The 922,746-nt window shown below is 32.6% G+C and carries 768 protein-coding genes, 13 tRNA genes, 2 rRNA genes, 2 other RNA genes and 66 pseudogenes (2 of these 851 running past the window's edge); 413 read left to right on the top strand and 438 right to left on the bottom strand.

Going from position 1 to position 922,746, the window contains the following annotated elements:
* The 5 genes from AACL19_RS05850 to dnaN all read right to left on the bottom strand — a co-directional run.
* A protein-coding gene (locus AACL19_RS05850) for an RluA family pseudouridine synthase (protein ID WP_410519853.1) crosses the window boundary here: on the bottom strand, positions 1-730 show its 5' portion. 173 nt of this gene lie to the left of the window's left edge; the window shows 730 of its 903 coding nt (coding positions 1-730); its start codon is at positions 728-730; its stop codon lies beyond the left edge, outside the window.
* 20 nt (positions 731-750) lie between these two features.
* A complete protein-coding gene (locus AACL19_RS05845; RefSeq protein ID WP_339045553.1) occupies positions 751-1,494 on the bottom strand; it encodes an inositol monophosphatase family protein in 744 nt (247 codons plus the stop codon).
* The gene (gene efp, locus AACL19_RS05840) at positions 1,494-2,057 is read right to left on the bottom strand and encodes an elongation factor P (protein ID WP_339046700.1); all 564 of its coding nucleotides are present in this window, start codon (positions 2,055-2,057) and stop codon (positions 1,494-1,496) included. The genes AACL19_RS05845 and efp overlap by 1 nt, the downstream gene beginning before the upstream one ends.
* A gap of 74 nt (positions 2,058-2,131) precedes the next feature.
* Positions 2,132-3,784 (bottom strand): ankyrin repeat domain-containing protein, encoded by a 1,653-nt coding sequence (locus AACL19_RS05835; protein WP_339045552.1) that lies wholly within the window; start codon positions 3,782-3,784, stop codon positions 2,132-2,134.
* A 215-nt stretch (positions 3,785-3,999) separates the two neighbouring features.
* Positions 4,000-5,106: a DNA polymerase III subunit beta gene (gene dnaN, locus AACL19_RS05830; RefSeq protein ID WP_339045551.1), complete on the bottom strand. Its 1,107-nt coding sequence runs from the start codon at positions 5,104-5,106 to the stop codon at positions 4,000-4,002.
* 93 nt (positions 5,107-5,199) lie between these two features.
* Between dnaN and AACL19_RS05825 the strand changes: the two are divergent.
* The 6 genes and pseudogenes from AACL19_RS05825 to AACL19_RS05795 all read left to right on the top strand — a co-directional run.
* A pseudogene (locus AACL19_RS05825) lies at positions 5,200-5,697 on the top strand (HAD family hydrolase); the annotation flags it as partial.
* Between the two features lie 141 nt (positions 5,698-5,838).
* Positions 5,839-6,402: an RDD family protein gene (locus tag AACL19_RS05815; RefSeq protein ID WP_339045548.1), complete on the top strand. Its 564-nt coding sequence runs from the start codon at positions 5,839-5,841 to the stop codon at positions 6,400-6,402.
* Between the two features lie 61 nt (positions 6,403-6,463).
* Positions 6,464-6,958 (top strand): RDD family protein, encoded by a 495-nt coding sequence (locus AACL19_RS05810; RefSeq protein ID WP_339045547.1) that lies wholly within the window; start codon positions 6,464-6,466, stop codon positions 6,956-6,958.
* A 133-nt stretch (positions 6,959-7,091) separates the two neighbouring features.
* Positions 7,092-9,134, top strand: coding sequence for a hypothetical protein (locus AACL19_RS05805; protein WP_339045546.1), 2,043 nt, complete (start codon positions 7,092-7,094; stop codon positions 9,132-9,134).
* 1 nt (position 9,135) lies between these two features.
* Positions 9,136-11,292 carry a hypothetical protein gene (locus AACL19_RS05800; protein WP_339045545.1) on the top strand — a complete coding sequence of 719 codons (2,157 nt, stop codon included), beginning with the start codon at positions 9,136-9,138 and terminating at the stop codon, positions 11,290-11,292.
* 84 nt (positions 11,293-11,376) lie between these two features.
* A complete protein-coding gene (locus AACL19_RS05795) occupies positions 11,377-11,982 on the top strand; it encodes a ribonuclease HII (protein ID WP_339045544.1) in 606 nt (201 codons plus the stop codon).
* Positions 11,983-12,279: 297 nt separating this feature from the next.
* On the opposite strand, the gene AACL19_RS05790 is transcribed toward AACL19_RS05795, so the two are convergent.
* From AACL19_RS05790 to ffs, 5 genes are all read right to left on the bottom strand, one after another.
* A complete protein-coding gene (locus AACL19_RS05790; protein WP_339045543.1) occupies positions 12,280-13,272 on the bottom strand; it encodes a P44/Msp2 family outer membrane protein in 993 nt (330 codons plus the stop codon).
* A gap of 141 nt (positions 13,273-13,413) precedes the next feature.
* Positions 13,414-13,848 (bottom strand): helix-turn-helix transcriptional regulator, encoded by a 435-nt coding sequence (locus AACL19_RS05785; RefSeq protein WP_339045542.1) that lies wholly within the window; start codon positions 13,846-13,848, stop codon positions 13,414-13,416.
* Positions 13,849-13,966: 118 nt separating this feature from the next.
* The gene (locus AACL19_RS05780) at positions 13,967-14,299 is read right to left on the bottom strand and encodes a YbaB/EbfC family nucleoid-associated protein (RefSeq protein ID WP_339045541.1); all 333 of its coding nucleotides are present in this window, start codon (positions 14,297-14,299) and stop codon (positions 13,967-13,969) included.
* Positions 14,289-15,773 carry a DNA polymerase III subunit gamma/tau gene (dnaX, locus tag AACL19_RS05775; protein WP_339045540.1) on the bottom strand — a complete coding sequence of 495 codons (1,485 nt, stop codon included), beginning with the start codon at positions 15,771-15,773 and terminating at the stop codon, positions 14,289-14,291. The genes AACL19_RS05780 and dnaX overlap by 11 nt, the downstream gene beginning before the upstream one ends.
* A 9-nt stretch (positions 15,774-15,782) precedes the next feature.
* Positions 15,783-15,874: signal recognition particle sRNA small type (gene ffs, locus AACL19_RS05770), an RNA gene on the bottom strand.
* 115 nt (positions 15,875-15,989) lie between these two features.
* On the opposite strand from ffs, the pseudogene AACL19_RS07160 reads away from it, so the two are divergent.
* The 6 genes and pseudogenes from AACL19_RS07160 to AACL19_RS05745 form a co-directional block, all read left to right on the top strand.
* Positions 15,990-16,103, top strand: a pseudogene (locus AACL19_RS07160) (IS200/IS605 family transposase); the annotation flags it as partial.
* A 21-nt stretch (positions 16,104-16,124) separates the two neighbouring features.
* Positions 16,125-16,316: pseudogene (locus AACL19_RS07155) on the top strand (transposase); the annotation flags it as partial.
* Between the two features lie 740 nt (positions 16,317-17,056).
* Positions 17,057-17,239 (top strand): zinc-finger domain-containing protein, encoded by a 183-nt coding sequence (locus AACL19_RS05760; RefSeq protein WP_339045539.1) that lies wholly within the window; start codon positions 17,057-17,059, stop codon positions 17,237-17,239.
* A 189-nt stretch (positions 17,240-17,428) separates the two neighbouring features.
* Positions 17,429-17,746 (top strand): divalent-cation tolerance protein CutA, encoded by a 318-nt coding sequence (gene cutA / locus AACL19_RS05755; protein ID WP_339045538.1) that lies wholly within the window; start codon positions 17,429-17,431, stop codon positions 17,744-17,746.
* 40 nt (positions 17,747-17,786) lie between these two features.
* Positions 17,787-17,861 (top strand) — tRNA-Gln (locus AACL19_RS05750).
* 16 nt (positions 17,862-17,877) lie between these two features.
* Positions 17,878-18,435 (top strand): hypothetical protein, encoded by a 558-nt coding sequence (locus AACL19_RS05745; RefSeq protein ID WP_339045537.1) that lies wholly within the window; start codon positions 17,878-17,880, stop codon positions 18,433-18,435.
* A 6-nt stretch (positions 18,436-18,441) separates the two neighbouring features.
* On the opposite strand, the gene uvrC is transcribed toward AACL19_RS05745, so the two are convergent.
* Complete coding sequence (gene uvrC, locus AACL19_RS05740) at positions 18,442-20,247, bottom strand: excinuclease ABC subunit UvrC (RefSeq protein WP_339045536.1); 1,806 nt, start codon at positions 20,245-20,247, stop codon at positions 18,442-18,444.
* Between the two features lie 1,073 nt (positions 20,248-21,320).
* Here uvrC and fumC point away from each other — a divergent pair.
* The 5 genes and pseudogenes from fumC to AACL19_RS05715 all read left to right on the top strand — a co-directional run.
* On the top strand, positions 21,321-22,712 hold the full coding sequence (gene fumC, locus AACL19_RS05735; RefSeq protein ID WP_339045535.1) for a class II fumarate hydratase: 1,392 nt from the start codon (positions 21,321-21,323) through the stop codon (positions 22,710-22,712).
* A 205-nt stretch (positions 22,713-22,917) separates the two neighbouring features.
* Positions 22,918-24,474 (top strand): ankyrin repeat domain-containing protein, encoded by a 1,557-nt coding sequence (locus tag AACL19_RS05730; RefSeq protein WP_339045534.1) that lies wholly within the window; start codon positions 22,918-22,920, stop codon positions 24,472-24,474.
* Between the two features lie 113 nt (positions 24,475-24,587).
* Positions 24,588-24,712, top strand: a pseudogene (locus AACL19_RS05725) (IS481 family transposase); the annotation flags it as partial.
* Positions 24,713-24,885: 173 nt separating this feature from the next.
* On the top strand, positions 24,886-25,158 hold the full coding sequence (locus tag AACL19_RS05720; protein ID WP_339045533.1) for a hypothetical protein: 273 nt from the start codon (positions 24,886-24,888) through the stop codon (positions 25,156-25,158).
* A 500-nt stretch (positions 25,159-25,658) separates the two neighbouring features.
* Positions 25,659-26,018: pseudogene (locus AACL19_RS05715) on the top strand (IS4 family transposase); the annotation flags it as partial.
* A 273-nt stretch (positions 26,019-26,291) separates the two neighbouring features.
* Here AACL19_RS05715 and AACL19_RS05710 read toward each other — a convergent pair.
* Positions 26,292-27,095 (bottom strand): folate-binding protein, encoded by an 804-nt coding sequence (locus AACL19_RS05710; protein WP_339045532.1) that lies wholly within the window; start codon positions 27,093-27,095, stop codon positions 26,292-26,294.
* A gap of 66 nt (positions 27,096-27,161) precedes the next feature.
* Here AACL19_RS05710 and aspS point away from each other — a divergent pair, with 66 nt between their 5' ends.
* On the top strand, positions 27,162-28,922 hold the full coding sequence (gene aspS / locus AACL19_RS05705; protein WP_339045531.1) for an aspartate--tRNA ligase: 1,761 nt from the start codon (positions 27,162-27,164) through the stop codon (positions 28,920-28,922).
* 69 nt (positions 28,923-28,991) lie between these two features.
* Complete coding sequence (locus AACL19_RS05700) at positions 28,992-29,597, top strand: hypothetical protein (RefSeq protein WP_339045530.1); 606 nt, start codon at positions 28,992-28,994, stop codon at positions 29,595-29,597.
* Between the two features lie 523 nt (positions 29,598-30,120).
* On the opposite strand, the pseudogene AACL19_RS07150 reads toward AACL19_RS05700, so the two are convergent.
* The 3 genes and pseudogenes from AACL19_RS07150 to ppdK all read right to left on the bottom strand — a co-directional run.
* A pseudogene (locus AACL19_RS07150) lies at positions 30,121-30,464 on the bottom strand (IS4 family transposase); the annotation flags it as partial.
* Positions 30,465-30,942: 478 nt separating this feature from the next.
* Positions 30,943-31,319, bottom strand: a pseudogene (locus AACL19_RS05690) (IS630 family transposase); the annotation flags it as partial.
* 276 nt (positions 31,320-31,595) lie between these two features.
* Positions 31,596-34,211 (bottom strand): pyruvate, phosphate dikinase, encoded by a 2,616-nt coding sequence (gene ppdK, locus AACL19_RS05685; RefSeq protein WP_339045529.1) that lies wholly within the window; start codon positions 34,209-34,211, stop codon positions 31,596-31,598.
* Positions 34,212-34,503: 292 nt separating this feature from the next.
* Here ppdK and AACL19_RS05680 point away from each other — a divergent pair.
* Positions 34,504-37,294: ribosomal RNA gene (locus AACL19_RS05680) — 23S ribosomal RNA — on the top strand.
* A 51-nt stretch (positions 37,295-37,345) separates the two neighbouring features.
* A 5S ribosomal RNA gene (rrf, locus tag AACL19_RS05675) occupies positions 37,346-37,455 on the top strand.
* Positions 37,456-37,467: 12 nt separating this feature from the next.
* Here rrf and AACL19_RS05670 read toward each other — a convergent pair.
* From AACL19_RS05670 to rpmH, 3 genes are all read right to left on the bottom strand, one after another.
* A complete protein-coding gene (locus AACL19_RS05670) occupies positions 37,468-37,749 on the bottom strand; it encodes a hypothetical protein (RefSeq protein WP_339045528.1) in 282 nt (93 codons plus the stop codon).
* A gap of 75 nt (positions 37,750-37,824) precedes the next feature.
* On the bottom strand, positions 37,825-38,175 hold the full coding sequence (rnpA, locus tag AACL19_RS05665) for a ribonuclease P protein component (RefSeq protein WP_339045527.1): 351 nt from the start codon (positions 38,173-38,175) through the stop codon (positions 37,825-37,827).
* Complete coding sequence (gene rpmH, locus AACL19_RS05660) at positions 38,168-38,302, bottom strand: 50S ribosomal protein L34 (protein WP_339045526.1); 135 nt, start codon at positions 38,300-38,302, stop codon at positions 38,168-38,170. The genes rnpA and rpmH overlap by 8 nt, the downstream gene beginning before the upstream one ends.
* A 165-nt stretch (positions 38,303-38,467) precedes the next feature.
* Between rpmH and pstC the strand changes: the two genes are divergently transcribed.
* From pstC to AACL19_RS07145, 5 genes and pseudogenes are all read left to right on the top strand, one after another.
* On the top strand, positions 38,468-39,553 hold the full coding sequence (gene pstC, locus AACL19_RS05655) for a phosphate ABC transporter permease subunit PstC (protein WP_410519852.1): 1,086 nt from the start codon (positions 38,468-38,470) through the stop codon (positions 39,551-39,553).
* Positions 39,554-39,621: 68 nt separating this feature from the next.
* Positions 39,622-41,079 carry a F0F1 ATP synthase subunit beta gene (gene atpD, locus AACL19_RS05650; RefSeq protein WP_339045524.1) on the top strand — a complete coding sequence of 486 codons (1,458 nt, stop codon included), beginning with the start codon at positions 39,622-39,624 and terminating at the stop codon, positions 41,077-41,079.
* Entirely contained in the window at positions 41,072-41,422 is a 351-nt protein-coding gene (locus AACL19_RS05645) for a F0F1 ATP synthase subunit epsilon (RefSeq protein ID WP_339045523.1), read from the top strand. The genes atpD and AACL19_RS05645 overlap by 8 nt, the downstream gene beginning before the upstream one ends.
* Before the next feature lie 2 nt (positions 41,423-41,424).
* Positions 41,425-42,072 (top strand): fructose-6-phosphate aldolase, encoded by a 648-nt coding sequence (gene fsa, locus AACL19_RS05640; protein WP_339045522.1) that lies wholly within the window; start codon positions 41,425-41,427, stop codon positions 42,070-42,072.
* A 750-nt stretch (positions 42,073-42,822) separates the two neighbouring features.
* Positions 42,823-42,937 (top strand): annotated as a pseudogene (locus AACL19_RS07145) (IS5 family transposase); the annotation flags it as partial.
* A gap of 744 nt (positions 42,938-43,681) precedes the next feature.
* On the opposite strand, the gene AACL19_RS05630 reads toward AACL19_RS07145, so the two are convergent.
* Positions 43,682-44,632, bottom strand: coding sequence for an Rpn family recombination-promoting nuclease/putative transposase (locus AACL19_RS05630; RefSeq protein WP_339045521.1), 951 nt, complete (start codon positions 44,630-44,632; stop codon positions 43,682-43,684).
* Positions 44,633-44,946: 314 nt separating this feature from the next.
* Between AACL19_RS05630 and AACL19_RS05625 the strand changes: the two genes are divergently transcribed.
* From AACL19_RS05625 to AACL19_RS05595, 7 genes and pseudogenes are all read left to right on the top strand, one after another.
* Positions 44,947-45,906, top strand: coding sequence for a hypothetical protein (locus AACL19_RS05625; RefSeq protein WP_339045520.1), 960 nt, complete (start codon positions 44,947-44,949; stop codon positions 45,904-45,906).
* Positions 45,906-46,040, top strand: coding sequence for a hypothetical protein (locus AACL19_RS05620; RefSeq protein WP_339045519.1), 135 nt, complete (start codon positions 45,906-45,908; stop codon positions 46,038-46,040). The genes AACL19_RS05625 and AACL19_RS05620 overlap by 1 nt, the downstream gene beginning before the upstream one ends.
* 210 nt (positions 46,041-46,250) lie before the next feature.
* Positions 46,251-46,667: a hypothetical protein gene (locus tag AACL19_RS05615; RefSeq protein WP_339045518.1), complete on the top strand. Its 417-nt coding sequence runs from the start codon at positions 46,251-46,253 to the stop codon at positions 46,665-46,667.
* Between the two features lie 117 nt (positions 46,668-46,784).
* Entirely contained in the window at positions 46,785-48,956 is a 2,172-nt protein-coding gene (locus tag AACL19_RS05610) for a hypothetical protein (RefSeq protein ID WP_339045517.1), read from the top strand.
* Between the two features lie 31 nt (positions 48,957-48,987).
* On the top strand, positions 48,988-49,779 hold the full coding sequence (locus AACL19_RS05605; protein ID WP_339045516.1) for a hypothetical protein: 792 nt from the start codon (positions 48,988-48,990) through the stop codon (positions 49,777-49,779).
* 231 nt (positions 49,780-50,010) lie between these two features.
* The gene (locus tag AACL19_RS05600; RefSeq protein WP_339045515.1) at positions 50,011-50,160 is read left to right on the top strand and encodes a hypothetical protein; all 150 of its coding nucleotides are present in this window, start codon (positions 50,011-50,013) and stop codon (positions 50,158-50,160) included.
* 193 nt (positions 50,161-50,353) lie between these two features.
* Positions 50,354-51,572 (top strand): annotated as a pseudogene (locus AACL19_RS05595) (IS256 family transposase).
* Positions 51,573-51,859: 287 nt separating this feature from the next.
* Here AACL19_RS05595 and AACL19_RS05590 read toward each other — a convergent pair.
* From AACL19_RS05590 to ubiA, 4 genes are all read right to left on the bottom strand, one after another.
* The gene (locus tag AACL19_RS05590; protein WP_339045514.1) at positions 51,860-52,780 is read right to left on the bottom strand and encodes a hypothetical protein; all 921 of its coding nucleotides are present in this window, start codon (positions 52,778-52,780) and stop codon (positions 51,860-51,862) included.
* Positions 52,781-52,920: 140 nt separating this feature from the next.
* A complete protein-coding gene (gene pstB / locus AACL19_RS05585) occupies positions 52,921-53,676 on the bottom strand; it encodes a phosphate ABC transporter ATP-binding protein PstB (protein ID WP_339045513.1) in 756 nt (251 codons plus the stop codon).
* 1 nt (position 53,677) lies between these two features.
* Entirely contained in the window at positions 53,678-54,469 is a 792-nt protein-coding gene (gene dapB, locus AACL19_RS05580) for a 4-hydroxy-tetrahydrodipicolinate reductase (protein WP_339045512.1), read from the bottom strand.
* An 83-nt stretch (positions 54,470-54,552) separates the two neighbouring features.
* On the bottom strand, positions 54,553-55,434 hold the full coding sequence (ubiA, locus tag AACL19_RS05575) for a 4-hydroxybenzoate octaprenyltransferase (RefSeq protein ID WP_339045511.1): 882 nt from the start codon (positions 55,432-55,434) through the stop codon (positions 54,553-54,555).
* 151 nt (positions 55,435-55,585) lie between these two features.
* Here ubiA and AACL19_RS05570 point away from each other — a divergent pair, with 151 nt between their 5' ends.
* Entirely contained in the window at positions 55,586-57,088 is a 1,503-nt protein-coding gene (locus AACL19_RS05570; protein ID WP_339045510.1) for an ankyrin repeat domain-containing protein, read from the top strand.
* Between the two features lie 31 nt (positions 57,089-57,119).
* Here the strand turns inward: AACL19_RS05570 and AACL19_RS07140 are convergent.
* The 4 genes and pseudogenes from AACL19_RS07140 to AACL19_RS05555 form a co-directional block, all read right to left on the bottom strand.
* Positions 57,120-57,757 (bottom strand): annotated as a pseudogene (locus AACL19_RS07140) (IS256 family transposase); the annotation flags it as partial.
* A gap of 291 nt (positions 57,758-58,048) precedes the next feature.
* On the bottom strand, positions 58,049-58,960 hold the full coding sequence (locus tag AACL19_RS05565) for a hypothetical protein (protein WP_339045509.1): 912 nt from the start codon (positions 58,958-58,960) through the stop codon (positions 58,049-58,051).
* A gap of 75 nt (positions 58,961-59,035) precedes the next feature.
* A complete protein-coding gene (locus tag AACL19_RS05560; protein ID WP_339045508.1) occupies positions 59,036-59,839 on the bottom strand; it encodes a hypothetical protein in 804 nt (267 codons plus the stop codon).
* A 43-nt stretch (positions 59,840-59,882) separates the two neighbouring features.
* Positions 59,883-62,993: a UvrD-helicase domain-containing protein gene (locus AACL19_RS05555; protein ID WP_339045507.1), complete on the bottom strand. Its 3,111-nt coding sequence runs from the start codon at positions 62,991-62,993 to the stop codon at positions 59,883-59,885.
* A gap of 87 nt (positions 62,994-63,080) precedes the next feature.
* Here AACL19_RS05555 and AACL19_RS05550 point away from each other — a divergent pair, with 87 nt between their 5' ends.
* Positions 63,081-63,923 (top strand): 4-(cytidine 5'-diphospho)-2-C-methyl-D-erythritol kinase, encoded by an 843-nt coding sequence (locus AACL19_RS05550; protein WP_339045506.1) that lies wholly within the window; start codon positions 63,081-63,083, stop codon positions 63,921-63,923.
* An 815-nt stretch (positions 63,924-64,738) separates the two neighbouring features.
* On the opposite strand, the gene trpS is transcribed toward AACL19_RS05550, so the two are convergent.
* From trpS to miaA, 5 genes are all read right to left on the bottom strand, one after another.
* Positions 64,739-65,734: a tryptophan--tRNA ligase gene (gene trpS, locus AACL19_RS05545; protein ID WP_339046698.1), complete on the bottom strand. Its 996-nt coding sequence runs from the start codon at positions 65,732-65,734 to the stop codon at positions 64,739-64,741.
* Positions 65,734-66,333 (bottom strand): nucleotide exchange factor GrpE, encoded by a 600-nt coding sequence (locus tag AACL19_RS05540; protein WP_339045505.1) that lies wholly within the window; start codon positions 66,331-66,333, stop codon positions 65,734-65,736. The genes trpS and AACL19_RS05540 overlap by 1 nt, the downstream gene beginning before the upstream one ends.
* 88 nt (positions 66,334-66,421) lie before the next feature.
* Complete coding sequence (locus AACL19_RS05535; RefSeq protein ID WP_339045504.1) at positions 66,422-66,661, bottom strand: hypothetical protein; 240 nt, start codon at positions 66,659-66,661, stop codon at positions 66,422-66,424.
* Between the two features lie 284 nt (positions 66,662-66,945).
* The gene (locus AACL19_RS05530) at positions 66,946-70,176 is read right to left on the bottom strand and encodes an ankyrin repeat domain-containing protein (protein WP_339045503.1); all 3,231 of its coding nucleotides are present in this window, start codon (positions 70,174-70,176) and stop codon (positions 66,946-66,948) included.
* 217 nt (positions 70,177-70,393) lie between these two features.
* Positions 70,394-71,281 carry a tRNA (adenosine(37)-N6)-dimethylallyltransferase MiaA gene (gene miaA, locus AACL19_RS05525; protein ID WP_339045502.1) on the bottom strand — a complete coding sequence of 296 codons (888 nt, stop codon included), beginning with the start codon at positions 71,279-71,281 and terminating at the stop codon, positions 70,394-70,396.
* Positions 71,282-71,342: 61 nt separating this feature from the next.
* On the opposite strand from miaA, the gene AACL19_RS05520 reads away from it, so the two are divergent.
* The 5 genes from AACL19_RS05520 (at position 71,343) to AACL19_RS05500 (ending at position 75,886) form a co-directional block, all read left to right on the top strand.
* Positions 71,343-71,807 (top strand): hypothetical protein, encoded by a 465-nt coding sequence (locus AACL19_RS05520; RefSeq protein WP_339045501.1) that lies wholly within the window; start codon positions 71,343-71,345, stop codon positions 71,805-71,807.
* 129 nt (positions 71,808-71,936) lie between these two features.
* On the top strand, positions 71,937-72,548 hold the full coding sequence (locus tag AACL19_RS05515; RefSeq protein ID WP_339045500.1) for an AAA family ATPase: 612 nt from the start codon (positions 71,937-71,939) through the stop codon (positions 72,546-72,548).
* Positions 72,549-72,572: 24 nt separating this feature from the next.
* Positions 72,573-74,180, top strand: coding sequence for a proton-conducting transporter membrane subunit (locus tag AACL19_RS05510; protein ID WP_339045499.1), 1,608 nt, complete (start codon positions 72,573-72,575; stop codon positions 74,178-74,180).
* On the top strand, positions 74,153-75,496 hold the full coding sequence (gene ffh / locus AACL19_RS05505) for a signal recognition particle protein (RefSeq protein WP_339045498.1): 1,344 nt from the start codon (positions 74,153-74,155) through the stop codon (positions 75,494-75,496). Before AACL19_RS05510 ends, ffh begins: the two co-directional genes overlap by 28 nt.
* Positions 75,497-75,559: 63 nt before the next feature.
* Positions 75,560-75,886, top strand: coding sequence for a hypothetical protein (locus tag AACL19_RS05500; protein WP_339045497.1), 327 nt, complete (start codon positions 75,560-75,562; stop codon positions 75,884-75,886).
* A gap of 101 nt (positions 75,887-75,987) precedes the next feature.
* Here the strand turns inward: AACL19_RS05500 and AACL19_RS05495 are convergent, their stop codons facing one another.
* The gene (locus AACL19_RS05495) at positions 75,988-76,665 is read right to left on the bottom strand and encodes a hypothetical protein (protein WP_339045495.1); all 678 of its coding nucleotides are present in this window, start codon (positions 76,663-76,665) and stop codon (positions 75,988-75,990) included.
* A 177-nt stretch (positions 76,666-76,842) separates the two neighbouring features.
* Here AACL19_RS05495 and AACL19_RS05490 point away from each other — a divergent pair, with 177 nt between their 5' ends.
* Entirely contained in the window at positions 76,843-77,340 is a 498-nt protein-coding gene (locus AACL19_RS05490) for a hypothetical protein (RefSeq protein ID WP_339045494.1), read from the top strand.
* A gap of 21 nt (positions 77,341-77,361) precedes the next feature.
* Here the strand turns inward: AACL19_RS05490 and AACL19_RS05485 are convergent, their stop codons facing one another.
* Positions 77,362-77,508, bottom strand: coding sequence for a hypothetical protein (locus AACL19_RS05485; RefSeq protein ID WP_339045493.1), 147 nt, complete (start codon positions 77,506-77,508; stop codon positions 77,362-77,364).
* Between the two features lie 188 nt (positions 77,509-77,696).
* Between AACL19_RS05485 and AACL19_RS05480 the strand changes: the two genes are divergently transcribed.
* The gene (locus AACL19_RS05480; protein ID WP_339045492.1) at positions 77,697-78,203 is read left to right on the top strand and encodes a hypothetical protein; all 507 of its coding nucleotides are present in this window, start codon (positions 77,697-77,699) and stop codon (positions 78,201-78,203) included.
* Positions 78,204-78,228: 25 nt separating this feature from the next.
* Here AACL19_RS05480 and AACL19_RS05475 read toward each other — a convergent pair whose 3' ends face one another.
* The 7 genes from AACL19_RS05475 to recO all read right to left on the bottom strand — a co-directional run bounded on the left by AACL19_RS05475 (position 78,229) and on the right by recO (position 82,877).
* Positions 78,229-78,618, bottom strand: a complete 390-nt coding sequence (locus AACL19_RS05475) for a phage tail tube protein (RefSeq protein ID WP_339045491.1) — start codon at positions 78,616-78,618, stop codon at positions 78,229-78,231.
* Entirely contained in the window at positions 78,605-79,009 is a 405-nt protein-coding gene (locus tag AACL19_RS05470; protein WP_339045490.1) for a hypothetical protein, read from the bottom strand. Before AACL19_RS05470 ends, AACL19_RS05475 begins: the two co-directional genes overlap by 14 nt.
* 1 nt (position 79,010) lies before the next feature.
* Complete coding sequence (locus AACL19_RS05465; RefSeq protein ID WP_339045489.1) at positions 79,011-79,565, bottom strand: head-tail connector protein; 555 nt, start codon at positions 79,563-79,565, stop codon at positions 79,011-79,013.
* 278 nt (positions 79,566-79,843) lie between these two features.
* Complete coding sequence (locus AACL19_RS05460; RefSeq protein WP_339045488.1) at positions 79,844-80,185, bottom strand: hypothetical protein; 342 nt, start codon at positions 80,183-80,185, stop codon at positions 79,844-79,846.
* Positions 80,186-80,266: 81 nt separating this feature from the next.
* Positions 80,267-80,338 (bottom strand) — tRNA-Glu (locus tag AACL19_RS05455).
* Positions 80,339-80,425: 87 nt separating this feature from the next.
* Complete coding sequence (locus tag AACL19_RS05450; protein ID WP_339045487.1) at positions 80,426-82,081, bottom strand: hypothetical protein; 1,656 nt, start codon at positions 82,079-82,081, stop codon at positions 80,426-80,428.
* Positions 82,082-82,154: 73 nt separating this feature from the next.
* Positions 82,155-82,877 carry a DNA repair protein RecO gene (gene recO / locus AACL19_RS05445; protein WP_339045486.1) on the bottom strand — a complete coding sequence of 241 codons (723 nt, stop codon included), beginning with the start codon at positions 82,875-82,877 and terminating at the stop codon, positions 82,155-82,157.
* 175 nt (positions 82,878-83,052) lie between these two features.
* On the opposite strand from recO, the gene AACL19_RS05440 reads away from it, so the two are divergent.
* Positions 83,053-83,841: an enoyl-ACP reductase gene (locus AACL19_RS05440; protein ID WP_339045485.1), complete on the top strand. Its 789-nt coding sequence runs from the start codon at positions 83,053-83,055 to the stop codon at positions 83,839-83,841.
* Here AACL19_RS05440 and AACL19_RS05435 read toward each other — a convergent pair.
* The 4 genes and pseudogenes from AACL19_RS05435 to AACL19_RS07135 all read right to left on the bottom strand — a co-directional run.
* Positions 83,838-84,707: a hypothetical protein gene (locus tag AACL19_RS05435; RefSeq protein WP_339045484.1), complete on the bottom strand. Its 870-nt coding sequence runs from the start codon at positions 84,705-84,707 to the stop codon at positions 83,838-83,840. The two genes, AACL19_RS05440 and AACL19_RS05435, sit on opposite strands and share 4 nt — an antisense overlap.
* Positions 84,708-84,790: 83 nt before the next feature.
* Positions 84,791-85,708, bottom strand: coding sequence for a hypothetical protein (locus AACL19_RS05430; RefSeq protein ID WP_339045483.1), 918 nt, complete (start codon positions 85,706-85,708; stop codon positions 84,791-84,793).
* A gap of 83 nt (positions 85,709-85,791) precedes the next feature.
* Positions 85,792-87,132 carry a phage terminase large subunit gene (terL, locus tag AACL19_RS05425; protein WP_339045482.1) on the bottom strand — a complete coding sequence of 447 codons (1,341 nt, stop codon included), beginning with the start codon at positions 87,130-87,132 and terminating at the stop codon, positions 85,792-85,794.
* Between the two features lie 489 nt (positions 87,133-87,621).
* Positions 87,622-87,702: pseudogene (locus tag AACL19_RS07135) on the bottom strand (hypothetical protein); the annotation flags it as partial.
* Positions 87,703-87,917: 215 nt separating this feature from the next.
* On the opposite strand from AACL19_RS07135, the gene AACL19_RS05420 reads away from it, so the two are divergent.
* The 3 genes and pseudogenes from AACL19_RS05420 to AACL19_RS05410 form a co-directional block, all read left to right on the top strand.
* Positions 87,918-88,451, top strand: a complete 534-nt coding sequence (locus AACL19_RS05420) for a hypothetical protein (RefSeq protein WP_339045481.1) — start codon at positions 87,918-87,920, stop codon at positions 88,449-88,451.
* 174 nt (positions 88,452-88,625) lie between these two features.
* The gene (locus AACL19_RS05415; RefSeq protein ID WP_339045480.1) at positions 88,626-88,751 is read left to right on the top strand and encodes a hypothetical protein; all 126 of its coding nucleotides are present in this window, start codon (positions 88,626-88,628) and stop codon (positions 88,749-88,751) included.
* Positions 88,752-89,267: 516 nt separating this feature from the next.
* Positions 89,268-89,642, top strand: a pseudogene (locus tag AACL19_RS05410) (IS4 family transposase); the annotation flags it as partial.
* A 10-nt stretch (positions 89,643-89,652) separates the two neighbouring features.
* Here AACL19_RS05410 and AACL19_RS05405 read toward each other — a convergent pair.
* Positions 89,653-90,906: a hypothetical protein gene (locus AACL19_RS05405; RefSeq protein WP_339045479.1), complete on the bottom strand. Its 1,254-nt coding sequence runs from the start codon at positions 90,904-90,906 to the stop codon at positions 89,653-89,655.
* A gap of 77 nt (positions 90,907-90,983) precedes the next feature.
* Positions 90,984-92,666, bottom strand: a complete 1,683-nt coding sequence (locus AACL19_RS05400) for a GspE/PulE family protein (protein ID WP_339045478.1) — start codon at positions 92,664-92,666, stop codon at positions 90,984-90,986.
* A gap of 65 nt (positions 92,667-92,731) precedes the next feature.
* Here AACL19_RS05400 and AACL19_RS05395 point away from each other — a divergent pair, with 65 nt between their 5' ends.
* A complete protein-coding gene (locus AACL19_RS05395) occupies positions 92,732-93,709 on the top strand; it encodes an aspartate carbamoyltransferase catalytic subunit (RefSeq protein ID WP_339045477.1) in 978 nt (325 codons plus the stop codon).
* Here the strand turns inward: AACL19_RS05395 and AACL19_RS07130 are convergent.
* Both AACL19_RS07130 and AACL19_RS05390 read right to left on the bottom strand, forming a co-directional pair.
* Positions 93,659-93,979: pseudogene (locus AACL19_RS07130) on the bottom strand (IS256 family transposase); the annotation flags it as partial. The gene AACL19_RS05395 and the pseudogene AACL19_RS07130 sit on opposite strands and share 51 nt — an antisense overlap.
* A 987-nt stretch (positions 93,980-94,966) precedes the next feature.
* Positions 94,967-95,107, bottom strand: coding sequence for an ankyrin repeat domain-containing protein (locus tag AACL19_RS05390; RefSeq protein ID WP_339045476.1), 141 nt, complete (start codon positions 95,105-95,107; stop codon positions 94,967-94,969).
* A gap of 384 nt (positions 95,108-95,491) precedes the next feature.
* Here AACL19_RS05390 and AACL19_RS05385 point away from each other — a divergent pair.
* A tRNA-Val gene (locus tag AACL19_RS05385) sits at positions 95,492-95,567 on the top strand.
* A 282-nt stretch (positions 95,568-95,849) separates the two neighbouring features.
* Here the strand turns inward: AACL19_RS05385 and AACL19_RS05380 are convergent.
* Positions 95,850-97,007 carry an ankyrin repeat domain-containing protein gene (locus AACL19_RS05380; RefSeq protein ID WP_339045475.1) on the bottom strand — a complete coding sequence of 386 codons (1,158 nt, stop codon included), beginning with the start codon at positions 97,005-97,007 and terminating at the stop codon, positions 95,850-95,852.
* Positions 97,008-97,017: 10 nt separating this feature from the next.
* Positions 97,018-98,145, bottom strand: coding sequence for a hypothetical protein (locus tag AACL19_RS05375; RefSeq protein WP_339045474.1), 1,128 nt, complete (start codon positions 98,143-98,145; stop codon positions 97,018-97,020).
* 217 nt (positions 98,146-98,362) lie between these two features.
* Between AACL19_RS05375 and AACL19_RS05370 the strand changes: the two genes are divergently transcribed.
* Together AACL19_RS05370 and AACL19_RS05365 are read left to right on the top strand one after the other, a co-directional pair.
* Complete coding sequence (locus AACL19_RS05370) at positions 98,363-98,638, top strand: hypothetical protein (RefSeq protein WP_339045473.1); 276 nt, start codon at positions 98,363-98,365, stop codon at positions 98,636-98,638.
* Between the two features lie 135 nt (positions 98,639-98,773).
* Entirely contained in the window at positions 98,774-101,194 is a 2,421-nt protein-coding gene (locus tag AACL19_RS05365; protein WP_339045472.1) for a hypothetical protein, read from the top strand.
* Positions 101,195-102,324: 1,130 nt separating this feature from the next.
* Here AACL19_RS05365 and mutL (AACL19_RS05360) read toward each other — a convergent pair.
* Positions 102,325-102,978, bottom strand: a pseudogene (gene mutL, locus AACL19_RS05360) (DNA mismatch repair endonuclease MutL); the annotation flags it as partial.
* A gap of 100 nt (positions 102,979-103,078) precedes the next feature.
* On the opposite strand from mutL (AACL19_RS05360), the gene AACL19_RS05355 reads away from it, so the two are divergent.
* Complete coding sequence (locus AACL19_RS05355) at positions 103,079-103,933, top strand: Rpn family recombination-promoting nuclease/putative transposase (RefSeq protein WP_339045471.1); 855 nt, start codon at positions 103,079-103,081, stop codon at positions 103,931-103,933.
* A 744-nt stretch (positions 103,934-104,677) separates the two neighbouring features.
* Here AACL19_RS05355 and AACL19_RS05350 read toward each other — a convergent pair.
* Positions 104,678-105,334: pseudogene (locus AACL19_RS05350) on the bottom strand (IS5 family transposase).
* Positions 105,335-105,531: 197 nt separating this feature from the next.
* Between AACL19_RS05350 and AACL19_RS05345 the strand changes: the two are divergent.
* The 3 genes and pseudogenes from AACL19_RS05345 (at position 105,532) to AACL19_RS05335 (ending at position 108,544) form a co-directional block, all read left to right on the top strand.
* Complete coding sequence (locus AACL19_RS05345; RefSeq protein WP_339045470.1) at positions 105,532-105,681, top strand: hypothetical protein; 150 nt, start codon at positions 105,532-105,534, stop codon at positions 105,679-105,681.
* A 593-nt stretch (positions 105,682-106,274) separates the two neighbouring features.
* A pseudogene (locus tag AACL19_RS07125) lies at positions 106,275-106,618 on the top strand (IS4 family transposase); the annotation flags it as partial.
* 1,041 nt (positions 106,619-107,659) lie between these two features.
* On the top strand, positions 107,660-108,544 hold the full coding sequence (locus tag AACL19_RS05335; protein ID WP_339045469.1) for a hypothetical protein: 885 nt from the start codon (positions 107,660-107,662) through the stop codon (positions 108,542-108,544).
* A 280-nt stretch (positions 108,545-108,824) separates the two neighbouring features.
* On the opposite strand, the gene AACL19_RS05330 is transcribed toward AACL19_RS05335, so the two are convergent.
* Both AACL19_RS05330 and AACL19_RS05325 read right to left on the bottom strand, forming a co-directional pair.
* The gene (locus tag AACL19_RS05330) at positions 108,825-109,541 is read right to left on the bottom strand and encodes an IspD/TarI family cytidylyltransferase (protein WP_339045468.1); all 717 of its coding nucleotides are present in this window, start codon (positions 109,539-109,541) and stop codon (positions 108,825-108,827) included.
* A gap of 54 nt (positions 109,542-109,595) precedes the next feature.
* Positions 109,596-110,324: a hypothetical protein gene (locus AACL19_RS05325; protein ID WP_339045467.1), complete on the bottom strand. Its 729-nt coding sequence runs from the start codon at positions 110,322-110,324 to the stop codon at positions 109,596-109,598.
* A 197-nt stretch (positions 110,325-110,521) separates the two neighbouring features.
* Here AACL19_RS05325 and AACL19_RS05320 point away from each other — a divergent pair, with 197 nt between their 5' ends.
* The 3 genes from AACL19_RS05320 (at position 110,522) to glyA (ending at position 114,481) form a co-directional block, all read left to right on the top strand.
* Complete coding sequence (locus AACL19_RS05320; protein WP_339045466.1) at positions 110,522-112,441, top strand: ATP-dependent helicase; 1,920 nt, start codon at positions 110,522-110,524, stop codon at positions 112,439-112,441.
* A 137-nt stretch (positions 112,442-112,578) separates the two neighbouring features.
* On the top strand, positions 112,579-113,184 hold the full coding sequence (locus tag AACL19_RS05315; protein ID WP_339045465.1) for a hypothetical protein: 606 nt from the start codon (positions 112,579-112,581) through the stop codon (positions 113,182-113,184).
* A gap of 52 nt (positions 113,185-113,236) precedes the next feature.
* The gene (gene glyA, locus AACL19_RS05310) at positions 113,237-114,481 is read left to right on the top strand and encodes a serine hydroxymethyltransferase (protein ID WP_339045464.1); all 1,245 of its coding nucleotides are present in this window, start codon (positions 113,237-113,239) and stop codon (positions 114,479-114,481) included.
* Between the two features lie 108 nt (positions 114,482-114,589).
* Here the strand turns inward: glyA and AACL19_RS05305 are convergent.
* From AACL19_RS05305 to AACL19_RS05275, 7 genes and pseudogenes are all read right to left on the bottom strand, one after another.
* Positions 114,590-115,808, bottom strand: a pseudogene (locus AACL19_RS05305) (IS256 family transposase).
* Between the two features lie 920 nt (positions 115,809-116,728).
* Positions 116,729-116,923, bottom strand: a complete 195-nt coding sequence (locus AACL19_RS05300; RefSeq protein WP_339045463.1) for a hypothetical protein — start codon at positions 116,921-116,923, stop codon at positions 116,729-116,731.
* Positions 116,924-117,132: 209 nt separating this feature from the next.
* Positions 117,133-117,873 carry a uracil-DNA glycosylase gene (locus AACL19_RS05295; protein ID WP_339045462.1) on the bottom strand — a complete coding sequence of 247 codons (741 nt, stop codon included), beginning with the start codon at positions 117,871-117,873 and terminating at the stop codon, positions 117,133-117,135.
* 4 nt (positions 117,874-117,877) lie between these two features.
* On the bottom strand, positions 117,878-118,426 hold the full coding sequence (gene def / locus AACL19_RS05290; RefSeq protein ID WP_339045461.1) for a peptide deformylase: 549 nt from the start codon (positions 118,424-118,426) through the stop codon (positions 117,878-117,880).
* 62 nt (positions 118,427-118,488) lie between these two features.
* On the bottom strand, positions 118,489-119,172 hold the full coding sequence (gene radC, locus AACL19_RS05285; protein ID WP_339045460.1) for a RadC family protein: 684 nt from the start codon (positions 119,170-119,172) through the stop codon (positions 118,489-118,491).
* 156 nt (positions 119,173-119,328) lie between these two features.
* Positions 119,329-120,834 (bottom strand): NAD+ synthase, encoded by a 1,506-nt coding sequence (locus AACL19_RS05280; protein ID WP_410519851.1) that lies wholly within the window; start codon positions 120,832-120,834, stop codon positions 119,329-119,331.
* Between the two features lie 7 nt (positions 120,835-120,841).
* Entirely contained in the window at positions 120,842-121,996 is a 1,155-nt protein-coding gene (locus tag AACL19_RS05275; protein WP_339045458.1) for a ribonuclease D, read from the bottom strand.
* 192 nt (positions 121,997-122,188) lie between these two features.
* Here AACL19_RS05275 and AACL19_RS05270 point away from each other — a divergent pair, with 192 nt between their 5' ends.
* Both AACL19_RS05270 and rho read left to right on the top strand, forming a co-directional pair.
* Positions 122,189-122,791, top strand: coding sequence for a cell cycle transcriptional regulator TrcR (locus AACL19_RS05270; protein ID WP_339045457.1), 603 nt, complete (start codon positions 122,189-122,191; stop codon positions 122,789-122,791).
* A 217-nt stretch (positions 122,792-123,008) separates the two neighbouring features.
* Positions 123,009-124,442: a transcription termination factor Rho gene (rho, locus tag AACL19_RS05265; protein ID WP_339045455.1), complete on the top strand. Its 1,434-nt coding sequence runs from the start codon at positions 123,009-123,011 to the stop codon at positions 124,440-124,442.
* Between the two features lie 707 nt (positions 124,443-125,149).
* Here rho and AACL19_RS05260 read toward each other — a convergent pair.
* The 6 genes from AACL19_RS05260 to AACL19_RS05240 all read right to left on the bottom strand — a co-directional run bounded on the left by AACL19_RS05260 (position 125,150) and on the right by AACL19_RS05240 (position 129,345).
* The gene (locus tag AACL19_RS05260; RefSeq protein ID WP_339045454.1) at positions 125,150-125,284 is read right to left on the bottom strand and encodes a hypothetical protein; all 135 of its coding nucleotides are present in this window, start codon (positions 125,282-125,284) and stop codon (positions 125,150-125,152) included.
* Between the two features lie 36 nt (positions 125,285-125,320).
* Positions 125,321-125,431: a hypothetical protein gene (locus AACL19_RS07120; protein ID WP_410519850.1), complete on the bottom strand. Its 111-nt coding sequence runs from the start codon at positions 125,429-125,431 to the stop codon at positions 125,321-125,323.
* Positions 125,421-125,573: a hypothetical protein gene (locus AACL19_RS05255; RefSeq protein WP_339045453.1), complete on the bottom strand. Its 153-nt coding sequence runs from the start codon at positions 125,571-125,573 to the stop codon at positions 125,421-125,423. Before AACL19_RS05255 ends, AACL19_RS07120 begins: the two co-directional genes overlap by 11 nt.
* Positions 125,574-125,758: 185 nt before the next feature.
* Positions 125,759-126,916, bottom strand: a complete 1,158-nt coding sequence (gene dnaJ, locus AACL19_RS05250; RefSeq protein ID WP_339045452.1) for a molecular chaperone DnaJ — start codon at positions 126,914-126,916, stop codon at positions 125,759-125,761.
* A 96-nt stretch (positions 126,917-127,012) separates the two neighbouring features.
* Positions 127,013-127,639 (bottom strand): ribonuclease D, encoded by a 627-nt coding sequence (locus tag AACL19_RS05245; RefSeq protein WP_339045451.1) that lies wholly within the window; start codon positions 127,637-127,639, stop codon positions 127,013-127,015.
* 98 nt (positions 127,640-127,737) lie between these two features.
* Positions 127,738-129,345, bottom strand: a complete 1,608-nt coding sequence (locus tag AACL19_RS05240) for a hypothetical protein (protein WP_339045450.1) — start codon at positions 129,343-129,345, stop codon at positions 127,738-127,740.
* Positions 129,346-129,570: 225 nt separating this feature from the next.
* Here AACL19_RS05240 and rmuC point away from each other — a divergent pair, with 225 nt between their 5' ends.
* On the top strand, positions 129,571-130,860 hold the full coding sequence (gene rmuC / locus AACL19_RS05235) for a DNA recombination protein RmuC (RefSeq protein ID WP_410519849.1): 1,290 nt from the start codon (positions 129,571-129,573) through the stop codon (positions 130,858-130,860).
* A 50-nt stretch (positions 130,861-130,910) separates the two neighbouring features.
* A complete protein-coding gene (locus tag AACL19_RS05230; RefSeq protein ID WP_339045448.1) occupies positions 130,911-131,465 on the top strand; it encodes a hypothetical protein in 555 nt (184 codons plus the stop codon).
* Between the two features lie 183 nt (positions 131,466-131,648).
* On the opposite strand, the gene AACL19_RS05225 is transcribed toward AACL19_RS05230, so the two are convergent.
* Entirely contained in the window at positions 131,649-132,773 is a 1,125-nt protein-coding gene (locus AACL19_RS05225) for a metallophosphoesterase (protein ID WP_339045447.1), read from the bottom strand.
* A 348-nt stretch (positions 132,774-133,121) separates the two neighbouring features.
* On the opposite strand from AACL19_RS05225, the gene AACL19_RS05220 reads away from it, so the two are divergent.
* Positions 133,122-133,274: a hypothetical protein gene (locus AACL19_RS05220; protein ID WP_339045446.1), complete on the top strand. Its 153-nt coding sequence runs from the start codon at positions 133,122-133,124 to the stop codon at positions 133,272-133,274.
* A gap of 450 nt (positions 133,275-133,724) precedes the next feature.
* Here the strand turns inward: AACL19_RS05220 and map are convergent, their stop codons facing one another.
* From map to AACL19_RS05185, 7 genes are all read right to left on the bottom strand, one after another.
* Positions 133,725-134,513: a type I methionyl aminopeptidase gene (gene map / locus AACL19_RS05215; protein WP_339045445.1), complete on the bottom strand. Its 789-nt coding sequence runs from the start codon at positions 134,511-134,513 to the stop codon at positions 133,725-133,727.
* 93 nt (positions 134,514-134,606) lie between these two features.
* Positions 134,607-135,827 (bottom strand): multidrug effflux MFS transporter, encoded by a 1,221-nt coding sequence (locus AACL19_RS05210; RefSeq protein ID WP_339045444.1) that lies wholly within the window; start codon positions 135,825-135,827, stop codon positions 134,607-134,609.
* Entirely contained in the window at positions 135,820-136,842 is a 1,023-nt protein-coding gene (locus AACL19_RS05205; RefSeq protein ID WP_339045443.1) for an aspartate-semialdehyde dehydrogenase, read from the bottom strand. The genes AACL19_RS05210 and AACL19_RS05205 overlap by 8 nt, the downstream gene beginning before the upstream one ends.
* 53 nt (positions 136,843-136,895) lie before the next feature.
* Positions 136,896-137,417 (bottom strand): NADH-quinone oxidoreductase subunit NuoE, encoded by a 522-nt coding sequence (gene nuoE, locus AACL19_RS05200; RefSeq protein ID WP_410519848.1) that lies wholly within the window; start codon positions 137,415-137,417, stop codon positions 136,896-136,898.
* Positions 137,414-138,586: an NADH-quinone oxidoreductase subunit D gene (locus AACL19_RS05195; RefSeq protein WP_339045442.1), complete on the bottom strand. Its 1,173-nt coding sequence runs from the start codon at positions 138,584-138,586 to the stop codon at positions 137,414-137,416. The genes nuoE and AACL19_RS05195 overlap by 4 nt, the downstream gene beginning before the upstream one ends.
* Before the next feature lie 137 nt (positions 138,587-138,723).
* Positions 138,724-138,972, bottom strand: coding sequence for a hypothetical protein (locus tag AACL19_RS05190; RefSeq protein WP_339045441.1), 249 nt, complete (start codon positions 138,970-138,972; stop codon positions 138,724-138,726).
* 254 nt (positions 138,973-139,226) lie between these two features.
* On the bottom strand, positions 139,227-142,244 hold the full coding sequence (locus tag AACL19_RS05185; protein WP_339045440.1) for a hypothetical protein: 3,018 nt from the start codon (positions 142,242-142,244) through the stop codon (positions 139,227-139,229).
* Between the two features lie 243 nt (positions 142,245-142,487).
* Here AACL19_RS05185 and AACL19_RS05180 point away from each other — a divergent pair, with 243 nt between their 5' ends.
* Genes AACL19_RS05180 through fmt form a run of 3 tightly spaced genes read left to right on the top strand, consistent with a single transcriptional unit; the run spans position 142,488 to position 148,055 of the window.
* Positions 142,488-144,860: a type VI secretion protein gene (locus AACL19_RS05180; RefSeq protein WP_339045439.1), complete on the top strand. Its 2,373-nt coding sequence runs from the start codon at positions 142,488-142,490 to the stop codon at positions 144,858-144,860.
* The gene (locus AACL19_RS05175) at positions 144,841-147,126 is read left to right on the top strand and encodes a glycine-rich domain-containing protein (protein WP_339045438.1); all 2,286 of its coding nucleotides are present in this window, start codon (positions 144,841-144,843) and stop codon (positions 147,124-147,126) included. The genes AACL19_RS05180 and AACL19_RS05175 overlap by 20 nt, the downstream gene beginning before the upstream one ends.
* Positions 147,127-147,146: 20 nt before the next feature.
* Positions 147,147-148,055, top strand: coding sequence for a methionyl-tRNA formyltransferase (fmt, locus tag AACL19_RS05170; RefSeq protein WP_339046694.1), 909 nt, complete (start codon positions 147,147-147,149; stop codon positions 148,053-148,055).
* Between the two features lie 35 nt (positions 148,056-148,090).
* Here fmt and AACL19_RS05165 read toward each other — a convergent pair.
* Together AACL19_RS05165 and AACL19_RS05160 are read right to left on the bottom strand one after the other, a co-directional pair.
* A pseudogene (locus tag AACL19_RS05165) lies at positions 148,091-148,450 on the bottom strand (IS4 family transposase); the annotation flags it as partial.
* Between the two features lie 714 nt (positions 148,451-149,164).
* Positions 149,165-150,670, bottom strand: coding sequence for a YifB family Mg chelatase-like AAA ATPase (locus AACL19_RS05160; protein ID WP_339045437.1), 1,506 nt, complete (start codon positions 150,668-150,670; stop codon positions 149,165-149,167).
* 198 nt (positions 150,671-150,868) lie between these two features.
* Between AACL19_RS05160 and AACL19_RS05155 the strand changes: the two genes are divergently transcribed.
* Both AACL19_RS05155 and AACL19_RS05150 read left to right on the top strand, forming a co-directional pair.
* Positions 150,869-152,923 (top strand): hypothetical protein, encoded by a 2,055-nt coding sequence (locus tag AACL19_RS05155; protein WP_339045436.1) that lies wholly within the window; start codon positions 150,869-150,871, stop codon positions 152,921-152,923.
* On the top strand, positions 152,920-154,839 hold the full coding sequence (locus AACL19_RS05150; protein ID WP_339045435.1) for a hypothetical protein: 1,920 nt from the start codon (positions 152,920-152,922) through the stop codon (positions 154,837-154,839). The genes AACL19_RS05155 and AACL19_RS05150 overlap by 4 nt, the downstream gene beginning before the upstream one ends.
* Positions 154,840-155,121: 282 nt before the next feature.
* On the opposite strand, the gene AACL19_RS05145 is transcribed toward AACL19_RS05150, so the two are convergent.
* Together AACL19_RS05145 and AACL19_RS05135 are read right to left on the bottom strand one after the other, a co-directional pair.
* A complete protein-coding gene (locus AACL19_RS05145; protein ID WP_339045434.1) occupies positions 155,122-156,045 on the bottom strand; it encodes an Rpn family recombination-promoting nuclease/putative transposase in 924 nt (307 codons plus the stop codon).
* 1,171 nt (positions 156,046-157,216) lie between these two features.
* Positions 157,217-158,398 carry a dicarboxylate/amino acid:cation symporter gene (locus tag AACL19_RS05135; RefSeq protein ID WP_339045433.1) on the bottom strand — a complete coding sequence of 394 codons (1,182 nt, stop codon included), beginning with the start codon at positions 158,396-158,398 and terminating at the stop codon, positions 157,217-157,219.
* 94 nt (positions 158,399-158,492) lie between these two features.
* Between AACL19_RS05135 and AACL19_RS05130 the strand changes: the two genes are divergently transcribed.
* The 4 genes from AACL19_RS05130 (at position 158,493) to AACL19_RS05115 (ending at position 161,945) form a co-directional block, all read left to right on the top strand.
* The gene (locus AACL19_RS05130) at positions 158,493-159,848 is read left to right on the top strand and encodes a type II secretion system F family protein (protein WP_339045432.1); all 1,356 of its coding nucleotides are present in this window, start codon (positions 158,493-158,495) and stop codon (positions 159,846-159,848) included.
* A 63-nt stretch (positions 159,849-159,911) separates the two neighbouring features.
* The gene (locus AACL19_RS05125) at positions 159,912-160,622 is read left to right on the top strand and encodes a hypothetical protein (RefSeq protein ID WP_339045431.1); all 711 of its coding nucleotides are present in this window, start codon (positions 159,912-159,914) and stop codon (positions 160,620-160,622) included.
* A 155-nt stretch (positions 160,623-160,777) separates the two neighbouring features.
* Positions 160,778-161,140 carry an Mth938-like domain-containing protein gene (locus tag AACL19_RS05120; protein ID WP_339045430.1) on the top strand — a complete coding sequence of 121 codons (363 nt, stop codon included), beginning with the start codon at positions 160,778-160,780 and terminating at the stop codon, positions 161,138-161,140.
* 4 nt (positions 161,141-161,144) lie between these two features.
* A complete protein-coding gene (locus AACL19_RS05115) occupies positions 161,145-161,945 on the top strand; it encodes a metal ABC transporter permease (RefSeq protein WP_339046692.1) in 801 nt (266 codons plus the stop codon).
* 550 nt (positions 161,946-162,495) lie between these two features.
* On the opposite strand, the gene AACL19_RS05110 is transcribed toward AACL19_RS05115, so the two are convergent.
* A complete protein-coding gene (locus AACL19_RS05110; protein ID WP_339045429.1) occupies positions 162,496-163,704 on the bottom strand; it encodes an MFS transporter in 1,209 nt (402 codons plus the stop codon).
* A gap of 63 nt (positions 163,705-163,767) precedes the next feature.
* Positions 163,768-165,033 (bottom strand): histidine--tRNA ligase, encoded by a 1,266-nt coding sequence (hisS, locus tag AACL19_RS05105; protein WP_339045428.1) that lies wholly within the window; start codon positions 165,031-165,033, stop codon positions 163,768-163,770.
* 144 nt (positions 165,034-165,177) lie between these two features.
* On the opposite strand from hisS, the gene secF reads away from it, so the two are divergent.
* From secF to AACL19_RS05085, 4 genes are all read left to right on the top strand, one after another.
* On the top strand, positions 165,178-166,053 hold the full coding sequence (gene secF, locus AACL19_RS05100; protein WP_339045427.1) for a protein translocase subunit SecF: 876 nt from the start codon (positions 165,178-165,180) through the stop codon (positions 166,051-166,053).
* A gap of 110 nt (positions 166,054-166,163) precedes the next feature.
* Positions 166,164-168,548, top strand: a complete 2,385-nt coding sequence (locus AACL19_RS05095) for an ankyrin repeat domain-containing protein (RefSeq protein ID WP_339045426.1) — start codon at positions 166,164-166,166, stop codon at positions 168,546-168,548.
* A 66-nt stretch (positions 168,549-168,614) separates the two neighbouring features.
* The gene (gene secG / locus AACL19_RS05090) at positions 168,615-168,905 is read left to right on the top strand and encodes a preprotein translocase subunit SecG (protein WP_339045425.1); all 291 of its coding nucleotides are present in this window, start codon (positions 168,615-168,617) and stop codon (positions 168,903-168,905) included.
* The gene (locus tag AACL19_RS05085) at positions 168,902-170,512 is read left to right on the top strand and encodes a CTP synthase (RefSeq protein WP_339045424.1); all 1,611 of its coding nucleotides are present in this window, start codon (positions 168,902-168,904) and stop codon (positions 170,510-170,512) included. The genes secG and AACL19_RS05085 overlap by 4 nt, the downstream gene beginning before the upstream one ends.
* A 239-nt stretch (positions 170,513-170,751) precedes the next feature.
* Here AACL19_RS05085 and AACL19_RS05080 read toward each other — a convergent pair whose 3' ends face one another.
* Genes AACL19_RS05080 through AACL19_RS07110 form a run of 3 tightly spaced genes read right to left on the bottom strand, consistent with a single transcriptional unit; the run spans position 170,752 to position 171,355 of the window.
* Positions 170,752-170,913 (bottom strand): hypothetical protein, encoded by a 162-nt coding sequence (locus AACL19_RS05080; RefSeq protein WP_339045423.1) that lies wholly within the window; start codon positions 170,911-170,913, stop codon positions 170,752-170,754.
* 56 nt (positions 170,914-170,969) lie between these two features.
* Positions 170,970-171,203 carry a transposase gene (locus AACL19_RS07115; RefSeq protein WP_410519875.1) on the bottom strand — a complete coding sequence of 78 codons (234 nt, stop codon included), beginning with the start codon at positions 171,201-171,203 and terminating at the stop codon, positions 170,970-170,972.
* Positions 171,158-171,355, bottom strand: a complete 198-nt coding sequence (locus AACL19_RS07110) for a transposase (protein ID WP_410519846.1) — start codon at positions 171,353-171,355, stop codon at positions 171,158-171,160. The genes AACL19_RS07115 and AACL19_RS07110 overlap by 46 nt, the downstream gene beginning before the upstream one ends.
* Before the next feature lie 152 nt (positions 171,356-171,507).
* On the opposite strand from AACL19_RS07110, the pseudogene AACL19_RS05075 reads away from it, so the two are divergent.
* Positions 171,508-171,961, top strand: a pseudogene (locus AACL19_RS05075) (IS5 family transposase); the annotation flags it as partial.
* Between the two features lie 24 nt (positions 171,962-171,985).
* Here AACL19_RS05075 and lpdA read toward each other — a convergent pair.
* From lpdA to AACL19_RS05055, 4 genes are all read right to left on the bottom strand, one after another.
* The gene (gene lpdA / locus AACL19_RS05070) at positions 171,986-173,383 is read right to left on the bottom strand and encodes a dihydrolipoyl dehydrogenase (protein ID WP_339045422.1); all 1,398 of its coding nucleotides are present in this window, start codon (positions 173,381-173,383) and stop codon (positions 171,986-171,988) included.
* Complete coding sequence (locus AACL19_RS05065; RefSeq protein ID WP_339045421.1) at positions 173,376-174,512, bottom strand: PQQ-binding-like beta-propeller repeat protein; 1,137 nt, start codon at positions 174,510-174,512, stop codon at positions 173,376-173,378. Before AACL19_RS05065 ends, lpdA begins: the two co-directional genes overlap by 8 nt.
* A 99-nt stretch (positions 174,513-174,611) precedes the next feature.
* Positions 174,612-176,252 (bottom strand): aminopeptidase P family protein, encoded by a 1,641-nt coding sequence (locus AACL19_RS05060; RefSeq protein WP_339045420.1) that lies wholly within the window; start codon positions 176,250-176,252, stop codon positions 174,612-174,614.
* Entirely contained in the window at positions 176,245-176,775 is a 531-nt protein-coding gene (locus AACL19_RS05055; RefSeq protein ID WP_339045419.1) for a TIGR02281 family clan AA aspartic protease, read from the bottom strand. Before AACL19_RS05055 ends, AACL19_RS05060 begins: the two co-directional genes overlap by 8 nt.
* Positions 176,776-176,972: 197 nt before the next feature.
* Here AACL19_RS05055 and AACL19_RS05050 point away from each other — a divergent pair, with 197 nt between their 5' ends.
* Positions 176,973-178,058, top strand: coding sequence for a hypothetical protein (locus tag AACL19_RS05050; RefSeq protein WP_339045418.1), 1,086 nt, complete (start codon positions 176,973-176,975; stop codon positions 178,056-178,058).
* Between the two features lie 51 nt (positions 178,059-178,109).
* On the opposite strand, the gene AACL19_RS05045 is transcribed toward AACL19_RS05050, so the two are convergent.
* The 7 genes and pseudogenes from AACL19_RS05045 to AACL19_RS05010 form a co-directional block, all read right to left on the bottom strand.
* A tRNA-Met gene (locus tag AACL19_RS05045) sits at positions 178,110-178,186 on the bottom strand.
* A 707-nt stretch (positions 178,187-178,893) separates the two neighbouring features.
* Positions 178,894-179,082 carry a hypothetical protein gene (locus AACL19_RS05040; protein ID WP_339045417.1) on the bottom strand — a complete coding sequence of 63 codons (189 nt, stop codon included), beginning with the start codon at positions 179,080-179,082 and terminating at the stop codon, positions 178,894-178,896.
* A pseudogene (locus AACL19_RS05035) lies at positions 179,036-179,618 on the bottom strand (IS481 family transposase); the annotation flags it as partial. The pseudogene AACL19_RS05035 and the gene AACL19_RS05040, both read right to left, overlap by 47 nt.
* A 277-nt stretch (positions 179,619-179,895) precedes the next feature.
* Complete coding sequence (locus tag AACL19_RS05025; RefSeq protein ID WP_339045415.1) at positions 179,896-180,918, bottom strand: ankyrin repeat domain-containing protein; 1,023 nt, start codon at positions 180,916-180,918, stop codon at positions 179,896-179,898.
* Positions 180,919-181,006: 88 nt separating this feature from the next.
* Positions 181,007-181,471, bottom strand: a complete 465-nt coding sequence (gene ruvX, locus AACL19_RS05020; RefSeq protein WP_339045414.1) for a Holliday junction resolvase RuvX — start codon at positions 181,469-181,471, stop codon at positions 181,007-181,009.
* Complete coding sequence (locus AACL19_RS05015; RefSeq protein ID WP_339045413.1) at positions 181,472-183,271, bottom strand: ribonucleoside-diphosphate reductase subunit alpha; 1,800 nt, start codon at positions 183,269-183,271, stop codon at positions 181,472-181,474. It abuts the gene before it with no gap.
* 90 nt (positions 183,272-183,361) lie between these two features.
* Positions 183,362-184,411: a class I SAM-dependent DNA methyltransferase gene (locus tag AACL19_RS05010; protein ID WP_339046690.1), complete on the bottom strand. Its 1,050-nt coding sequence runs from the start codon at positions 184,409-184,411 to the stop codon at positions 183,362-183,364.
* A gap of 299 nt (positions 184,412-184,710) precedes the next feature.
* Between AACL19_RS05010 and AACL19_RS05005 the strand changes: the two genes are divergently transcribed.
* Positions 184,711-185,718 carry an ATPase, T2SS/T4P/T4SS family gene (locus AACL19_RS05005; protein ID WP_339045412.1) on the top strand — a complete coding sequence of 336 codons (1,008 nt, stop codon included), beginning with the start codon at positions 184,711-184,713 and terminating at the stop codon, positions 185,716-185,718.
* A 92-nt stretch (positions 185,719-185,810) separates the two neighbouring features.
* Here the strand turns inward: AACL19_RS05005 and AACL19_RS05000 are convergent, their stop codons facing one another.
* The 4 genes from AACL19_RS05000 to AACL19_RS04985 all read right to left on the bottom strand — a co-directional run bounded on the left by AACL19_RS05000 (position 185,811) and on the right by AACL19_RS04985 (position 190,464).
* Entirely contained in the window at positions 185,811-186,413 is a 603-nt protein-coding gene (locus AACL19_RS05000; RefSeq protein ID WP_339045411.1) for a hypothetical protein, read from the bottom strand.
* Positions 186,414-186,421: 8 nt separating this feature from the next.
* A complete protein-coding gene (locus AACL19_RS04995; RefSeq protein WP_339045410.1) occupies positions 186,422-187,888 on the bottom strand; it encodes a hypothetical protein in 1,467 nt (488 codons plus the stop codon).
* A gap of 96 nt (positions 187,889-187,984) precedes the next feature.
* The gene (locus AACL19_RS04990; RefSeq protein WP_339045409.1) at positions 187,985-189,523 is read right to left on the bottom strand and encodes a hypothetical protein; all 1,539 of its coding nucleotides are present in this window, start codon (positions 189,521-189,523) and stop codon (positions 187,985-187,987) included.
* 50 nt (positions 189,524-189,573) lie between these two features.
* The gene (locus AACL19_RS04985; protein WP_339045408.1) at positions 189,574-190,464 is read right to left on the bottom strand and encodes a hypothetical protein; all 891 of its coding nucleotides are present in this window, start codon (positions 190,462-190,464) and stop codon (positions 189,574-189,576) included.
* 242 nt (positions 190,465-190,706) lie between these two features.
* Here AACL19_RS04985 and atpG point away from each other — a divergent pair, with 242 nt between their 5' ends.
* From atpG to AACL19_RS04970, 3 genes are read left to right on the top strand one after another with little or no spacing between them, the layout of a single operon-like run.
* The gene (atpG, locus tag AACL19_RS04980; RefSeq protein ID WP_339045407.1) at positions 190,707-191,555 is read left to right on the top strand and encodes an ATP synthase F1 subunit gamma; all 849 of its coding nucleotides are present in this window, start codon (positions 190,707-190,709) and stop codon (positions 191,553-191,555) included.
* Positions 191,555-192,124 carry a GTP cyclohydrolase I gene (gene folE, locus AACL19_RS04975; protein WP_339045406.1) on the top strand — a complete coding sequence of 190 codons (570 nt, stop codon included), beginning with the start codon at positions 191,555-191,557 and terminating at the stop codon, positions 192,122-192,124. Before atpG ends, folE begins: the two co-directional genes overlap by 1 nt.
* A 1-nt stretch (position 192,125) precedes the next feature.
* On the top strand, positions 192,126-193,466 hold the full coding sequence (locus AACL19_RS04970) for a TldD/PmbA family protein (protein WP_339045405.1): 1,341 nt from the start codon (positions 192,126-192,128) through the stop codon (positions 193,464-193,466).
* 844 nt (positions 193,467-194,310) lie between these two features.
* Here AACL19_RS04970 and AACL19_RS04965 read toward each other — a convergent pair.
* Positions 194,311-194,475, bottom strand: coding sequence for a Trm112 family protein (locus AACL19_RS04965; protein WP_339045404.1), 165 nt, complete (start codon positions 194,473-194,475; stop codon positions 194,311-194,313).
* Positions 194,476-194,644: 169 nt separating this feature from the next.
* Between AACL19_RS04965 and ftsA the strand changes: the two genes are divergently transcribed.
* From ftsA to prmC, 3 genes are all read left to right on the top strand, one after another.
* A complete protein-coding gene (gene ftsA / locus AACL19_RS04960; RefSeq protein ID WP_339045403.1) occupies positions 194,645-195,814 on the top strand; it encodes a cell division protein FtsA in 1,170 nt (389 codons plus the stop codon).
* A 128-nt stretch (positions 195,815-195,942) separates the two neighbouring features.
* A complete protein-coding gene (locus AACL19_RS04955; RefSeq protein ID WP_339045402.1) occupies positions 195,943-196,896 on the top strand; it encodes a complex I NDUFA9 subunit family protein in 954 nt (317 codons plus the stop codon).
* 9 nt (positions 196,897-196,905) lie between these two features.
* A complete protein-coding gene (gene prmC, locus AACL19_RS04950; protein WP_339045401.1) occupies positions 196,906-197,745 on the top strand; it encodes a peptide chain release factor N(5)-glutamine methyltransferase in 840 nt (279 codons plus the stop codon).
* Positions 197,746-197,869: 124 nt separating this feature from the next.
* Here the strand turns inward: prmC and AACL19_RS04945 are convergent, their stop codons facing one another.
* Positions 197,870-198,688, bottom strand: coding sequence for a hypothetical protein (locus AACL19_RS04945; RefSeq protein ID WP_339045400.1), 819 nt, complete (start codon positions 198,686-198,688; stop codon positions 197,870-197,872).
* A 191-nt stretch (positions 198,689-198,879) separates the two neighbouring features.
* Here AACL19_RS04945 and AACL19_RS04940 point away from each other — a divergent pair, with 191 nt between their 5' ends.
* From AACL19_RS04940 to lysA, 3 genes are read left to right on the top strand one after another with little or no spacing between them, the layout of a single operon-like run.
* Positions 198,880-199,032, top strand: a complete 153-nt coding sequence (locus tag AACL19_RS04940; protein ID WP_339045399.1) for a hypothetical protein — start codon at positions 198,880-198,882, stop codon at positions 199,030-199,032.
* Complete coding sequence (locus AACL19_RS04935) at positions 199,026-199,331, top strand: hypothetical protein (protein ID WP_339045398.1); 306 nt, start codon at positions 199,026-199,028, stop codon at positions 199,329-199,331. Before AACL19_RS04940 ends, AACL19_RS04935 begins: the two co-directional genes overlap by 7 nt.
* A gap of 30 nt (positions 199,332-199,361) precedes the next feature.
* Positions 199,362-200,615, top strand: a complete 1,254-nt coding sequence (lysA, locus tag AACL19_RS04930; protein ID WP_339045397.1) for a diaminopimelate decarboxylase — start codon at positions 199,362-199,364, stop codon at positions 200,613-200,615.
* Between the two features lie 28 nt (positions 200,616-200,643).
* Here lysA and AACL19_RS04925 read toward each other — a convergent pair whose 3' ends face one another.
* Positions 200,644-201,483, bottom strand: coding sequence for a DUF2163 domain-containing protein (locus tag AACL19_RS04925; protein ID WP_339045396.1), 840 nt, complete (start codon positions 201,481-201,483; stop codon positions 200,644-200,646).
* 143 nt (positions 201,484-201,626) lie between these two features.
* Here AACL19_RS04925 and AACL19_RS04920 point away from each other — a divergent pair, with 143 nt between their 5' ends.
* Positions 201,627-203,723, top strand: a complete 2,097-nt coding sequence (locus AACL19_RS04920) for an ankyrin repeat domain-containing protein (protein ID WP_339045395.1) — start codon at positions 201,627-201,629, stop codon at positions 203,721-203,723.
* A gap of 807 nt (positions 203,724-204,530) precedes the next feature.
* Here AACL19_RS04920 and htpG read toward each other — a convergent pair.
* The 3 genes from htpG to lipB all read right to left on the bottom strand — a co-directional run bounded on the left by htpG (position 204,531) and on the right by lipB (position 208,945).
* Positions 204,531-206,474 carry a molecular chaperone HtpG gene (gene htpG / locus AACL19_RS04915; protein WP_339045394.1) on the bottom strand — a complete coding sequence of 648 codons (1,944 nt, stop codon included), beginning with the start codon at positions 206,472-206,474 and terminating at the stop codon, positions 204,531-204,533.
* A gap of 552 nt (positions 206,475-207,026) precedes the next feature.
* A complete protein-coding gene (locus AACL19_RS04910; protein WP_339045393.1) occupies positions 207,027-208,274 on the bottom strand; it encodes an MFS transporter in 1,248 nt (415 codons plus the stop codon).
* Positions 208,275-208,309: 35 nt separating this feature from the next.
* Positions 208,310-208,945, bottom strand: coding sequence for a lipoyl(octanoyl) transferase LipB (gene lipB / locus AACL19_RS04905; RefSeq protein ID WP_339045392.1), 636 nt, complete (start codon positions 208,943-208,945; stop codon positions 208,310-208,312).
* Positions 208,946-209,079: 134 nt separating this feature from the next.
* Between lipB and AACL19_RS04900 the strand changes: the two genes are divergently transcribed.
* Positions 209,080-210,102, top strand: a complete 1,023-nt coding sequence (locus AACL19_RS04900; protein ID WP_339045391.1) for a hypothetical protein — start codon at positions 209,080-209,082, stop codon at positions 210,100-210,102.
* 4 nt (positions 210,103-210,106) lie between these two features.
* Here AACL19_RS04900 and rsmA read toward each other — a convergent pair whose 3' ends face one another.
* The 3 genes from rsmA to AACL19_RS04885 are packed head-to-tail and all read right to left on the bottom strand — an operon-like array spanning position 210,107 to position 213,086.
* Positions 210,107-210,886: a 16S rRNA (adenine(1518)-N(6)/adenine(1519)-N(6))-dimethyltransferase RsmA gene (rsmA, locus tag AACL19_RS04895; protein WP_410519847.1), complete on the bottom strand. Its 780-nt coding sequence runs from the start codon at positions 210,884-210,886 to the stop codon at positions 210,107-210,109.
* A 50-nt stretch (positions 210,887-210,936) separates the two neighbouring features.
* Positions 210,937-212,373 (bottom strand): 2-polyprenylphenol 6-hydroxylase, encoded by a 1,437-nt coding sequence (gene ubiB / locus AACL19_RS04890; protein ID WP_339045390.1) that lies wholly within the window; start codon positions 212,371-212,373, stop codon positions 210,937-210,939.
* Positions 212,370-213,086 carry a metal ABC transporter ATP-binding protein gene (locus AACL19_RS04885; protein WP_339045389.1) on the bottom strand — a complete coding sequence of 239 codons (717 nt, stop codon included), beginning with the start codon at positions 213,084-213,086 and terminating at the stop codon, positions 212,370-212,372. Before AACL19_RS04885 ends, ubiB begins: the two co-directional genes overlap by 4 nt.
* On the opposite strand from AACL19_RS04885, the gene AACL19_RS04880 reads away from it, so the two are divergent.
* The 4 genes from AACL19_RS04880 (at position 213,078) to AACL19_RS04865 (ending at position 216,583) form a co-directional block, all read left to right on the top strand.
* Entirely contained in the window at positions 213,078-213,929 is an 852-nt protein-coding gene (locus AACL19_RS04880) for a zinc ABC transporter substrate-binding protein (protein WP_339045388.1), read from the top strand. The two genes, AACL19_RS04885 and AACL19_RS04880, sit on opposite strands and share 9 nt — an antisense overlap.
* A gap of 204 nt (positions 213,930-214,133) precedes the next feature.
* Positions 214,134-214,688, top strand: coding sequence for a CDP-diacylglycerol--glycerol-3-phosphate 3-phosphatidyltransferase (gene pgsA, locus AACL19_RS04875; RefSeq protein ID WP_339046686.1), 555 nt, complete (start codon positions 214,134-214,136; stop codon positions 214,686-214,688).
* 92 nt (positions 214,689-214,780) lie between these two features.
* Positions 214,781-215,794, top strand: a complete 1,014-nt coding sequence (locus AACL19_RS04870; RefSeq protein WP_339045387.1) for a hypothetical protein — start codon at positions 214,781-214,783, stop codon at positions 215,792-215,794.
* A 75-nt stretch (positions 215,795-215,869) separates the two neighbouring features.
* Entirely contained in the window at positions 215,870-216,583 is a 714-nt protein-coding gene (locus AACL19_RS04865) for a Bax inhibitor-1/YccA family protein (RefSeq protein ID WP_339045386.1), read from the top strand.
* Positions 216,584-216,586: 3 nt separating this feature from the next.
* Here the strand turns inward: AACL19_RS04865 and AACL19_RS04860 are convergent, their stop codons facing one another.
* From AACL19_RS04860 to AACL19_RS04850, 3 genes are all read right to left on the bottom strand, one after another.
* Entirely contained in the window at positions 216,587-217,105 is a 519-nt protein-coding gene (locus AACL19_RS04860) for a Smr/MutS family protein (RefSeq protein WP_339045385.1), read from the bottom strand.
* An 8-nt stretch (positions 217,106-217,113) separates the two neighbouring features.
* A complete protein-coding gene (gene rpoZ, locus AACL19_RS04855) occupies positions 217,114-217,509 on the bottom strand; it encodes a DNA-directed RNA polymerase subunit omega (RefSeq protein WP_339045384.1) in 396 nt (131 codons plus the stop codon).
* 105 nt (positions 217,510-217,614) lie between these two features.
* Complete coding sequence (locus tag AACL19_RS04850) at positions 217,615-217,875, bottom strand: helix-turn-helix domain-containing protein (protein ID WP_339045383.1); 261 nt, start codon at positions 217,873-217,875, stop codon at positions 217,615-217,617.
* Between the two features lie 386 nt (positions 217,876-218,261).
* On the opposite strand from AACL19_RS04850, the gene AACL19_RS04845 reads away from it, so the two are divergent.
* The 4 genes from AACL19_RS04845 (at position 218,262) to AACL19_RS04830 (ending at position 232,810) form a co-directional block, all read left to right on the top strand.
* A complete protein-coding gene (locus AACL19_RS04845; protein ID WP_410519882.1) occupies positions 218,262-219,074 on the top strand; it encodes a TrbG/VirB9 family P-type conjugative transfer protein in 813 nt (270 codons plus the stop codon).
* 25 nt (positions 219,075-219,099) lie between these two features.
* Entirely contained in the window at positions 219,100-221,778 is a 2,679-nt protein-coding gene (locus AACL19_RS04840) for a 2-oxoglutarate dehydrogenase E1 component (protein ID WP_339045381.1), read from the top strand.
* A 77-nt stretch (positions 221,779-221,855) separates the two neighbouring features.
* Complete coding sequence (gene pyrE / locus AACL19_RS04835) at positions 221,856-222,467, top strand: orotate phosphoribosyltransferase (protein WP_339045380.1); 612 nt, start codon at positions 221,856-221,858, stop codon at positions 222,465-222,467.
* A 1,034-nt stretch (positions 222,468-223,501) separates the two neighbouring features.
* Entirely contained in the window at positions 223,502-232,810 is a 9,309-nt protein-coding gene (locus AACL19_RS04830) for an ankyrin repeat domain-containing protein (RefSeq protein WP_339045379.1), read from the top strand.
* A gap of 68 nt (positions 232,811-232,878) precedes the next feature.
* Here AACL19_RS04830 and mtaB read toward each other — a convergent pair whose 3' ends face one another.
* On the bottom strand, positions 232,879-234,120 hold the full coding sequence (mtaB, locus tag AACL19_RS04825) for a tRNA (N(6)-L-threonylcarbamoyladenosine(37)-C(2))-methylthiotransferase MtaB (RefSeq protein WP_339046684.1): 1,242 nt from the start codon (positions 234,118-234,120) through the stop codon (positions 232,879-232,881).
* Between the two features lie 93 nt (positions 234,121-234,213).
* On the opposite strand from mtaB, the gene AACL19_RS04820 reads away from it, so the two are divergent.
* From AACL19_RS04820 to AACL19_RS07105, 7 genes and pseudogenes are all read left to right on the top strand, one after another.
* Positions 234,214-235,437: an aspartate kinase gene (locus AACL19_RS04820; protein ID WP_339045378.1), complete on the top strand. Its 1,224-nt coding sequence runs from the start codon at positions 234,214-234,216 to the stop codon at positions 235,435-235,437.
* A gap of 112 nt (positions 235,438-235,549) precedes the next feature.
* Positions 235,550-236,317, top strand: coding sequence for a hypothetical protein (locus tag AACL19_RS04815; RefSeq protein WP_339045377.1), 768 nt, complete (start codon positions 235,550-235,552; stop codon positions 236,315-236,317).
* 112 nt (positions 236,318-236,429) lie between these two features.
* A complete protein-coding gene (locus tag AACL19_RS04810) occupies positions 236,430-239,516 on the top strand; it encodes an efflux RND transporter permease subunit (RefSeq protein ID WP_339045376.1) in 3,087 nt (1,028 codons plus the stop codon).
* 95 nt (positions 239,517-239,611) lie between these two features.
* Complete coding sequence (locus AACL19_RS04805) at positions 239,612-239,734, top strand: hypothetical protein (RefSeq protein WP_339045375.1); 123 nt, start codon at positions 239,612-239,614, stop codon at positions 239,732-239,734.
* A gap of 23 nt (positions 239,735-239,757) precedes the next feature.
* Positions 239,758-239,889, top strand: a complete 132-nt coding sequence (locus AACL19_RS04800) for a hypothetical protein (RefSeq protein ID WP_339045374.1) — start codon at positions 239,758-239,760, stop codon at positions 239,887-239,889.
* 798 nt (positions 239,890-240,687) lie between these two features.
* Positions 240,688-241,493: pseudogene (locus tag AACL19_RS04795) on the top strand (transposase family protein).
* Positions 241,494-241,634: 141 nt separating this feature from the next.
* Positions 241,635-241,778, top strand: coding sequence for an ankyrin repeat domain-containing protein (locus tag AACL19_RS07105; protein WP_410519881.1), 144 nt, complete (start codon positions 241,635-241,637; stop codon positions 241,776-241,778).
* A 262-nt stretch (positions 241,779-242,040) separates the two neighbouring features.
* On the opposite strand, the gene AACL19_RS04790 is transcribed toward AACL19_RS07105, so the two are convergent.
* Positions 242,041-251,994 carry an ankyrin repeat domain-containing protein gene (locus AACL19_RS04790; RefSeq protein ID WP_339045373.1) on the bottom strand — a complete coding sequence of 3,318 codons (9,954 nt, stop codon included), beginning with the start codon at positions 251,992-251,994 and terminating at the stop codon, positions 242,041-242,043.
* 784 nt (positions 251,995-252,778) lie between these two features.
* Here AACL19_RS04790 and AACL19_RS04785 point away from each other — a divergent pair.
* Positions 252,779-253,471 (top strand): hypothetical protein, encoded by a 693-nt coding sequence (locus AACL19_RS04785; protein ID WP_339045372.1) that lies wholly within the window; start codon positions 252,779-252,781, stop codon positions 253,469-253,471.
* A gap of 38 nt (positions 253,472-253,509) precedes the next feature.
* Complete coding sequence (locus tag AACL19_RS04780; protein ID WP_339045371.1) at positions 253,510-254,424, top strand: hypothetical protein; 915 nt, start codon at positions 253,510-253,512, stop codon at positions 254,422-254,424.
* Between the two features lie 115 nt (positions 254,425-254,539).
* Here AACL19_RS04780 and AACL19_RS04775 read toward each other — a convergent pair whose 3' ends face one another.
* From AACL19_RS04775 to AACL19_RS07100, 5 genes and pseudogenes are all read right to left on the bottom strand, one after another.
* Positions 254,540-254,668 carry a hypothetical protein gene (locus tag AACL19_RS04775; RefSeq protein ID WP_339045370.1) on the bottom strand — a complete coding sequence of 43 codons (129 nt, stop codon included), beginning with the start codon at positions 254,666-254,668 and terminating at the stop codon, positions 254,540-254,542.
* A 102-nt stretch (positions 254,669-254,770) separates the two neighbouring features.
* On the bottom strand, positions 254,771-255,550 hold the full coding sequence (locus AACL19_RS04770; protein ID WP_339045369.1) for a DUF4304 domain-containing protein: 780 nt from the start codon (positions 255,548-255,550) through the stop codon (positions 254,771-254,773).
* Between the two features lie 12 nt (positions 255,551-255,562).
* Positions 255,563-259,063 carry a hypothetical protein gene (locus tag AACL19_RS04765; RefSeq protein ID WP_339045368.1) on the bottom strand — a complete coding sequence of 1,167 codons (3,501 nt, stop codon included), beginning with the start codon at positions 259,061-259,063 and terminating at the stop codon, positions 255,563-255,565.
* Entirely contained in the window at positions 258,967-260,121 is a 1,155-nt protein-coding gene (locus tag AACL19_RS04760; RefSeq protein ID WP_339045367.1) for a J domain-containing protein, read from the bottom strand. The genes AACL19_RS04765 and AACL19_RS04760 overlap by 97 nt, the downstream gene beginning before the upstream one ends.
* A 168-nt stretch (positions 260,122-260,289) precedes the next feature.
* Positions 260,290-260,447 (bottom strand): annotated as a pseudogene (locus AACL19_RS07100) (exodeoxyribonuclease III); the annotation flags it as partial.
* A 219-nt stretch (positions 260,448-260,666) separates the two neighbouring features.
* Between AACL19_RS07100 and AACL19_RS04755 the strand changes: the two are divergent.
* On the top strand, positions 260,667-261,473 hold the full coding sequence (locus AACL19_RS04755; RefSeq protein ID WP_339045366.1) for a hypothetical protein: 807 nt from the start codon (positions 260,667-260,669) through the stop codon (positions 261,471-261,473).
* Here the strand turns inward: AACL19_RS04755 and AACL19_RS04750 are convergent.
* From AACL19_RS04750 to AACL19_RS07085, 9 genes and pseudogenes are all read right to left on the bottom strand, one after another.
* Positions 261,465-261,782: a hypothetical protein gene (locus AACL19_RS04750; protein WP_339045365.1), complete on the bottom strand. Its 318-nt coding sequence runs from the start codon at positions 261,780-261,782 to the stop codon at positions 261,465-261,467. The genes AACL19_RS04755 and AACL19_RS04750 overlap by 9 nt on opposite strands.
* A gap of 333 nt (positions 261,783-262,115) precedes the next feature.
* Positions 262,116-265,286 (bottom strand): ankyrin repeat domain-containing protein, encoded by a 3,171-nt coding sequence (locus tag AACL19_RS04745; RefSeq protein ID WP_339045364.1) that lies wholly within the window; start codon positions 265,284-265,286, stop codon positions 262,116-262,118.
* Positions 265,287-265,552: 266 nt separating this feature from the next.
* Positions 265,553-265,681 (bottom strand): annotated as a pseudogene (locus tag AACL19_RS04740) (JAB domain-containing protein); the annotation flags it as partial.
* A gap of 329 nt (positions 265,682-266,010) precedes the next feature.
* Positions 266,011-266,145 carry a hypothetical protein gene (locus tag AACL19_RS04735; RefSeq protein ID WP_339045362.1) on the bottom strand — a complete coding sequence of 45 codons (135 nt, stop codon included), beginning with the start codon at positions 266,143-266,145 and terminating at the stop codon, positions 266,011-266,013.
* A gap of 393 nt (positions 266,146-266,538) precedes the next feature.
* Complete coding sequence (locus tag AACL19_RS04730) at positions 266,539-266,736, bottom strand: hypothetical protein (protein ID WP_339045361.1); 198 nt, start codon at positions 266,734-266,736, stop codon at positions 266,539-266,541.
* Positions 266,737-267,000: 264 nt separating this feature from the next.
* Complete coding sequence (locus AACL19_RS04725) at positions 267,001-267,162, bottom strand: hypothetical protein (RefSeq protein ID WP_339045360.1); 162 nt, start codon at positions 267,160-267,162, stop codon at positions 267,001-267,003.
* Complete coding sequence (locus AACL19_RS07095) at positions 267,125-267,283, bottom strand: recombinase family protein (RefSeq protein ID WP_410519880.1); 159 nt, start codon at positions 267,281-267,283, stop codon at positions 267,125-267,127. Before AACL19_RS07095 ends, AACL19_RS04725 begins: the two co-directional genes overlap by 38 nt.
* Before the next feature lie 580 nt (positions 267,284-267,863).
* Entirely contained in the window at positions 267,864-268,097 is a 234-nt protein-coding gene (locus tag AACL19_RS07090; protein WP_410519875.1) for a transposase, read from the bottom strand.
* On the bottom strand, positions 268,052-268,249 hold the full coding sequence (locus AACL19_RS07085; protein WP_410519846.1) for a transposase: 198 nt from the start codon (positions 268,247-268,249) through the stop codon (positions 268,052-268,054). Before AACL19_RS07085 ends, AACL19_RS07090 begins: the two co-directional genes overlap by 46 nt.
* Before the next feature lie 213 nt (positions 268,250-268,462).
* Here AACL19_RS07085 and AACL19_RS04710 point away from each other — a divergent pair, with 213 nt between their 5' ends.
* The gene (locus AACL19_RS04710; protein ID WP_339045357.1) at positions 268,463-269,284 is read left to right on the top strand and encodes an ankyrin repeat domain-containing protein; all 822 of its coding nucleotides are present in this window, start codon (positions 268,463-268,465) and stop codon (positions 269,282-269,284) included.
* Between the two features lie 32 nt (positions 269,285-269,316).
* Here the strand turns inward: AACL19_RS04710 and recR are convergent, their stop codons facing one another.
* Positions 269,317-269,916: a recombination mediator RecR gene (gene recR / locus AACL19_RS04705; protein ID WP_339046682.1), complete on the bottom strand. Its 600-nt coding sequence runs from the start codon at positions 269,914-269,916 to the stop codon at positions 269,317-269,319.
* Between the two features lie 59 nt (positions 269,917-269,975).
* On the opposite strand from recR, the gene era reads away from it, so the two are divergent.
* The 8 genes from era (at position 269,976) to AACL19_RS04665 (ending at position 279,511) form a co-directional block, all read left to right on the top strand.
* Positions 269,976-270,869, top strand: coding sequence for a GTPase Era (gene era / locus AACL19_RS04700; RefSeq protein ID WP_339045356.1), 894 nt, complete (start codon positions 269,976-269,978; stop codon positions 270,867-270,869).
* On the top strand, positions 270,862-271,689 hold the full coding sequence (locus AACL19_RS04695; RefSeq protein WP_339045355.1) for a 3'-5' exonuclease: 828 nt from the start codon (positions 270,862-270,864) through the stop codon (positions 271,687-271,689). The genes era and AACL19_RS04695 overlap by 8 nt, the downstream gene beginning before the upstream one ends.
* 61 nt (positions 271,690-271,750) lie before the next feature.
* Positions 271,751-272,740, top strand: coding sequence for an ankyrin repeat domain-containing protein (locus AACL19_RS04690; RefSeq protein WP_339045354.1), 990 nt, complete (start codon positions 271,751-271,753; stop codon positions 272,738-272,740).
* A gap of 113 nt (positions 272,741-272,853) precedes the next feature.
* A complete protein-coding gene (locus AACL19_RS04685; RefSeq protein ID WP_339045353.1) occupies positions 272,854-273,660 on the top strand; it encodes an ankyrin repeat domain-containing protein in 807 nt (268 codons plus the stop codon).
* 173 nt (positions 273,661-273,833) lie between these two features.
* Positions 273,834-274,661 carry an ankyrin repeat domain-containing protein gene (locus tag AACL19_RS04680; RefSeq protein ID WP_339045352.1) on the top strand — a complete coding sequence of 276 codons (828 nt, stop codon included), beginning with the start codon at positions 273,834-273,836 and terminating at the stop codon, positions 274,659-274,661.
* Positions 274,662-274,682: 21 nt separating this feature from the next.
* Positions 274,683-275,306: an ankyrin repeat domain-containing protein gene (locus AACL19_RS04675; RefSeq protein WP_339045351.1), complete on the top strand. Its 624-nt coding sequence runs from the start codon at positions 274,683-274,685 to the stop codon at positions 275,304-275,306.
* Between the two features lie 200 nt (positions 275,307-275,506).
* Positions 275,507-276,841, top strand: coding sequence for a dihydroorotase (locus AACL19_RS04670; protein WP_339045350.1), 1,335 nt, complete (start codon positions 275,507-275,509; stop codon positions 276,839-276,841).
* A gap of 111 nt (positions 276,842-276,952) precedes the next feature.
* Complete coding sequence (locus AACL19_RS04665) at positions 276,953-279,511, top strand: AsmA-like C-terminal region-containing protein (protein ID WP_339045349.1); 2,559 nt, start codon at positions 276,953-276,955, stop codon at positions 279,509-279,511.
* A gap of 90 nt (positions 279,512-279,601) precedes the next feature.
* Here AACL19_RS04665 and AACL19_RS04660 read toward each other — a convergent pair whose 3' ends face one another.
* Positions 279,602-280,171 (bottom strand): hypothetical protein, encoded by a 570-nt coding sequence (locus tag AACL19_RS04660; protein WP_339045348.1) that lies wholly within the window; start codon positions 280,169-280,171, stop codon positions 279,602-279,604.
* 116 nt (positions 280,172-280,287) lie between these two features.
* Here AACL19_RS04660 and AACL19_RS04655 point away from each other — a divergent pair, with 116 nt between their 5' ends.
* Positions 280,288-280,836 carry a nicotinate-nicotinamide nucleotide adenylyltransferase gene (locus AACL19_RS04655; RefSeq protein ID WP_339045347.1) on the top strand — a complete coding sequence of 183 codons (549 nt, stop codon included), beginning with the start codon at positions 280,288-280,290 and terminating at the stop codon, positions 280,834-280,836.
* 52 nt (positions 280,837-280,888) lie between these two features.
* Positions 280,889-281,776, top strand: coding sequence for a 16S rRNA (cytosine(1402)-N(4))-methyltransferase RsmH (rsmH, locus tag AACL19_RS04650; protein ID WP_339045346.1), 888 nt, complete (start codon positions 280,889-280,891; stop codon positions 281,774-281,776).
* A 383-nt stretch (positions 281,777-282,159) separates the two neighbouring features.
* Here rsmH and AACL19_RS04645 read toward each other — a convergent pair whose 3' ends face one another.
* Positions 282,160-282,528, bottom strand: a complete 369-nt coding sequence (locus AACL19_RS04645; RefSeq protein ID WP_339045345.1) for an ankyrin repeat domain-containing protein — start codon at positions 282,526-282,528, stop codon at positions 282,160-282,162.
* Between the two features lie 208 nt (positions 282,529-282,736).
* Between AACL19_RS04645 and AACL19_RS04640 the strand changes: the two genes are divergently transcribed.
* Positions 282,737-283,426, top strand: a complete 690-nt coding sequence (locus tag AACL19_RS04640; RefSeq protein ID WP_339045344.1) for a hypothetical protein — start codon at positions 282,737-282,739, stop codon at positions 283,424-283,426.
* A 437-nt stretch (positions 283,427-283,863) separates the two neighbouring features.
* On the opposite strand, the gene AACL19_RS04635 is transcribed toward AACL19_RS04640, so the two are convergent.
* The gene (locus AACL19_RS04635; RefSeq protein ID WP_339045343.1) at positions 283,864-284,457 is read right to left on the bottom strand and encodes an RDD family protein; all 594 of its coding nucleotides are present in this window, start codon (positions 284,455-284,457) and stop codon (positions 283,864-283,866) included.
* Between the two features lie 41 nt (positions 284,458-284,498).
* Between AACL19_RS04635 and AACL19_RS04630 the strand changes: the two genes are divergently transcribed.
* On the top strand, positions 284,499-284,834 hold the full coding sequence (locus AACL19_RS04630) for a dihydroneopterin aldolase (RefSeq protein ID WP_339045342.1): 336 nt from the start codon (positions 284,499-284,501) through the stop codon (positions 284,832-284,834).
* A 32-nt stretch (positions 284,835-284,866) separates the two neighbouring features.
* Here the strand turns inward: AACL19_RS04630 and apaG are convergent, their stop codons facing one another.
* The gene (gene apaG / locus AACL19_RS04625) at positions 284,867-285,277 is read right to left on the bottom strand and encodes a Co2+/Mg2+ efflux protein ApaG (RefSeq protein ID WP_339045341.1); all 411 of its coding nucleotides are present in this window, start codon (positions 285,275-285,277) and stop codon (positions 284,867-284,869) included.
* A gap of 78 nt (positions 285,278-285,355) precedes the next feature.
* Between apaG and AACL19_RS04620 the strand changes: the two genes are divergently transcribed.
* The 3 genes from AACL19_RS04620 (at position 285,356) to AACL19_RS04610 (ending at position 289,650) form a co-directional block, all read left to right on the top strand.
* Positions 285,356-286,429: a 5-(carboxyamino)imidazole ribonucleotide synthase gene (locus tag AACL19_RS04620; protein WP_339045340.1), complete on the top strand. Its 1,074-nt coding sequence runs from the start codon at positions 285,356-285,358 to the stop codon at positions 286,427-286,429.
* 252 nt (positions 286,430-286,681) lie between these two features.
* On the top strand, positions 286,682-288,439 hold the full coding sequence (locus tag AACL19_RS04615; RefSeq protein ID WP_339045339.1) for a hypothetical protein: 1,758 nt from the start codon (positions 286,682-286,684) through the stop codon (positions 288,437-288,439).
* On the top strand, positions 288,412-289,650 hold the full coding sequence (locus AACL19_RS04610; protein ID WP_339045338.1) for a hypothetical protein: 1,239 nt from the start codon (positions 288,412-288,414) through the stop codon (positions 289,648-289,650). Before AACL19_RS04615 ends, AACL19_RS04610 begins: the two co-directional genes overlap by 28 nt.
* A gap of 895 nt (positions 289,651-290,545) precedes the next feature.
* Here the strand turns inward: AACL19_RS04610 and AACL19_RS04605 are convergent.
* The 9 genes and pseudogenes from AACL19_RS04605 to AACL19_RS04565 form a co-directional block, all read right to left on the bottom strand.
* Positions 290,546-291,187: pseudogene (locus tag AACL19_RS04605) on the bottom strand (transposase); the annotation flags it as partial.
* A gap of 491 nt (positions 291,188-291,678) precedes the next feature.
* Complete coding sequence (locus tag AACL19_RS04600; RefSeq protein ID WP_339045337.1) at positions 291,679-292,329, bottom strand: CvpA family protein; 651 nt, start codon at positions 292,327-292,329, stop codon at positions 291,679-291,681.
* Positions 292,314-292,643: a DUF3394 domain-containing protein gene (locus AACL19_RS04595; RefSeq protein WP_339045336.1), complete on the bottom strand. Its 330-nt coding sequence runs from the start codon at positions 292,641-292,643 to the stop codon at positions 292,314-292,316. Before AACL19_RS04595 ends, AACL19_RS04600 begins: the two co-directional genes overlap by 16 nt.
* A gap of 46 nt (positions 292,644-292,689) precedes the next feature.
* Positions 292,690-293,085: a TRAP transporter large permease subunit gene (locus tag AACL19_RS04590; protein WP_339045335.1), complete on the bottom strand. Its 396-nt coding sequence runs from the start codon at positions 293,083-293,085 to the stop codon at positions 292,690-292,692.
* Positions 293,076-293,408, bottom strand: a complete 333-nt coding sequence (locus AACL19_RS04585; protein WP_339045334.1) for a hypothetical protein — start codon at positions 293,406-293,408, stop codon at positions 293,076-293,078. Before AACL19_RS04585 ends, AACL19_RS04590 begins: the two co-directional genes overlap by 10 nt.
* Before the next feature lie 43 nt (positions 293,409-293,451).
* On the bottom strand, positions 293,452-293,967 hold the full coding sequence (gene ppa / locus AACL19_RS04580) for an inorganic diphosphatase (RefSeq protein ID WP_410519879.1): 516 nt from the start codon (positions 293,965-293,967) through the stop codon (positions 293,452-293,454).
* A gap of 81 nt (positions 293,968-294,048) precedes the next feature.
* Complete coding sequence (locus tag AACL19_RS04575) at positions 294,049-296,634, bottom strand: ankyrin repeat domain-containing protein (protein WP_339045332.1); 2,586 nt, start codon at positions 296,632-296,634, stop codon at positions 294,049-294,051.
* Positions 296,635-296,846: 212 nt separating this feature from the next.
* Positions 296,847-297,455: an F-box protein gene (locus AACL19_RS04570; RefSeq protein ID WP_339045331.1), complete on the bottom strand. Its 609-nt coding sequence runs from the start codon at positions 297,453-297,455 to the stop codon at positions 296,847-296,849.
* 44 nt (positions 297,456-297,499) lie between these two features.
* Entirely contained in the window at positions 297,500-298,360 is an 861-nt protein-coding gene (locus AACL19_RS04565) for a hypothetical protein (protein ID WP_339045330.1), read from the bottom strand.
* A 193-nt stretch (positions 298,361-298,553) separates the two neighbouring features.
* Here AACL19_RS04565 and clpB point away from each other — a divergent pair, with 193 nt between their 5' ends.
* The 4 genes and pseudogenes from clpB to AACL19_RS04545 all read left to right on the top strand — a co-directional run bounded on the left by clpB (position 298,554) and on the right by AACL19_RS04545 (position 307,568).
* Entirely contained in the window at positions 298,554-301,124 is a 2,571-nt protein-coding gene (clpB, locus tag AACL19_RS04560) for an ATP-dependent chaperone ClpB (RefSeq protein WP_339045329.1), read from the top strand.
* 59 nt (positions 301,125-301,183) lie between these two features.
* A complete protein-coding gene (locus AACL19_RS04555; protein ID WP_339045328.1) occupies positions 301,184-305,920 on the top strand; it encodes an NAD-glutamate dehydrogenase in 4,737 nt (1,578 codons plus the stop codon).
* Complete coding sequence (locus AACL19_RS04550) at positions 305,921-306,205, top strand: hypothetical protein (protein ID WP_339045327.1); 285 nt, start codon at positions 305,921-305,923, stop codon at positions 306,203-306,205.
* A pseudogene (locus AACL19_RS04545) lies at positions 306,202-307,568 on the top strand (PleD family two-component system response regulator). Before AACL19_RS04550 ends, AACL19_RS04545 begins: the two are co-directional and overlap by 4 nt.
* Here AACL19_RS04545 and mgtE read toward each other — a convergent pair.
* Positions 307,569-308,927: a magnesium transporter gene (gene mgtE, locus AACL19_RS04540; RefSeq protein WP_339045326.1), complete on the bottom strand. Its 1,359-nt coding sequence runs from the start codon at positions 308,925-308,927 to the stop codon at positions 307,569-307,571. It lies immediately after the preceding pseudogene.
* 190 nt (positions 308,928-309,117) lie between these two features.
* Between mgtE and prfB the strand changes: the two genes are divergently transcribed.
* Together prfB and AACL19_RS04530 are read left to right on the top strand one after the other, a co-directional pair.
* Positions 309,118-310,222, top strand: a protein-coding gene (prfB, locus tag AACL19_RS04535) for a peptide chain release factor 2 (RefSeq protein WP_339045325.1) whose coding sequence is annotated in 2 segments (ribosomal slippage) — positions 309,118-309,192 and positions 309,194-310,222 — 1,104 coding nt in all. Because the reading frame shifts where the segments join, the coding sequence is not laid out codon by codon here.
* Positions 310,223-310,372: 150 nt separating this feature from the next.
* Complete coding sequence (locus tag AACL19_RS04530; protein ID WP_339045324.1) at positions 310,373-311,581, top strand: pyridoxal phosphate-dependent aminotransferase; 1,209 nt, start codon at positions 310,373-310,375, stop codon at positions 311,579-311,581.
* Positions 311,582-311,840: 259 nt separating this feature from the next.
* Here the strand turns inward: AACL19_RS04530 and AACL19_RS04525 are convergent, their stop codons facing one another.
* The 6 genes and pseudogenes from AACL19_RS04525 to AACL19_RS07080 all read right to left on the bottom strand — a co-directional run.
* On the bottom strand, positions 311,841-312,899 hold the full coding sequence (locus AACL19_RS04525; RefSeq protein ID WP_339045323.1) for a hypothetical protein: 1,059 nt from the start codon (positions 312,897-312,899) through the stop codon (positions 311,841-311,843).
* Between the two features lie 124 nt (positions 312,900-313,023).
* Complete coding sequence (locus AACL19_RS04520) at positions 313,024-314,916, bottom strand: ankyrin repeat domain-containing protein (RefSeq protein ID WP_339045322.1); 1,893 nt, start codon at positions 314,914-314,916, stop codon at positions 313,024-313,026.
* A 27-nt stretch (positions 314,917-314,943) separates the two neighbouring features.
* Positions 314,944-318,642: an ankyrin repeat domain-containing protein gene (locus tag AACL19_RS04515; RefSeq protein WP_339046680.1), complete on the bottom strand. Its 3,699-nt coding sequence runs from the start codon at positions 318,640-318,642 to the stop codon at positions 314,944-314,946.
* On the bottom strand, positions 318,570-318,953 hold the full coding sequence (locus AACL19_RS04510) for a hypothetical protein (RefSeq protein WP_339045321.1): 384 nt from the start codon (positions 318,951-318,953) through the stop codon (positions 318,570-318,572). The genes AACL19_RS04515 and AACL19_RS04510 overlap by 73 nt, the downstream gene beginning before the upstream one ends.
* Before the next feature lie 350 nt (positions 318,954-319,303).
* Positions 319,304-319,681, bottom strand: a complete 378-nt coding sequence (locus AACL19_RS04505) for a hypothetical protein (RefSeq protein ID WP_339045320.1) — start codon at positions 319,679-319,681, stop codon at positions 319,304-319,306.
* Between the two features lie 356 nt (positions 319,682-320,037).
* Positions 320,038-320,160: pseudogene (locus tag AACL19_RS07080) on the bottom strand (transposase); the annotation flags it as partial.
* Positions 320,161-320,760: 600 nt separating this feature from the next.
* Between AACL19_RS07080 and AACL19_RS04500 the strand changes: the two are divergent.
* Positions 320,761-320,856, top strand: a pseudogene (locus AACL19_RS04500) (IS5/IS1182 family transposase); the annotation flags it as partial.
* A gap of 484 nt (positions 320,857-321,340) precedes the next feature.
* On the opposite strand, the pseudogene AACL19_RS07075 reads toward AACL19_RS04500, so the two are convergent.
* A pseudogene (locus AACL19_RS07075) lies at positions 321,341-321,551 on the bottom strand (IS630 family transposase); the annotation flags it as partial.
* Positions 321,552-321,916: 365 nt separating this feature from the next.
* Between AACL19_RS07075 and AACL19_RS04490 the strand changes: the two are divergent.
* Positions 321,917-323,434, top strand: a complete 1,518-nt coding sequence (locus tag AACL19_RS04490) for an acyl-CoA carboxylase subunit beta (protein ID WP_339045319.1) — start codon at positions 321,917-321,919, stop codon at positions 323,432-323,434.
* Positions 323,435-323,524: 90 nt separating this feature from the next.
* Positions 323,525-324,213 (top strand): annotated as a pseudogene (locus tag AACL19_RS04485) (IS256 family transposase); the annotation flags it as partial.
* A 280-nt stretch (positions 324,214-324,493) separates the two neighbouring features.
* On the opposite strand, the gene AACL19_RS04480 reads toward AACL19_RS04485, so the two are convergent.
* Complete coding sequence (locus tag AACL19_RS04480) at positions 324,494-326,551, bottom strand: hypothetical protein (protein ID WP_339045318.1); 2,058 nt, start codon at positions 326,549-326,551, stop codon at positions 324,494-324,496.
* A gap of 182 nt (positions 326,552-326,733) precedes the next feature.
* Positions 326,734-327,582 (bottom strand): lipase family protein, encoded by an 849-nt coding sequence (locus AACL19_RS04475; protein WP_339045317.1) that lies wholly within the window; start codon positions 327,580-327,582, stop codon positions 326,734-326,736.
* Between the two features lie 781 nt (positions 327,583-328,363).
* Between AACL19_RS04475 and AACL19_RS04470 the strand changes: the two genes are divergently transcribed.
* The gene (locus AACL19_RS04470; protein ID WP_339045316.1) at positions 328,364-329,659 is read left to right on the top strand and encodes a hypothetical protein; all 1,296 of its coding nucleotides are present in this window, start codon (positions 328,364-328,366) and stop codon (positions 329,657-329,659) included.
* Positions 329,660-329,687: 28 nt separating this feature from the next.
* The gene (locus AACL19_RS04465) at positions 329,688-337,001 is read left to right on the top strand and encodes an ankyrin repeat domain-containing protein (protein WP_339045315.1); all 7,314 of its coding nucleotides are present in this window, start codon (positions 329,688-329,690) and stop codon (positions 336,999-337,001) included.
* Positions 337,002-337,099: 98 nt separating this feature from the next.
* On the opposite strand, the gene AACL19_RS04460 is transcribed toward AACL19_RS04465, so the two are convergent.
* On the bottom strand, positions 337,100-338,062 hold the full coding sequence (locus AACL19_RS04460) for an Rpn family recombination-promoting nuclease/putative transposase (RefSeq protein ID WP_339045314.1): 963 nt from the start codon (positions 338,060-338,062) through the stop codon (positions 337,100-337,102).
* 100 nt (positions 338,063-338,162) lie between these two features.
* Here AACL19_RS04460 and mutL (AACL19_RS04455) point away from each other — a divergent pair, with 100 nt between their 5' ends.
* Complete coding sequence (gene mutL / locus AACL19_RS04455) at positions 338,163-340,019, top strand: DNA mismatch repair endonuclease MutL (RefSeq protein WP_339045313.1); 1,857 nt, start codon at positions 338,163-338,165, stop codon at positions 340,017-340,019.
* A gap of 3 nt (positions 340,020-340,022) precedes the next feature.
* Here mutL (AACL19_RS04455) and AACL19_RS04450 read toward each other — a convergent pair whose 3' ends face one another.
* Both AACL19_RS04450 and AACL19_RS04445 read right to left on the bottom strand, forming a co-directional pair.
* A complete protein-coding gene (locus AACL19_RS04450) occupies positions 340,023-340,820 on the bottom strand; it encodes an ankyrin repeat domain-containing protein (RefSeq protein WP_339045312.1) in 798 nt (265 codons plus the stop codon).
* Between the two features lie 175 nt (positions 340,821-340,995).
* On the bottom strand, positions 340,996-341,922 hold the full coding sequence (locus AACL19_RS04445) for a patatin-like phospholipase family protein (RefSeq protein ID WP_339045311.1): 927 nt from the start codon (positions 341,920-341,922) through the stop codon (positions 340,996-340,998).
* Here AACL19_RS04445 and AACL19_RS04440 point away from each other — a divergent pair, their 5' ends adjacent.
* On the top strand, positions 341,923-342,462 hold the full coding sequence (locus tag AACL19_RS04440; protein WP_339045310.1) for a phospholipase D family protein: 540 nt from the start codon (positions 341,923-341,925) through the stop codon (positions 342,460-342,462).
* 3 nt (positions 342,463-342,465) lie between these two features.
* Here the strand turns inward: AACL19_RS04440 and AACL19_RS04435 are convergent, their stop codons facing one another.
* The 18 genes and pseudogenes from AACL19_RS04435 to AACL19_RS04355 all read right to left on the bottom strand — a co-directional run bounded on the left by AACL19_RS04435 (position 342,466) and on the right by AACL19_RS04355 (position 355,606).
* The gene (locus tag AACL19_RS04435) at positions 342,466-342,693 is read right to left on the bottom strand and encodes a hypothetical protein (protein ID WP_339045309.1); all 228 of its coding nucleotides are present in this window, start codon (positions 342,691-342,693) and stop codon (positions 342,466-342,468) included.
* Between the two features lie 114 nt (positions 342,694-342,807).
* The gene (locus AACL19_RS04430; RefSeq protein WP_339045308.1) at positions 342,808-343,338 is read right to left on the bottom strand and encodes an ankyrin repeat domain-containing protein; all 531 of its coding nucleotides are present in this window, start codon (positions 343,336-343,338) and stop codon (positions 342,808-342,810) included.
* 55 nt (positions 343,339-343,393) lie between these two features.
* Positions 343,394-344,350, bottom strand: coding sequence for a phage late control D family protein (locus tag AACL19_RS04425; RefSeq protein WP_339045307.1), 957 nt, complete (start codon positions 344,348-344,350; stop codon positions 343,394-343,396).
* Between the two features lies 1 nt (position 344,351).
* On the bottom strand, positions 344,352-344,555 hold the full coding sequence (locus AACL19_RS04420; RefSeq protein WP_339045306.1) for a tail protein X: 204 nt from the start codon (positions 344,553-344,555) through the stop codon (positions 344,352-344,354).
* Positions 344,530-344,895, bottom strand: coding sequence for a phage tail protein (locus tag AACL19_RS04415; RefSeq protein WP_339045305.1), 366 nt, complete (start codon positions 344,893-344,895; stop codon positions 344,530-344,532). Before AACL19_RS04415 ends, AACL19_RS04420 begins: the two co-directional genes overlap by 26 nt.
* Positions 344,895-347,204 carry a phage tail tape measure protein gene (locus AACL19_RS04410; protein WP_339045304.1) on the bottom strand — a complete coding sequence of 770 codons (2,310 nt, stop codon included), beginning with the start codon at positions 347,202-347,204 and terminating at the stop codon, positions 344,895-344,897. The genes AACL19_RS04415 and AACL19_RS04410 overlap by 1 nt, the downstream gene beginning before the upstream one ends.
* Positions 347,180-347,302: a hypothetical protein gene (locus tag AACL19_RS04405; RefSeq protein WP_339045303.1), complete on the bottom strand. Its 123-nt coding sequence runs from the start codon at positions 347,300-347,302 to the stop codon at positions 347,180-347,182. Before AACL19_RS04405 ends, AACL19_RS04410 begins: the two co-directional genes overlap by 25 nt.
* 11 nt (positions 347,303-347,313) lie before the next feature.
* Positions 347,314-347,565, bottom strand: a complete 252-nt coding sequence (locus AACL19_RS04400) for a phage tail assembly protein (RefSeq protein WP_339046678.1) — start codon at positions 347,563-347,565, stop codon at positions 347,314-347,316.
* A gap of 94 nt (positions 347,566-347,659) precedes the next feature.
* Complete coding sequence (locus tag AACL19_RS04395) at positions 347,660-348,007, bottom strand: type II toxin-antitoxin system RelE/ParE family toxin (protein ID WP_339045302.1); 348 nt, start codon at positions 348,005-348,007, stop codon at positions 347,660-347,662.
* A gap of 179 nt (positions 348,008-348,186) precedes the next feature.
* Positions 348,187-348,686, bottom strand: a pseudogene (locus AACL19_RS04390) (phage major tail tube protein).
* Between the two features lie 24 nt (positions 348,687-348,710).
* Positions 348,711-349,838, bottom strand: a pseudogene (locus tag AACL19_RS04385) (phage tail sheath C-terminal domain-containing protein); the annotation flags it as partial.
* A 67-nt stretch (positions 349,839-349,905) separates the two neighbouring features.
* Positions 349,906-350,472 (bottom strand): hypothetical protein, encoded by a 567-nt coding sequence (locus AACL19_RS04380; RefSeq protein ID WP_339045301.1) that lies wholly within the window; start codon positions 350,470-350,472, stop codon positions 349,906-349,908.
* A gap of 89 nt (positions 350,473-350,561) precedes the next feature.
* Complete coding sequence (locus AACL19_RS04375; protein ID WP_339045300.1) at positions 350,562-351,605, bottom strand: hypothetical protein; 1,044 nt, start codon at positions 351,603-351,605, stop codon at positions 350,562-350,564.
* Between the two features lies 1 nt (position 351,606).
* A complete protein-coding gene (locus tag AACL19_RS04370; protein ID WP_339045299.1) occupies positions 351,607-351,801 on the bottom strand; it encodes a hypothetical protein in 195 nt (64 codons plus the stop codon).
* 1 nt (position 351,802) lies between these two features.
* Positions 351,803-351,964 carry a hypothetical protein gene (locus tag AACL19_RS07070; protein ID WP_410519845.1) on the bottom strand — a complete coding sequence of 54 codons (162 nt, stop codon included), beginning with the start codon at positions 351,962-351,964 and terminating at the stop codon, positions 351,803-351,805.
* 200 nt (positions 351,965-352,164) lie between these two features.
* Positions 352,165-352,983, bottom strand: coding sequence for a hypothetical protein (locus AACL19_RS04365; protein ID WP_410519844.1), 819 nt, complete (start codon positions 352,981-352,983; stop codon positions 352,165-352,167).
* 4 nt (positions 352,984-352,987) lie between these two features.
* Positions 352,988-354,902, bottom strand: a pseudogene (locus AACL19_RS04360) (DUF4815 domain-containing protein).
* Between the two features lie 14 nt (positions 354,903-354,916).
* On the bottom strand, positions 354,917-355,606 hold the full coding sequence (locus tag AACL19_RS04355) for a hypothetical protein (RefSeq protein WP_339045298.1): 690 nt from the start codon (positions 355,604-355,606) through the stop codon (positions 354,917-354,919).
* Between the two features lie 155 nt (positions 355,607-355,761).
* On the opposite strand from AACL19_RS04355, the gene AACL19_RS04350 reads away from it, so the two are divergent.
* Both AACL19_RS04350 and AACL19_RS04345 read left to right on the top strand, forming a co-directional pair.
* Positions 355,762-356,997 (top strand): hypothetical protein, encoded by a 1,236-nt coding sequence (locus AACL19_RS04350; RefSeq protein ID WP_339045297.1) that lies wholly within the window; start codon positions 355,762-355,764, stop codon positions 356,995-356,997.
* On the top strand, positions 356,954-358,078 hold the full coding sequence (locus AACL19_RS04345; protein ID WP_339045296.1) for a hypothetical protein: 1,125 nt from the start codon (positions 356,954-356,956) through the stop codon (positions 358,076-358,078). The genes AACL19_RS04350 and AACL19_RS04345 overlap by 44 nt, the downstream gene beginning before the upstream one ends.
* Here AACL19_RS04345 and AACL19_RS04340 read toward each other — a convergent pair.
* The 5 genes from AACL19_RS04340 to AACL19_RS04320 are packed head-to-tail and all read right to left on the bottom strand — an operon-like array spanning position 358,013 to position 361,111.
* Positions 358,013-358,336 (bottom strand): hypothetical protein, encoded by a 324-nt coding sequence (locus AACL19_RS04340; RefSeq protein WP_339045295.1) that lies wholly within the window; start codon positions 358,334-358,336, stop codon positions 358,013-358,015. The two genes, AACL19_RS04345 and AACL19_RS04340, sit on opposite strands and share 66 nt — an antisense overlap.
* Complete coding sequence (locus tag AACL19_RS04335) at positions 358,336-358,845, bottom strand: hypothetical protein (protein WP_339045294.1); 510 nt, start codon at positions 358,843-358,845, stop codon at positions 358,336-358,338. The genes AACL19_RS04340 and AACL19_RS04335 overlap by 1 nt, the downstream gene beginning before the upstream one ends.
* A 41-nt stretch (positions 358,846-358,886) precedes the next feature.
* Positions 358,887-359,693: an AAA family ATPase gene (locus AACL19_RS04330; protein ID WP_339045293.1), complete on the bottom strand. Its 807-nt coding sequence runs from the start codon at positions 359,691-359,693 to the stop codon at positions 358,887-358,889.
* A gap of 5 nt (positions 359,694-359,698) precedes the next feature.
* Positions 359,699-360,526 carry an ATP-binding protein gene (locus AACL19_RS04325; protein ID WP_339045292.1) on the bottom strand — a complete coding sequence of 276 codons (828 nt, stop codon included), beginning with the start codon at positions 360,524-360,526 and terminating at the stop codon, positions 359,699-359,701.
* Positions 360,527-360,586: 60 nt separating this feature from the next.
* Positions 360,587-361,111: a sigma-70 family RNA polymerase sigma factor gene (locus AACL19_RS04320; protein WP_339045291.1), complete on the bottom strand. Its 525-nt coding sequence runs from the start codon at positions 361,109-361,111 to the stop codon at positions 360,587-360,589.
* A gap of 297 nt (positions 361,112-361,408) precedes the next feature.
* On the opposite strand from AACL19_RS04320, the gene AACL19_RS04315 reads away from it, so the two are divergent.
* Positions 361,409-362,224 (top strand): hypothetical protein, encoded by an 816-nt coding sequence (locus AACL19_RS04315; RefSeq protein WP_339045290.1) that lies wholly within the window; start codon positions 361,409-361,411, stop codon positions 362,222-362,224.
* Positions 362,225-363,008: 784 nt separating this feature from the next.
* On the opposite strand, the gene AACL19_RS04310 is transcribed toward AACL19_RS04315, so the two are convergent.
* Complete coding sequence (locus tag AACL19_RS04310; RefSeq protein ID WP_339045289.1) at positions 363,009-365,144, bottom strand: AAA family ATPase; 2,136 nt, start codon at positions 365,142-365,144, stop codon at positions 363,009-363,011.
* A gap of 223 nt (positions 365,145-365,367) precedes the next feature.
* Here AACL19_RS04310 and AACL19_RS04305 point away from each other — a divergent pair, with 223 nt between their 5' ends.
* From AACL19_RS04305 to AACL19_RS04215, 19 genes and pseudogenes are all read left to right on the top strand, one after another.
* Positions 365,368-366,396: a virulence RhuM family protein gene (locus AACL19_RS04305; RefSeq protein WP_339045288.1), complete on the top strand. Its 1,029-nt coding sequence runs from the start codon at positions 365,368-365,370 to the stop codon at positions 366,394-366,396.
* A 24-nt stretch (positions 366,397-366,420) separates the two neighbouring features.
* The gene (locus tag AACL19_RS04300; protein ID WP_339045287.1) at positions 366,421-366,885 is read left to right on the top strand and encodes a Holliday junction resolvase; all 465 of its coding nucleotides are present in this window, start codon (positions 366,421-366,423) and stop codon (positions 366,883-366,885) included.
* A 114-nt stretch (positions 366,886-366,999) separates the two neighbouring features.
* The gene (locus AACL19_RS04295) at positions 367,000-368,229 is read left to right on the top strand and encodes a DNA modification methylase (RefSeq protein WP_339045286.1); all 1,230 of its coding nucleotides are present in this window, start codon (positions 367,000-367,002) and stop codon (positions 368,227-368,229) included.
* Positions 368,230-368,257: 28 nt separating this feature from the next.
* The gene (locus AACL19_RS04290) at positions 368,258-368,746 is read left to right on the top strand and encodes a hypothetical protein (protein WP_339045285.1); all 489 of its coding nucleotides are present in this window, start codon (positions 368,258-368,260) and stop codon (positions 368,744-368,746) included.
* A gap of 56 nt (positions 368,747-368,802) precedes the next feature.
* On the top strand, positions 368,803-370,344 hold the full coding sequence (locus AACL19_RS04285; protein ID WP_410519878.1) for an ankyrin repeat domain-containing protein: 1,542 nt from the start codon (positions 368,803-368,805) through the stop codon (positions 370,342-370,344).
* Positions 370,341-371,267: a phage terminase large subunit family protein gene (locus AACL19_RS04280; RefSeq protein WP_339045283.1), complete on the top strand. Its 927-nt coding sequence runs from the start codon at positions 370,341-370,343 to the stop codon at positions 371,265-371,267. The genes AACL19_RS04285 and AACL19_RS04280 overlap by 4 nt, the downstream gene beginning before the upstream one ends.
* The gene (locus tag AACL19_RS04275; protein ID WP_339045282.1) at positions 371,174-372,175 is read left to right on the top strand and encodes a terminase gpA endonuclease subunit; all 1,002 of its coding nucleotides are present in this window, start codon (positions 371,174-371,176) and stop codon (positions 372,173-372,175) included. The genes AACL19_RS04280 and AACL19_RS04275 overlap by 94 nt, the downstream gene beginning before the upstream one ends.
* Complete coding sequence (gene gpW, locus AACL19_RS04270; protein WP_339045281.1) at positions 372,165-372,389, top strand: gpW family head-tail joining protein; 225 nt, start codon at positions 372,165-372,167, stop codon at positions 372,387-372,389. Before AACL19_RS04275 ends, gpW (AACL19_RS04270) begins: the two co-directional genes overlap by 11 nt.
* Positions 372,390-373,807: pseudogene (locus tag AACL19_RS04265) on the top strand (phage portal protein). It begins immediately after the preceding gene.
* Between the two features lie 4 nt (positions 373,808-373,811).
* Positions 373,812-374,909: a S49 family peptidase gene (locus tag AACL19_RS04260; RefSeq protein WP_339045280.1), complete on the top strand. Its 1,098-nt coding sequence runs from the start codon at positions 373,812-373,814 to the stop codon at positions 374,907-374,909.
* 25 nt (positions 374,910-374,934) lie between these two features.
* Positions 374,935-375,309: pseudogene (locus AACL19_RS04255) on the top strand (head decoration protein).
* A gap of 4 nt (positions 375,310-375,313) precedes the next feature.
* On the top strand, positions 375,314-376,315 hold the full coding sequence (locus AACL19_RS04250) for a major capsid protein (RefSeq protein ID WP_339045279.1): 1,002 nt from the start codon (positions 375,314-375,316) through the stop codon (positions 376,313-376,315).
* 1 nt (position 376,316) lies between these two features.
* Entirely contained in the window at positions 376,317-376,637 is a 321-nt protein-coding gene (locus AACL19_RS04245; protein WP_339045278.1) for a hypothetical protein, read from the top strand.
* A pseudogene (locus AACL19_RS04240) lies at positions 376,630-377,144 on the top strand (phage tail protein). The gene AACL19_RS04245 and the pseudogene AACL19_RS04240 overlap by 8 nt, the downstream one beginning before the upstream one ends.
* 4 nt (positions 377,145-377,148) lie before the next feature.
* Entirely contained in the window at positions 377,149-377,607 is a 459-nt protein-coding gene (locus tag AACL19_RS04235) for a hypothetical protein (protein ID WP_410519876.1), read from the top strand.
* Positions 377,594-378,058 (top strand): phage baseplate assembly protein V, encoded by a 465-nt coding sequence (locus tag AACL19_RS04230; protein ID WP_339045275.1) that lies wholly within the window; start codon positions 377,594-377,596, stop codon positions 378,056-378,058. The genes AACL19_RS04235 and AACL19_RS04230 overlap by 14 nt, the downstream gene beginning before the upstream one ends.
* A 7-nt stretch (positions 378,059-378,065) precedes the next feature.
* A complete protein-coding gene (locus tag AACL19_RS04225) occupies positions 378,066-378,326 on the top strand; it encodes a PAAR domain-containing protein (protein ID WP_339045274.1) in 261 nt (86 codons plus the stop codon).
* The gene (locus tag AACL19_RS04220; protein ID WP_339045273.1) at positions 378,323-378,652 is read left to right on the top strand and encodes a GPW/gp25 family protein; all 330 of its coding nucleotides are present in this window, start codon (positions 378,323-378,325) and stop codon (positions 378,650-378,652) included. The genes AACL19_RS04225 and AACL19_RS04220 overlap by 4 nt, the downstream gene beginning before the upstream one ends.
* 8 nt (positions 378,653-378,660) lie before the next feature.
* Positions 378,661-379,458, top strand: a complete 798-nt coding sequence (locus AACL19_RS04215; RefSeq protein ID WP_339045272.1) for a baseplate J/gp47 family protein — start codon at positions 378,661-378,663, stop codon at positions 379,456-379,458.
* On the opposite strand, the gene AACL19_RS04210 is transcribed toward AACL19_RS04215, so the two are convergent.
* The gene (locus tag AACL19_RS04210) at positions 379,430-379,714 is read right to left on the bottom strand and encodes an HU family DNA-binding protein (RefSeq protein ID WP_339045271.1); all 285 of its coding nucleotides are present in this window, start codon (positions 379,712-379,714) and stop codon (positions 379,430-379,432) included. The two genes, AACL19_RS04215 and AACL19_RS04210, sit on opposite strands and share 29 nt — an antisense overlap.
* Before the next feature lie 56 nt (positions 379,715-379,770).
* On the opposite strand from AACL19_RS04210, the gene AACL19_RS04205 reads away from it, so the two are divergent.
* From AACL19_RS04205 to radC (AACL19_RS04185), 5 genes are all read left to right on the top strand, one after another.
* Positions 379,771-380,940: a phage tail protein gene (locus AACL19_RS04205; protein WP_339045270.1), complete on the top strand. Its 1,170-nt coding sequence runs from the start codon at positions 379,771-379,773 to the stop codon at positions 380,938-380,940.
* Positions 380,941-381,087: 147 nt separating this feature from the next.
* Entirely contained in the window at positions 381,088-381,537 is a 450-nt protein-coding gene (locus AACL19_RS04200) for a DUF2924 domain-containing protein (RefSeq protein ID WP_339045269.1), read from the top strand.
* Positions 381,530-382,291 (top strand): recombinase family protein, encoded by a 762-nt coding sequence (locus tag AACL19_RS04195; RefSeq protein WP_339045268.1) that lies wholly within the window; start codon positions 381,530-381,532, stop codon positions 382,289-382,291. Before AACL19_RS04200 ends, AACL19_RS04195 begins: the two co-directional genes overlap by 8 nt.
* Positions 382,242-383,159 (top strand): zinc ribbon domain-containing protein, encoded by a 918-nt coding sequence (locus tag AACL19_RS04190; protein WP_339045267.1) that lies wholly within the window; start codon positions 382,242-382,244, stop codon positions 383,157-383,159. The genes AACL19_RS04195 and AACL19_RS04190 overlap by 50 nt, the downstream gene beginning before the upstream one ends.
* 180 nt (positions 383,160-383,339) lie before the next feature.
* Positions 383,340-384,032, top strand: coding sequence for a RadC family protein (gene radC / locus AACL19_RS04185; protein WP_339045266.1), 693 nt, complete (start codon positions 383,340-383,342; stop codon positions 384,030-384,032).
* Positions 384,033-384,117: 85 nt separating this feature from the next.
* On the opposite strand, the gene AACL19_RS04180 is transcribed toward radC (AACL19_RS04185), so the two are convergent.
* Positions 384,118-384,486, bottom strand: coding sequence for a hypothetical protein (locus tag AACL19_RS04180; RefSeq protein WP_339045265.1), 369 nt, complete (start codon positions 384,484-384,486; stop codon positions 384,118-384,120).
* A gap of 490 nt (positions 384,487-384,976) precedes the next feature.
* Between AACL19_RS04180 and AACL19_RS04175 the strand changes: the two genes are divergently transcribed.
* The 10 genes from AACL19_RS04175 to AACL19_RS04130 all read left to right on the top strand — a co-directional run bounded on the left by AACL19_RS04175 (position 384,977) and on the right by AACL19_RS04130 (position 397,291).
* Positions 384,977-385,576 carry a RadC family protein gene (locus tag AACL19_RS04175; protein WP_339045264.1) on the top strand — a complete coding sequence of 200 codons (600 nt, stop codon included), beginning with the start codon at positions 384,977-384,979 and terminating at the stop codon, positions 385,574-385,576.
* A 25-nt stretch (positions 385,577-385,601) separates the two neighbouring features.
* Positions 385,602-386,378 carry an exodeoxyribonuclease III gene (gene xth / locus AACL19_RS04170; RefSeq protein WP_339045263.1) on the top strand — a complete coding sequence of 259 codons (777 nt, stop codon included), beginning with the start codon at positions 385,602-385,604 and terminating at the stop codon, positions 386,376-386,378.
* A 92-nt stretch (positions 386,379-386,470) separates the two neighbouring features.
* Positions 386,471-386,893 carry a hypothetical protein gene (locus AACL19_RS04165; RefSeq protein WP_339045262.1) on the top strand — a complete coding sequence of 141 codons (423 nt, stop codon included), beginning with the start codon at positions 386,471-386,473 and terminating at the stop codon, positions 386,891-386,893.
* A gap of 48 nt (positions 386,894-386,941) precedes the next feature.
* Positions 386,942-388,954: a J domain-containing protein gene (locus tag AACL19_RS04160; RefSeq protein WP_339045261.1), complete on the top strand. Its 2,013-nt coding sequence runs from the start codon at positions 386,942-386,944 to the stop codon at positions 388,952-388,954.
* A gap of 79 nt (positions 388,955-389,033) precedes the next feature.
* Positions 389,034-390,317 carry a hypothetical protein gene (locus AACL19_RS04155; protein WP_339045260.1) on the top strand — a complete coding sequence of 428 codons (1,284 nt, stop codon included), beginning with the start codon at positions 389,034-389,036 and terminating at the stop codon, positions 390,315-390,317.
* Between the two features lie 220 nt (positions 390,318-390,537).
* Positions 390,538-391,320, top strand: a complete 783-nt coding sequence (locus AACL19_RS04150; RefSeq protein ID WP_339045259.1) for a hypothetical protein — start codon at positions 390,538-390,540, stop codon at positions 391,318-391,320.
* Positions 391,295-392,995: a hypothetical protein gene (locus tag AACL19_RS04145; RefSeq protein WP_339045258.1), complete on the top strand. Its 1,701-nt coding sequence runs from the start codon at positions 391,295-391,297 to the stop codon at positions 392,993-392,995. Before AACL19_RS04150 ends, AACL19_RS04145 begins: the two co-directional genes overlap by 26 nt.
* Positions 392,995-395,271 (top strand): hypothetical protein, encoded by a 2,277-nt coding sequence (locus AACL19_RS04140; protein ID WP_339045257.1) that lies wholly within the window; start codon positions 392,995-392,997, stop codon positions 395,269-395,271. The genes AACL19_RS04145 and AACL19_RS04140 overlap by 1 nt, the downstream gene beginning before the upstream one ends.
* An 18-nt stretch (positions 395,272-395,289) precedes the next feature.
* Positions 395,290-396,000: a J domain-containing protein gene (locus tag AACL19_RS04135; RefSeq protein WP_339045256.1), complete on the top strand. Its 711-nt coding sequence runs from the start codon at positions 395,290-395,292 to the stop codon at positions 395,998-396,000.
* Positions 395,966-397,291: a hypothetical protein gene (locus tag AACL19_RS04130; RefSeq protein ID WP_339045255.1), complete on the top strand. Its 1,326-nt coding sequence runs from the start codon at positions 395,966-395,968 to the stop codon at positions 397,289-397,291. The genes AACL19_RS04135 and AACL19_RS04130 overlap by 35 nt, the downstream gene beginning before the upstream one ends.
* Before the next feature lie 656 nt (positions 397,292-397,947).
* On the opposite strand, the gene AACL19_RS04125 is transcribed toward AACL19_RS04130, so the two are convergent.
* The gene (locus AACL19_RS04125) at positions 397,948-400,506 is read right to left on the bottom strand and encodes a hypothetical protein (protein ID WP_339045254.1); all 2,559 of its coding nucleotides are present in this window, start codon (positions 400,504-400,506) and stop codon (positions 397,948-397,950) included.
* An 895-nt stretch (positions 400,507-401,401) separates the two neighbouring features.
* Here AACL19_RS04125 and AACL19_RS04120 point away from each other — a divergent pair.
* Positions 401,402-402,133, top strand: a pseudogene (locus tag AACL19_RS04120) (transposase family protein); the annotation flags it as partial.
* A gap of 161 nt (positions 402,134-402,294) precedes the next feature.
* Here AACL19_RS04120 and AACL19_RS07065 read toward each other — a convergent pair.
* The 4 genes and pseudogenes from AACL19_RS07065 to AACL19_RS04105 all read right to left on the bottom strand — a co-directional run.
* Positions 402,295-402,725 (bottom strand): annotated as a pseudogene (locus AACL19_RS07065) (hypothetical protein); the annotation flags it as partial.
* A gap of 953 nt (positions 402,726-403,678) precedes the next feature.
* Positions 403,679-404,992, bottom strand: a complete 1,314-nt coding sequence (locus AACL19_RS04115; protein ID WP_339045253.1) for an ankyrin repeat domain-containing protein — start codon at positions 404,990-404,992, stop codon at positions 403,679-403,681.
* Positions 404,993-405,078: 86 nt separating this feature from the next.
* Complete coding sequence (locus AACL19_RS04110; protein ID WP_339045252.1) at positions 405,079-406,542, bottom strand: proton-conducting transporter membrane subunit; 1,464 nt, start codon at positions 406,540-406,542, stop codon at positions 405,079-405,081.
* A gap of 82 nt (positions 406,543-406,624) precedes the next feature.
* Positions 406,625-408,832 (bottom strand): ankyrin repeat domain-containing protein, encoded by a 2,208-nt coding sequence (locus AACL19_RS04105; RefSeq protein WP_339045251.1) that lies wholly within the window; start codon positions 408,830-408,832, stop codon positions 406,625-406,627.
* A gap of 147 nt (positions 408,833-408,979) precedes the next feature.
* Here AACL19_RS04105 and AACL19_RS04100 point away from each other — a divergent pair, with 147 nt between their 5' ends.
* The gene (locus tag AACL19_RS04100) at positions 408,980-411,406 is read left to right on the top strand and encodes a valine--tRNA ligase (RefSeq protein WP_339045250.1); all 2,427 of its coding nucleotides are present in this window, start codon (positions 408,980-408,982) and stop codon (positions 411,404-411,406) included.
* A gap of 101 nt (positions 411,407-411,507) precedes the next feature.
* Here the strand turns inward: AACL19_RS04100 and AACL19_RS04095 are convergent, their stop codons facing one another.
* The 3 genes from AACL19_RS04095 to AACL19_RS04085 are packed head-to-tail and all read right to left on the bottom strand — an operon-like array spanning position 411,508 to position 413,839.
* Positions 411,508-411,843 (bottom strand): hypothetical protein, encoded by a 336-nt coding sequence (locus AACL19_RS04095; RefSeq protein WP_339045249.1) that lies wholly within the window; start codon positions 411,841-411,843, stop codon positions 411,508-411,510.
* 53 nt (positions 411,844-411,896) lie between these two features.
* Positions 411,897-412,724, bottom strand: a complete 828-nt coding sequence (hemF, locus tag AACL19_RS04090) for an oxygen-dependent coproporphyrinogen oxidase (protein ID WP_339046676.1) — start codon at positions 412,722-412,724, stop codon at positions 411,897-411,899.
* 29 nt (positions 412,725-412,753) lie between these two features.
* The gene (locus AACL19_RS04085; RefSeq protein WP_339045248.1) at positions 412,754-413,839 is read right to left on the bottom strand and encodes a porin; all 1,086 of its coding nucleotides are present in this window, start codon (positions 413,837-413,839) and stop codon (positions 412,754-412,756) included.
* 147 nt (positions 413,840-413,986) lie between these two features.
* On the opposite strand from AACL19_RS04085, the gene uvrA reads away from it, so the two are divergent.
* The gene (uvrA, locus tag AACL19_RS04080; protein WP_339045247.1) at positions 413,987-416,815 is read left to right on the top strand and encodes an excinuclease ABC subunit UvrA; all 2,829 of its coding nucleotides are present in this window, start codon (positions 413,987-413,989) and stop codon (positions 416,813-416,815) included.
* A 78-nt stretch (positions 416,816-416,893) separates the two neighbouring features.
* Here uvrA and AACL19_RS04075 read toward each other — a convergent pair whose 3' ends face one another.
* Entirely contained in the window at positions 416,894-417,745 is an 852-nt protein-coding gene (locus AACL19_RS04075) for a hypothetical protein (RefSeq protein WP_339045246.1), read from the bottom strand.
* A gap of 66 nt (positions 417,746-417,811) precedes the next feature.
* Positions 417,812-419,341, bottom strand: coding sequence for a protein translocase subunit SecD (gene secD, locus AACL19_RS04070; protein WP_339045245.1), 1,530 nt, complete (start codon positions 419,339-419,341; stop codon positions 417,812-417,814).
* A 182-nt stretch (positions 419,342-419,523) separates the two neighbouring features.
* On the opposite strand from secD, the gene miaB reads away from it, so the two are divergent.
* Positions 419,524-420,852: a tRNA (N6-isopentenyl adenosine(37)-C2)-methylthiotransferase MiaB gene (gene miaB / locus AACL19_RS04065; protein ID WP_339045244.1), complete on the top strand. Its 1,329-nt coding sequence runs from the start codon at positions 419,524-419,526 to the stop codon at positions 420,850-420,852.
* An 87-nt stretch (positions 420,853-420,939) separates the two neighbouring features.
* Positions 420,940-422,178: a hypothetical protein gene (locus AACL19_RS04060; protein WP_339045243.1), complete on the top strand. Its 1,239-nt coding sequence runs from the start codon at positions 420,940-420,942 to the stop codon at positions 422,176-422,178.
* A gap of 273 nt (positions 422,179-422,451) precedes the next feature.
* Here AACL19_RS04060 and AACL19_RS04055 read toward each other — a convergent pair whose 3' ends face one another.
* Positions 422,452-423,603 (bottom strand): hypothetical protein, encoded by a 1,152-nt coding sequence (locus tag AACL19_RS04055; protein ID WP_339045242.1) that lies wholly within the window; start codon positions 423,601-423,603, stop codon positions 422,452-422,454.
* Positions 423,604-423,763: 160 nt separating this feature from the next.
* The gene (locus AACL19_RS04050) at positions 423,764-423,961 is read right to left on the bottom strand and encodes a hypothetical protein (RefSeq protein ID WP_339045241.1); all 198 of its coding nucleotides are present in this window, start codon (positions 423,959-423,961) and stop codon (positions 423,764-423,766) included.
* 162 nt (positions 423,962-424,123) lie between these two features.
* On the opposite strand from AACL19_RS04050, the gene AACL19_RS04045 reads away from it, so the two are divergent.
* Positions 424,124-424,363: a hypothetical protein gene (locus AACL19_RS04045; protein WP_339046726.1), complete on the top strand. Its 240-nt coding sequence runs from the start codon at positions 424,124-424,126 to the stop codon at positions 424,361-424,363.
* A 563-nt stretch (positions 424,364-424,926) separates the two neighbouring features.
* A complete protein-coding gene (locus AACL19_RS04035) occupies positions 424,927-425,100 on the top strand; it encodes a hypothetical protein (protein ID WP_339045240.1) in 174 nt (57 codons plus the stop codon).
* A gap of 195 nt (positions 425,101-425,295) precedes the next feature.
* Here AACL19_RS04035 and AACL19_RS04030 read toward each other — a convergent pair whose 3' ends face one another.
* Both AACL19_RS04030 and AACL19_RS04025 read right to left on the bottom strand, forming a co-directional pair.
* The gene (locus AACL19_RS04030) at positions 425,296-425,745 is read right to left on the bottom strand and encodes an outer membrane lipid asymmetry maintenance protein MlaD (RefSeq protein ID WP_339045239.1); all 450 of its coding nucleotides are present in this window, start codon (positions 425,743-425,745) and stop codon (positions 425,296-425,298) included.
* Positions 425,738-426,055 (bottom strand): NADH-ubiquinone oxidoreductase subunit NDUFA12 family protein, encoded by a 318-nt coding sequence (locus AACL19_RS04025; protein WP_339045238.1) that lies wholly within the window; start codon positions 426,053-426,055, stop codon positions 425,738-425,740. Before AACL19_RS04025 ends, AACL19_RS04030 begins: the two co-directional genes overlap by 8 nt.
* Before the next feature lie 133 nt (positions 426,056-426,188).
* Between AACL19_RS04025 and AACL19_RS04020 the strand changes: the two genes are divergently transcribed.
* Together AACL19_RS04020 and AACL19_RS04015 are read left to right on the top strand one after the other, a co-directional pair.
* Positions 426,189-427,622: a proton-conducting transporter membrane subunit gene (locus AACL19_RS04020; RefSeq protein ID WP_339045237.1), complete on the top strand. Its 1,434-nt coding sequence runs from the start codon at positions 426,189-426,191 to the stop codon at positions 427,620-427,622.
* 73 nt (positions 427,623-427,695) lie between these two features.
* Complete coding sequence (locus tag AACL19_RS04015; protein ID WP_339045236.1) at positions 427,696-428,109, top strand: ferredoxin family protein; 414 nt, start codon at positions 427,696-427,698, stop codon at positions 428,107-428,109.
* 158 nt (positions 428,110-428,267) lie between these two features.
* Here AACL19_RS04015 and AACL19_RS04010 read toward each other — a convergent pair whose 3' ends face one another.
* The gene (locus AACL19_RS04010; protein ID WP_339045235.1) at positions 428,268-429,266 is read right to left on the bottom strand and encodes a hypothetical protein; all 999 of its coding nucleotides are present in this window, start codon (positions 429,264-429,266) and stop codon (positions 428,268-428,270) included.
* 134 nt (positions 429,267-429,400) lie between these two features.
* Here AACL19_RS04010 and dusB point away from each other — a divergent pair, with 134 nt between their 5' ends.
* From dusB to AACL19_RS03980, 6 genes are all read left to right on the top strand, one after another.
* Positions 429,401-430,366 (top strand): tRNA dihydrouridine synthase DusB, encoded by a 966-nt coding sequence (gene dusB / locus AACL19_RS04005; RefSeq protein WP_339045234.1) that lies wholly within the window; start codon positions 429,401-429,403, stop codon positions 430,364-430,366.
* 102 nt (positions 430,367-430,468) lie between these two features.
* The gene (locus AACL19_RS04000; RefSeq protein ID WP_339045233.1) at positions 430,469-431,098 is read left to right on the top strand and encodes an exopolysaccharide biosynthesis protein; all 630 of its coding nucleotides are present in this window, start codon (positions 430,469-430,471) and stop codon (positions 431,096-431,098) included.
* Entirely contained in the window at positions 431,098-432,453 is a 1,356-nt protein-coding gene (cysS, locus tag AACL19_RS03995; RefSeq protein WP_339046674.1) for a cysteine--tRNA ligase, read from the top strand. Before AACL19_RS04000 ends, cysS begins: the two co-directional genes overlap by 1 nt.
* Before the next feature lie 81 nt (positions 432,454-432,534).
* Positions 432,535-433,758 (top strand): hypothetical protein, encoded by a 1,224-nt coding sequence (locus AACL19_RS03990; protein ID WP_339045232.1) that lies wholly within the window; start codon positions 432,535-432,537, stop codon positions 433,756-433,758.
* 262 nt (positions 433,759-434,020) lie between these two features.
* A complete protein-coding gene (locus AACL19_RS03985) occupies positions 434,021-436,621 on the top strand; it encodes a PD-(D/E)XK nuclease family protein (RefSeq protein ID WP_339045231.1) in 2,601 nt (866 codons plus the stop codon).
* A 170-nt stretch (positions 436,622-436,791) separates the two neighbouring features.
* Positions 436,792-438,264: an ankyrin repeat domain-containing protein gene (locus AACL19_RS03980; protein ID WP_339045230.1), complete on the top strand. Its 1,473-nt coding sequence runs from the start codon at positions 436,792-436,794 to the stop codon at positions 438,262-438,264.
* Between the two features lie 543 nt (positions 438,265-438,807).
* On the opposite strand, the gene bioD is transcribed toward AACL19_RS03980, so the two are convergent.
* The 6 genes from bioD to AACL19_RS03950 all read right to left on the bottom strand — a co-directional run bounded on the left by bioD (position 438,808) and on the right by AACL19_RS03950 (position 443,845).
* Positions 438,808-439,407, bottom strand: a complete 600-nt coding sequence (gene bioD, locus AACL19_RS03975) for a dethiobiotin synthase (RefSeq protein ID WP_339045229.1) — start codon at positions 439,405-439,407, stop codon at positions 438,808-438,810.
* On the bottom strand, positions 439,392-440,135 hold the full coding sequence (locus tag AACL19_RS03970) for a methyltransferase domain-containing protein (protein ID WP_339045228.1): 744 nt from the start codon (positions 440,133-440,135) through the stop codon (positions 439,392-439,394). The genes bioD and AACL19_RS03970 overlap by 16 nt, the downstream gene beginning before the upstream one ends.
* 115 nt (positions 440,136-440,250) lie before the next feature.
* On the bottom strand, positions 440,251-441,315 hold the full coding sequence (locus AACL19_RS03965) for an 8-amino-7-oxononanoate synthase (RefSeq protein ID WP_339045227.1): 1,065 nt from the start codon (positions 441,313-441,315) through the stop codon (positions 440,251-440,253).
* Between the two features lie 18 nt (positions 441,316-441,333).
* Positions 441,334-442,323 (bottom strand): biotin synthase BioB, encoded by a 990-nt coding sequence (gene bioB / locus AACL19_RS03960; protein ID WP_339045226.1) that lies wholly within the window; start codon positions 442,321-442,323, stop codon positions 441,334-441,336.
* Complete coding sequence (trxB, locus tag AACL19_RS03955) at positions 442,289-443,239, bottom strand: thioredoxin-disulfide reductase (RefSeq protein WP_339045225.1); 951 nt, start codon at positions 443,237-443,239, stop codon at positions 442,289-442,291. Before trxB ends, bioB begins: the two co-directional genes overlap by 35 nt.
* Positions 443,240-443,245: 6 nt before the next feature.
* Positions 443,246-443,845, bottom strand: coding sequence for a peroxiredoxin (locus tag AACL19_RS03950; protein WP_339045224.1), 600 nt, complete (start codon positions 443,843-443,845; stop codon positions 443,246-443,248).
* A 761-nt stretch (positions 443,846-444,606) separates the two neighbouring features.
* On the opposite strand from AACL19_RS03950, the gene AACL19_RS03945 reads away from it, so the two are divergent.
* Complete coding sequence (locus AACL19_RS03945; protein WP_339045223.1) at positions 444,607-445,071, top strand: hypothetical protein; 465 nt, start codon at positions 444,607-444,609, stop codon at positions 445,069-445,071.
* A gap of 9 nt (positions 445,072-445,080) precedes the next feature.
* Here AACL19_RS03945 and nuoF read toward each other — a convergent pair whose 3' ends face one another.
* The 4 genes from nuoF to AACL19_RS03925 all read right to left on the bottom strand — a co-directional run bounded on the left by nuoF (position 445,081) and on the right by AACL19_RS03925 (position 448,311).
* The gene (gene nuoF, locus AACL19_RS03940; protein WP_339045222.1) at positions 445,081-446,349 is read right to left on the bottom strand and encodes an NADH-quinone oxidoreductase subunit NuoF; all 1,269 of its coding nucleotides are present in this window, start codon (positions 446,347-446,349) and stop codon (positions 445,081-445,083) included.
* A gap of 48 nt (positions 446,350-446,397) precedes the next feature.
* Positions 446,398-446,622, bottom strand: a complete 225-nt coding sequence (locus AACL19_RS03935) for a hypothetical protein (protein ID WP_339045221.1) — start codon at positions 446,620-446,622, stop codon at positions 446,398-446,400.
* Positions 446,623-446,671: 49 nt separating this feature from the next.
* Positions 446,672-447,661, bottom strand: coding sequence for a hypothetical protein (locus tag AACL19_RS03930; RefSeq protein WP_339045220.1), 990 nt, complete (start codon positions 447,659-447,661; stop codon positions 446,672-446,674).
* Positions 447,662-447,723: 62 nt separating this feature from the next.
* Entirely contained in the window at positions 447,724-448,311 is a 588-nt protein-coding gene (locus AACL19_RS03925) for a protocatechuate 3,4-dioxygenase (protein ID WP_339045219.1), read from the bottom strand.
* A 171-nt stretch (positions 448,312-448,482) separates the two neighbouring features.
* On the opposite strand from AACL19_RS03925, the gene AACL19_RS03920 reads away from it, so the two are divergent.
* Positions 448,483-449,745 (top strand): hypothetical protein, encoded by a 1,263-nt coding sequence (locus tag AACL19_RS03920; protein WP_339045218.1) that lies wholly within the window; start codon positions 448,483-448,485, stop codon positions 449,743-449,745.
* Positions 449,746-449,923: 178 nt separating this feature from the next.
* A complete protein-coding gene (gene truA, locus AACL19_RS03915) occupies positions 449,924-450,661 on the top strand; it encodes a tRNA pseudouridine(38-40) synthase TruA (RefSeq protein WP_339045217.1) in 738 nt (245 codons plus the stop codon).
* 29 nt (positions 450,662-450,690) lie between these two features.
* Here the strand turns inward: truA and AACL19_RS03910 are convergent, their stop codons facing one another.
* Positions 450,691-451,623, bottom strand: a complete 933-nt coding sequence (locus AACL19_RS03910) for a hypothetical protein (protein ID WP_339045216.1) — start codon at positions 451,621-451,623, stop codon at positions 450,691-450,693.
* 88 nt (positions 451,624-451,711) lie between these two features.
* Entirely contained in the window at positions 451,712-452,440 is a 729-nt protein-coding gene (locus tag AACL19_RS03905; protein ID WP_339045215.1) for an alpha/beta hydrolase, read from the bottom strand.
* 111 nt (positions 452,441-452,551) lie between these two features.
* Here AACL19_RS03905 and AACL19_RS03900 point away from each other — a divergent pair, with 111 nt between their 5' ends.
* From AACL19_RS03900 to AACL19_RS03860, 9 genes are read left to right on the top strand one after another with little or no spacing between them, the layout of a single operon-like run.
* On the top strand, positions 452,552-454,099 hold the full coding sequence (locus AACL19_RS03900; RefSeq protein WP_339045214.1) for an aminotransferase class V-fold PLP-dependent enzyme: 1,548 nt from the start codon (positions 452,552-452,554) through the stop codon (positions 454,097-454,099).
* A 47-nt stretch (positions 454,100-454,146) separates the two neighbouring features.
* A complete protein-coding gene (locus AACL19_RS03895) occupies positions 454,147-455,397 on the top strand; it encodes an IscS subfamily cysteine desulfurase (RefSeq protein WP_339046672.1) in 1,251 nt (416 codons plus the stop codon).
* A gap of 25 nt (positions 455,398-455,422) precedes the next feature.
* A complete protein-coding gene (gene iscU, locus AACL19_RS03890) occupies positions 455,423-455,824 on the top strand; it encodes a Fe-S cluster assembly scaffold IscU (protein ID WP_339045213.1) in 402 nt (133 codons plus the stop codon).
* A gap of 8 nt (positions 455,825-455,832) precedes the next feature.
* A complete protein-coding gene (locus AACL19_RS03885; protein ID WP_339045212.1) occupies positions 455,833-456,201 on the top strand; it encodes a HesB/IscA family protein in 369 nt (122 codons plus the stop codon).
* On the top strand, positions 456,158-456,655 hold the full coding sequence (gene hscB / locus AACL19_RS03880; protein ID WP_339045211.1) for a Fe-S protein assembly co-chaperone HscB: 498 nt from the start codon (positions 456,158-456,160) through the stop codon (positions 456,653-456,655). Before AACL19_RS03885 ends, hscB begins: the two co-directional genes overlap by 44 nt.
* A complete protein-coding gene (hscA, locus tag AACL19_RS03875) occupies positions 456,646-458,484 on the top strand; it encodes a Fe-S protein assembly chaperone HscA (protein WP_339045210.1) in 1,839 nt (612 codons plus the stop codon). Before hscB ends, hscA begins: the two co-directional genes overlap by 10 nt.
* Positions 458,485-458,492: 8 nt before the next feature.
* A complete protein-coding gene (locus AACL19_RS03870) occupies positions 458,493-458,843 on the top strand; it encodes a ferredoxin family 2Fe-2S iron-sulfur cluster binding protein (protein WP_339045209.1) in 351 nt (116 codons plus the stop codon).
* 2 nt (positions 458,844-458,845) lie between these two features.
* Positions 458,846-459,937, top strand: coding sequence for a hypothetical protein (locus AACL19_RS03865; protein ID WP_339045208.1), 1,092 nt, complete (start codon positions 458,846-458,848; stop codon positions 459,935-459,937).
* Positions 459,918-460,310 carry a cytochrome c-type biogenesis protein CcmH gene (locus AACL19_RS03860; RefSeq protein WP_339045207.1) on the top strand — a complete coding sequence of 131 codons (393 nt, stop codon included), beginning with the start codon at positions 459,918-459,920 and terminating at the stop codon, positions 460,308-460,310. Before AACL19_RS03865 ends, AACL19_RS03860 begins: the two co-directional genes overlap by 20 nt.
* A 433-nt stretch (positions 460,311-460,743) precedes the next feature.
* On the opposite strand, the gene AACL19_RS03855 is transcribed toward AACL19_RS03860, so the two are convergent.
* The 6 genes from AACL19_RS03855 to AACL19_RS03830 all read right to left on the bottom strand — a co-directional run bounded on the left by AACL19_RS03855 (position 460,744) and on the right by AACL19_RS03830 (position 467,673).
* Positions 460,744-461,991, bottom strand: a complete 1,248-nt coding sequence (locus AACL19_RS03855) for a hypothetical protein (protein WP_339045206.1) — start codon at positions 461,989-461,991, stop codon at positions 460,744-460,746.
* A 94-nt stretch (positions 461,992-462,085) separates the two neighbouring features.
* Positions 462,086-463,360, bottom strand: a complete 1,275-nt coding sequence (gene serS, locus AACL19_RS03850) for a serine--tRNA ligase (RefSeq protein ID WP_339045205.1) — start codon at positions 463,358-463,360, stop codon at positions 462,086-462,088.
* Positions 463,361-463,409: 49 nt separating this feature from the next.
* Entirely contained in the window at positions 463,410-465,149 is a 1,740-nt protein-coding gene (locus AACL19_RS03845; RefSeq protein WP_339045204.1) for a type I secretion system permease/ATPase, read from the bottom strand.
* An 89-nt stretch (positions 465,150-465,238) separates the two neighbouring features.
* A complete protein-coding gene (locus AACL19_RS03840) occupies positions 465,239-466,021 on the bottom strand; it encodes a TatD family hydrolase (RefSeq protein ID WP_339045203.1) in 783 nt (260 codons plus the stop codon).
* Between the two features lie 367 nt (positions 466,022-466,388).
* On the bottom strand, positions 466,389-466,748 hold the full coding sequence (gene gatC, locus AACL19_RS03835) for an Asp-tRNA(Asn)/Glu-tRNA(Gln) amidotransferase subunit GatC (RefSeq protein ID WP_339045202.1): 360 nt from the start codon (positions 466,746-466,748) through the stop codon (positions 466,389-466,391).
* On the bottom strand, positions 466,738-467,673 hold the full coding sequence (locus AACL19_RS03830; RefSeq protein WP_339045201.1) for a ribose-phosphate diphosphokinase: 936 nt from the start codon (positions 467,671-467,673) through the stop codon (positions 466,738-466,740). The genes gatC and AACL19_RS03830 overlap by 11 nt, the downstream gene beginning before the upstream one ends.
* A 117-nt stretch (positions 467,674-467,790) precedes the next feature.
* Here AACL19_RS03830 and AACL19_RS03825 point away from each other — a divergent pair, with 117 nt between their 5' ends.
* Positions 467,791-468,831, top strand: a complete 1,041-nt coding sequence (locus tag AACL19_RS03825; RefSeq protein ID WP_339045200.1) for an Mrp/NBP35 family ATP-binding protein — start codon at positions 467,791-467,793, stop codon at positions 468,829-468,831.
* Between the two features lie 59 nt (positions 468,832-468,890).
* Positions 468,891-469,928: a hypothetical protein gene (locus AACL19_RS03820; protein WP_339045199.1), complete on the top strand. Its 1,038-nt coding sequence runs from the start codon at positions 468,891-468,893 to the stop codon at positions 469,926-469,928.
* Between the two features lie 90 nt (positions 469,929-470,018).
* Here the strand turns inward: AACL19_RS03820 and AACL19_RS03815 are convergent, their stop codons facing one another.
* Together AACL19_RS03815 and AACL19_RS03810 are read right to left on the bottom strand one after the other, a co-directional pair.
* Complete coding sequence (locus tag AACL19_RS03815) at positions 470,019-470,312, bottom strand: hypothetical protein (RefSeq protein ID WP_339045198.1); 294 nt, start codon at positions 470,310-470,312, stop codon at positions 470,019-470,021.
* A 216-nt stretch (positions 470,313-470,528) separates the two neighbouring features.
* Complete coding sequence (locus tag AACL19_RS03810; RefSeq protein WP_339045197.1) at positions 470,529-470,924, bottom strand: hypothetical protein; 396 nt, start codon at positions 470,922-470,924, stop codon at positions 470,529-470,531.
* Positions 470,925-471,173: 249 nt separating this feature from the next.
* Here AACL19_RS03810 and ccmC point away from each other — a divergent pair, with 249 nt between their 5' ends.
* Together ccmC and ruvA are read left to right on the top strand one after the other, a co-directional pair.
* Positions 471,174-471,881 carry a heme ABC transporter permease CcmC gene (gene ccmC, locus AACL19_RS03805; RefSeq protein WP_339046670.1) on the top strand — a complete coding sequence of 236 codons (708 nt, stop codon included), beginning with the start codon at positions 471,174-471,176 and terminating at the stop codon, positions 471,879-471,881.
* Positions 471,882-472,457: a Holliday junction branch migration protein RuvA gene (gene ruvA / locus AACL19_RS03800; protein WP_339045196.1), complete on the top strand. Its 576-nt coding sequence runs from the start codon at positions 471,882-471,884 to the stop codon at positions 472,455-472,457. It abuts the gene before it with no gap.
* Positions 472,458-472,513: 56 nt separating this feature from the next.
* Here the strand turns inward: ruvA and AACL19_RS03795 are convergent, their stop codons facing one another.
* From AACL19_RS03795 to ccmA, 6 genes are all read right to left on the bottom strand, one after another.
* Positions 472,514-473,464 carry a beta-ketoacyl-ACP synthase III gene (locus AACL19_RS03795; RefSeq protein ID WP_339046668.1) on the bottom strand — a complete coding sequence of 317 codons (951 nt, stop codon included), beginning with the start codon at positions 473,462-473,464 and terminating at the stop codon, positions 472,514-472,516.
* Positions 473,457-474,485, bottom strand: coding sequence for a phosphate acyltransferase PlsX (gene plsX, locus AACL19_RS03790; RefSeq protein WP_339045195.1), 1,029 nt, complete (start codon positions 474,483-474,485; stop codon positions 473,457-473,459). The genes AACL19_RS03795 and plsX overlap by 8 nt, the downstream gene beginning before the upstream one ends.
* A complete protein-coding gene (gene rpmF, locus AACL19_RS03785; protein WP_339045194.1) occupies positions 474,482-474,664 on the bottom strand; it encodes a 50S ribosomal protein L32 in 183 nt (60 codons plus the stop codon). The genes plsX and rpmF overlap by 4 nt, the downstream gene beginning before the upstream one ends.
* Before the next feature lie 114 nt (positions 474,665-474,778).
* Complete coding sequence (locus AACL19_RS03780) at positions 474,779-475,090, bottom strand: hypothetical protein (protein ID WP_339045193.1); 312 nt, start codon at positions 475,088-475,090, stop codon at positions 474,779-474,781.
* A 160-nt stretch (positions 475,091-475,250) separates the two neighbouring features.
* Positions 475,251-476,081 carry a hypothetical protein gene (locus AACL19_RS03775; protein WP_339045192.1) on the bottom strand — a complete coding sequence of 277 codons (831 nt, stop codon included), beginning with the start codon at positions 476,079-476,081 and terminating at the stop codon, positions 475,251-475,253.
* Between the two features lie 62 nt (positions 476,082-476,143).
* Positions 476,144-476,773, bottom strand: coding sequence for a heme ABC exporter ATP-binding protein CcmA (gene ccmA, locus AACL19_RS03770; protein ID WP_339045191.1), 630 nt, complete (start codon positions 476,771-476,773; stop codon positions 476,144-476,146).
* Between the two features lie 106 nt (positions 476,774-476,879).
* Here ccmA and pyrF point away from each other — a divergent pair, with 106 nt between their 5' ends.
* From pyrF to AACL19_RS03755, 3 genes are all read left to right on the top strand, one after another.
* Positions 476,880-477,566 carry an orotidine-5'-phosphate decarboxylase gene (gene pyrF / locus AACL19_RS03765; RefSeq protein ID WP_339045190.1) on the top strand — a complete coding sequence of 229 codons (687 nt, stop codon included), beginning with the start codon at positions 476,880-476,882 and terminating at the stop codon, positions 477,564-477,566.
* A gap of 111 nt (positions 477,567-477,677) precedes the next feature.
* Positions 477,678-478,940 carry a TolC family protein gene (locus AACL19_RS03760; protein WP_339045189.1) on the top strand — a complete coding sequence of 421 codons (1,263 nt, stop codon included), beginning with the start codon at positions 477,678-477,680 and terminating at the stop codon, positions 478,938-478,940.
* 51 nt (positions 478,941-478,991) lie between these two features.
* Positions 478,992-479,477, top strand: coding sequence for a DUF2497 domain-containing protein (locus AACL19_RS03755; RefSeq protein ID WP_339045188.1), 486 nt, complete (start codon positions 478,992-478,994; stop codon positions 479,475-479,477).
* 178 nt (positions 479,478-479,655) lie between these two features.
* Here the strand turns inward: AACL19_RS03755 and rpsP are convergent, their stop codons facing one another.
* Positions 479,656-479,913, bottom strand: a complete 258-nt coding sequence (gene rpsP, locus AACL19_RS03750) for a 30S ribosomal protein S16 (RefSeq protein ID WP_339045187.1) — start codon at positions 479,911-479,913, stop codon at positions 479,656-479,658.
* A 131-nt stretch (positions 479,914-480,044) separates the two neighbouring features.
* Here rpsP and AACL19_RS03745 point away from each other — a divergent pair, with 131 nt between their 5' ends.
* The 6 genes from AACL19_RS03745 to AACL19_RS03720 all read left to right on the top strand — a co-directional run bounded on the left by AACL19_RS03745 (position 480,045) and on the right by AACL19_RS03720 (position 487,068).
* Positions 480,045-480,842 (top strand): MBL fold metallo-hydrolase, encoded by a 798-nt coding sequence (locus AACL19_RS03745; protein ID WP_339045186.1) that lies wholly within the window; start codon positions 480,045-480,047, stop codon positions 480,840-480,842.
* A 63-nt stretch (positions 480,843-480,905) separates the two neighbouring features.
* Positions 480,906-483,383, top strand: coding sequence for an ATP-binding protein (locus AACL19_RS03740; protein WP_339045185.1), 2,478 nt, complete (start codon positions 480,906-480,908; stop codon positions 483,381-483,383).
* A 54-nt stretch (positions 483,384-483,437) separates the two neighbouring features.
* Complete coding sequence (gene icd / locus AACL19_RS03735; protein ID WP_339045184.1) at positions 483,438-484,853, top strand: isocitrate dehydrogenase; 1,416 nt, start codon at positions 483,438-483,440, stop codon at positions 484,851-484,853.
* A 724-nt stretch (positions 484,854-485,577) separates the two neighbouring features.
* Positions 485,578-485,775, top strand: a complete 198-nt coding sequence (locus AACL19_RS03730) for a hypothetical protein (RefSeq protein ID WP_339045183.1) — start codon at positions 485,578-485,580, stop codon at positions 485,773-485,775.
* A gap of 181 nt (positions 485,776-485,956) precedes the next feature.
* Positions 485,957-486,199, top strand: coding sequence for a hypothetical protein (locus AACL19_RS03725; protein WP_339045182.1), 243 nt, complete (start codon positions 485,957-485,959; stop codon positions 486,197-486,199).
* 41 nt (positions 486,200-486,240) lie between these two features.
* The gene (locus tag AACL19_RS03720; protein ID WP_339046666.1) at positions 486,241-487,068 is read left to right on the top strand and encodes a pyruvate, water dikinase regulatory protein; all 828 of its coding nucleotides are present in this window, start codon (positions 486,241-486,243) and stop codon (positions 487,066-487,068) included.
* Positions 487,069-487,410: 342 nt separating this feature from the next.
* Here the strand turns inward: AACL19_RS03720 and AACL19_RS07060 are convergent, their stop codons facing one another.
* Both AACL19_RS07060 and AACL19_RS03715 read right to left on the bottom strand, forming a co-directional pair.
* Positions 487,411-487,551 (bottom strand): transposase, encoded by a 141-nt coding sequence (locus AACL19_RS07060; RefSeq protein WP_410519843.1) that lies wholly within the window; start codon positions 487,549-487,551, stop codon positions 487,411-487,413.
* Positions 487,511-487,699 carry a hypothetical protein gene (locus AACL19_RS03715; RefSeq protein ID WP_339045181.1) on the bottom strand — a complete coding sequence of 63 codons (189 nt, stop codon included), beginning with the start codon at positions 487,697-487,699 and terminating at the stop codon, positions 487,511-487,513. Before AACL19_RS03715 ends, AACL19_RS07060 begins: the two co-directional genes overlap by 41 nt.
* 291 nt (positions 487,700-487,990) lie before the next feature.
* Here AACL19_RS03715 and AACL19_RS03710 point away from each other — a divergent pair, with 291 nt between their 5' ends.
* Complete coding sequence (locus tag AACL19_RS03710) at positions 487,991-488,425, top strand: hypothetical protein (protein ID WP_339045180.1); 435 nt, start codon at positions 487,991-487,993, stop codon at positions 488,423-488,425.
* On the opposite strand, the gene AACL19_RS03705 is transcribed toward AACL19_RS03710, so the two are convergent.
* Both AACL19_RS03705 and AACL19_RS03700 read right to left on the bottom strand, forming a co-directional pair.
* On the bottom strand, positions 488,411-488,893 hold the full coding sequence (locus AACL19_RS03705) for a Na+/H+ antiporter subunit E (RefSeq protein WP_339045179.1): 483 nt from the start codon (positions 488,891-488,893) through the stop codon (positions 488,411-488,413). The genes AACL19_RS03710 and AACL19_RS03705 overlap by 15 nt on opposite strands.
* 131 nt (positions 488,894-489,024) lie before the next feature.
* On the bottom strand, positions 489,025-489,993 hold the full coding sequence (locus tag AACL19_RS03700) for a polyprenyl synthetase family protein (RefSeq protein ID WP_339045178.1): 969 nt from the start codon (positions 489,991-489,993) through the stop codon (positions 489,025-489,027).
* Positions 489,994-490,045: 52 nt separating this feature from the next.
* Between AACL19_RS03700 and AACL19_RS03695 the strand changes: the two genes are divergently transcribed.
* On the top strand, positions 490,046-490,882 hold the full coding sequence (locus AACL19_RS03695) for an SDR family oxidoreductase (RefSeq protein ID WP_339045177.1): 837 nt from the start codon (positions 490,046-490,048) through the stop codon (positions 490,880-490,882).
* Here the strand turns inward: AACL19_RS03695 and carA are convergent.
* Positions 490,830-491,945 carry a glutamine-hydrolyzing carbamoyl-phosphate synthase small subunit gene (gene carA, locus AACL19_RS03690; RefSeq protein WP_339045176.1) on the bottom strand — a complete coding sequence of 372 codons (1,116 nt, stop codon included), beginning with the start codon at positions 491,943-491,945 and terminating at the stop codon, positions 490,830-490,832. The two genes, AACL19_RS03695 and carA, sit on opposite strands and share 53 nt — an antisense overlap.
* Positions 491,946-492,091: 146 nt before the next feature.
* Between carA and AACL19_RS03685 the strand changes: the two genes are divergently transcribed.
* Positions 492,092-493,051: an ankyrin repeat domain-containing protein gene (locus tag AACL19_RS03685; protein WP_339045175.1), complete on the top strand. Its 960-nt coding sequence runs from the start codon at positions 492,092-492,094 to the stop codon at positions 493,049-493,051.
* A gap of 74 nt (positions 493,052-493,125) precedes the next feature.
* Here AACL19_RS03685 and mnmE read toward each other — a convergent pair whose 3' ends face one another.
* The 8 genes from mnmE to secA all read right to left on the bottom strand — a co-directional run bounded on the left by mnmE (position 493,126) and on the right by secA (position 501,181).
* On the bottom strand, positions 493,126-494,436 hold the full coding sequence (gene mnmE, locus AACL19_RS03680; RefSeq protein WP_339045174.1) for a tRNA uridine-5-carboxymethylaminomethyl(34) synthesis GTPase MnmE: 1,311 nt from the start codon (positions 494,434-494,436) through the stop codon (positions 493,126-493,128).
* Complete coding sequence (thyX, locus tag AACL19_RS03675; RefSeq protein ID WP_339045173.1) at positions 494,429-495,313, bottom strand: FAD-dependent thymidylate synthase; 885 nt, start codon at positions 495,311-495,313, stop codon at positions 494,429-494,431. The genes mnmE and thyX overlap by 8 nt, the downstream gene beginning before the upstream one ends.
* 252 nt (positions 495,314-495,565) lie before the next feature.
* Positions 495,566-496,243: an SDR family NAD(P)-dependent oxidoreductase gene (locus tag AACL19_RS03670; protein WP_339045172.1), complete on the bottom strand. Its 678-nt coding sequence runs from the start codon at positions 496,241-496,243 to the stop codon at positions 495,566-495,568.
* The gene (gene pheS / locus AACL19_RS03665) at positions 496,243-497,277 is read right to left on the bottom strand and encodes a phenylalanine--tRNA ligase subunit alpha (protein ID WP_339045171.1); all 1,035 of its coding nucleotides are present in this window, start codon (positions 497,275-497,277) and stop codon (positions 496,243-496,245) included. The genes AACL19_RS03670 and pheS overlap by 1 nt, the downstream gene beginning before the upstream one ends.
* Positions 497,267-497,635, bottom strand: coding sequence for a 50S ribosomal protein L20 (rplT, locus tag AACL19_RS03660; RefSeq protein ID WP_339045170.1), 369 nt, complete (start codon positions 497,633-497,635; stop codon positions 497,267-497,269). The genes pheS and rplT overlap by 11 nt, the downstream gene beginning before the upstream one ends.
* A gap of 17 nt (positions 497,636-497,652) precedes the next feature.
* Positions 497,653-497,853, bottom strand: a complete 201-nt coding sequence (rpmI, locus tag AACL19_RS03655) for a 50S ribosomal protein L35 (RefSeq protein WP_410519842.1) — start codon at positions 497,851-497,853, stop codon at positions 497,653-497,655.
* Positions 497,854-497,906: 53 nt separating this feature from the next.
* Complete coding sequence (locus AACL19_RS03650) at positions 497,907-498,371, bottom strand: PAS domain-containing protein (RefSeq protein ID WP_339045168.1); 465 nt, start codon at positions 498,369-498,371, stop codon at positions 497,907-497,909.
* 254 nt (positions 498,372-498,625) lie between these two features.
* Positions 498,626-501,181: a preprotein translocase subunit SecA gene (gene secA / locus AACL19_RS03645; protein WP_339045167.1), complete on the bottom strand. Its 2,556-nt coding sequence runs from the start codon at positions 501,179-501,181 to the stop codon at positions 498,626-498,628.
* Positions 501,182-501,333: 152 nt separating this feature from the next.
* Here secA and AACL19_RS03640 point away from each other — a divergent pair, with 152 nt between their 5' ends.
* Both AACL19_RS03640 and AACL19_RS03635 read left to right on the top strand, forming a co-directional pair.
* Positions 501,334-502,002 carry a hypothetical protein gene (locus tag AACL19_RS03640; RefSeq protein WP_339045166.1) on the top strand — a complete coding sequence of 223 codons (669 nt, stop codon included), beginning with the start codon at positions 501,334-501,336 and terminating at the stop codon, positions 502,000-502,002.
* A gap of 338 nt (positions 502,003-502,340) precedes the next feature.
* The gene (locus AACL19_RS03635) at positions 502,341-503,021 is read left to right on the top strand and encodes a hypothetical protein (RefSeq protein ID WP_339045165.1); all 681 of its coding nucleotides are present in this window, start codon (positions 502,341-502,343) and stop codon (positions 503,019-503,021) included.
* A gap of 467 nt (positions 503,022-503,488) precedes the next feature.
* Here the strand turns inward: AACL19_RS03635 and AACL19_RS07055 are convergent.
* From AACL19_RS07055 to AACL19_RS03600, 6 genes and pseudogenes are all read right to left on the bottom strand, one after another.
* A pseudogene (locus AACL19_RS07055) lies at positions 503,489-503,978 on the bottom strand (IS4 family transposase); the annotation flags it as partial.
* Between the two features lie 114 nt (positions 503,979-504,092).
* A complete protein-coding gene (locus AACL19_RS03620) occupies positions 504,093-504,503 on the bottom strand; it encodes a hypothetical protein (protein WP_339045164.1) in 411 nt (136 codons plus the stop codon).
* Positions 504,469-504,771, bottom strand: a complete 303-nt coding sequence (locus tag AACL19_RS03615; RefSeq protein WP_339045163.1) for a hypothetical protein — start codon at positions 504,769-504,771, stop codon at positions 504,469-504,471. Before AACL19_RS03615 ends, AACL19_RS03620 begins: the two co-directional genes overlap by 35 nt.
* A 102-nt stretch (positions 504,772-504,873) precedes the next feature.
* Positions 504,874-505,269: a hypothetical protein gene (locus tag AACL19_RS03610; protein ID WP_339045162.1), complete on the bottom strand. Its 396-nt coding sequence runs from the start codon at positions 505,267-505,269 to the stop codon at positions 504,874-504,876.
* 121 nt (positions 505,270-505,390) lie between these two features.
* Positions 505,391-508,573, bottom strand: a complete 3,183-nt coding sequence (gene ileS, locus AACL19_RS03605; RefSeq protein ID WP_339045161.1) for an isoleucine--tRNA ligase — start codon at positions 508,571-508,573, stop codon at positions 505,391-505,393.
* Positions 508,574-508,652: 79 nt separating this feature from the next.
* Positions 508,653-508,904 carry a hypothetical protein gene (locus tag AACL19_RS03600; protein ID WP_339045160.1) on the bottom strand — a complete coding sequence of 84 codons (252 nt, stop codon included), beginning with the start codon at positions 508,902-508,904 and terminating at the stop codon, positions 508,653-508,655.
* Positions 508,905-509,015: 111 nt separating this feature from the next.
* On the opposite strand from AACL19_RS03600, the gene AACL19_RS03595 reads away from it, so the two are divergent.
* Positions 509,016-509,291, top strand: coding sequence for a hypothetical protein (locus AACL19_RS03595; protein WP_339045159.1), 276 nt, complete (start codon positions 509,016-509,018; stop codon positions 509,289-509,291).
* Between the two features lie 17 nt (positions 509,292-509,308).
* Here the strand turns inward: AACL19_RS03595 and AACL19_RS03590 are convergent, their stop codons facing one another.
* The 7 genes from AACL19_RS03590 to AACL19_RS03560 form a co-directional block, all read right to left on the bottom strand.
* Positions 509,309-509,848 carry an NADH-quinone oxidoreductase subunit B family protein gene (locus AACL19_RS03590; RefSeq protein WP_339045158.1) on the bottom strand — a complete coding sequence of 180 codons (540 nt, stop codon included), beginning with the start codon at positions 509,846-509,848 and terminating at the stop codon, positions 509,309-509,311.
* The gene (gene ndhC / locus AACL19_RS03585; protein ID WP_339045157.1) at positions 509,814-510,170 is read right to left on the bottom strand and encodes an NADH-quinone oxidoreductase subunit A; all 357 of its coding nucleotides are present in this window, start codon (positions 510,168-510,170) and stop codon (positions 509,814-509,816) included. Before ndhC ends, AACL19_RS03590 begins: the two co-directional genes overlap by 35 nt.
* Positions 510,171-510,320: 150 nt before the next feature.
* Positions 510,321-511,322, bottom strand: a complete 1,002-nt coding sequence (hemB, locus tag AACL19_RS03580) for a porphobilinogen synthase (RefSeq protein WP_339045156.1) — start codon at positions 511,320-511,322, stop codon at positions 510,321-510,323.
* Positions 511,323-511,396: 74 nt separating this feature from the next.
* Complete coding sequence (locus AACL19_RS03575; protein WP_339045155.1) at positions 511,397-512,785, bottom strand: hypothetical protein; 1,389 nt, start codon at positions 512,783-512,785, stop codon at positions 511,397-511,399.
* Positions 512,786-512,888: 103 nt separating this feature from the next.
* Positions 512,889-513,215 carry a hypothetical protein gene (locus AACL19_RS03570; RefSeq protein ID WP_339045154.1) on the bottom strand — a complete coding sequence of 109 codons (327 nt, stop codon included), beginning with the start codon at positions 513,213-513,215 and terminating at the stop codon, positions 512,889-512,891.
* Positions 513,216-513,300: 85 nt separating this feature from the next.
* Entirely contained in the window at positions 513,301-514,491 is a 1,191-nt protein-coding gene (odhB, locus tag AACL19_RS03565) for a 2-oxoglutarate dehydrogenase complex dihydrolipoyllysine-residue succinyltransferase (RefSeq protein WP_339046664.1), read from the bottom strand.
* A gap of 90 nt (positions 514,492-514,581) precedes the next feature.
* Positions 514,582-515,445, bottom strand: a complete 864-nt coding sequence (locus AACL19_RS03560; protein WP_339045153.1) for a hypothetical protein — start codon at positions 515,443-515,445, stop codon at positions 514,582-514,584.
* A 146-nt stretch (positions 515,446-515,591) separates the two neighbouring features.
* Here AACL19_RS03560 and AACL19_RS03555 point away from each other — a divergent pair, with 146 nt between their 5' ends.
* Entirely contained in the window at positions 515,592-516,347 is a 756-nt protein-coding gene (locus AACL19_RS03555) for a tetratricopeptide repeat protein (protein ID WP_339045152.1), read from the top strand.
* Positions 516,348-516,359: 12 nt separating this feature from the next.
* On the opposite strand, the gene AACL19_RS03550 is transcribed toward AACL19_RS03555, so the two are convergent.
* Together AACL19_RS03550 and AACL19_RS03545 are read right to left on the bottom strand one after the other, a co-directional pair.
* Positions 516,360-516,587 (bottom strand): hypothetical protein, encoded by a 228-nt coding sequence (locus tag AACL19_RS03550; protein ID WP_339045151.1) that lies wholly within the window; start codon positions 516,585-516,587, stop codon positions 516,360-516,362.
* Positions 516,588-516,653: 66 nt separating this feature from the next.
* Positions 516,654-516,857 carry a hypothetical protein gene (locus tag AACL19_RS03545; RefSeq protein WP_339045150.1) on the bottom strand — a complete coding sequence of 68 codons (204 nt, stop codon included), beginning with the start codon at positions 516,855-516,857 and terminating at the stop codon, positions 516,654-516,656.
* A gap of 207 nt (positions 516,858-517,064) precedes the next feature.
* Between AACL19_RS03545 and ftsZ the strand changes: the two genes are divergently transcribed.
* From ftsZ to AACL19_RS03520, 5 genes are all read left to right on the top strand, one after another.
* Entirely contained in the window at positions 517,065-518,261 is a 1,197-nt protein-coding gene (ftsZ, locus tag AACL19_RS03540) for a cell division protein FtsZ (RefSeq protein ID WP_339045149.1), read from the top strand.
* Positions 518,262-518,660, top strand: a complete 399-nt coding sequence (locus AACL19_RS03535) for an EVE domain-containing protein (protein ID WP_339045148.1) — start codon at positions 518,262-518,264, stop codon at positions 518,658-518,660.
* Positions 518,657-519,109: an rRNA maturation RNase YbeY gene (gene ybeY, locus AACL19_RS03530; protein WP_339045147.1), complete on the top strand. Its 453-nt coding sequence runs from the start codon at positions 518,657-518,659 to the stop codon at positions 519,107-519,109. Before AACL19_RS03535 ends, ybeY begins: the two co-directional genes overlap by 4 nt.
* A 100-nt stretch (positions 519,110-519,209) precedes the next feature.
* Positions 519,210-519,575, top strand: a complete 366-nt coding sequence (locus tag AACL19_RS03525; protein ID WP_339045146.1) for a hypothetical protein — start codon at positions 519,210-519,212, stop codon at positions 519,573-519,575.
* Between the two features lie 220 nt (positions 519,576-519,795).
* Positions 519,796-520,515, top strand: a complete 720-nt coding sequence (locus AACL19_RS03520; RefSeq protein ID WP_339045145.1) for an outer membrane protein assembly factor BamD — start codon at positions 519,796-519,798, stop codon at positions 520,513-520,515.
* Positions 520,516-520,592: 77 nt separating this feature from the next.
* Here the strand turns inward: AACL19_RS03520 and AACL19_RS03515 are convergent, their stop codons facing one another.
* Complete coding sequence (locus AACL19_RS03515; RefSeq protein WP_339045144.1) at positions 520,593-520,760, bottom strand: DnaJ domain-containing protein; 168 nt, start codon at positions 520,758-520,760, stop codon at positions 520,593-520,595.
* A gap of 251 nt (positions 520,761-521,011) precedes the next feature.
* On the opposite strand from AACL19_RS03515, the gene AACL19_RS03510 reads away from it, so the two are divergent.
* Positions 521,012-521,572: a NifU family protein gene (locus tag AACL19_RS03510; protein ID WP_339045143.1), complete on the top strand. Its 561-nt coding sequence runs from the start codon at positions 521,012-521,014 to the stop codon at positions 521,570-521,572.
* Positions 521,573-521,576: 4 nt separating this feature from the next.
* Positions 521,577-522,914 (top strand): M48 family metalloprotease, encoded by a 1,338-nt coding sequence (locus AACL19_RS03505; RefSeq protein WP_339045142.1) that lies wholly within the window; start codon positions 521,577-521,579, stop codon positions 522,912-522,914.
* Positions 522,915-522,960: 46 nt separating this feature from the next.
* Here AACL19_RS03505 and AACL19_RS03500 read toward each other — a convergent pair.
* Positions 522,961-523,765: pseudogene (locus AACL19_RS03500) on the bottom strand (transposase family protein).
* Between the two features lie 204 nt (positions 523,766-523,969).
* Between AACL19_RS03500 and AACL19_RS03495 the strand changes: the two are divergent.
* The 6 genes and pseudogenes from AACL19_RS03495 (at position 523,970) to AACL19_RS03470 (ending at position 536,494) form a co-directional block, all read left to right on the top strand.
* A complete protein-coding gene (locus AACL19_RS03495) occupies positions 523,970-524,107 on the top strand; it encodes a hypothetical protein (RefSeq protein WP_339045141.1) in 138 nt (45 codons plus the stop codon).
* A gap of 245 nt (positions 524,108-524,352) precedes the next feature.
* Positions 524,353-524,775 (top strand): hypothetical protein, encoded by a 423-nt coding sequence (locus tag AACL19_RS03490; protein WP_339045140.1) that lies wholly within the window; start codon positions 524,353-524,355, stop codon positions 524,773-524,775.
* Between the two features lie 6 nt (positions 524,776-524,781).
* Positions 524,782-526,689, top strand: coding sequence for an ankyrin repeat domain-containing protein (locus AACL19_RS03485; RefSeq protein WP_339045139.1), 1,908 nt, complete (start codon positions 524,782-524,784; stop codon positions 526,687-526,689).
* Between the two features lie 12 nt (positions 526,690-526,701).
* A pseudogene (locus tag AACL19_RS03480) lies at positions 526,702-527,184 on the top strand (ankyrin repeat domain-containing protein); the annotation flags it as partial.
* Positions 527,185-527,874: 690 nt separating this feature from the next.
* A complete protein-coding gene (locus AACL19_RS03475; protein ID WP_339045138.1) occupies positions 527,875-529,167 on the top strand; it encodes a hypothetical protein in 1,293 nt (430 codons plus the stop codon).
* Positions 529,168-529,195: 28 nt separating this feature from the next.
* Positions 529,196-536,494, top strand: a complete 7,299-nt coding sequence (locus AACL19_RS03470) for an ankyrin repeat domain-containing protein (protein ID WP_339046613.1) — start codon at positions 529,196-529,198, stop codon at positions 536,492-536,494.
* Positions 536,495-536,634: 140 nt separating this feature from the next.
* Here the strand turns inward: AACL19_RS03470 and AACL19_RS03465 are convergent, their stop codons facing one another.
* The 3 genes and pseudogenes from AACL19_RS03465 to AACL19_RS03455 all read right to left on the bottom strand — a co-directional run bounded on the left by AACL19_RS03465 (position 536,635) and on the right by AACL19_RS03455 (position 539,090).
* Entirely contained in the window at positions 536,635-537,180 is a 546-nt protein-coding gene (locus AACL19_RS03465) for a pyrimidine dimer DNA glycosylase/endonuclease V (RefSeq protein WP_339046611.1), read from the bottom strand.
* A 20-nt stretch (positions 537,181-537,200) separates the two neighbouring features.
* A pseudogene (locus tag AACL19_RS03460) lies at positions 537,201-538,065 on the bottom strand (Rpn family recombination-promoting nuclease/putative transposase).
* An 83-nt stretch (positions 538,066-538,148) separates the two neighbouring features.
* Positions 538,149-539,090: an Rpn family recombination-promoting nuclease/putative transposase gene (locus AACL19_RS03455; protein WP_339046609.1), complete on the bottom strand. Its 942-nt coding sequence runs from the start codon at positions 539,088-539,090 to the stop codon at positions 538,149-538,151.
* Between the two features lie 98 nt (positions 539,091-539,188).
* On the opposite strand from AACL19_RS03455, the gene mutL (AACL19_RS03450) reads away from it, so the two are divergent.
* The gene (mutL, locus tag AACL19_RS03450; protein ID WP_339046607.1) at positions 539,189-541,036 is read left to right on the top strand and encodes a DNA mismatch repair endonuclease MutL; all 1,848 of its coding nucleotides are present in this window, start codon (positions 539,189-539,191) and stop codon (positions 541,034-541,036) included.
* Between the two features lie 141 nt (positions 541,037-541,177).
* Here the strand turns inward: mutL (AACL19_RS03450) and AACL19_RS03445 are convergent, their stop codons facing one another.
* The 3 genes and pseudogenes from AACL19_RS03445 to AACL19_RS03435 all read right to left on the bottom strand — a co-directional run bounded on the left by AACL19_RS03445 (position 541,178) and on the right by AACL19_RS03435 (position 542,725).
* Positions 541,178-541,390 (bottom strand): ankyrin repeat domain-containing protein, encoded by a 213-nt coding sequence (locus AACL19_RS03445; RefSeq protein ID WP_339046653.1) that lies wholly within the window; start codon positions 541,388-541,390, stop codon positions 541,178-541,180.
* On the bottom strand, positions 541,371-541,688 hold the full coding sequence (locus AACL19_RS03440; RefSeq protein WP_339046429.1) for an ankyrin repeat domain-containing protein: 318 nt from the start codon (positions 541,686-541,688) through the stop codon (positions 541,371-541,373). Before AACL19_RS03440 ends, AACL19_RS03445 begins: the two co-directional genes overlap by 20 nt.
* Before the next feature lie 175 nt (positions 541,689-541,863).
* Positions 541,864-542,725, bottom strand: a pseudogene (locus AACL19_RS03435) (patatin-like phospholipase family protein).
* A gap of 17 nt (positions 542,726-542,742) precedes the next feature.
* Here AACL19_RS03435 and AACL19_RS03430 point away from each other — a divergent pair.
* Positions 542,743-543,267: a phospholipase D family protein gene (locus AACL19_RS03430; RefSeq protein ID WP_410519869.1), complete on the top strand. Its 525-nt coding sequence runs from the start codon at positions 542,743-542,745 to the stop codon at positions 543,265-543,267.
* 3 nt (positions 543,268-543,270) lie between these two features.
* On the opposite strand, the gene AACL19_RS03425 is transcribed toward AACL19_RS03430, so the two are convergent.
* The 16 genes and pseudogenes from AACL19_RS03425 to AACL19_RS03355 all read right to left on the bottom strand — a co-directional run bounded on the left by AACL19_RS03425 (position 543,271) and on the right by AACL19_RS03355 (position 555,825).
* Entirely contained in the window at positions 543,271-543,498 is a 228-nt protein-coding gene (locus tag AACL19_RS03425; RefSeq protein ID WP_339045309.1) for a hypothetical protein, read from the bottom strand.
* A 114-nt stretch (positions 543,499-543,612) separates the two neighbouring features.
* Positions 543,613-544,143 carry an ankyrin repeat domain-containing protein gene (locus AACL19_RS03420; RefSeq protein ID WP_339046605.1) on the bottom strand — a complete coding sequence of 177 codons (531 nt, stop codon included), beginning with the start codon at positions 544,141-544,143 and terminating at the stop codon, positions 543,613-543,615.
* A gap of 55 nt (positions 544,144-544,198) precedes the next feature.
* Positions 544,199-545,155: a phage late control D family protein gene (locus AACL19_RS03415; protein WP_339045307.1), complete on the bottom strand. Its 957-nt coding sequence runs from the start codon at positions 545,153-545,155 to the stop codon at positions 544,199-544,201.
* Position 545,156: 1 nt separating this feature from the next.
* Entirely contained in the window at positions 545,157-545,360 is a 204-nt protein-coding gene (locus tag AACL19_RS03410; RefSeq protein ID WP_339045306.1) for a tail protein X, read from the bottom strand.
* Positions 545,335-545,700 carry a phage tail protein gene (locus tag AACL19_RS03405; RefSeq protein ID WP_339045305.1) on the bottom strand — a complete coding sequence of 122 codons (366 nt, stop codon included), beginning with the start codon at positions 545,698-545,700 and terminating at the stop codon, positions 545,335-545,337. The genes AACL19_RS03410 and AACL19_RS03405 overlap by 26 nt, the downstream gene beginning before the upstream one ends.
* Positions 545,700-548,009 (bottom strand): phage tail tape measure protein, encoded by a 2,310-nt coding sequence (locus AACL19_RS03400; protein WP_339046431.1) that lies wholly within the window; start codon positions 548,007-548,009, stop codon positions 545,700-545,702. The genes AACL19_RS03405 and AACL19_RS03400 overlap by 1 nt, the downstream gene beginning before the upstream one ends.
* Positions 548,010-548,118: 109 nt before the next feature.
* Positions 548,119-548,370, bottom strand: coding sequence for a phage tail assembly protein (locus tag AACL19_RS03395; protein WP_339046433.1), 252 nt, complete (start codon positions 548,368-548,370; stop codon positions 548,119-548,121).
* Between the two features lie 36 nt (positions 548,371-548,406).
* Positions 548,407-548,906: pseudogene (locus tag AACL19_RS03390) on the bottom strand (phage major tail tube protein).
* A gap of 24 nt (positions 548,907-548,930) precedes the next feature.
* Positions 548,931-550,058: pseudogene (locus AACL19_RS03385) on the bottom strand (phage tail sheath C-terminal domain-containing protein); the annotation flags it as partial.
* Positions 550,059-550,115: 57 nt separating this feature from the next.
* Entirely contained in the window at positions 550,116-550,691 is a 576-nt protein-coding gene (locus tag AACL19_RS03380) for a hypothetical protein (protein WP_339046603.1), read from the bottom strand.
* Between the two features lie 89 nt (positions 550,692-550,780).
* Positions 550,781-551,824: a hypothetical protein gene (locus tag AACL19_RS03375; protein ID WP_339045300.1), complete on the bottom strand. Its 1,044-nt coding sequence runs from the start codon at positions 551,822-551,824 to the stop codon at positions 550,781-550,783.
* Position 551,825: 1 nt separating this feature from the next.
* Complete coding sequence (locus AACL19_RS03370) at positions 551,826-552,020, bottom strand: hypothetical protein (protein ID WP_339045299.1); 195 nt, start codon at positions 552,018-552,020, stop codon at positions 551,826-551,828.
* Position 552,021: 1 nt separating this feature from the next.
* Positions 552,022-552,183: a hypothetical protein gene (locus tag AACL19_RS07050; protein ID WP_410519845.1), complete on the bottom strand. Its 162-nt coding sequence runs from the start codon at positions 552,181-552,183 to the stop codon at positions 552,022-552,024.
* A 200-nt stretch (positions 552,184-552,383) separates the two neighbouring features.
* Entirely contained in the window at positions 552,384-553,202 is an 819-nt protein-coding gene (locus AACL19_RS03365; RefSeq protein WP_410519844.1) for a hypothetical protein, read from the bottom strand.
* Positions 553,203-553,206: 4 nt separating this feature from the next.
* A pseudogene (locus AACL19_RS03360) lies at positions 553,207-555,121 on the bottom strand (DUF4815 domain-containing protein).
* Positions 555,122-555,135: 14 nt separating this feature from the next.
* Positions 555,136-555,825, bottom strand: a complete 690-nt coding sequence (locus AACL19_RS03355) for a hypothetical protein (protein ID WP_339045298.1) — start codon at positions 555,823-555,825, stop codon at positions 555,136-555,138.
* A 155-nt stretch (positions 555,826-555,980) separates the two neighbouring features.
* On the opposite strand from AACL19_RS03355, the gene AACL19_RS03350 reads away from it, so the two are divergent.
* Positions 555,981-557,216 (top strand): hypothetical protein, encoded by a 1,236-nt coding sequence (locus AACL19_RS03350; protein ID WP_339045297.1) that lies wholly within the window; start codon positions 555,981-555,983, stop codon positions 557,214-557,216.
* Positions 557,173-558,297, top strand: a complete 1,125-nt coding sequence (locus AACL19_RS03345; protein WP_339045296.1) for a hypothetical protein — start codon at positions 557,173-557,175, stop codon at positions 558,295-558,297. The genes AACL19_RS03350 and AACL19_RS03345 overlap by 44 nt, the downstream gene beginning before the upstream one ends.
* Here the strand turns inward: AACL19_RS03345 and AACL19_RS03340 are convergent.
* The 5 genes from AACL19_RS03340 to AACL19_RS03320 are packed head-to-tail and all read right to left on the bottom strand — an operon-like array spanning position 558,232 to position 561,330.
* Entirely contained in the window at positions 558,232-558,555 is a 324-nt protein-coding gene (locus tag AACL19_RS03340; RefSeq protein WP_339045295.1) for a hypothetical protein, read from the bottom strand. The two genes, AACL19_RS03345 and AACL19_RS03340, sit on opposite strands and share 66 nt — an antisense overlap.
* Positions 558,555-559,064, bottom strand: coding sequence for a hypothetical protein (locus AACL19_RS03335; RefSeq protein ID WP_339046601.1), 510 nt, complete (start codon positions 559,062-559,064; stop codon positions 558,555-558,557). The genes AACL19_RS03340 and AACL19_RS03335 overlap by 1 nt, the downstream gene beginning before the upstream one ends.
* 41 nt (positions 559,065-559,105) lie before the next feature.
* On the bottom strand, positions 559,106-559,912 hold the full coding sequence (locus tag AACL19_RS03330; protein ID WP_339045293.1) for an AAA family ATPase: 807 nt from the start codon (positions 559,910-559,912) through the stop codon (positions 559,106-559,108).
* A 5-nt stretch (positions 559,913-559,917) separates the two neighbouring features.
* A complete protein-coding gene (locus AACL19_RS03325; RefSeq protein ID WP_339045292.1) occupies positions 559,918-560,745 on the bottom strand; it encodes an ATP-binding protein in 828 nt (275 codons plus the stop codon).
* Positions 560,746-560,805: 60 nt separating this feature from the next.
* A complete protein-coding gene (locus tag AACL19_RS03320; RefSeq protein WP_339045291.1) occupies positions 560,806-561,330 on the bottom strand; it encodes a sigma-70 family RNA polymerase sigma factor in 525 nt (174 codons plus the stop codon).
* A 297-nt stretch (positions 561,331-561,627) separates the two neighbouring features.
* Here AACL19_RS03320 and AACL19_RS03315 point away from each other — a divergent pair, with 297 nt between their 5' ends.
* On the top strand, positions 561,628-562,443 hold the full coding sequence (locus tag AACL19_RS03315) for a hypothetical protein (protein WP_339045290.1): 816 nt from the start codon (positions 561,628-561,630) through the stop codon (positions 562,441-562,443).
* 784 nt (positions 562,444-563,227) lie between these two features.
* Here the strand turns inward: AACL19_RS03315 and AACL19_RS03310 are convergent.
* Positions 563,228-565,312 carry an AAA family ATPase gene (locus AACL19_RS03310; RefSeq protein WP_339046599.1) on the bottom strand — a complete coding sequence of 695 codons (2,085 nt, stop codon included), beginning with the start codon at positions 565,310-565,312 and terminating at the stop codon, positions 563,228-563,230.
* 223 nt (positions 565,313-565,535) lie between these two features.
* On the opposite strand from AACL19_RS03310, the gene AACL19_RS03305 reads away from it, so the two are divergent.
* The 19 genes and pseudogenes from AACL19_RS03305 (at position 565,536) to AACL19_RS03215 (ending at position 579,626) form a co-directional block, all read left to right on the top strand.
* Complete coding sequence (locus AACL19_RS03305) at positions 565,536-566,564, top strand: virulence RhuM family protein (RefSeq protein ID WP_339045288.1); 1,029 nt, start codon at positions 565,536-565,538, stop codon at positions 566,562-566,564.
* A gap of 24 nt (positions 566,565-566,588) precedes the next feature.
* Positions 566,589-567,053: a Holliday junction resolvase gene (locus AACL19_RS03300; RefSeq protein WP_339045287.1), complete on the top strand. Its 465-nt coding sequence runs from the start codon at positions 566,589-566,591 to the stop codon at positions 567,051-567,053.
* A 114-nt stretch (positions 567,054-567,167) separates the two neighbouring features.
* Positions 567,168-568,397, top strand: a complete 1,230-nt coding sequence (locus AACL19_RS03295; protein WP_339045286.1) for a DNA modification methylase — start codon at positions 567,168-567,170, stop codon at positions 568,395-568,397.
* A 28-nt stretch (positions 568,398-568,425) separates the two neighbouring features.
* Positions 568,426-568,914 carry a hypothetical protein gene (locus AACL19_RS03290; RefSeq protein ID WP_339045285.1) on the top strand — a complete coding sequence of 163 codons (489 nt, stop codon included), beginning with the start codon at positions 568,426-568,428 and terminating at the stop codon, positions 568,912-568,914.
* A 56-nt stretch (positions 568,915-568,970) separates the two neighbouring features.
* On the top strand, positions 568,971-570,512 hold the full coding sequence (locus tag AACL19_RS03285; RefSeq protein WP_410519878.1) for an ankyrin repeat domain-containing protein: 1,542 nt from the start codon (positions 568,971-568,973) through the stop codon (positions 570,510-570,512).
* Entirely contained in the window at positions 570,509-571,435 is a 927-nt protein-coding gene (locus AACL19_RS03280; RefSeq protein ID WP_339045283.1) for a phage terminase large subunit family protein, read from the top strand. The genes AACL19_RS03285 and AACL19_RS03280 overlap by 4 nt, the downstream gene beginning before the upstream one ends.
* Complete coding sequence (locus AACL19_RS03275; protein ID WP_339045282.1) at positions 571,342-572,343, top strand: terminase gpA endonuclease subunit; 1,002 nt, start codon at positions 571,342-571,344, stop codon at positions 572,341-572,343. The genes AACL19_RS03280 and AACL19_RS03275 overlap by 94 nt, the downstream gene beginning before the upstream one ends.
* Positions 572,333-572,557 carry a gpW family head-tail joining protein gene (gpW, locus tag AACL19_RS03270; RefSeq protein ID WP_339045281.1) on the top strand — a complete coding sequence of 75 codons (225 nt, stop codon included), beginning with the start codon at positions 572,333-572,335 and terminating at the stop codon, positions 572,555-572,557. The genes AACL19_RS03275 and gpW (AACL19_RS03270) overlap by 11 nt, the downstream gene beginning before the upstream one ends.
* A pseudogene (locus AACL19_RS03265) lies at positions 572,558-573,975 on the top strand (phage portal protein).
* 4 nt (positions 573,976-573,979) lie between these two features.
* Positions 573,980-575,077, top strand: coding sequence for a S49 family peptidase (locus tag AACL19_RS03260; protein ID WP_339045280.1), 1,098 nt, complete (start codon positions 573,980-573,982; stop codon positions 575,075-575,077).
* A gap of 25 nt (positions 575,078-575,102) precedes the next feature.
* Positions 575,103-575,477: a head decoration protein gene (locus AACL19_RS03255; protein WP_339046597.1), complete on the top strand. Its 375-nt coding sequence runs from the start codon at positions 575,103-575,105 to the stop codon at positions 575,475-575,477.
* A 4-nt stretch (positions 575,478-575,481) separates the two neighbouring features.
* Positions 575,482-576,483, top strand: coding sequence for a major capsid protein (locus AACL19_RS03250; RefSeq protein ID WP_339046595.1), 1,002 nt, complete (start codon positions 575,482-575,484; stop codon positions 576,481-576,483).
* 1 nt (position 576,484) lies between these two features.
* On the top strand, positions 576,485-576,805 hold the full coding sequence (locus AACL19_RS03245; protein ID WP_339045278.1) for a hypothetical protein: 321 nt from the start codon (positions 576,485-576,487) through the stop codon (positions 576,803-576,805).
* A pseudogene (locus tag AACL19_RS03240) lies at positions 576,798-577,312 on the top strand (phage tail protein). Before AACL19_RS03245 ends, AACL19_RS03240 begins: the two are co-directional and overlap by 8 nt.
* Positions 577,313-577,316: 4 nt before the next feature.
* On the top strand, positions 577,317-577,775 hold the full coding sequence (locus AACL19_RS03235) for a hypothetical protein (RefSeq protein WP_410519876.1): 459 nt from the start codon (positions 577,317-577,319) through the stop codon (positions 577,773-577,775).
* Positions 577,762-578,226, top strand: a complete 465-nt coding sequence (locus tag AACL19_RS03230; RefSeq protein ID WP_339045275.1) for a phage baseplate assembly protein V — start codon at positions 577,762-577,764, stop codon at positions 578,224-578,226. Before AACL19_RS03235 ends, AACL19_RS03230 begins: the two co-directional genes overlap by 14 nt.
* A gap of 7 nt (positions 578,227-578,233) precedes the next feature.
* The gene (locus tag AACL19_RS03225; RefSeq protein ID WP_339045274.1) at positions 578,234-578,494 is read left to right on the top strand and encodes a PAAR domain-containing protein; all 261 of its coding nucleotides are present in this window, start codon (positions 578,234-578,236) and stop codon (positions 578,492-578,494) included.
* Positions 578,491-578,820 (top strand): GPW/gp25 family protein, encoded by a 330-nt coding sequence (locus AACL19_RS03220; RefSeq protein ID WP_339045273.1) that lies wholly within the window; start codon positions 578,491-578,493, stop codon positions 578,818-578,820. The genes AACL19_RS03225 and AACL19_RS03220 overlap by 4 nt, the downstream gene beginning before the upstream one ends.
* Before the next feature lie 8 nt (positions 578,821-578,828).
* Entirely contained in the window at positions 578,829-579,626 is a 798-nt protein-coding gene (locus tag AACL19_RS03215) for a baseplate J/gp47 family protein (protein ID WP_339045272.1), read from the top strand.
* On the opposite strand, the gene AACL19_RS03210 is transcribed toward AACL19_RS03215, so the two are convergent.
* Complete coding sequence (locus AACL19_RS03210; protein ID WP_339045271.1) at positions 579,598-579,882, bottom strand: HU family DNA-binding protein; 285 nt, start codon at positions 579,880-579,882, stop codon at positions 579,598-579,600. The genes AACL19_RS03215 and AACL19_RS03210 overlap by 29 nt on opposite strands.
* Before the next feature lie 56 nt (positions 579,883-579,938).
* Between AACL19_RS03210 and AACL19_RS03205 the strand changes: the two genes are divergently transcribed.
* From AACL19_RS03205 to radC (AACL19_RS03185), 5 genes are all read left to right on the top strand, one after another.
* On the top strand, positions 579,939-581,108 hold the full coding sequence (locus AACL19_RS03205; RefSeq protein ID WP_339045270.1) for a phage tail protein: 1,170 nt from the start codon (positions 579,939-579,941) through the stop codon (positions 581,106-581,108).
* 147 nt (positions 581,109-581,255) lie between these two features.
* Positions 581,256-581,705 carry a DUF2924 domain-containing protein gene (locus tag AACL19_RS03200; protein WP_339045269.1) on the top strand — a complete coding sequence of 150 codons (450 nt, stop codon included), beginning with the start codon at positions 581,256-581,258 and terminating at the stop codon, positions 581,703-581,705.
* Positions 581,698-582,459, top strand: a complete 762-nt coding sequence (locus tag AACL19_RS03195; protein WP_339045268.1) for a recombinase family protein — start codon at positions 581,698-581,700, stop codon at positions 582,457-582,459. Before AACL19_RS03200 ends, AACL19_RS03195 begins: the two co-directional genes overlap by 8 nt.
* The gene (locus tag AACL19_RS03190; RefSeq protein ID WP_339045267.1) at positions 582,410-583,327 is read left to right on the top strand and encodes a zinc ribbon domain-containing protein; all 918 of its coding nucleotides are present in this window, start codon (positions 582,410-582,412) and stop codon (positions 583,325-583,327) included. The genes AACL19_RS03195 and AACL19_RS03190 overlap by 50 nt, the downstream gene beginning before the upstream one ends.
* Positions 583,328-583,507: 180 nt before the next feature.
* The gene (gene radC, locus AACL19_RS03185) at positions 583,508-584,200 is read left to right on the top strand and encodes a RadC family protein (protein WP_339046444.1); all 693 of its coding nucleotides are present in this window, start codon (positions 583,508-583,510) and stop codon (positions 584,198-584,200) included.
* Between the two features lie 85 nt (positions 584,201-584,285).
* Here radC (AACL19_RS03185) and AACL19_RS03180 read toward each other — a convergent pair whose 3' ends face one another.
* Positions 584,286-584,654, bottom strand: a complete 369-nt coding sequence (locus AACL19_RS03180; RefSeq protein WP_339045265.1) for a hypothetical protein — start codon at positions 584,652-584,654, stop codon at positions 584,286-584,288.
* A 490-nt stretch (positions 584,655-585,144) separates the two neighbouring features.
* Between AACL19_RS03180 and AACL19_RS03175 the strand changes: the two are divergent.
* The 5 genes and pseudogenes from AACL19_RS03175 (at position 585,145) to AACL19_RS03155 (ending at position 592,011) form a co-directional block, all read left to right on the top strand.
* Positions 585,145-585,744, top strand: a pseudogene (locus AACL19_RS03175) (JAB domain-containing protein).
* A 25-nt stretch (positions 585,745-585,769) separates the two neighbouring features.
* Positions 585,770-586,546 carry an exodeoxyribonuclease III gene (xth, locus tag AACL19_RS03170; protein ID WP_339045263.1) on the top strand — a complete coding sequence of 259 codons (777 nt, stop codon included), beginning with the start codon at positions 585,770-585,772 and terminating at the stop codon, positions 586,544-586,546.
* Between the two features lie 92 nt (positions 586,547-586,638).
* The gene (locus tag AACL19_RS03165; RefSeq protein WP_339045262.1) at positions 586,639-587,061 is read left to right on the top strand and encodes a hypothetical protein; all 423 of its coding nucleotides are present in this window, start codon (positions 586,639-586,641) and stop codon (positions 587,059-587,061) included.
* A 48-nt stretch (positions 587,062-587,109) separates the two neighbouring features.
* A complete protein-coding gene (locus tag AACL19_RS03160) occupies positions 587,110-589,122 on the top strand; it encodes a J domain-containing protein (RefSeq protein WP_339046593.1) in 2,013 nt (670 codons plus the stop codon).
* 102 nt (positions 589,123-589,224) lie between these two features.
* Entirely contained in the window at positions 589,225-592,011 is a 2,787-nt protein-coding gene (locus AACL19_RS03155) for a hypothetical protein (RefSeq protein WP_339046591.1), read from the top strand.
* Between the two features lie 312 nt (positions 592,012-592,323).
* Here AACL19_RS03155 and AACL19_RS03150 read toward each other — a convergent pair whose 3' ends face one another.
* Complete coding sequence (locus AACL19_RS03150; protein WP_339046590.1) at positions 592,324-594,762, bottom strand: hypothetical protein; 2,439 nt, start codon at positions 594,760-594,762, stop codon at positions 592,324-592,326.
* A 759-nt stretch (positions 594,763-595,521) separates the two neighbouring features.
* Between AACL19_RS03150 and AACL19_RS03145 the strand changes: the two genes are divergently transcribed.
* Both AACL19_RS03145 and AACL19_RS03140 read left to right on the top strand, forming a co-directional pair.
* Complete coding sequence (locus AACL19_RS03145) at positions 595,522-596,811, top strand: hypothetical protein (RefSeq protein WP_339046588.1); 1,290 nt, start codon at positions 595,522-595,524, stop codon at positions 596,809-596,811.
* 28 nt (positions 596,812-596,839) lie between these two features.
* Entirely contained in the window at positions 596,840-602,626 is a 5,787-nt protein-coding gene (locus tag AACL19_RS03140) for an ankyrin repeat domain-containing protein (RefSeq protein ID WP_339046586.1), read from the top strand.
* A 299-nt stretch (positions 602,627-602,925) separates the two neighbouring features.
* Here AACL19_RS03140 and AACL19_RS03135 read toward each other — a convergent pair whose 3' ends face one another.
* Positions 602,926-603,861 (bottom strand): Rpn family recombination-promoting nuclease/putative transposase, encoded by a 936-nt coding sequence (locus AACL19_RS03135; protein WP_339046584.1) that lies wholly within the window; start codon positions 603,859-603,861, stop codon positions 602,926-602,928.
* A gap of 100 nt (positions 603,862-603,961) precedes the next feature.
* On the opposite strand from AACL19_RS03135, the gene mutL (AACL19_RS03130) reads away from it, so the two are divergent.
* Positions 603,962-605,776 carry a DNA mismatch repair endonuclease MutL gene (mutL, locus tag AACL19_RS03130; protein WP_339046582.1) on the top strand — a complete coding sequence of 605 codons (1,815 nt, stop codon included), beginning with the start codon at positions 603,962-603,964 and terminating at the stop codon, positions 605,774-605,776.
* 1,693 nt (positions 605,777-607,469) lie between these two features.
* Here mutL (AACL19_RS03130) and leuS read toward each other — a convergent pair.
* From leuS to AACL19_RS03115, 3 genes are all read right to left on the bottom strand, one after another.
* A complete protein-coding gene (gene leuS / locus AACL19_RS03125) occupies positions 607,470-609,920 on the bottom strand; it encodes a leucine--tRNA ligase (RefSeq protein WP_339046580.1) in 2,451 nt (816 codons plus the stop codon).
* Between the two features lie 129 nt (positions 609,921-610,049).
* Positions 610,050-610,616 (bottom strand): hypothetical protein, encoded by a 567-nt coding sequence (locus AACL19_RS03120; RefSeq protein ID WP_339046578.1) that lies wholly within the window; start codon positions 610,614-610,616, stop codon positions 610,050-610,052.
* A gap of 48 nt (positions 610,617-610,664) precedes the next feature.
* Entirely contained in the window at positions 610,665-611,210 is a 546-nt protein-coding gene (locus tag AACL19_RS03115) for a hypothetical protein (RefSeq protein WP_339046576.1), read from the bottom strand.
* A gap of 505 nt (positions 611,211-611,715) precedes the next feature.
* Between AACL19_RS03115 and AACL19_RS03110 the strand changes: the two genes are divergently transcribed.
* Positions 611,716-611,868 carry a hypothetical protein gene (locus AACL19_RS03110; protein ID WP_339046574.1) on the top strand — a complete coding sequence of 51 codons (153 nt, stop codon included), beginning with the start codon at positions 611,716-611,718 and terminating at the stop codon, positions 611,866-611,868.
* A gap of 249 nt (positions 611,869-612,117) precedes the next feature.
* On the opposite strand, the gene AACL19_RS03105 is transcribed toward AACL19_RS03110, so the two are convergent.
* Positions 612,118-612,534 carry a hypothetical protein gene (locus AACL19_RS03105; protein WP_339046572.1) on the bottom strand — a complete coding sequence of 139 codons (417 nt, stop codon included), beginning with the start codon at positions 612,532-612,534 and terminating at the stop codon, positions 612,118-612,120.
* Between the two features lie 427 nt (positions 612,535-612,961).
* On the opposite strand from AACL19_RS03105, the gene AACL19_RS03100 reads away from it, so the two are divergent.
* Positions 612,962-613,102: a hypothetical protein gene (locus tag AACL19_RS03100; RefSeq protein WP_339045751.1), complete on the top strand. Its 141-nt coding sequence runs from the start codon at positions 612,962-612,964 to the stop codon at positions 613,100-613,102.
* 307 nt (positions 613,103-613,409) lie between these two features.
* Positions 613,410-614,387 carry a glycosyltransferase gene (locus tag AACL19_RS03095; RefSeq protein ID WP_339046570.1) on the top strand — a complete coding sequence of 326 codons (978 nt, stop codon included), beginning with the start codon at positions 613,410-613,412 and terminating at the stop codon, positions 614,385-614,387.
* A 46-nt stretch (positions 614,388-614,433) separates the two neighbouring features.
* Here the strand turns inward: AACL19_RS03095 and AACL19_RS03090 are convergent, their stop codons facing one another.
* Positions 614,434-617,394 (bottom strand): phosphoribosylformylglycinamidine synthase subunit PurL, encoded by a 2,961-nt coding sequence (locus AACL19_RS03090; protein ID WP_410519877.1) that lies wholly within the window; start codon positions 617,392-617,394, stop codon positions 614,434-614,436.
* 251 nt (positions 617,395-617,645) lie between these two features.
* Here AACL19_RS03090 and AACL19_RS03085 point away from each other — a divergent pair, with 251 nt between their 5' ends.
* On the top strand, positions 617,646-618,494 hold the full coding sequence (locus tag AACL19_RS03085; RefSeq protein ID WP_339046566.1) for a hypothetical protein: 849 nt from the start codon (positions 617,646-617,648) through the stop codon (positions 618,492-618,494).
* Between the two features lie 46 nt (positions 618,495-618,540).
* On the opposite strand, the gene AACL19_RS03080 is transcribed toward AACL19_RS03085, so the two are convergent.
* Positions 618,541-619,716, bottom strand: a complete 1,176-nt coding sequence (locus tag AACL19_RS03080; RefSeq protein WP_339046564.1) for a phosphoglycerate kinase — start codon at positions 619,714-619,716, stop codon at positions 618,541-618,543.
* Positions 619,717-619,830: 114 nt separating this feature from the next.
* Entirely contained in the window at positions 619,831-620,352 is a 522-nt protein-coding gene (locus tag AACL19_RS03075) for a gamma carbonic anhydrase family protein (protein ID WP_339046562.1), read from the bottom strand.
* A 446-nt stretch (positions 620,353-620,798) separates the two neighbouring features.
* On the opposite strand from AACL19_RS03075, the gene AACL19_RS03070 reads away from it, so the two are divergent.
* The gene (locus tag AACL19_RS03070) at positions 620,799-621,071 is read left to right on the top strand and encodes an ankyrin repeat domain-containing protein (RefSeq protein WP_339046560.1); all 273 of its coding nucleotides are present in this window, start codon (positions 620,799-620,801) and stop codon (positions 621,069-621,071) included.
* Between the two features lie 186 nt (positions 621,072-621,257).
* On the opposite strand, the gene gshA is transcribed toward AACL19_RS03070, so the two are convergent.
* Complete coding sequence (gshA, locus tag AACL19_RS03065; RefSeq protein ID WP_339046662.1) at positions 621,258-622,412, bottom strand: glutamate--cysteine ligase; 1,155 nt, start codon at positions 622,410-622,412, stop codon at positions 621,258-621,260.
* A 131-nt stretch (positions 622,413-622,543) separates the two neighbouring features.
* Here gshA and hslV point away from each other — a divergent pair, with 131 nt between their 5' ends.
* Both hslV and hslU read left to right on the top strand, forming a co-directional pair.
* Positions 622,544-623,098, top strand: coding sequence for an ATP-dependent protease subunit HslV (gene hslV, locus AACL19_RS03060; protein ID WP_339046558.1), 555 nt, complete (start codon positions 622,544-622,546; stop codon positions 623,096-623,098).
* Positions 623,099-623,105: 7 nt separating this feature from the next.
* Positions 623,106-624,638: an ATP-dependent protease ATPase subunit HslU gene (hslU, locus tag AACL19_RS03055; protein WP_339046556.1), complete on the top strand. Its 1,533-nt coding sequence runs from the start codon at positions 623,106-623,108 to the stop codon at positions 624,636-624,638.
* A 20-nt stretch (positions 624,639-624,658) separates the two neighbouring features.
* Here the strand turns inward: hslU and AACL19_RS03050 are convergent, their stop codons facing one another.
* Positions 624,659-625,891 carry a sugar phosphate nucleotidyltransferase gene (locus AACL19_RS03050; protein ID WP_339046554.1) on the bottom strand — a complete coding sequence of 411 codons (1,233 nt, stop codon included), beginning with the start codon at positions 625,889-625,891 and terminating at the stop codon, positions 624,659-624,661.
* Between the two features lie 111 nt (positions 625,892-626,002).
* On the opposite strand from AACL19_RS03050, the gene rnpB reads away from it, so the two are divergent.
* From rnpB to AACL19_RS03035, 3 genes and pseudogenes are all read left to right on the top strand, one after another.
* An RNA gene (rnpB, locus tag AACL19_RS03045) (RNase P RNA component class A) lies at positions 626,003-626,356 on the top strand.
* Between the two features lie 909 nt (positions 626,357-627,265).
* Positions 627,266-627,460, top strand: coding sequence for a hypothetical protein (locus AACL19_RS03040; protein ID WP_339046552.1), 195 nt, complete (start codon positions 627,266-627,268; stop codon positions 627,458-627,460).
* A gap of 205 nt (positions 627,461-627,665) precedes the next feature.
* Positions 627,666-627,955: pseudogene (locus AACL19_RS03035) on the top strand (IS256 family transposase); the annotation flags it as partial.
* A gap of 478 nt (positions 627,956-628,433) precedes the next feature.
* Here the strand turns inward: AACL19_RS03035 and AACL19_RS03030 are convergent.
* From AACL19_RS03030 to metK, 3 genes are read right to left on the bottom strand one after another with little or no spacing between them, the layout of a single operon-like run.
* Positions 628,434-629,144, bottom strand: a complete 711-nt coding sequence (locus AACL19_RS03030) for a uroporphyrinogen-III synthase (protein WP_339046550.1) — start codon at positions 629,142-629,144, stop codon at positions 628,434-628,436.
* On the bottom strand, positions 629,144-629,836 hold the full coding sequence (locus tag AACL19_RS03025; protein WP_339046548.1) for a YgjP-like metallopeptidase domain-containing protein: 693 nt from the start codon (positions 629,834-629,836) through the stop codon (positions 629,144-629,146). The genes AACL19_RS03030 and AACL19_RS03025 overlap by 1 nt, the downstream gene beginning before the upstream one ends.
* Before the next feature lie 18 nt (positions 629,837-629,854).
* Positions 629,855-631,048 (bottom strand): methionine adenosyltransferase, encoded by a 1,194-nt coding sequence (metK, locus tag AACL19_RS03020; protein WP_339046546.1) that lies wholly within the window; start codon positions 631,046-631,048, stop codon positions 629,855-629,857.
* Positions 631,049-631,145: 97 nt separating this feature from the next.
* Here metK and AACL19_RS03015 point away from each other — a divergent pair, with 97 nt between their 5' ends.
* On the top strand, positions 631,146-631,898 hold the full coding sequence (locus tag AACL19_RS03015) for a hypothetical protein (protein WP_339046544.1): 753 nt from the start codon (positions 631,146-631,148) through the stop codon (positions 631,896-631,898).
* On the opposite strand, the gene AACL19_RS03010 is transcribed toward AACL19_RS03015, so the two are convergent.
* From AACL19_RS03010 to AACL19_RS02990, 5 genes are all read right to left on the bottom strand, one after another.
* The gene (locus tag AACL19_RS03010) at positions 631,879-632,658 is read right to left on the bottom strand and encodes a phosphoribosylformylglycinamidine synthase subunit PurQ (protein WP_339046542.1); all 780 of its coding nucleotides are present in this window, start codon (positions 632,656-632,658) and stop codon (positions 631,879-631,881) included. The two genes, AACL19_RS03015 and AACL19_RS03010, sit on opposite strands and share 20 nt — an antisense overlap.
* Positions 632,659-632,663: 5 nt before the next feature.
* Positions 632,664-633,905 carry a PstA family ABC transporter permease gene (locus tag AACL19_RS03005; RefSeq protein WP_339046540.1) on the bottom strand — a complete coding sequence of 414 codons (1,242 nt, stop codon included), beginning with the start codon at positions 633,903-633,905 and terminating at the stop codon, positions 632,664-632,666.
* 147 nt (positions 633,906-634,052) lie between these two features.
* Entirely contained in the window at positions 634,053-635,003 is a 951-nt protein-coding gene (gene ispH / locus AACL19_RS03000; protein WP_339046538.1) for a 4-hydroxy-3-methylbut-2-enyl diphosphate reductase, read from the bottom strand.
* Positions 635,004-635,141: 138 nt separating this feature from the next.
* Positions 635,142-635,750 (bottom strand): SCO family protein, encoded by a 609-nt coding sequence (locus tag AACL19_RS02995; protein WP_339046535.1) that lies wholly within the window; start codon positions 635,748-635,750, stop codon positions 635,142-635,144.
* A 205-nt stretch (positions 635,751-635,955) separates the two neighbouring features.
* Entirely contained in the window at positions 635,956-637,371 is a 1,416-nt protein-coding gene (locus AACL19_RS02990; protein ID WP_410519871.1) for a type II secretion system protein GspD, read from the bottom strand.
* A gap of 259 nt (positions 637,372-637,630) precedes the next feature.
* Between AACL19_RS02990 and AACL19_RS02985 the strand changes: the two genes are divergently transcribed.
* Both AACL19_RS02985 and AACL19_RS02980 read left to right on the top strand, forming a co-directional pair.
* Positions 637,631-638,149, top strand: a complete 519-nt coding sequence (locus tag AACL19_RS02985; protein ID WP_339046531.1) for a hypothetical protein — start codon at positions 637,631-637,633, stop codon at positions 638,147-638,149.
* Between the two features lie 65 nt (positions 638,150-638,214).
* Positions 638,215-638,565, top strand: a complete 351-nt coding sequence (locus tag AACL19_RS02980; RefSeq protein WP_339046529.1) for a hypothetical protein — start codon at positions 638,215-638,217, stop codon at positions 638,563-638,565.
* 96 nt (positions 638,566-638,661) lie between these two features.
* Here AACL19_RS02980 and recJ read toward each other — a convergent pair whose 3' ends face one another.
* The 3 genes from recJ to AACL19_RS02965 form a co-directional block, all read right to left on the bottom strand.
* Positions 638,662-640,407 carry a single-stranded-DNA-specific exonuclease RecJ gene (recJ, locus tag AACL19_RS02975; protein ID WP_339046527.1) on the bottom strand — a complete coding sequence of 582 codons (1,746 nt, stop codon included), beginning with the start codon at positions 640,405-640,407 and terminating at the stop codon, positions 638,662-638,664.
* 178 nt (positions 640,408-640,585) lie between these two features.
* The gene (locus AACL19_RS02970) at positions 640,586-641,410 is read right to left on the bottom strand and encodes a hypothetical protein (RefSeq protein ID WP_339046525.1); all 825 of its coding nucleotides are present in this window, start codon (positions 641,408-641,410) and stop codon (positions 640,586-640,588) included.
* Positions 641,388-641,513, bottom strand: a complete 126-nt coding sequence (locus AACL19_RS02965; protein WP_339046523.1) for a hypothetical protein — start codon at positions 641,511-641,513, stop codon at positions 641,388-641,390. The genes AACL19_RS02970 and AACL19_RS02965 overlap by 23 nt, the downstream gene beginning before the upstream one ends.
* A gap of 362 nt (positions 641,514-641,875) precedes the next feature.
* On the opposite strand from AACL19_RS02965, the gene gatB reads away from it, so the two are divergent.
* Positions 641,876-643,312, top strand: a complete 1,437-nt coding sequence (gatB, locus tag AACL19_RS02960; RefSeq protein ID WP_339046521.1) for an Asp-tRNA(Asn)/Glu-tRNA(Gln) amidotransferase subunit GatB — start codon at positions 641,876-641,878, stop codon at positions 643,310-643,312.
* 171 nt (positions 643,313-643,483) lie between these two features.
* On the opposite strand, the gene dnaG is transcribed toward gatB, so the two are convergent.
* Positions 643,484-645,280, bottom strand: coding sequence for a DNA primase (dnaG, locus tag AACL19_RS02955; protein ID WP_339046519.1), 1,797 nt, complete (start codon positions 645,278-645,280; stop codon positions 643,484-643,486).
* A gap of 114 nt (positions 645,281-645,394) precedes the next feature.
* On the opposite strand from dnaG, the gene AACL19_RS07045 reads away from it, so the two are divergent.
* Positions 645,395-646,120, top strand: coding sequence for a prepilin peptidase (locus AACL19_RS07045; RefSeq protein WP_410519870.1), 726 nt, complete (start codon positions 645,395-645,397; stop codon positions 646,118-646,120).
* 221 nt (positions 646,121-646,341) lie between these two features.
* On the opposite strand, the gene glyS is transcribed toward AACL19_RS07045, so the two are convergent.
* The 6 genes from glyS to AACL19_RS02920 all read right to left on the bottom strand — a co-directional run bounded on the left by glyS (position 646,342) and on the right by AACL19_RS02920 (position 654,729).
* Complete coding sequence (gene glyS / locus AACL19_RS02945) at positions 646,342-648,417, bottom strand: glycine--tRNA ligase subunit beta (protein WP_339046515.1); 2,076 nt, start codon at positions 648,415-648,417, stop codon at positions 646,342-646,344.
* Positions 648,407-649,258, bottom strand: a complete 852-nt coding sequence (locus AACL19_RS02940) for a glycine--tRNA ligase subunit alpha (RefSeq protein WP_339046514.1) — start codon at positions 649,256-649,258, stop codon at positions 648,407-648,409. Before AACL19_RS02940 ends, glyS begins: the two co-directional genes overlap by 11 nt.
* A 46-nt stretch (positions 649,259-649,304) precedes the next feature.
* Positions 649,305-650,042: a phosphatidylglycerophosphatase gene (locus AACL19_RS02935; protein WP_339046512.1), complete on the bottom strand. Its 738-nt coding sequence runs from the start codon at positions 650,040-650,042 to the stop codon at positions 649,305-649,307.
* 109 nt (positions 650,043-650,151) lie between these two features.
* Positions 650,152-651,894 carry an ABC transporter ATP-binding protein gene (locus AACL19_RS02930; protein ID WP_339046510.1) on the bottom strand — a complete coding sequence of 581 codons (1,743 nt, stop codon included), beginning with the start codon at positions 651,892-651,894 and terminating at the stop codon, positions 650,152-650,154.
* A gap of 16 nt (positions 651,895-651,910) precedes the next feature.
* Positions 651,911-653,374, bottom strand: coding sequence for an amino acid carrier protein (locus tag AACL19_RS02925; RefSeq protein ID WP_339046508.1), 1,464 nt, complete (start codon positions 653,372-653,374; stop codon positions 651,911-651,913).
* Entirely contained in the window at positions 653,371-654,729 is a 1,359-nt protein-coding gene (locus AACL19_RS02920; RefSeq protein WP_339046660.1) for an amino acid carrier protein, read from the bottom strand. The genes AACL19_RS02925 and AACL19_RS02920 overlap by 4 nt, the downstream gene beginning before the upstream one ends.
* Positions 654,730-654,935: 206 nt before the next feature.
* Here AACL19_RS02920 and AACL19_RS02915 point away from each other — a divergent pair.
* From AACL19_RS02915 to AACL19_RS02900, 4 genes are all read left to right on the top strand, one after another.
* Positions 654,936-655,009: transfer RNA gene (locus tag AACL19_RS02915), tRNA-Asp, on the top strand.
* Between the two features lie 222 nt (positions 655,010-655,231).
* Complete coding sequence (locus AACL19_RS02910) at positions 655,232-657,016, top strand: hypothetical protein (protein ID WP_339046506.1); 1,785 nt, start codon at positions 655,232-655,234, stop codon at positions 657,014-657,016.
* 124 nt (positions 657,017-657,140) lie between these two features.
* Positions 657,141-658,415 (top strand): proline--tRNA ligase, encoded by a 1,275-nt coding sequence (gene proS / locus AACL19_RS02905; protein ID WP_339046504.1) that lies wholly within the window; start codon positions 657,141-657,143, stop codon positions 658,413-658,415.
* A complete protein-coding gene (locus tag AACL19_RS02900) occupies positions 658,415-658,810 on the top strand; it encodes a holo-[acyl-carrier-protein] synthase (protein WP_339046502.1) in 396 nt (131 codons plus the stop codon). The genes proS and AACL19_RS02900 overlap by 1 nt, the downstream gene beginning before the upstream one ends.
* Positions 658,811-658,861: 51 nt before the next feature.
* Here AACL19_RS02900 and AACL19_RS07040 read toward each other — a convergent pair.
* The 3 genes and pseudogenes from AACL19_RS07040 to AACL19_RS02885 form a co-directional block, all read right to left on the bottom strand.
* Positions 658,862-659,339 (bottom strand): annotated as a pseudogene (locus AACL19_RS07040) (IS256 family transposase); the annotation flags it as partial.
* Between the two features lie 69 nt (positions 659,340-659,408).
* Entirely contained in the window at positions 659,409-660,173 is a 765-nt protein-coding gene (locus AACL19_RS02890) for an alpha/beta hydrolase (RefSeq protein WP_339046500.1), read from the bottom strand.
* Positions 660,174-660,225: 52 nt separating this feature from the next.
* Positions 660,226-661,509 carry a hypothetical protein gene (locus AACL19_RS02885; RefSeq protein ID WP_339046498.1) on the bottom strand — a complete coding sequence of 428 codons (1,284 nt, stop codon included), beginning with the start codon at positions 661,507-661,509 and terminating at the stop codon, positions 660,226-660,228.
* A 166-nt stretch (positions 661,510-661,675) separates the two neighbouring features.
* Here AACL19_RS02885 and AACL19_RS02880 point away from each other — a divergent pair, with 166 nt between their 5' ends.
* From AACL19_RS02880 to AACL19_RS02855, 6 genes are all read left to right on the top strand, one after another.
* Positions 661,676-662,215 carry a cytochrome c family protein gene (locus AACL19_RS02880; protein ID WP_339046496.1) on the top strand — a complete coding sequence of 180 codons (540 nt, stop codon included), beginning with the start codon at positions 661,676-661,678 and terminating at the stop codon, positions 662,213-662,215.
* Positions 662,216-662,320: 105 nt separating this feature from the next.
* The gene (locus AACL19_RS02875; protein ID WP_339046494.1) at positions 662,321-662,845 is read left to right on the top strand and encodes a hypothetical protein; all 525 of its coding nucleotides are present in this window, start codon (positions 662,321-662,323) and stop codon (positions 662,843-662,845) included.
* A gap of 714 nt (positions 662,846-663,559) precedes the next feature.
* Positions 663,560-665,533, top strand: coding sequence for a biotin carboxylase N-terminal domain-containing protein (locus AACL19_RS02870; protein WP_339046492.1), 1,974 nt, complete (start codon positions 663,560-663,562; stop codon positions 665,531-665,533).
* Between the two features lie 162 nt (positions 665,534-665,695).
* Positions 665,696-667,201 (top strand): transcription termination factor NusA, encoded by a 1,506-nt coding sequence (gene nusA / locus AACL19_RS02865; RefSeq protein WP_339046490.1) that lies wholly within the window; start codon positions 665,696-665,698, stop codon positions 667,199-667,201.
* 12 nt (positions 667,202-667,213) lie between these two features.
* Complete coding sequence (infB, locus tag AACL19_RS02860; protein ID WP_339046488.1) at positions 667,214-669,547, top strand: translation initiation factor IF-2; 2,334 nt, start codon at positions 667,214-667,216, stop codon at positions 669,545-669,547.
* Between the two features lie 2 nt (positions 669,548-669,549).
* A complete protein-coding gene (locus AACL19_RS02855; RefSeq protein WP_339046486.1) occupies positions 669,550-669,846 on the top strand; it encodes a ribosome-binding factor A in 297 nt (98 codons plus the stop codon).
* Between the two features lie 45 nt (positions 669,847-669,891).
* Here the strand turns inward: AACL19_RS02855 and mnmA are convergent, their stop codons facing one another.
* The 4 genes from mnmA to AACL19_RS02835 all read right to left on the bottom strand — a co-directional run bounded on the left by mnmA (position 669,892) and on the right by AACL19_RS02835 (position 675,264).
* Complete coding sequence (gene mnmA / locus AACL19_RS02850) at positions 669,892-670,998, bottom strand: tRNA 2-thiouridine(34) synthase MnmA (protein WP_339046484.1); 1,107 nt, start codon at positions 670,996-670,998, stop codon at positions 669,892-669,894.
* A 98-nt stretch (positions 670,999-671,096) separates the two neighbouring features.
* Positions 671,097-671,951, bottom strand: coding sequence for a squalene/phytoene synthase family protein (locus tag AACL19_RS02845; protein WP_339046482.1), 855 nt, complete (start codon positions 671,949-671,951; stop codon positions 671,097-671,099).
* Positions 671,933-673,114, bottom strand: coding sequence for a 1-deoxy-D-xylulose-5-phosphate reductoisomerase (dxr, locus tag AACL19_RS02840; RefSeq protein WP_339046480.1), 1,182 nt, complete (start codon positions 673,112-673,114; stop codon positions 671,933-671,935). The genes AACL19_RS02845 and dxr overlap by 19 nt, the downstream gene beginning before the upstream one ends.
* Positions 673,115-673,707: 593 nt before the next feature.
* Positions 673,708-675,264 (bottom strand): ankyrin repeat domain-containing protein, encoded by a 1,557-nt coding sequence (locus AACL19_RS02835; protein ID WP_339046478.1) that lies wholly within the window; start codon positions 675,262-675,264, stop codon positions 673,708-673,710.
* A gap of 104 nt (positions 675,265-675,368) precedes the next feature.
* Between AACL19_RS02835 and AACL19_RS02830 the strand changes: the two genes are divergently transcribed.
* The 3 genes from AACL19_RS02830 to bioA are packed head-to-tail and all read left to right on the top strand — an operon-like array spanning position 675,369 to position 678,536.
* Positions 675,369-676,583: an iron-containing alcohol dehydrogenase gene (locus AACL19_RS02830; RefSeq protein WP_339046476.1), complete on the top strand. Its 1,215-nt coding sequence runs from the start codon at positions 675,369-675,371 to the stop codon at positions 676,581-676,583.
* A gap of 28 nt (positions 676,584-676,611) precedes the next feature.
* Positions 676,612-677,400 (top strand): prolipoprotein diacylglyceryl transferase, encoded by a 789-nt coding sequence (gene lgt / locus AACL19_RS02825; protein ID WP_339046474.1) that lies wholly within the window; start codon positions 676,612-676,614, stop codon positions 677,398-677,400.
* Complete coding sequence (gene bioA, locus AACL19_RS02820; RefSeq protein WP_339046472.1) at positions 677,397-678,536, top strand: adenosylmethionine--8-amino-7-oxononanoate transaminase; 1,140 nt, start codon at positions 677,397-677,399, stop codon at positions 678,534-678,536. Before lgt ends, bioA begins: the two co-directional genes overlap by 4 nt.
* Before the next feature lie 392 nt (positions 678,537-678,928).
* Here bioA and AACL19_RS02815 read toward each other — a convergent pair.
* Positions 678,929-679,005 (bottom strand) — tRNA-Met (locus AACL19_RS02815).
* Between the two features lie 104 nt (positions 679,006-679,109).
* On the opposite strand from AACL19_RS02815, the gene AACL19_RS02810 reads away from it, so the two are divergent.
* Positions 679,110-681,173, top strand: coding sequence for a ComEC/Rec2 family competence protein (locus tag AACL19_RS02810; RefSeq protein ID WP_339046470.1), 2,064 nt, complete (start codon positions 679,110-679,112; stop codon positions 681,171-681,173).
* Between the two features lie 76 nt (positions 681,174-681,249).
* Positions 681,250-681,534: a hypothetical protein gene (locus AACL19_RS02805; protein ID WP_339046468.1), complete on the top strand. Its 285-nt coding sequence runs from the start codon at positions 681,250-681,252 to the stop codon at positions 681,532-681,534.
* Positions 681,535-681,870: 336 nt separating this feature from the next.
* On the opposite strand, the gene AACL19_RS02800 is transcribed toward AACL19_RS02805, so the two are convergent.
* Genes AACL19_RS02800 through AACL19_RS02775 form a run of 6 tightly spaced genes read right to left on the bottom strand, consistent with a single transcriptional unit; the run spans position 681,871 to position 696,522 of the window.
* On the bottom strand, positions 681,871-685,824 hold the full coding sequence (locus tag AACL19_RS02800; protein WP_339046466.1) for a type IV secretion system protein: 3,954 nt from the start codon (positions 685,822-685,824) through the stop codon (positions 681,871-681,873).
* Positions 685,817-688,825: a type IV secretion system protein gene (locus AACL19_RS02795; protein ID WP_339046464.1), complete on the bottom strand. Its 3,009-nt coding sequence runs from the start codon at positions 688,823-688,825 to the stop codon at positions 685,817-685,819. Before AACL19_RS02795 ends, AACL19_RS02800 begins: the two co-directional genes overlap by 8 nt.
* A gap of 3 nt (positions 688,826-688,828) precedes the next feature.
* Positions 688,829-691,495: a type IV secretion system protein gene (locus AACL19_RS02790; RefSeq protein WP_339046462.1), complete on the bottom strand. Its 2,667-nt coding sequence runs from the start codon at positions 691,493-691,495 to the stop codon at positions 688,829-688,831.
* A gap of 8 nt (positions 691,496-691,503) precedes the next feature.
* Positions 691,504-693,822 carry a type IV secretion system protein gene (locus tag AACL19_RS02785; RefSeq protein ID WP_339046460.1) on the bottom strand — a complete coding sequence of 773 codons (2,319 nt, stop codon included), beginning with the start codon at positions 693,820-693,822 and terminating at the stop codon, positions 691,504-691,506.
* On the bottom strand, positions 693,815-696,220 hold the full coding sequence (locus AACL19_RS02780) for a VirB4 family type IV secretion/conjugal transfer ATPase (RefSeq protein WP_339046458.1): 2,406 nt from the start codon (positions 696,218-696,220) through the stop codon (positions 693,815-693,817). Before AACL19_RS02780 ends, AACL19_RS02785 begins: the two co-directional genes overlap by 8 nt.
* Before the next feature lie 2 nt (positions 696,221-696,222).
* Positions 696,223-696,522 carry a VirB3 family type IV secretion system protein gene (locus tag AACL19_RS02775; RefSeq protein WP_339046456.1) on the bottom strand — a complete coding sequence of 100 codons (300 nt, stop codon included), beginning with the start codon at positions 696,520-696,522 and terminating at the stop codon, positions 696,223-696,225.
* Between the two features lie 415 nt (positions 696,523-696,937).
* On the opposite strand from AACL19_RS02775, the gene AACL19_RS02770 reads away from it, so the two are divergent.
* On the top strand, positions 696,938-697,321 hold the full coding sequence (locus AACL19_RS02770; RefSeq protein WP_339046454.1) for an OmpA family protein: 384 nt from the start codon (positions 696,938-696,940) through the stop codon (positions 697,319-697,321).
* Positions 697,322-697,441: 120 nt separating this feature from the next.
* Positions 697,442-697,517 (top strand) — tRNA-Ala (locus tag AACL19_RS02765).
* Positions 697,518-698,344: 827 nt separating this feature from the next.
* Here the strand turns inward: AACL19_RS02765 and AACL19_RS02760 are convergent.
* The 9 genes from AACL19_RS02760 to AACL19_RS02720 all read right to left on the bottom strand — a co-directional run bounded on the left by AACL19_RS02760 (position 698,345) and on the right by AACL19_RS02720 (position 706,765).
* Complete coding sequence (locus AACL19_RS02760; RefSeq protein WP_339046452.1) at positions 698,345-698,878, bottom strand: ankyrin repeat domain-containing protein; 534 nt, start codon at positions 698,876-698,878, stop codon at positions 698,345-698,347.
* A gap of 134 nt (positions 698,879-699,012) precedes the next feature.
* Positions 699,013-699,348: a hypothetical protein gene (locus AACL19_RS02755; protein ID WP_339046450.1), complete on the bottom strand. Its 336-nt coding sequence runs from the start codon at positions 699,346-699,348 to the stop codon at positions 699,013-699,015.
* Positions 699,349-699,449: 101 nt separating this feature from the next.
* Positions 699,450-700,229 carry a DUF4304 domain-containing protein gene (locus tag AACL19_RS02750; protein ID WP_339045369.1) on the bottom strand — a complete coding sequence of 260 codons (780 nt, stop codon included), beginning with the start codon at positions 700,227-700,229 and terminating at the stop codon, positions 699,450-699,452.
* Between the two features lie 12 nt (positions 700,230-700,241).
* Positions 700,242-701,120 (bottom strand): hypothetical protein, encoded by an 879-nt coding sequence (locus AACL19_RS02745; protein ID WP_339046448.1) that lies wholly within the window; start codon positions 701,118-701,120, stop codon positions 700,242-700,244.
* 24 nt (positions 701,121-701,144) lie between these two features.
* Positions 701,145-703,742: a hypothetical protein gene (locus AACL19_RS02740; protein WP_339046446.1), complete on the bottom strand. Its 2,598-nt coding sequence runs from the start codon at positions 703,740-703,742 to the stop codon at positions 701,145-701,147.
* Positions 703,646-704,800 (bottom strand): J domain-containing protein, encoded by a 1,155-nt coding sequence (locus tag AACL19_RS02735; RefSeq protein WP_339045367.1) that lies wholly within the window; start codon positions 704,798-704,800, stop codon positions 703,646-703,648. The genes AACL19_RS02740 and AACL19_RS02735 overlap by 97 nt, the downstream gene beginning before the upstream one ends.
* A gap of 48 nt (positions 704,801-704,848) precedes the next feature.
* The gene (locus AACL19_RS02730; RefSeq protein WP_339045262.1) at positions 704,849-705,271 is read right to left on the bottom strand and encodes a hypothetical protein; all 423 of its coding nucleotides are present in this window, start codon (positions 705,269-705,271) and stop codon (positions 704,849-704,851) included.
* Positions 705,272-705,363: 92 nt separating this feature from the next.
* Positions 705,364-706,140, bottom strand: a complete 777-nt coding sequence (xth, locus tag AACL19_RS02725) for an exodeoxyribonuclease III (protein WP_339045263.1) — start codon at positions 706,138-706,140, stop codon at positions 705,364-705,366.
* 25 nt (positions 706,141-706,165) lie between these two features.
* Complete coding sequence (locus AACL19_RS02720; protein ID WP_339045264.1) at positions 706,166-706,765, bottom strand: RadC family protein; 600 nt, start codon at positions 706,763-706,765, stop codon at positions 706,166-706,168.
* A 490-nt stretch (positions 706,766-707,255) separates the two neighbouring features.
* Between AACL19_RS02720 and AACL19_RS02715 the strand changes: the two genes are divergently transcribed.
* The gene (locus AACL19_RS02715; protein WP_339045265.1) at positions 707,256-707,624 is read left to right on the top strand and encodes a hypothetical protein; all 369 of its coding nucleotides are present in this window, start codon (positions 707,256-707,258) and stop codon (positions 707,622-707,624) included.
* Between the two features lie 85 nt (positions 707,625-707,709).
* Here AACL19_RS02715 and radC (AACL19_RS02710) read toward each other — a convergent pair whose 3' ends face one another.
* From radC (AACL19_RS02710) to AACL19_RS02685, 6 genes and pseudogenes are all read right to left on the bottom strand, one after another.
* Complete coding sequence (radC, locus tag AACL19_RS02710; protein WP_339046444.1) at positions 707,710-708,402, bottom strand: RadC family protein; 693 nt, start codon at positions 708,400-708,402, stop codon at positions 707,710-707,712.
* Between the two features lie 180 nt (positions 708,403-708,582).
* Positions 708,583-709,500: a zinc ribbon domain-containing protein gene (locus AACL19_RS02705; RefSeq protein WP_339045267.1), complete on the bottom strand. Its 918-nt coding sequence runs from the start codon at positions 709,498-709,500 to the stop codon at positions 708,583-708,585.
* Positions 709,451-709,720, bottom strand: coding sequence for a recombinase family protein (locus AACL19_RS02700; RefSeq protein WP_339046658.1), 270 nt, complete (start codon positions 709,718-709,720; stop codon positions 709,451-709,453). The genes AACL19_RS02705 and AACL19_RS02700 overlap by 50 nt, the downstream gene beginning before the upstream one ends.
* A gap of 15 nt (positions 709,721-709,735) precedes the next feature.
* Positions 709,736-710,116: pseudogene (locus AACL19_RS02695) on the bottom strand (recombinase family protein); the annotation flags it as partial.
* 88 nt (positions 710,117-710,204) lie between these two features.
* Complete coding sequence (locus AACL19_RS02690) at positions 710,205-710,654, bottom strand: DUF2924 domain-containing protein (RefSeq protein ID WP_339045269.1); 450 nt, start codon at positions 710,652-710,654, stop codon at positions 710,205-710,207.
* 147 nt (positions 710,655-710,801) lie between these two features.
* Entirely contained in the window at positions 710,802-711,971 is a 1,170-nt protein-coding gene (locus tag AACL19_RS02685) for a phage tail protein (protein ID WP_339045270.1), read from the bottom strand.
* A 56-nt stretch (positions 711,972-712,027) separates the two neighbouring features.
* Between AACL19_RS02685 and AACL19_RS02680 the strand changes: the two genes are divergently transcribed.
* Positions 712,028-712,312 carry an HU family DNA-binding protein gene (locus AACL19_RS02680; RefSeq protein WP_339045271.1) on the top strand — a complete coding sequence of 95 codons (285 nt, stop codon included), beginning with the start codon at positions 712,028-712,030 and terminating at the stop codon, positions 712,310-712,312.
* Here the strand turns inward: AACL19_RS02680 and AACL19_RS02675 are convergent.
* The 19 genes and pseudogenes from AACL19_RS02675 to AACL19_RS02585 form a co-directional block, all read right to left on the bottom strand.
* Positions 712,284-713,081, bottom strand: a complete 798-nt coding sequence (locus AACL19_RS02675; RefSeq protein ID WP_339045272.1) for a baseplate J/gp47 family protein — start codon at positions 713,079-713,081, stop codon at positions 712,284-712,286. The two genes, AACL19_RS02680 and AACL19_RS02675, sit on opposite strands and share 29 nt — an antisense overlap.
* Positions 713,082-713,089: 8 nt before the next feature.
* The gene (locus AACL19_RS02670; protein ID WP_339045273.1) at positions 713,090-713,419 is read right to left on the bottom strand and encodes a GPW/gp25 family protein; all 330 of its coding nucleotides are present in this window, start codon (positions 713,417-713,419) and stop codon (positions 713,090-713,092) included.
* Positions 713,416-713,676, bottom strand: coding sequence for a PAAR domain-containing protein (locus tag AACL19_RS02665; protein ID WP_339045274.1), 261 nt, complete (start codon positions 713,674-713,676; stop codon positions 713,416-713,418). Before AACL19_RS02665 ends, AACL19_RS02670 begins: the two co-directional genes overlap by 4 nt.
* A gap of 7 nt (positions 713,677-713,683) precedes the next feature.
* Positions 713,684-714,148, bottom strand: coding sequence for a phage baseplate assembly protein V (locus tag AACL19_RS02660; RefSeq protein ID WP_339045275.1), 465 nt, complete (start codon positions 714,146-714,148; stop codon positions 713,684-713,686).
* Positions 714,135-714,593 carry a hypothetical protein gene (locus AACL19_RS02655; protein WP_410519876.1) on the bottom strand — a complete coding sequence of 153 codons (459 nt, stop codon included), beginning with the start codon at positions 714,591-714,593 and terminating at the stop codon, positions 714,135-714,137. The genes AACL19_RS02660 and AACL19_RS02655 overlap by 14 nt, the downstream gene beginning before the upstream one ends.
* 4 nt (positions 714,594-714,597) lie before the next feature.
* Positions 714,598-715,112, bottom strand: a pseudogene (locus tag AACL19_RS02650) (phage tail protein).
* Positions 715,105-715,425: a hypothetical protein gene (locus AACL19_RS02645; protein ID WP_339045278.1), complete on the bottom strand. Its 321-nt coding sequence runs from the start codon at positions 715,423-715,425 to the stop codon at positions 715,105-715,107. The pseudogene AACL19_RS02650 and the gene AACL19_RS02645 overlap by 8 nt, the downstream one beginning before the upstream one ends.
* 1 nt (position 715,426) lies before the next feature.
* Positions 715,427-716,428 carry a major capsid protein gene (locus AACL19_RS02640; RefSeq protein WP_339046442.1) on the bottom strand — a complete coding sequence of 334 codons (1,002 nt, stop codon included), beginning with the start codon at positions 716,426-716,428 and terminating at the stop codon, positions 715,427-715,429.
* A gap of 4 nt (positions 716,429-716,432) precedes the next feature.
* Positions 716,433-716,807 carry a head decoration protein gene (locus AACL19_RS02635; protein WP_339046441.1) on the bottom strand — a complete coding sequence of 125 codons (375 nt, stop codon included), beginning with the start codon at positions 716,805-716,807 and terminating at the stop codon, positions 716,433-716,435.
* Between the two features lie 25 nt (positions 716,808-716,832).
* Positions 716,833-717,930: a S49 family peptidase gene (locus tag AACL19_RS02630; protein ID WP_339045280.1), complete on the bottom strand. Its 1,098-nt coding sequence runs from the start codon at positions 717,928-717,930 to the stop codon at positions 716,833-716,835.
* A gap of 4 nt (positions 717,931-717,934) precedes the next feature.
* A pseudogene (locus AACL19_RS02625) lies at positions 717,935-719,352 on the bottom strand (phage portal protein).
* Entirely contained in the window at positions 719,353-719,577 is a 225-nt protein-coding gene (gene gpW / locus AACL19_RS02620; RefSeq protein ID WP_339045281.1) for a gpW family head-tail joining protein, read from the bottom strand. It lies immediately after the preceding pseudogene.
* Positions 719,567-720,568, bottom strand: coding sequence for a terminase gpA endonuclease subunit (locus tag AACL19_RS02615; RefSeq protein ID WP_339045282.1), 1,002 nt, complete (start codon positions 720,566-720,568; stop codon positions 719,567-719,569). The genes gpW (AACL19_RS02620) and AACL19_RS02615 overlap by 11 nt, the downstream gene beginning before the upstream one ends.
* Positions 720,475-721,401: a phage terminase large subunit family protein gene (locus AACL19_RS02610; RefSeq protein ID WP_339045283.1), complete on the bottom strand. Its 927-nt coding sequence runs from the start codon at positions 721,399-721,401 to the stop codon at positions 720,475-720,477. The genes AACL19_RS02615 and AACL19_RS02610 overlap by 94 nt, the downstream gene beginning before the upstream one ends.
* Positions 721,398-722,999: an ankyrin repeat domain-containing protein gene (locus tag AACL19_RS02605; protein WP_339045284.1), complete on the bottom strand. Its 1,602-nt coding sequence runs from the start codon at positions 722,997-722,999 to the stop codon at positions 721,398-721,400. Before AACL19_RS02605 ends, AACL19_RS02610 begins: the two co-directional genes overlap by 4 nt.
* Positions 722,996-723,484 carry a hypothetical protein gene (locus AACL19_RS02600; RefSeq protein WP_339045285.1) on the bottom strand — a complete coding sequence of 163 codons (489 nt, stop codon included), beginning with the start codon at positions 723,482-723,484 and terminating at the stop codon, positions 722,996-722,998. The genes AACL19_RS02605 and AACL19_RS02600 overlap by 4 nt, the downstream gene beginning before the upstream one ends.
* A 28-nt stretch (positions 723,485-723,512) precedes the next feature.
* On the bottom strand, positions 723,513-724,742 hold the full coding sequence (locus AACL19_RS02595) for a DNA modification methylase (protein ID WP_339045286.1): 1,230 nt from the start codon (positions 724,740-724,742) through the stop codon (positions 723,513-723,515).
* Positions 724,743-724,856: 114 nt separating this feature from the next.
* Positions 724,857-725,321, bottom strand: coding sequence for a Holliday junction resolvase (locus tag AACL19_RS02590; RefSeq protein WP_339045287.1), 465 nt, complete (start codon positions 725,319-725,321; stop codon positions 724,857-724,859).
* A gap of 24 nt (positions 725,322-725,345) precedes the next feature.
* Positions 725,346-726,374: a virulence RhuM family protein gene (locus AACL19_RS02585; protein ID WP_339045288.1), complete on the bottom strand. Its 1,029-nt coding sequence runs from the start codon at positions 726,372-726,374 to the stop codon at positions 725,346-725,348.
* 223 nt (positions 726,375-726,597) lie between these two features.
* On the opposite strand from AACL19_RS02585, the gene AACL19_RS02580 reads away from it, so the two are divergent.
* Complete coding sequence (locus tag AACL19_RS02580) at positions 726,598-728,733, top strand: AAA family ATPase (RefSeq protein WP_339046439.1); 2,136 nt, start codon at positions 726,598-726,600, stop codon at positions 728,731-728,733.
* A gap of 784 nt (positions 728,734-729,517) precedes the next feature.
* Here AACL19_RS02580 and AACL19_RS02575 read toward each other — a convergent pair.
* Positions 729,518-730,333, bottom strand: coding sequence for a hypothetical protein (locus AACL19_RS02575; protein ID WP_339045290.1), 816 nt, complete (start codon positions 730,331-730,333; stop codon positions 729,518-729,520).
* A gap of 297 nt (positions 730,334-730,630) precedes the next feature.
* Here AACL19_RS02575 and AACL19_RS02570 point away from each other — a divergent pair, with 297 nt between their 5' ends.
* From AACL19_RS02570 to AACL19_RS02550, 5 genes are read left to right on the top strand one after another with little or no spacing between them, the layout of a single operon-like run.
* The gene (locus AACL19_RS02570) at positions 730,631-731,155 is read left to right on the top strand and encodes a sigma-70 family RNA polymerase sigma factor (protein WP_339045291.1); all 525 of its coding nucleotides are present in this window, start codon (positions 730,631-730,633) and stop codon (positions 731,153-731,155) included.
* A 60-nt stretch (positions 731,156-731,215) separates the two neighbouring features.
* Positions 731,216-732,043: an ATP-binding protein gene (locus AACL19_RS02565; RefSeq protein WP_339046437.1), complete on the top strand. Its 828-nt coding sequence runs from the start codon at positions 731,216-731,218 to the stop codon at positions 732,041-732,043.
* A gap of 5 nt (positions 732,044-732,048) precedes the next feature.
* Positions 732,049-732,855 carry an AAA family ATPase gene (locus AACL19_RS02560; RefSeq protein ID WP_339045293.1) on the top strand — a complete coding sequence of 269 codons (807 nt, stop codon included), beginning with the start codon at positions 732,049-732,051 and terminating at the stop codon, positions 732,853-732,855.
* A 41-nt stretch (positions 732,856-732,896) separates the two neighbouring features.
* Positions 732,897-733,406, top strand: coding sequence for a hypothetical protein (locus AACL19_RS02555; protein WP_339045294.1), 510 nt, complete (start codon positions 732,897-732,899; stop codon positions 733,404-733,406).
* Positions 733,406-733,729 carry a hypothetical protein gene (locus tag AACL19_RS02550; protein WP_339046435.1) on the top strand — a complete coding sequence of 108 codons (324 nt, stop codon included), beginning with the start codon at positions 733,406-733,408 and terminating at the stop codon, positions 733,727-733,729. Before AACL19_RS02555 ends, AACL19_RS02550 begins: the two co-directional genes overlap by 1 nt.
* Here the strand turns inward: AACL19_RS02550 and AACL19_RS02545 are convergent.
* Both AACL19_RS02545 and AACL19_RS02540 read right to left on the bottom strand, forming a co-directional pair.
* Entirely contained in the window at positions 733,664-734,788 is a 1,125-nt protein-coding gene (locus AACL19_RS02545; protein ID WP_339045296.1) for a hypothetical protein, read from the bottom strand. The two genes, AACL19_RS02550 and AACL19_RS02545, sit on opposite strands and share 66 nt — an antisense overlap.
* Complete coding sequence (locus AACL19_RS02540; RefSeq protein WP_339045297.1) at positions 734,745-735,980, bottom strand: hypothetical protein; 1,236 nt, start codon at positions 735,978-735,980, stop codon at positions 734,745-734,747. The genes AACL19_RS02545 and AACL19_RS02540 overlap by 44 nt, the downstream gene beginning before the upstream one ends.
* Positions 735,981-736,135: 155 nt before the next feature.
* Here AACL19_RS02540 and AACL19_RS02535 point away from each other — a divergent pair, with 155 nt between their 5' ends.
* The 16 genes and pseudogenes from AACL19_RS02535 to AACL19_RS02465 all read left to right on the top strand — a co-directional run bounded on the left by AACL19_RS02535 (position 736,136) and on the right by AACL19_RS02465 (position 748,691).
* Positions 736,136-736,825, top strand: coding sequence for a hypothetical protein (locus AACL19_RS02535; protein WP_339045298.1), 690 nt, complete (start codon positions 736,136-736,138; stop codon positions 736,823-736,825).
* Positions 736,826-736,839: 14 nt separating this feature from the next.
* Positions 736,840-738,754 (top strand): annotated as a pseudogene (locus AACL19_RS02530) (DUF4815 domain-containing protein).
* Between the two features lie 4 nt (positions 738,755-738,758).
* Positions 738,759-739,577, top strand: a complete 819-nt coding sequence (locus tag AACL19_RS02525; protein WP_410519844.1) for a hypothetical protein — start codon at positions 738,759-738,761, stop codon at positions 739,575-739,577.
* Positions 739,578-739,777: 200 nt separating this feature from the next.
* Positions 739,778-739,939 (top strand): hypothetical protein, encoded by a 162-nt coding sequence (locus AACL19_RS07035; protein ID WP_410519845.1) that lies wholly within the window; start codon positions 739,778-739,780, stop codon positions 739,937-739,939.
* 1 nt (position 739,940) lies between these two features.
* A complete protein-coding gene (locus AACL19_RS02520; RefSeq protein WP_339045299.1) occupies positions 739,941-740,135 on the top strand; it encodes a hypothetical protein in 195 nt (64 codons plus the stop codon).
* Position 740,136: 1 nt separating this feature from the next.
* Positions 740,137-741,180 (top strand): hypothetical protein, encoded by a 1,044-nt coding sequence (locus tag AACL19_RS02515; protein ID WP_339045300.1) that lies wholly within the window; start codon positions 740,137-740,139, stop codon positions 741,178-741,180.
* 89 nt (positions 741,181-741,269) lie between these two features.
* Positions 741,270-741,836, top strand: a complete 567-nt coding sequence (locus tag AACL19_RS02510) for a hypothetical protein (RefSeq protein ID WP_339045301.1) — start codon at positions 741,270-741,272, stop codon at positions 741,834-741,836.
* A 67-nt stretch (positions 741,837-741,903) separates the two neighbouring features.
* Positions 741,904-743,031 (top strand): annotated as a pseudogene (locus AACL19_RS02505) (phage tail sheath C-terminal domain-containing protein); the annotation flags it as partial.
* A 24-nt stretch (positions 743,032-743,055) separates the two neighbouring features.
* Positions 743,056-743,555: pseudogene (locus AACL19_RS02500) on the top strand (phage major tail tube protein).
* A 36-nt stretch (positions 743,556-743,591) separates the two neighbouring features.
* A complete protein-coding gene (locus AACL19_RS02495) occupies positions 743,592-743,843 on the top strand; it encodes a phage tail assembly protein (protein ID WP_339046433.1) in 252 nt (83 codons plus the stop codon).
* 109 nt (positions 743,844-743,952) lie between these two features.
* A complete protein-coding gene (locus AACL19_RS02490) occupies positions 743,953-746,262 on the top strand; it encodes a phage tail tape measure protein (protein WP_339046431.1) in 2,310 nt (769 codons plus the stop codon).
* A complete protein-coding gene (locus AACL19_RS02485; RefSeq protein ID WP_339045305.1) occupies positions 746,262-746,627 on the top strand; it encodes a phage tail protein in 366 nt (121 codons plus the stop codon). The genes AACL19_RS02490 and AACL19_RS02485 overlap by 1 nt, the downstream gene beginning before the upstream one ends.
* Positions 746,602-746,805, top strand: a complete 204-nt coding sequence (locus AACL19_RS02480; protein ID WP_339045306.1) for a tail protein X — start codon at positions 746,602-746,604, stop codon at positions 746,803-746,805. Before AACL19_RS02485 ends, AACL19_RS02480 begins: the two co-directional genes overlap by 26 nt.
* Before the next feature lies 1 nt (position 746,806).
* Positions 746,807-747,763, top strand: a complete 957-nt coding sequence (locus AACL19_RS02475; protein ID WP_339045307.1) for a phage late control D family protein — start codon at positions 746,807-746,809, stop codon at positions 747,761-747,763.
* Positions 747,764-747,818: 55 nt separating this feature from the next.
* On the top strand, positions 747,819-748,349 hold the full coding sequence (locus AACL19_RS02470) for an ankyrin repeat domain-containing protein (protein ID WP_339045308.1): 531 nt from the start codon (positions 747,819-747,821) through the stop codon (positions 748,347-748,349).
* A gap of 114 nt (positions 748,350-748,463) precedes the next feature.
* Complete coding sequence (locus AACL19_RS02465; RefSeq protein ID WP_339045309.1) at positions 748,464-748,691, top strand: hypothetical protein; 228 nt, start codon at positions 748,464-748,466, stop codon at positions 748,689-748,691.
* A gap of 3 nt (positions 748,692-748,694) precedes the next feature.
* Here the strand turns inward: AACL19_RS02465 and AACL19_RS02460 are convergent, their stop codons facing one another.
* Positions 748,695-749,219 carry a phospholipase D family protein gene (locus AACL19_RS02460; protein ID WP_410519869.1) on the bottom strand — a complete coding sequence of 175 codons (525 nt, stop codon included), beginning with the start codon at positions 749,217-749,219 and terminating at the stop codon, positions 748,695-748,697.
* Between the two features lie 17 nt (positions 749,220-749,236).
* Here AACL19_RS02460 and AACL19_RS02455 point away from each other — a divergent pair.
* The 3 genes and pseudogenes from AACL19_RS02455 (at position 749,237) to AACL19_RS02445 (ending at position 750,784) form a co-directional block, all read left to right on the top strand.
* A pseudogene (locus AACL19_RS02455) lies at positions 749,237-750,098 on the top strand (patatin-like phospholipase family protein).
* A 175-nt stretch (positions 750,099-750,273) separates the two neighbouring features.
* Entirely contained in the window at positions 750,274-750,591 is a 318-nt protein-coding gene (locus AACL19_RS02450; protein WP_339046429.1) for an ankyrin repeat domain-containing protein, read from the top strand.
* On the top strand, positions 750,572-750,784 hold the full coding sequence (locus AACL19_RS02445) for an ankyrin repeat domain-containing protein (protein ID WP_339046653.1): 213 nt from the start codon (positions 750,572-750,574) through the stop codon (positions 750,782-750,784). The genes AACL19_RS02450 and AACL19_RS02445 overlap by 20 nt, the downstream gene beginning before the upstream one ends.
* Before the next feature lie 141 nt (positions 750,785-750,925).
* Here the strand turns inward: AACL19_RS02445 and mutL (AACL19_RS02440) are convergent, their stop codons facing one another.
* Both mutL (AACL19_RS02440) and AACL19_RS02435 read right to left on the bottom strand, forming a co-directional pair.
* Positions 750,926-752,773, bottom strand: a complete 1,848-nt coding sequence (mutL, locus tag AACL19_RS02440; protein WP_339046427.1) for a DNA mismatch repair endonuclease MutL — start codon at positions 752,771-752,773, stop codon at positions 750,926-750,928.
* Positions 752,774-752,856: 83 nt separating this feature from the next.
* Entirely contained in the window at positions 752,857-753,165 is a 309-nt protein-coding gene (locus AACL19_RS02435; RefSeq protein ID WP_339046425.1) for a phospholipase D-like domain-containing protein, read from the bottom strand.
* Positions 753,166-753,394: 229 nt separating this feature from the next.
* On the opposite strand from AACL19_RS02435, the gene AACL19_RS02430 reads away from it, so the two are divergent.
* The 4 genes from AACL19_RS02430 to AACL19_RS02415 all read left to right on the top strand — a co-directional run bounded on the left by AACL19_RS02430 (position 753,395) and on the right by AACL19_RS02415 (position 764,348).
* Entirely contained in the window at positions 753,395-754,369 is a 975-nt protein-coding gene (locus AACL19_RS02430) for an Rpn family recombination-promoting nuclease/putative transposase (protein WP_339046423.1), read from the top strand.
* A 203-nt stretch (positions 754,370-754,572) separates the two neighbouring features.
* Positions 754,573-756,783, top strand: a complete 2,211-nt coding sequence (locus tag AACL19_RS02425) for an ankyrin repeat domain-containing protein (RefSeq protein ID WP_339046421.1) — start codon at positions 754,573-754,575, stop codon at positions 756,781-756,783.
* 98 nt (positions 756,784-756,881) lie between these two features.
* The gene (locus AACL19_RS02420; RefSeq protein ID WP_339046419.1) at positions 756,882-757,934 is read left to right on the top strand and encodes an ankyrin repeat domain-containing protein; all 1,053 of its coding nucleotides are present in this window, start codon (positions 756,882-756,884) and stop codon (positions 757,932-757,934) included.
* Between the two features lie 81 nt (positions 757,935-758,015).
* Positions 758,016-764,348: an ankyrin repeat domain-containing protein gene (locus tag AACL19_RS02415; protein ID WP_339046417.1), complete on the top strand. Its 6,333-nt coding sequence runs from the start codon at positions 758,016-758,018 to the stop codon at positions 764,346-764,348.
* A 1,136-nt stretch (positions 764,349-765,484) separates the two neighbouring features.
* On the opposite strand, the gene AACL19_RS02410 is transcribed toward AACL19_RS02415, so the two are convergent.
* From AACL19_RS02410 to rpsD, 5 genes are all read right to left on the bottom strand, one after another.
* The gene (locus tag AACL19_RS02410) at positions 765,485-765,706 is read right to left on the bottom strand and encodes a hypothetical protein (RefSeq protein ID WP_339046415.1); all 222 of its coding nucleotides are present in this window, start codon (positions 765,704-765,706) and stop codon (positions 765,485-765,487) included.
* A gap of 535 nt (positions 765,707-766,241) precedes the next feature.
* Positions 766,242-767,804, bottom strand: a complete 1,563-nt coding sequence (locus AACL19_RS02405) for a hypothetical protein (protein WP_339046413.1) — start codon at positions 767,802-767,804, stop codon at positions 766,242-766,244.
* A 29-nt stretch (positions 767,805-767,833) separates the two neighbouring features.
* On the bottom strand, positions 767,834-768,031 hold the full coding sequence (gene iscX, locus AACL19_RS02400) for a Fe-S cluster assembly protein IscX (protein WP_339046411.1): 198 nt from the start codon (positions 768,029-768,031) through the stop codon (positions 767,834-767,836).
* A gap of 15 nt (positions 768,032-768,046) precedes the next feature.
* Positions 768,047-768,134 (bottom strand) — tRNA-Leu (locus AACL19_RS02395).
* A 4-nt stretch (positions 768,135-768,138) separates the two neighbouring features.
* Positions 768,139-768,786 carry a 30S ribosomal protein S4 gene (gene rpsD, locus AACL19_RS02390; RefSeq protein WP_339046409.1) on the bottom strand — a complete coding sequence of 216 codons (648 nt, stop codon included), beginning with the start codon at positions 768,784-768,786 and terminating at the stop codon, positions 768,139-768,141.
* Positions 768,787-769,023: 237 nt separating this feature from the next.
* Here rpsD and AACL19_RS02385 point away from each other — a divergent pair, with 237 nt between their 5' ends.
* The 5 genes and pseudogenes from AACL19_RS02385 to AACL19_RS02365 all read left to right on the top strand — a co-directional run bounded on the left by AACL19_RS02385 (position 769,024) and on the right by AACL19_RS02365 (position 773,892).
* Positions 769,024-769,500, top strand: a complete 477-nt coding sequence (locus AACL19_RS02385) for an ankyrin repeat domain-containing protein (protein ID WP_339046407.1) — start codon at positions 769,024-769,026, stop codon at positions 769,498-769,500.
* On the top strand, positions 769,460-770,458 hold the full coding sequence (locus AACL19_RS02380) for an ankyrin repeat domain-containing protein (protein WP_339046405.1): 999 nt from the start codon (positions 769,460-769,462) through the stop codon (positions 770,456-770,458). The genes AACL19_RS02385 and AACL19_RS02380 overlap by 41 nt, the downstream gene beginning before the upstream one ends.
* A gap of 169 nt (positions 770,459-770,627) precedes the next feature.
* Positions 770,628-772,043: an ankyrin repeat domain-containing protein gene (locus tag AACL19_RS02375; protein WP_339046403.1), complete on the top strand. Its 1,416-nt coding sequence runs from the start codon at positions 770,628-770,630 to the stop codon at positions 772,041-772,043.
* 109 nt (positions 772,044-772,152) lie between these two features.
* Positions 772,153-773,125: pseudogene (gene ruvB, locus AACL19_RS02370) on the top strand (Holliday junction branch migration DNA helicase RuvB).
* A gap of 116 nt (positions 773,126-773,241) precedes the next feature.
* Entirely contained in the window at positions 773,242-773,892 is a 651-nt protein-coding gene (locus AACL19_RS02365) for an ankyrin repeat domain-containing protein (protein WP_339046401.1), read from the top strand.
* A 547-nt stretch (positions 773,893-774,439) separates the two neighbouring features.
* Here AACL19_RS02365 and AACL19_RS02360 read toward each other — a convergent pair.
* The gene (locus AACL19_RS02360; RefSeq protein WP_339046399.1) at positions 774,440-775,597 is read right to left on the bottom strand and encodes an ankyrin repeat domain-containing protein; all 1,158 of its coding nucleotides are present in this window, start codon (positions 775,595-775,597) and stop codon (positions 774,440-774,442) included.
* A 380-nt stretch (positions 775,598-775,977) separates the two neighbouring features.
* Here AACL19_RS02360 and gyrB point away from each other — a divergent pair, with 380 nt between their 5' ends.
* Positions 775,978-778,368 carry a DNA topoisomerase (ATP-hydrolyzing) subunit B gene (gene gyrB / locus AACL19_RS02355; protein WP_339046397.1) on the top strand — a complete coding sequence of 797 codons (2,391 nt, stop codon included), beginning with the start codon at positions 775,978-775,980 and terminating at the stop codon, positions 778,366-778,368.
* Between the two features lie 85 nt (positions 778,369-778,453).
* Here gyrB and AACL19_RS02350 read toward each other — a convergent pair whose 3' ends face one another.
* Positions 778,454-779,506: a hypothetical protein gene (locus AACL19_RS02350; RefSeq protein ID WP_339046395.1), complete on the bottom strand. Its 1,053-nt coding sequence runs from the start codon at positions 779,504-779,506 to the stop codon at positions 778,454-778,456.
* Positions 779,507-779,684: 178 nt separating this feature from the next.
* On the opposite strand from AACL19_RS02350, the gene AACL19_RS02345 reads away from it, so the two are divergent.
* Together AACL19_RS02345 and AACL19_RS02340 are read left to right on the top strand one after the other, a co-directional pair.
* Positions 779,685-780,956, top strand: coding sequence for a pitrilysin family protein (locus AACL19_RS02345; protein WP_339046393.1), 1,272 nt, complete (start codon positions 779,685-779,687; stop codon positions 780,954-780,956).
* A gap of 102 nt (positions 780,957-781,058) precedes the next feature.
* Positions 781,059-781,448 carry a hypothetical protein gene (locus AACL19_RS02340; RefSeq protein ID WP_339046391.1) on the top strand — a complete coding sequence of 130 codons (390 nt, stop codon included), beginning with the start codon at positions 781,059-781,061 and terminating at the stop codon, positions 781,446-781,448.
* Between the two features lie 45 nt (positions 781,449-781,493).
* Here the strand turns inward: AACL19_RS02340 and AACL19_RS02335 are convergent, their stop codons facing one another.
* Genes AACL19_RS02335 through AACL19_RS02315 form a run of 5 tightly spaced genes read right to left on the bottom strand, consistent with a single transcriptional unit; the run spans position 781,494 to position 783,293 of the window.
* On the bottom strand, positions 781,494-781,802 hold the full coding sequence (locus AACL19_RS02335) for a cation:proton antiporter subunit C (RefSeq protein WP_410519868.1): 309 nt from the start codon (positions 781,800-781,802) through the stop codon (positions 781,494-781,496).
* Complete coding sequence (locus AACL19_RS02330) at positions 781,799-782,218, bottom strand: Na(+)/H(+) antiporter subunit B (RefSeq protein WP_339046649.1); 420 nt, start codon at positions 782,216-782,218, stop codon at positions 781,799-781,801. Before AACL19_RS02330 ends, AACL19_RS02335 begins: the two co-directional genes overlap by 4 nt.
* Positions 782,211-782,759, bottom strand: a complete 549-nt coding sequence (locus tag AACL19_RS02325; protein WP_339046389.1) for a DUF4040 domain-containing protein — start codon at positions 782,757-782,759, stop codon at positions 782,211-782,213. The genes AACL19_RS02330 and AACL19_RS02325 overlap by 8 nt, the downstream gene beginning before the upstream one ends.
* Positions 782,734-783,030, bottom strand: coding sequence for a monovalent cation/H(+) antiporter subunit G (gene mnhG, locus AACL19_RS02320; protein WP_339046387.1), 297 nt, complete (start codon positions 783,028-783,030; stop codon positions 782,734-782,736). Before mnhG ends, AACL19_RS02325 begins: the two co-directional genes overlap by 26 nt.
* Entirely contained in the window at positions 783,027-783,293 is a 267-nt protein-coding gene (locus AACL19_RS02315; RefSeq protein ID WP_339046385.1) for a monovalent cation/H+ antiporter complex subunit F, read from the bottom strand. Before AACL19_RS02315 ends, mnhG begins: the two co-directional genes overlap by 4 nt.
* A gap of 149 nt (positions 783,294-783,442) precedes the next feature.
* Between AACL19_RS02315 and AACL19_RS02310 the strand changes: the two genes are divergently transcribed.
* Positions 783,443-784,861, top strand: a complete 1,419-nt coding sequence (locus tag AACL19_RS02310) for an ankyrin repeat domain-containing protein (RefSeq protein ID WP_339046383.1) — start codon at positions 783,443-783,445, stop codon at positions 784,859-784,861.
* A 1,042-nt stretch (positions 784,862-785,903) separates the two neighbouring features.
* Here the strand turns inward: AACL19_RS02310 and AACL19_RS02305 are convergent.
* From AACL19_RS02305 to rseP, 7 genes and pseudogenes are all read right to left on the bottom strand, one after another.
* Positions 785,904-786,026 carry a hypothetical protein gene (locus tag AACL19_RS02305; RefSeq protein ID WP_339046381.1) on the bottom strand — a complete coding sequence of 41 codons (123 nt, stop codon included), beginning with the start codon at positions 786,024-786,026 and terminating at the stop codon, positions 785,904-785,906.
* A gap of 218 nt (positions 786,027-786,244) precedes the next feature.
* A pseudogene (locus AACL19_RS02300) lies at positions 786,245-786,901 on the bottom strand (IS5 family transposase).
* A gap of 167 nt (positions 786,902-787,068) precedes the next feature.
* The gene (gene purH, locus AACL19_RS02295; RefSeq protein WP_339046379.1) at positions 787,069-788,580 is read right to left on the bottom strand and encodes a bifunctional phosphoribosylaminoimidazolecarboxamide formyltransferase/IMP cyclohydrolase; all 1,512 of its coding nucleotides are present in this window, start codon (positions 788,578-788,580) and stop codon (positions 787,069-787,071) included.
* Positions 788,546-788,998 carry a 3-hydroxyacyl-ACP dehydratase FabZ gene (fabZ, locus tag AACL19_RS02290; protein ID WP_339046647.1) on the bottom strand — a complete coding sequence of 151 codons (453 nt, stop codon included), beginning with the start codon at positions 788,996-788,998 and terminating at the stop codon, positions 788,546-788,548. Before fabZ ends, purH begins: the two co-directional genes overlap by 35 nt.
* 5 nt (positions 788,999-789,003) lie before the next feature.
* The gene (locus tag AACL19_RS02285; protein WP_339046378.1) at positions 789,004-789,558 is read right to left on the bottom strand and encodes an OmpH family outer membrane protein; all 555 of its coding nucleotides are present in this window, start codon (positions 789,556-789,558) and stop codon (positions 789,004-789,006) included.
* Between the two features lies 1 nt (position 789,559).
* Positions 789,560-791,836, bottom strand: coding sequence for an outer membrane protein assembly factor BamA (gene bamA, locus AACL19_RS02280; RefSeq protein ID WP_339046376.1), 2,277 nt, complete (start codon positions 791,834-791,836; stop codon positions 789,560-789,562).
* Complete coding sequence (rseP, locus tag AACL19_RS02275; protein ID WP_339046374.1) at positions 791,833-792,948, bottom strand: RIP metalloprotease RseP; 1,116 nt, start codon at positions 792,946-792,948, stop codon at positions 791,833-791,835. Before rseP ends, bamA begins: the two co-directional genes overlap by 4 nt.
* 90 nt (positions 792,949-793,038) lie before the next feature.
* On the opposite strand from rseP, the gene AACL19_RS02270 reads away from it, so the two are divergent.
* The gene (locus AACL19_RS02270; protein ID WP_339046372.1) at positions 793,039-793,305 is read left to right on the top strand and encodes a succinate dehydrogenase assembly factor 2; all 267 of its coding nucleotides are present in this window, start codon (positions 793,039-793,041) and stop codon (positions 793,303-793,305) included.
* Positions 793,306-793,369: 64 nt separating this feature from the next.
* On the opposite strand, the gene AACL19_RS02265 is transcribed toward AACL19_RS02270, so the two are convergent.
* Complete coding sequence (locus tag AACL19_RS02265) at positions 793,370-793,786, bottom strand: TraR/DksA family transcriptional regulator (RefSeq protein ID WP_339046370.1); 417 nt, start codon at positions 793,784-793,786, stop codon at positions 793,370-793,372.
* Positions 793,787-793,909: 123 nt separating this feature from the next.
* Between AACL19_RS02265 and AACL19_RS02260 the strand changes: the two genes are divergently transcribed.
* Complete coding sequence (locus AACL19_RS02260; RefSeq protein ID WP_339046368.1) at positions 793,910-794,533, top strand: heme exporter protein CcmB; 624 nt, start codon at positions 793,910-793,912, stop codon at positions 794,531-794,533.
* Positions 794,534-794,557: 24 nt separating this feature from the next.
* Here the strand turns inward: AACL19_RS02260 and AACL19_RS02255 are convergent, their stop codons facing one another.
* Complete coding sequence (locus AACL19_RS02255; RefSeq protein WP_339046366.1) at positions 794,558-795,580, bottom strand: hypothetical protein; 1,023 nt, start codon at positions 795,578-795,580, stop codon at positions 794,558-794,560.
* Between the two features lie 196 nt (positions 795,581-795,776).
* Between AACL19_RS02255 and typA the strand changes: the two genes are divergently transcribed.
* Both typA and AACL19_RS02245 read left to right on the top strand, forming a co-directional pair.
* Positions 795,777-797,591 carry a translational GTPase TypA gene (typA, locus tag AACL19_RS02250; RefSeq protein WP_339046364.1) on the top strand — a complete coding sequence of 605 codons (1,815 nt, stop codon included), beginning with the start codon at positions 795,777-795,779 and terminating at the stop codon, positions 797,589-797,591.
* Between the two features lie 205 nt (positions 797,592-797,796).
* Entirely contained in the window at positions 797,797-798,819 is a 1,023-nt protein-coding gene (locus AACL19_RS02245) for a P44/Msp2 family outer membrane protein (protein WP_339046362.1), read from the top strand.
* Here AACL19_RS02245 and tmk read toward each other — a convergent pair.
* Positions 798,790-799,404 (bottom strand): dTMP kinase, encoded by a 615-nt coding sequence (gene tmk / locus AACL19_RS02240; protein ID WP_339046360.1) that lies wholly within the window; start codon positions 799,402-799,404, stop codon positions 798,790-798,792. The genes AACL19_RS02245 and tmk overlap by 30 nt on opposite strands.
* Positions 799,405-799,519: 115 nt before the next feature.
* Between tmk and AACL19_RS02235 the strand changes: the two genes are divergently transcribed.
* Both AACL19_RS02235 and AACL19_RS02230 read left to right on the top strand, forming a co-directional pair.
* On the top strand, positions 799,520-800,080 hold the full coding sequence (locus AACL19_RS02235; protein ID WP_339046358.1) for a thioredoxin family protein: 561 nt from the start codon (positions 799,520-799,522) through the stop codon (positions 800,078-800,080).
* A 10-nt stretch (positions 800,081-800,090) separates the two neighbouring features.
* Positions 800,091-801,812 carry a monovalent cation:proton antiporter-2 (CPA2) family protein gene (locus AACL19_RS02230; RefSeq protein ID WP_339046355.1) on the top strand — a complete coding sequence of 574 codons (1,722 nt, stop codon included), beginning with the start codon at positions 800,091-800,093 and terminating at the stop codon, positions 801,810-801,812.
* Positions 801,813-801,827: 15 nt separating this feature from the next.
* Here the strand turns inward: AACL19_RS02230 and rpmG are convergent, their stop codons facing one another.
* Together rpmG and purD are read right to left on the bottom strand one after the other, a co-directional pair.
* Positions 801,828-802,043 carry a 50S ribosomal protein L33 gene (rpmG, locus tag AACL19_RS02225; RefSeq protein ID WP_339046353.1) on the bottom strand — a complete coding sequence of 72 codons (216 nt, stop codon included), beginning with the start codon at positions 802,041-802,043 and terminating at the stop codon, positions 801,828-801,830.
* Between the two features lie 290 nt (positions 802,044-802,333).
* Positions 802,334-803,599, bottom strand: a complete 1,266-nt coding sequence (gene purD, locus AACL19_RS02220) for a phosphoribosylamine--glycine ligase (RefSeq protein ID WP_339046645.1) — start codon at positions 803,597-803,599, stop codon at positions 802,334-802,336.
* Positions 803,600-803,760: 161 nt separating this feature from the next.
* Between purD and AACL19_RS02215 the strand changes: the two genes are divergently transcribed.
* Together AACL19_RS02215 and AACL19_RS02210 are read left to right on the top strand one after the other, a co-directional pair.
* A complete protein-coding gene (locus AACL19_RS02215) occupies positions 803,761-805,266 on the top strand; it encodes a UbiD family decarboxylase (protein WP_339046351.1) in 1,506 nt (501 codons plus the stop codon).
* A gap of 230 nt (positions 805,267-805,496) precedes the next feature.
* A complete protein-coding gene (locus AACL19_RS02210) occupies positions 805,497-805,835 on the top strand; it encodes an ankyrin repeat domain-containing protein (RefSeq protein ID WP_339046643.1) in 339 nt (112 codons plus the stop codon).
* Between the two features lie 264 nt (positions 805,836-806,099).
* Here AACL19_RS02210 and AACL19_RS02205 read toward each other — a convergent pair whose 3' ends face one another.
* The 8 genes from AACL19_RS02205 to AACL19_RS02170 form a co-directional block, all read right to left on the bottom strand.
* A complete protein-coding gene (locus AACL19_RS02205) occupies positions 806,100-807,353 on the bottom strand; it encodes a hypothetical protein (RefSeq protein WP_339046349.1) in 1,254 nt (417 codons plus the stop codon).
* 155 nt (positions 807,354-807,508) lie between these two features.
* A complete protein-coding gene (locus tag AACL19_RS02200; RefSeq protein WP_339046347.1) occupies positions 807,509-808,264 on the bottom strand; it encodes a cytochrome c1 in 756 nt (251 codons plus the stop codon).
* Complete coding sequence (locus tag AACL19_RS02195; protein ID WP_339046345.1) at positions 808,264-809,487, bottom strand: cytochrome b/b6; 1,224 nt, start codon at positions 809,485-809,487, stop codon at positions 808,264-808,266. Before AACL19_RS02195 ends, AACL19_RS02200 begins: the two co-directional genes overlap by 1 nt.
* Positions 809,480-810,049 (bottom strand): ubiquinol-cytochrome c reductase iron-sulfur subunit, encoded by a 570-nt coding sequence (gene petA, locus AACL19_RS02190; RefSeq protein WP_339046343.1) that lies wholly within the window; start codon positions 810,047-810,049, stop codon positions 809,480-809,482. The genes AACL19_RS02195 and petA overlap by 8 nt, the downstream gene beginning before the upstream one ends.
* A gap of 148 nt (positions 810,050-810,197) precedes the next feature.
* A complete protein-coding gene (locus tag AACL19_RS02185) occupies positions 810,198-811,175 on the bottom strand; it encodes a quinone oxidoreductase (RefSeq protein WP_339046641.1) in 978 nt (325 codons plus the stop codon).
* A 45-nt stretch (positions 811,176-811,220) separates the two neighbouring features.
* A complete protein-coding gene (locus AACL19_RS02180; RefSeq protein ID WP_339046341.1) occupies positions 811,221-812,843 on the bottom strand; it encodes a ribonuclease J in 1,623 nt (540 codons plus the stop codon).
* 203 nt (positions 812,844-813,046) lie between these two features.
* The gene (locus AACL19_RS02175; RefSeq protein ID WP_339046339.1) at positions 813,047-813,460 is read right to left on the bottom strand and encodes a nucleoside deaminase; all 414 of its coding nucleotides are present in this window, start codon (positions 813,458-813,460) and stop codon (positions 813,047-813,049) included.
* A 33-nt stretch (positions 813,461-813,493) separates the two neighbouring features.
* Entirely contained in the window at positions 813,494-815,032 is a 1,539-nt protein-coding gene (locus AACL19_RS02170) for a lysine--tRNA ligase (RefSeq protein ID WP_339046337.1), read from the bottom strand.
* Between the two features lie 267 nt (positions 815,033-815,299).
* Here AACL19_RS02170 and AACL19_RS02165 point away from each other — a divergent pair, with 267 nt between their 5' ends.
* On the top strand, positions 815,300-816,355 hold the full coding sequence (locus tag AACL19_RS02165) for a hypothetical protein (RefSeq protein ID WP_339046335.1): 1,056 nt from the start codon (positions 815,300-815,302) through the stop codon (positions 816,353-816,355).
* A gap of 8 nt (positions 816,356-816,363) precedes the next feature.
* On the opposite strand, the gene AACL19_RS02160 is transcribed toward AACL19_RS02165, so the two are convergent.
* Positions 816,364-816,437 (bottom strand) — tRNA-Arg (locus tag AACL19_RS02160).
* 1,484 nt (positions 816,438-817,921) lie between these two features.
* On the opposite strand from AACL19_RS02160, the gene AACL19_RS07030 reads away from it, so the two are divergent.
* The 11 genes and pseudogenes from AACL19_RS07030 to AACL19_RS02115 all read left to right on the top strand — a co-directional run bounded on the left by AACL19_RS07030 (position 817,922) and on the right by AACL19_RS02115 (position 826,536).
* Entirely contained in the window at positions 817,922-818,071 is a 150-nt protein-coding gene (locus AACL19_RS07030) for a reverse transcriptase N-terminal domain-containing protein (RefSeq protein WP_410519867.1), read from the top strand.
* Positions 818,072-818,140: 69 nt separating this feature from the next.
* Complete coding sequence (locus tag AACL19_RS02155; protein WP_339046333.1) at positions 818,141-818,329, top strand: hypothetical protein; 189 nt, start codon at positions 818,141-818,143, stop codon at positions 818,327-818,329.
* A complete protein-coding gene (locus tag AACL19_RS02150) occupies positions 818,313-818,609 on the top strand; it encodes a reverse transcriptase domain-containing protein (protein ID WP_339046331.1) in 297 nt (98 codons plus the stop codon). The genes AACL19_RS02155 and AACL19_RS02150 overlap by 17 nt, the downstream gene beginning before the upstream one ends.
* Complete coding sequence (locus AACL19_RS02145) at positions 818,555-818,983, top strand: reverse transcriptase domain-containing protein (RefSeq protein WP_339046639.1); 429 nt, start codon at positions 818,555-818,557, stop codon at positions 818,981-818,983. Before AACL19_RS02150 ends, AACL19_RS02145 begins: the two co-directional genes overlap by 55 nt.
* A gap of 16 nt (positions 818,984-818,999) precedes the next feature.
* Complete coding sequence (locus AACL19_RS07025; protein ID WP_410519866.1) at positions 819,000-819,176, top strand: group II intron maturase-specific domain-containing protein; 177 nt, start codon at positions 819,000-819,002, stop codon at positions 819,174-819,176.
* A gap of 686 nt (positions 819,177-819,862) precedes the next feature.
* Positions 819,863-821,065, top strand: a complete 1,203-nt coding sequence (locus AACL19_RS02140) for a hypothetical protein (RefSeq protein ID WP_339046329.1) — start codon at positions 819,863-819,865, stop codon at positions 821,063-821,065.
* A gap of 74 nt (positions 821,066-821,139) precedes the next feature.
* Positions 821,140-822,221: pseudogene (recA, locus tag AACL19_RS02135) on the top strand (recombinase RecA).
* 32 nt (positions 822,222-822,253) lie between these two features.
* Entirely contained in the window at positions 822,254-824,263 is a 2,010-nt protein-coding gene (locus AACL19_RS02130; RefSeq protein ID WP_339046327.1) for an ankyrin repeat domain-containing protein, read from the top strand.
* A 190-nt stretch (positions 824,264-824,453) separates the two neighbouring features.
* A tRNA-Arg gene (locus AACL19_RS02125) sits at positions 824,454-824,527 on the top strand.
* Positions 824,528-824,600: 73 nt separating this feature from the next.
* Positions 824,601-825,245 carry an ABC transporter substrate-binding protein gene (locus tag AACL19_RS02120; RefSeq protein ID WP_339046325.1) on the top strand — a complete coding sequence of 215 codons (645 nt, stop codon included), beginning with the start codon at positions 824,601-824,603 and terminating at the stop codon, positions 825,243-825,245.
* A 1-nt stretch (position 825,246) separates the two neighbouring features.
* Positions 825,247-826,536, top strand: a complete 1,290-nt coding sequence (locus AACL19_RS02115) for a folylpolyglutamate synthase/dihydrofolate synthase family protein (RefSeq protein ID WP_339046323.1) — start codon at positions 825,247-825,249, stop codon at positions 826,534-826,536.
* A 9-nt stretch (positions 826,537-826,545) separates the two neighbouring features.
* On the opposite strand, the gene AACL19_RS02110 is transcribed toward AACL19_RS02115, so the two are convergent.
* The 6 genes from AACL19_RS02110 to AACL19_RS02085 form a co-directional block, all read right to left on the bottom strand.
* Positions 826,546-827,154 carry an RlmE family RNA methyltransferase gene (locus AACL19_RS02110; RefSeq protein ID WP_339046637.1) on the bottom strand — a complete coding sequence of 203 codons (609 nt, stop codon included), beginning with the start codon at positions 827,152-827,154 and terminating at the stop codon, positions 826,546-826,548.
* Between the two features lie 55 nt (positions 827,155-827,209).
* On the bottom strand, positions 827,210-828,013 hold the full coding sequence (locus tag AACL19_RS02105; RefSeq protein WP_339046321.1) for a class I SAM-dependent methyltransferase: 804 nt from the start codon (positions 828,011-828,013) through the stop codon (positions 827,210-827,212).
* A gap of 57 nt (positions 828,014-828,070) precedes the next feature.
* Positions 828,071-830,416 (bottom strand): polyribonucleotide nucleotidyltransferase, encoded by a 2,346-nt coding sequence (gene pnp, locus AACL19_RS02100; RefSeq protein WP_339046319.1) that lies wholly within the window; start codon positions 830,414-830,416, stop codon positions 828,071-828,073.
* 21 nt (positions 830,417-830,437) lie between these two features.
* Complete coding sequence (gene rpsO / locus AACL19_RS02095) at positions 830,438-830,710, bottom strand: 30S ribosomal protein S15 (RefSeq protein WP_339046317.1); 273 nt, start codon at positions 830,708-830,710, stop codon at positions 830,438-830,440.
* Between the two features lie 89 nt (positions 830,711-830,799).
* Complete coding sequence (gene hemH, locus AACL19_RS02090; RefSeq protein WP_339046315.1) at positions 830,800-831,825, bottom strand: ferrochelatase; 1,026 nt, start codon at positions 831,823-831,825, stop codon at positions 830,800-830,802.
* Positions 831,818-832,798, bottom strand: coding sequence for a hypothetical protein (locus AACL19_RS02085; RefSeq protein ID WP_339046313.1), 981 nt, complete (start codon positions 832,796-832,798; stop codon positions 831,818-831,820). The genes hemH and AACL19_RS02085 overlap by 8 nt, the downstream gene beginning before the upstream one ends.
* Before the next feature lie 121 nt (positions 832,799-832,919).
* Between AACL19_RS02085 and ndk the strand changes: the two genes are divergently transcribed.
* Positions 832,920-833,345, top strand: coding sequence for a nucleoside-diphosphate kinase (ndk, locus tag AACL19_RS02080; protein WP_339046311.1), 426 nt, complete (start codon positions 832,920-832,922; stop codon positions 833,343-833,345).
* Between the two features lie 22 nt (positions 833,346-833,367).
* On the opposite strand, the gene AACL19_RS02075 is transcribed toward ndk, so the two are convergent.
* The gene (locus AACL19_RS02075; protein ID WP_339046309.1) at positions 833,368-835,011 is read right to left on the bottom strand and encodes a hypothetical protein; all 1,644 of its coding nucleotides are present in this window, start codon (positions 835,009-835,011) and stop codon (positions 833,368-833,370) included.
* 108 nt (positions 835,012-835,119) lie between these two features.
* On the opposite strand from AACL19_RS02075, the gene pdxH reads away from it, so the two are divergent.
* Complete coding sequence (gene pdxH / locus AACL19_RS02070) at positions 835,120-835,707, top strand: pyridoxamine 5'-phosphate oxidase (RefSeq protein ID WP_410519865.1); 588 nt, start codon at positions 835,120-835,122, stop codon at positions 835,705-835,707.
* A gap of 2 nt (positions 835,708-835,709) precedes the next feature.
* On the opposite strand, the gene AACL19_RS02065 is transcribed toward pdxH, so the two are convergent.
* Both AACL19_RS02065 and AACL19_RS02060 read right to left on the bottom strand, forming a co-directional pair.
* A complete protein-coding gene (locus AACL19_RS02065) occupies positions 835,710-836,657 on the bottom strand; it encodes a hypothetical protein (RefSeq protein ID WP_339046307.1) in 948 nt (315 codons plus the stop codon).
* A 43-nt stretch (positions 836,658-836,700) separates the two neighbouring features.
* The gene (locus AACL19_RS02060; protein WP_339046305.1) at positions 836,701-837,126 is read right to left on the bottom strand and encodes a heme biosynthesis protein HemY; all 426 of its coding nucleotides are present in this window, start codon (positions 837,124-837,126) and stop codon (positions 836,701-836,703) included.
* A gap of 46 nt (positions 837,127-837,172) precedes the next feature.
* Between AACL19_RS02060 and AACL19_RS02055 the strand changes: the two genes are divergently transcribed.
* The 4 genes from AACL19_RS02055 (at position 837,173) to AACL19_RS02040 (ending at position 841,343) form a co-directional block, all read left to right on the top strand.
* Positions 837,173-838,378, top strand: coding sequence for a deoxyguanosinetriphosphate triphosphohydrolase (locus AACL19_RS02055; protein ID WP_339046303.1), 1,206 nt, complete (start codon positions 837,173-837,175; stop codon positions 838,376-838,378).
* A gap of 7 nt (positions 838,379-838,385) precedes the next feature.
* Positions 838,386-839,474, top strand: coding sequence for a bifunctional diaminohydroxyphosphoribosylaminopyrimidine deaminase/5-amino-6-(5-phosphoribosylamino)uracil reductase RibD (gene ribD / locus AACL19_RS02050; protein ID WP_339046301.1), 1,089 nt, complete (start codon positions 838,386-838,388; stop codon positions 839,472-839,474).
* Positions 839,475-839,582: 108 nt separating this feature from the next.
* Positions 839,583-840,818, top strand: a complete 1,236-nt coding sequence (locus AACL19_RS02045; RefSeq protein WP_339046299.1) for an ankyrin repeat domain-containing protein — start codon at positions 839,583-839,585, stop codon at positions 840,816-840,818.
* A 366-nt stretch (positions 840,819-841,184) separates the two neighbouring features.
* On the top strand, positions 841,185-841,343 hold the full coding sequence (locus AACL19_RS02040) for a hypothetical protein (protein WP_339046097.1): 159 nt from the start codon (positions 841,185-841,187) through the stop codon (positions 841,341-841,343).
* Between the two features lie 65 nt (positions 841,344-841,408).
* On the opposite strand, the gene dapD is transcribed toward AACL19_RS02040, so the two are convergent.
* Positions 841,409-842,239, bottom strand: a complete 831-nt coding sequence (dapD, locus tag AACL19_RS02035; RefSeq protein WP_339046297.1) for a 2,3,4,5-tetrahydropyridine-2,6-dicarboxylate N-succinyltransferase — start codon at positions 842,237-842,239, stop codon at positions 841,409-841,411.
* Positions 842,240-842,287: 48 nt separating this feature from the next.
* Positions 842,288-843,142: an SPFH domain-containing protein gene (locus AACL19_RS02030; protein WP_339046295.1), complete on the bottom strand. Its 855-nt coding sequence runs from the start codon at positions 843,140-843,142 to the stop codon at positions 842,288-842,290.
* Positions 843,143-843,211: 69 nt separating this feature from the next.
* Here AACL19_RS02030 and eno point away from each other — a divergent pair, with 69 nt between their 5' ends.
* The 4 genes from eno (at position 843,212) to AACL19_RS02010 (ending at position 846,945) form a co-directional block, all read left to right on the top strand.
* The gene (gene eno, locus AACL19_RS02025; protein ID WP_339046293.1) at positions 843,212-844,465 is read left to right on the top strand and encodes a phosphopyruvate hydratase; all 1,254 of its coding nucleotides are present in this window, start codon (positions 843,212-843,214) and stop codon (positions 844,463-844,465) included.
* The gene (gene cgtA / locus AACL19_RS02020; protein ID WP_339046291.1) at positions 844,462-845,478 is read left to right on the top strand and encodes an Obg family GTPase CgtA; all 1,017 of its coding nucleotides are present in this window, start codon (positions 844,462-844,464) and stop codon (positions 845,476-845,478) included. Before eno ends, cgtA begins: the two co-directional genes overlap by 4 nt.
* Positions 845,479-845,573: 95 nt before the next feature.
* The gene (locus AACL19_RS02015) at positions 845,574-846,809 is read left to right on the top strand and encodes a hypothetical protein (protein ID WP_339046289.1); all 1,236 of its coding nucleotides are present in this window, start codon (positions 845,574-845,576) and stop codon (positions 846,807-846,809) included.
* A gap of 49 nt (positions 846,810-846,858) precedes the next feature.
* Positions 846,859-846,945, top strand: a tRNA-Ser gene (locus tag AACL19_RS02010).
* Between the two features lie 130 nt (positions 846,946-847,075).
* Here the strand turns inward: AACL19_RS02010 and hemJ are convergent.
* On the bottom strand, positions 847,076-847,504 hold the full coding sequence (gene hemJ, locus AACL19_RS02005; RefSeq protein WP_339046287.1) for a protoporphyrinogen oxidase HemJ: 429 nt from the start codon (positions 847,502-847,504) through the stop codon (positions 847,076-847,078).
* A gap of 115 nt (positions 847,505-847,619) precedes the next feature.
* Between hemJ and pdhA the strand changes: the two genes are divergently transcribed.
* Entirely contained in the window at positions 847,620-848,615 is a 996-nt protein-coding gene (pdhA, locus tag AACL19_RS02000; RefSeq protein WP_339046285.1) for a pyruvate dehydrogenase (acetyl-transferring) E1 component subunit alpha, read from the top strand.
* Positions 848,616-848,651: 36 nt separating this feature from the next.
* Here the strand turns inward: pdhA and AACL19_RS01995 are convergent, their stop codons facing one another.
* The 3 genes from AACL19_RS01995 to AACL19_RS01985 all read right to left on the bottom strand — a co-directional run bounded on the left by AACL19_RS01995 (position 848,652) and on the right by AACL19_RS01985 (position 852,364).
* Positions 848,652-849,602, bottom strand: a complete 951-nt coding sequence (locus AACL19_RS01995; protein WP_339046283.1) for a hypothetical protein — start codon at positions 849,600-849,602, stop codon at positions 848,652-848,654.
* Positions 849,603-849,671: 69 nt separating this feature from the next.
* Complete coding sequence (gene argS, locus AACL19_RS01990; protein WP_339046281.1) at positions 849,672-851,375, bottom strand: arginine--tRNA ligase; 1,704 nt, start codon at positions 851,373-851,375, stop codon at positions 849,672-849,674.
* 164 nt (positions 851,376-851,539) lie between these two features.
* Positions 851,540-852,364: a hypothetical protein gene (locus tag AACL19_RS01985; protein ID WP_339046279.1), complete on the bottom strand. Its 825-nt coding sequence runs from the start codon at positions 852,362-852,364 to the stop codon at positions 851,540-851,542.
* A gap of 248 nt (positions 852,365-852,612) precedes the next feature.
* Between AACL19_RS01985 and AACL19_RS01980 the strand changes: the two genes are divergently transcribed.
* From AACL19_RS01980 to AACL19_RS01965, 4 genes are read left to right on the top strand one after another with little or no spacing between them, the layout of a single operon-like run.
* Complete coding sequence (locus AACL19_RS01980) at positions 852,613-853,257, top strand: phosphatidate cytidylyltransferase (RefSeq protein ID WP_339046277.1); 645 nt, start codon at positions 852,613-852,615, stop codon at positions 853,255-853,257.
* Positions 853,254-853,700, top strand: a complete 447-nt coding sequence (gene rnhA / locus AACL19_RS01975; RefSeq protein ID WP_339046275.1) for a ribonuclease HI — start codon at positions 853,254-853,256, stop codon at positions 853,698-853,700. Before AACL19_RS01980 ends, rnhA begins: the two co-directional genes overlap by 4 nt.
* A 16-nt stretch (positions 853,701-853,716) precedes the next feature.
* Entirely contained in the window at positions 853,717-856,566 is a 2,850-nt protein-coding gene (locus AACL19_RS01970) for an AsmA-like C-terminal domain-containing protein (RefSeq protein ID WP_339046273.1), read from the top strand.
* A 3-nt stretch (positions 856,567-856,569) separates the two neighbouring features.
* Positions 856,570-858,621: an ATP-dependent DNA helicase RecG gene (locus AACL19_RS01965; RefSeq protein ID WP_339046271.1), complete on the top strand. Its 2,052-nt coding sequence runs from the start codon at positions 856,570-856,572 to the stop codon at positions 858,619-858,621.
* A gap of 56 nt (positions 858,622-858,677) precedes the next feature.
* On the opposite strand, the gene AACL19_RS01960 is transcribed toward AACL19_RS01965, so the two are convergent.
* Positions 858,678-859,256 carry a hypothetical protein gene (locus AACL19_RS01960; protein WP_339046270.1) on the bottom strand — a complete coding sequence of 193 codons (579 nt, stop codon included), beginning with the start codon at positions 859,254-859,256 and terminating at the stop codon, positions 858,678-858,680.
* 117 nt (positions 859,257-859,373) lie between these two features.
* Between AACL19_RS01960 and priA the strand changes: the two genes are divergently transcribed.
* A complete protein-coding gene (gene priA, locus AACL19_RS01955; protein ID WP_339046268.1) occupies positions 859,374-861,323 on the top strand; it encodes a primosomal protein N' in 1,950 nt (649 codons plus the stop codon).
* A gap of 140 nt (positions 861,324-861,463) precedes the next feature.
* Here priA and AACL19_RS01950 read toward each other — a convergent pair.
* Positions 861,464-862,628 (bottom strand): annotated as a pseudogene (locus tag AACL19_RS01950) (IS4 family transposase).
* A 225-nt stretch (positions 862,629-862,853) separates the two neighbouring features.
* Positions 862,854-863,153 carry a hypothetical protein gene (locus AACL19_RS01945; protein ID WP_339046266.1) on the bottom strand — a complete coding sequence of 100 codons (300 nt, stop codon included), beginning with the start codon at positions 863,151-863,153 and terminating at the stop codon, positions 862,854-862,856.
* Between the two features lie 267 nt (positions 863,154-863,420).
* Between AACL19_RS01945 and AACL19_RS01940 the strand changes: the two genes are divergently transcribed.
* Positions 863,421-864,527 carry an efflux RND transporter periplasmic adaptor subunit gene (locus tag AACL19_RS01940; protein ID WP_339046264.1) on the top strand — a complete coding sequence of 369 codons (1,107 nt, stop codon included), beginning with the start codon at positions 863,421-863,423 and terminating at the stop codon, positions 864,525-864,527.
* A gap of 85 nt (positions 864,528-864,612) precedes the next feature.
* Positions 864,613-865,041 carry a hypothetical protein gene (locus AACL19_RS01935; protein ID WP_339046262.1) on the top strand — a complete coding sequence of 143 codons (429 nt, stop codon included), beginning with the start codon at positions 864,613-864,615 and terminating at the stop codon, positions 865,039-865,041.
* 60 nt (positions 865,042-865,101) lie between these two features.
* Here AACL19_RS01935 and coaD read toward each other — a convergent pair whose 3' ends face one another.
* The gene (gene coaD, locus AACL19_RS01930; protein WP_339046260.1) at positions 865,102-865,590 is read right to left on the bottom strand and encodes a pantetheine-phosphate adenylyltransferase; all 489 of its coding nucleotides are present in this window, start codon (positions 865,588-865,590) and stop codon (positions 865,102-865,104) included.
* 69 nt (positions 865,591-865,659) lie between these two features.
* Here coaD and AACL19_RS01925 point away from each other — a divergent pair.
* The 4 genes from AACL19_RS01925 to purE all read left to right on the top strand — a co-directional run bounded on the left by AACL19_RS01925 (position 865,660) and on the right by purE (position 868,345).
* Positions 865,660-865,732: transfer RNA gene (locus tag AACL19_RS01925), tRNA-Phe, on the top strand.
* A gap of 83 nt (positions 865,733-865,815) precedes the next feature.
* The gene (locus AACL19_RS01920; RefSeq protein WP_339046258.1) at positions 865,816-866,826 is read left to right on the top strand and encodes a hypothetical protein; all 1,011 of its coding nucleotides are present in this window, start codon (positions 865,816-865,818) and stop codon (positions 866,824-866,826) included.
* Positions 866,827-866,858: 32 nt separating this feature from the next.
* Positions 866,859-867,776 (top strand): glutamine amidotransferase-related protein, encoded by a 918-nt coding sequence (locus AACL19_RS01915; RefSeq protein WP_339046256.1) that lies wholly within the window; start codon positions 866,859-866,861, stop codon positions 867,774-867,776.
* A gap of 77 nt (positions 867,777-867,853) precedes the next feature.
* On the top strand, positions 867,854-868,345 hold the full coding sequence (purE, locus tag AACL19_RS01910; RefSeq protein ID WP_339046254.1) for a 5-(carboxyamino)imidazole ribonucleotide mutase: 492 nt from the start codon (positions 867,854-867,856) through the stop codon (positions 868,343-868,345).
* A gap of 86 nt (positions 868,346-868,431) precedes the next feature.
* On the opposite strand, the gene AACL19_RS01905 is transcribed toward purE, so the two are convergent.
* On the bottom strand, positions 868,432-870,138 hold the full coding sequence (locus AACL19_RS01905) for a hypothetical protein (RefSeq protein WP_339046252.1): 1,707 nt from the start codon (positions 870,136-870,138) through the stop codon (positions 868,432-868,434).
* A 374-nt stretch (positions 870,139-870,512) separates the two neighbouring features.
* Between AACL19_RS01905 and dnaA the strand changes: the two genes are divergently transcribed.
* The 3 genes from dnaA (at position 870,513) to AACL19_RS01890 (ending at position 873,390) form a co-directional block, all read left to right on the top strand.
* Positions 870,513-871,898 carry a chromosomal replication initiator protein DnaA gene (dnaA, locus tag AACL19_RS01900; RefSeq protein WP_339046250.1) on the top strand — a complete coding sequence of 462 codons (1,386 nt, stop codon included), beginning with the start codon at positions 870,513-870,515 and terminating at the stop codon, positions 871,896-871,898.
* Between the two features lie 5 nt (positions 871,899-871,903).
* The gene (locus tag AACL19_RS01895) at positions 871,904-873,073 is read left to right on the top strand and encodes a SurA N-terminal domain-containing protein (protein ID WP_339046249.1); all 1,170 of its coding nucleotides are present in this window, start codon (positions 871,904-871,906) and stop codon (positions 873,071-873,073) included.
* A gap of 191 nt (positions 873,074-873,264) precedes the next feature.
* Positions 873,265-873,390 carry a hypothetical protein gene (locus tag AACL19_RS01890; protein WP_339046247.1) on the top strand — a complete coding sequence of 42 codons (126 nt, stop codon included), beginning with the start codon at positions 873,265-873,267 and terminating at the stop codon, positions 873,388-873,390.
* Positions 873,391-874,288: 898 nt separating this feature from the next.
* Here the strand turns inward: AACL19_RS01890 and AACL19_RS01885 are convergent.
* The 5 genes and pseudogenes from AACL19_RS01885 to AACL19_RS01860 form a co-directional block, all read right to left on the bottom strand.
* Positions 874,289-874,949 (bottom strand): annotated as a pseudogene (locus AACL19_RS01885) (transposase family protein).
* Positions 874,950-875,361: 412 nt separating this feature from the next.
* Positions 875,362-875,493, bottom strand: a pseudogene (locus AACL19_RS01875) (transposase); the annotation flags it as partial.
* 146 nt (positions 875,494-875,639) lie between these two features.
* A complete protein-coding gene (gene dprA / locus AACL19_RS01870) occupies positions 875,640-876,779 on the bottom strand; it encodes a DNA-processing protein DprA (RefSeq protein WP_339046245.1) in 1,140 nt (379 codons plus the stop codon).
* Positions 876,780-876,908: 129 nt separating this feature from the next.
* Positions 876,909-877,157 carry a hypothetical protein gene (locus AACL19_RS01865; RefSeq protein ID WP_339046243.1) on the bottom strand — a complete coding sequence of 83 codons (249 nt, stop codon included), beginning with the start codon at positions 877,155-877,157 and terminating at the stop codon, positions 876,909-876,911.
* A 114-nt stretch (positions 877,158-877,271) separates the two neighbouring features.
* Positions 877,272-877,901, bottom strand: a complete 630-nt coding sequence (locus AACL19_RS01860) for a histidine phosphotransferase family protein (RefSeq protein ID WP_339046241.1) — start codon at positions 877,899-877,901, stop codon at positions 877,272-877,274.
* A gap of 102 nt (positions 877,902-878,003) precedes the next feature.
* On the opposite strand from AACL19_RS01860, the gene purM reads away from it, so the two are divergent.
* Positions 878,004-879,029 carry a phosphoribosylformylglycinamidine cyclo-ligase gene (gene purM / locus AACL19_RS01855; RefSeq protein WP_339046239.1) on the top strand — a complete coding sequence of 342 codons (1,026 nt, stop codon included), beginning with the start codon at positions 878,004-878,006 and terminating at the stop codon, positions 879,027-879,029.
* Here purM and AACL19_RS01850 read toward each other — a convergent pair whose 3' ends face one another.
* The 5 genes from AACL19_RS01850 to tgt form a co-directional block, all read right to left on the bottom strand.
* Positions 879,030-879,398, bottom strand: a complete 369-nt coding sequence (locus AACL19_RS01850) for a hypothetical protein (RefSeq protein ID WP_339046237.1) — start codon at positions 879,396-879,398, stop codon at positions 879,030-879,032.
* 121 nt (positions 879,399-879,519) lie between these two features.
* Positions 879,520-880,746: a 5-aminolevulinate synthase gene (hemA, locus tag AACL19_RS01845; RefSeq protein WP_339046235.1), complete on the bottom strand. Its 1,227-nt coding sequence runs from the start codon at positions 880,744-880,746 to the stop codon at positions 879,520-879,522.
* 78 nt (positions 880,747-880,824) lie between these two features.
* On the bottom strand, positions 880,825-881,331 hold the full coding sequence (locus tag AACL19_RS01840; protein ID WP_339046233.1) for a hypothetical protein: 507 nt from the start codon (positions 881,329-881,331) through the stop codon (positions 880,825-880,827).
* Between the two features lie 31 nt (positions 881,332-881,362).
* Complete coding sequence (locus AACL19_RS01835) at positions 881,363-882,244, bottom strand: hypothetical protein (protein WP_339046231.1); 882 nt, start codon at positions 882,242-882,244, stop codon at positions 881,363-881,365.
* A 95-nt stretch (positions 882,245-882,339) separates the two neighbouring features.
* Positions 882,340-883,515, bottom strand: coding sequence for a tRNA guanosine(34) transglycosylase Tgt (tgt, locus tag AACL19_RS01830; RefSeq protein ID WP_339046229.1), 1,176 nt, complete (start codon positions 883,513-883,515; stop codon positions 882,340-882,342).
* Between the two features lie 56 nt (positions 883,516-883,571).
* Between tgt and carB the strand changes: the two genes are divergently transcribed.
* Positions 883,572-886,811 carry a carbamoyl-phosphate synthase large subunit gene (gene carB, locus AACL19_RS01825; RefSeq protein WP_339046227.1) on the top strand — a complete coding sequence of 1,080 codons (3,240 nt, stop codon included), beginning with the start codon at positions 883,572-883,574 and terminating at the stop codon, positions 886,809-886,811.
* 76 nt (positions 886,812-886,887) lie between these two features.
* On the opposite strand, the gene AACL19_RS01820 is transcribed toward carB, so the two are convergent.
* Positions 886,888-889,251, bottom strand: a complete 2,364-nt coding sequence (locus AACL19_RS01820; protein ID WP_339046225.1) for a porin — start codon at positions 889,249-889,251, stop codon at positions 886,888-886,890.
* A gap of 195 nt (positions 889,252-889,446) precedes the next feature.
* Between AACL19_RS01820 and mnmG the strand changes: the two genes are divergently transcribed.
* Complete coding sequence (mnmG, locus tag AACL19_RS01815) at positions 889,447-891,297, top strand: tRNA uridine-5-carboxymethylaminomethyl(34) synthesis enzyme MnmG (RefSeq protein ID WP_339046223.1); 1,851 nt, start codon at positions 889,447-889,449, stop codon at positions 891,295-891,297.
* A 121-nt stretch (positions 891,298-891,418) separates the two neighbouring features.
* Here mnmG and nuoH read toward each other — a convergent pair whose 3' ends face one another.
* Positions 891,419-892,444, bottom strand: coding sequence for an NADH-quinone oxidoreductase subunit NuoH (gene nuoH / locus AACL19_RS01810; RefSeq protein WP_339046222.1), 1,026 nt, complete (start codon positions 892,442-892,444; stop codon positions 891,419-891,421).
* 147 nt (positions 892,445-892,591) lie between these two features.
* Between nuoH and AACL19_RS01805 the strand changes: the two genes are divergently transcribed.
* From AACL19_RS01805 to AACL19_RS01785, 5 genes are all read left to right on the top strand, one after another.
* The gene (locus AACL19_RS01805; protein WP_339046221.1) at positions 892,592-893,599 is read left to right on the top strand and encodes a hypothetical protein; all 1,008 of its coding nucleotides are present in this window, start codon (positions 892,592-892,594) and stop codon (positions 893,597-893,599) included.
* A 51-nt stretch (positions 893,600-893,650) separates the two neighbouring features.
* A complete protein-coding gene (locus AACL19_RS01800) occupies positions 893,651-893,986 on the top strand; it encodes a hypothetical protein (RefSeq protein WP_339046219.1) in 336 nt (111 codons plus the stop codon).
* Positions 893,987-894,045: 59 nt separating this feature from the next.
* Entirely contained in the window at positions 894,046-894,495 is a 450-nt protein-coding gene (locus tag AACL19_RS01795; protein ID WP_339046217.1) for a hypothetical protein, read from the top strand.
* A 62-nt stretch (positions 894,496-894,557) separates the two neighbouring features.
* Entirely contained in the window at positions 894,558-894,800 is a 243-nt protein-coding gene (locus AACL19_RS01790; protein WP_339046215.1) for a hypothetical protein, read from the top strand.
* 49 nt (positions 894,801-894,849) lie between these two features.
* Positions 894,850-895,659 carry a hypothetical protein gene (locus tag AACL19_RS01785; protein WP_339046213.1) on the top strand — a complete coding sequence of 270 codons (810 nt, stop codon included), beginning with the start codon at positions 894,850-894,852 and terminating at the stop codon, positions 895,657-895,659.
* On the opposite strand, the gene mutS is transcribed toward AACL19_RS01785, so the two are convergent.
* Positions 895,656-898,076 (bottom strand): DNA mismatch repair protein MutS, encoded by a 2,421-nt coding sequence (gene mutS, locus AACL19_RS01780; RefSeq protein ID WP_339046211.1) that lies wholly within the window; start codon positions 898,074-898,076, stop codon positions 895,656-895,658. The two genes, AACL19_RS01785 and mutS, sit on opposite strands and share 4 nt — an antisense overlap.
* A 160-nt stretch (positions 898,077-898,236) precedes the next feature.
* Here mutS and AACL19_RS01775 point away from each other — a divergent pair, with 160 nt between their 5' ends.
* The gene (locus AACL19_RS01775; protein WP_339046209.1) at positions 898,237-899,598 is read left to right on the top strand and encodes a hypothetical protein; all 1,362 of its coding nucleotides are present in this window, start codon (positions 898,237-898,239) and stop codon (positions 899,596-899,598) included.
* Positions 899,599-899,616: 18 nt separating this feature from the next.
* Positions 899,617-899,976 carry an HIT domain-containing protein gene (locus AACL19_RS01770; RefSeq protein ID WP_339046207.1) on the top strand — a complete coding sequence of 120 codons (360 nt, stop codon included), beginning with the start codon at positions 899,617-899,619 and terminating at the stop codon, positions 899,974-899,976.
* Between the two features lie 107 nt (positions 899,977-900,083).
* On the opposite strand, the gene AACL19_RS01765 is transcribed toward AACL19_RS01770, so the two are convergent.
* A tRNA-Leu gene (locus AACL19_RS01765) sits at positions 900,084-900,165 on the bottom strand.
* 113 nt (positions 900,166-900,278) lie between these two features.
* Here AACL19_RS01765 and AACL19_RS01760 point away from each other — a divergent pair.
* The 5 genes from AACL19_RS01760 to AACL19_RS01740 all read left to right on the top strand — a co-directional run bounded on the left by AACL19_RS01760 (position 900,279) and on the right by AACL19_RS01740 (position 906,861).
* Complete coding sequence (locus AACL19_RS01760; RefSeq protein WP_339046205.1) at positions 900,279-900,866, top strand: BON domain-containing protein; 588 nt, start codon at positions 900,279-900,281, stop codon at positions 900,864-900,866.
* Between the two features lie 7 nt (positions 900,867-900,873).
* On the top strand, positions 900,874-901,794 hold the full coding sequence (gene gshB, locus AACL19_RS01755; protein WP_339046633.1) for a glutathione synthase: 921 nt from the start codon (positions 900,874-900,876) through the stop codon (positions 901,792-901,794).
* Positions 901,795-901,930: 136 nt separating this feature from the next.
* Positions 901,931-902,803, top strand: a complete 873-nt coding sequence (locus AACL19_RS01750) for a hypothetical protein (protein WP_339046203.1) — start codon at positions 901,931-901,933, stop codon at positions 902,801-902,803.
* Positions 902,804-902,978: 175 nt separating this feature from the next.
* Positions 902,979-906,323 (top strand): FAD-dependent oxidoreductase, encoded by a 3,345-nt coding sequence (locus AACL19_RS01745; protein WP_339046201.1) that lies wholly within the window; start codon positions 902,979-902,981, stop codon positions 906,321-906,323.
* A gap of 4 nt (positions 906,324-906,327) precedes the next feature.
* The gene (locus AACL19_RS01740) at positions 906,328-906,861 is read left to right on the top strand and encodes a 5-formyltetrahydrofolate cyclo-ligase (RefSeq protein ID WP_339046199.1); all 534 of its coding nucleotides are present in this window, start codon (positions 906,328-906,330) and stop codon (positions 906,859-906,861) included.
* Positions 906,862-906,906: 45 nt separating this feature from the next.
* Here the strand turns inward: AACL19_RS01740 and AACL19_RS01735 are convergent, their stop codons facing one another.
* On the bottom strand, positions 906,907-908,172 hold the full coding sequence (locus AACL19_RS01735; protein WP_339046197.1) for a P-loop NTPase fold protein: 1,266 nt from the start codon (positions 908,170-908,172) through the stop codon (positions 906,907-906,909).
* Positions 908,173-908,233: 61 nt separating this feature from the next.
* Between AACL19_RS01735 and ubiH the strand changes: the two genes are divergently transcribed.
* The 6 genes and pseudogenes from ubiH to AACL19_RS01715 form a co-directional block, all read left to right on the top strand.
* Positions 908,234-909,406, top strand: coding sequence for a 2-octaprenyl-6-methoxyphenyl hydroxylase (ubiH, locus tag AACL19_RS01730; protein ID WP_339046195.1), 1,173 nt, complete (start codon positions 908,234-908,236; stop codon positions 909,404-909,406).
* Positions 909,407-909,471: 65 nt separating this feature from the next.
* On the top strand, positions 909,472-910,701 hold the full coding sequence (locus AACL19_RS01725) for an ankyrin repeat domain-containing protein (protein WP_339046193.1): 1,230 nt from the start codon (positions 909,472-909,474) through the stop codon (positions 910,699-910,701).
* Positions 910,702-911,711: 1,010 nt separating this feature from the next.
* A pseudogene (locus AACL19_RS01720) lies at positions 911,712-912,516 on the top strand (transposase family protein).
* Positions 912,517-912,693, top strand: coding sequence for a transposase (locus AACL19_RS07020; protein WP_410519864.1), 177 nt, complete (start codon positions 912,517-912,519; stop codon positions 912,691-912,693).
* The gene (locus AACL19_RS07015; RefSeq protein ID WP_410519875.1) at positions 912,648-912,881 is read left to right on the top strand and encodes a transposase; all 234 of its coding nucleotides are present in this window, start codon (positions 912,648-912,650) and stop codon (positions 912,879-912,881) included. The genes AACL19_RS07020 and AACL19_RS07015 overlap by 46 nt, the downstream gene beginning before the upstream one ends.
* Before the next feature lie 175 nt (positions 912,882-913,056).
* Positions 913,057-913,599, top strand: a pseudogene (locus AACL19_RS01715) (IS630 family transposase); the annotation flags it as partial.
* A gap of 20 nt (positions 913,600-913,619) precedes the next feature.
* Here the strand turns inward: AACL19_RS01715 and AACL19_RS01710 are convergent.
* From AACL19_RS01710 to AACL19_RS01695, 4 genes and pseudogenes are all read right to left on the bottom strand, one after another.
* A pseudogene (locus AACL19_RS01710) lies at positions 913,620-914,838 on the bottom strand (IS256 family transposase).
* A 707-nt stretch (positions 914,839-915,545) separates the two neighbouring features.
* Positions 915,546-915,743, bottom strand: a complete 198-nt coding sequence (locus AACL19_RS01705) for a hypothetical protein (protein WP_339046191.1) — start codon at positions 915,741-915,743, stop codon at positions 915,546-915,548.
* Entirely contained in the window at positions 915,733-918,039 is a 2,307-nt protein-coding gene (locus AACL19_RS01700) for a hypothetical protein (RefSeq protein ID WP_339046189.1), read from the bottom strand. The genes AACL19_RS01705 and AACL19_RS01700 overlap by 11 nt, the downstream gene beginning before the upstream one ends.
* A gap of 51 nt (positions 918,040-918,090) precedes the next feature.
* Positions 918,091-918,795, bottom strand: a complete 705-nt coding sequence (locus AACL19_RS01695) for a hypothetical protein (protein WP_339046187.1) — start codon at positions 918,793-918,795, stop codon at positions 918,091-918,093.
* 184 nt (positions 918,796-918,979) lie between these two features.
* On the opposite strand from AACL19_RS01695, the gene purF reads away from it, so the two are divergent.
* The 5 genes from purF to metG form a co-directional block, all read left to right on the top strand.
* The gene (gene purF, locus AACL19_RS01690; protein WP_339046185.1) at positions 918,980-920,353 is read left to right on the top strand and encodes an amidophosphoribosyltransferase; all 1,374 of its coding nucleotides are present in this window, start codon (positions 918,980-918,982) and stop codon (positions 920,351-920,353) included.
* Positions 920,354-920,807: 454 nt separating this feature from the next.
* Entirely contained in the window at positions 920,808-921,845 is a 1,038-nt protein-coding gene (locus tag AACL19_RS01685) for a hypothetical protein (protein ID WP_339046183.1), read from the top strand.
* A 312-nt stretch (positions 921,846-922,157) separates the two neighbouring features.
* Positions 922,158-922,349: an esterase/lipase family protein gene (locus AACL19_RS07010; RefSeq protein WP_410519874.1), complete on the top strand. Its 192-nt coding sequence runs from the start codon at positions 922,158-922,160 to the stop codon at positions 922,347-922,349.
* Between the two features lie 27 nt (positions 922,350-922,376).
* Positions 922,377-922,571: a hypothetical protein gene (locus tag AACL19_RS01680; protein WP_339046180.1), complete on the top strand. Its 195-nt coding sequence runs from the start codon at positions 922,377-922,379 to the stop codon at positions 922,569-922,571.
* Between the two features lie 163 nt (positions 922,572-922,734).
* Positions 922,735-922,746 carry the 5' portion of a methionine--tRNA ligase gene (gene metG, locus AACL19_RS01675; protein ID WP_339046178.1) on the top strand. 1,512 nt of this gene lie beyond the right edge of the window, so 12 of the gene's 1,524 nt are visible here — the first part of the coding sequence; the start codon lies at positions 922,735-922,737; the stop codon falls past the right edge of the window.

Below are 922,746 nucleotides of genomic sequence, written 5' to 3'. Positions count from 1 at the left end.
GACACTTTATATAAGACATATGAGCACGTAATTGATGAGTTCTACCTGTGAGTGGCTTGAGCTTTAAATATGCAACTTTAGATTGCCATTTTTTTATTACCGAAAATTGTGTAATAGCACTTTGTCCTAGATTTTCATCAACAACTACTTTCTCTTGCCCAAAAACATACTTTTTGACTAAGGGAAGGTTTATAAAACCACTATTTTGAGTCGGTATTCCAGAAGTTAGTGCTAGATATACCTTTTTTATTTTGCGGCTTTTAAACTTTTGCATTAAATAACTTGCCGCTTCTGCATTACGTGCAAGTAATAAAACACCGCTAGTATCTCTATCTAATCTGTGCACAAGCTTGAGTTTTTCTCCTACTTTTATTTGATCTAACAAATCATTGATACTAATTTGAACTTTAGTTCCACCCTGTACAACTATTCCTTGAGGCTTGTTAATGGATATGATGTGCTGATCTTCATATAAAACACTGTTTTGTAATATATTAGCTAATTTTTCGTTACATTTTTTATTAGAGTTTAGATAAGAAACGTAGTCTAAATTTTCTATAGTTAAAGACTGACCAACTTTAGTTCTGTAGCTCGATCTAACTTTACAGCCATCAACCTTAATTAACCCTTTTCTTAATGACTTTTCTATAACGGATTGTTTAAGGTTAGGAATAATTCTACGAAGATACCTATCTATCCTTACATCATTACTATCTATTAATACATCCATTTTTGACATTATGTAGAAGTTTACCTAAGCTCATTCTCTAGTAAATTACATAAATCAGGACTGCTTGCAATAAGCAACTTATCATTTATGCTGACTTTACCTCTGCTTTCTTGCAAGAAAAGTTTACCAATTGCAGTTTTATGTTCATTGATATTACCACAAATTAATGCATCAAAACGTTCTGCTGCTACATAAACAAAACTTAAAAGTACTGATCCCATAAAGCGCACATTGACTCCATTTAATAATAATTTATTTAGTAAGCTTCCCTTAACATTATAACAATCAGCAAATGCTCCCTTTAAACCTTGTTTGTTTTTAATTCGCATTGGAATAATGTGAGACTGTGGATCTTCCATAAATGCACCATTTTCTTTCTCAACCCAGAAGGTTTCTTGAAGTACAGGAGCATCAATCACAGCAGCTACAGCTCTTTTTTTATCTAAAAAAAGGATAGATAATGAAAAATAATTGATAGCATTAATAAAATTGGCTTGGCCATCCATGACAGTAATAAACCCTGTATAATCGTCTTTTATTGTAACATCTTGATTACCTACAAATAAGAAATCACAATTCTTCCTATAATTCATTAAACCGTCATATATTATCTCTTTTGAACGCGACTGTGCTCTTTGTAAAAAACTATTTATGCCATGTGGGGACCTTAACTTGTTAATCTCATGAAAGTCACGAGTCAATGGTTTTGATGCTTTACGTATTGACTCAATCATTATTTTTATAAGTGGTGATGTAAGAGTCATTATTTTGCTCTTTCATAATAGCTATTGTCAGGTGTGTGTATCACTATTTTATCTTTAGCCTTAATAAAGGGTGGCACTGAAACTCGCAGACCATTCTCTAAAATGGCAGATTTATAAGAAGCACTAACAGTTTGTCCTTTTATTGTCTCTTCAGTTTCTTTAACTTCTAATGTGACATAATTTGGTACATGAGCAGAAATTATATTTCCTTCATACATCACTACTTTGATATTCATATCACTTTGCAAATAAATCTTCTTATCACCGAGGAGATCTTCGTTAATAATTATCTGTTCATAGTTTTTAGGATTCATCAAAGTTAGCATATTACTACTAGAAAAGAGATAAGTATACTCTTCTTCATCCAATATTGCCCTTTTTATATTGGCACCAGAACGGAAACGCTCATAATGCTTTGCACCTGTCTTAATATCCTTCATTTCAACTTGCATGTAAGCCCCACCTTTTCCTGGTTGAGTATGCATTATATTAGTTACCAAGTATAATTTGTTGTTATGCTCTAAAACTTGACCAGGTCTAATATCATTTGCTTTTTCTGCCATAGAAATTACTATCCAAAATATCATTCTAAACCTAAACAGTTTTAATTGCAAATTAGGATTAATTAAAACTAGCTTTATACTCTCTTACTGAGAATGCTAGAGCCTATCTGTTGTACATTTAGGCTGTCAAGCTTGCTGCTTCTTACATATTGTGCCGCTGCTAATGTTCTCAGTGAATATGGATATGCTAATGTGCTGTCATTGTGATCAATAACATCAATAGAGTGATCTGATATTAAACCACTTTCTCTTAACTTTTTCATTAAATCATCTTTGTTGTCTATTAAAAACATTGCCAGATCACTAGAAGATATATTTTGCAAGCCATACCAACCATAATGCTGTGACAATGCACCAATCAATGGTTTATTGTTTCTCGTAAAAATTTCTTTTTCTATCTGATTAATTTTATAAATCATAATACCACTGTATTCTGGATATAATGATTTCATTTCTTCTTTAAACTTTTTCATATTGAGCTTTACTTTTTGCCTTTTGCCATTTTGTTGCACCTTTTCACCCTTATGTCTGATCCATATATTGATCTGTTTATTGTTATCATCTTCCTTTAAAAAATCATACAGAAGTATATCTGCTTCTTTCAACCTCTTAACTTCCTCTTTGCATTTTTCGAAGTGTTTTTTGTATTGATTTTCCCTTTCTATAAATAGGATTGAATTTTTAAATTCATTTTGCAATTGTAGGTTGCTTTTACTAATTTCCAGTTTTGCGGCTTCTAGCTTTGCTATATGCAGTGCTATAAGCTCAAAAATATCCAAATATCGTGAATCACTTGCAAAATCTATTTTATCTATAAGAGCGTTATACAATTCCTTTTCTATTTCAAATTCTCCCTCACAAGCCTCTTTATATCTTGCTAATCTTTTATTGTTAACATCAGCTCCATGGCTTAAAAGATATTCAACTGCTTCTGTTTTACAATGTAAGATAGATAAAAGAAGTGCTGTATCTTGATCATTATCAAGAGCATTAAGATCTACACCACGCCCACAAAACATTTTTATGATTTTATCATAGTGTAGTGAACCATAATGAACATAGTGAAGTGGAAGGCTGCAATTACGTTCAATGTTTAGATCAATGCCATTGAGAAATTTTTTCACAATTTCTATGTTTCCCCCAAGCGCAGCAGAGTGGAGCAATGTTAATCCATTCTTCTCATTTCCTATTTTGGTATTACTGCCATATTCAATAAGCTTGTTTACAATCTCTATGCTGCCATTTTCAGCTGCACAGTGAAGTGGTGTCTCTCCAACATTATTTCCAACATTTACACAAGCCTTATATTCTTCTATAAGTTCACTTATAATTTCCAAATTACCTATTAAGACGGCGTAATGAAGTACTGTATTTTTATCAAAATCGCTGATATTAACATCAACACCATGATCTAGAAATACTTTTACAACTTTCCAAAAAGCTTTCTGAGGAGAAAAATTATATTTTATAGTATGATGAATTGGTAGATTACCTATACTATCTCTTGCCATAGGGTCAGCACCACGTTCTAAAAGATACCGGATAATCTTTGAACTATTTATATAAACAGCATAATGCAGTATTGTCATATTGTGATTAGAACATTCCTTCTCTTGAACGATATTTGGATCTTTGTCTAAAATTAGTTCTGTTATTAGTATTTTCTGTTCTTCTGTAAATTCTTTCTTTTTAAGAGTCTTTACTAATATATCAAAGTATTTTGTCATAATTAAATGCTAGAATTAAAATAAATGCTAATAATAGCATTTATCAATTATTTGGAGTAACACATTTTACTTAATTTTTGAATTAAGCAAGTTTCTATAACTTTTATATATTTTATTTCTCTATCAGATAAACTTTATTTCCTAATTGCTATTAGGTAGCTTTACAGGAGCTAATAAGCAAATTTAAAAATTTCTCATTGTTGTTACAAAAGAAATCAAATCCTCATGGGCATTACTAGATGTAAAAAGCTTTTTGAATCTCTATCCTTTATCAGCATAGCGCTGTTTTCATCATAGAAAATAAGCTCACATTTGCCTTTTATACAAGATAAAACTTCAAGTAAATAACGTGAATTAAACCCTATTTCTAACTCTTTACCATTGTATTCAACCTCCAAACTTTCAGTAGCATAATTAGAGTCAGATGATACAGAGTGCAAAATTAACTCATTATTTTTTAAGAAAAATTTTATAGGCTTAACTTTATCTAAAATAACAACAGATACCCTATCTATGGCATCGGCAAATTTACTACTATCAATCACCAAGGACATGCCTTCGTCAGCTGGGATTATTTTTTCATAGTCTGGAAAAGTTCCATCTACTAATTTAGATGTTAGTATATATTGCGAACATTCGAATTGTATTTTTGTTTGTGATAATTTGATAATTAAATTATGTTTTTCATCTAAGACTTTCAAAACTTCTGTAACGGCTTTGCGTGGGACTATCACGCCAAAATCATCCTCAATTTTTTGTTTAATTTTCGCACTCGATAGGCGATGACCATCAGTTGCAACACAGCATAAGGTCTGCTTATAACTATGAATATAAACACCGTTTAGATTATAACGAGCATCATCTGCAGACATTGCAAATTTTATCTTAGTTAAGAAGTTAAAAAAATCTGCAGCTGGCAACTCAAAATTGAAGATAAAATGATCCTCTTCAATCGGAAAGATCTTTCCTGCTGTAACAACTGGTACTGAAAAGCTTGAGTTACCACATGTTATAGATAGTTTAGTGTTGCTTAATCTAAATTCAACATCCAAACCAATTGGTAATTTTCTGATAATATCATAAGCCATATGCGCTGAAACTTTAACTTCTCCTGTGGTGAAGATTTGAGCTTCAAGCGAAGCAATAATAGAAATATCAAGATCAGATGCTGTGAGTGTTACAGTATTCTGAGACGCTTTGATTTGAACACAGGATAAGGCATCTATGACATTACGCCGCTCAACTATTCCACTTATACAAGATAATGCACTTAAGATGTTTTCTCTCTTTATAGTAAAATTTAAGCCTGAAATTTCTTCCACTAACTTTATAAAATACCTTTGAAGTTAAATGATATTAATATTTTATTAAAAGTAAAATAGTATTATGGCTTGCCTAAGATAAATTGTGCGTAAATGTTAGAAAAAGTACCAAAAGCAATATTATTTGATTGGGATAATACACTAGTTGACAGCCAGCAAAGTATAAATGCAGCAATAAATCATACGTTAAAGCAAATGAGAAGTGATAATCTGCAGTCAAGTAGACATAGTTATGTTTCACGAAAAGAATTTTTAACTGACTTATTTGGCGATAGATGGAAAAAAGCAGATGCAATATATCAACAATATCTAGACCAGCAATCACCTATAAAGGATCTTAATCTTAATCCAGGAGTGGTAGGAATGCTGCAAAATCTAATGCAGTACAATTTATACTTGGCAATAGTTAGCAATAAAGAGAGTAATAATTTACGTGAAGAAGTTGCCTACTTAGGGTTAAGTCATTACTTCAAAAAAATTGTAGGTTCTGGTGATACTTCAGAAGAAAACCATCTCCGCTTCCTATTTTATTTGCTTTGGAAGATAGCAATATCAAACCAAGTAATGAAGTGCTATTTGTTGGTGATAGCATAACTGATGTGCATTGTGCTCAAAATGCAAACTGTTTGCCAATTATATATGGTAAACCCATGCTTGGTTATGAAGATTTATTATGTTTTGAAAATTTTAATCAATTTATGTTACTCGTAACATCTATATTGAAGGGAAATAATGAGTAACATATATTTGGAACCTGCGGGTTTGATAAGGCGTTTTATTGCATTTTGTGTTGATTATGTAATCACTATGGGCTTAAGTCTTATAATATTTCCTTTTATAGGTACGGGTCTTGTTTATTATATGTCACACAACAGTGCTGCTATAGAACAGATTTTTGAATTTGCAGAATATATTGGCACGTTAGGTACAGATATGTTAAGCTTCTTGATATCCTTGTTACCGCTATTTCTATACTATGCCTGTTTTAGACAGACAACACTGGGGCAAAGATTGATGGGTATATATGTTGTACGCTTAGATCAGACAAAAATCAGAATAAGTTTTGTGTTAAAGAGGGCTTTAATATTAATATTCTTACTACCTATAGTTGGAGCAATGTTTGGGCTAATGTGTACTTATTTTTTTGATGAACTAACAACTATAGAAATTCTATCACTTGTATTTTTTATAGTGTTGTATATAATGCCGCCAGTCATTTCTAATAAGAATCAGATGATACATGATATGCTACTTAAAACAGTAGTTGTGAAGGGAAGGTTGAAGAGAGCTAATTAATCTATTTATTATTTTTCTAAAATTTGCTAAACTTAATGGCTTATTGCGCTAGAAATATGTAATGAATGATTTAAATGTAGAGGTTGCAACAATACAAAGGCGTTTTGCTGCATATTTGATCGATACAGCTATTCTTTTGTTTCCTAGTTGTATTCTCCTTATAGTGTTTGAAAAATTTCCCGTTATTTTTAACGTAATACATATGTCACTGAATTGTCTGTATTATACTTATTTTATCTCATCTGCGAACCAGGCAACTGTTGGACAGCAGATAATGAATATTTACGTTGCAAATCTTGATAAGACTAAGATTAAGGTAGAGCTTGCATTAGATAGAAGTTTATCTCAATGTTTTCTGCCACTTATAGTGATGATATTATATAAACTAAGTAACATTGTAGAAAGTCATACAATTTTGCATTTTTTATCGATACTAGAAGTTATGATTTTAATGCTAAATACGGCTTGGTATCTGGCAGCTGTCTTTTCTAGTAACAAACAAACTGTACATGATATTTTGTTTAAAACTATAGTGGTAGTTAAAACAAAGATATAAAGCATATTATACTAAAAGTTTGTATCTCATTCTTAATATAATAATAAAAATATTTCTAAATTAATAACTTTTTAGTAAAATCGATTTATTATTGTATTATAAGTACAATTATCAACTAAAAGGGGAAATTAATATGAGTACAAAACAGTATAATGGTGCAATTGAAAAATATTTCAACAATAATAATAAAGGATTTGGCTTGCCACACGTGGTGAATTTTCCTGATTTAAACATTAAAGTAGAGATTTATTATCACAACTTAAAGCCAAACAAAATTGCTCAGATCGAATCTGATGTAAAAGAAACAGTTACAGGTTTTCAAAGTTTATCTAATTTAGAGCAAAGTGGTTCAGAGAAAGTTCTTAAAATTTATATCTTTGATGATAAAGATGATTATAGCCATCTTGGTAGTAGATTTGGTTTAGGTCTTGGAGATGAAGGTGGTAAAACTTATTATAGGGGAGAACAAGGTACCTTTGCTGAAATGTATGTTTATCAAGCTGGTGGTATCCATAACTTAAAACATGAATTTGCTCATGGATTAACTTATGTTGCTACGGAAGGTAAATCACTTCCTACTGTACTAATGGAAGGTGTTGCTGATTACATTGAGCATAGCTCAGATCAAAACTTCAATACTCAAGAAGGGTTTAGCATTGATGAGGCAGAAAGAGCGATAGGTAAAAGAGGTCTTGATATAGATAGCATCTTAGAATTAGGATATTCAGAAAACGCTACAGATAACAGCTTGGTATATAAAATGGGTCATGCTTTTACAATGTATATGAAAGATCGAGGTATATTGAAAGAGTACTTAGAAGCAATAAAAAAAGGTGATAGTAATGGTGCAGAACAATTAATACGTTCACATTATAACCAGGAAGATTTCACAGATTGGCTATCTCAGCATAATACTGAAACTGCAATGAAAGAAATGAATGCTCTGCAAGTAACAAAAGGAGAATTCATTGCAACTAAAAAAGAAATAGTGGATGGAGAAATAAAAGACGTATCTTACTACAAAGCTAATATAGAAAAAATGAATGGTGAAAACGTTGGGGAGTTTTCTACTACATCGCATTATCGTACGGGTTCTTATTTACGTGTTGAAAATGAAGCTACAGGAGATCATATTGATATATCAGAACAACAATATCGCTTTATGAAACTAGTAGATTATCATGGTAAAATGAAATTAATTTACTGTGATGAACATGGTAATGAATATAAAAATAGTCAAGAGTATCAATATCGAGTAGGAATAATAATAAATAAACGAGGTGAAGAAGCTGGAAAGGATATAATAAAAGAACTAACATATTTTGATCCAAACCAGGTAAGAAGTACTAATGGATCATCTATAGACTTTGAATATGGCAAAATATATTCTGTGAGGTCAGATGGTGCAAGTTCAGCAAAGCTAGGAAATGGAATATCAATATATGATGGTGATAATAAAATAGGGGAATTACTTACTGATTGTGGTTATTTCCAAAGCGTAGAAGGAAGCGATAAGGAGACATTTATTTTTGCAGATGATTTAATGGGTCTACACACAAAATATGAAGGTGGGGCTTACATTGCTGTAACAAAAGAGAGTGGTGAATTTACAGCTTCTCTTATAGATGGAAGAAGCGTTAGTAAAGATGAATATTATGACAAACCACATTTACATAGAGATGAGCTTCTTGAACCAAGCATTAATCATATCAGCAAGGTAGATGATTCATTATTGCTTAAAGGCACTGGATTTTTAGATCACTCAGAATCAGAAACTGCTAAAGTACATACTGTGGTAAAAAGAGGAGAATTACTAGATAACAAAGGGACTGAAAGAATGGAAGATGATGTATATGAAGCAAAAATAGAGCAAGATAATTTTATGTATACATTTCAAAATAAGGGTTTTTATATTAACACAGAAGGTGATTTCTTTATTCATGATCATGGCAAGGATATGCGTTATCAACTACCGAAAGAAATTACTCACTTAAAACTAATAGAGAAAGATGGTGTGAAGAAGTTAGTGCCTGTAACTAAAGATGGTAATGAATGGCCTAATGGTATGCCAAGTGACATTACGGATGAACACAGATATATTGATCCAGTATTTGCACATAAGTATGCAAAAGAGGATTATTCACACAAGCATGTAAATATAGGGCTGAATATTTGAAATGAAATATGATCCAAATGATTTGCCACGGTATACTAGTGATGAAGCACGGCAGTTAAACATTAATATATCATACTCTACAAAAGTAAAATTATTCGATGAACATGGTCAGGAAATTGGTATGTTATCTAATAACTTCCACAATTACAAAGATAAGATATTCTTCTCTGTTGACTATAACTACAGTTACACTGATTTCTTAGCGTCTGTTGCACCTCAAGTTAATACAGAAGATAAATTTGATAAAGAGTTAGGAAAATGGACTAAAGTAATAACTTTTGATCAAGGAAAAGGAGACATAGGTGGTACTGATAGAGGGTATACAGACTATCAGAAAATATATACTCCAGAAAATCAAAAATCACAGTCTAATGATGAACAAATGCAAGGTGATCAGCCAGCAGCTTATGCGAAAAGCAGTGGAGCAAGAGAGAAAAGAACAGCTGATAGAGACGATTACTCTTCTAAACAAAACCCTGTTGATAACAATGCGATCCAACCTGAAGCACAAAAACCTATTGTTCTGAATTTTATAATAGAAAGAGGTGAACCTATAGATGAGTATTATTTTTCTGTACGCATAAAGCTTACAGAAGAAAGTAAAAACTTTTTACGTGAAGCATTGGGGCAAGATGTTGAATTTAATAATGTTGATGGTTACCTTGATTTAGACCCTAAAACTTTTTATATTGGTAATGGACATAATAATAGAAACGAACTATATGTTAGGGATAGTGGCGGTAGTGTACTCGTTGGTAATCTTCCAGTTGACAATCGTGTCCTTTCAGTGGAGGTATCACCTGATGGTTCTGAAATTGTAGATCATGGTTTTCATTATTCAGCTGTAATTCGTAATCCTGATTCTTATAGTAAAGATTATAAAGAGCAAAATAAATATCCTAGTGGCCTTGATAGCGATAAGTTTTTAGAGGATGTCAAAAATACTTTGCTAAGTCATAATGGTAACGATATTGAACAAAAAAACATATTTACACAAGTGTCTAATAACATTGCTGAAAAGGAAGATAGAGCAGTAGAAGAACAAAAGCAGGTAGAAAAAGAATTCAGCAAAAAAAATGTAGAATTTAAAAATACCATAGATAAAGGTGATATTGTTATATATAGGGTAAGAGAAAAAGCTAATCCTGATGATGATGAACGTTCATTTGCAATTTTAAAAATGACTAAGAAGAGTCAAAAGGCCTTAGGTATTAGAGATGAGGATGATAAAGGTGTAAAGCTGGATACAAATAAATTGCATATAACTGAACTTCAAGACAGTTCCCACAAAGGCAAATATATGGTTAAAGATGGTATAGATCACGTACCATACAATAACTTATTTTATGTACTAGATAAAAATGACCCTTCTAAAAGTGGCTTTTATCACCTAGATCAAGATAAGTTTAAGTCTCCTGCTAAATATTTAGATGCTAAACTTCAGTATATCTCTGATGATGGATTGCATAATAAATTGATCTCAAATTTGGATAAAGTTGGTCAAAAATATGCTTATTACAACGAACAAATGCAAGGTGATCAGCCACAAGCATCACATAAGGTAGATAAGCATCATGCAAAACATGAAGATATTGTTTTAAAAGATACTATCCTCAGTGTTGGTAAAGGTGAAGAAGTAACTCTTCCTAATGGGCAAAAAATATATAAAGCAGAGATAAAAATTAAATATGAAGATATTAAATCTTTATATGATCAGGCATCATCAGAGGAAAAGCAATATGTACTGAAATTTTGGCATGCATTGGACAAAAATAACTATAAAATTGGTGACTTATCACAAGAACAATATTATTTCAAAGGCAATAAGTTCATTATCAAAAATAAAAATGGTATTGAACTATCTAGAGATGAAGGCAAGATATCGTTGCAGCTGATGCATCTTAAAGATCATCAAGGAAAAGATCATCTTGAACTAGTTGTTTTGAATAAAGCTAATGGTAAAGTGATCGGCAATATTCATGAAATAGATGACTTAAGTTATGGGTTATTAAGATCAGATTCAGATATTTTAAGCCATCTGGAAATACAAGGTCATGATATTACTGTACACAGTAGCGATTATAATACTTATTTAACCCATGGGCTTGATAACCACGTCCTTGGAAATCACCACCATGGTGACCATACGTTTATTTAATAAACCTTAGGTTTTAAAGCCAGCTAAGTAGCGTGCAACTATGCATGCATCAAGTATACTTAGCTGGCTTAGTTTATTTTTGATATGCCTGATTTCTCATTAGAAAATGAATTAGATGGAATTGTTGCCGGTGTAGATGAGGTTGGTAGAGGAGCACTTGCCGGTCCTGTAATCTCAGCAGCAGTAGTTTTTTTTAGTAGAACGAATATTACAACTGAAATTAATGATTCCAAAAAGCTCACTCCACAAAAAAGAGAAGAATTATACAAAGAAATAACATCAGATATAAATATAAAATATGGCATAGGAACAGCAGATATTAATGAAATTAATCAATATAATATTTTAGGAGCAACAAAACTATCCATGAAAAGAGCATTAATCAATTTAAATATGGCACTAGATTATGTATTGGTAGATGGCAACCAGCCACCTGATGTACCATGGAATGTAAAGTGTGTAGTGAATGGTGATAATTTAAGTGTATCAATCGCTGCAGCCTCTATTATTGCTAAAGTAATTCGTGATAGATTTATGATGCAGCTGCATAATGATGCACCTGAATATAACTGGTATAAAAATAAAGGATATGGCACTAAAGAACATATCCAAGCTTTAAATAGGTACGGAATAAGTGACCATCATCGTAAAAATTTTGCTCCTGTAAGTTTATTAGTGGTAAAATTTTGATCTATTGTTTTTAAAATATATAATATGTACTCAATATTTAAATTGGGGAATAGATGATTGCCACACTAATAAAATTTACTATTTTCTTTGCTTTAGTTAAATGGCTTATCCTATAATTAAGAATTTTTAAATGATGAGAATTAAGTAACTAATAGTATTATTATACTAACTTCTCCAGATCTAAAACCATTGCTAGAATATAATCAGAAAACCTAAAATATAAACTGGTACAATTGTTGATAATTCCTATTAGTGATGAAAAACTCACACGGGGGAAAACCCCGTGTAAACTTTAAATTAGAAATTATACATTATGCCTGCTTCGATACCATGCACAGCAAAACTGCTTTCAATGGTTGCAGTAGTTGACTTAATACGTATAGGTTCATTCCGACCACCACCAGCAGCATTAGGACCACCATCTTCACCAGCAACAGCAGCAGTTATTTCGCCACCTGTTGTTGACTTAACTTCTTTGAATTTATCACCAAAAACGCCAAAATAACGATAGCCAACAAAAACTTTCGCTGGTGAATTTGGTAGAGCACAGCTAATGCCTCCTTTAATTTGATAAGCAGGAGCAAACCTACTTGTATCTAGGAATTTAATCTTAGTTAAACCAGCACCAACGCCAGCATATAAGTCAGCTTCAAACTCTTCACTGATTCTAAAATCACCGTAAGCATTAATCATTCCCGCAATGTTATTAAAGCCCTCATTCTTCATTTTAAACGCGGCAAAGCGTGGATTTGCTATTATAACGTCGTTCTGCCCTAATCCGGTATTTACTGAAGTTCTTACTGTTACATCTATACTTGCCCAGTTTGAATTTTGTGCAGTATTTCCAGAAGCAGTTCCTGCACGTTGCAACTCAACATATTGTGCTTTTTCTTCTGACTCAAAATCTTTATCATCAACATTTATTTGTGAATACAAACCTTCGAATTCAATTCTAATTCCTTCCATAAGAGCCACACCTATAGAAGCACCACCAGCAAAGACTGGGTTTTTATATTTAGGTTTGTATTTTCCTGCTGCTTTGCTTTCAGCATCCCACCCAAGAATTGCTCCTGTTGCAACCCCTTGTGCATCTTCCTTTCCTTTTAGGCCACCTATTTTGTTGAAGAATTCACCATGATAATGACCAGCAATGTAAATATTGCCGATATCCCCATCAACTGGACCAGTTGGGGAGTCACCTGCAACTCTAGCAAAAGAGTAACTAGGAGAGAAAGTTAACAGCGTTACCAACGCAGTCCCTAAAATTATTTTTTTACGATAGATATCCATAATATTAACCCTTATAAAATTTTAACTCTAAATAAAAGTATAGAATAATTAAAAATCAACTAAAGTCTAGTAAAAGTTACGCATGTATATTTGTTAGTTAATAAAAAATTATACTTTTTTTAACACTACCTAGTAAATAACTCACTTACTTTCATTTGCTAATGCAGATAGAGATTTAACCAGAGAATATATAGCATTGCGAACTTTTTTGCTTCTAACATTAGCATATTCTCTAACTAGCACCAAAATTTCTTTACTTTCAGGATATTTGTTGTACTCAAAATTGCCTTGTTCATGGAGGGTACTTGATTGGTCAGCTTGTTCCTTCTGAAAAGCATCTCCAGGAAAAAAGTCATTTATCTCTACTTCTAGCACTTTTGCTAAGTAATATAGCCTGCTAGCTGAAATACAATTTATTCCTTTCTCATATTTTTGTACTTGTTGAAAGGTAAGACTTATTTCCTGTCCTAGATCACTTTGAGTCATTTTTTTTATCAGTCTAGATTCTTTAATTTTCCTACCAATATAATTATCAACTTCTTTATTTCTTATTTTCCTATCCTTGGAATTAGACATGGAATTAACAACCCCTCTACTTGAAACCTAATTAAATTTAAGTTCCACAAACAACTAAAACAACTTCTTGCTAATTATAGTATAAAATAATAAAAGAAGAAGTAGATTTTTTACTTTGCTAAAATGGTAGTTTAAACCCAGGTGGTAGACCCATCATACTAGCAAGGTTTGAAAATAAATTTTTTTTATCTTCTTCTGCTACCTTAAGCGCATCGTTAAATGCCGCTACTATTAAATCTCCTATAATATCTTTATCTTCACACTTCAGTAATTCGGCATCTAGATTAACCTCCTTAGCCTTTAAATTACCAATCCCTTCTGTAATAACAACTACAGAAACTTTACCACCAGCAGAGACACCTTTAAATTCTTTAGCTGTATGATCTGCCTGTGCTTCCATAACTTTCTTTTGTATAGATTCAGCCTGTTTTTTTATTTTGTTAATATCCACAATCACTCCTTTTTTTTATATCTTTTATCTTTGCGCTTTTAAAAATGTCTAAAACTTTTTTAACAGCTGGTATGTTTTCAAAAACTTCTACACAACCATCAATTGTTATACACCATTCTATTTGAGTCAGAGAATTTAAACATTGCTTTAATGTAGTAGCAAAATTTTTATATAATAAAACTTTGGCTTTTAACTTAAGATAACCTGTACTACAACTAATTAATTCTATACTATTACATAATTGATTGTAAAGAAAAACTTCTTTATTTTGATCTAATAATGTTAAAATTTTATTAAAGTCATAATCTTCTTCTCTCTCTCTATTATATAATATCTGTGAATCCTGATAGCCGCTTTTATTTGTAAATATACTATTTATGACCTGTGTTGGTGATGGTAAATCTGCCAAATAACATAAGTTAATTAAAATCATTTCAGCAAACAAATCACTACAAGAAAACATCTTTATATTCTGGATGCCCTTAAAAAGAGCTTGCCAAAGCCTAAGAATGAAACTTAATGATTTTTTTTTATCTAATTTTGTTATTCTGACCATTTCATACTCTGTTACAGTTTCGTCTTTTAGTCCAGTTATCCAAAAACAACATAGCAAGTGAATGATTTGTAATAATTCTTCTAAAATAGAAATGGTATTAGCATTTTTACACGCCCTTTTAAAAGTAATTAATGTTTCAGCAGTATTACCATCCAGCAGCGATTCTACAAGGTCAAACAATGTTTTTCTATCTGTTAAACACAGCATACCTTCAACCGCTGGAATAGAAATATTTTCTTTACCACTGTACAGTGTAACTTGGTTAAGCAAAAATAAAGCATTACGCACAGAACCTTCAGAGTTACGTGTTATCAGTTTCAGAGCATCTATCTCAAAAGAGAGAGTTTCTTCCTTAGCTATATTACTTAGATGTGCCATCATGTCATTTGCTTGAACTTTTTCTAAATTAAAACATTGACAACGAGAAATAACAGTACTTGGGATTTTTCTTGCCTCTGTTGTTGCAAGAATAAACTTAACATTAGGCAAGGGCTCCTCTAATGTTTTAAGCAAAGCATTAAATGCACTGTTTGAAAGCATGTGGACTTCATCTATGATATACACTTTAAACTTAGCACTGACTGGGAGGTAGTGTGTGCTCTCAAGTATGGCTTTAATATCTTCAACACTTGTACGGCTTGCCGCATCTATTTCTAAAACGTCAGGATGTCTTGAATTTTTTATAGCTGTACAATTGTTGCAAACTTTACAAGGGTAAGGTGTTGGCCCTGATGAACAATTCAAACACAAAGCTATAATTCTTGCAGTTGTTGTTTTACCAATACCGCTACCTCCGGCAAGGAGTATAGATTGAGGAATTTTGTTCAAGATAAATGAATTACGTAAAACATGCACTAATACATCTTGTCCTACTAATTCCTCAAATGTATTTGGTCTATATTTAGCTGCTATGTTCATAACAAAAGTATAATGTGGGCATGTAACCCAAAACAGTTCTAATATGGCTGCTTCATTTCTAACCTGACCAATTTATAGTAGTCTTGCCTACATGCCTAATCATTATAATGTAATGTTTCTTTTACTTTTCAATTATTTATTCTCCCAAATTTGGGAGAATAAGGATGGATTTGAACTTTCAAGAATATAATTTTTAAGTAAAAAATTTAGGGAGATGTGGAATATTATAGAAAAAGTAGTCACTCGGTATATGATAGTACATGTCACATAGTGTGGATAACAAAATATCACTATCCAGTGCTAGCTGGAGATATAGGGCAGAAAACTAAAGAAAAGGAGTATGCAGAAATTATCAGAGGAAAAAGTTTCAGAAAGATACAGCAAAATTTTCCCGAGTTGAAAAAGAGATATTGGACTTGTGGGCAGTTGGCTATTTTGTAAGGACAACTGGGAACGTAAGTGATAAAGAACTATATTAAGCACCATTCTAAGAGAGAATTGGTAAGTCAAAAGTTAACATTCATGCTTTTTCTCAATTTATGAACTTGTAGTTCATAGTGGTTGAATTGTTATTTTATTTAATAATTATTATAGTATTTTAGATATACAATTTTTAATATATCTATCTTCTATAAACAATTAAATTTATACTTTGTATTTCATATATTTTGACTGAAACTAGTGCTGAACAAAAATATTATATTTACAGTACTTCACCTGTGTATTTTCTTCTCAAGAAGCTTTTATTATTTTATACCATTACTATGCTCTGTAAACAGCTATATAAGATAAAATATAAAACGTGAATTAATATGGACCTAATACATACAAGAGACAAAATAGGAACAAATTTTTGCATTCTTAAAAAGCAGGACAATAGTCCGATCTCACGCTTGGATGTAACTGAAGATCAAGCCTCTAAAATTTACCCTAACGTCAGGACAAAGGAACGAAATCTGATTAAAAATGGTTTCCACTGTATGTGATATTTTGTTGCCAGTCTTAAAAACAAGAAATGCAAATTCCTCCAACAGGAAAGTGCAATGATTGTATAAGTAATTCAGAAAAATAAAAAATTTCAGCAGGATTTTTTGCAGATTCGATAAATGGTTTTTACGGGATTTTTGAATTTCATGGCTGTTCACAGAGCCTAGATAAATAATCTTAAATGCTTGCATTTTTTTGGACCATATAAAATAAGACTTTGTAAAGCTATAGAAAACTCCTATAAGTTATGTCTTAATATGCTATAGTAGTAAAAGTGCATTTATACTTAGAACAATATGTATCAACTAAAGGTAAAACATAAGAAAATCTGTTGTAATGGTACTAATGAAATAGGAATAGATGAAGGCTTAGGCCATCCTCTTATTTATTTAGATATGGGAAATGAAGACAGCATAGCTTGCCCTTATTGTAGCAAAGTTTTTATTTATAGCTATGCAGAAGATGGTGTTTTAAATTAAAAAACCTATCTTTAACGGATTATAATCTCAGGAAGATGTATGTGAAAACACCGTAGATGTAACACTTAAATATTATTCAATAGTTCACATTAAAAAAACTAATTCCATAAATCTTACAAATGTGATGCGATTTTACTTGATGAGAGTAATTAAATTTAATAAAATTAAACTATATTTTATCATAATTTAATGGATACCCTAACATTAATTTATATAACTATCGACAATTATGAAGGTGCAAAGAAAATTATTGAAGAGTTACTTAAAGAAAAATTAATTGCATGTGCAAATATTTTTTGCAACGTTACATCAATGTACCTATGGCAAGGGGAGGTCCGTAGTGAAAGTGAGGTTATAGTAATAGTGAAGAGTTTAAGTACTTTAGCTCATGATGTGATTGCAAAAATTAAAAGCATTCATCCTTATGAAATTCCTGGGATCATTGCAATACCTACAGATAAAGTTGATAATGATTTCTATACATGGATTTGCGGGTGCATAAATTAACATTTGCATTATTAGTATATTAACTCTTTTTTCCTATAATTGGGGTGTAGCCAAGTGGTAAGGCAACGGTTTTTGATACCGTCATGCGGAGGTTCGAATCCTCCCACCCCAGCCATTAAGTAGGGAATTTAATGTTATTTTTTTATCGACTTAGAATTTTAAGTTATGTATTAGCCAATGTAAAAAATCTAATTGTAAGGGTATTTTTATTGAGCATTTATGCTTATGCTTGTGGAGTTATATTATTATTTCTTAGCGGTGACCCCAATATACCGTTAGGTTCAGCTAAATATATACTTTATTACTTATATAAGTATATGAAATTGTGTTACTATAATTGGGACAATCTCAGTTATGGTTTAGTAATAAGGCTAATAGTGTCTTTGATACTTCCTTATTTTATTTATAAAACACTTACTAGCGTAAAGTGGAAGTATTTTTTTAGAAGATTAATCATTAGGATAATAGCCGTCATCAGAAAGAAAAGAGAAAGTACTTTAAAGGAGAATCAATCTGAAAAAGGAACTCAAACTGAAAAAGGAACTCAAAATAACTATCAAGACAAAGTGAATGCAATAAAAAATATACTAATGCATGATATTGAAAAGACTATAGATAAAAGGCTATATGATATATTTATTGCTAAACGCAAACCAGAGCATACAGATCTTAGAAAAAATACAGAATAATTTTAGCTAATTATTTGATAGATAATCAAAGATTATTTGAGCTAATTTTTCATTAATTCCAGGAACGTTTTTAATGTCAAGCAGCGAGGCATTTTTTATTGCTTGCATAGAACCAAAGTAAGAAAGCAATGCTTTTTTTCTACTTCTACCAATACCTGGAACTTCATTTAGTTGTGATAACATAAAAAGCTTGTCACGCTTTTTTCGATGTGCTGTTATAGCGAAACGATGGGCTTCATTACGTAAAAGTTGCAAATAAAGCATAATCTTATCATCTTTCTTTAAAGTAAAAGTTCCTTTATTTAACATATAAAAGTTTTCACATCCCGCATTGCGGTTAGGTCCCTTAGCCATACAAAAAAAAGGAATGTTTAGCTGTAATTTTTTTAATATATTACTTACGATCGAAAGATGGCCTGGTCCACCATCAATAAGCAAAAGGTCTGGTACAACATCTTTTATTTTGCCAGAGAACCTTCTTTTAAGCACTTCCTCAATCATTGCATAATCGTCACTTTTTTTACTTGTATTAATAGAAAACTTTCTATACTCATTCCTCAAAAAACCATCCCTTCCTGCAACAATCATTACTCCTACTTGCTGATTACCAGATATATGACTATTGTCATAGACCTCAATACGCTCTGGAATATAAGATAAAGAGAACACCCTAGCTACACCTTTTAATTTTTCCAAAATTTCTGTAGATGTTAAAGACTTACTTACAAGGGTTTGCTTAGCATTGTTATTTGCAAACTCAAGTAGCTCAAGTTCTGCATCACTTTTTGCACACAATACTTCCACTTGGTGCCCAGCAATTTTGCTGAGCGCCTGGCTAACCACATTAAGCTCGCTCACGTCTAAATGAGTAAAAATTTTATTTGGAATATTAGCTTTGTAAAACTGCATGATAAAAGTAGTTAAAATTTCATTGCTAGTTACATTATTATATTTATGAAGGAAATAAGGAGTGCTACTATAATGATATCCATTTCTAAATGACAAAACTTGAACACAAAAACTATCTGGTTTTTCAGCAATACCGATAAAATCCGCATCTTCAGGAAAACAAAAATCAATTGTTTTCATCTGAATTGCCTGCAGTGATCTTAACCTGTCCCTTAGCATCGCAGCTAACTCATAATTCATATTTTTACTGTGCTGCTTCATCGCAGTAAGTAGCTGCATTTGCACTTCCTTGCTTCTACCTGATAACGTTTTCTGTGCCTGTTTAACTGAATTTATATAGTTCGTCTGCGATATCTTCTGCACACAAGGGGCAGAGCAACGTTTTATTTGATATTCAATACATGGCCTAGCTCTTGAAGAAAAATTTCTATCTGAACATGTACGTAATAAGAAAGTCTTACAAATAGAAATAATTGCATTATTTACAGCAGATACAGAAGGAAAAGGACCGTAATAGTAATATCCATCTTTTAAATGTCCTCTATACTTACTAATTCTTGGGTATTCATGCTGAGAGATGGCAATATATGGATAAGATTTATCATCTTTTAGCATTATATTATAATGCGGTTTTAACGCTTTTATCAACTGTGCTTCAAGTAATAAAGCTTCAGCTTCATTTTGAGTGACTATAACTTCAATCTTTGCAACTTGAGTAATCATGGCTTTAATGCGCTGAGCTAATGTATTAGTTCTTAAATAATCAGAAAGCCTCGCATTTAGATTCTTTGCTTTGCCAATATAAAGAAAATTGCCATTAACATCCAGCATCTTATATATCCCACATTTTTGAGGAGATATTTTTGCCTGTTGCCTTACTATTTCAATTCCTATGCTTAACATGACATTGTTTTAATACAGTATCTCTCAAAGTAGATGATAGCAGCAGCCTTGCCAACAAGAAGTTGTAGTTCGTATTGTTGTGTTTTAGATCTGAATCAGCTTTTAATTGTGTACAGCTGTGTTTAGTGGGATTTAGGCAGCGAGGACATACAAAGTGATAATGCATTTTTTTGCAAGTTGAGGGTCTATATGATATGAAAGGTGAAGAAAGAAAAAAAGACAGTTTGCCTAGCAAAGAAGGAGATGAGTGCGAAAGATAACAGGAAATTGCAGTAATATGGATAGGCAGAACGGGGGCATCATGGACCAGCTGAATATGGAAAATAAACGTTTCATGAGATGGGCAAGTGGGGTAAATAATTTTTAACACGTTGATGAAGATACAAATGATAGATTCAACAATCATCAGAACATGATGCCGGTGCAAGAAAAAATATATAAACTAGTAGACAAAGTTCAAACGGTGCAAAGGGGGATTTAAGTAAGCTGCTTGTTGCATTGAGATTTAAAGGTCTGATTATGCTTTAGATTTGATAGATATGCTGATGATACATGGTTGAGGCAGCAAAACCTGTAGATACTACATCTCACCATGCTCTAATAGTATAGGGAAGATGGCAAAAGGATTAGAAGCTACTGTGACCAATTGTAGGAACGACACTTTAGATGATCATAATAATGAATTAAAGAATACGCAAGATGTATTAGATGAAACCCTAAACAAAAATAAGTAATTGGAGGAGAGAGATGAAGATCTAGTGAAGCAAATACAATCACTAAAGGAAAAAGATAAGAAAATGCAAAAACTAGAAACAGAAAATGCTGATATAAAGAACCAAGTGCAGCTATTAGTGCAACAAATGGGTGGTGTATAGAAAATGCTTGCAGTAATTACGGGGTCAGAAGTCAAATATACCTTCACCATAATCATCTTTAAGTGATATTGAGATGATAGATGTGCCAGGTAAGAGAATATAGTTAAAGTAAGCATTTTTATAATTTAAATATTTTAAAATATTAGACTTAAACTCTAAAGTTTAGTAGGTTATAAATTGAAATATTAAAATAGTAGTATGAGTGATACTAGGATAGAATCTGATAGTTTGGGAGAAATAGCTGTTTCAAGTAATCATTACTGGGGAGCGCAAACCCAGCGTTCTTTGGAAAATTTCAAGATTGGCTCAGAAAAAATACCGATTTCTTTGATTAAAGCTTTAGCAATAGTGAAGTTAGCTGTAGCGCGTGTTAATATAAGATATGGAGATATTGCAAGTGGTATCGGCAGAGCAATTTGTCAAGCAGTGCAAGAAATAATAGATGGTAAATTCGATGAAGAGTTTCCTCTTGTTATTTGGCAGACTGGTTCTGGTACTCAGACTAATATGAATATCAATGAAGTCATAGCTAATCGTGCAATAGAGATAATGGGTGGAATAATTGGAAGTAAGTCTCCAGTGCACCCAAATGATCATGTTAACTATGGGCAATCTTCAAACGATACCTTTCCAACAGCAATGCATATAGCTGCAGCTAAGCAGGTAAATGATATGCTTATTCCCAATATGCAAAAGTTATATGAAACATTAGATTTAAAGTCACAGGAGTTTGCACAAATTATTAAAGTTGGACGAACTCATTTGCAAGATGCAACGCCACTCACTTTGGGGCAAGAATTTTCTGGCTATGCAGCCCAAATTCAAAAGGGTATCGAGAGAGTAAAAACTGCTTTAACAAATATATATGAGCTTGCACAAGGAGGCACTGCAGTTGGTACGGGTCTTAATACTAAGAAAAACTTTGCTTTAGATTTTGCAAAGGAAGTAGCAGAAATAACGGATCTACCTTTTGTAACAGCAAAAAATAAATTTGAAGCATTAGCAGCAAATGATGCACTAGTTGAACTGAGTGGAGCGTTAAATACAGCTGCAGTAAGTATTATGAAAATTGCAAATGACATAAGACTTTTAGCATCAGGACCAAGGTGCGGTATTAGAGAAATAATACTACCGACCAACGAACCAGGATCCTCAATTATGCCAGGAAAAGTAAATCCAACTCAATGTGAAGCAATTACTATGGTATGTGCTCAAGTAATGGGAAATCATACAACCGTTACAATTGCTGGTAGCAATGGTCACTTTGAGCTAAACGTTTTTAAACCAGTAATTATCTATAACGTACTACAGTCAATTCAGCTCTTAGCTGATGCTAGTATTAATTTTAGTAATAAATGCATAGTTGGGATTCAGGCCAACAGGAAAAGAATATCAGATTTATTAAATCAATCTTTAATGTTAGTTACTGCTTTAAATACTCACATAGGTTACGATAATGCAGCGAAAATAGCAAAATATGCCTATGATAAGAATATTACTCTCAAAGAAGCAGCTATAGAGCTTAGACTGCTTGACGAGCAAAGATTTGATGAAATAATAAAGCCAGAAAATATGATTAGCCCTAAGTAGATTGAGCTTTAGTTGTGTTAAGAAGTGTGGAAAAAATCTCATAATCTCCAGGTTTAAGCTATTATAATATTGTTTCATCAAGCATTAGTTTTTTTCCATCATCCAACTGATACAGCCAAATTAAACTAAAATTCATCAAAAATAACTATACTCATATAAGAATAAAAAAATAAATATATGTAATGTGCTATTAGTTAGGGGGAACATGCCAGTACAGGAAACAGAAGAAAGTAATATCGTTGACCAACTGCAAGTTGTTTGTAGATTGGATGATGAACTAGAAACTAGTAGTGAATCGTCAGATTCTGGTATTGATTTTCCCAAATTTGATGATGATCAGCAACCAGATGAACGTGAGTGTGTTTTACTTAATAATGTTCAAAGTCCACATAGCAGAGTAGAAAAGATTCTCCAGATATTTAATATAGAATTTAAAGATTATAACAATATAGATAATTTACTTTGTACACTTAATTTACTTCCTTTACTTATTAGTCAAGTTCCTGATATAAACTTTGATGGTCTAATTTATAGAGAGGCTTTTGATTTCTTTATAAAACAGGGTATTAATGTTAATTCACAAAACAAATGTAGAATTACACTACTTCATCTAGCAATAGAAATTGGTGACATTGAGGCAGTAAGATATTTACTTACTATAAAAAACATAAATCCGTTTATCCAAAATAATAATGGCAGAACACCATTTAACTATGCTGAAGGAAAAAAGGAAATATTGCGAATGCTGATTGAAGCTGAATATAAGCATGGTAGCACTAAAAACAAGTTTTTTCACTTCGCTGTAAAACATAATCAAATTAATGCAGTTAAATATTTAGTAGAAGATCAAGGATACGAGGTTGATCTAAGAGATTGTCAATGCTCAACGCCACTGCACGTTGCAGCCATGGAAGGTCATGTTGATATTATAAAGTATCTAATTGCAAAAGGTGCTAATGTAAATCATGTTTCTCGACTTGGAAATACAGCTTTAATTCTTGCTGTAAGTTGCATTAATAGTAATGAAAAAAATAAATTAGAAATAATAAAATTATTGATAAAAAATGGAGCAGGTATTAATTTTGTTCCTGAAAAGGATAAAGCTTTTTGTCAGATGTCAGTACTACATTTCGCTGTAGAACACTTTATCCAAAATAGCAACCAAGATTCGTTAAATATAGTTTCGTATCTGCTGTCCTCACCTAAGCTAAACGTTAACATTTGTGATGATCATAACGAAACAGTACTACATTATGTGGTAAAGAGTAAACTAGATGTAAACAGTCAATTGAAAATTTTAGGTATTTTGTTAACAAGAAAAGATGTTAATCTTTCAATTGCAGATAATAAGGACAAAACTCCTCTTGATTATGCCAAAAAGCCAATTTTGGATGTTTTATGTAAATATATAAAAATTAAAAATAATTATGAAATTGCTAACTCAGCTTCGTATTGTTTAGCTACACTAATGATGACAACTAGTTTTATATTAATTATAGAAAGTAGCATCTTGTTAAACGATGTAGTAGCAATACAGGATGATTATGCACGTTATATGTGTGTTGGTTTTATTGTAATGGCAGCAGTTGGTATGTTGAGCGGTATTGATATCTTAATCTGTAATTATATCGAAGAAAAAAGAATAAAGGAAGATTTTGAATACCAGATAGAAAAATTGATCAAAAATAGTGATAACTTTAATACTGTATTAACTCAACCAAAAACAGGGAGTATACTAAATGCAAACTCTAACTATAGATGAGGAGAAATTTGTACTGTTTGGCTTAAAATAACAAAAAATAAGAGAAATGAGTATAATACAAACAAAAATTAGGATTTAGCAAAACAACTAGATCACAAGCATATGGAAGAGATATATTTTACCGATTCAAGGAGAGATATGAAAATGGTGGGATGAGATAAGTAAGAAAAGTTGGCAAATAGAGTTTCTCAGGATATAGAAAGAGATGTAGTTAATAGAATTTCCAGCGTATAAAAAATGAGTTGAGAAAAGGGGCATAATAATATCTGAAGGTGGATTAACCTTTAAAAAAGGCTTTGAAGCAATCAGATGGTTAACAAGCCTTAGAAAAAGTAAAAGAAGGAGAAATTGACACTCAGGATATTTAAGATACTTATTCTTAGGTAGCCTTTATAATTGCAGACCTTCTTAATGATAGAATTTTTTGATGAGGCTACGCATTCTGTGGTACAGTGGCAAGCCAGAACTTTATTTGAGAATAGAAAACATTCTAAAACCAAACACCTCAAACTCATGCATATGGGGAGTATTCTCCAAACCATAGGGGTGAAGATAAGGGAAGTTGGTGGAGAGAAGAAAAAAACAGGCCTCTTAAATTTATTACAAAAAATTATAATGAGAAAAATAACTAATTTATCCTCAACGAATTTTGTAATGAGAAAGCAGATGAAATATCAACTATAACAGAAAAGAAATTGAATGATTTTGGGTAACATAGGAGTTGTAGCATAGATAGAATTATTAAATGAAGATTCTGTAAGGTTTAAATTTTAGGTTTACTGAATATAAAAAGAATGTACAACAACTTTATTTAGACACATCTCACAATTTAAAACAATTTAAAAGCATAGGCTATATTAGCCTACCTAATGATATGGAAAATTTGTATAAAGGATATGTATAGTGGTTATGAATGGGATAAAATTACATTCTAAATCATGAGCTAACAGATCAGGGTTATAGAGGCAACTGATGATTTGCTAATATCTGACTTATTGTACCAATAAACAAATGGATGAAGCTTAGCTGTTATAAATCCGATACCAATATGTATGACATAAAAACAAATCAAAAAATAGAGTTTGTTTAGAATTTCTAGAAAGGGAAAAATTAAAGTGAGATCAAAAATTAACTGAATACAATCAAAAGAAGAAGGGCTAATAAAAAGTAATATGATCTTCTAAAAAAAAATCAAAAATTGGTCGATATTCATAACTAATGTCACAGAGAATAAAATTAGCGCTATTAACAATTTACAGAGTAAATTATTTAAATTATATAAGTGATGAACTTAAAGATACAATATATGCTAAATTGTGCGCAATTCTTATATTTCATGGAATTGTACAAAACTGAAAGAGCTGAAAGGCGTTCATTGAACTAAAAATAGAGAGTTGTTTTTAGCATTAAATAATAAAATTAAAGGCTTAAAGATCTTTCTTGAAAAGCTTGCCATAACTTGGTCACAATTTTCATTAAAAGACAAGTACAGAAAAACTAGGGTATCTACCTTAATTTCTCTAAATTTGCTCACAATCTCTTAACTTGACGCGTATGGTTTGGGGAATACTCCCTAAGCTCTATCAGTGATATCTCTACCTCTGATATTTTATGGTCGTTTCAATATGTGACATTATATTTTGATAGCCCATATCACTTGCTTAAGTTGATTATTTGAGATTCAATCCTTTGGAGCTTAAATGACCCACGATTTTGTGCTTTTCTTCCTCATTGTTTGATAGATTTTTAGGCCTATTTCTCAGTTTGATACAGCATGTTCTCTGTCTTACAGATTGGAACACACTAAAAATTTGCCATTAATTTTTGATTTTTACTTCTACATCATTAATAAATAATGCATTTGTATTGTTTACTTCTTCTACATTAAGTAGTGCTATCCCTATATTATTTATACTAGAGAGTAGCTCACCTATCTCTTGCTGCTTATCATTTGTTACTTTTGCACCAGCAGCTAGTAGCTTATGCTTGCTAGTTACTGAATATATTTTTTTCTTAAAAGGTATCCTATGCATCCTTGCTACAACTTCTTGCCCTATATAGCAGCCTTTGTTAAAGTCAATACCACCAATTTTATCTATCATAAACTGCAGAGGAAATGACTTATTTTGTATCATATCTTGCGTACCACTCGGAACTAAATTTTGTATACGAACTTGTTCATATTCTTCAAAATTTCCCACTTCTATATCTTCTATTTCACTTTCAACAGGTGATATGGTTCTAACTCCAAGCAGTTTATGACGCGGATCAGCAAAAGTAATAACGTTTTCAATTTCTTCATTACCACCTAATATTACACCTACTTTGTATCTTTCGCTTATATCCCGAACTTTCACTTTTAAGTAAGTTCTAAGCAAACTCAGCTTTTCAATTATTTCTGACAAATATGCCTTTTCACATTCTAGTAAAATATTTTTACCTTTTTGAACAAGAAAAAAATCATAAAGATACCTACCTTGTGGGCTAAGCAGTAGAGAATAAATAGCCTTTTTGTCTTGTAGTTTTGTTATGTCATTGGTGATAACACCTTGAAGGAAGCTTCTAGTATCTGGACCTTGTAATAGAATAACACCACGGTTCGGTAAAGGTATGTAAGACATATTTAGAGAATTTTTATTTTATGTACGCCCATTTTATATGTATATATTATAGTTTTAGGGTTATTTGTGCAATATAGAACTCACACTTGCGGGGAACTAAGAGAAAGTCATGTGGAAAATGTTGTTACTTTATCAGGGTGGGTGTACCGCAAGCGTGATCACGGTGGAATTATTTTTGTTGATCTGCGTGATTTTTATGGCATCACACAACTGTTTTTTAATGAACTTGAAAATATTGAAAACCTAAAACTAGAGAGTGTTATTACTGTCAAAGGCAAAGTAAAACTAAGAACAGAAGATACTATCAATACTTCGTTAGATACAGGTAGTATTGAAGTTGTAGTTGAAAGCGTAACTATACTTTCAGAAGCAGATTCATTGCCTATGAACATTTCTGGAGAACAAGACTATCCTGAAGATATTCGTTTTAAATATAGATTCTTAGATTTAAGACGAGAGAAAGTTCGCAGAAATATAATCCTGCGATCGCAAGTTATTGCAGAGCTTAGGAAGCTTATGACTGCAAGTGGATTTATTGAAATTCAAACTCCGATACTTACAGCTTCATCGCCTGAAGGTGCACGTGACTACTTAGTACCAAGTAGGCTGCATCCTGGTAAGTTTTATGCATTACCACAAGCACCTCAACAATTCAAACAAATCCTAATGGTTTCTGGTTTTGATAAATATTTTCAGATTGCACCGTGCTTTCGCGATGAAGATGCTCGTAGCGATCGTTCTCCTGGAGAATTTTATCAACTTGATCTTGAGATGTCTTTTGTTTCTCAAGAAGATGTATTTAATATTATTGAACCTGTTTTATATAGTGTATTCTCTAAATTTTCTAATAAGAAAGTCGATGAAGAGTTCAAGCGCATAACATATAAAGAGGCAATGTTAAGATACGGTTCCGACAAACCAGACTTGCGTAACCCACTTTTAATCACCGATTTCACTGAGGTTTTTCGCGATTCAAGTTTTAATATTTTTAAGAAAAATATTGACTCAGGCATGGTAGTAAGAGCAATTCCAGCTCCAGGTACTGCAAGTTATCCACGCAGTTTTTTTGATGGTAAAATAGAATATGCTACCAAAGAACTTGGTGCACAAGGTTTAGGGTATATTGTTTTTGACAAAGAAGATTTTTCCGCAAAGGGGCCTATAGCAAAATTCCTTGATGAAGATAGGCTTGAGCAAATTAGGAATTTAGTAAAGCCAGGAGATAGCGTTTTCTTCGCTTCAGATAAAGAAGAAAAAGCTGCAAAAATTGCTGGGGGCATGCGTGAGCTTCTTGGTGAGGAGCTTAATCTAGTTAAGCAAGATGTGTTTAAATTTTGCTGGGTTATAGATTTCCCATATTTTACCTATGATGAAAAAGAGAAGAAAATAGACTTTTTCCACAATCCTTTTTCTATGCTTCAAGGAGGTTTATCAGATTTAGAAGAAAAAGATCTTTTAGATATAATTGCTTATCAGTATGATATTGTCTGTAATGGTGTTGAGCTTTCAAGTGGTGCAATTCGCAATAGTAGCTTAGAGATAATGTATAAAGCTTTTGCTATTGCAGGCTATAGCAAAGAAGATGTAGATAGTAGATTTAGTGCACTTGTGCGTGCGTTTAAATTTGGCGTTCCACCACATGGTGGTATAGCTCCTGGAATTGATAGGATAGTTATGTTGCTTGCTGATGAACCCAATATTCGAGAGGTCATTTGTTTCCCTATGAATCAAAAAGGAGAGGATTTGCTTATGGGTGCACCATCTAAGGTAGAAGAGAGGAATTTACGTGAATTGTCTATCGCTGTAAAGGAAATGAGAAAAAATTAATAAAAATTTAAGATTATTATTGACACTAATATTTAATTAATAATTAGATTCTTATTTTAAGAATGGTATATGTTACACAATGGAACTACATCTATCGAAGGAATATTAAAAGATTGTGAAGAATTTTTCGACTGTGTAAAAGAACAACCTCAAGAGGTAAAAAGTTTTACATATAATGTAATTAATAAAGGAGCGCTTAGTTTAAAATATAGTATGAGTGGCATGTCATATCTTGCATTTGCTGCTTCATATGCAACTTACTTTGCTTCATATGTACCATATGGAACATCATATGCTGCTGATTTTGCCGCAGGTGTATCATCTTGCGCATCTTCTTGCTTAGATAGGGGTGAGAAAGGTTACGAGCAAAATATAATTGATCAAGGTATTCTTGGTTTAAAATATGGCATGGATAGTGTAACTTATACTATACGTAGTGCTTCATATGTTTTACGTGATGTTTCACATACTATGTGTAGCGCTTCTTATATTTTAGATAGTACATCAAAGGCTTTGTACAATAAATCACCCGCTTTAAATAAAGATAATATAGATTATGTCTGTACTACTGCTGATAAATATGTAGATAGTTTTAGCAATAATGTTGGTACTATGTTAAACTTAGCAAATAACAGTATACAAAATATCCTACCATCTATACCAATGGTTATTTAACATTTTACCCTTCTACCACAGTCTACTATATTGAAAAGAATATCAATGAAATAAAAAACACATCAATTTTAAATTGTATATTCTATAAAAGTACAGATAAAGTTTTGATAAGTAGAAATAGCTACTGTAATTTTGAATTAAATCTACACTCTCACATTATTTTTATAAATCCCTTTTTATATCCATAAATGGTTTGCAAAACAAGTATTAACTCGTATTAGAGCCTGCTTTAAATCCTCTGCATAGTTGATCTAAATTAACAGTAATAAAATTTAACACAGGCTCTCAAATTTCAATTTCTCATAAGAAGAAAATTATATTTGTTTGGGAGTATTCCCCAAACCATACGAGTCAAGTTAAAGTGTTAGAAGATTCAATGAACTTAACTTTCACAGAAAATTGTGACCAAGTTATGGCAAGCTTTTCAAGAAAGATCTTTAAGCCTTTAATTTTATTATTTAACGCTAAAAACAACTCTCTATTTTTAGTTCAATGAACGCCTTTCAGCTCTTTCAGTTTTGTACAACCCATGAAATATAAGAATTGCGCACAATTTAGCATATATTGTATCTTTAAGTTCATCACTTATATAATTTAAATAATTTACTCTGTAAATTGTTAATGGCGCTAATTTTACTGTCTGGAACATTAGTTATGAATATCGACCAATTTTTGATTCTTTTGAGAAGACTTTTTATTAGCCCTTCTTCTTTTGATCTCACTTTAATTTTTCCCTTTCTAGAAATTCTAAACAAACTCTATTTTTTGATTTGTTTCTATGTCATACATATTGGTATCGGATTTATAACGGCTAACAAAATAAGCTCCAGCTTCATCCATTTGTTTATTGGTACAATAAGTCAGATATTAGCAAATCATCAGTTGCCTCTATAACCCTGATCTGTTAGCTCATGATTTAGAATGTAATTTTATCCCATTCATAACCACTATACATATCCTTTATACAAATTTTCCATATCATTAGGTAGGCTAATATATCCTATGCTTTTAAATTGTTTTAAATTGTGAGATGTTTCTAAATAAAGTTGTTGTACATTCTTTTCATATTCAGTAAACCTAAAATTTAAACCTTACAGAATCTTCATTTAATAATTCTATCTATGCTACAACTCCTATGTTACCCAAAATCATTCAATTTCTTTTCTGTTATAGTTGATATTTCATCTGCTTTCTCATTACAAAATTCGTTGAGGATAAATTAGTTATTTTTCTCATTATAATTTTTTGTAATAAATTTAAGAGGCCTGTTTTTTTCTTCTCTCCACCAACTTCCCTTATCTGCACTCGTATGGTTTGGAGAATACTCCCATTTTCCCATTATTCAGAGTATACTAATACGCTGACTCTTTTTTCCAGATTTTGAAGCATTTCTGGTAATATCCATAAGTTCTGTATTATTGATTCGTACCAGACTTTTAGGTTGCTTCAAGAATTCTGCTCTTTATTTCTTTCCCTATATCCATAGGTCTTTTTTTAATCCAATTTTCTTCAGTTGAAAATTAATATTACCCCAAAGTTCAGCTATTTTCGATAGCTCCATGCTTTTTAGCAAATTCGATAAACTCATTCCAATTTTATGATTATAGCCAACGCTTCCAGGTTTTTTTGGTAAAAAGTCTCCTGCTTCTTTGCGTCTTACCTGCCACTCATATAATGTTCTATTTTATATCTTATAGCTACAGATTTTCTCCTTCGTCCAATTGCTTTTTTCCTTAAATCATAACTCTGGCATCAACCATCCTAAATCTTTATCTTATCTCATTCGGATCTTTAAAGGAAGGGCTATATTAATGGATAGAACTATAGAAGCACAAAAACCAAAGAGAAGCAAAACTAGCTGACCCACAAACCACCCCAGCCATACCTAATGAGCAAGGTGTTGCTGCTCAGCAGTTTTAACCTTAAATCTAGTGATGCAGAGGTATTTTATTAAACATTTCTGCATTATATTACATTGCTAGCTAAAGAAGAGAAAGCTTACTGCTGTTTAATAGCACACTGAGCAGCGGTGAGCTTGGCAATAGGAACTCTAAAGGGGGAACATGATACATAATCTATACCTAATTGTGCAAAAAAGTGTATTGACCTTGGGTTTCCTCCATGCTCACCACAAACACCAAGTTTTATTTTAGGTGATGCTTTTCTTGCTTTATCTACTGCAATTTTAATTAATTCTCCAACTCCATTAATGTCTAATACTTCAAAAGGATCATCTTTTAGTATTTTTTGCGTGTGATAATGACCTAAAAATTTCGTAGCATCATCTCGTGATAGTCCCATCGTTGTTTGCGTTAGATCATTAGTACCAAAACTAAAAAAATCAGCATGCTTTGCAATTTTATCTGCAGTGAGTGCTGCTCTTGGTAACTCTATCATAGTGCCAATTAGATAATCTTTTCTGTTATAATTAAAGCTTTTAGATATCTTCTCTATCATCGAGCATATAATGCTAAATTCAATTTCATCCATGATAAATGGAATCATTATCTCTGGGACAACTTTTATATTTTCTTCTTTTTGCAACTCCTCCACTGCAAAAAATATTGCTCTTGTTTGCATTTCATATATTTGAGGATGAGAAATTGCAAGCCTGCAGCCACGATGACCAAGCATTGGGTTTTTTTCTGACAATTCAAGTATTTTATTCTTTATATTAGATATAGACCTACCTGATGATTTGGCTACCTCTTCTATCACAGCATCGCTTTGCGGTAAAAACTCATGCAATGGCGGATCAAGTAATCTTATTGTGATTGGGTTACCTTGCATAATAGCAAATATTTCTTTGAAATCGTTTTTTTGTATTATCTCTAGCTTACTTAGAGCATGCTCCCGCTCTTTATCAGTATCTGCTGTAATTAATTCTTGAATAATTTTGATTCTATCAGTGGAAAAAAACATGTGTTCAGTACGACACAAGCCTATACCATCACTATTAAAACTCTGTGCAATTTTTACATCTTCAGGAGTATCAGCATTTGCTCTTACTCCCAATACTCTAATCTCATCTGTCCAACTCATTATAGTTTGGAAGACTTCAGAAGATTGAGATTGAACTATAGGTACTGCACCTTGAATTATTTCTCCATTACTACCATTTATAGTAATATAATCGCCCTTAAATATCTTTTCTTCTCCTACAGTAAAGAATTCTCCACTCTCATCAATACATATTCCATTTGTACCACATATGCATGGTCTACCCATCCCTCTTGCAACCACTGCTGCATGTGATGTCATTCCTCCTCTTACAGTGATAATACCGCATGAGGCATTTATCCCTTCGATATCCTCAGGATTGGTTTCAAGACGCACTAAAATTGCTTTTTGTTTTGGTACTTGTTTTGCAGCTTCAGAAGTAAAAACAACCTGACCACATACAACCCCTGGAGAGGCAGGTAAACCCCTAGCTATAACTTTATATCCACTTTTGGTCTCAATAATGGGATGTAATAGTTTATCTAATATATAGGGATCAATTTTAAGTATTGCTTTTTCTTTGGTGATTAGATTTTCATTTACCATATCTTGTACTATTCGTATCGTAGCTTCAGCAGTACGTTTGCCTGATCTAGTTTGCAGAATCCATAACTTGCTATTTTCTACAGTAAATTCAATATCTTGCATATCGCAATAATGAGCTTCAAGTTTATTACAAATAATACATAATTCTTGATAGACTTCTGGCATTAAATTTTCCATAGTTTTTTCACCTGAGCCATTTATTGGCCAAGGAGTAGTTGTTCCAGCCACTATGTCTTCACCTTGTGCATTAACTAAAAACTCACCAAAATATTCTTTTTGTCCAGTTGAAGGGTTGCGAGTAAATACTACACCAGTAGCTGAATTACTACCCATATTTCCAAAGACCATTGACTGTATATTAACAGCAGTACCAACTTCACCTGATATATTATGAATTCGTCTGTAAGAGGCTGCTCTGCTATTTTTCCATGAGTCAAATACAGCGATTATGGATGTATATAGTTGCTTATGTACGTCTTGTGGAAAATATAAACCGGTGTTTTTATATACAATGTCTTTAAAGTTAGTAACGATTTTTTGTAAAGATTTATAACTTAAGTCTGAGTAGTTTTGAGCATTATTTTTACGCTTTTCAATCTCGATAACATCATTAAACAATGAATGATCTATTTTTAGCACGATGCTGCCGTACACCTGAATAAAACGGCAGTAGCTATCATATGCAAAGCGTTCACCATTATACTTAATTAAACCCATTAGTGTTTCATCATTCAAGCCGATATTTAAAATAGTATCTAACATTCCAGGCATGGAACTGATACTTCCCGAGCGCACTGAAACAAGTAAAGGATTATTTATACCACCAAATTTACGTTCTGTTTCATTTTCAAGTAGTGTGATGTATTCTTTGCATAACTCATAAGAGAATTCACCATTTTTATGGTATAAGTTACAAGCAGCAGTAGTAATAGTAAATCCTGGAGGAACTGGTATATCAAGCTGACACATTTCTGCTAGGTTAGCTCCTTTTGTACCGAGTAAGTTGTACATACTGGCATCACCATCACATTTGTTTTTACTAAAATAGTATATTAACGTCTCCACCATGTATACATAAATAGAATACTTGCAAGTAATAAACTGCTAAATTCTTTAATCGTCAATAAATCTTCGTGTTAGAGAATATTATTCTGCGATTAAAAATAGTTATAAATTTTTAAATAAAGTATTGACATTATTTTTCTAATATTTAATACTAAAGCTATAGCTTAAGTTTTGCTTAAGTATAGATGTTTGAAAAGTATAAGAAATTAATGGTAGAGATTAATAATTAATCTCGATTCAATTAGAATTATAATGCAAATATTTAATTCTACATATATGTTACATATGTCTAAATAAATAAACATACAAGAGCGTTTGATGGATGCCTTGGCGTTAAGAGGCGATGAAGGACGTGGTAGACTGCGATAAGCTACGGGGAGCTGTCAGCAAGCTTTAATCCGTAGATTTCCGAATGGGAAAACCTAATTAGTTTTACTAATTATTATATACTGAATACATAGGTATATAAAGCAAACTTGGTGAACTGAAATATCTAAGTAGCCAAAGGAAAAGAAATCAAAAGAGATTCCGTTAGTAGTGACGAGCGAATACGGAATAGGCCAGTAATTTATGGATAAAAACTAGAATATTTTGGAAAGAATAGCTATAGTAGGTGATAGCCCTGTATAGGTAAAAAGTCTATAAATTCTTGAGTAGATCGGAACACGTGAAATTCCGTTTGAAGATGGGGGGACCATCCTCCAAGCCTAAATACTCCTTAACGACCGATAGTGAACTAGTACCGTGAGGGAAAGGTGAAAAGAACCCCTGTTAGGGGAGTGAAATAGATCCTGAAATCAAATGCTTACAAACAGCTGGAGCTTGATTATATTAGTGAGAGTAATCTTATTAGTATAATGTAAGTGACAGTGTACCTTTTGCATAATGGGTCAGCGAGTTAATCTGTTGAGTAAGCTTAAGCCGTTAGGTGTAGGCGTAGCGAAAGCAAGTCTTAATAGGGCGTTTAATTTAATGGATTAGACCCGAAACCAAGTGATCTAGCCATGACCAGATTGAAGGTGTAGTAAGATACATTGGAGGATCGAACCAGTTACTGTTGCAATAGTATTGGATGAGTTGTGGTTAGGGGTGAAAGGCCAATCAAACTTGGAAATAGCTGGTTCTCCGCGAAATCTATTTAGGTAGAGCGTTATATTAGATATTACTGGGGGTAGAGCACTGAATAGACTAGGGGGACTCATCATCTTACCAAATCTAATCAAACTCCGAATACCAGTTAATAGTTTTATAGCAGACACACTATGGGTGCTAAGTCCGTAGTGAAGAGGGAAACAGCCCAGACCGCCATCTAAGGTCCCAAAATTACAGCTAAGTGTGGAAGGAAGTGGGAAGGCCATTACAGCCAGGAGGTTGGTTTAGAAGCAGCCATCCTTTAAAGAAAGCGTAACAGCTCACTTGTCTAAATAATAAGCTTTTCTGCGCCGAAAATGTAACGGGGCTAAAGTTGTATACCGAAGATGCGGGTATTTATATTATATAAATACGGTAGCGGAGTGTTCCGTAAGTCTGTGAAGGTAGTTTGAAAGAACTGCTGGAGATATCGGAAGTAAGAATACTGACATAAGTAGCGTAAAAGAGTGTGAAAATCACTCTCGCCGAAAACCTAAGGTTTCCTACGTTAAGTTGATCTGCGTAGGGTTAGTCGGTCCCTAAGGCAAGGCCGTAAAGGAGTAGTCGATGGGAATTAGGTTAATATTCCTAAACCTTGTAAATGTGACGAATTTTGTAGTTAGTGTAGATCTTAATGGATTGATTTATGCTGGTGAAAAGTTCCAGGAAATAGCATTTACTTTAAATAGACCGTACCGCAAACCGACACTGGTAGGTAGGTAGAGTATACTAAGGCGATTGAGAGAACGATGTTGAAGGAACTCGGCAAATTGTATCTGTAACTTCGGAAGAAAGATAACCTGCTTTTGGGCAACCATAAGTAGGTGGCACAGAAGAGGGGGTGGCAACTGTTTATTAAAAACACAGGACTCTGCAAACACGTAAGTGGAAGTATAGGGTCTGACGCCTGCCCGGTGCTGGAAGGTTAAGAGGATGAGTGCAAGCTTTGAATTGAAGCCCCAGTGAACGGCGGCCGTAACACTGACGGTCCTAAGGTAGCGAAATTCCTTGTCGGGTAAGTTCCGACCCGCACGAATGGCGTAATGATTGCCCTACTGTCTCCAACATCGACTCAGCGAAATTGAATTCCCCGTGCAGATGCGGGGTACCCGCGGTTAGACGAAGAGACCCCGTGCACCTTTACTATAACTTTACATTGATGCTAAGGATCTAATGTGCAGGATAGGTGGGAGACAATGAAGTTGTGATGCTAATTGCAATGGAGTCTTCCTTGAGATACCACCCTTTACGTTTTTGGCATCTAACTATACTTCATTAATCTGGAGTTAGGACATTGTATGGTGGGTAGTTTGACTGGGGCGGTCACCTCCTAAAAAGTAACGGAGGTGTGCGAAGGTAGGCTAAAGCTGGTCGGAAATCAGCTGTATAGTATAATGGCATAAGCCTGCCTGACTGTGAGGCTGACAAGCCAAACAGAGACGAAAGTCGGTCATAGTGATCCGGTGATTCTGTATGGAAGGGTCATCGCTCAACGGATAAAAGGTACGCCGGGGATAACAGGCTGATGGTGTTTAAGAGTTCATATCGACGACACCGTTTGGCACCTCGATGTCGACTCATCACATCCTGGGGCTGAAGAAGGTCCCAAGGGTTCGGCTGTTCGCCGATTAAAGTGGTACGTGAGTTGGGTTTAGAACGTCGTGAGACAGTTCGGTTTCTATCTGCCGTGGGTGTAGGAAATTTGAGAAGGCCTGGTTCTAGTACGAGAGGACCGAGCTGGACATACCTCTGGTGTACCAGTTGTTGTGCCAACAGCATAGCTGGGTAGCCACGTATGGATAGGATAATTACTGAAAGCATATAAGTAAGAAACCTTCTTCAAAAATAGATTTCCCTATTAGAGCCGTAATAGACTATTACGTTGATAGGCTGGGTGTGGAAGTATGGTAACATATGAAGCTAACCAGTACTAATAGCTCAATTGGTTTATTTGTCTTGCATATGTGAGTATATGTAGAATTAAGTTTTTGTAATATTTTAATTGGCCTGGTGGTTATAGCGAAAATGAAACACCTAATTACATTTCGAACTTAGAAGTGAAACTTTTCAGCGCCTATGGTACTCTATATAAGGGGAGAGCAGGTCGTTGCCAGGCTTATTAAAGTATTTATTTTCTTTTTTTAACTGTATTGATTTCTTCAACTGTATTGATTTCTTCTAATGTTAAGTTAGGTTTATCCTTTGTTAATATTTTATTTATTTTAAAGATTTTGCTAATACATTTGTTTATTATCACATTACTTTTAATTGGAAATAAAAGTAATGTGAGTAATTCTTGTTGATACGCTGAATTAATATCTTTTTTAATTCCCTTAATAAATTGCTTTCCTTCATTAGATTCTATAATTCTGATGCAAAATTTTATGATATTAAATATTTCTTTAAGCATACAATAACTATTGTGATGAAGTTAACCAAATTTTAGCATAATTTATTTAGCTGTAAATGTTAAACTTTTATTAATTTAAACGTGCATTTTCAGTTTATTTAAGCAAAAAGTTAAATCTTTTTTTAAGATTTGAAGATTAGCTTTTATACTACTTTTGTTAGCTATTAGAATGTAATAATGACCACACTTTGCATTTTGCGTGATGATATTTTTTGAAATTATACGAAAATACCTTTTTATTTTATTTCTTTGAACAGCATTTCCTGATTTTCGACTAACAATAAACCCAACTCTAGTAGCGTTAAAATAACTCGCTTTGCTTTCTTTTACAACTCGTAATGATAAATAATTTGAATTTGTAAATGAACAATTCTTTAACGCAAATAAAAAATCTTTTTTTTTATGACAAGTAACTTTTTCATGCACATAAAACTTTGCGTTTTTGAGCACGCCTTCTGTTTAAGATTTTTCTTCCCCACTTAGATGACATTCTTGCACGGAAACCATGCCTACGCTTTTTTACTATATTGCTTGGTTGATATGTCCTCTTCATTTTATAAAAAATATTATATTAATTAAATTAAGTTATATGACATTGATATTGTCAACTAATTTGTTAGTAGTGGAAATATTAACAAATGTAAATCTGATTTTTATCTCTTTAATTTAACTTTTCTAGTAAATCTGATAAACTTATTTAAGTTAAAGTATTTAATTCATGATAATGTTTTTTCTTATCTTTTTACTTTCTTATAGCCTATTTTTTTGTAAAAAGGTAAACTGTACTAATAAAGCTAGGCTTCATTGCTTATTTATTTTGTTGCTTACATGTTTTTCTTTAATGCTTTTTTTGTATAGCAGTCACTATAATCTGGTTTGCTTTATTTTTATATTGTTTCTCTCTCTAATTGTAATAGATAAAAAACACAAAATATTAAAATATTTATTATTTTTTGCAATAGCAGTATCTTTTTCTGTAACACTGTGCATATTATCTTCTGTTTTTTTTCAATCTCTTGTATTTTTCAATGAAGTACCAATATCAAAGTTCTTGTTCAGTTCTAACTGGAATCATAATGCAACTATATTTGATGATAATATAGCTAATGATTTTGGAATTGTTCCTTTATTAGTCGGTACTTTATTAGTTACAGTAATTGCAATTTTAGTTGCAGTACCTGCTGGCTTATTTTCTGCTGTATATATTGGTGAATATGCAAATAAGAGAGTGCGTTATGTGATTAATATGACATTGGAAATTTTATCTGCAATACCAACTATTGTATATGGGTACTTTGCTGTGATTTTTTTATCACCATTTATAAAAAAATTAGCTGAGCTTATTGGACTCAGTGTACAGTCAGAAAATGCCTTAGTAGCAGGTGTTGCTATTGGAATAATGATTTTCCCTTTTGTTACTTCTTTAATGGAAGATGCAATAAGATCTGTACCAAAATCTTTGCGGTATGGATTTATGGCGCTTGGTGCAACTTCAGCAGAAACTGTTTGGCATATAACGTTGCCTTATGCTTTCCCTACAATAATTAGCTCAATATTGTTAGCTATTTCAAGAGCAGTTGGTGAGACAATGATTGTTTTAATGACAGTTGGAATAAATGCTCAACTAACCTTTAATCCTTTACGTTCTGTTACCACTGTTACTGTGCAAATTGCTACATTGCTTACAGGTGATCAAGATTTTAACAGCATACAAACTTTAGCTGCTTATGCTCTCAGTTTAACACTTTTTGTTATCACTTGGTCACTTAATGCCATTGCTTTATTTATAATAAAAAGAAAGTAATCTTTATTAAGTTTATTATTGCAAAATAGCCTCATACTCCTTATCCTTTAAAGAAAGTAAAGATTACAATGAGTAAAAGCAAAACAGATAATAAAAGAGGTAATATAGGTAAGGTGATTAAGGTCACTCAAGCAGTTGTTGATGTTAAATTTGATGATGCCTTACCTAAAATATTAAATGCTTTAAAGAGCAAGATGGATTACAACGATAAGAAGTTGATATTAGAAGTTTCTCAACATATAGGGGACAACATAGTACGTTGTATTGCAATGGGTAGTACAGATGGTATAGCAAGGGATGATGAGTTTATTGATACAGGGACTCCAATGTCAGTTCCTGTCGGTCGCGGGACGCTTGGACGCATATTTGATGTAACTGGTCAAATAATAGATGGTTGTGAATTACCTGCTAAGAATAAGTTTTGTATGCGTCCTATATATTCAGATCCACCAAGTCTGGTTGATCAAAAAGTTACAGATGATATTTTAGTTACAGGTATTAAAGTAATTGATTTATTGGCTCCATATTTGAAGGGTGGTAAAATTGGTCTTTTTGGTGGTGCTGGAGTTGGTAAAACAGTTCTTATAATGGAACTTATTAACAGTATTGCTAAGGCTCATAAAGGATTTTCTGTTTTTGCTGGTGTTGGTGAGCGTACTCGTGAGGGAAACGATTTATATCATGAAATGATTACTTCAGGGGTGATAAACCTGCAGGATCATGAAAAATCTCAAGCTGTCTTAGTTTATGGCCAGATGAATGAGCCACCTGGGGTAAGAGCAAGGGTTGCTTTAACTGCCCTTACTATGGCTGAATATTTTCGTGATGATGAGAGACAAGATGTGTTATTTTTTATAGATAATATCTTTAGGTTTATTCAAGCTGGCTCTGAGGTTTCGACTCTTCTTGGTCGTATTCCTTCTGCAGTTGGTTACCAACCAACACTTGCAGTCGAAATGGGAGCTATGCAAGAAAGAATAGCATCAACAGATAAAGGCTCTATTACTTCTGTCCAAGCAATATATGTTCCCGCTGATGATTTAACTGATCCTGCACCAGCGACTACTTTTGCTCACCTTGATGCAACAACTGTACTATCAAGACAAATTGCTGAACTTGGCATATATCCTGCTGTTGATCCTTTAGATTCGACCTCTCAATCTTTATCTGAAAGTGTTATTGGCAAGGAGCATTATGAAGTTGCATGCGAAGTAAAACGAGTGTTGCAAACTTATAAATCATTACAAGATATTATTGCCATACTGGGAATGGATGAACTATCAGAAGAGGATAAATTAACTGTAGCTAGAGCGAGAAAAATTCAAAAGTTTTTATCACAACCTTTTCATGTCGCTGAAGTATTTACTGGGATGCCTGGTAAATTTGTCCCCCTTGATGAAACTATTTCTAGTTTTAAAGATATTACTTCTGGTAGGTACGATGATTTACCGGAAGCTGCTTTTTATATGGTAGGGAATATAGATGAAGCAGTAAAAAAAGCTGAAGGATTGAAAAAGAATGGATGAGTATTTTAGAGTCGAATTTTCTTCTCCTGATGACATAATCATTTTTGATAATGTTTACCTGCTTTCCCTTTGTTCGATAGAAGGAGAGCTTACTATCTTACCAAATCACAGTTCTTTTATAATTTACCTTCTCCCTGGTCCGGTAACTCTTAAAACTTTGGAAGGAAAAGAAGAAAAAGTTATAATTGATGATGCAGTACTTAAAGTTGCCAATAATGATTGTAGCATCATAACAAGCAAGCTACAAAAAGGTGATATTAATGGGCATAAAAAGAAAACTAGTATGCAGCATTATTTTGACTATATTGCTGCAGAAAAAGAAAATCAAGACATGAGAAATTAAGTATGGAATTTTTTCTTGATAGTACAAACTTGGATGAAATAAAGGATTTAAGTGAATTTATTGATGGTATTACCACAAACCCATCACTGATTGCAAAGTCTGAAAAAAAGAGTGACGTATTAATTGCTGAGATCTGTCTAGCAATAAAAGGGCCAGTAAGTGCTCAAGTTACTGCAACTGATTGCAATAAAATGATAGAAGAAGGATTGAAGCTAGCAAAAATAGCTAAGAATGTTGTTGTTAAACTGCCACTTACTTATGATGGCTTGCGTGCATGCAAAGTTTTATCAGAAAAGCATAAAATTAAAGTGAATATTACATTGTGTTTTTCTACCGCACAAGCTATTTTGGCCGCTAAAGCGGGTGCCTATTTTGTTTCCCCATTTGTTGGGCGTTTAGATGATTTAGGTTTTGATGGTCTTTCCTTGATAGAAGATATCGCTACTGTGTATAATAATTATGCTAGATTGAACACTAAAATACTTGTTGCATCAGTACGCAGCCCAGTTCATGTAGTTGAAGCAGCAAAGGTTGGTGCTGATGTTGTAACAATGCCAGTTAAAGTATTAAAGCAACTATTTAACCATCCTCTGACTGAGAATGGTTTATCAAGTTTTCTGCAAGATTGGAATAAAAGTAGCCAGAAATAATTCTTAAACTTAAATTTTAGAAAATATAAGCAAAATTTAAAACTTATTCTCATCTCATTAGATATAAATTAGTATTTTATACTAAATATAGATATAGAGTTCTAACGGGTGCAGTAGCAATAGGAAAATTATTAGAGAGTGTAAATTACGTGGATGTTATAAGTACCCTGATTCAAATACATATGCTGATTTCTGTGCCTCCAACTATCCAAATTGGTTCATCAAGCATATCAAAGGAAGGAGTAGTTGTAAGCCTACTTCAAACCCCAATTCTGGGTTAGGAGGAAGTAAAAAGAAAGAAAACAGAGCATAAATATTTAGAGATAAAGGACATGAAGAAAGATATTTTACGTTTCATCGATGACTTTTGCAAAGTAGTTGATCAAAACTTCCAAAACAAGTTACTACAGTATTTCCTAAACTGAACGACAAACTTCTGTTGATCAACAGGAAGGAGAAAGTTGATGCGTTTGAGCCAACTTTTGATTATATGCCAACAATGCTCAATCGAATTGAGATCCGGAGAATATGATAGAGCATTTTCTATTTTTTTAGCGATTTCATGAAATGCTGCATTATCCATAACTATCCGCGTTGTAGAGCTTATCCACAAACCAAGGAATGTGTATTGTAATACTGCATTCAACATGGAATAGATATTGAGATTGTCAAAAGTGCAGATTTTTGGTGCATAAACACCAGAATTGTTTTCACAACGAGATCCAGGATTTACACAAAAAGATGGGCAGTAGTTTTGCTTGGATTAATAGAAATAGGAGGTTATCAAAAGAGTATGATCTGCTAACTACATCATTTTATATATTTAGCTATGAGTAAGGCTATGTTAAGTTGGGAATATTCTTGAATTTACTGCTTTGTAAATAAGTTCTAAATCATAATCTATCCTTGGGATATATGGCAAAAAGAGTCTTATCCTTATTATTTAAACACTGATATTTTAGATACTTTTTTACCCAAGAAATTGTAGATTGTTATTGAAATTATATGATAAATTAATTTATTTATTCTTAATAGATATTAATATCTTAATATGGAGAAAAAATGAACAATGATGCAAATACTACCCAAAATAGAGCCCTGAATGAAAGACAACAATTCAAAGTTTTTAGTAGCAAGTAGTAGAAAATAGTGAAGTCATGGAGCTTATATTGTATAGGGAAATGTTAGATATACAGATTAATGGATAATAAAATCTTTAATTTATGATTTAAAGAGTGTAGAAATGATGCATTTCTATATAATAACCCATAAAAGATATTTTAGTTTTAAAGAAAAAGATAGATAGTGATATAATTGTATTAAGTTTATGTTAAAAATTGCCACCTGAATTCTATACGCAAACGGATTATGCAGCTTTATTACCAAAGATGAAATTGATATTATAATGCTGCAAGAGATAAAAATGAGCAGTTTCCTTATGAACAAATCAGGTTATAAATGATGGATAAAAAGCTAGGTTGCGATATTATCAAATAGTTGAGAAGAACAAGTATTATTGATAATGAAGTTATTTAGAATGTTTGATTGAATGTAGTTTCTTTTTTTGACTTATACCAATACATTATGCTACTGAAATGTATAAAACAGTTTAATCTTTTTGTAATTTTTTGATCTCATCTAAAGGTAAGCCGGTAAACTTGACAATGGTGTTTACATCAACATTATTGGCGAGCATTGTTTTTGCCACTTCAATTTTGCCTTTTTCAGTACCGATTTGGATGCCTTTTTCAGTACCGATTTGGATACCTTTTTCAGTACCGATTTGGATACCTTTTTCAGTACCGATTTGGATGCCTTCAATTTTCCCTTCATCGAATTTTTGAGCTAAAGCAGCGATTTCATCTCTAAGACGTTTTTTTCCTTGCTCATAGGCTGATAATTCTTGTTCTGACCAGTTAAATTTATTCATTTCCTCATAGGCACGTTTAATAATTAAATCACTACCAACTATTTTATCTAAGTCCTCTTCCCTTGTTTCTGCGGCATATTTAAAGAAATAACACCATTTTTCAACAATATTTTCTAATTGATCTTCTTTAGTCTTAGAAAACTTGGGTAGTTCAATAAATGTAAAGTAGATGTCTTTTAAATCATGCTCAAAGCTATCTCTATCTAAAATAACATGATCTGACTTATAGCCTATTTTGTCAGGAAAAATAATGCAATCAGCAACAGCAACAAAGATTATTTCCTTAAGATTATGATATTTATCCCCTTGATCTGCTTGACCTGAATAGGCTTTAGCGGCATAGTATTGAGCACGTTTTTCAAAGCCTTTGGTTTTAGTGAATTGCATCTCGACAATATATTTGATGTTTTGAGAGTCCTTACATAAAATATCAACTATGCTCTGTTTTTTAGAGGCAATCTCAGGATCTAAAACAGTGGTTAAAAACTCAACTTCCAAAATTGCACCTAAACCAGTAAAACCAAGAATATCATTAAGAAAGTGAATGAGGATATCTTTATTCTTTTCAGAACCGAATATTCTCTTGAAGGCAACATCATTGCGAGCATCGAGAAATTTAGAAATAGTCATATATAGAAAGGGAATAAAACCTTAATAATTATACCCTATTTAAAGTAACTTTACTAAATAAAATTAAGGATGCATTTAGAATACAAGGAATTTAGCCTGTGGGATTACCGAATGGCAACAAAATAAGGGTATGAGAATAGATCACATTCTACTATCACCAGAAGCGACAGACAGATTAGAACAACAAAATGCATCAGATCATGCTCCGGTTGTGTGTGTTTTAGAAGAAAGTGTCAGCTATTCCTTTTAAAAAATCTTAATTTTATCAGAGTTATGCTATTATTTGTAAATGCGTTTAAATAAAAAATATAATCATGCCAGATGTACTAGAAGAGAGATTAAAAAAAGAATTGTTTGATATAGGAACATTATCAATTAAATCAAATGGTGAAGACGTAGATATTTCAGAAGCAGAAAAGCAGCCTGTTGAAACGATAGATAAGAATTCTATACAAGTTCAATATAAGGATGAGAGGGTAGATAATTACTTTTTAGAGCAGATTCGCAAATGTAGCTTAGAATGTAATATAAAAAATGATGAAGCAGATAACCAAAAACATAACCAACTAACTCCTGAAAGTGGTATAGATGGCTTGCCATGCTTTCCTAGTAAAGTAAAAGAGTATAAAGAAGAAGATGAGAAATCAATCGATTCTAGCATTACTGGCAGTGAATATAGTTCAAGAGCTCTTGATCACCTTCGGTTTTTAAAAGAAATACAAAACTTCCCTTTGGGTCAAAAGGATGATCAATGTACCCTAAAAAATAAGGAAGATGAATACAATACAGAATCAGAAAAAACTGCTATTTCATGTGCTGAATCTGTACTGCAAACTGATGAAACTTATTCCGACTCTGCCAACTGGAGTTCTGAGGAAGATTCAAGTTGTAGTTCCGATTACCTACTTCCAGAAGATTCCTTTTTAATGAAGCTGGAAATACCATTAACTGAAAGTGAAAAGAGTCTGATAGATGAATTTTATCAAAAAATGGCAGAGGTAGAAGCACAAAATGACCAAGAGCGTAAAGAGAATATACATAACCCTAATATAAATTGTACTGAGAATGCTTTAAAACGCATCAAGTGTCTAGTCGATGAATATTTGAAGAGAGGGATAAGGTTGAATTCATCTTATAATGATAGCACTGTAACGAATTTAATATTTGAAAAAATGAAAGGTGTTCTTGACGATGTTGTAGCTGTGCGTCCCTCAACACATAGAGTTGGTGAGGGATGTGATCTGACTGAAATTATGAAGAGGAGGAAATATTAATGGGCGGTAATTTAAAAATTATAAGAAATATCATAGAAGATTTGCTTATAAAAGGTGGTAAAGTAAAACACAGTTTTTTCTATTATGATAGATTAACACATGTAACTTATGATATTGATTATGATCTTTTTTAAAAGTGTAGGAAGATTGACAGCAAGCTTAAAAACGTAGCATACAACAGTGTTATAAATAAAAATAAGGATGATTTTGAAGTAGCAATAGATAATGGTTATTTTTACATAAAATGTGAAAAGGGTAACGTTGTTGAACTGACAAAGGTTACAAACAATAAAATTATAGATGATTTAAACTCAGAATATAAGTTAAACTTAAAAGTTGGTATATTGCAGATTGGAGAAAGTATAGTCAGAGTTGAAAAACTAGGAGAGCAAAGAAATTACACAGATGTGCCGCAAGGCAAGATTAAGATGTCTTTTACCATAAAAGGGGAAGGTAAAGAAGAGAAAATCAGCATTCTTTTGTATCCTGATAAAGAAGATAGCAGTAAGATTAAAGTAGAACTCGACGCAGAGAATCAAAAGAAATTTGACAAGTTAAAGGACAAATCAAGCTTCGGCAAAAACTGTTTTTTAGGGGAAAAAAGTGTTATACAAGCTATTTTAGATAAAGAGTTCACTAAACATGAATCTTATAAACCATCTACCTTACCTACTCTTTTGGAACAAGCTTCTATCAGTAATGTTTTTAGTAATTTGAACGATAAATACACCCAATTTCAGACATATCTTTTTGGTGGTTGAGTTTTTTTAGAACTATTTAAAAACATCTACAGAACTTTATTTAATTTACAAGGTGAATTTATACTGATTAATGTATAATTAAAGTGTGTAAATATATAGATTGAAATGGTGGGGGGAATGATAAATTTTCTGCAAGAGCAAAAAAGGTATAGGATACTTTGGTGGGGGATTGGCGGCAGCTTATTTGATCATCTGTGCAATACTTTAGACTTTGATGCTAAATATTTACTTCAAAATAAAGAAAGTGAGGAAGCAAAAAGTCAGTGTCAAGCACTGCTTAGGGCCTATGGTGAAATGCCAGTCTACTGGTGGTGGCCATGGAGCAGAAAAATTAAAGATATAAGTTTAAATGAAAGCCACATTAAAAAAGCTAAAAATTACATGCTTTATCGCCCGTGGTATAGATTTATACTGAGCATTTTTACTTCGGTATCACTAAATTTCTATTTAATAAAATGGCACAAATTATCTTATCAGGGGGATGAGGTGGTAAAAAAACACAAAATTGGTAGAACTAAGAACATTAATGATCTATCGCACATTCATTTTTTAAATCAAGAAACTCAGGTCAGTGACGATACAGATGTTGTGCTTGAAGAGGGAATTACTTTCTCTTTTGGAAAAACAGAAGGCTCAATTATGCAGCTGAGTTTAAAAGAAGCGTTAGAACTTTTCGGCTTACCTAAACTGCTGGAACGTTTAGATAGTGGTTTATATTCAATGAGATCGCACCAAATGCGAAAACAAGATTGTGAAAAATATTTCAGTGAAGAAGTGAATAAAAAGTTTAAGAAGTTATCTTTAGCTTATCATCCAGATAAAGTAGCTGACAGCTGCGCAGAAGACAAAAGAAGAGCAACAGAGATGCAACAAGGGGTAAATAATACATGGCAAATAATGAAAAATCTTTATGAGCATGCAACCTCTAACCACGCTTCGGTTTTTAATAGGGATTTTCAATATAGTTTTTATGCTGATGTGGAAATTGGCTTATTATTTAACGAGCAAAAATTGGATCAGCTCAATGATAAAATATTAAAAAAATTATGGTGGATATCAAAGGTAAGTCATACGTATTTGACGGATTTATTAAATAAGTTTTTACTAGCAAGTAAATCTACTATGGAGAAGCACCTGTTAGATGAAAAGAAAGATTTTCAATCTTTAGAATGGAATATAGAGAGTAAAGTTTTAAAAGCAGTGGATGAATATATAGAAAGATATAAAGAGTTTGCTGAGGAATTAGCTAAACTGTACAAAGATTGCCAAGATGACGAAGATCTTAAATACATAAAACCTTCAGTAGGTAAGTTGTTACAAAGGTGTCAGCTGCAAAGTGAGATATTATCTTCAGCGCGAGAGTTTTTTGAGAAGAAAAATGGTTATATATTTTCTTACTCAATAAATCCAAAACCATATTCCCTAGCTGAGAGAGAGAATTATGAGAAGGTGGATGAATATTTTACCCTACCAGTGGTAGAATATTTAAACATTTTATTTATATCTAAGGAGCTAGCAAAAAAAGCAGAAAAGGAAAGTAAAAGATGGTTTAAATCATCTAAAAAGCAGAGCAGTCAAACAGAAGTAGCCAGTGAAGCAAAAGAAGAGGCACAATTATCAGATGAGAAAACAAGTAAAGAGATCGTACTGGAAAAAATGCAAGAGCTTCCGAGGCAAGAGTTGCATGAGCTTTGTTACTACCTTATGAGTTATCATTGTTATAATATGAATGAGAAAAATTTATTTGATTTATTAAAGGGAAGGTTTGCAGTTACAAGCATAAATAAGAAGGAAACAGAAGAGTTAGCTAGTGAGCTAGTTCATCAGTATAATTTTCGTTTAATCAGTGAATTTACACCACAAAGAACCCAAAATGATGCACTTGCTGATTACGAGAGATTGGCAAAAAGGGCAAAAGAAGTTTTAAAAGAAATTCAAGAGATACAGGAGAGAACACATGAAGATTTCAAAAAAATGAGAGAACAATTAGATAAACAACAAGAGCATTTAGATAAACAATCTGAACAATTAGATAAACAACAAGAGCATTTAGATAAACAATCTGAACAATTAGAGCAATTAGATAAAAATGATAAAGAGCGTAAAAAACAAGCGCAGGGGTTAAAACAAGAGCTGGATAATGTGGAGCAAGTGTTAAAGCAATTTATAGAAGAAAAAGGGTTGCACATCACAGTGGAAGGCGATCAAACTCATGAGCCAAATCCTGCTTTAGAGGAGGCATCTATTAATGGTGAAAAACGCATTGATACAACACTAATCAATAAATAACATGTTAATTTTAATATAAAGGGGGAAAGAAATGACCGGTATACAAGCAACTGATAAAAAGAAGAAGGCTGATGATGAATTGCAGGTAGTCGTGGATGAGTTAAAAGCAATAGATGAAAATTTAAATGTGCGTTTTGATAATATCAAGAAAGTATTTGTAATTAAAAGGTTGATTATGCGGCTGTTTACTAGTTACTCACTTAAGAAGTTTGAAGAGCAAATAAAATCTTACAAAATAGTTTTTGAGGAAATATCTGACATTATTACTAAAAATAAAAAGGAAAGTAGTAGTGAGATTGTCTCTAAGCTGATAGAAGTAAACTTGAGTGTGGAATTCAAGGATGAAAAGATTAAAGCTCGAATTGAACGTAGTAACACTTTAAAAGAATTGCATTCATCTACAGGAAAATCAGCAGCAGAATTAAAACTTATTATAAATGACTGTAGGAAGAACACTGTAGAGGAGCATAATAGAGAATTAAGTAGTCAGCTAACTGCAAGCCTTGATAAAAATAAAGAGCTAGAAAAAGAAAAAGCAGAACTGATAACGCAGATACAGGCAAAAGACAAGCAAATACACACACAAGATCAGCAAATACAAGCAAAAGATAGGCAAATACAAGAGCTACTAAATAGAGATAAAAAGCGAGAGGCAGAACATCAGATACTAGCACAGCAAATGAGTGATATTCAAAGGATGCTTGCAACAATGATGAGTCAAAATTCTGGGTTTAAACAGTTCAATAATCCAAATTCACCATCATCATCTTTAAGTGATAGTGATATTGAGATAATAGATATGCCAAGTAAGAAGCATAGCTAAAAGTTGTAGAAATTAAAGTTTTTATTGTACAGTTTAAGTTGGGATAAACTAATCTAATGCCATGTAATGAGCTACTCTACGCTGTTTACCGCGGACAAACTAAGGTAGTAGAATATCTAATTAAAATTAGATGCGATATCAACGTTTGAAAATGAAAAGATTGAAAAGTTTAAAAGTGATGCACTGGAAAAAGTAACTCAGGCAAAAGAGGAAGCTGAGAGATTTAAACAAATGCTGCAACAAGAACTAGAAAGGTTACAAAGGGTAGAAGAAGAAAAATTGCAAATGCAAACTGAAGAAATGCCAGATTCTAATATGAGCGGAGCAGAAGCGCAATCTCACAGTAGTAGTATAAAATTCAATATTAATTTTTTTACTTAAATTTGAGAACATTAGCAAACAATAGACGTCAATTTTTAAATTAAATAATAAAGATTGTAGATTTTTCTAAAAAAACACACCTAATCCTGGTCAAAAAAATAAATATAGATAAATCAGGATACCCGAGAACGTTCAACAAACTGTGTCAAACAAAAAAAAATAGTAATATTAATATAAAACATGGAGTTGACATATGAACGAAAAAACATCGAATAAAAACACAGGGTTAGTAGACTATAAAGAGTTGGAGAACAATATATTATCATCTATACGAGAAGGTAGGTCTTTAACTGGGAAAGGAGGAGCTTTAACGCCTCTGATCAATAGAAGCAAGTTTAGAAGGTGAAATAGAAAATCACCTATCAAATGAGAATGAAGAAAATAATCGCAGAAATGGCAAAAGTTCAAAATACAGATTCAGACTCATTTGAGCTTATAACGCCTCGGGATAGAGATGGAAGTTTTGAGCCCCAGGTAGTTAGAAAAAGACAGACTAATTTACATCCTGAGCTTGAAGCAAAAATTCTTAGTATGTTTGCCAGTGGTATGAGTTATAAAGATATAACATCGCATATCGAAGAAATTTACGACCATAAGATATCAGCAGCAGCAATATCTAACATTACAGATAAATTATTACCAATAATAAATGAGTGGCGCAGTCGGTCATTACAGGCTATTTACCCAATAATTTTTATGGATGGAATATTTTTCAAAGTTAAAGAGGATGGTAGGTGCGTAAGCAAGTGCATATATAATATACTTGGCATAGATCAAGAGGGTAAAAAAGAGGTATTAGGCTTTTATCTAGCTGAAAGCGAAGGTGCTAATTTTTGGTTAGGAGTATTGAATGATCTCAAAGAAAGGGGTGTGGAAGATATCATGATTGCATGTGTTGATGGGCTTAAAAGCTTTCCTGCAGCCATAAACAGTGTATTTCCCAACGCAGAAGTGCAATTGTGTATAGTGCATCAAATACGCAACTCATTGAAGTATGTGGCTAGCAAAGATGTAAAAGTTTTCATGAGTGATTTGAAGAAAATATATCAAGCTTCAAATAGAGAAATAGCTGAAAATTATTTACTTGAGTTGGAAGAAAAGTGGGGAGCAAAATATCCTATGGTAGTGAAATCCTGGCAAAATAATTGGGAAATGGCTATTTTAAGTATTCTGATCCGGTGAGAAAGCTAGTTTATACTACCAATCCCATAGAGGGACTGCACAGACAAATCAGGAAATTCACTAAAACCAAGGGCTCTTTTACCAGCACAAATGCCTTGTATAAGCAATTATATTGTGCTATAAAAAAGATAGAACAGAAATGGACTATGCCTATATCAAATTGGGCTTTAACCATCTCTCAACTTGATATCTTCTTTCCTAACAGATTGAAAATTCAGTTGAGTTTTTGACACAGTTTGTTGAACACTCCCGGGAAAATCAAAAATTTCAGACGTATTTTCTCTAGATTCGACAAGACAGCTGAGGTTTATATGGGATTTTTAAACTTCGTTGGGGCTCTCTTCTCTAAATTTTATTCACAGAACTTAGCTGTTTTGCTAAATCCTAACTTTGGTTTTTGTATTTTTGTTTGTATTGTGCTCATTTCTAACACTCCTTTTTTATATTGTTTTTTAACTTACTTATTTACTACTTTTTCCAACCTTGTTCTATAGTCCTATTCATTTTTGTACCTCCTCTAGGTTTTTCCATTAATGGGCCTCTTTAGAAGGGCATTTAACTTGCCATGAAAGTTCTTATTCAATTTGTATATACTTTTCATGATAATTTTAGGTACAGCAGAAAACTCACCTTCTTGCTTTAAAGCGCTTTTTAACTTATCTATAGAATCTGTATTAAAATTGTTATCAACTAAATCAAGAAATATACTTTCTATTCTTTTAGTGGTATTTTTATGTTTGTTCAATGAATGATCATTAGGGTATGATGCAATACCCCTAATAACTTTTAACTCGCTCATGGTAAAATCTTCAAATGCAATTTGTATGAGCTGCTCTACTATTTCTTCTTTATTTTTTCTTTCAATTAGGTGACACTTAAGTAATATTTGAGCTATAGAATCTATTGCGTTTTGAACTTCTGTGTAACTTAATATGTAAATAATATTATCTTTTACAGTACAACCATGTAAGCTGTTTTCTTTTTGTAGCAGTTCTATAAGTTTTTTACATGCTGTAGAATTTAGATTTAAATGTTCTTTAGCCATAGGCCTAATTGACATCATTCCTTTATTGATTCTAATATTCAATTGTGGATGCTTTTGGTAAAAACAAAATATAATATTTTGATGCTCTAGCTTATCTGCAGCTTCTGTAAATGCATATTCTATTATTTCATTGTTTATAACCATACCATGTTTACATAGGTGATCTATTGCAGTTTCAATTTCAATGTAATTAAAATTTTTATCTTTAGTTAGCTGGATAACATCTAAAATACCTTCTTTTGTATATTCTATACTAGTTTCATCTGCAAATAACGTTTTTGCTGCTTTATTTTTATCTAAAGTAGTAAAAAATCTTGTAAAATTTTCCACCTCTTTTTCATCATCAGTTTTTATCACTATAAGGTTACTGCTGACCGAGATATTCTTTATCATCACTGCCCCCTTTTTTATTTTTTATAATTATTGAGTGTAATTTTATTCGCAATATATTAAAAAATAAGTAACAATAGTATATTATTTGCTTAAATTGATTCCCTCAATAAAGCTTTCTATAAGTATCATTAATCTTTAGATTAATGATCTAGTATATATTCTTTTACTTGAAGAGATTTGGGATTTTCAAAGATTTCTTCTGTTTTACCAGTCTCAATAATTTTTCCCATATGAAAAAACACAACATTGTTAGAGAGTTTTTTTGCTTGTTTCATTGAATGAGTAACCATCACAATAGTAAATTTAGATTTGAGCTCAAGTATTAAATTCTCAATGGTATATGTTGCCATCGGATCCAACGCTGAACACGGTTCATCCATTAAAAGCATGGTTGGTCTTACAGAAATAGCACGTGCTATACATAAACGTTGTTGCTGACCACCAGATAGATCTAGAGCGCTGTCTTTTAGCCTTTCTTTTAGATCTGCCCATAAGCCAACCCTAGTTAAACTTTCTTCTACTATCTCGTCTAGCTTTTTTTTTGTTCTTGCCATGTTATGAAGCCTTGGTCCATAAGCAACATTATCATATATTGATTTAGGAAAAGGGTTAGGCTTTTGAAATACCATGCCTACCTTGGATCTAAGCAGAACTACATCCATATCAGAGCTGTAAATATTTACTCCATCAATTACAATTTCTCCTATAATCTTGCATCCGGAAATATAGTCATTCATGCGATTAAAGCAGCGCAAAAACGTAGATTTACCACAACCAGATGCTCCTATAAAAGTTGTAATTTCTTTTTTGTAAATATTTAAATTTAAGTTGGATAAGATTTGTTTTGAGCCATACCATAAGATTAAGTTTTTAACTGATGAGAAAATTTGCGTCATCTTATATTTCTAAGACGTTTTTCATAGAATAAAGACCTGCAGGTTTTTGAGCTAACCATAGTGCTGCTTTAATTGCGCCCTTAGCATATATGTTTCTGTTTATTCCTCTATGGCTAAGCTCTATTTGTTCACCTTCATTAGTAAACATAACTTTATGATCTCCAATAATTCCCCCTCCACGAGATACAGCAAAACCTATACTGCCTTTTTTCCTAAAATTTGAATCGCTATTGAAATAGTGATTTATTTTAAAATCGACATTTAAACCTTCAGCTGCAGCTTCTCCCAAAGCTATAGCTGTACCAGAAGGTGAATCCTTCTTGAGACTGTGATGCATTTCCCAAATTTCAACGTCATAATCCTGACCTAAACTTTTAGATGCATCTTGCACTAACTTGCACAATAAATTAACTCCTATACTCATATTTGCTGACCATAAGATAGGAGCCTTTTTCGAATATTCTTTAAGATCAATGCCATCAATACCAGTTGTTCCACTAACTAAAGGTTTTTCTAAGTCATAGGCAACCTCAAGACATTGAAGCAAGCACTCTTTATTTGTAAAGTCTATTACGACATCAGAACTTTTAAATAAATTAAAGATAGAATCTGTAACCTTAACCCCTATTTCAAGCCCTATGTTTAAAGCTAAACCAATATCTAAGCCAATCTTTTCATTCCCTGACTTGGCAACACCACCACTCATCTCTACATTTCCGCAGTTTCTAAGTTCACTAACAATGAACCTGCCCATTCTCCCTAAACAACCAACTATACCTATTTTTGTTTTCATATCAATTTTCCTACAGAATGGTAACAATTCTTAATAATAAAGGCTTCTTCATGTTTTTTAGAACGATATAAATAAATATTATTTTATATTCTACTTAAAATATTTCCTAAAAAAATACCTATATACAACAGTAAACCAACATAAGAGTTAACTTTAAACATATGTAAACAATTAATTGGATTATCAAAATTTGATTTTTTACATTGATAATAAAAAACTATACTAATAGCTACTAATATAACATAAAAAAACATGTTTAGCTGCGATATCAATGCCATACTAGCCCACATCGTTAAAGACATTAAATAAAATCTTTTAAGCCATAGTCTAGTTTTATTACCAAAATATATAGCAGTTGATTCTACTCCGATTCTTACGTCGTCTTCCTTATCCTGATGAGCATATATGGTATCATAGCCTAAAGTCCAAAATACACAACCTATATATAAAAGTACAGATTGTAAACTCAGGTTATTTTTAATTGCAGACCAGCCCATTAGTGCTCCAAAATTTATTGTAAGCCCTAAGAAAAACTGTGGCCACCAAAAGTAGCGTTTGAGCAAGGGATAAATAACCACCATAGGCATACATATTATACCTAAAATTATCGTTGTTTTATTGATAAGAAGTAAGACAACAAAAGCAAGTGGTGTAAGTAACATAAGCAAAATTAAAGCTTGCTTTACGCTTAAAACCCCTTTTGCTAAAGGACGATTCTTTGTCCTTTCAACCTTAGCATCTATTTTTCTATCAAATATGTCACTTATTGTGCAACCAACAGGCCTCATTAAAAATGCACCAACTAGAAATAAAATAGTATAATAAATTATCTGTTGAATGTTATTTGTTGCTAAAGCTATTCCACTAAGACCAGGAAACAAATAACACCATAGCACTGATAAACAACTATCCAAGCGCATCAGTTTAAAATAAGACTGAAGAATGCTTTTGTCTAAAAATGTCATATGCAGTTTGTAAACACTGTATTTTAAGTAATTTAACTAAAATAATACAAAAACTCTTTTGCACAAGCTAATTAAAGAAACAACAATTAAATTGTTGTACTTTTTGTTATTATCATGATAATACTATTTTTAGTTGATATGGGGAATATTTATGCAATTAAATGATCAAAAAATTCAAGAGTATCAACCATGCAAAAATGATGATCAAAAATGTCTAGATTATAATCGTTTATGTGCTCTTGCAGAAGAAGAGAAGATAAAGCAAAAATGCTTAAACTTTCATTTATTCTGTTCAATTGTAAGAAATAATATTGAAAGTGTCAGATATATAATAGACACTGATTATAATATGGATCTTTATGCTTTTGGTTTTAAAGACCTACCTGATGATAAATCCTGTCCGACTAATAATGAGTATCATTCGGTCTCAACTGAGAAAAGAGGTAGTAATGAGGTTAGCATTAATCCATTAATGTTGGCTGCATATGTTGGTAACAAAAACATAGTTTATTTGCTAATAAAAAAGGGGGCACACAAATATGCTCAAGACTATTGTGGGAATACGCTGTTTCATTACGCAGGAAGTAAGGAAGTTGTCAAACTATTGAGAGACGTAGATATTGGTATCAAGACTAAGAATAGATATGGTAGAGCTCCTTTGCATGAGGTAATTCGTAGCTTAAATAAAAAAAGAAATGATCACAATGCCATTAAAAAGATAGAAAATACCGTCATAAAGTTAATTGAGGTAGGGGCAGATATATCTAGTATAGATGACTATCGTTATACACCATTGCATTATGCAACTCACTTTGATAACATACGTATTTCTAAGTTTATACTAGAAAAGATAGTACAACAATATCTTAATCCTAGAGATGAGAGTGGTGGGACTCCATTGCATAAAGCAGCTTATAATGGTAACCTTGAAATAGTAGATATATTAATAAACAGTAAAGTGAATATTAATACTCAAGATAAGCATGGTGATACACCATTACATACAGTTATTGCTAGTGGTCGAGAAAGAGCTGAAGATATAGTTGGGCTACTGTTGAAAAAAGGCGCAACTGTTACTATTAGAGACAGCTTTGGTAGGACTCCACTAGATCTTGCTCGTGATTATGAAAAAGATAATATTATGAAAAGAGGGGCTAATTATACGAATATCGTAAATTTATTGGAAGAACAAATGATAACAAAAAAACCTATCATTAGCAGCACTATAGAGGTAATGGCTGAAAGTACTACACATTTGTCAACAGCAGACAGCCCTTTAGATATAAAGAGTACTATGGATACAATTAGAGAAAGTAATAGAAGAAATGGATATACTGAAGAAGTAATTTCTTCAACTACCACATACTTATTAGAAAAAGAGGGGAGAAGAGTTTCAAGAAATATTAGGCAAAGAGTATTATTAAATACTGAAAATGTTGCCAACAAAGTAAAAAATATTGAAGGAAAGAGGTATCAAAATAATGATGATGCGGTGACAGTGGGAGCGTTGTTATTTTTTAGCATTGCTGCTCTTTTTTTAATAGTAAAAACATTATTTACTACTAAGAGAAACTATAAAGCAATAAACAGCAATAATAAATTATCTGAAGTAACTATTGCTAAAACAATTGCCAAAGATGTTACTAAACAATAGGAGTGTTCTCCAAACTGGGTCAAAAACTCAACTAAATTTTCAATCTATTAGGAAAGAAAATATCAAGTTGAGAGATGATTAAAGCCCAATTTGGTATAGTCCAATTTTGTTCTATTTTTTTATAGCACCAAGGTATTTGTAATTGGTTTTTTCCTGATTTCTATGGGATTGGTAGTATAAACCTAACCGGATCAGAATACTTAAAATAGCCAGTTTCCCAATTATTTTGCCATAGGATTCCCCATTTTTCTTCTAATTCAAGCATTCAGCTATTTCTCTATTTGAAGCCTTTCTTCAAATCATTCATTTTGCTGGATACATATTTTAATGAGTTCCTTATCTCATATACAATTGCACTTCTGCACTGGGAAATACACTGTTTATGGCTGTAGGAAAGCTTTTAATACACAAATTCCACACTTTGAGATCATTCCCTAACTAAAACCTTCGCTTTCAGCTAGATAAAAACCTCTTTTTTTGATCTATGCCAAGTATATTATTTGCTTACTTTAACTTTAAAAAATCATTGGGCAAGTAATTGCGCCACTCATTGGTAATATGTAATATTGCTGCTGCTGATATCTTATCGACTTGATAACTTTGCAAACATACTAAGAATTTTTGCTTCGGATGTAAATTAGTCTGTCTTTTTTTGACTACCTGTGGCTCTATCTCGAGGCATTACAAGCTCAAATGAATCTGTGTTTTGAACTTTTCTACTTCTTCATTCTCATTTATTTTCTATTTCACCTTCTAAACTTGCTTCTATTGATCAGAGGCTCCTCCTTTGCCAGTTAGCGACCTCGAATGGACGATAATATATTAACTCTTTATAATCTACTTTGCTGTTTTTTCGTTCATTCCATGTCTTATGTTAATATTTTTCTTGTTTGATCCAGTTTGGGGAACACTTCCAGGATAATTTTAATCTCCATAAAAACCATCTTGACTGAAGACTAACTAGGGCTTTATTCTTTTGTTTGATAAACTAGACGAAGATTCTACTTCTACTTTTTCCATCTTCGCTTGTGGTTTATCAACCTCTGCATTATCAAAACTATGTTTAATCACTGATCCTTTCACTTCTATGCCAAATAGCTCTTTAAACCACTCAATAATCCTAGAAAGTAGATCCTTATCTTGTGCTAACTCCTTAGGAAGAGTGAGAGATAGCTTGCCATTCGTATATTTTACTTTATCCCCTTGAGACTGAAGTTTAAATTCTAATGAACTATTTAACAATATTTGTTTACTTTCTGTACCATCTAGGCTACCTAATGGTGTCACCATATTAGACCTAATTTTTACACAGTCATGATTTATATAATCAATATATGTTGTTTTTTTAGGGCTGAGTGCCATAAAATTATGCTGTGCAGTTTTGATAAATACATCAGTATGTAATAGAGCGTCATATCCAGCCTGATTGCAGTTAATAATTAACTCTTTTATGATAGATTCATTTGGCACTTCTACTTTAACATGTTCAAACATTGCTTTATAAGCTTCCTGAAGAAATAAAATATAATTTTTCTCTTGATCATCTGAGATTAATTTCTTGTTATTAAAACCTATACAAAAAAACTTTATTTCATCTACGCTGCTACTTGCTATCTTTTCATAATCAAGACGATTAGTTTTAGCTCCTTCGCATAATATAGAAAGCAGATTCTGATTTATCGATTTGCCGTTGATAACAAAACCCATTCTTGATAAGTCCACATACATTGTTTCACCAGATTGTGCACTTTGATTGTCTTCACCAGCTTTAAGCTTACTGTAATCGAGCTTTTTCACCTCAAGTTCTAGTGTAGATGCTAGATTACTTCTAATATTGTTAGGTGTAATATCTCTTGTGTTACTTTCTACCATAACTCCTATCCCCTTTTAAATAAGGTACTAAGTTAGTATACAATAGTTTTATTATAAATGCAAATTAATTAACTATTAGTGAATATTAGGGTTTATGCTCTCTATATTTTCTACCTGAGGGCCATTAATTATACTCTTTGGTTCATAAAATTCAAATTCATGCTTCACTTCTTTTACATTTTCCTTGCCAAAAGCCTTGTGCAGCAAAGCCCTAACGGCTTCTATAAGTCTAAAGAACAAGCTTCTATCTTGCTCAACTTCCATGGACTTAGAAGTTAAAGTAAGAAATAACTTGCCATCTGTATACTCTATCTCGTTATCATTAGATTTAAGTTTGAATTCTAGTGAGCTGGAGAGAGGTATACTACTACCTTTCCAGCTGTTTTCTTTATCTTTAGATATGATATCCTGCTCTCTATTTATCTTAAGTTCTACGCAATTAGAGCTATTGCAGTTAATATGTACTGCATTTCTTTGTTGCTCTACTGGGATTAAATTACTACTAAGTAGTACTTTAGTGTTTATGAAAGATTGATACTGACAACAATTGGCAATTAGCTCTTTTAAAATAGATTCGTTTGGAATCTTTGCTTTAGCATCTTTAAACGTTTTTCTAAAAGCTTCTGTAAGAAATAAAAGATAATCATTTTCGTTGCTATTTGAACGCTGTACCTTAGACAAAATATCACGAGCACTGACCTCCTTGCCATCAATAACGAAATTTGGTGCTACACTGCTTACTAAATTTAAGCTGTCATACATTTTTCGACCGGACTGCGCTTCTTGATATTCCTTGGGAGCTTTAAGGTCAATGTAATTAAGCTTTGCTATTTCAAATCTTACTTTGTTGAGTTGATTATTATTGCCATTTTTTACCATAATACTCACTAAAATGTATTATTCAATAATAGGCATAAATTAGTTAATTATTTAATAATATTATAGATAAATCCTCAAGCCAAATAATAATACATTCTATTTTTTTATTTGGAAAAATATCTTGTACTAAGGTTTTATAGCGCAACATTTGCTGTTTTATTTCTTCTGATAAAAAAGGACTGCGGTGTGATTTGTAATCAATAATTGTGACCTTATCCTTAGCAATACAAAGCATATCCAGCCTTACTGATATAACTTCATCGTCTATAACACCATTTATTGCAACTTCGGTTTTGCATTCTAAATTTAAAAGATCACTAAATTTTTCGTTAAAAGAGATTATTTTATCTATTACCTCATTTTGAATATCAACACTGAGGTTCATGCTGCTTAAATAACTTCTTACCCAATTTTCACATCTTTCGTTTGGCACACTTGGTAAGTGTTGCAAAACTTTGTGCATTATTTTTCCGCGGTCTATTCCTTCTTGAACACGCTCTTCTCTTACATGTTCAAAATCAGATTTATGTTTTGGTACTTCAGTAGGTTCAATATTAAGATAGTCATGTTTTCTATAGATTTGTGGGTACTTTGCATTAACACAAAATACCTCCACCTCTTCTTTGAACATTGGATATAAATTAACATATTTTTTTTCGTATATTCCTTCTTGCATCTTAATTAAGTTGTACCAAGACTTATTATGCACAGGTTCCTTCCCCAAGATATATAGTTCATCTTCAGCTCTTGTCATAGCAACGTATAGCAGACGTAAATATTCATTATAGTCTTCCCTGCTTTTTTCCTTTTTTATTTGATTACAATATGAGTTGCTATTTGTACTGCACCAAAATGGTGTCCCCTCTTCATCAAAGATTATAGCATCATCACTTTTTGGTACAGAAGTTGTATCAACAAGGAAAACTATGGGAGCTTGCAGTCCCTTCGCTTTATGTATGGTCATTATTCGTACAGCTTCATGCTCACTATTTATATCATTTTTTATTTCTGGATTATTTTCCTTTATCCACTCAGTAAAAGATTGTAGGCTCTTATATTCAAACTGAGTGAGAAGGTTTATAAACTCATCAATGACTTCTAAACACTCTGTACCAAGCCTTGCGGCAAACTTTTTCTTATTTTCAAAAGTAAGAATATAGGTATAAAGGAAAAGGGGTGAGTAATTATGCGATTTTTTAATTAAATCTTCCAAATAAACAGATATTTGTTGATTGTATGCTTTAAGCTGAGCCCATAATGATTTATCTTTGCGATTATAAGCAATATTGAGCAAATCTTCTTCTGTAAAATTAAGCAGTGGAGATTTTAAAACGCAAGCAAGCGCCATGTCATTTTCAGGCAACAATAAAAACTCAGCTAAAGCAACCAGATCTTGCACAACTATATAGTCCATGATCCTAAAGCTGTCGCGTCCTAGCACTGGTATATTAAATTTCTTAAATTCACTGATGAGATAATCTATCAAAATGTTACGCTGCCGTACTAAAATCATTATATCTTTTGCTTCTACATGACGATTTTTTGCTGGCAGCATTCTTCCCTCCTTAAGCCACCTATTTATTCTGTAAACTAAAGTAGCAGCAAGTATGCGATTTGGATTTCGCTGGTTCTGCATATTAGTTTGCAGGGCAATCTGTTTTTCATTATTTACTTTAGGTAAAAGTGGCCATATCTCTACATATCCTTGATCTTTTTCTCTAAAAGGAATATGCTCTATCCTCTCATCTAAAAAAGATACCTCCTGTCTAAAATTATTGAATAGGGTATCCACTAGTGACAGTATTGGCCCAGTTGAACGGAAGGATTGGCTAAGTTTTAGGTATAGCCAATCTTCTTCATAACTTTGCTCTTTCAAGTACTCATGCATTGCGTTGAATAACATAGGGTTCGCACCCTGAAACCTATAGATAGACTGCTTGACATCACCCACAACAAAGATGGTTCTTTTTTCATCTGTTGTGCCTATGCCAGTAAAAAATTCAGCACATAAGTTAATTATCACTTGCCACTGAACGCTGCTATTATCTTGCGCTTCATCAACCAATATATGGTCTATTTTACTGTCTAAGTTAAACAATATCCAATCTCTGCTTTTGTGATCTGTAATAAGATAAAGTGCTAAAGTTATTACATCATCATAGTCTAAAAGAGCATTTTTTTTCTTCTCAAGTGAGTATAAAATGGTAAATCTTTTAAAGAGATTTAGTAAATTAATAGTTCTGGTAGCTATTTTATAATTACTCAACTCTTCAAAAATTTTCAGTATTACATCTTGTTCTTTTAATATTATTTCTTCTGCTTCAGGAAAAGCTTCTAGTATGCTTTTTGTAATAATTGATGAAACATTCTTTTTTATAAGTAACTTAGGGTCAATCAATATTTTAATTAAGCTATTTAATTTATCTAGCCTATCACTAGGTGGTAGGTCGCACCAATCTATAAGTACTGCACTGTATTTTTTATCTCTTTTGCTACCTTGGTTTAAAATCTCACCTAGTTTCTTTATACTCTCTACAGTAGCTTGAGGTACGTCATTGCATCTTTTTGGTGACCCAAGCTTCAAAAATACCTTTTCGACGTCGTAACCGCAAATTTTGTTTTGCAGTAAAGATAAAAATAAATCTTTTAATTTTTCCTCATCAATTTCAGCAGCAATAAAGCTCAGATGCTCCTGAGCACTATTATCGCTAAGCAATTCACTTATAACTTTTGCATGCAATCCACTGCAATCATCAAGTGCATAACCTAAAGCAATACCTGTCTCAGCAGGAAAATTAGAGATTAATTTATAGCAAAAGGCATGTATGGTTTGTATTGTTAAAGATAAAGTAGGTAACTGACCAAAAAGCTGTCTTGCTCTTAATAGATAAGAATTAAGTGGCTTGTTATCAAGCAAGCTAAGTAAAAATTTTACAAGTTCATCATTTGAGCACGTAGACCACATTCCAAGAACAGCATTAATACGATCTACCATCTCGTTTGCTGCGGCACTTGTAAACGTTAAGCAAAGAATGTTCTTTTTTCCTGCAAGTAAGAGCTTTAATACTCTATCTATAAGAATCTTTGTCTTGCCTGTACCTGCAGAAGCACTAATCCAAATGGAAAGATCAGGATCAGTAGTAATTTTATCCATACATTAGCGCTAAATAAGCTAAATTTCTATTTTAACAACAAACTAATTCAGCTAATATAAGTTTGTTTATGTTATAATTAGGATTATATGGCTGCTTTTCAAGCTATAGCTCCAGCAAAAATCAATTTGTTTCTGCATATAGTAGGAAAAAGACAAGACAACTATCATTTGCTTGAGACGTTTTTTATTTTTGCTAGGCTTTACGATATCCTTGAAATTAGAATAGGTTATGCAAAATCTGTGGTCATTTTTGTAAATTGTAAAATTAATAGTCGTTATAATACAATTACCAAAGCAATCGATTTACTTCTTAAACACACTGCTAGGCACATAGAAATTTCAGTTAGAGTGATTAAAAATATACCTGTTGCCGCAGGTTTAGGTGGCGGTTCATCAGATGCGGGTGCAGTTATACGTATTTTAGGTAAGTATTGGAACATTGAAGATCAGGTGCTAAATGAAGTTGCTGCAAACGTTGGTGCTGATGTTCCAGTAAGTGTAAATTGCGCTACTGCTTTTGCGAAAGGTACAGGTGATGACTTACACTATTGTAAAAATTTTACTATACCAAAAAGTATAGTACTGGTCAATCCAGGCAAGCCTTTAAGCACTGCTAGAGTATTTCAAGAGTATAAGGGCAATTTTTCCGCACCACTTGATTTTCCTAAAGCAGATACAGTAGACTTAATAGAGCTGATGCGCTGCACAAAAAATGACTTACAAGAGGTAGCAATTACCATTGTTCCTGAAATTGAAGACGTTTTATCATTTCTGCAAAAGCAAACAGGTTGCATAATCACACGTATGTCTGGCAGTGGAGCAACTTGTTTTGGCATATTTGACAACGAAGAGAAAGCAAAATCTGCAGCAAATAACGTGCAGCACTGTCACCCTGGCTGGTGGGTGCATTCTACAAGTTTGATAGTTTGAAAAAGTTTAAAAAAAGTCACAGTTTATCTACCCCTTTCTATATTATTCTTTTTATTCATTTCATTAAGCCTTTTCATAAACGAGACTGATTATCACTTAGTTTTCCAATCTTACGGCTAGGCTCTGTGAACAGCTATGAAAGGATAAGATAAAATATAAAACAGCTTAACCGTGATAGACCTCTTTCGGAACTCATATAGAAAGTTCCAAATTATAAATACTAGCTATCAAGTTGAATCTCAGAGCAAAACGTTTTCGTCTGTTTCGATAGCTATAATTTTGAATCTTTTCAATCATATTCTCTATTACCACTCTTTCACTCATAAGCTCTTGATTTTCTTTTTTTTAGTCAATTTTTTGTTTTTCTCTGTGGCACTCTCATGAATTTTTCTCATCCCTCTGTATCTGCTAAAACTTTTACGTCTGGTAATATATGTACTTTTGATTCCTTGAATATTTGAAAATCGTGCTTTCTGCCGTTTGCAAATGATGTTGCTCTGTTTTTCTACAATTAACTGAGTTTTGAGTGTATTTCTTGCCGGAGTTCGTTGCTTTTTTTGAGTCTTTCTATCGGTGTTTCTGTACTACTAAAACTTCATATTCCATATCACTTTTCAATAATTCTTTTCGATTCGGTAACGCAAAATCCGGGTGCTCTATTAGTCCACCCACTTTAAAACTCTATCCTTTTTTGATTTTAGGCTAGTTTCGAAATATTATATTACTTGAATTTTTTAATTTAAGATATTAGATTGAAATGTAGAGTTAAATTTTAAAATATTTTTACAAAAAATACAGCCAGCCTATAGCATGCTTCAAATTTGAGGAAAACCTATTATTTCCTTAACATCCTTTATATTTTTGCTTGAAATTTCTTGTGCTCTTTCAGCTCCAGATTTCATTATGCTATAAAGATAGGATTTATCTTGTAATAAATCATTTATCTTATTACGTATTGGGTTTAATCTAGTGATTATTAGATCAGCTAGTTCTTTTTTAAAATTTTTCGTGTCATACTTATCTATTTTTTGACATGTTTTCTCCACACTTATATTACTTAGAGCGGAGTAAATATTAATTAAGTTATACACCTCAGGACGACCTTGCAGCAGCGAAAATTCAAAGCCTATAGTGGAATCTGTTTTTGCCTTTTTTATTTTTTCTGCAATTGCATCACTATCATCATCAAGGTTGATACGTGAATAATCAGAGTCATCTGATTTACTCATTTTTTTTAGTCCATCTTTTAAACTCATAATTCTTGCGGAATCTTGTAAAATTAAAGCTTCAGGTGGAATAAAATAACTTATTTGATAATGGCTGTTAAAAACATTTGCTATGTCTCTTGTTAGTTCTATATGTTGCCTTTGATCATCCCCAACTGGAATGTATTTAGCCTTATATAACAAAATATCAGCAGCCATAAGTACTGGATAACTATATAAGCCTAAAGAAGCTTTTGATTTATCATTACCCGCTTTACTTTTAAATTGCGTCATGCGGCTTAGCCATCCTAGTGGAGTATAACAACTCAGTAACCAACACAGTTCAGCATGGTGGGGTACAGTAGATTGATTAAATATAGCAGATTTTTTAGGATCTATACCACATGCAAGATAAGTAGCTACTGTTTTTAGTACATTATCTTTAATTGATGAATATTTATTAGCAGTAATTGCATGTAAATCAACCACACAAAAGAGACAATTGTATTTATCCTGAAGCTCAGCCCAATTACAAAGAGCGCCAAGATAGTTACCTAAATGTAAAGTACCACTTGGCTGAATACCAGAGAATACTATATCTCTTATCATTGAGATGTTGGCTGAGTATCAGATGATTTTTCAGAAATGACAACTATTGCAGGACGTAGCAATCTTTTCTTAATTGTGTAACCACACTGCAAAACTGTAGTAACAGTTCCAGGTTCTTTTGTATCATCTACAACTTTAGATACAGTTTGATGTAAGTTAGGGTCGAAAGCTGAGTTTAAGGGATCAAATCTTTCTATACCATGTTTTTGTAATGTATTTGCAATTTCTTTCCATGTCATGTTAACACCATTATGAGCGGAATCGTTTTCATCTAAATTTACTAAAGCTCTTTCTAAGTTGTCGCAAGAGCTAATGAGGTCACGGGCGAAACTTGTTATTGCATAACTACTTTTCTCATCAATATCCCTTTCCATGATACGCTTTAAATTTTCCTTATCAGCAATAGCTAAACGTAATTGATTTTCAAGATGACTTACACGTTCCTTTAATGCTGATAGATTCTGACTCAGATTCTCTTCCTTCCTTTGAGCTTGATTACTATGAAAATCCTTCTTACTTGAGCCTCTGATTTCTGGTTGCTTAACGTCTTTTTCGCTCATTTGATTATTGTTATTTTTTAAGTCGTCTTCTATCATTATTAACCCTTAAACCTTAGCAAAAAATATAATAATATTATTTTTCAATATCAAGTGTTAAAACATATAATTAGTTTATTGGGTATTTTTATACTGAACTTACATTCTTGGTACTATTATTATCGATAAACTTTTTAAATGATTCCACTCTTATGAGACCATTAAGAACTCGAGAAAGAGCAGGGTTCTTATTTGCTTTTGCTTCGTAGCTAGGGTACCATCCTATCTGGTATAGAACATTTTCTATCTCATCATCACTGAAATCTTTGAAATCTTTGGCAACTGGTCTCTCTTTTTTGGTATAACATTTAGTACAGCAGTTAAACATATACCCCCCTTTTTATTTAATTTATATATTTTATAATTTTAAAACATAAATTAAAAATATTCAATGATAATTTGAACATATAAATAAAAACCAGCTAAAGGTTTGAATTATAAAGCAAGTTTTAAAACTCTAAAATATTGCAATTATTATATGTTCCTTAGTATACCTTTGTACATCTGTAGAATTGATATTGTTCTACATAATTTGTATTCTCTGATAATGTCTCTCTGATCTGTAAATATCTGTATTTAGTACAATTAGATCCATACTAAAGCTTAAGCTAACTACATAAATAATTCATCTTTAGTACTTTGATCTGCACTGTATTCTATTAAGGTTTTAACTATATTGAGGTAGTGATAAGTAGTAGCTAAATGTAATGCTGTTCTACCAAAGGTATCCTTGATATTAACATCTACGATTCTGTTGTCCAATAACTTAACTATTTTATCGTTGTTGTTATTTAAAACAGCAATATGTAAAAGAGAGTCCTTAGCTGCAATATGATCAAAAAATATTCTTATTCCTACTTTGTTATTACTAAAATACTGTTTTTTAAAAAATTTTTTTAATCTCTTTTGCTTTGATTCTAAATATTTAACTTTCAGCCCAGTACGAGCTTTCGATTTTAAGGTTGGTAACTGATCACGTTGTTTCAGAAATATATCAAAGAACTTCTTAGTAGTAAGATATTCAGCAAAAGTGAAATGAATAAAATTAGGTTTTCCATCAATAATACGATCAACAATTCCAACACAACCATTCCCCTTTTCCATCTCCGCTATTAAGGATTTTATTTTACCAATTTTTTCAGGAAACAAGCACTCTGTCTCTTTTTCTCCAAATAACGCATAAAAAGCTAAGAATTGACGTTGCTTAAGAAACTCATCAAATGATAATTTATCACTTGGCATTATGTATCCTTCTTGTTGGCTGGAATACTCATCAAATTTACATTTGATAAATCCATCATAAAATTTAGTCAAATTAAAGCCATCAAATAATGAGCTGCCTTGATTACTATTATAAAATTCTTCAAATTTGTCTTGCAAAAGTTCAGCTACAATCTGAAGCTGTAGTGGTACAGATAAAAAATCTTCACTTATGTTTGTTCTGCTAGTAAAGGTTCTAAAAAATTCTTGAATGCAATTTTCTAGACGTGTTTTATCTATAATATAGTTTTTATGACCTAAGTAATTTTGAAAAAACTTTTTTAAGAACTCCTTTTGCTCATTTTTAGATAAAGGATTCAACTCATACAAAGAGTCTATATCTAATCCACTTGCTAATTCATCACACGTATAGTTACGAGTTATTATCCATAACCTCTTTAATTGAGTTTCTTTTAAAGCGACAAACAACTTAATAGCATTACTTTTACTTGAGGAACTAATCTCATTAAACCCATCAAAAAATAAAGCAACTTTATCCGTATGATTAAAACTATTCATAAACAAGGACTTCTCTAAAGCAGTACTCAGCCCTATTATTCTTGATAAAAAATTAATAGCTTTGCTTTTATTATAATTATCAAAATTTTCTTCACTTAATGCTTGTATATGCTCAACCAGATTGACTTTTATGACCCATAAAGAAGGGTTATTTATTTTTTCTTGCTCTGCTAAATGAGTTAATACGACTGATTTCCCCATACCAGATTTAGCAACTATTATTGCTACCTTATCTGTAATAACTTCTATATTTTCTCCTTCTTTTCTATTAAATTTGCGTTCTATATAACACTCTTTATCTATCCCAGTTAACTTAGGGGTCATACTACCTACTCTAACCTCGTTGTTATCAATCAATTGAGCTAATACTTCTTCATTGATTAGATGTTTTTGATTATTATTTATCAAATTACTCAAAGATGTTTCATTACCTTGAAAATTTATTGTTTTATTTAGAATTTTCTTTCGTGACTCACTCTTCAAGTCATTTAAGCTATTTACACTAACTGATTTTTCCTGATATTTACCTTTTATTGTGCTATTATTTTTAAACTTATCTGCAAAGGAACTGTTATTTTTAGTTATTAAGATAATCTTTTTATTAGTATTGCTTTTTATAATATTTACTAGACTCGAATATAAGTTAAGTACATTGTTTACCTCTTTTTTACACTCAACTATTAACAAATTTTTATGATCCTGCGCGCCAAAAGCATCTAATGTTTTGTTTTTTAGTAATAACAAGTGGTTAAGAGGTAAAAAGATGTAACTATCTTCAGCTTTATATAGATTGTTATTTACCAAAAATTGATTTATCCTAATGGCATTTAATCTCGTATTATGCTGAGATTCAAGATTTAAAATTTGCTTTCGCTTTTGATTTAAAAATTTTCTTATCCCTACTAATTGAGTACTTTTAAAATTGATATTATACTGCTTCAATTTCTTACTATATCTAGACGTTAGCCCAATTATTTTTAAACTATTTACCTTTCGTTCCGCAAACTCAAAAAATTGACGGCAATCTTCAATTGTAAGGAACTTACCTTCTTTTTGTTGTATCCAATCTAACATTTCTTTTAGAAAGTTATCTGTAACAAGATCAGCATCAAAGAGTTTAAATTCTTCACCTACCTCATGACTAATAATATTACTTAATTTGAGCTCATTAGGTTGATTAACTGCAAATGTTAGCTTCTCAAGAAAATTATTTACCTCTGTATCTATATTATTTTGTACGTTTTTTGCTTCTATTGCCTTTTGCGCTTCACTACCTTGCTTTAAGTGCATTATTAAATTATTGTTAGCTTGTAATTTATACCTAATACCTCCATCCGATTTTTTAAAAAAGTCATCATTATCAGTAATTTCTTCAACTGAGATTTTCTTCCCTTTGTTCTTTCCAGATTTTATTTCATTAAATCGAGTTGGTAATGAGCGATCTAGGTCAAAGCCAATATTAGTACAGATAATTAAATCTTGTATATCTCCATCTTGAAAGCTTTGATTATCCTTAATTTTTAAGTAGGAAATAAAATACTTTTCCAGATTAAATTCACCGTTCTTATTAGCTGTTAGCAAATCTCCTATTGTTATTCTCCTATCTTCATCTTGCTTATGTTTAGCTTGCAGGAAACGATATTTCGTTTGTCCTTGATTATCAGTATATCTAAACACTAAATCATCAAATTTTTCAGCCATATCCCATTCTGTTGCTAAATGAAAATTGTAGCCTTTATTCATTCCTCGCTTAAGAAAAAGCATCAGTAGTTTTAACTGATAAATATTACCATGCAAGCTGCTCTTAAGCCCTGATGCTTGATAAAGCTTATGTGCTCTAGTTGGTTGCTGTGCACTCTGTAGCTCTGCATCTAACGATTCCTGATGAATTTTGGGATCCAACTGATTAATTACACTTGCCAAATTAGAATCTTCTTCGTGCTTTTTATTAACCAAATTATATGTTGTTTTAGCATTATTATTTAAATCAATCTTATTAATATCCTGTATTTGAGGAAGTAGTCTTTTGACTTTATTCACTTTATCCTTTGGAAAATTTTCCATTTAAAATCTCCCTATTATAATGGAGAGTTTGATAATATAATTTATTTTCGTTAAATCTAGATTAATTAGTAAACTTCTCCCTACCTAAAATTTCTTATATTAAAATATTTCTTTCTTCAAGTAGGCTTTTTTGTTTAATTGGTCTTTAACTATTTTCCAACTTCTTCCAAGAAAATTGAACTGAACTAAAAACTCACCTTGACACAGGGTGTTCTCTTTAAAAGTCTAACTCAATTAATCTTGCTGGATCATCAACAAATTTTGCATTAGAGAACTGATTTTTAAACCAAGTATACTGACGTTTAGCATAATGCCTAGTGTTAGTTTGAGCGATATTAATTGCTTCATTGAGTGTTATTTCATTCCTTAAGTACTTTATAATCTCTGGAACACCATGTGCTTTCATTGCAGGAAGCCATGGATTAAGGTTCATATCAAACAGTTGTTTTACTTCATCAACTACTCCAAGCTCAACCATGCTAATAAAGCGCTTGTTTATTTCATCATATATGTAATTTCTTGGTGGGCAGATGACATACATTATAAAATCATCTAGTATTAACGTAGTAGTTTCTTTATGCCACACAAAAATTGACTTTCCAGTTTGGGTTATCACTTCAAAAGCTCTAAGAAGATGATGAGAGTTGTTTTCATGTATCTTTCCCTGAATCATTTGATCTTTACTTAGCACTAATTCATAAAACCCTTGCTTCCCTAATTCTTCACATAAATTACGGGACATTACTCTTATCTCATCATCTATCTTGGGGATTGACGACAAACCATTAATTAGGCTTTTTATATATAAACCACTGCCACCAATTATAATGGGTAGTTGTAAATTCTTCCAAGCACTTTTTACTTCTTTTTCTACGTCTTTTAGCCAAAGTCCCACTGAGTAATTTACTTGTGCAGAAACATAACCATACAGTTTATGAGGTATAGATTCAAGTTCTATCGGCTGAGCAGTAATTATAGGAATTTCTTTATATATCTGTTTTGAATCACAATTGATTATTATTCCATTGTACTTTTTTGCTAGTTCAACACACACTTTTGACTTACCAGAAGCTGTTATACCAGTAATAATTAATGCTCTATTCACTTTACTATGTTATGTACTTATAATAAGTATAATTAAATCTAAGTTTATTTGAAGGTGTTAAATGACAGAGCAAAATTCTTTTACTGAGCGTTTTGCTAAACGCTTCAAAAAAGACGAACCTGCAGGAGATAATGATAGTATTGCAGGTTTTGCCGCAAAGTTTGCAAAGAAGCATCCTACATTAGATACAAACATTACCGAGGAAACAAAAGAACAGTACAAGGATAATAAATCATTTGCTCAAGACAAAATTGATAAAAGTAGAGTTATGAATAATCGTAGTTTTACTGATGCAATAAAGCATAGTAGGGCTGATTGCGTATTTTTAGTGCGGGGTAAGGATGGAGGAAAGTCTGCATGGCATTATGTTCTTGTAGATAAGGATAAAAAAGAGATGTTTTTAGCACAAAGCAGAACCGGTTCCATAAACGTTGCTCTTTATGGGCAAATTTTACACTCAGGTTGGGGTGAAGATCCAACACAAGATATTGTTGATAAAATAAATAAAGAATTTGGTGGTGGTTAAAGGTTATCAAATGGTCTTAAAACTTTTTTTGGGAGTAGAGCTTTTATCTTATTTTTATATTATTATTAAAACGCTATATTTCAAAAATAAAATATTCATATTATAATACTATTTTCAATATAAAAGTGTATGTGCAGAGCTAATAGGTTATTCATATATATAATAGGTTTTCCTGGAAGTGGAAAATTATCAACATCAATGGAATTAAGTAAGGCCCTAGATGCTTTAATTATGGACAATAGCATGTTTAACAACATTGCATTTAATCTTATAGATAATGAGTTGTTTACAAGACGTGAAGTACCGCAAGAACTATGGGATAAGATCTTTGAAATTAGAGCAGTAACACTGAAGATTATAGAGCAATATCCGACTCCATCAGGAAATTACATTTTTACAAATGAACTGCTGGAGGGAGATGAATATGATATGCGTGTATATAATTCAATAATGAGTTTAAGTGAAAAGCTAAAAGCAAAAATGTTACCTATAATACTTAATTGTAGCGAAGATGCACTTAAGAAACGTATATCATCTAAAGAAAGACATAAAAATAAAAAGATTACTGATGTTGATTTTGCTATAAGTAGAATAAGGGGAAAGAAATTATTTGTTCCTAAAGATGCATTAGAAATTGATAATTCAAATTTAAAACCAAAGGAAGCTGCAAAAATAATAATGGCTCACATTGAAAAACAGTATGCTAATCATTCCACCGAAAAGCAGCTTGATTTTGTTTAATTATAATTTTTACTTTTAAAGTTAATGCTAAAAAATTTAAAATTCTTAACTACAAAGCATGTTTTCCTTTTAGCATTAGCTATAATACTTGTTTTTATAATTCCTCCTCAGCTATTAATTACAGAATATAATAAATTTAGTTTATTTTACATAAACAATCAATCTAAGTCACTTTTAACTTCTTTTTCAATAGTTGCGTTTTTAGTAATATTGCACGCTAAAGATATCTATAAATTTGAAATGTTTTCCCTTCTCTTTTATACCCTTAGTAGTTTTGCAGCTATTTTATCATGCAATTTAATTTTATTGGTAATATTCCTTGAGTTTATGGTATTTGGTGCTTTTTGCATCATTGCCTCAAATTCCCAAAAAAACAATATAGGTCCAACAGTACGTTATGCCATAATCCACTTTTTTGCTGGAACCTTAATTTTATCAGGGGTTGCTATGCAGCTCAATGAAGCTGATTCTACTATAATTTTTCATAGCATCTTAAATTTTCAGAGTGTTCAGTTGCAAGGTAGCATTTCTCACATTATGATACTCATTGGCTTGCTTGTGAATTGTGCATCTTTTCCCTTGTCATATTGGGTAACTGATTCTTACCCAGCTGCAACACTTCACAACACGCCCTACCTATCTATATTTACCACTAAAGTCTCATCTTATATTTTACTCCTTATGTTTCAAGGTAGCGAGGTACTGTTTTACTTTGGACTTATAACTGCCTTCTATGCAGCAGGATTTGCCATATTTGAAAATAACATGCGTCGTCTTTTATGTTATAACCTGATCGGACAGATGGGTCTTATCATTACCGGTATGGGTTTTAACAGTAAAGCTGCAGCAGCTGGAGTTACATTACAAATTATATTTTGCACAATTTATCAAAGTTTACTTTTTATTATCGTAAACTCTATCATAACACGTACGAAAAAACATAACTTAAATGAAGTTGGAAGCTTACTTAGAAAAATGCCAATAGAAGCACTCTGTTCTTTCATAGCGATATTTACAATGATTGGAGCTGTTGGCACACCTACTTTTATCAGCAAATCTTTAATAACTTCAAATGCTCCTACATGGATCGCAGCATTATTTTTATCGGCAAATTTTATACTGTTTATCAGTATAGGTCTAAAATTTTTCTATTTTACATTCATCTGTAAGCACAAGCAGCCAGCGGTAACAAAAGGAAGTACCGAGAGCCTTATTGCTATGTTTACATTATCGCTAATATGTATATTAACTGGTATATTTTATAGTCAATACCTACTCTATTTTTTAAGCAATATACCAGTTTTTTATCAAAGCAAGAAGGTTTTTACTAATATTAGCATGATAGCATGCTGCGTTACGTTATTCATATTTTTACGTAATCTATTTTGCTTAAGATTTGCTATAAACTTAAATTTTAAGTCTTTTTTACCCTATGTAACCTCATTATATGAGAAGTTTATATTGTTTATAGTAAATAGTAGTGCTAACATAGCAGGGAGTATAATAAGCTCTGCTATAAAATTATACAATAATGCTGTAGCTGGCTCTTCAAGTATTACCATAGTCCTTGCTACTGTTATAATTAGCATATTATTGATGTTTTTATGTTTAAATCACTTACTGATAGCTTAAATTCTGTATTTCAAAAATTAAGAGGGAAGTCTATCCTCTCTGAAGATGATTTCAATGCATCAGTCCGCCAAATTCGTGTAGCTCTGCTTGAAGCTGATGTTTCTCTTGAGATAGTAAAAAACTTCACAGAAGATATAAAAAATGAAGTGATAGGTAAGAAAATAATCAAAGGTATATCTCCAGCGCAGATGATAATCAAGATTGTGCAAGATCACCTTGTAAAAATCCTTGGTTTAGAAAAAAGTGAACTAAATATTGCAGGAAAATCACCAGTAGTAATTATGCTAGTTGGACTTCAAGGTGCTGGAAAAACCACTACTGCAGGAAAATTAGCTCTTAAACTTAAGAAAAATAAAAAAGTAATACTTGCATCTTTGGACATTTATAGACCAGCTGCACAAAAGCAATTAGAGATATTAGGTAAGCAGATAAACGTAAGTACACTTTCTATAATACAAGAAGAAAAACCAAAAGATATTACAACAAGAGCATTAAAAACTGCAAAAAACGAGGATTATGAAATATTGATATTAGATACTGCTGGCAGAACGCATCTTGATTTAGATATGATGGATGAACTTAAAATTATTAAAGAGCTATCATCCCCACAAGAAATTCTTTTAGTTGCAGATTCTATGACTGGTCAAGATGCTATAAATATTGCCAAAAGTTTTAACGAATCTATTTCTTTGACTGGAATAATTTTTACACGTGTTGATGGTGATGCACGCGGTGGAGCCATTCTATCTATGAAAATGGTCACAAATTGTCCAATTAAATTTTTGGGATATGGTGAAAAATTAAATGATTTAGAAGACTTTTATCCTGAAAGGATTGCAAAAAGAATATTGGATATGGGAGATGTTGTTTCATTAGTCGAAAGAGCTACTGAAATTGCAGGACAGGAGGAAATTGATAAATTACAAAAGAAAGTACAGAAGGGTAAGTTTGACTTGAATGATTTAGCATCGCAGCTGAAGACTCTAAGTAAGATGGGCGGCATGGCTAGTATTATGAAATTTATTCCCAGTATTGGATCTCTCAAGCAACAAATGAACAATAGTCTCTTTAACGACAATGATGTTAAGAAATATATAGCTATAATTAACTCTATGACTAAAAAAGAGAGGACAAATCCTGAAATTCTAAACGGTTCAAGAAGACTTAGAATTGCCAAAGGTGCAGGCCTTAAAGTGAGTGATGTTAATTTTTTAATTAAGCAATATAATAAAATGAGTGCTTTAGTGAGCGGTTTTAGTAAACACAATAAGATTAAAGATTATGATATAGCTAAACTTTTAAATAAAAAGTATTAATTATTTAATGCTAAATTAACCATTTTATTATATCATTATTAATAATTTATTGGAGAGATGTTTATGACAAATAAACAAGTTCAAATAAAACTACAAAATCTAAAAGATTTTAACATTAGAGATGAAGGAAATGGTAAAACTGTAAAGTTTAGCGGTTCTGATTTTAATGGCATGCAACAAGATATAGAAGACATTTTTTCTTATTCAGGAAAATGTGGAGGAGGTTTTAATATATATAATACTCATTATAAAGAGCACTTTTATGATCCTGATCAACATAAAGCAGTGCTAACTTTAGAGAAAATTGATGGCAGCGAAAAAAATGTAGGTGTAAGCTATGCTGATGGGCATTACACTAGCTATAATATTGAGATTGATACTTTAATCTAATCGCTTATTAAGTGCGGCTACATAACTCACTAGAGTTTATGTAGCCACTCATACTTAATCCAATTTTTTCTTTCATACTTTTTGTTTATAGATGTTTTAATTTAAATCGACATCCCTTTCTTATTTTGATTTTCTGTTTTTATCTTTGCTGTAAAAGACCTACTAGGAGATATATCCACATTTATACCAAATAACACATTAAGTAATATTTTCAACAATGAGCTAAAGATATTAGACTGCCGTTTATGATCTTCATCTTCTCTACCATGCTGTTTTGCATCCTTTACATTACTGGATTCTGTCTCCCCTGCCCTTTTTTCTGGATCCATTCTATTTGCAAGCACTGCAAACAATACTTCTTTCACTTGTAACTTAAGTTTATCCTTTATTTTACCTATATCTGTATTCTCTTTTTCTGTGTGATTTACGTTACTGGCATTACCATCTGCTTCTTGCTGTTGCATAGCAACATATGTAATTATGCTCTCAATAATTTTTCTTTTTTTATCTTGTATTCTTTTTTGTGACTCAAGTTTAGCCTGCGTATGTTTTGTTATCTCAAGTTCCGTTTCGATATCACAAAAAGAAGCGTTACTATAAAGTATTTCAACAAGGCTATCAATGCTTCTTTTTAGTTGCATTAGCTTTTCATAGCTATCTATTTTACTGATTTCCTCATCGATAATTTGATCAAATTTGTTATATAATTCATCATCGTCTACCAAAATATATTTTCGTTCTGATGGCAAATATTGAATGTGGTTTGAAATATTATTCATAATCAATAAAATCAATTTAAAATTATATATATTAATAATTTAAAAAATATTAAGTCTTCTTAAAAGAGAGTTGTAATTCTTGCTATAGTAATATATTTATTAATTCTTTAAGAGAAGTAATTGTAAAAATTAAAAAATCATCGTATAATATAGATTATACTTACTTATGAGGTAAAAATGAATGATCAAAACCTAGGATTGGTATTAAAGAAAAATCGGAAAGACCTAATTTATGCTGGAATTCTTATCACTGGTATTGTATTAAGTGGAATAGGATTATTTGGATCAGGTGAGACAAATTTTACTATTGGCTTTATAGGCCTGGCTTTATTTATATCTTTGTTCTTCCCTGTTATAGTGAATACAGCTTTCCATATCGATAGAATGAAAAATGAGGCTGATATAAGAAAAAGGGATATTGTTGGCAATATATTTCCTAGTGTTGCTATATTAGGTGGTGCTATACTAACTGGAGTAAGTTTACTAAGTAAACTGGATGGTAATGCAAAATTTATCACAGGTGTGGTAGGTTTTACTTTACTTCTATCTTCACTGTTATGTTTTGTTGCTCATAGGGCAGAGTTCATTAGAGATGAATACAAATCTCAAAAGCTGATTAATGGCAGTCTCGAAAGTGTAAACTCTGAAAGTAGCTGTAAAAATGGAATAAAATAGTGGGGGTGAAACACATTCTTGTTAAGTGGAATTTTGGATGGTCTTTAAATTCACTACTCCTGCACTCACTAAAGTTAAGGTAAAACTATCAAAGTTACTGGGGTCGTAATACCTTTCATAATCGATAATCTGATCAAATGTATCATGTAATTTGCTATCATCTATCAAAGTATATTTTTTTTCAATGGTGAATATTGAATGTGGTTTAAAATATTACTCATAATCAATAACATCAATTTAAAATTATACATTTTAATAATTTAAAAAGTATTAAGTCTCTTAATTTGAGAAGCAAAACAATTTGTAATATTATTAAATTAGCATATAATCAAATTATGTTTATCTTATGGTATAAAATGGATGGTTTTATTTTAAGATCAGTTTTAAAGGAAAGAAAAGCAAACCTGATGCTTTTTGGGTTTTTTGCCATTGGTATTGCACTAGTTGGGGCAAAATTGTTTGATAGAGCTAGTACACTAGCAAAAGAAGGTCCTATTCTTAGTGTTGTAGGCATGATCTTACTTATTCCTTTTTCTCTACGTGTGCTATTAGATATAGTCAGCGTTATTTGCGTATTAAATAATAAAGATATGAGAATACAAGATTGTATTGCACGCACATTTGTTGACTGTACTGCAATAGGTGGCACCATATTAGTTGGGATAAGCTTATTTAGTAAACTAGCTGATAATACCAAATTCATTATAGGTACAACAGGTTTTGCTTTACTGGTATCTTCACTATTATGTCACGCTGCCTACTCTATAAAATACATGAAAGATGAATATCAAACTAAAAAAGATTATTATATATCAGATGACACAGACCTTGAAAACATGTCTAAACCAATATTAGGGAGATAGTAGATGATAAATGAAGTTTTTAACTTTAAATAGTTTTTAAATTCACTACTCCTGCACTCACCAAAGTTAAGGTAAAACTATCAAAGTTACTGGGGTCGTAGTACCTTTCATATAGTTCAATAAGGCATTGCAGTGATATCTTCTCACCACTGCTACTGAAAGATATTTCATAGTCACTTACAGCATTTGCAAACGCATACTTACATAGTAATTTATCAGCAACTTTGCAGTCTAAAATACCATTAACTTTAATTGTAATGTACTTAGTGCCGGAGTAGCTTAAAGTCTGCTTCCAACCTAAAGAAAATACGTTATTTTCTTCTTCTGCTTTCGTACGCAAGGTTAGGCGAAGATTCTTTATGCTTTTTAGCGTAATAAACTCACCATTTTGATCTTTTATTTTAAATTTTATCACATTTTTCCTTTAATAAGATATTAAAATTCATCAGTGCATATAGGACATCGTCATGTTGGCCAGCAGTACCATTGTTTAACAGCACTGCTTTGTAATCTAGATGCTTAAAATTTAAAGAACTTACTACCTTACCTGCGCTTTCCATTATCTCAAATAAGCTCTGCATATGAAAACTATAAATACCTAAAACTAATTTTGCTTTGAGCATAAATTTAGGGATTAAAGATATTTCTTGATAGTCAGCTATACGCATACTGATATATGGCAGCGAAGGATTTTTAGGTAGGTAGTCGTAAGTGCCTGCAATACAATTTTTTATATTACTATCCCCTTTCAGCGACTTCAGCACTATGTTATGCAGTTCACTTAGAATTTTAGGTGCAGAACTCATATCATAAAACAACTTTAACTTCACGAAATGGGGAATATATTTCCCTTACAATTGATAAGCTATTACTATTTTCTGTCTCACGGTTTTTATAAGCTATTGCAACATGGTGAGCAATGCCATGCTTTATTTGAGCTGGAATTAAATCGGCGTTGAGATGTCCTGCTTCATAGGTTATATCTAGTCTTCGAATGTTAAAATAGCTATAAAATTCAATATATGAACCAACCACATCAACACAGTATAAATCTTTATTAACTACAATTTCACCGTCATTTCTCAATACAGCTTTTACTGATTCGACTTCAATTAACGGACCAAAAATTAATTGAATTTTTCTAGGTACATAGCCAATACATGAAATCTGCCATTTTTGTTTCATAAGTGACCTCTCCATGTACCACTCTGCATATTCTGTTGCGATTGATATTAGGTTTAAAATCAAATCGTCATCTTGATCATTTTCTACACGTAAAAATGATTTTATCATTGATAAATTCATAGGATGAGCGATAGGTGCAGACTTGCGCGTTAAATGAATAGTTGAATTTTGTAACATAAATAAACCTTTAAATTAAATAATTAATCTGAATTTATCAGAAGTGCCTAATTTGGATAAACGTTACTTCTCTATGGTATTTTTTGAAATATAGAAGTTAATACACAGCACTTTAATTGCAGTAAGTGTCCGTAATTCCAGTGTTTTTTTTCATTGAACAGTTCCTAAATTTATCAAATATTTAACTAATATTCACCATTACATGTAGTACTAATATTTTTCTTTATTTAATAAAAATCTTGTGAAGATATATGAAAGTTTTATGTTTCTTATAATAATTATAAATTGATGTGATTTTTTGATATATTTTGTAGAATGTTGAAAAGTAATTGCGTTAAGCTCATTTTTCCTTTTTTGTTTAAGGAACTTAGAACCTCAAAATCTAGAAATTGTTTAGTAAAAGACGACTTCAGCAGCTCAATATTTTGAAAGTAAGTGTTCTTAATAGCTAAGTTTAATTCTTTACGTAAAAGATCATTAAACTTGTTTAAATTGCTATCAGCAATGTCATCAATATTGTCTGAGAATTTAACTTGCGCTCTATAGACTACATCTTCTACTTGCTCGCTAAATTTCTCTATTTCGTTATTTTTAAAATATGTTGTAAATTTTTTAGGCATATGCAAAGCATCTAATAATTACCCATAGTAATTACTAGCTAGCAACTGCGGAAGCACAATTTTTCATGTAAATTAAGGAAGTGACTCCTACGGGATTTGAACCCGTGTTACCACCGTGAAAGGGTGATGTCCTAACCACTAGACGAAGGAGTCAGAAGTATCAGTATATTTAGTAGTAAAAATACAGTCAATAATATTTAAACTATTTAAATATAGCGGTTTACAAAAACCGCTAATAATTTATTTCATAATACCCTTTTTATCTAGTTGTTGTTCCCTAGCTTCAGTCATGTTTGATGATGGTTTATCACTTAGCTCTTTCTTCTTTTCCCTATCATCAATATGATTTGGCCCAATAATTTTATTACTTATGTAATTAAAAACTGGATTAATAACTGGGCTTAGTATATAAGCAAGCCATGTGAAAAAAACTGCTTGGTGCATAACTGGTGGTAACATTGTAGACACCGCGCTACTAGAACTACCAGGTAAGGATATAAAGTTGTTTAAATAATCTTCTTTGCATTGTTGATTAAAAGGCAATTTTTCTAAACGCTGAAGTAGATCTTTATTGTTTCCAGAAAGGTATTCCTCTCTAGTTGGTACAAACTGGATCCATTTAGATTCTGTCCCATTGTGGCTTAAACACTCTCGTATAAACTTAAAATTAGGATTGTCATTGGGGATTCCATATACTTCTTGCCCACCTTTCTTTCGATAAGAATTTAGTCTACTGTGAGGAGTCAAAACAACATCTGCACCGTCATGTTCTGGCGTATTGTCAACTTTAGATCCCATCACTGTAAGTGTTCCATAATGCTGAGCAAAAAATATTGAGTCATCATCTGCAGATACCATCCACATATTTTTTATTTTTGGTTTAATTTCTTTTTCAACAAAATCGATATATTTCTCTTTTAATGACTCATCCACACCAGGGTTTACTTCAACTGGTACAAATGTAATATCATATTCATTTTTATATTTATCATCACTGATAAACCCATCAAGGTATGCAGAAAGTTCTCTTTGTGTAAATTCCTTATACTTCACTGGTTGACGATATTGTAAAACCGGTTCAAGAGCCTTTTTATCCTTATTTAGACATCTTAATATAAACATAAAATTAGGGTCGTTATTTTCTATTTTAAATGCATTAACTTCTTCCTTATCGAGAACACGTCCATACTTTGGTTCTGATGTAATCGACTTATGATACTTAGAATTCGATGTATAAACATATGGTTTTGTGTCCCCCTCTACACGAAAACGAACAAATTGTTGCTTAAGATTTATATCTGTTATAGCAATCGTATTTGCAACAGGGATACCACCAATGGATTCGATTTCGCATAGTTTTTTCTTGAATCTACTATCAACAAAATCATAGTATTCCGACTGTCTCCACACGCTCATTTCAGGAAATTTACTTGGCTCAAACGCAGCCCTGCGCTGATTTATATATCGCTTATCATCAATAAGCCCTCTTAAATGATTAAATAACTCTTCTTTTGTTGCAAAAATTTTATGATCATACACATCTCCGTTAATGCATACTGCAATAAAATCAAAGAAAGAGTTTTGATTGCCAACCTTAATTCTATTCATGCTATCATCGACCAGGTTACCAAACGCTCTATAGTACCTTTCATCCGATGTATACTCTATTGTTTTACTAATGTATGTAGTCCCTCCCCCTTCATTACGATGACCGTAATGTTGTTTAAAGCTAACCAATACTGAATTTATTCCAATAACACTGCCGGCATTGTTATAAGCTGATAACTCAATCTGTTTATCATCAAGAAGTGTTTTGTTGGCAATAGGTACGATTTCCTTGCTGACAAAGTCATGATACTTATTCCTATATTCATCTCTTATTTTTTTGTCGTTCATACATCCCCCAAACTTAAATTTGCAATAGTATAACTAAGAAAAAATAATTACCTATACTAATCTTAATATTAAGTTAAGATGGATTAGAAGAAATCAATAATTTCCTATAAAATGGTAGCTCAGTAGCAAATTGGGAAAACAAATGTTTACTGAGAAAATATCCAAGAATTTTTAAACTAAGCTGAAACTCCTCTAGCTTATAATTAATTTGGTAATTATGATATACGTCATATAACATCTTCGGTAAGGGAAGCAGATTGTGTGCATAATTTTTTCCTATCTTTTCGGACACAGCTTTACCAGTTTTGGGGGAAATAAATTTTAGATCCTCATTTGTTTTACTTACAGCGCATTTAGTTAAATCTAAAGCAAAACCAAGTTGTGATAAAAGCTCCAGTTCAAATTTAAGGTAATATTTTTGCCAATCGTCATGTTGCATGGCATCAATAAGCAAAATTAAATCCTCATACAAAGCTGCCTGTTTTTCCCCTTCTGGTAATACTTTTTCTAAAATAGAAGAAGCAGAAGAAATAGCAATGGCCTTAATTTTATCTGTAATGAGGTAATACATATTCGATCTCATTAGTTCACACTTAAAGTAGCCTAAATTATCTAAAGACCTTGCTCTCCATTGAACCGCAAATAAACTACCTACCTCGAATTTGTAACTGCTGCTTTTTGATGTCTTAATGAATCCCCGACGTTTACCGTTATTTTTTGTAAACAAAGAAAGAATCAAACCATTATCACCGTACTTCTTAACTGCAATTAAAACGCCTTCATCTTCCCATTGCATTTTGGATTACTCTTCATAAACTCTCCCTCAGGTTTAGCAAACTAATTTAATATTGTCAAAATTTCAAATATCTTAATATTTTTATTAAATACTTGCTTGCATATTGAAGTTGTCTATTTTTATTATTTAGATAAAATATAAATAATTTATCTCTAAAGTTGCTGTGAACAGGATTATGCAAGGAAAGAAGGGAATTATAACTGGAATTATAAACGAAAGATCGCTAGCGTTTGGTATTACAAAGGAACTTGCAAAGCAAGGTGCAGAGTTGATAGTGACTTATCCATCAGATAATGTAAAAGAGAAAATATCTGAATTAGTAGAAAAGAATAACCTAAATTGCCAGTTAATTTTGCATTGTGATGTTAAAAATGAAAAATCGATAGATAGTACATTTGCAGAAGTGAAAAAGAAATGGGAAAGTATCGATTTTCTCGTGCATGCAATTGCCTTTTCCGATAAAAATGAGTTAAATGGACCGTATATTAATACCTCCTTGGAAAATTTTCTTTCAGCAATGCATATTTCATGTTACTCATTTACAGCTCTAGCAAGAGAAGCAGCAAAAATTATGAGTCAAGAAGGAAGTTTGCTAACCCTATCATACTACGGAGCTGAAAAAGTAATGCCAAATTACAATGTTATGGGCTTATGTAAAGCTGCACTTGAAGCAAGCGTACGCTACTTAGCATGTGATTTAGGTCCTAAAAATATTAGAGTTAACGCCATCTCAGCTGGCCCTATAAGAACACTTGCTTCTTCTGGAATAAAAGACTTTCACTATATTCAAAACTATAGCAGCAAAAGCTCACCTCTAAGGAGGAATGTTACAATAGAAGAGATAGGCAAAGCAGCTTTATTTTTACTATCAAATCTCAGCAGTGGCATTACCGGAGAGATCTTACATGTAGATTCAGGCTATAACGTTGTAGGAATGAAACCTATGGATATTGACGTTAATTAAGCCTGCTTCAAGATTGAAAATTGAAACTCTTTATTAGTACCTGAAGATATGCTAGTATTTTCTAGATATATAGGGAAGGTAATATCTGCTTGTGCATCAGAAATAGCATGTCCAATATCTTGATTAAATCCAGCTTTTTTTACTAAGCAGCATAATGCTTGAGCAACACTACTAATATCCACTTTATACTCAGAAACACTAGTTTTTATTTTTTCTAAACTACTTTTTACTTTATCAAGATCATCGGAATTTATTGCACTATAAATATCCTTAAAATATTGCTTAAATTCTTTAAAATTAGGAGCATCTTTTATTGATAAGAGATAGTGTGGGTCAACATCATAACTCGAATTATAGTCATCTATTAATCTTGTACAGTACTTATCAATAGCTTCTAGAGCTTTTTCTAAGTGTATACGATTAGGCCCATTCTCCTCATCTAATGCCACTTTTAGATATATAACATTTATAAAATCAATGGAAATATCATACCTCTCTGAGTTTGATATAGCTTTTAATAAGCATGGTAATACACCCTGTAAACTCAACGACACAAATCTTCTATACACACATTCCTGAAGGTAATAGCCAAAGTAATTATGATACAAAAAATTACGCGAAACGTACTTCATAAAAAAATCTATTATATCATGCAAATAATCTTTTCGACATAGATCCCGAAGTATAGATTTATCAAATATCAATTCGCACATTTTATCATCGATTGGTTTTAACTTCTGATTAGAAATTAGCTCTTTTACTATATCATAACGATGAGTAGCAACAGCGTTTCTTAATTGATCATTCAGTTGCTTATTTTTGAATTCAAGGTAATCTTGATATTCTTCTTCATTAATATAAGGCATTTTTTTCTTACATAAGTAAAACTTACTAATATAGTATAGTAAAATGGCATAAAATTCAACTCTATACTTTTTAGCTAAAAAAATTAAAACCTCCCTTCTTTATTAGTACCTGAAGATATGCTAGTATTTTCTAGATATATAGGGAAGGTAATATCTGCTTGTGCATCAGAAATAGCATGTCCAATATCTTGATCAGATTTAGCTTCTTTTGCTAAGCAGCATAATGCTTGAGCAACACTACTAATATCTACTTTATACTCAGAAACACTAGTTTTTATTTTTTCTAAACTACTTTTTACTTTATCAAGATCATCGGAATTTATTGCACTATAAATATCCTTAAAATATTGCTTAAATTCTTTAAAATGAAGACTATCTTTTATAGGTAGAAGGTAGTATGGTTCAATATCATAATCTCCATTAATATTTATCGTACAATAATTTTTAATATCCTCTTCCACGCTGTCTTTAAAATCTTCTTCTACATCAAAAATATAATTTTTTGGTATGAAAATATTATTTTTTGATGAATACGAAATTACCTCAAGAAAATTTGATATGAGCTCTGGCGCGTATGTAAATATATTACCAATAATTCCTTCTTTGTATATAGCAGAACTCACCTCCGTTTCTTCGGTTTGATAAGTTGAAAGGTTATATGGAGTATTTCTTACAGCAGCAATACATACATCTTTTAATTCACTATCTTCTAATATCTCAGAAAATAGACAATGTTCGCTTAACATAAGATCATAAATGTCACTATCAATAATTCCATGCTTGATACCATCAAGTATTAAGTTTTTTACTATTTTAAAATATTCTTCTGAGTTTTGAGCACAATGACTATTAAAAGCACGTTCCCTCTCATAATCACAATCTCTGATTACTTTTAGCTCATGCTTTAATTTATATTTTTGTAATTCTAGATATTCATTTGTAGATATGGTTACGTAATTCTTTTTTAATTTTTGTGATTTTAAATACTTATTTCTTATCAAGCGTGCATAATTTTTATTTCTAAGTATGACAAAACCATTATTGATACTATATTAACATTAATATAATATCTCTTTTTAAGAAATCAAAAACATACAATTTTTGGAATGTTATGCGTAGAGCTGTAAGCCCAATTTAGATATTGAGTCATACTATCCACTTGGTCATCATATCGAACTTTTGGAAACATAAAGAGCTCATATTCAAAATCACCGAGCCAAACAGCGCTATGGGGAAGAAAAATACGACCAGCTTCTATAAGTGGAACAGTTTGATGGAAACGAGTAATTTTATTTGCAGATGGTGTTATCTTAATAATAGGTAAAATACTATTGGCTTTAAGCTCTTGTATTAACTGCTGACCGCTAGCCTTGGCTTCAATTAAAATTGCATGAGGCTGCCATCGCTTAGCTAAAGATAGTACTTGCTGTTTTAAGCTTGGATATTCTAACTTTGCTCTGTATGAATCAAGCAGATAGAACATATTATCTACTTTAGCCCAGGTAGTGCATGCACTAAAATCTTTATCTTGCGAATTTGCAGTATCCCAACTTTGGGTAACATAAGATAAGTCATTTGGGCAATCTCGGTAACGTTTTATCCATTCTTGTTTAATTTGACACTCAGATAGTGGATTTTGTTGATACTGTGCCGCAAAGGCATATGTGCCAAGCTCTGTTTTTATTTGCTCAATATCTTTTTTTCCTACGGGAAGAAGCAACTCTCCTTTTTCCCTAACATATAAAATATCTCTCATTCGTGAGTAAATAGTTTGTTTTTCCTCAGAGATCATAGGCAAGCATAAATGATGCCAAATGCCACCTGCTTTGCTCAATAAATGTCCTGTTAAATCATCCGGATGGAGTCTGTGCATCACTACAACTATAACTCCCGTTTTTCTATCATTTAGCCGAGTGGCAAACGTCTGATCAAACCATGTATTAGCACGGCTTCTCATCCTCTCACTTGCAGCCTGCATTGGAGTTAGGGGATCATCAACTATTAAAAAATCACCCCCTTCTCCAGTTAAGGTACCTCCAACTGAAGTGGCGAATCTAAATCCCATCTTGGTTGTTTGAAACTTACATTGAGTATCTTGTGCGAGTTTGGTTTCTGGAAATAACTCCCTATACCAATCAGATTGCAATATGCATCTAGTATCAAGCGAGTGTTTTAAGCTGAGAATTTGTGAGTAACTGGCAACAATTATCCGTGCTTCTGGTCTTATTCCTAAAATCCATGCGGGCCAAGCAACGCTAATACAAATTGACTTCATTGATCTTGGCGGCATGTTAACAATAATGCGCGTTACTTCACCACTAAAGGCAGCTTGCAATATATCAGCAATAACTTTAATATGCCAGGTATTATAATATTTATACCCTGGCGATACCGTATCAAAGCACAGCTCAGTGAAATTAATCAATAATTTGGTATTTTGCAACTACTTAGGTTTTTCATAAAATATGAGAAAAAGAATAAAAAGATAAAAGGGAATTGAAAAAAGATGTTAAAAAGAATTTGATTTAGGAATTGTGTGTTGATTTTTTAATCGACCTATTGTTGATTTAGTGCCAATCTGGAGAGGTGTACAACATCAGAGAGAGGAGCGTTTTTAGCCCTTTTCACGGATTCCCACCATGAGAGAATTGATAATTGGAAGCGCTATGGTTATATGTTTTAAGGCATATAACTATAAGGATATCAACCCTTACTCTAGGCAAAAGAGCCTAAAATAGCTAAAACTATTCAGTAGGTCGCCAAAGATCCTATTCAATATATTCAGATCTTTTTTTCCTATACATCTGCCACTTTAAAGGCCGCCTCTACAGCCTCAATCTCTCCAGATTGGCTCTCTCTTTATATCATATATGTTTTAAACCATGGAAGCAGAATTTTTGCAGTATTTTTTACATTATCTGTTAACTCCTTTAACGTTAAGATCTGCACCATTTTTTAAAAGGAACCCTGCCACATCTACATGTTCTCTCAAAACAGCAGTATATAAAAATTAGATATCACTTTTAAAACCCACAGCACTTTTAAAATAACTTATAGATATATTAATCTAATAGAGTATTAGAAAGAACGTTTATGTTGATCATTAACTAGTAGTAGGTTAAACTACACAATATTTTTAAAAGCCTTTTATAAAAATAAAAAGAAAGGATATAGAGCTAATAACTTTGTATATGTTGTAGGGGGGATAATATGAAAGTAAAAGAAAAGCTATTAGTAGTTGAAACAGAGGGTAAAGCTGAAGATTATAATTTGAACCTAAAGCCAATTACCATTAAAAAACAACTAAATACCTCAGTAAATGTTAACTTAATACTTTCAATTTTATGTGCTGATTTAGATAGTGAAACAAGGATAGATAACGATCCTATTTTAAAGAATTTCACAGAAGAACTTAAAAAATTCAAGAGGAATTACCCTCACTGTGCACAATTAATACAAGCAAATAAAGATTCAACAGCATTGTTACAATACAATGAAGATATTCAACTACTAGATAAGGAGCTTGATAATATTAAAAAAGTTGGTGATAATTATACATTTAATGCATTGCAATATCTTAAGCAACACGTACTGGAAAAATCTATAGTACAACATATATTATTTCCATCTAATAGAGATATTGTACTTGATACATTACAAGAAGTTTATGCAGTACCCGTTAGAGAGATTTACAATAAAATTGAACTCACTAGTGCAACTACTTTCGCTGCAGAAACAAGTTAAAAAGAAAAACTACATCTGATGATCAAATTAATAGCAAACTTTCTCATAAAAAAGTAGACTTCAAGAAGATATTAAGGTACGCACAAAACTATCTAGCGAATTAACGACACCTAACTATACCAGACAAGTTAATTACAACCCATCCACTAGATGGTGATAGGATAAGGATTTAAAATGCCAGCAGTTAAGGAAAAAAGCAATGCAAACATTGGATGTACAAAAGATTTAAGGTTACGAATGGCAGAAAAAAATTCGGAGCACAAAATTAAATTTGCGCAAAACTCTATCGAAAATAGCTGAACTTTGGGGTAATATTAATTTTCAACTGAAGAAAATTGGATTAAAAAAAGACCTATGGGTATAGGGAAAGAAATAAAGAGCAGAATTCTTGAAGCAACCTAAAAGTCTGGTATGAATCAATAATACAGAACTTATGGATATTACCAGAAATGCTTCAAAATCTGGAAAAAAGAGTCAGCGTATTAGTATACTCTGAATAATGGGAAAATGGGAGTATTCCTCAAACCATACGAGTGCAGATAAGGGAAGTTGGTGGAGAGAAGAAAAAAACAGGGCTCTTAAATTTATTACAAAAAATTATAATGAGAAAAATAACTAATTTATCCTCAACGAATTTTGTAATGAGAAAGCAGATGAAATATCAACTATAACAGAAAAGAAGTTGAATGATTTTGGGTAACATAGGAGTTGTAGCATAGATGGAATTATTAAATGAAGATTCTGTAAGGTTTAAATTTTAGGTTTACTGAATATGAAAAGAATGTACAACAACTTTATTTAGAAACATCTCACAATTTAAAACAATTTAAAAGCATAGGATATATTAGCCTACCTAATGATATGGAAAATTTGTATAAAGGATATGTATAGTGGTTATGAATGGGATAAAATTACATTCTAAATCATGAGCTAACAGATCAGGGTTATAGAGGCAACTGATGATTTGCTAATATCTGACTTATTGTACCAATAAACAAATGGATGAAGCTTAGCAGTTATAAATCCGATACCAATATGTATGACATAGAAACAAATCAAAAAATAGAGTTATTAAAGTGTTTAGAGGATAAGTTCTTTTTAGAAAACGAGTTAGAAAAAGAAGCGAAAATTAGAGTAAGAATTATATGTCAGAAGCTAACTGAAGGACAGTCTATGGCCAGAAGAAGGAAAGATTAGCAAATCATACGATGTTTATATTATTTAAAGGAATTAATTTCATTTCCACTGCATTAATACCTGTTCTAACTTCATTACCACTTCTTTTTTTGTAGCGATAATATGCTAAAGCAAGTAGCAAAAGAATTATTAAACCAGGTATAACTGTTACTAATACTAACGACGATGTTGAAAATTGTTGCTCGTTACTGTTTGGCTTGCAAGGTATAAGATCACTATGTTCAGTGCTTAGACGAGCAGGAGTTTGTGTATGGCTAAGTGGCATATAATGTCCTGTACTCTCACTCTGCACATTAGTAGTTTTACTTATCTCTTGATTTTTTGTATTGTTTGCTACAAGACCTTTATGTTTAATACTTGGATTAATAAGAGTTTGCGTATAGCTAGGCGATGTACTAGTTTCTTGTACATTTGTGAATTCATCTGTTTTTTGACCTTCTGTAGTATTTACAGTTGACTTCTTAGACATAAGGCAGTCAAATCTCCGATTATAGAGTAAAAGCTTTGCATAGAATTGATCTGCAGTAAAAGTGTGTCTTGTAATAGCTACATTTGATTTTATTTCTTCACCTAAACACTTCAAAATAGAGCCATAATAATCAATATTATAGCGATTTTCATTTATAGCAGATATATCACTTTGTGACATTATAATTTCTTTGCTGACAAATCCAAAAGAAATAGTTTTGTTTTCCTTATCAATACTAAGGCGATTAAAATAACGCATTTGATTTTGCTCAAGAAAATTTTTAATTTGATCTATAGTTTTACCAAGTGGACCAACCACATTATCAGTAATTTCACTTATGCTATATATTTTTGGAGCATAGACAGGATCAATAATGAATTTTTCTAAATAAAGAACAATTTGTTCAACGCTAAGAGCCTTCTTTAACTCTTTATTCTTTTTAGGGCTTCCATAGTCTTGAGCTAGGCAATTTACTACAAAAGAAAAAAAGTTTATCTCCTTTTGGTTATAAACAAGAGATACCTTACTAACACTTTCATCATTACCCTTACCTATTGGTTGAATTTTAACTCCATCATACATAAAAAGCTCACGATTTTTATAATCATTAGAGCAATATTGAACGACGTCATGTGCTGTAGATATTTCAATATTATTACCTTTTTCATTCTGAAAACAGATAATTCCTTCGTCTATTTTTATTATCTTTACCTCTTTTGAATTTATAATGCGAAATATCTCTTGTAATGTACTAAGAAATTCATAGTATTGTTTAGATATAATATTCATTTTATTTATTTTATTATTAATGTATTACGTTATTAATAATAGTAAAGCTTTGTCAATATAAAAATGAAAATTTTAAACTAAAGCAGTTTAGTTACATCAACCACATTTACTAATTCATCTATATCTGATATTCCAGCTAGAACTTTTTGTTGTGCATCACGTAAGATAGAAATAAAACCCTTTTGTTCTATGTATTGAACTACAGATCTATAACTAGCACCGGATGTAATTAATTCATCAAGACTCAAATCGAAGGATAAAACCTCGCATATAGCTACGCGACCCTTATAACCGGTGCTAAAGCACTTTTTACATCCAGTATGGTGATAGATATTTTCTTGTTTGCTAATATTTAAAATAGAGCAATCTTTATCTGTTGCAGGATACTGCTTCTTACAATCTACGCATAACCTACGCATTAAACGTTGAGAAATTATGCATGTAATTGACCCGGATAGCATATACACTGGCACACCGATATCTCTTAAACGAAGTATTGCACTTACCGAATCACTTGCATGTAAAGTGGTAAATACTCTGTGACCTGTAATTGATGCACGAAGTGCAGAACTTGCACTTTGCTGATCTCTTACCTCACCAATAAGGATAACGTCTGGATCCTGCCTCATTATTGAGCGAATACTTTCAATAAAAGACATATTATCAATCTTACTCATGCTTGATTGCCTAATCATAGGCAAGCTGTATTCAACTGGATCCTCTATCGTCATGATATTTATTTGTGCAGAGTTTATTTGGTTAAGCAGTGAGTAAAGAGTTGTAGTTTTACCGCTACCTGTAGGCCCAGTTACAATAATTATACCTTCAGGTTTTTTCAGTAACTTTGTTATTAAACCTTGATTATATTCACTAAATCCTAGCTCACTTACTGGTAGAAGGGCATGTTCCCTATCTAGTATACGCAAAACAACGTTTTCTCCATGTATAGTAGGCTGAGTTGAAATACGCAAATCTATATTACGTCCAAACATATTATAACTTATTTTACCATCCTGTGGGGTTCTACTTTTTACTATGTCAATGTTAGATAAAACCTTAATTCTTACCAAAATAGCGTTCCAGTAATCTTTATGGAAGCTACATATTTGCTGTAGGTAACCATCTACACGATAACGAAGCCTAACAAACATCTGTTCTGGTTCAAGGTGAATATCAGAGGCATTTTTTCTAACCGCATCTATAAGTATCGCATCAACCAATCTCACTGTAGGATTCTCATAAGACTCTAATTCTTCCCTCTTATCAGTACCACTCTCTATTTCCTGTAATATACTGTTAATAGACATTTCATAGCCATAAAATTGATCTATTAATTGTATTATTTCAGCTTCTGAAGCATAGATTGGTGTAATTTTGTTATATTCTTGAGGTAAATAGCGTTTTATTTTATCTAATGTTGTTATATCACTTACGTCAGGTAGAGCAATGTATATGTTATTTTCTTTGGCAAAAATTGGCAGAGCCTTGTACTCTAAAGCTTTTTCTTTCGTAATTAATTTTACTAGATATGGATCAATTATAACTGACTTAAGGTCAAAATCTTTTAGATCTAAAGGAGCTAAAATACTATTTAATGTATTTTCAGTGATAAACCCAAGCTCAACTAAAATCCTTTCTAGCGTTTTATCTTGAGATTCTTTGTGAATTCTCATAGCAATATCTAATTGATCTTGTGATATAAGACCTTGAGCTAACAGTTCATGAATAATTAAAGAATACTCATTGTTATTTTTTTTCATAAAAAAAGTACCCCTAGCAATTGTCTTTATTTAACATAAAATAGTTACTATTTACCTAAATGACTGTGACGTGCAGAAGTTTAACTAAAATATCTGACTTATCTTTAAAGGATATTGATGAAATAATGAAATTGGGAAGAGAGTACACAAGTGGTAAAAAAAGCGACATATTAAAGAAAAAAATAATTATTAATTTATTTTTTGAAAGCTCAACTCGTACCCTATCTTCCTTTGAAATAGCTACAAAAGATTTGGGTGCAAATGTTATTATCATTCCAGTTGATTTTTCCTCGGTAAACAAAGGAGAAGCCCTAGTAGATACATTAAGAACACTAAATGCGATGAAACCAGATTTCGTGATCGTAAGACATAGATGTAGTGGTATTATGGCTATTGTAGCAAAAAATACAAAATGCAGCATAATTAATGCTGGTGATGGTAGTTATGAACATCCAACACAAGCTCTAGCTGATTGTTTAGTAATAGAGTACTTTAAGTCTAAAATAGAAGGTTTAAAAGTTGCAATATGTGGTGATATTCTGCACAGCAGAGTTGCAAGGTCAAACATTAGGTTGCTAAGTAGGTTAGGGGCAAAAGTTAGTATAATTGGACCGCCAACTCTTATGTGTAGCAATTTTCCTGGAGTAGAGTCAGTATATTATTCACTAAAAGAAGGCATAAAAGATATCGATGTTCTAATGCTGCTTAGAGTTCAAAAGGAACGTATGAAAGAGGGTACTTTTATTCCTTCAGAACAAGAATACTTTCACTTATATGGCCTAAATGAAGAGAAATTATCATATGCAAAACAGGATATGATTATAATGCATCCTGGTCCAATTAATAGAGGAAAGGAAATTAGTTACCAGTTGGCAAACAGTAATGAAGTTATTTTAAAACAAGTAGAATTTGGACTTGCTGTAAGGAAGGCTGTGCTACACTACTTTGTTGTGCAAAATGGGAGTGTTCTCCAAACTGGGTCAAAAACTCAACTAAATTTTCAATCTGTTAGGAAAGAAAATATCAAGTTGAGAGATGATTAAAGCCCAATTTGATATAGTCCAATTTTGCTCTATTTTTTTATAGCACCAAGGCATTTGTAATTGGTTTTTTCCTGATTTCTATGGGATTGGTAGTATAAACCTAACCGGATCAGAATACTTAAAATAGCCAGTTTCCCAATTATTTTGCCATAGGATTCCCCGTTTTTCTTCTAATTCAAGCATTCAGCTATTTCTCTATTTGAAGCCTTTCTTCAAATCATTCATTTTGCTGGATACATATTTTAATGAGTTCCTTATCTCATACACAATTGCACTTCTGCGTTGGCTGTTTATGGCTGTAGGAAAGCTTTTAATACACAAATTCCACACTTTGAGATCATTCCCTAACCAAAACCTTCGCTTTCAGCTAGATAAAAACCTCTTTTTTTGATCTATGCCAAGTATATTATTTGCTTACTTTAACTTTAAAAAATCATAAAAATTATTGGGCAAGTAATTGCGCCACTCATTGGTAATATGTAATATTGCTGCTGCTTATGGTCGTAAATTTCTTCTATATGCGATTTTATAACTTTGCAAACATACTAAAAATTTTTGCTTCGGATGTAAATCAATCTGTCTTTTTTTGACTACCTGTAGCTCTATCTCATAAGCTCAAATGAATCTGTGTTTTGAACTTTTCTACTTCTTCATTCTCATTTATTTTCTATTTCACCTTCTAAACTTGCTTCTATTGATCAGAGGCTCCTCCTTTGCCAGTTAGCGACCTCGAATGGACGATAATATATTAACTCTTTATAGTCTACTAATCCACTGTTTTTATTCGATGTTTTTTCGTTCATTTCATATCTTATGTTAATATTTTTCTTGTTTGATCCAGTTTGGGGAACACTCCCTTGGTTACCAAATTTGTATTCAGAGCTTTTTTGTCTTTGCTGCCATTTGTTGGTAATAATTTATCAGTCTACCTCTGATATTTTGTGGTCGTTTCAATATGTGACATTATATTTTGATAGCCCATATCACTTGCTTAAGTTGATTATTTGAGATTCGATCCTTTTGAGCTCAAATGACCCACGATTTTGTGCTTTTCTTCCTCATTGTTTGATAGATTTTTAGGCCTATTTCTCGATTTGATACAGCATGTTATCTCAAAAGCTCATTGAAAAATCAACTTGAATCAAATGTAATTTACAGTTACAAAATTTAATTAATTAATTTTTTTGTGTGTATAAAGTAATTTAATCATTTTTCTGCTCTTTTGCACCATATTCTAAAAGGAACTCTACAATTTCTTTAAATCCCTTTTTTAACAGCAATGTGTAAAGGTGTGTTCCAATCTTCATCTCTAACATTAATTTTTTCTATACTTTTGTGTTCATTAAGTAAAGACTCAGATTTTCTATCACTTGCCTCAACATACCCCCCTTTTTTCACTTTAACGATGTTATATTTGGATATGCAAAAATTTTTTTATAACAGATAACTTCGCTATTAACAAACTATATTCCAGAAAAATTTGACGCACCATTTTTATAGTAAAAATAGTTTAACTTTCTCCCCACTTTCCCAATAATCTTCTTTTATACTACCTTTTCTTCTCTTATGAAACACTACTATGCCCCCTACCTTTCCCTGATGCATATAACTAGTTGGTATTTTCCTCTTTAAAATTCTACCTATATTTTCTGTTTGATGTACATCTTTAAAACCCTTTTATTTCACAATAAAATCCATTATTCTTTTCTTCTAAATAAAGTTAGTGCATTGTATCATTTTTTCTTTTACTATATTTACAATAAGCTTATGCTGTAAGGTTAAGGGCGATTAGCTCAGTTGGTAGAGCATCTGGTTTACACCCAGGAGGTCGGCAGTTCGAGCCTGTCATCGCCCACCATATAAACGTAACGAACTTCTCTCTGCTTAACTTCATGTTATTCTAAAAACCGCAACAATAGCTAATCTTACTCGGTATACATGTATACCCTAATGCCCTATTATACTTCAAATAATCCTATGTTTTGTTTTCCATAATGCAATGTTTCCAGCTCTTTTTCTCTAAAATATGGATACTTTTTTGTGGTTTTGAGAGAGTAAAACGAAAGTAAATATCTGGATTCTTGTTGGTGCTGGAGAGTATAATATTTTTTACTGAAGGCCTATTGGATTTTGTAATATTTCAATCTCTACTTTTTTCTATTATTTTTTTTAATTCTTCTATTCTGGGGTTAACGAGCACTTTTGAATTAACGAGACGAGGAAGAAAACCCTCTTTTTTACTGACTCTTTGTGTATTCTCCACTTCATCAACTATTTCTTTTAATTCCTTACCCAAATTATTTTCTTTGCTTAATTTGCTTATTAAATCGGGCTCACTTGACAGAAAATCTTTTGTATTTTCAGGTTTATATTTTGCAACTAATTCTAGTAATGGTATGCAAACTTGAGAGTCTTTCACTAAATCTAAAAATGTCTTTCCTTTAGCATTTTTTATATCAATATTTGCTCCTTTTTCAATTAATAATTTTACTACTTCTGTATTGCTGCCTAGAGCAGCTAAATGTAATGCTGTATTACAATCTTTGTTCTCCTCATTTACAATAGAATTATTTGTATCAGCATCTAATAGAGCCTTTATCACTTCTACACATTTACCTTCAACAGCGAAATGTAATGACGTGTTACCCATTATGTTACTTTTTAAACTTACATCAGCACCCTTGCTAATTAGTAACTTTACCACTTCTGCATGCCCAGCTTGAGCAGCAAAGTGTAGTGGTGTGCTGTTATTATTGTCCTTTACATCTACCGTAGCTCCAGCTTTTATTAACTTTTCTACAATTTCTTCATAACCATTTTGAGCAGCAAACATTAGCGCTGTCATACCATCTTTGCGCTGTATATCTACCTTCGCCCCAACTTTTATTAATGCTTGTACTACTTTTATATTCCCATTATAAGCAGCTGAAGTAAGAAGTGTATTATCACTCTTATTTATAGTGTTAATATCAATTCCATTCTCAACTAGGAATTCTAATATTTCCCTACTCTCTTTTGCAGCAATAGCCAATACCTTAGCAAGCATTGCTCGAATTTCTGAATTCTCATTAATATTTTTATTATCAACATAGTGTTTTATAAAATTAAGATATCCTTCTTTTGCTGCAATAGTAACAATTTCTTCAATTGTGATATTATAATGTTCATAATATTCTTTCATGATGAAATCTTTAATATCATATTTTTTCACAGGATCTTTCTGTCTTCCTATCATACATAACACAGCTTTTAACACAGGGTTATCAGTATTATCAAGCGTATTACGTATAGCTATCAAATCTGACTGTTCATAAAATTTCTTTTAGAATCTTATCTATTAATGGTGAGTATTGTGCATTACTGGCATTTAACAAAGCTACAAAATCATTCTTTTCAACTAATTCTGATTTTTGAAACTTAGAATCCATAAAAGCAATTTCATGATTGTTGGACTTAGCCAATTTTGCTATATTTGCTTCAAATTCTTCTTTTGTATGAGCTTTAATGTCATGGTACAGATGATATGCAGATTTAAATACTTCTTGTATAACATCTTTATTTATTGGTATTTTTCTTTCACCAATGTTGAAATACTTATCTTTAGGCCCTATATAAATAGATTGCCATTTATTATTAGCATCATCACTATCAATAGCTTCATGCTCCTCACCAAAATAGCGTTTCATACTTTTTCTTTTATGAGAATTTACTTCCTCAGAAAGTGACTTTGTAGCAATAAAATATCCTACATTTTCCTCTTTGGTTGCTATACCAACAATTCTATATGTTAAATATCCGTCTTTTTGTTCTCCAGTTTTTCTACTAATTCTTGGAAATATCTTTTGTTTTTCCGCAAGAAGGTATGACGGTGGCGATTTACTGTGTAATCCGTTAAGATTTTTTAACTGTTCTATCCCTTTTTCGACCTCGTTTTTGTTAGCTAAATCATTGATAAATATATTACCTTTTCCAACTGCTCTATCTGGATGTTTTAATGCTATTTTAGTTATATCCTTATCTTTAAAATATTGAACAACCTGATTTGCTAAATTGTCAGAACTTATAGATAGATCTAGCATTAGATGCTCTGGAGACACTTCTTGAGGTAAATATAATCTTTGATAGACCTTATTATCTAATTGGGTTATTTCATATTCTGATGGGGTAGATTTATAAGTATAATCTTGATAAAATTCATTATCTGTAACATCATTACAACCTTTTACAAACATATAATCACGCTCACCTTTGACATTAACACCAAGATGCCCTATGTATACAGATTGATTAGGAAATGCTTTTTCAAAAGCATTCTGTTGTGTTCCCTTTTCTGCTCCTAAACCTGATTCAGTAAAAGGTTGTAACTCGTAAATGATTATATTACCTTTTTTATCTAAACTACAATCTATTATAAATGCATAAGCATTATCTTTCATAGTTATCAATATATTAATTTAATTATATATTATGCTACTATTTTAGTATAAAGTAAATTAAATAATTAATAATTTTAGATTTTCTTAAATTATTTAATATAATAATCTATCAGAAATGCTCGGATTTTCATGGAACAGAAAGAAATATCGCTTGCTGTTTTTGGAATAAGCATAAGCACTGATCAATCACAGCAAACTAGCCCAACAAATAAAGGCTATGTATGTTGCTATAATAGCATCTCCACTTATAGCAGTAGGAATTTATTCTGCAATAGCTTTATCAATGGCTGGAGTAGTATTTAATCCTATTGTTGCTGCTGGTATTTTTATTGGAATGTCATTCCTTTCAGCTGTATGTTTCGCTATAGTAAAAATTAGTGAAAAAGTCAGTGAAGAAAAAGCAAAAAATTCAGATACAGGTACATTGACTGCACTTGGAAATGTACTCGCTCCTGAGTGTTTGAAAAGTGATAATTTTTTAAAACAAAGTTAGCATTCTGTTTTTTCAATCAAAACAAACTTTTAGTATATCCCCTTTCTTAAATAATTCATTGATAAGAACTCAGATTTATTATATTATTAATATAATTAACATCACAAAATCAGACCAGAGAAGAATATGAGGGGTATGAAGACAAACTTTGAAAAAGTGGCAAAGAAGATATTATTAATACCGCTTTATATAGTTCTATTACCGTTTTCAGCAGTTTTGTTCCTTACAAGAATTTTACTTTTTCCGAAGTTCTTCTTTTCTCTTTGGCATAAAGAAAGAGTCGAGTTCAGTAGTGTTTTAGGGCTATTTGCTCCAGAACTATTAGGCAAACTTAATGCAATAAGTAACTTTAAAGCTTTTCTTAAGATGAAAAATAGTAATAGAGATCTATTGATAAATCTTCTTAAAAATGACAATCTAGATACAAAAGATATTACTTACCTATATAGCCAGTGTCCATCAGTGATAGAGATGTTATCTGAACTCGAAGTTAATAGATGTCTGGTTGTAAATAATCCATTCTTCGTAGCAGGGTTAAATGACAGACTGCAGAACGGAAAATATCTAGAGCTTGTTACCAACCTTATTATAAAAATTACTGATCGTAAGAAGCTCAAAATCATTTTTGATTATTTAAAATTAAATGATTTTGAACACTTGAGCACGTTAGAACGTCTAATAAAAATAAATAGTAGGCAACTTGATAAAGTACATGCAATTAATAAAGCTTGTACACATGAAAGTTTCATTGAAGTTATTAATAGTGCTAGCATTGGCTTTCTCAAATTCTTTTGCTGTTTTGATGAAAGTAACCGATTCTACTCATCCGTTCTGGAAGGAGCATCTCGGTTATCAGCCTTATCTACAAACCATGATTCATTAAAAGCACTATCTTTTCATTTGCAAAATTATCCTTTTAAGTTTGAAGAAAAAACAAAACTAGAAATAGAAATCATTAAAGCTTACTTACAAACTGACTCAGATGATAGATATAGCTATCTACCAAAAAAAAGTCTCAATACATTAGTTAAATTATTTTCTAATGATTTAATTCCAACCTTGTGTAAGAATTTTAAACCTGATTCTGATATAACAAGCATATTTAAATATTATACATATAGAATAATGTGTGAACAGGAATGTAATAAATTCATTTCAATGATAAAGGATAAAGATGTCATTGAAAGTTTAAAATTAATTGATACAAGGGGAGCTTATAAGTATAACCCTTCAATTTTTCTTATGTATTTAGTAGATTATGATTCCTGTGGTATAGATAAGGCACATTCTTTATTAGCAAATAAAAAATTTATTCAAAAAATAAGTGGTATAGATTTTTGTCTTTTTGTAAGGGTGCAAAGTTTATATCAAAATAAATCAAAAGCTACTGATGCTGTTGACGAAATTTTAGCATTATTTGATTGTTTAGATAGCAAACGCAATAAGGGAGTATTAGATAAGTTAGTCAGTTCCTTTGAAATAGATCATAAGGCTAATTACTCTTTATTGTGTGATTCTTGGTTTGGTTCAAGATCTTTATTCTATCCAGATGAAATGATAAAAATGATTTCAGATACAAGATTTGATGAAACTAAAATAGTAGAAGTATTAAAGAATTACAGTTTATTCTGTACATTAATAGAGAATGACTTAATTGATGGAGTATCAAAGAAGAAGCGCTATTCATATATGGAAGAGGATGGGTATATATTTGAATTTGAGGATATAGAAGAAAAGGTTAATTGTATCCTTGAGATCAATTATATTATCGCTTCTTTTCTTAAAAAGGGAGAAGCATATTTCAAGCAATTGATAGATGCTCAACGAGCAGAAGTATTCTTAAAAAATATTTCTTTATTTGTGCTTATTCTAAGAAATTCTAGTCAATTATGTACTGTAAATGAAACTAGATCTGAATATAGTATTACTATACTCCCTACCATAAAAAACACTAAACTTGAGCACTTCATTGATGGTAAATTTGTTTCAGATTTAAAAGATAAAGTAGATTATTATTTCAATCAACTACTTAATTTTGACAGCACAAAAATATTACTTAGTGAGATCAAAGGGTTTGGAACAAACGATGAATTATTAAACACAATACAAGATCTATTGAATGATGATACAAATGTAACAAAGTTTATAGAAAATATGTCAAATGTAAAATTCATGGAATTTTTTACAAATGGTAAATACCAAGAGATAACACAAGAATCTCTAAATAAAATTCAGTACTTAAAAATAAAAGATCTACCAAAAACAGAAAAAGATAAAAGCTATTTTCAAAATCAAGGAATTACAGATGAGCAAGATTTACATTTGCTAGTTAATTTGGCAAAAGAAAGCAAAACAGTCATCTCACATATAAAATATAGTGCAAATCTACAGAATAACGCAATGTATACTATGCATGAACTTTTTGATGATATTTCTATAGATGTGGATCTCTATAATTGTAGAAAATCAAATAACCGAAAGCAATCCGAACCAGCAAAGTTACTGGATTTATGTAAAATAAATATTGTTAGAAGTGCATTAACAATGCCAAATTAATTAGAAACAAAATGAGGAAGTTTAACAAAACCATACGCGTCAAGTTAAGGAATGTAGAGAGCTTAATGTAGATATTCTGCTTTTTCTATACCTGTCTTTTAGGGAGACAAGCTGTGGTAAGTTTTTTAGAAAAATCTACAATCTATTAACTTTATTATTTAATTTGGGAATTGACGCCTATGGTTTGTTGAATACTCCCTTTGAAAGATAACAAGTAGCACAATCAAACTTTTTTACATTTTCCAAGATGGTCCAGCTTGAGAAACTAAATCTAAAACTACATCAACTCCCTCTTCTACTTTTACCTCATCAACCACTGTATCTGGTTCAGTTTGTTTGCTTTCACTATTCTGACTTAACTCATCTATATTGTTTTCACTTATATTAAACCTTGCTATGCCTGCATTAATAAACTTATCAATAAGTTGATATATTCCTCTTGTTTTTTCTATCTCACACGAACGCTGCTCCTCTTTTTCGTAAGCTTTCAATCCCCTCATCTTTTCTTCTTTATGCTTACTAAGCTCTGTTACTTCCTTTATTATTTGTTCTTTATTCAGTTCTATTTCTGTTATTACTGCATTCATCACCTGTTCTACAGAATATTGACCATTATCTTTAACATAATGTATAATTGCTTCTACAATCTTATTATCCTTATTCTCTATAGTTTTAATTATATCTTGCAATTTATCTTCAAATTTGCTGACCTTCTCTCTGAAGATGGGATATGCTTTCCGTCTTAGTTCTGCTAGTTCATTTATGATTTTCTCTTGTTCTTCTTCTTGTTCTGCCTTTATACGGCGCTGTTCAATTACATCTGGTCTGTTTTCAAACTCAATTAGCTCTGCTTTTAATTCTGCAAATTCCCTTGCTATCTGTTCTTCCATCTCTTTGCGCACTATATCTTCTTTGATGGATTTCCCTTTTTCATAACTAAAAAGAGAAGGAATTTTTAGACCTTCTTCCTCCACAACGTTTTCAACTACTTGCTTTATCTTTTTGTAAAAAGTTTTAATTTGTCCAAGATGTTTTTTTGGTTCAAAGTCATACATTTCCTCTCTATGCATTTTTTTCCCACATAAATCATGTCCCATATTAGTTCTTATTGTATCAAGAGTTCTATATACTAGAGAATTCTCCGCAAATTCCTTGGCAATCTCGCGTAACCTAAACAGTAGTGATTCTTGCTTATTATATTTTAAAAGCCTTTTATTATTGGCGCTAAGAGTAAAACCGATGCTGGGGTTTATCATGGCCAAGTTATTTATAATGTCAACAATTGCTTGAGTTTTTGCTCTTTCAGTTTTTAAAAATTTAAGTCTATTAGGAGTGGCAAAAAACAAATCCCTTACTTCAATTTCTGTACCACCTGGAATAGAAGCAGGAGTAAGATCCATCACCTTTTCTCCACCTTCATAAGCTATACTCCAAGCAGCTTTTGCTCGCGATGAAAGTTTTATTCTACTTACTGCAGCAATTGAAGGTAGTGCTTCTCCCCGAAACCCTAAATGTTTTATTTCCATCAAATCATCATCATTTTTAAGTTTAGAAGTTGCATGGCGCTTAAATGCCAGTTCAATATCTTCCTTCTCTATGCCATTACCATTATCTAAAACAGTAATGAGGTTACGCCCACCACTCTCTATCTTTATCTCTATTTCACTGCTACCGGCATCTATAGCATTTTCTACTAATTCTTTTACAACACTGGCTGGCCTTTCAATTACCTCTCCTGCTGCTATGCGGTTAATCGTTTTTGCATCTAATAGAATTATCGCCACACTATCCCTAACTTTTTGGGTCAGTCTATTACCTAGCTTTACGTTTGTAAAGTTACTTTAAATAGGGTATAATTATTAAGGTTTTATTCCCTTTCTATATATGACTATTTCTAAATTTCTCGATGCTCGCAATGATGTTGCCTTCAAGAGAATATTCGGTTCTGAAAAGAATAAAGATATCCTCATTCACTTTCTTAATGATATTCTTGGTTTTACTGGTTTAGGTGCAATTTTGGAAGTTGAGTTTTTAACCACTGTTTTAGATCCTGAGATTGCCTCTAAAAAACAGAGCATAGTTGATATTTTATGTAAGGACTCTCAAAACATCAAATATATTGTCGAGATGCAATTCACTAAAACCAAAGGCTTTGAAAAACGTGCTCAATACTATGCCGCTAAAGCCTATTCAGGTCAAGCAGATCAAGGGGATAAATATCATAATCTTAAGGAAATAATCTTTGTTGCTGTTGCTGATTGCATTATTTTTCCTGACAAAATAGGCTATAAGTCAGATCATGTTATTTTAGATAGAGATAGCTTTGAGCATGATTTAAAAGACATCTACTTTACATTTATTGAACTACCCAAGTTTTCTAAGACTAAAGAAGATCAATTAGAAAATATTGTTGAAAAATGGTGTTATTTCTTTAAATATGCCGCAGAAACAAGGGAAGAGGACTTAGATAAAATAGTTGGTAGTGATTTAATTATTAAACGTGCCTATGAGGAAATGAATAAATTTAACTGGTCAGAACAAGAATTATCAGCCTATGAGCAAGGAAAAAAACGTCTTAGAGATGAAATCGCTGCTTTAGCTCAAAAATTCGATGAAGGGAAAATTGAAGGCAAAATTGAAGTGGTAAAGGCTATGCTAGCTAATGATGTTGATGTAAACACCATTGTCAAGTTTACCGGCTTACCTTTAGATGAGATCAAAAAATTACAAAAAGATTAAACTGTTTTATACATTTCAGTAGCATAATGTATTGGTATAAGTCAAAAAAAGAAACTACATTCAATCAAACATTCTAAATAACTTCATTATCAATAATACTTGTTCTTCTCAACTATTTGATAATATCGCAACCTAGCTTTTTATCCATCATTTATAACCTGATTTGTTCATAAGGAAACTGCTCATTTTTATCTCTTGCAGCATTATAATATCAATTTCATCTTTGGTAATAAAGCTGCATAATCCGTTTGCGTATAGAATTCAGGTGGCAATTTTTAACATAAACTTAATACAATTATATCACTATCTATCTTTTTCTTTAAAACTAAAATATCTTTTATGGGTTATTATATAGAAATGCATCATTTCTACACTCTTTAAATCATAGATTAAAGATTTTATTATCCATTAATCTGTATATCTAACATTTCCCTATACAATATAAGCTCCATGACTTCACTATTTTCTACTACTTGCTACTAAAAACTTTGAATTGTTGTCTTTCATTCAGGGCTCTATTTTGGGTAGTATTTGCATCATTGTTCATTTTTTCTCCATATTAAGATATTAATATCTATTAAGAATAAATAAATTAATTTATCATATAATTTCAATAACAATCTACAATTTCTTGGGTAAAAAAGTATCTAAAATATCAGTGTTTAAATAATAAGGATAAGACTCTTTTTGCCATATATCCCAAGGATAGATTATGATTTAGAACTTATTTACAAAGCAGTAAATTCAAGAATATTCCCAACTTAACATAGCCTTACTCATAGCTAAATATATAAAATGATGTAGTTAGCAGATCATACTCTTTTGATAACCTCCTATTTCTATTAATCCAAGCAAAACTACTGCCCATCTTTTTGTGTAAATCCTGGATCTCGTTGTGAAAACAATTCTGGTGTTTATGCACCAAAAATCTGCACTTTTGACAATCTCAATATCTATTCCATGTTTTTCTTTTCCTTTAAATCTTTTCCTTCATATCGGTCCACATTCTCTTAATATCACTGTACTTTTCTTTCATATTGTCCAATGCTCTGTCATTTTCACTTGCAGCTCCTACATAGCAACCTGAGTATCCGTGATTATATGTCTTTTTCTCCCTTTTTATACCCCTTTTCCGTCCTGACTGACTATACAGGCTCCTGCCAATTTTTGACCTACTATATTTAGTGATATCATATTTTCAAAAATCCCTTGCTTTTTCCACCTCGCTCATACACAGCCTTCCATAGCGGCGTGGTAAACAGCGCCACTGTGCGTAGTACATGAAATTTTATATCTCCCGTTTATTGTATTTTTGCGACCTTTACCATACGATACCTTTAAGTGCTTTTCTATCCATTCCCATTCTCTATCTTTTTTATCTGTTGGATACTTTCTTCTCATCCTTATTCCATGTTGAATGCAGTATTACAATATACATTCCTTGGTTTGTGGATAAGCTGTTATAGCCCTTCCTTTAAAGATCCGAATGAGATAAGATAAAGATTTAGGATGGTTGATGCCAGAGTTATGATTTAAGGAAAAAAGCAATTGGACGAAGGAGAAAATCTGTAGCTATAAGATATAAAATAGAACATTATATGACTGGAAGCGTTGGCTATAATCATAAAATTGGAATGAGTTTATCGAATTTGCTAAAAAGCATGGAGCTATCGAAAATAGCTGAACTTTGGGGTAATATTAATTTTCAACTGAAGAAAATTGGATTAAAAAAAGACCTATGGATATAGGGAAAGAAATAAAGAGCAGAATTCTTGAAGCAACCTAAAAGTCTGGTACGAATCAATAATACAGAACTTATGGATATTACCAGAAATGCTTCAAAATCTGGAAAAAAGAGTCAGCGTATTAGTATACTCTGAATAATGGGAAAATGGGAGTATTCTCCAAACCATACGAGTGCAGATAAGGGAAGTTGGTGGAGAGAAGAAAAAAACAGGCCTCTTAAATTTATTACAAAAAATTATAATGAGAAAAATAACTAATTTATCCTCAACGAATTTTGTAATGAGAAAGCAGATGAAATATCAACTATAACAGAAAAGAAATTGAATGATTTTGGGTAACATAGATGGAATTATTAAATGAAGATTCTGTAAGGTTTAAATTTTAGGTTTACTGAATATGAAAAGAATGTACAACAACTTTATTTAGCAACATCTCACAATTTAAAACAATTTAAAAGCATAGGCTATATTAGCCTACCTAATGATATGGAAAATTTGTATAAAGGATATGTATAGTGGTTATGAATGGGATAAAATTACATTCTAAATCATGAGCTAACAGATCAGGGTTATAGAGGCAACTGATGATTTGCTAATATCTGACTTATTGTACCAATAAACAAATGGATGAAGCTGGAGCTTATTTTGTTAGCCGTTATAAATCCGATACCAATATGTATGACATAGAAACAAATCAAAAAATAGAGTTTGTTTAGAATTTCTAGAAAGGGAAAAATTAAAGTGAGATCAAAAGAAGAAGGGCTAATAAAAAGTCTTCTCAAAAGAATCAAAAATTGGTCGATATTCATAACTAATGTTCCAGACAGTAAAATTAGCGCCATTAACAATTTACAGAGTAAATTATTTAAATTATATAAGTGATGAACTTAAAGATACAATATATGCTAAATTGTGCGCAATTCTTATATTTCATGGGTTGTACAAAACTGAAAGAGCTGAAAGGCGTTCATTGAACTAAAAATAGAGAGTTGTTTTTAGCGTTAAATAATAAAATTAAAGGCTTAAAGATCTTTCTTGAAAAGCTTGCCATAACTTGGTCACAATTTTCTGTGAAAGTTAAGTTCATTGAATCTTCTAACACTTTAACTTGACTCGTATGGTTTGGGGAATACTCCCTTTTTATAGCTTGTTTCAAATTATTCATGAAATTTTAACACCATAAAAAATAATTTCTCATTCAGTTTAAAAAATTCAAAATGTTATATAAAAGCAGTGTTTATTGAAACAGTAAATCATTGTTTATTTTGGATCTTTATCTTTCGACCTTTTTATCACCAATCTGGAGAGAAATTGAGTGACCGCATCAAAAGAGAGCTAATTTACAAGTGGGTTCCCACCACAAGAAACTACCAGCTGATGCTGGGAGCGCTATAGTCGTATGTTTTAAGGCATACAGCTGCAAAATCTTGTTTTAAGGTCAGAAATCTTAAAATAGCTCGAACGTTATGTGGGTCTAGGAAGGTCCTATTCATCAATCTCTAACTTTCACTGCTACAGCAGCAAACTTTAGTCAAACAAATTAATGTTCTCTTCTAAAGTGCCCCATAGATCAGATTATGTTAGCAGATTGATACTATTCAGATTCTTCCGCCCTGAATTCTCGACCACCTAATCTACTACCTATCTCTCCAGATTGGTATCCCCATTATATGCAATACTTTAAAATCTATGGAAGCAGGAATTTATTGTTTTTTAAAATTTCTTTTAATTCTTTTTTAAACCCTCTGTAGATGCTTTATATAAAGCGGGAATATTTACTCATATTTATTGATAAAATGATTTTAATAATGAGACTCTAGATTTTAAATTAATCTACTGATATTTTAACTTAGTTGACTATTAACTAGTAATGGATTAAATTCCACAATATTTTTTTAAGCCTTTTGTAAAAGAGTTGTTAGAAAAAATATAAAATTAATAAGGGCTATAAAATAGCTCTACGTATGCTATAGGGGGAAAAATGAAAGTAAAAGCAAAGCTATTAGTAGTTGAAGCAGAGGGTAGCGCTGAAAATTATGATCGGAAGATACCCTTTCTGATGTCGTTTGAAACTAGCATTAAAAAACAACTAAATCCTTTATTAAGTACTAACTTTACTATTCTACTCTTGTGTATTAGTTTAAATGATAGAATAGAGATGGATAATCATCCTATTTTAAAGAATTACACAGAAGAACTTAAAGAAATTAAAAGAAATTATCCTCATTGTATAAAATTGATACAAGTAAATGAAAATTCAGAAACTATTCTGCAATATGATGAAAATACTCAAGAACTAGATAAGGAGTTTCAAGACATTAAAAATTCTTATGGCAGTTTTACATTTAATGTATTGCAACATCTCAGGCAATGTGTATTGCAAAAATTTAATAGTACTAAAGCTATTTCAACTGCTGAAAATAGTGCTACTGTGAGTACTAATGCAGAAGCAAGTTTAGAAAGATCCTATGTATTGCAAAAGCTTAGACAACACATACTGCAAAAATTTAATAGTACTAAAGCTATTTCAACTGCTGAAAATAGTGCTACTGTGAGTACTAATGCAGAAGCAAGTTTGGAAAGATCCTATGTATTGCAAAAGCTTAGACAACACATACTGCAAAAATCTACAATAAAATTAAATTCATCTGATATAACTACTCCAATTCTGGAAACAAGCTCAAAAAGAAAAACTACACTTAACGATCAAATTAATAGTAATTTGCCTTTTAGAAAAAGAAAACTCCAAAGAAATTTTAAGGCATGCACAAAGTCATCTAGTAAATTAACAATACCGAACATACCAAACAAGTTGACTAGTATACTAGAGATAATACACTATTGGGGTCGTGACATACTTTTATGACATAGTTAAATATGTTTTTTTGCTTCAGTTAAATTGTAATTTCAAATACATCAATGACAGAAACTGCGAATTCCAGTAAAGAACGTACTTTCTCTACATCACCTTTCCTTGCTGCATTAATTATTTATAAAGTAACATAAATTTTCCATAAATTTTAATATCATAGTTAATATATTAACACATAATATTACTTACTATGCTTATCAACAGTCAATATAATAGCTACTTTTGTTTAAATTCTATTAATATTCATTTGATAAATTTAAAATCATCTTAATCTTCATGCAATGACTTTTTGTAAAATTTGAGCTGTATATAAGTCTTCCTTAGTTGTAATCTTTAGGTTATCATCATCACCATTTATAACTGCTACTGATTTATTAAACTCCATCATTACAGAAGAGTCATCAGTGAATTCCTTACCTGGATCTATTGAGTATGCTAATTTATGACAGGTAAGGATATCATTAAACTTAAACGCCTGGGGTGTTTGCAAAGCCTTAACTGTATTTCTGCAAACGTGAGATTTAATTGAGTTGTCTACTACTACTCTTATAGTATCAGTAACTGCAGTCGCAGGTACAACGCCTTGCGTTGTTTCGCAATTTTTACTTAAAAATGAAATAATATCACTTATAGTTTTATCGGCAATAAAGGGCCTGCATGCATCGTGTATAATAACAATATCGGGACTTACATCTACTATGCTTTCAAGCCCAAAACGAACGGAATCTTGACGGCGTTTACCTCCATAAATTGGATGCAGTAATTTTGCATCTGGCAACAACGACACAGCTTGCTCATATAAATTTTTATGATCTTCTCTTATAACTGTTCTTACAAGACTTACGTCTTTGTTATTTAAAAATTTTTCAATAGTATATGTTAAGATTGGCTTATCTTTTATAGTTGCATACTGCTTAGGCACTATTAAATCATATCCTTTGCACCTACCCCCTACTCCACCTGCAACTATTAAAACAACAATTTTAGTCATACATATAAGTTACAGTAACTCTTGTACTTATAAAGTATTTTTTATTACAAAAAGTTATTTCATTTCATTGTATAAATCACTTATATTTAAAGCTTGATTGGGATAAAGTGTAAAAGTAATACCAGGTATATCTTCACTTTGCAGCAACGTAAATTGGACAAAGTCTGGTGTCACGCGTAAGGTATGCAGATTCTTACTATTTTGAAATGGCTTACCATTAACCCATATTTTCCAAGTATTTTGCGATAAATATAAGATTGAATTTAGCTGTATCTTATCTGAAGAAAATAACGAATCTTCCTCTACATCTTTTTTATCAAATTGATCTATTGCACTATTTAATTGATAGACTAGCTTTTCATTGAAAAAAATACTTTTTAGTTTTCTGTGATCTTTTAATGTTTTTTCTAATAATTTATAATTTGCTTTACTTGGTTGATCATTTTCTTGGTCAGAAAAAAAGCACTCTTTAGCTTGGATACTCTCTAGTAAATTCATATCTAAATGCTCATTATTTAACTGCTTAAGCTGAGCTTGCACCCCAGCTTGAGAATAATTGCAGGTCATAATATTGTTATTATATTGCTCAATGTACTTGCATAAGTTATTATCGTCCTTTTCCAGTATTGTGTATTTAATATAATCTTTTGTATCTGTGAAGTAGGAGCATTCATACTTTAAGCAATTTTGCAGATTTATTATAACATCTGAGCAGCTATTTTTTGCTACGTTTGCATAACAATTGCTGAAAACTAGTATCATAAGTATGATAAATTTTTTCATAATTTTATATATTTTAGGATCTTATTTGGGATCATATGATTTTAAATATGTACTTGAGCAACATATAATTTAGGATTTAATAAACTATGAATATTTGCATTTTTGTCTGTTTGAGATAAAAATTTATACATAATGCAAGTTCTTTACAAAAATAGAAATATAGATACACTATAGCCTTAGTTGATGAGTTAAGTAAAATGGAAAATGATTACTTATCCTTACTTAACAAGGAGCAAGGAGCTGCTGTGGTTAACACGAGTGGCCCTACTCTTATTCTAGCTGGAGCGGGGACTGGCAAAACAAGAACAATCACAACCAGGATTGCACATATTATTAAATGTGGCTTGGCCTTTGCTGAAGAAATATTGGCGGTGACATTTACTAACAAAGCTGCAAATGAAATGCTCTTAAGAGTTTTGGAGCTAACAGATGCAAGCGGCATGTGGCTTGGCACCTTTCACGGGATAGCAGCAAGAATTTTGCGTAGTCATGCAGAAGTTGTAGGTTTAAAATCCAATTTTACAATTATCAATACTGATGACCAAGTGCAGATAGTCAAAAATATCATCAGTGACATGTATCCAAACTATTCAGCAGAAAAGTATAGTGTTATCACTGGCATTATACAAAAATGGAAAGAAAAAGGACTATCTCCTAAAGATATTGTTGCTAGCGAATTGTTTAAGCAGTCATATGTAACTGCACTAACTGTATACCATCATTATCAGGAACGTCTGAAATTTTTAAATTCTGCAGATTTTGGCGATTTGTTGTTATACAACGTACAAATCTTAAGTAAAAATAACGACATTCTTTCTTACTATCAAGACAAGTTTAAATATATAATGGTAGATGAATATCAAGATACCAATACAATACAATACCTATGGCTGCAACTTCTTGCACAAAAGCATCAAAATATCTGCTGTGTTGGAGATGATGATCAGTCTATTTATAGCTGGAGGGGAGCAGAAGTAGAAAATATTTTAAAATTCTCAGACGATTTTCCAGAGGCTAAAGTAATTCGTCTTGAGTGTAATTACAGATCCACACCTCACATACTTGCTACTGCATCTTGCATAATCAACAACAATAAAGGCAGATTAGAAAAAACTCTATGGACGCAAAGTAGTAGCGGACAAAAAGTTGGACTGATGAAATTTTGGGATGGGAAAGCAGAAGCAAAATACATTGGGGAGCTTATACTAAAGCTCAGTGAATATAAGTTTAGCGATATTGCAGTTTTGGTCAGAGCTGGGTTTCAAACTAGAGTTTTTGAGGAATATTTTGTCAAGTATTCCATTCCTTATAAAATAGTAGGCGGAGTTAAATTTTATGATCGCCAGGAAGTAAAAGATATAATTGCTTATTTAAGAGTTATAACAAATAGTAGTGATGATCTTGCTTTTGAAAGGATTATAAACAGACCTAAAAGAGGCATAGGTGCTACAACTTTAAAGAAGATATACAATATTGCTCAAGAAAATAGTATTTCCTTTATTGAAGCAACCAAAATACTAATTGATGGCAAACAAGTTACTGAAAGAACTAAAGCTACACTTCAATATTTATTAGATAAAATAAATTCATGGAAAGAGTTACTTACAGAATTTCCTTTATCTGAAGCAACAAAGATGATAGCTGATCAGTCTGGGTATATAGAAATGCTAGAAAGTGAAGGAGCAGCAGGGCTACCACGTATAGAGAATATAAAGGAGCTGCTGTCAGCATTAAATGGCTTTAGTGATGCTATAAGTTTTCTTGAGCACATCAGCTTAGTTAGCGATATTGATAGCGTTAGCAGTGACAACACGGTTTATGTTATGACCTTACATGCTTCTAAAGGTTTAGAATTTTCTTGCGTATTTTTACCTGGATGGGAAGAGGGAGTTTTTCCTCATCAAAGATCCTTCGATGATAAAACTGGCAAGTCTTTAGAAGAGGAAAGAAGGCTTGCCTATGTTGGAGTGACAAGAGCAAAAGAAAGGCTTTACATTTCATGTTCAGGTAGAAGAGAGATAAACAATATGTGGCAAACAATGCGAAATTCTCGTTTTATCCGTGAATTACCAGCTGAAAATGTTGAGATAGTAAAACATAATGTGAGTTGCTATTGAGCTAGCCAAAGCTTTTTAAACAAATCGATACTTTTAGTAATATCAGAATATTAATAATATTATAATTTAAGTTAAAATTTAGACTTGACTTTTTAGATAAAAATCTTAATATTTTAATTAAAATAAGAGTAATAGTTATGGCAGGTAATACAATTCTTACAAAAGACGATAAAAAGAAATTAGAAAATTTTTTATTCCAATGTTTAAGTCATGGAGTAGGTAAAGAAAGAATAGATAATCTAGCCCAAACCTGGATTGAAAAAGGTGGAAAAGTTAACGTTATTAAAAATTCTAACTCAGATTCTCCTTTTGGTATTATGGCAGCTATTAATGGAATGCTTCTATCAATAATAGCCATCCCTCTTATATTTCAATTGGCAGCAAAGTACAATATGGATGGTGGGCTAGCAATTGCACTTTATCTTATTAGTGTGCCAGTTTTTAATGCAATAATAACTACTTTAGAATGTGGAATATATTTGATGTACAAACATATTAGTGATAAGAGCTATGCTAGTGCATATGTTGAAGGAATGGCAGATGCTTACAATGTAAAATGCTTTGAAGAAGTGCAAACACGTTGTCAGGAATTGGAAAGTACTGTACAAGATTCAGATAAGCTCATAAATAAAATTCTCGATAATCAAGAAAATGCTAATCGACTTTATCCTAATTTACCTTCGAGTGATGCCCAACTTACACAATTTGTTCTTGTAAAAAAATGTGACTTAATTGGAGTCTAAAAAATTCCTTGTTATAGAATAGGTAGTTAACTACACTAAAAATTTTAGGGTTATGTTTAGTACAAATTTAGAACATTCAGATCCAAGTATCTATTCGTACATACAAGAGGAGTTGTTACGTCAGCAGTCACAACTGCAACTTATAGCATCAGAAAATTTTGCCAGCAGAGCGGTGCTAGAAGCGCAAGGATCAATCTTAACAAATAAATACGCTGAAGGTTATGCCGGCAAGAGATATTATTGTGGTTGTGGTTTTGTCGACAAAGTAGAAAGTTTAGCTATAGAGCGTTTATGCAAATTATTTAATGTTAAATTTGCTAATGTTCAGCCACATTCTGGCTCGCAAGCAAATCAAGCAGTGTTTGCGGCGCTACTTAACCCTGGAGATACAATACTTGGTTTATCACTGGAATGCGGTGGGCACTTAACTCACGGTGCGAAACCAAATCTTTCTGGTAAGTGGTTCAATGCAGTACAATATGGTGTTGATAAGAATACTCATTTAATAGACATGAATGAAGTTGAAGACCTTGCACTAAAACATAAACCAAAGCTTATCATTTCAGGCTCATCAGCCTATCCTAGACAAATAGATTTTAAAAGCTTTCGTGAAATTGCAGATAAGGTAGGCGCGTATCTTTTGGCAGATATTGCTCATTATGCAGGTCTTATAGTTGGTGGGGTTTATAGCTCTCCAGTAGAATATGCTCATGTTATAACATCAACTACACACAAAACTCTGCGCGGGCCACGTGGTGGGATAATTATGACTAACGAAGAGGATATACATAAAAAAATTCAATCTGCGCTTTTTCCTGGACTGCAAGGTGGACCGCTTATGCATGTGATTGCAGCTAAAGCTGTAGCTTTTGCAGAAGCACTTAAACCTGAATTCCAAGATTATAGTAGAAAAGTCGTTGCAAATGCAAAAACACTTACAAAAACTCTTAGCATAGAAGGATTTAATATTGTAACTGGAGGAACTGACTCTCACATAGTTTTAGTAGATCTAAGATTTCAAAAACTAACAGGAAAAGATGCTGTAGATAGCTTAGAGAGGGCTGGAATTGTATGTAATAAAAACACCGTTCCTTTTGATGAAAAAGGGCCATTTATTACTTCTGGTTTGCGGTTTGGCAGCGCAGCTGAAACGACTAGAGGGCTAACACAAGAGGATTTTGAGCAGCTAGGTAAAATGATAAGTAAGATACTGAAAAGTTGTAGTGATAATGGAGTCGAGGAAGAAGTAAGTAAAGAAGTTCAAGATATTTGCAGGAAATATTCTATTTATTCATAGAAGCGGTTTTTGTTTCTTCCTTATACAAGAAACTAGAGCTAGTATCTTATTAAGATATTAATTAATAAATTGAATAAAAATTTATTTGGGAGTGTTCAACAAACTGTGTCAAAAACTCAACTGAATTTTCAATCTGTTAGGAAAGAAGATATCAAGTTGAGAGATGGTTAAAGCCCAATTTGATATAGGCATAGTCCATTTCTGTTCTATCTTTTTTATAGCACAATATAATTGCTTATACAAGGCATTTGTGCTGGTAAAAGAGCCCTTGGTTTTAGTGAATTTCCTGATTTGTCTGTGCAGTCCCTCTATGGGATTGGTAGTATAAACTAGCTTTCTCACCGGATCAGAATACTTAAAATAGCCATTTCCCAATTATTTTGCCAGGATTTCACTACCATAGGATATTTTGCTCCCCACTTTTCTTCCAACTCAAGTAAATAATTTTCAGCTATTTCTCTATTTGAAGCTTGATATATTTTCTTCAAATCACTCATGAAAACTTTTACATCTTTGCTAGCCACATACTTCAATGAGTTGCGTATTTGATGCACTATACACAATTGCACTTCTGCGTTGGGAAATACACTGTTTATGGCTGCAGGAAAGCTTTTAAGCCCATCAACACATGCAATCATGATATCTTCCACACCCCTTTCTTTGAGATCATTCAATACTCCTAACCAAAAATTAGCACCTTCGCTTTCAGCTAGATAAAAGCCTAATACCTCTTTTTTACCCTCTTGATCTATGCCAAGTATATTATATATGCACTTGCTTACGCACCTACCATCCTCTTTAACTTTGAAAAATATTCCATCCATAAAAATTATTGGGTAAATAGCCTGTAATGACCGACTGCGCCACTCATTTATTATTGGTAATAATTTATCTGTAATGTTAGATATTGCTGCTGCTGATATCTTATGGTCGTAAATTTCTTCGATATGCGATGTTATGTCTTTATAACTCATACCACTGGCAAACATACTAAGAATTTTTGCTTCAAGCTCAGGATGTAAATTAGTCTGTCTTTTTCTAACTACCTGGGGCTCAAAACTTCCATCTCTATCCCGAGGCGTTATAAGCTCAAATGAGTCTGAATCTGTATTTTGAACTTTTGCCATTTCTGCGATTATTTTCTTCATTCTCATTTGATAGGTGATTTTCTATTTCACCTTCTAAACTTGCTTCTATTGATCAGAGGCGTTAAAGCTCCTCCTTTCCCAGTTAAAGACCTACCTTCTCGTATAGATGATAATATATTGTTCTCCAACTCTTTATAGTCTACTAACCCTGTGTTTTTATTCGATGTTTTTTCGTTCATATGTCAACTCCATGTTTTATATTAATATTACTATTTTTTTTGTTTGACACAGTTTGTTGAACGTTCTCATTTTCCCAAATCGATCAATTTATAAAGGTGTTTATTGTATGCACTTTTCTATTCCTTTTTGGCGGAATTTGCACCCTTTGCTTTCAAGGCTAGCCACAAAAACATTGCTGTCATAGGACTTATCAGCCACTACAATAGATATTTTTCGTTCAGCCTGTGTAATTTTGTTCCTTTGACAGTATAAATTTTAATGAAAACACATGCTTGTTGTAATTTTTTGCGTCCTAAGGCCTCTTGAGCTTTTTCCATAACCTATGGATGAGCACGTACAATTGTTCCATCAATTATGGAATTGCTTACCAATAATGCTCTCCAAATTCCCTTTTTACACCACCTTTTAAATCGTTGGTCTGTAATTGCCTTCAGCAAAAGTCGCCATTGGCAACCACTTCATACCATATTGCTTCTATGATTTTCATTCTTGCTATGTATTCCCTTTATACTTTTTATGAACTCAAAAATTCGTTTCCTTTTTTATGTATACGGTAGTTTCTCCATTTTTTAACTAATTAGACCTCTTTTCTTTTTTACCTTTTTATTTTTTGTTCACAGAGCCTAATGTTAGGGTAAATTTAGGGGTTTGATCTTCAGTTGTATCCAAGCGTGAGATCGGATTATTGTCCCATTTCTAAATCTTGATCTGTGTTTCAGAAGTTTTTTCCAATTTTACACCACTGTTTAAATCTTTTCTTCTGTAATTGACTTGATTGGCATCCACTTTTTACCATATGCTTCTACACACCTTCTTATTTTTATGCTTTTTAAGAATGCAAAAATTTGTTCCTATTTTGTCTCTTATATGTATTCGGTCCATACTAATTTACGTTTTATATTTTATCTTATATAGCTGTTCACAGAGCATAGGAATTGATATAGTTGTAATGGAAATAGATGAAGATAGTAAGAAAGACGCCACAATTACTCTTAGCATTAACATCTATCTTTGGGTATTGAAGTAATAACCTAATCACTCTTATACTTTGTTTCCTAATAGCCAAGTGCAAAGCATTACTATCTTTAGCATTAATATCTACCTCTGGATGCATAAGCAGTAATCCAATTAGTTATATATTGTATGTCTTAATGTAGAGATGTTATTGCAACTAGGCATTGACTCCCCCCTGATTTAGGAAGAACTATATTTTTACTACATCTACTTAATAGCTTGATTAGCTTACCATTAAGTGACATACTTACAAATTTTATAATATTACTACATTAGTATATGTAAATATATTTCACTCGTTTAGAGAATCTAGAGAGTTATGTTACTATCAATGTATTCCTTAATTTGTTTTAGATCTTGCCATGCTAGGCGTTTTTGCATAGGTTGACGCAAAAGATACGCTGGGTGAAATATTACCATTGTTGTAATCTCCGTATCCAAGTATTGATTAGTATATGTGTGAAACTGCCCTCTAAGCCTTGATATACTCTTAGTTTGATTGAGCAAGCTATAGGTTGCCGTACCGCCAACCAAAACTAGTATTTTAGGTAATACAAGTGCAATATGCTTCTCAACAAACGGTCTGCACATTTCAAGCTCTAAATCTGTTGGCCGACGGTTACCAGGAGGACGCCAAAACATAGTATTACTTATGTAAACTTTGGTACGGTCAAGCTCAATTGCAGCTAACATTTTATCAAGCAAATCACCACTAGCGCCGCAGAAAGGTATGCCTTTTAAGTCTTCATTCATGCCTGGTGCTTCTCCTATAAGCATGATTTTTGCCTGTGGGTTACCATCTGCAAAGACAGTATTGGTTGCCATGACTTTTACTTCACAACCATCAAACGATTCTACTACTTTTTTAAGCTCTTTAACATTGGCACATCTACCTGCTATTTTTTTTGCCTCTACTACCCAGTCACTTGGTAGCATATACTCATGTTCCATAACTTTCTCCTTCCCTTTTATCTGCTTATCATCCTCTAGAACATAATCAACACCCAAGTCTCGGTAAAATTTTAATAACTCTAAGTCCTTACCATCCATACCGCTATTCTTTATAATGCTTTTTAATCTTTTGAGCTTTCTTTACTGCCATATCATACTTTATTTTTGATAAATACTTAAAGTATAAAATACCATTTAAATGGTCAATTTCATGTTGAAAGCATCTTGCAAGCCACCCTTGAGCTTTTACTATTTGCTCATTACCATAATAATCAAGATACTTTAAAGTTAAATATTTAGGGCGGTTAATTTCATTTCTTTGCTCAGGAACAGATAAACACCCTTCATTTAATAAGATGGATTCATCAGAAAATTCAATAATTTGTGGATTAATAATGCAAAAAGGTCCACCTGTTGAGCTATAACCATCCACTCCATTTTCCAAGTTACCATACTCTTCGGGCACATCAGCAATGAAGACTCGCTTATGCACTCCAACTTGCACTGCAGCTAAGCCGAGGCCACCTTCATGATACATGGTCTCAAACATGTCATCAACCAACTGCTTAATTTCATCATTAACTTCCATTACTTCTTCAGAACAAAGATGTAGTCTATCATCAGGAGCAATAATGATAGGCAATATAGACATTTTTCTCTCCACTTCAACTTATTCTGAAAGAGATATCATCAGCAGTCAATAAATTAGTATAGTTAAAGCAGCCCTTTTTCTTTAAAACTAAAATAATCCCGTGCAGTAATTATTATATGATCAATTAAAGTTATATCCATACTCTGGCAAGCATAATTTAATTGTTTTGTAATTGCTATATCTCCACTTGATGGATGCCCATCACCACTTGGATGATTGTGAGATAAAACAATTGAAGATGCACTTATTGCTAATGCTCTCTTTATTACTTCCCTAACATATAATGGCGTTTGGTCTACTGTACCAATATCTTGAAGGTCATCAGCAATAACACCACATTTTTTATTCATATAAATAATACGAGATTTTTCCTTACTTGCCTGCCCTATGCTAACTTTTAAATAGTTAACTAACTTTTGTGAGTTATTAACTATAGGAAGCTCTTTCATGTCTTCTTTAAGTATTCTAGCTAAAGCCTCCTTGACACATAGAATAACAGCTACCGCTGAATCACCTACCATCTCAACATTCTTCAAATCATCTATATCAGCATTAAAAACACCGGCAAAACTACCAAATCGCTTCATTAATTCTCTTGCTATTGGTTTTACGTCAATCCTTTGATAGGCCGAATACAATATTAATTCTAAGATCTCATAATCGAGCAAAGGTTGACCTTTACCTAATATACATTTTTTTCTTAACCTCTTTCTATGTCCTTTTTGGTAATCAATATTTTTTAACATTTAATTTTAAATTATTAATATCTTAATTTAACTAAGTACTAAATAATGCTATATGTTACAAGTAAAAAATAAAGAATATGCTAATTTTGCAATATTTAGATTTTTCTAACTAAAATTTACATTCTCTCTCTAATACTTTAAGAATATTAAGTGTTGCTAAAGTTTAGGTCCAAGAGAGGATTGAAGTCTTTTATACTCTGCTTGTTTTATTAACTTTATGATGTAATTGACTGTCCCAATATCATAACCCTCCTTCAAGATGGACTCAGAAGTCTCTTTTTCATCAAGTAGCATCTTCAGTATAGAATCTAAAATATTATAATCTGGTAATGTACTCTGATCTATTTGATTATGACGCAGCTCCGCCGATGGCGGTTTATCAATTATATTTTTAGGAATAACATTAACCTCATAACACAGACTATTTTCAGTAATGTTATCATTACGCCACTTTGCTAGCTCATAAACTTCAGTTTTATATATATCTTTAATGGGAGCAAAGCCACCACACATATCACCGTAAATTGTAGCATAACCTACAGACATTTCAGATTTATTACCAGTTGCAAGCAGCATACTACCAAATTTGTTGCTGATTGCCATAAGAATCATACCTCTAATTCTAGCTTGTATATTCTCCTCAGCAACATCAGAGCAATAGCCAACAAAAATTTCTTTTAAACCCTCTTTTACTGAATCAAAAATAGTACTAATAGAAAGCACTTTATGTGATATATTAACTCTGCTTGCAAACTCTTGTGCATCTTGAATACTTTCTGCTGAAGTGTACTCAGATGGTAGCATAAAGGAACGTACTTTTGCACTGCCCAGTGCATCACAAGCAATTGTTGCAACTAAGGCAGAGTCTATACCCCCAGATAAACCTAATATAACTTTATCAAAGTTGTTTTTTACAACATAATCGTGCAAACTAAGCATTAATGCTTGATAAATATCTCCTATGTAATTTTCATTGCCTCTTACATAAAATTGACCTGTTTTCTTTAAATCGATCAATTTGTTTTCTTCTTGCCAGTTGCGTAATAAGTTAACACTTTTCTTAAATGCAATAAATGACCCACCGCTAAAAACATATTCACCGTTTCCTCCTACTTGATTTACGTATATAATTTTTTTGCTATCATGGTAAAATTTTTCAACAGAACTTTTTTTGCCTTTTGTATATGGTCTGCTATCCATAAGCAACAAAATATCACTACTACCCCCCCCTTCTTCTATCAGATCATTTTCTAGATCAGTGTTAAAAATACAAAGTTTGATTTTTTCTTCATTAAAAGTGAATTCATGAATTTTATTATTTTCTAGGTCAGACTCTGCTAATAATAAAACTTTCTCCTTTTGTAATAAAAATATTGAATTAAATATTTTATTCTGCTTTTTAGTAGCACTACCTATGATTATAGGTACGTTATAGCTTTGAGTATATCGTGCTAGCTCCTCTAATACTTCACTGCATTTTTTAAAAAAGTCATTTATAGGAACAGGAGGTTTTCTTAAATAACCAGAAATAGCAAAACTAGAGAATATTACCAACTCTACAGCATTATTAGCATTTTTTTTATATACATCTAAAATCTTCCTATTGTTATGCTGAACATTTTTAGCTGTATAATTGAGTTGAGATATTAGCACTAAATTCATAAAAGTACTATAATTGTATATCAATCGTTTTACAGTCTATTTTATTTGTTGAAATTACAATTTCAGAATTACCATTTACAAAATTGTCTACATATTTACCAAAAAATTCATATCTCCAACCTCGAGATAAATCGCTATCCTGCCTACATATTGATTTTATTATCTCATTCTTTGAAGCAACAAGCCTTTGTGATATATGGTGTGCTTGACATCTATCATACAGTAGCATTAAAAGGATATCTAAAGTAGATTTCTTATAATAAAGAAAGTTATTATTTAAGTCGTGTCTTACATCTTTATTCTCTTCCAGTATTTTTGGAAATTCTAAAAAGTCCCTTTCTGTCAAAATTTCTTTTACATACTTTTCTATGCAGTCTTTTATTACCATGTTGTGCATAAGACATTTTTCTGCAATAGAAGCTATTTTTGTGCCATTAACTATATGATCTCGATTTATATTATAACGCCGTGCTAATATTTCCCGCCATTGACAAATTGCTTTTATTGCAGTTATGGACTCTGCTTGTAATTTTGTATCAAATTTTACTCTTTTCCAAGCTTCCCGAGGATTATTAACATATGTATTGACGTCACTTACTTTTTGCATCTCTTCCAAAAACCACAGAATTCTGTTATTCTCTACTAACTTATCATAAAGAACAGTATATAAATCATACAAATGAGTTACATCATTTAAGGCATACTCTATCTGTTCTTCAGAAAGAGGACGTTTTAACCAATTGGAGCTTTTTAGCTTTTTCTTATTAAGCCTTACCCCTTTTATTTGCTCAACCAATTTAGAATAACCAACAAAATTCTCATAATAATAACAAAACATTGTAGCAATTTGGGTATCAAAGATGGGACTTATTGCTTCTGAAAAAACTGTAAACAATACTTCTAAATCTTGTCTACAACCATGAAACATCTTGATAATTTTCGTATTCAGCAGCAACTGTGCAAGAGGTAATAGATCAAGTTCGTTTGATAGTACATCAACAACAAAACTTATACCACTACAAGAAATTTGAATTAAACATAGTTTAAAATAATAAGATTTATTATCCTTGATAAATTCTGTGTCAACTGCGATAAATTCCGGTTGCCTTGCCTTTAATTTTTCACAAATTATTCTTAATTCCGTAGTTCTATTAATCAACATTTTTATACTTAATTATAAATTTGAGTTAAGACTATAAAGTCATTCAAGAATTTTACTGATACCAAGCGTCTGCTATTTATTAACTTGACAATAAATAAAATGTCAAGTAGTCATTGCAGATATTAACGTTTTTTTTATTCTTTCAGTTTACAATTTACTATTGTAAATAAAGTATTAAAACAGGATTGAATGATGATAGAGATTACTCATAATCTTTCTTCAAAGAAGAAAAATAAAAAAAATTTTTCTAACGATAGGTCTATTATGCCAAGAGCAGTTGCAACATGGCTTATAGATAATACTTCATTGACTTTTCCTCAAGTCGCAGCGTTTTGTGGCCTGCATTACTTAGAAATCAAGCTAATAGCAGATAAAGAAGATGATGTAGACATTCAAGGATGTAATCCTATTGAAATAGGTCAAATTACGGAAGAGGAAATCAAAAACTGTGAAAGTGATCCGTCTAGAACACCACAGTTAAGTAGTGTCTTGCACGATTATATAAGCAAATCAAAGTCTTATTATACATCAGCTAAAAAAAGCTCAAACAGAATTAAGAAAAGTTCAGATAAACCAGATGCAATTCTCTGGCTAATAAAACACTATCCAAAGATAAGTGATAAACAAATAACAAAATTAATCAAAACAACTGAAAGTACTATTATTTCAATTCGAAATAAAACTCACTGGAAAATAGATAGTTTAAAACCACGTGATCCTGTATTATTACGTTTGTGTACCCAAGATCAACTGGATTATATAGAACAAGATGTTAAAATAACTGAAATGGAGTAAAAAGAAAAAACATAAAAATATCTAGACAAATTAGTGTAGTTTACTGCAAATTAATTTTACAAAAATTAATTGACATGAGCAAGTCATTTACTTAGCCTTATAATTAGGTTGTTTTGTAATTTTATATAAATTAAACTTACTTAATAAAAATTATTCCCGTTTTACAAATTAAATTTTCTTAGTTTTTTGGTTAACATATCATAGGTAAATAATAAACATGTCAGAAGTAATTAAAGATGAAAACAACGCTCTAGTTCAAAAAGAAAATAGAGAAAAATCAAGTAGGGTTATTAACAAAAATAGTAGCTTAATTGATAGCAATGGATATGATGAAGCTGAGTTTTTTGATACAAATAAAAACACCGAGAATATAATAGACTTAAACGATCTAAAAAACAAAACAGTAGAGGAGCTACTAGAATTAGCAGAAAAGGAAAAAATCTTCTATAATGGTAGTGTGTTGAAGCAAGATATAATATTTAACCTTATAAAAAAGGCTGCTGATGAAGGAAAAACTGTTTTAGGTAGTGGTGTCGTGGAAATCTTACCCGGTGGTTTTGGCTTTTTACGCTCAGCAAAGGCTCATTATGCTGCAAGTACCGATGATATTTACGTTTCTAATAAGCAAATAAGTAAATTCAATTTACGCACAGGGGATGTAGTAAGTGGCAAAATAAAGCCTCCTGGAAACAAAGAGCGTTATTTTACAATGTTTGATAACGCACCAGAAGTTAATTCTATTAAAGTGAAGGATACGAAAAGATGTGCACATTTTGATGATTTAGTACCTATATATCCAGATGAAAAAATAATACTTGAGTGTAAAAATAGCAGTGATAGAAGAAGTGTTGGCGTTCGTGCTGTAGATATAGTATCTCCTTTAGGTAAGGGACAAAGGGCATTAATAGTCGCTCCACCTCGTACTGGTAAGACTGTATTACTACAGCAAATGGCTCGTTCTATTTCAACAAACCATCCAGAAATAGAGCTGATGGTTTTACTAATAGGGGAAAGGCCAGAAGAAGTTACGGATATGGTACGTTCTGTTAAGGGTGAAGTAATAAGTTCTACATTCGATGAGCCTGCTTATAGGCATGTTCAATTGGCTGAAATAGTAATAGAAAAAGCAAAAAGAAGAGTTGAGCATGGAAAAGATGTAGTTATTCTTCTTGATTCAATAACTCGCTTTGCACGTGCATATAATGCTGTTGTTCCATCTTCAGGAAAAGTTTTGACTGGAGGGGTAGATTCAAATGCATTGCAAAGGCCAAAGCGTTTCTTTGGCGCTGCACGTAATATAGAAAGTGGCGGATCATTAACTATAATAGCAACAGCTTTAATAGAAACAGGTTCAAAAATGGATGAAGTAATTTTTGAAGAATTTAAGGGAACAGGTAACGCTGAAATAGTACTTGATCGTAGACTTGCAGATAAACGTATATTTCCAGCGATTGACATAACAAAATCTGGAACAAGGAAGGAAGAACTTTTAGTTGAGCAAAATGTGCTTGCTAGAACTTGGATATTACGTAGGGTGCTTGCCCCTATGGGCTCTGTAGATGCAATGGAATTTTTACATAATAAACTTATGATGACCAAGGACAATGCTAGCTTTATTGACTCAATGGATGGAATTGATAAAATAAAGTAGAATTAAGTAATAGATAGATATTTATACTCTCAAATAAAAGCTTTTTTGAAACTTTTTAAATACCATTCTCAATATAGTTACGTTGATGCAGCTAATTAATTTAATCACTGTCTTTTTATAGCACTCTAAACTTAGTTGCACTGCTTTAATCTGTTTTAGACTCTTGATCTTTATTTCATTATATAACTAACCCGGATAAGCTTTTCTAAATTTAAAAAAAATCAACAGCAGAAGGCCAAAAATTTGTTTACTTACTTAGAGCATGTCTTGAAAGGAATTAAGTAGCCAATCTAGAATTGGATAATATATTAAAAGAGATATTAATTTTTGAAGCAAAAGAGAATGTTCTTACTCATACGTCTAAATTGGAAGGCCAATCTCAACGTTTAGTAATAACTCAAACTAGGCAGTGTCCCTAAACTAATGAAAAATAGCTACTAGAGTTAAATAAACATTAGAATAGTTTTACAATATCTTGTTCTCTGAATTGTTTCATTTTATTGAATCTACAATATTTCTTTCTTTGTAAAATCGCATTCATATAGATGTTTTCTATTTTTTCTGTTCGGTATAACTGCAATGATTCCTAAATTTTTAAGTATTTCTCTAAACTGTCATATCCTGAATCTGCAATTAAATATTCACATATTTCACTATCAATTAATTAAACTTAATTTCATGTCTGTTGCCACTGGAGACTTCAATTTTTAATCAAATGCATCAACTTTTACATGAATTTTAGTAGTCACATCACCTCTACTTCTACCAATTCTATGAACTTCTTTTCCTCCTTTCCCACCACTACTATTCTGATGAACCCTTGCTATAGTGGCATCTATCATATTCCATTCGTAATCTCCATCTTTTTTTAAAAACTTCTAGAATCTTTTCAAAATGGCCTTTTTAGCCCAATTATAATACCGATTATAAACACTTTTCCAATTGCCATATGAATATGGTAAGTCTCTCCATGTGTGCTTAAAATCCAAATTCTAAAAATAATCTGTTATTCTTACCATGTCTACCTCTTGGTTTTGGCAATAAAATTGCTAACTTTTTCCACATCTCTTCTATAATCACAAATCTATTCATTTTTTCTTTTAGCTTAATTGCTTTTCTTCTTTTATTCAACTTTAGGGACACTGCCTAGTATAAATGCCTTGTATAAACAATGTGCTATAAAGAAGGCAAATGTTGTATCAAATTAGACATTAATTATTCCCCAGCTTCTTCCCAGAAAATTGAGCTGCGCTAAAAATTCAGTTGACATAGTTTGTTGCTGAGATAAAATAACTTCCTTTTGAATTATTTGACTCCTAATTTGAGTGAATATCACTCCAGAAGCTTTTTATTTTTTTGAAGAAACCCTCACATTGTGGGCTAGAATTATTATTACATTCATGCTCAAATTTTGCCAGTAGCTCTTTTTGCTTGTCTGTCAAATTTACTGGTGTCTCTACAGTCACTTGAATATACATATCCCCAGTTCTATTAGTTGAATTTATATAAGGCATGCCCTTTTCTTTAAGACGAAGTTTATCCCCTGTTTGGGCCCCAGCAGGCACTTTTACTTTTGCATATGTTCCGTTAATTGTTGGAACTTCGATCTCTCCACCAAGAGTTGCAAGAGTCATTCTCACAGGAACTTTACAGTATATATCAGCACCTTTTCTTGTAAAGAACTTGTTAGGGGCTATACTAATATAAACATATAAATCACCATTTCCTCCTCCCCTAACACCAGCTTCACCTTTGCCATTTACTCTAATGCTATAACCAGCTTCCACACCTTTTGGTATTGTCACTGAAATATTAACTTCTTCTCTCGTCCGCCCATGTCCACCACATTTTTTACATTTGTTTTGGATTAATTCGCCTTCACCATTACATACATGGCAAGTTTTTTCAATTGTAAAAAAGCCCTGTTGAGACCTCACCCGACCAACACCACCACATGTATTGCATTGCACTGGTTTTGTTGCTCCTTCACTGCCGCTACCGTTACAACTTTTGCATTTAACGTTTGTTGGATAGTGTATAGGTTTGTTAATTCCTCTAAAGGCTTCTTCTAATGTTATTTCAAGATCATAACGCAAATCTGAGCCGCGAACACCGCTTGTGCGTGCTCTTGCACCACGCTTTCCCTGCCCGACACCGAAACTGCCACCAAATATATCATTGAAAATGTCAGTAAAATCAGCTGCTGAGCTAAACCCTTGATTAAAGCCAAATCCTCCATTTCCTCCACCACTAAATGCATCGTGACCGTATTGATCATAATCTGCTCTTTTTTCTTTCTTAGATAAAACCTCATACGCTTGGCTTATCTCTTTAAACTTTTCTTCTGCAGTTTTATCATCTGGATTTCTATCAGGATGATATTTCATAGCCATCTTACGATATGCCTTCTTTATTTCATCTTCTGAAGCACTCCTGCTAACACCTAATAACTCATAATAGTCTTTTTTACTCATCTTAAACCTGTATGTGCACAATAACTAAAAGTTATACACTAATTCTAAAATTTCAAGTAGCTCAAGTTCCTCATTGATTATAGACTTAAAGCCTTTTTATAGTGTTTTTGTTTGGTGGCTAAAAATATCAATATTTTCCCATCCAAAAAGATCTAGTTCAACACGAGTTTTAAGAAACTCAAAACAACCAAATGCAAGTTTTTCTCTACTTTCACGTCTTAACATTTCGTCCAATTTATCTTTTATCCTATGAAGATACAACACATCATTGGCAGCATAATTTAATTGATCTTCTGTTAATTCATCTTTTCCCCAGTCAGAAGATTGCTGTTGTTTATTCAGCCTGATACCGAGTAATTCATTACATAGTTCTTTGAGCCCATGATTATCCGTATATGTGCGCACTAAACGCGAGGCAATCTTAGTGCAATAACATGGAAAAGACCAAACTTTTAAATAATACCTAAGTATTGCTATGTCAAAACGTGCAAAGTGAAATATTTTTACTATATTTTGATCTTCTAGTAATCTCTTTAAATTAGGAGCGCTATAGTCATCCTTAAACTTTACTAAATGTACATTGCCTTTCTTGTCACAAAGTTGCACAACACATAGCCTATCTCGATGATTGATCAGTCCCATAGCTTCCGTGTCAATAGCTACAGATTCTTTAAAAAGAACATCACCTGGTAAATCATCATTGTATACTGATATTCTCGTCATTCATTTTTAAGTAATATTAACTAACATTGTATAATTAAACTGTATCAAAGTAAAGATACTAAAACTTAAAAATATTCTTTCAATGCAAACCACCATAACTATTCTTTAACAAAACCTTGATTATTTATACCATCTACACTTTCTGTTTTCGGAATGTCAATAGATGATGAAGGCGACACCTCGTTACTTTTTATATTTTTATCTTTCTTTAATTTGTTTTTCACTTTTTCAAGTTTACTTCCTATTTTTTCACCCGCCTCACTCACCCCTTGCCTGAGGCTTTTTAAACCTGATTTTAATGAAAATTTCTTCTTTGGCTTACCAGCACTATCTACTGATTCTTTTGATCCCGAAAAGCTTCTACTGCTTGATCTGCTAACCGATTGCTTTTGAGCACTTTTCTCTTTTGATTCTGTAGTTGCAATATCACTAATAGAAGTTCTATCACTTCCTATATCATTACTAGTTGATGAGCTAGGTGAAACTGGATTAACATTCTGAAGATTAGTTTCATCTTCTTTGTTTTGAGATTGAGGTATATTAGAAATTTCTTTACTAGTAGTAACGTTCTGATCAGTAGGTCCATCTACTTGTATATCTTGATCCACATTATTTTGATATCCCTGCTTAACCTTTTGTTCTTTGTGTATAAGCTGATCATTGACTAATATATCTTTTATAGGGAATTTTTTATTCAATAAACGCAATATCCCTTTTCCTTTGGCATCAATATAGTAAGATGATTTCTCTTGTAATAGCTTTAACTCAAAGTGTTTATACGCATCTTGTCCTGTAACAGGAGATAACCCTTGATCATTAGCTGGAAAAACCTTTTGAGCAAATGTAAGTACTTTTCCTAAGAGTCCAGTAAATATTTCATTTACATCTAAAAAAATTAAAAAATCATCATTGGCTTTTAAGTCTTTAAAGTATTGAGTAACTGGTTTTTGCTTATTTTCCTGCCATCCACTATAGACGTTTAATGTGCTACAATTTACCTCAATAAACACATCATCTTTTTGCACGCTTTGAAATTTAAAAGTAAATTGATAAGAATCCCCCTTCTTACCTTTATCATTGGTTGTTTTAATCTTATTTACCCTAAAATCTACTGGCTTATATTTATCACCATCATCTATAATACTATTCTTTGTATTTTGTATTGTTTCTTCTTTATCAGCGTCTATCTTCCTCAATTTTTTAATTGAGTAACTTTCAGGAAAAGTAACTGCTATAATACTTTCATCTCGACCAAAATGTTTTATAGTTGTCTGTTGATCAGTAAGATTATAGTAGTTATCAGTTTTACTTGTGTCCCCTTTAACCATTGTGTTTTCTATTCTTTTTGCTGCATCTCTAACTTCTTCTGCTGATGTTGTTTTATTATTTAGTTGTCCTGGACAGGAAGCACTACGTTTTAATAATGGCTGTCTTTCTTCTATCTTCTCCACTTCTTCATCAGAATTATCTAAACTGAGACTAGAATCAGAACGCTCTATCTTCTTACGTTCTTTCTTTCCTTTTATAAGAAGCACAGTAGCTACTAAACAAAGCAGAAATATACCTATTGTACAAACTAGTTCTAAATATATTTCCTCTACTTTTTTCTTTTTATTAACTAAGTCCACAATTAACTTAGCTAGTAGTATTGTAGAAAATAAACCAGTAGTAACATTAACTCCTATTAAAGCCCCTTTTCCTTGCATAATTGTTATTTTAATAATCACTTTTATAGTGTAACAGATAATATTATTTTGTATAATATCTTTAATATATTAATCAAATTAAAATTAGACTTACTGGTAGTTACACAAAAAAGTTGTTATTAAGTATAATCTTTTGTCGTTAAGTTTATGCTCACAATTATACTGTCTCTTACAAACATCCTGTCCTTAGCTGGGCTCATTTTAATCTATCTTATAAAGAACAAAATGCTGAATATTGAGAAAGTAAAAAATGCCCATCTTGAAGGCAAGATAATACTGATGACAAAAATAGAAGAAGAACTACTCGAATTAAAACAGAAATTACTAAACAAAGAAGAGGAAATATCTAAGCTCATTATCATAAAGACGGAATTAGAAGTAACTTTAAATAAAGAGCGTAGTGAAAAAGAAAGGGAAATAGAATTGCTTAAAAAAGCAGAAGAAAGGCTGACAAACTCTTTTAAAGCGTTATCATCTGAAGCTCTGCAAATAAATAATAATACTTTTTTAAGCCTAGCAAAGGAAGTAATCGATAGTAGATTAAAAGAAACAGAAAATGATTTAGATAAAAGGCAAGCAAAAATTAATGATATAGTTATTCCTATAAAGGAAAAGCTAGAAAAATTTGATAGCGAAATCAAAGAGTTGGAAAAAGTAAGAGCTGGGGCTTATGAGGGATTGAAGGAACAAGTATCAGCTTTGATGCAACAGACATCAAATTTAGCCAATGCTCTTAAAAAACCGCATGTTAGAGGCAGGTGGGGAGAAATGCAATTAAAAAGAGTAGTAGAAATGGCAGGTATGGTTGAATATTGTGATTTTTTAACTCAGCATTCAGTTGCTGGTAAAGATGATAATTTATTACGTCCTGACCTAATAATAAACATGCCATCTGGCAGGAAAATAATAGTGGATGCTAAAGTGCCGCTGGATTTTTACCTCGATGCAGTAAAACAGAATGAGTTTGAAGCGCAAAAAAATAAGTTAAAAGATCACGCTCAATCAGTAAAGAAGCACTTATTTGATCTAAGTAAAAAAGAATATTGGAACCAGTTTGAGAACACTCCAGAGTTTGTTGTCCTGTTTTTAACAGGAGAAGGAGTCTTTAGCGCTGCTTTAGAATATGAACCATCACTGATAGAGATGGGAGTTGAGAAAAAAGTTCTAATTGCAACACCAATTACGCTTATTGCTCTGCTTAGAGCTGTAGCTTATGGTTGGAAGCAAGAGGTTATTGCTGAGAATGCAAAAAAGATTAGTGAACTGGGCCATACACTATATGAACGTTTATGTACCATGAGCGAAAATTTTGATCATTTGCGCAAAAGTTTAAAAAGCACTGTTGATAATTATAATAAAACTGTAGGTTCACTCGAAGGACGAGTCTTTCCTGCTGCTCGTGAATTTAACAAACTTGGAATATCTTATAAAGAAAAAAGCATCAAATCAGCAGAAGAGTTGGATAACCTACCACGTAACCTCTATTCTTCTGAATTACAAAAGGAAAATATTTGATTTTTTTAGCCTCATATGCTATATTAAGTACATAATCATATGGTGAAAACATGTCTGAGTTTGATCATGCAATGCAGGGACAGAATATAGCAGCTTTGCAATCAATGCGTCATCATCAGGACGCATCTAGTGAAGGTCCAGGAAGTGGCTTTGGGTTTGATAGTAGTTTTGCATGGTTTTTAAAAAGTGGGCTTTACGATTATTCTGCAGCTATAACAGGAAATGTTGATAATGTAATGCAATCATTCCTTAACTCCATATTTCCAGAGCAGTGGTTATCAATTTTTAGTCAGGGAAATCCTAATATAACTCTTCTTGGTTTTCCGGTGCTAATAAAACCTTTAGAACAAAGTGGTGATGAAGGATTTGATGCAGAAGATACAGCTAGTCAAATGCAATGGTCAGACGGTGAATCTGGTTATGGTTCTGATGATGATGCACGTAGTTTTATGAATGACTATCCAAATGTTAATCATAATATTATTGACACTTTGGGAGGAGATGTAAACGATTTTAGTCATATGCAGTATAGTCCAATGCAGGATTATGATCATGCACCAATTATGCCACAGCAAGAGGAAGATAAAGGGTATAGCATAAGTTAATCAAGATTTAAGAATATATAGATTAACATGATTATATAGGTATAAAAATAAGGCTCATGATTAAAAAGTCAGTTAAAAACAATAAAAGAAAGTAGATAATTACCAATATAAGCAAAAATTAGGGTTCAAAATAACTAAAACAGCACTTGTTATAAGTGCACATAAATGTTTATTCAATCTATTTTAACTCTTAAAATCAAAGTCTTCTGTTAGATTTGCAAAGTAAGTTTCATTATTATTTTCATCATAAAAAGATATCCTGTATTCATCTAAGTCAAGTATAGCAAAACCAAAGCCATGTAAGGTCCTTATCTCTTGAGCTTTTGCACCTTCAAGATCAACTCCATATAAAATAGGTTTTTGATTTTGTGAGTAGAGCAAGGAACCACCATTCCCAACCATAACCTGTGTTGGTTTTTCCTTCATGAAGATAATTTGCGCAATGTGAACATGACCTGAAATAATTGCTGAAATATTTGCAGAAAATCTATTACCAAACGCTTTCACTTGTGCTATGTTGCCATCATGATAAAAAATTGCACTTTTTTTTGCATGACTCCACAAGGGTCTGTGAGTTAAAAACCATGCAGGCTTAAAGTTATTATTCTGAAGTAGAAAATCAAATTGTTCATTGAAAGTTTTTATTTGCTCTTCGTTATAATCGCTATCTTTACCGTAGGAAGAATCAAAAACATCAAGTTGTATTGGTCCAGCATCAAACATCCAACTAGGAATATAGTCTGGACACTTTGCCGATGAAAAATCATTGGGATCAAAATACCTAAACCATCCTTCATAAGCTCTTGAGCATCCTTCATGATTACCACGTACAAATAAAAATGGAGAAAGTGCTGAGATATCCTTAGCTGGATCAAACCAGTCACTATACCATGCACCACTACCATAGTTATATGCTTGGTTACATTTTAGACCACTTTTACAGGTTTTCTCTCGGTAATGATAGTCACCCACATGGACGACTAAATCAGGATTATGAGCCGAGATAGAATTTAAAATTAAGGTAAGTGGCCATTCTTTTATGGAATCACATGCTTGCTTAACTAAATTAGTCACTCTACATCCTGTATCACCAATAAATGCAATTTTCTTTATTTGTGCTGAAAGAGTAGGCACTTGATGATCATCAATTATGATCTCTTCTGTATCTCTGGGTAAAGACAATTCGCAAACTTTCTCAGTAAATTTCTTTTCCACAGGTGGTGCACGTTCATTCATAGGTATTTCTTCACCATCAACGCATGCCATAGGGCAATCTGCATCATTAACAATAGCGCGTATGCTTATCATGTTACCCAGTATAACCTGAGACCATGAATAAATAACTTTTGCTTCTAGATAAAAAGGTAGAAGAAAAACAAACAATATAAAAAAATAATTGATTAATTTACCCATTTTATATTTTAAACAAAAATTAAAAAACTCATGAAGTTATATATTTTATATCTTAAGTAAAATTAATCAAGTAAGGTTTATTTTGTAGCATTAAGTAATAGTTACAAAATACCCAAAATCTGAAAAATAAATTATTCTACAGCTTTTTGATTGTCATTTTAATAATATTTTTAATATGTTAAGATTGATTATAGTTAAAAAATACTATATAATAGTACTATTTTTAATAAATAGATATTAGATATGTTATCCCCACAAACACAAAAACTCTTTGACGCTATAGATGTTGTTGATCCTATAGAAAATACAGGAATAAAAGAACCTACGAAGATTTTTAAAGAAGCGTTGGAAGAAGGAGATGACGTTAATGCTCAAGATGACGATCCCTTTGATTAACATCATAAATCTATTTTCAATCTCTCACATCTTCACTATATGGTTTTTACTCCCCTTTTTCCTAATATACCTTTTTATCACACAACCTTACTTGGAGCAATCTATCATGTGTGAGCTATAGACCCTCAACTTGCAAAAAAATGCATTATCACTTTATATGTCCTCGCTGCCTAAGTTACCATACATGCTGCTTTTCACAAAAAACAAAAGTGTTAATAGAAGCTGCTATTTGCTTTCTCCATATTCCCCGGATTTGAACCATATTTTTGGAATACGATCAAAAGCTGGCTCAAAACTTTTTATTGGTCAACAGAGATTCAATTTAGGAAATACTGTAGTACTAATATACAATTTCTGACGATATTATTCATATTTAGTAAGAATTTAATCTTGAGTATTAATATTATTATCTAAAATAAGAACAATTCCACTTTTGATGTATTTAATAAATTAGAATGAGTAAGGAGGGTAGTATAGCTTCTTAGATGATAAAGTGAAGATTTCTACTCCATTATCTGTAACACCAATTGAATGTTCAAATTGAGCAGAAAGCGAAAGATCACGTGTTGTTACTGTCCATCCATCATGTTTGCTTAATATGGTATTGTGCTTTCCAGCATTAATCATGGGTTCAATAGTAAAGAACATGCCTTCAGACAATATCATGCGTTCGTCCTTATCATAATAATGCAATACACTAGGAGGAGCATGAAAAACTTTTCCTAAACCATGACCACAATAATTGCGCACAATAGAGTAACCATACTTATTGATATGTTTCTCTATAGCCAAGCCAATTTCATTGAGATTGATACCAGGTTTGACTTGTTCTATTGCTGCCATTAAAGCTCCATAGGTTGCATCACAAAGACGTTTTGCTTTAATTGATGGCTCACCAACCCAAAACATGCGGCTTGTATCCCCATGCCATCCATCTAATATCACGGTAACGTCAATATTTAAAATATCTCCGTCCTTAAGAGGAATATCATCTGGGATACCGTGGCAAACAACAGAATTTTTTGAAGTACAAATCGATTTTGGATAGCCCTTATAACCTAAAGGAGCAGATACTGCTCCAGATTTTATAATAAAATTATGGCATAAATCATTAAGTTCATTAGTTGTTGTATTTGGTTTTACATACTCAGTAATAAAATCAAGTACTTCAGCAGCAAGCTGACCTGCTTTTCGCATATATTCAAAGTCTTTTTGCGAATGAATAGTAACACCTTTCATGAAACTTCGAGTTAATTTAATAAACTAAATGTTATACTATTCAGTTAACATTAACCATAATTTTATTATAGTAAAATTTGATTTCTCAATCTCTTATACTTTCAACTTAAGATGTTTTAAAAAATTAAGCTTTAGTTTAAAATGTAATAAGAGATATATTACAATTGCAACTATAGAGCAAGCAATTGTCAGGAGTAAATTTGGAACAATACTACTGTTATTCTTATTAAAGTACCCAATAATAGACATACCAATCGAACCAAAGGTCATTTGCATAAATGTCAGCAATGCTGAACCTAATCCGTATTCTTGAATTTCACTTAACGCAGATGTTGCATTATTACTCATTACAAGTGCAAGACCGATATTACTTACTATCCAAAAAGACATCATAATTATAACAGTTAGATTAATTTGATAATATAAAAAAAACAAAGATAAGTCAGATATCAAAGGTAATAGTAAGCCTATAAGCAGCATATTTTTTATTCCAACTTTTTCAACACATTTTCTATTGATAGCACTACCTACTACGTATGAAGTAACTATGATAGCAATAAAATATCCATATCCCTTAGTTGATATATTCATTGATTTAATAAGTATGAAAGGTAAATTGCCTACGTAGGCCCAAACCCACATAAAAGTTAAAGAATTAATTATTATAAAACCAAGGAATCTATAATATTTAAAAATTTCTATATATCGTTTTAGTATATTACATAAAAGATCTGTTTCGCATCTTAGCTTATTAATAGGTTCTTTAAATTTTAAGTAAAGTAATAAAAAAATTAAAATTGATAACACTGATATAATTATAAAAAGGAAACGCCAACTATATCCGTATGATACTATATTACTACCAATTATCGGTGCAACTGCTGGTGAAAGAGCTACAATCATATTTAACTTTGATATAACCCGAGAGCACTCATATCCGGAGTACATATCCTTTATCGCTGCGTAACCAACAACACCTGCAACTCCAGCACCAAACCCCTGTATAAAACGTATTAATATCAAATATATTATACTCTGTGCTAAAGAACATATAACGCTAGCTAGGGCGAATATAGCCATACCAACTAACATTACCTTACGTCTACCATAATAATCTGATAGTGGCCCATAGATTAGTCCTGATATAGCAAATCCAACAAGATACAGACTAATGGTAAGTTGCACAGTGCTATCTTGAGCTTTAAAATATTCAGCTATTTTAGGTAAAGCTGAAACATATATGTCAATAGATGTATCAACAATTGTTATAGATAAAATAACCAAAATAGAAATAATATTTTTTGTATTATACATATAAATATTGCTTTACCAAAATCTCAGCTATTTGCACTGCATTTAAAGCCGCACCTTTTCTTAAGTTATCGGCAACTATCCACATATTTAGTCCGTATTTAACAGTTTTATCTGCACGCATGCGAGATACATAAACTGCATCCTCTCCCGGTACTTCACATTGAGTCATATATCCTTTATCTTCACGTCTATCATAAATTAGCACTCCTTCTGTGCTACTTAGTATTTCATAAGCTTGCTCTTCTGATATAGGCTGATTAAACTCAACATTCACTGACTCAGCATGACCGGTAAAAACAGGCACTCTGACACAAGTTGCACTTACTTCTATTTCATCGCCAAGTATTTTTTTTGTCTCTGTTGCCATTTTCCACTCCTCCTTTGTTGATCCATCTTCCATAAAGATATCTATGTGAGGAATGCAATTAAATGCTATCTGCTTGGTAAATTCTTGAGATTCAGCAGTTTCATTGATAAACATCTTTTTTGTCTGGTTATATAGCTCATCCATTGCTGCTTTACCTGCACCTGAAGTTGCTTGATATGTTGAAACAACAACTCTTTTTATTTGTGCTACTTTATGCAAAGGGCTGAGTACTAGTAGCATTTGTATTGTTGAACAATTTGGATTAGCAATAATGTTGCGTTTTTTGTACAATACAATCTCTTCTGGGTTGATTTCTGGTATAATTAAAGGCACATCCGGGTTCATCCTAAAAAAAGACGTGTTGTCTATGACTATACATCCAGCCTCTGCAGCAATAGGTGCATATTTTTCTGAAATTCTTGCTCCTGCAGAAAATATCGCAATATCAGTGCCTTTAAAGGCATAATCTTCAAGACACTTTGCCTCTATTACTTCATCTCCAAAACTTAACTTTTTTCCTGCTGATTCCTTTGATGCTAAAGCAACAATTTCACTTATTGCAATTTTACTTTCAAATAAAACTGTAAGAATAACACGTCCAACATTTCCAGTTGCACCAACAACAGCAATTTTATATTTTTTTTGCATAGATCTTAATTACTTAATCAATTATATAGTAGCATATGACTATAGTGCCGTCACTAGTTATCACTCAGCTCTTTTATTATCTCTTCCATTTTATCAGGAGTGAGATTTTCATAATAGTCGTTATTTATTTGAACTACAGGTGCAGCAGTGCAAGCACCTAAACATTCTACTTCTTTAAGTGTGAATAAATTATCTTCAGTTGTCTCACCAACATCAATTTCCAAAACTCTCTTGCATGTATTTAAAATATCACCACTACCACAAAGCCAGCATGGAGTAGTCCTACATACCTGTATTAGGTATTTACCAACTGGAGATAAATTATACATAGTATAAAAGTTTGCTACTTCATACACCTGAATATGGGGAATTTTTAGAAAATCAGCTATATACGTCATTGCTGACTGTGGTATCCAGCCACCACACTGATCTTGCGCAAGATATAATAAAGACATCACAGCACTTGCTTGCTTACATTCAGGATACATTTTTATTGTATTTTCTGCTTTTTTTAAATTTTGAGAGTTAAATTTAAAATCGGGCTGCTCTTTTCTCAATGCTCTATTTTCTGTCATCTATCTACTTCACCAAAAACTATATCTAAAGAGCCTATAATTGCAACAACATCAGCTAACATATGTCCTCGTGCCATAAAATCCAAGGCTTGCAGATGTGCAAACCCAGGTGCTCTAATTCTACATCTATATGGCTTATTTGTTCCATCAGAAACTATATATACGCCAAATTCACCTTTTGGTGCCTCAACAGCAGCATATGTTTCTCCTTGTGGTACATGATATCCTTCTGAGTATAACTTAAAATGATGAATCATAGCTTCCATTGACTTTTTCATCTCAGCTCGTGGTGGTGGAGAAATCTTGCGGTCATCAGATTTTACAGGGCCTTTAGGTAATTTTTCTATACATTGTTTAACTAACTTCACTGACTGTCTTATCTCCTCCAATCTAACTAAATATCTATCGTAGCAATCACCATTACCTCCCACTGGTACATCAAAATCGAGCTGATCATATATTTCATATGGTTGACTCTTGCGTAGATCCCAAGGCAAGCCAGAGGCACGTAGCACCGGACCGCTAAATCCTAAGTTCAAAGCTTGTTCTACTGAAACTACTCCTATGTCAACTGTACGTTGTTTCCAGATTCTATTTTCAGTTAAAACATCATCAACATCATCTATATATTTTGGAAACTCCTCAATAAATTTCATCACATCATCAACTAAGTCATCAGGAATATCAGCAGCAACCCCACCTGGACGTATGTAGGCCGCATGAAACCTAGCTCCTGATGCTCTTTCATAAAAATTCAATATTTTTTCTCTTTCTTCAAACAACCAAAGAAGTGGTGTCATAGCTCCTACATCTAATGCTTGTGAAGAGATACTTAGCAGATGGTTTAATATTCTAGTCAGTTCACAAAAAAGAACTCGCAAATATTGAGCCCGCAAAGGAACTTCACAGTTGAGCAGTTTCTCAACACACAAAGAATAAGCATGCTCTTGTGACATTGGTGATACGTAGTCTAAACGATCAAAATACGGCAATGCTTGTAGGTAGGTTTTATATTCTATTAGCTTTTCTGTACCACGATGCAGCAGCCCAATATGAGGGTCAGCTCTTTCTATAACCTCGCCATCCATCTCAAGCACTAAGCGCAAAACACCATGTGCTGCTGGATGTTGAGGACCAAAATTTAAAGTCATGGACTTAATATCTGGCATGCATAAGTACAATAGTTAGATATTAAATCGTATATGGAAGATCTGTTATGTCAACTTGTACTTGAATTTTTGCATTGAATTTGAAAGTTTAAGAGCCTATCTTGAAAGGAGTTAAAATTTAGTAAGCATAGAAGTAATCATATAAAAAAAGATATTGTTTTTTGAAGTAAGGCTATTTCGCCTAAAATTGGAGTTTCAACAATCCAACGTTTAGAAATCACCTGGAACTCTGTATCAAGCATTTTTTTGGTAATTGTTATCCTGTTAACTTGTAATTTACCTGTACATCCTTTCTGTAACTTTTTCTTTAGCCTGAAATAAAGAGGTGTAATTTTAACAGCAATTACAAGATTTATTTTCTTGCCAGCATTATATCCTCCTTCCATGGTTTTTGGTAGCTTATTTGTTGCATTGTTCTAGTGTTATGCTTCCTTCTATTGCCCCTTGTGCAACTCCAAAATTTCCCATTCCTTGTCAATTATATCACTTGGATACAATTTTACCTCCTATCTTTTATTTATCTCATCATATTCTTTTCCTCATTCCTTTTTAAGATAGGTTCTTAGAATAAGAAGAATAATAAACTCAATTAGTATAATTACTATTAATGGTGTATTATAGCTTTCAGTCGTTACAAAGCTTAGTGTGTTTTCTGGATTGCATTAGCCTCTACATTAGGGCTAAGTAATGTTTCTCCAGTATTTTGCAAAGACTTATTTGATGTCTCGCACATATCATTATTTTTTCCAATTGGTGGTATTATTTTAATTTCAATATCTTGCAAAAATCTATTCCATACTCCATATAAATTATCTTTTATTCTAGGCCATACAACATTTTTAAACGTTTCTCCTTCATCAGAAAACGTATTACCTATAAGTTTCCCTATTTCCTCATAGTTTGTTTCAAAATATTGAACAATTTCGTCTACTTCTCCGATAGTTTCATTTGCTAGATTTACTGCATTATTAGTGTTTTTATATTTATTAGCACCTACTCCTAGCTGAATCCAATTTTTAGCGACATTAAGCTTTTTCTTTCCAAAATTTATCCAACCATCATCTTTATCTTTTTGCAGATTATTTATAAAGTTGGTTATAAGCTCATTTATCAAAGAAGAAAGTAAATCCTGGCAAAATTGTTTTACATTATCTTTTATTGCTACAGTAGGATTTTTTGTACATCTGTCAGCTAAACAATATTCTAATTCTACTGTCTCCAGCAATATTTTGATCTCATTAAAATTTCCTCCCTTTAATAATTCAATCAGCTTGTCTTCTATTATCGAAAATTTTATTTTTTCATTGGAAAATAATCTTGCTTTATAGGCGTTCTCTGTTTCTTCATTTATAGTTAATTCTTCTTGCTCCAATTTCAATTGTTTTAGTAATTCTAGAAATTTTTCACTGTTTTTTAAATGCATTTCTATCATTTGCTTTTTTAATCTATTTTGTATGTTTACTTCATAATTAACAGTTTTGCATTGATTAATTAACTTACTAATTGAGGCAATAGATATATTATTATCTGAGTCTAATAATCTGATTTTGTTACTTTGAATATTGGTATTAATTACACTAATTTTTTCCTTATAGAGCTCAACTAATGCATCCATATCTTTCTTGATTGCACTGACTTTTTCCTTTATTTTCTCCTCTTGTATTTCATCATTTATCTCGTACCTTATTTTATTGAACTTTTCTATGTTCTCTTCTATTTTTTTACAAATGTTTTCATTGTTTTTTCCTTGAGATAGTGACCTCAATTCTGAGTGTAAACTTTTTAGAGGCTCATCTATTAGCTCTCTTACCAAAGCGTAATTTGTTTTTATGCTATCATGCTCATTTTTTAAGTTCTCATATTGTTTTTCTATTTCTCCTTTTAGCAACTCTAATGATGCATTTTTAAATAATTCTGGTTCGACAATTTTTTTTGAATTGAAAAACTCTATATCATCTTCTGAAAGAAGCTCTAAACCATTTTCTTTTTGCTGCTCATATAAATTTTGCAGTTTATGTTTTGCAACTACTTTGATAACCTCATTTATTAAATTATTTATTTCTTCATCAGTTGCTTGTTTATTATATTTTACTATTAGCTCATGTAATTCTCTATGGTTATTGACCAGGCTTTGATCTATTTTATCATCTATATGTTTCGTTAAACTTTTAACTTCATTCCAAGGTATGCGCTTTAATGAATTTACAGCTTTATCTAATTGCGATCTTCTAAAATTTTGATAAAGAGTATTTTCATCAGTATCAGGTTCAAATAGATCTTTTAATTTCTGTTTTAAGTCATCATCTTGTGCATTTTCTCTTTTTAAGACTTCATGCATTTCTTTCAACTTATTTTCTACCTTAGTGTATCTTTCTTGTCCCCTTTGCTTTAGCTCTTTAATCCTTTCTTCAGCTTTAGATATAGCACTATCTATTTTCTGAGGAAAATACTCCCTATAAATATCAATGTTTGTTTTTTTTATTAGCCTCCCTTCTCCTGACAATGTTTCATGCTTTGAATATAGACGATCTTCATATTCTAATTTTAATATTTGATAAATTTTGTCATCTACATCATTTGCGTTTATTTTTTTTCCCTTTAGTTTACTTAATTCTTTTATTATGAATTCTTTTTCAGTTGGCAATTTTTCACCTTGATCTTTTAACTCTTGCCTTATAAGTACTTCTTTTAGCTTATCCTCTGATATAAACCCTTCTTTCCTTCTTTCCTTTCCAACTTTGGTTGCCTGTATAAACGCAATCTTATAAGCATCTTCTATTAAATAACTTATTATTTTGGGATCTATATTATCCACTACCTTAAGCCTAAATTCGTTTAACAACTCTTTTAATTTGTTATATGTAATATCTTTCTTTTCTAAAGCTATAAGCTTATCTATAGTTACAGCTAGTTCCTTTAAGGAAGTCCCAAGTAATTTTTTGATCTCACTACGCAATGGTATAAGTCTATCTTTTAAGGTAATGTTGGCTGATAACTTAAGCATTGTATCACCCTTTTTATCAGATGTAATTTCAGCCCAGCTATTATCTTTAGTTAAATCACGAATCAATCTACGAAATTGCTCGGGGAACTTAATTTTTATATCAAACTTGATGTTTGAAGTGTCTATTTCTTTGTCATGAATAGATACTATGACATTTTGATTCTCATATCCGTTTTCTTTACTAATCTTCAAAACCGTAATTAAGTCTTTTGACAATTTTTTATTCAAAGCGTAAAAAATGGTTAGAGCCACTGTTGCTGGGATTAGCAAAGCCGTCAGTATAACTATGTTAATACAAACAACTGCAAGAGTAAGAATATTATAAACTAGTTTTTTTGCCTGGTTTGTATTTTTCTCTTTTAGCGTAGGATCTTTTTGGTTCTTTTTTGTAGCTTGTTTGTATGATACAATTCCTAGCGCAATAAGAGCTATATAAGGAAACATTAAAACTGACAGAGCTAAATTTAACCTTTGCTTTTCTGCACTAGAATAATTAATTTGTTTATATATTTTACTCGCTACGTTGTACCAAGAAATGACAAAATCAGAGCTGTAATCTTTATAATTGAATAAACTTAGGGGGATATCTAGTTTAGCAACTAGGTTAATATTATTATTGTTTTCTTCTACCATAGCATTTATCTCCCCTAACATTAAATTATTTTACTAATTATTTAATAAATTGTCAATTGTTACAGTTCATTTTTAATAAAAGATGAGTTTTAAAACTAAGAAATCTAAAATCAGATTATACCTATTAGTAAATAAATATAATATGCATGTTATACTTTAGTTGAATTTTTGTCTCTTACTGTTTTATTAGCTAAAAGAAAGTAAGTTGTTTAAGTGAGAGTATAGCAGTATAAATGACTGCAATCAAAATAACAATTTTTGTGTATGAAATTAGAGAATGCGTTTAAGCTAAAAACTAAAAAGAAACAGGAGCAATTAAATAGGCAAAAAGGTAATTTTGCATCTATCAAAACCCTAGATAGTGATTTTATACCCTATACTTGTCATTATGATGATTCAACTATACTAACAAAGAATGGAAACTTACTACAGGTAATAAAAATTGAGGATTATAGTGCTGATATAACACGAGGAAGTAAGGATTTAAGATCTGAGATTAGAAACACTATTAGTAGAAATGTTGCTACTTCTGAGTTTGCTATTTGGATACATACTGCACGAAAGTATAATAATTTTGATTTAAGTTGGGAAAATACAGGTGATTTTTCTGATGAGTTGCATAATTCATGGCATAAATCAGATAAAAGTGTGCAAAAATACGCCAATACATTGTATATTGTTATATTAATAGATTCTTTAAATGAAAACTTAAATGGTATAGCTAATGTATTGTTATTTAATTATGTAAAAAACAAACATAAGCTATACCTACAGAATAAATTTAGGAAACTGCAAAAAGTAGTAAGTTTAATTCTTGTGGATTTAGAGCCTTTTCAAGCTAAAAAGTTACAGATCATCTTTTGTCAAGATCATAAGATGCGTTCAGAAATTTTGGAATTTTTTAACTTCATTATTACGCTATCTTACAATAAATACTATATATCTGAACAAGATTTATTTGAAAGTATAAAAGATGTAAAAATAGCTTTCGGGTGTAATTCATTTCAGGTAACAAGTAATAATCAAAAAAAGTTTGGCTCTATCGTAAGCATTAAGGAATACATGGAAGTTCCTCTAAATAACTTAGACCTATGCTTACAGCTTAATTGTGAATTCATTATATCAGAAATGATAAGGTTTGTAAAATACAAAGAAGCAATAACAACATTCCAAGAGAAATATGACATATTGAAAATTAGTGAGGACGAAGAGTTAAGAAGGGCTTCAGGGCTTGAAGAAATAATTGAAAACAATTCACTTTCCATGGCGTTTTGTAAACATAAAATCAACTTTACAATTATTGCAGATAGTACGCAAGAATTGAACAAAAATGTATCTAGCACAGTGTCTACTTTATCTTCAATTGGGCTGATGACAATACGAAATGATCTACATCTAGAAGATAACTTTTGGCTACGGCTTCCTGGAAATTTTGTATTTTTTACACAGCAGAATAGTATACCTGTTAAATATTCATGTGGCTTTAGCTTTGTACATAGTTTTGTGTCCGGTACAATGAAGGGAGGACGTTGGAAAGAGGCAATAACAACGTTTTTGTCAAGTAAAGGTAATATTTACTTTTTTAATTTTCATAGCATTAAAAACAGTGGACATACAATAGCCTTAGGGCTACCAAACTCAGGTAGAACATTGCTTATTAATTTCTTACTATCAGAATCAAGACACTTAAATACAAGAACAATATTATTTGATAATAGTGGCAAGTCAATTATATTTGTGAAGGCAATGAATGGTAAATATTACACTATAAATCTTAAAGATGGTTTGCAATTTAACCCATTAAAAATAGATAGTAACGTAAATAACCATGATATGTTATGTGAATTATTTAAGAGAATGGTAGGAACTACAAGAGAAGGTCCTATAGATACCGCAGTAAAGAAGATAGTTGATTATGTATTTAGTATACCGGTTGAATATAGATCAATCTCTAAAATCTCTAAGATTCTTGAACAATTAGGTGGCAGCATAAAAAAATGGTATGGAGATGGGGAATTTGCAAATATATTTGCTGACTACAATTCAGAAAGTTTTGATTGGAAGGAGAAAATATTAGGAATTAATATAGGAAAATTAACAAAAGAATGCATGCATGTTGTATTGTATTACTTTTTACACCGTCTTGAGATGGAGTTTGATGGTTCACCAACAATATTATTGTTAGATGAAGCTTGGAAAATTAGCAGTATTTTTAGAACGGAAGAAGAATTTGATAATTGGATGAATAGAATGACAGAGCTAAATGTAGTTGTAATATTTAGTACTGAAAATTTATCAGAAGCTTTGGTTAGTCCTTTTTCACATTATGTTGAAAAGCATATTGATACAAAAATTTTAATGCCTAATCCTTATGCAAGTAAATTTTATAAAGAAATATTTTCTTTATCTAACGAGGAGTTTAATATGCTGTTGCAAATACCAGCCTATAATAGGCATTTCTTGCTAAAACAGAGAGATAGATCAGTAATCCTTACACTTAATCTTAGTCAAATGCGGGAAGTTCATGTATTGTCTGCAAATAACAAAACTGTAGGGTTTATGTATGATGCAATTCAAAATAAGGGAGATGAGGCTAATAAGTGGCTACCGGAATTTTATGAAAAATGTCAAATTTAAGATTATTAAATTACTTTGTATATTTATTGTTCTTATAACTCCATTTGATGTATATGCTTCATTTTGGGATGATATTGGGGCTTTCTTCAGGGGTGATCTGTTCAAAATAAGGACAGAAACACCTAGTAGTATGAAGACTAGTGATGGCTTTTTTAATCCCAAAATAAGAGTCTGCCGTGGTAATTATACTTATTGTGATGACATGGCTGATGGTGATTGCGAAGGAGTAGGAATGACATATGCAAGAGCATATGTAGATTGGGAAGCAGAAGAACCCAAAATATGTGCTTGTCAGGTTTTTACATGTTATGATGCTTTAGCAAAAGGTTTAATATCAGCAACTAGCCTTTTTGTAGGAGGGATTGCAGTTTTAGCTACTTTAGATAAGGATTACAGCAAAGAATGTACTGCAGATCCGCAATGCATACCGATACCACTAGCACCTGGACCTCCTCCATTTTGTGATCAGTTTAAGGCATCACCTGAAATTAAGATAGTTCCTGTAGCAGCCAGTAATCAATCTTTTTTTCAACCTAAGATCAGAGTTATTATTGGATCTCAAGCGCAAAATCTAGATGTGAGCACAGATGGCAGAGAACATAGTTATACAATTGAATATGGTGGGGAAAGATATATTTTTAAAACTTACAAAGAAAAAGATCAACTTTGTGCAGATTTTTATAGTAATAGCTCAAATATCGCACTTGATGGTCAATGTTTTCCAATGCCTAAAATAGGCAAGCCTGAGTTAATACCACTAGATGAAGAAGGTAATGAAATAAAGTTAGATGTAACTGAAAATCCAAAACTTATTAACTTAGATAAAGTTAAAGTAAAAGTACCAGGTTATAATCATAATCCTATTACACTTGCTTATGGTCAAGAATATAATATTAATGGTTTAAGATTAAGTCTAGGAAAACCAAAAGTTAGTGATGATAGAAGTTTGATAATTGATGCAAACAATGATAATGGTAAGGTTACATGTCTTTTTTCATTACCATCATGGGGTTCCGATGGATATGTGCTCAGAAGAAAGGAAAATAGAAGAATATTTAAGTATTTAAAATCATCGGGAAAGCAGTTTAATGATTATCGAATTGTTCCTATTGGTGATAAAGATCAATATGTACCATGTGGTAGAAACCCAAAAGATTTAAATATCATGGGGCAAGATGAGTTAGATAGTATTAAACGGTTTGGTGGCAGTTACTATTCTATTGGCAGTAATAACCCTATATGTAGTGATGGAAGCATATGTTGTGGAAGCTGTATCTGTTATGATGATGGAAAATTAAAAACAATAGGCAAAGGAGAAAGATGTACAGATGGTAAAGTGTGTAATACTAATTATAAGGTTGTATATAAATACGAAGATGTTGCACATAAGAGTGAGTTTTTCAATAATGATCCGTCGAACCCAGAGTATTCAACAAAATATATTAATGAAAATACCGGAGAACCTTTTTTTCTTACAAAAGAAGAACTTAATGATAAGGAGGGTGAATTTTTCAGACCTAAAGATCCGTATGTTGATGGTTTATGTATAGATAATTTTGAGCGTATTTCTTATATTGACCCTAAAGAAGATTTTAGTTCTGATTTTAAGGAAGATCCAAATCTTAAAAAAGATCCTAGTTTAGAAGATCAATATCACTATTTTGATGCAAAAAAAAAGCAGTGTCAGTTTGTAACAATGGAAGCTTGGGGAGGAGGAGGAGCTGGTTTTATTGACGAAAAAAATCCAGCTAAATCAATTTCAGGAGCTGCCGGAGATTATACAAAAGCAACAATAAAAGTAAGCGATGAGCAGCCGATATTTAAAATTAAAGTTGGCAGTGGTGGTAAGCTGGAACAAAATAATGGTAATGCCAGCGAAGTATACATGTGTGATAAAGATAAAAAAAATTGCAGTAAATTAATCATAGCAGGTGGGGGAGGTAATAGTGTGAGCAAACAAAATGCGGCGATAACTGATGAAAATTTGGTATACACTAGGTTCATAGGGAGAATAAAAGGTACAAATGAGTCAGATAAAATAGCATTACCATATAAAAATGGGGAAGAGAAAGACGAAATTCCATATATTAAGAATGTTTTTAAAGAATCGTTAACCTGTAGCAACTCAATAAAGAGTAATAAGGTTAAAGAAATCGCAAATGACAATAAAATACCAGGTTCAGGTGGGTGTATAAATGTTGATAAGTTATCATATCAAGAAGGTGCAAATGGCAAAGTTATTATTACTTGTGAACAATGGAATTAGTTAGTTGGCATACTAAAAAATTGAGAATAGTTTTCATGGGGTCACCAGACTTTGCTGTTACTCCATTATTATCATTAATTGAGGCAAACTATAATATAGTTGCCGTTTATACTAAATCCCCTAAATCTGCAGGTCGCGGACAAAAAATTACTAAAACTCCTGTACACATAATTGCAGATCAAAATAACATTAGCGTTTATACTCCATCTTCTTTTAAAACAAGTGATGAAATAGAAATATTTCGCAATTTATATCCTGATATAGCCATAGTGGTTGCTTATGGCTTGATTTTGCCTAAGTCACTTTTAAATATTCCAAAGTATGGATGTATTAATATACATCCATCTTTATTGCCAAGGTGGCGTGGTGCTGCTCCAATTCAACATGCAATTTTAGCAGGAGATAAAGAAACTGGGATAACAATAATGCAGGTGGATGAACATCTAGATGCGGGTCCAATATTTGTGCAGCGCAATATTAATATAAATACAGTAGATAATTATCAAACTCTACATAATAAGCTATCGATACTGGGAAGTGAGTTACTCTTACAAGTGCTGAGTGATATTAATAAATTAATTCCTAAAAAGCAGTGTACAAATGGAGTATCATATGCAAGTAAAATAAAGGATTACAAGATCTACCTGTATGATAGTGCTGAAGTTGCATGTCGAAAAATTAAAGCTCTGTATCCAAAGGCTTTTTTTTATTTAGGTGATAAGCAAGTAAAGATATTAGATGCTAGCTATTATGAAGACGATAATAAACAAGATATAAAACCAGGTGCAATTGTAAACTGTAATATGCACATAAAGTTGAGTGGCAATAGCGTGCTGGTTCCTAAAATTTTACAAATGGAGGGAAGAAAAGCATGTGCAGTTGATGATTTTATTTGTGGCTATTCCATACAGACAATAGAAATTTTGTGAAGAGCGGGAGTATTCCCCAAACCATACGCGTCAAGTTAAGAGATTGTGAGCAAATTTAGAGAAATTAAGGTAGATACCCTAGTTTTTCTGTACTTGTCTTTTAATGAAAATTGTGACCAAGTTATGGCAAGCTTTTCAAGAAAGATCTTTAAGCCTTTAATTTTATTATTTAATGCTAAAAACAACTCTCTATTTTTAGTTCAATGAACGCCTTTCAGCTCTTTCAGTTTTGTACAATTCCATGAAATATAAGAATTGCGCACAATTTAGCATATATTGTATCTTTAAGTTCATCACTTATATAATTTAAATAATTTACTCTGTAAATTGTTAATAGCGCTAATTTTATTCTCTGTGACATTAGTTATGAATATCGACCAATTTTTGATTTTTTTTTAGAAGATCATATTACTTTTTATTAGCCCTTCTTCTTTTGATTGTATTCAGTTAATTTTTGATCTCACTTTAATTTTTCCCTTTCTAGAAATTCTAAACAAACTCTATTTTTTGATTTGTTTTTATGTCATACATATTGGTATCGGATTTATAACAGCTAAGCTTCATCCATTTGTTTATTGGTACAATAAGTCAGATATTAGCAAATCATCAGTTGCCTCTATAACCCTGATCTGTTAGCTCATGATTTAGAATGTAATTTTATCCCATTCATAACCACTATACATATCCTTTATACAAATTTTCCATATCATTAGGTAGGCTAATATAGCCTATGCTTTTAAATTGTTTTAAATTGTGAGATGTGTCTAAATAAAGTTGTTGTACATTCTTTTTATATTCAGTAAACCTAAAATTTAAACCTTACAGAATCTTCATTTAATAATTCTATCTATGCTACAACTCCTATGTTACCCAAAATCATTCAATTTCTTTTCTGTTATAGTTGATATTTCATCTGCTTTCTCATTACAAAATTCGTTGAGGATAAATTAGTTATTTTTCTCATTATAATTTTTTGTAATAAATTTAAGAGGCCTGTTTTTTTCTTCTCTCCACCAACTTCCCTTATCTTCACCTCATATGGTTTGTTGCACGCTCTCTATAAAAATTCATGAGATTGCTTAAAGATAGAATAAGCATTGTTAAATTTTTTATTTTAACCGATAAGTTAAAGCCTCAGCTATATGGTTTTTCTTTATTTGCTTGCTATCTGCTAAATCTGCTATTGTCCTTGCAACTTTTAAAATACGAGTATAGCTTCTTGTAGATATATGATTTTCTTTTAAAACATGCTCTAGAAGGCTCATTCCTGCTGTATCGGGAAAAGCAAACTCTTCTAAAGCATTACCGCTTATTTCTGCATTGGATTTAAAATTTAAATTAGCGTATCGCTGCGCCTGTATTTCTCTTGCAGCAAGTACTCTATTTTTAATAACTTCTGTGCTTTCACATTTGTCTTTGGCGTTATAAGGGAGTATATTGATATTTGGTACTTCAATGTGTATATCAATTCTGTCCAGTAGTGGACCTGATATCTTGTTTTTATAATCTATACCACATTTAGGTGCCCTACCACACGACCTTTTTGCATCACCTAAATATCCACAACGGCAAGGGTTCATTGCAGCAATAAGTTGGAAATTTGCAGGATAGGTGACATGAGCATTTGCCCTAGCAATAGTAACACTTTTATCTTCTAATGGTTGACGCAGAGAATCAAGTACAGCTCTTGGAAATTCTGGTAATTCATCGAGAAACAAAACACCGTTGTGTGCCATTGTAATTTCCCCAGGTTTAGCATTCTTGCCACCACCAACCATTGCTGCAATGGAACATGAGTGATGCGGTTCACGAAAAGGACGGCGCATATTTAAAGTTCCATTAAAGTTTTTGGTTATGCTGGAGACAACGTTAACATCCATAATTTCTGGATCGCTTAAATTGGGTAAGATATCAATAAATCGTTTAGCTAACATGGACTTACCTGTACCAGGTGGGCCAACCATTAATAGGTTATGCCCACCTGCTGCAGCAATTTCAATTGCTCTCTTTGCAACTATTTGACCTTTGACATCTTTCATATCGTATGTAGTGGTTCTATCGTTTGAAAAATCTTGCTTTCTGTTGCAAACCAAAGGAGTAATGAGTTTATGTGCAGAGAAATGGCTTATCAGTTCAGTTAAATTTTTGATAGCTAAAATTGAAATTCCTTTAGCCCAAATAGCTTCCAAACCGTTTTCTCTTGGACAAATCAGCCCCTTACCATTCTTTTTAGCGTAGATTGCTGTTGGCAAGGTTCCAGAGATAGGCATTAATCCACCATCTAAGGCAAGTTCACCTATGACAACATAGTGATCAATGCTTCCCGTTGGTATTGTTCCAATTACGATAAGTAATCCCACAGCAATAGCTAAATCATAATGGCTGCCTTCTTTTAGTAAATCTGCAGGGGAGAGGTTTACAGTGATTCTTTTCGGTGGTAAGGATAAATTTATTGAGTTTAATGCTGCTCTGACTCGCTCTTTTGATTCAGCTACCGTTTTATCTGGCAGTCCAACGATATTAAAGGCAGGAATGCCATTGGCAATATGAACTTGGACATTGACGTTTGTTGCACAGATTCCTTGTAGCGCTATGGTATTTACGTATGCTATCACAATTATAATATATATATAATATAACTATTTTAGTAAAAATTTTTATTATATCAAACTCAATAAAACTTTTGGTTCTGTAGATTCAATCTTAACTAGTATTTAGTATACTATATTCTAGTATTAATAGAAGATTAATATCTTTATAGTAGAAGATATATCATTAAAAGCACTTTTTAATATATAGAGATGAGGAATGTTATGAGTACAAAGCATGTTCTATCACGTAAAAAAACAATAAACAAAGCCTTACAACAAGAAGAAACAATAAACTTTGATGAATATAACTTTAAAGTAAAACTACACTATCACAATTTATCTAATGATAAATTACAAAAAGCTATAGATGAGGTTAAAAATAATTTATCTGATTTTAAAACACTGCTTAGTCTTGAAGAACATAGAGCTCCACGTGAACTCCAACTTTACATATATGATAATGAGAATAACTATCATAAACATACAGGATCAACTATAAGTTATGGTCACTTTGATCCTAAACTGAACAGTATGTATGTTTATCAAACAAGTCATCATTCTGGAGATATAACTTTACAACCAGTAATGAAAATTGCACAAAACCAAAGAGTTCTTCCAAAAAAAGAAGTAATAGAACTAGATGATAATCTACAAATAAATTTATACTACAATAACTTGAGCAGCAAACAATTAGAAGCAGCTAAGAAAGAGGTCAAAGATGCTTTTTATGACTTTAAAGACTTATATGATGTAAAAAACCCTGATATCACTAACACGCTTAGCATCTTTATACATGATAACGGAAAAGATTTTTCCAGATATGGAGATCCACATACAAATTCTTATGAAATAGGTCAGACTAGTGAAAATGGTACACATATTGCTTATGTATATCATAATCAACATGGCGGTGATAATCTGCGAACTCAAGTGAGTTATGTTTTATCATATTATAATGGCGGTTTTGATGAGAATAAAATATTGCCTGATAAATATATCACAATAGAAATACCTCAATCCAATTTACAAATAAAAATAGTTAATAATAGTTTAACTGATGAGCAAGTAGAAACAGCTAGTCAGAAGATTATTGATACTTTTAAAGATCTAAAATTTGATACCCATACGGAGATCAGTCTGGATAGATATAATGTTGATGATGACGTATTGATATCTCTTTTAAAAAAGGTGCGTCCTCACGAAAGTTACGATCATGAGTCTGCTAAAAAAGCACTTGAAGATCCAATTGTTCAGCGTGATATACCAATACTTTCATCTATTGGTGGCGCATTTCAAAGAACTCAAGTACTACTTTCAAATGTAGAAACAGTAAAATTTCCTAGATATAATCTTGAAATTGACCTGTACTATAGGGATTTAGATGAACATCAAATATGGAGAGCTAAACAAGAGATTAAAAATACTATTTATGATTTTAACGAATCATTTGATCTTAAGCCGTCTAATACCGTTCATAAGTCTCGGATTCTATTTTACGATACATGGGATGATTATGCTAATTACACAGGAGCAACACATGGTGGCCATGCTGATGGTACTAATGCATTTTGCTCTCTAACGTATGGATATGGTGTATTGCGACACGAATTTATGCATAACATAGTTAGCTATACTGGAGTGGACAGTGATGGAGCACTTCCTGAACTTTTAAATCATAATATAGTGGGGCATATTCAACGTGGTGTTTATCCAACGCGTGATGATGAACTTTATGATGGTGCAAAACATATAGATCAGTATTTAAAGAATTCAAAATTTAATGTTGGTGAAAGAGTGTATGTCACTATTGAATTTTTTCAAGAGATGTACCCTGAACTAATTAATAATATATTTTATGATCGCAAATCTTATGGAAGTGCACTAGAGCATTTTAGAGATAAATTTCCAGATTTAGTTAATCATATACCTAATTCTGATAAAGAGTCTTACAAAAGATATGATGAAAAATTCCTAAATAAAATATTTGAAAATAAAGGGGTAAAACAGAAATTTTTAAATTTTATTGAGGCTAAGCTTACTGAGAAGAAGTATATAGACGAAGTAAGGGATTTAAATGCCTTTCGAGTTGTCAAAGGAGATCATATAGGAACAGATAAGAAGACAGGTGAAGAATACTACACAGGAATTATAGTTGATGATAAGGGAGAAATTGGTGCATTTTCTCCAATGAAGTATTCATATTCTTACAAAGGAATTAATGTTTTAAATCATGCAACTAAAGATTCTATAATCATACCAAAAAATATCACTTTTTGAAATTAGCTAAAGTTGACGGCAATTTCAAATTAGCTTTCTGCGATGAACGTGGTAACGAATACAAAAGTGCTAAAGAAGGCAAAGATCAGACTCGGAATCTTATCTACACTGATGATGCATTAGACAGTTTTACACTTGTAGATTTACATTCTCTCAAAGGAATTACAGGGCAAGAAGAAAATTTAGGAAAGGTGTTTTCTATCAAGCCTACAAATTCAAAATTTTCGCCAATATCTATATATGACGGCAATAAAAATATAGGATCATTTACCGATGAAGTTGGTTATATCAATAGAGGAAAATTCTACTTTAAAGATGATCACTCAACTAGCTTTAAAGTGTATGATGAAAATAGAGCTTTAGTTACAATTACAAAAGAAGATGGTAAATATAAAGTATCTCTAAGAGATGGAAATTATATTGATAATAATAAATTCTTAAGTCAAAGTATCGAATTAAGTGGCAATAATAATGTTGATAATATTGATGATGACATTTATATTAAAGATAGAGAATATGGTAAATTATCTAAAAGAGAAGATTCTTTATTATTTAAACATGAACCTGAGGAAGAAGAAACAATAGAATTTGATGAATATAACTTTACAATAAGATTACACTATGACAAGTTATCCGATGATAGATTACAGAAAGCTATAGATGAGGTTAAAAATAATTTATCTGATTTTAAAACACTGCTCGGTCTTAAGGAGAATGACACTTCTTCCCGTGAACTTCAACTCTACATATATAATAACGAGAATAACTACCATAAACATGCAGGATCAACTATAAGTTATGGTCATTTTGATCCTAAGTTGAACAGTATGTATGTTTATCAAACAAGTCATCATTCTGGAGATATAACTTTACAACCAGTAATGAAAATTGCACAAAACCAAAGAGTTCTTCCAAAAAAAGAAGTAATAGAACTAGATGATAATCTACAAATAAATTTATACTACAATAACTTGAGCAGCAAACAATTAGAAGCAGCTAAGAAAGAGGTCAAAGATGCTTTTTATGACTTTAAAAACTTATATGATATGAAAAACCCTGATATCACTAACACGCTTAGCATCTTTATACATGATAACGGAAAAGATTTTTCCAGATATGGAGACCCACATACAAATTCTTATGAAATAGGTCAGACTAGTGAAAACGGTACACATATTGCTTATGTATATCATAATCAACATGGCGGTGATAGTCTGCGAACTCAAGTGAGTTATGTTTTATCATATTATAATGGCGGTTTTGATGAGAGTAAAATATTACCTGACGTTGTTGAACCCTCAAGTCAACATGTATTAAATCAAGAGAAAACAAATGAAATTGCAAAATTAATTTCTACTCAACCCAACAAAGAAGCAGAGCAAAGTTATGAAGACGATGATGAAGACTATTACGGAAACGAAAAAGATGATGATGAAGGTTCAGGTATGCAGTATGAGATGGTAAGGGGATTTTTACGGATCACTAACAATGAAACTGATGAAACCTTTATGGTACCAAGAAAGTTTAGTTATTTAAAGTTAGTAAAAGACGATGAGGGAGAAAAAAGGTTTACTCTGTGTAATAAAAGAGGCAAAGAATATACTAAAATTGGTGAAAACAGATATATTGATATAGAAGATATAGATACAAATTACAACTTTAATTCCCTTTGCCGTAAAAAGTGTCTTTTCTCTATTCACGCTGATAAAAGTGATTCACAAATAGCAAAAATATTTGATCTTAAGGGTAGGAAAGAAATAGGTACTTTATATAATAATTCCTATGAAGAAGACGATGATGAAGATGATTATGGTGATGATGATTCTTACCAAAATGATTATGCAAACAGTATGGTTGCATTTGAGAGTCACCTAGAAGATGATATTCCTATGTACGTCTCTGATGATTTGATTTAACGGTATTACTTAAGAGCTGCTATAGATTAAATGCTATAGTAGCTGGAGTGTTTGCTAAACCATAGGATGAGGTGAGGTTGCAAGTGATGGAAGAAAAAATAGAGTATCAAGTTAAAAGGACTCTTAAAAGAATTAAAATGAGAGATGGATCAAAAAAGCTCTTTCAATGAAAAAGCAAATGAAGTATCAATTAAAATAGAAAAGAAGTGTACTAAACAGCTAACTAAGAGCAAAACTACTATCACTACCAACTGAAAAGCAAAAAGAGGAGAAGCATTTTCCTTAATCCTGTAACTTTGCAATCTCATCAAGTGATAAGCCAGTAGATCCAGCTATTAAGTCAACAGATACACCAGCTTTAAGTAGGTTCTTGGCTACTTCAATTTTTCCTTCAATTTTTCCTTCAATTTTTCCTTTCTCTTGACCAATTTTGATACCTTTCTCTTGACCGATGAGGATACCTTGTTCAGTAGCAAGGTCAAATTTATATTCGAGAATGGCCTCTTCTTTACGAAGATCCATAATTCTTTCTTCATAAGCTAGGAGATCTTTTTCATCCCAGCCAAAGCGATCTAATTCATCATAAGCTTGCTTTATAATTGGTGCTTTCTCAGCAATTTTTCTTAAATCTTCATCTGTAGTGTCTTCAGCATATTTAAAAAAGAAGCACCAACGCTCTACAATATTTTCCAGTTGCTCTTCTTTACTCTTAGGAAATTTAGGCAACTCGATAAAGACAAATTGAAAATCTTTTAAGTAATGTCCATTGGTTTTGATATCACGGATATTATGTGCAGATATATAATCAATCTCTTCAGGAAATAAATTACAATTAGAAATAGCAATGAAGAAAACCTTCTTTAAATCAATATACTTACCAGATTTATCAGCTTGTCTTGAGTAGGCCTTAGCAGCATAAAGTTGTGCACGTTTTTCAAAGCCTTTATCGCGAGCAAGCTGCATTTCTATCACATATCTAGTGCCACTAGAATCCTTGCAAAGAACATCAACAATACTCTGCTTGTCAGAAGCAATCTCAGGATCCATAATGGTACTTAAGAACTCAACTTCTTGTATTGCATTAACTTCAGTAAAGCCTAAGATATCGTTTAAAAAATGGATGAGAATATTCTTATTTTTCTCAGTGCCAAATATTCTTTTAAAAGTGAGGTCCAGCTTGGGATCAAGAAATTTAGATAGTGCCATAGAAACAAAACAGAAGAAACTAACCTTAAATTATACACTATATTTTTACTTTGAGCAAAGGTTTTACATCTTTAATACTTTTAAATACCTCATTTGATAGGATATAACATCAGAGCCAAATAAGAGCGCCAACAAAGTTCAAAAAGCCCATAAAAACCTCTTATCAAACCGAGAAAAAGTACGTCTCAATTTTACCAAAAAAGCACTCGATGTTCTTTATAGATATGCTCATCTTTACGGTTCCGTTTTGGCGGATCTCACACCTTCGAGACTGGCTACAACTATCGTAGCCTTTATCAGCCACTACAATGCTATTATAGATATTTTTAGTTAATTTGTGTAATTTCGTTTCTTTGACCTGGCATAAGGATAAATTTTAGCGGATTTCCAAGTGCGTCAACAAGAGTATGGATCTTTGAGTGAATGCTGCGTCCTATTGAGCTTGTGAATCTTTTTTATATTCAGCTGAGCAAGCGTGGGCACTGTTCCATCATGGTAACTTCCACATCTGGTTCATTTTGATCAGTAGATACTGTCTTTCATGTCAATAGGTTATCTAACTAGTTGATTCTTTTTAAGAATGCCAAAAAATACATGTATTAGTTTTCTCATTAACACAATAATTATAACCATTGGACATTTTTCTTTACTTGCTAAACGCTGATTGAAAGTAAGAATTACAATTCTTGACTGCTATAGCTGGCATATAAAGAGCTTTACGGATACGCTCAGATCCTATTTACACACCTTTCTGTTGACCCTGATTGGTAATGCTGTGGTTTAGACCAGCAAAACTGCTTGGCATGATCAAACTGATGGCATTTCTGCAACGGCAGTAATATGTCCTATACCTTTAATAGTTTTGAGGTTTTCTATCATATTTCTTAAGTACGGATAGTTATCAATATGCTCATTAATTTCTTTCTCTAGAGCTGTTCATCTATTGCAGCAATTACCTCAAGTATGGCTTGTTTACAACTGGAATCCATATTTATTTTCCAAGCCTGTTGCAACTTATCATCTTTAAGTGCTTGTAAACAACGATAAAGATCTCTTAACTTCAGGAGGAACAAGTTTCCAAAGATTAAGCAATACAAAATGATCTTTTATAAAACTGAAGTCATTGGTAGCAAGGGTTGAAGAGAACTCAAAAATTTAAATGAAAGAGAAATTAACTCCGACTGCATTCTTTATGAATTACTCGCGTTATGCAAATATCTGACCAGACGTTTATTGCTGTTTCAAACATATCAAGTATCGTGTATACTGGTAATATCATTCCCATTATATTTAAAGGAATTTTCATTGATATAAGGTAACTAGTTGCCATAAAATAGCAGCCCATCGGCACTCCAGCATTACCTATTGCTGCAGCAATAGATAAAAGTATCCATATAAACATCTCACCTAACGAAAAGTTGTAACCATTACTTTCTGAAACAAAAAGTACTGTGGTTAAAATAAAGGCAGCACATGCATTCATATTAATTGTTGTGCATATTGGTAATACAAAAGAAGATAGTTTTTTAGGTATTTTAAGTTTATTTTGCACACATTCGATGGTCGTTGGCAGTGTTGCGCTAGACGATTTAGAAAAAAATGCCAAAATTAGTGCAGGTATAACTCCTTTAAAGGTTTGAATTGGTGAGATACCTTTGTACCACATAAGCAGCGGTAGAATTACAAACGCTTGGATAAGATTTGCCAGTGATATGCATACAAGATACCAAATTATATTGTAAAACTCACTATTACCTTTTACTTCATATAAAAAACATGTAATAAATGCCCAAACGGCAAGTGGCATAAGCTTTAGTATGTGTCTAGCTATAATAAGTAAAGTGTCAAAAAGTGCAGAAAATATTTGATGTAATACATCTTGTTTCTGCGGAGGTAAGGAAATTACAGCAAAACCAATAAGAAAAGCAAGCAGTATGCTACCAGCAACATTATTATCAAGAAAGACTTGAATAAAATTAGAAGGAATAAGTGAATACAAGTAAGAGAAATAACTATGACTTTTAGCATTTGCACTCTCTATAGAGCTGTTCACCAAATGCTTATTTGCTGGACTGATGAGTAAATAAATAGATAAAGCAATAAGTGCTGCTATAGTGGTTGTAAATAATGTATAAAATAAAGTTTTCTTTGTCAGAGTTTTAATTTCTATAGAGTTCTTCAGTCCTGAGATAGTTGCAGTAATGGAAAAAAAAACTAGTGGCAAACTAATGAGCTTCAGTAAACTAATAAAAATATCACTTACAAGTTTAGCTCCACAAAATATAAAATCATTGTGTAAATAGTAGGATATTACTGCCAGTATTATAGACATCAGCACTGGAAACTTATACATATCGCTTAAAGTTTATAGATATTCAAAAGACTAAACCTATTTTAACCAATGATCATTTACAGGTTCTCTTATGCAAGGCCCATTACTTATGCCAATGCATGGACTTTTTAATCTGCGTTCTCTTGACATAAAACAAGAAGATAAACTTCCTACTAAAGTTAGTATAACTAAAATATTAAAAATCTTTTTCAGCATTTCAAATTCATATGTACTTAATAATACTATTATAGTAACTCTATATCTAATATTTGTAAATATGCCTATTTATCATTATAAAGTATTAAATCGTGCTTGCCATAAAGTGTGTGGTAAGCTTTATGCTACAGATGAAAAGGAGTTGGAAGCTAAACTAAATGAGATAGGATTGTATTTAATTGATTATCATGTGCAGAAAAATAGGTCATTTTTGCCTAAGAAAATCAGCACAAAAGATTTAATAAGAGTATGCTCTCATATCGAGCAAATGGAAAGAGCAGGGCTGCAACTTATAAATTCCCTTGAGGAGCTATGCTGCTCAATAAATAATTCTGCTGCTAAGATAGTTTTTAGTGAAGTTTGCGAAGATATAAGATCTGGCAGCATGCTATCTTCAGCATTACTTAAACATCCAAAAGTATTTGATAAATTATTCATTGCCTTAGTAGCAGTTGGAGAAAAGTCTGGAAAGTTAGCAGAAGTATTTTCCTATATTGCAGATCATTTAAAGTGGAGTTTAAAGCTGCGAAATAAAATAAAAAGAGCGATAGCTTATCCTCTATTTATGCTTACTGTTATCTGTATTGTTGTATGCGTTATGACGTTTACTGTAATACCAGCCATTGAAACTTTTTTAGCTGAGCAAGAGATTGCGCTACCTATTTACACAAAATTACTTATCTCAACAGTTAATTTTTGCGCCGCAAACAAGGGTATAATCTTAATAGCTGTTGCTCTATCTCCCTTGCTTGTTCATATAGCAAAAAAAACTATAAATTACTTCTGCTCTAGGATAGTAATTTCACTGCCAATAATAGGAGAATTAATACGTAAGATTGAAATATCAAGGTTTTGTCGATTCTTTACGTTATGTTACGGAAGTGGTTTAGATATCTTAAATTCAATCGACAATGCCAAAGATGCAGTAAAAAATCTGGTAATAAAGGAAGCATTGATAAATGCTAAGGCTTCTATATCAAATGGTAAGACTTTAACTTCTGCTATGCAAGAAACAAATCAATTTCCAGGATTTGCCGTTCATATGTTCAGCATCGGAGAAAAGAGCGGCAATATTACTGAGACAATAAGTAACATTAATACTTTTTATGATACAGAGATTAATGATGCAATTGATAGCTTAATCTCAATTATCAAACCAGCATTTGTAATAATATTAGGCCTTTTGATTATGTGGATCATAATGGCAGTTTTCACCCCACTTTACAGCAGTTTTGATCAATTAGATCTATACTAATCTAAAAATTTCTATTTTAAAATAGTTGTATATATTAATATATTATTAAACTAGGATAAAATTATGAAAATATTTTCGGCAGAAGAGATATTTGCTAACCCAAACAAAACTTTTGAATACCAAACAACAAAAGAAAATGCAGAGAATAAAGAGGAAATCAAAATAATAGGTGATGTGCCAAGTGGTGCTAAAGTGGAAATAAACGGTCTTGTTGTCATTACTGCAGATGGTCAAACTATATATTTCACAGAGAAAGTACATTCTCAGTCAATAATCAATAACAAAGTGTATATTAATAATCAACTAATAACCGGAGGAAGTCACATAAATATACAGAATTACTGCGTTAACCTTACTATTACTGGCAATGTAAAAGAAAATGCAAAGATATCTTCAGAGGGTGGTGTCACTGTAGATGGTGATGTTGAAAAGGGTGCGGCTATTGAAACATCAAACGGTAAAATTACAGCTAAAACTGTTCATAAAGCTCAATTAACTACAAGTAATGGCAGTATTAATGTTGATACTGCTCATCAAGGAGCAATGCTTGAAACATCTAACGGTGGGGTAAAAGTAACAAACGACTTAAGGCATGCTGCAAGCAGAAGCACTAGTCGTAATCAGCTTAGCTCTTCAAGTAGTTCATCTTCTAGTAGTTTAGACAGCTCTGATTTTTATGATCTTTCTAGCTCTATTTCATATTCAGTTAATAATGCAAATGTCAGTAGCGCATTTGCTGGGGAAAGTAGAAGAATGAAGCGTAATTTTAGATAGCAATAAACACAAGAACTTGAAATTTTCAGGTTCTTGTGCCGTTCTTGCTTTGGTAATACCTTATTTCTTTTATTGCTTAATCTAATTTTTTATTTTTGCCTAAATTTTATATAAGATTTAAAATGTTTTCCTAATTTAAATAATTGTGTAAAATTATGAACATTACTCCTATTATTTCAGATAATAAAAAAATTATAAATGGATATAAAGAAAGTTGTTTTATCATCAGTGATGAGGAATATAAAGGTTCAGTTATAGTATTTTCTGAGCGTGTAGTTCCATTTCCTGAGCTTGATATAAATAATATGGATCACCTGTTGCGTTTTTTAAATGTTGAAACTGAAGTTATATTAGTAGGCACTGGTGCTAAACATATAAGTCCTAGCTTATCAGTGAGGGATCATATACGTAAGCAGGGATTGAGTTTTGAATTTATGTCAACAGGTGCAGCTTGTAGAACTTATAATGTATTGCTATCTGAAGGTAGGTATATTATTGCTATTTTAATGGCTATATAAAATGATATTTGAACTTTTAACACAAAGTTTTTTTTTAAATAGCTTAATATCACTGCTGATTATTAGTTTAGCCACTGGAGCTTTAGGATCATTTATGGTGTGGCAAAGGCTGTCCTATTTGGGAGATAGTTTATCACATTCATCGCTGCTTGGCATTGCCCTAGCTCTTATTTTTAATGTAAATACTTCAGTAACTATAACTACTATTGCGATAGCATTTGCAATATTGCTTGCAATTAATTTTGATAAATTATACTCACGTGATGCAACCTTAAACATAATAACTAATGTTGTTTTGTCCATAAGCTTAATACTTATGTCTTTTTTATCATCTACAAGCAGTAATATTATACACTCTTTATTTGGTGATATTTTGATGTTAAGTAGCATGGATATCATAACTATTTTAACAATTTCTATACTTGTTATTGTCGCTTTAATACTTAGATGGCACAAATGGTTGATTATTACAGTAAGTCAAGACTTAGCTAGAGCAGAGGGCATAAATGTCAGTTGGGTTAGATTAGAATTTTTAATTATTTTATCGATATTTATTGCGGTTGCGGCTCAATTAATTGGGATATTGCTAATTACTGCTTTTTTATTAATCCCAGCAGCAGCAGCAAGGCTAGTCACTAAAACCCCAATTCAAATGATCATCATTGCAACAATTATCTCTACTGTAGCAGCAGTATCTGGCCTTCTGTTTTCAGTACAGTTTGATATTCCAACTGGCCCAACTATAATACTTACATCATTTCTTTATTTTATATTACTCTACTTGTTTAAAATAATAAAGGAATAGGTAACATATTAAGCTTTATACTTTTTTAACCACATTCGTGCCAAAATATAATAGATAGTATAAATAATACTTATAGGAGAAAGTATATGTCAGTAGCTTATTAATATAAATAAAGCAAATGTAACTCTGTAGCTTTTAATAAAGACGGCGTCTCTTTAATTTACAATATCGATTAAGTATTTTGGGATCATTCAAAATAGCCGTGATTTTAATACTTACATATATCGCTAATAATGAGTAAAGTAAATCTACAGAAGTAGTGTTTCTGTTTTGTGGTAAGTTGCTAAATAAAAAATATTTGCTATAATTCTCTTGTAGGTATACGCTAAAAGAAATTACTTATACTTTCTGTTGCTATTAGCGCTTTAGTTATACAACTAAAGATTGGGGGGAAATTTCCTGTGTTCAGGAAAGAATACTAATAGCAACAGTAAATATAAATTACATTTATAGAATACGTATAGCCTCTCACCATATTATAGTTAATATATTGATTATACATTAAAAATATTAATTATTTAATAAAAATATTCTAAGTCAAGTAAATATTTTAAGAAGAAACATTATTGTTTTCTTTACATCTCAACCATAAAAACCCAATTACTGCTATTACTAAGCTTATAGGTACTATGGAAATTGATTTTACGAATGCGGCAGATTCATTACCATTACTGTAGAAACCTATAATCTCTGACATTAACGTATGGAAAAAATAGCCAAAAAACATAACTATCATATTACTGATAGCTGTAGCAATGGCTACCATATTACTACATGCATAACTTATAGCTTTGCACGTAGCTACAACTTGATATGCGGATGCTCCACCAATAAGTAGCAGAAGTGTACCTATAACATAAATATTACAATAGCCACTCAAAAGTAGCATAAAGCTTACAGCCATTAAGACAGCGCAAGATATTACTATTTCATAATGTTTTGTTGGTTTCTTTTCCAATATATAAGCAAGTAATGAGAGGCCAAAACACATGCCGATAAATATCAGTGAAGGCAAAAACGAAGCTAAATCTTCACTAATATTGTAAACTTTAATAAAAAAAGTTGTTGCCCAGCCATCTGCAAATCCCTCTAAAGGACCAACCATCAGCCCTCCGAAGAAACTGATAAGTAAAATATATTTATTATAAATTAAATTTTTTATTTCCCTAAAGCCAACATTGGTCTGTTCATTGTTGGGATTAACTACATTATCTTTAGGTATTAAGAGGAATGTAGCGCAGGCAAGGAAACAACCCAAAACTATAAATGTTATAAATACATAATCCCACCCGAATTTATTAAGTAGTAAGTGCAGGGGTAAGCCACCATACATTGCTCCAAGTAGACCGATAGTAATAGAAAAACTTACCATTTTTGCAAATTTCTCCTGACTATAATACATGCTTATTACTTTAAAGAGCCCAATTGCAGAAGCAGAAGAGCCTATACCTACTATAATTCTACCAAAATTGCAATAAGCCCATGATTCGAAGAGCAATGGGGTTGTTCCTAAAAATGTTAAAATTATGCAAGCTGACAATACAAGCTTCGGACCAAATCTATCTAAAAAAACACCAACTGGTATATGTGCTAAAGTATATCCAACATAATATAAACCAGAAAATTGACCTATGCCAGAAGTGTCTATTTGAAATCTATCTATTAGTTCTGACCCAATTATATTAGGAATTACGCGCAGTATGTATTGATACGCATAGAATAATGATACCAATAGCCATATTAAAAAATTTTTCTGCAAAATAAAAACTGAACTAATTACAATAGGTTAGTTTTATATAATTTAATGATAAGTACAAGATTTTTATCTTTCTTCTGTAACTTTACACTTAAACTGAGCAAGAGCTTGTTCAATATTATTTAAGTCTACTTTTTGCTCTTCTTGCGTATCCATATTCTTTAATTTTATTTTCTTATCTGATAATTCTTCATCACCAAAAATTAGTGAAACGCAAGCATTAATTTTGTTTGCATAACCCATACGCTGCCTTGTTGTACCACTGTATCCCCAAATAATGTAATACCTATTTTGACGTAACTTAAAAGCAAGCGAAATGGCATACTTTTCCGCATCATTACCAATAGGAATGAGTGTTATTGGTCTTATATATTTGTGTTTGTAGTCTATAAGTTCAATGATCCTTTCAATCCCACCAGCAAAACCAATTGCTGATGTTTTGCTACCACCCATCGCAGCAATTAGTCCGTCATACCGACCACCTGCCAGTACAGCTCCCTGTGCTCCTAAATCTTCAGTAGCAAATTCAAATACAGTGTGGCAGTAATAATCAAGTCCACGTACTAATTTAGTATTAATTAAGTATGGTATTCCAAGATTTTCTAATCCGCTTAAAACTTCATCGAAAAACTTACGTGAGCATTCTGTATAAAAATTATTGATCTTAGGTACATGCAAAAGTAATTCTTTATCTTTATCATCTTTAGAATCAAGTATACGTAAGGGATTAATTTCTAATCTCTTTCTGCTCACTTCAGATAAACTGTCTTTGTATTTAGTTAAATACTCTACAAGTGCTGACCTGTAGGCCTTGATAGTTTCATCATCACCTAGAGAATTTATCTCTAACCTTATTTTATCATTTAATCCAAGTTTGCTCAATATGTGATACCCAAGTGCTATTATTTCAGTATCTGCTTGCGGTTCTCTATTACCAAAAGACTCAAAATTAATTTGATGGAATTGCCGCTGCCTACATTTTTGTGGCCTTTCATAGCGGAAAATTGGACCTGTCGAAAATAATTTAATTGGAGGTTGCAACCTTTTACCTATAAATAATCTCGCTATTGCTGCTGTAAATTCTGGGCGTAAAGTGATGCTCTCACCTCCCTTATCATCAAAAGTATACATTTCTTTCATGATGACGTCCGAAGTCTCACCTAATGCTTTAGTAAAAACTTCAGTGAATTCAAGTATTGGTGTGTCTATTGGTAAAAAACCATACAAACGAGAGATACTTTCTGCCACCTCTTGAACATATTTTAATTTAAAGTATTCATCAGGCAATAAATCTTTTGTGCCCCTGATTTCTTGTAGCTTGTTATTTTTCATATGTTACGGTAACCTTAAGAATAAGCTAATGCTACTAACATTTTTTTTGTAAGCAAACTCTATAGATCGACATATTAAATCTCAAAATAAATTGAATTCCTTTTTAAAATTATTAAATATAATAATTTATTTTAGTGTATCTTAATGGCTCTTCGCTTAATTCCAGATAATGTTAACATAAATTTTATTCAGTACGGAAAAGTTACACTTCTATTGAGCAGTATACTTACTATTTTATTACCACTTTTTATCTTTATACACGGTATTAATTTAGGGGTTGATTTCACCGGCGGGGTTCATATGGAAATAAAATCAGAAAATTCCGTTGCTGATATAAATAAACAACTAACAGAAAAAGGGTTTACTGGTTTTACAGCCCAGAGTTTAAAATCCAATCACATGATAATACGTTTTAAAGGTAGTCAAGATACAGGTAATGAAGCCTTGATAAAAAAAATAAAGGAAGCATTAGAAGAAAAACTAAAAGGTATAACATATCGAAAAATAGATTATGTAGGTCCACAAGTTAGCTCTAAGCAGGTAGTAAGAGGGATGGTATCTATAGCTATAGCCCTAATGGGAATATCCCTTTATATTTGGTTTCGTTTTAATTGGCAATTTAGTTTAGGTAGTGCTATTGCTCTAGTTCATGATGTAATTTTGGTGCTATGGTTTATAAGTATTGCGAATATAGAATTTAACCTTTCCTCAACAGCAGCACTTTTAACAATAATTGGCTACTCCATTAATGATTCAGTAATAATATATGACAGAATTAGAGAAAATTTGAAGAAGTTAAAAAACAAACCTTTGCAGGAGATCATTAATATTAGCATAAACAGCACATTGTCACGTACGGTTCTAACCTCTGGCACAACACTACTTGCCTCTATTCCACTGATGCTTATCTGTACTGGAACTGTTAAGGATTTTACTACTATTATATTTTTTGGTGTTTTAGTTGGTACTTATTCCTCAATATCCATATCCGCTCCTGTGTTAATCTATAGTAAAAAATAAAGTCCTAACTTCTATAAATAAATCATAAGGTTTTAAAAGATTTGTAAAAATTAAGTTGCATTTTTATACTAATACTGTACTAAAAGAGTGATTTCTATCGGAGGGATATAATGTTGGGATCAGAATGTCAGTTAAATGACGATAGCATAATCCAAAACCTAGAAAATCTTGAAGTAATATTAGGTGAGGATGATATTACAACTATAGACTTTCAAAACCTTGAAGCGATAAACGATATTGCAATTCCAGATTCCGATGATCTTGAGGCAACACTCAATGGAAATGATATCGTCCAAGCCTCGAATGACCTTAGTACAACGCCAGATAACGCTATAAGCTCTACTACTGAGGCTCTTGATAATGCTAGGGACATTAATGGAATAGCTAATCAAAGTTCTATATCTTCCATCTATAATAAGCCTACACAGACTCAAGACAAAGCATCGCAAAATAGTATTATAGATAAAGCAGAACCTAGTTTTAGTAGTATATTACAACAAGCTCATACAGCTATCTTTGATAGTGATACTGATAACCTCCAAGAAGGCAGTGCCACTCAAGCCTTAAGCAATCTTGCAACAGTACTGAAAGAGAGAGATATTACAAGCCTAGACTCTGAAGCTATATTAGATGAAAATTATATTAGAATTCCAGACTTTCAAGGCCTTGAAGCAGTATTGTGTAGAGCAGATAGTCAAAATTCAATATCTTCTACTCATAACCAAGATGCACAATTTCAAGATAATGAACTACAAAGTAATATTGCAAGTAAAGCAAAGCCTGATTTTGATCACACACCACAACAAGCTCTTGCAACTGTTTATAATGACTGTGTTCAAGAACTTCAAGTTACTTATAATGACTGCATCAGTAAGCTCCAAGCTGCTTATAATAATGTAAATAAGTTTCAAGCTGATACAAGTTTACCTAATAGAGATGATTCACAATTTTCCAATATTAAAAGTGGGAACTCTAAAGAAACACAGGGTTTACTACGTCCTGTTACTAAAGGTAAAGATCTAAAAATAGTAAAAAAATTACTGCACAGTGGAGCTGATATAAATGAGCGAGATAGTAGTGATGATTCACAATTTTCCAATATTAAAAGTGGGAACTCTAAAGAAACAAAAGGTTTACTACATTCTGCTATTAAAAGCAAAGACCTAAAAACAGTAAAAAAATTACTGCACAGTGGAGCTGATATAAATGAGCGAGATAATAGTAATAATACACCATTACATATCGCTGTCCAACGTAATAACATTGATATGCTGAATACATTATTAGGATTTAGTCCTGACATAGAATTACAGAATAACCAAGGTAGTACACCATTACATTCTGCTATTAGCCGCATTTGTGTTGGAATAGCCAAATTGCTATTAAAATATGGAGCTAACACAAATGCACAAGATAATAAAGGCAATACAGTGTTACATAAAATTATTAATTCTAAAAGTGATAGGACAACGCTTAGTTTAGAGCCGATTTTAGAAAATAAAAATACTGATTTAAACATAAAGAATAATAGAGGAGAAAGCTTTATAAATATAGTATTAAGTAAATTTGAGGGGTTGAACCATATTGATAAAAAAGAGTTTATTCGGCGTTTAAACCCAATATGGAAGCGCTACAGTAAATTAAATAATGAAAGCAGATTAATTATTAAAGGAAATAGAAAGCTCAATGCCGTTATAGAAAAATGTAGAAATAAAGCATTACAAACATATGGTTGTTTAATAAACAGTGTAAAATTATGTAGTGCTAAGGAGGAAATTATCGAGATATTACGATTACGTGGAGTTAAAATAAATGATAAGAACTTAAATGGTAAGACATTATTACACAAAGCTGTAAATGAACCTTTCAGCTTGAAAGTGATAAAAATGTTACTAGATATTGGTTATGATGTAAACGCTCAAAATAATCGTGGTAATACAGCACTGCATATTATTGCTAGTTATGATAAGAGATTAGCAATAACAAAAGTATTATTGAATTGTGGTGCTAATGTAAATTTGCAAAATGTTAGCAAACAAACGCCATTATATATTGCTGCTGCCCGAAGTAGTACAAGCACTTTAGAGATATTGTTAAACTCCAGTGATATTGATCCTAATAAACAAGATACGCTTGGCAATACAGCATTGCATCATGCACTAAAAAGTAAAATGCCGTTCCAGACTACAGAGTTGCTTTTAAAAAATGATACAGTTAATTTAAATATTAAAAACAAAGAAGGACAATGTTTTGTAAGTATAATACTAGATAAATTTAAAGGACAAAATAACAAAGAACAAAATAACAAATATTTAGTAGAATTATTAGTAAAATCCTATGATAGGTTAAGTGACAAAAGTAAGTTGATAATTAAAGGTAATAGCAAATTTTATGTTGCTGTAGAAAAGCGTAGAAAAAGGCTCATTCCATATAATGTTTTAAGTCAACCTAGTTCATCAAGCCTTGTAAATGAATTCTTAAATATAGCTAAATAAAAGAAGTGGTTTAAATTGACATTACTATACTGCTTACTATAGTTAAATAATATTTGTTTTTAAATTATGGTTTTAGAAATATTACAAATAGTATTGGTTATTATTTTAGTAATATTAGTGCTACTACAATCACCAGGTACCAGTTCACTAAGTGGTTTCGGTGGTTCACAGCAAAATTCCATTTTTTCCATTAATTCTTCTGCTAGTATAGTAAGTAAGCTTACAGCTATAGTAGCAGCAGCATTTATGATAAATACATTGTTGTTAGCTGGTTTGCGTGTACGGGATGCAAAAAAGCAATCAATTACAGAAGAAATAAAGCAGGAAAAGTCTGTTATTCCTTTTGAAAGTGAATGACTAATTTTATTTTTGTAACTGGTGGAGTTATATCTTCGTTAGGAAAAGGTCTCGCTGCTGCGAGTATAGGGGCTTTGTTGCAAGCATATGGCTTTAAGGTTTGTCTGAGAAAGTTTGATCCCTATTTAAATATTGATCCAGGTACAATGAATCCAACTCAACATGGTGAGGTATTTGTTACGGATGATGGAACGGAAGCAGATCTAGATTTTGGCCATTATGAACGTTTTACCGGAATAAAAACAACAAAAGACGATAGTATTACCACTGGCAAGATATATTATACCTTATTAAAAAAAGAAAGGCGTGGAGATTACCTTGGTAAAACTGTTCAAGTCATTCCACATGTGATAGACCTAATCAAAGATTTTATTCTTAATAATACAGATGAATTACATTTTGTTATATGTGAGATAGGAGGAACTGTAGGCGATATAGAAATCCAGCCTTTTTTAGAAGCAATACGTCAAATTAGCTATGAGTTAAGCAAACAGAAAGTGATATGTATACACCTGACATTAGTACCTTATATTTCTGCAGCAAAAGAGCTAAAGACTAAGCCCACTCAACATTCAGTGAAGGAATTGAATTCTGCTGGAATACAGCCTGATATAGTATTATGTCGTAGTCAAAAAGTAATTCCAGAAGAACAACGTCAAAAAATAGCAAACTTTTGCAATGTCAGGTTAACAAATGTAATTACTGCTATTGAAGTAAGTAATATATACGAAGTTCCTATAATATATCATAAATATGGATTAGACACGCAAATATTGCGGCATTTTAATATAAAGCCCCCTAAGCCAGAACTCAAAGAATGGTATAAAATTCTAGATTTAATTAAAAATACGGTTCAGGTGGTTACCATTGCAGTTGTAGGAAAATATGTTGATTTTCCAGATGCTTATAAATCATTAATAGAAGCATTGGTTCATGGAGCAATCTATCATAAAGTTAAAATGAGTATTAAGTGGGTAAACTCCAGAAAGTTAAGTGAACATAATATCAAGCGTCTACATAACTATGATGCGGTTTTAGTGCCAGGTGGTTTTGGTAATGATGGAATAGATGGTAAAATTGTAGCTATAAATTTTGCTCGTATAAATAATATACCGTTCCTTGGAATATGCCTTGGCATGCAACTTGCAGTTATTGAATTTGCTCGCAATATTGCTAAGATAGAAGATGCACATTCTACAGAATTCTTTAATTGTAAAAATCCTATCGTCCATCTCTTTGTAAAGCAAGGGAATGAAAAAGAAATAAATGATAACCTCGGAGGCACCATGAGGCTTGGAGCGTATGGTTGCCACCTGAAACCTGATTCTAAGATAATTGATATATACAAAAAAGATACAATTGAAGAAAGACGTAGGCATAGGTATAGTGTCAATCCTGACTATGAAGACATTTTAGAAAAAAATGGTTTAGTGCTTAGTGGTAGATCAATAGATGAAGGTTTACTGGAGGTTATAGAACTAAGCGATCATTCATGGTTCATTGGTGTGCAGTTTCATCCTGAATTTAAGTCTAGGCCATTCCTTCCCCATCCTTTATTTATATCTTTTATTAAGGCTGCTATAGATAGAAAACAATCTAAAAGTTAAATATTATTTAAGTGATGTATTACAATTGAAGTTAAACCTTACCAAATGAACATTACCTATAATGTTAGCACAAGATATTTAAACTTAACTAAAATATCACTTTATGAGAAGGGTGTACTCTTAAATTTATAAACATTTTTTCTAAATCTTCTTTTTTACCTTGAAAAGTAACTTTTTGTAAGCAATCATTGTTATAATATATGACGTTTAGTTCTTCAGTGAAATTAATTGAACTGTCTTTAATTAAGGTTATCTACAATATCCCTTAGATTTAGGTTATCATAACTAGTTAAACTAACTTCATATAAATCTTCATTCTTCGCATGATGAAAATAATTATTGATGGGCAGAGTTGCATAGCCTTCTTCATTATAACTAATACATTGATCTTCAAAATACATAAGTTCCTCTCATTTTAAAGTATATAATATATAAATTATTTACCATACTCTATCAATTACAACCAGCTAAAGCTGGTGGTATGAGTTAAAGCTTTAAAGCAAGTTTTAAAACTCAGAGATTTGTGATGTTTATGATGAATTTCTTGTTCTTCAATATACTTCTGCACATCTGTAGAATTTACATTACCAACGGTAACAGCAAAATATCCTCTAGCCCACAAATGTTGACCCCAGTATCTTTTTCTTAATTGTTCAAACTCTTGGAATAACTTACGTTCCCTTTGATATATTGTTGGATAGTGGGCGGCATAGAAATTAGCATATGTACGTGATCAGGCGTAATATTACCACTTACAATATCTACGTAATTTTCTGATAATCTCTCTACTGCTGTTTCACCTACAAGTATCCTGTACCTATATTTAGTACTACGTGAAATCAAACGTACTATGAGAGCTATGTTTTTAATCCATAGAAAATACTAAAGTAATCCTATACTAAAGTCTTCGCCTTAAGGCGTGGGTCACCCACCTAACTACATAAATGGGAGATATAAAATGTCATGTACTACGCACAGTGGCGCTGTTTACCACGCCGCTATGGAAGGCTGTGTATGAGCGAGGTGGAAAAAGCAAGGGATTTTTGAAAATATGATATCACTAAATATAGTAGGTCAAAAATTGGCAGGAGCCTGTATAGTCAGTCAGGACGGAAAAGGGGTATAAAAAGGGAGAAAAAGACATATAATCACGGATACTCAGGTTGCTATGTAGGAGCTGCAAGTGAAAATGACAGAGCATTGGACAATATGAAAGAAAAGTACAGTGATATTAAGAGAATGTGGACCGATATGAAGGAAAAGATTTAAAGGAAAAGAAAAACATGGAATAGATATTGAGATTGTCAAAAGTGCAGATTTTTGGTGCATAAACACCAGAATTGTTTCCACAACGAGATCCAGGATTTACACAAAAAGATGGGCAGTAGTTTTGCTTGGATTAATAGAAATAGGAGGTTATCAAAAGAGTATGATCTGCTAACTACATAAAGGACTAGATAATTTTTGCATTTTTCAAATATTTTTAAAAAACGCACTAGCTGCTGCATCTCTAAATGCTTCATTAACATCAGGATGAGAGTGACAAATTCGGTAAATATCCTCTGTAGCAGCACCATATGCCATAGCTACTGCTGCTTCATTAATAAGAACATCCGCATGTGCACCGATGATATGTACACCTAATATTTCATCCTTATCTTTTGATGCTAATATTTTAACAAACCCTTCAGTATCTCCCTCTACTCTTGATCTGCCGTTTGCAGCAAAGGTAGATTTTCCGATTTTGTATTGAACATTTTCTTTTTTGAGTTCTTCTTCTGTTTTACCAATAGAAGAGACAGCAGGATGAGTATATATTATTGAAGGAATAATGTCATACTCTACACTTGGAAGCTGGCCTGCTATTATCTCTACAACTGCAATTCCTTCTTCTTCCGCTTTGTGTGCTAGCATAGCCCTACCAATTACATCGCCAATTGCATATATCCCTGAAACGTTTGTTTCATATTTTTCATTTACCTTAATAAACCCATGACTATCTTGTTCTATAATATTTTCAATTCCAAGATTTTGAGTAACTGGCTTGCGACCTACAGCTACCAATACCTTATCTACTTCAATAGTACTTAATGTATTATCAGATGCAGACTCAATTGTTATTTGTAATGCTCCTGCTTCTTTTTTAATTTCCTTAACTTTACTACTTAATTTAAAGTTAATGCCTTGCTTTTTTAAAACTGACAGAAGATGCCTACTTACTTCATTGTCCGTTGAGCCAGCAATTTTATCAAAAAACTCAACTACAGTAACTTTTGAGCCTAATCTGCTCCATACAGATGACATTTCAAGTCCTATGGCTCCCGCACCAATTACTACAAGCCTACCCGGAACAGTAGGAAACGACAGCGCACCTGTTGAAGATACAACATCTTGCTCATCTATCTCTATTCCTGGTAAAGTGGCAACATCTGACCCTGATGCAATGATTATGTGCTTTGCTTTTATGTTTTTTCCTTCAACCGAAACTGACAAATTGCCTTTTTCAAAAGAAGAAATACGACCAACTCCTGTAATTTTAGTGACTTTATAACTACTGAATAAAGAATCTATTCCTTGGCCTAATTCACTAACTTTAGCATTTTTAAAATCCATCATTTTGTTTAAGTCAAAACTTGGATTATCTACTTTTATGCCAAATTTACTAATATTGTTGACTATGTTATAATATTCATGTGAGTAATGTAGCAGCGCTTTTGATGGGATACAGCCACAATTTAAGCATGTTCCACCTAAAACGGGATTGCTGTCAACACAACCAACCTTAAGCCCAAGTCGTGCAGCTGCAATTGCACATTTGTAACCAGCTGGTCCTCCACCAATAACTATGATATCATAACAAATATCATTCATATAGATCCCTCATTATTTTGAATAAACCACCACCATTTGTTGTAACATAAAAAGAAGAGTCAGAAGAAACCAAAGTATGGTAGATCCCTTTTGGTATACTGACAACTTTTTCAATTGTCCCAGCACTTGGATCAATCTCCATAAGCATACCTTGATTTGTTGTAATAAATAACTTATTTTGAGCAAACACAGGTTCATTAAAGTAAGTGCTATTATCCATTTTTGCTAATTCTAAGGTCCAAATTGGCTGACCATTTAGTAAATCTAGCACTACAACCTTATTATCATTTGTAATTATAAACACACTATTTTTAGTAATTTCTGATACAGCTTTAACACTTAATGTTTGTGACCAAATTTCATTCCCGGAATTTAAATTAAGAGCAAATATACCAGATCCATTTGTAACTATTACTTTCCCCCCTTGAATTCTTGGCGTGCTAATAATAGTTGTGAAAGGATGATCTAAAAAACCTGAAGTAGGTAATTTGTAATCCCAAAGCTTTGCTCCATATTCATTGAACGCTACTAAATCGCCACTTGAAAATGGTACAATAATAATGTTATCCTGGACTATCGGAGAAGCAGAATTTAGTTTTACAAACTCTACCTGATTACCTTGGTAACTCCATATTAAATTGCTATCTTTTACACTTATTGCATATAAGTAATTATCTACAGTTAGAGCTACCAGCACATCATTTAATATTGCTACTTTACCTTTAATTGGGGCTTTCAGTTCCTTTTGCCATATTATTTTACCTTTTTTGGGCTCTATTTTATAGACTACATTTTCTATCGTACAAAAAATGTAATTATTTTGATATAAAAGACTTGCCCTAATATATTTCTTTGTTGATAGATTCAATTGCCACTTTAAATCACTTAAATTTTTATTATTCAGTAGATACAAACTACCTTGTGCATCTAGCACAGCTAGATCATCTTTTAATACAACTGGAGCAACAGTTCCTTGCGATGATTTTGTTATAACAGGTGATCTTTTTAATTGAAAAGATTGGTTTTTTATTTGTTCTGCTGAGATATCGCTTTTTGTATTTTTGGCTTCACTATTAGTTGTTGCTAAAGTAAGTAATAACAAAAATAATGTAAGACCTAAAGTTTTCACTCCTACCACTAACTTTAAATATATCTAATTTTCTAACATGTCTGTACCTTTAAGGCAAATTAAAAAATTAGAGGATAAAAAGGTGTAAAAGCAAAGAGATTACTCAATTGATTTATTAACAAATAAGTGATACTCATTGATCCAGGTAATTTCATCCTGAGTTAATAAGTTATAGTTTATTAGTTTTTTATCGTACGGTACGCATGTTAGTTGTCTAAAACCTAAAAATCCTGCTTTTTTTTCTTCTACATACATCAAATTTTCAATGCGTATGCCATATTCTCCCGGCTTATAATATCCTGGTTCGTTAGAAAGTATCATTCCTGGCTGAAGAGGAATATTATTACCTTTTGCAATGGCATGCGGTCCTTCATGCACTGCAAGGTAACTACCAACTCCATGGCCAGTGCTGTGACTATAATCTAAACCTGCCTGCCACAAGTGCATTCGTGCTAATATATCTAGCTCTCCACCAGTTGTGCCTAAAGGAAAGATAGCTCGTGCTATTGCTATATGAGCTTTAAGCACTCTAGTGTAGTTATCTACCTGTTCATTTGAAGGTATACCTATTGCAATTGTTCTTGTTACATCAGTTGTGCCATCTAGGTACTGCCCTCCTGAATCTATAAGATATAGCCCATTTTTCTCTATACGTTTGTTTGTTTTTTCATTTGTCCTATAATGAATTATAGCTCCGTTTCCAGCAAACGCTGAAATTGTAGGAAAGCTTAAAGATTTAAATAAATTCTGTTTTTGCCTAAACTCTAAAAGTTTTTCTTCTGCACTTAGCTCTGTAACACCTTTATCTATGTTTGCCTCAAGCCAGTTTAGAAAGTTTGTAACTGTAGCTCCATCTCTAATATGAGCGTTAATTGCACCTTGTATTTCTGTTTCGTTTTTGATAGCTTTAGGCAGAGCACATAAGTCTTTTGCTTCCATAATATTCTTACCATCAAGCAACTTCATAATTCTCATTGGCACTGTTTCTGGATCAATTATTATTAGATCAATTTTATTTAAAACGTTACTAAGGCAACTGACATTCAACACATGCAAATACTCGCCTAACTCAAATTCAAAAGATGAATCCTCTATAAAAAGATCCACATGACCATCCCCATAAAGAATTGCGTAGCTAAGCACTACGGGGTTATATAAAAAGTTGTCGTTTCTAATATTAAGTAGCCATGATATTGACTCAGAGTTTGTCAGCAACACTGCATCTTGCTTGTTTATTGTTTTTGCTATGTCCAAACATTTCTGCTTGCTGCTTTTTCCAGAATATTGTAATGGGTAATTAATGACTTTTTGTTTTGTTGCAAGAGGGCAATTCCATAGCTCATCTATAGGGTTATCATCTAATGGATTAAGTATACAAATTCCCTCATACTTTCTGATTTGACTTAAAGTAAACAGCGATATTGGGTAAGCTAAGGTGCTATTTTGGTGCAAATTTTCCTTAGCCCACTGCCAAGGAGTTTTTTTGCTAATATCGAATATTTCATATATATTCAAGTCAATTTCACAGCTTGCCTGCAGGATATAACGTCCATCTGTAAAAAAAGGAGACCTGCCTTCTTTTGTTATAATTACAGTACCATTTGTACCAGTAAAACCACAAAGCCATTTAAGTCTCTGTTTACTCTCATGAGGGTAGTCACTTAGGTATTCGTCTTTGTTGTGAAGTAAGAATGCATCTGCCTGTGCTTCCCTCATTAAGTTATTTAATTTTTTAGTCATGGTATATTATCAATCTACCATTTTTTATAGTGAAGTCAAAATGTTTGAGTAAATTCATTCCCAGCAAAGAGGTAGATATAGGATATGTATTTATACTAACTCTCACATCTTTTACTATAAAACTTCCTATTTTTATTTTAGGAATTTCAACTGATCCAGCTAGTACTGTGCCATTTGCTGTTTGATATCTTTTAAAATCTTTAATCTCTTTTAAGTTAACGCCAATTTTCTGTGCATCTTTCAGTGATAACACGGTATCAGTGGCTCCTGTATCCAGCAAGAAAGTGATATTTTTTTGATTAATTTCTGCTTGAATATAAAAATGTCCGTTTGACGATTGTTTAAATTCAAGGCTGCCATCTTTTGCAACATATCCTCTATATGGAAGAAATACAGTAGCAAATTTACTATTTAATATTTCATCATGTAGACCATAAATGGTTGCAATAGATGTAATAATTATCAGCCATGTTACAACATATTTTACATTAAAGTTTTTGCTAAATATTACGATAAAGGCCAAAATTAACAGTAAAAATACGCAGTATAAAAGCATTTAAAACTCTTCATTTTATTTAATATACACTATAAATTAAATTTCTTTTAAAAAGTTTACTGACGGCTTTTTATCTTAAATAGTTCAAACGCAACATATCTTAATAAAGACAGATTTTTATTATCAGATATACTAATATAGTAATAATTAAATGGGGGCAATATATGCTTAAAAATAAGTTTGTGATGCAAAGTGAATGGGAAGACTCAGTAGAAAAACGTTGGCCTGAAGAATATGAACGAAAAGATGGAGTAAAAATAAGTCGTGACCTTATCAATTGGAATGAGAGTGTAAATAAAGAGGTTGAGAATAAACAAAAACAAGAACAGGAGAAGCTTGAACAACAAAAATTAAAAGATTTAAAGCAAAAAGAACTACAAAAAGCGAGTAGTAGTTCAACAAACACAGAACAGTTTCCTACAAAGGAAACTGGCGCAATACCAAAACAAGGAAAGCAGGAGGAAAAAAGGTGCAAGAAAAAATATAAGGAAAATAGGGAACAAAAAGGTAAAGAGCAACAGGAAAGAGATAAGCAACTAATTTTACAGAAATTACAAACTCAGTACAACACAACCAAGGAAATATTGTTCACTTACTTCGAAGAAGAGATGAAACTTTGTGCAACTGGTGTGATTAGTCAAATTGTAGTAGAGAAGATAATGTCTACTTTAGCAAAAAAACGTATAAACAAAGACAAATTTTATACGCATTTAAAACTCAATATTGAAAATTATTGCACTTTCTTTATACACAAAAAACTTTTGGAAAAAGATTGTATCGATGTTAATCGGAAAAAAATTCAGTCTTTTATAGAGTGTGTATGTAATCTTGCTAATGAAGATGTTGAACATTTGCAAAGAAAACTTAGTGAGTATAGAACCATTTTTCCTAAAATCTCAAATCTAAGTGCACTTAATACTCAAAGCATACATGAAATTATAGATCATTTAACCACAGAGTATCAATTTTTAATTGATAAGATGAATAAAAGTTTGAAGCCTTATAGTCAAGTATTAGAGGATGCAAAAAGTGATATATGCAACCATATATTTCTAGAAGATGAATTAAATAGAAAACGTGAAAATAGCAACTTAGAGAAAGCAATCATGTCACAAAAAGACTGCTTGGCTAAAATAAACAGTATACTAGAAGAGTTAACAAAGCAACACCAATCCTCACCAAGCAGCTCAGTGGAAGAAGCTTCTACTAAGCCAAATAGCATTCAAAAAATTAATGACCAGGCCCTCTAGAAAGCAAAGAACTGAAATATTGAAAGGATAAAATATTATTGTACTAAATTATGGTTGCGGGGGTAGGATTTGAACCTACGACCTTCAGGTTATGAGCCTGACGAGCTACCGGGCTGCTCTACCCCGCGTCACTAACTATTAAAATAGTATATTTACAATTTATAGTATCTTAATTTTTAGTGCAATAAAAATATTAAACTTTATAATTTAAGAAATTAATTATTTTAGCTAAATGCTAATTTTTCTAAAAAGAATATTTGTATCAGCTAATATATTAGAACATGTCTTGAAAGGACTTAAGTAGTTAATTTAGCAGGCATAACAGTAATCATATTAAAGAGGATATTAGTTTTTGAAGTAAGGGGAGAATGCTCTTACTCATACGCCTAAAATTGGAGAGCCAAGCAAATCAACAATCCAACGCTTCGGTATAACCTCAAATCCTACAATATCAGCAGCTTTCTTGGCTATTGTGATCCTGTCTTGATTAAGCATCTATTTTTCAGGTTACCCTTGATCAGCAAATGTAATGTGGGTGTTTTCTGTTTTGCTTCTATCAAAAGATCTGAAGCTCCCTCGCGGTCTTGAATGCTTGCACTATCTACTGTAATATGACGTTTCTACCCTTTTGCCAGAATCATATCCTCTAGATCCCCTTTTTGAGTTGTTTTCACTGATTAACTATTCCTACTGAAGGTGTTTTATTTTTGCCAACTTTTACTAATTTCCAATTTGCCATTACCTGAGAAAATAATCATACACCGTTTTCCATGGCGGAAAATCCTTTGGCAGCATTCTCCACTACCTCTCATTATATACCTCATCGCATTAATAATTATTCTGATATTGTGCTTTCTTCTATCGCTCCTTGTGCAACTTGTGGCTCTAAAATTTTCCATTCCTTGTCACTTATATCACCCATCCTATTTTTTGCTTGCCTCATTGTATTCTTTTCTTTTTCAAGACATGTTCTAAAGAATTGTATTTCTAAAGATAATTTGCATAGTTCTATGAAATCTTTCACATAGCTTGTGGTGTTTAGCTCTAGAATGATCGATATTTTCAATTCCCAAATATAGCTCTGGCTTACCGTAATACTCTGTACCTCGATCTGTAAGCACACGTAATAATCGCTGTTTTATCTACGTAAAGCTTGGCAACAAGAATAAGTATCAATTGTTGGTAGATTCGTCCTTGATATTACCTACATAATAGGTATCTTGAGAACCCAAATAACCTGAGTATCAATTTCACCATCTTTGTTCTTTAATTTTTTCTAAAGCTGCAATTCTGTTAAAATTATTCCATCTTTTCGCTTCCAGTGCTTTAAGTCTCTTTTTGAAAGTTTCAACTCAGCCATACAGATCTCAGCGGAAATTATGGTATTTCTTCTTCTAAGCTCATTTTTTCTTGTCCATATGCTGGAAATTCTGTAGCTATATTGCCATTTCTATATCTTCTGATACTCTATTTGCCAACTTTTCTTGCTAATCTCATCCTACCATTTTCATATAACTCTTTGAATCGATAAAATTTGAGTATCCCATATGCTTGAGACACATTTCCTAGTTGTTTTCTAGTAATCCTAGTTTTTGTTTGTATTGTACTCATATCTAACACTCCTTTTTTATATTGTTTTTAACTTACTTATTCTAAGTGTCAGATCAAGTCTTGTTTAATACAGTCTAAGCATTTGTCTTTTTCTTCATGTACGTTATATACATCTTCTTCTTTTATAAAGATAACCACCCTCTCGTTGGAGTAATGCTTACTTCACTGCTCTTTTTACTACTATTCAACTAAAGGCTCTCTCTGGTTTTACGGAAAACTGTGTCTTTTATATACCATCTCTAACCCGAGTTAACTGCATATCGCATGAAGTTACAATATTGCCCGGTTTATTAAACGTAACTTTAACTTTTTTATTATTGCATTTTTTTATTTGCTTTATATCGTTAACACTAACTTTTGTAATAGGGTCATCACTAACAGCACCTTCAAAAATAACCGTAGAAGCTTGGTCAAAAATATCCCAACCAGTTAAATCTTCCTCAGAGCATTTGATGTGTTCTGAGGATTGATTACTACCTAATAATTTACGGACAGACAGATCAGGAATAATTGCATCCATAGAGATAGAAGCAATAAAATCTAACAATTCCTTCTCGCATTTAACTTCTTTAGCATATGCAAAAATGTTGAGCTTATCTTCATCCTGAATTGTAAGATCTAGCTTATTATCAAATTTCGAATTTAAATATTTTTTATCTCTTTCATTAAAAACAACTTTAATAATCCTAAGTAGTTCATCTGAAACACTTTTAGCGTTTTCAATTTCTTCTTTACTCCCACCCATATTTTTAAATGCTATCTCCGCAAGAGCTAACACTATTGCCGTCCTACCCTCATTATCTTGATGGTTAATAATATGCTGTACTTTCTTACAATACAAAAATTCTAGACAATCTACATGCCCGTTGACTATTGCTATCATTAATGCATTCAAACCTGACAGGCGATTTTTAGTCACATACGAAAAATTTTGCTCATTTATATCATCAGTTAATTTTTTAAGTATATCATAAAAAAATTTTAAAATATCACTGTGCCCTAACTTAGCAGCATGCATTACTGCTGTCATATCACTTTTATCTTGAGCATTAAAAGTTGTAATATCGATTTTTTCACATAACAGCTTTACCATTTCTAAATTACCGTCTATTACCGCATGCATCAGCGCAGTTTTGCCTTCTACATCTTTTTTCTTTTGTTCTTCAATGATTACCGAATCTCTTTTTCCTAAAAAGAAGTCTTCCACTACTTTATTATTTTTTATTTTTACTAAATTTATTAGACTCATTAACTAACTCTTTAACTATTAATTTTAATATTATAGTTAAAATTTTAGTATTGTTCAAATAAAATTATTAATATTTATACTAAAATAGTTATAATTTATTGATTGTATCTAGTGTTCGCTGCAATATTATTGAGGCTGAAACTTTGTCATTAAGCTTTTTGGATTTTTGGTATGATAGACCAGCAGCAATTAATGCTGCGGTTGCTTCCATAGTGGAAAGACTTTCATCCTGTAGATACACAATCATATTATGTTTTTTTACTATTTTATTAGTAAAGTTCAGTATGGTTTTGTGCCATAGATTATCTCCAACTTTTAATTCTATGGGCAAGCCAACTACCATAGAACCGGCATCACCTTCCTTAAAAAGTCTGTTTAAAAAATCAATATCCTTTCTTATATTTTGCCTGTAATAAATGCTGTGAGGTGTAGCAATCAGATTTGTTCTATCACTAAATGCTATACCTATTTTCTTTTCTCCCAAATCTAAAGACATCATGCACTTATCTTTAGGAATAAGTTCAACAAACTCCTTCAGCTGAGCACAAAGCATTTATTGGCATGATAAACATTCATTGTAGTCAAAACCTACTAGTTGTTTTTTACTGCTGATTGCCTTTGCTGATAGAGCATCGTGTGAAACTTTATCTGCACGTTGCATCGATTGGGAACGACAATAATATAAGCTCTTTAATCCCTTTTTCCAAGCAAGCATATGTGTTTGGTGTAAGTAACGTTTATGAACATTAGCTGGAAGAAAGAGATTAACAGATTGAGATTGACATATATATGGTGTTCTATCGCCCGCATGTTCTATAACCCAACGTTGATCAAGTTCATAAGCTGTTTTAAATACCAATTTTTCCTCTTCACTGAGAAAATCCAAATTTTTTACTGAACCTTCATTGGTTGATACCAAAGACCATATCTTTTCATTATCTTGGCCTTTTTTTGCTAGCAATCTTTGCAAGAATTTATTTCTTACAGTAAATGAACCTGTTAAAGTTTTCTGTGTAAATACATTGGCTGCATATGGTTCTATCCCTGGAGAAGCATTACCAGCTATAATTGATATCGAAGCAGTTGGAGCAATAGCAAGTTTGTGCGTAAACCTTTCCATAAGGTTTGCTGCTTTAGCATCTGGACATGGACCTTTCTCTAATGCTAGTTTGTAAGATATGGCGTCCACTTGTCTTTTTAAATGAGAAAATATTCCTTTATTTAACTGCTTTGCTGCCAGCGATTCAAACGGTATCATTTTACTTTGCAGAAGCGAATGGAAACCCATCACACCCATACCAATACTGCGTTCCTGCATAGCAGAATATTTTGCTCTTTCCATCTCATTTGGAGCTTTACTGATAAAAGCTTCAAGCACATTATCAAGAAAACGCATTATATCTTCAATAAATAATTGATTATCTTTCCACTTTTCAAAATACTCAAGATTGAGTGACGATAAGCAACAAACAGCTGTGCGAGATTTACCTAAGTAATCTTTTCCTGTCGCTAAAGTAATTTCGCTACATAAGTTCGACATCTTTACATCAAGATTAAGTTTTTTGTAAGAGAGTGGTTTATCTTTATTCACTGCATCAATAAAGATTATGTATGGCTCTCCAGTTTCAATTCTTGCTGTTAAAATCCTAATCCATAAATCACGTGCTCTTATAGTTGCAACTACTCGATTACCATCTTGATTACTAGGAGTAACCAATTCCCAATTTTCATCGTTTTCAACAGCTTGCATGAACTTATCAGTAATTATAACACCATGATTGATGTTTAATGCTTTGCGATTTGGGTCTCCTCCTGTAGGTTTACGTAAATCTAAGAACTCTTCTATTTCAGGATGAGACACAGGTAAATACACTGCTGAGCTTCCTCTACGCAAAGAACCTTGACTAATTGCAAGCGTTAAAGCATTCTGTACAACAACAAATGGGATAATACCAGATGTCTTACCACTATTTTTTACTTTTTCTCCAATTGAACGTAAATTTCCCCAATAACTACCTATTCCACCACCACGAGCAGCAAGCCATACGTTTTCGTTCCACAAATCTACTATTCCCTTTAAACTATCTTCAGTTTCATTTAAAAAGCAAGAGATAGGAAGTCCTCTGTCTGTCCCACCATTACTTAAAATTGGCGTTGAAGGCATAAACCAAAGATTGCTAATATAATCATAAAGCCTTTCTGCGTGAGCTAAGTTGTCTGCATAATAGGCAGATACACGAGCAAATAAATCTTGATAATCCTCATTTCCAATTAAATATCTATCTGATAGTACTGCTTTACTAAAATTAGTCAGATTGCTACTTCTATCATGGCTAACAGTAACTAAAGACATAAAAACTCCTCTACTTTTTAGTAAACTTAATAAACTATATAAATGTATATAGTACTACAATTTCTTTAATATTAATAAACTATTAATTCCCTAATTCTTTAACTGTATTACAAATAATATACCATCAACTTGATTACCATACATTTTACAGTAACTCATACAGCTTATTTTCATATTAGTATTTAACACTATAGATCTTACATATTCTTCTGAATGACGGAAAAAATCTCCCTCATTTACAAACTCAAACCCCACACCACTTTTTTTTCTCACTGAGCATATAATAACACCATTCTTGTTCAGCAAATTGCCTGCTCGCTCTAAAATAGATGCAAAATTTCCTACATAGTTTAATACTTCAATTAGAAGTATTACATCATATCTTAAATCTTGATCTTTTTTAAGAAATGCTTTCATCTCTATGTTAATCAGCTCATTATAGACTAGAGTACCATTAACAAAACAACCACGTGCAATGTTAAGCATTCTATTTGATATATCAATCCCAACAATATAATTACCAATACCGTACACTTTTAAAAATTGTCCGCATACACCAGTACCACAACCAAGATCTAAAATATTTAATTGCAGTAGTCTATCATTCATAAACTTTTTAATCAGCATGTACACAAACTCATAACCCCTATACTGTTTTGCAACTAGCCAGTGTTCTATAAAATACTCACCAGTATAGTCAAAATATTGTTGAATAATACTATCTGGTATATAATCTATGGAACTAGGATTCTTTATTTTTTTTATATAATATAGTGCTTCTTCATGATTTGCATCTATTTTTAAGAGATTAAGAAAATTGTCATAAGCCTTACTTATATTACCTGAAGCAAAATTACACCTACCTATGTTATATTGCAATACTGATAAATTACGGAAAAAGATGTTGATTAGTAAAAAGCGAAATTTTGCCTCGGATATATTACTTTTGTAAAAATGGTATAGACCTAATTCAATATTGGTATTCAATAAATTCTCTACCTTGTTGTTAAATATCCTTAACTCTTTAAAAAAAATATAATACCGCTTAGTTAAGGTATTTTTTATACTTAAAATTAGATTATATACTGTACTCATAAATTCCACTAACGTCTCTTTAATAAGAGAAACATTACTTCTCATGAAATAACCTTTTTCTTCCCCTTCTATATTCAAAATGCAACTTTACATACCATACACTTAGAATCTAAAACGTAAAATAGTGCTCTTATCCAATTAATTTAACCAAATCTAATACCAGTACAATATAATTTACTCACATAATCAAGATAATATATAAATGATATAATTTTATTTATAACTAAAAAACGTTATTTTTTAATAAAAGCAGTCAAGCTATTTGGTATAATAGGACCATTTTTACAATTTTTTATGTTTTTGACCTTAGTTTAAATGTTAGAAACAAAATAACTTTATATTGCATGGTAAATTTAGACAAGTTACTTTCTATTATTTTACAAAACAAAAATGTATCTGACATCTATTTTTTTGAAAATAGCCCCCCTATTATTAGAGAATTCAATGAAATAATTTTTTTGCAAATACCAAGTTTATCTACTACAGAGATTAAAGACATAATTACCATTCTTTTTGAAAAAGATCTAGGCAAAAAGGGAAGCAATGAAACAGACCAAGAAACAAAGGATTTCACATTTGACTTTGACGCAAACAACAGATTACGCGTGCATATTTGTAATAGCTTTAATCAGAGTAGTATAGTTATACACGTACTAAAACCTAACTCGACATCATTAAATATACCTGAGAATTTCTATCAAATAATCGGAAAAGAAGTTGGTCTTGTGTTAATTGCTGGTCCCATAAATAGTGGAAAAACTATAACTGCATTACATATATTGAATCAAATTCAAAATAAGCACATTCTAATATTTGATAAAAAACATGAGCTCGGAGTAAAGTCTGATAAATCCCTCATAAGTTATTGTAATACAACTTTAGAAATTAGAAGAAAATCTCCTGATATAATACTTTTTCACGATATTGATGACGATAAAAGATTAATAGAAACTGCAATAAACTGCTTACAAGATGGTTTTTTGGTTATAGCTTCTTTAAGTGCTTTATCTTTTAAAGATGCTATAGCTAAAATGGTAATTAATAAGAATAACACCCTACGTGTATTGTCAGAATATATAACAGCTGTAATGTTTCAGGTGTTAATCAAAAAAAAAGATTGTTTGGGTAGCTTGGCTGTTTATGACCTTTTTCCATTAAATACCGTAATGAAAAATCACATTATAAATGCTGACATAAAACAGCTACCAAATCTAAATATTAATAATATAATTAATGATTTAGTAAAAAAAGAAATTTTAGATTACACAGCAGCAGATAAAACATTGACAAAACTTGGTTACGGTGGGCTTGATAGTAATGTACATAATCTGAAACAGGACGATGCATTTTAAATTTATCATATTTCAACTACTACAAAATATAATAGTTTTTTTTATATTAAATAACTACAGTTAGCATTTAAATATCAAATTCTTTAGTTAGTTTAAGTCTTATACAATAAGCTATACCAATCAAAAGTAATCTGCCCTGTGATCGTCGAAATAAGATTACCATTTACAGCATACTCTATGATCTTAGGTGTAATTTCTTTTTCTTTCACTAAAGTAAAAGACTTAATTTTAATATAACCTGGCAATGTACTTAACTCGTTCATAAATAGAAAAACATTTTTATCACTTACTGAGCCAAAGTGCAAGTTAATCTCGCTCTTTATGACTTTAATGTACTTATCATTATAAAAAGTTTTAGCTTCCTGTGGCATAGAAATTAATATCTCTGGATTTAATATTTTATAACTCTTATGTAACTTATTTATTAAATTATTAAGATTAGTAATATATTTGCTATTATGCATCTTTGTAGAAGAAATTCTCTTCCATAAATCTAAATTAGAGACTAATACTGCTTCTTTTTTTTGTATATCTATTATTTGTGAGCTGATAATTTTGTTTTTCCTTGCTATACTTTTATTTAAAAGCTTCAATTTCTTATTGTAAGCGTTACCTAAAGACAACATTGCAACAAAAACTGTAGAAACAAGTAAATAGCAAAATAATTTTATCGTTACTTTTATTTTTAGGTTCATTTTTTTACTTATTTGCTTATATTAACGTCTATCATTGTACCTTTCCCCCCCAACTCTATTACAGGTGGAAGCTGGGAAAAATCTACTTTATAGTTATAAAATATAGTATTAAAATTATGCTTTAAATCTTCATACTCATAAAAAATATCACTATCTGATTTTAGGCAATATTTCAGTTTCATATTTACTGCATCTGTTTCGTTATCAACTTTCCAATAAAAGGATCTTAGCTCTAAATTGTCAGATTTTATTTCACTTATGTATTCAATCTCTGATAGTGGAGAATAATTTAAGCTTAATAACTCATTATGTGCATTAATTATCTCAGAAATTTCATAAATTCTTTCTATACTATAATCACGATTTAGATTCTGAAGTTGAGCATTCAGCATCTTCTCGTCTTGTATTAGGTTATTTTTTTTTTTGATAACTTGAATAAAAGTTAAAAAAAACAAAGTATTAATTGTAAAAAGCAACAACAGTGTTAATGATGAAAGATGCGGAAAATACATATCAAATAACATAAGCTTTAAGTGCTTTTTTGTTTCCCTTGTATGCAAAACAACCTTAGGTTTATTTTCTAAGATAGAAAGTAGTAATACAGTATCACAAAATCTATCGTTTGGGTTTACTATATGAGTTAATTTTAAAATTTTAGATAGTTCGTATGGGGTTAAGATACTAACATTATATTCAGCAAATTTAATTGTCATCAGGCCAAGCTTAATATCTTGAGGCACTACTATATGTAAATCTACCGAATCATTCTTGTGAAAACCAAATCTTCCCAGGTATTGAATGGTATTTTGCACTTCTTGATATACACTACCAGCAATGACATTTGGTAAAATATCATCAGTAGGTGATATAATACGCGTGAATATCATCCTACTATCTTTTGTTACTAACTGTCTGAATCCTCCCGTTTTAGTATATACAACTATGATACTCCAATTATTACCATCCGATTCAACTTCTTTTGGTGTTAAAATTGCATTAAGTATACTAGCCATTTCAATTGGAAGCATCAGCATTCCTTTGAAGTTACCACCGGCATCTATAATCAATTTTAGCCAACTATTTATGGCATTATTAAGTCTTACGCTTACAAACATATACTGCCAGTTTTTCTCTGATTTACTGGGTTTTGAAAGTAAAAAAGCAGTTTTTAAATCACTATTAGTAGGAATATGTCTTAGTTTTGATTTAACGATAGAATAGATGCTAAACCTATCCACAGCTGGGATGCTTTGCACAGTATAATCTTGATCTACATGATTGAGCACTAGATATATATGTATTTTCTTATCGGATGTAACACAAAGTTTAAGATCTGTGAATTCACCTGCATCTTGCAAAAAACATCTATTTGTTAATATATTGTTCTTTATATGTAATAATACAGCTCCTTCTTCTCCTAGCAAAATAACGAGTTTGTTTTTATGTTTGAAGTTTTTAAAGAACATGATTAGCATATTTTAAGATATGCTTTACCAGTAAAAAGTTAAAATATGGTAAAATAACATCAATAAAATAGACTTTTTGGAAGACAAAAAGTCTATCTCATAAAATTAACTAGCAACAATAACAGCCTTGCTATTGTAATATTCAACTATTGCTTGACTTATTGTCAAACTTGCAGCTTTACCCTCACTATGTTTTCCAGATGATAAAGTCTTTTTACTGTCATAACAATCTTTAGCTTCTCTTATATACTCTTTATTAAAAGATTCTATCTCTCTAGGACACTTTTTGAGTTCCAAACCTTCTACACATTCTTTCCTATAATAATGAATAAAAGAACAGGTAAATAATGCAAGTAATACACTTGCTGCAGCAGTAAATCCTATTAATTCCACGTTGTTTGTATTAAAAGTTGAGAGAGAATCAGCAAGATTTTTAAATCCAATTTCAAAATATTTAGTTAGCAAGTAAGTAGAGGTGAGAGTAACAAAAGCTGCCATCTCAGCACAGATTAGTGGTCTATTTAAAGTTAATGCCAGCCTTTTAAAAGCTAATGTTTTATATTTCCTGCCATCTAGTAAGGTATAATGTGTGTTATTACTTAGATCTAATTCTATAGAACTAATACATTTTTCATTATTAATTCTTTTCATTTTGGCGAAAACTTCATTGTCACCTTGTGTTGCAGTTTTTTTTATTCTTGTATCTTTAAGGTTTGAGATAAAGGCCCTCATGCTTGCTGCAAAAAGTATGGATGCAACAACTATTGGTATCCATATCCATGGATCCTTTATTAAGTTTTGAATACTAGCATAATATTTTGGCATTAAGATTGAATATGATGCCACAAAAGTTATAAAAGCAATACATGGTATTATAAATGCTCTTTGTTGCACAGGATATGCTACTTTTATTTTAAATTTTGACCATGAGTTTACAATTGTCCATGTAGGCTTTTTTGTAAAAAATGAGCTTACCTCTGGCCATGGCTTGTCAAATATCGTATCTTCAGAACCCCTTCTTTCTTCTTGAGATTGATATGAAGGCGGGCTAGACTCTTTGGAACTTGGTGTTGAAGTTCCATCTGAAGTTTTCGAATGTGCTCTTAGTGGCTTTTTTAGTGGATTTACGTTTCTTTGTCTCAACCCTTCATCCCCTAATGTACCGTTAGCTTTCAGTATATCATGTGAAAACACTATCTCTTCATCAGGGCTACTAATTGATGGTTGATCATTTATTTCTGCATAAGTAGGTTCAATTTCTTGTTCTTTTAAACTTGACGGTCTTGAACGATGTTTTTCCCCATGTGACTTACTTTTATGTCTCCTTTCTCTTGTTGAATGTGAACTACTTTTATGTTCCCTATCTGTTGCACTTGATGATCTTGAGTGATGTTCTTTCTTTTTGTGTTTTGTGCTTTCATGTTTCCTTTCTTCATCTTCTGCTGAACATGAACTGCTTTTATTCTCTCTATCTGTTGAACCTGATGATTCTAAACTATGTTTTTTTGCACCTGAAGCATCTTTAGGCTTTTTCTTTATTTCTGCATATTGGTGTTCTGATTCAACTATTACATTTTCTTGCCTTACTTGAAGTTGTTCCTCTAAACTCGATCTTGGTGATGGCGTTGGTGTTGTACCCTGCATAATTATCCCCCTAAAATAATGTTTAAGTTAGGATATATATGCTAATCTTATTAAAATTTCGTGAATTTCTCTGAGAGTTGGCTCCTACTTGCTTTTGTTTGCGCATACCTAACGCAGCTTTGGTCGTTATGAGTTGCCTGTGCAGCATGCAATGCTAACCTAAGTTTAGATAACAATTCTGCACTGCTGTTTTCATCTTTAATATCTACATAGCCAATTGATACTTGAGCTATACTACTGATTTTAGAATAAAGTCGTAAGATAACATTTTCTGAATGTAATGGACTACATCCAATTAAAATAAATATAACACTATCATCACCTAAATATCCTATAATATCCCCGCTACGACAGTTTTTATACAAATTATCTACAATTGCTTTGAGCGTATTTTTAGTTAAATTAGCCTGAAAGCCAACTATTCCTGCTACAACATCAGCTTTGTGTTTCTTGATAAAATTCAATATTACTTCGAGTTCAAGCATAGTAGAGGGCTCATCCATAATTTCAAGACCAGGATGCATATTGTACTTTTTGCCATTTAGATATTGGTCTCTAAATATATGCAATTTATGTGACAGGCTAAGGTCACTTATTAGTAACTCATAATTTATCCTCTTAGCAGTTGAATTCCCAGTACGAAAAGCTCTAACCTTCACTTTCTCATTGCTTCTCATAAGAGATAAATTGTTAATCTTTGCTAAAAGATCAGATAAATCATTGCCATTATCATTATATTCCAAATTGTCTTCTATAAGACCCCTTGAACTGTCGTCAAAAATACTTGTTAATGGTTTGTACAATAAATCATTCTCTTTACAGTCCAACAAATTTTCTGCGGCTTTATTTAATCCAACTATTTCTATGGATTTTGCTTCGTTATCTTGAGAGACAGCAATTACCACATCGTTTTTTCTTCTTGCAGTTGTAAATTCACGCATATAATTAACGTCAAATTATATCTAATTTTAACTTAACTAAGTTAATATATAGTTACTAGGCGTCACAAATTTACTGTTTTTAATATTTCACAGATATAAAATTCTTGCTTTGCGACTGCTTTTTGATCAAAAAACATGCAGTATTTTTTATGTTGGTATTTCTATCATTTAATTATAAGTATTGTTTTCTCCTTTGAAAAAGAATATATTAAACTTAAGTTACCTGTTTAAAACAATCAAATATGTCAAACCTAAAGGAACTTTCTCATAGGATTAAAAATATAAAATCAATACAAAAAACAACAAAGGTAATGCAATTGATATCAGCTGCTAAGCTAAAACGCAGTCAACAGCAGCTGGTAAATTCAAGATTACATCTCTCTCAAATATCTAAGACACTGCTGACACTTCATTTAGATCTTACTGGAGATGAATACGAAGTTACACAAAAAAACTCCTACTTATTAATTATAATATCTTCTGATAGGGGATTATGTGGTAATTTTAACTCTTCAATTATAAAGCTGGCTAAAGCTCGAATAAACGAATTATATAAAAATGAGGAAGAGATAGACATTATCGTATTTGGCAAAAAAGCATACGATGTAATAAAAAACCAGTTTAAGAACATTAAAAAAGCTTTTAGCTGCAATAAAATCACTTTCTTTTATTTAGAAGAAATAGTGAGCCAAATACCTGGCTTTTACTCTTATAGTAAAATAGAAGTTTTATATAATAAATTTCATAATACCTTTACACAAGAGACTGTAAGCCAAGTTATACTTCCACTAAGTAATAATTCATTATTTACAGATAGTAATACAAATGACAGTGCATGCTATGAATATGAAGGAAATAAAGAGTTTTTACTAAACTTTTTAACAAAAAATTATATAATGAGTAGCCTGTATTCTACGTTACTTGAAAGCATTACCAGCGAACATAGTGCTAGAATGATTGCAATGGAGTCAGCAAACCGTAACACAAAAGAGATGTTAAATAGATTGGTATTGACATACAACCGTTTTCGTCAAGCAGCAATTACAACTGATTTAATTGAAGTTATAGGGGGTGTAGAAGCATTAAATTAATGAAAACACCATCAGATCAAGAAGCACAGGAAGCGCTAAAACTTTTAATTAAATGGATCGGTGACGACCCACATAGAATAGAGTTAACTTCAACTCCTCAAAAGGTATTAAATGCCTATCGAAGGCTCTTTTGTGGGTATCAGTTATCAGCAGAAGAAGTCTTACGTAATGGTATTTTAAGCTGTAGTGGTTATAAGGGCATGGTAACCTTACAAAATATCAATTTCCTATCTTATTGTGAGCATCATATGGTACCTATAGAAGGGATAGTTAATATAGCATATATACCAGACGAATATATAATAGGAATTAGCAAGCTTACAAGGTTAATAGATGTTTTTGCAAAGAGGCTGCAAGTACAGGAGAGGCTTACTAAACAAATAGCTAACTCTATTAATACGTATCTAAAACCAAAAGGAGTGGCAGTTTTTATTGAAGCAAAACATTTGTGTTTAGGTCATAATAGCGATAAAACAATAATGCAGACTAGTTCTATGCTAGGAACATTTGAAATTGACCCAAACTTAAGGCAAGACTTTTTTTTACAGATAAAAAATAGGGAGAAGTAAGTTGAGTATATTAAACGTAGCATCAGATATCATAAAATTGATAAAAGGGTACGGTCTAGATGCAGAGGTTGTAGTGCATGAAATAGAGAAAACTTCAATTTCTACACGCCACTTAAAATTAGAGGAAATATCTAAATCTAAAAATTGTATAATAGGAGTCAGAGCAATAGCTAATAAACATAAATCAGCATGTATCTCCTTCAACAATTTTAGCAGTTTAAATAAAATAGTTGAAAGGGTTGTAACTATGGCAAAAAGTGCCCAAGAAGATAAATATCTTACTCTTGCTCTGCCAAATCAATTTGCAAGTAATACTTCTGCTGTCAATTTGAATATCTTAGATAAAACCCTTATAACTATAGAAAATTTAAAGGAAATTGCTCAAATTGCAGAATCTTCTGCTCTTTCTTATCATAAGGACATTACTAACTCTGAAGGAGCGCAATCCTCTTATTCTGTAACCGACATTACCTTAATGACCTCTAATGGTTTTTTTGAATCATTCAGTAAGTCAGTTTTTTCTAACCAAGTAGCTGTTATTGCTGGACAAGAAGATGACATGAAAGTTGGTTGTGATTATTCTATAGCATGTAATTTTGATAATTTATTTACCCCAGAAACGTTAGGTAAAGAGGCAGCAAAAAGGGCGTTAGATCAACTTAAACCACGCAAAGTTAAAACCTGTAAAGTTCCAGTTATTTTTGAAAGAAGAGCCGCATCAGAATTACTCAAAAATTTCGCTATGGCAATAAATGGTAATAATGTAGCAAATAAAACCTCTTTTCTAAGAGATAGTATGGATAAGCAAATATTTAGCAGCGAAGTGGACATAGTGGATGATCCATTTGTAGTAGGAGGAGTAGCATCAAAGCCATTTGATGGAGAAGGAATAGCTGGAGAAAAGAATATATTAGTAAAGGATGGGGTTTTAAAAAGCTGGATATTAGATTTATACTCAGCCCAAAAACTAGGATTGCATACAACTGGAAATGCTGTAAGAAATGTCAATGCTACTTTAAGTCCAGGAGCAAGTAACCTTTATATTAAAAATAGTAATGTACCCCCTGAAGAGCTAATGCAGGATATAAAGGCAGGATTATACGTTACTGATCTTTTTGGTTTTGGTGTTAATTTAATTAATGGAAACTACAGTCAAGGTGCATGTGGTTTTTGGATAAGCGGTGGTAAAGTAGCATATCCAGTAAGTGAAGTAACTGTTGCAGGCAGTTTACTCGATATATTCAGTAACCTATCTGTAGCAGATGACCTAATTTTTTGTGGAGCTATAAATTCACCAACAGTCAAAGTAGGTAAAATGACTGTTGCAGGCACTAGTATTTAGATTATAGTATTTTTCCAACCAACTAAAGGAACTGAGAAATATTATAATAGGCTATAAATCTACAAATTCTCTTTCTCAGCTCAATTTTTGATTTTTGTCTAGACGTTTATTTTCAGCATTTATGAATTTTAATTGTATATTAAAATATTGTAGCAATTCTCATAATAATCCGAACTACACATAAAAAGCAGGTTATTGATAACAAACCAGTAGTGAGATTAAAGTCGGGGTGGAAATAAAGCCACTGATTTTTTTGAATTTATGGAATTGTCAAAGGCTGCAAAATTAGCGTTAAAAATTGCTCAAACCAAGTGTTCTTTCAAAGGTCGTCCCATTACTTATTTTTCAGATTTTATGGCATTTTTGGCAATAGTTCTATATTATCTTCACAATTCCTTTAAATTTCATCTCTTTCTTTATATCCGTAGGTCTTTTTTTAATCCTCTATGTATTGTTAGAAAATTAATATTACCCTAAAATTTAGCCATTTCCGATAGAGTTTTGCGTAAATTTAATTTTGTGTTCAGAGTTTTTTTCTGCCATTTTTTGTACATCCAATGTTTGTATTGCTTTTTTCCTTAACTGCTGGCATTTTAAATCCTTATCCTATCACCTCTAGTGGATGAGCTGTATCTCTTTCAATAGTAATGTATAGTGTACATCTTATATTCATGTAATTAATATCTTAATCTAATAAATTTCTCTATTTTTAATTACATTAATTAATTGTTTCCTCTAAATTCTATAATAAAAATTAATATTTTAATATATAGTACTATACCTGCTAACTTTAAACTAATATTTTAAACTCTTGTATTTAATTTTGTATGACTTTGAAGAGCATCTAAATTTTACGTGCTTCATCTATGAGCATAATAGGTATATCATCACGAATTGGAAAGGCTAGCCCCGCCTCATCACTAATTAGTTCGTTACTATTTACATCATATCGCAAGGCAGTTTTTGTGAGAGGGCATACTAGTACATCAAGCAATGTTTCATCAAACATATCTATTCCTATATTTTTCTAATATAGAATAATGCTTTGCCTTAGAAATTAAAATGAAATTTTTGTTAAATTTGCAGTGATATAAGAACTTTAAAAATCTTGCTGAATTATAATGGATATGTAGAATGTGGATTATTTTAATAATTTATATCCAATGAAAAGTGGAGATATGAAATCAAAAATTTTTGCTGCTTTAGATATCGGCACAACAAAAGTTGTATGCTTGATAGTAAAAACTAATGGCAGTAAAAAAGTAGTTGGTGTTGGATATAATGCTGCAGAAGGTATAAATGGTGGGATTATTACAAATATTAAACATGCAAGCCGTGCCATACTTTCTGCTATTACAATGGCAAAACAAGCATCTAAGATAGAAATGGTGGATCAAGCATATGTTAATATATCAGGATGTAACATTTCATCTTTTGAGTTAGCTAATGAAATTATTTCAGATCGTCATAAGATTTCCAGTGCAGATATAGCAAACATCATATTCCAAACTTATGAAAAGTATGATGAAGATGATGTTGTCATTCACAATATACCAATTAGATACAGTCTTGATGATATGCACAACATAAATGAATTACATGGATTATATGGGGGCAAATTGCGTGCTGATATGCATGTTGTGACAGCATCTCGTCCTGCTTTACTTAACATCGAAAATTGTCTTGTAAATTGTGGGGTAAAAATTGCAGGCTATACTGCATCATCTTACGCGTCAGGGCTGTCATGCCTTAATACAGACGAAAAAGAGTTAGGAGCAGCGGTTATTGATATTGGTGGAGGATATACATCTATTGGCTTTTTTGAAAAGGGAAAGTTTGTTCATGCTGATTTTATACCAATAGGTGGAATTCATATAACTCGAGATATTGCCTATGGTTTATGTGTGAGCATAAATGAAGCTGAGCACATTAAGTTGCTCAGTGGCAAAGCAATCTCATGTAACGATATTAATATTTCAGATGATGAAAGTTCAAACATGCAAATAGCTAAGTCCGAAATTACAACTATAATAAAACCAAGATTGGAAGAGATATTAGAGATTTTAGATGATAAGCTTGGAAAGAAAAATAATCTAATAAGGAAAGTAGTTATTACTGGTGGCAGTAGTCAATTATCAAATATAGCAGAAACTGCAAATTATATATTAAATAGACCAATTCGTATTGCTATGCCTTTTTCTATAGATGGAGTTAGTAATAGCCCAGCATTCTCTGCTGCAATAGGTATGATATCATTAATCTCTGAAAATCATAAGGATGATTATGGCATGGAAGATAGTGGAATTAACAAATTATTTGATTGGATTAAAGAAAAAGTTAAAATATGAGTAAATACGTAATAGAAATTTAAAAAACTTTAAATATGTCAATTAAAATTGCAACTTTAACGTCTTATTAAAGCTCATGTTGTATTCATATTGCATGAAATTCATGTTACTGAGTATGTTAAATTAATATGATAAAACAAGTCATAATATTTGGTGGTAGTGGTTTTTTAGGAAAATACATAGTAAAGCACCTAGCGGATTTAGGGTATATAGTAAAGATATTTAGTAGAAACCAAGAAAAGGCAAAGCGGCTTAAACTGTGTGGTCATCCTGGACAAATAGTGGTAGTTGGCGGTTATATCTTAGATGAGTCAGTTATATCAAAGCACATAAAAGGATGTGATGTTGTAATAAATCTAATAGGAATTTTAAATGAATCAAAAACACAGAAGTTTTATACAGTGCATGTGGACATTGCAGAGAAAATCGCGATAGTAGCAAAAACAAATAACGTATCACTTATGATACATTTTTCTGCCATGGAAGTGGAAGGTAATTGTTCTTCTAAGTACGCTCAGAGTAAGCTTCTTGGTGAAAATGCTGTAGCTTCTGCCTTTCCAGAAGCAATAATAATTAGACCTAGTTTAGTATTTGGAGAGGAAGATAATTTTTTCAATAAGTTTGCAAAATTAGCGTCTATATTACCTTTTCTACCATTAATTAACAATGGTAGAATGAAGCTTCAACCTGTCTATGTAGATGATCTAGCCAAGTTTGTGTGCTATGTGATAAAACTTAAGAATCATAATCAGAAGTTATACCATATTGGTGGTCCTAAGGTGTATCCTATAAAAAGCCTTTTTAAATTTATTATAACTATTACAAATAGAAAATGTTTATTAGTTAATATACCCTTGCCAATTGCCAAATTTATTGCATTCATTTGTGAATTCAAACTCATTTCTATTTTGCTCAAACCTATTACAGGAAACGTTGAACCTTTGATAACAAGAGATCAAATAAAATTCTTGTGTAATGGCAGCGGTTTTGAACAATCGCATGAATTAGAGAAAGCTAAAATAAGAGCAACACCAATAGAAAGTATTGTTCCAAAGTATTTAAAGATTTATAAAAAAGTTTGAATATATTTTATGAAAACTATAGGTGCTTTACTCAAAGAGAGTATAAATAATCTCTCACTTTGCGGCATTTGTACCCCTAGACTTGACAGTGAAATACTAATTGGTCATGCGTTAAGTTTAGAGAGATCTTTCATTATTGCTAATTATGATTATGAAGTTGGAGAAGAACATGAAAAGTTATTTCTAGAGCTTATCAGTAGAAGATGCAAAAGATATCCCATATCACAAATAATAGGCAAACGGGAGTTTTGGGGTTTAGATTTTTTAGTAAATCAACATGTACTAGATCCAAGGCCAGACAGTGAAACAATTATCTCAACAGTGCTTAGGTATTATAGAAATAAAAATAAAAGACTAAGGATTGTTGATTTTGGCACAGGTACAGGTTGTCTACTAATATCTATGTTGCATGAATATAAGTATTCTATAGGTATTGGATTTGAAAAAAATGTTAATTCTTATAGGACAGCATTAAATAATATTAAAAGGCATAATTTACTAGGTAGGGCAAAAGTTATTTTTGACTCTTGGGAAAATAGCAATGATTTATTTGATTTAATAATCAGCAATCCTCCATACATAAAAAGAAATATGTTAAAAAAACTGCAACTTGAAGTACAAAATGAACCAACTATTGCGCTTGACGGCGGCAGCAATGGTTTAAAATGCTACCTTAGCATTTTTCCTGTTTTAAAAAGAAGTTTAAAAAAGGGAGGTTTTGCTGTACTAGAGATAGGAGAAGCACAGAATAATATCAAAAAAATCATACCTTTCTATGGTTTAATTTTTGTCTCATATGCATATGATTTATCTGGAAAAAAACGTTGTATCGTAATAAGACAAGCATAAAGCTATTTCTTTGGAGATTATGCCAATTACCTCTATATCTATGGTTTAACATTCATAATAGTATTTTATGTTATATTTCAAGCTGCGTGTTTTTACAGCAGAGGTTATGAAATCTATATAACTGCTATTTAGTTACCTGAGCTTTAAGTAAGTCTGTATCAAGTGAGCTTTGATATGAGTTAAAGGGGGCATGCACTACAACATCTTTTGAGACGTTTATGTTATGACCTTCTAACACTGTATTTTCCAAAACCATTGATTTAGAAGCGCTAGGGCCAGCTTGTTCCAATAAACCTTCAGAAGATATGATTGAATGATCTGTTATGCCAGTATCTGCGCTAACAGAGCTCTTTGGTCCTTTAGGCTTGGACTTGCCATTTTCTAGCGTTGTAGAGTTTAGGTTATCTATTTTTCTTTGAAAAAGATCATCAACTGTTACCAGACCTGATCCAGTTCTTAGTACATTTGGAATATCATAATCTCTTGTACTTGCTATTTCAATATCTGTTCTAAACTCTGTCATGGTAATATCTGTTTGTGTAAACTTTTCTGAACTCATTACATCGTGCTTAATCACATTGTGACATGTCAACTCCTCTAATACATCTTTATCTTCTATAGAATTATCTGCCTGTGTATGTATACCTTTTAATTTTACACACCTATCTAGAGTACATGTTATACAGTAACGTGCAAGTGCACAAAAAATCATGGTACATACAAAGTATGCAACTAGTGCACATGACATTGCTATAGCTTGACTATCTTTCTTATCGATTATCATCATAAAAACAGCTATTATAGCATGTGGTACAATAATAAAAATTACACCACATGCTGTATACATGCCAAAATTATCAATATCATGATAAGACACTTTTCCGCTTTTGCTATTTTTCACATATAAATGGAAGCTATATTTGCTATTTTTTACTCTCAACATATTCCCCCCTTAATAACTTGAACCTGAGTCATGCTAATACCAGCATATTGACTCAATGTAAACTAAATTATTGCTTATAGTTTTTTGAGTAAATTGTTAAACTTATCATCATGCATTTTATAAATTAAGATATTGCCCATATGATAGAATTAGCTTAACATCAGGTAACTTAAATATAATTAAGAGTAAGTATGGGGAAATATAGTGAATTTCTTGGTGGAAGCAGAAGTGTTATGGTACCAACAGGAGCTGTACTGATAGGGCTAGCTTTATTTGGACCATTCAGTAATCAAAATAAATTTATTATTGGTGTTACAGGTTACTTATTGTTTTTTCCTTGTTAAAGCTATACCATGACTATAAATACGCTTGCTACTATGATAGTAAGTTAAGAAAAGCTTGCGATACAGTACTACTCAGTGCCCCTATAATAACTGCTACTATACTAGTTGGTATTGGCTTCTTCAATATGAGCGATAGTCAAATATTAGAAGCAATAGGTTTTGGTATGATATCTGCTATTGCTTGTCTTTGTTGTTACAGTATCATTGATGATATTATTCCATATCCTCAAAACGAGTTTGAACAAACTCTTATATCTGATATAACGGATAAGGAATGTGAAATTACTAGTCTGTTTTAGTTATTATACTTTATTTGAACTCATTTAAACATGGAAATTAATTATAAACATGATTTATTACGTATTGAAGACGTAAGCTTACTAGATATAGCTATAGAGATAGGAACACCTTTTTACTGTTATTCACTTAATTCCATCTGTAAAAACTACAGAGAATTTACAGATAATATTCCAGATAGCATGATCTGCTATGCAGTTAAAGCAAATCCTAACATTGCAATTATTAAGGCTATTGCTAGCATGGGTGGTGGAGCTGATGTTGTCTCTGGTGGAGAGATAAGGCGCGCTATAGCAGCTAAGGTTTCAGTAGATAAAATAGTCTTTTCCGGAGTTGGTAAAACAAGGGAAGAAATAGAATTTGCTTTAGATAATAACATTTATCAAATTAATGCTGAATCCAAAGAAGAGTTAGAATTAATAAATCAAGTAGCGTCTAACAAGGGAATCAGAGCTTCAGTTGCTGTTAGAATTAACCCTAACATTGATGCTAAAACCAACAATAAAATCACTACAGGGCTTAAAACAAATAAATTTGGTATATCTGAAGAATATGTTGATGAGATTTTTGCCAGAGACTTTTCTAATATCGATTTATTTGGTATCTCTGTTCATATCGGTTCTCAAATTTCCAATCTAAATATATTTTTAGAAACAATTAACAAGGTTAAAACGATCATATCTAGAATTAAAAAATATGGGCGTAAAATCTCCAAAGTTGATTTAGGTGGAGGACTAGGTATTACATATGCTAATGATGATAACGTTCCAGGTATTGCTGAATATACTAGATTACTTAGGGAAAATATTTGCAATTTAGGTTATAAAATAATATGTGAACCGGGCAGAGCTATTGTTGGTAATGCCGGTGTTTTAGTTACTAAAGTTCTATATACAAAAAGCAATGATATTGTAAAACATGTGGTAGTGGATGCAGGCATGAACGATTTGATTCGTCCAGCACTATATGGCAGCAAACACAAAATAGTTCCAGTTAAAAAGAATGAAGACTTGCAAGAAGAAGAGGTTGATATAGTTGGTCCTATCTGTGAGTCTGACGATGTTTTTGCCTATAAATACAAAATGCAGCAAGTAACTTCAGGTGATATATTGGCTATATGCGATGTAGGTGCATATGGAGCTTCTATGTCTTCAACTTATAACTCTAGGCTACTTATTCCTGAAGTGCTAGTAAACGGTAACCAATTTGCCATAATTAGAAAACGTGGATCATATGAGGAAATGTTAAGTCAAGATATAATGCCTAACTGGAAAAATTTTGAGTAACTTAATTTTGTTTAAAAAACAAGTAGGTTTATTGATTATACACATAATTTCCTAAAACATTTTTTGGTATATGAGGTTCTCCACGAAAGTTTTTTACGTTATTAAATTTATTTTTGCACGTAAAAAATTTCTTATCACAGCCAGCAGTGATAGAGTATTGGTCTTTTTCTAAAATTTTATGCGGCGCCTGCATAAAAAGTGTAACGTTTCCTTTTTGATATTCTCGAATGGTAAAGGTTAAGCCGCTATTTGCTCCACTGGCAAATTTAACTATTCCATATTTGTAATAATCATTATCTTCTGTTAAATTTTCATCTTGAAAATTATGATTATTTACCACTGATGTTACTGCACCAGATTTAGTAAATTTATTGCTATTTAACTTACACTTATTATCACAAAACTCTGCTCTACATAAGGTTGAATACAACTTTCCTATATTTTGCGTAAGTTTAGTTGATAGCCCGTGAATTTGGGCTACAAACCTACCGTTGCTGAGTGTTATTCTTCCTAAAGCACCATAATGCATGTTTAAGATTCCCTGACTTAAGTTGTTATAATTAACTAAAAATATCTCAATTTGCGCAAAGTCATACTTTCCTGCTAATATATCTTCTTCTTTTATACTATTGCTACTTAGCACTCCTTCTATTTCTAAGTTATCGATTGCCAGATCGGAGTTACTTACAATAGTACTTGCAGTAAAACCTGCATGTGATTGATAAATTACATTATCTATTGTTAAGTTCTTATCACAGTCAGTAAAACCCATAACTTTATTGTTAGTTAGTGTTAATTTCCAACATGTTGCAATGCTTAGCACTGAGCTAGATAAATGTTTTTTTAATTCTTTAGTAATGTTTTTCATATGATTAGAAATGTAATGCTAAATTGTGATTGTAATAGTGAAATAGTCTCTTATGCCATCACTTTTAAAACTAAAATTAAACACAGTGTAAATTGACAGATATTATGCTATAAAGGATATAAATCATCTTGATAAGGGGGGGTATGTCACTTGATAATCAATTAATAGATGCAGTTAAAAGTGAGGATATAAAGAAAGTAGAATCTTTATTAAATGAGGGGGCAAATCCTAATGCTTATCTTCCACCAGAAAATGCAGCTGTATTCCTTACTGATATATATGTAAAAGAGTTTGCAGAAACACTTTTACATAAGACGAATGGAAATGCAGTAACAGTGTGGCACATTGCTGCCTCATCTGAAAATGAGAAAATAATAAAGTTGTTTTTAGAAAAGGGGGCAGATGTTAACGCTCGAGATAATTATGATACAACGGCTTTGCATATTGCTGCTGAGTTTGGAAATAGGGAAATAGTAGAGCTGTTTTTAAGAAATGGAGCAGATGTTAATGCTCGAGATAGTTTTAATACAGCACCCTTGCATTTTGCTGCTGAGTCTGGAGATGAGGAAATAGTAAGATTGCTTTTAGAAAATGGAGCAGATGTTAATGCTAAAGATAATTTTAATACAACGGCTTTACATTCTGCCGCTGATTATGGAGATAGGGAAACAGTAGAGTTACTTTTAGAAAAGGGGGCAGATGTTAGTGCTCGAGATAATGTTAATGCAACAGCTTTGCACCTTGCTGCTGAGTCTGGAGATGAACAAATAGTAAGAATGTTGCTTTTAGGGAAGAAAATAAATGTCGATGCTCGAGAAGGTAATTATGGTGCAACGGCTTTGCACGTTGCTATTACATATGAAGATGAGGAAATAGTAAGATTGCTTTTAGAAAAGGAAGCAGATGTTAATGCTAAAGATAATTTTAATACAACGGCTTTGCATCTTGCTGTTGAGCGTGGAAATGATCAGATAATAAGGTTGCTTTTAGAAAATGGAGCAAATGTTAATGCTCAAGATAATTTTGGAATAGTAGCATTGTATTTTGCTGTTATATGCAGAAATGAGCAAATAGTAAGATTGCTTTTAGAAAATGGAGCTAATACTGATATTAAAGATTATCGTAGTGAAGCAACAGCTTTGCACTATGCTACCATTTATAGACACAAAGAAATGGTGGAATTACTTTTAAAATATAGAGCAAATGTTAACGCTCAAAATCACTGTGGAATGACTATTCTGCATATTGCTGCTGAGTCTGGAGATGAGGAAATAGTAAGGTTGCTTTTAGAAAATGGAGCTAATATTGATGTTAAAGATTATCGTAGTGAAACAACAGCTTTGCACTATGCTACTATTTATCGACATAAAGAAATAATAAAATTGCTTTTAAAATGCAGGGCAGATATTAATGCTCAAGACGAATATGGAATGACTGCTTTGCATATTACTGCTGAGTATGGAGATGAGGAAATGATAAGGTTGCTTTTAGAGGGAGGGGCAAACACTAATATTCAAAATAGTTTAGGAGCAACAGCTTTTGACTTAGTTGTTAAATATAAGCAAACAGAAAATTTTTTTTTATTTTTACTTTATGGTCACGATATAGGTAAAGAAGACCAAAGTATAAGGGATATAGTGGAAAGTAATCCTATGTTTAAAGATTGCCTTACAGTGTTTAAAAAAATTGCAGCAATACCTTACTTAGACAAATTAATAGAGATAAATAAAAGTAGAGATAAAAAAGAAAATGCAAAAGTTATTTATGAATGTGTAAACAACAAAGTTAAGCAACAACAGTTCATTGAAGAATTAATTAAGATGGTTAAAAGTATCAAGAAAGATTTTAACTCTGATGAGAGGCTATCCTTTATATGTAGAGAATTAGTAATCTTTATAGAGCGTTTATGTGAGCAATGCTTATTAGAGCATAAAAAAGATGCATTTAGAACCGGTGCCCTTGCTGAACTCTTAAGATTAGAATTGCTAAGAATGAAAAAAGGGAACTTTGACCTTAACAAGAAAATGGCAATACAAGATTATGGCTTTATTAAGGGAAGTAATGATGCATTAAATCTGAGCGTAGTATGCAAATCTATCAATACAGAAGCTAGGCAGCATGCAGAGATCAGTTTGCAAAAACGAAAAAGGGAGATCAGTGGACTACCTCATGAACTGCAAAGGTTACTAGTTGAAGTTGAGGTAGAAGAGCCCCCAAGAAAACGTCAACGTATAGAATAGAGACAATGAAGAATTTCCTAATTATACAGAGGCCCCAACATACAAAAACAGCTTCAAAAGATTTTGAAGAAACAATGAAATTTTGCAAATTTTTGCCTCCATAGATTTTTAAGTAATTACAGCTCATCCACTAGAGGTGATAGGATAAGGATTTAAAATGCCAGCAGTTAAGAAAAAAAACAATGCAAACATTGGATGTACAAAAAATGGCAGAAAAAAACTCGGAGCGCAAAACTCTATCGGAAATGGCTAAATTTTAGGGTAATATTAATTTTCTAACAATACATAGAGGATTAAAAAAAGACCTACGGATATAAAGAAAGAGATGAAATTTAAAGGAATTGTGAAGATAATACAGAACTATTGCCAAAAATGCCATAAAATCTGGAAAATAAGTAATGGAACGACCTTTGAAGGAACACTTGGTTTGGGCAATTTGTAACGCCAATTTCTTTTGACAATTCCATAAATTCAAAAAAATCAGTGGCTTTATTTCCACCATGACTTAATCTCACTATTGGTTTGCTATCAACAACCTGCTTTTTATGTGTAGTTCGGATTATTATGAGAATTGCTATAAATCTTGGCAGTTAAGTATTTTAGTTCAGTTAGATTTACACTACTGATCTAATTGAATCGACAAACCAAGAAAAAACCAATTTACTAGTATTTGTATAAACAATGTGCTATAAAGAGGGTAAATGTTATATCAAATTAGACATTAATTATTCCTCAGCTTCTTCCCAGAAAATTGAGCTGCGCTAAAAATTCAGTTGACATAGTTTGTTGTACCTGAAAAAGTTTTATTTAAAGCACTTTACTAAAAATATTATTAATACGATTTGAAAAAGCACTGGTATCGCCTATTTCTTCACCTTCAATAATACAAGCCTGATAAAATAGTAAGTGTATAATATCCTCCAACATAGAGCTTTCACCATCTTTAATATAATGCTTAATGATTCCCTTAATTATGGGATGCTTAACATTAATTTCCAAAATTTTTGCACTTTTATAACTCAGTTGCTTTTGCTCACGTAAAAAGCGCTCCATTCTAATATCCATACCACTTTCACCAGCTGCAAGGCATACAGGGCTGCTAGTTAACTTTTTTGAGACCTTAACACTACTAACTGAATCCCCTAATACTTTAGTAAAGTATTTAATTAATGAATCTACCTCTTCTTCGCTACTCTCACCTGAAGACTCATCTTTTTTGCCTTCATCACTTTCTTGCACAGAGAACTTGTCTAAGTCCGTATCAACACGAGTTATAGATTTTAATTTATACTTTTGATACTCAGTCACAACGCTTGTCCAGAAGTCATCAACTGGATCAACAAGCAGTAGTACTTCAAGCTCCCTGCTAATAAAACCCTCAAGTTGTGGGCTCTTTTTTATTGTTTCTATATTATTGCCAGTAAGGTAATATATATTGTCCTGATCTGACTTCATTCTCTTTATGTAATCTTCAATACTAACTAATTCTAATATATTATCCTTATTAACTAGTTCTGATGTATTATCATCTTTAGGTTTTGGTCTTATACTATAAAAGCGACATACAGAAAGTAGTTTTTCTCTTCCATCTGTATCCATTGCTTCACATAAGCCTTCTTTTAAAACAGCACCAAAATTATCCCAAAATTTTATATAATCACTTAAATCTTCCTCTGCTCTTTTCTTAAGTGCAGACATTACCTTTTTTATTAAGGATTGTCTTATCGTTCCAACAACTTTATTGTTCTGTAGTGTTTCTCTACTAATATTTAAAGGTAAGTCTGGTGAATCAACAGCGCCTTTTAAAAAACGCAAATATCGTGGTATAATTTCCACGTTATCTTCGGTAATAAAAACTTTATTAGCATAAAGTTTAACAGAACAACGTCTATCTGGGTGGAATAAATCAAAGGGTTTTATTGAAGGAATATAGAGCAAATTCGTAAACTCTATCGTACCCTCATTTTTATTATGTAATATCATCCATGGTTCACCACCAACATGGGCAACACTGCGAAAAAATTCATTATGCTCTTCTTGTGTAATATCATTTTTAGCTCTAGTCCAGATTGCAGATTTGCTATTTAACTTCTCGCTATTACCTTTTTCATCTATGAATTCAATAGGAAAAGCAATATGATCAGAGTAAGTCGTTATAATGTGTTCTATACGAAACTTATCTAAAAATTCTTGCTCTTCAGGACGCAGAAAAAGTGTTATTTCTGTCCCTCTTAGTGATTCTTCATCTAAACTCTTTACTATAAACTCACCGTCGCCTTTCGATTTCCATAGCCAAGATTCTTTCTCTTCAGCTTTTCTTGATTTGACAATAACTTCCGATGCAACCATAAACGCTGAATAAAATCCTACACCAAATTTTCCTATCAGCTCCACCGCTTGATTGGTGTCTTTATTACCTTTAATTACATCTAAGAATTTTTGTGTACCAGAACTAGCAATTGTACCCAGATTCTCTACTAAGTCTTGCTTATTCATTCCTATACCATTGTCAGTGATGCAAAGCTTATGATTTTCTTTATCAACTTTAATTGTAATCTTAAGCTCATCTTGTGAATCAACTAAATCTGGGTTAGTTATAGAACTAACGCGTAGCTTTTCACATGCATCAGAAGCGTTAGATATGAGCTCACGTAAGAAAATATCTTTATTTGTATAGAGAGAATGTATAACTATATTTAATACCTTCCCTACCTCAGCATCAAACTTTAATTTTTCTGCTACACTATTCATTGGCTACACCACAAATTTCTATCATCTAGGATCTAATCATCATTTGAGTGCTTTTCAAGTGTACATTCTACTAAAATTAGCGAGATTTTGCATTACACTCTATCTATAGTAAGCGTAAAACCCACTATTTTATCATTGTATAAATAGTTTAGCTGCCAAAACATGCTTAAAACTAGCTATAGCAAATTTTAACTTGAAAAAGAATTATCAATTACCACTAGCTAAAGTTGGTGGTTTGAAGAAACGCTTATAAAGCAAGTTTTAAAACTCTAAAATATTGCAATTATTCTTGTTCTTCAATATACCTTTGCACATCTGTAAAATTGACATTGTGACAGCAAATTACCCAAATACCTTTTTCTTAGTTGCCCAAATTCCTGTTTAATATATTGTTGGATATTTGGAGATATAGAATATGTATATGATCAGGTTCTACATAATTTGCATTCTCTGATAATTCCTCTCTGACCTGTAAATATCTGTATTTAGTACAATTAGATCCATATCAAATCACTAAAATACTAAAGCTTAAGCTAACTACATAAATAATATTTACCAATCAATATTCTTATCACTTTCTTTGATTTGTAATATAGATACTAAACTGATCATTGCAGAGAAGATTATATAAAATCCAGGGGAGATCTTAATTCCTGTTGCCATTACAAGCCAGGCGCATATTAAAGGTGAGAATCCACCAAAAAATCCTGCTGAAATATTATGTGCTAAACTCAAACCAGTATATCTAACTTTTGTTGGAAATAATTCGCACACAACTGCGTTATATACACCAAATGATGCTGCACTAGGCACAGCAAACATCAAATACGCAAATATAATAGCTAGATAGCTATTAGAGTGTAGCATAAAAAAAGCTGGAAAACTGGTCATAGCGAGTGTAACACAAGAGAATATCATTATAGTTTTTTTTCCTACTTTATCAGATAAAATAGCAAAAGATACAGCAAGCATTCCATACAGTAGATTGCCAAAAATTTCTATTATGTAAGTAATATCAAAATTTTCTGGTGATATTTCTCTTACGTAAGTTTTGAAAAATACTAAAAGAGCATAGACAGAAGCATTTTGAGCAATGCCAATTCCTATGGATATAAGCACTGGTCTTTTGTAGTATTTAATAAACTCTAAGATTGGTGATTTTGATAAGTTCTTTTTATTTACTTGATATGCATAGCTTTCATCAAAGATAAATCTTGTACATACAGCAAAAAATCCCATAAACAAGCAAAATATAAATGGTAATCTCCATCCCCAAGAATCAAAATCAGATGTTTTTTTGCAGATTACTATTACTATTAAACTAATCACAGAACCAAGCATTCCACTTAAAATTTTGATACTACCAAGAAAACTTAGATTCTTTTTATTATCTGCATTTTCAATTAAAAAAACTGAGCTGCCTGCTTCTCCTCCCATTGCCATTCCTTGCAATAAACGAAGTGTTGCTATAAGCAGTGATGCAAATATTCCTATATTTCTATAGCTCGGTACAAATGCAATAAGTGCAGATGAGGCGGACATAAGTAATGTTGAGGTAAGTAGTGCAATTCTTCTGCCGTGCTTATCACCAATATGCCCAAATATAATTGCGCCAAATGGCCTTGCTAAAAAACCAATAGCAAAAACACTAAAGGCTTTTATTAAACCTATGTAATAGCCTTCTGATGAAAAGAAAACATCACTTATTATATAAATTAAGGTGCCAAATAAAGTATAATCGTACCATAAAACTACGTTGCAAATTACACTTGAGATTATTGCTTTCTTAATGTTTTTCATTTTTATAAGATTTCTGTCAATAGTTGTAAGTTTACTTATGTTTTAGAAAATACTTTATAGAATTCTTTCTGCAAAATTTCATCAATTGCGTCTAAGGAAGTTTCAATTCCTAATTTCTTCATAGAAGTTATTCCATATTCTCTAATACCGCAAGGGATTATACTGCTATAGTGAGATAGATCAGGGTGAACATTTAAGGCAATACCATGATATGTAACCCACTTTCTTATCTTTATGCCAAAAGCTGCGATCTTCTCTTCTTTTCCATTTGTATTTACCCACACTCCTATGCGGTCACTTTTAAACTCTCCATAGATCGACAAATGGTATAAGCTGTTTATTATCCAAGTACTTAAATTTTTGATATATAGCTTTATGTCACATTTATTTCTTTTTTTAAGATCAAGCATTGCATAGATTACCCGTTGCCCTGGACCATGGTAAGTATATCTACCTCCACGACCAGTTTGAAAGACAGGAATGGTTATATTTGCACTGATCTCTGCTGCATCTGCACTGATGCCTGCTGTATATATTGCTGAATGTTCAAGTAGCCAAACTAGCTCTGGTTTTATTCCTTCAGAAATCATCTTAACCCTTTTTTCCATAAATTCTACAGCACTTAAATATTCAACTGGTTTATCTGATTTTAGCCATTCTACCATGGGCATATAGGAACTAGAGCTATTAGTTTCTTACAAGCTAAAATAGAAACAAGCAATATATAAGGTTATATTTATTAATAAATTAGCATTATTTTAATAAAAAATAAGTATAATTTGTAAATTAATTAATAAATAAGATTATGGCTACAGATCATTATACACGTCTTGGAATTAAAAAAGAAAAATTTTATGAACTTGATGAGAAGGAAAAAAAAGAATTAGTTGATAAGCAATTTAGAGGATTAGCTGGAAGTTTATTTAGTAAACTACTCAGTATCTTTTTTCCTGGTTTGGCTGAAAAGCGGCTAATAAAATTGAAAGAAGCGATGGATATATTAAAAAAAGATGACACTAAAGCAAACTTAACAGTAGATTATAATAACAATCAATCTCAAGAAGCAATTAAGAACAATAGCACCAAACCTTTGAATCTTGAGGAGAAAATAGAACAAAAGAAAAAAGAATTGGAAGAAATTAAGGATGGAAGAGAAACTCAAAAATATGATGTAACTAATAAAATTATAGAACATCTTGAAAGTGAGTTAAAAGGCTTGATGGAGAGGGTACTGGAAATCAAAGCAGCTAAAATTAATGACCTTAATTTAAAGCTTGAAGGAACTAAAGGTAGAGATAATCGTAATAATATTAAAAGCGATATAGTTCAAATTGCTAATGAACGTTCAAAGTTACTTAAGGAACTTAATGATCTAGATAGCAAACAACCTAAAAAAGAAGTGGGTCAACAGGATGAATTAACTAATATTCCTCCTAAGTTTACTAACGTATCAACAGAAAAAAACTTAGAAGTTTTAAAAGAGCAGTTTAAAAAGGGATTAGAAAAAATTGGAATTGATATTAAAGGAATGGGTCACAAAGAAGTATTAGAAAAATTAAAAGACAATTTTCTACTTAATGCTCAATATGAAATGATAAAGAAATTTGAAGGAAAATCAGAACAACCTGAGCAGGAAAAATCAGAACAGCAGGCTAAATCAGGTGCTAAAAAAGGTGTAAGCAATAAAGCAGTTAGAATTCCTCTTACTAAGAATGTACAAAAACTTGTTAGTAATGCATCTGAAGAAGGCATTAATTTTGCACAACGAGAGCTTAATAGAACAGGAGAAGCATCAGAGCAGCAAAAAGGCAATGGTAGGTCAATATGATTTACTATTTATAAAGTGCATTTGCTAATTTGCAAAATTGTTCAATGTTTAAATCTTCTGGGCGCTTACTGCCTTCAATTTCTGTTGCGTTTAAGAGGGCATCTGTATTATGAGATATTTCTTTTAAGCTACTGCTGAGCATTTTTCGCCTTTTGTTGAACACAGCATTCATTACCTTTTTAAGGGTACAAATATCAACTGAGAATCTAGGAGAAGGAAGAGGCGTGATTGTAACAACAGCAGAATCTACCTTTGGCTTAGGAAAAAATACTTCGGGTTTTAGATCAAATTCTTTTTTGACATCGCAAAACAGTTGAGTAAGTATTGAGAGCCTACCGTATGATTTGGAGTTAGGAGTAGCAACAATACGGTCAGCTACTTCTTTTTGAAACATTAAAGTCAAACTAGTAAAGAAATTTATATCTTCTAACCATTTAAGCAGCAAAACCACTGAGACATTGTAAGGTAGATTGGCAATAACCTTAACTGGTTTATCTACTAGCTCTCGCTCTTTAACATGCAGGGCATCAGCGTTTAAAATCTGATACTTACCAACATAATTTTCAATTAAGCTGCTATGCTTTAAGATTAGTGATTCATCTTTTTCTATAGATAAAAGGTACTTGGGACTGCATTTTAATATGGACCTTGTGAGAGAGCCAAATCCAGGACCGACCTCAATTACATTAAACTCACTTAAATCACCAGCAAGTGCAGCTATTTTATCTGTAATATCGCTTGATAGAATGAAGTTTTGGCCTAATTTTTTCTTTGGTTTAATCAATTGGACTAATATAGATAGCCTAAATTTTATATTAAAAATTTACTTATTTTTCAATATATAAAAGATCCAAGATGCAAAATAACAAAAGCTATAATTATTAGCAGTAAAAACAGATAAGTTTTACTACTGCTTGCATATGAGTTATTCTGCTGTTCAATTATATTATCAGCTATTCTATTTAATTTTTTCATAATCTGTGGTACTTCTTGTATAGTTTTGACTAAACACGATTCTTTCATTTTTTCAATACATCTATTTCTTTGATTCTCTTGTTTTTCTATCCAAAGCTGAACCACTTGCCAGACATTAATACTTGGATGTAACCTGCGACATATGCCTTCCACTAAAATCATAGTTTTTTGCAGCAATAGAAGTTCTAATTGTATATCCATATTGAAGTCAGCAGTGATTTTAAATAGCTGCGTGAGTAAATTAGCAAATGAAATGTTTTCTATTTCTCTACCAACAATGGGTTCCCCTATTGCTCTGCAAGCTGTAATAAAATTACTATACTTTTCTGAAACATATCCAGCTTGAAAATGGATTTTAGCGACGTGGCTGTAATCTCGCTTTACAAAACCTTTTATGATTTCTGCAACATACATTGAAGTGCTACGATCTATTCTTCCCATTATGCCAAAATCTACCATGACAATTTTGTTATTTTCAGTAACCATTAAATTGCCAGGGTGCATATCTGCGTGAAAAAAACAGTCCCTATATACCTGATTGCAAAACAAAGTTATGAGGTTTTCTGCAACTTGTTTGCAGTCATTTAACTTGTGAATTTCATATATTGGGGTTGCATCTACCCACTCTAAAGTTAAAACACGTCTTGAAGTTCTACTCCAATCCACTTTGGGAATATAAATTTCCTCATCACTATGCATATTTTCTCTAAGCTCTGAAGCATTTGCCGCTTCAAAACGTAAATCTAGCTCTAAACGACAGATTTCAGAAAACGTTTGCACAAGTTGTACGGGTTTAAAGCGGTGTGAATTCTTGCTAATTTTTTGGGTCAAGCTTGCAAGCCACATTAGCATTTTTATATCGCACGAGAATATTTTTTCAATGCTAGGTCTTAAAACTTTTACAGCTACAAGTTTACCGTCCTTCGTTACAGCTTTGTGAACTTGTGCAATTGACGCTGCTGCAACTGGTTTTTCGGAAAAATCTAAGAATAGGCTATCAATTGAACAACCAAACTCACTTTCAATAATTTGAACAACTTTCTTATAAGAGAAAGGTGGCAGCTTATCACACAAAGACAGCAGACTATTTGTTATATCTTCACCTAAAATGTCAACCCGTGCAGAGAGTGATTGCCCAAATTTGATAAAAATTGGACCAAGTTTTTGCAGAGCAGTCTTTATCTTATTACCTTTAATTGTGTTTTGGATTGATCTGTTTGTATATGAACAAAAGAGCAGATTATAGCGGATTAGAACTATCAGTATGTTTACAAAACGAATAACACTTCCGATCATGTTTCAAAATAACCACGAAATATTGTGATAAAATTTCTATCTTTTTCAATTTCATTTGGCATCCCTTGGCAATAAACAAAGCAATTTATGCACATTACATTATCAGAATAACGCAGAGCACAACGCAAATCATGAGATGTCATGATGATGGATATTGATCTTTTTTTAACCAATTTAGAAATTAAATCATAAAACTTTACTTTTGCATTAATGTCCATAAAGCTAACAGGTTCATCTAGAATTATCAAATCAGGACTGGACATTAAACAACGTGCCAGCAATACAAGTTGCATTTGCCCTGCAGAAAGCTCCGATAACTGCTGGTCTAATATGCTCTCAATATTGACATCCTTAATGATATCATCAATATCTACTTTCCTTCTTAGTAGGCTATATAGAAGAAAATATTCAACTGTCATTGGCATTAAGTTGTTAATTACAAAACTTTGTGGGAGGTAACTAATTACAATATTGTCCATATACTCAATGCAACCAGTATAGTTTTTATGTATTCCTACTAGTATCCGCACTAGAGAAGTTTTACCACCTCCATTAGGACCAAGTATGGTAAAGATTTCACCTTTCTTGACTAACATGTCGATATTTCTTATTACTTGTTTATTTCTGTATGAAAAAGATAGATTCTTTACAATTAGAACATAATCATCTACACAAATTGAGCTATCGATATCACTTAAACTATTATGAAACACGTCTTTCTCTTTTTATTACTTGTTTTAATACAATCAAACGCTAACTCTCATCCCCCTAAAATTATTGCAACGATAAAACCAATACATTCCCTTGTTGCTTCTGTCACATATGGGGTTACAGAGCCAGAGCTGCTAATTGATGATGTAGTATCAATACATGATTATATGTTAAAACCTTCAAATGCAAACAAATTAGAGCATAGCGATGTTATATTTTACGTTTCTGATCAGCTAGAAACATTTATAAAAAACATTAGGAGAAAAACACTAGTTGCACTCTCACAAAAAGTAGATCTTCTACCATTAAGATCGACCTGCATGCATACTAAAAATGTAAAAGACTTTCATGTTTGGTTAAGTCCAGAAAACGCAAAAATAATGGTTAATCATATTAGCTCAATACTTAGTGAGGTTGATAAAGCAAATTCTTGGATTTATAAAAAGAATGCTGAAGAAACCATAGAAAGGATAGAAAGAAATGCACAAGAAATTAAAAGAGAGCTAAGCAGCTCAAAGGATCAGCCGTATATTGTAGTGCATGATGCCTATCAATATTTTGAAAAATATTTTAATTTGTCAGCACCAAGAGGAATTCTCCCTTTAGGAGATGAGGCATCAATCAAAATTAGTACTATAAACAAAATAAAAAGAATAATAAAAGAAAATAATATAAGATGTATATTCTCCGAACCACAAGAGCAATATGTAAGAAGCAGCATCTTTACAAATAGTGTTGAGATTAAGATACTTGATCCAATTGGTAATAATATTACTCCAGGAAAAGAAGCATATTTTGCTATTATGAGCAGTATTGCAAAAAATTTTAAAGCATGTTTCAACTAAAAAACTTTTATCTATTGCTCTATTAAAAGTATTTAAAGTGGCAATTTTTCTATAGCATACTTTAAAGCTTCAGTATTGAAGTATAGGTTTAAAATTCGAGTTCAAGTTATTTTTTAGTTTGTCATAAAAAATAGAAAATATTTGTGATTAATTACGTTCATTTATATGATGGTATATTGCCCACTTGAAAGTATTATAATGATAATGTGGAATTATTTTAAACAAAAACTACCTAACTTACTAACACTCTCCCGTGTTTTGGCAATACCTATGATGATATCTAGTTTTTATATTGAAAGCCAGTACACCTGTTGGATAACAATATCAATATTTCTATTTGCATGTATTACTGATTTTTTTGATGGCTATTTAGCACGTGTATGGGATGTACAGTCAGAATTTGGCAAATTATTTGACCCAATAGCTGATAAATTAATAGTTATTTCTACAATAATTATGTTGATCTACAAACAAAAAATAAATGATTTTACCGTGATACCATCGATAATTATAGTTTGCAGGGAAATTTTAGTATCAGGACTGAGGGAGTATTCAACTATTAGAATACCTGTTAGCAAAATTGGAAAAGTAAAAACTTTCTTTCAAATGATAGCTGTGATAATGCTGATTACTGATAATTATTCAATTGTTAAATATATAGGAAGTATATGTTTATGGATTGCAGCAATAACTGCAATATGGTCATGCTATAACTATATTATACAAGGGTTTTATCAAACTAGTAGCAAGCTTAAGTAAAATATTGACTATTTAACCTAAAGTAGATATAATTTAATGTTAAGGTGTTTAGATGTACATCTTAAATTATATGTCAATTTGTGGGGTCAGATATGACAGCAGCAGGTTCAAGTATGGGTAAAGAATCACAAGATGAAACAGCAAAACAAAAGTTAGTAGAAGAAGAAATAGCATTAGAAGAAAGAAAGAAAAAATTAAACCAAGAAAAACTTTATCTAATACAAATGAACCAAAAAAGAAGGTATATTGTAGTTGGAACTTCACTTGCATTTGCGCTCATATGGGCTGGCTTTGCGGTTTTACAATCAGAGATATTAAATCTTAAAGCTGAGGAGACGTTGTATTATGGAAATGTTCTTGAAACTACTGCTTTAGTTTTTTGTATAGCATCCTTAATTTGTTCAATTGCATTAATTCATATTTATAATAAGCAAAGGAAAAAAGAGAAAGAGTTACAAGCGTTAAGTAAAGAAAATAAAGAAGAAATACAAGATAATAAGCTTGAAAAAAGCGCTGTTTATTTAGATGCTTTTGCATCTTTAGTAATAGTAATTACAGAATTAGCAGTAGTACTCAATATTTGGGGAGCCATCTCAGGCACAAACAAATCGCTTGGGCTTGAAAACGCAGCTATGAACTTTCAAGGTATATCTGACACAATATCTAATGTCATATGTTTTGGTGTTGCGCTAATGTTTTTATATATTGCAATCGATAAATATAAGTCAGGTAAAAAAGTAGGTACTGATAAGGAATTGCTTCTTAAAGAGGAAGGAGATAAAGGCACTTTTGATAAAAAGGCTTTAATGGGAGCAGGACTGATAGCTGTTGGTGGTTTATTTATGTTAATAAGGAAGGTTCTGCTATCGCTTGAGGTAACTAATTCAATAGGCTATACTGGCAATATAGGAAAAGGGTTTAAAATGGATACTTTGCCACTTGGATTAATGTTTGGGGTAATAGGTGTGGCAATATTTTTAGTGGGATTTGGGTTGAATATTAATCTCGCTGATCAAACAATAAAAAAGCAATCAGAGTTTATTAGTGGAATTCGAAATGAACCACCTCAAGCTAATAAAGCAGAAGCTACGCCAGGGATGTGTTAAGAACAACATTCTTATTGAATTATTAAGTATTTATTGTTATATTGAGCAGATAATATGTTTTTAAAGGTTTAATGTATGTCATTTGTTAGGGATCAACAAAATGTTAGATCACAGGGTGTATACTATAATGCAGGGCTAAGGAGTTATCTCGTTAAGGTTTATAACTATATGGCAATAGCTCTTGGTATTACTGGTATAGTTGCATTTTTTGTAGCTTCTTCTCAAGCTGTAATGTCAGCAGTATATGGTACTCCTTTACAGTGGCTTGTTGTGTTTTTACCAGTTATATTAGTATCTGTTATGTCCTATAAGCTTCATTCACTTAGCTTTCAATCGACAATAGCTCTGTTTATTTCTTTTTCAGCATTGGTGGGTGTGTCTTTATCCTATATATTTGTTGTTTATACGGCTGAGAGCATAGCTAGGGTGTTTTTTATAACAGCAGCAATGTTTGGTTCAATGGCGTTATATGGTAATAATACAAAACACGATTTAACAAAGCTTGGGTCGTTTTTAATGATGGGTGTTATAGGTCTTATTATTGCTTCTTTGACTAATTTGTTTTTAGGTAGTCATCCCCTTCAATTTGCTATTTCACTGATTACAGTAGTAATATTTACTCTCATGACTGCTTATGATGCACAAAGAATAAAAGATTTATATTATCAATTTAATGATGGTTCAGAAATTGCAACTAATAAATTGGCTATAATGGAAGCAACTAGCTTATATTTTAACTTCATTAATATATTCTTAAGTTTGTTAAGATTATTTGGTGATAGGAAATAGTTCTTATTTGTGTTTTGTTCTAATTCTCCTAAGGAGCACATAAAATGCTCCTTTTCCTCCATGTATTTTGGTTGCTTGTGTATAGTAGAGTATCATATGTTGTATTTCACTGCTGTTTAGCCAATTAGCAAAGTTATTTTTTATCACTCCAGTGTTTATCTGATTTCCATAACCAGTAATGATCAAAAGGCATCTACTACCTACATGGTAATGTTCTGTAATGAAATTGAGCAAAATTGAATATGCCTTATCTAGGCTATAGCCATGTAAGTCTAGTTGATCATCTAAGGCGTATTTGCCTTTAATTACTTTTATCTTTGTGTTGTGGTCGATATCGTAGGACTTTAATTTTTCTTCTTTTATAAAATCAAATTTATTATTTAAATAATAGTTAACATTATTATGTGAGTTAAAAGCTACTAATTTCTTCTTAATAGGAAGTATTTTATTATTAGTAATAGGTGTTATATTTTTTATAACAGAGCACCACAATGAAAAATCAAACTTATCATCATCTTGCATATGGAATACTATAGATTTAGTCCATCCTCTATGTTAATATCATCTTCACACAAGAGGTCTTGGTCATTGTTTAAATTATCTTCCTGATCACTTAATTCTTCATTACCAAAAAAATCTGTTTTTTCTATACCATCATTAAATTCATCTAAACTTTTTTTGTTACTACCAATAGTAGCTTCAATAGATTTTTTACACCTGTTAACTGCAAGATTAAACAGTGTATGATAGTCTAGTTTATCACTTGCTATTTCATTTAAAGCAATTGTTGTATTTTTACTTTTTGTACATGTAATTACAGGCTCAGCACCTATATTAAGACAGTGAACCCTTTGACTTGCTAAAACAACTAACTTAAAACGATTATTAATATGAGACAAGCATTTTTCAATTATAACATCAGCCATTATTTTCAGGGATAAATTAATTAGTTTGCATTATAAACTGTTTTAGTATCAATGACAACTTATAAAATATTATCTATATTAAAAATCTTTAATACTATTATTGTTTTAGTCTATATTTTTATTTATTACTAATTTTATTTCATTTGGGGTTAATTCTATTTCATAATGCAATTTAGCTAAATCTATTCCAAAATGCAATTTAGTTAAAAATGATAATAAACGTTCAAGAGAAAAGCCTTGAGTTTTGCTATGTTTTATTTGAGAAATTTTTGGTTGATCAATGTTTAAAAGTAAGGCCGCTTTTGTTTGGTTCCATCCTTCTTTTTCAATAATCTCCTTTATTTTTTGCACTAAAATCTTTTTCATACTAATTCCTTTGTTCTAAAATATTGATATGTTTATCTAACGCTTCAAATTTTTAACATATAAAGTGTACATATAAATGTACTCTATGTATATAAAAATGTATATTATATGTATAATATATATATGAGTAGTATACATAAAAATTGTATTAAACAAATATTTAATTGTATTGTTAATAATAAATTCAACTTATTTTCTACTATTATAAAGAAGAAAAATTTTTAAAACTTTAAAATAACTATTTACTAAGAAATGTTTTATATGTCTTAAAATGTTTTTCACTTATCTTTAGTATTACTGAATTAAGTTAGAGCAATTGCAATTCTGTTTGATCGATGCTAAAATTCCATTTTTGTAGGGTATCTATTTATATGGATAAGTCTTTAATTATCACGCCACTATTTATTTTTTCTATACTTTTTAGTGATTATGGACTAGCAGAGCAAGCAGTACGATCAATAGCTACTAACGATCACATTAAAGTGATGAGCTATAATCCTCAGTCAATACATGAATATATTGGTTTTTATGGATATCAATCTAGTATTCTTTTTGAAGAAGGAGAAAGTATTGGTACCATTTCAATGGGTGATTCAACTGGTTGGCAACTTAATCCTGAGAGTAATAGATTATTTATAAAGCCTATAGAAGATAATGCTGATACTAATGCAACGATTATCACTAATAAAAGAGTATATCATTTTGAACTTCATGCAGAAGAAGCAAAAGGACTAGATGATCCTAGGCTTGCCTATGAAGTTAGATTTGTTTATTCATCAAATGAGGGAAATATATCTTTAGGTGACTCAAACAAAGACGTAATTATTCCAGCTAATCAAACAGTTATCCCAGATTTAAGCGATCCTGAAGTTGTAGGACAAGGACTTAATTTTAACTACTCTGTTGCTCATAGTAGAGGTAGTCAAGCAATAGTTCCATTAAAGGTATTTGATGATGGAAAATTTACTTATTTGCAGTTCAGTAGTACTAACACTGACTTACCATCTATATTTTTAGTTGATTACGAAGGATATGAGTCATTAATAAATTTTCGCGTAGTAGATGATTACGTTATTATTGAAAGAGTTAGTGCTGTCTTTACTTTAAGACACGGAGCAGCGACTGCTTGTTTATTTAATGAACAAATGTCTCATTATTTTAAAAATGGTAGCAAAAAGTTTAGGAAAAGAGTATATTAATTTATGTAATTTCAATAATTATATAATGTCTAAGTATTATTCAAATAACAGTTCTCATTTGTTTGTCATTAATGCAGCTTTTATAGATGATGCCTATCAACGTTATTTGTTGGATGATAAATTAGTCAGTGATGATTGGAAAGTAGTTTTTTCTGGGGATTTCACTGCTGATAAAAAATCTATAATTGCTAACACGCAAAATGAAGATCCAAAATTTAACTTGCTCAATTTTTTCAGGTGTAACGGCCATCTTTATGCAGATGTTAATCCTCTTAAAGCTCAGGTGCCTTTAGCTGATATGATGGATGCTTCACAAGAGTTGATTGCTTCACTTAAAAATATTTATTGCAGAAGTATTGGATTTGAATTTATGCATATCTCTTCTTCTGAAGAGGTAGAATGGCTGCAAAATAAGATTGAAAATCAGCACTACAACTTAGATGAACATAATAGAAAGACAATACTTAAACATTTAGTGGAAACCGAAATGTTTGAGCAGTTTTTACATACCAAGTTTCCTGGATACAAACGTTTTTCTATTGAAGGCGCAGAATCGCTCATGGTTGGGCTTGAGAAAATTATAGATGATACTTTTGTTTTTAATATAAATGAGATAGTTTTAGGTATGGCTCATCGTGGACGCTTGAGCGTTTTAACAAAATTTATGGGCAAAAAATATTCTGCTATGATATCAGAGTTTAAAGGTAATCTTGCACACCATGATGCTCCTGAAGTGGCAGGTGATGTAAAATATCACCTAGGTTACTCTTGTGATAGGAAATCCGTAGGTGGAAAAAGCTTGCACCTAACATTGTGCTCCAACCCTTCCCATTTAGAAGCAGTAAATCCCATAGTTATGGGAAGAGTGAGAGCAAAGCAAGATTTGGCAAATGATAATGAAAGGTCATTAGTTCTTGGAGTTCTAATTCATGGTGATGCAGCTTTTGCTGGACAAGGAGTTGTTTTTGAAACTTTATCATTGAGTAGAATTCCTGGGTATAATATAGGTGGTATCGTACACATTATAGTTAATAATCAAATAGGTTTTACTACAAATCCCAAAGATGCACGTTCTACTTTTTATTGTTCAGATTTAGCAAAGTTTATCGAAGCACCAATTCTTCATGTTAATGGTGATGATCCAGAAGCTATGAGTTTTACTTGTTCCTTAGCTCTTGAGTATAGGCAAAAATTTAAAAAAGATATAGTTATTGATCTAGTTTGCTATCGCCGTTATGGTCATAATGAGGGTGATGAACCGGTGTTTACTCAGCCTTTAATGTATAAACTAATATCTGAGCATAAAACTACTGCAAAATTATATGCTCAAAAACTGATTGAACAAAAAATTGTAGATGAAGAAGAATACAATAACTTGCGCGATAGTTTTTCTGCTATTCTAGATGAGAATTTAAGAAATTCAATAAATTATACTCCCAGTAAAGCTGATTGGTTTTTTGGTAACTGGTCAAGTTTTCGTAGACCCAAAATTGGTGATTTTACTGATTATCTGACTGATACTGGAGTTGCGATAGAAAAGTTAAAGGAAATAGGAGAGAAAATCAATAGCAATGTTCCCAGTACGTTTAGTATTAACAGTAAGATAAAAAAGATACTTGCCAGTAGATTTGCAGCTATAGATTCTGGTTGTAACATTGATTGGGGAACAGCTGAAGCTTTAGCATTTGGATCGCTTTTATCTGAGAATATTAGAGTACGTTTATCAGGTCAGGACAGTGGTAGAGGAACATTTTCTCATCGTCATGCTAAGCTTATAGACCAAGTTACAGAAAAAGTGTTTGTGTCTTTAAATAATATAGATGAAAAACAAGCATATTTTGAAGTAATAGACAGTCCATTATCAGAATATGCAGTTATGGGTTTTGAGTATGGTTATAGTTTGGACTGTCCTAATACTCTTGTTCTATGGGAAGGACAATTTGGTGATTTTGCCAATGGTGCCCAAATTATTATTGATCAGTTTATTTCATCTGCTGAAACAAAATGGCTTCGCTCTAGTGGTTTGGTTTTACTTTTACCCCATGGTTATGAAGGACAAGGTCCTGAGCATAGCTCAGCAAGAATAGAGAGGTTCTTGCAATTATGTGCAGAAGATAATATGCAGGTTGTAAACTGTTCTACGCCAGCCAATTATTTTTATGCTTTGCGTAGGCAAATACATAGAGACTTCCGTAAGCCTCTTATAGTGTTTACACCAAAATCGCTCTTGCGTCATAAAAGAGCAGTTTCTAATTTATCTGATTTTAAGGGAAGCTTTAAACCAGTCATTACGGAAATAAGTGCAGATTTAGTGGAAAATGCAAAAATACGGAAGCTTTTAATATGTAGTGGAAAATTGTATTATGATTTAATAGAAACGCGTGAATCTAAAGAAATAGATGACATAGCTATTGTACGTCTTGAGCAATTTTACCCTTTTCCAGCTGAGCAACTTGTTTGCGAACTGAAGAAATACCAAAACGCAGAAGTAGCATGGTGTCAGGAAGAACCGTACAATATGGGAGCTTGGTTTTTTGTAAATCATTTAATAGAGGATGAGTTATCAAAGCTAGGTAATCATAAAGCAAAGCGTCCTAAATGCATAGCAAGACCTGCATCTTCATCTCCTGCTTGTGGTTACTTGAGCATTCATAATAAGGAGCAGGAAGCGATAATCTCAGCTGCTTTAGATATAAGTAAATAAAAATTTGCTATTGAAAATAATTTAGAGCTTTTCGTTCAAAAAGGGTATAATATAAAATTAACTATGTTATTAATTACGTGTTAAATAAAAAAAACTGTCCTATCACTCAAGAGTTTATAGAAAGTGGAGCAATTTTAGAAGGGCATTTTATTTTATCTTCTGGGCTTCATAGTAGTGTTTATGTACAATGTGCTAAACTCTTTGAAAGGCCAAGTCGAGCTGATAAAGTCTGTAAAATGTTAGTTGATAAAATACATGCTACTATCAGTAATTTGGATAAGATAGATCTGATTTTATCACCAGCAATAGGTGGAATAGTAGTAGGGTATGAGATAGGAAGGCAACTTAGAATTAATTCTATTTTTTGTGAACGAGTTGATGGCAAATTTGTTTTGCGTCGTGGTTTTGAAATACAAAAAGGAAATAAAATATTGATAGTAGAGGATGTCATAACCACTGGTAAGTCTTCTTTAGAAACTGCAGAATGTGCAAAGAAATATGAAGGAGAAGTTATAGCAGAAGCTGCTTTAGTCAGCAGAAGTAGTGAAACTTGTTTGCCTTTTCCAGTTATTTCATTACTTAACCTAAATATACAAAACTACACTGATGGTAACATTCCTGAAGAATTAAAGCAGATCCCACCTGTAGAACATGGAAGTGGACATTATTTATCTAAAAATGCAACATAAACTGCAATTAAAGGCTACTCTAACACTCCTTTTTATTGTTAGATCAAATCCATTAATTACGATGTCTCTCATTATTTAAAGAAGCTAGTTACGCTGCTTCTATATCTGTTCTAGCTTCATTACTATTTCTTTTTTGACAGTAACAATATGCTAAAATAAATGCAAAAAGAATTATCAAGCCAGGTATGACTATTCTAACGATGTCAAAGATTATTGTTCATTACTGTTTGGCTTGCAAGGTATAAGATCACTATATTCAGTACTTGAGTTAACAAGGGATTTTATGTACTAAGCTAAAAGAAAAAAATGAATAGATTTGTGATTACAGAAGAGATGTGAAAAAAGCCAAAACCAAAATTTAGAATTTGGATTTTAAGAACAGGAGCACCATCGGCCATATTCATATGGAAAAGTGTTTATAATCGGTATTATAATTTGGCTAAAAAAGATTCTAGAAAAAAAGATACGAATGGAATATCCACTATAGCATAGTAGCGGTGGGAAAAATGGAATTGTACTAAAATTCATATAAAAGTTGATGCATTTGATTAAAAAATCAGTGGTAACAAATTAAGTTTAATTAATTGATTATGTGAATATTTAATTGCAGATATAGGGTATGACAGTTTAGAGAAATACTTAAAAAGTCAGGAATTTATACCAAATAGAAAAAATAGAAAACATCCATATGAATGCGATTTTACGAAAATTGTAGTTCAATAAAATGAAACAATTCAGAGAACAAGATATTGTAAAACTATTCTAATGTTTATTTAACGCTAGTAGCTATTTTTTATTGGTTTAGGGACACTGCCTAGTATTAGTGACTGCGCTCACTTAGTGTACTACATACACATAGTGGTATTTTAATAAAAAGTATATTGATTTAGGCATATTTAGGTGTAAACTTTGATAAATTAATGGTTTTATATTAGAATAATGTTTATTAGCTGCAGTAATAATTAATCTATTTTATTAATAAAATAGTAACTTTTTTGTATAATCATTAATATTAACTATATTTACAAATAATTATGTCTACTCAACCTAATTTTAAAGATGTTATAGATTCTAATAATCCTAAAACAGTAAAGAATTTCCTAGATAGCAAGCAATTTTGGGTTAATGTTGGCGATATATCGGAAGTATTGCAGTATTGTTTAAAAGAGAAGAAGGATGTTAAGATTTTAGAGCTAATATTCAATAGATTTAAAGGTGAAGTAAAAAATAAAACAATAAGTAAAAATGGTAACTCGATTTTATTCTTAGCACTCGATACCGGTAAAGACTACTTTGAGGTTTTTAAAAATTATGAAAATGTCAATTGGTCTGTACTTGATAAAAATGGTAACAACCTATTGCATCATGCACTTTCTTTAAAAGATGTTTCTGAGGAGTCACTAGATTTTCTATATGAAAAATTAGGTGGTCATGCATGTCTTTTTAAGATCAATGATAATAGTGAAAATGCTTTGCATTGTGCTACAAGCTTAAAGAATTTTAAGTGGTGTTTAGAAAAATGTAAAACTGATAAGATAAAATCACTTTTACATAATGTCAATAATATTGGAGAAACTCCTGTAGTTAAATTGCTAAAAGATAAGGATTTGTTGAGTGATAAAGCGTTATTTGGGGAAATTATAAACATTCTTAAAGATAAGAAGTATGATTTCTTAAAAACAGATAATAATGAGCAAAATGCTATAAGCCTTGCTATTCAAAATAACTATTATGATGTATCGCTATATCCTTTTTTATCTGATAACCCTCATGAGGAAGAAAGAACTGAAATAGCTTTTTCTGCTATTGAACATGGTAAAGACAATCTTCTAAAATCGTTAGGAATAAAAGACAAAGGTGATTTTATTGTCAAAAATCATGAAGAGCTTATTAAAAAATGTCCTGAAAGATTCGCTGATTTTGTTAAAAATGATGAAAAAATTTTGCCTGATTATATTAAATTGTGCGGAACTAAAAACAGTAATCTTGTAAATGATGAGTTGCTTAATCTATTCAGTAAAATGATGTATTTAGCAATAGATTATGCAGATGATAAACTTGCCGATCAATGCCTTAACCAATATAAACTAGTTAAATACTATTTATCATTTGCTGAATTAGAGAAAAAAAAGAGAGTACCTGATTTACTTGAAAGACAAAATAGCGCAGGCAACACACCTTTAGATTATGCATATAAAAATAATCCAGAGATATTTGCAAAATTAGCTGCAAAATCATCTCAATTAAAGATAGATGTTTCATTTAGAGGTGGTAGCAGTCGAGAATCTCATCAGATTAGTCAAAAAGAGGAGATTTCTGCTAATATTGTAAATTTATTCACATCAGTTGGTAGTCGTGGGTGGTATGATACTGGTGGAATTTTAGCCTCTTTGGCTGATTTAGTAATAAAAAAAAGTGATGATTCTCCTACGATATTTGTTCAACCTGGTACTGATGATCAGCAACGAGCGCTATCTGATGAATTGAGGAAAGTGTCTAAGTGTGATAAGAATGTTATATATATCAGACGCAGTCCTATTAATGAAAAAGGAGAAAGTAGTGCACATTGGGTTGTTTTCTACTTTTTTGAAAATGAGGAAGGAAGACGTAATCTATTAGTAGTTGATCCTTATGGAGCCAATGAGCCTTCTGTAGTTATTAATGAGGCCGTAAAAGGAATTGTAGATGGTGCAGTATATGTTTCTACTATCAAAATTCAACGTGATGATAACTCTTGTGGTTCTATCTCTTCTGAGGTTGCTAGGGCTATATACTCTCAAAAGGAAAAGCTTCAAGGATTATTAGAAGGTAATAATCAAAAAATTGATATTGAGCAGATTTTACCTATTGGTCTAATAAATGATGCTAAAGAGAGTGGAAGGATTAATTATGGACGGGGATTTGAAAATTTTAATTGTTCAAAAATAAGAAATGCTCATGTACAAACTGTACAAGCTATAGATGAAGCAATAATTGATAAAATTGATACAATTCCTTCTCAAACTTTAATAAACAAGGTTCTTGCAGGAAAAGAAAATTCTCTAGATGAGCAAATTGTTACTATCGGTTATAATTCAATCAATAATATTTTTAATCTATGTCAAGATAATAATGAGGAAAAAAAGAAGGTTGTATCTATATTAGTAAATAAAAATGTAACAGATGCAACTCTTGATCAAGAGATTGCTTTCTTGCTATCACAAGATAAAACTAAAGTTAATGTAAAACAAATCGATGATCTTGAGCAAACATTAGGTGAGGAGCAGTTTAAGCCTATAAGAGAAAGATTAGATGCTCAAATTCAGCAACCTCAACCGCTACAATTAAATGGTAAACAGAAGGAAAAAATAAAACAAATAAGGGAAAAATTCAAATCAGAATTAACAAATCCACAAAAATATAAGATTGATAACTCATCGTTGTACAAATTTTTGTGTTCTGTACCAGTAGGTGATATAGGGAAGTTTTTAGATTCAAAGCGGATTACAAAGGAGAGTGGAGATTTATGTAAGGCAGTATTTACTGCAGCAAGGAATGGTGATTTCTCTAGGTTAGAGGCTTTTATTAATTATGATAATGGTATTATATATGAAACAGACGTAAGTGGTAAGAGCTTATTGGAGGCTGCTGCTGAAAATTTTCATTCTGAAGTTGTTCGGTATATTATTCATAAACATAATGAAATTTATAAAGATAAAAATGGTAAAATAGCAGGTGAAGTACCGTCTGAGTTTTTAGGTTTTGTAGATAATATAAATAACAGGAAAGATCCGTGGGCTAAAGATTTAGCAAGAGAGTTAAAGAGGATATTACGCAAGAAAGATTTCAATGAATCAGATGGATTAAAAATAGATTTAGTCTTTAGTTCTTACATCAACAATAAAGAGCAAGAAAAAGAAGTAAAAAACTTTAACATAAATGACTATGGTAATTTATCATTCTATGCTGATATTATTAACTCTGGCAGTGAGGAAAAGTTTAAAGCTGCTTTGGAGAAGATAGATCCTAAGCTTTTAAATGGTAATGGTCACAATATAATAACTTTAACTGCAGCTTTAGATACACCGGATCATTGGAAAGAAATAGAAAAAGCTTACAGCAAAGTAGAAGGACGCACTGCTATTTCGGCATCATTAGATGATATGTCTTCTATTGGTAGCCCAATTCAGGCTGCAATTATTGCTGATAATTTACCAATGTATAACCATTTTCTTGATTTAAAAGATGGCTTTATAGTTAATAAGCAATATGGGATAGAGAAAAATAATGTATTACACACAATTTTGCAGTCAAACAAAGTAGAATTGCTAAATGATATACTCTTTAAATTTAAAGATAATAAAAAATCACTTGTTAAGGCTCTACTGCAGGTTAATAAAGATAATAAAAGTCCATTGGATTTAGCTTTAGAAAAAGGTCGTCATTATGGCTTTTTTGAAAAAGCTCTAGATGTTATTGCAAATCATAACAAAGAAACTATAAGGAATTTGTTGATTGCAAATGATTGTAGACTGATCAAATCAGCAGCTTCATTTGGTAATGAAAGAGTTATTGAGAGAGTATTCAATTTACAAGATGAATATAATGAAAAGATTAAGAACAAAGAAGATCAGTTAAATTTATTAAATTACAATAATCGCTATGATAAAGAAAATAGGTTAGAGAAATCTGAGTTATTGAATCTTGCGTGCGGGCATAATAATGTACACACAGCGAATCATATACTTGAATTACTAAAAGAAAAGAACAAGGTATCAAGTAAAGTCTTAATGAATGCTTTAACAGCCTCAATTTCCAAAGATTCTAACAATAAAGAAATATTTGATTTTTTGCTTGGTCAAGTAATAGACTTCAAAACCTTTAGTGGAAGATTTACAACCCCTATACATAAAGCTGCAAAGTGTGGTAATACTTATGCTTTGAAGTACTTCATTAATAAATTTCCTAAAAATAATATACTAAATCTCCAAAATGAAGATGGTAAAACACCACTACATTTAGCAATAAGTAATGGTAATAGGAAGGTAGTAGAACTTTTAATAGAAAATGGAGCTGATTTTGATAAACCGGATAATAAAGGTATCACTTCTTTTAAGCTTGCTTTGGAGAATAGCAGGTTTGCTGATATGTGTATTGATCTTCTAAAATATAATCCAGAAGCAACTATGCCTCTTCATAGGGCAATTCTATCTGGTAATAATAAGCTAATAGAAAAACTGATAGATCAAAGCCATTGGGTGCTTGAGCAATATAGCAGCAGTAGCGCAATCATAAATCATGATTTTGTAAGTGAAGAAACGGCACTTAAATTTGCGTTAAGAAATGGAATTAGCAGAGATTTAACAGCAAAGATAGCAGATAAATCGATTAAGAGCTTTAATAAGTTAGATGAAAAATCGCAAAAAACTCTCTTAAAACTGGGATTTTTAAATGATGTAGTAAAAAGTAGTATTTATGAAGCAGGATCAAAAGAAGCTGGTGAAATTAGTAAGTTTATAAGGTCACAAGTAGGAAAAGATAGATCTCTTCTTTCTATAGTGAGTCAAGGCACTACTTTGCTCCATGATATAATTAATAGTAATAATTTAGATTTCTTTCTAGAAATAGAAAATGACATAGAATCTGAAGTAATTACTAAAAAATCTGATGAGCTAGAAGAAACTGCTCTTCATGTAGCAGTAAGAAGTGGTAATACGAACATAGTTAAAACCGTACTAGACAAAATAGGTGATGAAGAAAACACAAAACTTGTTGTTAATGAATATGATGCTAAAGGTTATACACCATTTCAAACGGCTGCTAAATTAGGTCATCAGAAAATATATGACTTACTTAAGGAAGAAGGTGGATATTTAAAATCTAAAACCAAAGCTGGTGATAGTATAGCACATTTATTAATTTTAAGTGCTATGAAAGATTCTACTGATGACGATTATGAATACCAAAAGCTGCTGAAGAATCATCCTAAACTAATTGAAGATGTTAATAACGAAGGAAGTGGTTTGCTCGCTACTGCAGCAAAATGTACAGATCAAAACGAAGCTCCTAAAATTATAAAGCAACTTTTGGAAAATGAGTTTAAACATAAAAAGGGTCAATTCACAGAAGAAGATGCAGTAAAACTCCTGTCTAATGCAATTTTATCCAATAATTTTGATGCTATAAAAGGGATGGTCTTTGATAACACAAAAGGAAAAATTGCTAATAAAATTGCCAATGCAATTGCTGGAGATGGTACTGGTACAACGTTTAAAACTAGAGCTCGTAGAACTATTGCAAATACTATTACTTCAAATTCACAGGAGTATATTAATAATATAAGTAAAACAAAAGTCTTATCACAATCTATAAAAGAGGTTTTATCAGACACTGAGGAAAAGAAGCAAAGCCTATTACAAAATGCGTTTAATTTTCTGCATATAAAAGCACAGAAAGGTTCATCTGGTAAGATAGATGTAAATACATTGCTTAATTTTCTTGTGAAAGATCAAGGTTCTTATGCAAATTCCAAATTTTTTTTAGTTGAAGAAGAAGTAAAGGTAAGTAGTGCCAGGAAGAATGTTTTTGTACAGCAAGAGGAATTAAATCGGAAATTTGATACTTTTTTAAAACAAAGGTCAGAATATCCATCATGGCAGAAAGAAATAAATTATTACAGAGATAGGAGAAATACGCTAGAAGCTTGTGAAGCAATTATCCAGAATATTGACACTAATAGCTCAGTCTCCGATATTGAAAAGGCAGCTTATAAGTATTACTGTGAGTATTGCTCTCAACATTATCTTAAAAATGACTCTAAATTTAAAGAAGATGATATAGAAGAAGGTGCTAGAATGAAGATAGGCTCTGTACTAGAAGAGAATCCCTTTATTAATTTTGGCTCATATATTCAGCAGCTTAAAGGATCACAGTCAGAAGAAGATAAAAATAAAATAGTAGATGCAGAATTTAACCACCTGGCTTCTTGTTACAGTTCATATAATAGAAAAATAGCAGAATTAGATAAAAAAATTAAGGGTTATAAATTTGATGCAAATAATTTACTTGAGGCGAGAATATCACAAGACGTATTCTATACAAACTGTAAAGACTTAGATGGCAAATCAATTGCTGATCGTGTTTTTACTAGCAATGAGTTGCCTTTTATAAGGGGAATCATTTTAGAGAACGAAAATTTATGGGATCCTAGATTTGTCGACAGTGAAGGAAACACTTTGCTGCATAAATTAGCACAAATAGCTGAAAAAGATAATACACTTATCGGTTACATTCAGCCTTTGATTGATCAAGGTTTTTCTCTAATTAAGAAAAATAAAGAAGGTAAATCAGTAAAAGATATTCTTAAAGATGTTAATGTTAATAATGAGATTAAACAAACAGTAGATAACTTAGCAAAAACTGAAGAGCAAATTCATGAACATTTTGAAAAAGGATTAGATTCTCTATTAGACAGTGGTTCAGTTGATGATTTGGCAAAGATTATCCATAATAATGAAAAAGGTTATAAAAAATACTATGGAACACTCTTTAATCCGTTTCATAGTGTTGTTTCTTCATGCTTTAATGGTGATTTGTCAAATGATTATCTTTTTGATAAGAAGTCTAAGTGCTTTAAAGAACTGTTAAAAAGCAACGATTTAAGATCAGCATCAGATAAAACTGATGAAAAAAGGTGTAATTTTTTGCATAGAGCTATAGAGGAAGCTGCTGCTAATTATGGTGGAAGCGATACTAATAAAATGCTAGAGCGCATTTTACTTGATGTTGCTCGTGGATTAAATGGCAGTAGAAATTTTAAGTTGTGTAATGAGCTGTTTTTTAAGCAAAGAAATAGTAATGGTGATAATGTTGTAGAGGCTCTGTCAAAAGTTGAGGGTGGTTTAAACATATTTAAAAAGCTAGAAAAAGAATTTGGTAAAAATACTTTTACCGATGAATGTGATTTAAACTTAATTTTAGTAAACGCTGCTAGTAGCAAAAACAGTGATTTATTTGAACATGTCATCGAAAAATATGCATTAAATAGATTTAGAGCTCCAAGTGAGGAAAGGCAATCTCCACTTCATGCTGCGGTGATAAGTGGTGACCGAAAAACGGTATTAACTGTGTTAAAATCTGGTGCTAATATTAATCAAGTTAATAGCAGTGGTAGAACTGCTATGCATGAACTATTAATTTTCTTGCGTGATAACCAAGGTAGCCAAGAGCATATAGATTTAGTTCATTATTTGACATCACGTGGTGCTTTTTTTGGCCGCTATAAGGAGGAGGAAGAAAATAAAGAAAGAGGTGAGATAAGTGAAGTAATAGAATCTATAGAAGGAGAGATTCAGGAGAAGATTTTATTTACTATTGCGAGTGGTAGGTCAGATTTCTATGGTATGAAGCATAAGTTATTAAATGAAGCAAGCAATTTTATCAAGTTAAAGAATAAAGATAGTCCTTTAGAGTTGGACTTAGATATAAGTGGTAGCGTTGTTTTTGCTAAAATAAAGAATGGAACGTTTAAGAGTAGTCAATTTTTAAATAGTGATGTCTGTAAATCAAATCACTTAACTACCAGCTACTTTGATATAGATGGATGTAAAGGTTATGTTCAAAAGTCTATGGGTGGTAAGAGAAATTATGTAATCTTTGAAGATGGTATAAGCGAAGAAAGTAGTAAAAAGGTGCATCACCCGACAAAAATTAAAGTGTGGTTATCCAGAGAACAAAGTATAACAGTGCTTGTAAGTGCTTATGGAACTATAGAACCTGCTGAAACTAGCCATAAAATAATGAGGGTAGAGGTTAAAGATAATCTTTCAGAATATAAGGATAGAAAAGAAGAATTTAAAAGAGATCACTCTAAGTACAAGGATTATATAGAAAAATTGTGGAAGAAAGTAGATAGTCAAGATGAATATAAAAATGAAGTATATATAGGTGGTATTCCTTTAAAGGAAGCTTTAATGAGAGGGCGTTGGCGTGATCAGGGCGTACAAGAAAAGAAGCAAACTCAAAGTAAAGAGCAAGAGAGAGTTCAGAAAAGCCCCGAAAATAATACACCAAATTATTCAAGAAGGAATAGCAAAGGCGATGAGATAGGGGAAACAATTGAAGATGCTCAAATAGATCCACCAGATATCAATCAACAATTGCAATCTCAATCAAATAACGCGACAACAGCTGATGCTGATGCTGATGTGCCTAATCAAGGGTTTACAGCTGAAGCAGCAGGTAGTGAGCAAGGAAAATCTACACGATTGGGGGTAAAAAATAATCAATCAATTAGTAGGTTAGGTATGAATGATGACATTAATGACAAGTTCTCTAAAAATTTAAATGAATTAGGGCAAAGATTTAATCAAAAAAATTATGGGCTAAAGAATGTTTTATCTCAAGAGCAACGTTCCGATTCAAATAAGTTGAAAAGTGAATTAGAGCAAAGATTAGCTCGGCCAAATAAGGGGTTAAAGAAAGTAGATCCAAGCAAAATTAATCCTGCTTCGCTAGAAAGATTAATGTCAGATGGTTTATTAAGCGGTGAAGGCGAAAAAAGTAAAAATTTCTATAAAGATGTAAGTCAGGCTGTCAAAGGAATAGAAGAGGGTTTAGAAGGTATTGTGGAAGAGAGTATTCAAGCTTTAATATCAAATAAACAAGAAGTTAAAAATGTTCATCCTCAACAGGTGGAAAAATTGACTAATAAGGGGAAGAAAAATTTCTATGATGGTGTAAAAGAGGTTATAAAAGAAATAGCAGAAGGTTTGAAGGGCGTTGCAGACAAGAGTAACCAGGCTTTAAAAAAGGAAATGAAGCTTGAATTAGATATTGATCATAATGACAATACAAATGTTAATACTCCTGACTCAGGATATGGATCAGTTGTTAGTTCACCAAACCAAGAAGAAAAAGGTACTAGGGATAGTTACGAATCGGAGAAGTCAAAAATAAACGTGGAGAATGATCAATCATCTAGTGAAGAATATATGATAAAAGACAGTGGAATTGAATTGGGTGATATAAAATTTGAGATAGAGGAGCAGGAAAAAGGAGCAAAAGATAGTTGTAAATCAGAAAAACAAAAAAATAATCGTTTGTTAGGTAAATCAGAGGTATACAATCAAGCTAAACTTATAATGGTAGAGAAATATGAGCCTAAGTTAAATGAAATTCAAATGGTAATAAAGAGTCTAGTTTCTGCACAAAACACGAAAAATCATATGGGTCCTAAAGCAAGAGAAAAGTTTGATAAATTAGATACTTATTATAAAAATGAACAAAATTTAAGAACTGGAAATAAACCATCACTTCCTCCAATTTTAAGTTCAGGTAACAACAAACACGGGCATGGGAGATAATATCCAAAACATACAAAGCATTTCTTATAATACCTTGGCGTATGGTTTTTTAAATATTTCCTTTTCAGTTACATTTGAGATAATTTTTCAAAGAGGTAATTTCCATCTGCAGCGGTAATTTTAACTTCTGCAATACTCTTAATTGCAATATCATGTTCAAATTTTACAAGAGCAAAATTTTCTGCTCTGCCTATATGTTTTTGTTCAATTAAGATACTTTGTGAGGAGCCAATAAGCGATCTGTTGAATTTTTCAAGTCTGATTTTGCCTAAACTTCTTAAATAATTTGCTCTTTCTTTACGTATATGGATGGGCACCTGTGGCATTCTTTCAGCTGGTGTATTTTTTCTATTTGAATAGGGAAAAACATGAAGATAAACGACATCAATTTCTTCTAAAAGACTTACAGTGTCTTCAAACATCTGGTCACTTTCTGTTGGAAAGCCAGCGATGATATCAGCTCCAAAAGCAACGTTACTTCTACATTTTTTGATTTTCTGGCAAAATCTAATTGTTTGTTCTCTGCTATGTCTACGCTTCATTCTTTTAAGGATTAAATCATTCCCCGATTGTAGACTTAAATGTAGATGTGGCATAAGACGTAACTCTCGTGTTATAAGTTCTAGCAATTCATCATCAACCTCTGCTATATCTACTGACGATAACCTAAGCCTTTTAAGTTCTGGCACTTCTTTTAACACTCTCTTTATCATTAAACCTAAAGAAGGCTTGCCAAATAAATCTGTACCAAAATCTGTGATATCAACTCCTGTAAATACTATTTCTTGATACCCTTTTTCAAGAAATATTTTTATTTGTTTTATGATGTTACTAATTGGTACAGAGCGATTATTACCCCTTGCGTGAGTTATTGAACAAAATGTGCAGCTGTGATTACAGCCATTTTGAATTTCTATAAAAGCTCTTGCTTTATCTGCAAAACTATTGATAAGAGGAGGGCTGAGCTTACGTACATTATTTATGTCGCTGACTATAACCTTTTCACTGCTAGGTAAGTAATTTTCATAATTTAATTTATCATCATTACCAAGTACTTGAGTAACTCCAGGGATTTTAATGTAAGATGTAGGGTCAAGCTGTACAGCGCAACCAACTACTATAATTTCAGCGGCCGGGTTTTGCTTATGAATTTTACGTATCTTTTGTTTTACTTGACGCTCTGCTTCATTTGTTACAGCACAACTATGAACCACAGTGACATTATCCCTACTTGCCTTTTTTAGAGCATCCTTGATTAATTCACTTTCATAAAAGTTAAGACGGCAACCAAATGTTACTATTTCATTCATGTTAAACATATAAGTATATTAAATACTATACTTTATAAGTGCTGTATCTTCAAATAGCCTTAAAATATATAATTTATCATTAAAAGTTTTTGGATGATTCTTGTTAAAAAATTTGGTGGCACTTCCGTAGCAGATTTAAACTGTATTTTACATGTTGCTAAGCTAATAAAAGATGATGTGGATAAAGGCAAAAGTGTAATTGCAGTAGTTTCAGCTATGGCTAGTTTTACAAATGAGATGATCAGTAAAATAACTCAGCTTTCAAACCTAAGCTATAGTCAAGAAGAGTTATCAGAACGTGACGTTGTACTCTCTGCTGGTGAGCAAATTTCTTGTGGTTTTTTAACTCTTGCTCTTGAATCTTTGGGCATAAAAGCAAAGTCATGGCTTGGTTGGCAAATATCTATTAATACTGATGATGCTTACGGTAAAGCAAGGATTAAAGACATTCAAGTTGATAAACTAAAAGCATCCTTTAAGAATTATTCAGTTGCCATTGTTGCTGGATTCCAGGGAGTACATAATAACAGAATCACAACCTTAGGAAGAGGAGGGTCAGATACATCTGCGATTGCCATAGCTGCAGCTTTAGGTGCAAAAATATGTGAAATTTACACTGACGTTGATGGGATATATACTGCTGATCCAAATGTCGTTTCAAAGGCAAGAAAACTTGATAGTATTTCCTATGAAGAAATGCTCGAGATGTCGTCTCTAGGAGCTAAAGTCTTGCAAATACGCTGCGTTGAGCTGGCGATGAAATACAATATAAAAATAAATATATTGTCTACTTTTGCACAAAGTAAGGGTACACTTTTGTTAAGTAAGGAGGAAGTTGTGGAAAGAAATTTAATTACAGGAATTACGTGTGATGTACATGAAGCAAGTGTGACTTTAAAAAAGGTTCCTTTTGGGTTTTTGCCTGTTTTTGAGCTTATAGCTAAAGCTAACATCAATGTTGATATGATATCACAAAATATGAATAACGAAAAAAACGATATTACCTTTACAATACAAAGAACAGATGTAAGTCAAACTAAAAACTTGCTCAAGGAGAATAAAGATAAAATTTTATATGATAGTTTATCTATAGATGAATCTGTAGCTAAGGTCTCTATAATTGGGGTAGGGATGCTTTCACATTCTGGAGTTGCTTATCAAATGTTTAAAACTCTAAATGAGAAGGGAATTAATATTCTAGCAATTACAACGTCAGAGATAAAAATTAGTGTTCTAATCCCGGAAGATTATGCAGAACTTGCTGTCAGGGCACTGCATACCGTATATGATTTAGATTCTAGCGAATCGATTTCTTAAATTTTTACTATGGTAGTGTAAATATTAAATACATATATCGCATTATAATCTATAATTTACTTTCTTGATTTTGCTAACGATGTTAGTAAAATTTATATTCTTTAGGGGGGGTATGTTAGGTTGTGATATAGGTTTTTATTCTCGTGACTATCTAATCTCTTATTTTAAAGATAAATATAGTACCTCTATATTGCATAGTGCCATTGCTATGGGTCATAGTGATTCTAATACTGACATCAATAAACAAGTTAAAGTTTCCACTAATTTTATCTATATTAATAACCGTGAAGAAAAAAATTTGCATATTGAGATTACTAATATAGATTTAACAAAAGGAAGATCTCTAAAGAGATTTGCTAGTTTATTTAATTCTGTATTCACTCAAACGTCTTGTAGAAAGAATGATGTATTCTTATTACGTCTCTGTTCTACTAAAGGGCAAAAAAATCCATATGACTCATTAATAAGATTTTATTCAATAAAGGGGAAAATTGATAGATATTGTAGGCGTAATCATATATTACAAAGTGACGTTAAATTAACGTTAATCAACTTATGTGCATTCAACAGATTAAAATTTGATGCTAATAAGCTTGAACAATACATTCAATTTAAAAATGAGGAATTATCACGCTGCACAGAAGAAGAGTTAAATGAGCAGGCTGAAAAATTTATTAATCCACATAATTATTCGGATCATTTTAAAAATGAAGTTTTTGTATATTCAAGAGCAGCAACAACACAAGAAATAGAAAAAGGTATATACACGATAGTTAATTCGTTTATATTGATAAATCATAACACTTCTCTACAAAGATCTCAAATATCAGCTTCAACAGCAATTTTTACTTGTGCCCAATTTAAAAGGCTAAGTCACTAATATTAACATTCAGTTGTTGTGTAGAAGATTTGGATCTCTATTCCTATAATATCTACTAATTAAATTATTTTTAGCTTGTTGTTGTATTTTATAAAGGCATAATAATGTAACTATGAAAGGAATAATTGAAGTATTTGTAGGTCGTAATAGAGCAACTCTATTGCTACTGCTTATGATTTTTTTTATTGGTATTTATTCTTATGTGCAGATGCCACGTGAGACTAATCCAGATATCCAAATACCTATTATTAATGTTTCTGTAAATTTGCAAGGTATCCCTCCTGAGGATAGTGAACGCCTACTTGCAATTCCTATGGAAAATGAACTTAAGTCAATTCAAGGCATTGAGGAGATATCGTCAGTTGCAACCGATGACCGTGCATATGTTACACTTAAATTTAAAGTTGGGTTTGATAGCAAGAAAGCTTTGGAAGACGTAAGAGCAAAAATGGATAATATACGCTCAAAACTACCAAGTGAAGCAGATCACCTAGCAGCACATGAAGTAAATTTAAGCCTATTTTCGGTTATAAATGTTGGTTTAATTGGAAATTTGCCAGAGAGAACGTTAAATGAAATAACACGTAATTTAAAAAATGCAATAGAGACTCTACCCAACGTTTTGAGTGTTGAAGTTGCAGGCATACGCAAAGAAATAGTTGAGGTTATAATTAAGCCTAGCGTATTTAACAGCTATAACCTGCAGCTTGATGAAATCTTAAATGCAATAGCGCACAATAACAGATTAATTGGAGCTGGAGTACTAGAAGGTGATACTGGTAGATATTCAATAAAAATATCAGGTACATTTAAAGATGTAAAAGACATACTAAAAGTGCCACTAAGAGTGCAAGGAGATGCTGTAGTTACAGTAGCAGATGTAGCAAAAGTATATTATAAATTTGAAGATAGAAAAGGGTTTGCTCGTATAAACGGCAAGCCAGCTATTGTATTTGAAGTCTCAAAGCGTACAGGTGCAAATGTTATAGAGACTATAAATCAAGTAAAGAGTCTAATTAGTAAAGCGGAACTTCCAAAAAATTTATCTGTAGTTTATATGCAAGATCAGTCAGATAAAATCATAGATATTATCGATGACCTTGAGAACAGCATAATATTTTCTATGCTGCTTATACTTATTGTTATGATGCTGACTATGGGCACAAGGATATCTATGCTGGTTTCTTTAGCAATTCCAGGATCATTTTTGCTTGGTATTATCATACTTCATTTTATGGGAATCACGCTCAATATAGTAGTACTGTTTAGCTTAATTATGGCTGTTGGCATGCTAGTTGATGATTCAATTGTAGTGAACGAATATGCTGACAGAAAAATGATTAGTGGATTAAACCCAAGTGAGGCATTTAGGGCAGCTGCAACCGATATGTTCTGGCCTGTAACTTCTGCCACTTTAACAAAATTGGCTGTGTTTATTCCACTTTTATTTTGGCCAGGGGTAACTGGCGAATTTATGAAATATATACCCATCACTTTAATTGCAACTTTAAGTAGTTCCTTAGTTATAGCTTTAATCTTCACTCCTACTTTAGGTGCAATATTTGGCAAGCCATCCACAACTCTGCCAGAAAAAGTTGAAAAAATGAATGCCATAGAAAGTGGCAGCCTAGAAAAAACTAGCACTTTCCTCAAAGCTTACGTAAGTGTTTTAAATAAAGTCTTGAATAACCCAAAAAGATTTATTTTCATTACCATAACTGTTTTAATATCAGTAAGTATAGTTTACTTTAAATTTGGTTCAGGTGTGGAATTCTTTCCAAGTATAGAACCAGACAACGCAGTAATAAATGTTAGAGCTAAAGGTAATCTATCAGTTAAAGAACGTGATCTTATACTTAGGGAGGTTGAGGATCACATATTAGATATGAAGGATGAAATTAAGATTTTTTATGCAAGATCTGGACTATTCACATCAGAAGAAAGTTCAGATGATATGATAGCTAAAATCCAACTGGAATTTGCCAATTGGCACCTGCGTCGTAAAGCTTGTAATGTAATAGATGATATTAGAAATCGTATGCAGAACATTAAAGGAGTCGTAATTGAAGTTCAAGAAGAAAAAATGGGACCACAAGGAGATAAACCAATACAAATCAATCTAAGTTCAAAATCTTGGGCAAAAATGGAAGCAGCATTAAGTAAAATTTTAACGCTGATGCATAACTTACCAGGGTTTATCAATATTCAAGATAGTCGCGCGTCACCCGAAATTGAGTGGGATATAGATATTGACCGCAGCAAGGCTATGCTTTCTGGAACTGACATTACAGTTGTTGGTGAATTTATAAAAATGGTAACTAGTGGCGTGATAATTGGAAAGTATAGGCCAAATAATCTTGATGAAGAAATTGATATTATTGCTCGTTTTCCTAAGGAAAATCGCAACCTTAAAACTTTAGATAATTTATTTGTTAGCACAAAAGAAGGTCCATCTCCTATTAGCATTTTTACTCAGCGTAGCCCTAAAAATAAAATTAGTAGAATAAACAGAACAGATGGAATGCGCATGCTTACAGTTTCTGCTGACGTTGCTTCTGGGTATTTAGCTAGTGAGCAAATAGAATTTATTAAACTGCAAAAAGATTGGGATAAGGAAGTTATAGTTGATTTTAAAGGTGAGAGTAAAGATCAAAACGAAGCTCAAGCTTTTTTACTGAAAGCATTTATACTTGCAATAATGCTTATGATCTTAGTGCTCGTTACAGAATTTAATAGTGTTTATAACACTTTTATTGTTATGACTGCAGTATTTTTATCTACAACTTGTGTTTTTTGCAGTTTACTGCTGCTAAAGCAAGTATTTGGCATTGTAATGGGGGGTGTTGGAATTATCGCTCTTGCTGGAATTATAGTAAACAATAACATATTACTGATTGATTCTTTTGAAAATAAACTAAAACTTTATGGCGTAAAAGAAGCTATAATTAGAGCTTGTATCTCAAGAGTTAGGCCAATATTACTTACTGTAGCAACAACAGGGTTAGGTTTATTGCCTATGATCACAAAAATTAGTATTAATTTTTTTAAACGTAAAATTACGTACAATGCTCCTGCAAGCCAATGGTGGACCCATCTTTCAATTACGATAGCAAGCGGCCTAATCCTTGCTACAGCACTTACTTTATTTTTTACACCAGCATTGCTTTACTGTAAAAAATATAAAGGAGCAAGTGAATAGATGTTAATAAACAAGTAACATTATAATTAATATCTTTACTTATTATTTAAAATAAATTACTATATATTAAAGTGGCTTTTGCGTAGGAGGAGCAAATGCATAGTAAATTAGATAGGTTAGGAAATAACAAATATTTTATAGATTGGTTAAAAGAGCAGGGGTGTTCAAGTGAAATTATCAATGGAATATTAGAGTTTAATTATTTTAAAGAGTTGTAAAATAACCTGATTTGTTAACTGCATTGGTAGAGAATGGTTATGATAGCAAGGTAGTTAATATTGCATTTTGCTATGGCAATGATCAAATGTATGACGATTTTTTAAGATATAAGCCATTTATGCTCGAATTGCTAAAAAATCAGTGTCCTGCTTAAAAGTTTAAATTTACTGTATTGTATTAATGGCTATCTCTTTAGTAAGAAACTGATCAAATATGGTGAAGTGTACATTACAACCCTAAAATATTTTCCATGCTCAATTAGTTATCGGAGTGCTTTTCAATATATGGTGGATTGTGAAGAGTCTAAGCTAAAAATTGTATGAGTAATTTAAAACTATTTTGTTTATTAATGATAAATGGCATCTAAGGCACAGGAATAATGCCTGGTATGGTAGTTCCAAACAATATGGATGAACTTCCAAATGACCTCTTAGAACCTGTACGCGATCTTAAAGATATGATAAAGTCAGAATAATTTTATATGAAAAATATATGAGTAATTCATATCCAAGCGATATAAGTCAAGTGAAATAATTGCACCAGCTCTAGAGTCCTATCGGAAAAAGCTCAATTTATATGATGTATTGTGTGGAGTATTGTACGTTTTGAAGTCAGTGGCCCTAAAGAGTTTCCAAAATAGCGCATGATTATTTTAAGAAGTGGAGTGAAAAGGCAGGTATAGATAAAGAGTTAATATATTATCGTCCATCCGAAGTCGCTAACTGGCAAAGTAGGAGCCACTGATCAATAGAAGCAAGTTTAGAAGGTGAAATAGAAAATAAATGAGAATGAAGAAGTAGAAAAGTTTAAAACACAGATTCATTTGAGCTTATGAGATAGAGCTACAGGTAGTCAAAAAAAGACAAGACCTGGTGCAAAAGAGGAGAAATGGTTATATAAAGAGAGATAGAGCAAGAAAAAGTGAGGCAAGATGAGCTTAAATTAGCATAATATAAAAGAACATCCGAGGAATTTTCAAGATGTAACAGGTCTGACAATAAGAAAATTCGAAAAGGTTATAGAAAAAGTGCGCCCAGAGTGGGAGAAAGTTAAAAAACGGAAATGGAAGAACATCAAAATAGCCTGTGTTGGAAGACAAAATACTTTGTATAATTCTGTATTATAGAACTTACATAACACACCGATTCTTGAGTTACCGATTCAACTTGCATAACTCAAACATCTGCCGATTACTCAAGAAAATGGAACCACTTTTGGCTAAAAAAATCTCAAAAAAAAAGGACAGAACTATGACGCCAGAAAGAATTTTGAAGATATTAGCAGATGTTACAGAACAACCAATAGAACGGCCAAAAGACAGGAAAAAAAGAAAATTGTCTTATTCTGGCAAGAAAAGAGTAAACACGATAAAAACGGAAATCGTTATAAGAGAAGATGGGCAAATTCTATCAGTGTCAAAGTCATACAGAGGTCGAACTCACGATTTTAAGATATGAAAGCAGGAAAAAATGTTACCAAAAGAGAATATAAAGTATGCAGATTCTGGATATCAGGGGTGGCAAAAATTGCAGAGTAACGTTATGATTCCGCATAAAAGGTATCAAAAAAAAATTGCTGACGGACGATCAAAAAGAGCACAATCGGAAGCTGGCATCATTTAGGATGAAAGAGGAGCATAAAATCCGTGAAATTAAGATTTTTAAAATCATGTCGCATACCTATCGCAATTTTCAGAAGAAATACAACATGAGATTTAACATAATTGCTGGTCTCGTAAACCTCAGGCATGAGTTTTAATTGATTCTTGCTGTTGTTGCTGCTGAAATTAATTGCATACCGTTTCTCAGCAGGTCTATATACTTAGCAGCAAAAATAATGAAATTCTTAAAATGCTCATAAAAAGTGGTGGATATGTTGATGTAAGATCTAAATACACCCCTGCACATTGCAGTTTTAAATAACTGTGAAAACGTTGTAGAGATTCTTTTGCAAAACAATGCTAACATTAATACTCAAGAAGAATATGACTGTACGTCCTTACATCTTGCAGTAATTAAAAAAGAATCGTTGAGATATTATTAAGCAAATATTTATTTAGAGGTTAATTATAATGATATTACTATGACAGCTCTGGATATCGCTAAGGCTAATAAAAATAAAGAGATTGAACAATTACTTTTGAGTTTTATTGCAAAATCACACAGTTTGTTGAACGTTCTCAAATTTACAGTCCAAAGCAAGAGAATATAACATATTATCCCATATACTTTCTATATACTTATATAATTTTTATTAATTTATTAACATACAAAATATTAATATATTTTACACATGAATCATGCATTTAAAAGCTCCTAACTTGAGTAATATTACTACTCATAACAGAAATATCATGCAAGCTACTTGTAGGTTTATTTGTATCTATTAAACTTAAACTATTACCGAATAATTTAGGTAGTACTATATCTCTATCAGATGGAACATTGGATAAAACAGTCTCATAGGCTGATTGAATTTCTTCTAGTGTGCTGTTTGGCTTTATAGCAGTACATGGTTTATTATAATAATACTTTTCTTCTCCACTGAATTTAGCATTGTAATAATTGATAATATTGTCAGCTACCGTACCTAAAGCAATTATTACATTTGTTTTGTACGTTTCCATAAATTCTTTGATTTTACTTGATTCTTCTTTGTTTTTATCCTCTTTCAACTTTATCTCAATTAAGTTTTCTAATGAACAAAACAAAGTCTCAACTATTTGATTTTTTTGTATATTCCCACTTATAATCATTTTTCCTAAAGTTGCAGTGTATATATCGTCTTCTGTAATAACTATAGGAATAGATAACTCTGTAATTGTTTCGCATGCCTTTACTTCTTTTAGTACTCTATAAGCTACTTCACGTATTTCATCATGTATATCTTCTTCATCTTTTGATTTTATCTTATTGTACCATCCTAACAAATAAGTCAGTAGTATGATATTACGATCTTGATCGTATAAATTTCTTATATATTCACCTTGCTTTTGCATATTATATCGTTTCACGTTATCAGTTTGCTCTTTCATTGACTCTAATAACTTGTTAGCACATAAGTTATTTAAATAATCATTATCTATATTACATTTATCCTTTATAAGCTCAGCAACATTTCTTAGGCATGTATATATATCACTGTCTTTATATGGTTCAAAATTAGCTTTTATTTCCTCGCAAAGATCTTCTATTCTTTTTAAATCTTCTTTATTTAATTTCCCCAACACTGCATCGTAAAATCCTACCACATTTTGAGATGTTTCTTCTTCTACATTTCCATTAAATGGCTCATTATTCTCTTTGTTCCATGTCTTGATATCTTCAAATCTTGTAGCACTTTCCATCTTTTGAGATGTTTTATCTTTACTAAACAACCCACTAATTACATCCATAGTTGTTTCATAAGCATTAGTTATTGATTCTTTCATCCATACAACACCCTCATTTATCCATGACTTTGGCTTAGTACCACTGCTCTTTGCTGCTAATATTTCTGCTCTTTCTAAGCTTCCTTTTGCATTTGTTACATCTTCTACCTCAACTGCACGACGATGCCTATTATTACCTCTGTGGTGATGTTTATGACGTCTACGTCTTATTGGGTGTGGTGTGGTGTTTTCTAAGTTGCTTACCTTACTTTTCTCTTGCTTAAACTCTGCAATGATATCATGTGGATCACATATAGAAATTACACACTTTGCATTAGAAATTAGTGCATCACTAAAAGTAAATATCATTTCTCTTGCTTCTGGGCTGCCCAACCAATTTTCTACTTTTACAATAGTACTACCTTTAAATGATAAAGTTAGGCTACTACCAATAACCCGCATATCACAATTTAATATAGACTTATCTTTCAGATCTACTATGCCAATTTGATGTTTGTTTTGAGGTTGATTATGGTAAATTTGTAAACCTTGTTCATTATTCGGTTTGTAGTATCTAAAAATATCAATAGGAATAACTTTCACACCTTCTAAGTTAAGTATTGGACTTAACTTCCAATTTTCACCCGTACTTTCAAGCTGCATAGGTATAGTATCATTTAAATAAACATGTAGTTTTTGATACCACTGTGTTCCATTAACTAACTTTACCGTTATAATACTCTTTTCGTAAGGTCCAATTATTACATTAGAATTTCTAAAACCTTTTGACTCTAATTCAATTATCTTTACTTTTAGTAATATTAGTAGGTTATTTTCATCTTGAAAAACATCAGCATTATGGGATATTTCTATTGCTGAAAGTGAATCATTATATTTTTTTGTTAGATATTTCTCTGATGCTTTTATTGCGTTGTGTAAATCTAGTGAATCTACAGAATTTTTCTCATTAACATTATAAACATTAACTTTAGGTATATTGTTACTTTGTTGTTCAGAAGGTGAAGCAATAACATATGTGTTCTCACCACCATTACCGATTAAATGATTTTCACACGTTGGATTACTGTAAAATATTTCATGTGCACCATGTCCTACCACTATGCACTGATTACCAGATTTGACAGTAATAGTTGCATTAAGTCTATCTGCTATTTGTGGGTAACTTCTCACTACTTCATCAACAGATTTATCAGCATTTTGTATTACATAAACATTTTCATATCTATCTATTTTTACTATGGCATTATCTTGAAGATAAGGTGTATCATCATCAGAAATACCTACAATAGTTGTATTAGATCTTTCATTAGCAAAGTTTCTACCTGTTTTAGGTGATAGAAAGCTTAGGGCAATATTTCTAATCATACAATTAGCAACATAATTGTATGTGTTTCTAGTATTTGAAGTTACAATATTCATCAGATCAGAAAGAGTATAACCAAAGAAAAATTCATGTTTAGTGTTTGATGATCTGAATCCAGACTCTCCTGTCATATTAATGTGAACATTTCCTCTACCTACAGGAATAATATGGCTAAAATTGTTAAAAATATCATCATTATGTACTTTAGTATAAGGTTTTACCACTATTTGTAATGGTTCTCTAAGTATACATGAGTGTATAATAATCTCATCAGGATTGCTGTCACTCTCTCCACCTTGGCCATCTATGACCTTTACATTGCAACTAGGCAATATTCTGTCTTTTTTCTTTTCCCTACCTAAAATTGTATGCATATTTTTTATTGTAAAGAATTTCTGATCAGATCTCTTATATACCATTTCTCCTACTTCTGGGTCTATATAGTTTAATATAATTGTCTCATGCTCATTTGGAGCAAAATTAGTTAAGTCCAAGGTGTTATTTCCACCACCACCATTTAATGTTCCCGTGATCCCGTTATTTCTTAAAATAAATACATCATCCTTGTTTCCTCCAAAAAAGGTTTTATTTCCATTACCAATTAGGAAGATGTTAGGACTATCCAAAAACCCAATAGCTTTATCATCACTATCACCTAAATTAATTAAAGTATAATTTCCTGTTCTATCTTGCACATAAGATAAACCTATTGCATTACCGCAGTAGTAAGCTGGATGAGAAACACGTTCATAATGAGGATCCTCTCTGTTATCATTGCTAATGTGCAATTCTCTATATGCTGCACCAGCTCCACTGAGATCACGACGATTTCTTGCTTCACCAAGCTTACCTGGATGACAAAATAGTTCACCAACGTTTTGATTTATGATTTTGCAATACTTTTTAGGTTCTAAACATGATTGTGACATCGCATTGGAATTACAATCAGATCTTGGTACCATTTGAGTAACGCAACGCTCTTCACCCCCTAAATAAGGATTATTTATACGTGCTCTACTCCACATGACATTGCTTCTTTTGCTACTCAAAAGTACTATACTATTCATTTCCTCCTTTATTCGAGTTTTGCACTCTTCTATCTCTTCCATACATTTACCCGCATTTGCATTGCACTTACTACCCGGTAATGGTACTGTACGTTTTTTACAATCATATTTTTCAGGCATGCCAGTAGAGAAAACATAACTTTTTATCTCTGGATGCTGCATTAAAAAATTTAGGCCCTCTTTTGCCAATATATTATTAGCTGCTTCTTCTTCGATTAATTCTCGCTCTTGTTTTGAAGGAGATAAATTCAAAATTCTCCTTACTATTGCCTCAACAGTTTGTTCTCCTGTTAGATGAATTGTTTCTTTCTCATGCATGACATCTTTTACTGCAACATAAACTATTTTAATAGCCATTGCAGCTCCTACCAATATTTCCGCTTCAGGTCCAAGCTCAATTGCGTACTCAGATGCAAGCATTGGCGCAGCGCTTTGCAAAAAAGATCCCGCTAAAACTGTACTATCAAGTGCAATTTCAACTGCAACATCTTCACCAGCTTTAAGTTTTTCAATATCATCCGCCAAACTCTTTACCATAAAATACCAAGTTACAGGAGCAATACCAGTTACCTTACCAAATGCATAATCACCTGCTATTACTGCTGATCCTGCCAATGCACCTTCAACGTTGCCATCTGCAATATTACCAATAATATTACCATACATTTGACCGCGTATAACCCAGCTTACCCTTTTATTTATATTTTCTAATACTCCTGGTCTACCAATAACCTCTCTTATTCCTTCTATATTTTTTTCTTGAATTTCTTTAATAGCATCTTCTGCTTCTGAATTTATAAAACCTAAAGCTTTTATCTTAGTAGAGAATTCTTGTATATCTGAATCTGTAGCTTGATTACTAGATATTCTTGAAGAAACTTCTAACAATTCTTTATATTGTTGAACATTGTTGTCATTAGCTATGCCATACTTTTTTAACATGCTCATAATTTTACTCAACATTTCTTTCATTTCTCTAGATCTAAAAATCTCCTGTATAAGTTTTCTTTTTTCTACCTTATCAATCTCCTCCTCATCACGTGAGTCAACACACTTCATGCCTACTGCTCGCTTTTTTCTATTCTTTGAACAGCTTGGGTTTTCTAATCTCCTTCTCTTAGCTGATGGTTCATCGTTAGGGAAAAATATATTTATAATCTCTTCACTAGTTAGTTGGATCTGGTTTTTTCGTTTTAAAGCACTTTCGCGTATAATTTCTCCATATCTCTCATCATTATTACCTGCCATTGCTCTAGCAATTAATTCTACTATTTTTTTGAATTTTGATTCATCTTTATGTAACCCCTGCAGAGCTAAATCTATAGGAGTCATCTCTTCATTGTTGACAGCATTAGGATCAGCATCATTACTTATTAGATAAGTAATTATTTCTATTGTAGAGAATCGAATAGCACGATGTAAAATACTATCACCATTTTCAAATTCACTTTCAAATCGATAATTTATTACAACAGGATATTTATACACAATGTTTTTTAATAATGTTATGCATTCTTCTTGAATAATTTTATTAAAAAAAGTATCTTTTTGTATAAGATTATCAGACAACATCATATCTTCAACCACTCGTATCTCAACATAGTTAGGATTAAGTATTTTTTCTAAAATCTTTTCAATCACTATAACGTCATTAGAATAATTTATAGGGGCTAATTCAAATAAGTTATCTTTTTTGGTGAGATCTGTGTTGGAGTTCGCTATTAAGATCTTGATAAAATCAACATCTTTCCAACTAGCAGCTAAATGCAAAATTGTTCTACCAAGTGCATCTTGGGTATTAATATTAATATCTGGATCACTCAACATACCTTTTACTTTGTTAGTATCACTTAAAAAAGTGGTATGTAGAATAGAGTCTTTAGCTGCAATATTATCAAAGAATTGTTTAACTCCTATTATATTATCTTGTAGAAGAAAATGTTCTAATAAAAATTCACGTAATGTCTCTTGTTTTGATTTTAGCCCTTCAATGTATTCTTTATCATAATCACTATCTATCTTTTCTTGTTGCCTTGTGAACATATTAAAAAGCTTCTGAGCAGCAAGATATTCAGCAAAAGTTAAGTGAGTAAAGTTTGGCTTTTCATCAACAATGCTATCAATTACCCCAACATAACCATTTCCTTCTTTCATTTGCTCTTTTAAAGATTCTATCTTATCAATTTGTTTTTTGGAAAGTAAGTTGTTTAATTCTTCTTCAAATAGTACATCAAGAGCTAATAACTGACGCTGTTTAAAGAACTCGTTAAACGACAACCTATCACTTGGATTTTTATGACTTTCTTGCTTCCTGGAATACTTATCGAATTTGCACTTAATAAACTTTTCATATAGATCAATCAAATTAAAATTGTCAGGTAGTGAAAAAATATTTTTATCGCTATCGTAAAATTTTTTAAAATTATCTTGTAAATATTCAGCAACCATTTTAAGTTGTAGTGGTACAGCTGTAAAATCTTGACCAAGACTTAAATCATTAGCAAAAGCATTAAGGAATGTTTGAGTACAGATCTCTAAACGTCCTTCGTCTACAGATATAGATTGAGTTTCTAAATTACTTCCAAAGAACTTCTTTAAAAACTCCTTTTGTTCATTTCTAGATAAGGGCTTCAATTCATATGAAGACACACCTAATGCATTTTCTAGCTTATCACACATATGTGTGCGAGTTGTGACCCACAATTTCTTTACTTGAGTCTCTTTTAGAATAGTAAGCAACTTGATGACTTTATCCTTATAAGTAAGGCTAACTTCGTCAAATCCATTAAAAAACAATGCAACTTTATCTTGTTGATTAAACCTATTTTGAAATAATTCCTTCTCTAAAGGAGTGTTTAACCCGATTATCCTTGATAAGAAGTTAATTGCCTTTTCCTTATTATAATTATCAAAAATCTCTGTATTTAGTGCTTGTACATGTTCAATTAGATTAATTTTAACAACCCACAAAGATGGATCGCTTATTTTCTCTTGCTCTGCTAAATGAGTTAATACTACCGACTTACCCATACCAGGCTTAGCAGCTATGATTGCTACTTTATCAGTAATACTCCTTATATTATGTTCTTCTCCCTTACCAAACGTACGTTCTATATAACACTCTTTATCTATACCAGTTAACCCAGGAACAGTATTGCCTATTTTTATTTCCTCACCATCAACCAATTGAGCTAATACTTCTCCATCAACTAAATTTTTTTGATTATCATTTATCAATTTACCCAAAGGTGTATCATTGCCTTGAAAATTGACTGTCTTGTCTAACATTTTCTTTTGTGACTCTGGTGTAAGATCAGATAAGCCACCAATATCATCAGATTTTTCGTCATATTTGTTGCCTATTTGACCATCATTTTTAAACGCATTAGCCAAAGCATTATCATCTTGGGTAATTAAGATGATTTTTTTATTTGGAGTATTTGTTGCAATTCTTATTAGCTCTGAAGATAAGGCTTGTATATCATCTGCTCCATTACTTTTACATTCAATTACTAATAAATTTCCTGTATTTTGTGCTTTAAAAGCATTTAATGCTTTATCTTTTAACCGTAACAAGCCACCTAAAGACAAAAAGATATAACTATCTTCAGCTTTATATGAATTATGGTTTTCTACAGCCTGATTTACTTTAATTGCACTTAATCTAGTATCATGCTGAAACTTAAGATTTAAAATCTGCTTTTGACTCTGGCCTAAAAAAGACTCAACCTCTGTTAATTTATCAGGTTTAAACTTAATATTATACCGCTTTAGTTTCTCACTATATCCAGATGTTGGTCCGGCTATTTTTAATTTACTCACCTTTTGTTTTGCAAAACCAAAGAATTCTTTACCATCTTCAGATGTAAGGAACCTACCCTCTTTTCCTTTTGGCCCTTTCTCTTTCATCCAATTTAACATTTCTTTCTGAAAATTATCTATTACAAGATCAGCATCAATCAGATTGAACTCTTCACCTAGTTCCTTACCAATAATCTTACTTAGTTCAATCTCATTAGGTTGAGCTACCGCAAATACCAGCTTTTCAAGAAAGTTATTTATCTCTACATCTATATTTTGCATGTTCTGCTTTTTTATTTCTTCGCTTTGTTTTAAATGCGTAGCCAAGTCGCCTTGACTATCTTTTAATTGATATCTTTGACCACCATCTTTAAAAAAAACATCATTACCCTTAATTTCTTCAACTGAAATTTTCTTCCCTTTGTTCTTTCCAGATTTTATCACTTTAAGTTGAGTTGGTGATGAATTGTCTAGATCAAAACCAATATTAGTACAGATGATAAAATCTACTAAGTCACCACCTTGGAAAATAGGATTATTCTTGATTTTTAAATAAGAAAGAAAATACTTTGTCAACTCAAATTCACCACCACCTTTCTGTTCTGTAAATAAATCTCCTATTCCGATCTTTTTAGATTCATCCTGTTTATGTTTAGCTTGTAAGAAACGATATTTGTCCTGACCTTGATCAGTATATTTAAACACCAAATCATCAAATTTTTCAGCATCATCCCATTCTGTTGCTAAACGAAAATCATATCCCTCTTTTAGTCCACGGTTCAGGAAGAGCATTAGCAGTTTTAATTGATAAATATTACCGTGTAAGCTGTGCTTGAGCCCAGATGCTCGGTAAGTTTCACGTGCATTAGACTGTGGGGGTGGCAATTGACCAAGCCTTGACCGGTTTGGATTTAGATCACCATCGGGATTAGGTCTTGGTATTCTTGATTGTTGATTATCTGATCTGAGTATCGGTTCAAAATGATTACGGCCACCATTTACTATGTGTATTGTATTGACTGCATCATAATCAACCTCATCCTCACTGATAGACCTAGAACCTGTACCATCTATGATTTGGTGTATCCATCCTACGTTAGGGTGGTCTTCACCAACATGCAATTCTACACTATATTTTTGACAAAGAATTCTACCTTCAATGTCAGGATCTCCCCATCTGTTGTGATCCATAATATTTTCTGCATATTTACTAGGGATTTCGCTACGTACCGAATTATCTTGATTACGACTATTAGCAATAGCATCTATGAACCATTTTAGTGGATTATTTTGTGCAAACTCTTTACAAATTCCCCGTAATTGCTCAACACTAACTTTTATTCCTAATTGTTCTAGTCCCTGTCTAAACGAATCAAAGAAGCAATCCCCATTTGTTATTGCTTTCCCTATCTCAAAATTCTCTGGTAACTTAAGCACAGAAGACTGCTGTTTACCAGAATTAGAAGGTTGATCTACATCCATTCGCTGTCCAGTACTAGAACCTAAATATCCTGCCAATCCCTTTGACTGATAAGACTGGCGCTCTGCTAATAGAGTTTCATGTAATTCTTGTTTTAAAGTATTGAAATCTTCATCTTGAGGATCTTGTATCACGTTTTTCCCTAATGTTACTAACTTATCTACTTTAGATTGTATATAGTCTAGAGCACCTAGAATTTTACTTTCTAATCCAGCTATCCCAGTACCTAGACTAGGTTTATCATTATTGCTGCACGGTATTGCAACAAATCCACCTTTCTTTACCCACGTCTCAATAGGTGCAAATTCCTTATCCATCAGAGCTTTAAATTCATTTATATTAGGTGTATACCCACCACAGAAAGTAGTAGTTATTCCTATTGCATTTCCATTAATTCCACCATTGTTCGGTAATCTATCGTATGGTTGTTTTCCTGCTCCTGTCGGTCTTGTGACTGAAGCCTGTCCTCCACCTCCAGGATTAGTTCTATCCATTCTATACTTTGCATTATCGTTATCATCAAATAAGAATAACAGATTGGGATAATTTCGTAATTGTTCTTCAGTATACCAAGTTTTCAATAGCACAACTCTATTTGCTGGTGTTGGCATAGGCTGCAAACTATCACTTGATCCTGGTTGAGCCCGTCGAGCTTCTAGTTGAATGATGATGTCTTTCTTATTAGCATGACTGCTACTTAAATCGTTAGCTAGATCAAGCGGTGTATTACCTTGTTTATTTTTAATATTGATATTTATGTTAGGTACTTTTAGAAGAAGGTCAACTATGTCATGATGTCCTTTAGAAACTGCAACATGTAGTGGTGTATTATTGTGATCATTAGCGTCAACATCATTAATATTGCGTATTTGAGTAAGCAATCTTTTAATTTTTGCTATTTTATCTTTTGGGGGATTGCCTGTTTTGTGTTCCCTAATTGCAGTAAATAGCTTGGCAATATTAATATCGCTAGGATCATATTGTCGCTTCTGTCTACTAAGCTGACTAGAAGGGTGCATAGTATCGAATAATATAGATTTTTGCTCTACACTACTTACTTCAGAATGCACAGCCCCATCAAAGGCACTTTCCACCATATCAGCTTTTGAAACTGAACTATGATCTGCATTAGAAGTATTGCTAAAATCAATTGTCATAAAATCCCCCCTGATTACATCAACTGAGTTATCTCTATACAATTAATGATTGAATTGCAATACTATATTTTATAAATTTCTCATAATTTTATCTATAGTAAAAACAACTTATAATTTATTATAGATATTGATTTTTATTATTAATCAAAAGAGTAAAATGTACTATTAATCTATTAAAAATCTTAAATACTAGATCAATTAAGATATTATTTTATCTGTTATCACATTTAATAAATTTAGTATAGTACTTGAAGTATACAATTTTTAATATATCTTCTATAAACAATTAAATCTATATATTTTAACTGAAGCTAGTGCTAACCCAAAATATTATATTTACTGCATTTTACCTGTTATGATCCTCCTCTTTCTCTGAAAGGTAAGTACCTTCATTACTTTATACGATTACTAGAATATACTACTATAATCCATTTTACAGTATTAAAGGGCGAAACAGAGAGCAAGTTTTGAGAAACTGGAATGGTCCACCATAGCAACTTATATGAACTTTTCTCCATTCTAATATCGGCATAGCCTAAAAGCCGCAGCGGTAACCCTCTCTATCTCACATACATGTACACCTCGATACTCAATTACACTGCAAAATTACCTCCTATTTTATTTTCCATAATGTAATACTTTCAGCTCTCTTTCTCTAAAATATTGGTACTTCCTTGTGGTTTTGAGAGTAAAGTCAATATTTGAATTTTGGTTGGTGCTAATTTCATGTTCCATTTTCATAAATTTGTTAATGTGAAACGCTACCTATCCCATATCATAAGATATGGCTCTTTTAAAAAACATCAGAACATTTTTTAGGAGTAAAGCTTACCCCAAAGCCAAAAAAAGTAATAATGATGATAAGAAATCATTATTAAACAAAACAGAAAACGTTTCACCAGCAAATAAAGAAATTAAAACAAAGAAAAAATCTTATACTTTACAAGCCACCCAACCTTTTTCTGAAAAACAAGAAGTTTCTGTTGGGGAATCTGTTTATTCTGAAGATAAAACTCAACAAAAAAATTCTGCAAACCTTATCAATCTTGGAATTGAAATTAAAGAAAGCAAAAAGATTGTAAGTGAAGTATCAGAAGAAAGAAAAGAAGAGATACGAAAGAAAATTCAAGAAAGAATAGATAAAGCAAGGAGGAAAGGCTTCCGTCAAAGGAAACTGTTAGATAAATGGAAGTATGCAGCTAGAGAATTTGGCAAAGCTAGTACAAAATCAAATGATATAATTGCTAAAGAACAGCAAGTTTCTATAGACTTAGATAACAAAATGTTATTCAATCATCAAAGTAATAGACTTATCAAAAATCCACCTATAAATGAAACCCCTGCTTATATTAGGGAAGTTGGCACTAAAGAAAGGAAAGGATATAAAGACTTTGGATATGAAACTATTGCAAAACGCTTTTCTCCTGAAGAACAAGAAGAGCATACTAGAATTCCAAAAATTAGATTCCAAAATTAGATAGTGGTAAATTTAGACTGTATGATCAAAGTGGTAAGTTGTATGATACAAGCAATGAAGAAAGCAAAGGTATAAAAGGATTAGTAGCATATGCTGTAACGCTTAGTGGTGATTTAGTGACTTCTCCGCATATTCAGCCAGGTAAAGGGGTTGATTTTGGTTATTATCATTCAACCTTGCTTGGAGGGAAACCTGGTTTATGTTTTGGTATGGTGGAAGTTAGAGATGGTGAAATTACTTACATTGATGATAATAGTGGACATTATAAACCAACTCAGGAAAATTTATATAATGCTGTTAAAAAATTACGTAACTTATTTGCAACTGATGCTATAGTATCTTCATATTCACTACATACCCCTTATGTAAACACAGAAGAAATTAGATATTCTAAAGATACAGAAAAAATAGAACAATTTTTGAAAAGAATGGAAGAAAAAGGAAAAGATGGCCTTACAAAACCCCAAAGTTACTTTGAAAACATGCGTAAATACAATAACGAATATAAAACTTCGTTAACTTATAAACCTGTCCATGTTTTTAACAATAACCCTAAAATGGCTGTGGAACATTCTATAAGGAAATTTATTGATGCTGGCTTTGGAAATAAACCAACTATTGATATTGATCAAAAAACTGGCAAAATAACTGTTTCATTTAAAGATCGAGATATAGCTTCACAATTTAGAAATAAGTTTAGAGAGTGTAATCATAAATGTGGTAGTGGAAGAGTACTATCGGAATCAGGAAGTTACTTGTATGTTATACGCAGTAGTCAAAAACATTTTGCTTCTTTTTTAAGCAATGAGCTAAAGATAGATTTAAAAGATGTTAAAATGTTAAATAATCAACTTATTTCAAAATTTAACCAAGGTGAACAAAAAATAGAAAAAAACAGTTTTGAGCAGAGAATTTTAAAAGAAAAAGGTCAAACAAGAATAATAGAAATCTAAAAAAAGAGTATAATTAAGTTATTAAACTTAATAATATCTTGAAATATTTATTACCTAATTAATAAATTACTTAACCAATACTATCTATAATATTCCCCTTCTAACAACAAAACTGCTATGCTGTAGATGGATAGGTGCGTGGATGACGTATATAAAAATTATTACCTCTCGTAGTAAAACCATGTGATTTCATAAACGGTTTTATAAGCTCCATAAACGGACCAAATATATTTTGATATGCCATACTAATTCTCCATAAAAATTTACAAACTCCACGTACGTGGACGGGCTTTAAGGCGTACTTCTATAACAGGAGATTTTATCTTGTCTTCCTTCTTTTATAAACCTATTGTTTTTTCTTTCGTTTTTTACTCCGGTACAATTCCCTCTCCCTTTCCAGTTCTTGCGCATAAGCTTCATCTATCCATCTTCTTTCTCTCATAAAGGTATCGTACTTTCTTTTTAATCCAGTCGACTGGGGATTATTTTGTACAATTTTACCTAATTTATTTAACACAATATTTAGTTTTTCTTCTTCACCTGAAGCTAAAAAGAAAGTAGCTAAATATTGTAGATCATCACTATTAGGCTTTTTATAGGAAAACAAAAGGCTTTTTAATTGTTCATCAGTGATGCGCTGATCGATTGCAGGAATGGCAAATTTTGCTATCAAGGGACTCACTTCATCAAAAAGTTCTTTAGCGTCTACTTCACAAATGGTATCGCTTGATGTTACATAATAACACCTCCACCACCAATCAGATATAGGCCACCTGTCTGCAAACCCCTTTTCGATACTTTTAGAGTTAGCAAGATTTATGCACTCAGGACTTTGTTTAGGAACTAAAGAATCAATACGCGTGCGCCAATGACCATCCCATTCTGAGGGATATTTCTTTACTTCTTTTTCACCAAACTCAGCTAAAAAAGCCTCAGCTAAAATATATGAGTAAATACTGATATTGATAGTAAATTTTGAAAAATATTTTTGAAAATTAATAATTCCTATATTTCCTTGCGGGTGACGCTTATAAAAATTATTATTTTTTTTAGTAAAACCATGTGATTTCATAAATGGTTTCATAAGCTCCATAAACTGATTAAATATTTCTTCTTCTTGATCCATACTAATTCTCCATCATTGAACTTTGCAATAATCTTTATTAAGTTCCTCAACACGAACACAGTGAATAGGAAAACTTGTTCCTTTTTCTTCTTTCTCTCTCTCTTTTTCTATCCAAACATCTTGCGTTCCCTGTTTTGTTGGTTTTTCCCCTTGCATTTCTGCCCCCTCTGAGTCTGGCCTCACATAAGGTGAATCCCCAGCCTTTATTTCATACCCTACAACAGGTTCAAACTTACCATTTTTACCTATTTTTCCAGCAACAATGTCTAAAATCCGTAACCCAGAAGGTGTTTTTACACGATATCTTTCTTTTACTTCAAATCTGGAATCAGAAGACAACAATTTTGTTAAAAATTTTGCACAAAATGTGCTTAGCGTATCACCACGTATCTTGTTTTGCCATAATCTTTTACTAGCCTCACTTGTTTGCCTTAGTAAAATTTTCACCTGTTTAGGATTAATACTCCTATAAGCCATTCCCGCAATATGAACACCACCATAAACAGCGCGGGAGTGCCCTTTTTCAACATCATGGCGGAAACTGGCTGGAACCCACAAACATGTGCCTTCTAGATCAACCTCTTCTATATCGGTTGCAAAGCCTAAATCAACAAACGATTGTTCCAGTTTTTCTCGTCCACTTAGCTGTATTTGTAACTGCCGTTTATGTTCTTCTAACGCTTTTTTTGTTTCACTTTCTATAATTTTATCAATTATAGGTGGGGAACTATTGAGTGCTTTATCTAAACTATGTGTAGTATGTTCAGGATAGATCTCTTTAATTTTCTTAGCAACTTGCTTTCTATCATAATAAACTAAATGTTTATGTAATGGATCATCATTACCTTCTAAAAATCCATCGATTAATTGGCTAGCTTCTGATCCAGACAATTCATCCTTAAATAGCTCCGATAACTGCTTGTGACACGCTGCCCTTTTTTGAGTTTGTAAATCTGTAATGAATTTAGGTATTTTTGGTCTTATTGCTTCTCTGTAAACCTTATGCGATACACTATTCCAGCCTGAATAACCATGTTCAGCAATAATATCACTTCTGATCTCATCATAACACCTATCACAAATGTCTCGAATTTCGGGTGAAGATTCAGTGAAGTATAAAGTGCCTATTTGCTGTCTTATATCATTGAGGGATTCTTGCCTTTTTTGCTTAATCTTCTCTTTGGAAAGTTGCTTCTGCCATTCCTCAAACTGCTTGGTTATACCCTTTCTGACAATTTCCTTTAGCTTTTGTCCCGTTGTTTGCCAATAATCATCAATGTCTATTGGTTGTTCAGGATAGATTTCTTTGATTTTCTTAGCAACTTGCTTTCTATCATAATAAACTAAATGTTTATGCAATGGTTTATCATCACCTTCTAAAAATTTGTCAACTAATTGACTAGCTTCTAGTCTAGATAATTCAGCCAATTCATTCTCAAATCGCTTCAATAACTGCTCACAACCCGCTGCTTTTTTTTGAGCTTCCAGGTCTGCGATGAACTTAGGTATTTGTGGTTCGATTACTTCTCTGCGAACATCACATGATACAGTGCTGTACCAACCCCAACTTAATAAACCATGTTGATCAATATAATCACTTCGGACCTTATCATAAGAGCTACTACACATATCTTGAATTTCAGGTGAAGATCTAGTGAATTTTAAAGGGCCTATTTTTTGTCTTATATCATCGAGTGACTTTTGTCTTTTTTGCATAATCTGTTCTTTAGAACATCTGCTATCAGATTGTAAGTCACAAAATTGTTTATAGTTTAAGCGTTTCCTAATTAGGTGTACTTTTTCTTGATTTGCTGCACGTTGTGCTGCCATAACATTAACTAAGGTTGCAGCTTTACTTAATTCTCTGAGTCTTCCGAATTCAGGAAAATAAACAGCAAATTCATTGTAATATTTGGTAAATTCTTGTGCAAAGATAAATTCAGGTGAGTAATGATGTGGCATGTTGACTTTTTCAGCCGCTTTTAAAACAATTCGATAGATTTGACGTAAAGATTCTGAATCATCAGTCTTAACCTTCTCCTGAACGTCACGTTGTCGTTTGCTCAGACGAATCAAGTTATGTTTATCCTCTTCTAAGGTGAAACGGTATGTTGCCTTATGGTTTTCCCAAAAAATAAGCTCCCAGGACTCTTGAATAATAATCAATGCTGAATCCGCAATAACCCTTTTCCCATCGCCTAATTCTCGCTTTTGTTCTTGAGTTAATACATAACAATCCCAACCTTCATCTTCACCCTCCTTATCAACAAGGTGTCCCTCTGCATCACGTTTCAGTTTATGATGCTTAACAACCATTCGAATATCTCCCAGCGCAAACAAAACATCTCCATCCTTGCTAAGCCCTTCATCATCAATGGCTAGTTCTACTTCCTCTGATTCAATCCAAAAACGATTCAGTGATTCTTCATGATGACTGGCGTGAAAATCATCAATAATTTTTTTAAGATGTGCAGGGAGTTGATTAGTAATTTTATCTAAAGATCTTAATTCGTATGGGTCACGACACTGCACTTCTTGGCCCACAGTTAGAAATTTTAATAAATAGTCCGTAAGCAACATCGTATGCAGTAATTGCGAATGATATAATATCGACGGTACAAAGCGCATTTGATTGAAGGGATGATAAGGCATGTCGGGGTCGACAGGATCTAAACTAAAAAGCGCTGATGTTAAGCGACGTTGAAATAGCTCATTTAAATCAAAGATCGTTAACAAGCGGTTATGGTCACTTTCATTTTTCTCACAATAATCGAGAATAAACGCCATTTCCCCGGTTTTATAGTTAAGTTCTGCGCCATGGATCGTTTTATAAGTCGGAACGTTTGCTTTTTCTGCAAGCGGTAATACTGACTTAGGACGAGTCCAACCTTGTTCATCTAGATTAGTAAGAGGCCATGGTGCATTGAGATTGTAATTAAGATCATCTACCTTCCATTGCTTGCTAACTAACAACTCCTGCATTAATCGCTGACGAAATTTTTTCTCCGTTTCTGGATCGTGATTTTTTTGATACCAATTTTTTAAACATGCTTCATATGCTTGATAAAAAACACGCACATAGCTGTGATCAATTTCTGCTGTACTTTTTGGATCATCAATTTTATCAATGAGCGCATGGAGCAATTGGCGCATTAAAATTAGGGTTTTATCTTCTTGTGCAAGAAAATCAGCATTGGACTGTGGGGCTTGGAAAAAGGGGAACAAATCAGCTAGCCAGAGCGTTCGATGCTGTAATGCCTCTAGTATTTCCTTAAATTCAGAATCGGTATAACGACAAGATAATAAACATTTTACACTATGTATACACGTATAAAGTTCAATATCTGGTGTTGCATGATGACCAATACCTATCGCTACGCCATAAACTTTAGCTGCAAGTTTTTCATCTGCCATACTTAGTATAGAATCTGATTCTTGCGCAGCAGCTTTTTGCAGTGTAATTCCAGCTTGTAATAAGGTATTAACAGTAATTGCATGCTCGGCAAATCCCATGAGTGTAGGCAACCAATCGAGCAAATGGAAGCTCGGTAAAAGGCAGCATGATCAGTTATATCTGAACGTTTACTTAGATCTTTTTCTAATCTTAACAACAGGCGCGCATATCGAAGTAAGTTAGCTACCTGATCGTTCGATTTACTTGTGCTGCGGTTTTCAGATAACTGTGATTTTAAACGTTCAATTAAATTTTCAACTGCTGCTTGTCCATTAAAAGTTTTTGCATATGATTCATCCAATATGCTCTCTTCAGATAACCAATAATAATGCAAGGCCTGTGAAAACAAGCTATGAAAATATCTACTTTGCAGTAGGGGAGCCATAAAACCCATGGATTGGTCAGTATTGTGTTTTGCATACTCAGTAATTTTATGTAGTGAAAATAAGATCTTTACAGTGGGTGTTTTTTCTTTAGCTGCTACTAGCAAAATTTCATAAATGCCATGGTATAATTGAAACTCATAATCAGCTTGTTGGCCTAAAGTTTCTAGCTGCTTAATTTTTTGATAAAATGCTTTGCTTAAATCTTTTAAGCTATTTCCGAAATAATCACCTCGCAAAAATTTGATAAAATATTCAGCTGCTTTTTCTGGCGTTAAAGACCCTATATTCAACTTTGTTCCTAAGTCCTCTTTTGTTTTAATAAAAGAAAATAGATCATCTGCAACATTACTCATAAGATCGGAATGAAAAGCCTTTAGATATGACGAAGACTGATTTCGATTAAGTGGTTTCTGTTGGTATTGACCTACAAGTTGTGCATGTTGCTGTCTAAAAGACCTTGAAAATGGAGTACCTGCTGTAGGTAAATAACCTGATGGTGTTAAGGATATTTCAGTATCATGAGATGAATTAAAAATTTCCCACTCTTGATCAAATTTTTTTCTTTCAATCGGATCACTTAAGGTTTGATAAGCTGTTGTCAGTAATGCCATTTTTTGCGCACTACCACCTTTATCAGGGTGTTCATACAATGCCTTATCTCTATAAGCCTTTTTAATAGCATAAGTAGGTACGTTTTTATTCACCCCTAAGATTTGATATAAATTATGCATTTCCACCCCTCTTTTTTTAAATTTTTAATAAATCTCTATCAGTTTTACTCACATTTTATCAAAACGGCCAAAATAATTTGGTTTTGCAAAGCATTTTAAGCGTTTACTCAAATTATTAGCTTTAGCTGGTTGTAATTGATATTCTTTATTTTGACAAAACAAGACCTTTTAAAAGGAATAGTTGATGCTTTCTTCTAAAACACACACAACAGGAGCATGATCTGATGGGTTTTCTTTTGCACGCATTTTGTTGTTGATTTCTCTAACCTATCTGTAGCCTCTGGTGATAGTAGAATGTGATCTATTCTCATACCCTTATTCTTCTGCCATTCGGTAATCCCACCATCTTTACTTTCTGGATTTTAAATGCATCATAAGTTTGTTTGAGTGGTATTTTAAATAAACCGAGTAGTGCATATGAATATTCGTTTGCACTTACAAAGAAGTTTAAAATAGCATTTTATAAAAACATATTTTTCTAAATATATGTTGACTACCTAGCATAATATTTATATGCTAATTTTGTATTATTTAGTGGGGGATTTATGTTAAACAATACTAATACTGAAGTTATATCTCTAATTGAAGCTGTTATTACTCCTAATGTCAGTAGTAATCCTTCTAATGAGTCTTTTATTTTTTCTCCAAATAATAAAGCAAGAGCAGACGATCATTCATTTTTAGGGACTAAAAATGAACGCAAGTATGAATACATAGATTGTGACGATGAAAAACAGATACAGTCCCTTTTTTCTAATGATCTTGGTAACTCAGAGAATAAAAACCATGGCAAGTACCTTAAGGGTAGCATTATTAACGAAACTGAGCAAGAATTTTCTAAATATATAAATAATGGCACTCTTGAATCTGTGCAGCTTAGAGTGAGAAGTCCAGTTATAACTATGTTAACTGCAAGGATTATATTGAATAATAATAAAGGAGAGATAAGCATTAGTGATATCCTGAATAGTGATTTTTGTAAAAAGAATAAAATAACAGCAATTACACTGTTGTTACCTAATCAAGACGAAAAAAGAGGAATACGTGGCCGGGTTGATGAAAATGGAATAAGAATTTATGAAATAGCTAATGGATCATATAACATGACTCTAAAATGGCGTTTTGAAGAAAAAGAATGTAATATTAAAGTTAACATTAGTGATGATGGTTCTATAAAATTTCTTGAACGCAATGGCATTACTGTAGAGCAATTAGCTGCAAATAATGTAAAAATAGGAAAGCAATATGAGGCAAAGCCTTTACATGAATTATTAGCATCACAGTTACAACCTTCAACAAATGTAACAAATGTAGACATGGCAGCACAAGAACAAAAGAAGGTATTAGTATAATTCTATAAAATATAGGTCATCAGTAAGTAAAACAAGTTTGCTCAGTTTCACAAAACACTGATAATCAAGTGTTACTGTACCATTAGTATTGGTGATATGTAACCTTTGGCGAATTGCTGTTTGAGTTGGCATGCTCATATTGGTTGTTTCTTGAGTTTGTAGCACTTGTTCTTTTATTTGCAAACCTACACTGCAACAAAAGTAAGAATGAGAAAATCCAACGAGCTTAAGGTGGGTACTATAGTTTTTCTTAGTTATCTTTAAAGGTGTTCTTTCTAATGATGTAGAAGAGTATGCAACTTTAATCAAAACAGGAGCATTTCAAAGTTTGTGCAGAGAAATTTGAAATCTTTAAAATTATAATTGTTACCGAGTATTTAGCTAATCCAAAATTAACACTAATTATCCCTTATTTTCTTTGCCAACTAGTTGAAGAGGAGAATCTCAGTAATGAAGACATTGATCAGTTTTAAAAACGAGTTCTTTAAACAGAAGCTCTGATAATAAACCTTAAAGTTTTTGAGTAGTAGCTTAGATAATAGGGAATTGAGAGATGAAATTTTACAAATTTTGACTATACATACTAATAATTTTCTCCTTAAAACTTCTGATCGTACATTGGCAACAAATGTAAAATATAGTTTACATCCCTCTCTCACAACTGCTTTCTCTTTTTGTTTCTAACATATTTTGCCAGATATTTTTTGTATTTACTTTATTATTTCCTTGAGCTATACAATCCATCCTCTCCTCAGTATCTTGAGATATATCCTGTATTATTTCAGAATTTTCTGGTCTTGTAAAATATCCTTTCTTAATAGCATCGCAAACAGTTAATCCTCCTAATAAGCAATTCTTTCCTATCTCTTCCTGACTGCTGACTAATTGCTCAAATTTTTCTCGATCACATACTTTTATTTCGATCACATCTTCATTTTGCACATTATGACATAACTTAACTTTTAACTCTCCTAGGCTAGTACAAAAAGTGAGCATAATGTTACTATTGTTTGAAAGGTTTGTGTAATTCCTTACTTTATCCCTTATCTCAATTTCTACTTCACTACTGCCTATTTTAATTATATTACCACCAAGCATTATATTCCCTTGGTTTAACCCTAAATTCTTTGTTCCATCTATAATTTTAGCAGTATCTATTATACTGTTTGGTAAATATTCCAGATAAAAAGTAGTATTGTCTATCTCTACGTGGCTTACTTCACCTTTGTATGTCGCTTTTGTTGCTACATCATATAAATCTCTAGTCAGGCTAGAAAATTCAGAGTAAGCCTTTTGCATTTTAACCTTGTGATTTCTTAATAATACTTCCAACTCTTCATTCATTTTCTGATATTTACTAATATCTGCTCCTTTTGATATCAGCTTACAAATTATATCACTTGCAATTTTAGGGTTTTCCTTTACTCCATTCAATTGTTCAACTTCTGCCATAACTGAATCGACAAAACCATGTTTTATTTTTATTCCCAACTCTAACGCTTCATTTACAGCTTTATTTAGTTCTACGATATCCTTAGCCATTCTATCTAAAAACTTATCTGATTTGCTATCAGGTATTTCTTCTATATTTTTTTGTTCAGAAGGCCATGTAATATCTACATTAGTGTTTTCTTCTAGTGCTTGATCAAATTCCTGTACAAAATCGGGATAAAGATCAGGTATTTCTTCAACATAAGATCCTAACTTATCATAAAAACTATCATCAAGTGGAGCACTAGGCGCATATTCATCTATTGGAGCAGTTGATGGTTGGTTGTTTTCTCTGCTTTTTAAAGCACTTTCTATTATATCTCTAATTCTTCTATCTTCATTTGCCATTTGTATAATGTTTGGTAGCCCTTTGGTCCCACCAGTCAATACCTCTTTTGTTTTTGCAATCATTTTATTAATGAGATCCTTTGGTCTAAAATATTCAATATTAGAAAATACTGCTAGCTTTTCTATAATTTGATATGCTTTTTCTCTTTCTTCTTCTTCACAATTCTTATCAAATGCTTTTCTAATCGCTATATGTATAGGTGTCCAACCCTTATCATTACCAATACTTGGCTTTGCTCCTTGCAACAATAACTTTTTCACAGCATCTTTATGACTATTGCTAGTGGCTATTGACATGGGTGTTGCTTTTTTGTACTTAGCATCATTTTTAATATATATAACACTGCTTTCATCAGCACTGCCATCTTGCATGTTAATAAACTTTTCTTTTGCAGATTCAATTTCCGATTCTACAAAATTTCCACATTGAACATTAATATCTGCTTTGTTTTCTATAAAAAAATCCATAAGATGCTCATGCCCATATTTAGCAGCTATATGAATTGGTGCTACTCCATTTTTATTTTTTTCATTAATATCTATCCCATTCTTTACAAGAAAGTTAAGCATTTCCCTACTACATCCTAGTTTAACTGCGTGATGCAAAAGTGTATTTCCTTTTTTATCCACAGCCTCAGAAAGCAGAATTTTAGCTTTTTCACCATCTATCTCTTCATCACTCTCAATTCCATCACTATCTACCTGATGAGGAAGCAGTATTTTTAACATTCTTAAACTTCTTATTTTTACTGCATAATGAAGTGCTGTATAGCCATATCTATCCCCTGCTTCTACATTTGCTCCTTGCCGTAAAAGCTGTTTGACCACTTCAGGCTTTATATCTTCAACAGCAAAAAACAACGATGTGTTACCATTTTTATTACAAATATTAACATCTATACCTGCAGCGATAAGCTCATTTACATTTTTCACCGCTGTATCTTCAGAATAATCATTACTGTTGCTATTTAACGGATCATTATCTGGCGAAAGTAAATCACATTTTGTAGTTTTTAGATTATCTCCTGTATGGCTATTACATGCAGCATAATGTAGAGCGCTATTACCTTCGCTATCTGTATATTTTATATTTGCTCCTCTTTCTAATATTTTACGAGTTACTGGCGTAGAATTTAGTAGAGCAGCAAGTAACAGTGGTGTCCATCCCTTTCTATTGCTTATATTTACTTCTACATCTCTATATTTTTCATCTAAAATACATTCTGAAATCCGCACATCTTTATTATAGAGAGCAAGATGTAATGCTGTATTTTTATCCTTATTTATAAGATTAATTCCTTGATTTTTTTCTATAAGTAACTCTATTCCATCAACATATCCACGATCAGCTGCGTAATGTAGTGGTGTATTGCCATAATTATCTTGAATATCAACTCTTGCTCCTTGCTCCAAAAGACAACTTATACTCTCATCACATTCATGGGAGCCGCTATTATCGGCAACATAATGCAGTGGTGTTTTTCCGTACTGATCTTGTACATTGACATCAATATTCTCTTTATCTAAAAGAGTTCTTAGAGCCTCTATACAATAATCTTCAGCAGCATAATGCAGTGGTGTTTTTCCATCTTTGTCTTGCACATTTGGATTAGCACCAGCTTTCAATAATAGATCTAGGACATCAATATTAAAGTTGACAACTTCATGTAGTACTGTTGTTTTTGATTCTCCCCTTTTAAGATCAAATACTACTTTTAAATCTTGATCATTCTCATAATCTTCTAAAAATTTCTTAAGTTCTGCAGCACCAGGACGGTCATATTCAAAGTCTGTGTTAAAATCATAAACTCCTAAATACAATCTTAAATTCTTCAATTTATTTAAAAATTTACTATTTAATTTTCTTTGATTCTTTGTTAGTTTTAGCTCTTCACTAGACCACTTAGCTATTTGCTCTTCCCATAAATCTTCCGGTATGTCATCTCTACTTAAAGAACTTTCCTCCACAGCCATATTTTTCCCCTCTACCTGTTTTGTATGCTATATTTAGTTTATAGACGTAAGTTAAATTTTCTCTTAAAGGACATCTAAAGATTTTAAGAAATTAGCTAAATAGATAAAATTAGACTACTTTTTTTCCTTACATTACTTGCAACTAAAGGAAACAGCATACTCATATGGTTTAGATTATGTTGTAAAAAGCTTTCATTAAGCTCTGTAATTCAGCTATCAAAAGTAAGTCAAAATTGTTGTATAGAAGTATTAATTTCCCTTTATAGCTACAACAATCCATTTTCATAGAAACTAAAATGATCATCAGCAGTAATAATCACATGATCTAGCATTTCTATACCAAACACGCTAAGGATAAACATTTCAATATCATTTTCTGAAGGTTTTGGATCTCCGCTTGGGTGATTATATTACTGATGTTGCACCTTTAAATAGTGCTTTTTTGATAATCTCTCTTATATGTAATGATACTTTGTACCAACGTTTTGAATTTCCTCTGCTATTAAATGATATTTCTTGTTTAGATATATTATCCTGACGTTTTCCATTCCCGATTGGCCAATCTTAAGTAATCTACCAATTTCTGCCAATTATATACAGTTTTTTTAATCTATCTCTCTGTTTAAAGCTTCTCTCACACAGAAAATTACTGCAACATTCACACTTTTAATATTTTTCAAATCATCTATTTCAGAACCTTACCTATACTGCTTAAATTAGTTCTTTAGCTGTAATACGAGCTTGGGTGCACTGCATATAACAACAATTCAATTATTTCACAATCAAGTAAAGCTTGTCCTTTGCTTGCCAATATTCTTGATTCTAAGCGTTTCTTACGTTTATTACCATTATTATTCATAAAACTCTTAAGTAGCATATAAATTTTAGATCTGATATCTACAGTGGTGGTCATCTATCCATCTATTTCTACTTAAGTCAACTTATTTATTTTCTTGATGTTTTTTATTTATAAGATATTCATTAAAGTACAGAAGATGTTAATGTTTAGATTTACAGAATAAATTGCAATCCCTACTGTTCGTAAAAAATCTTCTCCTGTTCATGCCACAATATTGGTATATTTCTTATACTGGAAAAGTTAGGAAATAAGTTTGTTGAGCCATTTAAAATATCTTCTTTAATTTTTGGCGAAAGAAAGTTTAGCTTTAATACACGTTGTGGGTATTTTGATCCTATTGCGAATAGAGCTCCTTTATAGTTCCATATTTACCACAAGTTTTTGCCACATTTACTAGTGCTTTAAGTAAATTATACTTTTTTCTTCTTTAAATTCAGGGGATAGTATTACTGTTTGGTTGCTACTTTTATTAAATTTTAGTGATGTAAATAAAAATATTTCTTCATTTGCCATACCATCATTTGATCCTTCTTCAATATTCCCAGCAAGCCTTATAAGTTCTGTAGGATTAATGCAGATTCTTTCACTCACTCTTATAGCTTTAACTAGCTTCCGAACGATTTTTTCTTGTTCTCTTGGAAATAAATTGTCCCAACTATCCCTTATAATTGAGAGATTTTTTTATCATCTAAAATCTGTAAATGAGTTTCTGTTCGTGGGTTTTTAAATAATAAGCGAACTTGCATAACAACAGCTCTTTCTATCTCTCCTGCAGCTATGCTACTACTACTTAATAAGCACCTCTTATATGACTGTTGCCAAACATACCTTTTATTTTTCTTCTTGTAGCCTTCATCACTGACTTACAACTATCACAAAACCTTTAAGTAGAGCTCTATACTCTTCCTTAGGCTTTATCCCTTCACGTTTAATAAAAACCTCTTGTACCTTATCCCATAGTTCCTTATTAATTATTGCCTCATGTTGTTCGGTTGCCTTTATGAGTAATATAGCCAATGTAAGTAGTATTAGTGAGGATGCCTCTTACTGTTGCAATTTTAAATGGTCTTTCTGCTTTAGTCTTATACCCTTGGTTATTTAATTCTCTAGCAACGGTAGCTGCCGACTTTAAACCTATAAATCGATTGAACTTACTACCTCTGTCTCCTCTTGATTGATAATAAGCCTACGGTCTTCTACATCGTAACCAATGGGCTCCCATCCTTTCTGTTTTGAGGCTTATCTCTCCCCTTCTTTCATATTGATTAGGACTATATTTGAGCATCCCATTGAATTTGCGGTGTTGTGTTATTGAAACAAATGTTACTTATCAAACAAATCTTAGCAAAATCAAGTATTGAAAGCCTATCTATTTTATAAACTACAACACTTAGCATTCTCGATATCCTTAAATAGTTCTTGCAGAGCTGGTCTCTCTAAAGTACCGCCAGAATAACCACCGTCATCATATCTTTTATCTAAAGCATTCATGCTGCTGACTTTGAATATCCGGCTAAACGTTGAGCATCGAGACTATTGAATGTTTGCTCTAATCCTTCCTCACATGATTTTCTGGTATAATTTTATCTCTTGAATAACTGTTTTAAGCATTTTTTCTTGTAGGTGACTTTTTACGCATGCCAAAAAATAAAGGGCCATTGTAGCTATTGCCAGTCCTGCTATCTTAGACAATGACTGATACTGCTGTCCCTTATAAATTACAACCAGCTAAAGCTGGTGGTATGAGTTAAAGCTTTAAAGCAAGTTTTAAAACTCAGAGATTTGTGATGTTTATGATGAATTTCTTGTTCTTCAATATACTTCTGCACATCTGTAGAATTTACATTACCAACGGTAACAGCAAAATATCCTCTAGCCCACAAATGTTGACCCCAGTATCTTTTTCTTAATTGTTCAAACTCTTGGAATAACTTACGTTCCCTTTGATATATTGTTGGATAGTGGGCGGCATAGAAATTAGCATATGTACGTGATCAGGCGTAATATTACCACTTACAATATCTACGTAATTTTCTGATAATCTCTCTACTGCTGTTTCACCTACAAGTATCCTGTACCTATACTTAGTACTACGTGAAATCAAACGTACTATGAGAGCTATGTTTTTAATCCATAGAAAATACTAAAGTAATCCTATACTAAAGTCTTCGCCTTAAGGCGTGGGTCACCCACCTAACTACATAAAAATAAAATATATTTCACCAAATTACGGATCTATAGGGATTGTATAAGTATAAGTTTTATATTCTGTTTTATAAAATATACTAAAAAAGTAATATCTTTTGCTTTTAAATGTATGCAGTGGTATAGCCCATATTATGATGCACTTGTAAATACCATTAATAAAGAGGGTAATAAAGATTCAAGTAAGATTAAAAAGTTACTGAATTTAGATAAAATCAGAATTTTTCTAGAAGAAGAACCAGAAGATGAAAATTTGAAGTACACACCATTACTTCACTTGGCTGTTATCAATAATGCTCAAGAAATAGTAAAAGCTTTACTAGAAAATGGGGCAAATGTTAATATATCATATGCAGATGGACATACATTACTGTATTCCGCAGTTCTAAACGACGCTCTAGAAATAGTAAAGATTTTATTGGAATATAATATAGATACACATGGACAGAACTATAAAGGAGAAACAGCCCTTATGCTAGCTATTAAACAAAATAATTATGATATGATTAAGCTATTGTTAAGTCATGATAACATCGATCATAATATATGTAACGACTATGGCGATACTGCCTTTGAACTGGCCTTAATGAATAGGTATTCTGACGATATTATTGTAACGCTATGGCATGATATAGACAAAAGAATTAAAAATGGAACTTTGAAAGATCACTCTATTAAACTGGTGAAAAAGTTTGGGATGAAAGAGGAATTAGATAGGCTTGAGGCAAAGTACAGAATTGATATTAAATCAATGGTTGAACTTATTTATATTCCAGAGCTAGAGGGATATGGAGACGAAGAATCAGATATGAGTGAAGAGTCGGAAATTTCAGAGAATCAAATCTTAGAACATCAGGAAACTGAACCAGGATTGGAAACATTTGAAATTGAAGTAGAGGCAGGTTCATCAGCAAAAAGATCAAGGCTTGGGTAACATTTTATTCAGATGTATGTAGATTATACTTATTATACCTTTGCTGAGTTTATCTCTTGTCTTGAACAAAGGGCTGCGTTTAGTGTTCCTTCATCAAGGTAGTCAATTTCTCCACCAATTGGTATGCCGCAAGCTAGACGTGATACTTTTATATTTAAGTCTTTCAATAGATCTACTATGTAGTGTGCTGTCACTTGTCCATCGAGCGTTGAGTTAGTGGCAATAATTACTTCTTCAACACCAGATTCTTTTACTCTACTTATAATCTTTTGCAGATTTAGCTCTTTAGGACCTATACCATTTATTGCCGATAAAGTTCCACCAAGTATGTGATATAAACCACTGTATATTTTGCCTTTTTCAAAAGCCCATAGATCTCCTAAGTCTTCAACAACGCACAACAGCTTAGTGTTACGCCTTTGATCTAAACAAATAGAGCAAGGTGACTTTGTCTCAAGGTTACCACATATCTCACATTCTACTACTCGCTCTGCAAGTTCTCGAATTGAATGTGCAAGCGGCAGCATGATTTTTTCTTTGTTTCTAATTAGATGAAGAATTAGCCTTCGCGATGAGGCGGGACCAAGATTTGGTAATTTAGAAAACATTTCAATTAAGTTTTTTATATCTATATTCATTGCAGTTTAAAGCTTTTACCGTCATATTGACATAATATTTAGAAATTAGCAAAATGACTACCAAACAAAAGTGTCTAACAATTGCAATAGCTGGTCTGCCAAATGTTGGCAAGTCTACTTTAATCAACAACATTGTCGGAGCTAAAGTTTCCATTATTACTCCCAAGGCACAGACAACACGTACTAAAATCAGAGCAGTTGCCATATATAAAGAAACACAATTTATCTTCATTGACGTTCCTGGCATTTTTGATGCTAAAACTAAACTCGAAAAATTTATAGTAAGCTCTGCATGGTCTGCAATAAAAAGCACAGATGCTGTTTTGCTCTTGCTTGATTTTAGAAATTTCTCTTATGGTAGTGACCAGATGATAAAAGTTATTGCAAGAACAAAGCAATTAAATATTAGATGCATTTTAGTAATTAATAAAATTGACCTGGCTACAAAACCTGAAATTAAAAGAGCATATGAACATTTTACTGCAACTTATGGAGGATTCGATCAGATGTTTATGATCTCGGCGTTAAAAAATAGTGGTGTGGAAGAGATGTTAGAATATTTATCTACAGTTGCTCCTGAAGGTCCATGGCTCTACCCTGAAGATTGTATAACTGACACATCAACCAGCTTTATAGCTGCTGAAGTAACTCGTGAAAAACTATTTTTAAGCTTAAATAAGGAGCTGCCATACTCTCTAGCAGTAGTAACAGAACAAATGCAAGAGAAGAAAGATAAAAGTTTAATTGTAAGACAAGTTATATACGTTCTTAGGGAAAGTCATAAAAAAATTATCATTGGCACAAATGGAGAGAACATAAAAAAGATCAATATTGCAGCACGCACAGAACTTGAAGATATGTTTGAAGTTAAAATACACCTTTTTTTGTTTGTCAAAATACGAAAATCTTGGCAAGATCGCCCAAAGGAATATGTAGATCATGCTTAATTCTTTAGTAGTTTTTGATATTGAAACCATCCCAGATATTAGTGCGTGCGATATCCTGATAGGTAAAATAGATGGTGATGTGCAGCAAAAGCGTGAGGCACTGACTCAGTATCACTTAGAAATAACAGGTGGGCAGAATCCTTTTTTGCGCCAGCCTTTTCATCAAGTAGTAGTTATTAGCTTTTTGTTTGCTGATGTTGTCCGCAGTGGTGGTTATGAGACTTTTGTGCTGAGAGAGATAAGATCTGGAGGAAAACTAGATTCCAGTGAAGAAGAACTAGTTAAGGGATTTTTTGAGTATATATCTAAAACTAAGCCAAGGCTGGTTTCTTTTAATGGCCGTACTTTTGATTTACCGGTACTTAAGTATAGAGCGATGAAATATGGGGTGCAGGCAGAATATCTTTATAAATCAGGTGATAAGTGGAACAATTATATGCAGCGCTACAGCGTTGATTGGCACTGCGATTTACTTGAAGCTCTTTCTGATTTTGGTGCTTCAGCTAGAGTTAAGATGAATGAGGTATGTTCAATACTTGGGCTTCCGGGGAAAATTGGTACTGATGGCGGGCAAGTTGCAAGTTTATACGATAGTGGTAAAATCCAAGAAGTTAGGGACTATTGTGAAACTGACGTGATTAACACCTATCTAATCTACCTAAAGCTAATGCAGCATCAAGGCAGGATTACAACTGAAAGTTATAATAAAAATCTCGATGATTTACTTTTGTATTTAGAGAATAGTCAAAAAGATCACTTACTTAAATTTAAGGAAGAATGGAAGAAAGCTTATGATGGTAAATTTTACTTAAAAATTTAATAATTTTGCTTTGTAAAAATTTAGATTAGTACATAATTAATTTTATTATTAGGATAATAAGATGAGCGTAAATAATACAGATCTATTCACGGCTATTAAGCAAAACTCTTTAGATGAAGTTAGTAAGCTTCTACTCCGTAACATCGATAATCTTAATGAATACATTGATCAGAGAGATATCAATGATGAAAACACTCCTTTGATTTTTGCTATACTAGAGAGGCATTTTTATATGGCTAAGTTATTAATATATGCTGGTGCAGATGTTAAAAAAGCAGACGGTACTCATCACAAGTGGACACCACTACATTTTGCTTGTGCGTTTTATAATTATGATTTGGCTAATTTATTGGTTGAGTGTGGTGCTAATGTTAATGCAAAAGAAAGTGAAGGACGCACTCCTTTAGATATTATGTTTCTTGGAAGAATCAAACAAAGAATGTCAGCTAATTATAAAGGGGAATTAGATGACACTAATAGGATTACATCTTTATTGCTCAAACATGGAGGAGAGACAAGATTCTATAATCAGTTTGAATCATATGTAAGTTATAAAAAAAATGACAAATGTAATATAAATGCTGACGCAGTATTTGATCTTGGTATTGCTGGCAAAAGTAGGAACACCATTACTTTAGCAGAAAAATTTAATAAAAAGTTGATAAATAATGATCCAACAGTTAAAGCAGCTATAGAGTTAAGAAACAGCATACTATCAATTGAAAACACTACTATGCTTTATCAGGATTCAAAATTGATTAATGGTTCTTCTTACCCAGAAATTACTGATCAAAGCAGCAATACTCCTAATATAGGAATAATAGGTGGAATATTTGGTGGCATTTATGCTTTAGGGGTACTGGTTTTTTTAGGAAGGAAGCTCTATGATTATTATAGAAGTTGTAATACATATGGTTGGAAAAATAACAGAAACATAGTGACTGAATCATTGCTAAAACAAGGACAGGATAATCTTGCTTTTATTACACTAGACGGTATTACAATTGACCCAATAGGAGATAATGAAGTAGTTGCAACTACTTCTATTTAAAATTTTGTTGTATATAAGCAGTGCATTTAGGTGTACTGCTTATACTGAATATTTTATTGACAAGCAGAAAGCTATCTATAGTATACCATTACTGGTATGAGAGAGGGAGAGTTATGCCAATTAACAAAAAATTACTTGATGCCATAGAGCTTGGTAATGAAGAAGATGTTAAGTATTATGTAAATAATGAGGATGGCACTTGTGGCAGTTGTGATTACTATTATGATGAAGATTATAATTGTGATGCACATTGTATAGATGTTAACATTCAAGACGATGAACATGACAATTGGTCTTTATTACATTATGCTATTTTTCATAATAAACCTAGTATTGTTCGATTACTGTTAAATTTAGGGGCAAATTTAGAAATTCAAGCTAAAAAAGGTATGAGACCGCTTCATCTTGCTGTTTTTTATAATAGAGTTGAAATCGCTAAAATACTGTTAGATGAAAAAGCAGATGTTAACGTTGTTGGTAATCTGGGGAACACTCCATTAGGTATTGCTCGTAAAAAATACTCTAATAATGAAAATTACAAAAACATTACTGAATTGTTAGAAGGAGTAGATCACAATAGAACTATAATAAGTAGTGTGGAAGATATGATAACTTCCAATACAAAAGATGGGATTGTTGATTTGAGAGGCAGTGAAACTACTATAATACCAAACATTACTACAGTGATACCACAATATCTCTACCAAGGCTCAAAAAATACCACAAGCCTTCTACTTTTAGGGGGTAATGCAGAAAATGGTACCTTTAGTCAAGCAAGTAGCTTATCAAGTGTTAATGGATTGTTAATGTTTATAGGTTACATATGCGCTTATGCTTACAGAAAAATGTTTTCTAATCCATCAACTGTTGTTGACACATCATCGCATGATCAATTTCGAAGTTTCAGCAATAAATATTAATTGCAACCACTCCTCTTTAAAATCAAATGTATATAAGCAATGCATTTAGTTATATAGATTTGTATTCATATAAATTTGCATAGATAAATCTCATGATAAAATGGTCTTATATTGACAAAAAAAATTTTTTCTATCTATTCTATATTTAGAATGATTTTGTTATGGGGGGTATTATGACTACTTGGATTGATGAGGAAAGACTTAAAACTGATGACGCTTATTGTTATAACCTTTTTAGGGAGAGTTTCATAGATCGAAGTAAGGAAAATGTTGAATTACTTATAGCGACAGGAGCAAATGTTAATGCGAAGGGTAGTGATGTAATAAGACTCTCAGACCGGACGCCACTACACTGTGCGGTTTCAATATATTGTTCTTGTAGTTCTGGACAAGACTGCACTGATAATCCACCGTTGAGTAGGGATATCATTAGCTTATTAATTGAGAAAGGGGCAGATGTTAACGCTAAGGACAGTCTCCTTGACACACCACTACACTTTGCTGTACGAGAAAATAATCCAGATATTGTTAGACTGTTGATAAACAATGGTGCAGAGATCGACTCTAGGGATAGTGGAAAAATCACTCCCTTATATTATGCAATAGAACATGATAATGATAAAGATATAATTGAACTTTTAATAGACAATGGAGCAGATGTTAATGTTAAGACTTTCAATGGTTATACACCACTACATATTGCTGTGGAAAAAGGCAATATAGATGTTGCTGAGCTACTGATAAGTAAGGGAGCAGATGTTAATGTTGAGAACAATAGTAAGAAGACACCATTACGTGTTGCTGTAGAAGGAAATAATGCAGATATTGTTAAGTTATTGATAAACAATGGTGCAGAGGTTGACCATAAAGGTGATCGCGGTAAAGGTCTATTATATTACGCCACATTATACCATGGGAGCAATAAAGATATAATTGAACTTTTAATAGACAATGGAGCAGATGTTAACGCTAAGTTTTTCAATGATTATACACCGTTATAATTTATTATATCTGGAAACAGTATGGGTAACAGTATAGATTCTGTTAAGTTGCTAATAAGCAAAGGTGCAGATGTTAACGCTAAGGACAAAAATGGTCATACGCCTTTATATGTTGCTATATATAAAAACAATGTAGATATTGCTAAGTTGCTGATCAGTAATGGTGCAGATATTAATGCCAAAGATAATTCTGGTAATACCCTACTACAGGTTGCTTCTGAAGAAGGCAATGAAGAAATGGTTACATTGCTAGAAGAAGCTGCTCGTGAGCAAGCAAAAAATAGTACAACAGAGCAGATGACAACAATAGAAAGTTTTCTTGAGGAAATTACTAACTCTAACAGAAATAACGGTATTATTGATATGAGAAGTAGTGGGATACCTGACACTACTCCGATGATGTTATCACATTTGCGTCAAAATTTGGGGAATATCACTAATTCCACCTCTTTGCTTTTAGGAAGTGATGCAGAAAATGGTATCTCTAATAACGCAAGTAGCTTATTAAGTACTAATGGAAGTGGGTTGTTAATGTTTGTAAGTTATGTACTTGCTTATGTTTACAAGAAGATGTTTTCCACTGATGGTCCATCAACTGTTATGAATGCACCTTCGCTTGGTCAAATTTCGAAGCTTCAGAAATAAATATTAATTGCAACCACTCCTCTTTAAAACTCAAGCTTTATTATATATAAGCAGTGCATTTAGGTTCACTGCTTATATAGATTTGTATTTGTGCAAGTAACCCAGCTTTGCTAATCCAGCATAAAAACAACTAGTCATTGCAATAATATTTGTAGTAAAGCTATGATTTCATATAATTTATACATGAATTATTTAGTTTTATGTTAGAGCAGTCTTGGTTTTTGTTAGGGAATGGTCAAAAAGAAGGGTATAAAGTTGCGTATATAAATACTCGTATAATTGATCCTGAATCTAAACTTGATATTTATGGCTCACTTCTAACTGAAGGTAAGATTATTGCTGATTTTGGCGAGTCTTTATTTGCAGGTGGTGTGCCAAGCGGTGTTGATGAAGTGATAGATTGTGATGGCCTTGTGCTGATGCCAGGAATTGTTGATATTCATGTGCATTTTCGTGAGCCGGGGCAGGAGCATAAAGAAACTATATATACTGGCAGTAAATCTGCTGCTGCAGGCGGTGTAACCACCGTAGTTTGTCAACCAAATACCATTCCACCCATTGATAATCTAATACTTGCTAGGTACTTAAAGTATAGAGCATTTGAGACCTCTCATGTTAATGTTGAGTTTTACGCAGCAATTACAAAATCTGGAAATAAGTTAACTGAAATGGCATTGCTTAAGGAAGCTGGAGCTGTTGGTTTTACTGATGATGGACTACCTGTTATGAATGCTCATATAATGAGGCAGGCGCTTAAGTATTCATCTATGCTAAATGTTCCTATTGCTCAGCATGCAGAGGATTTAAATTTATCTGCAGGTGGTTGCATAAATGAGGGAATAGTTTCTGAAGAGCTGGGAATTACAGGAATTCCAAGCGTTTCTGAGGCAGTGATGGTTAGCCGTGATATTTTGCTTATGAAAGATATTCCTAATGCTCATTATCATGTTCTACATGTTTCATCTAAAGATTCGCTAAGAGCAATTGCCGATGCAAAAAAAAGAGGAATAAATATAACTTGTGAAGTTGCCCCTCATCATTTTACTTTAACTGAAAATGACGTTAGAGATCATAGCTCAATGGCAAAAATGAATCCTCCATTAAGGTCAGAAGAGGATCGCTTAGCTATGATAGAGGGATTAAAAACTGGTATAATTGATTGCATAGCAACCGATCACGCACCACACGATGCAGGTTCTAAAGATTTACCATTAAGCGATTCTGCTTTTGGTATTGTAGGACTTGAAACTCTTGTACCATTAGCACTTGAATTATACTATGACCATGATCTAGATTTATTGGATGTGTTAGGAAAACTAACCTATAAGCCTGCAGATATTATACATGTGCCAAGAGGACGAATAAAAAAGAATTTTGTAGCTGATTTAACTTTTGTTGATTTAGAGCATAGCTGGGAAATTGATATCGGTAAATTTGCAAGTAAATCAAAAAATTCTCCTTTTGATAAGAGAAAAGTAAGGGGGCGTGCAGTTCGTACTGTGATATCTGGTAAAACTGTGTATATACTGAAATAGATATTCCTTTTGAGTAAAAATTTAGTACTATAAATGCTTACCTTTGCATTGTACTGGAAACTAAATTTTAGTCACTTTAGGTTAATATTAAAATTTAAGTTAGGGTGTTCTGTGAAGATATTGCGTTATGCTACAGTAGCTGGTGTTCTAGCTCTTTCATTCTTGTTGTACGCTGCACCTAGTTTTATTAATTGGAATAATAAGTATAAAAGCTATATAGAACAGAAGCTAAAGGAAACATATGGTACTCAAGTAAATATCAATGGTAGTGTTGAAGTTTCATTTATTCCAATAAAGATGATTATACATGATTTGTATATTAAGCATGAAAGTGAGAGTTATCTGTCGTCAAAATCTACTATCATAGAGAAATTAGAATTTAAGCCATCCTTTTTATCTCTAGTCAAATTTGCACCAAGTCCAAAAAAAGTAACTATACATGGTTTAATCACTGATATACAAAACCTATATAAAGTGACCAAAACAGGAAATAACATTAAAAGTGTATCGATTATAAATAGTGATGTCAATGTAGGAAAAAAAGACAAAATACGTATCAAAACAGCTATTTTTAAAGGTACAAAAGCTAACAGAAAAATAACATCTACGTTTATTTTAAGACAAAATAATTATAATTTAAATGCAAGCATGGATCTTGTAAAGCACAATACATATCAAGTAGATGCAAAGATAAGCTCAAATTTCCTAAATATAGCGTTAGTAGGGAAGCAAGATCAAAATGCCTTCAAAGGAAAACTAACAGCAAAAGCAAATAATTTACTTAGTGTTATAAGTGGCACTGAAGCTGGCAAACAAACAGCAGATCGAGCTTTTGAACTAACATCGGATATACACGTAAACAATGATGAACTGAAAATCTATAACTTGAGATTTAATTCTGAAGTTATAAAAGGGAATGGTGAAGTTGCTTATAATCGAAACAATACATACAATGTGGGAATAAAGCTTGAAAAAATAGATATAGATTATTTGTTTTTTAATCAACGGGAAGTTAATCATGATAGGTTGAATAGCATATTGGAAAATTTTAGGTTAATAATTCCAGATTATATAAATGCTAATTCCATAATTAAAGCCCAAGAAGTAAAGTATAATGGTAAAATTTTAAGCAATATCGAACTTAAAACTGGTGTACATAATGGTAAGGCAGATATAAATCTCACTCTTGTTTTGCCGGGTAGTGATAACAGCATGGGTGTTACTGGTGAGATAAGCAGTAACAAGGTAATATCTAGCTTCAAAGGAATACTTTCAGCACAGGGACAGGACATGGACTCATTATCTGAATGGTTATTTCCTATTTCAATAAAAGATGACCTTAAAAATGAGAATAACAAATTTAAGTTTAGTGGTTATTTATATGTTGCACCACGAATATTTATGATCTCGAATGTTAAAATGTTAATGGATGAAGGCAATCTACACGGAGAAGTAAGCATAAAATACAATAAAAAGATAAATATTATTGATGGTAAAATAGATGTAAATGATATTAATCTTAATAAATATAGCCTTAACTTTCCTACTGAAATAGAGAAAGGTAAGTTACCTATGCAGTGGTTAAGAGATACCAAATTCGATATAAAATTTAAAACTAGTATTAATAATTTAATATTAAAAAACAATCAAGTGAAAAAAATTAGTTTTCTAGTTAATACCATTAAGGATAACTTATCTATAAGTGATATTAATTTAATTGGAGATAACGTTGATATAAGTGGTAATGTGCAAATAATAACAGATTTTAAAACAATAAAACCAACATTAAAAATAAATTTAAGTGGTAAAGAGTTCAGTAGTGCTTTTATTGAATTTCCTAACTTGATCATAAAAACAAAAGCTTTAAAAACAAGAAATGAAACAATGAAAATTATTTGGTCACATTATGACTTTGATTTTTTTAAACTAAATGAATTCAATGGTAACATAAATATTGATATTAAAGAATTTAAGACTAAATCTAACATTTTAAAAGATTTTAAATTAAATACTATTTTAAAGGATGGTTTAATTAGTGTAAAGCTATTCGAATATAAAGTAGCAGGTGGATATGCAGTTTTTCAGGGCAACATTGGTACTGGATCTCAGCCCTCTTTGGTCTCATCATTTTCAATAGCTAATTTAGATATAAGCTATATTGCAAAACTTCTAGATATTGACAATTTTACTGGTAATATCAGCATAAGTGGTAGTGTAAAAACTGAAGGTAAAAGTGTGTATGAGTGGGTTAGTAAAGCAGTTGGCAAGGTAAGTATTGCAGCAAGAGGAATTAATTTTGTTGGTGTGGATTTAGATTCTTTTATTGTTAACTTACTGAAGAGTAAAAGCAAATCAGATATAGCTTCACTAACACAGGTTTCTTTATATAGTGGCAATACCTCTTTCACTACAATAGATGGTAGTGCAAAGATTCAAAATGGTATCTGCTCAACAAGCCTACAGTTTATGATAAATAACGCAAGTGGATCAGTTTCCTCAAACATATCTCTGCTTCAATTTACAACCATCTCCTGTTTGAGGCTCTTTTTTATACCACCAGAAAAAAGTAATCCAGTATATATAGACTTGAACTTAACGGGACCAATATGGCAACCAAAGGTTAATTTTAATATTGATGATTTATATTCTATAATAAAAAACAATAATTAAATCTTCGAATTAAAAGTAAAAAACTAAAAAGTGATTAAAAAATGGGAATTTATAAGAAGTGTACGCAAAAAGGTCAGATCATTGAAAATCTTACCCCCTTCCTCTTATAGAAGTAACATTTCCTTTATTGCGTTCGCCTTTGATTTTGCTAGCGTGATTAGGATTATTGGTAATCATTTCATCATTACAAGTAATAGTTTTAGTTCCAGGCTGAGTATAATCTTTACTTCCACTTCTAATTGGATTATGTATTGTGCCTTCTTTTCCCTCGTCACTTGAAATTAGTCCCTTAATCTTTACCACACCTATTATAGATGGTACTACTAAAAGAAATACGGCAGGGCTAAAAAAAGCTAACATTGATAATGTAGATAAGCCAACTAGCCCACCGATCAACATATTTGAAGAAGGAACAAAATTACCCACGATTTTACTATCGCTTTCAGGTATTTTACTTTTTTCCTTGTTACCACCAAATTTTTCTTTTAATGACTTAAGTGGATCATTAAGGTCTATTCCAGTTACATCTTGAACAAAACCTGGTAATTTCTCCATTGATTCTGAAGCCCATCTTTTGAATTTTTTCCATCTGCTATCATTTGGATTGTTGAAACAATCAGAGACTTTAACATACTTATTATTTTCTTCTAATTTAGTCATAATCTACTAAAAAATAACTTACTTTAAGTGTAACATTAAACTTTAAAAAAATCAATAATTTATGGCTTAGATAGTATTAGTTTATAATACTAACTTATTACTTTATATTTAAAGTCATGAAAAAATTAAATATTGGCTTGCTTGGTGGAACGTTTGATCCTCCCCACTTTGGTCATCTTTACATTTCAACCAAAGCAATAAAGACAATTGGTTTAGATTGTGTATGGTGGGTGGTTGCAAAACAAAATCCACTAAAAGAACAAAGCAGTAGTATGACAAGTAGAGTAAATCTTGCCAAAAGTATATCCAAATTCAGCAGTAAAATTCGCGTTATCGATATAGAAAAAACGGTAAAAAAGAGTTACAGCTATAATATGATAGTGCTACTGAAACAAGGATTTCCATATATAAACTTCATATGGATTATGGGTTCAGATAATTTAACTTCCATACATAGATGGTATAGATGGAAAGAGTTCTGCACGATGTTGCCAATTGCAATTTTTGAGCGTGGTAAATTATATAAAGAAATTAGATGTCCTTTTGTTAGTTGCTTTTCGTCTTTTTACGTTAGGAATCCAAAGTTACTATTAGGTCGTCTTTTCGGTTGGAGCATTATCAGAACAAAAGTTAATCCCATATCTTCATCAATGATAAGGTTTTGACATATTAAACGTAAACAAATAAAACCTTTTTAATAAAATAAAGAAAACCTATATGCATAAGCCAGTTTTACTAGAAGAAGTGATGTCAATCTTAACACCAAAGGATAATGGGATCTATGTTGATGCAACATTTGGCTCTGGTGGATACAGTAGGAAGGTACTACAGCTAGCAGACAGTAAAGTATATGCAATCGATAGAGATAAGAGCGTACATACTTTTTTTGATGAGTTAAATTCTGCGTATCCACAAAAGCTTCAACTTTTTACGGGTAAGTTTAGTAAGATGAAAGAACTACTTGCACAAAGCAACACTAATTACGTTGATGGGGTTATTTTTGATATAGGAGTGTCTTCAATGCAGCTTGCAGATGGAGAGAGAGGTTTTTCATTTATGCATGACGGCCCTCTTGATATGAGGATGGACCAGTCTTTAGATTATATTAATGCTGAAACATTTGTAAGTACGCTTGGGGAGAAGGAAATTGCAGATACGATATATAAATATAGTGGGGAGCGCTGTTCTCGCAGAATTGCAAAAGCAATAGTAAATGCACGTCGAAAAAAGCCAATAAAAAGTACTTTAGAGCTAGCTAATATCATTCGCTCTGTTATCCCAAGAGGAAAAATTGATGCAGCAACGAGAACATTTCAAGCCATTAGGATATGGGTAAATGATGAGCTAGGTGAATTAGAAAAAGGACTTAAAGCTGCATCTGAAATTTTAAATACAGGTGGTAGACTCATAGTTGTTTCTTTTCATTCACTAGAAGATCGCATAGTTAAGAACTATTTTAATCAATTATGTGGCAAAAATTCTCCTGTTCCAACTCCAAGTCAGTTTACCCTTGTTAATAAAAAAGTAATTAGACCAAGCAGAGAAGAAACTCAAACAAACCCACGTGCACGTTCAGCAAAACTTAGGGCTATTACCAGGCTATAGTTTTTTGTAAATATAAGCAAAATTTGAAAAACAGTGACTTGCCTTGATATCAGTAAATATTCCTTTTTTGAGTGAATTACAAAAATAGAATTCTATAAAATGCGTAGATGAGAAATTTCCCATTTATATTGATTTAGATCTATGTAATATCCTGATCTTGAATAGAAGTTTTCTCTAACGAAACTTCAGCTAACAATGTGCTTAATTTCTCATAACACTCTTTGATTTCATCATATATTACACAATTTTCTATCAATTCTTTACTAACTTTTGCTCCATTTTTTAAAAGAAGCGTGACTATTATTGGATCTACTCTCTCATCAAATATGGCCTTCTCTAAAATATTCCTTCCAGTATTGCATATAGCATTGACATTTGCGCCATTATTTAAAAGTAAGTCTGTTTCTTTGCTTATAATAAACAGCTGTAAGTAAAGGAGTTCCTCCGTACATATCCCGAGCTTCGATATCTGCACCATACTTTAAAAATAACATTGCTACCTCTTCATTTCCATACTCAGCAGCGTAGTGTAAGGGTGTATGTTGGTCACAATCCTTAATATTAACAGATGCTTTTCTATCTAAAAATAACTGTGCCATATTTTTCTTTCCACTACGAGCAATGAAGTGTAAAGGTGTCTCTCCATATATATTTGGAGCATTAACACTTATTCCTTGATTTAGTAAAGACTGCACTCCTTCTATGTTGCCACTCCTAGCCGCAGATGTTAATTGTTCATGAGGTAATAACATAGTGACTACCCCCTAATATACTAAAAGTATCATATTATGATACTTAATGATGTCAATCGATAATTTTGCTATTTTGAGTATGCTGTTGGATAATGCTTTATTCTCAATTTAAACGAGAATGAAATCTATCAAATTCTATTTTTGGGATTATCATAGTATTAACTATTTAGTGATAATGTAAAAGTCATTATTATTTCATGAGTTGAATATGCATACCTTAGAAGAAATATTAGCTAAATATCCACCAATAAGAAAAAAAGAAATTGTGTCATACAGTTCAAAGTTTTTCGCTGCATCTACTATTGCTACACTTGCCACACTTAGTTACTGCATTATTGACAGCACCATTTATGGTTTTAAATTTAACAGAAATTTAAGCATGTTTATGCTGTTTTCAGCTGCTTTTGCCGCTGCTTCGCTAATGCTAGTTATATCTTATGGGGTGTTTAAATATTCTAATAAAAGAAGCGATAGCTTAAAAGAAGCAGTTAAAATTAGTAATCGTAAGGTAGCATCAATAAGTGGTAAGGTATTTGCTGCAGCACTTGCAATTAGTGTTACTTCCTTGGCTTGCACGTTTATCACCAGTGCCATTAATGGACAGGATAGCCCTTTTCTATCTTTGGTTAGAGAAACTTTTGGTTTTAGCAGTAATGGTGCTTGGATAGGCGGAAGCGGTGGTCTTTTGCTTTGTTTCATAGCAAGTTCATTTATTGTTTTTGCCATTTCCGGCCTTATGCATCATTACTCTAAAGATAAGAGTATAAGTTGGGATAGTAGATATGATGATGCCTCTCAAGCAGCTCACCAAGAACATATGGCTCGCCAAAATAGTACTGGCCTACTCTTAAGTAAAGTAGAGGGAGTGGAAAATACAGGGAATAAAAAAAAACTTTAAAAACAGCTGAACGTCAAGACTCTACTGAAACTATATACAGTAACCCCAATGAATTAGATCTAGATAAAACTATTGAGAAAATTGTAGCACGAGCTCAAGTTGAAGGTAGTCCTGATAATAGTGATAGTGAATGGCAAGAGATAGATGAAACATGTACAAAGAATGTTAGAGAAGCTGAATTAATATCAGAAAGAAACAAAACTACTTATGCAGCAAGGCCTGTTGCAGCTCCAAGAAAAAATCTATCAAAACAGACAACTATTGAACTTGATTGCATAGAAACTACCTTGTTAGAAACGCAAGGTGGAGCTGCTCAGAAGAGAAGAAGTAGGGATTCAAGTCTTTGTAGTACAAGAAATCCAGGTCCAGTGGTGACAAGAACGGTTTCTAATCTCCAAGAAAATGGGCTTAATATAAATTTACGCTAAATTAATGTTTTAAACTATATTCTTAGACCTATAATAATCACGTAAACTTTTGCTGGTAACTACTACAGTGCCAGCAATTCTATCATGCCACGCCCGGCCACGTTTATCAAAATTTGCCCATATAAAACCAAGAAACAAATGAGTAGCTGAGAGTGCAGAGGAAAAAAGCCTTTTAATTGCTTGCCCAAGCGTAATTTTCTGCAGTGTCACCTCATCTACAATTCTAAACCCAAATAGCAACTTTGCAGGAGTTGCAGCAAATTTAACCCACATCAATATGATATATACAAAAAGTACAGAAAGTTGAACTAGCTGATTTATCAAAACTAACTTTATTTGTTTATCTTTAATTATTACCTCTTCTTGAGTTAAGGGTACTTGCATTGAGTATTTTTTCATTACTTTAAGCACCTCTTTATCGTTTCTACCAGCAAATAAGTAATTAAAACCATAACTAGTTGCGTATAAAAGCAAGAGTAATATTAATAAATCAAGGAATACAGTTGTATAGCGTCTAAGCCCAACAACGTAACATATTCCTCTGTCATCTTTTTTTTCTTTGGGTGCAAATAACAGAAACTGATTAAAAAAAAACTTGAACATATGTAAAAACTAAGTTTTAAATTCTATTTATATATATTATTTTGCAAAAAATACGAATAAAGAATTTACCTGTATATGCAAAGATTGGGTGTTATAACTGGGAGAAGGTTATCACTCAAAAATTACTAATTACCGTCATTATATCAATAAACGTAGATGCAGCAAATATGAACGCACCAATGATTGATTATTATGAATTTAGTCAAGATATAAAATCCTTTACTCAAGGTTGCGAATATAATTTTCTTGAAGAAATGGCACAAAAATTACTAGATTACATTATGCTGAACAATAAAATATTGCATTGCTACCTGCAAATTCTCAAACCATCGGCACTTGATGGGGTAGGGGAAGTTTCAGTAATTATAGAAAAATAGTTTTATAAATTAATCATTACTTTTTAACTTTATTAATGTGGTCTGTTGCTCATATAAGGGCTATCTAAAGAAAATAAAGGTATCTTTACTTCAAAAAGCTTAGAGTTATCGGATATAAACTCGTACTTCCCTTGCATTATTCCAGAAGGTGCATTTAAATATGTTCCACTTATATATTCAAAAACTTCACCTGGTTTTAGAATAGGTTGCTCCCCCATCACTCCAACCTCACTGATTTCATTGATCTTTCCAGTGTAATCTATAAGCTTCCAATAACGTTTTAAGAGCTGAACTGTTAAACATCCATTGTTTTTGATCTTTATGCCATAAAACCAAGCGTAACGGTCTTTATGCGGCGTGGATTTTTCATCGACATAGAATGGTGGTTGTACTGTAACCCTAATTTCATTGGTAATACATGAGTATTGCAGCTTTAAGGACATGGTAATATTTTTTTATAGATTCTACATAACAATGTTATTACATTTTATATGAAATTTCAATTGTTATGGGTAAATCAAATGTACTTAGATCGAGCTAAGCAGTTTATTATTGGCATAATGGGTGGAGGACAATTAGGTAAAATGATAGCTGGTGCTGCAGCAAAATTTGGTATAAAAACACATGTTTTTACCGATGATAAAGATAGTCCTGCAAGCCATATAACTAGCAATTTAACAATTGCTGATTTTACTGATAAAGATGCTCTAATTTCATTTGCTAAAAATGTTGATTTAGTAACTTTAGAGTTTGAGAATATACCGTGCAGCGCTATTGATATTTTGCTCCAATATACAAGTATTTATCCAGGTAAAAAGTCGCTATATATTGCTCAGAATAGACTGAGAGAAAAGGGATTTATGGAAGAACTAAAAATACAGGTACCTAAATATTGGTCTATTTCTAATTATACAGAGTTGCAGGAGAGTATTAAAAATTCAAATTTTCCTCTTATACTAAAAGAAGCCGAAATGGGCTATGATGGTAAGGGGCAATATGTAATTCAATCTGATTCTGACGTACAAAACCTTTATAACTTATTGAATTGGGAAAAAGAATATATATTAGAAGAATTGGTTGATATACAAAAGGAAATCTCTCTTATTGTTGCAAGGGACAAAGACAAAAATACCTCATTTTTTCCAATAGCAGAAAATTTTCATGTAAATGGAATACTTGATAGGTCAGTAGTGACTGCAAAAATTGACTCTTGTTTAACTAAACAAGCACAAAAAATTGTAGAAAAAATTGTATCTGAGCTTGAATTGGTAGGAATTTTAGCAGTAGAATTTTTCATAACTAAAGACGGCAGTTTACTTGTTAATGAAATTGCTCCAAGGCCTCACAATTCTGGACATTGGAGCTTAGATGCTTGCAATGTTAGTCAATTTGAACAGTTGGTAAGAGCAATTTGTGGATTTCCACTACAAGAAGTCAAACTGCACTTTCCTTGTACAACAAAGAATATACTTGGTACTGATATCAATAACTGTTTTCACTATTTAAGTAATCCAAATGCTAGTCTTACTATATATGGTAAAGAGCAAGCAAAAGGAAGACGTAAAATGGGGCATGTAAATATCATAAATACATAAATTTTAAAATTGGATTTATTTTTAGACTTTCTTTCAGAAAAAATAATAGTACTACTTAAGGAACAAAGATCTTATCGTTGATTAATACTAATATTAGTATATAATCATCATTTCATTAACAAAGGAAAGTTAATGTTGTGTCCCACACAATATTCAAAACAACAAATTATAGAGATATTATATAGTTATAAACATTCCACAGATGATTCTCATTTTACCTTCGGTATTATGCTCTCCAATTTAGAAGCTATTATGACTCTGCAAGATAGATATAGTATAGATGATATTATAAGTCTGTTCAACCGATACATACAAATAGTTGGAATTATAGGCTATGACCAAGTAAATTATAGTAAAAAAATTATTGAGCATATAGATAATATAGAATTTTTAGAAACTATCCTTAATTGCGATTATGAATGTGATAGTCAAGTGCCATTAGTATTTCTTCAGTATGTACTAGATAGTAATTTATCCATAATGGATGTAAAAAATAAATCGGGGGTTTTTTTATCTATAATAAGATATGATAATAAGCCTGTATTAGCTTTAATTGATCACATTTTCAACAAAAATATAGTAGCATTAGCATTGATTAAATATCAGAATAGAGATGATGAGGCACTTGCAAAGTTTATAATAGATAATCTAGATTTTGTTTTAAAAATCATATGTAATGGTACTAAAGCTGCTGTAGAATATATTAATTATGTTCTTGATTATCAAGAATTGATATTGAACATAAAAGATCAAGACAATCCAATAATGCAGATAATAAAATATCATAATGAGTCAGCTGTCATTTTAACTAAACGTTTAATTGCAAGTGATGATCAAAGTCATGTAATGTACATACAAAATAACACTGTTATTTTTGATACTATAATGTCATATGACACTTGGGCAACAAGGACTTTTACTTCATGCTTATTGGAGGATAAGGAAAATATTGATTATACACTCCAGCATTTCCATCTTTTTGAACACCTGATTCAATATGAAGATACGATAATGGCTAAACTCATAAAGATTTTATTCAAAGAAAAAAATCCAGAATTGATGGAGAATATATGTAAAAACTTTGAGATTATAAAACAATTCATGAGACAAGGAACAGTTGCAGCCTCAATATTTGTAGAGAGGATGTTAGAAAATAATGCTTCTAATATAGAAAGGATAGAAGATCAAATAGGCAGTTTACTAGAGATTACACAGCATGAGCACACCCATGCAGCTTTGATTATGGAATATATAACTCACGTTCCAAATATTATACATACTACAAGATATTTAAAGTGCTTTATAGATGTTCTTCAGTACAAAACCCCTTCCTCTTTAGAGCTTATTTCTAATATGGTTGTAAATGAAGAATGCCTAGAAATGGTAGTGGAAAACTTAGAAGTTTTTAAAAAAATAATTAACTATAACACTACTGCAGCAGGTAAGTTAATACAATACATAGCTGAAGACATAAGAATTATACAGTATATACAAAACAGTCTAGATGATTTTATAAATATAATCAAATTTGATAATGTACAAGCAATAATTGAAGTTGCAGAATTGTTTGCACAAAAATCTGCAAAAATGTGGAGCAAAGATTTGCATGATTTAATAAATAACGCGCAAAATGGAAGCATAGCAACTCAAACACTAGCAAGGTTAGCAGGGACAGATCAGGAATTTTACGAATTAGTACAGGAAAATGCAAATTTTTTTATAAGCTTAATAAAAGAAAAGTCTATGGGAGCGGATGTAATTGTAAAATGCATGCATCAAGATAAAAATTTTATGACTTTAGCAAAGAGTAATAAGCAATTTTTTATAACTATGGCACAACACGATACTGTAACCTCTTCAATATTGATCTATCTTATACTGCAAAATCAAAAAGTGAATATGAGCATAATTTGTCGAAATCAGGACCTATTTATGGCCATTATACAATATAATAGTCTAGCGGCTATAAAAATGTTGAATTTATGCTGTCGGCAAGTGAAACACATTTAAAATTAATTAGAGATAATTTAGAATTATTAAAACAGATTATACTACGTAATAACCTAGTTGCTTTGGCACTTACCCAATATATACTTGATGTAGGGGTAGAAGGTATTTTCTTTATAAAAGATAATCTTACATTTTTTCTAAGATTTATAGAACATGATAAAGAAATCTCAGGGCATTTTATTGCTAACCTTCTATATAGTGAAGAACGTATAACCTTAGTTGAACGGAATTTAAATATATTTTTTAAAATGTTACAACACGATAATTTTATAACATTTGCCCTACTTCATTTGATGCTGATTAATGAAGTATTTTTAGATTGCGTAAAGAGCAATGAAAAAATTTTTACTGATATAGTACTTCATAACAGCGCATCAAGTGTGGCACTTCTTAGTAGTATTTTTGAAACCAAAGAGATGATAACTTGTAAGAATCATCTACAAAGTTTTATAAAATTAATAAAATTCAATACTAATACTGCTATATACCTCATTCAAGGCATGTTCTCCAGTGAAGTATTAGCAGATAGTGTAGATAATCATCTAGATCTTTTTATAAAAATAGCTTCACACGAAAGTGCGATAATGTTATCTCTTGTTGAGAGAATATTTGATAATGAAGAAGTTTTAACAAAAATAGTAAGTCATCAACAATTATTAGAAATAATATTGGATGTCGATGAAAATGTCATGGGATCAGCAATTAAAATGTCCATATGGCGGTTTTTACAAAACCAAGGGGGATTAAGGGGACTGGAAGATCAGCCAAAATTTTTAGCACTAATGTCAAAACTTACACCACACTTGGACACCAATGATCTAGTTCATGTACTTTGTCAGTATCAATGTATAGCATCAAGCCCACAAATATTATCATTGTATGAAAGGAACCTAATAAAATGGCATAATGGAAAGGATTTATTTGCTGTGGAAAGCATAAGAAAGGCTGTGTTAAAGCAGATGAGAAATATAATAGCAGTTCCAGAAGTGTACAAAGAACATATAGACAGTGCTATTTATGATATGTTGTGTAATACTGGAGCAGAGCTATGGGAAATACCATTACCCACATTGTCCTCACTCTGCTTGGATAAGTTGCTAAGTATGGCTAATGTGACAACACGATATAGTTTACAGGATTCAGTAGTATCAAGCAATTTACATGAGGTAGAACAATTGGTAGAGGCTTTTAATCAGCAAAGTTTAACTTAAAATTTGACTGACAATGAAAGAAAACATTCAAGTAAAGATCTAAATATAAAATTATAAAGCATTAAAGGTAAAAAATTATTTCTTATAAGGAATAAACAGAAGAAAGCATATAAAAGGTGATAATGGCAAGTCTAATAACTTTATCCCAAATCTTAAAGAAGGTTAGAAGAGTTATTATTCAAGTTTCATTCTTTTAATACTTTGCATAATACATGGTTCAAAAAGTTCAGATTTAGGAAAATCTGGTGCGCTAAAATACTTTTCAAGCCTATAGTTAATTCAAAACAACTATATTACCTGCAAAAACATGATCAATTACAACCAGCTAAAGCTGGTGGTATGAGTTAAAGCTTATAAAGTAAGTTTTAAAACTCAGAGATGTTAAATATGAACTTCTTGCTCTTCAATATATTGCTGTACATCTGTAGAATTTACATTACCAACAGTAACAGCCCAAATATCTTTTTTTTAATTGTTCAAATTCTTGGAATAGCTTTTTAATATATTGTTGGATAGTGGGTGGCATAGAATATGTAGATGGTCAGTTACAATATCTACGTAATTTGTAGCACATTTCTCTACTGCTATTTCACCTGTAAATATCTGTATTTAGTACAAAATACTACATGAAATCAAACGTACTGTGAGAGCTGTGTTTATAAATAAACTAAAGTAGATCTAATACTAAAGCTGAAGCTAATTACATAAACATTTCAATATAAGGCCATTAGCAAAAATAGTAGTTGAATTAACACTTTTTTTCTGTAAAATTATCAGATTTTCTTGCAACAGGATTTCCATTTACAAACACACCATTTAGTATAAATATGGGGAGTGGTTCCCCAAACTGGGTCAAAAACTCAACTCAATTTTCAATCTGTTGGGAAAGAAAATATCAAGTTGAGAGATGATTAAAGCCCAATTTGGTATAGTCCAATTTTGCTCTATTTTTTATAGCAAACCATTGATGTTCAATTTTATTAAAATCGGGAGAATAAGTAGGAGGATAAAGAATTTAAGCACCTTGGCAAGATCACTGATTTTTTTGATTTATGGAAACTTGCATTATCAAGATTTGACCAGGTTGTAAAATTGGAGCTTTCAAACCAAGCGTTAAAAATATCCCTCGAAGGTGCCATTATTTGTTTTTTATTTAGCGCTACAATCATGCTGAGTTTTTTACCTGATTTTAGAGAATGGAATCTCTCTCCCCGCTTACAATATCCATACTCATAGTCTTCTGTGTTCTCTATACCGGATTCATCAATATATACAAGATTTCCGGGTTGCTTCAAGAATTCTGCTCTTCATTTCTTTCCCTATATCCATAGGTCTTTTTTGTGCGTAAATCCGATATTTTTAAGTGCACGGTGGATCGTTTGCCTACTGATATTGCCCCAAAATCTTTGACTACCTTCATGCTTTTTAGCAAATTCGATAAACTCATTCCAATTTTATGATTATAGCCAACGCCTTCAGGTTTTTTTGGTAAAAAGTCTCCTGTTTCTTTGCGTCTTACCTGCCACTCATATAATGTTCTATTTTATATCTTATAGCTACAGATTTTCTCCTTCATCCAATTGCCTTTTTCCTTAAATCGCAACTCTGGCATCAACCATCCTAAATCTTTATCTTACCTCTTCCGGATCTTTAAAGGAAGGGCTATAATTGTGGTAATAATTAACCAAAACCTCCAGTAAAGCAACAAATTTTCTGCCAATCCATCCACCAATCATCTTAGAATATTCACATAAATTTTCTCTCCTCTTGGCGCCCTCTCTATATCCAGCTTCATCTATATATACGATTTTTTTCGATAAACCTCTGCCTATATTTTGCTATTGCAGAAAATTTATCACTTTCCCTACCATTTCAATTTATATTTTTACAGCAAAAACCACTTTAATTATATATTAATCAGCATAAATTTATTTTCTAATCTATAGAATTAAATAAAAACTGCAATTTGAAAAGGCACTCTAAACCTCGTTGCATAGCTTATGTTATGAAAAGAATATAATAATTTAGTTATAAAAGGCCTTTATCTCTCTTATGTTTTTTAATTTCTTTATTTTTCTGCTTATCTTCTTCCTGCTGATCTTTCTCTTGTAATTTTTTATCTACAGCATCTTTTAAATTAGAACCAAGCTTTTCTATCTTAGAATATATCGATTGTGGTACATACGTATTTAAACTATTTTCAATTGCATGAAACATAGGATAAAAGTGCGAATCAATCAGCCAACCTGGTAAAACATCTTCTGCACTACTACCCTTATTATCACTTTTGGTATAAAAGGTAAAATAATAGACCTCGATCGTAAAAAATATAATAGAAGAGAATATGATACCTTTTAAGGCACCAACAAATATGCCACTTAGTCTATCTGTGGCACCAAGCCTTATGGGACTTAGTACATACATAATCCAACTATTCACTATTATAATGGCTACGGTAACAATGACAAAAATAGAAATTGTGGACAGAATGTTTGCAACTAACTCTGATTCCATATATTTCATACTCATATAGTTCATTTTAAAGAAATCAAAGTGGTTTATTGTAAGTATTACTGATAAAAACATCCCTACCAGTCCAAATAGCTCTTTTAGCCCTCCTCTCATGAAAGCAACAAAAACACAAAGAATAATTACGAAAATAACTATAACATCAAACATTTACTTGTACCTTTAAATCTGTTTTGCAAAAAAATTACGCTCAGCAAAATAACTCCACATAATGCATATGCATAACCAGTATGTACAGGAATAAAAGCAACAATTGCTCTAGGAAAAAGTAAAATAAAACCTACTACAAAAAGTAGAATTGATTTGTAAAATCTATTTACTCTAACAAAATGCCCTTGCATACCAGAAGACATTGCAATTAAACCAACTAAAGATGTAACTATAGTATATATAGAATGTGGCACACTTTTTATTTTATATAAAATTAATTCATTATTAAAAACAAATGCAAATGGTACTAGCATTGTTCTGATCTTATAAAAAAAAGCTTGGATACCAACTTTAAATGCATTAGCTTGTGCTATTGCAGCTGCAGCATAAGAGGCTAAACCAATTGGAGGGGTGGATATCTGCCATCAAACCCATTTTTTTCATAAGGGGGATAGTAAAAGTTCCTGTAGTGATAATATTTGTCATGGAAGAACCAGAAATCATACCCATAAGACCAGAAGCAACAACAGCAGCTTTTGCTGGACCACCAGTAAATCTTGCAAGCAAAGCAAAAGATAATTTTATAAAAAATTCTCCGCCTCCAGCTTTTTCAAGTAATACACCAAATAATACATAAAGAAAGATAAAGTTTGCTGAAGTAGCCAAAGCAACTCCAAATACCCCCTCTGATGATAGCCATTCATGCGAAGCAATAGCGCTGAGAGAATTGCCCTTGTGTGCTACAATTATGGGCATATACTGCCCAAAATATGAATACAGTAAAAAAATAGAACTATAATAGGCATGCCAACAGTTCTTCTTGCAGCTTCAAGTAAAATTCCAGCCATTGAAATGATCAAATTAGCATTAGTTGGCGTTGCAACCCTAGTTGTCAACTCTTCATAAAATATAAATAGATAAAGCACCGAGAAAGGTGAGATTAATGCTAATACCCAACTGGTCAAAGAAGTCTTATTATGTCGGCTATAAGATTCTGATATAGTTTTTATTATATTATTCCCTTCACAATCATTAAATTTTTTACCTTTTTGCGTTATATTATTAGCTGATTTTAACATATATGAGTCAATTTAAAAGCTTAGCAAAAAAACTAACATTATTTTACAAAAGAGCTGCTTCAATAATTTTATGTGCTTTCTCTATGCCATTCCATCCTTCCACTTTAACTTCTTTATTTTTTTCCAATTGCTTATAATGAGAGAAAAAGTGAGCAATTTTATCCAGTAAAGATTTAGGCAAATCAGAATAATTACCTATGTTATCATAGTAAGGATCAATTTTAGAAGTAGGTACGGATAATATTTTTGCATCAATTCCTGCTTCATCAGACATAGAGAGTACCCCTATTGGACGAACAGAGATTATAGCCTTTGGTATTAAAGGAAATTGTGTTAAAATTAAAACATCTACTGGATCATCATCTTCAGCGTGAGTTTGGGGAATGAAGCCATAATTACATGGATAATGCATAGCTGTTGATAAAAATCTATCAACCTGCAATAGACCTACTTCCTTATTAAATTCGTACTTAATGGGACACGAATTTGCACTAATCTCAATAATTGCGTTAACTATTTTAGGAGGATTTTCACCAGCAGTAATCTTACTTGCATCTATCATATATAATCATTTAAAAGCATAGTGTACTAGATCAGCTAAATTTTTGCAATTTTAAACTCAATTAAACGGCCACTATCATTATTCTCTACATTGCTCTTCCCTTTTGCTGGATGAGGTCGCAAGATTTATTTCTTCTAAAGTAGATGGAATTTTATTATTATTCTCAAAAAGATCAACGACTTTATTTTTATATTTCTCTTCAATTGCCCTTTCTATGCACTTATTGATAATCAAGCAACAAGTCAGTGCAGCAATGTTAATTATGAGTACTAAACTTATGTCTAAAGCTATACTCCCCAGGCTTGTATATATTCCAGCAAAAGCAGAATTTATTGTACATAAAATCAATGTGTATACAAAGTACTTCTTTACCTGATAGCTTCTAATTTTTGCATTTCTTTCTTCTTGTATTTTGGCATATTGATCCAAAATAGGATAATTACGTTTTTCTTGTTTTGGACAATAATCAATAGGAGTTTTACCAGAGTGGTCTTTACTGAATGGGTTGATATCTTTTCTTGTTAGGAGAACTGCAGCTGTATTGAGTTTATGCTCATCTATAGCATAGTGTAGAGGAGTTTGACCTTGATAATCTTGTGGATTAATCTTGCAATGCGAGATATTAATTAAATATTTTACTATATCAAAACATAGATCTTTCTGATTATCACTACTACTACTTACAGCAACATGAAGTGGCGATAATTGAGTAGAACCCCCTCCCACACTAACTATATTAACATCTGCTCCCAATTCAAACAACAATTTCACAGCATCAAACTGCTTATTATTTATTGCGTAGTGGATTGATGATTGATTTCTTCCATCAAAAATATTAGGGTTTGCCCTTCCCTCTATTATTAGAATTTTTATTACATCTACATATCCTCTTCCTGCAGCTAAGTGCAGTGGTGTGTGATACAAAGTATTATGCAAGTTGGCATTAATACCTTTTGCAATTAAATATCTTATTGCTTCAACATCACCTTTTTCTGCAGCTAAATGAAGCAGGCTATCCTTATCAGATCCATATTTGTTATCAATTAAAGCTTGCAATATTTTATTTCTGTTACCCTCTTTAGCATAATCAAAAGGAGTTCTGCTAAAGCAATCTTTGATGAATGGATTGATATCCTTTGCAGTAAGTAGTTCATCTATTAGAATTAGCGCTAATTCATCATCTTTAATATATTTTATTGCATAGTGTAGTGGGGTTTCTCCTTGGAAATCTTGAATGTTGATATCAAGGTCAGAGTAAGAGAGTAGGTATTTTATTATTTCAAGTACATTTGATTGATTATCTTTATGACTTAAGCACTCAATATAATCATTAATAGCTAAATGCAGAGGAGCACATCCAGAAAAACCTTTATCTTCATAAGTAGAATTAATTATTTTTTCTTTTTCATTACTATTTTCCAATAGCAGCTTTACTAAAGCTAAACTTCCTGTACTTACTGCATCATGAAAAGGAGTATACCCACCCTTTCTAAACTGCAGTAATGAAGCACTATGACTTAATAAAACCCTTATAGTATCTTCATGCTTTGTATTAACTGCCAGGTGTAATGGTGAATTGTCTTCATAGTCTTGCGCGTTGATTTGACTCGGAAATTGTGATATTATAGCATCAACTATCTCTAAATACTCTTTCTCTTTTTTTTCACTTATCCCCTCATCATAATAACATGTAATACCTAAAACAGCCATATGAAGGCAAGAGTATTTTTTATTTTTGCAAACAGCATTAATATCTGCTCCATACTCTATGAGTAAGTTAATTAAGCCAAAATTGCCTATAAACGCCGCAAGATGAAGTGGTGTGCATTTTATATTTTGTAGTTCAGGAGTTTCTACATAAAGATCTTTACCCAATAAACAAAAGACACTTGGATCTGCACCGGTATCAAGCAAAGGCTTTATTATCTCATCATTTTCACAAGATACAGCAAAAAATAGTGGTGTATTACCTTCATTGTCCTTTGTGTTAGTTTTTAATCTTTGTTTAAGCAGTTCTTTACTTGATCCTTGTTCAATCAATGCCTTCAATTCTTGATTTGATTTTTTTTTAGTCAGCTCTGTAACAGTATTAGGGTTATTATTTATAGCTGCCATGTGTAATGCTGTTGCTCCGCTTTTATTTTGAATTTCAATATCAACCCCCAGCTCTATAAAGAAGTTTATAAGATTAATATTATTTTCCCTTGTAGCCCAATGTAGTGGCGTTTCTACCCTTTCATACTTGTATGTTCCTATATTTATTCCAGCATTAATTAGCGTTTTAGTGATTCTCTTTACTATCTCTTCATATAGTTTTGGATAGTCAGCAGCATATTGATCAATTTCTTCAGAGTCTGATGAATAGCCTTCAAGATCTGATCCGTAACCAGAATCTCTTCTTTGTAATAAGAAATTACTTTGGGTAATTACTTTTTCTAATATTTTAAAAACTTTTTCTACTTGTTGCTTTCTAACTAAATTGTTAACATAATATGACAACAACTTTAAATTATTCTTGTTCTTATATATCAGTTCCCTTAATAGTTTATAATCGTCCTTGTAACCACATTTCTTTTTTAAATGTTGCAGCTCTTCTAACGCATTCAAGTTACAGCTCTTTTGCTTTTGTAACGTTTGATGGACGCGCTCATACGGCAGTGTCATTATAATCCCCCAATATATTATGATGCTAAATATGATAGAACATGCCTATGAATTTTCTTTAAATTGATCTAATTTTTAAGAGTTATTACTTTATATCAGGATATAAGAATAAGGGTATTTAGGAATTTAGAGATGTAGAAAAAAGGTGGGATAAAACAATGGACAATTTATAGAGCAATATAAACTAACATTTTTATCCCAACCTTCTCAATTTACTGCCTACTTGGGCCAGCAATATTCAAATTCTCAATTTGCACTTCCATTTCGGTGGTAGGTGGACCTAGAATTTGCTGCCTTATTGCTTCAATTTTATTGTCTTTCTCTTCTTTTGCCATTGTATTAGCATTTTTGCAAACCTTGGCAGCTCTGCAGCTATCTTGTACACTCAGATGTTTAGCAATTTCTCTACCAACTTCAGTCGGTAAATTTTGCCAATTAACTTCTTGAGGATTGCTTCCAGTATTTGCATTCCGAAACAAACCCATAACTGCACCTTCTTTATAAGCTTGATAAGAGATACACTCTATTATGTACTCAAATAATTTATGGTACTTAAGATTTGGCAGTTTATCTTGTCTATTTATCTCTCTGGTATACTGCGTCCATTCATAGTCACGGCAAAATTGATTAGTAGATTCAAATATTTCCTTTTGAGTTACACCACGTTTAATTACCTCTTCAATTAAATCTGCGATTTTTGCTTTATTACTTTGCTTTTTATCATGATGCATAATTTGATGTGCAGCAAGAGTGGCTATTTTGTATGTTGTAGAAAAAGTCTGTTTTAGAGATGGCATATTAGTTGTGTCTGTTATATACAATCCGCTCTCATTTATTAAAATATCTTGAGACTGTATATTATTACTTATAATAGATTCTTTTTTTGTTTAATTATTAGCTGAGCTGAATTTATTACTCCTTCTATATCATAAATTAAGTTTTCTCTTTGAAAGATATGATTTAAAGTTGTGTAATGGGTATATGAAACTGAGCGATCACTCGTTGTATCTTGTAGATACTTCTGAAAAACATACTGGAGCATAATAACTCTGCCCTTTTCTTTAAAGGTAGAAATATGAAGTTGCCATAATCTTCTATCTGATTCATCTTTTATATCATTATGCATACGATGTACGAAAAAGTGTTTTACTAAGTTGAACGTGTCATCCATATGTCTATGTTGAAACTTTGATACTTTATTCATCATGGTATTCCACTGATGATAATCATCACCAGATACTGGGTAATCACCTTCTAAAAAAGTCACTGGAAAATCATTAAACCTATTAAACTTTTTATCTATTTGACGCTTATTTATACTAGCTATTATTTTATCTTGAAGTGGATATAGATTATCGACAATATTTGCTCCCTTATCTAAAAGAAATTGAACCTTACCGGTATCTATTTTAGCCACGCCACGATCAATATTATCAAGACGGGATACATAATGCCTACCTCGATAATCTGAATCTAACAATAACATTAGATCATCGCTTTGAGGGTCATACCCTTTTGCAACTTCAGCACCACCTTCAACAAGGGCTTCTAATGACGCTTGACTACAACCGTTAAATATTGCATGAGCCAAGCTTCTATATTGTGGAATGCCACGGTTGACAGGCTTATCACCCTCACGTATAACATTTTTTATTCCTTCAGTGTTATCTATTCTAATTTGATATGACAATACTTTCGATAGATCTTCCTCATTATTGTCCAACATTTCATCCCCCCTTGGATTATATTACAATATAATATGCTTAATTTATAATTAAGTAAGGTAAAAAATAAAATTCATTAAAATTTTAACAGATCGTTTTACATAGTTATCTCATTAACTTATAAATTCTTGCTATAGGCATTGATAAGTTACTTAGTGAATATTATATTAATGGGAAATAACTGGTGTTTAATTTATGGATTTAAATAAATTTACTGAAAAAGCAAAAAACTTGATACAAGAAGCACAGCTTAAGGTGCTAGCTGGGGGACATCAGGTTTTTATGCCTGAACACTTGCTAAAAGTAATGATAGATGATGAAAGCGGTATAACAAAAGACTTAATAGCCGCTTGCGATGGAAATATAGAGGCCGTACGAGAAGGTATTGATAGATTATTGCAAAAATTACCAATAGTTGAAGGTCCAGGGAGCGGCCATATTCAACTTTCACGAGAGATGGCAAAAGTTTTAGAGGATTCTTCAAACATAGCACAAAGGAATAAAGATTCTTTTATCACTGTTGAGCGCCTCCTGCAAGCACTTTCTGCGCAAAAGGAAAGCAGCGTAAGTAAAATATTAGTAGAAAATGGCATAACACCACAGAAGTTGAATGCTGTGATTGCTGACATAAGAAAAGGAAAAAAGGCAGATTCAGCAAACGCGGAAGATAAGCTTAATGCCCTTAAGAAATATGCAAAAAATATAACCCAACTTGGGGCAGAAGGAAAACTTGATCCAGTAATCGGACGTGATGATGAAATAAGAAGAACAATGCAGGTTCTACTTAGGCGTACTAAAAATAACCCAATACTTATTGGTGAGCCTGGAGTTGGTAAGACCGCAATTATTGAAGGTTTGGCATTGCGTATTGTATCAAATGATGTGCCGCTTGGTCTGCGTGGTGCTAAAATAATGGCCTTGGATCTTGGTGCTTTAATCGCTGGCACTAAATTTAGAGGCGAGTTTGAGGAGAGGCTCAAGGCTGTCATTAATGAAGTAGTTGCTGCAAGTGGCAGTACAGTATTATTTATAGATGAGCTACACACTCTAGTTGGAGCGGGAGCAACAGATGGGGCAATGGATGCTTCTAATTTGCTTAAACCTGCCTTAGCACGTGGTGAAATACACTGCATTGGTGCTACAACTTTGGATGAATATCGAGAACATATAGAAAAGGATGCAGCCCTTGCTCGACGTTTTCAGCCTATCTTTATCTCACAACCTACTGAAGAAGATACCATTTCCATCCTAAGAGGGCTTAAAGAAAAATATGAGGTTCATCATGGAATTAGAATTACAGATAGTGCTATAGTTACAGCTGCAACTTTATCAAATCGCTATATTACTGATAGATTTCTGCCTGATAAAGCTATTGATTTGATGGATGAAGCGGCAAGCAAGGTAAGAATGGAAATGGACAGTAAACCTGAGGCAGTTGATGAGCTTGAACGAAAAATAATGCAATTAAAAATTGAATCAGAAGCTCTTAAAAAAGAAGATAATGAGTCATCTAAGCAACGTCTGGATAAATTAAACAAAGAAATAGAAAATTTAGAAAGTAAATACACTGATCTGAACAGTAAATGGCAGATAGAAAAGTCAAAAATTACAAAAATACAAGATCGTGCAGAAAAATTGGATAATGCGAGAAAAGAACTTGAAATAGTACAGAGAACTGGCAACTTAGCAAGAGCTGGTGAACTTATGTACGGTATTATTCCTACACTTGAAAAAGAATTGAAAGAGCAAGAGAAAGTAGTAGGTAGTTTTTTAAAGAAAGAAGTTACTGAAGATGATATTGCCAGCATAGTTGCGCGTTGGACTGGAATTCCAGTTGAAAATATGATGCATAATGAAAAAGAAAAGCTTCTTAATATGGAAGAGAAAATAAAACAAAGGGTAATAGGGCAAAATGAAGCAATTGAAGCAATTAGCAACGCAGTAAGGCGTTCACGCTCTGGTGTGCAAGATTCATGTAGACCTTTCGGCTCTTTTTTATTTTTAGGCCCAACTGGAGTTGGAAAGACCGAGCTTGTTAAAGCTTTAGCTGAGTTTATATTTGATGATAAATCTGCACTGCTGCGTTTTGACATGTCTGAGTATATGGAGAAGCACACTGTTTCAAAGTTAATTGGAGCTTCCCCTGGATACGTTGGCTATGAGCAAGGTGGAATACTTACTGAAGCTGTAAGGAGAAGACCTTATCAGGTAATTTTATTTGATGAAATAGAGAAAGCTCACAGCGATATTTTTAATATATTACTGCAAGTGTTAGATGAAGGAAGACTCACTGACAGCCATGGTAAGTTAATAGATTTTCGTAATACTATACTCATCTTAACTTCAAACTTGGGTGCAGAAATTTTAATCAAAGAAAATACTAATTTAAGCCAAGCTGTAAAGGAGGAAGTGATGCAAATAGTGCGCTTATCTTTCCGTCCTGAGTTTTTAAATCGACTTGATGAAATAATTATTTTTCACCGTTTAAGTAAAGATGATATATACAGAATAGTTGATATACAATTTTCTTACTTGCAAGAGCGCTTACTTAGTCAGAAGTTGAGCATTGAATTATCACAAAAGGCAAGAGAATGGATTGCTGAGCGTGGTTATGATCCTTTGTATGGAGCAAGGCCACTCAAAAGAGTAATACAGCAGTATATTCAGAATAATTTAGCAAGATTAGTACTTTCAGGCGAAGTAAATGAAAGTGATAAGTTAGAGGTAAAATTAAATAATGATGAAATAGTAATAAAAAAACTATGATTTTAGTTTAATTTAATAGATATATATTATTTATACTCTAACTTAATTAATAAAACATTATGTATCATAATTATAGTATAAGTAATCAAGTTATTGACTCTGTACTAAAGCTACTGGATCCAGAAAATGGCAATGATCAATTACGAGAATTTATTAAGCATTTTTATAACTTATTTTACAACAGTGACCTAAAGATTAATGATGAATTTTTGTTATATCTTGCACAAGATGTATACCAGTTTATCCTAAGCCGCAATATCCATGAAAGTAAAGTACATATATTTAATCTTGACGATATTCCTCAAATAGAAGGAAAGTTCACAATCATTAAATTAGTCAATGATAATATGCCTTTTCTTGTTGATTCGGTTACAAGTACAGTTAAGGCAAATGGTTTATCTATATGTTACTACATTAATTCGATACTTAATGTTAGTAGGAAAAACGCGACAATACAAAAAATATATTCTCTTAAGGATGAAGGGGATGACAGAGTAAAAGAAGCTGTTATGTGTATCATATTAAAGCGTATAGATGACAGCCTTATTGCCAAGCTAGAAAACGATATACAAAAGACTCTTACAGCAGTGGAGTGTTGTGTTAATGATTGGCTAGCAATACTAAATGAGTTAGATGCAGCAATACAAAACATGCATTCAGTAAACACAGCAGAAGCAGAAGAAATTTGCGTGTTTTTAAATTGGCTTAAAAGTAATAATTTTGTTTTTTTAGGGTACAAGGAATATTTTTATTCCCAAAATCAATTAATACATGATGATAAAAAGGATCTTGGGCTACATAAAATTGACCATGGTAATGGCCATGTAAAGTCTTACTATCAAGAGCTTGGTTATTTATATATTGCACATCCCAATCTGATATCTATTGTGCACCGTCGTGCATACTTAGACTGTATTGGAGTTAGAAATTTTGATCAAGATGGTAACATAACTGGTGAACAATGCTTTTTTGGTTTTTTTGCATCGGTTGTTTCGTTCCAAGATATAAGGCTCATTCCTATCATTAGAAAGAAAGTAAAAGCTATTGAGGAAAGAGCAGGATTTTTAGTGGGCAGCCATAACAATAAGGCTTTGATTTCTATATTGCAAAAATTTCCGCGTGATGAGCTTTTTCACTCTTCTGAAGATGAATTACTTGATATTTCAATGGCGGTTTTAACCCTTACCATTAAACCTGGAGTAAAGTTATTTCTCGCCAAGAGAGTTGTAGGGAGCTTTATTAATACTATAGTGTTTATTCCAACAGCTAATGTTAGTGTTAGTCTTATACTTAAGATACAGAAAATTCTGGAAAGCGAATTAAATGGTGCAGTTGTTAGTACTTACAATAGTATAATTGACGAATACAATTTGGTTATGCTTAAAACTGTGCTAAAGATTGATGCTACTCACGCTGAGATTCCTCATGAGCATATTAGCGCAATAGAAAATAAGCTAATACATGCAGCACAAAAATGGCAAGATCGTTTTCTAAGTGGATTGTACAACGCCTTTGGTATTATATCTAGCGTATTTCTGCAATATCAAGAAGCGCTTCCTATAAGCTATCAAGAAAGTTTTGAGCCTAATGAAGCATACTTCGATATCAAAAAATTAGAAATTGTGAGAGAAAAAAAGAGCAACGAGGTAAACTTTAAACCGTATGATGATCACTATGAAATTAAGCTATATACTCCGAAAGATAAAGGACTTCAGCTATCAGAGATATTGCACGTCATTAAAAATATAGGGATACAACTGTTATCCCATAATAGTTATTATATCAATATAGAAAATGGTATATGGATACATCATTTTGTACTATCTAGAGTTGAAAAACCTGTAAGTGATATTAGCTTAAAAGAGCAACTTGAGGCTACATTAACTCAAGTATTTATGAAGGAAGTCAAAAATGACTATTTTAATAGTCTTGTGATTTTAGCTGGTCTGACATGGAGGGAGGTTTTATTAATCAGAGCTTTAAGTAGCTATCTTAAGCAGGTTTGCTTTAACTATAGCCAAGCTTACGTGCAAAAAGTTATGGCAAAGCACCCCAAAATAGCAAAGTGTTTAGTACAACTATTTCATGTGCGGTTTGACTCCAACCTAAACATCAATAGAACGGAAGCTACTGCTATTATTAAGCAGAGCATCTATGATCTTCTAAAAAGTGTAAGTGATATTGCATGCGATTATGTATTGCGTTCTATACTACTTTTAATCTTAGCTATCTTGCGTACCAATTACTATCAAGATAAACCTTACATATCAGTTAAATTTGATTCAAGTGTAGTACCTGGATTGCCATTACCTCATCCATTTCGAGAATTATATGTATATTCATATAATTTTGAAGGGATACATTTAAGAGGTGGGAAATTAGCAAGGGGAGGAATTAGATGGTCTGATAGGGTGGAAGATTTTCGCACAGAGGTGCTTGGCCTTATGAAAGCACAGATGACGAAAAATGCTGCAATTGTTCCAGTTGGTGCAAAGGGTGGTTTTATTTTAAAACACCCTCAAAAAGATAAAAGCTTGATGCAAAATTATGCCATTGAATGTTATAAAAGTTTCATCAGAGGAATGCTAGATATAACGGATAATATAGTTCAAGGAAAGGTAACTATATTAGATAAAGTAGTCAGATATGATGAAGATGATCCTTATTTGGTAGTTGCAGCAGATAAAGGTACAGCATCTTTTTCTGATTATGCAAATCAAGTATCTTTTGAATATAATTTTTGGCTTGGTGATGCATTTGCCTCTGGAGGATCAGCAGGATATGATCATAAAAAAATGGCCATCACAGCGAGAGGAGCATGGATTGCCGCTCAAAGACATTTTTGGAGAATGAATAAAGACATTAAGAAAGAGGCATTTACTATAGTTGGAATAGGTGACATGTCTGGTGATTTATTTGGTAATGGCATGCTACTTTCTAAAATTATAAGTTTAGTTGCTGCATTTAACCATAGTCACATATTTATTGATCCAAATCCTGATCCTAAAACAAGTTTTGCTGAGCGTAAACGTTTATTTGATCTTCCTAGTTCAACTTGGGCAGATTATGACAAAAATGTTATATCTGTAGGAGGAGGTGTTTTTGAACGCAACGCTAAATCTATACAGATTTCTGGAGAAACAAAGGAACGTTTTGACATTAAGGAAGATAGGTTATCCCCTAATCAGTTAATAAAATGTCTGCTCAAAGCTAATGTTGATATGGTATGGAATGGTGGTATTGGCACATATGTTAAAGCATCTAATGAAAGTAATAGCATTGTTAGAGATAAAGTAAATGATCCTTTAAGAATAGATAGTAAAGATATTAGGGCTTTTATGGTTATAGAAGGAGGTAACTTAGGTTTTACGCAACTTGCAAGAGTAGAATATGCAAAAAATGGTGGTTATATTAATACTGATTTTGTAGATAATGCAGGCGGAGTTACATGCTCAGATTTGGAAGTTAACATTAAGATCGCTTTAGCATCATCTATTAAGGACAGCACCATTTCCTTAGAAGAGCGTAACCAATTGTTAAGTAATATGAGTAATGATGTAGCCTTTCAGGTACTGGAAAATCATAGCAAAATGAACACAAAAACATTAATGTTAGAATCTCTACAAGCAAAGGATAAAATAGAGCATCATCAGAGGTTGTTACTTAATCTGGAAAGATTGCAATATTTAAATCGCAGTATAGAGTTTTTGCCAAACGATGAAGAAATTATGAGGATGTTAAATGAATTCTCAGGATTTAGTTCTCCCCAACTTGCTGTACTAATCTCTTATTGTAAAACACTTATAAAAAATGAGATAATACACTCTAATATTCCTGATAACGAATTTTTATCTCAAAGCTACCTGCTGAGCTACTTTCCTGAGAGAATGGTTAGCAAATTTACAAGTTACATACTAAGGCATCAGTTACGTCGAGAAATTATTTCAACTTGTATTACAAATGAAATAATAAGTAGAATGGGGTGTACATACGTTAATTATTTAATTGAAAATTCTGCAATAACTGCCTGTGAAGCTGTAAGTATCTATATTACTATAACTTACTTGTATGATTTAAAGGAACTATGGAAAAGCGTCGATGTACTAGATAGTATAATAGATGTTAACTTATATTTGATTTTAGTAAAGGAAATAAGGAATTTTGTTACACAAGTATCTTTCTGGTTTGCTGGAAATATTGGACAGCTAACGTTCACAAGGTTAGCTGTGCTTGAAGAGCTAAAATGTAAAATCCAAAATTTAGGTGACAACATAGCTAATCTTTTAAGCCAAAACTTTTTAGTATCATATGATGAGGAACTTAATAATTTATTACAACTTGATATAGAAAAAAATCTAGCAAGTAAAATTGTCAGTCTAAAATTTTTAACTTCTGGATTAGATGTAATATCTATTGCTGATGAAACAAATTTACCGCTATTAGAAGTAGGAAAGTTATATTTTGAACTAAAATCTTGTTTACATTTTTGTAGCATTAAAGATATGGCAATGCAGCTGGAAGCTAATTCTTCGTATTGGCAACATATTGCAATCAATAGCCTTCTTGATGACTTGAACATTTACTACCATAAACTAACATTAAAAATAATAAATAGTACAACAAATGTGATAGATAATCGTAAAAAATTAGTTGAAGAATGGTTTAATAAAAATAAAGCTGCTGTAGATTGTTATACAGCTTTTTTAAACAGTATGAGTGCTTATAAACTTGATTTAGATAAATTAGTCCTTATAATTAAACGCTTTGAAGCGCTGTTTTGTTGTGGAAAGGTATAGATGTTTGGTGTTGGGCTTTCAGAAGTTTTAACAATACTCTTAGTTGGATTAATACTCTGTAAACCTAAAAATTTTCCTCTTGTAATAAAATATATTAAATTATATTATGCTAATTTTGCAAAAGTGAAGTATAAAATTATGCAGTTATTGCAGGGCATCAATATCAATGAAATTAATAGTAGCCAATCTGGAGAAAAAATAACTTACATAGTTGGTGATGATGGCAATTTGCATGAGTCATACGATATGCAAGATGTAATTGGAAAAAAGAATAAAAAGTTATGACGGCAAGAATCCTAGTAGTAGATGATACAGAAGCCAATATTAGGCTTCTAAAAGCTAAACTGATAGTGGAATATTACGATGTTATAACCGCAAGTGATGGTAAGGAAGCTATAGAATTAACAAAAAAAAAAAACCTGATATAATATTGCTTGACGTTATGATGCCAGTAATGAGTGGGTTTGAAGTATGTAGGGTACTAAAGAATGATCCAACAACTACTTATATCCCTATAGTTATGATTACAGCACTTCACGATACTTACAATAGAGTTCAAGGTATAAATGCTGGTGCTGATGATTTTTTAAGTAAGCCCATAAATGATATTGCATTGTTTGCTAGGATTAGATCGCTTGTACGTCTTAAAATGTTAATAGATGAGCTGCATTTAAGGGGACAAACAAATTCAGAAATTAGTGGAGTAATTGAGAATCAGATTATGGGTTATTCTAATCAAATCTCCAATGCTTCAATATTAATTGTGGATCAAGATGTAACACAATCTGAGCAAATGCATGTTATTTTAAAGGAATGTTTTAAAAATGTGGTTGTGTCCCATGATATAAACTATACTTTAGAAAGTGATATTGAGAATGACTATGATCTAGTTATCATAAATGTCCATCTTGCAGGAGAAGAAGGACTTAAACTTTGTTCCCAATTCCGTAGCAATGTCAATACCCGTTATATTCCAATCTTGATTTTACTTAATGAACAGGATGATAATAATAATCTAATAAAGGCTCTTGAAATGGGGGTAAATGATTATCTAGTTGTGCCACTAGATAAAAATGAATTGAAAGCCAGAGCTAATCTGCAAGTAAAACGCAAGAGGTATCAAGACGCTTTGAGAGCAAACCTATACAATAATATGGCAATGGCAATAAAGGATCCATTAACAAACTGCTACAATAGATATTATTTCAATATGCATTTGAAAAACATTATGAGGGGGTGCTTAACAAAAAATAAAAAATTATCGCTAATGATGATAGATGTTGATTATTTTAAAAAGATAAATGATAACTTTGGTCATCATATAGGAGATGAATGTTTAAAGCAGATTCAAAAAAGAATCGGAGAAAATATAAGAGCAGTAGATTTACTTGCTAGGTTTGGTGGTGAAGAATTTGTTGTGTTATTACCAGATACTGAAATCAAAGAAGCAAAGGTTATAGCAGAAAGAATAAGGTCTATTATTGCTGAAAAACCATTTGATTTTTTAGGTTCTCATAAAGTAAGTCAAACTGTTAGCATTGGAGTCGCTCAAATGTCTTGTGGTAACAGCGCTAATCAACTTATAGAGAATGCTGATAAGTGTTTATATAAAGCAAAAAATAGCGGTAGAAATAAAGTAGTTACTTAACTAGCTAAAGAGAAAAGCTTTTGCTAAACCAAGAAGTGTTAAAAATGATAAAGTATCTGTAGTGGCACATATCAATATAGATGAAGATATGGCAGGATCAACCCTTAGGCTATTTAATATAATTGGTATCATTGCCCCTGCAGATGTTGCAATAGTGAAGGTTATAATTACTGAAATGCCAAATAAGATTTCAAGTTTGATGTTATGAAATCTAAGAATTATAAACATTACCGATACCACAGCTAAGATAACTCCACTAATAAGTCCTGTAAGTAGTTCTTTTATTAATAATCTTGCTGTATTTTGTTTTGCAAGCTGCTTAGTAGTTATAGCCCGAATGGTAACCGTTACCGCTTGTAATCCTGCATTACCGCCAATAGAAGCTATCATTGGCATTATTATTGATAACTCAATAAGCTGTTTGAGCGTGTTGCCAAATAATCCTATAACTAAAGAACTAAGTGTCGCTGTACATAAATTTATTAATAACCATGGCAAGCGTTTTACAATAGTTCTGTATAAAGAAGAACTAACATCTGTTTTAGATACTCTACTAAGTTTAAATATATCTTCTTCTGTTTCTTGTTGAATGACATTTACCACGTCTTCAATTAGAATTGCCCCTATTATACGCCCTTCTTTGTTAACCACAGGGGCAGAAAGCAAAGAGTATTTTTGAAATATGCTTGCAACTTCTTCTTGGTCTACTCCGGTTTTGATTACTTTAATATCAGTTTTCATTATATTTTTTATTGATTTATCAATCTGTGCACACAGTATATCACTTAGCTCTACTACTCCCACTGGTTCCAGTTTTGGATTAACAACAAAAATTTGATAAAACTTCTTTGGTGTCCTCCTATGATGATGTAAAAACTTCAGTAACTGTTCAATATTCCAATATTCAGGAGCTATTACAATATCCTTATGTATTAACCTACCAGCACTTTCTTCTGGATATGATAGTAGCTCATCTACTGACTTTTTGATAGCTTGTGGCAAAAGCTTGATAATGTTTCTCTTATCTTTGTCATCTAAGTCCTTCACAATTGCTACTATGTCTTCCGCATTAAATGCAGCTAATATCCCAGCAATTTTTCTTATTCCTAATATATTAATAATTTCTACTCTTAGTTCAGGTACTATGTGAATAAAGGCCTTTTCCAGTAGGCTTTGATCTATTATCTTTATCAATTGACTCCTATGTTCTGTAGTTGAAATTAGTAAAAAATAAGCCAGTTGTACTTCATCTATTTTTTGCGTAATTTGGAGGATAATATCCTTATCTACCTGCTCTATAGATTTTGTTAAAAGATCAATTGTTTTTTCATCTAGCTTATAGCTTAAATAATCTATCATAATGTCTGCTATTTTAAGGTTAGCAACTATAGTATACAAACTTTTTTAATAACATTATAGAAGCTTGACTTTATTTTTTTGTTTAAATATTATCAACTGTATCAGTTCATGTTTTTATGATCAAATTTTTGTTTTGTCTATTGTTATTTTTAATAGTATTAAATATGTTAAATTCTAAAGTTTAAATATTATGAAAGAAAAATTAGAAATTTTTGAGTATTTTAAAAATCTGAGTAGTAACATTTCTATGGTTAGGAGGTGTCTTTGACGTAGATGGTTTAAGTCTATCCCTTAAGGAATTAGAATCTAAATGTGCAGATGATTCATTATGGCAAGATGTACAGATGGCACATGAGCTTTTGAGTAAGAAAGCTAAAGTTCAGGGAAGCTTAGATTCATTCCTGAGTTTGGAAAGTGAATATACCAATAATATTAATCTTTTGGAATTAGCATTAAATGAAAATGATGATAGCTTCTTTTTTGAAATTCAAGATAATTTATTAAAACTAGAAGAAAGGATTAAAGATAAAGAAATAGAGTGCTTGTTTACGGAAATAGTAGACAGCAATAATTGTTATATTGAGATCCATTCAGGTGCTGGAGGAACAGAGAGCAATGATTGGGCTAATATGCTTATGCGCATGTATATTAGATGGGCAGAGAATTATCATAATTTCAAAGCTGAAATTGTAGATAAACTGGATGGTGATGAAGTGGGAATAAGGTCAGTAACTATAAAGGTTATTGGTGAAAAAGCTTACGGATGGGCAAAGAGTGAAAGTGGTATACATAGATTAGTAAGGATTTCACCTTTTGATGCAGGTGCTAAACGCCATACTAGCTTTGCAAGCGTGGGGATATCGCCAATTATAGATGAAACAATTGATGTGCGTATAGATGAAAAAGATCTGCGCATAGATACCTATAGATCTTCTGGTGCTGGCGGTCAACATGTTAATAAGACAGAAAGTGCTATACGAATCACTCATATTCCCACGGGAATTGTGGTGCGATGCCAAAATGATCGTTCTCAACATAGAAATCGGGATGAAGCATTTAAGTTACTTAAAGGTCGTCTTTATCAACTAGAATTACAGAAGAGAGAACAAAAAATTGCACGAGAGCATGGTAAAAAATCCACTATTGGTTGGGGAAGCCAAATTAGGTCGTATGTAATGAGTCCTTATCAGATGGTTAAAGATTTAAGAACTGGACAAGAGACAGGTAACGTTAATGCAGTTTTAGATGGTAACATTGATCCATTCATTATGGCTTTTTTGACAAATAAATCTTAAAATTGATTATGTCGTTTTAGGGAGCTAACCTAAATTTTCTTGTTGTTAGATATTATACAATAGTTGGTTTTGTTGAAAGGTTCAAATGTATAAAATACTTTACAGACAAGAGCTTACATTATAATTTTAAACAAGAGTAAGTTTAAGTTTATGTCAAATGTTATTGCAAAAAGGATGTTAGGTATAAAACCATCACCAATTCTTAGTATTACCGATAGAGCAAATCGATCGAAAGCTAAAGGGTTGCAATGTTGTGTGATGAGTGCTGGAGAGCCTGATTTTGATACTCCTGAGCATATAAAACAAGCAGCTATTACAGCAATTAACAATGGAAAAAACAAATATACAGCTGTCAGTGGCACTCAAGAACTAAAAGAGGCAATAGTAAACAAGTTTGAAAGGGATAATGGGCTTGTTTATAAATTAGATCAGATTTGCGTTACTGTAGGGGCTAAGCAAGCGCTCTATAATTTGTTTATGTCAACAATAAATGACGGTGATGAAGTTATAATTTCCGCTCCATATTGGGCTTCTTACATTGACATGATAGCGATTGCCGGGGGAAAGTCAGTAATTATTGAATGTAAGCAAAAGAATGATTTTAAACTGCTTCCTGCTCTACTGGAAGAAAAGATTACTAATAAGACAAAATGGCTTGTAATTAACTCACCAAGTAACCCAACAGGTGCTGTATATACATATAATGATTTAAAAGATATTGCACAAGTTTTACTTAAATATCCACATGTAAATATAGTCACAGATGATATATATGAACATATTATATATGATGATCAAAAATTCTTTAATATTGCGCAAGTGGAATCAAAGTTATATAAGAGGGTTTTTATAATTAATGGTGCTTCCAAAGCTTATTCTATGACTGGATGGCGTATTGGTTATATTGCAGGAAAGAATGATGTAATTGATGCAGTCTCCACTATACAATCTCAGAGCACTTCTAATCCAAATTCAATTGCTCAAGCAGCTACTGTAGCTGCACTTAATGGTAGTCATGATTTCTTAAAGGAAAGAGTAGACATCTTTAGAAGACGTAGGGATATGGTAATAGGTCAGCTTCAGGAAATTCCTGGGTTATCAATATTTGTTCCAAATGGTGCGTTTTATTTATTTATTTCATGTAATGATTTAATGGGTAGACGTACAAAGAAAGGCAAATTAATAGAAAATGATTTAGATTTTGGAGAATATCTTCTAGATGACTACTTAGTTGCAGTAGTGCCAGGAATTGCTTTTGGTATGCAGAACTTCATTAGAATTTCTTATGCAGCCTCTGAAGAGCAATTATCTTACGGCTGTGATCAAATAACTAAAGCATGTAAGAGCCTATACGAGTAATTTAAAGTACCCATTAGATCAAGTGAAATTTTTGTAAATCATGCCAAGAAATGATATATTAAAATATATCATTTCTTGTGAAAAAGTAAAAAATTTAGAAAGTATACTGCTAAAACCAAAAATGTAGGATAAATGTTCATATATAGAAAGTAGAACAGGGAAACTAACATGATGAAAGAGAATTGGAATTGTTGATTTTTATAAACCTTCATTGCTAAAAATACTGATGAAAGTTATGATAATTTGGCTTGATACCAAATTATATACTCGTGCTAGGACTAGTTGTATAGCATGAGCTAATAGAACTAAAGCTTTCAGTCTGTTGCAATTCACTTGATACAACACTCATCTTCTCTAATGAATTTATAATATCGTTATCATTTGCTTTATTCACTATATAAATCATACAGTCCTCTAGATAACATACAAAAGCTCTATCATTACACAACTTATAATCTGTAAAGAATTTATTTAAAGCATAAATTACCTCCTGTGGTCCTATATTACATTTGATCATTTGAACAAATAATTTTGCAGCTCCGATTTTGTTAACTTTGTTATCACCATAGTGTATAAACTGATGTGCAATAAGCTTAATAACTTGGTAGGTAGTGGAGTAAGTATGCTTTGGATTTAGTACTATGCCAATAGAACAAAATCCATCTTCATATTCTGCTTGTAAGTTATCTATTTGTTGTCCTTTCTTATTAAAGATTACTTCTTGAGATTGTAGATTATTACTTACAATAGAATTCTTATTATATTTGATTATAATTCTTACAGCCTTGATAATTTCATTTAGATCAGAACTATACGCAGCTTTTGCAAAGAAACTATTTAAACTAGTGTTAAGTACATTAAAGTGTGACTTTCTATCTCCCAGATAATATTGGAGTGCTATTACCCTGTGATTTTCATTTATCATATTAAATTTAATGCTTTTTTTTCCTAAGTTATTTAATATAATTTTATTCATTTTAGGTAGTAAATCATTAACATACTGATTGCCTATATCTAGACTAAGAATTGCTTGGTTATATATTCCTAAATGCTGATTATATTTGTACCGATCAAATTCCTTTGGTTGGCGTAAGAATAAAAGAAAATCATTAGCATAAATATCACGAGCAGTAGCTTCTCTAAGATAATTACGAATTACCCTATAAGGACATCTGGTAGGCTTCCTTTTACCTAAATCTGCGGTTGTATGACCAGTATAATTTTTTGTTATGCATTTTAACTTTTGAAATAAGTTATCAGCTTTACCTTTTTTAACAACCTTTTCTGCCCCTAAGAAATCTTTTCTATTACTAAACATCTTGCATATATACCTTTTACATATCTAATTATTTTTATACTAATATATATATAGAAAAAATCATGCAATTTTGCAAAATAAAGTTATTTATAATGAAATGGGAGTAGGCTTAAAAAACTACAGTTTATCTAAGCCTTATTCTTTTAGCAGATGACTTAGGAGAGTCACATTCAGAGGAATTCAAGTCTAATGTACTAAAATACCTTCCACATCTAGACATATAAGATGACTGAGAGACATTAGATTCAGGTGGGCTTATATCAAACATATCAATACTATCAGATCGAAATGAAGATCCACCTAAGCTTATATCTGATATATTAGAAAAGTTTTCACATTTATATGGTGATCTAGAAAAAACAGACCTAGGTGAACCCATACTAGTAGATCTTAGTAAACCTGTATCTAATCTACACCTTCTTTGAACTGGAGATTCGGGTGAGACTATATTTGACATATTAGAAAAGTTTTCATATTCACTTAGAGATCCACAGGAAGCGGATTTAGGTGAGTTTATATCTAACATACTAGTGGAAGATGCCGGTGAGTTTATATCTAACATATTAGTGGAAGATGCCGGTAAGTTTATATCTAACATATTAGTGGAAGATGCCGGTAAGTTTATATCTAACATATTAGTGGAAGATGCTGGTGAGTTTATATCTAACATACTAGTGGAAGATGCCGGTAAGTTTATATCTAACATACTAGTGGAAGATGCTGGTGAGTTTATATCTAACATACTAGTGGAAGATGCCGGTGAATCTATATCCAACATATTATATTCTCTGTGCGGAGCTTTAGGTAAGCTTATACCTGGCATGTTAAGGAAGCTTTCACATTTATATGAAGTATTTGTAAGATTTTTGCGTTTACGTATTGCAAATCTACGAGTTGTATTTTGCTCGTCCAAAGGTTTTTGATATGTGTATTCTAAAGACTCAACTTTAGGTCTATGTGAGTTTTTGTCCGACTCATCATCCATCCCATCCATAGACCCCTTGCGCTTCAATGGAGAAGATGAACATATAATACTCCCATATAAACTCACGGTAGTTGCTAAACATTCCATTCCTTGTGAACTCGCAAAGTCAGAAAACATTTTTCCAGCATAATTCTTCAGACTAGGATTAACCCCATGTTTTAATAAGAGCCTTACTATTTCTAGACAATCATTTTTAGCTGCCATAATCAAAGGGGTATCTCCATTATTGTCACGTATATTAATATCAATATGGTCACATAGTAACAATTTTTCTACTATACCCACACTATTATGTCTTATTGCCAAGTGAAGAGGCACCAACCCGTTAAAGTTCTTTCGATTTACAGTATCTTCTGTACATAATTGGTTAATTATGGTTAAATATCTTCTCTCGACTGCTAAATGAATGGGGAAATTATCCCTAATGTTACAAATATTGTATCCTGCACCTAATTTTAATAAAGTTTGAATCATATCTAAACTGCCACCTAAAATTGCTGTAAATAAGGCTGTATTACCTTGGTCATCTTGTATATTAAGATTAGCTCTAAATGCTGCTAATATTTCTAACATATGCAGATCATTATTCGAAACGGCCAAATGAACAGCAGTGTTCCCATATTCATTTTTTGCATCAATCTTCATAGTTGAAGTGTTTGCTAGCATAAATACAGCTCTCTTTATTTGTTTAGAAGACACTGCATAAAAAAACATTTCTTGTATGCTCACTTTTTGTTCTGGGTATTTACCTTCCTCCTCAGTATGCTGTAATATCTCAAGAATCTCCGTATTATTAACAGTTGCCATAGATATGGCTGTCATACCATATTTATCCTTTATGTTTGGATCAGCCCCAAATACCATTAACATCTTTGCTATACACAGGTTGCTATGTAAAGCAGCTAACAAAATAGCAGTCTGCCCTTCACTATTTTGTACATTAATGTTTAAAGATGAAGACAACAATGCTCGTGCAACTTTCTGTATATTGGCAGAAGATATAGCAGAAAAAAATTCTTCTTGCAAACTCATAGTTCCCCTATAGTTGGTTTATTATTTTTACCTACTGATTTTTACTCTTTTTACGGCAGGTGAAACTGAATCACACTCAAATTGATCAAAATCTAATAAATCATTGAATTTATCACATAAAGCAGTACTTATAGATGAGCAAGATTTAAATGATGCTGAAGAAGATTGAGTGGACATTGAATAAAAAGAAGACGATTTTGTACTGGAGCTATCATTAGATCTTTTACGTTTAGGTGTAAAAAGCTCACACACTTTATGCTTTGGCAATTTACTGAATTCAGTCTCCCATAAAATTACTGAACCAACGGATATCGGTTCAATACCATTTTTGATACTGAAATCTCTTATGCACTGCAATAAAAATCTTTCTATAGCTGGATAAGCTATCTCATTTTCTGTAGCAATAGCAAAAGCATGTCCTATATCACTAATACTGTTGTACTTAACTAACACAATAACCGCATCTAAGTTGCCATATTTTATTGCTAAATTGAGAGGAGTAAGCCCAGCAAGGTCTCTATGATTTACATTATTTTGGTCAGTAACAAGGAGCATCTCAACTATAATTGGGTGCTCCATCTGTTTTATAGCTAAGTGAATAGGATAATCACCATTTTTATCAGAAATATCACTACGTGCTTTTTTTCTTAATAAGAAGCCAACTATATCTTGCATACCATTTTTTTCCTCTTGAGCATAGCATGTTATTGCTATAGACAAAGCTGTTCTTCCCATATTATCTTGTACATTAACATCAGCACCAAAGTCACATAACAGCGTTACCATATCAAGATTTTTTGCATGAGATACAGCTAAATGAATAGGATAGGTTCCATATATATCACTAACATTAACATTTGCCTTTGATTCAAGTAAAAAGCTAGCTATTTCTATATAATCCCCAGAAACTGCAGGGAATAAAGCTGTACATCCTTCATCATTATTGAGATTAATATTCGCTCCTCTGTCATATAACAACCTTACTATCTCTTGTTTCCCTCTCAAAATAGCTAAGTAAAGAGTAGGTGTACTTCCAATATCAACCATTGCACCTTGATCTAACAAGAATCCAATCATATCTTGATCTTGTTGATAAATTGCAAGATCTAGGGCTGTGCTTCCATTGCAATTCAATATGTTGATATCAGCTCCAAATCGAACTAATTTCTTTACTATACGTAAGTTACTGGATAAAACAGCAACATGGATAGGTGCCTGGTTAGAATCACTTTTTACATTTGGATTAACCCTTGATTTTAGCAGTAGAGTGGTCTTTTTTATATCACCTATACATATTGAATCAAAAAGTTCATTTTTTTTATCAGAAATCATCTTTTTCTGATTTAAATAGCACATAAACTTTGATGCAAAAAAGTAGGCTAAGAGGCCTGACCCTACCATAGATGTATTTCCTCTAATATAATTAGTATTACTAATACTAAGTACATCTTGTGTAGTTGCTATATCACTGCAAAATGGCAAATCACGAAAACTTTGAAATGGCAATTCAGGGTAAAAACATTCAGGATGTTTTCCAACTTGATTTATTATAATACTCATATCACCACAACTGTCGTGATCTATTTTTTTCATACTTGGTATTGTATTTTCTATTTTTTTCGTACTATTTGTTAGTAAGTCAATAACATTAGTATTATTCTTACTGACAGCAATACTCATCGCTGTCTGATTGTGTTGATTACTAGCATAAATATCTGCACCACTCATGACCAGCAATTCAAAGATAGGATAGTTATCATTTTTATCAGCAGCATAATGCAATGGAGTATTAAAAGATATATCATAAATATTAATACTTGCACCATTTTCTATTAACAACACAACCATATCTTGATTGCCGTCACCGATAGCTAAAAATAGTGGCGTTTTACTGTCTATATTTCTAATATCAACATCTACACAGCTACTTATTAATAACTTAGCAATATTCACATAACCTTCTTCAGCAGCATAATGTAATGGTGTTTTTAACTTTTCGTCTAGGACATTAACATCTGCACGGCTCTTTATTAATAACTCAGCAGTATCCGTATAACCTTTTTTAGCAGCATAGTGTAATAGAGAACCATGACTATCATATAACATATTTATATTCCCTGCTTTATTGATACAATATTCAACAACATTTTTAAGATCATGTCCAATTGTCTGGCAACATACAATTTTATCAGAAAGATTAATCTCTGCTTTTTCATCAATTAATAATTGAACAGTTTTTGCCCTGCCAGATAAAATAGCAAGGTCTAATGGTGACTGACCATACTTATTTTTAGCATTAACATTTACTCCCTTCTCTATTAATAACCTTGTAATACCTTGATAGTTCTTTTCAGCAGCCAGATGTAATAGTGTATTACCCATATCATTGCTATATTTAATATTAGGGTTCGCAGCTTTAATTAACAGTTCAGCTATATTTTCATGACCTCTATCAATAACTTGATGCAATAAATCTATTCTATTGCCAACACTTGCTCCATGTGACACTAAGGATTGAATAATATGCTTATCACCTTGATTAACAGCTATATGTAGCGGTGTTTCTCCTGCATTATTTTGAATATTAATATTTGCATTATGCAATATCAATGATTCAATCATGTCTTGATTACCTTGATTGAAAGCATAAAATAACACATTACTGTTAATTTCTGCTCCACTATCTATTAACAGCATAATAATATTTAGGTGTCCATAATGGACGGCAATGTCTAATGGAGTGTTACCATATTCATTTTTAGCATTAAGATCTGCTCCATTTGCTATAAACAACCGCGCAATATCCTTATAGCCTTTTTTAGCAACTAGATGTAATAGTGTATCACCTGCATTATATTCGTATTTAAAATTGAGATCTACATGGCTGCTAATTAACGTCTCAACCACATTTTTATAGCCCTTATCAGTGACTTGATATAATAAATCTGATTTATTACTAATCTTTGTTCCATTTTGTATTAAGAGTTGAACAATACGCTCATTACTATGTCCAATAGCTATATCTATTGGTGTTTTTCCTGCATTATCTGGAACATTAACATCTGCTCCATTGAGTAATAAGAGTGTAACAATATACTCATTACCTTGACTTTGGTAAATAGCTGTATGTAATGGTGTTTCTTTTGCATTATTTTGAACATTAACATTTGCACCATGAGATATCAATGATGTAATTATGTTTTTGTTACCCTTTTCAACAGCATAAAATAACATGTTACTGTCAATTTTTGCTCCACTATCTATTAACAGCATAATAATATTTAGGCGTTCATAATGGACGGCAATGTCTAATGGAGTGTTACCATATTTATTTTTAGCATTAAGATCTGCTTTACTTTGTACTAATAATTGAACAATTTCTTGGTTATTTTTTTCTATAGCACGATGCAATAATGGCAAAGAAGTACTGTTGTTAATTTCTGCTCCACTAAATATCAATAACTTAGCAATATCTGTATTATTGTAACTGATGGTCCAATATAACGGGGTTCTATCACCTTCATCTTGTACATTAAGATCAGCGTTATACTCCATTAATAACAGAACTGCATCTCGGTTGCCTTTTTCTATAGCATAATGTAATGGTGCTTTGCCATCCTTATCCCGAGCATTAGGATCTGCTCCATATTGAATCAGCAATCGCATGATATCTTGGCTGCCTTTTTTTGTAGCATAATGTAATGGTGTTTGAGCAGCATTATCAATAATATTAACATTTGCTTTTTTTTTATCAGTAATTGAATAACCTCTTTTCTATCAGCAGTAACAGCATTATGTAACAGAGAACTACTATATTTATCTTTGATATCTGAAATATTTTCTCTTTCTGCTATAAATAGCTCAATCACGCGTTTATTATTACCATTTAAAGCATAAAAAAACAATTCAGAAAAATAATGATCATCATATTTTAATTTTTTCTCATCTAACGAATCTACTTTTAGTTCTGATAAAGTAACATTATTTCCTTTTTTCCTTAGAGCATTGTCTATATCTATATATACCCTATCTAACATAATCAACCTATTTTATATTAAACTTGATATAAAATAGAACTATTTTTTTATAAACACAATTATAATAAATCGCTTGTTTAGAAATCTATTTATCAAGTTAATCTAAATGTAAATTGTAACTGTGATTATGCACTACAATATCCACTATAATATTTCTTCCTTGTATATCATCGTTGCTTATGTTATATGACTTAGAAATTTTTGAACAAGATAGCTTAAATTCTATATAATCATCTATTGTGTTAGTTTCTTTAGTAGCACATGAAACACCAATTCCAGAAGTGCTTGGGGTAATTTGGTTATACCATGGCCCACGTTAGTTTCTTGAATCTTTGGTATAACGAATGTACCTAAATTCCAATTTGAATTCCTATGTATAATACTTCAGTTCCGTTGTAAGTATTATGTGCAGTTACACTAAGAGCCCAGGTAATAGTGTTTGTGTAAATTGTGTACATTGATTTTGATCGTTTAATATGTTTTGTCCACTCTCTATTTACTCTATACATGAAAGTATATATGAATATATTAGATATAATGATTTGACATAACGCAATAATACTTAGAGTAAATATGCTAAAACTTTTATCTATAGCATAGATTAGAGGAATTATAAACGTAACAGCGTTTACAAGTATTAGCAAACAACCACAACCCATAGTAAGAGTTTTATAGTCGTAACGAGCAAGATATTTTGAGTAAATATTAGATTCACTATCTTTAGCCATGGCCCCTACATTATTTAAAAAACTTTACACTAGGTAAGTAGAAAGTTAGATTAATGTCAATTACAAGTTGGGATATTCACTTTTTTCTCAAAACTGTGAAAAGATACTGTCATTGATGTCAACAGATCATGTCACTACATTATAATTAAACGGCTGATTGTTTTTGAAAATACCAAGGGATATATGCATTAATTTTCTCATTAACGCAATAATTATGACCATTGGACATTTTCCTTTGTTTGTTAAACATCGGCAGAACTTTTTAAAGTGAGAATTATGATTCTTAACTACTATGGCTGGCATATAAAGAGCCTTGCGGATACGCTCAGATCCTATTTACATTTCTTTTCTTTTTCTTACACTGATTGGTAACACAGTGGATTTAAACCAGAAAAGGCTGTAAATTGTTTGGCATTAGTAAAATTATTAACTAGAGGCATTTCTGAGATAATAGCAACAGCAGTAATATGTACTACACCTTTTACAGTCTTCTGTTACATTGTTAAGGAGTTATCAATATGCTCATCAATTTCTTTCTCTAAGGCAACAACTTGCATGTCTATTACCTCAATTGTTTACAAAATATTTTTGTTTTCCAAACGTGTTGCCACTTGTCATCTTTAAGTGCTTGCAAACAGCGATGAAGGTCTCTCTAACTTCAGTAGTTCCAAAGATTAAGCAATATCAATTACAACCAGCTAAAGCTGGTGGTATGAGTTAAAGCTTATAAAGTAAGTTTTAAAACTCAGAGATGTTAAATATGAACTTCTTGCTCTTCAATATATTGCTGTACATCTGTAGAATTTACATTACCAACAGTAACAGCCCAAATATCTTTTTTTTAATTGTTCAAATTCTTGGAATAGCTTTTTAATATATTGTTGGATAGTGGGTGGCATAGAATATGTAGATGGTCAGTTACAATATCTACGTAATTTGTAGCACATTTCTCTACTGCTATTTCACCTGTAAATATCTGTATTTAGTACAAAATACTACGTGAAATCAAACGTACTGTGAGAGCTGTGTTTATAAATAAACTAAAGTAGATCTAATACTAAAGCTGAAGCTAACTACATAAAAAAATAGCTAATCGTTACAGAAACCGAAGGAAACGTTTTGCTCTGAGATTCAATTTGATAGCTGGTATTTACAACTGGGAACTTTCTATATGAGTTCCGAAAGAGGTCTATTAATTCAGAGCAGAAAGAGCATAACAGAAATTGTTTAGAATGAGAGTAGAAAATTAGGTTCAAAAATATTTAAGATTACGTCACATGTTTATCGTATAGCATTTCCCACAGAAGAATTCATAAGAAAGCAAAATATGACTTGAACAGAGGGATGTTCTTCCTGGCTCTGTTTTTAACCAATGAGTTTATTAAAGTCAGGGTGGAAGATTTCAGTGCCTTAGCAAATTCACTGATTTTTTTAGATTTATGGAAATGTCAATGTTTGACCAGGCTAGTGTTAAAAATTGTTAAAGTTAAAAACCTCTGTATCACTTCGAAGGTCATAGGAGCAATTATTTTCCCATTATTCAGAACATACTAATACTCTGACTCTTTTTTCCAGATTTTAAAGCATTTCTGGCAATATCCATAAGTTCTGTATTATTGATTCATACCAGACTTTTAGGTTGCTATAATTTCTTTAAATTTCATCTCTTTCTTCGTATCCGTAGGTCTTTTGTTACGCACAAATCCAATCTTTTTAAGTGCTCTATGTATTGTTCGAAAATTAATATTACCCTAAAACTTAGCCATTTCCGATAGTACCTTCACAAATTCAGCCGGTAATTTTATGATTATAGTTCCAATGACTAAAAATCCCCTGTTTCCTTACGTCTTTGCTGCCATTCATACAGAGTTCTATCTTAAACCTCTGACCAACCTACTTTCTCCTTCATCCAATTGCCTTTTTCCTTAAATCATAACTCTGGCATCAACCATCCTAAATCTTTATTTTATCACCTTTAGTGGATGGGCTATAAAAGGTTGTCACAGTTTTTCTATTACATTGGAGCTAAAATCAATGTTGAAAATAGACTTCTTTGAAAACGTTTTGGATTGAGATTTAATTTGATCGCTGCTATTCACAATTTTCAGCTCCTACATGAATTTTGAAAGAAGTCTATTGATAAAGCAGCAAAAAAATTGTCTTAAAGTATTTTCCAAATTAGCTATACATTTAATTTTTAATGCACTAAACTTCCATAGTTTATTTTATAAAAATATGCGCTTCAGTGTTTTAGATGGTAAAAGGTATGAATCACAAAAAAGTGGTGGTGATCTAAAAATTGAAGCACAACATAAAAAAGGAAAACTCACAGCAAGGGAAAGAATTTGTATCTTATTTGATAAAAATTCTTTTCAAGAATACGACGCATTTGCTGAGCATAGATCAGAAAATTTTGGCATGGCTAAAATCCCAGGAGATGGGGTCATAACTGGTTGTGGTAAAATAAATGGTAGAACTGTTTTTGCTTATGCCCAAGATTTTACAGTGTTTGGCGGTTCTTTAGGTCAAACGCACGCAAATAAAATATGTAAAATAATGGACAAGGCTCTAAGTGTACGTGCTCCAATTATTGGTTTAAATGATTCAGGTGGTGCTCGTATCCAAGAGGGGACAGACTCTTTATCAGGATATGGGGAAATTTTTCAAAGGAATGTAGATGCATCGGGAATAATACCTCAAATATCTTTAATTATGGGCCCATGTGCAGGTGGTGCAGTTTACTCTCCAGCTCTAACTGATTTCGTCTTCATGGTTAAGGATACTTCGTACATGTTTGTCACTGGACCTGACGTTGTAAAAAAAGTCACATATGAAGATGTAAGTTATAAAGACTTAGGTGGAGCAAAAATTCATGAAAGTAAAACAGGAATTGCTGATCTTGTATTTACAAATGATATTGAAGCTTTAATACAAGTACGCCAGTTTTTAAGCTTTTTACCGGACAACAATAGTAAATCTCCAATTTTTAGACCAACCTCAGATCCAGTGGATTATATGGACGACTCCTTAAATACCTTAATTCCACCTAATTGCAACGTACCGTATGATATGTACGAACTTATCGAAAAGATTTGTGATGAGAGGGTGTTTTGTGAGATAAAACCTAACTTTGCTCGCAACATCATTATTGGGTTTGGTAGAATAGGAGGCAATACTGTAGGAATAGTTGCAAACCAACCCATGCAGCTTGCAGGTTGCTTAGATGTAAATGCATCATGTAAATCAGCGAGGTTTATACGTTTTTGTGATGCGTTTAACGTTCCAATTATAACCTTAATTGATGTGCCAGGCTTCTTACCAGGAACAAATCAGGAACATAATGGCATAATAAAACATGGTGCTAAATTGCTTTACGCATATGCAGAAGCAACAGTACCAAAGATTAGCGTGATAACACGTAAAGCATATGGTGGTGCTTATATTGTAATGAATTCAAAACATTTAAGAGGTGATATCAACTACGCTTGGCCTAATGCAGAGATAGCTGTTATGGGATCTGAAGGAGCGGTAGAAATAATCTTTAGGCAAGAAAAAGATCCTAACAAGATAAAATCACTAGTACAAGAATATCGCACAAAATTTGCCAACCCTTTTCTTGCTGCATCACGTGGGTTTATTGATGATATAATCTATCCAAGTCATACCAGAAGTTGTCTATACAATTCCTTAGAGATGCTCAAAAATAAAAAAACTAATAAACCCTGGCGTAAGCACGATAATTTACCAATTTAATCTATAACTTCTTTGGTTGTATGAATCTAACCAGCTTTAAATTAAAGTCTTCACAAGAATGTTCAATAAACAATGTCAAATCGAGAATAAATATATTTAAATAGTATAAAAAAAGAATTAGAAGAGAATATTCTGTCATCTATACGAGAAACTAACCGAAAGAGATGGTGTGCTGACACCATTAATCAAAAAGCTGCTAGAAGCAAGTTTAGAACAAATGAGAATGAGGAAGTAGAAAAGTTCAAAATACAGATTCATTTGAGCTTGTAATGCCTCGAGATAGAGCCACAGGTAGTCAAAAAAAGACAGACTAATTTACATCCGAAGCAAAAATTCTTAGTATGTTTGCAAAGTTATCAAGTCGATAAGATATCAGCAGCAGCAATATTACATATTACCAATGAGTGGCGCAATTACTTGCCCAATGATTTTTTAAAGTTAAAGTAAGTAAATAATATACTTGGCATAGATCAAAAAAAGAGGTTTTTATCTAGCTGAAAGCGAAGGTTTTAGTTAGGGAATGATCTCAAAGTGTGGAATTTGTGTATTAAAAGCTTTCCTACAGCCATAAACAGTGTATTTCCCAGTGCAGAAGTGCAATTGTATATGAGATAAGGAACTCATTAAAATATGTATCCAGCAAAATGAATGATTTGAAGAAAGGCTTCAAATAGAGAAATAGCTGAATGCTTGAATTAGAAGAAAAATGGGGAATCCTATGGCAAAATAATTGGGAAACTGGCTATTTTAAGTATTCTGATCCGGTTAGGTTTATACTACCAATCCCATAGAAATCAGGAAAAAACCAATTACAAATGCCTTGGTGCTATAAAAAAATAGAACAAAATTGGACTATACCAAATTGGGCTTTTTGATACCTTCTTTCCTAACAGATTGAAAATTTAGTTGAGTTTTTGACCCAGTTTGGGGAACACTCCCTTTTGATTTGCAAAACTACATAATCATCAAATTTCTTTATAGTACATCTTTCTCTATAGAAAGGCATTCTTTAAAGTTAAAGATTTAAATTATATTCATAATTAATTCATGTTTGTCACATCATGAAATTGCTGCTTCACTGCTTTTAAAACATTCAGGGGTAAAGACATTCTTAAGAGCAGTACATGTACTTATATTTTTATCCTTACCTTTTTCTTCATTAACTTTTTTACAAACTTTCGCTATTAAAAAATACATAACTGCAAGAGTTGCTACATCAACAAAAATACCAGCAGCAATGATATGGTTAAACGATACTATTCCAGCTGATAAAGCTACTGCAGTGTAAACTCCTACCGCTATGAATGGAGAAGCTATCATGGTAGCATACATAGCCTTTTTTGTTGTACTGGTTTTCTGTTGCTGATTACTGCTCACTATTTTGCTATCCACAATTTTGGAATCATCATCGATAGTAGAGCTGCTTACATCAGTTATTGATGGCTCTATATGTGATATTGATTTGGCATTTAAATCTTCTGTAGAATCAAAGTCCTCTGTTATTGAGGATTGTATCTCAGGTTGTTGTGTATCTTCTTTTTTATCAGACTCTTGTTTGTTAATGAGACACAAATTGTTAGCTACTTCAGTGTTTAGATAACTACTATCCTCTTCATCATACGTTACATTAATGTCAGGATTAGCTTTGTAATAACCTGCTTTACTAGTGCTAGCTATAAGCTGACCTTTAATTTCTTTTTTCTCTAAAGTTGTTCTTTCAATAGGCACTCGATCAAATTTATCAGAAATACTAAAAGGTAACTTATCACCAAATGTACTTAAAAAATCGTGTATAAAAGTATTTTTATGTACACCCATAGGAATTAATCTACCTCTTGGTCCTCCTACTTCTATAAAACATGTAGGTTTTCTTTTTTTTGGTCTATTATCTTCAAAAGCAACTAACTCTTCTATAGTAAGCAAAGCTACATCTTTAAATTTTTTAGGATTAATTTTTTCAATTAACTTTTGAATGAATATTTGCAATACTTTTGGAATTACTACTATTCTAATATTTACTCTCTCATATCCAGTTTCTCCACTAATACTTGAATCTACTCCTACTCCCCCAATTCCATCTCCAATAATCACTACTGGAATACTGGATAAAGCTTCATATGTCTTACTCATTAAGTCAGATTTTAAAATCTCTTTCAATTCTTGTACTACACTCTGATCCTTACATTTTTTTAACAGCTTTTCTTTGAACTTATCATAACCACGTTTATATAATTCTGTTGATTTATCAGCATAATCAAATACTTCTGCTAATGCTGAGTCTTTAGATCCTAACCAAACAGTTGATACATAGTTTTGGCTTATAGTATTTGGATAAGAAACCCATTTATTGAACTTTGCTTTTTCTTTTTCAGATATTAATTCACCTGCACCTATAGGTACTCCCCTTACTTTCATTGCAAATTTGGGTAATAACTGTAAATTAGTGAATGCAAATGCTGAGAACACTGTCCATGCATTAGTACCATGAGCACAAATAGTCTTAAAATTGGCTACATCGCTTCTTCCTAGATTAATGTCTGAGTGCTTTGTTATAAATTCTCTATAATTGTCAATTAATCTTTTTTCAGTAGGTGTTTTTATTATTGATTTACTATATTCCCTATAAAATTTTTGAAATTTCATCAGCTGTGGCAAAACTTTATCAAAGAATACACTGATTGCTTGTTGTTCCTCATCAAATGCAAGCTTGCTATCTTCAGCTTCAAATTCTAAACTTTTATTATTTAGATCACCGTTTTGAATTACATTACTTTCTACAGGTTCCTCTACTAAATTCAGGTTTTGTATAGCTTTTATTTCCTTATTTTTATGATTGAAGCTACTGTCTTGAATTACAAATTCAACTTTCCCTCTAAAAGGACTATCAACGTTAAAACCAGTACCATTAAACAATCCTACTAAAACTGCACTATTGACTGGAGTTAATATTTTAGCAGAGGAATAGAAGATAGATACATTATTATCTAATTGAAAGTTATTGCCTTTTATCATGCTAATAGATTGAGATTGACGTACTTCCAGCATCATTGGCATTCTCAATTGTATATTATGACCTAAAGGGTTAAAAGTTATTGTTGAAATTGGGACTACACTCATATGGTTAGTATTTTTTATTGCGTTAAAGCATGCATATGGAGTGTCCTGATATAAAAAATATCTTATAAAGTTAGCAGCGTAGTATTGACTATTACCTAAGACTATATCGTTAATTAGGATCAATAATCTAACAGGATAGTAAAAGATAGATGCACTATTATCAGGTTGAAAATCACTTTCTTTTATCGTTGATGATAACCATCTATTTTATGAATAGTATATTCTGGAATTACAGATATTCTTAATTGTTCCCCTACATGAACATAACCTAAAAAACCAGGTGCTACTGCTGGCACTGGATCGTATCTATGTTGAACCACTCTGACAGTCTTATTTGGAAGAGCTTTATTGTAAATTTGACTAGCAGTAAGATCAAAGACTCTTGGGTCAGCAAAGGTTGCAACATGAAGATCTTGAACACCCAGTTTCTTATTCAAAAATAAAGCAGCTATTTTAGCTATAGCTCCTCCCATGCTATGACCTGTAAGATAGAACTTAAAATCTTTAATTGCTAGTTTTTTCTCATTAGCATGAGTTTCTAAAACATGGGAAAGACTGCCCACCTTGTTATCAAACGAGTCATGAAATGAGGAATAAAAACCATAATGTGCTCTTCCACCTTCAGGCAGGAACTCAAAAGGAGTTAACATTACACACATATCAGTTATAATATCAGCAGGATATTGAGTACCACGATAAGCTATAGTTATCTCTTCATCCTTTGTAAAGACAAAGCCAGCTAATGTTCCATTAGTGTAGTAGAATGGAATAATATTGTACTCTTCATCAATAAATTTAGCTTTAGTTCTATATCCCGATTGGGATAACTTTGAGTCATTATTACCATAAGTTATTTTGCAAAAATGACTCATTTCTAATAATTTCTTTTTGTTGAACCCTGCAATTTGTATTTCGTCTGGGTCAGGAGAATTAATCCATTCAAAGCTACCTAAGCTATCTTCAGATTCTGCAGAATAGTGCTGCAATTCATCCCCAATAGATTTTTTATCTTCTATTGAATCTTCACTCATTATCCACCTCAACATATTAATTAAGTATATTATTAAACCTTAATTTTATAAAGTAAATTGTTCAATTTTTAAAAGAGATCATAAGATTTTCTTTACCTATAGTGAGGTCAGATAAACTAATAAGTTTGTAAAAAATACGTCACTCCCCAGCACCAACCAAAATCCAAATTTACTCTCAAAACTACAAAAAGGTACCCATGTTTTAGAGAAAAAAGGCTTAAAAAGCTACATTGTGGAAAGTGAAACAGGGGATTATTTTATAGCATAATTAGATACAAAGGTATACATGTATGTAAGGTAGAATAGGCTGCTGTAGCAGGTTTAAGATTATGCTAAAATTAGAATAGAGAAAAGTTCATATAAGTTGCTATGGTGGACCATTCCAGTTTCTCAAAACTTGCTCTCTGTTTCGCCCTTTAATACTGTAAAATGGGTTATAGTAGTATATTCTAGTAATAGTATAAAGTAATGAAGGTACTTACCCTTCAGAGAAAGAGGAGAGTAATAACAGGTAAAGTTCGGTAAATATAACATTTATGCTCAGCGCTAACTTTAATCAAAATATATAATCAAGCTTCTTTTAAATTATGCTATGATACATTCTAAATGTCTTGTGTTGCTTTTTCTTTTCTAAAGTAAAATTAGGCAATTTTTTTCATCTAAATTGGTTTACATGTTGTTATAAAAGTACTTCACTATATTAAAATTAGTATGGCCTTTTCAAATTTATGCTAACATAAACAAAATTATATTTTTAATATTCATTTTAAAGGAGGTAATTATGGACCGTGGAGATATTGCAGAGGTTTTATTTTCTTGTATTAGAGAAGATGATCCTTATAGAGCATCTAAACTTCTTCAAATTGAACGTTGGTGTTATGTAAATTGGCATTTGCATCAAAGAGGTGGCAAAAAACAACATAATTTTATTGCACAAGTATTGTCTGATGAAGAATGTTGGGAGAAAGTTAATAATTTACATGGAGTGAAGCTCAATAGACAAATGGTAGGTAAGAAACTTATTTTGCCACCAGACTCAGATAACCCGTTTACTGATGCGAAAAGGTACAAAATTGCATGTGAGTGTTGCTTAGAAGAGGATGTGAGAGCTTTGTTTGAGGAAAGAAAGGAAGAATTATTATCTCAAGGTAAAAGTAGCTTATTAGAGTATGAGCATTTAATTGGGTGTTTCGGAGAAGGTGCTTTAGGGGAGTTTTGGTCACATTTTGTTGGTGGCTATACTTCTAGACTAAATTTGAAAGGTCGTCATATATATGAGTATGGGCTTGACTGTGCTATAGATTGCAGACAAGTGCAAGCAGTTGAGTTCTTTTGGAATAAGATAAAATCTTTGCCTGGAGATGAAATGAGTGCACAAAAGAAGGATGAAGTCTTAATGAAAAATGCAGTATATGCAGTAGGAGGTAATTTCCGTATTTATCCTGATATATTTGAATTTTTCTTTAACCAAATAAATCCTAATAGATATCCAGAGCTTTTGAAAAGAGATTTGGAAAAAAATCGTCATTATGGATCTTTAAATATTATGGTGGATATGCTGAACTTTGATAAATTTCAGAAATTGTTTGATTGTTTAAGACCAAGTGATATTTCAGAAGGTTGTTATCATACTCGTTTGTACTCTATAGAAATACAAAACTATTCAGGACATTATGTAGGTGCAGCTGAAAAGCTTTTCCTGCACATATGGACAAAAGAAGGGTTTGACAGTCATCGTGCTCTTGTAATAAATGAAGAAGTGATGGATGAATCTGCCCTTTTTCACAAAAATCTATTGGTACGTTGGGTAGAAAAAGGTTGTATGGAGGCTGTGTGGGCAGTGCTAGACAAACTAGATTCTGATCAAATAAAGGAATTTATGACATATAAGCAAGCAGATTACATACGCTCTATATTAGAGCAAAGAGATGATAATTCATTAAATAGATTTTTAGTCTATGATAAGTCTGTTGGTAAAGATCTCAACCAAGAAAATATGCCTGGCCCAGGTGGTGATCTATCTGAGATGAAATTTAGAAGGGTACACGGTCAGTCTAATTTAGGATTGGGTAAATAGAAAAAATTGTATATTAATAGGGGGTTTTATGCCAAATCAAGAAAAACCACAAGATTTTGAGTTAATAGAATTATTAATTCGAGAAGTAGGTTTAAATGTAGGAGCTAATCCAAGTACTTCAACTCAACAAGGAAGTGATTTTGAGTCTTTCAAGACAAGGTTTCAGTCATATATAGATCAGATTCCATCATATTTACATTCAGTAGGTAAAGAAGGTTTTTTTCCTCATTTCTTTTTGGGAAGCTTTTCCACCTTAGCAGATACAGAAATTGCAAAAAAGTTAAATATTGAAAAGATATATTTTAGTTTTGATAGTTCAAAAACTCTAAAGGTAGCTGTTATTAAAAAAGGAGAAATCAAAAGTCCAGAAGATGCAGCTGATAAGGTAAAGCTCTTTGTTATTGCAGAATCTGATAGCACAAGAAAAAAGTTTAGCTATGGTGAGTTAGATAAAGTGCTAGGTAATACTAAAGTTGCCAGTAATAATCTTATAAGGCAGGCTAGAGATGGGGATAAGCTTGGCATACAATTGGTAGAAATTACTAAAGAGAAAGATACCAATGGAAAAACAACAGGAATATCTGTTGATGTAAGAAGTAATAAGTTGGATAAAGATACTTCTATAACATATGAGTTTAAGGAAATAAAAAAAGGATTATGGAGTAATCCAGAAAGTGATATATCAAACCTAACTAATTCTGACAAAAAAGAGGTTAAAAAATCTTTTGACAAAATTCTTAAAAAGGTTGGTGGAATCCACTTAAAATATAAGGATTCACTTATTTATGCTAAAGAAGCACGAGAGGCGTCACATCATGGGTTTATAGCAGGAGCTCTTGTGAATTTCCGCTATAGACATAATCTTAGGGTTTATCTAGAGCAGTTTGCAGGAAGAGGTTACGCTGATATTGTTTTAGTGCCACGTGGTAAGGATAGATCGTTAAATGCAACTCCTATTATTATAGAGTTAAAAGCTGCTACTAAAGCAGAGTTAAAAGAAGGTAAAATAGGGGAAAAGAGTGGAACTACACCAGCTGCTGCTTTAAAACAGGCAGAAGATTATACTAAAGGTTTTCAACCAAACGTGATGAGAGTTTTAACTACTGCAGATGATATTTTATGTGTTGGTGTAAACCTTGATCATCCATCTCCCATTTCAGATATCGTTGCTAAGTCACGTGATCAAAAAATTATACCTCTTTTTAATGATATGTTAGGATCTATTGATGAACGAAACAGTGGTAAAATTGATGAAGGAGAGTTAAAAAAGCAAATTCAAAATAATATAGAACGTGTATATCATACATTTCCTGGCACGGGAGAGAAGGGAGATAATCATTATTTTAGTAGGTTTCTGTTAGGACAATCACTATTGTTAAATGAAGTTAAGGATTTAAAGACGAGTTTTGAAAAACATATTTTTGTTTATGAAGAAAACGTACCTACTGAAGTTCGTTTAGAAAGTAAAGGTAGAGGTATTCCTCAACGCCAAGCAGCCAAGAAGGCAGATGAAAAGTTAGCTGAGTCATCTAGGCTTGATGAAAGTCATGCAGTTGTAACAATGGTATTTGTTCCAGAAAGTGATAAAAAATCAGCTTATGTAATGAATATTGTTGAATCAGATGGAAAAGCTGAAATATTAAAAAAAGGCATTCCTCTTAATAAACTTGAACAAAAGATAGGAAATAGAAAGATAGTGGAATTAAATCTTAATTTTAATATAAAAGAACAAAAATCAGATTTTAAAAAATATTTTAGTGTTGAAGTTAATGAGCCTATTTTTCTAGGAGAGTATAATGGTAAAAAATCTGATAAGTTTAAAGGTAATTTTAAGAATGTTCCTTACCCTAAGGATTTTAAGAAAACATTTGATGAAGTACTAGTATCTCAGCTTGCTCCTTCACAAGATCAATCTTCATCAATAGGTAAGTACAAGAAGTTATTTGGCAAAGTAGGCGAGGCAATGTTACCTTTTAAAGGTTTAATAGAAAAAGAAGCACATACTCAGGCAGTATTGCATGGAGCATTTGACCATTATAGTGATATCAAGCTAGGAGAGCCACAACAAGAAGATAGAGCGTTAATATTAACAGAGTTTCAAACAGGTAGGGGAAAACGCATTGATATGCTAGTTCATGGTATTAAGTTTGCAAATCAAGCTAACAGTGCTAAAGAGTATGATCCGGTAGGATTGGAGGTCAAAGGACCAAGGGAAGGTAAGACAGCTGATGCATTAATAACAGAAGCAAATGATCAAATAACTAAAGAGTATACAAAAGGTGTTACTTATAAAACGCTCACAGATGGCAACAAAGTAGCTTTTATGGGTATTGTATTTGATAAAGGAGCAAATAATGCAAATTCTCTTATTTTAGTAAGTAAAGATGAATTTACTCCTGTTAAGGTAGTTCATAGCTCCATTTTTAGTTTTAGCCAATGTGCAACAAGAAAAAGACGTGATATAGGTATACCATGCATAGATTCACTTGATGAAGAAAAGATCACAGAGGAAGGAAAAAAGCAACTTATTAAAGAGTTGTTCAATGCTGACAAGGTAGTAGAAAAAGTAAAGAACATCGAGTTCTATGATCAGCTTTTCAAGCTTTCTCAGCAGATATCTGAAGGTGAAATTATAGACAAAAATGTTGAAGAAGCATTTGTAGCAAAGATTAAAGATATAGATCTAAATTCAATAGACCCAGAAATTAAGGATATTGTAAAGGAGATGAAGGATAATATAGAAAATAAAGAAGAAATAAAAAATATCCTTAGAAGATCCGGAGTAGCAGAAAAAATAGGAAAAGTAGCAGAAGGTGCAGGTCTTGCCTTTACGGCATTTTTAGTTGGTAAACATATAGCAAATGGAGATGTAGAAGGGCTAGGTTATGATGCATTAAATCTCTGGGTAATGCCAAAGATTGGTGAAAAGATCTCTGGAAAAATATTAGAGTTAGGAACAAAGCTTGATTCTCAGATGTTAAAAGGATTTGCCCCAGTTATGGGACGTGCTATAGGTAACTTTGCAGCATTTTTAGGGCTAGCAGAGTCAATAAAAGCAAGGCAGAATGCAACAGATCCTGTAGATATAAAGATTGCTGACTTAAACATCGCAACTAATTCCATCTTTATAGCTGCAGATGTACCTGCAGTTGTTACTGAAACAATGTCAGTAGCAGGTTTAGAAACCGGGGTAATAGGAGAATTTGCTGGTCCAGTTGGTGCTGGTATCTCAGTTGCTGCTATTATCATATCACAATTTGCAGAAGTAAAGCTTGAGGTAGAAAAATTAGAAGAGCACATAAATCTTACAGATCAGGAAAAGCATGACTTTTATTGGGATTTCTTTCTTGGTAAAAAAATACCTCATTATATAGAAGATAATATGGAAGTGAAAGAGATATATAAACAGTATATATCAAAGATTGTAGATAAATTTAAGAATGATCATTCCAGGATAGCTATATCCTTACCTCCCATTTCAGTTAAGAAAGTGGTGTATGCTACTAATAATCAGCTTCGTCAAAAGAAAAGAGGCGTAGTAGATGACATAGATAATCAGATGAAACATCTGTTTGATGCTTGCCGCATTAGAACACAGGTTGTTGGTAGAGAATTTGATTTTAACTTTACTGCTATTATGTCTTCATCTAACACAAGATACACTGGTCACTATTCTAGAATAGTTCCTCACTCTCTCGAAAACTACAATATTGTTTGTGGGCCGTATGGTGATAATATTAAGGAACAAGAAGTATCTAGAGAAATTTGGCATAAATTACCAAGTGAAGCATTATGCGATGATTCTTCACCACATAAAGATAAAGTGTTAAGTACAGTAAAAGAGAAATGGTCTTTACAAGAATATCCACCTCACTGCCAAAACGTAGTTATGTATGAAAATGATAGTCTTCATAAATATAAAACTGATATGTATTACATTAAATCTTTATACACCGATATACGTGTAAGCGAGGAAGACAGTCTTAACGTTATTTTTTTTGGAACTCATGTATCTATTTCTGATTTAAGTAAAAGAGGAAGTGATAAGGTGGAAAATAGGTACTATTTTATGAGCTTGTTAGAGAGCTGTAATGTACAGAAATCAGGCAACAATTTTTTTTACATAGAGGATGATAGGCTTTCTTGTAACTTAGGAATAAATAGACAAAAAAACATAGTTATAGTAAAAGGTGATTTTACAGATTCAAAAAATATACAATCTGTCGTTGGCAGTAACGGAGTTAACCATATAGAAACTTCTCATGCAGGTTATGTAGATGGTAAGGGTGGAAATGATACAATAACAGCAAAAAACTTTACTACAATAAAGGGTTATTTTGGTGATTCTATTTACGGAAAAGGTTTGGTATTATTACCGATAAATTTTAATGATATAGGTAATGTAACTCATGCTAATAATATAACAAACATCTACAATAAAAGTGGAGATTTTATAAGCGTGGAAAAACAGACGTTAGTAAAAACAGCAGATGATTTATTTGTAACTCCAACAAAAGTAGATATTAATGGTATAGTAACAAATTTACAAGTAACAAAGAGTGTAGGTAGCAATGTTATATTAGATGATGAGTTAGATAGTTTGCGAAAAATAGACAATTCAAACTTTAATATTACAAAGCAATTATCGACCACTAATTATCATAGTACTATAGGTAGTGCTAGTAATCATATTTTTTATCCTGATAAAGAGCATCATAATTTTTATTGGGAAGCTCCAAGCGATATAAGTCACCTTTATCTTTTTGATGAAAGAAATGCTAATATTACGATTGCTAAAGCAAATGGTATATTAGATTTTAGCCAACTAAATAGTACATTAAATGATATGCCATTTATAGAAAATGATAAGGGAGAAATAAAGATTAACAAAAATGGCCTAAATGTAACCCTGCTACCAGGTTATAAAGATATTACAGTTACATTCGACGGGGAAGAATATTACAAATTTCAGGATGGGGAACTAGAGCGTGATTATTGTTCTCACAGCTTGAAAATAGATGGAAGATTTAGCGTTAATGGCACTGATCTTTTAAATCATTATAATTGTTTCACATTTGATTCAGACAAAGTACTCTTTTTAAAGTTTAATAATGACTCACTGTTATTATCAGATAAGGAAGCATTATCAATATCGAACTACTATTCTCTTGTTCACGAAAATTGGGATTTATCTATAAAGTTAAATGATAATATTATAGAACCAGAAGAATTCAGAGAAAGAGCTGATAACCCTAGTTCTTTTAGGTATTACAAGCCAGATGAGCAAGGATTACAGATTTATCATAATCAGCCCGTTAATAAGAACGATATTGGTTTAATTGATTTAAGAGATAAGTCTATATTAGATTTCAATATGAAAGTTATTAATGATAGTCTATTACTGTTGCGTGAAGGTGCTGTCCTTGTAAAGGTAGAAAATTGGAATACCTATCAATCTGCAAGGGAAATGATCTTTGCTTTTAATGACGCAATAATTTCTAATTCAAAACGTATAGTTTCTTATTGTAATTCAGAAGATATTATAGTGGAATTTAGTAAAGAAAAAGCAGTTATATTGACAAAGCAGGTGTTTGATGCTGTAGTGCAATCTAACATTGATATAGCAAAAGACTTAGTCAAGAAAATTGAAAATATTGACACTAGGGGTAATTATGAATTGACACTTTTATATGTAGCTATTAGAGAAAATAGGTTAGATGTGGTTAAACTTCTTTTTGATAGAAAATATGTTAGTGTTGAAGGTAGAGATGCTTATTACCATACTCCTTTGCACTGGGCTATTCAGAAAGATAGATTGGGCATAGCTAAGTTTCTTCTTGATCAAGGTGCTGATATTGAGGCTAAAGACCAGTACGGTTGGACATCTATATATTATGCTATTTATAAGGATAATTTCGATATATTGAAGTTTCTTATAGATAATGGTGCAGATATTGAAGCTAAAACTATCAATAACGAAACACCTTTATACATGACTGTTGAGGACAATAATAAATTTAAAATGTTTAGGCTTCTTCTGGATAAAGGTGCTAACATTGAAGCTAAAAGCAAGGATGATTGGACACCTTTGCACTATGCTGCTTATAAAGATAATTTGGATGTATGTAAACTTCTTCTCGAGAAAGGCGCTAGTGTCGAGGCTAAAAATATTAACGATGAAACACCTTTACATGTAGCCGCTGAGAATAATAATAGATCTAAAGTCACTGTTGAACTTCTTTTAGATAAAGGTGCTAACATTGAAGCTAAAAGTAAGAATGGTTGGACACCTTTGCACTATGCTGCTTACAAAGATAATTTGGATGTATGTAAACTTCTTCTCGAGAGAGGTGCTAGTATCGAAGCTAAAACTAATGATGATGGGACACCATTAAATATTGCTAATTATACGAAACATTTTGATGTTGTAGAATATTTAGAAAAATTTAAGGAAGAAATGGAAAGGCCTGTACAGCGCAAACGCCGTCATCACCATGGAGATCATAATACTCATAATTTATCACGTAAACCTCTTTCTACAGATTCAAGTAATCAACTTGAGATAGCATCAAGTAGCGGCATAAGAACATCATCATGGATAAATAGTTGTATTGCATGGATGAAGGATTCAATAGGAGGGTTTTTTACTAGTAATTCCTATGCTAATGGTAAAAACAGAGTAAATGAAATAGGTTATAGTACTAATTATGAAAAGCAGCAAACATTTAACCATAAACCTCAAATGACTGTATTAGGAATAGGAGATAAATACTTAGCACAAGCTGATGTAAATGGCACAGTATTATTAGCAGATGTTTTACTAGCTAAGAGAGGTAAAAGACAAATATATACTTCTTCAATGGATCAAGGTTTGTCTCAATCGCAAACATTGAGCTGTATGTTAAATATTAGACAAATGTTTGAAAAAGCAGTAAAAGAAGCTGCATTAAAAAGTGGTATATCGGAACGTCGATTAAATATTGATTTTGCAGAGATAGAGAAGATGGAAAAAGAGATTAATAATAAAATTGCAAGAGGTAGATTTGATGAAATTTCTCAGATCTTAAAGTCATACGCAGAGAAAGCTTGTCCTAGAACGGAAAATGGATCTGCAGGTATGTTAAGTCCAAAGAAATTTAATAAGTTTATGGCTGAGTTTAATAATCTATCTTTAGATCAATCAATACAGCAAATTCTGTATAATAGTAAAAATAATGTACTAGAAGATAATAATGTACAAAAACAGCAAAGAAGTTCTAATTTAGAAAACAAGAAGCCTAAAAGCTATCTAGACAATATTGCTACTCAAGGTTATTTAACTCAAGTTAGGGATGTAATATAATAAAAAAGAAGGTGTATGATTACTAAAGGTAGAGCCAACTGATTTATGAAAATTAATCTCAGACCTACTTTAGGTAACATACACCTATAAAGCAACTATCATTCTTGTAATTTTTTGATCTCATCTAAAGATAAGCCAGTAAACTTGACAATAGTACCCACATCAACATTATTAGCCAGCATTGTTTTTGCCACTTCAATTTTCCCTTCAATTTTCCCTTCAATTTTCCCTTCAATTTTCCCTTCAATTTTCCCTTGTTGAGTACCGATTTGTATGCCTCTTTCTTCGCCAATTTTGATGCCTTGTTCTCTGCCTTCTTTTTTACCTTTTTCAGTAGCATCATCAAGTTTTTGCTCTAAAATAGCAGCTTCCTTCTGAAAATCTAAAATTCTTTCTTCATATGCTACTAGATCTTTTTCGGTCCAACCTGATTTATCCAGCTCATCATACGCTAGCTTTATTATTGGTTCCTGTTTTGCAATTTTCCTTAGATCTTCATCAGTTGTTTCTTCTGCATATTTAAAAAAGAAGCACCAGCGCTCTACAACTGTTTGAAGATGTTCCACTTTACTTTTTACAAATTTAGGTAACTCTATAAAAACAAACTGAAAATCCTTTAAGTAATGGCCATTGGTCTTAATGTCGCGAATATTATGGGTAGAGATATACTCAACTTCTTTAGGAAAAAGAGTACAATTGGAAATAGCAATAAAGAAAACTTTCTTAAAATCAATATAATTACCAGACTGTCGTGAATAAGCCTTAGCAGCATAAAGTTGAGCACGTTTTTCAAAGCCTTTATCTCTTGCAACCTGCATCTCCGCAATATATCTATTACCATGAGAATCCTTACAGAGAACGTCAACAATGCTTTGTTTATCAGAAGCAATCTCAGGATTCATAATAGTGCTAAGAAATTCAACTTCTTGTATTGCACTTTCTCCATGAAACTCTAAAATATCATTAAGGAAGTGAATAAGAATATTTTTATTCTTCTCAGTACCAAAGATACGTTTAAAGGTTAGATCACATTTTGGATCTAAAAACTTAGAAAGAGCCATATAAAGAAAGAGAATAAAATCTTAATAATTATACACTATTTAAAGTAACTTTACAAATGTAAAGCTAGGTAATAGACTGACCTAAAAAGTTAGGGATAGTGTGGCAATAATATTACTTGATGCAAAAACAGTAAGTCGGATAGCAGCTGGTGAAGTTATAGAACGTCCAGCTAGTGTGGTGAAGGAATTGGTAGAGAATGCCATAGATGCTGGTAGCTTAGAAATTGAGGTAAAAATAGAAAGTGGTGGGCGCAATCTCATCACTGTTTTAGATAATGGTACTGGCATAGAGAAGGAAGATATTGAGCTAGCATTTAAGCGCCATGCAACTTCTAAACTTAAAAATGATGATGATCTGATAGAGATTAAGCACCTAGGATTTCGGGGAGAAGCACTGCCTTCAATTGCCGCGGTTAGTAGAATAAAACTTTCATCTCGGGCAAAAGGCATGGATTCTGCTTGGAGCATAGCCTACGCAGGTGGAGAAAAGGTGATGGATCTTACTCCTGCTTCCGCTTTAGGTGGTACAGAAATTGAAGTGAGGGATTTGTTTTTTGCCACTCCTAATAGACTTAAATTTTTAAAAACTGAACGGGCTGAAACCCAAGCAATTGTTGACATTATAAACAACTTAGCAATGATAAACTCCAGCATTGGTTTTACTTTAAGCTCAAATAACAAAAGGCTTTTAAAATATAATAAGCAAGAATCACTACTGCTTAGATTATGCGAGATTGAGAAGGAATTTGCAGAGAATTCTCTTAAAGTGAGGGAAGAAGAGGATGGTACAGGCGTAACAGGCTACATCTGCAAACCAACAGTAAACCGTGGTAACTCTACTATGATCTATACTTTCGTTAATAATAGGCCAATTAAAGATAATATGCTCATAGGGGCCATAAGATATGCATATAATGACTTTATTCCCAGTGGCAGATATCCAATTGTTGTACTGCATTTAGAGGTGCCTTACGATCAAGTAGATGTGAACGTTCATCCCAATAAGCTAGAGGTAAGATTTAGAGATAAAAAGCTTATATATGAGGTAATTACCAGAGGATTAATTAAAGCCTTATCAACAAGATTAAGTGATAAGAAAGATATTCCTTTGAGCCCATTTGAGAAATTTATTGCCGATGATAAGATTAGTGAAAACAGTAAGGTAAGTAAGGATAATAGAAGGAATCAAGAATTCTATTCCAAAAGACCATCTCCTTTAGAAAGTTCATTAATGAATAAATTCCTATCTCCTGATTTAGAAACAAAAAGGGATAGTTTTTCAGTAGATAAACCGCACTCTTTGGATCTGCAAAAAGAGCTAAAACCTTCTCAAAAAACAGATATTTTAACTAAAGAGCAAATAAATATAGTAGAAGAATATCCTTTGGGGCTTGCACGCTGTCAAGTTTACAATACTTACATAATTGCACAGTCAAAGGATAAGCTAATTATTGTCGATCAGCATGCAGCTCATGAGAGGCTTGTTTATGAGTATTTAAAAGGGATAATAAAAAAGTCAGGAATCAAAAGACAAAAATTACTTATTCCTGAAACTGTAGTAATAAGTAGCTATGCTGGAGAACTTATAGCAAAATATAAAGATAAGCTTGGTGAAATGGGTTTGGGTCTTGAGATTGCCTCAGATACACTAGTGACAGTCAAAGAAACCCCAGCAATTTTTGGTGCAATTAATGTCAAAGAAACGGTATTGGATTTAGCCGATAATCTGATAGCGATGGAAGATACTTTACCAATAGAAGATAAAATGAAAAAAATTTGTGCAACCATCTCCTGCCATGGATCAATCAGAGCGGGAAGAGCAATGAAACTTGAAGAGATGAATGCTATGCTCCGGCAAATGGAAGAGACAGCATTTTCTGGCCAATGTAACCATGGTAGACCCACCTATATAGAAATGAAACTCTCTGACATTGAGAAGCTTTTTGAGCGGAGGTGAGTTTTACTTAGAGATACAGTGTGATTTTGCAATAAAACTTAAAAGTAATTGTTCAATTTCTTCATTTTTATTAGCCTGAGCGATATCCAGAGCTGTCATAATAATATCATTATAATTAACCTCTAAATAAATGTTTGCTTGCTTCTTTAGTAATAATTCAACGATTCTTTTATTGCCTTTAATTACGGCAAGATGTAAGGGCGTACAGTCATATTCTCCTTGAGCATTAACGTTAGCATTATTTTGTAATAGAATCTCTATAGCACTTTCACAATTATTTAAAACTGCAATATGCAGAGGTGTATTTAGATCTTTATCTATTACATCAACATATCCACCACTTTTTATGAGCATTTTAAGAATTTCATTATGGCACTCTTTTGCTGCTAAGTGTATGATAGTATTTCCCCAACAGTCCTCATAATTTACATCTGCACCATATTTTATCAGGGCTTCTACAATTTCTTCATAGCCGGATTTAATAGAATAGTGCAGCGGAGTTATATTATAAATATTTTTAACATTGGCTTTAGCACCATTAAGCAAAAGAATATTTAAGATTTCTTCATGGCCATTTTTACTAGCAAAATGTAAAGCGGTGTTGCCGTTTCTATCTCTAACATTAACCTTAATGCCTTTTTTTACTAAAAATTCTAATATACCTTTCCAATTATATTTAGCAGCCAGATGAAACAATTTTAAACCAAATATACTATTAACCAGAGGGTATAATAATGAGTTAATATATTTACCTTTATTAACTTTTCTCGCTATAGCATTTAAATCCTTATCAATCCCCATACTGACCTTCATAGAGCGTTATATATTAGAGCATGTGCTCTTCAGGGTTAGGATAGTATTAATATAATTGCTCTTAGCAAGAGAAATATTTAAGAGTAATACTCTTTATACGAGAAAGTATTTGGTAAACATTAAAAAAACTTCTGGTGCTGGATTTAGTAAAAATTTATAACATTTATGCTACCATCTTACAAAATTCTTCTATTATCCTTTGATTATCACTAATTATCATCTGGGCTTCTTGCTTTAAATCTTTGATATTTTTGGCAGTAGTATTGTCTATCTCAGCTGATGCAATTTTTAATTGAGATTGTATTCTTATATACTTATCTCCCATTACTTCACCCAGCTGATAATCAACAACATCAAGGCTACTGCCGAACATAACATCCAGCAAAGGTTTAACCCAAGTTATCTTACCAAACCTTTTTGAGCTACTATATTTTATGGTTCTTTCTAATGTACCTGTACCAATGGATAGAATAGTTATATCATCACTTGGGAATAACCTCTTAGCACTAGCGTAGCCACAGGCAGCAGGATTATTGGCAAAGATTCCCCCATCAATCAGTACTCTATTTATTTGATTAATTTTAAGATGTTTAGGGGTAAAGTAAGTGGGTGCTGCAGTTGTAGCTCTTAAAGCATCTTTTAACTTGATAAGATTTCTATCCTCTCGCCAGTTTTTAAAGAAGAAAGGACAATGATTGTCTATATCGTAGCTAGTTAACAGGAGATTACTTAAAGTATTGCTCAAAGTATCCTCACCAAAATACCCAGTTAGAACATGTTCAAGATTCTTATATGAGTACTCTGCACCATTAAACCAAGCAATTGCTTTTCTTAAAAAGAAGGATCTAAAGATATAAGACCCATACTTTTGATAAAGGTCGACTAAATCTTGAGCAGAATATTTAGGTTTTCCTTGATCATCTTTCTTGCATAAGCCAGCAACAACAATTCCACCTGTTGAGGTTCCGACCATTAAATCAAATATTTTAGCAATAGGTTTATTTACTCTACACTCTATTTCTGCTAAAATGATGGCTGGAATAATACCTCTAATTCCACCTCCATCAACTGAGAGAATGTATTTTTTCATATGAATGTTAGATATTTATTAATTTTATTAACGTGTTTGTCTCTATCAGGATGTGTCAATTTTCTACCTTCATTTTGCCCAAAAACTTCAGTTTGCTTTACACCGGGCAATCAATGCACTAAACGTATAATTGATGCAGTAAATCAATCTAAAAAATCTATATTGGTTCAAGCTTATATATTTTCCTCTAAACCAATTGCGCAATCTCTAATTACAGCGAAAAACCGTGGTATTGACGTTAAAGTAATTTTAGATAAAACACAAATTCACTCAAAATATAGTGTGATCAATGAACTGTTTCAATACAAAATACAGATTTGGATTGACCTTAAACCATCAATATCACACAATAAGATCATTATTATTGATAATCAAAAAATCATAACGGGGTCATTCAATTTTACTGCATCTGCTGAATTAAGGAATGCTGAAAATTTATTGATTATTACAGGCAATCATGCATTAACTGAAAAATATGTAGAAAATTGGAAGGAGCGCCAATTGCAGTCTAATCCTTATACACCAGCTGGAAAAGAATAATTATTACCTTGAGCTAGAAATTTGAATTTTAAACTCATCTAATTCTTCAGAGAGGTTTTTTACTCTTTCCTCAAGTATCAATACTTTTTCTATTAATCCATGTTCAATTAATTTATCATGCATGTGTACTCGAAAATCAAGCTTTGCGAGCCACCAGATTGTTGCCACTGTTTGTATTACCATTGTTATAATTACTGCTATTGGGATTTTTCCTATAGTTTGGTTTTTCATGCTTCTCCTCATTGCTAAAATGGTTTAAATTTTGATTAAAGTTTTTTGGTTAAAATGGGTTTAGTAAGACTAGAATGTTAGTATATATATTATCCTCTTTTGCTCAGTAGACTATTATTCAAATTTGTATTGCTTGTCTGCGTTATAAAGCAGACTTATAATCTCATTGTAGGGTTTATCTTTATTATGTCGTGATTCTATTACGGCCATATCTCTAGGATTTTTTTCGTCGTTATCTCTCACGTTAGGATTTGCTCCTTTTTTTAATAAAAGTTTAACAATCTCTAAACGACCTACATACGCAGCATGGTGTAAGGCTGTTCTTTTGCTTGTACTGCCATTTGTAGCGTTAATATCTACCCCTTTCTCTACAAAAAACTTTATAATTTCCAAACACCCTCCTCTTGCAGAATGAATTAGTGTTTTTGAACTAACACTTGAAGTACTATTTATGTCTAGTATATCCTGTACTAAGAATTTTGTGATTTCTAGATTACAACCTTCTGCAGCAACTTGCAATATTTGTTCATAATTGTTGGTAGCTTTTACTTTCATGCAATAATAAGTAATAAAAACACATATTACTGTTACTACAAGCCATATAAGGTTTAGACTGTTTTTTACATTTTTATTCGGCTTGTTCATATTTAACATTTTTTCTACATTAAATAGATAATTTATTTAATTTTTCTTAACCCTTTTATTTGTTAGATGCCACTAATGCAGTAAGATAACCTCTGCTATTTAAAGTATGTTCTACTTTGTTTATCATCCACGTACCATCTATTTCTTTGCCAAATTCTGCAAGATTAAGTCTAGCTTCAGTAAAAACTCGAGGATTACCTGGTATAGTTATATCTAAGGTTGCTGTGCTACGCCTTAGTTGTTTTAATTTTGCTTGAGCTGCACCTAGTGCTAATTCTGAGCTTGAGTAAACTTCCCGCATGACATAACTTGGACTACCAACTCCAGCTGTTTCTGAAATAGTTTCTCCCTTTTCGTAATTATACCATTTTGCTATCACAGAATTATAACGATTGCGTACAGTAAAACATGCTTGCCAGTTAATTACATCTTGAGGGGTGATAGCTATTGCTTCTAAAGTTTTCCCTGATACTGATTTTGACTTTCCTTTAGAGACAAAGATTATATATCCACCTATAGGCTTAACTATTGCTCCATGTTCTCTAGCTATTTTAGTTAAAAAACTCATATCACTCTCATTGATTTGATAAGTATGCCGCACTAAGATATCTTTGAACTCTGTAGCAACTTTAGCTCCATAACCATGCTTTTGTGCTATTTGTTCTACTAAATCACCTAAAGTAATCTGATGCCACTGTTTTGATACCTGTTCTTTTAAAGACTTCTTTAAATTAGCAACATGAGCTTTAATCCTTACTGTTTGTGGTGGACTTTGTATTATTACTTCATTGGCTACATAAACTCCCATGGGAAATAACCCTGTCTCCTTATATCCAAGAAATACCTTTAAATTACCTGCAAACTCTAAAGCACCATTTTCATAATTAAAACATATCTCAGCTTCATCACTGGTAGTGCCAAGTTCATCAGTAATACGCAGCGATATTAACCTATTTTTCAAATTCTCTATAACAAAGCTTTCTCCTGTGATTATATTAAAATCAGGTATCATTTTAATCTAAAATTCTTACAATGGACTTTTGTAACATCTTCTCAAGCTTAGGCAACTTAATCTTAAGTCCTGCGGGCAAAAAACTACCATATTCTGCAAGTCCAGGATTTTCCTCTAACACTTTTTCCACAGCTCCAGAAGTAAAGCCATAATGTTGATGACAGATATAATCTAAAACTTCATTCTCTTGAGTATGGTAATACATAACGTTTTAAACTTAAGCTAAATTCAATCTTTCTTGGCAAACCAGAAGGGAGAAAGAATCTTTGCCTTTCTTCTATATGAGTAATAACAAAATGCCCAAAGATAAACCCTGAAGCTTGGGCTAAGATATGGGGTATTTGCTTTACCCATGACTCTCTCATATTAATTAGATCATTAAAATGCAGCTGCGGATAGATTATTCCTTCCAAATCAATATGTTCTACCCCTGAACCAATATTTTGTAATGATATTTGACCGATGCACTCAACTGCATGCCATCTTTGCTCTTTATAGTATCGTAAGCTTGTTGGTAAAAATTTATATGGTCCAAGTGACAGCATTAATAAACCTCTTCTACTATATCAAAAAGGGCGCCACGTGCTTGTTCTCTTATTCTTCTTATAACTTCATCAGCAAGACTACAAGTATCTTGATTAGGCTCTGCTTTAATACTGATATTATAATTATTAGTAATATGTTGAGTTTTATTGAAGGTTTTCTCTTCCTTATTTTCAAATTTACTCTTGATAAACTCTTTAAATATCTTGTCAGTATCGTCTTTAGAGTTACTCTCAGCAAACTTTTTCTCTTCAATAACGCTATTTACCTTAAAATTCTTAAGAGTATTATTTTTAGAAAACTCTTTTGATGTGCTGCTACTTAAAGGGGAATATACACTCTTTAAAATAGTGTTTTGAGCAGACTTCTTCTTAAATAGTGAAACAGTATTCTTAAGTGGAGAAATAGCAGTATTGCTTATCCAAGCAAAAGCCTCACCAATGGGTTTTATAATTGATTTAATATACTCCCAAAAACTAGCAAAGAAACTTTTCACCTTTTCCCAATTGCTAATTATAAGAGCTGCACCAGTTACAAGTCCTGCAACTGCTATACCTATAGGATTACTGATCACAGCTAGTGCTATGGTTTTTAGTCCTAAAACTACTGCTGGAAATACCGATGAAGCTAATTTAGTAAATGCTAGAGTAAGCGGTCCATGCATAATAGCTACTAGTGCTAAAGCTCCACCTTTAATAAAAGTGAGGGCATAACCTAGTCCTACTGCTGCTATTTTAAAACCAATCAGAGCAGTAGTAACTCCCACCACTGCTGTAGTTATTTTGGGATATCTCTCTGCAAATTGAGCTATGCTGGTAGATATAGCTTTTAAAGCTCCAGTGATTGTATTTAAAGTAGGGAGCATAACTGCACCTAAATTCATACCAACTTCAGCCATTGAATTTTTAAGCAATTGTAGATTATTGGCTGTAGTACTTGCACGATTATCAAACTCTTTCTGCATAGAATTTTCATAATCTCTTTCTTGAGCAACCAGCTCTATAGCTTTTTTATACTTATCTAAACTACCAACTAGCAGGGCAATATCATCTTGATACTCAAGGCCAAAGAGCTTGTATAAGATTTTAGAACGTTCCTGGCTATCTATTTTCTCTAGTGCTGCAAGAAATTTCATCAGTGCTCCTTGGGCATTAGATTTGATGGCTTCTTCAAGCTCTTCTACGCTTAACTCCATTTCCTCTAATGTCTCTTGGAACTCACTACTTTGCTCTCCTGCAGTTTGGAGTTTACTGAGCATAGCATTTATTGCTGTTGCCGCTTTAGCTGGTTGTTTACCTAAACTAATAAAGCTATTAGCTAAACTGCTTGCTTGAGTAACGTCCAAGCCAAACTGTTTTGCTGTACCACCAATTATATTTAAAGTTGCCACCATTTCTCTGGCTTTGGCTGCAGTATTATCAGATAAATGGTTTATTACATCACCAACTTTACCCATTTTATCAATGCCAATATTATAAACATTGGAGAGTTTAGCAATGGCATCACCCGCTTCTTCTGCCGTCATATCAAATGCGGTAGCCATTTTAGCTACTGTATCTGTAAATTTAGTGAGATCTTCTTTTGCAATACCAAGCTGACCACCACTAGCAGCGATTTGGGCAAGTTCTGCTGCTGATAAAGGTATAGTACGTGACATTTCTTTTAGCTTATTAGCAAAATCGGTAGCTTCGCTTGTATTAGGAGTAAATTCTACCACCTTCTTAACATCAGCCATAGCAGATTCAAAATCAATAGCAACTTTTAGTGGTGCTGCAAGTGTTACCCCTAATGCTATGGCATCTACCATTTGAGATCTAAGGTTTGCTCTCTGTGCTAAAACCTCTTGCTGTTTTTTTATAACTGAACCAAGTGCATGATAACGGCTTTTTAGCTTTTCAGCTGATGCTCCGAGTTTAAGTTGACTACGAACCAGAGACTCTATATTCTGGCCACTTTTTCTTATTTCTAGATTTAATTGGTAGAGGGCTTCTCTTTTGTGCAAATAAGCTGCTTTTGCCTTAGATGTCGATAACTTAATCTTATTAAATTCTGTTTGCAGAGCTTTACTTGGATTCTCACTGAGTTTAATTTGCTTAGCCAAAGATTTTACTTGTCCTTCTAAGTCTTTCCAGGATTTTTTGGCAGTCAATGAGTCACGAGTTAATTGCTTAAATTTAGATACTGATTGCATTGATAAGTCAAGTTGTTTGATTGTATTGCCAAGACGAGAAAGCTGAGCACTACTTCCTGCCATAGTACTACTAAAGCTACCATCAAGTATAGCACCTATTTTGATAGATAATGTTGACATTTTATTTCTACTCCAACTTTGAGCCAAAGAATGAACTCATCTATTTCCATATCTAAAAACTGCTCAATCCCGCCACCTGCAACAGAACTGAGCAACAATACATTTAACCTTAAGTCCTTTGTGATGGAAAAAAACCTCTTAATACTTCCTGTATTTTGACATAATCAACAATATCTAATTCTTCAATAGTTTCTTTGGTAACAGAAGCAAGGTTAGCAGTTAAAGCTACTTCTCTTGCCAGATTACTACCATCAAGACGATCTATAGCTAAGTAATCTCGCACTTTTGGACGTCTGAGAGTCAATTCTGAAATAGAAGTGCTGTCGATTGTAATTGGGTTGTTAAGTGTTATTGTTTGTATACCTCTCCCTAAAAAATTAATTAAATACAAGCCTACACTGACTTTCACATGACTAATTTTCTTGATATTAATATTTTAATAAAAATAAGAACTATTATCTTTGATAAGAATCTTTTCTGTGTTCAATTGAAGTAATAACTACTGTATGTGTTGAAGTATCTATGTAGTAAAGTATTCGGTAGGTACTTACTCGCAAGCTACGCTGTCCACTTAAATTATGTCGTAACGGTTTTCCAAGTCCTATAGGATCAACTGTCAAACGCTCCATTATTGCCTTTTTAATCATTGATTTTACTTTAGATGGAAGTGCAGGAATATCTTTTATGATTACAGACTCTGAATAATCTATATTATATGGCTTAATCCCAGAAGGCATTCTGATGTTTAACCCTCTTTTCTTTATAACGTTTATCAGCAATTTTAGATAATTCCATATCTTCAATTTCTTCTTCCATTAACTCAGTTAATAGTTTTAAAACAGATTTGTTTTGAGACTGAGAGATATTAACAAGCAAATTATTTAATTGATTTATAAGACTATCATAATTCATCTCAGCCATGTGTTACCTAATTTATAAGTTGACACATTTTAACATTTTTACGTCATTTTGTCAATTTTTATCATATTCCTAAAGCTGCCTGTAATAAAGCCAGCTGATCGACACCGTTGATCTTACGCATCATATTCTCAGCATCGATTTCAATGAGTTCTTTGCCTCCTATGGTAAGTTTGTAATAGTGAGCATTGACCATACATTTAAGAGTTCTCCAGGTTTCCAATTACCAAAATCAAGTTCTCTAAAGGTACCTCGTAAATTGATCACCACTGCTTCAATATTATTATTACCACTTCCTTGGAGTCCTCCCCTTAAGGTTAAAGGTACTGAATTGCCATCTGTTAAACCAAAAAGTCTAAAAAGCTCAGTGTCATACTCAGCAAAAGTAAGCTCAGCTTCAAGCTTTTCCATCCCCATATCAATACTTACTGGGATATCCATCCCTCCAGCTCTATATTCTTCAGTTTTGATAGTAAGTTTAGGTAAAGTGAGCTCATCAATGCGACCAGCATAACCTCGACCATCAACAAAGACATTAAAGTTTTTTAAAATTTTCGGTAACATAAAATTTATCCCCCTATTTAAATTTTAAAATATCTCTTTTATATTGCTATCAGCTAAGTACGAACGGAACGTTATCTGCTCAGCTGGATAAGATGGAGTAAACTTAAAATCAAAGTAAACCCTGCCACTTGTAATGTTTGCAGGAGTATTAAGCTCTGGTGAAGGATAACACTTACCAGCAAGAATTGCTCCTTGTGCCTTTAAATGTGCTAAATAAGAGTTCACACTTTCAATAACATCATCAATGTAGGTTTTACTAATGTTACGATCAACTGCCCAAAGATGAGCACGCAGAACACTATCATTGATTAAATCCGCTGTTCGTCTTACCGATAAAAATGCCCATTTAGGATCAGAGGAGCAGGTTCTGTTTCCCCATAATCTATAGCCGTTTTGGTGAATAATGGTTGCAACTTCATTCTCATTTAAGTAATTAGCTCGAGAGTTTAAATCACCTAAAGTAAAATCTATAGCTCGACTCGTGCCAAAAGTACCATTTATCTCTTGATTTGAAGGTAAAACCCAAGTTCATTGTTAACTTTAGCAATAAGTCCAGCAACAAATGGGCTTGTAGGTAAAATTTCTTCTTTACTATCAATAAAAACTTTAACCCAAGGATCAACTGCATAAACTCTGCTACTGCCAATACTTTTGCGATATTTAACTGCCTCTTCATCATTAGTATTGGGGCCGTCAGCAACTATAATTGCTCTTAGCTTCTCAGCTATGGGGATTAGAGCACTAATTACTGGATTTTTAGGTTTTTCAGTATTTGACTCTGTTTTAGATAACTGCTGAGTAAAATGAGGAGCAACCAGTATTCTTGGAGTCACATGTTTCACTACTTAAGAAAGCTTCTATACTTTGATATTCTCCGGTTTTTTTATCTATTCCTCCGATAATATTTTTAAGTGTTTCGCCATCTTTTAAAAGAGGATCACTATTTTTACCCTCCTCAACCCTAATAACTACTACCGTTGCTCCAATTTGTGCAAAGATTGCATTGATAGCTGCAGGAAGAGTACCCTTCTTACCAAGTTTAGCTGCTTCTTTTAAGCTTCCTGCAATCAGTGATGGTTTGTTCAATGGAAATACATTACTATCGCTGTCTGGAGCAGTACCAATAACGCCAATTACTGCTGATTTATTGGTACCTTGGACCTGAGGTTATCTCAACAACCCATGGAAGAATTGGTCATTCATATATATTTATCCTTTTTTAAGAAGCTTGAGTTTCTTTAATAAAATCATTGAGAATGTTTTGTAGCTCCTGGTCAGTTTTAGCTTCTTTAATTTTTTTCTTGGCTAAGCTTTCAAGCTCTTCACATTTTATTATGGCCTTTATCGCTTGGTTTACCCTTTCTTGAATCAGCTTGGCCATCTCAACTATCGATATGTCACGTACTTTAGCTAAAGGTGCAATAATTTCTGTATCTTGATTATTTAAAGGTTGCTTTGTTTCCTCTGCCTTGAGAATATTTCCTGCAGCTTGAGCTTGAATATCATATGATTTGGCTTTGTGATGAGAATAACCCACATATGGCCCAGTATAATTATGGAAGTAAATATTAAGACTTGTAAGTGCTGCAGATTTAGCATTCTGTAATAATTCTAGTTTTATATCCTCATCGCTACACTGTGCAATCTCTCCACCTTCCGTTAAACAATAGCTTTTTTGCCAACTAAAATCTCTTGGAGCCTCATGCCATCCCTCATCTTCTGGTTTACTTTCAAGGGTAGTGGTTTCAACTTGTTTATTATTTACAAAACGAATATAAATAGGCATTTTCTAGCTCCAAATCTGATAAACATATTCTAATCCTGGGCACTGCAAAGCCCGAAGTGTTCTCTCCCTGTCAATCTCAAGCCCAGTGGTTAAAAAGCTGCTACATAAATACCAAAGTACATAAATTGGGCGTAATAACTGCTAGTATTAGTGTAGTAATACGGTGAGGTATAAAGCACAATTGCTACTGTTTTCTCCGCCGGAATAACTATAGTAGCCGAGCTTGATAATTCCGTACTTGTGCTATTATGCTTTTGCACATTTTTCCAGGTCACTGTTGAAGTCTTTTCTTTATTAGGATTGATTGCATCTGGGGTACCAACAAATACTCCGGCACCCTCATAACCAGAACTCCATCCTGATGAACCAGTAAAATTTAATGTTCGAGTTATATCTTCTTTACTGGTGTTCTTAACAAAGATTACTCCCAGTAATGCATATGGATATTGATACACGTTTGTACTTACAGCGTAACGCAAATACATCTCCTTATAAAGAAATGTACCATTTGTCCCTTGAAGAAAATAAAGCTGTGGCGGCTTATAAAAACTACAATATCTAGTACTTTCCTTATGAGCCCCAGCAAGAAAAGCAAGCATGTAATTAGCACCGGTTGTACTACTGTACCATTGGCCAAGTTCACTAGAGAAGTTACTTGATCCCCAATTATCATTATATCTATTTAATATTCCAAATAATAAAGGTACTGATCCAGGTGCAATCATACTACGGCTTTTTATCTCCTTGCTTAAATCATCAACTGCCCCCTTAATTTGATCTAGATTCCCACTACTATCAATTGCGGCAATATTTGCATCTTTTCTCGTATCAAGTAATGATAAGCTTTCTATACTTTTATCATCGATGTTTTTTAATGATTGTTTTTCCAGCTGAGAAATAGCAGTTAAAGCCTTATCTTTAGTGGTGTCTAATTTATTTAAATGACTCGTTGCACTATCTAGAAGTTCTTTTAATTTCTCATCAGTTATATTTACAATATCAAAAACTGTGCTCTGTCCCGCTATAGATTCTAACGCTTTAGCTAAATAGGCTATCTTATCAGGGGTAGCATCTATTGACAATTCCTTAAGTCTTTGCTGCAGAGCATTAACTACTTCTTTGACGATGGTCATTTTATTTCCATAAATTTAAAAAAGTTTCAAAACTAAAACGGATAAAAGCATCTTTGAGATTTAAGTGTTCACTTTCTTGTAAGCTAATATCCTTATCTATTTTCATAATGGTGTTACGGATACGAGCTACGTCCTCAGCAGCAATATTATCCGGGTGCGGTAATAAGTATCCACGCTCTGTTTTATCATCTTGCATACTATGTAATGACTATTCTCAAATTTCTCACTTTAGGGCGATACAGTGCTGTACCACTTAAGACTAACTTCATTCTGGTACTACTTGCATTAAAATTTATCAGCACATGAGTTCTCTCTACCTGAGATTCACCTATTGGCTTGCCAGCAGTTAAATCAATCAATTGCCACTCTCCCTCAGCTTTTTGGAGGTAAACTTTAACATCAGCAGTGCCTGGAAGAACAGCATCATAAGTAACTGTGACCTTAGTATCTACTCCTGCAGGAATACTTCTGGTAACATAATCTGCAGACTCTAAAAGATTACCAATGAACTCCTGGATAAAGCACCGGGCTTTTCTTCTCTGATCCTTTAATTCTACTTTTAGTTCTCCATTGAGCGCAGTATTAAAGGTAAATTGTCAGATAAATGATATTCCTCACCGTTCTCATCAGTCAACAAAACCTCAGCGTTAGTATCAAAAGCAACTCTTTCAATATTGGCTAGAACTATTAGATCTGAAGTTTTATCTGTAGTGATCTTGCCAAGATCAATGGTGTGGGTATTCTCAGTAAACCTTGCTGCTAAAAGTCTAAAAGTTAAATCCAAGTTTTGATGGGGAGTCCAAGTACTAGCGTTACTGGAAGAAAGCAATACCCCAATTTGATAAGGTTGACTGACAACAAAGCGACCATTTACCGCATCATATTTTCCTACTTCTGCTATTTTTACTGCAGTATTAGCATCGTCAGTAAGAACAACTAAAGCATACTCTTGCCCAGCTTCACAAAACACTGGAGGCCAAATAGCACGTGTTGTACTACCATTAGTGTTAACATCATGTGGTTCAATATAACTTTCAGCAACAACAGTTTGAGATGGTATGCCAATATTAGTTTCACGAATCTGCAGGACAACCCGTTTTGTCCCATTATTTGTAAACCATAAATCTACACCAGCAATATGTCTGCTTTCATTTAAAGTAAAAGTCTGAGCCAAAGGATCAATGCGTTTAGTGGCTATGACTCTTCTTCTCTCTTCGGTAGTGATTGTTCCACGACTGGTATAAGTTGCTTCAGCGTAACTACCTTGGTTACCAAAAAATTGTACAAGTTTTGTTCCCGCGGGAATATTACTTAGTACGGTAAATCTTCCTGTTATTTTTCCTTGGTTATCAGCTGTAAGCGGTGTAACTGCATTCATATTTTTAAGCTTCAGGTTTAATACTGATGGAATCAAATCTTAATTCTTTGAGTTCTTCATGAGGAACAAAGCCTTCAAGCTCAAAACTTTGAGTGGCCTGACGCATAAAGACAATTTGATTACTTCTACTACTTACAAGCTCTGTGCTGTTATTAACACTAAATCTACTAGTTATGGAACTGAGCCAATTAGTTTTTACTTCCGTCCAATGATCAACGCTTAAGTTAATTGTAGCTTTAGCTGGTACAGGATCAAAGGCTTGATAGGGATTAATTTTCATTTCTTTGGTTTGTAATAGTTGTTCTAATACTGGCTCAAGCTCATAGGGGAGAAGATAAGGCTTTGTTGCTTGCTTAAGATTAACTACTGTAGCAGTAATAGGTAGAGTCAGTTCTTTATTTACAATCGCTGCTGTTTGGGTAATACCTAAATCACGCATATCATCATCAAAAAAAGGATCAACAAATACCCCTTTCTTAGCAGTAGGCTCTCTTAAACTCGCATCACTACGCAAACGTTCTTCAGCAACTAGAGCATAAAGATCATTGATACTTTTTTTCATGGCCTCTAAGTCATTCATAGGTATGGCATAAATAGCATTATTTATTACTTTAGGGCTTTCTTTTTCGTGCCATTTTTGCTGAACATAACTAAGAGCAAGTTGTCCTACTGGAGCTTGAGGAATGGATGGTTGCCAAGGATGGGCTATGCCCTTTATTCTTCTAATTACCCCTTTGCTATCGATGGTGATTAAATCATATCTTGGCATTTTCCAGCTATAATCAACCAGGATTAAAGTTCCATCAACTGCTCCAATTACTTTACAACCTTGTTCATTTAAATCATGAGGAGAGGCATAAGTACGACAACGATAAGTGATTTGATAGCTACTACCTGGTGCTGGTTCTTTACCTGGTAATGACCAATCAACATCTCCAGCATGGAGTTTATAGTCTACAGCATTTTCATAAACAGTCTCCCCCTGCTTTATTTGAATAATCTCAAGCACAGCTGAGTCAGGTATAGGATCTACTGCTCCTGAATATGAGCCATGAGTTATGGTGATGGTTTTTTGTACAGTAATATCGACTTTTTTAATTTCAGTGATGGGTGAATCATTTAAAACAAGCTCCATTACTTTTTTACTATCGGGTTGAAAAGTATGAGGTTCTGAGGCAACAGCTTTAATATCTGGATCTTCATCAAAGTAAACACGTTTGCTATGGGGTAGAAGAGTTTCATAACCATCAACATGAGCTTTACCTTCACTGATCATGAATACTTGCTGTTTCTTGCCATCTTTATTTTCTCTAGCTAAAAATATTACCTCAAGGCCATTTACCACATAAGAGCCATTAGCTTCACGATCATAGCGAGCAAGAGCTGTGGTTACTATATTTGCTTGTGGTGGGGGAGAATGCTGAATGAGAATCCCATTTTCAATATGATAAATAGGATAGAACTCCAAATTTGAGTGATGCCCTCCGCTTGATATCCCCAAACAATAGTGCTTTTTAATCTTGCTGCTCCAACTTCTTGATAATTTCTTGTACCAACTGCAGGATCACGAAGACTTATATCCTCAAGTTCTGTAACTGTTAATTCAGTATAGTAAATACCAATACGAACTGTAGTACTTAGAGGAATGATAAACTCTGCAGCTTCAACTATTCTAACTGAGCCACGAAGATAAATTTTACCAAGCTCAAATTACCAGTCTTCTCATCAATAATGCAATTAGCTCCAGAGATAATATCGCCATCACTAAAAATAGCGTCTCTTATACCTTTAAGTTTAAAGAGAGCATAATCTTGAATCTCATTAAGTTCTGCTGATTGTAAACCTCTCCCTGCTAAGAATAGACTACGTTCATATCTTCTTTCTGGATTGAAACGATTATAATAACTATTGAGTGTCATAAAACTAAAAGAGTTTAAAAAGTAACTACAAAGGAAAAGGTCTCACGAGTAGCAGCAGTTCTAATAAGCGGCACGGTGTGTTCAAGTACCAACAAAATTCCAGAATCAATAATATCTTGCGGTTCAAAATATCTTTGCCCAGGAGGTAATACCTCTTTCACTTTGGTGCCAACCATAACTCCAAGTTCCCGTATCACTTGATCCCAAGCATCAGTAAAATCGAAAGTAAATTTAAGATATAAGCTACCTGTTGGCAGAGAAGAAGGCTTAAATCTCCCAGTAGGAGTAATTAGTTCTCCCTCATCATCACCGCTACAAAAGATAACTTCATCAGCCGTACGTCTACCCACCTCATTTATCAACTTTGTAGAATTGATTGGCTCTGCTTTTGTGCTTTGCGTGTATTCTAAAGTTACAGTATCATCCTCATCATTTAAAATGGAACTACTTTCTCCACGTTTTATTATACCAGTACTGCTATCAACTATATAATCCACACTTGGTTTATAGATTACTTCTCCTTTGAAAACCTTAACATCTTTAACTGGGTAATGGTCAAGCTTGATTTCACCCTTTAAAAAAGTTTTCTCGACTTTATGGTTACTTTCCCAAGAAGCATCACCTGTGCCCCAGGCAAGATGTATGGGTTGTTCTTTTATACTTAATGCTATTGCTGCTCGACCTGACTCAGTGAGGATTGACATTTATTGGATTTAAAAGCCTTACATATATTATATACAAGATTTGGAGAAATTTTGTCCAAAAATCTTCATTTAATTTAGTTAAATTTAACTTTTATTGCAACTTGACTCACTTATCATGCTAAATATAATATACTCTATTCTACTTTGAAGAGGTAATGGATATCTACCCAAGCTATGAGTTCTGGGAAAATGATTTAGAGGTTCCCGCCCACTACTTACTTAGTCGTTTTCAGAATCCAGAAATACGTAAGTTCTGGCTTGATTCTCTCACCGGTAAGCAATTAAATATTATCTTTAAGCATTGCTTTAATCATCAGCAGCAACTATTTGAAGATGATATAAGTCATAATAATATGTCAGTACAGCAAAAACGTAAAATCATTGCCAATGGTTCTGACGTACTATTTAACTATTATCTGATTAGTTATTTTGATCGTACTAAACTTGAATCAGCTATTAGTGAAGTTGCAAGACTGGCTATTACTCAAAAGCTTATGGAGCTATATTTAATAAAAAATAATACTAAATATGATAAAAGATCCTTACTGTTCTTATTATTTCAGACAAATTATTCTTTATTAAAATCTGTTTATCATTTTGATAAGGTGCAAAAAAGAGGCTCTACTGCCTTTACCTTACAGAAGGTACCAAGACAAGTAAACAATACTCCATTTAAAGATTTTATCTCACAAGAAATCATAGAGCAAATTCTTAAGGAAGACGATGCGAGACGTAATGATAGTTTAAAAAATCAATTGCAGGGTCTCTTCTACCATCAAAATCGTATATATGTCTTTATACGGCGAGCTAGTGACTTTTGTTTTCTTTTAAACTCAAATAAAGTAGTGCATGGTCATAAACCCGATTGGATTATAATTGATTTCTCTCTTAATGCTAATCAGGTAAATTTATGTACTAAAAGTATCAGTCAAGGTCTCAGAATAACAAATTATATTGTAAGTCAGTATTTTGAACGTGAGTGTTCATTTATTAACACACATAATCAAACTGAAGTTGCACAGGTACGTACATTCTTAAATGCATGTGTACACAAGTCAGTGCCTAATATTAACCTATTTGAATTAAAATTTAGTTCATCTCAAACCTATATTACTCTAACTACAAATGATATTGAACAGTGGCTACAGAAGCTAGAACCTTCTGTTGGTAGTATATTACATAATGTTTCTCTAGTTCAACATGCAAGAGTAATATTTCAAAATAAGAAAGTCACCTTATCTTTTCAAATAAATGGACAAGACCAAAACTACATAGCAATTAATTATTCAGAACATATACTTAATAAAAAAGAACGAGATGATTTTAAATCTTTAATTAAGGATACTTATGGTATTACTGTCTTATCAAAAGCAAAAGCACTTTCAAAATAGAGAAATAGTTAATGCTATATTAATGAATGGATCTTGGATAAATCCTAAGAAGGGCTATTTAGAAGCTGCTAAATACTTAAGTAAGCTTGGATTTATTGAGTTTGAAATATCATATTTTGTTATTTGTGCTAACGAATTAGATCTTGATTTTCCAGATGTATATGATCCTGATTGCAAAAATCAGATTATAATTGCCCATGACTTTAATGAAGACTGTGATGATTTGAGCTGTGAAGATTGTGGTCGTTATATTTTTCCTAATACTTATAAAAAACAAAGATCTCTTGTACTTTCTATCAAACTCAATATAGAAAAAACAGTAAGTTATTTTGAAAGTCTATTAACTGGTCTAATATGGCAAAAAGCTGAAGCAGGAGTTTACCATATTAGTTTTCAAAATAGAATAGTTAGTATTGTTATACCAGTTTTATGTACTGATACATCATATTTAACTGCAGATAGATTAAGAATTAACCCTACTGTTTTAATAACCCTTGGGACAAGAGATCTTAAACTATTACTAAATTTGTATACTATTTCTATGGCTGATATAATTTGTAAGTACAAAACTTTAAAAGAAATATTACTCACAGCAATCGAAAAAGGAATACCAGAACTATTACCTAACGTTTCTTTACAAGCATTAAATTATTATCCTTATGTACCACTACAATACGCTCAACCTATTCCACCAGAGAAAATCTTACAGCTACAAATTCAAGGAAATAACATTTGTATTAATAATATAGAAGTTATTGATAAACACTCAAAATCTGGAAATATATTTTTTATTCTTTTAGAACAATTTTGGCAAGATTTTAAGGAAGGAATTTCTAAGGAGCAGTATAAAGCTTTAAGTGTTGGGGAAATTGCAAATAGGATAGGAAATATTTTCGATGTAGAACAGCAAATTCGTAAACCAATAAATAGAATGCAGAAAAATATAACAGAGAAATTAGCTAAAACCTTAGGGTTAAATGTAAAAAGAGATGATGTTATTCAAACTTTACCGTGGTCAGCAATGAGTGGTAAGGAATATGGCTACAGACTTAACCCATTTATTCTCATTTTTAGAAAGTAGTCTATCTAAATTGTAAATTAATAATGATTTAACCTCTGATGAAGAAAAATCTATAAGTCCTTCTTTATTTGTTCCAATTTTGTTCAATGCATTTTTTGTCCGTTCAAAATCGAGATTGGCAAGATCACAGACCATAGCAAAAGATTGAGAATTTATCCATCCTTGCGCTTCTTTTCTTAGCTTTTGATTTTTTCCTAATAGATCTTGTATGGCCTGGATAATAACCGCAGACCATAACCTTCCTTCATCGTATTTCATTACCAATTAACCTGAGAATTTTTGATAAAATCAGTGTAAGCACGATGCTCTGGAGTTATAACCGCAGCAATCTTATTCTTCTCTCCATATTCATCAGCTGTAATTCCTATCTTTACTAAGCATTCTAGGCCATTTAAGTCACCAGTAGCGTTGATCTTACGAGCAAGAACTGCTTTCTCTGAGGTGTCATGCGGATGAATATTACGTGCAGATTCTAAAATACTTCTAATCATGGAGCGTCCCATTTCACTCCACCTATCTTCACCATCTGCTTTGCTACTTTTAATTCCAATGATTTGATAGATTCTATGTTTCGCATATGGACCTTCAGTTACAATAAATTCAGTATTGAGATAAACACTTCCAGTGGTCCTACTTTTAGTTAACCAACAGTCGCCATCATAACCTCCAGGCTGAATGGCTATTTGTACTTTAGCTATTGTACCTGCAGGAATGAGATTGCTTTGTGATTTTGCTGTATTGAAGTCAGTTAAAAGATCTTGTAACATATAATTTCTCCTATGAATTAAATTTTAAAATTAAAAAAAGGTTAATGATCCCATTGCTCTATAAGCTGCCAAGAGCCAGAGGTTTTATCGACAAGCTTACTTGGTACACGTTCACCATTACGTAGTTCAAACACTATCTGACGTACATTACTCTCTTCATCCTGAGAAAACATAACCATGCCAGTACTGTAGAATCCCCTTAAAGATCCAGCTCCACTTAACCCTTGAAATGGGTCTTCTTCGAGCATTTTCTTAGATAATTTCTTTGTGTGGTGGGTCAGTATCATACAGGCATCTGGACTCACAACACTACGTAAACTTTCAAGAGTTCTTTGCAAGAAGAATAACATGGCGCTATTATCATTTTCATTGCCATATTCACTGCTAAAGATATTACGAAGAGGATCAATCGCCAAAATATCAGGTCTAAAGTGTTCTTTTACAGTTTCCTTTATTTGCGTTATCTCTTCACTATTGAATGACAGGTGTACTTTTGGAGTAATAATTAAATTATTAGCAGCTATATCTAAAAGATCCTTGTCAAGCTTAAGCTGTTGTAAGCGTTCCTTCATGTAGGGATATTCAATTTCAGTTTGCAAATAAAATATCTTCAAAGGTCGACTTGGTGTCATTCCAAGAAAAGAAACTCCAGCGGCCATATGTACTAGCCAAGAAATTAAAAAATCACTCTTACCAATTTTAGGTGGACCTCCCAGTACTAACAAACCTCTTTGGGTTAAGATCCTTGGCGAGATAATATCTGCTGGTATTGGTGACTTATCGTTTAAGTATTCCTTGACGGTGAAGAATGGTATTTTTTGTCTATTAAAATCAGTAAATTGTCTCATAAGGTTTACACTCCTTTTGTAATTGAAATTGTGGATAAAGTTTTGTTCTTAATTTTGCTCAGTAGCTTACCTAAATGTGGTTCTTCAACCATATCAAGACAGCCACTACGATCCTTAGCTGGATATCCCCAGGAATTGATAGCATGACAGATAAAAGAGCGTACTTCCTTGCCATCTTCTTTTTTAATGCCTACCATGCTGATAACTTCATCAACAATACCGGGAATTTTACTGGCAGTTTTAGTTCCTTCACACTGTGGCAACCAAGTTGGGCGATTAAAGTCATCTAAATATTGTCCAAGGGTACCAACTAAAATGATGTCTTTACTAGGAATATGTTGAAATTGATTCAGCCAAGCCATCATCTCTTGAGCAAGTATGCCATATGCTGCTCTCATGTCTTGTTTACCTGTTCTCTCAGAAATAGATTCAGGTTGTAATTTAGCCCATAGAAGACTTAAGCGTGAGGCAACAGTTATGCTATCAATGAAAATGCATCGGTACTCAGAGAGTTTTGCTAAAAGATCTCCATACTTACCTAAGATGTGATCATAGTGTCTTTGGCTATAAGCTTGATCAGCTTTAAGTGCAGGATTTGGGCCACCAATTAGACAAGCAATATCTCTTGCTTCATTCCAAGTACGAATGTTAATTGAATCTCCCTGCCAATCCTGTACGGCCAGTAAACCAGCTTCAAAATCAAGACACAGTGTTGGCTTATCTAAAGTCTTAAGTAAACTAGTCTTACCAATGCCATATGGTCCAAAGATTACTATCTTCACTCCTGTAGTAGTTTTTAGTCTTTCTTCACTATTTGTAATTTTTAAAGTCATAATTTTATTCTCCTCTCATAATATATAATCAAGAAATGACGACGATTTGTTCACCTGTTTTTACAAATATATTTTTAAGTGAGAAAGTTTAGCTCGTATTTGTCTTCTGATGTGATAAACAGTTGTTCTTGATATTTTATACATTTTAGCAATTTCACAGATGCTATAAGATTGAAGATCATAACAAATGTCCTGCCAAAGTTTTGGCAATTTTGAAATTGTTGTGCTTATATCGATATTTGCTGCTACTTTATTTTCGAAGTGACTACTTTTATCAACGACATTACCTAATTCTGTGATATCAATGAATAATATCCCGGCTTTACTATCACGTTTAGCGCATGATTGCTTGCGTACAAGATTTATAGCACGATTTTTAATAATGCTATGAATAAATGCATCTTGACCGCTTTCATCACCACTATATTGGTTTAAATCAGACCAAGTTTCGCACAAAAGCTCTTGTTCTATATCTTCAATACTGTAATCAGCAAAACATCTGAAAGATTTAAGTCGTCTAGCACGTTTCCTTATTTGTTTAATAATTTTAGGGTTAATGCCTAAATAGCGATTGTTTGATTTCATAGCGATTCCATAAATTTATATGGTTTAATGATGAAATCTATTGCCCTGATTTTGTACGGCACGAGAGAAATTCTTTCCCCCATATGTAAAAGTTAATCACTTGATATTTCAGGATTTCTTTCCAGTTTATCCCCCATCTGCAAAATTTGTTCAGACATTGAAGTTATTATGCTGTTTTAATAGTACTTATTCTCATATCTTATGATGGTTTTATTTAACCAATAATTAATCTTTAATTAATATTTAAGCTTAATAATTTTATTTATATCATTAATAGATATAAAGTATGGGGGTGAAATGACAGAGAATAATAATATAAAAACTTGTGATAAATATGAGGAATATTTTGAAGGATTTAACAATATCGGTAAAGATCTCGATGAATTAAAAAAGTCTTTTGATGATGAGTTAATATGTATACAAAAATCAGTGAAAAAGGATAAAAAAAGCTATCCTATATTTCAAGATGATAAAGCATTTGATGTGTTCAGGAAGCTTTGTAAACTTAAGTTACTTGATATAGTCAAAGACACTTTTAAACTAACAAAACATGATATTAAAGCCATAAATAAGGTTATTGAGCAAGATAGATTGAACATAAATGCACAAGATGTACATCATCTCTATAAGCTTGCCGACAAATTTACAGAAAACGATATACAGTATCTTGAAAGAGCTGCTACAGCGTATGAAAATGATAGTATTGAACGAGAATTCGATTCCTTTGCACAAGAAAGATTTACTGAACTTAATAAGTGTGAGAAACAAGTATTTGATCAATTTGAAAAAGAACAGCTAAGTAAAACAGAAAAAGGCAAAGCAGGATCAATCAAATCATTGTTTACGAGAATATTTAAAATAGTAATAAGAAAGCTTCAACATGGAGAAAAATTAGTTGAACTTAAAAGCACAAAAGAACAGCAAAGTAGTTTTATCAGTCATCTGCCAGAAAAGAGTTTAAATGATTTAACTGATTTTAATTTTGCAAAGGAAGAGCATAAACTAGAAAATTCTTCAACTAAAATGGATGCAAGAAGTAACTTAATTGATTTAAATACCACTTTTGATCAAGTAACAATAACTGAAATAAACAACAAGCAATTAAGTCAGTAATTCTTTTGGATTATATATTTCAGTAAAAGGAAGCAATAAGCTCAAAACAGCGCTACAATGGAATGATATTAAAATCTATTTAGATAGTAGTGCTGTTCATTGAAGTTAAACTTAAAACACACCCAAACCAACTAAAAGCTAAAGGCAAGATAATGATTACAAGCTATATGCCATTTGCTGACGTTTTAAGTTATATTATAAGCGTAAGTTTATAAAAAGTATACAATTTCCCATGCTGAAATAACATAATGACTCTAAAAACATCACATTTAAAGCAACATAAACTCTACTTACTCATATCTTTAATACTTTTAGTTTAGTAACTTAGCAAACCAGCTAAACATTAGCAATGTTAGTAGAATTACTTTGAGAGTGCAATAGTATTTAAAAAAAATCTAAAAGTTCAGTAGATATGATGTTTTCATGGGGGTAGTTTTAAAACTTTATTATGGATTGTTTGTCTTTGCATTCATTTTTAATTCTTCTGTTAAAATAGACTTTTTATTAAAGATCAGAATTTCTAGTTGGTAATATTTGATTATAATATACTATAGTATATTATTATATATATAAGGTTTTTTGCCATCTTGCCAACTACCTTAAACCTGCTATGGGAGGGGATTTTAAGACGCATTTCTAGTTGGCAATTTCTTTCTGCATTTCTGCCATCCTGCCAACTTAAAATTAACAAAATAACTTAAAACAAGCCACTGCGGTCAGTTTGAGAAAAATCCTAGTTGGCAAGATGGCAAATTCTTAAACTGCCAACTTAATTTTTGCCAACTTATTCTGCCAACTTAAAATTGTCATTTATAATGAAATTATGAGTAACCCAAACGTCCGGATTTTCAACTGGCATAAGTACTCCATTTGTTGCTGATAGATAACAGCTTGGTTTAATAAATACATATTGATCTTCAGAAATTTTAAGCTCCATATCCTCAACACATAAATAACCATACTTTGATCTGGTATTTGATAATTCATGTTCAGGACTTCTCTTGAAAAATTTTATATGACCAATGGTTGCAAGATGACTTATTCTTTCGCGAATACTACGTTCACTACCAAGACCTAATTTTCCTTCAAAATATTTAGCAAATTGTGCTGTAGTATAGACTTTACCTTTATATGCTTCACTTGCAATTAATTCTAAGATAACGTCATGTCTTCTTCCACGTTCTAAATCTAGTTTCTTGTTATAACTATTCCTTACTATTCTTTCTGAATTAAAATGTGCATCACACTCTACAAATGCTCCATTTTGCCAGTAAAACGAAATCTGATTTTGTTCAGATGCAGAATAATTAGACTTCTTACGGCAAAGAACACGATCAATATCAGAAGCATCAGCTCTATCCGGTTTTGATAAATACCACCTGGACCTTACAGAATTATTCCATGCTGTTGAACCTCCTGTACCAGTTTTTCGTATTATTCCTGAATCAGAAGGATGAGCACATAATAAAACAGCTCCTTTTATTGTCTTTGCTATATGACCACAACAGTTTTGAATAAATTGCCTAACATGAGAGCGATCATTTTCATTACCGCCAAATAGGTCTGCAGCTGTGTCTAAGATCACTAGCTTGGGTTGAAACAATTCAATGTCTGCAAGCAATTCTTGAAAGTAAGGAGTTAATTGGCCTATACCTTTATTATCAAAAACCATAAGAAGATTATTTTCTCCTACTCGAGATGATAAACAAATGTTGTCTAGGAAAGCAGGGGATTGCATATCCAATTGATAAAATGCATTTATTGTACATTGCCGACGCCAGAGTTCTTCTTCATCATATTCACAAAAGACACCATATGTTTTAATTTGTTCAATATCTATGCCTAACCAAGGTTTACCAATAGCAGCAGCTGTCATTAATTGTTGTGCAAGAAGAGATTTGCCAACACCGCCATCGCCATAAAGAGCAGTAACGCTACCAACAGGAAGCCAATCTTTTATGATCCACTTTCTTTCTGGAGCAGTATTAGTCCAGATTGATGTATCAATTTTTTTCAATTTATTAGAGGAATTATTATTGTTATAAGGGCTTTTCTTATTTGTGATAAATTCTAGAGGATTTATTCCTTCTTGGATACAATCAGCAGCATCCCAACCTTTTGGTTTATTTTGGGGAACTTTAATAATTGCTAGGGAGATAACACCAAGATCGATGAGTTTTTTTGCAACTTTCTCAGCGTATTGCTTTCCTGGTTCATCGTTATCTGGCCAAATTATTATGTGTTTGCCTTTAAGTAGTGACCAGTCTGTTTTGTCAATGGGTGCATTTGCTCCAGACATTGCTGTTGTTGCTGTAATACCTTGTTTTATTAAGCTTTCTGCACACTTTTCTCCTTCAACAATAATGACCTTATCGGCTTTAATTATACCTGGGATATTATATAAAGGTCTTATCTCTGGTGCAGTATAGCTTGACTTTTTGACATCAAATGGCAGATATCGTTTCCCTAAAGCAGTATCATAAAGATAAACCTTAACAATAGCCTCACCATTCTCATCAAGATAATCCCAAGAGGTTGTGGACTCAGCTTCATTAACTTTATGTTGCCGGTAATAGCCAAGCCACTCACCAATGGATGCCATTACTTCATGGAACTCAGCCTTAACATCTTTCCTATGTGCAGCAGCCCAAAGATCTATGATATCCCCTCCTTCTCCAGTGGCAAAATCGTTCCATAAACCTGCTTTATTGCCTGTCAGTTCTATTCTTAAACTCTTTCCTTTACTACCTTGCAGATTACCAATACGATATTCGTTGCCATGAAAAGTGCCATTACGGAAGAGGTAAGAAAGACAAGATCTTATATTAAGTAAAAGCTGAGTTTTTAACTCTTCCTTCTCTAATAGTGGCTTATAATGTCCATTCTTTGATAAGTTGTTTAAATCACATGTGATATCCATAATTTTCCGTTAATAGATCCCTTATCAATAATGAATCAAGAAATCACACGAATTTGTTCACTTATAGCTCAAAATTTTTTGACTATTAAAACCTTTGATGAATTAAATGTTGAAATAATGTAACTTTTTCTGAACATTTTGATGAATTTTCTTGATATATATAGTAGAGGGATACGAAACTCCATTATTTTAATAGTAAGAAGGCTACATAATAAGATGATATATGAAAGATAAGCTCCCAGGTAATAATGAAATCTTGTTTTATGAAACAGACAATGGAAAGGTATGTATAGAGGTCAGATTTGAAAATGATAATCTATGGCTTACACAGAAACATATGGCTAAGCTATTTGGCTGTTCAAGTGATAATATTTCGTTGCACTTAAAGAATATTTATCTAAGTAAAGAATTAGATAAAAGCTCAACTACTGAGGAATTCTCGATAGTTCAAAAAGAAGGAGAAAGAGAAGTAAAACGTAATGTAGTATTTTACAATTTAGAAGCTGTTATATCAGTAGGCTATCGTGTTAATTCAGAGCGTGGCATAGCTTTTCGTACATGGGCAACTGATAAACTAAAGAATTACATTTTTAAAGGCTTTGCAATAGATAGTAATAGATTTAAGAATGGTACAAGATTTGATGCTAGATTCTTTGATGAGCTAGTAGAAGAAATAAGAGAAATTAGGGCTAGCGAGCGTATAGCTTACCAGAAAATTACAGATATTTATTCAACTTCAGTAGATTATTCAAGTTGTGCAATTGAAACAAAAGATTTCTTTGCTATAGTGCAAAACAAATTACATTTTGCCATTACTGGAAATACAGCAGCAGAAATAATCGCAAATAGAGCAAATAGAAACAAACCAAATATGGGCCTAACAAATTGGCGAAAAGCACCTAAAGAGAAAATCTTTCTCTCTGACACTCAGGTAGCAAAAAACTACTTAGATGAAAATGAAATTGCTCAATTGAATAAGATAGTGAATATGTATATAGACCATGCGGAATTTCAAGCTGCTCGAGGTAAAATAATGTATATGAAAGATTGGAAAGAAAAGCTTGACGCATTTTTAAAATTTAACGAGCAAGAGATATTAAAGGACCACGGTAAAGTTTCTCATGAGGTAGCAATTACCTTAGCTACAAAGGAGTATGAAGAATTCAGAAAAATACAAGATAAATCGTACAAGTCAGACTTCGATAAATTGGTGGAAGAAAAGAAAAATCTTAACAAAACTAACTCCAACTAATAAATCTATACCTAAAAATAAAATATGTCGATACTCACATTAGATTTAGGACAACAAACTGGTTGGGCAATTTTAGAAGGAGGAGTGATTGAAAGTGGTAGTAAGAGTTTTCATGTTAGTCGCTTTAGTGGTGGAGGAATGCAGTTTTTAAACTTTAGTAATTGGCTTAATTCTTTAAAACAGAAGTTTTCAAATATAAGTGTTGTCTATTTTGAAGAGGTAAGAAGACATCTTGGCACTGATGCTGCTCATATCTATGGAGGCTTCTTAGCCCATCTTACTGCTTGGTGTGAGCTTTGCCTTATCAAGGTGTTGCTGCAAAAAGCATTTTATCACAGTAATGCCAGTAAAAGTGCAGTGATTGCTGCAATAAAAAATAAAGGTTTTACCCCAAGTGATGACAACGAAGCTGATAGTTTAGCACTACTATTTTATGCTATGAATTTAAATAATAATATTAATAACTTAAGTAGTTTAGAAGCCTGTTAAGCGGGTCCTTGGCTACTGTGGCGGGTTTTGGGTAAAGGGACCCCGGAAGTTCTCTAGCGTTAGAATGTTTTAAGATATTAACTTTTTAAACCCATCTTTAAAATCAATAAAAATATGAATCTTAAAATCCATTATTATCCAGTTGAAAATCTCATTGAGTATGAGCGCAATCCCCGTAAAAACGACGTAGTGGTAAGTAAAATGTGTGCTGCTATTGCTGAGTTTGGCTTTCGTATACCTATTATTGCTAAAAGTGATGGTATGGTAATTGATGGTCATTTACGTCTTAAAGCTGCAAGAAAATTAGGATTAGAGACAGTTCCAGTGGTATTTGCTGATAATTTAAATGATGCTCAAACTAAAGCTTTTCGTCTTCTTGCTAATCAATCTGCTAATTGGGCTAAATGGGATAACGATCTTTTAGAGCTTGAATTTAAGGATTTAGAAGAGTTAAACTTTGATCTTAAACTCACTGGTTTTGAGTTAGATAAAGTACAAAAGTTTTTTGCTGATGAAAGTAATGAGGAGGAGGATTTTTCTCATTTAACTGATAATGAAGATAAACCAGTAGTAACAAAACCAGGGGATTTATGGATACTTGGTAATCATCGTATTTACTGTGGTGATAGTAGACTAGATAGTTCTTTTAAAGCTGTTTTAGATGAGCAAGTGGCAGATATTACCTTCTGTGATCCTCCATATAATGTTGCTTATGGTAATAGCCAAGAAAGAGATGATAGGAAAATATTAAATGATGATCAGGGTGAAAAATTTGAGTTATTTCTCTATGACATTTGTTCCCACATTTTAGCCTATACCAAAGGGGCAATTTATATCTGTACAGCATCAGCCGAACTTGCAACCCTGCAGAAGGCGTTTAAAGAAGCAGGAGGACATTGGTCAACGTTTATCATTTGGGCTAAAAATCACTTTACACTCGGGAGAGCTGATTATCAACGTCAGTATGAAGCAATACTCTATGGTTGGAAAGAAGGTAATGAACGTAGATGGTATGGAGGACGCAGTCAAAGTGATCTATGGTACTACGACAAACCTACCTGTAATACGCTGCATCCAACCATGAAACCTTTAGAGCTAATAGAAAAGGCGATAATAAACAGTAGCAATCCAGGAGATATCGTCCTTGATCCCTTTGCTGGCTCTGGTAGTACACTTATTGCTTGTGAACGTAGGGAAAGAATGTGCCGAACAATTGAGCTTGATCCTGCTTATGTTGATATAACGATTAAACGTTGGCAGATGTATACTGGCAGGGCAGCAATATTGGCAGCGAGTGGTAAGACATTTTTGCAAATTCAAGAACAAGTCTTAGAAAAGTGGTAAAAACAAGAAAATAATAAAAGGGGGAAAAGTGGCACTTATAACCCAGACTGAATGGGCAAAAGAGCAAGGGTTTTCTAAACAGTACGTCTGTTATTTGGTGAAGAATGGTATCGTTGAGCTTAAAGACGGTATGATTGATTTTGAGCAAGCAGATGCTGCACTTATTACCATTCGTGATCCAAGTCAACCACAAAGAAGAAAAGGTATTAACGGTAATGAAAGAGGCAATAGTGATCTTGCCACCATGTTCCTTAAAACTCGCATTAAGAATGAAATAGAACGTGGTAAGCTTCTAGAAGCTAAGGCTAAAGCTGAAATTGGTGAACTTGTACCAATAGATGAAGTTAAAACTGCAGCTTTTAATACCGCAAGAGTTGTAAGAAATAATCTGCTTAACATTCCCGATAGAGTATCTGCACTTTTAGCTTCACTGGATAGTAGTGAGAAGATTCATCAGACACTAACTGAAGAAATCAAGATAGCGCTTGAAGCATTATCACAAGGGGGATTGGAGTGAGTGGCTTTACATCTAAAAACACTTTACCTGCTTTATTTATAGCTGAAGAACCAATGATCAAACAAAATCTCCATTTAGAAATAATTAGATGCTTTATTAGCAACGCAGAAGTAGATGTTAATACTCAAGGGATAAATGGCAAAACTGCTCTCCATTATGCTATAGAATCTGATGATTTAGCTTTAGTAGATCTCTTATTTAACAAGAAAAACGTTAATCCTTTCATTAAAGATGATACAGGTAAAGCCCCGCTTGATTACGCTCAAGAAGAAAATAAAACAAGAGTATTACAAGCTTTAATCAATAATAAGTATGGACCTGATGGCGATAGCTTACTTCATTTAGCAGCAGCAGTTGGTGAAGTTAAGGCAGTAAGATATTTAATTGAAAAAGGTGTAGATGTTAACTTACGCAATGCTGCGCACCATACACCCTTACACTTAGCCGCAGGAGCAGGACATAAAAGTATTATTGAGATCTTAGTAGAGGAAGGGGGAGCAGAAATCGATGTTTTTGATGCAAGAAATCAAACTCCTTTACATTACGCTGTAAATAATAAGAGATTAAAAACAGTAGAGCTGTTAATTCAGCTTAAGGCCAATGTCAACGCAGTCAGTGTTGGTCAAAGTTCCACAGGATTATCACCACTTCATATTGCAGTAAGTAATAGCAGTTATGATGAAAGAGATCTCTGCCTTGATGTAGTTAAGTGTTTAATCAGTACTCCTGAGTGTAGAGTTAATCCCCAAGACCATGAGAACCAAACTCCTTTGCATTATGCTGTAGATGGTGGTGGACTGAGTACCACAGATGTTTTACTCACCAGAAAAGATATAGATCCACTGATGAAAGATGATAATGGTAAGACTCCATTTGAATATGCGGTTGAGGAAAATAAGCAGGAGATAGTAAAGGCCTTAAGAGAAAACAGATACGGAGTTGATAATAACCATCTATTACATTTAGCGGTGCAAAAAGGATACACTGAAATTATCAATATTCTAATAAAAACGGGGGAGGATATTAATGTTTTAAATAACAAGAACCAATCACCAATATATTTTGCGGCAGAGCAAGGACATTTAAATGCGGTAGAGTTACTGCTTAAAAAAGGAGCAAGCCCTGCAGTTGCCCTTTACTGTGCAATTAAAGCAAATAACCTCGAGTTACTTAAGGTCTTATTGATCAGAAAAGATGTGGATCTATTTGGTAGGGATAATGAAGGCAAAACTCCTATAGATTATACGAAAGAAAATCCTGTGATGTTTTATATGCTTAGTAAATGTGCAGAAGTGATAGAAAAGAGAAATAATCATAATAAAAAGGTGAAGCTCTGTACTGTTCTCACTCTTGCAGTTATAGGTTCAATGACAGTAATTTTTACTATAGCAGTAGGAATGTATACCACCATAGCCGGAGTATTCACAGCAGTTGCTATAGTGGCTTTAAGTCAACTTATGCAAAGATCAATTGATAATAACTGTCAGCAAGGGGTTTTAAAAGCGCTGTCAGAAACCAATAAAGAACCTGCTACTTTAGTTGATTATGATGAGCGAGAAAATCCATGGCAATCAAATAATTTGGTGCTAATGCAATGATTTACAGCAGTAGTTTTTATGCCGGACTAAAACCCGATCCATTACTTAAAGTGTCAGAGTGGGCAAATGAGTATCGGGTACTTTCGCAAACAGCATCATCAGAACCAGGGAAATGGCGGACAGCAAGAACTCCTTATTTAAAAGAAATCATGGATTGTCTCTCTCCTTCATCTGCCGTTGAAAAAGTAATCTTTATGAAGGGGGCACAAATTGGAGGAACAGAGGCTGGAAATAACTGGATAGGCTATATCATCGATCAAACTCCAGGGCCAATGCTGGTAGTGCAACCCACTGTCGAGATGGGAAAGCGTTGGTCTAAAGGAAGATTTGCTCCTCTTATTGACAGTACACCATGTTTAAAGAGCAAAGTTAAAGATCCAAGAGCAAGAGATTCAGGTAACACAGTACAGAGCAAAGAGTTCCCAGGAGGCATGGTGGTAATAACTGGAGCTAACAGTAGTGTTGGGCTAAGATCCATGCCAGTTAAATACTTATTCTTAGATGAGATTGATGCTTATCCAGGAGACTCTGGGGGTGAAGGTGATCCAGTACTTTTAAGTATTGCACGTACTAACACTTTTACGAGGAGAAAGATCTTTTTAGTATCAACACCAACAGTACATGGAATTAGCAGAATTGAGAAAGAGTTTGAAGCTTCTGATAAACGTTATTTCTTTGTGCCTTGCCCACATTGTAATTATTATCAAATCTTAAAATGGCAACAGGTAAAATGGGAAGATAAGGAGCCAGCCTCAGCACATTATGTTTGCAGTGAATGTAGTGGTAAAATAGAAAATCATCAAAAGACAGAAATGTTAAGTCAAGGGGAATGGCGAGGCACAAATGTTACAGTAAACAACAAAACAGTAGGCTCTCAAGTTTATATAGCCCTGTTGGCTGGTATAGTTGGAGTCAAGCAGTAGAAGACTTTCTCCACAGTAAAGATAATGAGCAGCTGCTTAAAGTATGGATAAATACCACCCTCGGAGAAACTTGGGTTGATCGTGGAGAAGTACCAGATTGGAAGCATCTCTTTCAGCGTCGAGAAGATTATTTAATTGGTACAGTACCTCAAGGAGAAGTAGTCTTAACTGCTGGGGTTGACGTGCAGAAGGATAGAATAGAGGTAGAAGTTGTTGCTTGGGGCAGAAATAGAGAAAGTTGGTCGATTGATTATCAAGTGTTTGAAGGCGATCCTGGACGAGATTTTGTCTGGAATAAATTATCAGAATTACTTGGCAACCATTTCTTAGGTAGTGATGGACTTGAATATACAATCAGTATGATGGCAGTAGATGCCGGATATGCAACACAGGAAGTTTATAATTGGATCAGAAGTTATCAAGGATGTGGAAGAGTAATGGCAGTTAAAGGAGTAAATAAAGCCCTAGTACCACTTAGTAGTCCAAGTAAAGTTGATGTTACTGTTGCTGGACAAAAGTTACGTCGGGGCGTAAAACTCTGGCCTATAGGAGTATCAATACTTAAATCTGAACTCTTCCAATTACTTAAACTTTTAGAGAATGAAGAAGGATTTCCCCCTGGGTACTGTCATTTTCCTCAGTATTGCCCCGAATATTTTAAACAACTAACAGCTGAGCAGTTAATTACTAAAGTAGTTAAAGGCTATACTAAACAAGAATGGCAGAAGATTAGAGAACGTAACGAAGCACTTGACTGTCGAGTTTATGCAAGAGCTGCATCCATTGCTCTAGGGATTGATCGCTGGACAGAGAATAAATGGAACAGTTTAGTGGGTAAAAAAACTAAGAGTCAAAAGAAATCAGCAAAAGTAATACCGAGTAAGTGGATAGAGCCAAATGTACAATAGTGAGTATCTAGTCCAAGTTGAACAAGCCATACAGAAATTACAAAGTGGGGAACGAGTAGTATCAATTGCTTATGGTGATCATGTAGTGAGATATGCAGAAGTGCAGATAAATGACTTACTTAATTTAAGACAAAGAATTAAGGCCGAGCTGAAAATCTCAGGGGTAAAGCCAAAGAGGAGAATTGTTTTTTCCACAAGTAAAGGTGTCCTATAGATGATATTAAAATCACTAAAACAACTATTCAATAAACCAAAGATTAAAAGTTCAGCCTGGGATGGAGCAGGAGCTGGAAGAAGGTTATGTTATTTTCAACCTGAAAGGGGAAGCATAAATAGCCTCCTTACTCATAACCTTGAAACTCTGCGTAGCCGCTCTCGTGGTATGGTACGTAATAACCCCTATGCAGCAAATATTATTGATACCATAGTCAGTAATTGTGTTGGCACTGGAATTAAACCCCAATCAAAAGCTACAGATGCCAATTTTAGAAGAAAACTACAGCAGTTATGGCTTAGTTGGACTGATGAGGCAGATAGCTGTGGCGCAAATGATTTTTATGGACTGCAGTCTTTAGTATGTCGAAGTATGGTAGAGGGGGGAGAGTGTTTTATCCGTTTGCGGGCGCGAAGAGCAGAAGATAATTTATCTGTTCCACTGCAGCTGCAAGTACTTGAATCAGAACATTTAGACAATAAGAGTAACCAAACGTTAGCAAATGGTAACATCATTCGTAGTGGGATTGAATTTAACAAACTTGGGCAAAGAGAAGCATATTACTTATTCAGAGAGCATCCAGGTGATGGTTCATTAGGAGAATCAGTTCGAGTTCCAGCAAATGATGTTTTGCATATTTATAGACCTTTAAGACCAGGACAAATAAGAGGAGAACCTTGGCTATCTAATGTACTACTGAAACTCTATGAACTTGATCAATATGATGATGCGGAACTTGTGAGAAAGAAAACGGCAGCAATGTTTGCTGGATTTATCACCAGACTTGATCCTGAAGCTAATATCATGGGAGAAAATGAAACAAACGAACATGGAATTGCCCTCTCTGGTTTAGAACCTGGAACTATGCAGCTTTTGGATCCAGGAGAAGATATTAAGTTTTCTGAACCATCAGATGTTGGGGGTAGCTACGAGGCATTCATGAGACAACAACTGAGAGCTATTGCTATTGGCATGGGCATTACTTATGAGCAGTTAACTGGTGATCTCACTAATGTTAATTACTCATCAATTCGAGCAGGGCTGATAGAGTTTCGTCGTCGATGCTCGATGTTACAGCATAATGTCATGGTCTTTCAATTTTGCCGTCCAGTATGGAATTAGAGTTAGCACTACTCTCTGGTGCAATTAAAGAAACAAATAAAGAGAATAGCCAAACATTAAAGGATGTAAAATGGATCCCACAAGGGTTTGATTGGGTTGATCCACTTAAAGATCAGCAAGCACAGCAGATGGCAGTAAGAAACGGGTTTAAAAGTAGAGCAGAGGTAGTGTCAGAGCTTGGCTATGATATAGAAGAAATTGATCAGGAGATTGCTGAAGATCATAAACGTGCTGATTACTTTAACCTGAATTTTGATTCTGATTGTCGGGCAGATATTAAGCAAAAAGGAAATTAAATTTATGGAGAGTTCTCTATTACTAAGCAAACCACTGATGCTGGAACCGAGAAGTTTTGAATTATTATCATTACACAGCAAGAAATTACCAATCTTTAAGAATTTAAAACATATAGCTAGCAAGCAAGAGGGTATTGCTATTATTCCCATTTATGGGATTTTAACTCAAAAACCTGGAGCTTTTGATGATGTTTTAGGGATGACCTCATATGAAAGAATCTATGAGCAAGTAGAAGAAGCTTTAGCAGATAGTAGTATAGAGACCATTTTACTTGATATCGACAGTCCAGGAGGAGAAGTAAATGGAGTATTTGATTTAGCTGATTTTATCTATAATACTAGGTCAAAAAAAGAGATTATCGCAACTGTAAGTGGTGATGCTTATTCTGCTGCCTATGCTATTGCTTCAAGCGCTGAGAAGATTTTGCTCACTAGAACTTCAGGGGTTGGTAGCATTGGGGTTATTGCTAGTCATATTGACCAGAGCAGTTTTGATGAAAAACAAGGTATAAAATACAGCACAGTTTTTGCAGGTAATCGTAAAAATGATTTAAATCCGCATGAACCTATTACTTCTGAGAGCAAGGAGAGTCTGCAAGGAGAGGTAAATCGCTTATATGAGATGTTTGTGGAACTTATAGCGCGTAATAGAGATTTATCTACTACAGCCGTTAGATCAACTGAAGCAGGGCTTTATTTTGGTGAAAGTGCAATAGATATTGGCTTAGCAGATGAAATAACAACATTTGCTGATTTGAAAGAAAAAATATTTATCAACAAACAAAGGAGTTTTATTATGAACAAACAAATTACCAATCAAGAAGAACAAAATTCTAAAGATATTGTAAGTCATGATAAGCAGAATTATGACAACAGTTATCGTACTGAGGTTTTAGAGCTGGTACGTCTATGTAACTTATCACGTATGCCAGAAAAATTAGGAGAATTTATTGAGCAGAATATAAGTGCGGTTGAAGCAAGAGAGATTTTAATGACCACTCTGGCTCAACAAGCAACAAAAACTGAAATTTTAAGTACTTTGCAGACAAATGTGCAAGAAGATCTGGTAATACAGGTAGCTAAATCTCGTCAATCTGCATAGCTAATAATAAAAGGAGACAATATTTATGAGTTGTATAACATAGGCCAATAATTTAGGTGATCTATTAAAATATGAAGCATCAAACATCTATTCACGCGATCAAGTAACAGTTGCCAAAGGACAAAATCTGAGTTTAGGAGCTGTGGTTAGCAAAAAAACAGATGATGGTTTAATTAAGGTTTTAAATCCAACTGCCACAGACGGCACTCAAATTGCTATTGGTGTAGTAATAAGTGATGTGGATGCAAAAGCAGCAGATACCAAAGCAGTGATGATTACACGTATTGCCCTGCTAGCTGATTGTATTTTAGTTTGGCCAACAAATATTACTGAAGAGCAAAAAACTGCAGCAATAAAACAACTTGAAACTCGTGGTATCATTATTCGTAAGGGGGTTTAAATCTATGCAAAATCCATTCTCAAATCCAGCATTTAGTATGACGGCGCTCACAGGAGCAATAAATATTTTGCCAATCAATTATGGTCGTACTGAAAACTTAAAGTTATTTCCAAGTAAGGCAGTGAGATTCCGTCATATTACAATAGAAGAGCAAAACGGAGTACTCAGCTTACTACCAACCCAACTACCAGGAGCACCAGCAACTGTAGGAAAACGCGGAAAAAGAAAAGTAAGAACCTTTACTATCCCTCATATTCCTCACGATGATGTGGTATTACCAGAAGAAGTTCAAGGAATACGTGCATTTGGCTCAGAAAATGAACTTAAAGCTTTAGCTGACGTTATCACAGATCATTTGCAATCAATGAGAAATAAACATGCAATCACTATAGAGCATCTACGTATGGGAGCTTTAAAGGGCATTATTCTTGATGCTGATGGTTCTGAATTACTCAACTTATATACAGAATTTGAGATTACCCCAAAAGTAGTAAACTTTGCTCTTAGCACTGCAACCACAGATGTAAAACGTAAGTGTATGGAAGTATTGCGCCATATTGAAGATAACTTAAGTGGTGAGTATATGACTGAGGTTCATGCACTGGTTAGTCCTGAGTTTTTTGATGCTTTAACTGCACATCAAAAAGTAAAAGAAGCCTATGAAAGATGGCAAGAAGGAGCAGCACTTCGCAATGATATGAGATCAGGGTTTACTTTCTGTGGCATTGCCTTTGAAGAATATCGAGGACAAGCAACAGATCCCGATGGCAATGTGAGAAGGTTTATTGAAAAAGATACCGGACATTGTTTTCCTCTGGGAACAGCAAATACATTTACTACTTATTTTGCTCCAGCAGACTTTAATGAAACCGTAAATACTTTAGGACAACCACTTTATGCAAAACAACAACCAAGAAGATTTGATCGGGGAACTGATCTGCATACTCAGTCTAATCCTCTTCCTATGTGTCACAGACCATCAATATTAGTAAAGATCACTGCTTAATATGTTTAAAAATGTTCAGAGATTATTTACAGATTGTTTCTTATATCTAGGACAACAGGCATTATATAAGTCAAAGAACAAGTCATATCCAGTAGCAATATTAAAACAACAACCAGACAAACTTTATGAGGTTGGTGAGGGAAAGTTCATTGGTGAGATGCTAATACTTGAGGTAAGTGTATTTGATGTATTGCAGCCTGCAGTAGGAGATGTTTTTGTTATCAATGAGCAAAAGTATAAGATATACTTACCACCACTTAAGGACAACTCGGGAATGCTGTGGAGAATAGAGTGTATGAAAACAGACAACTCAAATGTTTAGTATAGAAGTTAGCAATAACATTAATAAGGTTATTCAAACCATTGATGCTAAAAAAGATAAAGTAGAATTAGCAGTAGTTAGGGCACTAAATAAAACGGCGCTTTGGGTAAAAGCTCAAGCTAGTAGGGAAATAAGTACGGAGAAACAAATAAAATTAAAGCTAATTAGAAATAGGCTACAGGTTATTAAAGCCAATAGAAACTCTTTAAAGGCATTAGTCAGAGCCAGTCTTTATGGAATCAAAGCAGCAAAACTTGGGAGTATGAGACAGACAAAAACTGGAGCGACGGTAGGGAAATATATGTTTCACAGTGCATTTGTTGCTACTATGCCCAGAGGTTATACTAGTGTCTTTAAGCGTAAAGGCAAAACAGCACTACCAATACAAGATTACCACTAGAGCCAGAAGCATCAAGGATCATTAAGGGATTAGTGAATAATGAAGTAGAGAAGGTATTTGAAAAGTACTTTCAGCACGAACTTAATTTTATTTTGCAAAAGGTATAATGGACTGAGCTGCACGATAAAATTTGTCAAAAGTGAAATACCAGCAGTACAAACTTGTGAGAATTACCCAGTAGTACGTAAAGAGATATTAGCTCCAGCAGTATTTGTTGAGCTTACAAGTTTGGAGCCAGGAAAAGATCCAGGTACGGAAGAGCTTGCCCTTAGAGCTAGGTTTGAAGCAAGAGCGGTAATTGATAGTAGTATAGATAATGCTTTTCTCGTTGTAAGATCATTGGCAGCTGAAGTTGCAAGAGTTGTAAATAAGAATACTTGGAATATGGAGAATATTTCACCCGCTGAGTTTATATCAGCAGAAGGAGATGGATTTAAACCGGAATTAGATGCTTATCTTGTCTGGTTAGTTGAATGGGTGCATGAAGCGCATGTGGGGCATTCAATCTGGGTAGATAGTGATATTGAATCACATTCCATAAGTATAGGAGGTATAAGTGCTGGAGCATAATTTTGCCATCTCGCAACTGCAGAGGAAACTAGCTAATATCATCCGTATTGGAGTTATAAAAGAAGTAGATTACTCACAAGCAAGAGTTGTGGTCAAAGTAGATGAGATTTTAACTGGATGGCTACCATGGATAACTTTCAGAGCTGGAGAAGAGAGGAGTTGGCTGCCACCAAGTATTGATGAACAAGTGGTAATACTTTCACCCTCAGGAGAGTTATCTCTTGGAATTGTACTTGGTAGTATTTATCAGCAAAAGTATCCAGCAGTAGAGAATGATAAAATGATCAGTAGCTTGTTGTTTCAAGATGGAACAAAGTTGTCATATAATAAAGATGATCATCATCTTGAAGTTTCTGTGGTGGATAAACTTACCTTGACAGTTGGGGAATCAAGTCTGGAGATGACTAAGGATGGTATTAAATTAAATGCCAAAAGAGTTGATCTAAATTAGAGGGAAAATGGGTAAATCAGTTGTCCGTTTAGGAGATTATTGTGCAGAAACATCACAACATATCTGCACTGGGGGAAGTGATAATGTATTTGTTAATGGTAAACCCGTTTGTCGTCTGGGGGATAGTTTTACAGAAAACAAAACACTAATTCAAGGATCAGCTACTGTTTTTGCAAATGGTTTTGGTATAGCCAGAGTTGGAGATTTAGTCTCTTGTGGTTTTAAAATAGCAAATGGTAGTGGTAATGTCTTTTCTGGTAAAACATGAGGGGAATGAGTGTCAGTAATGGTAAGGTATTAGAAGGGTTAGAGCATTTAAAGCAATCGATAGTTGATATTCTAACCACACCAATTGGCAGTAGAGTTATGAGAAGAGATTATGGCTCTAGACTATTTGCACTTATAGATGGACCTACAAATCGAAACTTGGAGATCTATACAGCAGTTGCTGATGCTTTAGCCAAATGGGAAAGAAGATTTAAACTTGATAGAGTTAAAATTACAGAAGTGAGTGAAGGTAAGGTTACTTTATCACTTGAAGGAAAGTACCTGCCAGAAGGGAAGAATGTTTCTTTTGATAACATCAGTTTGTAGTGGAAAAGATGGGAAAAGCACCAAATGTAATTGAACCACTAAATTTTGAGGAGATCTTATCACGGATGAAGGCGGAATTAGTAAAAAAAGATCCTAACTTTTCTGCATTAGTTGAAAGTGATCCAGCGATAAAGATTTTAGAAATTGCTGCTTGGAGAGAGCTTTTGCTAAGACAGAGAATTAATGAGGCAGCTTGTGCTAATTTACTAGCTTTTGCCACAGATACGGATCTTGAACATTTGGCTGAGTTTTATGGAGTTGAGCGTAAAGGTACAGAGGATGATGAACGTTTAAGAAAAAGAATTAAAGCTAAGATTGTTGGTTGGGGGGCTGCAGGAGGTAAAGAGCATTATCGTTATCACGCCTTGTCAGCTGACATTAGAGTTAAAGATGCTTTAGTTAGTTCACTTATTCCTGGTAGTGTAGAGATTGCTATATTATCTACGGAAGGGATACCTTCTAAGGAACTGCTAAGCATTGTCAAAGAACAAGTAACTCAAGATGATGTAAGAGTGTTAACTGATACAGTGACAGTAGTAGGCTGTAATATCATTCCAGTTGATATCTATGCAAAAATTAATGTTTTATCAGATACTATTGAAAACATAAAAAAGCAATTTATACAAAAGTTTGAATTCACTAAAAGGTTGGGTTGGAATGTAACCAGATCATGGATTATTGCCCATCTTTTTACAGAAGGGGTAGAGAATATAGAACTTATAGAGCCAAAAGAAGATATTATAATCAAAGGCAATGAAAGCGCTATTTTAGGCAGTTTTAAGATTGAGAAGGTTTATAATCCCTAAAGCGTATACGTCTATGAGAAGGAAGAATAGCGACTTTACCATTATAAGCATTACGGTACTTTCTCTCTTTACATTTTATTGCGTAGAAACTACCAATGGTATGTAACCTAAATGATTTGCCGTAATCTAGATGTTCTAATTTTTCTTTTAAAATATTAAGGATGGCACCCACTATGTCTTCAGCATGTTTTTCAGTTCTAATACCAAGGAATTCTTTTTGCTTAAGAAGTCCATCTATTATCTCTTTTTTACTCATGTTCTACCCAATTAGAAATAATATATAAAATCTATTCCAAGATAATGCAAATTCAAATGAAAGCTACTCTATTACCTCCTAATTCATTGACGACAGAAAAAGCGATAGTAGAAGCAATCAATTATCCTTTAGACGTGAGTTGCATTAGAGGATTTAAGTTTAGCTTTAAAGAAGAAATACTACCGTGGCTGGTTGATGAGTATGGCCTGGAAGAGATTCTTTACTGGGTAGCTGATAAAAGAAAAGCAATTAAGGAAGGAATAGAATTTCAACGTTTAAGAGGAACACCAGCATCACTTAAAATGGCATTAAAATGGGCAAATATTGATACCATCACCATTGAAGAAGAGCCACCAGGAAAGCATTTCTTTGAATTACAAATAGGTATTAAAGATGTACCTAATAATTTCTTTATTGATACAGTGATCGCTTTAACTAAACTGGCATTACCAGTAAGATCAAGACTGATGAGGGTGTACAATGATCACTATAATGCTCAAAGATTTATATTGGATGCAAGCTTATGGGGAGATCTTCTTTCTGATTATTCTGGGATAAAGATTACAAAAGATGGTCCAGTGCTGTCATTTGGTAGGATTAATTACTTTAGATCCGAAAGTCTATTTGTTGAGATTATAGATGACTGTTTACGTGATCATTATCAGCAGGTTTTTAGCAATGATTTATATCGTTTGGATGTAGCAATACTTGGAGAAACAGAGCCACACACTAAGAATTATCATAGTGTCTGTAGGCGCCAGCACCAGTGGCATAACTTTCAAGCTTTATACCCATTACCACAAACTTTATTGCCACAGATTAAATTTGCTAAAACACAAATAGTGTTGTCAGATAGTTGGAACTTGGAAGATATAAATGCTTGTTTCCCTCTATGTTACTATGAAGAGGTAGGTGATAGATTTTCTTTGGGAAATGATAAACTTTCAGAACAAGTATGGTATTTAAAGTATAAGCCAATTTTAGAAAGATTCAGTGTTAGCTATCACTATGAAGCAAGTTATCCTCATGATCAGAGACTTAAGAGATATAACTTAGCAGAATATCATGTTTATCTTAAGAGTGATTTAGACTCAAAACAAGCAGAGTCAATTCGTGAATTAGAGAGTTATATTGCAGTATTTTACCTTGGGGTGGTAACTTGGCATCAACATAAACATTTAAATAGGCCATGGTCTGATGTTAGGCCAATAATATGCAGATATTAAGTATATATATGAACATTACAATATATAATATTTTATTATTACTACAAGCAACTTGACTTCTAATTTAGCTTAAGGACTACTGTGAAGTATAGCAGTAAACATTAGAAAATTCTCTGTCGCTGAAGAAACTAATTTTTAAGGAGAAAAATGGATACATCTGTAATTAAAGAAGTGATGTCTTTAGAGAGTAAAACATTAGTAGAACTGAGAGAGATGTGGAGGAGACTTTTTAATACTGACTCACCACCATATTCAAAGAGATATTTAATACCAAGAATAGCTTATAGATTGCAAGAGATGGCCTATGGCAGATTATCAGATAAAGCTGAGAAAAAGCTAGACTACTTAGCTGATCAAATGGAGCAAGGGAAGAAAGTAAATAGTAAGATGTCAGATCAGCCCATATCAGGGACAAGACTTATTCGTCAGTATCGAGGGGTAAAACATGAAGTAATAGTGACTGACACAGGATTTACTTATAAGGGACAGCAGTATAAATCATTGTCTAAAATAGCAGGAAAAATTACTGGCAATAGCTACAATGGCCCTTTATTTTTCGGGATGCGTAAAAAATCACCTACAAGGAAAAATGCTTAAAAAAGTTATTCAAGAGATAAAATGTGCAATCTATACCAGAAAGTCATGTGAAGAAGGACTGGAGCAAGCATTCAATAGTTTAGATGCCCAACGTTTAGCCGGAGAAAGTTATATTCAAAGTCAGCAGCATGAGGGGTGGATTTTAGTAGATAAAAAGTACGATGATGGTGGTTATTCTGGCGGCACTTTAGAAAGACCAGCTTTGCAAGAACTCTTTAAAGATATAGAGAATTCTAAGATTGATTGTGTTGTAGTCTATAAAATAGATAGGCTTTCAAGATCGTTACTTGATTTTGCTAAGATAGTAGATTTGTTTGATAAGCATAAAGTAACATTTGTTTCAGTAACACAGTCTTTCAATACTGCAAATTCAATGGGAAGGTTGATGCTCAATATAGTCCTAAGCTTTGCTCAATATGAAAGAGAACTTACAGGAGAAAGAATTAGAGATAAGTTTGCTGCCTCAAAACAAAAAGGTATATGGATGGGAGGAAAAGCACCCATTGGTTACGATGTAGAAGATCGTAAGCTTGTTGTTAATAAAGAGGAGACAGAGGTAGTAAGATATATCTTCAATCGATTTATAGGTTTAAAGTCAGCAGCTGCAGTTGCCAGAGAATTAAATAACCAAGGGTATAAGACTAAAGCAGAAAAACCGTTTAAAATTGCTACAGTAAGAGGCATTCTAACTAATACTACTTACATTGGCTATATTACTCATAAAGGAAACCGGACAACATCAGGCAATAATTAATGAGGAGCTATGGAATAAAGCACAAGAGGTTTTTGTTAAGCGTAAAGATATAAAGCCTAAGGAAGAGTATAGAGCTCTACTTAAAGGTTTAATTAGCTGTGATAGTTGTAAGTCAGTGATGAAGGCTACGTATACCAAGAAGAAAAATAAAAGGTATTGTTATTATGTTTGCAACAGTTATATAAGAGGTAAGGGTTGCTTATTAAGTAGTAGTAGCATAGCTGCAGGAGAAATAGAAAGAGCTGTTGTTATGCAAATTCGCTTATTACTTAAAAATCCAATAAGAGAAGCTAATTTACAAATTTTAGATGATAAAAAAATCTCTCAATTACAAAGAATAGACAGGTCTTGGGATAATTTCTTTCCAAGAGAGCAAGAAAAGATTATTCGCAAGCTAGTTAAGGCTATAAGAGTAAGTGAAGATGGAGCGAGAATCTGCATTAATCCTACAGAACTTATAAGGCTTGCTGGGAATATTGAAGAAGGATCAAATGATGGTATGGCAAATGAAGAAATATTTTTATTTACATCACTAAAATTTAATAAAAGTAGCAACCAAACAGTAATACTATCCCCTGAATTTAAAGAAGAAAAAAGTATAAATTACACCTTGCTTAAAGCGCTAGTAAGAGCACATATGTGGCAAAGACAATTAACTTGTGGTAAATATGGAACTATAAAGGAGCTCTATTCGCAAGAAAGACCAGGATCAAAATATCCACAACGTGTACTGAAATTGAACTTTCTTTCACCTAAAATCAAAGAAGATATTTTAAATGGCTCAACAAACTTATTTCCTAATCTTTCCGGTATAAGAAATATGCCAATATTGTGGCATGAACAAGAGAAGATTTTTTACGAACAGTAGTGATTGCAATTTATTCTGTAAATCTAAACATTAACATCTTCTGTACTTTAATGAATATCTTATAAATAAAAAACATCAAGAAAATAAGATAAATATAAGTTGACTTAAGTAGAAATAGATGGATAGATGACCACCACTGTAGATATCAGATCTAAAATTTATATGCTACTTAAGAGTTTTATGAATAATAATGGTAATGGAAGCAAAAATGGAAAAAGAAGAAGAAAAAGACTTGAAGCACGTATATTATCTAGCAGGGGTAGGTCATTGTTTGATCACGAAATACTTGAGTTAATTTTATACTCCACTTATCGTAAAACAAGAAGTAGAGCTGTTGCAGAAAAATTAATAGGTTTGTTCAATAACGTGGGGAGAGTAGTGAATGCAGATTTTCATGAGCTAAAAAGTGTCTCTGGGGTGAACAGCTCAGCAATAGCAATAATTTTTTGCATAAAGGAAACTTTAGAGAGAACATTAAGAGAAGATCTAAAAAAACTACCAATAATAAACAACATAGAAAAGTTAATTGAATACCTTAAGCTAACAATAGGTCAGATAAGTAAAGAAAACTTTCGAGTGATTTATTTAAATAAAAGACATCGTTTAATTGATGAATATATCCAAGATACTGGAACAATAGATCAAACACCACTGTATACAAGAGAAGTTATAAAAAGGGCATTACTAGTAGGAGCGACTTCTATAATTATATCGCACAACCATCCAAGCGGCAGTGTTGAGCCCTCACAAAATGGCATAGAGATGACAAAACAGATTTCTATAGCCTGCCATAGTATCGGCATAGAGGTTGTGGATCATATCATCATTACAGCAAAAAATCACTTTAGCTTCTATGAAAATGGCCTACTGTAGGAATTATAACAAAGGAGATTTATAAGATCAACTATATTTTAGAATTCTTTGTTTTGCCAAACTAATAATCAGTTGGATTAAACCGTCAGTATTTATAGTCAAAGTTTTTAATTTGTAAAATTTCATCTCTCAATTCTCGATTATCTAAACTATCACTTAAAAATTTTAAGGCATATTCTTTATTATCAGAGGTACGTTCCTTCTGTTTGAAGAACTCGTTTTTAAAACTAATATAGCGATCAATGTCTTCATTACTGAGATTCTCCTCTTCAACTAGTTGACAAAGAAAATAAGGGATAATTAGTGTTAATTTTGGATTAGCTAAATACTCGGTAGAATGCACACAATTATAATAATAGTCTTTGAAAACTTCGAATGGTTCACTTCTTTGGATAAAGCCATTACTTTGAAATGCCCCAGTTAGTTGATCTTGATTAAAATGAATGAGTTGCATACGCAGATTTTCTTCTACATCATTAGATAAAACAAGTAAGCATATGATATTTTTAAAATTATTATTTTCGTAATTTAAACACTTATTATCTATCAGTTTATTGTCGATCTTACGTCTTATATAATAAAAGAGAACTAGTCATTGAGTATATGTAAGACAACTGAAAATGATCAAGCAATACTTGTTCTAAATCATAATCTATGAGCATTCCTTGAGGGATATCATATATGGCAAAAAGAGTCTTATCCTCACTATTTAAACACCGATATTTTAGATACTTTTTAATCTTCTTACCTAGGAAAGTGTGCATTGTAGATTATTGTTGAGATTATATGATATTAGCATAAATTAATTTATTTATTCTTAATAGATGTTAATATCTTAATGATTAAATATAGAGAAGAAATGAACAGTAATGTAAACATTATTCAAAGTAGAGCTCAGGATAAAAGGCAGCAATATTTACATTCAAAGTTTTTTATAGCAAGTGATGAAAAATAGTGAAATCATGGAGCTTATATTGTATAGGGCACAACCAAATGTTAGAGAAATCGTATATAGGTTAATGGGTAAGCTAGGTAGTATTACTAAGATCTTTAGTGCCAACATTTATGATTTAAAGAGCGTAAAAGGTGTAAATGATGCAGTAGTAACTTCTATATTATGCGTGAAAGAAATTTTAAAACGGATATTACAGGAAGAGATAGAGACATTGCCCATTGTTAGTAATTGGAAAAAATTAATAGATTACTTAAAAGTTAGTGTGGGTATGTATGACAGGATGAATTTTCGTGTAATATACTTAAATAAAAAATATCGCATAATTGCTGATGAGCTACAAAAATATGGAACAGTAGATCAGGCACCACTCTACATTAGAAATGTTATAAAGAGGGCATTATCTTTAAGAGCAACATCAATTGTAGTAAGTCATAACCACTTAAGCGGCAATGTAAGACCTTCAGAGAATGATATAGATATTACAAAAAAACTTTCTTTAGCGTGTCATTGTATGCAGATCGAGTTTTTGGATCATATAATAGTAACCCCTAAAAGATATTTTAGTTTTAAAGAAAAAGGGTTACTATAGATAGTGATATAACTGTATTAAATTTATGCTAAAAATTGCCACTTGGAACGTTAACTCTATACGCAAACGGATCGATCAACTCTGTAGCTTTATTACTGAAGATGAAATTGATATTATAATGCTACAAGAGATAAAATGTACAAATGAGCAGTTTCCTTATGAACAAATAGAGCACTTGGGTTATAAGTGTATAGTGCATGGAGAAAAAGCTAGGAATGGTGTTGCGATATTATCAAAATATCCAGTAGTTGAGGATAGTTTAAACACAAGTATTGTTGATAATGAAGAAGCACGTTATTTGGAGTGTTTGATTGAATGTAATGGTTTTAATCTAAGGGTTGCGAGTGTATATGTACCAAATGGCCAAAGCATTGATTCTGAAATATTTAAGTATAAGTTACATTTTCTTGACTTATTATATCAGCGTTTACATGACTTGTTTAAAAAGGAAGAAATAACCTTAGTAGGTGGCGATTATAATGTTGCACCAAATAAGATAGATGTGCATGACGATTATGCCAATGAAGATAAGATAGGTTTTCATATAGATGAGCGAGGAAAGCTTTTTGCTATACTTCATTCAGGCTACTGTGATGCATTTAGAATAACAAATCCAGAAAGTAAAGAGTTTAGCTGGTGGGATTACCGAGAAGGCTCATGGCAGAAGAATAAGGGTATGAGAATAGACCACATTTTATTATCACCAGAAGCCACAGATAGGTTAGAGAAGTGCTATATAAATAACAAACTACGTGGTAAAGATAATGCTTCAGATCATGCTCCTGTTGTGTGTGTGTTTTAGAAGAAAGCATCAACTATTCCTTTTAAAATAATCTTAATTTTATCAGAGTTATGCTATTATTCATATAATGCGTTTAAATAAAAAATATAGTTATGCCAGATGTACTAGAAGATGGATTCAAAAAAACATTGTCTAATATTAAAGAATTCACAATTAAGCCAAATAATGAAGATACAAGTGTATCGGAAATAGAAAAGTATCTTATTGAAGCAATATTTGAGAATTCTACTAAAGAAAATGTTCAATATAAGAATGAGAGTGATGAGAAAATAGATAGTTACTTTTTAGAGCAGATTCGTAGTCGCTTAAAATGTGATGTAAAGAATGATGTAACAGATAACCAAAAATGTAATAGGCTGATTCCCGAAAGTGGTATAAGAACAGATGATGGCTTGTCACACTTTCCTAATGAAATGGAGGAATATCAATTACAACCAGCTAAAGCTAATAATTTGAGTAAACGCTTAAAATGCTTTGCAAAACCAAATTATTTTGGCCGTTTTGATGAAATGTGAGTAAAACTGATAGAGATTTATTAAAAATTTAAAAAAAGAGGGGTGGAAATGCATAATTTATATCAAATCTTAGGGGTGAATAAAAACGTACCTACTTATGCTATTAAAAAGGCTTATAGAGATAAGGCATTGTATGAACACCCTGATAAAGGTGGTAGTGCGCAAAAAATGGCATTACTGACAACAGCTTATCAAACCTTAAGTGATCCGATTGAAAGAAAAAAATTTGATCAAGAGTGGGAAATTTTTAATTCATCTCATGATACTGAAATATCCTTAACACCATCAGGTTATTTACCTACAGCAGGTACTCCATTTTCAAGGTCTTTTAGACAGCAACATGCACAACTTGTAGGTCAATACCAACAGAAACCACTTAATCGAAATCAGTCTTCGTCATATCTAAAGGCTTTTCATTCCGATCTTATGAGTAATGTTGCAGATGATCTATTTTCTTTTATTAAAACAAAAGAGGACTTAGGAACAAAGTTGAATATAGGGTCTTTAACGCCAGAAAAAGCAGCTGAATATTTTATCAAATTTTTGCGAGGTGATTATTTCGGAAATAGCTTAAAAGATTTAAGCAAAGCATTTTATCAAAAAATTAAGCAGCTAGAAACTTTAGGCCAACAAGCTGATTATGAGTTTCAATTATACCATGGCATTTATGAAATTTTGCTAGTAGCAGCTAAAGAAAAAACACCCACTGTAAAGATCTTATTTTCACTACATAAAATTACTCAAGAAATACAAAACTTCCCTTTGGGTCAAAAGGATGATCAATGTGCTCTAAAAAATAAGGAAGATGAATACAATACAGAATCAGATATTTCATGTGCTGAATCTGTACTGCAAACTGATGAAACTTATTCCGACTCTACCGACTGGAGTTCTGAGGAAGATTCAAGTTGTAGTTCCGATTACCTCCTCCCAGAAGATTCCTTTTTAATGAAGCTGGAAATACCATTAACTGAAAGTGAAAAGAGTCTGATAGATGAATTTTATCAAAAAATGGCAGAGGTAGAAGCACAAAATGACCAAGAGCGTAAAGAGAATATACATAACCTTAATATAAATTGTACCGAGAATGCTTTAAAACGTATTAAGTGTTTAGTGGATGAATATTTGAAGAGAGGGATAAGGTTAAATTCATCCTATAATGACAGCACTGTAACATATCTTATATTTGAAAAAATAAAAGGTGTTCTTGACGATGTTGTCGCTGTACGTCCCACAACACATAGAGTTCATGAGGGATGTGATCTGACTGAAAATTATGAAGAGGAGGAAATATTAAAAGGCAATAGTTTAGAAATTATAAAGAGTGTCATTAGCAATTTACTACTCAAAGGCGGGAAGGTAAAGCGCAGTTTTTTCTATTATGATAGATTAACACATGTAACTTATGATATTGATTATGATCTTTTTGAAAAGTGTAGGAAGATTGACAGCAAGCTTAAAAACGTAGCATACAACAGTGTTATAAATAAAAATAAGGATGATTTTAAAGTAGCAATAGATAATGGCTATTTTTTCATAAAATATGAAAAGAGTAACGTTGTTGAAATGACAAAGGTTACAAACAACCAGCTCATAGATGATTTAAACTCAAAATATAAGTTAAATTTAAAAATTGGCATACTGCAGATTGGAGAAAGCATAGTCAGAGTTGAAAAATTAGAAGAGCAAAGAAATTACACAGATGTGCCGCAAGGCAAGATTAAGATGTCTTTTACCATAGAAGGTAAAGCAGAGAAGATCAGCATTCTTTTGTATCCTGATAAAGAAGATAGCAGTAAAATTAAAGTAGAACTCGACAAAGAGAATCAAAAGAAATTTGACAAATTAAAGGACAAATCAAGCCTCGGTAAAAACTGTCTTTTAGGCGGGAAAAATGTTCTGCAAGCTATCCAAGACAAAGAGTTCACTAAACACGAATCTTATAAACCGACTACTTCAGCTATCATACCTACTTTTTTGGAACAAGCTTCAATCAGTAATGTTTTTAGTAGTTTGAAAGATCAATGCGCACAATTTCAGAAATATCTTTTTGGTGGTTAATACAATATTAATAATAAAAATTATATTAATTTGAGCATAATTTGATTATACTATAAAGGTTAAACTTTAAGGGGGTGTTATGTACGAGTTTATTAATACTGGTGAAAAACGATATACAGAGTATTTGAAATGTTCTAATCCTACTGACAGCATGCAAAATCAAGTATCACAAAAGCAAAATGAAGACTCTGATTGGAGTGATGATTGGGATAAATCTTACGTTACAGATGATATAGATAATAGTCCTCCTACTATAGAAGGTTCACCTTGCTCATACAAAAATCTAGAATTAACTCAAAAAGAAAGAGATTTAATTGATGAGTTTCATAAAGAGCTGAAAAATATATCAGAAGAAAATAGCAAAAACACACTCTATAAGAGTGATGGTTCTGTGTTAAAAAGTAATTTTGAACGTATAGATCGTTTAATAGATAAATATAAAACAAAAGGAATAGGGTTTAATGCACCCTGTGATGATTATAAGAATACTGTATCAAACTTAATATTTGAAGAATTAGCTAATGTTGTTAATAGAGTAACAGAAATAACACCAACTACCAGATCACGTATAGATCCGGCAACTGAAGAAGATGCATTAAATGAGCTTACAGATACTGACAATTTTGACTTTTTAGTTAGTATCATCAATAAGTTACTTCTAACAGGTGCAAATATTCTCTATAGTGATAGAAGAATAGATAAGGTTATGTGGGGAAGTGATGAATCTGTTTTAGCAAAGTTAGAAGAAATTAAAAATATGCTTAAAAGTGAAGTATATGAAAGTATGGTAAATAGCGATAAACAACTTGAAGATTTAAAAGTAGAAATAGATAATGTTTATCTTTTTATTGAGTGTTCAAAAAATAGCAGTATTGAAGTTGCAAAGATTACAAATAGCAAAATAAGTCGAGATTTAAATGTGAAAGAAAGCATATTAAAGATTGGTGACGATATAGTGAAAGTTGAAAAAGTAGGAAAAAAAAGAAATTATATGGATGTAGTTGGTAATGGCATAATAATTTCTTTCCCTACTAAAATGGGAGATATTAAAATCCACTTGTATCCTGATACAACAGATAATAATAAGATTAAGGTAAAACTTAACGAGGAAAGCCAAGCTAAAATTGATAAACTGCAAGACAAAAGTATCATGGATAAAAGCTTCTTTTTAGGAGGAAAAAAAGTACTAGAAGCTATAAAAGATGAAAATTTTGAAAGAAATGGTAGTGTACCTACAAAATTATCAGAAACCATAGAACAGTCAAACAATGCAAAAAATAAAAGAAAAATTCCATCTTCCTTTATGGAGAAAGTTTGTAATGTGAAAAAACTTTTCTGTGGAAGTTCTGTAGATAAAACTTAAGTTTAAAATAGAAAGAGCAGGACTTTGATCAATAGCATTTGTAATAGTCTAAAAAACGGTTTTCAACAATTTGGAAAATATGTATTGGGGATATAAATTTTATCGTTTAATTGCATCAACCAGACCTTTTTAAAACACTTAGAGCAGAAATAGTAAAAAAACTTGAGATCCTATCCTAATTTATTATAATATTAATATACATTTAAGTGGGGGATTTTAAATGCCAGATGATAAGCCAGTTAATTTCTTTGATAAATCATTTGAGGAACAAGTAAAAATAGCAATTGATTGCAGTGATCCTGAGCTACTTCAAGTACTTTTAGGACTAGAAAATTGTCAACTGTGGGAGTATTGGCTTACTCATTCTCTGCTTTTACATAATATCTTTGGCATTATAAAAACACTTAAGTATCAATTACCTCTGAATATTATTAATGGACAGTCGAAAATATTAGCAAAAAATTTTCCTGCTGCATATCGTGCATTACCAACAATAAAAGAATTCTATCTTTCTAACGAATTAATAGCTACTCTAGAGCAGTTAGAAAGAGAACTTGAAAATACTACTAAGACATATAAAATATTAGCAAAAATCTTTCCCACTATATATTGTGCATTACCAACGAAAGACGAAGACCAGCTGTCTAAAGAATTAGTAGACATTCTGAAACAGTTAGAAACAAAACCTGAAAATACTATAACATGTTTATCAAAGATTATTGAAATCAATGAGATTCAACAACATAGAGAATTAGTGAATATTTTAGAATACTTTAAAATAGCATTTGAAGTAGCACGTAGAAATATTACAAGACATAAAGCAAACAACGATAAAGTCAATGAAGCAAATCAGGAGTTAGAATCTGCAGAGCAGGAAATATTAAAAAAATATAAAAGTTTTAATTGTGAAAGTATAGATAATAAGTATCAAATATTTAGTGTACAAAACATATATGTCCCAGATCCAGAGGGAGAATATGTTTTTTCTTACTATAGTGAATAACTATACAGAAGTAAATAACTGTGTAAGAGAAGCTGCTGAGGAATTTAAGAATAATCTTGTTGTACAACCAGTGTTAAAGTTAGACTTATCTAATCATTATAATGAAATATACGAAGAGGTATATAATGAAATTATTAAAGATTATAAATTGAGGATTGAAGAAGATCAATTAATATATCCTTTATATGAAGGTAATGAATCTCTAGCGAAGAAATCTAGTAAATTAAGAGAAGGCGATAACGAGCTACAATCAATACTTAGCTGTATCAGTAGAGAAGTTGTAAGTAAAATAAAAAATGAAGAATTTATTGTAGAAGTTTATGATAGATTAGTAGATCATGTATTAGATATTAGCAGCAAAGATAAGAATCATCCATTACATGAAGAATGCTGTAACTTAGGACAAGATCAAGTAAAGAAAAAAATTAAGGAGCAAGTTAAAGAAAACAGTGATTACAGATTGTTAAATGGATTTATGGAGTATGCCGTAAATAGAAATAACCCTAGTATACATATTATAAGTGTATTAGTTGCAAATGGTGCATCTTTACTTTCTAGTCACATTAATGATCCTAAAACCAAGAAATTGATAACAGTAAAAGAATACTTACTCAAATTAAGAGGGGAATATGAAGCTTTAGTTAACAGGTCAATTTTTACAATAATGAGGAAAGTTCACAAATTAGTATTCGATTTTCCCGTTATTGGAGAAGAAGGTATAGACTTACTTAAAGTTGTGTCAACTGTTCCGTCAGAAGAAGGGTGTTTTGAAGACAGTGGAAAAAATGTACCTCTGTTAAATAAAATAGGTGGTGAAGGAGAAAGAGAATTTATGAGTTTATTGAAAGATTGTATAGAGAATGTCCGTTCTCAAGAATTAGATGTACTTGCACCATTTTTTAGGGATAGATCTACTGAGAAGCATTTTGAAGATGCATATACAAAACTCTATGACTGTATTGATATTGGCTATCTGGCAGTTGCAACAGGTGATAATAAAGTTATAATTGACTATATAAGCGAGATAGAGGAAGAAGCAAAGCAGTCTAGAAGTCCAAATCTAAAGAAGTTGTATGAAAAGTTTCTTACAATTCTCAAGGAGTATAATGACTTACCAAAGTCAATGTTTCTCACTAGATGGTGGAAGTACATATGTCGCACAGTAAAGTCTTATACAACAGAATGGAGTCCTGCATGGGAGAAAATACTAAAAGGTCCTGGATATCCTACAGATGTAACTGAATGGTCGCAAAATAAATATAAAAACATAGAAAAAGCTGAAAAAGAAAAGAAAGATGCAAGAATAGAAGAAGCAGAAGCAAGGGCGGATGAGGAGAAAACAAGGGCGGATCAAGCGGAAACAAGGGCAGAACTGGAAAGGAGAATAAGGAAAACTTTCACAAGGGAAATACGTAGGCTTGATGATGAGTTAGGTGATATAGTAGAGGATAATCAAGATCAAATAGTAGATGTAGTAGTAAATTATGCCATGGAGCATAGACAACATTCTCCAGAACCAATAGTTAGTACAGTAATGGAAGAAATAAAGTTAAATAGAGAGCAAGTAATAAGAGAAGGTGTAATCAGTGCTGGAATCATAGGTACTGGCATAAGAAGTTTTTTAACTGATGTGAATGTTGAGTCAGGATGCTCATCTGGTATGGGTAGGAACTGATGGAGGAAGAACTGCTATTTGCTAAATATGCATGTATACTTGGAAGCTTCAGTATACCTTTATGGCAGAATAACGTTATTCAATTTTTATCAAGTCATAGAAAATATCGAATACTGTGGTGGGAGTTTGGTCCAACAATGCTTGAGTACTTATGTAAAAAAGAAGGTTTAAACGCCAAAGAGTTGAAGCAAAAAAATGAAAATCATGAGAATTTAGAAGAAGAGACTTTAAGATTACTTGAAGCTTTTGGAGAAGTAAAAACTCATTGGTGGTGGCCGTGGAGTAAGAAGATTAAAGAAATTAAAATGAGTGAGAAACAAGAAAGAAGAGCCATAGAGTATTGTAGGTATTCTTTCTCATGGAGGCTAATTCTTGCTTTATTTACAGATGTAGTGGTACATCAGTTTCGTATAGTTCAGTATGGATATACTTATAATTATGGGCAATTGAAAGGGGGAGAAACAATGAAAAAAGCATATGCAATGGTAGGGGCAACAGTAGGAGTGGGAATAGCAGTAAGTTCTTATGTTTTTGGAAGAGGCGGCGTTGGTCAACAAAACAGCTTAGAAAGTGCAGGAACATTAGTAGCAAAAGATAGACTTAGCAATTTAATCAGGGCAATTGTTTTAACTTATAATGTTGATGCTGATTTTAATACGACTTTAAATAAAACCTTAGCATCATTTGAGTTAAAATGGTTACTTATGCGTCTTGATATGAGCATAAAAGATGTGGAAGAAGGTAAAAAAAGTAAAGGAGAGCATGATAAATACTTTAAGAATAGAATAAAAGATTTTAAACGTCTATCACTTACATATCATCCAGACAAGAATATCCAGATTGATATAAATGATATACAAAAAGTTATCAATGAAACCTCAAAAGCGCTAGAGGGCATACATGCTTATGTTATGCAAGATGGGCGTGCTAACGAAAAGTATGGACATATATACAGGTTATTTGGTGAAATCCCAATAAGTGTGATAAATGGTAACCAAGAAATCTCTAAAATAGTAAATATAGCAGCATGCAGTAAATTGTACTACTTAGCGTATTGGGAAGAAGGAAAATTGATGCAGGCACGTAATAACTATCTAGGGAAAGTAAAAGAGTATATAGCATTACTGAAAAACCATTTAAATTTGATGGAAAAGATGTTCAATAAAGAAGCTATGACCAAAGAAGTGGGTAACAATCTTATTCAAGCAACAAACACAATAAAAAAGGATTTTGATGAATGTCACGAAAACTATAAAAGAGACTATGAAGAGAATTGGCTAGAGAATTTAAAATTATTAAGTGAAGAGTGTGGAAAGTCTAAAGAGTTTGAAATAATAAAACCAGAAGTAGATAAGTTACTAAAAGAAGGCAAAGAACAATATAAAATACTAAATGGTTACAAATCAGATAAAGTAAAACCTGATGAAGTCTTTGTGCAGCCAGTATTAGAGTATACTAATCTAGTAGAGGTGTACTATAAGTTTATCATTAAGTTATGTGAAGATATAAGGAGCTGCTTTCCTACGCGTGTTTCTGGGTTTGATAAGGAGGCTTATAATAGACAAAAGTTTATAGTAGGAGAAGGCAAAACAGAGTTTATTGAAAAAAGTAAGGATTATATAAGAAGCAAGCTTTCGTATGGAGAGTTATCTGAGTTTTTAAACTATATGATAAATTATTATTATCACAGGCAAAATAAAAAAGAACTAAAAGAGGAGATTAATAAATATTATGATGATAAAGTACAGAGAAAGGAGGAGATAGGAAATGTACTGATTTTTGCGCTAGATCATCTGGCAAAATTATATCAAGAAGAATTTAAACAAAAGGAAAATTGGTTTGAAAAAGAAAAAAGAAGAATGGAAGAAGCTAGGAAAGAAATGAGAGAATTAGATGCAAGAATAGAAGAAGCAGTAGCAAGGGCGGATGAGGAGAAAACAAGGGCGGATCAAGCGGAAACAAGGGCAGAACTGGAAAGGAGAATAAGGAAAACTTTCACAAGGGAAATACGTAGGCTTGGTGATGAGTTAGGTGACATAGTAGAGAACAACCAAGATGAAATTGTAGAAGCAGTGGTAAATTATGCCATGGAACATAGACAACATCCTCCAGAACCGATAATTAGTACAGTAATGGGAGAGATAAAGCTCAACAGAGAACAAGTAATAAGCGAGGGTATAGTTAATGCTGAGCTCATTAATACTGGTATCAGAAGTTTCTTAACTAATGTGAGTGTTCAACCTGGAACAAGCCATGCATCTGGAGTGAATAGGTGATGATGAGAGCTGAAATAAATGGGGATAAAAATCATGAAGAAAAGAAAAAAAGCTCTTTTATGCCTTTCAATATTAACACATGCTGTTTTTTGGGGATCATTGGCTTCATCATTGCTTGGTAGGCCTATCTACTCAGGTAGAAGAGGTAATTTTATATTACTTATAGCTTTAGGTGCTACAGCTGCAATACTTAGCACTGCTTTTATTCTAACTAGGAAACAATCAAAGGGGGATGATATCATGGAGGGAGGAGCATCTGGTATTGTAAATACTATTACAAGCAGTCTTGTAAATAAAGTAAGTTACGTAGCTAGCGCTGTAAAAAGTAAAGCAGGTTATGGTAGTACAGAAACAGGGAAATCTTTGCAAAAAAAGAAGGAACCTTTAATACAAGGATTGTGTAAAGTTGATGGTAAAGAAGGAACAAGTTTAGGTGAAGCGCTGGGGAAACTAAAGCTTGAATGGCTTTTAATATATCTTGATCACAGCCTTATACAAGTAGAACAAGGTAAAAAGCCTAAAGATTGGCATGAGCAATATTTTAAGGATCAGGTTAATCAACCTTTCAGAAGGTTGTCGCTTACACATCATCCTGATAAAAGTGGTAGTAATGATGATGCTCAAAGAGTGATAAATGATGTATGGCAAGCAATGAGGAAAATACATGAGTATGCTATGCATATCAAGGATAAAGGTGGATCTGTATATAGGGAGCGTGGGTATATATAGGTTGTTTAGTTATGTTCCAATAAGCATAATCAATGGCAATCAAGATATATCTCAAGTAATAAACATGGCCGTATACAGGAAATTACATGACTTAGAGTATTGGGAAGGGGCATTATTAATACCGGCACGTAATAACTATTTAGGTGAAATGAAGAGGGTTATAATTGGGGCACTACAGATAGATTTAGAATCGATAAGAACAATGTTTGATGACGGTTCCATGGATCAAGAGAAGATTAAAATTATACATAATATGGTAAATAAGTCAAAAGAAGAGTTTAATGAATGCTGTAATGAATATAAGGAAGAATATAAAAAGCATTGGCTGGAGAAATTAAAATTACTAAATGAGGAGTGTTGCAAGTCTAAAGAATTAGAAATGATAAGGTCGGAAATAGAAGAGTTATTAAAAGAAAGTGAACAACAATATAGGCTGCTAGGAAGTTATAAATCAAATAAAGTAAAGCCGGATGAAGTGTTTGTACAGCCAATACTAAAATATACTGATTTAGCAAAAAAATACTATAAGTTTATTCTTAAGCTCTGTGAAGATATAAGGAGTTGTTTTTACAAGTGGGGTCCACTAGGTGGTGGTTTTGATTCTTGTGCACTTGATAAGCAGAAGTTTGTAGTAGGAAATAATGAAACAGAGTTTATTACAGAAAGCAAGAAGTATATGAAGGAGCTTTCACATAATAAGTTATCTGAGTTTTTAAGTCTCATGATAAATTATTATTGTTATGAACAAAATGAAAAAGAGCTAAGAGAAGAGATCGATAAATACTATCGTAAAAAAGTGGGGAGAAAAGAAATAGGGAATGTGCTAATTTTTGCATTAGATAGATTGGCAGAGCTATACCAAGAAGAATTTAAACAAGAGGAAACATGGTTTGAAAAAGAAAAGAAAAAAGCCGAAGAAGCTGAAAAGGAAGCAGAAAGAATAAGTGAAGCGTTGGCTAGAGCGGAAGAAGGGAAAGTTAGAGCGGAACTAAAGGATAGAACTAGAAAGGCCCTTATGAGGCAAGTATGTAAGCTTGATAGTGAATTACAAGATATAGTATTAGATTGTCAAGATGAAGTTGTAGAAGCAGTAGTAAATTATGCCATGGAACATAGACAACATCCTCCAGAACCAATAGTTAGTACAGTGATGGAAGAAATAAAGTTAAATAGAGAGCAAGTAATAAAAGAAGGTATGGTTAATGCTGGGCTAATTAATGCAGGCATAAGAAGTTTTTTAACTGACGTGAGTGTTGAGCCAGGATGCTCATCTGGCATGGGTAGGAGCTGATAAAATACAACAATCCCAATCAGACCAAGTATCAACTAATTTTGATGAAGTAGAAATTGGAAGTGAAGCGCTACATCATAGTTCAATATAGAAGACAGAAAAGTAGATGTGGTGTATATAAACAAGACTTGATATGATAGGTCAGGCTGGGAGTATTCAATAACCACAGGCAGGAAGAGGGAGGGAGTGTTTTTAATAGTAAAGTTAGTGAATTATAGATTTTTCTAAAAAAATTATCTTATACCAATTTGCGTTATTAACCAAACAAATAAGGTCTATTGCAAACTTATTAAAACAGCAACCATAGGCGATTTTTTATCCAGCCAAAAAAAGAATACCTCACAGGAATGCAAGAGCAGGAATCATCTTTTAGCATTAAATGGCATAGTTAATAATTTATAGATATTTTTTAAACAATACACCTAATCCTGGTCAAAAAAAATAAATATAGATAAATCAGGATACCCACATTAAGCTCAATGAATTTTCTGATCCTACATCCTTAACTTGACGCGTATGGTTTGGGAAACACTCCCTTTTGATTTGCAAAACTACATAATCATCAAATTTCTTTATAGTACATCTTTCTCTATAGAAAGGCATTCTTTAAAGTTAAAGATTTAAATTACATTCATAATTAATTCATGTTTATTACATTATGAAATTGCTACTTCACTGCCTTTAAGGCATCCAGGAACAACTCCACCATTAGAAACAATACATGAACTCACACCTGAATTCTTACCTTTTTCTTCACTAACTTTTTCACAAATTTTCACTATCGCAAAACATATAGCTGCAAGCGCTGCTACACTAATAAAAATACCAGCAGCAACAACGGGATTAAATACTACTCCAGCCATTGATAAAGCTACTGCAGCGTAAATTCCTACCGCTATAAATGGAGAAACTGTCATAGTGGTATATATAGCTTTCTTTATTGGGCTAATCTGTTGTGACTTATTACTGTTCACTATTTTTACACTACTCACTAAAGTTTGTCCTCGAGTATTGTTATCAACTACTGGTGACTTTATAGCAGAATTAGTAATCTTTATTTCTGCTTGTGGTTTATCAGTAACAACATTTGTATTTTGTAGATGAATGTGTTGCTCTAAATTTTCTTCTTTATTAACTGTATCATTCTCAACTTGTTCTTGGTTAATTGGATTATCAATCATTAACTTGATTTGTGCTTTTTTATTATCAATAAACTGTTGTATTTTTTGACTTGAAACATTTGCTATTTCATCAACGATAATCTTATACTCTTGTAACGTTGGTATATCTCTGCCATAGTTAGGTAAATATTCTTTGATTTTACTGCTAAACTCTTGATTGATCTTTGCGAGAATTTGTTGTTGCTCCAGCATAATTTCCTCAGATTTTTCAACATCTACCATCACTAATGCAAAATCTAATAAAGGTTCTTTTAATTCTGGATGATCTTTAGCATATTGTATTAACTGATTACCTAGATATTCCTCAAATTCTCCAATATTTTTTGCTGTAATAACTTCTCTTTGCTTTTCCTTTTTTCTTTCTTTTGCTAAATATTGCTCATACTTATCAGCTAACCCTAAATCAATTTCACTTATACTATTTACAATCTGACTCCATGTACCTTGAATACAAGCACTGCTATTCTCACCATAAGTTGTGGCTGCTACATATATTTGCTTTGCTAAGACAAACCTTTTTTGTTCTTTCCATATTTCTTTTAGATCCAAACCGCTTATTTCCTCAAACAATTTATCTATTTTGTTTTTATCTTCAGTATCATTTAATAGTTTATGAAACTCAGATCTTTTAGTTACCTGCTCTTGAGTAATGTCATCATTTTCAAGTTCTGATCTTATGTAAGATAGCTTTCGCTCTATCAATTTCGGATTTTGCTCTGCAAGGGTAACCAGCAATTCCTTTCTCTCGTTCAATGGAATATCAAATCCATCAATAAGCAATTTAATATAACCTATAGACTGAGGTATGGTAACCTTTGCGTCATCTTTCGTATAATCATATTGCATTTGAGTTGTAGGATATCCATGGTCATATTCACCAGTTGCTTTTTTTCTTAAATATTGTATCTTTAATGTTTCTTTAGCCTTGCTCATTACAGCTTCAACGAACTGTTGATCACTTGGTACAGGCACATTCTCATGCAATGTCTTTTCCATTACACTTCTTTTCTCATCTTCAGTGATACTGAGTAACTTTACCCTGATCTGATCATCTTTGTACTGCTGTAGCAATTTGGGTATATCTGCTAAATAAAAATCTGCTGCTTGTTTTAACTCATCTTGACTAGCTTTAGAAGATTTAACTAACTCTTTAACAATAAAATTTGTTTTTTTAACCACTGGGTTGTTATGAACAGATTGGTTATCTGTTATTATATTTTGTAATCTCTTATCTTGCTCTTTCGGTTCTGGAATTAAACCATGTTCAAACAAGAACTTTTGCATATCAGGAGAGTGAGTATAAAAATGAGATAACTTATGTCCATCTTTATTCCTTGAATTAATTAGGAAAGGATATTTATTTGAGTAAGTCAATATATGCTTAATTGTTGTCCCATTATCATCATGTCTAGCTAGCGTAAAAATCATCTCTTTTACACCATTTCTATATAATTCTTCATCGGTTTTAGAAGGTAAGCCTTTTAAGTAGTTATAAAATTTTCGAAGCATCGTGTTCCCAAACAAGGAACTATTTTCGCTTTGGTTTAATCCATCTAATTTAAGTGCTGCTAATGCTTCAATTAACTCTTCTTTCTGTTTAAGAGTAATTTCGTTATCTATTAAATCAAGAAAAGTAAGGTTTGTAAGCTTAGCTAATGCTTTTGCTCCTTCAACGCCAATTTTGTTAGATCTTAAATCAAGAGAAGTAAGGTTTGTAAGCTTAGCTAATGCTTTTGCGCCTTCATCGCCAATGTAGTTAAATTCTAAATCAAGAGAAGTAAGGTTTGTAAGCTTAGCTAATGCTTTTGCGCCTTCATCGCCAATGTAGTCAAATCTTAAATCAAGAGAAGTAAGGTTTGTAAGCTTAGCTAATGCTTTTGCTCCTTCAACGCCAATTTTGTTACTAAATAAATTGAGTTGTATAATATACGAATTCTTTTGTAAAAACCTTACTAAATGCTGTATATCTTTAAGAGTTAGCTTTACTTTACTTATATTTAAAGTAGTGCCGCTAATATATTTATTGAATTCCATAACCCCCCTCAACATTTTTTATTAAGTATATCATTAAATCTTAATTTACAAAGTAAATTGTTTAATCTTCAAAGGGAAAAGGTTAGATAAACTAATAAATCTGTAAAAAACACCGTCCTTCCTAGCCTCAACAAAAATTCAAATATTTACTTTACTCTCAAAACTACAAAAAGGTACCAATGTTTTAGAGAAAAAAGATAAGAAATGCTACATTATGGAAAACAAAACAGGGGATTATTTTATAGCATAATTAGATACAAAGGTGTACATGTATGTGAGATAGAGAGGGCTACCGCTGCGGCTTTTAGGCTATGCCGATATTAGAATAGAGAACAGTTCATATAAGTTGCTATGGTGGAGCACTCCTCTCTCTCTAAATTTTCTCTCTGTTTTGTTCTTTAATATTGTAGAATGGGCTATAGTAATGCATACTAATAGTAGTAATGAAGGTATCCATCTTTTTGAGAGGTGAAACAAACAGGTAAAATGCAGTAAATATAATATTTATGTTCAGTACTAACTTCAGTCAAAATATATAATCAAGCTTCTTTTAAATTATGCTATGATATGTTCTAAATATTTTGTATTGCTTTTTCTTTTCTAAAATTAAATTAGGCAATTTTTTTTCATCTAAATTGGTTTACATGTTGTTATAAAAGTACTTCGCTATATCAAAATTAGTATGGCCTTTTCAAATTTAGGCTAACATAAACAAAATTATATTTTTAATATTCATTTTAAAGGAGGTAATTATGGACCGTGGAGATATTGCAGAGATTTTATTTTAGACCCCCTGCGAAAAGCAGGAAATAGGTATCAAAAGAGAGAAAAAGATATAAAATAGCAGTTTTAGCAGAGGGAAAATGGCAATAAGCTATAAAAAAGTGGCAAATATATTTTTCGTCAATTAACTGATCTGCTGATAGCAGAATGCGAAAAAATAGTCGAAATAGTTAGGCCTGAATGGGGAAAAGTTGAAAAACAGAAGACGGAAGAAAATCTCACATTAAAACGCTAGAAGACAAAATTTTATGTGTGCTAATATACTACCGAACGTATATAACACATCCATTTTTGGGCTATTTGTTTAATTTACACAATTCAAATATTTGCCGGTTGCTGAAAAAAATGGGTTAGCGAAAAAAGTCACGATCACAAAAGACAACACCAGAAAAATATTTTTGTAGATGTGACAGACACAGCAGCCAAAAGATAGCAAAAAGAGAAGAAAAAGCTATTCTGGAAAAAAGAAAACAACCACCATAAAAACCGAAATGAAGAAAACGGACAAGGTTTCAAAATCTCATTGTGGCAGGATTCATGACTTTAAGATACGAAAACAGGAGAAGCTTCTGCCAATAGATAGCATAAAATATGCTGATTCTGGATATCAGGGTTGGCAAAAATTGCAGAAAGATGTTGTGATTCCGTATAAAAAATACCGTAAAAAACCACTTACATTGGAGCAAAAGGATCATAATAGGCAGCTTGCATCGTTTAGAATGAGGGTGGAAAATAAGATTCAAAGATATTTAAAATTATGTCACATGTTTACCGTAATTTTCAGAAAAAATATAACATGGGGTTTAATATTATTTCTGGCATTGTCAACTTGAAGCATGGTTTTTTTTGCTTTGGCCTAACTCATACCTCATTACTAGTATACCGTTTCGCAGGGGGTCTAATTTTGAAAGAGGTCTATTCTTTTGATTTGCTAGCCCTTCTTCTTTTGATTGTATTCAGTTAATTTTTGATCTCACTTTAATTTTTCCCTTTCTAGAAATTCTAAACAAACTCTATTTTTTGATTTGTTTCTATGTCATACATATTGGTATCGGATTTATAACAGCTAAGCTTCATCCATTTGTTTAAGGTACAACTAAGTCAGCAGTTGATATATTGCCTCTATAACCCTGATCTGTTAGCTCATGATTTAGAATGTAATTTTATCCCATTCATAACCACTATACATATCCTTTATACAAATTTTCCATATCATTAGGTAGGCTAATATAGCCTATGCTTTTAAATTGTTTTAAATTGTGAGATGTGTCTAAATAAAGTTGTTGTACATTCTTTTTATATTCAGTAAACCTAAAATTTAAACCTTACAGAATCTTCATTTAATAATTCCATCTATGTTATCCAAAATCATTCAATTTCTTTTCTGTTATAGTTGATATTTCATCTGCTTTCTCATTACAAAATTCGTTGAGGATAAATTAGTTATTTTTCTCATTATAATTTTTTGTAATAAATTTAAGAGCCCTGTTTTTTTCTTCTCTCCACCAACTTTCCTTATCTTCACTCGTATGGTTTGGAGAATACTCCCTTTGGCAATCTTGTGAAAAGCAGCATAACTACTATATGGTAATTTAGGCAGTGCTCCAGCCGTTTATTACAACCTCCAGTAAAGCAACAAATCTTCTCATCCACATAAATTTTCTCTCCTCTTGGTGGCCTCTCTATATCCAACTTCGTCTATATACGATTTTTTCGATAAATCTCTACCTATTTGGTAAATTTTTTTAATGTGATTTTTAGCTATCTTACCAAATTGGGCTTTTTGACATTTTTTTCCTAACAGATTGAAAATTTAGTTGAGTTAATTTTGCGTTGAACACTCCCGAATTAATAGAAAATGCTCTATCATATTCTTCGGATTGAACCATATTTTGGCATACGATCAAAAGTTGGCTCAAATTCATCAACTTCTTATTGGTCAACAGAGATTCAGTTTAGGAAATACTATAAGTTACACTTTCTCTAAACGATTCATCTACCTTTTCCACTACACTGAGAATACTAATTACCATGTTTACTTAAAATTTCCTCTATATTTTAATTTACTAAACTTTTCTTTTGTTCTGAAATATATCTGATTCACTACATTTCCATCAGGAAAAGACGCTTTGATTTCATCTAAACTTAATACTGAATAATTCTATTTTATGCATCTCTTTATATAGACACTTTATCTCTAACGGTGCTATTTCCCCTGGTCAGTCTATACCACAACCTCCATTTTATTACATATCAGTAACAGTATTTTGTTTTTGCTCTATTGCATACAACAACATTTCTTTTAAAATATTTTGTTCTTCTTCTATTAAGAATTCTACAGAAAACTTTTATACTATATATTTTTTTACTTCTTTCCAGCTCATTGTTTTTACAACTTGGTTCCCCTACAGGAATTGGATGCAGAGTAATGTAAGTTTAATTTTTGTAAAGTATTTTTGCATCCAGATACTAAAGATTCAGAAGTATTAGATTCAGGAGAACTTATATCTAGTGTGTATGAAGAAACATGTCCAGACATTGAAGATGTAGTAGATGACTCATCTGATTGATGCCTGTATGCTGAAAATAACTGGTTGTCAGTTTTACTAAGTTTATGTGAATAAACGTTATCACTATATTCAGATGCACTTGAGCTTGAGCTTGATATACAAGACCTTTTACGTTTGTGCGTGAGAGAAGCGACATTACAAAGCATGGATGAATCTATGTTAGAATGTGAAGTTTTATCAGTAACCTTTTGACGTTTAAATGTATGAGATATATTATTGGATCTAGATGAGCTTATACTTGATGTGTCTAAAAATTTTCCATTCTCAGAAGATGAGTAGTTAGTTATGCAAGATACAGGTGAATCTGATATCTCATCAATAGCGCTTCTACGCTGACATATGCGTGCTGCGCTACTACTAAAATTAGATGAATTTGTATTTGATACATCTGAAAGTGTTTTACGCTTACACGACAAAAGTCCAGAAGTAGAAGGTATAAGAAAATCTGTCAATTCATCGTATTTCCTTACTATATTAACCATTTCTTCTGATACGGCAAACGCACCAAAAGTCTCCTTGGCATTATTTGTTTTATTATAATCAGCTCCGCGATGTAACAATAGCTCTACTATTGATATATGATCTTTTTTGACTGCCATAATTAAAGCAGTATCTCCCTTTTCACTACCATCTTGTATATCAATATCAGCTCCACCACATATTAATACTTCAACAGCCTCCTTACACTCTTTCTGTACTGCAATATGCAAAGGTGTTAACCCATACTTATTTTTTTTATTAATAGTATCTTTATCAGCATATAAGAGTTTAATTATTTCCACATTACTCATCTCGGCTGCTAGGTGAATAGGAAGGTTACCATTAGTATCTTCTATATCAGGTTTTAAACATAACTCCAATAAAGTATTAACCATAGCGAAATCATTTGATAAAACTGCTAAGTGTAGTGGTGTTTGACCAATGTAATTTTTTGAATTGGATTGGGTGATGGTCATTTTTTTCATTAATAATCCTATCATGCTGTAATATCCATACAAAACAGCTATATGTAATAAAGTGTTGCCTTGTTCATCTCTTGCGTTAATACATGCACTATTCTCATTTAATAAAAACTCTACTCTTGATTTATTACCGTCCTTTACTGCACTGAAAAGTTCGTCTTCTATACTCATAATTATCCCCCACATACAAGCCACTTTAGTGGTATGCTAAATCTTATATATTGTAAATATTATTTAACAAAAAACGTTTTAAGTTGTTACAATCTATTTAATAGATTCAATACTAGATTTGGGAAAAAGAAGATAACCAAAGTCAACGTTGATGTAGCAATGAGGGGTATAAGAAGTGGAATTGGCACTTCTTTAAAACTGTCTGATGATTTTATAAAAAAAGCATTATATATTATCGGAACGAAGTATGCAGTATTCAGTAGAGTGCTAATTATCAAAACTACTATAGTAAAAAAATTGCCCGCAGCAAGAGCAGATCTGATAATGAAAAATTTACCCCAAAAAGCTGAAGTAGGTGGAAGGCCTATCATTGCAAATGCACCTACAGTGAAAGCAGATGTAGTAATTGGCATACTACGTCCTATTCCACCCATTTCATGTAAATACTTTTTACCTGATACTGTTGCTATTGAGCCTGCCGCAAAAAACAAAGTGATTTTGGCAAAAGCATGGCATGCCAGTTGAAATACTGCAGCTTTAACTGCAGAATGAGTAAAAATTGATACTGACAGTATGATATATGATAGTTGCGATATTGTAGAGTAAGCCAGTAGTTTTTTTAGATTGTTTTGTTTAAGTGCAATTAAAGAGGCAACTATAATTGTAAAACCGGAGACGTACGTTAGCCAGCTGCCTAAAAACCAACTCTGCTTTACGAAATTTTGCAGATTTTCTATGCCAAAAATATAGAAAACAATTTTTATAATAATAAACACTCCAGACTTAACAACAGCTACTGCATGAAGTAGTGCGCTAACTGGTGTTGGAGCAACCATTGCTTTAGGCAACCAAAAATGCATAGGCATCAGTGCTGCTTTTCCTATACCATAGATTAATAAGAACAAAAGAACTACTGTAAAAGTTGGAGATACAATATTATTTTGTAGCAGGCCACCTACTGTAAAATCTAAAGAATTAGTAACATTCTGCAGTAACACTATACCAGGAAAAAATAAAATCATTGAAGAACCAAGCAACAATCCTATGTAATAGCGCCCAGAAGTTATTGCTTCATTGTTTATGTTATATACAATTAAAGGGTAAGTGCTTATAGTGAGAAGCTCGTAAAAAACAAAAATAGTTAATAAATCTCCAGCAAAAGCGATAGATATTGTGCATCCTATAGCTATAGAGAAACAGCAAAAAAAAAGGTTAGAACCACCAGAATAGTTTTTTTGCATATAACAAACTGCATAAATGCTAGTGAGCATCCATAATAGAGAAGCAATTAAGCTAAATGTTAGGCCTATTGGTTCTATTTTAAAACTGATGTGTGCCTTGCCAAAATCAAGTAATGTAAAACTTAAGTTTTGATAGTGAGAAGATAGGTAATGGATACAAATTATTAAGACCAATAAAAGGAATGATGATGTAATTGTAATTATATCCCTAATCAATTTTTTGCTACATAGGTAAATAAATAACCCGCTGAAAAATGGCAAAAAAACAGTTGTCAGTAGGATATATTGTAAATCTATGAAAAACTGCATGAATTGAAATTTATATTAAAGTAAATGGTAGAAGTTAAATAACAAAAGTTCAATTGCTTTATAAATTTTGCTCCATACTCTTTTAAAAACGTGTTGATGCAATAAATTCATTAAATGATGGATTTTTTATAAGTCTTTTATCTAAAGTTTTGTGTACTTTTAGTTCGCTTGTAGATTCTATATCTAGAACAGATGATTGTTTTGTTGATAGATGTTTCAACTTATCTAATTCACTTTTTGAAAATGTGTATAAACTCTTTTTTTGCTGTTGTGATGAACATGCTTCTTCTGTATCAGAATGTAATACTAATTGATCAGAGTTTTGACATCTATTGCTATGATTAGGTTTATAGAGATTACTATCTTGCACCTTGATATGTGAGTTAGTATTTACTTCTTTTTTTTTAATCAATAGATTATTAATTTCATCAACTTTATCTTGATAATCAGTAAGTTTATCAAGCTCTTGATGTTTTAAATACAACTTGATTGTAAAATAAACCGAAAGTATAGTAGTACCCTTGACTACAATTGTAAGTGCATTATCAAATTCACTAAAATAGTAGTTATTACTTAGATCAGAGTTTTTATTTAATATAAATAAGAGTGCTAGAATGGCTGACAAAACACTTGTGGTATGTAAGATATGATCTTTACACCATGATTCTTGCGTTTTAAGTTTAGAAAGGTTTTTACTTTTATATTTGTCATGTGCACAAAAGAAATTGTTAAGTTTTTTTAAAACATAATTACCATCCTCTATATCTTTTCTTTCTGAATAATCTTTAGCATAACTGTACACGTCATCAATTTCTGATGCATCAATCATTTTTAAAAGTTGACCAACCACTTCTCTTTTGAATAACCATTTTTCATTATCAGAAGAACCTTTAGATTGGTGTTTTATAGCTAAGCATAATACTTCTTCTTGCCAGGATTTTTTGACTTGAATCTTTTTTTGCATCTTTTCTTTAAAATCTGTTATATAAGGCTGAATATGATAATCGTATTTATTTCTGATAATATAATAGAACTCAAGTAGCTTAAGTCTTAACCTTTCTTGCTTTGTTTGTATACCTTGTGCTAAACACATAGCACAATTATAATGACTATTTTCAATAGCTAAATGCAATGCTGTCTTTTTATTATTTGTAATTACCATAGCATCTGCTTTTTTATTTAATAAGAGCTCAATACTCTTTATAAAACCTTTCTCAGCTGCTAAATGTAATATTGTCCTTCCCTCTTTATCTTGGATATTGATTTTAGAATGAGGAATGTGTTCTATTAACAGTCTAGCACATTGATAATAACGATCTTCACCATTTTCTTTTTGTAGATTTTTTATTGCTAAATGCGATGCTGTTTTTCCATCATTATTAACTATTACTGGAGAATATTTATCTTCTATAATACCGGATATGAGAAAGTAAATACTGAGGCCTAAGGATGTTGCAATACAGATACCACAACAAAAATACAAATAATACAGACTATTATAATCTCTAGATTCTATAATCTGTATCGCAACTTTAGTGAGAAAAATACTTAGACCATATGACTGTATAACAGTAGCAACACAACACAAAATAAACTTATCTAAGTAATAGTTTTCACTACTTAGATAAAAACTATTACTTAACAGTTTCTTAACAAATCCTACATGACCATTTTTTGCAGCTAAATGTAATGCTGTATTTCCTTCTTTGTTCTTATACGCAATAAGATCATAAATATTGTCCATACCCATTGATTTTAGTGCTGCTTCTCTTTCAATAAACTGTATGAATCCATTATATCCCCTCTCAGCAGCAAAGTGCAGACAAGTGTTACCTTGCAAGTTAGCTTTAATATCATAGTAATAATAGTTTAAATGTGCCCCATTAGTCATCAATAGCTCAGCTAATTCTACATTACCATTAAGCGCAGCCAGATGTAGTAGTGTATTTCCTGATTCAGGCTCCTGAAAATTAACATTAGCACCATTTTTAATTAACCATATACTTAAGTCGTAGTCATTATACAAACAAGCAGCATACATTAACCAATCTATATATTCTGCAGTAAGAGAAGAGCTTTCTGGAGAACTTTGTTTAATATGCTCATTGAGCCTTGGTAACACTTCGCTCCAATTTATTAAATCGTTACTATCTTCATTATTTTCAACATTAAAGAAACCTGTTGGTATAAGCGGAATAATTGATTTAGAAGCACTTATAGTATCTTTTACGTATTCATAGTCTTCTTTGATCTCTTGTGGAATTGTTATATCTGCTCTCTCGTCAACCATAAACCCACCTCTATGTGTTAAGACACTTTGGCTTTCATTATAGTGTCCGAATATACTAAATCAAGCATTTTTTAAAATATAAAAATAAGTTTAATCTTTTTAACACGAAAAGTGTGTGTTAACATTAAAGTTAAAAATTAAGGTTTTATGCTTACAGAGAAATATAATTTTCAGGAGACAGAATATAAATACAATATACTGTGGGAAGAAAGTAAGATATATAAATGGTGTGGTAGCAAAGATAACAGTTTCGTTATAGACACTCCGCCACCAACGATATCAGGGAAATTACATATTGGACATATCTTTAGCTACTGTCATACAGATTTCATTGCAAGATATCAGCGCATGATTGGGAAAGATGTTTTTTACCCTATTGGTTTTGATGATAATGGTCTGCCAACTGAAAGATTGGTTGAACAAATCAGCAAAGCCTGTGCAGCAGAGGTGGAAAGGTCTGAATTTACTCAGATGTGCAAGGAAGTATCTTCTAAATCAAGACAAGAATTTAAAAAACTATTTCAAGCTACAGGTATTAGTTATGATTGGGAGCTTGAATACCATACAATTGGCAAAAAAGCTGTGAAACTTTCACAGATGTCATTTATTGATTTATATAATAAGGGGTATATATATAGAAAATTAGAGCCAATTCTTTGGGACACCATAGATCAAACAGCAATTGCACAAGCAGAAGTTGAGGATAAGATTTTCCCTTCTTTAATGCATACCATATCTTTTTTCACAGAAGACAATCAAAAAATCAATATTGCAACGACAAGGCCAGAACTTTTGTCTGCTTGCGTTGCAATTTTTTGTCATCCTGAAGATAGTAGATACTCACACTTAATTGGTAAATGTGCTATCACTCCTTTATTTCAAAATAAAGTACCAATTTTAGCTGATGATAAAGTTAAAATAGAAAAAGGCACAGGTCTTGTTATGTGCTGTACTTTCGGCGATGAAACTGATGTATATTGGTGGAGAAAACATAACTTGCCAACTAAAACTATTATTAGCAAATCTGGTAAGATCAGTGGTACTATGCGTGAAATAGATGGGCTGTCAATTAAGAAAGCTAGAGAAAAAATAGTTGAAATTTTAACTATAGAAAAGTTTCTGGTAAAAAGTGAAGAAATTGCTCATTCAGTTAAATGTGCTGAAAGGTCTGGAGCTGAGCTTGAAATACTACTTACTTATCAATGGTTTATTAAGGTTCTTGAGTATAAGAATGAATTACTTGCTAAAGTTAGAAAGTGTAATTGGCACCCAAAATCTATGCAAAAGCGCATGGAAATATGGATAGAAGGTTTAAATTGGGATTGGTGTATCTCAAGGCAACGTTATTTCGGAGTTCAATTGCCAGTATGGTATTCTCAAAGAAAAGGTGAAGAGGGCAAAACAATTCTACCGGAAATAGAAGATTTACCTATTGATCCACTGAAAGATTTACCAAGAGGTTATAGCAGAGAGGAAGTTATAGCTGAAAAAGATGTAATGGATACTTGGGCAACAAGTGCACTTACTCCACAACTTAATGCTTTAGCTATTAATGAGGAATTCACAGTAGATAACATATTGTTTCCCGCAGATCTAAGACCGCAAAGCCATGAAATAATTAGAACATGGGCTTTTTATACTATAGTTAAGTCACATTATCACGCAAATAGTATACCATGGAGAAATATTATGATCAGTGGTTGGTGTTTAGCACATGATAAGAAAAAAATGAGTAAATCAAAAGGAAATGTGATCACGCCCGATTCAATACTTAATATTTATGGTGCAGATGTAGTGCGTTACTGGGCAGCAAATTCAAGACTTGGTGTTGATACAACGTTTTCTGAAGATATATTTAAAACTGGAAAACGTCTGATTACCAAAATCTGGAATGCAAGTAAATTTGTCTCAAGTTTTATGCAAAAACACCAAGAGTTAGATATAAGCTCTGTAACGCAAACAATGGACAAATGGATAATTTCGCATTTATATAAAACTACAAAAAAAGTTACTGAAAAATTTGAGCATTTTCAGTATTGTGAAGCTCTGGATATTACTCAAAGATTTTTTTGGGATGATCTTTGTGATAACTATTTAGAATTTATCAAAAAACGAGCATATGGAAAAGATGCAAGTAGAGAAGAAAATTTAAGTGCTAGGCAAAGTTTAGCTTATGTATTAAACGTAGTACTGCGTTTTTTTGCACCTTTCTTTCCTTATATTACAGAAGAGATATATCATAAATTATACAGTTATAATTCTATACACAACTTGGGAAATTGGCCTAAAATTGAAGATTCTCTATATGACGCAAAAGCTGAAGCAATAGGAAAAAATTGTGTAGAGATATTAAATGCAGTGAGAAAACTAAAAGCTGATAGTAATATTTCAGTTAAATGCTCAGTAAAAAAATTAAGTATAAAAGCTAAAGATGAAAACTTTCAAATTACGCAATCAGCCGAAAAAGACCTAAAGGCAGTTTGCAATGCTGAAATTATTGAGTGGAATGATAATATACATTCAGGATTGGAAACGGAGAAGTTTGTTATAAGTATAGAGCTTGCTTCCGTGTAATTGAATTTAAGTTTAAATAAATTATTGCTCTTAAAATTTCCTTTGATTTATGTTTATATAACATTTTGGCACACAGTACCAAAATGTTATATGAGTAGAATTTAGCACTCACTTTTCTTTATTTTAAGGCAAAGTAAATCGTTATCTTGAGTAGAGAACAATAAAACTCCATCATCAAAAGACTTTTCATAGTAAAGATTTACCTGATATGAAAAATCCTTCTTCTCCTTATCTTCAAAATGTAAATAAAGATTATCGTTGATATCTTGCATTACACTGCCAGTTAAACTTTGATATTGCTCAGAATATATTTCATAATTCTCATCTATTGTAATGTTATCATAATTGTGAGGATAATAATGACTATCGTCGATATTATGTGAAACGATATATCCGTCAACTTCGTAACAGCCTGGTGTTAAATTTGTAAAATCCACAAAAATCCTCGTATAAATAAAAATTAATTATCGATCCAAAACACTTTTCTTGTTCACTTCCACTTTACCAAAGGTGGCATTGACATCATTATAGCATCTGGGTTGCCGTTTGTTAAAATACCGAATTTTGTACCACGATCATATAGCAAATTAAATTCCACGTATCTACCACGTTTAATTAGTTGATGTTCCTTTTGCTCTTCTGTCCATGATTTACTCATATGAGTGCGTATTATAGAAGGGTAAATTTCAAGAAAAGTTCTGCCAACAGCTTGTATATATGCAAAGTCATTTTCCCAATTATCAGAGCTTAAGTTATCGTAAAATATCCCACCTATTCCCCTTGGCTCTTTTCTGTGATGAAGAAAAAAATAGTCATCACACTGTTTTTTAAATTGTGGGTAATAGTTAAAATTAAAACCATTACACATTTTTTTTATTTTACCATGAAGAAACCGATAATCTTCATCATTGTAATAGGCAGGGGTAAAGTCAATTCCACCACCAAACCACGATTTTGCGGTAACTATAAACCTTGTGTTCATGTGAGATGCAGGTACCAGTGGTGAATGCATGTGCGAAACTACAGAAATTCCACTAGCCCAAAATTCTCCGTCATTTTTTTTTGCTCCGGGAATTTCATCCATGAATTTTTCTGCAATTTTTCCATGAACTGTTGATATATTGACACCAACTTTTTCAAACGCTTTACCATATATGATAGTCATCTCCCCTCCTCCTCCTCCAGGGCGATCCCACTTTTTTCTATTTATTTCTGGAAATTCATCTGAAAATTCCTTTTCAATAGCTAGAAATTCATCCACTATTGAACCTCTTAAACTTGCAAACCACTTTGATGCTAAATTTTTTTGTTTATCAATCATTTCTAGTGATTAAAATTAATATAATATTAAAAATTAGATTTTAAACCAACCAAAAACACATGCCCTGAGTTACTACTATCTGCAGGTTCTTGGGTATTGAATTTTATAAAATCTATATAACATGAAGAATTTTTTGTTAAATATTTCTCCCAGTTTATAGACCATGAAAGAAAATTGTTATTCCCCCTAGTACTTATAAAATGCATAAAACTACCACGCCAATTATTATGGTAGTAAGCAATGCCAGTGTTTATGTAATAAGTTTCAGGAGAGTTTTTGCGCCCAGAATTACCGATGTTGCCATATGAAATGACATATCTTATGTTCTTATACTGCAGATCTAAGCCAGCATTCCATGTCTGTAGTTTATTTAATTTTTTAGCTGAATTCTTGTTAGCTAATTCACCAGTTAGAGATAGTGAATAATTGATGTTTTGAAAAGCACAATTACTATAAGTAATTCCTCCACTTACTATTCTTTGATATTCTGCATCTTCAGGCAGATAATTAAAACCTATTTGCACTCCACGTATTTTGGGAGAGTAATAACTCACTCTTAGAGATTTAAGTCCCTTATAGTCAATATATAAATCTGGTTTGACCCAAAATATACCACCTGTATCATACCCCGAACCATCATCTGCCTTATTGAATCCTCTAAGATTTGCAAGATCTGCCCATCTTCCATTTACTCCTCCAGCTCCAAAGTACATTTTCGAACCCATGCTTCTACTTATAGTATCATCAAAGCCAAGTTTCATCGTACCTCTATTTCGCGTTGCAAAAAAGATGTGCGCTTCATCTATATTTATTTCCAGAGGTTTAGGCTTAAAAGATGTAAATTTCGTTGATAGTTTTACCTTGGCACCAAGATTATCTACATTGTCTTTTTTACGTACATAAAGAAAACCAATATTTGAATCTAGTAAAATTGTACCATTCTTATCATCACTAAAACGTTCTTCGTTATTTTCTATATGTCCTATGCTAAAACTAGTGCTTCCTTCCAGCTCTGCATATTTATCTTCACTGCTTATGATTATCTTAGTAGCATGGCAATTATGTCCGTACGATATGTACAAAATCAAGATAATAAAATATAGGTTTCTCATTAACAACTATTTACTACTAAGACATAAATATATTATATCTATATATTAAAAAATCAATATAAAATTATTTGATAAAATGTTTGCAACAAAATTATAGGCCAGGCTTAGGTATTGAGTATATAATGAATCTCTTTAGATGTTTGAATTATGGATGAGTTTATTCGGATAAAAGGTGCCAGGGAACACAATTTATGCAATATTGACGTTGACATACCAAAAAATAAGTTGATTGTGATCAGTGGGTTAAGTGGTTCTGGAAAATCTACACTTGCTTTTGATACGATATATGCAGAAGGCCAGCGCCGCTATGTGGAAAGCCTTTCAGCTTATGCCCGTCAATTTTTAAACATGCATGATAAACCTGATGTTGAATCAATCACTGGCTTGTCACCAGCAATATCAATCAATCAAAAATCGATAATTAAAAATCCAAGATCAACTGTAGGCACAGCAACTGAAATTTATGATTACCTACGCCTTTTGTACGCTCGTATTGGTACTGCATATTCTCCAGCAACGGGTAGGCCAATTACAAAACAAACTACAACTCAAATAGTAGATGCAATACAGGCTCTACCTATGGAAACAAAAATATATATCCTTGCAGGGATTGTGCGTGGTCGAAAAGGTGAACATCAAAAAGAAATACTGGAAGTAAAAAAGCAAGGATATACTAGACTAAAAATTAATGAAAAAATATATAATATTGATGATTTACCACAACTAGATAAAAATAAAAAACATGATATATTTGTTGTAGTAGATAGGATATCCGTAACAGCTGACCTAGATAATCGTATGCCCAGTAGCGTTGAGGCGGCGCTGAAACTTGGTTGTGGCCTCATTCATGTTGAAATTGTAAATCTGCCAGATAACTTAGATTATAACTGCGGTCAAATATTAGCTTTTTCAGAAAATCTTGCCTGCCTAGAGTCTGGTTTTACAATTGAAGAAATAGAGCCACGGCTTTTTTCCTTTAATAGTCCTTATGGTGCATGTAGCATGTGTGATGGTCTTGGGAAAAAATCAGATATTGATATAAAGCTTATCGTGCCGGATGAAAACTTATCCATTGCCGATGGTGCTTTAAAACCGATAGGTCCTATAAAAGGTTCCGCTATACATCCTTACTCATATATAGTAGAAGATGCAATATCAGCACTGGCAAAATTATATAATTTTGATCTCAATCAGCCATGGATTCAACTTAGTCAAAGTGCAAAAAATGCAATTCTTTTTGGCTCTGGTAATCAGGAAATTAGCTATAGGTTTACTGCAAAGAAGCCCTTTCCTGGCCTAATTACCTTGCTAAAAAATGAGCAAAATATAGAAAGATATTATGGCACTATCTATTGTAATAGTTGCCAAGGGTTTAGGTTAAAAAAAGAAGCGCTGTCAATTAAAATACATGAAAAACATATAGGTGAAGTTGCAAAGCTCTCTATTGATGAAGCTTTATTGTGGTTTCAAAAATTGCCTACAGTGCTAACTGAACAACAAAATCAGATATCAGAGAAAATATTAAATGAGATAACAAACCGCCTAAGTTTTCTTAAGAATGTAGGGCTGGATTATTTAACACTTGAGCGTGAGTCAGGAACGCTATCTGGTGGTGAAAGTCAAAGGATTAGGCTTGCATCACAAATTGGCTCAGGTCTCACTGGCATATTGTATGTTCTAGATGAACCATCTATTGGTTTGCATCAATGCGACAATGACTTGCTGATAAAAACTTTAAAAGATTTAAGGGATGTTGGCAATACGGTTATAGTGGTTGAGCATGATGAAGATACAATTATGAATGCAGATTATGTAATCGATATTGGTCCAGGAGCTGGAATAAATGGTGGTAAAATAGTTGCTCAAGGTACACCAAAGGAAATTAAAAAGAATCCAAGTAGCATAACAGGTCAATATTTAAGTAAAAGTAAAGTAATTCCCATACCAAAAAGGCGCAAAAGTTCAGGTAAATACATTGAGGTAATCGGTGCATGTGAGAACAATTTACACGATGTAAATGTCAAATTCCCTATTGGTAATTTCATTTGTGTTACTGGAGTATCAGGTGGGGGAAAGTCAAGTTTAGTTATTGAAACGTTGTATAAATATGCAGCACATAGAATATACGGTGCTTCCCAGCCATATGGAAAATGCACTGCTATTAAAGGACTTGAATATATAGATAAAATTATAGAAATAGATCAATCTCCAATAGGAAGAACACCGGCATCAAATCCGGCAACTTATGTTGGTTTATTTACTCACATAAGAAATTGGTTTGCAAATTTACAAGAATCTAGAGCTCGTGGGTATAAAGTAGGCAGATTTTCTTTTAACACAAAAGGTGGAAGATGTGAAGCGTGCAAGGGAGATGGATATCTAACAATAGAGATGCATTTTTTACCTGATGTTTATATTAAATGTGAGCAATGCAAAGGATTTAGGTATAATCGTGAGACTTTAGAAATCACGTATAAAGGTAAGTCAATAGCTGATATTTTAAATATGACAGTTGATCAAGCATGTGACTTTTTTGCAAATATGCAGATCATCAAAGAGAAACTAGTTTCTCTTCAGGAGGTGGGCGTAGGTTATATAAAACTTGGCCAGCCATCAACTACTCTATCTGGAGGTGAAGCACAGAGAATAAAACTATCTAAAGAATTATCAAAACGCGCTACCGGTAAGACCTTATACATTCTTGATGAACCAACAACTGGCTTGCATTTTGAAGATATAAGTAATCTCCTCAAAATATTACATAAGTTAGCTGACCTAGGTAACACAGTTATAGTAATTGAACATAATTTGCATGTGATTAAAACTGCAGATCATATTATAGATATCGGCCCGGGAGGAGGAATAAGAGGAGGGCATGTCGTTGCTGCTTGCCCTCCAGATGAGATAATTAATATTCCAGAGAGTATAACTGGTAAGTATTTAAATCCATACCTTGTGGCTACCCCCGCCATATAATATGAATCAGCTTATTGCAAAATTCTTTTACCTTTTATATTACCTCCATACAGTTTATGGAGGTAATATGAGGATCAATTACATATATGTACCGATGTCATATGTTACTGGCTCTATAGCAAAATTTGCTTTTGCTAGTTCTGATACACATGAATGATGCTGTCCTGATATCATCATACTTGACTCGTCAAGTTCTTTGCAGAGCTTTTCTTTTTCTTCTTTCAATATCTCAAATTGAATGCAAAAATCTATTTTTGCATTCATTAGAGTAAGTGCATTTTGACTTGTACTAAGTGCTATGTCTTTGTAGCCTAGCAAATCATTGTTTTTAATACTTATGGTATGCTCATCCCCAACCTTTTCTCCAACAATGTTAAAATCAGAATCTTCAAAACATTGTTCAGAATCACTCATGGAAGCGCGACATATAGTAGAACCAGTATCTCCTTTGTAGAATGATGCAGTGTGACTAAGGTTTTGTACTTCATTATTTTCAAGATCATACATAATTGCCTCTTTTTTACCATCTACCTCTAAACCACCAGGCTTAATATAGAACGATTTTTTTTCTTCTATCTCAGGAATTATCTCATCCTTAATGAGACTAGGTTTATTAGAAGAAACAATATATCCTTCTTTTATTATATTACCTTCTCTAGTATGATATTCACCAACAAGGAATAATGCTCTTTCACCCTCATAATTAGTAAATACTCCAAATGCATTTTTCCCAATAGGTGTTGGATTGAAGTAAGGCGCCTCCCTATATAATGTATTATAACACATGAGTTCATCATTATTATCAAAATAGAGAAAATAGTTAACGAAGTTGGCAACTGTATTACCTTCTTCTAACTTTAAAGCGACTTTGGAGTTTTGTGCATTATTAACTTTTTCTCGTGTAGGTTTAAGGGTTACTGAACAAGACATATCACTCTCATTAATTAATTATTATACTGATTATACAGTATAGTTATTAAGATATTAATAACTATACTAAATATTAAAAACCTTAGGTTTATAAAACTGGACCCATAGGTCTATCAGTAGTTTTGTTAGTGTAATTGCTGAGAACATAGAGGATAATATCCCAACTGACAAGGTAACAGCAAAACCTTTGATCGGCCCATCACCAATTGCAAACATTATTCCCGCAGCAATAAGTGTTGTGATGTTAGAGTCTAGTATTGCTTTAATTGCGTTTTTAAACCCTTCTTCAATAGATCTAATTATCTTTTTTCCTAATTTAATTTCTTCTCGAATACGTTCAAATATTAAAATATTTGCATCAACTGCCATGCCAACAGTTAAGGCAATACCAGCAATTCCAGGTAAAGTAAGAGTGGCTTTAAGCAAAGTTAAAATCAGTAAAATAAAAACTACGTTAAAAAATAGTGCTATGGAAGCTAAAATGCCGAGTAGTCCATAAGATATTATTATAAACAGTGATACAGAAGCAACAGAAATTAGTGCTGCTATTTCACCTCTTATAATTGACTCTAGGCCAAGGCTTGGTCCTATACTTTTTTCCTCAATGATACTTAATGGAACTGGCAGCGCTCCTGATTTAAGTAGTATTGCAAGCTCATTAGCTTGATCTAGCGTAAAGTTACCACTTATTGATGCCTGTCCTCCAGTTATTGGTTCCCTGATTACTGGAGTAGTAAGTACTGTATTATCTAAAATAATTGCAAACGGTTTCTCTACGTTTTCTTTAGTAATTTTGGCAAATTGCCTACTAGCTACATTATCAAATTTTAAGTTTACAACTGGCTTACCAATGGGATCAAAGCCTACAGTTGCATTTGCCAATGAATTACCACTAATTTCAATTCTGCGTAATACTGGATATGAATTACCATACTCATCATTTAGTAGAAAAGTAGTAACCTTATTTATCTCTTCTATTTTTTTTACATTATTGTCTAGCAGATGAAAAGTAAGTTTTGCAGTTTTTCCTAGCATTGATCTTATCTGTTCTGTATCATTTGTACCTGGTACTTGTACTAAAATTTTGTCCTGTCCTTGTCTTTGTACACTTATTTCTTTAGTGCCCATTTTGTCCAAACGCCGCTGTACATTAGCTATTGATTCAAGCATTACATCATGATATAGAACATTCTTGTAATTCTGATTATATGAAAGAAAAAGCGTAGTATCTTTATGTGATGATTCTATGTTACTATTGATCTTTTTTATCTCCTGTATCACATTGTGATAATCATTTTTCTCCTTTAAAACTAATGTTAGAACTTGATTATTATAATCAAGCTTATCATATTTTATCTTCTTTTTAGTTAATGCCTCTTTTATTTCACTAGCAATACTATCTAATTTCTCTTTAACGTAAAAATCAAGGTTTGCTTGCAGTAGTAGATAAGCCCCTCCTTTAAGGTCGAGGCCCAAATTCATTTTATTTTTTAAAACAAGTAGCTTGCTATCTATAAAGTTTGGTAACACTAAATATAATGAAACAATAGATATAAAAAATATAAAAGCAGCTTTAACCTTTAAAGCAGATGGCATACTATAGTTTTACAAAAGTTTTTATAGCTATATACACAACTTTGCAAAAAAGTAAAATTATAAATAATGTTATAAAAAACACAGCTTTACAAAATTTTTCAAGTTAGTTGTTTAACTTGAACACTTAGGTTTGCTCTTTAAAATAGATACAGATGTTATTTTCTTAATGGAAGGTATTTAAGGTGAGAGGTTTATATATTAAAACCTATGGCTGTCAGATGAATGTTTATGATTCAATGCTTATGCAAAATATAATTAAACCACTTGGGTTTACTGTTGTTGAAGATATGCAAAATGCCAACCTAATTGTACTTAACACTTGTCATATAAGAGAGAAAGCAGCAGAAAAATTATATTCAGAACTTGGGCAAATCCATAAATTGAAAAAACAAAAGGGAGATATCACAATAGTTGTTGCTGGTTGTGTGGCACAAGCAGAAGGTGAAGAAGTCTTTAGTAGAGCACCGTTTGTTGATGTTGTTGTAGGTCCTCAAAGCATACATACGCTACCAGAACTTATAGTGAAAGCAGAACGTGATAAAGGCAGAGCAATTAATATTGATTTCCCTGAGATATCTAAATTTGATAAACTACCTTACTATAAACAGAATCAAAGTATATCTGCACTTCTTTCAATCCAGGAAGGGTGTGATAAATTTTGTACTTTCTGTGTTGTGCCTTATACTCGTGGTGCAGAATATTCACGTCCAGTAAATGCAGTATTTCGTGAAGCATTAAGCTTAGTTGAGAGCGGAGTAAAGGAAATCACATTACTTGGACAAAATGTTAATGCTTATCATGGTGAGTGTGATGGAAGGTCATGGACGCTGGGTGAACTTATTAGTCATTTAGCTAAGATAAAGGGACTGGAGCGTATTCGCTACACAACTTCTCATCCTAAAGATATGCACCAAACTTTGTATGAATCTCATGCAATGGAGCCTAAACTTATGCCATTTTTGCATCTACCTGTGCAGTCTGGCTCTGATAAAGTACTACATTCTATGAATAGGAAGCATACTGCGTCTGACTATTTAGATATTATTGATAACCTACGCAAGCTAAAACCTAACATAGCATTTTCTTCTGACTTTATTGTTGGGTTTCCTGGTGAAACAGAAAAAGACTTTGAAGAAACTATAAAAATAGTTGAAAAGGTAGGGTTTGCACAGAGCTACAGTTTTAAATATAGCCCAAGGCCAGGCACTCCCGGTGCAGAGCGCAAAGATCAAGTATCAGAAGAAATAAAAACTGAACGTTTAGCACGGCTACAAAAGCTAATCAGTGAAAAACAACTGGAATATAATAAAAAAATGATAGGTCAAACTTTACCGGTGCTGTTTGATGGTAAGAAAGGTAAATATAAAAATCAAATCATTGGCAAAACTCCATATATGCAATCTGTTTGTATTTTTGATACAGAAGGTAAATCCTGTGGCAGGATAATAGACATTAATATACTTGCAGCTAGTCAGAATAGTTTAACTGGAGAAGTAGTAAACATTAATTAAAGAAAAGATTAAAAAAAATATTAAAATTGGTATACTCAACTTAGAGCTTTGAGAAATCAAAGTTTTTAGTTATCGGGGGATAACAACATGCATAGCGTTAGCATTATAAACAACATGAATGACAATCAAGATATTGTCATAAGGTTAGTACAACTGGATTATTTAAATGATAGAGCAATACAATTTGTCTTTGGAGATGAAAAACGCCTCAGCAGGTTAAGAAATGGGTTAGATATACTAAGCATATTGATAGAGTCAGGCAAGTTTTTTAATGATTATGTCATAAAATTGATATTTGATAAAAACCTAGATAGTATCAAGAATAATTTAGATATCTTTGAGGAATGTTTAAAGATACAAAACAGAAATAGTCGTGCACATCAAGATAGCATCAACATCGAACTCATTAAAACAGTGTTTAGTGATAGAAATGTTCTTTTGAAGATAAAAAAGAACAAAAGTATTTTTAAAAAAATATTAGAGCATAACAAACTTAATGAAGATTCAATCCGAGCAGTTTTTTACGATCAAGAGTGTTTTAGTATTATAGAAAATAACATTGATATTTTTGATATGTTACTTAAGTTGAGCCACGAACACCAATTTCCATGTTTAGTTAAGAATGTTTTTAACAGTATAAGGGGATTTGATAAGATTAGAAAGCACATAGATGTTCTAGAAGAAATATTAGAGATAACGTTTAGTACTGATAAAGCAATGTATCCATATGAAGGTTGGATTGAGGATATTTTTGATAATGATGAGATATTTGCAAGGATAATGGAAGCACCAGATGTTTGTTGCAGATTACTAGAAAAATTGCCCGCATCATATTTAGTTATGGAAGTTTTAGGTGATCAAAAATTTTACACAAACATTATAGAAAATAAATGGCTTTTAGATGAATTGTTAGTCTTAAATGATGGTGCTAGTGTACTGAAGAGAATTTTTAAAGATTATAGTGATGATACTGAAGGCCATATTAGCAGAAGATTAAAATCAGTTAATCATAATATATTGTATTCAATACTTAAGGCACCGAATATTAATACCTATGATAAATCAAATATAATCAGAACAATACTTGATAACCATGGTATACTAAGTAAGATCCAAAACAACCGGCAAGTTTTTAATACTATATTAAAATCAAAAAATTGTGGTCAGTATTTAATAGAGTTTATATTCTCTAACGAAGAAAGACTTTGTGCTTTTGCAAAAGAGTTAAGTAAAGCAAAACCAGAGGATTTAAGTGTTATTCCTACTAAGTTGATAAATGTTGCTTTAAGTGATGTGTTGATGATGCAACAAGTTGTTGAGGCTTAGAAATATTTAATAATTAACATGCAAGCTAAATTGCAGGTAGTGCCAAACAATTCATGATAAGCATGGTATTTTGCACTTAAAAAATAGTTTAAAACAAAACTATACTAGAAATGAAGTGTAACAAATGTAATGGAAATAGCGTTAAAAACGGCAAGTTAAAAAGCGGAAAACAGCAATATAAATGCAAAGAATGCGGTAAACAATTTACAAAAAATGCAAAGAAGAAGTACATTTTGTAAGAAGAATGGGAGATGGTAAATAGGCTTTTTAAACTCAACGTTTGCTTGAGAAATATTTATCTATATGCTGCACCATCATTTTGCCGTTTCTCTTGAGAAGGGCTTTTACTTCTTCTATTTGTGGTTCTTCAAGTATTTTCTTTTCTTGTGAATTAAGTATTGCACCTACAGAGAGAGTCATTAATGATGGTACTTCATTTTGATTACGTCCCAATTTTCTAATTACTTCTTTTGCTAACCTTGGTGCTTTGGAAGGACATCTATCTGGCAAGTTGCTCTGAGTTTGAACCTCTTCTATTCTTCTTTTAACTACCCCTTTTACTTCATTTATTTTTTTCTCAATATCTTTTTTTGTCAATCTGAATCTATTATTATAAAAACTTAATAAATCAGAAACCTTAATAGTATTTACTACAAGTAAATTAAGTATAGGTGAATCTTGGATAATAAAATTATTTTCATTTTGACTGAAAGTTACAATATTTTTTTCAATTAAAAGGGCGAATAATTCTTTATTGTTTTTGGTCTTGATTTCTTCAAAACTTTTTATACTGAATAAATTATCTATTAACTCATATGGCAAACCATTTTGCAATGATAAATGAAATAATAATAAATTATTTTCATATCTATCTAACTTACAGTATCTTTCATGAAGAATTTCGCTAAAAATAAAACGAAGGTATGAAAGAGAATATTTGCAAAAAAGTAAGAGGGTACCTTTATATTCAACTAACATCTTGTTGCTGTTTATATTCTTATCAAGACAATACCTTCCATTATATTCATCTTCCATTTCATTATTAATCTTATTAATCACATAAAAATGGCATTGTACAAATTGGTTGAGTATTTGTAATAAATAATCATTACTAAATTCTTCCTTTAGTAACATTATGATAAAGTCTTTATATAATTTAAAATAAACATTACCTTTACCCTCTACAAAAATATATCTACAATCCTGAATTTTGATACCAAAAAAGTTACCAAGAATATACTCATTAACAGGCTTATATCCATTCTTCACCATTAAATCTAATAGATCTTTATTTGTATTAAAACTTTTTTTTAAACATCTAAAATCTAAATCATCAAGCTTAATAGAGCTAAGAAAACTATCTTCATACCCATTGATTTTTAGCCAATTTGAAAAGTCATTGTTATCTTCTAACTTACTAAACATATCCCATACTACATAAAGTGATTTTATGTTAATTTAAATATATAAAAAGAAAAGTTAAAACTTATCATTTTAGACAAGTCTTTGTACACTGGCATATTTATATGTTTACATTTCAAAATAATATTACTTCCTATACCACCTTGTAGTGCCATCTTTTTGATCAGATAATCTTTTTGATCAGATAATAATATGTTTTTTTGAGGAGTTCAGCGCGTATGACGTCAGCAGTGGCAAAATCACCGTTTTTCTTGAATTGTGTTCTTTGTTCTACCAATTTTTCTACTTCTTCATCATGAGTTTTTTGCCAGCTGTGGGTTAAGATGCCAAGGAAATTTGCACTTTTAAGGAAAGTAGCCATCAAATGCGCTTTTGCTTAAAAAAATATCAATAGCTGGGATATCGATAGTATATCAAAAATACATCTACAAAACCATGTAAATAAAAAGTACAATAACGTAAAAAAAATTAAAGAAACCAGGCAACTTAAACAAATGTGAGTGCAAAATAGTAGTGGAATGCAATGAAATATGGAGTTTTGTTGGCAAAAAGGCAAATAAGACGTGGATTTGGCTGGGTGGCAACTAGGCAAATAATAGGTGCGCATATAGGAAACCGTGGCACTGAAGATGCGATCAAATTGTTTAAAAGTATACCAGAAATGTATAGTAGAGAAGGTATATTTATTGCGGACAAGCTAGATTCTTATGCTGCAATTTTTTCAACAAGTTGGCAAAGGTTCTGGATTTACAAACCACATTGAGAGATTTAATTGCACAATGCGACAGAGAATTGGTCGATTAATCAGTTTATCATTTTCTAAAAAGTTGAGCAATCACGTGGGTGCTATTTGGAATTTTATTCATTATTACAACCAAATGTCCACTTCATGAAGTGGTTGGGGACTACCTTTTTTGATCTATCCCTAATATAAGCTCTAAAACTAGATCTGAGTATGAAAAGTATTTAAAAGAAAACAGTGTTCATTCTATAAGGAAAAACAAATACTTTGCTCTTGTAGAAGATAAAGATGAATTTGATATATATTCTCATTTAGAAATACAAAAAACAGGATGCCTTAACCCAAGCATAAAGCAAGGAGCTGTCTATACCTTAATTGAAAGTAACGGAAAATGGGGAAAAGCTTTATCTGGACCGCTCAAGGTTAGGATAGCAAACTATATTGCAGATTTAAATGATAAATATGGTTTTGTTCAGAATAACAATGATGACAAGAGTGACTTTAAAATAATTAAGGATAAAAAATTAGGTCTAGAGAAAATATTAGCTAGAAAGAGTAATCATGGTGGCTTACCAGAGCAAGCTGTGAAATTTCTTGAATCAAAACATAAAGGAGATCTTGAGTCGTTATTATCCGATACTGTGTATGAAGATATGTACGAAGCTAGGGACCATGTGGATAATTTTCTTAAAAATATAGGAAAATATAATCAGGGATTTTTTAATTTGGTGGAAGATCAATATAACGATCTTATTTAGTAGTTTTATCAAAGAATTTATGATGTTCTCTCTTGTATTGAGAGAACATCATAGTATTTTTTCTAATAAAAATTTATAACTTTTTTGAATAAATTATAAGGAGCACAATATAAGTGCAGTGCAAAGGAATTTAACATTACTAATTTTTGATTATAATTTTGGTAAAAATTCAAGATTTAACTACTTTTTTAAATTCTATTTCTTCATTAATGAAGAAATAGCTTTATCAACTAATTTGCTTATACCCATATCAGATTGAGTGTTTTCGATAATACCATTATTTGTAATCACATCATCCTCTGATCCAGGATATATATTGACAAATTTACTTTCTAAAAGATTGCTATTAGTTACTCTAGCAATACTATCAACTGGTAGCAGTATATTTTCATTGATGCACATACCAGCTTCAACCATATAACCCTCCTTTTTAAGAGATATGTTAGTAACTACCCCAACCTTAACTCCAGAAATCTTGACGCTGCTACCAACATCTAAACCTGTCACATCAGAAAATAGGGCATTTACTTGATAACAATCATCATGATTTGTTTTTAAATTATCAAAAATAAAGAAAGCTATCACAGCAACAAAAATTAAAACAAATAATCCTATTACTGCTTCGGTAATATTAGATTTAGTCATTTGGACTCCAGCTTTTATAAGTTATATTATTATTTGAGAGGTAGTGATTAGTGTCACTATGTATCCCTACAGGATCAATTATACATCTTATCAAACTGTCTTGTGTTTTTGGAACATTATCACTAGTATAATGAAGCCAAAGATGCCATCTTGGGGGAATTTTAGCTGGATCTTCAATTTTGTTGTATATAACCCACCTCTTTTTAGTTTCTCTGTCGTTTATCTCATAGTAAGTATTACCGTACTCATCTTTTCCCACCAGTGTTTTGTTTTTTCTAAAGAGGAATTTTACCTGATCAGAAAATGCCATGATTTTTTCCTCCCTTGGTACAAAAATTTGCACAAATAAAATACAATAAATTTCTTAACTTTTCTATAAGTAAAATTATTTTACACTTTTACACTTTAAAAGTATATTTTTAGTTTAAAATAGTTTTTAAAACGTGATATTGCCTATTTTGCAAGTTATAATACCTTTAACTTCTGCAATCCTTTGTTTTTTGTTCAATAATCACAAATTATCTTGGATTTTATCTTTTATTACAACTTCTACTACCCTATTTGTTTCATCATTGCTTTTATGCAAGACATACAACGGGGAAATTATAAATTACAACGTAGGCGGATGGATAGCTCCGTATGGAATAGAGCTGAGAATTGACCTATTTAATGCGGTAGTGTTATGCCTTATTAACTTTATATCTCTAATGAGCGTACTGTATGGATTTTACATAAATAAAAAAGAGATAGATGAAGGTAAAATAGCAGGTTTATATTCTATATTTTTGTTTTGTTTAAGTGGATTTATAGGGATTTTAGTCACAAATGATGTTTTCAATATTTACGTATTCCTCGAGATATCATCTCTTTCATCATATATATTAGTTGCAATGGGTAGACAAAAATCGTCTTTAACTGCATCGTTTGAATATTTAATAAATGGTACAATAGGTGCAACTTTTTACTTAATTGGAGTGGGATTACTTTATTCAGCAACTGGAACACTTAATATATCCGACTTAGCCTTAAAAGTCTCACATCTGCAAAATAGTCTTATCGTACAATCGGGGTTCATTTTTATCGTTATTGGTTTATTAGTTAAAATAGCACTTTTTCCTTTAAATCGTTGGTTAGTTAACGCTTACAGCGCATCTCCTAGTTTTGTTACTATCTTCTTCTCTGGTACTGCAACTAAAGTTATGATTTATGTTCTCCTTAGAATTTATTATTCAATTTTTTATGCAAGCTCGCTATTCATCCCACCATATCTGACCCATTTGTTATTAATCTTGGCTTTGTGCGGAATAGTTTTTGGTGGGCTGCTAGCAATTGTAGAAAAAGATTTAAAAAAGTTACTAGCTTATTCAAGTGTGGCTCAAATTGGCTATATTATCTTAGGAATTAGTTTAAATTCTAGGGCAGGCCTAACCGCCGCTATTATTCACATAATAAGCCATAGTATAGTAAAATCTGCACTATTTATGGTAATTGGTTGTACCTCTTATAAAACAGGTACAACCAATATAGAAAACTTAAACAGATCTTCTATATTTATTATATTAGGTATGAGTCTTATAGGCGTACCAATTACCTTTGGTTTTGTTGCTAAGTGGTATTTACTTAAGTCAATTATTAACTCCAGTTTGTGGGCACCTCTTGTTATTTTTGTCTTGGGGTCATTCTTATCAGTGATATATATTTGGAAAGCAATTGAGAAAATGTGTCTAAAAACTAGCCAAGAGGTAGGAATTGCTCAAATTCCAATTACAATGCTTTTATGCTCATGGTTTATGATTATACCAATGGTAATATTTGGTATATATAGCAAACCAATTGTAGATATTGCAGATAAGATTTCTACCTTTTTGCTTCAGTAATTCTCTAAATCAAAAAAATCTTGAATTAATAAAATATACCTTTAATTTAGAATATTATTTATTTAACATTTACATGACGCATTTTGTTACAGAAAAATGCATAAAATGCAAATATACAGATTGTGTTGAAGTTTGCCCTGTTGATTGTTTTTACGAAGGGGAAAATATGTTGGTTATAGATCCAGACCAATGTATTGACTGTGGGGTATGCATACCAGAGTGCCCAATAGATGCAATTGTTACTGACGATGGAGTAAAAGATATTTTAGATCGAACTGATGATCTGCTAGCAAAAGAACAAAGAATGCTTAAGCTTTTTTATAATCTCAATACTGAATACGCAAAAAAATGGCCCAATATTACAGCTAAAAAGAAAGAAATGGATACAGCTGAAGAATACAAAAATAAGCAAGATAAATTAGACCATTTCATAGAAAATCTACAAGATCAAGAGGAAATTGAAGATTTTAAAGAAAAAATTAGCTAGCTCCTTTAAAAGACCTAACACAATAGATTTAAAATTTTGAATAATTCTATTAATGTAAAGTGCACAGCTTCTTCAAAGAAGCTGTACTCGTGCTTGCAAATATGCTTAACTGATAGCACTTTGAGCTGATTGTCCTAGACTAGTGATTTTTACTGCTTCTAAAAATTTCTATTTTGGGAATATTCTACTGCTGCAACTACAGCAAAAATTTGTAATGGTGGTACACTTTTTTTAATGTATGAAAAGCTAGCTTGTTCAGTTAAATTAGATGGAAGTTTTAATTCTCCTAGATCTTTATTCACTTGTTCTTCAGCTAACGCTCTTACTTTTTGAGTGATTTCTTCAATAGATTTATTTTGCAACTCTGACACTATTATGTTACCAGTTCTCAATAAATTAGGCAATAGTAGATAGTTAGCAACGAAACCTTGCTTTGCCTGATCTAAAGCTATTAGCTTTTCATTAAGCAAGAAGTCTAATAACTGTTTATTGTCTCTAATATTAAGATTCTTATAATCATCTCTTTCTAATAACCTTTTAAGCGCTATGTTGTTAATAATCCCATTTTTCATTATAAGATAAAACAATTGTGGGTTTTCTCTAAATGCGTTTATTCTTTTAATGTTGTTACTAGATATAAATTCCCACGCACTTTTAAATATCTCTGAAGATTGAAGCAAAGAAGAAAGCTTTGAAACAATTTTTTTGCGATTAACAAAATAATCATATACTTCAGTGGCTATGTTAATCTCACTACAATGCCCCATAAAATTTGTTGTGATAACAGGAAAACATTTCTCAAGCAAGTTTCTTATACGATGAGGTTTAGTATTATATTTTACAAGATCATATACGCATTCTATGCTTTTTAGTTCACACTTATTTTCCAATAACAAAATAATAAATTCTTTGTATTTCACAAAGGTATTATATACTTCATCATCCTTTTGACAAAATACACTTTTAAAAGCTTCACTACCATACCCATTTTCTATCAACGCAGTTAGTAAATCAGATTGATCCTTAATTCTGCTTAAAAGTAAGTTAAAATCTCTATCGCTAAATTTCAATATTCCACTGATAACTTCTTCTGGACAATTATATTCTTTTAACAAATATATAAAATTTTCATTATCTTTTAATCTACTATTAAGCATTTATCTCTCCATACTAAATAAACTTATACTATGATAAATTAGTTTAGATAAAGAGTAAAGATATTAGTCTTAAATAGATTTTTATATATTAGAATATAGTTTTTTTATATATTTATCTTTTTCTAGCTTAGAAAATGAAAATTGGAAATTTTATACTTGATGCCCCTGTTATTTTAGCACCTATGTCCGGGGTAACTGATCTACCATTTCGTTCTTTAGTTAACAAATTGGGTGCAGGGCTTTTAGTTTCAGAGATGATAGCAAGCAGAGCAATGATAATGCAGACCAAGCAAAGTTTGCAGAAAGCACAAGTTGATGAAAATACCTCTGTGCAACTTGCAGGATACGAGCCAGAAGTTATGGCAGAGGCGGCGAAGCTCAATGAAGATATGGGAGCCAAAATTATAGATATGAACTTTGGTTGTCCAGTAAAAAAAGTAGTCAATGGCTATGCGGGATCAGCACTGATGCGCGATGAAAAGAAAGCTGCAGAGATAATTGAAGCCGTGGTTAGAGCTGTCAAAATTCCCGTTACACTTAAAATGCGCACAGGTTGGGACTACGAGCATCGAAACGCAGATCGCCTGGCTAAAACTGCTGAAGAGCTTGGAGTGCAAATGATTACAATACATGGACGCACAAGAGCACAAATGTATCAAGGTAAGGCTGATTGGCAGTTTGTAAAGAAAGTTAAAGAAAAAGTCAAAATTCCAGTAATAGTAAATGGTGATATTAAAACTACAGATGATATGAGGCAAGCACTGAAAGACTCTGGTGCAGATGGGGTGATGATAGGGCGAGGGGTATATGGTAGGCCGTGGTTTATAAATCAAGCAATAAATTTCTTAACAAAAGGTGTAGAGTTACCAGAACCAACAGCAAAAGAAAAAGTAGAACTAATAATTAAACATTATGATGATAATATTGATTATTATGGAGAAGATGCAGGAGTTAAAATATCAAGAAAGCATATAGGCTGGTATAGTGGTGGATTTGTTGGTTCTGCTGAGTTTCGCTTTACAATCAATCGTTTAACTGATGCAAAAGAAGTAAGAGAAAGATCAATAGAATTTTTTAGTCGAGTTATGAATTCTATTTAAAAAAGCTAAAACTTATTTTTATTTGTTAAGTATAACTAAAAGTGGAAATATAGGCTTGAGATATTTATACTACAAGTTTACTATATCCTTTTAATTAGAGTTTTGCCTAAAAAAAATAAAACAACATCAGACATTCTAGAAGAAGTTGCAAATGTTAACGTTCAATATGCTGATAAAATTACATTATTTGAACTTAAAACAGTAATACATGAACGTGGCTTCGGCATATTTATGCTAATTTTCTCTTTGCCACCATTTATTCCTGTACCTATTCCTGGTTATACTACTATATTTGCTATACCACTCATTTTGTTTTCAGTGCAGCTTTTTATTGGGCTTGACTCGCCATGGATGCCGAAATGGTTAGAAAAAAAATCTATAAAGCGTTCGGCACTGGTATTTATAGTAGAGAAAACTTCTCCTATCCTTAAAAAGGTAGAAAAAATTATGCAGCCAAGAATGGCATTTGTTTTTTGCAAATTTGGTGAAAAATTTTTAGCTTTGATTATATTTCTTTGCTCTATATCGATAGCGATTCCTCTACCGTTTACTCATTTTTTCCCATCTGCAGGAGTAGCATTTATTTCCCTTGGAATTATAAGTAAAGATGGGCTTATTTCGCTTTTTGGAGTAGTTATATCGTTTATTGGAGTAACTATCACTTCAGTTGTACTCATAGCAGGGCCTAAGATCTTACTTGAAGCATTTTCCTTTTTTAGAAATTTTGTATGATTAGCTTATACAATACCCTTGCCAATAGAAAAGAAACTTTCACTCCTTTAGATCCAGGCAATATTAAGATGTACGTATGTGGTCCGACCGTGTATGACTGGGCGCATATAGGCAATGCTAGATCTGCTGTTGTCTATGATGTATTATTTCGGTTGCTCACTCATACTTATAGTAATGTCACTTGCGTGCGAAATATTACTGATATTGACGATAAAATTATAGATTCAGCAAAGCAAAAAAAGCGTAGCATTGAGGACATAACTTCATATTATACCGCAGCGTTTCAGCAAGATATGGACGATTTAAGCTGCATGAAACCTACATTTGAACCAAGGGCAACACACAACGTTAAAGAAATCATCTACTTAATAGAAAGATTGATAAAAAACGGTAATGCTTACGTAGTGGATCAGAATGTGTATTTTAGTATTGAGTCATACCCAGAGTATGGGCAGCTATCTGGACGTAAAACTGCTGAGCTTATACATGGAAGTAGGGTTGAGACTCAAGCTCATAAAAAGCATCCAGGAGATTTTGTTTTATGGAAGCCAGCAACTGATGTTGATTTCGAGCTACAAAGTTTTTGGCCAAGTCCTTGGGGCAATGGCAGGCCAGGTTGGCATATAGAGTGTTCAGCAATGAGCTATAGCTACTTTGGAGAAAATTTTGATATTCATGGCGGTGGGGCAGATCTGCAATTTCCTCATCATGAGAATGAAATAGCACAAAGCTGCTGTGCATTCCCTAACTCACAATTTGCAAGATATTGGGTCCATAACGGCTTTGTAACTGTTGATGGTGAAAAAATGAGCAAATCTTTGGGTAATATAGTAAAAGTTAGAGATTTACTGCAAAGCGGAGTAAAAGGTGAAGTAATTCGCTATACGTTCCTTAAAACTCACTATAGAAAGCCTCTAGATTGGACCGATAGAACACTATCTGAGTCTAAAGAGGTATTGAACAGGTTTTACGGAATACTAAGTAGTAATATAGAAATAGAACAAGATACAGATATTGCAGAAGATGTTATCCATGCTTTAAAAAATGATTTAAATACGCCAGAAGCAATCTCAATCCTGCATGAGATGGCAACTGAGATTAATAAAACACATGATAATAAACAGAAGGCACGTTTGGTGGGCACTTTTCTTAAAAGTGCAAATTTCCTTGGCATCCTAACTCACAGCTGGCAAAAAACTCATGATGAAGAAGTAGAAAAATTGGTAGAACAAAGAACACAATTCAAGAAAAATGGTGATTTTGCCACTGCTGACGCCATACGCGCTGAACTCCTCAAAAAAAACATATTACTTTCTGACCAAAAGGATGGCACCACAAAGTGGTATAGGAAGTAATATTATTTAAAATAAATAGGATAATTTCTTTACTTTTTTACAAGATATTATAATTTAGAAGTATTCAGTAGGGTGGAGAATATGCATTCTAGATTAGAAAATAACAAAGACCTTATAGTTTTATTAAAAAATAATGGATATAGAGATGATCTTATTGATTTTATATTAAATCTTAATGATGAAAATTTTAAATCTTTAAAAGAGGATTTCTCTAAAAGTGAAGATCTGTTAACAGCAATGTCAGAAAAAAGATATAATCGTGCTAATGAGTATATTCTTGATAAGTTTTATGGTATTAAAACCGACAATGAAAAGTATAGCCTTAAAGAAGATGAAAACAAAATTTATTTTAAATTATACAAAGAATTTATCATTGTACTCTTAAACCAAGAATTCAATGACGATCGTTTAGTGCAAATACTTAACCAACTTAGCTTTCATATAGATAGAGTTAACCAAAGTTATTATACTGGCGGCTATCCACGGAACTGTTCAAGGAATCTCCTTATTTATAATAAACATATGCGTTGTAATCAATACTTTCTTAAATATAAAGATGTTTTGATTACCTTCTTTAAGTATTTTCCTTTGCGCTCTTACAATTATGATGCTGCTTGCAGGGCACTGATGAATATAAAGTATAGTGAGCTAGTATATAAATATCAAAGCAATTTACCGCTATTCCGTTTACTAGTTCAAAATGGTTTCTCGCACATAGAAAGAGAATACATAAAAATAGAGAATAGGTATGGAGGTCGCTCTAGAGTGACGCGTGATTACTTTAATTTCCCTTATTATTTCTCCCATAACTTTAAATTTGATGTAGCAGACAGTTTATTTGGTATGCCTAATTACACAAAGATCAAGATTAAAAACAATAAAGAATTATTAGACCTTTTGCTTGAAAAGGAATTAATAACCTTCTGCCGATATAAAAAAGATTCCGTTATTAAAAACCCAATAGTATCTTATTTACTGAAGGTAGATCGATTAACAATTTTAGAATTGGTAAATGATTCACTTGTAGAAATGACAGAAAAGGTAAAAGAACTAACCCAAGCAAGGTTAAAAGAAGTTCAATCTCAAAGCACTCTACCAAATACACACCATGCCAAAGCACCAAATTTAGCAGAGCAAGTAATAGAAAAATTAAGATGTAATCAAAATGAAGTACCATCATTAATAGCTCTCTCTATAGGTGCAATACTTAATCCACAAGAAAAGAAAATACTTGAAAAACCACAAATAGAAAAAATAAAGGCCACTCGGGAAGAGCGGTCAAATAGATGCTGCAATATCTTATAGATAAATGTTTCTCAAGCAAACTTTGAGTTTAAATTGTTAGTGCAGGTTTTATAATGTAAAATTACCTAAAGTAAATGCAGTGTGAATTAAGCTGAAAAACAAAATTTTTACAACAGATGAACCTTTCTTCCCAGCGCTGGTAGATTATATATTTGCTAAATATGAACTGCTGGAGATTTCAGATCTTAAGATAGTTGTACCTTATAAAGCAGATATACCACTGCTGTTTGATGCATTTAAAAAACATAAAAAAACTGTTATTTTGCCAAATATCGTTTCATTTGAAAATATAGATGAGGAATATCTAATATTAAATGTTGATAAGGTAAAAGTTACCTCCCCTACAAGGCGAATTCTTTTGCTCACTGAATTTATAATAAAATGGAATAGGGATAATAAAGAAAATTTGCCAATTAGTGTCGTGCATAATCTCACCTCACTGCTAGATGAACTTCAGCATAACCAAATACCAATATCTGCTTTACATAATCTAGGCCTGGATGATTTTACCGAGCATTGGCAAAGCAGGTTTTTATCTGAATTTGCACAAGCTTGGAGCAATATTTTACAAGATGAAATCGATCCTTTAGAGCATAAAAATAACTATATAAATAATATATATAATAGACCTCTTTCAAAATTCGCTTGTGAGAGACAAGGGCTAGGAGCATACGGAACGGAAAACCGGAATGTATTAGATATACATGAGGATTTGAGTGCCGGAGCGACGAAGCAATTGTCCGCAGAAGTAGAGTTTCGAAAGAGGTCTAATAAAGATGAACATGTTATCTTTGCCGGAATTCACCCATCTAGGATCTGTCATACCTTAATCAAAACTATTTACAATCTAGAATTTGGCTTAATTGTGCTGCCAAATTTAGATCTACGCATGAAAGAAGAGGAATGGAGTAGAATAAATGAAGAACATCATGGGTACTGCTTAAAGGGGCTTTTGGACTACATTGGTGCCAGTAGAGAAGACGTACAATATCTAACTGCTGCACCTAAAATAGGCAATAAATTGATTGAATATGCGTTTGATTTAAGCAAAAATCTATACGATTTCAATGCAAAAGAAGACAGTAATTTTGAAATTATCACTTGTAAGTCGCAAGAGGAAGAAGCACAAATTATTTTAATGATAATCAAAAATGAAAATCTTGAAAATGTATCGTTATTTGTTAGTGATAAGCTGCTATCTAAACGTGTTAATTCTTTACTCAATGAGGAATCAGCTACTAATAATTATTATCTTTATATAACTTTTTTATTATATATTTTAGATATACTTACATCAAACTGGGGTAGTGTAGAGCTCCTTTCGTTACTCAAACATCCATTTATTGATCTAGGATATCCTAAAGATGAATACAATAAAATTTTAGCTGATTTTGAAATTAAAATTCTGCGCAATCTTAATCAAATGGGGATTGAGGAAATAAGAAAAGGTACTGATAGTTACAATGATTTAGAAATATCTGCTTTTTTTAGGAAAGTAGAACTCAGCTTTGCATCTCTAATTAGCAATATAAATCATAATATCTCGGAAATAGCAAAAGCTCACGTTGAATGTGCACAGAAATTATCACAATTTCTGCAGTTAGGTAATGAGCTTAGCGATTTCATGATTACCCTAATAAGAGAATGTGAGAGAGTAGAAATAAACACATTAGAGCTATATCAAAAAATACTGAGTTTACTGCTGCAAAACAAGTTTTCTTCTACACAAAATCATCTGCATAGATTCAGTTTGCATAAGAATAAAGTTGTAATACTGACAAACTTCAATGAGGGATACTTTCCCCCAGATTTTCAAAATCCATTACTAAGCCCACTTATACGTAGACAAATAGGACTGCCTTCTACTCAGATTGGCTATTTTCAATATATTCTTTATAACCTGATGCATGCAGAAAAAGTCTATATTACCAGATCCGTAAAGGGAGTAAGTGGAGTAAATAGAAAACCTTTGTTTTTACAACGGTTAGAGATGTTAATAAGAAAAAATGGTAATGCTTTAAGCAAGCAACCGTTTAGGGAGTGGCTTAAGTTACTAACTAAGCCTGATTTAGTCATTCCATGCAGTAGACCAAAACCTAAACCACCTGTAGATGTAAGATTAAAAAAATTACAAACGCTCTCATCCACTGCGGTAGAGAAGTTAATTCGCAATCCATATTCATTCTACGCTGAATATATCTTAGATCTTAAGCCACTGAGAGAATTAAATTTTAGACCAACGATAATGCATTTTGGCATTACTATTCATAAAATTTTTGAAAAATATTTACTATCTAAAAATAATAGTTATGAGGCATTGTTTAATATTGCCCATAAATATATGAACTTTCCTAGCATACAGTCCATATGGTGGCCAAAATTTCAAAAAATAGCTAAAGATTTTTTTAAATTGGATATGGAAAGAAGGAAAAACTCCAGTATTGTAGAAGTGGAAAAGGCTTTTTCTTGGCCACTATCTGAGAAAATTACTATCAGAGCAAAATGTGATAGAATAGAACATTTATTAGATAGAAGTATTGCAATTATAGACTATAAAACCGGTTCCCTGCCAACACAAAGCGATGTAGAAATGTTTTTCTCACCACAGCTGATACTTCAAGCTATAACGGCAATGCATTCGATGAATAAGGAAATCAAAGAGCTGATGTATTGGAAGTTTGATGGCAATCAAGCAGAAGTTTTTACTATTGAAAACCATGAAGAAATCATGCGATTTCTTTCTACTAATATAAAAGGCTTCCTTTCCAACTTCTTGAATGAAAACGTACCATTTACTGCATCTTATAGTTTTAAAAGGCCTTTAAAAGATAAGCATTTAGAACGTACTGAAGAATGGTTATAAGGGTATATCTCAATATTTGTAGATTAATACTAGAATTTAAGCTATCTTCATATGAGAAAATGCAATCTTAATTATTAAAATATTATGAATATTGTATAAAAATAAAAGTATTATTAATTGACTATTATAATAAAATATGTAATAATTTTATAGTTATTTAAGGGGGAAAAATGTTTAACTGGATTAAAAAAATTCGTAAAAGCTTATTACGCTGGGCTGCTCGCAAAGGACATATAACTATAGCAAGATTGCTCATAAAATTGGGAGCAGATATTGATAATATATTGAGTACAAATTCGCAAGCTGCTGATTACAGCAATCGTATAGAGACTCTAAAGTCAATTTTAAACAAAGGGGTAGATGCTGACTCTAAAGGAAAAGCTTTACTCTTTGCTGCTGCAGATGATCATAAAGAAATCGTAGAGTTGCTTTTAGAAAAAGGAGTAGATACTAAATATATAGGGGAAGCTTTAAAAAGCGCTGCCCACAGGAATCATAAAAAAATTGTACAATTGCTTCTAGACACAAAGGTAAGTATATACTTTATAGTAAAAGCTTTAGAAAATGCTGCCTACTTCGATCATAAAGAAATTGTACAGTTGCTCTTAGACAAAGCAGTAGGTGATTACTATATAGCAGAAGCTTTGAACTGTGCTGCCCAGTGTGGTAACAAAGAAGTTGTAGAGTTGCTTTTAGACAAAGGAGTAGGTGCTGACTCTAAAGGAAAAGCTTTACTCTTTGCTGCTGCAGATGATCATAAAGAAATTGTACAGTTGCTCTTAGACAAAGTAGTGGATGCTAAATATATAGGAGAAGCTTTAGAAAGTGCTGCCAAAATCGGTCGTAAGGAAATTATACAGTTGCTTTTAGACAAAGGAGTAGGTGATTACTATATAGGAGAAGCTTTGAACTGTGCTGCCCAGTGTGGTAACAAAGAAGTTGTAGAGTTGCTTTTAGACAAAGGAGTAGGTGATTGCTATATAGCAGAAGCTTTGAGATGTGTTGCCCAGTGTGGTAACAAAGAAGTTCTAGAGTTGTTTAAAAGCAAGATGAATTCTACTTCTATTATAGAAGTTTTATTTCGTAGTGATGTAAAAACTCTAGAACTTCTTCTTAAAAGTGGGATAATAAATAAGGCAGATATTAAAAATTATGGAGTAGGACCTTTACGGTATGCTGCCAACTATAGTACCGGCTATGGGGAGATAGATAAGGTAAAGTATCTTTTAGAACACAATGTAGATGCTAATGCTGCTAATAATAGTAAGGAGATAGTAGCTTTTCACCAGGTTATCAGATTGAATAACAACAAAGATGTTGTAGGGTTGTTTCTAAAGCATGGAGTAGATGTTAATATTAAAGATGATAAGGGTAGAACAGCCTTACATTATGCTGCTAGAGGTGGTAGACAAAATATTGTAGAATTGCTTTTAGAACACAATGTAGATGTTAATATTAAAGATGATAATGGGGAGACAGCTTTAGATCTTGCAACTCAAGGTGGTCATACAAATACTATGGCATTACTTTCAAAGTACGAAGTTGTTGGTGTTAGTACTACAGATAATGTATCAGCACCTCAACTAGATAAAATTACAGCAGAACCTGTAAAACAACAAGCGCACTGCATAAAATTAATGTAAGGTGAGGTTTCTCTCACCTTATATACTTAAATAAAAATGGATTTTAAAAGGATTAAAAATATTTGCTATTTTTTTGCTTCCATAGATTTTGAGGTATTGCATATAATGGGGATACCAATCTGGAGAGATTGAGGCTGTAGAGGCGGCCTTTGAAGTGGCAGATGTATAGGAAAAAAAGATCTGAATATATTGAATAGGATCTTTGGCGACCTACTGAATAGTTTTAGCTATTTTAAGATTTTTTCTTAAAACAAGATTGATACCCTTGTGGTCATATGCTTAAAAACATACGACTATAGCGCTTCCAACTATCAATTGGTAGTCCTCTCATGGTGGGAATCCGTGAAAAGGGCTAAAAACGCTCCTCTCTCTGATGTTGTACACGTGCTTTCTCTCCAGATTGGCACTAAAAACAATAAAAGGTCGAAAAGAAAGATTGAAAGATAAGATCAGAATAAATAATAACTCAGAGAATTCTATTTAACAAAATAATAAAATTCTTTTTAACATTTTCAATTTTTCTTTTTTATTATGTGATTATAATTAAATTGTACTTTTTAAGCAATCTGGCAGTGGTAATTGCATTAGAGACTTCTTACTTACTTCTTGTAATTTAGGAACTGAAGCTAATACTTGTACTTTGCCATAGAATTCTACGGCATTAAGATTATCTTGATTATGTGGCCCATTTAAAATTACCCCTAAAATAGAGATACTTCGTGTGCGCAATGCCTCCAAGCTAAGTAATGTGTGGTTAATTGTACCAAGAGTAGAACGAGCAACTAAAATCACAGGAATGTTAAGCTTTTTGATTAAATCAACCATAAATGTGGTTTGATCAATGGGTACAAGAATTCCACCAGCACCTTCTACAATTAAGTTACGCTCTTTAGGCAAATTGATTCTGCTAATATCAATACTGCCGTTTTCTAACGAAGCTGCAAGATGTGGTGATAGAGGACTTTTATAAATATAACTTTCCTCATAGATGTTAGTATTAGCTAGTTTACTTACTACATCACTGTCTTTATCTACCCCTGTCTGAATGGGTTTAAAATATGAATATCCAGTATGCAAGCAAATCCAGCTGCTTATAAGGGTCTTACCGACATTTGTATCGGTTCCAGTTATAAAGATTTGCATTTACTTAGAATTCCAAAAAATACTTTATAAGTGATATTAATTTTATCTGTATATGTTTTAATAACTTGTTTTAAGTCAGAAGGAAGGATTACTTTGCTACCTTGGTTTGCCCCTAAATTTTTTAGATATTTAATAAACTCACTTGCATTTGCAAATTCCAATATAAATTCCTGTGAATCAAAAAAATATTTTTCTGGTTTTAAAGCAAGCAGATGATTTTCTAATTCTTGTTTAAGTGGATATTGATAAGTTGGAACAGGCAATGAGAGTTCTATAAAAATTTTAGACCATTCATCAAATGTACCGTCTAGTGGGCAGGAAAAAGCTAAAACACTTGAATTTTTATATGCTCTTTCTATCATATCTTTTAAATTATTTACCCACTGAAATGCTAGATTTGAAATAGTAAGATCATAAAAACCAAAATTTCGTACCTCCATATCACCTAAAATGAAACGTATCTTTTCATACTCTATCAATTTCTTCTTTGCTTTTGTAAGCATATTAAGTGAGATATCATTTAAAGCATATTTACTTTTTGGGAAACTTTTTAGCAAAATTTCTGGAATGTATCCTGTACCAGCTCCTAAGTCTAAAATAGACTGTGGATGAAATTCAGGGAAATAATTTGTCAAAATATTAACTAACTTTGCAGCACATTTTTTTTGCACAAAGGCTACACTGTCGTAAGAAGAACTTGCTCTATTGAAGTTTTTTTGTATGTGCATTTTTTTATATATATAAAATAACTAGAAAAATTTAGAAACTAAAATCTGTTTAAGAGCGCATATTAGGTGGTCTAAATCACCCTTACTATGACTTACATTCAGTGCAATGCGCAATCTAGATGTTCCTGGTGGCACAGTAGGGGGGGCGCACAGCAGATACAATAAATCCTTGTTTTAAAAGCTCCGCTTTTGCAGCCATAGCCATATTCTCATCACCAAGAATTATTGGTATGATATGTGTAGTGGAGTTGCCCGTATTATACCCAAGCTCCTTTAATCTTTTTCTTACATTCTCAGCCTTTAAAGCCAGATTTTGGCGCTCATTATCAAGATCTTGCACTAAGCTCCAAGCTTTAGCTGCAGCTCCAATTATCATTGGCGAGAGCGATGTTGAGTAGATAAATCCTGAGCATTTGTTAATAAGATAATCTTTTATAATCTCAGAACATGCAACGTATGCACCAAAGCACCCTAAAGCTTTACTAAAAGTACCTAAAACTAAATGTGGAATTTCACTAAGGTTGATTTTTGTAGATAAACCATATCCTCTATTACCCACAATACCTGTTGCATGTGCCTCATCTAAATATAAAAAAGCCTTATGTTCTCTACTCAAAGCAAAAACTATATCTATTGGTACAACATTCCCATCCATACCAAAAATAGTTTCGGTAACGATAAACTTTGCTCTCAAGTCATCTTTAAACTTCACAAGTAAACTATTTAAATGATCCATATCGTTGTGCTGATAGCGTATAAGTTCAGCTTTGCTTAAAAACACAGCTTGGTATAGACTTGCGTGATTTAATTTGTCAAAAAAAACAATAGGCTTGCTTCCCAGTACAGACTGATCCAATAAACTAGCAAGTACTGCAATATTAGCTTGAAATCCTGAGTTTAAGATAAGAGCTGACTCAGTTTTTTTATCTTTGGCAATTTGACTCTCAAACTCCTCAAATATTTTTTTGTTACCTGAAAGCAACCTAGAACCAGTAGATCCCACCCCAAACTTTTCTCCGGCAAGTTTTGCTGCTGCAAACAGCACTTTTGACTTACTTAGGCCAAGATAATCATTTGTAGAGAAATCGATGAACTTTCTATCGACAATTTCCTTTGGTAGCTGCCTATATTTACCTTCACCTTTTAGCGTATTGCAATGTTTACAGTACAGCTCATACATAAAAACCTTAAAAAAATCTCAATGCTGCAGCTTCTGTAGTCCTAACTTCTGGAATAAATAATTATCTTTCTCAGGCACTGGATTTTGAGTAGTAAGTAACTTCTCTCCATAAAAAATTGAATTTGCACCAGCAAGAAAGCAGAGTGCTTGCAGTTCATCTGACATTTTTTCCCGTCCAGCTGAAAGACGAATGTATGATTTTGGCATTATAGTTCTTGCTACTCCAATAGTACGTATAAAATCAAATGAATCTACATCAGCTGCATTTTCAAGGGGAGTTCCAGGAATTTTGATAAGCATATTAATCGGTACAGACTCTGGAGGTTCATCCAAATTAGCAAGAATAACCAGCATCTTTACCCTATCTTCATTAGTCTCACCCATACCAATAATGCCACCACAGCAAACTTTAATACCAGATGCACGCACGCATTTAAGTGTATCTAATCTATCCTGAAATGTACGCGTTGTTATAATTTTATCATAATACTCTTCAGATGTATCAATATTATGATTGTAAAAATCTAAACCAGCCTCTTTGAGCACATCAGCTTGATTAGGTTTTAATAGTCCAAGAGTTGCGCAAGTCTCAAGACCCAACTTTTTTACTTCTTTGACCATCTTACACACAATTTCTAAATCTTGATAGCGTGGACCACGCCAAGCCGCACCCATACAAAAACGAGTACTTCCAGCTGCCTTTGCACGTTTTGCTGCTTCAATTACTTCAACAACTTCGAGCAAAGGTTCTTTCTGTAGTCCAGTTTGATAATGTGCCGATTGTGGACAATAAGAGCAATTTTCCGGGCAGCTCCCTGTTTTAACACTTAAGAGCGTACTAACTTGTATTTTTCTAGGATCAAAATGCTGTCTGTGTATAGTTTGTACTTTATAGATCAATTCAAAAAATGGAAGATTAAAAATATGATCTGCTTCAGCAAAACTCCACTCCTTTTTCACATTTACCTCTTTATTAGATAGTATTATCTCTAATAAACCTTTCAGCATCCAAGGCAGCCATACATCCACTACCAGCTGCAACCACAGCTTGACGGTAAACTTTATCTTGCACATCACCAGCAGCAAACATTCCAGCTTTACTTGTAATTGTCGTTCCAAGCTGAGTAACTATATAACCAGCATCATCAGTTGTAACTAAATTTTTAAATATATGAGTATTAGGGGCATGACCAATGGCAATAAAAACCCCGTCAATTTCTATTTTCTTTAACTCTTGATTTTTTACAGATTTTAATACCATCGCTGTAATCCTTTTGGGATTTTCTTCTCCAATTATTTCTTCTACAACGTGATTCCAAATAACTTTAATTTTCGGATTATTAAATAACCTATCTTGCATGACTTTTTCAGCCCTAAGTTGATCACGTCTATGTACTAGCACAACCTCACTTGCATGATTAGTCAAGAATAAAGCCTCTTCAACTGCAGTGTTACCTCCACCAATCACTGCAACTTTTTGTTTTTTAAAAAAGGCACCATCACAAGTTGCACAAGCTGAAACTCCATAGCCCTTAAATTTTTCTTCGCTTTCTATTCCAAGCCATTTAGCTTCGGCCCCTGTTGCAATTATAAGTGCACTGGATAAATACTCATTTTCATAAGAAGAAGATTTAAATTTATATTCACCACTATCTATACATTCTACATTCTTTACTTCGTCTTCTATAACCTTTGCTCCTACATTTTCCGCTTGTAGCCTCATCTGCTCCATAAGATACGGCCCTTGCACAGCTCTTGCAAATCCAGGATAATTTTCAACATCAGTAGTAATTGTAAGCTGCCCCCCTGGTTGCATGCCTGTTACAACTGTTGGATTTAAATTTGCCCGAGCAGCATATATTGCAGCGGTGTACCCTGCCGCTCCAGAACCTATAATTAAAATTTTTGTTTCATGTAAGGCCATATATATTTATAGCTCCTCACTATGTGAAGTTAAGTAATCACATATTCCTGCGTTACTTGCCTGCATAGCAGCTTTACCTTCTTCCCAGTTAGCAGGGCAAACTTCCCCATGTTTTTCATGATGCTTGATTGCATCAATTATTCTTATAATCTCATCAATATTTCGGCCTAAAGGTAGATCATTTATCGACTGGTGACGCACTACAAACTTATCATCAATTATAAAAGTTGCCCGCAGTGCCACTGCATCGTCATGTAGTACTCCATAATCACGTGATATAGATTTTTTTACGTCAGAAACTAAAGGATAATTAATTTCCCCTATTCCTCCTTCAGTAATAGGCATCTTACGCCAATGATGATGTGAAAATTTTGAATCTACACTAATGCCAATAACCTCCACTTCACGGTGCATAAACTCACTAATCTTATTATTAAGTGCTATCAGTTCAGTTGGACAGACAAAAGTAAAGTCTAGTGGATAGAAAAAGAGAACAGCATATTTTCCCTTTACTCGTTCACTAAAACAAAAATTATCTATTATTTCTCCATCTGCCATTACTGCTGGTGCAGTAAAATCCAATGCTGATCTAGTAACAAGATTCATAAAATACCTAAGTCTAAAAACTACTAAATTATATATTAATTAACAAGTTATTGTACAACCTTTTTATTCTTTGAGCTGCTTTAGGAATAAGATAATATATATTGTAAGAAATAACTATATTTATAAAATCACATCAAATGAATAATATAGAAGCTTATCGTCTTTTATTTACTGACAGTTTAATTTCATCTTTAATTTTGCCATTGAATGAACTATTTATATTTAAAGTAATGCTTTATTTTAATACTTATAATCATTTTTTAATGCTAGTTACAGCAACAATGGGATCCTGCATAGGAGGAGTAATTAACTGGTGTCTAGGGAGGATAATGATTTATATTAGATTAAAATACAATAAAACTAACAAAGTATTTAATCATTATAAAAGCGTGATTATATGTCTGATTATATTTTTAGCTTGGGTACCAACTTTTGGAGGTTTAATAACAGTTGTCTCTGGTCGTTTTAAGCTCAACCTATATTACTTAATGCCATCTTTACTTATCTCTTATACTTCTTATTTCATTTACCTAATATTTTATACAATTTAGATTAAAATAATGAGATTTTTGCCAGTAATCGCTATTATACACAAAATATTGATATCTATAAAAAACTAATATGTTATTACTATATGTAATAAGTAGGGGACCTTCTATGGCTGAAATTGAAGAGAAAATGAAAATGTTAGTAAGAAAGAAATAGTTGATTTTCTTGTCTATTCAACGCTTACACTATCGTTTATCACATTCAATATTGTGATGGCTTATTCTTTAATTAATAGATTTCAGAGTAACAGTGAAGCGGTACTTCCTCTCCTTATAGTTGCAGGGGCACTTTTAGCCTTTGGTAGGCTTTTTTATTGTGAAAAACGCGATAGGAGGTCTGGTAGATTAGAAAGAGAGGGGGTAAGAAATAAAAAATATGTAGTATACTACAGAATGGTTACTCTTTTTTTTGGTGGACTTTATGCTCTATTTCTCTTACCAATAGGAGTTGGTACAATAGTTGATCTTGCAGAACATGGATTAAACGATAATAATAAAATATTGCTTGCTGGAGTAGTGGGGATAGTGGCATGCTCGTTACTAATGGCTTTATATTCATGTGTTCTGGAGCCTTTACTATCAAGAAATGCAGAAAGTAGTAAAAATAGTGAGACAATAGAAAGTGTAGCAGTGAGTGATATAGAAGATAGTCCTCGTATAGCTGAACAAAGCTTATAATTAAAGTAATTAAGCTAGATGAAAAGTTTTTATCCTATCCTCTATAACATAGCGAAAATGCCTTACTAATCCTTGTATAGGCCATGCTGCTGCATCACCAAACGCACATATGGTATGCCCTTCTACTTGGCTAGCAATATCTAGTAATTTATCTATCTCTTCAGTCGTTGAGTCACCTTTAACCATTCTCTTCATAACTCTCCACATCCAACCTGTACCTTCTCGACAAGGGCTACATTGCCCACAAGACTCATGCATATAAAAATGAGAAAGCCTCTCTATTGCTTGAATAATGTCTGTAGATTTATCCATCACTGTAACCGCTGCAGTGCCAAGGCCAGATTGTACAGCTCTTAAAGAGTCAAAATCCATTTCTATAGTATCACATATGGATTTAGGAATCAGAGGCATAGAAGATCCCCCTGGTATCACAGCAAGTAAATTATCCCAACCACCACGTACTCCACCTGCATGTTTTTCAATCAATTCTCTTAACGGTATTCCCATTTCTTCTTCAACGTTGCAAGGCTTGTTTACATGCCCAGAGATACAAAACACTTTAGTACCTGTGTTATTTAGTTTACCTAAAGATGCAAACCAGTCACCGCCACGTGTTAAAATGTCTGGCACAACAGCGATAGTTTCAACATTATTTATTGTAGTAGGGCAGCCAAATAGCCCAGAAGCAGCAGGGAAGGGGGGTTTAAGACGCGGCATGCCTTTTTTCCCTTCAATGGATTCAAGCTGAGCAGTTTCTTCTCCACATATATAAGCACCAGCTCCTCTGTGAATAAAAATATTTAGATCATAACCTGAATCACAAGCGTTCTTGCCAACTAGTCCAGCTTTATACGCCTCATCTAACGCTTTCTTTAATATTTGATACTCATTATAAAATTCACCCCTAATATATATATATGCAACAGATGCACCTATTGCTTTGCTTGCAAGTAATGTTCCTTCTATTAATTTATGCGGCTCATATCTTATAATATCTCTATCTTTGCATGTTCCTGGTTCAGATTCATCAGCATTTACTACCAGATAAGATGCATCTGATTTTTCTTTAGGCATAAAGCTCCACTTTAAGGCTGTGGGAAACCCAGCTCCTCCTCTGCCTCGCAATCCAGACTTTTTTATTTCATTTATGATATCTTCTGGATTTAACCCCAAAAACTTTTTCGTTTGCCGCCAAGAACCGCGTTTTTTGGCAGCGCTTAAAAATGGACTTTCTTTGCCATTTAAGTTAGTAAATATTCTATCTTCTTCTTTAAGCATATATTATATAAAAATCATATGTATAAACTACCTTGGATCTTTAGTAAGCTAGTCTTTTAAATTGTCTAGCTTTTTTTCAATCTCACTTTGCTTCACTGCAGTTTCCTTTACTACTTTACTTAAAGCTGAAAACTCATCACGATTTACCAGTTCATCACTAAGACAAGTGAACACACCAGATTTAAGTTTTTGTACACTGCATACCACGGTATCTAAAACTACACTAGCAAAAGACACAGCTAAACGACTTGCATCATAGAAAAAATGTTTCATAGAAATTACAGTTACTATTACAACATTCTATTCATTTATAAAATTTTAGCTACACATGTTTTTTATCTTCAGACACTTTAGCAATTTTGCCATCTCCAAGTGCACTTAACGGCAACGATTCCCCTTTTGGTTTATCTGGATAATGAAAATGAAATAATGAAACAGTGACCAAAATAATTGCAATAGTACCCAAAATAGCAAGCGATATTAAATTGCCTTTTTTATCAGGGCAGAGAGGCTTGCCTAAAACTGAAGAAATAAACGATGCAATAAAAGCAGCAGACGATAATGTTACAAACAACAAAAGAGCCTTCTCTCCTTTAGAAAAATTAGCAAATGGCGATTTAGACACTTTCTTTTTTGAAGTATTATGATTAATCCCACTTGAAGTACTACTACCTTCACTCACACGCGAAGTTTGTGTATGAGGCGTGCTAGAATCAGAATTATCACCAGTTAAACTTTCACCATCACTAAGAGACACTTTTCTTGATTCAGAGTTTGTACCTGTGATTTCATGCTTATTTTCTTCTTTGCAGACTGTTTTCTCCTCTGCTAATTTGGAATCATCTTTTAGTTCAGGCTTACTTGTATCATCAGTACTCAAATCTTCACTATCAAAAAATGGTATTATGTTTGGAATTGAATCACTTCTTTTTTCTGGTTTTGACTTGTCCTCTAGTTCACGTTCATCTGTATCATTATCATCTTCTTGTCTTACAGAGTGATCATCATCACTAACTATTTTTGCAGCATCGGATTCACTATGCTCAAGAGGAGTAGCATACTCAGTACTTGCAGGACTCTGTATCTCATCTATTTGTCCAACGCTTGTATTTTTATCATCATCTGAATCATCATCACCATCTAATTCTAAATGGACATTATCAGTATTAACTACTTCTATATCATCGAATTCACTATGCTCAAAAAAGGGTAGCTCACTGAAAACGCTACCCTGATCTACCTGTGTATTATCAACATTAGTTTGATTTGTGTTTTGAATATTTTCGTTTTTATTATTAGTTTTATCAATCATATCCCCCTTCTTTTGATTAATTTTATATTTTAAAGTATAACATAATTAATAATTTTGCACAATTAATACGTAGTATACTTATTATGCCCCCCAAGGACAATATTGAACCTGTATGTTTTTGTGCCATTTTTGTCCACTGTGTAAGGAGCTGCAAGCTGCTCTATAAAATCTTCTGATTTTGAGTTATCAGAAAAAAACATTTTTGTATGTAATTCAATGAAATCAGGGTGCTGTACAAGGAAATTAATATTTTGATAATTACCTGGCATGACAGTAATAAAATTATAATAGCCCAAGTTATTTGTAATATATTTCCCTGAACCTAGGAAATTTGGGTCAGCATTACTTGCATCTTTTATGTTTTGATAAATTCCGTTAGCATCAGCCTGCCATATAAATATCACTGCATTTTGCACTGGCACGCAATTTATGTCCGTTACTTTCCCTTTTATATATATTAACTCCCCTTTTGCTATATCTGCAGAGCCAGCTTTACGTCTTAAATTATTTGACAAATTGAATCCTTCCGGCTTATTTTCCAAATCATAAACTTCAGGAGTTTCAGTACATTTTGTTTTAGCAAGGTTTGACGCAAATAAAATTCTACTACATAGTAGGAAACAAATAAAAAATAGCTTATAGAATTTCATCTCTTTACAACTTTAAATATATTATCTAAACTTATACCTAAATTTGGATTTTTTGTAAACTTTATGTAAATACTGAAGAACGAAAAACTTAAATGAAGGGGATCATTCTATTGACATAGTTTATCATCTTCTTAACTGTAAATCACAATAGTTGCAAAAGGGGGATTCAAGATGAAAAGGTATAAGCAGTATAAACAAACCAATAATCTACTACATGTTTTTTTACTTGCTTTTTTTACCTTTACCTCTTTGTTTTCTGTTACAGGTGTTGTTTATAGTTTAATAACAGTAGGTATTGGTAGCCCGTTATTCTTACTATGTTCTCTTGGTTTTGCTACATGTACAACACTCTCTGCTTATAATGCTTATGCTATTCATAATAACATCACTCATAGAAGGAGTGGTAAAGCCCCTAAAAAAGAAACTGCTTGTAGCACTAACAAAGAGTGTCTAAACTTAGAAGATCACTCAAAAGATCTTATTGATCTTAGTGATCCGCCCGTCTCTAATGAAGAATATGATGCACAACAACATATTCCTAATGACACACTTAAAATAAATAATAAAGAGATTTTAACTCCTGAAGTTGTTGAAAATGCTAAGCAAAACAATAAACCAGACTTGATTTTAAATGGTCAGACATCACCTACAATCCAGCACTTGAAAAGCCCTAATATACCCCAAACACAAGGGACAAGCTTTGCTGGACCTCCAAAAGAAGTAGCAAATAAACATACTCCAATTACTCATCAGTCACAAATTATAAATAAAGCTGATAAATCCAAAATCTTATTTCAATCACAGGATATCAATAATCAGAATATACCTACTCCCCCTCCTATACCTTTAACTAATAAGCCTAAAGTTGTAAATCAATTGCAAAATATAAGAGATATCAGTCAAACGAAGTTAAAGCGCGTTGACGAGAGTGAGAAGAATAAATATAGCAAAAGTGACAGGACTAAACTCCTTGAAGATATAAGAGAAGGCGTAAAGTTAAAACCCGTCATCGATATTAGTAAAAATAGTAATAGATTAACTGGCATTGCACTCGATGTGTCTAATCGGATACCACTAGATCCAGATTTAATAAAAAAAATGGATAAAATAAGGAGAGCTAAAGATGGAAGTATTACACCTGACCCTGACTGGAAAGAAGAAGTTAAAACTCCTTTTGAAATACAAGAAGAAAGTAGTAATAAATCTGCTGAGGATTATGCTAAAAATAGTAACCATGATGAAGATAGTGGTATCAGCGATAATAATAACAGTCCAGAAAGAATTAATGCTAATATTAGTAAAGATGGACAGCCAAAAATCTCCTTACCACGTTCATCTTCTGATAATTGTATTAAGGGAAGTATGGAACAGCCAAAAAGTTTCTTATCATCACACTCATCTTCTTCCCCAAATCTTGCAAGACAATTAATATGAGCTAAGAGTGATAATATTCCCCTTATATTCTCTAAAAAACAGGAGAATTTGAATTGTCATTATGTGTGAATAAATGTATAGATCAAAAAGGTACGGAATTAATTAAGATGTTTATGATAACTGAGTCTGACGGGAAAAGATTTTATTTTAATAATTTTGTCCTAAGTAAGTTTTTTAAGTGCGTTATAAGGTAGTATTAGAGTATGATGGTCATAATTTTAGTGGGTGGCAACGTCAAAAACATTCTTCAAATTCCATACAACAAATACTTGAAAGTGCTATAAAAAACTTTTTGGGTGAGGAAATCACAACTCATTGTGGTGGTAGAACTGATGTTGGTGTACATGCTTTAGGTCAAGTAGTTCACTTTGATCTACAAAAAGGACATAAGTTGTATGTAGTGAGAAATGCAATTAATTATCACTTAAGACCGTTACCTATTTGTGTATTAAGTGTAGAAACTACAAACGACGAGTTCCACGCACGCTTTTCTGCGAAAAGAAGGCATTACTTATATAGAATAGTTAATCGCTATGCACCACTCACTATAGACCATAATCGTGCATGGCAAGTATGTCAAAAATTAGATGTAAATAAAATGAATAAAGCTGCTAAATATCTGATAGGAAAACATGATTTTTCTAGCTTTCGCGCAAAAGATTGCCAGGCAAAAAATCCAATAAAGACAGTCGACAACATAGAAGTATTACAAGATGGTTATAATATTAACATAGCAATATCAGCACGTTCTTTTCTGCATAATCAAGTCAGAATAATCACTGGTACTCTTGTAGAATGTGGAAGAGGTCGTTTATTACCAGAAGAAATTTCAAATATTTTAAGAAAGTGTAAAAGAAGTGCGGCTAGTACTACAGCGCCACCATATGGGCTGTATTTAGTAAGAATAGATTATTAAAATTTAACTTAATAAGAAAAACGGTATATTTAAACTGAATATGCCTTCTCCTTTCTCTCTTCTAATGTGGACTTTAATTCTTCTACAACTGAACTGTTTAGATTAGATTTTATATTGACTTTATTTTGAGATATATTGTCTTTCTGTTGAGTTTCTTTTTTGCTTTGCATAGGCGGCGATAAAGGAAGCTTTAGCCCTTTGAAATTTGCCAAGCCTCCAATAGGTGGAGGAGGTGGTGGCATAGGGGAATTATTATCACTAAAAACTACAAGTTTAATTTCTAGTTCCACTGGCAAATCACCAAAGCTAGAAGTAAGTGGTAAAACATCTTTCTTGCAAGCTTGTTCCTCTTCCTTCTCTTTATTTTTACTACTAAGCAAGGCAGTATTTTTACTGTTAGACTCTAAAGAATTCTTCAATTGATTTTCAAGTTTTTGCACAACTCCTAAAAACTTAGGATTATCACTAAGTTTTTTAGGTTGCGTAGCGGTATCTACTTTCTCTGGCCCCTCAGTACCACAAGATATCATAGACTTAACCTTTTCATAAGGTGGATTAGTTTGTAACGGTTGCTTATTTTCTTTAGTTAATTTTAGCCTTTGAACTGATGATCTTATATTAACATCAGGCTGCTCACTCTCTTTGAGATTGAACCTACTTGTCAGATTATTTGCTTCCTTAGAACTGATTTCAAGTTGGCCATTCGTTTTGACAATTAGATCAGACCGCATAGAAGGCTGCCGAGAATTATCACTGTGAACATACAACTGTTTCGTCAACATGATATGCTCTGCTGGTTTATTTAAAATGTTTTTAGCTTGTTTCTCTTGAACATAATTATTAACATAAAATATAGACTTTATACTTTTATTTGTATAGTATTCACCACTGAGGCCTTTCTTAAAAGGCAGTGATAACAATTCCATCAACGTTTTAATATTCTTAATTATTCTTATTCCCATATTCCCCTACTATATTCTAATGAGTTATCTAATCCTTATTACTATTATCAATTAAATTTATCATCAATTTTTTACATCTAAAACAGAGTTATGCATGTTGGCGGGTCTTTCTCCTTGCTCTTTTTACAAGGCTATTTTTATTTACTGTTGAGATATTATCTAACCATGCTTTAACATAATCATCAATAATCTTATTAATTTCTCCTATATTATCATGGAAAAAGTGATCTGCACCATCTATAATGTGGTATTGCATGTATTCGCTATTCATTGAAGTGATTAACTTTTCTGCTAACTGTGATACCACTACCTCTTCAGAAATATTATCTCGATCTCCTTGTATTATTAACCCGGAAACAGGGCAAGGAAAAAGAAATGAAAAATCATATTGATTAGCAGGGGGTGCAATACTGACAAACCTTTCTACTTCCGGACGACGCATCATAAGCTGCATAGCAACCCATGCACCAAATGAAAAACCTGCAACCCAAAAAGGTACTGTACTGACATTATTATCTTGCAGCCAATCCATTGCTGACGCTGCATCACTCAATTCATCTATACCTCTATTGAATGTGCTTGCCTGCTTTCCTATATTTCTAAAGTTAATTTTAAGTACTGAAAAACCATTATTAGTAAAAGCATCAAAAAGGCTACAAACTACCTTATTATTTATATTTCCACCATATTGAGGATGAGACGGTAGAACTAGAGCCAAAGGAGCACTAACATCCTTACTTTGATGATACATTCCTTCTATTCTTCTAGTTGAACTATCACCAGTTGGAGCTGAGCTATTAAAAAAGACTTCAACCATTTAATTAATCCCAAAAAACCCACTTGACAAGTGGTCTATTACTTTATATAGATTATTATATTTACTAATTATAAGTTAACTAAGTCAGTTATACAATAGATTTTTATTAAGATGTTGATCACAGCAAAGTTAAGATATGCAGTTATGGTTATGGTTCACTTAGCAGGCAATACTTCTATACCCACAAAATTATCCAATATATCTGATTTCCAGTCAGTACCAGAAAGATACTCAGAGCACGTAATTTCAGCATTGCGAAAAAGTGGCTTAGTTTCTGCTGCAAGAGGTCCAGGGGGGGGGTATTACCTAAATTGCTCACCTAAATCAGTAAAGATAAGTGATATACTAGAAGCAATAGGGGAAGAAATAAGAATAACAAGATGTGATAATAATGGTATAGGATGTCTAAAAGATCAAACTCAATGCAAGACTCATACCCTATGGGATAATCTTGGTAATTATATAAAAGGTTATTTTAACAAGATATCCTTAAATGATGTACTTAATGAAGATTTTAATATAAGCAACAACTCATCATTAGATTCTAACTATGTATATGCTGACTATAACTCAACAGCTTCAATTGGCAATTCTGTTAAAGAGAATACATCTTATATATTATCATATAAAACATTAAATCCTTCTTCAGTACATCAAGCTGGGCAAAGGGTATGCAAAATTCTGCAAGATGCAAGGGATGATATCTGTAGCTTTACCTGTGCTTCTGATAATAAGGAAATATTGTTTACTTCTTCTGCAACTGAAGCAAATAACCTAGCTATGAAGGGAATGAAGGAATATGTTCAGGTTATTTCTGCAGTAGAACATCCATCAATTATGAGATCTGTAAGCAACCCCTATATTATATCTGTTGATTGTGATGGCATGATTAATCTTACAGAATTAGAGAAAATATTATGCAAGCTACAAGGAAAGAAGATACTTGTTTCAGTAATGATGGCAAATAACGAAATAGGGGTAATCCAGCCAATAAAAGAAATAGCACAAATTTCTCATAAATTTGGTGCAATTTGCCACACAGATGCTGCGCAAGCATGTGGAAAAATTGATGTAAACATGGAAGATTTAGGGGTAGATTTACTAACTTTATCAGCACATAAGATGGGTGGGCTCACCGGTGCTGGTGCTTTAATCTTTGATAAAAATCTACAAATAGAACCTATTATCACTGGTGGTGGACAAGAAAAAGGACTTAGAGCTGGTACTGAAAATGTCATTGCAATTGCCAGTTTTTCTTCTGCAGTTAAACAAATACCAGAGCTTTTAGGCAAGGCAAATAGAATTGAAGAATTACGTGATCAACTCGAATCTGAAATATTAAAAATTGCAGACAATGCAATTATTTTTGGCAAAAACGTTGATAGGTTACCCAATACTAGCTGCATTTGTATGCCTGGTGTTAAAAGTGATGTGCAACTTATGATTTTTGATACGAATAACATTGCAATAAGTAGTGGAGCTGCATGTTCTTCAGGTCGGATTGAGCCTTCTTATGTTTTGCTTGCAATGGGTGCAACAAAAGAACAAGCAGAGTGTTCAATTAGAATAAGCATAGGATGGAATACAACAGGTGATGATATAGAAAAAATAATTAATTGTTGGTATAATATATATAAAAATAATATTAAATTGGTTTAAAGTTTATGACTACAAAGATAAATGCCATTGATGTGAAACAAAATGGTATGTTAAAAAACATATACCTTGATAATCAAGCTACGACCAAGGTAGATCCTCGTGTGATTGAGGTAATAACATATTATTTTAACCGACCTAGTAATCCCCATTCTCGCAGCCATAACTTTGGTTGGAGTGCGGAAGAAGCTGTAGAATTAGCTAGGGAGCAAATTGCTGATTTAGTTGGTGCTGGAAGTAAGGAGATAATATTTACCTCCGGTGCAACTGAATCCAATAACATGGCAATTAAAGGAGTTGCAAGGTTCTATAAGGATAAGGGCAATCACATAATAACCGTTTGTACAGAACACAAATGCGTACTAGATTCTTGTCGGCATCTAGAAGATGAAGGTTTTGAAGTTACATATTTACCTGTACAAACAAACGGGATAATAAATTTATCTGAACTAGAAAAAGCAATTACTGATAAAACTATCTTAGTTTCAGTGATGATGGCAAATAATGAAATAGGTGTGATTCAACCTATAAAAGAAATAGGCGAGATTTGTCGTAAACATAGTAAACACCGTAAGGACAGTGAACATCGTGAACGTAACATATTTTTTCATACCGATGCAGCTCAAGCTTTTGGTAAGATACCAATAGATATAAATGACATGAATATTGATCTGATGAGTATCTCTAGCCATAAAATTTATGGTCCAATGGGTATTGGTGCTTTATATGTGCGCAGAAAGGATCCACGTGTAAGACTTACTCAACTTATTAGTGGTGGTGGACAGGAAAGAGGAATGCGTTCAGGCACGGTACCAACACCACTTGTTGTTGGTTTTGGTGAAGCAGCTCGTATTGCTAAGGAAGAAATGAAAGAAGAAGGGAAAAGGATAAAAAATCTTAGAGACATTTTATATAAAAAGATAAATGAAGGGTTGCCATCATATATTGTCCTAAATGGAGATTATGAAAAACGTATCCCTGGTAATTTAAATATAAGTTTTCCTTATGTTGAAGGAGAATCAATCATTATGGCAATAAATGAATTAGCTGTTAGTTCTGGATCTGCTTGTACTTCTGAATCACTTGAGCCTTCTTATGTTATAAGAGCATTAAATAATGGCCATGATCTAGAACATTCTTCAATTAGATTTGGTATAGGTAGATTTACAACAAAAGAAGAAATAGAATACGCTGCAAGTTTAGTAGTAGAAAAGATAGGTAAATTACTTGATATGAGCCCTTTATGGGAGATGGTGCAAGAAGGTATAGATTTAAAATCTGTTCAATGGGATGCACATTAATTAGTTAATTTTTCGTGAGGAATCTGTGAGTTATAATAAACGTGTTTTGGATCATTATGAAAATCCAAGAAATGTTGGATCTTTAGATAAAGATGATCCAAGTGTTGGCACTGGTCTAGTTGGAGCACCATCATGTGGTGATGTTATGAAGCTACAAATAAAAGTTAGTGAGGATGGCGTTATTGAAGATGCTAAATTTAAAACTTTTGGCTGTGGTTCTGCTATTGCTTCAAGTTCTTTGCTTACAGAACTGATAAAAGGAAAAACTATTAAAGAAGCCACTGAAGTAAAAAACACTGATATTGTGCAGGAGTTATCTTTGCCTCCAGTTAAAATACACTGTTCAGTGCTAGCAGAGGATGCAATTCAAGCTGCTATTAAAGATTATCAATATAAGCAGGAAGTTCAAAATAAGGTTAATTCTTAGGTAGCCTAATGAGTGTTGTTGATAAGATTAACAAAAAAGATCCTATCACTATAACTAATAAAGCACTCGATAGGATAAAATATTTATTAGAGGATAAAGGGCAGGAAGTAATTGGTATTAGAATAATTATTAAGCAAAAGGGGTGTTTTGGTTTGAAATATAATATTGAATATGCTTATGAAGTTCGCCCTTTTGAATCAACTATTGCGGTTGTGCATGATGGTAGCAAAATTAAGGTACTGATAGATCCAAAGGCCATCATGTTTATATTGGGATCAGAGATGGATTTTGTAGAAGATAAATTTTCATCAGGATTTATCTTTAAAAACCCAAATGAAAAAGGAAGATGTGGTTGCGGAGAAAGTTTTTATGTCTGATTATTTTACTCTATTTAACATACAACCTAAGTTTGACATAGATTTAGATTTATTAGAAAAAAAGTATATTGAACTAAGTAAAACTTTTCACCCTGATAATTGCACCTTAGATCATGCAAAATCTATAGCTGTAAAAGATACTATCAACATCAATAAAGCCTATCAAACATTAAAATCTCCTTTGAAGAGAACTGAGTATTTGCTTTCCTTACTTAAGGCTGAAAAAAATTGCAATGTGGATTCTGAGATTCTTGAAGAATCGATGCAAATTAGGGAATCTATACTTAGTGGTGATGATAAGCAGATTTTAACTAAAATCATTGAAAATAAGATAAAAGAGTGTATTGGAAATCTAAAGAATTCCTTTGCCAATAATGATTTAAACAAAGCAACAGGGCAATTGCATAGGCTTAAATATCTAAATAAATCATACGAAGAGGTAAAGTGGAATTAATTCAAATATCAGATCCTCATGCATCTATAGCCTTTGGCATAGATTTTGGAACTACCAATTCTTTAATTGCTGCAGTTGATAAGGATAATAATGTATGTATCTTTAAAGATGAGCATGGTGAAGAGCTACTTCGCTCAGCAGTCTCTTATTATGGTGGTGCAGTCAAGGTTGGATCCAGCATTAGCCAATTAGATACTAATGTTATTTACTCCATAAAGCGTTTATTGGGTAGAGGACCTGATGATATAAAAAAAATTATCGATAAAATTCGCTTTAATTATGAAATTAGTAGTCACAGTGGTACTATCAAAATCGATCTTGGTGGTGGAAAATATCTTTCTCCAGTTGAAATAGCTGCCGATATAATAAAAGCATTATGCAGAAGAGTTGAAAACGCAAAGGGCTATACGGTAAGTAAAGCAGTGATAACTGTACCTGCATATTTTGATGATGCAGCAAGAAATGCAGTAAAATTTGCTGCCCAACTTGTAGGGATAGAAGTGTTAAGATTAATTAATGAACCAACTGCTGCTGCACTTGCATATGGTATTGATAAACAAAATGAAGGAGAAATATACGCTGTTTATGATTTAGGTGGTGGTACATTTGACATATCGATATTAAAACTCCACAATGAGAAGGTATTTCAAGTACTTGCTGTCGGTGGAGACGTATGCTTAGGTGGGGATGATTTTGATGCTTTACTTGTTGAGTATGTACTTGGTAAATATGGCCATATTGATAGGGTAAAACTAAATACTGCTCGAAGAAATAGACTTATTACTGAGGCGCGTGCTGTAAAAGAATTTTTAAGCATTCATGAAAAAGGAGTTTTTAGTTTTAATATAGATGAGAATTCATTTAAATGTGAAATTACAAAAAGTAAATTTGAAGCTTTAATATCCGATTTGGTTGATAAAACTATAAATATTATCATAGATACGATACGAGACATTAACTTAAGTATTGAAGATATCAAAGGAGTTATATTGGTTGGTGGGTCAACTAAAGTTCCATTGGTGCAAAGCTCTCTTGCTAAAGTATTTCCTAACAAATTATTAAATGATATTAATCCAGAGAAAGCAGTAGTTATTGGTGCCGCAAGGCAGGCTCACTATCTTACCTCTAATTCTCAAAATAAAGGGCTTTTAATTGATGTTTTGCCTTTGTCCTTGGGAGTAGAAACTATGGGAGGAATAGTTGAAAAAATTATACAAAGAAACACTCCTCTACCAGTTTCGGAAACACAAGAATTTACAACTTATGTGGATGGACAAATAGCAATGACAATACACGTTCTTCAGGGTGAGCGTGAGATGGTTGAGCAAAATAAATCTTTAGCGAAATTTGAACTTAAGGGAATACCGTCACTTCCAGCTGGTAGAGCAAAAGTTAAAGTTGAGTTCAAAGTTGATACCGATGGTATATTACATGTCACAGCAGTAGAGTCTACCACAGGTATAAAACAAGAAGTTACTGTCAATTCAAACTTTGGTTTAACTCAAAAAGAAATAGAGGATATAGTAACTGCATCAGTGGAAAATTTCAGTGATGATATAGAAAAAAGATCCATAGCTGAAGTTAAAGTAAACAATAAACATTTTATTGAAACACTTGATGCAGCGATAAAAAATTTTAAGGTAAAAGATCAAGAATTGCAAAAAGCCTTAGATCACGCAAAAGAGGCACTACTGGGATCAGACTTAAACGAGATTAATAATGCCATTACTCGTTTAAAAGCTGAAACTCCTAAGTTATTGCAAAAAGTAACAGATAAAAATTTACATAATGCAATAATTGATTATCAATTAAAAGATACTAAAAAATAAAGGACATTATGCCAACTGTAACATTCATTTTACCAGATGGAAGCAAAAAAACTTATGATGCACATGAGGGTGAAACATTACTAAGACTGGCACATAGAAGCGACCCTGATTTACTGGAAGGTGCATGTGAGGGATCGCTTGCCTGTTCTACTTGTCATGTTATCGTTGAAAAAGATTTCTACGATACTGTTGAAAAAACTAATCCAATATCTGATGAAGAAAATGACATGTTGGATTTAGCGTTTGGTCTTACTGAAACTTCAAGGCTTGGTTGCCAAGTCAAAGTTACTAAAGAAATTGATGGCTTATGCGTACGAATTCCAAGCAGCACACGTAATATATCACTGGATAAAAAATAAGAATGCGTAAAATTTTATGTACTACGGCTATTATAATCTTGTTATTTTTCGTTGCTTATAGTGGGTTATGGTTTTATGCCACTAGTAAAACTAAAAATATGCTGCAAAAGGTTTCATCTTATGCAAAATCTTATGAGATTGAGCTTACTTATGACAATATTGTCACGTATGGTTTTCCTTTTAGTATAAACTTAGATATAAAAAAACCTAAAATTACCACACCTCAATCAACTTTTATTAAATTAGATTCCTTGCTGCTTAAGTATGAATTGTTCAGTAAATGGTTGTCCTTATCTATTCCTGGCAATAAGGTAGATATTATTGTATCTAATGATCAAGAAAACTATAGCGTAGTTTGTAATACTCATAAGTTAGCTCTTACCTCAAAATTAAATAAATTACCTTTTTTACTACAGATTAAAGATGAGATCAGTATTGTAGATTATGTTAATCTGTTAAGATATGAAGACCATGGATTAAGTTGCATAACTTTAAGTAGCAATAGTGAAGCTAGTACAAGATCCAGCCAAGGGAACCATCTACAACTGATATTTGATAAAAAATATGATGAGCATATAAAGCTTAGCGTTAGTTCTCACATTAGCAAATATACTGATATAAAAGATCAGATTAATCCAGAAATTAACGCAAATTTTGATGTTGAAGTTCTAAGCAATAAATCAAATGTAAAATTAAACTTAGACATAGAAGAATTCTCAATTAGTGGCAATAATTTTGCTATTAATGCAAAAGGAAATTTACATGATTTTATCATTGCAATGTTATCATACTCATTCAAAGGTGAAATTAGCATTGATATGTTAAACTATAAAGAATGCATGTCCTTTCTAGCCAGCCAATATTTACCCTCAAGCAGTACTCAAACCATAGATAATATTCAAAAGCTAGTCCTTAATATCGCAGAGAGAATTAATGATAATGACGTTAGAGTCACATTAAGTTACAATAGTGGTGATAAAGCAGCATACATTGGCAATATGCAGTTTGACACATTCATAGATAAAATACAAAAGATATATAATAATGAAAAAGAAGATATAGAAACTAATAAATATGAGAACACTGGTAATTAGTTTTTTAATACTAATCCCCTTTTTTGCCGTCCATGCTTTTGTTTTAGATGAAGAACTAAGTGATTATAAGCTGGAAAAACATGCCATTGATTTATTTAAAATTGTAAAATGTCCTGTTTGTAGTGGGGAGTCTCTGTATGAATCCCAATCACAATTAGCTTATGATATGCGTAAAGCTATACGTGAGAGAATTAGAAGTGGTGACAGTGATGAAGAAATAATCTCAAATTTAAGATACATTTATGGTGATAGAATAATTAATATACCACCCTTCAAGACCAACACTTACATGCTATGGACCTTACCGGTGTTGATTTTCTTTATTGGTATTTCAATCATTTCAACATTTTATTATAAGAAAACAAATACATAAATTATTAGTAATATAGTATTAAATTACTTAACTTGTGGGTTTTAGTAATATATTTACTTTTTATTCCCCCAAAAAATGAATCTTTTTATTAAATTTTATTAAGAATTTAACTTAATGTCAATGATTGCTTTTAAAGGAGTTTTTGTTGTCTCAAATTTTATTAGTATTAAGCTGTAGTAACTTAAACCTGATCTAATAAAAAATTATATAGTTAATAAAAGTTACTGCTCTTTATAGTATAATCTAAAAATTATCTATGATATGTGAACTGTTTATTTTCTAACTTGTGCATATGCACCATCTTGCAGAGATGCCTCTTCTACATCGCTGCTTGGTGAAGGTTGTTTCATTAGCTTCTCTAGCACCTTATTCACTTCTTCTTTGTAGCCACTGTCTTTTAAAACAGTGTCTAGAAGTTTAATGAATTCTTTATCTAAATCCGCAGCATTTTTTTTGGTGTTATAGCATGAATCATTTCATCTTTTTCTATCATATTATAAGCTTGCTCTGAGGTTGATATGGTGACAACATCATTTATTAAATTATTTTTTATTTTATCTATATTATTAATACATGGTATGTTTGAGTACAAAGATATAGGAAGATCTACAACATACTTAGACAAAACATTAATCGCAGCCTCAAAGTTACTTTCTATATTTTTAACCTTATCTTTAATTTTTGCTTCACTTTGCTTTAGCCTAAAGATAGAAAGCAATTTTTCAAAGGGAGCTTTTTGACTATGTTGTAATCTTTCAAATTTATCTTGTGCATCCGTTGAAATAACCTGAATATTTCCCAATGACATTCTTATTATTATTCTCATTATCGTGCTAGTATAGTATACTTTTATGTAGCACTGTAATATTGAATCGAACACCTTATATTCTTTATCAGGCATATTCATAGTTCCAGATGCAGTATTATTTTTTCTATTGTTTACTCTTATGATGTCATTATGCATAGTATTCACTACTTTAGACATTATAATGGTGAGTTGATAGTATAATGCGTAGAGTTCAGTATTTATAATTCCATCTTCTTTTTGTGCTTTTGATTGACCAATCACACAGCCGCTTTTTTGTTTTCCCTTTTTCCTATGTTTTTCCTGCTCTTGCAAATGCTGTTCATACCTTTTTTCATCACGCTCCCCTCTCTTTTGTGACACTGTACCAGTTTCTTTTATTGGAGATTGATCTGAGCTGGTTTCGCTACTACTTGCATCCGATAGTTCTTTTTGTGCTTGAACCATTTTCTTTTCTTCTTCAAGCTCGTTTTCTTTTTGCTTAAGTCTTTCCTTAAACTTTTCTATATTGGGCTGAAAATCTTCTTTAATACTCTTAATCTGAGTCTTGACCTTTTTTGTTTCAATGCCAAGTTTTATTTGATTAATATCTATTTCTTTAATTTCATTATCAATTGAACTTATTTTTTTATTGAATCCTTCAATTGCACCAGAAGTATTTGCCTCATTAATTGATATTAGTAAGTTGCTTATATCTTGCTTTATTGCTAAGCATCTATTGAGATAATCCCTTACTACGTCATCAACGTTTGCAGCAATTATTATCTTTATCGAGCTTTGAAGTTCTTGATATTTGCTATCATCAAGTTTTTCCTTCTTTAAAAGTGCATTTACAATTTGATCTAGTGTAGAATATTTTTCCTTTTTTCTAGGCATACTAAATTTCTCCCTGCTTTATTTAATAATATATTAATATATTTGATAATAAAAGTAAATAATAAAATTTAATAAAAAAAAGAAATATAGTATATTAAAGAATAATTTTATGGTTATTCATATAACTTTGCAGAACCGTTGGAACTATAATTGAACCATCAGCGTTTTGATAATTTTCTAAAGTAGCAGCTATGGTTCTGCCTATGGCTAGTGCAGAGCTGTTGAGAGTATGAACGAATTTCTTTATTTTCTTATCCTGCGTAGCATAATACCTAGCTTTCATTCTTCTTGCTTGAAAAGTACCGCAACTTGAGCAACTTGAAACTTCCCTATATTTACCTTGCTCTGGGAACCAAACCTCTAAATCATAAGTCATCTGTGCGGCAAAGCCCATATCACCGCTGCACAAGAGCATCACGCGATATGGTAGTTCTAGACGTTTTAGCACTTCTTCTGCAATGCTTAGCATACGCTCAAGCTCTTCTTGAGATTGTTCCTCAGTTGTAATACTTACAAGTTCAACTTTACTAAATTGATGCTGCCTAATCATCCCACGTGTATCACGGCCTGCACTGCCTGCTTCTCTACGAAAGCATGGAGAAACGGCAGTAAATCTCATAGGCAGATCTTCAGCATTTACTATGCTATCTGCTACTAGGTTTGTCAGCGGTACTTCACTTGTTGGAATCAGTCTGAATCCATCTGTTGTTACAAAAGAGTCTTCAGCGAATTTTGGCAATTGACATGCCTCATACATTGTTTTTTCAAGCACCAGCGCCGGGTGTGACACTTCAGTACAACCAAATTCCTGCGTATGGATATCTAGCATAAAATTAATCAATGCTCGTTCTAATTTTGCCAATTTATCTTTTAGTATTACAAACCTTGAGCCAGAGATTGCTGCTGCTTGTTTGAAGTCCATAAAGCCTAACTTTTCCCCTAATTCATAGTGTGGTGAAGGCTTAAAGCTAAACTCTTTTGGCTTTCCAACTTTTCTTATCTCTACATTTTGACTTTCGTCTTCTCCTATTGGAACTCCTTCTAATGAGAGATTTGGCAGAGAAGAGAGTAAAATAAATAATTCATCTTCTAGTTTTAGTATTTCAGGATTAATTTCATTAATTTCGTTTGTAATGTTCTTTGACTCTTTCACTTCACTTATATATTCAACTCCATCTCTTTTTAATTCTGCAATCTTATCCGTTACTCCATTACGTTTCATCTGCAAGTCTTGAATGCTTTTGGTTAATGCTCTTTTTTTTGTATCAAGCTCAAGTATTTTTTCTACTACTAATCTTTCTATCCCTCTTTTTTCAATCATTTGGGAGAAAGCTTCAGGATTTTTACGTATGAGTTCTATATCATGCATAAGCGCTACAAAAAATTGATGATAGTATAGAACTAAAGCAACTTCAAAACTATTCTTGTTTATCGGGTTTTTCTGGTGGAGCTTGAGAAAGCATTTTACTTAAAATTTCATCCCTTGATCCCATAGCAGTAACCGTGCCGTCATGCATAACTATTATCTTTTCTACCACAGATAATAAAGGAATTTTGTGAGTAATTATTAAAGTTGTAATTTCATTATTTCGTGCATGCTCAATTGCTTTTATTAATCTCGTCTCACCCGTACCATCCAAGTTGGCGTTTGGTTCATCTAAAACTAAGAGCTTTATGTTACCATAAAAAGCTCTAGCTAAGCCAAGCAACTGTTTTTGACCACCAGAAAGTGTTACTCCTGAGCCACCGATCACTGTATCATATCCATTTTGAAAACTTAATATCAGCTCATGTATTCCAGCAATTTTTGCAGCTTTTATAACTTCTTCAGGATTTGGGTTTGGATCCATTCTTGCAATATTTACTTTAATGCTAGTGTTAAACAATTCGATATCTTGTGGAAGGTAGCCTACATAATGACCAAAGTCTGTGCGATTCCAAGAATAGACATCTGCTCCATCGAGTCTTACAACTCCTGCAATAGGTTTCCAAACACCAACAGTTAATTTTGCTATTGTTGATTTTCCTGATGCACTAGCGCCAATGACACCAACTATATTTCCTGGATCTATAGTAAACGATATGCCCTTGATAGTTGGTTTATTGCTACCGTATGGAGTAAAAAATACTCGATCAAATAACAGCTGTCCCTCAGGTTCTGGTAAAGACATGGTCTGCTCTCTTTTAGGGCTAGTGAGTATTAATAATTGCAGCCTTTTGTAAGATAGTCTTGCCGATGTAAGCATTTTCCAAGTGTTAATTGAAGCTTCAAAAGGCGCTAAAACTCTTCCCATCAAAATCGATGCAGCGATAATGCTTCCAGCAGTTTTATGGGCAACAATTGCAAGCAAAGCACCTGTACCAATCACTGATATTTGCAGAGTTGAGCGTAGAAACTTTGTAACGCCCATAATAACATTAGAACGACTTTGAGCTTTAGTTTGCAAAGTACGATTTTGATCATTTTTTTCGCACCACTCAGTAACTATATGCTCAGCCATACCCATAGCTTCAACTACTTCAGCATTTCTAGTTGCCACGTCTATAGCGTTTATATTTCTGATCGATTCTTCGTTAGTCTCTTTTATTATTCTTTTAGTGGCAAATTCATTCCATATGGCCATAGATAGCAATACAATCACACCAATTATGGCGATAAAGCCAGTAGAAGGGTGAATCATAAATATGGCGATTAAGTAAATTATTGACCATGGAGTATCAAATAAAGAAAATACCCCATAACCAGTAATAAAACCCTTAATCACTCCAAGATCTCTAAGCGCTTCTCCGCTTGATGTAGAACTTCTAACTGACGTGAGCCTTATTGATTTAACTATGAGGTCAGGAGTAACTGCTTTGTCTAACCAATCGCCGATTTTTGCCATTGCCAAATAACGACATGTCTCAAGCATTGAAGAACAGGCAAATGCTGTTAAAGTAATGATTGAAAGCATAATAAGAGTGGGAACGCTACCACTTGAAATAACACGGTCTAATACCTGCGAAGTATAAAGTGGCAAAAAAAGTACTAAAAAATTAATACCAGAGCTGAACCAAAATATAAACCAAAATGCACTTTTGCATTTCTCTAAGCATATATATAAAAGACTTTCTTTTAATTCTTTTGCTACTGCTGGTTGTAGATTTACTCCTTCCACTTCTTATTACCCTTTATAATCTTCTGTCTATTTATAATATATTATTTAAAAAAATATTAATATGAATTATTGATTGTATATTATTACACTTATTCAACCTTTTCTATTTTTACTTTTGTAAATAGTTTAAAAAAATTATTGGTAGTAATTGCTTCTACTTCCTGAGAACTCTTACTCCATAATTTTGCCAGATAATCTACAACATATTTTGTCATTGCTGGTTCATTTTTTTTACCTCTATGTGGTTCCGGTGATAGATATGGTGAATCTGTCTCAACCAGGACACGTTCGTAAGGAATGCTAGTGGCAATATCTCTAATGACTTCAGCATTTTTAAAGGTAATTATTCCAGAGAATGATATATAAAACCCAAGTTCAATTGCCTTTTGTGCAAGCTTATCAGATGAAGCAAAGCAGTGCATAACGGCAGTGAAAGGATCTTTTTTCATCTCTGATTCTAAAACATTTATCATTTCTTCATCCGCTGCTCGCGAATGAATAATTAGTGGCAGGCCCGTCTCTCTTGCTGCTTCTATATGTGCTAAAAAACTTTTTATCTGCTTTTCAGTGTTACCCTGCTTATAAAAATCTAAACCTGTCTCTCCAATACCTATAACTTTTTCATCTGTAGTAAGTTTGATTAAATCTTCTGTGCTTATATATTCTCCAGTAGCAGCATTTGATGGATGTACACCAACTGAGGTATAAACTTGCACGCAAGAGTGAGCAATTTTTAGCAAATCAGCAAATTCACTTATGGTAGTGCATATGGTTTGCATTATACCAACATCATTTGCTTTTGCGTCTGCAATAACCTTGTCTCTTTCTTCTTGTGAAAAATAGTTTAAATGACAATGAGAATCAACTATCATGGCTAAAGTATACTGAAGGATCTAAACATTAAACTCTAACCACAACTCATTGATGATGCAATAACTTGCTTTAGCATAAGTGTTTTTTTCTTCTAGTTAAAGGTAATACAATACTTCCTGATTCAGCTTAAACCATCCTATCATTGCTTGATCTAGCGTTTGTATACTTTGAATGGTAGATGAATTTACCATAATTATTCTCTTCATTTACTACATTGTTAATTATATATTAAAATCTTTAAAAGATCAACATATTAACTAAAAGAAAACTATTATAGCCAAAGTAAACTCTAATTGTAAATTTATCAACTACAACTAATCAAAACGGAAGGTTTAATTAGTGTGGCAAGTTTTAAAGCTCAGAAAGTTATTCATTGCTAATAGCTTTTGGTACCACAAAATATCCATGTTCAGACTTAGCACAAGATAAAATATCATCTTTTGTATTTTCACGGCTAACAATATCTGAACGCATGTGTAATGTATCTACAATACCGCCATAACGCATTGGTAATATATTTTCAGTATTTAAGTATGATAAAATTTTATTTACCCAATTTAGCATAGCTAACTCTCCGGCATAATAGTCAACTTCATCTTGGGACAGTTTTATTTTTACAAGTTTTGCAATCTTTTCTACTTCAGAAGTGTCAATAGCGTTTGCCTCTTTATTACTTGCAAACTTGATTAAAGATAATATTATGTCCTCCGTTGATTTATGTTTCAATTTTACCTCCATAAGAATTTATTGCTTTTACTAAAATGTCTGTGATAGGCATAATTTCAATCTTATCATGTAAGTTATTATTATGAGATATGGTATCAGTTATAACTAATTTATCTAAAGCAGAAGATGAAATTTTATCTAGCGCATTACCTGATAATACCCCATGAGTTATATATGCTATTATAGATTTAGCTCCATGCTCTTGCAATGCAAAGGCAGCATTACATAACGTTCCTGCAGAATCTACTATATCATCTATAATAACACAGTCTTTACCATGTACTTCCCCTATGACCTGCATCACCTCAGATGTGCCAGCTTTTTCTCTATATTTATCAATTACTACAATTTCATTAGTTAAATTGACTCTATATTGGTTTAAAAGAACCTTTGCAAAGTTGCGTGCCCTACTTAAGGCTCCAACATCAGGTGCTACAATCACTGTATTTTCAAGCTTTACACTTCTAGTAGCAAATACCTCAAATGCACTCAAGTTACTTATGGGAATATCAAAGAAGCCCTCTATCTGGCTAGAGTGCAGGTCCACTGCAATGACACTACCCACACCAGCTGTTTTAATTAAGCTCGCAACCAGCTTGGCACTTAGTGCTGAGTGCATTTTACCATTTTTGATTACTCTATCTTGACGGCTGTACCCATAATAAGGCACGACTAAAATTACTCTTTTTGCTCCTACTCTCTTTACTGCATCAGCTATAAGCAACGCCTCTACTAGATTATCATTTGTAGGAGGTGAAATTGCTTGAATAATGAAAACTTCATGACCACTTAAGTCATTTATTACTTCTACGTTTGTTTCTCCATCAGAATATTTAGTAATATTTACATTGCTGACATCTACTCCAAGTCCCAAAGCAACTGATTCTCCTAGGTTTTTACTTGCACTTCCTGCAATAATCTTCATAAATTATTTATAGAGAAAAAGGTAATTATAGATGTATTTTTGTGTAGATCAAATTAAAAGTATTAATTAGTTTACATTGTATGAAAGATGCTAATATAATAATTGTAAGTAAAAGATGTGATCAATGAAGAGGCAATTAAGCTATCTCTAAGAAAAGTAATTGATCAAGATACTGGTAAAGATGTTGTTACGCTTGGTATGGTATCTTCAATAGTAATTAAAGAGGGACATATTGGCTTTGTTCTGCAGTTTTTAAGTAGGGAGCATGCTGTAAAGAAAGCGAATCTTAAAGTAGAATGTGAGAATGCTTTAAAAGCCATACCAGATATAACAAGAGTAACTGTAGTAGAAGCAGTAGTAGGTACTGCAAATCAAAAAACTAGTAATAAAATATCAATCGAGGGAGTAAAAAATACTATTGTAGTCGTATCAGGAAAAGGTGGAGTTGGAAAATCTACAGTAGCATTAAATATTGCAGTATCACTTTTAAAACTTGGCTATAGAATTGCTATTGCTGATGCAGATATATATGGTCCATCATTACCACAAATGCTAGGCAGTCAAGGTCTCACTCCACAAATAGAAAACAAAAAAATGCTTCCTGTAGAAAGATATGGACTGCAAACAATGTCCATCGGTTATGTTATAGATAAAAATAGTGCCGTCATATGGAGAGGGCCAATGATTACCAAGGCATTACACAATTTACTACTTGGAACCAAGTGGCAAGATGTAGAGTATCTAATTATCGATACACCTCCTGGCACTGGTGATGTTCATTTAAGCCTTGCAGAAAAGTTTAATTTAACAGGAGCAGTAATAGTTTCCACTCCTCAAGAGCTTGCTTTAATTGATGCTAAAAAGGCTTTTGATATGCTGAAAAAATTGAATGTATCTATAATTGGTATTGTTGAAAATATGAGTTACTTTAGCTATCAAGGTTCACAAATTCACATTTTTGGAGAAAGCGGTGCAGAAAAAATGGCAAAAGAACTAAACATAAAATTTTTAGGTAAAATTCCTATTGATCAACAAATATGTGAAGTATCTGATAGCGGAAATCCTTTTTTGCTATCTAAAACATTAATGAAAGTCTATAATGATATTACCGAGCAGATCCTAGTTAAGGATCAGAGAGGGTTTTTATCTTTTAATTAATTTATTATTAAATAATATTGTGTATAATTAAACCTACACTTAATTAATATGCTATGTCTATGAAAATACTTTATTGCTTAGTAATTCTGTTATTTGGTACTGACTTAAGTTATGCAGACGAGCTTTTATTAAACAATAGTGATAAGGCAGACGATGCAAATAAAGTTGAAACTAAAGAGAATGAGCCACCTATAGCTTCCCAAAGTTACGCTTTAAACTTGAATGACAAAGAAGATGATATTTTGATAGATGAAAATTTGTTAATTGGTCAGCAAAATATAGAATCAGAAGATTTTGTGCGGTTATTACTTGACAAGAGTTTTGAAGAAGATAAAAATTCTAGTTTACAGGAAGAAAAAGATATTGAGGTTTTTGATTTAGAAAGCCGAAAAAATGATCAAAAAGAAAAATTAAATAACAACATTGAACCAAATAAAAATCCATTACCTCAAGTACAGCGAGATACAGGTACAAGCATAATTGATAAGTCAGATAAAAATAATGAGGACAATAAGACTCCTAAAAAGGGTAATGACACTTCTCGCAACTCAAATAGTGATGAGGTTAAGAATTTTGATGAGGAAAATAACGAACCTTTTAAGTTTCCACAATTGGAAGACCTATTTAAAGATGAGATTACTACATGGCAATATAAGAAAGCACCTAACATTGCTATATATGGTAAGTTAAGTGAAAATAACAACAATCACCTACCAAGAGCAGTTTATTTACAAGACTATAATAAGCAAATTTATTATTGTATAATAAAAGGTGATTTATCTGGCTTAAGAGCCATAGTGAACAAGCTTGAAGATACTGGTATGGCTATAGACGATGTATTTGCACTTCAGCCAGATTCAGTACATGACTTGTTAACTTTCGCTATGAAAACTGGCAAACGCGATATAGTTGATTTTCTTTTATATAAAGGGGCAGTTTTAAATATTAACAATAGTAGTGAGCTTCTTTCTATTGCAATTCAACATGGTTATTTTGATCTAGCAGACTCAATTAAAAAAATAAGAGATTCTTCTTTTAAAAAGATAAATAATGATCCAAATTCTGATATGTATAAATGGGCTATGAAAGTTAAGTAACACAAGAGTTAATCTAGTTGATGTATCATTTTATATTGCCTTAAACTCATTGTAAGTAGTTTAAATCTAAAATTTTTTCTAGAATAGAGATTAGCTGCGTGCTAAAAATTCTTCTATTGACTGATCTGCTTGCTCAACTCTTGTATTAGGTGCACAAAAAAACCTTCTTAACAACTTTATTAATACTGCAGTTCCAATCCCTGTACCAACTGCAGTTATTAACCCAGACATCAATGATTCTTTCCACTCCATATTTATTTCAGAAATCCACCCTTGAATGTCAATGGAGTTATCCCTACCCTTTAGCATAATTGTTATTACTCCTGCTCCAAAAGCTGTAGAAATTGCAATTTTTGTACTAGTTATTGCATTTGCATTGAGCAATGGTCTTATACTCCTTCTTGCATTTCTCTTTCAATGACTTTAGTTAATACTAACTCCACTCCTGCCTGAATAGCTGCTTCTTGCCCTAATGCAAGTAAGTGGCCTTCTTAATATCGCTTCAAACGTTAAATCGCCTACTCAGACCTTACGCTTGCCATGCTAACAATGATATACCACTTAATCTAGATCTTATATTTTCTGTACGCATTTCTCCTATTAGAGCAGATTCCTGACGATAAACTCCAAATCTGATACTGATATAACACCTGATCTAGGTCTTGGATCTTCCCTGCTAAGAAGCGCTGCCAATATTGAATTCGGACCCGCCTCCATATCACGCTCAGAAATTTTTAGCTTCCCACCGAGTCGTATAATGACACCTTCCAATTCTTTTAGTGTAGCATTGTTTAACCTTACCCCATTTTGACTATCACATAATATTAAACAACCTAAAATAGTCCCTTTTTTATTTTCATCAATAGTAAGTTCATCATTGATATGATCACGTCCCAGTTCGTTAATAATTTTAAGTCCTTCTTCCTTTAGTTTATTATCATTATCTACTAGTATTGTGATTATTATTTCTTTTAACTTCTCTAATTCTTGTGGCATAACCCCCACCATTTCTTATCAAAAGTACTTAAATTAATACTTAGTAATGTCAATTAGATTCTCTGAAAACTATCATTTATATTACTATTCTATACAATCTAACTTCATACTTTATATAAAACTTTTATATTATAAAATTATCCTCTATTAAGCAATTTAAGTTAGTCAAGATCTTGATAGATATAGAGTATTTACTCTTTGGCAACTTATGGTATTTTAGATAGGAAAATAAGCAAGATAGATAGGCAAATGTTTTTAAAACCTAAAGGTTTAATGCAAATTATAAGATCAAGCCTACCATGGTTACTTGTTTTTTGTTTTATTTTTTTTATATGTGGGGTATGTCTTGCACTCTTATTCTCACCTGATGATTATAAACAAGGAGAAATTGTCCGTATTATGTACATTCATGTACCAACTGCGTGGATGTCACTTGCAATATATATGCTGATTGCACTTTTGAGTTTTGCATTTTTAGTTTGGAATAATGTAATTTGCAGTATACTTGCACGTGCTGCATCTTCTGTCGGAATGATCTTTGCTGCTGTATGTTTAATTACTGGTAGTATATGGGGAAAAGGAACTTGGGGCACATGGTGGGCATGGGATGCAAGACTTACTTCAATGCTCATTTTATTCTTTTCCTATGTTGGTTATCTTATGCTGTGGAATTTTTTTAGTGATGAAGCAAGAGCTATGAAATCTGCTTCAGTATTTGCGATATTTAGCACAATTAACGTGCCAATAGTTAAATTTTCTGTTGATTTATGGTCAACATTGCATCAACCAGCTAGTATCCTACGTGCAAGAGGGGTGGCAATAGATAGTTCTATGTTAATACCACTTATCACGATGTTTATATTCTTTATATTTTTATTTCTTGTCTTATGGATACTAAATTCCCACGGATTAATTGATACGTATAAGATAAAAAAAGAGACCCTACTTAGGTTTTAAATGATAGGAAGCTTAACTGGTATAATTGATGAAATCAATAGTGACCATATTATTTTAAATGTAAATGGTGTTGGGTATATTGTTTACTTATCAGTAAAAAGCTTAAATTTATGTCATTTAGGGAACAGCATTAGACTCTTTATTGAAACTTATCATAGTAGGGATAATATAGTTCAATTATACGGTTTTATCACAAAAGAGGAGCAATCTTGCTTACGTTTGTTAGTTAAAGTCAATGGTATTAGCTATAGAATTGCAATTACAATCTTAAGTAAATTAGAACCAACTGAAGTTTTATCAGCAATTGCTAGTGGTGATAAAGTAGCATTTAAATTAAGTGGCCTTGGACCAAAATTAATAGCAAGAATCATAACTGAACTGCAAAATGAAGTAAACAAACTTAATATAAGTTATTCTCCTATTGTTCAAGAAGATGCTACCCTCGCTTTGATTAATTTAGGGTATGATAGGTCAAGGGTATACAGTATTGTCCAAGATATAAAAAAGGATTCACCAAGTTTAAAGACTGAAGACATTATTCGCAGAGCTCTTAAGGATCTATTTACCATTAAGTAGAGAGTTCAAAACCCATGCATCCCAAATAATAATGCAAATTAAATAAAATTTCTCGTTTAATAATGTAGTAAAACAGAAACCCAGGTCATACCGGCACCAATAGATGCTAGTAAAACTAAATCCTTAGATTTGATTCTACTTTTTACAGAATCTAGAGCAAGTGGTATTGAAGCTGCAGAAGTGTTTGCATGCTGATTGACCGTGATCACTGTTTTATCTAATGGAAGACCTATCTTTTTAGCAACGGCTTCAATAATACGCACATTTGCTTGGTGAGGAACTAGCCAGTCAATGTCACTGATTTGTAAATTATTCCGCTTTAGGGTTTCCTGGATAACATCTGCTAATTTTTCTGTACCATGCTTAAATACAGCTTGGCCGTTCATATAAATGTAACCAGAATTACCTGTTGTTCCAACTCCACCATTAGTACATAAAATCTCCACCTTTCCATCTGAATAAAGGTGGGTTGATAGTATTCCATGCTCTGAGTCAGAGCTAATCACTACAGCACCAGCTCCATCCCCAAACAGCACACATGTTGATCTATCTTGCCAATCTATAATTTTAGACATAGCATCTGCGCCTATAACTAATGCATACTTTACCTTGCCAGATTTTATAAATTCATCTGCAACTGCCACAGCATATAAAAAACCAGAGCATGCGGCTTGCACATCAAACGCAAATGCATTTTTACATCCTAGTTTTGCTTGTACAATAGTAGCACAGCTAGGAAATGTTTTATCAGCAGTTGTTGTGGCAACAATAATAAGACCTACATCTTCTTCTAATATTTTTGCATCTTTTAAGGCATTATCAGCTGCACGTTGAGCCATATCTGAAGTGAGTTCACCTTCACTTATAATATGTCTATATTTAATTCCTGTCCTTTGATAAATCCATTCATCACTAGTATCAAGCGACCACCTTGCAGCGATTTCATCATTACTTAATCTTTCTTTCGGTAGGTAGGAGCCAATGCCTAAAAAACGGCTTTTATTCAACACTGCTAATACCACTTATTATTTTAGCATTAAGATTGTTACGTATTGCATCAACAGCAAACCTAATTGCGTGACCAAAAGCTATATGATCAGCATTACCATGACTTTTTATCACCACACCATTGAGTCCCAAAAACATAGCCCCATTTCTTGTTTTAGGATTAAAATGATTCAGATTATTGCTTAATTTTCTTCTTATAAAGAAACTAAATAGTTTCATTATAAATGAATTAGATATTTCATCTTTAACGAGAGATATTATTGTATTTGCCATAGTTTCAGCTGCTTTTAACATGACATTGCCAACAAAGCCGTCAGCGACAATAACATCTATATCACCGTTTAAAAATTCACTTGCTTCTATATATCCTTTAAAATTTAAAATGTCTGTTGCACATTTGAGCAAATCAAAAGCTTTACGTATTGCATCAGTACCTTTAATTTCTTCAGTTCCTATGTTGAGCAGAGCAACTTCTGGGTTATCTCTTCCTAAAACAGTCTTTGCAAAAGCACTGCCCATTACTGCAAATTGAAAGAGTGAGTCGGCATTGCAATCCACATTTGCACCTAAGTCAAGCAAGATAAAATCCTTTGACTTAGCTGGAAAAACAGAAGCAATAGCAGGACGATAAATATTTGGCAAGGTACCTAGCACAAAGCGGGCAATAGCCATAAGCGCCCCAGTATTTCCAGAAGAAACCACCCCAGCCACTGTTCCATCTTTAATTGCTTCAATAGCACCATACATGCTAGATTTTTTGCGCTGTCTTAAGGCAAAAGAAGGCTTATCATCTGATAAAATTACATCTACGCAATCTACAAAAGTGCTATTACTTGACACTCTTTTATACTTTGACAGTATAGGTAAAACTTTTTCCTCTTGCCCATAGATATGAAAAGAAACATTAGTATTAGAGCTTATAAGATTATCAAAAAAGAAATCTATACCTTTTATCACCGAAAGTGGAGCAAAATCCCCACCCATTGCATCAACAGCGATAATTACATCATTTGCATTCACTTACTTTCATTTCTCACAATTACTTGCCTGCCACGATAATAGCCATCAAGAGATATATGGTGTGGTAGCATATACTCTCCTGTTGTTGAATTGATAACAATATTTTTAGGTTTAATCGCATGGTGAGAACGATGCATGTCACGACGTGATTTAGACTTTTTTCTTTTAGGTACTGCCAAGATACTCCTCCATATAAAGTATTTTTAATTAAAAGAATTATAGTTAGCATTTTTTTAAAGTAAATGATAGACTTTCTCTTAGAAAACCTATCATTTTATGATTTTAGTTAAAAACTAATCATGCCTCTCAATACCATACTTAATTCCTTCCTCTACTATTACAGAGCTAATTTTTTGATTTATTTTCGTATTACCATTAGTATAATCTCTAATTATTGAACCACTATTTAATTCCACCTTTCCAAGATTCTGTTTCACTATAGCACCTTTACAGTTTTTCTCTATTTCACCGCGGTTTATTATTACAGTTCCGTAATTTTCCTTTATTTGACCATAGTTTATTTCTACTGTGCCATAATTTTTCTCTATTATATCTTTTTCTCTTACTATATTTATTACTTCATCAATATCTACTACTCTCAACATATCACCCCCTACTAATATGAATTGTTTAATTTACAATAACTATGTTCTTATTGAGACATAGATACTATACTATAAAAGGTATAATGCAAGAAGGTAACACTTATTTCAAAGTAAATAGAAGACTTCTTGTAAAAAAAGAAGTCTACCTTGAAATTATTTTTTAGCGTTTACGGCTTTGGCTAGTAAAAACGAAGACACCATCAACATCTGAGAATGTTGTTCCAGGTTGCACACGTTTACCGTTAATAAAAACACCACTTCCATTCATCTCAATGTTAGCTCCTCTTGATGCTCCATGACTTGGTCTTGATTTTTCCTTATTATGATCTCTCTTTATCGTATCATTGTTCATACGTATTGAACCATAATTTTCATCTATTATACCATAGTTCATATGTATTAAAGCATAATTTTTTCTTATGTTACTATTATTCGTATGTATAAAACCATGATTCTCATCTATTCTACCATTATTCATATGTATTGAACCATAATTTCTTCTTATATTACTATTATTCATATGCATCGAATTATGATTCTCGTCCATATTCTCCTTAGAAGAGTGGCTAGAGTGACTATTTCCTGCAGAGAAAAATGTATAAGAGGATTGTTCAGAATTATTACTTGAAAAAGAGAATGAAAAACCCTTACTTCCAGAGTATGTATAGCTATGCTGTCTAGAACTACTACTTCCAGGAGATGATGTAGCATATTTGCTACCAGTTTTTTGTGCGTCTTTTATTATAAATTCATCTAATTTTTCTTTAGCAATGTTTATTTCTTTCATTTTCTCAGTGTTTAATTCTGCCATTTGCTCATCTGTTCTGTGTCTTTCTTGATCTGTGTGATATTTTCGTGCCACTTGTCTACGTTGTGTTTCGATCAATTTTAGCAAATCATCTAAGTTGTTATTCAGAGCATCATTTTCGTTAATTTCTAAAATCTTAAAAGAATTGCTGTGCTTGTTATAAGCTTCTTTTGTAAGGTACATATTTCTCCTTCAATATTTATACTTAATATATTAAGTTCAGTATAAGGAAAATATAACAAAAGCTATATTCTTTCTTCTTTAGTTTGAAAATCACAGATGTTAATAATTTTAGGATCTGAAAATGGTGTTTCTTTATTATGTCCAGTGATCACAACTATACCATTTTGCTTAGCACGCACCAATATCAGTTCAGAGATTAAATAAGTTGCATTATCATCAAGATTTGCAAATGGCTCATCAATAAGCCATAAATTTGCGTTGGCTATAAGTAGCCGAGAAAGGGAAGCTCGCCTCTTCCAACCTTGTGAAAGCTCACTATATCTAATATCTAGCACAGGCTGCAACTCAAGGTAATGCACAGCAGCCATTATAAGCTCTGTTGTTTTTCTTATCTTAGCCCAGAACCTGATGTTTTGCATCACTGTAAGGTCATCCTTAAAAGCGTTCTTATGTCCTATATAAATCATAGAAGATAGGTATAAGTTGCGATCTTCATCTATATCATTTCCGTTGTAACTAATGCTGCCACAAGCAGCTGAGGATAGGCCAACAATAGTGCGCATTAAAGTTGTTTTGCCACTGCCATTAGGACCAACAATTAAAGCTATAGAACCTGCTTCAACTTCAAATTCAAGATTAGAGAATAACTCTCTGCCCCTACGCATGCATGATATATTTTTACATTTGAGCATAGTCTAAAATCTCACATTTGGAGCTTAAGTATAACAATAAATTTTCATTGTCTCCAGTTTACGCATGAGATAGAACTTTACTACACAATAAGTGGTACTGAAAGCTATGAACCCTATTATATGCGCCTTAGATACACAAGATATAGATCAAGCAGTTTCACTTGCAGAAAAACTTAAAGGTGTAGTTTCTATGTTTAAATTAGGCTTAGAGTTTTTTGTGGCCAATGGCATACCTGGAGTGCAGAGGATAATAGATTTTGGCATACCAATTTTCCTTGATCTTAAGCTTTATGATATACCAAACACTATTGCTAAGACAGCTGAAGTTATCAAATCAATGAATGTTACAATGTTAACTTTGCACTTAGGTGGAGGTGTAAAAATGCTCAAAAGTGCATTAGATATCGTTTCTGGTTCAGGTATAAATTTAGTTGGTGTTACCGTTCTAACTAGCATGGATGATAATGATCTACTAGAAGTAGGAATAAACAAAACTGCAAAAGAACAAGTAGCCATTCTTGCTAAAATTGCAAAAGAGGTAAGTCTATATGGAATAGTGTGTTCAGCATGGGAGATTGCGGAAGTACGTAAGGTGTGTGGAAATAGTATTAAAATAATAACACCAGGTATACGCTTGGAGAGTGGCACTGACGATCAAAAAAGAACCGTAATCCCAAAAGAAGCAATAGAGCTTGGTGCAGACTATATCGTAATTGGTAGACCCATAACTGAAAGCTGCGACCCAAAACATACTGCAGAGTTGATACTAGGTTCATTGCAAAGAACGACATAAATCATTATTAATATATTAATTAGTATCAGTGATTTTCCTCTTAAGATGCATTATTCCATTTGACATAATTTATATTTTTATCTACTTGACTACTATCTTTAAATTAGAAATATGAAGAGTCTACTATACTCAGTATTAATTATTCTGTTTACTGCTACAAATAGCTATAGTACTGAACTAAAAGAAGCAATAGATAAATCAATTGCAAGTAGCATAAAGATTAAAGCTCAAAGCTATGCTCTACAAGGGGCTAAAAAACAACTAGGAATGAATGGTATTGCCAGTTTCCTTCCAATGGTTACATATGATTTTCATATTGCAAATGTTAATGAACCGGAAAAAGATATGATTGGTCGTATTAACCCAAATCACCCAAGTGTTGATTATACATCAAAAGTAGGGCAACTCTCTATCAATGAAAGAATAGATGGAAGTTGGCTTGCTGCTCCAAGTCAAGCAAAGTATCAAATTGCTGCAGAAAAATTAAATTTTCTTCAAATCAAGCAAAAGGTTTTACTCGATGCTGTGGGTGCCTATGTTAAGGTTCTTACCGCTATGGGAGTTGAAGACTTAAGTAAACACAATAAGAACGTTCTGAGGCAACATTTGGATATGGCGCAAAAGCGTTTTGCTGTTGGCGAAGTAACCAAAACAGACGTCTTTCAAGCAGAAGCAAGACTTGCCTTTGCAATGTCTGAGCAAATAAAAGCAGATGGTAATCTAAAAATTGCCAACGCTTCCTACGCTCGTATAGTAGGTGAAGAGCCAGAAAATCTTCTGCAACCAACTGATTTACCTGCTATACCAGATTCTTTGGAAGAATGTCTAGAAACTGCAAAAAAGAGTAACCCTATTTTAAAATCAGTGTTCTATAGGCACAAAGCTGCAGATCAGGCAGTTATAATTGCGCTGTCGAAGTCTTTACCATCTCTTGACATTTTAGCTAAGATTAAAAACGTCTATAAGTCAAGCAATCAAAGAGATTACAGTTTATCATTTAATGTATCTGTTCCTATTTTTCAAAGAGGAATGAATTTTGCGGCAATAGATCAAGCAAATTTTACTGCAAAACAGTACATACATGATTATTATGAAGCTATTAAAAATATAGAGGAAGAAGTTATTACTAGATGGGAAAATGTTTTAACTGTTCGCTCCATCCTTGATTCGTCTCAAGAAGCTGTAAAAGCTGCAGAAGTTGTGGTGGATGGAATAAAGCAGGAAGCAGAATTAAGTCTTAGAACTACAATTGATGTTCTTGATGCTGAACGAGAATTATTTAAAGCTAAAATAAATCTTACAGAAGCAGAAGGAAATTATGTAATTAGTATATACAACTTGCTGTTTACAATTGGCAATTTAAACATTACTTAACAAGTATTGTTTATCATATAGGTATTAATTATCCAGTAGGGTGTTTTACTTATGATGCACGATAAAAATGATCAGCAATCTGCTAAGGATGTACTGGAGGATATTAAAAAAGTGATGCATAATAATGGTTACAATAAATCTTCTATGACAAGCCAAAAATTAGATGGTGAAATACCGCATTTTCAATATGATGAAGATGATGATGAGTTTTCGGATTTTGAGGAAAAAAATGAAGAATTTAAAACTTCAAATGATGTTTCTGAGCCACTTATAGATGCTGCAAAGACAGAAGATAAAAGCATGCAAAAACAAGAAAATAGAAGTCTCCTTTCAAAAGAAAATATTGAGGCTGCATCTGCAGAAGTTCAACATTTAATTAAAGAAGTACATAAATCACCTAATGGGTATAGTCTTACCCTTGAGGAACTTGTAATTAGGCTTTTAGAACCTCAGTTAAAAGAATGGTTAAATAGTCACCTGCATAACCTTATCAAGGAAATTGTTGAAAGAGAAATCAAGTATATTACTGGTAAATAATTTTAATTTGATATAATTAGGGTTAATTTGTAACTACTTTTAAAGTGATAACTATATTTTAAATTAAAAACTATATAGGATTAATAAGGCAAACGGAGTAGAAAAACTTATACTTTTATTAAGCAATCCTTCCTTTTTAAAAGATTATTAAATTTTGTATAGACTCTTGAAATATAACTCAAATCTCAATTAGCCCTTTTTTAATAAACCACTGTATTTTTTCAGTTGCTTGTGCTCCAACACTTAACCAATACTTTAACCTATCAATGCTTTTAATCTTTATACGCTCCTTATTATCTTTAGATAACATTGGATTGTAATGCCCTAATTGTTCTATAAAAGAACCGTCCCTTGGTGCCCTTACATCGGCAACAACAATTCTATAAAAAGGACGCTTTTTTGCTCCATGCCTTGCTAACCTTATCTTTACTGCCATATTACAACTATTTTATTAACTAACTTTTCATTCATTATAGGTTAGTAAGTTTACAATATCAATATAAATAAAGCTGTATAAAAATGAGAAAAGTATTAAACTCAAATAACTTTAATTAACAGATAATATTTATGAAGGTTACGATATTAGGGTGTGGTCCCTCTGTTGGTATTCCAACAATTGGATGTAAGTGTGACGTTTGCAAATCAGCTTTATCTGATAGTAAAAACAAAAGAACACGTACTTCAGCTCTAATTGAACATGAAGGTACCACTATACTTATAGATTCATCTCCTGATTTTAGAATGCAAGCAATTGCAAATCAGATAGATAGCATGGATGCAGTGATATATACTCATCCTCATGCTGATCACTGTGCAGGCATAACCGAATTATCTGCCATAGAACCAAAAGAAGGGCAAAAAACTCTGCCAATATATGGAAGTATCAATACTCTAACGAGTATAATTTCCAGTTATCCTCAACTTTTTATTCCCAACACTCCAAGTAATCCATGGAATAAATGTCATTATCTAACTGTTAATAGAGTTGACTATCATAGAGAATGGGAAATAGGAAGATGCAGAATAGTTGCTTTTCCTCAAGTTCATGGAAATATAGTGTCTACTGGTTTTATTTTTAATGATCTAGTTGCATATTGTACTGACGTAAAAGAGTTTCCACAGAAATCTTGGGAAATATTAAAAAGTAAGGAAGATTTAACCTTAATACTAGGATGCATAGGATATCAAGAAGCTACTGCTCATGCTCATTTTGATTTATGTCTTAACTGGGTTGAACAGTTAAGTACTAAACAGGTGATACTTACTCATATGAGCCATTATATTGATTATTATACAATTAACAGCAAACTTAAAACAACTCCAAAAATTAAAGCAGCATATGACAGCTTTGCTGTAGAAGTATAAAAGCAATTTCAGGTATTTTTAATAATTGAACTTGCATTAATTTAGTGTAAATAAAAATATATAATGAATAAAAGATATATTGATAATAACAGCAAAGAAAATAGGGTAGATTTCGTATTTAGAGACTATGGCATGTCAATTGTAGTGATTTTAACACTCATGTCTATCCCTATTATTTTAATATCGATGCTTTACCTTTTTGATGTATATAGTAGACACTTTAGTATTGAAATCAATGTACTAATTATAATAATAACCACTGCATTTTTGATTTTTAAGATAAAACTCTACAAGGATGTAATAAACAAAGTAGAATTCCAAAATGCAGTATTTGCCAACGCGCTAAATCATAATACTGAATTTTGCCTTATTGTACATAAAAGTGGCAGTGTTATTTATGCAGATGCTAGGTTTTACGAAAGGTTTAAAGCCTATGATCAAAACATTAGTTTAAGTAATGTATTAACAATGGGAGGAGTTGTAGGAAGGGAACAGAAAGCTTTTTATAAAGCCCTAAAAAATAACTCTTCAATACAGACTTACTTTTCCTTTTATAAAAATAACAAAACATCAAACTTTCTTTTAACTCTTAGTCCTATTAGTACTAATCCAGAAATTGCTATTGATGAGTGTCATAAAGTGTATAATTTATCATTTATTCCTATAGCTAGACCTCAAGAATACTTTGTCTTAAAAGCAACCAAAATAAGCAAAGAACAATTATATGAAAAATTAATGGAAGCCCACTATATAGGAATTTATTGGCTTAATCCCAACGGAGTTGTTGTGTATGCAAATAAAAGTTTTTTAAGAATGTTTGAACTAGAAAGTTTAAAAAAGGATACTTTATTTATCGACTTTATTGCAAAAGTTAAAGATAAAGAACAAACGAAAAACGGGGAGATTATACTTTGCACTGCTAATGGAATACCATTTAAAGCGCACATAAGTAATGCTGTATTTTATGATAAGTATAATAACCGATATAGATGTGGTTTAGTTACACCAGTTACATCAAATATAGATGATTATCAACTTAATCCGTGTTTTACCAATGCACCAGTTGCTATTGCATTGTGTGATAGCAAAGGCAACTTTATCAAAATAAATCAAGCACTATTAAAATTAGTAAAACAAAAAAGTACAGACTCAATCTTTACTCTAATAGTAAAAGAAGACCATAAAAAGATCAAAGAATACCTTGAAAGCAGTAATATTAATAATATGACCGAAGATGTGAAATTACAGAATAACCAGAATATTAAAGTATATTTTAATAAATATACTCACAGTAACGATATATTTATTATTTGCTACTTTATTGATAATACGGAACATAAGAACTTGGAAATAAAATTTGAGCATTATCAAAAAATGCAAGCAATAGGTCAGTTAGCTGGGGGCATAGCGCATGACTTCAATAATATTTTGACTGCAATAATAGGTTTCTGTGACTTGCTTTTAATAAGACATACAACGAATGATCATTCGTTCTCAGATATAATGCAAATTCAGCAAAATGCAAAACGAGGATCAAATTTAGTAAAGCAGCTTCTAGCTTTTTCTAGGAAACAAACTCTGCAATTTAAAATACTTGATGTAAATAGTATTGTAGCTGATCTTTCACAGATGATAAAAAGGCTTATCGGAGAAAACATAGAATTCATACTGGATTACAAGCAAGATGGTGGATTGGTAAAAGCAGATCAAGGGCAGCTGGAGCAAGTAATAATCAATCTTGTTGTTAACTCTAGCGCTGCCATGGAAAAAGGTGGCAAATTGATTATCAGAACACTCAAGGCAAAAATAGATCATACAACTACCGTAGCGCAAGATGTGTTTTTATCCGATAAAGAGCCTATAGAACATGGTAAGTATATTGTTATAGAAGTAATAGATAATGGATGTGGTATTAAGAAAAATGTCATTGGAAATATATTTGAACCTTTTTTTTCCACTAAAGATATAAAGTCTGGTACTGGTCTTGGGCTATCGACAGTATATGGAATAGTAAAACAAACAGGTGGATATATTATGGTTGATAGTAAAGAGGGAATTGGTAGCAAGTTTAGCATATTTTTACCAGCAGTACATATGTTAAAAAGTAATAAGATTCACAACAAAGATAGAGAGATAAAAAATATAGCTACAATTGATATACACCATGGTGGCACAGTTTTACTCATTGAAGATGAGGATTCAGTTAGAATTTTCAGTAGTAGAGCATTAACGAAAAAAGGTTACAATATTATAGAAGCAGACTCTGGCAAACGTGCTATAGCAATTATAAAGGAGAAAATTAATAAAATAGATGTTATAATAACTGATGTAGTAATGCCAGAAGTTAGTGGTCCTGAAATAGCAAGGGAAGCAATCAAAATTAAACCGGATGTTAAAATTATTTTTATTTCAGGATATGCTGAAGATGTCTTTCTAAAAAATGAGGACATTAATATAAAGGAGTTTCATTTTTTACCGAAGCCTTTTACTCTAAATGAGATAACAATGAAAATCAAAAAAGTATTAGAATCAAATAATTAATTTACACGATTTTAGTTTTAATTTAGACTAAACATAATTTCTTGATTTAGTGCAATGTCAGTACCAATTACAGTAGCATATGGTAATGGAATAGGCCCAGAAATTATGGAAGCCGTGCTTTCTATATTAAAAGAAGCAAAAGCAGATGTAAGTATAGAAAGTATAGAACTTGGCGGGCGTCTTTATGAAAAGGAATGGGAAGCCGGTATCTCTGATAGTAGTTGGGAGTCTATTGGGAGGACTAAAATACTTTTGAAATCTCCAACTACAACGCCGCAGGGAAAAGGTCATAAAAGCTTAAATGTTGCCTTAAGAAAAAGGTTAGGGTTATATGCAAATATTAGACCGTGTATATCATATCATCCTGTAATAGAAACAAAATTCAATTACTTCAACATAGTAGTAGTGAGAGAGAATGAAGAAGACGTGTATGCAGGAGTAGAGCACAGATTAACTGAGGATACTTATCAATGCACAAAAATTATCACAAAGTCTGCATCACAAAGGATATGTAATTATGCCTTTGAGTATGCACTAAAGAATAATAGAAAAAAAGTTACTTGTTTAATAAAAGATAATATCATGAAAATGACAGATGGTGTCTTTCATGAAGCCTTTAGGGAGGTTGCTGAGGATTATAAAGCAATACAAGCTGATCATTATCTTGTTGATATTGGAATGGCAAAAGTTGCAACTAATCCAGAAGCTTTTGATATCATTGTAACTGAAAATTTATATGGTGATATACTGTCAGACGTTGTTGCTCAGATTTCTGGCTCTGTAGGGCTTGCCGGTAGTGCAAATATAGGAGATGAGTATGCAATGTTTGAAGCAGTGCATGGATCTGCTCCTGATATTGCTGGCAAAAATATAGCAAACCCTTCTGGGCTTTTAAATGCCGTTGTACAAATGCTTATTCATATAGGACAGGTTGAGATAGCTCAATTAATTTCTAATGCATGGCTTAAAACACTTGAGGATGGTATCCATACTGCTGATCTCTATAAAAAGGGAAAAAGTAGCAAAAAAGTTGGTACCACTGAGTTTGCACAATCTGTAATTGATAACTTGGGGCAAAAACCAAAGCTTTTACCTGAGTTTCTGGTAAGTAAAAATATTCAAACCAATAGGGAAATATTTCCTTTAGAAGAAAGCATAAAACAGAGTATTAGGAAATTGGTAGGTGTTGATATATCAATTAGGTGGGATAATTCCGCTAATTTAAATAAGTTAACTGATCTTTTTTTAAAGGAATCAAGTAAGGTAAATCTTACTACTATATACTCTAAAGGATTAATTGTATGGCCACAGTCTAGCAAATTTGTTGGTGATCAAATAACTTGTAGGTTTTATGCTAACCAAAATAGTGATATCAATGAATTATTAGTTACTCTTGAAAAAGAAGATCTGGATGTTGTAAAATTAGAAAAACTTTATTACTTCGATGATAAACCAGGGTTTTTCTGTTGATAATTCTATAAAGAACTTATCTATTCTTAGATAAAAACCTTCTTAATAACCTCTTTTTTGTTCACAAGATTCAACACAGCTTATTAGGTTTAAACATAGAGGTTCAGCTTTAATATTGCTTCTTCGCGTTCTTCCATTTCTTGATCGATTTACAGGTAAATCTTTGAAAAATTTCATTACAACACCTCCAAATAAATAAAACACCTACGAGGAGTATAGCAATAACCATTATTGTTAATATATGTGAGGGCATTTTATTATTGCTATTACCAACTTGACTTAAAGAAGATGTAGGCTTAATATGACTTGAATTGAATAAAGATGTCAATGACTTTAAATTTTGCGAAGTATTTTCTATGGGTTGATAATATTGATCAAAGCACCCTTTCATGTCTGGAAAACTATATCTTATTAATATACCACAGCTTTCTGATGTACTATATTTTTCTTTGGAAACTAGGCAATGATAAAGATCCCATACCTTGTTGTATTTTATTTTATCTTTTCTATCACACTGAACAACAAAAATAAGGTTGATTTTTCTTTGCAATAAGCATTGACAGAAGATGAGATACTCAAGAATTAGTTAATACATAATTAATGTTTTTGCCTCTTGGTGTGAAGCATGTTATGAAGAGCATAAGTTTTGGTTAAAAGTTGCACAAGAAAATACAATTGAGATTTATAGCATCAACTATTTCGATACTTATAGTAAAATTCAAAGATGATTATAAAAAATGGAAATCCTTATGAAATGGTTGTTACTGATTACAATGGAGACATCAGTAGAACGCTAAAAGTAATCCGGAATCCCTTAGTTATTGGTCACCAAGGTTATGTTACGTGTCATGTAGCTGATAATATAACAGAGCAAGTATGGAAAGGGCAAATATTACCAATATTAGCTAAAGGTAATAGATAATTTTATACTAAAAAATATTTAATGTAATTGGAGGTGGCTTATACTAAAATAAGTATAACTTATATTGATAATAATTATGTGTATAACCAAATGTATAGACCATTTTGTTCTTATAAAGCCAGAAGTGAATGTAGCTTATGTTCTTATTTCCTCTCTTATATTTAGTATAACAATGGTTGCAATGTGTTTAATAGATAGACGTACATTTTTAAACAGCAAAATTAAAAATTCAACAGATCCAAAAATAATGTTAATCCAATTGCCATTTTTAATATCATTATCTACATCTATTTTTATATGTCTTATTAACGCATTCATTTTAAAGTATAAGAATAATCGTTTCGTGCATGCATCTGATCTTACTGCAGCTGAATTACAATTACGTGGTACTGTAGAAGATAGAAGTATAATATTTGATCTCTGAGCATTTTATAGTATATTTTATAATATAATAAGTCTACTGATATCTTGAAGAAAATACTTAACCTACACTTAGTATCTGACTCAACAGGAGAAACTGTTGCATCAGTTGCAAGAGCTGCAGTTCAACATTTTAACTCAATTGATGCCAGAGAAAACGTGTGGTCTTTGGTACAAGACAAGCAACAAATTGATAAGATTTTAGGATTGATAAAAAAAGATGAGCATAATTTTGTCATCTGTACTATCACTAATGATAAGCTAAGAAATTACTTGAAAGAGAGTTGTCGTACCCTCAAAGTTCCTTATGTGGCAATACTGTCTCATATCATGAGAGAAATTTCATCTTATTTGAATGTTAAGAAAGATTCATTTCTAAATTTGCATAATAGCTTAAGTGATAATTATTATGAACGAATGGATGCAATTAATTACACTATCAATCATGATGATGGACAAAATATTTATGATATTGATGAAGCTGATGTAGTCTTAGTTGGAGTGTCACGTACATCAAAATCACCAACTAGCATATACTTAGCTTATCGTGGTTATAGAGTAGCAAATTTACCTTTTGTTGATGAGGTACCTTTTTATGTAGACCTAAAGAAAATTAAAAACACATTAGTTATTGGGTTAACTATAGATATAGATAGACTAATACAAATACGTAAAAATAGGCTGATTTCAATAAAAGATATAAATAATAAGCAGTACATAGGCACTGAGCAAGTTGAAAAAGAAATACTAGAAGCAGAAGCTTTTTTTTCTAACAATAAATGGCCAATCATTGATGTAACACAACGATCAATAGAGGAAATAGCTGCAATTATAATGCAATATTTTCATAAAATGCAAAAAATAGCTGACTAAAAGTTAAAACTTGGCTTAGCAGAAACGTACTCAATATTGACACTAAGAAGAGATGAAGTATGTTTTACGAGAGAAAATAAAAAAATTACTTCAGTAGATTGATCCTAGGTCAATTACTTGTTAGTAATTTAAATAAAGACATAACAAAATGGATTTTTGTTCCTGATAATAAGAGTTCAAATGAAAAGATTATAAGATTTGCGCTGATGACGGGGGTGGAAACAAAAGCAAGCCATTGTTTTTAATATAATTGAGATATTATCAGAAGACATCTTGCCTTTAGGAGGTATAGTAAATCCCATTAGCAACAGAACCATTAAAAGGCACGATTGATAGCTAAATTTATGAATTAGGTAAAATTTTTCTAATTCTAAACTTTAAAGTATTCCAAAAATGTTCAATTGGGTTTAAATCAGGAGAGTATGGCGGTAGAAATATTAACTTACAGCTTGCATTTTGAATCAAGTTTTTTGTGAATATCACAAACTACAACTTCGTTTTTTTGAAGCTCTGGGTATAAAAATTTCTCAATATACGCCTCAAAATATACTGCTATCAATATAGCTGCTATAATTTCTTTGCCTCTTTTCCCAGCAATTATTCTCACTCCTTCTGGGTGAAATTTTTGCAATCTCCTTTAGGAGCATACGTATATTCCAGACAAAGGCAGCTATTTACACCACATTCGTCAATATATATAATTTATCGGTTTTTTATACTTCTCTTATAAAATCCTTTGCTTTCTTTCTCAAATCTAATGAATGTTACCATCTCTTGCTCCTCTCATCAATGGGGTTTGCTATAATATGTTAACACATTATATTTATTTAAATTTTTTGAGAAATGGCTACTAAACACATTATAAGTTACTTAACCAAAGGAATATATAATACATAGATTAATCATAATAGGGGATAGTTAAATGAGTAAGTTTTTAGCTAATATAAACAGCAATTCTAAACCTGAGGATTCACAGATAGTTAATTGGGAAGTTATAAAAAATCGTGAATACTATAATAATAGTTTATCAAAAATAATTAATTTATATATAATTAAGACCTATGAGCCACAAAATAATGAGTTTCTCTTAGGAAGTAAGCATTATTTTAATACAGCTTTGGTAAGAATTATTATTGCAAGAGAAAATATCCTTTTAAATAAACTACTAACAATTGAAATAATGAAAGAAATATTTCCTGATAGATTCAATAGCAATAGTAAAAAAAGAAGCAATATGTTACATTTACAAGATTTATATAGTCACCTGTGCTATACGTTAAACGCTATATTATCTAAAGATATGGAAGAAAATTTTATTAAAGAATATAAAGATGCTGTGAGCTTATTTAAAAGTTAAAAAAAGTTGAGCTACTTTATGATCCATATCATTTAAGCCATCTATAAGTTTTTTATCTATTGTAGATATTATAATTTTATATGGATCTTTTTGTATCGCATCAACACTCATAGTACCGGGAGTTAGTGTAACAGAATTGGTAAATAAAGCCAAGCTCATGCTATTTCTCTGTTGTGACTGAAAAACAATAACCTGAGGATTGAACGATAATTGCCATACTTTTTTTGCTATATATGCAGATGATAGCACTACTTGCAACATTAACCAGCCAATATAAGCAATAAAACGAAAAAAAAACACTCCATCTGATTTATTCCAAATATTTAAACTACTTAAACGTTGACAAAATAGTATAGTAAATAGGCAACTGAAGATACCCGATACTACAAAAAAACACTCAAAGTGACCAGATAAAATAATCCATAAAATCAACAGTGTAACATAATACCTAAAATATCTAATATTCATTACTTTAAAAACTTTTATGCTATAATTTTTTTAATGATATTGCAATTTTTCTTTAGTTAATGCACAACTTCGGTTATGTGGTATAATATAAATTAAGAAGAAATAAGAACTGCTAATGTTTAAAACGGCTATCACGATTTACGATGTAAGGTAAAGTCTAGCAGGGTGATGAGGGTATTTTTATATATAGAATTAGAGAAGATATTTAAACTTTCTTTTGCTATTTTGACATAAGACTCTGCTTTTTCCTTAGCTAGTTCTATAGCTTTATGGCCTTCAATATAGGATATAGCTTTTTGGAAGTTTCTGCAGCTTTCTACTACACTAAAAGAACTTTGCCAAAATTCCTTCTCTGCTTCATCTGCAAGATTATAAGAAATAATAACAGGTAGAGTTACTTTTCTATTGTAAAAATCATTACCTAGATTTTTACCAGACTGCTCTCCACTATAATCCAAAACATCATCAATTATCTGAAACGCAATACCAAAATTAACTCCAAAGCTCTTTAAAGCTTCTCTTTCCTCTACTGATACCTTAGCTAAGGCAGCTGCAGCTTCACAAGAGGCAGCAAATAGAGCTGCTGTCTTTGCTGACACAATATCAATATAATCTTGTTCTTTCATAGTGATATCATTGCAAATTAGCATTTGTTTTATCTCTCCACTTACTATAGTAGCAGAAGACTGCGACAAAATAGATAGTATATCAAAACTTTTGCATTCTATTAGCCACTGAAACGCCATTGTCAGTAAAAAATCACCTACTAAAATACTAGTTTTGTTTCCCCAGATTTTGTTTGCAGTGCTTATTCCTCTTCTGAGCTCACTTTCATCAAGCACGTCATCATGCAGTAAAGTGGCGTTATGTATAAATTCTATTGCTGCAGCTACACGTATTCTTTTATCTTCTTCATCTTGATAACTGAGCATTTTGCATGCTATAAATACTAATGCAGGGCGCAGTCTTTTACCTCCAGCTTTAATTAAGTGTGATACAACACTACTGACAAGAGATATGTTGCTATTTTCGCTGCTATTATTTAAGAAATTCTCCAAGATTTTTAAATCTTCACTTACTAAATCACTACTTTCAAACATTTGCTAAGAGATAAATAGACCTATAATATATAGTTTAAAATTTCTATTTAGTATGCACTTATTTTGTTTTGGCTACGGATATGTAGCTAAGTTTTTATCACAAAAATTGGCTAATTTAGGCTGGAAAATCAGTGGGACTTCAAGCAAAACTAATAAAAATGCAGATATTAACATACTGGATTATAACTCTAATCTTGTACAAGGCTTACTGCTAGATGCAACTCATGTTTTAATTTCGATACCTCCAAATGGTGATAATGTATTGGAAAAATATGGCAATTATTTTAAAAATGTTAAATGGATAGGGTATCTATCAGCAACAAGTGTCTACGGCGAACATTATGGCCACTGGGTTACAGAAGATTCAAAAGCAAAACCAGTTGAAGAAAGGGGGATAGGGCGACTTGAATGTGAAAAAAAGTGGAGGCAAAATAACTTGCCAGTGCACTTTTTTCGTTTGGCAGCAATATATGGTCCAGGCAGAAATGCTTTAGTCGATCTAAAGTTAGGCAAGGCAAAAAGTGTAATAAAAGAAGGTCATGTTTTCTCACGTATTCATGTTGAAGATATAGCTAGCATACTACTTAGCTCAATAAACAGTCCTGATCCAGGAGAGGTATATAACTGTGCTGATGACCTGCCATCACCACAATCTGAGGTTATAGCTTATGCTGCAAATCTCCTTAAGATTGAACCACCAGTCCCAATTCATTTTTCAAAATTGTCAAATAGAAGCTTTTATAATGGAACTAAACGCGTTAGCAATGCAAAAATAAAAACGAACCTTAATGTAGTTTTGCAATATCCAACATACAAAGAAGGTCTAATCCACGAATTTAAGAACAATAAGAGTCCTTCTGTTTCTTCATATTATCAACAAAGCGTTTAAACAAATAATGTGAATCATAAGGACCAGGAGATCCTTCTGGATGATACTGCACAGAAAAAACCGGATATTCTTTTAGCTTGATTCCTTCTATGCTGTTATCAAAGAGAGAAATATGAGTTACCTCAACATTACTTGGCAAAGTCTTAGGATCAACCACAAAGCCATGATTTTGAGTTGTTATCTCCACTTTTGTACTACCCACCTCACATACTGGATGATTGTTACCTCTATGACCTAGATTCATTTTTATCGTCCTGGCCCCAAGCGTAATAGCAAGTAACTGATGTCCTAAGCATATACCAAAAATAGGTAAATTAGACTTTATAAGAATATTTATTTCTCTTGCTGCATATTTTGCCATAGCTAACGGATCACCTGGACCGTTGGAAAGCACTATACCATCTGGTTTTAAGCTTAACACTTCTTCAGCAAAGTTTTCCTTTGCTGCAACCACTATTACTTTGCAGCCTAAACTTATTAGGCAACTAATTATACCACTTTTTACGCCAAAATCTACTATAACCACATTATAATCTAAATTGCCATCTCCCTCCTTTACTATGTAGTCATTATGCTTATTTACTTTACTTGCTAAATCTAGCCCTTCCGATGGTAAAAAATCTTTTTTTATGTTTTGTAGATCATCAGGTGAGCAGATAACACCACTTTGGTGCCCGTAACGTCTTAAGTGATTAGTTAGTGCTCTGGTGTCAACTCCGGATATTCCAACTATTTCGTTCTGTTTTAACCAATCATCTAAATCCATTTTGCAGGAAGAATGGTAAGCCTGAGATATTTCTCGTACTACTATTCCACTGGCAAAGATCTTTTGCCTTTCGTAATCTTTATCATTAATGCCAACATTACCTATATGAGGAAATGTGAATGTAATTATTTGTTCAGCAAAGGATGGATCTGTGATAGTATGCTGATAGCCAGTCATTGAAGTGGTAAAGCAAACTTCTCCTACGGCTTCTCCTTTTTTACCTATTGACTTACCCCAAAAGGACCTACCATCTTGCAATACTAAAACTGCACTGTAGTCTTCTGAATTTTTATACAAAATAACCTTAATAATAATCTAAGTTGATCAATTATATAAAAATTAAAGTAAAGGTTAAATAGATATTTTATTTTAAAATAATTATAGATTTTATATTAAATTTAATGTGTTATTAAATTGAGTACTTGAAATCAATTTAGGGGGATATGTATAGAGGTAAGAAGCAATCCAGATATGCAGCAACTGCAAGAATAAAAAATAAAGAGTCTGGTGTAAGCTTTAATAAGCATGGGGGAATAGAAATTGCACCCAATGTTACTTTAGAAGATGTTGAAGAATTTTGTGATATCAATGAACCATTATCTGAGAATGCAAAATATGCTATATTTTGTGGTGCAATTGATCATTTACACAGTTTAAATCTTTCTGATAGAAACGCTACTTATATTAGCATTATGCATTTTATCTGTAGCAAGGGATTTGATGTCAACGAGATACACTTTGGTGGCATATATGGTAATACCATACTGCTATGGGACATCTCTTCTGGAAGAGATGTCAGCCCGAGAGCTTCATTAACATTATTATGTGACTTTAGTGCTAACCCATTCATTACCGATAAAGTTGGTAAAAACGCTTTACATTTTTTATTGCTTAAAGGGCATGATGTGCAAAGGTGTATAGTTGACGAGATATTAAATCATAGAGATATTGAAAAATATATCAACGACAAAACTATATGTGGTGATACTGCTCTTCATATCGCTTGTGCAAGAAGAGATGAAAGGTTCATCATTCAGTTGCTGGAAAAAGGAGCGAACCCATGGATTAAAAATAAATACAACAAAACACCAATTGATATGCTTGGTTTAGATGAACAAAAAAGGTTGGGGGTTTTGTCATTACGTCTAAATCTTCGTCCTGCAACTAAATATGACATCGGTCCAATTCTATTTTTTATAAATTCTACCGATGGATTTTATACTATTGATCCTGCAGATAAGTTTAAAGATGTTGCTACCATTGATCAGAAAATTTTCAATTCAGATTCAAATACAATAGCAGCAAAAATAAAAAAGATGCGAAAAGCAGCCGTAAAAGAAAAAGTTTTGCAAGATCCAGTAGTATTTCAGGCAATAGAACGTAGTAATTTAAGGCAACGCTAATTTCTTTTGTTAAAAGAAAGATGATCTAAAATTTTAGAAAAACCTTCCAGAAAGAGAAATAATAGTTTGAATTATCACTTTCCAAGACAAAATTTACTAAATATGTTATCTAATATTTCGTCAGCATCAATTGCGCCAACTATCTTTTCAAGTTCCTTAGCAGCCAATCTAAAATCTTCTGATATGAGTTCTATTGGCTTTTTGCTATCAAAAAGCAGCAAATACTCCAAAGCTTTTTGTACGCAGTTTCGATGCCTTTGGCGTGTGATAACTGGTTCATCGTTGTAAGTTAACATTGCTTGCGCTTTATCCTTAATCAACTCTACTAATCTATCAATCCCTTTATTCTTATGGACAGAAATTGCTAAAAAATTCATGCTATTTATAGAAAGAAAGTCACTATTTTGACTGTCAGATTTGCTTATCACATAAATTGTTTGCTCATCAACTAATGATAAGGTTTCACAATCTAAGCTATTTATTTTATCAAATAAAGCAATTTTGATATCAGCTGCACTAGCTCTTTTTTTTGCTCTTGCAATTCCCTCGCATTCTATCGGATCAGAGCTACTTCTGATGCCGGCTGTGTCTGAAATAATAATTGGATATCCACCAATATCAATATGTGCTTCCAAAACATCCCTAGTTGTACCTGCATACTGTGAAGTTATAGCGATATCACGCTTTGCTAGACAATTAAATAAGGTAGATTTACCAACATTTGGCTCACCTATTATCACCACATGTAACCCTTCACGCAGCCTTTCGCCTTTTCTCTCATCATTCAAATGATCCTTTAAGGAGCTAATTAAATTTAGTATTTCCTTACCTAGTTCTTTCAATACAGAGTCTTCAATATCTTCAGGAAAATCAATATATGCCTCAACATTTGACTGCAAATTAATCAATCTTTGTCGCCACTCTTGGTATAACACATCTAGCTCTCCTGACATTTGCCTTAATGCTTGTTTTGCTTGCACTTTTGTCTCGGCGTCTATTAGATCAGCAAGTCCTTCAGCTGCAGTTAAACTTAATTTATTATTAATAAAGGCCCTTAAGGAAAATTCTCCTGGTTTGGCCATAACAAAAATTTTTGATAGCTCCTCTAGCACTGTTTTAATTACAGCTTTGCTTCCATGCAGCTGTAGCTCTATAATATCTTCACCAGTGAAACTGTTTGGAGCAGAAAAATAGAGAATTATGCCCTCATCTATTAACTGATAATCTTTATCATACAGTTTTGCAAAAGTTGCAATTCTTGGCTTAATTTCTTTTCGTATACTGAAATGTTCTAACACTTTTAAAGAACTAGGACCTGATATTCTTATAACTGCTATTCCTGATTTGCTAAACGCTGTAGATAAAGCAAAGATTGTGTCATTCATATTCGGTTATTTGTAGCACAGACATAAGCTCGTTCCACTCTCTTTTACCGATAGCATTTTCCTCTCTTTTAACTTCTTCTCCTTTAATTAGCTTACGCACTATATCCAGTCCACTTTTTGAGATAGAAGATGATTCTAAACAATACTCGACAAAGGCATTATAAGTTAAAGGTACCCACTTTTTTATTATCTTAATCATCTCTTCAGCATAAACTCTGATTTCATATTGAGCATGATGACTACCTCTGAGTTTTAAAAAGTGAAGAAGATTGTGCAAATCAATCTTCCAGTAAAGTTCAGTATAGTAATTAAGTGTTAGATTTATTCTTGCAATTTCTCTCGCTAGGCCATCTTCAAGCAATTTATCATAGCTGGAGTATACTAGATCAGAATTTTTACTTAAAACCGTAGTTATGTCTTTAGCAGTTTCATAATCCAACTCTTTTCCTCTGCCTTGTGCGTTATTTTTAGATTGCTCAGCAACTTGACTGGTTTCTGGTATATAAAATTCACGACTAAGTATAGAATATCTTGCTGAATATTCATTAATATTTGCAGTTCTATGCCTGATCCATTGCCTAGCAACAAATATAGGAAGCTTTACATGGAATTTTATTTCGCACATCTCAAATGGCGTAGTGTGAGAGTGTCTCATCAGATAATTAATTAAAGCTGCATCTTGGCTAATATGCTTGGTTCCTTCTCCGTAAGAAACTCGAGCTGCTTGCACCACACTACTATCAGAGCCCATGTAATCTATTACACGAATAAAACCATGATCTAAAATCTTATGTTCTTTATATAAAATATCATCTATCTCTTTGGCTGTGACACGTTTTGTCTGATAAGTTTTCTCTTCTGTATTATTTATATTCATAAAACACTTAAAGTCTTTATGATAATATAATGCATTTTTTTCTGCAATTTTCTATATTCTTTTATTTAGCAAACTTATTTCTCGATTCAAATTATCTTTAGTAATAGATATGCCAGAAGTATTATTTTTAGCTTGAATATAATTTTTGGTAAATAATGATAACTTTCTTTCTATAACATGACTTAATATTCCTATGTTGTTTTTTTACCTTATACAACCAATATTATATATTTACTACATAGTAAAAATTACTTAAATATCACATAAAAAATAAAGCTGCCCTGTTGTATCAAGCAGGTCGATGATTTTTCTTAGCACTTTGCTTAAGGTGCTATCTCGACTAGAACTGGAAAGAAATTCATCATCGGATATAAACTCTGGGCAAATAGCACTGACCGTAATTCTAGGAGCAAGCTCAAAGGCAGACATTTGTGTTAAATTTGCAAGTGATTTCTTGGTTAACATATAGGCATAATAGTTACTTGACTGTTTTATAATACCATGGTCTATAACATTAACTATAGATCCCTTATCTTGACATTTTTTTGCAAAATATTGAATTAAGAAAAACGGTGCTCTTACGTGAATGTTGTAATTACATGTAAGATCTTCATTTTCTGTCTCTAAAAAAGTTTTGCGGTGAAATATTGAGGCATTATTAATCAAAACATTAGAATATGGCATAACTTTAAAAGCTTTCTCTACCAAATTCTTTAAGGAATAAAAATCATTGAAGTCCGCTCTTACAATTAAGCATTTTTTTTGATAAAGCCTTTCAATTACATGCTTAAGGAAGGCTGCTTCATTATGAGAATTATGATAATGCACTACAATATCATAACCATAACTAGCGAAAGTAAGAGCAATTGCCTTACCTAATCTTTTTGCTGCGCCAGTTATAATTGCCGCCTTTTTCTTTATGAGAGACATCAAATAGTTAATGATGAAAAATTAAACCCATAATGATTTAGCCACATCATATTACTATTATAAAAATCTCGAAGATCGCTAATACCATACTTTAGCATTGCAAGCCTTTCAATACCCATGCCAAATGCAAAACCACTGTGTTCTTTTGGATTTATACCAACATTTTCTAAAACGTTTGGATGAATTATGCCACTACCTAAAACTTCTATCCAATCACTACCATCATAGCTAATATCTATTTCTGCTGAAGGTTCAGTAAATGGAAAGAAACTAGGACGAAATCTTATTTTTACTTTATCTGAATCAAAAAATTTATTTAAAAAATAATTTAAGCAAAATTTTAAATGCCCCATATTGATGTTTTTATCAACATAAAAACCATCAATTTGATGAAACATTGGAGTGTGAGTCTTATCAAAATCATGACGATATACCCTACCTGGCGCTATAACTTTTATGGGAAAGTCTTGACTATTTTCCATGACTCTAACCTGCACTGAAGTAGTATGAGGACGAAGAACCATTCTTCTATCCTGTGTTTTATTTAAGTAAAAGGTATCGCTTTCTTCTCTTGCCGGATGATACTCTGGTGTATTGAGTGCATCAAATACATGAAATTCATCTTCTACATCTGGACCATCAGCTAATTTAAATCCCATATAAGAGAATATAACACTTATTTCATTAATAATTTTAGCTATAGGATGAATTTTACCTACTTTTTCCGGCCTCTCTGGAGTGGTTAAATCTACTTTCTCTTTATTTAAATTTAAATTAATTTCCTTCTGCTTTAACTCATATTTTTTTTTAGTAATTAATACCTCTAGTTCACTGTATAACTCATTAACAACACTACCACTGGCACGCCTTGCCTCGGGATCACTTATGTCTTTTAATCTCGTTAAATATGATTTTAAAACACCCTTTTTTCCCAAATATAGAGCATATACTTCTTTCAATTCACGTCCTGAGAAGGAAGCAGAAATTTTGGATAGAGCCTCTGCTTTAATTGAAGATATTTTATTAAGCGGCACAGTTGTTTAATTTACTTTTTACAGTTTGAACAAGCTCAGTGAAAACATATTTATGGTTGACTGCCATATCAGCAAGTATCTTTCTGTTCAGCTTAATACCAGCAACCACAAGACCACGAATAAATTGAGAATAAGTAAGCCCATGCTGCCGGACAGCAGCATTAATACGTATTATCCACAGGCTACGAAAATCACGCTTACGAACTCTCCTATCTTTATAAGCATAACTTAAAGCTTTCTCAACACGTTGCAGTGCAACTCTATAGCAGCTTTTTGCACGCCCTCTATACCCCTTTGCTAGCTTTAGTATTTTTTTATGACGAGCATGAACTCTAACTCCGCGTTTAACTCTAGCCATTACTAATCCTCCACCTTTTAAAGACCATATGGTATATAAAGTTTAACAATACGTGAATCAGATTTATTTAATATAGTAGTACCACGCTGGTTACGAATTGCTCCCTTGCTCCTTTTAGTCATACCATGCCTTTTACCAGACTGAGTTGCACGTATTTTACCACTTGCAGTAAGGCAAAAACGCTTTTTTACTGATGATTTCGTTTTCAACTTTGGCATAACCATCACTTGCTAAACATAACTATAATAAATTAGATCTTTATGTTTTTTTGTCAAGTATTTACATCATAAAAGTAATCGTATTTTTCTTTTCTGCAGCTAACTGCACCTAATATATAATTAACTTCTTGATTATCATCACTTAAGGGGAGAAGACACTGCCTTCCTATCAAGTGATGACCCACAGAACCTTGAAGATCAAGATCTTCAATTACTGGTTCTTTATCTGTGAGTATTGAATCTAGATGTTGATATAAATTCTCAGTCATAGGTGATATATGCATTATATCTGTATCCATGTTATAAATTTCAGCAACTTCGCTTCCTAAATGTACAAAATTGTACTTTTTCTTCTCATCATCTGTTTCATTAACTTTAATAATAAAGCAGTACTCTAATATATCTTTTATTTCTTCGAGTTCTATCTCATCCTTTCTCGGATAATTTCTATCTTCTCTAAGTAAGTTCCAATATGAACACAGTCTGTTTACTGCTCGTTGCTCTGTAAACCTAGCCATACTTACCATCAATTAATACAAATACTTTCCAATAGGTTTATATTCAATATATTGATTTTTTCTTACTTATAGTGGACGATGAAGTTTTTTTGATACTAAAGCCAGTAAGATCTGCACACAATAGAGGAAAAAAACAATAAACATACTAATTCTGCACTCTAAAAATTAAGACCTTTAAACCGTATTAGTCACAAACTTTTATTCACAAAGCATAATCCTTACCTTGTAACTTTTGAAGATTCTTTGTTTTTAACTCACCCATGACAATGCTTATACTTTTTACCTGAACCACATGGACACTTGTCGTTTCTCGACGTATATGGAAAGTCATTTATTTTATTAAACCTTTGGTTTATATGTTGTTGCTCATCTTTGATATTAAAGCGTATTAGACGATGTAGAATCAATTCTTGCCACTCATTCAACATCCTCTGCAACATTATAAACGCTTCCTTTTTGAATTCGTTCAAAGGATCTTTTTGTCCTATTGCACGCAAATTAACACTGTGTTTTAAACTCTCTAAAGCTAATAAATGCTCTCTCCACAAGTGGTCAAGTGTCATAATCATAACTTGTTTAACTACAGTATTCCACAAATCATCCCTGTATTGGCTAAATGATTGTTCTTTTTTGTAAAAGAATTTATCCACTTCTCCATTTATATAACCTAAGATACTATCTTTATCTAAATCGAATTCAGAAAAATTTAGTTTTAATCTATATATTCGACTAATTTCATCAGTAATGGGTTCGTAACTTTCTTCATCATAGCACTTATCCAAAGTAATTTTATTGATAATAGAGTAGTTGACGTTCTTATACACCGAAGATATGCAATTATCTTTATTATTCAAAATATCATTCCTTCGCTTAAATATTACCTTGCGCTGCTCATTTATAACATCATCAAACTTTAGTAATGACTTGCGTATATCATAGTTCTTAGATTCAACTTTTTTTTGTGCTTTTTCAAGCGCGCTACTGATCCATGGATGGTGTACTGCTTCATCTTTTTTAAGACCTAGTTTTTTAAGAAAAATCTTTATTTTATCTGAACCGAATATCCTAAGTAAATCATCTTCAAGAGATAAAAAGAACTTTGATAACCCTGGATCTCCCTGTCTACCAGAACGCCCTCTTAATTGATTGTCTATACGACGACTTTCATGTCTCTCAGTTCCAATCACACACAACCCACCAGCATTCATTACAATTTCTTTATCTTTCTCTACTTTTTGGATCACTTCTTTATCTTGATCTGGATTTTTAATCTCTATTTTTGCTAACATTTTAGCACTTCCACCAAGCTGAATATCAGTACCACGTCCTGCCATATTAGTTGCTATTGTGATTTTTCCTGGCATTCCAGCTTGAGCAATTATATGGGCTTCTTGTTCATGATAGCGCGCATTTAAAACTGAATGCTTCAGTAAATTTTCAGTTAAAAGTCGTGAGAGTTTTTCTGATTTTTCAATACTTGTTGTGCCAACAAGAACAGGCTGATGGCGATTATTACATTCAATTATAAACTTTACTACTGCACTATACTTTTCCTCTTCTGTGCAATAAATTTCATCATCTAAGTCTTTTCTTTTAACAGGAGCATTAGTTGGAATTTGCATAACCTTGAGCTTATATATACCCCAAAATTCTTCTGATTCAGTTGCTGCTGTGCCTGTCATTCCTGCTAATTTTTTATATAGGCGAAAGTAATTCTGAAATGTTATTGAAGCAAGAGTTTGGCTCTCATTCTGTATTTCCAACCCTTCCTTTGCTTCCAGTGCTTGATGCAGACCATCAGAATATCTTCTACTTTCCATCATACGCCCTGTAAATTCATCAATAATTACTACTTTGCCATTTTTAATTATATAATCTTTATCTACAGTGAATAACTTGTGGGCACGTAAAGCCTGGTCTATGTAGTGAGTTATTATTATATTACCTTCATCATATAAAGAAGAGTCTGCCGCAATTGAGTTATTAATTTTAAGCAGTTCCTCTACTTTTGATATCCCATCTTCAGTTAAAAGAGCTGATCTATTTTTTTCATCTAGCTCATAATCTGAAGATTGAAGTTTAGTTATTATTTTATCTATCTTTGTATATATCTTATTATCTTCACTTATTGGACCAGATATGATTAAAGGAGTACGAGCTTCATCTATTAAAATAGAATCAACTTCATCTACTATAGCATAATTAAACCCTCTTTGAACTACATCACTACGGGAAAACTTCATGTTATCACGCAAGTAATCGAACCCAAGTTCATTATTTGTTGAGTAGACAATATCTTTGCTATATACAACCTTTCTTTTCTCGTCAGTCATATCGTGTGTTATACAACCAACAGATATACCTAGAGCATCATATAGCCTGCTCATCCACTCTGAGTCGCGTTTTGCTAGGTAATCATTAACAGTGACTACGTGTACTCCTTTCCCTGTTAATGAATTTAAATATGTAGCTAAAGTGGCAACTAGAGTTTTACCTTCACCAGTTTTCATCTCGGCAATCATTCCATGATGCAGTGCTATACCACCAATTAATTGCACATCAAAATGTCGCATGCCTAAAGATCTTTCTGAAGCTTCACGCACAACTGCAAATGCTTCAATGAGCAAATCATCTACAGTTTTACCATTCTTTATCTGCTCTTTAAACTCTTTTGTTTTATCAGATAACATCTGATCTGAAAGCTTCTGAATTTCCGGTTCTAGTAAATTAATTTGTTCAACTATTTTATAGAACAACTTAACTAATCTTTGATTTGCCGACCCAAATATCCTTTGTGCAAGAGCTAGCATAAAAACTTAAACTTTAATCAAACTTCTGTAATTATATTAACAAAGTAAATAGGCAGCAATGCTTTTAAAACTTAACTATTGTAAGCTAAGATTATTATGCTAAATTTAGTAATACTATCTATTTAAGTACTTTAAAATTAGAGGATTAAAGTATGAAAAAACGTGAAGTAATGGGAAGAAAAGAACTAGTCAGTATATATAATGATTTTATAGATAATGTAATAACATCCTATATGCTGGTTAGCATAACGTCTTCCGCTAATTGTAGTAGTGTTTCAGTTACTATGCCTAATGGCAAGTATTATTTAAATACAACCGATTTTTTGAGAGACAGTATTACACTCAATTTTGGTTATAAAGCTTATAACCAGTACATATGTACTTTCATAAAAAAGTGTATTAAAAAAGATAAAACAGGGGATATGTCTTTTTTAGATGTTAGGGATGCTATTGAATATATTAAAAGTTTTGCTGTAGATTATCGTTACTCAAAAGAGTTTGATGTTTTATTTGATGACTATTTCAATATTAGAAAATGTCCTTGTATAAAGGAACAGATGCAACTTGCAAAAAATAAACACTTTAATCAGTGTATGCTTTTAAACCAAATGGACTATATAAAATTAGAATGCTTAACCGGAAGCTTTCAACCTATACAAAATATCCCAAAAAATTCAAAACCATTGATACCTTTATTCAACTCAAGTCAAATTGGCAGTAGCAATAACAAAATACCACTACCATCGTATGCACTAACATTATTAACTATAGCAGCATTTTGTGTAGTTTCTATATTTCTTTGTAAATTTGCAAATAAATAGTGTCGTAAAAGTGAAGATAAAAATGAAATTTCATCTGTAAATCAACTGAGAAGTAAAAAAAACGCAAAGAAGCAATACTAAAGCTCAATCTCCATGCTCAAAATTAGAAAACTGCATAAAATCCTGTGAAGAAAACTGGAGAAGAGGTAATTAAGGAGTTAAAATATGAAGAAATATAAAACAGCGAGAAAAAGAGAAATAAAAGCCATGCGCAGTAATTTTATCGTGGGTCAAGTATCCTCTCGTATTTTAAGTTACCGTAGTATGATATATCCACATAACTGTAGTCAGATTCTAACTATTGAATCTCCTAACAACCTAAGTTCAACTGATTTTTAATGGGACATACTATACTTAATTTTTGTAATTATGGCGCAAATGATCTTCGCGTAAATGTTTTTATGAAACAATGTCCTGAACAAGTCATGTGGATTAGGGGACCAGACATTAAACAACTTATTGAATGCATTAGGTACCATAGTATAGGTCCTTATAATTCAAAAAAACTCAGAGCTGCATTTCATGACTATTTAAATACTCAGGCACGTCTTAGTAGACGGGAAAAAATGGAATATAAAAAAGAACAGGATCTTTATCAATGCTTAGTTTCCAGAGAAATGTATAGTACATCAGGAGAGTATAGTGTTCCAGGTATGCAAGAATGCTTTGATCAATATCATCAACCTATAAAAAATACTCAGAAAAACTTAAAGCCATTGGCACTTTCATCTAATTTAAATCACTCTAGACCTTCGCTCCATTTAAATCAGGCTAATAATAGCTCAACAGTATTTGTGGCATTTATCATGTTCGTATTCTTTGTAGTGATGATGTTATTTTGTAAATGTGCAAATAAACTTTTGCATAGAAACGAAAACGCAGATAGGGATTTACCTATGAATCAACTAGGGAATAAAAAAACACGAAGAAGAAGCAGTATTAAAGATACTGAATCTCTATGTTTAAAACTAGTAAGTTGTGTTGGATCTTGTGAACAAAATTATAAAAAAGGCTACTGAAAGAGCTTTTATCTAAGAATAGGGGACAAACCATAGGGGTGAAGATAGGAAGCAAGTGTTAGAAGATTCAATGAACTTAACTTTCACAGAAAATTGTGTCCAGTCTGTGATAAGTTTATTAGAAAAATTCTCAAATTATTAATTTTAGCGCTAAAAACAACTCTCTATTTTTAGTTCAATGAACGCCTTTCAGCTCTTTCAGTTTTGTACAATTCCATAAAATATAAGAATTGCGCACAATTTAGCATATATTGTATCTTTAAGTTCATCACTTATATAATTTAAATAATTTACTCTGTAAATTGTTAATAGCATTAATTTTATTCTCTGTGACATTAGTTATGAATATTGACCAATTTTTGATTTTTTTTTAGAAGATCATATTACTTTTTATTAGCCCTTATTTTTTTGATTGTATTCAGTTAATTTTTGATCTCACTTTAATTTTTCCCTTTCTAGAAATTCTAAACAAACTCTATTTTTTGATTTGTTTTTATGTCATACATATTGGTATCGGATTTATAACAGCTAAGCTTCATCCATTTGTTTATTGGTACAATAAGTCAGATATTAGCAAATCATCAGTTGCCTCTATAACCCTGATCTGTTAGCTCATGATTTAGAATGTAATTTTATCCCATTCATAACCACTATACATATCCTTTATACAAATTTTCCATATCATTAGGTAGGCTAATATAGCCTATGCTTTTAAATTGTTTTAAATTGTGAGATGTTGCTAAATAAAGTTGTTGTACATTCTTTTCATATTCAGTAAACCTAAAATTTAAACCTTACAGAATCTTCATTTAATAATTCCATCTATGCTACAACTCCTATGTTACCCAAAATTATAGCTTTTACAAATGATGAACTGCTCAATTTCCTCTTTCTTTTTACAAATCCTGTCTTAATCGATATTTCATCTGCTTTCTCATTACAAAATTCGTTGAGGATAAATTAGTTATTTTTCTCATTATAATTTTTTGTAATAAATTTAAGAGGCCTGTTTTTTTCTTCTCTCCACCAACTTTCCTTATCTTCACTCGTATGGTTTGGAGAATACTCCCTTTAAGATATATACTTTCCTATGCACTTGTAAGCAGAAACGACATCACCTAGAGCAGCTAACACTCCTTTCGTATTGTATAGACTACCCACAAGCAAAACAGTCATACTTTTTAATGTTGTTTTATCATCCTTACAGAATAATTTACTTTTAATAGTCGCTACATCGTCAATAAGTTTAACTTCCTTATTAAGCAATCCTTGCAATTCTTGATAATTAGTAATTTTATAGACACCTTCATCATTCTCCTTTTCTATTGTTAATAAACAAGAATCTTTTGTAACCACTTCAATTTTATCACAAAATCCTAACTTATTCAAGTCGCCAGTTACTGATAAATCATCCTTGTTTATTGTTATTTCTGTCTTCTGTACATCACTATCTATTTTTGCCGAAAGTACTTTTTTTTTCAAAAAAGTTCAAATCTTTTACTTCTTTAGGTTTAATACTTTTATTTGCTATATAAGCTATGATTAACGCTGTTAGTGCTGAAGATATTAAAGCAATTAAAGTTACAGCTAAAGCAAAACCTTTCTCTCCTCCAAAAAGATTTACTAGTAACTTAGTACATTCTGGCTTTGCATAGTTAACTACTGCAGTTATGATTGAAGAAAGTGCAACTAAAGATGATAAAGTAATTACTGCACTTGATTTTTTATATTGTTTAATACTATCCAACATTTTTATCCCCCAGTAGATTAATTTATTTTTAATAATGCTACCTTTATTAGAATATTTGTTGAGAAACTAAATTTAACTTTTTACTGAATTAGTTAGTTTTTACTATGACTGCCTACTTTGAGAAGTAGTAGCGCCTACTTCAACATTTTGTAGTTTTGTATTTTTATTACTAGCATCATTTAGAGTACCATTTGGTACTGTTGGTTTTTCTGTATTCGTATAACCACGGCAACAATCATCCTTTTGGATAATGTAAAAACAAAGCCTTCCTAAAATCGCTACTATAGCTCCTAGTGATAGTATAGTACCTAAATATACAGCTCCACAAAAAGCCGATTCACCTTGAGGAGAATTTTTTACTAGTGATTTAATCCATTCTAGTTTTGTATGATAAATGATTAGCCCTGTTATTGAAAAAAGTGTTATTAAAGAGAATAAACCAATACTGCCATATGTAGTAATTTGATCCTTGCATTCTGCCCAGTCTTGTGGATGCATTTAAAACCTCATTTACTATTATATTAATAATTATAATATATATTTTTAGATAAATCAAGATTTTGCCTAAAAAAGATTAACTGCAACAGTCACTACTACACCTTCTAAAATTACATATGGATTAATTAAGACATATCTGAAAAACCAGATCCTGACCTTCTACTGAATGGGTAATGTAGCTTTTATCCTTATCCAATTCTGCATTTACTGCTAAGTATACTGATAAAGTTTGATCTTTTATATATTCTTGCCACTTTTCTATTGCTGCTTTGAAGTTAATATCGTTTGTTTGCACAACAACCCTAATGCGGTCAGATATATGCAAATTTGCTTGTTTTCTTGCTTCTTGTAGAGCTCTCACTACATCTCTAGCATATCCTTCAACAATTAGTTCATCACTTAAGTTTGTATCTAATATCACTATTCCTTTGTTATCATCAAACACGCAAGAGAAGTTATTATCTGTTTGCAAGAGCACCTCATATTCTCCTTCATTTTCTCCTTCATTGAGTATATGGTAATTATCTGCATCTTTGCCTATTAGTAATTGTCCTTTTCTAAGTAGATCCCACTTGCCTTCTTTTGCGTATTGTATTAAATCTTTTATTTTATCTGGAATTCTCTTGCCTAAAATAGAAAAATTTAACTTTAACTTTATCGACGCTACTTCTTCTACATTATTCATTAGTCCTAGTATTTTAACATTCACTTCGCTTTTGATTATCTCTTGATATTCATCAGATAAACTACTTAAAGTTTTGTGGTATATTGTTATTTTGCTTAAAGGTTGACGTATGCGTATGCTGTGGGTATTGCGTATAGAAAGAGCAGCATTACAGATATCTTTAACTAAATCCATCTCACTTATGAGTTTTTTATCAAAGTTTTTACTTTCAGGAAAACTAGCCAGGTGAATAGACTGTTCTTTAAATTTAAGACCTTGCCACGCAGCCTCTGTGATTAGGGGCAAAAGTGGTGATGAGGCTCTGAGTATATAATAGAATATGGTATATAAGGCGTTATAAGCATCAGTTTTATCTTTATCAATTTTATTTTGCCAAAAACGGTTGCGGCTACGGCGTATATACCAATTATTTAATACTTCAAAAAAATCTACCACTGCTTTGCCTGCATCTTGCGCGTTATACGCTTCCATTGAGCTCTTAATATTTGTAACTGCCTCAAAGCACTTAGCAATTATATAGCGGTCCATAGTGCTATCAAATTTTTCACATACCTCAGCTTCTATTCCATCAACATTTGCATACATAGTAAAAAAGTGATAACTATTCCATATGGGTTTTATTACAACTTTTAGTATATCGCGTATCATGTTACCTTCTTTATCTAATAGAAGATTACCACCACAAACAATTGGGCCAGAGAGCATAAGAAAACGCAAAGGATCAGAACCATATTTGTTAAACACCTCCATAGGGTCAGCATAATTATTTAGGCGTTTAGATAACTTTTGCCCCTCTACATCAAGCACCACTCCATGGCATATACAATTGTTAAATGGTGGACGGTCAAACAGTGCGGTAGATAAAACAAATAAAGTATAAAACCAACCTCTTGTTTGCGCGATATATTCAGTAATAAAATCTGCCGGAAAATTATTTTCAAACCATTCTTTATTTTCAAATGGATAGTGAACTTGAGCAAATGGCATCGAGCCTGACTCAAACCAACAATCAAAAACATCAGGGACACGGTGCATCATTGACTTGCCAGTTGGATCATCAGGATTTGGCCGTACTAAGTTATCAATAAATGGCAGGTGCAAATCTTCTATTTTGGTATTAAAATCGTTTTCTAATTCTGCAATTGAGCCATATACATCTACCCTTGGATATTTTAGATCATCTGACTTCCACACCGGTATTGGTGTGCCCCAAAAGCGATTACGGGAGATAGACCAATCATGTGCACCATCTAACCATTTACCAAATTGCCCATCCCTAACATGCTCTGGTACCCAATTAACGCTTTTGTTGAGCTCTACCATCCTATCCTTAAATTTAGTAACTGCAACATACCATGAGGGCATAGCACGATAGATTAGTGGCATATCTGTTCGCCAACAATGTGGATAATTATGTATATGTTGTTCTGTTTTAAACCATGAACCTTTTTCTTTTAATTTTTTAATTATTATGTCATTTGTATCGAACACATGCATGCCAGCTAAATCTGAAACACTGGTAGTAAACTTGCCACTACTATCTATCGGACAGATAGCTTCTATATTATGTTTCTGACAAAGAAAAAAGTCATCTTCACCAAACCCTGGTGCTGTATGTACAATCCCTGTTCCTTCTTCTGCCGTTACATAATCTGCAATTAAAACACGGAATGCATTTTTCGTATTAGCAAAATAATCAAATAACGGCTTGTAAGCAAGATTAACCAAACCCTCCGCCTTTAATTCTATATTGTATGGTAGGTAAGCGATATTATTTTGCTGGCAGTGACTTGCAAATTTTTGCATGTAACTCTTGGCAAAAATGTATAGTTCATTGTTTATTATCGCTCCAGAATATTCTATATTCCTTCCAATTGCCAAAGCTAAGTTGCTTGGTAGAGTCCATGGAGTTGTGGTCCAGGTAAGTAATTTACATTTACTAACATTGCTATCAACAGTTTTTGGTTTTTCCAATAATTCAAAAGCTATAGTTACAGATTTGCTAACTTTTTCTCTGTAAGCATTATCCATTCTCGTTTCAAAATTTGACAGTGGAGTTTCACATGCCCAGCTATAAGGAACCACTTTTACTGATTCATATACTAAATCTTTATTGTAAAGCTGCTTAAAAGCCCACATTACTGATTCCATAAATGACTTATCCATGGTTTTGTAGTCATTATGAAAATCAACCCAACGAGCTTGTCTATTTACGTATCTCTCCCACTCTGCAGCGTATTTCATCACAGAAGACTTGCAATGGCTGTTAAATTTTTCAACGCCAAACTTTTCTATTGCCACTCTGCCCGATATTCCAAGTTCTTTTTCAGCTCCCATTTCAGCTGGCAAGCCGTGGCAATCCCAACCAAATCTCCTCTCCACTCTTCTGCCCAGCATTGTTTGGTATCTAGCAAATGCATCTTTAATAAAACCTGTAAGTAAATGTCCATAATGAGGTAAGCCGTTGGCAAATGGTGGCCCATCGTAAAAAACAAAACAATCATTTTTAGGACGGTTTTCAACCGATTGTTGAAAAATTTTATTCTTATTCCAAAAGCTTAAAATTTCTTCTTCTAGAGTAACAAAATCCGGATTGCCATCAATTTCTTTATATTTCATAGTTATTTTTTAAGCACTATTACTTAAAGAGTACGTTATTTTCTTTTTTTGACAAGGAAGAGTATCTTTAAAGAAATTGCTACATAGAACGGTTTTGCTCCATTGGTTTAGACAATGTTGGATTTTGTATAACATTACCTTTTACTTCTTCTTGTACCGTTACCCCCTTCATTTCCTGTATTTTTTCTTCTATTGCATGTAGATCTGAATTAAAAATTGCTTTATCGATAGTAGCGAGATATTCAAGATCACGATCCGCTACGCAACTAAGATTAAGGTATGCTTCTGATGATAAAAACTCTAACCTCTCTTGTGCACTTAAACGAAGCATATCAGTAGGCGTTTGTCCATTTATATTCTCAATTTCTAAACTCGCTTTATCATGGATTATATCTAAGGTAGCATAAAAATAGTCAGTGAAATAACAAAAGCAAAATGGGGAATGCGAATATCATCTATCCTCACTGTTGTTGCGATAATTGGGATATTTATATCTGAAACTATTCTTTCTGAAAGAAGTAAAATTTATTTTACATCAGCATCAATCATTGTATTTACTGTTGCTATAACAGCACTGCTAAATTGCTCATGTATATTAGTGTATGAGAAAGATGTTTATGCAATAAGAAGAAATAAAGAGAACAAAGAAGAACCGCAAACAGAAGTGTCATCTATTTCGACAGATGAAAATAATCGTGTGCAAGAGACTTCTGTTTAAAGTGTAAAATACTAAAATTATCTTTTAATTATTATTTTACTACGCTTAATCTTACGTTGCAGACATAGCATTCCATATAAGAGAGCCTCAGCTGTTGGTGGGCACCCAGGAACATATATGTCAACAGGAACAATACGGTCGCAACCTCGTACTACCGAATAAGAATAATGGTAGTAACCTCCACCATTGGCACAGCTACCCATAGACACAACATAACGTGGCTCAGGCATTTGGTCATACACTTTGCGTAATGCAGGAGCCATCTTATTAGTAAGAGTACCGGCAACAATCATAACATCAGCTTGCCTTGGGCTTGCACGAAACATTATTCCATACCTGTCAAAGTCATATCGACTACTTGCAGTATGCATCATTTCAACTGCACAGCATGCAAGGCCAAAAGTCATAGGCCACAATGAACCAGACCTTGCCCAATTTGTAATATAATCAACTAAGTTGCCAAATTTGGTAACTATAAATCCTTTATTATTATAATCATCCCAGATACCGTCGTCTACAGTGTTACTCCCATTCCAAGGCGCCCTTATTCCATTCATATATAAAACCGACAGTAAGTATTAACAAAAATATTACCATAGACCAAAAACCTACGCTCCCTATTTTAGCAAGGGACACAGCCCATGGAAATAAAAAGGCAATTTCTAAATCAAATATTATGAATAGTATTGTAACCAAATAAAACCTTATATCAAATGTCTTTCTTGCGCTTGATAATTGATTGAACCCGCATTCATAAGAAGATAATTTTTCACTATCAGGTTTGTATGCTGCAAAAAACATAGGTAAGGTAGCTAGAAGTACAGATATAAGTACAACTATCCCTAAAAAAACCATTATTGTAAAATAATCACTTATCATTGTCTTGCAGCATGTATCAATCTATTCATTTTAAGTAAAATCAAAAAAGATTGTCAACCTTTTGCCTAACCTTTAATTTATCATAAAGTAAGTATACAAAATTTTTCTTACTATAAAGTAAAAGGTTTGCATTATTTAGAGAGAAAAGTGTTATATAGTTTTCAACTGATTAGTTTTTGCAATTTCAAGGGCAGCATAAGTAAAAATAGACTTAGCACCAGCACGTTTAAAACTAAGTAATGATTCGTATATTACTTTGTCATATTCAAGCCAGCCTTTTTCCGATGCAGCTTTAAGCATTGCATATTCACCACTAACCTGATAGGCAAAAATCGGGATATCAAACTTATCGGCTGCAACTCTAATTACATCTAAATATGGCATCCCAGGTTTTATCATGATAATATCTGCAGCTTCATCTATATCCATCTGAATTTCACGCATTGCCTCTTTGGCATTACCAAAATCTAGCTGATAACTACTTTTATCAATTGAACTTGAAAATGAACAAGAGCCCACTGCTTGCCGAAATGGTGCATAGAAACCTGAACAATATTTAACTGCATAAGATAATATCAGTATATCTTGAAAATTGCTGTTGTCTAATGCTGCTCTTATCGCTTGAATCCTACCATCCATCATATCAGAAGGTGCAACTACATCACATCCAGCAGCAGCTAAAACTAACGCTTGCTTGCACAAGATGGGTATGGTTTCATCATTTGCAATCTTGCCGTCAATGACAATTCCATCATGGCCATAAGTAGTATATGGGTCAAGGGCAACATCTGCAATAATTCCTATATCGCTTCCAAATTCCGATTTTACCTGACGAATAGCAGAGCAAATTAGATTGTTTGGATTGTATGCCTCATAAGCATTTTCAGTCTTTAAACTATTTTCAACAACAGGAAAAAGAGCAATAGCATTTATACCTAAACTCTTAGCTTCTTCAACAACTGAAAGCAAATTTATGATTGGATAACATTTTATATTAGGTAACCCGGCAATAGGTTCATAGATCTCTGTGCCATTGTGCACAAATAGCGGCAAAATTAAATCATTGACCGATAATTCGTTTTCTCGCGTTAAGTTTAAGAGCCAATTGTTTAAACGTTTACGCCTTAATCTTACATTTGGAAAAGCAGCCATTTTATAAGTTATAATAGATTTTTAAACCTTTAAATTTATTAAATATCTTAACATTTAGATCAGTATATCATATACTATTGGAAATCTTTAGCTAGTAGAAAGATATTCCCCACTTCCTTATTTTCATTACTGTTTACTTTGACTTGATCCAACTCATTTAGTGGTTTTTGCTGCTGGATTTTTGGATAGGAAAAAGTAAAAGCGCTTAAAGCAAGTGTAGCAATGCCTAAAATTGCAAGTGCTGTAATATTATATTTATTGTGAAAAAATTTACCCAATATTGAAGAAGATAGCAACACAGTAAAAGCAGTGCCCAGCAACGCTGCAGTATAAAAAGAAATTTTTCTTTTATCAAATTCAACCGGTAATAAGCTATATGTTTTCTGTTTAAAGGTTTCAGGTTTTGCATCTGGTACGTCCTCAAATCTTTCTCCATTAATAGATTCAAACTCATGTTCTATATAAGCTAGGATCATACCTTCAAAATTTTTAGCTATATCTTCGTCATTACTATTTGTTAAATAAGCAAGGATGTCTTTATCAATTCCTACTGGAATAAAATCATTATCAGCATAGATTATCTTTGTATTATTTAATTCTTTATCTATCTCATTATCATCGAATATATAATGCTCATCTGAAATTCCTATAAATTGCATAGAGCGAGCTAAAACAGTTAAGTTACAAGCAACATTGTCATCAATTGCATTAAGTGTTACGAAAACTTGATATGCAATATCATCTGGTAAGTACCGTACTTCTTTTTCTATTATGAGTAATGCAAAAATTACGTTTTCATCTACATTAATATTATGAATTTTGCAATAAAGCTGTACTAATTCTCCATAGAGAAAAGCATTGGTCATGCATAGTAGTTCTTTATCTTTTTCAGTTTTGTCTAGACATTCTGAAACTTGAGAATTAGCAATTACATCTGGATTATTTATTCGGTTAGTTTTATTGACCAATTCTCTTATATTCTTTAAAATTTTTGTTTCAAAGTCATCTGAGTTATTGAAAAGCGACTTGCCTTTGGGATTGACTATAATATTGAGCAGTTTAATTGATTTATCTTTTGCTCCCTCTACCATCTTTGCTATCTTTCCAAGTTCTTGATCAATAGCAGCAATAATATATATTTTATCAATTACCTCTTGCGCATCTAAGTGATTGTGATGATTTAAAATTTTATAAGCTTTTTCATATATTAAACATAACCCTTGTAAACTTAATTTCAGTTTAAAATATCGGTCTAAGGGTTGTGTTTTAGTTTTATTTATGAACTCATAGAAATGAAAAAAATTTCTGTGATCTGTTTGTTCAAGCTTAGAATAATTGTGCGATATCATATTTTGAAATCCACCGAGAAAAATAAATATGGCTTCTAACAAATTTCCTTTGCCAAATACTTTCACTAATTTTTCTAATTGCTGTGTTTGCTGCACGTTACCCCCGAAAATCATATGCTATTTTTAGTTTAGTATTGTACTAAACTAAAAACTATAAGTAGTTTGTTTTTAGTAATTTTTTTTAAAAAATTAAGATCTCTTTACAACAAACTGTTTCTTATACGATTATTTTTTGTTCGTATTTTTGTGAAGCATTTATACTTTTTATTATAGAATCCAACTTTTCACTCATTACATCTATTTTTTGTGACTCAGATTCTTTCTTTATAATCTTTTGTATTGACCCCCAAAATACATAGTTTAGACTGAGAAGTGTAGACATAATAAAACCCGTATTTATTAAAATTGAACCTTTTTCCATATTATTTTGACAACATATAGCACCAGCTATGATTACAGTAATTGTAGTTGCAACGTAAATTGCAAGAGTACTGTGTAATATAGTTGTTTTATTAAAAACTTTCCTCAGATTTACATTACTCATCATCCCCCCACTAGATAAGTAGACCTACTATTAGTATGACATATATTTCTTTTTATATCAAGAAATTAATGATAAATACAAATAACTACACTCCTAAAGCTAATCTATTTGGATCTTCTATATACTGTTTAACAATAGCTAAAAAAGTTACTGCTCCTTTTCCATCTACTATTCTATGATCATATGAAAGTGCAATATACATCATCGGTCTAATTTCAATAGAGCTGCCAATTGCTACAGGTCTATTTTGTATTGTGTGCATACCTAAAATTCCAGACTGTGGTGGATTTATAATTGGAGTTGAAAGCAAAGAGCCATAGATTCCACCATTAGAAATAGTAAATGTAGCACCTATCAGATCAGCAACTTGAAGTTTATTCTCACGTGCGTTTTTACTGAGCTGAATTAATGTATTTTCAATTTCCGCAAATAACATTTGATCCGCACTCCTAATAACAGGAACAACGAGCCCCTTATCAGTGCCAACTGCGACACCAATATCATAATAATTCTTATATATTATCTCGTCCTTAGATATCTCAGCATTAATTTCTGGCACTTCTTTTAAGGCTAAAGTTACTGCTTTAATAAAAAAAGACATAAACCCAAGTTTAACACCATGTTTTTTTTCAAATGGATCTTTATATTTCACTCTTAGATCCATGACGTTTTTCATATCTATTTCATTGAAAGTAGTTAAAATTGCAGCAGTATTTTGTGACTCCTTAAGACGAGCAGCTATCACTTGCCTTATTTTGCTCATCTTGACCCTCTTTTCCCTTGTCACGTTAATATCTTTTGATATTGATTGCACATTATCTTGCATACTGCATGCAGTGGGAGCCTCCTTTCTATTTATATGATCAATGACATCAGACTTAGTAATGCGAGAGCCCATACCAGTTCCCTCAATCTCACTTGGATTTATTTCACTCTCACGCATCATTTTTTGTGCTGATGGTGCATCTTTTTTAGATGCTACAGTGTTATCAATAGCTTTTTCTTCTTGTTTAGCATTTTGATCTACTATTTCAGCACAAAGTTCTACAAGTAACGTATCTTTTTTAACATTCTCATCCTTTTTTACATGCATTTTCTTTATATATCCTGTAGTAGGAGAGGTAATTTCAAGTGTTGTTTTATCAGTATCAATTACAAGTATCACATCATCTTTTTGTACTCGGTCACCTTCTTTTTTATATATTTCACCTATTGTACCTTCTGTAATTGATTCACCACCTAAATTAATTACCCTGATATCTATCGTGCTCATTATCTTTCTTTTATGTTTAAAATTTATATCTATTTTATAAATGCTTCATAAAATAAAGTCCACAAGATTGAGATATTTTTTAGTGAATTAGACCTATTTTAAAAAGTTATGCTTTTTAGCTTCTAGAGCGATTTCCTTCTCAAAATTTAAAATATTTTTTCTATTAACAAAATCTTGATTACCAAAACCGGTTTTTAATTTTTTTATAGAAGCTTCATTACTTACATTTTGAAGATATAATTTAACTTCTGATAACTTTATTGGTTCCTCTTTTGGAGGGCAATAGTTATGCAGAAATTTTAGCACTTTTTCTTTAGCGTCAGCAAGCAATTTTTTTCTATCTTCAGTAATATGATCACTGCTTTTTAGCATATGTAGATTGTACATCTGCTTTGCAGATTCAGTTGTGTTTGTTGAAACAATATCTAGACTAAACTCCTTCAATTCTAAATAGCGCAATATCATCTCTGTATAGCCGCCAAGTCCTGATAAAGTATGACCTTCCTCTGTTAGCCTTGCATGTGTTTCCACATATGCTTGGATAGAGCCGCAATGCAGAGCTATCTCACAACCTACTCCCAAGGTAAATCCACTAACTGCAGCAATAGTGGGAAAGCTTGTAAATTTTAGCATCTGCAACACAGATTGACCATACTCAATTTCTTCTTTTGTTTTAAAATTATCACGCGAACTGCTACGATTTATTCCTGATGAAAAATTTGCAGAATCATTCCCTATTAGCATGCATTTGAAATGCTTAGGTACTATGTTGATTGCATCATATAGTAATTTAAATGTTTGATAGTTAATTGTGGTATCTTTTGAATTGAATTCAAAACATACCACACCATCTCCTATATCCCAGAGTGATGCAGCTATATTAGCTATAACAGGTTTTTGCTTCAAATCTGATAAACTCCAATTACCTCGATCTTCTAAGTTAAATTTCATGTCCATTTTAGCTCACAGTTTTTTAATTTATAAATCTAATTAATAGCTGTAAGTGTTAAAATATAGTTTATCTATAAAGTTAAGTAGTAAAGGAGCTTTGATATTTAACTATATCTTAGCATTTTAATCATAGCTTAAAATTTTGAATTTTAATGATCAAAACACTAATTTTTATTCTTATCTTGCTGCAGTCTTTTAGCATTTATGCAGATGAAGAAGTATTTTCTCAAATTGCTAAAGCGATAAAAGGTGGCCATTCAAGCGTAGTAAATGATAGTGATTTTCTCGAAAAAAGGAGCGATAAGTTTGAAATAAAAGTTAGTGAAAATTTAACTAATATAAGCTACTTTCTCAAAAAAGCTAAAATCGCTTTTGATATGGGAAGCATTGAAGTTGCAGAATCTTTTTACAAGCAGATACTGGATAAGTTTCCTAAAAATAAAAGTGCATTAATTGGGCTTGGCAATCTTTATTATGTGCAAAAAGATTATAAAAGAGCACATGAGACGTATCTAATTTTACTAAAAGAATACCCTCACGATACCACTGTCATACTTAACTATTTTATAGTAGTTTCAAACTATGACCCCAATTTTGCTCTGAAAGAAATGTTAAATTTATCAGGTAATATAAATTTTGCACCACTCTATGCTAGTATAGGTTTACTCTATTTAAGAGCAGATGAGCCAAATAATGCTAAAGATTATATGATCTCTGCACTTTCTCTTGAGCCAGAAAATGTTTTTTATATTTATAATCTGGCTATAATCTTTGATAAATTGTCAGATTTTAAAAATGCTGCTTTCTTTTATCAAAAATTAGTAAACCTGCGAGATAGAAATATAATAGAGAATATACCTATAAAACAGATTAGCAACAGGTTAAAATTTATCAACAGCTATTTATAAAGTTTTAAAATACTATGCATGCAGCTCTTGGTCTTTTACACCATTTTCATGACTTGCATTTTTAAGTTCTGATTCATATTCTTGTTTGATATTTTTCACACTATCAATAGCACTATATAACACAAAAAACGACAATGCTGCAAAGCCTGCAATACTTGCAATAAATTTTACATTACTATCTAGTTTATTTCCAAACAAACCTATACCAGTTAACACAGTGCCAAGTATAAGTGGAACCATAAACATAGTTATGAATCCTATTCCATTTTTTGTTACTTTATTATGCTTTTCTATATCATCTTTAGCTCAATAAATTGTCACTCCCGTACAAAGTAAAGAAAGAGCAGCAAACGGAATAAATCCTGTGATACCTAAAGCAAAACCTGTTTTTCCTAGCTTACTAAATAAACCTACTCCAGTGAATATAATACTGGTAAATGCTAGTGTATATTTAAAAACTAGCCTTTGTTTATTTTCCTTTAAAACTGAACTTAAAGCTTGATAATTCATTTTACCCCCTAGCTCATTCTAATTAAATTTTAGCAATTTATTAATTAATAGTTAATTTGGAATATTTAATAATGCAGTAGAATGTTAATTATGGCTTTAAATTATGTGCAACAATTGAATAAGGAAAAAACAATTTCTTGCATGTGTCTTAATAAAATAGTAACTTGATAGCCTAATGATGTTACAAAATTAGATGAGTTTATTTATATGTCTTTATTGCGCCCAAAGATTACTGTAATTGGTTTAGGTGGAGCAGGCGGAAATGCTGTAAATAACATGATCCAATCTAACTTGCAGGGAGTAGAGTTTATTACGGCAAATACAGATTCTCAAGCACTAGATTATTCTTTAGCAGAGAAAAAAATCCAATTAGGAATTAATCTAACAAAGGGTTTAGGAGCTGGTGCATCACCAGAAGTTGGCAAAGGTGCAGCAGAAGAATCAATTAGTGAGATTAAGGAATATATATCTGATAGTAATATGCTTTTTATTACTGCAGGAATGGGAGGGGGTACAGGAACTGGTGCAGCACCAGTAATAGCTAAATTTGCCAAAGAACATAAAATATTAACTGTAGGAGTTGTCACAAAACCTTTTGCTTTTGAAGGTAGCCGCCGGACAAAAATAGCAGAAGATGGGCTTAGAGAGTTACAAGAATATGTTGATACTTTAATTGTTATTCCCAATCAAAATTTATTTAAAATTGCAAATGAAAAAACTACTTTTTCTGATGCATTCAAGCTTGCTGACAGTATCCTCCATATTGGAGTTAGAGGTATAACAGATCTTATGATTATGCCAGGACTTATTAATCTCGATTTTGCTGATATAAAAACAATAATGAGTGAGATGGGTGAAGCTATGATGGGAACAGGAGAAGCAGAGGGGGAAAATCGAGCAATAAGTGCAGCAGAAGCCGCAATGCTAAACCCATTGCTGGATAACATTTCAATGAAAGGAGCAAAAGGTATATTGATTAATATAACCGGTGGAGCAGATATGACTCTCTTTGAGGTCGATGCGGCAGCAAATAGAGTGCGTGAAGAAGTAGATAGTAGCGCTAACATCATATTTGGAGCTACATTTAACAATGAAATTGAAAATAGAATCAGGGTTTTAGTGCTCGCTACTGGAATAGATAGTGCTGTTTCATTTGAAGATGAAAGCTCATCGAATGATAAAATTACTAACAATTCATTTTATAAATCTACTAGTGAGGAACAAGAAGCATTGAAGTCTTATAATAAGCAAGATGAAACAAAAAAAGTGCAGTCAGAGTCATTTGGTGGGATATCAGAAGTAATAAAGAATCACAAGAGAATAGCCGAACTTGCAGGGGAAAACCCAAACTGGAACTTTAATTTTGTTGATGTACCAGCTTTTTTGAGAAGAGATAATAAATAAATGCAATTTTGGCTTTTAAAGGTAGAGCCTAGTGTTTATCCATGGGAAAGCATAATCAAGGATAAAATTACAAGTTGGGATGGTGTGTACAATCACCAGGCGCAAAAGTATATGAAATCCATGAAGGTTAATGATTTAGCTTTCTTTTACCATACAGAAAAAGAAAAGACTATTGTTGGCATAGTAAAGGTATACAGTGAGTATTATTGCAATAATAATGCAAGATTTGGTGTTGTAGATGTTGAATATTTTAAACCTTTAGAGAAAAGAGTTACTTTAGGGCAGATAAAGCAAAATACCGATCTACAGAATATGCTTATCTTGAAACAACCTCGTTTGTCAGTGTCTAGTGTACTGCAAAGAGAATGGGATGCTATCTTACAGATGAGTGCAAAATGATAGAAATAAGCATTCACAGTGACAAATGGTATAATGTTATAGATGATCCTGAAAAGTTTGTAAAAAATATCATTAACGTTTATCTAGAAAAACTCAAAATAGCTAATTACCAGCCAATAATTTCAATACTTATGGCGGATGATAGTGTACTGCATAAGCTTAATTTAGAGCATCGCAGCCAAGATAAACCAACAAACGTACTTTCCTTCTCTTATGAAAAATTATCGCCAGAGTGCTTTTTAGGAGATATTGCAATATCAGTAGATAGAATAATTGCTGAATCAGTTGAATATGAAGCCTCCATACTATCGCACACTGCTTATTTGATACTACATGGACTGCTTCATCTTTTAGGTTATGATCATGAGCAAGAGGATGAAGAAACCAAGATGCAAAGCCTAGAAGAAGAAATCATGGCAGAGCTGAATATAAAAAAGGTACTAATGTAAACTCGTTACTTTTTTATATTAATAATGTTATAAAAAATACCTTTAGTTAGAAGGTTGTTAATAAGTATATGTTAATACATTATTTTAAAAGGAGAAAATTATGTCTAATCTTGATATTACGTTTAATAATGCTTATGAATATGGTGCTTATGAATATAGTGCTTTTGATGGCCCAAACAATTATCGTCATATAAAGAATGATGATGTAGGTTTGCGTATTAACCCTGGAAATGATGGTGCAATGTTTTACGAAGGGACTAATCCAAAAGCTCAAGATTTCTTTCATACAATAGCCTGTGACTTAGATGAAATAGATAAATCTGGCTTATCATCTGTCACAACACATTTTCAATGTTCTGATCATGCTTTAAAAGTCAATAAGAGTACGATTCAAAATGGTGATGCTTGTAATCGTTCTAATGTATGTCTTAATGAGATGAAAAGTTTACATTTCAGGTTTAAGTAATTTACGAGAAATTTGCTATGGTTTTATTTACCATATACTTCAAAAAGTACTACATATTCTTGAAATAGCTTCTAAGCTTGGGACAATAAAATTTATAATTATGTAATTAGAGCTTCTAACAACTTGAGTTAATATAAAAAAGATATATCTTAATTTTATAATAGCAAGAAATTTTACTTGTTCAGTGAGTGATCGGTTTTTATACTTAATGTTTTAGGCAATGTATAAGCTATTATTATTTTGTTTTATTATTATGCTAGTTGGGTGCCCGCACAAGTATAATATCCAAAAGACAGATAGGAAAACAGAGGCTCAACTGTATAAAGAAGCCACAGATTTAGCTAAAAGCAAAAAATATAAACAAGCAATTGAAGTTTTTCAAGAAATTGAAGACCTATATCCATTTTCAGATTGGGCAATAAAAGCTCAGCTACAATCTGCCATTGTAAATCATGATAGTGGTAATTATAGTAAAGCTGCAGCTCTTTTAGATGAATACGTATATATGTATCCAAATAATCAGAATATTGCCTATGTATATTACTTAAGAATCTTATCTTACTACGCACAGATTGACGGCATTAAACGTGAGCAAAAAATGGCGTACACAACTTTAGAATTACTGAGAGAGTATATGCATATTTTTCCAACTAATCAGTACAGTAGTATCTTAGAGAAAAAAATGGATTCAGTGATAGATCATATTGCGGCTTATGAACTTTCTGTTGGCAAGTTTTATTTAAAACGTGGTCATTACATATCTGCAATCAAACGTTTTGAAGAGATAGAGAATAATTATAGTAGCTCAAATTATACTACTGAGGCTTTGTGTAGATCAATAGAAGCATACTTAGCCTTAGGTATTCAAGAGGAAGCTTACAGAAAGAGGCTTAAAATACTAGATAGACCAGATGCAAAAAAATGTGAAAGATACAAATAGGTAGATAAAGGAAATTATTTTTTGTGTAAAATATCAGCTTACATCGCAACTGTATTAAACAATCAATATAAGTTAATTTACTTAAGCAATACATCCCGTGCTTCGTTTATTTTTTGTGCCAGATAAGCTGATCCTCCTTTATCTGGGTGTATAGATTTCATTAAATTATGATAGGCTTGATTTACATCACTACTTTTTACATCCTCAGTTAAACCTAAAATTTTTAGTGCTTCACTTTTTGACATATTACCTGTATTTTCATTGTTTGTCTTGACAGTGCTTTCATTTACAAACTTATATAAGATGGAATTAACAGTTTCACTGATATTTATTATACTATTTTTCTTAAAAAAGAAAAAACAAACCAAGATAACTGTTGGCAAAACAAATATTATAAATATTAACAGTAATAAAATTAAAAGTATGTATGACATGACTTATGTTTTAAAATAGTATATTAACATAGTTAATATTGTTGTTGCAACGGGTTAATAATATGTTTATTCAGATTGAAGATACACCCAATCCTAATACACTAAAGTTTCTTCCAGGGTTTCCTATCTTAAAAGAAGGTGAAACAGCTGAATTTTCTCAGGGGAATAATACAAGCAATTCAAAATTAGCAGGAAACCTTTTGCAGGTAGAACATGTTAGTAATGTCTTTTTTGGTTATGATTTTATTACAGTTACAAAATCAGATGAAATTAGTTGGGATTTAATAAAGGTAGAAATACTCACCTCCATTATGGATCACTTTGCAGCTGGTGGCACTGCGCTTGATAACGGTAATATAAAATCTGAGGATGATGAATTCTATGATGAGCACGATGAAGAAATAGTAGGAAGAATCAAAGAGTTAATTGAGAATTATGTAAGACCTGCAGTTGCTCAAGATGGAGGTGATATTAGATTTAGAGGTTTTAAAGATGGTATAGTTTTTGTTAAACTTCATGGTGCATGCTCTGGGTGCCCAAGTGCATCATTCACTCTAAAACAAGGGGTACAAAATATGTTAACTTATCACATTCCAGAAGTTGCAGGGGTAGAAAATATTTAGTTATTTGTTTTTTAACCTTTTACGTGCTACCATACTGCCAAACAGCAGTAATATAATGAATGCAAAATTCTATAGTTTTTTATTAATTTTATTTTTCTATCACACAAACTCCTATGCCACCCAGTTTATAAGAGATAGCGAAGCAGAATCTATAATACGAGAATTGACAGCACCTTTATTTAAAGCTGCAAGTGTAGATCCAAGTTTAGTAAAAGTTTTCATTGTTGATGACAAAGCACTAAATGCTTATGTTGTTGACAATAACAACATTTTCATAAATCTTGGGCTAGTAGAATATTCAATGAGTCCCTATCCTATGCTCGGAGTTATAGCGCATGAGCTTGGCCACATAGCTGCAGGGCATGTGCTACAAAGAGATAATGACATAAATAGTGCTAAAATAGGAGTGTATGCAAGTTACCTACTTGGGATAATTTCAGCTATAACAATTGATCCAGCTGTTGGCACAGCAGTAATGCAAGGTGGTAGCCACTTAGGAGAAAGAGCATTTTTAAATAGTAATCGTGTTCAAGAAGAAATAGCAGATCAATATGCTTTAAAATATCTAGATAGTGCTGGCTATAGTAATATTGGAATACGGGATATTTTAAGATATTTAGACAAATCTGAGCATTCACAAGTTGATCAATATTCACTTACACACCCGTTGAGCAGCAAGCGTTTATTTTATGTACAAAATTATCAAGCGGCAAACAACACACAACCCATATCTGCTGATACATTGTATAGATTTGAGCGTCTCATAACAAAGCTAGATGCGTTTTCTAGCCCTATTAATACTTTATTGGATAAATATTCAGACGAATCAGATTTATCTAAATACGCCCGTGCTATTATTTATTATAGGCAATCTAAAATAGATAAATCTATAGAACAACTTGAATCATTGATTGAAGATTTTCCTGAAGATCCCTATTATCATGAATTAAAAGGTGAAATTCTTTACAAAATTGGCAAAATAGATGGGTCCGTAGCAAGTTATAAGCAGGCACTATCCCTAACTAAAAGTCATAGTACGCTAATAAAGCTACAGTTATCACAAGCCTTACTACTTAAGGATCCCCAAGAAGCAGTTTTTTATTTAGAACGAGCCAGTGCTGAAGAAAAAAACAGCCCATTAATCTGGAATCAACTTGCTATAGCGCACGGACGTAGTGGTCATATTGGTATGTCATACTTTGCACTGACAAAAAAAGCATTTCTTGAAGAGGATACAAACAAGTTTAAAAAATATTCTGAGCTAGCAGTTAACAACCTACCTCAAGATAGCCCCTATTTATTGCAAATAGATGATATGCTCAAACATCATAAGACCCGCTGAGAAACGGTATGCAACTAATTTCAGCAGCAACAACAGCAAGAATCAATTAAAACTCATGCCTGAGGTTTGCGAGACCAGCAATTATGTTAAATCTCATGTTGTATTTCTTCTGAAAATTGCGATAGGTATGCGACATGATTTTAAAAATCTTAATTTCACGGATTTTATGCTCCACTTTCATCCTAAATGATGCCAGCTTCCGATTGTGCTCTTTTTGATCGTCCGTCAGCAATTTTTTTCGATACCTTTTATGCGGAATCATAACGTTACTCTGCAATTTTTGCCACCCCTGATATCCAGAATCTGCATACTTTATATTCTCTTTTGGTAACATTTTTTCCTGCTTTCATATCTTAAAATCGTGAGTTCGACCTCTGTATGACTTTGACACTGATAGAATTTGCCCATCTTCTCTTATAACGATTTCCGTTTTTATCGTGTTTACTCTTTTCTTGCCAGAATAAGACAATTTTCTTTTTTTCCTGTCTTTTGGCCGTTCTATTGGTTGTTCTGTAACATCTGCTAATATCTTCAAAATTCTTTCTGGCGTCATAGTTCTGTCCTTTTTTTTTGAGATTTTTTTAGCCAAAAGTGGTTCCATTTTCTTGAGTAATCGGCAGATGTTTGAGTTATGCAAGTTGAATCGGTAACTCAAGAATCGGTGTGTTATGTAAGTTCTATAATACAGAATTATACAAAGTATTTTGTCTTCCAACACAGGCTATTTTGATGTTCTTCCATTTCCGTTTTTTAACTTTCTCCCACTCTGGGCGCACTTTTTCTATAACCTTTTCGAATTTTCTTATTGTCAGACCTGTTACATCTTGAAAATTCCTCGGATGTTCTTTTATATTATGCTAATTTAAGCTCATCTTGCCTCACTTTTTCTTGCTCTATCTCTCTTTATATAACCATTTCTCCTCTTTTGCACCAGGTCTAACGAAGAATGTGCCCAGGAAAAACCAACATTTGAGAATGAAAAGATTGAAGAATTTAAAAATGATGCGCTGAAAAAAGTAACTCAGGCAAAAGAGGAAGCTGAGAAGTTTAAGAAAATGCTGCAACAAGAACTGCAAAAGCTACAGAAAGTAGAAGAGGAAAAATTGCAGATTCAGGTTGAAGAAGTACCAGACTCTAATATGAGTACAGTAGAAGTGCAATCTCATAGCAGCAGTAGGTTTAGTACAATTTAGCAAAAGTAAGACAGATTAGCATTTTGTTGAAATATTGCATTCTTCATAACACTTCCCCATCTACAGTATAGCAGTTTTGTTGTTAGGGGATATATTCTAGTTTAACACACTATTTTAAATTTCATATTAATTACTTAATAGAATATATAAGTTACACAATCATAAATTAGTTAATTTATTAAAAAATAATATTTACTTTTATTTAAAGTATAAGTATTAATATATATAATATTTTATTAAATAATATGAAACAATTTAAAAATATAATATTTAGGCAATGGATTACATCTGATCCAAAACGTTTAAGAGATGAGATTGGTGAAAACAAAAATGTAATACCAAATACTAAAAATTTTCCATACATTTACACTATTATTGAAACTGCTAAACAAGATCCAGAAACTCTGCAGTGTATTTTTTATCTTGGAAACAATTTAAGCGATATGCAAAAACAAGAAATAAAAGAAATAGAAGAATTAGCACAAAATATTTTCACAATACAATTTGATAGTAAAGAACTAAAACCTTTATGGGAGAAATATAATTTCCAAACTAGAACAGATTTATTAAATCCGCTTTTGCAGGAAGGTAAAGAAATAGATATACTGTCGTGGTTAAGTGAACCAAACGATGATAGCTTAATGGGTTTTCGTGTGGATTTTATGTGAGTACTTATGCTTTTAGAAGGAAAATCTGCTTTAACTGATTCTGGTAGACTAAAAGAAATAGAAATATCAAAAGACGCACCTATAATATATCTTGATTTTGATAAGTCTATATATGGTACAATTAAAAATTTTGAAGCTCCTCATGGTATATTGTTTCCAGTAGGTATTAATAACAGTAATCTTTTTCATCTAACTAATTTTATGATTGCAGTAACAAAAAATAATCATCCTGTACTTCAAAATACTGTTAAAACTATCAAAGGCTATTTTAGTATAGAGCATAAAAATTATTTTGATCAGCTCATAAAACACTTAGATGATGCATTTAAAATTAATCACTTAAATGATAGTGATAAACGTAAGATATTGTTGAAAAGTTTTTTATATGATTTAAAACATAATGATATTTCTAATATAGCAGAAACTTACTACTTAGGGGCTTATTATTTGAGATATATTTTAGATTGGAAAAAAGGTGCCTATATACAGAAATCGTCTATAAATAATTCTGATCATTTAGATCTACAACTGCCTTCACATATGATGCAATGTTTTGTTTATTCAATAACAAGTGGGTGTTTAGCTGAGTTTTTGGCTGAACAAAAAAATAAAACAAAAATACAAAATCAAGGTAATTTTTGGGATTACTTATATGAAGATTATACAGAAAAAAGTAATGTTATAAAGTCAGAGAAAGAGAATGTTAATATATTTAGTAGCATTAGTAATTTAATGGATGTTCCACTAGTAATTGGGATCACTGATCATATAGCGCAAAGTTGGAAAGGTAATACATTTGATAAAATGTATAAACAAGAAGAGCTCACGCTACAAACAAACAGCAATATAAACTTCGATATGGCTATTATAGGTGGGGACATGGATGTTGTGGTTAAGTTACTAAAAGAAGGAGTTAATGTTAATGCAGTAAATCTATATGGTAACACGGCTCTTATGTTCTCTGCTATTCATGGACGGACAGAAATAGCAGAATTACTAATTAGGGAGGGAGCTAATATCAATGCCCCAAATAAAGATGGTTATACACCCCTTACATCAGCTGCTTATAATGGACAGACAGAAATAGCAGAATTACTCATTGATAGGAAAGCTACAGTCGATGCTCGAAGTAAAAATGGCAATACACCTTTTATTATAGCTATTCTACAAGGGCACACAGAAGTAGCAAAATTACTAATTGAGGAGAAAGCTGATGTTAATGTTCGAGATAATAATGGCTTTCAGCCTATTCATGCAGCTGCTCAGAATGGGAAAAAAGAAACAATAAATCTACTTTTAGAATATAGCATTAATGACATTAATGATGCTCAAAATAAAGGGGGCATCCCGCCACTTTTCTTCGCTATTTCAAATGGACATATAGAAGCAGTAAAGTTACTAATTGAGAATGGAGCTTATTTCAATATTAAAGATAAATATGGTCAAACTCCATTAGACCTTGCACATAAAAATAACCAAAATGAGATAATTTCTTTATTAGAAGCAACAGAAGAGTTGTTCGATGGCGTAATAAGCAAAGATTTTAAGCGTATAGAAATGGCTATAAACTCTGGTACTAATGTTAATGCTAAAAATAAAAACGGTGATACAGCTCTTATATTATCTACTATTAATGGAAGTAAAGACATCGTAAAATTCCTTTTGGAGAACGGTGCTAAGGTTAATAAGAAAAACAAAAATAATAGCACGCCATTGCACCTCGCTATTTCAAGCAACAACATAAAAATAACAGAATTGCTTTTAAAGTATGGTGCCAAGATGAATGAAAGAAATGATAATGATGAAATGCCATTACACTTTGCTGCTCAAGCTGGACATGCAGAAGTGGTAAAGTTACTAATTAGCAAGGGTGCTGATGTAAGTTTAAAAAGTAATATAATGGGTAACACGTAATTACATTTCGTTGTTGAAGGTAAATGTGTAGAAGTGATAAAGGCTCTATTAGATGCTGATACAAATAATTCTATTGTAAATGAGGAGAACAAAGATTGTAATACAGCATTACATTTAGCTGCTCTAGGCAGCAATACAGAAGTAGTAAAATTATTAATTGAAAAAGGAGCAAATATTGATATAAAAAATGCTAAAGGAAAGACATTTTTAGATTTAGTGAAAGACTCTCAAGTTTGCATACCATTACTAGAATTAGTTGCAAAATATAAACCTGAAAATACAAAAGATTTTCTGTCAAGTGAGCCCGATTTAATAAGCAAATTAAGCAAAGAAAATAATTTGGGTAAGGAATTAAAAGAAATAGTTGATGAAGTGGAGAATACACAAAGAGTCAGTAAAAAAGAGGGTTTTCTTCCTCGTCTCGTTAATTCAAAAGTGATCGTTAACCCAGGAATAGAAGGATTAACAAAAATAATAGAAAAAAGTAGAGATTGAAATATTAGAAAATCCAATAGGCCTTCAGTAAAAAATATTATACTCTCCAGCACCAACAAGAATCCAGATATTTACTTTCGTTTTACTCTCTCAAAACCACAGAAAAGCACCCATATTTTAGAGAAAAAAGGCTTAAAAAGCTACGTTATGGAAAGTGAAGTAGGGAGTAATTTGGTGATATAATTGGATGCCAAGATATACATATATGCACAATAAAATTGGCTATTGTTGCGATTTTTGTGTTATGCCAAAATTAGAATAGAGAAAAGTTCATATAAGTTGCTATGGTGGACCATTCCTCTCTCTCTAAACTTTCTCTCTGTTTCGCCCTTTAATACTGTAGAATGGGCTATAGTAGCGTATACTACTAATAGTATAAAGTGATAAAGGTATCTATCCTTTTGAGAATGAAGCAAACAGGTAAAGTGCAGTAAATATAACATTTATGCTCAGCGCTAACTTTAATCAAAATATATAATCAAGCTTCTTTTAAATTATGCTATGATACGTTCTAAATATTTTGTATTGCTTTTTCTTTTCTAAAATTAAATTAGGCAATTTTTTTCATCTAAATTGGTTTACATGTTGTTATAAAAATACTTCACTATATCAAAATTAGTATGGCCTTTTCAAATTTATGCTAACATAAACAAAATTATATTTTTAATATTCATTTTAAAGGAGGTAATTATGGACCGTGGAGATATTGCAGAGGTTTTATTTTCTTGTATTAGAGAAGATGATCCTTATAGAGCATCTAAACTTCTTCAAATTGAACGTTGGTGTTATGTAAATTGGCATTTGCATCAAAGAGGTGGCAAAAAACAACATAATTTTATTGCACAAGTATTGTCTGATGAAGAATGTTGGGAGAAAGTTAATAATTTACATGGAGTGAAGCTCAATAGACAAATGGTAGGTAAGAAACTTATTTTGCCACCAGACTCAGATAACCCGTTTACTGATGCGAAAAGGTACAAAATTGCATGTGAGTGTTGCTTAGAAGAGGATGTGAGAGCTTTGTTTGAGGAAAGAAAAGAAGAATTATCAGCTCAAGGTAAAAGTAGCTTGTTAGAGTATAAGCACTTAATTGGGTGTTTCGGAGAAGGTGCTTTAGGGGAGTTTTGGTCACATTTTGTTGGTGGTTATGTTTCTAAATTGAATTTGAAAGGTCGTCATATATATGAGTATGGGCTTGACTGTGCTATAAATTGCAGACAAGTTCAAGCAGTTGAGTTCTTTTGGAATAAAATAAAATCATTACCTGAAGATGAATTAAGTGCACAAAAGAAGGATGAAATCTTAATGAAAAATGCGGTGTATTCAGCAGGACCTAATTTTCGCATTTACCCTGATATATTTGAGTTTTTCCTTAATCAGATAGATCCTGATAGATATCCGGAGCTTTTGAAAAGAGATTTAGAAAAAAATGGTCATTATGGTTCTTTAAATAAAATGAAGGACATGCCCAATTTTGATAAATTTCAGGAATTGTTTGATTATTTAAAGCCAAGTAATATTACAGAAGATGATTACTGTCTCTGGTTAAAATTCATGATAAAGGACTGTCCAGAGCATTATTTAGACAGAGGTGTGAAGGTTTTTATGCATATGTGGAGAAAAGAAGGATTTGATAATCATTGTACTTTTACATTGGACGAGGAAATGATAGACGATTCTGTTTTTCAAGGAAAATTTTTAGCGCATTTGGTTGAAAAAGGTTTTATGGAGCCAGTGTGGGCAATGTTAGATAAGGCTAATTTTAGACAAATCAAGGAGTTCATGTCTTCTGAAAAAGCAAATTATATACGTTCTATATTAGAGCAAGGAGATAATGAATCATTAAATAAGTTTTTAGCCTATTATGGTAAGTCTGCTGATAAAGGACTTGATAAAAAGAACAAACCTGGTCCAGGTGGTGATTTAGCTGAAGTAGAAGTTAGAAAAACACATGGCAAGTCCAATGTAAGACTGGGCAAGTAAAAAACGTTATATATTGTTGGAGGATCCTATGCCAAATCAAGAGAAACCACAAGATTTTGAGTTAATAGAGTTATTAATTCGAGAAGCAGTAGAAGCTAGTTTAAGTGATTTTAAATCTTTCAAGGCGAGATTTCAGTCATACATTGACCAGATTCCATCATATTTACATTCGGTAGGTAAAGAAGGTTTTTTTCCTCATTTCTTTTTAGGAAGCTTTTCTAATTTGGTAGACACAGAAATTGTGAAAAAGCTAGATATTGAAAAGATATATTTTAGTTTTGATAGTTCAAAAACTCTAAAGGTGGCTATTATTAAAAAAGGAGAAATTGAAAGCCCAGAAGATGCGGCTGATAAGGTAAAGCTCTTTGTTATTGCAGAGTCTGATAGCACAAGAAAAAAGTTTAGCTATGGTGAGTTAGATAAAATACTAGGTAATACTAAAGTTGCCAGAAATAGCCTTATAAGGCAGGCTAGAGATGAAGGTAAGCTTGGTGTAAAATTGGTAGAAATCACTAAAGAAAAAGATGCCAGTGGAAAAACAACAGGAATATCTGTTGATGTAAGAGGTAATAAGTTGAATAAAGACACTTCTACAGCACATGAATTCAAGGAGATAAAGAAAGGATTATGGAGTAACCCAGAAAATGATATAGCTAAGCTTACCAATTCTGATGTAGAAAAAGTGAAAAAACCTGTTGAAAATATTCTAAAAAAAGTTAGTAAAATTCACTCTGAATATAAGGATTCGCTTATTTATGCTGATAAAGCACGAGAAGCAGCACATCATGGGTTTATAGCAGGTGCTTTAGTGAATTTCCGCTATAGACATAATCTCAGGGTTTACCTGGAGCAATTTGCAGGAAGGGGTTATGCTGATATCGTTCTAGTGCCTCGTGGTAAGGAGAGGTCATTAAATTCTATTCCTATTATTATAGAACTGAAAGCTGCTACTAAAGAAGAATTAAAAGAGTTAAAGAAAGGAGGTAAGATAAAAGAAAATAGTAAAACTACACCAGCTGCTGCTTTAAAACAGGCAGAAGATTATACTAAAGGTTTTCAACCAAACGTGATGAGAGTTTTAACTACTGCAGATGATATTTTATGTGTTGGTGTAAACCTTGATCATCCATCTCCCATTTCAGATATCGTTGCTAAGTCACGTGATCAAAAAATTATACCTCTTTTTAATGATATGTTAGGATCTATTGATGAACGAAACAGTGGTAAAATTGATGAAGGAGAGTTAAAAAAGCAAATTCAAAATAATATAGAACGTGTATATCATACATTTCCTGGCACGGGAGAGAAGGGAGATAATCATTATTTTAGTAGGTTTCTGTTAGGACAATCACTATTGTTAAATGAAGTTAAGGATTTAAAGACGAGTTTTGAAAAACATATTTTTGTTTATGAAGAAAACGTACCTACTGAAGTTCGTTTAGAAAGTAAAGGTAGAGGTATTCCTCAACGCCAAGCAGCCAAGAAGGCAGATGAAAAGTTAGCTGAGTCATCTAGGCTTGATGAAAGTCATGCAGTTGTAACAATGGTATTTGTTCCAGAAAGTGATAAAAAATCAGCTTATGTAATGAATATTGTTGAATCAGATGGAAAAGCTGAAATATTAAAAAAAGGCATTCCTCTTAATAAACTTGAACAAAAGATAGGAAATAGAAAGATAGTGGAATTAAATCTTAATTTTAATATAAAAGAACAAAAATCAGATTTTAAAAAATATTTTAGTGTTGAAGTTAATGAGCCTATTTTTCTAGGAGAGTATAATGGTAAAAAATCTGATAAGTTTAAAGGTAATTTTAAGAATGTTCCTTACCCTAAGGATTTTAAGAAAACATTTGATGAAGTACTAGTATCTCAGCTTGCTCCTTCACAAGATCAATCTTCATCAATAGGTAAGTACAAGAAGTTATTTGGCAAAGTAGGCGAGGCAATGTTACCTTTTAAAGGTTTAATAGAAAAAGAAGCACATACTCAGGCAGTATTGCATGGAGCATTTGACCATTATAGTGATATCAAGCTAGGAGAGCCACAACAAGAAGATAGAGCGTTAATATTAACAGAGTTTCAAACAGGTAGGGGAAAACGCATTGATATGCTAGTTCATGGTATTAAGTTTGCAAATCAAGCTAACAGTGCTAAAGAGTATGATCCGGTAGGATTGGAGGTCAAAGGACCAAGGGAAGGTAAGACAGCTGATGCATTAATAACAGAAGCAAATGATCAAATAACTAAAGAGTATACAAAAGGTGTTACTTATAAAACGCTCACAGATGGCAACAAAGTAGCTTTTATGGGTATTGTATTTGATAAAGGAGCAAATAATGCAAATTCTCTTATTTTAGTAAGTAAAGATGAATTTACTCCTGTTAAGGTAGTTCATAGCTCCATTTTTAGTTTTAGCCAATGTGCAACAAGAAAAAGACGTGATATAGGTATACCATGCATAGATTCACTTGATGAAGAAAAGATCACAGAGGAAGGAAAAAAGCAACTTATTAAAGAGTTGTTCAATGCTGACAAGGTAGTAGAAAAAGTAAAGAACATCGAGTTCTATGATCAGCTTTTCAAGCTTTCTCAGCAGATATCTGAAGGTGAAATTATAGACAAAAATGTTGAAGAAGCATTTGTAGCAAAGATTAAAGATATAGATCTAAATTCAATAGACCCAGAAATTAAGGATATTGTAAAGGAGATGAAGGATAATATAGAAAATAAAGAAGAAATAAAAAATATCCTTAGAAGATCCGGAGTAGCAGAAAAAATAGGAAAAGTAGCAGAAGGTGCAGGTCTTGCCTTTACGGCATTTTTAGTTGGTAAACATATAGCAAATGGAGATGTAGAAGGGCTAGGTTATGATGCATTAAATCTCTGGGTAATGCCAAAGATTGGTGAAAAGATCTCTGGAAAAATATTAGAGTTAGGAACAAAGCTTGATTCTCAGATGTTAAAAGGATTTGCCCCAGTTATGGGACGTGCTATAGGTAACTTTGCAGCATTTTTAGGGCTAGCAGAGTCAATAAAAGCAAGGCAGAATGCAACAGATCCTGTAGATATAAAGATTGCTGACTTAAACATCGCAACTAATTCCATCTTTATAGCTGCAGATGTACCTGTAGTTGTTACTGAAACAATGTCAGTAGCAGGTTTAGAAACCGGGGTAATAGGAGCATTTGCTGGTCCAGTTGGTGCTGGTATCTCAGTTGCTGTTATTATCATATCGCAATTTGTAGAAGCAGAGCTTGAGGTAGAGAAGCTAAAAGAGCACATAAGTCTTACAGATCAAGAGAAGCATGATCTTTATTGGGATTTTTTCTTGGGTAAAAAAATACAAGATTATATAGAACGTGATATAGAAGCAGAAAATATTTATAGGCAATATATATCAAAGATCTTAGATCAATTTAAGAGTGGCTATGATACAATAGCTATTTCACTGCCTTCTATACTAATTACAAAAGAAAAATATGTGACTAATAATAATTCTCGAAAGAAGAGACAAGGAGAAGAAATAACGAATTGGTTAAGGGCTCATGATAGATGTATTACTAAAACAAGAGTAGTTAATAATGAGTTTGGTCTTGACTTAAGCACAAATATTACGCACCTATTTCCCATTAGTGGTACTAGTCATTACTCTAGAATAATTCCTGGTGTCATTAAAAACTATAATTTAGTCTGTGGGCCACTTAATGATAATGTTGTAAAAATTACAGAAGAACTTTTAAGTGGAAGCGTTTTGGATGTATCAAATGGGTGGTCGTGCGGTAATTCTTCACCACATAATAATGAAGTGTTAAGTAAAACAAGAGAAGAATGGTCTTTACAAAAATATACGATTGATTGCTATAACGCAGTTTTATACAACAGGAGTAATTCTTCTGGGCCTGTAAAGATGTTATTTTATATGTCTAATAACAATGCTTTTATAAATGTGACTTCTAATTATACCATTGATGTTATTTTTAATGGTAAGAATATACTACTTAATAGTTATGAAATCGATAATCAAGGGTCTAGTGTACAGAATAGGTATTATTTTACAAATCAGTTAAGTAATTGTGATATTCATAAACAAGGAACAAATTTCTTCTACATAACAAAGGATAATTTTGTATGTAATTTAGGTGGATCTTCTATTGGACAAAATAATATAGTTGTAACGCGAGGTAATTTTACAGATTCAGAGAATATACACTCTATTATTGGCAGTGACAAAACTAACCATATAGAAGTTTCTCATGCAGGTTATGTAGATGGTAAGGGTGAAAATGATGTAATAACAGCAAAAAACTTTACTACAATAAAGGGTTATTTTGGTGATTCTATTTACGGAAAAGGTTTGGTATTATTACCGATAAATTTTAATGATATAGGTAATGTAACTCATGCTAATAATATAACAAACATCTACAATAAAAGTGGAGATTTTATAAGCGTGGAAAAACAGACGTTAGTAAAAACAGCAGATGATTTATTTGTAACTCCAACAAAAGTAGATATTAATGGTATAGTAACAAATTTACAAGTAACAAAGAGTGTGGGTAGCAATGTTATATTAGATGATGAGTTAGATAGTTTGCGAAAAATAGACAATTCAAACTTTAATATCACAAAGCAATTATTGAGCACTAATTATCATAGTACTATAGGTAGTGCTAGTAATCATATTTTTTATCCTGATAAAGAGCATCATAATTTTTATTGGGAAGCTTCAAGCAATATAAGTCACCTTTATCTTTTTGATGAAAGAAATGCTAATATTACGATTGCTAAAGCAAATGGTATATTAGATTTTAGCCAACTAAATAGTACATTAAATGATATGCCATTTATAGAAAATGATAAGGGAGAAATAAAGATTAACAAAAATGGCCTAAATGTAACCCTGCTACCAGGTTATAAAGATATTACAGTTACATTCGACGGGGAAGAATATTACAAATTTCAGGATGGGGAACTAGAGCGTGATTATTGTTCTCACAGCTTAAAAATAGATGGAAGATTTAGCGTTAATGGCACTGATCTTTTAAATCATTATAATTGTTTCACATTTGACTCAGACAAAGTGCTTTTTTTGAAACTAAATAATGATTTGCTACTGCTATCAGATAAAGGGGCATTATCAATATCAGATTATTATCCTTCTGTTCATAAAAATTGGAATTTATCTATAGAATTAAACAATAGAATTATAGAACCAGAAGAATTTGAAGAGATAGATGATGACTTTAGTTCTTTCAGGTATTACCAACCAGGTGAACAAGGCTTACAGATTTATCATAATCAACCTGTTAATAAGAATGATATTGGTTTAGTTGATTTTAAAGATAAGTCTATATTAAATTTTGATATGAAAGTTATTAATGATAATTTATTGTTATTATACAAAAATAATACCCTCGTAAAAGTAGAAAATTGGAGTACTTATCAGCCAACAAGAGAAATGATGTTTGCTTTTAACGATACAATAGTTTCTAATTCAAGGTGTATAGCTTCTACTTGTAATTCAGAAGATGTTATAGTGGAATTTAGTAAAGAAAAAGCAGTTCTATTGACAAAGCAGGTGTTTGATGCTGTAGTGCAATCTAACATTGATATAGCAAAAGACTTAGTCAAGAAAATTGAAAATATTGACACTAGGGGTAATTATGAATTGACACTTTTATATGTAGCTATTAGAGAAAATAGGTTAGATGTGGTTAAACTTCTTTTTGATAGAAAATATGTTAGTGTTGAAGGTAGAGATGCTTATTACCATACTCCTTTGCACTGGGCTATTCAGAAAGATAGATTGGGCATAGCTAAGTTTCTTCTTGATCAAGGTGCTGATATTGAGGCTAAAGACCAGTACGGTTGGACATCTATATATTATGCTATTTATAAGGATAATTTCGATATATTGAAGTTTCTTATAGATAATGGTGCAGATATTGAAGCTAAAACTATCAATAACGAAACACCTTTATACATAACTGTTGAGGACAATAATAAATTTAAAATGTTTAGGCTTCTTCTGGATAAAGGTGCTAACATTGAAGCTAAAAGCAAGGATGATTGGACACCTTTGCACTATGCTGCTTATAAAGATAATTTGGATGTATGTAAACTTCTTCTCGAGAAAGGCGCTAGTGTCGAGGCTAAAAATATTAACGATGAAACACCTTTACATGTAGCCGCTGAGAATAATAATAGATCTAAAGTCACTGTTGAACTTCTTTTAGATAAAGGTGCTAACATTGAAGCTAAAAGTAAGAATGGTTGGACACCTTTGCACTATGCTGCTTACAAAGATAATTTGGATGTATGTAAACTTCTTCTCGAGAGAGGTGCTAGTATCGAAGCTAAAACTAATGATGATGGGACACCATTAAATATTGCTAATTATACGAAACATTTTGATGTTGTAGAATATTTAGAAAAATTTAAGGAAGAAATGGAAAGGCCTGTACAGCGCAAACGCCGTCACCACCATAGAGATCATAATCGTCATTGTACTATAGATTTAAATAATCAACCTGAGATAGTGGTAAGTAGCGGTGAAAGGCCATCTTCATGGATAAATGATTTGTTTGGTTGGGTAAAAGCAAAAAGTGGTTTGTTAACAACAAGAATAGTAAGTCCTATAAGGAGATGGTTTATTAATGATCAAAATATCAATGCTTCTAGCGAAAACAAGTCTTATGATTCTGCAACCCAAAATCACTTAAAAGCAGTAGACTTTTCACAGATTGATGTAAATGGAACAATATTATTAGCAGATGTTTTACTAGCTAAGAGAGGTAAAAGACAAATATATACTTCTTCAATGGATCAAGGTTTATCTCAATCAAAAACATTGGGCTATACATTAAATATTGGGCGAGTATTTGAAGAGGCAGTAAAAAAAGCTGCATTAAAAAGTGGTATATCGGAACGTCGATTAAATATTGATTTTGTAGAAATAGAGAAGATGGAAAAAGAGATTAACAATAAAGTTGTAAGAGGTAGATTTGATGAAATTTCTCAGGTCTTAAAGTCATACGCAGAGAAAGTTTGTCCTAAAACAAAGAAAGGATCTGCAGGTATGTTAAGTCCGAAGAAATTTAATAAGTTTATGGCTGAGTTCAATAATCTATCTTTAGATCAATCAATACAGCAAATTCTGTATAATAGTACAAATAATGTACTAGAAGATAATAATGTACAAGAACAGCAAAGAAGTTCTAATTTAGAAAACAAGAAGCCTAAAAGTTATTTAGGTAATATTTCTGCCCAAGATTATTTAACTCAGGGTAAAAATTTAAGAAACCAAAATAGAATATCAGTTTCTTAACTTTTTAATTTTATCTACCAAAAGGCCGATATTTTGAGATATAACATCTATAAAGATACCGGCCTTGAGTGAGTTTTTTGCTACAGCCATTTTAGCTTTCATTCCACCTTTTTCTTCGCTGATGAGGATGGCTTCCCTGTTTATAGCTGATCAACTGTAATATTTTGTTCAGCAAGGATTATCCAATCTGGTATTTCTCTGCCCTTTTTCCACTTAGCAAACCTCATCTTTTCTTTTAAGTAATATTTTCTGTAGGCTTTGATAGGGCTACTACATTTATATAGATCAGGCAACGCTTGTATAAAAGTTTGTATATCAGCTGATTGAAAAATGAGAAAATCCTTATTATTATCACACCAATCTATAACTTCCTCTGATTTATGTTTTCTTTTGTATCGCCAAGTATACTCTTTACATAGTTCTTTTCCGTAATCTATCAACCAACAAAAGTTCCCTTTCGATTGTCTTGCCCATAAAGAACAAGGGTGGTTGTTATGAGTAGGTCTATATGGAATTTCTATATTCTCCTGATCTATAATACTGACGAAAGGATTTGGCACTTTTAGTGCTGTTGAAAAAACATTACTCAATAATTGAGCAGTCTCTAATGGCATTTTTACTATATGCTTATCACACAACATTTGTGCTGCAATTGCTGGGCTTTCATCTAGTACAAAGATATTCATCTAAATATCCAAAGATAGTATCAGCTTAAGTCTTTAACTTCATCAGCTGTAAGACCAGTAGTTTGAGATATGATATCAATCGATACACCAGCTTTAAGTAAGTTTCTTGCCACTTCAATTTTGCCTTTTTGAGAACCGATTTGGATACCTTTTTCAGTAGCATCATCAATACGCTGAGCAAGAATATTTTCCTCTTTATAAACATCGATAATTCTTTCTTCATAAGCAACAAGATCTTTTTCATTCCAGCTAAACCTATCCAACTCATCATACGCTAGCTTTATTATTGGTTCCTGTTTTGCAATTTTCCTTAAATCTTCATCAGTTGTTTCTTCTGCATATTTGAAAAAGAAGCACCAGCGCTCTACAACTGTTTGAAGATGTTCTACCTTACTTTTCGCAAATTTAGGTAACTCTATAAAAACAAACTGAAAATCCTTTAAGTAATGGCCATTGGTCTTAATGTCGCGAATATTATGGGTAGAGATATACTCAACTTCTTTAGGAAAAAGAGTACAATTGGAAATAGCAATAAAGAAAACTTTCTTAAAATCAATATAATTACCAGACTGTCGTGAATAAGCCTTAGCAGCATAAAGTTGAGCACGTTTTTCAAAGCCTTTATCTCTTGCAACCTGCATCCTCCGCAATATATCTATTACCTTGAGAATCCTTACAGAGAACGTCAACAATGCTTTGTTTATCAGAGGCAATCTCAGGATTCATAATAGTGCTAAGGAATTCAACTTCTTGTATTGCACTTTCTCCATGAAACTCTAAGATATCATTAAGAAAATGAATAAGAATATTTTTATTCTTCTCAGTACCGAAAATTCGTTTAAAGGTTAGATCACATTTTGGATCTAAAAACTTAGAAATAGCCATATAAAGAAAGAGAATAAATTATTAATAATTATACCCTATTTAAAGTAACTTTACAAACGTAACATGAATTACTTTAAGTCTTTCTACAACTTTTTAATTTCATCAAGCGGTAAGCCAGTAAACTTGACAATGGTGGTTACATCAACATTATTGGCGAGCATTGTTTTTGCCACTTCAATTTTCCCTTCAATTTTGCCTTTTTGAGAACCGATTTGGATACCTTTTTCAGTACCGATTTGGATACCTTTTTCAGTACCGATTTGGATGCCTTCAATTTTCCCTTCAATTTTTCCTTCATCGAATTTTTGAGCTAAAGCAGCGATTTCATCTCTAAGACGTTTTTTTCCTTGCTCATAGGCTAGCAATTCTTGTTCTGACCAGTTAAATTTATTCATTTCCTCATAGGCACGTTTAATAATGATATCACTACCCACTATTTTATCCAAATCTTCTTCTCTTGTTTCTGCTGCATATTTAAAGAAATAACACCATTTTTCAACAATATTTTCTAATTGATCTTCTTTAGTTTTTGGAAACTTGGGTAGTTCAATAAATGTAAAATAGATATCTCTTAAGTCATGCTCAAAGCTATTTCTATCCAAAATAATATGGTCTGATTTATATTCAGCTTTATCTGGAAAAATAATGCAATCAGCAACAGCAACAAAGATTATTTCCTTAAGATTATGATATTCATCTCCTTGATCAGCTTGACCTGAATAGGCTTTAGCAGCATAGTACTGAGCACGTTTTTCAAAGCCTTTGGTTTTAGTGAATTGCATCTCGACAATATATTTGATGTTTTGAGAGTCCTTACATAAAATATCAACTATGCTCTGTTTTTTAGAGGCAATCTCAGGATCTAAAACAGTGGTTAAAAACTCAACTTCCTGAATTGCACCTAAACCAGTAAAACCAAGAATATCATTAAGAAAGTGAATGAGGATATCTTTATTCTTTTCAGAACCGAATATTCTCTTGAAGGCAACATCATTGCGAGCATCGAGAAATTTAGAAATAGTCATATATAGAAAGGGAATAAAATCTTAATAATTATACCCTGTTTAAAGTAGTTTTACAAATATAAAGCTAGGTAATAGACTGACCTTTAATAAGGGATAACATGGCGATAATTCTATTAGATGCAAAAACAATTAATCGTATAGCAGCTGGTGAGGTTGTAGAACGTCCAGCTAGTGTGGTAAAAGAATTAGTAGAAAACGCTATAGATGCCGGTAGCAGAGAAATTGAAGTGAAAGTAGAAAGTGGTGGGCGTAATCTCATTACTGTTTTAGATAATGGTACTGGCATAGAGAAGGAAGATATTGAGCTAGCATTTAAGCGCCATGCAACTTCTAAACTTAAAAATGATGATGATTTGATGGAAATAAAACATTTAGGGTTTCGTGGAGAAGCACTACCTTCAATTGCTGCAGTAAGTAGAATAAAACTTTCATCGCGAGCAAAAGCTGTTTGGAGTATAGCTTATGAAGGTGGAGAAAAGGTGATGGATCTTACTCCTGCTTCTATTCCAGGTGGTACAGAAATTGAAGTAAGGGATTTGTTTTTTGCCACTCCTAATAGACTTAAATTTTTAAAAACTGAAAGAGCAGAAACTCAAGCAATTGTTGACATTATAAATAACTTGGCCATGATAAACCCCAGCATCGGTTTTACTCTTAGCGCCAATAACAAAAGGCTTTTAAAATATAATAAGCAAGAATCACTACTGTTTAGGTTACGCGAGATTGCCAAGGAATTTGCGGAGAATTCTCTTAAAGTGAGGGAAGAAGAGGATGGTACAGGCGTAACAGGCTACATCTGCAAACCAACAGTAAACCGTGGTAACTCTACTATGATCCATACTTTCGTTAACAATAGGCCAATTAAAGATAATATGCTCATAGGGGCCATAAGATATGCATATAATGATTTTATTCCTAGTGGCAGGTACCCAATTGTTGTACTACATTTAGAAGTGCCTTACGATCAGGTAGACGTGAATGTGCATCCCAATAAGCTAGAGGTAAGATTTAGAGATAAAAAGCTTATATATGAGGTAATCACCAGGGGATTAATTAAAGCCTTATCAACAAGATTAAGTGATAAGAAAGATATTCCTTTGAGCCCATTTGAGAAATTTATTGCCGATGATAAGATTAGTGAAAACAGTAAGGTAAGTAAGGATAATAGAAGGAATCAAGAATTCTATTCCAAAAGACCATCTCCTTTAGAAAGTTCGTTAATGAATAAATTCCTCTCTCCTGATTTAGAAACAAAAAGGGATAGTTTTTTAGTAGATAAACCATACTCTTTGGATCTACAAAAAGAGTTAAAACCTTCTCAGCAAACAGATATTTTAACTAAAGAGCAGATAAATATAGTAGAAGAATATCCTTTAGGGCTTGCACGTTGTCAGGTTTATAACACTTATATCATCGCGCAGTCAAAGGATAAGCTAATTATTGTTGATCAACATGCAGCTCATGAGAGGCTGGTTTATGAGTATTTAAAAGGGGTAATAAAAAAGTCAGGGATTAAAAGACAAAAATTACTTATTCCTGAAACTGTAGTAATAAGTAGCCATGCTGGAGAACTTATAGCAAAATATAAAGATAAACTGAGTGAAATGGGTTTGGGTCTTGAGATTGCCTCAGATACACTAGTGACAGTCAAAGAAACCCCAGCAATTTTTGGTGCAATTAATGTCAAAGAAACGGTATTGGATTTAGCCGATAATCTGATAGCGATGGAAGATACTTTACCAATAGAAGATAAAATGAAAAAAATTTGTGCAACCATCTCCTGCCATGGATCAATCAGAGCGGGGAGAGCTATGAAACTTGAAGAGATGAACACTATGCTCAGGCAAATGGAAGAGACAGCATTTTCTGGCCAATGTAACCATGGTAGACCCACCTATATAGAAATGAAACTCTCTGACATTGAAAAGCTTTTTGAGCGGAGATAATCTTTACTCAGGTATGTAATCTGTTCCTATAATAAAACTCAAAAGCAATTGTTCAATCTCTTTATTTTTTGAGCGATATCCAGAGCTGTCATAATTATCTCTAAATAAATGTTTGCTTAGTAATAATTCAACGATTCTTTTTTAATTACTGCAAGATGTAAAGTCATATTCTCCTTGCGCATTAACGTTAGCATTATTTTGTAATAGAATCTCTACAACGTTTTCACAATTATTTAAAACTGCAATGTGCAGGGGTGTATTTAGATCTTTATCTATTACATCAACATATCCACCACTTTTTATGAGCATCTTCAGAATTTCATTATTTTTGCTGCTAAATGTATAAGCTAGCAGTCCTCATATCTGCACCATTTTTTATCAACAATTTCTTCATAGCCAGGTTTAAAAGAATATTTAAATGGCCATTTTTACTAGCAAAATGTAAAGCGATGTTGCCGTTTCTATCTCTAACATTAACCTTAATGCCTTTTTTTACTAAAAATTCTAATATACCTTTCCAATTATATTTAGCAGCCAGATGAAACATTTTTAAACCAAGTATACTATTAACCAGAGGGTATAATAATGAGTTAATATATTTACCTTTATTAACTTTTCTCGCTATAGCATTTAAATCCTTATCAATCCCCATACTGACCTCCATAGAGCGTTATATAATAAAGTATGTGCTCTTCAGGGTTAGGATAGTATTAATATTTAGCAAGAGAAATGTTTAAGAGAAATACTCTTTATACGAGAAAGTATTTAGTAAACATTTAAAAAACTTCTGGTGCTGGATTTAGTAAAAATCTATAATATTTATGCTACTATCTGACAAAATTCTTCATCTGGGCTTCTTTTTTTAAGTCCTTGATATTTTTGGCAGTAGTATTGTCTATCTCAGCTGATGCAATTTTTAATTGAGATTGTATTCTTATATACTTATCTCCCATTACTTCACCCAGTTGATAATCAACAGCATCAAGCCAAACATAATATCCAGTAAAGGCTTAACCCATTGCCTAATCTTTTTGAGCTACTATATTTTATGGTTCTTTCTAATGTACCTGTACCAAGAGATAGAATAGTTATGTCATCATTTGGAAATAACCTCTTGCCACTAGCATATCCGCAGGCAGCAGGATTATTGGCAAAGATTCCCCCATCAATCAGTACTCTATTTATTTGATTAATTTTAAGATGTTTAGGGGTAAAGTAAGTGGGTGCTGCAGTTGTAGCTCTTAAAGCATCTTTTAACTTGATAAGATTTCTATCCTCTCGCCAGTTTTTAAAGAAGAAAGGACAATGATTATCTATATCGTAGCTAGTTAACAGGAGATTACTTAAAGTATTGCTCAAAGTATCCTCACCAAAATACCCAGTTAGAACATGTTCAAGATTCTTATATGAGTACTCTGCACCATTAAACCAAGCAATTGCTTTTCTTAAAAAGAAGGATCTAAAGATATAAGATCCATACTTTTGATAAAAAATCTTGAGCAGAATATTTAGTTGATCATCTTTCTTGCATAACCCAGCAACAACAATGCCACCGGTTGAAGTACCAGCAATTAAATCAAATATTTGAGCTATTGGCTTTCTTGTTCTCTTTTCTATTTCTGCAAGAACAGTAGCAGGGATAATACCTCTGATCCCACCACCATCAACTGAGAGGATATATTTTGACATTGCTAAATACTAGATATTTGTTGATTTTATTAACGTGTTTATCTTTATCTGGGTGTATAGACTTTATATCTCCACTTTGCCCAAGAATTACGGTCTGTTTTACACCCGGAGAAAAATGTACTGAGCAGATAATTAGTACAATAGATCATTCTAAAAAGTCCATATTGGTTCAGGCCTACACATTTACTTCTAAGCCAATTACAGAGTCTTTAATTAAAGCGAAAAATCGAGGTGTTGACGTTAAAGTAATTTTAGATAAAACACAAATTCACTCAAAATATAGCGTTATCAATGAACTGTTTAAACAAGAAATACCAATATGGATTGACCTTAAACCAGAAATATCGCACAATAAAGTTATTATTATTGATAATCAAAAAATCATAACGGGGTCATTCAATTTTACTGCATCTGCTGAATTAAGGAATGCTGAAAATTTATTGATTATTACAGGCAATCATGCATTAACTGAAAAATATGTAGAAAATTGGAAGGAGCGCCAATTGCAGTCTAATCCTTATACACCAGCTGGAAAAGAATAATTATTACCTTGAGCTAGAAATTTGAATTTTAAACTCATCTAATTCTTCAGAGAGGTTTTTTACTCTTTCCTCAAGTATCAATACTTTTTCTATTAATCCATGTTCAATTAATTTATCATGCATGTGTACTCGAAAATCAAGCTTTGCGAGCCACCAGATTGTTGCCACTGTTTGTATTACCATTGTTATAATTACTGCTATTGGGATTTTTCCTATAGTTTGGTTTTTCATGCTTCTCCTCATTGCTAAAATGGTTTAAATTTTGATTAAAGTTTTTTGGTTAAAATGGGTTTAGTAAGACTAGAATGTTAGTATATATATTATCCTCTTTTGCTCAGTAGACTATTATTCAAATTTGTATTGCTTGTCTGCGTTATAAAGCAGACTTATAATCTCATTGTAGGGTTTATCTTTATTATGTCGTGATTCTATTACGGCCATATCTCTAGGATTTTTTTCGTCGTTATCTCTCACGTTAGGATTTGCTCCTTTTTTTAATAAAAGTTTAACAATCTCTAAACGACCTACATACGCAGCATGGTGTAAGGCTATTCTTTTGCTTGTACTGCCATTTGTAGCGTTAATATCTACCCCTTTCTCTACAAAAAACTTTATAATTTCCAAACACCCTCCTCTTGCAGAATGAATTAGTGTTTTTGAACTAACACTTGAAGTACTATTTATGTCTAGTATATCCTGTACTAAGAATTTTGTGATTTCTAGATTACAACCTTCTGCAGCAACTTGCAATATTTGTTCATAATTGTTGGTAGCTTTTACTTTCATGCAATAATAAGTAATAAAAACACATATTACTGTTACTACAAGCCATATAAGGTTTAGACTGTTTTTTACATTTTTATTCGGCTTGTTCATATTTAACATTTTTTCTACATTAAATAGATAATTTATTTAATTTTTCTTAACCCTTTTATTTGTTAGATGCCACTAATGCAGTAAGATAACCTCTGCTATTTAAAGTATGTTCTACTTTGTTTATCATCCACGTACCATCTATTTCTTTGCCAAATTCTGCAAGATTAAGTCTAGCTTCAGTAAAAACTCGAGGATTACCTGGTATAGTTATATCTAAGGTTGCTGTGCTACGCCTTAGTTGTTTTAATTTTGCTTGAGCTGCACCTAGTGCTAATTCTGAGCTTGAGTAAACTTCCCGCATGACATAACTTGGACTACCAACTCCAGCTGTTTCTGAAATAGTTTCTCCCTTTTCGTAATTATACCATTTTGCTATCACAGAATTATAACGATTGCGTACAGTAAAACATGCTTGCCAGTTAATTACATCTTGAGGGGTGATAGCTATTGCTTCTAAAGTTTTCCCTGATACTGATTTTGACTTTCCTTTAGAGACAAAGATTATATATCCACCTATAGGCTTAACTATTGCTCCATGTTCTCTAGCTATTTTAGTTAAAAAACTCATATCACTCTCATTGATTTGATAAGTATGCCGCACTAAGATATCTTTGAACTCTGTAGCAACTTTAGCTCCATAACCATGCTTTTGTGCTATTTGTTCTACTAAATCACCTAAAGTAATCTGATGCCACTGTTTTGATACCTGTTCTTTTAAAGACTTCTTTAAATTAGCAACATGAGCTTTAATCCTTACTGTTTGTGGTGGACTTTGTATTATTACTTCATTGGCTACATAAACTCCCATGGGAAATAACCCTGTCTCCTTATATCCAAGAAATACCTTTAAATTACCTGCAAACTCTAAAGCACCATTTTCATAATTAAAACATATCTCAGCTTCATCACTGGTAGTGCCAAGTTCATCAGTAATACGCAGCGATATTAACCTATTTTTCAAATTCTCTATAACAAAGCTTTCTCCTGTGATTATATTAAAATCAGGTATCATTTTAATCTAAAATTCTTACAATGGACTTTTGTAACATCTTCTCAAGCTTAGGCAACTTAATCTTAAGTCCTGCGGGCAAAAAACTACCATATTCTGCAAGTCCAGGATTTTCCTCTAACACTTTTTCCACAGCTCCAGAAGTAAAGCCATAATGTTGATGACAGATATAATCTAAAACTTCATTCTCTTGAGTATGGTAATACATAACGTTTTAAACTTAAGCTAAATTCAATCTTTCTTGGCAAACCAGAAGGGAGAAAGAATCTTTGCCTTTCTTCTATATGAGTAATAACAAAATGCCCAAAGATAAACCCTGAAGCTTGGGCTAAGATATGGGGTATTTGCTTTACCCATGACTCTCTCATATTAATTAGATCATTAAAATGCAGCTGCGGATAGATTATTCCTTCCAAATCAATATGTTCTACCCCTGAACCAATATTTTGTAATGATATTTGACCGATGCACTCAACTGCATGCCATCTTTGCTCTTTATAGTATCGTAAGCTTGTTGGTAAAAATTTATATGGTCCAAGTGACAGCATTAATAAACCTCTTCTACTATATCAAAAAGGGCGCCACGTGCTTGTTCTCTTATTCTTCTTATAACTTCATCAGCAAGACTACAAGTATCTTGATTAGGCTCTGCTTTAATACTGATATTATAATTATTAGTAATATGTTGAGTTTTATTGAAGGTTTTCTCTTCCTTATTTTCAAATTTACTCTTGATAAACTCTTTAAATATCTTGTCAGTATCGTCTTTAGAGTTACTCTCAGCAAACTTTTTCTCTTCAATAACGCTATTTACCTTAAAATTCTTAAGAGTATTATTTTTAGAAAACTCTTTTGATGTGCTGCTACTTAAAGGGGAATATACACTCTTTAAAATAGTGTTTTGAGCAGACTTCTTCTTAAATAGTGAAACAGTATTCTTAAGTGGAGAAATAGCAGTATTGCTTATCCAAGCAAAAGCCTCACCAATGGGTTTTATAATTGATTTAATATACTCCCAAAAACTAGCAAAGAAACTTTTCACCTTTTCCCAATTGCTAATTATAAGAGCTGCACCAGTTACAAGTCCTGCAACTGCTATACCTATAGGATTACTGATCACAGCTAGTGCTATGGTTTTTAGTCCTAAAACTACTGCTGGAAATACCGATGAAGCTAATTTAGTAAATGCTAGAGTAAGCGGTCCATGCATAATAGCTACTAGTGCTAAAGCTCCACCTTTAATAAAAGTGAGGGCATAACCTAGTCCTACTGCTGCTATTTTAAAACCAATCAGAGCAGTAGTAACTCCCACCACTGCTGTAGTTATTTTGGGATATCTCTCTGCAAATTGAGCTATGCTGGTAGATATAGCTTTTAAAGCTCCAGTGATTGTATTTAAAGTAGGGAGCATAACTGCACCTAAATTCATACCAACTTCAGCCATTGAATTTTTAAGCAATTGTAGATTATTGGCTGTAGTACTTGCACGATTATCAAACTCTTTCTGCATAGAATTTTCATAATCTCTTTCTTGAGCAACCAGCTCTATAGCTTTTTTATACTTATCTAAACTACCAACTAGCAGGGCAATATCATCTTGATACTCAAGGCCAAAGAGCTTGTATAAGATTTTAGAACGTTCCTGGCTATCTATTTTCTCTAGTGCTGCAAGAAATTTCATCAGTGCTCCTTGGGCATTAGATTTGATGGCTTCTTCAAGCTCTTCTACGCTTAACTCCATTTCCTCTAATGTCTCTTGGAACTCACTACTTTGCTCTCCTGCAGTTTGGAGTTTACTGAGCATAGCATTTATTGCTGTTGCCGCTTTAGCTGGTTGTTTACCTAAACTAATAAAGCTATTAGCTAAACTGCTTGCTTGAGTAACGTCCAAGCCAAACTGTTTTGCTGTACCACCAATTATATTTAAAGTTGCCACCATTTCTCTGGCTTTGGCTGCAGTATTATCAGATAAATGGTTTATTACATCACCAACTTTACCCATTTTATCAATGCCAATATTATAAACATTGGAGAGTTTAGCAATGGCATCACCCGCTTCTTCTGCCGTCATATCAAATGCGGTAGCCATTTTAGCTACTGTATCTGTAAATTTAGTGAGATCTTCTTTTGCAATACCAAGCTGACCACCACTAGCAGCGATTTGGGCAAGTTCTGCTGCTGATAAAGGTATAGTACGTGACATTTCTTTTAGCTTATTAGCAAAATCAGTAGCTTCGCTTGTATTAGGAGTAAATTCTACCACCTTCTTAACATCAGCCATAGCAGATTCAAAATCAATAGCAACTTTTAGTGGTGCTGCAAGTGTTACCCCTAATGCTATGGCATCTACCATTTGAGATCTAAGGTTTGCTCTCTGTGCTAAAACCTCTTGCTGTTTTTTTATAACTGAACCAAGTGCATGATAACGGCTTTTTAGCTTTTCAGCTGATGCTCCGAGTTTAAGTTGACTACGAACCAGAGACTCTATATTCTGGCCACTTTTTCTTATTTCTAGATTTAATTGGTAGAGGGCTTCTCTTTTGTGCAAATAAGCTGCTTTTGCCTTAGATGTCGATAACTTAATCTTATTAAATTCTGTTTGCAGAGCTTTACTTGGTTTTTCGGTTAGTTTTATCTGTTTAGCTAAGGATTTTACTTGTCCTTCTAAATCTTTCCAGGATTTTTTGGCAGTCAATGAGTCACGAGTTAATTGCTTAAACTTAGATACTGATTGCATTGATAAGTCAAGTTGCCTGATTGTACTGCCAAGACGAGAAAGCTGAGCTGTACTTCCAGTCATAGTACTACTAAAGCTACCATCCAGTACTGCGCCGATTTTTATTGAAAGTGTTGACATTTAATTTCCCTTGCTACTTTAAACCAAAGAATGAATTCTTCTATTTCCATATCTAGAAATTGCTCAATCCCGCCACCTATAACAGAACTAAGCAATAGTACATTTAACCTTAAGTCCTTTGTGACGGAAAAAAACCTTTTAACACTTCCTGTACCTTAACGTAATCAGTAATATCTAACTCTTCTATGGCTTCCCTGGTAACAGAAGCAAGGTTAGCAGTTAAAGCCACTTCTCTTGCCAAATCACTACCATCAAGACGATCTATAGCTAAGTAATCCCGCACTTTTGGCCGTCTAAGAGTAAGCTCAGAAATAACAGAGCCATTGGCAGTAATAGGTTCATTAAGTAATATTGTATTCATATTATCTCCTGTAATTAAATTAATGTTTTAGTATATTTACAGCCCTAAAGCCGTTTGCAGTAGAGTCATCTGATCGACACCGTTGATCTTACGCATCATATTCTCAGCATCGATTTCAATGAGTTCTTTGCCTCCTATGGTAAGTTTGTAATAGTGAGCATTGACCATACATTTAAGAGTTCTCCAGGTTTCCAATTACCAAAATCAAGTTCTCTAAAGGTACCTCGTAAATTGATCACCACTGCTTCAATATTATTATTACCACTTCCTTGGAGTCCTCCCCTTAAGGTTAAAGGTACTGAATTGCCATCTGTTAAACCAAAAAGTCTAAAAAGCTCAGTGTCATACTCAGCAAAAGTAAGCTCAGCTTCAAGCTTTTCCATCCCCATATCAATACTTACTGGGATATCCATCCCTCCAGCTCTATATTCTTCAGTTTTGATAGTAAGTTTAGGTAAAGTGAGCTCATCAATGCGACCAGCATAACCTCGACCATCAACAAAGACATTAAAGTTTTTTAAAATTTTCGGTAACATAAAATTTATCCCCCTATTTAAATTTTAAAATATCTCTTTTATATTGCTATCAGCTAAGTACGAACGGAACGTTATCTGCTCAGCTGGATAAGATGGAGTAAACTTAAAATCAAAGTAAACCCTGCCACTTGTAATGTTTGCAGGAGTATTAAGCTCTGGTGAAGGATAACACTTACCAGCAAGAATTGCTCCTTGTGCCTTTAAATGTGCTAAATAAGAGTTCACACTTTCAATAACATCATCAATGTAGGTTTTACTAATGTTACGATCAACTGCCCAAAGATGAGCACGCAGAACACTATCATTGATTAAATCCGCTGTTCGTCTTACCGATAAAAATGCCCATTTAGGATCAGAGGAGCAGGTTCTGTTTCCCCATAATCTATAGCCGTTTTGGTGAATAATGGTTGCAACTTCATTCTCATTTAAGTAATTAGCTCGAGAGTTTAAATCACCTAAAGTAAAATCTATAGCTCGACTCGTGCCAAAAGTACCATTTATCTCTTGATTTGAAGGTAAAACCCAAGTTCATTGTTAACTTTAGCAATAAGTCCAGCAACAAATGGGCTTGTAGGTAAAATTTCTTCTTTACTATCAATAAAAACTTTAACCCAAGGATCAACTGCATAAACTCTGCTACTGCCAATACTTTTGCGATATTTAACTGCCTCTTCATCATTAGTATTGGGGCCGTCAGCAACTATAATTGCTCTTAGCTTCTCAGCTATGGGGATTAGAGCACTAATTACTGGATTTTTAGGTTTTTCAGTATTTGACTCTGTTTTAGATAACTGCTGAGTAAAATGAGGAGCAACCAGTATTCTTGGAGTCACATGTTTCACTACTTAAGAAAGCTTCTATACCTTGATATTCTCCGGTTTTTTTATCTATTCCTCCGATAATATTTTTAAGTGTTTCGCCATCTTTTAAAAGAGGATCACTATTTTTACCCTCCTCAACCCTAATAACTACTACCGTTGCTCCAATTTGTGCAAAGATTGCATTGATAGCTGCAGGAAGAGTACCCTTCTTACCAAGTTTAGCTGCTTCTTTTAAGCTTCCTGCAATCAGTGATGGTTTGTTCAATGGAAATACATTACTATCGCTGTCTGGAGCAGTACCAATAACGCCAATTACTGCTGATTTATTGGTACCTTGGACCTGAGGTTATCTCAACAACCCATGGAAGAATTGGTCATTCATATATATTTATCCTTTTTTAAGAAGCTTGAGTTTCTTTAATAAAATCATTGAGAATGTTTTGTAGCTCCTGGTCAGTTTTAGCTTCTTTAATTTTTTTCTTGCTAAGCTTTCAAGCTCTTCACATTTTATTATGGCCTTTATCGCTTGGTTTACCCTTTCTTGAATCAGCTTGGCCATCTCAACTATCGATATGTCACGTACTTTAGCTAAAGGTGCAATAATTTCTGTATCTTGATTATTTAAAGGTTGCTTTGTTTCCTCTGCCTTGAGAATATTTCCTGCAGCTTGAGCTTGAATATCATATGATTTGGCTTTGTGATGAGAATAACCCACATATGGCCCAGTATAATTATGGAAGTAAATATTAAGACTTGTAAGTGCTGCAGATTTAGCATTCTGTAATAATTCTAGTTTTATATCCTCATCGCTACACTGTGCAATCTCTCCACCTTCCGTTAAACAATAGCTTTTTTGCCAACTAAAATCTCTTGGAGCCTCATGCCATCCCTCATCTTCTGGTTTACTTTCAAGGGTAGTGGTTTCAACTTGTTTATTATTTACAAAACGAATATAAATAGGCATTTTCTAGCTCCAAATCTGATAAACATATTCTAATCCTGGGCACTGCAAAGCCCGAAGTGTTCTCTCCCTGTCAATCTCAAGCCCAGTGGTTAAAAAGCTGCTACATAAATACCAAAGTACATAAATTGGGCGTAATAACTGCTAGTATTAGTGTAGTAATACGGTGAGGTATAAAGCACAATTGCTACTGTTTTCTCCGCCGGAATAACTATAGTAGCCGAGCTTGATAATTCCGTACTTGTGCTATTATGCTTTTGCACATTTTTCCAGGTCACTGTTGAAGTCTTTTCTTTATTAGGATTGATTGCATCTGGGGTACCAACAAATACTCCGGCACCCTCATAACCAGAACTCCATCCTGATGAACCAGTAAAATTTAATGTTCGAGTTATATCTTCTTTACTGGTGTTCTTAACAAAGATTACTCCCAGTAATGCATATGGATATTGATACACGTTTGTACTTACAGCGTAACGCAAATACATCTCCTTATAAAGAAATGTACCATTTGTCCCTTGAAGAAAATAAAGCTGTGGCGGCTTATAAAAACTACAATATCTAGTACTTTCCTTATGAGCCCCAGCAAGAAAAGCAAGCATGTAATTAGCACCGGTTGTACTACTGTACCATTGGCCAAGTTCACTAGAGAAGTTACTTGATCCCCAATTATCATTATATCTATTTAATATTCCAAATAATAAAGGTACTGATCCAGGTGCAATCATACTACGGCTTTTTATCTCCTTGCTTAAATCATCAACTGCCCCCTTAATTTGATCTAGATTCCCACTACTATCAATTGCGGCAATATTTGCATCTTTTCTCGTATCAAGTAATGATAAGCTTTCTATACTTTTATCATCGATGTTTTTTAATGATTGTTTTTCCAGCTGAGAAATAGCAGTTAAAGCCTTATCTTTAGTGGTGTCTAATTTATTTAAATGACTCGTTGCACTATCTAGAAGTTCTTTTAATTTCTCATCAGTTATATTTACAATATCAAAAACTGTGCTCTGTCCCGCTATAGATTCTAACGCTTTAGCTAAATAGGCTATCTTATCAGGGGTAGCATCTATTGACAATTCCTTAAGTCTTTGCTGCAGAGCATTAACTACTTCTTTGACGATGGTCATTTTATTTCCATAAATTTAAAAAAGTTTCAAAACTAAAACGGATAAAAGCATCTTTGAGATTTAAGTGTTCACTTTCTTGTAAGCTAATATCCTTATCTATTTTCATAATGGTGTTACGGATACGAGCTACGTCCTCAGCAGCAATATTATCCGGGTGCGGTAATAAGTATCCACGCTCTGTTTTATCATCTTGCATACTATGTAATGACTATTCTCAAATTTCTCACTTTAGGGCGATACAGTGCTGTACCACTTAAGACTAACTTCATTCTGGTACTACTTGCATTAAAATTTATCAGCACATGAGTTCTCTCTACCTGAGATTCACCTATTGGCTTGCCAGCAGTTAAATCAATCAATTGCCACTCTCCCTCAGCTTTTTGGAGGTAAACTTTAACATCAGCAGTGCCTGGAAGAACAGCATCATAAGTAACTGTGACCTTAGTATCTACTCCTGCAGGAATACTTCTGGTAACATAATCTGCAGACTCTAAAAGATTACCAATGAACTCCTGGATAAAGCACCGGGCTTTTCTTCTCTGATCCTTTAATTCTACTTTTAGTTCTCCATTGAGCGCAGTATTAAAGGTAAATTGTCAGATAAATGATATTCCTCACCGTTCTCATCAGTCAACAAAACCTCAGCGTTAGTATCAAAAGCAACTCTTTCAATATTGGCTAGAACTATTAGATCTGAAGTTTTATCTGTAGTGATCTTGCCAAGATCAATGGTGTGGGTATTCTCAGTAAACCTTGCTGCTAAAAGTCTAAAAGTTAAATCCAAGTTTTGATGGGGAGTCCAAGTACTAGCGTTACTGGAAGAAAGCAATACCCCAATTTGATAAGGTTGACTGACAACAAAGCGACCATTTACCGCATCATATTTTCCTACTTCTGCTATTTTTACTGCAGTATTAGCATCGTCAGTAAGAACAACTAAAGCATACTCTTGCCCAGCTTCACAAAACACTGGAGGCCAAATAGCACGTGTTGTACTACCATTAGTGTTAACATCATGTGGTTCAATATAACTTTCAGCAACAACAGTTTGAGATGGTATGCCAATATTAGTTTCACGAATCTGCAGGACAACCCGTTTTGTCCCATTATTTGTAAACCATAAATCTACACCAGCAATATGTCTGCTTTCATTTAAAGTAAAAGTCTGAGCCAAAGGATCAATGCGTTTAGTGGCTATGACTCTTCTTCTCTCTTCGGTAGTGATTGTTCCACGACTGGTATAAGTTGCTTCAGCGTAACTACCTTGGTTACCAAAAAATTGTACAAGTTTTGTTCCCGCGGGAATATTACTTAGTACGGTAAATCTTCCTGTTATTTTTCCTTGGTTATCAGCTGTAAGCGGTGTAACTGCATTCATATTTTTAAGCTTCAGGTTTAATACTGATGGAATCAAATCTTAATTCTTTGAGTTCTTCATGAGGAACAAAGCCTTCAAGCTCAAAACTTTGAGTGGCCTGACGCATAAAGACAATTTGATTACTTCTACTACTTACAAGCTCTGTGCTGTTATTAACACTAAATCTACTAGTTATGGAACTGAGCCAATTAGTTTTTACTTCCGTCCAATGATCAACGCTTAAGTTAATTGTAGCTTTAGCTGGTACAGGATCAAAGGCTTGATAGGGATTAATTTTCATTTCTTTGGTTTGTAATAGTTGTTCTAATACTGGCTCAAGCTCATAGGGGAGAAGATAAGGCTTTGTTGCTTGCTCAAGATTAACTACTGTAGCAGTAATAGGTAGAGTCAGTTCTTTATTTACAATCGCTGCTGTTTGGGTAATACCTAAATCACGCATATCATCATCAAAAAAAGGATCAACAAATACCCCTTTCTTAGCAGTAGGCTCTCTTAAACTCGCATCACTACGCAAACGTTCTTCAGCAACTAGAGCATAAAGATCATTGATACTTTTTTTCATGGCCTCTAAGTCATTCATAGGTATGGCATAAATAGCATTATTTATTACTTTAGGGCTTTCTTTTTCGTGCCATTTTTGCTGAACATAACTAAGAGCAAGTTGTCCTACTGGAGCTTGAGGAATGGATGGTTGCCAAGGATGGGCTATGCCCTTTATTCTTCTAATTACCCCTTTGCTATCGATGGTGATTAAATCATATCTTGGCATTTTCCAGCTATAATCAACCAGGATTAAAGTTCCATCAACTGCTCCAATTACTTTACAACCTTGTTCATTTAAATCATGAGGAGAGGCATAAGTACGACAACGATAAGTGATTTGATAGCTACTACCTGGTGCTGGTTCTTTACCTGGTAATGACCAATCAACATCTCCAGCATGGAGTTTATAGTCTACAGCATTTTCATAAACAGTCTCCCCCTGCTTTATTTGAATAATCTCAAGCACAGCTGAGTCAGGTATAGGATCTACTGCTCCTGAATATGAGCCATGAGTTATGGTGATGGTTTTTTGTACAGTAATATCGACTTTTTTAATTTCAGTGATGGGTGAATCATTTAAAACAAGCTCCATTACTTTTTTACTATCGGGTTGAAAAGTATGAGGTTCTGAGGCAACAGCTTTAATATCTGGATCTTCATCAAAGTAAACACGTTTGCTATGGGGTAGAAGAGTTTCATAACCATCAACATGAGCTTTACCTTCACTGATCATGAATACTTGCTGTTTCTTGCCATCTTTATTTTCTCTAGCTAAAAATATTACCTCAAGGCCATTTACCACATAAGAGCCATTAGCTTCACGATCATAGCGAGCAAGAGCTGTGGTTACTATATTTGCTTGTGGTGGGGGAGAATGCTGAATGAGAATCCCATTTTCAATATGATAAATAGGATAGAACTCCAAATTTGAGTGATGCCCTCCGCTTGATATCCCCAAACAATAGTGCTTTTTAATCTTGCTGCTCCAACTTCTTGATAATTTCTTGTACCAACTGCAGGATCACGAAGACTTATATCCTCAAGTTCTGTAACTGTTAATTCAGTATAGTAAATACCAATACGAACTGTAGTACTTAGAGGAATGATAAACTCTGCAGCTTCAACTATTCTAACTGAGCCACGAAGATAAATTTTACCAAGCTCAAATTACCAGTCTTCTCATCAATAATGCAATTAGCTCCAGAGATAATATCGCCATCACTAAAAATAGCGTCTCCTATACCTTTAAGTTTAAAGAGAGCATAATCTTGAATCTCATTAAGTTCTGCTGATTGTAAACCTCTCCCTGCTAAGAATAGACTACGTTCATATCTTCTTTCTGGATTGAAACGATTATAATAACTATTGAGTGTCATAAAACTAAAAGAGTTTAAAAAGTAACTACAAAGGAAAAGGTCTCACGAGTAGCAGCAGTTCTAATAAGCGGCACGGTGTGTTCAAGTACCAACAAAATTCCAGAATCAATAATATCTTGCGGTTCAAAATATCTTTGCCCAGGAGGTAATACCTCTTTCACTTTGGTGCCAACCATAACTCCAAGTTCCCGTATCACTTGATCCCAAGCATCAGTAAAATCGAAAGTAAATTTAAGATATAAGCTACCTGTTGGCAGAGAAGAAGGCTTAAATCTCCCAGTAGGAGTAATTAGTTCTCCCTCATCATCACCGCTACAAAAGATAACTTCATCAGCCGTACGTCTACCCACCTCATTTATCAACTTTGTAGAATTGATTGGCTCTGCTTTTGTGCTTTGCGTGTATTCTAAAGTTACAGTATCATCCTCATCATTTAAAATGGAACTACTTTCTCCACGTTTTATTATACCAGTACTGCTATCAACTATATAATCCACACTTGGTTTATAGATTACTTCTCCTTTGAAAACCTTAACATCTTTAACTGGGTAATGGTCAAGCTTGATTTCACCCTTTAAAAAAGTTTTCTCGACTTTATGGTTACTTTCCCAAGAAGCATCACCTGTGCCCCAGGCAAGATGTATGGGTTGTTCTTTTATACTTAATGCTATTGCTGCTCGACCTGACTCAGTGAGGATTGACATTTATTGGATTTAAAAGCCTTACATATATTATATACAAGATTTGGAGAAATTTTGTCCAAAAATCTTCATTTAATTTAGTTAAATTTAACTTTTATTGCAACTTGACTCACTTATCATGCTAAATATAATATACTCTATTCTACTTTGAAGAGGTAATGGATATCTACCCAAGCTATGAGTTCTGGGAAAATGATTTAGAGGTTCCCGCCCACTACTTACTTAGTCGTTTTCAGAATCCAGAAATACGTAAGTTCTGGCTTGATTCTCTCACCGGTAAGCAATTAAATATTATCTTTAAGCATTGCTTTAATCATCAGCAGCAACTATTTGAAGATGATATAAGTCATAATAATATGTCAGTACAGCAAAAACGTAAAATCATTGCCAATGGTTCTGACGTACTATTTAACTATTATCTGATTAGTTATTTTGATCGTACTAAACTTGAATCAGCTATTAGTGAAGTTGCAAGACTGGCTATTACTCAAAAGCTTATGGAGCTATATTTAATAAAAAATAATACTAAATATGATAAAAGATCCTTACTGTTCTTATTATTTCAGACAAATTATTCTTTATTAAAATCTGTTTATCATTTTGATAAGGTGCAAAAAAGAGGCTCTACTGCCTTTACCTTACAGAAGGTACCAAGACAAGTAAACAATACTCCATTTAAAGATTTTATCTCACAAGAAATCATAGAGCAAATTCTTAAGGAAGACGATGCGAGACGTAATGATAGTTTAAAAAATCAATTGCAGGGTCTCTTCTACCATCAAAATCGTATATATGTCTTTATACGGCGAGCTAGTGACTTTTGTTTTCTTTTAAACTCAAATAAAGTAGTGCATGGTCATAAACCCGATTGGATTATAATTGATTTCTCTCTTAATGCTAATCAGGTAAATTTATGTACTAAAAGTATCAGTCAAGGTCTCAGAATAACAAATTATATTGTAAGTCAGTATTTTGAACGTGAGTGTTCATTTATTAACACACATAATCAAACTGAAGTTGCACAGGTACGTACATTCTTAAATGCATGTGTACACAAGTCAGTGCCTAATATTAACCTATTTGAATTAAAATTTAGTTCATCTCAAACCTATATTACTCTAACTACAAATGATATTGAACAGTGGCTACAGAAGCTAGAACCTTCTGTTGGTAGTATATTACATAATGTTTCTCTAGTTCAACATGCAAGAGTAATATTTCAAAATAAGAAAGTCACCTTATCTTTTCAAATAAATGGACAAGACCAAAACTACATAGCAATTAATTATTCAGAACATATACTTAATAAAAAAGAACGAGATGATTTTAAATCTTTAATTAAGGATACTTATGGTATTACTGTCTTATCAAAAGCAAAAGCACTTTCAAAATAGAGAAATAGTTAATGCTATATTAATGAATGGATCTTGGATAAATCCTAAGAAGGGCTATTTAGAAGCTGCTAAATACTTAAGTAAGCTTGGATTTATTGAGTTTGAAATATCATATTTTGTTATTTGTGCTAACGAATTAGATCTTGATTTTCCAGATGTATATGATCCTGATTGCAAAAATCAGATTATAATTGCCCATGACTTTAATGAAGACTGTGATGATTTGAGCTGTGAAGATTGTGGTCGTTATATTTTTCCTAATACTTATAAAAAACAAAGATCTCTTGTACTTTCTATCAAACTCAATATAGAAAAAACAGTAAGTTATTTTGAAAGTCTATTAACTGGTCTAATATGGCAAAAAGCTGAAGCAGGAGTTTACCATATTAGTTTTCAAAATAGAATAGTTAGTATTGTTATACCAGTTTTATGTACTGATACATCATATTTAACTGCAGATAGATTAAGAATTAACCCTACTGTTTTAATAACCCTTGGGACAAGAGATCTTAAACTATTACTAAATTTGTATACTATTTCTATGGCTGATATAATTTGTAAGTACAAAACTTTAAAAGAAATATTACTCACAGCAATCGAAAAAGGAATACCAGAACTATTACCTAACGTTTCTTTACAAGCATTAAATTATTATCCTTATGTACCACTACAATACGCTCAACCTATTCCACCAGAGAAAATCTTACAGCTACAAATTCAAGGAAATAACATTTGTATTAATAATATAGAAGTTATTGATAAACACTCAAAATCTGGAAATATATTTTTTATTCTTTTAGAACAATTTTGGCAAGATTTTAAGGAAGGAATTTCTAAGGAGCAGTATAAAGCTTTAAGTGTTGGGGAAATTGCAAATAGGATAGGAAATATTTTCGATGTAGAACAGCAAATTCGTAAACCAATAAATAGAATGCAGAAAAATATAACAGAGAAATTAGCTAAAACCTTAGGGTTAAATGTAAAAAGAGATGATGTTATTCAAACTTTACCGTGGTCAGCAATGAGTGGTAAGGAATATGGCTACAGACTTAACCCATTTATTCTCATTTTTAGAAAGTAGTCTATCTAAATTGTAAATTAATAATGATTTAACCTCTGATGAAGAAAAATCTATAAGTCCTTCTTTATTTGTTCCAATTTTGTTCAATGCATTTTTTGTCCGTTCAAAATCGAGATTGGCAAGATCACAGACCATAGCAAAAGATTGAGAATTTATCCATCCTTGCGCTTCTTTTCTTAGCTTTTGATTTTTTCCTAATAGATCTTGTATGGCCTGGATAATAACCGCAGACCATAACCTTCCTTCATCGTATTTCATTACCAATTAACCTGAGAATTTTTGATAAAATCAGTGTAAGCACGATGCTCTGGAGTTATAACCGCAGCAATCTTATTCTTCTCTCCATATTCATCAGCTGTAATTCCTATCTTTACTAAGCATTCTAGGCCATTTAAGTCACCAGTAGCGTTGATCTTACGAGCAAGAACTGCTTTCTCTGAGGTGTCATGCGGATGAATATTACGTGCAGATTCTAAAATACTTCTAATCATGGAGCGTCCCATTTCACTCCACCTATCTTCACCATCTGCTTTGCTACTTTTAATTCCAATGATTTGATAGATTCTATGTTTCGCATATGGACCTTCAGTTACAATAAATTCAGTATTGAGATAAACATTTCCAGTGGTCCTACTTTTAGTTAACCAACAGTCGCCATCATAACCTCCAGGCTGAATGGCTATTTGTACTTTAGCTATTGTACCTGCAGGAATGAGATTGCTTTGTGATTTTGCTGTATTGAAGTCAGTTAAAAGATCTTGTAACATATAATTTCTCCTATGAATTAAATTTTAAAATTAAAAAAAGGTTAATGATCCCATTGCTCTATAAGCTGCCAAGAGCCAGAGGTTTTATCGACAAGCTTACTTGGTACACGTTCACCATTACGTAGTTCAAACACTATCTGACGTACATTACTCTCTTCATCCTGAGAAAACATAACCATGCCAGTACTGTAGAATCCCCTTAAAGATCCAGCTCCACTTAACCCTTGAAATGGGTCTTCTTCGAGCATTTTCTTAGATAATTTCTTTGTGTGGTGGGTCAGTATCATGCAGGCATCTGGACTCACAACACTACGTAAACTTTCAAGAGTTCTTTGCAAGAAGAATAACATGGCGCTATTATCATTTTCATTGCCATATTCACTGCTAAAGATATTACGAAGAGGATCAATCGCCAAAATATCAGGTCTAAAGTGTTCTTTTACAGTTTCCTTTATTTGCGTTATCTCTTCACTATTGAATGACAGGTGTACTTTTGGAGTAATAATTAAATTATTAGCAGCTATATCTAAAAGATCCTTGTCAAGCTTAAGCTGTTGTAAGCGTTCCTTCATGTAGGGATATTCAATTTCAGTTTGCAAATAAAATATCTTCAAAGGTCGACTTGGTGTCATTCCAAGAAAAGAAACTCCAGCGGCCATATGTACTAGCCAAGAAATTAAAAAATCACTCTTACCAATTTTAGGTGGACCTCCCAGTACTAACAAACCTCTTTGGGTTAAGATCCTTGGCGAGATAATATCTGCTGGTATTGGTGACTTATCGTTTAAGTATTCCTTGACGGTGAAGAATGGTATTTTTTGTCTATTAAAATCAGTAAATTGTCTCATAAGGTTTACACTCCTTTTGTAATTGAAATTGTGGATAAAGTTTTGTTCTTAATTTTGCTCAGTAGCTTACCTAAATGTGGTTCTTCAACCATATCAAGACAGCCACTACGATCCTTAGCTGGATATCCCCAGGAATTGATAGCATGACAGATAAAAGAGCGTACTTCCTTGCCATCTTCTTTTTTAATGCCTACCATGCTGATAACTTCATCAACAATACCGGGAATTTTACTGGCAGTTTTAGTTCCTTCACACTGTGGCAACCAAGTTGGGCGATTAAAGTCATCTAAATATTGTCCAAGGGTACCAACTAAAATGATGTCTTTACTAGGAATATGTTGAAATTGATTCAGCCAAGCCATCATCTCTTGAGCAAGTATGCCATATGCTGCTCTCATGTCTTGTTTACCTGTTCTCTCAGAAATAGATTCAGGTTGTAATTTAGCCCATAGAAGACTTAAGCGTGAGGCAACAGTTATGCTATCAATGAAAATGCATCGGTACTCAGAGAGTTTTGCTAAAAGATCTCCATACTTACCTAAGATGTGATCATAGTGTCTTTGGCTATAAGCTTGATCAGCTTTAAGTGCAGGATTTGGGCCACCAATTAGACAAGCAATATCTCTTGCTTCATTCCAAGTACGAATGTTAATTGAATCTCCCTGCCAATCCTGTACGGCCAGTAAACCAGCTTCAAAATCAAGACACAGTGTTGGCTTATCTAAAGTCTTAAGTAAACTAGTCTTACCAATGCCATATGGTCCAAAGATTACTATCTTCACTCCTGTAGTAGTTTTTAGTCTTTCTTCACTATTTGTAATTTTTAAAGTCATAATTTTATTCTCCTCTCATAATATATAATCAAGAAATGACGACGATTTGTTCACCTGTTTTTACAAATATATTTTTAAGTGAGAAAGTTTAGCTCGTATTTGTCTTCTGATGTGATAAACAGTTGTTCTTGATATTTTATACATTTTAGCAATTTCACAGATGCTATAAGATTGAAGATCATAACAAATGTCCTGCCAAAGTTTTGGCAATTTTGAAATTGTTGTGCTTATATCGATATTTGCTGCTACTTTATTTTCGAAGTGACTACTTTTATCAACGACATTACCTAATTCTGTGATATCAATGAATAATATCCCGGCTTTACTATCACGTTTAGCGCATGATTGCTTGCGTACAAGATTTATAGCACGATTTTTAATAATGCTATGAATAAATGCATCTTGACCGCTTTCATCACCACTATATTGGTTTAAATCAGACCAAGTTTCGCACAAAAGCTCTTGTTCTATATCTTCAATACTGTAATCAGCAAAACATCTGAAAGATTTAAGTCGTCTAGCACGTTTCCTTATTTGTTTAATAATTTTAGGGTTAATGCCTAAATAGCGATTGTTTGATTTCATAGCGATTCCATAAATTTATATGGTTTAATGATGAAATCTATTGCCCTGATTTTGTACGGCACGAGAGAAATTCTTTCCCCCATATGTAAAAGTTAATCACTTGATATTTCAGGATTTCTTTCCAGTTTATCCCCCATCTGCAAAATTTGTTCAGACATTGAAGTTATTATGCTGTTTTAATAGTACTTATTCTCATATCTTATGATGGTTTTATTTAACCAATAATTAATCTTTAATTAATATTTAAGCTTAATAATTTTATTTATATCATTAATAGATATAAAGTATGGGGGTGAAATGACAGAGAATAATAATATAAAAACTTGTGATAAATATGAGGAATATTTTGAAGGATTTAACAATATCGGTAAAGATCTCGATGAATTAAAAAAGTCTTTTGATGATGAGTTAATATGTATACAAAAATCAGTGAAAAAGGATAAAAAAAGCTATCCTATATTTCAAGATGATAAAGCATTTGATGTGTTCAGGAAGCTTTGTAAACTTAAGTTACTTGATATAGTCAAAGACACTTTTAAACTAACAAAACATGATATTAAAGCCATAAATAAGGTTATTGAGCAAGATAGATTGAACATAAATGCACAAGATGTACATCATCTCTATAAGCTTGCCGACAAATTTACAGAAAACGATATACAGTATCTTGAAAGAGCTGCTACAGCGTATGAAAATGATAGTATTGAACGAGAATTCGATTCCTTTGCACAAGAAAGATTTACTGAACTTAATAAGTGTGAGAAACAAGTATTTGATCAATTTGAAAAAGAACAGCTAAGTAAAACAGAAAAAGGCAAAGCAGGATCAATCAAATCATTGTTTACGAGAATATTTAAAATAGTAATAAGAAAGCTTCAACATGGAGAAAAATTAGTTGAACTTAAAAGCACAAAAGAACAGCAAAGTAGTTTTATCAGTCATCTGCCAGAAAAGAGTTTAAATGATTTAACTGATTTTAATTTTGCAAAGGAAGAGCATAAACTAGAAAATTCTTCAACTAAAATGGATGCAAGAAGTAACTTAATTGATTTAAATACCACTTTTGATCAAGTAACAATAACTGAAATAAACAACAAGCAATTAAGTCAGTAATTCTTTTGGATTATATATTTCAGTAAAAGGAAGCAATAAGCTCAAAACAGCGCTACAATGGAATGATATTAAAATCTATTTAGATAGTAGTGCTGTTCATTGAAGTTAAACTTAAAACACACCCAAACCAACTAAAAGCTAAAGGCAAGATAATGATTACAAGCTATATGCCATTTGCTGACGTTTTAAGTTATATTATAAGCGTAAGTTTATAAAAAGTATACAATTTCCCATGCTGAAATAACATAATGACTCTAAAAACATCACATTTAAAGCAACATAAACTCTACTTACTCATATCTTTAATACTTTTAGTTTAGTAACTTAGCAAACCAGCTAAACATTAGCAATGTTAGTAGAATTACTTTGAGAGTGCAATAGTATTTAAAAAAAATCTAAAAGTTCAGTAGATATGATGTTTTCATGGGGGTAGTTTTAAAACTTTATTATGGATTGTTTGTCTTTGCATTCATTTTTAATTCTTCTGTTAAAATAGACTTTTTATTAAAGATCAGAATTTCTAGTTGGTAATATTTGATTATAATATACTATAGTATATTATTATATATATAAGGTTTTTTGCCATCTTGCCAACTACCTTAAACCTGCTATGGGAGGGGATTTTAAGACGCATTTCTAGTTGGCAATTTCTTTCTGCATTTCTGCCATCCTGCCAACTTAAAATTAACAAAATAACTTAAAACAAGCCACTGCGGTCAGTTTGAGAAAAATCCTAGTTGGCAAGATGGCAAATTCTTAAACTGCCAACTTAATTTTTGCCAACTTATTCTGCATTTTCAACTGGCATAAGTACTCCATTTGTTGCTGATAGATAACAGCTTGGTTTAATAAATACATATTGATCTTCAGAAATTTTAAGCTCCATATCCTCAACACATAAATAACCATACTTTGATCTGGTATTTGATAATTCATGTTCAGGACTTCTCTTGAAAAATTTTATATGACCAATGGTTGCAAGATGACTTATTCTTTCGCGAATACTACGTTCACTACCAAGACCTAATTTTCCTTCAAAATATTTAGCAAATTGTGCTGTAGTATAGACTTTACCTTTATATGCTTCACTTGCAATTAATTCTAAGATAACGTCATGTCTTCTTCCACGTTCTAAATCTAGTTTCTTGTTATAACTATTCCTTACTATTCTTTCTGAATTAAAATGTGCATCACACTCTACAAATGCTCCATTTTGCCAGTAAAACGAAATCTGATTTTGTTCAGATGCAGAATAATTAGACTTCTTACGGCAAAGAACACGATCAATATCAGAAGCATCAGCTCTATCCGGTTTTGATAAATACCACCTGGACCTTACAGAATTATTCCATGCTGTTGAACCTCCTGTACCAGTTTTTCGTATTATTCCTGAATCAGAAGGATGAGCACATAATAAAACAGCTCCTTTTATTGTCTTTGCTATATGACCACAACAGTTTTGAATAAATTGCCTAACATGAGAGCGATCATTTTCATTACCGCCAAATAGGTCTGCAGCTGTGTCTAAGATCACTAGCTTGGGTTGAAACAATTCAATGTCTGCAAGCAATTCTTGAAAGTAAGGAGTTAATTGGCCTATACCTTTATTATCAAAAACCATAAGAAGATTATTTTCTCCTACTCGAGATGATAAACAAATGTTGTCTAGGAAAGCAGGGGATTGCATATCCAATTGATAAAATGCATTTATTGTACATTGCCGACGCCAGAGTTCTTCTTCATCATATTCACAAAAGACACCATATGTTTTAATTTGTTCAATATCTATGCCTAACCAAGGTTTACCAATAGCAGCAGCTGTCATTAATTGTTGTGCAAGAAGAGATTTGCCAACACCGCCATCGCCATAAAGAGCAGTAACGCTACCAACAGGAAGCCAATCTTTTATGATCCACTTTCTTTCTGGAGCAGTATTAGTCCAGATTGATGTATCAATTTTTTTCAATTTATTAGAGGAATTATTATTGTTATAAGGGCTTTTCTTATTTGTGATAAATTCTAGAGGATTTATTCCTTCTTGGATACAATCAGCAGCATCCCAACCTTTTGGTTTATTTTGGGGAACTTTAATAATTGCTAGGGAGATAACACCAAGATCGATGAGTTTTTTTGCAACTTTCTCAGCGTATTGCTTTCCTGGTTCATCGTTATCTGGCCAAATTATTATGTGTTTGCCTTTAAGTAGTGACCAGTCTGTTTTGTCAATGGGTGCATTTGCTCCAGACATTGCTGTTGTTGCTGTAATACCTTGTTTTATTAAGCTTTCTGCACACTTTTCTCCTTCAACAATAATGACCTTATCGGCTTTAATTATACCTGGGATATTATATAAAGGTCTTATCTCTGGTGCAGTATAGCTTGACTTTTTGACATCAAATGGCAGATATCGTTTCCCTAAAGCAGTATCATAAAGATAAACCTTAACAATAGCCTCACCATTCTCATCAAGATAATCCCAAGAGGTTGTGGACTCAGCTTCATTAACTTTATGTTGCCGGTAATAGCCAAGCCACTCACCAATGGATGCCATTACTTCATGGAACTCAGCCTTAACATCTTTCCTATGTGCAGCAGCCCAAAGATCTATGATATCCCCTCCTTCTCCAGTGGCAAAATCGTTCCATAAACCTGCTTTATTGCCTGTCAGTTCTATTCTTAAACTCTTTCCTTTACTACCTTGCAGATTACCAATACGATATTCGTTGCCATGAAAAGTGCCATTACGGAAGAGGTAAGAAAGACAAGATCTTATATTAAGTAAAAGCTGAGTTTTTAACTCTTCCTTCTCTAATAGTGGCTTATAATGTCCATTCTTTGATAAGTTGTTTAAATCACATGTGATATCCATAATTTTCCGTTAATAGATCCCTTATCAATAATGAATCAAGAAATCACACGAATTTGTTCACTTATAGCTCAAAATTTTTTGACTATTAAAACCTTTGATGAATTAAATGTTGAAATAATGTAACTTTTTCTGAACATTTTGATGAATTTTCTTGATATATATAGTAGAGGGATACGAAACTCCATTATTTTAATAGTAAGAAGGCTACATAATAAGATGATATATGAAAGATAAGCTCCCAGGTAATAATGAAATCTTGTTTTATGAAACAGACAATGGAAAGGTATGTATAGAGGTCAGATTTGAAAATGATAATCTATGGCTTACACAGAAACATATGGCTAAGCTATTTGGCTGTTCAAGTGATAATATTTCGTTGCACTTAAAGAATATTTATCTAAGTAAAGAATTAGATAAAAGCTCAACTACTGAGGAATTCTCGATAGTTCAAAAAGAAGGAGAAAGAGAAGTAAAACGTAATGTAGTATTTTACAATTTAGAAGCTGTTATATCAGTAGGCTATCGTGTTAATTCAGAGCGTGGCATAGCTTTTCGTACATGGGCAACTGATAAACTAAAGAATTACATTTTTAAAGGCTTTGCAATAGATAGTAATAGATTTAAGAATGGTACAAGATTTGATGCTAGATTCTTTGATGAGCTAGTAGAAGAAATAAGAGAAATTAGGGCTAGCGAGCGTATAGCTTACCAGAAAATTACAGATATTTATTCAACTTCAGTAGATTATTCAAGTTGTGCAATTGAAACAAAAGATTTCTTTGCTATAGTGCAAAACAAATTACATTTTGCCATTACTGGAAATACAGCAGCAGAAATAATCGCAAATAGAGCAAATAGAAACAAACCAAATATGGGCCTAACAAATTGGCGAAAAGCACCTAAAGAGAAAATCTTTCTCTCTGACACTCAGGTAGCAAAAAACTACTTAGATGAAAATGAAATTGCTCAATTGAATAAGATAGTGAATATGTATATAGACCATGCGGAATTTCAAGCTGCTCGAGGTAAAATAATGTATATGAAAGATTGGAAAGAAAAGCTTGACGCATTTTTAAAATTTAACGAGCAAGAGATATTAAAGGACCACGGTAAAGTTTCTCATGAGGTAGCAATTACCTTAGCTACAAAGGAGTATGAAGAATTCAGAAAAATACAAGATAAATCGTACAAGTCAGACTTCGATAAATTGGTGGAAGAAAAGAAAAATCTTAACAAAACTAACTCCAACTAATAAATCTATACCTAAAAATAAAATATGTCGATACTCACATTAGATTTAGGACAACAAACTGGTTGGGCAATTTTAGAAGGAGGAGTGATTGAAAGTGGTAGTAAGAGTTTTCATGTTAGTCGCTTTAGTGGTGGAGGAATGCAGTTTTTAAACTTTAGTAATTGGCTTAATTCTTTAAAACAGAAGTTTTCAAATATAAGTGTTGTCTATTTTGAAGAGGTAAGAAGACATCTTGGCACTGATGCTGCTCATATCTATGGAGGCTTCTTAGCCCATCTTACTGCTTGGTGTGAGCTTTGCCTTATCAAGGTGTTGCTGCAAAAAGCATTTTATCACAGTAATGCCAGTAAAAGTGCAGTGATTGCTGCAATAAAAAATAAAGGTTTTACCCCAAGTGATGACAACGAAGCTGATAGTTTAGCACTACTATTTTATGCTATGAATTTAAATAATAATATTAATAACTTAAGTAGTTTAGAAGCCTGTTAAGCGGGTCCTTGGCTACTGTGGCGGGTTTTGGGTAAAGGGACCCCGGAAGTTCTCTAGCGTTAGAATGTTTTAAGATATTAACTTTTTAAACCCATCTTTAAAATCAATAAAAATATGAATCTTAAAATCCATTATTATCCAGTTGAAAATCTCATTGAGTATGAGCGCAATCCCCGTAAAAACGACGTAGTGGTAAGTAAAATGTGTGCTGCTATTGCTGAGTTTGGCTTTCGTATACCTATTATTGCTAAAAGTGATGGTATGGTAATTGATGGTCATTTACGTCTTAAAGCTGCAAGAAAATTAGGATTAGAGACAGTTCCAGTGGTATTTGCTGATAATTTAAATGATGCTCAAACTAAAGCTTTTCGTCTTCTTGCTAATCAATCTGCTAATTGGGCTAAATGGGATAACGATCTTTTAGAGCTTGAATTTAAGGATTTAGAAGAGTTAAACTTTGATCTTAAACTCACTGGTTTTGAGTTAGATAAAGTACAAAAGTTTTTTGCTGATGAAAGTAATGAGGAGGAGGATTTTTCTCATTTAACTGATAATGAAGATAAACCAGTAGTAACAAAACCAGGGGATTTATGGATACTTGGTAATCATCGTATTTACTGTGGTGATAGTAGACTAGATAGTTCTTTTAAAGCTGTTTTAGATGAGCAAGTGGCAGATATTACCTTCTGTGATCCTCCATATAATGTTGCTTATGGTAATAGCCAAGAAAGAGATGATAGGAAAATATTAAATGATGATCAGGGTGAAAAATTTGAGTTATTTCTCTATGACATTTGTTCCCACATTTTAGCCTATACCAAAGGGGCAATTTATATCTGTACAGCATCAGCCGAACTTGCAACCCTGCAGAAGGCGTTTAAAGAAGCAGGAGGACATTGGTCAACGTTTATCATTTGGGCTAAAAATCACTTTACACTCGGGAGAGCTGATTATCAACGTCAGTATGAAGCAATACTCTATGGTTGGAAAGAAGGTAATGAACGTAGATGGTATGGAGGACGCAGTCAAAGTGATCTATGGTACTACGACAAACCTACCTGTAATACGCTGCATCCAACCATGAAACCTTTAGAGCTAATAGAAAAGGCGATAATAAACAGTAGCAATCCAGGAGATATCGTCCTTGATCCCTTTGCTGGCTCTGGTAGTACACTTATTGCTTGTGAACGTAGGGAAAGAATGTGCCGAACAATTGAGCTTGATCCTGCTTATGTTGATATAACGATTAAACGTTGGCAGATGTATACTGGCAGGGCAGCAATATTGGCAGCGAGTGGTAAGACATTTTTGCAAATTCAAGAACAAGTCTTAGAAAAGTGGTAAAAACAAGAAAATAATAAAAGGGGGAAAAGTGGCACTTATAACCCAGACTGAATGGGCAAAAGAGCAAGGGTTTTCTAAACAGTACGTCTGTTATTTGGTGAAGAATGGTATCGTTGAGCTTAAAGACGGTATGATTGATTTTGAGCAAGCAGATGCTGCACTTATTACCATTCGTGATCCAAGTCAACCACAAAGAAGAAAAGGTATTAACGGTAATGAAAGAGGCAATAGTGATCTTGCCACCATGTTCCTTAAAACTCGCATTAAGAATGAAATAGAACGTGGTAAGCTTCTAGAAGCTAAGGCTAAAGCTGAAATTGGTGAACTTGTACCAATAGATGAAGTTAAAACTGCAGCTTTTAATACCGCAAGAGTTGTAAGAAATAATCTGCTTAACATTCCCGATAGAGTATCTGCACTTTTAGCTTCACTGGATAGTAGTGAGAAGATTCATCAGACACTAACTGAAGAAATCAAGATAGCGCTTGAAGCATTATCACAAGGGGGATTGGAGTGAGTGGCTTTACATCTAAAAACACTTTACCTGCTTTATTTATAGCTGAAGAACCAATGATCAAACAAAATCTCCATTTAGAAATAATTAGATGCTTTATTAGCAACGCAGAAGTAGATGTTAATACTCAAGGGATAAATGGCAAAACTGCTCTCCATTATGCTATAGAATCTGATGATTTAGCTTTAGTAGATCTCTTATTTAACAAGAAAAACGTTAATCCTTTCATTAAAGATGATACAGGTAAAGCCCCGCTTGATTACGCTCAAGAAGAAAATAAAACAAGAGTATTACAAGCTTTAATCAATAATAAGTATGGACCTGATGGCGATAGCTTACTTCATTTAGCAGCAGCAGTTGGTGAAGTTAAGGCAGTAAGATATTTAATTGAAAAAGGTGTAGATGTTAACTTACGCAATGCTGCGCACCATACACCCTTACACTTAGCCGCAGGAGCAGGACATAAAAGTATTATTGAGATCTTAGTAGAGGAAGGGGGAGCAGAAATCGATGTTTTTGATGCAAGAAATCAAACTCCTTTACATTACGCTGTAAATAATAAGAGATTAAAAACAGTAGAGCTGTTAATTCAGCTTAAGGCCAATGTCAACGCAGTCAGTGTTGGTCAAAGTTCCACAGGATTATCACCACTTCATATTGCAGTAAGTAATAGCAGTTACGATGAAAGAGATCTCTGCCTTGATGTAGTTAAGTGTTTAATCAGTACTCCTGAGTGTAGAGTTAATCCCCAAGACCATGAGAACCAAACTCCTTTGCATTATGCTGTAGATGGTGGTGGACTGAGTACCACAGATGTTTTACTCACCAGAAAAGATATAGATCCACTGATGAAAGATGATAATGGTAAGACTCCATTTGAATATGCGGTTGAGGAAAATAAGCAGGAGATAGTAAAGGCCTTAAGAGAAAACAGATACGGAGTTGATAATAACCATCTATTACATTTAGCGGTGCAAAAAGGATACACTGAAATTATCAATATTCTAATAAAAACGGGGGAGGATATTAATGTTTTAAATAACAAGAACCAATCACCAATATATTTTGCGGCAGAGCAAGGACATTTAAATGCGGTAGAGTTACTGCTTAAAAAAGGAGCAAGCCCTGCAGTTGCCCTTTACTGTGCAATTAAAGCAAATAACCTCGAGTTACTTAAGGTCTTATTGATCAGAAAAGATGTGGATCTATTTGGTAGGGATAATGAAGGCAAAACTCCTATAGATTATACGAAAGAAAATCCTGTGATGTTTTATATGCTTAGTAAATGTGCAGAAGTGATAGAAAAGAGAAATAATCATAATAAAAAGGTGAAGCTCTGTACTGTTCTCACTCTTGCAGTTATAGGTTCAATGACAGTAATTTTTACTATAGCAGTAGGAATGTATACCACCATAGCCGGAGTATTCACAGCAGTTGCTATAGTGGCTTTAAGTCAACTTATGCAAAGATCAATTGATAATAACTGTCAGCAAGGGGTTTTAAAAGCGCTGTCAGAAACCAATAAAGAACCTGCTACTTTAGTTGATTATGATGAGCGAGAAAATCCATGGCAATCAAATAATTTGGTGCTAATGCAATGATTTACAGCAGTAGTTTTTATGCCGGACTAAAACCCGATCCATTACTTAAAGTGTCAGAGTGGGCAAATGAGTATCGGGTACTTTCGCAAACAGCATCATCAGAACCAGGGAAATGGCGGACAGCAAGAACTCCTTATTTAAAAGAAATCATGGATTGTCTCTCTCCTTCATCTGCCGTTGAAAAAGTAATCTTTATGAAGGGGGCACAAATTGGAGGAACAGAGGCTGGAAATAACTGGATAGGCTATATCATCGATCAAACTCCAGGGCCAATGCTGGTAGTGCAACCCACTGTCGAGATGGGAAAGCGTTGGTCTAAAGGAAGATTTGCTCCTCTTATTGACAGTACACCATGTTTAAAGAGCAAAGTTAAAGATCCAAGAGCAAGAGATTCAGGTAACACAGTACAGAGCAAAGAGTTCCCAGGAGGCATGGTGGTAATAACTGGAGCTAACAGTAGTGTTGGGCTAAGATCCATGCCAGTTAAATACTTATTCTTAGATGAGATTGATGCTTATCCAGGAGACTCTGGGGGTGAAGGTGATCCAGTACTTTTAAGTATTGCACGTACTAACACTTTTACGAGGAGAAAGATCTTTTTAGTATCAACACCAACAGTACATGGAATTAGCAGAATTGAGAAAGAGTTTGAAGCTTCTGATAAACGTTATTTCTTTGTGCCTTGCCCACATTGTAATTATTATCAAATCTTAAAATGGCAACAGGTAAAATGGGAAGATAAGGAGCCAGCCTCAGCACATTATGTTTGCAGTGAATGTAGTGGTAAAATAGAAAATCATCAAAAGACAGAAATGTTAAGTCAAGGGGAATGGCGAGGCACAAATGTTACAGTAAACAACAAAACAGTAGGCTCTCAAGTTTATATAGCCCTGTTGGCTGGTATAGTTGGAGTCAAGCAGTAGAAGACTTTCTCCACAGTAAAGATAATGAGCAGCTGCTTAAAGTATGGATAAATACCACCCTCGGAGAAACTTGGGTTGATCGTGGAGAAGTACCAGATTGGAAGCATCTCTTTCAGCGTCGAGAAGATTATTTAATTGGTACAGTACCTCAAGGAGAAGTAGTCTTAACTGCTGGGGTTGACGTGCAGAAGGATAGAATAGAGGTAGAAGTTGTTGCTTGGGGCAGAAATAGAGAAAGTTGGTCGATTGATTATCAAGTGTTTGAAGGCGATCCTGGACGAGATTTTGTCTGGAATAAATTATCAGAATTACTTGGCAACCATTTCTTAGGTAGTGATGGACTTGAATATACAATCAGTATGATGGCAGTAGATGCCGGATATGCAACACAGGAAGTTTATAATTGGATCAGAAGTTATCAAGGATGTGGAAGAGTAATGGCAGTTAAAGGAGTAAATAAAGCCCTAGTACCACTTAGTAGTCCAAGTAAAGTTGATGTTACTGTTGCTGGACAAAAGTTACGTCGGGGCGTAAAACTCTGGCCTATAGGAGTATCAATACTTAAATCTGAACTCTTCCAATTACTTAAACTTTTAGAGAATGAAGAAGGATTTCCCCCTGGGTACTGTCATTTTCCTCAGTATTGCCCCGAATATTTTAAACAACTAACAGCTGAGCAGTTAATTACTAAAGTAGTTAAAGGCTATACTAAACAAGAATGGCAGAAGATTAGAGAACGTAACGAAGCACTTGACTGTCGAGTTTATGCAAGAGCTGCATCCATTGCTCTAGGGATTGATCGCTGGACAGAGAATAAATGGAACAGTTTAGTGGGTAAAAAAACTAAGAGTCAAAAGAAATCAGCAAAAGTAATACCGAGTAAGTGGATAGAGCCAAATGTACAATAGTGAGTATCTAGTCCAAGTTGAACAAGCCATACAGAAATTACAAAGTGGGGAACGAGTAGTATCAATTGCTTATGGTGATCATGTAGTGAGATATGCAGAAGTGCAGATAAATGACTTACTTAATTTAAGACAAAGAATTAAGGCCGAGCTGAAAATCTCAGGGGTAAAGCCAAAGAGGAGAATTGTTTTTTCCACAAGTAAAGGTGTCCTATAGATGATATTAAAATCACTAAAACAACTATTCAATAAACCAAAGATTAAAAGTTCAGCCTGGGATGGAGCAGGAGCTGGAAGAAGGTTATGTTATTTTCAACCTGAAAGGGGAAGCATAAATAGCCTCCTTACTCATAACCTTGAAACTCTGCGTAGCCGCTCTCGTGGTATGGTACGTAATAACCCCTATGCAGCAAATATTATTGATACCATAGTCAGTAATTGTGTTGGCACTGGAATTAAACCCCAATCAAAAGCTACAGATGCCAATTTTAGAAGAAAACTACAGCAGTTATGGCTTAGTTGGACTGATGAGGCAGATAGCTGTGGCGCAAATGATTTTTATGGACTGCAGTCTTTAGTATGTCGAAGTATGGTAGAGGGGGGAGAGTGTTTTATCCGTTTGCGGGCGCGAAGAGCAGAAGATAATTTATCTGTTCCACTGCAGCTGCAAGTACTTGAATCAGAACATTTAGACAATAAGAGTAACCAAACGTTAGCAAATGGTAACATCATTCGTAGTGGGATTGAATTTAACAAACTTGGGCAAAGAGAAGCATATTACTTATTCAGAGAGCATCCAGGTGATGGTTCATTAGGAGAATCAGTTCGAGTTCCAGCAAATGATGTTTTGCATATTTATAGACCTTTAAGACCAGGACAAATAAGAGGAGAACCTTGGCTATCTAATGTACTACTGAAACTCTATGAACTTGATCAATATGATGATGCGGAACTTGTGAGAAAGAAAACGGCAGCAATGTTTGCTGGATTTATCACCAGACTTGATCCTGAAGCTAATATCATGGGAGAAAATGAAACAAACGAACATGGAATTGCCCTCTCTGGTTTAGAACCTGGAACTATGCAGCTTTTGGATCCAGGAGAAGATATTAAGTTTTCTGAACCATCAGATGTTGGGGGTAGCTACGAGGCATTCATGAGACAACAACTGAGAGCTATTGCTATTGGCATGGGCATTACTTATGAGCAGTTAACTGGTGATCTCACTAATGTTAATTACTCATCAATTCGAGCAGGGCTGATAGAGTTTCGTCGTCGATGCTCGATGTTACAGCATAATGTCATGGTCTTTCAATTTTGCCGTCCAGTATGGAATTAGAGTTAGCACTACTCTCTGGTGCAATTAAAGAAACAAATAAAGAGAATAGCCAAACATTAAAGGATGTAAAATGGATCCCACAAGGGTTTGATTGGGTTGATCCACTTAAAGATCAGCAAGCACAGCAGATGGCAGTAAGAAACGGGTTTAAAAGTAGAGCAGAGGTAGTGTCAGAGCTTGGCTATGATATAGAAGAAATTGATCAGGAGATTGCTGAAGATCATAAACGTGCTGATTACTTTAACCTGAATTTTGATTCTGATTGTCGGGCAGATATTAAGCAAAAAGGAAATTAAATTTATGGAGAGTTCTCTATTACTAAGCAAACCACTGATGCTGGAACCGAGAAGTTTTGAATTATTATCATTACACAGCAAGAAATTACCAATCTTTAAGAATTTAAAACATATAGCTAGCAAGCAAGAGGGTATTGCTATTATTCCCATTTATGGGATTTTAACTCAAAAACCTGGAGCTTTTGATGATGTTTTAGGGATGACCTCATATGAAAGAATCTATGAGCAAGTAGAAGAAGCTTTAGCAGATAGTAGTATAGAGACCATTTTACTTGATATCGACAGTCCAGGAGGAGAAGTAAATGGAGTATTTGATTTAGCTGATTTTATCTATAATACTAGGTCAAAAAAAGAGATTATCGCAACTGTAAGTGGTGATGCTTATTCTGCTGCCTATGCTATTGCTTCAAGCGCTGAGAAGATTTTGCTCACTAGAACTTCAGGGGTTGGTAGCATTGGGGTTATTGCTAGTCATATTGACCAGAGCAGTTTTGATGAAAAACAAGGTATAAAATACAGCACAGTTTTTGCAGGTAATCGTAAAAATGATTTAAATCCGCATGAACCTATTACTTCTGAGAGCAAGGAGAGTCTGCAAGGAGAGGTAAATCGCTTATATGAGATGTTTGTGGAACTTATAGCGCGTAATAGAGATTTATCTACTACAGCCGTTAGATCAACTGAAGCAGGGCTTTATTTTGGTGAAAGTGCAATAGATATTGGCTTAGCAGATGAAATAACAACATTTGCTGATTTGAAAGAAAAAATATTTATCAACAAACAAAGGAGTTTTATTATGAACAAACAAATTACCAATCAAGAAGAACAAAATTCTAAAGATATTGTAAGTCATGATAAGCAGAATTATGACAACAGTTATCGTACTGAGGTTTTAGAGCTGGTACGTCTATGTAACTTATCACGTATGCCAGAAAAATTAGGAGAATTTATTGAGCAGAATATAAGTGCGGTTGAAGCAAGAGAGATTTTAATGACCACTCTGGCTCAACAAGCAACAAAAACTGAAATTTTAAGTACTTTGCAGACAAATGTGCAAGAAGATCTGGTAATACAGGTAGCTAAATCTCGTCAATCTGCATAGCTAATAATAAAAGGAGACAATATTTATGAGTTGTATAACAGAGGCCAATAATTTAGGTGATCTATTAAAATATGAAGCATCAAACATCTATTCACGCGATCAAGTAACAGTTGCCAAAGGACAAAATCTGAGTTTAGGAGCTGTGGTTAGCAAAAAAACAGATGATGGTTTAATTAAGGTTTTAAATCCAACTGCCACAGACGGCACTCAAATTGCTATTGGTGTAGTAATAAGTGATGTGGATGCAAAAGCAGCAGATACCAAAGCAGTGATGATTACACGTATTGCCCTGCTAGCTGATTGTATTTTAGTTTGGCCAACAAATATTACTGAAGAGCAAAAAACTGCAGCAATAAAACAACTTGAAACTCGTGGTATCATTATTCGTAAGGGGGTTTAAATCTATGCAAAATCCATTCTCAAATCCAGCATTTAGTATAACGGCGCTCACAGGAGCAATAAATATTTTGCCAATCAATTATGGTCGTACTGAAAACTTAAAGTTATTTCCAAGTAAGGCAGTGAGATTCCGTCATATTACAATAGAAGAGCAAAACGGAGTACTCAGCTTACTACCAACCCAACTACCAGGAGCACCAGCAACTGTAGGAAAACGCGGAAAAAGAAAAGTAAGAACCTTTACTATCCCTCATATTCCTCACGATGATGTGGTATTACCAGAAGAAGTTCAAGGAATACGTGCATTTGGCTCAGAAAATGAACTTAAAGCTTTAGCTGATGTTATCACAGATCATTTGCAATCAATGAGAAATAAACATGCAATCACTATAGAGCATCTACGTATGGGAGCTTTAAAGGGCATTATTCTTGATGCTGATGGTTCTGAATTACTCAACTTATATACAGAATTTGAGATTACCCCAAAAGTAGTAAACTTTGCTCTTAGCACTGCAACCACAGATGTAAAACGTAAGTGTATGGAAGTATTGCGCCATATTGAAGATAACTTAAGTGGTGAGTATATGACTGAGGTTCATGCACTGGTTAGTCCTGAGTTTTTTGATGCTTTAACTGCACATCAAAAAGTAAAAGAAGCCTATGAAAGATGGCAAGAAGGAGCAGCACTTCGCAATGATATGAGATCAGGGTTTACTTTCTGTGGCATTGCCTTTGAAGAATATCGAGGACAAGCAACAGATCCCGATGGCAATGTGAGAAGGTTTATTGAAAAAGATACCGGACATTGTTTTCCTCTGGGAACAGCAAATACATTTACTACTTATTTTGCTCCAGCAGACTTTAATGAAACCGTAAATACTTTAGGACAACCACTTTATGCAAAACAACAACCAAGAAGATTTGATCGGGGAACTGATCTGCATACTCAGTCTAATCCTCTTCCTATGTGTCACAGACCATCAATATTAGTAAAGATCACTGCTTAATATGTTTAAAAATGTTCAGAGATTATTTACAGATTGTTTCTTATATCTAGGACAACAGGCATTATATAAGTCAAAGAACAAGTCATATCCAGTAGCAATATTAAAACAACAACCAGACAAACTTTATGAGGTTGGTGAGGGAAAGTTCATTGGTGAGATGCTAATACTTGAGGTAAGTGTATTTGATGTATTGCAGCCTGCAGTAGGAGATGTTTTTGTTATCAATGAGCAAAAGTATAAGATCTACTTACCACCACTTAAGGACAACTCGGGAATGCTGTGGAGAATAGAGTGTATGAAAACAGACAACTCAAATGTTTAGTATAGAAGTTAGCAATAACATTAATAAGGTTATTCAAACCATTGATGCTAAAAAAGATAAAGTAGAATTAGCAGTAGTTAGGGCACTAAATAAAACGGCGCTTTGGGTAAAAGCTCAAGCTAGTAGGGAAATAAGTACGGAGAAACAAATAAAATTAAAGCTAATTAGAAATAGGCTACAGGTTATTAAAGCCAATAGAAACTCTTTAAAGGCATTAGTCAGAGCCAGTCTTTATGGAATCAAAGCAGCAAAACTTGGGAGTATGAGACAGACAAAAACTGGAGCGACGGTAGGGAAATATATGTTTCACAGTGCATTTGTTGCTACTATGCCCAGAGGTTATACTAGTGTCTTTAAGCGTAAAGGCAAAACAGCACTACCAATACAAGATTACCACTAGAGCCAGAAGCATCAAGGATCATTAAGGGATTAGTGAATAATGAAGTAGAGAAGGTATTTGAAAAGTACTTTCAGCACGAACTTAATTTTATTTTGCAAAAGGTATAATGGACTGAGCTGCACGATAAAATTTGTCAAAAGTGAAATACCAGCAGTACAAACTTGTGAGAATTACCCAGTAGTACGTAAAGAGATATTAGCTCCAGCAGTATTTGTTGAGCTTACAAGTTTGGAGCCAGGAAAAGATCCAGGTACGGAAGAGCTTGCCCTTAGAGCTAGGTTTGAAGCAAGAGCGGTAATTGATAGTAGTATAGATAATGCTTTTCTCGTTGTAAGATCATTGGCAGCTGAAGTTGCAAGAGTTGTAAATAAGAATACTTGGAATATGGAGAATATTTCACCCGCTGAGTTTATATCAGCAGAAGGAGATGGATTTAAACCGGAATTAGATGCTTATCTTGTCTGGTTAGTTGAATGGGTGCATGAAGCGCATGTGGGGCATTCAATCTGGGTAGATAGTGATATTGAATCACATTCCATAAGTATAGGAGGTATAAGTGCTGGAGCATAATTTTGCCATCTCGCAACTGCAGAGGAAACTAGCTAATATCATCCGTATTGGAGTTATAAAAGAAGTAGATTACTCACAAGCAAGAGTTGTGGTCAAAGTAGATGAGATTTTAACTGGATGGCTACCATGGATAACTTTCAGAGCTGGAGAAGAGAGGAGTTGGCTGCCACCAAGTATTGATGAACAAGTGGTAATACTTTCACCCTCAGGAGAGTTATCTCTTGGAATTGTACTTGGTAGTATTTATCAGCAAAAGTATCCAGCAGTAGAGAATGATAAAATGATCAGTAGCTTGTTGTTTCAAGATGGAACAAAGTTGTCATATAATAAAGATGATCATCATCTTGAAGTTTCTGTGGTGGATAAACTTACCTTGACAGTTGGGGAATCAAGTCTGGAGATGACTAAGGATGGTATTAAATTAAATGCCAAAAGAGTTGATCTAAATTAGAGGGAAAATGGGTAAATCAGTTGTCCGTTTAGGAGATTATTGTGCAGAAACATCACAACATATCTGCACTGGGGGAAGTGATAATGTATTTGTTAATGGTAAACCCGTTTGTCGTCTGGGGGATAGTTTTACAGAAAACAAAACACTAATTCAAGGATCAGCTACTGTTTTTGCAAATGGTTTTGGTATAGCCAGAGTTGGAGATTTAGTCTCTTGTGGTTTTAAAATAGCAAATGGTAGTGGTAATGTCTTTTCTGGTAAAACATGAGGGGAATGAGTGTCAGTAATGGTAAGGTATTAGAAGGGTTAGAGCATTTAAAGCAATCGATAGTTGATATTCTAACCACACCAATTGGCAGTAGAGTTATGAGAAGAGATTATGGCTCTAGACTATTTGCACTTATAGATGGACCTACAAATCGAAACTTGGAGATCTATACAGCAGTTGCTGATGCTTTAGCCAAATGGGAAAGAAGATTTAAACTTGATAGAGTTAAAATTACAGAAGTGAGTGAAGGTAAGGTTACTTTATCACTTGAAGGAAAGTACCTGCCAGAAGGGAAGAATGTTTCTTTTGATAACATCAGTTTGTAGTGGAAAAGATGGGAAAAGCACCAAATGTAATTGAACCACTAAATTTTGAGGAGATCTTATCACGGATGAAGGCGGAATTAGTAAAAAAAGATCCTAACTTTTCTGCATTAGTTGAAAGTGATCCAGCGATAAAGATTTTAGAAATTGCTGCTTGGAGAGAGCTTTTGCTAAGACAGAGAATTAATGAGGCAGCTTGTGCTAATTTACTAGCTTTTGCCACAGATACGGATCTTGAACATTTGGCTGAGTTTTATGGAGTTGAGCGTAAAGGTACAGAGGATGATGAACGTTTAAGAAAAAGAATTAAAGCTAAGATTGTTGGTTGGGGGGCTGCAGGAGGTAAAGAGCATTATCGTTATCACGCCTTGTCAGCTGACATTAGAGTTAAAGATGCTTTAGTTAGTTCACTTATTCCTGGTAGTGTAGAGATTGCTATATTATCTACGGAAGGGATACCTTCTAAGGAACTGCTAAGCATTGTCAAAGAACAAGTAACTCAAGATGATGTAAGAGTGTTAACTGATACAGTGACAGTAGTAGGCTGTAATATCATTCCAGTTGATATCTATGCAAAAATTAATGTTTTATCAGATACTATTGAAAACATAAAAAAGCAATTTATACAAAAGTTTGAATTCACTAAAAGGTTGGGTTGGAATGTAACCAGATCATGGATTATTGCCCATCTTTTTACAGAAGGGGTAGAGAATATAGAACTTATAGAGCCAAAAGAAGATATTATAATCAAAGGCAATGAAAGCGCTATTTTAGGCAGTTTTAAGATTGAGAAGGTTTATAATCCCTAAAGCGTATACGTCTATGAGAAGGAAGAATAGCGACTTTACCATTATAAGCATTACGGTACTTTCTCTCTTTACATTTTATTGCGTAGAAACTACCAATGGTATGTAACCTAAATGATTTGCCGTAATCTAGATGTTCTAATTTTTCTTTTAAAATATTAAGGATGGCACCCACTATGTCTTCAGCATGTTTTTCAGTTCTAATACCAAGGAATTCTTTTTGCTTAAGAAGTCCATCTATTATCTCTTTTTTACTCATGTTCTACCCAATTAGAAATAATATATAAAATCTATTCCAAGATAATGCAAATTCAAATGAAAGCTACTCTATTACCTCCTAATTCATTGACGACAGAAAAAGCGATAGTAGAAGCAATCAATTATCCTTTAGACGTGAGTTGCATTAGAGGATTTAAGTTTAGCTTTAAAGAAGAAATACTACCGTGGCTGGTTGATGAGTATGGCCTGGAAGAGATTCTTTACTGGGTAGCTGATAAAAGAAAAGCAATTAAGGAAGGAATAGAATTTCAACGTTTAAGAGGAACACCAGCATCACTTAAAATGGCATTAAAATGGGCAAATATTGATACCATCACCATTGAAGAAGAGCCACCAGGAAAGCATTTCTTTGAATTACAAATAGGTATTAAAGATGTACCTAATAATTTCTTTATTGATACAGTGATCGCTTTAACTAAACTGGCATTACCAGTAAGATCAAGACTGATGAGGGTGTACAATGATCACTATAATGCTCAAAGATTTATATTGGATGCAAGCTTATGGGGAGATCTTCTTTCTGATTATTCTGGGATAAAGATTACAAAAGATGGTCCAGTGCTGTCATTTGGTAGGATTAATTACTTTAGATCCGAAAGTCTATTTGTTGAGATTATAGATGACTGTTTACGTGATCATTATCAGCAGGTTTTTAGCAATGATTTATATCGTTTGGATGTAGCAATACTTGGAGAAACAGAGCCACACACTAAGAATTATCATAGTGTCTGTAGGCGCCAGCACCAGTGGCATAACTTTCAAGCTTTATACCCATTACCACAAACTTTATTGCCACAGATTAAATTTGCTAAAACACAAATAGTGTTGTCAGATAGTTGGAACTTGGAAGATATAAATGCTTGTTTCCCTCTATGTTACTATGAAGAGGTAGGTGATAGATTTTCTTTGGGAAATGATAAACTTTCAGAACAAGTATGGTATTTAAAGTATAAGCCAATTTTAGAAAGATTCAGTGTTAGCTATCACTATGAAGCAAGTTATCCTCATGATCAGAGACTTAAGAGATATAACTTAGCAGAATATCATGTTTATCTTAAGAGTGATTTAGACTCAAAACAAGCAGAGTCAATTCGTGAATTAGAGAGTTATATTGCAGTATTTTACCTTGGGGTGGTAACTTGGCATCAACATAAACATTTAAATAGGCCATGGTCTGATGTTAGGCCAATAATATGCAGATATTAAGTATATATATGAACATTACAATATATAATATTTTATTATTACTACAAGCAACTTGACTTCTAATTTAGCTTAAGGACTACTGTGAAGTATAGCAGTAAACATTAGAAAATTCTCTGTCGCTGAAGAAACTAATTTTTAAGGAGAAAAATGGATACATCTGTAATTAAAGAAGTGATGTCTTTAGAGAGTAAAACATTAGTAGAACTGAGAGAGATGTGGAGGAGACTTTTTAATACTGACTCACCACCATATTCAAAGAGATATTTAATACCAAGAATAGCTTATAGATTGCAAGAGATGGCCTATGGCAGATTATCAGATAAAGCTGAGAAAAAGCTAGACTACTTAGCTGATCAAATGGAGCAAGGGAAGAAAGTAAATAGTAAGATGTCAGATCAGCCCATATCAGGGACAAGACTTATTCGTCAGTATCGAGGGGTAAAACATGAAGTAATAGTGACTGACACAGGATTTACTTATAAGGGACAGCAGTATAAATCATTGTCTAAAATAGCAGGAAAAATTACTGGCAATAGCTACAATGGCCCTTTATTTTTCGGGATGCGTAAAAAATCACCTACAAGGAAAAATGCTTAAAAAAGTTATTCAAGAGATAAAATGTGCAATCTATACCAGAAAGTCATGTGAAGAAGGACTGGAGCAAGCATTCAATAGTTTAGATGCCCAACGTTTAGCCGGAGAAAGTTATATTCAAAGTCAGCAGCATGAGGGGTGGATTTTAGTAGATAAAAAGTACGATGATGGTGGTTATTCTGGCGGCACTTTAGAAAGACCAGCTTTGCAAGAACTCTTTAAAGATATAGAGAATTCTAAGATTGATTGTGTTGTAGTCTATAAAATAGATAGGCTTTCAAGATCGTTACTTGATTTTGCTAAGATAGTAGATTTGTTTGATAAGCATAAAGTAACATTTGTTTCAGTAACACAGTCTTTCAATACTGCAAATTCAATGGGAAGGTTGATGCTCAATATAGTCCTAAGCTTTGCTCAATATGAAAGAGAACTTACAGGAGAAAGAATTAGAGATAAGTTTGCTGCCTCAAAACAAAAAGGTATATGGATGGGAGGAAAAGCACCCATTGGTTACGATGTAGAAGATCGTAAGCTTGTTGTTAATAAAGAGGAGACAGAGGTAGTAAGATATATCTTCAATCGATTTATAGGTTTAAAGTCAGCAGCTGCAGTTGCCAGAGAATTAAATAACCAAGGGTATAAGACTAAAGCAGAAAAACCGTTTAAAATTGCTACAGTAAGAGGCATTCTAACTAATACTACTTACATTGGCTATATTACTCATAAAGGAAACCGGACAACATCAGGCAATAATTAATGAGGAGCTATGGAATAAAGCACAAGAGGTTTTTGTTAAGCGTAAAGATATAAAGCCTAAGGAAGAGTATAGAGCTCTACTTAAAGGTTTAATTAGCTGTGATAGTTGTAAGTCAGTGATGAAGGCTACGTATACCAAGAAGAAAAATAAAAGGTATTGTTATTATGTTTGCAACAGTTATATAAGAGGTAAGGGTTGCTTATTAAGTAGTAGTAGCATAGCTGCAGGAGAAATAGAAAGAGCTGTTGTTATGCAAATTCGCTTATTACTTAAAAATCCAATAAGAGAAGCTAATTTACAAATTTTAGATGATAAAAAAATCTCTCAATTACAAAGAATAGACAGGTCTTGGGATAATTTCTTTCCAAGAGAGCAAGAAAAGATTATTCGCAAGCTAGTTAAGGCTATAAGAGTAAGTGAAGATGGAGCGAGAATCTGCATTAATCCTACAGAACTTATAAGGCTTGCTGGGAATATTGAAGAAGGATCAAATGATGGTATGGCAAATGAAGAAATATTTTTATTTACATCACTAAAATTTAATAAAAGTAGCAACCAAACAGTAATACTATCCCCTGAATTTAAAGAAGAAAAAAGTATAAATTACACCTTGCTTAAAGCGCTAGTAAGAGCACATATGTGGCAAAGACAATTAACTTGTGGTAAATATGGAACTATAAAGGAGCTCTATTCGCAAGAAAGACCAGGATCAAAATATCCACAACGTGTACTGAAATTGAACTTTCTTTCACCTAAAATCAAAGAAGATATTTTAAATGGCTCAACAAACTTATTTCCTAATCTTTCCGGTATAAGAAATATGCCAATATTGTGGCATGAACAAGAGAAGATTTTTTACGAACAGTAGTGATTGCAATTTATTCTGTAAATCTAAACATTAACATCTTCTGTACTTTAATGAATATCTTATAAATAAAAAACATCAAGAAAATAAGATAAATATAAGTTGACTTAAGTAGAAATAGATGGATAGATGACCACCACTGTAGATATCAGATCTAAAATTTATATGCTACTTAAGAGTTTTATGAATAATAATGGTAATGGAAGCAAAAATGGAAAAAGAAGAAGAAAAAGACTTGAAGCACGTATATTATCTAGCAGGGGTAGGTCATTGTTTGATCACGAAATACTTGAGTTAATTTTATACTCCACTTATCGTAAAACAAGAAGTAGAGCTGTTGCAGAAAAATTAATAGGTTTGTTCAATAACGTGGGGAGAGTAGTGAATGCAGATTTTCATGAGCTAAAAAGTGTCTCTGGGGTGAACAGCTCAGCAATAGCAATAATTTTTTGCATAAAGGAAACTTTAGAGAGAACATTAAGAGAAGATCTAAAAAAACTACCAATAATAAACAACATAGAAAAGTTAATTGAATACCTTAAGCTAACAATAGGTCAGATAAGTAAAGAAAACTTTCGAGTGATTTATTTAAATAAAAGACATCGTTTAATTGATGAATATATCCAAGATACTGGAACAATAGATCAAACACCACTGTATACAAGAGAAGTTATAAAAAGGGCATTACTAGTAGGAGCGACTTCTATAATTATATCGCACAACCATCCAAGCGGCAGTGTTGAGCCCTCACAAAATGACATAGAGATGACAAAACAGATTTCTATAGCCTGCCATAGTATCGGCATAGAGGTTGTGGATCATATCATCATTACAGCAAAAAATCACTTTAGCTTCTATGAAAATGGCCTACTGTAGGAATTATAACAAAGGAGATTTATAAGATCAACTATATTTTAGAATTCTTTGTTTTGCCAAACTAATAATCAGTTGGATTAAACCGTCAGTATTTATAGTCAAAGTTTTTAATTTGTAAAATTTCATCTCTCAATTCTCGATTATCTAAACTATCACTTAAAAATTTTAAGGCATATTCTTTATTATCAGAGGTACGTTCCTTCTGTTTGAAGAACTCGTTTTTAAAACTAATATAGCGATCAATGTCTTCATTACTGAGATTCTCCTCTTCAACTAGTTGGCAAAGAAAATAAGGGATAATTAGTGTTAATTTTGGATTAGCTAAATACTCGGTAGAATGCACACAATTATAATAATAGTCTTTGAAAACTTCGAATGGTTCACTTCTTTGGATAAAGCCATTACTTTGAAATGCCCCAGTTAGTTGATCTTGATTAAAATGAATGAGTTGCATACGCAGATTTTCTTCTACATCATTAGATAAAACAAGTAAGCATATGATATTTTTAAAATTATTATTTTCGTAATTTAAACACTTATTATCTATCAGTTTATTGTCGATCTTACGTCTTATATAATAAAAGAGAACTAGTCATTGAGTATATGTAAGACAACTGAAAATGATCAAGCAATACTTGTTCTAAATCATAATCTATGAGCATTCCTTGAGGGATATCATATATGGCAAAAAGAGTCTTATCCTCACTATTTAAACACCGATATTTTAGATACTTTTTAATCTTCTTACCTAGGAAAGTGTGCATTGTAGATTATTGTTGAGATTATATGATATTAGCATAAATTAATTTATTTATTCTTAATAGATGTTAATATCTTAATGATTAAATATAGAGAAGAAATGAACAGTAATGTAAACATTATTCAAAGTAGAGCTCAGGATAAAAGGCAGCAATATTTACATTCAAAGTTTTTTATAGCAAGTGATGAAAAATAGTGAAATCATGGAGCTTATATTGTATAGGGCACAACCAAATGTTAGAGAAATCGTATATAGGTTAATGGGTAAGCTAGGTAGTATTACTAAGATCTTTAGTGCCAACATTTATGATTTAAAGAGCGTAAAAGGTGTAAATGATGCAGTAGTAACTTCTATATTATGCGTGAAAGAAATTTTAAAACGGATATTACAGGAAGAGATAGAGACATTGCCCATTGTTAGTAATTGGAAAAAATTAATAGATTACTTAAAAGTTAGTGTGGGTATGTATGACAGGATGAATTTTCGTGTAATATACTTAAATAAAAAATATCGCATAATTGCTGATGAGCTACAAAAATATGGAACAGTAGATCAGGCACCACTCTACATTAGAAATGTTATAAAGAGGGCATTATCTTTAAGAGCAACATCAATTGTAGTAAGTCATAACCACTTAAGCGGCAATGTAAGACCTTCAGAGAATGATATAGATATTACAAAAAAACTTTCTTTAGCGTGTCATTGTATGTAGATCGAGTTTTTGGATCATATAATAGTAACCCCTAAAAGATATTTTAGTTTTAAAGAAAAAGGGTTACTATAGATAGTGATATAACTGTATTAAATTTATGCTAAAAATTGCCACTTGGAACGTTAACTCTATACGCAAACGGATCGATCAACTCTGTAGCTTTATTACTGAAGATGAAATTGATATTATAATGCTACAAGAGATAAAATGTACAAATGAGCAGTTTCCTTATGAACAAATAGAGCACTTGGGTTATAAGTGTATAGTGCATGGAGAAAAAGCTAGGAATGGTGTTGCGATATTATCAAAATATCCAGTAGTTGAGGATAGTTTAAACACAAGTATTGTTGATAATGAAGAAGCACGTTATTTGGAGTGTTTGATTGAATGTAATGGTTTTAATCTAAGGGTTGCGAGTGTATATGTACCAAATGGCCAAAGCATTGATTCTGAAATATTTAAGTATAAGTTACATTTTCTTGACTTATTATATCAGCGTTTACATGACTTGTTTAAAAAGGAAGAAATAACCTTAGTAGGTGGCGATTATAATGTTGCACCAAATAAGATAGATGTGCATGACGATTATGCCAATGAAGATAAGATAGGTTTTCATATAGATGAGCGAGGAAAGCTTTTTGCTATACTTCATTCAGGCTACTGTGATGCATTTAGAATAACAAATCCAGAAAGTAAAGAGTTTAGCTGGTGGGATTACCGAGAAGGCTCATGGCAGAAGAATAAGGGTATGAGAATAGACCACATTTTATTATCACCAGAAGCCACAGATAGGTTAGAGAAGTGCTATATAAATAACAAACTACGTGGTAAAGATAATGCTTCAGATCATGCTCCTGTTGTGTGTGTGTTTTAGAAGAAAGCATCAACTATTCCTTTTAAAATAATCTTAATTTTATCAGAGTTATGCTATTATTCATATAATGCGTTTAAATAAAAAATATAGTTATGCCAGATGTACTAGAAGATGGATTCAAAAAAACATTGTCTAATATTAAAGAATTCACAATTAAGCCAAATAATGAAGATACAAGTGTATCGGAAATAGAAAAGTATCTTATTGAAGCAATATTTGAGAATTCTACTAAAGAAAATGTTCAATATAAGAATGAGAGTGATGAGAAAATAGATAGTTACTTTTTAGAGCAGATTCGTAGTCGCTTAAAATGTGATGTAAAGAATGATGTAACAGATAACCAAAAATGTAATAGGCTGATTCCCGAAAGTGGTATAAGAACAGATGATGGCTTGTCACACTTTCCTAATGAAATGGAGGAATATCAATTACAACCAGCTAAAGCTAATAATTTGAGTAAACGCTTAAAATGCTTTGCAAAACCAAATTATTTTGGCCGTTTTGATGAAATGTGAGTAAAACTGATAGAGATTTATTAAAAATTTAAAAAAAGAGGGGTGGAAATGCATAATTTATATCAAATCTTAGGGGTGAATAAAAACGTACCTACTTATGCTATTAAAAAGGCTTATAGAGATAAGGCATTGTATGAACACCCTGATAAAGGTGGTAGTGCGCAAAAAATGGCATTACTGACAACAGCTTATCAAACCTTAAGTGATCCGATTGAAAGAAAAAAATTTGATCAAGAGTGGGAAATTTTTAATTCATCTCATGATACTGAAATATCCTTAACACCATCAGGTTATTTACCTACAGCAGGTACTCCATTTTCAAGGTCTTTTAGACAGCAACATGCACAACTTGTAGGTCAATACCAACAGAAACCACTTAATCGAAATCAGTCTTCGTCATATCTAAAGGCTTTTCATTCCGATCTTATGAGTAATGTTGCAGATGATCTATTTTCTTTTATTAAAACAAAAGAGGACTTAGGAACAAAGTTGAATATAGGGTCTTTAACGCCAGAAAAAGCAGCTGAATATTTTATCAAATTTTTGCGAGGTGATTATTTCGGAAATAGCTTAAAAGATTTAAGCAAAGCATTTTATCAAAAAATTAAGCAGCTAGAAACTTTAGGCCAACAAGCTGATTATGAGTTTCAATTATATCATGGCATTTATGAAATTTTGCTAGTAGCAGCTAAAGAAAAAACACCCACTGTAAAGATCTTATTTTCACTACATAAAATTACTCAAGAAATACAAAACTTCCCTTTGGGTCAAAAGGATGATCAATGTGCTCTAAAAAATAAGGAAGATGAATACAATACAGAATCAGATATTTCATGTGCTGAATCTGTACTGCAAACTGATGAAACTTATTCCGACTCTACCGACTGGAGTTCTGAGGAAGATTCAAGTTGTAGTTCCGATTACCTCCTCCCAGAAGATTCCTTTTTAATGAAGCTGGAAATACCATTAACTGAAAGTGAAAAGAGTCTGATAGATGAATTTTATCAAAAAATGGCAGAGGTAGAAGCACAAAATGACCAAGAGCGTAAAGAGAATATACATAACCTTAATATAAATTGTACCGAGAATGCTTTAAAACGTATTAAGTGTTTAGTGGATGAATATTTGAAGAGAGGGATAAGGTTAAATTCATCCTATAATGACAGCACTGTAACATATCTTATATTTGAAAAAATAAAAGGTGTTCTTGACGATGTTGTCGCTGTACGTCCCACAACACATAGAGTTCATGAGGGATGTGATCTGACTGAAAATTATGAAGAGGAGGAAATATTAAAAGGCAATAGTTTAGAAATTATAAAGAGTGTCATTAGCAATTTACTACTCAAAGGCGGGAAGGTAAAGCGCAGTTTTTTCTATTATGATAGATTAACACATGTAACTTATGATATTGATTATGATCTTTTTGAAAAGTGTAGGAAGATTGACAGCAAGCTTAAAAACGTAGCATACAACAGTGTTATAAATAAAAATAAGGATGATTTTAAAGTAGCAATAGATAATGGCTATTTTTTCATAAAATATGAAAAGAGTAACGTTGTTGAAATGACAAAGGTTACAAACAACCAGCTCATAGATGATTTAAACTCAAAATATAAGTTAAATTTAAAAATTGGCATACTGCAGATTGGAGAAAGCATAGTCAGAGTTGAAAAATTAGAAGAGCAAAGAAATTACACAGATGTGCCGCAAGGCAAGATTAAGATGTCTTTTACCATAGAAGGTAAAGCAGAGAAGATCAGCATTCTTTTGTATCCTGATAAAGAAGATAGCAGTAAAATTAAAGTAGAACTCGACAAAGAGAATCAAAAGAAATTTGACAAATTAAAGGACAAATCAAGCCTCGGTAAAAACTGTCTTTTAGGCGGGAAAAATGTTCTGCAAGCTATCCAAGACAAAGAGTTCACTAAACACGAATCTTATAAACCGACTACTTCAGCTATCATACCTACTTTTTTGGAACAAGCTTCAATCAGTAATGTTTTTAGTAGTTTGAAAGATCAATGCGCACAATTTCAGAAATATGTCTTTGGTGGGTGAGTTTTACAGAAGCATCAATATATTCATATTATAATAAAGAATCATTGAGTTTATTACGATATTGTTATAATATTAGTATACTTTGAGTGTTGGGGGAGTAAAATGCCAAACAATAAGCCAGTTGATTTTTTTGATAAATCATTTGAAGAACAGATCAGAATAATAATAAAAACAGGGGACCTAAAGCTGTTGCAAGCATTTATTGGAGTGAGAAATTCTACTGTTCTTTTGCAATATTGTGCTAGTTTCTTAATTACTAAAAGAAATATTATGCAAGCACAATACCAAGCTGAAATTTCTGTCTTTGGAACGCTTATAAAGCATTATTGTGAAAAGATGTCTGAAGGTAAAATTTTGCTTAAAAATATAACACAAAATATAGGTGTTATGTTTAAGGATTACGTTTCACAGGGTCTAAATATTTTATTACAAGACCAGATGGTTTTACCGGCTAGTAAAAACAAATTTCTTGTTGATAGTGAGTCTAGTCACTTAAAAGCTTATGTTCAAGACACAAACGTAGGAGCTCTCTGTTCACTTAGTAAAGATCAAGTAACTCAAGTTTACAATAGTTTTATAGAAAAATCTAATATAGAAGCAAGTTTACAATCATGGTTAAGTGAAGGGAAGCCTGCTGAGATTGTAGAGACATTAAGAGAAGAAGGGAAGAAGTTAAAGGAAAAGTCAGTTCATGATAAAGCAGAATTAAAAAAGAATGAAGGGTTACTAAATGAAATAAAAAATAATTCATTTCTTAATAATTGGCATAAGAATTTAGTATATGAAGTCTTAAAAGAAGCATTAGAAGATAGTAATCATATACTGCATAAAAAGGTACAAGACCAATATGAAATTAAAAATGAGTTGGATGATTTTAGTAAAAATATCATTAGAAAAAAGTTAAAAATATTATGGAACAGAGAATTAGTAAGTAGGACGTTAAATCAAATAATAAAAGGTAAAAATGTTAAAGATGAGGAATGTAAAAAATCAGCTATAGAAGAATTACTGCGTTTAGATTTGGAATCAGAAGACATAATGAATGAAGTTGAACAAAAATTTAAAGAGTTAAAGGAAGAGTTAAAGAAGAAGAGTATTAAATTAGATAATGTTTCAGCTAATAATAGTAATGATAGTCCACTAGTAAGCATTGATGAAGTTAGAGAGTATATAATCAATAACTTCTCTTTATCATTGCTATTAAAAGAAGAAAAAGGAATGTTAAAGGAAATGTTAGAATGTGCAGTAAAGGAAAATAAGAGTGGTGCAGTACTATTGCTCATATGTAATCAAGCTGATTATAAAAAATGTAACTTAGAGAAAGAGGAGGACAAAAAATTACTACTAGAATTGGTACCAGAAGGGATGGCATTTTTAGAAATAAAACACTTATATGAAGGCATACTAAAAACAAATAATTTACCAAAAATATTAGGCTTGCCAGTATTAAGTTTAGAGGAAATAAAAACAATATTCTCTGATGAGAGTATAATGAGTAAAGTAGTAGAATGTATTTTAACACAAGAAAAAAAATTAGAAATTATCATTCCAAAGGACAAATTAGATGAGTTGGATGAATACTGCACTAAGATGAAATGGAAGAAAAAGGAAAAAATGTTGGAAAGAAATAAAACAGGGCTATCAGAAAATGATTTGAAAGAGTTGGAGAAGTACTATGAGAAAGTGCGAGAAGAGAAGATGCAAAAGATAAAAGCAAGTTTGGTAAATAAGAACATAGAACAAATTTTAAAAACTTTAGAAACAGATTATCCATTGTCAATGCGTTTTTATTATGCACTAAAGACAAAAAAATCTAAGCTAAAAAAAGTAGAAGATACTAGTAAGATAGTAAAAGAATTAGAACTTTCTTTACAACAGAGTGTAGCTACAGCAAGCCCTGAACCATTTTTTAAAGAATTACAAGAAATAAAAAAAAATGAGAATCGGTTCAGTAAAAGCTTATTTGAGGAATTGTATGAGCTGGGAAAGGATACGCCATCAAATGCAGTGTCATTTAAAACGTTAATAGACAATATTAGTAGTAGTAATGAAGAATACATAGCAAAAAAGCAAGGAGGAGGAGCTGTAAAATCTTCTACAATTGATGTTTTTGAAAAAAATATTAATTGTAGTTCAACAATCCTTGATTTAAGAGATGAATTAAAAAAATCAAACGATCGGAATCAAAGTATTGCAACACAACTAACCTCAGCAGAAGCTAAAGCAGAGGAAGAAAGAGTTAGAGCAGAGGAAGAAAGAGTTAGAGCAGAGGAAGCAGAAGCTAAAGCAGAGGAAGAAAGAGTTAGAGTAGAGGAAGCAAAGGCTGAGAACAAAGCTGCGACTCTAGTTTCAGAAGAAACAGACAGAAGGGAAATATTTCTAAAAAGTACACGAGAGTTTTTCATTGCTCAATTTAAATTAGTAGAGTTGTACAAAGGTTTAAAGGATAAGTGTCAGAATCTAGTTCATGAGTATGTTAAACTAAGAAAGGAGTTGACAGACTGTGAGATCATTGTTGATCGTATAGCTCAAAACCCTGAGGAAATGAGTAAAGAGGATATTTTTGAGAGAAAACTAAGTTTAATAAATGAGTTTGAAAAGCTAAATAAGAAAATAGCAAAACTAGATGAAGAGTTTGCTCAGGAGAAACCGATTTTTGAGAATGAAAAAATTGAAGAGTTTAAACGTGATGCACTAGAAAAAGTAGCTCAAGCAAAAAAGAAAGCTGAAGAACTTAAACACATGCTGCAACAAGAAATGGAAGAATTACAAAGATTAGAAGAGGAAAAACTGCAGATGCAAGTTGAAGAAATATCAGATTCCAACTTTAATATAGTAGACCTAGAGCAGCCTTGCAGTAGTAATAAGTTTAGGGCAATTTTTCAGTAGTGATAAGAGTAAGACAGATTAGCATTTTATTGAAATATTGAATTCTTCATTTTATCTACAGCAGAGCAGTTTTGTTGTTGTGGGGAGGTATTATAGATACAGGCTATTTATTAATTAGGTAGTAGGTTGTTTTAAGATATTATTAAATTTAACAACCTAAACCATACTGCTAATTGATTTTCATATATTAATTAGGAAACTGTTGCTCACTGCTTTTAAAACATTCAGGAGTAAGAACATTATTAAGAGCAGTATATATAAAACTTTACTGTATGATCTGATGAGGAAGCTATAGCAACATATAATGATATGTCATAGCTGGTTTTCTTCTTTTCTAGCTAACGCCAATGCACTTCTAACAATATTTATTTTACACAAATCCAGTAACTTTGCTGGTTCGGATTGCTTTCGGTTATTTGATTTTCTATTATTGCAGAAATTAACATTTATAGAGATATCATCAAAAAGTTCATGCATAATGTACATTGCGTTATCCTGTAGATTTGCACTATATTTTATATGTGAGATAACTGTTTTGCTTTCTTTTGCCAAATTAACTAGCAAAGATAAATCCTGCTTATCTGTAATTCCTTGATTTTGAAAATAGCTTTTATCTTTTTCTGTTTTTGGTAGATCTTTTATTTTTAAGTACTGAATTTTATTTAGAGATTCTTGTGTTATCTCTTGGTATTTACCATTTGTAAAAAATTCCATGAATTTTACATTTGATATACCTTCTATAAACTTTGTTGAATTTGCATTTGTGCCTAGCAAAGCTTGAATTATATCTCTTGATTTATTGCTTACTTTAAAATCTTTGATGTCACTAAATAATATTTTTGAATTATCAAAATTGAGTAATTGATCAAAATAATCATTCACTTTATTTCTTAAGTATGAAATAATTTTCCTATTTGCTAAGTATTTATATTCCATACTTTTTATAATGTCTTCCATAACGAAATCATCAAAATGTTCCAAGAATAAACTAAATAAAAAGATACCTTTCTGAAGAAAAAGATCTGACTTACAATATATTATGTAAATACACTCCTTGATATGGTTTATGCTAAATATACAATCAATTGCCCTTTCTTTATCAACATCAATAAAATTGTTTTTTCTCAATATTGATAATAAATTAAAATTTATTGCTACCTCTCTTATGTTAGCACCATAAAACCTTTTATCGGAAAGAGTTTTTAACATATCTTCCCTCTCATAGTATTCTATATAATTAGGATGCATAAGCCCTGCAACAAAAAAGTGATAATATGCTTTGCTATAATGATATCTATTTACAAAGCAGTATAATGCATAATGATTTGTTTCAAAAGCAGTGACAAGTTTATTCAAGATTGTTTTATTACTACCATCATCTAAACAATCAAATAGTTCTAAAGCTTCACTAGCACCCTGATCACTTGTATATAGACAACTATTAAATACAATGTCTAGCATTTTTAAAGGTAAGCTATTAATTTTACTAAAGAATTTTCTATTTGTAAGTAGAAGATGTAAATTATTTATTTGAACCTTATGACTTCCTAGTAAATATATTCTTCTACTACCATGCCAAGAATTAAAATTATCTAGAGATTTTCTGAATTGATAGTTGTCATCAATTAATTTCAAATTCTCAATAACATTTGGGTCTTTTAACATAAGAGAAAAATAGCTAAACTTTTCTTCATCCATGTACATGCATGTAAAATAGTTAATTAATCCAGCTAAACCAACCAAACTGGATTCTCTATTAAAATTAGCAGATAAGCTTTCAATTAAACTTTCATCTGCAAATAATATTTTAAAATTTCTAAGTACACTTTCTTGATTTGACAAATTTTCAATACAGATTTTGGCAATTGCTATTGCTGTTTTATTTTCATTATTAAAATGAATAGAGAGATTGCTTAATAAAGCATGATCTTCACATAATTGAGAAATATTATGAAATTCTCTTATATAATAGTTATCAGTTCCATTAATTTCTTTGTGTCTAAATCTCTCCTTATTAAATATAGCTCTAAATAACTCCATATTTGAAATATTGTTCATTCCACTTAGAATCTTTTCAGATGTAAATAATTGAAATACTCTGCTATGATTAACAGGATTTTTAGGGCAATTATCTAAGAGATTAAAAATTATTTGAGATTTTTCTTTACAGGTCACTTTGCCAATAAAATTTATTATTGGTCCGAGATGATCATCTGTTATGCTTTGCAATATACAAGCTCTAAAATGTTCACTATTTAAAATGTATTTAAATGTTTCGTTGTCCTTTAACATGTAGTTAGATAGCTTTGTGACTACTTCTGGACAGTAGATATATAGGGAAGCAATTGTATTGTTAGTTAAACTAGTTTTAAGTAATTCTGAAAACAACTCTCTATTATTTCTTACTCTTTCTAAATACTTAAGATTATCTTTATAATAAATATTATAAATATCATAAGTATTCAATCTCCAAGAATGAAGAAGCACTGACAAAGGTTTTTTATCATCACTATTTTTCATCTTAAGAAAAGCTTTAAAGTTACTTATTACGTTAAGTTTTCCTAATAGTTCTGGAGTAAATAGCCCTAAAACGCGACTAAATTTGACTCCTTCTTTATGCCAAAGAGAAAAGAAGAACTTAGGAAAAAGCAAAACCCTTGTAAGGAAAAAAACTACTGAAAATGGTAATAGAACTATATAAAGCGGAATTAGTAATATTTTCTTTGCAACTTTTTTAAAGCCTTGCTTCACGTTTCCCCCCAATTCTCTTGTTAGGTTATAGTATAATACTAATTTAAGCTTATTAAAATAAGAAACAAAGTTATTTAAAATATAATATCTTTGATTTAAGAAAATATTGCATTCTTTAGTGCCATATAAAATTTAAATATTTACTCTTACTTTACTCTCTCAAAACCACAAAAAAGTATCCATATTTTAGAGAAAAGGAGCCTAAAATGTCACATTATAGAAAGTGAAATGAGGAGATATTCTACAGTATCATTGAGTAGCAAGGTATACATGTATGCAGAATGAAGTAGGCTACTGTAGCAGGTTTAAGGGTATGCTAAAATTAAAATAGAGAAAAATTCGTATAAGTTGCTATGGTGGACCATTCCTCTCTCTCTAAACTTTCTCTCTGTTTCGCCCTTTAATACTGTAGAATGGGCTATAGTAGCGTATACTACTAATAGTATAAAGTGATAAAGGTATCTATCCTTTTGAGAATGAAGCAAACAGGTAAAGTGCAGTAAATATAACATTTATGCTCAGCGCTAACTTTAATCAAAATATATAATCAAGCTTCTTTTAAATTATGCTATGATACGTTCTAAATATTTTGTATTGCTTTTTCTTTTCTAAAATTAAATTAGGCAATTTTTTTCATCTAAATTGGTTTACATGTTGTTATAAAAATACTTCACTATATCAAAATTAGTATGGCCTTTTCAAATTTATGCTAACATAAACAAAATTATATTTTTAATATTCATTTTAAAGGAGGTAATTATGGACCGTGGAGATATTGCAGAGGTTTTATTTTCTTGTATTAGAGAAGATGATCCTTATAGAGCATCTAAACTTCTTCAAATTGAACGTTGGTGTTATGTAAATTGGCATTTGCATCAAAGAGGTGGCAAAAAACAACATAATTTTATTGCACAAGTATTGTCTGATGAAGAATGTTGGGAGAAAGTTAATAATTTACATGGAGTGAAGCTCAATAGACAAATGGTAGGTAAGAAACTTATTTTGCCACCAGACTCAGATAACCCGTTTACTGATGCGAAAAGGTACAAAATTGCATGTGAGTGTTGCTTAGAAGAGGATGTGAGAGCTTTGTTTGAGGAAAGAAAAGAAGAATTATCAGCTCAAGGTAAAAGTAGCTTGTTAGAGTATAAGCACTTAATTGGGTGTTTCGGAGAAGGTGCTTTAGGGGAGTTTTGGTCACATTTTGTTGGTGGTTATGTTTCTAAATTGAATTTGAAAGGTCGTCATATATATGAGTATGGGCTTGACTGTGCTATAAATTGCAGACAAGTTCAAGCAGTTGAGTTCTTTTGGAATAAAATAAAATCATTACCTGAAGATGAATTAAGTGCACAAAAGAAGGATGAAATCTTAATGAAAAATGCAGTTTATGTTGCAGTTGGTCGTTGTAATAGTTATCCTGAAGTATTTGAATTTTTCTTTGATCAGATAAGTCCTGATAAATATCTAGAACTTTTAAGAAGAGACTTTGACCAAGGTAACTACTATGATACTTTATTTACTCTTAAAGACAGTTGTTCTTTTGATAAGTTAAGAACGCTGTTTAATTGCTTACGTTCAAATGATATTGCAGAACGTCATTATTATAGCTTATTAAGAAACATAAGTATAGAAATAAAAGGTTATTCAGAATATTATGCAAAAGCAGGTATAGAATTTCTTATGCATATGTGGACAAAGGAAGGTTTTGATAATCATAGAGCTTTCACATTGCAAGAAGAATTAGTAGAAAATTGCGGATTTATACTACAACCTTTAGCAAGTAAGGGTTATATGGAGTTAGTATGGCTAATATTAGATAAAGCTAATCCTACTCAAATTAGAAAATTTATGGTCTCCCAAGAGGGGTGTTGTATACGCTCCGCATTAAAACAAAGAGATGATAATTCATTAAATAGATTTTTAGCCTATGATAAGTCTGTTGGTGAAGATCCTAACCAAGAAAATATGCCTGGCCCAGGTGGTGATCTATCTGAGATGGAATTTAGAAGGGTACACGGTCAGTCCAATTTAGGATTGGGTAAATAGAAAAAATTGTATATTAATAGGAGGTTTTATGCCAAACCAAGAAAAACCACAAGATTTTGAGTTAATAGAATTATTAATTCGAGAAGTAGGTTTAAATGTAGGAGCTAATCCAAGTACTTCAACTCAACAAGGAAGTGATTTTGAATCTTTCAAAGCAAGGTTTCAGTCATATATAGATCAGATTCCATCATATTTACATTCAGTAGGTAAAGAAGGTTTTTTTCCTCATTTCTTTTTAGGAAGCTTTTCTACTTTGGTAGACACAGAAACTGCAAAAAAGTTAGATATTAAAAAAATTTATTTTAAATTTGATGATTCAAAAACTTTAAAAGTGGCTGTTATAAGAAAAGGTGATATTACAAATCAGAAAAGCTCTATTGAGAAGGTAAATCTTTTTGTGATTTCAGAGTCTGGTAAGACTGATAGTAAGAGTAAAAAATTTACCTATGGTGAGCTAGAAGAGATACTGGGTCAATCAAATTTACCTGCACAGAATGAACATGTGAGAAGTGTTAGGGATGATCTTAAAGTTAAATTAGTAAAAATTGTTAAAGCCACAGGGGAAATATCTGTTGAAGTAAAAGATGACAAATTGGATAAGAATACTTCTACAGCGCATGAATTCAAGGAGATAAAGAAAGGATTATGGAGTAATCCGGAAAATGATATAGCTCAGCTTAGTAGTTCAAAAAAAAATACAGTGAAAGATGTTTTAGGAAATGTTCTTAAAAAAGTTAGTAAAATCCACTCAAAATATAAGGATTCACTTATTTATGCTAAAGAAGCACGAGAGGCGGCACATCATGGGTTTATAGCAGGAGCTCTTGTGAATTTCCGCTATAGACATAATCTTAGGGTTTATCTAGAGCAGTTTGCAGGAAGAGGTTACGCTGACATTATTTTAGTGCCACGTGGTAAAGAACGAGCATTAGATACTATTCCTATTGTTATAGAATTAAAAGCCGCTACTAAACAAGAGTTAAAAGAAGGTAAAATAGGGGAAAAGAGTGAAACTACACCAGCTGCTGCTTTAAAACAGGCAGAAGATTATACTAAAGGTTTTCAACCAAACGTGATGAGAGTTTTAACTACTGCAGATGATATTTTATGTGTTGGTGTAAACCTTGATCATCCATCTCCCATTTCAGATATCGTTGCTAAGTCACGTGATCAAAAAATTATACCTCTTTTTAATGATATGTTAGGATCTATTGATGAACGAAACAGTGGTAAAATTGATGAAGGAGAGTTAAAAAAGCAAATTCAAAATAATATAGAACGTGTATATCATACATTTCCTGGCACGGGAGAGAAGGGAGATAATCATTATTTTAGTAGGTTTCTGTTAGGACAATCACTATTGTTAAATGAAGTTAAGGATTTAAAGACGAGTTTTGAAAAACATATTTTTGTTTATGAAGAAAACGTACCTACTGAAGTTCGTTTAGAAAGTAAAGGTAGAGGTATTCCTCAACGCCAAGCAGCCAAGAAGGCAGATGAAAAGTTAGCTGAGTCATCTAGGCTTGATGAAAGTCATGCAGTTGTAACAATGGTATTTGTTCCAGAAAGTGATAAAAAATCAGCTTATGTAATGAATATTGTTGAATCAGATGGAAAAGCTGAAATATTAAAAAAAGGCATTCCTCTTAATAAACTTGAACAAAAGATAGGAAATAGAAAGATAGTGGAATTAAATCTTAATTTTAATATAAAAGAACAAAAATCAGATTTTAAAAAATATTTTAGTGTTGAAGTTAATGAGCCTATTTTTCTAGGAGAGTATAATGGTAAAAAATCTGATAAGTTTAAAGGTAATTTTAAGAATGTTCCTTACCCTAAGGATTTTAAGAAAACATTTGATGAAGTACTAGTATCTCAGCTTGCTCCTTCACAAGATCAATCTTCATCAATAGGTAAGTACAAGAAGTTATTTGGCAAAGTAGGCGAGGCAATGTTACCTTTTAAAGGTTTAATAGAAAAAGAAGCACATACTCAGGCAGTATTGCATGGAGCATTTGACCATTATAGTGATATCAAGCTAGGAGAGCCACAACAAGAAGATAGAGCGTTAATATTAACAGAGTTTCAAACAGGTAGGGGAAAACGCATTGATATGCTAGTTCATGGTATTAAGTTTGCAAATCAAGCTAACAGTGCTAAAGAGTATGATCCGGTAGGATTGGAGGTCAAAGGACCAAGGGAAGGTAAGACAGCTGATGCATTAATAACAGAAGCAAATGATCAAATAACTAAAGAGTATACAAAAGGTGTTACTTATAAAACGCTCACAGATGGCAACAAAGTAGCTTTTATGGGTATTGTATTTGATAAAGGAGCAAATAATGCAAATTCTCTTATTTTAGTAAGTAAAGATGAATTTACTCCTGTTAAGGTAGTTCATAGCTCCATTTTTAGTTTTAGCCAATGTGCAACAAGAAAAAGACGTGATATAGGTATACCATGCATAGATTCACTTGATGAAGAAAAGATCACAGAGGAAGGAAAAAAGCAACTTATTAAAGAGTTGTTCAATGCTGACAAGGTAGTAGAAAAAGTAAAGAACATCGAGTTCTATGATCAGCTTTTCAAGCTTTCTCAGCAGATATCTGAAGGTGAAATTATAGACAAAAATGTTGAAGAAGCATTTGTAGCAAAGATTAAAGATATAGATCTAAATTCAATAGACCCAGAAATTAAGGATATTGTAAAGGAGATGAAGGATAATATAGAAAATAAAGAAGAAATAAAAAATATCCTTAGAAGATCCGGAGTAGCAGAAAAAATAGGAAAAGTAGCAGAAGGTGCAGGTCTTGCCTTTACGGCATTTTTAGTTGGTAAACATATAGCAAATGGAGATGTAGAAGGGCTAGGTTATGATGCATTAAATCTCTGGGTAATGCCAAAGATTGGTGAAAAGATCTCTGGAAAAATATTAGAGTTAGGAACAAAGCTTGATTCTCAGATGTTAAAAGGATTTGCCCCAGTTATGGGACGTGCTATAGGTAACTTTGCAGCATTTTTAGGGCTAGCAGAGTCAATAAAAGCAAGGCAGAATGCAACAGATCCTGTAGATATAAAGATTGCTGACTTAAACATCGCAACTAATTCCATCTTTATAGCTGCAGATGTACCTGTAGTTGTTACTGAAACAATGTCAGTAGCAGGTTTAGAAACCGGGGTAATAGGAGCATTTGCTGGTCCAGTTGGTGCTGGTATCTCAGTTGCTGTTATTATCATATCGCAATTTGTAGAAGCAGAGCTTGAGGTAGAGAAGCTAAAAGAGCACATAAGTCTTACAGATCAAGAGAAGCATGATCTTTATTGGGATTTTTTCTTGGGTAAAAAAATACAAGATTATATAGAACGTGATATAGAAGCAGAAAATATTTATAGGCAATATATATCAAAGATCTTAGATCAATTTAAGAGTGGCTATGATACAATAGCTATTTCACTGCCTTCTATACTAATTACAAAAGAAAAATATGTGACTAATAATAATTCTCGAAAGAAGAGACAAGGAGAAGAAATAACGAATTGGTTAAGGGCTCATGATAGATGTATTACTAAAACAAGAGTAGTTAATAATGAGTTTGGTCTTGACTTAAGCACAAATATTACGCACCTATTTCCCATTAGTGGTACTAGTCATTACTCTAGAATAATTCCTGGTGTCATTAAAAACTATAATTTAGTCTGTGGGCCACTTAATGATAATGTTGTAAAAATTACAGAAGAACTTTTAAGTGGAAGCGTTTTGGATGTATCAAATGGGTGGTCGTGCGGTAATTCTTCACCACATAATAATGAAGTGTTAAGTAAAACAAGAGAAGAATGGTCTTTACAAAAATATACGACTGATTGCTATAACGCAGTTTTATACAACAGGAGTAATTCTTCTGGGCCTGTAAAGATGTTATTTTATATGTCTAATAACAATGCTTTTATAAATGTGACTTCTAATTATACCATTGATGTTATTTTTAATGGTAAGAATATACTACTTAATAGTTATGAAATCGATAATCAAGGGTCTAGTGTACAGAATAGGTATTATTTTACAAATCAGTTAAGTAATTGTGATATTCATAAACAAGGAACAAATTTCTTCTACATAACAAAGGATAATTTTGTATGTAATTTAGGTGGATCTTCTATTGGACAAAATAATATAGTTGTAACGCGAGGTAATTTTACAGATTCAGAGAATATACACTCTATTATTGGCAGTGACAAAACTAACCATATAGAAGTTTCTCATGCAGGTTATGTAGATGGTAAGGGTGAAAATGATGTAATAACAGCAAAAAACTTTACTACAATAAAGGGTTATTTTGGTGATTCTATTTACGGAAAAGGTTTGGTATTATTACCGATAAATTTTAATGATATAGGTAATGTAACTCATGCTAATAATATAACAAACATCTACAATAAAAGTGGAGATTTTATAAGCGTGGAAAAACAGACGTTAGTAAAAACAGCAGATGATTTATTTGTAACTCCAACAAAAGTAGATATTAATGGTATAGTAACAAATTTACAAGTAACAAAGAGTGTGGGTAGCAATGTTATATTAGATGATGAGTTAGATAGTTTGCGAAAAATAGACAATTCAAACTTTAATATCACAAAGCAATTATTGAGCACTAATTATCATAGTACTATAGGTAGTGCTAGTAATCATATTTTTTATCCTGATAAAGAGCATCATAATTTTTATTGGGAAGCTTCAAGCAATATAAGTCACCTTTATCTTTTTGATGAAAGAAATGCTAATATTACGATTGCTAAAGCAAATGGTATATTAGATTTTAGCCAACTAAATAGTACATTAAATGATATGCCATTTATAGAAAATGATAAGGGAGAAATAAAGATTAACAAAAATGGCCTAAATGTAACCCTGCTACCAGGTTATAAAGATATTACAGTTACATTCGACGGGGAAGAATATTACAAATTTCAGGATGGGGAACTAGAGCGTGATTATTGTTCTCACAGCTTAAAAATAGATGGAAGATTTAGCGTTAATGGCACTGATCTTTTAAATCATTATAATTGTTTCACATTTGACTCAGACAAAGTGCTTTTTTTGAAACTAAATAATGATTTGCTACTGCTATCAGATAAAGGGGCATTATCAATATCAGATTATTATCCTTCTGTTCATAAAAATTGGAATTTATCTATAGAATTAAACAATAGAATTATAGAACCAGAAGAATTTGAAGAGATAGATGATGACTTTAGTTCTTTCAGGTATTACCAACCAGGTGAACAAGGCTTACAGATTTATCATAATCAACCTGTTAATAAGAATGATATTGGTTTAGTTGATTTTAAAGATAAGTCTATATTAAATTTTGATATGAAAGTTATTAATGATAATTTATTGTTATTATACAAAAATAATACCCTCGTAAAAGTAGAAAATTGGAGTACTTATCAGCCAACAAGAGAAATGATGTTTGCTTTTAACGATACAATAGTTTCTAATTCAAGGTGTATAGCTTCTACTTGTAATTCAGAAGATGTTATAGTGGAATTTAGTAAAGAAAAAGCAGTTCTATTGACAAAGCAGGTGTTTGATGCTGTAGTGCAATCTAACATTGATATAGCAAAAGACTTAGTCAAGAAAATTGAAAATATTGACACTAGGGGTAATTATGAATTGACACTTTTATATGTAGCTATTAGAGAAAATAGGTTAGATGTGGTTAAACTTCTTTTTGATAGAAAATATGTTAGTGTTGAAGGTAGAGATGCTTATTACCATACTCCTTTGCACTGGGCTATTCAGAAAGATGGATAAATAATGCTGAATTATTGAATATATCAAAACCTGCAACTTGGCTCAACAATGTTTCTGTTACAGGGAATTTAACGAAAGTGGTGGGAGTATAATATATAACCTACCAAACCTACTGTACTGCTATGTATAGTTATTTTAAGCTATATCTCTTTTAGTAGATTATTTAGTTAGGCTTTAAATGTGGATTCAAGTTGTAGAAGATGATGGTACTAGTTAAGGCTTTAGCAGCATTCAAGTTAATGTAATAAAAAAGATGTTGTTAAAACTGATTTAGGTAACATACATCCATGAAAGAACTATCATTTCTGCAACTTTTCAATCTCATCTAAAGATAAGCCAGTACACTTGACAATAGTGTCAATATCAACATCATTAGCTAGCATAGCCTTTACCACTTCAATTTTCCCTTCAATTTTCCCTTCAATTTTCCCTTCAATTTTGCCTTTTTCAGTACCGATTTGGATACCTTTTTCAGTACCGATTTGGATGCCTTCAATTTTCCCTTCATCGAATTTTTGAGCTAAAGCAGCGATTTCATCTCTAAGACGTTTTTTTCCTTGCTCATAGGCTGATAATTCTTGTTCTGACCAGTTAAATTTATTCATTTCCTCATAGGCACGTTTAATAATTAAATCACTACCAACTATTTTATCTAAGTCCTCTTCCCTTGTTTCTGCGGCATATTTAAAGAAATAACACCATTTTTCAACAATATTTTCTAATTGATCTTCTTTAGTCTTAGAAAACTTGGGTAGTTCAATAAATGTAAAGTAGATGTCTTTTAAATCATGCTCAAAGCTATCTCTATCTAAAATAACATGATCTGACTTATAGCCTATTTTGTCAGGAAAAATAATGCAATCAGCAACAGCAACAAAGATTATTTCCTTAAGATTATGATATTTATCCCCTTGATCTGCTTGACCTGAATAGGCTTTAGCGGCATAGTATTGAGCACGTTTTTCAAAGCCTTTGGTTTTAGTGAATTGCATCTCGACAATATATTTGATGTTTTGAGAGTCCTTACATAAAATATCAACTATGCTCTGTTTTTTAGAGGCAATCTCAGGATCTAAAACAGTGGTTAAAAACTCAACTTCCAAAATTGCACCTAAACCAGTAAAACCAAGAATATCATTAAGAAAGTGAATGAGGATATCTTTATTCTTTTCAGAACCGAATATTCTCTTGAAGGCAACATCATTGCGAGCATCGAGAAATTTAGAAATAGTCATATATAGAAAGGGAATAAAACCTTAATAATTATACCCTATTTAAAGTAACTTTACAAACGTAAAGCTAGGTAATAGACTGACCCAAAAAGTTAGGGATAGTGTGGCGATAATTCTATTAGATGCAAAAACGATTAACCGCATAGCAGCAGGAGAGGTAATTGAAAGGCCAGCCAGTGTTGTAAAAGAATTAGTAGAAAATGCTATAGATGCCGGTAGCAGTGAAATAGAGATAAAGATAGAGAGTGGTGGGCGTAACCTCATTACTGTTTTAGATAATGGTAATGGCATAGAGAAGGAAGATATTGAACTGGCATTTAAGCGCCATGCAACTTCTAAACTTAAAAATGATGATGATTTGATGGAAATAAAACATTTAGGGTTTCGGGGAGAAGCACTACCTTCAATTGCTGCAGTAAGTAGAATAAAACTTTCATCGCGAGCAAAAGCTGCTTGGAGTATAGCTTATGAAGGTGGAGAAAAGGTGATGGATCTTACTCCTGCTTCTATTCCAGGTGGTACAGAAATTGAAGTAAGGGATTTGTTTTTTGCCACTCCTAATAGACTTAAATTTTTAAAAACTGAAAGAGCAGAAACTCAAGCAATTGTTGACATTATAAATAACTTGGCCATGATAAACCCCAGCATCGGTTTTACTCTTAGCGCCAATAACAAAAGGCTTTTAAAATATAATAAGCAAGAATCACTACTGTTTAGGTTACGCGAGATTGCCAAGGAATTTGCGGAGAATTCTCTTAAAGTGAGGGAAGAAGAGGAAGGCACAGGCGTAACAGGCTACATCTGCAAACCAACAGTAAATCGTGGTAACTCCACTATGATTTATACCTTTGTCAATAGTAGACCAATTAAAGATAATACGTTAATAGGAGCTATAAAGTATGCATATAATGATTTTATTCCTAGTGGCAGGTACCCAATTGTTGTACTACATTTAGAAGTGCCTTACGATCAGGTAGACGTGAATGTGCATCCCAATAAGCTAGAGGTAAGATTTAGAGATAAAAAGCTTATATATGAGGTAATTACCAGAGGATTAATTAAAGCCTTATCAACAAGATTAAGTGATAAGAAAGATATTCCTCTGAGCCCATTTGAGAAATTTATTGCCGATGATAAGATTAGTGAAAACAGTAAGGATAATAGAAGGAATCAAGCTAAAAGACCATCTCCTTTAGAAATGAATAAATTCCCTGATTTAGAAACAAAAAGGGATAGTTTTTTAGTAGATAAATCATACTCTTTGGATCTACAAAAAGAGTTAAAACCTTCTCAGCAAACAGATATTTTAACTAAAGAGCAGATAAATATAGTAGAAGAATATCCTTTAGGGCTTGCACGTTGTCAGGTTTATAACACTTATATCATCGCACAGTTAAAGGATAGGCTAATTATTGTCGATCAACATGCAGCTCATGAGAGGCTTGTTTATGAGTATTTAAAAGGGATAATAAAAAAATCAGGGATTAAAAGACAAAAATTACTTATTCCTGAAACTGTAGTAATAAGTAGCCATGCTGGAGAACTTATAGCAAAGTATAAAGATAAGCTTGGTGAAATGGGTTTGGGTCTTGAGATTGCCTCAGATATACTAGTGACAGTCAAAGAAACCCCAGCAATTTTTGGTGCAATTAATGTCAAAGAAACGGTATTGGATTTAGCCGATAATCTGATAGCGATGGAAGATACTTTACCGATAGAAGATAAAATGAAAAAAATTTGTGCAACCATCTCCTGCCATGGATCAATCAGAGCGGGAAGAGCTATGAAACTTGAAGAGATGAATGCTATGCTCCGGCAAATGGAAGAGACCTCATTTTCTGGCCAATGTAACCATGGTAGACCCACCTATATAGAAATGAAACTCTCTGACATTGAAAAGCTTTTTGAGCGGAGATAATCTTTACTCAGGTATGTAATCTGTTCCTATAATAAAACTCAAAAGCAATTGTTCAATCTCTTTATTTTTATTAGCTTGAGCGATATCCAAAGCTGTCATAATTATCTCTAAATAAATGTTTGCTTAGTAATAATTCAACGATTCTTTTTTAATTACTGCAAGATGTAAAGTCATATTCTCCTTGAGTTAGCATTATTTTGTAATAGAATCTCTACAACGTTTTCACACTTTCAAGATGGAACAAAGTTGTCATATAATAAAGAGATCTTGAGATTTCTATGAAATTACGCTAAAAGTTAAGTTTAGAGAAAAGGTTAAATGCTCAGAGAATCGACCTCAATTGAAGAAAATGTGCTTACAAGTAAATCAGTTATCCGTGTGGGAGATTATTGTATAGAAATCTCACCACATATTTGTACTAAATGGTGTGTTTGTAAATGGAAATCCTGTTGCAAGAAAATCTGATAATTTTACAGAAAAAAAGTGTTAATTCAACTACTGTTTTTGCTAATGGCCTTATATTGAAATGTTTATGTAATTAGCTTCAGCTTTAGTATTAGATCTACTTTAGTTTATTTATAAACACAGCTCTCACAGTACGTTTGATTTCATGTAGTATTTTGTACTAAATACAGATATTTACAGGTGAAATAGCAGTAGAGAAATGTGCTACAAATTACGTAGATATTGTAACTGACCATCTACATATTCTATGCCACCCACTATCCAACAATGTATTAAAAAGCTATTCCAAGAATTTGAACAATTTAAAAAAAGATATTTGGGCTGTTACTGTTGGTAATGTAAATTCTACAGATGTACAGCAATATATTGAAGAGCAAGCAGTTCATATTTAACATCTCTGAATTTTAAAACTTGCTTTATAAGCTTTAACTCATACCACCAGCTTTAGCTGGTTGTAATTGATCATGTTTTTGCAGGTAATATAGGCTCTGTGAACAGCCATGAAATTCAAAAATCCCATAAAAACCATTTATCAAATCTACAAAAAATCCTGCTGAAATTTTTTATTTTTCTGAATTACTTGTACAATCATTGCACTTTCCTGTTGGAGGAATTTGCATTTCTTGTTTTTAAGATTGGCTACAAAAGCATATAGCCATTATCAGCTACTACAGTGGAAACATTTTTAATCAGATTTCGTTCCTTTGTCCTGACGTTAGGGTAAATTTTAGGGGCTTGATCTTCAGTTATATCCAAGTGTGAGATCGGACTATTGTCCTGCTTTTTAAGAATGCAAAAATTTGTTCCTATTTTGTCTCTTGTATGTATTCGATAGTTTCTCCTACTATAGAGGACAAGATGGGTTGTGATATAAAGCACCATATTCAAATTGAGGGGGGAATACATATAACACAATACTAGGCTCAGTTAAAAGTTCACAGAAAGACAAGAAATCTGAATGCACAAAATATGCTAAAGCTATAGTTAAAAGCAACTTATCGAAAAAAACTTTAGATATATGCAGAATAGGATTCGCTTTACCCATTCTATTTAGCTTAGTTTAAGTAGTTGGAACATGTTTGCACAAAACTACACTGAAGCCGAATAGGTATCTATTAGTTCTATTACTCACTACTTTTGTCACAACATCTATTTTTTTATTCAACAACCTTTAAACTTGATAAATTTCCCAAATAGCTATTTAAGTAGTATTCTGTAATTTAATTATTTACATAACGATATTTACAATTCTACCTGGAACTACATATATTTTACTAATTTTGCCTACATCAACCTTTTGTGCCACAGCGCACACTGCTAACTTTTTTAATTCTTGAGCATCTAAATTGCTTTCTACATCAACTGTAGTGCGTAATTTACCATTAACTTGCACAGCTATTGTTACCATTTCTTGAGCTAATAATGAATTATCAGCTAAAGGCCAACTTTGATCGCAAAGCATTCCTTCTCCATCTATCTCCTGCCATAATTTTTCAGCTAAATGTGGTATAAATGGCTCTATCACTCTAATTAAAATGCATATACCTTCATCTATAACATGTTTACCTGAGTTTGGCTCTATACTGGCTATCAAATTTGTCATTTCACGAAATTTAGCAACAGCACAATTTAACTGACAATTCTCTAAATCAGAAGTTAAGCCATTTAGTAGCTTATGTAACTCCTTTCTATACTTTAGCTGAACACCGTTGTTATTACACTTGATATTAATTGGTTTTAACTGCATAACCATGCGCCATAATTTATTTATGTAACGGAAGTTACCCTCCATTCCCTCATCAGACCATCTCATATCTTTTTCTGGCGGAGTATCAGATAAAACAAACAGACGTGCGGTGTCAGCACCGTATTTGTCTATTATGTAGCTTGGATCAACAATATTTTTTTTTGATTTGCTCATCTTTTCAAGTTTGCCAATCTCTATTTTTTCACCCTTTTTAGTTAGTTCTTTTGCTTCCTGTGGAAAAAGCCAATTACCTTTTTCATCTTTATAGGTAACATGACATACCATTCCTTGTGTGATCAGAGTTGAAAATGGCTCCTTGATATCTAGGTAGCTACATCTGCTCAGTGCACGACAAAAAAATCGTGAATAAAGCAAGTGTAAAATTGCATGCTCAATGCCGCCAATATAGTAATCAACTGGTAGAAAGTAATCACATGCATCTTTATTAATCCCTTTATCTTTACTGCAAAACGCAGCAAAATACCAAGATGACTCAAAAAAAGTATCGAGTGTATCTGTTTCCCGTTCTGCATTATTGCCACATTTAGGACAATTTGTATATTTCCAAGTTGAATGGCTCTTTAGAGGATTGCCACTTGTAAAATCAACATCAGTTGGCAAAGTAATAGGCAATTCTTTCTCAGATACTGGCACGGTGCCACAAGCTTTACAATAGATAATAGGTATAGGGCACCCCCAATAACGTTGTCTTGATATTCCCCAATCATGCAAACGATAATTAGTTTCTTTTCTGCATTTGCTTTCAAGTTTTGCAACGATTTTTTGTTTTGCCTCTTCTGCCGATAAATCGTTTAAAAAATCAGAATTAAACATAATTCCGTCTTCTATATATGCCTTATCTTTTATTTCAATTGCTTCTGCATTATTTGGGCGTATAACAGCAGTAACTTTTAGGTTATATTTACGAGCAAAGTCTAGATCACGCTGATCATGTGCAGGGCAACCAAAAATCGCTCCTGTGCCACATTCCATTAAAACGAAATTAGCAACGTAAATAGGTAATACCTCATCTAAAAATGGGTGTTTTACATCAATTCCAGTATATACTCCTGTTTTCTCTGTTTTTTCTGAAGATTCACCACAATCTTGAATATACTTAAGCACCTCAGTATTTGTAATATTTTGTAGCATTGGATGTTGCGGGGCAACTGCACAAAATGAAGCACCAAATAGACTGTGAGGAGAGGTTGTAAACACCTCTAGCTTTTTGTCTGAGCCCACAATATCAAAACTAATTATAAAACCTTCTGAACGCCCTATCCATTGCTGTTGCATTAATTTTACCTTTTCAGGCCAACCTTTTAAAGTTTCGATGCATTCAAGTAAATCATCAGCAAAATCGGTAATTTTTAAAAACCACTGAGATAATTTACGTTTTTCAACTATTGCACCGGACCTCCATCCTTTTCCATTTACCACCTGCTCATTGGCTAAAACTGTCTGATCTATAGGATCCCAATTAACCCATGCCTCCTTGCGATAAGCCAAACCAGTTTTAAGAAAGCTCAAAAAAAACTTCTGTTCATGTTTATAATACTCATGATCACAGGTGGAAAGCTCATGTTCCCAATTATAAGAAAGCCCTATCGACTTTAGCTGCTTCTTCATATTACTTATGTTATTTTGCGTCCATACCGCAGGGTTTATCTTGTTATCACGTGCAGCATTCTCAGCTGGGAGGCCAAATGCATCCCAACCAATTGGATGAAAAACGTTAAAGCCACATGCCCTTTTATAACGGCTAATTACATCACCTATGGCATAATTGCGTAGATGCCCCATGTGTATATTGCCTGAAGGATAAGGAAACATCTCAAGCACATAGCATTTTTTTTTATTGCTATCCATTCTAATTGAGAAATCCCACTTCTCTTGAAAAAACTTCTCAACGCTTTTGAAGTTATATTCCATAAATCAATACCTAAAAGCAAACTCAGCTTATATAACAAAAAGGTATTGTATAATTTTATCTTTTTTTATCAATTTAAAGTCCATAACAATCTAGCGAGATTGTTATGGACCATATTAGAAGATAAAGATTTATCTAGCAACCTGTTGCTGTGTTGCTATACTATCTACCTTAATACTCTCACCTTTTATATGAGATACAAAAGATAATGATGGCTGCTTTTGCGCTTTTTCTTCTTTTAATTCACTTTTTCTTTCTTGTTCACCTACCTTGGCAAGCTCACTTGTGAACGCATTCTGAAGTTCATCATCCTTCATAAGAGATGTAAGTCCGTCTAATTGATTTTTAAACTCTTTGTAATCATTACGGTGTGTACTTTTACCCTTTTCTATTAATCGACAGAAATTCTGTACTTCAGATTCATTTACTTCATTATTCAGTACGTTCTCTAATGCTTGAACTTTTTTATCACTAATTGTACCATCTTGAAGCAAGTATTTTTCGATGAAGTACACTTGACTTTCACTTTTACTCGATAAACTACTAAATTCACGACTAGATCTACTTGCGTTTTTCAAAAAGTCTTCTATGTTAGAGGTCCGAGATGGCACATGATCAATCGCGTCTTTCAAGCTGCGCTTTATTCTCTTAGCAGCATCTTCACCTTTATTACCCATAATTTCTGCAGCATCAGACATTCTCCTTTTAGTAATCTCTGTACCACTCTTTATAGCATTACCTGCAATCTATACTTCATGTGCTGTCGCGTTATCTACAATTTGCGCACCATGTGCTACTGCTTTACCTGCCTTTATTGTGCCTTTTTCAATCGCCATCCCACCAAGACCTAGCACTGCAACTGTAAGCACAACTAAGGCTACTACTGGGAGCAATGGTGTAACAAGAGCTGCAGCTAAAATTCCACCTCCAAGTAGCAACTTATTTTTGGTGCTAAGAGTTTTAAATTTATTTACAAGACTACTTAATCCACCCTTGTTTCTACTAATCTTATCTTGAATTTCTAAACTATTCACAAAATCAGCAGACTTAAATGCAATATTTGATATATCATCTTTATTTACATCATTAGATGTTAATCTTTCTATTCCAGAATTTACATAACGTGATGATTGATCTTTAGTAGCTCCCGTAATGTCCATAATTTCAGGAGTTTGTGCTGTCTCTTTTAAGAATTGCAAAGCATATTCCTTTTCATATTGTGGTAGATCTGCTAAAATCCCATACAACTTTAACGTTTGTTCTGTATATATATCATAATTTACACCACTCATATCAATCTCCCATTGATAGATTAAATAAATAATTATTTTAATAATAACTTTAATCAGTTTAGTTATTACTAAAATGTAATAAAGTATTACTATACTAATTAACAAATCTATTCTAGAACTAGCGAAATTCATATAAAAGCAGAGGGTTATTATATATTTTCAACACTTTTTATCAAATTAAATATTAAAATTTGCTATTAACTAAATTATATAATATGTCAACTAAAGCCACCATTGGTGCTAATGCATCAATACTTATGCAATGGATTGTTCTCTCCTGATCGTTTAAATAAGGAAGCAGAACCAGGAATTTACCAAACACCGAAACTTTTCCCCATCGTCAGCGTCTTGTAGACATGGAACCAGATCTGCTCATATGCCTATATTACTTAGGTAATACTTTAAATGAAAAGCAGAATAAACAAATGCAAGGCCTAGAAAAGTTAGCACCAAACATCAGAGCAATAAATTTTAACAGTGGAATGATTTTGAATTTAATACCAGTATGCTTTCCGTAGATGATGAAGGTGAAAATATGAAGATGACTGAGTATTTTAAATTACCAAACACGGATAATCGCATGGGGTTTTCGTCTGGATATGATGCAACTTATAATGCTACTTACATATCCAAAAGCTGCACTACTAGAGCTAAATAAAGTTGGAACATGGAATAAACCAATAGGTGAAAGAGGGATATATTTTAACTTTGATTATACACCGAAGAGCAGAATGAGTGAACTTCAAGCTCCATTCTAACAGGTTATCATTCAGATTCTATTAAAGGAAGTCATTTTTATTCACTAATTATATTACATTTACTTATAATATCTTCACTTTTCTGAGCTTCTTTTGCTATGTTACCGTTTTTATCACAAAGCGCTAATTTATAGTACGGCTTTTGTTCATCACAGTTTTAAGTAAATATTATCTTCCTCTACCGAAAGAGACCCTTTACCATCACCACGCAAATTATAATATAGTTTATTACCTTTAAAGAACCAAGATGCTAAATTTATACTGCCAACCTTTTGTTCTGATTGTGCTGATTTAACAATTATGTCCTTTCTATGTTCCTTAAAAGCTTCTGCATCTGGCTTGCATCCACAATCATCAGTTACTTTAACTTTATATTGGCTCAACTCATATTCATTCAATCCCAAGCCTATCCATCTGTAATTTTGATCACTAAAATTAACAGTACCTCCTAACTCTGCAAATTCTTGGTTCAACTTTATATCACCTTTTAAGTTGATCTTAATTGTGTCATCTGTGCCCAAGAGCTTTTGAATATTATATTTGTGTCTCATAGTATCAATAAACATGCCTTCCTGATTTAGTGCTATTAACCCCCTGGAGCCACTTTTACTTCTTCTCTGTATCCTCCTGCTATAATATTATTATGACCAGTTCCAGCAATTGAATCGATTAACTTTCATAGAGATTTCAAATTTTATCGGTCTAAAAAATCTGCAAAAATTCTGCTTCCGTGGTTGTGAATATATATGATATAAAGAGAATGCCAATCTGGAGAGATTGAGGCTGTAGAGGCGGCCTTTAAAGTGGCAGATGTATAGGAAAAGAAGATCTGAATATATTGAATAGGATCTTCGGCGACCTACTGAATAGTTTTAGCTATTTTAGGCTCTTTTGCCTAGAGTAAGGGTTGATATCCTTATAGTTATATGCCTTAAAACATATAACCATAGCGCTTCCAATTATCAATTGGTAGTCCTTTCATGGTGGGAATCCGTGAAAAGGGCTAAAAACGCTCCTCTCTCTGATGTTGTTCATGTGCTTTCTCTCCAGATTGGCACTAAAAACAATAAAAGGTCGAAGAAAGTTCAAAACATGTATCAGAAATCTAATCTTAAAATAAACTCTATTTTATAACATCTTTTTATAATTTTTCTCTATTGATAATTTTTTTATCATTCTTTTTTCTTAACTAAACATTTTTTATGATGTGAACAATTCTTTTTTTTAACATTTTTATCATTCTTTTTATCCGGGTGTTTTGTGTAATTAAAAGCAGTTGCTAGCTTCCCAGACTTTTACTGTTACATCACCAGTGACAATAATATTTCCCTTATGGTTAATGACAAAAGTTTCGGGAATGCCAGATATTTTTAACATTCTTATCCATAGTAGCAATTATTTTATCTTGATATTAGTCAATATACTAATTATAGTATAACCCATGCTTAAAAATAATGATAACGTTGTTTCAAAAAATTTACCAATCTATTTCATCTGGTTTGGCAGTGATGTTCCACCAAAATATTTTGGTAACTTACAAAGAACTGCAGAGACAAACAAATCTCGAGATATTATTCTAGTTTACAGTAGAGAACATTTACCAGAAAATAATAGAAAAAATATTGATAGCATGGAAAGCATCAGTATTGATGACATTAAAACAAAAGTAGCATTAGAAAGGAACAGTAATACAAAAAATCTTTTTAAAATTGATGTCTACAAGATGGAGCTTGATAAGCAGGATGAGCGCATTTATGACTTATATAAGCAGATGTTTGAACAAAATACGTTCCTAGGAAAATCATACCCACTTTGTGCTGCTAGTGACATAATTAGGCTACCACTAATCAACATTACAGGTGGAATTTATTTTGATATGGATACTAAGGTTACCGGAGAGATAGGAGATATTGAGACTAAAAATGGTTTTGCTTTTTATGTTATTCTAAAGGGTAGTAATACTTTTAAACTTCCAGGTAATATGCTGATAAAATCTAATGTTGAAAATCATTATTTAAATAATTTCATGAGTAGTTATTTTACTAAAATATTAGACAAGATCAAAAATCCCGATTTTATCCCAATATTAACAACAGATCCAGTGTGCTATCTTTATACTTATACTAAAAAAGAACATATAGGTTGTAATAACTTTAGTATTAGGTTGAAAAATAAAGTTAGTGATAAAGTAAACCAACAAGTTCTTGAGCAAATATTTTCTAACTATGGTATTGATGTGCCACTAACTGTAAAGCTAAAAATGAAAATGGGAGAGGGTTATAATATGGACTACAACAACCCTCAAGACCTCAAGAAACTGGGTCTTAATAAAACAGATTATGTTAGTAGTGAGGTAGCTAGTTCTCTTAGCAATCCATCATTAGAATCTGTAGGAAGTAGTGAGGAAAGAAGTAGGTGAGCTTAAAAAATTTGAAGGGGTTAGCTTACTAAAATTAAATGTTTCATTATGAAAAAATATGTGGAGAATTGTGTTTGTGAAACTCTTTATAACTAGCTTCTAAAGTAGCTAAATTTATAGTTGTTACATCCTTTATATTAAGTGATTTTTCTTCAGTTATTACTCCAATATTAACACAAGGAATACCGATAAATAACTCTTCAAATTCTTTTTTGTTTTCAGGTGCAATAGTTACAATTATTCGGCTTTGTGATTCAGAAAACATTATCACTTTATCGGCTATATTTTCATTTTCTATTCCTTTTGAAATTACTTTAGATAAATCTATTTGCGCTCCTAGCTGCCCAGCAATTAATGATTTAATCAAGGCAACAATTAATCCTCCTAAGTTTGGTGCAATAGCTGAAGCAACTATTTTCTTCTCTACTGCTCTACCATAGGTTTTGTACAGTTGCCTAGCACTTTGAGCAGTAACTTTTGGTACGTTATTGCTACCAATTCCACTGTATAGCTGATATTCTGATCTACCTAGTTCATTATAAGTTGTGCCCAAAACATAGATTAAATCTCCTGGTATTTTAACGTCAAGCGATACTGAATTTTCAATGTTTTCTATCACCCCAACTGCAGATATTAGCAGCGAAGGAGGTGCGGAAATAATAATTTCATCTCCACTACTATTATATCCTTTAAAATCATTAAACATGCTGTCTTTACCGGAAATGAAAGGTGTATTAAAGCCTTTAGCATAATCATAGCAACTTTGCGCTGCCTTTTTTAGCTGCCATAACCTTTCAGGATTTGTTGAATCACACCAGCAAAAATTATCCAGCAGTGCCAGATGATTTATATTTCCACCAGCTGCCACGTAGTTGCGTATTGCCGTATCAATTGCACAAGCTGCCATGTGATAAGTATCAATCTCTCCATAGCTTGAGCCAAACCCTTGTGATTTTACAACGCCTCTCTTTGATGATAAAACAGGGCGTATTACAACCGCTTCAGCACAAACATGCCCCTTACCTTGCAGAGGCTTAAGCACTGATGAAGCTTGTACTGTATGATCATATTGTACAACTATAAATTCCTTACTGCATATATTAGCTCTTTTCATCATTTCATGAAGCTGAGTTGCCAAAGGAATGTTATTAGAACTCTTCTTGATTTCTATAGGTGGTTTTGACCAAACTTTTGTATTTAGAGGTATTTTAGGATTACCGTTATGAAGAAAGTCTGTATCTATATCCAGAGCTATTCCTTCTTTTATTCCACTGTCATTTTTTTTAGAGTATTTTACAATTGCTCTACCAGAATCCGTAAATTCACCGATAACGCATAATTCCACATCATGTTTTTTTACTACTTCTTTTAGCAGCTCAAGCTTTTCAGCTGGTACGGCTAAAGTCATTCTCTCTTGTGATTCTGATATCCATATCTCCCAAGGTGCCATGTCACAATTTTTCAGCAATACTTGGCTTAAATCTACTTCAAACCCATCTTTCCCCATCTCACCAATTGAAGAAGAAAGACCACCTGCACCATTATCTGTTATGGAGTTGTACAAACCTAAATCTCTTGCTTCAATAACAGCGCAAGAGAGCTTTTTCTGCGTTATAGGATCGCCAATTTGCACTACAGTTGTAGCACTATTACTAGTTAAAGCTGAGGAAGAAAAAGTTGCTCCATGAATGCCATCTCTGCCAGTTTTGCCACCAACTATTACAATTTTATCACCATTTTTAGGCTGCTTAATGTGAGATGGTGCACCATTTATACTACGCGGAATAATTCCTAAGCTGCCAACAAAAACTAAAGGCTTACCGCAAAATCTATCATCAAAATATACTGAACCTAGACTAGTTGGAATGCCAGAACAGTTGCCACCAACATTTACTCCATGAATGACACCACCCATGATGAACTCTGGAGGTAAAACTTCATTAGACTCCTTTCGAAACTCTACTTCTGCGGACAATTGCTGTGTCACTCCGGTACTCAAATCCTCATGTATGTCTAATACATTCCGGTTTTCCGTTCCGTATGTTTCTATCACTTGCCTATCATAAGCGAGTTTCGAAGGGAGTCTATTTGTATGCCATTTATTTCTATAGAGTTTTTCTGGCATTGTTTCAGCAAAACAAAAATAGTAAGTGTTCATAATTGGTTTAGCTCCTTTGCCAAAACCAATAATATCTCTATTAACCCCTAAAATTCCAGTCATTGCACCACCAAAAGGGTCAAGTGCTGAAGGACTGTTATGGGTTTCAACTTTAGCTACAATTAAAAAATCATCGTCAAAAATTATACCGCCAGCATTATCAGAAAAAACAGAAACACAGATATCTGAATTGATTTCATGAGTTGCCCGTTTAATATAATGTTGATATAACCCATCTGTTATGTCATCTATGGGAGCAGAAAAGATGTTATGCTTACAATGTTCAGACCATGTCTGTGCTAGTGTTTCTAGCTCTATGTCAGAAGGGTTGCGCTTCATTGAGTGAAAATAAGCTTGAATTGCCTTCATTGCTGGCAATGACAAGCCTAAATTTCCACTTGTGCCTATCATTTCAAGCTCATCATCTGGAATTTCTAAATTGATATACTGAACAGTGTTATTAATATTCTCTTTAGTAGAAGAAATGTTTCCTTCAGCAGTAAAAGAACTATTATAATAGTTTTTTAATGTGTAAGAACCACCAAATCTTTGAATTAATCTGCAACTTTGAATTAAAGGGTTAAACTGTTTTTTTATCTCATCTATATTTGGCAAATTTCCTTTTCCTAAAATAAGTTTAGCGCTTTTAACATTCAACGTTTGGATATTAATATGCTCACATATAATTTGCTTTGCTGTGTTTCCCAAATTGTCAGTGACTCCAGGTAAAAATGAAATCTCTAATGCCCAATCTGCTTTTGAATCTATGAATTGATACTGAGATGGCAGATCATTATAACTACCGAGCTCATAGTAGCAATATTGCCCTAATACTGGATGCGCTAGCATTTTGCAAATTTTTTCATAAAATACAGCATCAATTGAATTTATCAAATAAACATCTGCAAACCGATGCTTATTTAAAATTTCTATTCTCATACTAATTTTAAAACTTATTGATATTTAAAGTAACACACTTTTACTTTACTTGCTAGGTGTAGATCAATTTATTACTAAAATAGCATTTTAAATAAAATTATTGACCAGATTAGTATCTGTTTAATGATATTGGTATAATATGACGCTAAAAGGGGGATAACATGCTAAAAGCTTTCAAAAGAGGATTAGTTAATTGTGCAAAACTATTACAAAAAATATTAAAAAACATATATGGATACATAAGCAAGTTATTTAAAGGCAATGTATCACAAGAAACAGAAGCAAAAGATAGTGAACCTACTTTTGTTCAGGAACAAAGTATAGAATTAGAGCAAGGAAACATATTACAAATCTTAGAAAATAACTCAGTAGATCAAGCAGAGAGTACTAATAATCACAACACAGCCTTACAATATAACAACTATCTACCAAATTATAGGATAAACGACGAAATTTCCAGTACAGAAAAAAGCAGTAGGAGAACAAAGCATGATAATATTAGACGTATTCTAAAAGTTCAAAGGTACAATTGTTTTGATGTTGAAAGAATATTCGGTATTAATGATAATATATTCAATAAAATAAAAAATGATGTTGAATTACTAAAAGTTGCCCTACAAAATAGCCGCAATGTAGATTATATAATTAATATCTATTCTCAAAATAATTATGTACGTAACATTCTAGAATTTACACTAAATATGACAGAAATAGAACCTGATAGTAGAAGTAAGATAAAACAATGCTTGGGTATGACATTAGCTTTATATGAAACCGGCTTTATTAAAGTTAAAGACATTTCTAATGAAGAACACATAAAAGATTCTGTCTTGAACTGCTTTAAGCATAAAATAGAACCAGTAATTCAAGCTAAGTTTCAACGAGAGTGCAATCTTGATTATCTACTAAGAGGAGTATTTTCTTACAAAGAAAATAAAAAATTGCCAATGCCTAGTCTGCAGCAAATTTGCATAGAAAACCTTATAAAACACTCACAAAATGTTATATAATTTAGTTATAAGATCTAATTTTCATAAATTCTTTTTAAAGCTAAAATTAAAAATCACAAAACCCAGGCATTTCATCACCACTTATATATTGCAAAAAGGCCCCACCACCAGTAGATACATAAGTAAAATCCTCTATATTAATTTTAGCAGCATGTATTGCCGACAAACTGTCACCACCGCCTACTATGCTTTTTATTTTCTTTGTCTTTGTTAAGCCAGCAATTTCCCTTGCTACCTGAAAAGTACCATTAGAAAAAGCTGGATACTCAAAAGCACCTAAAGGACCATTCCACAAAACTGCTTCACAGCTGAGTAGTATTTTCCTTATCTCGTCTAAAGTTTTAGATCCTATATCAAGTATTACATCATCATCTAAAACAGAACTTAAATCACCTCTAACGAGCCCAAGTTTGTAATTTGCATCTTTTGCAACTAAAACATCTTTAGGTAAAACTATTTTGCAATTATTTTGTGCTGCCATTTTTATTACTTCAATAGAGATATTCTCTGCATCTTTTTCATACAGAGATTTTCCTATATCAAAACTTTGAGCTAATAAAAAATTATTAGCAATTGCTCCACCAAGAATTAAAAACTCCACTTTTTGAGCTAAATTAAGTAGCAGATTTATTTTAGTTGCTATTTTAGCACCACCAACTATAGCTACCGTAGGTTTGTACTTACAAGATATTATTTCTTCCAAATGATTCACTTCGTCCTGCAAGCAAAAGCCAGCATATGCAGGTAAAAATTTTGTTACTTGAGTGATAGAAGCATGATTACGATGAGAACAAGAAAAAGCATCATTAACATATATATCAGCTACTGACGACAACTTTTTTGCAAAATCTATATCATTTAACTCTTCTTCAGAATAAAACCTTAAGTTTTCAAGCAATACCACATCTCCTGGGACCATTGACTTTACTGCCGTATTTACTTTATCGCCTATACAGTCATCAATAAAACTAACTTGCCTGTTCAGTAGCTTAGATAAAGGTTCAATCACTTGCTGTAGTGAAAGACTGTCATCTCTACCTTTAGGGCGCCCAAGATGGGATATTATTATTGTCTTGGCATTTGAACTTACTAGATGATTAACTGTAGGAATCACTCTTAATACACGAGTTAAATCTTGAATAGTACTATCAACGATAGGCACGTTAAAATCAACCCTAAGCAAGACAACCTTACCACTTACATCACAATCTTGAATGATCATAATTAACTAAAGAAAGACCCAACGAAAGAATCCCACACTTCTTTTATAAAAGCGCTAAATAAGTACAAACCGTTGATCATCCATGTTTGTAACTCTGAAAGTATCACAGACAATTTATCCATCATTCTCCATATATTGTTTACTTAATTCTATATAATTTGCTGCAGAAATATTAATATTTTCTATCTCCTCCTGCAATATTTTACGTAGTAGCTTTGCTGGACGGCCAGCCCAAACTTCTCCACTCTTTACTATTTTTCCTTCTGTAACCAACGAACCAGCTGCTATTATACTATTTGATTCAATAGTAGCATTGTTCATAATAATTGACCCCATGCCAATTAGCACTCTATCGCAAACAGTGCAAGCATGAAGAATGCAGCCGTGACCAATTGTAACCATATTACCAATTTTAGTATCACCTCCTACTCTATCTACATGAATTATGGTGCCATCTTGAACATTGCTTCCATCACCAATATAAATAGATCCCACATCTCCTCTAAGAATAGAATTATACCAAACACTTACGTTTTTACCTATTTCCACCTTACCAATAATGTACACCCCCTTAGCAATAAAGGTCCCTTCTCCTATTTTTGGTGAAAACTTTTCATATCTAACAATGCTGGCCATATAACTTATATAATTTTAAATAAAAATTTCTAAAGCTAAAACATCATTTTAATATACTAGTTTTTATTTGCTTATTCCAATCTAAATCTTCTTGTGTAACAAAAAAATGATGCTGAAATGTATTTGTTGATATAGCCGATAGAGAAGAAAATTTGTAAAAACCATATAATTTACAATATTATAGTATTACCTTAGCAACATTTGGGCTTTTTAAATACCCTTTATCATGATATATTAATTATAGAATAAAGGGGGAATAAATGAATAGTAGTTAAGATAACAAGCCAAAATGTTGGTCAAAACTTGGTAATGGTGTAATATTTCCTCAAACCTACCAAAGAGTATCTTCAAGCCTTGAAGAAGGTAACAGGGCAGGGGCAGAAAAACAAGTAGATTGGTTTGCAAAGCGGGTAGAGGAAAATCCTAAAAAAATATATGGAGACTTTTTGTGTGCTGCTGCTCAAAGTGGCAATACAAAAACTGCCGAGTTCTGTAAGGAGAAAGGGGCAAATCTTAATCATCGCGCGTATGGTAATAAAACTCCATTAGGAAGTGCTGAATTTTTTAAACATAAAGAAATGGCTGACGATCTTAGGAGGTGGGGGGCAACTGATGATGCTTATGGTAGACCTAGTTCTAGCTTAGATAAGTGTAGTTGTAGTAATCAAAAAAAACAGAGTAAGGGTAAAAAGGACAAAGAAGAATGTATATTAATGTAGGCACTTTAGGTTTTTGCTACATTTTTTATAGAATATAAGCTCTCTTTAGAGCTTATATTCTATAAAGTCTCAAGTTTTACTTCTGATGCTCCTTTTACAACTTCAGAAGTAAAGTTTATAGTATTAATTATAAATTAGAGCTTTATTTTTCGGTAGTATTTTTTTATACATAAAAAAATACTAAAATTAATTAAATGAGCGTGATTCTTTTGCTGCAGCCAATACTGCTAATTTACTGATTAAGCTCCAAACCAATAAAGTCTTTTTTTCTGTGATAGAGCTAACGTCAATAAAATTACAGCCTAAGGAATTTAAGTTGGAATATTTATCTTTATTGTTGTTATAGCGAAATAAATAACATACTGGGCAACCTCCTACATAATATATCAAGGGTTCTGCTGCACCTCCATGAAAGCGGTCAAGGGTGGGTACTCCTTCCTGAACTATCACACTATTGACTTTAACACCATCTTTTATTTTATTCATCTTATTTCTATTTTTTTTGTTAATTTGTAATATATCTTCTGCACTAGTCACTGTCATAATGCCCATGCCATAGGTTCCTTTATCAGCTTTTATTAACACATACGGTTGCTCTTTGATATTGTAAACCTGAAATTTATCTTTTATTTTAGTTATCATATCATCAACTGCTGCAGCTACTGCTTCTAATCCTTGATTTGTGGCAAAATCAATATTCTTGCAGCCAGTTGTATAAGCGGATATTAGCCACTCATCTAGTTCAAATTCGCTACAAAATTCCAAAATGACGTTTTTGTAAATTTCAAAATATCTTGATTTATTTCTGTTGTGCCACCCAAGTAAAGGTGAAGGTATTATATCTTGCTTTATATTTTCTAAAGCTTCTGGAATACCACCTGTCATATCATTATTAATTACAATTAAATCTGGCATAAAACCTGCTTCTGTTATAAGCAGGTTGTCATCTTTTTTAAGAGCTAAAAATGCTGAATCTAGATTTTTGTGATGTACATACGCTTCAATTCCAGCAAGTTCAAAAATATTTTTAAGAGCAGCTAAGTTAGCTATATAATTAGTATTACGTGTATGATTTTCAGGTAAAATCAAAACCTTTTTATATTTTAATAAGTATTTTTGTACAAGTTCAGAAGCAAGGGTCTGCGATTCTTTATTTAAATTATTATACCCTGCTGGAAACAGATTTACATCTACTGGTGCAATCTTATAGCCAGAATTTCTAAGATCTACAGAACTATAAAATGGAGGTTTAAAATTTTTAAAACTTTCCTCAAACCAGTTGTTTATATCTGATTCTTTCCTCTTTATCAAAGAAGAAATAAGATTGATAATGTTTTGTATCAATTGCAAACCCTTTTTGAAAAAATAGACTATAATACTATCTTGAAAGTAGTTAAAATATAATTATTTAAATTATTAATATGGATTTTCATAAAAATCTTTATATAGTAAAATTTTAGTTTAGAAAGTGGATGAGTCACGATAGTAATAAGATATATGGTACAACGATCCTATCAGTAAGACGAGGGGAGCATGTAGTTATAGCTGGTGATGGGCAGGTGTCACTTGGTCATACTGTTATGAAAGCAAAAGCTAGGAAAGTTAGAAGCTGTGCAAATGGTTCAGTAGTAACTGGATTTGCTGGTGCAACTGCGGATGCTTTTACTCTTTTTGAAAGGTTAGAATCTAAACTTGATAAGCATCCAGGACAATTGATGAGAGCTTGCGTTGAGCTAGCTAAAGATTGGAGAACAGATAAGTATCTGAGAAGACTTGAAGCTATGATGATTGTTGTAGATAAGTCTATATCACTTGTAGTTACTGGTACTGGTGATGTTCTTGAACCAGAAGATGGTATTGCTGCTATAGGTTCTGGTGGTAACTTTGCTTTAGCTGCTGCAAGAGCGTTAATCGGTATTAAAGATATGACACTAAAAGATATAGCAGAGAGAGCAATGAAAATAGCTGCTAATATTTGTGTTTATACTAATAATAATATTATTATTGAGGAATTGAAAGAAAAATAGGAATGATATGTCTTTTAAAATTAGATTTTTTCACTTATTATATTACACTCTAAATTATCCTTACAGGAATATTCCTATCCAAACTCAGCAAGAAAAAGAAAAATCAAGTGCAATAGAGAATAGAGATTTCAAAGAAGATGAGGGTTTTGTTGATGAAGTTGTAGAAAATAAGGATCTTGAGGAGGATGAGAATTTAAAAGAAGATGATACCAGTAATGAAGAACAGGGATTATATCATTTATCTCCTAAGGAAATAGTAAAAGAATTAGATAGGTTTATTATAGGACAAGGCGATGCAAAGCGTGCTGTTGCTATTGCTCTAAGAAATCGCTGGCGTCGCAGTAAGGTACCACAACCACTATGTGATGAAATTATACCAAAAAATATCTTAATGATAGGTCATACTGGTATTGGTAAAACAGAGATAGCTCGTCGTTTAGCAAAGCTTGCTGGGGCACCATTTATTAAGGTAGAGGCAACAAAGTTTACTGAAATCGGATATGTTGGGCGTGATGTAGATTCAATTATTCGTGATCTTATGGATATAGCGATAACTTTAGTAAAAGAAAAGTTTCGTAAAGCTTTTATTAAAAAAGCAGAAGCCTCTTGTGAGAGGATAATATTAAATGTACTGGTTGGTGAAGATGCTAGCAAAGAAAGCAGAAGAGTTTTTCGTAAAAGGCTTAGGAACAAAGAATTTGAAGATTGGGAAATATCGATAAACATTAAAGAAAATAAAAATATAGTACCTACTTTTGATATACCAGGAATGCCAGGAGGACAGCTGGGTATCATGAATATTAGTGAAGTTGTAGGTAAAATGTTTGGTGGTAGTAAAAAATTAAAAACTATAAAAGTAAAAATTAAAGAAGCACGTGAAATACTAATAAGTGAAGAGAGTGAAAGATTAATAGATGAGGATAATGTAATAAAAGAAGCTATAAAGCTTGTGAGTAATGATGGTATAGTATTTTTAGATGAGGTTGACAAAATTGCAGCACGTACAGAAGTAAGAGGTGAGGTAAATAGAGAAGGAGTGCAACGTGATCTGTTACCTTTACTTGAAGGTACGACTGTATCCACAAAGTATGGCACAGTAAAAACAGACCACATACTATTTATCGCATCTGGTGCATTCCATTTATCTAAGCCTTCAGACCTTTTACCTGAATTGCAAGGCAGGTTGCCTATTAGAGTGGAACTTAAACCTTTAAGCCAGAAGGATCTAGTTAGAGTTCTAAAAGAGCCCGAATCAAGCTTAATTAAACAATATATTGCACTTATGAAGACAGAAGGAATAGAACTTAATTTTACTGATGATAGCATTGAAACTATAGCTGAAGTTGCATATAATGTAAATATTAAAGTGGAAAATATAGGTGCAAGAAGACTTCATACTGTTATGGAAAAGCTTGTAGAGGAAATAAGTTTTTCTGCACCTGATAAAAATGGTGAAAAATTTATAATAGACTGTCAGTATGTAAAGAAAAAACTTGATACGATCTCTAATCAACCTGATCTATCTAAGTTTATACTTTAGCTTCTTTATAATATGTATAATTAAGCTCTTCCATAGTCGTCAAATAGTCTTATTATGTCATCTTCAGAAATATAATCACCTATCTGTATTTCTATAATTTGTAGGTCATTGTTATTACTTCTATTTCCTATTCTATGCACGTTTAGCTTAGGAATCTCAATTACTGTACTTGCATTAATAGTACTTACTTTGGCATTTAGTGTAATACATGCATTTCCAGATACTATTATACAATACTCATCTCTATGTTTATGTACTTGCATTGAAGTAGCACTTGCAGGATTAATATGTAGGTATTTTATTAAAAATTTTTCCCTTTTTGCAATTATACTATAAAATCCCCATGGCTTTACTACTTTTTCTTTTACTTTAATATTATCTGATATTATATCTCGCATATAATAAAGCACTGAGCTACTAAAATAATTTTTAATTAGTCTTTCTACAATTGACAATATGCCATTCCAAGTACCAATATCCACCCAGTCAAAAGTAGCTTCTACCATTAAAGAGTTTCTTGTCTTCTGCATTATCATACAATCGAAAGAAGTAGGATGAGTTTGCATAAAATCTTCTTTTTTTAAATACACTAGATTATTCTGTATTGTCGAGTTCTTTCTGCTTTCTATGCATGTTTTATAAACATTGGGCGCAAGTTTCGCAATTTCGCTAAAATAATACTTTGCTTTAAATATAAAAATGCCTAAGTTCCAAAAGTATTCTCCAGAAGGAATACTTAAAGGTTTTTCAATAAATTCATTTACGCTATAACAACCTATAATGTCATTGTAGGTAGCATTAATATAACCAAACCAGGAACTAAAATAATTGGATTTACTGCCAATGATTACCACAACTTCGTTACTTTTTGCTGTTGTAATTGCTTGCTCTAAGCACTTTTGAAAATCTACTTTATTTTCTATATAATGATCTACAGGTAGTACTATAACAATAGTGTCATCACAGCAATCTGCTATAGCAACCAATATAGAAGCGGCTGTTCCAATTTGGATGGGTTCTAATATTATTGTTGGTTTTTGCAGATAAATAGATTCTATTTCCTTAGTTATTAGGAATTCATGTGTAATGTTTGTTGTAATTATTGGGGAGTTATAACTCTTATGGAGTCTAGATAAGGTGTTGTATAACATAGTGTTATCACTAAATACTTTACAAAATTGTTTGGGAGGTTGAGAGATGGGCCATAGCCTACTTCCCATACCACCACAGAGTAATACAGGTTGTATAGGCATATTTATTAAAAACTTTAAACTTAAATTATATTTTTAAATATAATTTATATCAATATAAATATTTTTAAATAAAGTTGATTTTGTTCTATAAATCTCTATAATGTAAAGGCCTAGGGGAAGTGTGTGGCTGCTGTTATTTATCAGCAATGATTGAATAATAGAGGAAAGTCCGGGCTCCAAGGAAAAATGGTGACGGATAATGTCCGTCGGAGGTAACTCTAGTTACAGGGCTACAGAAAATACCGCCTATATTTAGGTAAGGGTGAAAAGGGGTGGTAAGAGCACACCGCATTCATGGCAACATGTAGTGGCTGAAGTAACCAACACCAGGAGCAAGGTTAAATAAGGGTAAGTTTTATGTTTTTCCTCATATTTACCTGGGTGGGCCGCTAAAGATAAGTTGCAAAACTTATCATAGATAAATAGCCACAAAAACAGAACCCGGCTTATAGCTTGCCCTAGGTATGTAATTAGGTAGGTGGGTTAATACCTTTATCTTAACTTTAGTATAATATACTAATATTTCTGGGTTTTAAAACTTGCTTTACTAGTTGTTTAGTCCCATCAAGTAATGGTAAGGATTTAAATGAAAAATGTTAGGTTGTATTCAGACAATATTTTTTCCATAGGTGTTGAGGGTCTTGAGTTTTTGAGCATAGCTTTCAAGAAATTATAAACTTCAGTTGTTTCATAATGTTAACTGTGGCTTGTTTAATAGTTCTATTCATTCTTTCTACCTGTCCATTTATCCAATGAACTTAATGTTGAATTTCTTACACACTATATCGAAGTCATGAATTTTGTCTTTAGGGGGGGGGTTTTAAGCAAAGAATAGGAGAATTGAATACAGTGAGGACCTTATGAACCTTATAAGGCACAGCAAATTTTCAAGAAAATAGCAGCCTATGGGAGAACTCAGCATAAACATATTTACAATATTCCTACATAAATATAAACTTTCTCCTCTTTTGTTCGCGCTTCACAAATATCAACATGAAAATAACCGATATCATATTTTTTGAAGTTTCTGGCTTAGTATTCTTTTTAGGCAAAGATTATGTCTTTTTAAGCAACGATGCAAGTTACTGTAAGATAAGGTAGGAATGTGTTGTTTAAGAGCAATAAAACAATCATCTAAACAGTCTTTTGACGGAAAAAATACTAATTCAGATAAAATGGTACTTAGGGCCCATAGTTCTATAGAAGTTTCTATTTTAAGATCGTTTTAGGATTTAGGTTATATTGTTTACTTAACTGCTCGCACAGCGTATTGGCGCGTTTGTGTAATATCTGTCCCATAATATCTTAAGACCTGGTGCAAAAGAGGAGAAATGGTTATATAAAGAGAGATAGAGCAAGAAAAAGTGAGGCAAGATGAGCATAAATTACCATAATATAAAAGAACATCCGAGGAATTTTCGAGATGTAACAGGTCTGATAATAAGAAAATTCGAAAAGGTTATAGAAAAAGTGTGCCCAGAGTGGGAGAAAGTTAAAAAACGGAAATGGAAGAACATCAAAATAGCCTGTGTTGGAAGACAAAATACTTTGTATAATTCTGTAATATAGAACTTACATAACACACCGATTCTTGAGTTACCGATTCAACTTGTATAACTCAAACATCTGCCGATTACTCAAGAAAATGGAACCACTTTTGGCTAAAAAAATCTCAAAAAAAAAGGACAGAACTATGACGCCAGAAAGAATTTTGAAGATATTAGCAGATGTTACAGAACAACCAATAGAACGGCCAAAAGACAGGAAAAAAAGAGGTTTTTATCTAGCTGAAAGCGAAGGTTTTGGTTAGGGAATGATCTCAAAGTGTGGAATTTGTGTATTAAAAGCTTTCCTACAGCCATAAACAACCAATGCAGAAGTGCAATTGTATATGAGATAAGGAACTCATTAAAATATGTATCCAGCAAAATGAATGATTTGAAGAAAGGCTTCAAATAGAGAAATAGCTGAATGCTTGAATTAGAAGAAAAATGGGGAATCCTATGGCAAAATAATTGGGAAACTGGCTATTTTAAGTACTCAGATCCGGTTAGGTTTATACTACCAATCCCATAGAAATCAGGAAAAAACCAATTACAAATGCCTTGGTGCTATAAAAAAATAGAGCAAAATTGGACTATATCAAATTGGGCTTTTTGATACCTTCTTTCCTAACAGATTGAAAATTTAGTTGAGTTTTTGACCCAGTTTGGAGAACACTCCCTGCAAAATAGTTAAAATATTAAAACTAAAATTAGGATTACTAGAAAACAACTAGATCACAAGCAGCATGTAATTTGCTTAACTTTAGGCTTCCCCAATTCTTGCTCTTGTTTCTTTATTTTTTCTTGCACCTGCATTAATTATTGTTATTTGCCAAAAGACTATTTATAAGATATCTTATAAGTCCCATTTTAAGTCCCCTTTTTCCACTTATCATCTGTGTAACATCCCCCTTGAACGAGAACTATTCTATAATTGTTAATTTCGGTGTTGTATAGTTGTTTTGCTGTTTTAGTATTTTGTTTATGCTGCATTTATCCTAATGTTCTTTTTTGTATTTAACAATACAATTTAGCATACTTTCCTGTGTTGATTGGCTAGACGTAATGATGTTTTTCCAACGGTAATGAGCTAAATTTCCTGTTATCTTCTCACTCATACTGTATGCTGTTATGTTTCTAATATGATCAAGTAGGTTACTTTTCTCTACTAAAGAGCAAAATATTTTTGCTGTTCTGGTAGAGAAAAAGAGAACTCCTCTTATGAAATTTGCTAACAAAAATTCTTTACATCTTTTTGTCAGTCTTATTCTATCGATAGATTCGTATAATATAGTTTCTTCTACAGTAAACCCTTTTTCAGTTAGCGCCTTCTTGAAGTCGAACGATATTTCTTTACCTCTTGCATATAAAAATTTAATCTCTTGCGGATAATGTTCTTTAATATACAACATTAAATCGCTTACATTACCGCTTGCTGATGCTACATTTGTAAATCCAAGCTCTTTTGCAACTTTCATAGTACCGTTGCCAACAGTGATAATTGAGTGGCTTCTTTCCTGAGATATTTTACTTAAAGCCCTTATGCTATTACTGCTGGTAGATATTATAACGTCAAAATCTTGTGTAAGTTTAGTCTCTAGGTATCTTATTTTAAACATTGGCTCAACATATACCTTATAATCATATTTTTCTAGTATGCTTTTTGTTTTTTTAGAATCTAGTAAAGGACGGGTTAGCAGTAAGACCATTAATTCCTCATTAATATTGCATCTTTAGACATTATATTTTGAAGTAATTGATAAGCTATGCAATAGCTTTGAGCTGCATTAGAAATAGTAAACAATGCATAATATAGGATGTAATCAACAAAAAAAGTCGGTAATTTTATCAATGCAATATTTAGTAATAAAATATAATTTTGCGGATCATAATAAAAAAATTTATTTTTTAGGTATAACACCTTTAAGTTGACATGATATAGCTTTGCTTTTTGGGTAATGTTAAAATTAAACAGGCAATCATTTAATCTTTGAGCAAGTTTGATATGGGCGCGCTCTTTGTACCATGTGTTTAGCAAGGCTTTAACTTTCTTCTTATTTAATGGATGTTTAATGTAGACGTATATTACCCCACGATAAAGCTTTACAAACTCAAAGCAAGACTTAACTCTATAGGCTGCATATCTTTTTCCAAAATATGCGTATTTGCTATCACTAAAATCAGTATTGTTAAATAGGAGTGATTTTAGATATTTTTGCTTCCTTACGATAAATTTTGAGTTCTTTTTTATCTGATGTTTTATCAGCGTAAGTGAGGTCTTAGTTGGTGCAATAACGATAACGGTCTTAATGTCATGGCCTATCATTATAGATAAGTCTTTTTGATTTGACGAAAAAAACAAAGAGAAATGAATAATGTTTTTCCTGTGAAAGATGTACATATATCGATAAAATGCTCCTTATAGAATATTAGAATGCTGAAAACTAGAGCTGAACTCTCTACAGAGAAATGATAATAAATCTGTCTTTTCCCACGGAAAATAATGACTTTCACACTTGCGACCAAAATGCCCATAACAAGCTGTGGGCTTATAAATTGGAAGGTTTAGTTGTAGATGATCGCATATTCCTCCTGGTGAAAGATCTATGTTTTCAGCAATAAATTTTGTTATTTTAAGCTCATCTATGATGTTAGTACCGAATGTATCAATATAAAACGACAGTGGCTGCACAACACCAATTGCATAAGATAGCTGCACAAGACAGCGTTGAGCTAGATTAGATTTTACTATATTTTTTGCTAGATAGCGTGCCATATAAGCTGCTGATCTATCTACCTTTGTTGAATCTTTACCAGAAAATGCTCCTCCCCCATGAGGCACATATCCTCCATAACTATCAACCATAATTTTGCGTCCTGTCAGTCCACAATCGCTAATCGGGCCACCTATAACAAATCTGCCAGTTGGATTAACAAAAAAACACTCATCAGAGCACATCCACCCTTGAGGTAAGGTAGAAACTACATAAGGATAGATTATTTCTTTTATCAACTTTTGATCTAGATCTTCTCTATGCTGTATTGAAACTACTATGTTTTTAGCACAAATAGGTACATCGTTTTGATAACAGAGAGTAACTTGTGATTTTGCATCAGGACCAAGTCCATGAATCTCTCCTTTTTCTACTGCATTTACAATATTTTTAAGGATTGAATGTGCATAATGAATAGGTGCGGGCATTAAGCTTTCTGTTTCACCTGTAGCATAACCATACATTATGCCCTGGTCACCAGCACCTTTATTTTTACTTACACCTACTGCAATATCTTGGGACTGCTCATGTAATAAAATCTGTACCCTTACATCTTGCCAGTTAAAATCACCATTTTCGTAGCCAATATTTTTAACTGTGTTACGAACAACCTCTTCAATTCTGCCTTTCCCTATATCTGGAGCAAACACTTCACCAGCTATAATTATATTATCTTTTGTTACTAGAGTTTCAATAGCAGCACGTGAGAAAGGATCAGCTAAAATATATTCATCGACAATTGCATCTGATATTTGATCTGCTACTTTATCAGGATGTCCAGCTGCAACTGACTCACTTGTAATAACATTTGCTTTAGTTCGAATTGGAGATAAAAACATAAGTTAATACTAATTATACTTGAAACAATTTACAATATATTTACTATTTTAGAAAAAATATATCCACATTATTGAAGTAGTGCTATTTTTATCAAAAATGCTAATACAAAAACTAGTTAAACAAGCTACAATTATAGGAGAAAGCGAAAAGATTGCTAAGTTTATGTGTTATACATATCGCTTTCAGATATTTAGGAATATATTAAATTTAGCTTTATCTTTAATTAAAGTGGGTAGGCTTTCATTTAAAATATTGCTAAAGCGTTCTTCAGAGAAGATTGAGGGGTTATGTGAAACCCTACAACTAGGAAATAGTCTTAAATCAAAGCAGTATATTATTACAATAAAAGAGCTAAATCCATATGTTATAATTCACGAAATTGCTCATATGATTGAAAAGGAGATGAACTTAGATTTGCAAATAGAGTTTTTACCTATAGTGCATCAAGATGTGCAGCAAAACTTAAAAAACTCTAACGCTTTGGTCCAAAAAATAATAAATCACATTATCTTTGCAGAAGTAAAGGCTTATCCAAACTATGAACTGAGAGCTTCTGAACTGTTTGCACGTTATTTTGAACTTTATGCTTGGACGCAAGAAGTATACCCAAAGGATAGAGAATATTTAATTCGTACATTTGACTTAAATAGAGTTTTTTTAAATACAAACAAATGGAGAGAAAAATTTTTAGATCCTAAGCTAATCAATGCAACAGATAAAGAGGTAAGTACATATAGCAATGCGCAATTAATTGTAAGGCCAGATCAGGTGCAGAGTAAATGGTCAAATAAGGTTGCAAGCAACAACTATAAAAACATAAAATCTAAATTTAATGATGAAAATATCTAACAGCATTCTCAAAGATTAACATTCCATCACCATACTTGGGCAAAGCAATGTTATTACGAAGACATTTTTCTTTCATTAAAGGCCAATTTTCTTGCTGAGTAAAAAATATTGCCCTTTCAGGATGAGGCATAAGTGCGAGTATCTTGCCACTTTTATCTGATACAGCTGCTATATCGTAAACAGAGCCATTAGGGTTATATGGTTGTGTATCGCTTTCAACATATCGTAGTGCTATGGAATCGTCGTTTATCAACTTACTTAAAACATCCTGTTCCATATAAAATTTGCCTTCACCGTGGGCAATTGGGATGTGTAATTTATTTAATCCTTGAAGCCAAGGAGAGTTGCATTTTTTATTCACTTGGACATTTACCCAACAACATTTATAACAACCAGTATCGTTGTGAGTAAGTGCAATGTTTGCAAAGTCTGGAATTAGTCTTACCAATACTTGACAACCGTTACAGACTCCTATCATTAGTTTATCTTGTGATAAAAATTCTTGGATTTCATCCCACAAATTATTCAATATTCGCAATGAAAGTGCATTGCCAGCACCGGTATTATCACCATAGGAAAAACCACCAGGAATAGCTAAAACATGATATAATTTAAGTTGTTTTGGGTTATCAATAATTTCATTGATATGAATTACGTCTACCTTTACATTGTATTTTAACTTTAAACCGGCTTCCATAAATGCATAAGCAGTTTCTTCTTCGCAATTTAAGCCGTATCCGCATAAAACTATAACATTCATATCTATTAGAAAGTAAACGAATCAAATTTCTTCTTAAAATAATGTGCAATCAAATTTAACATAAGCAATATTAAGAGTAAGCAAATTATTGCAACAGCTGCAAGTTCCATAAACGCTGCTTTAGGGTTACTTGACCATATATATATCTGTACTGGCAAAGTAGTAGATGGATCAAAAAAGCCTAAAGGAACATCAGCAATAAATGCTACCATACCGATCATAAGTAAAGGAGAGGACTCTCCCAAAATTCTTGCTACCGCAAGTATAGTAGCTTGAATAATTCTCGGCAAAGCAATTGGCAAAGAATGATGCAAAATTACTTGCATATGCGATGCACCAAGAGCAAAAGCTGCATCTTTTATAGTAGTAGGTACGGAAGCAAAAGCATGTTTTGTTGCAATAATTAAGTTAGGTAGCATCATAAGAGAAAGTGTCATGCCACCAACAAGCGGAGAAGAACGCGGCAAGCCAAATATATTTAGATATATTGTAAATCCTACAATGCCAAATATTATTGCTGGAACAGCTGCCAGGTTGTTAATACTTATCTCAATAATATTGGTAAAAATATTACCTTTAGGCATAAACTCATTTATTCCTATACCCGCCATAACTCCTATAGGTATTGCGAACAATAAACATGCTGCCACTGTCAGCAAAGATCCAAGAAGAGATCCTAAAATACCAGCAGTTTCAGGTTCTTGTGAATCAGATTTTAAAAATAAAGATTTATTAAAAAATCTGCCTACTCTTTTTTCCGCCTTTAACTTACTGAAGATTTGATAGTACTCATTATCTACATATTGCCTTTTATTAATCGCATTTATAGTGCTTGAAGCAGTAAACCATATTTCATATTTACCAGTTTTAGTACTTTGTTTTAGAAAACGAGCTAGCTCTACATGTGCACTGTAGCTTAAGATCTCTTTCTTTGCATCAAATGGAACATCTTGCAGTATTTTTTGTAAGGAATTATTAATTAGGTTTATGCATTCTTCACGCAACTTAATTGAATCATAAGTGGAAAGCAGCTCAGTATCTGTGTTAATAGGTAAGAGAACTTTTGTTACTGTCAGTGCATTATAACCGTTAATTAAAATGCTAAATAAAATACACAAAAGAAAACCAAGTGATGTAAGTAGTATGGCTAAAGAACCAAAGCGTAACAATTTATCTTTACGGTTTTTGCGCTTTATCCTAGCATGAATGCGCCTGGACTTTAATAATCTAATGAACTTTTTTCTCATTTTATAATATTAAAAAGTCCTAAGGTTATATTAAAAAACATTATTATAAGAACAATAAAAATACCTTAGCTTAAGTTTGGAGATAGTTTTATATCAAGTAAATAAAAATGTTGGGAATTGAACAAGACTTATATTCTTAATTATATGCTAATTTTGTGCAACTAATTCAGCATCTTTAAGTTCTGGTGGTAATTTAAATTCAATATTTTCAACAATACCAGGTAGAACTGAAACTTTTATAGTCATACAACCCTTCAGGTAAGAAATTAACTCTTCAATTAAAATTTCTGGGGCTGAGGCTCCAGCTGTAATTCCTAATTTGTTAATGCTATCAAGCCAACTATTGTCTATATCACGATAACTATTAATTAAATATGATTTAACCCCTACTGACCTGCATATATCAAGCAAACGATTTGAATTTGAACTGTTTTGACTGCCTATCACTAAAACTAAGTCAACCACTTGTGCCAACTTTTTTACGGCATTTTGTCTATTTTGCGTAGCATAACAGATATCACTTAAGTTTGGACCAGAAATATTGGGAAATCTTGTTTGTAAAGCAGTTATTATCTCACGTGTATCATCAATACTAAGTGTTGTTTGTGTTACGTAAGACAGTTTATCTGGGTCTTCCACTTCAAGTTCGTATACATCTTGTAGAGTTTGCACTAGTATTACGGGTTTTTTCACTCTGCCTTTAGTACCTTCAATTTCAGGATGCCCCTTGTGACCAATAAGTATTAACTGTCTACCATTTTGCTCACTTTTTTGCGCTTCTCTATGCACTTTGCTAACTAAAGGACAAGTTGCATCTATCACAAAAATATTTCTGCTTTTTGCTTCATCTTCAACAGATCTAGCAACTCCGTGAGCGCTAAATACCAGTGCTGCACCATCTGGCACCTCTTTAACTTTACTAACGAATGTGACCCCTTTATGTTTAAAATCTTCCACTACATATTTATTATGCACTATCTCGTGCAGTGCATATATCTTGCGGTTACTACCATACCTCTCTAAGGTGAACGTTAATATATCAATTGCTCTTTTAACCCCAGCACAGAAACCTCTTGGTTGTGCTAAAATAATTTCCATACTGCCTTCATTTTTCCAAAAATCACGCTTATGTTATCAAAATATTTAGCAGTAGGATATATTTAATTTTTCATGAATATTGAAATTACACTGATTTATGTGCATTACAAAATGTATAGTTTATGCGATGAATTGAATTCACCTTCTAATGTGTTTTTTTATAAATGTTAATAAATTATCAACCTGGTTTTCATTAGAGTTTAAATCTGGCGTAAAGTGAGTTACATATTTTCCATCTGGTCCCATAAAATACATTATTCCAGAATGATCAATATCTTCACCTGTATCATTAACATATACCTTGTATCTGCTTGCAACTTCAGATAATTCTTCTTCACTGCCTGTCAGCATTTGTATACGGTGATCAAACTGCTGATGGTAGTCTTTTAATTTATCAACGGTATCTCGTTTAGGATCAATGGTAATAAAGATTATTTGTAATTTTTCAGCATCTTCTTTTAGTCTTACTAAAGCTTCAGAGGCAATACCGAGTTCCATTGGACATATCGATTTGCAAGAAGAAAAACCAAATAAGACTAACATGTATTTACCACTAAAGTCACTACTTTTAGCTAATTGATTATCTTGATTTTTTAGTGAGAATTCACCACCTATAGTTATTTCCTCATTTGTAGCTTTTGTTTTTTTCAGCATAGAGAAAATTTCTTTTTTTTCAAAGTAAGAGTACCCAAAAAATACGATTGCTATTAATGTTATTAGATGAAAAAAAAACTTTATAGCTTTCATTACCTTAGCTTTAAATTATAACTATTATAATTATAGCAATTGCCGTTGCAAAGTATTTAAGTATTAAAAATATTGTTGCTTAGATAAAGAAGCATACTGAAGCTTTTTACAATACCAACGTTTTATAAATAAAACAACATCAGATGACTGATATGTACTGCACAATAGCTAAAATACAGCAGCTGTAAAATTATTTTTTCTTGTGTTATAAACCAAGTAACCCAAACGGTGGTATTATAGTAGCCTTGAGGAAAATCACAGTTTCTACAGTTTTAGTGCTTTTGTTTATTTTTTTTAATTTCGCATTTTTCTTGACGCTTCTATGTTCAATTACACCACCTATTACCATTATTTCGCCGCTTTTTATTTTTAACATTGAATCGATTTCCCTAACCTCAACAATTGGTATGTTGCTACTTACATTAAGCTTACTTTTTTGTATAGCATATTCTGTACCGGGATCTTTTACATAACCATTTACCCTAGAAAGAATAGGGTGCACGTTCATAAATATTTCTTTATCTATAACATCTATACTTGGCTGAATGGTAAGTATTATGCCTACTGGCACGCTGTTCATTGTACTTAAGATAGAAAAATCACCAGCATCAGTATGCTTTTTAATATCAGCAGTAAAATAAACATGATTTTGAGTAAAAGACATAATCGCTTGTTGATTATTTAGTGCATGCAATCTTGGACTTGAAATTACTTTTGACGCACCAAATTTACTTAAAGCTCTAACGACATCTTCTAAATCAGAGTAACTCGTAGTTAAAACTCCAGTTTGTTGACCAAACCTATTTATATAACTCAAATTTTCCCAATCAATACCAGATTGATACATATCATCTAAAGTTACTTCCACTACTTTTGCTTCTATCATAACTTGAGACGAAGTAAGTTCCCTAACCTTGCTTATGTATTCTTTCACTGCTTTATGAATATCCTCTCTGGCGCTTAAGGTAATGATACCTGCTTCTCTGTTGGTTGAATAAAACTCATCATCATTTGTGCCATTTATGTCAATTAAGGCACTTAAATTTCTTTCTAAAGAAAACCACAGATCTCCATCATACTTAGATTTAATTTTATTGTCTGATCCACTAACAATGGTGCTATCTTCATTGGTGTTACTAATAATCTTGTTATTAACTACAAAGTTGCTCTCGGTAGAGCGTTGAATATTTATAAAATCTATATAATAATTGTGGGTATATGGCAGATCTTGTTCAATGCTAAATACATCATCATGCTTTCTATAACGTATTTTAGCACTCTTTGCTATAGTTTGTAACACTTCATCTACAGGCTTATCTTTAAGTTTTAAGACTATGCTCCCAGAGATTTTAGGATCTATACTTAGGTTTATATCAGCTAATCTACCAATCTCCGTTAATAGATCTATAACTGGTGTAGAGCTATTAATATTGATGGAAATAAGTTTATCACTTTCATCAAGTACAGGGAAGTATAAAGGCATATTAATAATTGCAGGTACTTCTGGCTCAGCTTTGTTTTTCTTTAGATAGCTTTCTTCAATTTCATCTGCTGCCTTTGCTTTCATATACTGGGTGTTGTATTTGTAACTAGAAACACAAGCAGTTACACTAAGCAGCATTATTAAACAATATAGTATTTTCACCAGTTAAGTATTATTAGATACATTACTATTTCAATAGACGTACATGTTTAAAAAAGTGTTATGTTCCTTATGAAAAATCAGAATTTTAACGTTCCATGTTGGGAAATGTAGAAATCCTTTACCTTAAGATGAATGGAAGATTATAATAATTGCTAGGTTACGGGAAATGAAATTTAAATTATCTCAGACAAAGTAGCTATTGAATTATTTATTATTAGTTCTTGGGGGCATACGTATGCACATTAACACCTCTGAAGAGAATAGCAAAAAGCTTTTATCTCTTACTAAACAACTTGCAGGCTTTGGTCAAAATTATTTAACATACATGAATTCTAATGAATCAAGTGCTGCAAAAAAAATAGTTAGCGCCTTCTTACTTGTTCCTGTCATTATTCCTACTGGGCTGACCATTTCATTATACGCTTGCACCTATTTTTTTATAAATGCTGTCAGTTCTAAACCTGATGACTCAAAGCTATCCAAACTGATAAAAGGTTTATTAAAATTACCGATATATATTATTGCTGCTGCAATTTTAATTCCATGTATTATATTAAACTTAGCGATTTCGTTAATACCACTTCTCATTGTCTTAGCTATCAATAAAAATATCACAAATGATAAGAAAAATAGTGTGCCAATTGAAGCAGAGAATGATAGTGGATATAATAAGCTTATTGAAGAAGAATCTGCAAAATTAATCACGGTGAGCATGATCAATCAACAGAAGAACACGAAGATAACCAAGCATTAATAAATAATCATGAGCATTCACAAGTTGTACAAGTAATATCTCGAAATACAGGTAGTGAGAAAAATGTGGATCAAACTACTGTAATAAGTGGGATAAATGATCAAAATGTAAAAGATGGTAAAGCAATGGTACGAGTTATTGGCAATGACAAAAGTGTTACCATGAAAGGCATTATTACAGGGAATATGCATAGTCGTGCGGAAGCTACTGCATCAGCATTTACTTTTGAGTGTCAGGTTGTTGAAGGTGGTATAGATTTGCAGTTTGGTTACAAAGGGCGTACTGGGGTTACTCAAGTAGAAGCAACCGGAAAATTAATGCAAGATGAATCAGTAAAGACTATGTTATCTGGGAATGCTGGGATATTATCGGTAAAACAGTGTAATTCTAATCGCGCATCAATAGAAGAAGTTTAAAATATGAATAGGTACAACATAAATTTTAAATTCTATAATTTGCCGAAAAAGTGAGTCTATTTATATAATACAAGGAAATAACTTTGTAGTGATGCTTTAATTATTTAAAGCATCTTCAATGAGAAATTGGACATTTTCATTACCACGCCAGTAATTGACAGAAATCTTACCAATGATAGTCGCCAAGCTATTTTGCATTAAGGCTTTTTCAAGTTCTGTTCCCACAGCACGAAAAGCTATAGCCCTAATAGTCTTATCGGCGTCTGCAATAAAACATCTTATATGATTTTCTCCTATAATTTCTGGTTTTACTATTTTTGCCCCTGGAATAATGAAACGTGGTTCTGGATTACCGGGGCCAAATGGCTCTAAGCATTGCAATTGCTTCCATAGTGTGATGTTTATTGAGCTGACTGTTATTACTCCATCTGCTTTTATAGTTTTATTGCCTGTAGAATTTACAAACTTACTTTGGAAAAAATTATGCAGCTTATCGATTTTATCTTTTTTTACTGAAAAACCACCTGCCATGTGGTGGCCACCACCTTCGGTAATTAAATCTTCAAGTTTTGCTGAAAATATAGCTGCACCTATGTCAACTCCAGAAATTGACCTTGCGCTTGCTTTACCCATTTCATGACTCATAGATATTACTATAGTTGGCAGGTAAAATTGATCCTTAAGTCTTCCAGCTATAATTCCTATTATGCCTATATGCCAATTACCAGTTACCATTATAAAATTTGCCCCAGAATTTACGAGTGCCTCAGCCTGTATTAATGCTTCTTTCGTAGCTTCATTCTCTAACGTCTTTCTCTCTTCATTCAAAATTTTAAGTTTTAGAGATAAGTCATAAGCTTCATTACTATTGTCCGTTGATAAAAGATGTGCTCCAAGATACGACTGCCCTATTCTGCCACCGGCATTGATATGTGGACCAATTATAAATCCTAGCTGGTAAGCACTTGGTCGCTCGGTAATTTCCAAAACATCAGACAACGTGCGTAGTCCCATATTTTTTCTCATAGACATTATCTTAAGACCTTGATGAACCAGAGCTCTGTTTAGCCCTATAATTGGCATTACATCGCAAACTGTACCAAGCGCAACTAAATCCAGCAGTTGCATTAAATCTGGTTCTGCAATCTTAGAAAAGAAGCCTTTATTACGTAATGTTTTATTGAGAGCTACAATGAATAAAAAAGCAACTCCAACTGCAGCAAGATAATTGTATGGAGAATCCTCATCAATGCGATTGGGATTTATAACCGCTACAGCATCCGGTAATTTTTCAGTACTTAGGTGATGATCGATAACTATAATATCAAGTCCTGCGTTTTTAGCAGCAACAATTGGCTCATGAGCAACTGTGCCGCAATCAACAGTAATACAGAGGTGTGTACCATTTTTTCTTAATTTTAGCAAAGCATCGATATTTGGACCATATCCTTCCTCAATACGGTCAGGAATATAAATTATAGTATCTACACCTACTGCCGCTAGATATCTTTTTATTAGAGCAGATGAAGTTGCTCCATCAACGTCATAGTCACCAAATATAACAATGTTTTCATTATTATATATTGCAGTTTCAATTCTATTTATTGCTTTATTCATATCCAGTAGGTGAAATGGATCAGGCAGAGATGATCTAAGAAATGGATGGAGGAAATCATGGGCTGCACCTAGAGTTATGCCACGTGCAGCCATAACTCTAGCTAAGATTTCAGGTAGGTTAAACTTTTGCACCAGCGCTGTGGTATCGCGTGTGCTTACCTCATGCACTTCCCACAATGCATTTTTTGCGCTACGTTTTTGTTTTATATCTAAGTTTGATAACATAACTTACATATAAACCCAACAACCATCTTCTACAAGAAGATAGTTTAATCAATTGAAAATTAATCACCACTGTGAATTCTTATTGTATTGATATATTTCTATATTACTTCATTCGTAATAATATAAAAGTTGACAGATTATAACCTAAAATCTTCCATATAGAACTTCAATTCATATTTTAAACTTCTTCTATTGATGCGCGATTAGAATTACACTGTTTTACCAATAATATCCCAGCATTACCAGATAACATGGTTCGTACTTGCTCATCTTGCATTAATTTTCCGGTTGCTTCTACTTGAGTAACCCCAGTACGCATTTTATAACCAAGTTGAAAATCCAAACCATCTGGAACAATCTGGCATCCAAAATCAAATGCTGATGCAGTAGCTTCCGAACGACTATGCATATTCCCTGTAATAATGCCTTTCATGATAACACTTTTGTCATTGCCAATAACTCGTACTATTGCTTTACCATCTTTTACATTTTGATCATTTATCCCACTTATTACAGTAGTTTGATCCACATTTTCCTCACTACCTGTATTTCGAGATATTACTTGTACAACTTGTGAATGCTCATGATTATTTATTAATGCTTGGTTATCTTCGTGTTCTTCTGTTGATTGATCATGCTCACCGTGAATTAATTTTGCAGATTCTTCTTCAATAAGCTTATTATATTTACCATCACTATCTGCTTCTATTACACTATTTTTCTTATCATTTGCGATATTTTTATTAATAGCTAAGAAAATGAAAAATGGTATTAAAGAAATCACTAAATTTAATATAATACATGGAATTAAAATTACAGTAGCAGCAACATATATTGGTAGCTTTAATAGACCTTTTATCAGTTTGGATAGCTTTGAGTCATCAGGCTTAGAACTTACAGCATTTATAAAAAAATAGGTGCAAGCGTATAATGAAATGGTCAGCCCAGTAGGAATAATGACAGGGACAAGTAAGAAGGCGCTAACTAATTTTTTTTGCAGCACTTGATTTGTCAGAGTGTGTTAAATAATTTTGACCATGATCTGCAAGGTATTTAGTAAGAGATAAAAGCTTTTTGCTATTCTCTTCAGAGGTGTTAATGTGCACACGTATATCCCCCAGTAATTAATATAACTAATTTGATAGTAGTAGGTTAATTCTAGCAAATCAAGATTGGTATAAAAAATATGATTCAATAGCTATTTTGCTTGAGACAATTTAGATCTAATTTCCATGGTTTAGAATATGCACTGTTGCATATGCTACTATTACAACCTCTCCTTCTCCTCAAGGCTAGGTTTTTTTTGTATTCCAAGCACTAATGATGTGAGTTAGGTGTTTAAAATGGTCAATCTCTTTAACAAAAAAGTATCAATATTTCTACCAAAACTGTCATAAATTCAAAAAAGGATGTTTTATTTATCAAAATTTGATTTATCATAAGTAACTTACTTGTTTTTTAATTATTCATGGGAATTATTGAGGGAAAAGATTGTAAATGGGAGATGGTTATTGGGCTTGAAGTACATGCTCAAGTCTCTTCAAATGCTAAATTATTTTCTAGCTCATCAACTGGATTTGGGGCAGAACCTAACTCTCAAGTTTCACTGATAGATGCTGCAATGCCAGGAACTATGCCAGTGCTTAATTATTACTGCGTAGAACAGGCTATTCGTAGTGGTCTTGCTTTATCTGGAGAAATAAATTTAAACTCTTTTTTTGATAGGAAAAACTATTTTTATCCTGATCTGCCACAAGGGTATCAGATAACTCAATTTTATGAGCCAATAGTTAAAAATGGTAAAATATTTTTAACTGAAAGTAATAAAGAGATTAGAATTGCGAGGATTCACTTAGAGCAAGATGCGGGAAAAAGCATTCATGAAGATAAAACATATATAGATTTAAATCGTGCTGGTGTTGCACTTATGGAAATAGTCTCTCAGCCGGATATTAGATCTCCTAAAGAAGCTGCGGAGTATATAAAAAAATTAAGATTGATTTTGCGTTACGCTGGCACCTGTGATGGTGATATGGAAAAAGGGTCGTTACGCTGCGATGCAAACGTTTCTGTTCGTCCTTTAGGTAGCGAGGAATTTGGCATACGTTGTGAAATAAAGAATCTAAACTCAATACGTTATGTTATGCAAGCAATTGAGTATGAAGCGCACAGACAAATTAAAATCTTAGAGAATGGAGAAAAGATAAATCAAGATACTATGTTATTTGATACCAGCTTGGGTAAAACAAAAGTCATGCGCAGTAAAGAAAATGCTCTTGATTATCGCTATTTTCCTGAACCTGATTTACTACCAGTTACAATTACTCAAAAGACTGTCGATTCTATCATGCTGACCTTACCTGAGTTTCCTAATGATAAGAAAAAACGTTATATTGAAAAATTAGGTGTTAGTGAGTACGATGCAGAAGTGATTACCTCTGACAAAGAGGTAGCAGATTACTTTGAAGAATTAATAAAGAAGCACAACCCTAAAACTGCTGTAACTTGGCTTACAGTTGAGCTGTTTGGTCGTCTTAACAAATCTGGGATTAGTATAACGCAGTCTCCAGTTAAGGCACACAATCTCTCTAATCTTTTAGACTTTATTGCTAACAACACCATTTCAAGTAAAATTGCTAAACAAGTGTTTGATTTTATGTTTGAATTTGGTAAGTCTGCAGCTTCAATCATTGAGGAACAAGGCTTAAAACAAATTGCAGATGAAAATACAATAACACTAATCGTTAGTAATATACTAAAATCCCATAAAGATAAAGTGCTAGAATATAAAAGCGGTAAGGAAAAGCTGCTTGGCTTTTTTGTTGGTGAGATTATGAAAGAGACAAAAGGCAAAGCAAATCCAGAACTTGTCAATCTAATACTTAAAAAAGAATTACAATCTTAATATAAGACATATAAAGTCAATAGGAAAGTACCACAACATCTGCTATATAATAAGCTATACTACATTAGTAGTGCTACCATGGGGTTTGTTGTCTCCTTTTGCTCTGTTTTACGTTATAACTATTCAATAAAAGAAGATTTAAACTACTAAAATTTGTTAGAAAGTAAAGGTTTAGAGGGGTATTGTAGATTGATTATATTTTTTAATCATATTCATCTGTATTTCTCGTTGCTTTGCCTCTATTGATTCTATTTGCCTTGTAAGGCTATCTTGATAGCCAAGATTACCACTGAGTCTAGCTTGTAATGCCTCTTCCCTTAATATATTTAATTCTCTGAGCAACATAATATTGTACCAAATAGCTTTAGCAGATTCATAATTACTCAATTGACTATGGAGTAACTTTGTTTTTTCCATTATATATTGAGCAATTTTAACTACTTTTGACTTCATTACCTCTTCAATTAAAGCCTCTTTAGATAGTTTATAGGTAATTTTACTTTTGATATCAATAATGTGTTGTTGCAGTTCATAAGCATCTTTGTTTGTCATATTAAAGTCGGCAAATTGCTCGAAGAGAATAGGATCATCAAGCATTTCAGGAAACTCAATTGCTATGCGTAGTATTGCTGTTTGATTTTGCTCTTGCTCAACTAAGCTTGGCACTTTGTCGTATAGACATTCCTCCTTTGTCATTTTAAAATTTTTTGTACTTTTTACCCCTTGCTTAGTTTGCAAAAAACGAATCTTGTTATAGAAAAAGTTTTTATAGTACTTTTTTACGCTGCTATTTTTTATATCATTTATGTAATGCATCAGTCTATTCTCAAGCATCGCATATTTCTCTGGTGCAGATGAGCTTGTGATGAGAGTACTAGAGTTTATCTCATAATCCCATAAAAACTCAGAATGTAGTTTTGCTTTATTCTCAAGTAAGGAAAGAATCTCTTTTGGATTATAGTTATAGCTGTTGCATATGTCGTATGGATCATAACCAGATGGGAGGGGTACAAATTTCAAAAGTTTTCCAGGTTCTAAAATGGGTAAAGCAAGGCTTGCAACTCTTAAAGCAGCGGTATGTCCAGCATTGTCCCCATCCATGCATATAAATATTTCTTGTGCTATATTCCATAAACTTTCTATGTGCCAAGTGGAAATGGCAGTACCAAGTGGTGCAACTACATTTGTAATTCCAGCTTGAAATAATGCAATAACATCTGTATACCCCTCAACAATAAATACTTGTTGTTTTTTTCTTATTTCATTTAAAGCAAAATTTATAGAATAGATACTCCCTCTCTTTTTAAATAATATACTTTCAGGGGAATTAAGATATTTAGGCTGCATCTTATCATCCAATATTCTTCCACCAAAGGCGATAATTTTTCCTGTCATATTCCAGATAGGAAACATTATTCTGTTCCTAAAATAGTCACCGTTTTTATTTATAAGCCCTACTTCTAACATGACCTCATCTTTTATTCCTTGAGCACTTAAATATTCTTTTAATCCATTGTTTGGTGCATAGCCTATTTTGAATTTTTTAATCATATCGAGAGAGATTTTGCGCTGCCTTAAATAATCAAGTGCCAACTCATTGTTATGCAGTTTATGAATAAACCAGTCTGCAGCTAGATCAAAAACTTTGGTCACATTGTTATCTTTACTGCCGTCCTGGCTATATCTTTTTTCTGGTAGCTGTACTCCTGTCATCTGCGCTAATGACTCTACCGCCTCTTTAAAATTTAAACCTTCTGTTTTACAAACAAACTCAAATACATCACCACTTGCACCACAACCAAAGCAGTAATAAAAACCCTTGTTATCATTTATCGTAAAAGAAGGTGTTCTTTCGTGATGAAGCGGGCATAAGCCAACAAAATTTGCTCCTTTTTTTGTCAGTTTAACCTTTTTGCTAATGATACTAGAAAGTAAAAGCCTTGATTTTATTAGCTCTATATAATCCATAGCAATTTTTCTCTATAACAATGTTATTTTAAAAAGATCACTCATAAAATTAAATCATTTTTTTAGATTATGAAATATTGTGTAACATAACTTATGTAAATTGAATAAGAGAAGATGGTAGCCTGTATAGAATATATAGTATTTTTTTTACTTGGAATTAGTTTTGGTAGTTTTATATGCTGCGTTGTATACCGTCTTCCACGAAATATAGATATCATACTAACACGTTCATTTTGCCCTACATGTAAGCAGAAATTAAAACCCTTTGATTTATTTCCCCTAATATCATATTTATTCTTGCATGGGGCCTGCAGATATTGCAAAACGAAAATACCTATTATCTATCCAATAATGGAGTTTACTGTAGGGCTGATATTTATTTTACTTTACTATAAATTCTCCTTATCCTATAAATTCCTGCTGATTATAACACTTGCCGTTTGTTTGCTAGTTGCTGCCTTAATTGACATAGAGTTTTACATCATTCCCAATTCAATGCAGATAGTATTATTGTTTATTGGCCTAATGTACAGCAGTTATTACTCCATTTTTCAATATCTATTGTCAGCATTCATGTTATTTTTTATCTCTATGACTTTAAGGTTTTTACTTACTGCTGCTCTAAATAAAGAAGCACTAGGATGGGGAGATATAAAATTCTTCTTCACCAGTGGTTTATTTATTGAACCAAACTCAATACCAATTTTTTTGATGCTATCTGGCATATTTGGTATCACAACTGCCATCATGTGGAGAATTACATATAAAAAGGAAACATTCCCCTTTATTCCTTCACTTAGCGCTGCTTTGTTTACTATAATTTTACATAAAATTTACTGAAGTATACAACAACCTTTATTTTGCTTCTGTTTTACATTTTCAAGACCAGTAGGTATATTAATCTTGATTTCTAGCTCAGGTGTGCTTTATACGTCACCTTAAAAATTTTAGTGTAGGTAGTATCGCGTCCATGAAGTTTATTAATATCATAATCTTCTGATATTACCCAACTTAGGCATTTTTGATATAACTTACGCTTTTAACGCTTAGGTTTAGTGTTTTTAGACTTTACTAAAATCAGCTACTAAATTAAAGACTTGATGTATAGCGATAATTAAGTCTATTCTATTTCTTCTTAACTTCTCAGAATCACAGTTAATTTGAATATTATCCATAAAATCGTTTACAATTGAATGAAATCCTGCTAGCTCATCAAGTGTAACAATAAAATTATCTTTTATGCATTTCATGTTTTTGTAAGTGGATTTTATATGTTTTAATAAAGCTATTTCTTCTCTTTCTATCAATGATTTCGTGCTATACAGCATCAGCTTGTTTAGTTTTTTTGGCTGATAAATTGCATGGGACTTACTAAGCATGTTACTAATTCTCTTATAAGTACTTAAAATACGTTTTCCATTATCAGTTTCAATATAGTCATTAAGGATAATTGCTTTTTCCTTAATGTTTAATAAATTAATTATTTTGCCCTCAATAGGAATAGATTCAATGATATTCTTAGGAATATTTGTTTCTTTTAGAATAACTTTAAAGCGCTCCAAACAATACCTAAATACAATTTCTACTGCTTGTTTTTTGCTTAATTTTTGCCCTTCAAACTTTTTGCTAAATAGAGATTTAGGGTATAATGAAGCTGATTTATCTAATAGTAGATTAATCGATATATTTAAATTATTTTCAAGTATTATTCGTATTAAACCTATGGCGTTCCTTCTCAGTGCAAAAGGATCACTAGAACTAGAAAACTTTTCTCCAGCTATGGCAAACCCTATAAGATTATCCACTTTGTCCGCAAGAGCTATAGCAATTGTTGTGGCTGATGAAGGGCAATTCTGTTTAGGACCAAGTGGCAAATAATGATTAGTTATAGCATCTATTACTTCTTTGTCTTCATTAAAACAACTGGCATAATACCCACCCATTACTCCTTGCAACTCTGGGAATTCCCTTACCATAGATGTTGCTAGATCTGCTTTTGCAAGCATTGCTGCCCATTCAACTTTTAATAAAGAAGCAAGAGGTACCCATATTGCAATGTACTTAGCTAGCGCAGTAATACGCTTTACCTTTTCTGCAACACTCCCCAAATGATCATGAAATGATATTAAGTTTAACTTATTGCTATAGTAATCAAGATTATATTTTTTATCTTGATTTACAAAAAATTGAGCGTCAGTCAGCCTTGCTGATAATACTTTTTCGTAACCCTGTATCACTTGATCATTTATAACACTCACCACGGTTGCAAAATAAGATATCTTTTTCTCATTATCTTGACAGCGGCTAAGTATAAGGTATTTCTGTTGACTACATATTACGCTTGATATTACTTTTATAGGTAAATCAAAATCACCAACTTTACCAAATAGAACAATTGGGTATTCTACTAAACCATTTAGCTCATCTAATAATTTTTCATTTGCTTCAAGCTGTAATTTATTATCAATTTCAAATTTACGGATTTGCTTGAGTATATATTCTTTTCTTTTATTTTGATCTAGTATTACATAATTTTCATCTAAGAAATTTAAATAATCATCTGTTTTACTTACATTAAATTTCTTTGTTGAGAGAAACCGGTGTCCAAAAGTAACATTAGAAGCTACAACATCTGCAAATATAACAGGTATTACTTTATCATCTAAAATACATAACATGCTTTGTATTGGTCTTATCCACCTCTCTTTCACATTTCCCCAACGCATTGATTTAGGCCAAGGAAAACCTTTTAACATCTCTTCTAAAACTTTTTTAAAAAACTCTTCTAAATTTATTTGAGTATTGATATTGCAAGCAAAATAGAACTTTTCATTCTTAATCTCACGCACTAACAATTCATCTATGTTTTTTTTTGTTTTTCTAAGAAAACCCTCTATTGCTTTTTTTGATGCGTTAATATTTGGGCCTTTAATTTCTTCGTCTAATTTTTGTGCATCTAGTTTATTGACTAGTATTACAAAGCGACGTGCAGTTATAAAGACGTAAGTAGACTGGCATCTAATATTACCTTTATTTAAAGCACTATCTATATAGTTTTTTATTTGAATTACAGCATTATTTTGCATTTTTGGAGGAATCTCCTCCATAATACATTCAAATAATAGATTAGGAAGCATTTGAATTATCCATATACAATTTACAACAATGTCTTGCAAGTTCACGCACGCGTGCAATGTATACCGCACGTTCATTTACTCCTAAATAACCTCTAGCATCAAGTAAGTTAAGTAAATGGCTAACTTTAACACATTGATCATACGCAGCTAGTGGCATATTATTTTTTATTAAAAACAAACACAGTTTCTCTGCATCTGAAAATTGCTGATTTAACACCTCAGTATCATGATAATCTAAAGCTAATTTAGAAAACTCATATTCCCTTTGTCTAAATATATCTCCATAAGTTATACCAGAGGTATCCCATTTTATATCATAAACATTATCTACTTTTTGTACGTGCATTGCTAGGCGTTCCAAACCGTAAGCGATTTCTCCAGCAATAGAACTGCAGTCTATCCCTCCAACTTGCTGAATATATGTAAATTGTGTTATTTCCATCCCATTGCACGTTACTTCCCAACCGAGACCACATGCACCAATACTTGGATTTTCCCAATCATCTTCGATAAATTTAATATCATAATTTTTAGTTGATATTCCAAGCTCTAATAAACTTTTTAAATACAAGCCTTGCAGATTGTCTACTGAAGGTTTTATTATTACTTGGTATTGATGATGTTGATACAGACGGTTTGGATTTTGTCCATAACGACCATCGGCAGGTCTAATGACTGGTTGTACATATGCTATCTTTGCTGGTTTATCACTCATTGCAGACATAACTGTTGCAGGATGTAAAGTTCCAGCACCTACCTCTGTTGTATAAGGACAAATTATTAAACAACCATGCTTTTGCCAATAACCCTCTAAAACTTTAATAATATTTTGAAAATCCACTATTATATATCTTTAAAACATGTATTTTATATATACACAATTAATATCAAACAAGCTTTTTTGATATATTATAAAGATCGGCATTTAGAGCTTTAATATTATTGAAAATATATCGATTAAAAATATTAGCGTCATGTATAGTCAAGTCAAAAAATATACATGCTACTAAGTATATGAGTACTATTGTATAAAGCATGTAAATAGCTCCTTCTGCTGTAATTGACAATACATTATTATAATGAAGTTGTATTGTAACAATTGGCCATGGTTTTATCATGACTATGATATTAAAAAATATATAAGGAATTATAAAGAATATGCAGAAGTAAATAAAAGAATTTATCCACTTGGGACATATGAACATTTTTTTACATATTTGATCATAAAAACCAGCCATACTATGAAATATCGCCAGTGTTGCTGGCATTGCAAGGGCTACCACAAATAGTTGTGCTAACACTATATGCACAACAATGTTTTCATTACTGTTTGCACTAGGGTTATTTATTTGAAAAATAAAGACTGCAATAGTTTGAAGAGCAAGGAAGACAATTGAAAGTTTTAAAAAGAATATTGTAACTACAAAAGCAATACCGGTAATATCGTATAATAGCAAAAAAGACCCATATGAAAGATAAAGTAATATATAAGAGATGACTAACGCTAAAAAAGAGGCCCAATATTCTTGCCAAATTGGCAGATACCCCATACCAAAAAAAGTACTTATTATCTTAGCAGGAAAAACTTTTCCTACTATCTTACCGATTAATCTAAAACTCTTCATTTGCTTGGTCTAATATAACTTTCTACCTTGTATTTAACATAAAACAATATATTTGACTATTATTCATTTTTAATATTTTTTACAGCTTGTAATGAAAGTAAAACGGAAGCTAACTACAACGAAACTGCAATTTTGCTAACTTAGAATACAACCCATTTTGTCCCATAAGTGACTTATGTGTTCCTACCTCCTCTATTTTACCATCATTGATTACAATAATTTTATCAGCTTTAAGTATTGTAGAAAGACGATGAGCTATAACTAAAGTAGTTCTGCTATTCATCAACTTACCTAATGCTTTTTGAATAAAATATTCACTTTCTGAATCAAGCGCAGAAGTTGCTTCATCTAGTATAAGCACCTGTGGATTTTTTAATATTGCCCTAGCTATTACTATACGCTGTTTTTGTCCTTCAGATAATTTTAGTCCTTTATTGCCAACAAATGACTCAAATTTCTTAGGTAATCTATCAATAAACTCTAATGCATAGGCACTTATTGCCGCTTGCCTTACTTCTTCATAAGTAGCATCTGGATTGCCATAAAGTATATTTTCAATAATTGAGCACGAAAATATTGTATGATCTTGTGGCACTAGGCCAAATAAGAAACGCAAACTCTCTAATGTAAATGATTTTATATCAATTCCATCAATTGTAATGTTACCTTCATTTGGATCATAAAAACGCAACAGAAGCTTTAAAATAGTGCTTTTTCCACTGCCCGATGGCCCCACAAGTGCGACAGTTTCTCCTTTATTGATAGCAAATGATATATTATTTAAAGCGGGTTGTTGTTTAGATGAATAATAAAAGGTAATGTTGCTAAAAGCTATACATTTTGAAACTGCTGCTATCTTAGTAGCAATAGCAGAAGAAATAATACTACTTCTGGTACACATTAGTTCAAAAATACGCTCAGCAACGCCAAGTGCTCTGTGTATGTCATTGATATTGTCACCTATGCTATTTACTGAGCTTGTGGCAAGTACTGAATAGAATATAAAAGATGATAAAGCTCCAGAAGTCATGTTGTTTTGTAATACTTCGTAGATTCCAAGCCAGAATATTATTCCTATTGAGCCTATAACAAAAGTAATGATCAAAGCAACCAGCAATGCACGGGAGAAAGTAAGCTTTATAGATAAATTAAATATTTCATTTACATACTTGAAAAAATTTCTTTTTTGATTTTCCTCTCTAACGAACGACTTTATTGTTACTATGCCCAAGTAAGTTTCCTCACTGAAGGATGCCATATTACTGATTTTATCACGTACCAAACGTGATAAAATACGTGTTTTTCTGCCAAGTAATGTAAGGATAAGTAGAATAAACGGTATTATAAGTATAGTATATACGGTGAGTTTAAAACTAGTGTAGAATAACATTACGGTACTGCCGAATAGCGTAATAAAATTTCGTACTATTGTTAGCATACTACCAGAAAGTATGGGCTGCATTGCAACTGTGTCAGTTGTTAAAGCAGAAGTTATATCTGAAGTACTGATATTTTCAAAAAAACTCGGTGGTAAATTTATAATGTAGCTGTAAAGGTCATATCTAATCTTTGCTATAACCTTCTCACTCCCGTATCCTGCTAAGTATAATCTAAAAAAAGAGGAAAGCCCTATAACTAATACCGTGATACACAAAAGGAACACAGTATTATTAATCAGCATCAAGCCAGTGTGTGTAGAGTATAAATCGATAAGATTTTGTATACCTTGCCCAAGCGCAAGTATTGCTAAAGATGATGTTATTGCTATAACGTAAGCCAATATAAAATATGTAATGTATGGCTTAATGTATTGAAACAACATTCTGAGAGTTGCATCTTTAATATTTTTCATTGCAGATTAGTACACACTATTTAGCAGTTTGATTTTTTAATTTTGACAGATACAGTTTTACTTCACCACCGATTTTATTACTTAAAAACAAAAGTGCTACCATGTTAATGATGGCAGAGCAAATAAACAGTGCATCTCCTATACTTGCTATATTGATTATATTTTTTGAAATCCCAGAGAAAAAAGCTGTTACAAGTACAATAATACGATAAAAAATTAGGCTCTTTGCATTAAATAAATACAGCCAGCCCATCTCACAGCAATACACAAAAACTATAACAGAAGAAAATGCAAACAGTGGTGCGGCTATTGTAAGAAGTATAGGAAACCACCAAGAGACAGTTTCAAAAGCTTTACGGGTCATAAGTATTCCATCTCCTGCATACTGATATGCACCAGTTACGACAATTATAAGTCCTGTTAAACAGCAGATTAGCATTGTATCAAAACATGGTTCTATCATTGCAACAAAACCTGTTCTTACTGGCTCTTCATCTTTTGTTGCTGCGTGTGTAATAGCTGCAGATCCCATACCAGCTTCACTAGCGAATATTGCACGACGAATACCAGCGACAAAAGCTCCAACAGCTCCTCCGCCTACGGACTTAGCATCAATCATACCATGAAACATAAGTAGAAATGCATCACCTAATTTATCAATATTAAATATGATTATTACAATACAGCTAAAAATGTATATTATTGACATAGCAGGTACAAGCGAGGATGCAACTTTGGCGATTCTCTCTATGCCACCTATAATTACAAGACCGAGTAAAGCAGTGATAATTAAAGAAAATAACCATATGTTGTTATCTATAAAATCAAAATTTCCTAAAATAATGGCAATCATTTGATTTGTTTGAAACGCTACGCTACCTAGTGGCCCTGATAATATTAAAAGACATGCATAAATTGAAGCAAGAACTATTCCCAATTTTTTGAAGCCTATCTCCTCTAAGCCGTATCTCATATACTTAAAAGGACCGCTAAAAAGCTGATCATAGTCTTTAGTACGATATTTAAATGCTAAAGTTACCTCTGAAAATTTAAGTGACATGCCAAAAAAACCAGCAATCATCATCCATGGCACTGCGCCTGGTCCTCCAAGAGATATAGCTATAGCAACTCCCGCAACTGTACCTAAGCCAACTGTGCTTGAAAGTGCAGATGCAAATGCCTGTAAGTGACTTATATCTCCCTCATGATGATCTTCATCATATTTTCCTACAAGAATTGCAAATGCGTGCTTAAATAACCTAATATTAATAAACTTAAAACGCAGAGTAAAAAATAATGCACCTAGAGATAATACTAATACTATAAATGGGACTCCAAGTATTTTAAAAAATAGTGTTGCATTAATAAAATTATTTATCTTAGTTAAAACTGTATCATAGTTTAAATGTAGCTCACAGGCATGTAGATTTTTAGCGAGTAAACAAAGAATTGTGATAAATATGTTGAAGATTTTGTTCATAACAGTCCTTTCTGAATATAAGAATTTAATTGATTGCCTACTTTCTTGCTTAGCAAGTAAATTGCAATTGAATTAGGAATGGTAAGACACATAAACAGAGTATCCCCTAGAGAAGAAATCAACTTAACATCTTGTGATAAACCACTGATATATATCAGAATCAATATTAAAATGTGACATAGAATTATACTCTTTCTACTATTAAATACATAAACCCAGGCAACCTCACAATAATATGAATACGCTATTATGGTTGAAAATGCAAATGATAGTGTGATAAAAGGAAAAATTACATATCCCCAAAGTGGTGATATTAATGAAAAAATTGATTTGATTAACACTATGTCCTCTATGTTATTATTTTGTGCAGTGAAACCAGTAACCAGAATAACAATTCCAGTTAAAAATGAAATTATTATTGTATCGATACATGGCCCAATCATTGCTACACATCCTGCTCGTACTGGCTCACTTTCTTGTGTGGCATAATGAGCAATTGCTGCTGTTGCAGTGCCAGCTTCGTTGGCAAATACTGATCTTCTTACCCCAGCAATTAGGCTTCCTATAACACCACCACCTATAGCTGTCTTACCAAAAAGACCAGACACTATTGAATATAAGGCACTGGGCAGCATACCTCTATACATAAAAATAATTAATATGCATCCTATGATATACAAAACAGTCATAATAGGTGCTAGACTTGTTGCAACTTTAGCAATGCGTTTAACCCCACCCATGATGACAAGCCACACCAGTAAAGACAGCACCAAAGGCACAATAAAGCTTTTATCGTATTGGAATAGGTTATTAAACAATGCTGCTACTTGATTAGCCTGAAAAGGTATGCCACCGCAAATCATTGCAATAATTAAAAAAATAGCGTAAGTAAGTGCGATCGCTACTCCCAGTTTTGGTAAGCCAATTTCTGCTAACCCATACTTCATATATTGAAAAGGCCCACCAGTTCTATCCTCATTTGTACGATATTTTAAGCCTAATGTCACTTGAGCAAATTTCACTGACATGCCAAGTAATCCTGTTATGACCATCCAAAAAATAGCTCCAGGCCCGCCAATACTGACCGCTATTGCTACACCTGATATTGTACCAAGACCAACAGTAGCAGATATTGCAGTAAAAAATGCTTGAAAGTGTGTAATTTGCCCACCATCATGTTTTTTATCCTTACTGAGTAACACAAGCAAGCCATGTTTAAATAAACTGAAATTTACAAATTTAAATTTAACAGTGCAAAATATTCCTATTGATATTACCCATAGAATTACAAATGGAATGTGGAATATTTTGATATATAAAAGAGACTGAAGGAGGTGATTGATCTTTAAAGCTATAGAGCTAAATCCATTTGAAATAGAAATGATGTTTAGTGTTTTTAAGCTAATAGGATTAATCAAAATTTTGCTTATAAAAATTAAAATTATATTAAAAAATTGAAGTTTGTAAATATTTCTGAGTTTTTTTAAAAAAACTCCACAATGCTTTTAATTAAGAATGAATTGACAAATTTTTATATATTTGTTACTAAAAATGAAATGCAGGGGGTGTAGCTCAGTTGGTTAGAGCGCAGGCCTGTCAAGCCTGAGGTCGCGAGTTCGAGCCTCGTCACTCCCGCATAAATATATTTTTATCTTAAAATAAAAGAGTGTCTATTACTGAGAATGTAAAAGATAAGATATAGATTTAGTACATAATTCTGTGTTTTACACTATATAGTATGTAAAATTGCATACCAGTTTTATATAATATTCCATGTTTTATATAATGAAATTAACCAATAATTAATAATTTTCCTTACATAATTGATTAATATTTAAATTAATTATGGGGAAATAAATGACTACAACTAATTTAAAACCAACTAATTCTGGCAATGAAAATATATCTGACATTGATAATGAAATTAGAAAAATTGTTAAAGAAGTCAATAATATAGAGCAAGATTTAGAAAATATTAAAAGCTTATTACAGCAACCTCAATACAAAGAATCTTATAAAAATATAAGACCTTTTTTTGAAAATCAAAAAGGATTTGATGCATTAAAAGATGTTCTGCTGTTTGAAAAAAATCGAACACTTGGCAAAACAACACAGGAAAATATTAATGTTGTAAACTCAATGGAAGTTCTAAAAAACATATTTGTAAGCAATAATAATCAGGCGTTTGAAATTCAAAAGAACATAACTGATGTTGATCAATCCATCAAATTGACAAAGGAACAATCAAAAGCGTTAGAAACAGGGTTTCAAAAGAAACTTAAGGAAAGGTCAAAAACAAAACCAATAGTAAAATTATTAAGATTTTTATTTACTAAAATAGCAAATAAAGTGTTTAAAGAAATGGAGAAGGAAAGGTTGGGTAAACCAAAAGAGGAACTGAACAGTTTACAAGATCAATTTCACATGATAGTTGATTCTTTTAACAAGGAATTGAATAGTCTAATGGATGCATATGGAAAAGGTATTGAAAATAGCATAGCTGAAGTGTCACCTTATGCTGTTACTGATGTAACTGACCGTCGTTTTAATCAAACAGAAGCTGACCCAATTTATCTTCCAATGAAAGATGGTAAACCACATTATGCATTATTACAAAAGGCTCGCATGGAGCAGAAGCAAAAATCAGAATATGTTGCTTTTGACCCTGATTATGCTTCTGTAAAAAATGAACCTATTTATGTATCTGCAGAAGAAGTTCGTCAGCTAAAAAAACAACAAAAAGCTGCAGCTGAAGGATTGAAAACTGAATATCAAGTGGAGTATAATGCTCCTCAGCATCTTCAAATACATGACTTACCTAAGCCACAAAGAGCACAAATTAGTGAAAAACCTAAAGTAGCACCAAAACCTTCTAAAGAAGTTATTGAAAGGGTTTTAAGTAAAGCAGGTACTTCTGCTAATCAGAAGAAAGTTGCACCATTAGTACCACAAAGAGGAGAGTCTTCTTTTAAAAAAGCTGAAGAGTTGAGAAATAAATTTGATGTTAGGAGAGATGAACTACAATCTGCAGGTAATGTTAAAGATATAGCGAAAAAGTTTGAAGCTAAAGCTCAAGAGGAAAAAACACCAGTTCAAAATATTATAAAACAAATGCGCTTTAAAGAGGAAGTGAAATCCTCAAGGTTAGATAGCACTCAAGAATCAGCAAGAAGATTCGACACTAACAGACCTAATAAATTAAATATACCAGAAGGATTTAAAAGAGAACTTGAGAAGATAACGACAACCCCTTCGCCATCTTCTTCACCAACGTCTAGTAAAAAACCTTTTGCTATCCAAAGTGAAGTACCTAAAGCACAAGAAGCAAAGCAATCTATGTTTTATTGCACTGTAAGTAATGGTGTTCCAACTCCACCACCAATGCCTACAGAGGATGATTTAAAGAAGGCAAAACTTACCTCTGGAAAAGAACGAGATATGACTTCTCAAGTTAATCCTAAAAAGCGTACTGTAACAGAAGGCAAAACTACTGAAGGAAAAAATACAAGTTTTGATCAAGTTTTAAAAGAGTTGTATAATTTAAAAGAGAGAAAAGCAAATATCGAAAAAAATAAGCCACACACTGAACTCACAGATTTTAAAATAGAGAATAAACCACATACACCTACTATTGGTGGATAATTAGGAAAAGTTGTTATTTATTAAAATAGCAACTTGACTGTATACTTTCATTATTTTTGGCTAATAAAAAGTAGAATAATTTTAAGAGAAGCAGTATAAAAGTAATAATTTTAAAATACTGCTTATGCGCCTGTCGCAATATCATCTACCAACACTAAAAGAGAACCCAAGTGATGCAGAAATAACTTCACATAAATATTCTCTGCGTGCAGGTTTAGTCAAACAAATAGCATCTGGTATTTACACTTGGCTCCCTTTAGGTCTTAAAGTGCTTGATAAAATTAAATCTATAATAAAAGAGGAAATGAATAAGTCAGGAGCACTAGAGGTACTTATGCCTTGTATTCAACCAGCTAGTTTTTGGCAAGAATCCGGTCGCTATGATAGCTATGGAGGTGAAATGCTACATATAAAAGATAGAAATGAACGTAGCATGCTCTTTGGGCCAACTCATGAAGAGGTTGTAACTGATGCGATACGTGGAGTTATAAGAAGCTATAAAAATTTACCTCTTCTTCTTTATCAAATGCAATGGAAGTTTCGTGATGAGGTAAGGCCAAGGTTCGGTGTTATGCGTAGCAGAGAATTTTTAATGAAAGATGCTTACAGTTTTGATCAAAATCAAGAAGATGCAGAAAAATCATATGATCTAATGTATAAAACATATATTAAAATCTTCAAGCGCATGGGTCTTACACTAATTGCTGTTAAAGCTGAAACGGGACCAATAGGAGGGAATTTAAGTCATGAATTTCATATACTCTCTGAAACTGGTGAAGATACAATATATTATGATAGTCGATTTTCTCAATTACTGGAAAATGAAGATGTGCAAGAGTTAAAAAATATATATGCAGTTTCTGAGGGTATGTATGATCCAAAAAAGTGCCCAATATCTTTTGAAAATTTAAGCAAAAGTAAGGGAATAGAAGTTGGGCATATTTTTTATTTTGGCGATAAATATTCAAGTCCTATGAATGCAAAAATTAGTTTAGAAAGTGGTGAAAACGTACCAATACATATGGGTTCGTATGGTATAGGGATATCAAGGCTGGTTGGAGCGATAATTGAAGCTCACCACGATGAGAATGGCATCAAATGGCCAGAAGCTGTAGCTCCTTTTAAAGTAGGACTGATCAATTTACAAGTAGGAGATAACTCATGCACTGAGACTGCAAATTATATATATAGCAATTTACCAACTGATGAAGTATTATATGACGAAACTAAAGATAGTGCTGGAGTTAAGTTTACAAGAATGGATTTAATAGGGCTGCCATGGCAGATCATTATTGGCAAAAAGTTTATAGGTGAAGGCTTAATTGAAGTAAAAAAAAGGGCAGGAGAAACAAAATTTATGTCTGTTGATGCCGTAATTAAGCACTTTAGAAGTACGTGATGCTAATTGGTAATGGTATAGATATTGTTTATATTCCCCGTATAGAAAACATCTGGCAAAAGTATAAAGAAAAATTTTTAGCTAGAGTATATAATGAGCAGGAGATAATAGATAGCCATAAATATAGTGATTATCGGATGCAAGTTAGACATTTTGCAAAACGTTTTGCTGCAAAGGAAGCATTTGTTAAAGCATTAGGAATTGGTTTTCGCGGAATAAATATAAAGGATATCGAGATAAGCAATGACAAAAATGGTAGGCCCAATATTACTATCAGAAATAGTATCCCTAATCTTCTATCAAAAAATGATATTATAAAAGTATCACTTAGTGATGATGGTGACTATGCTATTGCTTATGTTATTATACTACAAAGTAAAGAAATAACAGCTTAGTAATTACTGAGAGTATTTAATAAATTATGCCAAACCGAATTTTCAGCTCAACTAAATTTTCAATCTGTTAGGAAAGAAGATATCAAGTTGAGAGATGGTTAATGCCCAATTTGATATAGTCCAATATTTTGTTTATATCACCTGCTTATACAAATACTAGTAAATTGGTTTTTTCCTGATTTCTATGGGGATTGGTAGTGTAAACCTAACCGGATCTTAAAATCCCAATTATTTTGCCAGGATTTCAGCACCATAGGGTCCCACTCTTCTTCCAATTCAGCCTATTTGATATATTTTCTTCAAATCATCCATTTTTGCTGGATACATATTTTAGTGAGTTTTATACACTTCTGCATTGGGGAATATGCTGTTTATTGATGTAGGAGCTTTTTAATACACTCTGCTCTTTTAGATCATTCCAAGCTTTGATCTATCCCTAATATATGCACTTACTTACACAACTCCTTAGCTTTGACAACATAAACCCTATTGGATACTGCAGCGGACAACTGCACCATTCGTTGGTAATAATTTATCAGTCTGTCGCTGATATTTTATGGTCGTAGATCAAGACGATACTAAAATTTGAAATTTAAAACTATATAAACTCATTGAGAGTTTTAAATATTATATTAAGTGAATAATCATCTGACATGTTATGTTGTGCTGATTTAATCAGATGTACTTCTATATCACTTGATGTTATTTTTTCTACTAAAGTTATAGAATAATGATATGGTATATCTTTATCGTTCAAGCCATGTAACAATCGTACAGGACAACTAATGTTTATATTATCTTTATTTAGTAGTAAATTCTTCCTACCATCTTCAATTAAATCCCTTGTAATTTTATAGCTGCAGTCACTAAGCTTCTCTTGAGGTTTTGTTTCTTCAATTGAAGGAAAATCTATTATTCCTAGAGAAGATAGGTCATCTTTCTGCTTATCTGATAATTTTTTAAATATTAAATCTTCTGTAAAATCAGGAGCAGTAGCTATTCCGATGAGTGCCGATACTCTTTGAGGTACACTTAACGTTGTCATGAGCATAAGCCACCCTCCCATACTTGAACCAATGATTATCTGTTTACCATAAGTTAGATTTTCCATGACTTCCAAGCAGTTCCCATGCCAGTCACTTATTGTGTAATTAATAAAATTACCACTAGAATTTCCGTGCCCTAGATAATCAAGTAGTGTTAACTCTATGTTAGATTTTTGGCAAAAGTCATACAAAGCATTTGCCTTAGTACCGTTCATATCAGAGGCGAAGCCACCATAGAAAATTACAGATGCTCTTGTTCCTTTAACTTTTTTATATGCTATACGGTTGCCGTTTTTATCAGTATGGTACTCTATCATTTTTATTTCTTAAACCTATATAGTAAGTTAACTATTTTAACCTAACTCAAATCTAATTTATAGTATAATCTTGGGCAATGATGCCCAAAGAATTATCATTTAATTCTTTGGGCAGTGCTAAACCTGCAATTGGCTCACTATAATGATTATAAAGAGTTACTGCAACAAGACAAACAATAGCTAATACAGAAAATGATAACCCCACTGACAGAAAAATAGTATCATTTTCTGTTGATTTTATTAGTGGAATAATCGTTAAAGACACACCTGTTAGAGCAAAAGGAATAGTAAAAAATACTGTATATTTCATACCTCTGTCGTGACTTTTTTGTGTATTTAATGTTTGAGTTTCCTTGTCTGACATTTCTTGTGTTGTTGAGCTTATTGTGCTATCTTGTGGACACTTTATAGAATCTTCCCAATATGAATCATTTTGTGATATATCGTCCCGTAACTCATCTCGCAGAGATTTTAGTGTAGATGCAAGTTGCTCTATAGAATTTGATTGACTGATAACTTTTGATTGTATAGACGTTAATTCCCCTGCTTCACTATCTGAGTCCGATTTTATTTCTAGAATATTGGGCTTATACTGCACTGCCACTTGATCTCCTAAAGCCTTTAACCGATTTCTTTCGTTTTCTTCTTCCTGTTTTAATTCTGCTAGAGACTCCTCTTTCTCTATATTTTTCTCTTTTTGATTTTCTAATTGTCGTTGCATCAGATCATTCCTTGTTTTCAACTTTTTAAACACTTCTTCTGCATTTAATATTTCTTCATCTAGCTTTTTTGAATACTCACCTTTTGCTGCTATTTCTTTTTCTAGTTTTTTTGATTGATTGTATATCTTTTCTGTTTCATTTGTTAGCCTATCTCTTTTATTTTCTTTTTCTCTTGTTTCCTCTGCTAACTTATCTAACAATTCATTGCTATCTGTAATGAATTGTTTTAGATCTTGTAGTTCCCCTTCTTTATATTCTAACTGCGCACCTAAATCTTTTAATACTCGGTCATATTGACTATCTTGTGCTATTTGATTAGCTTTTGTCACTTCAAGTGAAGATATTTCACTTATAAGGTCACATAGCTGACTGCATAATAACCTTGGCTCTTGTTCCTCATCTTGAGCTTCGCTATTACTTAGATCACACCGAATATTGTCCAACTGTTCAATCCATATGAGTCCTTGATCATGTAAATCATCTAGTGACTTTTTCTCTTCCTGATTCTGATCATCTCTTAAATGATCTCTAATTTCCTGTAATGCACAGAACCAAGGGACCAAACTTTCATATAAGCGGTCTAATAGACTTTTACACAACTTCCTATAATTCATATTACCCCCAATTGCTAATACATTCTCCCCAATTAGTAACAGCTTGTATTTTTTAGAATATTACTAATTAATTTAGTATAATATGATATAATTAAAATATATTAGAGTAAAGTGCTTATTGACTGATATTTCTTAATTTGTTACAGTAAAAATTAAAACTTTTCGTATGGATAACTTTGAGTTAAACAAAATTGCAGGTGCAATTTTATTTTCAGCACTTGTTATTATGATAATTAGTAATATTGTTGATGTACTGTATAATCCCGCTGAGCACACAGTTATAGAAAGCCAAAAAATAGAAATTGCCAATAGCGTCACTGGTCAACAGGATATAATTTTGGATATTGCAGTTTTAATGGAGAGCGCCAGTGCAGAAAAAGGAAAGGTAGCAGCCAAAAAATGCATAGCATGTCATACTTTTGAGCAAGGTGGACCAAACAGGGTTGGGCCTAATCTATGGAATATAGTTGGCAATAAAAAAGCTCATTTAGGTGGATCTTTCAATTATTCTAAACCAATGCTAGAAAAAGAAGGGAGTTGGGGATATGAGGAATTATTTGAATTTTTAAGAAGCCCTAGATCTTATATTAAGGGAACGCGCATGGCTTTTGCTGGTATTTCCAAACCACAAGAAATAGCAGATATTATTTCTTACTTGCGTTCTACGAGCAATAATCCTGTACCTTTACCTAAAAAAACTGAATGATAGTCTGATTAGCTATCTGTAGTGATAGCTTTTTATTAAATTATTAGTTGTAAGGTTGTTTTTTATCGTAATAATTCTAAAATATTAGATGAAAGGGGGATATACATGATAGGCAAGAATCAACAAGATAAAAGAGAAAATACACATAGGGGTTATGCTGATATATTTACTGATCCTGCCGGCAATATAACATTACGAAGCCATTTGTTACATGAAAGACTGAAACCAAATGAGCTTTATTCTATATCTCAAGGTAGTGGTACTCACTCCATAGCGCTTATACTTGTAAAAGAAAAACCTTTAGATTTAAAGCTAACAAATAGTAATAGTTATATGAGTATGATTGGAAACGATTGTAACTATGTAAATCTTGAAGGAATATTAAAAGGAACACAAAAAGATATACAAGTTACTCAAAATAGAACAAATGAGGTTAGTACTAATAAAGAACATCAGCATTTATCAAGCGGAGAAAATGTTAATAGCTCGAGCAATAATCAAGATGAACATACATACGAATATGTTAATGATATTGTAATAAATAGTAATGAGAACAAAGCTAAAACCTCATTGAAGAACATAATAGTTTCTCTTTTCCCATGTTGTTTGTGTCACGTTAAGATGAGGTAATGCTTATATTACTAATCTAAACCTTACTTAATTTGAATAAAACTAAATCATTTAGCAGATGTTAATGGACCGAAAAAATATCTAATTATGATTTTCCAGCGACAAACTACGTCAACTGAATTTTTAGTGCAGCTCAATTTTCTGGGAAGAAGCTGGGAAAAGCCCAATTTGATATAACATTTGCCTTCTTTATAGCACATTGTTCATACAAGGCATTTCCACTAAGCTCTGTGAACAGCTATATAAGATAAAATATAAAACAGTTTAACCATGAATTAATATGGACCGAATACATACAAGAGACAAAATAGGAACAAATTTTTGCATTCTTAAAAAGCAGGACAAAGGAACGAAATCTGATTAAAAATGTTTCCACTGTAGTAGCTGATAAAGGCTATATACTTTTGTAGCCAGTCTTAAAAATAAGAAATGCAAATTCCTCCAGCAGGAAAGTGCAATGATAAACATTTGTACAAGTAATTCGGAAAAATAAAAAATTTCAGCAGGATTTTTTGCAGATTCGATAAATGGTTTTTATAGGATTTTTAAATTTCATGGCTGTTCACAGAGCCTAGGAAAAAATTTTTTTTAATTAGCAAAAAATAGTTTAAAATAGTATACTTTAGTTTTAAAATAAAAAATTACTTGCTAGCAGATATATACAAATGTAAACCTTTAAAGCACAGGTTTACTAAATGTCTTTAAATTATATAAATGCTTAAAAAATATAGCAAAATACTGATAGCTAATAGAGGTGAGGTCGCCTGTAGAATCATCAAGACCGCTCATAAAATGGGTATATCATGTGTTTGTGTTTACTCTGATGCCGATGTAAGTTCGTTGCATGTAAAACTTGCAGATGAAGCGGTACATATAGGACAATCACCTGCATGCGCAAGTTATCTAGATATTGATAAAATATGTAAAGTTGCGGTTGATACTAAGGTACAAGCAGTTCATCCTGGTTATGGTTTTTTATCTGAAAATCAACACTTTCCTCTTGCTCTTGAAAAGTTTGGCATTGATTTTATTGGACCGAGCACTGAGGCAATAAAAGCCATGGCAAATAAAATAACAGCCAAGGAAGTTGCTGTAAAATCAGGAGTAAATGTAGTTCCTGGCTATACTGGTGCGATTTTAAATATAGCTCACGCTGAGGAGATAGCTCAGCAAATTGGTTTTCCAATTATAATTAAAGCTGCAGCAGGAGGTGGGGGAAAAGGCATGAGAATTGTAAGGTCAATAAAAGAAGTCGCTCAAGCGTTTGATTCTGCAACTAACGAAGCAATGAAAAATTTTAAAGATGGTAATCTTTTTATAGAGAAGTATATAGAGTTGCCAAGGCATATTGAAGTACAAATTCTAGGTGATAAATTCGGCAATATTGTATGTTTAGGAGAACGGGAATGCTCTATACAAAGACATAATCAGAAAGTAATAGAAGAAAGCCCAAGTCCATTTGTTACTGAAGAAATAAGGCAAAAGATGTATAAGCAATGCATATCTTTAGCGAAACAAGTCAATTACTTTTCTGCAGGTACTGTAGAATTTATCATGGATAAAGATAAACAATTTTATTTCCTAGAGATGAATACTAGATTGCAAGTTGAGCATCCAGTTACAGAGCTAGTTATAGGCATTGATGTAGTTGAAGAAATGCTAAAAATAGCTTGTGGGCAAAAGTTAGGATTTAGCCAGAAAGATATAAGATTAAATGGGTGGGCAATAGAGAGTAGGATCTATGCTGAAGACCCAGCAAAGAACTTTTTCCCTGCTAGCGGACGTATAAAGTATTATAACATGCCGAAAGAAAGCAATAACGTAAGAATAGATGACGGAGTTTTTGCCGGTGCAGAAGTGAGTATGTTCTATGATCCAATGATAGCAAAGATTATTACATGTGGAAAAGATAGAATGGAAGCGATAAGCTGTATGCAGCAAGCATTATCTGAGTCTTACGTTGGTGGCATTGCAAATAATATTGAATTTCTTGAGTCAATCTTTCATCAGCCAGCTTTTATAGCAGCAAAATTGCATACTGGATTTATTTCAGAATTTTATCCTAATGGTTTTCATAGTGATATTTTAACTGAAGAATCTGTCCAGATATTTATATTTGTTTCGTTGTATATTTATTTAAGCAATGAATATCGTAATTGGGTTTCTTGTAAAGAGATAGATGATTCACTGTCAGTGTGTGTGGATAAAAATGAATATAACATAAGGGTAAAGTATGATGGCACCACTCTTTTAGCGATATATAATCATAATGAACATTCAGTCAATAGTAGATGGAATATAAGTTATAGGCTGTTGCAAGTTATCATTAATGATCATGCTCTGAATGTAAAAGTTAGTATCAATAAAAACATGTACCTGCTCAGCAGTGCAGGTATGAAGGCACAGTGCTTTGTTTATTGTCCTAGTATTGCAAATCTTAATAAATTTATGCTAGAATCTAAAGAAGATAAGAACATATTGGATATTGAAGCCCCAATATCGGGAATGGTTGTTAAACTATGTGTAGGTCAAGGTGAAAAGATAGAAATAGGCCAATCACTCTGTATAATAGAAGCAATGAAAATGGAGAATATAATACATGCAGAAGCAAAAGGAACAATAAAAACGATTGCAATAAAGGAAGGAGAAAGTATAAGGACTGGTGACCTCCTTATAAAATTAGAATGATATTTAGGAATTATAAAATATATATTAACATATTTTTAATTTTATAATCTGTATTATTCTTATTAAGTAAGCGTGCAGTAAGAAAAAACTTGACTAAAAACAACTTTAAAAGTTACACTAAGCACTTATTCTCAGTTAATATTAATTAAACTTATTTTTACTATGTCTACTCCCTGTAATCTCAATAGCGCAGAATTATTAAGAGCAGCAAAGGAAACTGCAGAGCAAGTGGGTTTGCAGCTGGAAACTATAATTAAAGCAGTTGAAGATTCTATTGAAGTTGCAGCGCGTAAGAAATACGGTAATTATAAAATTGTAACTTCTATAGATAGAAAAACTGGTGTAATATCTCTCTTTAGAGAAGTTACAGTTGTAGATAGTGACCCTTTTGATGGTGACTTTATTAGTTTGTCAGGAGCAAGACTGATTAAGGAAGATGCTAAAGTTGGTGAAGTTATACAAGAGCAGCTACCACCAATAGATATCAGCTATACCTCAGCAAAAATTGCTCAAAAAAGAATAAAGCAAATAATACAGGAAGAAGAACGTAGAAAGCAGTATGAAGAATTTAAAGATAGAGTTGGTACTATAGTTCGTGGTAGGGTAAAAGAAATTGAATATAATGGTTTAATTGTGGATATAAATGGTAATGAAGCTTATCTAAAATCATTCAATCTAATTAAGGGTGAGGTGTTTCGTCAGGGTGATAATATAAATGCCTATGTTGAAGATGTAAGAAGTGCAGATTATGGTTCACAAATTTTTCTTTCTAGAACACACAAAGGTTTTGTAGAACAATTATTTAAAGAGGAAATACCTGAAATTTATGATGGGATAGTAGTTATTAAAGTAATAGCTAGAGATGCTGGTTCTCGTACTAAGGTTGCAGTTTCTTCTTTTGATAAAAATATTGATCCTGTGGGAACGTGTATTGGTATTAAAGGCTATAGAATTAAGAATATAAAATCTCAGCTTAATGATGAGAAAATAGATGTGGTCAGGCATTCTACAAATTTAGCTGAATTTATTGTTGAAGCAATAGCTCCAGCAAAAGTATTGAAAGTCATTATTGATGAAGATGAATCCTACATAGAATTGGTTATGCCTGAAGATCAATTAAGTATGGCAATTGGTAAGCGTGGTCAGAATATCAGGTTGGCTTCGGAACTTGTTGGGTGGAAAATAAATGTGTTAAGTGATAAAGAGAATTCAGAAAAAAGAGCACAAGAATTAAAGACAGGTTTGACTTTGTTTGTTGATGCCCTAGATGTAGAGGAAATTATAGGGCAACTACTTATTACAGAAGGTTTTTTGAGTGTAGAAGATGTTGCTCAAGCACCTATCTCTGATCTTACATCAATTGAAGGGTTTAATGAGGAAATTGCTATTGCACTGCATGATAGGGCAGTGCAATATTTAAAAAATAAAGAACATGATAACGAAGCTAAGTTAGAAGAATTAGGGGTAGATCAATTTATTAGAGAACTTCCTCACCTTCAAGTGAGTGATATAATAGTACTATATAATAAAGGTATTAAGACTATAGATGATCTTGCAGGTTTGTCTGATGACGAATTTTGTAGCATAGTTTCTCGTTTTTCTTTAGGTGAAGAGGTAAATGAAATAATAATGCAGGCACGTAAAAAATCTGGATTGCTTAACAATTAATTGAGTGGATATATGAATGAGCCTGGGAACATCAGTAATAAAAAGTTGACTCTTGCTAATTTTAATTTAAGCAAGGATAAATGTAATGATAGGCTTAAGTCTAGTCTTTCTGCTGGCAACTTGCATTCAGTTAAGGGTGGTACTGCAGTGGAAGTTAAAAGAAAAAGAAAAAATAATTTATTGAGTTTTGTCTTACAAGGTGAGGATACTGATGCTTCTTTAACAAAGCAAGAGCAAGTATCTAGGATAAATGCTTTTTATAATGCTGCATTAATAAAACAAGAAGTAGAAAGCCATCATAAGCAAGAAGATGAGTATATTGAAATTGAAAAGGATACAGTAGAAGAAAATCAAAATTTTGAAGATGTTAAATGCATTGATGATAATAAGAAGAATATAAAAGAAACTAATCGTAATGATCAAAAATTTAAAAAAGCTAAACCGAATATAAATAAAAATCAATTCTCTAATACATACTCTAAACATGAAAAATTTGCTCTTGAAAAAGCCTTGGTACAAGATCAGAATGATGAATCAAGACAAGCTTTTGGCATAAGAGCTAAAAGAAATAAGCGCTCTAAACCAATAAAACGCTCAAATATATCACGTGAAATTCTTATTCCAGATGAAATTACAGTGAGAGAGCTTGCTAAACGTATGGCAGAGAGAAGTAAGGATGTATTAAATACTCTGTCTAAAATTGGTAAAACTATTAAATTAGATGATTTTTTAGATCCAGATACAGCATGTGAAATAGCAGTGAGTTTCAATCATACTTTTAAAAGGGTAGGTGGTTTTCAAGTGGAGGAAAAGATATTTCAAATTGATGAAAAGTTACCTAAATTACCACGCCCTCCTATTGTTACATTTATGGGGCATGTAGATCATGGAAAAACTTCTCTACTTGATTTATTCCGTAAATCAAATGTTGCTGAAAAAGAATCAGGGGGCATTACTCAAAAAATTGGTGCGTATCAAACAACAACTCAAGGTGGTCATAGAATAACTTTTATAGATACGCCTGGACATGAAGCATTTACTGCAATGCGTGCGTGTGGTACAAATATAACTGATATAGTAGTGCTAGTTATAGCAGCAGATGACGGAATAATGGATCAAACAATTGAAGCAATTAGTCACGCCAAAGCTGCAAATGTATCTATTATAGTGGCAGTTAATAAAATTGATAAAGTGAGCAATGTAGGAGATAGTGTCATAAAAATTGCCAATAATTTGTTACAGTACGATCTTATTTCTGAGGAATTAGGTGGCGATGTTATAATTGTACCAGTATCAGCAAAACAAAAAATAAATTTGGAAGAATTAGAAGAAACAATAATAATGATTGGAGAGTTAATCAATTTAAGAGCAGCTACTGATTGTCGTGCTTCAGGAGTAGTTATTGAATCAAAAGTTGATAAAAGTCATGGTATACTCGCAACTTTAGTAGTGCAACAGGGAACATTAAAAATAGGAGATATAATAATTATAGGGAACGGATATGGTAAGATTCGTAGTATGTTTGATCATAATGGAAGAAATGAAAAGGTAGCTCTACCTTCAACTCCAATTGAAGTTGCTGGGCTAGGTATTATACCAAATTCTGGAGATCAGTTTGTGGTTGTAGAATCTGAGAAGCAAGCACGTGAGGTTGTTGAGTATAGAAACAATTTAAGTAACGGTAAAATAAGCACTAACTTAATAGACATATTTAGCCAAGAAAACGATGTAACAAAAATACCTATTATTTTGAAATGTGATGTTACAGGATCAATTGAAGCAATACGTAATGCAATTGTAAAGTTAAGTAATGAAGAAGTTAAAGTGAATGTTTTACATAGTGGAATTGGAGTAATAACTGAGTCAGATATTCTACTTGCTGAAGCCTCACACGCTATTATCTTAGCATTCAATGTAAAAGCAGACTCAAGAACAAGAAATCTTATAAAACAAAAGCAGGTAGATATTCGTTTTTATGATATAATATATGAGTTAATTAACGATATAAAAGATTTACTAAACAGTAAGCTCAAACCTATAATACAAGAGCATCATGTTGGGCTGGCCTCTGTGAGGGAAGTATTTAATATAGATAAAACAGTAAGCATTATAGGTTGTCATGTGACAAGTGGTATAATAAAAAAGGGTACATTAGTTAGATTAAAGCGTAATGATAGATTAATATGTGAAGGTGAGGTAAAAACTTTACGTAGATTCAAAGATGATGTAAAAGAAGTTAAATCTGGCTTTGAATGTGGGATATCTTTAAGTGGTTGTACTGAGGTACAACCTAATGATATTATAGAAGCATTTGAACTAATAACAAAACAGGCAAAACTAAATTAGCAATGGAGAAGCGTGTATCAAAATTAATGATGCAGTCAATTTTGTGTAGAGCAATTGCAAAGATTTTCATGGAAGGTAAAGTATGTAGCCAGGGTGTTTCAGTTTCAAAAATTAATCTAAATAATGATCTGAAAGCAGCGGATGTATTTATAGCTTTGTCTTTTTGGAGTAAAGAAGATAAGCATTCTGTTTTAGCAGAAATAAAAAAATCATCGCATTTAATACATAAATTCTTATTAAAAAACGTCAGCTTACGTTATATACCAAAATTAAATTTTAAATTAGATGATGATCAATAGAAAGTGTACAAAAATTGATAAGAAGCAAAATGGATTTAGTGTTAGTTATAATATATAACCACCTCCTAGAACTCTTTCCCCTAAATAGGCAACACAAGCTTGTCCTGGACTAATACCAAAATAATCATCTTTTAAAATAACCTCAGTATTACCACTTTCGTTAGTAGGGTATATTCTTGCCGTACTACCACTATGTGATGATCTAAGTTTTACAATTACCTCTAACCCTTCATTTGGAATAGGGTCTTTTGCTAGCCAATTTAATTCTCTTACAGAGAGTTTATTCTTCATCAGCTTATCTGCTGATCCAACAATGACTTCTTGGTTTCTAGCATCTATTTTAACCACATAAAGTGGCTCATGTGAAGATATACCAAGCCCTCTTCTTTGTCCAACTGTAAAGTTCATTATACCATTATGATAACCTAAAACCTGACCGTTTACGTGTACAATTTTGCCTTTTACTAAAGACTTAGGTTTCAGTTTAGCAATAGTGCTGGCATATTTATCAGCAACGAAACATATATCTTGGCTATCAGGCTTTTCAGCAATTTTTAGGTTAAAATATTTTGCAAGTTCTCTAACCTCACTCTTATGAAAAGCACCAAGAGGAAAATGTAAAAATTTTAGTTGCTTAATTGTTGTTGCAAATAAAAAATAACTTTGATCTTTACTCTTATCTAAACCAGAATATAGTTGCACTTCTCCGTCTTTTTCTATCCTTCTAATATAGTGCCCTGTGACTAATGCATCAGCCTCTAAATTTTGTGCTACCTTAAGCAAATCACGAAACTTGACGGTTTGATTACATTTGACACATGGAATTGGTGTTTCTCCACGAGTATAATTTTCAATAAAATCATCTATAACTTCTTTTTGAAATATCTCTTTGTAGTTTAATACATAATGAGGAAAACCAGCAGTTTCAGCAACACACCTTGCATCATAAATATCTTGTCCAGCACAGCAAGCGCCTTTTTTAGTACTACCACCATAGAGCTCAAGAGTAACACCAATAACCTGATAGCCTAAATTATGCAGTAGTACTGCAGTTGTACTACTATCGACCCCTCCAGACATTGCCACTACAACTTTAGTTTGTTTTGGTGTTTTATTTGCCAGTAGCGGTGCTATTTCAAACTCATTTATCATCAGACTTACTGAAAGTTAACATTTTACTATACTTTAAAATAATTGAAATTAAGAATCTAATCCTAATCTTTCTTCCTAACTTTTGCAGTTTTTTATTTCTATGAACAGCATATTTTTATCTTATATAGTAAAAGCTTTATTTGCATTATTGGTGAAATTGTTCCCACCTCTTTATTTATAATGTCAAATTTTCTTCTACAAATGCGTTTTAGATAAAATTCTGCAAGGATGGGCATTAAAGCTATGCTAATAATTTCTCTTGGGATATTCCTTATTAGCATTTTAACCTTATCTATGTGATTTTGTGTTACCTCCACCATATGTTCCACTACTTCCTTAAGAGCTAAATTATTTTTGAAAGATGGTGCATTTTCTATCCCTGCACTTTTCAAAAGATCTTTAGGCAAAAGGGTTCTACCTTTGCTGTTTAAATATCTTTCATTACGCAAATTATTCATTAAATTCCAAGCAATTCCAGAGTGATAAATTATTTGGTTTAAATCATCATCACGGTCCTTAATATCTGCAGTAGCAAAAATCATCTTCATCAGATGCACTGTAGTTTTCACCGCATTATCCTCAAGTTCCTCAGTATTTAGATATTCATCTCTACAAATTGCTTCCTCATAACCATCAAGATATTGATGGAATAAGGTTTCTGGAATATTAGTAGACTTTATAACTGTTTCTAATTCCTTTGTAATTTTATCAGCATTTGTAAGTTTGTTATTGTAGATCATTTTAATCCTTTCACGCCACCATTTAATGAGTACAAGAGCAGTCATAATTTCAGTACTACTATACAATATATTGCTGATCTCTATGTTAAATGCAGACAAGACTAAAAAGTAATATCTTATATCTCCTTTAGAGAATAATGCACAAACAAAACGATCTCTATCATTTTGACGGACGTAATCAACACAATACGAGTCTATAGTACTATTGTGCATCTGGCTAGCAAAGAACTAATTAATCTTTCTGCTGAAATTCGACTGCTAGAATCAAGGTTAATAATATTATTAAGAGAATCAAAAGAACCAGCTGTAACTTTTGTTGCTGCAAGCGTTTCCTGTACTATTTTCACAATATCTAAGAAACCTATTTTTGACTCTACAAATGCACCTGTAGCAACTTCATTTGCGGCATTTAGTACTATGCTATTCGCATGCGGTGTGTTAGAACGCAATACTTCCATAGCTAATTTTAAAGCAGGAAATTGATTATAATTAGGTTTTAAAAACGTTAACTTCTGCTTAGTTAAATCCAGCTGTTTATTTATTACGCTTGATCTTCTAGGCCAAGATAGCGCATAAGATATAGGGATATCCATATCGGGACACGCAAGTACTGCTAAATTAGACCCATCTTTATAGGATACTACACCATGTACTACTGATTCTGGATGTATAACAACATCTAACTTACTTGGACCAACTGTAAATAAATTCTGAGCTTCAATTAACTCTAAAGCTTTGTTCATCATAGTTGCACTGTCAATTGAATTTTTTTTTCCCATTTTCCAAATAGGGTGACTTATTGCATCGTGTAATGTTACATTTTCCATTTGTTCAAGGGTTAAATGTAAAAATGGGCCACCAGAAGCCGTCAATATAATTTTTTCAAGATTATAACTACTATGAAAAATCTGAAAGATGGCATTATGTTCTGAGTCTATGGGAACAATTTTTACCTTATGCTCCTTTGCCTTTCTTAGCATCAACTCCCCACCACATATAATGCTTTCTTTATTTGCTAAAGCTATAATCTTTGTGTTAGATTCTATGATTTTCATTGTTGGTATAAGCCCAGCAATGCCAACTATTGCAATAACAGCCCGATCTACAGGGATAGAAGCCGCAGCAGCAAGCCCCTCATTGCCTGCCTCAACATTAATCTTTGTGTTAGATAAAGATTCCTTTAAATCTCTAAAAAATCTCTTATCAGTAATAACAACATTTTTTGCTTTTGTAAGGCGTGCCTGCCTTGCGAGTAATTCAAAATTTGAATTTGCAGTTAAAACTTCTACTTTATATTTGTTTAGCTTTTTTAGCAAAAGCTGCACGGTCTTTTGTCCAATACAACCTGTTGAACCAAAAACTGAAACTCTCTGCATTTAATTCTATAAATAATATTATTTAAACGCAAAATTCTGCAAAGTAAATTTTGTTTTTTGTAGAATAACTAATTCATTTCATAGTAAAAAAGAAAAAATTCAAAATGCTCAATTTATAAAAAGTTATTATTTATTCTGATCTTATCTTTCAATCTTTCTTTGCGACCTTTTATTGTTTTTAGTGCCAATCTGGAGAGAAAGCACATGAACAACATCAGAGAGAGGAGCGTTTTTAGCCCTTTTCACGGATTCCCACCATGAAAGGACTACCAATTGATAATTGGAAGCGCTATGGTTATATGTTTTAAGGCATATAACTATAAGGATATCAACCCTTACTCTAGGCAAAAGAGCCTAAAATAGCTAAAACTATTCAGTAGGTCGCCGAAGATCCTATTCAATATATTCAGATCTTCTTTTCCTATACATCTGCCACTTTAAAGGCCGCCTCTACAGCCTCAATCTCTCCAGATTGGCTCTCTCTTTATATCATATATGTTTTAAATCATGGAAGCAGAAAATTGCACTTTTTTGAGTTTTTTTTCAAAAATTTTAAAATCCTACCCACAGCTGATATATCATGATTTGAATCTTCATAAATTACATTGGAGTTTTGCTGAAGGATCTATTTCTTCCAATTGAGGTTGAGCTAATGGTGCATTTGGACTTTGATAAATATTTTTTAATTCATTTAAAAACACATCTGCTTTTTTGCTTAAAGCTAGTAATACGTTTTCTTTCGTATCATTATCAGAATATGAAACTATTTTTTCTGATGCAATTTTAGGTAATAGCTCATATACAGCTCTTGTCTTATTGTTTTGCAGCTTAATTATTTTTATGTCATCTTTTGACTCACTCAAGTAAGATGCCATAGTTTTTTCGTCTATGTGAGATTTTAAAAATTTCAGGGTGATATGCTTAACAAAATCACATAAATACTCAGGCACAAAAGATAATTGTTCATTAGTGCAGCGTTCTTTTATTCCTTTATATTTTGCAACCAATGCTTCTTGATTTTTTGCATTATCTATATATTGTGAAATGGCCTTTTTATCTCCACTCTTATATGCTTCTATCAGTCCACCTAAGTGAGGCATTCCTTTTATTTGCTCAAATTCTGCTAAACAGCTAGTAAGTTTAGGTTTTCTATTTATTATGCCTCGATCTCGTTCACTTATATCAGCGCCATAAAGTAGAAACAGGAAGAAGAATTCTGTATGTCTATGTTTAGTAGCAAGGTATAGAGGTGTTCCTCTATAATTACTTTCAGCATTAACATTTGCTCCACATTTAAGAAGAAGCCTCACTACTTCTATATGTCCTTCTCTAGCAGCAAAGTATAGAGATGTTCCATTACCTTGAACATTAACATCTGCTCCTTTTTGAAGAAGAAGCTGAGCTACTTCTATATTTCCTCCTTTAGCAGCCAGGTGTAGAGGTATTCTTTTACTCTTATCTTGAGCATTAACATTTGCTCCTTTTTCAAGAAGAAACCTCACTACTGCTATATTTCCTTCTTCAGCAGCAAAGTGTAGAAGTCTTGCTATATACTGACTTTGAGCATGAACATCTACTCCTTTTTCAATAAGAAGCTGAGCTACTTCTATATATCCATTTTCAGCAGCCCAGTGTAGAGGTGTGTGTCCCAGATAATTTTGAGCCTCAACATCTGCTTCATTTTTAAGAAGAAGCTGAGCCATGTCAGTATAGCCATTTTGAGCAGCCAGGTGTAGAGGTGTCCGACCATAATTATCTTGAGCATGAACATCTGCTCCTTTTTCAAGAAGAAGCTGAACTACTTCTATATGTCCATTTTCAGCAGCCCAGTGTAGAGGTGTCCAACCATAACGATTTCGGGCATTAACATTTGCTCCTTTTTCAAGAAGAAGCCTCACTATTTCTATATGTCCTCCTTTAGCAGCACAGTGTAGAGGTGTTCTTTTACTCCTATCTTGAGCATTAACATTTGCTCCATTTTCAAGAAGAAGCTCAACTATTCCTATATGTCCATTTTTAGCAGCCCAGTGTAGAGGTGTCCAATCATAACAATCTCGAGCATTAACATCTGCTCCTCCTTCCAGTAAAGATCTCACCCCTTCTACGTTTTTATCCCTAATAGCTTGGATCAATTGTTCTTCAAGTGACATATTCCCCCCTTTGAATCTTGTAAACTAAGATATTATGCTATATTAATCATTTTTTTAAAGCTTTAATTTCCATGTAAAAGAGGTATCTTCTTAAAAATTATAAGATGTATTGCAGTAAAAAAATTATAAGTGATGGTGTTTTTGATCCTTGTTCAAATAAGCTACTTAAATTTTCTACAGAAAAGGTAGTGATAGAACAAGGTATTATAAATGATATAGATAGTATTATAAAATGCTATAATAGTAGCTACTTAATTGCAGATGAAAACACAATAAGACTTTTAGACAAAAAATTAGCTACCAGCATCTCCCATCATGTTATTCCAGGTGATTCACCGCCTTCAAGTAGCCTTATTGAACTTATTATTAACAAAGCAAAAGATTTTAATACTTTAGTCGCTTTAGGCAGCGGAACTATAAATGATTTATGTAAATATGCAAGCTATATAAGTGATAAAGACTATATTCTCTTTCCAACTGCTGCCTCCATGAATGGGTATATGTCGGCAAGTGCATCAATACTTACTGGTGGCTATAAAAAGTCATTTCAGACACATCTGCCTAAAGCAATATACATTGATTTGGATGTAGTGACAAGCGCTCCACTTCGTCTTACGCGTAGTGGTTTTGCTGATTTCATCTGTCGCTCTACAGCACAAGCTGATTGGCTATTGTCACACCTTTTACTTAACACTGAGTATAATGATTTGCCTTTTTTACTCTTACGCGATATCGAGCAAGAATTACTAAAAGAGTATTCAAGGTTAATTGCAAAAGATAAAGACGTTGTGATGCTATTAATTGAGGCTTTACTGCTTTCTGGGATTGGAATGACAATCAGTGGTGGAAGCCATCCTGCGAGTCAGGGGGAGCATATGATTGCCCATGCTATGGATGCAGTTTATGGTCATAACTTATTGCCTCTACATGGTGAGAAGATAGCTATAACTACGCTTACCATGGCTAAGTTGCAAGAGGAAAAGTTACTGGCTATACCAACTATCAAACCAACAGTAGCAAATGAAAAAGAGATTAGAGAATGTTTTGGCAATGGTGAGTTTATAGAAACTTTTTATAGTAAAAAAATCAGTGAAGAAAAAGCTGAGCATTTAAACGATATAGTTCAAAAAAATTGGAGTGAATTTTCTGAGGTGGTGAAAAAAAGTCATATTCCATCTAAGGTATTGAAAAAGATATTTTGCGATTTAGGCATGGCAACTGATGCTGAAGATTTGGGCTGGAATACTAGTAAATATAAAAAAGTTGTTGATTTAGCTTTCGCTACACGTGATAGATTTACTTTTCTTGACATTAAATAATTTATCTATTTTATAGGTATTAAAAAAGATGAATGCAATACTTTTTCCACATATTGACCCAGTGATTTTTAGTATAGGTCCTGTGTCTGTTCGTTGGTACTCCATTGCATATGTATTAGGGATAATATTTGCACATTGGTATTTACATAAAGTAGATAAATGTAAGGTGTTTAGTCAAAAATTCCACGATTCTCTTCTTGCATGGTCAATTATAGGAATAGTATTTGGGGGTAGGGTAGGGTATATTCTAATTTACAATCTAAACTATTATTTAAATTCACCAATAGAAATATCTAAAATATGGCATGGAGGGATGTCCTTTCATGGAGGGCTGATTGGATGTATTATTGCAATTATAGCAGTATGTAAAAAACACAACATTTCTATGCTGCTTGTCATGGATCTACTTGCTTGTGCAGCACCCATTGGACTGTTTTTAGGGCGAATGGCGAATTTTATAAATGGGGAGCTATTTGGAAGAATCACTGATCTTCCTTGGGGTGTTATTTTTCCAGGAGATGATCTAGCTCGTCATCCAAGCCAATTATATGAAGCAGTAGGGGAGGGGCTTTTGCTTTTTATAACATTAAACTTACTACTGTTTTTTACAAATCTCAGATCATATAGGGGAACATTAACCGGTATTGGAATGATACTTTACGCCGTAATTAGGTTTTTAATTGAATTTTTTCGTGAACCTGATTTGCAAATTGGCTATCTTTTATTCAACTTAACAATGGGGCAGCTACTGTCAATACCTATGGTTATAATTGGAATGATTATTATAATAAGTGTTAAAAACCCATCTGATTTATGAATTTGGGTGAACGCGATAAAAAAATTATATGGCATCCATTCACGCAAGAAAAAACAGCAGGGTTTCCAATCGCAATTAAGAAAGGATATGGATCATATCTTTACGATGAAAATGGCAAGTCATATTTAGATCTTATTTCCAGTTGGTGGGTGAATCTACACGGTCACGCTCATTCTGAAATTGCTAAGGCTATATATGAGCAAAGTATGACTTTAGAACACGTAATTTTTGCAGGATTTACTCATAAACCTGCTGTTGAGCTTTGTGAAAAATTACATGCTTTATTACCCAAGGTTCTATCCAAATTCTTTTTTTCAGATAATGGTTCTACAGCTGTTGAGGTAGCTCTAAAAATGGTTTATCAATATTGGTATAACCAGGGTGATGTTGAAAGAACTATATTTTTAAGCTTTGAAGGGGGATATCATGGAGACACTTTTGGAGCAATGAGTGTAGGATTTGGGTCTGGTTTCCATAATGCATTTGCAAAGTTACTTTTTTTTGTGCTTAGAGTACCTTTTCCAGAAACATGGGATGGAGATGAGGAAGTAGAAAATAAAGAGAAGCATGCACTTAAAGTACTGCAAAATCATTTAAATACTAGCAGCGATAAAATTGCTGCATTGATCCTAGAACCCTTAGTACAAGGGGCAAGTGGTATGAGAATGTGCCGCCCAGAATTTATTAGCAAAGTTATTCATTTAGTACGTGAGTATAATATTTTAGTAATTTTTGATGAAGTTATGATTGGTTTTGGTCGCACTGGTAGCAATTTTGCGTTTGAGCAAACTGAAATCATACCTGATTTTCTATGCCTTTCTAAGGGACTGACTGGGGGGTTTTTGCCACTTGCTCTAACTGTTACTACTGAAGAAGTTTATGAAACATTTTTAGATAAAAATTTCACCAAAGCTTTTGCCCATGGGCATTCTTATACTGCTAATCCTTTGAGCTGTGCAGCTGCAATTGCTTCTTTAAATTTATTGATGAGATCGAGTACTGCTGAATCAATTAAAAAAATTAATAATGCACACCAAGAAGGATTAGCTTTACTTAAAACTTGCGTAAATGTTAAACACACGCGTATTATTGGTACAATAGCAGCATTTGACATTTATAATTATTCAACTGCATAAAAGTTAAAAATTGAATGTTTAGAGCAAGGGCTTTTAATCAGGCCTTTGGGAAATTCAGTTTATTTATTGCCACCATATTCAATAAGCGATTTGGAGCTTATGGAAGCTTATGGAAAGATTCAAAATATTCTAAAATCTATTACTTAAAACAAATAAAAAGTTATTAGAAATAAAGTTACATAATATATATTATGGAAAACTAAGATTTTGTATAAAATGAAAAAAAATAACTACTTAATAGATATGGATTCATTAGTAGAAAAATATCAGACAAGCAGCTCATGGAAAAAGCTTCTACTAAGCCAAATAGCATTCGAAAAATTAATGACCAAGCTCTCTAGAAAGCAAAGAACTGAAACATTGAGAGAATAAAATATTATTGTACTAAATTATGGTTGCGGGGGTAGGATTTGAACCTACGACCTTCAGGTTATGAGCCTGACGAGCTACCGGGCTGCTCTACCCCGCGTCATTAACTATTAAAATAGTATATTTACAATTTATAGTATCTTAATTTTTAGTGCAATAAAAATATTAAATTTTATAATTTAAGAAATTAACTATTTTAGCTAAATGCTAATTTTTCTAAAAAGAATATTCTTATCAGCTAATATATTAAGTAATTATGTAGCGTATAACCTAAAAAGAGAATTGCATAACTTAGTATTATGGGCTCCAGTACTACAAGGAGCTGGTATCTTAGTTTATTTTTCTCTTAGCTCTGAACCCAATCTGGTTGTTACTATATTAATTTTTCTTCTAGTGCTCTCTTTATTTGCTGTAATTGTTTTTTACTACAGAAAATATTTAATACTTATTATTATTATAGTCCTATTATTCTTAGGGTTTATTAGTGGAATAGTTAAAACGAAGTTAACTTCTACCCGTACGATTAATCAAAAAATATACGCAAAAAATATTATAGCGAGAGTTAAAGAAATAAATAAAAAAGATTCTTATGAACAGTTGCTGCTTAGTGAAGTTCAAAATATAAACGAGATAGACAATATTAAGGTTACAGTACGGACAAAAGTAGAAGAAAATGTTGATGTAGGAGATAGGGTAATGCTATCAGCCGTTCTTTTTCCTCCTAATATCGCTCCTTCAGAATATTCATACGATTTTGCCAGAATATCGTATTTTCAAAAAATTAGTGCTGTTGGTTTTGCTACAAGCACAGTTACATTATATCAAAAAGCAAATAGTAAAAAATTTCATGAATATATAGAGTCGTTTAGGCAATATATTTATAGTAACCTGCAAAGAAATATGAACAAGCTGCATGCAAACATTACTGCTGCCTTACTTATTGGTAAAAAAGACGGAATAGACAAAAATGTGATGAATGTAATTAGAAACGCAGGTATTGCTCATTTATTTGTGATATCAGGATTGCACTTAGCATTTGTTTCCAATTTATTTTTTTTTCTTTTTAGAAATGCATTTGCTTTATCTGAAACTATTACTCTGAAATATAACATAAAAAAAATTTCAGCAATAATATGCATAGTGCCCACAATCTTTTATCTGCTAATTACTGGCATGCAGATTTCTGCTCAACGTGCATTTATTATGGTAACTTTAGTAGTTACTGCCATTCTTTTAGAAAGAAAGTATAATAGTCTTACTTCAATAGCGTTTGCTGCGTTTGGAATTCTACTATTTCAACCAGAATCAGTTTTAAAACCAAGTTTTCAAATGTCATTTTCTGCTGTACTTGCACTTATTGCAAGCTATCAAATTAGTATAGAAAAACTCCCAACTAATAAAACAATTAAGTATTTTATTTCAATTCTCTTAAGCTCAACTGTGGCAAGTTTAGCTACTATGACATATACAATATACAATTTTAATTACGTCTCAATTGGTGGTGTTGTTACTAATTTAGTTGCCATACCAATTATTACATTACTTACAATCCCGATGGGAATAATCTACGTAATACTGATTCCATTTAAGTTTGAATGGCTTATTTCAGGGGCCATTGAATATTCAATAGATGTGGTTTTGAAACTTTCAGAAAAAGTTGCAAATGTTAAATACTCAACCATATATGTGCATAGTATTTATCCGGAAGCAGTGATAATCATAACCATTGGACTATTATGGTTATGCTTATGTCAGAGAAACTGGCGTTTTTGGGGATTAATTATTATAGTCATAGGGATATTTACTGACGTATTTTATCAAACTCCAGATATTTTAGCAGTAAGTAGCAATGCTGCTATTCAAGAAAACGATAGTTTACTATATTCATTAACTAAGAAAAATAGAAATTTTATCAGTGTGACCTGGGCAAAGCAAAATGGCCAACTGAAGGCTTTACATTATAAAAATTATAATGGGGAAAATAAAAGGTTATCATGTGATGACTTTGGCTGCATATATCAAAATGCGAATAAATCAGTGCTTATTGCCTACAAACAAGAATTAATTGTACAAAACTGCGATAAAGTTGACTTAATACTACAGCTGAACAAATTTGTTTATCCTGTTTGTAATACCGCAGTTATAAGATATGACGATCTTGAAATTTATGGTACGCATTCAATCTGGCTATCTAGCAAAAAGATCAAAATAAAAAGGATACGTAGCGGTAGGCCATGGCATTTATTTGGCTTAAATGCATTTATATAGCACAAAAAAGCAGAGTTAGCATAAAATTAAATACCTCATGTTATAATTAGAATATATTTATTAAATGGAGTCTTATATGTCAAACGTAGAACGTATAGTACAATCTACAGATGCTGATGACTGCACTCATAACATAATCAAAGCCAATATGAAAGGCATTAGAGTTAAGGTAAATAAATTAGACCTTGATGATAATGATATTAATAACATTGCTAACCAAATAACAGGTACGATCAAATGGACTGGAAATTTTGAATGTGGAAAATTATATACTAATATTCCAGAAGAAGCACGGTTGTGCAATATAATTGCCGATACAATCGATAACCCAAGTTTTTGTAATAGTAATGATTTGATATAATTAATCTAAGTAACCTTAAGTTTTTTTTAAAACTTAAGGTTATATATTTAAGATATGGAGTGTTCAACAAACTGAATTAAAGCAAATTAACTGAATTTTCAATCTGTTAGAAAAGAAGATATCAAATTGGACTTTTCCCAGCTTCTTCCCAGAAAATTGAGCTGCGCTAAAAATTCAGTTGACGTAGCTTGTTGCCAAGCTTTACATAAAATTTTGGCTTTATTGTATCTCTACTGTGATTTTATTTTATATCATCCCTTCCCCCATATTATTTTAACTTAATTTTTTGTCAACCGCAAGAAAATATGACCTATTATCAGATATTGCTCTAAAAAATCAGTTTTCATCCTGCTCACCTTTTTGATGCTTTTTTATTTGTTCTATTTTTTCTTGTAATGCTTTAATCTCTTTTCTTTTTTCTTGATCTTTCTTTAACTCATCAAGTGTAGTAGTACTTTTCTTTTGTTCACTGCTACTTTTTTCATTTGTCGCCACTTGGTTATTTGATTGCTCTTGTAATAGCTTTTGAATTCCTTCTTCATTATTTTCTAATTTATCATCTGTGTTTTGCTGCTGAAAACCATACCAATTGTCTGTAGGTAAACTTTGTTGTGGATGATCATCTACTTGTGACGTATCTTCTGAAGTTTTTAAATTTTGTGGATCACTATCATCCTTAATGTTAGATTCAATTTTTTTATGTGAATCAACTTCTTGCAAACTTTCATCTTCATGTTGATAATATTTTGGCTTTTCTGTTTCTTCTTGAGATGATAAATCCACATCACTATTTTCTTTCTGTAGAGTTTCATGATCTTGAGTGACAGATTGAACCCCATCCTTATCCGAATAGCTTTCCTCTAATTCTTCTAAATTTTCCCCATAAGCACTGGTTTTAAATTGGCTATCATCTCTTGGCACTTCTGTTTCTTCTTGAGGTGATAGATTCTCATTATCTCGCTCAGTTTCTAATCTTTCCTGATAATCTCCATTCACAAGTGTACTTTTGTCGGTAGTTATATCACCACTACTTATTTCTTCTGAGTCAGGATAACTACTACTTTCTCTATCTTCTGTATGCGGCTTCAATTTTAAATCGCTAATGCCTTCGCTGTGTTGATCCATTTTTTCGTGTAGTAACTGAGTGTATATCTCCTTATTAGATTCATTACTTATATCTTTCTCCAACTCTAAATTTTTATCTTCATCTAAACATATTTGAGATTGATCAAAGTCTTGAGGTTGTCTTACATCACGATCAATGTCCTGATCACTTGTAATTGGACGCTCAACATCGTTATCAATATCCCTATCAACATTTTCATCATCAAGATCTGAGATATTAGCAAGCCTATTCCTTGGAAAAGGCGACTCCTCATCTTTTGGATCCTTTGGTGGTAAATAAGGGGATAATTTATCTTTTTCAGGACCAAGTATTTCTTCATGAAGCTTTTTCATAAAATGGTTATGCTGTAATTTTACATCTTTCCATAGCTCGGTTTCCTTTTCACCAGATATTCTATCTACAGCATACTTGCCAAGATGTTTAAGAGCCTCAAATCCAGAATAACTTAGATGTGAACCAACTACAGCTCGATAGTAAGTAAGCTTTTTAAGCTGCTTATCAAATTTTCTCTGAAATTTAAACTCAGCAGAATTAGGCATAGTTATTGCATCTGTTACCTCAGATGTAAATTTTACTGCTGTACCCAAAATTGGTGTTCTTTTGACTGTGTTTGCAACCGCATCACTAGCTCTATCAAGACCACTACCAATTGCGTCTGATATGCCATACCTAACACCGTAGATGAATTTCTTAATTTCATCAATAGTACTGCCACTACCATCTGGTCTTAAGAATCCAAAAAAACCATCCCATACCCTAGAAAGCATTGTTGACATAGGAGAACCGCCACCAAGTGATGAACCTACATTGGTTACAAATGAACGCATTAAATATATTAAAAACGCTAATAGAAGCAATATAAGCAACTCTTCCCATATTATTAAATAACCCTTTCTTATTTTTTTAATTATTGAGTAATCATATTGCTTCTCTAATTCTTCTTTAGGAGTAGGGTCAGTCTTATCTGAACCAATGAGTAATATTAACGCGTTTTTAACATCATTTTGAAGTTGTCCGTAATTGTCTGGAATATTATTATTTTGTGAATCTTCAATCTGAGAAAATTGTAAACTGTTACCTAAACCAAGTCTTTTGATTTCATTTTTTATGTCCTCAACAAGTCTTGCTATTGCATCACCACTTACTGTAGGCAGTGCCATAAGTGAATTTAGTAGATTTACAAGTTCAGTGAATCTTGAGTTTTCTTTTACTGAAATACCGTCTGGGTTTTTATTACCAGTTGTATCTGGATCGAAATAAGGATAATCTATGTAACGAAAATCCTTTTCTGTATATTCAGGTGGCACAAGAATTACTGATCCACCGCCAGTAAATGTAAACCTAGATATACGATCTTCTCCATAGTCTGACTTATTCAAACTGTCATGAGCATTCCACTCCTTAAAAACGTTGATTATCTTTGGTACATACTTTTGCCCTGGAGTCCAGTCATAAAAACTTTTCTCAAGAATACGAGGTATTAGTTTTACTTCCATCCACTTATTATAGCAGACAGTAAACCCAAGCAATCTATAGTAGGTGTTCATTATAAGAGAGCCGAATAATGAAAGCAAAGTAAAGATCATTATCGATTGTAAAGAAAAGCTTATACATTGCGTTAGCCAACCATCAAATAATGGTTTTAATTTTGAAAATAAAATACCAACGAAAAATATTGGCATCAGTGCTATGAGCAGTGATATTCCAATCAATCCTGCAAGGTATATAGCGAACGCATATATACATAAAAAAACATATATTAGAACGATAACTATAATAAAAAGAACACCAAATATCCCAAGAAATTCACTAACAATAAGTGCTCTCATCTTGATATTCCACACTATAGGAGAAAATATCTTATCTCGTATCATGTAATCTAAAAAAGCAAACGGTGCATCTTGATTATAATTACGCATTCCAGAGTGACCATTTATCATGCCAATTATTGCATCAGTGCCATTGATAAATAGCGACAGCAAGTTATCATAAAAAAATTGCCAACTATTAGGTGAGATCAACATTAAAATTAGTGATATTTTAAGAGTTCTGGTTAAGAAATCAGGCATTGATTGCTGTATCATGCCCAAAATATAAAGTAGTGCTGAAATCATCAAAAATAAGACCAAAAGTGAGTGCACAAGACCTTTATACGAGTCGTTCTCTACTATACGTTTAAATATTGCTTCACCACCTTGAGTGATTAAAATTTCTTTAACTTTTTTACGAATAGTTTCAAATATCATTAACCCACGTTCCTGTCTTACTCCACTTATAAATTCAAAAGCATACCCTCCAGCATTGTCCCAATAGTAGCGATCTAATATTTTAATATATACTTTCCATCCAGGTTCCAATTTTACTTCTTGACATGAAGCATCTTTAATAGGGTGTTCAATAGAAGAAAAAGCACCTGATCCACCTTCATCAGCTGATTTATATCCTAAGTGTACCACTGGAGACTTAGGAAAACGCATGGTATCTACATCCTTATTTGGACCTGGGTCATCATCACGTTTTAATAATAAATACGCACCATAACCATTTCTGAACCAACATGGTACACCATAAGCACCTTTTTTAACATCATCTTTAAGACCTTCATCGATATATTGGCATTTGTTGCCAGGACATCCAGGTATAATTGAATCTTTTATGGAATAAGGTCCACAAATTCTATCTAAAGGAATGATAGATTGATTTATCTGTGTAACTTCATGTTTTTTCTCTTCATCTTCATTTTTTACATACTCAATTTTACCATGTTCAATACCTAAAAATTCTATTCCTTCAACAGGAGAATGCTTTTTGTTTGATTTCGCCCAGGAAGTCCACATACCATTAGTTCTGACCTTTATAGGCTCACCATTGGTGATGAGTCCTGTATCAATCCATCTAACAACTTGATTAGGAGAAAACTCTGCAGTATTTCCCCCATCTTTAGCTTCAAATGCTTTGCTACCTTTAGGATAATAAGCAGATGCAGTTACTGCTTCAAGGCCAAAATTATCAGCGGAAATGCATCTTGGAAAAGGTGAAATTGGCTCACAACCAACTTCTAACAACAAAACTAAAATAAGCAATACTCTTAATAAGAAAAAGGAGTGACTATTATTCATAAACTTTACTGTGCAGCTTAAGCATTCTTTCATTTTGTTACTCATCAGATTCTTGATTACTTGATACTTCATCTGACTCATAATTATTTTGAGTACTTGAGCCCTCTGATGAAGGCTCTCTGTTGATTACGTTATTAGTTTGACCTCTTGTTGTGTTAACTTCTGTTCTGTGATTCTCAGATCTAGGATTTTCTGTTGGCTCAGAACTTTCATTGAAGTTTTCACCCTGATACCTTGGGCTTACATTAGTATTAGAGCCTTTAAATCTAGCTGATCCTTCACTGATAATAGGTCGATTTCTTACTGAATTTATAATTTGCCTAGTATCTCTATCTAAACCGACCAAAGAAAGTAATGCCTGCGATGCATTGTCTACAGCAGCACCCCTATGGCCTATCATGTTTGATAAAGTACCAGAGATCGATAATGCAATCGATTCAGCCACTCTTGCAAAACCCCTCATTGCATTTGCTATAATTAGATATAGCAAAACAGCTGTAATAGAAAATGGTAACCCAAAAAAATCTAAGTTATTACCTTTTTCATTTTCCCTAATTCTTTCTGTGAAACTTAGATCATTAGAAAAACCACCAGGAAGTAATACTTCAAATAAACAAATGCTTCCCTCTTCATCAAAAACTTTAAATTCTCCAATACACTTAGGACAGGCAGTAAAGTTAGTGACTGTATATAAAATTGATAGCAATGCTTGATTTAAAAACGCTAAAGCTGCAAATAAGATTATTGGTTGTATTGAGAAATTCAGTAGTAGCTTAATCCATCCATCAAATAGTTGCCTAGTCCTTTGAAAGAGAATGAAAGTGAAAAACACTGGGGATAATGATAACAAAAAAGACGTGGATATTATCATCATGAAATACATAAGCATTGCTTCTAAAATGCATGCAAAAAAACTAAAACTACCCCACATAATCATAAGGAATACAAGCCATCCAATAGGGCCTGCGAAGAATAATGATAAAAATCTAAGCCAAGTATCACCTGCAAGAAGTACCCCTACAGTTGGATCTAAAAATCTAAAAGAATTATCTGCTTCAAGGTAACCAGAAAAAGCAGTTATTAACTGATCTACTCCTTGTGTAAATAGAGCAAAAAAATGAGTACTAAAAAACTCCCAGCTATTTGAGCTAAAAATCATAATTATAAAAGCTATTTTTAGTATTCGTATAGATAAGTCAGATTTGCTTAGCTGAATTAAACCAAGAACATAACCGATAGCAGAGAATGCAATATATAATACAAATAAAGCCCTCACTCCATTCCAAAAGGGTTTTGATTTAGAGTAGTTATTGTATATTTGTCTGATTGCACCACCTTGAGATGAATTGATTGCACTACTTATATCTCTATTACCAGTTGATGCAGATGCACCATATAATACATTTAATATTGCATCTCTAATACTAATAAAAAAATTGGAAAAAATAGGATTCCACTTAGTACGAAAAATATTAATAGTATACTTATTTGCGCTTATAAATTCTTGACTCACATCTATAAATTGCTCGTCTTGCACACCTCTTGTATCAATTCCAAAATATATCTTGCCTGCTTTAGGATTATTATCTTTATTAATTTCGTGGACTCCACTGCAATTTTTATTATCACTTTTGCATATAGGAAAAGTACCATCCTCTCCAGGAAGCATAGTAGGATGGGTATTGCCTATATACATATATAATTTTTTACCGTCAGCAAGTGGACATGTTCTTTGTACTTTTACGTAGTATCCACCAATGTTGTTGCCGTATTCATTTTCACCTGTATCTGCTATTCCCAGCATTAGAGCGCTATTTTGATCCACATTACCTACAACATAATTATGATTAAGTTGCAAGGATAATTTTCTAAAATCATTTAAGCCGCGGTTATAATTTATACATTTCTCATTGCCTTCAGGAAGGCACTGCTTAGCACTAATACCCCACGCTTCACTCTTTGACCGATCAATTCTTGCAATCAAAAGCTCAGCCCAACTAGTAGTAAAGTGAAATTCATTTAAATCAAGGTTTTCTGTGTTAAGACTACATGTACCATTACCTTTAAACTTGTACCTTACAGAAGAAATACAATTTTTATCGTTACTTATACCGCTATTGCTTGCCCACGGGCCTTGATTATAACATATGTTACCGCAGAAGCAGTTTAGATCATACGCAGAGAATTTTTCTGCTACTGAATCAAGCTTTTGAATTCTGCCATATTTTTTACATATATTATTATTTAAATCTGGTTTTATATTCCGTAAATCTAATAGTGCTCCTTTTTTCCAGAAATCATGACCGAAAGAGTCTATAGCATTAGTACTAAGGTGCACTTTATTATCATACGGGGTAAAACCATTGCCAACTAAAACATCAAACTCTCTGCCTTGCAATGACTCAAATTTCATAGGCCCTATACTATTACCTTTTTCGTCACGAGCTTCATAAATGCTGCCGTCATCCCCTTTCATATAGTAACTTCCACCTGATCTACAAACATCAATGGAACTTACAGATTCTTTACCCTCCTTGTCTCTGTAATAAACATTTGGTCCATCAATAATAACTCCTGGAGGTGGATTTTTACAATCGTTGATAGTGATCTTTCTTGGTATTAAGCTAAATTTTAATATATCATCTGGATTAACACTTACGCCAGTGTCAACGTAGCGACCTCTATTACTGAATTCTTCGCCATGACCTTTGCATATTTTGTCTGGATCAGTTACATCATTATTGTCACTATATTTTGGTATTGCTCCATCACTACAAAAAACTGCAGGTACAATTACATTTTTGGGATTACTAAAATCTTTAGGACACAAATTAATCGCACCACTTACGGTCATCTTTAGAGTTTGATCTACTGATATACTTTCGCCAGAATTAATCCAATAATAGCTAGCAGATGAACCCTTTTTCACTTTTGGAGGCACTTCAATTTTAATACTACTGCTACTTACTCCAGATCCAGGTTCTATGCAGTTAATACCACAGCCAGTCATAATACAGCAGAATAATAATAGTAATCTTTTTATCATACATTACTGCCTATCTTGAGATTGATCTGTAGGATCAGGAAAAGAAGATGGTGGGTCATGTATAGGACCGTCAATAGGATTAGTATTGCTTCCTATAGAACCTCTGCTTATGCCTCTTGAAGGTGTATGAGATTTTTGATTATACTTCATCTGCAAACGGCGCATTCTACTTTCACTATCCATACCAATAATGCCAAGTGTACTCTCTTTAGCGCTGTAAGCAACATCAGATAGATCAGCTACCATCATGCCAAATATACTAGATGCTATGGTACCTGCAACTTGAACGAAGCTTTTCATGGCATGTGCTAATATTACAAACATCATTATGTTAATAATTGGAATTGGTATCCCCATAAAGCTTATTAAACCATTGTCTGCATCATGCAAGTGATCGTAAACGGTAGATACAGGAGAAAAACCAAGTGGTAGGAAAAATTCAAGTAAACAAAACTTAATCTCTGTAATTTTAAGATCAATAGAGGGTTGAAGCACACAAGCAGTGCATATATCAAAGTTAAATAGTCCATATAATACACCAGTCATAGCTTGATTGAGCATTGCAATAGATGCGAAGACCACAACTGGCTGCATGGCTACTTGAGCTAGTAATTTTATCCATGAATCAAAAATAGCCTTTGTGCGTTGGAATAATATGCAGATGATAAACATTGGAGCCATTGAGAGAAGTAGTGCAACCATAATGATGGATATAAAATAAAGCATAACGGCTTCAAAGAGGCATCCAATCAGCATTATCAAACCCCAAAAGATCAGAAAAACTGCGATCCAACCAACAGGACCAGTGAATAACAAGGAAAGTATTTGTAACCAAGTTTGCGGTAGGGCAAATCTATATAAACTTAAATCAAGAAATTTAAAATCAGTATTACTAGATTGTTGTCCTGTCATTATATTAATTAACTCTATTGGTGCTTTAGTAAATAAAGGAAACAGATAAGTATTAAAAAATATCCAACTATTGGGTCCGATCAATATAATAATAATACTGATTTTAACAATAAGCGATGCCATCTCTGCTTGAGAAGCTCTAAACATCCCAAGTAAATAAAAAAGAGAATAAAGAGTGACGTAAAGCAACAAAGTTACTTTTGTAAGTGATATAAAACTGCTATTCTTGATAATCCCTTCATATACTATGCCTACAGCACCACCACTTAAGTTATTATTAGGATTGTTGACATCAAAACTTGGCCCGTAAAATGCTTTAAAGATGTATTTTTTAGTTCTATTTACAAGCCAGGAAATAGTTTCTGGAACATCTTTCTCTACAAATGTAAGTGTTTCAAAATAACCAATATTGTTTTCATATCCATCACCGTTATCGCGAACGCCGTAATATACATCACCAGTGCCTTTTATTTCAAAGTGGTCACTTTCGTCTCCCTTATTAAGATCAATCAAATTTCCAACTTGTCCAGGCATACCATCTGGAGATTCATTTCCTACATAATAATACAAGCTTTGACTTGTATAATAGCTGCAATCTTTTTCTACTGAAATATGATATCCTCCAGATTGTTGATCTTCATTTTTAGATTTACCAAGGTAAAAAAATAGTTTGTCAACTACATCTGGTGGTAAGTATCTAGATGGTATTTCATATCCATATCCAGAGCGAATGCCTTGATTAATACTGCTATGTACGGGTAAAGGAATTTTAATGTCTGGCTTGCTTGAATTATACATATCAACTTTTAGTGACGGTATATATGTTAATTCTTTTTTTTTAATCCATGATGTTATATTTCCATCTTGATCGATTTCTGCACTTTCTGTTTCTATTCCCTTAGAATGCTCTATAGAAATCTCAGTTTGTGCACAATTTGACCAGTTAATCTTACCATTTGCATCTTTTATTCCACAAATATTACCGCACATTGAATTGAGCAAATATGTATTGTTATTAAATATAGTAGATTTTATGCCTTCAATACATTCTGAATCTTTTTCTCCACACTTGCTTCTAACAAATCCATCTAAATCACAAGGCAGTTTAAATTTAGTCAATTCATTTAAACGTTTAATTGATGAATCTGGTATTGGCTTGCCATCACTATCTACCTTGTTTAAAAGGACATGAGTTTTTCCATTGAGCCACTTTGCACTATCTGCTTTATTAGCATAATATCTATTGGTAAAAGGTCCATCACCATTACTAATTTTCGCTGAATATTCAGTTTTGAGATTGTCTTTTTTGCACGCACTTGGATCTTGCACATAAACATTATCCTTTTTGTTATCACAAACATCTTCACTGAAAGACCCGATAATACTAAGCTCTAGCCTAAAAATTAGTTTTTCATGAGCAGCAGCCGAATATCTTAATTGTAAAATATTTTTTCCCGATTTTTCTTCTGGTCCCCCTGGCTCTACTGTTGCATCTTGAACTGCATCGTAACACAGGTTTATACCATTAGAGGTAATTCGTACTTTTTGTGTACCATTTTCTTTTAATTTAAGATCTGATTTTACCCAATAGCTAGCAATTTTATTTTTATCAAAATCTTCATCACCAAAATTGCTTGGTTTAGTGGGAATTATATCTCTAATTTCATCTTTTAAAAGACCAGGAGCTGTAAGGCATGTAGTACCACCACAACTTGAAAGTAAAAAGATAATAGAAATGATGACTACGGTTTTGAACATTTTTAAAATTACCTTCTAGATACTTCGTCACTTCCTTTGCTCTGACCTTTACCACTCAAATTTTTCGCCGCATTCATCGCTTTTTCACCGACACCCCTTATGCCACTGCGCGCACTTAAAGCGGCACTTAAGCCTTTTTTCATCATTGCTGTTGGTGAGGTTACCCCATAAGCTAAATTTGCTCTTGGGTTACCAGCAAGTTCTGCTGCTAAGCTGCCAATAGTACCTAAGAAATGATAAAATAAAAATCCCATAAGCCCCATCATTCCAAGTTTTGTCCACAACAGCTCAGTAACACCTTTATCAATATCAAAACCTGTCCACTCAAACCCAAATGCTATTGGCTGATTTCTAAACTCTATAGAATTCATAATGCAAGCGAGGTTACCTTTATTTGTCTCAAAATCACAAGCATTTTCCGGATCTAAAGTAAAGGTTATTTTCCCATTATCACCTGTGACACGTTTGAACCTCAAATCACCAAAATACAAGTTATCGAATACTGAAAACATAAGTGAGAGAAAAGCAAACAATATGACAGGGTATAAAGAATAAGTCATAATTTCTTTAAGCCAACCATCGAAAAACCCCTTAGTTGCTTGGAATAAACACATAGGAATAAATAAAGGTGATACAAGAATAATGATAGTTAAAGCAATTAAAGATAATATGAATAAATAAACCATCCATATTGCAACCAGAATTATCATTATCACCATAAAAAGAGCAACAATACATATAATAACTTGTGCGCCAAAGAAGACAGCGAAAATAATAAGTGCTGCTAGCATAAAACTTGTAAGTATTGCCACGCCAGTTGTTGCATTAAGCTGGCTTCCTAAGTAAAACATTATGCGACAGTCAAGTCTATCCCATAGTGCCAAATATCCAAGATTTTTTCCATTAATAGTAGGGTATTCATCTTGCCTATAATTACATATAGTTTCATTACCTCCTGCTTGCAACACTACATCTGATAGACCTTGCGATAGCTTTATAAGTTGATCGTAATAGTGCGACATGACCCCACCCATGGTGAAATATAGCACTAATGCAAATTTTATTATCAGTAAGTACAGTTCAGCAGTGTGCTGCACTCCGCCCAACATTGTTTTAATAGCAAATAGCATCAAAGCTAGCACTAGCGCTGCTTTGATTGCTGTTTTTAGCCTTTTTTGTGCAATATCTAAAAATCCATCCTCTCTTTTTGCCCCATCAGCATGTGTTCCTGTAAGAAGATTGTTCAATGATTCCTTGAGGCATTCAACAACTACTGAGGTTAAAGGGAAAGGAGATTTTGCATGTGCTCCTGTTATGCTATAACAAGCCGGTGAGATGTACCAATTAAAGCATTGACTGTTATCATAACTAACAACCTTCCCATCTTTTATCTCAGGCTTTGATTTTTCACACATAGGGGCAGGTGGACCGCTTGGACGCATATGACAACCAACTTCTGATTGTGGAAACCATGGGAGATTACCCATACCCCAAGTGTCTACACAAATTTGGTCTCTACGCTCTACTGCTTTAAACGTCACTCCATGGAGTGGTCTGCTTTTTTCACCAGCTCTTAAGGGCCCACTGCATTCTACTTTCCCACCAAGCCATATTTTTGCATTTTTTAAATCGTCATTGCCATAATCAAGCTCCCTCGGCAAAAGCTTATCTTTTCCATGAATTCCTCCAAGAGGAGCTCTATAGCATACTTCTATATAATTACTGCTCGATATCCTATTCTTCGGCCAATAATACTCACCAACGGTTTCAAATTCTTTCTTTGGGCATCTTGGCTCTAATCTTCTACCTTTTTCTATGTCTCCATCTGCTATACATCTAAAATAATCGTCTTCCTTTTGATAAATTTTATCTGTACAGGTAGGATAAGCTTTATCGGGGTTCTTACATTGTTTATATTGCCCAGGTTGACCTCCACTTTCATCGTTGCTATCAGAACGTAGTACAGGATGTCTAACAAAGCTATAGGCACAACCAAAAAACATAGCATTATTCATAACAAGAGCTGTAATGGCTCCCACGCCCGAACTAAACATTACGACACCAGCTTTGATACCTATAACACTAGCCTGAAGAGCAACACCAGTTATTATTAAAATAACTCCAGCAGATACACCAGAGATAATTTGTGTTGAAAGTTTTGCTGCTTGGCAATTAGGATTACTGGCTTTTGTATCTCTAAAAATTGCTGTTGCACCCTCTTCATTTACTTTTTTTTCTGCAGCAATAGCGGAGCTGGTGAGTAAAAAATCAACATTTAATAATAAAATAGCCAGTATAAGTAATACTACTTTAGCGTTTTTAAGCATTTTTTACTCGTTCATAAAATATAGGCAGCCATATTTGTGGATCATGACCAACTTCTTTTATAATATTATATAGTAATAACACTGTTTCTGCACGTCCAGACAGTACATTTACTATGTCATCAAGCCCTTTTAAATCTATTCTTGCAACAACAGAATTAATTCCTTGTTTTATTAAAAAGAATCTAGTACCTGGATCTGTATGTTTTATTAACATATATTCTCTCTCGGTAAGCATAAAGACATCTCTGTATACACTTGTTGCCTTAAGATTAGGTAAAAAAATCTGCGTTGCAGTTTGTTGTATTAAAGTGTCACTAATAGAGCTTTTGCTTGCATCTTCAACACTTTGAGTTGCAAAAATTACAAAAGTATTGAGTTTTCTAAGTACTTTAAGCCAGTCTTTTATTTTTGGAGCAAAAATTGGATTGTCTATAAGTGCCCACGCCTCATCAAGGACAATCATAGAAGGTGTACCATCAAGGGATATGCTTATTCTATGAAAGAGATAAAGTAACACCGGTCCAAGAGCAGCTGAATCTTTTAGCAAATTTGCCATTTCAAAGCCAAATACTCTAGATTTAGAGAAATCCAACAGATCCTCATTATTATCAAATATAGATGCATGAGAGCCGCTACCATACCACATGGATATACGTCCTGCTAGAGTGTTTGGTCCACCCAGTCCTAAAAATGGCACAATATTACTTAGTATTCTTTTTTCTTTCGCAAGTTTGAAATTTCCTTCTATTGCATCATTAATACGTTCTATATCTTCAGAAGAAAACTTATCATCATATGTTGAAACTAAAACCTTAATCCATTCCATCAAGAAAGTTCTATTATCAGGAGTATCATCTAATTGCAATGGGTTGAACCCTGTAGGTGTTCTTGGTTCTATTACAGTATAAATTCCATTTAGTGCTCTAATAAAAATCTCAGCACCACGATCTTTGTCAAAAAAGAACATTCTTGGTGTGAACTTCATTGCTTGTGCACAGAGAAAATTCATCAGAACAGTTTTTCCGCTTCCTGTTGGTCCAATAATCATAGTATGACCAACATCCCTTATATGAAAATTAAAAAAAAATGGAGTACCTGAAGTTGTATCAAATACAGTCACAGCTTCACCCCAATGATTATTGGATTTATTGCCAATTGGATAGTTATGTTGCGCGGCAAAACCTGCTAAATTAAGTGTACTGATTATACTTTTGCGTACTATATAATCAAAATTACCAGGCAGTTGTGCCCAAAAAGCTGGCTCAAGGTTTATTCTCTCTCTAACTGGATAAATACCACAGTTTGAAAGTTCGGCTTCAATTAACGCTAGAGCATTATCTAAAGTTTTTGGTGTTTTTTCTATGCATAAAATAGTTAAGTGGTGGTAGCCAAATGCAATTCTACCACTCATCGCATCATCAAGAGCTTGTGAAATTTCAACAACCTGTGAAATAGCTTTATCTGCAGATTGCATCATACGATTTTGTTGAATTTGCATTTTTGTAATTGCCATTTGACGATTTGCAAATTCGAATGATTGTGTAATTATAAATTCATATGGAAGTTGTAAAAAACTATCTAGCATACCAGCAAAAGTATGCTGACCGTATTCTTTAACACTAATTATGCCAGCATATTTATTCCTGTCATGAGAGACTATTTGTATCATCTTACGACCGAAGTATAACCTATTCAATGGTAAGTATTTTGCAATTTTAGTTGTAGTTGGAAAAAGTGCATTAGTTACAAAACCACAATTTACAATCTTTGATAAAAATTCTGTAATTTCACAAAACAAACCACCAGAAGTCTCATGCACCTTAAGTACACGAGGCCCATAGTTGCGCAAGCTTACAACTATACGATTTGTCATTTCTTCTAAATCTTCATATATAGCCTTCATATCATCTTCACGTCCATGTTTTGAGGTTGCATGATCAAGTTCCTTTAATAAGTGGCTTAGAAATTCTATTCCTTTCTTATCAGATTTACGGACAATTGTAATATATAGTTCATTAATAAATGACTGTTTTACAGAATGTTTCTCTCTCCATTTTAGATTTACATAGTCAGAAAAGTAATTAGAGAGTCTTGTATCAGCAAATCCATCAGAAAAGGCATTTTTTCTTCGTCTTATTGTATAAAAATACAGCCCAAATGTGGGTGATGAAATACTACGCAATACTTGATTTCTAATAGAATTTTGTATAGATAGATCTTCATCATCTGCAGTCTCAAAAGCAAAGCCATCGAGCTTTATAACTTTTAACATATAACCTTCTTTTGTCATTAAAGTTGTGCTATTCCAATGATGAGAATAAGGTATAAAATTAGCAGAGTGAATCTCCCTTCTTATTATGCTACTGTTGCTTGATCTTAACGTTCTTAGTTTAAACATTTTTACGTTATATCATATGAGTTCGTCCCATGATAAAAGCGATTTAAGCACTTGGAACATTTTTGCATTTTTATCATAAATAATTCAACAAATAGTGGCTCTTTTGCTGAAGCTACATATCCAACTCCGTGAATTATTGGACCTAAAATAAAAAGAACCCTAAAATCCTCTAAAAATACAAAAAATATCATAACAGTTAAAAGATTGAATATAAAAAAAATATAGCTAACACCAAATAGCATTGCTGGTCTTGTTAATCCTTTAAACAATTGATCTGTTTTTACATTGCCAGTATTAGCCATCTTTGTTCCTAAGCTTTAGAATTATTAGTATAGAGTTGCAAGTATTAGAAAACCATTAATAAGATTATTGTATACTAAAATTTACATTTTTGTGAAAGAGGTTTACGTCCATAAGCTATTTTTTCGTTAATATTCAATGTTTTGTAAAAGATTTTAAATATTAATTATATAGGAATGAAAAAATTAGATTAGTTTAAAAATTAGATGATTGTACTATAAGTAATGTAGTTTTTAACTAAAATATCATATCCTCCTTTAAGGTTATGAGGGTTTAATCTTGCCCTAATAGAAGTATTGACTATTATATAGTGTGCAATAAGATTGGTTAATTATTAAATAAAGAAGCTTAATGTACTATAAGGTATCCATACTGTTGTTATTATTTACTTTAATGTTTGGGTCTAGTGGCTGTCTCATGAAGAGCAGGGACCCTATGTTACACAATAGTCAAAAGATTTGGAAAATTTATTTTTCATGCGATGAATCGGGGATTGCGGACGAAAATAAGTGGCAATTATTAGACGTTGTAGGATTTTTACAAGCTAATTCCGATAAAGTAATTAAAATAATAGGGCATGCCGATCAATGCTGTGTATCTAACAATCACAATAAGAAAAAATACAACCTTACTTTAGGAAAAAGGCGTGCAGATGCAGTAAAAGAATACATAATAAGTTGCAATCAATCTTTAAACCATAGAATATATACCGAATCCAAAGGGGAATCAGAGCCTGAAATTATTGGCGATGATGAAAAAGCTTGGTCTAAAAATCGCAGGGTAATTGTGATAGCAAATTAAACTACTTACTAGGTTTATTTAAGACAGTATTTAAAGAATAAAAGGTTTTTCTTGTGTGTTTACTTAGTTACATTATTATTAGAGTAGTTAATATAGTTGATGTTTTATTTATTTTTATATGGGGGCATAGCTTAGCTGGTAGAGCATCTGTTTTGCACACAGAAGGTCAGCGGTTCGATTCCGCTTGCCTCCACCATAGCAACTTATACGAACTTTTCTCTATTCTAATTTTAGCATAATCTTAAACCTGCTACAGCAGCCTATTCTACCTTATATACATGTATACCTTTGTATCTAATTATGCTATAAAATAATCCCCTGTTTCACTTTCCACAATGTAGCTTTTTAAGCCTTTTTTCTCTAAAATATTGGTACCTTTTTGTAGTTTTGAGAGTAAAGTGAAAGTCAATATTTAAATTTTTGTTGGTGCTGGAGAGTGTTATGGTTTTCTAAATTTGCTAGCCTTTTAACCTAACACTTATCATTGTATATATCTATGAAACAACAGTGTATGACCATATTTTTAGAAACGTTTAGAGTGTCATCCAGAGTAGGCCTACTCATTTTTTGTTTTAAATTGTAAAAAATATATAAAAATTGTTAATAAGGAATCTTTTATAAGGGGGGATAAATTGAATAATTATTGTCTAAGAACCTGTCATGAAAGTATTAAGTAGCTAATTTAGTAAGCATAGAAGTTGAATAAAACATTAGTCTTTGAAGTAAATGGGGAGTGTTCGTAATCCCATAGGCGTCAAGTTAAGGGGATATTAGCCAGTATAGCAACATTGAAAAAGGGCATTTTATTTGTTACATTTGTTTTTTAAGAAATTTTAGATCAAAAGTAAGGTGATTTCTTTAGAAATATTTATAAATTACTAACTTTATTGCTTAATGTTTAAATAGTTTTTTGTCATTTCTCTTCTTCTCACTACTCTTTTTCCTTAACTTGACACGTATGGTTTGGGGAACACACCCCGTAAAAAACATTCTCAACTTTCTCTACACTTTTTCTGGGTAAGGTCATAGAGGAGTAAATCCTTCTTTATCTACTATATTAATATCAGCTCCTTCTTTTAGTAAGAGCTCTACTATTACTTTATCATTAATGTACACAGCATATTGTAAAGGAGTCGACCCAGACTGATCCTGCGCATTGATATTTATTCCTTTTGTGAGTAAAAATTTCACCATTTCCTTATGACCTTCCGAAGCAGCTGAATGTAAAAGAGTAAATCCTTCCTTATCTACTGTACAAATATCTGCTCCCCCCTGGAGTAAAAATTCTGCCATTTCTCTATTACCCTGGTGAACAACATGACGCAAAGGAGTCCACCCGCGCTGATCTGCCGCATTAATGTTTGCTCCTTTTTTAGATAAGAATTCCACTATTTCTTTTTTGCCAATAAAAGCAGCAAGATGCATAAGAGTCCATCCATGCTGATTTGCTAAGTTAACATCCAATCCTTCTTCTATTAGTCTTTGAATTTGCTTTATACCTCCTTTCATGATAGTAGCAAAAAGCTGTCCAATTGACTTTGTAAGTAATGTGTCCATATGTGCATTCCAAAATTCAAAACCCTTAGTATGACTTTGGGCTCCCTCATAACAATGATTTAAAAAGGTATTTATATCAGATAAATTTGCTGTTTCTATTATTATAGGGCGGTAAATGGCTAGACCTTCTTTACTTAGTGCCGAACGGTACGCTTATTATCGATTGTCACAAAACCATCATAGGCAAGTAGCACATAATCACTGCATGGAGGGGAAAGCATAGACTGCAGTAGTTCTCGAGCCACTGCTACAGCACGTTCATATGAGGTATCATCGGGCACTCGCTCAAACCAACGTTTGCCTGCATTTTGCATAGCAATTAGTGGTACAACATTCTCCTCACCATACCCTATACACCCTAACATCCAAACCATATGAGCTGTGAAAAAACCAACAAATTGTGCAAAATCATTCTCACTAAGATTGCCTCGCTCCACAGCATTGTATAATCCTTGGTCAACTTTTCTCATAATTCCTCCAAATCTTTCATAAGCATTTATTGAACCTTACAATTCTCAAAGGTAAACTAATTCAATAGAAGATTTTATCTTGTCTTCCTTCTTTTATAAACCTATTGTTTTTTCTTTCGTTTTTTACTCCGGTACAATTCCCTCTCCCTTTCCAGTTCTTGCGCATAAGCTTCATCTATCCATCTTCTTTCTCTCATAAAGGTATCGTACTTTCTTTTTAATCCAGTCGACTGGGGATTATTTTGTACAATTTTACCTAATTTATTTAACACAATATTTAGTTTTTCTTCTTCACCTGAAGCTAAAAAGAAAGTAGCTAAATATTGTAGATCATCACTATTAGGCTTTTTATAGGAAAACAAAAGGCTTTTTAATTGTTCATCAGTGATGCGCTGATCGATTGCAGGAATGGCAAATTTTGCTATCAAGGGACTCACTTCATCAAAAAGTTCTTTAGCGTCTACTTCACAAATGGTATCGCTTGATGTTACATAATAACACCTCCACCACCAATCAGATATAGGCCACCTGTCTGCAAACCCCTTTTCGATACTTTTAGAGTTAGCAAGATTTATGCACTCAGGACTTTGTTTAGGAACTAAAGAATCAATACGCGTGCGCCAATGACCATCCCATTCTGAGGGATATTTCTTTACTTCTTTTTCACCAAACTCAGCTAAAAAAGCCTCAGCTAAAATATATGAGTAAATACTGATATTGATAGTAAATTTTGAAAAATATTTTTGAAAATTAATAATTCCTATATTTCCTTGCGGGTGACGCTTATAAAAATTATTATTTTTTTTAGTAAAACCATGTGATTTCATAAATGGTTTCATAAGCTCCATAAACTGATTAAATATTTCTTCTTCTTGATCCATACTAATTCTCCATCATTGAACTTTGCAATAATCTTTATTAAGTTCCTCAACACGAACACAGTGAATAGGAAAACTTGTTCCTTTTTCTTCTTTCTCTCTCTCTTTTTCTATCCAAACATCTTGCGTTCCCTGTTTTGTTGGTTTTTCCCCTTGCATTTCTGCCCCCTCTGAGTCTGGCCTCACATAAGGTGAATCCCCAGCCTTTATTTCATACCCTACAACAGGTTCAAACTTACCATTTTTACCTATTTTTCCAGCAACAATGTCTAAAATCCGTAACCCAGAAGGTGTTTTTACACGATATCTTTCTTTTACTTCAAATCTGGAATCAGAAGACAACAATTTTGTTAAAAATTTTGCACAAAATGTGCTTAGCGTATCACCACGTATCTTGTTTTGCCATAATCTTTTACTAGCCTCACTTGTTTGCCTTAGTAAAATTTTCACCTGTTTAGGATTAATACTCCTATAAGCCATTCCCGCAATATGAACACCACCATAAACAGCGCGGGAGTGCCCTTTTTCAACATCATGGCGGAAACTGGCTGGAACCCACAAACATGTGCCTTCTAGATCAACCTCTTCTATATCGGTTGCAAAGCCTAAATCAACAAACGATTGTTCCAGTTTTTCTCGTCCACTTAGCTGTATTTGTAACTGCCGTTTATGTTCTTCTAACGCTTTTTTTGTTTCACTTTCTATAATTTTATCAATTATAGGTGGGGAACTATTGAGTGCTTTATCTAAACTATGTGTAGTATGTTCAGGATAGATCTCTTTAATTTTCTTAGCAACTTGCTTTCTATCATAATAAACTAAATGTTTATGTAATGGATCATCATTACCTTCTAAAAATCCATCGATTAATTGGCTAGCTTCTGATCCAGACAATTCATCCTTAAATAGCTCCGATAACTACTTGTGACACGCTGCCCTTTTTTGAGTTTGTAAATCTGTAATGAATTTAGGTATTTTTGGTCTTATTGCTTCTCTGTAAACCTTATGCGATACACTATTCCAGCCTGAATAACCATGTTCAGCAATAATATCACTTCTGATCTCATCATAACACCTATCACAAATGTCTCGAATTTCGGGTGAAGATTCAGTGAAGTATAAAGTGCCTATTTGCTGTCTTATATCATTGAGGGATTCTTGCCTTTTTTGCTTAATCTTCTCTTTGGAAAGTTGCTTCTGCCATTCCTCAAACTGCTTGGTTATACCCTTTCTGACAATTTCCTTTAGCTTTTGTCCCGTTGTTTGCCAATAATCATCAATGTCTATTGGTTGTTCAGGATAGATTTCTTTGATTTTCTTAGCAACTTGCTTTCTATCATAATAAACTAAATGTTTATGCAATGGTTTATCATCACCTTCTAAAAATTTGTCAACTAATTGACTAGCTTCTAGTCTAGATAATTCAGCCAATTCATTCTCAAATCGCTTCAATAACTGCTCACAACCCGCTGCTTTTTTTTGAGCTTCCAGGTCTGCGATGAACTTAGGTATTTGTGGTTCGATTACTTCTCTGCGAACATCACATGATACAGTGCTGTACCAACCCCAACTTAATAAACCATGTTGATCAATATAATCACTTCGGACCTTATCATAAGAGCTACTACACATATCTTGAATTTCAGGTGAAGATCTAGTGAATTTTAAAGGGCCTATTTTTTGTCTTATATCATCGAGTGACTTTTGTCTTTTTTGCATAATCTGTTCTTTAGAACATCTGCTATCAGATTGTAAGTCACAAAATTGTTTATAGTTTAAGCGTTTCCTAATTAGGTGTACTTTTTCTTGATTTGCTGCACGTTGTGCTGCCATAACATTAACTAAGGTTGCAGCTTTACTTAATTCTCTGAGTCTTCCGAATTCAGGAAAATAAACAGCAAATTCATTGTAATATTTGGTAAATTCTTGTGCAAAGATAAATTCAGGTGAGTAATGATGTGGCATGTTGACTTTTTCAGCCGCTTTTAAAACAATTCGATAGATTTGACGTAAAGATTCTGAATCATCAGTCTTAACCTTCTCCTGAACGTCACGTTGTCGTTTGCTCAGACGAATCAAGTTATGTTTATCCTCTTCTAAGGTGAAACGGTATGTTGCCTTATGGTTTTCCCAAAAAATAAGCTCCCAGGACTCTTGAATAATAATCAATGCTGAATCCGCAATAACCCTTTTCCCATCGCCTAATTCTCGCTTTTGTTCTTGAGTTAATACATAACAATCCCAACCTTCATCTTCACCCTCCTTATCAACAAGGTGTCCCTCTGCATCACGTTTCAGTTTATGATGCTTAACAACCATTCGAATATCTCCCAGCGCAAACAAAACATCTCCATCCTTGCTAAGCCCTTCATCATCAATGGCTAGTTCTACTTCCTCTGATTCAATCCAAAAACGATTCAGTGATTCTTCATGATGACTGGCGTGAAAATCATCAATAATTTTTTTAAGATGTGCAGGGAGTTGATTAGTAATTTTATCTAAAGATCTTAATTCGTATGGGTCACGACACTGCACTTCTTGGCCCACAGTTAGAAATTTTAATAAATAGTCCGTAAGCAACATCGTATGCAGTAATTGCGAATGATATAATATCGACGGTACAAAGCGCATTTGATTGAAGGGATGATAGGGCATGTCGGGGTCGACAGGATCTAAACTAAAAAGCGCTGATGTTAAGCGACGTTGAAATAGCTCATTTAAATCAAAGATCGTTAACAAGCGGTTATGGTCACTTTCATTTTTCTCACAATAATCGAGAATAAACGCCATTTCCCCGGTTTTATAGTTAAGTTCTGCGCCATGGATCGTTTTATAAGTCGGAACGTTTGCTTTTTCTGCAAGCGGTAATACTGACTTAGGACGAGTCCAACCTTGTTCATCTAGATTAGTAAGAGGCCATGGTGCATTGAGATTGTAATTAAGATCATCTACCTTCCATTGCTTGCTAACTAACAACTCCTGCATTAATCGCTGACGAAATTTTTTCTCCGTTTCTGGATCGTGATTTTTTTGATACCAATTTTTTAAACATGCTTCATATGCTTGATAAAAAACACGCACATAGCTGTGATCAATTTCTGCTGTACTTTTTGGATCATCAATTTTATCAATGAGCGCATGGAGCAATTGGCGCATTAAAATTAGGGTTTTATCTTCTTGTGCAAGAAAATCAGCATTGGACTGTGGGGCTTGGAAAAAGGGGAACAAATCAGCTAGCCAGAGCGTTCGATGCTGTAATGCCTCTAGTATTTCCTTAAATTCAGAATCGGTATAACGACAAGATAATAAACATTTTACACTATGTATACACGTATAAAGTTCAATATCTGGTGTTGCATGATGACCAATACCTATCGCTACGCCATAAACTTTAGCTGCAAGTTTTTCATCTGCCATACTTAGTATAGAATCTGATTCTTGCGCAGCAGCTTTTTGCAGTGTAATTCCAGCTTGTAATAAGGTATTAACAGTAATTGCATGCTCGGCAAATCCCATGAGTGTAGGCAACCAATCGAGCAAATGGAAGCTCGGTAAAAGGCAGCATGATCAGTTATATCTGAACGTTTACTTAGATCTTTTTCTAATCTTAACAACAGGCGCGCATATCGAAGTAAGTTAGCTACCTGATCGTTCGATTTACTTGTGCTGCGGTTTTCAGATAACTGTGATTTTAAACGTTCAATTAAATTTTCAACTGCTGCTTGTCCATTAAAAGTTTTTGCATATGATTCATCCAATATGCTCTCTTCAGATAACCAATAATAATGCAAGGCCTGTGAAAACAAGCTATGAAAATATCTACTTTGCAGTAGGGGAGCCATAAAACCCATGGATTGGTCAGTATTGTGTTTTGCATACTCAGTAATTTTATGTAGTGAAAATAAGATCTTTACAGTGGGTGTTTTTTCTTTAGCTGCTACTAGCAAAATTTCATAAATGCCATGGTATAATTGAAACTCATAATCAGCTTGTTGGCCTAAAGTTTCTAGCTGCTTAATTTTTTGATAAAATGCTTTGCTTAAATCTTTTAAGCTATTTCCGAAATAATCACCTCGCAAAAATTTGATAAAATATTCAGCTGCTTTTTCTGGCGTTAAAGACCCTATATTCAACTTTGTTCCTAAGTCCTCTTTTGTTTTAATAAAAGAAAATAGATCATCTGCAACATTACTCATAAGATCGGAATGAAAAGCCTTTAGATATGACGAAGACTGATTTCGATTAAGTGGTTTCTGTTGGTATTGACCTACAAGTTGTGCATGTTGCTGTCTAAAAGACCTTGAAAATGGAGTACCTGCTGTAGGTAAATAACCTGATGGTGTTAAGGATATTTCAGTATCATGAGATGAATTAAAAATTTCCCACTCTTGATCAAATTTTTTTCTTTCAATCGGATCACTTAAGGTTTGATAAGCTGTTGTCAGTAATGCCATTTTTTGCGCACTACCACCTTTATCAGGGTGTTCATACAATGCCTTATCTCTATAAGCCTTTTTAATAGCATAAGTAGGTACGTTTTTATTCACCCCTAAGATTTGATATAAATTATGCATTTCCACCCCTCTTTTTTTAAATTTTTAATAAATCTCTATCAGTTTTACTCACATTTCATCAAAACGGCCAAAATAATTTGGTTTTGCAAAGCATTTTAAGCGTTTACTCAAATTATTAGCTTTAGCTGGTTGTAATTGATATTCCTCCATTTCATTAGGAAAGTGTGACAAGCCATCATCTGTTCTTATACCACTTTCGGGAATCAGCCTATTACATTTTTGGTTATCTGTTACATCATTCTTTACATCACATTTTAAGCGACTACGAATCTGCTCTAAAAAGTAACTATCTATTTTCTCATCACTCTCATTCTTATATTGAACATTTTCTTTAGTAGAATTCTCAAATATTGCTTCAATAAGATACTTTTCTATTTCCGATACACTTGTATCTTCATTATTTGGCTTAATTGTGAATTCTTTAATATTAGACAATGTTTTTTTGAATCCATCTTCTAGTACATCTGGCATAACTATATTTTTTATTTAAACGCATTATATGAATAATAGCATAACTCTGATAAAATTAAGATTATTTTAAAAGGAATAGTTGATGCTTTCTTCTAAAACACACACACAACAGGAGCATGATCTGAAGCATTATCTTTACCACGTAGTTTGTTATTTATATAGCACTTCTCTAACCTATCTGTGGCTTCTGGTGATAATAAAATGTGGTCTATTCTCATACCCTTATTCTTCTGCCATGAGCCTTCTCGGTAATCCCACCAGCTAAACTCTTTACTTTCTGGATTTGTTATTCTAAATGCATCACAGTAGCCTGAATGAAGTATAGCAAAAAGCTTTCCTCGCTCATCTATATGAAAACCTATCTTATCTTCATTGGCATAATCGTCATGCACATCTATCTTATTTGGTGCAACATTATAATCGCCACCTACTAAGGTTATTTCTTCCTTTTTAAACAAGTCATGTAAACGCTGATATAATAAGTCAAGAAAATGTAACTTATACTTAAATATTTCAGAATCAATGCTTTGGCCATTTGGTACATATACACTCGCAACCCTTAGATTAAAACCATTACATTCAATCAAACACTCCAAATAACGTGCTTCTTCATTATCAACAATACTTGTGTTTAAACTATCCTCAACTACTGGATATTTTGATAATATCGCAACACCATTCCTAGCTTTTTCTCCATGCACTATACACTTATAACCCAAGTGCTCTATTTGTTCATAAGGAAACTGCTCATTTGTACATTTTATCTCTTGTAGCATTATAATATCAATTTCATCTTCAGTAATAAAGCTACAGAGTTGATCGATCCGTTTGCGTATAGAGTTAACGTTCCAAGTGGCAATTTTTAGCATAAATTTAATACAGTTATATCACTATCTATAGTAACCCTTTTTCTTTAAAACTAAAATATCTTTTAGGGGTTACTATTATATGATCCAAAAACTCGATCTGCATACAATGACACGCTAAAGAAAGTTTTTTTGTAATATCTATATCATTCTCTGAAGGTCTTACATTGCCGCTTAAGTGGTTATGACTTACTACAATTGATGTTGCTCTTAAAGATAATGCCCTCTTTATAACATTTCTAATGTAGAGTGGTGCCTGATCTACTGTTCCATATTTTTGTAGCTCATCAGCAATTATGCGATATTTTTTATTTAAGTATATTACACGAAAATTCATCCTGTCATACATACCCACACTAACTTTTAAGTAATCTATTAATTTTTTCCAATTACTAACAATGGGCAATGTCTCTATCTCTTCCTGTAATATCCGTTTTAAAATTTCTTTCACGCATAATATAGAAGTTACTACTGCATCATTTACACCTTTTACGCTCTTTAAATCATAAATGTTGGCACTAAAGATCTTAGTAATACTACCTAGCTTACCCATTAACCTATATACGATTTCTCTAACATTTGGTTGTGCCCTATACAATATAAGCTCCATGATTTCACTATTTTTCATCACTTGCTATAAAAAACTTTGAATGTAAATATTGCTGCCTTTTATCCTGAGCTCTACTTTGAATAATGTTTACATTACTGTTCATTTCTTCTCTATATTTAATCATTAAGATATTAACATCTATTAAGAATAAATAAATTAATTTATGCTAATATCATATAATCTCAACAATAATCTACAATGCACACTTTCCTAGGTAAGAAGATTAAAAAGTATCTAAAATATCGGTGTTTAAATAGTGAGGATAAGACTCTTTTTGCCATATATGATATCCCTCAAGGAATGCTCATAGATTATGATTTAGAACAAGTATTGCTTGATCATTTTCAGTTGTCTTACATATACTCAATGACTAGTTCTCTTTTATTATATAAGACGTAAGATCGACAATAAACTGATAGATAATAAGTGTTTAAATTACGAAAATAATAATTTTAAAAATATCATATGCTTACTTGTTTTATCTAATGATGTAGAAGAAAATCTGCGTATGCAACTCATTCATTTTAATCAAGATCAACTAACTGGGGCATTTCAAAGTAATGGCTTTATCCAAAGAAGTGAACCATTCGAAGTTTTCAAAGACTATTATTATAATTGTGTGCATTCTACCGAGTATTTAGCTAATCCAAAATTAACACTAATTATCCCTTATTTTCTTTGCCAACTAGTTGAAGAGGAGAATCTCAGTAATGAAGACATTGATCGCTATATTAGTTTTAAAAACGAGTTCTTCAAACAGAAGGAACGTACCTCTGATAATAAAGAATATGCCTTAAAATTTTTAAGTGATAGTTTAGATAATCGAGAATTGAGAGATGAAATTTTACAAATTAAAAACTTTGACTATAAATACTGACGGTTTAATCCAACTGATTATTAGTTTGGCAAAACAAAGAATTCTAAAATATAGTTGATCTTATAAATCTCCTTTGTTATAATTCCTACAGTAGGCCATTTTCATAGAAGCTAAAGTGATTTTTTGCTGTAATGATGATATGATCCACAACCTCTATGCCGATACTATGGCAGGCTATAGAAATCTGTTTTGTCATCTCTATGTCATTTTGTGAGGGCTCAACACTGCCGCTTGGATGGTTGTGCGATATAATTATAGAAGTCGCTCCTACTAGTAATGCCCTTTTTATAACTTCTCTTGTATACAGTGGTGTTTGATCTATTGTTCCAGTATCTTGGATATATTCATCAATTAAACGATGTCTTTTATTTAAATAAATCACTCGAAAGTTTTCTTTACTTATCTGACCTATTGTTAGCTTAAGGTATTCAATTAACTTTTCTATGTTGTTTATTATTGGTAGTTTTTTTAGATCTTCTCTTAATGTTCTCTCTAAAGTTTCCTTTATGCAAAAAATTATTGCTATTGCTGAGCTGTTCACCCCAGAGACACTTTTTAGCTCATGAAAATCTGCATTCACTACTCTCCCCACGTTATTGAACAAACCTATTAATTTTTCTGCAACAGCTCTACTTCTTGTTTTACGATAAGTGGAGTATAAAATTAACTCAAGTATTTCGTGATCAAACAATGACCTACCCCTGCTAGATAATATACGTGCTTCAAGTCTTTTTCTTCTTCTTTTTCCATTTTTGCTTCCATTACCATTATTATTCATAAAACTCTTAAGTAGCATATAAATTTTAGATCTGATATCTACAGTGGTGGTCATCTATCCATCTATTTCTACTTAAGTCAACTTATATTTATCTTATTTTCTTGATGTTTTTTATTTATAAGATATTCATTAAAGTACAGAAGATGTTAATGTTTAGATTTACAGAATAAATTGCAATCACTACTGTTCGTAAAAAATCTTCTCTTGTTCATGCCACAATATTGGCATATTTCTTATACCGGAAAGATTAGGAAATAAGTTTGTTGAGCCATTTAAAATATCTTCTTTGATTTTAGGTGAAAGAAAGTTCAATTTCAGTACACGTTGTGGATATTTTGATCCTGGTCTTTCTTGCGAATAGAGCTCCTTTATAGTTCCATATTTACCACAAGTTAATTGTCTTTGCCACATATGTGCTCTTACTAGCGCTTTAAGCAAGGTGTAATTTATACTTTTTTCTTCTTTAAATTCAGGGGATAGTATTACTGTTTGGTTGCTACTTTTATTAAATTTTAGTGATGTAAATAAAAATATTTCTTCATTTGCCATACCATCATTTGATCCTTCTTCAATATTCCCAGCAAGCCTTATAAGTTCTGTAGGATTAATGCAGATTCTCGCTCCATCTTCACTTACTCTTATAGCCTTAACTAGCTTGCGAATAATCTTTTCTTGCTCTCTTGGAAAGAAATTATCCCAAGACCTGTCTATTCTTTGTAATTGAGAGATTTTTTTATCATCTAAAATTTGTAAATTAGCTTCTCTTATTGGATTTTTAAGTAATAAGCGAATTTGCATAACAACAGCTCTTTCTATTTCTCCTGCAGCTATGCTACTACTACTTAATAAGCAACCCTTACCTCTTATATAACTGTTGCAAACATAATAACAATACCTTTTATTTTTCTTCTTGGTATACGTAGCCTTCATCACTGACTTACAACTATCACAGCTAATTAAACCTTTAAGTAGAGCTCTATACTCTTCCTTAGGCTTTATATCTTTACGCTTAACAAAAACCTCTTGTGCTTTATTCCATAGCTCCTCATTAATTATTGCCTGATGTTGTCCGGTTTCCTTTATGAGTAATATAGCCAATGTAAGTAGTATTAGTTAGAATGCCTCTTACTGTAGCAATTTTAAACGGTTTTTCTGCTTTAGTCTTATACCCTTGGTTATTTAATTCTCTGGCAACTGCAGCTGCTGACTTTAAACCTATAAATCGATTGAAGATATATCTTACTACCTCTGTCTCCTCTTTATTAACAACAAGCTTACGATCTTCTACATCGTAACCAATGGGTGCTTTTCCTCCCATCCATATACCTTTTTGTTTTGAGGCAGCAAACTTATCTCTAATTCTTTCTCCTGTAAGTTCTCTTTCATATTGAGCAAAGCTTAGGACTATATTGAGCATCAACCTTCCCATTGAATTTGCAGTATTGAAAGACTGTGTTACTGAAACAAATGTTACTTTATGCTTATCAAACAAATCTACTATCTTAGCAAAATCAAGTAACGATCTTGAAAGCCTATCTATTTTATAGACTACAACACAATCAATCTTAGAATTCTCTATATCTTTAAAGAGTTCTTGCAAAGCTGGTCTTTCTAAAGTGCCGCCAGAATAACCACCATCATCGTACTTTTTATCTACTAAAATCCACCCCTCATGCTGCTGACTTTGAATATAACTTTCTCCGGCTAAACGTTGGGCATCTAAACTATTGAATGCTTACTCCAGTCCTTCTTCACATGACTTTCTGGTATAGATTGCACATTTTATCTCTTGAATAACTTTTTTAAGCATTTTTCCTTGTAGGTGATTTTTTACGCATCCCGAAAAATAAAGGGCCATTGTAGCTATTGCCAGTAATTTTTCCTGCTATTTTAGACAATGATTTATACTGCTGTCCCTTATAAGTAAATCCTGTGTCAGTCACTATTACTTCATGTTTTACCCCTCGATACTGACGAATAAGTCTTGTCCCTGATATGGGCTGATCTGACATCTTACTATTTACTTTCTTCCCTTGCTCCATTTGATCAGCTAAGTAGTCTAGCTTTTTCTCAGCTTTATCTGATAATCTGCCATAGGCCATCTCTTGCAATCTATAAGCTATTCTTGGTATTAAATATCTCTTTGAATATGGTGGTGAGTCAGTATTAAAAAGTCTCCTCCACATCTCTCTCAGTTCTACTAATGTTTTACTCTCTAAAGACATCACTTCTTTAATTACAGATGTATCCATTTTTCTCCTTAAAAATTAGTTTCTTCAGCGACAGAGAATTTTCTAATGTTTACTGCTATACTTCACAGTAGTCCTTAAGCTAAATTAGAAGTCAAGTTGCTTGTAGTAATAATAAAATATTATATATTGTAATGTTCATATATATACTTAATATCTGCATATTATTGGCCTAACATCAGACCATGGCCTATTTAAATGTTTATGTTGATGCCAAGTTACCACCCCAAGGTAAAATACTGCAATATAACTCTCTAATTCACGAATTGACTCTGCTTGTTTTGAGTCTAAATCACTCTTAAGATAAACATGATATTCTGCTAAGTTATATCTCTTAAGTCTCTGATCATGAGGATAACTTGCTTCATAGTGATAGCTAACACTGAATCTTTCTAAAATTGGCTTATACTTTAAATACCATACTTGTTCTGAAAGTTTATCATTTCCCAAAGAAAATCTATCACCTACCTCTTCATAGTAACATAGAGGGAAACAAGCATTTATATCTTCCAAGTTCCAACTATCTGACAACACTATTTGTGTTTTAGCAAATTTAATCTGTGGCAATAAAGTTTGTGGTAATGGGTATAAAGCTTGAAAGTTATGCCACTGGTGCTGGCGCCTACAGACACTATGATAATTCTTAGTGTGTGGCTCTGTTTCTCCAAGTATTGCTACATCCAAACGATATAAATCATTGCTAAAAACCTGCTGATAATGATCACGTAAACAGTCATCTATAATCTCAACAAATAGACTTTCGGATCTAAAGTAATTAATCCTACCAAATGACAGCACTGGACCATCTTTTGTAATCTTTATCCCAGAATAATCAGAAAGAAGATCTCCCCATAAGCTTGCATCCAATATAAATCTTTGAGCATTATAGTGATCATTGTACACCCTCATCAGTCTTGATCTTACTGGTAATGCCAGTTTAGTTAAAGCGATCACTGTATCAATAAAGAAATTATTAGGTACATCTTTAATACCTATTTGTAATTCAAAGAAATGCTTTCCTGGTGGCTCTTCTTCAATGGTGATGGTATCAATATTTGCCCATTTTAATGCCATTTTAAGTGATGCTGGTGTTCCTCTTAAACGTTGAAATTCTATTCCTTCCTTAATTGCTTTTCTTTTATCAGCTACCCAGTAAAGAATCTCTTCCAGGCCATACTCATCAACCAGCCACGGTAGTATTTCTTCTTTAAAGCTAAACTTAAATCCTCTAATGCAACTCACGTCTAAAGGATAATTGATTGCTTCTACTATCGCTTTTTCTGTCGTCAATGAATTAGGAGGTAATAGAGTAGCTTTCATTTGAATTTGCATTATCTTGGAATAGATTTTATATATTATTTCTAATTGGGTAGAACATGAGTAAAAAAGAGATAATAGATGGACTTCTTAAGCAAAAAGAATTCCTTGGTATTAGAACTGAAAAACATGCTGAAGACATAGTGGGTGCCATCCTTAATATTTTAAAAGAAAAATTAGAACATCTAGATTACGGCAAATCATTTAGGTTACATACCATTGGTAGTTTCTACGCAATAAAATGTAAAGAGAGAAAGTACCGTAATGCTTATAATGGTAAAGTCGCTATTCTTCCTTCTCATAGACGTATACGCTTTAGGGATTATAAACCTTCTCAATCTTAAAACTGCCTAAAATAGCGCTTTCATTGCCTTTGATTATAATATCTTCTTTTGGCTCTATAAGTTCTATATTCTCTACCCCTTCTGTAAAAAGATGGGCAATAATCCATGATCTGGTTACATTCCAACCCAACCTTTTAGTGAATTCAAACTTTTGTATAAATTGCTTTTTTATGTTTTCAATAGTATCTGATAAAACATTAATTTTTGCATAGATATCAACTGGAATGATATTACAGCCTACTACTGTCACTGTATCAGTTAACACTCTTACATCATCTTGAGTTACTTGTTCTTTGACAATGCTTAGCAGTTCCTTAGAAGGTATCCCTTCCGTAGATAATATAGCAATCTCTACACTACCAGGAATAAGTGAACTAACTAAAGCATCTTTAACTCTAATGTCAGCTGACAAGGCGTGATAACGATAATGCTCTTTACCTCCTGCAGCCCCCCAACCAACAATCTTAGCTTTAATTCTTTTTCTTAAACGTTCATCATCCTCTGTACCTTTACGCTCAACTCCATAAAACTCAGCCAAATGTTCAAGATCCGTATCTGTGGCAAAAGCTAGTAAATTAGCACAAGCTGCCTCATTAATTCTCTGTCTTAGCAAAAGCTCTCTCCAAGCAGCAATTTCTAAAATCTTTATCGCTGGATCACTTTCAACTAATGCAGAAAAGTTAGGATCTTTTTTTACTAATTCCGCCTTCATCCGTGATAAGATCTCCTCAAAATTTAGTGGTTCAATTACATTTGGTGCTTTTCCCATCTTTTCCACTACAAACTGATGTTATCAAAAGAAACATTCTTCCCTTCTGGCAGGTACTTTCCTTCAAGTGATAAAGTAACCTTACCTTCACTCACTTCTGTAATTTTAACTCTATCAAGTTTAAATCTTCTTTCCCATTTGGCTAAAGCATCAGCAACTGCTGTATAGATCTCCAAGTTTCGATTTGTAGGTCCATCTATAAGTGCAAATAGTCTAGAGCCATAATCTCTTCTCATAACTCTACTGCCAATTGGTGTGGTTAGAATATCAACTATCGATTGCTTTAAATGCTCTAACCCTTCTAATACCTTACCATTACTGACACTCATTCCCCTCATGTTTTACCAGAAAAGACATTACCACTACCATTTGCTATTTTAAAACCACAAGAGACTAAATCTCCAACTCTGGCTATACCAAAACCATTTGCAAAAACAGTAGCTGATCCTTGAATTAGTGTTTTGTTTTCTGTAAAACTATCCCCCAGACGACAAACGGGTTTACCATTAACAAATACATTATCACTTCCCCCAGTGCAGATATGTTGTGATGTTTCTGCACAATAATCTCCTAAACGGACAACTGATTTACCCATTTTCCCTCTAATTTAGATCAACTCTTTTGGCATTTAATTTAATACCATCCTTAGTCATCTCCAGACTTGATTCCCCAACTGTCAAGGTAAGTTTATCCACCACAGAAACTTCAAGATGATGATCATCTTTATTATATGACAACTTTGTTCCATCTTGAAACAACAAGCTACTGATCATTTTATCATTCTCTACTGCTGGATACTTTTGCTGATAAATACTACCAAGTACAATTCCAAGAGATAACTCTCCTGAGGGTGAAAGTATTACCACTTGTTCATCAATACTTGGTGGCAGCCAACTCCTCTCTTCTCCAGCTCTGAAAGTTATCCATGGTAGCCATCCAGTTAAAATCTCATCTACTTTGACCACAACTCTTGCTTGTGAGTAATCTACTTCTTTTATAACTCCAATACGGATGATATTAGCTAGTTTCCTCTGCAGTTGCGAGATGGCAAAATTATGCTCCAGCACTTATACCTCCTATACTTATGGAATGTGATTCAATATCACTATCTACCCAGATTGAATGCCCCACATGCGCTTCATGCACCCATTCAACTAACCAGACAAGATAAGCATCTAATTCCGGTTTAAATCCATCTCCTTCTGCTGATATAAACTCAGCGGGTGAAATATTCTCCATATTCCAAGTATTCTTATTTACAACTCTTGCAACTTCAGCTGCCAATGATCTTACAACGAGAAAAGCATTATCTATACTACTATCAATTACCGCTCTTGCTTCAAACCTAGCTCTAAGGGCAAGCTCTTCCGTACCTGGATCTTTTCCTGGCTCCAAACTTGTAAGCTCAACAAATACTGCTGGAGCTAATATCTCTTTACGTACTACTGGGTAATTCTCACAAGTTTGTACTGCTGGTATTTCACTTTTGACAAATTTTATCGTGCAGCTCAGTCCATTATACCTTTTGCAAAATAAAATTAAGTTCGTGCTGAAAGTACTTTTCAAATACCTTCTCTACTTCATTATTCACTAATCCCTTAATGATCCTTGATGCTTCTGGCTCTAGTGGTAATCTTGTATTGGTAGTGCTGTTTTGCCTTTACGCTTAAAGACACTAGTATAACCTCTGGGCATAGTAGCAACAAATGCACTGTGAAACATATATTTCCCTACCGTCGCTCCAGTTTTTGTCTGTCTCATACTCCCAAGTTTTGCTGCTTTGATTCCATAAAGACTGGCTCTGACTAATGCCTTTAAAGAGTTTCTATTGGCTTTAATAACCTGTAGCCTATTTCTAATTAGCTTTAATTTTATTTGTTTCTCCGTACTTATTTCCCTACTAGCTTGAGCTTTTACCCAAAGCGCCGTTTTATTTAGTGCCCTAACTACTGCTAATTCTACTTTATCTTTTTTAGCATCAATGGTTTGAATAACCTTATTAATGTTATTGCTAACTTCTATACTAAACATTTGAGTTGTCTGTTTTCATACACTCTATTCTCCACAGCATTCCCGAGTTGTCCTTAAGTGGTGGTAAGTAGATCTTATACTTTTGCTCATTGATAACAAAAACATCTCCTACTGCAGGCTGCAATACATCAAATACACTTACCTCAAGTATTAGCATCTCACCAATGAACTTTCCCTCACCAACCTCATAAAGTTTGTCTGGTTGTTGTTTTAATATTGCTACTGGATATGACTTGTTCTTTGACTTATATAATGCCTGTTGTCCTAGATATAAGAAACAATCTGTAAATAATCTCTGAACATTTTTAAACATATTAAGCAGTGATCTTTACTAATATTGATGGTCTGTGACACATAGGAAGAGGATTAGACTGAGTATGCAGATCAGTTCCCCGATCAAATCTTCTTGGTTGTTGTTTTGCATAAAGTGGTTGTCCTAAAGTATTTACGGTTTCATTAAAGTCTGCTGGAGCAAAATAAGTAGTAAATGTATTTGCTGTTCCCAGAGGAAAACAATGTCCGGTATCTTTTTCAATAAACCTTCTCACATTGCCATCGGGATCTGTTGCTTGTCCTCGATATTCTTCAAAGGCAATGCCACAGAAAGTAAACCCTGATCTCATATCATTGCGAAGTGCTGCTCCTTCTTGCCATCTTTCATAGGCTTCTTTTACTTTTTGATGTGCAGTTAAAGCATCAAAAAACTCAGGACTAACCAGTGCATGAACCTCAGTCATATACTCACCACTTAAGTTATCTTCAATATGGCGCAATACTTCCATACACTTACGTTTTACATCTGTGGTTGCAGTGCTAAGAGCAAAGTTTACTACTTTTGGGGTAATCTCAAATTCTGTATATAAGTTGAGTAATTCAGAACCATCAGCATCAAGAATAATGCCCTTTAAAGCTCCCATACGTAGATGCTCTATAGTGATTGCATGTTTATTTCTCATTGATTGCAAATGATCTGTGATAACGTCAGCTAAAGCTTTAAGTTCATTTTCTGAGCCAAATGCACGTATTCCTTGAACTTCTTCTGGTAATACCACATCATCGTGAGGAATATGAGGGATAGTAAAGGTTCTTACTTTTCTTTTTCCGCGTTTTCCTACAGTTGCTGATGCTCCTGGTAGTTGGGTTGGTAGTAAGCTGAGTACTCCGTTTTGCTCTTCTATTGTAATATGACGGAATCTCACTGCCTTACTTGGAAATAACTTTAAGTTTTCAGTACGACCATAATTGATTGGCAAAATATTTATTGCTCCTGTGAGCGCCGTCATACTAAATGCTGGATTTGAGAATGGATTTTGCATAGATTTAAACCCCCTTACGAATAATGATACCACGAGTTTCAAGTTGTTTTATTGCTGCAGTTTTTTGCTCTTCAGTAATATTTGTTGGCCAAACTAAAATACAATCAGCTAGCAGGGCAATACGTGTAATCATCACTGCTTTGGCATCTGCTGCTTTTGCATCCACATCACTTATTACTACACCAATAGCAATTTGAGTGCCGTCTGTGGCAGTTGGATTTAAAACCTTAATTAAACCATCATCTGTTTTTTTGCTAACCACAGCTCCTAAACTCAGATTTTGTCCTTTGGCAACTGTTACTTGATCGCGTGAATAGATGTTTGATGCTTCATATTTTAATAGATCACCTAAATTATTGGCCTCTGTTATACAACTCATAAATATTGTCTCCTTTTATTATTAGCTATGCAGATTGACGAGATTTAGCTACCTGTATTACCAGATCTTCTTGCACATTTGTCTGCAAAGTACTTAAAATTTCAGTTTTTGTTGCTTGTTGAGCCAGAGTGGTCATTAAAATCTCTCTTGCTTCAACCGCACTTATATTCTGCTCAATAAATTCTCCTAATTTTTCTGGCATACGTGATAAGTTACATAGACGTACCAGCTCTAAAACCTCAGTACGATAACTGTTGTCATAATTCTGCTTATCATGACTTACAATATCTTTAGAATTTTGTTCTTCTTGATTGGTAATTTGTTTGTTCATAATAAAACTCCTTTGTTTGTTGATAAATATTTTTTCTTTCAAATCAGCAAATGTTGTTATTTCATCTGCTAAGCCAATATCTATTGCACTTTCACCAAAATAAAGCCCTGCTTCAGTTGATCTAACGGCTGTAGTAGATAAATCTCTATTACGCGCTATAAGTTCCACAAACATCTCATATAAGCGATTTACCTCTCCTTGCAGACTCTCCTTGCTCTCAGAAGTAATAGGTTCATGCGGATTTAAATCATTTTTACGATTACCTGCAAAAACTGTGCTGTATTTTATACCTTGTTTTTCATCAAAACTGCTCTGGTCAATATGACTAGCAATAACCCCAATGCTACCAACCCCTGAAGTTCTAGTGAGCAAAATCTTCTCAGCGCTTGAAGCAATAGCATAGGCAGCAGAATAAGCATCACCACTTACAGTTGCGATAATCTCTTTTTTTGACCTAGTATTATAGATAAAATCAGCTAAATCAAATACTCCATTTACTTCTCCTCCTGGACTGTCGATATCAAGTAAAATGGTCTCTATACTACTATCTGCTAAAGCTTCTTCTACTTGCTCATAGATTCTTTCATATGAGGTCATCCCTAAAACATCATCAAAAGCTCCAGGTTTTTGAGTTAAAATCCCATAAATGGGAATAATAGCAATACCCTCTTGCTTGCTTGCTATATGTTTTAAATTCTTAAAGATTGGTAATTTCTTGCTGTGTAATGATAATAATTCAAAACTTCTCGGTTCCAGCATCAGTGGTTTGCTTAGTAATAGAGAACTCTCCATAAATTTAATTTCCTTTTTGCTTAATATCTGCCCGACAATCAGAATCAAAATTCAGGTTAAAGTAATCAGCACGTTTATGATCTTCAGCAATCTCCTGATCAATTTCTTCTATATCATAGCCAAGCTCTGACACTACCTCTGCTCTACTTTTAAACCCGTTTCTTACTGCCATCTGCTGTGCTTGCTGATCTTTAAGTGGATCAACCCAATCAAACCCTTGTGGGATCCATTTTACATCCTTTAATGTTTGGCTATTCTCTTTATTTGTTTCTTTAATTGCACCAGAGAGTAGTGCTAACTCTAATTCCATACTGGACGGCAAAATTGAAAGACCATGACATTATGCTGTAACATCGAGCATCGACGACGAAACTCTATCAGCCCTGCTCGAATTGATGAGTAATTAACATTAGTGAGATCACCAGTTAACTGCTCATAAGTAATGCCCATGCCAATAGCAATAGCTCTCAGTTGTTGTCTCATGAATGCCTCGTAGCTACCCCCAACATCTGATGGTTCAGAAAACTTAATATCTTCTCCTGGATCCAAAAGCTGCATAGTTCCAGGTTCTAAACCAGAGAGGGCAATTCCATGTTCGTTTGTTTCATTTTCTCCCATGATATTAGCTTCAGGATCAAGTCTGGTGATAAATCCAGCAAACATTGCTGCCGTTTTCTTTCTCACAAGTTCCGCATCATCATATTGATCAAGTTCATAGAGTTTCAGTAGTACATTAGATAGCCAAGGTTCTCCTCTTATTTGTCCTGGTCTTAAAGGTCTATAAATATGCAAAACATCATTTGCTGGAACTCGAACTGATTCTCCTAATGAACCATCACCTGGATGCTCTCTGAATAAGTAATATGCTTCTCTTTGCCCAAGTTTGTTAAATTCAATCCCACTACGAATGATGTTACCATTTGCTAACGTTTGGTTACTCTTATTGTCTAAATGTTCTGATTCAAGTACTTGCAGCTGCAGTGGAACAGATAAATTATCTTCTGCTCTTCGCGCCCGCAAACGGATAAAACACTCTCCCCCCTCTACCATACTTCGACATACTAAAGACTGCAGTCCATAAAAATCATTTGCGCCACAGCTATCTGCCTCATCAGTCCAACTAAGCCATAACTGCTGTAGTTTTCTTCTAAAATTGGCATCTGTAGCTTTTGATTGGGGTTTAATTCCAGTGCCAACACAATTACTGACTATGGTATCAATAATATTTGCTGCATAGGGGTTATTACGTACCATACCACGAGAGCGGCTACGCAGAGTTTCAAGGTTATGAGTAAGGAGGCTATTTATGCTTCCCCTTTCAGGTTGAAAATAACATAACCTTCTTCCAGCTCCTGCTCCATCCCAGGCTGAACTTTTAATCTTTGGTTTATTGAATAGTTGTTTTAGTGATTTTAATATCATCTATAGGACACCTTTACTTGTGGAAAAAACAATTCTCCTCTTTGGCTTTACCCCTGAGATTTTCAGCTCGGCCTTAATTCTTTGTCTTAAATTAAGTAAGTCATTTATCTGCACTTCTGCATATCTCACTACATGATCACCATAAGCAATTGATACTACTCGTTCCCCACTTTGTAATTTCTGTATGGCTTGTTCAACTTGGACTAGATACTCACTATTGTACATTTGGCTCTATCCACTTACTCGGTATTACTTTTGCTGATTTCTTTTGACTCTTAGTTTTTTTACCCACTAAACTGTTCCATTTATTCTCTGTCCAGCGATCAATCCCTAGAGCAATGGATGCAGCTCTTGCATAAACTCGACAGTCAAGTGCTTCGTTACGTTCTCTAATCTTCTGCCATTCTTGTTTAGTATAGCCTTTAACTACTTTAGTAATTAACTGCTCAGCTGTTAGTTGTTTAAAATATTCGGGGCAATACTGAGGAAAATGACAGTACCCAGGGGGAAATCCTTCTTCATTCTCTAAAAGTTTAAGTAATTGGAAGAGTTCAGATTTAAGTATTGATACTCCTATAGGCCAGAGTTTTACGCCCCGACGTAACTTTTGTCCAGCAACAGTAACATCAACTTTACTTGGACTACTAAGTGGTACTAGGGCTTTATTTACTCCTTTAACTGCCATTACTCTTCCACATCCTTGATAACTTCTGATCCAATTATAAACTTCCTGTGTTGCATATCCGGCATCTACTGCCATCATACTGATTGTATATTCAAGTCCATCACTACCTAAGAAATGGTTGCCAAGTAATTCTGATAATTTATTCCAGACAAAATCTCGTCCAGGATCGCCTTCAAACACTTGATAATCAATCGACCAACTTTCTCTATTTCTGCCCCAAGCAACAACTTCTACCTCTATTCTATCCTTCTGCACGTCAACCCCAGCAGTTAAGACTACTTCTCCTTGAGGTACTGTACCAATTAAATAATCTTCTCGACGCTGAAAGAGATGCTTCCAATCTGGTACTTCTCCACGATCAACCCAAGTTTCTCCGAGGGTGGTATTTATCCATACTTTAAGCAGCTGCTCATTATCTTTACTGTGGAGAAAGTCTTCTACTGCTTGACTCCAACTATACCAGCCAACAGGGCTATATAAACTTGAGAGCCTACTGTTTTGTTGTTTACTGTAACATTTGTGCCTCGCCATTCCCCTTGACTTAACATTTCTGTCTTTTGATGATTTTCTATTTTACCACTACATTCACTGCAAACATAATGTGCTGAGGCTGGCTCCTTATCTTCCCATTTTACCTGTTGCCATTTTAAGATTTGATAATAATTACAATGTGGGCAAGGCACAAAGAAATAACGTTTATCAGAAGCTTCAAACTCTTTCTCAATTCTGCTAATTCCATGTACTGTTGGTGTTGATACTAAAAAGATCTTTCTCCTCGTAAAAGTGTTAGTACGTGCAATACTTAAAAGTACTGGATCACCTTCACCCCCAGAGTCTCCTGGATAAGCATCAATCTCATCTAAGAATAAGTATTTAACTGGCATGGATCTTAGCCCAACACTACTGTTAGCTCCAGTTATTACCACCATGCCTCCTGGGAACTCTTTGCTCTGTACTGTGTTACCTGAATCTCTTGCTCTTGGATCTTTAACTTTGCTCTTTAAACATGGTGTACTGTCAATAAGAGGAGCAAATCTTCCTTTAGACCAACGCTTTCCCATCTCGACAGTGGGTTGCACTACCAGCATTGGCCCTGGAGTTTGATCGATGATATAGCCTATCCAGTTATTTCCAGCCTCTGTTCCTCCAATTTGTGCCCCCTTCATAAAGATTACTTTTTCAACGGCAGATGAAGGAGAGAGACAATCCATGATTTCTTTTAAATAAGGAGTTCTTGCTGTCCGCCATTTCCCTGGTTCTGATGATGCTGTTTGCGAAAGTACCCGATACTCATTTGCCCACTCTGACACTTTAAGTAATGGATCGGGTTTTAGTCCGGCATAAAAACTACTGCTGTAAATCATTGCATTAGCACCAAATTATTTGATTGCCATGGATTTTCTCGCTCATCATAATCAACTAAAGTAGCAGGTTCTTTATTGGTTTCTGACAGCGCTTTTAAAACCCCTTGCTGACAGTTATTATCAATTGATCTTTGCATAAGTTGACTTAAAGCCACTATAGCAACTGCTGTGAATACTCCGGCTATGGTGGTATACATTCCTACTGCTATAGTAAAAATTACTGTCATTGAACCTATAACTGCAAGAGTGAGAACAGTACAGAGCTTCACCTTTTTATTATGATTATTTCTCTTTTCTATCACTTCTGCACATTTACTAAGCATATAAAACATCACAGGATTTTCTTTCGTATAATCTATAGGAGTTTTGCCTTCATTATCCCTACCAAATAGATCCACATCTTTTCTGATCAATAAGACCTTAAGTAACTCGAGGTTATTTGCTTTAATTGCACAGTAAAGGGCAACTGCAGGGCTTGCTCCTTTTTTAAGCAGTAACTCTACCGCATTTAAATGTCCTTGCTCTGCCGCAAAATATATTGGTGATTGGTTCTTGTTATTTAAAACATTAATATCCTCCCCCGTTTTTATTAGAATATTGATAATTTCAGTGTATCCTTTTTGCACCGCTAAATGTAATAGATGGTTATTATCAACTCCGTATCTGTTTTCTCTTAAGGCCTTTACTATCTCCTGCTTATTTTCCTCAACCGCATATTCAAATGGAGTCTTACCATTATCATCTTTCATCAGTGGATCTATATCTTTTCTGGTGAGTAAAACATCTGTGGTACTCAGTCCACCACCATCTACAGCATAATGCAAAGGAGTTTGGTTCTCATGGTCTTGGGGATTAACTCTACACTCAGGAGTACTGATTAAACACTTAACTACATCAAGGCAGAGATCTCTTTCATCGTAACTGCTATTACTTACTGCAATATGAAGTGGTGATAATCCTGTGGAACTTTGACCAACACTGACTGCGTTGACATTGGCCTTAAGCTGAATTAACAGCTCTACTGTTTTTAATCTCTTATTATTTACAGCGTAATGTAAAGGAGTTTGATTTCTTGCATCAAAAACATCGATTTCTGCTCCCCCTTCCTCTACTAAGATCTCAATAATACTTTTATGTCCTGCTCCTGCGGCTAAGTGTAAGGGTGTATGGTGCGCAGCATTGCGTAAGTTAACATCTACACCTTTTTCAATTAAATATCTTACTGCCTTAACTTCACCAACTGCTGCTGCTAAATGAAGTAAGCTATCGCCATCAGGTCCATACTTATTATTGATTAAAGCTTGTAATACTCTTGTTTTATTTTCTTCTTGAGCGTAATCAAGCGGGGCTTTACCTGTATCATCTTTAATGAAAGGATTAACGTTTTTCTTGTTAAATAAGAGATCTACTAAAGCTAAATCATCAGATTCTATAGCATAATGGAGAGCAGTTTTGCCATTTATCCCTTGAGTATTAACATCTACTTCTGCGTTGCTAATAAAGCATCTAATTATTTCTAAATGGAGATTTTGTTTGATCATTGGTTCTTCAGCTATAAATAAAGCAGGTAAAGTGTTTTTAGATGTAAAGCCACTCACTCCAATCCCCCTTGTGATAATGCTTCAAGCGCTATCTTGATTTCTTCAGTTAGTGTCTGATGAATCTTCTCACTACTATCCAGTGAAGCTAAAAGTGCAGATACTCTATCGGGAATGTTAAGCAGATTATTTCTTACAACTCTTGCGGTATTAAAAGCTGCAGTTTTAACTTCATCTATTGGTACAAGTTCACCAATTTCAGCTTTAGCCTTAGCTTCTAGAAGCTTACCACGTTCTATTTCATTCTTAATGCGAGTTTTAAGGAACATGGTGGCAAGATCACTATTGCCTCTTTCATTACCGTTAATACCTTTTCTTCTTTGTGGTTGACTTGGATCACGAATGGTAATAAGTGCAGCATCTGCTTGCTCAAAATCAATCATACCGTCTTTAAGCTCAACGATACCATTCTTCACCAAATAACAGACGTACTGTTTAGAAAACCCTTGCTCTTTTGCCCATTCAGTCTGGGTTATAAGTGCCACTTTTCCCCCTTTTATTATTTTCTTGTTTTTACCACTTTTCTAAGACTTGTTCTTGAATTTGCAAAAATGTCTTACCACTCGCTGCCAATATTGCTGCCCTGCCAGTATACATCTGCCAACGTTTAATCGTTATATCAACATAAGCAGGATCAAGCTCAATTGTTCGGCACATTCTTTCCCTACGTTCACAAGCAATAAGTGTACTACCAGAGCCAGCAAAGGGATCAAGGACGATATCTCCTGGATTGCTACTGTTTATTATCGCCTTTTCTATTAGCTCTAAAGGTTTCATGGTTGGATGCAGCGTATTACAGGTAGGTTTGTCGTAGTACCATAGATCACTTTGACTGCGTCCTCCATACCATCTACGTTCATTACCTTCTTTCCAACCATAGAGTATTGCTTCATACTGACGTTGATAATCAGCTCTCCCGAGTGTAAAGTGATTTTTAGCCCAAATGATAAACGTTGACCAATGTCCTCCTGCTTCTTTAAACGCCTTCTGCAGGGTTGCAAGTTCGGCTGATGCTGTACAGATATAAATTGCCCCTTTGGTATAGGCTAAAATGTGGGAACAAATGTCATAGAGAAATAACTCAAATTTTTCACCCTGATCATCATTTAATATTTTCCTATCATCTCTTTCTTGGCTATTACCATAAGCAACATTATATGGAGGATCACAGAAGGTAATATCTGCCACTTGCTCATCTAAAACAGCTTTAAAAGAACTATCTAGTCTACTATCACCACAGTAAATACGATGATTACCAAGTATCCATAAATCCCCTGGTTTTGTTACTACTGGTTTATCTTCATTATCAGTTAAATGAGAAAAATCCTCCTCCTCATTACTTTCATCAGCAAAAAACTTTTGTACTTTATCTAACTCAAAACCAGTGAGTTTAAGATCAAAGTTTAACTCTTCTAAATCCTTAAATTCAAGCTCTAAAAGATCGTTATCCCATTTAGCCCAATTAGCAGATTGATTAGCAAGAAGACGAAAAGCTTTAGTTTGAGCATCATTTAAATTATCAGCAAATACCACTGGAACTGTCTCTAATCCTAATTTTCTTGCAGCTTTAAGACGTAAATGACCATCAATTACCATACCATCACTTTTAGCAATAATAGGTATACGAAAGCCAAACTCAGCAATAGCAGCACACATTTTACTTACCACTACGTCGTTTTTACGGGGATTGCGCTCATACTCAATGAGATTTTCAACTGGATAATAATGGATTTTAAGATTCATATTTTTATTGATTTTAAAGATGGGTTTAAAAAGTTAATATCTTAAAACATTCTAACGCTAGAGAACTTCCGGGGTCCCTTTACCCAAAACCCGCCACAGTAGCCAAGGACCCGCTTAACAGGCTTCTAAACTACTTAAGTTATTAATATTATTATTTAAATTCATAGCATAAAATAGTAGTGCTAAACTATCAGCTTCGTTGTCATCACTTGGGGTAAAACCTTTATTTTTTATTGCAGCAATCACTGCACTTTTACTGGCATTACTGTGATAAAATGCTTTTTGCAGCAACACCTTGATAAGGCAAAGCTCACACCAAGCAGTAAGATGGGCTAAGAAGCCTCCATAGATATGAGCAGCATCAGTGCCAAGATGTCTTCTTACCTCTTCAAAATAGACAACACTTATATTTGAAAACTTCTGTTTTAAAGAATTAAGCCAATTACTAAAGTTTAAAAACTGCATTCCTCCACCACTAAAGCGACTAACATGAAAACTCTTACTACCACTTTCAATCACTCCTCCTTCTAAAATTGCCCAACCAGTTTGTTGTCCTAAATCTAATGTGAGTATCGACATATTTTATTTTTAGGTATAGATTTATTAGTTGGAGTTAGTTTTGTTAAGATTTTTCTTTTCTTCCACCAATTTATCGAAGTCTGACTTGTACGATTTATCTTGTATTTTTCTGAATTCTTCATACTCCTTTGTAGCTAAGGTAATTGCTACCTCATGAGAAACTTTACCGTGGTCCTTTAATATCTCTTGCTCGTTAAATTTTAAAAATGCGTCAAGCTTTTCTTTCCAATCTTTCATATACATTATTTTACCTCGAGCAGCTTGAAATTCCGCATGGTCTATATACATATTCACTATCTTATTCAATTGAGCAATTTCATTTTCATCTAAGTAGTTTTTTGCTACCTGAGTGTCAGAGAGAAAGATTTTCTCTTTAGGTGCTTTTCGCCAATTTGTTAGGCCCATATTTGGTTTGTTTCTATTTGCTCTATTTGCGATTATTTCTGCTGCTGTATTTCCAGTAATGGCAAAATGTAATTTGTTTTGCACTATAGCAAAGAAATCTTTTGTTTCAATTGCACAACTTGAATAATCTACTGAAGTTGAATAAATATCTGTAATTTTCTGGTAAGCTATACGCTCGCTAGCCCTAATTTCTCTTATTTCTTCTACTAGCTCATCAAAGAATCTAGCATCAAATCTTGTACCATTCTTAAATCTATTACTATCTATTGCAAAGCCTTTAAAAATGTAATTCTTTAGTTTATCAGTTGCCCATGTACGAAAAGCTATGCCACGCTCTGAATTAACACGATAGCCTACTGATATAACAGCTTCTAAATTGTAAAATACTACATTACGTTTTACTTCTCTTTCTCCTTCTTTTTGAACTATCGAGAATTCCTCAGTAGTTGAGCTTTTATCTAATTCTTTACTTAGATAAATATTCTTTAAGTGCAACGAAATATTATCACTTGAACAGCCAAATAGCTTAGCCATATGTTTCTGTGTAAGCCATAGATTATCATTTTCAAATCTGACCTCTATACATACCTTTCCATTGTCTGTTTCATAAAACAAGATTTCATTATTACCTGGGAGCTTATCTTTCATATATCATCTTATTATGTAGCCTTCTTACTATTAAAATAATGGAGTTTCGTATCCCTCTACTATATATATCAAGAAAATTCATCAAAATGTTCAGAAAAAGTTACATTATTTCAACATTTAATTCATCAAAGGTTTTAATAGTCAAAAAATTTTGAGCTATAAGTGAACAAATTCGTGTGATTTCTTGATTCATTATTGATAAGGGATCTATTAACGGAAAATTATGGATATCACATGTGATTTAAACAACTTATCAAAGAATGGACATTATAAGCCACTATTAGAGAAGGAAGAGTTAAAAACTCAGCTTTTACTTAATATAAGATCTTGTCTTTCTTACCTCTTCCGTAATGGCACTTTTCATGGCAACGAATATCGTATTGGTAATCTGCAAGGTAGTAAAGGAAAGAGTTTAAGAATAGAACTGACAGGCAATAAAGCAGGTTTATGGAACGATTTTGCCACTGGAGAAGGAGGGGATATCATAGATCTTTGGGCTGCTGCACATAGGAAAGATGTTAAGGCTGAGTTCCATGAAGTAATGGCATCCATTGGTGAGTGGCTTGGCTATTACCGGCAACATAAAGTTAATGAAGCTGAGTCCACAACCTCTTGGGATTATCTTGATGAGAATGGTGAGGCTATTGTTAAGGTTTATCTTTATGATACTGCTTTAGGGAAACGATATCTGCCATTTGATGTCAAAAAGTCAAGCTATACTGCACCAGAGATAAGACCTTTATATAATATCCCAGGTATAATTAAAGCCGATAAGGTCATTATTGTTGAAGGAGAAAAGTGTGCAGAAAGCTTAATAAAACAAGGTATTACAGCAACAACAGCAATGTCTGGAGCAAATGCACCCATTGACAAAACAGACTGGTCACTACTTAAAGGCAAACACATAATAATTTGGCCAGATAACGATGAACCAGGAAAGCAATACGCTGAGAAAGTTGCAAAAAAACTCATCGATCTTGGTGTTATCTCCCTAGCAATTATTAAAGTTCCCCAAAATAAACCAAAAGGTTGGGATGCTGCTGATTGTATCCAAGAAGGAATAAATCCTCTAGAATTTATCACAAATAAGAAAAGCCCTTATAACAATAATAATTCCTCTAATAAATTGAAAAAAATTGATACATCAATCTGGACTAATACTGCTCCAGAAAGAAAGTGGATCATAAAAGATTGGCTTCCTGTTGGTAGCGTTACTGCTCTTTATGGCGATGGCGGTGTTGGCAAATCTCTTCTTGCACAACAATTAATGACAGCTGCTGCTATTGGTAAACCTTGGTTAGGCATAGATATTGAACAAATTAAAACATATGGTGTCTTTTGTGAATATGATGAAGAAGAACTCTGGCGTCGGCAATGTACAATAAATGCATTTTATCAATTGGATATGCAATCCCCTGCTTTCCTAGACAACATTTGTTTATCATCTCGAGTAGGAGAAAATAATCTTCTTATGGTTTTTGATAATAAAGGTATAGGCCAATTAACTCCTTACTTTCAAGAATTGCTTGCAGACATTGAATTGTTTCAACCCAAGCTAGTGATCTTAGACACAGCTGCAGACCTATTTGGCGGTAATGAAAATGATCGCTCTCATGTTAGGCAATTTATTCAAAACTGTTGTGGTCATATAGCAAAGACAATAAAAGGAGCTGTTTTATTATGTGCTCATCCTTCTGATTCAGGAATAATACGAAAAACTGGTACAGGAGGTTCAACAGCATGGAATAATTCTGTAAGGTCCAGGTGGTATTTATCAAAACCGGATAGAGCTGATGCTTCTGATATTGATCGTGTTCTTTGCCGTAAGAAGTCTAATTATTCTGCATCTGAACAAAATCAGATTTCGTTTTACTGGCAAAATGGAGCATTTGTAGAGTGTGATGCACATTTTAATTCAGAAAGAATAGTAAGGAATAGTTATAACAAGAAACTAGATTTAGAACGTGGAAGAAGACATGACGTTATCTTAGAATTAATTGCAAGTGAAGCATATAAAGGTAAAGTCTATACTACAGCACAATTTGCTAAATATTTTGAAGGAAAATTAGGTCTTGGTAGTGAACGTAGTATTCGCGAAAGAATAAGTCATCTTGCAACCATTGGTCATATAAAATTTTTCAAGAGAAGTCCTGAACATGAATTATCAAATACCAGATCAAAGTATGGTTATTTATGTGTTGAGGATATGGAGCTTAAAATTTCTGAAGATCAATATGTATTTATTAAATCAAGCTGTTATCTATCAGCAACAAATGGAGTACTTATGCCAGTTGAAAATCCGGACGTTTGGGTTACTCATAATTTCATTATAAATGACAATTTTAAGTTGGCAGAATAAGTTGGCAAAAATTAAGTTGGCAGTTTAAGAATTTGCCATCTTGCCAACTAGGATTTTTCTCAAACTGACCGCAGTGGCTTGTTTTAAGTTATTTTGTTAATTTTAAGTTGGCAGGATGGCAGAAATGCAGAAAGAAATTGCCAACTAGAAATGCGTCTTAAAATCCCCTCCCATAGCAGGTTTAAGGTAGTTGGCAAGATGGCAAAAAACCTTATATATATAATAATATACTATAGTATATTATAATCAAATATTACCAACTAGAAATTCTGATCTTTAATAAAAAGTCTATTTTAACAGAAGAATTAAAAATGAATGCAAAGACAAACAATCCATAATAAAGTTTTAAAACTACCCCCATGAAAACATCATATCTACTGAACTTTTAGATTTTTTTTAAATACTATTGCACTCTCAAAGTAATTCTACTAACATTGCTAATGTTTAGCTGGTTTGCTAAGTTACTAAACTAAAAGTATTAAAGATATGAGTAAGTAGAGTTTATGTTGCTTTAAATGTGATGTTTTTAGAGTCATTATGTTATTTCAGCATGGGAAATTGTATACTTTTTATAAACTTACGCTTATAATATAACTTAAAACGTCAGCAAATGGCATATAGCTTGTAATCATTATCTTGCCTTTAGCTTTTAGTTGGTTTGGGTGTGTTTTAAGTTTAACTTCAATGAACAGCACTACTATCTAAATAGATTTTAATATCATTCCATTGTAGCGCTGTTTTGAGCTTATTGCTTCCTTTTACTGAAATATATAATCCAAAAGAATTACTGACTTAATTGCTTGTTGTTTATTTCAGTTATTGTTACTTGATCAAAAGTGGTATTTAAATCAATTAAGTTACTTCTTGCATCCATTTTAGTTGAAGAATTTTCTAGTTTATGCTCTTCCTTTGCAAAATTAAAATCAGTTAAATCATTTAAACTCTTTTCTGGCAGATGACTGATAAAACTACTTTGCTGTTCTTTTGTGCTTTTAAGTTCAACTAATTTTTCTCCATGTTGAAGCTTTCTTATTACTATTTTAAATATTCTCGTAAACAATGATTTGATTGATCCTGCTTTGCCTTTTTCTGTTTTACTTAGCTGTTCTTTTTCAAATTGATCAAATACTTGTTTCTCACACTTATTAAGTTCAGTAAATCTTTCTTGTGCAAAGGAATCGAATTCTCGTTCAATACTATCATTTTCATACGCTGTAGCAGCTCTTTCAAGATACTGTATATCGTTTTCTGTAAATTTGTCGGCAAGCTTATAGAGATGATGTACATCTTGTGCATTTATGTTCAATCTATCTTGCTCAATAACCTTATTTATGGCTTTAATATCATGTTTTGTTAGTTTAAAAGTGTCTTTGACTATATCAAGTAACTTAAGTTTACAAAGCTTCCTGAACACATCAAATGCTTTATCATCTTGAAATATAGGATAGCTTTTTTTATCCTTTTTCACTGATTTTTGTATACATATTAACTCATCATCAAAAGACTTTTTTAATTCATCGAGATCTTTACCGATATTGTTAAATCCTTCAAAATATTCCTCATATTTATCACAAGTTTTTATATTATTATTCTCTGTCATTTCACCCCCATACTTTATATCTATTAATGATATAAAAAAAATTATTAAGCTTAAATATTAATTAAAGATTAATTATTGGTTAAATAAAACCATCATAAGATATGAGAATAAGTACTATTAAAACAGCATAATAACTTCAATGTCTGAACAAATTTTGCAGATGGGGGATAAACTGGAAAGAAATCCTGAAATATCAAGTGATTAACTTTTACATATGGGGGAAAGAATTTCTCTCGTGCCGTACAAAATCAGGGCAATAGATTTCATCATTAAACCATATAAATTTATGGAATCGCTATGAAATCAAACAATCGCTATTTAGGCATTAACCCTAAAATTATTAAACAAATAAGGAAACGTGCTAGACGACTTAAATCTTTCAGATGTTTTGCTGATTACAGTATTGAAGATATAGAACAAGAGCTTTTGTGCGAAACTTGGTCTGATTTAAACCAATATAGTGGTGATGAAAGCGGTCAAGATGCATTTATTCATAGCATTATTAAAAATCGTGCTATAAATCTTGTACGCAAGCAATCATGCGCTAAACGTGATAGTAAAGCCGGGATATTATTCATTGATATCACAGAATTAGGTAATGTCGTTGATAAAAGTAGTCACTTCGAAAATAAAGTAGCAGCAAATATCGATATAAGCACAACAATTTCAAAATTGCCAAAACTTTGGCAGGACATTTGTTATGATCTTCAATCTTATAGCATCTGTGAAATTGCTAAAATGTATAAAATATCAAGAACAACTGTTTATCACATCAGAAGACAAATACGAGCTAAACTTTCTCACTTAAAAATATATTTGTAAAAACAGGTGAACAAATCGTCGTCATTTCTTGATTATATATTATGAGAGGAGAATAAAATTATGACTTTAAAAATTACAAATAGTGAAGAAAGACTAAAAACTACTACAGGAGTGAAGATAGTAATCTTTGGACCATATGGCATTGGTAAGACTAGTTTACTTAAGACTTTAGATAAGCCAACACTGTGTCTTGATTTTGAAGCTGGTTTACTGGCCGTACAGGATTGGCAGGGAGATTCAATTAACATTCGTACTTGGAATGAAGCAAGAGATATTGCTTGTCTAATTGGTGGCCCAAATCCTGCACTTAAAGCTGATCAAGCTTATAGCCAAAGACACTATGATCACATCTTAGGTAAGTATGGAGATCTTTTAGCAAAACTCTCTGAGTACCGATGCATTTTCATTGATAGCATAACTGTTGCCTCACGCTTAAGTCTTCTATGGGCTAAATTACAACCTGAATCTATTTCTGAGAGAACAGGTAAACAAGACATGAGAGCAGCATATGGCATACTTGCTCAAGAGATGATGGCTTGGCTGAATCAATTTCAACATATTCCTAGTAAAGACATCATTTTAGTTGGTACCCTTGGACAATATTTAGATGACTTTAATCGCCCAACTTGGTTGCCACAGTGTGAAGGAACTAAAACTGCCAGTGAAATTCCCGGTATTGTTGATGAAGTTATCAGCATGGTAGGCATTAAAAAAGAAGATGGCAAGGAAGTACGCTCTTTTATCTGTCATGCTATCAATTCCTGGGGATATCCAGCTAAGGATCGTAGTGGCTGTCTTGATATGGTTGAAGAACCACATTTAGGTAAGCTACTGAGCAAAATTAAGAACAAAACTTTATCCACAATTTCAATTACAAAAGGAGTGTAAACCTTATGAGACAATTTACTGATTTTAATAGACAAAAAATACCATTCTTCACCGTCAAGGAATACTTAAACGATAAGTCACCAATACCAGCAGATATTATCTCGCCAAGGATCTTAACCCAAAGAGGTTTGTTAGTACTGGGAGGTCCACCTAAAATTGGTAAGAGTGATTTTTTAATTTCTTGGCTAGTACATATGGCCGCTGGAGTTTCTTTTCTTGGAATGACACCAAGTCGACCTTTGAAGATATTTTATTTGCAAACTGAAATTGAATATCCCTACATGAAGGAACGCTTACAACAGCTTAAGCTTGACAAGGATCTTTTAGATATAGCTGCTAATAATTTAATTATTACTCCAAAAGTACACCTGTCATTCAATAGTGAAGAGATAACGCAAATAAAGGAAACTGTAAAAGAACACTTTAGACCTGATATTTTGGCGATTGATCCTCTTCGTAATATCTTTAGCAGTGAATATGGCAATGAAAATGATAATAGCGCCATGTTATTCTTCTTGCAAAGAACTCTTGAAAGTTTACGTAGTGTTGTGAGTCCAGATGCCTGCATGATACTGACCCACCACACAAAGAAATTATCTAAGAAAATGCTCGAAGAAGACCCATTTCAAGGGTTAAGTGGAGCTGGATCTTTAAGGGGATTCTACAGTACTGGCATGGTTATGTTTTCTCAGGATGAAGAGAGTAATGTACGTCAGATAGTGTTTGAACTACGTAATGGTGAACGTGTACCAAGTAAGCTTGTCGATAAAACCTCTGGCTCTTGGCAGCTTATAGAGCAATGGGATCATTAACCTTTTTTTAATTTTAAAATTTAATTCATAGGAGAAATTATATGTTACAAGATCTTTTAACTGACTTCAATACAGCAAAATCACAAAGCAATCTCATTCCTGCAGGTACAATAGCTAAAGTACAAATAGCCATTCAGCCTGGAGGTTATGATGGCGACTGTTGGTTAACTAAAAGTAGGACCACTGGAAGTGTTTATCTCAATACTGAATTTATTGTAACTGAAGGTCCATATGCGAAACATAGAATCTATCAAATCATTGGAATTAAAAGTAGCAAAGCAGATGGTGAAGATAGGTGGAGTGAAATGGGACGCTCCATGATTAGAAGTATTTTAGAATCTGCACGTAATATTCATCCGCATGACACCTCAGAGAAAGCAGTTCTTGCTCGTAAGATCAACGCTACTGGTGACTTAAATGGCCTAGAATGCTTAGTAAAGATAGGAATTACAGCTGATGAATATGGAGAGAAGAATAAGATTGCTGCGGTTATAACTCCAGAGCATCGTGCTTACACTGATTTTATCAAAAATTCTCAGGTTAATTGGTAATGAAATACGATGAAGGAAGGTTATGGTCTGTGGTTATTATCCAGGCCATACAAGATCTATTAGGAAAAAATCAAAAGCTAAGAAAAGAAGCGCAAGGATGGATAAATTCTCAATCTTTTGCTATGGTCTGTGATCTTGCCAATCTCGATTTTGAACGGACAAAAAATGCATTGAACAAAATTGGAACAAATAAAGAAGGACTTATAGATTTTTCTTCATCAGAGGTTAAATCATTATTAATTTACAATTTAGATAGACTACTTTCTAAAAATGAGAATAAATGGGTTAAGTCTGTAGCCATATTCCTTACCACTCATTGCTGACCACGGTAAAGTTTGAATAACATCATCTCTTTTTACATTTAACCCTAAGGTTTTAGCTAATTTCTCTGTTATATTTTTCTGCATTCTATTTATTGGTTTACGAATTTGCTGTTCTACATCGAAAATATTTCCTATCCTATTTGCAATTTCCCCAACACTTAAAGCTTTATACTGCTCCTTAGAAATTCCTTCCTTAAAATCTTGCCAAAATTGTTCTAAAAGAATAAAAAATATATTTCCAGATTTTGAGTGTTTATCAATAACTTCTATATTATTAATACAAATGTTATTTCCTTGAATTTGTAGCTGTAAGATTTTCTCTGGTGGAATAGGTTGAGCGTATTGTAGTGGTACATAAGGATAATAATTTAATGCTTGTAAAGAAACGTTAGGTAATAGTTCTGGTATTCCTTTTTCGATTGCTGTGAGTAATATTTCTTTTAAAGTTTTGTACTTACAAATTATATCAGCCATAGAAATAGTATACAAATTTAGTAATAGTTTAAGATCTCTTGTCCCAAGGGTTATTAAAACAGTAGGGTTAATTCTTAATCTATCTGCAGTTAAATATGATGTATCAGTACATAAAACTGGTATAACAATACTAACTATTCTATTTTGAAAACTAATATGGTAAACTCCTGCTTCAGCTTTTTGCCATATTAGACCAGTTAATAGACTTTCAAAATAACTTACTGTTTTTTCTATATTGAGTTTGATAGAAAGTACAAGAGATCTTTGTTTTTTATAAGTATTAGGAAAAATATAACGACCACAATCTTCACAGCTCAAATCATCACAGTCTTCATTAAAGTCATGGGCAATTATAATCTGATTTTTGCAATCAGGATCATATACATCTGGAAAATCAAGATCTAATTCGTTAGCACAAATAACAAAATATGATATTTCAAACTCAATAAATCCAAGCTTACTTAAGTATTTAGCAGCTTCTAAATAGCCCTTCTTAGGATTTATCCAAGATCCATTCATTAATATAGCATTAACTATTTCTCTATTTTGAAAGTGCTTTTGCTTTTGATAAGACAGTAATACCATAAGTATCCTTAATTAAAGATTTAAAATCATCTCGTTCTTTTTTATTAAGTATATGTTCTGAATAATTAATTGCTATGTAGTTTTGGTCTTGTCCATTTATTTGAAAAGATAAGGTGACTTTCTTATTTTGAAATATTACTCTTGCATGTTGAACTAGAGAAACATTATGTAATATACTACCAACAGAAGGTTCTAGCTTCTGTAGCCACTGTTCAATATCATTTGTAGTTAGAGTAATATAGGTTTGAGATGAACTAAATTTTAATTCAAATAGGTTAATATTAGGCACTGACTTGTGTACACATGCATTTAAGAATGTACGTACCTGTGCAACTTCAGTTTGATTATGTGTGTTAATAAATGAACACTCACGTTCAAAATACTGACTTACAATATAATTTGTTATTCTGAGACCTTGACTGATACTTTTAGTACATAAATTTACCTGATTAGCATTAAGAGAGAAATCAATTATAATCCAATCGGGTTTATGACCATGCACTACTTTATTTGAGTTTAAAAGAAAACAAAAGTCACTAGCTCGCCGTATAAAGACATATATACGATTTTGATGGTAGAAGAGACCCTGCAATTGATTTTTTAAACTATCATTACGTCTCGCATCGTCTTCCTTAAGAATTTGCTCTATGATTTCTTGTGAGATAAAATCTTTAAATGGAGTATTGTTTACTTGTCTTGGTACCTTCTGTAAGGTAAAGGCAGTAGAGCCTCTTTTTTGCACCTTATCAAAATGATAAACAGATTTTAATAAAGAATAATTTGTCTGAAATAATAAGAACAGTAAGGATCTTTTATCATATTTAGTATTATTTTTTATTAAATATAGCTCCATAAGCTTTTGAGTAATAGCCAGTCTTGCAACTTCACTAATAGCTGATTCAAGTTTAGTACGATCAAAATAACTAATCAGATAATAGTTAAATAGTACGTCAGAACCATTGGCAATGATTTTACGTTTTTGCTGCACTGACATATTATTATGACTTATATCATCTTCAAATAGTTGCTGCTGATGATTAAAGCAATGCTTAAAGATAATATTTAATTGCTTACCGGTGAGAGAATCAAGCCAGAACTTACGTATTTCTGGATTCTGAAAACGACTAAGTAAGTAGTGGGCGGGAACCTCTAAATCATTTTCCCAGAACTCATAGCTTGGGTAGATATCCATTACCTCTTCAAAGTAGAATAGAGTATATTATATTTAGCATGATAAGTGAGTCAAGTTGCAATAAAAGTTAAATTTAACTAAATTAAATGAAGATTTTTGGACAAAATTTCTCCAAATCTTGTATATAATATATGTAAGGCTTTTAAATCCAATAAATGTCAATCCTCACTGAGTCAGGTCGAGCAGCAATAGCATTAAGTATAAAAGAACAACCCATACATCTTGCCTGGGGCACAGGTGATGCTTCTTGGGAAAGTAACCATAAAGTCGAGAAAACTTTTTTAAAGGGTGAAATCAAGCTTGACCATTACCCAGTTAAAGATGTTAAGGTTTTCAAAGGAGAAGTAATCTATAAACCAAGTGTGGATTATATAGTTGATAGCAGTACTGGTATAATAAAACGTGGAGAAAGTAGTTCCATTTTAAATGATGAGGATGATACTGTAACTTTAGAATACACGCAAAGCACAAAAGCAGAGCCAATCAATTCTACAAAGTTGATAAATGAGGTGGGTAGACGTACGGCTGATGAAGTTATCTTTTGTAGCGGTGATGATGAGGGAGAACTAATTACTCCTACTGGGAGATTTAAGCCTTCTTCTCTGCCAACAGGTAGCTTATATCTTAAATTTACTTTCGATTTTACTGATGCTTGGGATCAAGTGATACGGGAACTTGGAGTTATGGTTGGCACCAAAGTGAAAGAGGTATTACCTCCTGGGCAAAGATATTTTGAACCGCAAGATATTATTGATTCTGGAATTTTGTTGGTACTTGAACACACCGTGCCGCTTATTAGAACTGCTGCTACTCGTGAGACCTTTTCCTTTGTAGTTACTTTTTAAACTCTTTTAGTTTTATGACACTCAATAGTTATTATAATCGTTTCAATCCAGAAAGAAGATATGAACGTAGTCTATTCTTAGCAGGGAGAGGTTTACAATCAGCAGAACTTAATGAGATTCAAGATTATGCTCTCTTTAAACTTAAAGGTATAAGAGACGCTATTTTTAGTGATGGCGATATTATCTCTGGAGCTAATTGCATTATTGATGAGAAGACTGGTAATTTGAGCTTGGTAAAATTTATCTTCGTGGCTCAGTTAGAATAGTTGAAGCTGCAGAGTTTATCATTCCTCTAAGTACTACAGTTCGTATTGGTATTTACTATACTGAATTAACAGTTACAGAACTTGAGGATATAAGTCTTCGTGATCCTGCAGTTGGTACAAGAAATTATCAAGAAGTTGGAGCAGCAAGATTAAAAAGCACTATTGTTTGGGGATATCAAGCGGAGGGCATCACTCAAATTTGGAGTTCTATCCTATTTATCATATTGAAAATGGGATTCTCATTCAGCATTCTCCCCCACCACAAGCAAATATAGTAACCACAGCTCTTGCTCGCTATGATCGTGAAGCTAATGGCTCTTATGTGGTAAATGGCCTTGAGGTAATATTTTTAGCTAGAGAAAATAAAGATGGCAAGAAACAGCAAGTATTCATGATCAGTGAAGGTAAAGCTCATGTTGATGGTTATGAAACTCTTCTACCCCATAGCAAACGTGTTTACTTTGATGAAGATCCAGATATTAAAGCTGTTGCCTCAGAACCTCATACTTTTCAACCCGATAGTAAAAAAGTAATGGAGCTTGTTTTAAATGATTCACCCATCACTGAAATTAAAAAAGTCGATATTACTGTACAAAAAACCATCACCATAACTCATGGCTCATATTCAGGAGCAGTAGATCCTATACCTGACTCAGCTGTGCTTGAGATTATTCAAATAAAGCAGGGGGAGACTGTTTATGAAAATGCTGTAGACTATAAACTCCATGCTGGAGATGTTGATTGGTCATTACCAGGTAAAGAACCAGCACCAGGTAGTAGCTATCAAATCACTTATCGTTGTCGTACTTATGCCTCTCCTCATGATTTAAATGAACAAGGTTGTAAAGTAATTGGAGCAGTTGATGGAACTTTAATCCTGGTTGATTATAGCTGGAAAATGCCAAGATATGATTTAATCACCATCGATAGCAAAGGGGTAATTAGAAGAATAAAGGGCATAGCCCATCCTTGGCAACCATCCATTCCTCAAGCTCCAGTAGGACAACTTGCTCTTAGTTATGTTCAGCAAAAATGGCACGAAAAAGAAAGCCCTAAAGTAATAAATAATGCTATTTATGCCATACCTATGAATGACTTAGAGGCCATGAAAAAAAGTATCAATGATCTTTATGCTCTAGTTGCTGAAGAACGTTTGCGTAGTGATGCGAGTTTAAGAGAGCCTACTGCTAAGAAAGGGGTATTTGTTGATCCTTTTTTTGATGATGATATGCGTGATTTAGGTATTACCCAAACAGCAGCGATTGTAAATAAAGAACTGACTCTACCTATTACTGCTACAGTAGTTAATCTTAAGCAAGCAACAAAGCCTTATCTTCTCCCCTATGAGCTTGAGCCAGTATTAGAACAACTATTACAAACCAAAGAAATGAAAATTAATCCCTATCAAGCCTTTGATCCTGTACCAGCTAAAGCTACAATTAACTTAAGCGTTGATCATTGGACGGAAGTAAAAACTAATTGGCTCAGTTCCATAACTAGTAGATTTAGTGTTAATAACAGCACAGAGCTTGTAAGTAGTAGAAGTAATCAAATTGTCTTTATGCGTCAGGCCACTCAAAGTTTTGAGCTTGAAGGCTTTGTTCCTCATGAAGAACTCAAAGAATTAAGATTTGATTCCATCAGTATTAAACCTGAAGCTTAAAAATATGAATGCAGTTACACCGCTTACAGCTGATAACCAAGGAAAAATAACAGGAAGATTTACCGTACTAAGTAATATTCCCGCGGGAACAAAACTTGTACAATTTTTTGGTAACCAAGGTAGTTACGCTGAAGCAACTTATACCAGTCGTGGAACAATCACTACCGAAGAGAGAAGAAGAGTCATAGCCACTAAACGCATTGATCCTTTGGCTCAGACTTTTACTTTAAATGAAAGCAGACATATTGCTGGTGTAGATTTATGGTTTACAAATAATGGGACAAAACGGGTTGTCCTGCAGATTCGTGAAACTAATATTGGCATACCATCTCAAACTGTTGTTGCTGAAAGTTATATTGAACCACATGATGTTAACACTAATGGTAGTACAACACGTGCTATTTGGCCTCCAGTGTTTTGTGAAGCTGGGCAAGAGTATGCTTTAGTTGTTCTTACTGACGATGCTAATACTGCAGTAAAAATAGCAGAAGTAGGAAAATATGATGCGGTAAATGGTCGCTTTGTTGTCAGTCAACCTTATCAAATTGGGGTATTGCTTTCTTCCAGTAACGCTAGTACTTGGACTCCCCATCAAAACTTGGATTTAACTTTTAGACTTTTAGCAGCAAGGTTTACTGAGAATACCCACACCATTGATCTTGGCAAGATCACTACAGATAAAACTTCAGATCTAATAGTTCTAGCCAATATTGAAAGAGTTGCTTTTGATACTAACGCTGAGGTTTTGTTGACTGATGAGAACGGTGAGGAATATCATTTATCTGACAATTTACCTTTAATACTGCGCTCAATGGAGAACTAAAAGTAGAATTAAAGGATCAGAGAAGAAAAGCCCGGTGCTTTATCCAGGAGTTCATTGGTAATCTTTTAGAGTCTGCAGATTATGTTACCAGAAGTATTCCTGCAGGAGTAGATACTAAGGTCACAGTTACTTATGATGCTGTTCTTCCAGGCACTGCTGATGTTAAAGTTTACCTCCAAAAAGCTGAGGGAGAGTGGCAATTGATTGATTTAACTGCTGGCAAGCCAATAGGTGAATCTCAGGTAGAGAGAACTCATGTGCTGATAAATTTTAATGCAAGTAGTACCAGAATGAAGTTAGTCTTAAGTGGTACAGCACTGTATCGCCCTAAAGTGAGAAATTTGAGAATAGTCATTACATAGTATGCAAGATGATAAAACAGAGCGTGGATACTTATTACCGCACCCGGATAATATTGCTGCTGAGGACGTAGCTCGTATCCGTAACACCATTATGAAAATAGATAAGGATATTAGCTTACAAGAAAGTGAACACTTAAATCTCAAAGATGCTTTTATCCGTTTTAGTTTTGAAACTTTTTTAAATTTATGGAAATAAAATGACCATCGTCAAAGAAGTAGTTAATGCTCTGCAGCAAAGACTTAAGGAATTGTCAATAGATGCTACCCCTGATAAGATAGCCTATTTAGCTAAAGCGTTAGAATCTATAGCGGGACAGAGCACAGTTTTTGATATTGTAAATATAACTGATGAGAAATTAAAAGAACTTCTAGATAGTGCAACGAGTCATTTAAATAAATTAGACACCACTAAAGATAAGGCTTTAACTGCTATTTCTCAGCTGGAAAAACAATCATTAAAAAACATCGATGATAAAAGTATAGAAAGCTTATCATTACTTGATACGAGAAAAGATGCAAATATTGCCGCAATTGATAGTAGTGGGAATCTAGATCAAATTAAGGGGGCAGTTGATGATTTAAGCAAGGAGATAAAAAGCCGTAGTATGATTGCACCTGGATCAGTACCTTTATTATTTGGAATATTAAATAGATATAATGATAATTGGGGATCAAGTAACTTCTCTAGTGAACTTGGCCAATGGTACAGTAGTACAACCGGTGCTAATTACATGCTTGCTTTTCTTGCTGGGGCTCATAAGGAAAGTACTAGATATTGTAGTTTTTATAAGCCGCCACAGCTTTATTTTCTTCAAGGGACAAATGGTACATTTCTTTATAAGGAGATGTATTTGCGTTACGCTGTAAGTACAAACGTGTATCAATATCCATATGCATTACTGGGAGTAATCTTTGTTAAGAACACCAGTAAAGAAGATATAACTCGAACATTAAATTTTACTGGTTCATCAGGATGGAGTTCTGGTTATGAGGGTGCCGGAGTATTTGTTGGTACCCCAGATGCAATCAATCCTAATAAAGAAAAGACTTCAACAGTGACCTGGAAAAATGTGCAAAAGCATAATAGCACAAGTACGGAATTATCAAGCTCGGCTACTATAGTTATTCCGGCGGAGAAAACAGTAGCAATTGTGCTTTATACCTCACCGTATTACTACACTAATACTAGCAGTTATTACGCCCAATTTATGTACTTTGGTATTTATGTAGCAGCTTTTTAACCACTGGGCTTGAGATTGACAGGGAGAGAACACTTCGGGCTTTGCAGTGCCCAGGATTAGAATATGTTTATCAGATTTGGAGCTAGAAAATGCCTATTTATATTCGTTTTGTAAATAATAAACAAGTTGAAACCACTACCCTTGAAAGTAAACCAGAAGATGAGGGATGGCATGAGGCTCCAAGAGATTTTAGTTGGCAAAAAAGCTATTGTTTAACGGAAGGTGGAGAGATTGCACAGTGTAGCGATGAGGATATAAAACTAGAATTATTACAGAATGCTAAATCTGCAGCACTTACAAGTCTTAATATTTACTTCCATAATTATACTGGGCCATATGTGGGTTATTCTCATCACAAAGCCAAATCATATGATATTCAAGCTCAAGCTGCAGGAAATATTCTCAAGGCAGAGGAAACAAAGCAACCTTTAAATAATCAAGATACAGAAATTATTGCACCTTTAGCTAAAGTACGTGACATATCGATAGTTGAGATGGCCAAGCTGATTCAAGAAAGGGTAAACCAAGCGATAAAGGCCATAATAAAATGTGAAGAGCTTGAAAGCTTAGCCAAGAAAAAAATTAAAGAAGCTAAAACTGACCAGGAGCTACAAAACATTCTCAATGATTTTATTAAAGAAACTCAAGCTTCTTAAAAAAGGATAAATATATATGAATGACCAATTCTTCCATGGGTTGTTGAGATAACCTCAGGTCCAAGGTACCAATAAATCAGCAGTAATTGGCGTTATTGGTACTGCTCCAGACAGCGATAGTAATGTATTTCCATTGAACAAACCATCACTGATTGCAGGAAGCTTAAAAGAAGCAGCTAAACTTGGTAAGAAGGGTACTCTTCCTGCAGCTATCAATGCAATCTTTGCACAAATTGGAGCAACGGTAGTAGTTATTAGGGTTGAGGAGGGTAAAAATAGTGATCCTCTTTTAAAAGATGGCGAAACACTTAAAAATATTATCGGAGGAATAGATAAAAAAACCGGAGAATATCAAGGTATAGAAGCTTTCTTAAGTAGTGAAACATGTGACTCCAAGAATACTGGTTGCTCCTCATTTTACTCAGCAGTTATCTAAAACAGAGTCAAATACTGAAAAACCTAAAAATCCAGTAATTAGTGCTCTAATCCCCATAGCTGAGAAGCTAAGAGCAATTATAGTTGCTGACGGCCCCAATACTAATGATGAAGAGGCAGTTAAATATCGCAAAAGTATTGGCAGTAGCAGAGTTTATGCAGTTGATCCTTGGGTTAAAGTTTTTATTGATAGTAAAGAAGAAATTTTACCTACAAGCCCATTTGTTGCTGGACTTATTGCTAAAGTTAACAATGAACTTGGGTTTTACCTTCAAATCAAGAGATAAATGGTACTTTTGGCACGAGTCGAGCTATAGATTTTACTTTAGGTGATTTAAACTCTCGAGCTAATTACTTAAATGAGAATGAAGTTGCAACCATTATTCACCAAAACGGCTATAGATTATGGGGAAACAGAACCTGCTCCTCTGATCCTAAATGGGCATTTTTATCGGTAAGACGAACAGCGGATTTAATCAATGATAGTGTTCTGCGTGCTCATCTTTGGGCAGTTGATCGTAACATTAGTAAAACCTACATTGATGATGTTATTGAAAGTGTGAACTCTTATTTAGCACATTTAAAGGCACAAGGAGCAATTCTTGCTGGTAAGTGTTATCCTTCACCAGAGCTTAATACTCCTGCAAACATTACAAGTGGCAGGGTTTACTTTGATTTTAAGTTTACTCCATCTTATCCAGCTGAGCAGATAACGTTCCGTTCGTACTTAGCTGATAGCAATATAAAAGAGATATTTTAAAATTTAAATAGGGGGATAAATTTTATGTTACCGAAAATTTTAAAAAACTTTAATGTCTTTGTTGATGGTCGAGGTTATGCTGGTCGCATTGATGAGCTCACTTTACCTAAACTTACTATCAAAACTGAAGAATATAGAGCTGGAGGGATGGATATCCCAGTAAGTATTGATATGGGGATGGAAAAGCTTGAAGCTGAGCTTACTTTTGCTGAGTATGACACTGAGCTTTTTAGACTTTTTGGTTTAACAGATGGCAATTCAGTACCTTTAACCTTAAGGGGAGGACTCCAAGGAAGTGGTAATAATAATATTGAAGCAGTGGTGATCAATTTACGAGGTACCTTTAGAGAACTTGATTTTGGTAATTGGAAACCTGGAGAACTCTTAAATGTATGGTCAATGCTCACTATTACAAACTTACCATAGGAGGCAAAGAACTCATTGAAATCGATGCTGAGAATATGATGCGTAAGATCAACGGTGTCGATCAGATGACTCTACTGCAAACGGCTTTAGGGCTGTAAATATACTAAAACATTAATTTAATTACAGGAGATAATATGAATACAATATTACTTAATGAACCTATTACTGCCAATGGCTCTGTTATTTCTGAGCTTACTCTTAGACGGCCAAAAGTGCGGGATTACTTAGCTATAGATCGTCTTGATGGTAGTGATTTGGCAAGAGAAGTGGCTTTAACTGCTAACCTTGCTTCTGTTACCAGGGAAGCCATAGAAGAGTTAGATATTACTGATTACGTTAAGGTACAGGAAGTGTTAAAAGGTTTTTTTCCGTCACAAAGGACTTAAGGTTAAATGTACTATTGCTTAGTTCTGTTATAGGTGGCGGGATTGAGCAATTTCTAGATATGGAAATAGAAGAATTCATTCTTTGGTTTAAAGTAGCAAGGGAAATTAAATGTCAACACTTTCAATAAAAATCGGCGCAGTACTGGATGGTAGCTTTAGTAGTACTATGACTGGAAGTACAGCTCAGCTTTCTCGTCTTGGCAGTACAATCAGGCAACTTGACTTATCAATGCAATCAGTATCTAAGTTTAAGCAATTAACTCGTGACTCATTGACTGCCAAAAAATCCTGGAAAGATTTAGAAGGACAAGTAAAATCCTTAGCTAAACAGATAAAACTAACCGAAAAACCAAGTAAAGCTCTGCAAACAGAATTTAATAAGATTAAGTTATCGACATCTAAGGCAAAAGCAGCTTATTTGCACAAAAGAGAAGCCCTCTACCAATTAAATCTAGAAATAAGAAAAAGTGGCCAGAATATAGAGTCTCTGGTTCGTAGTCAACTTAAACTCGGAGCATCAGCTGAAAAGCTAAAAAGCCGTTATCATGCACTTGGTTCAGTTATAAAAAAACAGCAAGAGGTTTTAGCACAGAGAGCAAACCTTAGATCTCAAATGGTAGATGCCATAGCATTAGGGGTAACACTTGCAGCACCACTAAAAGTTGCTATTGATTTTGAATCTGCTATGGCTGATGTTAAGAAGGTGGTAGAATTTACTCCTAATACAAGCGAAGCTACCGATTTTGCTAATAAGCTAAAAGAAATGTCACGTACTATACCTTTATCAGCAGCAGAACTTGCCCAAATCGCTGCTAGTGGTGGTCAGCTTGGTATTGCAAAAGAAGATCTCACTAAATTTACAGATACAGTAGCTAAAATGGCTACCGCATTTGATATGACGGCAGAAGAAGCGGGTGATGCCATTGCTAAACTCTCCAATGTTTATAATATTGGCATTGATAAAATGGGTAAAGTTGGTGATGTAATAAACCATTTATCTGATAATACTGCAGCCAAAGCCAGAGAAATGGTGGCAACTTTAAATATAATTGGTGGTACAGCAAAACAGTTTGGCTTGGACGTTACTCAAGCAAGCAGTTTAGCTAATAGCTTTATTAGTTTAGGTAAACAACCAGCTAAAGCGGCAACAGCAATAAATGCTATGCTCAGTAAACTCCAAACTGCAGGAGAGCAAAGTAGTGAGTTCCAAGAGACATTAGAGGAAATGGAGTTAAGCGTAGAAGAGCTTGAAGAAGCCATCAAATCTAATGCCCAAGGAGCACTGATGAAATTTCTTGCAGCACTAGAGAAAATAGATAGCCAGGAACGTTCTAAAATCTTATACAAGCTCTTTGGCCTTGAGTATCAAGATGATATTGCCCTGCTAGTTGGTAGTTTAGATAAGTATAAAAAAGCTATAGAGCTGGTTGCTCAAGAAAGAGATTATGAAAATTCTATGCAGAAAGAGTTTGATAATCGTGCAAGTACTACAGCCAATAATCTACAATTGCTTAAAAATTCAATGGCTGAAGTTGGTATGAATTTAGGTGCAGTTATGCTCCCTACTTTAAATACAATCACTGGAGCTTTAAAAGCTATATCTACCAGCATAGCTCAATTTGCAGAGAGATATCCCAAAATAACTACAGCAGTGGTGGGAGTTACTACTGCTCTGATTGGTTTTAAAATAGCAGCAGTAGGACTAGGTTATGCCCTCACTTTTATTAAAGGTGGAGCTTTAGCACTAGTAGCTATTATGCATGGACCGCTTACTCTAGCATTTACTAAATTAGCTTCATCGGTATTTCCAGCAGTAGTTTTAGGACTAAAAACCATAGCACTAGCTGTGATCAGTAATCCTATAGGTATAGCAGTTGCAGGACTTGTAACTGGTGCAGCTCTTATAATTAGCAATTGGGAAAAGGTGAAAAGTTTCTTTGCTAGTTTTTGGGAGTATATTAAATCAATTATAAAACCCATTGGTGAGGCTTTTGCTTGGATAAGCAATACTGCTATTTCTCCACTTAAGAATACTGTTTCACTATTTAAGAAGAAGTCTGCTCAAAACACTATTTTAAAGAGTGTATATTCCCCTTTAAGTAGCAGCACATCAAAAGAGTTTTCTAAAAATAATACTCTTAAGAATTTTAAGGTAAATAGCGTTATTGAAGAGAAAAAGTTTGCTGAGAGTAACTCTAAAGACGATACTGACAAGATATTTAAAGAGTTTATCAAGAGTAAATTTGAAAATAAGGAAGAGAAAACCTTCAATAAAACTCAACATATTACTAATAATTATAATATCAGTATTAAAGCAGAGCCTAATCAAGATACTTGTAGTCTTGCTGATGAAGTTATAAGAAGAATAAGAGAACAAGCACGTGGCGCCCTTTTTGATATAGTAGAAGAGGTTTATTAATGCTGTCACTTGGACCATATAAATTTTTACCAACAAGCTTACGATACTATAAAGAGCAAAGATGGCATGCAGTTGAGTGCATCGGTCAAATATCATTACAAAATATTGGTTCAGGGGTAGAACATATTGATTTGGAAGGAATAATCTATCCGCAGCTGCATTTTAATGATCTAATTAATATGAGAGAGTCATGGGTAAAGCAAATACCCCATATCTTAGCCCAAGCTTCAGGGTTTATCTTTGGGCATTTTGTTATTACTCATATAGAAGAAAGGCAAAGATTCTTTCTCCCTTCTGGTTTGCCAAGAAAGATTGAATTTAGCTTAAGTTTAAAACGTTATGTATTACCATACTCAAGAGAATGAAGTTTTAGATTATATCTGTCATCAACATTATGGCTTTACTTCTGGAGCTGTGGAAAAAGTGTTAGAGGAAAATCCTGGACTTGCAGAATATGGTAGTTTTTTGCCCGCAGGACTTAAGATTAAGTTGCCTAAGCTTGAGAAGATGTTACAAAAGTCCATTGTAAGAATTTTAGATTAAAATGATACCTGATTTTAATATAATCACAGGAGAAAGCTTTGTTATAGAGAATTTGAAAAATAGGTTAATATCGCTGCGTATTACTGATGAACTTGGCACTACCAGTGATGAAGCTGAGATATGTTTTAATTATGAAAATGGTGCTTTAGAGTTTGCAGGTAATTTAAAGGTATTTCTTGGATATAAGGAGACAGGGTTATTTCCCATGGGAGTTTATGTAGCCAATGAAGTAATAATACAAAGTCCACCACAAACAGTAAGGATTAAAGCTCATGTTGCTAATTTAAAGAAGTCTTTAAAAGAACAGGTATCAAAACAGTGGCATCAGATTACTTTAGGTGATTTAGTAGAACAAATAGCACAAAAGCATGGTTATGGAGCTAAAGTTGCTACAGAGTTCAAAGATATCTTAGTGCGGCATACTTATCAAATCAATGAGAGTGATATGAGTTTTTTAACTAAAATAGCTAGAGAACATGGAGCAATAGTTAAGCCTATAGGTGGATATATAATCTTTGTCTCTAAAGGAAAGTCAAAATCAGTATCAGGGAAAACTTTAGAAGCAATAGCTATCACCCCTCAAGATGTAATTAACTGGCAAGCATGTTTTACTGTACGCAATCGTTATAATTCTGTGATAGCAAAATGGTATAATTACGAAAAGGGAGAAACTATTTCAGAAACAGCTGGAGTTGGTAGTCCAAGTTATGTCATGCGGGAAGTTTACTCAAGCTCAGAATTAGCACTAGGTGCAGCTCAAGCAAAATTAAAACAACTAAGGCGTAGCACAGCAACCTTAGATATAACTATACCAGGTAATCCTCGAGTTTTTACTGAAGCTAGACTTAATCTTGCAGAATTTGGCAAAGAAATAGATGGTACGTGGATGATAAACAAAGTAGAACATACTTTAAATAGCAGAGGTTATCTTACTGCATTAGTGGCATCTAACAAATAAAAGGGTTAAGAAAAATTAAATAAATTATCTATTTAATGTAGAAAAAATGTTAAATATGAACAAGCCGAATAAAAATGTAAAAAACAGTCTAAACCTTATATGGCTTGTAGTAACAGTAATATGTGTTTTTATTACTTATTATTGCATGAAAGTAAAAGCTACCAACAATTATGAACAAATATTGCAAGTTGCTGCAGAAGGTTGTAATCTAGAAATCACAAAATTCTTAGTACAGGATATACTAGACATAAATAGTACTTCAAGTGTTAGTTCAAAAACACTAATTCATTCTGCAAGAGGAGGGTGTTTGGAAATTATAAAGTTTTTTGTAGAGAAAGGGGTAGATATTAACGCTACAAATGGCAGTACAAGCAAAAGAACAGCCTTACACCATGCTGCGTATGTAGGTCGTTTAGAGATTGTTAAACTTTTATTAAAAAAAGGAGCAAATCCTAACGTGAGAGATAACGACGAAAAAAATCCTAGAGATATGGCCGTAATAGAATCACGACATAATAAAGATAAACCCTACAATGAGATTATAAGTCTGCTTTATAACGCAGACAAGCAATACAAATTTGAATAATAGTCTACTGAGCAAAAGAGGATAATATATATACTAACATTCTAGTCTTACTAAACCCATTTTAACCAAAAAACTTTAATCAAAATTTAAACCATTTTAGCAATGAGGAGAAGCATGAAAAACCAAACTATAGGAAAAATCCCAATAGCAGTAATTATAACAATGGTAATACAAACAGTGGCAACAATCTGGTGGCTCGCAAAGCTTGATTTTCGAGTACACATGCATGATAAATTAATTGAACATGGATTAATAGAAAAAGTATTGATACTTGAGGAAAGAGTAAAAAACCTCTCTGAAGAATTAGATGAGTTTAAAATTCAAATTTCTAGCTCAAGGTAATAATTATTCTTTTCCAGCTGGTGTATAAGGATTAGACTGCAATTGGCGCTCCTTCCAATTTTCTACATATTTTTCAGTTAATGCATGATTGCCTGTAATAATCAATAAATTTTCAGCATTCCTTAATTCAGCAGATGCAGTAAAATTGAATGACCCCGTTATGATTTTTTGATTATCAATAATAATAACTTTATTGTGCGATATTTCTGGTTTAAGGTCAATCCATATTGGTATTTCTTGTTTAAACAGTTCATTGATAACGCTATATTTTGAGTGAATTTGTGTTTTATCTAAAATTACTTTAACGTCAACACCTCGATTTTTCGCTTTAATTAAAGACTCTGTAATTGGCTTAGAAGTAAATGTGTAGGCCTGAACCAATATGGACTTTTTAGAATGATCTATTGTACTAATTATCTGCTCAGTACATTTTTCTCCGGGTGTAAAACAGACCGTAATTCTTGGGCAAAGTGGAGATATAAAGTCTATACACCCAGATAAAGATAAACACGTTAATAAAATCAACAAATATCTAGTATTTAGCAATGTCAAAATATATCCTCTCAGTTGATGGTGGTGGGATCAGAGGTATTATCCCTGCTACTGTTCTTGCAGAAATAGAAAAGAGAACAAGAAAGCCAATAGCTCAAATATTTGATTTAATTGCTGGTACTTCAACCGGTGGCATTGTTGTTGCTGGGTTATGCAAGAAAGATGATCAACTAAATATTCTGCTCAAGATTTTTTATCAAAAGTATGGATCTTATATCTTTAGATCCTTCTTTTTAAGAAAAGCAATTGCTTGGTTTAATGGTGCAGAGTACTCATATAAGAATCTTGAACATGTTCTAACTGGGTATTTTGGTGAGGATACTTTGAGCAATACTTTAAGTAATCTCCTGTTAACTAGCTACGATATAGATAATCATTGTCCTTTCTTCTTTAAAAACTGGCGAGAGGATAGAAATCTTATCAAGTTAAAAGATGCTTTAAGAGCTACAACTGCAGCACCCACTTACTTTACCCCTAAACATCTTAAAATTAATCAAATAAATAGAGTACTGATTGATGGGGGAATCTTTGCCAATAATCCTGCTGCCTGCGGATATGCTAGTGGCAAGAGGTTATTTCCAAATGATGACATAACTATTCTATCTCTTGGTACAGGTACATTAGAAAGAACCATAAAATATAGTAGCTCAAAAAGATTAGGCAATGGGTTAAGCCTTTACTGGATATTATGTTTGGCTTGATGCTGTTGATTATCAACTGGGTGAAGTAATGGGAGATAAGTATATAAGAATACAATCTCAATTAAAAATTGCATCAGCTGAGATAGACAATACTACTGCCAAAAATATCAAGGACTTAAAAAAAGAAGCCCAGATGAAGAATTTTGTCAGATAGTAGCATAAATATTATAGATTTTTACTAAATCCAGCACCAGAAGTTTTTTAAATGTTTACTAAATACTTTCTCGTATAAAGAGTATTTCTCTTAAACATTTCTCTTGCTAAATATTAATACTATCCTAACCCTGAAGAGCACATACTTTATTATATAACGCTCTATGGAGGTCAGTATGGGGATTGATAAGGATTTAAATGCTATAGCGAGAAAAGTTAATAAAGGTAAATATATTAACTCATTATTATACCCTCTGGTTAATAGTATACTTGGTTTAAAAATGTTTCATCTGGCTGCTAAATATAATTGGAAAGGTATATTAGAATTTTTAGTAAAAAAAGGCATTAAGGTTAATGTTAGAGATAGAAACGGCAACATCGCTTTACATTTTGCTAGTAAAAATGGCCATTTAAATATTCTTTTAAACCTGGCTATGAAGAAATTGTTGATAAAAAATGGTGCAGATATGAGGACTGCTAGCTTATACATTTAGCAGCAAAAATAATGAAATTCTGAAGATGCTCATAAAAAGTGGTGGATATGTTGATGTAATAGATAAAGATCTAAATACACCCCTGCACATTGCAGTTTTAAATAATTGTGAAAACGTTGTAGAGATTCTATTACAAAATAATGCTAACGTTAATGCGCAAGGAGAATATGACTTTACATCTTGCAGTAATTAAAAAAGAATCGTTGAATTATTACTAAGCAAACATTTATTTAGAGATAATTATGACAGCTCTGGATATCGCTCAAAAAATAAAGAGATTGAACAATTGCTTTTGAGTTTTATTATAGGAACAGATTACATACCTGAGTAAAGATTATCTCCGCTCAAAAAGCTTTTCAATGTCAGAGAGTTTCATTTCTATATAGGTGGGTCTACCATGGTTACATTGGCCAGAAAATGCTGTCTCTTCCATTTGCCTGAGCATAGTGTTCATCTCTTCAAGTTTCATAGCTCTCCCCGCTCTGATTGATCCATGGCAGGAGATGGTTGCACAAATTTTTTTCATTTTATCTTCTATTGGTAAAGTATCTTCCATCGCTATCAGATTATCGGCTAAATCCAATACCGTTTCTTTGACATTAATTGCACCAAAAATTGCTGGGGTTTCTTTGACTGTCACTAGTGTATCTGAGGCAATCTCAAGACCCAAACCCATTTCACTCAGTTTATCTTTATATTTTGCTATAAGTTCTCCAGCATGGCTACTTATTACTACAGTTTCAGGAATAAGTAATTTTTGTCTTTTAATCCCTGACTTTTTTATTACCCCTTTTAAATACTCATAAACCAGCCTCTCATGAGCTGCATGTTGATCAACAATAATTAGCTTATCCTTTGACTGCGCGATGATATAAGTGTTATAAACCTGACAACGTGCAAGCCCTAAAGGATATTCTTCTACTATATTTATCTGCTCTTTAGTTAAAATATCTGTTTGCTGAGAAGGTTTTAACTCTTTTTGTAGATCCAAAGAGTATGGTTTATCTACTAAAAAACTATCCCTTTTTGTTTCTAAATCAGGAGAGAGGAATTTATTCATTAACGAACTTTCTAAAGGAGATGGTCTTTTGGAATAGAATTCTTGATTCCTTCTATTATCCTTACTTACCTTACTGTTTTCACTAATCTTATCATCGGCAATAAATTTCTCAAATGGGCTCAAAGGAATATCTTTCTTATCACTTAATCTTGTTGATAAGGCTTTAATTAATCCCCTGGTGATTACCTCATATATAAGCTTTTTATCTCTAAATCTTACCTCTAGCTTATTGGGATGCACATTCACGTCTACCTGATCGTAAGGCACTTCTAAATGTAGTACAACAATTGGGTACCTGCCACTAGGAATAAAATCATTATATGCATATCTTATGGCCCCTATGAGCATATTATCTTTAATTGGCCTATTGTTAACGAAAGTATGGATCATAGTAGAGTTACCACGGTTTACTGTTGGTTTGCAGATGTAGCCTGTTACGCCTGTACCATCCTCTTCTTCCCTCACTTTAAGAGAATTCTCCGCAAATTCCTTGGCAATCTCGCGTAACCTAAACAGTAGTGATTCTTGCTTATTATATTTTAAAAGCCTTTTGTTATTGGCGCTAAGAGTAAAACCGATGCTGGGGTTTATCATGGCCAAGTTATTTATAATGTCAACAATTGCTTGAGTTTCTGCTCTTTCAGTTTTTAAAAATTTAAGTCTATTAGGAGTGGCAAAAAACAAATCCCTTACTTCAATTTCTGTACCACCTGGAATAGAAGCAGGAGTAAGATCCATCACCTTTTCTCCACCTTCATAAGCTATACTCCAAGCAGCTTTTGCTCGCGATGAAAGTTTTATTCTACTTACTGCAGCAATTGAAGGTAGTGCTTCTCCACGAAACCCTAAATGTTTTATTTCCATCAAATCATCATCATTTTTAAGTTTAGAAGTTGCATGGCGCTTAAATGCTAGCTCAATATCTTCCTTCTCTATGCCAGTACCATTATCTAAAACAGTAATGAGATTACGCCCACCACTTTCTACTTTCACTTCAATTTCTCTGCTACCGGCATCTATAGCGTTTTCTACTAATTCTTTTACCACACTAGCTGGACGTTCTACAACCTCACCAGCTGCTATACGATTAATTGTTTTTGCATCTAATAGAATTATCGCCATAACACTTTAACATCTATTGACGCAGGCTTATTTCCTCTTATACCAGTTTTCTGTATATTTTTTAGCTGTGACATCGTCATCAATTATAAGCAAGTTTTCAGCATTTGTGCTGCAGCTGTAAAGTTAAATGAACCAGTTATTACTTTTTTGCCATCTACTATCATCACTTTGTTATGAGCTATTGCAGGTTTGTTATCAATCCACACCGGAATTCCATTACTTAATAGCTCTTTGACAATTGGAATACTGTACTTGTGTTTTACCTGACTTTTATCGAGAATAACTTGCACTGCTATACCATTCCTTTTAGCTGCTATAACCCCATTTACAATAGGCTTTGAGGTGAACTCATATGCTTGTAATAGTATAGACTTCTCAGCCTTATCTAACATGCTAACAATTTCTTGGATACAATTTTCACCAGGAAACTTCTATACTAGGACAAGTAGATGCATAACTATGCAATGAGACCAGGACAGACAGAATAAATACAAGATACTTCATATTATGTTTATTTTTTAATTGTAATATGATACCATAAAAGACTAAAGCTGCTATTTTAATTTTGTAAAGTTACTTTAAATAGTGTATAATTATTAATATTTTATTCTCTTTCTTTATATGGCTTTTTCTAAGTTTTTAGATCCAAAATGTGACCTAACCTTTAAACGAATTTTCGGTACTGAGAAGAATAAAAATATTCTTATTCACTTCCTTAATGATATTTTAGAGTTTCATGGAGAAAGTGCAATACAAGAAGTTGAATTCCTTAGCACTATAATGAATCCAGAGATTGCTTCTGATAAACAAAGCATTGTTGACGTTCTCTGTAAGGATTCTCATGGTAATAGATATATTGCGGAGATGCAGGTTGCAAGAGATAAAGGTTTTGAAAAACGTGCTCAACTTTATGCTGCTAAGGCTTATTCACGACAGTCTGGTAATTATATTGATTTTAAGAAAGTTTTCTTTATTGCTATTTCCAATTGTACTCTTTTTCCTAAAGAAGTTGAATATATCTCTACCCATAATATTCGCGACATTAAGACCAATGGCCATTACTTAAAGGATTTTCAGTTTGTTTTTATAGAGTTACCTAAATTTGCGAAAAGTAAGGTGGAACATCTGGAAACAGTTGTAGAGCGCTGGTGCTTCTTTTTCAAATATGCAGAAGAAACAACTGATGAAGATTTAAGGAAAATTGCAAAACAGGAACCAATAATAAAGCTAGCGTATGATGAGCTGGATAAATCAGGTTGGACCGAAAAAGATCTAGTAGCATATGAAGAAAGAATTTTAGATTTTCAGAAGGAAGCTGCTATTTTAGAGCAAAAACTTGATGATGCTACTGAAAAAGGTAAAAAAGAAGGCAGAGAACAAGGCATCAAAATTGGCGAAGAAAGAGGCATACAAATCGGTACTCAACAAGGGAAAATTGAAGGGAAAATTGAAGGGAAAATTGAAGGGAAAATTGAAGGGAAAATTGAAGGGAAAATTGAAGTGGCCAAAAAATCACTGAAGGCTGGAATGTCTATAGATATCATAGCCGAGATAACTGGTCTATCTGAAAGTGAGATTAAAAAATTACAAACATAATATTCTTGCTAATACAACCAATCTGATCTATGATAGCTTTAAGAAGTTTTAAATTTTATTTAGAGTTAGTTTTTTTCCAATTTCTTGTTTTACACCTTCTACCTCACATAGAATCGTAATATCTATTTAAAGCAGAAAATTTATTTTGCTTTAAAAGCTATAGACACTATGTTTAGCATAGGTTTCCTTAATATAAGATTTTTATGCTTACCAATAATCAGAATCAATTACAGTTTCATGTAGAGTTTTTAAATATAGATGATAAAGCTCAGAAACACAATAATCTTACACCACTGCACTTAGCAGTAGGAAATGGTAAAATTGATTTAGTAAGTACTTTGTTGGCAGAAGGGTTGGATATTAATTCACAGATTAAGTATGATGGTTTTACACCACTGTGTTTTGCAATTGCAAACAATCATTTAGAGATGGTTGATTTTCTCATTGCACATGGAGCAGATGTAAATCATAAGGCTATGCTAGGGTTTACACCTCTAATTTTTGCATCTCAACAAGGCTACTTAGGTATAGTCAACACTTTAATTACAAATGGAGCAGACTTTGGCGCTAAAACAGATAAACTTAATACACCGTTACATTTAGCAGCAGAACATGGTTATCTAGATATAGTAAATGTTCTTATTAAAAAGAGATTGGATGTTAATGCTGTAAATAATGATAATGTAAGACCTTTACATTTCGCATGTATGAATGGCTATCTTGAGATAGTAAAAACTCTAATCGCACATGGGTCTGATATTAACTCTGGTTCCTCAGCTATCGGTAGTTATGATAAGAGAATTCATACAAATATTACACCCTTACACTTAGGAGTGCAATTTGCTCATTTAGATGTAGTTAAGTTTCTACTTGAAACAGGAGCAAACGTTAATGCTAAAACAAGTGATAGGACTACAGCTCTACACTTAGCATCTCAAAATGGCTTTTTAGAGTTAGTGGATATTTTACTAAAAGCAAAGTCTAATGTTAATGCTAAGGATTATGAAAATCTTACACCTTTACACTTAGCGGCAGAACGTAATCACCCTGAAGTAGTTAAGTCTCTTCTTCTTGTAAAGGGAATTGATGTTAACGCTAAAGCATACGATAATTCTACAGCTTTACATATAGGATCTCAGAGTGGTCATTTAGAAATAGTTAAGCTACTACTGGAAAAAAACGCCAATGTTAATGTTAAAAAAAATGAAGGCTTCATACCTTTACATCTGGCAATCCAGCAAAGTCATTTAGAAGTAAGTGATTTTTTAATTAAAAGTGGAACAAACATTAATGCTATGGATGATCAGAATTGGATTCCTTTACATAATGCAGCATATAATGGTTTTTCTTTAAAAATAGTAAAGGCCTTAATTGAAAAAGGAACAAATATAAATGCAAGGATAGATAATGGTAGGACGGCTCTACATTTAGCAGCAGAACACAATCATTTAGAGATAGTAAATTTTCTCATTAAAAGTAAAGCAGATGTTAATGCTATAGATAATAGAAGCTGGACACCATTACACTATGCAGTATATGATGGTCATTTAGAGGTGGCTAAATCTTTAGTTAATAAAGGAGCCAATATTAATATTAGAACAGTTAAGTGTACTACACCTCTACATTTTGCAGCAGATCATGGTTACTTAGAGGTAGTGAAATTTCTCTTAGAAAGAGGAGCAGATGTTAATGTTCTAGATCATACAAATTGGACACCCTTACATTTTGCAGCAGAAAAAGGTTATAACAAAGTGTCTATTGTTCTGTTGAAACATGGTGCTGATGCAAGTGTCAAAGAAAATCAAAGCGGGGGCACAGCTCTGCATTTTGCAGTTCAATATGGTCACTTCAAGGTAACTAATACTCTTATTACAAATGGGGCAGATATTAATGCAAAAATGTATAACAATTCTACACCTTTATATTTAGCAGTAGCAAGAGGTCATGAATGTATAGTTGAAACTTTATTAAATAAAGGAGCCCGTGTTAATGCTAAAGCTCAAAATGATATAACACCATTACACATTGCTGCTAAAAATGGTTCTTGGGAAATTGTAAAATCTTTACTGAAACATGGTGCAATTTATAACGCTATTGATAAAAGTAATAATAAAATGCCGTTTAATTATTCTAAAAATCAGAATATTACCGATTTACTGAAACTAGTTGAAGAGCTGTTTGAAGACACAAAAAATGGTAATGTTAAAATTATTAGCAAGTTGAAAGCAGTAAAACCCGATGAGTTTACAGCCATTACAAATGCTCGTAACAATCAAGGTAAATCACTAATTCAGATTGCAATAATCAATAAACATAAAGATCTTGCAAGTGAATTATTAAAAATGTTAAGAAAACCAAGCCAGAGTTTACAAGATGTCAATGTAGAAAGTCGAGTCAGGAGTTTGGAGATTTAGGTTGTTTGAACGAAATTTTTAGGGCTACATATCTAAACCTTAGAGGTGTATCAAAAATTTGATATAGGGTAAGTAAAATTTAGGGGAGTTTTCAAAATATGCTAAATAATAATATTAATAAAGAATTAGAAAGAGCAGCTGTCTATGAGAGAGATTTTGAAAAAGTTAAAGTTCTTTTATCTACAGGTGCTAATGTTAATCTTAGAGTAGAACAGGATAAAAGCACACTGCTTCATAATACTAATAGTGTAGAAATTACAAAAGAGCTTTTGTTACGTGGTGCTGCAGTTAATGCAAGAAACATGTATAGTGAAACTTCATTACATTCTGCTATAACCTTGGGAAGGGAGTTGGCACTAGTTAGAGAACTTTTAAAGAATGGAGCTGATGTCAATGCAACAAACCGTAAAGGTAATACTCCACTTAATCATGCTGTAAAACGAAATTCTTCAGAAGCAATTATTAAGGAATTATTAGAATATGGAGCTGATATTAATATAAGAAACCGTGAAAGCCGGCTTTATGACAACCATTCTACACCCTTGGATAACGCTGTAGGTAGTAATCTAGCATATGCTGAATTACTTATTAAATTTACTCTAATAAGGAATTTCAACGCAGATTATAGAAAAATTATTAACTTAACTCCTTATAAGGAATTTAGTACTTATAGTAAATTATCGCATTATCTAGACAGATGTATTTGTGAAATCGCAGAGATGAAAAAGGATAAAATGAATAATGGTATTTCACTTTACGGATTTTATGTAGAAAAAGATCTAAATAAAATAGCATCATATACAAAAAGTAGAGAAATCACAGAATGTTACAAAAATAAATATCCCATTTATAATGATTTAATAATAAATAAATTAGAATATGGTAGAAAAAGGGAAGAATTACTAAATAAATTAGATAAGCTTAAGGTTTATGAAAAGGAAGTTATTCTTAACCTTGATTGTAAACGTAATATAGCCAAGTATTTATCCAATGATGATTTATTAAATCTAATAGTAACAGATAGTCCTTATGAGGCTTTTAGTAATAAAGCTAGCCAAAGTAGCATTCAACAACCAATTACTAAACTTGGTGAAGCCACGGCTTTTATAAATTCTCATGCTTCTCCTAAGAAAGCTAGACTAGAATTATAGTCTTTATTGCATTTAAAACTATATCGGTAGGTTATATTTGCTATACTAATTATAGTATGATCATTAGTGTTAAAAATATTTATGTATGCATCTGAAAAACAAACTGACTTTTATCAACCAAAACTTTTATCACTTATTTCTAAATCCAAAGAGGAATTCATAAGACAATATAAAAAATATGATGAAATAGAAGCAAAAGAATTTTATCTTCAAATTTTAACTGAGCTTAAACAAGCGGTATTAACCGGCAATATTAATAATTTGCAAAACTTAAGTAAGCTAGTTGATTATATAAGTAATATAAAAGATAAAGTAACATTAAGGACTTGTTATAATAATTCTAACAACCCTCTCAGAGGTACTAACTTAATTATCTTAGCTTGTAAACACAATAAGATTAAAATGCTAGACTACCTATTTGGCAACGATAGCAAAATTTTAGATAATTTATCTCTTAATATTGGAAAAAATACTATATTACCTAGTGATGAAGATGGGGAATGTCATAATGCCTTTTATTATGCTGTACATTCGGGTAATGTTAAGCTTCTTAATACGCTAATTAATAAGTGGCCAGGTGATTATTTCACTACTCATCCAGAAAAATTAGATGAAACTCTTTCAAAGGCTTATGAAGAATTAAAATTAAAGAACGTACTATTAGCAGATGAAATGGAAGTTTTTGTTGAAAATAAACTAATAAATCTCCGTTTCTTCTCTGATAACTCTAGACAAATTAAAAATGTTAAGGCTTCTCTTAGCAATGTTAAAGAACGAATTGAGTTAGTACTTGAAAATATTAACTTATTAAAGGCAGAGTATTCAAATGTAGAAGAAATAGATGAAAGATTTTTATTTATAGCAAAATTTATTGCACAAAATATTCATATACTAAAGCGACAATTAAAATCAACCTACTATAAGTTACCTTGGGAAGAGATAGAATTCTGCTTAATTGCTTTCATTAATTCTAAAATAAGTTGTCAAGAAATAAATCTAATTTACAGCTCTACATTAACCAAAAATAAGATACTACTCCACCTAGAAAATTTTGCTATAAAGCTTGAGAAAGCTGAAATAAGTAAAGCAGATGTTAATAGTAAATGTCCACAATTAAAACGTGAGATAGTGGTTGCAACTATTATTAGTAACTGTCCTCTGTTTAAAGAGTTATATAAAGATTATGAACAGGTTAAAAATATTTATTCCTTAGAAAAAATGGCTAATTATATTGAATTGGCCTTAACAGCTGATTCTAGAAAAGAAGAAGGTCGATTAATTATTGCAAGGGTCTTACAGGTTACTGGAGAATATCTAAAGAATACTTCAGAGTCTCCTAATATATCTAATGACATCATGGAGGTTCTGCTATCCTCAGAATTGCAAAAAAGTACTGGAGAAGTTATTAAATCATTTCGTAATTTACTATCGCATTTTTATTCATTGAAAAAAAGAATAGAAATCGAGGAAAGTGAAGACGCTAGTTATTTTTCCAATGTTCAAAATGATTTAAAAAAAATAAAAATAGAAATTACTCTTCTTCGAGAAAAGAATAAAGCTGAAGCAATTAGAACGTTCTTAAAACAGATCACTGATAGTAAAGATTTAAAGGCAGCTAAGAAACTTGCCGATGTTCTTATTAGCATAATACCTGATTTAAAAGAAATAAAATTGGAAGATACAATTAATACAAAAGAATTTATAAAACTTAAGAGTTTAATTGATGAATTAGATGAAGAGATTGATGATAAAACGCCATGTGAAAGTAAGTTATTTGATCAAATTAAAAAAATAATCAATTTAGAAGAAACCAAGTTGATAGATATTCAAGTAAATTATGCAAGTCAAATTTTCAATATAGCAAGTATAGGAGATTATGTTAATCAAGTTAGCAGTAGTAAAGGTTATAAGACAGTAAAATACATAAATACTATAAATATAGAATCAAAAATACAGTTTGAAAATTTTAAAGATATTCCACAGTTAGTTTATAAAATCTATGACAGCGCTAAACTAAGAACACATTCTAGTAAGTTTGGTAAAATTAATCATTTAATTAATAGTATTTGCTATACTATAAGATTGGAGATAGGAGGAATTAAAGGAATAGAGGTACTGAAAGAGAGAATTACTGCAGATAAAGATGGGGTCTCTTCTATTGTTACAGAACAAAAGATTCAAGGTATCAAAGCTCAAGACTGTTTAAATAAAAGATTAGGCACATTAAAAAGTATTTTAAGTGCTAATGAATTGTTAAATGACTCAAATCTAATAGAGAAATTTTCTCATTATAAAAAGAATAAAGAATTACAATTAATAGTAGAAATGCTTGTGCTTGATATAACGGAAGTTTTGCAGCATCTTGGATACCTAGGAAATAACCTGCTATTTTTAGATAAGTACTCTCCTCTATTAATTGGAAGATGTTTGCGTAACCATTTAGCGCACGGTAATGCTTTAATTAATGTCTTACAATTTGATACATCAATCATAATTATTTCTAATGCCTTAAAATTAATTAAGGAAGAAAAAAATTTGGCTACAAGAAAAATTGGTCGGTCAATACTAGATAATCTTTCTTATTTAAGAGATCATTATATTTATAATTTAAATCTGGTTACTAATCAGCAAGAGATGTTTAAAGCTGCAAGGAAAGGTGATCTTGATAAGATAAAAGATTGTATTAGTAAAGGAGCAGATGTAAAGGCTAGAGATATTAACCAATGGACTTTATTACATTTTACTGCTGCTGGGGGTAGTTTAGAAGCTACTAAATTTTTCCTTGATTATGACTTGGATGTTAATGCTAAAGATATTGAAAATCAAAAACCTTTACATATTGCTGCTGCTTATGGAAGAAAAAGTATTGTAGAATTTTTTATAAGAGAAAAAGGGTTATGTGTTAATGATCTTGGCAATAATGGAAAAACCCCTTTACACATTGCTACTAAAAATGGTCATAAGGATGTAGTAGAAATTTTATTGAAGTACAGATCCGATATTGAAGCTAAAGATATAAGTAATTTAACACCATTACACTATGCAGCACAAAATGGCCATAAGGATATTATAATACTTCTTTTATTGAACAAAAAAAATACAGTTAATTCTACTGGTGGTGACGATTGGACACCTTTACATTTTGCATCTTATAATGGTCACTTAGAAGTAGTTAAGATTCTGCTTAAAAAGAAAGCAAATATTAATGCTAAAACGAACGAAGGCGATACACCATTATCCTGTGCAGCTCAACAAGACTACGTAGAAGTAGTTAAAACCTTACTTGCACATGGAGCCAATGTTAATAATCAATCAGTTGATGGTTTAACACCCTTGTACTCTGCAGCTTGGCGTGGTAATTTAGAAGTAGTGATAGCTCTATTGATAAAGAAAGCAAAAGTTAATATTCTAGGTAATAATTGGATACCTTTACATGCAGCAACACGGCAGGGTTATTTTGATATAGTTAAGATTTTACTGATAAATGGCGGTAAGGTTGATTATCTAGGTAATAATAATGTCACAGCATTACAGTTAGCTGCAGAATATGGTCATTTAGACGTTGCTCAGCTTTTAATAGATAATAAGGCCAATGTTAGTAAGGTTAATAAAAATGGTTATACACCATTACATTTTGCAGCAAAGGGTGGTTATGACAAGATAGTTAAGGTTTTACTTGCAGAAGGGGCAAATGCTCGAGCTCAAACAATTAATAATACTGCTACACCTTTGCACTTTGCTGCACGTTATGGTCATTTGGAGGTGGCTAAAACTCTAATCCAAAATTGCGTTGATATTAATGCTAAAACTGCAAACGGTTCTACATCTTTATGTTATGCAGCAGAATATGGTTACGATGAAGTAGTTAAAACCCTACTTAAAAAAGGAGCAAAGGTTGATGATCCAAATAATAATAAGTGGACACCCTTACATTACGCAGCACATGATGGTAGACTAGATGTAGTTAATACTTTACTTGACAATGGGGCAAATCCTAAGGCAAAAACAGGTAAAGGTAATACACCACTACATTTGGCAGCAGAAAATGATCATCTGGAGATAGTTAAGGTTCTATTTAAAAAAACAGGTGTAAATACTAAATCTAATAGTAGTACACCTCTAAATCGTGCAGCAGAAGGTGGACATTTAGAGATAGTTGAGTTTCTACTTGCAAATGGAGCTAATGTTAATGCTAAGGATAACGATAACTGGACACCTTTACGAGTAGCAGTGCAAAATGGTCATTTAGGGATAGTCAAAGTTCTACTAAAAAATAAAGCAAATGCTAGTGCTGTAGACAATGAAGATTGTACTCCTTTGCGTTTAGCAGCGCAAGAAGGTCATGTAATGATAGTTGAAGCTTTACTTACTGGAGGAGCCAATGTTAATGTTCTAGATCATACAAATTGGACACCCTTACATTTTGCAGCAGCAAGAGGTCATGAATGTATAGTGGAAACTTTATTAAATAATGGGGCTTGTGTTAATGCTAAAGCTAAAAATGATATAACACCATTATATTTAGCTGTTAAAAATGGACATGTGAAAGTTGCTAAAGTTTTATTAAAACGAGGAGCTAGGATAGATATCTTTAGAGAAGATATTCAGGGCACTTTATTACATCTAGCAGTTGCAAATGACTGCAAGGAAATTGCTGAAATTTTACTGCAAAACGATAGTACTATTGTTAATACTAAAGCTGAAAATGGCTGGGCTCCATTACATGTAGCAGCTGCAGGTAATAAAAGTGAAGTTATTGAAGTCTTGTTAAAAAATAAAGCTAATATTGATGTTAGGGATAATGAGAATTGCACTCCTTTATTTTTAGCAGTGCGACTAGGTCATGTAAAAGTAGTTGAAGCTCTACTTACTGGAGGAGCCAATGTTAATGTTTTAGAAAATATTCTAGGAAAAGATAAGATACCCTTTGCTATTACATCATTACACTTAGCTATAAGAAAAGGCCATAAAGAAATGGTTGAAGTTATATTAAAAAACGGAGCTAATATAGATATAAAAGCTGATGATGGTTGTACTCCTTTACATCTTGCTGCTCGTGAAGGCCATCAGGATATAGTTGAAGATTTACTCAAAAGAGGAGCAAAAGTTAATACGGCTGATAATAATAGCCAAACACCGTTACAGTTGACTGCAGCAAAAGGTTATGAAGGAATTATTAAGGTTCTTTTAAATCATAGAGCAAAAATTGATGCTAGAGCAAAAGATGGAGCAACAGCATTACATCGTGCTGCCTTTTATGGTCATGAAAATATCGTTGAAATTTTATTAAATGAGGGAGCTAAAATAGATAATCCTGATGAAGAAATGTGGACCCCACTTCACCATGCTGTTCAACAGGGTCAGGAAAAAGCAGCAAAAGTTCTCTTGTTAAAAGGAGCTAATGTTAATTTTACTGATAAAGGTGGTAGAACACCATTACACTGGAGTGCCCAGAAAGGTTATGAAAAAGTTATTGAAATCTTATTACAAAATAAAGCTAATGTTGATGGTATTGATGACCACATTGGTATGACGCCACTACACCTCGCTAGTGCTAATGGTCATCTAAAAGCAGTCCTTGCTCTTTTAGGGGCTAAAGATATAAACATCAATGCTATTGATTCAAGTTATAGAACACCGTTACACTATGCTGTATTTGGGAGATATAAAGAAGTTATTAAGACTTTGCTAGATAAAGGAGCTTATTTTGATGATGAAAGTTATGATAAATCTACACCTTTACAAACTGTATCAGAAAAAGGTTATTCAGAAATTGAAGCATTACTAAAGCTAATTGAAAAGCTATTCAATGCTATAAGAAATAACAATTATTCAGAAGTTCAAAGCTGCATTGAAAGGGGAGTATTAATCAATAGCAGAAGTATTCATTTTGGAACACCCTTACTTTATGCCTCATGGAAAGGCTATATCAACATTGCTAACATTCTACTTAAGAGCGGTGCAAATGTAAACATTGCTAATGATAACAGCTTAACTCCACTCCATTACGCTGCTAAGTTTAATCATTTTGAAGTTGTATATTCTTTACTAAAACATGGTGCAATGTTTGATGTTGCTAGTAGTAAAGGCAGTAAAATGCCACTGGATTTTGCTAAAGATGCTAAAAATTCTGATATTGCTTGTTTATTGCAGTTGATTAGTAGATTATTTGAAGGAGCTAAAAGTGGTAACTATGAAATAGTCAAAGAATTAGAAACAATAAGAGATAAAAATCTCAACGAATTTCTAGCAATTACAAATGCTCGTAACGATCAAGGCAAATCACTAGTTCAAGTTGCAATAATCAATGAACACAAAGACCTTGCAAGTGAATTATTAAAAATGTTAAAAAAACCAGATCAAAATTTACAAGATATTAATGTAGAAAGCCGAGTAAGAGATTTAAAACTTTAGGTAATATTGTGGAAATATTTACATATAACACATTGTCCAAGTTAATAAAATTTTCCAGATAGAAAAAAGGATACTTTCCCTCGCAATATGGCAGAATTAAGATATTATATCGAAGTCAGTTGCAATATGTTAGTACTCAAAAACCATACATATAAAGTTAAAGAAAACAATTAATTCTTTGATACATTAAATAAGATAATTTGATTTATATATTTTAACTGAAACTAGAGCTGAACGAAAATGTTATATTTACCGAACTTTACCTGTTATTATTTTCCTTTTTCTCTGAAGGGTAAGTACCTTCATTACTTCATACTATTACTAGAATATACTGCTATAGGCCATTTTACAGTACTCAAGAATCAAACAGAGAAAAAGTTTAGAGAGGGTGGAATGGTCCACCATAGCAACTTATACGAACTTTTCTCTATTCTAATTTTGGCATGATCTTAAACCTGCTACAGTAACATATTTCATCCAGTGTACACGTATACCTTTGTATCTAATTATGCTATAAAATAATCCCCTGTTTCACTTTCCATAACGTAGCTTTTTAAGCCTTTTTTCTCTAAAACATGGGTACCTTTTGTAGTTTTGAGAGTAAATCTGGATTTTTGTTGATGTTAGAAAACGTAGTATTTTGTCTTGAGCTCTCTGACTTCTTAAGTTTAAGCTAACGCTTATCATTGTATACATTTATGAAATAGCAGTGTATGACCATATTTTGAGAAACGTTTAGAGCATCATACAGAGTAGAAGTCCTGCTCATTTTTTGTTTTAAATCATCAATTACCACCAGCTTTAGCTGGTGGTATGAGTTAAAGTTTATAAAGCAAGTTTTAAAACTCTAAAATATTGCAATTATTGCATGTTCCTTAATATACCTTTGCATATCTGTAGAATTGACATTGTGACAGCAAATTGCTCAAATACCTTTTTCTTAGTTGCCCAAATTCCTGTTTAATATATTGTTGGATATTTGGAGATATAGAATATGTATATGATCAGATTCTACATAATTTGCATTCTCTGATAATTCCTCTCTGACCTGTAAATATCTGTATTTAGTACAATTAGATCCATATCAAATCACTAAAATACTAAAGCTTAAGCTAACTACATAAAGAAGGCAGATGCTATACCAAATTGGGCTTTTTGATATCTTCTCTCCCAATAGATTGAAAATTGACCTGAGCTAAAAATTTAGTTTGACATTGAATATTTTTAATGAAAATCTTTAAACTACCTCCTTCATTAACTTTAGGTGCTGGATTTCCATTAGTGTCATGTATAGGTGTGATTCCTCCCCAATCACCTATATTTGGATCTGCACCGTTATTCATTAGAATATTTACCATTTCTTTAGAACCTGTCTACAAACTTAAAAATGAGCTAATTTACGAAGCATAATATATTAAAGAAAATATTAGCTTTTGGGGAGAGTGCTAATAATTCTTCGCCTAAAATTGGAGTTTCAACAATCCAGCGTTTAGGAATAACCTAAAATCCTGTATCAACTACTTTTTTGGTAATTGTTATCCTGTTAACTTGTAATTTACCTGTATATCCTTTCTGTAACTTTTTCTTTAGCCTGAATAAGGAGGTGTAATTTTAACAGCAATTACAAGATTTATTTTCTTGCCAGCATCATATCCTCCTTCCATGGTTTTTGGCAGCATACCCCTCATCTTGTCACATTGTTGTAATGTTATGCTTCCTTCTATTGCCCCTTATGCAACTCCAAAATTTTCCATTCCTTGTCACTTATTCTCCTATCTTTTATTTGTCTTATCATATTCTTTTCCTCATTCCTTTTTAAGATAGGTTCTTAGAGAGCTTTTTGTTTATGATATAAACGAAATTTTAACTCAACCACTATTACATTTTAAACTTTCAATCTTTTCCCAAAATAAAACCATCTTTTCCTACTGTCACTTTTAAACCTTCTATATATGATCCCACAAAGCTACTCATTTCTGCCATTGCTCCAGTTTTTTTTGTAGGTGTGGGAAACTCTAAAGTTGAACCTTTCTGATAAGTGACTATTACTTTACCATCTACTAAATTACTTATAGTGTCATCTAAGCAATTTTTGCCACCTTTAAGATTAAAGCTCAGTATTGGTAATATATCTTCAAGTAACATATTTGAATAAGTATTATCATTTTTACTTGGAAAATAAGACTCTAACCTTTTAAAAAACTTTGAAATATGAACAGAAGTCTGATTTATCTGTTTTGCAGTTTTAGATACGTCTCTTAATGTATGTTTAAGCTGCTTTGTTGCATTTGATACGTCTTCACACATTTGCTTTATTGGTGCCTTTAATTCTGATACATCACGTCCCATTTGCTCTGCTCCTTGTGCTGCTTTTGATATATCTTTGCATGTTTTCTCTATTGCACACACAGCTTGTCCAACTGGCCGTGCTATTTCTTTTCCTAATGCTTCTCCTGCCTTTGCTCCTATACCACTAAACCATGGTCTTGATTCTTCTGATTCTTCTTGTCTATCTTCAGTAATAAGTGAAGTTCGTTTAGCGTTGACTGCGCTATACATTGTATCACTACTATCACTACGAGTAACAGGTGATCCATGCTCTTCTTCGTTCAAATCTGTACCAGAACAACACTCATCTTCATTATTTTCTGTTTCCTTTTTATCTTCTTTCTTATCAAGATCTTGCTTCTTGAATTGCTCATTTATCACTGTTATCTTCAAACTTTTACTTCTAAAATTAAATAGAATATCGTTATTACTAAATTGTAAAGAAGTGTAATCACTCATTTTGTTTTCTTTTGCTTTGCATACAGTAAAGCCCAACTTTGCAAGGAAAATAGAAAAAAATAAAATTAATATTGGAATATCAACATAAAGATTTTTAATGTTGAATTCACTGGCTGCTAACATTGCCAGTAGTGTTATAGTTGGCATTACTATAGGAATAGATAACAATAAAATTCTATATCTACTTTCTCTTGCCTGATGCCTTAATTCATCTATTCGACTTAAATTAACTGGAACAACATATTCAAGTGTTCTTCCTTCTTTAAAATCTAAAATAATCTTTATTTTATCTATCCCACCTTTACCATCTTTGTTTAGATCACTGTTTAATAACTCATTTCCTGTTTTTTCATTCTTGGCAATTGTTCTATACCATGAATTAAGTATGAGTGATAAAATAAGAAGTGATGATAAAATAGAAGCAATAATTACATATCCATGTATACTTTGATTTCTTGTATTAATTAAGGAAAAACCAATAAAGTAGGATAATGTAAAAGTCGCAAGAGAAGTAGAAATAGCTAATGGTATCGTACCATTAGTAGAATATTTTCTCAGAAAAGTTACCACTTCCCCAACAACTTCCTGAGTTGGAGAAACTACAGGTATATCTACTTTAACACCTTCCATTAACTTTTTTGTTAACTTTTGTATGATTTGTCCACTCACAACACCCCCTATTGCTACTCTATATATTTTTAACTACGTTCTTCAATCCATTTTAACTGTATTGCTTCAAGTATTCTTTCATTGCACCTATCTGGATTATCATTAAAACCCTGTAACAAGGTTACCATCTTTTTAAGTTTAATGAATCTAATATTTGCTATATCTTCATCAGGATATACATCCTCTAAAGCAATTGCTATATCCTCTATGTCAGTCCATTTTACCATATTATATCACATAAATGGTGCCCATGGGGAGACTTGAACTCCCAAGGTTGTAATAACCCACGGATTTTAAGTCCGCTGCGTCTACCAATTCCGCCACACGGGCAATATTATCTTGAGAAGAATTCAACAATTAAATTGACTTCCATATCAATTGGATAAGGAATCTCGGACAACTTTGGCATTCTTAAATATTCTATTACATAATATTCCTGCTTGTCCTCAACACACACACCCACTTTCAAATAAGGGGCTGATGCAAGTGCCCCTAACTGAACTTCTGATTCCTTCTTTCCATTTGAGTGAATTAACTTCTTCTTAATTTTTATAAGATCACCAGGTTTAACCGTATAACTAGCAATATTTACCATTTTACCATTAACAGTTACATGGCTATGAGATACAAATTGTCTAGCCATAAAAATTGTTGATGCAAGCTCAGAGCGATACAATACCGACATTAAACGTGATTCAAGTAAGCCAGTAAAACTATCTATTATATTACCGACTTTCTTTACCATCTTCTTTGCTTTTACAAATATATTTTTAAATTGCCTACTAGTACGAAAATTATAGTAAGCCTTAAGCTTTTTATGTGCAGCAAACTGTTTCCCAAAATCAGAAAGCTTCTTAAAACCAGAAGTACCATGTTGCCCTGGTGGATATTTGCGTGAATTTACTGGATCTTTAGCTTGACCCCATAAATTTACACCATACCTACGGCTAACGCCGTATTTCCTACTTATCATGTTTCCCATAAAATATTGAATTCTAAAAATTAATTAAATTATTAGGTTTCTGTGCCTCTGTGTCAACTTCTTTTATGGCTTATATCTAACGCACTGAATATTTTATAATATACTAAAAAAGTTAATCTTTAATCTTTTTCTTCATTAGAAATTATTTTGATACAAATTTTAAAGCTTCAGTTTTCTACCATTGACAATTTTATACTAATTAAAGTATAAACTCTTGTCAATGGAAGGAGTATTGATATGGGCATGGCTGAATATAATAAATACTACAATGATATATGCCAAGTTGCACATAATAGTGATTTGAATAAACAAGAATTAAGTTATGTATTAAATAAAATACTTACAAAATACGATATAACACTTGATACAAAAAATCAATACGATAACACATTTTTGCACTGTGCAATTTATAATCGTGATATACATACTACCACTTTCCTAATAGAGGAGGGAGCTGATATTCATATGCGAGGTTATGCGGGTTTTACACCCATACATCTTGCTGCTGCAAATAACGATATACATATTATTAATTTGCTTGCAGGTAGGGATGCCTGTCCTAATGAAGAAGACCACTTTGGTTGCACACCTCTACATATAGCTGCTTTTTATGGTAATTTAGAAACCATTGAATTATTAGTTACTGCCTTAGAAGTAGATATTAATGAAGTTAATGATGGAGGACACACCATTACATCTTGCTGTTTTCAATAATGATATAAATACGGCTGAACTTCTAATAAACCTAGAGGCTGATGTTAATCTAGGGTCTAGTGCTGGCCTTACAGCATTACATCTTGCCGTTGAGAAAAATAACCCCAATATAGTTAAGATACTTATAAAGTCAGGAGCTGATATAGACCAAAAAGACAAACTTGGTAGAACACCTTTATACTTGACTGTTGTTGATAATAACATATGTATGGCTACTCGTCTAATAAGTTATAGGGCTAATGTTGATATCAAAGATAATGACGGCTATACAGCTTTGTATATTGCAATTGTAAAAAATAATGTTGATATAATTAAGCTATTAATCAATATGAGAGCTGATGTTAATGTAAAAAATTACGAAAAAATAACTCCCTTACATATTGCCGTTATGGATAATAGACTTAACATCACTATACTTCTTGTAAAGGCAGGGTCTGATATTAATGCAAAGGATCATTCTGATAATACGCCATTAAGCTATGCGGAAATAAAAAAAAATAGAAAAATAATAGAATTTCTTAAGTTAGATAATACTGAAGTATCTATTCCTTCTCTGATCACAATTAAAGATGTCAATGAAGTTCATAACTATAAATTACAAGATAAATGTAAAGCTTTATGTGCTATTATAGCGTTTACATCACCATTTACTATAGGAGCTATTTGTTGCTTCCTGCTTGGTATGCAAGAAGCAGCCCTTTTTATCTCTGCTATGACAACAGTGGTACTTATGTTTTGTATACTTATGGTATGCTTTGGCGATAAAGAGAAAGCATTCTATATTAATAAGAATTCAAGTATGGAATCAGCAAACATTGCTACTCAAATTAATGTTGATAATCAAGTACAGCATAATAGTATATTAGAAATGAATGAGTTAAAAAATACTAGGAAAACGAGAAATTTTAACATTGTTCCATCTTCTGAATTAATGCCTATTCTGAGTACTCCAACCTGATAAATGTTGCTATTGTAATTTATCCCTAACCTGTTGAATACTTAATATACACTAAAAGATGCTAACCCTTATTCTTTGTTAGAAAGATTTGGAGATAAGTATAAATCCTTGCGAGCTAATAATTTTATACTAAATATAGTATATATTCTAAAACTCAAGGGGTATTGACATGAGTATAGACAATTATGATAAATGCTATAATGAAATATATCAAATTGTACATAATAGTAACTTGAATAAACAAGAATCAGGTTGTGAAGTGAATAAAATACTTACTGGGTACAATATGACACTTGATACACCAGATAAATACTGCATGACATTTTTACACCATGCAGTTCATAATCGTGATATAGATACTGTTCATCTTCTTATAGAAGAAAACGCCGATGTTAACCCACGAGATTTATCTGGGTTTACACCAATGCATCTTGCCACTGAAAATGATGAAATATCTATTGTCGAGTTACTTACAAAGAATGGTGCTCTCACTGACGAAGGAGATTATTATGGCCATACACCCTTGCATTTAGCTGCTCTTTATAACAGTCCTGAAGTTATTAAATTATTAGTTACTACCATCAAAATAGATATTAATGAGATTAGTGAAGGAGGATATACAGCACTGCACATTGCTGCCAATAGTAATAATATAAGTATAATTAAGCTTCTTATAAACCTAAAAGCTAATATTAGTCTAGGGTCTTGTGCAGGTACTACAGCATTACATATTGCTGTTGAGAAAAACAATCCTAACATGGTTAAGTTACTTGTAAATTCAGGGGCTAATATAGATTTCAAAGACAAACTCACTAGGACACCTTTATATATAGCTGTTACAAATAATAACATGCATATGTCTAACCTTTTGATAAGTTATAAGGCTGACGTTAACATCAAACATACTGAAGGTAACACAGTTTTACACGATGCAACTGTGAAAGGTAACGTTGATATGGTTGAGCTATTAATTAATGCAAAGGCTGATATTAACACAAAAAATTGTAAAAAAATAACCCCCTTGCATATTGCTGTTCTGGAGAGCAGACCTGACATTGCTATGCTTCTTATAAAAGCAGGGGCTGATATTAATGCAGAAGATTGTTCTGGTAATACGCCACTAAGTTATGCAAAAATGAAAAGAAATACAGAAATGATAGAGCTCTTCAAACCAGCTAACACTAGAATATCCACTTCTTCTTTCAGTACAATTAACGATATTAATGGTTTCTGTAACTCTAAATTACAAAATAGAGGTAAATTTTTATGTTCTATCATAGTATTGATATCACCATTTACTATAGGAGCTATTTGTTGCTTCCTGCTTGGTATGCAAGAAGCAGCCCTTTTTATCTCTGCTATGACAACAGTGGTACTTATGTTTTGTACACTTGTGGTATACTATGGCGATAAAGAGAAAGCATTTTATATTAATAAGAATTCAAGTATGGAATCAGCAAACATTGCTACTCAAATTAACGTTGATAATCAAGAACAGTATAATAGTACATTAGCAACTAATGAATTGGAAAACGTTGAAGCAGTTACTGAGCTAGTGCCTATATCAAGTTCTTCAATTAGCTAAACATTGCTATGTAGATATTTGTGATTGGTAAATTAATTGCTTTTTAGAGAAATATCAGTAGCATGAAGCAAAAATCTGAAATTAATTTTTAAATCAGCTACTTGTATCTATGAAGTCCATGCTATCAGGAAATGAACATGAAGAAGATGTATGCAACGTTAATATTAGACCGGAAAAATTAGATGACTTCACTGGACAAAAGGGTACTGTACAGAATTTAAAAATTTTTATTAGTGCTGCTTATGCAAGGGGCGAAGCTATGGATCATGTTTTGCTATGTGGTCCACCAGGCCTTGGCAAAACAACCTTAGCTCACATAATAGCAAAAGAGTTAAGAGCAAGTTTTCGTGCAACCTCTGGTCCTCTGCTCAGTAAGGCTGGAGATCTAGCAGCAATACTTACTAACCTACAAGCAAAAGATGTTCTTTTCATTGACGAGATTCACAGGCTTAGCAGTAACATAGAGGAAGTACTTTATACTGCAATGGAAGACTATTGTCTTGATATAATAGTGGGAGAAGGGTGTTCTGCACGAACTTTAAGGATTGATATACCACCTTTTACTTTAGTTGGAGCAACAACAACGCCTTGGCTTGCTTTCTGGTCCTTTAAGAGATCGTTTTGGCATTCCAGTGCATTTAGAATTTTACTCATTCGAAGAACTTATCAGTATAATAAAGAGAGGAGCAAGTTTATTATCTACTAACATTGATAATGAAGGTGCACAAGAAATTGCAAATCGTGCCCGTGGTACACCAAGAATTGCTTTAAGGTTACTAAGAAGAATTAGGGACTTTTTGCAAAACAGTAATGATATAATCACATACAATATTGCAGATTATGCATTGCAAAAACTTGGAATTGATAAAATGGGTTTAGATAAGTTGGATGTCAACTACTTAAAGTTTATTGCTAACTCTGCAGATCCTGTTGGAATTGATACTATCTCAGTTGCACTATCTGAAGATAGAGGAAATCTTGAAGAAGCTGTTGAACCTTACCTAATTAGGATAAATTTCCTGCAACGTACATCTAGAGGGCGCATTTTAACTCCTGAGGCAAGGAATTATTTGAATAATTAATTTATCTACAGATTAGAGAGAAAATTTAGATTATCAAAAATATTAGTATTATTTTTATAGACTTTTAAAAATTAATTGTTGATATAAAAATATAATAGAAAATTAAGGGGGGTTTTATGCTAACTAGCAATCAGAATCAATCAAACACTACACTTAATAAGAAGCTTTTTATGGCTTTTTATAAGCATAGGACACAAGAAATTGAGAATTTATTAAAACAGGGTGCAGATGTTAATGCTATAAATCTACGAGGAAATAGCCCTTTGCATCTTGCTGTTAATCAGCACTGTAGCATTACAACAATACAAATGTTATTAAAGCGTGGTGCAAAAGTTAACGCTTTGAACGGCGATGGCAATGGACCTTTGCATATCGCTGCATCAAAACATGAACTACTAATAATGGACGAGTTAGTAAAAAATGGAGCAGATGTTAGTATTCAAAATCATAGTGGCATAACGCCTTTAGAACTATACACCAACACTTATGTTCAAAGAAATTGCGGAGCAAAATTGATACAAGCGAATAAAGATCATAAGACCATTTCGCATGCCTCTAAGAGTAATTCTATTGCAGATGTTCCTACTGCAGAAACAAGCTTAGAAAGAAGTACAGCGTTTGAAGACCAAAATCTTCCTCTTAAAAAAAGGAAACTTAAAGATTTACCAAATACGCAACCATCGGGCGAATTAACGATACCAAATATACCTAATAAAATGATAAATATACTAGAAGTGACATGTTCTATGGGGGATGATATTGTCTAATATTTACTCCACTTTAAAATTAATTTTTTGCAAAAGATTTGCAATCTTTATAATTTAAGTTTTTTAAAATTTTATTACTACTACCTAATATCTGAGATATTGTTTTGATTTTTTAATCGACCTATTGTTGATTTAGTGCCAATCTGGAGAGAAAGCACATGAACAACATCAGAGAGAGGAGCGTTTTTAGCCCTTTTCACGGATTCCCACCATGAAAGGACTACCAATTGATAATTGGAAGCGCTATGGTTATATGTTTTAAGGCATATAACTATAAGGATATCAACCCTTACTCTAGGCAAAAGAGCCTAAAATAGCTAAAACTATTCAGTAGGTCGCCGAAGATCCTATTCAATATATTCAGATCTTCTTTTCCTATACATCTGCCACTTTAAAGGCCGCCTCTACAGCCTCAATCTCTCCAGATTGGCTCTCTCTTTATATCATATATGTTTTAAATCATGGAAGCAGAAAATTGCACTTTTTTGAGTTTTTTTTCAAAAATTTTAAAATCCTACCCACAGCTGATATATCATGATTTGAATCTTCATAAATTACATTGGAGTTTTGCTGAAGGATCTATTTCTTCCAATTGAGGTTGAGCTAATGGTGCATTTGGACTTTGATAAATATTTTTTAATTCATTTAAAAACACATCTGCTTTTTTGCTTAAAGCTAGTAATACGTTTTCTTTCGTATCATTATCAGAATATGAAACTATTTTTTCTGATGCAATTTTAGGTAATAGCTCATATACAGCTCTTGTCTTATTGTTTTGCAGCTTAATTATTTTTATGTCATCTTTTGACTCACTCAAGTAAGATGCCATAGTTTTTTCGTCTATGTGAGATTTTAAAAATTTCAGGGTGATATGCTTAACAAAATCACATAAATACTCAGGCACAAAAGATAATTGTTCATTAGTGCAGCGTTCTTTTATTCCTTTATATTTTGCAACCAATGCTTCTTGATTTTTTGCATTATCTATATATTGTGAAATGGCCTTTTTATCTCCACTCTTATATGCTTCTATCAGCCCACCTAAGTGAGGCGTTGCTTTTATTTGCTCAAATTCAGCTAAACAGCTAGTAAGTGGTTTTCTATTTATTTTCCATCTATCTTCTGCACTTATATCAGCGCCATAAAGTAGAAGTAGGAAGAAGACTTCTATATTTCCTCTTTCAACAGCCAGGTATAGAGGTATACCATATACACTTTGAGCATCAACATCTGCTCCATTTCCAATAAGAAACCGAGCCACGTCAGTATGGCCATTTTTAGCAGCCAGGTGTAGAGGTGTGTTACCATATTCATCTTGAGCACTAACATCTGCTCCATTTCCAATAAGAAACTGAGCCACGTCAGTATGGCCATTTTTAGCAGCCAGGTGTAGAGGTGTGTTACCACATTCACCTTGAGCATTAACATCTGCTCCTTTTTCAATAAGAAGCCTCACTACTTCTATATTTCCATCTTCAATAGCTGCACATAGAGGTGTGCTTACATGCTTACGAGCAGCTTCTCTTTCTTCAAGAAGAAGCCTCATTATTTCTACATTTCCATATACCCAGTATAGAGGTGTACAACCACAACGATCTTGAGCATTAACATCTGCCCCTTTTTCAATAAGAAGCTCAACTTCTTCCACATTTTCATTTTTAACAGCATCGAATAATTGTTCGTTTAATTCTTCATTAGATAACATAAAACCCCCTTGTTATAATTTATTTACAATAATATTGATATATTAACTATTTTTTTGTTTTAGTCAATACTTTTTATACTGAAGGAGTGGGAAATGAAACTTTTAGTGTGACTACGCCTTACGGTATGGAGTAAAATTTAATAGATTGATAAGAGCAGATTTATATATGGAGTCAGAGAAAATATTTAAATAAAAAGCTATACCTGTCAATTTATAAATTCCTTCGTAAAAATTACTTTTAACATAATGAAATTTATAAATGCTGAAAATAAATATCTAGATGCATATGCTATAAATCTGTTCTTTCTAGTTCTAATTAAGAAGCAGGTTGATAATTTCTGTATTTAGTGCAATACTTAAAAAACTAATTAAATAAAGTAATGACAGACAATAATTATAATGCTGATTCCATAAAAATTCTTAGAGGCCTTGATGCCGTAAGAAAAAGACCAGGTATGTATATTGGAGACACCGATGACGGTTCTGGCCTACACCATATGGTATATGAAGTTATAGATAACGCAATAGATGAAGCACTTGCCGGTTATTGCAATAAAATTGAAATTACAATTAACACCAATGGCTCTGTAACTGTAGTTGACAATGGCCGTGGTATACCAACAGATATTCATGAAGAGGAAAATATATCGGCAGCAGAGGTGATAATGACACAACTGCATGCTGGAGGTAAATTCGATAACAATAGCTATAAGGTGTCTGGAGGGCTTCATGGTGTTGGTGTATCTGTAGTAAATGCATTATCTACCTGGCTTGAATTGGTTATTTGGCGTGATAAGAAAGAATACCACATGCGTTTTGAAAATGGTGACGCGATTGCTCCTCTTAAAGTTGTAAATGAAAGTGTAAGTAAGACAGGAACTAAAGTCACTTTTATGCCATCAATTGAAACATTCAGTAATGTAGATTTCAGTTTTTCAACACTTGAAAACCGTATACGGGAGCTGGCCTTTTTAAATGCAAATATCAGTATTGCCTTACAAGATCTGCGTAAAGATCCATCACTTAAATCAGATTTTAATAAAAAGGACGGAAAAACAGAAGATTCTGGTACTGCAGGGTTTGTGCAGTATTTAGATAGAAGCAAAACTCCTGTTACAAAAGTAATTAGTTTTTATGATACTTCATCAGAAACTGGCATTGCACTTGAAATTTCAATGGAATGGAATGATTCATATTACGAGAACATGTTGTGTTTTACAAACAACATCAGGCAAAAAGATGGAGGAACTCATTTAGCCGGCTTTCGTTCTGCACTGACTCGATGCATCAATAATTATGCAACCAATGAAGGGCATTTAAAAAAAGCAAAGGTTACTTTAACAGGTGAAGATGTAAGAGAGGGGCTGACTTGTGTTCTATCTCTTAAGATGCCTGATCCTAAATTTTCTTCACAAACTAAAGATAAACTCGTCAGCTCTGAAGCACGTACGGCAGTGGAAAATATAGTATCCGATAAACTTAGCACAATCTTTGAAACCAATCCAAAACTTGCAGTTAGTGTAATTGAAAGAGTAATTAAATCAGCAAAAGGAAGAGAGGCTGCACGCAGAGCACGTGATTTAGTAAGAAGCAAAAGCGGTCTTGAGATTGCAACCTTACCAGGAAAACTTGCTGATTGCCAAGAGAAAGCACCTGAGTTATCAGAATTGTTTATAGTGGAAGGAAATTCAGCAGGTGGTTCTGCTAAACAAGGAAGAAATCGTAAAACACAGGCTGTGCTTGCACTTAGAGGAAAAATATTAAATGTTGAACGCGTAGCTTTAGATCGTGTTTTCTCATCAGCAGAAATAGGCTCTCTTATTACTGCAATTGGAGCTGGCATCGGAAATGATGGTTTTGATATTGATAAAACTAGGTATCACAAAATTATTATTATGACAGATGCGGACATTGACGGTTCGCATATTAGAACTCTGCTTTTAACTTTCTTTTTTCGCTACATGTGTGAGATAATTGAAAGAGGATATTTATACATTGCACAACCACCGCTGTATAAAATAACGAAAAGCGGTAAGGAAATGTATATCAAAGATGATGGATTAATGAATGATTATCTTATTAATTCTGCCGTAAAAAAACTAACGTTAAATAGTAATACCACATATTCCGGTAATGACCTCCGTTCTATTTTAGATAAATGTTTTTACATCTCTAACATAAGTAAGAATTACTCGAGAGTAGTGCCACAGGATGTGCTGGAGTCACTTCTGTTTTTTTATAAGAAAGATGGTTTATCTTCATCTGAAAAGATATCGGAGTACTTAAATAATATCTTTAGTGAATATGAGTGGAACGTGGAAACAGGAATCAATGGTTCAGTTAATATTTCAAGACTGCACCAAGGACTAGTTGATAAATATAAATTAGATAATTCTATATTTGAAGCTAATGACATACAGGAATTTATGAATCATTCCATAGGTATTGCTGATGTATTTGATACTGTTTCAATGTTAGAATCACAGGACTCTTCGACTAAAATCACTTCCCCTAGCTCACTTATAAAGTCAATTATGGAATATGGTCAAAAGGGATTAACACTGCAAAGGTTTAAGGGTTTGGGTGAGATGAATGCAGATCAGTTATGGGATACAACATTAAATCCTGAAACTAGAACTTTACTGCAGGTCAAGATCTCAGACTGTGAAGCAGCAAATGCTATTTTTTCAACCCTTATGGGAGATATAGTTGAACCACGACGTGATTTTATTAATAATAATGCCTTAAATGCTGCAAATATTGATATTTAGATTTTTTTAATTTAGAGAATTTATATTCAACTTTAGAGGTTTAAGGTAAAAATATGCAATGCAAAGAAATCTGCATTGCAAAATTTTAAGTTAAAGATTGTACATTAGATATGGCTTGGGTAATTTGTGGATTGTTTAATTTTCCTTCTTCTTGTGCTTCTATACTTTTATTTCTTACTGCCTTGTGAAAAGACTGTACCTTCTCATCAGAAAGCTCATGTTCATTCTTAATTAATGTTGTAATACATGAAATTTTAAGTGTATCTGAATCTACTCTTGGAGAATAATACTTCTCTTCTGGGTTAGGACACTTTACGAAGGATACTTTCATACCGGTTTTTTGTTGGATATTCTCTTGCGCCGATTTAAGTAAAAGTGCTATTTTTGCGTAATTATAACTTTTTAATGTTTCAATAACATTGCCACTAGCATCATTACACACTAACTGCTTAATAATTGGTAAGTTAAGAAGAATTAAATCTAAGCTTTTTTTGTCACAATATAATTTGCCTTGCTGCTCTAGAGAGTATAGCTTATCTATCATACTATTTCTGTTAGGATTAACCATTAGAGCTCTTAATGAACAAGTAAAATGAGTACCGATATCATTACTAGTAAAGCAGCATACTAAAATTAAATCTTGATTATTAATATATCTCTTAAAATTTTCATTACTTATTCTAGTATCACGATATGATATCTCTAAAAAATCATCCATGTGACCAGCTTTTAATAAAACTTTACAGAAATCCTCATTTGCTATTAAACAGTGAAACTTATCATCATTTAAGTGCAAGAAATTATTCAAGTTACCACCATAGCTAATTAATAATTCTAATATATTAGAATTGGTGTTTATTAATCTATCATATCCACCTTGAGAAAAAAGGTTAATTATCCTATTTATTGGATCTTTGTAATAAAAATTACCTGTGCTCTTATTGTTCTTCTGATTAAAGCACTCAATACCTCTTAAGATTTTATCCAGTATATCTGAACGACTGTTAACTGTTTGTAATTGCTTATCTGATAAGTTATTTAAAGCTTCTATTGTGTCTGCTTTTGTTTCCTTGTGTGTTAACTTCTCAACAGAGGCTAGTATATTACTATAGTTAGCTAATTTGTCAGTGCTTAACATTATTATCCCCTTTGATAATTTACTTATAAATATAATATATTAAATCTTTAAATAAGCAAAGTATATTTAATGATAGTATGAATTGGAAATTCGTAAAATTTGAGTCTAATCGTAATTTAAATTGTATTCATTCTACTATAGCCCTATATCTATATTAGATATTTAAGTATAATTTAAAATGATGCCAAAAATTACTACATTAGAAAATAACCTTCGTATTGTAACTGACTTTTTGCCTAGTGTAGAGTCTGTTGTTTTAAGCCTTTGGGTGAATGTAGGTAGCAGGTTTGAGGACGAAAAGAACAAGGGTATATCACATTTTCTTGAGCATATGGCATTTAAAGGTACAAAGGCCAGAACTGCTTTGGAAATAGCTAAAGCTTTTGATGACATAGGTGGTAACTGTAATGCCCATACAGGTAGGGAGAATACTGTTTATTATGCTAAAGTGTTGAAAAACAATGTAAAAATTGCAATTGACATCTTAACAGACATAATAATGAACTCGACTTTTCCTGAGGATGAAATAGAACGCGAGAAAGGTGTGGTTTTGCAAGAGATTTACAGAACTAATGACTCTCCAAATGATATTATATCTGATAAGTATATGGAAACAGCTTATAGTAGACAATCCTTTGGGCACTCAATATTAGGTTCTCCAGAGACAGTGAAAGCTTTCTCTCGTGAAGATTTATTTAACTATACACAAGAATATTATTACAGCAACAATATGATCTTTGCTGTTTCAGGCAACATAAGCCATGATGAAGTTGTATCTTTAGCTGGGCCAATACTTGCAAAAATCAAAGGTAAAAAACGTTGTGAGCTGCAAAAGCCAAATTATACAGGTGGCGAATACTTAGAAACTAGGGATTTAGAGCAAGTTAATATCTTAATTGGATTTCCCAGTGTTTCTTATTATGATGATAAATATTATACTATGTTAGTTTTAGATTCTATTTTAGGTAGTGGAATGTCTTCACGTCTTTTCCAGGAGGTAAGAGAAAAGCAAGGTTTAGCTTACGATGTTGGTTCTTACCATTCAACTTATCGTGATACTGGTATTTTTTCCATCTATGCAGGAACAGATAGCAATAATCTACCAAAACTTTTAAGCACTATTGCTAAGGAGCTAGAAAAATTACTAGATGACTTGAAAGAGGAAGAAATAACTAGAGCCCATGCTAAAATTAAGTCTAGTGTACTTATGTCAAGAGAAAGTAACTACACCCGTGCTGATGTGTTGGGACATTGTTATTCTTATCATAATCGTTACTTAAGCACAGAAGAGATATTAGATAAGATATTTTCTATTGGCACTAAAGAAGTGAAAGAAAATTTGGAATTTTTATTATCTCAACATGAAAATATAACTGTAGCAGCAATAGGTAAACTAGATAAAATGCCAAGCTATGATAAACTAGTTGCAAGTTTTAAACTTGCTAATTAGCGGATATATAAGCTATCTGAACCTTCAAGTTGAAAATTTCCTTAATTATGGTATAATTAAACAGGTTTAAATTAAGAGATTTTGATATCTTAAAGGTACTTTATGACATATCAGATAATAATATATTTAGTTATTATAGCTGCTATTTTGCTATTTTATGTATCAAGAAAAATTCATTCAATCAGTAAAAGTACAACTGATAATGACCAAGAATTATGTGAAGAAGATTTAAAGCTATATAAAGAGAAGAAAAAAAAAGAGATATTAAAGCATCAGTTGCTATCGAAAAGTTATAGCTCAGATAAATCTGCTGTAGATGATACAAGAGTCGTCTCAGTAATAGAACCAATAGGAAAGTGGACTAAACTGGTGATGAATGAACATTTTATGAAGCTCATGAATCTAAAACATGAAAGAAAGGGTGGATTTTGGCAAATCTTTGTTAGTATGCAGGGGATAATGCAAGGTAAGTCTAGATATAAGGGAAGATAGGTAAATTTAAAGATTCGATCCTAGTTTTTGAGTAAATTTAAAAAATCATTTACATTCTTTTATCTTAACTGCAATCGATAGACCAACTGCAAAAGTTGCAATACCAACAACAATTGCTGTTAGCATCAAAACGTGAGGAAGTGGGTTGCTATAGCTAGTTACATTTTGCTGAAGTATTGGAGGGGATGAGTTTTTAACGTAACCTAAAGATATATATAACAATAAAGCGGAAGTTTGAAAAATACTAATACCAAACAATTTTTTGATTAAATTTTCATTACTAATAATAGTATATAACCCTAGTGTCATTAAGATTGCAACTGCAGCATAATGATACATGCCTATAAACGTCATTTCCTACTCCTTACCGCAAAACTAAAATATATAATAAGCATCGCCGAACATACTGTTAGGCCCACACCAAGTTCCACTATAAATATTCCTATTTTTTGCGCAGTTAAATTATCAATAAAGAGCGCATTATATGATAAAAATTCTGCGCCTTGTAGCATTGTAATAATTCCTGTACCCATATAGATTAACACTCCCACGCCACTTAAGATTCTGATAAGAGAGTAGGGTATTGCTTTTAAAGTGGCAGCGGAGCCAAAGAGCATTGCGTGGAATATAATTCCTGAAGCAATAATTATTCCAGCTTGAAATCCACCTCCAGGGCTAAAATCACCATGAAATTGCACATATAGGCCAAATAAAACTATAAAGGGAATAATAAGAGCTGCTATTGCTTGCAGAATAGGGCTTTTAATCATTGTACTTTTCATTTTTTAATATGAGGGAAACACCAATAGCTGCAGTGAGTACAACAACAGTCTCACAAAGCGTATCGTAGCCACGAAAACTAGCCAAAATAGCAGTAACAATATTGGGAATACCAATTAGACTATTGGTATTCTCTATATAATAGGGAGCTACATGTTTGTGTATAAGTGCGTCGGCTTTGCCAAAACTTGGAATATTCAACATTACATACATAAAACAAACAAAGAAAGGTAACACTGTACATAATGAAAGTAATTTTTTAGCTGAGCTTTTGACATTATAATTTTTAATTAAAGACAGTGCTGCTAAAGTAAAAATTGTACTTATTCCTGCGCCAACACAACTTTCTGTTATTGCTACATCCGGTGCATTAAGTAGCAGATAAATAAGTGTCATAATAATACTAAATATTGACATAAGTAATGTATTTATAACTAGATTTGATATAAAGCTAATTGCTAGAGCAACAATAATTAACATCGAAAGTAATATACAACTTATAGCTTCAATCATGTTTATTATTCTGATCATTATAACAAGTACGTGCAAGAACGTGGCCACCAGTTGTAGAAGTAACCCATATAAGCAAGATTATTAACATTATTTTTATCATATTCATTGATAGTTCATTTTGCATTAGAACCCCTACCAATATTAATGCTGAACCTAATGAATCAACCATACCAGCTGCATGTGCTTTAGTGAAAAAATTAGGGAATCTAATCATGCCAACTGTTGCGGTAACAACAAAAAATATACCCACCACTACAAATAACATTCCTAAATATTGAAGATATATCATTCAAAACTTTTATCTAAAAAGAACTTCATAAACGCCACAGTAGATATAAAGCTAATGCTAGCATATACTAAGGCAACATCGAGCAAGAATGAGCTGCGGACTATTACTGACATTATCGCTATAAACAAAATAGCTTGTGTTGAAAAATTATTCACTACAAGCAATCTACTGTAGATATCATTTTTTTTTGATATTGTGCAATAAAGCATCACACCCATACAAAGAGTTAAAATAAAGGCAGCACAGTAAAAGACAAACTTCATATAGCACTAAGTAATATCAAGTAAATGTAGAGTAATCTGCATAAAATATCAAATAAGTTTTTTATCAGATAAATAACGGAGTTTTGTTATTCCAAAAAAGGAATAATATTAAAATGTATTAATATAATTTAAATCTTATAGGTATAAAAATGTTAAATACAAGACTCATCGAAGCAATAGACGAAGCAGATTTAGAAACTTTCAAGCAAGAAATTATAAAAGAAGGCAATATAAATGCTATAGAAAATGAAAATAACTATACACCTCTAATGTCCACTATATGCGCTATGAGTGTCATGCGTGATAATCAAGAAGAAGAGAATTATCACAATATAATCGATGTAATGCTAGAAAATAATATATTTAATATAAATGCAAGAGATAAGAAAGGTGACACTGCTTTGCATTTAGCTGTTCTCTTTCAGAACTATAAAGTGGTAGAAAAATTAGTAAAGAACAAAAATATAGATCTAAACATTTTGAATAATGAAGGGAAAACATCACTGCAATTAGCAGAAGAAAATAAAAACGTACTTATTGTAGATATAATAGAAGGAAAGGATAATCAATTAATTAAAGCCACAGTAAAAGGAGATTTAGATAAAATAAAAAGGCTGTTAAATGATGGAGCAAATATTAATGTAAGATGTGAAATATTTTATGATAGAATTAATCAAATAAGATTTGACGGTGATACCCCTTTACATATTGCAGCTCATTTTGGACATTTAGATGTAATGAATTATTTGATTGATGCAGGTGCTGATCTTGATGCAAGATGTAATAATAGTAATACTCCTTTGATCAATACTATTTTTAATAAAAAATTAGATGCATTTGAACTCTTGATTAATAGGGGTACAAATGTCAATTTAAGATATGCAAACGGGAGAACAGCCCTGCATCATGCTGTTTTGTATAAAAATAAGGAAATGGTAAATATTCTAATGAATAACGGTGCAGATCCAAATATAGGTGATTGTAGAGGAAAAACACCTATGTTTTACACTAATGGAAACTTAGCGCTAATGGAGAGTATAATATATAAAGTTAATGATATAGATACAAGATATAGTTCAGGACGAACTCCACTATACTGTATGGCTAGAGAGAATAAAGCTGAATTTGTACAGCTGTTGCTTGCACGAGAAGCAGACCCTAATATTCCAACTGTGAATGGTAATACTTCATTGCTTTCAACTATCATAGATGGCAGGAACAATATTGAATCATTATTCCTCCTTTTAGAAGATAAAAGGACTGATCTCAACATAAAAAACAATAAAGGAGAGTGCTTTGCAAGTATAGCGTTATGGCGATTTGAAAATACCGGATATAATAACAATAGAATATACCTGAGGCTTTTAGCAAAACATTATGATAGATTAGATGATACAAGCAAAAATATGATTGGAAATAGTAGAGAGTTTAGTCTTTTGATCGAAGAATATAAGAAAGGACCTTCTATTACTTTAGACAAAATTCCCTCTACTGCTTTAAATGAAACTAATGTGTCAAATGATGTATTAAATAGAGGAGGTGATGTTGTTTGTGGGAGATATAAATGAGAGATGTATAGGAGGTATAGTACTGCCCAAAGCAAGTAATAAAGGTATAATATAATTATAGTATATAAGGAAGGAAATGGTATACAGTTAAGAGAAAAAGCGGGTTGAGAAAGGGAAGTCGAAAGCTGAGGTTGTGGAGCTGTTGGAGATCGGAATATATACAGATGGCTAAAAAAGCAAGCTGCCGGAGAAAGCCTAAAAACAGCAAAATAGGTTTCATACGAAAAATAGACCCTTGGCAGAGTACATTAAAAAGCATCCAGCTGGCAGAGATGAAACTTGGTTTCGGGATAAATTCGATTTGGTATAGGCTAAAACAGCTAATTTAAAAAAAGTCACACTTTATCGAGAAAGTAGATAGGCAGAAATTTACTAAAAAGATTGCCAACATTTGAGTATCGTGTACATAGCTGAAGCAGGAGTAGATAATAGACTATACAGGGAACATTCCACGAGGAGAGAAAATATACGTACTGATAAGAAACGCAAGGGATAGATTGGGAAAAAGTTTATTGCACCTCTGACCTTTACAGGAGGGCGTAATGCATGGTTGGAATTACTACCTGAACTACCCTCCTGGTACTACGATAATTATGGATGTTCCATAAAACTCCTAAAATGAAGGAACTAAGTTCTGTGAATAAAATTTAGAGAAGAGAGCCCCAACGAAGTTTAAAAATCCCATATAAACCTCAGCTGTCTTGTCGAATCTAGAGAAAATACGTCTGAAATTTTTGATTTTCCCAAATCAATCAATTTATAAAGGTGTTTATTGTATGCACTTTTCTATTCCTTTTCGGTGGAATTCGCACCCTTTGCTTTCAAGGCTAGCCACAAAAACATTGCTGTCATAGCCCTTATCAGCCACTACAATAGATGTTTTTCATTCAGCCTGTGTAATTTTATTACTTTGACAGTATAAATTTCAATGAAAACACATGCATGAATTTTTGTTGTAATTTTTTGCGTCCTAAGGCCTCTTGAGCTTTTTCCATAACCTATAGATGAGCACGTACAATTGTTCCATCAATTATGGAATTGCTTACCAATAATGCTCTCCAAATTCCCTTTTTACACCACTTTTTAAATCACTGGTCTGTAATTGCCTTCGGCAAAAGTCGCCATTGGCAACCACTTCATACCATATTGCTTCTATGATTTTCATTCTTGCTATGTATTCCCTTTATACTTTTTATGAACTCAAAAATTCGTTTCCTTTTTTATGTATACGGTAGTTTCTCCATTTTTTAACTAATTAGACCTCTTTTCTTTTTTACCTTTTTATTTTTTGTTCACAGAGCCTAAAATATCGGTGTTTAAATATTTTTGCCATATATCCCAAGGATAGATTATGATTTAGAACTTATTTACAAAGCAGTAAATTCAAGAATATTCCCAACTTAACATAGCCTTACTCATAGCTAAATATATAAAATGATGTAGTTAGCAGATCATACTCTTTTGATAACCTCCTATTTCTATTAATCCAAGCAAAACTACTGCCCATCTTTTTGTGTAAATCCTGGATCTCGTTGTGGAAACAATTCTGGTGTTTATGCACCAAAAATCTGCACTTTTGACAATCTCAATATCTATTCCATGTTTTTCTTTTCCTTTAAATCTTTTCCTTCATATCGGTCCACATTCTCTTAATATCACTGTACTTTTCTTTCATATTGTCCAATGCTCTGTCATTTTCACTTGCAGCTCCTACATAGCAACCTGAGTATCCGTGATTATATGTCTTTTTCTCCCTTTTTATACCCCTTTTCCGTCCTGACTGACTATACAGGCTCCTGCCAATTTTTGACCTACTATATTTAGTGATATCATATTTTCAAAAATCCCTTGCTTTTTCCACCTCGCTCATACACAGCCTTCCATAGCGGCGTGGTAAACAGCGCCACTGTGCGTAGTACATGAAATTTTATATCTCCCGTTTATTGTATTTTTGCGACCTTTACCATACGATACCTTTAAGTGCTTTTCTATCCATTCCCATTCTCTATCTTTTTTATCTGTTGGATACTTTCTTCTCATCCTTATTCCATGTTGAATGCAGTATTACAATACACATCCCTTGGTTTGTGGATAAGCTCTAATACACTAGAGGTAGTACATTATTGGAGCTATGACATGTTTTTATGACGTAATTAAATATATTTTTTACTTCACAGTTAAGTGGCTGATTTCATAACTAAAAAATATCAATGGCAGAAGCTGCGAATTCCAGTAAATAGCATTGCTATATTATTTTTATCAGCTTCTTCTATTACTTCTTTATCTTTTATAGATCCTCCCGGTTGTATTACTGCTGTTATTCCAGCATTTGCACTTTGTATTATGCTATCTGGAAAGGGAAAAAATGCATCTGAAGCTAAAACTGCTCCTTGACAATTTCTAGCTTTTTCAATTGCAATTTTAACACTATCAATTCTACTCATTTGCCCTGCACCTATGCCAATAGCACTTTGGTTTTTTGCAATAACAATAGCGTTTGATTTTACATATTTACACACCTTCCATGCAAAAAGTAATTCTCTTCCCTCTACTTCTGTAGCAAAGCGCCTGGTTACTTGTTTCATTTCTTTTATTGTTAATTGATGCAGGTCATTTTCTTGAACGAGAAAACCACCAGTAACATTTTTAATATTATATTTATTTTGCTTATATGATTTAGAAATGATGATGCGCAGGTTTTTCTTTTTTTGTAAAACTGCGAGTGCTTCTTTGTTTATAGACGGTACTATTACTACCTCTATAAACATTTTGCTCAATTCCTCTGCCAATCCTAACTCTATCTCTCTATTGAATGCAACTACGCCACCAAAACTACTAACTTCATCACAAAGTAAAGCTTTTTTATAAGCATTAAAAATATCATTTCCAAATGCCACTCCACAAGGATTTGTATGCTTAATTATAGCAGCTGCCGGTTCTTTAAATTCAGCTACTATTTTTATAGCAGCTTCCATATCTACTATGTTATTATAGCTTAAATCTCTGCTACCATAATACTTCTCCAGCGGATATTGAATGAACTTATCACTGTAAAAAGCAGCCTTTTGGTGTGGGTTTTCACCGCATCTTAAATCTTGTACCTTTTGTCCATGAGATATAAAAAACTTCGGTAAATCATCACTTTTATTCTCTAGCCAATTATAGATATAGGAATCATAGCTAGACGTTATAGCAAAAGCCTTAGCAGCGAGCTGCTTTCTATATTCAAGCTTAGTACTACCATAATTACTTTTCATTTGTTCTTTAAGAGTTAAATAATCGCCAACTTCAGAAATTATGGTTACAAAATGAAAGTTCTTTGCCGCTGCTCTCGTCAGTGCAACGCCACCTATATCTATCTGCTCTATTACTTGTTCCTCAGATAGATTAATATTAGAAGAAGCTTGCAAAAAAGGGTAGAGATTAACAATTAAGAGGTCTATCGGCTCAATGTTTAAGTGATTAATTTCAGTATTATATTGCTTGCGATTATTTAAAATTCCCCCGTGCACTTTAGGATGTAGCGTTTTTACTCTACCATCAAGTATCTCCGGAAATCCTGTATAGTCTGATACTTCCTTAGTATTAATACCGGCTTCGAGCAATGTTTTATGAGTGTTACCTGTTGCTATTATTTCAACTCCTTGCTCAAGCAGAAAAGATGCAAGATCTACAATGTTTGTTTTATCGTAAACTGAAATTAGAGCTCTTTTTATCATTTTGAATCATTGCTAAAATTGTTGCTTCTGCAACTAAGTTATCTTCAACATATGCATCACAAGAAAATTTACATGTATTTTGACGATGATTTATCACTTGTGAATGCAGTACTAATGTATCCCCGGGAATAACGGGTTTTCGAAATTTTGCATTTTCAATAGACATAAAATATACAACTTTTTTATCTTCTTGATTTAAAACACACACTGCAGAAGTTTGCGCCATAGCTTCAATAATAAGTACCCCAGGCATAACTGGATGACCTGGAAAGTGACCAGAGAAATAATATTCGTTAAATGTAACATTTTTTATCGCTTTTGCACTCTTACATGACTCATACTCTATCACTCTATCTATTAGTAAAAATGGATATGAATGTGGCAGTAACTTAATAAGTTCATTTATGTTAAATGGCAATTGCATTATTTATGTGCTGCTTTGATATCAATACTTGGCATCTCCTTATTTAAGATCTTTATTGTCTTATCTGATATATCAACCTCGTTTTTTGCATAAAAGACTTGCTCTTCTTTTGATACAAATAACACTAAACCTATATTTTCTTCCCCTGCTATATTACTTGCTATGTTTTTTACTTCACTTAAAACCTCTTTAACTGCAGCAATATAAGATTCCCTAAGTTCCATATTTTTCTGTGACAAATCTTGCTGTACTTTTAGCACTGATTCGTTAAACTCTTTCATCTTTTGACTAAAAGCCTCTTCAGATAATATATCTTGCTGTTTAGATATCTCTTGTCTAGTTTTATGTAGCTCCTCTTCTTTCTTGGAAGAGTCTTCTTGCAAAATAGCTTGCTCATTATCTGCCTGCTTTTTCATATCTTGAAAAGCTAAAGATTCAGAGAGAATCTTATCTCTATCAACAATTGCAAATTTTACACAATCTTTATTACTACAAATTCCCTCAGTAGCAAATAACAAAAAAACAACAATAGTAAAAATTAAAAACCGCTTCATTTTAAATACCAGTATCAACAGAAAATCTAATAACTTTTAATAAATCATATGGCTCCTTTGCTAGAGGAAACCCAAAATCTAACCTCATCGGACCTAAAGGAGAATTCCAAGAAAACCCAAAACCTGCTGAGATTCTTAAAGAATCATCACTAAAATAATCCTTATTTTTATAGTCTAAGCCAAACAGTGTACCATAGTCAACAAATAATGATCCCTTAACACCTGCATATTCAGGTAATCCTATAGGAAAATCTGCTTGTGTAGTACCAACAAAGTAAAATTTACCACCCAAGGCATCATTTGTATCTGGATCTCTTGGTCCAATTCCGGCTAAGCTGAAACCTCTAATTTCGTTCATTCCTATAAAAAAGCGCTGACCTATTTTTAATTCTTCATCACTATAAGAAAAAACGTACCCCATACTCCCCTTAAAACGTAGTACTATGTTATCATTGATTTTAGGTAATATAGATTTAAAACCTGCAAAAGAAGCTTCAGATTTAAGATAATTTAAAGTCCCACCAAGCCCAGATAAATCCTGGCTTGCGCGAAGCAAGTAGCCATTTTTAGGATTATATGTACTATCAAGTTCATTATAAGTTAAGGTATGTCCAATTGATGAATCAATATTTTTCCCCTCCTGCTCTTTAATAAAAAGAGAAGCACTTGGCGTAACATTTGCAATGTTATTATATTTAAAAGAATAACGTAGAGACTGACTTAAGTTATCTGTAATGTCATATGACAACCTAGTTATAAACCCTGAGTTCTTACTACTAAAGCTACTGTTGATACTTTGAGCCTGTGAAGACAAAAATACACCAACTCCTAAAGAAACGTCAGAATCAAAAATATGATTTTCGGTAAAATCTATGTTATTTGAAAATGACAATGCTGTTTTTTCAAGTGAAAACGATAACTCTCTTCCAGTACCAAATAAATTCCTTTCCTTAATATTAATGTTCCCCATCAGTCCACTTGCTGAAGAAAAACCTCCACCTATTTGCAAGCTGCCGGTTTTTTTTTCTTTAACGCTAACGTTAAGATTAACAGTATCATCACGAATTTTATTGCTTTCTATATCAACTACTTCAAAAAAACCTGTATTAATCAACTTTCTGCGGGATTTTTGAACTAGAGGAATATTGTATGGATCACCTTCTGAAAGGCTTAATTGATGCCTAATAACCTTGTCTAACGTCCTATTATTGCCGCTGATATCTATTCTATTAATGTATGCTTTTTTCCCTATTGATACTCTATAACTGATGTCAACAATACCTTCATGTTTATTGTATTCCGGCTCTACTTGAGCAAAAATGTAACCCTTATCATTTAAATATTTATTAATTTTCATAGCAATACTACTTACTGCTTCAGCATTAAATACCTCTCCGCTTTTGATCTTTAACATTTTTGTTATTTCTTGCTCAATATTTTGTAGATGCAAGTCAATATTAACTTGAGTGGAACCAACACTGTATTTTGTTCCTTCCTCAATTAAAAATGTTAGATAAGCATCAAGATTATCATCAAATTCAACAATTGAATTAACTATAACATCAATGTATCCTTTGTTTGAATAAAAGTAGCCAATCAAAGCCTTATCAAGCATGATGCGTTCTGACAAATATTTTGCACTGCTATTAAAAACTCTCATTGCCTTATATTCTTTGCTGTAAATAATGTGTTTTAATTCATTATCAGAGAAATTCTTACTACCAATAAACCCAATTCGTTTAACTAAAGATGTGCGCCCCTCTTCTATTTTAAGTACTACATCAACCTTGTTATTTTCAAGTTCTATAATCTCATATTTTACTTTAGCTTGAAGTTTACTTATGTTATTTTTATAAGTAGAAGTAAGATTTATTATGTCATTCTTCAATTTTGCTTCAGTAAAAGTAGCAAGTGGTTTAAGCCCTAATATATTATTTTTTATCTCCTTACTGTTTAATGCACGATCTCCTCTTATAATTATATTATTAACTATAGGGTTTTCCTTTAGTGTAATTATCAGATTTTGTTGCTTATCAAGTGTTACTTCAATGTTACTAAAAAGCCCTGTTTTATGTAGATTTTTTATAATTGCATCAATGTCATTGTCGTCAATTTCATCACTTATTTTGGCATATGAATATATAGTTTGATAATCAAGGCGCTTATTACCAATAATCTCTACAGCTTTCACTTTAACCTTATGATGCATAGCATTGCTTGAAGCTATAACACAAAAAGGAATAAGTAAAATTGATATAAAAGCTATTATATTCTTCATTTTATTAAAATATGCCTTATATCGTTAAAAGTCGCAAATGCCATTAAAGATAATAAAAATACTGTTCCTACTGCTGCTGCATATGTCTGAATTTTTGGATTTAAACTACGACGCAAAGCTGCTTCTACTATATACTGAAATAGGTAACCACCATCAAGCATAGGAATAGGCAGTAAATTCATTATACCTAAGTTAATAGAAATCATTGCTATAAATGATAAAACTACAAAAAAACCTCTTTTCATTGACTGCCCAGAGTGTTGTGCAATTTTAATTGGCCCTCCTAGCTCTTTAATATCCCTATGACCCTTAATAATCTGTCCAATTGCAGATAGAGTAAACTTTGCTAAGTTATAGGTTTCAGTTAGAGATTTTATAGTGGCATCAAAAATAGATAGCCTAACAAAACTTTGCGAATCATAAGGCAACACTCCTATAAAGCCAACCTTGACCTTATTGCCAAACATGTCCTTGTTGTCAATTACTTCAGGCATGATATTAGTTTTATATTCATGACCATCACGCTTGTATTTTATTTCCAACTTTATCCCTGGACTTAGCATTACTATGCGTTTTACATCCTCAAAATATTTTATCTTTTGTCCATCAACACTTATGATTACATCTTTTGGTAGAAGGCCTGATCTTTCAGCAGCATTATCATTTAATACTTGACCGATAATTGGAGGAGTTTGATAATTACCATGTGTATAGAACAAAATAGTGAAAATCAGTACTGTAAGAATTATATTAGCTAAAGGCCCAGCAAAAACAATTATAGCTTTTTTATATAGTGGCTTGTTATAAAATGAATGTAATTTTTCTTCATCTGTGAGTATTTTTTCATTATCTTTTGTATCCCCAAGCATTTTAACGTAACCACCTGCTGGAATAGCGCTAAACTTCCACCTAGTTCCAGATTTATCGTTAAAACCAATAACCTCCGGACCAAATCCTATTGAGAATAATTCAACTTTTACTTTACAGATTTTAGCAGCAATGTAGTGGCCGTATTCGTGTATAAAAATGACAATTGAGATTATTAGCAAAAAGGAAAAGAAGTAAAATAATACTCCGCTAAATCGACTAGCTAAATCAGAAAGAAATATCATTTTCCAGCAGAAAGTTAAAACTCTGTTATTATATTGACCTATACATATCTTGACAATAAAATTATTAATGTGAGTTTTTTTACTATTAAAATGAATGATACAACATCACTGAGAAAAAAACTATTGTATAGGAGTTTACATAGAGGGTGCAAAGAAACTGACATATTGCTCGGCAAGTTTGCTGCAGAGTTTATTGGCCACTTCTCTGATTATGAATTGGGTGAGTACGAGAAAATTGTCGATCTTGATGATCATGAGCTATACTGTTACATTACCGGCAAGCAAACTATACCAATTTCATTAAATTCCAATATTATGAATTCTATTGTTAAGTTTAACAGCTCATTTTTTTTATAGTTTTAATATTACTCAAAGAAATATAACTTCTTACCATCTTTAAATACTTGCAAAACTATAAGATTTACTTGTCCTTACTAAAATTATTCAATCGCTCTTGACGCTCTTGCTCTTCAATACAATAAAGAGCTAAAGGATCAATTTCAAGTCTTGCAATTCCTATTTCTTCTCCAGTTCCTTCACAATATCCATATTGTCCAGAATCAATTTTTTTTAAGGCATTATTAATTTTTTTTATCGATTCCAAAGAACGCTCATTGGTTTCAAGTTCGATACTAATTTCATATTCTCTAGATGCCATATCTACTATATCCTTATCCCGACCCTTGTAGTCAAGAACTGTTGAAATTTTATTTTCTGTTTGTTTTGTAAGTAAAGACTGCATGAGCAATAACTTGCGTTTAAAATATTCTAGCTGCATTGGATTCATATAATCTTCATCTTGCGAAGGCTTATAATTCTCTGGCAATTCTATTTCCATAAACTCTCCGTTTTAGCTAAATATTATTAGACGTTGTAGGTTAAAAATCCGTTATTATAATGGAAATATTAAGTTTTTTTACTTATAATACATTATACCATTTCAAATTCAAATTTATAAGTAGTGATTATTGAAAAGGAATTAAGTTTAATATTAAGTAAAAGTAGCAATCTTATAAATATTATTGCTCTATTTATAGCAATGCTAATTTTAGCTTTATTTGCAACTAAAGATGTACCAGAAGTTAAAGTAATACTTGTATGGATTTGTGCAACTTTTGCTTTACAGATGTCTATGCACAATTTATTTGAAAGTGATTATAACGATGGTACTTTAGAGCAAATATTTATATATAATTATCCCTCTCAACTGGCAATTTTTCTTAAAATCTTTGCTCATTGGTTATGCTTTGGTTTACCTATTGCAGTTATTTCTTTCGTTATTGATGCAATAATATTAGGTAGTAATTCAATTTTGCTGATTCTAGCTTTGTTATTGAATACCATAGGAATAGTATTTATTTCTGCAGTTGGGTGCTCGCTGACAATAGGTCATGGTGATTCAGCAGCAATATCACAAGTGCTTATCTTACCAATGATGATACCAATGTTTATACATTTTTACTTCATTGCTCAGGCACATGATATAAATGTTCTGCTAATAGGAGGATTACTTTTTATTGCATTTATAATCATTAGTGGATTTGTCACACACACGGCAATAAAATTTGCTATACAGCATTCCTAATTTTCCTCTGATAGTATCAAATTTCTATTTAATGCTTTGTTGTTTTTTAAATCCTTCTGCAGAAGGATTATCCAATTGACTCTTTGGAATTGTTAATTCTATAGATAATTTACTTTCATCAACATTTATCTTTTTAATATTAGCAAAGTCCAATTTATGATCTGATACATACTTTATTATTTGCTCAGGATTCTTCTTAATCGCTTCAAAACAAGAATTTCCCTTGGAAAAAAGATATTTTATATTAGACACATCAAATGCATACTTTAGAAGACATCCAGTTAGCTTTGTATTCTCTTTTATCTTATCAAATGTATCATCCTTAAAAGAGAATATATCTTTTATTTTATCAACGCTATAGGTAGCTTGATGTTGTAAGAGAAGTCTTAAAAGCTCTCTGTTGTCTTCATTTTTTATCTTATTAAAAGTAATATCATCATAAGAAAATATTTTACCAATGTTTTCCTTACCAACAGAACCAACAAAATATGTTGATAGAAAATCAACAAATTCTAAATATTCTTTTATTCCTTCTAAATTATTGCATTTCCTTGTTTTATCTGGAACGTTATAAAAAGAAAATATTCTACAAATATTAGTTGCCTTTATTTTTTTATCTTTATAGCCAGATAGTAATTTTTCTAAGAGCTTATAATCTTTTTTTACATCGATATACGTATTCAGCACTCTTTTTATGCTAAGCTCTTCTGGGTTATTACCATATATTGGAATATCATTATTAAGCAGAAGCTCAATCAGCTTTGTTTCGTCTTTTGAAATATCCAAATCAATAAATATATTTTTTATATTATCTCTGCTGTACGCTTCTCCATTTCTTTTATGTGCAGCTAAAAATAGCTTAAAACAGTTTAAGATTTCCTTACTAGCAAACACTTTAGAAACAAATTTTCTGCTTCTTCTTGGAAATTGTAGTATCTCCAAGAACACATCTTTATTTTTATTTATCCCATTTAAGATTTTTTTATTAAATCCTGAATAATAAACCTTGTTTATAAAGAGAAAAATCCTTTTAAAGAAAGATAACATATATATTATGAGTAGATAATAATGTATATTTACACGTGTAAAGTGTGTTTTTCATATATATTAATGTTGATATTTTTTTTGCAACTTTGAAAACCAGTAACTATATTTTGCTATTTATACAATTTTTAAGCTTTTTACTTATAGACTTATCTTGAATTTTTAATAAAATTTAAGGTTCTAATAAGTTTTTTAAATTATGATTCGAAATATAGCAATAATCGCCCACGTTGATCACGGTAAAACTACTTTGCTTGATAATATGTTAAAACAGAGTGGCACGTTTCGTGAAAACCAAGAAATTGGTGAGCGCGTCATGGATAGCAACGATCAAGAGCGAGAACGTGGAATAACAATACTAGCAAAATGCACTGCTGTTATGTGGGATAATGAAAAGATTAATATAATAGACACTCCAGGACATGCAGACTTCGGTGGAGAAGTAGAAAGAGTATTATCCATGGCAGATGGGGTGTTGCTTTTAGTAGATGCTTCAGAAGGACCTATGCCGCAAACAAAATTTGTGCTTGGAAAAGCCCTAAAAGCAAAATTGCATCCAATAGTTATAATCAATAAAGTTGATAGGCCTGATAGCAGAGTGACGGAAGTATTAGATGAAATATTTGAATTATTTATTAACCTAGATGCAACTAATGAACAGCTTGATTTTCCGATTCTTTATGCTTCAGGGAGAAATGGTTGGTGTGTGAATGATTTATCAGATGATAGGCAAGATCTCACTCCTTTATTTACAACAGTATTAGAACATGTAAAACCAGCTAGTTATGACTATGAAGCTCCGTTTGCAATGTTAGTAACATTACTTGAATCAGATAATTTTCTTGGAAGAATACTTACGGGCAAGGTATATCAAGGCGTAGCTAAAATTAACTCAAATGTAAAAGTATTAGGCCTTGATGGTAAAGTTGTAGAGCAAGGACGTTTAACAAAACTCTTTGCATTTTCTGGATTAAAGCGCATCAGTATAGAAGAAGCAAGAGCAGGAGATATAATTGCAATTGCTGGAATGGAGAAAGCCTCAGTATCTGATAGTATTACTGCTCTGGAAATATTGGAACCAATCAAGTCAACTCCTGTTGATCCACCAACAATGGCTGTTACAATTAGCGTCAATAGCTCGCCATTTGCAGGTCAAGAAGGGATAAAATTGACTTCTACTGTCATTAAAGAACGTCTTTTGCGCGAGGCAGAAACAAATGTGGCAATTACGGTAAAAGAAACAGAAAAAAGTGATGCTTTTGAAGTTGGTGGACGAGGAGAGCTGCAGCTTGGAGTACTCATTGAAACTATGAGAAGGGAAGACTTTGAGCTTTCTGTATCAAGACCTAGAGTGTTATTTAAAGAAGAAAATGGCAAGAAACTTGAGCCTATAGAAGAAGTTATTATAGATGTTGATGAAGAGTTCAGCGGCATAATAATGGAAAAATTAAGTTTCCGTAAGGGTGAGATGCAAGATATACGCCCTTCAGGAAGTGGCAGAGTGAGGCTTGCGTTTTTAGCTCCTTCTCGTGGACTTATTGGCTATCAGGGAGAATTTTTAACTGATTCTCGTGGTACAGGCATTATCAATCGTCTATTTCACAGCTATGAGCCTTATAAGGGAGCAATATCAGGTAGACGCAATGGTGTTTTAATTTCTACAGATAAAGGTGAGGCAGTTGCATATGCTATCTTTAACTTGCAAGATAGGGGAATAATGTTTGTAAAGCCACAAGATAAAGTATACTGCGGGATGATAGTTGGTCAGCATAATCGTGATAATGATTTAGAGATAAATGTTCTAAAAGGCAAGCAGCTGACAAATGTGAGGGCATCAGGATCGGATGAGGCAATAAAACTCACTCCGCCAAAACTAATGACGATTGAGGAAATGATAGCATATATAAATGATGATGAGCTGGTTGAAGTGACACCAAAATCTATAAGATTGCGTAAGATGTATCTTGACCCTAACGAACGCAAACGTCTCAGCAGGTCAATGCGTAAAGAATAAAAAATATCTTTTAAATTGAATTAATTTAAAATATTTCAACTTTTACGCTAAAAATTCTTGACATATATATTTTTACTGTAACGATAGTATTCTGTAATTTAAGAAGAAATGTGAACATACATATATTTCTTTTAAATTGACAATATATTATTTATGATAAAACTAGTATAATCTAATCTAATCTAATCTAATTGGAGAGAATTTTATGTTAAGAAGTATATTTGTACTGATGATTTTGTTTTTTTGTTCATCTGCATATTGTGCTGAAAACAACTTAAAAAGTTTTTATTTTAAAGGCAGCTATTTTGGTGCATATGGTAACAACATTGGAGATTTTTCTGGTAAGGAAGAGGCAGGTAATATAACAAAAAAGGTTATGAGCTTCAATTCAGATGAAGAACTTGTAGAAGGTTATGAGCCTAAATACACACCCGGCTTTGCTGGTGGCGGTGCAATTGGGTATCAGTTAAATACATCACGTTTACCATTTATGCTCTCACTTCTACTACCATCTAGAATAGAGCTTGAAGGTTTATATTCACAGCTTAACTTAGATGACGAGGAATATGGAGATAAAGATAAAGCTGGGTATGTTGAACTTGTCCGCAGCAGTTCAGCTGCAGCCGGAACAAACTGTGATTCAAAGTGGAAAACTGCCACTAGCTCTTCTTGTACACTCCAATCAACAACACAACAGGTAAAACGATGGCCACTTCCTTGGGGAGGGCAACAACAAGCTGGATTTAATGCTGTTAATCACACATCACTTAATTTCACTGGTGCAAAAGCTGTGTTTAAGATAAAGGACGAAGGCTTCCACAATCGAGCTATGCTGATGAATGTTTATTATGCTTTAAATACAAATCCATATATTGTTCCATACGTTGGTGGCGGTTTGGGGCTGACTAAAATTAAATTTTTAGGAAAAAGTTATTATGCTCCTGCCTATCAACTAAAACTTGGTGCACAATATACATTTACTGAGAAAGCTCAAATATTTGTTGGTCTAAGACGCTTTGGTATTTTTTACGATGAATTTAATAATATTTTACCTACAACTAAAATTCCAGTCGGTGATGCGGGAATTTTAAATAATGTGATTATTAATAGCCAGTTCCATGAAAATTACCACTATAATCACACCACACGTGTTGCCTCAACCACTGCAACTGTTACTCACAAGTTTAGTGTTTATGGTTTAGAGGTTGGTATGGTTTATAACTTCTAATTTCTCTTTGATAATGGTTAGTATTTGCTGATGACTTAGATCGCTATTTGACTTAATAATATGGCAGTGGTTTGAATCACTTAGGGCAATATCATAAAAGCCATCTTTTACTTTATTGTAAAAATCTATTCCCATTTCCTCATATTTATTTTTATGGGTTGCACGTCGCAGCCCAACAGTTATTTCAACATCAAGGATGAATGTTATATCAGGATATGGAATCTCTGCTATTTTATGTAGCTCTTTGATAACTTTAATATCAATACCATATCCATACCCTTGATAAGCAATTGTTGAATGGATAAAGCGGTCGCAAATGACAATTTTTTTCTCTTTAAGTGCAGGACGTATTAGTTTTTCTACATGTTCTTTGCGCATTGATGTAAACAGTAGAAGTTCAGCAATGGGATCAATCTGATTATTTTTTAGTAATAATTCCCTTATATCCTCTGCAAAATCAGTCCCTCCCGGCTCCCGAGTGAGTATTACTTTTTCCTCTCCATATATTAATTGTAAATATTCAGTAAGAAAATTAGATGCAGTGGTTTTTCCCGACCCATCTATACCTTCAATAGTTATAAACATAAAAATAAAAATTTATACATATGTAAAACAAATTTTGCTATCTTTATCTATAGATTTGACATCTAGCTGTAAATCTTGCATAATTTTAACTCCATTCTATTTATACAAGGGTGTTATGGTTGCTTTAAGTACACCAAATTTGGATACGAATTTCTCAGCTCAAGATTTCAATTTACTAGGGATTGATGGCAGATATTATAGCTTAAACAATTTTCGCGGTTTTAAAGGGTTGGTTGTGATGTTTATATGTAATCATTGTCCTTATGTTAAAGCGATTATTACTAAATTGGTACATGATGTAGAAGAACTGCACACAAAACATAACGTTGGTGCTGTTGCCATTATGCCTAATGATACTGAAAGCTATCCTGAAGATTCTTATGAAAATATGGTTTTATTTGCAAAAGAACATAAATTCAACTTTCCATATTTAATCGATGACACTCAAGAAGTTGCTAAAAAATATGGTGCGGTTTGTACACCTGATTTTTTCGGTTTCAATTCAGAATTAAAATTATGTTATCGTGGATGTTTTGACAAATCAGGAATGAATGAAATTAATAATGAGCAAAAAGATCATGATTTGTTTAATGCTATGGTATATACAGCAACTACTGGAAGGCCTATAGAAAATCAAAGATCAAGTATAGGATGTTCAATAAAATGGAAAGGATAAATTAAGTAAGATGCATAACAATACAGAGTATTTATTTGATATAATAATTTTATTATTTGCAGCTGTATTTATTGTTGTTGCATTTTGGAAAATGCGCATTAGTCCAGTCTTAGGATATTTTGTTGCTGGAGCATTAATTAGCTCTCACGGATTTAATTTAATACATGCTCCTGAAGTAATAGATAATTTTGCAGAATTTGGGGTAGTGTTTTTATTGTTTGTTATTGGGCTTGAGCTTACTTTTGAACGACTGATTGCCATGCGTGTGCATGTTTTTGGTTTTGGTTCTCTCCAGGTAATTGTAACTACACTATCAATATGGGGTCTTGCATACGCTTTTGGGGTAGATTCTAACACTGCAGTAGTAATTGGTGGTGGGCTTGCACTGTCATCAACAGCAATAGTGTTACAAGTACTACAAGATAGGGGCCATCAGGCAACTCAAGTTGGACGGCTATCAATAGCTATATTACTACTGCAAGATTTTGCTGTTGTTCCACTGATAGTGCTACTTCCTTTGCTGGCTGGCCATTCTGATCAGGGTTTAATTAAGCCTTTAATATATGCTTTTACGAAGGCAGCAGTTGCACTGATTTTAATATTTATAGTTGGAAGGTTACTTTTAAGACCATTATTTACTATAATAGCGACAATGAAGAACAGTGAGATATTCATAGCAACAACACTCTTAATTGTACTGGGAGCAGCTTTTATTACTGAAAAATTCAACCTCTCTATGGCTTTAGGAGCTTTTGTAGCTGGGCTCCTTGTCGCAGAAACAGAATATAGGTATGAAGTAGAACAAACAATATTACCATTTAAAGACCTGTTTCTTGGTTTATTTTTTATGACTGTAGGCATGTCGATAGATATCAAGCTGTTACTTAGTCAGCTACCATTAATTATGCTACTATCTATCAGTTTGATAGCTTTAAAAGCATCTATAATCTATACATTATGTAGGTTTTTTCGCTTTCAAGTGACTTCTGCGATACATGCAGGGTTATTACTGTCTCAAGGTGGAGAATTTGCATTTATATTATTCGGGCTAGCAAATCAATTTAACGTTCTCCCAAGTAATATTGCACAAATACTGATGATGTTAACTACAGTTACCATGGCATTTACTCCACTTTTAGCAAGTTTAGGAGACTGGATCACTAACATTGCAAGTGACGAAAAAATTATTCTAAATACCAAAGAATTAATTATGGACACCAAAGATCTTGATAATCACGTAATAGTTGCTGGTTTTGGCAGAGCTGGGCGCATGGTAACAAAAATGTTAGCTACTGAACATTTAAGCTATGTTATTGTAGATATCCAACCACAAATAGTCAGAGAGGGGAAAAATGAAGGATTCCCTATATATCTTGGTGACGTAACAAAACTTGAAATGCTGCAATCTATTGGTATTGAGAGAGCCCAGACTCTTATTATTTCAATAAGAAATGAAGTTACAATAAAAAAAATTGTATCTTTGATTGCACAAAAGTTTCAAGATTTAAATATCATTATCAGACTCTATGATTTAAGTAACTCAGCAGCATATAAGAATCTTGGAGTGAGTAAGATAGTCCCAGAAAGTTTCGAAATTGGACTGCAACTAGGTGCCGCAGCATTAAACTTAAGTGGTGTGAGTGAAAATACTATTGCATCTTTAAAACGTAGGTTTAGAAAGGGCAACTATGCAATCCTGCAAGATTTAGATGGTGATGATCCTTATTTATAAATAAAAAATAATCTGTTACTTTAGTTTTTCTTCTTTAAACGTAACATGCTTTCTAACTACTGGATCATATTTGCGGAAAGATAACTTATTTACTAATTTTTTAGGATTACGTTTTTTTACGTAAAAATAACCAGTGGATTTCTCTTCGCTTGTACCATCAGCTTTTGTTTTTACAACTTTAGCTGTACTTACAAGTTTTACTAGTAAAACAGTTTTTTTCTTTGCAGCCATTTTTCATCCTATTGTTTAAAATACACTTGAAGAAGGTAAAATTTTACTTTCTTAAACAAGAAAGTCAATATCAAAAAATTTCAATAACGCTAAAACAGTAGGTATTATCACTATCCATATTTATTATTAATACTCTCTTTATTTAGTAAATTAGATAACCTTTAAAGTATAGTATAGTTCAACTAGGTAGATCATTATAAATAACATTCTTCTAAAGTAGAATTAACTTAGTATTCATAATTTCCATTATAATAATCTAACATTACATATTAAAAATGTAAGTATTATAACTATGAATGCTTAGCTATATCGTATCTAAAGAAACCTTCAGGCCAATCTAACATATCTAATGCCGCGTAAGCTTTATACCTTGCTTCTTCAATATTTTTTCCTCTTGCAACTATATTAAGCACTCTACCACCATTTGATATCCAATTATTATTTTCATCTAATTTAGTTCCAGCATGGAATACAAGTATATCAGGAAGCTTTTCTATTTTATCTAACCCCCTAATAATTGAGTTTTTTTGATACTCACCTGGATAACCTTTACTTGCTACTACTACACATACTGTAGCATCCTTGTTAAATTGTATTTGCTCAGTACCTAACTCTCCTTTTGCTGTCAGCCAAATAAACTTGAGTAAATCTGATTCTAGCCTTGGTAATATAGCTTGAGTTTCTGGATCACCGAATCTCACATTATATTCTAAAAGCTTGGGTCCAGTTTTGGTTATCATCAAACCAGCAAATAATATACCCGTAAAAGGTCTACCTATTTCTTTCATGGCATGGATAGTAGGATAGATAATCTGCTTAATAATCTGATGCCTTACTTCTTCAGTAATAATTAATACTGGTGAATATGAACCCATTCCACCTGTATTCACTCCTTCATTATTTTCATTTACGGTTTTATAATCCTGAGCTGAACCTAAAATTGTAAAGTTTGTCTCATCAACAAAAGCAAAAAAACTAGCTTCCTCTCCTTCTAAGAACTCTTCTATGATTATAGACTCACCAGCTGCGCCAAACTTTTTATGTACTAGCATTAAATCTATTGCTGAATATGCTTCTTCGATTGTTTTACAAACTATTGCTCCTTTTCCTGATGTAGGACCATCTGCTTTCACAACTACCGGCTTTTTCATTTTATCAACAAATTGTCTAGCTTCGTTTATATTAACAAAATAACCATATTCTGCTGTAGGTACCCCATACTGTTCACATAACTCCTTTGTGAAGCTTTTAGATGACTCTAATTTTGCTGAAGATCCATTTGGAGCAAAAACATAAATCCCTTCTGCTCTTAAAGTACCTCCTAAATCATTTATTATATATTCCTCTGGCCCTATAACTACTAGTTCAATGTCTCTGTTTTTACAAGCTTTTATTACATTAATTGGATTATTAATATTTGTATCTATCTGCATTGCCAAGCCTTTCATTGCATCGCTTCCTGGTAACACGTAAAGCTCTCCTAGAAGTGGTGATTTTTTCAATGACCATAAAATCGCGTGCTCACGTCCACCAGAACCAATAACTAATACGTTTATTTTATTTTCCTCTTCTGCCGCCATTCTTATCCCAAAAAGCCCCGTACTTTATTTTATAGCAAATATACTATTAGTAAACAAAATGTTGATTACTTATATTATAAAGTTACTATATTACCTTAGTTTATAACCATTTTTCTTTTACCAGCTTTAAATAGTAAATGTCTTATAATAGTCTACGTGATTTTTTAAAAAAACTAGAAAAAAGCGATCAGTTAATCAGAATAAAAGAACAAGTTTCTACAATACTTGAAATAACAGAAATACATAGAAGGGTCTTACTTAAAAAAGGACCGGCTATAATATTTGAAAATGTTGTTAGTGAAAATGGTAAGAGCTCAATGCCAGTATTAGTTAACTTATTTGGCACTGTAGAAAGAATAGCACTGGGTATGGGAACAACACCTGATAAATTAAAAGACATAGGTAGGCTTATAGCATTTTTAAAGTCACCTACTCCTCCGGAAAATGTTAAAGAGCTATTCAAAATGTTACCACTACTTAAGACCTTGTTATCAATGAAGCCTAAAACAATCAAGAAAGCTCCATGTCAAGAAATAATATTGCAAGGGGAAGAAATCGACTTAAGAAAATTACCAATTCAGACTTGCTGGCCGAATGAACCAGCACCTCTTATTACTTGGCCAATTGTTGTAACAAAGGGACCAACAGGTAACAAGCAGGATAATTTCAATTTAGGTGTATATCGCATGCAAGTTGTAAATAAAAACACAACATTAATGCGATGGCTAGCACATCGTGGTGCTGCTAGCCATTATAGACGTTGGAAACAAGTAAACAGAACCGCACTTCCAGCTGCTGTAGTGATTGGATCAGATCCAGCAACAATTTTGGCTGCTGTAACTCCTGTACCGGAAACATTATCTGAATATCAATTTGCAGGGCTACTGAATGGAAAATCAGTTGAATTAGTCGATTGTGTCACAGCTCCTCTTAAAGTTCCAGCAAATGCTGAAATCGTTTTAGAAGGATATGTGAGTTTAGATAATTACCGGAGTGAAGGTCCTTACGGTGATCATACTGGATATTACAATTCAGTTGATCAATTCCCAGAATTTAACATAACTGCAATTACAATGCGAAAAAATCCTATTTACTTAAGCACCTATACTGGCAAGCCTCCGGATGAACCATCTACCTTAGGAGAAGCATTAAATGAGATATTCATACCGATACTTACCGGCCAATTTCCTGAAATAGTTGATTTTTGGCTACCGCCAGAAGGATGTTCATATAGGATAGCTATAGCTTCAATTAAAAAATCTTATCCAGGCCATGCAAAAAGAATAATTATGGGAATAATTTCATACTTAAAACAATTTTTATATGTGAAATTCGTTATAGTAACAGATGATGATATTAATATAAGAGAATGGAAAGAGGTAGTATGGGCAATATCAACAAGGATGGATCCTGTGCGTGACATAACAATCATAGAAAATGCCCCTATTGATTACTTAGACTTTGCTTCACCAGAAGCTGGAATAGGAGGCAAGATAGGGCTTGATGCAACAAATAAGATGCCACCTGAAACAAAAAGAGAGTGGGGAGAAATAATCACTATGGATGAAAAGATAATAGAAAAAGTTACAGAAAATTGGAAAAAATATGGGTTTTATAAGTTCGGATTAAACAAAGAAACATAGAGGAATATAAGTAAGTTCAAAAAGAATAAAAAAACAATAAAAAAAGCTGTTCTACAATTTTAAGTATACAGTGTTTAAGTGCTTATTTTATAATTCTTTTTACACAAAACTAAAATACTAACTTTAAAATTTACAAAATTTAATATCATTTTTGTAATACTAATAATTACTATAAAGCTTATAGGGGGATTTATGTTGCTTGAAGAATAATTAATTGATGCAGTAGAAACATAGAAGAAATACGTTCTTTATTGGAGAAAGGAGCAAATCCTAATGCTGTACGTAGTATTTTACATGAAGAAACTGTTTTATATATTGCTGCTAAAAAAGGCGACATAGAAATTATAGAGCTGCTCCTAAAGTACGGTGCAGATATCGATAAGGGTCGTAAAGGCAGGAAAGGACAGAATTCAACACCTTTAAGTATAGCTATTGAATTTGATAAAGAGGAGGCTGCAATATTTCTTGTAAAAAATGGTGCAAATATACATTCTGAAGATCAGCATAAATCAACACCTTTACACAACGCCGCTTATCAAGAATCAAGAGAATTAGTAGCATTTTTGTGATATGGAAAATTTTAGTGGTTGTGTTTGTCAAATGTAGTAATTTGAGTACTAGGCTCTGTGAACAGCCATGAAATTCAAAAATCCCATACAAACCATTTATCGAATCTGCAAAAAATCCTGCTGAAATTTTTTATTTTTCCGAATTACTTGTACAATCATTGCACTTTCCTGTTGGAGGAATTTGCATTAAAATATTCTAAGTACATTTATTTATCGTCAATAATAACAATACCCACTCTGCAATAAGGGATACAATTGATAGTATTATCTAGGAATAACAACAACACCATTTATACATATTGTCATACATACTTGTCCTGAAGGACAGTTTTCTATTTCTATTATTTGAGAAATATTTTTTTTTACACATTTTATAGAACAATCTTCTTCTATTACTTCTATTGAAGGAGTTACTCCTATATTTTCCAAATAAGAACCTACTTTCCCTATAGAGAAAACTTCTCCTTTTTGTATTATATCCCTAGAGGGTATTCCTTGAAAAGAACCTACTTCATATTTTATGCAATTAGTATATGAAGCAAGTTTTTTATCACTATATTTTTTTACTATTCCTATACACCCTTGTTCTCCATGGCCTCGCAACAATTCAATCTTTTGATGATCAGAACACTCTTCAGAAAAAATATGCAGTTTAGAGTGACACCTTGTTATTTCTTCACACTCTTGCAAAGATATAATTTTTGCATTATTTTGATTAGGAGGGACCATAGACCTTAATTTTACTATATCCCTTGCAATTATTTCTTCAAGCTTATTCAAAGAAGGAACCATCTCATGGTTTTGTATAGATTGATATTGATCAATTACTAACTTTAATATAATACTGATGAAGCAGCATGATATAAATATCACTCCAAATATCTTAAAAATTTGCCATTTTGTCCTTTGCAAAACTGTAGTGTGCTCTTTTAGACGACGTTTTGTTTTTATAACATTATGTTTTTTTGTTCGCTTTAGTATTGCACCAGTTGCCTCTGTAGAAGATTGTTCTGTGTTTATTGAACTACCATTTACTTTCTGTTGTTGTTCTTGTAATTTTCTTTCTCGAGCTTTCTCTTCAGGTTCGCTTTTCTTTCTGCTAAGTCTTTCTCTCAATTTCTCCACATTAGATACAAGCATACCCTTAAGAACATTTATTTCTTTTTTAACATTCAATATTCCTCCGTCTAATTTAATTTCATTAGTGTTAATTCTTTTTATCTTATCAGGAATTAATTCTAATTTTTGATGATACTCGTCAATTTCATCAAGAGTAGTTGTATTATTAGTGTCTTCTGACAATTCAGTCATCTCAAGTTTTATATCTAAGCACTGTAAAATACAACTATATGGTGTACCGTCTTTTTTCAATTTATCTAGCTCATCCACTTTTTTACGATAATCTAAACATTTATCATAATCAAATTCATCTTTTTTTAACCAATTCATTACCCTGATTAATTCTTTATATTGTTTTTCCTCAGATACATTATTTTTATATCTTCTTTTCTCGTACATACTATGTCATTTCTTTATTTAATTATTACTATATTAGTATATCTAATAATAAAAATCAATGCAAGCCTACCTTTATTAAGATATATACATTTGAATTACTTAAGATAAAAAACCACTTAAAATTCTGTTCAAGAAGAAGTAAGTTCTAATTTTTTCTATTTATTGGATAAGCTAAACCAAACTCTCCTATTAGCAAGTAGGAAAAACACTGTTAAAATTACAAGAAAACCTGTTACTTTTAATCCTAGCCTATGTCTTACCTCCATTTCAGGTTCAGCTGCCCATTGCAGGAAGTTTACAACATCGTAAGCCATATTCTCAACAGTTGATTGCCTATCTCCTTCATATTCAACAAGGCCATCAGATAAAGGAGGAGCCATACTAAGCTTACCTATAGCAAAATATGGATTAAAATATAAGCCGTTTTCATCTGCTTGATTATTCTCATAACCGGTAAGTAATGAATAGACATAATTTGCACCATCATGCCTAGCTTTGATAATTAAAGATAAATCAGGTGGAAAGGCACCATTGTTAGAAGCCATAGCAGCCTGTTTATTCGCAAACGGTGGCACGAAATAATCAGAAAGAGTTCCAGGTCTTTCAAACATATCTCCTGTATCATTAGGACCATCTGTTACCTGATATGAACTTGCTATGGATTTGACTAATTCTTCTGAAAAACCAACTTCCTTTAAATTGCGAAATGCTATTTTATTCATAGAATGACATGCGGCACAAACTTCTTTGTATACTTTATAACCACGCTGCACTGCTTCCCTATCAAATGAACCTACGATCCCTTCAAATTTCCATTTTATTTTTTTCGGATTAGTAGGATGAAAATCATCAGCATGTAGTTGTAAAGATATAAAAGAAAATATTATAAATAACAAGATTCGAGTTAACATCACTTTGTCTCAGATATAGTGCCACTTAAAGAACTAGGCAGCTGCACTGGCTTTTCATATTTACTAAGTAATGGCAAAATGATAAAGAAGTAAGAAAAGTAATAAAGCGTAGAAACTCTACTTAAAGTAATATAAGGCTCTTCAACTCCTTGCCCACCAAGCCAACCAAGAAAGAAGAAATTTGCTGCAAAAATCCAAAAGAATATTTTAAATATAGGGCGATACGCACCACTTTTAGTTTTAGCCTTATCAAGTACTGGCAGTAAAAACCATGTTATAATTGAGCCAAACATTGCAATTACTCCCATAAGCTTGTTAGGTATTGACCGCAGAATAGCATAAAAAGGTAAAAAATACCACTCAGGAACTATATGTGCAGGCGTTACCATAGGATCAGCTTCTATATAATTATCTGGATGTCCTAGGTAATTAGGCGCATAAAAAACAAATAAAAATAGCAATATAAAAAATAAACTAAAAGTTATGCAATCTTTTGCAATATAGTATGGGTATATAGATATTGTATCTTTGCTTGATTTTACTTCAATCCCACTTGGGTTACCAGAACCAAATCTATGCAGTGCAACAATATGAAGAAATGCTAAGACAATAATAACAAAAGGTAGTAAGTAATGAAGTGCAAAGAAACGATTAAGAGTTGGATTGTCAACAGAAAAACCACCCCATAACCACTTTACTATGTTTTCTCCGATTATAGGTATTGCAGAAAATAGATTAGTAATAACAGTTGCGCCCCAAAAACTCATCTGCCCCCAAGGAAGGACATAGCCCATAAAAGCAGTTGCCATCATTGCAAAAAATATAAATATCCCAATAAACCACACCAGTTCACGTGGTTTTTTATATGAGCCATAATATAAACCACGCAGTATATGAACATATATCACCATAAAAAAAAGCGATGCACCAACTGCATGAGTGTAGCGTATAAGCCAACCATAATTTACATCGCGCATTATACGCTCAACACTGCTAAAAGCATGATCAACATGGGGGGTATAATGCATAGCTAAAAAAATACCAGTGATAATCTGTAAAATTAGCGCTATGCCAGCAAGTGAACCAAAATTCCAGGCATAGTTTAAGTTTTTAGGCACTTGATAAGATGCAGCATGCTTTAGAAATGAGAATATTGGTAACCTATACTCTATCCAATCTAAAATACCACTACCTTCTTTCTTTATGTTTTTAGTTTTACGCATAAGATTTCTTGCCAATTACAACGACATCACCACTAGGAAAAAAATAATCAGGTACAATTAAGTTAAGTGGTGCAGGACCACGGATGATACGTCCTGAAGTATCATAATATGAACCATGGCAAGGACAAAACCAACCATTGCCATCTTTAGTCATATGATCAATTGGTACACAACCAAGATGAGTACAAACTCCAAGCATTATTAGCCACTCATCCTTACCAGGAAGAACACGCTGCTCATCAGGTTGCGGATCACGCAGAGCCTTTATATCAACAGCGCGTGCTGCTTCAATTTCTTGCTTTGTACGCCTACGAATAAAAACAGGCTTTCCTCTCCATTTTACTTTTATCCCCTGCCCTTCTTTGATACCTGATAAACTAACTTCTATAGTCGACATAGCTAGAACTTCAGCAGATGGGTTCATTGATCTTACTAATGGCCAAACTGCACTAGCAATACCAAGGCCAGCCATAGTTCCTGCAGTTAAAATGATAAAATCTCTTCTCTTACTTTGTTTGAGCTCTTTGTTACGTACTTCTTTATCGCATATAGAACCAGTCATTCCACTACTTACCACTCCCTATAAACATTAGCTTCAAAATATGCTGAAAATTATAGAAAATATTTAACTATATAACAAATAAAAATTATACGATAATTTATTTTTAAAGTTATTTGTAATTCTAATTATTTTAGAATTATTAGTAAGACTATACAATAATAATATTTAGCCCGCTTAGTTTCCTATTTTCCATATCTTCATGAGCTTTTTTAATTTCATCAAATCTATATCTTTTATTAATATGTACCTTAATATAACCTCTTTTTATCATTGCAAAAATTTCCATTACAGTTAGCCCTACCTCAAATATATTGCTTTTATAATGATGTATCGAAGCACCTGTAACAAATAGAGAACGAGAGCTAAGCATTGACAAATTTATGTTAGGAGCAGCACCAGATATTTGACCGTAAGAAACATACACTCCAAATATGGATAAAGACTCAAAAGATATTTTACTTGTAACTAAACCTAATGGATCATAAACAGCATTTACTCCTTTTCCATTCGTAATTTTCATGATTTGTTCAATAAAATTTCTATCGTTATAATTTATTGCATATTGACAACCGTTATGCACTGCAATCTCTTTTTTATCATCAGAACTAACGGTACCTATAACCTTGCATTTTATATGACTTGCCCATTGACATAATATCTGCCCTACTCCACCGTTTGCACCATGCACTAATAAAAAGGCACCAGGCAATGCCCTGTATGCCCGATATAAAAGATAATGTGCTGCCATTCCTTTAAAAAGCACAGCTGCTGCAACTTCATCAGATACATCATCAGGAATTTTAATTAAATATTTTTGATCAATAATGCGTTTTTCGCAATAAGCACCAAGGGGAGCAGTGCAATAGGCAACTCTATCCCCTACCCTAAAGTTATTATTACCGGTTGCACTAACTCTTTCAACAATACCTGTAGCTTCCCTTCCCAATATTATAGGAAATTTTGCCAACTTATGAATTCCTCTTCTACACTCTAAATCATAACGGTTCAGCCCTATTACCTTATGACGAATAAGCACCTCACCTTCTCTTGGATTACCAACACTTTTATTAACCTGCTTTAGTACTTCTGGATCACCTGTCTTTTCTATAAGTAGTGCTTTTACTATATCTCTTTCCATACAAAATATTTCATATTATACATAAAAGCTATTTTATATTTGTTCTATCTGAATTTCAATTAAAGGCGCTTTTAACAACTGCCTTTTGAGTAGACTGCAAATAGAATGCCTGATTTTATGACGTATTTTCTTTAAATCCTTTAAAAGTACTGCAGTTTCAACTTCTTTTGATACCTTTCTTAAAATGCCTTGATCTTTCTGATGGTCAAGCACGCCAGGAGCAAATATTACAGGATCTTTTAGTAACTTATTCTTTTTATTTAGAATTACTGTAACTACTACCAGTCCAGCATTCTGCATCTTTCTACGCATTTTCATTACGTCACCATCTGGATTACGCAAAAATTTTCCATCAATACCAAAATAACCAAATTGAACTGAATCAATTTTTTTAGCACCAACTAAATCAATAACGTCCCCTGGTCTAACCATAATTGATTTACTCACACCACATTCTTGTGCCAGCTTACCATGCTCATGCATATGAATATATTCGCCATGTACAGGAATGGAAATTTTAGGTTTTGTAAGACTGTACATGATCTTTAACTCCTCTCTTACCGGATGCCCAGAAACATGTACGTGTTTTGTATCTTCAGTTATGACCTCAACTCCCATATTAACAAAAGAGTTAAACATATTATGTATTCGTTGTTCATTACCAGGTATCATTCTCGATGAAAAAATGATAATATCACCCTTTTGTATTTGAAACATTGGATGAGTTCTCTGTGCAAGTTTAGAGCTAGCAGCAAGTGGCTCACCTTGACAACCTGTACAAAGCAGTAACATCTTATCTCTTGAGAAACGACTTGCTTCTCTTGCATCTAAAAATTCATAATCAATTAAGTATCCGCTCTCTTGTGAGACCTCCACTATCCTCCATAATGATTTCCCCAATAATGCTACTTTCCTGCCCAATTTTTTTGCAATTTTGCAAATGGTTTCAATGCGTGCTACGTTTGAAGCAAATAATGATACAGCAACCAGCTGCTTGCATTCCTGTATTATATTATATATGTGATCTTCAACTCCACTTTCAGATTGTGATTCAGTTTTCGTAAAAGCATTGGTTGAATCACATACAACAGCAAGTAAACCTTGGTTCCCCAGCTCTTTTAGGCGTTCCGTATTAGAAGTTGCTCCAATAACTGGATTTGAGTCAAATTTCCAATCTCCTGTATGTAATATCTTTCCTGCATCAGTACCTATAGCTATTGCATTTGCTTCTGGAATTGAATGGGTCACATTAATAAATTCAATATCAAATGGACCAAGTATAAAACTTTCATTTTGCTCAACTATGTTTATCGGTACAGCATCTTCTAACTTAAACTCTCTCAACTTTGATCTTAAAAATGCAGCAGTAAAATTAGTTGCAAACACCGGACATCCTAAGTCTTTCCATAAATACTGGATTGCACCAAGATGATCTTCATGAGCATGGGTCAATATTATACCTAGCAGATTCTCTTTTTTCTTTGCAATAAAACTTATATCAGCAACTATTAAATCAACTCCTGGCATATTGCTACCGGCAAAGCCCATGCCAAGATCTATCATAATCCACTTACCTTGATAATGATATAGGCTAACATTCATGCCTATTTCACCAACTCCCCCTAGCGGAATAAATAAAAAATCATTATTATCCATTAATTTTCATACATCATAAAAATAAAAACAACAGTTAGGTTAACAAAATTTCACCTTAATATCAAATGAAAGCTTAGCAGTATACTTTTTAAAGCTAAAGCTTATATCCTTTTTAACTTAATTATAAATAACCAAAATTTATTATAAAGTAGCAAATCAAAGATTTTGAATTCTCTTAATAAAAATTGAGTTTACAACACTTTCTACAAACATTCTCTTAATCTTGCAAAAAAATGTTTAAGTAGCAAGGAACTCTCACTTTCTAGCATACCACCATATACTTCAGGAATATAGTTGCAAAATTTAAATGCTCCATTTTCAATACCTCCTCCTTTTTTATTATAAGCACCAAAGTAAAGCCTTCTGATTCGAGAAAAAGAAATAGCCTGAGCACACATCAAGCATGGCTCTAGCGTCACATACATATCACAGTTAAATAATTTCCCCATAGATGAAGTTGCCTCATTTATTGCTATAATTTCCGCATGCGCAATGGGATTAGATAAAGCAATGGTCTTGTTATGTGCAGAAGATACCGCTTTTCCATCCTTTACTATCACTGTTCCAACAGGAATTTCATCTTTTGTCTTTTGAGCTTGCTCCAGTGCCATTTTCATATAGCAATAATCAAACATAAAACTGAAAAATGGTTACTGAGATCTACTTTTTGCTTCCTCTATAAGGGAAATGGTATTGTTTATTCCATATAATATAATAAACGTACCCATTCTTGGACCTGCTTCTTGACCAAATAATACCTTATATAATAGTTTAAACCAATCACGTAGGTTTTCAAATTTATACTTTTTACCAAGATTAAATATTTGAGCTTGCACTTCTTCTGCTGTGATTTTATTAGGCAAAGATTTCAGCGTGTAAATTAGATCCGTTAACATTTCTTTTTCAGAGTCACTTGGAATTTTATATACTTTATTTGGCTTTACGAAATCATGATAATATTGTGTGGCAAAGCTTATCATCTTATCTAAAGTCTTATTATTTTCTGGCGTGGCATCCGGTATATAACGAGAAATAAATCCCCATAAAACATCTTTATTTTCTGCATTACAGGCAGCAGCTAGGTTGAGCAGCAATGTAAAGTTTATATTTTCAATGTTAATTTTTGGAACTTTGCCTTTATGTATATGCCAAACTGGGCTGTCTTTATCATTATTTTCATGATAGCGTTTCACAAACTCTAAGTACTCATCCATAAATTTAGGAATTATATCAAAATATAAGCGTTTTGCCTTTTTAGGATTTTGAAAGATATAAAGTGCTAAACTCTCAGATGGAGCATAATAAAGCCATTCCTCAATTGACACACCATTGCCTTTTGATTTTGAAATTTTCTTACCTTCCTTATCAAGAAATAATTCATAACAAAAAAGTAATGGTGGCTTTTCATCAAGTATACTGCATATCTGACTTGAAAGTACCGCAGATGGGGTCAAATCTTTGCCATGAGCTTCATAATCAATTTTAAATGCCGCCCATCTCATTCCCCAATCAGGCTTCCATTGCAATTTACATCTTCCCCTCGTTACTGGAGTTTCAATTATCTCTCCTAAATCACCTTTATAAGTTATAGTGCCTTTACTTAAATTTCTCTCTATCACTGGTACCTGTAGCACCTTACCGGTCTTGCCACATATTGGCAAAAATGGGCTATAAGTTTTTTGCCTCTCTTCACCTAGTGAAGGCAGCATTATTTCCATAATTTTATCATAATTTTTCAGCAGAAGCAGCAGCTTCTCATCATATATACCAGATTTGTAACACCCAGTTGCACTTTTAAACTCATACTTAAATTCAAATAAATCGAGGAATTTACACAACTTAGCGTTCATATAATGGCCATAACTTTCACAGATGCCAAAAGGATCAGGAATAGACGTTAGTGACTTATCTAAGTTCTCACTGAGCATCTTTTGATTTGGCACATTATCTGGTACTTTACGTAAGCCATCCATGTCATCGGAAACAACTATTAATTTTGTTCTAATATCTGGCGCTAATTCTTTTATTGCATTCATTACCACCGTTGTACGAAACACCTCGCCAAAAGTTCCTATATGTGGTAAACCAGAAGGACCATAACCTGCTTCAAGTATAATTTCTTTTTTGTTACCCGAATGTTCTAAAATCTTTTTTGCTTCCTGAAAAGGCCAAGATAAATTACTGTTCACTGCCTTGATCTCAATTGTTAAACGTAAATTGTATTACTAACACCTTACATTTCAATAACTTCTCTAAAATTATAGTTGATATTTTATGCTTGTTTAGATATAAGAGTTACTGTCATTTGATGGTTATATGCTATGAAAAAAAGTAAGTTTTATAAAGTAGCTACTATACTCTATTTCCTTATACTCCATTTCCCTATACTCTATTTAATACTATATCAAACTCACAATCATAATTTCTTAATTAAGCACACCCATTTGATCCTCATTTTGTCATTTATTAATTTACTTAACATATTAATTTATTTTTATGCTAAATATTACATAACAAAAGATTTTTTTTTTAACACTAAGTATAAACATAAAGAGGATATAATCCTGAAAAGGCGTAAAAAAATACTTACAAAAAGAGAGAGATTAGAAGATAAAATAATTCTATATAGTCTTACTCTACTGCACATTGGTTTGTTAGCAATTGAGCTTTGGGCTGTGGCTCAATATCACTTTAACATACATGATGATATATCATCATATTATTATGAAAAACAATTACAGACAAATTACATGTTTCTACTTATAGCACTGATGTTAACAGTAATAACATTTACACTTTTTTCATTATATAATGCTAAAGTAATGTTAAAAAAAAGCAAGCATTTCAGATCACATGAACATTGTTTTTTTAGTATACATACACCTCCATTGTTACCAACTTTAACTGATGACGTAGCGTTAAAGTTACCATCTAGTCCAAGATCATTATTACCATCTTATAACACACCTAAACACATACAGTTATTACCTTCACCTACACCGTCATCTGGTGTATTTTTATTTCCTTCAATATCACCTTCATCTACGTTAAAGGTTAAGGATCATCCAGTATTACCTTTAGTTGAAGATATCATACCAAAACTATTGGATGCCCCAAAGCCATCATCGTGTGGTGTAGGTTCTTTAATACGATCTTTGCAAATATCAAAGTCTAAAGTATCACTTTCAAGTAGGAATGTCAGTACAATATTAGAGTCGTCGATATCATCACGATTTTTTCTTAAAAAAGTAAAATCGTGGCCAAGTTTATATAATGAAGAAGAACCACCTGAATCTGTATTTTTAGCTTCAGCTGATGATATGATGCAGCAAACACCATCCACTCCAAGAGAATGGACGCCACCATCATCATCTCTTAATACACTTTCATCATCTACATTACCTTATTTAACTTCATCATCAAGTAACAATGATCTAAGGTTTTTAGGATTATCCTCATCATTATCACCAGGTTCATGTATGCATTCGTTCACTAAATTTTCATTTAAGTAAAGAAGAAATGCGCTCAGAGGGATTTGAACCCACGACCTTTACCTCCGGAGGGTAATGCTCTATCCAACTGAGCTATAAGCGCATGTTTCTATTGTACAGAATTAGTTCTCAAATAAAATTTAAATAAACTTATTTTTATATTGGTATAGCATGTTTATATTAAATGTTTTTTAGTTACTATATTGATATTAGCATAAAGGGTATGTTAAAAAAATTTTCAGCTAATAATTTACATACTGTTCTGTAATAAGATTTATAGCAATCTCATAATAATCCGAACTACACATAAAAAGCAGGTTGTTGATAGCAAACCAATAATGAGATTAAGTCAGGGTGGAAATAAAGCCACTGATTTTTTTGGATTTATGGAATTGTCAAAAGAAATTGGTGTTACAAATTGCTCAAACCAAGTGTTCCTTCAAAGGTCGTTTCATTACTTATTTTCCAGATTTTATGGCATTTTTGGCAATAGTTCTGTATTATCAATTCATCTCCACAATTCCTTTAAATTTCATCTCTTTCTTTATATCCGTAGGTTTTTTTTAATCCTCTATGTATTGTTCGAAAATTAATATTACCCTAAAATTTAGCCATTTTCGGTAGAGTTTTACACAAATTTAATTTTGTGCTCCGAGTTTTTTGTCTTTGCTACCATGTTGAGGAAAAACAAGCACAAGAGAAGCTTGAGCAACAAAAATTGAAAGCTTTAAAGGCAAGAACAACAAAAAGCAAGTAGTAGTTCAGCAGATCCAGAACAATCTCTTACAGAGGCAACTGGTGCAATATCAAAACAAAGAAAGAATAATGAAGAAGAAAAAGATTTACGTAAGCAGGAGGAAAAAAGGTACAAGAAAAAATGTAAGGAAGATAGAGAACAAAAAAATAAAGAACAGCAGCAGGAAAGGGATAAGCAAGCCTACTCTAATTTTAAATATATACTAGACCAATATTTTAGAATGGTAACCATATCTATGGCAAGTTCTTTACTCATTGATGTTAAAAAGATACGTGATGTAGAGGATAAATTAGTGCGATCCGATGTCATGAAGCCATGATGGTTAAATTCCATCCACAATAACATCTGATTGAAATCGTAGTTCACATTTTAGAAAATTGGCAATTTTCTAGGATGCAAGCATGAACTAAAAAGGAGTAATATTAAACCTTATAATAAATCCTCTCAAGAAGAGTTAGGTATGGTTGCGAAAGAAACCTATGTTGGAACCGTCGTTACAAGGAATATGCTAAAAGGGTTGATTACGCATAGACCAAAAGATGAGAAGTTAATGAGGAATCAGGATAGTGCATGCCTGATTTGATGTTCTTAAACTTCCGGCAGATAGTAGGAACCTAAGTACAACGAGAAACGGTAATACGAAACGGAGTAACCACATGGAAGTTCTTATATTTATTTAAATATAAGTAGGTAGCTAGCCATAAGCTTTTATGTGGAAGGATTGTCTAAAAAGCTAATGCCTAAGGTAATGCTTAGGATATGCTGACGTGGACACTATAATCTGGAGGGTAAAGTTGTGAATAGTAGTGAATATGTTATGAACCAACAAAATGTCAGGTATGAATGGAATTTTGCGTAAGATGGAGAAATCTTCATTCAAGTTGCAAAAACGAATTTACCGAGCTTCTAAATGTAATGATATCAAGAAGATGCATAAACTTCAGAGATTATTACTAAAATCAACAAGTGTAAGCTGTTAGGAGCAGGATAATGGAGGAAAGAGAACCGCAGGTATTGATGGAAAGGCTAATCTCAATCAAAAAGAAAGAATGCAATTAGCAAGTTCTTTAGATATCAGAGAGAAAGCAAAACCATCAAGACGTGTTTGGGTTCCAAAATTCGAAAAAACTGAGAAACGCCCGCTTGGCATACCCATTATATCGTGTCGAGCAAAGCAATCGCTTGTTAAGATGGCTCTAGAACCGGGATGGGAAGCGAAATTTGAGCCATGGTTTTAGGCCTGGTAGATCTTGTCACGATGCCATTGAAACTATATTTAAAGCATTGAGTCGAAAGACAACATTTATTTTAGATGCTGATATATCTGGATGCTCTGACAATATTAACCATAATAAACTGCTTGAAAAGCTCAATACCACATCAACATTAACAAAAGTAATAAGAGGATGGTTAAAAGCAGGTATCATGGAGAATGGAATATTTAAACCAACTGCAGTGGTACAATCCAAGGAGGAACAATCTCTCCTTTACTCGCTTGTATTGCTCTACATGGTTTAGAAAACTATTTAAAAGAAACAATGGTAGATGAGATAAGGAGCTATAGAAAAGAAAAACTTGGCAGAACAGGTAGAGAAGAGGCAGGAAGGTCACTCAGCATAATTACTTATGGCGATGATTTTGTAGTATTCCATGAAAGTAAGCAAATTGTGCTTAAGGCAGAAATTCTAATTAGGGAATGGTTAAAAACTATTAGATTAGAATTAAAGTCATCAAAGACACGAATTTCCCATTCATTGAATCCTCTTAGGAACGAAAAATCAGGTTTTGATTTTCTTGGATTTACAATACGACAATATACAGTAAAACGGGATAAAAGAGCATACAAGTTACTAATTAAACCAAGTCATCAAACAACACAATCTGGTTATTAAACGTAAGCTTGGAGAAATGCGTGGAGCACCGCAAAGAGAAGTAATAAGAGACCTTAACCCAATTATTAGAGGGTGGAGTCGGTATTACACTTCGGCAGTATCACGCAAAATCTTTAGTTCAATGGATAATGCCATGTTTGAGAAACTTTGGAAGTGGGCAATACATAAACATCCAAATAAAGGAAAATACTAGACAAAAAGAAAATACTTTAAAAGGTATAAAAACGATAATTGGAGGTTTATGACAAGTAATGGAAAGCATCTTATCAAACACATGCTATTAAACGGCATATCAAAGTGGCTGGAACCAAATCTCCGTACGATGGAGACTGGATATGCTGGAGTAGTCGTTTAAGTAAAGTGCTAGACAAACCTATACGAGTAATAAAACTGCTGAAAATGCAAAAGTGATTATTGTCAATTATATTTTAAATCCGATGACGTCACAGAAGTGCATCATCAGGATAAAAATAGGAATAATGACAACATAAAAAACCTAACCTTATTTCATGGGCATTGTCATGATCATGTACATAGGAATATGCATGAGGAGAGGTGACTTTCCTCACTTAGATAACTATGAGGCGGATAGTATATATTAAAATGAGCATATAAAATATTATAGAAAATAAAACATGTACCTTTTACCTTATATTCCATAATTTATAAAGCTCTAAGTAAAGTACTTTACTAAACCGAAAAATCTTTTGTAATTGTCCATAGCTATTTCCAGCAGAATTATAATTCTACATATCAAATTTTCTATGCATACCGACTTAGATTATGCTTTAATCTTGATGAGCAATCACTTTATACTGTTAAAATTGCATTTTTTATCAAATATGTAATAATTAAGTATTATAGGGGAATATAAAGAAAATGATAAAATGTAACTGCAATATAGAAGCAAATAATTTAAAATCTTTAAAAGAACATTTAAAAAAAATCGGTAATAACTATTTTGATCAACATGCTGAGGATGGTTTAGAAGAGCGCATAAAATTTGAAATGTGCACAATTTACCTCTATTACAAGTACAGAAGTCAGTATCATAATGTAAGTGTTAGTATAGAAGAATACGATGGAGAAATAGCATTAATAAAAGAGTGTACAAACCGATATAAGGAAATATTAAAAGATAAAGATAAAGAAGATTTTGAACTAGGGTGCAAATCTAGTTATCAATATTATAAAGAGCAAAAATATATTAAAGAAAATCAAAATACTAACTTTGCTCCACCTACAGGAATATCATTAGTTTCAATTGCATATTTCATGTCACGGATGTTCTTATTAGATTGGATTAAAGATGCTCAATTAAACCGAAATAAAATCTATGTCCCTATAGCATTTACCTTATCAATTTTACTATTCAGTATCGCAAGTGCATTGATGCTACATACGGCAGGAATATCTACCCTACCCTTCTTAAAAGATGTAGGTTTACCTGCAGGTGCAAATATTATAACTTTTCTTCCTATACATTTTAGTATAGCTATTGTATTTGCACTTGTTGGCACAGCATTCTTAGGACTTGGTGTACATAAGTTGAACAATGCAAAAACCGTAGAAAGCACAGTTAATTTAGTTTTTAAGAAAATAGAAAATAATGTTTTAGATAATTCATGTATTGATTGTAGTTACAGTAAAATACATAGGCGTTCAGTTCCAATTTTAGCTTCAATCTCAGTAGCATTAGTCTTTGTTGCATTTATATTTGAAGTGCAAGCACTCTTGCAGAGTAATGATTTTGACCGTTTAGGTATGGGTTATTTAAATAAAACATCTTTTCCATTGCATCTTGGTACATTCTTATGCATAGCTGCAGCAATTGGATTTAGTACATTTGGTATTTATAAGTATCTCAATAAAGAAGATAAGAAAACAGTGAAAGGCAATAGAATAGAGTCTAAAGATGACTATGATAAGGTAAATGAATCTGAAAAAGAAGATTGTAAAAATAATAGTGAAAATAAAGAGGATCCTAATTTTTTAGGCCAAAATGTAGCCAAATTGCTAATACTTTGTGAGTTACCTAGAGCTTGCATAGAGAAATTTAACGTACAGGAATCTATTTCTTAAAATTTTTACTTATAATGTATTTGCAGCTTTTAGTAATTAAATTATAATTAATCTTTAATTCTAAAAAGAAAATCATGGTAGAAGCAGTAGATAAACAAATAAACAAAAATGGTATCAATTTAGAAAAACAGAAAGCACTTGACAGTGCAATAAGTCAGATCGAAAGAACCTTTGGCAAAGGCGCCATCATGAAATTAAAACAAAATCCTGTAGAGAAAATTGATACTGTATCTACTGGTTCTATTGCTCTTGATACTGCACTTGGCGTTGGTGGCCTACCAAAAGGGCGTATTGTTGAAATTTTTGGCCCAGAAAGCTCTGGGAAAACTACTTTAGCTCTACATGTAATTGCAGAAGCACAAAAAAAAGGTGGCGCTTGTGCGTTTATTGATGCAGAACATGCGCTCGATGTACTGTATACTGGCAAATTAGGTGTAAAAACTGATGACTTAGTTATTTCTCAACCAGATACAGGAGAGCAAGCATTACATATAGTTGAATATTTAGTTTGTTCTGGTGCAGTTGATGTAATAGTTGTTGACTCAGTTGCTGCCTTAACACCTAGAGCTGAAATTGAAGGAGATATGGGAGATCAGCATATGGGTCTGCAAGCTAGACTTTTAAGTCATGGTTTGCGCAAGCTAACTTCTGCTGTATCAAAGGCAAATTGTATACTTCTGTTTATAAATCAAATTCGCATGAAAATAGGTGTAGTATATGGCAATCCTGAAACAACAACAGGTGGGAATGCACTAAAATTTTATACTTCAATTAGGCTTGACATACGTAAGGTTAATTCCATTAAAGATAAGGATGTTATAATTGGCAATCAAACTAAAGTTAAAGTAGTTAAAACAAAGTAGCTCCTCCGTTTAGGCAGGCTGATTTTGATATAATGTATAATGAAGGTATATCAAAACTAGGAGAAATAATAGATATGGGAGTAAAGTTTGGTTTCATTGAAAAATCTGGTTCTTATTACTCTTATAATAATATACGCCTTGGGCAAGGAAGAGAAAATGTAAAAAATTATTTAAAGCAAAATCAAAGTACTGCAGATGATATAGAGAAAAAAATTAGGGATTATATATCAAATGATAATTCCATTGTAATTAATAGTAGCAGTCAACTTTTAGAAGAGGAAGCTGTTTTCTAGTTATAGAATTACAAGTCATATAGGGGGGAAGCATGTTGACACATCATGAGCAGCTAATTAATGCAATTAAAAATGGAGATATAGGGAAAGTAGAATCTTTATTAAATGAGGGAACAGATCCAAATACTCAGATCCAGCATGATGCATCTAGGTTCCTTGCTGCTACACATGGAAAAAAAATAGCAGAGCTAGTTTTGAGCTATGGAATAGGTAATAGCAGAGTAACAGCCTTGCACTTTGCGGCTTTATATGGCAATGAAAGGGCAGTAGAACTGCTTTTAAACCATAGTGCAAATGCCAATATCCCAGATAGTTTCTTCAACACAACAGTTTTGCATCTTGCTGTTTTATATGGAGATGAAGAAATGGTAGAGTTGCTTTTAAAATATAAAGCAAATGTTGATGCTAAAGACAAGCTAAACACAACAGCTTTGCACTTTGCTGCTACACATGAAAATGAAGAAATAGTAGAGTTGCTTTTAAAATATAAGGCAGGTGTTGATGCTAAAGACAAGCTAAACACAACAGCTTTGCACTTTGCTGCTACACATGAAAATGAAGAAATAGTAAAGTTGCTTTTAGAGCATGGTACAGATGTTAATGCTCTAGCTAATTTTAAAGCGGCAGCTTTTGATAGAACTAATTTTTATCAAACAGCTTTGCACTTTGCTACTATAAGTGGACACAAAGAAATAGTAAAGCTGCTTTTAGAGCATGGTGCAGATGTTAATGTGCTGGATCATTATAAAAGAACAGCTTTGCACTTTGCTGCTGAGCATGGGTATGTAGAGATAGTAAAATTACTACTAGAGAATTATGCAAATGTCAATATTTTAGATAAAAACAATACAACAGCTTTGCACTTTACCATTCTGTATGGGGGTAATAAACGTACAGAAATAGTGAAGTTACTTTTAAAATACGGTGCAGATATTAATGCTCAAGATCTTGACAAGAAAACAGCTCTATATCTTGCTGCTGAGTATGGACGTAGAGTAACAACAAAGTTACTTTTAAATGCTGGTGCAAAGGTGAATATTAAGAGGCGTTATGATGGACAAACAGCTTTCCACTGTGCTGCTCAACTCGGACATGAAGAAATAGTAAAATCACTTTTAGTAAATAATGCAGATGTTGATATTGTAGATAATACCAATACGACAGCTTTGCACTATGCTGCTATAAATAGAAATGAGAAAATAATGGAATTGCTTTTAAAACATGGAGCAAATGTTAATGCTAAAGATGATTTTAGAGTAACGGCTTTGAATATTGTAATGAGACGTCCAGGTGATCAAAAAATGGTAGAGTTGCTTTTAGAGCATGGTGCAGATGTTAATATTAGAGATAACCTTAATACAACGGCTTTCCACTACGCTGTGTACAATCAGACAGAAACTTTCTTTCTATTTCTATTCTGTGGTGTTGATATAAGTAGAGAAAGTCAAAACATAAAAAATCTGATAAATAATAATCTTAGAGATTATCTAGTAACATTCAACAAAATTGCAGCAATGTCATGCTTAGGTAAGTTAATAGAGATAAATAAGAGCAGAGATAAAAAAGAAAATGCAGAAGTTGTTTTGGGGTACATTATGGATGAAATCAAGCAGCAAGCACTAATTAAAGAATTCAAAGACATGAGTAAAGGCTTTAGTTCTGATGAGACATTATCTTTAGTACGTAGAGGGCTATTAATTTTTATGAAGCGTTTGTGCCAGTGCTGTTCACTAGAACATAAAAAAAACGCATTTAGAACCGGTGCTTTGGCTGAATTATTAAGACTGGTATTGTGGGAAAAAGGAAACTTCGATCTTAATAAAAAAATAGAAATACAAGACTATGGCTTTACTAAGGGTAGTAATGATGCATTGAACCTCAGTGTAGTATGTAAATCTATTAATACAGAGGCTAGACAATTTGCAGATATTCATTTTAAAAAACGTAAAAGAGAAGTCGATGAATTATTTGATAATCTAAAAGGATCATTAACTGAAATTGAAGTAGAAGAACCTCTAAGAAAATACCGACATATAGTATGATTTTACCTTGAATCAGAAGTACTTCATTAGTTCAAAGAACTTTGCTGAACAATACTAACAAATTTCAGTATTAGATTTTCCTTTCCTATATGAAGCTTGAGTTTTTAAACTTTTTATCATTTTTATCTTTTTCCTATTTTTAGAGGCGATTTATATTGCCGAAGTTATACTTGATTGTTATCTTTTAACGGGGGCAGTAGCTCAGTAGGATAGAGCACTAGATTCCTAATCTGGGGGTCGTGCGTTCGAATCGCACCTGTCCCATTTTCTCTACTGTTAATTAATTTTTATTTTTCAGTTGTTATTTAATTAAGTAATAAGAGTTTAGGTAGTGGTAATGAATATAAGATTTTTGACAAAATCTAGTTTTATAATTTTGATGTTTTTATTGATTATAAGTAATAATTGTTTTGCAAAACAAGCATCCTCAATTAATCAAATAGAAAAACCAGATGTAGCGGAAGATTTAAGAAGGTCTCGTGATTTTATACGCTCCCTTAACTATCAAATAAACAATATATCTGGTGAATCTAAGGAGCATGATTATCAAGAACTAAGAAAAATAATAAAGGAGAATATTGATATTCGAAAAATGGCAAAATTTGTTATGGGGAAACATTGGCAATTAGCGAGTGAAGAGGAAAAAGAAGTCTTTATTAAAGAATATAGTACTTACTTAGAACATTTATATGTTAGTAACTTATATAAATTTAAAGGCAATAAAGTAACTGTAATTGGTAATCAGCACTTAGAAAATAACAGTTATTTAGTCAGTACAAGACTCAGCAATAACAACGACTTTACCAATATGAGTTATAAACTTAGAAAATCTAATGATTCATTTTGCATAACTGATATTACAGTTGATGGTATTAATATTAATATAATACAACGCTTAAAATTTGAACAGAAAATAGAAGACCATGGACTTAAGAATATCATAGCTACTTTAAAACAATCTAATCTCAACAGTAATTTTTAAAATGGTACGTATGCCTCATTGGCCTAAGCCTTTAGGTTTTAGGCCTCAAGACTTTGATCTTGATCGCATATTTAAGCTATTAGATAGACTTGGAAATCCAGAAAAGAAATTACCTCCGGTAATACATGTTGCAGGTACTAACGGTAAGGGGTCAACAATAGCCTTCATTGGCCATATAATGGAAGCTGCGGGTTATAAAGTTCATACTTATACGTCACCCCATTTAATCAATTTTAATGAGAGAATAACCCTAACAGGAAAACACATAGCAGATAGAGAGTTATATAGTATATTGGAAGAGTGCAGAATTGCTGCTGAAGGTATTGCCATTACCTTTTTTGAAGGCACAACAGCTGCTGCATTTTTAGTATTTTCACGCATAAAAGCTGATATATTACTAGTTGAGGTGGGAATGGGTGGCCGCCTTGATGCAACAAATGTGATAGATAACCCTTTACTTACAATTATTACCTCCATATCGCTTGAGCATACTGAATATCTTGGATCAACAGTAGAGATTATTGCTGGTGAGAAGGCTGGTATAATAAAGCCCAATGTTACCTGCGTTATAGCTCCACAACAAGATTCCGTGATGAGAATACTAGAGTTTTATGTGTCTAAAAATAAATCTCCTTTATATAGAGGAGAATATGAATGGATATGCAAACAACATGATAGTCATTCCATATTATTTCAATCATCGGCTCAATCTTTACACTTACCTTTGCCATCTTTACAAGGAGCACACCAAATAACTAATGCTGGTAATGCAATAGCGGCATGTAGTATACTGAGCGGAAAATATAACTATAATATAGATTATGAACACATTGCTTCTGGAATAAAAAAAACGTATTGGCCTGCAAGACTTGAACATATTAAAAGTGGACAATTAATAGATATGTTGCCTACTGATTGGAAATTATTTATAGATGGTGCTCATAACCCTGCAGGAGCTCAGATTTTATCTGAATGGATAGCAAATAATTTTAAAAAAGGTGTGTATATTATACTTGGTGTAACAAAAGATAAGGATATAGAAGAGTTCTTAAAGCATATTAAAATCCATACTAGGCTACTATGTACAGTTTGCGTTAAATCAGAACCACGCAGCCAAAATGCCAAGTTTGTTGAGGAGAAAGCAGTAGCTGCAGGAATAAACGCTATAGCTTGCGATTCATTAAGTAATGCGATATCTAAGATATTAAATGAAGCTGCTTGTAGTGAGGCTGAAACCATAATAGTTTGCGGATCATTATTTCTAGCAGCTGATTTTATGCTGGAAAATTAGATTTTTTTCTTATAAACAAAAACCTAACCCAAGTAAATATATTTCTGCAGAGTCAGCCCTGCTAGATTTGGGTTTGAAATATTTTACTATTTTAAAAGCCTGCTTTAACTCACTTAGAAATGGTTTCTCGTATTCACCTGGAAATATTTTTACTACAAACTTGCCATCTTTATCTAGAAACTGCTTAGCAACTGTAAACGCTGCCTCGCAAAGATTAATAATTCTAATATGGTCAGTTCTGCTACAACCGCAGGATTCTGGTGCCATATCAGAAAGTATTAGATCAAATTTATAAGAGCCCAGCTTATTATGTAAAATATGTGCATCATTTATGATATCACACTGCACAAATTTTACGTCCTGAATATCTTCAATTTTTTGAATATCAACAGCAAAAACTAAACCTTGATTATTTTTAATAACTCTTTGTACTATAACTTGTGACCAGCCACCAGGATGTGCCCCTAAATCAATCACTTTATGACATGCTTTAAAAAGCCCAAACTTATCATCTATTTCAATGAGCTTAAAAGCAGAACGTGATCTATAGCCACTAGTACGTGCATTTTTAACATACCTATCATTAACATGACGAGATAACCACTTAGTAGATGATATTTTCCTTCCCTTTGCGGTTCTAATTTTTATTCTTATATTTAACTCTCTACTTAAATTATGTAATTTTAGATTTAGCACCTTGCATAATTATCACCTCAAACGTTGCTGGAATATAATGATCATCTTGTGCAAAATTATCTATATAAAACTTTTCAATCTCAGCAATCAGACTTTTAGATAAAAAATTTTTGTTTCTTATGTGTAGCATATTAGCTTCTCCCATGTTTCTTAAATCATGAAATAAATCAAGTACACTTTTGTATTTTATAGTTATAATATATACATCTAATACTGAACTTATAAATTTACTCTGCCTTAATAAGTTAGAAGCATCCACTGCATTTATAAATGGTATCACTCTAGATGTCACCGCACCAGATTTTGACTCAATGCTCAATATAGATTGTCGCAGTTCATTTAAAGTTTGTATGCCAAAAATAGTACCAATAAACACACCATCTTTTTTAAGAATATCGTTAATTCTTAGTAAAACACCTGGCAATTTATTAACACAATGTAGCGACATCGTGCTCACTACAATATCGAACGTTTGTTCCATAAAAGGTAAAAATTCTTCATCAAGTACAATCTTCTTACCGTATTTTATCTTATTTATCGCATTGTAAGAAATATCGCACTGTAGTAACTTTTCCTTTAAAGAAAAGTTACTACTTTGTAAAAGATCAACTAACCTATCATTCCTACAGCCTAAATGAAGTAAGCTCTCATCTTGATTTAAAAAAACGCTTAGCTTTTCAAATATTATATCAATTATCTTATTAAATAAGAAATCACATTCTATATCTAAACAAGCTGCTCTATCTCTATATTTTCTGTATAAACTACGATCAAATATCAATTTAGTGCAACGCTCAAGCTTATTAAAAATATAATACTATTTGCTGTAAAGAAAAAACTATGTAAAAATTTTCGGCTTCCTAGGATTATTAACATTTCCTCCACCAAAACGAGAATTACCAGAATTACCATTACGACTTCTATTACTTGTAAAGGAAGGCTTACCTCTACTACTATCATATTTTCTACTAGACCTATGTTCATAATCAGAAGAATTATCCCTATCTCTTGAGAAACTCTTTGGTGCTTCATAAAGCTCACTTTCAAACAATTCTCCCGTTTCTTGATCTACTCTACGCATAGACAATTTAAAACGGTCGCGTTCAACTCCAATAACTACAGCCCTGACAACTTTTCCAATGCTTAAGTGATCATGCATTGAAGATATTCTTTTATTTGCTATTTCACTAATATGTATTCTTCCCTGTTTTGAACCTAAAAATTCAGCATGTGCAATGTATTCTTCTATTTTAGTAATTTTTGCTTCATAAACCACTCCTACTTTAGGATCTGCTATAATATTAACGATCATCTCTTTAGCATCTTTTGCTAATTTAGTAGTTAGTGCAAAAATCGTTACCGCACCATCACCTTGTATATCGATAACAGCTTTACACTTTTCTTGTATATCTTTAATATTTTTACCACCTGTTCCTATAACATTACGAATTTTATTCTCATCTATAACCATAGACATCATTTTAGGGGCATTTTCTTTTAGATTATCATTTGGCTTTGATTTAACATCATCCATTTTATCCATTATATAAAATCTACCATCTTTAGCTTGTGCTAATGACTCTTTAATAATATCAAAACTTATACCAAAGATTTTCATATCCATCTGTAGTGCTGTGATACCACCCCTAGTACCTGCAACTTTAAAATCCATATCACCTAAGTAATCTTCATCACCTAATATATCAGAAAGAACCGCATAACTATTATTTTCTTCTTTTATCAGTCCCATAGCAATACCAGCAACTGCAGATTTAATTGGAACACCTGATTCCATAAGCGCAAGCGATGCACCACAAACTGTTGCCATAGATGAAGAACCATCAGATTCTGTAATTTCAGATACTAATCTAATTGTATATGGAAAATCTGCTTTACCAGGTAAAATAGCACGTATAGCACGCTCCGCAAGTTTACCATGACCAATTTCTCTTCTTCCTGGGGCACGTAACGCTGTAGATTCACCAACAGCATAAGGAGGAAAATTATAATGAAGCATAAAATGTTCACGCCTATTTCCTTCGAGATCATCAACAATCTGCTCATCTTGAGTAGTGCCAAGAGTAGCAACAACTAATGCTTGCGTATTACCTCTAGTAAAAAGAGCAGAGCCATGAGTTATTGGTAGAGTATTAGCCTCAACTCCTATCGAACGTATGTCAGTAGCAGAGCGCCCATCTATCCTTTTACCTGTAGAGATAATCATATTCCTAACTAATGTGCGTTCAAAGCTTTTGATTGCGCAAGATATAAATTGCTCATCTTGTCCTTTTTCTGTAAAAGCTTTTAATATATCACTTCTAACATTATTTAATGCCTTTACTCTACCTTTTTTTTCAACATTTTTGTAAGCAAGGATAAAACTATTTTGGTATTCTTCTTTAATTTTATCAATGAGATCATCACTATTTGCGTTATCCCCATCAACAAAACCCTCATCTTCCTCATTAGAAATAAAAGCAGTAGAATTTTTACCAACTTTGCTAGCAAAATTCTTTATAAATTTAATTACATCTTGAAATTTTTCATGACCATACTTTATAGCTTCAAGCATTTGATCTTCAGATAACTCATTCGCTTCAGACTCAACCATAAGTATAGAGTCTTCATTACCAGATAAAAACAGATCTAAATTGCTTGATGACATCTCCTTTACAGATGGATTAAGCATATAATTACAATTGTTATTTTTATCAAAACAACAGCCAACTCTTGCGCCAGCAATGCTTCCATTAAGCGGTAAACCAGAGATAGCCAAGGCAGCAGCAGCACCAACAAGCGCCGGTACTTCTGGCACATTTATCATATCGTAAGTGAGTAAGTTACATATTACACTTACTTCATTATAAAAACCCTCTGGAAACAGCGGTCTTATACTCCTGTCTATTAATCGAGAAATTAAAGTTTCTCTTTCTGATGGTTTACCTTCTCTTTTAAAAAAACCACCGGGAATTTTGCCCGCAGCATAACTTTTTGCAACAAACTGCACAGTTAAAGGTAAAAAATCAACATCTTCCTTTACCTGTCCAACTACAACAGTTACTAATACCGTTGTATCACCATAACTTACAACTACTGAACCGTTTGCTTGACGTGCTATTTTGCCGGTTTCTAAAGACAAAACACATCCATTCCACTCTATCGATTCTTTGATCATTTTAAACATACTATATCCTTCTAATAAAAATTATTTCCTAATACCTAACCTTTTTATTAATTTTTTATACTCCTCATCACCATGTTTATGTTTTACATAGTTTAAATGTCTACGTCTTCTACCTATTAGGATTAACAACCCACGTTTAGAATGATAGTCTTTCTTATGTATTTTAAAATGATCTGTTAAATTACTAATTCTCTCACTTAAAATTGCACACTGAATAAAAGATGAACCTGTATCATTTTTTGCAATACAATATTCATTAATTAATTCATTTTTTTTCTCAGAAGTTATCGACATAAACACCTTAAAGGTTATTTTATAAATTATTAAAGATTAATTATGTTAATATCATACTTCTCAAAGGTATACAAGTTATTTATCTATTACTATTTTAAATAAAAACACTCAGAATTATAATTTTTCCAACACATTTTATATCCCTTGCAACACTTACTGTTTTTCATATTCAAACAAATCTGAAGCAAACAATTAATAAAAAAAATATCAGTGCCTGGTGTAGGAATACGGTAGTAACAATGATTGAGCATTAACTTTTTATATTCTATGTCTAATTCCACTAAAGTTTCAGAATGTTCAGAGACAAATGCAATGGGTACTAAAATCACTGGTACTTTGTCATTCTTAGCACGCAATAGCTCATCTTTAGTGCTAGGCTCTAGCCATTTTACAGGGCCAATTTTACTTTGATAACATATGGTCCAATCCAAATTTTCAATATTTAAAGACTCAGCTATCAGCTCACTTGTCTTTTCTATTTGCCATGCATATGGATCTCCCTGCTTAATTATACTAATAGGCAAACTATGAGCAGAAAATAGAACCCTTGGTTTCCCAAACTTACTAGCTAATTTATAATATTTTATTATTAAATTACTATAAGACTTGATAAAGTTTTGATTATCATAATAGCAACAGGTAATTTCTGTTGTAAAATTAAACTTATAATAAGAAACTGCTCTGTACCAATTTTCAATTGCAGATAATGTTGTAGTAGTAGAATATTGTGGATATAGTGGCAATAAGATAACTTTATCTGGATTAAACTTATCAACGTTTTGTATAACTCCATCAGCAAATGGAGGTGAATAACGCATGCAAACAAAAGTTTTATAAATATCACTATTACTTTTATTTAGCTTATCTTCCAATGTCTTTGCTTGCATTTCTGTTGCTTTAAGAATTGGTGATTTTCCACCTATTTGCTTATATATTTCTATTGCTGCACTCAGCCGTTTCTTGGAGATTAGCTTTGCTAAGAGAAACCGCAAAGGATTTGGTAAATTGATTATTCTTCTATCATAAAAAAGATTAAATAAGAAAGGCTCTACAGTGCCTAAAGAGGATGGCCCACCTAGATTAAATAAAACTACAGCAATTTTTTTCCTATGCATTACAGCATGTAGACTTTACCTCTCCTATACATTTAGCTGCTGCATTATCCAGGCATTTAAAGGGAGAACTCATGTTTTTATAAATTTGGTAATGACTATCCACAAAAACCGTAACTGGAAAAAAAGTTATATCAATAGCATTTCTGATAAACCCATAAAATAAATACCCAGAGCGCTTTAGACCGTTTTTAGTTGCAGCAAACTTATCTTTATCGCTGCAGCAAGTGAGTAGATCGAAAGGAAAATTAAATATTGCTTCACCGAACTCTACAATGGAAAGAGATAGCATAGTGGTAGCTTGTATTAACTTAAGTGGTAATGCAATTAAGTTTAACAAAACTAGTAAAATAAAATCCCCTCTTGAAGGTGAATTTTGTTTATCTTTATAATTACTTTGGTTGAGAGAATTGAACATCAAAATTCCGTTTTTATAGATTGGGTAATAGATATCATCTTGCTTAAAACTATTTTTGATTTCTTCTAAATTGTAATCTTTATAAAAACACTTAGTTAACTTCTCGCGTAGCTCAAAAGCTCTAACTGTCAAACAAATAACTATCATTAAGACAATGCAAGTCAAGATGCAGTATAAGTACATATGATCTTTTAAAACGCTATCTATACCTGGAATTCTTGGTATTCCAAAGCATACAAGCGGCATAACAATAGCAACCTCAAAAAACGGAATGGTATTTCTTACCATTGAAAAAGCAGCATTTTTTTTTAGGTAGCAATATTTTTCTGTCAATGCTCCATTGCTATTTTGTTGTTTAAGCAATAAATAACGTAGGGAGTAATTAATATAGCTTATAAACGCCAATTGAAATGTAAAATGACCCTTAACTGCACAAAATACAGATGATTTAATGTGATTAAAGTATGCGAAATTTTTTCTTTTTTTATCACCTAACTCTTTATCAGAGTCAGCTTGACCTTTTTTATTACAGCAATCTCCCATCTGTATCTCTATCATTTATTTTCAAAACTAACTATATTGTATGCTAGCTTTAAGTACAATGAAAAAAATCCCTTTTAAATTTGAAAATTTATAAGTAAAATGATACTGTTAATTAATAACTAAAAAAGGATAAATTTTGAACGAAAATACTCTTTCTATTTTAAAACCTGATGTAATAAAACGCAATATTATAGGCGAGGTTATTTCATATATTGAACGATCTGGATTAAAAATTATTGCCCAGAAAAAAATGCTACTGACAAAAGAGCAAGCAGAGCTATTTTATGAGATCCATAAAGAAAGGCCTTTTTTTTCTGATCTTGTTGAATTTATGACTTCTGGCTCTATTGTTATCCAGGTTATATCTGGAGAAAATGCTGTGAGCAAATACAGAACCATTATGGGGGCTACAGATCCAAAACAAGCAGAAAAAGGAACAATAAGAGGTGATCTTGCCGATAATATTGATGCTAATTGTGTACATGGTTCAGATAGCATTGAAAACGCTAAGAGAGAAATTGCTTTTTTCTTTGCAGGATATGAGCTAATAGATATAGAATAAAAAAGTTAAAATAAAAGTGTATTTATCTGTAACATATAAAACTCGGTACTTCTGGCAAGACCACTTCAAGCAATCCAGTAGATGGAGTTGATGTGTCTGCATTTTTATTTCTTACCATAAATTCTCTTAACTTTTGACACCTATCAAGATCACTAAAGTCAGTTGAAAATGGTAATTGATATGATTTCAAATCATCAATTAATTTTGAAGCTTGCAATTCAAATTCTTCTTTATTAAGCTTTTCAAGTTTAAATGATTTTATGAAAATTAGAAATTCCAAATTTAACTCTTGAGAATTTGAGCCAATAAAGATCTTTTTGGTTTTTAGTATTTCAACAACGTTTCTAATAAAACTCTTCTTTAAAAAATTTAAAACCTTTAAGGAAGAAGTATATTCTTCTATTGCACCCCTTAGATTATTTAAGGCATTACAGTATAATTCCATTACTCTTGTCAATTCTAATTCATTAGAATTACCTTGACCACCATTTTTAACGTTATCTATTGCATTTTTTACGCAACACTCAACATGACATTGAACATAGTTTTCATTTACACTGTAAAAAGGATAATTGTTATTAATATTCATATATTTTATAATATTAAATACACTATTTGCAGTTTCTTTACAAATCTCTATGGGTAAGTAAGATTCTTTTATGTCTAAATCAAAAGCGTATTCAAGCCTGTCTTTAAATCTATTGTTAAAAGATATAGAATACCCAGGATCATTTTCTGTATGCACTGCATTGTTAAATATTCGAAGCACTCTAGGTTGAGAACATAGTTTAAATTCTTTATTTATCTCCAATTTAGGTACAAGATATCTTATCTTAAAAGTAATAGGATCAACTATACATGAGGTAACGCCACCATAAGTGCAAAAGATATTGGAATGATTAATATGAATATTATGTCCATACTTCAACAAAGCCCTTATTATTTTTTCGAGATTCTTCTGTGAGTTTCCATTTCCTTGTGCTCCCATCAAAACAACTCTTTTGCTACCAGTAGGCATGTACTTAAGTAGATTAGATAAGTGATCTTCAGTAACGCCCCAATCTACATGAATGAGTGCTGTTTTTTTACTATTAAAGTCTTGGATTACCAAAGCAATACAGTCAAAAAAGGCATAAGTTCCCATTTTTTGGTTGGATGAAAAACCTACTTCTCCCTGGGCAACAATATATGCTTCTTCATCATATTTGCCTTGAAATTTGTCTAAACTTAAATCATGAATGTTCTTAAAATAAAAAGCAGCAAGCTTTGTTGAGTGAGAAAGATTTCTAGAGTTTGCTTTCATAGAACCTATAACATTAGAAAAACAATGGAAGTAATCAACTGTTTGTTCATCAATGCTATCTTTTAACCTCTTCAGAGCCTTTCTAAAGACATAACGTTTAAATATCTTAAAACCTTCTTTAGCAAGGTAATGCGTAATGATATCTTGTAGGTCCTTGCATTTTATAGTAATTTTTACATCATAATCCTCTACAAGATTATTTAGGACTTCTATATTTACTCGAAGTAATTCAAGTAAACTTTTATCTTCAATTACTTTGTCCTCATCTAAATTTACAAAAGGAGAAGGCAAAGCTTTTATAGCTTTAATTATCTGATTGATATCAGTTGTTTTATCAATGGTTTGATTATTAATGTATATCAATAGTTAATATATAAATATTCTTAAATTAATATTAATTTTGATATTCAAAAGTTTTTTGATATTTTAAAAAAAGCTATCAATATTATTGATTTACTTTAATACTGTTCGATGACTATCATATCTATAGAAAATCCTATTGAGCTCTTTGATCTTTGGTACCAAGAAGCTTTAGACACGAAAGTTAAGGACCTAGCTGCAATGGTGCTTGCAACCTGTAGTAAAGATTGCATTCCATCTGCAAGGGTCGTGTTACTTAAGGAATATAGCAAAAAAGGGTTTGTTTTTTTTACTAATGTAAATAGTTGCAAGGGAAAGGAACTAACAGAAAATCCAAAAGCAGCTTTAGTATTTTATTGGGTAGAACTTTATAAGCAGATAAGAATTGAAGGCAAGGTGAAGCTATTAGAGAGTAATAAGGCTGATAAGTACTTTGCTTCACGTCCAAAAGAAAGTCAAATAAACGCTTGGTGTTCAAAACAATCAAGTATTTTGGAAGATTGTTTTGAAAATGAAATGAAAATAATGGCAAAAGAGTTTAAAGATAAAGAAATTACAAGACCAGATTTTTGGACAGGATTCTATGTTATTCCAAAAGCTATAGAATTTTGGCAAGGAGGCAAGCATAGGAACCATACCCGCTACAAATATCAGTTAACTGAGAATAATAGCTGGAAAATAAACAGGCTATACCCATAATTTTACTTTCCTTTATCATACTTTTTATGAGATTGTGCACTATCACCTTCAACATTACTACTTTGAGATTGTTTGTCGTCATGAAAATAGTACTTAGGTTTAGGAGCATGTTTAGAAAATTCACTAATCTGTTCAGGAGACATACCTGTTATTTTTGTAAATTCTTCTTTGCTTACTTTTCTTTTGCTTTCACCTTCGCCTATATAGTAATAATCTTGACGGGGTGTATTTTTAAGTTTCTCTTTTATATCTGAGCTGTATATGTGATATTCTTGATCAAAGCTTGGCATTTTTAAATCATTACCACTACAGTCTATAGTTTGACCAAAATGCAAATCTTTTACATGATTAATTTTTTTACCACCATATTCATGTATATTTTTATCTGTAATACTTTCAACATACTCGTGATCATAACCTGATGCTTCAGGTTTTTGCCGCTTATCATGTATAATACTAATATTCCTCTCTGGAACACAAATAATTGCACCATCGTTAACAGCTGTAGCTTTAAAAATTCCTTGAGTTTCAATTACTGCAAACTCCTTAACACGCCCTTCTATCGTAACAGAAGAATCATTTCTTACCATTACTATTGCACCTTTTTCAATTACACATGATCCTTCTTTTTCATTGAATACTTCAACTGCACTATTAGATAGTATCACCGCTTCCTCTTTTATGTTGCCATTAATTTTAAGTTTAGCATACATGATTTTGCCGTTTTCTACCCTCTTAGCTTCCATTATAATCGCTGTATTATTTGGAATATCCCCTGCTATTTCTATATCACGTTCACCTGTAAGCTTTTGAATCCTTTTGATATTATATTCTTTATATTTTTCAATATATTGTTTTATTTTTTTTATATTTCCTTCATCATTTTCTTGAAAAGAAAGATCTTCTGCTTTTATTTTTCTCTCATTCAGACCATACTCCCCATTAAGCAATGAATATACTTAATAATATTTACTAAACATATTGAAAAAAATATTAAACTGCAAAACTATTACCACAACCACACCTAGACTTAGCCAAAGGGTTCTTAATAATAAACCCAGACCCATTTAAATCTTCAGTATAATCCACCACTGAATTTTTTAGAAGTTGAGCAGAATTACTATCCACAAGTAAGATTGGTTTTCCGCACTCATCATTTATCATGATACCAGATGCATCAAGCTCATCCTCTTCGTCATCATAGTCAAAATCGTCATCTTCTATATCGTAATCATCATCGTCATCACTTGCATCATCATTTTGTACTTCATCCATTTTAAAATTATATTGAAACCCAGAGCATCCACCACCAGATACTAAAACACGTAAGGCAGAATTAGAACTACCTTCTTCATTTATAAGAGAGTGAACTTTCCTAATCGCACTTTCAGTAAGAGTTATGTTATAATTCATTGACATAAATACCCAAATTTACTTTAACTACGTATTATAATAATATTAGATAATGTCAAATAAAAATATTTTATCAAGCTTTGCTTGTGCATTTGATCAAACAAAAGGAAGATTTTTTGATGAAGAAGATGATAAGTATCGCAGCTGTTTTCAACGCGATAGAGATCGTATTATTCACTCTGGCGCATTTCGTAAATTGGAATACAAAACACAAGTGTTTATTAATTATACAGGAGATTATTACCGCACAAGGTTAACTCACAGTTTAGAAGTAGCACAAGTTGCACGTTCTATATGCAAAAGATTACGCTTAAATGAAGATATCGCTGAAGCGATATCTTTAGCTCATGATTTAGGGCACGCACCTTTTGGTCATGCAGGGGAAGATGCTTTAAATGAAGCAACGAAGAACTTTACTGGTTTTGATCATAATATACAGTCTTTAAGAATTTTAACGTATCTTGAGCAGCGATATATTCATTTCAACGGCATTAACCCTACTTGGGAAATTTTAGAAGGCATCGCAAAACATAATGGTCCTTTACCTGAGAATAAAAAATCTCTAATTATTGGTCATCTGATGCAAACAATACCTGAATATGAAAAAAAGAAGGAAAAGTATGATTTAAAATTTGCGGAATTCTCTAGCGCTGAAGCCCAAGTTGCTGCAATTTCTGATGATATAGCTTACAATGTGCATGATCTAGATGATGGGCTTAGGGCTAAATTTTTTACTACTGATGATTTATTAACTCTCCCTTTATTTAGTGAGTTATTTAAGGAAGTATTGAACGAATATCCAAATTTATCACAAAATAAAGTAATATATGAATTTCTAAGGAGAATGATAAATTTCATGATTCAAGATATCGTAAAGCAGGTTGAAAAAAACATTCAAATTTATAATATTGAGACTTCTGAAGGTATAAGGAAGCTAAGAAAGCCTTTAGTGCATTTTTCCCCAGAGCTTACTGAAAGTAATAAAAAGCTTAAAGAATTTTTAAATGCAAAGGTGTATAGGCATTATAAAATTAATAGAGTAACCAGCAAAGCAAAGCGAATAATTTGCGATCTTTTCAATATTTTTCACAATGAACCAAATATATTACCTACAGAATGGAGCAAAATTGCATCCAGTGCAAGTGAAGAGCAACGTTCTATTATAGTTTGTGATTACATTGCTGGCATGACTGACAGGTTCGCTATTCAAGAGCATAGAAGAATATTTGATACTTCGTATGAAATGACGTCTTTTTAAATTTTTTATGTACGATGACAATCATTTCATATCAATTGCTTTAAGACTGGCAAAACGAGGATTAGGAAACGTATCACCTAATCCTACAGTTGGCTGCGTTATTGTTCAAGATGATGTTATCATAAGTAGAGGCTGGACTCAAGCTGGTGGGCGCCCTCACGCAGAAGTTATCGCCTTAGAACGCGCTGAAAATCTAGCACATAACTCTACTATGTATATTACTCTTGAACCATGTTGCCATCATGGAAATACAGCGCCCTGCACTTCAGCTATAATTGCTTCCGGCATAAAAAAAGTTGTAATTGCCACATGCGATCCAGATAGTCGCGTATCCGGTAAAGGGATTGAAACCTTATTAAATGCAGGAGTCGAAGTAAAATGCAATGTGATGAAAAAAGAAGCAGAAGAATTGAATGCTGGATTTTTTTGCAGCAAAAAGCTATTTAGACCTTTTATAACATTAAAGATGGCAATGTCCTTCGATGGCAAAATTGCCACTTCTGCAGGTGAAAGTAAGTGGATAACTAGTTCTCTTACTAGAAATTGGGTTCATAAAGTTAGAGCCGAGCATGATGCTGTTATGATTGGTAGTAACACTTTGGAAATTGATGACCCTATGCTAGATTGTCGCCTACCTGGTCTTGAAGGACAATCACCAATGAGGATTATAATAGATAGCAAAGCAAGATTAAAATCAAGGCATCAAATTGCAAAAACAGCCAGTAAAATAAAAACTGTAGTAGTTACAGACCATGAGCCAAAGGAAAGAATAAAACATATTGATTATCTTATAGCTTATGATTGCAAGACTTCTCTAAAACTGGTAATGCAAGAACTAACAACAAAGTTTGGTATCACAAGACTATTAGTAGAAGGTGGAAGTACACTATTTACAGAATTGCTCAAACAAAAGCTGGCTGACAGAATAATCTGCTGTAGAGCAGGCAAAATTCTTGGCAATGAAGCACTACCCGCAATAGGAAATTTAAATATTGTAGACATAAGTCAATGTTATGCCCTAAAAAAAGTTGAGTCATTCAACTTTAGCGATGACATAATTGAAATATGGGACACTGAAATAGTAACTTCTCTATAACAAAAGTAATAAATATAATAACTATTTTATAAAGAAAATAAAATATCACTTTATAAGTTGATAAGCATAGCATTATATATTAACTGCTATCATAAATTTGGGGGATTTATGTCACTTAATGATGAATTAATTAATGCAGTTAAAAAATGCTGTAAAAATGGTGAAGAATACAAGAAAAACATAGAGGAAGTACGTTCTTTACTAGAGAAAGGAGCAAGTGCTAACGCTGTGAATTATAAGCAGTTCCATAATAAATCAACAGTTTTGCTCTGGGCTGCTGAACAAGGGAAGAAAGAAGTCGTAGAACTACTTCTAAAGCATGGTGCAGATATTAATAATGGTGGTAGAGAAGGAAAACCAACCGCGACACCTTTGCATGCAGCTATTGAAAAAAAACACGAAGAAGTAGCGATATTTCTTATAGAAAATGGTGCAGATATACATGTCAAGGATCAATTGGGAGCAACACCTCTACATGCTGCTGCTTATGAAGGGCTAGGAAAGTTAGTAAAATTACTTTTAGATAAGGGAGCGAATGTTCACATCCAAAACATTCACAAAGACACTCCTTTGCATAGAGCAATGTATCCTAATGCAGATCCACAAACAGTAAGGCTGCTTTTAGAACATGGATCAGATATTAATACCATAGGTAATTGTGGTAGCACACTTATATCATTTATTATATGGAAAGAATCTCCAGAAAGTTTCTTCCTACTCCTACTTTTTGGTGCTGATGTAAATAAAGAACCTGAGTTTACAAGGGAGGCAATAAACTCAGAACCTAATCTCAAAAATTGCCTTACAGCATTCGAACAAATCAAAGCAATGCCTCATTTAGGTAAATTAATAGAAGCAAATAAAAGTGGAAATGCAGAAGCTATTGCTAGTTACATAAACAATGAAGCCAAAAGACAAGAATTAATTAAAGAATTCAAAACAATTAAGGAAAAATATAGCTCTGATGAGCAATTATCTTTTATACCTGAGTGTGTGTTAGGTGTTATAGAGCATTTAAGTAAGCAATATCTGTTAGCACACAAGAAAGATGCATTTAGAACTGGTGCTCTTGCTGAACTCTTAAGATTAGAATTGCTAAGAATAAAAAAAGGGAACTTTGACCTTAATAAGAAAATGGCAATACAAGATTATGGCATTATTGAGGGAAGTAATGATGCATTAAATCTGAGCGTAGCATGCAAATCTATCAATACAGAAGCTAGGCGGCATGCAGAGATTAGTTTGCAAAAACGAGAAAAGAAGATCAGCGGACTATCTCATGAACCGCAAAGGTTACTAGCTGAAGTAGAAGCCTCCCCAAGAAAACGTCAACGCATAGAATAGAGATAATGAAAAATTTCCTAATTATTCAAATAATAAAACAGTTACTGTGGGTAGGATTTAAAAATTTTTGAAAAAATAGCGAAATTCTACAAATTTTCTGCTTCCATAGATTTTCAGGTATTGCATATAATGGGGATGCCAATCTGGAGAGATTGAGGCTGTAGAGGCGGCCTTTAAAGTGGCAGATGTATAGGAAAAAAAGATCTGAATATATTGAATAGGATCTTTGGCGACCTACTGAATAGTTTTAGCTATTTTAAGATTTTTTCTTAAAACAAGATTGATACCTTTGTGGTCATATGCTTTAAAACATACGACTATAGCGCTTCCAATTATCAATTGGTAGTCCTTTCATGGTGGGAATCCGTGAAAAGGGCTAAAAACGCTCCTCTCTCTGATGTTGTACACGTGCTTTTTCTCCAGATTGGCACTAAATCAACAATAGGTCGAAAAAGGTTGAAAGATAAGATCAAAATAAATAATGATTCAGAGAATTCTAAAAAATCAGAATTAAACAAATTTTAAATTTTTCTTTTTTTAATTATAGGAGTATGAGATGAAATAGCTTTGTTTGGTTTAGAAAATTTCCATTATTCCCTAAGCAGTTCGTTTATCGAAGTTTTAGCACGTGTTCTCTCATCTACTTTTTTTACAATTACAGCACAGTGAAGAGAAACGTTGTTTTCAGAAGAAATAGAACCGGGAACAACTACAGAGTAAGATGGTATTTCCCCATAATGAATCTTACCGGTTTTGCGATCTATTATTTTTGTCGATGCTCCAATACATACGCCCATAGCTAAGACTGAACCCTCTCTAACAATCACGCCTTCAGTTATACCGCTTGTTGCTCCAATAAAGCAATTGTCTTCTATAATAACAGGAGTTGCTTGTAGGGGTTCAAGCACACCACCTATAACTACATTACTTGAAATGTGGCAATTTTTCCCTATTTGTGCGCAACTACCGATAGTTACGCCACTATCTACCATAGTGCCAAAGTCAACATATGCTCCTACATTAACAAAGCTTGGCATCAGCACAACGTTTTCAGCAACATAAGCAGAATAACGAACAAAAGAATTTGGCACGGATCTAATTTTAGATTTTAAAAATTTCTCTTGGTCCCAATTATCAAATTTACTGCTAACCTTATCAAACCACCAAGCTTTTTCATTCTTCACTGCTGAATTACCAAAACTTATAAGTGATGAATCTACAGTACGAAAATGAAGTAATATGGCTTTCTTCATCCAGTCATTTACTTTCCATAATCCAGACTTATCTTTTTCCGCTACTCTAATTTTACCTGCATCTAATAAACTCAGTGTTTCTCGGATAGCTTCTTTAAGTTCTGCATTATTTGATATATGGTTTTTATTTTCCCATGCATTTTCTATGACTAACTTTATTTGATCCATTACTTTTAGTGAACTTAAGATAAGATATCTAAGGTATAATAACGCTAATTACTCACTGCGTAAATTAATTGTTGGATGCACATCACGCTCTGAAACTAACGTAACTAACAAGTTATTAATCAATTGAGCCTTTTCTTTACTATCTAATTGTATCCCTTTATTCTTTTCAAAATGCTCAATTACTTCCTCAATGATGCTTATAGCGTTCTGTACTATATGCCTTCTTGCAGATGTGATAGCATGTGCTTGCTGACGCCTAAGCATTGCTTGTGCAATTTCTGGTGAATACGCTAAATGTGACACTTTAGCTTCTGTAATTTCCACTCCTGCAATACTTAACCTCTTTTGCAACATTGACTTTAACTCATCAGAAATAGTATCTGAGTTCTTGCGCAAAGACTCTTCATCATTTTCACTATCATATGGGTAGTTACTTGCTAACTCTCTTATTACTGATTCACTTTGCACCGAAACAAACTGCATATAATTGTTAACATTGTAATACGCCTTAGCTGGGCTATCTACTCTCCATACAATCACTGCTGAAATTTCAATTGGACTGCCATTTGCATCATTAACTTTAATTTTGTCCGTATTGATACTATTAAATCTTAGAGAAACAGGATATTTAGAAGAAAGTGGTGCTGTGATGAAAATCCCAGGATTAAAATAAGTTCCAATATAATGGCCAAAGAGTTCAACTATCGTTGCCTCATTAGGATTATTAATAAAATACCCAGTCAGTATTAAAAGCAGTGTTCCTACTCCAATTATAAGAAATAAAGACTGCATAAATCCACTATTTACTTTTATGCTGGCAAAAAAAAGTATCTCTGCTAAAGTTACTATGAAGATTAACGTTGATATTAAATCTAATTTATTTAATTTTTTATCTTGTATCATATTCTATTCCTTTTACTATCTTCATGTGTGTAGACAATGCATTTTAGTATGACATTTTAAATTGTATAAGTGATGAAAGAAAGAATCAATAATATATTTGCACGTGAGATATTAGACAGCAGAGGATACCCAACAGTTGAGGTAGAGGTACTTTTATGCGGTGGTTCAATTGGCAAGGCATCTATTCCTTCCGGTGCTTCAGTTGGAACAATGGAAGCGCTGGAATTACGGGATAATGACCATAATCGTTACTGTGGCAAAGGAGTGCTTAAAGCAGTAAATGCAGTAAACACAGAAATTGCAGAATGCTTAAGTGGCATGAATGCAACAGAGCAGAAAAAAATAGATAAAGCTTTAATTAATCTAGATGGTACAGAGAATAAATCAAGAATTGGCGCTAATGCTATTTTAGGGGCATCTTTAGCAGTAGCGAAAGCTGCTGCTTGTTCTTTAAATATACCACTGTTTAAATACTTAGGTGGTATACATATAATGCCAGTACCATTCATCAATATCATCAATGGTGGTGCACATGCTGATAACATGCTAGATTTTCAAGAATTTATGATAATACCTGTAGGGGCTAGCACTTTTAGGGAAGCAATTAGGAAATCCTCAGAGGTTTTTCATAGTTTAAAAGAAATACTCAAAAAGAAAAATTACAGTACAAGTGTTGGTGATGAAGGAGGGTTTGCTCCAAATCTGAGCAAAACCGAAGAAGCTTTGGATTTAATACTAGAAGCTATAGAAAAATCTGGATATTCTAAAGACTTCTCTTTAGGGCTAGATGTTGCAGCATCAACTTTTTACAAAAATAATCTATATAAATTTGCAAATAAGGAGCTAAGCTCAGAAGAGTTAATAGATTCTTATCAAGAATTGATAGATAAATATCCAATTGTATCAATAGAAGATGGACTCAGTGAAAATGATCATCAAGGCTGGCAGCTGTTAACCGAAAAACTTGGTAAAAAGGTACAACTTGTTGGGGATGATTTATTTGTGACAAATTGCAGCTTAATTCAGAAGGGAATAGAGATAAATATGGCAAATTCAGTGCTAATTAAGCCAAACCAAATAGGTACTTTAACTGAAACTTTAAATGCCATAGAGCTGGCACATTCTCATTCTTATAAGACTATTATTTCTCACCGTTCAGGTGAAACTGAAGATGTGACAATTGCACATCTAGCTGTAGGATTTGGCTGCGGTCAAATAAAAACAGGGTCGCTTTCTCGCTCGGAGAGGCTAGCAAAATATAATGAATTAATTAGAATTGAAGAGCAACTTGAAGGTGCAGATCAATACTATAGGTTTTCATGAGCTTTATTGATGAAGTTAAAGTATACTTAAAAGCTGGCAATGGTGGTAGTGGTGCTGCAAGTTTTCGCCGTGAAAAATATGTTGAATTTGGTGGTCCAGATGGTGGTAATGGTGGCAAGGGAGGAGATATTATTTTTGTTGCAGACCAAAGCTTAAATACCTTACTTAACTTCCGTTATAATCAACATATTAAAGCTCCAAATGGGAAAAATGGTGCAGGAAGAGATAAGTCCGGTCTATCCGGAGAAGATATAATAATTAAAGTGCCAATCGGTACGCAAGTTATAGAAGAAGATACTATCATTGCTGATATTAGTGAAACAAATAGGCAATTTTTGATAGCAAAAGGTGGTTCAGGAGGAATAGGTAACTCTCATTTTAAGACTTCAACCAATAGGGCGCCAAGACATTTTACTTACGGTCAAAAAGGGGAAGAAAAGTATGTAGTGTTAAAACTAAAAATACTATCTGATGTTGGTATTATTGGTTTGCCAAATGCAGGAAAATCTACTTTTCTAACACGTTGTTCTCATGCAACGCCAAAAATTGATAACTATCCTTTTACTACCTTAAGACCATATCTTGGGGTAGCTAGTATAGATGATGAAGAAATAGTCATTGCAGATATCCCCGGCCTTATTGCTGATGCTCATTTAGGAGTTGGGCTTGGTCATAAATTTTTAAAACATATAGAAAGGTGTCAGATTTTGCTGCATTTAATTGACTGCACAAGTGATGATGTACTTGCAGATTATAAATGTATACGCAATGAACTGATGCTCTATAATAAAAGTTTAATGGATAAGAAGGAAGTTGTAGTTTTAAATAAATGTGATCTTTTAGATGAACAAACAGTTAAAGCTAAAAAAAATATCCTAAACAGTTGTGTTAAAGAGGTATATACTTTATCACTTAACGATGATCTCAAGCCAGTTTTAAGACTACTAAATGAGAATCTTAAAAGTAGTAAGGCAAAAAAAAATGAGGTGTTTGATCCTTATAAATATAGTTAATTAAAAACAAAATCAATAGCTTGCTTATTTAGTAATTCTTGATTGCATTTATATCCATATTAGAATAGGTTTAGCTCAAAAAGGGGGATAGATAAATGACTAACTATGTTGAAGGAAAAGAATATGACATATTCTATACAATAGGGGGAAAAGTATATAAAGAGAAAAACTTTATTGTTCTGACAAGTCGACTTGAATCCGATTTTTGCCAAAACCGTGTTGTTGATTTTTGCTTTGGAGAGAGAGGAACAAGGGCAAGTAATACTGCAGTAAGTCTTATTATTGTACCTATAGCACTTTTTGGTGCTGCCATTTTTGGATTGGCTACAGGCATATCGCAAATTGCTATTGCTGGTGCAGCTTGTGGAACTGCGAGCTGTTGTTTGCCACCATGTGTCGCTCATTGCGGTCATGCTCACCATGTTCTTAGTAATGAAGAGGTTTACACACGCCCAGTTACAGTTGAAATTGTTACTACTTTGCCACAACTACAGCAACATTCATTTGTAGGTAGTACCGTTGAAAGAGAATTGGGGTACAACGGCAAAAAATCATTTATGAAATTTCTCAAGTCTTTAGAAAAGTTAAAAACATTAAAAATTAATGACATTACGCAACATTCAAGACTAATTATAAAAGTACCTAAAGTAATAATGGGAGTAGGGCAAAAGCTGAATCTTGACAAACTATATGATAAATACCAAGTATATAAATTATTTAATCGATACTACAACACTGAAAAGCAGTTAATATTAAAAATACCCTTTGACATTCAACATAAAGGGGAGGAGAAAAGTGGAAGCGGATATGTAGAGTACATTGGTATTAATCATTCAATAGAAAAAACTACTACTGATGATAGAGATAGACGCTATCAAGTAGGAAAGACTATAGAACAATTAAAGATAAAGAGAAATTATGTTGTAACTGAAGGCCACATGTTTTTGATAAACAGGTGGACATCTTATACCATTCATGAAAGAAAAAGAGGGAAAATAATACATAAGGATGAAGAAATAGAGACAAGAATAGATGCAAATGGTGATGTCAAGATAAGTGATAAGTACTTAGAAGCTTATCAACAAGGAAAGATTAATATAGCTAATGGTAGCAGTAGTATTTTCATAGGTGATATTCCTTTTGCAGATGCTGTAGCTTGTGGGAAGTGGAAAAATGGTGTTATTAGGCACGATTTTGCTGTAGCATCAGCATATAAGGCTCCTTTTTTATCAGGCTGGAAACCATCAAATGATATTGTTATAACTGGACCAAGTTCTAGTGTAGAACTAGCTAATGTTAGTACTGAAGCAATGTGCAAAGATTGTAAGTAGCTTTAAAATTGATATTGTCTAAAATTAAATATTATGGTAAGAAAGAAGTGGACGGATGGCCGAGCGGTTTAAGGCACCAGTCTTGAAAACTGACGCATGTGTAAGCATGCCGTGGGTTCAAATCCTACTCCGTCCGCTCGAAACGTTTATATTAATGCATATGAGGTTCCTTTACCCAATCGTTGTTAAAGTAACCTTATAATACTTTAACTGCCGAAATAAAATTTCTTACATTATAACTTTTGCCAGCTATTTTATAACGATAACTAAAAAGGTCTAACAACAACCATTATCACTATTACTACTATAAGTACTGTCACTATTTCATTTAAGATTCGAAAATAAATGTGAGACTTCTTGTTAATATTTCTTTCGAAATCTTTTCTATGTTTAGCAAACAACATTTGAATTATTGACATTACAATTATAGCAAAGGCTTTAATGTGAAACCATGTCTCAAAGTATACTTTTTTAATACTGATTAGTATTATACCTAAGAGAAAAGTAGAGATCATAGCTGGGTTTATAATACATCGCAGCAGTCTTCTTTCCATTACTTTTAACATATTATCACTGTCAGAACCGGGTTTGACTTCTGTGTGATATACGTAAAGCCGTGGTAGGTATAACATACCGGCCATCCACATTATTACTGAAATGATATGAAATGCTTCGATCCAATGATAATAATTCATAAATATTTCCTGAATTTTTTACAACTTTAGTTATACTAAATTATTAGTGAATATGAAACTTGATTTTTTTTATTATTCCACGGAAGTAAGAAAATAATATTTAGGGAATATATCGATGAAAAAACACAATAATTTAGGAAAAGAGCAAATAGTAAAAGCTTATACTGACATGCTCTTTATACGCCGTTTTGAAGAAAAAGCTGGTCAATTATATGGAATGGGTCTTATAGGGGGTTTTTGCCATTTATATATAGGACAAGAGGCAGTAGCTGTAGGCATGCAGCAGGCAGCAAAACCTGGGGACTCATCCATTACAAGTTATAGGGACCATGGACTTATGCTTGCATGTGGGGCGGATGCAAAAGGAGTTGTGGCAGAGTTACTTGGTAAGAAGTCCGGATGCTCTAAAGGCAAAGGGGGATCTATGCACATGTTTGATACTGAAAAAAACTTTTTTGGTGGGCATGGAATAGTTGGGGCACAAGTCCCTATTGGCACTGGCATAGCCTTTGCAAATAAGTATAAGAGAGATAATAATATAAACAAAAATGATAATATAGTCTTCACTTATCTTGGTGATGGTGCAGTAAACCAAGGACAAGTGTATGAAGCATTTAACATGGCATCTCTGTGGAAATTACCTGTGGTTTACATTATAGAAAATAACGAATATGCAATGGGAACTTCAGTTGAGCGCTCTGCTGCAGTTACTGACTTATATAAAAGAGGAGAAAGTTGCGGCATTTTGGGACATAAAGTAGACGGTATGGATTTTTTTGCAGTAGCTGAAGCTGCGGCGAAAGCTGCTGAGCATTGTCGCTCAGGCAATGGTCCTATTATTTTAGAGGCGAAAACTTACCGCTATCGTGGTCATTCTATGTCAGATCCAGCAAAATATCGTTCAAAAGAGGAAGTTGAATATATTAAGGAAAACAAAGACCCTATAGAAAGTTTAAAACAATATATTATAGACAATAAAATTGCTTCTGACGAAGAATGTAATAAGTATGATAGAGAAATACGCAACACCATACAAGAAATTGCAAGTTTTGCTCAAAACAGTGAAGAACCAGATATTGATGAGCTTTGGACTGATGTTTACAAATCTTGAAATAGCTTCTATATGAAAACATCAGCGAGTATTAATTTATAGAACTTCACCACTAAAAATAGGCTTCTTCCCTGCTATTGCTGGAATGAATGCAATTTGTGGTTCTTTAATGCTACTTAATGGATGTGATCTATTAGCATTAACATAATCAAGTAATTCACTGTACTTATTCATATCTACTGATTGCTCTCCCTTTAACTTCAGCTTAACTTCTGTAGATGAGCAGTCTGCATAATGGAATTTAATGGAATTAATATTGTATAAGTCGGTGAATTCGAAATTTTTATCAGCTGATTTTTGAATTTCTCCATTTGATAGATACATTGTATCATGTTGATACCTTACATTATCAGGATTACTTTTGTTATAATATTTTTCAAAATCTGTTTTCTTAAAGAAGAATACCTTCGATCTCTTAATTCCTTCTATAGTATTCCATACTTCCTCAGAGCCTATCACTTCAGGGTATATACTTTTATTCTTACTTGACCAGAAAGATGGTGTAGTAAAAGTAACTTCTTCAAATAGTTTATTTATCCCTTTTAATTTTTCATTTTCCGTGCTGCCTTGTACAACTGGTATCTCTATTACATTCTTATCTGGCATTATCATAAGGCCGTTATGATCTAAGTTTATAGTTACTTTTTTCATTTTATCTTTTTTACTATCACTTAATAACAGCTCTTTAGTCTTATTAAAAAGATCCTGGTCACCACTACAGCTTAAACGTTTTGTTTTCACTTTATGAAATATAAAACTCAAGATCAAAACCGCTGAGATTATAGATGAAGCTATAATATAAAAGTAGGTCCTTGGATCTGCTACATCTTTTAAAAAGTTAAAATCTACTTTCTTCCCAGCTTGTGATATTGATAATGAAAAAAAATATGCAAGATTAAAAAGTAGTAATGTTGCCACTGCAATTTTAGATACTGTTCCATCTGCTGCTTTTTTCTTAAAATATTTTTGAATTTTAGTATGGTTCATAAATCCTTCCTACTATATAATAATTAAACTTACTATTTAAGTATAAATATTAACTTAAGAATTGTCAACTTACCTCATCTCCTCCAGTGGTTCTATGTTGAAAACTGACAAACCTGAAGCAATCACGCTGGCAACTGCTTGTGCTAGAAAAATTCGCGCAGATGTAAGCACTATATTATCATCTACTATAAACCTCATATTTAAATTTTTATTGCCGTATCCCCAGAGAATATGGAATTTTTCTGCTACTTCAGTTAAATAAAAACTAATTTTGTGTGGCTCATATGCTTTTGCAGCTGACTTTATTACTTGTGGCCATTTTGCTAATGTTTTTATTAGTAACAACTCTTCATGAGAAGAAAGAAGTGATAGATCTATCTCACTCTTAGGTAGTAACTTTGGAGCTCTACGCATTAGTGAATGCGCCCTAGCATGTGCATACTGCACATAAAATACTGGATTGTCTTTTGATTGCTCTTTTACTTTAACAAAATCAAAATCCAAAGGCACATCGTTTTTACGGGTTAGCATTATAAACCTAGTTATATTCTTTCCCACCTCTTCTACTACATCTTTTACTGTCAGGAAATTTCCTTTTCTTTTTGACATTTTGACTGGCTTTCCATCGTCTAAAAACTTCACTAGGTTATAAAGTTTTGTCTCTATTTTTGCTTTACTGTCACTAAGTGCCGCAACTATTGCCTTAAGCCTTCCGGTGTATCCTGCATGGTCAGTTCCAAGCACTAATATCATCTGCTTAAACCCGCGAGAGATCTTGTGAAAATGATAAGCAATATCTGTAGCAAAATACGTCCAGCTGCCATCTTCCTTTTGCAGCGGTCTATCAACATCATCACCAAATTTAGTAGAGCTAAACAACATCTGCTTTCTTGGTTTCCAGTTTGGATCTTCTTTCCCTTTTGGTTTATCCAGGCATCCATGATATATTAAACCCTTATCAGATAGTATCTTTATACTTTTTTCAACAATACCACTTCTTTGCAGTTCATACTCTGATGTGAAAACATCATGTTCTACTCCCAGTAGATTTAAGTCATCTTTAATTAATTTGATAATGTAATCTAAAGCATAAGTTTTAATTTTATCAAAGTCTTGCTCTACTAGTAACTCCTTACCATACTTTGATGCAAGCCCTTCACCCACTGGCTTTAAATATTCCCCGGGATACTGAATATCGTCAAAATTTACAGATTCTTTGATTGCTTCTTTGTACCTTAGATAAACCGACTGCATCAGCTGATTTATCTGCACGCCAGCATCATTTATATAATATTCTTTAGTTACATCATACCCTGCTTTTTTGAGCAGCCTTGCCAAAACATCGCCAAATATTGCTCCCCTTGCGTGTCCGATATGCAGTGGACCTGTTGGATTTGCAGATACAAACTCAATATTAATTTTCTGATTATTACCAATGCTTGAGTTGCCAAAATCTGCTTTAAGTGTATTAATCTCCCTTAAAACATTAAGCCATACTTCTTGCTTTAAGTGCATATTAATAAATCCAGGTGGTGCTATGTCAATGCTTGCAATCACGTCAGAAGATTTAAGAACATCTACTAAAGCCTTAGCAACTTCCATAGGATTTTTTTTCTCTATTTTTCCTAAAACTAATGCTGCATTGGTATATACATCACCATGGCCTTCATTGTTTGGCGGCTCAACCACTATGCTTTGAGCATCACAATTATAATCTTTTAGCTCACCTATTCTCTTTAAGATAAAATCTCTAATTCTGCTAAATATATCCATAAATACTGTATAAACCTACACTATAATACTCTCTAGGTATAAAAGAAAAAGTTTTAAATTATCTTTATTAATTATCGAATGCTAAAATTACAGCTCTTTCTTTTTTTGACATCATTCTCACAGATAATGTAGCTTAATTTATAGAATATCTTCTTAATATATTACTACCTGGCAGATTTACCTATTGCTGCTAAAGCTAATACTTGGAGTGGCTGTACAGTACTGTCAGGATTAAGTGAACCTAATACTTGATTTGCTGCATTAATGTATCCAGTTTCTCCTATTCTTTCTACTGTTTCTTCCCCTAAGCATGCAACAATTTCACTTTTAAAATAGTACGGATAATTATGTGGGTTAATAAATTTCTCAGCCTGCTTATTTAATTCCTCTTCCGTGCAATTTGATAATTTTTTATTTTTAAATTGGATATATTTTTCAAGATCTTCAGAATTAAATTTTAATCTTTCAAACCCCAATAGTCTTGTTAGCGAAAGTCTAATATTATTTGGCTCAACGTTATAAAGCTGGGAATATTGCTCAATTTCTTGCTGCAACATGTTGCAAATTTGCTTATCGTTTTCTCTACTATCATGTGACAAGTGTAACTTTAATAACGAAACTTGACTATTTTGTGGTTCCTGTTCTGTTGCAAGTAACCAATCTGCTTGTTCTGTGTGAAAAATGTTAAATAAAAGTACAGCATCATCTGCATAGCTACAATTCTTATATCCGATACAACCAGAATCGTGGCATAACATTTTAGCAGTGTTTTCTACAAGTACTCCCAATGGAGTAGGACTATAATATGGATTCAAACTGTAAATAGCAAAAACTTCAAGATGAGGATAGTAACCTTCATGGCCACTTTCTTTCTTGTTAACAAAAAAAAGAGAACGCTTACGACAGCTACTACTAATACCATTTTTATATGTATCACTTTTCTCTCTTAGATATTGGATAAGTGATCCTTCATTTTTAAAAAGTTCCATCAACACAATACAATAACCTAAAAATATATACCATTTATATAAAATGGATTTATTTTTTTAATAAAGTCAAGATTAAATTATTAGAAATAATAATAAAATTTTTATTCTTATTTTATAATATAAAATCAAAATTAGGAAAATTTGTATTTTACTATACTTTGCATGGTTTTAAACATATCCTTAATACAGTTTAGGTTATGATTCTGAGTTAGATTTTTAGGGAAACTTTAAAACCAAAGAGGAGGAATATGATAAGTAATAACTTAGTTACTCGGGTATTATCATCTATAGTTATGTTGGTGATAGTGTTTCTTGCCTTATATTTTGGTAATTTGTCATTCTATTTGCTTATTTTATCTATAGCTGTTCTATCTGCTTTTGAATGGCATGAAGTTACAAAAGGCAAAAAAAGACTGTATCCTTTGGGGCTAGTTGCAATTGCACTGCCAAATGCGTCTTTGATATACTTATACAACTTACAAAATGGAATTATTCTACTGCTTTGGCTTGTTTTTAGCATTTGGAGCATCGATACTGCAGCTTATTTTGTTGGTAAAAGCTTAGGAGGGTGGAAAATTTGTCCAATGATAAGTCCAAATAAAACTTGGTCTGGGCTTGCTGGAGCCATTTTAGCGGGCATTGCTGTAAGTTGTTTAACATCAATATTCTTTAGATTATTTACAATACCTCACTCTCTCATTATAGGTTTTATAATTGCAATAGCTGCACAACTTGGAGATTTTACTGAATCTGCAGTTAAAAGGATTTGTGACGTAAAGGATACTAGCAATATTATACCTGGACATGGGGGAGTGCTTGATCGTATTGATGGTTTTATATTTACCGCACCTCTTGTCGCTATTTATCTTAAAAATTTCTCTAGCTTATTATGAACGATCAAAAAGAAGTGACAATATATACTGATGGCGCCTGTTCTGGCAACCCAGGGCCAGGTGGATGGGCAGCTATAATATTGTTTAATGATAAAAGAAAAGATATTTGTGGAGGAGAGGAAAATACAACAAATAACAAAATGGAATTAAAAGCAGTAATTAATGGCATAAAGGCCCTAAAGACTCCTTGCAGAGTGAATATATATACTGATAGTACTTACGTTAAAAATGGAATAACGGAATGGATAAAAAAATGGAAGATAAATAATTGGAGGACATCTAAAAATCTCAAAGTAAAAAATTTAGAGCTGTGGATGGAATTAGATGAAGTAACAACAAGACATAGCATTAATTGGTATTGGATTAAATCTCACGCCGGTCATAAGTATAACGAGGAAGCTGATTGCTTAGCACGCAAGGAAATTTGTAACCTTCAAGTTTAAAGTTTATCAAAGTTTTATGAAGAAAGTTTTTGCATTATTGCTATCTATAATAATCATATCACTGCTGAGCTGGTTATACATTAAAGACAAAAATGACATAGCTATTAATATAAATTACGTCAACTTTCACGTAAAGAACAAGTTACTGAAAATATTCCCTGATTCGCAAATAAACATTCACAATACAAAGTTAATATGGCAGAAAAGCGATGAAAAATTGTACCTACTACTTGAAGGAATAGCAATAAATAGCCAAGATATAACTATCGAAATACCTAAGGTGTTTTTGTTTTCAAAAGCAGGTTTGGCATTTCTATTTGATAACTCTAACATTGCCTTGGTATCAATAGTTGATCCTTATATGCTCTTAAGTAAAAAACACAGCAGTCAGAAACACGATATTGTAGCACAAGCTAGAACATTTTTTAATAATATGCCGCTTTGGATGGAAATTAAAGTAAGTGGGCTTACCATAGAGAGAGAATTAGTGGGTAAATTAAATATAAATGAACTTATAGTAGATAAACAAAAAGAACGTAATATAAGCACTATCAGTGTAGTTGTAGATAATAGATCCGAAGATGACATGCTGATTAACTTACGTGCTTCTGAAGACAACAATCACTCTATAACTACACTGATGGAATTTTCACATTTAAATATAGGGTTGCTACTAAATAGCGTTGTTCCTACTCTTAGTGGCAAATTTTCTGTCAACATCGACAAGAAAGATAAAATTACAGATGGTCAACTCAGTATTTGGAAAGCAAAAGGAGTGGTAAAACTCCATTCAGATTTAGAACCTGTAAACCTAAATAGTGCAAGCCTAAAATTAAGATATAGTCAAAATGTTGTCGATATACGGAGTTTGCGTGCACAGGTAGATCAAATAAATCTATTATTAAGTGGTAAAGTTAATACTGAAACTGAGCAGGTTTCACTTAAAGCACAAATTGATAAAGTACCCGCAAAGAGTCTATGTTCTTACTTTCCCACATCAATGAATTTTAAGGATTGGTATTGCAGTCATATAACAGCAGGTGATGTTTTAAGTGCAGCTATAAATCTAGAAACCACAATTTCAGATATCATATCAGGTCAGAGCCTAAGGAATATTGATTTAAAAGCTAATATAAAAGATGTAACTGCAAAATTACATGAAGATTTTGAACCAATAAATCATCTAGATGGTGGTATATCAATACAGAGTAACAATTTAAAGGTTGCTGCAGATAAAGCTCAGTTTCAAGGTTTTATCATTAGCAATGGAAATATGGAGGTCAGTAATTTAGGTACAAATGATCAAAGGATAAACATTCATGGAAATGCAAACAGTGATACCTATGAATTATTTGAGTTATTTAGGATAAAAGAGATTGCTAAAGTTGATAAAGGGCATGTACTAGGAGAGGCAAAATCAGAATTTAACTTTAATGTCAGTGATGCAGATGGATTTGTTGCTAATTTAGTATCAAGAATAGATAACTTATCAATTTCTAACGATTTTTATGACCTTTTTGTTTCTAATTATAACTTCAACCTAAGTTTTAATAGTAACCTTGATATTGATTTTAAAAGTCAAGGTTTGATGCATGACAAATCAATGCAACTAAACGTGAATGGTAATTATAAAGCAAGCAATAAATTAAGTTATGAATTTTTAGGCAACATCTCCCCTAGAAACGCTAAAAAGTTTACCAAGTGGGCAGAGATGGATGGCTACGCAAATCTTCATTTAAAATCTCGGTATGACGAGCATTTAGTTATAGAGGGCAAAGCAGATCTGTCAGAACTTAAGCTTGGTATAAGTAGCTTAGGATGGAATAATAAATTAGAAGATCACAACATCGTTGATTTTACAGCAGAAATAAAAGATAAGGATGATATTTTACTCAGGAACGTTCATGCTTATGGTGAAGATTTAGATATTGAATTAAATGGGAGAATCAATAACGGTTTATATCTTGATTTCAACAAATTAAAATTGTTAAACAATAATCTTAAATTGCAAGCACAGTTCAATGATGATCAGAATATACTTAATGTTAGTGGTGCAAGCATAGATTTAAGTAATCTTCGTACTTCATTTGGAAATGATAGTAAATTACGCAACACGAAAATTACTATGAATATCGATAAAATGATTATGAAAAATGGTGTGGTAATAAGTGGTATACACTTGGATCTCAATCGTGTCAACAGTGATTATTATGATGGCAAATTTTTAGGACTACTACCAGATGGCAGTGATATAGTAGCAGAATATAGCAAAATAGGCCTTGAACTTTATGCAGATAATGCTGGCTTATTTTTTAAAGCTTTAAACATTGCTAATACGGTAAACGGTGGTAAGTTATCGTTCTATCTTTCTTCAAAATCAGAGAATAAAACAGCATACGGCATGGCATCTCTGAGTGATTTTTACATTGTGCGTACACCAATACTGGCAAAAATATTAGCGCTATCTTCATTACAAGGAATAGTTAACACCCTTAACAATGATGGAATATACTTTTACGAATTTGATATACCGTTTTCATATGAAGATGGCATTATTAACATTGAAGAGTCATGGATGGAAGGTTCAGAGCTTGGTATTAGTACTATTGGTAAAGCAAATCTTATGGATCAAACATTTAGCATAAAAGGACAGATAATTCCAGCATATGCACTTAATAAATCTATATGGAAAATACCACTGCTGGGCAAGCTTCTAACAGGTGGTAAAAGCAGAGGAATAGTGGCAGTTGACTATAAGATTAAGGGTAATGAGCAAAAAAATGATGTATCAGTTAATCTAATATCTGCTTTAGCTCCAAATATACTTAAAAGAGCATTAGAAGTATTTAATCATCCTCGTAAGTAAAAAATGATAAAGGATAAGAAAAATTACCTTTATTCTGACATTATAAATTTACCAGGAATAAGCAGAATTACGCAAAAGATATTAGGTAAACTATGTGGCATAAGAATAATAGATGTGCTTTTTTTTCGCCCTTGTCGCTACATAGATAGGAGGAATCATCCACTTACTGCAAAATCAGGTGAATATGTCACTTTTACTGCTAAAATTAACATGCATAAGCCTCCCACTGTGAGAAATAAACCTTATAGAATAATCTTAGAACTGGAAGGACAGCAGATAACATTAATTTTTTTTCATTACTCGGTTAAATATTTAAAACAAGCTTTACCTACTGGCCAAGCATGTGTAATTAGCGGTAAGCTTGAGACTTTTTTAGGACAATTGCAAATCACACATCCAGATTATATATCACTTGATGTTTCCAGTTTTAGTGAAATTTGTCGTATAGAATCAATTTACCACTTAAGTCGTGGTATTACTAGTAGAAAAATCTCAACAATTGTTACATCAATACTAAAAACACTACCTGGATTTTCTGAATGGATAGACAGTGATTTTTTTAAAGAGAAAGGATGGTTGAGCTTTAAAGTGAGTTTGAGCAAGCTACACAATTTGGATTCATTGGAAGAAATAGAACAATGTCGCCTAAGGCTCGTATATGATGAGCTTATGGCTCAGCAAATAGCACTAAGAGTCGCAAGACATAAACAAATGAAAGAAAAAGGACGAAAGTTTTTAGTTAAAAATAAATATAAAGATCAAGTTATGAAAAAATTAGGATTTGAGCTTACGCAAGATCAAATCAGAGCAATAAATGATATATTGAGTCAACAGCAGTCTCAGCATCGTATGGTGAGGCTTTTGCAGGGTGATGTTGGTAGTGGTAAAACAATAGTTGCTTTATTTGCTATGTTAAACGTTGTTGAAAACAATTACCAGGCAGCACTTATGGCACCAACAGCAATACTGGCAGAACAGCATTATAACTGTTTTAAAGAAGTATTTTCAGAAATTGACATAAAGATCACTTTACTTACTGGTAAAATCAAGCAAAAAGAAAGGAAAACAATAATGCCTGCTTTGCAAGACGGTAGTTTAGATATAGTTATAGGTACTCATGCTTTATTTCAGGAAAAAGTTGAGTTTAAAAATTTAGCGTTGGTCGTCATCGATGAGCAACAAAGATTTGGCGTAATGCAGAGAAATAGCTTAATTCAAAAAGGAAATAACGTAGATATTTTATTTATCAGTGCAACACCGATTCCAAGAACGTTAAGGCAAGCATTGTATGGGGATATAGAGCACTGCAGCTTAAAAGAGAAACCAAAATGCAGAGTACCAATCAGTACTGTAGCAACAAATATAAAAAAGATATCCAGTGTAATATCAAGTCTAAAGCGGGCAATTGACTTAGGTAAAAAAGCATATTGGATTTGCCCATGTATAGAAGATAATGAATCCTTAAGTGTTGCAGCAGCAGAAGAGCGTTTTGCTCAGCTGCAAAAAGTACTCAATAAAATAGGATTAATACATGGTCGCTTAGAGCAAAAGCAAAAGGGCGAAATAATGCTTTCTTTTCGCGTAGGTGAAATTTCCTTACTTGTTGCTACAACTGTAATAGAGGTTGGCATAGATGTGCCTGATGCTACTATAATTGTCATAGAAAATGCAGAAAATTTTGGTTTATCACAGTTGCACCAGCTTCGCGGTAGAGTAGGACGTGGAGACCAACCTTCGTTTTGTATACTTTTATATGACAAACTAAATAAATCTTCATATTTAAAACTTAAAACTATGAGAGAATCACAAGATGGGTTTTATATAGCCCAGCAAGACATGCTACTACGTGGTAGTGGAGATGTTTTAGGGATTAAGCAGTCCGGGAATATAGAATTTAAATTTGCTGATATCTACGAAGATAAAGAGCTACTTGACAGAGCTTACAACAAAGCTAAAAATATTGTAGACAATGACCCAACACTAACTCAACATCAACCACTGAAAGAATTGCTCAGTATATTTGGTTATAATGAAGAATTTGAGTTTCTTAGATAAAACTCAATCTGATTAATTATTTTTCCAATAACTGCCTTTGAAATAATTAAGTGCTTTTACCTTTTAATAACGGAGTGTAAGATTTTCTCTATGCACATTTCCTTTAAAGTGCTAACTGGGCCATCAATATTTGGCAATGTTGTATAAGTAGCAACCGGACCTATTTGTGACTCTATCTCTTGTACTTCAGATAACTTGCATATATTATAATTAAATTTTTGTATTCTAACTTTTTCGTTAATATTTGAGTCATTATGAAACAAATTTTTTACTAAAACTCTTTCAAAAGCTAATTGGTATGGAGTTTCACCATCATTATTCTTAATAAAAAGACTTGCACCGCAGATCATTAATAACTTTATAACAGGTAGATCCTCCATTAATATTGCTACATGTAAGGGGGTATTACAGTCGCAATCACGTATACTAAGATTCAATATTGCACTTACCATTAGTTCTTGTGAAGCCATGTCACATAATAAAAAACTCAAAATAGCTTTTACCCACCGCATGTTAAACCTGAACCATAAACTTGAATGATTAATTCCATACAAATTATCACAGATATCACCAAACTCTTTATACAATAGCCAATGGTTCTTTTTCTTTGAAGTTAAAACTCTAGTGGCTAACATACACCCCCCTTTTTATTTGCTATATAAGCAATTCTAATTAAATAGCCATAAAAAATCAATGTTTTGCAACTTGTTGAAACGAATATAACATTACAAGGTAAAGAGATCTAACTGAAGATGACTATAGTTGACATATTACTGCCTCTCCCTGTTAATAAGGCTTTTTCATATATTACAGATCTTAAGCTTACAGTTGGCAGTTATATTACTGTACCATTTGGTAAAAGATGTTTAGTAGGTGTAGTGTGGCAGCTTAGCAGTAACACTACAATAGATATTGATAAGCTTAAGACCGTAATTAACAAACTAGAAATACCCCCCATCAGAGAAGAGTTAATACGATTTATAAAATGGGTATCAAACTATAATTTAATACCAATAGGTATGCTACTTAAAATGGTTATTAGCTGTAGCTTTAAAAAAATAGACAATTTTGAGCATGAAGAAAAACCCATTACTCACAAAATGGATTGCAATTTGACACTTCAGCAGCAAGCTGCAGCAAATAGAATAATGAGTAATTTTAGCAAAGTAGTATTGCTTGATGGGGAAACCGGCTCTGGTAAAACAGAAGTATACTTATTCGTTATTATAGAGTTACTTAAAGCCAGTAAAGATGCTCAAATTCTCATTCTTTTACCTGAAATTGCTTTAACATCACAACTAATTAAACGTATTCATAGTTATTTTTTATGTGATCAAGTAGCTGAGTGGCACTCTGATTTAACACCTAAGAATCGCACGAAAAACTGGGCTAATATAGTGCATGGAAATGTACAAATTATTGTGGGAACAAGATCAGCGCTATTTTTACCTTACAAAAATTTAAGATTAATTGTGATTGATGAAGAGCATGACTCGTCTTTTAAGCAAGAACAAAGGGTAATATATAATGCTAGAGATATGGCTGTGGTTTTGGCTAAAATTGAAAATACCCCTATAGTACTTTGCTCTGCTACCCCTTCACTTGAGACAATCAATAACGTTCAAGAGGGTAATTATGAGCATCTGCAGCTTACCAAACGTTTTGGTAAGGCGGAGCTGCCTTTAGTAGAAATTATTGATATGCGTATATGTAAAACTTCAGGTAAATGGATATCACATCAGCTTTATGAAAAAATGCAAAAGACCTTAACAGATGGCAATCAAGTAATGCTTTTTTTAAACCGTAGAGGTTATTCTCAGCTCATGCTTTGCAAGGCATGTGGTCATAGGTTAAGCTGCCCGAATTGTTCTACTTGGCTTATAGAACACAAAAAACAAAATATTTTACTATGCCACTACTGCTTGTATAGACTAGCTATTCCCAAAACATGTACTAGCTGCAAAGGCCAGCTGATTTCATATGGAATAGGGATTGAAAAACTTTCTGAAGAAGTGTTAAAGCTAATACCAAACGCTAAAATAGCAACTATCAGCAGTGACATCAGCAAAAAAGCAGCAGATAACATTATTGATTTGATATTAAAAAAAGAAGTTAATGTCATTATCGGTACGCAGATGATTGCTAAAGGACACAATTTTCCTAATCTAACTTTAGTGGGAATTATTGATGCCGATTTTGGGCTAGATAACGCTGATTTAAGATCAACAGAAAAAACATATCAATTATTGCATCAAGTTTCCGGTAGATCCGGAAGGTTTGAACAAAAAGGGTGGGTAGTAATGCAAACTTATAACCCAGAAAGCCCAATTATCAAAGCCATGCAACATTACAAGCGCAACCTATTCTATAAATTAGAACTTAAATCAAGATATGATGCCAACATGCCACCATTTAGCAGGTTAATTGCACTTATTATCACTGATAAAGAACAAATAAAAGCATTGAGATCGGCAGAAAAGATAGTTAAATTAATTCCTCAAAATGACAATTTAGCGGTGTTTGGTCCAACTCCCAGCTTTATGAGTTTTTTAAGAGGAAGATATAGATATAGAATATTGCTAAAAGTAAACAATAAAAAAGATTTAAAAATACAACAAAATCTGAAGAAGTGGGTAGAAGATTGCAGATTATCATCTAGCGTAAAAATTACCATAGATATTGATCCAGTCAATTTTATATAAAATTGATGAATGCTAATTGACTTTAGATTACAAAGTAAAGAAATAACAGCTTAGTAATTACTAAGAGTATTCAATAAATTATGCCAAACCGAATTTTCAGTTGAGTTTTTGACACAGTTTGGGGAACCATACGCGTCAAGTTAAGAGATTGTGAGCAAATTTAGAGAAGTTAAGGTAGATACCCTAGTTTTTCTGTACTTGTCTTTTAATGAAAATTGTGACCAAGTTATGGCAAGCTTTTCAAGAAAGATCTTTAAGCCTTTAATTTTATTATTTAGTGCTAAAAACAACTCTCTCTTTTTAATTCAATAAATGCCTTTGTTAAGCTAAGTTCTGTATTCTTTTTCACTTCTGTGCAACCAACTATGCCATGAAATATAAGAATTGCGCACAATTTAGCATATATTGCATGGCTTTCCGGTTAGCTTATCAAATGGCTTTTGTACAATCTAAATAATAACTCAATTTGCCACCTTACTCTGTAAATTGTTAATAGCGCTAATTTTACTGTCTGGAACATTAGTTATGAAATCGACCAATCCAGCAATTTTTGATTCTTTTGATTTGCTAATCTTTCCTTCTTCTGGCCACAGACTGTCCTTCAGTTAGCTTCTGACATATAATTCTTACTCTAATTTTCGCTTCTTTTTCTAACTCGTTTTCTAAAAAGAACTTATCCTCTAAACACTTTAATAACTCTATTTTTTGATTTGTTTCTATGTCATACATATTGGTATCGGATTTATAACTGCTAAGCTTCATCCATTTGTTTATTGGTACAATAAGTCAGATATTAGCAAATCATTGTTTGATATATTGCTCAAATGTTTCCTATACCCCTGATCTGACCTTATGTAAAATTAAGTTGGTCTATTGTCTGATTCAGATGGTCGAAAACTAATTGTAACTTTATTCCAGACTTGGTATTGCTTTCATAGCCGCGGTACATAACCTTTATACATATCTTTCATACTGTTAGGTAAGGTGATATAGCTACTATCCAATGCTCCTAAATTGCTTCAAAATTTTGCAATCAATTTGCAAGGTATTTTTAAATAACGTTAAAGACTCGTTATACATCCTTTTCATAAATTCCACTGCTTCTTCAGTAAATCTAAAATCTATTACTACCGATTTTTCATTTAATAACTGGCACATTGTATCTATGCTACAGTTTTTAACTCCTATGTTACCCAAAATTATAGCTTTTACAAATGATGAACCGCTCAATTTCCTCTTTCTTTTTACAAATCCTGTCTTAATCGATATTTCATCTGCTTTCTCATTACAAAATTCGTTGAGGATAAATTAGTTATTTTTCTCATTATAATTTTTTGTAATAAATTTAAGAGCCCTGTTTTTTTCTTCTCTCCACCAACTTTCCTTATCTGCACTCGTATGGTTTGGAGAATACTCCCCCTAAAGAGTCGAAATCTATGTATATTCCACCCTTGTATTTTGCAAATTGCTCTATGCAAGCAAGGGCAATTAATCTAAAAGTATCTATTCAATAGCAAATTTGTTCATCTGTCATATTATACATATCTTTATAGTATTGTTTGATGCTAATAGATCTATCTTCCGTCCCTGATCTATTATACCCCAGTCACATTTATGTAAATCAACAACATGTATTCCACCCACTTCTTCCAGTTGATCTTGCAACTTTTCTACTCGACCTAACTTAAACCCTGGACCATTTATTATTAGATATATCTCTGTCCTTTTTATTCTTTTGTTTATTAATATATCTAAATAATTAAATTTGCTATTTTTACCATCTGACAGATATGCACCTAGTTTTCTTGGTATATAGCCTTTCCTCACCACCTATCATTAATTTACCTATTTTAATGCTCAAGATATACTATAAATGTAACATGGTAACTTATCCCTTCTTTACACAATTGATATAATAATTAATTTTTAGCTCTTTTCTAATTTAAGTTTAACAACTACTCAGTTACTCGAAATATCCTAATTTTATTCCTCATAATTAAGTTTATTTAATAATTTCTACATTGTTTAGTTTTTTAATTAGAAGAATAGTTTACTGTTATGATAATATAAGTTAGCCAATTGTTTAAAAGATGCACTATGAACAATAACACTAAATTTTATGCTCAACTGCAAGCTATACTTACTAGATTAAAGCTTTTAAAATTCAAATATAGAATAGCATTGTCAGTACTAATCATTTCTATACTGTGGTTCAGTAGTGGTTTATTTTATAGCAATAGTGTAATAGAAAAAGACAGCAACACTAAAGAAATAGTACAAGTTAAAATGGTGGAATCCAAGGCGCAAGAAGAAATGGTATATTTATCTCTTACTGGAACAGTAGATATGCAACAATCTGTAGATATTGTACCAAAAATTAGTGGAGAAATTGTTGATGTTTATGTTTTAAGTGGAAGTAAAATAAACAAGGGAGACGCTATTTTAAAATTAAAAGAGTACGATTATATAGAGCAGTATGAAAGGGCTAAAGCCCTTGTTAAACAATATGAAGCTGAATATCAAGCATCTGAATCTTTAAATGAGAAAGGTTACAGATCTCAAGCTCAAGCTGAAGCAGCCTTTGCTGCTGTGCAAAATGCTAAAGCTGACTTAAAAAGAGCACAGATAAATTTAGAAAATACAACTGTTCTAACACCTTTATCTGGCTACATTGATAAAATCATGACTGCAAAAGGAAATTTTGTAACTGCAGGCAAGCCTATAGCTACTATTATTAGTTTTGATGAAATTATTATTGTAGTACATGTACCAGAAAGAGATGTGGAAAAAATAAAACTGGGAAACACTGCTAAGATAGACTTAGCAAATGATTACAAAACTGAAGGAAAAGTAAGTTTTGTAAGTAAGGTAATAAGTTCAGTAACTAGAACTTGCAGGATAGAGGTAACAATTCCAAAAAACAATCATGAAATGTTTATTACTAAAGGCATGATAGCAGACGTTCAGTTAGTAGTAGGTACGGTAATTGCACACAAGGTGCCTGCTTCAGCTTTGATTTTAAATGATGAAGGTATTGTTGGCATTAAAGTTGTTGAAAATGACAATACTGTTTCTTTTTTACCTGTAGAAATCATAGATGCAGGGCAAGACGGTATATTAATTTTCGGCATTCCTAAGGACATAAAATTAATCACTTCAGGACATTACTTTGTTAATGTTGGAGATAAAGTACATGTAGGTTGATACTACTTCAATTTAATTTAATTCTTGACTTATAAGTAATTTTTAATATTTTATTAATATCTACTTAATTAAAATAGGGGGAAGTATGACTAAAAAAAATTATGAATCTCATGGCCAGAAAACGCTTGATCCAGTACAGGACATGATGCAAGAAACGATAATAAAGCAAAAATCTTTTGAGTTGCCAGAAGGTTTTCATCTTGAGTCTATTGAGTCGTTAAAACCTACACCACCACCAAAGCCTCAAAGACTAAAATTAGAGCATCACGATGAAAAAATTTGTAGCTCTAATCGTCAAGAATCAAATGTTCACATCACTCTTGGGCCAGAATGTAGAGGAGTCTCAGTAAAAGATAGAAGAAAGAATTTCGAACAACAAAACGAACAACCTAAAGGAAAAGTTGCTAATCGTGTAGAGCAAATAAATCAAAATGGTTTAAATTCAAACATTAAGTTAAAATATAAAATAATTAATATAGAAGAAGTTCAGCAAGTTTGTAGTCGCGAAAGGTAATCTACTAAATAAGCTACTTTGATATTCCAAAGTAGCTTGAATGCTTTTTTGAAATAAAAGTTACTTATAATAAAAATTTAAAAGTTGTTTTCTCACATTTTCTGAAACAAACTTACTTATATCTCCGTTGAGTCTTGCAATTTCCTTGACAAAACCTGAAGAGGTAAATTGAGTATCCTCAGCAGCAGGTAAAAATATTGTTTCAGTTTTAGGAGACAGTTTATAATTTATCCAACTCATTTGAAATTCATAATCAAAATCTGATATTGCCCTTAAACCTCTAATTATCACTGAAGCATTCTGCTTTTGAGCAAAATGTATCAGTAATCCATTGAATGTTATCACTTCAGCTTTTATATTGAGTGATTTGACTTCTTCTTTCACCATTGCTGCTCGCACATCAGCAGTGAAAATTGTATCTTTCTTGACATCACAAGCTACACCAATAATTAACTTATCAACTAAATTGTATGCTCTTTTAATTATATCAGTATGACCAAAAGTAATTGGATCAAAAGTACCAGGGTACACACCTATTTTTATCATCATAAGATTTAAAACAATGTAATAAATTTTATTATAGACATGATAAAGTTTTTTGTTTAGAACTTTTAGATTGGCTTGATAGCTCAGTCGGTAGAGCAAAGGACTGAAAATCCTTGTGTCGCTGGTTCGATTCCAGCTCAAGCCACATTATTAAAATTTTCATAAGAACATTTGCCTCTTATAGGAAAATACATTATATTATATAGTGTTATATTTTTAATTAATTGTATGTTTAAGCTGCAAAGCAGTTGCCATAAATTGCTTATTATTAAAATATTCATATTACTGTTTTTCATGATATCCAGTTTTGTAAACGCAAACGAAATTAGTGATCAGAGTACGGGTGTTTCCAACAATCAAAAAGAAGCAGTAGTTGGCTTGCTTAAGGCAGAGAAAGAAACTTACCCTTATGAGTGGGAATTTTCTGATAATATATATGAAATGCTTACATATATGGGAGCAAATGTTTTACTGATTGATTATAATAAAATAGTAGATTTCGATAAAATAAAAAAAGAAGCACTATCTGAAGCTAAAAAAGACTCGTTATTAGCAAAGAAGTTGGAACTAGATAAAATTAAGGTAGCTGTTCAAAATTTTATTGAAGAAAATAAAATTAACAGAATATTTATAGCTGGAAATTATTATAATCTTGATTCTGACCCTTTTCCGCCAACACCAAATCGTCAATTAGTTACTGAAGCAATTGTAAAAATAATAGATGATAATCCAAGTATTCATATTATTGCTATTTGCGGTGGGTTGCAAGGTGTGATGCATGCAAAAGGAATTGAAGTAATTCGTGTTGATAAACTGGTAGATGCAAAACAGCAGGAGGCACATTTAATATCAATGCCAGATCCTCAGCAAGAAAATGTGCATCTTCATAAGCTAAAAATCGTTCCAGAAAGTCGGTTAGGGGAAATAGCATCTAAATTTATAAAACCAGATAAGAATGGGTGGTTTTCTGTTTATTTCCCTGATGCTCATGGTGGAGTGGTTAATACTAGTAATCAGAATAAACAAAAGTTAGAGCATCTTGGATATAAAATAGTTGGGTTTTCAGATGATGGCATTATTGAGGTAATTGAAGACAAACATGGTAACCTATATTTTCAAGATCATCCAGAAGCGCTTGTGATAAAGTCTGATAAAAATTACCCCGCAAAAGAAAAAGAGAGGGGAATTGCTACTTTGGTGGCTATAGCTATTTTAAATGATTTTCTTTATAGAGAATGAGAATTTTTATAAGTATATTAACACTGTTATTTTTGTTTAAATTTAATTTTGCTATTGCAGAAGTAAGAGATTTTCCTAACAAAGACTGTGATATTACTGTTGGCTTACTCAGAACGGAAAAAGAAACTTACGACCATGAATGGGCATCCTCTGATAGAATATGTGAGATGCTTGTTAGTATGGGTGCACATGTTATATTAATTGACTACAATAAAATTTTTAGTAAAGCAAAGGAAGAAGCATTATCTGAAGCTAAAGATAATGTGGAACAATTAGAATCTAAAAAAATAAAAGAAGTAGTTAAGGACTTTATTAAGGATAGCAAAATAAATAGAATATTACTACCAGGAAATTATTATAATCTTGATTCTGATCCTTTGCCTCCTACCTCAAGCCGTCAATTAGTGACTAAAGCAATCGTACAAGTTGTAGATGAGAACCCTAACATTAGCCTGCTTGCTATTTGTGGTGGGTTGCAGGGAATTATGTACGCACAAGGAGTTGAGATAATCAGCATGAAAAAGCTGCATAAGACTCAAGAGAGCAAAAAGTCTTATCATAACGATCGCCGTCTTAATAAGTTGAAGATAGCACAGGAGAGTAGATTGTCATCAATAGTATCACGCTTTGCACAACCTGATGAAGATGGCTGGTTTGCTGTTTATTTTCCTGATGCTCATGGAGAAATGATTAATAACAGTGATGAGAATATTAAAAAATTACAATCCATCGGTTATAAAGTTGTAGGATTTTCTGACGATGGTGTCATTGAGGCAATTGAAGATAAGTATGGCAATATCCACTTTCAAGGACATCCTGAATCTCTTATTTTAAGGTCTAAACGTTATTATTCTGAAAGTTACAAAAGGAGAGAAATAGCAACTTTAATAACCATAGCTATAATTAATGACTTCTTATACCGCAAATGTGAAACTATTATATCAAGTTAAAATTTGATCTGTTAGTAATCGGAAGTATAATTATCTTATGTAATCAAAGGGTTTAAAAATTATAAAAATGAGAGAGTATGGCAGCAGAAGTAGCTATAATAATGGGCAGTGAGTCAGATTTTGCAACAATGGAGAATTCGTTAACTGTTTTTAAGGAATTACAGATACCTTATGAAGTTCGTATAATATCTGCCCATAGAACGCCAGATAGGTTATTTGATTTTGCTAAATCTGCAGAAAAAGAGGGTTTTAAAGTGATTATAGCTGGAGCTGGTGGTGCAGCTCATTTGCCTGGAATGACAGCTGCCTTAACCCATCTACCTGTGATAGGAGTACCAATTCAGAATCAACATTTAAATGGTATAGATAGCTTATTCTCTATAATACAAATGCCTAAGGGAGTGCCTGTTGCAACTATGGCTATAGGTAGTAGTGGAGCATTCAACGCTGCTATTATGGCTGCATCCATATTATCTATCAGCAATATTAATATTGCTGATAAATTAAAAAAATGGCGTGATAAACAAACTAATGAAGTGAAAAAAATGCCTTCTTCATTGATGTCTTGATTAATTTCCATCTTTACAATATGAGATAGAAGTTATTTAAGAATTATTGATCTGTATCTTATAATTCATTTAGCATTCTTAAAAAATCAACCTATACATTTTATAGTAGTTAATAATTTTTGTATAGTAACACCATGCAATTCACTACCTACCTTTTGTTCATTATCAGCACTGCTCGTTATATTATCAGGGGTTTTTGTATACTTACCTGAAACTCCAGATTCTATATCACTCTTATAATCTGTACTTAAATTTGAGTTGAGTGCATTATACTCTAGTGTTACACCAACAAAATTTACCACTGGTTCTACAATATTATAATAACACCAGTTTTTAATATTACTAAATGTACTGAAAGAGTTATTACTTTCTTTTTTGTTATCTTGCTGCTGAACACTTTGTGATGTTTCGGAAGTCAATTTTTCCTGTGGTAAAGCTTTTATACTGCTTATCCCCATGCTAACATTCAAATTTGGCCAATTAAATCTAGTTACAATAGACATTTGAAGATTTTTCATTCCAAATATGCTGCTTATAGGCTCTCCGTATACTGATAATAGTAATGTCATTGTATTATTAAGTGATAACCTCTTCTGCTTTTGCACTATATGCAGATTACTCACTGTATTATTATTAGGATTTTGAACTACTTGTTTAAATGATTGTGTAGTTGAAGACATTTTTTCAGGTTTTGGTGTATTCACACTGATAGAAGGTGAATAACTGATACCCACATATTTTACAACTAAAGCTTTTTCTACCTTTTTATTACTCTTTAAATTAACCTGTTGCTGATCATTTGCTTTTTTTACTATTGCCTCAGATTTCTCCACACTACTATCTCTCTCATTAACTTTCTGCTGATATTTAATACAATCTTCATAAGAAGCTGAAGAATTAAGCTCTTTACTAGCTACGCCTTCGTCGTAAACTGAACGTAAGTTTGAGTTTGACAAGATCTTTACAGAATCCTCTCTTATTTTAGATAGGAAGTTGTTAGATTCTATGTTTAGGCCAAGTTTTTTTTCCATCAAGTTTATGTAATCAAGCATAAGCTGATACTGATATAAGAGGCTTTTTTTATCTTGTTTTATTTTATCTAAATTAATTTGCACATCATCATAATGATCATTTCCCTTTGCAGCATGCTCTTCTTTTCCTTTTATGTATGATATAGCTTGCTGCTTTGATTCTATTATAAAAAGTAGCCCTTCTTGTTGCACATAATCATTAATAGATTTTAGACTAAATGGATGCTTTCGATTAAATTTTTTTATTTTCTTTTCAAATTTTCTTTCTAACTTATCTACATTTCTTATAAGAATAAATTTATCTATAGTTTTTTCTGGAGTTTGTTCTAAGCTAAAACCTAGATACTCTTCTACTTTTTTTATATAATCAAGAGTACGTTTAAATCTATATAGATTGCTGCCTTTATCTTCTGTGATCTTGTTAATATCATTATTTTTCTTAAAAGCTTCTTCTTGCTGCAAATTTGCTAAATAAGATTGAGCTCCATTTCTTAAACCTATTATAAAAGATAATCCCTCTTTCTTAAGACCTTTATTAGTATAATTATCATCTGATGGGTGTTTTTTGTTAATTCTCTTTAAGTTTTTCTTAATAATCTCGCTCGACTTTTTTTGACTCTTTACAAAATCATCTTTATTTTTAAAATCTAACACAGTGTAATAATTTAGCTCTTTCTTATTTTTTTTACCAAACAAGTGATTTTTTATCTCTTGTAATAGGGTATCATTATTTCTGTTCTTCTTAATACTTATGTTGCTCATTACCTTTTCCCCTCATTTAAAATAATTTAATTTTTAAATATAACTAGTTAAGATTAAACCATAAAATGTTAACTTTCAGTTAATACGGTATAAAAAATAAAAATTTAATTTAATTATCTTATTAAAGATTAAAATAATTAATATATTCGCGCAACAAAAATTTATTACATCAAAATTATGAAATGACAAAATACTCCTGTATTATAATACAATCCTCTATTATAGTGGATTTAAGAAAAATCATTTACTAGGCTTTACAACTAATAAATAAAACATCATAATGATAACAATCTGTAATATTTGTTAATTTATATAAATAGTTTTAATCAATATTTTATTTGAAGAGCAAACTTTTTATTGTATTCGGTGTATTTATGAATTTAACTAGCCCTAAAGTTGCAAGTGTATTCTGTGACCACATTATCACCATTGATGATTGCAGTTCTATTTGGAAAAAGATACAAAATCAACTTCGTAAGCTTTATGGGGAGGCTGTTTTTAATAGCTGGATTGGTTTCTTAAAATTCATCAGTAATAACAATGGGGAAGTGTTACTTTCAGCTCCAACTAGATTTATTAAGGAATGGATATCGATACATTATATAGATAAAATACTATCTTTATGGCAGAGTGAAGATAATACCATACGCTCACTTGATATTCGAGTTATTAAGGAAGAGAGTAACGTTATAGATAAGGAGGGCTATAAAAATATCACTAATAGTTATGATAATCTATCTTCTCCTTTAGATCCAAGATTTACTTTTGACAATTTTGTTGTTGGTAGACCAAATGAGCTTGCGTTCACTGCAGCAAAGCGTATTGCTGAGTCTTCTGCTTCTATCCCTGGAAGTAATCCTTTATTTTTATATGGTGGTGTAGGGCTGGGCAAAACACATTTAATGCATGCTATTGCATGGCATATAGTTAGTACTTCAAGTGAAAGAAAGGTGGTATATTTATCAGCAGAGAAGTTTATGTATCAGTACATAACAGCATTAAGAAACAGGGATATTATGGTATTTAAAGAGCAATTTCGCTCAACAGATGTGCTTATGATAGATGATGTACAATTCATCAGCGGTAAAGACAGTACTCAGGAAGAGTTTTTTCATACTTTTAATGCATTAATTGATCAAAACAAACAGCTGGTAATTTCTGCTGATAGATCGCCAAGTAGCCTAGATGGAGTCGAGGATAGGATAAAGTCACGTTTAGGATGGGGTTTGGTAGCAGACATTAATGAAACAACTTTTGAGCTTAGATTGGGAATATTACAATCTAAAGTAGAAAATATGAAAGCTGATGTTCCTAATGGCGTGCTTGAGTTTTTAGCAAAAAATATAAAGTCTAACGTTAGAGAGCTAGAAGGAGCATTAAACAAGGTTATGGCTCACTCTTTACTAAATGGTAAAAATATAACTATAGAATTAGCTAATGATACTCTATCGGATCTTTTACGTTCAAATTGCAAAATGATCTCAATTGATGAGATACAGAAAAAAGTATCTGAGTTTTTTAAGATAAAATTGTCAGATATATACTCAACCAAGAGAGCTCGCAACTTATCTAGACCAAGACAGGTTGCAATGTACTTAGCAAAGATGCTAACACAGAAAAGCTTGCCTGATATTGGTAGGAGTTTTGGTGGTAGAGACCATACAACTATCATTCATGCAGTAAGACAAATAGATAATTTGATAAAAACTGATGTGAACCTTGCAAGTGATGTTAATTTATTAATTAAAATGTTAAGATAAACAAAATGAATAAGTTAGCAATCATTTTTCTCTTACTATCTTGCATATTTACAAATGTATTTGCTTCAGTCAAAATCGTTGCTACTGTTAATGGAGAGTTGATTTCAAGTTTGGATGTTGAGAAACGTATGTTATCTATGGAGCATCTTGGTATCAAAACAGATCAAAAGCAAGTTTTACAAAGCTTAATAGATGAGGTGTTAATTGAAAATCAAGCAAAAAAACTTAAAGTCTCTGTCAGTAACAATGAGTTAAATGGTGAAATTCTCTTATTTTCTAAAAGATTTAAGCTAAATTATGATGAATTTGTAAAGCAAGTTAAAAATAATTATGTAGGTTATGGTTCGATAATAAAGCAGATAAAATCTCAGCTATTGTGGAATAAAATCTCTGAGTTGAAAATATTGTCTTTTATCAATATTAGTAACGAAGAAGTAAACAATATTGCACAACAAATAGATAGAATAAGTGTGATTATCAATGTTTTAGAAATACTAATACCCAATAAATCTAATAGTTCATATAATACTGCTGTTAACATAGTTCAGAAATTACGTAATAATGAAACCCTTGAGACAATCGTCAAAGATTATACCGAATTTCCAGTGTCTATACAAAAAGAAGCATTAAACATAATGCAGTTGCCTTCTAAATTACAAAATATGCTAGGAAGCTTAAATATTGGTGATATTAGTGACCCAATTGCTGTAGATGGTGCATACTTAGTAGTAAAAGTTGCTGATAAAATAAAATTTGATCCATCATTGCTAGATACAACTTTAAGTTTAAAGCAAATTTATTTATTAAATAATCAGGAAAAATTTAAGGAATATTGTGGAAAGCTAGATAATCTGAAAAATCAGAAAGTGGACTGTTTAATGTTTGATAGAGCGGTGGAAAACTTAGGGCTACCAAAAGTAGAAAAAATTGAGGTAAAAATGGGGGAGCTAGCTCCCTATATGCAGGCCCCTTTGCAGAAGTTACAAGTAGGAGAAATAATAGATATTAAGGATAATAAAGGCAATCTAAGATTAATAATGCTGTGCAATATACAAAAAAAGTATGTGGGTCAGCATGAATGGATAAAACAGAAGATTTATGAACAAAAAGTTTCAACGCAAAGTGCTATATATTTCGACAATATGCGAAAAAATGCTACTATAGCATTCAGATGACGTTTTGTAAAATGCTTTATCAGCTTTCTTTCTTCTATAATTGGTAAGTTCAGTAGTTAATATTTTATATAATTTTAATTCCATTACCTGCAGGTAATAGGGTCTCTACTTGAATCGTATCATATTTATATCACCTGCAAAAAAATGAAATGTTTAGTATATAAGGAGATAGGCGGGAAAAAGCAGTATCTGTGGTTAAAGGGGGGTCAAAAGCTGAGGTTGTGGAGCTTTTAGACGCTATATACATGGCTCAAAAAGAAAGAATGGTAATAGAAGAATATGTAAAAAAGCATCCAGCTGGCAGAGATGAAACTTAGTTTCGGAATAAGCACAATTTGGTCAGATAGCTAAAAATCACATTAAAAAAAATTTACCAAATAGGTAGAGATTTATCGAAAAAATCGTATATAGATGAAGCTGGATATAGAGAGGCCACCAAGAGGAGAGAAAATTTATGTGGATGAGATAGATTTGTTGCTTTACTGGAGGTTGTAATAAACGGCTGGAGCACTGCCTAAATTACCATATAGTAGTTATGCTGCTTTTCACAAGATTGCCAAAGGGAGTATTCTCCAAACCATACGAGGTGAAGATAAGGAAAGTTGGTGGAGAGAAGAAAAAAACAGGCCTCTTAAATTTATTACAAAAAATTATAATGAGAAAAATAACTAATTTATCCTCAACGAATTTTGTAATGAGAAAGCAGATGAAATATCAACTATAACAGAAAAGAAATTGAATGATTTTGGGTAACATAGATGGAATTATTAAATGAAGATTCTGTAAGGTTTAAATTTTAGGTTTACTGAATATGAAAAGAATGTACAACAGTTTTATTTAGAAACATCTCACAATTTAAAAGCATAGGCTATATTAGCCTACCTAATGATATGGAAAATTTGTATAAAGGATATGTATAGTGGTTATGAATGGGATAAAATTACATTCTAAATCATGAGCTAACAGATCAGGGTTATAGAGGCAATATATCAACTGCTGACTTAGTTGTACCAATAAACAAATGGATGAAGCTGGAGCTTATTTTGTTAGCCGTTATAAATCCGATACCAATATGTATGACATAGAAACAAATCAAAAAATAGAGTTTATTTAGAATTTCTAGAAAGGGAAAAATTAAAGTGAGATCAAAAATTAACTGAATACAATCAAAAGAATAAGGGCTAGCAAATCAAAAGAATAGACCTCTTTCAAAATTCATGTATGGAGCTCAAAATTATAAATAGCAGCAATCGGATTAAACCTTAAACCAAAACGCTTTCGCCGATTTTGATTGCAATAATTTTAAATCTAACCCAATCACGTTTTCTACTACTACCCTTTTAATTCCTGATTTTCTTTCTTTTACTCAATTTTTTGTCTTCCTGTGCGATAATTCCGCGTTTTTATGCATCATTCTTCTGTATCTGCCAGAACTTTAACGTCTGGTAATATGTGAATTTTTGATTCTTTGAAAAACCGAAAATCGTGCCTCCTACCGTTTGAAAAAATACAATCTTTGTTTTTTTCACAATTACCTGTGTTTTTATAGTATGCTTCTTTTTCTTCCCTGAATAACTGCTTTTTTGAGTCTTTCTATAGGTGTTTCCGTGGAATCATCTCACTTTTTAAGAGCTCTCTGGTAACGCAAAATCTGGGCCAACGTATCTTCTTATTATCTTAAAACTTCACTTATTCCATAACTCCGACCAATATGAAATCTTATATATTCCAGCGCCATCTGTCTTCTATGCAGAGCTTGCTTTTACTTTGCTTTTCTTCTTCTTTATCCAAAATTTCCACCATTCGTTCAAATGTTGCTTTTTTACCCCTGCCGAAATTTTTCTCCTTTCAGTTTCTCTATTTTTTCATATCTCATACACTTAAATGCATGATTCTATACTACATTTTCATTTCCTTACCAATTTTGAAAGAAGTCTATTGTTTTTTCAGTAAAATCAAAAATTTTAGACGTATTTTTTGTAGATTCGATAAGATTACAGCGGTTTATAGGGGCTTTTTGAACTTTGTTGGAGCCCTCATTTTGCTTAAATGAAATTTTGTTCACATGGCCTAAAGCTGAAGCTCACTACATAAAATACGCTGATTCTAAGGCTGGCAAAAGTTGTAAAATATAAAAACATTAATTCAGAGCAGAAAGAGCATAACAGAAATTGTTTAGAATGAGAGTAGAAAATCAGGTTCAAAAATATTTAAGATTATGTTTATCATAATTTTCAGAAATTTGCGATTTAATATTATTACTGGCATTATAAATCTTAAACATGCCTTTTCTTGATATAGCCTTTATCAAGAAATAGCAAACCAATAAGTTTTTTGTGAGACTTGCTTCTATCATCAACATTACCTTTAGTTAGCGTAAGTGCTTGCTTTTTCATTAAATGCAATTTTAAACCAAAAAATCAACCATTTGTACTTTTTAAAGCCTCAATTACATACAAAAGCTGCTGCTTTATAAGATATTTTTGCAATAGGAGTGATAAATCTTTCAAAAAATATCTTATTAAATCTTGCTTGGAATTTTGACTTTCTGAATTAGGATTTAATATTACTTACAATCAAATACTAAAGCAACTTTATTACCTGGATAACGTTCTATTTTTTGTGCTAGTTCTAACTCCAATAGTGCTACCAATACTATTTCAGTGCGCATTCCACTTACTGCAATGATTTCGTCTATATCAGTTGGTATAGAATCAATGCAACTTAAAACAGCGGCTTTTGCTTTTTGAACTTCTGTATCTGTAACATCAACATATTCATCATTACCATAATTAGTAGCATCGTCAAATAAACTGTTTTGAATGGTGCAACCAAAACGAATACCGTCTATTATATCGTCTACAGATTCTACAAGCTTGGCACCTTTTTTAATTAAATTGTTGCTTCCACCACAGCGTGGGTCTAAAGGAGATCCAGGCACTGCGAAAACTTCCTTGTTTTGCTCTAAAGCAAAATTTGCAGTTATTAAAGAACCAGAACGCTTAGATGCTTCAATTAAAACAACACCAAGGGATAGCCCAGATATAATGCGGTTTCTCTGTGGAAAATACTGCGGTTTTGGTTTAGTCGAAAAAGGTAGCTCAGTAACTATTAAACCATTACTCTCTGCTATTTTGTTATATAGCTGTAGGTTCTCCTTAGGATAAACAACGTCAATACCAGCAGCTGTAACTGCAATAGTTGAGTGGTTTTGAAATATCATACTATTAACTGCGGTGTCAATACCACTTGCCAGACCAGAAACTGTAATAAATCCAGCTTGGCTTAGATCATACGCTAACTTATTTGCAAAATTTCTACCATTTATAGAGGAGTTACGTCCACCAACAATTGAAATTATATTCTTTTTGAGTAAAGAAACATCTCCAAGTACTGTGATAACAGGAGGAAAGTCAGCAATTTTCCTTAAGCTCTCTGGGTAATCAGGTTCGCATGCTGCTATAATTTTAGCTCCTATTGCTTTAGCACTTTCTAGCTCCTTTTCTGCTTCTTCTACTGTACATATTTTTGATATTTTGTTATTTGTACCAGAATTGCTTATAAGGGTTGGTAAATGCTCTAATACATTCTTTGGTGTTTTATATACTTTTAAAAAAGCGAAAAAAGTTACAGGACCAATATTTACAGTGCGGATAAGACGAAGCCACGCAATTAACTCATCGTGACTTAATTGTTTTATTTGCATACAAATGAAAACTTTAGCTTATAAAATACGAGAACCCCTTCTATATCTACTTAGAGATTGAAAGGCTAGTTTTTAAAATTTTACAAAACTCCTAAAAAACATAAAATGTTTCTTAGGAGTTTTATTAAGCTATATAATTTGATTGTCGTTTTCTATAAGTTTAGAGCAGATTTCAGCATTTTGATCTTCTGTGCAAACCATACGACAAAACTGATTCTCCTCTTCATGTGTAAGACCAGAGTCTGATTTTTGAAGATTTAAAAGACAAATTTTAACATCTTCTTCTGAAAGGTAAAAAATACCTTCAGGATAAGCAATATCCTCTTCTGTAGTCATAATCAATTGGCCAGTTTCATTAATATTTTCGATATCTAACATATATTACCTTTTTATTGGGAAGAAAGTAAATGTTTAACTTAATATATAAATAGAGTCAATTAAAATCTTGATATATTAAGAGGCATAATTTTTCATACCACGCTAAAATTGCAATCAATATGTGCTGGGAAATACAATATTTATGGTATCATTTTTATCGCACTTAATATTAGCGTTATAACTTTTGAGCAACAAATGTAGGAAAAAGGTATTTATATTTTTTGTATCTAATTGACTATTATTCACATTTTCTAAAGCTGTTTTGAGTACTGAACTTATGTTCTCACCTTTTTTAGTTATTTTTACAGCTACTACTATTTCATCACCTATTTCTTTTACTGTTAGCAAAATTGCACTATCGTTTGCTATTTTGTAGTTTATAAGTATTGCTACATTAGCAATGACTTTGTTTATTTTTTCAATTAAACTTTTATCTTCTACATCCAAATTTTCTATACTCCACTCAATTGCAATTTTTTTATAAGATAGGTAGTTTATAATATTATTTTTTATTTCTTCAAAACTTGAGTTACTTTCTGAAAAACTATATGCTTGCCGCATCATTTTAAACTTATATAGCAGTGAATTGGAACCCTCTTGTAAAATGGATAAGGCTTCTTCTTCCACACTATCACTTTCAAAAAACTCGACACTATTTATTATACCATTCATTGGACTAGCAAAGTCATGAAATAAACGTGCAGTTATAAGCTCAACAACAGATAATAAGATGTTTTGATCCATTTTTTACTTAAGAAAATAGAAGCTAGTTGTATAACTGTCAATTCCTCATTGATTCTTGCTTATGTTTTTATTACAATTAGTTAACACTATTTTAATAATATTATGCGGACTTACCTAGAATCTGGGGTGAATGTTGAACTGGGTAATCAGTTAGTAAAAAAAATTAAACCAATTGCAAAGTCAACCTTTAGAGATGAAGTAATCAGTGATATAGGATCTTTTGCTGCACTGTTTGATTTTGCTGCTTTATGTAAAAAATATAAAAATCCTGTATTGGTTTCTTCTACTGATGGTGTTGGCACAAAATTGCTTATAGCTGAAGAGATAAATAAGCATGATACTATCGGCATTGACCTGGTAGCAATGTGCGTAAATGATGTATTAGCCCAAGGGGCAGAGCCTTTGTTTTTCCTTGATTATTTTTCAGCAGGTAGTCTAGATGAAGATACAGTATTATCTGTAATAAGTGGTATTGGTATTGGGTGTAAAGAAGCAAAAGTAGCGTTAATTGGTGGAGAGACAGCTGAAATGCCTAGCATGTATAAAAAAGGTATATATGACTTAGCAGGATTTGCAGTTGGGGTAGTAGATAAGGGTAAAATTTTGCCACAAAACATAACTGCAGGCGATGTTATAATTGGTGTGCACTCTAGCGGAATTCACTCTAATGGATTTTCTTTAGTTCGTAGTATAATCAAAAACTGTAGTATAAATTATAGTGATCTATCTCCTTGGCACGGGAAATTATGGGGAGAGATTCTACTTGAGCCAACAAAGATTTATGTAAACTCTCTGCTGCCTATTATGTCTCAAATTAAAGGCATTGCTCACATCACAGGAGGGGGGCTTATAGATAACATACCAAGAATCCTGCCACATCATTTAGCAGCAGAGATAGATTCTTGGCAATGGCCAGAAATTTTTACTTGGCTCAGCAAAGAGGGTAAAGTAGAAAAGGAAGAAATGTTAAAAACATTTAACTGTGGCATAGGAATGGTGCTAGTGATAGCACAAGATAATATAGGTGATGTTTGCAATAGCTTAACTAAAAGTGGAGAAACAGTCAGCATTATCGGTAGGATCATTGAAAAGCCTACAAATAATGCTGAGAGTGTTATTTTTACTTGATTATCTGGTACGATCTTCCTCTCTTTGCCTATTGTTTAAAGGTTGAACATCTTCTATCTCTTCGAGTTCTGGGAGAGCTGCATTAACATCATAATAAGCTTTTTCAACACAATTTAATATAAGCATAGTATAGAAAACGCTAGCTATTACTGCAGTAGTTGAAAATGGAGACATGGTATCTCGAAATACCTCAAGTAATGGTCTATCTTTTTGTGTCGATACGTTATGTAGCCCTTCCTGAAGAAGAAGGAAACTTGTTAGAATAAAGCCAGTATTTATGCATATATTAATATATCTTCCTGTGGGATCCACTTTTCTTTTTATGTTTTTCCAACAAATTGCTGTATCCTCAATAAAATCTGCTAACATACCACCCCCCAATTAATATTTATGTATACGCTTTATAAAGTATCATTTTTAATTTTCAAGCTTATTATTTACATGCTATTAGAATTGATAATATAAAATTGGTATTAACTTTTTATCTCTACTAATTATATTCTACATGCAAATTTTTAAACTGTAGTGGTATCGATAACTCTTCAAAGACTTTCACAAGTGAACGTGTTAGATGTTCAATCATACTATCATTATGATATGGTGTTGGGGTAATTCTAAATCGTTCTGTACCTTTAGGAACTGTAGGATAGTTTATATGTTGTACATAAATGTTGTATTCATTAAATAGCATTTTGGATGCCCTTTCACACAACACTGGATCTCCTATAATTACCGGAATAATATGAGTTTCAGTAAGTACAAATTTTATCCCAGCTTTTGTAAAAGAAGATTTGACTTTTTTTACCATCTCTCTTTGTTTTTCCCTTTCGGTACTGCTTAACTTTAAATGCTCAACACTTGCCTTTGCTGCAGCTGCTAAGATAGGTGACAGCGCAGTAGTAAAGATAAATCCAGGAGCAAAGCTTCTGACAACATCAATCAAATCTTTTGAGGATGCAATATACCCACCCATCACTCCAAATGCTTTAGAAAGGGTGCCTTGAATTACAGTAACTCTATCCATAAGATTATATTCCTCAGCTATGCCACCACCACGCTTGCCGTACATCCCAACTGCATGCACTTCATCCAAATAAGTAAGAGCATTATATTCCTCAGCAAGATCACATATCTGCTTGATAGGTGCAATACTCCCATCCATGGAATAGATAGATTCAAACGCTATTATCTTTGGTACTTCTTTGCTAACCAGATCTAGTTTGGATCTAAGATCATCTACATCATTATGTTTAAATATATATTTTGGACTTTTACCAACTTTCATTCCCTCTATCATAGAATAATGGTTTTTTTCATCAGAAAAAACTACTACTTCAGGAATAATTGAAAGTAAAGTACTTAAGGTAGTCTGATTAGCTAAATAACCACAAGCGAAAGTTAAAGCAGCTTCTTTTTGATGCAGATCAGCTAAAGATTCTTCCAATTCTACAACTTCCTTTGTAGTACCTGAGATATTTCTTGTCCCTCCCGCTCCTATATTAGTAGAGGAATTCTTAACTGCAGCAATAACTTTTTCATTCTGTCCCATTCCTAGATAATTATTACTACACCAAACAACGACATTTTTTTTGTGCTCACAATCTATTTTATAAGGAAGCTGGTCTGGCGAAGATATAAACCCTATGAACTGACGGTAACGCCCCTCATCTTTTATATCTTTTATTTTATTAGCAAATATTTTGCTATAGTCTACCATAAGTAATAAAAAAGTAACACATACTTAGTATGTATTACTTAATATAAAGTTTCAATTGAATAACTAACAAAAATAATTTTAATCCAATTCGTGTTCCTGAAATTGATGAGGCTGTGAAGTATTGCATGACTGTAACCTGTGGTCTATAGTCTGATTTTCAATTAAACCTAAAATCAACAAGGAATGGTTGTATATATATTGAGTAAATTGTGGATCATATATCAATTCTTGCAACTGATACTTTATATGTTCTTCGTCCGCACTTGGAAACATAGTTTTTAAAAAAGCAACATACGCTTCATTAGCAACTGGATCATTTAAAAGCTCTTGTGCTTGAAGGGGAACAATAAGTACTGTTTCTTTTTCTTTAAATGAAGAAACTAGCAATTGATATAAGCAAAAAGAAAAAGCTAAACAAAAAACACTATCTATTAGTACTTTAGCAAGAACTGCAACTGCTGAAGCACTACCTGACGAAGCTTCTTTGGCAAGTAATGATAAAATAGCCCCACATGAAACTGCACAACAAACAGCTAATAATATTTTGCAGCTGTGTTTTTTTTGTAAACTTTTTATCCAATTCATCTTAATTTTATACCATAAATTAAAAGTTAAATCAACGCCCTTGACCGTTTGATAAAGATGTAGAAGAATTAGAGCGTGATATGCTTGAACTAGGGCTGTTACCATTGTGCTCAGAATGATCACTACTTACGCTTCTACTTCTCTTTTGTTGTTTTTTTACGCTTGGCTTCTTTTGTTTATTTGCTATATTCCTTCTTTCTTCGGCTCCTTTTTGTTCTTCTTCGCTCTTTTTTAGAGTTTCCTCTCCTTTTTTCTTCTTTTTCTCGTCTATTTCTTCTTTCCTTCCTAGAACTTGCTCTTTACGTTTTCCCTTATTTCTAGTATTACTATTTCCATTTATACCCTTTGTTTCAAAATTACTCTTCCTTTTTCCAGTATTTTGTCTATTATCCTTTTCTCCTTTTGTGTCGCTGCTACCAGGTTTTTGCTGCAGTTGTGGTGAAGTTCCTTGGAGCAAGGTTACATCAGAATTATGTTCATCTTCCCATTCTAGATCGGTTGCACCAATATCTGCTTGATCATCACTTTCGCTTTGGCTTGATGGTGAATTTGACAGGGCATCATTATGTCTTTTTTCTATGCTAGGTGGGCGAGTTTTTCTTCGCACACGATTTTTTGCATGACTATTATCTAATAGTGAATCGTACTTAGTTAAATCAAGTTTACCCTCTTCTGTTATATTTGACCCATTAACCTCGTTTCGTTCTACCTCAGAAGACTGAGATTGACCATTATTATCATTTATTTTCCCCTCCTGTACTTTCCCATACGAAGTCAATTGAGGCTCTGTGTCTTCTTGTTCTCGCCTAAAACAGCTAATAATCCAATTCCAAAGCTTGCCTAGCCAAGTGTTTTTTAGCCAATGAAAGAAACCTTTAGAAGATTGCCCCCCACTTGACTCTGTACCTGACATGAAACACTCCTTCTTTAAATATATATTTAATTATATTATAAAATAATAATAATTATAATATACTATACTTTATAATAAAGTATTTATATCAATTTTTAAATCCAATTTTTTCTTTCGTCTTTTAAAGTATTATTAACAATTGCTTTTCTAATTGATGACATCAAACTATTCATAAAATAAATATTATGTGTTGTAATTAGGCTATAGGCAAGTAGCTCCTTTGCTTTTAAAAGATGATGAATATATGCTCTGCAGTGGTTCAGACACGTAAAACACTCACAATCACTTTCAATAGGGTCTTCATCTAATTTAAATCTTTGATTACGCAAATTGATATGCTCTTTACGCTTAGAAGAAAAAGAATTTCTATTTTGTGTCTTAACCAGTGCACTGCCATGCCTTGCTAGACGTGTTGGGTGAACGCAATCAAAGGTATCAATGCCAAGTTCTACTCCATGAAATATATCTTCTATACCACCAATACCAAGTAAGTGGGTTGGCCTATCTTCAGCTAATTTACTAGTTATAAATGCAACAATATCATACATTTGTTCTTTACTGCTACCTAAGGAGCCTCCTATTGCTTGACCGAAAAATGGCATACTATTTGCAAATTCACAACTCTCTATGCGCAAATCTTCATAAACTCCTCCTTGAATAATACCATAAAGAGCCTGTTTACCGCTATCATTCTTCTCAAACTCAACTAAAGACCTTTCGGCCCACCTGTGACTCATTCTCATTGACTTTTCTGTATATTCTCGACTAACGTGAAATGGAGTGCATTCATCCAAAACAACAATTAAATCTGCTCCTAGTTTTTGTTGTATCTGTATTGATCTTTCTGGCGTAAGTAAGTACTCTTGACCATTAATATAAGAGCGAAAAACTGCTCCATCTTCATTGATTTTAATCAATGTCCTTTTAGTATTATTTCTTACTCCCTTAATCTCCTCGGCAACTGAGCCGTGACCTAAGCTGAATATTTGATAACCCCCAGAATCAGTAAGCATTGGTTTGCTCCAGTTCATAAATTTATGTAGCCCACCAAGCTTTGCTACTGTATCTTCTCCTGGTTGCAGCATAAGATGATAGGTATTAGATAAAATGATTTGCGTATTACAACTTGTAACCCTTTCTGTATCTACAGCTTTAATTGCAGCTTTGGTTGCACAGAATATAAAAGCTGGGGTGTAAATAGTGCCATGAGGAGTGTGAATTTCGCCAATTCTTGCTTTACCCGATTGTTTGGTTACTTTAAATTTTATCATTTCTTTTTCCTAAAAGTCTATATACTTTAATAAATAATAAAGAAAGTAAATAAGTTATGCCAAAGCGCACAGATATAGAATCTATTTTACTAATAGGAGCGGGTCCAATTATTATAGGACAGGCATGTGAATTTGACTACTCTGGAACTCAAGCTTGCAAGGTGCTCAAAAGCGAAGGTTATAGGGTTATTCTCGTTAATTCTAACCCTGCAACAGTTATGACAGATCCAGAACTTTCTGATGCTACCTATATTGAACCAATAACACCTGAAATTATAAAAAAAATTATCGTAAAGGAAAGGCCAAATGCAATACTGCCAACTATGGGTGGGCAAACTGCCCTAAATTGTGCCATGGAACTTGGGGCTAGTGGTGTATTAAGTAGGTATAACATTGAGCTTTTAGGCGTCAATGAAGAGGCAATAAAAAAAGCTGAAAATAGAAGTTTATTTTGTGCTGCTATGGATAATATAGGGCTTAAATATCCTAAAAGCATAATAATTAAAAATATAGAGCAAATAGGAGATGCACTAGGTTATATAGGGCTGCCAGCAATCATTAGATCCTCTTTTACTTTAGCAGGCACAGGAAGTGGAATAGCCTACAATAAAGAAGAATTTCTAAGAAAAGCTAGTGAGGCGCTAGAGGCTTCTCCGATTGGTGAGATACAAATAGATGAATCAGTAGTTGGTTGGAAAGAATATGAAATGGAGGTTATTAGAGATTCTAAAGATAATTGTATAGTTGTCTGCTCCATAGAAAATATAGATCCTATGGGTGTTCATACGGGAGATAGTATCACAGTTGCTCCAGTGCTCACTTTACGTGATGCTGAATATCAAAAGATGAGAGAGGCATCAATTGCGGTTCTTAGAGAAATAGGAGTAAGCGCAGGTGGTGCTAATGTGCAATTTGCTGTTAATCCCAAAGAAGATGGTAGCTTGCTTGTTATTGAAATGAATCCCAGAGTTTCACGCTCTTCAGCAATTGCATCCAAAGCTACAGGTTTTCCCATAGCAAAGATTGCAACAAAGTTAGCTATAGGTTACACACTCGATGAAATACGTAACGATGTTGCACCGGTTATACCCGCTGCTTTTGAGCCAGCAATGGATTATATTGTAACTAAGATACCACGTTTTAATTTTGATAAGTTTCCTGGAGCAAGTAAGGAGCTTTCAACTTCAATGAAGTCTGTTGGCGAGGTTATGTCAGTTGGACGCTGTTTTTCTGAATCTTTACAAAAAGCCCTACGTTCGCTAGAAAATGATTATACTGGTTTAGATGAAGTATTGCCTCAAAATTCTGATATTGATTATATAAAATCTCTACTTGCAAAGCCACTTCCAGAGAGGCTGCTGATTATTGCCGATGCAATTCGCCATAATATTAGCATTGATGAGATTAATGAAATTACAGGTTACGATTTGTGGTTTTTAAAACAAATTGAAGAGATAATTCAGGCTGAAGATGAAGTCAAAAAAAACGGATTTCCTCAAACTAAAGCTGCAATTTTGCCGCTGAAGAAAATGGGATTTTCTGACAATAGATTGGCTAAGCTAAGCAAACAAAGTGTGGAGGATGTTGAAAGCATAAGGAAGCAGCTAGGTATAAGACAAGTTTATAAGCATATAGACACTTGTGCAGCAGAGTTTGAAGTTAGTACAAATTATATGTATGGCTGTTATGAGGGCAATGCTATAGAACAAACTGAATGTGAAGCGAACCCTTCAGATAAACGAAAAGTTGTAATACTTGGAAGTGGTCCAAATAGAATTGGTCAAGGTATTGAATTTGATTATGCTTGCGTACACGCAGCTTGGGCAGCAAAAGAGATGGGCTATGAAACTATAATGATTAACTGCAACCCAGAAACTGTTTCAACTGACTATGATATCTCCGATCGTCTTTATTTTTCTCCGCTCGTAGAAGAAGATGTTATTGAAATATTAGAGAAGGAAAGAGAGAATGGTGAGTTGATAGGAGTTATCGTGCAACTTGGCGGGCAAACTCCGCTAAAATTGGCTAAAATTCTTAATAAGCGTGGAATAAAAATATTAGGAACATCATTTGATTCTATAGACCTTGCTGAAGATAGAATGAGATTTAAAGAATTGATTGAAAATCTTAAATTAAAACAACCAATGAGCAGTATCTGTTTTACAGAAGATGAGGTTATATATGAGGCCAGTAAACTTGGGTTCCCTATTATGATTAGGCCTTCCTATGTTTTAGGTGGGCAATCTATGTCAATTTTACATGATACAACGGATCTTAAGAAATATCTTGAAAATCACTCAAAAGTTTTAAATTATGGACCTCTGCTTATTGACGAGTTTTTAACTAATGCCATTGAAGTTGATGTTGATGCTCTTTGCGATGGTAAGCAAGTTTATATTGCTGGAATTATGGAGCATATAGAAGAAGCTGGGATACATTCTGGTGATTCTGCATGTTCTATACCTCCTTATACACTAGATAGTCATTTAACCGACAAAATAAAGCAACAGACTATCAAATTGGCTTTAGCTTTAAGGGTAAAAGGGCTTATCAATATACAGTATGCAATCTATAATAATGAGATCTATGTGCTGGAGGCTAATCCAAGGGCGAGTAGAACAGTGCCATTTATTTCTAAGGCGACTGGAATTCCTATTGCAAAAATTGCAACTAAAATAATGCTTGGAGCAAAACTTGAAGATATAAAAGAAATTGAGAAAGAAAAACAGTTAAGTCACATTGCCGTAAAAGAAGCTGTATTTCCTTTCTCGCGCTTTGCAGATGTTGATGCCTTGCTTGGTCCAGAAATGAAGTCAACAGGTGAGGTTATGGGTATTGATTCATCATTCGAAATTGCTTTTGCTAAGGCACATCTGGCAGCAAATCATAGATTACCAACGCATGGCAAAATGTTTATTTCAGTAAAAGAAAGTGATAAAGAACTGATAGTGCCTATTGCCAAAATGTTTCAAAGCTTAGGTTTTAAAATATATGCAACTAAAGGTACTGCTTTATACTTAAGTGCAAGAGATATAGAAACCAAAGTAGTCAATAAAGTTAGAGAAGGTAGACCCCATATTGTCGATATGCTTTTAGATAAAGAGATAGATTTAGTGATAAACACTTCAGAAGGAAAAAAATCAATATCAGAAAGTGCAAGTATTAGAAAAACAGCGGTACTGCACAAAATACCATATAGCACAACAACCTCTGGTGCGAAGGCTTTAGCTCTTGCTATACAGAGTTTAAAAAATAAAAGCTTAGAAGTAAAACCTCTGCAAGAATATTTTAAGTAACTTTTAAAGAATTTTAAAAAAATAGTTAAAAAGGAAAACTAGTTACTTGTAGCAATACAAGTAACTAGTTTGTAATTTAGAAGCTGTGCTTAACACCAACAAGGAAGATATTTCCTTTGTTGTTCTTTTTATCAGAAGGCAATTCTTTTTCTTTAGCTTCGAAATGATGCCATGTGACATATGGAACTAAAGGATTCTTACTGCCATTTGAAGATAAGTTATATTCAGCACCAATGACGATATCAGAAAGTTCATTAGCTTCAGCTGACTTACTCTTAAAGTAAGTTGCACTTACATATGCGTTGCCAAACTCATACCCAGCACCAGCAGTCCAATAATAAGTGTCTTTTTGTAGCGCCTTAACTTTGTCATCTTTGCAATCATACTTGCTGTCTGCATTTTTTATGCAGATTTCTTTTGGCTGACCAGATTTACCCAAGTTAGCATAAGAAGCAGCAAATTTGAAACCAAAGTATTCCGCTGAAAGACCTAAGTTGAAAGCCATTAAGTCATTGTACTTACCGTACATACCGTAACGATCACCTTTAATGTCTTTTACTTGTCCTTTCTCACCAGTTGCTGAAACTTTAACTTTAAAGTCATCAAAGTCATACTCATAAGAGACACCACCGCTAACTATGTTTTCATAATTAGGTCCAACGTAGTTACCACTAGTCGCAAGCAACGTGTAGAACTCTTTAGCAGTACCTAAGCTTACGCCCAGTGCATTTTGTGCCGTAGCAGCAGCACGGAAAGCAGCAATAGCGGCATTTTCTGCATGAGCCCTAACTGTAGTAGAAGCAACAGGAACATCACCAGCATCAGCAGCAGCAGGAGCAGGAGCAGCAGCAAGCTCAGCATCATCATTAGGAGCACCACCACCACCAACGGCAATATCATATAGATAACCATTAGCAGCAACACGAGTAATCAAAGTATTCTCTGCAGCAACGTCAGCTATAGCAGGGTGAGGGTTACCTCCAACTTGAGGAAGAGCATTTGCTGCACTAACAGCAGCGTTAGCACCACCTGAAGCTAAAGCAGCAATACGGGCAATAGCTTGACCTGTATTAATAACTGTATTTCTAGCAGCAACATTAGCAACAGCATTAGGAACACCAGCAGGGTTAGCAATAAGACATTGCGCACGAGCAGTTACAATGTTTGTAATTATACTATGAGCCGCTTGTGTGAGCACAACTCCATTCATCTCATCAGCGACATTAGGTATATTGGCTGGATCAATCAGCGCTGCTTGAATTTCAGGAAGGTTTTGGTTATATGTTCTAGCTTCATTATATACCCTTTCAGCAATGGTAATAGCAGCGATAGCGGCATCTCGAGAAACTATAGCAGCAGCATTCTGAACAAGAACAGAAACTCCCTTAAGATCACGTGCAGCCTTCAGCGCAGCATTTGCTGTGTTATACCAACTTTTGTTTAGGACTTGTGCATTAACATCCGCATTATTCCCAGGGTTTTGAGCGGGATCAATATATTTAATCTTCTGCATACCGCCAGTTGTGAATAAATCACTATCGTAGTTTGGTGAGTAACTTACTCCAGCTTTAAGCCCCATAAAGCTTGGTGAGAAGTAAGAAACTCTAAATGGTTGAGTGTCAATAAAGCTCTTATTGTACTTAACCGCATCACGGAAAGAAAGCCAGTCACTCTCACTAAAAAGTGATTCACTGTAAAGACGTGGAGTTACATAAAAAGGAAAATTACCTTTATGTCCCTCAAGGTTAGCTTTTCTAAACCAGTTACTATCTGCACCACCATCACCAGCTGCAATTCTTGATGCATCGAGACGCATTATGCTTTCTGCACCTTCCATGAAACCAACGTTCATGTCACCAAATTCAGTATTGGCAAAAATATGTGCACCACGACTACGCATACCACTAGATTTTGTTATTGGTACATTTAGCTTTATATCAGCACCATATGCCAAACCTAAATCATAATTTGTATTTTCCGCTCTGATATTAAGCGTAGTATCTACTGATGTGCCAGAAGTTTTACTGTAATCACCAGCTATACCATTACTGAACTCCCCAAATAGAGCATTTGCATCAGCAAACTTATCATCACCAGGAATGATATCATAATCTTTGACATCAGATGTTTTGTGGAACTGAGTGTTAAACCCTCCACCAATTGTAATATGTGGCCCTTCTTTGAAAGATGAGTTATGCTTGCATCCACAAGCTTTCTCTCCTTTGCCACAAACACGTTTTTCTTCAAGTTTTATTTTTGCTTTGTTCACTCTCGAAACTTCAGAATCAGATTCTTCGTCAGAGCGAGAAATTTTCCTTTGCTCAACCTCTTTATTCACATTTTTTTGTTCAACTTCAACTAATGGATCAGCTAAAACATTTATCCCGTAAAATGCAACTAAAGATGTAAGAGCTGTTGTAATAGATAATATTTTTTTCATGAGACCTACCTATAATTAATATTTTGTACAACAGACATAAAAAGCCTATTCGCCACAAGTCTTATAACAAAAGAAGCAAAGAATGCAAGCAATTTTCAATAAAAATATATGAATCAACTGTGATTTTTGCACAATTATTTGTAAAACTATAATATTTTACATACTATATTAACCAAATTTTAGTTTTTACTACAAATGTATCAATATGATGTCATAATAATTGGTGGTGGACATGCAGGGTGTGAAGCTGCAACTGCAGCTGCGCGCATTGGTGCTAAGACTTTACTTATAACTCACAAAACATCAACCATAGGAGAGATGTCGTGCAACCCAGCAATAGGAGGGATTGCAAAGGGAACAGTTGTTAAAGAAATAGATGCTTTAGATGGAGTCATGGCAACTGTTATAGATAAAGCTAGTATTCATTCAACTATGTTAAATAGAAGTAAAGGTGCAGCAGTTTGGGGACCACGTGCACAAGCAGACAGGCAACTCTATAAAAAAGCAATGCAGGAAGTAATTTTAAACTACGATAATTTGACTGTTTTAGAGGAGTCAGTTCAAGATATTTTAGTCAATACTAAAAAAGTAGTAAATGGTGTCATCGTAAGTAATGGTCAACATATACTTGCAGGTAGGGTAATATTTACTACTGGTACTTTTCTTCGTGGGATAATTCATATTGGCGCAGAAAAAACACCAGCTGGAAGAGTTGGTGAGAAACAAGAAGTAGCACTTGCAAACACATTAAAGAGATATGGGTTCAGTTTAGGGAGACTGCGTACTGGTACACCTCCAAGGCTAGATGGTAATACTATAGACTTTTCTGTTTTGCAAGAGCAAAAAGGGGATAATCCCCCTACACCTTTTTCTTATTTATCTTATGAGATAAAGCAAAAGCAAGTATCGTGTTACATTACTGCTACTAATGAAAACACTCATAGGATCATTAGGGAGAATTTACATAAATCTGCATCTCACTCTGACTTAGGCGAAATTAAAGCTCCTAGGTACTGCCCTTCCATTGAAGAGAAGGTAAAGCGGTTTGCTGAACGCAGTAGCCATCAGATATTCCTTGAACCAGAAGGATTATGTAGTAGCACCATATATCCAAATGGTATTTCTACATCTGCACCAGCTGAAGTGCAGCAGGCAATGTTAAGAAGTATAAAAGGCTTAGAAAAAGTAGTTATACTAAGGCCAGGTTACGCTGTTGAATATGACTATGTTGATCCAAGAGAATTACATCACACTCTTGAAACAAAAAAAATAAAAGGGTTATACTTTGCTGGTCAGATCAATGGAACAACCGGCTATGAAGAAGCAGCCGGGCAAGGCATTATAGCAGGAATCAATGCTGCACTTTCTGCATCTGACAATAAAGACAATTTTGTTCTTAGTCGCCGTGATGCATACATAGGTGTTATGATTGATGATCTAGTTACTTTAGGAACTGAGGAGCCGTATAGACTATTTACTTCACGTGCGGAGTATAGGCTAACAATCAGATCAGACAATGCTGACATAAGATTAACGCAAAAAGGATATGATATTTCTTCTGTATCACAAAAAAGATATGCAGTTTTACAAGATAAACTTGCGTTGATAAATAGGCTTACTGATACATTAGAAAATCTAAAAATAAGTTATTTTGATCTTCTACCATTCACTGCTAAAGATGGAACAAAAAAAACAGCACTTGAGCTGCTTGGTTATACGGATATGAATTTTGATAAATTACAAAAAATATGGCCAGAATTGGAACACTTTTCAAGAGAAGTGCGCGCACAAATTGAAATTGAAGCAAAATATAAACCATACTTAGCAAGGCAAGAAGAGGATTTAAGATTTCTGAAAGAAGAAGAAAATACAAAAATACCAGACGATTTTGATTACTCAAAGGTTAAAGGATTATCCAATGAGGTATATGAAAAATTACAAGCAGTTCGTCCAGCAACACTGGGGGCTGCAAAAAATATATCTGGTATTACTCCTGTAGCAATAATAAGCATCTTAATATTTTTGCGTCATAACAGTAGTTGCTAATTCTCCTAAATAAGCATATTTATTTATATTAGTCTATTTTTTATAAAGCTGAAAAATCTTATATTCCCTGCTCTATTGGAATAGTTATAGGGACAGTTTGGTCTTTAAATTCAGTTCCCATTTAAGCTGAATTTGGTATATGGCCTGTATAAAGCAGGATGGCAGCAACTAGCACTACCCAAGCTAAAGAAATAGGTAGAAACACTTTCCAACCCAAGCGCATAAGCTGATCATAACGGTAGCGCGGTATGGTAGCTCTAATCCAGATGAAACAGAACAGGAGAAAAACTATCTTTAAAATAAACCATACTAAACCTGGAATTTTATAAAGCAGATCAATGTTTAAAGGTGGGTACCAACCTCCAAGGAAAAAGATGGTCATTACTGCACTAGCCAAAATCATATTTGCATATTCACCAAGGAAAAACAAAGCAAACGGCATAGATGAATATTCAACGTTATATCCAGAAACAAGCTCGGCTTCTGCTTCTGGTAGATCAAAAGGATGGCGATTGGTCTCTGCAAGTAGTGAAATAAAAAATATTACGGCCATTGGCAGAAGTAATAAATCGATCCAAAAAGGCATGTTGTGGCGAATTACAACCATCTCCCCAAGTTTTAGTGTTCCTGATGTTAGCACCACAGTGGCAACAATAAGGCCAATTGAAACTTCATATGAGATCATCTGTGAAGCTGACCTAATTGCCCCTAAAAAGGCATAATTAGAGTTACTCGACCAGCCAGCCATAATAATTCCATATACATTCAAGGAGGATATGGCTAAAAGGTATAGAACACCAACATTGATATTGGCAATTGCATGCGGCACGATGATTTGTCTACCATTTTCCATTATAACATCAGCACCAAAAGGAATCACAGCCCATGCAACTAGTGCTAAAACAAAAGTAAGCATAGGTGCAATTCTAAAAATTAGTTTATTAGCTTTAAAAGGTACAATTGGTTCTTTAAGTAGCAGTTTTATCGCATCAGCAAATGGTTGCAGTAGGCCAAAGGGGCCAACAACATTCGGGCCATGCCTAAGCTGCATCGCGGCAATTACCTTGCGTTCAAAATACACAAGGTAGGCAACTGAAAGAAGCAGCGGCACGATAAGAGAAATAATTTTAATTATCAACATACTCATACATCAAGGTCTTTAATAGTTTAGATACATGCAGCATAGGTAAAAATCAATTATTTTAAATAGTAAAATACTAATTTAATTACAAAATTAGTAAATATTTTATCTTTTTATTGTAGAATTGGTAATATAGTTAATAGAGAGAGTAATATGTCTCAAAATAATCCAATCTTAAAATTTGATCAAAAAGCAGTAAATGATTACTGTTTTTCTTTGATATTAAAATCAGAAGATGGTCAAGATGTTGCTACTTTTCCTTCACAGCGATTTTTATTTGAGAAATCTAGTGACAAGACTCTTTTTAGAATAGAAAGTATGCAATGTGACAATTCAATGTCTTATAGGGCAGGAGAAATAGACCTAAAAGTGTATAAGAGTAATCTGGGTAAATTAAAGGCTGACATTGTAGATGATAACTCCGGCAAGAAAACTAATTTTCCTATATCATTAGATGCGATAAAAGTAACAGAAGGTACTAACCTTGAGTCATATGTAAACAAGGAAATTCATATTAAGCCGGGCAATTACGAAACAGAAACTAGTATGATAGCAGATTTGTATAACGCAGAAAATAAGAAAATAGGAGAACTTGCTGATACAAAGACTTATATCTACGGTCGCCACGATTTTAACGAGGCCATTATCAATTTTATATCTGCTCCACTTTTATGTGATTTTCGAGGACAGAATCTTCCTAATGTTACTGTAAGCAAAGTAGATGGTAAGTATAAATTACAACCAGTTAATACTAGTGTATCTCATAATAAGATTGGTTGTTTAAATGCAATGCTAGATCTCGATAACTTGAATGTTGATTATGATATTTTAAACAAACTCTATGGAGAAGAAGTTTCAGAAATAACTAACGTAGAAGGGTTAAAAAATCAAATTAAGGTTCTATCTCAAGAAAAAAGTCAATGTGAAACGCAGCAACAGAAACTAATTCAAGAGAAATCTCAATTGAACGATCAGGTTAGCAATTTAACAAAAGAAAAAGAGAATTTAACTCAAGAAAAATCATCCTTATTGAGTCAAAAAGAAGAATTATCAAATCAAATCAGCAAATTAACTGAACAAAGCAAAACATTATGCAATGAGCTTGACGAAACTCAATTTGCAATAAATGAGACACAGCATGATTATATGAATCTTATATAATTAAGATTATTCAGTAAAAAAATTTTATCAATATTAATTAAGGAGTAAAAAATGGAAAAAACACTAAATTTGCCAGAACAAATTTTACAATTAAAGACAGATAATGAAAATTATCGAGCTCAAATTGATGAATTAAACAAAATTGTAAAAGCTCAGAAGATTCAGATTGAGGAATCAACTGGACAATGCAGTAAACCTGATACTATGTCCAAAGTAGATTTGGGATTATCGTGTGAATTTAATCAGTTAATTCTCAACGGAAAATTCACTGGACAAAACAATGAGCTTGATACGTCAGGTAAAATGAATTTAGGGCTGTTGTGTAAGTTTGATGAGCTCAATTTAGAAAGCAACTCTTTAGAATATACCCATAATGACATTATATAATTGAAATTTTAATTAAGGAATTGCTTTAATTAATGTGAAAAAAATTCATGGAGTAAAAAATGGCAAAAACACTAACTTTACCAGAACAAGTAAAAGAAGTAACAGAAGCAATTATAAATGTAACTCAACTAGCTAAAAAATTAGAAGGTACAATAGGAAATATAGACACAGCAAGTAAAAATGTAACAGAGAGTATAACAAAAGCAGATCAGACAGTATCTAGTAGTACAAAAACATTGAACAATAATATTGGAGAGCTTTCTACAAAGAATCAAGAATTGGCTAATAAAATAACAGGCCTTTCCAACGACGTTGGAAAATTAGAAGATCTGGTTAAAAGCAATAAAGGATTATCAGATAAAGTGGAAGGGCTCACCAAAAGCGATGGAACAATCTATAAATTGCAAGAGAAAATAACGCATCTTGAGGGATTAATAGGTAACTCAAGTAAAAATGTAGGATTGTTCACAGAAATAGATGATCATTTCACTGAGCTTATAGGCTCATAGATTTTGGCTTTCTATATCAAGAAGGCCATTAATTTTTAGATATTTATAACAATGGAGGCAATATGGTTAAAACTAATTTAACAGCAATTAAGGGTGAAACAGCAACTATCAAAACTGCAACCGATAAAATAGCAAGTATCAAAGATGCAACCGATGAAATAGCTAATATTAAAACCAAAGTTGACGAAATGGACACCAAAATCAAAGCGTTAGAAGGGCTTGTAGGCAAGCCTGATGACACTCATAACCAAAATACAGGAATATATAAAGCAATATATGATGGTTTTACTGACCTTATAGGTTAACTTTGAATAATAAATGAAGTCAATAAACCAATTATGGGGGTAAAACGCTGTGAAAATTACATTATCAGTTTTAGGTGAGCAACTTAATAATCTAGCAGAAAGTCATAATGACCTTAAGGCATTAATTGATCAATTGACAAAAGGACTAGGTCCTGCTTCTACAAAAGAAATAGAAGTGGGTTTAATAAAAGGAAATGAAATAGTAAATAATAAACATGAAGTAAAAGTGGAGCTGAATGGCAAGAGTGAAGATAGTATTTTCACATCAACTGGATATTATTTTTATGATAATAAAATCTATATTTACGATCGCTTTAAACCTGAAATTAGTATTGATCTGCCACCGCAGTATCACTTTTTAATGGTAGTAAAAACCGAAGAAGATGAGTATAAGTTAGCCTTTTGTAACAAGGGTGGTAATGGATTTCATGGTATTTTAGATGGTTATAAACATATAAACCCAGTGGATATAAAGAGCACAAAAAATATTGATTTTGCAAAGTATTATAATAAAAATGGCTCTTATCCATCATTTGTCCTTAAAGCAAGTGATAACAATTACCCTAATTCTCAGCAGTATGGGGTAGATGTGTATGAGATAGGCAATGGAGAAAAAAAGGTAGGATCACTCATAGATGAGTTTGGTCACTACGATAGCCAAAACAAATTCCATTATTTTAATAATCACTTAGGAACTCAAACTTACGATCCTCTTTCATTTACTATCACAAAAGGAGATAATCAGTGCTCTTTACATCAAATGAAAGAAGGAACAAATGATGTTGATTTTACAAATGATGCTATGGCATGTAGCTTAGTTGAATATGTAGCGAATTATGTGAATGGTGTATATTTTTAGCTAATTAGCTCTTTCATAATTTCATTAGCTCTTTTTAAGATAGAATCGGGAAAACCAGCAAGTTTTGCAACGTGTATTCCATATGATTCATCTGCTACTCCTTCTGATATCTCATGCAAGAAAATAATCTTTCCATCCCATTCTTTTACTTTTACATAGAAACACTTTAAGTTATCCAAATATTCACTTACTTTTGATAGTTCATGATAATGAGTTGCAAAAATTGCACGACATTTATTAATGTTATGTAGATGCTCTATTACTGCCTGTGCTATTGATAGTCCATCGTAGATTCCCGTACCTCTACCGATCTCATCCAGTATTACTAAAGACCGGTCAGTGGCTTGATTGATTATTGAAGCAGTCTCAATCATCTCTACCATAAAGGTGGAATAGCCAACAGTAATGTTATCAGATGCTCCTACTCTGCTAAATATTTTATCAATAATTCCAATGTGCGCGTATTCTGCTGGTACAAAAGAGCCCATCTGTGCTAAAATTGCAATTAAAGCATTTTGCCTTAAAAAAGTGCTTTTTCCAGCCATATTTGGACCAGTAACTAAATAAATACGTTGCTGTCCGGCTAAATTAATGTTATTGGCCACAAACTTGTTATTTACCCCTATTACTGGGTGACGGCCTTTTACAATATCGAATGCGTAACTATCATCAATTATTGGTTTAACATAATTATTTTGCACAGCAAGTTCTGCAAAAGCTGTTGTTAGGTCAAGCTCTGCTATGGCATGTGCTGTAAGCGCTATCTGCTGAGATTCTTCAGCAATCCTTGTGCACAATTGACCAAAAATTTTAATTTCTAAATTTACCGCTTCTTCGCGTGCTGTAATTATTTTACTCTCTAGTTCCTTAAGTTCTGCTGTGGTATAACGCAAACTATTTGCTAAGCTTTGCCTATGAATGAATATATCTTGGTCTATTTTATGGTTTGCTGAAACTTCAACATAGTAGCCCATAATATTATTATATGATATCTTTAAAGTTCCAATTTTAGTCAAACTACGGTAAGAATCACGCAACTTATCAAGAAGTTGATTGGTATTATTTTGTATATAAAGCAGCTTGTCTAATTCTAAGCTATACTTAGGCTTAATAAAGCCTCCATCTCTTATGTTGCTAATATTATTTGCAATTAGTGCTTCATCTAGAATGCCTAATAGATCATCATGCTTTTCTAAATTTTTACAAATAAACTTAACTTGATATTCGTTTATAGAAGACAAAATCTTAGATAATTTGTGGATTTTATTAAAACTAAAGCTTAGTAAATACATATCCTTTGGTGATCCACGTCCTAGCAGCAAACGCGATAAAATTCGCTCTATATCAGGAATATTTTTTAATATTTCCCGTACTTGTTTGCATGTAGTACTGTTCTTTACGAAAAACTCTACAGCTTTTAATTTTGTATTAATAACTTCAGGTGAAATAAATGGAGATGATAAAGTTTGTTTAAGAAGTCGTCCTCCAGATGCAGTAACTGTATGATCAATGGCTCTGAGCAAAGATCCCTCTTTTTCACCAAATTGGGTTGTAAAGAGTTCAAGATTCTTCCTTGCGGAAGTATCAATTAACATGAATCTTTGTTGCTTAAATGCTTTTGGGTGCTCCAGTCTTGGTAATCTTCCTTTTTGTGTGATTTTAACATATTCCAGCACCGATCCACATGCTGCTATTTCTAACTCTGTAAAATTTCCTAAAGTTTCCAGCGACTGCAAACCATAAAATTCTAGTAGTGTTTTATTTGCTTTATTATATTCAAAGAAACTTTCTGCATGTTCAGTTAAAGATAGCTTATAGCCTTTTAAGATTGATTTTATTTCTTCATTGTAATCTAGCATCTTATCAGCTATTAATAGCTCTTTTGGTGAGATGCGGAGCAGATCACTACTTAAATTATCTGAGTTTGTAGACGAGTAAAAAAATTCGCCAGTTGAGATATCAACCCAAGCAATGGAGTATTTGTTTTGATTATACACTATACATGCTAAATAGTTAGAGCTTTTATCTTCTAAAAGCGTATCTTCAATTATAGTGCCGGGAGTAACGATGCGTACCACATCACGCCTTATTACAGATTTATGACCGCGCTTTTTTGCTTCTTCTGCTGTTTCTAATTGATCACAAATTGCAACTTTAAATCCTAAGCTTATTAATTTATATAAATATGATTCGCTACTATGAGATGGAACTCCACACATTGGTATCTCTTTACCATTATAGTAGCCACGTTTAGTTAGTACTATATTTAAGGCTTTTGCGGCTTTTATAGCATCATCAAAAAATAATTCATAAAAGTCTCCTAGCCTGTAAAATAATAGACAATCCTTATAATCTTTCTTAAGAGAGAGATAATTCTGCATTACTGGAGTTGCTTTTTTTTCTGTGATTGACGGCATACTAATTAACTTACTCTTAATAAAAAAAACTTATAATTTTTTTACTACTTTGATAGTGTTTACTTTTTATGTATAATTAATTTTTTATGGTAATTTAAGTTTATTTTACTATAATTATATATTAGTTTTAGTTACAAGACTAAAAGCAGGGGTAATTTAAATGATAAGCGGAATAGTAAATAAAATAAAAGATGGTGCTAAAGGGTTAGACAGTAGCATATCGGAGCGTCCTTGGAAGAGTTTATGGTCTATGCCTAAGGCAGTTTATGGAGCTGCAAAATATTTAATCTATCATCCTACTCGCCTTATTATTAAAGGCTTTCCATATGCTGTTAACTTGGAACAAACATGGAAACAAAATATACGACCTAAAATTCCCTTTGGTAATCCTGATGTATATTTTGATGTTAAAGCAAACAAAACTACAAGCAAAGACTATGGCATAAGATTTGATCCTATAATGAAAAAGAAGGATCATGGTGAAGATATAAGAGTAAAAGTACCAAAATATAAGTTACCTCAAAGAAGTGTGCAACAATTTGAAGCATGGCTTGAAGGTAGCGAAGAAGATAAGGGAAATAAGGATTTTGTACCTAAAAGTAGTGATAAGAAGAAACTGTCTAATGATGAGCAGGAAGCCTATAATCAACTTATTGAATTATATGAATTTATTAAGAGAGAAAATGGGACAATTAGAATTGAAGGGGAGGCATTGGTAATTAGAATAAATACTGCTGGTAAAACATTTGAAGAAATTGAGGAGCAGGTTAAAAATTGTTATAATGTTTTAGGTTTACCATTTGATGAAAAGATGATAAAAACTATTACAAAAAGGTTGTATAAAAAAGCTCAAGATCAAGCAATTAGTAGTGATCAACCGTTTGTAAAAACAAAACCACAATTAAAATCTGTTTCTACTTCTACATCGCCATCTCATTCCGTATCATCATCTCAAAGTACAAAAGAATGTACTGATGGAGAAATACTTGAAGATGCTACTAAGCAACAAAGTTCTACAAATACGAAGCAGCAGCCAATGTTAGAAAATTCTTCTTCTACACTGCAATCCCAAAATAAAAATGATACAAAAAATATGGAATCTATAAAACAAATACCTAATATTGAAATGAAAATGCAAAGTAGTATACATAACTCTAATTTATCACAAAATGAAGAAAAAAAGGTTGATAAAGAGACGGGAGAAATAATCAAAGGAGAAAGTATTGTACAAAAGGAGGAGCAGATGGGTAACAATATGAGTAATAGTCAGTTTTCTTTAACTAACCCAGGAGAATTTCCTCCTAACATCGTTAGTTTGCAATCAACAAAAGAGCCTAATGAACTACAGAATGATTTGATATCGCGTTCTGAGGTAGAGGGATCTGATATAAGTAATATGAAGAATAAAATTGTAGAAGTTGCAGGTGAAGATTTTAAAGATGTATCTTTAAATACAACAAGTACTAAGTCACCTTGCATCACAAGAAGTAGAGGAAGAGAAGAGATAAGCAGAGGGGGATAGGACAACATTAGTAAGAAGATGAATTCTTTAGTTTATGATAACAATAATGTCTTTGCTAAAATATTAAGGGAAGAATTATCATGCAAGAAAGTATATGAAGATGAACAAATTCTCGCTTTTGAAGATAAGTATCCCAAAGCTCCTACTCATATATTAGTAATACCAAAAGGTAATTACATCTCCTTTGATGATTTTATTTCTTCTTCATCAGATGATAATATGTTACATTTTTTTAAAGTAATAAGAAAGATAGCATGCGAGCATAAACTAGACAAAACAGGATATAAGTTAATTACTAACCATGGCGAAGGGGGGGGGCAAGAAATACCACATTTTCATATCCATATTCTTGGTGGTGGAGGTTTAAGGATTGACTAAGAATTATAATATCTTTTGCGATTTTGTTATAAAAGGGAAGTATTAGACAACGATAATGTAGTAGTATTTATATGGGTAACATAAGATCATAAATATACAATATAAAGTACGGATAGAGGGACTTGAACCCCCACAAGTTTCCTTACTAGGACCTAAACCTAGCGCGTCTACCAATTCCGCCATATCCGCATTCTGCAGTAAATTATATTTTAACTTATAATAATCTCAAGTATTCTTTTATTTAGTTTAATAATTTAGTTCCTGAGTTTATTATTATATTATAAAATATTTAGTTAAAAGCAATGAAAGTAATTATAAGTCTATTGCTAGCTGTTTTAATAGTAGCTCAAAGTGGTTGTATTTCTCTATTGATTGGAACTGCTGTAACAACAGCAACTGTAGTTAGCATGCAAGATAAGTCTTTAGGTGCTACTATAGATGATACTACTATTGTGATTAGAATAAATAAAGAACTTTTAAATCATAATCTTTTTTCATCTATAAAAGTCAAAGTAAATGAAGGTAGAGTTTTGTTAATAGGAAGTGTGGATTCAATTGAAAAACAAGTTACAGCAGAAAGAGTTGCATGGGAACAAAAAGGGGTGAAAGAAGTTATCAATAAAATAAAGATAAAAACATTAGATAATGACAGTAATAACTCTATTGCTGATATAGCCAAAAATAGCTTAATCACAGCAAAAATTAAGGCAAGAATTTTAAGAAGAAAAAATGTGAAATCGGTTAATTATAGTGTTAATACAGCGGATGGTGTGGTTTACTTGATGGGAATAGCTCAAAATAGTAAAGAATTAAATGAAGTTATAAAAATTATTAGAGAAATTAAAGAAGTTAAAGATGTTGTTAGCTACGTAAGGTTTATAGATAAATAAGATGTCGCTGAGTGTTGCTTTTCAGATGGATAAAAGTGTAAATTTTCGTAATGATACTACTGTTGTTTTTATGAAAGAAGCCCAAAGGAGGGGGCATACAATATTCTTTTACACACCAAGTGATCTATCTTTGAAAAACAATGAGCCAATTGCGTTAGCTAAAAGAGTTATTACTTGTGATTCTGATTTTAATTTTTCTGATGGCAAGGTTATTCCTCTGAGTGAAATGCACGTTGTTTTCATAAGACAAAACCCACCTTTTGATATGCGTTATATCACTACAACCTATATTTTAGAGAAGGTAAATGCACTAATAATAAATAACCCCACAGAGATAAGAAATTGCCCGGAAAAACTTTTAGTGTCACATTTTCCTCAATTTACTTTACCAACTCTCATAACAGAGGATTTAGTAGCAATAAAGAGTTTCCATTTAGAGCATAAAGACGTAATTTTAAAACCTCTATACAGCTATGGTGGAAATGATGTGCTAAGGATAAATCATAGTGACATAAATATTGAGGTTATATCGCAAATTGTGATTGAGAAATATAATTGTCCCATTATCGTACAGCTGTTTTGTAATGATATAAATAGCGATAAAAGAGTCTTATTGCTTGATGGTAAGCCAATTGGAGCAATAAGACGAGTTCCAAATTCTAATGAAGAAATAAGAACAAATATTCGCCTTGGTGCAACTGTTGAAAGGGTATCATTAAATGATAGAGACCACAATATATGTACTACTGTTGGATCAGAACTAAGAAAAAGGGGGTTGCTATTTGCTGCAATAGATATAATAGGTGATTATTTATTGGAAATTAACATTACTTCCCCTACAGGAGTAGTTGAAATTAATGAACTGTATAACTTATCTCTTGAAAAGATTATTTGGGATTGCTTTGAAGAAAAAGTGCAAAAAAACTAAAAAAGCAATAATAGAATAATTGAGACATATTTTCGCAATCTAAAAATCTTACCTGCTGGTATTTTAATTATTTATTTTACCAAATGCTATTTTTAGCATATTGATAAATCGTTTGATATTGTAAGCAGGGGGAAATATGAGAGGGGAATTGGATGGCATTATATTGGAAAAGTTAGGCAAAGTTAATCTAGATCATTATGGTTCATATAAGATGAGAATCGTGGAATCTCTTTTTGTGCATAGTGAAAATATATATAGAAAATATCAGCATAGAGAATGTGATTATGGTGAACATAAAAGGATCAATAGCAATAATTTGTGTAATACTATATATACTACTATTAAACAGGTTTGTGATGAGAATACATTGGTCTTTCCCTTTCTTCTGAGTTGTTTTTATAATCAAGATATATTAGGTTTAATAAAGGAGGAGTTAATAAATGATTTGATTAGTAGAAGATATACAAATTTACAACTTAACTCAAATATTAAAGATTATCTACAGAGCAATCATAACATTCAAGCCCAAAATGACTTTTTATATAAAGTATACTCTGGTTGTCTAGTAACGTATAAAGCAGCAGTGTCTACTATAATAAAAAATAGAATAAAACATCACATTTCTGAACTAACGCCTAAAGAAGCTCGGAAGATATGTAGAAGTGTAAGTTACAAAATAGAGGATTTTGACTGTGATAGACGAGGTAAGCAAATTATTAATTATACTGTTTTGATATGTTCTGCATATACATTTACATCACTTTTTCTCCTTCTAGGTAATGCTAAGCTAAATAGAAAGCATTCTAGAGGAGAAGTGCTTGCGATAGCATTTATACCTTCTCTTGTTTTATATCTTGCTTCGCTAATGCTTAAAAAGCTCTTTTATATAGAAAATTATAATATACGTGATAGTTTTAAAGATTTCAATGACCCAAGCTCAGAGTTTAATGAAGTGTATGGTAATGAAGCCCATAACATAGAAAAACAAACTTATGAAAGCTTTGTCTAAATTTCTATAAAAATTGCCATTACGTATATAAGGTAATGAAGTATCAAGCGCTGTTTGGCAAGAAGAATCTAATAAACAACCTGCTCAAAGGATGTAAACTTAAATCTTAAAGTAGCACATCTCTTTATCTTTTTACTAATATTTTATAAAATATATTAAATACTAAGATTTAGAGATGTTTAATTTCTCGATATCGTTTTTCGATTTATATCATATAGATGGTTTAAAAAAGCTAGATAATGTATTTTTAGACCATATAAAAAATTATAATAAAGATTTATATCATTCACTGTGTAAAGCACGAGAAAACAAAAATTACGACAGTCAGCTAGTAATAGAGCTTTCTCCTGCAGTTGAAGAGTTCATTTCTAAACTATTTTTTATTGAAGAAGAGGCTGGGGCGTTAAGAAAAAAGCACGAAGATTTTGTGATGCTGTATAAATGTAAAAGGTTATTTATTCAACGCTATGCACTAAAAAAATATGTAAAAACTGATGATATAGATATTAATTTAATAACTAAGAAATTAAGTGTATTCCTAAAATTTCCTCTGCAAGAGCAGGATTTTGCACAAGAAGCTATGCTCTGGTTTGAGCATAAGGAGAAATATCAAGAAGAAGTAGAACTTGCGGCTCAGTATGCTGCATGGATGGCAGTAAACAATCAAGAGGGTGTTTTGTTCTCATCCCCTAAAAAAATTGACTATGACAAATTGGTTCCAGTTATAAGTAAACAAGTAGATGATCATGAAGTATTGCGTATAGAAGAGGTAAAAAGACGTTCTGGATTTGACTTAACACATAATAAGCCTATTTTAAATAAGGCATTAGATAACGCTCATTATTGCATATACTGCCATAAGCAAAATAAGGATAGTTGTTCTAAAGGGATGTTTTCTGAAAGTCAAGATTTTAAGAAATCTCCCTTAGATGTTGAGCTTCATGGCTGTCCACTAGAGCAAAAAATTTCTGAGATGAATTTAGTCAAAAGCCAAGGCTTTAGTATATCAAGCTTAGCTATCATTGTTATTGATAATCCTCTATGTGCAGCAACTGGTTATCGAATATGTAATGACTGCTCTAAATCCTGCATATATCAAAAGCAGGATCCTGTTGATATTCCAATGATTGAAACTAAGATACTTGAGGATGTGCTGAGTTTACCATATGGATTTGAAATTTATTCTCTTCTTACTCGTTGGAATCCACTTAATTTTGAGCGTCCACTTCCTAAAGAAAGCACAGGAAAGAACGTTTTAGTTGTTGGTCTTGGGCCTGCAGGCTTTACACTTGCCCATCACCTGCTCAATGATGGGCATAATGTTGTTGCCATAGACGGACTTAAAATAGAACCTTTAAAGGAAAAATTATTACCCATAAAGGATTTTAAATATGAGAAATTAAGCAAGCGCACTCCTTCTGGTTTTGGTGGGGTTGCAGAGTATGGAATTACTGCTCGTTGGGATAAAAATAACCTCAAAATTATCAGATTACTTTTAGAAAGAAGAGAAAGCTTTGCAATTTATGGAGGGGTGCGTTTTGGTGGGACAGTAACAGTTGATGATGCCTTCAAACTCGGATTTGATCATATAGCTCTTTCGCTTGGATCTGGCAAACCTAAAATAATCAATATAAAAAATATGTTAGCATGTGGAGTACGCATGGCATCAGATTTTTTAATGTCACTGCAGCTTACTGGAGCACTTAAATCTGACTCCATAGCTAATCTGCAAATCCGCATGCCAATAGTTATAATAGGTGGGGGACTTACAGCAATTGACACAGCAACAGAAAGTTTAGCATATTACCCAGTTCAAGTTGAAAAATTCCTTTCTCGTTATGAAATATTGGTAAATGAATATGGCAAAGAATATGTTGAAGCAAGCTGGAGCGTAGAAGAGCACGAAATTGCCAGTGAATATATCTTGCATGCACGTGCAATACGTACTGAAAAAGAATTGGCAAGAAATGAAAATAGAGAGGCTAAAATACTGGAGTTAATGCGTAGCTGGGGTGGAGTTAAAATTATCTATAGGAAAAACTTAACTGACTCTCCAAGTTACAGATTAAATAGTGAAGAGGTTAAAAATGCTTTAGCAGAAGGGGTTGATTTCCTTGAAAATTTGGAGCCAACAAAAATTGTAACTGATGAATATAACCATGCACAGTCAGTTGCAATACTAGATAAAGATAGAAAAGTAAGGCATATAAATGCACGTACTATATTAATTGCAGCAGGTACTGAGCCAAATACTATAGTTGCTAGTGAAGATACAAAGCACTTTAAATTGAGTGGTAAATATTTTTCTTATTTTGATTTAGAGGGCAAGGTAGGGTGGCATACATTTTCACCTAAAGCAAAAAAGCAAGATTATATCTTTTTATATAGAGACTCAGGTAAAGCTATTAGTTTTTTTGGTGATTTGCACCCTTCATATAGTGGGAGTGTAGTTAAGGCTATGGCCAGCGCTAAAAATGGCTACCCTGTAATTACGCGACTTCTGAAGGAAAATAACGATGTTAAGACAGAACATGTGAATGTTTTCTTTGATAAGATAAAAAATGCATTTACTGCAGTAGTTGTGGATGTAAAGCGCCTTACTCCTAAAGTAGTTGAAGTAGTAATTAAAGCACCCATGGCTGCTGCAAATTTTAAACCTGGTCAATTTTATAGGTTGCAAAACGGTGAATTTGAGGCTCTTAAGATTAAAAATACAAAATTAACAATGGAGGGTATAGCAGCTACTGGTGCTTCGGTAGATAAGGAAAGAGGTCTTATTTCTACAATTATTTTAGAAACCGGTGGATCAACAGATTTGTGCTACTATCTTAAAAAGAATGAACCTGTAGTGCTGATGGGGCCAACCGGCATGCCAACAGAAATTCCTAAAAACGAAAATGTCATGCTCATCGGTGGCGGTGTTGGTAATGCTGTGCTTTTCTCTATAGGAAAAGCGTGTTTGGAAAATAACTGCCAGGTTTTATATTTTGCTGGTTATAAAAAGTTAAGTGATGTTTTTAAGCGAGAGTCACTAGAGTCCTCAGCAACTACTTTGGTTTGGACATGTGATGAAGGAGTAATAGAAAAAGGAAGAAAGGGGGATCTGTCATTCCATAGCAATATTATCGATGGAATTGTTGCTTATCAGACAGTTGGTAAAACAACAATCAACTTAGATTCTATAGATAAAATTATAGTTATTGGCTCAGATAAAATGATGGAGGCAGTAGCCAGTGCTAAAAACACTCTTTTTAAACCACATTTAAAACGAGAAGTGAAAGTTATAGCGTCTGTTAACTCACCTATGCAGTGCATGATGAAGGAGATATGTGCTCAATGTTTGCAAAGACATGTAGACCCAATGACTGGTGAGGAGAGTTTTGTTTACAGTTGCAGTAATCAGGATCAAAATCTAGATTATGTTGATTTTAAATTTTTAAGTGAAAGGTTAAAACAGAACAGTTTGCAAGAAAAGCTCATGGCAAAATGGATAAGTTATTGTTTACAAAGAGCCAATTAGGTTTATGTATAAGCTTAATATTATAGCAAAAAAAAGGGAGCTAAGAGAAAAATATAGAAAGGTAAGGAAAGAAGTAAGCGAAGATTTTGCAATTCGTGCGGCAAGTTTAATAGAAGAAACATTCATTGAAAACATCATTATCAGTGAAAGTAAAATAGTAGCTGGGTACATTCCAAGAGATGGTGAGATAAATGTTATACCACTCATGCAGAAACTACAGGGTTTAGGTCATAAAATAATTGTGCCAATTGTAGATCAAAATAGCGATTATTTGTTATTTCAAGAGTGGAAAATTGATAGCCAAATTGAAAATTACATAGTACCAAATATAGTGATTACACCACTTATTGCTTTTGATCAAAATTTGAACAGATTAGGGTTTGGTGGCGGTTGGTATGATAGAACTATAGAGAAATTACGCCCACTTGGTAGTAAGTTCATAGGTGTTGCATATGACCTACAGTTTTGCAAGCAGTTACCAGTAGAAGATCATGATCAAGCCCTTGATAATATTGTTACTGTTTATGATAAAAGGTGATCCAGAAGCTCACCTGACTTGCGCCACCGTAATATTGATGGTTTTTTATACAACATAGGAAATCATCCTCTTCATATAGTTGATAACATATTCATTGCCATCTAATTGGGCTAGAGTGTCTTTTAAGGGACTAAAGTTATTTATATTAGAAAATGAAGTTTCTAAAGCAGCTTTTAAACCTTGCCACTCTTGTTGATAGTTATTAATTACTGGTTTATCAAGGGCAATTAAAAAGTCTGTAGTAGATAATATGTCTGTGCCTAGTGATTCGTAAAGTTCATGATTTACCAATTGTAGTATTATTAGAAATGAAAATAAGTTTGGTAAAAATAGTTTTTTTTGTGGGTAAACTAAGAAAAGTAAATTTACTGCATAAACACAACGTTTTATGTCCTTTAGTGACAGTAAAAATATTCTGCATAAAACAGTAAAGCTAGACTTTATTTCTTCTATTGGTCTACTTAATACTATATCTTGAAACTGTTTATTAATAAATTTTTCTACTGGAACCCTAGGTAAAAAAAGAGATAAATCAACAAAATGCTTCTGTATACCAAAAGAAGTATTTACTGTCTTTTTAACATTACTTTGAGATTTATGGGTAGCTAAAATAAATATCAACCCATCTATGTTTAAACTATATTTTATATATTCAAAAAAATCTATAATGTATTTTGTTCGACATAATTCAAGGTTATCAACTAATACATAGATGTTTTGGCTATTGCGAATTTTATTTACTATTTCAGTGAACTGAGTTTTAAAAACTTCCATATTTTTTCTTCTTGTATTATAAGCTGTTAGCTCATTTAAAGAGATTTCTGATCTTTCTTTCTTCTCTGCTTCTTTAGTTACATCAACAAAAACAGAGAATATGCCTAGTGGAGATTTGTTAATGAGCTTACCAAGTGTATCTAGCGAAAATAATTGGTCATTTATATTTTTAAACTTACGTACTATGCTTTTCTTTATTTTTTTTGATATAAATAAATTATCAAATATAAAGCTAAGCAGTGGAGCAAGAGGTTGCTCTAAAGCATTAATGTTCCATGCATCATAGTATACTGCAATCTCATTTTGTTCCTTCAGATCTAAAGCCCAATTTTGTAGGAAAAATGTTTTGCCCAAACCAGGATCAGCTTCTAAAGAGATTATATGATGTTGATCTTTAATTGCCCTGATGATCTTAGTAAAGTTAATTGCAATGTTTTGATATCCTAAACAGTCTTCCTGCCAAGCTCCATATTTTTTTTCTTCTACTTTTTTCTTTTTAAAGAATTGTCTGATTTTCTGAAAAAAAGTACTAAACATAATTTAATTTAGATAATACAATATTATAAAAGTATTTTTATAATTTTTAATCAATTGTAAAATGTATTATGATGTTATCATTTCAGGAGGTGGGCTGCTAGGCTCAATTACAGCTATTGGCCTCAAGCGTAAATTCCTCTCTGTTGCACTACTAGAAAAAAACGATATTTTCCATCCTCCAAAATCTGACAATAGGGTATTTGCCATATCATATAACACAAAGAGGCTACTTGAGGATTTTGGTATTTGGCATTTTATTGAAAGCGAGGCAGGGCCTATATTAGATATCTGTATTCTTGATGAAAATAGTCCAATTTCTGTACACTACGATCATAAGGTTGTAAGCAAAGAGCCTATGGGCTACGTAGTGGAAAAGTCTGTTGTGCAGAGAGCTATTAGTAACAATTTAACAAGTGAAATTCATGTATACTCACCTACTTCTTGCAAATCTATCTCATGTGATTTTGGGTGTGTAGAAGTTGTCTTAAATAATGGTCAAGAATTAACATCTCAATTACTAATTTGTGCAGAGGGTAGGCATTCAAAATTAAGAGAATTGTTTTTCCTACCAGCAATAAAACTTCAATACAAGCAAAGCAGTATAGTTTGCAATGTAGAACATGAAAAGTATCATCAATGTCTGGCAGTAGAGCGTTTTTTTTCTAGTGGCCCTTTTGCAGTTCTACCAATGAAAGGAGGGTATAAATCTTCTATAGTTTGGACAGAAAAGTCTGACATTGTTTCTATGCTTATGCAGCTATCAAATAATGAATTTATTGTTGAACTTAAAAAAAGATTTGGCTCTTATTTAGGTGATATCAAACTTGAGAATGCTAGAGTTTCTTATCCCTTATTTTTTCTCTTCTCAAAGGATTTATATCAAAAAAGAATAGTGCTGATTGGAGATGCAGCACACTCTATACATCCAATTGCAGGTCAGGGTTTAAACTTAGGTATAAAAGATGTGGAAAGCATAGTAGCGAATATCTCTACAGCAAGAGAGCAAGGAATTGATGTAGGTAGTAGGTATGTTTTAGAAAAATACTCGTCTGATAGGTATTTTGATAACTGTACTATGGCTGCAATTACTGATGGTCTTAATAGACTGTTTTCAAATAGAAACCTTTGTACTAAAGTACTTAGGAATATTGGACTATTAGCAATTGAAAACTTCACTCCATTTAAAAAATTTTTCATTAGCAATGCCATGGGTATAAGCAATAGATTTAGTTAAAATTTTTCAAAAAGCTTGCATTGTAAATACGATATATCATATTTAGTATAAATTGGTGGAGAGGAATGATTGGATATAAGGAGGAACCTTCTGTAGAAGAGAAACTTTTTAACGCAATATTTAATAATGATAGACTAAGAGTGATGAATATATTGAATTCAGGCTTTGATGTCAACACAACAAACAATCTTGGACAAACCCCTATCTACGTAGCTGCTACTATATATAAAAATATACCTATGATCAGAACATTAGCTAACTTTAATCCAGATTTCGAAAAAAAGAGTGACCTAGGGCATACGCCTCTATCAGGAATCTTATTAGGAGGATATAAGCATGCAGATAAAGTCTTAAGAATAGTTGAAACTCTGTTGGAGTTAGGTGCAGGATTAACCACTGCTTGTCATGAAGCTCTTCCCATTCATATAGCAATAGTAACGAGATGCGGTATGGGTATAATAAGAGTATTGCTTAGCAGGGATACAGTTAACGTAAGAGATAGATACGGATATACCCCTCTTCACCTAGCAGTACTATATGGTCATATTAACATAGTTAAGATGTTAATAGAATGTGAGTACACTGATATTAATATATGTGATAAAGCTGGAAATACTCCTTTGATTTTAGCAGCTAAAGCAGATAATCGAGAAATAGCATCTTTTTTGCTGAATCATAGAGTTAATATATACTTAAAAAATACCTATGGGGAAGACTTTTTAGCATGTGTAGTATCAAATGGTAGAATATATAACATAATAAGTAAAAGTGATGAATTTAGAACTTCTTTGAAAGCTTTAAATAGATTAAATATAGACTTATCCAGACCTGGAGTTGGTAAACGCAAAAAGAATTCGTGTATAGCTCCAGATAAGCCTATAGGGTATCAACGTTTAAATTGTGAGAACGAACCTATAGTATATTTGCCTAATTATGATTCTTCTATGCCTCAAGTAGCACAACATAAGGAGTTCAATGATGAAATAGACCCCTCTAGAGCTCCCCTTGGCCAATTAGAAAATGTGTATAATAAATTGTTAGAATTGCCCAGACCAGATACGGTTTTATCTAGATCTACTACTTCCAGCCTATCCCAAAATAGTTTATCAGTAAATGTAAATTCACCTAGTTCTAGCCTTTCCGAATCCTTTGCGGATCAGTTTGAATTTTCTGTTCGAGTATCAAGTACAAGCTCATCTGAGTCAGATGAGATACGAAACGCAAAAAGAAGAAAATTAGATTACAGGCTTTCTGATAATAGTAAAAACTTAAAACGGTCAAGAATGATGCAATAGCTGTATTTATGTAGTTAGCTTAAGCTTTAGTATTTTAGTGATTTGATATGGATCTAATTGTACTAAATACAGATATTTACAGGTCAGAGAGGAATTATCAGAGAATGCAAATTATGTAGAATCTGATCATATACATATTCTATATCTCCAAATATCCAACAATATATTAAACAGGAATTTGGGCAACTAAGAAAAAGATATTTGAGCAATTTGCTGTCACAATGTCAATTCTACAGATGTGCAAAGGTATATTAAGGAACATACAATAATTGCAATATTTTAGAGTTTTAAAACTTGCTTTATAAGCTTTAACTCATACCACCAGCTAAAGCTGGTGGTAATTGATTATAGAAAATCTATAAAAAATAAAGATCTTAAAATGCAGCATATTTAAAAGAATTGTGAAAAAACAATAAAATTCTGCTTCCATGGTTGTGAATGTATATGATATAAAGAGAGTACCAATCTGGAGAGATAGGTAGTAGATTAGGTGATAGAGTACTGGTAGGACGATCTGAATAGTATCAGGCTGCTAACATAATCTGATCTATGGAGCGCTTATTTGATTAAAGTTGCTGCTGTAGCAGTGAAGGCTAGAGGTTGATGAATAAGATCTATCCGCGACTTAACCTAGCCGTTTTAGGATTTCTTCTTAAAATAAGGTTTGATGCCCTTATAGTTGCGCGCCTTAAACACGCAACTATGGCGCTCCCAGCATCAGCTGATAGCTTCCTGTGATGGGAATCCGCAGATCAAAGCTATTTCCTCTCTCTGATGTTATCACTCGCTTCTCTCCAGGTTGGTGATAAAAAGGTCGAAAAATAAAGATCCAGAAATAAATAATAACTAAGAGAATCCTAAAAAATCAGAATTAAACAAATTTTAAATTTTTCTTTTCAATTGAATGATTTACGTTTTTATATAGACCTGGTGCAAAAGAGGAGAAATGGTTATATAAAGAGAGATAGAGCAAGAAAAAGTGAGGCAAGATGAGCTTAAATTAGCATAATATAAAAGAACATCCGAGGAATTTTCAAGATGTAACAGGTCTGACAATAAGAAAATTCGAAAAGGTTATAGAAAAAGTGCGCCCAGAGTGGGAGAAAGTTAAAAAACGGAAATGGAAGAACATCAAAATAGCCTGTGTTGGAAGACAAAATACTTTGTATAATTCTGTATTATAGAACTTACATAACACACCGATTCTTGAGTTACCGATTCAACTTGCATAACTCAAACATCTGCCGATTACTCAAGAAAATGGAACCACTTTTGGCTAAAAAAATCTCAAAAAAAAAGGACAGAACTATGACGCCAGAAAGAATTTTGAAGATATTAGCAGATGTTACAGAACAACCAATAGAACGGCCAAAAGACAGGAAAAAAAGAAAATTGTCTTATTCTGGCAAGAAAAGAGTAAACACGATAAAAACGGAAATCGTTATAAGAGAAGATGGGCAAATTCTATCAGTGTCAAAGTCATACAGAGGTCGAACTCACGATTTTAAGATATGAAAGCAGGAAAAAATGTTACCAAAAGAGAATATAAAGTATGCAGATTCTGGATATCAGGGGTGGCAAAAATTGCAGAGTAACGTTATGATTCCGCATAAAAGGTATCGAAAAAAATTGCTGACGGACGATCAAAAAGAGCACAATCGGAAGCTGGCATCATTTAGGATGAAAGTGGAGCATAAAATCCGTGAAATTAAGATTTTTAAAATCATGTCGCATACCTATCGCAATTTTCAGAAGAAATACAACATGAGATTTAACATAATTGCTGGTCTCGCAAACCTCAGGCATGAGTTTTAATTGATTCTTGCTGTTGTTGCTGCTGAAATTAGTTGCATACCGTTTCTCAGCGGGTCTGTAGATATTGTAAGTGGTAATATTACGCCTGATCACGTACATATGCTAATTTCTATGCCGCCCACTATCCAACAATATATCAAAGGGAACGTAAGTTATTCCAAGAGTTTGAACAATTAAGAAAAAGATACTGGGGTCAACATTTGTGGGCTAGAGGATATTTTGCTGTTACCGTTGGTAATGTAAATTCTACAGATGTGCAGAAGTATATTGAAGAACAAGAAATTCATCATAAACATCACAAATCTCTGAGTTTTAAAACTTGCTTTAAAGCTTTAACTCATACCACCAGCTTTAGCTGGTTGTAATTGATTACAATATTATTTTACAGAGTAGCCATACACGTCAAATTAAAAAATCACCAAAAAAAACTAAAACTTGAGTTGAAAGCTAATGTTATAGCCCTTCCTTTAAAGATCCGAATGAGGTAAGATAAAGATTTAGGATGGTTGATGCCAGAGTTACGATTTAAGGAAAAAAGCAATTGGACGAAGGAGAAAATCTGTAGCTATAAGATATAAAATAGAACATTATATGAGTGGCAGGTAAGACGCAAAGAAACAGGAGACTTTTTACCAAAAAAACCTGAAGGCGTTGGCTATAATCATAAAATTGGAATGAGTTTATCGAATTTGCTAAAAAGCATGAAGGTAGTCAAAGATTTTGGGGCAATATCAGTAGGCAAACGATCCACCGTGCACTTAAAAATATCGGATTTACGCACAAAAAAAGACCTATGGATATAGGGAAAGAAATGAAGAGCAGAATTCTTGAAGCAACCTGGAAATCTTGTATATATTGATGAATCCGGTATAGAGAACACAGAAGACTATGAGTATGGATATTGTAAGCGGGGAGAGAGATTCCATTCTCTAAAATCAGGTAAAAAAACTCAGCATGATTGCAGCGCTAAATAAAAAACAAATAATGGCACCTTCGAGGGATATTTTTAACGCTTGGTTTGAAAGCTCCAATTTTACAACCTGGTCAAATCTTGATAATGCAAGTTTCCATAAATCAAAAAAGGGAGTGTTCAACAAACTGTGTCAAAAACTCAACTGAATTTTCAATCTGTTAGGAAAGAAGATATCAAGTTGAGAGATGGTTAAAGCCCAATTTGATATAGGCATAGTCCATTTCTGTTCTATCTTTTTTATAGCACAATATAATTGCTTATACAAGGCATTTGTGCTGGTAAAAGAGCCCTTGGTTTTAGTGAATTTCCTGATTTGTCTGTGCAGTCCCTCTATGGGATTGGTAGTATAAACTAGCTTTCTCACCGGATCAGAATACTTAAAATAGCCATTTCCCAATTATTTTGCCAGGATTTCACTACCATAGGATATTTTGCTCCCCACTTTTCTTCCAACTCAAGTAAATAATTTTCAGCTATTTCTCTATTTGAAGCTTGATATATTTTCTTCAAATCACTCATGAAAACTTTTACATCTTTGCTAGCCACATACTTCAATGAGTTGCGTATTTGATGCACTATACACAATTGCACTTCTGCGTTGGGAAATACACTGTTTATGGCTGCAGGAAAGCTTTTAAGCCCATCAACACATGCAATCATGATATCTTCCACACCCCTTTCTTTGAGATCATTCAATACTCCTAACCAAAAATTAGCACCTTCGCTTTCAGCTAGATAAAAGCCTAATACCTCTTTTTTACCCTCTTGATCTATGCCAAGTATATTATATATGCACTTGCTTACGCACCTACCATCCTCTTTAACTTTGAAAAATATTCCATCCATAAAAATTATTGGGTAAATAGCCTGTAATGACCGACTGCGCCACTCATTTATTATTGGTAATAATTTATCTGTAATGTTAGATATTGCTGCTGCTGATATCTTATGGTCGTAAATTTCTTCGATATGCGATGTTATGTCTTTATAACTCATACCACTGGCAAACATACTAAGAATTTTTGCTTCAAGCTCAGGATGTAAATTAGTCTGTCTTTTTCTAACTACCTGGGGCTCAAAACTTCCATCTCTATCCCGAGGCGTTATAAGCTCAAATGAGTCTGAATCTGTATTTTGAACTTTTGCCATTTCTGCGATTATTTTCTTCATTCTCATTTGATAGGTGATTTTCTATTTCACCTTCTAAACTTGCTTCTATTGATCAGAGGCGTTAAAGCTCCTCCTTTCCCAGTTAAAGACCTACCTTCTCGTATAGATGATAATATATTGTTCTCCAACTCTTTATAGTCTACTAACCCTGTGTTTTTATTCGATGTTTTTTCGTTCATATGTCAACTCCATGTTTTATATTAATATTACTATTTTTTTTGTTTGACACAGTTTGTTGAACGTTCTCTCAAAAAAATCAGTGAATTTGCTAAAGCACTGAAATCTTCCACCCTGACTTTAATAAACTCATTGGTTAAAAACAGGACCAGGAAGAACATCCCTCTGTTCAAGTCATATTCTGCTTTCTTATGAATCCTTCAGATTATTATGGGAAGTGCTATATATGCGATTTTATAACTTTGCAAACATTTCAAGTTTAAATTAGTCTTTGACTACCTGTGGCTCTATCTCGAGGCGTTACAAGCTCAAATGAGTCTGTATTTTGAACTTTTCTACTTCTTTATTCTCATTTATTTTCTATTTCACCTTCTAAACTTGCTTCTATTGATCAGAAGCTCCTCCTTTGCCAGTTAGCGACCTCGAATGGACGATAATATATTAACTCTTTATAGTCTACTAATCCACTGGTTTTATTTGATGTTTTGTCGTCCATTCCATTTCTTATGTTAATATTTTTCTTGTTTGATCCAGTTTGTTGCACGTTCTCGCAGAATATGATAGAGTATTTTCTATTAGTTCAGTTTGTTGAACACTCCCGATTCTATATTACTTATCCTAGATTTTTGAATACTTTTATTAAATGGTCTGAAAAGTTTATATAGGAAATATAAACCTTTCAACCACTTTTACAAGCTTTAGAAATTTTCTACATAAACTGCTGGTCTGCTAACCATATTTGCAGTTCAGAGCTGTAGTAATTATCTAATTCTTGCATGACTTGATCTCCATTTCTACACCCTGAGCTAGCAAGATCTTCAAAGAGATAATTAAGTTGCTCAGGATGTCTTTGGATGAGAAATGACATGACCTTTGCTGCTTTAGCACAATCAGATTCATGACTCATATTGAGATCTGATGGAACATAGTTGCAATCTGGATTGAACAAATGTTCCAGATCCAAAATTTAAGGCTGAAGAATCTTTTTCGTGATCAACATATAGCTTAATATCAACTATATCATGGTCGTTTGAGATTATAAAGTGACCTACTTTATTATAATGTGATTCACTTGCTAGATCTCTGAATTCATCTCCACTGATAGTACTTATGTTTACTTTTTGAATATCATGACATTCTTGGCTACTACATAAAGTCTTCCTGAAGTTGTTGAAAATATCAGAGATGCTTTCTGATTCTCCAGGTTCTACTCCAGGTTTTACTTCAGGTTCTACTCCAGGTTCTACTCCAGGTTCTACTCCAGGTTTTACTTCAGGTTTTACTTCAGGTTCTACTCCAGGTTCTATTTCAGGTTCTACTCCAGGTTCTATTTCAGGTTCTACTCCAGGTTCTATTTCAGGTTCTACTCCAGGTTCTATTTCAGGTTCTATTTCAGGTTCTACTCCAGGTTCTACTCCAGGTTCTATTTCAGGTTCTATTTCAGGTTCTATTCCTGTTTCTTCTTCTTTGAGCTCTTTTGGGACCAATGAAGACTCTTCACTACATTCTTTCAGTGCTTTTATTAAATCTTCAAATTTATCTTTACATTCTGGTTTGATACCTAAATCAGTAATACATGAAGAATTCATTACTTGATCTATAAAATCTTGCTTTCCATCCATTGATTGCTCTTGAGTTTGATCCATTGAAGTAGACTCTCCTTCCTGGATTTGCACTAACGGATTGAGCTCTGCTTCTGATCTCGCATTATTAATTTGTTTCAGTTCTTTACCTACCCAATCTGAAAACTCTTGCTCATAACTCTTTAATTTGTCTGTAAAATTACTTACTACCTTTTGAGCTTCTGCTCCATTTTTTGTTTTCAATCCATTAAAGCTTTTAAGTAACTGATGCACATCATCAGGTTTATTTTCCATCAAATACCTCATTACTTGTCCTGATAGATAGCCTTTAGTACCAAACTCACTCATTATGTAATCTGGAGTGAGGCCAAAATTTCTGATGTCATTTAAGTTACTGCTTTTATAACTAGCATCACTTGAATCTAAAACATAATCTCTCATTCCTTCTTTAATTTGCTGAGGTAGGTGATCCCAACCATTATTTTCCATTATGGCCTCAATAATCCGTGCTTTTAAAGTGTCAATATTATTATTTGCCCTACTATCACCTTTCCCTTTTAGATATAAGTAAATACTAGCTTCACCATTTTTATCATTTGAGACAAAAAATTTATCGGATTTTTTATTATTACCGCATAAATATTGGCTGTAGTCAGTTTCGCTATTAAATGAAAAAATGTTTAATTTTTGAGGAATATTACACTCTCCATCACTGCAAAAAGCGTTTTTAAAATTCGTTAAAGTATCAGCAACTGATGTCCTTATATTTTCCATTTTACTATCTTGATTATATCTTACTGCTACTTCAGTACCATCTACCATTATTTTAGATTCCATCTCTGGAACGAATTTTTCTGCCAACTTTTGATGGAACTGCTCTAATTGCTTATTTGTCCATTCTGAAAATTTTGAGTTAAGACCCTCATCATTTTTTAGTTCATTTAAAAAATTATCAGCTATTGTTTTTTTATCTTGCTGATTTTGTGTATCAGTAAGATCTTTAAATAATTTATTGATTTTTTCAGGATTTTCTTGCTTAAGATACTTTATTACTTGTTCTGCTTGGGCTTCGCTCCTTTTATCCTTTAATATGTCATATGGACTTAGGTTCTTTTTTATAATTTTATTAAAATCACGACAATCTTCATTATTATCTTGAACATTACCATTCTCATCTAAACCTGCAACATAATCTACCATTCCTGTTTTAAGCGCTTGAGGTAAAGCGCTTTTAAATACGTCATTACCCTCAATTAAAACACGGGCTACTGCTCTTTCTAAAGTTGAATAAGCAAAATCTCCTGATCTATTTAAGTAAAAATAAATATCAAACTCTCCATTTTCATGATCTTTTAAGGCAGAGAATTTATGGCTTTTTATGCTACTATCAATTTCTTTTTTACTTAAAAGCTCTTTATATTCATCTTCAGTGTTTGCCGCATAGATGTCAATCTTCTGTGCACCACCACACTCCTGATCATTACAAAAAGCAGCATAGAAATTAGAAAAGGCATTATGAACTGAACCTTCTATATTACTTATTTGATCTTCATTTGGATTTTTACCAAATATTTCTACATTAATACTATTAGCTTTAAATTCTTTTATATTATTATACATATTGTACTCCTTATAATTGTAAAAAAGTTTAAATTTTTATTAATAAAACTACTAAATAAAGTCGTGAAGTTGATCTGTCACCCAAGATGAGAATTCTGTATTATATTCTCTTACATCTTTGATGAACTGATTCACAAAGATTCTTCCTTCTTTTACTGTTTCGGCATCAATCTTATGCAATAACTGATCAAGATCTCTGTCATATTTTGATTCAAGGAATTTCACAGCTTGCTCTGCTAAGCCACCATGATCACTATTTCTAGCTAATATTTCTTCTAAATCTAAAGAGTCTTCTTTTATTTCTTCAAAGTCACGCTTATCATCATTGTTATTCTGAACAAAACCATACTTATTCAAACCTGCAACATAGTCTGCCATTCCTACCTTAAATGATGTAGGTAAAACTTTTCCCCACTTGTCATTATTTTCAATTAAAGCATGGGCAACTCCTCGTTTTATACTTAAATCAGAGTACTCTGGTTTTTGTCTATCTAAATAAGAATACACATCAAACCCATCTTCGCTTTTCGCAAGAGTAAAGTGCCTAGCTTGTTTTATAGGGTTAACATAGTTTTCTTTAAAATAGTTCCCATATTCAGGTCTAGTTGCAAACAGGTTGACATTAATCTCTTTAGGCAAACTGCATTCCCATGTGCTACAAAAAGCAGTTTTAAAGTTTTGCACAGCATTATCCGCTAACGCTTTTGCATCTATTTTTCCATCAAATTTTGCATTTATTTTAGGATTATTAGTCATTTTTTTGCCTTCAATTATAAGTTGAATTGGATAATAGATATTAGATGTTAAAATACCCTTAATATTAGAATTAAGATAAATATATTATCGTATAACTTGAAGAATTAATTTCAAAACCATCTTAAAATAGATTTTTACTTGTAGCTGGGCTAAACTAAACTTATAATTAATACTTTCATATAGTATGCATGAAGAATGTGGGATATTTGCTATAGCTTGTAATATAAAAGCTGCGTCTAACTGTGCTTTAGGTCTTCACGCTTTGCAACATAGGGGACAAGAATCCTTTGGAATTGTGACAAGCAATAATAATAATTTATTTTCTCTCCATTTACAAGGGCAAGTAAACAGCATATTCAATAATATGGAAGGAATAGAGAAACTTCATGGTAGACATGCAATAGGGCACGTACGTTATTCAACAAGTGGAGATAAAAGTACTATACAACCAATAGTAAGCAGCTGTAGATTCGGTGAGATGGCAATAGCACATAATGGCAATCTAATTAATGCTACAAATCTTACTGCAGAATTAACTAAAAAAGGTTGCGTTTTTAAGTCCAGTGTTGATACAGAAGTTGTCTCTCATCTCATTAAGATTAGTAATAAAGAGACGTTCCTAGATAGTTTAATAGATGCTCTAAATCAAGTGAAAGGAGCCTATTCATTTGTTGCTATGACAACAGATGAAATAGTAGGACTGCGCGATCCTGCAGGAATTAGACCACTTGTTCTTGGAAAAGTAGACGACGCATATGTACTTGCCTCTGAAACGTGTGCACTTGATATTATTGGTGCTAGCCTTATTAGAGAATTGGAAGCTGGGGAAGTAATAACTATCAGTAAAGATGGAAAATTAAAAAGTTTTTTTCCTTTTGTGAGAGAAAAATTAAGCTTTTGTATTTTTGAGTATATCTATTTTTCTAGACCAGATAGTGTAATTGAAAATCAGTCTGTATATGAGGTAAGGAAGGAAATTGGAAGCGTGCTAGCACAAGAGAGCCCTCCGCCACAGGATGTAGATATGATAATTCCTGTGCCTGATTCTGGGATACCAGCAGCAATTGGATACGCCAATCAATCAGGATTACCGCTTGAATTTGGTATCATAAGAAATCACTATATTGGTAGAACTTTCATTCAGCCTACTGAACAGATACGTAACATAGGAGTAAGACTAAAACATAATACAAACAACCATATTTTAAAAAATAAAAGCATAGTACTTATCGATGATAGCATAGTGCGTGGAACAACGTTAAAAAAAATAGTATTTTTACTTTTAAATGCGGGAGTGAGAGAGATTCATTTAAGAATTTCTAGCCCTCCCATTAAGCATTCCTGTTTTTATGGAATAGATACTCCGCAGCGTGAAAAACTAATGGCTAACAACTTCTCAGTAGAGGAGATGATTAAAATAATGAGTGTAAGTAGCTTAAACTTTTTGAGTATAGAAGGGCTTTACCATGCAGTTAAAAAAATAAAGCGGAATGATGAAAGCCCTCAGTATTGCGATGCATGCTTTACTGGCAATTACCCGATTGATATAAACAATTAAAAATGCCAAAATCAAAATTTGTTAAATTTAAAATTTTTCATAGTGCCAAATTTATAGCTAAAGCTGTTTTAGCGAATTGAAAATTTGTATTTTCCAAACTTTGCTGCAAATTTATAGCCCACACATGATAGATTGCCCCAAGTAAGGTTATGTGATAAAAAGGTATATTAGGTAAAAGAGGAGTTAAAACTATATAGTGAAGATTTGAGAGAACGAGTTTAAAAAGTGGTAGATGAAAGAAAGATGAGCATGAAAAAGAGATGTTCAATATCGACAATATACCAATGGCGCAAGATGAGGAGGTAAAGCAAAACCAGAAGATTTAAGTGTTATTCCTACTAAGTTAATAAATGTTGCTTTAAGCAATGTGTTGATGATGCAACAAATTGTTGAGGTTTAGAAATTCTTTGTAATCAATATGTAAGCTGCATTGTAAAGTAACATAGGTAATTCTATGAATATAAATTTTGCCCTTAAATTAAAATTGATAACTTTAGTGTTTCTTGTTGCTATAGGCAGTAGCTGCCTTGCAGGGGAGAGTACAAAAAGCAAGCGAAAAGTAATTGAGTTTAATCAGGATACTTTAATATCAGAAATAAAGAAGGACGAACATAAGTACGAACGTCTTTACAAATATTTTAAGGATATGGGCGAGGTAGGATTATGTGAGCTACTTTCTAACTATGTTGCATATCATAGGTTATTAAATAAAGAAAGTATTGATCAGATTTCTGATACTGAAGTGGTACTTAGTGACTTGCAAACAATACTAGGAATAGTGGAAAGGAATAAGAAAAGACTTAAGTTTACTGTTTACTCTGAAGAAGAACAGGGGGAAATAATTAATAGATTATCTCCCTTTTTTTATGAATATATTCAAGCCTTATATAATAAGGAAAATCAATTGGCAGAAAAAGCATTTGAAAAATTTGATAGAGTGGTAAAAAGCTGGTGGAGAGAAATGCATATAAAAAACCAGATACCAAGTGGGATAGGGATTACAATAAATAATATTATTAATAATACTGCTATGTTGTCACCTCATAGTATATTGTCACCTTATAGTATATTTGAACTAGAATGTATAGCATGGGTTCTTAGTAGAGATAGCTCTGATTCCCTTATTGTCAACGAGCAATTATTTATACATGGTATGGAAGAAATAAAAATAGGAACTTACATAAATTTTACGGTTCTTAATAATACAGGAAGGAATGTTAATGGGCATATGATGTTAATTACAAAAAATGGAGACGATGATTTTGCCTTCTTTGATCCTAGTAGAGGAATTATACTTAATTTAACACTAAGTGAATTAGTTGAGTTAGTAAACAATACTTTAAAATTTCTTGAGGAAAATGTATTTAATAATACAGGCTATATAAATGTGTTATTTAATGACAATACGAAAGCTATTAAAGGAATAAAAAGCAAGTTTGCTATTAGTTCAATAACGTCACATTTTTTAGGGTTACGATTTTACCTTTCTTAAGTATTCACAAAACTAAAGCAATCATATAGGTAAGCATAAGTTGTATTTAGAATGTATTAAAAAATATCTGTCTACTACACTGATTATTGTCAGTATAATACTTTTAATATCATGTCATAAGTTGTTGCTAAATAATGATAATGTATTATTTGCTTGTGTTACAAAAAGATGTAAAAAAGCATCATCTTTAAATCAAGATGGTGTTATTGTCCTTCATGGAATTTTCCGTACTAGTAGTAGTATGAGAAGTTTATCTAGATTCCTTGAAGGGGTCAGGTTTTAAATCTCAACTATCCTTCTACTAGGTATCCAATTGAAAAATTAGCTAATATAATTCATAAAGATATTAGCCAATTTGCCTTATCAGTTACAGGAAAAGTACATTTTGTTGGATATTCAATGGGTGGATTATTAATCAGAGCGTATTTTAAAAAATATAAACCAGATAAGCTTGGACGTGTGGTAATGATTGGCACTCCAAATCATGGAATGCAGGTTTTTTAAAGAATTTTACGCTTTACAAAAAACTTTATGGTCCTGCAGGATAGCAACTTGTTACGAATCAGGATAGTTTTAAGAAAATTTTTTGCTGATATAGATTTTGAACTTGGCATTATTGCAGGCAACAAACCAATTGATCTAATCTCATTAAGGCTTATTAATAAGCCAAATGATGGTAAGTTGACAGTACAAAGTTTGAAGGAGCAAAAGATCACATTCGTGTAATCATACTTTTTTTTTCATCAAATGTTTAAACAAGCTCTAAGCTTTCTTAAATTTGGAAAGTTTGTATAGCACCATAACTCAGATAAAGCTAAGCAAGATTGAATAGAGTATACACAAGTAAGGTTTTACTATATATAGTAATTATTATAATTGTGCTCTATGGATGGATAATAAG

Source organism: Candidatus Mesenet endosymbiont of Agriotes lineatus (assembly GCF_964019585.1).
Taxonomy (GTDB): Bacteria; Pseudomonadota; Alphaproteobacteria; order Rickettsiales; family Anaplasmataceae; genus Mesenet.
This window is presented reverse-complemented; position numbering and strand designations above follow the sequence as displayed.

Bases quoted from the DNA above. Each gene is read 5' to 3' on its own strand.
- AACL19_RS03110 (WP_339046574.1), top strand. From the start codon at position 611,716: ATGCTTTCCGTAGATGATGAAGGTGAAAATATGAAGATGACTGAGTAT.
- AACL19_RS02700 (WP_339046658.1), bottom strand. From the start codon at position 709,720: ATGGGAGGAAAAGCACCCATTGGTTACGATGTAGAAGATCGTAAGCTT.
- leuS (WP_339046580.1), bottom strand. From the start codon at position 609,920: ATGGAATATAACTTCAAAAGCGTTGAGAAGTTTTTTCAAGAGAAGTGG.
- AACL19_RS03470 (WP_339046613.1), top strand. From the start codon at position 529,196: ATGCCAAATCAAGAGAAACCACAAGATTTTGAGTTAATAGAGTTATTA.
- AACL19_RS05080 (WP_339045423.1), bottom strand. From the start codon at position 170,913: ATGTATTTTGAAGATCAATGTATTAGTTATAATGAAGAAGGCTATGCA.
- AACL19_RS03180 (WP_339045265.1), bottom strand. From the start codon at position 584,654: ATGCAACTCATTCATTTTAATCAAGATCAACTAACTGGGGCATTTCAA.
- AACL19_RS04995 (WP_339045410.1), bottom strand. From the start codon at position 187,888: ATGCTAATCATGTTCTTTAAAAACTTCAAACATAAAAACAAACTCGTT.
- AACL19_RS04295 (WP_339045286.1), top strand. From the start codon at position 367,000: ATGAATCTTAAAATCCATTATTATCCAGTTGAAAATCTCATTGAGTAT.
- AACL19_RS04320 (WP_339045291.1), bottom strand. From the start codon at position 361,111: ATGAAATCAAACAATCGCTATTTAGGCATTAACCCTAAAATTATTAAA.
- AACL19_RS04200 (WP_339045269.1), top strand. From the start codon at position 381,088: ATGGATACATCTGTAATTAAAGAAGTGATGTCTTTAGAGAGTAAAACA.
- fumC (WP_339045535.1), top strand. From the start codon at position 21,321: ATGAGTGATACTAGGATAGAATCTGATAGTTTGGGAGAAATAGCTGTT.
- AACL19_RS05320 (WP_339045466.1), top strand. From the start codon at position 110,522: ATGGAAAATGATTACTTATCCTTACTTAACAAGGAGCAAGGAGCTGCT.
- AACL19_RS04670 (WP_339045350.1), top strand. From the start codon at position 275,507: ATGTTAGAGCAGTCTTGGTTTTTGTTAGGGAATGGTCAAAAAGAAGGG.
- AACL19_RS02810 (WP_339046470.1), top strand. From the start codon at position 679,110: ATGCTAATTTTTCTAAAAAGAATATTCTTATCAGCTAATATATTAAGT.
- AACL19_RS05240 (WP_339045450.1), bottom strand. From the start codon at position 129,345: ATGCAAGGAAAAGGGGCTTTAATAGGAGTTAATGTTACTACTGGTTTA.
- AACL19_RS01965 (WP_339046271.1), top strand. From the start codon at position 856,570: ATGATAAAGGATAAGAAAAATTACCTTTATTCTGACATTATAAATTTA.
- AACL19_RS04345 (WP_339045296.1), top strand. From the start codon at position 356,954: ATGGTATTACTGTCTTATCAAAAGCAAAAGCACTTTCAAAATAGAGAA.
- AACL19_RS04770 (WP_339045369.1), bottom strand. From the start codon at position 255,550: ATGGATCAAGAAGAAGAAATATTTAATCAGTTTATGGAGCTTATGAAA.
- AACL19_RS03135 (WP_339046584.1), bottom strand. From the start codon at position 603,861: ATGACTATTTCTAAATTTCTCGATGCTCGCAATGATGTTGCCTTCAAG.
- AACL19_RS03570 (WP_339045154.1), bottom strand. From the start codon at position 513,215: ATGAGTAATGTAAATCTGAGGAAAGTTTTTAATAAAACAACTATATTA.
- AACL19_RS05500 (WP_339045497.1), top strand. From the start codon at position 75,560: ATGACAAATAAACAAGTTCAAATAAAACTACAAAATCTAAAAGATTTT.
- AACL19_RS03090 (WP_410519877.1), bottom strand. From the start codon at position 617,394: ATGCTAGCGCATCCAGTATTAGGGCAATATTGCTACTATGAGCTCGGT.
- lipB (WP_339045392.1), bottom strand. From the start codon at position 208,945: ATGCCCATGGTAGAATGGCTAAAATCAGATAAACCAGTTGAATATTTA.
- ftsA (WP_339045403.1), top strand. From the start codon at position 194,645: ATGAAATCAAAAATTTTTGCTGCTTTAGATATCGGCACAACAAAAGTT.
- bioB (WP_339045226.1), bottom strand. From the start codon at position 442,323: ATGCTGAAAGGTTTATTAGAGATAATACTATCTAATAAAGAGGTAAAT.
- ruvA (WP_339045196.1), top strand. From the start codon at position 471,882: ATGATAGGAAGCTTAACTGGTATAATTGATGAAATCAATAGTGACCAT.
- AACL19_RS03670 (WP_339045172.1), bottom strand. From the start codon at position 496,243: ATGTCTCTCATAAAGAAAAAGGCGGCAATTATAACTGGCGCAGCAAAA.
- AACL19_RS05335 (WP_339045469.1), top strand. From the start codon at position 107,660: ATGAAAGTAAAAGCAAAGCTATTAGTAGTTGAAGCAGAGGGTAGCGCT.
- AACL19_RS01705 (WP_339046191.1), bottom strand. From the start codon at position 915,743: ATGAGTCATGAATCTGATTGTGCTAAAGCAGCAAAGGTCATGTCATTT.
- AACL19_RS01995 (WP_339046283.1), bottom strand. From the start codon at position 849,602: ATGAACCATACTAAAATTCAAAAATATTTTAAGAAAAAAGCAGCAGAT.
- AACL19_RS05530 (WP_339045503.1), bottom strand. From the start codon at position 70,176: ATGGAAAATTTTCCAAAGGATAAAGTGAATAAAGTCAAAAGACTACTT.
- def (WP_339045461.1), bottom strand. From the start codon at position 118,426: ATGTCTATATTGCCTATCATTATTGCTCCTGATGATAGACTACATCTT.
- AACL19_RS01790 (WP_339046215.1), top strand. From the start codon at position 894,558: ATGGTTAAAACTAATTTAACAGCAATTAAGGGTGAAACAGCAACTATC.
- AACL19_RS02925 (WP_339046508.1), bottom strand. From the start codon at position 653,374: ATGAACAAAATCTTCAACATATTTATCACAATTCTTTGTTTACTCGCT.
- rpmG (WP_339046353.1), bottom strand. From the start codon at position 802,043: ATGGCTGCAAAGAAAAAAACTGTTTTACTAGTAAAACTTGTAAGTACA.
- secG (WP_339045425.1), top strand. From the start codon at position 168,615: ATGGTTTTAGAAATATTACAAATAGTATTGGTTATTATTTTAGTAATA.
- AACL19_RS04445 (WP_339045311.1), bottom strand. From the start codon at position 341,922: ATGAAAAAATACATTCTCTCAGTTGATGGAGGTGGAATTAGAGGTATT.
- AACL19_RS04565 (WP_339045330.1), bottom strand. From the start codon at position 298,360: ATGTTGGACAATAATGAGGAAGATCTATCGAAAGTATTGTCATATCAA.
- AACL19_RS03400 (WP_339046431.1), bottom strand. From the start codon at position 548,009: ATGTCAACACTTTCAATAAAAATCGGCGCAGTACTGGATGGTAGCTTT.
- AACL19_RS04350 (WP_339045297.1), top strand. From the start codon at position 355,762: ATGGATATCTACCCAAGCTATGAGTTCTGGGAAAATGATTTAGAGGTT.
- AACL19_RS05490 (WP_339045494.1), top strand. From the start codon at position 76,843: ATGAATGATCAAAACCTAGGATTGGTATTAAAGAAAAATCGGAAAGAC.
- AACL19_RS05745 (WP_339045537.1), top strand. From the start codon at position 17,878: ATGTTATTTTTTTATCGACTTAGAATTTTAAGTTATGTATTAGCCAAT.
- cgtA (WP_339046291.1), top strand. From the start codon at position 844,462: ATGAGCTTTATTGATGAAGTTAAAGTATACTTAAAAGCTGGCAATGGT.
- lpdA (WP_339045422.1), bottom strand. From the start codon at position 173,383: ATGAATGATATTTGTTATGATATCATAGTTATTGGTGGAGGACCAGCT.
- AACL19_RS02305 (WP_339046381.1), bottom strand. From the start codon at position 786,026: ATGAAAATCATAGAAGCAATATGGTATGAAGTGGTTGCCAATGGCGAC.
- AACL19_RS04840 (WP_339045381.1), top strand. From the start codon at position 219,100: ATGTCTAAGTATTATTCAAATAACAGTTCTCATTTGTTTGTCATTAAT.
- AACL19_RS03575 (WP_339045155.1), bottom strand. From the start codon at position 512,785: ATGATTTTCGGGGGTAACGTGCAGCAAACACAGCAATTAGAAAAATTA.
- AACL19_RS04135 (WP_339045256.1), top strand. From the start codon at position 395,290: ATGGGGATAAAAATCATGAAGAAAAGAAAAAAAGCTCTTTTATGCCTT.
- ispH (WP_339046538.1), bottom strand. From the start codon at position 635,003: ATGGAAATTATTTTAGCACAACCAAGAGGTTTCTGTGCTGGGGTTAAA.
- AACL19_RS04260 (WP_339045280.1), top strand. From the start codon at position 373,812: ATGGAGAGTTCTCTATTACTAAGCAAACCACTGATGCTGGAACCGAGA.
- AACL19_RS05060 (WP_339045420.1), bottom strand. From the start codon at position 176,252: ATGACTAAAAAATTAAATAACTTAATGAGGGAAGCACAGGCAGATGCA.
- AACL19_RS03440 (WP_339046429.1), bottom strand. From the start codon at position 541,688: ATGGGGATTGATAAGGATTTAAATGCTATAGCGAGAAAAGTTAATAAA.
- AACL19_RS03945 (WP_339045223.1), top strand. From the start codon at position 444,607: ATGGCTTATTCTTTAATTAATAGATTTCAGAGTAACAGTGAAGCGGTA.
- AACL19_RS04525 (WP_339045323.1), bottom strand. From the start codon at position 312,899: ATGTTTAGTAATAGAAAAGATTTCTTAGGGGCAGAAAAGGTTGTTAAA.
- AACL19_RS03930 (WP_339045220.1), bottom strand. From the start codon at position 447,661: ATGATTGATAAAACTAATAATAAAAACGAAAATATTCAAAACACAAAT.
- AACL19_RS03195 (WP_339045268.1), top strand. From the start codon at position 581,698: ATGCTTAAAAAAGTTATTCAAGAGATAAAATGTGCAATCTATACCAGA.
- AACL19_RS02635 (WP_339046441.1), bottom strand. From the start codon at position 716,807: ATGAGTTGTATAACAGAGGCCAATAATTTAGGTGATCTATTAAAATAT.
- pgsA (WP_339046686.1), top strand. From the start codon at position 214,134: ATGTGGAATTATTTTAAACAAAAACTACCTAACTTACTAACACTCTCC.
- rplT (WP_339045170.1), bottom strand. From the start codon at position 497,635: ATGGCTAGAGTTAAACGCGGAGTTAGAGTTCATGCTCGTCATAAAAAA.
- AACL19_RS04785 (WP_339045372.1), top strand. From the start codon at position 252,779: ATGGCTCTTTTAAAAAACATCAGAACATTTTTTAGGAGTAAAGCTTAC.
- AACL19_RS05465 (WP_339045489.1), bottom strand. From the start codon at position 79,565: ATGTTACAAAATTCAACTATTCATTTAACGCGCAAGTCTGCACCTATC.
- AACL19_RS05540 (WP_339045505.1), bottom strand. From the start codon at position 66,333: ATGATAGAAGACGACTTAAAAAATAACAATAATCAAATGAGCGAAAAA.
- AACL19_RS02795 (WP_339046464.1), bottom strand. From the start codon at position 688,825: ATGATAAAAAGATTACTATTATTATTCTGCTGTATTATGACTGGCTGT.
- AACL19_RS03755 (WP_339045188.1), top strand. From the start codon at position 478,992: ATGATGCACGATAAAAATGATCAGCAATCTGCTAAGGATGTACTGGAG.
- mnhG (WP_339046387.1), bottom strand. From the start codon at position 783,030: ATGATATATCTTCAATATTTAGGAATGTTATTTGTAGTGGTGGGTATA.
- AACL19_RS02310 (WP_339046383.1), top strand. From the start codon at position 783,443: ATGTTAAATACAAGACTCATCGAAGCAATAGACGAAGCAGATTTAGAA.
- AACL19_RS01700 (WP_339046189.1), bottom strand. From the start codon at position 918,039: ATGTATAATAATATAAAAGAATTTAAAGCTAATAGTATTAATGTAGAA.
- AACL19_RS05845 (WP_339045553.1), bottom strand. From the start codon at position 1,494: ATGACTCTTACATCACCACTTATAAAAATAATGATTGAGTCAATACGT.
- AACL19_RS02715 (WP_339045265.1), top strand. From the start codon at position 707,256: ATGCAACTCATTCATTTTAATCAAGATCAACTAACTGGGGCATTTCAA.
- AACL19_RS02870 (WP_339046492.1), top strand. From the start codon at position 663,560: ATGCTTAAAAAATATAGCAAAATACTGATAGCTAATAGAGGTGAGGTC.
- AACL19_RS02575 (WP_339045290.1), bottom strand. From the start codon at position 730,333: ATGACAGAGAATAATAATATAAAAACTTGTGATAAATATGAGGAATAT.
- AACL19_RS04760 (WP_339045367.1), bottom strand. From the start codon at position 260,121: ATGCATAATTTATATCAAATCTTAGGGGTGAATAAAAACGTACCTACT.
- AACL19_RS03095 (WP_339046570.1), top strand. From the start codon at position 613,410: ATGCTTAAAAATAATGATAACGTTGTTTCAAAAAATTTACCAATCTAT.
- xth (WP_339045263.1), top strand. From the start codon at position 385,602: ATGCTAAAAATTGCCACTTGGAACGTTAACTCTATACGCAAACGGATC.
- gpW (WP_339045281.1), top strand. From the start codon at position 572,333: ATGTACAATAGTGAGTATCTAGTCCAAGTTGAACAAGCCATACAGAAA.
- nuoE (WP_410519848.1), bottom strand. From the start codon at position 137,417: ATGACAGAAAATAGAGCATTGAGAAAAGAGCAGCCCGATTTTAAATTT.
- AACL19_RS03600 (WP_339045160.1), bottom strand. From the start codon at position 508,904: ATGCTTCGTTTAAGTGCACAAGAGAGGTTAGAGTTTTTATCATCAGAA.
- AACL19_RS07030 (WP_410519867.1), top strand. From the start codon at position 817,922: ATGTCAGGTATGAATGGAATTTTGCGTAAGATGGAGAAATCTTCATTC.
- uvrC (WP_339045536.1), bottom strand. From the start codon at position 20,247: ATGTTAAGCATAGGAATTGAAATAGTAAGGCAACAGGCAAAAATATCT.
- hemA (WP_339046235.1), bottom strand. From the start codon at position 880,746: ATGGTAGACTATAGCAAAATATTTGCTAATAAAATAAAAGATATAAAA.
- AACL19_RS03560 (WP_339045153.1), bottom strand. From the start codon at position 515,445: ATGGACATGAAATTTAACTTAGAAGATCGAGGTAATTGGAGTTTATCA.
- radC (WP_339045266.1), top strand. From the start codon at position 383,340: ATGAATAATAATGGTAATGGAAGCAAAAATGGAAAAAGAAGAAGAAAA.
- AACL19_RS03935 (WP_339045221.1), bottom strand. From the start codon at position 446,622: ATGAAACATTTTTTCTATGATGCAAGTCGTTTAGCTGTGTCTTTTGCT.
- AACL19_RS04025 (WP_339045238.1), bottom strand. From the start codon at position 426,055: ATGGCATTTTCTGATCAGGTAAAATTCCTCTTTAGAAAAAACAAAACA.
- AACL19_RS04370 (WP_339045299.1), bottom strand. From the start codon at position 351,801: ATGCAAGATGATAAAACAGAGCGTGGATACTTATTACCGCACCCGGAT.
- AACL19_RS02330 (WP_339046649.1), bottom strand. From the start codon at position 782,218: ATGATTAAAAGCCCTATTCTGCAAGCAATAGCAGCTCTTATTATTCCC.
- AACL19_RS02740 (WP_339046446.1), bottom strand. From the start codon at position 703,742: ATGGGATTTGCCGAGCATGCAATTACTGTTAATACCTTATTACAAGCT.
- rpsP (WP_339045187.1), bottom strand. From the start codon at position 479,913: ATGGCAGTAAAGATAAGGTTAGCAAGGCATGGAGCAAAAAAGCGTCCT.
- AACL19_RS03490 (WP_339045140.1), top strand. From the start codon at position 524,353: ATGAAACAATTTAAAAATATAATATTTAGGCAATGGATTACATCTGAT.
- AACL19_RS05760 (WP_339045539.1), top strand. From the start codon at position 17,057: ATGTATCAACTAAAGGTAAAACATAAGAAAATCTGTTGTAATGGTACT.
- AACL19_RS04210 (WP_339045271.1), bottom strand. From the start codon at position 379,714: ATGAGTAAAAAAGAGATAATAGATGGACTTCTTAAGCAAAAAGAATTC.
- AACL19_RS02510 (WP_339045301.1), top strand. From the start codon at position 741,270: ATGCCTATTTATATTCGTTTTGTAAATAATAAACAAGTTGAAACCACT.
- AACL19_RS02640 (WP_339046442.1), bottom strand. From the start codon at position 716,428: ATGCAAAATCCATTCTCAAATCCAGCATTTAGTATGACGGCGCTCACA.
- AACL19_RS03830 (WP_339045201.1), bottom strand. From the start codon at position 467,673: ATGAAGATTATTGCAGGAAGTGCAAGTAAAAACCTAGGAGAATCAGTT.
- AACL19_RS05710 (WP_339045532.1), bottom strand. From the start codon at position 27,095: ATGTCTTACATACCTTTACCGAACCGTGGTGTTATTCTATTACAAGGT.
- AACL19_RS04330 (WP_339045293.1), bottom strand. From the start codon at position 359,693: ATGAGACAATTTACTGATTTTAATAGACAAAAAATACCATTCTTCACC.
- AACL19_RS04115 (WP_339045253.1), bottom strand. From the start codon at position 404,992: ATGAGTATAGAAGACGAACTTTTCAGTGCAGTAAAGGACGGTAATAAA.
- AACL19_RS03590 (WP_339045158.1), bottom strand. From the start codon at position 509,848: ATGAATGGAATAAGGGCGCCTTGGAATGGGAGTAACACTGTAGACGAC.
- AACL19_RS02265 (WP_339046370.1), bottom strand. From the start codon at position 793,786: ATGGAAATAGAATTGCCAGAGAATTATAAGCCTTCGCAAGATGAAGAT.
- efp (WP_339046700.1), bottom strand. From the start codon at position 2,057: ATGGCAGAAAAAGCAAATGATATTAGACCTGGTCAAGTTTTAGAGCAT.
- AACL19_RS02690 (WP_339045269.1), bottom strand. From the start codon at position 710,654: ATGGATACATCTGTAATTAAAGAAGTGATGTCTTTAGAGAGTAAAACA.
- AACL19_RS02245 (WP_339046362.1), top strand. From the start codon at position 797,797: ATGTTAAGAAGTATATTTGTACTGATGATTTTGTTTTTTTGTTCATCT.
- AACL19_RS04675 (WP_339045351.1), top strand. From the start codon at position 274,683: ATGGGTAACAGTATAGATTCTGTTAAGTTGCTAATAAGCAAAGGTGCA.
- AACL19_RS05400 (WP_339045478.1), bottom strand. From the start codon at position 92,666: ATGAAAAAAAATAACAATGAGTATTCTTTAATTATTCATGAACTGTTA.
- AACL19_RS02935 (WP_339046512.1), bottom strand. From the start codon at position 650,042: ATGAAGAGTTTTAGATTAATCGGTAAGATAGTAGGAAAAGTTTTTCCT.
- AACL19_RS05260 (WP_339045454.1), bottom strand. From the start codon at position 125,284: ATGATAGATGCCACTATAGCAAGGGTTCATCAGAATAGTAGTGGTGGG.
- AACL19_RS05785 (WP_339045542.1), bottom strand. From the start codon at position 13,848: ATGTCTAATTCCAAGGATAGGAAAATAAGAAATAAAGAAGTTGATAAT.
- mnmE (WP_339045174.1), bottom strand. From the start codon at position 494,436: ATGAATGACACAATCTTTGCTTTATCTACAGCGTTTAGCAAATCAGGA.
- AACL19_RS04055 (WP_339045242.1), bottom strand. From the start codon at position 423,603: ATGTTTAGTAAGTTAGAAGATAACAATGACTTTTCAAATTGGCTAAAA.
- AACL19_RS01895 (WP_339046249.1), top strand. From the start codon at position 871,904: ATGAATAAGTTAGCAATCATTTTTCTCTTACTATCTTGCATATTTACA.
- purM (WP_339046239.1), top strand. From the start codon at position 878,004: ATGCGGACTTACCTAGAATCTGGGGTGAATGTTGAACTGGGTAATCAG.
- pyrF (WP_339045190.1), top strand. From the start codon at position 476,880: ATGAACCCTATTATATGCGCCTTAGATACACAAGATATAGATCAAGCA.
- AACL19_RS05135 (WP_339045433.1), bottom strand. From the start codon at position 158,398: ATGTATAAGTTTCCAGTGCTGATGTCTATAATACTGGCAGTAATATCC.
- AACL19_RS04610 (WP_339045338.1), top strand. From the start codon at position 288,412: ATGCTGTCGGCAAGTGAAACACATTTAAAATTAATTAGAGATAATTTA.
- AACL19_RS02410 (WP_339046415.1), bottom strand. From the start codon at position 765,706: ATGGTAAATATTCTAATGAATAACGGTGCAGATCCAAATATAGGTGAT.
- AACL19_RS02675 (WP_339045272.1), bottom strand. From the start codon at position 713,081: ATGGGAAAAGCACCAAATGTAATTGAACCACTAAATTTTGAGGAGATC.
- AACL19_RS03295 (WP_339045286.1), top strand. From the start codon at position 567,168: ATGAATCTTAAAATCCATTATTATCCAGTTGAAAATCTCATTGAGTAT.
- AACL19_RS04215 (WP_339045272.1), top strand. From the start codon at position 378,661: ATGGGAAAAGCACCAAATGTAATTGAACCACTAAATTTTGAGGAGATC.
- AACL19_RS05590 (WP_339045514.1), bottom strand. From the start codon at position 52,780: ATGATAAAGAATATCTCGGTCAGCAGTAACCTTATAGTGATAAAAACT.
- AACL19_RS04655 (WP_339045347.1), top strand. From the start codon at position 280,288: ATGAAAAAATTAAATATTGGCTTGCTTGGTGGAACGTTTGATCCTCCC.
- AACL19_RS04430 (WP_339045308.1), bottom strand. From the start codon at position 343,338: ATGAACAAGCCGAATAAAAATGTAAAAAACAGTCTAAACCTTATATGG.
- AACL19_RS04245 (WP_339045278.1), top strand. From the start codon at position 376,317: ATGTTTAAAAATGTTCAGAGATTATTTACAGATTGTTTCTTATATCTA.
- AACL19_RS04325 (WP_339045292.1), bottom strand. From the start codon at position 360,526: ATGACTTTAAAAATTACAAATAGTGAAGAAAGACTAAAAACTACTACA.
- AACL19_RS03820 (WP_339045199.1), top strand. From the start codon at position 468,891: ATGAAAATACTTTATTGCTTAGTAATTCTGTTATTTGGTACTGACTTA.
- AACL19_RS03710 (WP_339045180.1), top strand. From the start codon at position 487,991: ATGAGTAAGTTTTTAGCTAATATAAACAGCAATTCTAAACCTGAGGAT.
- htpG (WP_339045394.1), bottom strand. From the start codon at position 206,474: ATGAATAGTGTAGCAGAAAAATTAAAGTTTGATGCTGAGGTAGGGAAG.
- rnhA (WP_339046275.1), top strand. From the start codon at position 853,254: ATGAACGATCAAAAAGAAGTGACAATATATACTGATGGCGCCTGTTCT.
- AACL19_RS02645 (WP_339045278.1), bottom strand. From the start codon at position 715,425: ATGTTTAAAAATGTTCAGAGATTATTTACAGATTGTTTCTTATATCTA.
- AACL19_RS04735 (WP_339045362.1), bottom strand. From the start codon at position 266,145: ATGAATAATAATGGTAATAAACGTAAGAAACGCTTAGAATCAAGAATA.
- AACL19_RS05435 (WP_339045484.1), bottom strand. From the start codon at position 84,707: ATGCCTTATATTAATGAAGAAGAATATCAAGATTACCTTGAATTCAAA.
- AACL19_RS02540 (WP_339045297.1), bottom strand. From the start codon at position 735,980: ATGGATATCTACCCAAGCTATGAGTTCTGGGAAAATGATTTAGAGGTT.
- radC (WP_339045460.1), bottom strand. From the start codon at position 119,172: ATGTTAAAAAATATTGATTACCAAAAAGGACATAGAAAGAGGTTAAGA.
- AACL19_RS03010 (WP_339046542.1), bottom strand. From the start codon at position 632,658: ATGAATGTTATAGTTTTATGCGGATACGGCTTAAATTGCGAAGAAGAA.
- AACL19_RS02230 (WP_339046355.1), top strand. From the start codon at position 800,091: ATGCATAACAATACAGAGTATTTATTTGATATAATAATTTTATTATTT.
- AACL19_RS01745 (WP_339046201.1), top strand. From the start codon at position 902,979: ATGTTTAATTTCTCGATATCGTTTTTCGATTTATATCATATAGATGGT.
- AACL19_RS04620 (WP_339045340.1), top strand. From the start codon at position 285,356: ATGTACTTAGATCGAGCTAAGCAGTTTATTATTGGCATAATGGGTGGA.
- AACL19_RS05225 (WP_339045447.1), bottom strand. From the start codon at position 132,773: ATGATAAGCATACGCGCTATTGTTAATGATGCAGATTGCCCTATGGCA.
- AACL19_RS02415 (WP_339046417.1), top strand. From the start codon at position 758,016: ATGTATGCATCTGAAAAACAAACTGACTTTTATCAACCAAAACTTTTA.
- AACL19_RS03910 (WP_339045216.1), bottom strand. From the start codon at position 451,623: ATGGGAATAAGAATAATTAAGAATATTAAAACGTTGATGGAATTGTTA.
- AACL19_RS02430 (WP_339046423.1), top strand. From the start codon at position 753,395: ATGGCTTTTTCTAAGTTTTTAGATCCAAAATGTGACCTAACCTTTAAA.
- AACL19_RS04505 (WP_339045320.1), bottom strand. From the start codon at position 319,681: ATGGCTAAAGATAGTGAATCTAATATTTACTCAAAATATCTTGCTCGT.
- AACL19_RS05280 (WP_410519851.1), bottom strand. From the start codon at position 120,834: ATGAATTTAGTGCTAATATCTCAACTCAATTATACAGCTAAAAATGTT.
- AACL19_RS02425 (WP_339046421.1), top strand. From the start codon at position 754,573: ATGCTTACCAATAATCAGAATCAATTACAGTTTCATGTAGAGTTTTTA.
- AACL19_RS02615 (WP_339045282.1), bottom strand. From the start codon at position 720,568: ATGGCGAGGCACAAATGTTACAGTAAACAACAAAACAGTAGGCTCTCA.
- AACL19_RS03870 (WP_339045209.1), top strand. From the start codon at position 458,493: ATGCCAACTGTAACATTCATTTTACCAGATGGAAGCAAAAAAACTTAT.
- AACL19_RS01980 (WP_339046277.1), top strand. From the start codon at position 852,613: ATGATAAGTAATAACTTAGTTACTCGGGTATTATCATCTATAGTTATG.
- AACL19_RS05510 (WP_339045499.1), top strand. From the start codon at position 72,573: ATGCTAAAAAATTTAAAATTCTTAACTACAAAGCATGTTTTCCTTTTA.
- AACL19_RS02775 (WP_339046456.1), bottom strand. From the start codon at position 696,522: ATGGCTAATACTGGCAATGTAAAAACAGATCAATTGTTTAAAGGATTA.
- tmk (WP_339046360.1), bottom strand. From the start codon at position 799,404: ATGTTTATAACTATTGAAGGTATAGATGGGTCGGGAAAAACCACTGCA.
- hisS (WP_339045428.1), bottom strand. From the start codon at position 165,033: ATGAAAAATAACAAGCTACAAGAAATCAGGGGCACAAAAGATTTATTG.
- AACL19_RS04765 (WP_339045368.1), bottom strand. From the start codon at position 259,063: ATGGGATTTGCCGAGCATGCAATTACTGTTAATACCTTATTACAAGCT.
- AACL19_RS02845 (WP_339046482.1), bottom strand. From the start codon at position 671,951: ATGCACAATAGTACTATAGACTCGTATTGTGTTGATTACGTCCGTCAA.
- mnmG (WP_339046223.1), top strand. From the start codon at position 889,447: ATGTATCAATATGATGTCATAATAATTGGTGGTGGACATGCAGGGTGT.
- era (WP_339045356.1), top strand. From the start codon at position 269,976: ATGACTACCAAACAAAAGTGTCTAACAATTGCAATAGCTGGTCTGCCA.
- AACL19_RS05800 (WP_339045545.1), top strand. From the start codon at position 9,136: ATGAAATATGATCCAAATGATTTGCCACGGTATACTAGTGATGAAGCA.
- AACL19_RS03355 (WP_339045298.1), bottom strand. From the start codon at position 555,825: ATGTCAATCCTCACTGAGTCAGGTCGAGCAGCAATAGCATTAAGTATA.
- hemB (WP_339045156.1), bottom strand. From the start codon at position 511,322: ATGGCTGCTTTTCCAAATGTAAGATTAAGGCGTAAACGTTTAAACAAT.
- AACL19_RS02750 (WP_339045369.1), bottom strand. From the start codon at position 700,229: ATGGATCAAGAAGAAGAAATATTTAATCAGTTTATGGAGCTTATGAAA.
- AACL19_RS04615 (WP_339045339.1), top strand. From the start codon at position 286,682: ATGACTCTGCAAGATAGATATAGTATAGATGATATTATAAGTCTGTTC.
- AACL19_RS04945 (WP_339045400.1), bottom strand. From the start codon at position 198,688: ATGTTGAGAGTAAAAAATAGCAAATATAGCTTCCATTTATATGTGAAA.
- AACL19_RS03225 (WP_339045274.1), top strand. From the start codon at position 578,234: ATGGGTAAATCAGTTGTCCGTTTAGGAGATTATTGTGCAGAAACATCA.
- AACL19_RS05480 (WP_339045492.1), top strand. From the start codon at position 77,697: ATGGATGGTTTTATTTTAAGATCAGTTTTAAAGGAAAGAAAAGCAAAC.
- AACL19_RS02805 (WP_339046468.1), top strand. From the start codon at position 681,250: ATGTCAAACGTAGAACGTATAGTACAATCTACAGATGCTGATGACTGC.
- AACL19_RS03705 (WP_339045179.1), bottom strand. From the start codon at position 488,893: ATGAATATTAGATATTTTAGGTATTATGTTACACTGTTGATTTTATGG.
- nusA (WP_339046490.1), top strand. From the start codon at position 665,696: ATGTCTACTCCCTGTAATCTCAATAGCGCAGAATTATTAAGAGCAGCA.
- AACL19_RS02485 (WP_339045305.1), top strand. From the start codon at position 746,262: ATGCTGTCACTTGGACCATATAAATTTTTACCAACAAGCTTACGATAC.
- AACL19_RS03345 (WP_339045296.1), top strand. From the start codon at position 557,173: ATGGTATTACTGTCTTATCAAAAGCAAAAGCACTTTCAAAATAGAGAA.
- AACL19_RS03495 (WP_339045141.1), top strand. From the start codon at position 523,970: ATGCTGCAACAAGAACTGCAAAAGCTACAGAAAGTAGAAGAGGAAAAA.
- AACL19_RS04275 (WP_339045282.1), top strand. From the start codon at position 371,174: ATGGCGAGGCACAAATGTTACAGTAAACAACAAAACAGTAGGCTCTCA.
- rpsO (WP_339046317.1), bottom strand. From the start codon at position 830,710: ATGTCGATAACTTCTGAGAAAAAAAATGAATTAATTAATGAATATTGT.
- AACL19_RS01680 (WP_339046180.1), top strand. From the start codon at position 922,377: ATGGTCCTGCAGGATAGCAACTTGTTACGAATCAGGATAGTTTTAAGA.
- AACL19_RS03640 (WP_339045166.1), top strand. From the start codon at position 501,334: ATGAAAAAACGTGAAGTAATGGGAAGAAAAGAACTAGTCAGTATATAT.
- AACL19_RS04050 (WP_339045241.1), bottom strand. From the start codon at position 423,961: ATGGCTACTTTCCTTAAAAGTGCAAATTTCCTTGGCATCTTAACCCAC.
- iscX (WP_339046411.1), bottom strand. From the start codon at position 768,031: ATGGTAAAATGGACTGACATAGAGGATATAGCAATTGCTTTAGAGGAT.
- AACL19_RS04105 (WP_339045251.1), bottom strand. From the start codon at position 408,832: ATGGTTGACGAGAGAGCAGATATAACAATTCCACAAGAGATCAAAGAA.
- AACL19_RS03255 (WP_339046597.1), top strand. From the start codon at position 575,103: ATGAGTTGTATAACAGAGGCCAATAATTTAGGTGATCTATTAAAATAT.
- AACL19_RS03780 (WP_339045193.1), bottom strand. From the start codon at position 475,090: ATGTTGAGAGTAGTAGATATTGATGAAGTAATAAATATAGTAAGAGAA.
- pstC (WP_410519852.1), top strand. From the start codon at position 38,468: ATGATAATGTTTTTTCTTATCTTTTTACTTTCTTATAGCCTATTTTTT.
- AACL19_RS03925 (WP_339045219.1), bottom strand. From the start codon at position 448,311: ATGAAATTCTATAAGCTATTTTTTATTTGTTTCCTACTATGTAGTAGA.
- AACL19_RS01940 (WP_339046264.1), top strand. From the start codon at position 863,421: ATGAACAATAACACTAAATTTTATGCTCAACTGCAAGCTATACTTACT.
- AACL19_RS05610 (WP_339045517.1), top strand. From the start codon at position 46,785: ATGATAAATTTTCTGCAAGAGCAAAAAAGGTATAGGATACTTTGGTGG.
- AACL19_RS02550 (WP_339046435.1), top strand. From the start codon at position 733,406: ATGAAATACGATGAAGGAAGGTTATGGTCTGTGGTTATTATCCAGGCC.
- AACL19_RS05010 (WP_339046690.1), bottom strand. From the start codon at position 184,411: ATGAGAAGTAATGTTTCTCTTATTAAAGAGACGTTAGTGGAATTTATG.
- AACL19_RS05125 (WP_339045431.1), top strand. From the start codon at position 159,912: ATGAAAATATTTTCGGCAGAAGAGATATTTGCTAACCCAAACAAAACT.
- secF (WP_339045427.1), top strand. From the start codon at position 165,178: ATGGCTCTTCGCTTAATTCCAGATAATGTTAACATAAATTTTATTCAG.
- AACL19_RS02235 (WP_339046358.1), top strand. From the start codon at position 799,520: ATGGTTGCTTTAAGTACACCAAATTTGGATACGAATTTCTCAGCTCAA.
- AACL19_RS02180 (WP_339046341.1), bottom strand. From the start codon at position 812,843: ATGGATAATAATGATTTTTTATTTATTCCGCTAGGGGGAGTTGGTGAA.
- hslU (WP_339046556.1), top strand. From the start codon at position 623,106: ATGTCTTTTAAAATTAGATTTTTTCACTTATTATATTACACTCTAAAT.
- AACL19_RS02515 (WP_339045300.1), top strand. From the start codon at position 740,137: ATGACCATCGTCAAAGAAGTAGTTAATGCTCTGCAGCAAAGACTTAAG.
- ccmA (WP_339045191.1), bottom strand. From the start codon at position 476,773: ATGCTCAAATGTAAAAATATATCATGCATGCGTAGGGGCAGAGAGTTA.
- AACL19_RS01865 (WP_339046243.1), bottom strand. From the start codon at position 877,157: ATGTTAGATATCGAAAATATTAATGAAACTGGCCAATTGATTATGACT.
- AACL19_RS02045 (WP_339046299.1), top strand. From the start codon at position 839,583: ATGTCACTTAATGATGAATTAATTAATGCAGTTAAAAAATGCTGTAAA.
- AACL19_RS02480 (WP_339045306.1), top strand. From the start codon at position 746,602: ATGTATTACCATACTCAAGAGAATGAAGTTTTAGATTATATCTGTCAT.
- AACL19_RS04225 (WP_339045274.1), top strand. From the start codon at position 378,066: ATGGGTAAATCAGTTGTCCGTTTAGGAGATTATTGTGCAGAAACATCA.
- AACL19_RS03300 (WP_339045287.1), top strand. From the start codon at position 566,589: ATGTCGATACTCACATTAGATTTAGGACAACAAACTGGTTGGGCAATT.
- prmC (WP_339045401.1), top strand. From the start codon at position 196,906: ATGAAAACTATAGGTGCTTTACTCAAAGAGAGTATAAATAATCTCTCA.
- AACL19_RS03950 (WP_339045224.1), bottom strand. From the start codon at position 443,845: ATGAATCTTGTTACTAGATCAGCATTGGATTTTACTGCACCAGCAGTA.
- AACL19_RS04910 (WP_339045393.1), bottom strand. From the start codon at position 208,274: ATGAAAAACATTAAGAAAGCAATAATCTCAAGTGTAATTTGCAACGTA.
- AACL19_RS02830 (WP_339046476.1), top strand. From the start codon at position 675,369: ATGTATTGCAGTAAAAAAATTATAAGTGATGGTGTTTTTGATCCTTGT.
- AACL19_RS05570 (WP_339045510.1), top strand. From the start codon at position 55,586: ATGCAATTAAATGATCAAAAAATTCAAGAGTATCAACCATGCAAAAAT.
- AACL19_RS03145 (WP_339046588.1), top strand. From the start codon at position 595,522: ATGGACCGTGGAGATATTGCAGAGGTTTTATTTTCTTGTATTAGAGAA.
- clpB (WP_339045329.1), top strand. From the start codon at position 298,554: ATGGATTTAAATAAATTTACTGAAAAAGCAAAAAACTTGATACAAGAA.
- rpmI (WP_410519842.1), bottom strand. From the start codon at position 497,853: ATGCCAAAGTTGAAAACGAAATCATCAGTAAAAAAGCGTTTTTGCCTT.
- AACL19_RS04790 (WP_339045373.1), bottom strand. From the start codon at position 251,994: ATGACAATTGATTTTAGCAATACTTCTAATGCAGATCATAGTTCAGTT.
- AACL19_RS02465 (WP_339045309.1), top strand. From the start codon at position 748,464: ATGAAAAACCAAACTATAGGAAAAATCCCAATAGCAGTAATTATAACA.
- bioD (WP_339045229.1), bottom strand. From the start codon at position 439,407: ATGCAAATCTTTATAACTGGAACCGATACAAATGTCGGTAAGACCCTT.
- AACL19_RS01725 (WP_339046193.1), top strand. From the start codon at position 909,472: ATGATTGGATATAAGGAGGAACCTTCTGTAGAAGAGAAACTTTTTAAC.
- AACL19_RS05355 (WP_339045471.1), top strand. From the start codon at position 103,079: ATGACTATTTCTAAATTTCTCGATGCTCGCAATGATGTTGCCTTCAAG.
- AACL19_RS04435 (WP_339045309.1), bottom strand. From the start codon at position 342,693: ATGAAAAACCAAACTATAGGAAAAATCCCAATAGCAGTAATTATAACA.
- AACL19_RS03075 (WP_339046562.1), bottom strand. From the start codon at position 620,352: ATGGCCAGCATTGTTAGATATGAAAAGTTTTCACCAAAAATAGGAGAA.
- AACL19_RS01795 (WP_339046217.1), top strand. From the start codon at position 894,046: ATGGCAAAAACACTAACTTTACCAGAACAAGTAAAAGAAGTAACAGAA.
- AACL19_RS02385 (WP_339046407.1), top strand. From the start codon at position 769,024: ATGGGCATGGCTGAATATAATAAATACTACAATGATATATGCCAAGTT.
- AACL19_RS04355 (WP_339045298.1), bottom strand. From the start codon at position 355,606: ATGTCAATCCTCACTGAGTCAGGTCGAGCAGCAATAGCATTAAGTATA.
- AACL19_RS02890 (WP_339046500.1), bottom strand. From the start codon at position 660,173: ATGATAGAGTACCATACTGATAAAAACGGCAACCGTATAGCATATAAA.
- AACL19_RS04490 (WP_339045319.1), top strand. From the start codon at position 321,917: ATGCGCTTCAGTGTTTTAGATGGTAAAAGGTATGAATCACAAAAAAGT.
- AACL19_RS02155 (WP_339046333.1), top strand. From the start codon at position 818,141: ATGCAATTAGCAAGTTCTTTAGATATCAGAGAGAAAGCAAAACCATCA.
- AACL19_RS03015 (WP_339046544.1), top strand. From the start codon at position 631,146: ATGCTAATACAAAAACTAGTTAAACAAGCTACAATTATAGGAGAAAGC.
- AACL19_RS04335 (WP_339045294.1), bottom strand. From the start codon at position 358,845: ATGTTACAAGATCTTTTAACTGACTTCAATACAGCAAAATCACAAAGC.
- AACL19_RS02060 (WP_339046305.1), bottom strand. From the start codon at position 837,126: ATGTCAATGAATTATAACATAACTCTTACTGAAAGTGCGATTAGGAAA.
- hslV (WP_339046558.1), top strand. From the start codon at position 622,544: ATGAGTCACGATAGTAATAAGATATATGGTACAACGATCCTATCAGTA.
- AACL19_RS05630 (WP_339045521.1), bottom strand. From the start codon at position 44,632: ATGACTATTTCTAAATTTCTCGATGCTCGCAATGATGTTGCCTTCAAG.
- AACL19_RS03085 (WP_339046566.1), top strand. From the start codon at position 617,646: ATGCTAAAAGCTTTCAAAAGAGGATTAGTTAATTGTGCAAAACTATTA.
- purF (WP_339046185.1), top strand. From the start codon at position 918,980: ATGCATGAAGAATGTGGGATATTTGCTATAGCTTGTAATATAAAAGCT.
- AACL19_RS01820 (WP_339046225.1), bottom strand. From the start codon at position 889,251: ATGAAAAAAATATTATCTATTACAACAGCTCTTACATCTTTAGTTGCA.
- ppdK (WP_339045529.1), bottom strand. From the start codon at position 34,211: ATGGTGGAGACGTTAATATACTATTTTAGTAAAAACAAATGTGATGGT.
- AACL19_RS05205 (WP_339045443.1), bottom strand. From the start codon at position 136,842: ATGCAAAAAAAATATAAAATTGCTGTTGTTGGTGCAACTGGAAATGTT.
- AACL19_RS02350 (WP_339046395.1), bottom strand. From the start codon at position 779,506: ATGTTAAGCACTGACAAATTAGCTAACTATAGTAATATACTAGCCTCT.
- AACL19_RS02780 (WP_339046458.1), bottom strand. From the start codon at position 696,220: ATGTTTAAACTAAGAACGTTAAGATCAAGCAACAGTAGCATAATAAGA.
- AACL19_RS03405 (WP_339045305.1), bottom strand. From the start codon at position 545,700: ATGCTGTCACTTGGACCATATAAATTTTTACCAACAAGCTTACGATAC.
- folE (WP_339045406.1), top strand. From the start codon at position 191,555: ATGAAAACACCATCAGATCAAGAAGCACAGGAAGCGCTAAAACTTTTA.
- AACL19_RS04965 (WP_339045404.1), bottom strand. From the start codon at position 194,475: ATGTTTGATGAAACATTGCTTGATGTACTAGTATGCCCTCTCACAAAA.
- AACL19_RS04585 (WP_339045334.1), bottom strand. From the start codon at position 293,408: ATGTTAAAATCAGCTAATAATATAACGCAAAAAGGTAAAAAATTTAAT.
- AACL19_RS05015 (WP_339045413.1), bottom strand. From the start codon at position 183,271: ATGTCTTTAGTTACTGTTAGCCATGATAGAAGTAGCAATCTGACTAAT.
- fsa (WP_339045522.1), top strand. From the start codon at position 41,425: ATGGAATTTTTTCTTGATAGTACAAACTTGGATGAAATAAAGGATTTA.
- AACL19_RS02855 (WP_339046486.1), top strand. From the start codon at position 669,550: ATGGAGAAGCGTGTATCAAAATTAATGATGCAGTCAATTTTGTGTAGA.
- glyS (WP_339046515.1), bottom strand. From the start codon at position 648,417: ATGCTTCCTAATCTATTATTTGAATGTATTATGGAGGAGATTCCTCCA.
- dnaG (WP_339046519.1), bottom strand. From the start codon at position 645,280: ATGGATTATATAGAGCTAATAAAATCAAGGCTTTTACTTTCTAGTATC.
- AACL19_RS05450 (WP_339045487.1), bottom strand. From the start codon at position 82,081: ATGAACGACAAAAAAATAAGAGATGAATATAGGAATAAGTATCATGAC.
- AACL19_RS05195 (WP_339045442.1), bottom strand. From the start codon at position 138,586: ATGCCAGATATTAAGTCCATGACTTTAAATTTTGGTCCTCAACATCCA.
- AACL19_RS04865 (WP_339045386.1), top strand. From the start codon at position 215,870: ATGTCATTTGTTAGGGATCAACAAAATGTTAGATCACAGGGTGTATAC.
- AACL19_RS02590 (WP_339045287.1), bottom strand. From the start codon at position 725,321: ATGTCGATACTCACATTAGATTTAGGACAACAAACTGGTTGGGCAATT.
- nuoH (WP_339046222.1), bottom strand. From the start codon at position 892,444: ATGAGTATGTTGATAATTAAAATTATTTCTCTTATCGTGCCGCTGCTT.
- AACL19_RS03695 (WP_339045177.1), top strand. From the start codon at position 490,046: ATGCACTTATTTTGTTTTGGCTACGGATATGTAGCTAAGTTTTTATCA.
- AACL19_RS05835 (WP_339045552.1), bottom strand. From the start codon at position 3,784: ATGACAAAATACTTTGATATATTAGTAAAGACTCTTAAAAAGAAAGAA.
- thyX (WP_339045173.1), bottom strand. From the start codon at position 495,313: ATGAATATAAATAATACAGAAGAGAAAACTTATCAGACAAAACGTGTC.
- AACL19_RS03205 (WP_339045270.1), top strand. From the start codon at position 579,939: ATGAAAGCTACTCTATTACCTCCTAATTCATTGACGACAGAAAAAGCG.
- AACL19_RS02900 (WP_339046502.1), top strand. From the start codon at position 658,415: ATGCTAATTGGTAATGGTATAGATATTGTTTATATTCCCCGTATAGAA.
- AACL19_RS05670 (WP_339045528.1), bottom strand. From the start codon at position 37,749: ATGCTTAAAGAAATATTTAATATCATAAAATTTTGCATCAGAATTATA.
- ubiH (WP_339046195.1), top strand. From the start codon at position 908,234: ATGTATTATGATGTTATCATTTCAGGAGGTGGGCTGCTAGGCTCAATT.
- AACL19_RS01860 (WP_339046241.1), bottom strand. From the start codon at position 877,901: ATGGATCAAAACATCTTATTATCTGTTGTTGAGCTTATAACTGCACGT.
- AACL19_RS03700 (WP_339045178.1), bottom strand. From the start codon at position 489,993: ATGTTTGAAAGTAGTGATTTAGTAAGTGAAGATTTAAAAATCTTGGAG.
- AACL19_RS03220 (WP_339045273.1), top strand. From the start codon at position 578,491: ATGAGGGGAATGAGTGTCAGTAATGGTAAGGTATTAGAAGGGTTAGAG.
- AACL19_RS02340 (WP_339046391.1), top strand. From the start codon at position 781,059: ATGACATATCAGATAATAATATATTTAGTTATTATAGCTGCTATTTTG.
- AACL19_RS02285 (WP_339046378.1), bottom strand. From the start codon at position 789,558: ATGAAGCGGTTTTTAATTTTTACTATTGTTGTTTTTTTGTTATTTGCT.
- icd (WP_339045184.1), top strand. From the start codon at position 483,438: ATGTCAGTACCAATTACAGTAGCATATGGTAATGGAATAGGCCCAGAA.
- AACL19_RS04685 (WP_339045353.1), top strand. From the start codon at position 272,854: ATGCCAATTAACAAAAAATTACTTGATGCCATAGAGCTTGGTAATGAA.
- lgt (WP_339046474.1), top strand. From the start codon at position 676,612: ATGAATGCAATACTTTTTCCACATATTGACCCAGTGATTTTTAGTATA.
- AACL19_RS03650 (WP_339045168.1), bottom strand. From the start codon at position 498,371: ATGGCTAGGTTTACAGAGCAACGAGCAGTAAACAGACTGTGTTCATAT.
- AACL19_RS04180 (WP_339045265.1), bottom strand. From the start codon at position 384,486: ATGCAACTCATTCATTTTAATCAAGATCAACTAACTGGGGCATTTCAA.
- AACL19_RS05230 (WP_339045448.1), top strand. From the start codon at position 130,911: ATGTCTGAGTTTGATCATGCAATGCAGGGACAGAATATAGCAGCTTTG.
- AACL19_RS03965 (WP_339045227.1), bottom strand. From the start codon at position 441,315: ATGTATGAGCTGTACTGTAAACATTGCAATACGCTAAAAGGTGAAGGT.
- AACL19_RS04870 (WP_339045387.1), top strand. From the start codon at position 214,781: ATGACAGCAGCAGGTTCAAGTATGGGTAAAGAATCACAAGATGAAACA.
- AACL19_RS04635 (WP_339045343.1), bottom strand. From the start codon at position 284,457: ATGTTCAAGTTTTTTTTTAATCAGTTTCTGTTATTTGCACCCAAAGAA.
- AACL19_RS02610 (WP_339045283.1), bottom strand. From the start codon at position 721,401: ATGATTTACAGCAGTAGTTTTTATGCCGGACTAAAACCCGATCCATTA.
- cutA (WP_339045538.1), top strand. From the start codon at position 17,429: ATGGATACCCTAACATTAATTTATATAACTATCGACAATTATGAAGGT.
- AACL19_RS04250 (WP_339045279.1), top strand. From the start codon at position 375,314: ATGCAAAATCCATTCTCAAATCCAGCATTTAGTATGACGGCGCTCACA.
- AACL19_RS04365 (WP_410519844.1), bottom strand. From the start codon at position 352,983: ATGAATGCAGTTACACCGCTTACAGCTGATAACCAAGGAAAAATAACA.
- AACL19_RS03165 (WP_339045262.1), top strand. From the start codon at position 586,639: ATGCCAGATGTACTAGAAGATGGATTCAAAAAAACATTGTCTAATATT.
- AACL19_RS02880 (WP_339046496.1), top strand. From the start codon at position 661,676: ATGGATAACTTTGAGTTAAACAAAATTGCAGGTGCAATTTTATTTTCA.
- AACL19_RS02015 (WP_339046289.1), top strand. From the start codon at position 845,574: ATGACTAACTATGTTGAAGGAAAAGAATATGACATATTCTATACAATA.
- recJ (WP_339046527.1), bottom strand. From the start codon at position 640,407: ATGTTATCAAACTTAGATATAAAACAAAAACGTAGCGCAAAAAATGCA.
- AACL19_RS05645 (WP_339045523.1), top strand. From the start codon at position 41,072: ATGGATGAGTATTTTAGAGTCGAATTTTCTTCTCCTGATGACATAATC.
- AACL19_RS04955 (WP_339045402.1), top strand. From the start codon at position 195,943: ATGATAAAACAAGTCATAATATTTGGTGGTAGTGGTTTTTTAGGAAAA.
- AACL19_RS03740 (WP_339045185.1), top strand. From the start codon at position 480,906: ATGAATAAAAGATATATTGATAATAACAGCAAAGAAAATAGGGTAGAT.
- AACL19_RS03030 (WP_339046550.1), bottom strand. From the start codon at position 629,144: ATGGTCTTACTGCTAACCCGTCCTTTACTAGATTCTAAAAAAACAAAA.
- rpmH (WP_339045526.1), bottom strand. From the start codon at position 38,302: ATGAAGAGGACATATCAACCAAGCAATATAGTAAAAAAGCGTAGGCAT.
- AACL19_RS03520 (WP_339045145.1), top strand. From the start codon at position 519,796: ATGTATAAGCTATTATTATTTTGTTTTATTATTATGCTAGTTGGGTGC.
- AACL19_RS04100 (WP_339045250.1), top strand. From the start codon at position 408,980: ATGCTTACAGAGAAATATAATTTTCAGGAGACAGAATATAAATACAAT.
- AACL19_RS04480 (WP_339045318.1), bottom strand. From the start codon at position 326,551: ATGAGTGTAGTCCCAATTTCAACAATAACTTTTAACCCTTTAGGTCAT.
- AACL19_RS04880 (WP_339045388.1), top strand. From the start codon at position 213,078: ATGAAACACGTCTTTCTCTTTTTATTACTTGTTTTAATACAATCAAAC.
- AACL19_RS04195 (WP_339045268.1), top strand. From the start codon at position 381,530: ATGCTTAAAAAAGTTATTCAAGAGATAAAATGTGCAATCTATACCAGA.
- AACL19_RS02785 (WP_339046460.1), bottom strand. From the start codon at position 693,822: ATGCTTAAAAACGCTAAAGTAGTATTACTTATACTGGCTATTTTATTA.
- AACL19_RS05625 (WP_339045520.1), top strand. From the start codon at position 44,947: ATGCCAGATGTACTAGAAGAGAGATTAAAAAAAGAATTGTTTGATATA.
- AACL19_RS02325 (WP_339046389.1), bottom strand. From the start codon at position 782,759: ATGATCAGAATAATAAACATGATTGAAGCTATAAGTTGTATATTACTT.
- AACL19_RS02140 (WP_339046329.1), top strand. From the start codon at position 819,863: ATGATAAAATGTAACTGCAATATAGAAGCAAATAATTTAAAATCTTTA.
- dprA (WP_339046245.1), bottom strand. From the start codon at position 876,779: ATGCAAATAAAACAATTAAGTCACGATGAGTTAATTGCGTGGCTTCGT.
- dxr (WP_339046480.1), bottom strand. From the start codon at position 673,114: ATGCAGAGAGTTTCAGTTTTTGGTTCAACAGGTTGTATTGGACAAAAG.
- AACL19_RS04305 (WP_339045288.1), top strand. From the start codon at position 365,368: ATGAAAGATAAGCTCCCAGGTAATAATGAAATCTTGTTTTATGAAACA.
- AACL19_RS04470 (WP_339045316.1), top strand. From the start codon at position 328,364: ATGGACCGTGGAGATATTGCAGAGGTTTTATTTTCTTGTATTAGAGAA.
- AACL19_RS02360 (WP_339046399.1), bottom strand. From the start codon at position 775,597: ATGTTATCTAATGAAGAATTAAACGAACAATTATTCGATGCTGTTAAA.
- AACL19_RS04990 (WP_339045409.1), bottom strand. From the start codon at position 189,523: ATGCAGGGTACAACACCAACGCCATCACCAAGATCGAGTTTAGAGGAA.
- AACL19_RS04010 (WP_339045235.1), bottom strand. From the start codon at position 429,266: ATGCTTAATAGTAGATTAAAAGATAATGAAAATTTTATATATTTGTTA.
- AACL19_RS05050 (WP_339045418.1), top strand. From the start codon at position 176,973: ATGCTTAAAAATAAGTTTGTGATGCAAAGTGAATGGGAAGACTCAGTA.
- AACL19_RS02030 (WP_339046295.1), bottom strand. From the start codon at position 843,142: ATGATACAAGATAAAAAATTAAATAAATTAGATTTAATATCAACGTTA.
- AACL19_RS02055 (WP_339046303.1), top strand. From the start codon at position 837,173: ATGTCAAATAAAAATATTTTATCAAGCTTTGCTTGTGCATTTGATCAA.
- AACL19_RS02995 (WP_339046535.1), bottom strand. From the start codon at position 635,750: ATGAAAGCTATAAAGTTTTTTTTTCATCTAATAACATTAATAGCAATC.
- AACL19_RS05330 (WP_339045468.1), bottom strand. From the start codon at position 109,541: ATGACTAAAATTGTTGTTTTAATAGTTGCAGGTGGAGTAGGGGGTAGG.
- AACL19_RS02755 (WP_339046450.1), bottom strand. From the start codon at position 699,348: ATGAGAAAAGTTGACCAAGGATTATACAATGCTGTGGAGCGAGGCAAT.
- AACL19_RS02120 (WP_339046325.1), top strand. From the start codon at position 824,601: ATGAATATAAGATTTTTGACAAAATCTAGTTTTATAATTTTGATGTTT.
- AACL19_RS02175 (WP_339046339.1), bottom strand. From the start codon at position 813,460: ATGAAAATGGCACTGGAGCAAGCTCAAAAGACAAAAGATGAAATTCCT.
- AACL19_RS02335 (WP_410519868.1), bottom strand. From the start codon at position 781,802: ATGACGTTTATAGGCATGTATCATTATGCTGCAGTTGCAATCTTAATG.
- AACL19_RS05085 (WP_339045424.1), top strand. From the start codon at position 168,902: ATGACTAATTTTATTTTTGTAACTGGTGGAGTTATATCTTCGTTAGGA.
- AACL19_RS04205 (WP_339045270.1), top strand. From the start codon at position 379,771: ATGAAAGCTACTCTATTACCTCCTAATTCATTGACGACAGAAAAAGCG.
- AACL19_RS04550 (WP_339045327.1), top strand. From the start codon at position 305,921: ATGTTTGGTGTTGGGCTTTCAGAAGTTTTAACAATACTCTTAGTTGGA.
- ubiA (WP_339045511.1), bottom strand. From the start codon at position 55,434: ATGACATTTTTAGACAAAAGCATTCTTCAGTCTTATTTTAAACTGATG.
- AACL19_RS05000 (WP_339045411.1), bottom strand. From the start codon at position 186,413: ATGAACCTAAAAATAAAAGTAACGATAAAATTATTTTGCTATTTACTT.
- AACL19_RS02345 (WP_339046393.1), top strand. From the start codon at position 779,685: ATGATGCCAAAAATTACTACATTAGAAAATAACCTTCGTATTGTAACT.
- dnaX (WP_339045540.1), bottom strand. From the start codon at position 15,773: ATGAACATAGCAGCTAAATATAGACCAAATACATTTGAGGAATTAGTA.
- AACL19_RS02495 (WP_339046433.1), top strand. From the start codon at position 743,592: ATGAATACAATATTACTTAATGAACCTATTACTGCCAATGGCTCTGTT.
- AACL19_RS05420 (WP_339045481.1), top strand. From the start codon at position 87,918: ATGAAAGTAAAAGAAAAGCTATTAGTAGTTGAAACAGAGGGTAAAGCT.
- AACL19_RS04590 (WP_339045335.1), bottom strand. From the start codon at position 293,085: ATGCCCATAATTGTAGCACACAAGGGCAATTCTCTCAGCGCTATTGCT.
- AACL19_RS04695 (WP_339045355.1), top strand. From the start codon at position 270,862: ATGCTTAATTCTTTAGTAGTTTTTGATATTGAAACCATCCCAGATATT.
- typA (WP_339046364.1), top strand. From the start codon at position 795,777: ATGATTCGAAATATAGCAATAATCGCCCACGTTGATCACGGTAAAACT.
- AACL19_RS05515 (WP_339045500.1), top strand. From the start codon at position 71,937: ATGTGCAGAGCTAATAGGTTATTCATATATATAATAGGTTTTCCTGGA.
- mutL (WP_339046427.1), bottom strand. From the start codon at position 752,773: ATGGCGATAATTCTATTAGATGCAAAAACAATTAATCGTATAGCAGCT.
- AACL19_RS05370 (WP_339045473.1), top strand. From the start codon at position 98,363: ATGTATGTTGCTATAATAGCATCTCCACTTATAGCAGTAGGAATTTAT.
- AACL19_RS05155 (WP_339045436.1), top strand. From the start codon at position 150,869: ATGAGTACAAAGCATGTTCTATCACGTAAAAAAACAATAAACAAAGCC.
- AACL19_RS01770 (WP_339046207.1), top strand. From the start codon at position 899,617: ATGAATTCTTTAGTTTATGATAACAATAATGTCTTTGCTAAAATATTA.
- AACL19_RS05560 (WP_339045508.1), bottom strand. From the start codon at position 59,839: ATGGTAAAAAATGGCAATAATAATCAACTCAACAAAGTAAGATTTGAA.
- AACL19_RS03320 (WP_339045291.1), bottom strand. From the start codon at position 561,330: ATGAAATCAAACAATCGCTATTTAGGCATTAACCCTAAAATTATTAAA.
- ftsZ (WP_339045149.1), top strand. From the start codon at position 517,065: ATGTCTTTATTGCGCCCAAAGATTACTGTAATTGGTTTAGGTGGAGCA.
- dusB (WP_339045234.1), top strand. From the start codon at position 429,401: ATGAAAATTGGAAATTTTATACTTGATGCCCCTGTTATTTTAGCACCT.
- AACL19_RS03005 (WP_339046540.1), bottom strand. From the start codon at position 633,905: ATGAGAAAAAAGTTCATTAGATTATTAAAGTCCAGGCGCATTCATGCT.
- rsmH (WP_339045346.1), top strand. From the start codon at position 280,889: ATGCATAAGCCAGTTTTACTAGAAGAAGTGATGTCAATCTTAACACCA.
- AACL19_RS04520 (WP_339045322.1), bottom strand. From the start codon at position 314,916: ATGAGTTTGCAAGAAGAATTTTTTTCTGCTATATCTTCTGCCAATATA.
- gpW (WP_339045281.1), top strand. From the start codon at position 372,165: ATGTACAATAGTGAGTATCTAGTCCAAGTTGAACAAGCCATACAGAAA.
- AACL19_RS02420 (WP_339046419.1), top strand. From the start codon at position 756,882: ATGCTAAATAATAATATTAATAAAGAATTAGAAAGAGCAGCTGTCTAT.
- AACL19_RS03340 (WP_339045295.1), bottom strand. From the start codon at position 558,555: ATGAAATACGATGAAGGAAGGTTATGGTCTGCGGTTATTATCCAGGCC.
- carB (WP_339046227.1), top strand. From the start codon at position 883,572: ATGCCAAAGCGCACAGATATAGAATCTATTTTACTAATAGGAGCGGGT.
- AACL19_RS01695 (WP_339046187.1), bottom strand. From the start codon at position 918,795: ATGACTAATAATCCTAAAATAAATGCAAAATTTGATGGAAAAATAGAT.
- AACL19_RS04375 (WP_339045300.1), bottom strand. From the start codon at position 351,605: ATGACCATCGTCAAAGAAGTAGTTAATGCTCTGCAGCAAAGACTTAAG.
- AACL19_RS02680 (WP_339045271.1), top strand. From the start codon at position 712,028: ATGAGTAAAAAAGAGATAATAGATGGACTTCTTAAGCAAAAAGAATTC.
- AACL19_RS03275 (WP_339045282.1), top strand. From the start codon at position 571,342: ATGGCGAGGCACAAATGTTACAGTAAACAACAAAACAGTAGGCTCTCA.
- tgt (WP_339046229.1), bottom strand. From the start codon at position 883,515: ATGATAAAATTTAAAGTAACCAAACAATCGGGTAAAGCAAGAATTGGC.
- trxB (WP_339045225.1), bottom strand. From the start codon at position 443,239: ATGGCCTTACATGAAACAAAAATTTTAATTATAGGTTCTGGAGCGGCA.
- AACL19_RS02545 (WP_339045296.1), bottom strand. From the start codon at position 734,788: ATGGTATTACTGTCTTATCAAAAGCAAAAGCACTTTCAAAATAGAGAA.
- AACL19_RS03370 (WP_339045299.1), bottom strand. From the start codon at position 552,020: ATGCAAGATGATAAAACAGAGCGTGGATACTTATTACCGCACCCGGAT.
- AACL19_RS05810 (WP_339045547.1), top strand. From the start codon at position 6,464: ATGAATGATTTAAATGTAGAGGTTGCAACAATACAAAGGCGTTTTGCT.
- AACL19_RS04815 (WP_339045377.1), top strand. From the start codon at position 235,550: ATGTTAGGTTGTGATATAGGTTTTTATTCTCGTGACTATCTAATCTCT.
- AACL19_RS02255 (WP_339046366.1), bottom strand. From the start codon at position 795,580: ATGTTATCTTTCTTTAAAAGGATTTTTCTCTTTATAAACAAGGTTTAT.
- bamA (WP_339046376.1), bottom strand. From the start codon at position 791,836: ATGAAGAATATAATAGCTTTTATATCAATTTTACTTATTCCTTTTTGT.
- AACL19_RS01760 (WP_339046205.1), top strand. From the start codon at position 900,279: ATGAAAGTAATTATAAGTCTATTGCTAGCTGTTTTAATAGTAGCTCAA.
- AACL19_RS02685 (WP_339045270.1), bottom strand. From the start codon at position 711,971: ATGAAAGCTACTCTATTACCTCCTAATTCATTGACGACAGAAAAAGCG.
- AACL19_RS05535 (WP_339045504.1), bottom strand. From the start codon at position 66,661: ATGTTTAACTGCTGTACTAAATGTTATACCAAAAAAGAGAGACCAGTT.
- AACL19_RS04155 (WP_339045260.1), top strand. From the start codon at position 389,034: ATGTACGAGTTTATTAATACTGGTGAAAAACGATATACAGAGTATTTG.
- rseP (WP_339046374.1), bottom strand. From the start codon at position 792,948: ATGATATTTCTTTCTGATTTAGCTAGTCGATTTAGCGGAGTATTATTT.
- AACL19_RS02085 (WP_339046313.1), bottom strand. From the start codon at position 832,798: ATGATAGAGATACAGATGGGAGATTGCTGTAATAAAAAAGGTCAAGCT.
- AACL19_RS04310 (WP_339045289.1), bottom strand. From the start codon at position 365,144: ATGGATATCACATGTGATTTAAACAACTTATCAAAGAATGGACATTAT.
- AACL19_RS02270 (WP_339046372.1), top strand. From the start codon at position 793,039: ATGAATGATACAACATCACTGAGAAAAAAACTATTGTATAGGAGTTTA.
- AACL19_RS03305 (WP_339045288.1), top strand. From the start codon at position 565,536: ATGAAAGATAAGCTCCCAGGTAATAATGAAATCTTGTTTTATGAAACA.
- dnaJ (WP_339045452.1), bottom strand. From the start codon at position 126,916: ATGAGTAAAAAAGACTATTATGAGTTATTAGGTGTTAGCAGGAGTGCT.
- AACL19_RS02930 (WP_339046510.1), bottom strand. From the start codon at position 651,894: ATGAAAAATATTAAAGATGCAACTCTCAGAATGTTGTTTCAATACATT.
- AACL19_RS01800 (WP_339046219.1), top strand. From the start codon at position 893,651: ATGGAAAAAACACTAAATTTGCCAGAACAAATTTTACAATTAAAGACA.
- ribD (WP_339046301.1), top strand. From the start codon at position 838,386: ATGTACGATGACAATCATTTCATATCAATTGCTTTAAGACTGGCAAAA.
- AACL19_RS04415 (WP_339045305.1), bottom strand. From the start codon at position 344,895: ATGCTGTCACTTGGACCATATAAATTTTTACCAACAAGCTTACGATAC.
- AACL19_RS05795 (WP_339045544.1), top strand. From the start codon at position 11,377: ATGCCTGATTTCTCATTAGAAAATGAATTAGATGGAATTGTTGCCGGT.
- AACL19_RS02570 (WP_339045291.1), top strand. From the start codon at position 730,631: ATGAAATCAAACAATCGCTATTTAGGCATTAACCCTAAAATTATTAAA.
- AACL19_RS05815 (WP_339045548.1), top strand. From the start codon at position 5,839: ATGAGTAACATATATTTGGAACCTGCGGGTTTGATAAGGCGTTTTATT.
- xth (WP_339045263.1), bottom strand. From the start codon at position 706,140: ATGCTAAAAATTGCCACTTGGAACGTTAACTCTATACGCAAACGGATC.
- AACL19_RS01960 (WP_339046270.1), bottom strand. From the start codon at position 859,256: ATGTTAGCCACTAGAGTTTTAACTTCAAAGAAAAAGAACCATTGGCTA.
- AACL19_RS03545 (WP_339045150.1), bottom strand. From the start codon at position 516,857: ATGAATTATCAAGCTTTAAGTTCAGTTTTAAAGGAAAATAAACAAAGG.
- AACL19_RS05095 (WP_339045426.1), top strand. From the start codon at position 166,164: ATGTTGGGATCAGAATGTCAGTTAAATGACGATAGCATAATCCAAAAC.
- mgtE (WP_339045326.1), bottom strand. From the start codon at position 308,927: ATGATAGATTATTTAAGCTATAAGCTAGATGAAAAAACAATTGATCTT.
- AACL19_RS05720 (WP_339045533.1), top strand. From the start codon at position 24,886: ATGATAGAATTTTTTGATGAGGCTACGCATTCTGTGGTACAGTGGCAA.
- gatB (WP_339046521.1), top strand. From the start codon at position 641,876: ATGGGAATTATTGAGGGAAAAGATTGTAAATGGGAGATGGTTATTGGG.
- AACL19_RS03510 (WP_339045143.1), top strand. From the start codon at position 521,012: ATGTTTATTCAGATTGAAGATACACCCAATCCTAATACACTAAAGTTT.
- AACL19_RS04645 (WP_339045345.1), bottom strand. From the start codon at position 282,528: ATGTTATTACCTCATGAACAATTAACATCTGCGGCTAGGAGTGGCAAC.
- AACL19_RS04380 (WP_339045301.1), bottom strand. From the start codon at position 350,472: ATGCCTATTTATATTCGTTTTGTAAATAATAAACAAGTTGAAACCACT.
- AACL19_RS04640 (WP_339045344.1), top strand. From the start codon at position 282,737: ATGCATACCTTAGAAGAAATATTAGCTAAATATCCACCAATAAGAAAA.
- AACL19_RS04530 (WP_339045324.1), top strand. From the start codon at position 310,373: ATGTCAAATGTTATTGCAAAAAGGATGTTAGGTATAAAACCATCACCA.
- rmuC (WP_410519849.1), top strand. From the start codon at position 129,571: ATGCTGAATATTGAGAAAGTAAAAAATGCCCATCTTGAAGGCAAGATA.
- AACL19_RS02130 (WP_339046327.1), top strand. From the start codon at position 822,254: ATGTTGACACATCATGAGCAGCTAATTAATGCAATTAAAAATGGAGAT.
- AACL19_RS03550 (WP_339045151.1), bottom strand. From the start codon at position 516,587: ATGGTTCCACTTATACTTGGCACTGTGTTAACTGGTATAGGTTTGTTT.
- AACL19_RS04660 (WP_339045348.1), bottom strand. From the start codon at position 280,171: ATGACTAAATTAGAAGAAAATAATAAGTATGTTAAAGTCTCTGATTGT.
- AACL19_RS02585 (WP_339045288.1), bottom strand. From the start codon at position 726,374: ATGAAAGATAAGCTCCCAGGTAATAATGAAATCTTGTTTTATGAAACA.
- AACL19_RS07025 (WP_410519866.1), top strand. From the start codon at position 819,000: ATGCGTGGAGCACCGCAAAGAGAAGTAATAAGAGACCTTAACCCAATT.
- AACL19_RS03310 (WP_339046599.1), bottom strand. From the start codon at position 565,312: ATGGATATCACATGTGATTTAAACAACTTATCAAAGAATGGACATTAT.
- AACL19_RS04985 (WP_339045408.1), bottom strand. From the start codon at position 190,464: ATGCGTGAATTTACAACTGCAAGAAGAAAAAACGATGTGGTAATTGCT.
- AACL19_RS03160 (WP_339046593.1), top strand. From the start codon at position 587,110: ATGCATAATTTATATCAAATCTTAGGGGTGAATAAAAACGTACCTACT.
- AACL19_RS04145 (WP_339045258.1), top strand. From the start codon at position 391,295: ATGTTTTTTCTTACTATAGTGAATAACTATACAGAAGTAAATAACTGT.
- serS (WP_339045205.1), bottom strand. From the start codon at position 463,360: ATGCATGATATAGAACTCATACGTAAAAATCCTGAAGCTTTCTCCCAA.
- mutS (WP_339046211.1), bottom strand. From the start codon at position 898,076: ATGCCGTCAATCACAGAAAAAAAAGCAACTCCAGTAATGCAGAATTAT.
- AACL19_RS03365 (WP_410519844.1), bottom strand. From the start codon at position 553,202: ATGAATGCAGTTACACCGCTTACAGCTGATAACCAAGGAAAAATAACA.
- coaD (WP_339046260.1), bottom strand. From the start codon at position 865,590: ATGATGATAAAAATAGGTGTGTACCCTGGTACTTTTGATCCAATTACT.
- AACL19_RS03535 (WP_339045148.1), top strand. From the start codon at position 518,262: ATGCAATTTTGGCTTTTAAAGGTAGAGCCTAGTGTTTATCCATGGGAA.
- AACL19_RS05405 (WP_339045479.1), bottom strand. From the start codon at position 90,906: ATGAATATTATATCTAAACAATACTATGAATTTCTTAGTACATTACAA.
- AACL19_RS02875 (WP_339046494.1), top strand. From the start codon at position 662,321: ATGATAGGCAAGAATCAACAAGATAAAAGAGAAAATACACATAGGGGT.
- AACL19_RS05550 (WP_339045506.1), top strand. From the start codon at position 63,081: ATGGCTGCTTTTCAAGCTATAGCTCCAGCAAAAATCAATTTGTTTCTG.
- AACL19_RS04510 (WP_339045321.1), bottom strand. From the start codon at position 318,953: ATGTTAGATAGGGTATATATAGATATAGACAATGCTCTAAGGAAAAAA.
- AACL19_RS03485 (WP_339045139.1), top strand. From the start codon at position 524,782: ATGCTTTTAGAAGGAAAATCTGCTTTAACTGATTCTGGTAGACTAAAA.
- AACL19_RS01970 (WP_339046273.1), top strand. From the start codon at position 853,717: ATGAAGAAAGTTTTTGCATTATTGCTATCTATAATAATCATATCACTG.
- AACL19_RS04015 (WP_339045236.1), top strand. From the start codon at position 427,696: ATGACGCATTTTGTTACAGAAAAATGCATAAAATGCAAATATACAGAT.
- AACL19_RS03900 (WP_339045214.1), top strand. From the start codon at position 452,552: ATGTTGATCACAGCAAAGTTAAGATATGCAGTTATGGTTATGGTTCAC.
- ileS (WP_339045161.1), bottom strand. From the start codon at position 508,573: ATGAAATATAAAGAAATTGATGGCAATCCGGATTTTGTTACTCTAGAA.
- AACL19_RS03905 (WP_339045215.1), bottom strand. From the start codon at position 452,440: ATGGTTGAAGTCTTTTTTAATAGCTCAGCTCCAACTGGTGATAGTTCA.
- AACL19_RS03280 (WP_339045283.1), top strand. From the start codon at position 570,509: ATGATTTACAGCAGTAGTTTTTATGCCGGACTAAAACCCGATCCATTA.
- AACL19_RS02985 (WP_339046531.1), top strand. From the start codon at position 637,631: ATGCACATTAACACCTCTGAAGAGAATAGCAAAAAGCTTTTATCTCTT.
- AACL19_RS03895 (WP_339046672.1), top strand. From the start codon at position 454,147: ATGTTAAAAAACATATACCTTGATAATCAAGCTACGACCAAGGTAGAT.
- proS (WP_339046504.1), top strand. From the start codon at position 657,141: ATGCGCCTGTCGCAATATCATCTACCAACACTAAAAGAGAACCCAAGT.
- AACL19_RS04820 (WP_339045378.1), top strand. From the start codon at position 234,214: ATGATTCTTGTTAAAAAATTTGGTGGCACTTCCGTAGCAGATTTAAAC.
- AACL19_RS05315 (WP_339045465.1), top strand. From the start codon at position 112,579: ATGGCAGGTAATACAATTCTTACAAAAGACGATAAAAAGAAATTAGAA.
- AACL19_RS04595 (WP_339045336.1), bottom strand. From the start codon at position 292,643: ATGCTAGTACCATTTGCATTTGTTTTTAATAATGAATTAATTTTATAT.
- AACL19_RS05805 (WP_339045546.1), top strand. From the start codon at position 7,092: ATGAGTACAAAACAGTATAATGGTGCAATTGAAAAATATTTCAACAAT.
- AACL19_RS01850 (WP_339046237.1), bottom strand. From the start codon at position 879,398: ATGTTAGCAGATTTTATTGAGGATACAGCAATTTGTTGGAAAAACATA.
- AACL19_RS02535 (WP_339045298.1), top strand. From the start codon at position 736,136: ATGTCAATCCTCACTGAGTCAGGTCGAGCAGCAATAGCATTAAGTATA.
- AACL19_RS03725 (WP_339045182.1), top strand. From the start codon at position 485,957: ATGTGTTTAATAGATAGACGTACATTTTTAAACAGCAAAATTAAAAAT.
- AACL19_RS02520 (WP_339045299.1), top strand. From the start codon at position 739,941: ATGCAAGATGATAAAACAGAGCGTGGATACTTATTACCGCACCCGGAT.
- AACL19_RS04775 (WP_339045370.1), bottom strand. From the start codon at position 254,668: ATGGCATATCAAAATATATTTGGTCCGTTTATGGAGCTTATAAAACCG.
- AACL19_RS05565 (WP_339045509.1), bottom strand. From the start codon at position 58,960: ATGGTAGAAAGTAACACAAGAGATATTACACCTAACAATATTAGAAGT.
- AACL19_RS04160 (WP_339045261.1), top strand. From the start codon at position 386,942: ATGCATAATTTATATCAAATCTTAGGGGTGAATAAAAACGTACCTACT.
- AACL19_RS03515 (WP_339045144.1), bottom strand. From the start codon at position 520,760: ATGTCAAAAAGTGAAGCACTAAAAATTTTAGGTTTAACTGAGGATGTA.
- purE (WP_339046254.1), top strand. From the start codon at position 867,854: ATGGCAGCAGAAGTAGCTATAATAATGGGCAGTGAGTCAGATTTTGCA.
- AACL19_RS04940 (WP_339045399.1), top strand. From the start codon at position 198,880: ATGGGGAAATATAGTGAATTTCTTGGTGGAAGCAGAAGTGTTATGGTA.
- AACL19_RS05555 (WP_339045507.1), bottom strand. From the start codon at position 62,993: ATGGATAAAATTACTACTGATCCTGATCTTTCCATTTGGATTAGTGCT.
- AACL19_RS03635 (WP_339045165.1), top strand. From the start codon at position 502,341: ATGGGACATACTATACTTAATTTTTGTAATTATGGCGCAAATGATCTT.
- AACL19_RS04860 (WP_339045385.1), bottom strand. From the start codon at position 217,105: ATGCAAGATGATGATAAGTTTGATTTTTCATTGTGGTGCTCTGTTATA.
- AACL19_RS05185 (WP_339045440.1), bottom strand. From the start codon at position 142,244: ATGTTAGGGGAGATAAATGCTATGGTAGAAGAAAACAATAATAATATT.
- AACL19_RS02735 (WP_339045367.1), bottom strand. From the start codon at position 704,800: ATGCATAATTTATATCAAATCTTAGGGGTGAATAAAAACGTACCTACT.
- AACL19_RS03415 (WP_339045307.1), bottom strand. From the start codon at position 545,155: ATGATACCTGATTTTAATATAATCACAGGAGAAAGCTTTGTTATAGAG.
- AACL19_RS05300 (WP_339045463.1), bottom strand. From the start codon at position 116,923: ATGCATCCAGAGGTAGATATTAATGCTAAAGATAGTAATGCTTTGCAC.
- AACL19_RS04465 (WP_339045315.1), top strand. From the start codon at position 329,688: ATGCCAAATCAAGAAAAACCACAAGATTTTGAGTTAATAGAATTATTA.
- AACL19_RS02435 (WP_339046425.1), bottom strand. From the start codon at position 753,165: ATGTTAGATAAGGCTGAGAAGTCTATACTATTACAAGCATATGAGTTC.
- AACL19_RS02470 (WP_339045308.1), top strand. From the start codon at position 747,819: ATGAACAAGCCGAATAAAAATGTAAAAAACAGTCTAAACCTTATATGG.
- AACL19_RS04280 (WP_339045283.1), top strand. From the start codon at position 370,341: ATGATTTACAGCAGTAGTTTTTATGCCGGACTAAAACCCGATCCATTA.
- AACL19_RS03395 (WP_339046433.1), bottom strand. From the start codon at position 548,370: ATGAATACAATATTACTTAATGAACCTATTACTGCCAATGGCTCTGTT.
- infB (WP_339046488.1), top strand. From the start codon at position 667,214: ATGAATGAGCCTGGGAACATCAGTAATAAAAAGTTGACTCTTGCTAAT.
- secA (WP_339045167.1), bottom strand. From the start codon at position 501,181: ATGCTAGCTCTTGCACAAAGGATATTTGGGTCGGCAAATCAAAGATTA.
- AACL19_RS02525 (WP_410519844.1), top strand. From the start codon at position 738,759: ATGAATGCAGTTACACCGCTTACAGCTGATAACCAAGGAAAAATAACA.
- AACL19_RS04110 (WP_339045252.1), bottom strand. From the start codon at position 406,542: ATGCAGTTTTTCATAGATTTACAATATATCCTACTGACAACTGTTTTT.
- AACL19_RS05415 (WP_339045480.1), top strand. From the start codon at position 88,626: ATGCCAGCAGTTAAGGAAAAAAGCAATGCAAACATTGGATGTACAAAA.
- AACL19_RS01685 (WP_339046183.1), top strand. From the start codon at position 920,808: ATGAATATAAATTTTGCCCTTAAATTAAAATTGATAACTTTAGTGTTT.
- AACL19_RS05620 (WP_339045519.1), top strand. From the start codon at position 45,906: ATGGGCGGTAATTTAAAAATTATAAGAAATATCATAGAAGATTTGCTT.
- AACL19_RS02770 (WP_339046454.1), top strand. From the start codon at position 696,938: ATGAAGAGCAGGGACCCTATGTTACACAATAGTCAAAAGATTTGGAAA.
- AACL19_RS05145 (WP_339045434.1), bottom strand. From the start codon at position 156,045: ATGGCACTATCTAAATTTCTTGATCCCAAGCTGGACCTCACTTTTAAA.
- AACL19_RS02195 (WP_339046345.1), bottom strand. From the start codon at position 809,487: ATGCGTAAAACTAAAAACATAAAGAAAGAAGGTAGTGGTATTTTAGAT.
- rpsD (WP_339046409.1), bottom strand. From the start codon at position 768,786: ATGGGAAACATGATAAGTAGGAAATACGGCGTTAGCCGTAGGTATGGT.
- xth (WP_339045263.1), top strand. From the start codon at position 585,770: ATGCTAAAAATTGCCACTTGGAACGTTAACTCTATACGCAAACGGATC.
- atpG (WP_339045407.1), top strand. From the start codon at position 190,707: ATGTCAAACCTAAAGGAACTTTCTCATAGGATTAAAAATATAAAATCA.
- AACL19_RS03865 (WP_339045208.1), top strand. From the start codon at position 458,846: ATGCGTAAAATTTTATGTACTACGGCTATTATAATCTTGTTATTTTTC.
- AACL19_RS04060 (WP_339045243.1), top strand. From the start codon at position 420,940: ATGCATAGCGTTAGCATTATAAACAACATGAATGACAATCAAGATATT.
- gpW (WP_339045281.1), bottom strand. From the start codon at position 719,577: ATGTACAATAGTGAGTATCTAGTCCAAGTTGAACAAGCCATACAGAAA.
- AACL19_RS05130 (WP_339045432.1), top strand. From the start codon at position 158,493: ATGCATGGACTTTTTAATCTGCGTTCTCTTGACATAAAACAAGAAGAT.
- AACL19_RS02380 (WP_339046405.1), top strand. From the start codon at position 769,460: ATGATGGAGGACACACCATTACATCTTGCTGTTTTCAATAATGATATA.
- AACL19_RS03260 (WP_339045280.1), top strand. From the start codon at position 573,980: ATGGAGAGTTCTCTATTACTAAGCAAACCACTGATGCTGGAACCGAGA.
- AACL19_RS02910 (WP_339046506.1), top strand. From the start codon at position 655,232: ATGACTACAACTAATTTAAAACCAACTAATTCTGGCAATGAAAATATA.
- uvrA (WP_339045247.1), top strand. From the start codon at position 413,987: ATGGATGAGTTTATTCGGATAAAAGGTGCCAGGGAACACAATTTATGC.
- pstB (WP_339045513.1), bottom strand. From the start codon at position 53,676: ATGACGCAAATTTTCTCATCAGTTAAAAACTTAATCTTATGGTATGGC.
- lysA (WP_339045397.1), top strand. From the start codon at position 199,362: ATGGAAATTAATTATAAACATGATTTATTACGTATTGAAGACGTAAGC.
- AACL19_RS03615 (WP_339045163.1), bottom strand. From the start codon at position 504,771: ATGTTGGATAGTATTAAACAATATAAAAAATCAAGTGCAGTAATTACT.
- AACL19_RS05730 (WP_339045534.1), top strand. From the start codon at position 22,918: ATGCCAGTACAGGAAACAGAAGAAAGTAATATCGTTGACCAACTGCAA.
- radC (WP_339046444.1), bottom strand. From the start codon at position 708,402: ATGAATAATAATGGTAATGGAAGCAAAAATGGAAAAAGAAGAAGAAAA.
- argS (WP_339046281.1), bottom strand. From the start codon at position 851,375: ATGGATATATTTAGCAGAATTAGAGATTTTATCTTAAAGAGAATAGGT.
- AACL19_RS02730 (WP_339045262.1), bottom strand. From the start codon at position 705,271: ATGCCAGATGTACTAGAAGATGGATTCAAAAAAACATTGTCTAATATT.
- AACL19_RS05495 (WP_339045495.1), bottom strand. From the start codon at position 76,665: ATGAATAATATTTCAAACCACATTCAATATTTGCCATCAGAACGAAAA.
- AACL19_RS04075 (WP_339045246.1), bottom strand. From the start codon at position 417,745: ATGTCTTGTTCAGTAACCCTTAAACCTACACGAGAAAAAGTTAATAAT.
- AACL19_RS03990 (WP_339045232.1), top strand. From the start codon at position 432,535: ATGCATTCTAGATTAGAAAATAACAAAGACCTTATAGTTTTATTAAAA.
- AACL19_RS04165 (WP_339045262.1), top strand. From the start codon at position 386,471: ATGCCAGATGTACTAGAAGATGGATTCAAAAAAACATTGTCTAATATT.
- AACL19_RS03025 (WP_339046548.1), bottom strand. From the start codon at position 629,836: ATGTACATCTTTCACAGGAAAAACATTATTCATTTCTCTTTGTTTTTT.
- AACL19_RS05460 (WP_339045488.1), bottom strand. From the start codon at position 80,185: ATGCCTAAAAAATTTACAACATATTTTAAAAATAACGAAATAGAGAAA.
- AACL19_RS02215 (WP_339046351.1), top strand. From the start codon at position 803,761: ATGTCTTATAATAGTCTACGTGATTTTTTAAAAAAACTAGAAAAAAGC.
- dapB (WP_339045512.1), bottom strand. From the start codon at position 54,469: ATGAAAACAAAAATAGGTATAGTTGGTTGTTTAGGGAGAATGGGCAGG.
- AACL19_RS03330 (WP_339045293.1), bottom strand. From the start codon at position 559,912: ATGAGACAATTTACTGATTTTAATAGACAAAAAATACCATTCTTCACC.
- ffh (WP_339045498.1), top strand. From the start codon at position 74,153: ATGTTTAAATCACTTACTGATAGCTTAAATTCTGTATTTCAAAAATTA.
- AACL19_RS04140 (WP_339045257.1), top strand. From the start codon at position 392,995: ATGGAGGAAGAACTGCTATTTGCTAAATATGCATGTATACTTGGAAGC.
- AACL19_RS05120 (WP_339045430.1), top strand. From the start codon at position 160,778: ATGAACATTACTCCTATTATTTCAGATAATAAAAAAATTATAAATGGA.
- AACL19_RS03050 (WP_339046554.1), bottom strand. From the start codon at position 625,891: ATGCCTATACAACCTGTATTACTCTGTGGTGGTATGGGAAGTAGGCTA.
- AACL19_RS05275 (WP_339045458.1), bottom strand. From the start codon at position 121,996: ATGTTGATTAATAGAACTACGGAATTAAGAATAATTTGTGAAAAATTA.
- ccmC (WP_339046670.1), top strand. From the start codon at position 471,174: ATGTTTTTAAAACCTAAAGGTTTAATGCAAATTATAAGATCAAGCCTA.
- AACL19_RS02115 (WP_339046323.1), top strand. From the start codon at position 825,247: ATGGTACGTATGCCTCATTGGCCTAAGCCTTTAGGTTTTAGGCCTCAA.
- AACL19_RS02560 (WP_339045293.1), top strand. From the start codon at position 732,049: ATGAGACAATTTACTGATTTTAATAGACAAAAAATACCATTCTTCACC.
- metK (WP_339046546.1), bottom strand. From the start codon at position 631,048: ATGTTTTTATCTCCAATTCGAACTAAAGCAAATGTTATTACAAGTGAG.
- AACL19_RS02375 (WP_339046403.1), top strand. From the start codon at position 770,628: ATGAGTATAGACAATTATGATAAATGCTATAATGAAATATATCAAATT.
- AACL19_RS05220 (WP_339045446.1), top strand. From the start codon at position 133,122: ATGTTATCCCCACAAACACAAAAACTCTTTGACGCTATAGATGTTGTT.
- AACL19_RS03730 (WP_339045183.1), top strand. From the start codon at position 485,578: ATGATTATAAAAAATGGAAATCCTTATGAAATGGTTGTTACTGATTAC.
- AACL19_RS01735 (WP_339046197.1), bottom strand. From the start codon at position 908,172: ATGTTTAGTACTTTTTTTCAGAAAATCAGACAATTCTTTAAAAAGAAA.
- AACL19_RS02365 (WP_339046401.1), top strand. From the start codon at position 773,242: ATGCTAACTAGCAATCAGAATCAATCAAACACTACACTTAATAAGAAG.
- AACL19_RS01805 (WP_339046221.1), top strand. From the start codon at position 892,592: ATGTCTCAAAATAATCCAATCTTAAAATTTGATCAAAAAGCAGTAAAT.
- AACL19_RS05005 (WP_339045412.1), top strand. From the start codon at position 184,711: ATGGTAAATTTAGACAAGTTACTTTCTATTATTTTACAAAACAAAAAT.
- AACL19_RS04420 (WP_339045306.1), bottom strand. From the start codon at position 344,555: ATGTATTACCATACTCAAGAGAATGAAGTTTTAGATTATATCTGTCAT.
- AACL19_RS04810 (WP_339045376.1), top strand. From the start codon at position 236,430: ATGAAAGGAATAATTGAAGTATTTGTAGGTCGTAATAGAGCAACTCTA.
- AACL19_RS05345 (WP_339045470.1), top strand. From the start codon at position 105,532: ATGACTGGAAGCGTTGGCTATAATCATAAAATTGGAATGAGTTTATCG.
- AACL19_RS04175 (WP_339045264.1), top strand. From the start codon at position 384,977: ATGAAAAATAGTGAAATCATGGAGCTTATATTGTATAGGGCACAACCA.
- hemH (WP_339046315.1), bottom strand. From the start codon at position 831,825: ATGCATAGGAAAAAAATTGCTGTAGTTTTATTTAATCTAGGTGGGCCA.
- AACL19_RS02475 (WP_339045307.1), top strand. From the start codon at position 746,807: ATGATACCTGATTTTAATATAATCACAGGAGAAAGCTTTGTTATAGAG.
- AACL19_RS03595 (WP_339045159.1), top strand. From the start codon at position 509,016: ATGCGAATATCATCTATCCTCACTGTTGTTGCGATAATTGGGATATTT.
- purH (WP_339046379.1), bottom strand. From the start codon at position 788,580: ATGATAAAAAGAGCTCTAATTTCAGTTTACGATAAAACAAACATTGTA.
- AACL19_RS02670 (WP_339045273.1), bottom strand. From the start codon at position 713,419: ATGAGGGGAATGAGTGTCAGTAATGGTAAGGTATTAGAAGGGTTAGAG.
- AACL19_RS03040 (WP_339046552.1), top strand. From the start codon at position 627,266: ATGAGCATAAATTACCATAATATAAAAGAACATCCGAGGAATTTTCGA.
- AACL19_RS03760 (WP_339045189.1), top strand. From the start codon at position 477,678: ATGAAGAGTCTACTATACTCAGTATTAATTATTCTGTTTACTGCTACA.
- AACL19_RS03115 (WP_339046576.1), bottom strand. From the start codon at position 611,210: ATGAGTGGTGTAAATTATGATATATATACAGAACAAACGTTAAAGTTG.
- AACL19_RS03215 (WP_339045272.1), top strand. From the start codon at position 578,829: ATGGGAAAAGCACCAAATGTAATTGAACCACTAAATTTTGAGGAGATC.
- AACL19_RS03335 (WP_339046601.1), bottom strand. From the start codon at position 559,064: ATGTTACAAGATCTTTTAACTGACTTCAATACAGCAAAATCACAAAGC.
- mutL (WP_339046607.1), top strand. From the start codon at position 539,189: ATGGCGATAATTCTATTAGATGCAAAAACAATTAATCGTATAGCAGCT.
- AACL19_RS02490 (WP_339046431.1), top strand. From the start codon at position 743,953: ATGTCAACACTTTCAATAAAAATCGGCGCAGTACTGGATGGTAGCTTT.
- ybeY (WP_339045147.1), top strand. From the start codon at position 518,657: ATGATAGAAATAAGCATTCACAGTGACAAATGGTATAATGTTATAGAT.
- AACL19_RS05325 (WP_339045467.1), bottom strand. From the start codon at position 110,324: ATGAAAAAATTTATCATACTTATGATACTAGTTTTCAGCAATTGTTAT.
- AACL19_RS04755 (WP_339045366.1), top strand. From the start codon at position 260,667: ATGTTAAACAATACTAATACTGAAGTTATATCTCTAATTGAAGCTGTT.
- AACL19_RS05700 (WP_339045530.1), top strand. From the start codon at position 28,992: ATGTTACACAATGGAACTACATCTATCGAAGGAATATTAAAAGATTGT.
- AACL19_RS05600 (WP_339045515.1), top strand. From the start codon at position 50,011: ATGCTGCAACAAGAACTAGAAAGGTTACAAAGGGTAGAAGAAGAAAAA.
- pdhA (WP_339046285.1), top strand. From the start codon at position 847,620: ATGAAAAAACACAATAATTTAGGAAAAGAGCAAATAGTAAAAGCTTAT.
- AACL19_RS04410 (WP_339045304.1), bottom strand. From the start codon at position 347,204: ATGTCAACATTATCTATCAAAATAGGTGCTATACTTGATGGTAGCTTT.
- atpD (WP_339045524.1), top strand. From the start codon at position 39,622: ATGAGTAAAAGCAAAACAGATAATAAAAGAGGTAATATAGGTAAGGTG.
- AACL19_RS05180 (WP_339045439.1), top strand. From the start codon at position 142,488: ATGAAATTAGAGAATGCGTTTAAGCTAAAAACTAAAAAGAAACAGGAG.
- AACL19_RS02790 (WP_339046462.1), bottom strand. From the start codon at position 691,495: ATGTTCAAAACCGTAGTCATCATTTCTATTATCTTTTTACTTTCAAGT.
- map (WP_339045445.1), bottom strand. From the start codon at position 134,513: ATGAAAGGTGTTACTATTCATTCGCAAAAAGACTTTGAATATATGCGA.
- AACL19_RS01750 (WP_339046203.1), top strand. From the start codon at position 901,931: ATGAGAGGGGAATTGGATGGCATTATATTGGAAAAGTTAGGCAAAGTT.
- AACL19_RS02565 (WP_339046437.1), top strand. From the start codon at position 731,216: ATGACTTTAAAAATTACAAATAGTGAAGAAAGACTAAAAACTACTACA.
- AACL19_RS04475 (WP_339045317.1), bottom strand. From the start codon at position 327,582: ATGAGTGAAGATTCAATAGAAGATAAAAAATCTATTGGGGATGAATTG.
- AACL19_RS04440 (WP_339045310.1), top strand. From the start codon at position 341,923: ATGAATGTTAGATATTTATTAATTTTATTAACGTGTTTGTCTCTATCA.
- bioA (WP_339046472.1), top strand. From the start codon at position 677,397: ATGAATTTGGGTGAACGCGATAAAAAAATTATATGGCATCCATTCACG.
- AACL19_RS02630 (WP_339045280.1), bottom strand. From the start codon at position 717,930: ATGGAGAGTTCTCTATTACTAAGCAAACCACTGATGCTGGAACCGAGA.
- AACL19_RS04830 (WP_339045379.1), top strand. From the start codon at position 223,502: ATGTCTACTCAACCTAATTTTAAAGATGTTATAGATTCTAATAATCCT.
- AACL19_RS02450 (WP_339046429.1), top strand. From the start codon at position 750,274: ATGGGGATTGATAAGGATTTAAATGCTATAGCGAGAAAAGTTAATAAA.
- AACL19_RS04745 (WP_339045364.1), bottom strand. From the start codon at position 265,286: ATGGCTGTGGAGGAAAGTTCTTTAAGTAGAGATGACATACCGGAAGAT.
- AACL19_RS03155 (WP_339046591.1), top strand. From the start codon at position 589,225: ATGCCAAACAATAAGCCAGTTGATTTTTTTGATAAATCATTTGAAGAA.
- AACL19_RS05790 (WP_339045543.1), bottom strand. From the start codon at position 13,272: ATGGATATCTATCGTAAAAAAATAATTTTAGGGACTGCGTTGGTAACG.
- AACL19_RS05175 (WP_339045438.1), top strand. From the start codon at position 144,841: ATGAAAAATGTCAAATTTAAGATTATTAAATTACTTTGTATATTTATT.
- AACL19_RS05470 (WP_339045490.1), bottom strand. From the start codon at position 79,009: ATGAGTTCTGCACCTAAAATTCTAAGTGAACTGCATAACATAGTGCTG.
- apaG (WP_339045341.1), bottom strand. From the start codon at position 285,277: ATGTCCTTAAAGCTGCAATACTCATGTATTACCAATGAAATTAGGGTT.
- AACL19_RS03610 (WP_339045162.1), bottom strand. From the start codon at position 505,269: ATGCATCCACAAGACTGGGCAGAATGCAAGGATCAAATTACTACATAT.
- AACL19_RS04850 (WP_339045383.1), bottom strand. From the start codon at position 217,875: ATGAAAAAGATTTTAGTGCAAAAAATAAAGGAGATTATTGAAAAAGAA.
- AACL19_RS04575 (WP_339045332.1), bottom strand. From the start codon at position 296,634: ATGACACTGCCGTATGAGCGCGTCCATCAAACGTTACAAAAGCAAAAG.
- AACL19_RS02760 (WP_339046452.1), bottom strand. From the start codon at position 698,878: ATGGACACATTACTTACAAAGTCAATTGGACAGCTTTTTGCTACTATC.
- AACL19_RS01840 (WP_339046233.1), bottom strand. From the start codon at position 881,331: ATGAATTGGATAAAAAGTTTACAAAAAAAACACAGCTGCAAAATATTA.
- dnaA (WP_339046250.1), top strand. From the start codon at position 870,513: ATGAATTTAACTAGCCCTAAAGTTGCAAGTGTATTCTGTGACCACATT.
- AACL19_RS02665 (WP_339045274.1), bottom strand. From the start codon at position 713,676: ATGGGTAAATCAGTTGTCCGTTTAGGAGATTATTGTGCAGAAACATCA.
- AACL19_RS03465 (WP_339046611.1), bottom strand. From the start codon at position 537,180: ATGAATATCTTTGTACTAGATGAAAGCCCAGCAATTGCAGCACAAATG.
- AACL19_RS04300 (WP_339045287.1), top strand. From the start codon at position 366,421: ATGTCGATACTCACATTAGATTTAGGACAACAAACTGGTTGGGCAATT.
- AACL19_RS03810 (WP_339045197.1), bottom strand. From the start codon at position 470,924: ATGCCACAAGAATTAGAGAAGTTAAAAGAAATAATAATCACAATACTA.
- AACL19_RS05025 (WP_339045415.1), bottom strand. From the start codon at position 180,918: ATGAGTCTAATAAATTTAGTAAAAATAAAAAATAATAAAGTAGTGGAA.
- AACL19_RS03555 (WP_339045152.1), top strand. From the start codon at position 515,592: ATGATCAAAACACTAATTTTTATTCTTATCTTGCTGCAGTCTTTTAGC.
- AACL19_RS04340 (WP_339045295.1), bottom strand. From the start codon at position 358,336: ATGAAATACGATGAAGGAAGGTTATGGTCTGCGGTTATTATCCAGGCC.
- rho (WP_339045455.1), top strand. From the start codon at position 123,009: ATGTCAGAAGTAATTAAAGATGAAAACAACGCTCTAGTTCAAAAAGAA.
- AACL19_RS03840 (WP_339045203.1), bottom strand. From the start codon at position 466,021: ATGATAGTTGATTCTCATTGTCATTTAAACTATTTTTCACAAGAAGAA.
- AACL19_RS04450 (WP_339045312.1), bottom strand. From the start codon at position 340,820: ATGGGGATTGATAAGGATTTAAATGCTATAGCGAGAAAAGTTAATAAA.
- AACL19_RS03855 (WP_339045206.1), bottom strand. From the start codon at position 461,991: ATGCCTAGAAAAAAGGAAAAATATTCTACACTAGATCAAATTGTAAAT.
- AACL19_RS05245 (WP_339045451.1), bottom strand. From the start codon at position 127,639: ATGACGAGAATATCAGTATACAATGATGATTTACCAGGTGATGTTCTT.
- rpoZ (WP_339045384.1), bottom strand. From the start codon at position 217,509: ATGGCTGATGTTATAATTGAAAAATGCTTGTCTCATATTAATAATCGT.
- AACL19_RS03455 (WP_339046609.1), bottom strand. From the start codon at position 539,090: ATGACTATTTCTAAATTTCTCGATGCTCGCAATGATGTTGCCTTCAAG.
- AACL19_RS04710 (WP_339045357.1), top strand. From the start codon at position 268,463: ATGCAGTGGTATAGCCCATATTATGATGCACTTGTAAATACCATTAAT.
- AACL19_RS03970 (WP_339045228.1), bottom strand. From the start codon at position 440,135: ATGCACATACAAAAAAACTTCAATAGAGCAAGTTCTTCTTACGACAGT.
- AACL19_RS03685 (WP_339045175.1), top strand. From the start codon at position 492,092: ATGTATAGAGGTAAGAAGCAATCCAGATATGCAGCAACTGCAAGAATA.
- hscB (WP_339045211.1), top strand. From the start codon at position 456,158: ATGAAAAAGGAAGATGTGGTTGCGGAGAAAGTTTTTATGTCTGATTAT.
- AACL19_RS05440 (WP_339045485.1), top strand. From the start codon at position 83,053: ATGCAAGGAAAGAAGGGAATTATAACTGGAATTATAAACGAAAGATCG.
- ndhC (WP_339045157.1), bottom strand. From the start codon at position 510,170: ATGATAAGTGATTATTTTACAATAATGGTTTTTTTAGGGATAGTTGTA.
- AACL19_RS02200 (WP_339046347.1), bottom strand. From the start codon at position 808,264: ATGTTAACTCGAATCTTGTTATTTATAATATTTTCTTTTATATCTTTA.
- recO (WP_339045486.1), bottom strand. From the start codon at position 82,877: ATGCAATGGGAAGATGAAGGCGTTTTAATTGCAGTTAAGAAGTACGGT.
- AACL19_RS03380 (WP_339046603.1), bottom strand. From the start codon at position 550,691: ATGCCTATTTATATTCGTTTTGTAAATAATAAACAAGTTGAAACCACT.
- ruvX (WP_339045414.1), bottom strand. From the start codon at position 181,471: ATGCTTTGTGCTCAGCTGAAGGAGTTTGTTGAACTTATTCCTAAAGAT.
- AACL19_RS04460 (WP_339045314.1), bottom strand. From the start codon at position 338,062: ATGGCTCTTTCTAAGTTTTTAGATCCAAAATGTGATCTAACCTTTAAA.
- AACL19_RS04315 (WP_339045290.1), top strand. From the start codon at position 361,409: ATGACAGAGAATAATAATATAAAAACTTGTGATAAATATGAGGAATAT.
- AACL19_RS02580 (WP_339046439.1), top strand. From the start codon at position 726,598: ATGGATATCACATGTGATTTAAACAACTTATCAAAGAATGGACATTAT.
- AACL19_RS02205 (WP_339046349.1), bottom strand. From the start codon at position 807,353: ATGTACGAGAAAAGAAGATATAAAAATAATGTATCTGAGGAAAAACAA.
- AACL19_RS05520 (WP_339045501.1), top strand. From the start codon at position 71,343: ATGACAGAGCAAAATTCTTTTACTGAGCGTTTTGCTAAACGCTTCAAA.
- AACL19_RS02800 (WP_339046466.1), bottom strand. From the start codon at position 685,824: ATGAGTAACAAAATGAAAGAATGCTTAAGCTGCACAGTAAAGTTTATG.
- gyrB (WP_339046397.1), top strand. From the start codon at position 775,978: ATGACAGACAATAATTATAATGCTGATTCCATAAAAATTCTTAGAGGC.
- AACL19_RS03325 (WP_339045292.1), bottom strand. From the start codon at position 560,745: ATGACTTTAAAAATTACAAATAGTGAAGAAAGACTAAAAACTACTACA.
- mtaB (WP_339046684.1), bottom strand. From the start codon at position 234,120: ATGAATGAAATAGTAACATTTGGTTGCCGTCTTAACTTTTATGAAAGT.
- hemJ (WP_339046287.1), bottom strand. From the start codon at position 847,504: ATGAATTATTATCATTGGATCGAAGCATTTCATATCATTTCAGTAATA.
- AACL19_RS03375 (WP_339045300.1), bottom strand. From the start codon at position 551,824: ATGACCATCGTCAAAGAAGTAGTTAATGCTCTGCAGCAAAGACTTAAG.
- AACL19_RS01740 (WP_339046199.1), top strand. From the start codon at position 906,328: ATGTATAAGCTTAATATTATAGCAAAAAAAAGGGAGCTAAGAGAAAAA.
- dapD (WP_339046297.1), bottom strand. From the start codon at position 842,239: ATGGATCAAATAAAGTTAGTCATAGAAAATGCATGGGAAAATAAAAAC.
- AACL19_RS03120 (WP_339046578.1), bottom strand. From the start codon at position 610,616: ATGTCTGATGCTGCAGAAATTATGGGTAATAAAGGTGAAGATGCTGCT.
- AACL19_RS01935 (WP_339046262.1), top strand. From the start codon at position 864,613: ATGACTAAAAAAAATTATGAATCTCATGGCCAGAAAACGCTTGATCCA.
- priA (WP_339046268.1), top strand. From the start codon at position 859,374: ATGACTATAGTTGACATATTACTGCCTCTCCCTGTTAATAAGGCTTTT.
- AACL19_RS03980 (WP_339045230.1), top strand. From the start codon at position 436,792: ATGTTTAACTGGATTAAAAAAATTCGTAAAAGCTTATTACGCTGGGCT.
- AACL19_RS03410 (WP_339045306.1), bottom strand. From the start codon at position 545,360: ATGTATTACCATACTCAAGAGAATGAAGTTTTAGATTATATCTGTCAT.
- AACL19_RS04425 (WP_339045307.1), bottom strand. From the start codon at position 344,350: ATGATACCTGATTTTAATATAATCACAGGAGAAAGCTTTGTTATAGAG.
- AACL19_RS04220 (WP_339045273.1), top strand. From the start codon at position 378,323: ATGAGGGGAATGAGTGTCAGTAATGGTAAGGTATTAGAAGGGTTAGAG.
- nuoF (WP_339045222.1), bottom strand. From the start codon at position 446,349: ATGCTTAAAGAAGAAGATAGAATATTTACTAACTTAAATGGCAAAGAA.
- AACL19_RS03250 (WP_339046595.1), top strand. From the start codon at position 575,482: ATGCAAAATCCATTCTCAAATCCAGCATTTAGTATAACGGCGCTCACA.
- AACL19_RS03105 (WP_339046572.1), bottom strand. From the start codon at position 612,534: ATGTTTATTGATACTATGAGACACAAATATAATATTCAAAAGCTCTTG.
- AACL19_RS05270 (WP_339045457.1), top strand. From the start codon at position 122,189: ATGATAGAGATTACTCATAATCTTTCTTCAAAGAAGAAAAATAAAAAA.
- pdxH (WP_410519865.1), top strand. From the start codon at position 835,120: ATGACTATCATATCTATAGAAAATCCTATTGAGCTCTTTGATCTTTGG.
- pnp (WP_339046319.1), bottom strand. From the start codon at position 830,416: ATGTTTAAAATGATCAAAGAATCGATAGAGTGGAATGGATGTGTTTTG.
- AACL19_RS04555 (WP_339045328.1), top strand. From the start codon at position 301,184: ATGTATCATAATTATAGTATAAGTAATCAAGTTATTGACTCTGTACTA.
- secD (WP_339045245.1), bottom strand. From the start codon at position 419,341: ATGCCATCTGCTTTAAAGGTTAAAGCTGCTTTTATATTTTTTATATCT.
- AACL19_RS01835 (WP_339046231.1), bottom strand. From the start codon at position 882,244: ATGTCAGGTACAGAGTCAAGTGGGGGGCAATCTTCTAAAGGTTTCTTT.
- AACL19_RS03210 (WP_339045271.1), bottom strand. From the start codon at position 579,882: ATGAGTAAAAAAGAGATAATAGATGGACTTCTTAAGCAAAAAGAATTC.
- AACL19_RS03860 (WP_339045207.1), top strand. From the start codon at position 459,918: ATGAGAACACTGGTAATTAGTTTTTTAATACTAATCCCCTTTTTTGCC.
- AACL19_RS04925 (WP_339045396.1), bottom strand. From the start codon at position 201,483: ATGAAAAACATTACTAAAGAATTAAAAAAACATTTATCTAGCTCAGTG.
- AACL19_RS03885 (WP_339045212.1), top strand. From the start codon at position 455,833: ATGAGTGTTGTTGATAAGATTAACAAAAAAGATCCTATCACTATAACT.
- AACL19_RS05605 (WP_339045516.1), top strand. From the start codon at position 48,988: ATGACCGGTATACAAGCAACTGATAAAAAGAAGAAGGCTGATGATGAA.
- AACL19_RS04600 (WP_339045337.1), bottom strand. From the start codon at position 292,329: ATGTTTGATGTTATAGTTATTTTCGTAATTATTCTTTGTGTTTTTGTT.
- AACL19_RS07045 (WP_410519870.1), top strand. From the start codon at position 645,395: ATGGTAGCCTGTATAGAATATATAGTATTTTTTTTACTTGGAATTAGT.
- AACL19_RS04045 (WP_339046726.1), top strand. From the start codon at position 424,124: ATGAAATATGGAGTTTTGTTGGCAAAAAGGCAAATAAGACGTGGATTT.
- AACL19_RS02990 (WP_410519871.1), bottom strand. From the start codon at position 637,371: ATGCTGCTTAGTGTAACTGCTTGTGTTTCTAGTTACAAATACAACACC.
- AACL19_RS03775 (WP_339045192.1), bottom strand. From the start codon at position 476,081: ATGTACCTTACAAAAGAAGCTTATAACAAGCACAGCAATTCTTTTAAG.
- radC (WP_339046444.1), top strand. From the start codon at position 583,508: ATGAATAATAATGGTAATGGAAGCAAAAATGGAAAAAGAAGAAGAAAA.
- AACL19_RS03080 (WP_339046564.1), bottom strand. From the start codon at position 619,716: ATGATCATTCAAGATTGTGATGTAAGTGGTAAGGTTGTCTTGCTTAGG.
- AACL19_RS03315 (WP_339045290.1), top strand. From the start codon at position 561,628: ATGACAGAGAATAATAATATAAAAACTTGTGATAAATATGAGGAATAT.
- AACL19_RS03745 (WP_339045186.1), top strand. From the start codon at position 480,045: ATGAAGGTTACGATATTAGGGTGTGGTCCCTCTGTTGGTATTCCAACA.
- AACL19_RS02555 (WP_339045294.1), top strand. From the start codon at position 732,897: ATGTTACAAGATCTTTTAACTGACTTCAATACAGCAAAATCACAAAGC.
- AACL19_RS04920 (WP_339045395.1), top strand. From the start codon at position 201,627: ATGTCACTTGATAATCAATTAATAGATGCAGTTAAAAGTGAGGATATA.
- AACL19_RS02885 (WP_339046498.1), bottom strand. From the start codon at position 661,509: ATGAATTATAGGAAGTTGTGTAAAAGTCTATTAGACCGCTTATATGAA.
- AACL19_RS02720 (WP_339045264.1), bottom strand. From the start codon at position 706,765: ATGAAAAATAGTGAAATCATGGAGCTTATATTGTATAGGGCACAACCA.
- AACL19_RS01985 (WP_339046279.1), bottom strand. From the start codon at position 852,364: ATGGAACTTTTTAAAAATGAAGGATCACTTATCCAATATCTAAGAGAG.
- petA (WP_339046343.1), bottom strand. From the start codon at position 810,049: ATGACTGGTTCTATATGCGATAAAGAAGTACGTAACAAAGAGCTCAAA.
- AACL19_RS02835 (WP_339046478.1), bottom strand. From the start codon at position 675,264: ATGTCACTTGAAGAACAATTGATCCAAGCTATTAGGGATAAAAACGTA.
- AACL19_RS03525 (WP_339045146.1), top strand. From the start codon at position 519,210: ATGTCTAATCTTGATATTACGTTTAATAATGCTTATGAATATGGTGCT.
- AACL19_RS04125 (WP_339045254.1), bottom strand. From the start codon at position 400,506: ATGGAATTCAATAAATATATTAGCGGCACTACTTTAAATATAAGTAAA.
- AACL19_RS05295 (WP_339045462.1), bottom strand. From the start codon at position 117,873: ATGGATGGTAAGGACTTAGAGTTATTAAAATTTTACCGAGACTTGGGT.
- AACL19_RS05190 (WP_339045441.1), bottom strand. From the start codon at position 138,972: ATGGAAGGAGGATATAATGCTGGCAAGAAAATAAATCTTGTAATTGCT.
- mnmA (WP_339046484.1), bottom strand. From the start codon at position 670,998: ATGATAAATGAGTTTGAAATAGCACCGCTACTGGCAAATAAAACACCA.
- AACL19_RS04680 (WP_339045352.1), top strand. From the start codon at position 273,834: ATGACTACTTGGATTGATGAGGAAAGACTTAAAACTGATGACGCTTAT.
- glyA (WP_339045464.1), top strand. From the start codon at position 113,237: ATGTTTAGTACAAATTTAGAACATTCAGATCCAAGTATCTATTCGTAC.
- AACL19_RS01920 (WP_339046258.1), top strand. From the start codon at position 865,816: ATGTTTAAGCTGCAAAGCAGTTGCCATAAATTGCTTATTATTAAAATA.
- AACL19_RS03425 (WP_339045309.1), bottom strand. From the start codon at position 543,498: ATGAAAAACCAAACTATAGGAAAAATCCCAATAGCAGTAATTATAACA.
- AACL19_RS04690 (WP_339045354.1), top strand. From the start codon at position 271,751: ATGAGCGTAAATAATACAGATCTATTCACGGCTATTAAGCAAAACTCT.
- AACL19_RS03420 (WP_339046605.1), bottom strand. From the start codon at position 544,143: ATGAACAAGCCGAATAAAAATGTAAAAAACAGTCTAAACCTTATATGG.
- AACL19_RS04150 (WP_339045259.1), top strand. From the start codon at position 390,538: ATGCCAGATGATAAGCCAGTTAATTTCTTTGATAAATCATTTGAGGAA.
- AACL19_RS05210 (WP_339045444.1), bottom strand. From the start codon at position 135,827: ATGTATAATACAAAAAATATTATTTCTATTTTGGTTATTTTATCTATA.
- AACL19_RS04030 (WP_339045239.1), bottom strand. From the start codon at position 425,745: ATGACTAAATCTAATATTACCGAAGCAGTAATAGGATTATTTGTTTTA.
- AACL19_RS03245 (WP_339045278.1), top strand. From the start codon at position 576,485: ATGTTTAAAAATGTTCAGAGATTATTTACAGATTGTTTCTTATATCTA.
- AACL19_RS03350 (WP_339045297.1), top strand. From the start codon at position 555,981: ATGGATATCTACCCAAGCTATGAGTTCTGGGAAAATGATTTAGAGGTT.
- AACL19_RS04900 (WP_339045391.1), top strand. From the start codon at position 209,080: ATGGCTACAGATCATTATACACGTCTTGGAATTAAAAAAGAAAAATTT.
- AACL19_RS03920 (WP_339045218.1), top strand. From the start codon at position 448,483: ATGAAAAGGTATAAGCAGTATAAACAAACCAATAATCTACTACATGTT.
- AACL19_RS03475 (WP_339045138.1), top strand. From the start codon at position 527,875: ATGGACCGTGGAGATATTGCAGAGGTTTTATTTTCTTGTATTAGAGAA.
- AACL19_RS03200 (WP_339045269.1), top strand. From the start codon at position 581,256: ATGGATACATCTGTAATTAAAGAAGTGATGTCTTTAGAGAGTAAAACA.
- AACL19_RS04805 (WP_339045375.1), top strand. From the start codon at position 239,612: ATGCATAGTAAATTAGATAGGTTAGGAAATAACAAATATTTTATAGAT.
- AACL19_RS05375 (WP_339045474.1), bottom strand. From the start codon at position 98,145: ATGAAAGATAATGCTTATGCATTTATAATAGATTGTAGTTTAGATAAA.
- AACL19_RS03140 (WP_339046586.1), top strand. From the start codon at position 596,840: ATGCCAAACCAAGAAAAACCACAAGATTTTGAGTTAATAGAATTATTA.
- AACL19_RS02595 (WP_339045286.1), bottom strand. From the start codon at position 724,742: ATGAATCTTAAAATCCATTATTATCCAGTTGAAAATCTCATTGAGTAT.
- AACL19_RS02315 (WP_339046385.1), bottom strand. From the start codon at position 783,293: ATGAAGTTTGTCTTTTACTGTGCTGCCTTTATTTTAACTCTTTGTATG.
- AACL19_RS01775 (WP_339046209.1), top strand. From the start codon at position 898,237: ATGATAAGCGGAATAGTAAATAAAATAAAAGATGGTGCTAAAGGGTTA.
- AACL19_RS05365 (WP_339045472.1), top strand. From the start codon at position 98,774: ATGAAGACAAACTTTGAAAAAGTGGCAAAGAAGATATTATTAATACCG.
- ubiB (WP_339045390.1), bottom strand. From the start codon at position 212,373: ATGATCGGAAGTGTTATTCGTTTTGTAAACATACTGATAGTTCTAATC.
- AACL19_RS04085 (WP_339045248.1), bottom strand. From the start codon at position 413,839: ATGAGAAACCTATATTTTATTATCTTGATTTTGTACATATCGTACGGA.
- AACL19_RS01905 (WP_339046252.1), bottom strand. From the start codon at position 870,138: ATGAGCAACATAAGTATTAAGAAGAACAGAAATAATGATACCCTATTA.